General features: G+C 66.0%; 862 protein-coding genes, 11 tRNA genes, 2 other RNA genes, 4 pseudogenes and 1 other annotated feature (2 of these 880 cut by a window edge). Of the genes and pseudogenes, 442 read left to right on the forward strand and 437 right to left on the reverse strand.

What is annotated here, in order from left to right; translation table 11 throughout:
• Nucleotides 1–817 carry the 5' portion of a tRNA (adenosine(37)-N6)-threonylcarbamoyltransferase complex transferase subunit TsaD gene (tsaD, locus tag ETX26_RS02380; protein WP_129523091.1) on the reverse strand. Its footprint begins 212 nt before the window's first position, so the window shows 817 of its 1,029 coding nt (coding positions 1–817); the start codon lies at nt 815–817; the stop codon falls past the left edge of the window.
• Nucleotides 818–862: 45 nt separating this feature from the next.
• On the opposite strand from tsaD, the gene hemC reads away from it, so the two are divergent.
• The 3 genes from hemC to ETX26_RS02395 are packed head-to-tail and all read left to right on the forward strand — an operon-like array spanning nt 863 to nt 3,443.
• Nucleotides 863–1,798 (forward strand): hydroxymethylbilane synthase, encoded by a 936-nt coding sequence (hemC, locus tag ETX26_RS02385; protein WP_129523092.1) that lies wholly within the window; start codon nt 863–865, stop codon nt 1,796–1,798.
• Nucleotides 1,795–2,472, forward strand: a complete 678-nt coding sequence (locus tag ETX26_RS02390; protein ID WP_129523093.1) for a uroporphyrinogen-III synthase — start codon at nt 1,795–1,797, stop codon at nt 2,470–2,472. The genes hemC and ETX26_RS02390 overlap by 4 nt, the downstream gene beginning before the upstream one ends.
• A 53-nt stretch (nt 2,473–2,525) precedes the next feature.
• On the forward strand, nt 2,526–3,443 hold the full coding sequence (locus ETX26_RS02395) for an MICOS complex subunit MIC60 (protein WP_129523094.1): 918 nt from the start codon (nt 2,526–2,528) through the stop codon (nt 3,441–3,443).
• A gap of 9 nt (nt 3,444–3,452) precedes the next feature.
• On the opposite strand, the gene ETX26_RS02400 is transcribed toward ETX26_RS02395, so the two are convergent.
• Nucleotides 3,453–4,667, reverse strand: a complete 1,215-nt coding sequence (locus ETX26_RS02400; RefSeq protein ID WP_129523095.1) for an FAD-dependent monooxygenase — start codon at nt 4,665–4,667, stop codon at nt 3,453–3,455.
• Nucleotides 4,668–4,713: 46 nt separating this feature from the next.
• Between ETX26_RS02400 and ETX26_RS02405 the strand changes: the two genes are divergently transcribed.
• On the forward strand, nt 4,714–6,894 hold the full coding sequence (locus ETX26_RS02405; RefSeq protein ID WP_225425467.1) for a protein-disulfide reductase DsbD family protein: 2,181 nt from the start codon (nt 4,714–4,716) through the stop codon (nt 6,892–6,894).
• Here the strand turns inward: ETX26_RS02405 and ETX26_RS02410 are convergent.
• The 3 genes from ETX26_RS02410 to uvrB form a co-directional block, all read right to left on the reverse strand.
• Complete coding sequence (locus ETX26_RS02410; protein ID WP_129523096.1) at nt 6,806–7,363, reverse strand: hypothetical protein; 558 nt, start codon at nt 7,361–7,363, stop codon at nt 6,806–6,808. The genes ETX26_RS02405 and ETX26_RS02410 overlap by 89 nt on opposite strands.
• Nucleotides 7,364–7,367: 4 nt before the next feature.
• Nucleotides 7,368–8,864 (reverse strand): S10 family peptidase, encoded by a 1,497-nt coding sequence (locus ETX26_RS02415; RefSeq protein ID WP_129523097.1) that lies wholly within the window; start codon nt 8,862–8,864, stop codon nt 7,368–7,370.
• A gap of 112 nt (nt 8,865–8,976) precedes the next feature.
• Nucleotides 8,977–11,163, reverse strand: a complete 2,187-nt coding sequence (uvrB, locus tag ETX26_RS02420; RefSeq protein ID WP_129523098.1) for an excinuclease ABC subunit UvrB — start codon at nt 11,161–11,163, stop codon at nt 8,977–8,979.
• Nucleotides 11,164–11,263: 100 nt separating this feature from the next.
• Here uvrB and ETX26_RS02425 point away from each other — a divergent pair, with 100 nt between their 5' ends.
• From ETX26_RS02425 to ETX26_RS02455, 7 genes are all read left to right on the forward strand, one after another.
• Nucleotides 11,264–11,806: a DUF3617 domain-containing protein gene (locus tag ETX26_RS02425; protein WP_129523099.1), complete on the forward strand. Its 543-nt coding sequence runs from the start codon at nt 11,264–11,266 to the stop codon at nt 11,804–11,806.
• Between the two features lie 73 nt (nt 11,807–11,879).
• Nucleotides 11,880–12,653, forward strand: coding sequence for an esterase/lipase family protein (locus ETX26_RS02430; RefSeq protein ID WP_129523100.1), 774 nt, complete (start codon nt 11,880–11,882; stop codon nt 12,651–12,653).
• Nucleotides 12,654–12,723: 70 nt separating this feature from the next.
• Nucleotides 12,724–14,154 (forward strand): circularly permuted type 2 ATP-grasp protein, encoded by a 1,431-nt coding sequence (locus tag ETX26_RS02435; protein ID WP_129523101.1) that lies wholly within the window; start codon nt 12,724–12,726, stop codon nt 14,152–14,154.
• Nucleotides 14,155–14,170: 16 nt separating this feature from the next.
• The gene (locus ETX26_RS02440) at nt 14,171–15,115 is read left to right on the forward strand and encodes an alpha-E domain-containing protein (protein ID WP_129523102.1); all 945 of its coding nucleotides are present in this window, start codon (nt 14,171–14,173) and stop codon (nt 15,113–15,115) included.
• A gap of 3 nt (nt 15,116–15,118) precedes the next feature.
• Complete coding sequence (locus tag ETX26_RS02445) at nt 15,119–15,934, forward strand: transglutaminase family protein (protein ID WP_129523103.1); 816 nt, start codon at nt 15,119–15,121, stop codon at nt 15,932–15,934.
• Between the two features lie 2 nt (nt 15,935–15,936).
• The gene (locus ETX26_RS02450) at nt 15,937–16,686 is read left to right on the forward strand and encodes a proteasome-type protease (protein WP_129523104.1); all 750 of its coding nucleotides are present in this window, start codon (nt 15,937–15,939) and stop codon (nt 16,684–16,686) included.
• A gap of 177 nt (nt 16,687–16,863) precedes the next feature.
• Complete coding sequence (locus tag ETX26_RS02455) at nt 16,864–17,463, forward strand: response regulator transcription factor (protein ID WP_129523105.1); 600 nt, start codon at nt 16,864–16,866, stop codon at nt 17,461–17,463.
• Between the two features lie 10 nt (nt 17,464–17,473).
• Here the strand turns inward: ETX26_RS02455 and ETX26_RS02460 are convergent, their stop codons facing one another.
• Complete coding sequence (locus ETX26_RS02460) at nt 17,474–18,142, reverse strand: extensin family protein (protein WP_129523106.1); 669 nt, start codon at nt 18,140–18,142, stop codon at nt 17,474–17,476.
• Nucleotides 18,143–18,202: 60 nt separating this feature from the next.
• Entirely contained in the window at nt 18,203–19,681 is a 1,479-nt protein-coding gene (putP, locus tag ETX26_RS02465) for a sodium/proline symporter PutP (RefSeq protein ID WP_129523107.1), read from the reverse strand.
• Nucleotides 19,682–20,026: 345 nt separating this feature from the next.
• On the opposite strand from putP, the gene ETX26_RS02470 reads away from it, so the two are divergent.
• The gene (locus tag ETX26_RS02470; protein ID WP_129523108.1) at nt 20,027–20,782 is read left to right on the forward strand and encodes a hypothetical protein; all 756 of its coding nucleotides are present in this window, start codon (nt 20,027–20,029) and stop codon (nt 20,780–20,782) included.
• 19 nt (nt 20,783–20,801) lie between these two features.
• Here the strand turns inward: ETX26_RS02470 and typA are convergent, their stop codons facing one another.
• Nucleotides 20,802–22,622, reverse strand: a complete 1,821-nt coding sequence (gene typA / locus ETX26_RS02475; RefSeq protein WP_129523109.1) for a translational GTPase TypA — start codon at nt 22,620–22,622, stop codon at nt 20,802–20,804.
• Nucleotides 22,623–22,998: 376 nt separating this feature from the next.
• Between typA and ETX26_RS02480 the strand changes: the two genes are divergently transcribed.
• The gene (locus ETX26_RS02480; RefSeq protein ID WP_129523110.1) at nt 22,999–25,620 is read left to right on the forward strand and encodes a TonB-dependent receptor; all 2,622 of its coding nucleotides are present in this window, start codon (nt 22,999–23,001) and stop codon (nt 25,618–25,620) included.
• Between the two features lie 64 nt (nt 25,621–25,684).
• Here the strand turns inward: ETX26_RS02480 and ETX26_RS02485 are convergent, their stop codons facing one another.
• Both ETX26_RS02485 and ETX26_RS02490 read right to left on the reverse strand, forming a co-directional pair.
• On the reverse strand, nt 25,685–28,192 hold the full coding sequence (locus ETX26_RS02485; protein ID WP_129523111.1) for an ABC transporter permease: 2,508 nt from the start codon (nt 28,190–28,192) through the stop codon (nt 25,685–25,687).
• Nucleotides 28,193–28,216: 24 nt separating this feature from the next.
• Nucleotides 28,217–28,906, reverse strand: a complete 690-nt coding sequence (locus ETX26_RS02490; protein ID WP_129523112.1) for an ABC transporter ATP-binding protein — start codon at nt 28,904–28,906, stop codon at nt 28,217–28,219.
• Between the two features lie 47 nt (nt 28,907–28,953).
• Between ETX26_RS02490 and ETX26_RS02495 the strand changes: the two genes are divergently transcribed.
• On the forward strand, nt 28,954–29,667 hold the full coding sequence (locus tag ETX26_RS02495) for an arylesterase (protein ID WP_129523113.1): 714 nt from the start codon (nt 28,954–28,956) through the stop codon (nt 29,665–29,667).
• A 25-nt stretch (nt 29,668–29,692) separates the two neighbouring features.
• Here ETX26_RS02495 and recF read toward each other — a convergent pair whose 3' ends face one another.
• Entirely contained in the window at nt 29,693–30,775 is a 1,083-nt protein-coding gene (gene recF, locus ETX26_RS02500) for a DNA replication/repair protein RecF (protein ID WP_129523114.1), read from the reverse strand.
• A gap of 225 nt (nt 30,776–31,000) precedes the next feature.
• Between recF and ETX26_RS14390 the strand changes: the two genes are divergently transcribed.
• Nucleotides 31,001–31,120 carry a recombination protein F gene (locus tag ETX26_RS14390; RefSeq protein WP_191984679.1) on the forward strand — a complete coding sequence of 40 codons (120 nt, stop codon included), beginning with the start codon at nt 31,001–31,003 and terminating at the stop codon, nt 31,118–31,120.
• The gene (locus tag ETX26_RS02505; protein ID WP_129523115.1) at nt 31,117–31,332 is read left to right on the forward strand and encodes a PspC domain-containing protein; all 216 of its coding nucleotides are present in this window, start codon (nt 31,117–31,119) and stop codon (nt 31,330–31,332) included. Before ETX26_RS14390 ends, ETX26_RS02505 begins: the two co-directional genes overlap by 4 nt.
• 21 nt (nt 31,333–31,353) lie before the next feature.
• On the opposite strand, the gene ETX26_RS02510 is transcribed toward ETX26_RS02505, so the two are convergent.
• Genes ETX26_RS02510 through ETX26_RS02530 form a run of 5 tightly spaced genes read right to left on the reverse strand, consistent with a single transcriptional unit; the run spans nt 31,354 to nt 34,883 of the window.
• A complete protein-coding gene (locus ETX26_RS02510; RefSeq protein ID WP_129523116.1) occupies nt 31,354–32,136 on the reverse strand; it encodes an SDR family oxidoreductase in 783 nt (260 codons plus the stop codon).
• 1 nt (nt 32,137) lies between these two features.
• Nucleotides 32,138–32,677: an NUDIX hydrolase gene (locus ETX26_RS02515; protein WP_129523117.1), complete on the reverse strand. Its 540-nt coding sequence runs from the start codon at nt 32,675–32,677 to the stop codon at nt 32,138–32,140.
• Nucleotides 32,677–33,351: a TPM domain-containing protein gene (locus ETX26_RS02520; RefSeq protein ID WP_129523118.1), complete on the reverse strand. Its 675-nt coding sequence runs from the start codon at nt 33,349–33,351 to the stop codon at nt 32,677–32,679. The genes ETX26_RS02515 and ETX26_RS02520 overlap by 1 nt, the downstream gene beginning before the upstream one ends.
• 3 nt (nt 33,352–33,354) lie before the next feature.
• Nucleotides 33,355–34,179, reverse strand: a complete 825-nt coding sequence (locus tag ETX26_RS02525; RefSeq protein WP_129523119.1) for a TPM domain-containing protein — start codon at nt 34,177–34,179, stop codon at nt 33,355–33,357.
• Between the two features lie 20 nt (nt 34,180–34,199).
• Nucleotides 34,200–34,883, reverse strand: coding sequence for a LemA family protein (locus tag ETX26_RS02530; protein WP_129523120.1), 684 nt, complete (start codon nt 34,881–34,883; stop codon nt 34,200–34,202).
• A gap of 160 nt (nt 34,884–35,043) precedes the next feature.
• On the opposite strand from ETX26_RS02530, the gene mscL reads away from it, so the two are divergent.
• Both mscL and ssrA read left to right on the forward strand, forming a co-directional pair.
• Nucleotides 35,044–35,481 (forward strand): large conductance mechanosensitive channel protein MscL, encoded by a 438-nt coding sequence (gene mscL / locus ETX26_RS02535; protein ID WP_129524109.1) that lies wholly within the window; start codon nt 35,044–35,046, stop codon nt 35,479–35,481.
• 40 nt (nt 35,482–35,521) lie between these two features.
• Nucleotides 35,522–35,867: a transfer-messenger RNA gene (gene ssrA / locus ETX26_RS02540) on the forward strand.
• A gap of 66 nt (nt 35,868–35,933) precedes the next feature.
• Here the strand turns inward: ssrA and ETX26_RS02545 are convergent.
• The 4 genes from ETX26_RS02545 to ETX26_RS02560 form a co-directional block, all read right to left on the reverse strand.
• Nucleotides 35,934–36,188: a hypothetical protein gene (locus ETX26_RS02545; protein ID WP_129523121.1), complete on the reverse strand. Its 255-nt coding sequence runs from the start codon at nt 36,186–36,188 to the stop codon at nt 35,934–35,936.
• 118 nt (nt 36,189–36,306) lie between these two features.
• Nucleotides 36,307–37,557, reverse strand: coding sequence for an N-succinylarginine dihydrolase (locus ETX26_RS02550; protein ID WP_129523122.1), 1,251 nt, complete (start codon nt 37,555–37,557; stop codon nt 36,307–36,309).
• 101 nt (nt 37,558–37,658) lie between these two features.
• Entirely contained in the window at nt 37,659–38,675 is a 1,017-nt protein-coding gene (locus ETX26_RS02555; RefSeq protein WP_129523123.1) for an arginine N-succinyltransferase, read from the reverse strand.
• Nucleotides 38,672–39,880, reverse strand: coding sequence for a hydrolase (locus tag ETX26_RS02560; RefSeq protein WP_129523124.1), 1,209 nt, complete (start codon nt 39,878–39,880; stop codon nt 38,672–38,674). The genes ETX26_RS02555 and ETX26_RS02560 overlap by 4 nt, the downstream gene beginning before the upstream one ends.
• A 147-nt stretch (nt 39,881–40,027) precedes the next feature.
• On the opposite strand from ETX26_RS02560, the gene ETX26_RS02565 reads away from it, so the two are divergent.
• Nucleotides 40,028–42,127, forward strand: coding sequence for a malate synthase G (locus ETX26_RS02565; RefSeq protein WP_129523125.1), 2,100 nt, complete (start codon nt 40,028–40,030; stop codon nt 42,125–42,127).
• A gap of 113 nt (nt 42,128–42,240) precedes the next feature.
• Here ETX26_RS02565 and ETX26_RS02570 read toward each other — a convergent pair whose 3' ends face one another.
• From ETX26_RS02570 to ETX26_RS02590, 5 genes are all read right to left on the reverse strand, one after another.
• A complete protein-coding gene (locus ETX26_RS02570; RefSeq protein WP_191984680.1) occupies nt 42,241–43,278 on the reverse strand; it encodes an NAD(P)H-dependent flavin oxidoreductase in 1,038 nt (345 codons plus the stop codon).
• Between the two features lie 41 nt (nt 43,279–43,319).
• A complete protein-coding gene (gene rsmA, locus ETX26_RS02575; protein WP_129523126.1) occupies nt 43,320–44,138 on the reverse strand; it encodes a 16S rRNA (adenine(1518)-N(6)/adenine(1519)-N(6))-dimethyltransferase RsmA in 819 nt (272 codons plus the stop codon).
• Nucleotides 44,139–44,295: 157 nt separating this feature from the next.
• Complete coding sequence (gene pdxA / locus ETX26_RS02580; protein ID WP_129523127.1) at nt 44,296–45,309, reverse strand: 4-hydroxythreonine-4-phosphate dehydrogenase PdxA; 1,014 nt, start codon at nt 45,307–45,309, stop codon at nt 44,296–44,298.
• Nucleotides 45,306–46,634: a peptidylprolyl isomerase gene (locus ETX26_RS02585; protein ID WP_129523128.1), complete on the reverse strand. Its 1,329-nt coding sequence runs from the start codon at nt 46,632–46,634 to the stop codon at nt 45,306–45,308. Before ETX26_RS02585 ends, pdxA begins: the two co-directional genes overlap by 4 nt.
• 147 nt (nt 46,635–46,781) lie before the next feature.
• On the reverse strand, nt 46,782–49,133 hold the full coding sequence (locus tag ETX26_RS02590) for an LPS-assembly protein LptD (protein WP_129523129.1): 2,352 nt from the start codon (nt 49,131–49,133) through the stop codon (nt 46,782–46,784).
• A 104-nt stretch (nt 49,134–49,237) separates the two neighbouring features.
• Between ETX26_RS02590 and ETX26_RS02595 the strand changes: the two genes are divergently transcribed.
• From ETX26_RS02595 to ETX26_RS02615, 5 genes are all read left to right on the forward strand, one after another.
• Nucleotides 49,238–50,695, forward strand: a complete 1,458-nt coding sequence (locus ETX26_RS02595) for a leucyl aminopeptidase (protein ID WP_129523130.1) — start codon at nt 49,238–49,240, stop codon at nt 50,693–50,695.
• 13 nt (nt 50,696–50,708) lie between these two features.
• Nucleotides 50,709–51,146, forward strand: coding sequence for a DNA polymerase III subunit chi (locus ETX26_RS02600; RefSeq protein WP_129523131.1), 438 nt, complete (start codon nt 50,709–50,711; stop codon nt 51,144–51,146).
• 11 nt (nt 51,147–51,157) lie between these two features.
• Nucleotides 51,158–51,658: a hypothetical protein gene (locus ETX26_RS02605; RefSeq protein WP_129523132.1), complete on the forward strand. Its 501-nt coding sequence runs from the start codon at nt 51,158–51,160 to the stop codon at nt 51,656–51,658.
• 204 nt (nt 51,659–51,862) lie between these two features.
• Entirely contained in the window at nt 51,863–52,285 is a 423-nt protein-coding gene (ndk, locus tag ETX26_RS02610) for a nucleoside-diphosphate kinase (protein ID WP_129523133.1), read from the forward strand.
• 48 nt (nt 52,286–52,333) lie between these two features.
• Entirely contained in the window at nt 52,334–52,840 is a 507-nt protein-coding gene (locus ETX26_RS02615; protein WP_129523134.1) for a nuclear transport factor 2 family protein, read from the forward strand.
• 20 nt (nt 52,841–52,860) lie between these two features.
• On the opposite strand, the gene purN is transcribed toward ETX26_RS02615, so the two are convergent.
• Nucleotides 52,861–53,811, reverse strand: a complete 951-nt coding sequence (gene purN / locus ETX26_RS02620; RefSeq protein WP_129523135.1) for a phosphoribosylglycinamide formyltransferase — start codon at nt 53,809–53,811, stop codon at nt 52,861–52,863.
• Between the two features lie 126 nt (nt 53,812–53,937).
• Nucleotides 53,938–55,044 (reverse strand): phosphoribosylformylglycinamidine cyclo-ligase, encoded by a 1,107-nt coding sequence (gene purM, locus ETX26_RS02625; protein ID WP_129523136.1) that lies wholly within the window; start codon nt 55,042–55,044, stop codon nt 53,938–53,940.
• 70 nt (nt 55,045–55,114) lie between these two features.
• Between purM and ETX26_RS02630 the strand changes: the two genes are divergently transcribed.
• From ETX26_RS02630 to ETX26_RS02645, 4 genes are read left to right on the forward strand one after another with little or no spacing between them, the layout of a single operon-like run.
• Nucleotides 55,115–56,380 (forward strand): heavy-metal-associated domain-containing protein, encoded by a 1,266-nt coding sequence (locus tag ETX26_RS02630; protein ID WP_129523137.1) that lies wholly within the window; start codon nt 55,115–55,117, stop codon nt 56,378–56,380.
• Between the two features lie 2 nt (nt 56,381–56,382).
• Nucleotides 56,383–57,009, forward strand: coding sequence for a P-loop NTPase family protein (locus tag ETX26_RS02635; protein ID WP_129523138.1), 627 nt, complete (start codon nt 56,383–56,385; stop codon nt 57,007–57,009).
• Nucleotides 57,010–57,053: 44 nt separating this feature from the next.
• A complete protein-coding gene (gene epsC / locus ETX26_RS02640) occupies nt 57,054–57,758 on the forward strand; it encodes a serine O-acetyltransferase EpsC (RefSeq protein ID WP_129523139.1) in 705 nt (234 codons plus the stop codon).
• Nucleotides 57,758–58,123 carry a DUF2794 domain-containing protein gene (locus ETX26_RS02645; RefSeq protein WP_129523140.1) on the forward strand — a complete coding sequence of 122 codons (366 nt, stop codon included), beginning with the start codon at nt 57,758–57,760 and terminating at the stop codon, nt 58,121–58,123. The genes epsC and ETX26_RS02645 overlap by 1 nt, the downstream gene beginning before the upstream one ends.
• A 14-nt stretch (nt 58,124–58,137) precedes the next feature.
• On the opposite strand, the gene ETX26_RS02650 is transcribed toward ETX26_RS02645, so the two are convergent.
• The 3 genes from ETX26_RS02650 to ETX26_RS02660 form a co-directional block, all read right to left on the reverse strand.
• Complete coding sequence (locus tag ETX26_RS02650) at nt 58,138–59,211, reverse strand: hypothetical protein (protein WP_129523141.1); 1,074 nt, start codon at nt 59,209–59,211, stop codon at nt 58,138–58,140.
• Nucleotides 59,212–59,280: 69 nt separating this feature from the next.
• The gene (locus ETX26_RS02655) at nt 59,281–60,216 is read right to left on the reverse strand and encodes an SDR family NAD(P)-dependent oxidoreductase (protein WP_129523142.1); all 936 of its coding nucleotides are present in this window, start codon (nt 60,214–60,216) and stop codon (nt 59,281–59,283) included.
• Between the two features lie 211 nt (nt 60,217–60,427).
• Nucleotides 60,428–61,096 (reverse strand): HAD-IA family hydrolase, encoded by a 669-nt coding sequence (locus ETX26_RS02660; RefSeq protein WP_129523143.1) that lies wholly within the window; start codon nt 61,094–61,096, stop codon nt 60,428–60,430.
• Nucleotides 61,097–61,156: 60 nt separating this feature from the next.
• Here ETX26_RS02660 and glmU point away from each other — a divergent pair, with 60 nt between their 5' ends.
• The gene (glmU, locus tag ETX26_RS02665) at nt 61,157–62,515 is read left to right on the forward strand and encodes a bifunctional UDP-N-acetylglucosamine diphosphorylase/glucosamine-1-phosphate N-acetyltransferase GlmU (RefSeq protein WP_129523144.1); all 1,359 of its coding nucleotides are present in this window, start codon (nt 61,157–61,159) and stop codon (nt 62,513–62,515) included.
• A gap of 28 nt (nt 62,516–62,543) precedes the next feature.
• Entirely contained in the window at nt 62,544–62,822 is a 279-nt protein-coding gene (locus ETX26_RS02670; RefSeq protein WP_129523145.1) for an HNH endonuclease, read from the forward strand.
• Here ETX26_RS02670 and ETX26_RS02675 read toward each other — a convergent pair.
• From ETX26_RS02675 to ETX26_RS02710, 8 genes are all read right to left on the reverse strand, one after another.
• Nucleotides 62,819–63,376, reverse strand: coding sequence for an SAM-dependent methyltransferase (locus tag ETX26_RS02675; protein WP_225425468.1), 558 nt, complete (start codon nt 63,374–63,376; stop codon nt 62,819–62,821). The genes ETX26_RS02670 and ETX26_RS02675 overlap by 4 nt on opposite strands.
• 156 nt (nt 63,377–63,532) lie before the next feature.
• Nucleotides 63,533–63,790, reverse strand: coding sequence for an ATP synthase F1 subunit epsilon (locus ETX26_RS02680; RefSeq protein ID WP_129523147.1), 258 nt, complete (start codon nt 63,788–63,790; stop codon nt 63,533–63,535).
• Nucleotides 63,791–63,929: 139 nt separating this feature from the next.
• On the reverse strand, nt 63,930–65,387 hold the full coding sequence (gene atpD, locus ETX26_RS02685; RefSeq protein WP_129523148.1) for a F0F1 ATP synthase subunit beta: 1,458 nt from the start codon (nt 65,385–65,387) through the stop codon (nt 63,930–63,932).
• A gap of 22 nt (nt 65,388–65,409) precedes the next feature.
• Entirely contained in the window at nt 65,410–65,745 is a 336-nt protein-coding gene (locus ETX26_RS02690; RefSeq protein ID WP_225425469.1) for a hypothetical protein, read from the reverse strand.
• A 26-nt stretch (nt 65,746–65,771) separates the two neighbouring features.
• The gene (locus ETX26_RS02695; RefSeq protein ID WP_129523150.1) at nt 65,772–66,653 is read right to left on the reverse strand and encodes a F0F1 ATP synthase subunit gamma; all 882 of its coding nucleotides are present in this window, start codon (nt 66,651–66,653) and stop codon (nt 65,772–65,774) included.
• 121 nt (nt 66,654–66,774) lie between these two features.
• Complete coding sequence (gene atpA / locus ETX26_RS02700) at nt 66,775–68,304, reverse strand: F0F1 ATP synthase subunit alpha (protein ID WP_129523151.1); 1,530 nt, start codon at nt 68,302–68,304, stop codon at nt 66,775–66,777.
• A gap of 30 nt (nt 68,305–68,334) precedes the next feature.
• Nucleotides 68,335–68,889, reverse strand: a complete 555-nt coding sequence (locus ETX26_RS02705) for a F0F1 ATP synthase subunit delta (protein ID WP_129523152.1) — start codon at nt 68,887–68,889, stop codon at nt 68,335–68,337.
• 144 nt (nt 68,890–69,033) lie between these two features.
• The gene (locus tag ETX26_RS02710) at nt 69,034–70,575 is read right to left on the reverse strand and encodes a trypsin-like peptidase domain-containing protein (protein WP_129524111.1); all 1,542 of its coding nucleotides are present in this window, start codon (nt 70,573–70,575) and stop codon (nt 69,034–69,036) included.
• A 105-nt stretch (nt 70,576–70,680) separates the two neighbouring features.
• Between ETX26_RS02710 and ETX26_RS02715 the strand changes: the two genes are divergently transcribed.
• The 3 genes from ETX26_RS02715 to ETX26_RS02725 are packed head-to-tail and all read left to right on the forward strand — an operon-like array spanning nt 70,681 to nt 72,954.
• On the forward strand, nt 70,681–71,157 hold the full coding sequence (locus ETX26_RS02715; protein ID WP_129523153.1) for a DUF1203 domain-containing protein: 477 nt from the start codon (nt 70,681–70,683) through the stop codon (nt 71,155–71,157).
• Nucleotide 71,158: 1 nt separating this feature from the next.
• Nucleotides 71,159–72,193, forward strand: coding sequence for a bifunctional DNA-binding transcriptional regulator/O6-methylguanine-DNA methyltransferase Ada (ada, locus tag ETX26_RS02720; RefSeq protein WP_129523154.1), 1,035 nt, complete (start codon nt 71,159–71,161; stop codon nt 72,191–72,193).
• Nucleotides 72,190–72,954: an isocitrate lyase/PEP mutase family protein gene (locus ETX26_RS02725; RefSeq protein ID WP_129523155.1), complete on the forward strand. Its 765-nt coding sequence runs from the start codon at nt 72,190–72,192 to the stop codon at nt 72,952–72,954. Before ada ends, ETX26_RS02725 begins: the two co-directional genes overlap by 4 nt.
• A gap of 18 nt (nt 72,955–72,972) precedes the next feature.
• Here ETX26_RS02725 and ETX26_RS02730 read toward each other — a convergent pair whose 3' ends face one another.
• On the reverse strand, nt 72,973–75,138 hold the full coding sequence (locus ETX26_RS02730; protein WP_129523156.1) for a primosomal protein N': 2,166 nt from the start codon (nt 75,136–75,138) through the stop codon (nt 72,973–72,975).
• Between the two features lie 274 nt (nt 75,139–75,412).
• Here ETX26_RS02730 and fsa point away from each other — a divergent pair, with 274 nt between their 5' ends.
• The 7 genes from fsa (at nt 75,413) to ETX26_RS02765 (ending at nt 83,261) form a co-directional block, all read left to right on the forward strand.
• Complete coding sequence (gene fsa / locus ETX26_RS02735) at nt 75,413–76,066, forward strand: fructose-6-phosphate aldolase (RefSeq protein ID WP_129523157.1); 654 nt, start codon at nt 75,413–75,415, stop codon at nt 76,064–76,066.
• Between the two features lie 104 nt (nt 76,067–76,170).
• Complete coding sequence (gene cobT, locus ETX26_RS02740) at nt 76,171–77,991, forward strand: cobaltochelatase subunit CobT (RefSeq protein ID WP_129523158.1); 1,821 nt, start codon at nt 76,171–76,173, stop codon at nt 77,989–77,991.
• 7 nt (nt 77,992–77,998) lie between these two features.
• Nucleotides 77,999–78,676, forward strand: a complete 678-nt coding sequence (locus ETX26_RS02745; protein ID WP_129523159.1) for a nitroreductase — start codon at nt 77,999–78,001, stop codon at nt 78,674–78,676.
• 34 nt (nt 78,677–78,710) lie between these two features.
• The gene (gene cysS / locus ETX26_RS02750) at nt 78,711–80,159 is read left to right on the forward strand and encodes a cysteine--tRNA ligase (protein WP_129523160.1); all 1,449 of its coding nucleotides are present in this window, start codon (nt 78,711–78,713) and stop codon (nt 80,157–80,159) included.
• 172 nt (nt 80,160–80,331) lie between these two features.
• The gene (locus ETX26_RS02755; protein ID WP_225425471.1) at nt 80,332–80,832 is read left to right on the forward strand and encodes an endonuclease domain-containing protein; all 501 of its coding nucleotides are present in this window, start codon (nt 80,332–80,334) and stop codon (nt 80,830–80,832) included.
• A complete protein-coding gene (locus tag ETX26_RS02760; RefSeq protein ID WP_129523161.1) occupies nt 80,829–81,767 on the forward strand; it encodes a D-2-hydroxyacid dehydrogenase in 939 nt (312 codons plus the stop codon). The genes ETX26_RS02755 and ETX26_RS02760 overlap by 4 nt, the downstream gene beginning before the upstream one ends.
• 48 nt (nt 81,768–81,815) lie before the next feature.
• Complete coding sequence (locus ETX26_RS02765; protein ID WP_129523162.1) at nt 81,816–83,261, forward strand: aldehyde dehydrogenase family protein; 1,446 nt, start codon at nt 81,816–81,818, stop codon at nt 83,259–83,261.
• A gap of 116 nt (nt 83,262–83,377) precedes the next feature.
• Here ETX26_RS02765 and ETX26_RS02770 read toward each other — a convergent pair whose 3' ends face one another.
• The gene (locus tag ETX26_RS02770; protein WP_129523163.1) at nt 83,378–83,716 is read right to left on the reverse strand and encodes a hypothetical protein; all 339 of its coding nucleotides are present in this window, start codon (nt 83,714–83,716) and stop codon (nt 83,378–83,380) included.
• On the reverse strand, nt 83,706–83,963 hold the full coding sequence (locus tag ETX26_RS02775; protein WP_318531640.1) for a hypothetical protein: 258 nt from the start codon (nt 83,961–83,963) through the stop codon (nt 83,706–83,708). Before ETX26_RS02775 ends, ETX26_RS02770 begins: the two co-directional genes overlap by 11 nt.
• A gap of 70 nt (nt 83,964–84,033) precedes the next feature.
• Here ETX26_RS02775 and ETX26_RS02780 point away from each other — a divergent pair, with 70 nt between their 5' ends.
• Nucleotides 84,034–84,663, forward strand: coding sequence for a S24 family peptidase (locus tag ETX26_RS02780; protein ID WP_225425472.1), 630 nt, complete (start codon nt 84,034–84,036; stop codon nt 84,661–84,663).
• Between the two features lie 243 nt (nt 84,664–84,906).
• On the forward strand, nt 84,907–85,572 hold the full coding sequence (locus ETX26_RS02785; RefSeq protein ID WP_318531641.1) for an MBL fold metallo-hydrolase: 666 nt from the start codon (nt 84,907–84,909) through the stop codon (nt 85,570–85,572).
• 182 nt (nt 85,573–85,754) lie between these two features.
• Here ETX26_RS02785 and ETX26_RS02790 read toward each other — a convergent pair whose 3' ends face one another.
• Entirely contained in the window at nt 85,755–86,147 is a 393-nt protein-coding gene (locus ETX26_RS02790; RefSeq protein ID WP_129523166.1) for an MAPEG family protein, read from the reverse strand.
• A 191-nt stretch (nt 86,148–86,338) separates the two neighbouring features.
• Between ETX26_RS02790 and rpmF the strand changes: the two genes are divergently transcribed.
• From rpmF to ETX26_RS02815, 5 genes are all read left to right on the forward strand, one after another.
• Entirely contained in the window at nt 86,339–86,518 is a 180-nt protein-coding gene (gene rpmF / locus ETX26_RS02795) for a 50S ribosomal protein L32 (RefSeq protein WP_119513791.1), read from the forward strand.
• Nucleotides 86,519–86,540: 22 nt separating this feature from the next.
• Nucleotides 86,541–87,599, forward strand: coding sequence for a phosphate acyltransferase PlsX (plsX, locus tag ETX26_RS02800; RefSeq protein WP_129523167.1), 1,059 nt, complete (start codon nt 86,541–86,543; stop codon nt 87,597–87,599).
• Nucleotides 87,596–88,561, forward strand: coding sequence for a beta-ketoacyl-ACP synthase III (locus tag ETX26_RS02805; protein ID WP_129523168.1), 966 nt, complete (start codon nt 87,596–87,598; stop codon nt 88,559–88,561). Before plsX ends, ETX26_RS02805 begins: the two co-directional genes overlap by 4 nt.
• An 85-nt stretch (nt 88,562–88,646) precedes the next feature.
• Nucleotides 88,647–88,946, forward strand: coding sequence for an integration host factor subunit alpha (locus ETX26_RS02810; RefSeq protein ID WP_191984681.1), 300 nt, complete (start codon nt 88,647–88,649; stop codon nt 88,944–88,946).
• A gap of 8 nt (nt 88,947–88,954) precedes the next feature.
• A complete protein-coding gene (locus ETX26_RS02815; protein ID WP_404825257.1) occupies nt 88,955–89,326 on the forward strand; it encodes a MerR family transcriptional regulator in 372 nt (123 codons plus the stop codon).
• 504 nt (nt 89,327–89,830) lie between these two features.
• On the opposite strand, the gene ETX26_RS02820 is transcribed toward ETX26_RS02815, so the two are convergent.
• The 4 genes from ETX26_RS02820 to ETX26_RS02835 all read right to left on the reverse strand — a co-directional run bounded on the left by ETX26_RS02820 (nt 89,831) and on the right by ETX26_RS02835 (nt 95,579).
• Nucleotides 89,831–93,250, reverse strand: coding sequence for a chromosome segregation SMC family protein (locus ETX26_RS02820; RefSeq protein ID WP_129523170.1), 3,420 nt, complete (start codon nt 93,248–93,250; stop codon nt 89,831–89,833).
• Nucleotides 93,251–93,283: 33 nt separating this feature from the next.
• Complete coding sequence (locus ETX26_RS02825; RefSeq protein ID WP_225425473.1) at nt 93,284–94,036, reverse strand: thioredoxin domain-containing protein; 753 nt, start codon at nt 94,034–94,036, stop codon at nt 93,284–93,286.
• 320 nt (nt 94,037–94,356) lie between these two features.
• Nucleotides 94,357–95,034, reverse strand: a complete 678-nt coding sequence (locus tag ETX26_RS02830) for a thioredoxin domain-containing protein (protein ID WP_129523171.1) — start codon at nt 95,032–95,034, stop codon at nt 94,357–94,359.
• A complete protein-coding gene (locus ETX26_RS02835) occupies nt 95,031–95,579 on the reverse strand; it encodes a DUF721 domain-containing protein (RefSeq protein ID WP_129523172.1) in 549 nt (182 codons plus the stop codon). The genes ETX26_RS02830 and ETX26_RS02835 overlap by 4 nt, the downstream gene beginning before the upstream one ends.
• Nucleotides 95,580–95,608: 29 nt before the next feature.
• Here ETX26_RS02835 and ETX26_RS02840 point away from each other — a divergent pair, with 29 nt between their 5' ends.
• Nucleotides 95,609–96,640 carry an A/G-specific adenine glycosylase gene (locus ETX26_RS02840; RefSeq protein WP_129523173.1) on the forward strand — a complete coding sequence of 344 codons (1,032 nt, stop codon included), beginning with the start codon at nt 95,609–95,611 and terminating at the stop codon, nt 96,638–96,640.
• 160 nt (nt 96,641–96,800) lie between these two features.
• On the opposite strand, the gene ETX26_RS02845 is transcribed toward ETX26_RS02840, so the two are convergent.
• Nucleotides 96,801–97,022: a hypothetical protein gene (locus tag ETX26_RS02845; protein ID WP_119513783.1), complete on the reverse strand. Its 222-nt coding sequence runs from the start codon at nt 97,020–97,022 to the stop codon at nt 96,801–96,803.
• A gap of 100 nt (nt 97,023–97,122) precedes the next feature.
• Here ETX26_RS02845 and ETX26_RS02850 point away from each other — a divergent pair, with 100 nt between their 5' ends.
• From ETX26_RS02850 to ETX26_RS02860, 3 genes are read left to right on the forward strand one after another with little or no spacing between them, the layout of a single operon-like run.
• A complete protein-coding gene (locus ETX26_RS02850; RefSeq protein WP_225425474.1) occupies nt 97,123–98,439 on the forward strand; it encodes a serine hydrolase domain-containing protein in 1,317 nt (438 codons plus the stop codon).
• Nucleotides 98,436–99,311: an NAD(+) diphosphatase gene (nudC, locus tag ETX26_RS02855; protein WP_129523174.1), complete on the forward strand. Its 876-nt coding sequence runs from the start codon at nt 98,436–98,438 to the stop codon at nt 99,309–99,311. Before ETX26_RS02850 ends, nudC begins: the two co-directional genes overlap by 4 nt.
• Nucleotides 99,308–99,982, forward strand: coding sequence for a DsbA family oxidoreductase (locus tag ETX26_RS02860; protein WP_129523175.1), 675 nt, complete (start codon nt 99,308–99,310; stop codon nt 99,980–99,982). The genes nudC and ETX26_RS02860 overlap by 4 nt, the downstream gene beginning before the upstream one ends.
• A gap of 177 nt (nt 99,983–100,159) precedes the next feature.
• Here ETX26_RS02860 and ETX26_RS02865 read toward each other — a convergent pair whose 3' ends face one another.
• The 4 genes from ETX26_RS02865 to mgtE all read right to left on the reverse strand — a co-directional run bounded on the left by ETX26_RS02865 (nt 100,160) and on the right by mgtE (nt 104,235).
• Nucleotides 100,160–100,405 (reverse strand): hypothetical protein, encoded by a 246-nt coding sequence (locus ETX26_RS02865; RefSeq protein WP_129523176.1) that lies wholly within the window; start codon nt 100,403–100,405, stop codon nt 100,160–100,162.
• 57 nt (nt 100,406–100,462) lie between these two features.
• Nucleotides 100,463–102,229 carry a methyl-accepting chemotaxis protein gene (locus ETX26_RS02870; RefSeq protein WP_129523177.1) on the reverse strand — a complete coding sequence of 589 codons (1,767 nt, stop codon included), beginning with the start codon at nt 102,227–102,229 and terminating at the stop codon, nt 100,463–100,465.
• Nucleotides 102,230–102,354: 125 nt separating this feature from the next.
• Nucleotides 102,355–102,750 carry a DUF1489 family protein gene (locus ETX26_RS02875; protein ID WP_129523178.1) on the reverse strand — a complete coding sequence of 132 codons (396 nt, stop codon included), beginning with the start codon at nt 102,748–102,750 and terminating at the stop codon, nt 102,355–102,357.
• A gap of 36 nt (nt 102,751–102,786) precedes the next feature.
• Nucleotides 102,787–104,235 (reverse strand): magnesium transporter, encoded by a 1,449-nt coding sequence (gene mgtE / locus ETX26_RS02880; protein WP_129523179.1) that lies wholly within the window; start codon nt 104,233–104,235, stop codon nt 102,787–102,789.
• A gap of 105 nt (nt 104,236–104,340) precedes the next feature.
• Between mgtE and ETX26_RS02885 the strand changes: the two genes are divergently transcribed.
• On the forward strand, nt 104,341–104,805 hold the full coding sequence (locus ETX26_RS02885) for a peptidylprolyl isomerase (protein WP_129523180.1): 465 nt from the start codon (nt 104,341–104,343) through the stop codon (nt 104,803–104,805).
• A 5-nt stretch (nt 104,806–104,810) separates the two neighbouring features.
• Nucleotides 104,811–105,722 (forward strand): alpha/beta hydrolase family protein, encoded by a 912-nt coding sequence (locus ETX26_RS02890; protein ID WP_129523181.1) that lies wholly within the window; start codon nt 104,811–104,813, stop codon nt 105,720–105,722.
• 10 nt (nt 105,723–105,732) lie between these two features.
• On the opposite strand, the gene ETX26_RS02895 is transcribed toward ETX26_RS02890, so the two are convergent.
• The 4 genes from ETX26_RS02895 to ETX26_RS02910 all read right to left on the reverse strand — a co-directional run bounded on the left by ETX26_RS02895 (nt 105,733) and on the right by ETX26_RS02910 (nt 109,298).
• Nucleotides 105,733–106,617, reverse strand: coding sequence for a LysR substrate-binding domain-containing protein (locus ETX26_RS02895; protein WP_129523182.1), 885 nt, complete (start codon nt 106,615–106,617; stop codon nt 105,733–105,735).
• 77 nt (nt 106,618–106,694) lie between these two features.
• Nucleotides 106,695–107,606 carry a hemolysin family protein gene (locus ETX26_RS02900; RefSeq protein WP_129523183.1) on the reverse strand — a complete coding sequence of 304 codons (912 nt, stop codon included), beginning with the start codon at nt 107,604–107,606 and terminating at the stop codon, nt 106,695–106,697.
• Between the two features lie 11 nt (nt 107,607–107,617).
• The gene (gene ybeY, locus ETX26_RS02905; protein ID WP_129523184.1) at nt 107,618–108,115 is read right to left on the reverse strand and encodes an rRNA maturation RNase YbeY; all 498 of its coding nucleotides are present in this window, start codon (nt 108,113–108,115) and stop codon (nt 107,618–107,620) included.
• A 154-nt stretch (nt 108,116–108,269) separates the two neighbouring features.
• Complete coding sequence (locus ETX26_RS02910; RefSeq protein ID WP_129523185.1) at nt 108,270–109,298, reverse strand: PhoH family protein; 1,029 nt, start codon at nt 109,296–109,298, stop codon at nt 108,270–108,272.
• Nucleotides 109,299–109,478: 180 nt separating this feature from the next.
• Here ETX26_RS02910 and ETX26_RS02915 point away from each other — a divergent pair, with 180 nt between their 5' ends.
• Nucleotides 109,479–110,408, forward strand: a complete 930-nt coding sequence (locus ETX26_RS02915) for a hypothetical protein (RefSeq protein ID WP_225425580.1) — start codon at nt 109,479–109,481, stop codon at nt 110,406–110,408.
• On the opposite strand, the gene miaB is transcribed toward ETX26_RS02915, so the two are convergent.
• The 8 genes from miaB to ETX26_RS02955 all read right to left on the reverse strand — a co-directional run bounded on the left by miaB (nt 110,375) and on the right by ETX26_RS02955 (nt 116,210).
• A complete protein-coding gene (gene miaB / locus ETX26_RS02920; protein ID WP_129523186.1) occupies nt 110,375–111,733 on the reverse strand; it encodes a tRNA (N6-isopentenyl adenosine(37)-C2)-methylthiotransferase MiaB in 1,359 nt (452 codons plus the stop codon). The genes ETX26_RS02915 and miaB overlap by 34 nt on opposite strands.
• A gap of 138 nt (nt 111,734–111,871) precedes the next feature.
• Nucleotides 111,872–112,720, reverse strand: a complete 849-nt coding sequence (locus ETX26_RS02925) for a lysophospholipid acyltransferase family protein (protein ID WP_129523187.1) — start codon at nt 112,718–112,720, stop codon at nt 111,872–111,874.
• On the reverse strand, nt 112,720–113,151 hold the full coding sequence (locus ETX26_RS02930; protein ID WP_119513767.1) for a Fur family transcriptional regulator: 432 nt from the start codon (nt 113,149–113,151) through the stop codon (nt 112,720–112,722). The genes ETX26_RS02925 and ETX26_RS02930 overlap by 1 nt, the downstream gene beginning before the upstream one ends.
• A gap of 76 nt (nt 113,152–113,227) precedes the next feature.
• A complete protein-coding gene (locus tag ETX26_RS02935; RefSeq protein WP_129523188.1) occupies nt 113,228–113,668 on the reverse strand; it encodes a MucR family transcriptional regulator in 441 nt (146 codons plus the stop codon).
• A 149-nt stretch (nt 113,669–113,817) separates the two neighbouring features.
• Nucleotides 113,818–114,240 (reverse strand): GNAT family N-acetyltransferase, encoded by a 423-nt coding sequence (locus ETX26_RS02940; protein WP_318531642.1) that lies wholly within the window; start codon nt 114,238–114,240, stop codon nt 113,818–113,820.
• 29 nt (nt 114,241–114,269) lie between these two features.
• Nucleotides 114,270–114,881: a tRNA (adenosine(37)-N6)-threonylcarbamoyltransferase complex dimerization subunit type 1 TsaB gene (tsaB, locus tag ETX26_RS02945; RefSeq protein WP_129523190.1), complete on the reverse strand. Its 612-nt coding sequence runs from the start codon at nt 114,879–114,881 to the stop codon at nt 114,270–114,272.
• A 117-nt stretch (nt 114,882–114,998) separates the two neighbouring features.
• Nucleotides 114,999–115,607: a malonic semialdehyde reductase gene (locus tag ETX26_RS02950; protein ID WP_129523191.1), complete on the reverse strand. Its 609-nt coding sequence runs from the start codon at nt 115,605–115,607 to the stop codon at nt 114,999–115,001.
• A 24-nt stretch (nt 115,608–115,631) separates the two neighbouring features.
• Nucleotides 115,632–116,210, reverse strand: a complete 579-nt coding sequence (locus ETX26_RS02955; protein WP_129523192.1) for a NifU family protein — start codon at nt 116,208–116,210, stop codon at nt 115,632–115,634.
• Between the two features lie 88 nt (nt 116,211–116,298).
• On the opposite strand from ETX26_RS02955, the gene ETX26_RS02960 reads away from it, so the two are divergent.
• Both ETX26_RS02960 and ETX26_RS02965 read left to right on the forward strand, forming a co-directional pair.
• On the forward strand, nt 116,299–119,244 hold the full coding sequence (locus tag ETX26_RS02960) for a M16 family metallopeptidase (protein WP_129523193.1): 2,946 nt from the start codon (nt 116,299–116,301) through the stop codon (nt 119,242–119,244).
• Between the two features lie 104 nt (nt 119,245–119,348).
• On the forward strand, nt 119,349–120,722 hold the full coding sequence (locus tag ETX26_RS02965) for a class II 3-deoxy-7-phosphoheptulonate synthase (protein WP_129523194.1): 1,374 nt from the start codon (nt 119,349–119,351) through the stop codon (nt 120,720–120,722).
• A gap of 174 nt (nt 120,723–120,896) precedes the next feature.
• Here ETX26_RS02965 and ETX26_RS02970 read toward each other — a convergent pair whose 3' ends face one another.
• Nucleotides 120,897–122,465, reverse strand: a complete 1,569-nt coding sequence (locus ETX26_RS02970; RefSeq protein WP_129523195.1) for a DUF1570 domain-containing protein — start codon at nt 122,463–122,465, stop codon at nt 120,897–120,899.
• A 777-nt stretch (nt 122,466–123,242) separates the two neighbouring features.
• Here ETX26_RS02970 and egtB point away from each other — a divergent pair.
• The 4 genes from egtB (at nt 123,243) to ETX26_RS02990 (ending at nt 127,996) form a co-directional block, all read left to right on the forward strand.
• Entirely contained in the window at nt 123,243–124,568 is a 1,326-nt protein-coding gene (gene egtB / locus ETX26_RS02975; RefSeq protein ID WP_129523196.1) for an ergothioneine biosynthesis protein EgtB, read from the forward strand.
• Nucleotides 124,568–125,554 (forward strand): L-histidine N(alpha)-methyltransferase, encoded by a 987-nt coding sequence (gene egtD / locus ETX26_RS02980; RefSeq protein WP_129523197.1) that lies wholly within the window; start codon nt 124,568–124,570, stop codon nt 125,552–125,554. The genes egtB and egtD overlap by 1 nt, the downstream gene beginning before the upstream one ends.
• A 110-nt stretch (nt 125,555–125,664) precedes the next feature.
• Complete coding sequence (locus ETX26_RS02985) at nt 125,665–126,369, forward strand: retropepsin-like aspartic protease family protein (protein ID WP_225425475.1); 705 nt, start codon at nt 125,665–125,667, stop codon at nt 126,367–126,369.
• Between the two features lie 79 nt (nt 126,370–126,448).
• On the forward strand, nt 126,449–127,996 hold the full coding sequence (locus ETX26_RS02990; protein WP_225425476.1) for an MFS transporter: 1,548 nt from the start codon (nt 126,449–126,451) through the stop codon (nt 127,994–127,996).
• A 15-nt stretch (nt 127,997–128,011) separates the two neighbouring features.
• On the opposite strand, the gene ETX26_RS02995 is transcribed toward ETX26_RS02990, so the two are convergent.
• Nucleotides 128,012–129,256, reverse strand: a complete 1,245-nt coding sequence (locus ETX26_RS02995) for an MFS transporter (protein WP_129524119.1) — start codon at nt 129,254–129,256, stop codon at nt 128,012–128,014.
• A gap of 511 nt (nt 129,257–129,767) precedes the next feature.
• Here ETX26_RS02995 and ETX26_RS03000 point away from each other — a divergent pair.
• Complete coding sequence (locus tag ETX26_RS03000) at nt 129,768–133,064, forward strand: glycoside hydrolase family 3 N-terminal domain-containing protein (RefSeq protein WP_165271680.1); 3,297 nt, start codon at nt 129,768–129,770, stop codon at nt 133,062–133,064.
• Nucleotides 133,065–133,073: 9 nt separating this feature from the next.
• Here the strand turns inward: ETX26_RS03000 and ETX26_RS03005 are convergent, their stop codons facing one another.
• The 11 genes from ETX26_RS03005 to ETX26_RS03055 form a co-directional block, all read right to left on the reverse strand.
• Nucleotides 133,074–133,922, reverse strand: a complete 849-nt coding sequence (locus ETX26_RS03005; protein WP_129523198.1) for an arylamine N-acetyltransferase family protein — start codon at nt 133,920–133,922, stop codon at nt 133,074–133,076.
• Nucleotides 133,919–134,458 carry an NADPH-dependent FMN reductase gene (locus ETX26_RS03010; RefSeq protein WP_129523199.1) on the reverse strand — a complete coding sequence of 180 codons (540 nt, stop codon included), beginning with the start codon at nt 134,456–134,458 and terminating at the stop codon, nt 133,919–133,921. The genes ETX26_RS03005 and ETX26_RS03010 overlap by 4 nt, the downstream gene beginning before the upstream one ends.
• 102 nt (nt 134,459–134,560) lie before the next feature.
• The gene (locus ETX26_RS03015) at nt 134,561–135,451 is read right to left on the reverse strand and encodes a sigma-70 family RNA polymerase sigma factor (protein WP_404825258.1); all 891 of its coding nucleotides are present in this window, start codon (nt 135,449–135,451) and stop codon (nt 134,561–134,563) included.
• On the reverse strand, nt 135,418–135,873 hold the full coding sequence (locus ETX26_RS03020; RefSeq protein ID WP_129523201.1) for a carboxymuconolactone decarboxylase family protein: 456 nt from the start codon (nt 135,871–135,873) through the stop codon (nt 135,418–135,420). Before ETX26_RS03020 ends, ETX26_RS03015 begins: the two co-directional genes overlap by 34 nt.
• Nucleotides 135,874–136,120: 247 nt before the next feature.
• Nucleotides 136,121–137,530, reverse strand: coding sequence for an efflux transporter outer membrane subunit (locus ETX26_RS03025; RefSeq protein ID WP_129523202.1), 1,410 nt, complete (start codon nt 137,528–137,530; stop codon nt 136,121–136,123).
• 8 nt (nt 137,531–137,538) lie between these two features.
• On the reverse strand, nt 137,539–140,718 hold the full coding sequence (locus ETX26_RS03030) for an efflux RND transporter permease subunit (protein ID WP_129523203.1): 3,180 nt from the start codon (nt 140,716–140,718) through the stop codon (nt 137,539–137,541).
• A gap of 47 nt (nt 140,719–140,765) precedes the next feature.
• Nucleotides 140,766–142,031, reverse strand: a complete 1,266-nt coding sequence (locus ETX26_RS03035; protein ID WP_129523204.1) for an efflux RND transporter periplasmic adaptor subunit — start codon at nt 142,029–142,031, stop codon at nt 140,766–140,768.
• 293 nt (nt 142,032–142,324) lie between these two features.
• Nucleotides 142,325–142,921 (reverse strand): TetR/AcrR family transcriptional regulator, encoded by a 597-nt coding sequence (locus tag ETX26_RS03040; protein ID WP_129523205.1) that lies wholly within the window; start codon nt 142,919–142,921, stop codon nt 142,325–142,327.
• Between the two features lie 49 nt (nt 142,922–142,970).
• Nucleotides 142,971–143,648, reverse strand: a complete 678-nt coding sequence (locus tag ETX26_RS03045) for a class I SAM-dependent methyltransferase (protein WP_129523206.1) — start codon at nt 143,646–143,648, stop codon at nt 142,971–142,973.
• Nucleotides 143,649–143,651: 3 nt separating this feature from the next.
• Nucleotides 143,652–144,545, reverse strand: coding sequence for an NAD(P)/FAD-dependent oxidoreductase (locus ETX26_RS03050; RefSeq protein WP_129523207.1), 894 nt, complete (start codon nt 144,543–144,545; stop codon nt 143,652–143,654).
• The gene (locus ETX26_RS03055; protein ID WP_129523208.1) at nt 144,535–144,999 is read right to left on the reverse strand and encodes an Rrf2 family transcriptional regulator; all 465 of its coding nucleotides are present in this window, start codon (nt 144,997–144,999) and stop codon (nt 144,535–144,537) included. Before ETX26_RS03055 ends, ETX26_RS03050 begins: the two co-directional genes overlap by 11 nt.
• 101 nt (nt 145,000–145,100) lie before the next feature.
• Here ETX26_RS03055 and ETX26_RS03060 point away from each other — a divergent pair, with 101 nt between their 5' ends.
• Genes ETX26_RS03060 through ETX26_RS03070 form a run of 3 tightly spaced genes read left to right on the forward strand, consistent with a single transcriptional unit; the run spans nt 145,101 to nt 148,119 of the window.
• Nucleotides 145,101–146,240 (forward strand): 8-amino-7-oxononanoate synthase, encoded by a 1,140-nt coding sequence (locus ETX26_RS03060; RefSeq protein ID WP_129523209.1) that lies wholly within the window; start codon nt 145,101–145,103, stop codon nt 146,238–146,240.
• Entirely contained in the window at nt 146,237–146,863 is a 627-nt protein-coding gene (gene bioD / locus ETX26_RS03065; protein WP_129523210.1) for a dethiobiotin synthase, read from the forward strand. Before ETX26_RS03060 ends, bioD begins: the two co-directional genes overlap by 4 nt.
• On the forward strand, nt 146,860–148,119 hold the full coding sequence (locus ETX26_RS03070; RefSeq protein WP_129523211.1) for an adenosylmethionine--8-amino-7-oxononanoate transaminase: 1,260 nt from the start codon (nt 146,860–146,862) through the stop codon (nt 148,117–148,119). Before bioD ends, ETX26_RS03070 begins: the two co-directional genes overlap by 4 nt.
• 157 nt (nt 148,120–148,276) lie before the next feature.
• Here the strand turns inward: ETX26_RS03070 and ETX26_RS03075 are convergent, their stop codons facing one another.
• Nucleotides 148,277–150,136, reverse strand: coding sequence for an ABC-F family ATP-binding cassette domain-containing protein (locus ETX26_RS03075; RefSeq protein WP_129523212.1), 1,860 nt, complete (start codon nt 150,134–150,136; stop codon nt 148,277–148,279).
• Between the two features lie 49 nt (nt 150,137–150,185).
• Nucleotides 150,186–151,766, reverse strand: a complete 1,581-nt coding sequence (locus ETX26_RS03080; RefSeq protein ID WP_225425477.1) for an amidohydrolase family protein — start codon at nt 151,764–151,766, stop codon at nt 150,186–150,188.
• Between the two features lie 123 nt (nt 151,767–151,889).
• Between ETX26_RS03080 and ETX26_RS03085 the strand changes: the two genes are divergently transcribed.
• From ETX26_RS03085 to ETX26_RS14540, 5 genes are all read left to right on the forward strand, one after another.
• Nucleotides 151,890–152,609 carry an SIMPL domain-containing protein gene (locus tag ETX26_RS03085; RefSeq protein ID WP_129523214.1) on the forward strand — a complete coding sequence of 240 codons (720 nt, stop codon included), beginning with the start codon at nt 151,890–151,892 and terminating at the stop codon, nt 152,607–152,609.
• An 84-nt stretch (nt 152,610–152,693) separates the two neighbouring features.
• Nucleotides 152,694–152,999 carry a PepSY domain-containing protein gene (locus ETX26_RS03090; RefSeq protein ID WP_129523215.1) on the forward strand — a complete coding sequence of 102 codons (306 nt, stop codon included), beginning with the start codon at nt 152,694–152,696 and terminating at the stop codon, nt 152,997–152,999.
• A 101-nt stretch (nt 153,000–153,100) separates the two neighbouring features.
• Complete coding sequence (locus tag ETX26_RS03095) at nt 153,101–153,778, forward strand: response regulator transcription factor (RefSeq protein ID WP_129523216.1); 678 nt, start codon at nt 153,101–153,103, stop codon at nt 153,776–153,778.
• Entirely contained in the window at nt 153,729–155,225 is a 1,497-nt protein-coding gene (locus ETX26_RS03100; RefSeq protein WP_225425478.1) for a sensor histidine kinase, read from the forward strand. The genes ETX26_RS03095 and ETX26_RS03100 overlap by 50 nt, the downstream gene beginning before the upstream one ends.
• An 85-nt stretch (nt 155,226–155,310) precedes the next feature.
• Nucleotides 155,311–155,817, forward strand: coding sequence for a hypothetical protein (locus ETX26_RS14540; RefSeq protein WP_129523217.1), 507 nt, complete (start codon nt 155,311–155,313; stop codon nt 155,815–155,817).
• Between the two features lie 9 nt (nt 155,818–155,826).
• On the opposite strand, the gene ETX26_RS03110 is transcribed toward ETX26_RS14540, so the two are convergent.
• Nucleotides 155,827–156,126 carry a chorismate mutase gene (locus tag ETX26_RS03110; RefSeq protein ID WP_129523218.1) on the reverse strand — a complete coding sequence of 100 codons (300 nt, stop codon included), beginning with the start codon at nt 156,124–156,126 and terminating at the stop codon, nt 155,827–155,829.
• A 78-nt stretch (nt 156,127–156,204) separates the two neighbouring features.
• On the opposite strand from ETX26_RS03110, the gene ETX26_RS03115 reads away from it, so the two are divergent.
• The 7 genes from ETX26_RS03115 (at nt 156,205) to ETX26_RS03145 (ending at nt 163,988) form a co-directional block, all read left to right on the forward strand.
• The gene (locus tag ETX26_RS03115; protein WP_129523219.1) at nt 156,205–157,215 is read left to right on the forward strand and encodes a polyprenyl synthetase family protein; all 1,011 of its coding nucleotides are present in this window, start codon (nt 156,205–156,207) and stop codon (nt 157,213–157,215) included.
• Nucleotides 157,216–157,420: 205 nt separating this feature from the next.
• Nucleotides 157,421–160,021 carry an ATP-dependent helicase HrpB gene (gene hrpB, locus ETX26_RS03120; protein ID WP_129523220.1) on the forward strand — a complete coding sequence of 867 codons (2,601 nt, stop codon included), beginning with the start codon at nt 157,421–157,423 and terminating at the stop codon, nt 160,019–160,021.
• A 116-nt stretch (nt 160,022–160,137) separates the two neighbouring features.
• Complete coding sequence (locus ETX26_RS03125; RefSeq protein WP_129523221.1) at nt 160,138–160,416, forward strand: ETC complex I subunit; 279 nt, start codon at nt 160,138–160,140, stop codon at nt 160,414–160,416.
• Nucleotides 160,417–160,699: 283 nt separating this feature from the next.
• Nucleotides 160,700–160,794, forward strand: an RNA gene (ffs, locus tag ETX26_RS03130) — signal recognition particle sRNA small type.
• 71 nt (nt 160,795–160,865) lie between these two features.
• Complete coding sequence (locus ETX26_RS03135) at nt 160,866–162,644, forward strand: DNA polymerase III subunit gamma/tau (protein ID WP_129523222.1); 1,779 nt, start codon at nt 160,866–160,868, stop codon at nt 162,642–162,644.
• Between the two features lie 23 nt (nt 162,645–162,667).
• The gene (locus tag ETX26_RS03140) at nt 162,668–163,009 is read left to right on the forward strand and encodes a YbaB/EbfC family nucleoid-associated protein (protein WP_119512888.1); all 342 of its coding nucleotides are present in this window, start codon (nt 162,668–162,670) and stop codon (nt 163,007–163,009) included.
• A 37-nt stretch (nt 163,010–163,046) separates the two neighbouring features.
• Nucleotides 163,047–163,988: a gliding motility protein GldB-related protein gene (locus ETX26_RS03145; protein ID WP_129523223.1), complete on the forward strand. Its 942-nt coding sequence runs from the start codon at nt 163,047–163,049 to the stop codon at nt 163,986–163,988.
• A gap of 90 nt (nt 163,989–164,078) precedes the next feature.
• Here ETX26_RS03145 and ETX26_RS03150 read toward each other — a convergent pair whose 3' ends face one another.
• From ETX26_RS03150 to ETX26_RS03160, 3 genes are all read right to left on the reverse strand, one after another.
• A complete protein-coding gene (locus ETX26_RS03150; RefSeq protein ID WP_129523224.1) occupies nt 164,079–164,708 on the reverse strand; it encodes a hypothetical protein in 630 nt (209 codons plus the stop codon).
• Entirely contained in the window at nt 164,698–165,207 is a 510-nt protein-coding gene (locus tag ETX26_RS03155; protein ID WP_129523225.1) for an RNA polymerase sigma factor, read from the reverse strand. The genes ETX26_RS03150 and ETX26_RS03155 overlap by 11 nt, the downstream gene beginning before the upstream one ends.
• A gap of 78 nt (nt 165,208–165,285) precedes the next feature.
• Nucleotides 165,286–166,080, reverse strand: a complete 795-nt coding sequence (locus ETX26_RS03160; RefSeq protein ID WP_129523226.1) for a phytanoyl-CoA dioxygenase family protein — start codon at nt 166,078–166,080, stop codon at nt 165,286–165,288.
• A 449-nt stretch (nt 166,081–166,529) separates the two neighbouring features.
• Between ETX26_RS03160 and lon the strand changes: the two genes are divergently transcribed.
• The 4 genes from lon (at nt 166,530) to ETX26_RS03180 (ending at nt 170,981) form a co-directional block, all read left to right on the forward strand.
• Entirely contained in the window at nt 166,530–168,929 is a 2,400-nt protein-coding gene (gene lon / locus ETX26_RS03165; RefSeq protein ID WP_129523227.1) for an endopeptidase La, read from the forward strand.
• Nucleotides 168,930–169,118: 189 nt separating this feature from the next.
• On the forward strand, nt 169,119–169,391 hold the full coding sequence (locus ETX26_RS03170) for an HU family DNA-binding protein (protein WP_119512878.1): 273 nt from the start codon (nt 169,119–169,121) through the stop codon (nt 169,389–169,391).
• A gap of 164 nt (nt 169,392–169,555) precedes the next feature.
• Nucleotides 169,556–169,894 carry a YciI family protein gene (locus ETX26_RS03175; protein WP_129523228.1) on the forward strand — a complete coding sequence of 113 codons (339 nt, stop codon included), beginning with the start codon at nt 169,556–169,558 and terminating at the stop codon, nt 169,892–169,894.
• A gap of 208 nt (nt 169,895–170,102) precedes the next feature.
• Nucleotides 170,103–170,981 (forward strand): OmpA family protein, encoded by an 879-nt coding sequence (locus tag ETX26_RS03180; protein WP_129523229.1) that lies wholly within the window; start codon nt 170,103–170,105, stop codon nt 170,979–170,981.
• A 148-nt stretch (nt 170,982–171,129) separates the two neighbouring features.
• Here ETX26_RS03180 and ETX26_RS03185 read toward each other — a convergent pair whose 3' ends face one another.
• Nucleotides 171,130–172,986 (reverse strand): DUF885 domain-containing protein, encoded by a 1,857-nt coding sequence (locus tag ETX26_RS03185; RefSeq protein ID WP_129523230.1) that lies wholly within the window; start codon nt 172,984–172,986, stop codon nt 171,130–171,132.
• Nucleotides 172,987–173,086: 100 nt separating this feature from the next.
• On the opposite strand from ETX26_RS03185, the gene ETX26_RS03190 reads away from it, so the two are divergent.
• Nucleotides 173,087–173,299: a hypothetical protein gene (locus ETX26_RS03190; RefSeq protein WP_129523231.1), complete on the forward strand. Its 213-nt coding sequence runs from the start codon at nt 173,087–173,089 to the stop codon at nt 173,297–173,299.
• A 1-nt stretch (nt 173,300) separates the two neighbouring features.
• Here the strand turns inward: ETX26_RS03190 and ETX26_RS03195 are convergent, their stop codons facing one another.
• The 3 genes from ETX26_RS03195 to ETX26_RS03205 all read right to left on the reverse strand — a co-directional run bounded on the left by ETX26_RS03195 (nt 173,301) and on the right by ETX26_RS03205 (nt 175,267).
• Nucleotides 173,301–173,978, reverse strand: a complete 678-nt coding sequence (locus ETX26_RS03195; RefSeq protein ID WP_129523232.1) for an energy transducer TonB — start codon at nt 173,976–173,978, stop codon at nt 173,301–173,303.
• Nucleotides 173,979–174,134: 156 nt separating this feature from the next.
• Nucleotides 174,135–174,605, reverse strand: coding sequence for a GFA family protein (locus tag ETX26_RS03200; RefSeq protein ID WP_129523233.1), 471 nt, complete (start codon nt 174,603–174,605; stop codon nt 174,135–174,137).
• Between the two features lie 5 nt (nt 174,606–174,610).
• On the reverse strand, nt 174,611–175,267 hold the full coding sequence (locus ETX26_RS03205) for an alpha/beta hydrolase (protein WP_129523234.1): 657 nt from the start codon (nt 175,265–175,267) through the stop codon (nt 174,611–174,613).
• 177 nt (nt 175,268–175,444) lie between these two features.
• Here ETX26_RS03205 and ETX26_RS03210 point away from each other — a divergent pair, with 177 nt between their 5' ends.
• The 3 genes from ETX26_RS03210 to ETX26_RS03220 are packed head-to-tail and all read left to right on the forward strand — an operon-like array spanning nt 175,445 to nt 177,886.
• Complete coding sequence (locus ETX26_RS03210) at nt 175,445–176,431, forward strand: cysteine desulfurase family protein (RefSeq protein WP_404825279.1); 987 nt, start codon at nt 175,445–175,447, stop codon at nt 176,429–176,431.
• 43 nt (nt 176,432–176,474) lie between these two features.
• On the forward strand, nt 176,475–177,554 hold the full coding sequence (locus ETX26_RS03215; RefSeq protein WP_129523236.1) for a cysteine desulfurase family protein: 1,080 nt from the start codon (nt 176,475–176,477) through the stop codon (nt 177,552–177,554).
• Between the two features lie 2 nt (nt 177,555–177,556).
• On the forward strand, nt 177,557–177,886 hold the full coding sequence (locus ETX26_RS03220) for a 2Fe-2S iron-sulfur cluster-binding protein (RefSeq protein ID WP_129524121.1): 330 nt from the start codon (nt 177,557–177,559) through the stop codon (nt 177,884–177,886).
• Here ETX26_RS03220 and ETX26_RS03225 read toward each other — a convergent pair.
• From ETX26_RS03225 to ETX26_RS03240, 4 genes are all read right to left on the reverse strand, one after another.
• The gene (locus tag ETX26_RS03225; protein ID WP_129523237.1) at nt 177,883–178,659 is read right to left on the reverse strand and encodes a hydrolase 1, exosortase A system-associated; all 777 of its coding nucleotides are present in this window, start codon (nt 178,657–178,659) and stop codon (nt 177,883–177,885) included. The two genes, ETX26_RS03220 and ETX26_RS03225, sit on opposite strands and share 4 nt — an antisense overlap.
• Entirely contained in the window at nt 178,656–179,249 is a 594-nt protein-coding gene (locus tag ETX26_RS03230) for an alpha/beta hydrolase family protein (protein WP_225425479.1), read from the reverse strand. The genes ETX26_RS03225 and ETX26_RS03230 overlap by 4 nt, the downstream gene beginning before the upstream one ends.
• Before the next feature lie 95 nt (nt 179,250–179,344).
• Nucleotides 179,345–179,626, reverse strand: coding sequence for a phosphopantetheine-binding protein (locus tag ETX26_RS03235; protein WP_129523239.1), 282 nt, complete (start codon nt 179,624–179,626; stop codon nt 179,345–179,347).
• Nucleotides 179,627–179,687: 61 nt separating this feature from the next.
• Nucleotides 179,688–180,626: a GNAT family N-acetyltransferase gene (locus ETX26_RS03240; protein ID WP_129524122.1), complete on the reverse strand. Its 939-nt coding sequence runs from the start codon at nt 180,624–180,626 to the stop codon at nt 179,688–179,690.
• A gap of 74 nt (nt 180,627–180,700) precedes the next feature.
• Here ETX26_RS03240 and ETX26_RS03245 point away from each other — a divergent pair, with 74 nt between their 5' ends.
• From ETX26_RS03245 to ETX26_RS03305, 13 genes are all read left to right on the forward strand, one after another.
• Nucleotides 180,701–182,227: an acyl-CoA ligase (AMP-forming), exosortase A system-associated gene (locus tag ETX26_RS03245; protein WP_129523240.1), complete on the forward strand. Its 1,527-nt coding sequence runs from the start codon at nt 180,701–180,703 to the stop codon at nt 182,225–182,227.
• Complete coding sequence (locus tag ETX26_RS03250; protein WP_129523241.1) at nt 182,224–183,450, forward strand: pyridoxal-dependent decarboxylase, exosortase A system-associated; 1,227 nt, start codon at nt 182,224–182,226, stop codon at nt 183,448–183,450. The genes ETX26_RS03245 and ETX26_RS03250 overlap by 4 nt, the downstream gene beginning before the upstream one ends.
• A gap of 169 nt (nt 183,451–183,619) precedes the next feature.
• Complete coding sequence (locus tag ETX26_RS03255) at nt 183,620–184,264, forward strand: XrtA/PEP-CTERM system exopolysaccharide export protein (RefSeq protein ID WP_129523242.1); 645 nt, start codon at nt 183,620–183,622, stop codon at nt 184,262–184,264.
• Nucleotides 184,265–184,280: 16 nt separating this feature from the next.
• Nucleotides 184,281–185,798 (forward strand): XrtA system polysaccharide chain length determinant, encoded by a 1,518-nt coding sequence (locus tag ETX26_RS03260; protein WP_129523243.1) that lies wholly within the window; start codon nt 184,281–184,283, stop codon nt 185,796–185,798.
• 10 nt (nt 185,799–185,808) lie between these two features.
• The gene (locus ETX26_RS03265) at nt 185,809–186,837 is read left to right on the forward strand and encodes a P-loop NTPase family protein (protein ID WP_129523244.1); all 1,029 of its coding nucleotides are present in this window, start codon (nt 185,809–185,811) and stop codon (nt 186,835–186,837) included.
• Between the two features lie 4 nt (nt 186,838–186,841).
• Nucleotides 186,842–188,485 carry a preprotein translocase subunit YajC gene (locus tag ETX26_RS03270; RefSeq protein ID WP_129523245.1) on the forward strand — a complete coding sequence of 548 codons (1,644 nt, stop codon included), beginning with the start codon at nt 186,842–186,844 and terminating at the stop codon, nt 188,483–188,485.
• 13 nt (nt 188,486–188,498) lie between these two features.
• Nucleotides 188,499–189,665, forward strand: a complete 1,167-nt coding sequence (locus tag ETX26_RS03275; RefSeq protein ID WP_129523246.1) for an XrtA/PEP-CTERM system-associated ATPase — start codon at nt 188,499–188,501, stop codon at nt 189,663–189,665.
• 27 nt (nt 189,666–189,692) lie between these two features.
• Nucleotides 189,693–190,550 carry an XrtA system polysaccharide deacetylase gene (locus ETX26_RS03280; RefSeq protein ID WP_129524123.1) on the forward strand — a complete coding sequence of 286 codons (858 nt, stop codon included), beginning with the start codon at nt 189,693–189,695 and terminating at the stop codon, nt 190,548–190,550.
• Complete coding sequence (locus ETX26_RS03285; protein WP_129523247.1) at nt 190,547–191,605, forward strand: FemAB family XrtA/PEP-CTERM system-associated protein; 1,059 nt, start codon at nt 190,547–190,549, stop codon at nt 191,603–191,605. The genes ETX26_RS03280 and ETX26_RS03285 overlap by 4 nt, the downstream gene beginning before the upstream one ends.
• Nucleotides 191,605–192,837: a TIGR03087 family PEP-CTERM/XrtA system glycosyltransferase gene (locus ETX26_RS03290; protein WP_129523248.1), complete on the forward strand. Its 1,233-nt coding sequence runs from the start codon at nt 191,605–191,607 to the stop codon at nt 192,835–192,837. Before ETX26_RS03285 ends, ETX26_RS03290 begins: the two co-directional genes overlap by 1 nt.
• Entirely contained in the window at nt 192,827–194,386 is a 1,560-nt protein-coding gene (gene xrtA, locus ETX26_RS03295; protein ID WP_129523249.1) for an exosortase A, read from the forward strand. Before ETX26_RS03290 ends, xrtA begins: the two co-directional genes overlap by 11 nt.
• 9 nt (nt 194,387–194,395) lie before the next feature.
• A complete protein-coding gene (locus ETX26_RS03300) occupies nt 194,396–196,294 on the forward strand; it encodes an XrtA/PEP-CTERM system amidotransferase (RefSeq protein WP_129523250.1) in 1,899 nt (632 codons plus the stop codon).
• Nucleotides 196,295–196,451: 157 nt separating this feature from the next.
• A complete protein-coding gene (locus tag ETX26_RS03305) occupies nt 196,452–197,387 on the forward strand; it encodes a crotonase/enoyl-CoA hydratase family protein (RefSeq protein WP_129523251.1) in 936 nt (311 codons plus the stop codon).
• A gap of 115 nt (nt 197,388–197,502) precedes the next feature.
• Here ETX26_RS03305 and ETX26_RS03310 read toward each other — a convergent pair whose 3' ends face one another.
• The 4 genes from ETX26_RS03310 to ETX26_RS03325 form a co-directional block, all read right to left on the reverse strand.
• Nucleotides 197,503–198,201, reverse strand: coding sequence for a pirin family protein (locus ETX26_RS03310; RefSeq protein WP_129523252.1), 699 nt, complete (start codon nt 198,199–198,201; stop codon nt 197,503–197,505).
• 67 nt (nt 198,202–198,268) lie between these two features.
• Nucleotides 198,269–199,384 (reverse strand): cell division protein ZapE, encoded by a 1,116-nt coding sequence (zapE, locus tag ETX26_RS03315; protein WP_129523253.1) that lies wholly within the window; start codon nt 199,382–199,384, stop codon nt 198,269–198,271.
• Nucleotides 199,381–199,836, reverse strand: a complete 456-nt coding sequence (locus tag ETX26_RS03320; RefSeq protein ID WP_225425480.1) for a PaaI family thioesterase — start codon at nt 199,834–199,836, stop codon at nt 199,381–199,383. The genes zapE and ETX26_RS03320 overlap by 4 nt, the downstream gene beginning before the upstream one ends.
• Nucleotides 199,837–199,838: 2 nt before the next feature.
• The gene (locus ETX26_RS03325) at nt 199,839–200,621 is read right to left on the reverse strand and encodes a succinate dehydrogenase iron-sulfur subunit (RefSeq protein ID WP_129523254.1); all 783 of its coding nucleotides are present in this window, start codon (nt 200,619–200,621) and stop codon (nt 199,839–199,841) included.
• Between the two features lie 161 nt (nt 200,622–200,782).
• Here ETX26_RS03325 and ETX26_RS03330 point away from each other — a divergent pair, with 161 nt between their 5' ends.
• A complete protein-coding gene (locus ETX26_RS03330; RefSeq protein WP_129523255.1) occupies nt 200,783–201,421 on the forward strand; it encodes an HAD family hydrolase in 639 nt (212 codons plus the stop codon).
• Here the strand turns inward: ETX26_RS03330 and ETX26_RS03335 are convergent.
• A complete protein-coding gene (locus ETX26_RS03335; protein ID WP_129523256.1) occupies nt 201,320–202,507 on the reverse strand; it encodes a glycosyltransferase in 1,188 nt (395 codons plus the stop codon). The genes ETX26_RS03330 and ETX26_RS03335 overlap by 102 nt on opposite strands.
• Before the next feature lie 35 nt (nt 202,508–202,542).
• Nucleotides 202,543–203,724 carry a hypothetical protein gene (locus ETX26_RS03340; RefSeq protein ID WP_129523257.1) on the reverse strand — a complete coding sequence of 394 codons (1,182 nt, stop codon included), beginning with the start codon at nt 203,722–203,724 and terminating at the stop codon, nt 202,543–202,545.
• Nucleotides 203,725–203,766: 42 nt separating this feature from the next.
• Here ETX26_RS03340 and ETX26_RS03345 point away from each other — a divergent pair, with 42 nt between their 5' ends.
• The gene (locus tag ETX26_RS03345; protein WP_225425481.1) at nt 203,767–205,134 is read left to right on the forward strand and encodes a lipopolysaccharide biosynthesis protein; all 1,368 of its coding nucleotides are present in this window, start codon (nt 203,767–203,769) and stop codon (nt 205,132–205,134) included.
• Complete coding sequence (locus ETX26_RS03350) at nt 205,131–205,886, forward strand: nucleotidyltransferase family protein (RefSeq protein ID WP_225425482.1); 756 nt, start codon at nt 205,131–205,133, stop codon at nt 205,884–205,886. The genes ETX26_RS03345 and ETX26_RS03350 overlap by 4 nt, the downstream gene beginning before the upstream one ends.
• A gap of 68 nt (nt 205,887–205,954) precedes the next feature.
• On the opposite strand, the gene ETX26_RS03355 is transcribed toward ETX26_RS03350, so the two are convergent.
• A complete protein-coding gene (locus tag ETX26_RS03355; protein WP_129523259.1) occupies nt 205,955–208,693 on the reverse strand; it encodes an Rne/Rng family ribonuclease in 2,739 nt (912 codons plus the stop codon).
• Between the two features lie 439 nt (nt 208,694–209,132).
• Between ETX26_RS03355 and ETX26_RS03360 the strand changes: the two genes are divergently transcribed.
• Both ETX26_RS03360 and ubiA read left to right on the forward strand, forming a co-directional pair.
• Complete coding sequence (locus tag ETX26_RS03360) at nt 209,133–210,002, forward strand: N-acetylmuramoyl-L-alanine amidase family protein (RefSeq protein WP_129523260.1); 870 nt, start codon at nt 209,133–209,135, stop codon at nt 210,000–210,002.
• A 56-nt stretch (nt 210,003–210,058) separates the two neighbouring features.
• Nucleotides 210,059–210,961, forward strand: coding sequence for a 4-hydroxybenzoate octaprenyltransferase (gene ubiA / locus ETX26_RS03365; RefSeq protein WP_129523261.1), 903 nt, complete (start codon nt 210,059–210,061; stop codon nt 210,959–210,961).
• 44 nt (nt 210,962–211,005) lie between these two features.
• Here the strand turns inward: ubiA and ETX26_RS03370 are convergent, their stop codons facing one another.
• On the reverse strand, nt 211,006–211,377 hold the full coding sequence (locus tag ETX26_RS03370; RefSeq protein ID WP_129523262.1) for a VOC family protein: 372 nt from the start codon (nt 211,375–211,377) through the stop codon (nt 211,006–211,008).
• Between the two features lie 114 nt (nt 211,378–211,491).
• Between ETX26_RS03370 and soxR the strand changes: the two genes are divergently transcribed.
• Nucleotides 211,492–211,938, forward strand: a complete 447-nt coding sequence (soxR, locus tag ETX26_RS03375) for a redox-sensitive transcriptional activator SoxR (protein WP_129523263.1) — start codon at nt 211,492–211,494, stop codon at nt 211,936–211,938.
• A 3-nt stretch (nt 211,939–211,941) separates the two neighbouring features.
• On the opposite strand, the gene ETX26_RS03380 is transcribed toward soxR, so the two are convergent.
• Nucleotides 211,942–212,469 carry a SixA phosphatase family protein gene (locus ETX26_RS03380; RefSeq protein WP_129523264.1) on the reverse strand — a complete coding sequence of 176 codons (528 nt, stop codon included), beginning with the start codon at nt 212,467–212,469 and terminating at the stop codon, nt 211,942–211,944.
• On the reverse strand, nt 212,466–215,189 hold the full coding sequence (locus ETX26_RS03385; protein WP_129523265.1) for an ATP-dependent DNA helicase: 2,724 nt from the start codon (nt 215,187–215,189) through the stop codon (nt 212,466–212,468). Before ETX26_RS03385 ends, ETX26_RS03380 begins: the two co-directional genes overlap by 4 nt.
• A 199-nt stretch (nt 215,190–215,388) precedes the next feature.
• On the opposite strand from ETX26_RS03385, the gene ETX26_RS03390 reads away from it, so the two are divergent.
• Entirely contained in the window at nt 215,389–216,426 is a 1,038-nt protein-coding gene (locus ETX26_RS03390; protein ID WP_129523266.1) for a hypothetical protein, read from the forward strand.
• Nucleotides 216,427–216,529: 103 nt separating this feature from the next.
• Entirely contained in the window at nt 216,530–218,164 is a 1,635-nt protein-coding gene (locus ETX26_RS03395; protein ID WP_129523267.1) for a lysine--tRNA ligase, read from the forward strand.
• Nucleotides 218,165–218,306: 142 nt separating this feature from the next.
• Here ETX26_RS03395 and ETX26_RS03400 read toward each other — a convergent pair whose 3' ends face one another.
• A complete protein-coding gene (locus ETX26_RS03400) occupies nt 218,307–218,975 on the reverse strand; it encodes a prolyl hydroxylase family protein (protein ID WP_129524126.1) in 669 nt (222 codons plus the stop codon).
• Between the two features lie 86 nt (nt 218,976–219,061).
• Here ETX26_RS03400 and ETX26_RS03405 point away from each other — a divergent pair, with 86 nt between their 5' ends.
• On the forward strand, nt 219,062–219,619 hold the full coding sequence (locus tag ETX26_RS03405; RefSeq protein ID WP_129523268.1) for a cytochrome b: 558 nt from the start codon (nt 219,062–219,064) through the stop codon (nt 219,617–219,619).
• 91 nt (nt 219,620–219,710) lie between these two features.
• Here the strand turns inward: ETX26_RS03405 and ETX26_RS03410 are convergent, their stop codons facing one another.
• From ETX26_RS03410 to ETX26_RS03425, 4 genes are all read right to left on the reverse strand, one after another.
• On the reverse strand, nt 219,711–220,472 hold the full coding sequence (locus ETX26_RS03410; RefSeq protein ID WP_225425483.1) for an RcnB family protein: 762 nt from the start codon (nt 220,470–220,472) through the stop codon (nt 219,711–219,713).
• A 203-nt stretch (nt 220,473–220,675) separates the two neighbouring features.
• Nucleotides 220,676–221,407, reverse strand: a complete 732-nt coding sequence (locus tag ETX26_RS03415; RefSeq protein ID WP_225425484.1) for a DUF2459 domain-containing protein — start codon at nt 221,405–221,407, stop codon at nt 220,676–220,678.
• Nucleotides 221,404–222,315, reverse strand: a complete 912-nt coding sequence (locus ETX26_RS03420) for a 50S ribosomal protein L11 methyltransferase (RefSeq protein WP_129523270.1) — start codon at nt 222,313–222,315, stop codon at nt 221,404–221,406. The genes ETX26_RS03415 and ETX26_RS03420 overlap by 4 nt, the downstream gene beginning before the upstream one ends.
• A gap of 46 nt (nt 222,316–222,361) precedes the next feature.
• Nucleotides 222,362–223,084: an SDR family NAD(P)-dependent oxidoreductase gene (locus tag ETX26_RS03425; RefSeq protein WP_129523271.1), complete on the reverse strand. Its 723-nt coding sequence runs from the start codon at nt 223,082–223,084 to the stop codon at nt 222,362–222,364.
• Between the two features lie 212 nt (nt 223,085–223,296).
• On the opposite strand from ETX26_RS03425, the gene sdhC reads away from it, so the two are divergent.
• The 6 genes from sdhC (at nt 223,297) to ETX26_RS03455 (ending at nt 229,043) form a co-directional block, all read left to right on the forward strand.
• Nucleotides 223,297–223,677, forward strand: coding sequence for a succinate dehydrogenase, cytochrome b556 subunit (gene sdhC / locus ETX26_RS03430; protein WP_129523272.1), 381 nt, complete (start codon nt 223,297–223,299; stop codon nt 223,675–223,677).
• An 11-nt stretch (nt 223,678–223,688) separates the two neighbouring features.
• Entirely contained in the window at nt 223,689–224,075 is a 387-nt protein-coding gene (gene sdhD, locus ETX26_RS03435; RefSeq protein WP_129523273.1) for a succinate dehydrogenase, hydrophobic membrane anchor protein, read from the forward strand.
• A complete protein-coding gene (gene sdhA, locus ETX26_RS03440; RefSeq protein ID WP_165271681.1) occupies nt 224,075–225,937 on the forward strand; it encodes a succinate dehydrogenase flavoprotein subunit in 1,863 nt (620 codons plus the stop codon). The genes sdhD and sdhA overlap by 1 nt, the downstream gene beginning before the upstream one ends.
• A 29-nt stretch (nt 225,938–225,966) precedes the next feature.
• Nucleotides 225,967–226,809 carry an amidohydrolase family protein gene (locus tag ETX26_RS03445; protein ID WP_129523274.1) on the forward strand — a complete coding sequence of 281 codons (843 nt, stop codon included), beginning with the start codon at nt 225,967–225,969 and terminating at the stop codon, nt 226,807–226,809.
• 18 nt (nt 226,810–226,827) lie between these two features.
• On the forward strand, nt 226,828–227,712 hold the full coding sequence (locus ETX26_RS03450) for a glycoside hydrolase (RefSeq protein ID WP_225425485.1): 885 nt from the start codon (nt 226,828–226,830) through the stop codon (nt 227,710–227,712).
• 116 nt (nt 227,713–227,828) lie between these two features.
• Nucleotides 227,829–229,043 (forward strand): GGDEF domain-containing protein, encoded by a 1,215-nt coding sequence (locus ETX26_RS03455; protein WP_129523275.1) that lies wholly within the window; start codon nt 227,829–227,831, stop codon nt 229,041–229,043.
• 59 nt (nt 229,044–229,102) lie between these two features.
• Here the strand turns inward: ETX26_RS03455 and ETX26_RS03460 are convergent, their stop codons facing one another.
• Together ETX26_RS03460 and ETX26_RS03465 are read right to left on the reverse strand one after the other, a co-directional pair.
• Nucleotides 229,103–229,750, reverse strand: a complete 648-nt coding sequence (locus ETX26_RS03460) for a peptidylprolyl isomerase (RefSeq protein WP_129523276.1) — start codon at nt 229,748–229,750, stop codon at nt 229,103–229,105.
• Nucleotides 229,751–229,770: 20 nt separating this feature from the next.
• Nucleotides 229,771–230,919, reverse strand: a complete 1,149-nt coding sequence (locus ETX26_RS03465; RefSeq protein ID WP_129523277.1) for an alpha-hydroxy acid oxidase — start codon at nt 230,917–230,919, stop codon at nt 229,771–229,773.
• 172 nt (nt 230,920–231,091) lie between these two features.
• On the opposite strand from ETX26_RS03465, the gene ETX26_RS03470 reads away from it, so the two are divergent.
• Together ETX26_RS03470 and ETX26_RS03475 are read left to right on the forward strand one after the other, a co-directional pair.
• Complete coding sequence (locus ETX26_RS03470; RefSeq protein WP_450091342.1) at nt 231,092–231,424, forward strand: BlaI/MecI/CopY family transcriptional regulator; 333 nt, start codon at nt 231,092–231,094, stop codon at nt 231,422–231,424.
• The gene (locus tag ETX26_RS03475) at nt 231,421–232,980 is read left to right on the forward strand and encodes a M56 family metallopeptidase (RefSeq protein ID WP_129523279.1); all 1,560 of its coding nucleotides are present in this window, start codon (nt 231,421–231,423) and stop codon (nt 232,978–232,980) included. Before ETX26_RS03470 ends, ETX26_RS03475 begins: the two co-directional genes overlap by 4 nt.
• An 11-nt stretch (nt 232,981–232,991) precedes the next feature.
• Here the strand turns inward: ETX26_RS03475 and ETX26_RS03480 are convergent, their stop codons facing one another.
• Both ETX26_RS03480 and ypfJ read right to left on the reverse strand, forming a co-directional pair.
• Nucleotides 232,992–233,663: a hypothetical protein gene (locus tag ETX26_RS03480; protein WP_191984682.1), complete on the reverse strand. Its 672-nt coding sequence runs from the start codon at nt 233,661–233,663 to the stop codon at nt 232,992–232,994.
• Nucleotides 233,641–234,507 carry a KPN_02809 family neutral zinc metallopeptidase gene (gene ypfJ, locus ETX26_RS03485; protein WP_129523280.1) on the reverse strand — a complete coding sequence of 289 codons (867 nt, stop codon included), beginning with the start codon at nt 234,505–234,507 and terminating at the stop codon, nt 233,641–233,643. The genes ETX26_RS03480 and ypfJ overlap by 23 nt, the downstream gene beginning before the upstream one ends.
• Before the next feature lie 110 nt (nt 234,508–234,617).
• Here ypfJ and ETX26_RS03490 point away from each other — a divergent pair, with 110 nt between their 5' ends.
• The 5 genes from ETX26_RS03490 to ETX26_RS03510 all read left to right on the forward strand — a co-directional run bounded on the left by ETX26_RS03490 (nt 234,618) and on the right by ETX26_RS03510 (nt 240,261).
• The gene (locus tag ETX26_RS03490) at nt 234,618–235,373 is read left to right on the forward strand and encodes a 3-hydroxybutyrate dehydrogenase (RefSeq protein WP_129523281.1); all 756 of its coding nucleotides are present in this window, start codon (nt 234,618–234,620) and stop codon (nt 235,371–235,373) included.
• 85 nt (nt 235,374–235,458) lie between these two features.
• On the forward strand, nt 235,459–236,868 hold the full coding sequence (locus ETX26_RS03495; protein ID WP_165271682.1) for a M28 family peptidase: 1,410 nt from the start codon (nt 235,459–235,461) through the stop codon (nt 236,866–236,868).
• A gap of 87 nt (nt 236,869–236,955) precedes the next feature.
• Nucleotides 236,956–238,410 carry an IMP dehydrogenase gene (gene guaB, locus ETX26_RS03500; protein ID WP_129524130.1) on the forward strand — a complete coding sequence of 485 codons (1,455 nt, stop codon included), beginning with the start codon at nt 236,956–236,958 and terminating at the stop codon, nt 238,408–238,410.
• A gap of 103 nt (nt 238,411–238,513) precedes the next feature.
• A complete protein-coding gene (locus ETX26_RS03505; RefSeq protein WP_129523283.1) occupies nt 238,514–239,695 on the forward strand; it encodes an RsmB/NOP family class I SAM-dependent RNA methyltransferase in 1,182 nt (393 codons plus the stop codon).
• A 59-nt stretch (nt 239,696–239,754) separates the two neighbouring features.
• Nucleotides 239,755–240,261 (forward strand): tetratricopeptide repeat protein, encoded by a 507-nt coding sequence (locus ETX26_RS03510; RefSeq protein ID WP_225425487.1) that lies wholly within the window; start codon nt 239,755–239,757, stop codon nt 240,259–240,261.
• Between the two features lie 36 nt (nt 240,262–240,297).
• On the opposite strand, the gene ETX26_RS03515 is transcribed toward ETX26_RS03510, so the two are convergent.
• Entirely contained in the window at nt 240,298–240,771 is a 474-nt protein-coding gene (locus ETX26_RS03515; protein ID WP_129523285.1) for an RNA pyrophosphohydrolase, read from the reverse strand.
• Nucleotides 240,772–240,784: 13 nt separating this feature from the next.
• On the reverse strand, nt 240,785–241,738 hold the full coding sequence (locus tag ETX26_RS03520; RefSeq protein WP_129523286.1) for an alpha/beta hydrolase: 954 nt from the start codon (nt 241,736–241,738) through the stop codon (nt 240,785–240,787).
• A 174-nt stretch (nt 241,739–241,912) separates the two neighbouring features.
• On the opposite strand from ETX26_RS03520, the gene ETX26_RS03525 reads away from it, so the two are divergent.
• The 3 genes from ETX26_RS03525 (at nt 241,913) to ETX26_RS03535 (ending at nt 246,208) form a co-directional block, all read left to right on the forward strand.
• A complete protein-coding gene (locus ETX26_RS03525) occupies nt 241,913–243,931 on the forward strand; it encodes a 2-oxoacid:acceptor oxidoreductase subunit alpha (RefSeq protein ID WP_129523287.1) in 2,019 nt (672 codons plus the stop codon).
• A 127-nt stretch (nt 243,932–244,058) separates the two neighbouring features.
• On the forward strand, nt 244,059–245,144 hold the full coding sequence (locus ETX26_RS03530; protein ID WP_129523288.1) for a 2-oxoacid:ferredoxin oxidoreductase subunit beta: 1,086 nt from the start codon (nt 244,059–244,061) through the stop codon (nt 245,142–245,144).
• A gap of 134 nt (nt 245,145–245,278) precedes the next feature.
• Nucleotides 245,279–246,208, forward strand: coding sequence for a metal-dependent hydrolase (locus ETX26_RS03535; RefSeq protein ID WP_129523289.1), 930 nt, complete (start codon nt 245,279–245,281; stop codon nt 246,206–246,208).
• Here ETX26_RS03535 and ETX26_RS03540 read toward each other — a convergent pair.
• The gene (locus tag ETX26_RS03540; RefSeq protein WP_129523290.1) at nt 246,165–246,947 is read right to left on the reverse strand and encodes a phosphatase PAP2 family protein; all 783 of its coding nucleotides are present in this window, start codon (nt 246,945–246,947) and stop codon (nt 246,165–246,167) included. The genes ETX26_RS03535 and ETX26_RS03540 overlap by 44 nt on opposite strands.
• 42 nt (nt 246,948–246,989) lie before the next feature.
• Nucleotides 246,990–247,400, reverse strand: coding sequence for a hypothetical protein (locus ETX26_RS03545; protein ID WP_129523291.1), 411 nt, complete (start codon nt 247,398–247,400; stop codon nt 246,990–246,992).
• A 118-nt stretch (nt 247,401–247,518) separates the two neighbouring features.
• Between ETX26_RS03545 and ETX26_RS03550 the strand changes: the two genes are divergently transcribed.
• Together ETX26_RS03550 and ETX26_RS03555 are read left to right on the forward strand one after the other, a co-directional pair.
• Nucleotides 247,519–248,760, forward strand: a complete 1,242-nt coding sequence (locus ETX26_RS03550; protein ID WP_129523292.1) for an SAM-dependent methyltransferase — start codon at nt 247,519–247,521, stop codon at nt 248,758–248,760.
• A 4-nt stretch (nt 248,761–248,764) separates the two neighbouring features.
• Complete coding sequence (locus tag ETX26_RS03555; protein WP_129523293.1) at nt 248,765–249,940, forward strand: serine hydrolase domain-containing protein; 1,176 nt, start codon at nt 248,765–248,767, stop codon at nt 249,938–249,940.
• A 248-nt stretch (nt 249,941–250,188) separates the two neighbouring features.
• Here ETX26_RS03555 and ETX26_RS03560 read toward each other — a convergent pair whose 3' ends face one another.
• The 3 genes from ETX26_RS03560 to purF all read right to left on the reverse strand — a co-directional run bounded on the left by ETX26_RS03560 (nt 250,189) and on the right by purF (nt 252,826).
• A complete protein-coding gene (locus ETX26_RS03560; RefSeq protein ID WP_129523294.1) occupies nt 250,189–250,539 on the reverse strand; it encodes a PilZ domain-containing protein in 351 nt (116 codons plus the stop codon).
• Between the two features lie 98 nt (nt 250,540–250,637).
• Nucleotides 250,638–251,360: an SDR family NAD(P)-dependent oxidoreductase gene (locus ETX26_RS03565; protein ID WP_129523295.1), complete on the reverse strand. Its 723-nt coding sequence runs from the start codon at nt 251,358–251,360 to the stop codon at nt 250,638–250,640.
• Nucleotides 251,360–252,826, reverse strand: coding sequence for an amidophosphoribosyltransferase (gene purF / locus ETX26_RS03570; protein WP_129523296.1), 1,467 nt, complete (start codon nt 252,824–252,826; stop codon nt 251,360–251,362). Before purF ends, ETX26_RS03565 begins: the two co-directional genes overlap by 1 nt.
• A 171-nt stretch (nt 252,827–252,997) precedes the next feature.
• Here purF and ETX26_RS03575 point away from each other — a divergent pair, with 171 nt between their 5' ends.
• The 3 genes from ETX26_RS03575 to ETX26_RS03585 are packed head-to-tail and all read left to right on the forward strand — an operon-like array spanning nt 252,998 to nt 255,231.
• Complete coding sequence (locus tag ETX26_RS03575; RefSeq protein WP_129523297.1) at nt 252,998–254,239, forward strand: lipoprotein-releasing ABC transporter permease subunit; 1,242 nt, start codon at nt 252,998–253,000, stop codon at nt 254,237–254,239.
• Nucleotides 254,232–254,906, forward strand: coding sequence for an ABC transporter ATP-binding protein (locus ETX26_RS03580; protein WP_129523298.1), 675 nt, complete (start codon nt 254,232–254,234; stop codon nt 254,904–254,906). The genes ETX26_RS03575 and ETX26_RS03580 overlap by 8 nt, the downstream gene beginning before the upstream one ends.
• 49 nt (nt 254,907–254,955) lie before the next feature.
• Complete coding sequence (locus tag ETX26_RS03585; protein WP_129523299.1) at nt 254,956–255,231, forward strand: hypothetical protein; 276 nt, start codon at nt 254,956–254,958, stop codon at nt 255,229–255,231.
• 36 nt (nt 255,232–255,267) lie between these two features.
• Here ETX26_RS03585 and ETX26_RS03590 read toward each other — a convergent pair whose 3' ends face one another.
• Entirely contained in the window at nt 255,268–256,482 is a 1,215-nt protein-coding gene (locus ETX26_RS03590) for an argininosuccinate synthase (protein WP_129523300.1), read from the reverse strand.
• 173 nt (nt 256,483–256,655) lie between these two features.
• Here ETX26_RS03590 and ETX26_RS03595 point away from each other — a divergent pair, with 173 nt between their 5' ends.
• Complete coding sequence (locus ETX26_RS03595) at nt 256,656–257,576, forward strand: hypothetical protein (RefSeq protein ID WP_129523301.1); 921 nt, start codon at nt 256,656–256,658, stop codon at nt 257,574–257,576.
• Between the two features lie 40 nt (nt 257,577–257,616).
• Here the strand turns inward: ETX26_RS03595 and ETX26_RS03600 are convergent, their stop codons facing one another.
• From ETX26_RS03600 to ETX26_RS03620, 5 genes are all read right to left on the reverse strand, one after another.
• Nucleotides 257,617–258,882: an SAM-dependent methyltransferase gene (locus tag ETX26_RS03600; RefSeq protein WP_129523302.1), complete on the reverse strand. Its 1,266-nt coding sequence runs from the start codon at nt 258,880–258,882 to the stop codon at nt 257,617–257,619.
• Between the two features lie 141 nt (nt 258,883–259,023).
• The gene (locus ETX26_RS03605) at nt 259,024–259,803 is read right to left on the reverse strand and encodes an SDR family oxidoreductase (RefSeq protein WP_129523303.1); all 780 of its coding nucleotides are present in this window, start codon (nt 259,801–259,803) and stop codon (nt 259,024–259,026) included.
• Between the two features lie 111 nt (nt 259,804–259,914).
• Nucleotides 259,915–260,343 (reverse strand): glycine zipper 2TM domain-containing protein, encoded by a 429-nt coding sequence (locus ETX26_RS03610; protein ID WP_404825259.1) that lies wholly within the window; start codon nt 260,341–260,343, stop codon nt 259,915–259,917.
• A gap of 79 nt (nt 260,344–260,422) precedes the next feature.
• A complete protein-coding gene (locus ETX26_RS03615; protein ID WP_129523304.1) occupies nt 260,423–260,797 on the reverse strand; it encodes a glycine zipper 2TM domain-containing protein in 375 nt (124 codons plus the stop codon).
• 142 nt (nt 260,798–260,939) lie between these two features.
• Nucleotides 260,940–261,536: an FMN-dependent NADH-azoreductase gene (locus ETX26_RS03620; protein WP_129523305.1), complete on the reverse strand. Its 597-nt coding sequence runs from the start codon at nt 261,534–261,536 to the stop codon at nt 260,940–260,942.
• Nucleotides 261,537–261,677: 141 nt separating this feature from the next.
• Between ETX26_RS03620 and ETX26_RS03625 the strand changes: the two genes are divergently transcribed.
• On the forward strand, nt 261,678–262,004 hold the full coding sequence (locus tag ETX26_RS03625) for a winged helix-turn-helix transcriptional regulator (RefSeq protein ID WP_318531643.1): 327 nt from the start codon (nt 261,678–261,680) through the stop codon (nt 262,002–262,004).
• 7 nt (nt 262,005–262,011) lie between these two features.
• On the opposite strand, the gene ETX26_RS03630 is transcribed toward ETX26_RS03625, so the two are convergent.
• Nucleotides 262,012–262,602 (reverse strand): class I SAM-dependent methyltransferase, encoded by a 591-nt coding sequence (locus tag ETX26_RS03630; RefSeq protein ID WP_129523307.1) that lies wholly within the window; start codon nt 262,600–262,602, stop codon nt 262,012–262,014.
• The gene (gene rlmN, locus ETX26_RS03635) at nt 262,599–263,840 is read right to left on the reverse strand and encodes a 23S rRNA (adenine(2503)-C(2))-methyltransferase RlmN (protein ID WP_129523308.1); all 1,242 of its coding nucleotides are present in this window, start codon (nt 263,838–263,840) and stop codon (nt 262,599–262,601) included. Before rlmN ends, ETX26_RS03630 begins: the two co-directional genes overlap by 4 nt.
• 272 nt (nt 263,841–264,112) lie before the next feature.
• On the opposite strand from rlmN, the gene ETX26_RS03640 reads away from it, so the two are divergent.
• On the forward strand, nt 264,113–264,784 hold the full coding sequence (locus tag ETX26_RS03640) for an outer membrane protein (RefSeq protein WP_129523309.1): 672 nt from the start codon (nt 264,113–264,115) through the stop codon (nt 264,782–264,784).
• Between the two features lie 60 nt (nt 264,785–264,844).
• Here ETX26_RS03640 and ETX26_RS03645 read toward each other — a convergent pair whose 3' ends face one another.
• The 4 genes from ETX26_RS03645 to ETX26_RS03660 form a co-directional block, all read right to left on the reverse strand.
• Nucleotides 264,845–265,561 carry a 2OG-Fe(II) oxygenase gene (locus ETX26_RS03645; RefSeq protein ID WP_129523310.1) on the reverse strand — a complete coding sequence of 239 codons (717 nt, stop codon included), beginning with the start codon at nt 265,559–265,561 and terminating at the stop codon, nt 264,845–264,847.
• Nucleotides 265,558–266,064 carry an invasion associated locus B family protein gene (locus tag ETX26_RS03650; RefSeq protein WP_225425488.1) on the reverse strand — a complete coding sequence of 169 codons (507 nt, stop codon included), beginning with the start codon at nt 266,062–266,064 and terminating at the stop codon, nt 265,558–265,560. The genes ETX26_RS03645 and ETX26_RS03650 overlap by 4 nt, the downstream gene beginning before the upstream one ends.
• An 86-nt stretch (nt 266,065–266,150) precedes the next feature.
• Entirely contained in the window at nt 266,151–266,663 is a 513-nt protein-coding gene (locus ETX26_RS03655; protein ID WP_129523311.1) for a GreA/GreB family elongation factor, read from the reverse strand.
• Nucleotides 266,664–266,731: 68 nt separating this feature from the next.
• A complete protein-coding gene (locus ETX26_RS03660; RefSeq protein ID WP_129523312.1) occupies nt 266,732–268,705 on the reverse strand; it encodes a lytic transglycosylase domain-containing protein in 1,974 nt (657 codons plus the stop codon).
• Between the two features lie 92 nt (nt 268,706–268,797).
• Between ETX26_RS03660 and dapA the strand changes: the two genes are divergently transcribed.
• The gene (gene dapA / locus ETX26_RS03665) at nt 268,798–269,679 is read left to right on the forward strand and encodes a 4-hydroxy-tetrahydrodipicolinate synthase (RefSeq protein WP_129523313.1); all 882 of its coding nucleotides are present in this window, start codon (nt 268,798–268,800) and stop codon (nt 269,677–269,679) included.
• On the opposite strand, the gene ETX26_RS03670 is transcribed toward dapA, so the two are convergent.
• Complete coding sequence (locus ETX26_RS03670) at nt 269,676–270,077, reverse strand: hypothetical protein (RefSeq protein WP_129523314.1); 402 nt, start codon at nt 270,075–270,077, stop codon at nt 269,676–269,678. The genes dapA and ETX26_RS03670 overlap by 4 nt on opposite strands.
• Nucleotides 270,078–270,099: 22 nt before the next feature.
• Complete coding sequence (locus ETX26_RS03675) at nt 270,100–270,498, reverse strand: four-helix bundle copper-binding protein (RefSeq protein ID WP_129523315.1); 399 nt, start codon at nt 270,496–270,498, stop codon at nt 270,100–270,102.
• Nucleotides 270,499–270,589: 91 nt separating this feature from the next.
• Between ETX26_RS03675 and ETX26_RS03680 the strand changes: the two genes are divergently transcribed.
• Together ETX26_RS03680 and ETX26_RS03685 are read left to right on the forward strand one after the other, a co-directional pair.
• Complete coding sequence (locus tag ETX26_RS03680) at nt 270,590–271,996, forward strand: DNA recombination protein RmuC (protein ID WP_129523316.1); 1,407 nt, start codon at nt 270,590–270,592, stop codon at nt 271,994–271,996.
• An 18-nt stretch (nt 271,997–272,014) separates the two neighbouring features.
• Nucleotides 272,015–272,731 carry a hypothetical protein gene (locus ETX26_RS03685; RefSeq protein ID WP_129523317.1) on the forward strand — a complete coding sequence of 239 codons (717 nt, stop codon included), beginning with the start codon at nt 272,015–272,017 and terminating at the stop codon, nt 272,729–272,731.
• Here ETX26_RS03685 and ETX26_RS03690 read toward each other — a convergent pair.
• From ETX26_RS03690 to ETX26_RS03750, 13 genes are all read right to left on the reverse strand, one after another.
• On the reverse strand, nt 272,706–273,080 hold the full coding sequence (locus ETX26_RS03690; protein WP_165271683.1) for an META domain-containing protein: 375 nt from the start codon (nt 273,078–273,080) through the stop codon (nt 272,706–272,708). The two genes, ETX26_RS03685 and ETX26_RS03690, sit on opposite strands and share 26 nt — an antisense overlap.
• A gap of 98 nt (nt 273,081–273,178) precedes the next feature.
• The gene (locus ETX26_RS03695; RefSeq protein WP_129523319.1) at nt 273,179–273,988 is read right to left on the reverse strand and encodes a TrmH family RNA methyltransferase; all 810 of its coding nucleotides are present in this window, start codon (nt 273,986–273,988) and stop codon (nt 273,179–273,181) included.
• The gene (locus tag ETX26_RS03700) at nt 273,988–274,260 is read right to left on the reverse strand and encodes an HPr family phosphocarrier protein (RefSeq protein WP_129523320.1); all 273 of its coding nucleotides are present in this window, start codon (nt 274,258–274,260) and stop codon (nt 273,988–273,990) included. The genes ETX26_RS03695 and ETX26_RS03700 overlap by 1 nt, the downstream gene beginning before the upstream one ends.
• Nucleotides 274,260–274,673, reverse strand: a complete 414-nt coding sequence (locus ETX26_RS03705) for a PTS sugar transporter subunit IIA (RefSeq protein WP_129523321.1) — start codon at nt 274,671–274,673, stop codon at nt 274,260–274,262. Before ETX26_RS03705 ends, ETX26_RS03700 begins: the two co-directional genes overlap by 1 nt.
• 64 nt (nt 274,674–274,737) lie before the next feature.
• Nucleotides 274,738–275,661, reverse strand: a complete 924-nt coding sequence (gene rapZ / locus ETX26_RS03710; protein WP_129523322.1) for an RNase adapter RapZ — start codon at nt 275,659–275,661, stop codon at nt 274,738–274,740.
• Between the two features lie 102 nt (nt 275,662–275,763).
• Complete coding sequence (locus ETX26_RS03715) at nt 275,764–277,446, reverse strand: GMC family oxidoreductase (RefSeq protein ID WP_129523323.1); 1,683 nt, start codon at nt 277,444–277,446, stop codon at nt 275,764–275,766.
• Nucleotides 277,447–277,471: 25 nt separating this feature from the next.
• Nucleotides 277,472–278,314, reverse strand: a complete 843-nt coding sequence (locus ETX26_RS03720) for a sugar phosphate isomerase/epimerase family protein (protein ID WP_129523324.1) — start codon at nt 278,312–278,314, stop codon at nt 277,472–277,474.
• Complete coding sequence (locus ETX26_RS03725; protein ID WP_129523325.1) at nt 278,311–278,868, reverse strand: gluconate 2-dehydrogenase subunit 3 family protein; 558 nt, start codon at nt 278,866–278,868, stop codon at nt 278,311–278,313. Before ETX26_RS03725 ends, ETX26_RS03720 begins: the two co-directional genes overlap by 4 nt.
• Nucleotides 278,865–279,692, reverse strand: a complete 828-nt coding sequence (locus tag ETX26_RS03730; RefSeq protein WP_225425489.1) for a 3-keto-disaccharide hydrolase — start codon at nt 279,690–279,692, stop codon at nt 278,865–278,867. Before ETX26_RS03730 ends, ETX26_RS03725 begins: the two co-directional genes overlap by 4 nt.
• Nucleotides 279,693–279,703: 11 nt before the next feature.
• Nucleotides 279,704–280,615, reverse strand: coding sequence for a hydroxypyruvate isomerase family protein (locus tag ETX26_RS03735; protein ID WP_129523327.1), 912 nt, complete (start codon nt 280,613–280,615; stop codon nt 279,704–279,706).
• Entirely contained in the window at nt 280,612–281,901 is a 1,290-nt protein-coding gene (locus tag ETX26_RS03740) for an MFS transporter (RefSeq protein ID WP_225425490.1), read from the reverse strand. Before ETX26_RS03740 ends, ETX26_RS03735 begins: the two co-directional genes overlap by 4 nt.
• A gap of 60 nt (nt 281,902–281,961) precedes the next feature.
• Nucleotides 281,962–283,005 carry a sugar phosphate isomerase/epimerase family protein gene (locus ETX26_RS03745; RefSeq protein ID WP_129523329.1) on the reverse strand — a complete coding sequence of 348 codons (1,044 nt, stop codon included), beginning with the start codon at nt 283,003–283,005 and terminating at the stop codon, nt 281,962–281,964.
• Nucleotides 283,006–283,024: 19 nt separating this feature from the next.
• Nucleotides 283,025–283,417: a c-type cytochrome gene (locus ETX26_RS03750; RefSeq protein WP_129523330.1), complete on the reverse strand. Its 393-nt coding sequence runs from the start codon at nt 283,415–283,417 to the stop codon at nt 283,025–283,027.
• Nucleotides 283,418–283,516: 99 nt separating this feature from the next.
• Between ETX26_RS03750 and ETX26_RS03755 the strand changes: the two genes are divergently transcribed.
• Entirely contained in the window at nt 283,517–284,704 is a 1,188-nt protein-coding gene (locus tag ETX26_RS03755; RefSeq protein ID WP_129523331.1) for a Gfo/Idh/MocA family protein, read from the forward strand.
• A gap of 93 nt (nt 284,705–284,797) precedes the next feature.
• Here the strand turns inward: ETX26_RS03755 and ETX26_RS03760 are convergent, their stop codons facing one another.
• On the reverse strand, nt 284,798–285,688 hold the full coding sequence (locus ETX26_RS03760; RefSeq protein WP_129523332.1) for a LysR family transcriptional regulator: 891 nt from the start codon (nt 285,686–285,688) through the stop codon (nt 284,798–284,800).
• Between the two features lie 115 nt (nt 285,689–285,803).
• Here ETX26_RS03760 and bla point away from each other — a divergent pair, with 115 nt between their 5' ends.
• Nucleotides 285,804–286,709 (forward strand): subclass B3 metallo-beta-lactamase, encoded by a 906-nt coding sequence (gene bla / locus ETX26_RS03765; protein ID WP_129523333.1) that lies wholly within the window; start codon nt 285,804–285,806, stop codon nt 286,707–286,709.
• A 40-nt stretch (nt 286,710–286,749) separates the two neighbouring features.
• Here the strand turns inward: bla and ETX26_RS03770 are convergent, their stop codons facing one another.
• Both ETX26_RS03770 and purC read right to left on the reverse strand, forming a co-directional pair.
• Entirely contained in the window at nt 286,750–288,801 is a 2,052-nt protein-coding gene (locus ETX26_RS03770) for a DUF3857 domain-containing protein (protein ID WP_225425491.1), read from the reverse strand.
• A 75-nt stretch (nt 288,802–288,876) separates the two neighbouring features.
• Nucleotides 288,877–289,677: a phosphoribosylaminoimidazolesuccinocarboxamide synthase gene (gene purC, locus ETX26_RS03775; RefSeq protein ID WP_129523334.1), complete on the reverse strand. Its 801-nt coding sequence runs from the start codon at nt 289,675–289,677 to the stop codon at nt 288,877–288,879.
• A 253-nt stretch (nt 289,678–289,930) separates the two neighbouring features.
• On the opposite strand from purC, the gene ETX26_RS03780 reads away from it, so the two are divergent.
• Nucleotides 289,931–290,719, forward strand: coding sequence for a hypothetical protein (locus tag ETX26_RS03780; RefSeq protein ID WP_129523335.1), 789 nt, complete (start codon nt 289,931–289,933; stop codon nt 290,717–290,719).
• On the opposite strand, the gene ETX26_RS03785 is transcribed toward ETX26_RS03780, so the two are convergent.
• From ETX26_RS03785 to ETX26_RS03820, 8 genes are all read right to left on the reverse strand, one after another.
• Complete coding sequence (locus ETX26_RS03785) at nt 290,688–292,289, reverse strand: alpha-amylase family glycosyl hydrolase (RefSeq protein WP_129523336.1); 1,602 nt, start codon at nt 292,287–292,289, stop codon at nt 290,688–290,690. The two genes, ETX26_RS03780 and ETX26_RS03785, sit on opposite strands and share 32 nt — an antisense overlap.
• A 22-nt stretch (nt 292,290–292,311) precedes the next feature.
• The gene (locus ETX26_RS03790; RefSeq protein ID WP_225425492.1) at nt 292,312–293,019 is read right to left on the reverse strand and encodes a gluconokinase; all 708 of its coding nucleotides are present in this window, start codon (nt 293,017–293,019) and stop codon (nt 292,312–292,314) included.
• On the reverse strand, nt 293,012–294,001 hold the full coding sequence (locus ETX26_RS03795) for an SDR family oxidoreductase (protein ID WP_129523337.1): 990 nt from the start codon (nt 293,999–294,001) through the stop codon (nt 293,012–293,014). Before ETX26_RS03795 ends, ETX26_RS03790 begins: the two co-directional genes overlap by 8 nt.
• Before the next feature lie 135 nt (nt 294,002–294,136).
• Nucleotides 294,137–295,048 (reverse strand): acyl-CoA thioesterase, encoded by a 912-nt coding sequence (locus ETX26_RS03800; protein WP_129523338.1) that lies wholly within the window; start codon nt 295,046–295,048, stop codon nt 294,137–294,139.
• Nucleotides 295,049–295,080: 32 nt separating this feature from the next.
• Complete coding sequence (locus tag ETX26_RS03805) at nt 295,081–295,965, reverse strand: cupin domain-containing protein (RefSeq protein WP_129523339.1); 885 nt, start codon at nt 295,963–295,965, stop codon at nt 295,081–295,083.
• A gap of 2 nt (nt 295,966–295,967) precedes the next feature.
• The gene (locus ETX26_RS03810; protein ID WP_225425493.1) at nt 295,968–297,125 is read right to left on the reverse strand and encodes a GNAT family N-acetyltransferase; all 1,158 of its coding nucleotides are present in this window, start codon (nt 297,123–297,125) and stop codon (nt 295,968–295,970) included.
• A gap of 113 nt (nt 297,126–297,238) precedes the next feature.
• Complete coding sequence (locus tag ETX26_RS03815; protein WP_165271684.1) at nt 297,239–299,344, reverse strand: alpha/beta hydrolase family protein; 2,106 nt, start codon at nt 299,342–299,344, stop codon at nt 297,239–297,241.
• A gap of 205 nt (nt 299,345–299,549) precedes the next feature.
• Nucleotides 299,550–301,709, reverse strand: coding sequence for a sodium-translocating pyrophosphatase (locus ETX26_RS03820; protein ID WP_129524136.1), 2,160 nt, complete (start codon nt 301,707–301,709; stop codon nt 299,550–299,552).
• Nucleotides 301,710–301,919: 210 nt separating this feature from the next.
• Between ETX26_RS03820 and ETX26_RS03825 the strand changes: the two genes are divergently transcribed.
• Nucleotides 301,920–302,114: a hypothetical protein gene (locus tag ETX26_RS03825; RefSeq protein WP_129523341.1), complete on the forward strand. Its 195-nt coding sequence runs from the start codon at nt 301,920–301,922 to the stop codon at nt 302,112–302,114.
• Nucleotides 302,105–303,085 (forward strand): fatty acid desaturase, encoded by a 981-nt coding sequence (locus tag ETX26_RS03830; protein WP_129524137.1) that lies wholly within the window; start codon nt 302,105–302,107, stop codon nt 303,083–303,085. Before ETX26_RS03825 ends, ETX26_RS03830 begins: the two co-directional genes overlap by 10 nt.
• Here the strand turns inward: ETX26_RS03830 and thiL are convergent.
• From thiL to hisG, 4 genes are read right to left on the reverse strand one after another with little or no spacing between them, the layout of a single operon-like run.
• A complete protein-coding gene (thiL, locus tag ETX26_RS03835; protein ID WP_129523342.1) occupies nt 303,082–303,963 on the reverse strand; it encodes a thiamine-phosphate kinase in 882 nt (293 codons plus the stop codon). The genes ETX26_RS03830 and thiL overlap by 4 nt on opposite strands.
• On the reverse strand, nt 303,960–304,415 hold the full coding sequence (gene nusB / locus ETX26_RS03840) for a transcription antitermination factor NusB (protein WP_129523343.1): 456 nt from the start codon (nt 304,413–304,415) through the stop codon (nt 303,960–303,962). Before nusB ends, thiL begins: the two co-directional genes overlap by 4 nt.
• The gene (gene hisD / locus ETX26_RS03845; RefSeq protein WP_129523344.1) at nt 304,415–305,704 is read right to left on the reverse strand and encodes a histidinol dehydrogenase; all 1,290 of its coding nucleotides are present in this window, start codon (nt 305,702–305,704) and stop codon (nt 304,415–304,417) included. The genes nusB and hisD overlap by 1 nt, the downstream gene beginning before the upstream one ends.
• Nucleotides 305,704–306,360 (reverse strand): ATP phosphoribosyltransferase, encoded by a 657-nt coding sequence (hisG, locus tag ETX26_RS03850; protein WP_129523345.1) that lies wholly within the window; start codon nt 306,358–306,360, stop codon nt 305,704–305,706. Before hisG ends, hisD begins: the two co-directional genes overlap by 1 nt.
• A 44-nt stretch (nt 306,361–306,404) precedes the next feature.
• Between hisG and ETX26_RS03855 the strand changes: the two genes are divergently transcribed.
• Nucleotides 306,405–307,472, forward strand: a complete 1,068-nt coding sequence (locus ETX26_RS03855) for a DUF2332 domain-containing protein (RefSeq protein ID WP_225425494.1) — start codon at nt 306,405–306,407, stop codon at nt 307,470–307,472.
• Between the two features lie 3 nt (nt 307,473–307,475).
• On the opposite strand, the gene ETX26_RS03860 is transcribed toward ETX26_RS03855, so the two are convergent.
• From ETX26_RS03860 to ETX26_RS03880, 5 genes are read right to left on the reverse strand one after another with little or no spacing between them, the layout of a single operon-like run.
• Entirely contained in the window at nt 307,476–308,372 is an 897-nt protein-coding gene (locus ETX26_RS03860) for an alpha/beta fold hydrolase (protein WP_129523346.1), read from the reverse strand.
• Nucleotides 308,373–308,374: 2 nt separating this feature from the next.
• Entirely contained in the window at nt 308,375–309,190 is an 816-nt protein-coding gene (locus ETX26_RS03865; protein ID WP_129523347.1) for an SDR family NAD(P)-dependent oxidoreductase, read from the reverse strand.
• Complete coding sequence (locus tag ETX26_RS03870) at nt 309,187–310,068, reverse strand: pirin family protein (RefSeq protein ID WP_129523348.1); 882 nt, start codon at nt 310,066–310,068, stop codon at nt 309,187–309,189. Before ETX26_RS03870 ends, ETX26_RS03865 begins: the two co-directional genes overlap by 4 nt.
• Complete coding sequence (locus ETX26_RS03875; RefSeq protein ID WP_129523349.1) at nt 310,065–310,772, reverse strand: glutathione S-transferase; 708 nt, start codon at nt 310,770–310,772, stop codon at nt 310,065–310,067. The genes ETX26_RS03870 and ETX26_RS03875 overlap by 4 nt, the downstream gene beginning before the upstream one ends.
• Nucleotides 310,772–311,047: a BolA family protein gene (locus tag ETX26_RS03880; RefSeq protein ID WP_129523350.1), complete on the reverse strand. Its 276-nt coding sequence runs from the start codon at nt 311,045–311,047 to the stop codon at nt 310,772–310,774. The genes ETX26_RS03875 and ETX26_RS03880 overlap by 1 nt, the downstream gene beginning before the upstream one ends.
• A gap of 53 nt (nt 311,048–311,100) precedes the next feature.
• Here ETX26_RS03880 and ETX26_RS03885 point away from each other — a divergent pair, with 53 nt between their 5' ends.
• A complete protein-coding gene (locus ETX26_RS03885; RefSeq protein WP_129524139.1) occupies nt 311,101–311,694 on the forward strand; it encodes a DnaJ domain-containing protein in 594 nt (197 codons plus the stop codon).
• 124 nt (nt 311,695–311,818) lie between these two features.
• Here the strand turns inward: ETX26_RS03885 and ETX26_RS03890 are convergent, their stop codons facing one another.
• Genes ETX26_RS03890 through ETX26_RS03950 form a run of 13 tightly spaced genes read right to left on the reverse strand, consistent with a single transcriptional unit; the run spans nt 311,819 to nt 319,721 of the window.
• On the reverse strand, nt 311,819–312,169 hold the full coding sequence (locus ETX26_RS03890) for a GFA family protein (RefSeq protein ID WP_129523351.1): 351 nt from the start codon (nt 312,167–312,169) through the stop codon (nt 311,819–311,821).
• Nucleotides 312,166–312,804: a glutathione S-transferase family protein gene (locus ETX26_RS03895; protein WP_129523352.1), complete on the reverse strand. Its 639-nt coding sequence runs from the start codon at nt 312,802–312,804 to the stop codon at nt 312,166–312,168. Before ETX26_RS03895 ends, ETX26_RS03890 begins: the two co-directional genes overlap by 4 nt.
• A 53-nt stretch (nt 312,805–312,857) precedes the next feature.
• Nucleotides 312,858–313,307: an SRPBCC family protein gene (locus ETX26_RS03900; protein ID WP_129523353.1), complete on the reverse strand. Its 450-nt coding sequence runs from the start codon at nt 313,305–313,307 to the stop codon at nt 312,858–312,860.
• A 24-nt stretch (nt 313,308–313,331) separates the two neighbouring features.
• Complete coding sequence (locus ETX26_RS03905) at nt 313,332–314,078, reverse strand: DUF899 family protein (RefSeq protein ID WP_165271685.1); 747 nt, start codon at nt 314,076–314,078, stop codon at nt 313,332–313,334.
• 24 nt (nt 314,079–314,102) lie between these two features.
• Nucleotides 314,103–314,756, reverse strand: coding sequence for a glutathione S-transferase family protein (locus tag ETX26_RS03910; RefSeq protein ID WP_129523354.1), 654 nt, complete (start codon nt 314,754–314,756; stop codon nt 314,103–314,105).
• Nucleotides 314,753–315,400, reverse strand: a complete 648-nt coding sequence (locus ETX26_RS03915) for a glutathione S-transferase family protein (protein WP_129523355.1) — start codon at nt 315,398–315,400, stop codon at nt 314,753–314,755. Before ETX26_RS03915 ends, ETX26_RS03910 begins: the two co-directional genes overlap by 4 nt.
• A 28-nt stretch (nt 315,401–315,428) precedes the next feature.
• Nucleotides 315,429–315,905: a VOC family protein gene (locus ETX26_RS03920; RefSeq protein WP_129523356.1), complete on the reverse strand. Its 477-nt coding sequence runs from the start codon at nt 315,903–315,905 to the stop codon at nt 315,429–315,431.
• Nucleotides 315,906–315,916: 11 nt separating this feature from the next.
• Complete coding sequence (locus ETX26_RS03925) at nt 315,917–316,720, reverse strand: VOC family protein (RefSeq protein ID WP_129523357.1); 804 nt, start codon at nt 316,718–316,720, stop codon at nt 315,917–315,919.
• A gap of 3 nt (nt 316,721–316,723) precedes the next feature.
• Nucleotides 316,724–317,368 carry a glutathione S-transferase family protein gene (locus ETX26_RS03930; RefSeq protein ID WP_129523358.1) on the reverse strand — a complete coding sequence of 215 codons (645 nt, stop codon included), beginning with the start codon at nt 317,366–317,368 and terminating at the stop codon, nt 316,724–316,726.
• Between the two features lie 19 nt (nt 317,369–317,387).
• On the reverse strand, nt 317,388–318,104 hold the full coding sequence (locus ETX26_RS14575) for a DUF1428 domain-containing protein (protein ID WP_129523359.1): 717 nt from the start codon (nt 318,102–318,104) through the stop codon (nt 317,388–317,390).
• 16 nt (nt 318,105–318,120) lie between these two features.
• A complete protein-coding gene (locus tag ETX26_RS03940; RefSeq protein WP_129523360.1) occupies nt 318,121–318,810 on the reverse strand; it encodes a glutathione S-transferase family protein in 690 nt (229 codons plus the stop codon).
• A 2-nt stretch (nt 318,811–318,812) separates the two neighbouring features.
• Entirely contained in the window at nt 318,813–319,250 is a 438-nt protein-coding gene (locus tag ETX26_RS03945) for a DoxX family protein (RefSeq protein ID WP_129523361.1), read from the reverse strand.
• Nucleotides 319,251–319,283: 33 nt separating this feature from the next.
• Nucleotides 319,284–319,721 (reverse strand): VOC family protein, encoded by a 438-nt coding sequence (locus ETX26_RS03950; RefSeq protein WP_129523362.1) that lies wholly within the window; start codon nt 319,719–319,721, stop codon nt 319,284–319,286.
• A gap of 91 nt (nt 319,722–319,812) precedes the next feature.
• On the opposite strand from ETX26_RS03950, the gene ETX26_RS03955 reads away from it, so the two are divergent.
• Nucleotides 319,813–320,508, forward strand: coding sequence for a winged helix-turn-helix transcriptional regulator (locus ETX26_RS03955; protein ID WP_129523363.1), 696 nt, complete (start codon nt 319,813–319,815; stop codon nt 320,506–320,508).
• A 251-nt stretch (nt 320,509–320,759) separates the two neighbouring features.
• On the opposite strand, the gene ETX26_RS03960 is transcribed toward ETX26_RS03955, so the two are convergent.
• Nucleotides 320,760–321,599, reverse strand: coding sequence for an oxygenase MpaB family protein (locus ETX26_RS03960; protein WP_129523364.1), 840 nt, complete (start codon nt 321,597–321,599; stop codon nt 320,760–320,762).
• 92 nt (nt 321,600–321,691) lie between these two features.
• On the opposite strand from ETX26_RS03960, the gene cobS reads away from it, so the two are divergent.
• Nucleotides 321,692–322,684: a cobaltochelatase subunit CobS gene (gene cobS / locus ETX26_RS03965; protein WP_129523365.1), complete on the forward strand. Its 993-nt coding sequence runs from the start codon at nt 321,692–321,694 to the stop codon at nt 322,682–322,684.
• A 48-nt stretch (nt 322,685–322,732) separates the two neighbouring features.
• A complete protein-coding gene (locus tag ETX26_RS03970; protein WP_129523366.1) occupies nt 322,733–324,856 on the forward strand; it encodes a transglycosylase domain-containing protein in 2,124 nt (707 codons plus the stop codon).
• 36 nt (nt 324,857–324,892) lie between these two features.
• On the opposite strand, the gene ETX26_RS03975 is transcribed toward ETX26_RS03970, so the two are convergent.
• From ETX26_RS03975 to ETX26_RS03990, 4 genes are all read right to left on the reverse strand, one after another.
• Nucleotides 324,893–326,080, reverse strand: a complete 1,188-nt coding sequence (locus ETX26_RS03975) for a GNAT family N-acetyltransferase (protein ID WP_129523367.1) — start codon at nt 326,078–326,080, stop codon at nt 324,893–324,895.
• Nucleotides 326,077–326,913 (reverse strand): cupin-like domain-containing protein, encoded by an 837-nt coding sequence (locus ETX26_RS03980; RefSeq protein ID WP_129523368.1) that lies wholly within the window; start codon nt 326,911–326,913, stop codon nt 326,077–326,079. Before ETX26_RS03980 ends, ETX26_RS03975 begins: the two co-directional genes overlap by 4 nt.
• A gap of 100 nt (nt 326,914–327,013) precedes the next feature.
• Nucleotides 327,014–327,439, reverse strand: coding sequence for a PaaI family thioesterase (locus ETX26_RS03985; protein ID WP_129523369.1), 426 nt, complete (start codon nt 327,437–327,439; stop codon nt 327,014–327,016).
• Nucleotides 327,436–327,876 (reverse strand): PaaI family thioesterase, encoded by a 441-nt coding sequence (locus ETX26_RS03990; protein ID WP_129523370.1) that lies wholly within the window; start codon nt 327,874–327,876, stop codon nt 327,436–327,438. The genes ETX26_RS03985 and ETX26_RS03990 overlap by 4 nt, the downstream gene beginning before the upstream one ends.
• A 119-nt stretch (nt 327,877–327,995) precedes the next feature.
• Here ETX26_RS03990 and ETX26_RS14230 point away from each other — a divergent pair, with 119 nt between their 5' ends.
• The 8 genes from ETX26_RS14230 to trxB all read left to right on the forward strand — a co-directional run bounded on the left by ETX26_RS14230 (nt 327,996) and on the right by trxB (nt 336,688).
• Entirely contained in the window at nt 327,996–328,163 is a 168-nt protein-coding gene (locus tag ETX26_RS14230; RefSeq protein ID WP_165271686.1) for a hypothetical protein, read from the forward strand.
• Nucleotides 328,164–328,174: 11 nt separating this feature from the next.
• Entirely contained in the window at nt 328,175–329,152 is a 978-nt protein-coding gene (locus ETX26_RS03995; RefSeq protein WP_129523371.1) for a hypothetical protein, read from the forward strand.
• Nucleotides 329,140–330,048 (forward strand): transposase, encoded by a 909-nt coding sequence (locus tag ETX26_RS04000; protein ID WP_129523372.1) that lies wholly within the window; start codon nt 329,140–329,142, stop codon nt 330,046–330,048. Before ETX26_RS03995 ends, ETX26_RS04000 begins: the two co-directional genes overlap by 13 nt.
• Before the next feature lie 860 nt (nt 330,049–330,908).
• Nucleotides 330,909–331,652 carry a trehalose-phosphatase gene (gene otsB, locus ETX26_RS04005; RefSeq protein WP_129523373.1) on the forward strand — a complete coding sequence of 248 codons (744 nt, stop codon included), beginning with the start codon at nt 330,909–330,911 and terminating at the stop codon, nt 331,650–331,652.
• Entirely contained in the window at nt 331,637–333,451 is a 1,815-nt protein-coding gene (locus ETX26_RS04010; protein ID WP_129523374.1) for a glycoside hydrolase family 15 protein, read from the forward strand. Before otsB ends, ETX26_RS04010 begins: the two co-directional genes overlap by 16 nt.
• A complete protein-coding gene (locus ETX26_RS04015; RefSeq protein ID WP_129523375.1) occupies nt 333,448–334,839 on the forward strand; it encodes an alpha,alpha-trehalose-phosphate synthase (UDP-forming) in 1,392 nt (463 codons plus the stop codon). Before ETX26_RS04010 ends, ETX26_RS04015 begins: the two co-directional genes overlap by 4 nt.
• A gap of 48 nt (nt 334,840–334,887) precedes the next feature.
• Nucleotides 334,888–335,667 (forward strand): tyrosine-protein phosphatase, encoded by a 780-nt coding sequence (locus tag ETX26_RS04020; protein ID WP_129523376.1) that lies wholly within the window; start codon nt 334,888–334,890, stop codon nt 335,665–335,667.
• 46 nt (nt 335,668–335,713) lie between these two features.
• Nucleotides 335,714–336,688 (forward strand): thioredoxin-disulfide reductase, encoded by a 975-nt coding sequence (gene trxB, locus ETX26_RS04025; protein ID WP_129523377.1) that lies wholly within the window; start codon nt 335,714–335,716, stop codon nt 336,686–336,688.
• Nucleotides 336,689–336,774: 86 nt separating this feature from the next.
• Here the strand turns inward: trxB and ETX26_RS04030 are convergent, their stop codons facing one another.
• The 3 genes from ETX26_RS04030 to ETX26_RS04040 all read right to left on the reverse strand — a co-directional run bounded on the left by ETX26_RS04030 (nt 336,775) and on the right by ETX26_RS04040 (nt 338,681).
• Nucleotides 336,775–337,212 carry an MAPEG family protein gene (locus ETX26_RS04030; protein WP_129523378.1) on the reverse strand — a complete coding sequence of 146 codons (438 nt, stop codon included), beginning with the start codon at nt 337,210–337,212 and terminating at the stop codon, nt 336,775–336,777.
• A complete protein-coding gene (locus ETX26_RS04035) occupies nt 337,209–337,655 on the reverse strand; it encodes an MAPEG family protein (RefSeq protein WP_129523379.1) in 447 nt (148 codons plus the stop codon). The genes ETX26_RS04030 and ETX26_RS04035 overlap by 4 nt, the downstream gene beginning before the upstream one ends.
• Nucleotides 337,656–337,721: 66 nt before the next feature.
• On the reverse strand, nt 337,722–338,681 hold the full coding sequence (locus tag ETX26_RS04040; RefSeq protein WP_129523380.1) for a threonine ammonia-lyase: 960 nt from the start codon (nt 338,679–338,681) through the stop codon (nt 337,722–337,724).
• 147 nt (nt 338,682–338,828) lie between these two features.
• Between ETX26_RS04040 and ETX26_RS04045 the strand changes: the two genes are divergently transcribed.
• From ETX26_RS04045 to ETX26_RS04065, 5 genes are all read left to right on the forward strand, one after another.
• Nucleotides 338,829–340,040: a saccharopine dehydrogenase family protein gene (locus tag ETX26_RS04045; RefSeq protein ID WP_129523381.1), complete on the forward strand. Its 1,212-nt coding sequence runs from the start codon at nt 338,829–338,831 to the stop codon at nt 340,038–340,040.
• Between the two features lie 2 nt (nt 340,041–340,042).
• Nucleotides 340,043–341,182 carry an alpha/beta fold hydrolase gene (locus ETX26_RS04050; protein WP_225425495.1) on the forward strand — a complete coding sequence of 380 codons (1,140 nt, stop codon included), beginning with the start codon at nt 340,043–340,045 and terminating at the stop codon, nt 341,180–341,182.
• A gap of 4 nt (nt 341,183–341,186) precedes the next feature.
• Nucleotides 341,187–342,431, forward strand: a complete 1,245-nt coding sequence (locus ETX26_RS04055) for a carboxynorspermidine decarboxylase (RefSeq protein ID WP_129523382.1) — start codon at nt 341,187–341,189, stop codon at nt 342,429–342,431.
• A 61-nt stretch (nt 342,432–342,492) separates the two neighbouring features.
• Complete coding sequence (locus ETX26_RS04060) at nt 342,493–342,996, forward strand: type III secretion system chaperone family protein (RefSeq protein ID WP_129523383.1); 504 nt, start codon at nt 342,493–342,495, stop codon at nt 342,994–342,996.
• Between the two features lie 180 nt (nt 342,997–343,176).
• Nucleotides 343,177–344,379 (forward strand): type III PLP-dependent enzyme domain-containing protein, encoded by a 1,203-nt coding sequence (locus tag ETX26_RS04065; RefSeq protein WP_129523384.1) that lies wholly within the window; start codon nt 343,177–343,179, stop codon nt 344,377–344,379.
• A 26-nt stretch (nt 344,380–344,405) separates the two neighbouring features.
• On the opposite strand, the gene ETX26_RS04070 is transcribed toward ETX26_RS04065, so the two are convergent.
• From ETX26_RS04070 to murI, 3 genes are all read right to left on the reverse strand, one after another.
• The gene (locus tag ETX26_RS04070; RefSeq protein ID WP_129523385.1) at nt 344,406–345,617 is read right to left on the reverse strand and encodes a cell wall hydrolase; all 1,212 of its coding nucleotides are present in this window, start codon (nt 345,615–345,617) and stop codon (nt 344,406–344,408) included.
• Between the two features lie 44 nt (nt 345,618–345,661).
• On the reverse strand, nt 345,662–346,882 hold the full coding sequence (gene hemA / locus ETX26_RS04075; protein ID WP_129523386.1) for a 5-aminolevulinate synthase: 1,221 nt from the start codon (nt 346,880–346,882) through the stop codon (nt 345,662–345,664).
• Between the two features lie 100 nt (nt 346,883–346,982).
• Nucleotides 346,983–347,783, reverse strand: coding sequence for a glutamate racemase (gene murI / locus ETX26_RS04080; protein ID WP_129523387.1), 801 nt, complete (start codon nt 347,781–347,783; stop codon nt 346,983–346,985).
• A gap of 110 nt (nt 347,784–347,893) precedes the next feature.
• Here murI and plsY point away from each other — a divergent pair, with 110 nt between their 5' ends.
• The 5 genes from plsY (at nt 347,894) to ETX26_RS04105 (ending at nt 353,219) form a co-directional block, all read left to right on the forward strand.
• Nucleotides 347,894–348,523, forward strand: coding sequence for a glycerol-3-phosphate 1-O-acyltransferase PlsY (gene plsY / locus ETX26_RS04085; RefSeq protein WP_225425496.1), 630 nt, complete (start codon nt 347,894–347,896; stop codon nt 348,521–348,523).
• Nucleotides 348,520–349,614: a DNA-processing protein DprA gene (dprA, locus tag ETX26_RS04090; RefSeq protein ID WP_129523388.1), complete on the forward strand. Its 1,095-nt coding sequence runs from the start codon at nt 348,520–348,522 to the stop codon at nt 349,612–349,614. The genes plsY and dprA overlap by 4 nt, the downstream gene beginning before the upstream one ends.
• A 107-nt stretch (nt 349,615–349,721) precedes the next feature.
• Entirely contained in the window at nt 349,722–350,345 is a 624-nt protein-coding gene (locus ETX26_RS04095) for a hypothetical protein (RefSeq protein WP_129523389.1), read from the forward strand.
• 89 nt (nt 350,346–350,434) lie between these two features.
• Nucleotides 350,435–352,993: a type I DNA topoisomerase gene (topA, locus tag ETX26_RS04100; RefSeq protein WP_129523390.1), complete on the forward strand. Its 2,559-nt coding sequence runs from the start codon at nt 350,435–350,437 to the stop codon at nt 352,991–352,993.
• Between the two features lie 43 nt (nt 352,994–353,036).
• Nucleotides 353,037–353,219 carry a hypothetical protein gene (locus ETX26_RS04105; protein ID WP_129523391.1) on the forward strand — a complete coding sequence of 61 codons (183 nt, stop codon included), beginning with the start codon at nt 353,037–353,039 and terminating at the stop codon, nt 353,217–353,219.
• A 46-nt stretch (nt 353,220–353,265) separates the two neighbouring features.
• Here ETX26_RS04105 and era read toward each other — a convergent pair whose 3' ends face one another.
• From era to lepB (ETX26_RS04120), 3 genes are read right to left on the reverse strand one after another with little or no spacing between them, the layout of a single operon-like run.
• Nucleotides 353,266–354,171, reverse strand: a complete 906-nt coding sequence (era, locus tag ETX26_RS04110) for a GTPase Era (RefSeq protein WP_129523392.1) — start codon at nt 354,169–354,171, stop codon at nt 353,266–353,268.
• Complete coding sequence (rnc, locus tag ETX26_RS04115; RefSeq protein WP_225425497.1) at nt 354,168–354,839, reverse strand: ribonuclease III; 672 nt, start codon at nt 354,837–354,839, stop codon at nt 354,168–354,170. Before rnc ends, era begins: the two co-directional genes overlap by 4 nt.
• Nucleotides 354,836–355,687: a signal peptidase I gene (gene lepB, locus ETX26_RS04120; RefSeq protein ID WP_404825260.1), complete on the reverse strand. Its 852-nt coding sequence runs from the start codon at nt 355,685–355,687 to the stop codon at nt 354,836–354,838. The genes rnc and lepB (ETX26_RS04120) overlap by 4 nt, the downstream gene beginning before the upstream one ends.
• 150 nt (nt 355,688–355,837) lie before the next feature.
• Between lepB (ETX26_RS04120) and pgi the strand changes: the two genes are divergently transcribed.
• The 4 genes and pseudogenes from pgi to ETX26_RS04140 all read left to right on the forward strand — a co-directional run bounded on the left by pgi (nt 355,838) and on the right by ETX26_RS04140 (nt 360,221).
• Nucleotides 355,838–357,367 carry a glucose-6-phosphate isomerase gene (gene pgi, locus ETX26_RS04125; protein ID WP_129523394.1) on the forward strand — a complete coding sequence of 510 codons (1,530 nt, stop codon included), beginning with the start codon at nt 355,838–355,840 and terminating at the stop codon, nt 357,365–357,367.
• 102 nt (nt 357,368–357,469) lie between these two features.
• A pseudogene (locus ETX26_RS04130) lies at nt 357,470–357,809 on the forward strand (GIY-YIG nuclease family protein).
• A gap of 23 nt (nt 357,810–357,832) precedes the next feature.
• Nucleotides 357,833–358,738, forward strand: a complete 906-nt coding sequence (locus ETX26_RS04135) for an SGNH/GDSL hydrolase family protein (RefSeq protein ID WP_129523395.1) — start codon at nt 357,833–357,835, stop codon at nt 358,736–358,738.
• 100 nt (nt 358,739–358,838) lie between these two features.
• Nucleotides 358,839–360,221 carry a PAS domain S-box protein gene (locus ETX26_RS04140; RefSeq protein ID WP_165271687.1) on the forward strand — a complete coding sequence of 461 codons (1,383 nt, stop codon included), beginning with the start codon at nt 358,839–358,841 and terminating at the stop codon, nt 360,219–360,221.
• 15 nt (nt 360,222–360,236) lie between these two features.
• Here the strand turns inward: ETX26_RS04140 and ETX26_RS04145 are convergent, their stop codons facing one another.
• On the reverse strand, nt 360,237–361,337 hold the full coding sequence (locus ETX26_RS04145; RefSeq protein ID WP_129523397.1) for a mechanosensitive ion channel family protein: 1,101 nt from the start codon (nt 361,335–361,337) through the stop codon (nt 360,237–360,239).
• A 337-nt stretch (nt 361,338–361,674) separates the two neighbouring features.
• Here ETX26_RS04145 and ETX26_RS04150 point away from each other — a divergent pair, with 337 nt between their 5' ends.
• The 13 genes from ETX26_RS04150 to ETX26_RS04210 all read left to right on the forward strand — a co-directional run bounded on the left by ETX26_RS04150 (nt 361,675) and on the right by ETX26_RS04210 (nt 376,382).
• The gene (locus ETX26_RS04150; RefSeq protein WP_129523398.1) at nt 361,675–363,060 is read left to right on the forward strand and encodes a DEAD/DEAH box helicase; all 1,386 of its coding nucleotides are present in this window, start codon (nt 361,675–361,677) and stop codon (nt 363,058–363,060) included.
• Nucleotides 363,061–363,147: 87 nt separating this feature from the next.
• Nucleotides 363,148–363,846, forward strand: a complete 699-nt coding sequence (locus ETX26_RS04155) for a CDP-alcohol phosphatidyltransferase family protein (RefSeq protein WP_129523399.1) — start codon at nt 363,148–363,150, stop codon at nt 363,844–363,846.
• A 73-nt stretch (nt 363,847–363,919) separates the two neighbouring features.
• A complete protein-coding gene (gene gor / locus ETX26_RS04160; protein ID WP_129523400.1) occupies nt 363,920–365,269 on the forward strand; it encodes a glutathione-disulfide reductase in 1,350 nt (449 codons plus the stop codon).
• Between the two features lie 260 nt (nt 365,270–365,529).
• A complete protein-coding gene (locus ETX26_RS04165; RefSeq protein WP_129523401.1) occupies nt 365,530–367,062 on the forward strand; it encodes an acyl-CoA carboxylase subunit beta in 1,533 nt (510 codons plus the stop codon).
• A 9-nt stretch (nt 367,063–367,071) separates the two neighbouring features.
• Entirely contained in the window at nt 367,072–367,509 is a 438-nt protein-coding gene (gene mce, locus ETX26_RS04170) for a methylmalonyl-CoA epimerase (protein WP_129523402.1), read from the forward strand.
• A 77-nt stretch (nt 367,510–367,586) separates the two neighbouring features.
• Nucleotides 367,587–368,369, forward strand: coding sequence for an enoyl-CoA hydratase-related protein (locus ETX26_RS04175; protein WP_129523403.1), 783 nt, complete (start codon nt 367,587–367,589; stop codon nt 368,367–368,369).
• A 99-nt stretch (nt 368,370–368,468) separates the two neighbouring features.
• Nucleotides 368,469–370,652, forward strand: a complete 2,184-nt coding sequence (scpA, locus tag ETX26_RS04180) for a methylmalonyl-CoA mutase (RefSeq protein ID WP_129523404.1) — start codon at nt 368,469–368,471, stop codon at nt 370,650–370,652.
• Nucleotides 370,653–370,663: 11 nt separating this feature from the next.
• Nucleotides 370,664–371,470, forward strand: a complete 807-nt coding sequence (locus tag ETX26_RS04185) for a heme-dependent oxidative N-demethylase family protein (RefSeq protein ID WP_129523405.1) — start codon at nt 370,664–370,666, stop codon at nt 371,468–371,470.
• Complete coding sequence (locus ETX26_RS04190) at nt 371,467–372,741, forward strand: O-acetylhomoserine aminocarboxypropyltransferase (protein WP_129523406.1); 1,275 nt, start codon at nt 371,467–371,469, stop codon at nt 372,739–372,741. Before ETX26_RS04185 ends, ETX26_RS04190 begins: the two co-directional genes overlap by 4 nt.
• Nucleotides 372,741–373,757 carry a biotin synthase BioB gene (gene bioB, locus ETX26_RS04195; RefSeq protein WP_129523407.1) on the forward strand — a complete coding sequence of 339 codons (1,017 nt, stop codon included), beginning with the start codon at nt 372,741–372,743 and terminating at the stop codon, nt 373,755–373,757. The genes ETX26_RS04190 and bioB overlap by 1 nt, the downstream gene beginning before the upstream one ends.
• Complete coding sequence (locus ETX26_RS04200; protein WP_129523408.1) at nt 373,747–373,956, forward strand: hypothetical protein; 210 nt, start codon at nt 373,747–373,749, stop codon at nt 373,954–373,956. Before bioB ends, ETX26_RS04200 begins: the two co-directional genes overlap by 11 nt.
• 3 nt (nt 373,957–373,959) lie before the next feature.
• The gene (locus ETX26_RS04205) at nt 373,960–376,011 is read left to right on the forward strand and encodes an acetyl-CoA carboxylase biotin carboxylase subunit (protein WP_129523409.1); all 2,052 of its coding nucleotides are present in this window, start codon (nt 373,960–373,962) and stop codon (nt 376,009–376,011) included.
• Nucleotides 376,011–376,382, forward strand: coding sequence for a tRNA-binding protein (locus ETX26_RS04210; protein WP_129523410.1), 372 nt, complete (start codon nt 376,011–376,013; stop codon nt 376,380–376,382). The genes ETX26_RS04205 and ETX26_RS04210 overlap by 1 nt, the downstream gene beginning before the upstream one ends.
• On the opposite strand, the gene ETX26_RS04215 is transcribed toward ETX26_RS04210, so the two are convergent.
• From ETX26_RS04215 to ETX26_RS04225, 3 genes are all read right to left on the reverse strand, one after another.
• Entirely contained in the window at nt 376,379–377,149 is a 771-nt protein-coding gene (locus ETX26_RS04215) for a cyclase family protein (protein WP_129523411.1), read from the reverse strand. The two genes, ETX26_RS04210 and ETX26_RS04215, sit on opposite strands and share 4 nt — an antisense overlap.
• A 197-nt stretch (nt 377,150–377,346) precedes the next feature.
• Complete coding sequence (aroB, locus tag ETX26_RS04220) at nt 377,347–378,456, reverse strand: 3-dehydroquinate synthase (protein ID WP_129523412.1); 1,110 nt, start codon at nt 378,454–378,456, stop codon at nt 377,347–377,349.
• A complete protein-coding gene (locus tag ETX26_RS04225) occupies nt 378,447–379,016 on the reverse strand; it encodes a shikimate kinase (protein ID WP_129523413.1) in 570 nt (189 codons plus the stop codon). The genes aroB and ETX26_RS04225 overlap by 10 nt, the downstream gene beginning before the upstream one ends.
• A 78-nt stretch (nt 379,017–379,094) precedes the next feature.
• On the opposite strand from ETX26_RS04225, the gene ETX26_RS14510 reads away from it, so the two are divergent.
• From ETX26_RS14510 to ETX26_RS04245, 5 genes are all read left to right on the forward strand, one after another.
• Nucleotides 379,095–379,229: a hypothetical protein gene (locus ETX26_RS14510; protein ID WP_263853358.1), complete on the forward strand. Its 135-nt coding sequence runs from the start codon at nt 379,095–379,097 to the stop codon at nt 379,227–379,229.
• A complete protein-coding gene (locus ETX26_RS04230) occupies nt 379,226–381,055 on the forward strand; it encodes a hypothetical protein (RefSeq protein ID WP_129523414.1) in 1,830 nt (609 codons plus the stop codon). The genes ETX26_RS14510 and ETX26_RS04230 overlap by 4 nt, the downstream gene beginning before the upstream one ends.
• The gene (locus ETX26_RS04235; RefSeq protein ID WP_129523415.1) at nt 381,055–381,933 is read left to right on the forward strand and encodes a tyrosine recombinase; all 879 of its coding nucleotides are present in this window, start codon (nt 381,055–381,057) and stop codon (nt 381,931–381,933) included. Before ETX26_RS04230 ends, ETX26_RS04235 begins: the two co-directional genes overlap by 1 nt.
• 9 nt (nt 381,934–381,942) lie before the next feature.
• A complete protein-coding gene (locus ETX26_RS04240; protein ID WP_129523416.1) occupies nt 381,943–382,890 on the forward strand; it encodes an acetyl-CoA carboxylase carboxyltransferase subunit alpha in 948 nt (315 codons plus the stop codon).
• Between the two features lie 111 nt (nt 382,891–383,001).
• Nucleotides 383,002–384,474 (forward strand): M48 family metalloprotease, encoded by a 1,473-nt coding sequence (locus ETX26_RS04245; protein WP_129523417.1) that lies wholly within the window; start codon nt 383,002–383,004, stop codon nt 384,472–384,474.
• Between the two features lie 81 nt (nt 384,475–384,555).
• On the opposite strand, the gene ETX26_RS04250 is transcribed toward ETX26_RS04245, so the two are convergent.
• Entirely contained in the window at nt 384,556–384,732 is a 177-nt protein-coding gene (locus tag ETX26_RS04250) for a Flp family type IVb pilin (protein WP_129523418.1), read from the reverse strand.
• Between the two features lie 121 nt (nt 384,733–384,853).
• A complete protein-coding gene (locus ETX26_RS04255; RefSeq protein ID WP_129523419.1) occupies nt 384,854–385,036 on the reverse strand; it encodes a Flp family type IVb pilin in 183 nt (60 codons plus the stop codon).
• 101 nt (nt 385,037–385,137) lie between these two features.
• Between ETX26_RS04255 and ETX26_RS04260 the strand changes: the two genes are divergently transcribed.
• From ETX26_RS04260 to ETX26_RS04270, 3 genes are all read left to right on the forward strand, one after another.
• Nucleotides 385,138–385,548: a (deoxy)nucleoside triphosphate pyrophosphohydrolase gene (locus tag ETX26_RS04260; RefSeq protein ID WP_225425498.1), complete on the forward strand. Its 411-nt coding sequence runs from the start codon at nt 385,138–385,140 to the stop codon at nt 385,546–385,548.
• Nucleotides 385,549–385,595: 47 nt separating this feature from the next.
• Nucleotides 385,596–385,672, forward strand: a tRNA-Arg gene (locus ETX26_RS04265).
• Between the two features lie 129 nt (nt 385,673–385,801).
• The gene (locus ETX26_RS04270) at nt 385,802–386,119 is read left to right on the forward strand and encodes a PilZ domain-containing protein (protein WP_129523420.1); all 318 of its coding nucleotides are present in this window, start codon (nt 385,802–385,804) and stop codon (nt 386,117–386,119) included.
• On the opposite strand, the gene ETX26_RS04275 is transcribed toward ETX26_RS04270, so the two are convergent.
• On the reverse strand, nt 386,116–386,532 hold the full coding sequence (locus ETX26_RS04275) for a metallopeptidase family protein (RefSeq protein ID WP_129523421.1): 417 nt from the start codon (nt 386,530–386,532) through the stop codon (nt 386,116–386,118). The genes ETX26_RS04270 and ETX26_RS04275 overlap by 4 nt on opposite strands.
• Before the next feature lie 113 nt (nt 386,533–386,645).
• Between ETX26_RS04275 and ETX26_RS04280 the strand changes: the two genes are divergently transcribed.
• The 5 genes from ETX26_RS04280 to dnaE all read left to right on the forward strand — a co-directional run bounded on the left by ETX26_RS04280 (nt 386,646) and on the right by dnaE (nt 393,588).
• The gene (locus ETX26_RS04280) at nt 386,646–387,137 is read left to right on the forward strand and encodes a hemerythrin domain-containing protein (protein ID WP_129523422.1); all 492 of its coding nucleotides are present in this window, start codon (nt 386,646–386,648) and stop codon (nt 387,135–387,137) included.
• Nucleotides 387,138–387,154: 17 nt separating this feature from the next.
• Nucleotides 387,155–388,693: a phospholipase D-like domain-containing protein gene (locus tag ETX26_RS04285; RefSeq protein ID WP_225425499.1), complete on the forward strand. Its 1,539-nt coding sequence runs from the start codon at nt 387,155–387,157 to the stop codon at nt 388,691–388,693.
• Nucleotides 388,690–389,298 (forward strand): GTP cyclohydrolase I FolE, encoded by a 609-nt coding sequence (gene folE / locus ETX26_RS04290; protein WP_129523423.1) that lies wholly within the window; start codon nt 388,690–388,692, stop codon nt 389,296–389,298. The genes ETX26_RS04285 and folE overlap by 4 nt, the downstream gene beginning before the upstream one ends.
• An 82-nt stretch (nt 389,299–389,380) precedes the next feature.
• Nucleotides 389,381–389,860: a glutathione peroxidase gene (locus ETX26_RS04295; protein ID WP_129523424.1), complete on the forward strand. Its 480-nt coding sequence runs from the start codon at nt 389,381–389,383 to the stop codon at nt 389,858–389,860.
• 158 nt (nt 389,861–390,018) lie between these two features.
• On the forward strand, nt 390,019–393,588 hold the full coding sequence (gene dnaE, locus ETX26_RS04300; RefSeq protein ID WP_129523425.1) for a DNA polymerase III subunit alpha: 3,570 nt from the start codon (nt 390,019–390,021) through the stop codon (nt 393,586–393,588).
• On the opposite strand, the gene ETX26_RS04305 is transcribed toward dnaE, so the two are convergent.
• Nucleotides 393,529–393,930 carry a hypothetical protein gene (locus tag ETX26_RS04305; RefSeq protein ID WP_129523426.1) on the reverse strand — a complete coding sequence of 134 codons (402 nt, stop codon included), beginning with the start codon at nt 393,928–393,930 and terminating at the stop codon, nt 393,529–393,531. The genes dnaE and ETX26_RS04305 overlap by 60 nt on opposite strands.
• An 84-nt stretch (nt 393,931–394,014) precedes the next feature.
• Here ETX26_RS04305 and ETX26_RS04310 point away from each other — a divergent pair, with 84 nt between their 5' ends.
• The 4 genes from ETX26_RS04310 to ETX26_RS04325 are packed head-to-tail and all read left to right on the forward strand — an operon-like array spanning nt 394,015 to nt 396,990.
• Nucleotides 394,015–395,625 (forward strand): long-chain fatty acid--CoA ligase, encoded by a 1,611-nt coding sequence (locus tag ETX26_RS04310; protein WP_191984700.1) that lies wholly within the window; start codon nt 394,015–394,017, stop codon nt 395,623–395,625.
• Nucleotides 395,622–395,840, forward strand: coding sequence for a hypothetical protein (locus ETX26_RS04315; protein ID WP_129523428.1), 219 nt, complete (start codon nt 395,622–395,624; stop codon nt 395,838–395,840). The genes ETX26_RS04310 and ETX26_RS04315 overlap by 4 nt, the downstream gene beginning before the upstream one ends.
• Nucleotides 395,837–396,262, forward strand: coding sequence for a DUF1330 domain-containing protein (locus ETX26_RS04320; protein WP_129523429.1), 426 nt, complete (start codon nt 395,837–395,839; stop codon nt 396,260–396,262). The genes ETX26_RS04315 and ETX26_RS04320 overlap by 4 nt, the downstream gene beginning before the upstream one ends.
• Nucleotides 396,262–396,990, forward strand: coding sequence for a tetratricopeptide repeat protein (locus ETX26_RS04325; protein WP_129523430.1), 729 nt, complete (start codon nt 396,262–396,264; stop codon nt 396,988–396,990). Before ETX26_RS04320 ends, ETX26_RS04325 begins: the two co-directional genes overlap by 1 nt.
• Here ETX26_RS04325 and ETX26_RS04330 read toward each other — a convergent pair.
• The 3 genes from ETX26_RS04330 to ETX26_RS04340 all read right to left on the reverse strand — a co-directional run bounded on the left by ETX26_RS04330 (nt 396,985) and on the right by ETX26_RS04340 (nt 400,748).
• On the reverse strand, nt 396,985–398,070 hold the full coding sequence (locus ETX26_RS04330) for a PA0069 family radical SAM protein (protein WP_129523431.1): 1,086 nt from the start codon (nt 398,068–398,070) through the stop codon (nt 396,985–396,987). The genes ETX26_RS04325 and ETX26_RS04330 overlap by 6 nt on opposite strands.
• Nucleotides 398,071–398,218: 148 nt before the next feature.
• The gene (locus ETX26_RS04335) at nt 398,219–399,994 is read right to left on the reverse strand and encodes a lytic transglycosylase domain-containing protein (RefSeq protein WP_129523432.1); all 1,776 of its coding nucleotides are present in this window, start codon (nt 399,992–399,994) and stop codon (nt 398,219–398,221) included.
• A complete protein-coding gene (locus ETX26_RS04340; RefSeq protein WP_129523433.1) occupies nt 399,972–400,748 on the reverse strand; it encodes a hypothetical protein in 777 nt (258 codons plus the stop codon). The genes ETX26_RS04335 and ETX26_RS04340 overlap by 23 nt, the downstream gene beginning before the upstream one ends.
• Nucleotides 400,749–400,836: 88 nt before the next feature.
• On the opposite strand from ETX26_RS04340, the gene ETX26_RS04345 reads away from it, so the two are divergent.
• The 7 genes from ETX26_RS04345 to ETX26_RS04375 all read left to right on the forward strand — a co-directional run bounded on the left by ETX26_RS04345 (nt 400,837) and on the right by ETX26_RS04375 (nt 409,024).
• Nucleotides 400,837–402,483: an electron transfer flavoprotein-ubiquinone oxidoreductase gene (locus tag ETX26_RS04345; protein WP_129523434.1), complete on the forward strand. Its 1,647-nt coding sequence runs from the start codon at nt 400,837–400,839 to the stop codon at nt 402,481–402,483.
• A gap of 118 nt (nt 402,484–402,601) precedes the next feature.
• A complete protein-coding gene (locus tag ETX26_RS04350; protein ID WP_129523435.1) occupies nt 402,602–403,408 on the forward strand; it encodes a 4-(cytidine 5'-diphospho)-2-C-methyl-D-erythritol kinase in 807 nt (268 codons plus the stop codon).
• The gene (locus tag ETX26_RS04355; RefSeq protein WP_129523436.1) at nt 403,405–404,133 is read left to right on the forward strand and encodes an N-formylglutamate amidohydrolase; all 729 of its coding nucleotides are present in this window, start codon (nt 403,405–403,407) and stop codon (nt 404,131–404,133) included. Before ETX26_RS04350 ends, ETX26_RS04355 begins: the two co-directional genes overlap by 4 nt.
• A 95-nt stretch (nt 404,134–404,228) precedes the next feature.
• On the forward strand, nt 404,229–406,085 hold the full coding sequence (ilvD, locus tag ETX26_RS04360; protein ID WP_129524146.1) for a dihydroxy-acid dehydratase: 1,857 nt from the start codon (nt 404,229–404,231) through the stop codon (nt 406,083–406,085).
• The gene (locus ETX26_RS04365; RefSeq protein ID WP_129523437.1) at nt 406,082–406,456 is read left to right on the forward strand and encodes a hypothetical protein; all 375 of its coding nucleotides are present in this window, start codon (nt 406,082–406,084) and stop codon (nt 406,454–406,456) included. The genes ilvD and ETX26_RS04365 overlap by 4 nt, the downstream gene beginning before the upstream one ends.
• On the forward strand, nt 406,443–407,831 hold the full coding sequence (locus tag ETX26_RS04370) for an NAD(P)H-hydrate dehydratase (RefSeq protein WP_129523438.1): 1,389 nt from the start codon (nt 406,443–406,445) through the stop codon (nt 407,829–407,831). Before ETX26_RS04365 ends, ETX26_RS04370 begins: the two co-directional genes overlap by 14 nt.
• The gene (locus tag ETX26_RS04375) at nt 407,828–409,024 is read left to right on the forward strand and encodes a class I SAM-dependent RNA methyltransferase (RefSeq protein ID WP_129523439.1); all 1,197 of its coding nucleotides are present in this window, start codon (nt 407,828–407,830) and stop codon (nt 409,022–409,024) included. Before ETX26_RS04370 ends, ETX26_RS04375 begins: the two co-directional genes overlap by 4 nt.
• Here the strand turns inward: ETX26_RS04375 and ETX26_RS04380 are convergent.
• The gene (locus ETX26_RS04380; protein ID WP_129523440.1) at nt 409,021–409,560 is read right to left on the reverse strand and encodes a type 1 glutamine amidotransferase domain-containing protein; all 540 of its coding nucleotides are present in this window, start codon (nt 409,558–409,560) and stop codon (nt 409,021–409,023) included. The two genes, ETX26_RS04375 and ETX26_RS04380, sit on opposite strands and share 4 nt — an antisense overlap.
• Before the next feature lie 98 nt (nt 409,561–409,658).
• Here ETX26_RS04380 and parC point away from each other — a divergent pair, with 98 nt between their 5' ends.
• A complete protein-coding gene (parC, locus tag ETX26_RS04385; RefSeq protein ID WP_129523441.1) occupies nt 409,659–411,956 on the forward strand; it encodes a DNA topoisomerase IV subunit A in 2,298 nt (765 codons plus the stop codon).
• Between the two features lie 67 nt (nt 411,957–412,023).
• Here parC and ETX26_RS04390 read toward each other — a convergent pair whose 3' ends face one another.
• The 6 genes from ETX26_RS04390 to ETX26_RS04415 all read right to left on the reverse strand — a co-directional run bounded on the left by ETX26_RS04390 (nt 412,024) and on the right by ETX26_RS04415 (nt 416,970).
• Nucleotides 412,024–412,569, reverse strand: a complete 546-nt coding sequence (locus ETX26_RS04390) for a hypothetical protein (RefSeq protein ID WP_129523442.1) — start codon at nt 412,567–412,569, stop codon at nt 412,024–412,026.
• Nucleotides 412,570–412,834: 265 nt separating this feature from the next.
• Nucleotides 412,835–414,013 carry a CCA tRNA nucleotidyltransferase gene (locus ETX26_RS04395; RefSeq protein ID WP_129523443.1) on the reverse strand — a complete coding sequence of 393 codons (1,179 nt, stop codon included), beginning with the start codon at nt 414,011–414,013 and terminating at the stop codon, nt 412,835–412,837.
• Nucleotides 414,006–414,611: a CoA pyrophosphatase gene (locus ETX26_RS04400; protein ID WP_129523444.1), complete on the reverse strand. Its 606-nt coding sequence runs from the start codon at nt 414,609–414,611 to the stop codon at nt 414,006–414,008. The genes ETX26_RS04395 and ETX26_RS04400 overlap by 8 nt, the downstream gene beginning before the upstream one ends.
• Nucleotides 414,608–415,156, reverse strand: coding sequence for a DUF1285 domain-containing protein (locus ETX26_RS04405; RefSeq protein ID WP_129523445.1), 549 nt, complete (start codon nt 415,154–415,156; stop codon nt 414,608–414,610). Before ETX26_RS04405 ends, ETX26_RS04400 begins: the two co-directional genes overlap by 4 nt.
• 24 nt (nt 415,157–415,180) lie before the next feature.
• The gene (locus tag ETX26_RS04410) at nt 415,181–415,696 is read right to left on the reverse strand and encodes a GNAT family N-acetyltransferase (protein WP_129523446.1); all 516 of its coding nucleotides are present in this window, start codon (nt 415,694–415,696) and stop codon (nt 415,181–415,183) included.
• Nucleotides 415,697–415,773: 77 nt separating this feature from the next.
• Entirely contained in the window at nt 415,774–416,970 is a 1,197-nt protein-coding gene (locus tag ETX26_RS04415) for a PQQ-dependent sugar dehydrogenase (RefSeq protein ID WP_129523447.1), read from the reverse strand.
• Here ETX26_RS04415 and ETX26_RS04420 point away from each other — a divergent pair.
• The 3 genes from ETX26_RS04420 (at nt 416,969) to folP (ending at nt 420,152) form a co-directional block, all read left to right on the forward strand.
• Nucleotides 416,969–417,592 carry a ribonuclease HII gene (locus ETX26_RS04420; protein ID WP_129524147.1) on the forward strand — a complete coding sequence of 208 codons (624 nt, stop codon included), beginning with the start codon at nt 416,969–416,971 and terminating at the stop codon, nt 417,590–417,592. The two genes, ETX26_RS04415 and ETX26_RS04420, sit on opposite strands and share 2 nt — an antisense overlap.
• A gap of 203 nt (nt 417,593–417,795) precedes the next feature.
• On the forward strand, nt 417,796–418,923 hold the full coding sequence (locus ETX26_RS04425) for a site-specific DNA-methyltransferase (RefSeq protein WP_318531654.1): 1,128 nt from the start codon (nt 417,796–417,798) through the stop codon (nt 418,921–418,923).
• 116 nt (nt 418,924–419,039) lie between these two features.
• On the forward strand, nt 419,040–420,152 hold the full coding sequence (gene folP, locus ETX26_RS04430) for a dihydropteroate synthase (protein WP_129523448.1): 1,113 nt from the start codon (nt 419,040–419,042) through the stop codon (nt 420,150–420,152).
• Here folP and ETX26_RS04435 read toward each other — a convergent pair.
• Nucleotides 420,149–421,132 carry a sensor domain-containing diguanylate cyclase gene (locus tag ETX26_RS04435; RefSeq protein ID WP_129523449.1) on the reverse strand — a complete coding sequence of 328 codons (984 nt, stop codon included), beginning with the start codon at nt 421,130–421,132 and terminating at the stop codon, nt 420,149–420,151. The two genes, folP and ETX26_RS04435, sit on opposite strands and share 4 nt — an antisense overlap.
• 516 nt (nt 421,133–421,648) lie before the next feature.
• On the opposite strand from ETX26_RS04435, the gene ETX26_RS04440 reads away from it, so the two are divergent.
• Genes ETX26_RS04440 through ETX26_RS04450 form a run of 3 tightly spaced genes read left to right on the forward strand, consistent with a single transcriptional unit; the run spans nt 421,649 to nt 425,957 of the window.
• Nucleotides 421,649–422,335, forward strand: a complete 687-nt coding sequence (locus ETX26_RS04440) for a response regulator transcription factor (protein ID WP_129523450.1) — start codon at nt 421,649–421,651, stop codon at nt 422,333–422,335.
• Nucleotides 422,336–422,346: 11 nt separating this feature from the next.
• Entirely contained in the window at nt 422,347–423,669 is a 1,323-nt protein-coding gene (locus ETX26_RS04445) for a FecR domain-containing protein (RefSeq protein ID WP_129523451.1), read from the forward strand.
• A complete protein-coding gene (locus tag ETX26_RS04450; RefSeq protein WP_129523452.1) occupies nt 423,666–425,957 on the forward strand; it encodes a CHASE2 domain-containing protein in 2,292 nt (763 codons plus the stop codon). The genes ETX26_RS04445 and ETX26_RS04450 overlap by 4 nt, the downstream gene beginning before the upstream one ends.
• Here the strand turns inward: ETX26_RS04450 and ETX26_RS04455 are convergent.
• The 3 genes from ETX26_RS04455 to purS all read right to left on the reverse strand — a co-directional run bounded on the left by ETX26_RS04455 (nt 425,932) and on the right by purS (nt 427,534).
• On the reverse strand, nt 425,932–426,420 hold the full coding sequence (locus ETX26_RS04455; protein WP_129523453.1) for a hypothetical protein: 489 nt from the start codon (nt 426,418–426,420) through the stop codon (nt 425,932–425,934). The two genes, ETX26_RS04450 and ETX26_RS04455, sit on opposite strands and share 26 nt — an antisense overlap.
• 197 nt (nt 426,421–426,617) lie before the next feature.
• Complete coding sequence (purQ, locus tag ETX26_RS04460; protein WP_129523454.1) at nt 426,618–427,295, reverse strand: phosphoribosylformylglycinamidine synthase subunit PurQ; 678 nt, start codon at nt 427,293–427,295, stop codon at nt 426,618–426,620.
• Nucleotides 427,295–427,534 carry a phosphoribosylformylglycinamidine synthase subunit PurS gene (gene purS / locus ETX26_RS04465; protein WP_129523455.1) on the reverse strand — a complete coding sequence of 80 codons (240 nt, stop codon included), beginning with the start codon at nt 427,532–427,534 and terminating at the stop codon, nt 427,295–427,297. Before purS ends, purQ begins: the two co-directional genes overlap by 1 nt.
• A 148-nt stretch (nt 427,535–427,682) precedes the next feature.
• Here purS and ETX26_RS04470 point away from each other — a divergent pair, with 148 nt between their 5' ends.
• Nucleotides 427,683–428,561: a diacylglycerol/lipid kinase family protein gene (locus ETX26_RS04470; RefSeq protein WP_129523456.1), complete on the forward strand. Its 879-nt coding sequence runs from the start codon at nt 427,683–427,685 to the stop codon at nt 428,559–428,561.
• 22 nt (nt 428,562–428,583) lie between these two features.
• On the opposite strand, the gene ruvX is transcribed toward ETX26_RS04470, so the two are convergent.
• The 7 genes from ruvX to pyrE are packed head-to-tail and all read right to left on the reverse strand — an operon-like array spanning nt 428,584 to nt 433,874.
• Nucleotides 428,584–429,069: a Holliday junction resolvase RuvX gene (gene ruvX / locus ETX26_RS04475; RefSeq protein WP_129523457.1), complete on the reverse strand. Its 486-nt coding sequence runs from the start codon at nt 429,067–429,069 to the stop codon at nt 428,584–428,586.
• Nucleotides 429,051–430,187: a DUF3089 domain-containing protein gene (locus tag ETX26_RS04480; protein WP_129523458.1), complete on the reverse strand. Its 1,137-nt coding sequence runs from the start codon at nt 430,185–430,187 to the stop codon at nt 429,051–429,053. Before ETX26_RS04480 ends, ruvX begins: the two co-directional genes overlap by 19 nt.
• Nucleotides 430,187–431,305, reverse strand: coding sequence for an AI-2E family transporter (locus ETX26_RS04485; protein ID WP_129523459.1), 1,119 nt, complete (start codon nt 431,303–431,305; stop codon nt 430,187–430,189). Before ETX26_RS04485 ends, ETX26_RS04480 begins: the two co-directional genes overlap by 1 nt.
• Nucleotides 431,277–432,137: a signal peptidase I gene (gene lepB / locus ETX26_RS04490; protein ID WP_225425500.1), complete on the reverse strand. Its 861-nt coding sequence runs from the start codon at nt 432,135–432,137 to the stop codon at nt 431,277–431,279. Before lepB (ETX26_RS04490) ends, ETX26_RS04485 begins: the two co-directional genes overlap by 29 nt.
• Before the next feature lie 17 nt (nt 432,138–432,154).
• Nucleotides 432,155–432,556 (reverse strand): holo-ACP synthase, encoded by a 402-nt coding sequence (acpS, locus tag ETX26_RS04495; protein ID WP_129523460.1) that lies wholly within the window; start codon nt 432,554–432,556, stop codon nt 432,155–432,157.
• A 10-nt stretch (nt 432,557–432,566) separates the two neighbouring features.
• The gene (locus ETX26_RS04500; RefSeq protein ID WP_129523461.1) at nt 432,567–433,295 is read right to left on the reverse strand and encodes a pyridoxine 5'-phosphate synthase; all 729 of its coding nucleotides are present in this window, start codon (nt 433,293–433,295) and stop codon (nt 432,567–432,569) included.
• On the reverse strand, nt 433,296–433,874 hold the full coding sequence (pyrE, locus tag ETX26_RS04505) for an orotate phosphoribosyltransferase (protein ID WP_129523462.1): 579 nt from the start codon (nt 433,872–433,874) through the stop codon (nt 433,296–433,298).
• Nucleotides 433,875–434,099: 225 nt separating this feature from the next.
• Here pyrE and coxB point away from each other — a divergent pair, with 225 nt between their 5' ends.
• The 8 genes from coxB to ETX26_RS04540 all read left to right on the forward strand — a co-directional run bounded on the left by coxB (nt 434,100) and on the right by ETX26_RS04540 (nt 440,413).
• Nucleotides 434,100–435,098: a cytochrome c oxidase subunit II gene (coxB, locus tag ETX26_RS04510; RefSeq protein WP_225425501.1), complete on the forward strand. Its 999-nt coding sequence runs from the start codon at nt 434,100–434,102 to the stop codon at nt 435,096–435,098.
• A 24-nt stretch (nt 435,099–435,122) separates the two neighbouring features.
• Complete coding sequence (gene ctaD / locus ETX26_RS04515; RefSeq protein WP_129523464.1) at nt 435,123–436,847, forward strand: cytochrome c oxidase subunit I; 1,725 nt, start codon at nt 435,123–435,125, stop codon at nt 436,845–436,847.
• A 102-nt stretch (nt 436,848–436,949) separates the two neighbouring features.
• Nucleotides 436,950–437,873, forward strand: a complete 924-nt coding sequence (locus ETX26_RS04520) for a heme o synthase (protein ID WP_129523465.1) — start codon at nt 436,950–436,952, stop codon at nt 437,871–437,873.
• Nucleotides 437,870–437,995: a hypothetical protein gene (locus ETX26_RS14515; RefSeq protein WP_263853359.1), complete on the forward strand. Its 126-nt coding sequence runs from the start codon at nt 437,870–437,872 to the stop codon at nt 437,993–437,995. Before ETX26_RS04520 ends, ETX26_RS14515 begins: the two co-directional genes overlap by 4 nt.
• Before the next feature lie 2 nt (nt 437,996–437,997).
• Entirely contained in the window at nt 437,998–438,570 is a 573-nt protein-coding gene (locus ETX26_RS04525; RefSeq protein ID WP_129523466.1) for a cytochrome c oxidase assembly protein, read from the forward strand.
• Between the two features lie 63 nt (nt 438,571–438,633).
• The gene (locus ETX26_RS04530) at nt 438,634–439,455 is read left to right on the forward strand and encodes a cytochrome c oxidase subunit 3 (RefSeq protein ID WP_129523467.1); all 822 of its coding nucleotides are present in this window, start codon (nt 438,634–438,636) and stop codon (nt 439,453–439,455) included.
• Nucleotides 439,455–439,844, forward strand: coding sequence for a DUF983 domain-containing protein (locus tag ETX26_RS04535; RefSeq protein ID WP_404825280.1), 390 nt, complete (start codon nt 439,455–439,457; stop codon nt 439,842–439,844). The genes ETX26_RS04530 and ETX26_RS04535 overlap by 1 nt, the downstream gene beginning before the upstream one ends.
• Nucleotides 439,841–440,413, forward strand: a complete 573-nt coding sequence (locus ETX26_RS04540; protein WP_191984683.1) for an SURF1 family protein — start codon at nt 439,841–439,843, stop codon at nt 440,411–440,413. Before ETX26_RS04535 ends, ETX26_RS04540 begins: the two co-directional genes overlap by 4 nt.
• A gap of 9 nt (nt 440,414–440,422) precedes the next feature.
• Here the strand turns inward: ETX26_RS04540 and ETX26_RS04545 are convergent, their stop codons facing one another.
• Both ETX26_RS04545 and ETX26_RS04550 read right to left on the reverse strand, forming a co-directional pair.
• A complete protein-coding gene (locus ETX26_RS04545; RefSeq protein ID WP_129523468.1) occupies nt 440,423–440,782 on the reverse strand; it encodes a DUF1428 domain-containing protein in 360 nt (119 codons plus the stop codon).
• Nucleotides 440,783–440,820: 38 nt separating this feature from the next.
• Complete coding sequence (locus ETX26_RS04550) at nt 440,821–441,303, reverse strand: SRPBCC family protein (protein ID WP_129523469.1); 483 nt, start codon at nt 441,301–441,303, stop codon at nt 440,821–440,823.
• Nucleotides 441,304–441,364: 61 nt separating this feature from the next.
• Between ETX26_RS04550 and ETX26_RS04555 the strand changes: the two genes are divergently transcribed.
• The 5 genes from ETX26_RS04555 to ETX26_RS04575 all read left to right on the forward strand — a co-directional run bounded on the left by ETX26_RS04555 (nt 441,365) and on the right by ETX26_RS04575 (nt 445,267).
• Nucleotides 441,365–441,712 carry an ArsR/SmtB family transcription factor gene (locus ETX26_RS04555; protein ID WP_129523470.1) on the forward strand — a complete coding sequence of 116 codons (348 nt, stop codon included), beginning with the start codon at nt 441,365–441,367 and terminating at the stop codon, nt 441,710–441,712.
• A 507-nt stretch (nt 441,713–442,219) separates the two neighbouring features.
• The gene (thrC, locus tag ETX26_RS04560; protein WP_129523471.1) at nt 442,220–443,623 is read left to right on the forward strand and encodes a threonine synthase; all 1,404 of its coding nucleotides are present in this window, start codon (nt 442,220–442,222) and stop codon (nt 443,621–443,623) included.
• Between the two features lie 34 nt (nt 443,624–443,657).
• Nucleotides 443,658–444,548 (forward strand): class I SAM-dependent methyltransferase, encoded by an 891-nt coding sequence (locus ETX26_RS04565; protein ID WP_129523472.1) that lies wholly within the window; start codon nt 443,658–443,660, stop codon nt 444,546–444,548.
• A 9-nt stretch (nt 444,549–444,557) separates the two neighbouring features.
• Nucleotides 444,558–444,929, forward strand: a complete 372-nt coding sequence (locus tag ETX26_RS04570; protein WP_129523473.1) for a dihydroneopterin aldolase — start codon at nt 444,558–444,560, stop codon at nt 444,927–444,929.
• Entirely contained in the window at nt 444,929–445,267 is a 339-nt protein-coding gene (locus ETX26_RS04575; RefSeq protein WP_129523474.1) for a Rossmann fold domain-containing protein, read from the forward strand. The genes ETX26_RS04570 and ETX26_RS04575 overlap by 1 nt, the downstream gene beginning before the upstream one ends.
• On the opposite strand, the gene ETX26_RS04580 is transcribed toward ETX26_RS04575, so the two are convergent.
• Nucleotides 445,264–445,773 carry a hypothetical protein gene (locus ETX26_RS04580; protein ID WP_129523475.1) on the reverse strand — a complete coding sequence of 170 codons (510 nt, stop codon included), beginning with the start codon at nt 445,771–445,773 and terminating at the stop codon, nt 445,264–445,266. The genes ETX26_RS04575 and ETX26_RS04580 overlap by 4 nt on opposite strands.
• A gap of 187 nt (nt 445,774–445,960) precedes the next feature.
• On the opposite strand from ETX26_RS04580, the gene rplU reads away from it, so the two are divergent.
• The 3 genes from rplU (at nt 445,961) to ETX26_RS04595 (ending at nt 447,506) form a co-directional block, all read left to right on the forward strand.
• Nucleotides 445,961–446,488: a 50S ribosomal protein L21 gene (gene rplU / locus ETX26_RS04585; protein WP_129524152.1), complete on the forward strand. Its 528-nt coding sequence runs from the start codon at nt 445,961–445,963 to the stop codon at nt 446,486–446,488.
• Between the two features lie 12 nt (nt 446,489–446,500).
• Nucleotides 446,501–446,770, forward strand: coding sequence for a 50S ribosomal protein L27 (gene rpmA, locus ETX26_RS04590; RefSeq protein WP_119512486.1), 270 nt, complete (start codon nt 446,501–446,503; stop codon nt 446,768–446,770).
• Nucleotides 446,771–446,972: 202 nt separating this feature from the next.
• Nucleotides 446,973–447,506 (forward strand): GNAT family N-acetyltransferase, encoded by a 534-nt coding sequence (locus ETX26_RS04595; RefSeq protein WP_129523476.1) that lies wholly within the window; start codon nt 446,973–446,975, stop codon nt 447,504–447,506.
• Between the two features lie 86 nt (nt 447,507–447,592).
• Here the strand turns inward: ETX26_RS04595 and ETX26_RS04600 are convergent, their stop codons facing one another.
• Together ETX26_RS04600 and ETX26_RS04605 are read right to left on the reverse strand one after the other, a co-directional pair.
• Nucleotides 447,593–448,474, reverse strand: a complete 882-nt coding sequence (locus tag ETX26_RS04600; RefSeq protein ID WP_129523477.1) for a metal-dependent hydrolase — start codon at nt 448,472–448,474, stop codon at nt 447,593–447,595.
• A gap of 203 nt (nt 448,475–448,677) precedes the next feature.
• Nucleotides 448,678–449,586: a metal-dependent hydrolase gene (locus ETX26_RS04605; RefSeq protein ID WP_129523478.1), complete on the reverse strand. Its 909-nt coding sequence runs from the start codon at nt 449,584–449,586 to the stop codon at nt 448,678–448,680.
• Between the two features lie 29 nt (nt 449,587–449,615).
• On the opposite strand from ETX26_RS04605, the gene ETX26_RS04610 reads away from it, so the two are divergent.
• The gene (locus tag ETX26_RS04610) at nt 449,616–450,215 is read left to right on the forward strand and encodes a TetR/AcrR family transcriptional regulator (RefSeq protein WP_129523479.1); all 600 of its coding nucleotides are present in this window, start codon (nt 449,616–449,618) and stop codon (nt 450,213–450,215) included.
• Here the strand turns inward: ETX26_RS04610 and ygfZ are convergent.
• Nucleotides 450,199–450,939: a CAF17-like 4Fe-4S cluster assembly/insertion protein YgfZ gene (ygfZ, locus tag ETX26_RS04615; protein WP_129523480.1), complete on the reverse strand. Its 741-nt coding sequence runs from the start codon at nt 450,937–450,939 to the stop codon at nt 450,199–450,201. The genes ETX26_RS04610 and ygfZ overlap by 17 nt on opposite strands.
• Nucleotides 450,940–450,978: 39 nt before the next feature.
• Here ygfZ and pyrC point away from each other — a divergent pair, with 39 nt between their 5' ends.
• The gene (gene pyrC / locus ETX26_RS04620) at nt 450,979–452,025 is read left to right on the forward strand and encodes a dihydroorotase (protein ID WP_129523481.1); all 1,047 of its coding nucleotides are present in this window, start codon (nt 450,979–450,981) and stop codon (nt 452,023–452,025) included.
• Here pyrC and rarD read toward each other — a convergent pair.
• A complete protein-coding gene (gene rarD / locus ETX26_RS04625; protein WP_129523482.1) occupies nt 452,022–452,930 on the reverse strand; it encodes an EamA family transporter RarD in 909 nt (302 codons plus the stop codon). The two genes, pyrC and rarD, sit on opposite strands and share 4 nt — an antisense overlap.
• Before the next feature lie 192 nt (nt 452,931–453,122).
• On the opposite strand from rarD, the gene ETX26_RS04630 reads away from it, so the two are divergent.
• Together ETX26_RS04630 and ETX26_RS04635 are read left to right on the forward strand one after the other, a co-directional pair.
• Nucleotides 453,123–453,566, forward strand: coding sequence for a glycine zipper 2TM domain-containing protein (locus tag ETX26_RS04630; protein WP_225425502.1), 444 nt, complete (start codon nt 453,123–453,125; stop codon nt 453,564–453,566).
• 204 nt (nt 453,567–453,770) lie between these two features.
• Nucleotides 453,771–454,466 (forward strand): hypothetical protein, encoded by a 696-nt coding sequence (locus ETX26_RS04635; protein ID WP_129523484.1) that lies wholly within the window; start codon nt 453,771–453,773, stop codon nt 454,464–454,466.
• Nucleotides 454,467–454,472: 6 nt separating this feature from the next.
• Here the strand turns inward: ETX26_RS04635 and astD are convergent, their stop codons facing one another.
• Together astD and ETX26_RS04645 are read right to left on the reverse strand one after the other, a co-directional pair.
• Nucleotides 454,473–455,888 (reverse strand): succinylglutamate-semialdehyde dehydrogenase, encoded by a 1,416-nt coding sequence (gene astD / locus ETX26_RS04640; protein WP_129523485.1) that lies wholly within the window; start codon nt 455,886–455,888, stop codon nt 454,473–454,475.
• 88 nt (nt 455,889–455,976) lie between these two features.
• Nucleotides 455,977–457,371: a protein adenylyltransferase SelO family protein gene (locus ETX26_RS04645; protein WP_129523486.1), complete on the reverse strand. Its 1,395-nt coding sequence runs from the start codon at nt 457,369–457,371 to the stop codon at nt 455,977–455,979.
• Between the two features lie 87 nt (nt 457,372–457,458).
• On the opposite strand from ETX26_RS04645, the gene ETX26_RS04650 reads away from it, so the two are divergent.
• The 5 genes from ETX26_RS04650 (at nt 457,459) to ETX26_RS04670 (ending at nt 463,143) form a co-directional block, all read left to right on the forward strand.
• Nucleotides 457,459–458,319, forward strand: coding sequence for an alpha/beta fold hydrolase (locus ETX26_RS04650; protein WP_129523487.1), 861 nt, complete (start codon nt 457,459–457,461; stop codon nt 458,317–458,319).
• Nucleotides 458,316–459,467, forward strand: coding sequence for a glycosyltransferase family 4 protein (locus ETX26_RS04655; protein ID WP_129523488.1), 1,152 nt, complete (start codon nt 458,316–458,318; stop codon nt 459,465–459,467). Before ETX26_RS04650 ends, ETX26_RS04655 begins: the two co-directional genes overlap by 4 nt.
• Nucleotides 459,468–459,596: 129 nt before the next feature.
• On the forward strand, nt 459,597–460,364 hold the full coding sequence (locus ETX26_RS04660; protein WP_225425503.1) for a tetratricopeptide repeat protein: 768 nt from the start codon (nt 459,597–459,599) through the stop codon (nt 460,362–460,364).
• Nucleotides 460,365–460,381: 17 nt separating this feature from the next.
• Nucleotides 460,382–461,725: an outer membrane protein assembly factor BamB family protein gene (locus ETX26_RS04665; RefSeq protein ID WP_129523489.1), complete on the forward strand. Its 1,344-nt coding sequence runs from the start codon at nt 460,382–460,384 to the stop codon at nt 461,723–461,725.
• A gap of 59 nt (nt 461,726–461,784) precedes the next feature.
• Nucleotides 461,785–463,143: a methyltransferase family protein gene (locus ETX26_RS04670; protein ID WP_129523490.1), complete on the forward strand. Its 1,359-nt coding sequence runs from the start codon at nt 461,785–461,787 to the stop codon at nt 463,141–463,143.
• 6 nt (nt 463,144–463,149) lie between these two features.
• Here ETX26_RS04670 and ETX26_RS04675 read toward each other — a convergent pair whose 3' ends face one another.
• Nucleotides 463,150–464,520, reverse strand: coding sequence for a glutamate--cysteine ligase (locus ETX26_RS04675; RefSeq protein ID WP_129523491.1), 1,371 nt, complete (start codon nt 464,518–464,520; stop codon nt 463,150–463,152).
• Nucleotides 464,521–464,559: 39 nt separating this feature from the next.
• Entirely contained in the window at nt 464,560–465,309 is a 750-nt protein-coding gene (locus tag ETX26_RS04680) for a 16S rRNA (uracil(1498)-N(3))-methyltransferase (protein ID WP_129523492.1), read from the reverse strand.
• Between the two features lie 103 nt (nt 465,310–465,412).
• Between ETX26_RS04680 and ETX26_RS04685 the strand changes: the two genes are divergently transcribed.
• From ETX26_RS04685 to ETX26_RS04705, 5 genes are all read left to right on the forward strand, one after another.
• Nucleotides 465,413–467,929: a penicillin-binding protein 1A gene (locus ETX26_RS04685; RefSeq protein WP_129523493.1), complete on the forward strand. Its 2,517-nt coding sequence runs from the start codon at nt 465,413–465,415 to the stop codon at nt 467,927–467,929.
• Nucleotides 467,930–467,964: 35 nt separating this feature from the next.
• Entirely contained in the window at nt 467,965–468,489 is a 525-nt protein-coding gene (locus tag ETX26_RS04690) for a peroxiredoxin (RefSeq protein ID WP_225425504.1), read from the forward strand.
• Between the two features lie 76 nt (nt 468,490–468,565).
• On the forward strand, nt 468,566–469,693 hold the full coding sequence (gene prfB, locus ETX26_RS04695; protein WP_129524154.1) for a peptide chain release factor 2: 1,128 nt from the start codon (nt 468,566–468,568) through the stop codon (nt 469,691–469,693).
• A 57-nt stretch (nt 469,694–469,750) separates the two neighbouring features.
• Nucleotides 469,751–470,491: a class I SAM-dependent methyltransferase gene (locus ETX26_RS04700; protein ID WP_129523495.1), complete on the forward strand. Its 741-nt coding sequence runs from the start codon at nt 469,751–469,753 to the stop codon at nt 470,489–470,491.
• A gap of 24 nt (nt 470,492–470,515) precedes the next feature.
• On the forward strand, nt 470,516–471,922 hold the full coding sequence (locus tag ETX26_RS04705; protein WP_129523496.1) for an NAD(P)H-dependent flavin oxidoreductase: 1,407 nt from the start codon (nt 470,516–470,518) through the stop codon (nt 471,920–471,922).
• Nucleotides 471,923–472,028: 106 nt separating this feature from the next.
• Here the strand turns inward: ETX26_RS04705 and ETX26_RS04710 are convergent, their stop codons facing one another.
• Nucleotides 472,029–473,045 carry a 2-hydroxyacid dehydrogenase gene (locus ETX26_RS04710; protein WP_129523497.1) on the reverse strand — a complete coding sequence of 339 codons (1,017 nt, stop codon included), beginning with the start codon at nt 473,043–473,045 and terminating at the stop codon, nt 472,029–472,031.
• Nucleotides 473,046–473,136: 91 nt separating this feature from the next.
• On the opposite strand from ETX26_RS04710, the gene ETX26_RS04715 reads away from it, so the two are divergent.
• The gene (locus ETX26_RS04715; protein ID WP_129523498.1) at nt 473,137–473,616 is read left to right on the forward strand and encodes an SH3 domain-containing protein; all 480 of its coding nucleotides are present in this window, start codon (nt 473,137–473,139) and stop codon (nt 473,614–473,616) included.
• 42 nt (nt 473,617–473,658) lie between these two features.
• Here the strand turns inward: ETX26_RS04715 and ETX26_RS14235 are convergent, their stop codons facing one another.
• Both ETX26_RS14235 and ETX26_RS04725 read right to left on the reverse strand, forming a co-directional pair.
• Complete coding sequence (locus ETX26_RS14235; protein ID WP_165271688.1) at nt 473,659–474,087, reverse strand: hypothetical protein; 429 nt, start codon at nt 474,085–474,087, stop codon at nt 473,659–473,661.
• 95 nt (nt 474,088–474,182) lie between these two features.
• Complete coding sequence (locus ETX26_RS04725; protein ID WP_129523500.1) at nt 474,183–475,379, reverse strand: thiolase family protein; 1,197 nt, start codon at nt 475,377–475,379, stop codon at nt 474,183–474,185.
• Nucleotides 475,380–475,527: 148 nt separating this feature from the next.
• Here ETX26_RS04725 and ETX26_RS04730 point away from each other — a divergent pair, with 148 nt between their 5' ends.
• From ETX26_RS04730 to ETX26_RS04835, 23 genes are all read left to right on the forward strand, one after another.
• Nucleotides 475,528–476,958, forward strand: coding sequence for a coniferyl aldehyde dehydrogenase (locus ETX26_RS04730; RefSeq protein WP_129523501.1), 1,431 nt, complete (start codon nt 475,528–475,530; stop codon nt 476,956–476,958).
• A 139-nt stretch (nt 476,959–477,097) separates the two neighbouring features.
• The gene (gene ndhC / locus ETX26_RS04735; protein ID WP_129523502.1) at nt 477,098–477,472 is read left to right on the forward strand and encodes an NADH-quinone oxidoreductase subunit A; all 375 of its coding nucleotides are present in this window, start codon (nt 477,098–477,100) and stop codon (nt 477,470–477,472) included.
• Nucleotides 477,463–478,047, forward strand: coding sequence for a NuoB/complex I 20 kDa subunit family protein (locus ETX26_RS04740; protein WP_225425505.1), 585 nt, complete (start codon nt 477,463–477,465; stop codon nt 478,045–478,047). The genes ndhC and ETX26_RS04740 overlap by 10 nt, the downstream gene beginning before the upstream one ends.
• Before the next feature lie 10 nt (nt 478,048–478,057).
• Nucleotides 478,058–478,951 carry an NADH-quinone oxidoreductase subunit C gene (locus ETX26_RS04745; protein ID WP_129523503.1) on the forward strand — a complete coding sequence of 298 codons (894 nt, stop codon included), beginning with the start codon at nt 478,058–478,060 and terminating at the stop codon, nt 478,949–478,951.
• Nucleotides 478,951–480,165: an NADH-quinone oxidoreductase subunit D gene (locus ETX26_RS04750; RefSeq protein WP_129523504.1), complete on the forward strand. Its 1,215-nt coding sequence runs from the start codon at nt 478,951–478,953 to the stop codon at nt 480,163–480,165. The genes ETX26_RS04745 and ETX26_RS04750 overlap by 1 nt, the downstream gene beginning before the upstream one ends.
• Nucleotides 480,162–480,557, forward strand: a complete 396-nt coding sequence (locus ETX26_RS04755) for a hypothetical protein (RefSeq protein WP_129523505.1) — start codon at nt 480,162–480,164, stop codon at nt 480,555–480,557. The genes ETX26_RS04750 and ETX26_RS04755 overlap by 4 nt, the downstream gene beginning before the upstream one ends.
• Nucleotides 480,557–481,225, forward strand: coding sequence for an NADH-quinone oxidoreductase subunit NuoE (nuoE, locus tag ETX26_RS04760; protein ID WP_129523506.1), 669 nt, complete (start codon nt 480,557–480,559; stop codon nt 481,223–481,225). The genes ETX26_RS04755 and nuoE overlap by 1 nt, the downstream gene beginning before the upstream one ends.
• Entirely contained in the window at nt 481,225–481,413 is a 189-nt protein-coding gene (locus ETX26_RS04765) for a hypothetical protein (protein WP_129523507.1), read from the forward strand. Before nuoE ends, ETX26_RS04765 begins: the two co-directional genes overlap by 1 nt.
• Nucleotides 481,413–481,550, forward strand: a complete 138-nt coding sequence (locus ETX26_RS14240) for a hypothetical protein (protein WP_263853360.1) — start codon at nt 481,413–481,415, stop codon at nt 481,548–481,550. The genes ETX26_RS04765 and ETX26_RS14240 overlap by 1 nt, the downstream gene beginning before the upstream one ends.
• Nucleotides 481,550–482,842: an NADH-quinone oxidoreductase subunit NuoF gene (gene nuoF / locus ETX26_RS04770; protein WP_129523508.1), complete on the forward strand. Its 1,293-nt coding sequence runs from the start codon at nt 481,550–481,552 to the stop codon at nt 482,840–482,842. The genes ETX26_RS14240 and nuoF overlap by 1 nt, the downstream gene beginning before the upstream one ends.
• A complete protein-coding gene (locus tag ETX26_RS04775) occupies nt 482,839–483,390 on the forward strand; it encodes a hypothetical protein (RefSeq protein ID WP_129523509.1) in 552 nt (183 codons plus the stop codon). Before nuoF ends, ETX26_RS04775 begins: the two co-directional genes overlap by 4 nt.
• Nucleotides 483,383–485,380 carry an NADH-quinone oxidoreductase subunit NuoG gene (nuoG, locus tag ETX26_RS04780; RefSeq protein WP_129523510.1) on the forward strand — a complete coding sequence of 666 codons (1,998 nt, stop codon included), beginning with the start codon at nt 483,383–483,385 and terminating at the stop codon, nt 485,378–485,380. The genes ETX26_RS04775 and nuoG overlap by 8 nt, the downstream gene beginning before the upstream one ends.
• On the forward strand, nt 485,377–486,435 hold the full coding sequence (gene nuoH, locus ETX26_RS04785; protein WP_129523511.1) for an NADH-quinone oxidoreductase subunit NuoH: 1,059 nt from the start codon (nt 485,377–485,379) through the stop codon (nt 486,433–486,435). Before nuoG ends, nuoH begins: the two co-directional genes overlap by 4 nt.
• A complete protein-coding gene (nuoI, locus tag ETX26_RS04790; RefSeq protein WP_129523512.1) occupies nt 486,432–486,917 on the forward strand; it encodes an NADH-quinone oxidoreductase subunit NuoI in 486 nt (161 codons plus the stop codon). Before nuoH ends, nuoI begins: the two co-directional genes overlap by 4 nt.
• Nucleotides 486,918–486,944: 27 nt before the next feature.
• On the forward strand, nt 486,945–487,568 hold the full coding sequence (locus ETX26_RS04795) for an NADH-quinone oxidoreductase subunit J (RefSeq protein WP_129523513.1): 624 nt from the start codon (nt 486,945–486,947) through the stop codon (nt 487,566–487,568).
• Nucleotides 487,565–487,870 (forward strand): NADH-quinone oxidoreductase subunit NuoK, encoded by a 306-nt coding sequence (gene nuoK / locus ETX26_RS04800; protein WP_119512137.1) that lies wholly within the window; start codon nt 487,565–487,567, stop codon nt 487,868–487,870. The genes ETX26_RS04795 and nuoK overlap by 4 nt, the downstream gene beginning before the upstream one ends.
• A gap of 6 nt (nt 487,871–487,876) precedes the next feature.
• Complete coding sequence (gene nuoL / locus ETX26_RS04805; RefSeq protein WP_129523514.1) at nt 487,877–489,937, forward strand: NADH-quinone oxidoreductase subunit L; 2,061 nt, start codon at nt 487,877–487,879, stop codon at nt 489,935–489,937.
• Nucleotides 489,937–491,496, forward strand: coding sequence for an NADH-quinone oxidoreductase subunit M (locus ETX26_RS04810; protein ID WP_129523515.1), 1,560 nt, complete (start codon nt 489,937–489,939; stop codon nt 491,494–491,496). The genes nuoL and ETX26_RS04810 overlap by 1 nt, the downstream gene beginning before the upstream one ends.
• Nucleotides 491,496–492,956: an NADH-quinone oxidoreductase subunit NuoN gene (gene nuoN / locus ETX26_RS04815; RefSeq protein WP_129523516.1), complete on the forward strand. Its 1,461-nt coding sequence runs from the start codon at nt 491,496–491,498 to the stop codon at nt 492,954–492,956. Before ETX26_RS04810 ends, nuoN begins: the two co-directional genes overlap by 1 nt.
• Entirely contained in the window at nt 492,953–493,663 is a 711-nt protein-coding gene (locus ETX26_RS04820; RefSeq protein WP_129523517.1) for a biotin--[acetyl-CoA-carboxylase] ligase, read from the forward strand. Before nuoN ends, ETX26_RS04820 begins: the two co-directional genes overlap by 4 nt.
• A gap of 11 nt (nt 493,664–493,674) precedes the next feature.
• The gene (locus ETX26_RS04825) at nt 493,675–494,451 is read left to right on the forward strand and encodes a type III pantothenate kinase (protein ID WP_129523518.1); all 777 of its coding nucleotides are present in this window, start codon (nt 493,675–493,677) and stop codon (nt 494,449–494,451) included.
• Nucleotides 494,448–496,091, forward strand: a complete 1,644-nt coding sequence (locus ETX26_RS04830) for a ribonuclease J (RefSeq protein WP_225425506.1) — start codon at nt 494,448–494,450, stop codon at nt 496,089–496,091. The genes ETX26_RS04825 and ETX26_RS04830 overlap by 4 nt, the downstream gene beginning before the upstream one ends.
• Before the next feature lie 4 nt (nt 496,092–496,095).
• The gene (locus tag ETX26_RS04835) at nt 496,096–496,365 is read left to right on the forward strand and encodes a DUF1467 family protein (RefSeq protein ID WP_129523519.1); all 270 of its coding nucleotides are present in this window, start codon (nt 496,096–496,098) and stop codon (nt 496,363–496,365) included.
• Here the strand turns inward: ETX26_RS04835 and ETX26_RS04840 are convergent.
• Nucleotides 496,354–498,978, reverse strand: coding sequence for a coiled-coil domain-containing protein (locus ETX26_RS04840; protein ID WP_129523520.1), 2,625 nt, complete (start codon nt 498,976–498,978; stop codon nt 496,354–496,356). The genes ETX26_RS04835 and ETX26_RS04840 overlap by 12 nt on opposite strands.
• Before the next feature lie 71 nt (nt 498,979–499,049).
• On the opposite strand from ETX26_RS04840, the gene ETX26_RS04845 reads away from it, so the two are divergent.
• The 4 genes from ETX26_RS04845 to ETX26_RS04860 all read left to right on the forward strand — a co-directional run bounded on the left by ETX26_RS04845 (nt 499,050) and on the right by ETX26_RS04860 (nt 503,004).
• On the forward strand, nt 499,050–499,355 hold the full coding sequence (locus ETX26_RS04845) for an Hpt domain-containing protein (protein WP_129523521.1): 306 nt from the start codon (nt 499,050–499,052) through the stop codon (nt 499,353–499,355).
• Between the two features lie 79 nt (nt 499,356–499,434).
• Entirely contained in the window at nt 499,435–500,628 is a 1,194-nt protein-coding gene (locus tag ETX26_RS04850) for a hypothetical protein (protein WP_129523522.1), read from the forward strand.
• A gap of 23 nt (nt 500,629–500,651) precedes the next feature.
• Nucleotides 500,652–501,614 (forward strand): hypothetical protein, encoded by a 963-nt coding sequence (locus tag ETX26_RS04855; protein WP_129523523.1) that lies wholly within the window; start codon nt 500,652–500,654, stop codon nt 501,612–501,614.
• 61 nt (nt 501,615–501,675) lie between these two features.
• Nucleotides 501,676–503,004 carry a sensor histidine kinase gene (locus ETX26_RS04860; protein WP_318531645.1) on the forward strand — a complete coding sequence of 443 codons (1,329 nt, stop codon included), beginning with the start codon at nt 501,676–501,678 and terminating at the stop codon, nt 503,002–503,004.
• A 61-nt stretch (nt 503,005–503,065) separates the two neighbouring features.
• Here ETX26_RS04860 and ETX26_RS04865 read toward each other — a convergent pair whose 3' ends face one another.
• Nucleotides 503,066–504,352: a citrate synthase gene (locus ETX26_RS04865; RefSeq protein ID WP_129523524.1), complete on the reverse strand. Its 1,287-nt coding sequence runs from the start codon at nt 504,350–504,352 to the stop codon at nt 503,066–503,068.
• A gap of 21 nt (nt 504,353–504,373) precedes the next feature.
• Nucleotides 504,374–505,786: a glutamate--tRNA ligase gene (gene gltX / locus ETX26_RS04870; protein WP_129523525.1), complete on the reverse strand. Its 1,413-nt coding sequence runs from the start codon at nt 505,784–505,786 to the stop codon at nt 504,374–504,376.
• Nucleotides 505,787–505,815: 29 nt separating this feature from the next.
• Here gltX and ETX26_RS04875 point away from each other — a divergent pair, with 29 nt between their 5' ends.
• Complete coding sequence (locus ETX26_RS04875) at nt 505,816–507,993, forward strand: ComEC/Rec2 family competence protein (RefSeq protein ID WP_129523526.1); 2,178 nt, start codon at nt 505,816–505,818, stop codon at nt 507,991–507,993.
• 37 nt (nt 507,994–508,030) lie between these two features.
• Here the strand turns inward: ETX26_RS04875 and lexA are convergent, their stop codons facing one another.
• From lexA to ETX26_RS04915, 8 genes are all read right to left on the reverse strand, one after another.
• Nucleotides 508,031–508,714: a transcriptional repressor LexA gene (lexA, locus tag ETX26_RS04880; RefSeq protein ID WP_129523527.1), complete on the reverse strand. Its 684-nt coding sequence runs from the start codon at nt 508,712–508,714 to the stop codon at nt 508,031–508,033.
• A 155-nt stretch (nt 508,715–508,869) separates the two neighbouring features.
• A complete protein-coding gene (gene trpC, locus ETX26_RS04885) occupies nt 508,870–509,655 on the reverse strand; it encodes an indole-3-glycerol phosphate synthase TrpC (RefSeq protein WP_129523528.1) in 786 nt (261 codons plus the stop codon).
• A 36-nt stretch (nt 509,656–509,691) separates the two neighbouring features.
• Complete coding sequence (gene trpD / locus ETX26_RS04890; protein WP_129523529.1) at nt 509,692–510,684, reverse strand: anthranilate phosphoribosyltransferase; 993 nt, start codon at nt 510,682–510,684, stop codon at nt 509,692–509,694.
• Nucleotides 510,681–511,280 (reverse strand): anthranilate synthase component II, encoded by a 600-nt coding sequence (locus ETX26_RS04895; RefSeq protein WP_129523530.1) that lies wholly within the window; start codon nt 511,278–511,280, stop codon nt 510,681–510,683. Before ETX26_RS04895 ends, trpD begins: the two co-directional genes overlap by 4 nt.
• 118 nt (nt 511,281–511,398) lie before the next feature.
• The gene (gene pip, locus ETX26_RS04900; protein ID WP_129523531.1) at nt 511,399–512,367 is read right to left on the reverse strand and encodes a prolyl aminopeptidase; all 969 of its coding nucleotides are present in this window, start codon (nt 512,365–512,367) and stop codon (nt 511,399–511,401) included.
• Nucleotides 512,364–513,203 (reverse strand): phosphodiester glycosidase family protein, encoded by an 840-nt coding sequence (locus ETX26_RS04905; protein WP_129523532.1) that lies wholly within the window; start codon nt 513,201–513,203, stop codon nt 512,364–512,366. Before ETX26_RS04905 ends, pip begins: the two co-directional genes overlap by 4 nt.
• Nucleotides 513,200–514,729 carry an anthranilate synthase component I gene (trpE, locus tag ETX26_RS04910; protein WP_404825265.1) on the reverse strand — a complete coding sequence of 510 codons (1,530 nt, stop codon included), beginning with the start codon at nt 514,727–514,729 and terminating at the stop codon, nt 513,200–513,202. Before trpE ends, ETX26_RS04905 begins: the two co-directional genes overlap by 4 nt.
• Complete coding sequence (locus ETX26_RS04915; protein WP_129523533.1) at nt 514,726–516,660, reverse strand: peptidylprolyl isomerase; 1,935 nt, start codon at nt 516,658–516,660, stop codon at nt 514,726–514,728. Before ETX26_RS04915 ends, trpE begins: the two co-directional genes overlap by 4 nt.
• A gap of 198 nt (nt 516,661–516,858) precedes the next feature.
• Between ETX26_RS04915 and tpiA the strand changes: the two genes are divergently transcribed.
• From tpiA to ETX26_RS04930, 3 genes are all read left to right on the forward strand, one after another.
• Nucleotides 516,859–517,623 (forward strand): triose-phosphate isomerase, encoded by a 765-nt coding sequence (tpiA, locus tag ETX26_RS04920; protein WP_129523534.1) that lies wholly within the window; start codon nt 516,859–516,861, stop codon nt 517,621–517,623.
• A 78-nt stretch (nt 517,624–517,701) separates the two neighbouring features.
• Nucleotides 517,702–518,082: a preprotein translocase subunit SecG gene (secG, locus tag ETX26_RS04925; protein WP_129523535.1), complete on the forward strand. Its 381-nt coding sequence runs from the start codon at nt 517,702–517,704 to the stop codon at nt 518,080–518,082.
• An 88-nt stretch (nt 518,083–518,170) separates the two neighbouring features.
• Complete coding sequence (locus tag ETX26_RS04930; RefSeq protein ID WP_129523536.1) at nt 518,171–519,805, forward strand: CTP synthase; 1,635 nt, start codon at nt 518,171–518,173, stop codon at nt 519,803–519,805.
• 364 nt (nt 519,806–520,169) lie between these two features.
• On the opposite strand, the gene ETX26_RS04935 is transcribed toward ETX26_RS04930, so the two are convergent.
• Nucleotides 520,170–520,655 (reverse strand): Hsp20 family protein, encoded by a 486-nt coding sequence (locus ETX26_RS04935; RefSeq protein WP_129523537.1) that lies wholly within the window; start codon nt 520,653–520,655, stop codon nt 520,170–520,172.
• Nucleotides 520,656–520,827: 172 nt separating this feature from the next.
• On the opposite strand from ETX26_RS04935, the gene grxC reads away from it, so the two are divergent.
• The 4 genes from grxC (at nt 520,828) to ETX26_RS04955 (ending at nt 522,854) form a co-directional block, all read left to right on the forward strand.
• A complete protein-coding gene (gene grxC / locus ETX26_RS04940) occupies nt 520,828–521,091 on the forward strand; it encodes a glutaredoxin 3 (RefSeq protein WP_129523538.1) in 264 nt (87 codons plus the stop codon).
• Nucleotides 521,088–521,903, forward strand: a complete 816-nt coding sequence (locus tag ETX26_RS04945) for a carbon-nitrogen hydrolase family protein (RefSeq protein ID WP_129523539.1) — start codon at nt 521,088–521,090, stop codon at nt 521,901–521,903. Before grxC ends, ETX26_RS04945 begins: the two co-directional genes overlap by 4 nt.
• A gap of 10 nt (nt 521,904–521,913) precedes the next feature.
• On the forward strand, nt 521,914–522,375 hold the full coding sequence (locus ETX26_RS04950) for a DUF1178 family protein (RefSeq protein ID WP_129523540.1): 462 nt from the start codon (nt 521,914–521,916) through the stop codon (nt 522,373–522,375).
• Between the two features lie 221 nt (nt 522,376–522,596).
• The gene (locus tag ETX26_RS04955) at nt 522,597–522,854 is read left to right on the forward strand and encodes a hypothetical protein (RefSeq protein WP_165271689.1); all 258 of its coding nucleotides are present in this window, start codon (nt 522,597–522,599) and stop codon (nt 522,852–522,854) included.
• 190 nt (nt 522,855–523,044) lie between these two features.
• On the opposite strand, the gene ETX26_RS04960 is transcribed toward ETX26_RS04955, so the two are convergent.
• The gene (locus tag ETX26_RS04960; RefSeq protein ID WP_129523542.1) at nt 523,045–524,265 is read right to left on the reverse strand and encodes an MFS transporter; all 1,221 of its coding nucleotides are present in this window, start codon (nt 524,263–524,265) and stop codon (nt 523,045–523,047) included.
• A gap of 171 nt (nt 524,266–524,436) precedes the next feature.
• Nucleotides 524,437–524,491, forward strand: a sequence feature (sul1 is cis-regulatory element that is thought to sense ions involved in sulfur or methionine metabolism; They are found in Alphaproteobacteria).
• A 95-nt stretch (nt 524,492–524,586) separates the two neighbouring features.
• Here ETX26_RS04960 and ETX26_RS04965 point away from each other — a divergent pair.
• Together ETX26_RS04965 and ETX26_RS04970 are read left to right on the forward strand one after the other, a co-directional pair.
• Nucleotides 524,587–526,071, forward strand: a complete 1,485-nt coding sequence (locus tag ETX26_RS04965; protein ID WP_129523543.1) for a SulP family inorganic anion transporter — start codon at nt 524,587–524,589, stop codon at nt 526,069–526,071.
• Between the two features lie 14 nt (nt 526,072–526,085).
• Nucleotides 526,086–526,937, forward strand: coding sequence for a universal stress protein (locus tag ETX26_RS04970; protein ID WP_129523544.1), 852 nt, complete (start codon nt 526,086–526,088; stop codon nt 526,935–526,937).
• 123 nt (nt 526,938–527,060) lie between these two features.
• Here ETX26_RS04970 and ETX26_RS04975 read toward each other — a convergent pair.
• From ETX26_RS04975 to hppD, 3 genes are all read right to left on the reverse strand, one after another.
• Nucleotides 527,061–527,137: transfer RNA gene (locus ETX26_RS04975), tRNA-Arg, on the reverse strand.
• A gap of 88 nt (nt 527,138–527,225) precedes the next feature.
• On the reverse strand, nt 527,226–527,801 hold the full coding sequence (locus ETX26_RS04980) for a VOC family protein (protein WP_191984684.1): 576 nt from the start codon (nt 527,799–527,801) through the stop codon (nt 527,226–527,228).
• A 17-nt stretch (nt 527,802–527,818) separates the two neighbouring features.
• Nucleotides 527,819–528,940 (reverse strand): 4-hydroxyphenylpyruvate dioxygenase, encoded by a 1,122-nt coding sequence (gene hppD, locus ETX26_RS04985; protein ID WP_129523545.1) that lies wholly within the window; start codon nt 528,938–528,940, stop codon nt 527,819–527,821.
• Nucleotides 528,941–529,188: 248 nt separating this feature from the next.
• Here hppD and ETX26_RS04990 point away from each other — a divergent pair, with 248 nt between their 5' ends.
• The 4 genes from ETX26_RS04990 (at nt 529,189) to ETX26_RS05005 (ending at nt 532,456) form a co-directional block, all read left to right on the forward strand.
• Nucleotides 529,189–529,458, forward strand: coding sequence for an FtsB family cell division protein (locus tag ETX26_RS04990; RefSeq protein ID WP_318531647.1), 270 nt, complete (start codon nt 529,189–529,191; stop codon nt 529,456–529,458).
• Nucleotides 529,459–529,611: 153 nt separating this feature from the next.
• Nucleotides 529,612–530,700 carry a pyruvate dehydrogenase (acetyl-transferring) E1 component subunit alpha gene (gene pdhA, locus ETX26_RS04995; protein WP_129523547.1) on the forward strand — a complete coding sequence of 363 codons (1,089 nt, stop codon included), beginning with the start codon at nt 529,612–529,614 and terminating at the stop codon, nt 530,698–530,700.
• A gap of 2 nt (nt 530,701–530,702) precedes the next feature.
• Nucleotides 530,703–531,053 (forward strand): nuclear transport factor 2 family protein, encoded by a 351-nt coding sequence (locus ETX26_RS05000; RefSeq protein ID WP_129523548.1) that lies wholly within the window; start codon nt 530,703–530,705, stop codon nt 531,051–531,053.
• Entirely contained in the window at nt 531,053–532,456 is a 1,404-nt protein-coding gene (locus ETX26_RS05005; protein ID WP_129523549.1) for a pyruvate dehydrogenase complex E1 component subunit beta, read from the forward strand. Before ETX26_RS05000 ends, ETX26_RS05005 begins: the two co-directional genes overlap by 1 nt.
• A gap of 82 nt (nt 532,457–532,538) precedes the next feature.
• Here the strand turns inward: ETX26_RS05005 and ETX26_RS05010 are convergent, their stop codons facing one another.
• Genes ETX26_RS05010 through ETX26_RS05020 form a run of 3 tightly spaced genes read right to left on the reverse strand, consistent with a single transcriptional unit; the run spans nt 532,539 to nt 535,767 of the window.
• On the reverse strand, nt 532,539–533,195 hold the full coding sequence (locus ETX26_RS05010) for a TadE/TadG family type IV pilus assembly protein (RefSeq protein WP_129523550.1): 657 nt from the start codon (nt 533,193–533,195) through the stop codon (nt 532,539–532,541).
• Complete coding sequence (locus tag ETX26_RS05015) at nt 533,192–533,788, reverse strand: TadE/TadG family type IV pilus assembly protein (RefSeq protein ID WP_165271690.1); 597 nt, start codon at nt 533,786–533,788, stop codon at nt 533,192–533,194. Before ETX26_RS05015 ends, ETX26_RS05010 begins: the two co-directional genes overlap by 4 nt.
• Nucleotides 533,785–535,767, reverse strand: a complete 1,983-nt coding sequence (locus ETX26_RS05020) for a TadE/TadG family type IV pilus assembly protein (protein WP_129523552.1) — start codon at nt 535,765–535,767, stop codon at nt 533,785–533,787. The genes ETX26_RS05015 and ETX26_RS05020 overlap by 4 nt, the downstream gene beginning before the upstream one ends.
• On the opposite strand from ETX26_RS05020, the gene ETX26_RS05025 reads away from it, so the two are divergent.
• Nucleotides 535,760–536,410, forward strand: coding sequence for a hypothetical protein (locus ETX26_RS05025; RefSeq protein ID WP_129523553.1), 651 nt, complete (start codon nt 535,760–535,762; stop codon nt 536,408–536,410). The two genes, ETX26_RS05020 and ETX26_RS05025, sit on opposite strands and share 8 nt — an antisense overlap.
• A gap of 34 nt (nt 536,411–536,444) precedes the next feature.
• Nucleotides 536,445–536,903, forward strand: a complete 459-nt coding sequence (locus tag ETX26_RS05030; protein WP_129523554.1) for an EF-hand domain-containing protein — start codon at nt 536,445–536,447, stop codon at nt 536,901–536,903.
• Between the two features lie 112 nt (nt 536,904–537,015).
• On the opposite strand, the gene trmFO is transcribed toward ETX26_RS05030, so the two are convergent.
• Nucleotides 537,016–538,347: a methylenetetrahydrofolate--tRNA-(uracil(54)-C(5))-methyltransferase (FADH(2)-oxidizing) TrmFO gene (gene trmFO / locus ETX26_RS05035; RefSeq protein WP_129523555.1), complete on the reverse strand. Its 1,332-nt coding sequence runs from the start codon at nt 538,345–538,347 to the stop codon at nt 537,016–537,018.
• A gap of 65 nt (nt 538,348–538,412) precedes the next feature.
• Between trmFO and ETX26_RS05040 the strand changes: the two genes are divergently transcribed.
• On the forward strand, nt 538,413–539,057 hold the full coding sequence (locus tag ETX26_RS05040) for a lysoplasmalogenase (protein ID WP_318531649.1): 645 nt from the start codon (nt 538,413–538,415) through the stop codon (nt 539,055–539,057).
• A gap of 24 nt (nt 539,058–539,081) precedes the next feature.
• Here ETX26_RS05040 and gyrA read toward each other — a convergent pair whose 3' ends face one another.
• Complete coding sequence (gyrA, locus tag ETX26_RS05045) at nt 539,082–541,877, reverse strand: DNA gyrase subunit A (protein WP_129523556.1); 2,796 nt, start codon at nt 541,875–541,877, stop codon at nt 539,082–539,084.
• A gap of 285 nt (nt 541,878–542,162) precedes the next feature.
• On the opposite strand from gyrA, the gene ETX26_RS05050 reads away from it, so the two are divergent.
• Nucleotides 542,163–543,488, forward strand: coding sequence for a hypothetical protein (locus ETX26_RS05050; protein WP_129523557.1), 1,326 nt, complete (start codon nt 542,163–542,165; stop codon nt 543,486–543,488).
• A gap of 59 nt (nt 543,489–543,547) precedes the next feature.
• On the opposite strand, the gene ETX26_RS05055 is transcribed toward ETX26_RS05050, so the two are convergent.
• Together ETX26_RS05055 and ETX26_RS05060 are read right to left on the reverse strand one after the other, a co-directional pair.
• Nucleotides 543,548–544,255, reverse strand: coding sequence for an NYN domain-containing protein (locus tag ETX26_RS05055; RefSeq protein ID WP_129523558.1), 708 nt, complete (start codon nt 544,253–544,255; stop codon nt 543,548–543,550).
• Nucleotides 544,256–544,295: 40 nt separating this feature from the next.
• Entirely contained in the window at nt 544,296–544,934 is a 639-nt protein-coding gene (locus tag ETX26_RS05060) for a carbonic anhydrase (RefSeq protein WP_129523559.1), read from the reverse strand.
• 64 nt (nt 544,935–544,998) lie between these two features.
• Here ETX26_RS05060 and lipA point away from each other — a divergent pair, with 64 nt between their 5' ends.
• Nucleotides 544,999–545,940, forward strand: coding sequence for a lipoyl synthase (gene lipA, locus ETX26_RS05065; RefSeq protein ID WP_129523560.1), 942 nt, complete (start codon nt 544,999–545,001; stop codon nt 545,938–545,940).
• Nucleotides 545,941–546,067: 127 nt separating this feature from the next.
• A complete protein-coding gene (locus ETX26_RS05070; protein ID WP_129523561.1) occupies nt 546,068–546,529 on the forward strand; it encodes a type II toxin-antitoxin system RatA family toxin in 462 nt (153 codons plus the stop codon).
• Here the strand turns inward: ETX26_RS05070 and ETX26_RS05075 are convergent.
• From ETX26_RS05075 to ETX26_RS05085, 3 genes are read right to left on the reverse strand one after another with little or no spacing between them, the layout of a single operon-like run.
• On the reverse strand, nt 546,490–546,990 hold the full coding sequence (locus ETX26_RS05075; protein ID WP_129523562.1) for a CinA family protein: 501 nt from the start codon (nt 546,988–546,990) through the stop codon (nt 546,490–546,492). The genes ETX26_RS05070 and ETX26_RS05075 overlap by 40 nt on opposite strands.
• Nucleotides 546,987–547,508: a hypothetical protein gene (locus ETX26_RS05080; protein WP_129523563.1), complete on the reverse strand. Its 522-nt coding sequence runs from the start codon at nt 547,506–547,508 to the stop codon at nt 546,987–546,989. The genes ETX26_RS05075 and ETX26_RS05080 overlap by 4 nt, the downstream gene beginning before the upstream one ends.
• 8 nt (nt 547,509–547,516) lie before the next feature.
• Complete coding sequence (locus ETX26_RS05085; protein WP_129523564.1) at nt 547,517–548,668, reverse strand: bifunctional 2-C-methyl-D-erythritol 4-phosphate cytidylyltransferase/2-C-methyl-D-erythritol 2,4-cyclodiphosphate synthase; 1,152 nt, start codon at nt 548,666–548,668, stop codon at nt 547,517–547,519.
• 73 nt (nt 548,669–548,741) lie between these two features.
• Between ETX26_RS05085 and dusB the strand changes: the two genes are divergently transcribed.
• From dusB to hflX, 7 genes are all read left to right on the forward strand, one after another.
• The gene (gene dusB, locus ETX26_RS05090; protein WP_129523565.1) at nt 548,742–549,758 is read left to right on the forward strand and encodes a tRNA dihydrouridine synthase DusB; all 1,017 of its coding nucleotides are present in this window, start codon (nt 548,742–548,744) and stop codon (nt 549,756–549,758) included.
• 2 nt (nt 549,759–549,760) lie between these two features.
• The gene (locus ETX26_RS05095; RefSeq protein WP_129524161.1) at nt 549,761–550,831 is read left to right on the forward strand and encodes a two-component system sensor histidine kinase NtrB; all 1,071 of its coding nucleotides are present in this window, start codon (nt 549,761–549,763) and stop codon (nt 550,829–550,831) included.
• A complete protein-coding gene (locus ETX26_RS05100) occupies nt 550,828–552,240 on the forward strand; it encodes a sigma 54-interacting transcriptional regulator (protein WP_129523566.1) in 1,413 nt (470 codons plus the stop codon). Before ETX26_RS05095 ends, ETX26_RS05100 begins: the two co-directional genes overlap by 4 nt.
• A 78-nt stretch (nt 552,241–552,318) precedes the next feature.
• The gene (locus ETX26_RS05105; protein ID WP_404825268.1) at nt 552,319–554,532 is read left to right on the forward strand and encodes a sensor histidine kinase; all 2,214 of its coding nucleotides are present in this window, start codon (nt 552,319–552,321) and stop codon (nt 554,530–554,532) included.
• Nucleotides 554,533–554,554: 22 nt separating this feature from the next.
• Nucleotides 554,555–555,940, forward strand: coding sequence for a nitrogen assimilation response regulator NtrX (gene ntrX, locus ETX26_RS05110; RefSeq protein ID WP_129523567.1), 1,386 nt, complete (start codon nt 554,555–554,557; stop codon nt 555,938–555,940).
• Nucleotides 555,941–556,083: 143 nt separating this feature from the next.
• Complete coding sequence (hfq, locus tag ETX26_RS05115) at nt 556,084–556,632, forward strand: RNA chaperone Hfq (RefSeq protein WP_129523568.1); 549 nt, start codon at nt 556,084–556,086, stop codon at nt 556,630–556,632.
• Between the two features lie 26 nt (nt 556,633–556,658).
• Nucleotides 556,659–557,951 carry a GTPase HflX gene (gene hflX, locus ETX26_RS05120; protein ID WP_129523569.1) on the forward strand — a complete coding sequence of 431 codons (1,293 nt, stop codon included), beginning with the start codon at nt 556,659–556,661 and terminating at the stop codon, nt 557,949–557,951.
• Here hflX and mazG read toward each other — a convergent pair.
• The 10 genes from mazG to ETX26_RS05165 are packed head-to-tail and all read right to left on the reverse strand — an operon-like array spanning nt 557,948 to nt 566,802.
• Nucleotides 557,948–558,706 carry a nucleoside triphosphate pyrophosphohydrolase gene (mazG, locus tag ETX26_RS05125; protein ID WP_129523570.1) on the reverse strand — a complete coding sequence of 253 codons (759 nt, stop codon included), beginning with the start codon at nt 558,704–558,706 and terminating at the stop codon, nt 557,948–557,950. The two genes, hflX and mazG, sit on opposite strands and share 4 nt — an antisense overlap.
• A 52-nt stretch (nt 558,707–558,758) precedes the next feature.
• Nucleotides 558,759–558,929 (reverse strand): hypothetical protein, encoded by a 171-nt coding sequence (locus ETX26_RS14245; protein WP_165271691.1) that lies wholly within the window; start codon nt 558,927–558,929, stop codon nt 558,759–558,761.
• A complete protein-coding gene (locus ETX26_RS05130) occupies nt 558,926–559,693 on the reverse strand; it encodes an MBL fold metallo-hydrolase (protein WP_129523571.1) in 768 nt (255 codons plus the stop codon). Before ETX26_RS05130 ends, ETX26_RS14245 begins: the two co-directional genes overlap by 4 nt.
• The gene (locus ETX26_RS05135) at nt 559,690–560,466 is read right to left on the reverse strand and encodes a TatD family hydrolase (RefSeq protein ID WP_129523572.1); all 777 of its coding nucleotides are present in this window, start codon (nt 560,464–560,466) and stop codon (nt 559,690–559,692) included. Before ETX26_RS05135 ends, ETX26_RS05130 begins: the two co-directional genes overlap by 4 nt.
• Nucleotides 560,466–562,025 carry a methionine--tRNA ligase gene (metG, locus tag ETX26_RS05140; protein WP_129523573.1) on the reverse strand — a complete coding sequence of 520 codons (1,560 nt, stop codon included), beginning with the start codon at nt 562,023–562,025 and terminating at the stop codon, nt 560,466–560,468. Before metG ends, ETX26_RS05135 begins: the two co-directional genes overlap by 1 nt.
• Complete coding sequence (locus tag ETX26_RS05145) at nt 562,018–562,980, reverse strand: DNA polymerase III subunit delta' (RefSeq protein WP_129523574.1); 963 nt, start codon at nt 562,978–562,980, stop codon at nt 562,018–562,020. Before ETX26_RS05145 ends, metG begins: the two co-directional genes overlap by 8 nt.
• A complete protein-coding gene (gene tmk / locus ETX26_RS05150) occupies nt 562,977–563,618 on the reverse strand; it encodes a dTMP kinase (protein ID WP_129523575.1) in 642 nt (213 codons plus the stop codon). Before tmk ends, ETX26_RS05145 begins: the two co-directional genes overlap by 4 nt.
• On the reverse strand, nt 563,615–564,775 hold the full coding sequence (locus ETX26_RS05155) for a D-alanyl-D-alanine carboxypeptidase family protein (RefSeq protein WP_225425507.1): 1,161 nt from the start codon (nt 564,773–564,775) through the stop codon (nt 563,615–563,617). The genes tmk and ETX26_RS05155 overlap by 4 nt, the downstream gene beginning before the upstream one ends.
• A 31-nt stretch (nt 564,776–564,806) precedes the next feature.
• Nucleotides 564,807–565,793 (reverse strand): SPOR domain-containing protein, encoded by a 987-nt coding sequence (locus ETX26_RS05160; protein WP_129523576.1) that lies wholly within the window; start codon nt 565,791–565,793, stop codon nt 564,807–564,809.
• Complete coding sequence (locus tag ETX26_RS05165; protein ID WP_129523577.1) at nt 565,777–566,802, reverse strand: lytic murein transglycosylase; 1,026 nt, start codon at nt 566,800–566,802, stop codon at nt 565,777–565,779. The genes ETX26_RS05160 and ETX26_RS05165 overlap by 17 nt, the downstream gene beginning before the upstream one ends.
• A 123-nt stretch (nt 566,803–566,925) precedes the next feature.
• On the opposite strand from ETX26_RS05165, the gene ETX26_RS05170 reads away from it, so the two are divergent.
• Both ETX26_RS05170 and ETX26_RS05175 read left to right on the forward strand, forming a co-directional pair.
• Nucleotides 566,926–567,015, forward strand: a tRNA-Ser gene (locus ETX26_RS05170).
• Nucleotides 567,016–567,082: 67 nt separating this feature from the next.
• Entirely contained in the window at nt 567,083–567,286 is a 204-nt protein-coding gene (locus ETX26_RS05175; protein ID WP_129523578.1) for a hypothetical protein, read from the forward strand.
• Here ETX26_RS05175 and ETX26_RS05180 read toward each other — a convergent pair.
• From ETX26_RS05180 to ETX26_RS05210, 7 genes are all read right to left on the reverse strand, one after another.
• Nucleotides 567,268–567,996: a sulfotransferase-like domain-containing protein gene (locus tag ETX26_RS05180; protein WP_129523579.1), complete on the reverse strand. Its 729-nt coding sequence runs from the start codon at nt 567,994–567,996 to the stop codon at nt 567,268–567,270. The genes ETX26_RS05175 and ETX26_RS05180 overlap by 19 nt on opposite strands.
• Nucleotides 567,993–568,919 (reverse strand): aminotransferase class IV, encoded by a 927-nt coding sequence (locus tag ETX26_RS05185; protein ID WP_129523580.1) that lies wholly within the window; start codon nt 568,917–568,919, stop codon nt 567,993–567,995. Before ETX26_RS05185 ends, ETX26_RS05180 begins: the two co-directional genes overlap by 4 nt.
• Nucleotides 568,920–568,923: 4 nt before the next feature.
• The gene (locus ETX26_RS05190) at nt 568,924–570,786 is read right to left on the reverse strand and encodes a monovalent cation:proton antiporter-2 (CPA2) family protein (RefSeq protein ID WP_129523581.1); all 1,863 of its coding nucleotides are present in this window, start codon (nt 570,784–570,786) and stop codon (nt 568,924–568,926) included.
• 56 nt (nt 570,787–570,842) lie between these two features.
• Nucleotides 570,843–572,252: a dihydrolipoyl dehydrogenase gene (gene lpdA / locus ETX26_RS05195; RefSeq protein ID WP_129523582.1), complete on the reverse strand. Its 1,410-nt coding sequence runs from the start codon at nt 572,250–572,252 to the stop codon at nt 570,843–570,845.
• A 97-nt stretch (nt 572,253–572,349) separates the two neighbouring features.
• Complete coding sequence (locus ETX26_RS05200) at nt 572,350–572,739, reverse strand: acyl-CoA thioesterase (RefSeq protein ID WP_165271692.1); 390 nt, start codon at nt 572,737–572,739, stop codon at nt 572,350–572,352.
• Nucleotides 572,740–572,744: 5 nt separating this feature from the next.
• Nucleotides 572,745–573,146 (reverse strand): hypothetical protein, encoded by a 402-nt coding sequence (locus ETX26_RS05205; RefSeq protein WP_129523583.1) that lies wholly within the window; start codon nt 573,144–573,146, stop codon nt 572,745–572,747.
• 1 nt (nt 573,147) lies between these two features.
• Nucleotides 573,148–574,494, reverse strand: coding sequence for a pyruvate dehydrogenase complex dihydrolipoamide acetyltransferase (locus ETX26_RS05210; RefSeq protein WP_129523584.1), 1,347 nt, complete (start codon nt 574,492–574,494; stop codon nt 573,148–573,150).
• A gap of 116 nt (nt 574,495–574,610) precedes the next feature.
• On the opposite strand from ETX26_RS05210, the gene ETX26_RS05215 reads away from it, so the two are divergent.
• Entirely contained in the window at nt 574,611–575,063 is a 453-nt protein-coding gene (locus ETX26_RS05215) for a universal stress protein (RefSeq protein WP_129523585.1), read from the forward strand.
• Here the strand turns inward: ETX26_RS05215 and ETX26_RS05220 are convergent.
• Nucleotides 575,060–575,449, reverse strand: coding sequence for a hypothetical protein (locus ETX26_RS05220; RefSeq protein WP_129523586.1), 390 nt, complete (start codon nt 575,447–575,449; stop codon nt 575,060–575,062). The two genes, ETX26_RS05215 and ETX26_RS05220, sit on opposite strands and share 4 nt — an antisense overlap.
• 110 nt (nt 575,450–575,559) lie before the next feature.
• On the opposite strand from ETX26_RS05220, the gene ETX26_RS05225 reads away from it, so the two are divergent.
• Nucleotides 575,560–576,342, forward strand: coding sequence for a helix-turn-helix domain-containing protein (locus ETX26_RS05225; protein WP_129523587.1), 783 nt, complete (start codon nt 575,560–575,562; stop codon nt 576,340–576,342).
• Here the strand turns inward: ETX26_RS05225 and rnr are convergent.
• From rnr to radA, 9 genes are all read right to left on the reverse strand, one after another.
• Nucleotides 576,339–578,612: a ribonuclease R gene (rnr, locus tag ETX26_RS05230; RefSeq protein WP_129523588.1), complete on the reverse strand. Its 2,274-nt coding sequence runs from the start codon at nt 578,610–578,612 to the stop codon at nt 576,339–576,341. The two genes, ETX26_RS05225 and rnr, sit on opposite strands and share 4 nt — an antisense overlap.
• Nucleotides 578,613–578,725: 113 nt before the next feature.
• Nucleotides 578,726–580,063: a M28 family peptidase gene (locus tag ETX26_RS05235; protein ID WP_129523589.1), complete on the reverse strand. Its 1,338-nt coding sequence runs from the start codon at nt 580,061–580,063 to the stop codon at nt 578,726–578,728.
• 88 nt (nt 580,064–580,151) lie between these two features.
• Entirely contained in the window at nt 580,152–581,693 is a 1,542-nt protein-coding gene (locus ETX26_RS05240) for an aminoacyl--tRNA ligase-related protein (RefSeq protein WP_129523590.1), read from the reverse strand.
• Nucleotides 581,694–581,738: 45 nt separating this feature from the next.
• Nucleotides 581,739–582,293 carry a polyhydroxyalkanoate synthesis repressor PhaR gene (phaR, locus tag ETX26_RS05245; protein ID WP_129523591.1) on the reverse strand — a complete coding sequence of 185 codons (555 nt, stop codon included), beginning with the start codon at nt 582,291–582,293 and terminating at the stop codon, nt 581,739–581,741.
• A gap of 72 nt (nt 582,294–582,365) precedes the next feature.
• A complete protein-coding gene (gene alr / locus ETX26_RS05250) occupies nt 582,366–583,406 on the reverse strand; it encodes an alanine racemase (RefSeq protein WP_129523592.1) in 1,041 nt (346 codons plus the stop codon).
• Complete coding sequence (locus tag ETX26_RS05255; RefSeq protein ID WP_129523593.1) at nt 583,399–585,033, reverse strand: MFS transporter; 1,635 nt, start codon at nt 585,031–585,033, stop codon at nt 583,399–583,401. Before ETX26_RS05255 ends, alr begins: the two co-directional genes overlap by 8 nt.
• A gap of 30 nt (nt 585,034–585,063) precedes the next feature.
• Nucleotides 585,064–585,501 (reverse strand): iron-sulfur cluster assembly scaffold protein, encoded by a 438-nt coding sequence (locus ETX26_RS05260; protein ID WP_129523594.1) that lies wholly within the window; start codon nt 585,499–585,501, stop codon nt 585,064–585,066.
• Complete coding sequence (locus ETX26_RS05265) at nt 585,498–586,037, reverse strand: CvpA family protein (protein ID WP_129523595.1); 540 nt, start codon at nt 586,035–586,037, stop codon at nt 585,498–585,500. Before ETX26_RS05265 ends, ETX26_RS05260 begins: the two co-directional genes overlap by 4 nt.
• A gap of 13 nt (nt 586,038–586,050) precedes the next feature.
• Nucleotides 586,051–587,427: a DNA repair protein RadA gene (radA, locus tag ETX26_RS05270; RefSeq protein WP_129523596.1), complete on the reverse strand. Its 1,377-nt coding sequence runs from the start codon at nt 587,425–587,427 to the stop codon at nt 586,051–586,053.
• A gap of 71 nt (nt 587,428–587,498) precedes the next feature.
• Here radA and ETX26_RS05275 point away from each other — a divergent pair, with 71 nt between their 5' ends.
• A complete protein-coding gene (locus ETX26_RS05275) occupies nt 587,499–589,817 on the forward strand; it encodes a patatin-like protein (RefSeq protein WP_129523597.1) in 2,319 nt (772 codons plus the stop codon).
• 28 nt (nt 589,818–589,845) lie between these two features.
• Here the strand turns inward: ETX26_RS05275 and dnaJ are convergent, their stop codons facing one another.
• Together dnaJ and dnaK are read right to left on the reverse strand one after the other, a co-directional pair.
• Nucleotides 589,846–590,964, reverse strand: a complete 1,119-nt coding sequence (dnaJ, locus tag ETX26_RS05280) for a molecular chaperone DnaJ (protein ID WP_129523598.1) — start codon at nt 590,962–590,964, stop codon at nt 589,846–589,848.
• A 79-nt stretch (nt 590,965–591,043) separates the two neighbouring features.
• The gene (gene dnaK, locus ETX26_RS05285; RefSeq protein WP_129523599.1) at nt 591,044–592,981 is read right to left on the reverse strand and encodes a molecular chaperone DnaK; all 1,938 of its coding nucleotides are present in this window, start codon (nt 592,979–592,981) and stop codon (nt 591,044–591,046) included.
• Between the two features lie 164 nt (nt 592,982–593,145).
• Between dnaK and ETX26_RS05290 the strand changes: the two genes are divergently transcribed.
• The 3 genes from ETX26_RS05290 (at nt 593,146) to ETX26_RS05300 (ending at nt 595,375) form a co-directional block, all read left to right on the forward strand.
• Nucleotides 593,146–593,628 (forward strand): copper chaperone PCu(A)C, encoded by a 483-nt coding sequence (locus ETX26_RS05290; protein ID WP_129523600.1) that lies wholly within the window; start codon nt 593,146–593,148, stop codon nt 593,626–593,628.
• A gap of 5 nt (nt 593,629–593,633) precedes the next feature.
• Nucleotides 593,634–594,137: a vgr related protein gene (locus tag ETX26_RS05295; protein WP_129523601.1), complete on the forward strand. Its 504-nt coding sequence runs from the start codon at nt 593,634–593,636 to the stop codon at nt 594,135–594,137.
• 77 nt (nt 594,138–594,214) lie between these two features.
• A complete protein-coding gene (locus tag ETX26_RS05300) occupies nt 594,215–595,375 on the forward strand; it encodes a PrnB family protein (RefSeq protein ID WP_129523602.1) in 1,161 nt (386 codons plus the stop codon).
• Nucleotides 595,376–595,442: 67 nt separating this feature from the next.
• On the opposite strand, the gene ETX26_RS05305 is transcribed toward ETX26_RS05300, so the two are convergent.
• The 4 genes from ETX26_RS05305 to hrcA all read right to left on the reverse strand — a co-directional run bounded on the left by ETX26_RS05305 (nt 595,443) and on the right by hrcA (nt 599,258).
• Nucleotides 595,443–595,742, reverse strand: a complete 300-nt coding sequence (locus ETX26_RS05305; RefSeq protein WP_129523603.1) for a glycine zipper domain-containing protein — start codon at nt 595,740–595,742, stop codon at nt 595,443–595,445.
• Between the two features lie 95 nt (nt 595,743–595,837).
• Entirely contained in the window at nt 595,838–597,586 is a 1,749-nt protein-coding gene (locus tag ETX26_RS05310) for a DUF885 domain-containing protein (RefSeq protein WP_129523604.1), read from the reverse strand.
• A 24-nt stretch (nt 597,587–597,610) separates the two neighbouring features.
• Nucleotides 597,611–598,201, reverse strand: coding sequence for a nucleotide exchange factor GrpE (gene grpE, locus ETX26_RS05315; protein WP_129523605.1), 591 nt, complete (start codon nt 598,199–598,201; stop codon nt 597,611–597,613).
• 13 nt (nt 598,202–598,214) lie between these two features.
• Nucleotides 598,215–599,258, reverse strand: coding sequence for a heat-inducible transcriptional repressor HrcA (hrcA, locus tag ETX26_RS05320; RefSeq protein WP_129523606.1), 1,044 nt, complete (start codon nt 599,256–599,258; stop codon nt 598,215–598,217).
• A 175-nt stretch (nt 599,259–599,433) separates the two neighbouring features.
• Between hrcA and rph the strand changes: the two genes are divergently transcribed.
• The 4 genes from rph to ETX26_RS05340 all read left to right on the forward strand — a co-directional run bounded on the left by rph (nt 599,434) and on the right by ETX26_RS05340 (nt 602,926).
• The gene (gene rph, locus ETX26_RS05325) at nt 599,434–600,150 is read left to right on the forward strand and encodes a ribonuclease PH (RefSeq protein WP_129523607.1); all 717 of its coding nucleotides are present in this window, start codon (nt 599,434–599,436) and stop codon (nt 600,148–600,150) included.
• Nucleotides 600,147–600,773 (forward strand): RdgB/HAM1 family non-canonical purine NTP pyrophosphatase, encoded by a 627-nt coding sequence (rdgB, locus tag ETX26_RS05330; protein WP_129523608.1) that lies wholly within the window; start codon nt 600,147–600,149, stop codon nt 600,771–600,773. The genes rph and rdgB overlap by 4 nt, the downstream gene beginning before the upstream one ends.
• Nucleotides 600,774–600,881: 108 nt before the next feature.
• Nucleotides 600,882–602,033, forward strand: a complete 1,152-nt coding sequence (gene hemW, locus ETX26_RS05335; protein ID WP_129523609.1) for a radical SAM family heme chaperone HemW — start codon at nt 600,882–600,884, stop codon at nt 602,031–602,033.
• Nucleotides 602,030–602,926 carry a tyrosine recombinase XerC gene (locus tag ETX26_RS05340; protein ID WP_129523610.1) on the forward strand — a complete coding sequence of 299 codons (897 nt, stop codon included), beginning with the start codon at nt 602,030–602,032 and terminating at the stop codon, nt 602,924–602,926. Before hemW ends, ETX26_RS05340 begins: the two co-directional genes overlap by 4 nt.
• On the opposite strand, the gene ETX26_RS05345 is transcribed toward ETX26_RS05340, so the two are convergent.
• Genes ETX26_RS05345 through rsmI form a run of 4 tightly spaced genes read right to left on the reverse strand, consistent with a single transcriptional unit; the run spans nt 602,923 to nt 605,718 of the window.
• The gene (locus tag ETX26_RS05345) at nt 602,923–603,534 is read right to left on the reverse strand and encodes a DedA family protein (RefSeq protein WP_129523611.1); all 612 of its coding nucleotides are present in this window, start codon (nt 603,532–603,534) and stop codon (nt 602,923–602,925) included. The two genes, ETX26_RS05340 and ETX26_RS05345, sit on opposite strands and share 4 nt — an antisense overlap.
• A 22-nt stretch (nt 603,535–603,556) precedes the next feature.
• Nucleotides 603,557–604,513 carry a glutathione synthase gene (gshB, locus tag ETX26_RS05350; protein ID WP_129523612.1) on the reverse strand — a complete coding sequence of 319 codons (957 nt, stop codon included), beginning with the start codon at nt 604,511–604,513 and terminating at the stop codon, nt 603,557–603,559.
• A gap of 9 nt (nt 604,514–604,522) precedes the next feature.
• Nucleotides 604,523–604,873, reverse strand: a complete 351-nt coding sequence (locus ETX26_RS05355) for a YraN family protein (protein WP_129523613.1) — start codon at nt 604,871–604,873, stop codon at nt 604,523–604,525.
• Complete coding sequence (gene rsmI, locus ETX26_RS05360; protein ID WP_129523614.1) at nt 604,870–605,718, reverse strand: 16S rRNA (cytidine(1402)-2'-O)-methyltransferase; 849 nt, start codon at nt 605,716–605,718, stop codon at nt 604,870–604,872. Before rsmI ends, ETX26_RS05355 begins: the two co-directional genes overlap by 4 nt.
• Before the next feature lie 26 nt (nt 605,719–605,744).
• Between rsmI and ETX26_RS05365 the strand changes: the two genes are divergently transcribed.
• Both ETX26_RS05365 and parE read left to right on the forward strand, forming a co-directional pair.
• A complete protein-coding gene (locus tag ETX26_RS05365; protein WP_129523615.1) occupies nt 605,745–606,902 on the forward strand; it encodes a penicillin-binding protein activator in 1,158 nt (385 codons plus the stop codon).
• 64 nt (nt 606,903–606,966) lie between these two features.
• On the forward strand, nt 606,967–608,943 hold the full coding sequence (parE, locus tag ETX26_RS05370; protein ID WP_129523616.1) for a DNA topoisomerase IV subunit B: 1,977 nt from the start codon (nt 606,967–606,969) through the stop codon (nt 608,941–608,943).
• Here parE and ETX26_RS05375 read toward each other — a convergent pair.
• Nucleotides 608,940–610,154: a bifunctional alpha/beta hydrolase/OsmC family protein gene (locus tag ETX26_RS05375; RefSeq protein ID WP_129523617.1), complete on the reverse strand. Its 1,215-nt coding sequence runs from the start codon at nt 610,152–610,154 to the stop codon at nt 608,940–608,942. The genes parE and ETX26_RS05375 overlap by 4 nt on opposite strands.
• A 114-nt stretch (nt 610,155–610,268) precedes the next feature.
• On the opposite strand from ETX26_RS05375, the gene ETX26_RS05380 reads away from it, so the two are divergent.
• The 4 genes from ETX26_RS05380 (at nt 610,269) to ETX26_RS05395 (ending at nt 613,598) form a co-directional block, all read left to right on the forward strand.
• Nucleotides 610,269–610,793 carry an RNA polymerase sigma factor gene (locus ETX26_RS05380; RefSeq protein WP_129523618.1) on the forward strand — a complete coding sequence of 175 codons (525 nt, stop codon included), beginning with the start codon at nt 610,269–610,271 and terminating at the stop codon, nt 610,791–610,793.
• Nucleotides 610,790–611,365 (forward strand): hypothetical protein, encoded by a 576-nt coding sequence (locus tag ETX26_RS05385; RefSeq protein WP_129523619.1) that lies wholly within the window; start codon nt 610,790–610,792, stop codon nt 611,363–611,365. The genes ETX26_RS05380 and ETX26_RS05385 overlap by 4 nt, the downstream gene beginning before the upstream one ends.
• 37 nt (nt 611,366–611,402) lie before the next feature.
• Nucleotides 611,403–612,686, forward strand: coding sequence for a serine hydrolase (locus tag ETX26_RS05390; protein WP_129523620.1), 1,284 nt, complete (start codon nt 611,403–611,405; stop codon nt 612,684–612,686).
• Nucleotides 612,687–612,749: 63 nt separating this feature from the next.
• Nucleotides 612,750–613,598, forward strand: a complete 849-nt coding sequence (locus ETX26_RS05395; RefSeq protein WP_129523621.1) for an AAA family ATPase — start codon at nt 612,750–612,752, stop codon at nt 613,596–613,598.
• 20 nt (nt 613,599–613,618) lie between these two features.
• Here ETX26_RS05395 and ETX26_RS05400 read toward each other — a convergent pair whose 3' ends face one another.
• The 3 genes from ETX26_RS05400 to ETX26_RS05410 are packed head-to-tail and all read right to left on the reverse strand — an operon-like array spanning nt 613,619 to nt 615,615.
• Nucleotides 613,619–613,918 (reverse strand): CcdB family protein, encoded by a 300-nt coding sequence (locus ETX26_RS05400; protein WP_129523622.1) that lies wholly within the window; start codon nt 613,916–613,918, stop codon nt 613,619–613,621.
• Entirely contained in the window at nt 613,918–614,160 is a 243-nt protein-coding gene (locus ETX26_RS05405; protein WP_129523623.1) for a type II toxin-antitoxin system CcdA family antitoxin, read from the reverse strand. The genes ETX26_RS05400 and ETX26_RS05405 overlap by 1 nt, the downstream gene beginning before the upstream one ends.
• A gap of 54 nt (nt 614,161–614,214) precedes the next feature.
• The gene (locus ETX26_RS05410) at nt 614,215–615,615 is read right to left on the reverse strand and encodes a methyl-accepting chemotaxis protein (RefSeq protein WP_129523624.1); all 1,401 of its coding nucleotides are present in this window, start codon (nt 615,613–615,615) and stop codon (nt 614,215–614,217) included.
• 127 nt (nt 615,616–615,742) lie between these two features.
• Between ETX26_RS05410 and ETX26_RS05415 the strand changes: the two genes are divergently transcribed.
• The 4 genes from ETX26_RS05415 to ETX26_RS05430 are packed head-to-tail and all read left to right on the forward strand — an operon-like array spanning nt 615,743 to nt 618,674.
• A complete protein-coding gene (locus tag ETX26_RS05415) occupies nt 615,743–616,924 on the forward strand; it encodes a vWA domain-containing protein (protein WP_129523625.1) in 1,182 nt (393 codons plus the stop codon).
• On the forward strand, nt 616,921–617,355 hold the full coding sequence (locus ETX26_RS05420; protein ID WP_129523626.1) for a hypothetical protein: 435 nt from the start codon (nt 616,921–616,923) through the stop codon (nt 617,353–617,355). The genes ETX26_RS05415 and ETX26_RS05420 overlap by 4 nt, the downstream gene beginning before the upstream one ends.
• Before the next feature lie 3 nt (nt 617,356–617,358).
• Complete coding sequence (locus ETX26_RS05425; RefSeq protein WP_129523627.1) at nt 617,359–618,222, forward strand: DUF817 domain-containing protein; 864 nt, start codon at nt 617,359–617,361, stop codon at nt 618,220–618,222.
• A gap of 44 nt (nt 618,223–618,266) precedes the next feature.
• Nucleotides 618,267–618,674, forward strand: coding sequence for a hypothetical protein (locus ETX26_RS05430; protein ID WP_129523628.1), 408 nt, complete (start codon nt 618,267–618,269; stop codon nt 618,672–618,674).
• Here the strand turns inward: ETX26_RS05430 and ETX26_RS05435 are convergent.
• From ETX26_RS05435 to ETX26_RS05445, 3 genes are all read right to left on the reverse strand, one after another.
• Entirely contained in the window at nt 618,671–619,963 is a 1,293-nt protein-coding gene (locus ETX26_RS05435) for a spinster family MFS transporter (protein ID WP_129523629.1), read from the reverse strand. The two genes, ETX26_RS05430 and ETX26_RS05435, sit on opposite strands and share 4 nt — an antisense overlap.
• An 80-nt stretch (nt 619,964–620,043) precedes the next feature.
• The gene (locus ETX26_RS05440; protein WP_129523630.1) at nt 620,044–621,243 is read right to left on the reverse strand and encodes an exo-beta-N-acetylmuramidase NamZ family protein; all 1,200 of its coding nucleotides are present in this window, start codon (nt 621,241–621,243) and stop codon (nt 620,044–620,046) included.
• Complete coding sequence (locus ETX26_RS05445; protein ID WP_129523631.1) at nt 621,240–621,782, reverse strand: DOMON-like domain-containing protein; 543 nt, start codon at nt 621,780–621,782, stop codon at nt 621,240–621,242. Before ETX26_RS05445 ends, ETX26_RS05440 begins: the two co-directional genes overlap by 4 nt.
• Nucleotides 621,783–621,828: 46 nt before the next feature.
• Between ETX26_RS05445 and tyrS the strand changes: the two genes are divergently transcribed.
• The 7 genes from tyrS to aqpZ all read left to right on the forward strand — a co-directional run bounded on the left by tyrS (nt 621,829) and on the right by aqpZ (nt 628,632).
• The gene (gene tyrS / locus ETX26_RS05450) at nt 621,829–623,055 is read left to right on the forward strand and encodes a tyrosine--tRNA ligase (protein ID WP_129523632.1); all 1,227 of its coding nucleotides are present in this window, start codon (nt 621,829–621,831) and stop codon (nt 623,053–623,055) included.
• A gap of 114 nt (nt 623,056–623,169) precedes the next feature.
• The gene (locus ETX26_RS05455; RefSeq protein WP_191984702.1) at nt 623,170–623,508 is read left to right on the forward strand and encodes a PilZ domain-containing protein; all 339 of its coding nucleotides are present in this window, start codon (nt 623,170–623,172) and stop codon (nt 623,506–623,508) included.
• Nucleotides 623,509–623,587: 79 nt separating this feature from the next.
• On the forward strand, nt 623,588–624,880 hold the full coding sequence (locus tag ETX26_RS05460) for an MFS transporter (protein ID WP_129523633.1): 1,293 nt from the start codon (nt 623,588–623,590) through the stop codon (nt 624,878–624,880).
• The gene (gene cysK / locus ETX26_RS05465) at nt 624,877–625,797 is read left to right on the forward strand and encodes a cysteine synthase A (protein WP_129523634.1); all 921 of its coding nucleotides are present in this window, start codon (nt 624,877–624,879) and stop codon (nt 625,795–625,797) included. The genes ETX26_RS05460 and cysK overlap by 4 nt, the downstream gene beginning before the upstream one ends.
• Before the next feature lie 116 nt (nt 625,798–625,913).
• On the forward strand, nt 625,914–627,053 hold the full coding sequence (locus tag ETX26_RS05470; RefSeq protein ID WP_129523635.1) for an FAD-dependent oxidoreductase: 1,140 nt from the start codon (nt 625,914–625,916) through the stop codon (nt 627,051–627,053).
• A 42-nt stretch (nt 627,054–627,095) separates the two neighbouring features.
• Entirely contained in the window at nt 627,096–627,806 is a 711-nt protein-coding gene (locus ETX26_RS05475) for a dienelactone hydrolase family protein (RefSeq protein ID WP_129523636.1), read from the forward strand.
• A gap of 103 nt (nt 627,807–627,909) precedes the next feature.
• Nucleotides 627,910–628,632, forward strand: coding sequence for an aquaporin Z (gene aqpZ / locus ETX26_RS05480; protein ID WP_129523637.1), 723 nt, complete (start codon nt 627,910–627,912; stop codon nt 628,630–628,632).
• A gap of 1,223 nt (nt 628,633–629,855) precedes the next feature.
• On the opposite strand, the gene ETX26_RS05485 is transcribed toward aqpZ, so the two are convergent.
• The 4 genes from ETX26_RS05485 to ETX26_RS05500 form a co-directional block, all read right to left on the reverse strand.
• Nucleotides 629,856–631,673 (reverse strand): acyl-CoA dehydrogenase C-terminal domain-containing protein, encoded by a 1,818-nt coding sequence (locus tag ETX26_RS05485; RefSeq protein WP_129523638.1) that lies wholly within the window; start codon nt 631,671–631,673, stop codon nt 629,856–629,858.
• A gap of 29 nt (nt 631,674–631,702) precedes the next feature.
• On the reverse strand, nt 631,703–632,137 hold the full coding sequence (locus ETX26_RS05490; RefSeq protein WP_129523639.1) for a MerR family transcriptional regulator: 435 nt from the start codon (nt 632,135–632,137) through the stop codon (nt 631,703–631,705).
• Between the two features lie 30 nt (nt 632,138–632,167).
• Complete coding sequence (hisI, locus tag ETX26_RS05495; protein WP_129523640.1) at nt 632,168–632,512, reverse strand: phosphoribosyl-AMP cyclohydrolase; 345 nt, start codon at nt 632,510–632,512, stop codon at nt 632,168–632,170.
• Between the two features lie 314 nt (nt 632,513–632,826).
• Nucleotides 632,827–633,669, reverse strand: coding sequence for a ComF family protein (locus ETX26_RS05500; protein ID WP_129523641.1), 843 nt, complete (start codon nt 633,667–633,669; stop codon nt 632,827–632,829).
• 29 nt (nt 633,670–633,698) lie between these two features.
• On the opposite strand from ETX26_RS05500, the gene ETX26_RS05505 reads away from it, so the two are divergent.
• Nucleotides 633,699–634,454, forward strand: a complete 756-nt coding sequence (locus ETX26_RS05505) for a methyltransferase domain-containing protein (RefSeq protein WP_129523642.1) — start codon at nt 633,699–633,701, stop codon at nt 634,452–634,454.
• Here the strand turns inward: ETX26_RS05505 and ppdK are convergent.
• From ppdK to ETX26_RS05520, 3 genes are all read right to left on the reverse strand, one after another.
• Entirely contained in the window at nt 634,451–637,114 is a 2,664-nt protein-coding gene (gene ppdK / locus ETX26_RS05510) for a pyruvate, phosphate dikinase (RefSeq protein WP_129523643.1), read from the reverse strand. The genes ETX26_RS05505 and ppdK overlap by 4 nt on opposite strands.
• A 118-nt stretch (nt 637,115–637,232) precedes the next feature.
• Entirely contained in the window at nt 637,233–639,755 is a 2,523-nt protein-coding gene (gene glyS, locus ETX26_RS05515) for a glycine--tRNA ligase subunit beta (protein WP_129523644.1), read from the reverse strand.
• The gene (locus ETX26_RS05520; RefSeq protein ID WP_129523645.1) at nt 639,752–640,651 is read right to left on the reverse strand and encodes a glycine--tRNA ligase subunit alpha; all 900 of its coding nucleotides are present in this window, start codon (nt 640,649–640,651) and stop codon (nt 639,752–639,754) included. Before ETX26_RS05520 ends, glyS begins: the two co-directional genes overlap by 4 nt.
• Nucleotides 640,652–640,801: 150 nt before the next feature.
• Here ETX26_RS05520 and ETX26_RS05525 point away from each other — a divergent pair, with 150 nt between their 5' ends.
• The 11 genes from ETX26_RS05525 (at nt 640,802) to ETX26_RS05575 (ending at nt 651,505) form a co-directional block, all read left to right on the forward strand.
• On the forward strand, nt 640,802–640,999 hold the full coding sequence (locus tag ETX26_RS05525) for a helix-turn-helix transcriptional regulator (RefSeq protein ID WP_129524166.1): 198 nt from the start codon (nt 640,802–640,804) through the stop codon (nt 640,997–640,999).
• A 31-nt stretch (nt 641,000–641,030) separates the two neighbouring features.
• Nucleotides 641,031–641,639, forward strand: a complete 609-nt coding sequence (locus ETX26_RS05530; RefSeq protein ID WP_129523646.1) for a hypothetical protein — start codon at nt 641,031–641,033, stop codon at nt 641,637–641,639.
• A 37-nt stretch (nt 641,640–641,676) separates the two neighbouring features.
• Nucleotides 641,677–642,612, forward strand: coding sequence for a TraB/GumN family protein (locus ETX26_RS05535; protein WP_129523647.1), 936 nt, complete (start codon nt 641,677–641,679; stop codon nt 642,610–642,612).
• A complete protein-coding gene (locus ETX26_RS05540; protein ID WP_129523648.1) occupies nt 642,612–643,493 on the forward strand; it encodes a TraB/GumN family protein in 882 nt (293 codons plus the stop codon). Before ETX26_RS05535 ends, ETX26_RS05540 begins: the two co-directional genes overlap by 1 nt.
• A 110-nt stretch (nt 643,494–643,603) precedes the next feature.
• The gene (locus tag ETX26_RS05545) at nt 643,604–644,266 is read left to right on the forward strand and encodes a 50S ribosomal protein L25/general stress protein Ctc (protein ID WP_129523649.1); all 663 of its coding nucleotides are present in this window, start codon (nt 643,604–643,606) and stop codon (nt 644,264–644,266) included.
• Between the two features lie 143 nt (nt 644,267–644,409).
• Nucleotides 644,410–646,359 carry an acetate--CoA ligase gene (acs, locus tag ETX26_RS05550; RefSeq protein WP_129523650.1) on the forward strand — a complete coding sequence of 650 codons (1,950 nt, stop codon included), beginning with the start codon at nt 644,410–644,412 and terminating at the stop codon, nt 646,357–646,359.
• Between the two features lie 153 nt (nt 646,360–646,512).
• The gene (gene pth / locus ETX26_RS05555; protein ID WP_129523651.1) at nt 646,513–647,082 is read left to right on the forward strand and encodes an aminoacyl-tRNA hydrolase; all 570 of its coding nucleotides are present in this window, start codon (nt 646,513–646,515) and stop codon (nt 647,080–647,082) included.
• 96 nt (nt 647,083–647,178) lie between these two features.
• Nucleotides 647,179–648,174: an SDR family oxidoreductase gene (locus ETX26_RS05560; protein ID WP_129523652.1), complete on the forward strand. Its 996-nt coding sequence runs from the start codon at nt 647,179–647,181 to the stop codon at nt 648,172–648,174.
• A gap of 56 nt (nt 648,175–648,230) precedes the next feature.
• Nucleotides 648,231–649,331 carry a redox-regulated ATPase YchF gene (gene ychF, locus ETX26_RS05565; protein WP_129523653.1) on the forward strand — a complete coding sequence of 367 codons (1,101 nt, stop codon included), beginning with the start codon at nt 648,231–648,233 and terminating at the stop codon, nt 649,329–649,331.
• A gap of 17 nt (nt 649,332–649,348) precedes the next feature.
• Nucleotides 649,349–650,635 (forward strand): alkaline phosphatase family protein, encoded by a 1,287-nt coding sequence (locus ETX26_RS05570; protein WP_129523654.1) that lies wholly within the window; start codon nt 649,349–649,351, stop codon nt 650,633–650,635.
• Nucleotides 650,636–650,701: 66 nt separating this feature from the next.
• Nucleotides 650,702–651,505, forward strand: coding sequence for a DUF1206 domain-containing protein (locus ETX26_RS05575; protein ID WP_129523655.1), 804 nt, complete (start codon nt 650,702–650,704; stop codon nt 651,503–651,505).
• On the opposite strand, the gene ETX26_RS05580 is transcribed toward ETX26_RS05575, so the two are convergent.
• On the reverse strand, nt 651,502–651,888 hold the full coding sequence (locus ETX26_RS05580) for a MerR family transcriptional regulator (RefSeq protein WP_129523656.1): 387 nt from the start codon (nt 651,886–651,888) through the stop codon (nt 651,502–651,504). The two genes, ETX26_RS05575 and ETX26_RS05580, sit on opposite strands and share 4 nt — an antisense overlap.
• Before the next feature lie 41 nt (nt 651,889–651,929).
• Between ETX26_RS05580 and ETX26_RS05585 the strand changes: the two genes are divergently transcribed.
• From ETX26_RS05585 to ETX26_RS05595, 3 genes are read left to right on the forward strand one after another with little or no spacing between them, the layout of a single operon-like run.
• Nucleotides 651,930–652,670 (forward strand): MauE/DoxX family redox-associated membrane protein, encoded by a 741-nt coding sequence (locus ETX26_RS05585; RefSeq protein ID WP_129523657.1) that lies wholly within the window; start codon nt 651,930–651,932, stop codon nt 652,668–652,670.
• Nucleotides 652,671–652,683: 13 nt separating this feature from the next.
• The gene (locus tag ETX26_RS05590; protein WP_225425510.1) at nt 652,684–654,000 is read left to right on the forward strand and encodes a hypothetical protein; all 1,317 of its coding nucleotides are present in this window, start codon (nt 652,684–652,686) and stop codon (nt 653,998–654,000) included.
• Between the two features lies 1 nt (nt 654,001).
• Nucleotides 654,002–654,466, forward strand: coding sequence for a MaoC family dehydratase (locus tag ETX26_RS05595; protein WP_129523658.1), 465 nt, complete (start codon nt 654,002–654,004; stop codon nt 654,464–654,466).
• Between the two features lie 4 nt (nt 654,467–654,470).
• Here the strand turns inward: ETX26_RS05595 and ETX26_RS05600 are convergent, their stop codons facing one another.
• A complete protein-coding gene (locus ETX26_RS05600; RefSeq protein WP_129523659.1) occupies nt 654,471–654,989 on the reverse strand; it encodes a hypothetical protein in 519 nt (172 codons plus the stop codon).
• 1 nt (nt 654,990) lies between these two features.
• The gene (gene mutL, locus ETX26_RS05605; protein ID WP_129523660.1) at nt 654,991–656,799 is read right to left on the reverse strand and encodes a DNA mismatch repair endonuclease MutL; all 1,809 of its coding nucleotides are present in this window, start codon (nt 656,797–656,799) and stop codon (nt 654,991–654,993) included.
• A gap of 195 nt (nt 656,800–656,994) precedes the next feature.
• On the opposite strand from mutL, the gene ETX26_RS05610 reads away from it, so the two are divergent.
• The 7 genes from ETX26_RS05610 (at nt 656,995) to ETX26_RS05640 (ending at nt 663,904) form a co-directional block, all read left to right on the forward strand.
• Complete coding sequence (locus tag ETX26_RS05610) at nt 656,995–658,038, forward strand: rod shape-determining protein (RefSeq protein WP_129523661.1); 1,044 nt, start codon at nt 656,995–656,997, stop codon at nt 658,036–658,038.
• 10 nt (nt 658,039–658,048) lie between these two features.
• Nucleotides 658,049–658,954 carry a rod shape-determining protein MreC gene (mreC, locus tag ETX26_RS05615; RefSeq protein ID WP_129523662.1) on the forward strand — a complete coding sequence of 302 codons (906 nt, stop codon included), beginning with the start codon at nt 658,049–658,051 and terminating at the stop codon, nt 658,952–658,954.
• Nucleotides 658,954–659,508: a rod shape-determining protein MreD gene (locus ETX26_RS05620; RefSeq protein ID WP_129523663.1), complete on the forward strand. Its 555-nt coding sequence runs from the start codon at nt 658,954–658,956 to the stop codon at nt 659,506–659,508. Before mreC ends, ETX26_RS05620 begins: the two co-directional genes overlap by 1 nt.
• Nucleotides 659,508–661,550, forward strand: a complete 2,043-nt coding sequence (mrdA, locus tag ETX26_RS05625; RefSeq protein WP_129523664.1) for a penicillin-binding protein 2 — start codon at nt 659,508–659,510, stop codon at nt 661,548–661,550. Before ETX26_RS05620 ends, mrdA begins: the two co-directional genes overlap by 1 nt.
• The gene (rodA, locus tag ETX26_RS05630; RefSeq protein WP_129523665.1) at nt 661,547–662,662 is read left to right on the forward strand and encodes a rod shape-determining protein RodA; all 1,116 of its coding nucleotides are present in this window, start codon (nt 661,547–661,549) and stop codon (nt 662,660–662,662) included. Before mrdA ends, rodA begins: the two co-directional genes overlap by 4 nt.
• A 96-nt stretch (nt 662,663–662,758) precedes the next feature.
• Nucleotides 662,759–662,834, forward strand: a tRNA-Lys gene (locus ETX26_RS05635).
• Between the two features lie 452 nt (nt 662,835–663,286).
• Complete coding sequence (locus tag ETX26_RS05640) at nt 663,287–663,904, forward strand: DUF2254 domain-containing protein (RefSeq protein WP_263853362.1); 618 nt, start codon at nt 663,287–663,289, stop codon at nt 663,902–663,904.
• 92 nt (nt 663,905–663,996) lie between these two features.
• Here the strand turns inward: ETX26_RS05640 and ETX26_RS05645 are convergent, their stop codons facing one another.
• Nucleotides 663,997–664,206 (reverse strand): DUF378 domain-containing protein, encoded by a 210-nt coding sequence (locus tag ETX26_RS05645; protein WP_129523667.1) that lies wholly within the window; start codon nt 664,204–664,206, stop codon nt 663,997–663,999.
• Nucleotides 664,207–664,505: 299 nt separating this feature from the next.
• Between ETX26_RS05645 and ETX26_RS14250 the strand changes: the two genes are divergently transcribed.
• Nucleotides 664,506–664,670 carry a hypothetical protein gene (locus ETX26_RS14250; protein ID WP_165271693.1) on the forward strand — a complete coding sequence of 55 codons (165 nt, stop codon included), beginning with the start codon at nt 664,506–664,508 and terminating at the stop codon, nt 664,668–664,670.
• Between the two features lie 346 nt (nt 664,671–665,016).
• Nucleotides 665,017–665,331 carry a hypothetical protein gene (locus ETX26_RS05650; RefSeq protein ID WP_129523668.1) on the forward strand — a complete coding sequence of 105 codons (315 nt, stop codon included), beginning with the start codon at nt 665,017–665,019 and terminating at the stop codon, nt 665,329–665,331.
• Between the two features lie 233 nt (nt 665,332–665,564).
• Here the strand turns inward: ETX26_RS05650 and ETX26_RS14445 are convergent.
• Nucleotides 665,565–665,678: pseudogene (locus ETX26_RS14445) on the reverse strand (IS110 family transposase); the annotation flags it as partial.
• A 175-nt stretch (nt 665,679–665,853) separates the two neighbouring features.
• On the opposite strand from ETX26_RS14445, the gene ETX26_RS05660 reads away from it, so the two are divergent.
• Nucleotides 665,854–667,614 carry a putative bifunctional diguanylate cyclase/phosphodiesterase gene (locus ETX26_RS05660; protein ID WP_129523670.1) on the forward strand — a complete coding sequence of 587 codons (1,761 nt, stop codon included), beginning with the start codon at nt 665,854–665,856 and terminating at the stop codon, nt 667,612–667,614.
• A 22-nt stretch (nt 667,615–667,636) separates the two neighbouring features.
• Nucleotides 667,637–668,260, forward strand: coding sequence for a response regulator transcription factor (locus tag ETX26_RS05665; protein WP_129523671.1), 624 nt, complete (start codon nt 667,637–667,639; stop codon nt 668,258–668,260).
• Here ETX26_RS05665 and ETX26_RS05670 read toward each other — a convergent pair.
• From ETX26_RS05670 to ETX26_RS05680, 4 genes are all read right to left on the reverse strand, one after another.
• The gene (locus ETX26_RS05670; RefSeq protein WP_165271695.1) at nt 668,238–670,469 is read right to left on the reverse strand and encodes a PAS domain S-box protein; all 2,232 of its coding nucleotides are present in this window, start codon (nt 670,467–670,469) and stop codon (nt 668,238–668,240) included. The two genes, ETX26_RS05665 and ETX26_RS05670, sit on opposite strands and share 23 nt — an antisense overlap.
• Before the next feature lie 48 nt (nt 670,470–670,517).
• Nucleotides 670,518–671,081: a PilZ domain-containing protein gene (locus ETX26_RS05675; RefSeq protein WP_165271696.1), complete on the reverse strand. Its 564-nt coding sequence runs from the start codon at nt 671,079–671,081 to the stop codon at nt 670,518–670,520.
• A 13-nt stretch (nt 671,082–671,094) separates the two neighbouring features.
• Entirely contained in the window at nt 671,095–671,259 is a 165-nt protein-coding gene (locus ETX26_RS14255; protein ID WP_165271697.1) for a hypothetical protein, read from the reverse strand.
• Nucleotides 671,260–671,451: 192 nt separating this feature from the next.
• Nucleotides 671,452–672,069, reverse strand: coding sequence for an integrase arm-type DNA-binding domain-containing protein (locus ETX26_RS05680; RefSeq protein ID WP_129523674.1), 618 nt, complete (start codon nt 672,067–672,069; stop codon nt 671,452–671,454).
• 266 nt (nt 672,070–672,335) lie between these two features.
• Between ETX26_RS05680 and ETX26_RS05685 the strand changes: the two genes are divergently transcribed.
• From ETX26_RS05685 to ETX26_RS05700, 4 genes are all read left to right on the forward strand, one after another.
• A complete protein-coding gene (locus tag ETX26_RS05685) occupies nt 672,336–672,662 on the forward strand; it encodes a YnfA family protein (protein WP_129523675.1) in 327 nt (108 codons plus the stop codon).
• 216 nt (nt 672,663–672,878) lie between these two features.
• On the forward strand, nt 672,879–673,298 hold the full coding sequence (gene ribH / locus ETX26_RS05690) for a 6,7-dimethyl-8-ribityllumazine synthase (RefSeq protein WP_129523676.1): 420 nt from the start codon (nt 672,879–672,881) through the stop codon (nt 673,296–673,298).
• Nucleotides 673,295–674,224, forward strand: a complete 930-nt coding sequence (locus ETX26_RS05695; protein ID WP_129523677.1) for an aldo/keto reductase — start codon at nt 673,295–673,297, stop codon at nt 674,222–674,224. Before ribH ends, ETX26_RS05695 begins: the two co-directional genes overlap by 4 nt.
• A 39-nt stretch (nt 674,225–674,263) precedes the next feature.
• Nucleotides 674,264–674,572 (forward strand): hypothetical protein, encoded by a 309-nt coding sequence (locus tag ETX26_RS05700; protein WP_129523678.1) that lies wholly within the window; start codon nt 674,264–674,266, stop codon nt 674,570–674,572.
• A gap of 6 nt (nt 674,573–674,578) precedes the next feature.
• On the opposite strand, the gene eno is transcribed toward ETX26_RS05700, so the two are convergent.
• The gene (gene eno, locus ETX26_RS05705; protein WP_129523679.1) at nt 674,579–675,871 is read right to left on the reverse strand and encodes a phosphopyruvate hydratase; all 1,293 of its coding nucleotides are present in this window, start codon (nt 675,869–675,871) and stop codon (nt 674,579–674,581) included.
• Between the two features lie 174 nt (nt 675,872–676,045).
• Here eno and ETX26_RS05710 point away from each other — a divergent pair, with 174 nt between their 5' ends.
• From ETX26_RS05710 to ETX26_RS05730, 5 genes are all read left to right on the forward strand, one after another.
• Nucleotides 676,046–676,639: a hypothetical protein gene (locus tag ETX26_RS05710; RefSeq protein ID WP_129523680.1), complete on the forward strand. Its 594-nt coding sequence runs from the start codon at nt 676,046–676,048 to the stop codon at nt 676,637–676,639.
• 24 nt (nt 676,640–676,663) lie between these two features.
• Nucleotides 676,664–677,065 (forward strand): phage holin family protein, encoded by a 402-nt coding sequence (locus ETX26_RS05715; RefSeq protein ID WP_129523681.1) that lies wholly within the window; start codon nt 676,664–676,666, stop codon nt 677,063–677,065.
• On the forward strand, nt 677,062–677,376 hold the full coding sequence (locus ETX26_RS05720) for a hypothetical protein (RefSeq protein WP_129523682.1): 315 nt from the start codon (nt 677,062–677,064) through the stop codon (nt 677,374–677,376). The genes ETX26_RS05715 and ETX26_RS05720 overlap by 4 nt, the downstream gene beginning before the upstream one ends.
• A gap of 43 nt (nt 677,377–677,419) precedes the next feature.
• Nucleotides 677,420–677,914, forward strand: coding sequence for a hypothetical protein (locus ETX26_RS05725; protein ID WP_129523683.1), 495 nt, complete (start codon nt 677,420–677,422; stop codon nt 677,912–677,914).
• A 101-nt stretch (nt 677,915–678,015) separates the two neighbouring features.
• Nucleotides 678,016–678,246, forward strand: coding sequence for a DUF4170 domain-containing protein (locus ETX26_RS05730; RefSeq protein WP_129523684.1), 231 nt, complete (start codon nt 678,016–678,018; stop codon nt 678,244–678,246).
• A gap of 93 nt (nt 678,247–678,339) precedes the next feature.
• On the opposite strand, the gene greA is transcribed toward ETX26_RS05730, so the two are convergent.
• The 3 genes from greA to carA all read right to left on the reverse strand — a co-directional run bounded on the left by greA (nt 678,340) and on the right by carA (nt 683,412).
• Nucleotides 678,340–678,816 carry a transcription elongation factor GreA gene (gene greA, locus ETX26_RS05735; protein ID WP_129523685.1) on the reverse strand — a complete coding sequence of 159 codons (477 nt, stop codon included), beginning with the start codon at nt 678,814–678,816 and terminating at the stop codon, nt 678,340–678,342.
• A gap of 108 nt (nt 678,817–678,924) precedes the next feature.
• Complete coding sequence (carB, locus tag ETX26_RS05740; protein WP_129523686.1) at nt 678,925–682,248, reverse strand: carbamoyl-phosphate synthase large subunit; 3,324 nt, start codon at nt 682,246–682,248, stop codon at nt 678,925–678,927.
• The gene (carA, locus tag ETX26_RS05745) at nt 682,249–683,412 is read right to left on the reverse strand and encodes a glutamine-hydrolyzing carbamoyl-phosphate synthase small subunit (RefSeq protein ID WP_129523687.1); all 1,164 of its coding nucleotides are present in this window, start codon (nt 683,410–683,412) and stop codon (nt 682,249–682,251) included.
• Nucleotides 683,413–683,555: 143 nt separating this feature from the next.
• Here carA and ETX26_RS05750 point away from each other — a divergent pair, with 143 nt between their 5' ends.
• The 7 genes from ETX26_RS05750 (at nt 683,556) to ETX26_RS05780 (ending at nt 691,574) form a co-directional block, all read left to right on the forward strand.
• On the forward strand, nt 683,556–684,008 hold the full coding sequence (locus tag ETX26_RS05750; RefSeq protein ID WP_129523688.1) for a GatB/YqeY domain-containing protein: 453 nt from the start codon (nt 683,556–683,558) through the stop codon (nt 684,006–684,008).
• A gap of 58 nt (nt 684,009–684,066) precedes the next feature.
• Nucleotides 684,067–685,935: a DNA primase gene (gene dnaG / locus ETX26_RS05755; RefSeq protein WP_129523689.1), complete on the forward strand. Its 1,869-nt coding sequence runs from the start codon at nt 684,067–684,069 to the stop codon at nt 685,933–685,935.
• 10 nt (nt 685,936–685,945) lie between these two features.
• Complete coding sequence (rpoD, locus tag ETX26_RS05760; RefSeq protein WP_129523690.1) at nt 685,946–687,979, forward strand: RNA polymerase sigma factor RpoD; 2,034 nt, start codon at nt 685,946–685,948, stop codon at nt 687,977–687,979.
• A gap of 235 nt (nt 687,980–688,214) precedes the next feature.
• On the forward strand, nt 688,215–688,652 hold the full coding sequence (gene rpiB, locus ETX26_RS05765; RefSeq protein ID WP_129523691.1) for a ribose 5-phosphate isomerase B: 438 nt from the start codon (nt 688,215–688,217) through the stop codon (nt 688,650–688,652).
• 8 nt (nt 688,653–688,660) lie between these two features.
• Nucleotides 688,661–689,971, forward strand: a complete 1,311-nt coding sequence (gene glyA, locus ETX26_RS05770; RefSeq protein ID WP_129523692.1) for a serine hydroxymethyltransferase — start codon at nt 688,661–688,663, stop codon at nt 689,969–689,971.
• Nucleotides 689,972–689,977: 6 nt separating this feature from the next.
• On the forward strand, nt 689,978–690,442 hold the full coding sequence (nrdR, locus tag ETX26_RS05775; protein WP_129523693.1) for a transcriptional regulator NrdR: 465 nt from the start codon (nt 689,978–689,980) through the stop codon (nt 690,440–690,442).
• Complete coding sequence (locus ETX26_RS05780) at nt 690,435–691,574, forward strand: TrmH family RNA methyltransferase (protein ID WP_129523694.1); 1,140 nt, start codon at nt 690,435–690,437, stop codon at nt 691,572–691,574. The genes nrdR and ETX26_RS05780 overlap by 8 nt, the downstream gene beginning before the upstream one ends.
• On the opposite strand, the gene ETX26_RS05785 is transcribed toward ETX26_RS05780, so the two are convergent.
• Entirely contained in the window at nt 691,571–691,924 is a 354-nt protein-coding gene (locus tag ETX26_RS05785; RefSeq protein ID WP_404825270.1) for a chorismate mutase, read from the reverse strand. The two genes, ETX26_RS05780 and ETX26_RS05785, sit on opposite strands and share 4 nt — an antisense overlap.
• 163 nt (nt 691,925–692,087) lie before the next feature.
• On the opposite strand from ETX26_RS05785, the gene rpsD reads away from it, so the two are divergent.
• Nucleotides 692,088–692,702 (forward strand): 30S ribosomal protein S4, encoded by a 615-nt coding sequence (gene rpsD / locus ETX26_RS05790; RefSeq protein ID WP_129523695.1) that lies wholly within the window; start codon nt 692,088–692,090, stop codon nt 692,700–692,702.
• A 116-nt stretch (nt 692,703–692,818) separates the two neighbouring features.
• Nucleotides 692,819–693,001 (forward strand): hypothetical protein, encoded by a 183-nt coding sequence (locus tag ETX26_RS05795; RefSeq protein ID WP_129523696.1) that lies wholly within the window; start codon nt 692,819–692,821, stop codon nt 692,999–693,001.
• On the opposite strand, the gene tgt is transcribed toward ETX26_RS05795, so the two are convergent.
• From tgt to ETX26_RS05840, 9 genes are all read right to left on the reverse strand, one after another.
• Nucleotides 692,986–694,116 (reverse strand): tRNA guanosine(34) transglycosylase Tgt, encoded by a 1,131-nt coding sequence (gene tgt / locus ETX26_RS05800; RefSeq protein ID WP_129523697.1) that lies wholly within the window; start codon nt 694,114–694,116, stop codon nt 692,986–692,988. The two genes, ETX26_RS05795 and tgt, sit on opposite strands and share 16 nt — an antisense overlap.
• A complete protein-coding gene (locus ETX26_RS05805; RefSeq protein WP_225425511.1) occupies nt 694,116–695,054 on the reverse strand; it encodes a DUF481 domain-containing protein in 939 nt (312 codons plus the stop codon). Before ETX26_RS05805 ends, tgt begins: the two co-directional genes overlap by 1 nt.
• Before the next feature lie 158 nt (nt 695,055–695,212).
• Nucleotides 695,213–695,977 (reverse strand): ABC transporter permease, encoded by a 765-nt coding sequence (locus tag ETX26_RS05810; RefSeq protein WP_129523698.1) that lies wholly within the window; start codon nt 695,975–695,977, stop codon nt 695,213–695,215.
• Nucleotides 695,974–696,918 (reverse strand): ABC transporter ATP-binding protein, encoded by a 945-nt coding sequence (locus tag ETX26_RS05815; protein ID WP_129524170.1) that lies wholly within the window; start codon nt 696,916–696,918, stop codon nt 695,974–695,976. Before ETX26_RS05815 ends, ETX26_RS05810 begins: the two co-directional genes overlap by 4 nt.
• A 54-nt stretch (nt 696,919–696,972) precedes the next feature.
• Complete coding sequence (gene queA, locus ETX26_RS05820; protein ID WP_129523699.1) at nt 696,973–698,001, reverse strand: tRNA preQ1(34) S-adenosylmethionine ribosyltransferase-isomerase QueA; 1,029 nt, start codon at nt 697,999–698,001, stop codon at nt 696,973–696,975.
• Between the two features lie 77 nt (nt 698,002–698,078).
• Complete coding sequence (locus ETX26_RS05825) at nt 698,079–698,798, reverse strand: peptidylprolyl isomerase (RefSeq protein ID WP_129523700.1); 720 nt, start codon at nt 698,796–698,798, stop codon at nt 698,079–698,081.
• A gap of 98 nt (nt 698,799–698,896) precedes the next feature.
• Nucleotides 698,897–699,409, reverse strand: coding sequence for a pantetheine-phosphate adenylyltransferase (gene coaD / locus ETX26_RS05830; RefSeq protein ID WP_129523701.1), 513 nt, complete (start codon nt 699,407–699,409; stop codon nt 698,897–698,899).
• The gene (locus tag ETX26_RS05835) at nt 699,406–700,308 is read right to left on the reverse strand and encodes a polyprenyl synthetase family protein (protein WP_404825281.1); all 903 of its coding nucleotides are present in this window, start codon (nt 700,306–700,308) and stop codon (nt 699,406–699,408) included. Before ETX26_RS05835 ends, coaD begins: the two co-directional genes overlap by 4 nt.
• A gap of 7 nt (nt 700,309–700,315) precedes the next feature.
• Complete coding sequence (locus ETX26_RS05840; RefSeq protein WP_129523703.1) at nt 700,316–700,567, reverse strand: exodeoxyribonuclease VII small subunit; 252 nt, start codon at nt 700,565–700,567, stop codon at nt 700,316–700,318.
• A gap of 271 nt (nt 700,568–700,838) precedes the next feature.
• Here ETX26_RS05840 and purL point away from each other — a divergent pair, with 271 nt between their 5' ends.
• Together purL and ETX26_RS05850 are read left to right on the forward strand one after the other, a co-directional pair.
• Nucleotides 700,839–703,085: a phosphoribosylformylglycinamidine synthase subunit PurL gene (purL, locus tag ETX26_RS05845; RefSeq protein WP_129523704.1), complete on the forward strand. Its 2,247-nt coding sequence runs from the start codon at nt 700,839–700,841 to the stop codon at nt 703,083–703,085.
• A 174-nt stretch (nt 703,086–703,259) separates the two neighbouring features.
• Nucleotides 703,260–703,742 carry a hypothetical protein gene (locus ETX26_RS05850; RefSeq protein WP_129523705.1) on the forward strand — a complete coding sequence of 161 codons (483 nt, stop codon included), beginning with the start codon at nt 703,260–703,262 and terminating at the stop codon, nt 703,740–703,742.
• A 33-nt stretch (nt 703,743–703,775) separates the two neighbouring features.
• On the opposite strand, the gene ETX26_RS05855 is transcribed toward ETX26_RS05850, so the two are convergent.
• Both ETX26_RS05855 and serB read right to left on the reverse strand, forming a co-directional pair.
• Nucleotides 703,776–704,615 (reverse strand): Coq4 family protein, encoded by an 840-nt coding sequence (locus ETX26_RS05855; RefSeq protein ID WP_129523706.1) that lies wholly within the window; start codon nt 704,613–704,615, stop codon nt 703,776–703,778.
• 199 nt (nt 704,616–704,814) lie between these two features.
• Nucleotides 704,815–705,747 carry a phosphoserine phosphatase SerB gene (gene serB, locus ETX26_RS05860; protein ID WP_191984685.1) on the reverse strand — a complete coding sequence of 311 codons (933 nt, stop codon included), beginning with the start codon at nt 705,745–705,747 and terminating at the stop codon, nt 704,815–704,817.
• Here serB and miaA point away from each other — a divergent pair.
• The 8 genes from miaA to ETX26_RS05900 all read left to right on the forward strand — a co-directional run bounded on the left by miaA (nt 705,692) and on the right by ETX26_RS05900 (nt 714,913).
• A complete protein-coding gene (miaA, locus tag ETX26_RS05865; RefSeq protein ID WP_129523708.1) occupies nt 705,692–706,651 on the forward strand; it encodes a tRNA (adenosine(37)-N6)-dimethylallyltransferase MiaA in 960 nt (319 codons plus the stop codon). The two genes, serB and miaA, sit on opposite strands and share 56 nt — an antisense overlap.
• A 129-nt stretch (nt 706,652–706,780) precedes the next feature.
• Nucleotides 706,781–708,529, forward strand: coding sequence for a biosynthetic-type acetolactate synthase large subunit (gene ilvB / locus ETX26_RS05870; protein WP_129523709.1), 1,749 nt, complete (start codon nt 706,781–706,783; stop codon nt 708,527–708,529).
• On the forward strand, nt 708,529–709,044 hold the full coding sequence (ilvN, locus tag ETX26_RS05875) for an acetolactate synthase small subunit (RefSeq protein ID WP_129523710.1): 516 nt from the start codon (nt 708,529–708,531) through the stop codon (nt 709,042–709,044). The genes ilvB and ilvN overlap by 1 nt, the downstream gene beginning before the upstream one ends.
• A gap of 133 nt (nt 709,045–709,177) precedes the next feature.
• Nucleotides 709,178–710,197 (forward strand): ketol-acid reductoisomerase, encoded by a 1,020-nt coding sequence (gene ilvC, locus ETX26_RS05880; protein WP_129523711.1) that lies wholly within the window; start codon nt 709,178–709,180, stop codon nt 710,195–710,197.
• A gap of 37 nt (nt 710,198–710,234) precedes the next feature.
• Nucleotides 710,235–710,900, forward strand: coding sequence for a YceI family protein (locus ETX26_RS05885; RefSeq protein ID WP_129523712.1), 666 nt, complete (start codon nt 710,235–710,237; stop codon nt 710,898–710,900).
• Nucleotides 710,901–711,087: 187 nt separating this feature from the next.
• Entirely contained in the window at nt 711,088–712,767 is a 1,680-nt protein-coding gene (gene leuA / locus ETX26_RS05890; RefSeq protein ID WP_129523713.1) for a 2-isopropylmalate synthase, read from the forward strand.
• Nucleotides 712,768–712,817: 50 nt separating this feature from the next.
• Nucleotides 712,818–713,858, forward strand: a complete 1,041-nt coding sequence (locus tag ETX26_RS05895) for an amidohydrolase family protein (RefSeq protein ID WP_129523714.1) — start codon at nt 712,818–712,820, stop codon at nt 713,856–713,858.
• Nucleotides 713,859–713,941: 83 nt separating this feature from the next.
• Nucleotides 713,942–714,913 (forward strand): NAD(P)H-dependent flavin oxidoreductase, encoded by a 972-nt coding sequence (locus ETX26_RS05900; RefSeq protein WP_129523715.1) that lies wholly within the window; start codon nt 713,942–713,944, stop codon nt 714,911–714,913.
• Here the strand turns inward: ETX26_RS05900 and ETX26_RS05905 are convergent.
• The 3 genes from ETX26_RS05905 to ETX26_RS05915 all read right to left on the reverse strand — a co-directional run bounded on the left by ETX26_RS05905 (nt 714,871) and on the right by ETX26_RS05915 (nt 716,805).
• The gene (locus ETX26_RS05905; protein WP_129523716.1) at nt 714,871–715,461 is read right to left on the reverse strand and encodes an AHH domain-containing protein; all 591 of its coding nucleotides are present in this window, start codon (nt 715,459–715,461) and stop codon (nt 714,871–714,873) included. The genes ETX26_RS05900 and ETX26_RS05905 overlap by 43 nt on opposite strands.
• Nucleotides 715,430–716,152 (reverse strand): hypothetical protein, encoded by a 723-nt coding sequence (locus ETX26_RS05910; RefSeq protein ID WP_129523717.1) that lies wholly within the window; start codon nt 716,150–716,152, stop codon nt 715,430–715,432. Before ETX26_RS05910 ends, ETX26_RS05905 begins: the two co-directional genes overlap by 32 nt.
• A 161-nt stretch (nt 716,153–716,313) precedes the next feature.
• Nucleotides 716,314–716,805 carry a flavodoxin family protein gene (locus tag ETX26_RS05915; protein ID WP_129523718.1) on the reverse strand — a complete coding sequence of 164 codons (492 nt, stop codon included), beginning with the start codon at nt 716,803–716,805 and terminating at the stop codon, nt 716,314–716,316.
• Nucleotides 716,806–716,885: 80 nt separating this feature from the next.
• Between ETX26_RS05915 and recJ the strand changes: the two genes are divergently transcribed.
• The 10 genes from recJ (at nt 716,886) to phoB (ending at nt 725,778) form a co-directional block, all read left to right on the forward strand.
• The gene (gene recJ / locus ETX26_RS05920) at nt 716,886–718,673 is read left to right on the forward strand and encodes a single-stranded-DNA-specific exonuclease RecJ (protein WP_129523719.1); all 1,788 of its coding nucleotides are present in this window, start codon (nt 716,886–716,888) and stop codon (nt 718,671–718,673) included.
• Nucleotides 718,674–718,754: 81 nt separating this feature from the next.
• Nucleotides 718,755–718,829 (forward strand) — tRNA-Glu (locus ETX26_RS05925).
• A 40-nt stretch (nt 718,830–718,869) separates the two neighbouring features.
• Nucleotides 718,870–718,944 (forward strand) — tRNA-Glu (locus ETX26_RS05930).
• Between the two features lie 149 nt (nt 718,945–719,093).
• The gene (locus tag ETX26_RS05935) at nt 719,094–719,582 is read left to right on the forward strand and encodes an anthrone oxygenase family protein (protein WP_225425512.1); all 489 of its coding nucleotides are present in this window, start codon (nt 719,094–719,096) and stop codon (nt 719,580–719,582) included.
• Nucleotides 719,583–719,668: 86 nt separating this feature from the next.
• The gene (locus ETX26_RS05940) at nt 719,669–720,865 is read left to right on the forward strand and encodes an ATP-binding protein (protein WP_129523721.1); all 1,197 of its coding nucleotides are present in this window, start codon (nt 719,669–719,671) and stop codon (nt 720,863–720,865) included.
• A 95-nt stretch (nt 720,866–720,960) separates the two neighbouring features.
• Complete coding sequence (gene pstC / locus ETX26_RS05945) at nt 720,961–722,346, forward strand: phosphate ABC transporter permease subunit PstC (protein WP_129523722.1); 1,386 nt, start codon at nt 720,961–720,963, stop codon at nt 722,344–722,346.
• The gene (gene pstA / locus ETX26_RS05950; RefSeq protein WP_129523723.1) at nt 722,339–723,589 is read left to right on the forward strand and encodes a phosphate ABC transporter permease PstA; all 1,251 of its coding nucleotides are present in this window, start codon (nt 722,339–722,341) and stop codon (nt 723,587–723,589) included. The genes pstC and pstA overlap by 8 nt, the downstream gene beginning before the upstream one ends.
• Nucleotides 723,590–723,627: 38 nt before the next feature.
• The gene (gene pstB / locus ETX26_RS05955) at nt 723,628–724,374 is read left to right on the forward strand and encodes a phosphate ABC transporter ATP-binding protein PstB (protein ID WP_225425609.1); all 747 of its coding nucleotides are present in this window, start codon (nt 723,628–723,630) and stop codon (nt 724,372–724,374) included.
• Nucleotides 724,374–725,042, forward strand: a complete 669-nt coding sequence (gene phoU, locus ETX26_RS05960) for a phosphate signaling complex protein PhoU (protein WP_191984686.1) — start codon at nt 724,374–724,376, stop codon at nt 725,040–725,042. Before pstB ends, phoU begins: the two co-directional genes overlap by 1 nt.
• 46 nt (nt 725,043–725,088) lie before the next feature.
• Nucleotides 725,089–725,778 (forward strand): phosphate regulon transcriptional regulator PhoB, encoded by a 690-nt coding sequence (gene phoB / locus ETX26_RS05965; protein ID WP_129523726.1) that lies wholly within the window; start codon nt 725,089–725,091, stop codon nt 725,776–725,778.
• Nucleotides 725,779–725,790: 12 nt separating this feature from the next.
• Here phoB and ETX26_RS05970 read toward each other — a convergent pair whose 3' ends face one another.
• The 6 genes from ETX26_RS05970 to ETX26_RS05995 form a co-directional block, all read right to left on the reverse strand.
• Nucleotides 725,791–726,525, reverse strand: coding sequence for an extensin-like domain-containing protein (locus ETX26_RS05970; protein ID WP_225425513.1), 735 nt, complete (start codon nt 726,523–726,525; stop codon nt 725,791–725,793).
• Nucleotides 726,522–730,067: an error-prone DNA polymerase gene (locus ETX26_RS05975; protein ID WP_129523727.1), complete on the reverse strand. Its 3,546-nt coding sequence runs from the start codon at nt 730,065–730,067 to the stop codon at nt 726,522–726,524. The genes ETX26_RS05970 and ETX26_RS05975 overlap by 4 nt, the downstream gene beginning before the upstream one ends.
• A 111-nt stretch (nt 730,068–730,178) precedes the next feature.
• Nucleotides 730,179–731,609 (reverse strand): UdgX family uracil-DNA binding protein, encoded by a 1,431-nt coding sequence (locus ETX26_RS05980; RefSeq protein ID WP_129523728.1) that lies wholly within the window; start codon nt 731,607–731,609, stop codon nt 730,179–730,181.
• Nucleotides 731,606–732,850 carry a putative DNA modification/repair radical SAM protein gene (locus tag ETX26_RS05985; protein WP_129523729.1) on the reverse strand — a complete coding sequence of 415 codons (1,245 nt, stop codon included), beginning with the start codon at nt 732,848–732,850 and terminating at the stop codon, nt 731,606–731,608. Before ETX26_RS05985 ends, ETX26_RS05980 begins: the two co-directional genes overlap by 4 nt.
• Before the next feature lie 41 nt (nt 732,851–732,891).
• Complete coding sequence (locus ETX26_RS05990) at nt 732,892–734,463, reverse strand: DUF6504 family protein (protein ID WP_129523730.1); 1,572 nt, start codon at nt 734,461–734,463, stop codon at nt 732,892–732,894.
• On the reverse strand, nt 734,378–735,115 hold the full coding sequence (locus ETX26_RS05995; RefSeq protein WP_225425514.1) for a hypothetical protein: 738 nt from the start codon (nt 735,113–735,115) through the stop codon (nt 734,378–734,380). Before ETX26_RS05995 ends, ETX26_RS05990 begins: the two co-directional genes overlap by 86 nt.
• 103 nt (nt 735,116–735,218) lie before the next feature.
• Between ETX26_RS05995 and ETX26_RS06000 the strand changes: the two genes are divergently transcribed.
• Nucleotides 735,219–735,701 (forward strand): pyridoxamine 5'-phosphate oxidase family protein, encoded by a 483-nt coding sequence (locus tag ETX26_RS06000; RefSeq protein WP_129523731.1) that lies wholly within the window; start codon nt 735,219–735,221, stop codon nt 735,699–735,701.
• A gap of 74 nt (nt 735,702–735,775) precedes the next feature.
• Here ETX26_RS06000 and ETX26_RS06005 read toward each other — a convergent pair whose 3' ends face one another.
• Both ETX26_RS06005 and ETX26_RS06010 read right to left on the reverse strand, forming a co-directional pair.
• The gene (locus ETX26_RS06005) at nt 735,776–737,359 is read right to left on the reverse strand and encodes an amino acid permease (protein ID WP_129523732.1); all 1,584 of its coding nucleotides are present in this window, start codon (nt 737,357–737,359) and stop codon (nt 735,776–735,778) included.
• 95 nt (nt 737,360–737,454) lie between these two features.
• A complete protein-coding gene (locus ETX26_RS06010; protein WP_129523733.1) occupies nt 737,455–738,891 on the reverse strand; it encodes a sodium-dependent transporter in 1,437 nt (478 codons plus the stop codon).
• Between the two features lie 102 nt (nt 738,892–738,993).
• Between ETX26_RS06010 and panB the strand changes: the two genes are divergently transcribed.
• Complete coding sequence (panB, locus tag ETX26_RS06015) at nt 738,994–739,863, forward strand: 3-methyl-2-oxobutanoate hydroxymethyltransferase (protein ID WP_129523734.1); 870 nt, start codon at nt 738,994–738,996, stop codon at nt 739,861–739,863.
• Nucleotides 739,864–739,959: 96 nt separating this feature from the next.
• Nucleotides 739,960–741,033, forward strand: coding sequence for a DUF475 domain-containing protein (locus tag ETX26_RS06020; protein ID WP_191984687.1), 1,074 nt, complete (start codon nt 739,960–739,962; stop codon nt 741,031–741,033).
• On the opposite strand, the gene ETX26_RS06025 is transcribed toward ETX26_RS06020, so the two are convergent.
• Both ETX26_RS06025 and ETX26_RS06030 read right to left on the reverse strand, forming a co-directional pair.
• Entirely contained in the window at nt 740,930–741,970 is a 1,041-nt protein-coding gene (locus ETX26_RS06025) for a bile acid:sodium symporter family protein (RefSeq protein ID WP_225425515.1), read from the reverse strand. The two genes, ETX26_RS06020 and ETX26_RS06025, sit on opposite strands and share 104 nt — an antisense overlap.
• Nucleotides 741,971–742,011: 41 nt before the next feature.
• Nucleotides 742,012–743,463 (reverse strand): tetratricopeptide repeat protein, encoded by a 1,452-nt coding sequence (locus ETX26_RS06030; protein WP_165271698.1) that lies wholly within the window; start codon nt 743,461–743,463, stop codon nt 742,012–742,014.
• Here ETX26_RS06030 and ETX26_RS14260 point away from each other — a divergent pair, their 5' ends adjacent.
• The gene (locus ETX26_RS14260; RefSeq protein ID WP_165271699.1) at nt 743,464–743,778 is read left to right on the forward strand and encodes a hypothetical protein; all 315 of its coding nucleotides are present in this window, start codon (nt 743,464–743,466) and stop codon (nt 743,776–743,778) included.
• On the opposite strand, the gene prsR is transcribed toward ETX26_RS14260, so the two are convergent.
• From prsR to ETX26_RS06055, 5 genes are all read right to left on the reverse strand, one after another.
• The gene (gene prsR / locus ETX26_RS06035; RefSeq protein WP_129523736.1) at nt 743,753–745,114 is read right to left on the reverse strand and encodes a PEP-CTERM-box response regulator transcription factor; all 1,362 of its coding nucleotides are present in this window, start codon (nt 745,112–745,114) and stop codon (nt 743,753–743,755) included. The genes ETX26_RS14260 and prsR overlap by 26 nt on opposite strands.
• Nucleotides 745,114–746,334 (reverse strand): XrtA/PEP-CTERM system histidine kinase PrsK, encoded by a 1,221-nt coding sequence (prsK, locus tag ETX26_RS06040; protein ID WP_129523737.1) that lies wholly within the window; start codon nt 746,332–746,334, stop codon nt 745,114–745,116. Before prsK ends, prsR begins: the two co-directional genes overlap by 1 nt.
• On the reverse strand, nt 746,331–747,716 hold the full coding sequence (locus ETX26_RS06045; protein WP_129523738.1) for a TIGR03013 family XrtA/PEP-CTERM system glycosyltransferase: 1,386 nt from the start codon (nt 747,714–747,716) through the stop codon (nt 746,331–746,333). Before ETX26_RS06045 ends, prsK begins: the two co-directional genes overlap by 4 nt.
• A 124-nt stretch (nt 747,717–747,840) precedes the next feature.
• On the reverse strand, nt 747,841–748,128 hold the full coding sequence (locus ETX26_RS06050) for a hypothetical protein (RefSeq protein WP_129523739.1): 288 nt from the start codon (nt 748,126–748,128) through the stop codon (nt 747,841–747,843).
• A 56-nt stretch (nt 748,129–748,184) separates the two neighbouring features.
• Entirely contained in the window at nt 748,185–749,570 is a 1,386-nt protein-coding gene (locus ETX26_RS06055; RefSeq protein WP_129523740.1) for a helix-turn-helix domain-containing protein, read from the reverse strand.
• A gap of 149 nt (nt 749,571–749,719) precedes the next feature.
• Here ETX26_RS06055 and ETX26_RS06060 point away from each other — a divergent pair, with 149 nt between their 5' ends.
• Both ETX26_RS06060 and ETX26_RS14265 read left to right on the forward strand, forming a co-directional pair.
• On the forward strand, nt 749,720–751,318 hold the full coding sequence (locus ETX26_RS06060; protein ID WP_129523741.1) for an isocitrate lyase: 1,599 nt from the start codon (nt 749,720–749,722) through the stop codon (nt 751,316–751,318).
• Nucleotides 751,319–751,388: 70 nt separating this feature from the next.
• Nucleotides 751,389–751,559 carry a hypothetical protein gene (locus ETX26_RS14265; protein WP_165271700.1) on the forward strand — a complete coding sequence of 57 codons (171 nt, stop codon included), beginning with the start codon at nt 751,389–751,391 and terminating at the stop codon, nt 751,557–751,559.
• 76 nt (nt 751,560–751,635) lie between these two features.
• Here the strand turns inward: ETX26_RS14265 and ETX26_RS06065 are convergent, their stop codons facing one another.
• The 7 genes from ETX26_RS06065 to efp form a co-directional block, all read right to left on the reverse strand.
• The gene (locus ETX26_RS06065) at nt 751,636–752,994 is read right to left on the reverse strand and encodes an amidohydrolase (RefSeq protein WP_129523742.1); all 1,359 of its coding nucleotides are present in this window, start codon (nt 752,992–752,994) and stop codon (nt 751,636–751,638) included.
• A gap of 203 nt (nt 752,995–753,197) precedes the next feature.
• Nucleotides 753,198–755,000 carry an SLC13 family permease gene (locus ETX26_RS06070; RefSeq protein ID WP_225425516.1) on the reverse strand — a complete coding sequence of 601 codons (1,803 nt, stop codon included), beginning with the start codon at nt 754,998–755,000 and terminating at the stop codon, nt 753,198–753,200.
• Between the two features lie 317 nt (nt 755,001–755,317).
• Complete coding sequence (locus tag ETX26_RS06075; protein WP_129523743.1) at nt 755,318–755,452, reverse strand: entericidin A/B family lipoprotein; 135 nt, start codon at nt 755,450–755,452, stop codon at nt 755,318–755,320.
• Between the two features lie 139 nt (nt 755,453–755,591).
• Nucleotides 755,592–755,676, reverse strand: a tRNA-Leu gene (locus ETX26_RS06080).
• 214 nt (nt 755,677–755,890) lie between these two features.
• A complete protein-coding gene (locus tag ETX26_RS06085) occupies nt 755,891–756,709 on the reverse strand; it encodes an inositol monophosphatase family protein (RefSeq protein ID WP_129523744.1) in 819 nt (272 codons plus the stop codon).
• Nucleotides 756,710–756,725: 16 nt separating this feature from the next.
• Nucleotides 756,726–757,079: a hypothetical protein gene (locus tag ETX26_RS06090; protein ID WP_129523745.1), complete on the reverse strand. Its 354-nt coding sequence runs from the start codon at nt 757,077–757,079 to the stop codon at nt 756,726–756,728.
• Between the two features lies 1 nt (nt 757,080).
• Nucleotides 757,081–757,644 (reverse strand): elongation factor P, encoded by a 564-nt coding sequence (efp, locus tag ETX26_RS06095; protein ID WP_129523746.1) that lies wholly within the window; start codon nt 757,642–757,644, stop codon nt 757,081–757,083.
• Between the two features lie 132 nt (nt 757,645–757,776).
• Here efp and ETX26_RS06100 point away from each other — a divergent pair, with 132 nt between their 5' ends.
• Nucleotides 757,777–758,142 (forward strand): elongation factor P, encoded by a 366-nt coding sequence (locus tag ETX26_RS06100; RefSeq protein WP_129523747.1) that lies wholly within the window; start codon nt 757,777–757,779, stop codon nt 758,140–758,142.
• Here ETX26_RS06100 and ETX26_RS06105 read toward each other — a convergent pair.
• The 3 genes from ETX26_RS06105 to thiE form a co-directional block, all read right to left on the reverse strand.
• Nucleotides 758,139–758,822, reverse strand: a complete 684-nt coding sequence (locus tag ETX26_RS06105) for a M23 family metallopeptidase (protein ID WP_404825272.1) — start codon at nt 758,820–758,822, stop codon at nt 758,139–758,141. The two genes, ETX26_RS06100 and ETX26_RS06105, sit on opposite strands and share 4 nt — an antisense overlap.
• Nucleotides 758,822–760,006, reverse strand: coding sequence for a L,D-transpeptidase family protein (locus tag ETX26_RS06110; RefSeq protein WP_129523748.1), 1,185 nt, complete (start codon nt 760,004–760,006; stop codon nt 758,822–758,824). Before ETX26_RS06110 ends, ETX26_RS06105 begins: the two co-directional genes overlap by 1 nt.
• A 113-nt stretch (nt 760,007–760,119) precedes the next feature.
• Nucleotides 760,120–760,761, reverse strand: coding sequence for a thiamine phosphate synthase (gene thiE / locus ETX26_RS06115; RefSeq protein ID WP_129524177.1), 642 nt, complete (start codon nt 760,759–760,761; stop codon nt 760,120–760,122).
• A gap of 90 nt (nt 760,762–760,851) precedes the next feature.
• Here thiE and ETX26_RS06120 point away from each other — a divergent pair, with 90 nt between their 5' ends.
• A complete protein-coding gene (locus ETX26_RS06120; RefSeq protein ID WP_129523749.1) occupies nt 760,852–761,253 on the forward strand; it encodes a hypothetical protein in 402 nt (133 codons plus the stop codon).
• 161 nt (nt 761,254–761,414) lie between these two features.
• Here the strand turns inward: ETX26_RS06120 and ETX26_RS06125 are convergent, their stop codons facing one another.
• The 6 genes from ETX26_RS06125 to tkt form a co-directional block, all read right to left on the reverse strand.
• Nucleotides 761,415–762,302 carry a fructose bisphosphate aldolase gene (locus ETX26_RS06125; protein ID WP_129523750.1) on the reverse strand — a complete coding sequence of 296 codons (888 nt, stop codon included), beginning with the start codon at nt 762,300–762,302 and terminating at the stop codon, nt 761,415–761,417.
• A 73-nt stretch (nt 762,303–762,375) separates the two neighbouring features.
• Nucleotides 762,376–762,837, reverse strand: a complete 462-nt coding sequence (locus ETX26_RS06130) for a PaaI family thioesterase (RefSeq protein ID WP_129523751.1) — start codon at nt 762,835–762,837, stop codon at nt 762,376–762,378.
• A gap of 28 nt (nt 762,838–762,865) precedes the next feature.
• Nucleotides 762,866–763,933 (reverse strand): serine hydrolase domain-containing protein, encoded by a 1,068-nt coding sequence (locus ETX26_RS06135; RefSeq protein WP_165271701.1) that lies wholly within the window; start codon nt 763,931–763,933, stop codon nt 762,866–762,868.
• Nucleotides 763,930–765,129, reverse strand: coding sequence for a phosphoglycerate kinase (locus ETX26_RS06140; protein WP_129523753.1), 1,200 nt, complete (start codon nt 765,127–765,129; stop codon nt 763,930–763,932). Before ETX26_RS06140 ends, ETX26_RS06135 begins: the two co-directional genes overlap by 4 nt.
• A gap of 125 nt (nt 765,130–765,254) precedes the next feature.
• Nucleotides 765,255–766,262: a type I glyceraldehyde-3-phosphate dehydrogenase gene (gene gap / locus ETX26_RS06145; RefSeq protein ID WP_129523754.1), complete on the reverse strand. Its 1,008-nt coding sequence runs from the start codon at nt 766,260–766,262 to the stop codon at nt 765,255–765,257.
• A gap of 14 nt (nt 766,263–766,276) precedes the next feature.
• Nucleotides 766,277–768,250: a transketolase gene (gene tkt / locus ETX26_RS06150; RefSeq protein ID WP_129523755.1), complete on the reverse strand. Its 1,974-nt coding sequence runs from the start codon at nt 768,248–768,250 to the stop codon at nt 766,277–766,279.
• Nucleotides 768,251–768,468: 218 nt separating this feature from the next.
• On the opposite strand from tkt, the gene ETX26_RS14270 reads away from it, so the two are divergent.
• From ETX26_RS14270 to ETX26_RS06165, 4 genes are all read left to right on the forward strand, one after another.
• Nucleotides 768,469–768,636 carry a hypothetical protein gene (locus ETX26_RS14270; RefSeq protein WP_165271702.1) on the forward strand — a complete coding sequence of 56 codons (168 nt, stop codon included), beginning with the start codon at nt 768,469–768,471 and terminating at the stop codon, nt 768,634–768,636.
• Nucleotides 768,633–769,091 (forward strand): cell division protein ZapA, encoded by a 459-nt coding sequence (locus ETX26_RS06155; RefSeq protein WP_129523756.1) that lies wholly within the window; start codon nt 768,633–768,635, stop codon nt 769,089–769,091. Before ETX26_RS14270 ends, ETX26_RS06155 begins: the two co-directional genes overlap by 4 nt.
• Nucleotides 769,092–769,291: 200 nt before the next feature.
• Nucleotides 769,292–769,870: a 5-formyltetrahydrofolate cyclo-ligase gene (locus ETX26_RS06160; protein ID WP_129523757.1), complete on the forward strand. Its 579-nt coding sequence runs from the start codon at nt 769,292–769,294 to the stop codon at nt 769,868–769,870.
• Nucleotides 769,870–770,085, forward strand: coding sequence for a DUF2842 domain-containing protein (locus ETX26_RS06165; RefSeq protein WP_129523758.1), 216 nt, complete (start codon nt 769,870–769,872; stop codon nt 770,083–770,085). The genes ETX26_RS06160 and ETX26_RS06165 overlap by 1 nt, the downstream gene beginning before the upstream one ends.
• A 54-nt stretch (nt 770,086–770,139) precedes the next feature.
• Here the strand turns inward: ETX26_RS06165 and ETX26_RS06170 are convergent.
• A tRNA-Asp gene (locus tag ETX26_RS06170) sits at nt 770,140–770,216 on the reverse strand.
• 178 nt (nt 770,217–770,394) lie between these two features.
• On the opposite strand from ETX26_RS06170, the gene ETX26_RS06175 reads away from it, so the two are divergent.
• Complete coding sequence (locus ETX26_RS06175; protein ID WP_129523759.1) at nt 770,395–770,853, forward strand: hypothetical protein; 459 nt, start codon at nt 770,395–770,397, stop codon at nt 770,851–770,853.
• Nucleotides 770,854–770,862: 9 nt separating this feature from the next.
• Here the strand turns inward: ETX26_RS06175 and ETX26_RS06180 are convergent, their stop codons facing one another.
• From ETX26_RS06180 to ETX26_RS06200, 5 genes are all read right to left on the reverse strand, one after another.
• A complete protein-coding gene (locus ETX26_RS06180; RefSeq protein ID WP_129523760.1) occupies nt 770,863–771,438 on the reverse strand; it encodes a YdeI/OmpD-associated family protein in 576 nt (191 codons plus the stop codon).
• A 109-nt stretch (nt 771,439–771,547) separates the two neighbouring features.
• Nucleotides 771,548–772,906 (reverse strand): dihydrolipoamide acetyltransferase family protein, encoded by a 1,359-nt coding sequence (locus tag ETX26_RS06185; RefSeq protein ID WP_129523761.1) that lies wholly within the window; start codon nt 772,904–772,906, stop codon nt 771,548–771,550.
• Between the two features lie 5 nt (nt 772,907–772,911).
• Entirely contained in the window at nt 772,912–773,970 is a 1,059-nt protein-coding gene (locus ETX26_RS06190) for an alpha-ketoacid dehydrogenase subunit beta (RefSeq protein WP_129523762.1), read from the reverse strand.
• Complete coding sequence (locus ETX26_RS06195) at nt 773,967–775,268, reverse strand: 3-methyl-2-oxobutanoate dehydrogenase (2-methylpropanoyl-transferring) subunit alpha (protein WP_129523763.1); 1,302 nt, start codon at nt 775,266–775,268, stop codon at nt 773,967–773,969. The genes ETX26_RS06190 and ETX26_RS06195 overlap by 4 nt, the downstream gene beginning before the upstream one ends.
• A gap of 86 nt (nt 775,269–775,354) precedes the next feature.
• A complete protein-coding gene (locus ETX26_RS06200) occupies nt 775,355–776,311 on the reverse strand; it encodes a thymidylate synthase (protein ID WP_129523764.1) in 957 nt (318 codons plus the stop codon).
• A gap of 110 nt (nt 776,312–776,421) precedes the next feature.
• On the opposite strand from ETX26_RS06200, the gene ETX26_RS06205 reads away from it, so the two are divergent.
• Nucleotides 776,422–776,498, forward strand: a tRNA-Pro gene (locus ETX26_RS06205).
• A gap of 78 nt (nt 776,499–776,576) precedes the next feature.
• Complete coding sequence (locus tag ETX26_RS06210; RefSeq protein WP_191984705.1) at nt 776,577–777,038, forward strand: low molecular weight protein-tyrosine-phosphatase; 462 nt, start codon at nt 776,577–776,579, stop codon at nt 777,036–777,038.
• On the opposite strand, the gene recG is transcribed toward ETX26_RS06210, so the two are convergent.
• Nucleotides 777,035–779,095 carry an ATP-dependent DNA helicase RecG gene (gene recG / locus ETX26_RS06215; RefSeq protein WP_129523766.1) on the reverse strand — a complete coding sequence of 687 codons (2,061 nt, stop codon included), beginning with the start codon at nt 779,093–779,095 and terminating at the stop codon, nt 777,035–777,037. The genes ETX26_RS06210 and recG overlap by 4 nt on opposite strands.
• A 116-nt stretch (nt 779,096–779,211) precedes the next feature.
• Here recG and ETX26_RS06220 point away from each other — a divergent pair, with 116 nt between their 5' ends.
• Both ETX26_RS06220 and mfd read left to right on the forward strand, forming a co-directional pair.
• A complete protein-coding gene (locus ETX26_RS06220) occupies nt 779,212–779,475 on the forward strand; it encodes an FAD assembly factor SdhE (protein ID WP_129523767.1) in 264 nt (87 codons plus the stop codon).
• Between the two features lie 158 nt (nt 779,476–779,633).
• Nucleotides 779,634–783,128 (forward strand): transcription-repair coupling factor, encoded by a 3,495-nt coding sequence (mfd, locus tag ETX26_RS06225; RefSeq protein WP_129523768.1) that lies wholly within the window; start codon nt 779,634–779,636, stop codon nt 783,126–783,128.
• 155 nt (nt 783,129–783,283) lie between these two features.
• Here the strand turns inward: mfd and ETX26_RS06230 are convergent, their stop codons facing one another.
• The gene (locus ETX26_RS06230; RefSeq protein WP_225425517.1) at nt 783,284–784,084 is read right to left on the reverse strand and encodes an EAL domain-containing protein; all 801 of its coding nucleotides are present in this window, start codon (nt 784,082–784,084) and stop codon (nt 783,284–783,286) included.
• A 119-nt stretch (nt 784,085–784,203) separates the two neighbouring features.
• On the opposite strand from ETX26_RS06230, the gene ETX26_RS06235 reads away from it, so the two are divergent.
• Nucleotides 784,204–784,992, forward strand: coding sequence for an NAD kinase (locus tag ETX26_RS06235; RefSeq protein WP_263853364.1), 789 nt, complete (start codon nt 784,204–784,206; stop codon nt 784,990–784,992).
• A gap of 84 nt (nt 784,993–785,076) precedes the next feature.
• Here ETX26_RS06235 and ETX26_RS06240 read toward each other — a convergent pair.
• From ETX26_RS06240 to ETX26_RS06255, 4 genes are all read right to left on the reverse strand, one after another.
• Nucleotides 785,077–785,151, reverse strand: a tRNA-Asn gene (locus tag ETX26_RS06240).
• Between the two features lie 93 nt (nt 785,152–785,244).
• On the reverse strand, nt 785,245–787,992 hold the full coding sequence (secA, locus tag ETX26_RS06245; protein WP_129523770.1) for a preprotein translocase subunit SecA: 2,748 nt from the start codon (nt 787,990–787,992) through the stop codon (nt 785,245–785,247).
• 92 nt (nt 787,993–788,084) lie between these two features.
• Nucleotides 788,085–788,357: a hypothetical protein gene (locus tag ETX26_RS06250; RefSeq protein WP_129523771.1), complete on the reverse strand. Its 273-nt coding sequence runs from the start codon at nt 788,355–788,357 to the stop codon at nt 788,085–788,087.
• A 48-nt stretch (nt 788,358–788,405) separates the two neighbouring features.
• The gene (locus tag ETX26_RS06255) at nt 788,406–789,086 is read right to left on the reverse strand and encodes an energy transducer TonB (RefSeq protein ID WP_129523772.1); all 681 of its coding nucleotides are present in this window, start codon (nt 789,084–789,086) and stop codon (nt 788,406–788,408) included.
• 99 nt (nt 789,087–789,185) lie between these two features.
• Here ETX26_RS06255 and argJ point away from each other — a divergent pair, with 99 nt between their 5' ends.
• Complete coding sequence (gene argJ / locus ETX26_RS06260) at nt 789,186–790,412, forward strand: bifunctional glutamate N-acetyltransferase/amino-acid acetyltransferase ArgJ (RefSeq protein WP_129523773.1); 1,227 nt, start codon at nt 789,186–789,188, stop codon at nt 790,410–790,412.
• 29 nt (nt 790,413–790,441) lie between these two features.
• The gene (locus ETX26_RS06265) at nt 790,442–791,206 is read left to right on the forward strand and encodes an inositol monophosphatase family protein (RefSeq protein ID WP_129524179.1); all 765 of its coding nucleotides are present in this window, start codon (nt 790,442–790,444) and stop codon (nt 791,204–791,206) included.
• A 19-nt stretch (nt 791,207–791,225) separates the two neighbouring features.
• On the opposite strand, the gene trxA is transcribed toward ETX26_RS06265, so the two are convergent.
• From trxA to ahcY, 8 genes are all read right to left on the reverse strand, one after another.
• Nucleotides 791,226–791,546: a thioredoxin gene (gene trxA / locus ETX26_RS06270; RefSeq protein WP_129523774.1), complete on the reverse strand. Its 321-nt coding sequence runs from the start codon at nt 791,544–791,546 to the stop codon at nt 791,226–791,228.
• 25 nt (nt 791,547–791,571) lie between these two features.
• Nucleotides 791,572–795,060 (reverse strand): double-strand break repair helicase AddA, encoded by a 3,489-nt coding sequence (gene addA / locus ETX26_RS06275; protein ID WP_129523775.1) that lies wholly within the window; start codon nt 795,058–795,060, stop codon nt 791,572–791,574.
• Nucleotides 795,057–798,074: a double-strand break repair protein AddB gene (gene addB / locus ETX26_RS06280; protein ID WP_129523776.1), complete on the reverse strand. Its 3,018-nt coding sequence runs from the start codon at nt 798,072–798,074 to the stop codon at nt 795,057–795,059. The genes addA and addB overlap by 4 nt, the downstream gene beginning before the upstream one ends.
• Nucleotides 798,067–798,783, reverse strand: coding sequence for a nucleotidyltransferase family protein (locus ETX26_RS06285; RefSeq protein ID WP_225425518.1), 717 nt, complete (start codon nt 798,781–798,783; stop codon nt 798,067–798,069). Before ETX26_RS06285 ends, addB begins: the two co-directional genes overlap by 8 nt.
• On the reverse strand, nt 798,780–799,769 hold the full coding sequence (locus ETX26_RS06290) for an aminoglycoside phosphotransferase family protein (RefSeq protein WP_129523777.1): 990 nt from the start codon (nt 799,767–799,769) through the stop codon (nt 798,780–798,782). The genes ETX26_RS06285 and ETX26_RS06290 overlap by 4 nt, the downstream gene beginning before the upstream one ends.
• Nucleotides 799,766–800,206 carry a tRNA (adenosine(37)-N6)-threonylcarbamoyltransferase complex ATPase subunit type 1 TsaE gene (gene tsaE / locus ETX26_RS06295; RefSeq protein WP_129523778.1) on the reverse strand — a complete coding sequence of 147 codons (441 nt, stop codon included), beginning with the start codon at nt 800,204–800,206 and terminating at the stop codon, nt 799,766–799,768. Before tsaE ends, ETX26_RS06290 begins: the two co-directional genes overlap by 4 nt.
• Nucleotides 800,206–802,548: a PAS domain-containing sensor histidine kinase gene (locus ETX26_RS06300; RefSeq protein ID WP_129523779.1), complete on the reverse strand. Its 2,343-nt coding sequence runs from the start codon at nt 802,546–802,548 to the stop codon at nt 800,206–800,208. Before ETX26_RS06300 ends, tsaE begins: the two co-directional genes overlap by 1 nt.
• Nucleotides 802,549–802,654: 106 nt before the next feature.
• Nucleotides 802,655–804,067, reverse strand: coding sequence for an adenosylhomocysteinase (ahcY, locus tag ETX26_RS06305; RefSeq protein WP_129523780.1), 1,413 nt, complete (start codon nt 804,065–804,067; stop codon nt 802,655–802,657).
• 189 nt (nt 804,068–804,256) lie between these two features.
• On the opposite strand from ahcY, the gene ETX26_RS06310 reads away from it, so the two are divergent.
• The 4 genes from ETX26_RS06310 to ETX26_RS06325 all read left to right on the forward strand — a co-directional run bounded on the left by ETX26_RS06310 (nt 804,257) and on the right by ETX26_RS06325 (nt 807,633).
• Nucleotides 804,257–804,736, forward strand: a complete 480-nt coding sequence (locus ETX26_RS06310; protein WP_129523781.1) for a peroxiredoxin — start codon at nt 804,257–804,259, stop codon at nt 804,734–804,736.
• Between the two features lie 190 nt (nt 804,737–804,926).
• Nucleotides 804,927–806,198 (forward strand): hypothetical protein, encoded by a 1,272-nt coding sequence (locus ETX26_RS06315; protein ID WP_225425519.1) that lies wholly within the window; start codon nt 804,927–804,929, stop codon nt 806,196–806,198.
• On the forward strand, nt 806,198–806,746 hold the full coding sequence (locus ETX26_RS06320) for a DUF4142 domain-containing protein (protein WP_129523782.1): 549 nt from the start codon (nt 806,198–806,200) through the stop codon (nt 806,744–806,746). The genes ETX26_RS06315 and ETX26_RS06320 overlap by 1 nt, the downstream gene beginning before the upstream one ends.
• 128 nt (nt 806,747–806,874) lie before the next feature.
• Nucleotides 806,875–807,633, forward strand: coding sequence for a Crp/Fnr family transcriptional regulator (locus tag ETX26_RS06325; RefSeq protein WP_129524181.1), 759 nt, complete (start codon nt 806,875–806,877; stop codon nt 807,631–807,633).
• Between the two features lie 1,479 nt (nt 807,634–809,112).
• Here ETX26_RS06325 and ETX26_RS06330 read toward each other — a convergent pair.
• From ETX26_RS06330 to ETX26_RS06385, 12 genes are all read right to left on the reverse strand, one after another.
• Complete coding sequence (locus tag ETX26_RS06330) at nt 809,113–809,727, reverse strand: OmpH family outer membrane protein (RefSeq protein WP_129523783.1); 615 nt, start codon at nt 809,725–809,727, stop codon at nt 809,113–809,115.
• Complete coding sequence (locus ETX26_RS06335) at nt 809,724–810,533, reverse strand: SapC family protein (protein WP_129523784.1); 810 nt, start codon at nt 810,531–810,533, stop codon at nt 809,724–809,726. Before ETX26_RS06335 ends, ETX26_RS06330 begins: the two co-directional genes overlap by 4 nt.
• Nucleotides 810,534–810,600: 67 nt before the next feature.
• Nucleotides 810,601–823,662 (reverse strand): filamentous hemagglutinin N-terminal domain-containing protein, encoded by a 13,062-nt coding sequence (locus tag ETX26_RS06340; RefSeq protein ID WP_129523785.1) that lies wholly within the window; start codon nt 823,660–823,662, stop codon nt 810,601–810,603.
• 53 nt (nt 823,663–823,715) lie between these two features.
• Nucleotides 823,716–824,168, reverse strand: a complete 453-nt coding sequence (locus tag ETX26_RS06345) for a hypothetical protein (RefSeq protein WP_129523786.1) — start codon at nt 824,166–824,168, stop codon at nt 823,716–823,718.
• 10 nt (nt 824,169–824,178) lie between these two features.
• Nucleotides 824,179–825,816 (reverse strand): putative porin, encoded by a 1,638-nt coding sequence (locus ETX26_RS06350; protein ID WP_129523787.1) that lies wholly within the window; start codon nt 825,814–825,816, stop codon nt 824,179–824,181.
• A complete protein-coding gene (locus ETX26_RS06355) occupies nt 825,816–827,525 on the reverse strand; it encodes a ShlB/FhaC/HecB family hemolysin secretion/activation protein (RefSeq protein WP_129523788.1) in 1,710 nt (569 codons plus the stop codon). Before ETX26_RS06355 ends, ETX26_RS06350 begins: the two co-directional genes overlap by 1 nt.
• A complete protein-coding gene (locus ETX26_RS06360; RefSeq protein WP_129523789.1) occupies nt 827,522–828,226 on the reverse strand; it encodes an energy transducer TonB in 705 nt (234 codons plus the stop codon). Before ETX26_RS06360 ends, ETX26_RS06355 begins: the two co-directional genes overlap by 4 nt.
• Complete coding sequence (locus ETX26_RS06365) at nt 828,223–828,630, reverse strand: ExbD/TolR family protein (RefSeq protein WP_129523790.1); 408 nt, start codon at nt 828,628–828,630, stop codon at nt 828,223–828,225. Before ETX26_RS06365 ends, ETX26_RS06360 begins: the two co-directional genes overlap by 4 nt.
• Before the next feature lie 24 nt (nt 828,631–828,654).
• Nucleotides 828,655–830,424: a DUF2341 domain-containing protein gene (locus ETX26_RS06370; RefSeq protein WP_165271703.1), complete on the reverse strand. Its 1,770-nt coding sequence runs from the start codon at nt 830,422–830,424 to the stop codon at nt 828,655–828,657.
• Nucleotides 830,425–830,989: 565 nt separating this feature from the next.
• Nucleotides 830,990–831,976 (reverse strand): FecR family protein, encoded by a 987-nt coding sequence (locus ETX26_RS06375; RefSeq protein ID WP_165271704.1) that lies wholly within the window; start codon nt 831,974–831,976, stop codon nt 830,990–830,992.
• A gap of 16 nt (nt 831,977–831,992) precedes the next feature.
• On the reverse strand, nt 831,993–832,472 hold the full coding sequence (locus tag ETX26_RS06380; protein ID WP_225425610.1) for an RNA polymerase sigma factor: 480 nt from the start codon (nt 832,470–832,472) through the stop codon (nt 831,993–831,995).
• A gap of 235 nt (nt 832,473–832,707) precedes the next feature.
• Complete coding sequence (locus tag ETX26_RS06385) at nt 832,708–833,571, reverse strand: TnsA endonuclease N-terminal domain-containing protein (protein ID WP_129523794.1); 864 nt, start codon at nt 833,569–833,571, stop codon at nt 832,708–832,710.
• Nucleotides 833,572–834,234: 663 nt separating this feature from the next.
• Here ETX26_RS06385 and ETX26_RS06390 point away from each other — a divergent pair.
• The 4 genes from ETX26_RS06390 (at nt 834,235) to ETX26_RS06405 (ending at nt 841,127) form a co-directional block, all read left to right on the forward strand.
• A complete protein-coding gene (locus tag ETX26_RS06390; RefSeq protein WP_129523795.1) occupies nt 834,235–836,613 on the forward strand; it encodes a TonB-dependent receptor in 2,379 nt (792 codons plus the stop codon).
• 31 nt (nt 836,614–836,644) lie between these two features.
• Nucleotides 836,645–838,300, forward strand: a complete 1,656-nt coding sequence (locus ETX26_RS06395; protein ID WP_129523796.1) for an alkaline phosphatase D family protein — start codon at nt 836,645–836,647, stop codon at nt 838,298–838,300.
• A 933-nt stretch (nt 838,301–839,233) separates the two neighbouring features.
• Nucleotides 839,234–840,019, forward strand: coding sequence for an alpha/beta fold hydrolase (locus ETX26_RS06400; RefSeq protein WP_129523797.1), 786 nt, complete (start codon nt 839,234–839,236; stop codon nt 840,017–840,019).
• Between the two features lie 19 nt (nt 840,020–840,038).
• Entirely contained in the window at nt 840,039–841,127 is a 1,089-nt protein-coding gene (locus tag ETX26_RS06405; protein ID WP_263853369.1) for a PAS domain-containing sensor histidine kinase, read from the forward strand.
• 150 nt (nt 841,128–841,277) lie between these two features.
• On the opposite strand, the gene ETX26_RS06410 is transcribed toward ETX26_RS06405, so the two are convergent.
• Nucleotides 841,278–841,487, reverse strand: a complete 210-nt coding sequence (locus ETX26_RS06410) for a DUF378 domain-containing protein (protein ID WP_129523799.1) — start codon at nt 841,485–841,487, stop codon at nt 841,278–841,280.
• A gap of 162 nt (nt 841,488–841,649) precedes the next feature.
• Here ETX26_RS06410 and ETX26_RS06415 point away from each other — a divergent pair, with 162 nt between their 5' ends.
• Nucleotides 841,650–842,960: a cation:proton antiporter gene (locus ETX26_RS06415; protein WP_129523800.1), complete on the forward strand. Its 1,311-nt coding sequence runs from the start codon at nt 841,650–841,652 to the stop codon at nt 842,958–842,960.
• A gap of 100 nt (nt 842,961–843,060) precedes the next feature.
• Here ETX26_RS06415 and ETX26_RS06420 read toward each other — a convergent pair whose 3' ends face one another.
• From ETX26_RS06420 to ETX26_RS06445, 6 genes are all read right to left on the reverse strand, one after another.
• The gene (locus tag ETX26_RS06420; RefSeq protein WP_165271705.1) at nt 843,061–843,435 is read right to left on the reverse strand and encodes a DUF1772 domain-containing protein; all 375 of its coding nucleotides are present in this window, start codon (nt 843,433–843,435) and stop codon (nt 843,061–843,063) included.
• 100 nt (nt 843,436–843,535) lie between these two features.
• Nucleotides 843,536–843,895 carry a response regulator gene (locus ETX26_RS06425; protein ID WP_165271706.1) on the reverse strand — a complete coding sequence of 120 codons (360 nt, stop codon included), beginning with the start codon at nt 843,893–843,895 and terminating at the stop codon, nt 843,536–843,538.
• 1 nt (nt 843,896) lies between these two features.
• The gene (locus ETX26_RS06430; protein ID WP_165271707.1) at nt 843,897–846,296 is read right to left on the reverse strand and encodes a PAS domain S-box protein; all 2,400 of its coding nucleotides are present in this window, start codon (nt 846,294–846,296) and stop codon (nt 843,897–843,899) included.
• An 832-nt stretch (nt 846,297–847,128) separates the two neighbouring features.
• The gene (locus ETX26_RS06435; RefSeq protein ID WP_165271708.1) at nt 847,129–848,565 is read right to left on the reverse strand and encodes a DUF2254 domain-containing protein; all 1,437 of its coding nucleotides are present in this window, start codon (nt 848,563–848,565) and stop codon (nt 847,129–847,131) included.
• Between the two features lie 415 nt (nt 848,566–848,980).
• A complete protein-coding gene (locus ETX26_RS06440; protein ID WP_129523805.1) occupies nt 848,981–849,490 on the reverse strand; it encodes a hypothetical protein in 510 nt (169 codons plus the stop codon).
• Nucleotides 849,491–849,504: 14 nt separating this feature from the next.
• Complete coding sequence (locus tag ETX26_RS06445; protein ID WP_225425617.1) at nt 849,505–850,644, reverse strand: zinc-dependent alcohol dehydrogenase; 1,140 nt, start codon at nt 850,642–850,644, stop codon at nt 849,505–849,507.
• Nucleotides 850,645–851,129: 485 nt separating this feature from the next.
• Here ETX26_RS06445 and ETX26_RS06450 point away from each other — a divergent pair, with 485 nt between their 5' ends.
• The 3 genes from ETX26_RS06450 to ETX26_RS06460 all read left to right on the forward strand — a co-directional run bounded on the left by ETX26_RS06450 (nt 851,130) and on the right by ETX26_RS06460 (nt 853,307).
• Nucleotides 851,130–852,023, forward strand: coding sequence for a manganese catalase family protein (locus ETX26_RS06450; protein ID WP_129523807.1), 894 nt, complete (start codon nt 851,130–851,132; stop codon nt 852,021–852,023).
• Between the two features lie 2 nt (nt 852,024–852,025).
• Nucleotides 852,026–852,331, forward strand: a complete 306-nt coding sequence (locus tag ETX26_RS06455) for a DUF2061 domain-containing protein (protein ID WP_225425520.1) — start codon at nt 852,026–852,028, stop codon at nt 852,329–852,331.
• Nucleotides 852,332–852,812: 481 nt separating this feature from the next.
• A complete protein-coding gene (locus tag ETX26_RS06460; protein WP_129523808.1) occupies nt 852,813–853,307 on the forward strand; it encodes a ferritin-like domain-containing protein in 495 nt (164 codons plus the stop codon).
• A 229-nt stretch (nt 853,308–853,536) separates the two neighbouring features.
• On the opposite strand, the gene ETX26_RS06465 is transcribed toward ETX26_RS06460, so the two are convergent.
• Entirely contained in the window at nt 853,537–854,673 is a 1,137-nt protein-coding gene (locus tag ETX26_RS06465; protein ID WP_225425521.1) for a glycosyltransferase, read from the reverse strand.
• A gap of 124 nt (nt 854,674–854,797) precedes the next feature.
• Between ETX26_RS06465 and gntA the strand changes: the two genes are divergently transcribed.
• The 3 genes from gntA to ETX26_RS06480 all read left to right on the forward strand — a co-directional run bounded on the left by gntA (nt 854,798) and on the right by ETX26_RS06480 (nt 857,524).
• On the forward strand, nt 854,798–855,478 hold the full coding sequence (gntA, locus tag ETX26_RS06470) for a guanitoxin biosynthesis heme-dependent pre-guanitoxin N-hydroxylase GntA (protein WP_129523809.1): 681 nt from the start codon (nt 854,798–854,800) through the stop codon (nt 855,476–855,478).
• Nucleotides 855,475–856,074 (forward strand): DUF1989 domain-containing protein, encoded by a 600-nt coding sequence (locus ETX26_RS06475; RefSeq protein WP_129523810.1) that lies wholly within the window; start codon nt 855,475–855,477, stop codon nt 856,072–856,074. Before gntA ends, ETX26_RS06475 begins: the two co-directional genes overlap by 4 nt.
• Nucleotides 856,075–856,498: 424 nt before the next feature.
• Nucleotides 856,499–857,524, forward strand: coding sequence for a sensor histidine kinase (locus tag ETX26_RS06480; RefSeq protein ID WP_129523811.1), 1,026 nt, complete (start codon nt 856,499–856,501; stop codon nt 857,522–857,524).
• Between the two features lie 196 nt (nt 857,525–857,720).
• Here ETX26_RS06480 and ETX26_RS06485 read toward each other — a convergent pair whose 3' ends face one another.
• On the reverse strand, nt 857,721–858,080 hold the full coding sequence (locus tag ETX26_RS06485) for an SDR family NAD(P)-dependent oxidoreductase (protein ID WP_129523812.1): 360 nt from the start codon (nt 858,078–858,080) through the stop codon (nt 857,721–857,723).
• A gap of 332 nt (nt 858,081–858,412) precedes the next feature.
• Nucleotides 858,413–859,207, reverse strand: a complete 795-nt coding sequence (locus ETX26_RS06490) for an aminoglycoside adenylyltransferase domain-containing protein (RefSeq protein WP_165271709.1) — start codon at nt 859,205–859,207, stop codon at nt 858,413–858,415.
• Between the two features lie 313 nt (nt 859,208–859,520).
• Between ETX26_RS06490 and ETX26_RS06495 the strand changes: the two are divergent.
• Nucleotides 859,521–859,726, forward strand: a pseudogene (locus tag ETX26_RS06495) (RNA polymerase sigma factor SigJ); the annotation flags it as partial.
• A gap of 59 nt (nt 859,727–859,785) precedes the next feature.
• Here the strand turns inward: ETX26_RS06495 and ETX26_RS06500 are convergent.
• From ETX26_RS06500 to ETX26_RS06510, 3 genes are all read right to left on the reverse strand, one after another.
• Nucleotides 859,786–860,193: a lysozyme inhibitor LprI family protein gene (locus tag ETX26_RS06500; protein WP_165271710.1), complete on the reverse strand. Its 408-nt coding sequence runs from the start codon at nt 860,191–860,193 to the stop codon at nt 859,786–859,788.
• 393 nt (nt 860,194–860,586) lie between these two features.
• The gene (locus ETX26_RS06505; RefSeq protein ID WP_129523815.1) at nt 860,587–861,306 is read right to left on the reverse strand and encodes a hypothetical protein; all 720 of its coding nucleotides are present in this window, start codon (nt 861,304–861,306) and stop codon (nt 860,587–860,589) included.
• Between the two features lie 433 nt (nt 861,307–861,739).
• Nucleotides 861,740–863,269, reverse strand: a complete 1,530-nt coding sequence (locus ETX26_RS06510; RefSeq protein WP_129523816.1) for a flavin-containing monooxygenase — start codon at nt 863,267–863,269, stop codon at nt 861,740–861,742.
• A 143-nt stretch (nt 863,270–863,412) separates the two neighbouring features.
• On the opposite strand from ETX26_RS06510, the gene ETX26_RS06515 reads away from it, so the two are divergent.
• Complete coding sequence (locus ETX26_RS06515) at nt 863,413–863,880, forward strand: pyridoxamine 5'-phosphate oxidase family protein (RefSeq protein ID WP_129523817.1); 468 nt, start codon at nt 863,413–863,415, stop codon at nt 863,878–863,880.
• Nucleotides 863,880–865,196 carry a GAF domain-containing protein gene (locus tag ETX26_RS06520; protein ID WP_129523818.1) on the forward strand — a complete coding sequence of 439 codons (1,317 nt, stop codon included), beginning with the start codon at nt 863,880–863,882 and terminating at the stop codon, nt 865,194–865,196. Before ETX26_RS06515 ends, ETX26_RS06520 begins: the two co-directional genes overlap by 1 nt.
• Before the next feature lie 237 nt (nt 865,197–865,433).
• On the opposite strand, the pseudogene ETX26_RS06525 reads toward ETX26_RS06520, so the two are convergent.
• From ETX26_RS06525 to ETX26_RS06535, 3 genes and pseudogenes are all read right to left on the reverse strand, one after another.
• A pseudogene (locus tag ETX26_RS06525) lies at nt 865,434–866,002 on the reverse strand (tyrosine-type recombinase/integrase).
• Nucleotides 865,981–867,009 (reverse strand): sensor histidine kinase, encoded by a 1,029-nt coding sequence (locus ETX26_RS06530; protein WP_129523819.1) that lies wholly within the window; start codon nt 867,007–867,009, stop codon nt 865,981–865,983. The pseudogene ETX26_RS06525 and the gene ETX26_RS06530 overlap by 22 nt, the downstream one beginning before the upstream one ends.
• 315 nt (nt 867,010–867,324) lie before the next feature.
• Nucleotides 867,325–867,528: a hypothetical protein gene (locus tag ETX26_RS06535; RefSeq protein WP_129523820.1), complete on the reverse strand. Its 204-nt coding sequence runs from the start codon at nt 867,526–867,528 to the stop codon at nt 867,325–867,327.
• Between the two features lie 323 nt (nt 867,529–867,851).
• Between ETX26_RS06535 and ETX26_RS06540 the strand changes: the two genes are divergently transcribed.
• The 3 genes from ETX26_RS06540 to nhaA all read left to right on the forward strand — a co-directional run bounded on the left by ETX26_RS06540 (nt 867,852) and on the right by nhaA (nt 870,820).
• Nucleotides 867,852–868,277 (forward strand): hypothetical protein, encoded by a 426-nt coding sequence (locus tag ETX26_RS06540; RefSeq protein ID WP_129523821.1) that lies wholly within the window; start codon nt 867,852–867,854, stop codon nt 868,275–868,277.
• Nucleotides 868,278–868,320: 43 nt separating this feature from the next.
• The gene (locus ETX26_RS06545) at nt 868,321–869,223 is read left to right on the forward strand and encodes a transglutaminase family protein (protein WP_129523822.1); all 903 of its coding nucleotides are present in this window, start codon (nt 868,321–868,323) and stop codon (nt 869,221–869,223) included.
• 271 nt (nt 869,224–869,494) lie between these two features.
• Complete coding sequence (gene nhaA / locus ETX26_RS06550) at nt 869,495–870,820, forward strand: Na+/H+ antiporter NhaA (RefSeq protein WP_129523823.1); 1,326 nt, start codon at nt 869,495–869,497, stop codon at nt 870,818–870,820.
• 154 nt (nt 870,821–870,974) lie between these two features.
• On the opposite strand, the gene ETX26_RS06555 is transcribed toward nhaA, so the two are convergent.
• From ETX26_RS06555 to ETX26_RS06570, 4 genes are all read right to left on the reverse strand, one after another.
• Nucleotides 870,975–871,607 carry a tyrosine-type recombinase/integrase gene (locus ETX26_RS06555; protein WP_129523824.1) on the reverse strand — a complete coding sequence of 211 codons (633 nt, stop codon included), beginning with the start codon at nt 871,605–871,607 and terminating at the stop codon, nt 870,975–870,977.
• Nucleotides 871,608–872,484: 877 nt separating this feature from the next.
• Nucleotides 872,485–874,308: a glutamine--fructose-6-phosphate transaminase (isomerizing) gene (gene glmS, locus ETX26_RS06560; RefSeq protein ID WP_129523825.1), complete on the reverse strand. Its 1,824-nt coding sequence runs from the start codon at nt 874,306–874,308 to the stop codon at nt 872,485–872,487.
• A gap of 14 nt (nt 874,309–874,322) precedes the next feature.
• Nucleotides 874,323–874,703, reverse strand: coding sequence for a type II toxin-antitoxin system VapC family toxin (locus ETX26_RS06565; RefSeq protein ID WP_129523826.1), 381 nt, complete (start codon nt 874,701–874,703; stop codon nt 874,323–874,325).
• Nucleotides 874,700–875,071 (reverse strand): ribbon-helix-helix protein, CopG family, encoded by a 372-nt coding sequence (locus tag ETX26_RS06570; protein WP_129523827.1) that lies wholly within the window; start codon nt 875,069–875,071, stop codon nt 874,700–874,702. Before ETX26_RS06570 ends, ETX26_RS06565 begins: the two co-directional genes overlap by 4 nt.
• A 206-nt stretch (nt 875,072–875,277) precedes the next feature.
• Here ETX26_RS06570 and ETX26_RS06575 point away from each other — a divergent pair, with 206 nt between their 5' ends.
• Together ETX26_RS06575 and ETX26_RS06580 are read left to right on the forward strand one after the other, a co-directional pair.
• Nucleotides 875,278–876,639 carry an O-antigen ligase family protein gene (locus tag ETX26_RS06575; RefSeq protein WP_129523828.1) on the forward strand — a complete coding sequence of 454 codons (1,362 nt, stop codon included), beginning with the start codon at nt 875,278–875,280 and terminating at the stop codon, nt 876,637–876,639.
• Between the two features lie 85 nt (nt 876,640–876,724).
• The gene (locus ETX26_RS06580; protein ID WP_191984688.1) at nt 876,725–878,239 is read left to right on the forward strand and encodes a CpaF family protein; all 1,515 of its coding nucleotides are present in this window, start codon (nt 876,725–876,727) and stop codon (nt 878,237–878,239) included.
• Nucleotides 878,240–878,243: 4 nt separating this feature from the next.
• On the opposite strand, the gene ETX26_RS06585 is transcribed toward ETX26_RS06580, so the two are convergent.
• Nucleotides 878,244–878,477: a hypothetical protein gene (locus ETX26_RS06585; RefSeq protein ID WP_129523830.1), complete on the reverse strand. Its 234-nt coding sequence runs from the start codon at nt 878,475–878,477 to the stop codon at nt 878,244–878,246.
• A gap of 118 nt (nt 878,478–878,595) precedes the next feature.
• Between ETX26_RS06585 and ETX26_RS06590 the strand changes: the two genes are divergently transcribed.
• Nucleotides 878,596–878,724, forward strand: a complete 129-nt coding sequence (locus ETX26_RS06590; RefSeq protein ID WP_129524184.1) for an entericidin A/B family lipoprotein — start codon at nt 878,596–878,598, stop codon at nt 878,722–878,724.
• 67 nt (nt 878,725–878,791) lie between these two features.
• On the opposite strand, the gene ETX26_RS06595 is transcribed toward ETX26_RS06590, so the two are convergent.
• The 11 genes from ETX26_RS06595 to ETX26_RS06645 form a co-directional block, all read right to left on the reverse strand.
• On the reverse strand, nt 878,792–879,385 hold the full coding sequence (locus tag ETX26_RS06595; RefSeq protein WP_129524185.1) for a DUF938 domain-containing protein: 594 nt from the start codon (nt 879,383–879,385) through the stop codon (nt 878,792–878,794).
• On the reverse strand, nt 879,382–879,843 hold the full coding sequence (locus ETX26_RS06600) for an ABA4-like family protein (RefSeq protein ID WP_129523831.1): 462 nt from the start codon (nt 879,841–879,843) through the stop codon (nt 879,382–879,384). Before ETX26_RS06600 ends, ETX26_RS06595 begins: the two co-directional genes overlap by 4 nt.
• Nucleotides 879,844–879,860: 17 nt before the next feature.
• On the reverse strand, nt 879,861–880,556 hold the full coding sequence (locus tag ETX26_RS06605) for an NAD(P)H-binding protein (RefSeq protein ID WP_129523832.1): 696 nt from the start codon (nt 880,554–880,556) through the stop codon (nt 879,861–879,863).
• Complete coding sequence (locus ETX26_RS06610) at nt 880,549–881,709, reverse strand: deoxyguanosinetriphosphate triphosphohydrolase (RefSeq protein WP_129523833.1); 1,161 nt, start codon at nt 881,707–881,709, stop codon at nt 880,549–880,551. The genes ETX26_RS06605 and ETX26_RS06610 overlap by 8 nt, the downstream gene beginning before the upstream one ends.
• 69 nt (nt 881,710–881,778) lie before the next feature.
• Nucleotides 881,779–882,474 carry an aspartate/glutamate racemase family protein gene (locus tag ETX26_RS06615; RefSeq protein ID WP_129523834.1) on the reverse strand — a complete coding sequence of 232 codons (696 nt, stop codon included), beginning with the start codon at nt 882,472–882,474 and terminating at the stop codon, nt 881,779–881,781.
• Nucleotides 882,475–882,627: 153 nt separating this feature from the next.
• Entirely contained in the window at nt 882,628–883,656 is a 1,029-nt protein-coding gene (locus ETX26_RS06620; protein ID WP_225425522.1) for an SO2930 family diheme c-type cytochrome, read from the reverse strand.
• Entirely contained in the window at nt 883,653–884,861 is a 1,209-nt protein-coding gene (locus ETX26_RS06625) for a parallel beta-helix domain-containing protein (protein ID WP_129523835.1), read from the reverse strand. The genes ETX26_RS06620 and ETX26_RS06625 overlap by 4 nt, the downstream gene beginning before the upstream one ends.
• 70 nt (nt 884,862–884,931) lie before the next feature.
• Nucleotides 884,932–886,401, reverse strand: a complete 1,470-nt coding sequence (locus tag ETX26_RS06630; protein WP_129523836.1) for an NAD(P)(+) transhydrogenase (Re/Si-specific) subunit beta — start codon at nt 886,399–886,401, stop codon at nt 884,932–884,934.
• A gap of 1 nt (nt 886,402) precedes the next feature.
• On the reverse strand, nt 886,403–886,687 hold the full coding sequence (locus ETX26_RS06635; protein WP_119512690.1) for an NAD(P) transhydrogenase subunit alpha: 285 nt from the start codon (nt 886,685–886,687) through the stop codon (nt 886,403–886,405).
• Nucleotides 886,688–886,700: 13 nt separating this feature from the next.
• Nucleotides 886,701–887,822, reverse strand: coding sequence for an NAD(P) transhydrogenase subunit alpha (locus tag ETX26_RS06640; protein ID WP_129523837.1), 1,122 nt, complete (start codon nt 887,820–887,822; stop codon nt 886,701–886,703).
• Between the two features lie 8 nt (nt 887,823–887,830).
• Nucleotides 887,831–887,956: an aa3-type cytochrome c oxidase subunit IV gene (locus ETX26_RS06645; protein ID WP_129523838.1), complete on the reverse strand. Its 126-nt coding sequence runs from the start codon at nt 887,954–887,956 to the stop codon at nt 887,831–887,833.
• A 156-nt stretch (nt 887,957–888,112) separates the two neighbouring features.
• Between ETX26_RS06645 and ETX26_RS06650 the strand changes: the two genes are divergently transcribed.
• Complete coding sequence (locus ETX26_RS06650; protein WP_129523839.1) at nt 888,113–889,531, forward strand: sigma-54-dependent transcriptional regulator; 1,419 nt, start codon at nt 888,113–888,115, stop codon at nt 889,529–889,531.
• 408 nt (nt 889,532–889,939) lie between these two features.
• Here ETX26_RS06650 and ETX26_RS06655 read toward each other — a convergent pair whose 3' ends face one another.
• Complete coding sequence (locus tag ETX26_RS06655; RefSeq protein WP_129523840.1) at nt 889,940–892,231, reverse strand: EAL domain-containing protein; 2,292 nt, start codon at nt 892,229–892,231, stop codon at nt 889,940–889,942.
• Nucleotides 892,232–892,358: 127 nt separating this feature from the next.
• Nucleotides 892,359–894,323, reverse strand: coding sequence for an excinuclease ABC subunit UvrC (uvrC, locus tag ETX26_RS06660; RefSeq protein WP_129524187.1), 1,965 nt, complete (start codon nt 894,321–894,323; stop codon nt 892,359–892,361).
• 143 nt (nt 894,324–894,466) lie between these two features.
• Here uvrC and ETX26_RS06665 point away from each other — a divergent pair, with 143 nt between their 5' ends.
• On the forward strand, nt 894,467–894,595 hold the full coding sequence (locus tag ETX26_RS06665) for an entericidin A/B family lipoprotein (protein ID WP_129524188.1): 129 nt from the start codon (nt 894,467–894,469) through the stop codon (nt 894,593–894,595).
• Nucleotides 894,596–894,635: 40 nt separating this feature from the next.
• Nucleotides 894,636–895,832, forward strand: a complete 1,197-nt coding sequence (locus ETX26_RS06670; protein ID WP_129523841.1) for a BaiN/RdsA family NAD(P)/FAD-dependent oxidoreductase — start codon at nt 894,636–894,638, stop codon at nt 895,830–895,832.
• On the opposite strand, the gene ETX26_RS06675 is transcribed toward ETX26_RS06670, so the two are convergent.
• Nucleotides 895,829–898,531, reverse strand: coding sequence for a TonB-dependent receptor domain-containing protein (locus ETX26_RS06675; protein ID WP_129523842.1), 2,703 nt, complete (start codon nt 898,529–898,531; stop codon nt 895,829–895,831). The two genes, ETX26_RS06670 and ETX26_RS06675, sit on opposite strands and share 4 nt — an antisense overlap.
• A gap of 217 nt (nt 898,532–898,748) precedes the next feature.
• Between ETX26_RS06675 and infA the strand changes: the two genes are divergently transcribed.
• From infA to ETX26_RS06705, 6 genes are all read left to right on the forward strand, one after another.
• Nucleotides 898,749–898,994 (forward strand): translation initiation factor IF-1, encoded by a 246-nt coding sequence (gene infA, locus ETX26_RS06680; RefSeq protein ID WP_047806247.1) that lies wholly within the window; start codon nt 898,749–898,751, stop codon nt 898,992–898,994.
• A 10-nt stretch (nt 898,995–899,004) separates the two neighbouring features.
• Complete coding sequence (locus ETX26_RS06685; RefSeq protein WP_129523843.1) at nt 899,005–899,580, forward strand: Maf family protein; 576 nt, start codon at nt 899,005–899,007, stop codon at nt 899,578–899,580.
• Nucleotides 899,573–900,544, forward strand: a complete 972-nt coding sequence (locus ETX26_RS06690; RefSeq protein WP_129523844.1) for a ribonuclease E/G family protein — start codon at nt 899,573–899,575, stop codon at nt 900,542–900,544. Before ETX26_RS06685 ends, ETX26_RS06690 begins: the two co-directional genes overlap by 8 nt.
• Nucleotides 900,541–900,708 (forward strand): DNA gyrase inhibitor YacG, encoded by a 168-nt coding sequence (locus ETX26_RS06695; protein WP_129523845.1) that lies wholly within the window; start codon nt 900,541–900,543, stop codon nt 900,706–900,708. The genes ETX26_RS06690 and ETX26_RS06695 overlap by 4 nt, the downstream gene beginning before the upstream one ends.
• 86 nt (nt 900,709–900,794) lie before the next feature.
• A tRNA-Phe gene (locus ETX26_RS06700) sits at nt 900,795–900,870 on the forward strand.
• Nucleotides 900,871–901,081: 211 nt separating this feature from the next.
• Complete coding sequence (locus ETX26_RS06705) at nt 901,082–901,306, forward strand: hypothetical protein (RefSeq protein ID WP_129523846.1); 225 nt, start codon at nt 901,082–901,084, stop codon at nt 901,304–901,306.
• Nucleotides 901,307–901,548: 242 nt separating this feature from the next.
• On the opposite strand, the gene ETX26_RS06710 is transcribed toward ETX26_RS06705, so the two are convergent.
• Nucleotides 901,549–903,171 (reverse strand): amidohydrolase family protein, encoded by a 1,623-nt coding sequence (locus ETX26_RS06710; protein WP_225425523.1) that lies wholly within the window; start codon nt 903,169–903,171, stop codon nt 901,549–901,551.
• Nucleotides 903,172–903,315: 144 nt separating this feature from the next.
• Between ETX26_RS06710 and ETX26_RS06715 the strand changes: the two genes are divergently transcribed.
• Nucleotides 903,316–904,180: the 5' portion of a right-handed parallel beta-helix repeat-containing protein gene (locus ETX26_RS06715; RefSeq protein WP_165271711.1), read on the forward strand. It continues 122 nt past the right edge of the window; 865 of the gene's 987 nt are visible here — the first part of the coding sequence; the start codon lies at nt 903,316–903,318; the stop codon falls past the right edge of the window.

The raw sequence follows: 904,180 nt of genomic DNA on the forward strand, positions 1-904,180 counted from the left end.
CCTTGTTGGCGGCGACTCCGCCCGCGACGACGAGAGCGGGTACCGGCCCCATCGCGTCGAGCGCGACCCGCAGACGGTCGAGCACGCAATCGAGCGCAGCCTGCTGAAAGCTCGCGGCGAGATCGGCATCGCCATGCCGGCCGCTCTCCTTGGCGCGCAGGACGGCGCTCTTGAGCCCGGCGAAGCTGAAATGCGGTTCGGCGCTACCCGCGAGCGGTCGGGGCAGGGGAACGGCGTTCGGATTGCCTTCGAGCGCCAGGCGTTCGACGGCGGGGCCGCCCGGGAAGCCGAGACCGAGAATCTTCGCAGTCTTGTCGAACGCCTCGCCCAGCGCATCGTCGATCGTCGTGGCGAAGCGGCGGTAGCGGCCGACCCCCTCCACGCGCAGGATCTGGCAGTGCCCGCCCGAGACGAGCAACAGCGCATAAGGAAATTCGAGGTCGGGATCGGCGAGCCGCGGCGAAAGCGCGTGGCCTTCGAGGTGGTTGACCGCGATCAGCGGCACGTCGCCAGCCATGGCGAGCGCCTTCGCGCTCACCAGCCCGACCATGACGCCGCCGATCAGCCCCGGGCCTGCGGTCGCGGCGATCGCATCCAGTTCGGCCAGCGTTACGCCCGCGTCGTCCATCACCGCCTCGACCATGGGCGCCAGCCGCTCCGCATGCGCGCGCGCGGCGATCTCGGGCACCACACCGCCGTAGGGCGCGTGGCTCTCGTCCTGCGACGCAATGCGCTGCGCGACGATCCGCCTGTCGGTGGTGACGAGGGCCGCTGCTGTCTCGTCGCAGCTCGATTCGATGCCAAGCACGATCCCCATGATGCTTTCCCTGAACAAATTGCCTCGCTAGGGCAAGCGCCGCCCATGACCGAACAGCCAAAGCTTCGTCTCGGAACGCGTCAGTCTCCGCTCGCCATGGCGCAGGCGCGCGAGGCGCGCGAACGCCTGTGTACCGCCCACGGATGGCCGGAAACCGCGGTCGAACTGGTGCCGGTGCGCGCCAGCGGCGACAAAGTGCAGGACCGCCCTCTCGCCGAGATCGGGGGCAAGGCGCTGTGGACCAAGGAGCTTGACGAGTGGATCGTGGAGAGGCGGATCGACGCCGCGGTCCATTCGATGAAGGACGTAGAGACCGTCCGTCCCGCGAATCTCGTCATCGCCGCCGTGCTTCCGCGTGCGGATGTCCGCGACGTGTTGGTCGGCGCGGCGGGTGTTGCCCAGATTCCGCGCGCTGCGAGAGTCGGAACGAGCGCCCCGCGCCGCGCTGCGCAAGTGCTCCACCGCCGGCCGGATTGCGAAGTGGTGATGTTCCGCGGCAACGTTGCGACCCGCCTTGCGAAGCTCGCTGCGGGTGAGGCCGATGTGACGCTGCTTGCGGCGGCGGGGCTCGCACGGCTGGGCGAGCACGCAATCGGCACGCCGCTGGATACGGAGGAATGGCTGCCGGCCCCCGCACAGGGCGCGATCGGAATCGAGTGCCGCGCCGGTGACGAGACGACCCGGGCGCTGATGGCCGCTGTCGACGATGCTCCGTCGCGTGCGACCGTCACGGCAGAGCGCGCGCTCCTCGCGGCGCTGGGCGCAACATGCCATAGTCCGGTTGCCGCGCATTCGACGCTGCGCAGGGATCGCATCGTCCTGCGCGCCGCGCTATTCAGCCCGGATGGCGCCGAGCGGGTGGACGGCGAACGCAGCTTTCCCGTGGGCGACCTCCGAGGTCCCGCGGAACTGGCTGCGGATTTGCTCGCGCGGGCCTCTTCCGGCATCGCAGCGCACTTCGGAAAGGCGCCGGAAGGGTGAAGATCTTTGCGGTCCGGCCGGAGCCTGGGCTCTCTGCCACCATCGAGACGGCGCGTGCGGTCGGCATCGCCGTCGAAGGTTGTCCGCTCGCGGATGTCGCTCCGGTCGCCTGGCAACCGCCGCCGGATTCCGGTTTCGACGCGCTCCTGCTCGGCAGCGCAAATGCCGTGCGCCATGCCGGTCCAGCACTCGCGCGGTGGCGTGACCGTCCTGTACATGTCGTAGGCGACGCGACGGCGAAAGCTGCGCAGGCTGCGGGATTGAAGGTAGCCTCGGTGGGCGAGGGCCATCTGCAGCCGGTGCTGGATCGCCTGGCGTCGAAGAACCCGATGCGGCTGCTGCGCCTGACCGGTGAAGCACACGTGCCGCTCGTTCCGCCCGGAAACGTGTCGATCGAGACTCGGGTGGTTTACCGCGTCGTCCATCGCCCCATCCCGGAGGAGCTCGCCGTGGATCTTGCGCAAGGCGGCGTGGTGCTGCTTCATTCGGGTGAAGCGGCGCGGCATTTCGCGCGCGAATGCGACCGCCTCGGCCTTTCACGAGCGGGGATTTCCCTGGCGGTGCTGGCTCCCCGCATCGGAGAGGCCGCCGGCTCCGGATGGGGCCGAGTGGAAATCGCCGCTCGACCCGCGGACGGTGCCCTTCTGGCCTTGGTCCGGGACATATGCCATTGACGGGCGCGCGATAGCGCCCTTGAAAGCCTGTGCGGCTCGCAGAACGGAATTCGATGGATAGATACTCGCCTCCCAGTCGCTCAAGCGGCGGCTCTCTCAAACCGATCCTGGCAGTCGCCATAGCTGCGTTCCTGCTCGGTGCGCTGGTGGTCGGATATTTCGCGTGGAGTTCCGGCTTCCGGTTCGGATGGGCAGACGATGGCGAGGTTGTGGAGCAACCCGCCGAGATAGCGGTGGACCCTCAGCCAATCCTCTCGCCGACGCCGACGCCTTCCCCGACCTCGGCCGAGCCGGCCGCCAACGACAGGGTCGAGCGTGTGGCCGAACAGCAAGGCGGTATGGACCAGCGGCTGGCTGCTGCCGAACAGCGCCTTGCGCGCCTCGATCTTCAGGCGCAGGCCGCGGCGGGCAACGCGGCGCGCGCCGAAGGCCTGCTGATTGCTTTCGCCGCACGTCGGTCGCTCGATCGCGGAGCCGAGCTCGGTTATCTTGCCGATCAGCTTCGTCTGCGCTTCGGCGATGCCAAGCCCAATTCGGTGGAGACGGTCATCCGGTTTTCCCGCAATCCGGTGACGCTCGACGTTCTCGTCGCTCGTCTGGAAGGGCTCGCACCCGAGCTGACCGAGGCCTCCAACGATCCCTTGCTCGAGCGCCTCGGGCACGAACTGAGCCAGCTTTTCGTCATTCGCCGCGAAACGACCCCCTCACCGCGGCCCGAGCGGCGTGTGGAGCGCGCACGGTTCTTTCTCGAAAGCGGGCGCGTGAACAAGGCGATCGAGGAAGTGCGCAACCTGCCCGGCGCCGAACAGGCGCGGCGCTGGATCGCGGATGCGGAACGCTATGTGGCGGCGCAGCGCGCGCTGGATCTGATCGAGACGTCGGCGGTGCTCGAACCCCGACGCCTGCGAGACAGCGCGGGGAATCCGATCGAGCAGCCGAGCCCGGCAAGCCGCCCCGGCGAGGAGGAATAGCCAGCGCGATCAGGCGCGCATCAACTCCGGCACATCGCCCGAGACGCCGCGTGCCTCGTCCATGAACCAGTGCTTGAGCGCGGGCACGCGCTGGACCCCTGCCATGCCGAAGCGGCGGACGGCCGAGGCCGCGCGTCCCGGGATACCGAACAGGCGGGTGAGACCGTCGGTTGCAAGGGCGACCATGAACGAATCGAGTCCGCGCCAGCGTTCGTAGCGCGCCAGCAGTTGCGCATCGGCGGGATCGAGCCCGAGCCGCATTCCTTCGACCAGCACTTCGACGAGCGCCCCGACGTCGCGCAGGCCAAGGTTGAGACCTTGTCCGGCAATCGGATGGATTCCATGTGCCGCGTCCCCGACCAGGGCGAGCCGCCGATCAGTTATTCGGGCGGCGTGATGAAAGCCGAGCGGGAACGACGAACGCGGGCCGACGCTGCGGATTTCCCCGAACAGACCACCCATCCGCTTTTCCACTTCGGCGAGGAACGCGCGGTCGGAAAGCTTGAGCGTGCCCGCGGCGTCGTTTTCGTTCACCGTCCAGACCAGCGCGCTGCGATGCGCGCCATCCTTGTCGTCGCGCATCGGCAACAGCGCGAAGGGGCCTGCGGGATAGAAGATTTCCCACGCCACACCGTCGTGCGGCTTCTCGTGCTCCAGCCCGGCGATGATCGCGCGGTGGCCGTACTGCCATTTCGCAACCTTGAGGCCTGCCTCCTCGCGTGTGGGCGACATGCGGCCTTCGGCGCCGACCATCAGCGCGGCGTGCAAGAGGCGTCCGTCGGCCAGGGTTGCCGAGACGGCGTGCTCGCCGCGTTCGCGCACGATCACCTCGGCCTTCGCATGCCATGCGATCAGCGGCTCGGTTCTCGCTGCTTCGAAAAGAGCGAGCCGCAGCGTGCGGTTGGCGAACATGCGCCCGAGCGAACCTTCGTGGGGCTCGGGCTGAAAGTCGATCCGCCCGGGCCTGAGCTGGTCGGTTACCGCGATCGATTCGATCGGGCACCCGTGCGGTTCGAGCGCGGTCGCGAGCCCGATGTTGGTGAAAAGGTTCCAGCTCGCCGTGGAGATCGCGCTCGCTCGGCCGTCAAACCCCTCCGCCGTAAGGTCCGCCGGATCGGCCCGGTCGACGACGTGGCTCGACAGCCCCTTGCGCGCAGCGGCGAGCGCCAGCGTCATTCCCACCAGGCCACCGCCCAGGATCAGCAGATCGCGCTTGTCGTCCATCGCCTTCTCATTGCAGGAATCTCCGCGCCGTCCTAGGACGGCCGCCGTGACCGAGGCAAGGACAATGGGCGGAGCGCGAACCTGGCTCGCATCCATCGCGCTGGCGCTCGTTGCCGCCTTCGCGCTTCTCGCGTCCGGTCGGACGGAAGCTCAGCCGCGGATAACCGATGACAATATCGCGGCGCGGGTAACAGATGACAACATTGCCGCGGAGATCTTCGCCGACGGTCCGCCGAAGGCCGGTAGCGAATGGCTCGTCGCGCTGCGTTTCACGCCCCGGTCGGACGAATGGCACGGCTACTGGTCGAATCCCGGTGATGCCGGGCTGGGGATGGAACTTGCCTGGGAACTGCCGCGCGGATGGTCGCCGGGCGAGCCGCTCTATCCGGTGCCCCGCCGGCTCGTGGTCGGCGGGCTGATGAACCACGTCTACGAGGGGCAATATACCGTTCTCGTCCCGATCCGCATCCCGCGTGGAGCGAATCTCGAGGACCTCGAACCGATTTCGGTCACGGCCGACTACCTCGCATGCACCGACAAGATCTGCGTTCCGCAGCAGGCGATACTGGAACTTGACCCCGCCACTGCGGAGGGAGACCCCCGCTTCGTCCGCTGGCGTGCGCAAATCGCGCCGATGCTCGATAGCCGGGCGAACTTCGCGATCGAGGATGAACGCCTGCGTGTCGGAATTCCGCTGCCCGCCGACATGGAGCTTTCCGACCCGCACCTCTTCGTGGAGGAGCGGGAGCTGGGCAAGGGCAGGCGGCCGGCATACGCCGACGAGCAGACCTTCTTCCGCGAGGGCGATCTGCTCGTCGCCGAAATGCCGCTCGACCAGCTCAATCTGCCGTCGGAGATCGTCCGCGAACCCGCACCCCAGCGGATCGAAGGCATTCTTGCCTTCTCGCGCGATGTCGGGGTGCGCTTCGTCGCGGTGCCCGGCGCGGTGCCGAGCGCGGGCCAGCCCGTCGCGGTTCCGGAGATGCCGTCATTGTGGCTGCTCGTCCTGGGTGCCCTGGCAGGCGGGCTGCTCCTCAACGTGATGCCGTGCGTGTTTCCGATCCTCAGCCTCAAGGCGCTGAGCCTGGCCCGCGCCGGTGAAAGCCAGGCCGAGGCCCGGCGCGAAGGGTTCGCTTACACGGCCGGCGTTCTTATCGCCTGCGTCGGGCTTGGCGCGCTGCTCCTGACGCTTCGTTCGGCGGGCGAGGCGGTCGGCTGGGCCTTCCAGTTGCAGGAGCCGGCCGTGGTGATCGGCCTGCTCGTGCTCGCGACGGCAATCACCGCCAATCTCGCCGGATTGTTCGAACTTCCCTCAATCGCGCTGACGCGGGGCGGCGAGCCGGCGGGGGCATTCGCGACCGGTCTCCTAGCGGCTTTCGTCGCGACGCCGTGCACGGGCCCGTTCATGGCCGCGGCACTGGGCGCGGCGCTGATCCTGCCGCCGCTGGAGGCGTTACTGCTTTTTGCCGCGCTCGGCCTGGGCCTGGCGCTCCCGTTCCTGGCGATCGGCGTCATTCCCGCGCTGCGGCGGATGCTGCCCCAACCCGGCCCGTGGATGGCGACTTTCCGCAAAGTCATGGCCGTGCCGATGGGGCTGACCGCGCTCGCCTTGCTGTGGCTCTGCTTCCGTCTCGGCGGCACCGGGCTCGGCTGGGGTGCCGTTAGTCTGGTTGTTGTCATCCTCGGTGCCCTGCTGCTCGTCGGAGGACGCGCGGGTGCTAGACGCCAGGCGGGCTTCGTCGCCGTGCTGTTCGTCACCACGCTCGGCGTCGGATTTCTGCCGAATTTTGCCAGCGAGGATATCGAAGTTGCGGAGAGCCTTCTCGATCCGGTCGAGTTCAGCGAAAGCGCACTGGCCGACGCGCGCGCCAGCGGCAGACCGGTTTTCGTCTGGTTCACCGCCGACTGGTGTGTGAGCTGCAAGGTGAACGAGCGCGTGGCGATAGAGCGGGAAGCCACGCGCGACGCGTTTGCCGAAGCGGGGGTAGTGACGTTGCGTGGCGACTGGACGCGCCGCGATCCGGCGATCACCCAATTCCTCGCCGATCACGGTGCGGCGGGTGTTCCGCTCTATCTCTGGTATGCGCCGGGAGAGGACGGACGGCAGCTTCCGCAGGTCCTCGGACCTGATGCGCTCGTCACTCTGGCTCGGGCGGTACCGGCTCGTCCAGCGGGCGTTCTCCACGACACATCTCAATCAGGTGCCGCGGGCGCTCGCTCGGATTGAGCTCGACAGATCCCGCACCGGGAACGGTTGCCTCTATCCGGCGTGGGCCCGTCAGCACCTCAAGATTGGGGTCGTCCGCCGCAGCGTAGCCTTCCCACAACCACGCCCGCCCATTCCATGTCGCATCGACGTAAAGCCGCGCGACGTGTCCGTTGCCGATCAGCGCGAGGACCGCTTTGGCCTTCGGATCGGCCGCAGCGAAGCGCGTGATGTGGATGCGCTTGCCATTGTCCGCATCCTCGCAGGCGAGCGACATCAGCGGTGCCTCTCCGGGCTTGCCGTAGAGGATGCGGCCCGGACGATCGCTCTCCGCCCAAAGCGCTCCGCCGGTGTCCGGGGAGGGAAGGGGCTCGCTGGCATAAGTGCGCGCCTCATCGAGCGCCACGCGGGCCACATAGTCATCACTTGCCGGCGGCTTGCATCCCGCCAGCGCGACCAGCGCAACAGCGATGGTTAACCGTCCGCCCAACGGGTCAACGTGCGCGGATGAAGGCGCGTACGTCTTCCGACAGCTTGTGCCGGTCCTCGTCGCGCACGTACATCATGTGGCCGGCGTCGTAGTAGCGCCACTCGATCCGGTCCTGCGGGAAACCGGTACGGGTCAGTGCATATTCGGCGGCGAAGAAGGGCGTGGCGAAGTCGTACCATCCCTGGCCGACGAAGATGCGCATGCCGGAGTTCTCACGCAGCGCCTTCCCCAGGTAAGGGGCCACATTGAGATAGGCGTTGGTGTCCCGTCCCCCTTCCAGCCGCCAGTCCCAAGGCTGCACGGAACCGATCGTCACGTAGTTGCGCTCGGTCTCATAGCCGAGTGTGTCGCGCATGAAGTGATTGATTGCTGCGGTATAGCCGCCGTCGATGCCGTAGAAGCTCGGGTCGTTGTCCGGATATTCGCCGGCGCTGTCGTAGTCGGTACCGGTGTAGCGGCTGTCGAGCCGACCGACGGTCAGGCCGCGGTCGCGCAACAGCTCCTTGTAGAAGCGGCCCGAGGAAACCCGCAGGTCGGCGCGATCGAGGAACTCTTCGGACAGGCCGGTGAAGCGCGCAAGCTCGGCCCTGACTGCGGCGCGTTCCTGCGTGCTCGCATTCTGGCCTTTGAGCAGGAAGGCGGCGTAGGGGCCGATTGCAAACTGACGTGCTTCTTCGACGAACTGCTCGACCGATGGCGCAGTGGCCTTGCCGTGATAGAGCGCGGTCGCGGCCATTGACGGGAGCGTGGTGATGTAGCCGAGCTCTGCGCCTTCGGTTTCGGCTCCCGCCCCGAAGTCGAGTACGGTGGAAATCAGAATCACGCCGTTGAGCGAGACATCGTTGTAGCCGCCTTCGAGCTCGTGGACGACCGCGGCAGATCGCGTCGTGCCGTAGCTCTCGCCGCCGAGGAACTTGGGGCTGTTCCAGCGGCCGTTCTCGCTGAGCCAGATCCGGATAACCTCGGCGACCGACTTGGCGTCTTTCGTGACGCCCCAGTATTCCTCGCCCTTGGTGTCGCCGATCGTGTGGCTGAAGCCGGTGCCGACCGGATCGATGAAGACCAGATCGGTCACGTCGAGCAGCGAGTCCGGATTGTCGAGGATCGGGTAGGGCGGCGCACCGTCGTCGCGCGCGTCGGAAGGGATGGCGACCCGTTTGGGTCCGAATGCGCCCATCTGCAGCCAGACCGAGCCGGAGCCGGGCCCGCCGTTGAACAGGAACGTCACCGGCCGCGAAGGATCGCGTGGTTCGGCGACATAAGAAGTCGTGACGATCGCCGCCTTGGGCGTGCCGTCTTCCCCCTTGAGAACCTGCTCCTCGACCGTCGCGGTATAGCGGATCGAGCGCCCGCCGAAGGTGCCGCTGAGCGCCTTGGAAGCGGAATTCGCCTCATACGCCGTTTCTGCCTTGGCGGCCGGCTTGGCTTCGTCCGTCTGGGCGACGAGGGGAGAGGAAAGGGCGAGAACGGCAGTTGCCGCAAGCAAGGTCCGGAAAATCATGCGGGGCTACTAGGGCAGCAGGCCCGCAAGATGCAATAAATCGCGATCGATCATCGACAGGGTTCGACGAACAACCCGCTTGTTCTTGCGCAGCGGATCTCGGACGAGCCTGCTATCGTCCCCATTTCCGCTGGGTCTTGCCGTAGCGAAGCTTGCGGGTGCCCGGCTTGCCCTCGTTGCTGCGGCCGACGACGGGGGCCTTCTTTTCGCCGTCCGGAAGGCCGAGTTCGTCCTTTTCGAGACGCCGGATCTCGTCGCGAAGGCGACCGGCTTCTTCGAACTCGAGGTTGGCCGCGGCTTCGCGCATGCGCTTCTCGAGGTCCTCGATGTATGCGCGCAGGTTGTGACCCACCAGGTTGTTGCGCTCTGCATCGCCCGTGTCGACCGTGACCCCGTCCTGCGCCGCCGTATGGGCAACGATGTCGGCGATCTGGCGACGGATGGTTTGCGGAGTGATTCCGTGCGCCTCGTTATATGCCCGCTGCTTCTCCCGCCGGCGTTCGGTTTCCGCCATCGCGCGTTCCATGGACCCGGTAATCCGATCGGCGTAGAGGATGACCTTGCCATCAACGTTGCGCGCGGCGCGGCCGATCGTCTGGACCAGGCTGGTTTCCGAACGGAGGAAGCCCTCCTTGTCGGCGTCGAGGATGCAGACAAGACCGCATTCGGGAATGTCGAGTCCTTCGCGCAGAAGATTGATGCCGATCAACACGTCATAAACTCCGAGGCGGAGATCGCGGATCAGCTCGATACGTTCGAGCGTCTCGACGTCCGAGTGCATGTAGCGCACTTTGACGCCCTGTTCGTGCATGAACTCCGTCAAATCCTCCGCCATGCGCTTGGTAAGCGTGGTGACGAGCGTACGATACCCCTTGGCAGCCACCGCCTTGGCTTCGGCGATGCAGTCCTGCACCTGATCCTCCACCGGACGTACTTCGACCGGCGGGTCGATCAGACCGGTGGGGCGGATCACCTGCTCGGCGAAGACGCCGCCGGTCTGTTCCATTTCCCAGCTGCCCGGGGTGGCCGACACGGCGACCGTCTGTGGCCGCATCGCGTCCCACTCATTGAAGCGCAACGGGCGGTTGTCGATGCAGCTCGGCAGGCGGAATCCATACTCGGCCAGCGTCAGCTTGCGCCGGTGGTCGCCGCGCGCCATCGCGCCGATCTGCGGAATCGTCTGGTGGCTTTCGTCGACGAACAGCAATGCGTTGTCAGGCAGGTATTCGAACAGCGTGGGCGGCGGCTCTCCCGGCAGGCGACCGGTCAGGAATCGACTGTAGTTTTCGATTCCTGCGCAGCTTCCGGTGGCGGCGATCATTTCGAGATCGAAATTGGTCCGCTGCTCCAGCCGCTGGGCTTCCAGCAGCCGGCCTTCGGCGTGCAGTTCCTTGAGGCGCTCCTGAAGTTCGAACCGGATCGCCTCCATCGCCTGCTTCATCGTCGGACCCGGAGTCACGTAGTGCGAGTTGGCATAGACCCGCACCTTGTCGAGGCTCGCCCCCTTGCTGCCGGTCAGGGGATCGAACTCGCTGATCTCCTCGATCTCGTCGCCGAAAAAGCTCACCCGCCAGGCCATGTCCTCGTAGTGGCTGGGAAAGATCTCCAGATTGTCGCCGCGCACGCGGAAGTTGCCGCGCGCGAAAGCGGCGTCGTTGCGCTTGTACTGGAGGGCTACGAGCTTGCGGATGATCTCCCGCTGGTCCACCGTCTCGCCCTTCTTGAGATCGAAGATCATCGCCGAATAGGTCTCGACCGAGCCGATGCCGTAAAGGCAGGAAACCGAGGCGACGATGAGCACATCGTCACGTTCGAGCAGGGCCCGCGTGGCCGAGTGGCGCATGCGGTCGATCGCCTCGTTCACCGAGCTTTCCTTCTCGATGTAGGTATCGGACCGGGGCACGTAGGCCTCGGGCTGGTAGTAGTCGTAGTAGCTGACGAAATACTCGACCGCGTTGTCGGGAAAGAAGCTCTTGAACTCGCCATAGAGCTGGGCGGCGAGGATCTTGTTCGGGGCGAGAACGAGGGCGGGGCGCTGCAGCTCCTCCACGACCTTGGCCATGGTAAAGGTCTTGCCCGACCCGGTAACGCCGAGCAGGACCTGCGTCTGCTCCCCTTCCTTCGCCGCTTCGACCAGTTCGCGAATCGCTGCTGGCTGATCGCCGGAGGGCTGGTATTCCGAGACGAGCTCGAACCTCCGCCCGCCCATGCTTTTCTCAGGACGCTGCGGCTTGTGCGGCTTGAAACCTTCGGAAGTATCGGGTTCTTCCAGTCCTCTGCGAATGACGAGTTCGGCCATCGCCCGGATATGGGCGAGCGCGCGGCGCACGGCAAGCGCTTGGCAGGCATGACCCCGCTTGTTAGCTAGTGCATAGCGATTGGCAGGGAGGAACGGTCGAATGCGAGCGATGATCATGGTTGCCGGCGGTGCGCTGGCGCTTGCCGCATGCGGCAGTGAGCCCGATCAACCGAAGACTGCAGAGGAAGTCGTCGCGGCGGCCGACAAGCTGGTGAAGCCTCGTCCGGGGCTGTACCGAAACAGTGCGGAGATCGTCGAGTTCGAGATTCCCGGGATTCCGCCCGAACAGGCCGCGCGGATGCGCGACATGGCGGCCGGCCTGCAAGGGGAGCAAACGACCCAATGTCTGACGCAAGCCGAGGCGGACGAGGGCTTCAGGCGAGTTGTCAAGGAACTGGGAGAGGGGCAGAACGGCATAACCTGCAGTTTCTCCCGCTTCAACGCATCCGGGAACGATCTGGATGCGGCGCTCGCCTGCTCCGCCCCTGGAGGGGACGACGCGGAGATGACGATCGAGGGCACGGTGGAGGAAGAACGAAGCCGTATGCAAATGGAAATGAACCAGCAGTCCGATGCGATTCCCGGCGGCGAGATGCGTATGACGATGGAGGTCGTCTCGGAACGCATCGGCGACTGTCCCTGAGGAAAGGCATTGCCGGCTAGAGGAACGCAGCCGTTCAGCCAGCGTTAGCCAAATGAGCATAAGTTACATTTCGATGGCAACGCTACCCGCCCCTTCCTCGTTCGCACAGCTCCCCACCACACGGGAAGAGTTGGTCCTGCGCTGGGAACTCGCGCGCGAGCCGGATCCCGAGGCGAACGGTGGACCCAAGCTCCGTTATCTGGTGGGCGAGCTGTCGCACCTCGCCGAACCGGTCGTACGCCCGTTCCGGCGCATCGATATCGCCGCTGCATCCGCTTGCCGTACAGTGATGCTGCTGCCCGGCTTCGCCACGCATCCTGTCCGCATGCGCTATATGGCGCGGCTGCTCGAGCGGGCCGGCCACAAGGTCAAACGCTGGGGCCTGGGCTTCAACTTCGGGCCGACCGAGGAGAACGTGCAGTATCTCGAGCGGCGGCTGATCGAGGTGCACGAGCGCTATGGTCGCGAAGTCTATCTCGTCGGCTGGAGTCTGGGCGGGCTCTTCGCGCGCGAGATCGCCAAGCGCCATCCCCAGCGGGTGGCGAAAGTGATCACCATGGGTTCTCCCTTTTCGGGCAATCCGCGCGCCAACAATGCGTGGCGTGCGTACCAGTTCGTGACTGGTCACCGGGTCGACCAGCCGCCGATCGAGGCCAACCTGCGCGAGAAGCCGCCCGTGCCCACGATCGCGCTGTGGAGTCCCCGCGACGGCATCGTCAGTCCGCGCAGTGCGCGCGGGCGCGCAAGCGAGCGTGATCGGGCCGTCGCGCTGCGCTGTACGCATCTCGGCTTCACTTCCTCGGCCGAGGCGATCGGCGCCGTCCTGCGGGAACTCGAAGGCGATTGAACCTTTTCCTAGGCGACGGGCCGGCCTTCCTGGACGTGAACCGTGTCATCGGTAGCGGCCCTGGAGGTTCATGTACGAGGCGGACGGCAAATTCGATGAGATGCGGACCGTGGATGGATCGGTCCGCCCGGCTTACAGAGATTACCGACACTGGTACGATCAGCAGGAGTCCGCGTTTCTCTCGCGCAAGCACCGAGAGGCCGAGATCGCGTTCCGTCGCACGGGCATCACGTTCAATGTTTACGGCGAGCAGGAGGCGGAGGAGCGGCTGATCCCGTTCGACATGGTACCGCGCATCATCACGGCGGCAGAATGGCGCCGGCTGACTCGCGGGATCGAACAACGCGTACGCGCGACCAACGCATTCATCCACGATCTTTATCACCGCCAGGAGATCGTCCGCGCGGGACGCTTGCCCGCGAGACTGCTGCACGACAACGACGCGTGGTTGCAGCACATGGTCGGCTTCACACCTCCGGGCGAGATCTACACACACGTCGTGGGGATCGATCTCGTACGCACCGGCCCGGACGAGTTTCTCGTACTAGAGGACAATGCGCGCACCCCTTCGGGTGTCAGCTACATGCTGCAGAACCGCGAAACGATGATGGCGATGTTTCCGGAGCTCTTCACGCGCGTGCCCGTCGAGACCGTCTCGGACTACCCGCGACGGCTGGCGAAAAGCCTCGCGGCCTGTGCGCCGGTTGCGGCGGCAGGATGCAAGCCAACCGTTGCGGTCCTGACTCCAGGCATTCACAACAGTGCTTACTTCGAACACGCCTTTCTCGCCGATCAGATGGGCGCGGAGCTGGTCGAGGGAAGCGACCTTCGCGTGGTCAACGGCCGCGTGGCCATGCGCACCACCCGCGGATACGAGCCGATCGACGTGCTCTATCGCCGGGTGGATGACGAATTCCTCGATCCGCTGACTTTCAATCCCGACAGCGTGCTCGGGGTGCCAGGCATCATGGACGTCTATCGCGCGGGCGGGATCACTATCGCCAACGCCCCGGGCACCGGCGTGGCGGACGACAAGGCGATCTACAGCTTCATGCCCGAGATCGTAGAGTTCTACACCGGGGAGAAGCCGCTGCTGCCCAACGTCGAGACCTGGCGCTGTGCCGACCGCGACAGCCTCGCCTACGTGCTCGACCACCTCGAGGATCTCGTGATCAAGGAGGTCCATGGATCGGGCGGTTATGGCATGCTCGTCGGCCCGGCGGCCTCGAAGCGCGATCTGGCGGCGTTCCGGCGCAAGCTGAAGGCCAAACCGCAGAACTACATCGCGCAGCCGACGCTCTCGCTTTCGACCTGCCCGATTTTCACCCGGCGCGGGCTCGCCCCGCGGCACGTGGACCTGCGGCCCTTCGTGCTTGTCTCGCCGGAAGGGATCGACATCGTGCCCGGCGGGCTGAGCCGCGTGGCCATGCGCAAGGGCTCGCTGGTGGTCAACTCGAGCCAGGGCGGCGGTACCAAAGATACCTGGGTGCTGAAGGACTGATGCGCAGGAGCCTGCCTTGCTAGGGCGAACGGCACACGGCCTGTTCTGGATGTTCCGGTATCTGGAGCGGGCGGAGAACACCGCGCGCCTGCTCGAGGCGGGCTTTCACATGGCGCTGACCCGCGATGTAGCCACGGCGGAGGAGGAATGGCGGTCGGCGATCGAAGCCTTCGGGCTGCGCGCGGGCTACGAGGCGAAGCACGGGACGTATACCGGGCATCAGGCGTGGAATTATCTCCTGCGTGATCCGGAGAACCAGGCCAGCGTGCTCGCGATGATCGGTGCCGTACGAACGAATGCGCGAGCGGCGCGCAACGCGATCAGCGGCGAGTTGTGGGAGGCAATCAACGAAAGTTGGATGGAGATTTCCGGGCTTCTCGCGCGTCCGGTGGCGCAGGGCAGCGTAGGCGAGGCGGTGCAGATCATCCGCCGCGCCGGGACTGCGGTCCACGGCGCGATGAACGGATCCATGTTGCGCAACGAAGGCTTTCACTTTGCCCGTGCGGGCACGTTCGTCGAGCGCGCGGATTGCGTCGCGCGCATCCTGGACATGAAGTACTACCTGCTGCTGCCATCGCTGTCGTACGTCGGGTCGAGCCTCGACACCGGTCAGTGGGATCAGGTGCTTCGTTCGGTGTCCGGGGACCGCGCGTTCCGCTGGCTCAACGCCGGACAGATCGACGCCCGTGGGATCGTGGAATTCCTCGTGCTCGACGACCGTTTCCCGCGCAGCATCGCCTTCTGCCATTCGGCGCTGCGCGACGAACTGGCGGCGCTGGCGCGGATTCATGGCACCGAAGGGACGAGCAATGCGTTGATGCGCGAGAGCGCCACGCGCATTGCGGACCTCACGATCGACGGAATCTTCGAAATGGGCCTGCACAACTTCCTGCTCGAGTTCACAGCGGCCAACGGTGCGATCGCCGATGCAATTGCCGAAGACTATCGGTTCCAGAGCTGAGCCATGCGCCTCTCGGTCCGCCACAGAACACGTTACAGGTTCGCCGAGCCGGTGGTCCACGCGCTCCAGCGCCTGCGCCTGACGCCCAAGGCGACGCAGGAGCAGGAGGTCCTCTCATGGGACGTGGAGTACGAGAACGCCCGTCCGGAGCTCTCGTACGAGGATCAGCACTGCAACGCCGTGACTCTTGTTTCGGTCGAGCAGGACGCGCGGGAGGTGGTCGTCAGTTGCCGGGGGCTGGTCGACACGAGGGATAATGCAGGCGTCATGGGCCATCACTCGGGGCATCTGCCTCTGTGGAGCTTTCTCGCGCAGACCCGCCTCACGCGGCCGGGGCCGAAAGTGCGGGCCCTGCTCCGCGACCTCGATTGTCCGCCCGACGGAAAGCTCGAGTTCCTCCACGCGCTCTCGGACCGGATCCGCGAGGAGGTCGAGTATCGTGCCGGATCGACAGAGGTAACGACGGCCGCGGAAGAGGCGGCAGATGCCGGATGCGGGGTGTGCCAGGACCACGCGCACATCTTCATCGGTGCCGCACGCGCGCTCGATATACCGGCGCGCTACGTCAGCGGCTATCTCATGATGAACGATCGCGTGGAGCAGGATGCGACGCACGCGTGGGCGGAAGCACACGTCGACGGGCTCGGCTGGGTGGGGTTCGATATCTCCAATGGGATCAGCCCCGATGCGCGTTACGTTCGGGTCGCCACTGGTCGCGACTACCGCGACGCCGCACCCGTGACAGGGATCAGCTTCGGGGTTGCCAGCGAGGATCTCCACGTCGATGTGGCGGTCGAACAGCAGCAGATGGATCAGTAGTAATGACCTATTGCGTCGGAATGGTGCTCGACAAGGGGCTCGTCCTGATGAGCGACACGCGCACCAACTCCGGTGTCGACAACATTTCCGTGTTTCGAAAGATGTTTCAGTGGCAGACGCCGGGCGAGCGGATGCTCGCTGTCATGACCGCCGGCAACCTCGCCACCACGCAGGCGGTAGTCAGTTATCTCGAGGAACGCACGAACGTTCCGGGTGAGCGGCACAACTCACTTCTCGAGGCGCCCACGATGTTCCAGGTGGCGACCGAGATCGGTCGGCTGCTGCGTGCGACGATCGAGGAACGGCAGGAAGCGAACGGCGATCGCGGACGGGGCCGCTTTACCGCCTCGATCATTCTTGCGGGACAGATCAAGGGCATGGAACCGCGCCTGTTCCTGATCTACCCTGAGGGTAACTTCATCGAAGCGAGCTTCGACACGCCCTTCTTCCAGATCGGCGAAACGAAGTACGGCCGCCCGATCCTGATCCGCGGCTACGATCGGGGGATGAGCTTCGAGGACGCGGTCAAGCTGCTGATGGTTTCGTTCGATTCGACGCTCAAGGCCAATCTCTCGGTAGGCTTGCCGCTCGACCTGCTGGTGATCGCGCGCGACCAGTTCGAGCCGACGCACGCGCGCCGCATTACGCACGACGATCCTTATTTCGACGCAATCTCCTCGAGCTGGGGCGACGAACTGCGAAAGGCGTTCCACGCCCTGCCCGACTACAGCTTCCATCCCGGCGGCGAGTAGGCGCTCTTGCGGACGCGTGCCGGCACGAGAGCGATACATCCATTCCGGATGGAAGCACGCGGCACCGCATGGCGCGGGGCGGCGAAGCGGCATAGGTGATCGCACTTAGCCAAAACCTTGGAATCAGAGCGGCTGCAATGCCGTACAGGGTTGCGCTTCGTTGCATTGCTTCGCCGCATGGGCGGGCAGGTTATCCACATCGTCGAACCGCAGGGGGATCAGCGGGCGCATCTGGCACAGCTCGTTGTTGCGCTGGGCCATAGCGCGGAGGCCTACCCGACGGTCGACGAGGTGATCGATTCCCAGCCGCAGGACGGGATTCTGCTGCTCCGCGATTGCGAGCTGTGGGGCGGCATCCCGGAGGTCATTCGGCGACTCACCCGCCGGTCGGTCTGGCTTCCGGTCGTGGTGACGGCAGCCGAACCGAAAGCCCCACGGATCGTTGCCGCCGTTCGGGGCGGCGCATTCGATTATCTGGAGCTGCCTCTGACGGGGGAGGTGCTGGGGGCCGCGATCAACCGAGCGACGGCCGAGGCTGCCGGCTATGCGGCGAGGCAGCGGCGGCTCGCGGAAGCGCGCCGACATGTCGGCGCACTGACCCGGCGCGAGCGCCAGGTGCTCGACCTGCTGACCGAAGGGCTAAGCAACAAGGCTATCGCCCGCGCGCTTGCGATCAGTCCGCGCACGGTCGAGATCCATCGCGCGAACATGATGGCCAAACTTGGCGCGAAACATCCCGCTGATGCAGTGCGAATACGGCTGGACGCCGCGAAGTGATCGCGCGTGCTTATCGGCAGAAGCCGCCATCCCCGCCGCGCTCAAGATGAAAATGGTTGCGGTGCGCAGCGTTGTATTCGGGGCCGAGCACTGTTTCGAACCGCTTGCATGCGCTGCGCTGGACAATGCGCAGGAACTCCCGTTCGGCCGAGGTCCCGCCGTCCCAGTCGTCGAGCACGCTTACCCTGCGCCCGTCGGCAAGCACAAAGGCGGCGACGTCGATTGCCTGCGCTTGGGAATGTGCGGACCGGCGTGAGCTGCCCGCGACATTGCGGCAGGCGTAGCTCCCCATGGTTTCGACCTGCACGATCGGGCTGCCGAGATAGATACGCGCGGCGCGATCAACGCCGTAACGCACCCAGCCTGTGAAGGCGGTGGCGGTCGGACAGGCCACCGGGCCGAGATTGGTGACCGTGAAAGTGCCACGGTCGCCTGGAAGGCGGGAAAGTTTCACGGTGTTGAGCAGAGAGCATCCCTGCCCGGCGTAGCGGTCGGGCAATGGGCTGAAGCTCGCGCCGGTGGCGCCAAGATCGGCCAGGCATTGCCGCGCTGCGGGGCTGGTCGATATGGTCCCGCCGCTGGACGGTCCGCGCGGCCGCTCCGGGCTCTTGCTTTCCGGCAGGATCTGGCAAGCGCCGAGAGCCAGTAAAGTGAGGCAGGAAACGATCGCGCGCCGCATGCCGGGCTCTATGTCCCCGCGATAGTTAATCCAGCCTTGCCCGCACGATGCGCCGCCCCCTCAGTTCGCCGGGACTGCTCGGGGCGTGGGCGCCGCCGTGCCGAGGCTCACACCCCAGATCGCGAGCCAGGACGCAATGAAGCCCGGGATGATCTCGTAAACACCTTCACCGCCGAGGAAGCTGGCATTCCACCCGAGGGCGATCCAGGCGATCACCACCGCCGCACCGGTCACCAGCCCCGCGGCAGCCCCCGCGCCGGTCATGCGGTTCCAGGTCAGCGAAAGGATGATCAGCGGGCCGAAAGCGGCGCCGAATCCCGCCCAGGCATTGGCCACCAGCCCCAGCACCCTACTCTCCGGATCGGATGCGATCACGATGGCGGCCAGGGCGACCAACAGTACGGCGAGCCGGCCGACGTTCACGATTTCGCGCTCGCTCGCGTCCTTACGCAGGAACAGGCGGTAGAAGTCTTCGGTCAGTGAACTCGACGACACGAGCAGCTGCGAACTGATCGTACTCATGATCGCCGCCAGCAGCGCCGCCAACAGGAAGCCCGTGATCAGCGGGTGAAACAGCAGGTTGGCAAGAACGATGAAGATCGTTTCCGGATCGTCGATCGCGAGGCCGTTGCGCGCGATGTATGCCCGGCCGGCGAGACCCACGCCCAGCGCCCCGATCAGACAGACGAACATCCATGTCATACCGATATTGCGCGCGACGGAGACATCCTTCTCGTCGCGGATGGCCATAAAGCGGACGATGATGTGCGGCTGCCCGAAATAGCCGAGACCCCAGGTCACCGCGGACAGGAACCCGATGAAGGTAAGGCCGTATCCGATATCGAGAAAGCCCGGTTGCACCTGCGTCAGCGATTCGCCGGCACTCCCGCCAGGTCCGAACATCACCACGAGCGGCATGAGCACCAAGGCAACAACCATGATGCAGCCCTGCACGAAGTCGGTGAGGCTGACGGCCAGAAAGCCGCCGATCATGGTATAGGCGAGCACGACGCCCGCGGTCAGCCAGATGCCGAACATGTAATCGCTCATGCCGACGTCGCCGAACGCGCCGGCGAAGCTGGTCATGAACAGCTTGCCACCGCCCACCAGCCCGGCCGCTGTGTAGACGGTGAAGAACACGACGATGATGATCGCCGAGATGACCCGTAGCGTCGTCGCCTTGTCGGGAAAGCGATTGGCGAGGAATTCGGGGATCGTCAGTGCATTGCCATAAGCGATGGTCTGTTGCCTCAGCCGCGGGGCGACCACGATCCAGTTGATCAGCGCACCGACGAACAGGCCAATACCGATCCAGGCTTCGACGAGGCCTGTCACGTAAAGCGCACCGGGCAATCCGAGCAGCAGCCAGCCCGACATATCGGATGCGCCCGCGCTGAGCGCTGCAACCGCCGGATGAAGCTGCCGCCCTCCGAGAAGATAGCCTTCGGAAGTGTCGGTCGACTTCTTCCAGGCATAGAGCCCGATGGCGAGCATCAGAATGAAATAGAGTGCGAGTGAAATGAGTGTTCCCGTCTGCATGTGCAGCGACGTAACAACGTTGCAGGCGGATTGCTACCGGCGGGCGGAAATTTGCAAGGAAGCCGGTGCTTGGAGGGTGCGGAACGAGCATTGTTTTCGTTGCCGTGCGAGAGACTGAAAGAATGCTATGGGGGTGCTGGCGATTCACTGTGTCACGAAGATTTGGCGCGGCTTTAGTTTACCAGACACGTGCTGAGGAATGCGCACTAGGGGCAATTCATGGAACGCCTCCGGGGCAGGCCGACAGAGCGGGGAGTCTGCCGCTGAAATGCTGGAATGTGACGGTTGGACAGCGTGTCGGAAACCGGGGCACCCATGCGGTCGTATCCGGTGGGGAGGTGATCGATGACCGGCCCGGTTGCTGCGACCCTTGCAATGGCACTCGGCTTCGTGGCGGTGCATGTGTTCGTCGGTCGCCTGACCTTCCTCGACGTTGTGCCACGCAGTCGCTGGCTCAGCTTCGCAGGCGGCGTCGCGGTCGGATATGTATTCCTCCACATCATGCCCGAACTGGGCGCGCATGCCGCCGCCTTCAGCGCCGGGACCGGCTATGCAACACCGGTGGCCGAAGCGGCGGTCTACACGCTCGCGCTGGCCGGCCTCGTGCTGTTCTACGGGGCGGAACGCGCCATCATCGTCTCGCGCGGCATGCGGCGCGCGAAGGAGGGCCGCGATCGGCCGGAGCGCGGAATGTTTCGGCTCCACATTGGCGCCAGCGCCCTGTTGATCTTCGTCATCGCCTACCTGCTCAACCACCGCGAGGATGCGACCGTGCCGGGCCTCGCGCTCTATTTCGTGGCGATGGCGCTGCACTTCATAACCGCTGACTATGGTGTACGCTGCCACCATCCCGAGCTCTACGACCGACAGGGCCGCTGGATCCTCGCCGCGGCCACCCTTGCCGGCTGGGGCGCAGGCGTGGCGGTCGCCCTGCCGCAGGTCGCCATCGGGGGGCTGTTCGCCTTCATCGGCGGCGCGATCGTGCTCGTCGTGCTCAAGGAAGAGCTGCCAGAGGAGCGGAAAAGCTATTTCCTGCCCTTCGTCGGCGGCGCAGTGCTCTATGCCATCTTGGCCGCGGGCGAGCTATACCTCGTGGCCTGACGGAGGGAAGCAGGCTGCCTCAGCTCTCCGCTTTGCGCTTCGCCTTCTTGCGTTCGTGCGGGTCGAGGATGGCCTTGCGGAAGCGGATGCTCGTCGGCGTCACCTCGACCATTTCGTCGTCGTCGATATAGGCGATCGCCTGTTCCAGGCTCATCCGGCGCGGCGGGGTGAGGCGGATCGCGTCGTCCTTGCCGCTCGAGCGGAAGTTGGTGAGCTGCTTGGACTTGAGCGGATTGACCTCCAGATCGTCGGGCTTGGCGTTCTCACCGATGATCATGCCTTCGTAAACTTTGGCCTGGGGCGAGATGAACAGTTCGCCGCGCTCCTCCAGCGCATTGAGCGCATAGCCGACCGCCTCACCCGCGCAGTTGGAGATCAGCACACCGTTGATCCGGCCCTCGATCGGACCCTTGTAGGCGTCGTACTTCTCGAACAGGCGGTTCATGATGCCGGTGCCGCGCGTGTCGGAGAGGAATTCGCCGTGATAGCCGATCAGGCCGCGGCTCGGCGCGGAGAAAGTAATGCGCGTCTTGCCCGAGCCTGAGGGGCGCATCTCGGTGAGGTCGGCCTTGCGGCGCTGCATCTTCTCCACGACCGTGCCCGAGTGCTCGTCGTCGACGTCGATCACCACGGTCTCGTACGGCTCTTGCCGCTGCCCGTTCTCCTCGCGGAACAGCACGCGCGGGCGGCTGATGCCGAGCTCGAAACCTTCGCGCCGCATCGTCTCGATCAGCACACCGAGCTGCAACTCGCCGCGCCCGGCGACTTCGAAGCTGTCCTTGTCGGCGCTTTCGGTCACGCGGATCGCGACGTTGCTTTCCGCTTCGCGCAGCAGGCGGTCGCGGATCATGCGGCTGGTGACCTTGCTCCCCTCGCGCCCTGCCATGGGGCTGTCGTTGACCGAGAAGCGCATCGCCAGCGTCGGCGGGTCGATCGGCTGCGCGGCGATCGGCTCCTTCACCGCCGGGTCGGCGATAGTGTTGGCGACGGTCGCCTTCTCGAGTCCGGCGAGCGCGATGATGTCCCCGGCGCGCGCACTGTCGACCGGTACGCGTTCGAGTCCGCGGAAGGCGAGCAGCTTCGTCGCGCGGCCCGTCTCGATCACCGTGCCGTTCATGTCGAGCGCGTGGATCGGGTCGTTGACGTTGACCGTGCCCGACTGGACGCGGCCGGTGAGCACGCGGCCCATGAAGTTGTCGCGGTCGAGGAGAGTGGCGAGGAAGGTGAACGGGCCGTTCTCGTCCAGGCCGGGGGCTGGGACATGGTTGACGATCCGCTCGAACAGCGGATCGAGCGTGCCTTCGCGCGCTTCCTGGTCTCCGCTGGCATAACCGTCACGGCCGCTGGCGTAGAGCACGGGGAAATCGAGCTGCTCGTCGTTCGCGTCGAGGCTGACGAACAGGTCGAACACTTCGTCGAGCACTTCCTGCGGGCGCCCGTCCGGCCGGTCGATCTTGTTGACGACGACAATGGGACGCAGGCCGAGTGCGAGCGCCTTGCCGGTGACGAACTTGGTCTGCGGCATCGCCCCCTCGGCACTGTCGACCAGCAGGATCACCCCGTCGACCATGCTCAGGATGCGCTCAACCTCGGCGCCGAAGTCGGCGTGGCCCGGTGTGTCAACAATGTTGATGCGCGTGCCGTTCCATTCGACGCTGGTGCACTTGGCGAGAATGGTGATCCCGCGCTCCTTCTCCAGGTCGTTCGAATCCATGGCGCGTTCTTCCACGCGCTGGTTCTCGCGGAAGGTACCCGACTGGCGGAAGAGCTGATCGACCAGTGTGGTCTTGCCATGGTCGACGTGGGCGATGATCGCCACGTTGCGAAGGGCGTCTGACATGTCTCGGGGCTTTCGGTTTTCTGCATGGCGCCGCGATTGTGCAGCGCAATAATCGCGCGCGCCCTAGACGAGGTGCGCCGACGGGGCAAGCGCGGGCTGAACCACAATAGGGACTCGCCTGCCGATTTTTCCTGCCGCTCACAGGCCCCTGACACGGATTGCCTCGCCGAAAAATACCCCGATCAGCGTGTGGTTGCGCGGCTATGGCGGCCTTGCCGTTACGTCACCTGTGACTCGAAGGGCACAGCTCTCGCGTGTGAATGAATCCGAATTGTCACAAGAACTTGAGAGGTTTCTGATGGGGACCTATTCGCCTCGGGGAACCGATGGCCGAATCCAAAGCGGCTGCACGTTCGACACTAGGAGAGGAACTTCAATGCGATTCACTGCTTCCGTTCGCACCCTACTGCTCGCAGGCGTGGCCGGCGTTGCATTTCCGGCGTCTGCCTTCGCCCAGGATGCCGCCGATCCCGCGGATCCGGCAAGCGCACAGGCCGAAGCGGCGCGGCAGATCGAGACCGGCGGCGAGATCATCGTGACCGCGACCAAGCGTGAACAGACCTTGCAGGAAACGCCGGTGTCGGTGAGCGTGACCAGCGGCGAGACGCTCGAACGTGCCGAGATCCGCGACCTGATCGACCTGCAGACGGTCGCGCCTTCGTTGCGGGTCAGCCAGTTGCAGAGTTCGGCCAACACGACGTTCATCATCCGTGGTTTCGGCAACGGTGCGAACAATGCCGGCATCGAACCTTCGGTGGGCGTGTTCATCGACGGCGTGTTCCGCTCGCGCTCGGCCGGTCAGATCGCCGACATCGCCAACGTCTCACGCGTGGAAGTGCTGCGCGGCCCGCAATCGACGCTGTTCGGCAAGAACGCATCGGCCGGCGTCATCTCGGTCGTCACCCGCGAGCCGCAGTTCGACTTCGGTGGCTCCGTCAGCGCGACCTACGGCAATTTCGACCAGATGGTGCTGAAGGGCGATGTAACAGGTCCGCTCACCGACAGCCTCGCGTTCTCGCTCGACGGCAGCTACAACAAGCGCGACGGCTACGTCGAAGTGGTCAATCTCGACGAGCGGATCAACGAGCGCGATCGCTACTCCGTCCGGGGGCAGTTGCTGTTCGAGAACGGCGGCCCACTTCGCGTTCGTGCGATTGCCGACTATTCCAAGATCGACGAACTATGCTGTTTCGCCGGCAACGTCATGGCGGGGCCGACCGTGCCGCTGATCTTCGCCGTCGGCGGTGAAATCGTGCCGGAGGATCTCTTCTCCGACCGGACCTATCTCGATACGCTGCCGGTCAACGAGATCGAGAACTATGGCGGCTCGATTCAGGCCGACCTCGAACTGGGCGCCCTGACGCTGACCTCGATCACCGCCTATCGCGAGCTGCGGTCGCTCAGCCAGCAGGACGTCGACTTCTCGAGTGCCGACGTCGTCAGCGAGCTGCGCGACCAGGCCTACGACACTTTCACGCAGGAAGTGCGGATCGCGTCGGACTTCGACGGACCGTTCAACTTCCTGCTCGGTGGGTTCTATTTCAACGAGAAGGTCGACCAGACCAGCGGGCTCACGAATGGCGAGGATGCTCGCCTGTTCTTCGACCTGCTGGCAGGCGGCGGCGTGCCGGGCACGCTGAGCACGGTGGAGGCGGCGCTCGGGTTCGAGCCGAATTCCATCTTTGCCGAGGGGCCCACGACGAGCGAACATTTCACACTCGACAATGAAGCCTACTCGATCTTCGGGACGCTCGACTTCCAGCCGATCGACGGACTGACGCTGACTGCCGGCTTCAACTACACCAAGGACAAGAAGGATTTCACCCTCGAACAGACCTCGTTCGACCCGCTTGCCAACGTGAACCTGGTCGACGCGGTGATCGTGGGACAGATCGCCGGCGCGCTCGGCATTCCGCCCAGCAGTGTCGATGCGGCGACGATCGCGGCTTTCCAGCAGGCGAACCCGGCCGCGTTCCAGATGATCGCCGCCGCGGCGACCGATCCCGACACGAATCCGTTGCTCGCCCTGCAGCCGCTGCAGTTCCTGCCGCCGTTCCTCGGCGTTCCCAACGCGGTGGAGCCAGGCCGCACGCGCGACGACGACTTCAGCTATACGCTGCGTGCCGCCTTCGACGTGACCGATCGGTTGAACGCCTACGTGACCTATGCGACCGGCTTCAAGGCGTCGTCGGTCAACCTCTCGCGCGACAGCCGTCCGCTGCCAGAGGATTACACGCCGGGTCCATACGGCAGCACGATCCTCGCACCGTCCTCGCCGATCCGCGACGCTGGACTCGCCGTGCCGAACCTGACGACGGGCACGCGCTTCGCGGGGCCGGAGGAGGCCGAGGTCTATGAAGTGGGCCTCAAGGGCGATTTCCCGGGCGTGAGGTTCAATCTGGCGCTGTTCGATCAGACGCTCGAAGGCTTCCAGTCGAACGTCTTCACGGGCACCGGGTTTGCGCTTGCCAACGCGGGCGAACAGTCGACGCGCGGCTTCGAATTCGACACGGTAGTCCAGCCGGTCGATCCGCTCGTCCTGACATTCGCGCTGACCCACCTCGACCCGAAGTACGACAGCTTCCCGAACTCGACCCTGGGTGATTTGTCGGGGCGGCGCCCCGCCGGCATTCCCGCGTGGACGATCGCGACTTCGGCGACCTACACGCACGAGTTCGGGATGAGCGGCAACGCGTTGATCGGTCGTCTCGACTACTACCACGAGAGCAACACGCAAATCACCGATGGCCTGACCGGGTTCGACACGGATGCCGAAGGCATGGCGATCGCGCGCCTGTTCCGCCGCGAGGTGAACCAGGTCAACGCATCGCTGACTCTTGCGCTCGACATGGGGCTGGAACTCAGCGCGTTCGTTCGCAACCTGACCAACGATCGCTACATGACGCAGATCTTCGACGGTGTGGCGCAGGCAGGCACGGTCTCGGGCTATCCGAACCAGCCGCGCACCTATGGTGGCACGGTTCGCTTCAAGTTCTGAGCCTACGATCGCATTGCAACGGGAAGGGGCCGCCTTGCGCGGCCCCTTTTCTTTTGCGCAGTATTCAGAGCGTTCTGAGCGCCTGAGCCGGCTTGGCTCTCAGCAGCGGCAGCGAGCCCGCCAACGCGAAGATCAGTACGACGGCAAGCCCGGCGCCGAGCACCGCAAGCATCGCAGCCCAATCGGGTAGCCAGTCGAACTCGAAAAGCTGGGTGATCACCGCCCAGGCGAGCGCGCTGCCAAGCGCGAAGGCGACCACGGCGAGGGCCGAGGCGAGCAGGCCGTACTCGACCAGTTGCATCACCAGTATCTGCCGGCGGCTCGCGCCGAGCACGCGCAGGACCACGGTGTCGTAAGTCCGCGCCGCGCGCGCAGCGGCGATCGCACCGATCAGTACGGCGAGCCCCGCGAGCACCGCGACCGAGGCGGCGGCGAAAGTCGCCAGCCCCACCTGGCCGAGGATCGTGCGCGCTTCAGTCAGGATCTGCCCGACCTCGATCACCGAGCTCGAGGGAAACTCCCGCACCAGCTGGCGCAGCAGCGGCCCCGTGGGCGCGCCCGCGGGAAGGTCGATCGTCGCGGCGAGGTTGTGCGGCGCGTCGGCGAGCACGTTGGGGCTGAACACGAAGACGTAGTTGAAGCCCATGCTCTCCCAGTCGATCCGCCGCAGGTTGGCGACCCGCGCTGTGCGCTCGATGCCGAGCACACCGACGGTGACGTAGTCGCCCACCTCGATGCCGGCGGCCTTCGCGAGCTCCTCGTCGACCGAGACCAGCGGCTCCCCGGTCCACATCGGGCCCCACCACTCGCCCTCGACGATCGCGTTGCCCGGCGGCACGGTATCGGCATAAGTCAGCCCCCGCTCGCCGCGCAGGCCCCAGGCGCCGTCGGGAATCTCCTCCAGGTCAGCGACGCGCGTCATGGCGTCTCTCGGCCCATAGGCGAGGACGGCACCGCGGAGCGCGGGTACTGTGCGGATCTCCGCCTCCGGCTGATCGTCGCGGATCAGCGCCTCGAACGCCGCCACGCGATCGCGGGGAATGTCGAGCACGAAGTAGTCGGGTGCCTGCTGCGGCACGCGCCGCTCGATATTGCCGCCGATCGCGGTCTGGATACCGGCCAGGAGCACAAAGGCCGAGAGGCCGAAACCGAGTGCCGTCACCAAGGCGCCGGTAGAGGAACCGGGGCGGTGGAGATTGGCAATCGCATTGCGCAGCAGCGGGCTCGCCGGGCGGGGCAGCCGCGCCGCCACGTAGCGGATGCCGTACCCGAGCAGGGCCAGCAGCCCCAGTGTTGCCCCCGCGCCGAGCAGGAACAGTGCCGCCAGATCGGGCTGGCGCGAAGTCAGCAGAACGAGCGCGACGATCCCCGCCAGTCCGCCGAGCACCCAGCCGAGTGCGGTGCGGTCGCGCATCAGCGGCGCCACCCGGGCGCGCATCAGCGCCATGGCCGGAAAGCGGCGCGCGCGCAGCAGCGGCGTCGCGGCGAAGACCAGCGCCACCAGCAGGCCGTAACCGGCCGCGAGCAGCAGCGCGCCCGGCGCGAAGACGAACCCGCCTTCGACCGGCAGCAGGTCTTGCAATGCGGCGGAGAGCAGGGGCGTGACCAGCAGCCCTGCGGCAAGCCCGAGTACGCTGCCGACGACCGCCGCTGCCGCGATCTGCAGCGCGTAGATGCGCGCGATGTCGCCGCTCGTGGCGCCGAGCACCTTGAGCGTCGCGATGCTGGTCCGCCGCGCTTCCAGGTAGGACGTTACGCCGCCACCGATGCCGATTCCGGCGATGACCAGCGCGGCGAGGCCGACCAGCGTGAGGAACTCGCCCATGCGACCGACGAAGCGGTCCGCGCCCGGCGAGGCGCGGTCGCGCGTGCGGAAGTCGAAGCCCGCTTCGGGGAAGCGCTCCGCCAGTGCCTCTTCCACCACTTCGGGATCGCGGTCGGGTTCGAAAGCGACGCGGTACTTGCTCTGGTACATTGCACCCGGCGCGATCAGGCCCGCGCGGTGGGGTAGGGCGACGTCGACGATCACCGTCGGGCCGAGCTGGAAGCCTTCGGAGAGCCGATCGGGCTCGTCGGCGATCACGCCGGCGGCGGTCAGCTCCTGCGTGCCGATGCGGAAGCGCTCGCCGACTTCGATCCCGAGCCGGTCGATCGCACCCTGCGCCAGCCATGCCTCGCCGGGCGCGGGAGCACCTGCGGTGTGGCCGCCGGCCAGAGTCAGCGTGCCGTAGAGCGGCCAAGCGGCGTCGACCGCCTTGAGCTCGACCGGCGCGGCGTTGTCGCCCGTGGTCGCCATGGCCTGCAGCCGCGTGCCGCCCGATATGCGGCCGTACTCCGCGAGCGCCGCTTTTTCCTCCGGTCGCAGGTCACGCTGCCAGACCTCGATCTCGAGATCGCCGCCGAGCAGTACTTGCCCCCGGTCGGCCAACTCCCCCTCGATCGCCCCCGTCAGCGTTCCGATCGCGGCCAGCGCGCCGGTGCCGAGGAACAGGCATACGAGCAGCAACCGCAGCCCCTTGAACCGCGCATTGAGATCGCGCTGCGCGATCCGCCAGGCTGTGGACCAGGTCATACGGCGCCTTCGCGTGAACCAGGCTCACCCACGGCGGTCGCTCGCGATACGGCCGTCTTCGATCGTCACCACCCGGTCGCAGCGCTCCGCCAGCTCCGGATCATGCGTGATGACGAGCAGCGTCGCCCCGGTTTGGGCTCGACGGGCGAAGAGAAGGTCGATGATCCCGTGCCCGGTCGCGACGTCGAGATTGCCGGTCGGCTCGTCGGCGAAGATGAGGCTCGGGCGAGAGGCCGTCGCGCGGGCGATAGCGACGCGCTGCTGCTCGCCGCCCGAAAGCTGCTGCGGGTAATGGTCGAGCCGGTGGCCGAGACCGACCGCTTCGAGCTCGGCGCGCGCACGGGCCTGCACATCGCTGTCGCCGGCGAGCTCCATCGGCGTCGCCACGTTTTCGAGCGCGGTCATGGTGGGGAGAAGGTGAAAGGCCTGGAGCACGATCCCGATGTGCCCGCGCCGGGCAAGGGCCAGCGCGTCCTCGTCCATCGCTGCGAAATCCTGCCCGGCCACCATCAGGCTGCCGCCGCTCGCCCGCTCCAACCCCGAGAGGACCGCCATGAGGGAACTCTTGCCCGAGCCGGATGGGCCGAGGAGCGCGAGCACCTCTCCCTGCGCCACGTCGAGGTCGACGCCGCGCAGGATCTGGACCGGAGCGCCGGTCTGGCCGAGGGTGAGGGTGAGGTTGCGCGCGGAAATCGCGAGAGAGGGGTTTGTCACAGCGCGGCGATGGCATAGGCAGGCGCGACGAACAAGGAGCCTCGCCGATGCATCTCAGCCGTCTGTCGATCCTGGCCGCTCTGGCGCTGGCCGCCTGTGGGGGCGAAGCGCCGCAGCGCGAGCCCACGCCCGCAACGGAGCGGCCGGCCGATGCCGTGCCCGCGATGGGACCGGAGCGCCACATCCTGGCGTTCGGCGACAGTCTCTTCGCCGGGTATAACCTGGCGAAAGAGGAGAGCTACCCTGCGCGCCTGGAGGCGGCGCTGCGGGCGCAGGGGATTGACGCGCAGGTCGCCAATGCAGGCGTTTCGGGGGACACGACGGCAGCTGGACTTCAGCGGCTCGCCTTCACGCTCGACTCCCAGGAGGAAACGCCCGATCTCGTGATCCTCGAGCTTGGCGGGAACGACCTGCTGCGCGGCCTGTCGCCCGAGGAGACGAAGGCCAACCTCGCAAGCATGCTCGACATCCTGGAGCAGCGCGAGATCCCGGCCCTGCTGATGGGCATGCGCGCGCCGCCGAATTACGGACCGGAATTCCAGCAGGCGTTCGACGCGCTCTACCCCGCGCTGGCCGAGGAGTATGGGGTGGCGTTGGTGCCCTTCTTCCTGGAGGAGGTCTACGACCAGCCACGACTGATCCAGCCGGACCGGATTCATCCGACGGCCGAAGGCATCGAGACGCTCGTTGGTGCGACGGTGGACGTGGTCGCGGAGGCGCTGCCGGAAGAGGTTGGCAACGAAGATACTGCCGAAAACTAGCACGAGCTCCTGCCTGCGCGGGGGCTCACGCCCGAACCACCGCTCCCCCCGCAACCTCCCACATTGCCGCTTCCCCTTGGATATCCGCGAATGGCGCTCGCTCGGTGCCCGTGAGCCACACTTGTGCGCCCCCTGTGCGCAGCCGCGCGAACAGGGCTTCGCGTCGCAGAGGGTCGAGATGCGCGGCTACCTCATCGAGCAGCAGGAGGCCCGGCCGGCCCTTGGCGGCCAGTTCGGCATGCGCGAGCGTGATCGCGATCAGCATCGCCTTCTGCTCGCCGGTCGAGCAGATCGCGGCAGGAGCGCCTTTGCCGGCCATGGTGACTTCGAGATCGTCGCGATGGGGGCCGGTGAGCGTACGCGCGGCTTGGCGATCGCGGCGGCGGCTCTCGCGCAGGGCGGCGGCGAGGTCCGCCGGATCAGCCGGGCCGCCCGCGGCATAGGCGAGGGCGGGGCGGGCAAACGGCTCCTCCGGCAGCTCAGCCAGCGCCCCGGCGAGCGCGACAATCGTGCGCGCGCGCGCCTTGGCCAGTGCACTGCCGTGCTCGGCGAGGTGACGCTCGACCCCGTCCAGCCAGACCGGATCCGGCGGAGCGTCGTCGGACAACAGGCGGTTGCGCTCGCGCAAGGCGGCCTCGTAGCGCGTCGCGTGGCGGGCATGGGCCGGATCGAGGGCGAGCGTCATGCGGTCGACGAAGCGCCGCCGCCCGCCCGCGCTGTCGGTGAACAGGCGGTCCATAGCTGGGGTCAGCCAGCTTATCGCCAGCCATTCGCCGAGGCTGGCCGCGCTCGCTTCCGCGCCGTTGACCTGCACCAGGCGCCGGTTTGGGCGATCGGGCCGGGCAAAGGTGCCGAGCCGCACCGGCTCGCCGCCGCCGGCCGCAAGCGACGCGCCGATGGCGAAGCCGCCTGCGCCGCCGCCGCGTGCCATCTCCGCAAGCGGCGCACGGCGCAGGCCGCGGCCCGGAGCCAGGAGCGAAAGCGCCTCCAGCACGTTGGTCTTGCCGGCGCCGTTCTCCCCCGTGAGCAGATTGAACTGCGCGGTTCCCGACAGCTCGCTGCGCGCGTGATTGCGGAAGTCGGAGAGGGAGATCAGGTCGAGCGCCATCGAAGCGGGGGCGATAGCCGGGCGGTCTCGCCAAGACTATCGGTTTCTCCGATCCCGACATGTGGTGAAATTTCCCAACCCTCGGCGACTAACGACTGGTGAACTCTCCATGCGGGTTCCAAAAGTGGCAGAATTCCGCCGTTTTCATGAATTGGCACGCGCCGTGCAAAGCAGGGAGCGTTCGCGGGATCGGCCCTCGAACAGCACAAGGAAGGGAAAGTTTCGATGCAGTCGTTCAATCAGATGAGCAACCGGGTCCTCGCCGCGGTTTCCGCTTTCGCCGTGTCGGCCGTGTTCTTCGCCGCCGCGATCGTCCCCGCCAGCCCGGCCGGTATCCTGGTATGAACCGGCCCGAGCGTAACCGCCCCGCCGTGGCGCCGGAGCGTAGCTTTCATCTCGACAAGCGGAATGGCAAGCTCTTCGGCGTCTGCAGCGGGATCGCCGACTACTTCGGGGTCAACGCCACCTGGGTCCGCATCGGCTTCGTCGCCGGCACGCTGATCGGGTTCGGATCGCTGATCCTGGTCTACCTCGCGATCGCACTGATCGCCGATTGACTGGTCCCCGGCGGGGGCCCGTCACATCGCCGAGATACCGCCGTCGAGCTTGAGCTCCGCCCCGGTCATGAAGCGGCTTTCGTCGCTGGCCAGATAGACCACGGCGTTGGCGATATCGTCCGGCTCTCCCACGAATTTCAGCGGAATCTGCCGCGCCAGCTTCTCCAGCAACACGCCCTTGTCGAGATTGTGATGCCGCGCCGTCCCGTCGAGGATCGGCGTGTCGACGAATGTCGGGTGCACCGAGTTGCAGCGGATGCCCATGTTGTTTTTCGCGCAGTGCAACGCGATCGACTTGGTCAGCATCCATACCGCGGCCTTGCTCGCATTGTAGGCGGGCATCGTGTCGCTCGCGATAAGTCCGGCGATGCTCGAGATGTTGACGATCGATCCCGGCGCATGCTCGCGCATCAGCGGCAGAGCCTTCTGGCAGCCGTGGAAGATCGAATCGACATTCACCGCGAAGCAGCGCTTCCAGTCCTCGAAATCGCAAGCCTCGATATTGCCGCCGACGCCGATCCCGGCGTTGTTGACCAGCACGTTGAGGCCCCCGAGCTGTTCGCGCGCAGCTTCGACCGCGGCGCTCCAATGATCCGGATCGGTCACATCGTGCGCGACCGAGAAGGCCGAGCCGCTGCCGTAGCTTTCGTTGATCGCGACTGCGGTTTCCGCCGCGCCATCGCCGTTGATATCCGTGCACAGCACCCGGGCGCCTTCTTCCGCCAGCCGCCGCGCGTGCGCCGCGCCGAGGCCCTGTGCCGCGCCCGTCACCAGCGCCAGCTTGCCCGCGCACCTGCCCGCCATATCAATCCTCTCCGATGAAGCCGCCAGCCAGCAGCATGGCAATCCGTACGTCGACGCCGTGCCCCAGCGCGCGCCGCTGGGCAACGAATTGCGGCAGGTCGGCGAGGGGGACGCGATGAACGGTGATGTCCTCGCTGTCGGTGCCGCCGCCGTCGCCCACTTTGGTCAGCCCGCGGGCGCGCATCAGCGTGAAGCTCTCGCTGACCATGCCGGGGGAGGAGAAGAACTCGCCGCAGCTCTCCATCCGCGCGGCACGGTAGCCGGTTTCCTCCTCGAGCTCGCGCGTGGCGGCCGCTTCGGCTTCCTCGCCCTCGAGGCTCTCGTCGTCCCCGATCAGTCCGGCGGGCAGCTCGAGGCAGACCTTTCCCAGCGGCACCCTGTACTGCTCGACCAGCAGCACGTGCCCGTCTTCGACCGCGAGGATCGCCGCCGCGCGAATGCCGCGTGCACGGCCGACGTATTCCCAGCGGCCGCGCTTCTTGGTGGTGAGATACTTGCCCTGCCAGACGATCTGCTCGGGCGCGTCGTGATCGGCCGCCATCAGACTTCGATCAGCCGGTCGGGCAATTCGTTGGTGTCGTCGTCCGCGCGCGGAAAGTGGCCGGCGAGGACCTTGCCCACATCGCGCACGCCGGCGGCCATGCCTTCGGCCAGGCGGCTCTGTTTGATTTCCACCAGCATGTCGGCCATCGCCTCGCCCCAGACCTCGGCCGGGACTTTCTCGGCGATCGGCTGGTCGGCGACGATCTCCGCACGATGCTCGCGTATCGAGAGATAGATCAGCACGCCCGTGCGTCCATGCGTGCGCCGCTCGGCCCCGACCTTGAACAGCTTCACGGCCTTGGCATGCACGCGCGCGTCCTTCACCGGGCCGGGCACGAGCCAGAACTTGAGCGGCTGCCAGAGCTGGATCGCCCAGACGGCGGCGAACTTGATGAGGCCGAGCGCGGTGAGCATGCCGAACAGCTCGCCGGCGGTCCATTCGTGTGTCCAGCCGCCCATCAGCCAGTCGACCTTGTCGAGGAAGAAGTCCGGGAACAGCGCCACGACGCTCATGGCGGTAAACGCCGCGGCAATCGCCCAGAGAAGGGCCATGTCGTTGTACTCGTCGGACCGGTCGGCGAGCACGGTGACGATCTCGCCCGACGTTTCGAGCTCGGCTGCGGAGACCGCTTCGGTGACGATCCGGTGCTGGTCGGCTGTCAGATACTGCATCGCCTACCACCCCCCGGAGGCGCCGCCGCCCCCGAAACTGCCGCCGCCGCCGGAGAAGCCGCCGAAACCGCCGCCTCCGCTGCCGAACCCTCCAAAGCCGCCACCGCCGCCCCAGTCGTCGTCGGTGAGCCCACGGGCAACAGCCTTCCCGGCTTCCCAGAGGATGATGTCGCCGACGAGACCACCCATGCCGCTGCGATAACGTCGTTTGCGGCCACGCCCGAGCATCGGGAGGACGAAGAAGAAGAACAGGAAGGCGAGCCAGATCAACGCACCAAACGGAAAGCCGCCGTCGCTCTCACGCGCCTGCTCTGCCTGTGCGGCGACTTGCGCCGCTTCCTCGGGGGGCAGTTCGAGCTGGTTGATGATCCTGTCCGCGGCCATCGCAATGCCGCCCGAATAGTCGCCCTCGCGGAAATAGGGCTTCATCGCCTCGATATATTCGAACGCCAGCCCATCGGGGATCACCCCTTCGAGGCCGTATCCGACCTCGATCCGCATCCGCCGTTCGTTGGGCGCAACGATCAGGATGATGCCGTCGTTGTTCTCCGCATCCCCCAGCCCCCAGGCGCGGCCGAGACGGTAGCCGTAGTCGGCGATGTCGTAGCCCTGCAGATCGGGGATCGTCGCAATCACGAACTGCCGCTGGCTACGCTCTTCGAAAGCGTCGAGCTTCTGCGTCAGCGCCGCTTCGGTGGCCTCGTCGATGATGTTCGCGCCATCGACGACCGGCGCCGTCCCGCGTTCGGGGAACTCCTGCGCCGCGGCGGGCAAGGCGAGGCCCACCGCCGCAGCGAGGATCAGGAGCAGGCGAACCAGCTCGCGCATCGCGCCTGTCCGGCAGGCGATCAATTGTTCGCCGCGGCGGGCTGTTCGGCGGTATTGTCGTTGTCGTTGGCGCCGGCATCGGCCCCGGACGCGCTGCCGCCGACGCCCATGTCGAGCGTAGGGGCGACTTCGGCGCCGGGCGTCACCGACTCGTACGGCACCATCGGTTCGGCACCGTGGATGATGTTCGCGCCGATCGTGTCGGGGAATGTGCGGATCGTGGTGTTATACTGGCGCACCGCCTCGTTGTAGTCGCGGATGGCGACGCGGATGCGGTTCTCCTGCCCTTCGATCTGGGTCATGAAGCGGCCGAAGTTCTCCTGGCTGCGGAGTTCGGGGTAGCGCTCGACCGAGACGAGCAGGCGGCTCAGTGCGCTGCCGAGCGAGTTCTGCGCCTGCTGGTACTGCGCCATGGCGGCGGGATCGGAGAGGTCTTCCCCGTCCACCTGGATTTCTGGCCGGGTGGCCGAGGCGCGGGCCTCGATCACCTGGTTGAGCGTCTCACGCTCCTGCTCGGCGGACGAGAGAACGATCTGCTGCAGGTTCGGGATGAGATTCGCGCGCTCCTGGAACGCGGCCTGGACGTCGGCCCACTTGGCCTTGGCGTTCTCTTCCGCCGCGGGGACCGAGTTGATCCCGCATGCGGCCAGGCCCAGCGACGCGAGCGCAACGAGCGAAAAACGGCGGATGGACTTCCAGTTCATCGAAACAAGCTCCCGTTGTGCGAGCACGTCATGCCGCAACAATCTGTGTTGTGCAGATAGCACACCGCGCTTCCATTTCAAGGAAGTCGGTGGCTCTTGGCACCGCCGTATCATGCTGGCAGAAGATGGTGGCGGGACAACTTCGAAGGGGACCCACGCGATGCTTTCGGATTTCAAGGCCTTCATTGCCAAGGGAAACGTGATGGAGCTGGCGGTCGCGGTGATCATCGGCGCGGCCTTCGCCAAGATCGTCACTTCGCTGACGGAGGACGTGATCATGCCGGTGGTGGGCTGGATATTCGGAGGGGTCGACTTCTCCAACTATTTCATCCTGCTGAGCACGCCGGAGGGTTACCAGGGTGCGCCGGACGACTACCTTGCGCTGAAGGAAGCGGGCGCAGCGATGATCGGCTACGGGTCGTTCATCACCGCGGCGATCAATTTCCTGATCCTGGCCTTCATCATCTTCCTGCTCGTGCGATACGCGAAGAAGGTGATCGAGGAGTTCGAGAAGAAGCCGCCGGAGGAAAAGCCAGCGGGCCCGACCGAGCTCGATCTGCTCAAGGAAATACGCGACGAGTTGAGGAGGCGGGGTTGAGACTTCCGCCGCCGCCCCGGGGGCGGGAGGCGGCGCCTGGTCACTTCACATTAAGCTGCGGGTCCCTATATAGGTCTCGCCGGTTTCGGCCGGCTATGGCGATAAACTGCGGTGTGCAATAGGCACAACGGACCCGGGGGCAGTACCCGGCGGCTCCACCACCAGCGGCGCGTCACCGCCGTTGATGACGGGGCCGAACCAGGATCGACGTGTGTTGAAAAGCACTGTTTTCGCCCGGGCTGAGTAACCCGTTAAAGGCTCAAAACTCACAAGTGCCAACGACAACGAAGCACTTGCTCTCGCTGCGTAATGTGACGGCCTAACGGCCTGAATTTACAAAGCTAAGAGCACGGTTCGGACCGAACCGGGTAACAGAATCGGAAACCGGGGGCCCGGGGGAGCCTAGCAACAGAATCCCCCACTCATTCTTCCAGTTCAGCTTGCCGGATGGCTCAGCGCGTGGGGCCGTTGGAGGCGGACGCCGTTGCCGCCCGCTCCCGCTCGTAGCGCAAGGCATCCAGGATTTTCGCCCCGGCGAGGAACACTGCGCCAGTGCAGGCGAGGAACAGCAGCTTGCCGCCCCAGCCGGGGAACTGCTCGATATAGGCCGAGCCGCGCGCCGTCGCGCCCAAGGCGAGCGCGTAGATGATCAGATAGGCCTCGGCGCGCGTCTTGATGACGAACAGCCGGCCGATCTTCCTGAACATTCGCACCCCTTCGTTACCGTCGCAGCGCGCACGCGCCCCGCTGTGAGCGACGTTCCGCGCTCCATCGCGGTTAACAGGTCTGCGAGAGTAGGGGTTCCCTGCGCGCCGTCCAAGCGCCCTAGAGGTCCGATAATCCGAGTGTTTCAAGAAGGGACGCGCGTGCCGAACGCACGTCGCGGGCCAGTGCCACGTTGCCGAGATCGGCGGGGTCGATCTGTTCCGGCCAGGCGCCGGCGATCACGCGCTCGATCTGCTCTGCCTTCGCTTCGTCGAGCAGGAACCGCGGGTCGATGGTCGCGGGGTCGGCGACCACCCGCAACCGCAGGCAAGCCGGACCGCCTCCATTAGCCATCGACTGTCGCACATCGACCGGAATGACCTGCCGGATAGGGCCGTTGCTTGCGAGCATCGTCTCGCACCAGCCCCACACTGCTGCGCTTTCGCGGCATTCCTCCGGCACGATCAGCGCCATCTCGCCGGTGGGAAGCGTGAGGAGCTGTGCGTTGAACAAGTAGGTGCGAATGGCTTCCTCGAGGCTGACCGCGCTTGCCGGGACTTCGACCACCTCGAGCGCGGGGAATCTCGCCCGAATCGACTCGCAGGCGCGGGCCTGGTCGGCGAAGGCCTGTTCATGCGTGAACAGCACCCGCTCGTTCGCGACTGCGACCACGTCGTTATGAAACGCGCCCGCTTCTATCGCCGCCGGGTTCTGCTCGATGAACACGGTGCGCTCGGGATCGAGACCGTGAAGACGCGCCACCGCGCGGCTCGCCTGCTCGTGCTGGCGTGCGGGGAATTTGCCGCCCGGGCGGCCGTAGACGAACACTTCGACGCCGGACGCGCCGTGTCCCTCGCAGAACCGCATGTGATTGGCCGCGCCCTCGTCGCCGAGACTCGGCGGGATAGTGTCGTGAATCGCGAAATGCGCCGTATCGGCGAAGGCAACGTCCAATTGGCGCTTGGTGTCGGGCCATTCCTGCGCGCGGTGCAGCATGGCCGAAAGGTTGGCCGGCGTCAGATGGCAGCGCCCATCCGCCGTGTCGGGCGCGGGGCTGACGGTCGCCGCATTGGCGGTCCACATCGAGCTTGCCGACCACGCTGCGGCGAGCAGCGCACGGTCTGCCGTCTCGTCGACTGCCAGTCGCGCCAGCAGGGCATGGTTCGGGCGCGGCAGGGGGAGGAGGAAGCCCTGCGGCAGCCCGCGCGCCATGTTGCCGCGCATCTTCGCCAGTCCCTGCAGCGCCGCGGCACGCGGGTACGAGGGGCTACCCCTGTGACTTGCGCTGGCGATATTGCCGAGGCTGAGGCCCGCGTAGTTGTGGCTCGGGCCGACGATGCCGTCGAAGTTGATTTCCTGAAGCAAAGGCATTCTCCGTTCGCCCTGAGCCTGTCGAAGGGCCGCTCTTGCTTTGGTCCGTTGCACGCAGAAAGTGCGGGGCTTCGACAAGCTCAGCCCGAACGGGTTTGAGGTTACCGCGCCACGCTCCACACCTCGTCGCCGGGCCCGACGCGCAGCGCCCTGGCGGCCGTCTCGTCGACGGCGAGCGTGCCCTCGGGCGTGACTTCGCGCATGCCGTAGGCCGAGCGAAAACTGTCCAGCCTGCCAGCCGCGATGATCGCGCGCTCGCCGTACTCGAGATCGCACCGCTCGATTTGATGCGCGCGCGCCTCGGTAACACTCTTCACCTGATCGGTCCGGGCGGTCATCGTCGGTCCACCGTCGAAGATGTCGACGTAGCCTTCATAGGCGAAGCCCTCGTTCTCCAGCATCTTCATCGCCGCACGGCCCGAGGGGTGCGGCAAGCCGATCACGCTGCGCGCGTCGTCGTCGAGCATCGCGATATAGACCGGATGCTTCGGCATCAGGTCGGCGATGAACTGGTTGCCGTTGATCGCATTGAAATAGTCGGCTTCCTGGAAGCTCATTCCGAAGAAGCGTCCCGCGACCCCGTCCCAGAAGGGCGATCCGCCGCGCTCGTCGATGATCCCGCGCAGCTCTGCCAGCACGCGGTCGGCGAAGCGCAGGCGGTGCATTGCGATGAAGAGGTAGCGGCTGCGCGCCAGCAGCAGGCCCAGGCCGCCCGCGCGCTCCCCCGGATGGAGGAACAGTCCGCCGACCTCGCTGCATCCCTCCAGATCCGTCACGAGGCTGAGCAGTTCCGCGCGCACCGTGCGGTTCAGTTCCTGCGAGTGCTGCGTCAGGGTCGTCAGGCGGTAGGAGTAGAACGGCCATTGCTGACCGACCTGGGTGAAAAGCTGGCACGTGCCGCGCACCTCGCCGGTCGCGGTGTTTTCGAGCACGAGCACGAACTGATCGTCGCCGAGCGTGTCGTCGGTGCGCGCGAAGGCCTTGGCTGCGCGGTCCAGCTTGGCGGAGAGCGCATCGCGATCGGGCGGCAGGTTGGTGAACCCGCCGCCGGTGAGTTTCGCCATTTCGTAGATCGGTTCGAGGTCGTCGGTGCGCGCGGCGCGCAGGGCGAAGGTCAAATGGGGTCTCCGTTGGCGAGATGGCGCAGCACGAGCGCGCTTAGGGCGGCGCGTTCGGCGAGCGAGGATACGATTAGGAACTCGTCCGGCGAATGGATCGCGCCGCCGCGCACGCCCATGGTGTCGACCACGGGCACGCCGGTGGCGGCGATATTGTTGCCGTCGCACACCCCGCCGGTCGATTTCCAGCCGATCTCCTGGCCGAGCGAGGCGCCGCAGTCGCGCACGAGGTCGAACAGCTTCTGCGCTCGGCGGTCGACCGGCTTGGGCGGGCGGGTGATGCCGCCGTGGCGGTGGATCGCGACTTCGTGGGCTTGCTGCACATCGCCGATCAACGCGGCGAGACCGGCTTCGAAGCCTTGCGCCGCATCGGGGCTCTTGGGCCGGATGTTGAACCGCAGCACGGCGTGGTCAGGCACGACGTTGTTGGCCGATCCGCCTTCGATCTTCGCTGGATTGACCGGGCACTCAGAATTCTGGAGCCGCTTGAGGCCCAGCACCAGCGCCGCCGCGGCGACGATCGCGTTGCGCCCGTCCTCCGGATTGCGCCCGGCATGGGCCGAGCGGCCGGTAATGGTGAGCGAATAGTTGCCGCTACCGCCGCGGGCGTGCGCCAGCGTACCGTCGGGCAGGGCGGAGGGTTCGTAAGTCAGCGCCGCATACTTGCCGCGGGCGAGCTCCTCGATCAGCGGCGCTGAGGCGAGCGAACCGGTCTCCTCGTCCGAATTGATCATCACGTCGTAGCCGAGCTTGTGCGCATCGCCGCTCGCCTCGAACGCCGTGAGCGCGTGGAGGATCACCGCGATCCCACCCTTCATGTCGGCGAGGCCTGGGCCGTTGAGCGTGTCGTCGTCGATCCAGCGCTGTTCTTGGAACGGATGGTCGGCGGGGAAGACGGTGTCCATGTGGCCGGTCAGCAGCAACCGCCGCTCGGCCTCGGGCCGGACGCGGAGCACGAGGTGCTGCCCGAACCGCCGTTCGACCTCGCGCCCGTCGGCGGCGATCGCGGTGACGGGGGCGGGATCGACCAGCGCGATCTTGCCAGGCAACGCGGAGAACGCCTCCGCCAGCGCATCGGCCTGCCGCGCCAGCCCATCGAGATTGTCGGTGCCGGTGTTGATGGCGCTCCAGGCCTGCACCTGCTCCAGCATCGCCTGCCGGTCGATCGCCTCGAGAATGGCTGCGCTGTCGTTATCCGGTTTCATCCGCAACTGCCTCTAGCTTGGGCGCGCAGTCAGTCCAACCCCGTTGCAATCCGTGGCGCGCTTGGCCATAGCCCGTCTCGTCCTCCTCCCCGGGATGTTGTCAGGAATGCGCGGATTTGTCGCGCGCCACGCATTGTGTGAGGACGAATGACCGAGACGATCGAACGGGCCGGGTTGGAGGTTCATGCCGCGTTGGCGGACTTGCTGGAGCGCGAGGTTCTGCCCGTGCTCGGGCGCGATGTGGAGGCGTTCTGGCGCGGGTTCGCCGCGCTGCTGGCCGACCTCGCGCCGCGCAATCGCGCGCTGCTGGCCAAGCGCGAGGACCTGCAGGCGAAGATCGACGCCTGGCACCGCGAGCGGCGGGGGCAGCCGCACGACGCGGCCGCTTATCGCGCGTTCCTCGAGGAGATCGGCTATCTCGTTCCCGAGCCGGAACCGTTCACGATAGGCACCCGCGACGTGGATGCCGAGATCGCGACGATGGCCGGCCCGCAACTCGTGGTGCCGGTGCTCAACGCGCGCTTCCTGCTCAACGCCGCGAACGCGCGCTGGGGGAGCCTCTACGACGCGTTCTATGGCACCGACGCGCTCGATGCGCCACCGCCGAAGCCGGGCGGATACGATCCGGAGCGCGGCGCTGCGGTGGTCGCGCGGGTGCGGGCGTTTCTCGACGAGGCGGTGCCGCTGGCGGAGGGTAGCTGGGCGAACCTGACCGACCTGTCGGGCGAAATCCCGCTCGCTGATCAGTCGCAGCTCGCAGGCCGGACCGAGCGCGGGCCGCTGCTGGTCAACAACGGGCTGCATATCGAGATCGTCGTCGATCGCGAGCATCCGGTGGGCAAGGACGATCCGGTCGGGATCGCCGACGTCGTGCTCGAATCCGCGCTGACGACGATCTGCGACTGCGAGGATTCCGTCGCGGCGGTCGACGGCGAGGACAAGGCGCTGGCCTACCGTAACTGGCTCGGCGTGATCCGCGGCGATCTGGAGGAGAGCTTCGAGAAGGGCGGACGGCGCCTCACCCGCAAGCTGGCGCCCGACAAGCGCTACACCGCGCCCGACGGCAGCGACCGGAGTCTGCCGGGCCGCAGCCTGCTGTTCGTGCGCAACGTCGGCCATCTGATGACCACTCCGGCGGTCCGGCTCGCGAGCGGCGCGGAGGCGCCGGAGGGGGTGACCGACGCGGTGTTCACCTCGGCGATCGGCGCGCTCGACGTCGAAGGCCATGCGACCTGCCGCAACAGTCGCACGGGCAGCATCTACATCGTGAAGCCGAAGATGCACGGGCCAGAGGAGTGCGCCTTCACCAACGACTTGTTCGACCGGGTCGAGGACCTGCTCGCCCTTCCGCGCCACACGATCAAGGTCGGGGTGATGGACGAAGAGCGCCGCACCAGTGCCAATCTCGCCGCCTGCATCCGCGCGGTGAAAGACCGGATCGTGTTCATCAACACCGGCTTCCTCGACCGCACCGGGGACGAGATCCACACCTCGATGCAGGCCGGGCCGATGATCCGCAAAGGGGCGATGAAATCGAGTGCCTGGCTCGATGCCTACGAGAAGCGCAACGTCGCCATCGGGCTCGCCTGCGGCCTCTCGGGCAAGGCGCAGATCGGCAAGGGCATGTGGGCGGCGCCCGATATGATGCGCGATATGCTGGAGCAGAAGATCGGTCACCTGAAAGCCGGCGCGAACACCGCCTGGGTGCCGAGCCCGACCGCGGCAACGCTCCACGCCCTGCATTACCACCAATTCGATGTCTTCGCGGCGCAGCGGGAGCTGGGCGAAGCGTCGGGGCTGGACGCCCTGCTGACGATCCCGCTCGCGGACGGGACGAACTGGTCCGAAGGCGAGGTGCGCGAGGAGCTCGACAACAATGCGCAAGGGCTGCTCGGCTATGTCGTGCGCTGGATCGACCAGGGCGTCGGCTGCTCGAAGGTACCCGACATCCACGACGTCGGCCTGATGGAGGACCGCGCGACGCTGCGCATCTCCAGCCAGCACATGGCCAACTGGCTACTCCACGGCGTTTGCACGCGGGAGCAGGTCATGGACAGCCTGCGCCGGATGGCCGCCAAGGTCGACGCGCAGAACGCGGGCGATCCGGCCTACACACCGCTCGCCGGCAACGAGGACGGACCTGCCTTCCGCGCCGCCTGCGATCTCGTGTTCAAAGGCGTCGAGCAGCCGAGCGGCTATACCGAACCGCTGCTCCACGAATGGCGTGCCGTGGCCAAGCGCGGGTAGGCTTGTACGAAGCGGAGCCGGCTGAGGGGCGCTGTTCCAGGATTCGGATGTCGCCCCTGATCATGGTGACGCAGTTTCGCAGGCATCAGAGTGCATGTCCGCCGGCTACCTGATCATTTGATCTCTTCAGCCAGTGTCGCCACGAGTTCGGCAGCCGGCAGGGCGCGCGCGAGCGGTGCTCCCTGGCCGGCCCACTGCGCCCCGAATCCGTACTCGCCCGCGGATCTCGCAGCGGCGTTAAGCGCCTTTCCGGCATCGTATGCGACCGGATAATCCGGCGGCGCGAGCTCGGTGCGGCATTCCCAGTCCGTGAAGGCGTTTCGCAGGCAGCGTGCCGGGCGGCCCGAGATGGCGCTGGTCATGATCGTGTGCCGGGCGGCCGGGCTGAACAGGGCCCGCCGGTAAGCCGCATCTGCGCTGCTCTCCGGGCAGGCGAGGAAGGCGGTGCCGAGTTGAGCGGCAGCAGCGCCCAGGTCAAGAGCGGCCCTGATGCCCGATCCGTCCATAATACCGCCAGCGGCGATCACGGGCAGACCGGACTGTTGGACGAGGATCCGCGTGAGCGCGAAGGTGCCGAGGCAATCGTCGGTTGCGTCGGGATCGAACATGCCGCGATGACCGCCGGCCTCGAACCCTTGGGCGACGACCGCGTCCATGCCCGCCTCCCTTGCCGCCGTCGCCTCCCGCAGGTTCGTTGCGGTCCCGATGAGAAAGCAACCGGCGTCCCGCAAAGCCCTTACGCGGGCCTCGTCAGGCAGGCCAAAGTGGAAGCTGACCACCGCCGGGCGCAGTTCCACCAGCGTTCGCATCATCTCTTCGTCTTCGGCGAAGCTGCGATAGATTTCGCGCATCGCGGCGGGTGGCTCCGCACCGAACGCCTCGAACAAGGGGGCGAGTGCGGACAACCATGCAGCCTCCTTCTCAGCATCGCGTTGCGGCGGCGCGTGGACGAAGACGTTTACATTGAACGATCTTCCTGTTCGTGCACGGACCTCCCGGATCATGGCTCCGGCGCCCGCGGCATCGGTGGCACCCACGCCAATGGACCCCAGGGCGCCTGCCTCGGAAACCGCGGCGGCGAGGTCGGGTGTGGAGACCCCGGCCATGGGTGCCTGGACGATCGGAAAGCGCATGCGAAGGCGTTCGAGCATGGATATCTCGTGCGGCCCGGTGGAGGTGTTCACAACCGACGTCACGACAGTTCGCGCGCCACCGCCACGAACTCCGCGACGCTCAACGTCTCGGCCCGTCGCTGCGGGTCGATGGCAAGCGCTTCCAGCGTCCCCAGCGCACCGGGTATGCCCTTGAGGCTCTGGCGGAGCATCTTGCGGCGTTGGCCGAAGGCGGCTTCGGTCACGCGCTCCAGAACGCGTGGGGAGACACCGTCGGGCATAGCGGCGGGTTCGAGATGGACGATGGCGCTCATCACCTTGGGCGACGGGGTGAATGCGCTGCGGTGGACCTTCATCGCGAGGCGCGCAGTAGACCGCCACTGGGTGAGTACCGCCAGGCGGCCGTAAGCGTCGGTACCCGGCTGCGCGACGATCCGCTGTGCGACCTCCTGCTGGAACATCAGCGTCAGGCTGGTCCAGCGCGGTGGCCATTCCTCGGCCGAGAGCCACCCGGTGAACAGCGCGGTGCCGACGTTGTAGGGCAGGTTGGCGACGGCCGCATAGGGTTCGCCCATGATCGCATCATGGTCGAGCTTCATCGCATCGCCCTCGATCACTCGCAGCCGGCCCGGGAAGGCGATCTCGAGTTCGGCCAGGGCTGGGAGACAACGGCGGTCCATCTCGATCGCCGTGACCCGCGCGCCGGCCTTGAGCAGCGCGCGTGTGAGGCCGCCGGGGCCGGGTCCGATCTCGAGCACGGCTCTGTCGTGCAGATCGCCTGGAACGGCGGTGATCCGGTCGAGCAGTTGCGCGTCGAGCAGGAAATTCTGCCCCAGTGCCTTGGACGCGCTGAGGCCGTGCCTTGCGATCACTTCGCGTAAGGGGGGGAGGTCGGCCATCTTCCGCGTTCCCTAGCTCGTTCGGCCGGAGCTTGTCGAAGGGGTTTCGATGCGAATGTTCATGTCGCCATCCCGGCAAAGCCGGATCGCTGGCCGCCAGGTCGTACGTTGCTGCACCCGATCCCGGCGTTCACTGGGATGACCGAGATGTCAGCGCTTACAGGTTCCGACCGGCCGTCCGCCGCGCGGCGCATTCGCCGGCCATGCGGATTGCCGCGATCGTGGCGCCCGGATCGGCGAGGCCCTTGCCCGCGATGTCGAAAGCTGTGCCGTGGTCGGGGCTGGTGCGGACGATCGGCAGCCCGAGTGTGACGTTGACGCCTTCATCGAAATCGAGCGCCTTGAGCGGAATCAGCGCCTGATCGTGGTACATCGCCAGCGCCACGTCGAAGCGGGCCCGACCGCGTGGTGTGAACAGCGCGTCGGCCGGATGTGGACCCGTGGCTTCGATCCCTTCTGCCTGGAGCATCGCGACGGCAGGGGCGATCACCCGCGCTTCCTCGTCGCCGAACTTGCCATCCTCCCCGGCATGGGGATTGAGGCCGGCAACGGCCAGCCGCGGCCGCAGTAGCCCGAAATCGCGTTCAAGCGCGGCGGCGACAATGCGGGCGCGGCGGACGATCAGCTCGGGGGTGAGCAGGCGCGGCACCTCGGCCAGCGCGACGTGGACGGTCAGCGGAACGGCACGCAGTTGCGGCCCGGCGAGCATCATCACGGCGTCCTGCGCCTCCACGCCGCAGGCGGCCGCGACATATTCGGTTTGCCCCGGATGCGTGAAGCCCGTCTCTGCGAGCCGCCCTTTCGCAATCGGCCCGGTGACGACGGCAGCGGCGGAACCCGAAACCGCGAGCCGCGTCGCCGCCTCCAGCGAGGCGAGGGCGAGTCGTGCGCCATCTTTCCCCGGCGCACCGGGCGCCCATTCGCCGTCTTCGGTACCAAGCACCGGCAGAGCGCGGGCGAATACCGCGGCAGCCTCCTGCGGGTCGGCGATGGTCTCCACCGGCAGATCGATCCCGCGCGACGCAGCGGCGGTGCGCAGCAAGCTCGCGCCGCCGGTCACCAGGAATACCGGAAGCTGCTCCTCTTCGCGTCGCGCCCACGCCTCGGCGATCGTTTCGGGTCCGATGCCCGCGGGATCGCCGAGCGACAGCGCGAGAGGCGTACCGGTCAATTGTACTCGATGAAGGCGTCGTTGCGCAGGTCGCGCAGATAGCTCTGGGCCCGCTTGGCGATACGGTCGTCCTCGATCTGACTCATGATCCGGTCGAAGCTCGGGCTGCCTTCGGTCTGCGGATCGTCGCGTCCGCAGAGCAGGAGCACGCGTACACCATCATCGATGGACCCGAAGGGCGGTGTTGACTGACCGACCTGCAGGTTGAGGATCGTCTGCTGCAATTGCTGGGGCAGCTGTGCCACGCGCATGCCGTTGTTCGTTACCACCTCTGCGCCAATTTCGGAGGCGACGCGTTCGGCGTCGCCGCATCCGCGCATGCCGGCGATCGCGGTGTTGAACTGCTCGACCCGGGCGGCGGCTTGCGCTTCGGTCGTATCCGCCGGGAACGCGATCGAGATCTGCTTCAGGCTCAGGACGGCATTGCGCGGATCGGCCATGCCAACCTGGCGCCTGTCGATGAGGTAGAGAATCTCGAAGCCGCCCGGAATCTCGAACGGACCGACGAGCTGGCCGGGCTCCATCTCGCGCGCGACCGCAGCCATCTCGTCGGGCAGCGTCTCCAGTCGGACGAAACCGAGATCGCCGCCCGCCGCCGCCGTCGATGCGTCGGAAAACTGCCGCGCATAGACGGAGAAGTCCGCCCCGCGCTGGAGCTGCTCGACGATGCGGGTGGCGTTCTGGAGCACAGCTTCACGGTTTTCAGGCGTCGCCTCGAGATATATCTCGCCAATCCTGTATTCCATCGTTCCACGGTCGGCTTCCATGCGCGCGAGCACGTCGGTCACTTCTTCGTGCGATACGTTGATGAACGGGGCGACATTGCGGCTGAGGAGACGCTGCCAGGCGATCTCCGCCCGGAGCTGGCGCTTGAGCGAGGCAGGCGAGGAGCCCATCGCGACCAGCGCCTGGTTCATCCCCTCGACGCTCTGACCGTTGCGTTGGGCGATTTCGGCATACTGCGCCTCGACCTCCTGATCGGTGACCGGCATTTCCTGCGCGGTCGCGGCCTGAATCTGCAGCGTTTCGTCGATCAGGTTGCGCAGGATCTGCATGCGCGCAGCCTGGAGCTGCTCCGGCGAAAGCTCGTTCCCGCTGGCGCCGAGAAGCAGGGCTACCCGCTGTTCGATGTCGGTCCCGGTGATCACCGAGCCGTTCACCACTGCCGTCGCCGTGCGCACATTGGGATCGCCTTCGCCCAGGAAGGCGGCATCCTCAGGAATGTTGAGCGGGTTGGCAGCCTGCGCCTGGAGCGCGACCGGCCCCGCAGCGAGACCCAGTGCGGCAATGCCCGCGAGCAGCTTGGAAAACTTGTATTCGATCACCTGCAAATCCCATTTTCGGCGCCATCCACGGCACCCGCGGTCGCTTGCGGCACATGGCCGGCGACGGCTTAACCAAAGCTGAGTGATCGCGCGGATAGCGCACTTGCGTCGCGCTGCCAATCGCGATGGTTCTCTCGCGCGGTTGCCTCAGCGGAAACCGAGGTTGCGCAGCGCGAAGTAGAGCTGGAACGTGTCGCCGCGCTGCGCGTCGCCGGCATCGGTATAGTCGCGCCGCCAGGTGAGACCGAGCTCGAGACAATCGTCCTGGTAGGCCACGCCCAGGCGCGTGCGGACCGGGTCGAACCCGTCGGAGGTCAGCGTCGGATCCTCCTCCCGGTCGGTGAGGTTGAACACGCCGGAGCCGAAGACCGACCAGTAGCGGGCGAAAGCGACGCGGGTGGCGAGGCGCAGTTCCTCACGGTCCTGAAGGTCCTCGATCCCTTCGGCGATGTCGCGATCGAACCTGAGGTAGCCGATTTCGGCATAGGTCCGCCTGCTGCCGACCGTCGCATCGAGTTCGTTGCGGCGCATCGCGAAGCTGTCCTTGTCGAGCCGGAAGCGGTGCGTGAACTTGACGAAGTCGCGGTAACGCACCTCGGTGCGGCCGACGAAGTCCGATACTCGTTCGCTAAGGCCGGTGCCATCGATGAGCACGCCAGGATCCTTGTCGAAGCGGTAGCTCTGGCCCACCGTCGTCTTCACTCGCCAGTCGGGCACCTGCAGTTCCCAGTCGAAGCCGTAGGTCACGCGAGCGCCGTCTTCCACGCGGTCGTAGCCGGGGAAGCGGTTGAGTGCGAAAAGGTTGGAATCTTCCAGGTCGATGGCCCGCGCGTCCTCGTTGGGCACGGCGAGGTTGCGGATCGGCGGGCTGGCGGCGAACTGGACCCGCGGAGTGAAGACCTGCGTTCCGCCGAAGGCTTTGCCGACGAACGGCCATTCGACGTCGATCGCGGCCACCGCGATGCCGCGCGTCTCCCAGCCGGGATTGCCCCGATAGATGGCGGTTTCCGTAAGCCCGTTCTCGTCGCTGTGGTAGACGTCACCGCGCACGAGACCGGTCAGCGTCACGACCTGACCAAGTGCGGTGATACGCTTCAGGTCCCACCGCGCGCCGGCGAAGGCGCGTTGCGTGTCCTGCCCCTCGTCGCGGGCAATCGCGAGCGAATTGAGCTGCAGCTCGAGCTTGCCGCCTATGCCCAGGGGATCGGAAAAGCGCCGCCGGTAATCGATCACCGGCAGCGCCACCGGCACCTGGCCCTGCGGCTCGCCGAGGCGCAGCGTCTGCGTCGCCCAGCCGGCGATGGAGAGGTAGGAATCGTCGTCGATCCGCTCGAGATTGACGGTCGAGCGCAGCCGGTCGTCGCGGCTGATGTCGTAGCGGCGCAGGAATGTGCGGTCGCTCGCAAGCCGGATCGAGCCGGTCAGGCTCCAATGCGGGTCGAACTGGAACTTGCCGTTGGCGAACAGGTAGCCGCGCGGGTCCTTTTCCGTGATCGGGTCGCCGGTGATGTCCGAGATGCGGCTGCTGTGGGTGGCATAGCCGGTGATCTGGTAGGCGCCCTTGCCCGTCAGATGGCGCCATTGTGCGGAGACCATGGGAGGGGCCTCGGTGAAGACGTGGGCGCCGAGCGTCAGATCCTTGTTGTCGGCGATGCGCCAAAGGTAGCTGCCGCTGATCTCGACGCCGTTCGATTCCGAAAAGCGCAGGTCCGGCACGAGGAAGCCCGAAACCGCCTTGCCGTCGGTACGTACCGCGAGCCCCGGGAGAGGCAGCAGGCGAGCGCCGAAGATTTCGAGGAAAGCGCCGGAGAAGCGGACGCGATTCTCGTCCGGATCATAGACCACCCGGTCGGCGGTGATGCGCCAGCTCGGGTTCTTCGGGCAGCCCTCGGCATCGGTGATCGCGCAGGCGGTATAGGCTGCGCTGGAGAGGATGACGGTGCCGTCCTCGCCCCGCTGCCCTTCGCGCGCCGCGAGCCGGCCGCCCTCGCGCAGAGCGAGCAGCAGGTCCTCCATCGCGCCGGCCTCGAACTCGTCAGTCAGCTCGATCCGCTCCGTGTAGAGCTGGTTTCCTTCCTCGTCGACGAAGCGGACGTTGCCCGCGCCGACGATCTGCCCGGTGGCACTGTTCCAGGTGACCTGGTCTGCCCGCACGGACCTGTCGGCATTGCGCAACACCACATTGCCGGTGGCGGTGACCGTATCGCCGTTCGAATCGTAGGACAGCGTGTCCGCTTCGAACGCGATCTCGTCCTCACTTGCAGGCGCCTCGGGATCGCCGCTGGTGTCGAGCGGCGGCAGAGGCGTGGAAAGATCCGGCGGCTGACGCTCCTCGGGCTGTTCCAGATCCGCATCGATCACCGCGTCACCGTCCTGCGCCGCGGCGTAGGACGGCGCCAGCGCGATCAACCACGCAAGACCGGCAGCGCCGGCCCTCCAGGCCGCCCGGTCCAAACGGCGTTGATCGGCCTGCAGCGCGTTCGACGGGGCGGGGAGCATGGGTTGCCTATCGCATCGGTCGAGCCTAATCGCAATCGCCATCGAACGGCCCGGCGCAGCCACGCGCCCGAGCGCCCCGTCTGAGCAAATTCCGCGGAGTTTCCATGAAGATCGAATTTTCCCCCGCTCTCCCCGAAGGAACGCGGCTTGTCGCGTATGTCGCCGACCAGGATAAACTCCCCGGCGGGATCGAGCCCGCACTGGCCGAAGGCGCGAAGGCGGCGCGGTTCAAGGGACGCGCGGGAGAGCTGTTCGAAGGGTTCGTGGAACGCGGCGGCGCCGTGGTTCGCGTCGCGATCGTCGGTGCGGGGGAAAGCGGCGCCGAGGCGCGCCCGGGCAATCTCGAGAAAGCCGGCGCAGCGCTTGCAGCCAAGTACCTGACTTCGGGCGAGAAAAGTTTGGCGGTCGACTTCACCGACAGCGAGCTTTCGGCCGAACAGGCGGCGGCTGTGCTGCTCGGCCTGCGCCTGCGCGCGTGGCGTCACGACGCCTATCGCACGAAGCTGAAGGACGAGCAGAAGCGCTCGCTGGAGACCGTCGTCGCCGTTGGCGCGCCGGAGGGGACGGAGACGGCCTGGGGCGTCGAGGCGGCCCTGGCCGAGGGCGTCGAGTTCACTCGTCAGCTCGTGACCGAGCCGCCGAACAAGGTCTATCCGGTCAGCTTCGTCGAGAAGTGCAGAGAAGCCTTCAAGGGCACCGGCGCGGAGCTGACGGTGCTCGACGAGGACGAAATGGCCCGGCTCGGCATGGGCGCGCTGCTCGGCGTCGGGCAGGGCTCGGCCCAGCCTTCGCGCCTGCTCGCGATCAAGTGGAACGGGGGCGGCAGCGAGGCCCCGACCGTGTTCGTCGGCAAGGGCGTCACGTTCGACACCGGCGGCATCTCGCTCAAGCCCGGCGCGGGCATGGAAGACATGAAGTGGGACATGGGCGGCGCGGGTGCGGTCGCCGGGGCGATGCTCGCGGTCGTGAAGCGCAAGGCCAGGGCCAACGTGGTCGGCGTCGTCGGCCTGGTCGAGAACATGCCCGACGGCAACGCCATCCGCCCGAGCGACATTCTCACCTCGATGTCGGGCCAGACGATCGAAGTGCTCAATACCGACGCCGAAGGGCGGCTGGTGCTGTGCGATGCGCTCCACTGGGCGCAGAAGGAGTTCTCGCCCAAGCGGATCGTCGACTTCGCCACGCTGACCGGCGCAATGGTGATCACGCTCGGCAGCGAGTACGGAGGGGTCTTCGCCAACGACGATGCGCTCGCCGATGATCTGCTCACCGCGGGCAAGGCGAGCGGCGACCGCCTGTGGCGCCTGCCGCTCGATCCGGCGTACGACAAGCTGATCGACAGCCAGATCGCCGACATGAAGAACGTCGGCCCGCGGCCCGCGGGTTCGATCACCGCGGCGCAGTTCCTCCAGCGCTTCATCGAGAAGGGCACCGCCTGGGCCCACTGCGACATCGCGGGCATGGTCTGGGCCGACAAGCCCGGCGCGACCTGGGACAAGGGCGCAACCGGATATGGCGCGCGCCTGATCGACCGCTTCGTGCGCGACACGTTGGAAGGCTGAGGCGGGGCGGGCCGTGCGCGTCGGGTTCTACCTCGCGCCGGGCCAGCCCGTCGAACGCGTCCTGCCGCTGATCGCGCGAGCGGCGGCGAAAGCGGGACAGCGCATGCTGGTGGTCGCCAAGAGCGATGATCTCCTCGACCGGATCGGCAGCGCGCTGTGGGAATTTGCGCCGGCCGAGTTCCTGGCCCACGGCCGCGCGGGCGATCCGCACGCGGCGCATCAGCCGGTGCTCCTCTCCCGCACGTGCGCCGCGGAGAACGATGCGAAGCTGGTGGCGGTGGCCGATGGCGCTTGGCGCGACGAAGCCGAAGGCTTTGAGCGAGCGTTGCTGTTCTTCGACGAAAGCGGCCGCGAGGCGGCGCGCGATGTCTGGCGCAAGTTCGACGGCCGCAAGGACGTCGAGCGCGAGTTCTACGAGCTCGACGGCGGCAAATGGCAACGCAGGCGCTGAAGGAGAGGACGATGGCGGTTCGGCTGGCGATGGTAGGCATGGCGGCACTGCTGCTGGCCGGATGCGGTTCCGAAGGATCGGGCACGGTCGAGGGCGAGGACGGCACGGTCGCGCATTACAAGGTCGACGAGGCGAGCGGCGAGGTGAACGCGACGCTCGAAACGGCGGACGGCACGGCGACGATGCGCTCGGGCGCGGACGTGCCGGTCGAGCTGCCGCGCGGGTTCACGATCTATCCCGGCGCCAAGGTCACGACCAACACGGTGTTCGAGCAGGCGGACGCGAACGGCGCGCTTGTGACGATGGAGTCCGACGCCTCGCCCGAGGAGATGGTCGCCTTCTACCGCAAGCAGGCCGAGGCGGCGGGCGTCGAGATCGGCCTGAACATGAACACCGACACGATGCAGATGATCGGCGGCGATGCGCCCGACGGAGCGACCTTCAGCTTCACCGCGACCCGGAAGGATGGCGGAACGACGGCGCAACTCATGGTGGGTGAGGCTTTCCGGTAATCGCCATCCCAGCAAAAGCCGGGATCGCATGCAGCGCGCTCCGACCTCGCGGAGAGCGATCCAGCTTCCGCTGGGATGGTCGGTTGCGCCGGAAGGTCGGGACTGCACCAGACGAAAGAGAGCAGGGCTTGCGGCCCGCGCGGCGCGGCGCTAGTTGCGCGCCGCATTCTCCCACGCACTTTCACGACTTCGAAGGAACACCTGATGGCGGTCACCCGCACCTTTTCGATCATCAAGCCCGACGCCACCCGCCGCAACCTGACCGGCGCGGTCACCAAGATGCTCGAGGAAGCCGGCCTGCGCGTCGTCGCCTCCAGGCGCATCCGCATGACCCGCGAGCAGGCCGAGGGCTTCTACGCGGTTCACAAGGAACGCCCCTTCTTCGGTGAACTGGTCGAGTTCATGACCAGCGGCCCGGTGGTCGTGCAGGTGCTCGAGGGCGTCGACGCCGTAAAGCGCAATCGCGACGTGATGGGCGCGACCAACCCGGCCGACGCCGCCGAAGGCACCATCCGCAAGACCTTCGCGGAAAGCATCGAGGCCAACACGGTCCACGGTTCGGACAGCGAAGAGAACGCCAGGATCGAGATCGATTTCTTCTTCGACGAGGACGAGATCGTCGGCTGATTGCCGACGGCGCAGTTCACGAAAATTAACATTGTGCGCGAATCGGGGATGGGTGATATGCTCGCCTTCGTGCCGCCGCAGGACCGTGCGCAATTGTGCGCGTACGGGATCCGGTCCGAACCGGGCGGCGCAGAAAGCGTGACGATGTTCGACTGGCCTACGCCCGAACCGATCAAGATCGTGAGGCAGTACCTCGCGGCAATGAACGCGCGCGATGCGGAGCAAGTCGAGGCGCTGCTCGACGAGCGCATCCGCTTCGTCGACAGTCGGGGCGAATGGATCGAGGGGCGCGAGAACGTCGCCACCGCGACCCGCAGGTTCTTCGATCTGGAGCCCGACTACAAGCTGCACGATATGAAGATCGTCATGCACCAGGGCGACGTGCTGCTCAAAGGGCGTGCCTCCGCTCGCGAGGAGCGGCTGGCGCACGACACCCTCTGGCGTGCGCGGACACGGCGCGGGAAGCTCGTTCACTGGCAGAGCTATGGTGAGGATTCGCCGGCGCTTGCCCGGATTCTCATGCCCGAGGCGGTGCAAGGCATCGAGCCGAACTAACCGCGCTCCCCCGCAGGTGGTCAGAACTGATCCGCTGCGTCCATCAATGCAGTGAGCCGCTTCGGCGCGACCGCACGCCAGCTACGCGAGAGCCAGCTCTCTATCGCGTCCCAGTCGGTGTCGCCCAGATCGAGGCGGATGCCGATCCATCCATCGCCGAAATAGGGCGGGCGGTAATAGCGCGCGGGATCCGTCTCGATCAGGTGCGCCTGTTCGTCCGCACCGCTGATCTTGGCGAGCAGCGCGGTGACACCGTCGCCATGATGATCGACGCTGACCCAGGCGAATTTCTTGCCCTTGACGATGCCGAAGCAGGGCATGCCGTGGCTGAGCGTCTCCTCCGCCTCGGGCAGCGCCATCGCGCGTTCGCGCACGCGGGCGATGAGCCAGTCCGGGTCGAACGGGCGGGCGGCATACTCGGACAGGACACGCGGGTAGAGCTGATGTTCGGCGAGCTTCACCCGTTCGGCGAGCGTTTCCGGAGTGTCGCCCGGCAGGATAGCGACTTCCGCCCGGCCGAGCACTTCGCCCATGTCGAGGTCGTCGGTGACGAGATGGACCGAGGCGCCCGCGTGGGTGTCGCCCGCCTCGATCGCGCGCGCATGGGTATCCAGTCCCGGATATTTCGGCAGCAGCGAGGGATGGATGTTGAGCATCCGGCCCTCCCAGCGGGAGACGAAGTCCGTGCCGAGAATGCGCATGTAGCCGGCCAGCGCGATATACTCGGCGCCCGCTTCGCGCACCGCACGGTCCATAGCTGCGTCGTGATCGGCGCGCGCCATGCCGCGGTGGCTCAGCGCGAAGGTCGCCAGACCTTCCGCCTCGGCCAACCTCAGCCCCTCCGCTTCGGGATCGTTGCTGGCGACGAGGACGATCTCGTAGGCCGCGCCGGCCTGCCGGCTGGCGTAGAGCAGGGCGGCCATATTGGTGCCCTTGCCCGAGATGAGCACCGCGACCTTGGCGCGCTTCACGCAACCCCTCCCGCTTGCGGGAGGGGCGCGAGACTTGGCGGCGCGCAGCGACGCCTAGTCGCAGCGGGGTGGGAATGTCTCGCCGTGCCCACCCCCGGCCCCTCCCGCAAGCGGGAGGGGAGAGGGTCAGGAGACATGCCGTGCCTCCCAGTCCTCCTTCGCCGACCACACACCCGCCGAGCCGCGGACGGTGCAGCCGCGCGCGCCGGCTTCGATCCGGCCGACGCGCAGCACGGTCTCGCCGGCCGCCGTCAGGTCGTGGGCGAGCGAATCGGCTTCGCCTTCGTCGACCGCCAGGACCATGCCGACGCCGCAGTTGAAGGTGCGCGCCATCTCGCCCGGCTCGATATTGCCCTGCGCCTCAAGGAACGCCATGAGCCGCGGCTGCTCCCATGCATCGGCATCGACCACCGCGTGCGCATCCTCGGGTAGAACGCGGGGGATATTCTCGAGCAGGCCGCCCCCGGTGATATGCGCGAGGGCGGCGATGCGCCCTGCGCGAATCTCGGGCAGCAGGCTCTTCACGTAGATGCGGGTCGGCTCGATCAGCGCTTCGATCAGCAGCCGGTCCTGATCGAACAGGGCGGGGCGGTTCAGCCGCCAGCCCATATCCTCGGCCAGCCGGCGCACGAGCGAATAGCCGTTCGAGTGGACGCCCGAACTCGCGAGGCCGAGCAGGACCTGCCCGGGCCGGACGCGCTCGCCGGTGAGCTGCTCACCGCGCTCCACGGCGCCGACGCAGAAGCCCGCGAGGTCGTAGTCGCCCGCGGCATACATGCCCGGCATCTCGGCCGTCTCGCCGCCGATCAGCGCACAACCCGCCTGCTTGCAGCCCTCGGCAATGCCGGCGATCACGCGCTCGGCGACTCCTGTCTCGAGCTTGCCGGTGGCGAAATAGTCGAGGAAGAACAGCGGCTCGGCGCCCTGCACGATCAGGTCGTTGACACACATTGCGACGAGGTCGATACCGACGGTGTCGTGCCGGTCGTGATCGATCGCGAGCTTGAGCTTGGTCCCCACGCCGTCGTTCGCCGCAACCAGCAGCGGGTCCGCATAGCCGGCGGCCTTCGGATCGAAGAATCCGCCGAATCCGCCGATCTCCCCATCCGCGCCGGGGCGCGCGGTTGCCCTGACCAGCGGTCCGATGGCCCTGACCAGCGCGTTGCCGGCGTCGATCGAGACCCCGGCCTGTTCGTAGGTGTAGCGCCCTGAAGGCGGGTTGTTTCCGGACATGGGCACTCGCTTTAGTCATTCGCGCTTGGAATTCCACGCCCCTTTCGGCAAAAGGCCGCGAGTTTTCCCCATGCTCCAGACGCTTTCGCTCCCCCGCCTGTCCCGCAAGGCCGTCATCGCCGCCGCGACCATGCTCGCGCTGCTTGCAGCCGCGGCGGCGCTGTGGGCGCAGGTGGAGGGTGACCGCGGCATCGCGCCGGTTGCAAGCAGCGGCGACATAGAGGTCGGCGGGGTCGAGGTCGACGTGCGCGGGGAGAATGCCGAGGATGCGCGCGAGAAGGGCTGGCGCGAAGCGCAGCGCAAGGCGTGGGAAAAGCTCGGCGGGCCGGACATTCCCGACAGCCAGTTGCAAGGTCTCGTCGCGGCGGTCGTGATCGAGCAAGAGAACATCGGCCCCCGCCGCTACGTTGCGCGCCTGGGCGTCACCTTCGACCGCGGGCGGGCGGGCGCACTGCTGGGCGCGAGCGGGCGCGGGCCCGGCTCGGCGCCGATGCTGCTCGTGCCGGTGACCCGCTCCGCGGGTACATACATGGTCTACGAAGCGCGCAATCCCTGGCAACGCGCGTGGGCCGAGTACCAGGCGGGATCGAGCAGGATCAATTATGTCCGCCCCTCGGGCGCAGGCGGCGATTCGCTGCTCATCACCTACGGCCAGACGGACCGCCGGAGCCGCACCTGGTGGCGCAACGTGCTCGATCAGTTCAGCGCGGCGGATGTGCTCGTGCCGGTCGCCCATCTCGACTACAAATGGCCCGGCGGGCCGATCGAGGGGCGCTTCACTGCGCGCTACGGCCCGGACAACGCCTATCTCGACAGTTTCACGCTGACTGCCGAGAGCCCCGAGCAGTTGCAACCGATGCTCGACCAGGCGGTGCTGCGGTTCAATGCGATCTTCGAGCGCGCGCTGGCGGAGGGCAAGCTGCGGCCCGACCCGACGCTCGACCTGGGCACGGTGGAGGCCGACCGCGCGATTCAGCGGCTGATCGAGCTCGGCCGCGCAGCGCTCGCGCGCGACCGGTCGGACGCCGCAGCGCGCGAGGCGGAGCTGATCGGAGAGACCGCGCCCGGCGAAGCGGCCACACCGCCTGCCGCCGCGCAGGTCGCCACCTATCTCGTCCAGTTCGCTACACCCGACGCGGGCGCCTTCGACGCATCGATTGCCGCCGTTCGCGCTGCCCCCGGTGTTCGCAGCGCCGCCGTCACGAGCACCGCGATCGGCGGCCACTCGGTCATGTCGGTCGGTTACGCGGGGAGCATGGATCAACTGGCGGAAGCCTTGCGCGCGCGCGGGTTCACCGTGCGGCAATCGGGTAACGTCATTTCCATCAGCCGCTGACGATGTCCCAGATCGCTCTTCCGCTGACGCCGCGGAACAAGGACGATCCGGCGCGGATCGTCCTCGGCACCGCGAATTTGCACGTCGCCGAGGCACTGCGGGATCCTGAGCGATGGCCATTCCGCACCGCCGTCCTCGCCGGCCCGCCGCGCTCCGGCAAGTCGCTGCTCGCTCGCTGGTTCGAAGGCGCCGGGAAGGGCGAGGCGATCGACCCTGCCGACACGCTCGACGAAACCGAACTGTTCCACCGCTGGAACCGGGCGCAGGAGGACGGGCGCCCGCTCCTGCTCGTCAGCGGCGCGCAGGTGTGGGAGATCGCGCTGCCCGACTTGCGCAGCCGCATCGGGGCAGCGCTTCATCTCGAGATCGGTGCGCCCGACGATGAGATGATCGCGGCGCTGATCGAAAGCCATGCGGCCCGGCGCGGCCTTGCGCTGGGCGAAGGCGCGCTTACCTACCTCGTACCGCGTGCCGAGCGCAGCTTCGCGGGCGTCGAGCGGCTGGTCGCGGCGATCGACCGGCTGAGCCTCGAGCGCAAGGCGGCGGCGACGCTGTCGGTCTGGCGCGATGCGCTGGCGGCGGTGCAGGGGCCCGAGCAGGGAAAGCTCGGCTTGGACCCCGCGAAATAGCATCCGGCTTGCCTGGCCGGGCGACAAGTGGGACAAATGTACGGATGCTGGACAATCTCGTCGCCTATTTCGACTCGATCCGCGCCCGCGACCCCGCGCCGCGTTCGCGCTGGGAGATCCTGCTCTATCCCGGCGTCTGGGCGGTGGGCCTCCACCGCTTCGCGCACTGGCTGTTCCAGGCGCGGCTCTATTTCCTCGCCCGCTTCGTCAATCATCTGTCACGCTGGCTGACGGCGATCGACATTCACCCGGGCGCGAAGATCGGGCGCAACCTTTTCATCGACCATGGCTTCACGGTGATCGGCGAGACTGCCGAGATTGGCGACGACGTGACGATCTACCAATGCGTCACTCTCGGCGGCACGAACCCGACCAACGGGCAGGGCGGCAAGCGCCACCCGACCGTGCGCGACGGGGTCATCATCGGCTCGGGCGCGCAAGTCATCGGCCCGATCGTACTCGGCGAACGCGCGCGCATCGGTGCCAATGCGGTCGTCACCGACGACGTGCCCGACGGCGCGACGATGATCGGCCTCAAGGCGCGCTCCACGCTGGTTCCGGCGGAGGAATGGCTCAAGGAATTCATCCCCTACGGCACGCCTTGCGACGAGCCGTGCGAGGAAATCGCGAGCAACGGCGCGCGCCGGATCGAGGAGCTCGAGGCGCAGCTTGCCGCGATCCGCGCGGAACTGGCCGAACTCAAGGCCGCCTCGCCCGCACCCGTCAGGCGCAACGGGACCGATAGCTGATGGCGGCCGGCGCGGGGCTCGGCGACCTTCCGAACATCGTTCCCTTTCCTGGCCGCGTGCCGGGCCAGATCGGGTTCGCACGCGAGGAACTGCAACGGATCCTCGACCTCTATGGCCGCATGGTCGCGGCGGGCGAATGGCGCGACTACGCGATGGACTTTACCCGCGATGCCGCCACCTTCGCTGCCTTCCGACGTGCCTCGGAGCGCCCGCAGGCGCGGATCGAAAAACGTCCCGCACTTCGCAACCGCCAGGGCATGTGGACCCTGTTCGGCGAGCACGGCCAGGTCCTCAAACGCGGCCACGAACTCCCCGGCGTGCTCGCCCCGATGGAGCGCAAGCTGGTGAAGGCGGTGGAGGGCTAGGCCGCCGCCATTGGTCAGGCGTGCGCGATCGCCCCTGCTACCGGAAGACGCGCCTGCAATGTGCCCGGGAGTTGGTGGACCACTGCATTGCGGATCGGCGTCCAGAACGCCGAGAGGGTGAGCAGGGCGGAGCCGATTACGAGAGCGGTCAGCGCGACGTTGAGCTCCACCGCGCCGAAGCGGTCGAACAGCCAGGTCAGCGTCACCAGCACGTAGGCAAGAGCGGATACGAGCAGCGCGCGCCTGTCGACCGCGAGCGCCACCAGACCCATCGCGACGTAGACCACGAGCACTGCAATCGCTGCACCTGCGCCGATGTTCACTCCCTCGGTCACGCCGATCCAGTAGAACAGCGGATGCGCGATCATCGGTGCTGCGAGCAGGTGGAGCCAGAAGGCGACGTCGCTGCGGCGGGTCTGCCGCTCGCGGTCGCTGGCGTCCCAGCGCATCGCGAAGAGGAAGATGGCGAGGCCGGCGGCGAAGACCAGCGGCATGAGGGCGGTTTCGGGCTCGACATTGTCGGGGCCGATGACCGCGATGACGAGAGCGATCACGGTGCCGGCGATCGCGCCCGCACCCGCCGCGACCGTGATCGGGACCATGAACCGGCGCCAGTGCACCCAGGCCGCGCCCGCGGTAACCAGCGCGCAGCCGGCGATCAGGACCGCGATCAGCGATTCGTTCGCGTCGTTCGCCTGGAACGCCAGGACCACGAAGCCGACCAGCGCCTCGAACACCCCGCCAACGAAAGCGAGCAGCAGCACGATGCTCGGCAGCGCCATGCGCCGCTTGCGGGTGAAGAACTCGGCCATCATCCATGCCGCACCGGCGATCAGAACGCCGGAGAAGGGTGGTGGACCATCTAGCGCTGGAGTGATCGCCTGGCCGATCCCGGCCATCGCCACCAGCAGCAGAACCGCCGCTATAGTCACGAAGATGTCGTTGAAGCTGTTGAGCAGGCGGAAGTGCTCTTCGTCGCCCTGAGGCGCGCTGCGCATGCCGCGCACGTGATTGCGCAGGGCCTCGGCCGCGGCGGCGCTCAGCGCCCCGCTGGCAACCGCGCCCCGCAGGTCGTCTTCGGTATACATCGGCATACTCCTCCCCTGTGAAGGGGAGAAGCTATGCCTAGTGTATTACTGTGTCAATACAGCGTGGAATCAGTCGCGCGCGGACGAGGGAGCCGCGCCGCTGCCGAGGACACGCTGCATCGCCTTGAGGATCGCCGCGGACTGCTCCGCGCCGGACTGCGGGGCGTGAAGGTTGCTCATCGCGCCGATCTTGTCCCAGTTGGCGGCGAAGCCTTCGACCGTGCGGTCTTCTTCCTTCAGCCAGACGGCGTCGTTCATCATCACCCAGGCCGAGTGGAAGCCGCCTGCGCCCGCGCCGACGATGGCGTTCGTCGGGGCATCCTCGCTCACCAGGAAGAGCGCGGCGGGCACGACGTTGACCGGGTCGAACAGCTTGAACGCCTCTTCGGGGAAGAGGTCCTCGGTCATGCGCGTGCCGGCGACCGGGCTAAGCGTGTTGACCTTGATGTTGTACTTCGCGCCTTCGAGCTGGAGCGTCTTGGTCAGGCCCGCGAGCCCGAGCTTGGCCGCGCCGTAGTTCGCCTGGCCGAAGTTGCCGAACAGGCCGGTCGAACTCGCGGTCATCAACACACGGCCGTAAGCCTGCTCACGGAACGTTTCCCAGCAGGCCTTGGTGGCGAAGGCGGAACCGGTCAGGTGGACCTTGACCACGAATTCGAAGTCCGCCGGTTCCATCTTGGCGAAAGTCTTGTCGCGCAGCACGCCGGCGTTGTTGATCAAGATGTGCACGCCGCCCCACTTCTGCTTGGCGTCGGCGACCATCTTTTCCATCTGCTCGTATTCGGTGACCGAGGCGCCGTTGGCGATTGCCTCGCCGCCAGCCCTCTCGATCTCCTCGACCACCTGCGCCGCCGCATCGGACGAGCCGGTGCCGTCGCGCGAACCGCCGAGGTCGTTGACCACCACTTTCGCGCCGCGCCGGCCGAGCTCGAGCGCGTACTCGCGCCCCAGGCCGCCGCCGGCCCCGGTGACGATGGCAACCTTGTCCTTGAACGAAATGGTCATGGCATGTCCTCCTCGCGGCCTGCTGGGGCCTTACGTGTGCGTCAATCCGAGCGCGGGGTGACAGGTTCCGCGCGGCGATGCAACTGCGCGTGCGATCGGGCGCAATGCCGTAAGGTCAGACGCTCTATGCCCATCCCGAGCCCCAGCGCAGGCTGGGGCCTCAGGCCGCCGGCGATTCGGCCGATGGCACGAGGTCCCAGCCTTCTGGGACTCAGAGCTTCTCCAGCACCGGGATCAACTCGCCCAGCGAATCGATCATCGCATCCGCGCCCAGCTCCTCGCGCGGCTTGTCGCAGTAGCCGTAGCAGGCGGCGATCACCGGCACTTCTGCCGCGCGGGCGGCGCGCACGTCGTAGGAACTGTCGCCGACATAAACCATGCGTCCGCCGCCGCAGCATTCGCGGGCGTGCAGGATCGGGTCCGGCGCCGGCTTGGCGCGCCCTTTGCCCATGGTGTCGCCGCCGATGACGCAGTCGAACCGGTCGACCAGCTCCAGCGTGCCGAGGATGGCGCGGGCGAAATGTTCGAACTTGTTGGTCACCACGCCCACCCGCACGCCGCGTGCCGCCAGCTCGTCGAGCATTTCGACCGCGCCCGGATAGGGCTGCGTATGGACGGCATGGTTGTCGCCGTAGAACGCGAGCGTCTGCTTGTAGAGCTTGTGGAATTCGTCGTCGGGCAGGCCGCCCTGATCGTCGATCGCGCGCTTGAGCATGATCTTGGCGCCGCCGCCGATCAGGTCCTTGGCGCTGTCGGCCGGGACGCTGGCGAAGCCGCCGAGCGCGAGCGCATGATTGACCGCGGCGCCGAGATCGCGGTGCGTCTCCAGCAGTGTGCCGTCCAGATCGAAGCCGACCACGTCGAAGGGGAAATCCGCCATGCGGCACGACCTGACGGATGGTTCTTCAAACCGCAAGCGTTTGCTGGCATGGCCGCGCGCATGAGAGAGTTTGCCACGATCATCCTCGCCGCGGGCAAGGGCACCCGCATGAAGTCGGACCTGCACAAGGTCCTCCACCCGATTGCCGGTCGGCCGATGCTGGAGCACTTGTTGGCGAACCTTGCGGAACTCACACCGACGCACACGGTGGTGGTCGCGGGCGACCGGCACGAGCAACTCCGGCAGGCGCTTGCGGCGCATAGTATAACCGTCGCCTTGCAGGAGCCGCAGCTTGGCACCGCGCATGCGGCGTTACAGGCGAAGACGGCGTTGGCCGATTACAGCGGGCTGATCATGGTCTGCTTCGGTGACTGCCCGATGGTCAAAGCGGAGACCGTGCGACGGCTCGCCGCAGTGCTCGAAGGCGACGCGCGTGTCGCTGTGCTGGGCTTTCGCCCGGCCGATCCGCTTTCCTACGGGCGGATTATTGCCGACGAAGCCGGCACGGTGCGCAAAATGGTCGAGTTCAAGGATGCGACCGACGAAGAACGGGCGGTCGATCTGTGCAATTCGGGCGTCATCGTCGCCCATAGCGACGATTTGTGGCGTTTGCTCGAAAGCGTGGGCAACGACAACGCACAAGGCGAGTACTACCTGCCCGACGTCGCGACCAATGCAATCGCCGAAGGCCTGCAAGTATCGGTGGTCGAAACCGGCGAGGCGGAGGTACAGGGCATCAACAGCCGCGCCGAGCTCGCCCAGGCCGAGGCGCAGTGGCAGGAACTGAAGCGCGAGGAGGCGATGACGAACGGCGCTTCGCTCCGCGCGCCGGAGACGGTGTTCTTCAGTTGGGACACGGAGATCGGCCGGGACGTGACGATCGAGCCCAACGTCGTCTTCGGCCCCGGCGCCAAAGTCGCCGACGGCGCCACCATTCGGGCGTTCTCGCACATCGAGGGTGCCGAGATCGGGCCCGGCTGCGAGGTCGGCCCCTTCGCGCGCCTCCGCCCGGGCGCGGTGATGGAGAAGGGCAGCAAGGTCGGCAACTTCGTCGAGATGAAGAAGGCGGTGCTGGGCGAGGGGGCCAAGGCCAACCACCTGACCTACCTTGGGGATGCCGAAGTCGGGCCCGGCGCCAACATCGGCGCTGGCACGATCACCTGCAATTACGACGGGTACTTCAAGTACAAGACCGTGATCGGCCCGCGCGCCTTCATCGGCTCGAACAGCGCGCTGATCGCGCCGGTGAAGATCGGCGCGGATGCGATCGTGGCCGCCGGCAGCGCGGTCAGCCGCGACGTCGCCGACGGCGAGCTGCGCATGGTCCGCGGGGAGCAACTGGTGAAGCCCGGCTGGGCCGACCGGTTCCACGACGCGATGAAGAAGAAGAAAGCGGAGAAGGCCGAGAAGGGCAAGTAGCGCGCTGCTCTCGAGCCGGACGGACGAGGTGACGGAGGAGCCCCTCACCTGCTGGCTCTGCGGCCGCCCGATCGCCAGCCGGCTCCAGTGGCACCATCCGGTGCCCAAGGCCAAGAAGGGCCGCGCCACGGTCCCGGTTCACCCGATCTGCCACCGCGCGATCCACGCCAACTTCACCAACGCCGAGCTCGCACGGATCGGAGACGATCGCGAGCGCCTGCGCGCCGATGCGGCAATCGCGAAGTTTCTCGAATGGATCGCGGACAAGCCGCCGGACTTTCACGCGCCGACGCGCGGGAAGCGCTAGTCCACGCCGCCGAAGCCGGGAATGAAGGTCTGCGGCACCGTCCACTTGTAGACCGGGCGGTTCGCGACGACACGGCGTTCCTCGGGCGTCCAGTCGCCCATGTTGAAGTCGTGGCTCACCACGCGCGCGCCGGGCTCGAGTTGCTCGAGCAGCCGCGGGCGCAGGCGCAGGTTGAGCATGTCGCCGAGGTAGAGCGTCACCACATCGGCATCGGAGAAGTCGGTCTCGAACAGGTCGGATTCGCGGAATTCGACCAGGTGCGAGACGCCCGCCTCCTCGGCATTCCGGCGCGCGATCCTGATGAGTTGCGGGTCGATCTCGATCCCCACCGCGCGGACGCCGAACCGCTTCGCAGCCGTGATCGGAATGCGCCCGTCGCCGGAGCCGAGATCGTACAGAACGTCCCCCTCCTCGATCTCGGCCATCTCCAGCATGGCCTCGACCACCGGTTCGGGCGTCGGAATGTAGTGGATGTCCACCCGCGGCCCGCATCCGGCGAGCGCAAGGAGGATTGCGGAGAGCAGAGCCAGTCGGAAGGGCAAGGTGGAAATCACGTTAATCGCATGAGCGGGCGATTGTGACGCCGGCATTAACGATAGCGTGGAGCGTTTGCCGCGCGCGCCGAGAGGTATGCGCTATGGCGGCGATGCGAAGGACACAAAAAGGGCGGCCTCGCAGCCGCCCCTTCGATGCCGAGCCTACGAAGGCCGTCAGCCTTCGACGTGCTCCGCCAGCACGGTCAGGCCGTTCTCGCCCACTTCGGCGAACCCGCCGCGAACCTGGATCTCCTCCGGCGCGGCGCCTTCGGTCTTGTAGACCTGCACCGCGCCGTCGCGGATCGTCGACATGAACGGCGCGTGGCCTTCCAGCACGCCGAATTCGCCTTCCGCGCCGGGAACGACGACCATGTGGACGTCCTCGCTGCGGACGAGCTTTGCCGGGGTCACGAGTTCGAAATGCAGTGCCATCGTCTACCTCATACCTCTCTCCCCTTCAGGGGAGAGATACGCAGACTTGCCGCGGTAGCGGCCAGTCGGAGTTGAGAGGGGGTGTAGCGCGAATCCCCCTCTCCCAACCCTCTCCCCTCAAGGGGAGAGAGCCATTTCGTTACGCCTCGTCGGCCAGCTTCTTCGCCTTGGCAACCGCCTGGTCGATGCCGCCGACCATGTAGAAGGCGGCTTCGGGCAGGTGGTCGTACTCGCCCTCGACGACCGCCTTGAACGACTTGATCGTGTCTTCGAGCTGCACGAACTCGCCCGGGATGTTGGTGAACACCTCGGCGACGTGGAACGGCTGCGAGAGGAAGCGCTGGATCTTGCGCGCGCGGGCGACGGTCAGCTTGTCCTCTTCCGACAGCTCGTCCATGCCGAGGATCGCGATGATGTCCTGCAGCGACTTGTACTTCTGCAGCGTTTCCTGAACCTTACGGGCGGTCTCGTAGTGCTCCTGGCCGACGACGCGCGGCTCCAGCACGCGGCTGGTCGAGTCGAGCGGGTCCACGGCCGGGTAGATGCCCAGCTCGGAGATCGCGCGGCTCAGCGTGGTCGTGGCGTCCAAGTGGGCGAACGAGGTCGCCGGGGCAGGGTCGGTAAGGTCGTCCGCCGGCACGTAGATCGCCTGGACCGAGGTGATCGAGCCCTTGGTGGTCGAGGTGATGCGTTCCTGCAGGTTGCCCATGTCGGTCGACAGGGTCGGCTGGTAGCCCACCGCCGAAGGAATACGGCCGAGCAGCGCCGACACTTCCGAACCCGCCTGGGTGAAGCGGAAGATGTTGTCGACGAAGAACAGCACGTCCTGCCCTTCCTGGTCGCGGAAGTACTCGGCCATGGTCAGGCCCGACAGCGCGACGCGGGCGCGGGCGCCCGGAGGCTCATTCATCTGGCCGAACACGAGGGCCACCTTGGAACCTTCGCTGGTCGCGTTGCCTTCGGCGTCCTTGGCGATGACGCCCGCGTCGAGGAACTCGTGGTAGAGGTCGTTGCCCTCGCGGGTACGCTCACCCACGCCGGCGAAGACGGAGACGCCGCCGTGGCCCTTGGCGATGTTGTTGATGAGCTCCTGAATCAGCACGGTCTTGCCCACGCCGGCGCCGCCGAACAGGCCGATCTTGCCGCCCTTGGCGTAAGGCGCGAGCAGGTCGATGACCTTGATGCCGGTGACAAGGATCGCCGCTTCGGTCGACTGGTCGACGAACAGCGGAGCCTCGGCGTGGATCGGCGCGCGCTGTTCGGCACCGATCGGACCGCGCTCGTCGATCGGCTCGCCGACGACGTTCATGATGCGGCCGAGCGTCTTGGGGCCCACGGGGACCGAGATCTGCGCGCCGGTGCTGACCACTTCCTGGCCGCGGACGAGACCGTCGGTGCCGTCCATCGCGATCGTACGGACGGTGTTCTCGCCGAGATGCTGCGCAACCTCGAGCACCAGCGTGTTGTCGCCGTTCTTCGTCTCGAGCGCAGTGAGGATCGCCGGCAACTCGCCTTCGAAGGTCACGTCGACGACGGCGCCGATGACCTGGCTGATGGTGCCGGTCGTGGTCTGGTTGAGTACAGGTGCGGTGGCCATGATGTCTGTCCTGCCTAGCGGGTTATCGGGCGCAAACGTTTTCGGGATCGGCGAGCACCCACTCGCCTTCGCCCGGGGTAAGCTTCGCCTTGTTGCGGAGGTATTCGTCTTCGCCGAGACCGTATTCGCAGATCACGTCGCTCGAGCCGAAGCCGGCGCGCTTGCAGACGGCAGTGTTAACCGGGGCAAGCTCGGGGCACGCCTCGGCCAGCAGCTCGGTGAAGAGCTCCTGGTCAGGTGCGGGCAGCGACGGCGTAGCGGGCGCAGTCGGGGTCTGCGTCGGCGCCGGCTCGGGCGCCGGTTCCTGGCCGCAGGCGGCGAGAGCGAGGACGGGGAGAAGGAGAGCGATCTTTTTCACGATAGGGGTTCCGGTAGCTTGTAACCTCAGAGCGCTTCCGCGCCGGCGATGATTTCGATGAGTTCGGTGGTGATCGCTGCCTGACGGCTGCGGTTGTACTGGATGGTGAGCTTGTTGATCAGCTCGCCTGCGTTACGGGTCGCGTTGTCCATCGCGGTCATCGACGCGCCTTGCTCGGACGCCGCGATTTCCAGCAGCGCGCCGAACACCTGCGTCTTGACGTAACGCGGCAGCAGTTCCTCGAGGATCGCTTCCTCGTCGGGCTCGTATTCGACCACCGCCTCGGCAGCGGACGACTCTGCTTCCGCACGCGGGGCGGGGACGGGGATCAGCTGCTGCACGGTCGGGTCCTGCGCCAGCGCGGACTTGAACACCGGATAGACGAGGTGTGCGACGTCGAACTTGCCCGCCTCGTACATCGCGATCAGCTCGTCGGCGATCGCTTCGGCTTCCCCGAAGCCCGGATCGCGCACGGTGCTGGTGTCGAAGTTCTGCTCGATGCGGTCGGCATAGTCGCGCTTGATCGGCGCGCGGCCCTTTTTGCCCACGAGGTAGAACGTAACGTCCTTGCCCTCGGCGATCAGCGCGCGCGCCTTGACCTTCGCGGCCTTGACCACGTTGGCGTTGAGACCGCCGCACAGGCCCTTGTCGGTGTTGACCACGACCAGCAGGTGGCGCTCGTCGCTACCGGTGCCGGCCAGCAGACGAGGCGCGCTGTCGCTGCCGCCGACCTTGGCAGCGAGCGAGGCCATGACCGCGGACAGCCGCTCGGCATAAGGACGCGCAGCTTCCGCCGCGGCCTGCGCCTTGCGCAGCTTCGCCGCCGCGACCATCTGCTTGGCCTTGGTGATCTTCTGGGTCGACTTGACCGAGTTGATCCGGCCCTTGAGTTCCTTGAGTGAAGCCACTCTTCCGGTTCTCCGTTTCCCTGTCTGTCATTCCCGCGAAAGCGGGAATCCATGGTCGAAGTTTGGTCCCTGGATCCCCGCTTTCGCGGGGATGACAAGGTGGGGTTACTCGCCTCGGTCCTTAAGCGAACTGCTTGGCGAAGGTGTCGAGCGCCTTCACCGTGCGGTTCTTCACATCGTCCTCGAACTTGCCGCTTTCGCGGATGTCCTTGAGCACGTCGGCATGTTCGCTGCGCATGTAGCTCAGCATTGCCGCTTCGTACTCGGTCACCCGGTCGGTCGGGATTGCGTCGAGATAGCCGTTGGTGCCGGCGAAGATCGACACGGTCTGCTCCTCGAACGGCATCGGGCTGAACTGCGGCTGCTTGAGCAGCTCGGTCAGGCGCGCACCGCGGTTGAGTAGCTTCTGCGTCGCCGCGTCGAGGTCCGAGCCGAACTGCGCGAAGGCCGCCATCTCGCGGTACTGCGCGAGCTCCAGCTTGATCGAGCCGGAGACCTTCTTCATCGCCTTCGTCTGCGCGGCGCCGTCCACACGCGACACCGAGAGGCCGACGTTGATGGCGGGGCGGATGCCCTGGTAGAACAGGCCGGTCTCGAGGAAGATCTGCCCGTCGGTGATCGAAATCACGTTGGTCGGGATGTAGGCCGACACGTCGCCCGCCTGCGTCTCAATGATCGGCAGCGCGGTCAGCGAACCGCCGCCCTCGGCCTTGTTCATCTTCGCCGCGCGCTCGAGCAGGCGGCTGTGGAGGTAGAACACGTCGCCCGGATAGGCTTCGCGGCCCGGTGGGCGGCGCAGCAGGAGCGACATCTGGCGGTAGGCGACGGCCTGCTTGGAAAGGTCGTCGTATACGATCACGGCGTGCATGCCGTTGTCGCGGAAGAATTCGCCCATCGCGCAGCCGGTGTAGGGCGCGAGATACTGCAGCGGGGCCGGCTCCGAAGCGGTCGCCGCGACGACGATGGAGTATTCCATCGCGCCGTTCTCTTCGAGCTGGCGCACGATCTGCGCCACGGTCGAGCGCTTCTGGCCGACGGCGACGTAGATGCAGTAGAGCTTCTTGCCTTCGTCGTCGCCTTGGTTGATGTTCTTCTGGTTGATGAAGGTGTCGATCGCGACGGCCGACTTGCCCGTCTGGCGGTCGCCGATGATCAGCTCGCGCTGGCCGCGGCCGACGGGAACGAGGGCGTCGATCGCCTTGAGGCCGGTCTGGACCGGTTCGGAAACCGATTCGCGCGGAATGATGCCCGGCGCCTTCACTTCGACGCGGCGGCGTTCGGTGCTTTCGATCGGGCCCTTGCCGTCGATCGGATTGCCCAGCGCATCGACCACGCGGCCGAGCAGCCCCTTGCCGACCGGCACGTCCACGATCGTCTCGGTGCGCTTGACGGTGTCGCCTTCCTTGATCTCGGCGTCGGAGCCGAAGATCACGACGCCGACGTTGTCGGCCTCGAGGTTGAGCGCCATGCCCTGAACGCCGTTGGCGAATTCGACCATCTCGCCGGCCTGGACCTTGTCGAGGCCGTGGATGCGGGCGATGCCGTCACCGACCGAAAGGACGGAGCCGACTTCGCTGACTTCGGCTTCGGTGCCGAAGTTGGCGATCTGGTCCTTGATGACCTTGGAGATTTCTGCGGCGCGGATTTCCATGTTCGTGTCTTCCTTCGAAGCCTTGTGGCGTCAGCCCTTCATGGCATGGGCAAGAGAATTGAGGCGGGTGCGGATCGAGCCGTCGATCCGCTTGGAACCGATGGTGACGACGAGCCCACCGAGCAGATCGGAATCGACCTTCGTTTCGAGTTTGACCGTGCGCCCCTCGCGCGCGGTCAGCTTGTCCTTGAGCGTCGCGAGCTGCGCGTCGGTCAGCGCGTGGGCGCTGGTGACCTCGGCCGAAACCTCGCCGCGCTGCGCGGCGGCGATCGCGCGGAAGGCGCGGATGATCGCGGGCAGCTCCGCCAGGCGGCGGTTGGTGGCGAGCACGCCGAGGAAGTTGCCGGTCAGCTCGCTGAGGCCGAGCAGCTTCACGACGCCGGCCATGGCCGCGCCCTGCGCCTTGCGGCTGAGTTCGGGGTTGGTGGTCGCAGCGCGCATGTCGCTCGATTCGGCGAGCGCCTCGGACAGCTTGGCAAGGTCCGATTCGACGGCCGTGACCGTGCCTTGCTCAGCAGCAAGGTCGAACAATGCCGAGGCATAGCGCCCTGACAGGCTAGCCTGAATACCGGCGGAAATCTCCACGCGTCTCTCGTCCTTTGAAGGTCCGGAAAATAGCGGTGCTTCACCCATGCCGATGCGGGCGGAGCAAACCACCCCGGCCAGGCTGGCGCGCGCCTAGCACCCGGTTTCCTACTATGCAACCCGGGTCGGACCCGGGACGCGGCGCTAACGCTTCGCCTCGCACGAATAGACGAGCCGCTCGTTCGGCGCGTCGGGAAGGTGGCTGGTCACACTCGACTGAAGGTCGGCCAGCGCCGTCGCCGCGCCGTCCGCACCGCACTGGGGCGGCGTGTACCTGTCGCGCGCCTCCCGGGCGTCGTCCATTGCGCTGCGGCCGAGCAGGTAGCGATCCGCGCGGAACGTGCCGGTCGCCGGATCGAACTGGTTGATCGAGACGGTGTCCTCCTCGTCCGGCACCAGCACGCGCGACCAGGTGCCGCCGGAGAAGCCGTATTGCGTCCGGCCGTTGACGCAGCCGTCCTCGCGCCAGGAGAATTCGAGCTCGCGGTCGGGCGCGCCGACGATACGGCTACGCGAAAGGTCGAGGGTGCAAACCAGCATGCCGTCACCGGTTGCACTGGCACCCGGCGCGTCGGGCGTGTCGCCGCTCTCGTCCATCGCGGCGGCGACGCGCCGGCCGACTTCGTCGAGTCCGGGGCGCGTGAACCAGATCGCCAGTGCGGCAATCGCCGCGACCGCACAGATCGTGCCCGCGATCATCAGCTTGCGCTCTCCGCTCTCACCTTCCTGCCGCGCCTGCCATGCAACGAATGCGGCGCCGGCGGCGAGCAGGGCAAGCACGAATGCGAGTGCCATTGCGTTCTCACGGTCGGTCTGGACCGATTCGCGCGCTTCGGCTTCGATCCGGGCCCGCTCCTCGCGCACCTCCGCGGTTCGGGCGGCGAGCTGCTGGCGCGCTTCCGCCTGCTCGCGCTCGACCCGGGCCCGCTCGGCCTCGTTCAGGTCTTCCAGGCTGCGGCAGGGCAGTTCGGTCACCCGCGGCTCGACGTCGTTCGCCTGAAGGAAGGGCAGCAGCTCGCGGGTCGAGACGGCGAAGTAGAACTCCCCGTCGGAGCCGTCCGAATCGGTGCCGAAGCTGTTGACGCCGATCACCCGCCCGCACCCGTCGAGAAGAGGACCGCCCGAATTGCCGCGCGCGATCGGCGCGGTGTGGAGGATCGTGTCGAACAGCCGGCTCGGCCGCTGGCCCGAAATGAACCCGCGGCTCTTCACCGGCGGCTGCGAATGAAAGATGTCCTCCATCCCGAGGCCCTGCGCCCGGTCGACGTTCATCGGGTAACCTACGGCCGACACCTCGCCGTCGCGCACCGGCCCGGCGGCGACAGTCAGCGGCGGAAGGCGCAGCTCGCCGGTGATCTCCACCAGCGCGAGGTCGTTGCTGGGAGAGACGGCAACCGGCCGGGCATAGGCGGCCGCTTCGCCGCCTTCGCTCGGCACGATGCCGATGCGCAGCGTATCGTCCTGCAGCGCCTCGCGCACGACATGCGCATTGGTCACGATCTTCGCGGGGGAGACCGCAAAGCCGGTCCCGTGGCTTACCGGGAAGACCTCCTGCCCGTCGGTGCCGATGATCACCACCCGCACGACGCCCCGCGCGGCCGCGTCGATATCGGCTGGATCGGCCTGGGCCGCGGCGGGAAGGAACAGCGCAAGCAGCGCGGCGGCCAGGGTGAGCAAGCGCATCATCTGCACGGCTTCTAGGGGAGTCTCCGTTTTGACCGCAAGGTCCGGGATGCGGCCGTCCTCAAGTGTACGCATGTAGAGGGTGACAGCACGAAAGGATCGCTTGTCATGACGTATCGCATTCGCGGGCTCGACCCCGCGCAGTTCGCGGACCGCTTCGCCATGGAACCTGGCGCACTGGCTGCTTCGCTCTCGCAGCGCCTGACGGTGGGACCGGACGGATACTACCCCTGCCGCGTCAGCCTCCAGGATGCCGCGCCGGGGGAGGAGATCCTGCTCACGAACTTCACCAACCACGCGGTCGACACGCCTTACCGCAACACGTTCGCCATTTATGTCCGGCGGACGGCGGATCGTGCCGCCGAATTCGTCGACAGCCTGCCGCCGGTCCTGCGCGCGCGGCCGATCGCGCTGCGCGGCTACAGCGCCGGCGGCCTGCTGCACCGGGCGTCGCTGGCGCTGGAGGACGACGTCGACGCCGCCGTCCGCGATCTCCTGAACGACGAGAACATTGCCTATATCGATGCGCACAACGCGAAGCATGGCTGTTTCGCCGCGCGGATCGAACGGTATGAGGAGCGCTGACATGCTTAACGACGATCTTGCCTGGGCCGCCGTCCAGCGGCGCGACCGCAGCTTCGACGGCCGCTTCGTGACCGGGGTGCTCACCACCGGCATCTATTGCCGCCCCTCGTGCGCGGCGCGCCATCCGAGTCGGGAGAACGTGCGCTTCTTCGCCAGCGGTGCCGACGCCCGCGCCGCAGGGCTGCGACCGTGCAAGCGCTGTCTGCCCGATGACGTCGCGCGCGACGAGGCCGCGGTGCTCGCCGCGATCGACGAGATCAAGCAGGGCGCCGATGGAACGGAGGGCACGCCCTCGCTGGACGAGCTGGCGCAGCTCACGGGCTATTCTCCGAGCCATTTCCAGCGGGTGTTTAAGCGCGCGACGGGGCTCTCGCCCGCCGCCTACGCCCGCGCCCTGCGCGCCGAGCGTGCCCGCGATGCGCTGAGCGGCGGGACGAGCGTGACAGAGGCGATCTACGAAGCGGGCTATTCCGGCCCGTCGCGGTTCTACGACAATGCAAAAGGGAGGCTGGGCATGGCGCCGAGCGCATGGGCCGACGGGGGCAGGGGAGTCACGATTCATTGGGCAGTCGTCCCGACGACAATCGGACCGATGCTGGTCGCCGCCACGGATAAAGGTGTGTGCCGCCTCTCGTTCGACGAGGACGAGGCCGAACTGCGCCGCCGCTTCCCCAAGGCCGACCTGGTCCAGGGCGGTGCGGAGTTCGAGAAGCTGCTGGCCGAGGTCGTTGCCTCGGTCGAGGCACCGGGCGATTTCGCCCATATCCCGCTCGACGTGAAGGGCACGGCCTTTCAGGAAGCATGCTGGAAGGCGCTGCGGGAGATTCCGCCGGGCGAAACCCGCAGCTATGCCGACATCGCGGCCGCCGCCGGCAACCCCAGGGCGGTCCGCGCCGCGGGCAGCGCCAACGCGCGCAACAACGTCGCCGTCCTGATCCCCTGCCACCGCGTGATCCGCAGCGACGGCGACCTCGGCGGCTATGCCTACGGCCTCGACATCAAGCGTGAGCTGCTGAAACGTGAAGGAAAGCAATGATGGACAAGATCGAACAATTCCGGGCTCTCCACGTCCCGGGCGATCCGCTGGTGCTGTTCAACATCTGGGACGCTGGCTCCGCCCGCGTCGTCGCAAAAGCGGGAGCCAGGGCGATCGCCACTGGCAGTTACGGCGTGGCCGAGTCACTGGGGCTCAGCGACGGGGAGACCGTGCCGCTGGACGTCGTGCTGGCGAACCTGGAACGAATCGTATCGGTCACCGACTTGCCGGTCTCGATCGATATGGAGTCGGGCTATGGCGATACGCCCGAGGAAGTCGCGGCGTCCGTTGCCAAGGCGCGCGAGGCGGGCGCGGCGGGCATCAACATGGAAGACCGGATGCCGGACGAAGCTGCGCTGGTCCCTCTCGCCGAACAGGGCGAGCGCCTTGCCGCGGCCGCCTCGACGGGCCTGTTCGTCAACGCGCGGTGCGACGTATTCCGCGGCCGCGACGCCGCAGCGGAGGGCAAGGCGCTGGTCGCCGAAACGCTCGAACGCGCGCGCGCCTATGCCGACGCGGGGGCAGGCGGGCTGTTCGTCCCATTCCTCGGCGATGCAGAGTGCATTGCCGCGATCTGCGAGGGTTCGCCCCTTCCGGTCAACATCCTCTGGTCCCCCGCCTGCGGCGACCGCGCCGCCCTCGCCGAACTCGGCGTCGCCCGCATCAGCCATGGCCACCAGCCGTGGGCCGCCGCCATGGCCATGCTCGGCCGCGAAGCCGAAACCGTGCTCGGAGGCGGCATCCCAAGCTATGCTGGCTGACCGCTGAGGGCCCGACCGCTACACGAAACTGTAGGGATCGACGTCCACGCTCACCCGCACACCGCGGGGGAAGTCTAGGGCGCCGAGCCATTGGCGGATCACGTCCTGCACTTGCGCGCTGCGGCGGGCGTTGATGAGCAGGCGGTAGCGGTAGCGGCCTCGCAGCAGCGACAGCGGCGCGGGGGCCGGGCCGAGGATGGCGATGTCCGGGTGCTCGGGACGCGTGCCGCCGATCGCGCGGGCGGCTTCCTTGGCTTCGGCCTCGTCCTCGCTCGAGACGATGATCGCGGCCCAGCGGCCGAAGGGCGGGGCGCCTGCGTGGCGGCGCGCCTCGGTCTCGGCAGCGTAGAAGGCGTCGCGGTCGCCCGCGGCGAGCGCGGCGATCACCGCGGCTTCGGGATGGCGCGTCTGGATCAGGACCTGGCCGGGCTTGTCGCCGCGTCCCGCGCGGCCGGCGACCTGCGCGATCTGCTGATAGGTGCGCTCCGCTGCGCGCAAGTCGCCGCCCTCAAGGCCGAGATCGGCATCGACCACGCCCACCAGCGTCAGCTCGGGAAAGTGGAAGCCTTTTGTCACGAGCTGCGTGCCGACGATCACGTCGACGGCTCCAGCCTCGACCTGCGAAACGAATTCCGCAGCTTTCTCCGGCGAGTTGAGCGTGTCGCTGGTCGCGACCGCCACGCGTGCCTCGGGCAGAATCTCGGCGACTTCGTCCGCGATCCGCTCGACGCCGGGGCCGCAGGCGACCAGGCAGTCGGGCTCGCCGCATTCGGGGCAGGTGGCAGGCGGCGGCGTCTCGTGCCCGCAATGGTGGCAGGCGAGCCGGCGGCTGAAACGGTGCTCGACCAGCCAGGCGGTGCAGTTGGGGCACTGGAAGCGGAACCCGCAGTTGCGGCACAGCGTCAGCGGGGCATAGCCGCGGCGGTTGAGGAACAGCAGCGACTGTTCGCACCGCTCCAGCCGCGCCGCCAGCTCCTGCGCCAGCCGCGGCGCGAGCCAGCGACCGCGCTCGGGCGGTTCTTCGGTCAGGTCGAGGGTCTCGATCGCCGGCAGTTCGGCCGCGCCGAAGCGGCTCGGCAGCTCGAGCCGCTCGTAGACGCCGCTCTCGGCCATCTGCAGGCTCTCCAGCGCGGGGGTCGCGCTGGCGAGGATCACCGGAATGCGTTCGAAATGCCCGCGCATCACGGCCACGTCGCGCGCGTTGTAGCGCACCCCCTCGTCCTGCTTGAAGCTGACCTCGTGCGCCTCGTCGACCACGATCAGGCCCAGCCTCGCATAAGGAAGGAACAGCGCCGAGCGCGCGCCGACCACGACTTGCGCTTGCCCGCTCGCGATCGCCCGCCAGGCGCGGCGGCGCTCGGTGGACTTGAGCGATGAATGCCAGATCACCGGCGGCGCGCCGAACCGGTCCTCGAACCGGCGCAGGAAGGCTTCGGTCAGCGCGATCTCGGGCAGGAGGACGAGGACCTGGCGGCCCATGCGCAGCGCGGCGGCGACCGGCTCGAAGTAGGTCTCGGTCTTGCCCGATCCGGTCACCCCGTCGAGCAGGAAGGGCGCGAATGCGTCCGCCCCGACGGCCTCGACCAGCCGCTCGGCGACCGCGCGCTGGTCGGCGGTCAGTTCCGGCTGGGCGTGGTCGGGATCGCCGCGCGGGTAGGGGCGGTCGCAATCGACGACGACCGGCTCCAGCACCCCTTGGTTGACCAGGCCGCGCAGGACCGCGTCGGACACGCCGGCGAGCTCGGCCAGTTCGCGGATCGTCGCCTGCTCGCCTTCGAGCAGTTCCATCGCCCGCTCGCGCTGCGGCGTCATTCGCTCGGGCATCCCGCCGGTCAGGCGGTACTCGGTGACCGTTGCCGGCCCGCGCAGCGCGCCGCCGCTGGCGATCACCATGCGCGCGACGGAGGATAGGGGGGCGCAGTAGTAATCCGCCGTCCACTCGATCAACCGGCGCAGCTCGGGCTTGAGAGGCGGCACCGGCAGCACCTCGATCAGCGGCCGGAGCTTGGCGTCGGGAACGGGATTGGCGGGCAGGCGCTCTTCGTCCCATACCACTCCGACGATCTGGCGCGGGCCCAGCGGCGCGGCCACGACCGAGCCCGGCCCGACCGCCATCCCGGGCGGTACCGAGTAGTCGAGCGCGCCGAGCGCAGCGTTGAAGACGAGGAGACGGACGCGGTTCATTGGATCGCGCCCATATGAGAGCGGCGGGGCGCAGGCGGCAAGTCGGGGCGAACAAATATCCGGGCGGATAGTATCCCGATCCGTCGCCCCTGCGCAGGCAGGGGCCCATCCGACGTCGCGGGTTGTCGGGCCCTAGCCACTTCGCGCCGTGCTCGCGGCTGAGGTAGAGCGCGCCACCGAACTTATCTGGGCCCCTGCCTTCGCAGGGGCGACGGGGGTGGCCTGGCAGGGCCGAAAAGGTATAGCGATCGCGAATCGCCAATCGGAGCCGAACATGAAATTTTTCGTCGACACCGCCGACACCGCCGAGATCGAGGACCTGGCCGCGACCGGCCTGCTCGACGGCGTCACCACCAACCCTTCGCTGATCGCCAAGTCGGGTCGCGACTTCATGGAAGTGACCAGGGAGATCTGCGGTCTCGTGGACGGACCAGTGAGCGCCGAGGTCGTCGCGCTCGACCACGAGACGATGATGAAGGAGGCCGAAGTCCTCCGCAAGATCGCCGACAACGTGTGCATCAAGGTGCCGCTCACGATCGACGGCCTGAAGACCTGCAAGGCGCTGACCGGCGACGGCACGATGGTCAACGTCACGCTGTGCTTCTCGGCCAACCAGGCGCTCCTCGCGGCCAAGGCGGGCGCGACGTTCATCTCCCCGTTCGTCGGCCGTCATGACGACAACGGGTTCGATGGCATGGAGCTTATCCGCGATATCCGCCTGATCTACGACAATTACCTGTTCGACACCGAAATCCTCGTCGCCTCGGTGCGGCACGCGACGCACGTGCTCGAAAGCGCCAGGATCGGAGCCGACGTCGCGACGATGCCGCCGAGCGTGATCCGCGGGCTGTTCAAGCACGTGCTGACCGACAAGGGCATCGAAGGGTTCCTCGCCGACTGGGCGAAGACCGGGCAGAAGATCATATGATGATTTTCCGCCCGAGTCCCCGCGCAGGCGGGGACCTCGTACCACCAGTCGCGCGCCAGCGGCCTGAGGCCCCTGCCTACGCAGGGGCTCGTGCATAGGCGACAATGGCAGACCAGACGCCCCTCGACCGCTTCAAGCAGGCGCTGACCGGAACGGCGCGTGCCCTTGCGCGCGAGCCGGAGGTCGAAGTCGCCTGGAGCGCGGACGCGCCCGCGGCCAGCGGCAAGAACTTCCGCGTCCCGCTCCCCGGTCGCACCCTGCCGCCGGAGCAGGCCAGCGAGGCGCGCGGCTTCGCCGACAGCTTCGCGCTCAAGCTGCGCCATCACAATACCGCGCTGCACGCGCGCGGCGCGCCGTCGGAGCCGGTGGCGCGGGCGTGTTACGACATGGCCGAGCAAGTCCGCTACGAAGCGCTTGGTGCGAACAATTTCAGCGGCATACGCGAGAACCTTGACGCGGCGGTGGAGCTGCGGACTGCCAGCGATCCGATCGCGCGGGCGCAGAGCGAGAGCGACGTTCCGCTGCAGACCGCGCTCGGCCTGATCCTGCGCGAACGGCTGACCGGTGCGCCCATCCCCGAACGTGCGCGCGCCGGCGTTGAGATGGTCCGCGAATTCATCGAGGCGCGCGCCGAGCCCGACCTGGAGGCGCTCGCGCTCTCGCTCGACGACCAGAAGGCTTTCCAGTCGCTTGCGCTCGACATGTTGCGCCATCTCGAGCTCACTCGGCCCGAGGAGAACGAGAGCGGTGACAACGAGGAGGGGGACGAGGAAGACGGCCTCGACCAGGACGAGGATCAGGACGAAGGCGAGGACAGCGGCGAGGCCGAGCCGCAGACGACCGAGATCGCAGGCGAGCCGAGCGAGGGCGAAGGCGACGGCGAAACCGATGGCGACACCGAGTCGAGCGAGGAAATGGCCGACGGAGAGCCGTCGGAAGAAGGCGACGAGGGCATGCTCCCCGTCCGCCCGAACCGGCCGTGGACCGACATCCCGAACGACTTCGAATATACCTACTTCACCGACAAGTTTGACGAGATCGTGGAAGCCGGCGAGCTGTGCGACGCCGAGGAGCTCGACCGCCTCCGCGCCTATCTCGACAGCCAGCTCGCCGGGCTGCAGTCGGTCGTCACCAAGCTCGCCAATCGCCTCCAGCGGCGCCTGATGGCGCAGCAGAACCGGAGCTGGGATTTCGACCAGGAAGAAGGCCTGCTCGATGCCGCGCGCCTCGCACGCGTCGTCATCAGCCCGGGCCATTCGTTGAGCTACAAGGTCGAGCGCGACACCGAGTTCAAGGATACCGTCGTCACCCTTTTGATCGACAACTCCGGCTCGATGCGCGGGCGGCCGATCTCGATCGCGGCGATCAGTGCCGACATTCTCGCGCGCACGCTCGAGCGGTGCGGGGTCAAGACCGAGATACTCGGCTTCACCACCCGCGCATGGAAGGGCGGGCAGAGCCGCGAAGCCTGGCTAGCCGACGGCAAGCCGCCGCATCCGGGCCGCCTCAACGACCTGCGCCACATCGTCTACAAGCAGGCCGACGAGCCCTGGCGCCGCGCGCGCCGCAATCTGGGCCTGATGATGCGCGAGGGGCTGCTGAAGGAGAACATCGACGGCGAGGCCCTGCTCTGGGCGCACCAGCGCCTGCTCGGCCGCTCGGAGGATCGCCGCATCCTGATGGTGATCTCGGACGGCGCGCCGGTCGACGATTCGACCCTGAGCGTGAACAGCGCCGGCTATCTCGAGAGCCACCTCCGCCGCGTGATCGACTGGATCGAGAAGCAGTCCCCGGTCCAGCTCGTCGCCATCGGCATCGGCCATGACGTCACCCGCTACTACAAGCGCGCGGTGACGATCATGGACGTAGAGCAACTGGGCGGCACCATCATCGAGCAGCTCGCGGGCCTGTTCGAGGCGGAGTGATCGGGTAGTGAACGTCTCCGAAGCAGTCGCCACCCGCCGCTCGATCCGCGCCTTTCTCGACACGCCCGTGGATCGCGCCGTCCTCGAGCGCGTGCTGGAGAAGGCGCAGCGGGCACCCTCCGGGGGAAACACGCAGCCGTGGCACGGGCTCGTCCTCACCGGCGAGCCGCTGGAGCGCCTGTTCGCGCGGATCGCCGAGGAATTTCCCAAGGGCCGCGCGGCGCATGCACCCGAGTATCATATCTACCCGCCGGAGCTCGACGGCGCCTACGAACAGCGGCGCTTCGGTGTGGGCGAGGACATGTACGGCGCCCTCGGGGTCGCGCGGGAGGACAAGGCGCAGCGGCTCGCCTGGTTCGCCAACAACTTCCGCGCGTTCGGCGCGCCGGTGCTGATGCTGGTCCACACGCCGAAATACATGGGCCCGCCGCAGTGGTCGGACATCGGCATGTGGCTGCAGACGATCATGCTCCTCCTGCGCGAGGAAGGGCTCGATTCCTGCTCGCAGGAGGCCTGGGCGGTCTATTCGCCGCAGATCCGCCAGGTGGTCGATATACCGGAGGATCACACCTTCTTCTGCGGCCTCGCGATCGGCTGGCGCGACCCGGAGGCGCCGGTGAACGGCTTCCCCGTCGCCCGCGCCCCGCTCGACGAAGCGATCCGCTGGCAGGGTTTCGACGCTTGACCGCAAGCCCGCGCGCGGGCCAAGGCTTGCGGCGATGACCGGCGCGCCACTTCAGCTCTTCAACAGCCTCACCCGCCAGCTCGAGACTTTCGAGCCCGTCCATCCCGGCGAGGCGCGGGTCTATTCCTGCGGGCCGACCGTCTACAACTACCCGCACATCGGCAACATGCGCGCCTACGTCTTCGCCGACGTGCTCGGCCGGACGCTGAGCTGGAAGGGCTACGCGCTCACCCATGTCGTCAACATCACCGACGTCGGGCACTTGACCGACGACGCCGACGCGGGCGAGGACAAGCTGGAGAAGGCCGCGGCCGAAAAGGCGCAGTCGATCTGGGACATCGCGAAGCACTACACCGAGGCCTACTGGGCCGACGTCAAGGCGCTCAATATTCGCGAGCCGGCGCACTGGTCGATCGCCACGGACTATGTCCCGCAGATGATCGAATTCGCGAAGTCGATCGCGGACAAGCATTGCTACGAGCTCGACAGCGGCCTCTACTTCGACGTCTCGACGGTCGCCGACTACGGCCGGCTGGCCCGCGCAAAGACCGAGGAGGGGGAAAGCCGGATCGAGGCGGTCGAAGGCAAGCGCAACGCCGCCGACTTCGCCATCTGGCGCAAGACCCCGCCGGGCGAGACGCGCCAGATGGAATGGGACAGCCCCTGGGGTCGCGGCGCCCCCGGCTGGCATCTCGAATGCTCGGTCATGGGCGAGGCGCTGCTCGGCTTCCCGTTCGACATTCACACCGGCGGCATCGACCACCGCGAGATCCACCATCCGAACGAGATCGCCCAGAACCAGGCGCGCTGCTGCACCAACGGGCTCGACGATCCGCTCGCGAGCGGCGCGCGCATCTGGATGCACAACAACTTCCTGGTCGAACGCTCTGGAAAGATGAGCAAGAGTGCCGGCGAGTTCCTGCGCCTGCCGCTGCTGGTGGAGAAAGGATACCACCCGCTCGCCTACCGCCTGATGTGCCTCCAGGCGCACTACCGCAGCGAGCTGGAGTTCTCGTGGGACGGCCTCGGCGCCGCGCTGACACGCCTCAAGCGCATGGTGCTGGCCGCCGAACGCTTCGCCGACGCGGAGGAAGGCGGCGATCCGCGCCACCCGCGCCTTGCGCCGTTCCTCGACCGGTTCGACGCCGCCATGTCCGACGATCTCAACACGCCCCTCGCGCTGACCGCGTTCGAGGAGGCGCTGGCGGCGAAGAAGATCGATCCGGCCGCGCGGCGAGCGGCGATCGCGGAGATGGACTCGGTGCTCGGCCTCGGCCTGCTCGAGCTCACTCGGGCCGACCTGCGGCTGCGCCCGAAGAACGCCGAACTCGACGAAGACGATGTCGAAGACGCCCTCGAGCGCCGCCGCGACGCCCGCGAAGCGCGCGACTTCTCGCGCTCCGACGCGATCCGCGAGGAGCTGGCAGCAAAGGGCGTGGAGGTGATGGACGGCGACCCGCTGGGCTGGGAATGGAAGCTCTGAGGGAGGGCCCCTCCGAAGCTCTGAGGGAAGGCCCCTCCGTCAGCCGCTTGCGCGGCTGCCACCTCCCCAACGCAAGTCGTTGGGGAGGATCAATCCAGACCGCCGCCAATCCTCCCCATCGTCTTGCGATGGGGAGGGGGACCGCTCGCGCAGCGAGCGGTGGAGGGGCCTCTTGAGCCGCCCCGCCAAGCCCACGCGCACCGTAAAACATGCCAAGCGCCTGCGCCGCGAAATGTCGCCGCCGGAGATACTGCTGTGGCAACAGCTACGCGGCGGACCGCGCGGAATCCGCTTCCGCAAACAACACCCCGCCGGCCCCTATGTGCTCGATTTCTTCTGTGCGCGGGCCAATCTCGCGATCGAGATAGATGGTCTCGCGCATGACATGGGCGATCGGTCGGCTCGCGATGGAGAGCGCGATGCCTGGCTGCGCCAGCGCCGCGTCGAAACGCTTCGCATTCTGGCAAGCGACGTGCTTGCTGATGCGGTGGAGGTCGCCGAGGGGATCCTGGCATTGGCGAAGGAGCGATTGTTGACGATGGGGAAGAGGGCCCCTCCGTCATCGCTTCGCGATGCCACCTCCCCATCGACTTGCGATGGGGAGGGGGACCACGAGACGCGAAGCAGCTCGTGGTGGAGGGGCCGCAGAGGTGTGATAGGGAGAACCCAATGACCGTCGCCGTTCTTTCCGGCCTGATTCGGCCGCTGGTGGAGGCGCAGTTGCCCGCGGGCATCGAGCCGCGCTGGTACACGTCGATCGAGGAACTGCACGCGCTTGCGCCCGAGGCGGAGATCGGGTGGTTCGATCTCGATGCGAAGGACCCGATGGCCGAGGCGGTGCGGCGGGCGGAGAGGCTGCGCTGGCTCAATTCGATCTACGCCGGGCTCGATTTCCTGCCGCTCGATCTGCTGCAGCAGCGCGGGGTGACGATCACCAACGGCGCCGGGATCAACGCCATCACCATCGCCGAGTATGTCGTGATGGGCATGCTGACGATGGCCAAGGGCTATCGCGAAGTCGTCCGCGCGCAGGAGCGGCATGAGTGGCTGACCGACTCCCCGGGCAAGCGCGAGCTCGCCGGCAGCAAGGCGCTGCTGCTCGGCTATGGCGCCATCGGCAAGCTCATCAAGCCGCGGCTGGAGGCGTTCGAGGTCGAGGTCTCGGTCGTGCGCCGCTCGGGCGGAGAGGGCGTGCTCAGGCCGCACGAGTGGCGCGCGCGGCTCGGCGAGTTCGACTGGGTCATCCTCGCCGTTCCCGCCACGCCCGAGACCGACGCGATGATCGGCGCGGAGGAACTGGCGGCGATGAAAGAAGACGCGGTGCTGGTGAACATCGCCCGCGGCGCGGTGGTGGATCAGGACGCGCTCGTCGCCGCGCTGGAGGACAAGCGCATCGGCGGCGCCTTCCTCGACGTCACGACGCCCGAGCCGCTGCCGGCCGAGCACAAGCTGTGGTCGCTCGACAACGCGCATGTCACCATGCACCTCTCCGGCCGGGCGCAGAGCAAGATGTTCGTCCGCTCGGCCGAGCGTTTTGTGGCCAACTGCCGCCGCTACGTCGCCGGCGAACCGCTCGAACCAATCTTCGACCCCGCGCGCGGATACTGACCGCGGACCCATAGGCCGCGGCAGGGATTGATCGGGCAGGAGGATCCCATGCCCCAGCTCAAGGACACTTACCCGCTCTACCTCAACAACCGGCCGGCGCAGCCCAACACCGATCTCGAGGTGACGGACAAGTACACCGGCAAGATCGCCTTCCGCACCGCGCTCGCCACGCCCGACGTGATCGAGGAGGCGATTGCCGGGACCACGCGCGCCGCGGAGCCGATGGTGCGGCTCGCGAGCTACGAGAGACAGGCCGTGCTCCAGCATTGCGTCGAGCGGTTCCGCGAGCGGTTCGACGAGCTCGCCTATGCGCTGTGCGTCGAGGCGGGCAAGCCGATCAACGATGCCGAGGGCGAGGTCACCCGTCTGATCGACACTTTCCGCATCGCGGCGGAGGAGGCGGTCAGGAACTACGGCGAGATCCAGCCGCTCGACATCTCGGCGCGGGCGAAAGGCTACATCGGCATGTGGAAGCGCGTGCCGATCGGGCCGTGCAGCTTCATCTCGCCGTTCAACTTCCCGCTCAATCTCGCCGCGCACAAGATCGCCCCGGCGATCGCCATGGGCTGCCCGTTCGTGATGAAGCCCGCCAGCCTCACGCCGCTCGGGGCGCTGATCATCGGCGATGTGCTCGCCGAGTGTGACATCCTTCCCGAAGGCGCCTTCTCGATCCTGCCCGCGCGCCGCGACGGGGCCGACCTGTTCACCACCGACGAACGGCTCAAGCTGCTGAGCTTCACCGGTTCGGACGAGGTCGGCTGGGCGCTCAAGGCGAGGGCGGGCAAGAAGAAGGTCGTGCTCGAACTCGGCGGCAACGCGGCGGTGATCGTGGACCGCGATGCCGACCTCGCCCATGCGCTCGAGCGGATCGTGTTCGGCGCGTTCTACCAGTCCGGCCAGAGCTGCATCGGCGTGCAGCGGATCCTGATCCATGATGACATCTACGACCGGTTCAAGGCGATGCTGGTCGAGAAGACCAAGGGGCTCGTCGCCGGCGACCCGAAGGACCGCAAGACCTTCATCGGCCCGATGATCTCGGAGAAGGAGGCAAGCCGCCTCAAGCGCTGGATCGACGACGCGATCGACGCCGGCGCCACCGTGCTGTGCGGCGGCGGGTGCGAGGGCAACATGCTCGAGGCCACGCTGCTGGAGAACGTCCCCGAAGACTGCGACGCCAACCGGCAGGAGGCCTTCGGCCCGCTCGCCAATCTCTCCAGCTTCACCGACTTCGGCGAGGCGCTCGCCCGGGTCAACGACTCGCGCTTCGGCCTCCAGGCCGGGGTCTTCACCCGCGACATCCACAAGGTGCTCGACGCCTGGGACCGGCTCGAGGTCGGCGGAGTGATCGTCAACGACGTCCCCAGCTACCGGGTCGACAACATGCCCTACGGCGGGCTCAAGGACTCCGGCCTCGGGCGCGAGGGCATTCGCTTCTCGATGGAGGACATGAGCGAGATCCGGAACCTCGTCATCCGGCGGGAGAGCGCGGGTTAGAGCGCTTTTCGACCGCTCCGGACCACCATGCCTGGTCGAAAAGCGCTCCGACCCTCCGGCGCGTGCGACGCGGGCGGGAATCCAGCCCGGCCTGGGCGGCGGGGGATAGTGAATGATCATGCGTCCACCAGCAGCAGGAGCTCGCACGCGACCGTCATTTGCGGCTGCGGCAGCAGGATATGATCGACCCGGGTGACCGTCGCGTCGGCGACGAGCTGGCCGAGGATGGCGAACTCGTGCTCGGGCAGGGCGGCGATGAACTGCTCACCCGCCGCAACCGCCTCGTGCCCGTCGAAGCGCAGCGTCACCGTGTGGCGCGAGCCTTCGAAGGTCACGCTCGCCCAGGCCTTCTCGCGGTGCGTCAGCACGGCGGCCCTGTTCTCGGCCAGTTCGAGCAGCGCCTCGCGCAGCCGGTCGGCCGTGGTGCGGCGGGGAGGGAGGGGATCACGCGGCATGTGTGGTCTCCCGCCCGGCCTCGTAGCCGGCGATAAAGGCCTGAACGCGCGCCTCGGTGTCCGGGCGCGGCTCGCGGCCGTTTCTCAGGTCATACACGAAGCGTGGGTCCTTCACGGTCAGGCGGCCGAATGTGGTCGCGGAGACGTCGTAGGCGCGGAGGAATTTCTCGATGGATCGGATCAGCATGGCTCTCCCCGACAGGTGATGATGGGCGACTCGGAACTCGTTGTTCCCGATTCGTTCCACCTGAAATCCTACTTGTCTAGGAAAAATACATCGTCTATGCGGGAAAAATGTTGCGAGGATGGACATTCGCATGACCGATGCCCGGGAGCGCCTGATCGAACTTGCCCGCGAGCGGGGGGCGAGCCTTGCCGGGCTGTCGCAGCTCATCGGCCGTAACCCTACGTATCTTCAGCAATTCGTGCGCAAGGGCAGCCCGCGCAAGCTGGAGGAGGAGGATCGGCGCACGCTCGCCGAGTTCTTCGGCGTCGCCGAATCGGAGCTCGGCGCGCCAGCGGATAAATCCTACGCGAATCCGCACGCGGACTGGGTCGAGGTGCCGCGGCTCTCGCTCGACGCGTCCGCCGGACCGGGCGCGCTCGGTGCGCAGGAAATCTCCTTCGACGCCTTCCGCTTCTCGCCCCGCTGGCTGCGCGAAATGGGGCTCGAGGGCGCCGATCTCACTGCGATCCGGGTCGAGGGCGATTCGATGGAGCCGCTCCTGCGCAGCGGCGACGAGATCTTCGTCGACCGCAACAAGCGCGGGCACGAGGGCATCCACGTGGTCCGCATCGGCGACGCGCTCCACGTCAAGCAGCTCCAGGCGAGCGCCCCGGGCCGCATCGTGCTCATCAGCCTGAACAGGGCCTACGCCCCGATCGACCTAGCCCGCGACGAAATCGAGGTGATCGGCCGCGTGGTGTGGAAGGGCGGGCGGGTCTGAGCCCACAAACGGATCCTCCCCAACGACTTGCGTTGGGGAGGTGGGCGACGCCGCAGGCGTCGGTCGGAGGGGCCCTGTGCCGGGAATAGCCCCTCCACCACTCGCTGCGCGAGCGGTCCCCCTCCCCATCGCGAGACGATGGGGAGGATTGGCGGCACCATCATCCGATCCTCCCAGCGACTGGGGTTGGAGGGCCCTGACGGACCGCTTGCAACCTGCAGGTATCTTGGCCATCTCCCCGCCATGACCGATACCTCACAGCCCCCGATGCGCGCCGCGATCATGCCGGTGACCCCGCTGCAGCAGAACTGCTCGCTGATCTGGTGCACGAAGACGATGAAGGGTGCGCTGGTCGATCCCGGCGGCGATCTCGACAAGCTCAAGGCCGGCGTCGCCAAGTCCGGCGTGACGCTGGAGAAGCTGCTCGTCACCCACGGCCATCTCGACCACTGCGGGCAGGCGGGCGTGCTGGCCGAGGAACTCGGGCTACCGATCGAGGGCCCGCACGAGGAGGACCGGTTCTGGATTTCGCGCCTCGACGACGACGGCCGCCAGTGGGGCATGGCTGCGCGCAGCTTCGAGCCCGACCGCTGGCTGAACGACGGCGACACGGTGACCGTGGGCGAGCTCACGCTCGAGGTCATCCATTGCCCCGGCCATACCCCGGGCCACGTCGTGTTCTTTCACCGCCCGAGCAAGTTCGCGATCGTCGGCGACGTGCTGTTCCAGGGCTCGATCGGCCGCACCGATTTCCCGCGCGGCAACCATCAGGACCTGATCGACGCGATCACGCAAAAGCTCTGGCCGCTCGGCGAGGACGTGACTTTCATCCCCGGCCACGGCCCGACCAGCACCTTCGGCCACGAACGCAAGACCAACGTCTTCGTGAGCGACCACGCGCTGTCGTAGGCGCTGCTCCGAACCATCTGGAGCACCACCCCCACCCCAAACCCGTTCGCCCTGAGCTTGTCGAAGGGCCGCTCTTCCTTCGAGCGCAGCACCGGAAAAAAGCGGTGCTTCGACAAGCTCAGCACGAACGGGGGAGCAATCTACCGGCGACGGCGGCGGGTCAGCCTTCGCCGGAAATTCCCTCAGATCAGCCGCAGCACCGCGCCTACCGCCACGCCCGCGAGGAAGAGCTGCGTGGCGAGCGTGACCAGCACACCGATCACGCGCCCGATCTGCGCCTTGCCGCCGTCCATCCCGAAGCCATGCGCCACCCGGCCGAGGATGAAGGCGCCGGCGACGTAGGCGAGCCAGGTCTCGCCGATTCCGGCGATTTCCAGTGCCGCGATCAGCACCAGCACGATCGGCACGTTCTCCGCGAAGTTGAGCTGCGCGCGCATTCGGCGCTGCAGCGCCTCGTTTCCGCCGTCGCCCACGCTGATCCCGAGTCCGCGGCGCAGCGTGCCGACTCTCACGAACAGCCAGAGGTTGACGATCGCAGCAGCCGCGGCCGCAGTCAGTGTGACGGCAAGTATCATGCAGGTTTCCCTTTCCCCGAGTACGCCATGTGCTAGGGACAGGTCGCACGGCTTGCAACGGCGGAAATTTGCGCTATAGGGCGCGCCTTCCCGCCATGGTCGGGTCCACTGCCAGGCGCGCACTTGTGCGTTGCCGGACCTTGGCCTAGAGCGGCGCGCAACACTCGGATTTTACTGGAACAGGTGCCGCAATGGCTGTCCCCAAGAGAAAAGTATCGCCCCATCGCCGCGGCAACCGCCGTGCGCACGATTCGCTGAAGGTCGAGGCATTCCACGAATGCTCGAACTGCGGCGAGCTGAAGCGTCCGCACAACCTCTGCACGCAGTGCGGGCACTACAACGGCCGCGAAGTCATCGCCGTCGGCCTCTGACGGCCGAAGTTCGGAGAGCGCTATGAGTTTGCCGCGTATCGCCGTCGACGCGATGGGCGGCGATGAAGGCGTGCGCGTGATGGTCGAAGGTGCTGCGCTTGCGCGCCGGCGCCACGACCAGTTCAAGTTCCTGCTTGTCGGTGACGAGAAGCGGATCGCTGCCGCGCTCGATACCCATCCGGGCATGCGCGGCGCCTCCGAGATCCTCCATTGCGAGGATGTCGTCGGCGGCGACGAGAAGCCGACCCAGGCTCTCCGCCGCGCCAAGACCACGTCGATGGGTCTCACGGTCAACGCCGTGAAGCAAGGCGAAGCCGGGGCCGCGGTCAGCGCAGGCAACACCGGCGCGCTGATGGCGATGAGCAAGCTCGCGCTGCGCACGCTGCCCGGCATCGATCGCCCTGCGCTAGCCGCGCTCATGCCGACCCTCGGCGACAACGACGTCATCATGCTCGACCTCGGCGCCAATACCGAGGCGGACGCCCGCAACCTCGTCCAGTTCGCGATCATGGGCGCGGCCTATTCGCGCATCGTCACCGGCCTCGCCGAACCGCGCGTGCGGCTGCTCAACATCGGCACCGAGGAGACCAAGGGCACCGACGCCCTGCGCGTCGCGGCGGCCCAGCTCCAGGCCGCGACCGGCCTCGCGCTGTCGTTCGACGGCTTCGTCGAAAGCGACAAGATCAACCGCGGCGAAGTCGACGTGGTCGTCACGGACGGCTTTTCCGGCAACATCGCGCTGAAGGCGATCGAAGGCGCGGCGCGCTTCGTTACCGACCTTCTGCGCAGCGCCTTTACCAGCTCGCTGCGTTCGAAGATCGGGTTTCTCGTGTCGCGCCCGGCGACCGAGCTGCTGCGCCACCATCTCGACCCGAACAACCACAACGGCGCAGTCTTTCTCGGGCTCAACGGCGTCGTGGTGAAGAGCCACGGCAGCGCCAGCGCGGCGGGCGTGGCCAACGCGGTCACCGTCGCGGCCCGGCTGCTGGAGGAAGACCTGACGCACCGGATCAGCGCCGACCTTGCCGAGCTGGGCGAAGCACGGCTGCGCGCCAGCAACGGCAACGGAGGAGCGAAATGATCCGCTCGGTCATCCGCGGCAGCGGCTCCGCGCTCCCGCGCACCGCGGTGAGCAACGCCGAGCTGGCCGAACGTGTCGATACCAGCGACGAGTGGATCGTCGAGCGCACCGGCATCCGCCAGCGCTATATCGCCGAGGACGACGAGACGACCTCGTCGCTCGCCGTCGAGGCATCGCGCAAGGCGCTGGAGGCCGCGGGGCTCGAGGCGAAGGACATCGACCTGATCGTGCTGGCGACCGCCACGCCCGACCAGACGTTCCCCGCCACCGCCACTCTCGTCCAGCACGCGCTGGGCTGCAACGGCGGCATCGCGTTCGACGTGGGCGCGGTGTGCTCCGGCTTCCTCTACGCCATGGCAAGCGCCGATTCGATGCTGCGCACCGGCATGGCGAAGCGCGCGCTGGTGATCGGCTCCGAAACCTTCAGCCGGATTCTCGACTGGGAGGACCGCACCACCTGCGTCCTCTTCGGTGACGGCGCGGGCGCGCTCGTGCTGGAGGCGCAGGACGTCGCCGAAGGCGGGCCGGGCGTGCTCGCCAGCAAGCTCCATGCCGACGGCGCGCATAACGAACTGCTCTATGTCGACGGCGGTCCGTCGACCACGCAGACGGTGGGCAAGCTGCGCATGAAGGGCCGCGAGGTCTTCCGCCACGCGGTGGTCAATCTCGCCGCCGTGCTGGAGGAGACGCTGGCCGAAGTCGGCCTCGGGCCCGACGACATCGACTGGGTCGTGCCGCACCAGGCCAATGCGCGCATTCTCGACGCGACCGCACGCAAGCTCGGGCTGCCGGTGGAAAAGGTGATCGTCACGGTCGATCGGCACGCGAACACGTCTGCCGCCTCGGTGCCGCTGGCGTTCGACGCCGGCGTGCGCGACGGACGGATCAAGCCCGGCGACCTGGTGATGTTCGAGGCGATGGGCGGCGGTTTCACCTGGGGCGCAAGCCTCGTGCGGCTGTGACCGGGCAGACGTTGCGGAGGATGCGGATAATCGTTAAGGTGCGGGACCTTATCCTGGGTCGGGTCGCGATTGAGGAGGAAGGCGCATGATGCGTTCTGTGGGCACCCTGACTCGCGCGGATCTTGCGGAGACGATCAATCGCAAGATGGGGCTGTCGCGGGCGGAGTCGCTCGATATGGTCGAGGCGATCCTCGCGCACATGTGCGGGGCCATGGCCGACGGCCAGAATGTGAAGATTTCGGGGTTCGGCAGCTTCGTGCTGCGCGACAAGAAGGAGCGCGTCGGCCGCAATCCCAAGACCGGCGTCGAAGTGCCGATCACGCCGCGGCGCGTGATCACCTTCCGCGCCAGCCAGCTCCTCAAGGACCGGATCGCGAGAGGCTGAGCCCGATGGTGACCGAATTCGACGATGGCAAGGAGCGGGGCGCCCTGAGAACCATCGGCGAGGTCAGCCAGGCGCTGGGCATCAAGCCGCATGTGCTGCGATACTGGGAGCAGCAGTTCCCCATGCTCCAGCCGCTCAAGCGCAGCGGCGGCCGCCGTTATTACCGCGCGGGCGACATCGCGCTGGTCGAACGCATCGACCGCTTGGTCAACCGCGAGGGCTACACTTTGAAAGGCGCCCTGGCGGCCCTCAAAGGAACCGAGGCGTCACCGAAGCCCGAATCTCCGCCGCAGAACGCCCGTACGTCCGACCTCCCCGCCGACGTCCTTCCGCGCCTCAAGGCTATCCGCGAAAAACTGGCGAGCGCGCTCTCGGTCTGAGGGGCCGCGCCCAATCCCTCGTCATCCCAGCGAAAGCTGGGATCGCTCTCCACCAGGTCGGACGGTGCTGCACCCGATCCCAACTTTCACTGGGATGACGACGATGGGTGGGGGCGCAATTTCACCGGCGGCTTTCGTTAAGCCGGCACTGCCTGACCCTGACGATCGGGCGACCGGCTGCCCTCTCCCTCGTCATCCCCGCGCAGGCGGGGATCCAGCTAACCCGCCCCCTCCTGGCCTGCCCCGTCAGCTAGGCCCCTGCCTTCGCAGGGGCGACGGCAAGGAGAGCGGGCGCGGAGAGAGACCTACTCCGCAAATCGTCCGCGATGATCTCACGGATGGCGCTGGCCGCTTGAGGGGCACCTATCACGCCCTTTCGTCGTCCCAGCGAAAGCTGGGATCGCTCTCCACCGGGTCGGACGGTGCTGTACCCGATCCCAGCTTTCGCTGGGATGACGGGAAATTGTGAGGGCGCAGCGAAGATGAGCGACCGGCGGCTCGAACCTACTCCGCCGCCAGCAGTTCTTCCGCGCCGCCGAGGTCGACGCTGACCAGGCGGCTGATGCCTTTCTCGATCATGGTCACGCCGAACAGGCGGTGCATGCGGCTCATGGTCACGGCGTTGTGGGTGACGATGAGGTAGCGGGTGGCGGTTTCCTTCACCATCGCGTCGAGCAGGTCGCAGAAGCGGTCGATGTTGGCATCGTCGAGCGGCGCGTCGACTTCGTCGAGCACGCAGATCGGGGCGGGGTTGGTCAGGAACAGCGCGAAGATCAGCGCGATCGCAGTCAGCGCCTGCTCGCCGCCGGAAAGCAGGGTCAGCGACTGCAGGCGCTTGCCCGGCGGCTGGGCGTAGATCTCGAGGCCCGCCTCCAGAGGATCGTCGCTGTCGACCAGCGCGAGATGCGCCTGCCCGCCCTCGAACAGGCGGGTGAACAGCCGGCGGAAATGGGTATCGACCTGCTCGAATGCCGCGCGCAGCCGCTCGCGGCCCTCGCGATTGAGATTGCCGATCGAGCCGCGCAAGCGGTTGACGGCCTCGGCCAACTCGGCCTGCTCGGCGGCGCTGCTGCCGTGTTCCTCCTCGATCTTCGCGAGTTCGTCGGCAGCGACGAGGTTGACCGGCCCGATCCGCTCGCGGCTGGCGACGAGGCGGTCCATTTCCTCGGACTCGTCGGCGGAATCCCCGACTGCGTCCTCGTCGAACTCGAACCGGCCGGCGAGCAGCGGTGGCGGGCACTGGAAGCGTTCACCCGATATGCGGGCCATCTCGCCGCGCCGGGCTTCCTCGTTCTCCGCGCGTGCGGCAAGACCGGCACGGGTCTCGCGTGCGGTGGCAAGCGCCTCGTTGGTTTCGGCGAAGGCGCGGTCGGCGGCGTCGGAGGCGCTCTGCGCCCCGGCGACCGCCGCCTCCGCTTCGGCCAGAGCCTTGCCGAGCCGCTCGCGCACCGCATCGCCCTGCTCGATCTCGCGCATCAGCCCTTCGGGCTTGGCCGCGACGACCGCGCGTTCCTCCGCAATCTCCTCGAACCGCCGCTCCATGCCTGAGAGACGCTGCGCCGCCTCGCCCGAACGGGCCTGCCAGTTGGCGATGTCGCTGCGCTGCGCCGCTGCCCGCTCGCGCGCCACGGCGAGCCCCTGGTCGTGCGCGGCGAGCTCCGCAGCCGCGGCCTGCTGCGCGGATTTCGCCGCTTCGTTCTTCGCTCGCGCGGCTTCGAGCGTGGCGCGGCCGGTTGCCGGATCGGGGAGGCCGGCCTTACGCTCCCTGGCCGTGTCCAGCTCCGCTTCGGCCTGAGAGCGTTGCTCGGCGAGTTCGTGCGCTGTCCGGTCGAGCTCGGCGAGGCGCGCCGCAAGCCGCTCGCGCGCCGCTTCGGCCTGGTCGAGCGCGCGCAGCGCCTGCCGCTCGGTGTCGCTGGCCGCGGCGATCCCGCGTTCGGCGGCGACGAGCGCGCGCTGGAGCCCCACCAGTTCCTCCTGCGCCGCGGCGTGCGCGGCTTCCGCGCTTTCGGCCGCTGAGCGCAGCGCGGGCAGGTCATTCTCGAGATCGGCAAAGCGGTTCTCCGCCTCCAGCCGCGCCGCTTCCGCCGCGCCTTCGCCGCGCGCAACGAAGCCGTCCCACCGCCGCAAATGACCGCCGGTCGTCACCAGCCATTCGCCGGGGCCGAGCGCGCGCCCGTCGTCGGCTTCCGCGACGTGCACCAGCGCGAGCCGTGCGGTGAGTTCGGGCGGGCAATCGGGTACATGCTGGGCGAGACTGTCCGGCACGGACGCCGGCGCTGCGCCGCCGGTCCAGAACCGCCCGTCGCCGTCGGCAGCGCCAAGCGGGGCCTTGGCATCGCGCCCGAGAACCGCCGCCAGCGCGCGTTCGTAGCCTTTCGCCGCGCGCACCTTGTCGAGTGCCGCGGGCCGGCCCTTGCGCCCGGCCATTTGCCGCTCGCGCGCCTCGCGGTCGCGCTTGAGCGCGCTCCATTCGCGCTCGACCCCGGCAAGCTCGGCGCGGGCGGAGGCGAGGGCGCTCGCCGCCTCGTCGCGCGCGGTCTGGAGCGTGTCCTTGCGGGCGCGCTCGCTCTCCAGATCCTCGCGCAGCCGCGCCAGCTCGCGCGCCGCTTCCTCGGCGGCGGCCTTGGCCTCGGCGACAGCGAGACCGGGATCGCCGGCCTCCGATAGCGCACGGCGAGTCTCTTCCTGCCGGCGCACCTCGGCATCGAGCCGGGCAAGCCGCGCCTCGGCCTGCTCGATCGCGGCTTCGGCGACGCGCCATTCGGCTTCGACCCCGGCGTGATCGGCGGTCGCCTTGGCCAGCGCCAGCTCGGCCGCGCGGCCGGCTCGGTCGCTGTTCTCCAGCCGCGAGACGAGGGCGGGGCGGTGCGCCTCGTCATCGGCCAGCGCCTTCTCGTTGGCCTCCAGCTCCCTCTCGAGCCGTGCGAGCGCCTCGGCGGCATCGCGCGTCAGCCGGTCGGCCTCGCTGCGGTCCTCCTCCAGCCGGGCCTTCTGGCGGTCGAGATCGGCAAGCCGCTGCTCGGCCGCTTCGAGCTGGCTGGTCAGCGCCGCCATCCGGTGGCCGTGCGCGCTGGCGTCATCGCGCCGGTCGGCAAGTTCGTCGCGCGCTTCGGCAAGCGCCTTGGCGGCCGCGTGCTGCGCCTTCTGCGCCGCATCCGCCGCTTCCTTGCACGCGGCGACCCGCTCCTCGGCCGCCTTGGCCTCGCCGCGCGCCGCCTTGGCCGCCGCCGCCGCATCGCGCCAGCGCGCGAACAGCAGCCGCGCCTCTGCGACGCGGATCTCGTCGGAGAGCCTGGTATAGCGCTCGGCCTGCTTGGCCTGCCGGCGGAGCGAGGCGATCTGCGAGTCGAGACCCGCCATGAGGTCTTCCAGCCGCGCGAGATTGGCTTCGGTCTGCCGCAGCTTGCTCTCGGCATCGCGCCGGCGAACGTGGAGCCCGGCGATGCCCGCCGCTTCCTCCAGCATCTGGCGCCGTTCGGTCGGCTTGGCGGCGATCACTTGCGCGATCTTGCCCTGGCTGACCAGCGCCGGGCTGTGCGCGCCGGTCGCGGCATCGGCGAAAGTGAGGGAGACGTCCTTCGCCCGCACGTCGCGCCCGTTGACGCGGTAGGCGCTGCCTGCGCCGCGCTCGATCCGGCGCAGGACTTCGAGTTCGCTCCCGTCGTCGGCCTCGGCCTGAAGCACGACTTCGGCGAAGTCACGCGGCGGCCGGCTGGCGGTGCCGGCGAAGATCACGTCCTCCATCCCGCCCGAGCGCATGGACTTGGGCGAATTCTCGCCCATGACCCAGCGGATTGCTTCGAGCAGGTTGGACTTGCCGCAGCCGTTGGGGCCGACCACCCCTGTCAGCCCGGGCTCGATGCTCAGGGTCGCGGGCTCGACGAAGCTCTTGAAACCACTGAGCTTGAGCCGCCTGATCTGCATCGCCGCTCGCCGAGCCCCCTCCCGCTCGGCGCCCTATCTGGCGCCGGCTGCCTGGAGCATCGGCTCCAGCGTCGACCAGCTCTGCGTGCCGACGTTGCGGCCGTTGATGAAGAAGGTCGGCGTGCCGGTCACGTTCAGTTCCTGCGACTGCGTTTCCGAATTGGTGGCGATCGTCTCCATCGCCGCGGGATCGGACAGGCACTGACGCGCCTGATCGCGGCTGAGCCCGCGCGCGGCGAAGAAGTCGTAGAAGCCCGCCACGTCGGCGAAGGCGGCGAAGCGCTGCTCGGGCGGCAGCGACATGGCCTGCTGCACCGCCTCCTGGTTCTCGAACACCGGCTGGAGCACGCTCTGGAGGTTGGCCCAGACCTGCTCGGACAGCGGGTGGTAGGCTTCCTTGGCGCCGCAGCGCACGAGGCGCGCCAGGACGAGATCGTGCGGCCCGTGGATCTGGTTGCGCAGCTCGTAGCTGACCACGCCGGTGCTGATGTACTTCTCCTTCAGCGGCTCGATGCCCTGCTGCGCGAAGGCGGCGCAGGCGGGGCAGGTGAGCGAGGCATATTCCATCAGCTTGATCGGGGCGTCCGGATTGCCGAGCAGGTAGCCGTCCGCTTCCGTGACCTGCACCATGTCGAGCCACTCGGTGCCCGAGGGCGCTTCGACCGGATCGACGGGATCGCCGGTCGGCGCTTCACCTTCCGCGGCGGGTTCCGAACCGCATGCGGCAAGGCCGAGCGCGAGCGGCGCGGCGAGGGTGGCAAGGGCGATCTGGCGAAGCGACATCATGGCAGGTCCTGTCCTTTGCGGAATTGGTCGAGGCTAGTCGAAGCCAGCCGGGTGGTGAAGCGCGGGAGGGGGCTTTCCACAGCTTGTCGCCCGAGAAAACCCCTGAAGAGCGTTCATGACGTGAGATCCGTGTGGTGGAGACGAAGCTCGTAACCTTGAAGGTCGTCACCCTGAACTCGTTTGTGCTTTGCACAGCTTCGCTTCCAGGGCCCATTCGTCCTCTCGCACTGCCGGCTCTGGAGGCGGAATGGGTGCTGAAACAAGTTCAGCATGACGGAAATGGCGAGGGCGGTGGAGCGGGGACTCCCGGTGCAGGCGTTCTAGAAGCGCGCGGCAAGCTGCGGCGAAAGCATCGACCAGTCGTGCGTACCCGCCAGCGTCACCCCGTCGAGGACGAAGCTCGGCGTGCCGTGCACGTGGTGCTTCTCGCTGGCCGCCTGGCTGCTGGCGATCAGTGCGCGGGCCTCGGCATCGCTCGCGAGGCAACGGTCGATCTCGGCCCGGCCATATCCGCGGCTCTCCATCAGGCGGTAGAAGCCGAGGTCGGACGCGATCGCGCGGCGCCGCGCCGCCTGACTGCCGTTCTCCCACCGCGCGCGCTGTGCCTCGGTGGCCTTCGCATAGCGGTCGAGCCATTTGCTCTGCTCGTTCATGAACAGCGTGTGGTTGCGCAGGAATTTGGAGGGCGCGCCGCAGCTCGTCAGCATCGTCGCGACGAGATCGGCCGAATTGCGGATCATCGGCTGAATCTGCAGCTCGACCCGGCCCGGACCGACATAGGCGAGCTGCAGCGGCGCTTCGCCCTCGGTGGTGAAATGCGCGCAGTGCGGGCAAGTGTAGCTGACGAAAACGATCAGCTCGACTTTCGCGTCGGGATTGCCGATGCGGTGCGCGCCGTCGGCCTCGACCACGGTGGTGTTCCAGTTGCCCGAATTGCCGAGCGTGAAGGCCGCCGCGATGGCGAGTGCCCCGGCTTTCGCGAAACGCGCGAGTGTCATTGCCCCTGTCCCTCCTTCGTTCCCAGGCTGCGCGCGAGCGATTCGAGCACGGTGCGCAGTTCCGGATCGCCGATATCGCGCAAGCTGTCGCCCAATTCCATCGGGATCGGCTTGAGCGACGGCGGCGCCTTGGCCCGCGTTTCAGCAGCGGGCGGCTTAACCTCGCCTTGCCGCAGCTTCACGCGCGCGACCGCCTTGTAGCCGAAGAAGCGGTTCACCCGGTCCATGATCTCGGGGATCACGTGCTGGATGAGCGGCGCGTGCGCGGGCACGACCACGAGCTGCAGGATGCCCTCGCTCTTCTCGCCTGGGGGGAAGCGGATCGCTTCGGGCGCGCAGACCCGCGCGTGGTGGTCGCCGACGATCTCGGGCCAGCGCGTGACCACGCTCGATTGCACGAACCCGAAGCGGCGGAAGGCCGTGCGGCCGATCTGCGGCATCAGGTCGGCGATCTGGCGCGCGGGGCCGCCGCGCGGGCGCTCGTACTCGCGGCCGGCGGGGCGCTTGGCGCTGCGCTTCGGTTTCGGCGGTGTGTCCCGTTCCATTGCCCGAGAGGCCATGCCATAGGCCGCGCGTGACCGCCAGCGGGGAGAATGTCGCGAGCCTGCTGCTCGCCTGGTATGACGCTCATGCGCGCGACCTGCCGTGGCGCGCGCGGCCACGCGATCCGGCGCCCGATCCGTACCGCGTCTGGCTGTCGGAAGTCATGCTGCAGCAGACCACGGTCGCGGCGGTGAAGCCCTATTTCGCCGCGTTCACGAGCCGCTGGCCGACTGTCGAGGCGCTCGCCGTGGCGCCCGAGGAGGAGGTCATGGCCGCCTGGGCGGGCCTCGGATACTATTCGCGGGCGCGCAATCTGGTGAAGTGCGCGCGGGCCGTCGCGGAGCGGGGTGGGTTTCCCGAGACCGAGGCCGAACTGCGCAAGCTGCCCGGACTGGGCGACTACACCGCCGCCGCGATCGCCGCGATCGCCTTCGGACGGCGCGCCGTGGTGGTCGATGCCAATGTCGAGCGCGTGGTGGCGCGGCTGTTCGCAATCGCCGAGCCGCTGCCCGGCGGGCGCAGGGCGGTCCGCGCTGCGGCCGATGCGATTACGCCTGAGGAGAGCGCCGGCGATTTCGCGCAGGCCATGATGGACCTCGGCGCCACGATCTGCACCGCGCGCGATCCGCGCTGCCTGCTGTGCCCGCTCTCCGCCCGATGCGAGGCGCGCAGAAGCGGCGAACCCGCGCGCTTTCCCGTCAAGACGCCGAAGAAGGCCAAGCCGCAGCGTGCCGGCACCGTTTGGTGGATCGTCCGCGAGGGACGCGTGTGGCTCGTCCGCCGACCGGGCCGCGGAATGCTCGGCGGCATGCGCGCGCTGCCCGACGACGGCTGGTCCGCGGGGAGCGACGGGAGCGGCGAGCCGCCGCTTGCGGGGGAGTGGCGCGAAGTGGGTGCGGTCCGCCACGGCTTCACGCACTTCGACCTCGATCTGCGGGTGATGGCGCTTGGTGGCGCCGGGGAGCCGCCGGGCGAGGGGGAGTGGTGGCCGGTCGGGGAACTGGAAAGCGCCGGCCTGCCGACCTTGTTCGCGAAGGCCGCGCGCAGGGCCATGGCCGACTGATCCTCCCTGTTTTCGCCGCAGGCGCAAACGGGGGGGACCGCGAGACGCGAAGCGGCTCGTGGTGGAGGGGTTTTGCGTGACAATGCCCCTCCGTCAGCCGCTTGCAGCGTCTGCCACCTCCCCATTTGCGCTGCGCGAAAATGGGGAGGATCGGGAGCGCTCAGATAAAGCCGCCGCCGAGCATCAGCCGGATCACCGCGATCGCGAACACGATCAGGCAGAAGTTCCGCCCGCCGTTCGACGACGACAGCGCGCCGAGCCCGATGCCGATCACCACCACGGGCAAGGCAAACCAGTTGCCCCAGCCGAGAAATGGGATGGTGGAAGGGATCACGATCACCAGCGCGACGATCCCGGCGAGGATGGAAAGCAGGTTGAGCATGTGTTCTATATGGGCAACACAGCGCGGCCGTGCAAGGGCAATTGACCGTTCATCGCCGATGCCCCAAACCCGCGACGCATTGCAAAAGAGGACCGTTCGCATGGGATCGAGGACGATGGAGGGAGCGGCCATGTCGCGCCGGGCGCTGCTGCGGGGCGGGGCGCTGCTCGGGGCAGGCGCGGCGCTGGGAACCCTGCCGCTGGGCCGCGCGGCGCTGGCGCAGGCGGGGCGCTGGCCGTCGGTCGCCGCGCTCGCCGAGCGCTACGTGAGAGGGCGCAAGGTCGCCAACATGGTCGCGGCGCTCGGCTGGGGGCAACGCGCGCCGGACGTGATCGCCCACGGCACCCTCGCCATCGGACAGGCCGTGCCCGCGGGGATCGACAGCCTCTACCGCATCTATTCGATGACCAAGCCGATCACCGGCATGGCGACCATGCTGCTGATCGAGGACGACAAGCTCGAGCTCGACCAGCCGCTCGCCGAGATCCTGCCCGCCTTCGCGGATATGCAGGTACAGAAGACCTACGACGGGTCGATCACCGATCTCGAGCCGGCCGAGAGGCCGATCACGATCCGCCACCTGCTCACGCATACCGCGGGGCTTGGCTACTCGATCATCCAGAAGGGGCCGATCCGGACCGCCTATGAACGCGCCGGGGTCATACCGGGGCAGGTGACGCGGCTGCCGCTGGGCGAGATGTTCGGCCGCGGCACGCCCGCGCCCAGCCTGAAGGCCTTCGCCGACAACCTCGCGAAGCTGCCGCTCGTCGCGCAGCCGGGGACGCGCTGGAGCTATTCGGTGTCGCTCGACCTGCTCGGCCGCGTGATCGAGGTCGTCTCCGGCCAGCCGTTCGATGCCTTCCTGAAGGAGCGGCTGTTCGATCCGCTCGGCATGACGAGCACCTGGTTTCAGGTGCCGGCAAGCGAGGTCGGGCGTCTGACGACGAACTACGGCCTGATGAACGGGCGGCCGCTGCCGCTCGATCCGGCGCGCGCCTCGGTCTATCTCGGTCCTCCGGCGTTCCCGTTCGGCGGCGCCGGGCTCGTCAGTAGCCCGCGCGATTACGACCGGTTCCTGCGAATGCTGGTGGGTTATGGCGAATTCGAAGGAAAGCGCGTGATGAGCGAGGCCGCGGTGCGCCTCGGAACCTCGAACCTCCTACCCGAGGGTGTGAACACCGCCGGCACGCTGGCGGCCGGAGCCGGCTTCGGCGCTGGCGGCCGTGTCGGACTGGGCGAGCAGGCGGGCATTTACGGCTGGGGCGGCGCGGCGGGCACGATCGCCTTTGCCGACCTGAAGCGCGGCCTGCGCGCCGGGCTCTTCACGCAATACATGCCGGCCGACGCCCTGCCGATCCAGAGCGAGTTCCCGCTGGCCGTCGCCGCCGACCTCGAGGCCATGGCCACGGCCGGATGACCGCACGACCGCTGGCCTTTACCGGATGCCGCATCGAGCGGGCGGATCACGTCCGCGCCGACCCGGAGGCGCTTGCGGGACACATGACCTGGCGCGCGCGGCTGCTCGCGCTCGAGGGGATGATGCCCGCGGTCGACGAGGAAGGGCGGCTCGCATGGCGCACGCTCGCCGATGCCGCGGAGGATGCGGAGCTCGTGTTCCTCGGCCTGCACGAAGGGCGCGGCTGCTTCGCTGCAGTTCCCGCGGAAGGCGATGCCTCGCCGCGCATGGCGAACCCGCAGCTCTGGTCGCTGATGGCCACGCTCGCGCCGGAGGATCTGGCGCTCTACGGCGGCGCGCGCAGCCTTGTCGACTGGCATGCCCGGCACCGCTTCTGCGCCACCTGCGGCGGGCGGACGAAGCTCGCCAAGGGGGGCTGGCAGCGGAACTGCGAAAGCTGCGGCGCGCAGCACTTCCCGCGCACCGACCCGGTCACGATCATGCTGGTGGAGCACGAGGGGCGGCTGATGCTCGGCCGCGGCCTCGGCTGGCCGGAAGGGCGCTTTTCCGCCCTCGCGGGGTTCGTCGAGCCGGGCGAGAGCATCGAGGAGGCGGTGGCGCGCGAAGTGTTCGAGGAATCAGGCGTGCGTGTGCGCGACGTGACTTATGTCGCCAGCCAGCCGTGGCCCTTCCCGAGCCAGCTCATGATCGGCTGCCACTCCCACGCGGACGACGACGAGCTTGCGATCGACACGACCGAAATGGCCGAAGTCCGCTGGTTCACGCGCGAGGACGTGGCGGCTGCACTGGCTGGCTCCCACGAAGCCTCGTTCACGGCGCCTCCGCCGCATGCGATCGCGCATCACCTAGTCCAGCGGTGGCTCGAGCAATGACGCGCCTGTCGATCGATATCTGGTCCGACGTCATGTGCCCCTGGTGCCTGATCGGCTGGGGCCAGCTCTCGCATGCCCTGGCCGAGCTCGAGGGAGAGATCGAGGCCGAGGTGCGCTGGCGCCCGTTCGAACTCAATCCCGACATGCCGCCCGAAGGCGAGGACCAGCAGGCGCACCTCCGCCGAAAGTACGGGCGCAGCGAAGCCGAGATGCGCGACACGCGCGAGCGGATGCGCGCGATTGCGCGCGAGGCGGGCGTCTCGCTCGACTACGCGGGCGAGGGCGAAGCGCCGCCGGCGATGATGTGGAACACGTTCGAGGCGCACAAGCTGCTCGCCTGGGCGCTCGACAGCGAAGGACCGGCGAAGCAGGTTCAGCTCAAGCTCGCGCTGTTCCGCGCCCATTTCAACGAACGGCGGCGGATCGGCGAGCGGCCGGTGCTGCTCGATATCGCGGAGGAATGCGGCCTGGACCGCATCTCGGCCGCCGCCGCGCTCGACGACGAGGCACTCGCCGCGAGGGTTCGCGCCGAGGAGCGGCAGGCGCTGGACATGAACATCACCGGCGTGCCGGCGATGGTGGTTGAGGGACGTTTCCTGATCCCCGGAGCGCAGCAGCCGGAAACCTACGTGACGGCGCTCAGGCGGGTCGCGGAGAGGTCGCCGAGCTGACCGTGCCCTTGAGCACTCGGAAATAGCGGATTCCAGCGCTACCGGCCCAAAAAGAGGAAACACCATCTGTCATTCCCGCGAATGCGGGAATCCATTGACGTACGCCGCACCTGGATCCCCGCTTTCGCGGGGATGACAAAGCGGTTGGGTGATCATCGACAAGCAATGTCGACAGGCCTAGCCCTGCTGCCCTTTCTTGATCGCGTCCATCGTCTTGGCACCCTTGGCCTCGTCCTGCTCCGGATTGTCGGAGCCGACCGCGCGCTCCCGATCCTCGGGAGCGGTCGCGCGATCGAGTTCGGCGCGTTTGCCGACGTTACGGTTGACTTCGCCCCCCGATGAGCTCGACTGCGGCGGAGTCGGCTCCTCGGTCAGCTCGTCGATCAGGTCGTTGTCGGGGTGGCGCGATTGGCGTTCTGTCATCGAAGTTCTCCTCGCCCGACCAACGGAGGAGACCGCGACCGCGTTCCGCAAACCGTCCTACGTCTGCCGCACGTAGGCGAGGAAGTCCTCCACCTGCCCGCGCAGGCTTTCCGCCTGCCGGTGCAGTTCGTCCGCCGAGCTCAGGACCTGCTCGGCCGATTGGTCGGTGGTCCGGACCATGCCGCGCACCCGGTCGATGCTGACGCGCACGCGGTTCGTGCCGTTCGCCGCGAGATCGAGGCTTTGCGCCAGCTCGCGGCTGGCGACGCCCTGCTCGTCGACCGCTTCCGCGATCGTCCGTGCGTTGTTTTCGACGTTGCGCACGTGCTCGCCGATTCCGCGCAGGGCGAGGATGTTGGTGTGGCTGGCGCGCTGGACGGCCGCGATCTGACCCTCGATCTCCTCGGTCGATTCGCGCGTCCGTTTGGCGAGTTCCTTGATCTCGTTGGCGACGACCGCGAACCCGGCGCCAACCGGCCCCGCACGGCTCGCCTCGATCGTGGCGTTGAGCGCGAGGATGTTGGTCTGCTCGGCGATGGCGTCGATCAGGCTCACGATCTCGCCGATCTGCGTCGCTGCCCCGGCCAATTCGCCCGTGGTCGCGTCGATCGCCTCGACCGAGGCAAGCGAGTGGCGCGCGCGTTCGGCGGAGCTCGCGGCCTGATCGCCGATCTCGCGGACCGAGGATGCGAACTGGTCGCCGGTTGCCGCAGCCATGGCGACGCCGCGGTTGGTCTCGTCCATGGAGCCGGCGACCTGGTCCACGTGCGCCGCTGCCTGTTCGGCCGACTGCGCCATTTCGCCCGCGGTCGTCTGGAGCTGCTTGGACGCGGCGCCGATCCCGCCGACGACTTCACCGACGGTCTGTTCGAAGCGCGTCGCAAGGTCGCGCAGCAGGGCCGCCTGGCGGTCGCGGGCGGCGAGCTTCTCTTCCGAGCGCCGCGCCGCATCCTCCTGCAGCTTGGCCAGTTCGCGGGCGCTCTGCCGGAACACCGTGAGCGCGCGCGCCATCTCGCCGATCTCGTCGCTCCGCGCGGTGCCGGGGATGGTGACCGACTGGTCGCCGGCCGCAAGCGCGGTCATCGAAGCGGTGATCTCGCGGATCGCCGCCGCGACCTGCCGCACCATGAACCCCGCGCCGATCAGTGCGAGCACGACGCAGCCGGCGATCAGGCCCACGATCACGGCCGAGAGGGTGCGGTTGAGGTCGGCCAGCTCGGCGCGGGCATCCCGCGTGCGGGCGGCGAGCGTCGATTCGACTTCGCGCGCCTGCCCGGCCAGCAGTTCGCCGCTCACATCGATTGCATCGGCGAGCGCGACCGCGCTGGGCGACGGGCCGTAAGCGTCGATCGAGCCTTCGAGCGCGTCGAGCTCGGCCTCGAAGCCGTCGACCTGCACGTCGAGCCAGGCGATTGCCTCCATGCTTTCGGGATCGATATCGGCCGCCCCGTCGCGTGTTTCGCCGAGGCGGTGGCGCGCGCTGGCGAGCGTTTCGCGCGCACGGGCGATCTCGCTCGGATCGCCGGTCACGGCGTAGCGCGACGAGTAGTAGCGGCTTTCCGCGATCGCGGTGGTCAGCTCCGATGCCGCCAGCGATCCGCCGGCGAAGACGGAAGCCTCGTCGTTGCGGACCGTTAGCTGGTAGAAGGCAGCGCCGAGCACTACGCCGAGCGCCAGCAGCAGGGCGACGAAGAACAGAGCGAACAGGCGGATGCGCCCTGCGATCGTGCCGGTGGTGCGGGTCCACAATGCGCGCGGGCCGTCAAAGACGGGCAGGCGCCCGCGGCCTGCGTCCGCAGTCCAGCGACCGGTGGTTTCGAGCAAGCTGACGTTCCCCCTGTGCGACCAGCCGATGCGGCTGGAGCGGGGCGGATGGACGGCGATCTTTTCCGCAGTGTGACGCCGGCGTTAACTAATCGATCAGACCAGCTCGCCCCGGATCAGCTCGGTCAGACCAGCCCGAGCCGGATCAGCCGGTTCATCATCTTGCCTGGCAGCACGTCGCCCGCATCCTCGCCTTCGGGCAGGTCGCGCGGCGCGTCGGCATCCGCGAGATAGCGCCAGCCCTGATGTGCCCGCTTGGGGCGCGGCTCGACCCGGATCAGCTTCGGCGCGAGGCGGATCGTCCAGCGCCCGTCGTCGTCGCGTTTCTCGAAGCCGAGGATCTCGCAGCGCGCGACGAGCGCGTGGTCCATGATCCAGAAGAGCGAGCCGCCGACCATCTCCTCGTGCCGCTTGGGCAGATAGCGGGTGGTCATGTGCGCCTCGGGCCCGCGCTCGACCCATTCGCGCAAGCTGTCGAGGCTCTTCGAGCGATAGGCGATCTTGGTCATGTGGAGCGGCATGGCAATGGAGATAGGCGCGATCGCCGCTCGCGCAACTCAGCCGACCAGCCCGCTCGACACCGCAAGGCCGAGGAAGGCGAAGAAGCCCATCGAGTCGGTGATCATGGTGACGAAGACGGAGCTCGCCACCGCCGGGTCCTGCTTCAGCCGGTCGAAGATGACCGGCACGAGTACGCCGGCGAGCCCGGCGACGACGATATTGATCACCATCGCCGCTGCGATCACCGCGCCGAGCGTGGGCGTGAAGATGATCCCGGTCGCGATCCCGATCAGCACCGCGATCGTGACCCCGTTGAGCAGGGCGACGCGCATCTCGCGCCACAGGATGCGGCCCGTGTTGGCCTGGGTGAGCTGGTTCATCGCGATCGCGCGGACTGTCACCGCCATCGTCTGCGTGCCCGCATTGCCGCCGATGCTGGCGACGATCGGCATGAGCACGGCCAGCGCGACGAGCTGCTCGATCGCGGCGCCGAACATGGCGATGATCAGGCTCGCCACCAGCGCGGTGCCGAGATTGGCGATCAGCCAGCGCACGCGCGCGGTATAGGCGTCGCGGATCGGCTCGTTGATGTCGCCGTCGCCCGCGCCCGAGAGCAGCAGCACGTCCTCGCCTGCTTCTTCCGAGATGATGTGGACGATGTCGTCGACCGTCATCTGGCCCACCAGCCGCCCGTTCTCGTCGACCACCGCGGCCGAGATCAGGGCGTATTTCTGGAACATCAGCGCGACCTCTTCCTGGTCCATCGTGACCGGGATCAGCGTCTGGTCGCGCTTCATCACGTCGGTCAGCGCCACGCTGCGCGGGGTGCGCAGAATCCAGCTCAGCGCGCAGGTGCCGACCGGATGGTGCGCGTGGTCGACCACGTAGACTTCCCAGAAATCGTTCGTCAGGTCGCCTTCGTCGCGCAGGAAGTCGATCAGGTCGCCGACGGTCATGTGCTCGGGTACCGCCACGAAATCGCGGCTCATCAGGCGCCCGGCCGTTTCCTCGGGATAGGAAAGCGCGCTTTCGATCGCTGCGCGATCCTCCGCATCCATCGCGGCGAGGACGGCGCGCTGTTCCGCCGGCCCGAGATCTTCGATCAACTGGACCGCGTCGTCGGTCTCGAGCTGTTCGGCGATCGCGGCGACCGCGCCCGCGGGCAGCGCCTCCATCATGTCGTCGCGGACGTAATCGTTGAGCTCGGCGATGACTTCGGAGCTCATCAGGTCGGTGATCGCGGCGGCGAGCTCGCGCCGTTCATCCCGCTCGAGCAGCTCGAGGAGGTCGGCGATGTCGGCGGGGTGCAGCGGCTCGACGAGATCGTAGACGGCGCCCTTGTCGCCGTCCTCCAGCGCCTCGCGCACGGCGCGGACGTAATCGGGTTTCAGCCGGTTTTCCTCGTCGTGGCGCTCGTCGTCGACGCGGTCGTCGGGGCGCGCGCCGTCCTCCGCCAGCGGCGGATCGACCGGCCTGATCTCGTCCTCGCGCGTCTCGTCCGCCATGCGCTCGCTCTACGGCCCGAGCGCGCAAAAGCAAGCGCGCGCCGGGGTGACTTTGCGTCGCGAGTGCCTATACCGGCGCGAACACGAATTAGGAGACACGATTCCATGGCCGACCAGACGCTCACCCTCACACTCGATACCGGCAATGGAGAGGGTGGCGACGTCGTGATCAAGCTGCGGCCCGATCTCGCGCCCGGCCATGTCGAGCGGATCACCGAGCTTGCGCAGGAAGGATTCTACGACGGCGTCGTGTTCCACCGCGTGATCCCCGGCTTCATGGCGCAGGGCGGCGATCCGACGGGCACCGGCATGGGCGGCAGCGACAAGCCCGACCTGAAGGCGGAGTTCAATGCCGAGCCGCACGTGCGCGGCACCTGCTCGATGGCGCGCACCCAGGTGCCCGACAGCGCCAACAGCCAGTTCTTCATCTGCTTCGACGACGCGCGCTTCCTCGACAACCAGTACACCGTCTGGGGCCAGGTCGAGAGCGGCATGGAGCACATCGACGCGCTGCCCAAGGGCGAGCCGCCGCGCGAGCCGGGCAAGATCGTCAAGGCGACCGTCGCCTGACTGCCATGGCCCGTGCTTTGCGGGCCTGCGCCGGGGCGGGGGCAGCGCTGCTGTTCTCCGCCTGCGCCACCACCGACCTGAGCCAGGCACGCAGCCCCTGCGTTTACGAGCCGGGCGGTTGGTGCGGCTTCACGCGCGAGCTGGCAGCGGAAAGCTGGCAGTACGCGCAGCTCGCCAACAACAGCTACAAGGACGAGGAGGAACTCGCCCATCTGCCGGGCGACTTCGTGCAGGCGGGCGAGCCGCAGGAGCTCGAATCGGGCTACGCCTATGTCATCTACGACCGCCACGAGCCGGATGACGAAACCGGAGAGCCGAAGCTGGCCGAACGCGTGATCGCGTTCCGCGGCACCGAGATGGACAGCTTCGACGACTGGGTGCTCGGCAATATCGGCGAACTCCATAACGACCGCGGATGGGACACTTACGCCGAGCAGCGCAAGATGCTCGACGAGCAGGGCCTCGACGACGTGCCGATCCGCCTGACCGGCCATTCGCTCGGCGGAGCGATTGCCGCCTACGTGGCCCTGCGCGAGGCGCGCGCCACATCCTACGCCTTCAACCAGTCCCCGCGCTTTTCCGTACCCGAACAGCCTACCCGCACCCGGCGCCTTGCCGTTTCCGAACGCGGGGAGGCCCTGCGCAGCCTGCCTGCGGGCGGCGGCGTGTTCCTGCAGGATGCGCTGGTGGTCAACTGCCGCCCAAACGGCGCGCCGTGGAAAGATCACTCGATCCGCAAACTCGCCGAATGTCTCACCTGGATCGCCGCCTATGGCGATCCTCGGGCGCTCGAATCGGTTCGCAAGAACGCCATTCCCAAACCGCCGGTCGAATGCGGCCCTGTCGACAAAGAGCATCCCGGCGACGCGCCGCCCGAAGCGGTCTGCCGCCACCACACGCGGATCGGGAAGAACTGATCCGCGGCAGCTAGAGCTCCGCCTTTACCAACCAGTCGTGAAACAGCCGCACGGGTCGTTCCTCGAGCGCGGTAGGCTTGCAGACGAACCAGTAGCTGTAGGGGCTTTCGACCTCGACGCCGTAGAGGTTGGTCAGGCGGCGGTCGCCTGCACGGCGAAAATGGTCGTCGTGCATGATCGCGATGCCGAGCCCCTGGGCGGCGGCTTCGAGGATCAGCTGCCCCGAATCGTAATGGTCGATCGCGGCCGGCTCCAGGTCGTCGAAGCCGAGCGCACGCTTCCACGCCTCGAAGCTGGCGGGCAGTTCGGTATGAACCAGAAAGGTCTGCTTCGCCAGCAGCCCGGCATCGGGCGTTTCGCCGAGCGTCTCGGCAACGTCGGCCCGGCAGATCGCGTGGACCTTGTTGTAGTCGAGGCGCACCGCGTGGAGCGACCTGTCGGGTCCACGCGAAAGGATAATCGCGGCGTCCAGCGTGTCGCCGACGCGCGATTCGAGGTGCGGCCCGGTATCGATGTCGATGTGGAGGCGCGGGTGAAGTTCACGCAGTTCGGTCAGGCGCGGGAAAAGGCGCTGACTGCCGAACAGCGGCAGAACCCCGAGGTGAAGCCGCAGCAGCGAGAGGTTTTCCGATTGCCCCTCTACGGCGCGCGCCAGAGCCTCGAAGTGCGGGCTGACCGCCTCGTAGAAGTGGTGTCCTTCGTCAGTGAGCTGCATCGACTGGCGCGCGCGAGTGAACAGCTTTTTCCCGACGAATTCCTCCAGGTTGCCGATCCGGCGCGAAAGCGCGGAGGGGCTGAGGCCGATCTCCTCCGCAGCAGCGCGCGCGGAGCCGAGACGGACGGTGCGCATGAACGCTTCGAGCGCGCGCAATGGCGGAAGGCGGCGGGTCGGCATGGGCGGGAAAATGCTTGCTGGCTGGGTGAATGTCGAGCGCGATTTTGCAGTTGCGAAAAGTACCTTGGAAAGGCTTGCTACTCGGCGGTCGCCGGTTCTCCGGGCGGGTGCAGGCGCAGGCGCGTGACATGGGTCGCGTCGCCCGCGGTTACCTCGATCCGCCAGCCGCTCGGGTGCTTGACCACCGTGCCGACCGGCGGCACCTGCTCGGCCAGGACGAAGGTCAGGCCGCCCAGCGTGTCGACCGATTCCTCGACTTCCGCGAGGCGCGGGTCGACCTGTTCGGCCACGTCGTCGAGCTCGGCGCGCGCGTCGCAGTCCCACATGCCTTCGCCGATCGGGACGATCCACTGCTCGGGCATCTCGTCGTGCTCGTCCTCGATGTCGCCGACGATCTCTTCCACCAGATCCTCGATCGTGATGATTCCGTCGGTGCCCGAGAACTCGTCGAGCACGACCGCCAGATGCGTGCGCTGTGCGCGCATGTCGGCGAGGACGTCGAGCGCGCCGCGCGCCTGCGGCACGTAGAGCGGCTGGCGCATCAGCACTGTCCAGTCCTCGGGCGGCGGCTTGCCCTCCGCAAGATAGGGGAACACGTCCTTGATGTGGATCATGCCGATCACGTCGTCGAGCGTGTCGCGGTAGACCGGCATGCGCGAATGGCCGTTCTCCGAGAAGCTGGAGACGAGCTCGTCCCAGCTCCGCGAGGCGTCGATCGCGATGATCTCTCCGCGGGGGACCGCAATATCGTCCGCGTCGTGCTCGCGGAAATGGAGAATGTTGCGGAGCATCTGCCGTTCGACGGGCGAAAGATCGTCGTCGGGTCCGGAGTCCTCGCCGTTGACCGATTGCTCGTCCTCGTGCTCGTCGATGGCTTCTTCGAGCTGCGCGCGGAGCGAGCGATCACCTTCGCTGAAGAATCTGCGAATGGCGAGCCAAAGCCCGCGTCTACTGTCTGCGTCTCCGGCAGAGTTATCGGAATCGGGCATGGCCCTGGATGTCACTCCTGGTTGTCTCGATCGCCATATGGGTCCGGCAGGCCGAGAAGCGCAAGCGCCTTTATCTCCATGCCCTCCATTGCCTCGGCATCCTGCTCCGAAATCTCGTGATCGTATCCGGCGAGATGGAGCAGGCCGTGGACCAGCAGATGGAGCGCATGGCTTTCAAGCGGTATTCCCTTCTCCGCCGCTTCCCGCATGCATGTTTCCCACGCGAGTGCGAGATCGCCGAGCATCTCCGGCCCACCCTCCGGGGTGAGCCCGAGCAGTTCCTCGCGCGTCAGCATGGGGAACGAGAGCACGTTGGTCGGCTTGTCCTTCGTGCGCCACTCGCGGTTGAGCGTGCGGACATCCTCGTCGATGGTGAACAGCACGCTCGCCGTCAGCCGCCCGTTGGCAAGCTCGGGCGCGACTTTCTCGGCCGCTTCGGTCGCACGATAGGCGAGATCGGCCCAGTCGTAGGAGCTCGGCCAGCCGTCGATTTCGATATCCAGATCCATCACATCCCCTCCTCTTCGAAGGAGGGTGCTGGGGGATGGTGGCGCGGCGTGGAGCGTCGTGCAAGGGGCAGGCACCACCCCGCTACGGTCAGGCGCCGCCGCGCGCCGCCAGGTCTCGCTGCCCCTCCTCCGAAGAGGAAGGGGGCCTGCGCGTTCATGCGTCTTTCCCCTCGTAAGCCTCGACGATCCGTCCGACGATGGGGTGACGCACCACGTCGGCGGCAGTGAAGCGGCTGACGGCGATCCCCTCCAGTCCTTCGAGCCGCCCGATGGCATCGGCAAGACCGCTCATCGCGTCGCCGCCGGGAATGTCGACCTGCTTGGGATCCCCGCACACGACCATCCGGCTGTTCTGGCCGAAGCGGGTGAGGAACATCTTCATCTGCTCGCGCGTGGTGTTCTGCGCTTCGTCGAGGATGACGAAGGCGTCTGCCAGCGTCCGCCCGCGCATGAAGGCGATCGGCGCGACCTCGATCACGCCCGAGATCAGGTGTCGCTCCACCTGCTCCGGCGGCATGCAGTCGTAGAGCGCGTCGTAGAGCGGGCGCAGATAGGGATCGACCTTCTCCTTCATGTCGCCGGGCAGAAAGCCGATCTTCTCGCCCGCCTCGACCGCCGGGCGGCTGAGGATCAGGCGCTGGACGCTGCCGGTGATGAGCTGGCTCACCGCCTGCGCGACGGCGAGATAGGTCTTGCCCGTTCCCGCGGGGCCGAGCGCGAAGATGAGCTCGTCGCGGGCAAGCTGGCGCATGTAGGGGATCTGCCCGGCGCTGCGGGGTACGATCGTCTTGCGCCGCGTGCGGATCATGACCGGCGGACCGTCGCTCTCGCCCGAGATGATCCCTTCCAGCGTCGGCTCGTTCGACATCGCGATCAGCGATTCGATCGCGCCCGAGTCGAGCTCCTCCCCGCGCGCGAGTCGGCCGTACATTGCCTGGAGCACGTCGCGCGCACGGGCGACCGAATCTTCCGGCCCTTCGATCAGCACTTTGTCGCCGCGCGCCGAGATGAACACGCCGAGGCGGTTTTCCACCTGCACGAGGTTCGCGTCGAACTGGCCGAACAGCGGTACGAGCAGCGATTGGTCGTCGAAACTCAGCTCAGCCTTGGCGCGCCTGATCTCGCGCTGCGGGCTGGGCGGCGGCGAGATGGCCGGATCGGCGCTGTTCGGTCTGCGTCCCATGCAATCCTTTCGTGGTGCGGGGCCGAATCTAGAACGCAACGCGCGGGAGGCAAGCTTGGTGCCTCAACACGGCGGTGGATTGTTATCGAGTTGTATGAACGGGCGACGAAATCAGTAGGTTGTGGTTTGCCAACGCCATGTGGCCTATAGTCGAACAAGTGTGGGAAAGAAGGGATTGTGATGATCGCCTCGGCTTGGAAACAGATGGCGGCGCTTCCGATGCTGATCGCTTGCGGTTCTGCAATCGACGCCAGAGCTCAGAGCAGCCCGCCCTCCGGAGATGAGATCGTAGTCCAGGCAGAGCTGGAGAAAGCCGAACGGCAGGTCGAAGCCTTGACGCGCGAAATCACTCGCCGTCCTCGCACCGACAAGCCGATTTCCAAACGCTACTCCGCCGTCTGCGTGGGAGTCTATGGATTGTCGGCGGATTTCGCGCATGTCCTGATCTCGCGCATCGAGGAAAACGCGCGGACGCTGGGCATCCACGTCCTGGGAAAGGGATGTCAGGTGAACACGCTGGTCGCGTTCACGAACGACAGCCGTGCCGAAATCGAGCGCCTGCGCAAGGCAGAACCGTGGCTCTTCGAAACCCTGCTGGATTACGAATACGATCGCATTTTGCGCGGTAACGGCGCGGCACAGGCTTGGCATTCGACCCAAGTGAAGGGCGCCGACGGCAAACCCTTCCGCACCGAAATGCTGCCTTGTCCGCCCGCTTGCCCGCCGCGCGCAGCAGAGATTAACGACCAAGCGTTCGCGAGCAACATTTCTCAACAGCTCAGGGTTGATATTGAGGGCTCGATTGTGGTCTTCGATAACGCTCACGTACCGGGCAAGTCGATACAACAACTTGCCGACTACGCCTCGATGCGGCTCTTCGCACCCACCGATGATGTTTCGAACGGCGCTCCCGGTGAAATGTCGACCATCCTTTCGCTTTTCGCCGAGGACGGGGATGCTCCAGACGGCCTCACCGCGTTTGACCGAGCCTACCTTGGGGCGCTGTACAAGTTGCCTGCCACCGCGCGAGGCGCAGCGATCCACGATGCGACCTGGGCGGCGTATCGCCAGGGACGCTATGAAATCGCCGGCTCCAGCGACACCGACTGAACAAGGCGGCCCGCAAGCGAGTTGGGGCCTGCTTCGACGAGCTCGGCCTGGACCAGGTCGCCGATTGCCGCGTCGCCCTCGAACCAGACCGATTGCAGCCAAGGCGACTTGCCGAGCCACTGGCCAGAGTGCTTGCCCTTGCGTTCGACCAGGACTTCGCAGGTCTTGCCGACCGAAGCTTGGTTGAACGCGAGCTGGTGGCGGTTGAGTGCCGCCTGGAGGCGCTGGAGGCGTTCGTCCATGGCCTCGCGCGGAATCTGGCCGTCCATCGCCGCGGCCGGCGTGCCGGGGCGGGGGGAATACTTGAAGCTGAACGCCTGCGCGTAACCGACCGCTCCGACGAGGGCGAGGGTTTCCTCGAACTCCGCCTCGGTCTCGCCCGGGAAGCCGACGATGAAGTCGCCCGACAGTGCAATATCCGGCCGCGCCTGGCGGAAGCGCTCGAGCAGGCGGAGGTAGCTGTCCGCGGTGTGGCTGCGGTTCATCGCCTTGAGCACGCGGTCGCTGCCCGACTGCACCGGCAGGTGCAGGAATGGCATCAGCTTGTCGATCTCGCTGTGCGCCGCGATCAGCGCGTCGTCCATGTCGGCCGGGTGGCTGGTGGTATAGCGAATGCGGGCGAGCCCATCGATCTCGGCAAGGTCGCGGATCAGGCCTGCCAGTCCGATCGCGCGGCCGCGGCCGTCTTCGCCGCTCCAGGCCGAGACGTTCTGGCCCAGCAGGGTGATCTCGCGCGCGCCGGCCTCGACCAGACGCTGCGCTTCGGCAACCAGGTCGCTGAACGGGCGCGAGATTTCGGCGCCGCGGGTATAGGGAACGACGCAGTAGGTGCAGAACTTGTCGCACCCTTCCTGTACGGTGAGGAACGCGGCGGGCGGGCTCTTGCGGCGCTGGGGCAGGGCGTCGAACTTGGCGATCGGCGGCATGTCCGTATCGGTCGCGCGCTCGCCGTGCACCGCCTTGTCGAGCATTTCGGGCAGGCGGTGATAGGCCTGCGGGCCGACGACCATTGAGACCGCCGGCGCACGCGCCATGATCTCCTCGCCTTCCGCCTGCGCGACGCAGCCGGCGACCGCGATCAGCGGCTTCTTGCCCGCCTGTTCGCCCGACTTCACCAGACGGCCGATGTCCGAATAGACCTTCTCCGCCGCCTTCTCGCGAATGTGGCAGGTGTTGAGCACGACGAGGTCCGCGTCCTCGCCCTCCGGGGCGGGCGCGATGCCCTTGTCGGCCAGCAACTCGGCCATGCGCTCGCCATCGTAGACGTTCATCTGGCAGCCGAAGCTCTTGACCCGGTAGGTCTTCGGAGGGGCACTCTGTCGCATGGCGCGCGCCTATAGCGGAGGTAGGCGCGGTTTGGAACTGCTGGAGATACTCATGAGTCCCAGCGGAGGCTGGGACCTCCCTCAACAGCGGACGACCTGCCGGCACGAGGTCCCAGCCTTCGCTGGGACTCACAGCCGTTACTCGGTCGGCGCGTTGTAGCGCACCGGCACCACATCGTGCCGGAACTCGCGCAGCGGCTTGCCGAGCGTGGTCAACAGCGCCGCCTCGATCGCGGCGCGGGCCCGCGCGCCGATCGCCTTGCGGCCGCGGAACTCTTCGGGGCTGAACGGCTCGAGAAAGTGCAGACGCACGCGGAAGCTACCCTTGCGCGCAAGGATGCGGCGTGCGTTGTGCAGGCCGCTTTCCTCGCCGATCCAGCCGATCTCCTCCGCTACGGGGCCGTAGTCGACGAGGACCGGCTGGACGAGCACGCCGGGCGGCGGCGGTTCGAGCACGCTCAGCATGCTGGTCTTGAACGGGAGGAGCGACTGGCCGTCGGTCGTCGTCCCTTCGGGAAAGACGGTGACTGACCAGTTGTCCTGCAGCGCCTCGCGCAACGCGTTGATCTGCTCGGCCACGCCGAGGCGGTTTTCGCGCTTGACGAAGACCGTGCGGTTGAGCCGGCACAGCCAGCCGACCGCGGGCACTTCGCTGAGCTCGTGCTTGGCGACGAACGCCGTGCCGCTCGCGCCCGCGAGCGAGAGAATGTCGAGCCACGAGACGTGGTTGGCGATGAAGAACACGTCGCGCCGCAGCGGCACCCCGATCTTCTCCACCCGCGCGCCAGCGATGCGCGCGGTCAGCCCGAGGAACCACATCGGGAACGGTGAACCGTAAGCGAACAGGCGATAGAGGAAGTGCAGCGGCACGAAGACTGCCAGCAGCAGGACGATCGCCAGGGCGCGAAGGGCCAACCGAAGGTGACCTGCGAGGGACAGCGGCGCACTTTCCCCGTGCGCCACCGCCTCGCGCAGCGCCGGATCCATCAGTCGGGCTTGTCGCCGCGATCGAGCCTGACGCCGTAGAGTTCCATCCGGTGATCGACTAGGCGATAGCCCAGGCGCTCGGCGATCACCTTCTGCAGCGCCTCGAGCTCCGGATCGACGAACTCGACCACGTTGCCGCTCTCGACGTCGATCAGATGGTCGTGATGCGCCTCGGGCGCCGCTTCGTACCGGGCGCGGCCGTCACCGAAGTCGTGCCGGTCGAGAATGCCCGCTTCTTCGAACAGGCGCACGGTGCGGTAGACCGTGGCGATCGAGATCTTGGGATCGATTGCGGAGGCGCGATGATGGAGCTGCTCCACATCCGGATGATCCTCGCTCTCCGACAGGACGCGGGCGATCACCCGCCGCTGTTCCGTGATGCGCAGGCCGCGGTCGGCGCAGAGTTGCTCGAGATCGATCCGCTGGGACAAGTGGGCACCTTAATAGTAGAAACGCCCCGCACCCTTAACGGGGCAGGGCGTTCTGCTCAAGCGCGAGGTGCCGCGCTCAGTCGGCCTTCTTGCGGCGCCCGCGCTTCTGTCCGGGCTTGCGGCCGAGGCCGATCTTCTTGGCGAGATCGCGGCGGGTCTCCGCGTAATCGGGCGCGACCATCGGATAGTCGGCGCCGAGGTTCCAGCGCTGGCGATACTCGTCCACCGTCATGCCATGCTCGGTCATCAGGTGACGCTTGAGCATCTTCATCTTCTTGCCGCAATCGAGGCAGACGATGTGGTCTTTCTTGACCGAAGAGCGAAGCGAAACCGCGGGTTCCGGTGTCGGTTCTTCTTGCGCGATATCGGCACCGAGTCCTGAGAGCGCACCGTAAACGTTGCTGATCAGCGTCGGCACTTCGTCGACTGCCACGCTGTTGTTGCTCACGTGGGCCGCGACGATGTCCGACGTTAATGTGATCAACGTTTCGGTCATGTCGAATTCTTGCTGTTCCATATTACCTCGGTGGCGATGTTTTGTCATTGATGTAAATGTCTTGAATCGCGAGCCGCTGCTCACCCCTGTTTCATGGACGAGGAATATAAATATTTCAACACCGTTGAATTGCGAACGTATATCAAATGCGCGCGCTTCAGACCTAAATGTTATAAATCGCGAGCGAACGTAATCGCGTCGAGAAACTGTCCCGACGGCAACCGATAATATGCCTTGCGGCGGCCAATCGGCTCGAAGCCCATCAACCGGTAGAGCGAGGCGGCCGGGTTATTATCACGCATTTCCAGGAACATGCGCTCGGCTCCGCGACCGCGGGCTTCGGCGAAAGCGCGGGTGAGCAGCGCCCGGCCGATGCCCTTGCCGCGCAGATGGGGCCGCACGCCGATCAGGAGCAGTTCTTCTTCTCCGGGAGCGAAACGGGTCAGCGCGAAACCGGCTGCGTCGCTTTCCTCCGCGAGCGGCTCGCCGTCGGAGCCGGACAGGAGGTAATGCGTATGCGGCAGGGCCAGCGAATCCGACACCTGGCGGCGGTTCCATGCTTCGGCCCAGGCCGGATCGAACGCGGCGTCCATTACGTCCATGATCCGGTCGAGATCGTCCTTCATGCGGAAGGTCTCGCGTCGGGTGGCCGGCCGTAGATCGGCCGCGGATCGGCGGAGAGGAGGGCGGTGGGGACATGCAACGCTAAGCGCGCGTCGGGATGAAGCGGAAGGGCACGGCCTTCCCCGCGCCGCGCCACGAGCGCTTCGGCCTGGGTGCCGCCGACCAGCGACGCGCCGATCGCGCGCGCGGCTTCCTCGGGTGGGAGCGAGCGGACCTCGGCCTCCGGCAGCCCGTCGGGACCGAACGGCTGCACGAACCATTCGCCGTGCCCGCCCGTGGTGCAGACGCCGACCGGTTCCCCGGCATGCTCGGTTTGCATCATGGCCGCGATCAGCGCGAGCGTCGGATAGCCGGCGACCTGCGCGCCCCATGCGTAGCCGAGCGCGCGCGCGGTCGCTAGGCCGATGCGCACGCCGGTGAAGCTGCCGGGACCGAGCGAGACGAGGATGCGGCCGGCGCGCCCGCGATCAGGCAGCGCGGCGATCATCGGCACCAGCCGTTCGGCATGGCCGCGGCCGAGCACGCGATGATCGTGCGCCACCGGTGTGTCGTGCTCGAACAGCGCGACCGAGCAGGCCTCGGTCGCGCATTCGATCGCCAGCGTTCGCATGTTTCGCGCTCAATCCTTCCCGTCGCCGCGGGCGCGACTTGTCCGCGCGGCTTCAGCCTGCGGGTTTGCAACGACGGGAGGAGCCGTCAAGCGCGGAGGGCGCCTGACGGCCGGAAATCAGGCGATGGTGTTGAACCTGTCGAAGTCGGGCCGCGGGCTGCGGTCGAAGATCGTCGAGGCGTCGCCATAGCCGATGCCGCAGATGAAGTTGCTGCGAACGCGCGGCTGATCGGCGAAGAACGCCTTGTCGACCGCCGCGTTGTCGAACCCCGACATCGGGCCGCAGTCGAGCCCGAGGGCGCGCGCGGCGAACATCAGATAAGCCCCCTGCAGCGAGGAGTTGCGGAAGGCGCCTTGCTCGCGCCCGGCCTCGTCGCCTTCGAACCAGCTCTTCGCGTCGGTGTGGGGGAAGAGCCACGGAAGATGCTCGTGGAAATCGATATCGTAGCCGATGATCGCGACGACCGGCGCGGTCTCGATCTTTGTCTTGTTTCCTTCCGAAGCGAGATCGGAAAGCTTCTGCTTCGCTTCGGCGGACTTCGCCCAGACGATCCGCGCGGGCTGCATGTTGGCGGAGGTCGGCCCCATCTTCATGAGCTCGTAGATCGCGCGGATCTGTTCGTCCGACACCGGCTTGTCGAGCCAGCCGTTATAGCTGCGCGCCTCGTGGAAAAGCTGGTCGAGCGCGTCGTCGGACAGGACGTTGTCGTGAAACTGCTTGGTCATCGAAACTCCGCCAAAATGGAAAAATCAGGCCGCGCGGACTTCGACGACCTCGGGCACGTAGTGCTTCAGAAGGCCTTCGATCCCGTGCTTGAGCGTCGCGGTCGAGCTCGGGCAGCCGGAACAGGCGCCCTGGAGCTGGAGATAGACGACGCCGTCGCGGAAGCCGCGGTACTGGATATCGCCGCCGTCGCCGGCGACGGCAGGGCGCACCCGCGTTTCGAGCAGGTCGTTGATCTGGGCGACGATGTCCGCGTCTTCCGGATCGTCGTCCACCAGCATTTCGTTTTCGCCCGGCACTGCGATGCCGCTCGCGTTGCCGCCCGCGAACAGCGGCGCCTCGGAAACGAAATGGTCGAGCAGGATCGAGACGACCTGCGGCTTGAGCGAGGACCATTCCACGCCCGGCGCCGCGGTAACCGAAACGAAGTCGGCGCCGAAGAACACGTTGGTGACTTCGCCCGTGTCGAAGATCGCCTGCGCCAGCGGGCTCGCCTCGGCCGCTTCGGGGCTGGCGAACTCGCGCGTGCCGGAGGGCATGACCTGCCGCCCGGGCAGGAACTTCAGGCTCGCGGGGTTCGGCGTGGTTTCGGTCTCGATGAACATGCCCGCGATGTAGGGTCGAGGGACCCGCCGGGCAAGGGCCGCACGCATTCACTATCCCTTCATCGCCCGGCTCCCTATAACCGCGCGCATGACTCTTCTCCCGCGCGCCGTCCGGCGCCTCGCGCTCCTCCTCCCCCTCGCGCTCCTGACGCCTTCCGCAACGGCGCAGCAGGCTCTGCCCGCAGGTGCACCCGAGTCGCTCCAGACCGGTGACGAGGTGCCGTGGATCTATCGCGGGAGCGATGTTCCGCGCGACAAGGAATGGCTGTTCGGAGAGATGGACAATGGCCTGCGCTACGCCGTGCGCAAGAACGGCGTGCCGCCGCGGCAGGTCTCGATCCGTATCCGCATGGACGCGGGCTCGCTGCACGAGCGGGACGACGAGCGCGGCTTCGCGCACCTGATGGAGCACCTGAGCTTCCGCGAGAGCAAATACCTCGGCCCCGCCATGGCGATCCCGACCTGGCAGCGCCTCGGCGCAACGTTCGGCAGCGACACCAATGCCGAAACCACGCCGACCCAGACGGTCTACAAGCTCGACCTGCCCAACGCGACGCCGCAGGCGCTGGAGGAGAGCTTCAAGCTCCTCTCGGGCATGATCCGTGAACCGGTGCTCAACGAGAGGAACCTGGCTGCCGAAGTGCCGATCGTGCTGGCCGAAAAGCGCGAGCGCGGCGGTGCGGCGGAACGCGTGGTCGAGGGGACGCGCAAGACGCTGTTCGCCGGCCAGCCGCTTGCAGAGCGCATGCCGATCGGCACCGAGGAGACGTTGACGGGTGCGACAGCGCAAGCCGTGCAGGCATTCCACGACCGCTGGTACCGGCCCGAGAACACCGTGATCGTCGCCGCAGGCGATATCGATCCGGTGCGGCTAGCGCAGCTGGTCGAGCAGTGGTTCGGCGATTGGCAGGGCAAGGGCCCTCACGTCGAGGCGCCGAATTTCGGCGACCCGGTGCCGCCGCCCGGCGCGACCGGCGAGAACCCGGTCGGCGAGACGGCGGTGCTCGTCGAACCCGATCTGCCGCGTTCGCTGACCTACGCGATCATGCGCCCGTGGCGGAAGGTCGACGATACGATCGAATACAACGAGGGCCTGCTGCTCGACTCGCTTTCGCAGGCGCTGATCAACCGGCGGCTGGAAGCACGGGCGCGGGCGGGCGGCTCGTATCTCTACGCGCAGGTCCAGCAGGACGATGTCAGCCGTTCGACCGATGCGACCTTCGTTACGGTCGCCCCGCTGAGCGAGGATTGGGAAGCCGCGCTGACCGACGTGCGGGCCGTGATCGCCGACGCGCTCGCGACGCCGCCCTCGCAGGAGGAAATCGCGCGCGAAATGGCCGAGTTCGACGTCGTCTTCGCAAGCATGGTCGAGCAGCGCGCCGTGATGGCCGGATCCAAGCTGGCGGACGACATCGTCACTGCAGTCGATATCCGCGAGACGGTCGCCGCGCCCGAGACCGTGCTGTCGGTGTTTCGCGGCATGAAGGAGAAGTTCACGCCCGAAGCCGTGCTCGAGCATACCCGCGCGCTGTTCTCCGGCGATGTCATGCGCTCGGTTTATGTCACGCCCGCCACCGGAGAAGCCGACGCCGCGGCGCTCAAGACGGCGCTGGAAGCCGAGGTTGCTCCGGACCCGAGCGCCCGGCTCGACAGCTCCCCGATCTCGTTCGAGGACCTTCCCCCGATCGGGGAGCCGGGGCAGGTCGTAGACGAATCGTCGCTCGGCCTGCTCGGAATCGAGCGGATCGAGCTCGACAATGGCGTCACGGCGATCCTGTGGCCGAACGATGCAGAACCCGGCCGGGTGGCCGTGCGCGTGCGCTTCGGTGCGGGATTCCGCGGGTTCGACGAAGACGATGCGGTCTACCGCGCGCTGGGCGAGGCGGCGCTCGTCCAGTCCGGCGTGGGCGAACTCGGGCAGGAAGAACTCGACCGGATCTCGACCGGCCGCAAGATGGCCTTCAACTTCGAGGTCGAAGATGCCGCGTTCACCTTCTCCGCGCAGACGCGCAACGCCGATCTCGCGGACCAGCTCTACCTGTTCGCTGCCAAGCTTGCGATGCCGCGGTGGGACGGGAACCCGGTGCTGCGCGCCAAGGCGGCCGCACGTCTCGCCTACGAGAGCTACTCCACCAGCCCGAGCGCGGTGCTCAACCGCGACCTCGAATACTATCTGCGCGATCGCGATCCGCGTTATGCGACGCCCGACCTCGCCATGCTGGAAGGGACGACGCCGGAGAAGTTCCGCGAAGTCTGGGAGCCCCTGCTCGAGCAGGGGCCGATCGAGGTCGCGATCTTTGGCGAGTTCGACCGCGCCGCCGCGCTCGAGGCCCTGCGCAATACTTTCGGCGCTTTGCCCGAGCGCACGCCGATCCCGGCCGAAATCGCTGCGCGCACGCCCGATTTCCCTGCACCTTCGACTGACACGGTCGTGCTGCATCACCGCGGTGATGCCAATCAGGCGGCTGCGGTCATCGCATGGCCGACGGGCGGCGGGGTCGAGCGGCTGCCCGAATCCCGCCAACTCGAGATCCTCGCCAACCTGTTCAGCAACCGCCTGATCGACGCGATGCGCGAGCGGGCGGGAGCGAGCTACGCGCCGCAAGTCATGAACACCTGGCCGGTGGACTTGCAGGAGGGCGGACGGCTCACCGCGATTGCGCAGCTTCGACCGCAGGACGTGCCGGCCTTCTTCGCGGCGGCGGACGAGATCGCGGCCGACCTGGCGGCGAATCCTCCGACCGAGGACGAACTGGCTCGCGTGACCGAGCCGCTGCGCCAGCTGATCAACCGCGCCTCCACGGGCAACACCTTCTGGATGTACCAGCTCGAAGGGTCGACCCGCGATCCGCGCAGGGTGCAACTGGTGCGCTCGCTGCTCAACGACTATACGGTGACCACACCGCAGGCGATGCAGCAGCTTGCCCAGCGGCACCTTGCCGCCCGCCCGGGCTTCCGCCTCGCGGTCATTCCCCAGGGGCAGGAACTGGTCCGCGCGGCGCCTGGATCCGAAGCGGAGGTCGCCGGTCGCTGATCCGCGCATAGCGCAACCATCAGCGACCGAAAGTTAATTGCCCTTGCGGCTCGCCGCGCATTGGCTTTCAATGCGCGGCCCCGCAAACACGGAAAGATCGGCACGTGGCTCGCAATTGGACTCCCGATAGCTGGAAGGCGCAGGAAGCACGGCACCTTCCGCAGTACGACGACGCCCAGGCGCTCGCGGATGCGGAGGCTACGCTCGGCAGTTACCCGCCGCTGGTGTTCGCGGGCGAAGCGCGCGCACTCAAGGCCGAGCTTGCCGGGGTCGCTCAGGGCGAGGGCTTCCTGATCCAGGGCGGGGACTGCGCCGAGAGCTTTGCCGAGTTCCACCCGAACAACATCCGCGACACTTTCCGCGTGCTGCTGCAGATGGCGGTCGTGCTGACGTTTGCCGGCAAGCTGCCGGTGGTGAAGGTCGGCCGCATGGCAGGCCAGTTCGCCAAGCCGCGCAGCGCGCCGACAGAGACCAAGGACGGCGTGACTCTGCCGAGCTACCTCGGCGACAACGTCAACGGCATCGAGTTCACGCCCGAGAGCCGCCGCAACGATCCGCAGCGGATGGTGCGCGCCTATTCGCAGGCCGCGGCAACGCTGAACCTCCTGCGCGCCTTCGCCGGCGGCGGCTACGCCAACCTGCGCCAGGTCCACCAGTGGACGCTCGACTTCATGGGCCGCAGCCCGTGGGCGGAGAAGTTCGCCGAGACCGCCGACCGTATCGGAGAGGCGCTGGACTTCATGGAAGCCTGCGGAGTCGACCCGGCGACCGTGCCGCAGCTCCAGGGCACGAGCTTCTACACCAGCCACGAGGCGCTGCTGCTGCCCTACGAGCAAGCGATGACGCGGCAGGATTCGCTGACCGGCGACTGGTACGACACCAGCGCGCACATGGTCTGGATCGGCGATCGCACGCGCTTCCCGGGCAGCGCCCACATCGAATTCGCGCGCGGTATCGGCAATCCGCTCGGCCTCAAGTGCGGTCCGAGCCTGGAGCCGGACGACCTGCTGACGCTGCTCGATACGCTCAACCCCGCGCGCGAGCCGGGGCGGATCACCCTGATCAGCCGCTTCGGTCACGACAAGGTCGAAGTCGGCCTGCCGCGCCTCGTCCGTGCCGTCACGCGGGAAGGGCACCCGGTGGTGTGGAGCTGCGATCCGATGCACGGCAACGTCGTGAAGTCGGACAGCGGCTTCAAGACACGGCCCTTCGACCGCATCCTGACCGAAGTGAAGGGCTTCTTCGCGGTCCACCGTGCCGAAGGCAGTCACGCGGGCGGCATCCATATCGAGATGACCGGGCAGGACGTGACCGAATGCACGGGCGGCGCGATCGCGATCACCGATGAGGCGCTGGGCGACCGCTACCACACGCACTGCGACCCGCGTCTCAACGCCGCGCAGTCGCTCGAGCTCGCATTCCTGCTGGCGGACATGATCCGGCTGGAAGCCGTGGAACGCCGCGCCGACGCCGCCTGAGATCATCTGGCCGCAGCGCGGGCAAAGGGGCCTTTACGCCGCAAGGCTGCGCCTCATAGCGTAGAACCCTCGTCTGTGCCGCTCGAGCGACTGCGGCCGGCCCCCGCCCTTCGCGCCGTGCATCGCAGAGGGGGCCGGGTCACCATGCGCCGCGCCGCCGGCTTCGGTGGCGTGTTAGCTTTGCGGCACCTCTTCGGCGGGTTCCGCCGGCATATCGCTGGCGGCTGCCTCCGGCTCGCCCCACACCTCGGCGCCCAGCAGCGCTGTTCCCTCTTCAACCCCGTCGAGCTTCTCCAGGACGGCGCGTGCCTGGTCCGCCAGGCCGCCGCCGTGTGGATCTGCGGCGACCGGCTTGAGGTTGTAGCGGGCGAGTTCGATCTTGCCTTCGCCCATCTGCATGATCGCGGCATTCAGCGCCAGATCACGGTCGAACGGCGCCAGCTCCGCCGCCCGTTCGAGCGCGTGTCTCGCGGTTTCGGTCGGCGTCTCGCCGCGCTCGAGGAAGCTGCGATAGTAGTAGATCAACGGCAAAGGATGATCGTTCTCGAGCTTATTGAGCTCGCTGAACGGCACCATCGCGGCGGCATAGGCGGCATCGGGATCGTCCGCCTCACCTGCGATGCGGAATAGAGACAGCCCTTTCTGCACGTAGGCGTTCTTGACCGTCGGATCGATGGCGATCGCGCGGTCGGCGGCGGCGATCGCCTCTGCATCGTTGCCGGCGTCGTGCTCCGCCTCCGCCAGCACGGCGAGAACGTCCGCATCGTTCGGGTAGCGCGCGGCCACCTTGCGCGCGTCCGGCAGCAGTTCGAGCGCCTGTTCACGCGATACCCCGCGCTGCGAGCGGATGCGCAGCGGCATGGCTTCATCCATGCCCTCGCTCAGCTGGCGTACGGTGATGTTTCCGATGGGGACCTGCTCGGGTTTCAGATTGAAGAGGTTCAACCGCCGCTGCCGCAAGTAGGCGTCGAGTTCGCGCTCCAGCACGTCGAGATCTCCGAAGACCTGCTCGGCCGCCGCTCGCGCGGGGGTGCCCTCGGCGATCGTGAGCCAGTATTGCGCCAACTGACCGCCGCGTTCCTCCGAGAAGGTCAGGTAATGGTAGAGCGCCCAGGCGCGACCGTAGAACGCGTCGTGGCCCTTACCGCGGTTCTGTTCGTAAAGCTCGTAATCGAGAAGTTCCTCGACGCTCACGTCCGCAGAGTAATGCAGCTCCGCCGCGCGGTGATAGGCCGGGCGCCCGATCTGGATCGATCCATCCCGCGGGAATCGGCTCGACGCGAAGAATTCTGCCGCACCCTCGCTCAGCCAGTTCGGCATTGCGTAGCGCGAGCTGCCGATGAGAAAATGGTGCGCATACTCGTGGAGGAGCACGATGAACGAGAAATGCGGTTCGCCGTGCGAAACGCGCACGTCTGGTACGAAGGCGCGCGACGCGCCGGCGCGGGGGATATAGAACCCGGCCACGTTGCGCGCATCGTCTCCGACGAGCTTGCGGACGTCGCGCTCGTGGCCGACCGCAAAGATCGTTACCCGGTTCGACGGACTCGGCGAAGGAATATCGCGCTGGGTCAGGACACGCAGAGCCGAATGGTAGCGCTCGAGCATTTCGGCGAACTTCTTCACGTCCTTGGCGCTGTCGTCGGCATAGACGACGAAGTGTTCGGACTGCGCCTCGTGCCAATGGGCCCGAGCCGGCGAGCATGCGCTCAACGCAAGTAGGAAAGCGACCAGATATTTCATTGACCCCCCCCTCAAATTCCCCACCGCGACGATAACGGCAAAGGGACGGGGGGTGAATACCCTCTGATCCGTCTCGCAAGCGGGATGCCCTTGGTCAGGCAGACCGGCCAACTTTGCTCTTGACATTCATAACCAAATAGGTTAGCAATGTCGCCGCCCCTGAACCTCACAGGGGCACGAGGACCGGGAGCGGGCGAGACCGGCTTGCCTCCCTCCTTCGCCGTCCGGCTTGCCGGGCGGCGACGCGGCCGGCGCGGGTGCGCGTGGGCGGGCGGTCATGGTCAGACCGTCGAGCTCGACCCGAACCTACAGCCGGAAGCCGCGATTCGGATGCGCGCCCCAGCGCCTGCCGGGCATCCTGCCAAACGTGGCAGGCTCTCCCGCGGCAAGGCGGACGCGGGCGCCGGTGGCGCGGCGGATCAGCCGCGGGGCCGGGGGGACTGTGCGCGAGCTCTTGCCCTCCGCCTGCCGATCGCTGTGAAACAGAGCCGAGCCGGACGCGCCGCGGATGAGCGTACTCCGGCCGTTCGCAGACAGGACAAATCGCCGCCCGCCTGCCCCAAATCCAGCGCACGCCCTGGCGACGCGCCGGCCGCGCGGTTCCTTTGTTTCCCACGGCGTCATGTCCGGGTTCGCCGCCGGATGACTTCGCATGTCCGCCGCCGATACGGCTTCAGCTATCCCGACTATTCGCCGCAATCGCTATCGTCCCGGCCCTTTCCTTCGCCGACCATTTCCGCCATCATCGCTGCGGACTGGTAGCGACAGGAGAGTTCCGTGCCCCAGCCCGAAGCGGCCCCTCGATGGGAAGGCGCATCGAAACTGGCCGACGATTTCCGTCGCACGCGCGCGCTGAGCGAGGCGCTTGCCGCGCCGCTGTCGGATGCCGATGCGACGATCCAGTCGATGGAGGATGCGTCGCCGGCCAAATGGCACCTCGCGCATACGACCTGGTTCTGGGAGACGTTCCTCCTGCGCGACCACGCGCCCGGCTATCGGCTCTATCGCCGGGACTGGCCGTACCTGTTCAACTCCTACTACGAGGCAGAGGGCGAGCGGGTGGCGCGCGGCCGGCGCGGGATGCTTTCGCGTCCGACGGTCAGCGAGATTCTCCAATGGCGCGCGCATGTCGACGCCGCGATGGAGGGGCTGCTCGACAATCCCGAGTGCGCGCCGCTGGTCGCGCTCGGCATCGCACACGAACAGCAGCATCAGGAGCTGCTGTTGACCGATATCAAGCACGCGCTGTTCCAGAACCCGCTCGGCCCGGCGATGTGGGAGAGCAACAATAGCGCGAGTCCCCGCGAAGGCGGGGATCTCGGGCAGCTACCGGACGACCACGCGGCCCGAGGCCCCCGCCTTCGCGGGGGCTCGGGGCCGGACGACTGGCACGGCCACCCGGGCGGCGTCGCGCTGATCGGCCATGACGGCGATGGCTTCGCCTTCGACAACGAGGGGCCGCGCCACCGCGTCCTGCTGGAGCCGTTCGCGCTCTCGAAGCGCCTCGTCACCAACGCCGAGTGGGACGAGTTCGTTGCCGACGGCGGTTATCGCGACGCGCGCCTGTGGCTCTCCGATGGATGGGCCTGGGTCAGCGAGCACGAGGTGAAGGCACCGCTCTACTGGCGCGAGGGGGAGCAGTTCAGCCACGCCGGCTGGCGGCCGCGCGATCCGCGGGCGCCGGTCACGCACGTGTCCTATTACGAAGCCGATGCTTTCGCGACCTGGGCCGGCGCGCGCCTTCCGACCGAGTTCGAGTGGGAAGCGATCGCGCGCGGCCAGCACGCCGATGAAGCGCCGGCGCACGATCCGGCCGGCGGCAACCAGCTCGACGAGGCGGCGGCGCCATTGCCCCTCGGCACCGACACCCTGTTCGGCGACTGCTGGCAGTTCACCCGCTCGGCCTATCTGCCCTATCCGCGTTTCGCACCGGCACCGGGCGCGGTCGGCGAATACAACGGCAAGTTCATGTCCGGTCAGTTCGTCCTCAAAGGTGCGAGCTGCGCCACGGTGCGCGGCCATTCGCGCGCCAGCTACCGCAACTTCTTCTATCCGCACCAGCGCTGGCAGTTCACCGGCGTAAGGCTTGCAAGGGACGTCTGATGGCCGCGAACGAGGGGATGGCGCTCGTCGATCTCGACGGGGAGGGGGTCGACCGGGCGTTCCGCGCCGACGTTCTCGCAGGATTGCACCAGCCGCAGAAGGCGATACCGGCGCGGTGGCTGTACGACGACGCCGGTTCGCAGCTGTTCGAGGACATCACCCGCCTCGAAGAGTATTATCCGACCCGTGCGGAGACCGAGATCCTGACCGCGCGGGGCGCGGAGTTCGCGGGGGAGATCGGCCCGGGGCGGGCCGTCGTCGAATTCGGCAGCGGCAGTTCGGTCAAGACGCCGCTGCTCCTGCGCGCGATCGACCCCGCAGCCTATGTCCCGCTCGACATTGCCGGCGACTTCCTGCGGGCGGCGGCCGACGACCTGGCAACCAAGTTTCCCGGCCTGCCGGTCTACCCGGTCGAGGCCGACTTCATGCGCGAGGTCGCGCTGCCCGAGGCGGTCAAGGGGCTGCCCACGCTCGGCTTCTTCCCTGGATCGACGATCGGCAACATGGTTCCGCGAACCGCGGTCAACCTGCTGCGCACGATGCGTGCGACGCTGGGCGCGGATTCCAAGCTGCTGATCGGCATGGACCTGATCAAGGACCCCGCGGTGCTGGAGGCGGCCTACGACGATGCCGCCGGCGTGACGGCCGAATTCAACCTCAACCTCGCGCGGCGGATCAATCGCGAGCTCGACGGCACGATTCCGGTGGAGGACCTGCGCCACGTTGCGCGCTGGAACGACGATTTTGCGCGGATCGAAATGCATCTCGAGGCGCGGCGCGACATGACCTTCGAGGTCGCGGGCGAGAGTTTCTCGCTCGCAACGGGCGAGACGATCCACACCGAGAACAGCCACAAGTTCTCGCGCCGCAGCGCCAATGCTCTGCTCCTCGCCGGCGAATGGACTCCGGTGCGCCGGTGGACCGACAGCGGGGAGCGCTTTTCCCTGATCCTTGCCGAGGCGACCATTCCGCGCAGCGCGCCTTAAGCTCTCGCTCGATCCCCCCTCCACGAGCCCCTGCGAAGGCAGGGGTCTCCCTCCGCACCGGACGACCAGGCGGCTTGAGGTCCCAGCCTTCGCTGGGACACGGCAAGGCCATGGAACCCGACGCCGCGAACACCTATATCCGCAGCGTGGATCTCGATGCCCTCTTCAACGCCATCGCCGGAGTGATCGCGGAGATTCCGCGTTCCGGCCTCCTGCTGGCGACCGTGGCCGCGCTCGTTGCAGGCTGGGTCGGTTCGATCATGGCGCGGCGCGACGTGCCGTTCGGCCTGTCCATCCGCCGCCTCAGCACGCTCGCATTGGGCGGCATCCTCGTCGTGCTCGTGCTCCAGCTTTCGCGCTTCGATCCGCGGATCGAGCTCGCCGTTCCGCAGATCGGCCTGCCCGAGCAGGTGGTGGAGGGCGGCGAGACCCGCATTCCTCTGGCACCCGACGGCCATTTCTGGCTCCGCGCCGAAGTGAACGGAGAGCCGGTCGCCTTCATGGTGGATACCGGCGCGACGCTGACGGCGGTGTCCGCGCAGGTCGCCGATCGTGTCGATCTCGAGCCGCGCACCGGCGGCATTCCCGTACGGCTCAACACCGCGAACGGCACGATCTCGGCCGAGATCACCACGATCGACGACCTGCGCTTCGGCAACGTAGCCGCGCGTGGGCTCGACGCCGTGATCGCGCCGAACCTCGGCGAAACGAGCGTGATCGGCATGAATCTCCTCTCCCGCCTCCAGTCGTGGCGGGTGGAAGACAACACCCTGATTCTCGTTCCCCATCATCCGCAAGTGCCGGTGGACTGGTAGGACGCCGCCGATGCGGTCGAACCAGCGCGCCGCGCCTTGCACGATTGATACGCCGCCCAAAGCGGCCTAGCGCGCATTCATGAGCGGGGTGGGAAGACGGCCGGATTCGGTCATCGGCGAGCGGGCGGTCTGGTTCTGGGCCGGGAGCGCCGCGATCACCGCCGGGGTCCTGCTGCACCTGCCGATGCTGTCCCATGCGCATGCCATGGGCAACCATCTGGCCGGAATGGCAATGGACCCGTGGATGTACCTGGGCATGGCATTGATCGCGGCCGGCGCCCCGCTGGCGTGCTACGGCGCATTGCCTAAACGGAAGCCCCGGCATGCCGACGATGCCGGGACCAGCTACGAGGCGCGCAATTCCACGCCACTTAACCGCTGGCACGCCGGCGTGCTGGTCGTCCTCACGCTGGGGCTGGTGATCGATGTCATGAAGCCGGCGACGCTCGGGTTCGTGCTGCCGGGGATGATCGGCGAATACGGCATCACGCCTGCCACTGCGGCGCTGCTGCCGCTGGTCGCCTTGATCGGGACGACAGTGGGCTCCTTCATGTGGGGCTGGCTCGCCGACGTGTACGGCCGGCGGGTCTCCATCCTCCTTTCCACGATCCTGTTCGTTTCGACCGCGATCTGCGGCGCCATGCCGGCGTTCGAGTGGAACCTCGTCATGTGCTTCCTGATGGGCGCGTCGGCGGGCGGAATGCTGCCGGTGGTCTATGCGCTGCTGGCCGAAGTCATGCCGCCCCGACACAGGAGCTGGGTGCTGGTACTCGTGGGCGGCACCGGGCTCGTCGGCGGCTATCTCGCCGCGAGCGCCGCAGCCCATCTCTTCGAGCCGGTGTTCGGATGGCGGGCGCTGTGGCTCCAGGGATTTCCGACCGGGCTGCTCCTGCTGGCACTCGCGCGGCTCATACCCGAATCGCCACGGTTCCTTGCCGAACAGGGCCGCCACGCGGAGCTTGCCCGGATGAGGCAGAGATACGGAATCGTGCCGCGCGAGCGCGCCCCGCCGCCCGAAGACGCGCCAGTCGCGCACGAGAGGCACGGGCGCCTCACGCTCGCGCTGACCATCGCGGCCCTTTCGTGGAGCTTCGTGAACTTCGGCTTGCTGCTATGGCTGCCGAGCGATCTGCAGGCGCGCGGTTACTCGGCCGAGCTGGCGAGCGGCACGATCGCGAGCTCGGCGCTTGTGGCCCTGCCGACGGTGATGCTGGCCGCCTGGCTCTACAGCCGCTGGAGCAGCAAGTGGACGCTGGTAGGAATGATCGCGCTTACGCTCGCGGGGCTCGTCGGGGCGCTGCTCCCGCCCGAGCTGCTTGTGTGGGACCCGCTGCTGCTGGGCGTGATCGCCATGCTGATCATGGGCACGAACGGGATGATCGCGGTGCTCCTCCCCTATACCGCCGAGAACTACCCGCTCGGCACACGCGGTCGGGCGACGGGCCTCATCGCCGGAAGCAGCAAGTTCGGCGGCGTTGCCGTTCAGCTCTTCGCGCTGCTGGGCCTCATCCCCACTCTGGGCGGAACGGCGCTGGCGCTCTTGCTGCCGATGGCGGCCTCGGGCGGGCTCGTCGCCTGGGCCGGGCGCGAGACGCGCGGCCGCAGCTTGCGCGATCTGGAGGCCTGATCCCCGCGGCGTTCGCTAAGCTCGGCGCGATATGCTGAGCAGCAGGATACATGCGAGCGCGGCCAGTCCGGCGAGGAGCAGGAAGAGCGCGGCGAAGCCGAAGGTTGGTACCAGGGCCAGCGCGAACCATGGCATGATGAGCGAAGGGACGGTGTTGGTGAGGTTGAACAGCCCGAGATCCCGCCCCCGCGTTTGCGGCCTCGTCAGCACCCGCAGCGTCTGCCCCGAATGGAGCGCGAGGAACACGGTGCTGGCGAGCCCGAAGGCCACGTAGCCGGTGATCGCCAGGGTCAGCGACGGCGCCAGCGCCATGAGCAGGAGGCCGATTGCCGCAATACCTGCGCCCGCCGCAAGCGGCGCGATCGGGCGGTCGGCCCGGTCCGACCAGCGGCCGGTCAGAAGCGCGAGGGGGACGCCGAGACCCAGCACGACGAAGAACAGCGTGGCGGTGTCGTTGTCGCTGTAGCCGGGCTCGATGCTGCGGAACCAGAGCAGCAGGTATGCGAACAGCATTGCCTCGGCGATCTGGACCAGCAGGCGTGCGAGCCACATTCGCGCAACCGCCGTGCGGGCCGCACGGCCGCCCGTGTCTACCGCTTTCTCCGGCTTTCGGGGGATCATCAGCTGCGGCATGGGGCGGGGCGCGCCGAACACGAGGGCGGGGAGCACCATTGCGACAACCATCGCCGCGACGAGACCGAGCCTTGCATCCGCCGACGCAACCGCGGGCAGGGTGACGAGCGCGCCCGACAGAGCGCCCAGCGCCGGAGCAAAGGAGAGGAGTCCGCCCAGCAGCCCTTTCTGGCGGTCCGGCACGAGATCGCCGGCCCAAGCGGCCAACGGCGCGAGCATCATGTTGAGGCAGACCTGCCAGGCGACGATGAAGGCGATCAGCACCGGGACGCTGGCTGCCGTCCGGACCGAGACGAGCAGCAGGCAGGACAGCACGAGGCCGGCGACGATCCACGGCCGGCGATCGCCGGTCAGATCGCTGAGCCAACCAAAGGCGATGTTCGCGAGGCTGGCGGCGGTCGCCCCGGCAAAGGCGGTGTAGGCGAGAACCGAGACGGCCTCTTCGCCAGCCAGGGAAGAGACCCTGACCGGAAGCAGCATCGTGAGGAAAGGAACATAGGCGACCGCCCCGCCTGCAGCCGCGAGGGCGTAGAGATAGAGAAAGCGCGTCGACTGCAGCGCCGGCGGAGCAGCCTCCGGTCGGTCGCCCGCCGAAAGGGATGAAGCCGCCGGCGGCGCAGTGTCCATGCGTCCGGAAGTCATCGGAGAATGATCGGCGCGGCCCCTCAACCCCGTTTCGCGGCTACCGCGGAGCCGCCGATATTCGTGATTGTACCCATGCCAATGCCCTCTCCCCGCGAGATCGCGGACCCGCGATTCGGGTTCCACTGTCTATCTCGCCCCCCGTTCGAAACCCTTTTGCATCCGCGGTCAACGCCCCGTCCCAACAGATCATGCCCTGGCGCGACGGCAGTGCCTCTTCGCAATCGTCGCGCAGCGGCGTGACGTTGGCGTATGGCGGATCGATTTCCCGTCCGCCCCTCCTCCGATCTTTCATGGGCAGCTCTCTCGGGCCACCAATTGTGAACGTTCATTTTTTCTTGAGAACGATCACGACGGCGCGTAGCGATGATTCGGAAGAGAGAGGACGTGGTCGCAGTATCCGGCGCGCTGATCGAGCGCAGCTTGATGGCTCCGCCGCCGATCCGAGGTTCGGCCGCGCTCCGAATAATGCCATTCGCAGGGGAGAGGATCGATTATGAACTGGCGTATCGGGACAGCGGCGTTGGGGTTCCTGGCTATGGCCTGTGCGGGCGCGATGGCGCAGGATCCGGATCCGGCCGCAGCCGCATCGCGTGCCGAGGCAGATCCGAGCTCCTGGCCTGCCGCGTCCTCGCCCGATGCGCTGACCGATCCTGCTACCGAGGCGCGGATCGGCGATCTACTCGCACGGATGACTCTCGAGCAAAAGGTCGGTCAGCTCATCCAGGCGGACATCAGCGCGATCGAGCCGGCCGATCTTGCCGAGTACCCGCTCGGTTCGATCCTCGCGGGCGGCAACAGCGGACCCTACGGCAACGAACGCGCGAGCGCTGCGGACTGGAACCGGCTCGTACGCGAGTTCCGCGCCGCTTCGCTCGCCAATTCTGATAACGGTGTGGCGATCCCGATCATCTTCGGCGTGGATGCGGTTCACGGCCACAACAACGTTCCCGGCGCGACCGTCTTTCCGCACAATATCGGGCTCGGCGCGGCGCGCGATGTCGACCTGATCCGCCGCATCGGCGCAGCGACCGCGCGCGAGATCTCCGCGAGCGGAATCGAGTGGACCTTTGCGCCGACGCTCGCGGTTCCGCAGGACCCGCGCTGGGGCCGGACCTACGAGGGCTATTCCTCCGATCCAGCGCTGGTGGCAGCCTATGCCGGCGCGATGGTGGAAGGCCTGCAGGGTGATCTGACCGCCGGCCGCGCGCTGGCCGACCGAAAGGTCGCCGCGACCGCGAAGCACTACCTCGCCGATGGCGGCACCGGTAACGGGGTCGACCAGGGCGATGCCACGATTTCCGAAGAGGAACTCGTGCGGCTTCACGCCCCCGGCTACCCGGTCGCGATCGAAGCCGGCGCGCTGACGGTGATGGCCAGTTTCTCGAGCTGGAACGGCGTCAAGCACCACGGCAACCATAGCTTGCTGACCGACGTGCTGAAGGAGCGGATGGGCTTCGATGGCTTCGTGGTCGGCGACTGGAACGGTCACGGGCAGGTTGCCGACTGCACCGTCACCTCGTGTGCCGCAGCGATCAACGCCGGCCTGGACATGTTCATGGCGCCCGACAGCTGGAAGGCGCTCTACGCCAGTACGCTCGCACAGGCGCGCGACGGCACGATCCCGATGGCGCGGATCGACGATGCCGTGCGCCGCATCCTGCGGGTCAAGGCGAAGCTGGGTCTGCTCGACGATCCGCTGCGCGAGCGCGCAGACTATCCGGCGATCGGCTCGGCCGAACATTTGGCCCTGGCGCGGGAGGCGGTCGCCAAGTCCCTCGTTCTGCTGAAGAACAATGGCTCGGTCCTGCCGATCCGGCCCGGCGCGAAAGTGCTCGTCGCGGGCCCGGGTGCCGACGACATGGCGATGCAGAACGGCGGCTGGACCATCAGTTGGCAGGGCACGGACGTGACCAAGGCCGACTTCCCCAACGGCCAGACGATCTGGCAGGCGCTTTCGACTGCGATAGACGACGCCGGCGGAACGGCTACGCTGTCCGCAGACGGATCGTTCGAGAGCCGCCCCGACGTCGCCGTGGTCGTGTTCGGGGAGACTCCCTATGCCGAGATGCAGGGCGACGTTCCCACGCTCGATTACCAGCCGGTCGGGGCCGAAGACCTCGCGTTGCTCCGGCGCCTGAAGGGGCAGGGCATTCCCGTGGTCTCGGTATTCCTGTCGGGCCGCCCGATGTTCACCAGCCCGGAGATCAACGCTTCCGATGCCTTCGTTGCGGCCTGGCTGCCGGGCACGCAGGCGAACGGCATCGCCGACGTTCTCGTGGCGCGTCCCTCGGGCGAGCCGGTGCGGGACTTCAGCGGCACGCTGCCGTTCGCCTGGCCCGCCGACGCGCGTTCGCCGATCACCGAGCCGCTGTTCGAGCGCGGCTACGGGCTGACCTATGCCGCGCCACAAACTGTTCCGACGCTGTCGGAGGACCTGGGCATCGATCTGGCGGAGGCGCTCAATCTGGAGACCTTCTTTGCTGACGGGCGGGCGCAGGATCCCTGGGTGCTGGCCGTCGCCGATGATGGCGGCAAGCGTCCGGTCGGACCAGGCGCGGTAGCCAGCCCGGGCGGCGCCGTCGCGGTTCGCGCGATCGACGTGACCGCGCAGGAAGACGGCAAGGCCTTCACCTGGACCGGGGCGGGCCAGGTTCTGATCGAGGGCCCGCCGGCCAATCTCTCGGCGCAGCACGAAGCGGGCGACGTCCTGCGGATCGACATGCGCGTGGACGATCCGGGCAACGGCGATGCACGGCTGACGATGCATGGCCAGTCGGTTCCGCTGGCCTCCTGGCTCGAAACCGCACCGCGCGGTGAAGTTTCCACGCTGCGCGTGCCGCTGCGCTGCCTTTTCACCGAGGGCGAAGCACTGGAGGCAGTCGGCAACGTCGTCCGGATCGACGGCGACCGGGGGCTTGCGCTGACGCTGCTCGAAGCCGGACTGGAAGAGGGGCAGGGCGATGCCGACTGCACCCGCTGGTCAGGCGCGGAAGCGCAGGACCGGGGCGCGCTGATCTTCTCCGACGACTTCAATTCCGGCTCGCTCGACCGCAGCAAATGGAACGTCGTTGGCCCCGAGTTCTGGGTGAACAACGAGCAGCAGGCCTACGTCGACTCGGCGGAGACGATCCGCCTCCTCCCTGCAGGCGCGGTGCCCGGTGCGGAGGACGGCGTGCTGGTGCTCCAGCCCCGCTTCAGCGAGGGCTTCAAGACGCCGACCGGCCGCGTGGCCGACTTCGTCTCCGGTCGCATCAACACCCGCGGCAAGTTCGAGTTCACCCACGGCCGCGCCGCCGCCCGCATCCGCATGCCCGATGCGGAAGGGGTGTGGCCCGCCTTCTGGTTGCTCGGCAACGGCAACTGGCCCGAGACGGGCGAAATCGACATCCTCGAGTACGTCGGCGAGAAGGACTGGGTCGGCGTTGCCCTCCATGGTCCCGGCTACTCGGGCGAGACACCGCTGGTGAACAAGTACTTCTTCGAAGATGGCACGGACGTCACGCAGTGGCACGTTTACGCCGTCGAGTGGTCCGACAGCGAGATCGTGTTCACCGTCGACGACCGCACCATCTACCGCGCCACCCGGCCGATGGTGGAGCACTACGGCCAGTGGGTCTTCGACACCCCCAAGTTCGTGATCCTCAACTTTGCGCTCGGCGGCGCCTATCCGTTCAAGACCAACGGGATCGAGGAGCCGTACAACGGCCTGCCGGCCGAGACGGTCGAGCGGATCAAGGCGGGCGAGATCACGATGGAGGTCGACTGGGTCCGCGTCCACGCGGCCGAGTGACGAGCGCGGCTAGTCCTCCGTGGCCGCCGCACGCTCGATCACGGGCCTCCACTCCGGCGCCACCGGCAGGGTGAAGCGCTCCGCCAGTTCCCGCTCGATCTCGTCGGCGGTGAGCATGCGCCGTTCAGTCGTGCCGTCGGGCGCGCGCACCGTCAGGCGCCGTCCGGCGAGGACGTGGCGCGCCTCCGGAGTGGTGCGGGTGACGATCAGCCGGTGGCGGAAATGCGAGCTCGGATGGGTCGCGGTGTACCAGTTGGGAAGCTCGTAATCGATGTCCATTTGAGGCGCGCCGGTGATCCGGTAGCTCGAACGCCATTCATCATCGATCAGCGCCTCGAGCTGCAGTTCGCCCGCGACGGGCACGAAGCGAAAGGCCTCGTGCCCGGTCTGCCGCGGCTCGAAGCTGTCGAGGCGCAGAGGCGCTGTCGGCACGCAGCTTCCGAAGCCGACGTCCGCCATCCACGGCGCGCCGTCGAGCGTGACGCGGAGCGTCATGTGCGACGGCGGGCGCAGCGGCGCGTCGGGCGGCGCCATCCAGTTGACCCGCGCGATCAGCCCCTCGACCTCGAACCCGATCGCTTCCAGCACGCGCTTGAACAGGCTGTTGTGCTCGTAGCAGTACCCGCCACGCCGTGCGCCGAGCAGCTTGGCATCGACCGCGGCAGGCGCGAGATCGACGCCGCGGTCCAGCAGTACATCGATCGCTTCGAAGGGGATGGCCGCGGGATGGAGCTCCTGCAGGGCGGCGAGGGTTTCCAGCGTGGGGGTGAGCGGCCCCGCATAACCGATTCTCGCGCAGTAGGCGCCGAGGTCCACTTTCGGCGAGCCGGCCTGCTCGAGGAGCGCCGCGCCGCTCATGCCGCTTCCCCGTAAGGCCGTACCGCGCGCGCTTCGCTGAGGGCGAGACTCCACCAGACCAGCCGCCCGAGCATCAGCCGCATGGACCGTTCGGCCCGCTCCGGATTCCGCAGGCGGCCTTCGGCGTCGAACTGCTCCCACGCACTGGCAAAGCTGACGGTGTCCCTTATCCCCACGGCGTGCAGTTCCGCGAAGACGCCGCGCAGATGCTCGACCGCCCGCAGCCCGCCGGACACCCCGCCGTAGGAGACGAACGCCACCGGCTTTGCCTCCCATTCCGCTTTGGCCGCGTCGATCAGTTCTTTCAGCGGCGCTGGAAAGCTGTGGTTGTACTCGGGCGTGGCGACGATGAAGGCGTCGGCCTGTCCAATCTTCTCGATCAGAGCGGGAAGATCTGCAGCTTGAGGGTCGATCGGGTCGAGTTCGAAACCGCCGTCGATTTCGACACGCTCTCTGATCCAGGCAGCGATCGTGTCGCAGAATCTTCCGGTCCTCGTGCTGCCGTAGATCAGGCCGAGTCTCAGCGGATGATGCATCGTGTTCCTCCTTCGCGTTAGCAGAGGACGCTTTTATGAAACTTCAAGTAAGGTTTAGGTCAAGCGCAGTCGCAAACGGAAATTCCGCTCACAGTGATTGGCCTAGTGCAGGTGCTTCAGCTTGTCCGGGTTGCGCATCACGTAGATCGCCACGATCCGGTCGCTCTCGATCTCGAATGCGGTCGTCTGCAGCTCGCCGTCGGATTCGCGGGTGACGAAGCCGGGCAGGCCGCTGATGAAGCCGGTCCGCACCAGCGTGGACCGGCGCTTCACGAACAAGGCCGCCAGCGCCTTGTGCACCTTCATGACGTGATCGAACCCGATGATCGGTTGCGGGGCCGCCGAGCGCTTCCCGCCGCCGTCCGCATGCATGCTGACGTCAGCCGCCAGCAGCGCGCCGAGCGCGCTCATGTCGCCGCTCCGCGACGCGGCGTAGAACGCTTCGGCCAGTTCCAGCCCGCGCTTCTTCTCCAGCTTGTAGCGGGGCCGCGCATCGCGGATGTGGGCACGGGCTCGCGATGCAAGCTGCCGGCAGGCGGCGGTATCGCGCCCCACCGTCTCCGCCACCTCGTCGAAGGACAGGCCGAACACGTCGTGCAGCAGGAAGGCCGCGCGCTCCAGCGGCGAGAGCCGTTCGAGCGCCAGCATCAGCGGCAGGGTGACGTCGTCATCGGTCTCCTCCTCGACGATCGGCTCGGGCAGCCACGGGCCGACGTAAGTCTCGCGCCGGTGCCGGGCGGACTTGAGCTGGTCGAGACAGAGCCGGGTCACGGTCCTTCGGAGGAAAGCCTCGGGTTCGCGCACCTCGGAGCGGTCGGAGCGCATCCAGCGGATGAAAGCCTCCTGCACGACGTCCTCGGCATCGGCGACCGAGCCGAGCATGCGATAGCCGAGGCGGAGCAGCATCGGCCGCAGCGGGTCGAAACCCGCTGCGGCCTCGTCGGCTTGCGCCGTACCGGTCACGCCGCGGCTCGCACCGGGGATTCGTGCCACAGGCCGAAGCCGACCGCGAGCCGGTTCCAACCGTTGATCACGTTAATCATCAGCGTGAGCTTCACCTGCTCCTCCTCGGTGAACTGCGCCTGCAGGGCCTCGAGGGCCTCCTGATGCCTGTGCCCTTCGGACAGCCGCGTCAATGCGTCGGTCCAGGCGAGGGCGGCCCGCTCCCGGTCGGAATAGCACGGCGCTTCCTGCCAGGCCGAGAGCAGGTAGATCCGCTGCTCGGTCTCGCCCTGGGCCCGTGCTTCGGCGGTGTGCATGTTGATGCAGTTGGCGCAGCCGTTGATCTGGGAGGCGCGGATCTTCACCAACTCGATCAGCGAAGGCTCGAGACTGCCCGCGACGCGGGTCGAGGTATCGAGCCAATCCTTCATCAATGCGGGAGCGGCGGCGAAAGGGTCAAGCTTTGCAGTCATGGTCGGTTCTCCTTGTGGGTTCCGCAACCAAGACGAGATGGCACCTGCCAGATGTGACATCGGCGCGAAAAAAGCTTGGTGATTACGTCGTCGGCGGATGCTTGATGGAGAACGTTCGAGAGGCCGCCCACCCCGCTGCGACTAGCTTCGCCTGCGGCTCAGCAAGTCTCGCTCCCCTCCCGCTTGCGGGAGGGGTTGGGGGTGGGTGAGGCGCGGCAGAGTCCTCCGCCACGCGCCGGTCAGCCCCTCAACCGCCCGACCATCCGCCGCCGAGCGTGCGGAACACGTCGATCTGGGCGCGCGATACTTCGGCATCCTGCGCCGCGAGCTGGGCGCGCGTCTCAGCCAGGGTGCGTTCGGCATCGAGCCTGTCGAGGGAGTTGATCTGCCCCTCGCGCTGCTGCGCTCCGACGATGCGGAATGCCCTTTCCGCTTCCTCCCTGGCGGACTGGAGCGCCCGCCGCCGCTCGATCGCGCGGGCATAGTTGGACAGCGCCGTCTCGGTTTCCTCCAGCGCGACGAGGACGGCGCCGTCGAAGGCGGCCAGCGCGCCCTTGGTGTCAGCCTCGGCCGCGTCGATCCGCGCGCGCACCGGTTCCTGATTGGGGAACGTCCAACTCAGCAGCGGGCCGAGCAGCCAGCGCAGCGGCCCGCCCGTGAAGATGTCGCCGACGTCGGGCCCGGTCGAGCCGATCGAGCCACCGAAGGTGATCCGCGGATAGAGATCGGCGGTCGCGACCCCGATCCGGGCGGTCGATGCGGCCAAGCGCCGCTCGGCGGCGCGCACGTCGGGCCGCCGCGCGAGGAGCTGCGCCCCGTCGCCGACCGGCAGCGGCTGCTCGATCTCGAGCACGATGCTGCGCTCCCCCGCGATCGGCGGCAGCTCCGCCGGCGCGCGCCCGGTGAGGGTTGCGAGGCGGAACAGGGCGGCAGCACGCGCCGCTTCGAGCAAGGGGATCTCGGCCGCGCGCTGGTCGCGCAGCGTGGCGATGCGCGCGACCGCGAGGCCACTCTCGAGCCCGGCCTCATGGCGCTTGCGGGTGAGCGCAAGCGACTGGTTCATCAGCTCCACGATCTCGCGCGCGACGCGCAGCCTCTCGGCGCCGGAAGCCGCGTCCGCATAGGCGCGGGTGGTGTCGGCGACGACCATGACCCGCACTGCGTTCGCATCGGCCTCGCTCGCGGCGAGATCGGCCTGCGCGGCTTCGATCCCGCGGCTCACTCGTCCGAACAGATCGACTTCGTAGGAGACGTCGATCCCCGCATCGTAGGACCAGTCCTCCCGGTCCGCGCCGGGAGGTACCTGGCCCTCCGGCACCCGGCCGTAGGTCGCGCCGGCGCCGATCGCGCTTTGCGGCAAGCGGTCGCCCCGCGCACCGCGCAGGCCCGCTCGTGCCCGCTCGATGCGAGCGAGGGCCTGGCGCACATCGGTGTTCGCCCTCAGCGCATCCTGCACCAGCGAGTCGAGCACGGGATCCTCGTAGAGGCGCCACCAGTCGGCGGGGAGCGGCGCCGGCGTAAACGCCGGGTCGTCGGCCGAAAGGAAGGGGCCGGACGACGCTGGGCGGGGGGGAGTAGGGGCGTAGTCCGGCCCCACCGCGCACCCCGAAAGGACGAGCGCGGAAAGGGTCGAGAGAGCGAGGGAACGGAATTTCATCGGGGCACCTATTCTGCAGGCTGCAGGGCGTAGTCGCCGCTGCTGCGGCCGCCGCGCAGGCGGGCGATGCGATCGCCGAGGGCGCGGCAGACGACGTAGAAGGTCGGGGTGAAGATCAGGCCGAAGCCGGTCACGCCCAGCATGCCGAAGCACACGGCGGTTCCCAGCGCCTGCCGCAGCTCGGCGCCGGCCCCGGTCGCGATCACCAGCGGCACCGAGCCGAGGATGAACGCGAAGCTGGTCATCAGGATCGGGCGCAGGCGGGTCTTGGCCGCCTCGACCGCGGCCTGCGCCGGGGAGAGCCCGTGCTGCTCCTCGCCCTGGCGGGCGAATTCGACGATCAGGATCGCGTTCTTCGCCGCCAGCGCGATCAGCACGACCAGGCCGATCTGCGTCAGCACGTTGTTGTCCATTCCGCGCAGGTTCACCCCGATCATGGCGGCGAGCAGACACATCGGCACGATCAGGATGATCGAGAGCGGCATGACGAGGCTTTCATACTGCGCCGCGAGCACGAGGAAGACGAGCAGCACGGCCAACACGAAGACCAGCGCGGCGGTGTTGCCGGCGAACTTCTGCTGGTAGGCGATGCCCGTCCATTCGAAGTCGTACCCACGCGACAGCGCCTCGCCGGCGACCGCCTCCATCGTCTCGAGCGACTGGCCGGTGGAGAAGCCGGGCGCCGTATCGCCGTCGATGGCGACCGCCGGGGCGAGGTTGTAACGCGTCACCCGGTACGGTCCGGTCGTGTCGCTCAGCGTTGCGACCGATCCTATCGGCACCATCGACCCGTTGGCGGAGCGCATGTGCAGGTTGGCGATGTCCGCCGGGTTGTCCCGGAACTGGGCGTCGGCCTGCGCAGTCACGCGGTATGTGCGGCCGAGGAGGTTGAAGTCGTTGATGAAGGCCGAGCCGAGATAGACCTGCAGCGTGTTGAAGATGTCGGACGGGGAAACGCCCAGAATCTGCGCCTTGTCGCGGTCGATCTCGGCGCGCACGCGCGGCGTGCCGGTCTCGAAGAAGGTATAGACGCCGGCCAGCCCCTCCTGCTGGTTAGCCTGGGCGATCACTTCCTGGGCGATCCTCTCGAGTTCGCGGTAGCCCTGGCCGTTCTTGTCCTGCACCATCATGCGGAAGCCGCCGGCAGAGCCGATGCCGCGGATCACCGGCGGCTTGACGATCATCAGGCGCGCCTCGTTGATGTCGGCGGTCGCCTTCTGCGCCTCGGCAATCAATGCGTCGACGGTCTGCCCCTTGTCCGCGCGCTCGTCGAAGTCGTCGAGCACCCAGTAGGCGGCGGCGGAGCTGGCGGACTGCGTCTCGGAGGTGCCGTCGAAGCCCGAAAGCATGACCACCCCGTCGATCCCGTCGATCGGCAGCACCCGGTCGGCGACCTGCTTCATCACCGCCTCGGTGCGCGAAGTCGCCGAGCCTGCGGGCAACTGCACCACGGTCAGGAAATAGGCCTGGTCCTGCTGCGGAACGAAGCCGGTCGGCGTCATCCACAGCGCCGCTCCCGTCAGCGCGATCAGCCCCGCATAGGCGGCCATCATGCGCCGCGGCATGGCGACAAGTCGTGCGGTCCATCTGCCGTAGCTGTCGCTGAAGCGGTCGAAGGCGCGGTTGAAGGCGTCGCCGGCCCGCTCGACCATCCGGCGCCAGCGGGCGCCCTCGGGGGCGTGCTGGTGCGGGCGAAGCAGCAGGGCGGAGAGGGCGGGCGAGAGCGTCAGCGAGACGATCAGCGAGATCACCGTCGCCGCCGAGATCGTCACCGCGAACTGCTGGTAGAACGCGCCCGACAGGCCACCGATGAACAGCGTCGGCACGAACACGGCGCAAAGTACCAGCACGATCGCGACCAGCGCTGCCCCGACCTCGTCCATCGAGGTGCGCGCGGCCTGCAACGGGGACATCCCCGCCTCCAGATTGCGCTCGACGTTCTCGACCACCACGATCGCGTCGTCGACCACGATGCCGATCGCGAGAACCAGCCCGAAGAGCGATAGGTTGTTGAGCGAGTATCCGAGCGCCGCCAGCACCGCGAAGGTGCCGATCAGCGAGACCGGGATCGCCAGCACCGGGATTAGCGAGGCGCGCCACTTCTGCAGGAAGACGACGATCACCAGCACGACCAGCACGACCGCTTCGAGCAGCGTGGTCACCACCGCGTCCACCGACTGCTGGATGAACTCGGTAGGGTTGTAGACGATGCGGTATTCGAGACCGGCCGGGAAATCGGCGGCGAGCTCGTCCATCGTGGCCTTGACCACTTCGGCCGAGGCGAGGGCGTTGGAGCCGGGTTCCTGCAGGACCGGAATGATCACCGACTCGCTGTCGTTCAGGAATGCCGAAGTGCTGTAGTCCTGCGCTCCGATCTCTACCCGGGCGACGTCGTTTATGCGCACCTGGCGCCCGTCGGCATCGGTGCGGATCACGACGTTCCCGAACTGTGCGGGATCGGTGAAGCGTCCTTGCGTCTCGACGTTGAGCTGGAAGGCGCTGTCGGGGCTCGGCTGCTGGCCGAGGACGCCGGCGGCGACCTGCACGTTCTGCGCGCGCAGGGCGGAGACGATGTCGCCCGCCGTCAGGTTGAGCGCCGCCGCGCGGCCGGGATCGATCCAGATCCGCATGGCCAGCTCGCGGCTGCCGAAGAGCTGTACGTCGCCCACGCCCTCGATCCGCGCCAGCCGGTCCTTGATCCGGGTCTGCGCGTAGTTCGACATGTATTCGCGGCTGAGCGACCCGTCGGGCGAGATCAGGTTGACGATCAGCAGGAAGTCAGGGGTGGTCTTGCGGGTGACGATGCCGAGGCGCTGCACTTCCTCCGGCAGGCGCGGTTCCGCGATGGCGACGCGGTTCTGCACCAGCACCTGCGCCTCGTCGAGGTCGGTGCCCTGCTCGAAGGTGACGGTGATCGTCACCCGCCCGTCACCGGTCGACTGGCTCGAGAGATAGAGCATGCCGTCCACCCCGTTGATCTCCTGCTCGATCGGATTGGCGACGGTTTCCGCCACCGTTTCGGCCGAAGCGCCGGGGTAGGTTGCCGTCACCGTGACGGTGGGCGGCACGACCTCCGGATATTGGGAGACCGGCAGGAAGAAGTACGAGATCGCACCGATCAGCGTGATGATGACGGCGATCACCCCGGCGAAGATCGGCCGGTCGATGAAGAAACGGGACAGGCGCATTGCGGCCTCCTGGTGGAATCGGTCAGGTCAGGGAGAGGAGGGGGCCGTCAGCCGGCGATCGTCGCCTCGCCGGGAGGTGCCCCGGCAACGGCGGTTTCCGGCTTGTCGGAGGTGGGCGGGGCGATCTTGCCGGCCTTCGGGGTCACCTTTGCGCCCGGCATGGCCATCTGCGTGCCCTTGATGATGACGCGGTCGTTCGGCGAAAGGCCGCCGCGGATCACGCGCAGACCGCCGATCACCGGACCGAGCTCGACCTCCTTGGCCGCAACCGTGCCGTCCTTGGCGACGACCAGCACCAGCTTGCGCGTCTGGTCGGTCTGGATCGCGGTGTCGGGTACGAGCAGGGCCTTCTCGGTACCGCCGCTCGCCATGCGCATGTTGCCGAACATTCCGGGGGAGAGGAAATTGTCGGGATTGCGCACCACGGCGCGCGCGCGGATCGTGCCGGAGTTGGGATCGAGCCCATTGTCCGTGAAATCGAGCGTGCCGTGCCATGCATAGTCGGTTTCGTCCTGCAGCCGGATGTCGATCTGTGCCCCGCGCTCGCGTCCTTCGCGGCGCGCTTCGAGGAACAGGCCTTCGGATCCATTGAAGGTGAAGTAGAGCGGGTCGGTCGCGTTGATCGTGGTCAGCAGGGTGGCGGAGGGTCCATCACCCGCGGCAACGAGATTGCCGGGATCGACGCGGCGGTAGGAGATGCGCCCGGTGATCGGAGCGCGGACGGTGGTGAACTCGACATCGAGGCTGCGCGAACGCACCCGTGCCTGGGCCGCCGCGAGGGCAGCCTGCGAGGCGGTCACCCGCGCTTCCAGCGCATCGATCTCGCTCTGCGCCACGGCGTTGTCGTCGATCAGGCGGCGCGCCCGCTCCAGCTCGGTGCGGGCGAGCGCGAGGTCGCTGCGTGCGGTGGCAACGCCGGCCTGCGCTTCGGCCAGGGCGGCGCGGTAGGGGCGCGGGTCGATGGTGAACAGCGGCTGCCCCTTGCGCACGATCTCACCGTCGCGGAAATGCACGGCGGTGATCTCGCCGGACACGCGCGGGCGCAGCTCGACGCTGCGGCTCGCCTCGAAGCGGCCGATGTAGTCGTCCCACTCGGTCACTTCCTGTTGCAGCGGGGCGGCAACCGTCACCACTGGCGGCGGCGGAACTGCGGCGGGCGCGCTGTCGCCGCGCAGCAGGTACCATGCGAGCGCTACGGCGACGACGAGCGGCACGATCCACATCAGCCGCCGGCGCGACCGCGATTGTGAGCCGAGGTTCGCATCCTCGGCGTCCTCCAGTTGCGTCATCTCAATGGGCGTCAGGTCATTCATCTGGCGGTCCTCAATTCTGCACGCCTGCCGCCCCTCTTGGATGGGCGCACGCAGCCGTTCCGGGGAGCGAGGCACCCGGAGGAGTAAAACTGTTCGAGCAATCAGAGGCCCGGATGGCCGGGCGTGGATGTCGGGCAAAGATGCTGAGGAACAGCCGCGCGGAGACACGACAAGCCTCCCGCAGAACCGCTCCGCAACGTTCTATACTGATAAGTATGTAATCTGGCGTTCAGGTCAAGGGCTAGTTCTGTACCGCCCGATACTTTTTTCTGCAGCGCAGCATTTTCAGGCGCTTAGCGCCCGGGCCAGATGGCCAAAGCCGCCTCCGCAACCCGCTTGAGTTCGTCCCGACTCGCGCCTGAGCCCGCCTGAACGGAGATCCCCTGCAGAAGCGCGAGAAGGTAGCGCGTCATCGCTTCCGCCTCGACGGGAATGGCGAAGTCGCCCTCGTCGATCGCGCGTTGCATCCGCTCGATGACCGCGCAGCGAGCGGACTGAACGCGCGCGTGGACGTCATCGCGGATCGGCGAGTCCTGGTTGCTGCAGCTGACCGTCGCGATCACGCCCAGACAGCCAGGGCATTCGCTGGTGATGTTCTCGATCGTGCCGGCGAGCATGCGCTCTGCCACGCCTCGCGCCGTCGGCGCGGCCAGCGCGCTCTCGACGTAGGCGAGCTTCTCCTCCTGGTAGAGATCGAGCGCACGCTTGAAGAGCGCTTCCTTGTTGCCGAACGCGGCGTAGAGGCTGGGTCTGGTAATGCCCATCGCCTCGGTCAGGTCGGTAAGCGAGGCACCGTCGTACCCCTTGGTCCAGAACACGCGTAGCGCGCTGGCAAGTGCCTCGTCGGTATCGAATTCCCGCGGGCGCCCTCTCTGAGCAACCTGTTCCATATCGAACGGTATGTAATATCGCTGCAAACAAGAGTCCAGCGAAGGGCCGTCATGCCGCGGCGACCCAGCCGCGGAAGGAAAAGCCGGCATAAAACAGGACGATGTCCGAAAAGCCCGCTTCGGCCAGCAGCGCTTCGTCCTCTTCCGCCGGGAGGACGGGCAGGTGCTGCGCCATAGTGGTGGCGGTCGCGGAGGCTTGCGCAAAATCGACAGTCACGCGGTTCGCGAAGGCGATCGACCGAGCCAGCCAAGTCTGGACGTCACCCTCTTGCGGCGCGCTGTGGTGTGCGACGACGAGCGGCGCGCCCGGCGCCATGCGGCGCCGCAGTTCTTGCAGCGTGCGCAGCCGCTCAGCCTTGGGCAGGAAGTGGAGCGTCAGCAGGCAGGCCGCACCGTCGAACGGACCTGATGGAGCATCGTCGATCAGGCCCTGCACCAGCCGCACTTGCGCCATGTGCGCGCCGAGGTTGTCTCGGGCGAGGTCGAGCATGGCCGCCGCGGGATCGATGCCCACGAGCCGCCAGCGCGGCTGCGCCTCGGCGAAGGCCTTGAGCTCCAGCCCGCCGCCCGCGCCGAGCACGAGAATGTCCGCGGCCGCAGGCGCGCGCTCCGCGAGCAGTAGCATCGCCATGCGCTGAAGGTCCGCGAAGCCGGGCACTTTCTGCGGCGTGCTCGCCGCATAATGCGCGACCGTGGCAGGATCGGTGAAGGGGGACAGCAGATCCATCTATCAGCCGAACACGAGCGCCCGGTGGGCGGAGGTGCCCGCCGTCACGCCGTCCGCGACCGCCCAGCTCACGCTGTGCGGCGCGCGTGCGATATCGCCGGCGGCATAGACGCCGGGCACCGAGGTCATCTTGCTCTCGTCGGTCCCGATCAGCGGTCCGAACGGGCCATCCTCGATCGCTACTCCCAGTTGCTCCGCAAGTGGGCTGGAGAGGCAGGATTGCGGGGCGATGTAGAGCGCTTCGACTGGCCGGTGGTGATCGCCCTCCAGCGCGATCGACGAGAGGGCGGTGCCGTCGCCCTCGAGCCGCGTCACCGTGCCCGGTTCGACCGCGACACCGCGCGCGGCGAGCGTTTCCGCGTCCGCCGGATCGAGATCGGCGCCGTTGAGATACAGGGTGGTCGGCCCCCATTCGGCGATCAGAAGCGCCTGATGGACCGACATGGGCGTGCGGTAGAGAACCCCCAAGGCGCGATCGCTGAACTCGAACCCGTGGCAATAGGGGCAGTGCAGCACGGTCTTGCCCCAGCGTTCCCGAAGGCCGGGAATCTCGGGCAGGATGTCGCGCAGTCCGAAGGAGAGGATCAGCTTGCTCGCGGCCAGCTCGGTTCCGCCGGCGAGCAGGACACGGAAGGCGTCGCCCTCCGCATGGGCCTGAACCGCCTCACCGTCGAGGATCTCCACGCTCGGGTAAGCGGCAAGCTGCGCGCGCGCCGTGCCGAGGATATGGCGCGGGTCGCTGCCGTCCTGCCCCAGAAAGCCGTGCGACGCATCGGCGAAGCGGTTGCGCGGCTGGCCCGTGTCGATCACGCAGACGCTGCGCCGGGCGCGCGCCAGATACGTCGCCGCGGCGAGCCCGGCAAAGCCCCCACCGACGATGACGGCATCATGCTTCATGTGCGTTCTCCAGGGTCATGGCCTCCGTCGCATCCGGCATCATCGCGACCACGTCGGCACTCAACTGCGCCAGGGTGACTTCGCCGAAGCGGCGCAGCAGCAGCGCCTCCGCTTCGTCGAAAGCGCTGCCGAGCGCGGCATTGACCGCCTGCTCGACCAGGCATCCCGGCGCCTCGGTGCGATTGCCCAAGGCCAGGATCTCCGGCTGGCCCAGCGCCTCGTAGATGTCGCGCAACGTGATCCGCTCGAGATCGCGGGCGATGACCCAGCCGCCGCCGTGCCCTTTCTCGGAGCGGACGAGGCCTTGCTCGCGCAGCCCGGCCATCAGGCGCCGGACCACGACCGGGTTGGTCTCCATCGCACGGGCGAGGATCTCGGACGTCTGAGGCCCCGGCTGCCGCGCCATGTGCAGCAGGATGTGAAGGACCCCGGAGAGGCGGCTGTCGCGTTTCATGTAACTTCAAATGATACGTGACTCGCCTTTTGTCAATTCCTCTCCGCTCCCGAGAAAAGAAATTGGCTGGTCATCGAGGAGGGTGACGCTAGGGCGCTCGCATGATTTCGGAAGCAACGGACTTCGCGGCAGACCACCGGCGCATGCTCGCCGACCTTGGGGAGCGGCAGCGCCTGCGCCGGCTGATACCCCGGCGGGGCGTGGATTTCTCGTCGAACGACTATCTCGGGCTCGCCGGATCGCCGCGGATCGCTCGTGCCATCCGCGAGGCACTCGAGCGCGGGGTGCCGACGGGATCGGGCGGATCACGGCTCCTGCGGGGTAACCACCCGGAGCATGAGCTGCTGGAAGAGGAGGCGGCACGCTTCTTCGGGAGCGAGGCCGCGCTGTTTCTTGCGAGCGGCTTTGCGGCGAATGCTGCGCTGTTCGCGACGCTGCCGCAGCGCGGCGATCTCGTGGTCCACGACGCTCTCGTCCATGCCAGCGCGCACGAGGGCATGCGCCTCGGCCGCGCCGAGTGCGTCGCGGCCGCGCATAACGACCCTGAGGCCTTCCGAAACGCGATCCGCGCCTGGCGCAGCGGCGGCGGAAGGGGCCGCGTCTGGATCGCGGTCGAGAGCCTCTACAGCATGGACGGCGACAAGGCCCCGCTCGATGCCTTCCGCGCCCTCGCGGACGAGCACGAGGCTTTCCTGCTCGTCGACGAGGCGCATGCGACCGGCGTGTTCGGACCCGAGGGCCGGGGGCTCGCGGCGCATCTGGAAGGGCTGGAGAACGTCATCGTCCTGCGGACCTGCGGCAAGGCGCTCGGCTGCGAGGGCGCGCTGCTGACCGGCCCTGCCTTCATGCGCGATTTCCTCGTCAACCGCGGGCGCGGGTTCATCTTCTCGACCGCCCCGTCGCCGCTGATAGCGAGCGCCGTGCGCGAGGCGCTGCGGATTCTCGCCGGTGAGCCGGAACGCCGCCAGGCGCTCGTTGCACGGATCGACGAGGCGGAACGCCTTCTGGCGCCGCTCGGCGCCGTCTGCCGGGGTACCCAGATTCTGCCGCTCATCGTAGGTGACGACGCGCGGGCCATGTCCGCCGCCGCGGCGATACAGGCCGCCGGCTACGACGTGCGCGGCATCCGGCCGCCGACGGTGCCGGCGGGGACTGCGCGGCTGCGCATCTCGGTCACGCTCAACGCGAGCTTCGACGATATCGCCGGCCTTGCGGCCACCCTCGGGGAGGTGCTGGCATGAGCCGGACCTTCGTCGTGACCGGCACCGACACCGGCGTGGGCAAGACCGTGTTCTCCGCAGCGCTCGCAGGGAGCCTCGGTGCCTTCTACTGGAAGCCGGTCCAAGCAGGGCTGGACGAGGGCAGCGATACCGAAACGATAGCGCGCTTTTCAGGCTTGCCGGCAGACCGCATTCTGCCGGAGGCCTACCGGCTCACCACGCCGTGCTCGCCCCATCGCGCCGCCGAGATCGACGAGATCGAGATCGATCCCGCTCGTCTGCGGATGCCCGACGTCGCCGGGCCGCTTGTGGTAGAGGGCGCGGGCGGAGCAGCGGTCCCGCTCCGTGCCGATTACCTCTATCTCGACCTCTTCGCCGATTGGGGTGCCCCGGTCATCGTCGTCGCGCGCACGGCGCTCGGCACGATCAATCACAGCCTGCTGACGATAGAAGCGCTGCGGTCGCGCGGGATCGCCATTCACGGCATTGCGTTCGTTGGCGAGCTCCATCAGGACAGCGAGGCGATCATCTGCCGGATCGGTGGCGTGAAGCGCCTCGGCCGGCTGCCGCATCTGCCCACGCTCGACAGCGCCGCGCTGCGTGCCGCCTTCAGCGCCAATTTCGATCTCGAGGACTTCCGATGACGCGTAGCCCCGTCTGGCATCCGTTCACCCAGCACGGACTGGGCGAACCCGTCCCGCTCGTGGCGCGCGGCGAGGGCGCGATCCTCTGGACCGAAGACGGGCAGCGGATCATCGACGGCATTTCCTCGTGGTGGGTCACCACGCACGGCCATGGCCATCCGCTGATCGTGCAGGCGATTGCGGAGCAGGCGGGGAAGCTCGATCAGGTCATCTTCGCGGGGTGGACTCACGAGCCGGCCGAGACTCTGGCCCGCGGCCTCGTCGACCTCATGCCTGACCCGCTGGCGCACGTGTTCTTCTCGGACAGCGGCTCGACGAGCGTCGAAGTCGCGCTCAAGATGGCGCTCGGCTACTGGCTCCACCGGGGCGAGCCGCGCCACCGGATCGTGGTGATGGAGCACAGCTACCACGGCGACACGATCGGGGCGATGTCGATCGGCGCGCGCGGCGTGTTCAACCGCGCCTATGCCCCGCTGCTGTTCGATGTGACCGAGATCCCGTTCCCGCACGAGGGCGCCGAGCAGGCGACCCTCGACCGGCTCGAGGCGATCTGCCGCGAGGAAGCGCCCGCGGCGCTGATCGTGGAGCCGCTGATCCTGGGCGCCGGCGGCATGCTGATCTATTCCCCGCAGGTTCTGGCCGAAATGCGTGCGATCTGTGCCCGCCACGGCGTGCTCTTCATCGCGGACGAAGTCATGACCGGCTGGGGCCGGACCGGCACCCTGCTGGCGTGCGAGCAAGCCGATGTCGTGCCGGACATATTGTGCCTGTCGAAGGGCCTCACAGGAGGCACCATCCCGCTCGCGGTAACGATGGCGACTCCGGCGATCTTCGACGCGCATTACTCCACCGACCGGTCGCGCGCGCTCTATCACTCTTCGAGCTACACCGCGAACCCGATCGCCTGCGCGGCGGCCAACGCCAATCTCGCGATCTGGCGGGAGGAGCCGGTGCTCGACCGGATAGCCGATCTCGCGGCCCGGCAGGCTCACCACCTGGACGCGACGGCGTCGCTCCCTGGCGTTGCGCGGGCACGGCGGATCGGCACGATCACCGCCCTCGATGTCGAGGTGCGGGACACCGGCTATCTCTCGGCAGTCGGACCGCAGATGCTCGCCCACTTCAGGAAGGAAGGCCTCCTGCTGAGGCCGCTGGGCAATACCGTGTACGTCATGCCGCCGTACTGCATCGAGGAAGCGGATCTGGCCGCGCTCTACGCGGGAATTCGGAAGGCATTGCGGGATTTGGCAATCTAAACGGCACGGGCCGATGGCAGAGCCAGCAACAGGCGCCGTCATGCCGCCCGAGGCCGAGAAGGTGCTGGAACTTGCCATCCGGCGCCTCCGCGGTTCGCTCGTCGGTGTCTACCTGCACGGCTCCGCTGTTGTCGGGTGGGCGATCTGCTGGAGGGAATCAGCCCTCGACCATTTCCGCCAGTTCCAGCCAGCGTTCCTCGGCAGCGTCTTTCTCGGCGCGTGCGTTTTCGAGGCCCTTGCTGATGTTGGCGAACTTCTGCGGATCGCGCGTGTAGAGCTCCGGGTCGGCGAGGATTTCCTCGCCGCGGACGATGGCCGCTTCGAGTTCCTCGATCCGCGCCGGCAGAAGTTCGTAGTCGCGCTGGTCCTTGTAGGAGAGTTTAGGCTTGCCCACCCCGCTGCGACTAGCCGGCTGCGCCGCCAAGTCTCGCTCCCCTCCCGCAAGCGGTAGGGGGCTTTTCGCGCGACCCGCCGCCCTCCCGCTTGCGGGAGGGGTTGGGGGTGGGCCCTTGCGTTCCTTCCGCTTCGCCTCCCAGTCCTCGTAGCCGCCGGCAACGATGTCGACGAAGCCGCTTCCGTCGAGGCCCAGAGTCAGCGTCACCGTGCGGTCGAGGAAATCGCGGTCGTGGCTGACGATCAGCACGGTGCCGTCGTAGTCGGCGATCACTTCCTGCAGCAGGTCGAGCGTTTCGAGATCGAGGTCGTTGGTCGGCTCGTCGAGCACGAGCAGGTTCGACTTGCGGGCGAACTCGCGCGCCAGCAGCAGCCGGCTGCGCTCGCCGCCCGACATGATCCCGACCTTGGTGTCGACGACCTTGGGATCGAACAGGAACTCCTTGAGATAGCCTTGCACGTGCTTCCGCACGCCGCGCACCTCGATCCAGTCGCCGCCCTCGGCGAGCACCTGACGCACCGTCTTGTCGCCTTCCAGCAGGCTGCGCTGCTGGTCGATCATCACCCCGGTGAGCTTCTTGGATATCTCTACCGTGCCTTCGTCGGGCGCGATCTCGCCGGTCAGCAGCTTGAGCAGCGTGGTCTTGCCCGCGCCGTTGGCGCCGACCACGCCGATCCGGTCGCCGCGCTGGATGCGCAGGGTGAAGTCGCGGATGATCCTGCGATCGCCGTAGCTCTTCGAAACATGCTCGGCGACGATCACCGACTTGGACTTGAACTCCTCCTCGGTCGCGAGGCCGAGCTTCGCCGTGCCCTTGGGCGCGATCATCGCCGCGCGTTGGGCCCGCATCTGCCACAGTTTCTCGAGCCGCCCCTGATTGCGCTTGCGCCGCGCAGTGACGCCGCGTTCGAGCCAGTGCGCCTCGATCTTCAGCTTGGCATCGAGCTTCTCCGCCGCGCGCGCTTCCTCGGCATAGACCTGCTCTTCCCATGCCTCGTAGCCGCCGAAGCCGACTTCCTTGCGGCGCAGCGTCCCGCGGTCGAGCCAGATCGTCGCGCGAGTCAGGCGCTTGAGGAAAGTGCGGTCGTGACTGATGACCACGAACGCGCCCTTGTAACGGTCGAGCCAGCCTTCGAGCCAGTCGATCGCCGCGAGATCGAGGTGGTTGGTGGGCTCGTCCATCAGCAGCAGGTCGGGCTCCTGCGCCAGCGCCTTGGCGATCGCCGCGCGGCGCCGCTCCCCGCCGCTCGCGCCTTTCGCCCTGGTGCTCATGTCGATGCCGAGCTGGCCCGCGATCGCCTCCACCTCGTGTTCGGCAGGCGCGTGCTCGCCGCGCAGCGCGAAGTCCATCAGCGTGTCGCAGCCGGTGAAGTCGGGATCCTGTTCGAGCAGCACGACGCGCGTCCCGGGCTTGATCTTGCGGATGCCGCGATCGGCCTCGATCTGGTCGTCGATCAGGCGGAACAGCGTGGTCTTGCCCGCGCCGTTGCGGCCGATGAGCGCCAGCCGGTCGCGCGGGCCGATATGCAGGTCGATATCGGCCTGCTCGGGCCCGCCGAACAGCCAGCGGCCGCCCTGCTGCAGCCCGAGGCCTTCCCAGGAGAGGATCGGTGGTTGTGCCATGAGGCGCGCGAGGTAGGCGAGGGCGCGCCTTGCCGCAAGCGGCGAAGGGCTACTGTCCCTGCGCCGCCCGCTGCTCCTCCACCATCCGGGCCACGCTTTCGAGCAGGGCGGGCGCGTCGTAGACGATCCCGTCCTTGACGGTCCAACGTACGCCGCCGACGGTCTCGATCTGGTTCGTCTCGCGGTTCAGGCGCTTGTGGCCGGTGCCGTAGAGGACCTTGAGGTTGTCGAGCGGGTTTTCGGGCACGATCACCAGATCGGCGAGCTTGCCGGCGCGGATGCTGCCGATGGGCGGCTCGACGCCCTTCGGCTCGTAGATCTCGCGCGCGCCGTTGATCGTCGCGGCCTGGATTACCTCCAGCGGGCTGAGCCCGGCCTCCCGCAGCATTTCCAGCTCGGCGATATAGGCGAAGCCCCAGGTCTGGTAGATATAGCCGGGGTCCGAGCCTGCGCTGACGCGGCCCCCTTGGTTCTTGAACTCGTTGGTCAGCCGCATCCAGGGGCGGTAGAAATGGCGCCAGGCCACTTCGTCCTCGGTCGTCCAGTCGTGATAGTAGCTGCCGTGGTTGGTCAGGCTCGGCTCGTAGAAGTTCATCAGCGAGGGCAGGGTGTATTTGTCGTGCCACTCGAGCGTGCGGGCGCGCATCACGTCGCGGCTGGCGACGTAGATGTTGAAGGTCGGACTGAGAGTCACGCCGCTTTCGACCAGGAAGTCGACGTATTCGTCCCACTTCTCGCTGCCCGGCGCGACGATCTGGTCCGCGAGGCTGGCGACTTCGCCGAAGCGGTCCTGCTCGTCGAGATAGTTGTAGCCGGCCGGGTACTGCGGCACGGTGCCGTCCTTCAGCAGGCTTTCGAAATGGCCGTAGAAGTGCGTCACGCCGTCGAGCCCGAGCCCGACCGCCTTGCGCGCGTTGACCTGCGCCACGCCGACTTGCGCGAGGTGCGCGACGGTGCCGAGGCCCAGCCTGTCCGCCTCGTCCAGCGCAGCGCCCAGCACTTCGGGCGTTTCGGAATTGAAGAACTTCACCCCATGGAACCCCGCCTGCTTGATCCAGCGGACCCAGGCGCGCGCTTCCTCGGGCGTGTCGGGCGTGCCGCCGTCCCACTTGTCGCCGAACGCGGCGTAGGGGATCAGGCGCGGGGCGACGATCGTGTTCGCTTCGCTGCGCGCCGCGTCGCTGATGTCGGGCTGGTCCGGGCCGAAGTAGAACGAGACGCCGCGCACCGTCGTCACCCCGTGCGCCAGCCACAGCTTGTAGCCGTAGGACGGCTGCGGCGCCTTCGCCGGGTCGCCATTGTGGCCATGCACGTCGACGAAGCCGGGCAGGACGTACATGCCGCTGGCGTCGATCGTCCGGCTGGCGCCGTCGAGCACCTCCTGCGGCGCGCCGGTCAGGTGGACGCCGGCGATGCGGTCGCCTTCGACCACGATGTCCACCGGCCCCATCGGCGGGGCGCCTGTGCCGTCGATCATCGTCGCGCCGCGGACCACCAGCGTGGTGTAGGGACCTTCGCCTTCGCTCGCAGCGCGGTCGGGAACCGGCTCCATGCCGGGCTGGGCGGCGAGCGCGGTGCTGCAGGCGAGCGTGCAGGCGGCAAGTAGGGCGCGCAAATTCAAGGTAGGCAAGGGACCCCTCCGTCTGGTTTCTGCCGACCCTATCGCCGCGATCCGTCGCAGGAACAACCCGGTTCATCCGCGCGTAACCGATCAATCCCCATCACGTGCCGGATATAATACAGGAGTGCCGCCATGATCCGATATGCCATTCCCCTGCTCGCCACCGCCACGCTCGCGGCGCCTTCGCAGGCTGCCGAGATCCAGATCCAGGCCCAAGGCCCGGTGGTGGAGATCGACGCCAGCGAGACCGTCGATGCTGCGCCCGATATCGTCGACGTCAGCGCCGGGGTCACGACCGACGCGCCGACCGCGGTCGAGGCCATGCGTCTCAACGCGGAGCGGATGGACGCGGTGATCGAGCGGATCAAGGCGCTCGGAATCGATGCCGATGACATCCAGACGACGGGCATCAATCTCGGCGCGCAGTACGATTACGACCAGGCCACCCGCAGGCAGGTGTTCCGCGGCTATCAGGCGTCGAACCGCGTCGCGGTGACGCTGCGCGAGATACCGCGCGCGGGCGAAGTGCTCGATGCGCTGGTCAGGGCGGGCGCGACGGACATCGGCGGTCCGACGTTCTCGCTCGATGATGACAACGCCGCGCGTGCGCAGGCCCGCAGGGCGGCGTTCGACAAGGCACGCGAGCAGGCGCTCGAATACGCGCGCTGGTCGGGCTATTCGGATGTGCGCCTGCTCGAGGTGAACGAAACCGTCGTTCCGGGGCGGCCGATGGCCTATGCCGAATCCGGCGCCCGGCTGCAGGCGGCCGACGCCAAGGCCCCGACGCCGATCGAGCCGGGCCTGGTCGGGACGATGGTGACGCTGACCGTCAAGTTCGAGATGACCCGCTAGAACACACTGGTTTCCTTGCTGAACGCTACGCGCGGGTCGCATTCAGAACTTGTTCAATCCGCGCAGCCTAGGCAGGTAGGCACTATGCGAAAGCTTATTGCCTCCTGCCTCGCTGCCACGCTGACGGTTTCCGGCCTTGCGGCCGCGCCGGCGCTTGCCCAGTCGCGCGACGACCAGGGGGAGGCGCGCAAGGAAATGCGGGCCGGCAACGTCCTGCCGCTGCGCGAGATCGAACGGCGCGTGCTGCCGCAGATGAGGGGCTCGGAATATCTCGGGCCGGCCTACGATTCGACGGCCATGGTCTATCGTCTCAAGTTCATCCGCGACGGCCGCGTGACGTTTATCGACGTCGATGCGCGTACCGGGCGCGTCGTGCGTCGCAGCCGCTGATGCTGTTCGCGCGGTGGAGGAGGGAAACCCGCTCGCTTGTTGACGCGTTCACCCCGAAAGCCCACTTAGCGACAGCCTGATCCAGGGGGAACGAACCAGCAATGCGCATCCTGATCGTCGAGGACGAACCCACGCTCGGCCAGCAGCTCAAGTCCACGCTCGAACAGAACGGATATGCGGTCGATCTCTCGACCGACGGCGAGGACGGCCACTTTCTCGGCTCGACCGAGGATTATGACGCGGTCATCCTCGACCTCGGCCTGCCGGAAATCGACGGGCTTACGGTTCTGGGCATGTGGCGCAAGGAAGGGCGCGGCTTCCCTGTCCTGGTCCTGACTGCGCGCGACAGCTGGTCGGACAAGGTGGCGGGCCTCGATGCCGGTGCCGACGACTATCTCGCCAAGCCGTTCCAGACCGAGGAACTGATTGCCCGGCTGCGCGCATTGATCCGCCGCGCTTCGGGCAACACCTCGAGCGAGCTGACCGCCGGCGACGTGCGGCTCGACACCCGCTCGGGCCGGGTCACGCTCGGCGGGGAGCCGGTCAAGCTGACCGCGCAGGAATACAAGCTGTTGAGCTACCTCATGCACCACAAGGGCAAGGTGGTCAGCCGCACCGAACTGATCGAGCACATCTACGATCAGGATTTCGACCGCGATTCGAACACGATCGAGGTCTTCGTCACCCGCATCCGCAAGAAGCTGGGTGCGGAAGTCATCACGACGATCCGTGGCCTCGGATACAGCCTCGACGACCCCCAAGACGCCCCGCGCGCCTGATCCGGCGCAAGCTTCGGCGGCCGGCGCGCCCCATGCGGCGTCCGGCGGTGGTGGCGCGGCCGGGGAAAGCGAGGGGCAGACGCCCCATACCGGCAGCCTTGCCCGGCGCATGCTGCTCATTGCGGCAGGCTGGATCATCATACTTCTGGTCGGCGGCGGGATAGCGCTCGAACGGACGCTGACGGGGCAGGTCCAGCAGAGCTTCGACGAACAGCTCGGCTACCTGCTCAACACGATGATCGTGATCTCCGAAGTCGGTCCCGACGGGGAGGTCTATTTCATCCGCCCTATCGGCGAGCCGCGCTTCCTTGAGCCGAATAGCGGCATGTACTGGCAGATCGCGGCCGAGGGGCGCGAAGGGTTCGAATCGTTCTCGCTCGGCGCGCAGCCCTCGCAGTCGCTGTGGGACCGGACATTGCAGCCGCAGGGCGATCACGTCGATCACGAACCGCACTTCTACGACAACAACCAGTTCCCCGAGGAGCCGCTGCGCGTGGTCGAGCGCACCGTCATCCTGCCGGAGAGCGACACGCGCTGGACCTTCATGGTCGCCTCCGCCCGCGAAAATCTCGACGCGCAGATCACCCGCATCCGCTCGATCCTGGTGTGGAGCTTTGCCGCGCTCGGCCTGGGCCTGTTCGGCATGGCGGTGCTGCAGAGCTACTACGGGCTGCTGCCGCTGCGCCGCATCCGCGCGGCCATTCAGCGCATCCGCACGACCGGCAGCAACCGCGTGTCGGATCCGCTTCCGCTCGAGGTCCAGCCGCTGGTGGAGGAGATCAATATGCTCCTCGCCCACTCCGAGCGGCAGGCGGAGGAGGCGCGCACCCACGCGGGCAATCTCGCCCATGCCCTCAAGACGCCGCTGACGGTGGTCAACAACGCCGCCACCGCGCACGCGCCCGATCTCGCCGACACGGTGATCCGCGAGGCGCGCGCCATGCGCCGCCACGTCGATCATCACCTCGCCCGCGCGCGCGCCGTCGGCCGCCGCTCGGTCGGCCATGCCCGGACGACGGTGTGGGACAGCGCCGAAGCGGTGCGCCGCGCGGTCGAGCGGCTCTATCCGGACGTCCGTTTCGACATCGACGGCAACCGCGAGGTGCGCGTCGCGATCGAGCGGCAGGACCTCGACGAGATTCTCGGCAACCTGATCGAGAACGCCGCGAAGTACGGCGGCGGCAGCGTGTTCGTCACGATCGATGCCGAACGCGAGGCCGAACGCTGCGTGATCTGGGTCGAGGACGACGGCACCGGCATTCCCGAGGAAGAACGCATCCGCATCTTCGATCGCGGCGCGCGGCTCGACACCGACAAGCCGGGTACCGGCCTTGGCCTCGCCATTGTGCGCGACGTGGCCGAAATCTACGGTGGCAGCGTGGAGCTGGGCGAGAGCGAGGACCTCGGCGGGCTACTCGTCCGCCTGATCCTGCCGCGGGCGGCCTGAACGCAATCGCCCGGGTTCTTCGGAACCGCAGGCCGTCTCGCGCATAAATCGGTTAGCCGAACTTCGTTACCCGGGAGAGGCCGTCATGGCCCAGCGTATTCTTGCATCCGCCCTTCTTGCCGCCGCGACCATCGGGCTCGGCGCATGCAGCACCTACGACGACGGTTACGGATATTACGGCACCTCGGCCGGATATGGCAGCGGGTACTACGACGGCTACTACGACCGCAGCTCCTATCCGTATTACGGCTGGTACAACGACTACTACTACCCCGGCTCCGGCTATTACATCTACGATCGCCGCGGCCAGCGCCACCGCTGGGACGACGACACGCGCCGCTATTGGGAATCGCGCCGCGACCGCTACCGCGACCGGGGCGACCGGCGCGAGAACTGGTCGCGCTATCGTCGCCAGGACGACCGGCGCTGGCGCGATGACGACCGCCGCGGCTGGCGTGACCGGGACCGGCGCGGTGACCGTAACCGCGGGGACCGCGAGCGGCGCTGGCGCGACAGGGACCTGGACGATGACCGCCGCTGGCGCGGCCGTGACCGTGACGATCGCCGCTGGCGGCGCGGCCGCGACGACTGACGCGCTGTCTTAGCTGCCGCGCGCGCGTTCGTGGTGGCGGATCACTTCGTCGATGATGAAGCGCAGGAACTTTTCGGAGAATTCGGGGTCGAGGTGTGCTTCCTCGGCCAGCTTGCGCAGCCGGGCGATCTGCTTCTGCTCGCGCCCCGGATCGGCCGGGGGCAGGGCGTTGGCCGCCTTGTACTCGCCGACCGCCTGGGTGATGCGGAACCGCTCCGCCAGAATATGGATCAGGGCCGCGTCGATATTGTCGATGCTGCGGCGGAAGGCGGCGAGCTGCGCGTCGCCTGCGGAGTTGGAATCGGGCATCGCGGCAGGGCTTATCACGCGCCGCCGCGCAATTCCAAGCTTGCCAAGCCCGGTCCGCCGCAGCAATGCGTGCGCGCCATGACAGCCGACGTCGTTCCCCTGCCGCGCCGCCGCCCCACGCTCGACCCGATGCTCGCGCTGACGGCGCATGGGATGAACGCGGTCAATGCCGTGATTCTCGAGCGGATGCAGAGCGACATTCCGCTGATCCCGCGGCTTGCCGGGCACCTGATTTCGGGCGGGGGCAAGCGCCTGCGCCCGATGCTGACGCTCGCGGGGGCGGAACTGGTCGGCTACCAGGGCGCGCGCCATCACAAGCTCGCCGCGGCGGTCGAGTTCATCCACACCGCCACGCTGCTGCACGACGATGTCGTGGACGGCAGCGAGCTCAGGCGCGGCAAGGCCGCCGCGAACATCATTTTCGGAAATCCGGCGACCGTGCTGGTCGGCGACTTCCTGTTCAGCCGCGCGTTCGAGCTGATGACGGAGGACGGCAGTCTCAAGGTCCTGAAGATCCTCTCCGGCGCGAGCGCGATCATCGCCGAGGGCGAAGTCTCGCAGCTCACCGCGCAGCGCCAGATCGAGACGAGCGAGGAACGCTATCTCCAGATCATCGGCGCCAAGACGGCGGCGCTGTTCGCCGCCGCCAGCCGGATCGGCGCCGTGGTTGCCGAATGCGGCGAGCGCGAGGAGCAGGCGCTCGACGATTACGGCCGCAATCTCGGCGTCGCCTTCCAGCTCGTCGACGATGCGATCGACTACGATTCCGACGCCGCCGAAATGGGCAAGGACCGGGGCGACGACTTCCGCGAAGGCAAGATGACGCTGCCGGTGATCTTCGCCTATTCCCGCGGCACGCCGGAAGAACGCAAGTTCTGGCAGGCCGCCATCGCCGGGCACCGGACGTCCGACGACGATCTCGCCGAAGCCATCGCGCTGATCGGCAAGTACGATGCGGTCGAGGCGACCCGCGACCGCGCCCGCCACTTCGCCGCCCGCGCGGTCGACGCCATCTCGATCTTCCCCGACGGAAAGGCCCGCGCGGCCATGGCCGAAGCCGCGCACTTCGCGGTGGCGCGGGGGTATTGAGGATTCCTTCTCTCTCCCCCCGTCAGGGGAGAGATACGCAGGCTTACGAGCTTGCTCGCTAGTCGGAGTTGAGAGGGGCCGAAGCCGCAACGACGGTGGATGTTGCGCGAGTCCCCCTCTCCCAACCCTCTCCCCTGAAGGGGAGAGGGCTATGCTCGCCCGATCTAGCTTTCGCCATGGCGACAAGGTGGGTTAGGGCACCCGCGTGAACCCGACGCTCCCCATCCACGCCGTCCTGCCGGACCTCCTCGCCGCCCTGCGCACCTCCGGCGCGGCGGTGCTGGTCGCGCCGCCGGGGGCGGGCAAGACCACTGCCGTCGCTCCCGCGCTGCTGAACGAGGGCTGGTGCACCGGGCAGGTGATCCTCCTCAGCCCGCGTCGCGTGGCCGCGCGTGCGGCAGCCGAGCGGATGGCCGAGATGCTGGGCGAGAAAGCGGGCGAGACGGTCGGCTATCTGAGCCGACTCGACAGCCGAACCTCGGCCAGGACCCGCGTGCTCGTCATGACCGAGGCGATCTTCGTCAACCGCGTGGTCGAGGACCCCGAGCTCGCGGGCGTCTCCGCCGTGCTGTTCGACGAGGCGCACGAGCGGCATCTCGACAGCGACCTCGGCCTGGCGCTCGCGCTCGAGAGCCGCGCGGTGCTGCGCGAGGACCTGCGCATCTGCGTGATGTCCGCGACTATCGACGGCGCGCGCTTCGCTCGCCTGCTGGGTGACGAAGCGCCCGTGATCGAGAGCGAGGGGCGTGCCTTTCCGCTCGAAATCAGATGGTTGGGATCGTCACCCGACAAGCGGATCGAAGACGCCATGGCGCAGGCCGTGCTCACCGCCTGGCGCGAGACGGAGGGCGACGTGCTCGCGTTCCTCCCCGGCGTGCGCGAGATCGAGCGCACGGACGAGCGGCTGGCCGAGCGCCTGCGCGAGGTGCCGATCCTCCCGCTGCACGGTCAGGTCGAGCCAGCGGGTCAGCGCGCCGCGATCCGCCGCGATCCGCAAGGCCGCCGCCGCATCGTCCTCGCCACGGCCATCGCCGAGACCTCGCTGACGCTCGACGGCGTTTCGGTCGTGGTCGACAGCGGCCTCGCCCGCCATGCCGAGTTCGACCGCGCGGCCGGCACCACGCACCTCGTCACCCGCCGGGCAAGCCAGGCCTCGGCCGGTCAGCGCGCGGGCCGCGCGGCGCGGCAGGGGCCGGGCGTCGCCTATCGCCTGTGGGAACAGGCCGCGCATCTCGGTCGCCCCGAATTCGACCTGCCGGAGATCGCCGCCGCCGACCTCGCGCCGCTCGCGCTCAACCTCGCGCGCTGGGGCACGCACGACCCCGCTTCGCTCGCATGGCTCGATCCGCCGCCCGCGGCCTCGATCGCCTCCGCGCGCGAGCGGCTGATGCGGCTCGGCGCGCTCGACGGGGAGGGGCGGATCACCCTGCGCGGCGAGATGCTCGCGGCCCTGCCGCTCGACCCGGCGCACGCGGCGATGGTCCTCTTCGGCGCGGAGCAGGGCGCGGCGCGTGAGGCGGCAAAGATCGCGCTGCTGCTGCAGGAACGCGGCCTCGGAGGGCGCGGAGAGGACCTCGCGGCGCGCCTCCAGCGCTGGAACGCCGATCGCGCCCCCCGCGCCGAGGCGAGCCGCAAGCTCGCCGCGCGGTGGGCGGAGCGGGCGGAACATCAGCTCGCCGCTCCTTCTCGCCCTTACTTTCCATCCTCCGTTCGCCCTGAGCCTGTCGAAGGGCCGTCCCTTTCTTCGGGCGCCGCGCTGAAAAAGAAGAGCGGCCCTTCGACGAGCTCTGGGCGAACGGGTGGGAGATTGGGGCCCCGTGACAAGGCCCTGAGAGCGGAGGAAGGCAAGCAAGCGGACGTAGACGTTCCGCCGGCTATCCTCCTCGCCGCGGGCCTGCCCGACAACGTGGCCCGCCGGCGCGACCCCTCGGGCGAGCACTGGCTTTCGGCCGGCGGCCGCGGCTTCGTGCTCGACCCGGCGAGCCCGCTTGCGCGCACCGAGTGGCTCGCGATCGGCGACGCGCAGGGGCAGGCGAAAGGCGCGCGGATCACCGCCGCGCTCGCGCTGGAGGAGGCGGATCTCGAACGCTGGCTGCCCGAGCGGATCGAACGCCGCTCGGTCCTGCGGTGGAACGAGCGCGAGGGCAGGGTCGAGGCGCGGCTCGAGCGCCGCCTCGGCGCGATCGTCCTCGCCAGCGGCCCCGATCCCGCACCCGATCCAGCGGAGGTTGTGGATATCCTTGTGGAAAAGGCGGTGGAGAGGCTGGCGACGCTGCTCCCGCCCGAGCTCATCGCCCGACCGCGCTATGCCGGGATCGAGGCGCTTTTACCCGAAGCGCTCGCGGAAACGGCCGACCTCTGGCTGCGGCCGCTGCTCGAGGGGCGCCGCGATCTCGCGGTGCCGCGCGGCAAGTTGGTCGATGCGCTCCTCGGCCAGCTCGACTGGGACAGCCGCCAGCGCCTCGACCGCGCCGCTCCGCGCGAGTTCGTCTCGCCCGCCGGCACGCGTCACCCGATCGACTATACCGGCGACGACGCGCCGAGCGTCGAGGTGCGCGTGCAGGCGCTGTTCGGGCTCGAGCGGCACCCGATGGTCGGTGACACGCCGCTCCTCCTCAAGCTCACCAGCCCGGCCGGCCGCCCGATCCAGGCGACCCGCGACCTGCCCGGCTTCTGGCGCGGAAGCTGGGCCGACGTGCGCAAGGACATGAAGGGCCGCTACCCCAAGCACCGCTGGCCCGAGGAGCCCTGGACCGAAGCCCCGAGCCTCAAGACGAAGAACGCCTTCTCGAATGGAGGCGCTTGATTTTGACGGCCCCGGGCCGCAAAGACGGCCTGCAAGCGCGACTGCGCGCCGCGGCCTATACCGCGAAGCCAAGGCGGGCGAGCGCCCGCCGCCCGGCGTTTGAGGACGAAACAAAAATGGCAGCCCGTATCTATCAGCGACCCAAGAACGCGATGCAGTCCGGCAAGGCGCGCACGTCCGAATGGGTGCTCGAATTCGAACAGTCCGAAGCGCAGCGCCCGGACCCCCTGATGGGCTGGACCGGCAGCGCCGACACGCAGTCGCAGGTCGTGCTCACCTTCCCGAGCATGGAGGCGGCCCAGGCCTATGCCGCGAAGTACGGCATTCCGGCGCGCGTCCATGCGACGCCTCCGCGCCACCTCAAGATCCAGGCCTACGCGGATAATTTCCGGTAACCAGATCCTCCCCGTTTTCGCGTAGCGCAAATGGGGAGGGGGACCGCCAGCCGCAGGCTGGTGGTGGAGGGGCAGGGCGCGCCATGGCCCCTCCGTCACGCGCCTGACGGCGCGCGCCACCTCCCCATTTGTGCTTTCGCAAAAATGGGGAGGATCGGTGACTGTGCCCGTGCCCGACCCCTCCCGCGCGCGGGAGGGGAGCGAGACTTGCCAGTTTGCTGGCTAGTCGCAGCGGGGTGGGCCTGCGCGGTTGCAATTCGCTCGCTCTCCCGCCATATGCGCCGCGGGAGTCGGGTGGACGTTCGCGTCCGCCAACCTGGTCAGGTCCGGAAGGAAGCAGCCATAACGGATGGCAGCGGGTCGCTCGGCTCCTTTTTCACCCCGCTTTTTACCGCCGGTTTGGGCCGCCATGCATGACATTGGCGGCGGTTGGCCCTACCTAAACGCGCATGGGTGATTCACCGGACACTTCGGGCGATCTCCCCTGGGACACCGGGGAGGAGGACCAGACCGAGCCGAGCGCCGCCGAGCTCGAGGCGGCAGGCCAGTCGGCCATGTTCGGCGACGCACCGGCGTCTCCTCCGGAACCCGCGCCCGCGCCGGCCGCCAAGCCGGACACCTCCGCGCAGCCCTACCGCGTGCTGGCGCGCAAGTACCGGCCGCAGACCTTCTCGCAGCTCATCGGGCAGGAGCCGATGGTCCGCACGCTCGCCAATGCGATCGCGCGCGACCGGCTGGCCCATGCCTTCCTGATGACCGGCGTGCGCGGGGTCGGCAAGACCTCGACCGCGCGCCTGATCGCCAAGGCGCTCAACTGCGTCGGGCCGGACGGCGAGGGCGGCCCGACGATCGATCCCTGCGGCCAGTGCGAGCCCTGCAGGGCGATCGCCGAGGGACGGCACATCGACGTGATCGAGATGGACGCCGCCAGCCACACCGGCGTCGACGACGTGCGCGAGATCATCGAGGCGGTCCGCTACGCCGCCGTCAGCGCGCGCTACAAGATCTACATCATCGACGAAGTTCACATGCTGTCTCGCAATGCTTTCAATGCCTTGCTGAAGACACTTGAGGAACCTCCGGCCCATGTGAAGTTCCTCTTCGCGACCACCGAGGTCGACAAGCTGCCGGTCACGGTGCTCAGCCGCACCCAGCGCTTCGACTTGCGCCGCATCCCAACCGAGCTGCTCCAGGCGCACTTCGCCTGGGTCTGCGAGGAGGAAGGCGTCGCGGCCGAGCCCGAGGCGCTGCACATGATCGCCGCCGCCGCCGAAGGATCGGTGCGCGACGGGCTCTCGATCCTCGACCAGGCGATCGCCCATGCCGACATGGGCGAAGAGGGTAAGGTGACCGCCGCGCTCGTGCGCGACATGCTCGGCCTCGCCGACAAGAGCGCCCAGCGCCGCCTGCTCGGCACGATCCTGGAGGGCGACGCCAAGGGCCTCCTCGCCGGGGTCGCGGACCAATACGCGCTCGGGGTCGAGCCGCTGGCGCTGATGCGCGGGCTGATGGATCTGGTCCACCGCATCACGGTCGCACAGATCGGCGGCGGGGAGCCGGAAGCCCCGAGCGCCGAGGAGCGCGCCGCGCTGGCCGAATGGGCCGGCCGCCTGTCCGCGGGGCAGCTCCACCGCCTGTGGCAGCTCCTGCTCAAGGGGCACGAGGAAGTGCGTCAGGCGCCGGACCCGCTGGTCTCGGCGCAGATGGCGCTGCTGCGCGTGCTCCATGCCGCCGACCTGCCCGACCCGGGCAAGCTGGCGAAGAAGCTGGAGGAAATGGCCGCGAACGGCTTGGCCGCGCCTGCGGGCGGCGGGCAGGGCGCGGGCGGTTCGGCTCCGGCGGCGGCGTTGAGCTGGAGGGCCCTGGTCGATCAGGTGCGCGACAACGGCAATCACCTCGCCGCCAGCATCATGGAACTGCAGGTCCGCGTCGTCACGCTCGAGCCGGGCACGCTGCGCTATTCGCGCGCCGCCCATTTCCGCGACGACATCGCCCCGCAACTGCGCGACGCGCTGATGGGCGTGACAGGCCAGCGCTGGATCGTCGAACAATGCGAAGAACAAGGCGTCCCCTCGCTCGTTGAGGAGGACGAGGCCGCCAAGGCCGCCGAACAGGCGAAGGTGCGCGCGCACCCGCTGGTCGAGGCCGCCTATGCCGCGTTTCCGGAGGCCGAACTGGTCGAGGAAGCCGAAATCCACAGCTCCGGCCGTGCCGCCTGGGGCCGCTGACGAGACGAAAGAGGATCACCCCGATGCAATCGATGGAAGAGATGATTCAGGCCGCGCAGAAGGCCGCCGAGACGATCCAGAGCCAGATGGGCGAAATGCAGGCCAAGCTCGACGCGATCGAAGTCGAGGGCGCCGCCGGCGGCGGCCTGGTCAAGGTCCGCGCCAGCGCCAAGGGCCGCATCCTGCGGGTCGAGATCGACGAGAGCCTGATGAAGCCCGAAGAAAAGCAGATGGTCGAGGACCTCGTCACCGCGGCCTTCAACGACGCCCGCGACAAGGCCGACCGCGTCTCGGGCGAGGAAATGAAGAAGATGCAGGGCGGCCTCGGCCTGCCCCCCGGGTTCAACCTGCCGGGCATGGGATGATCGCGCGGCACGTGGCGCGGCCTCGCAGGCGGCGCGAGTGAGACCCGCCGCAAGCGCGAGCCTCGCGGGCGTCGCGGCCTGCCTGCTGACCGCTTGCGCTTCACCCGCTCCGCCATCCGGTACGCCTCCCGCGCCCGCCGCGATCCAGGTCCAGACCGAAGACGTCGCGCGCTTCTACGATCTCTACGAAGCCACCGGCGGGCGGCCGAGCGTCGAACAGATCCAGCGCGAGTATCTCGACCGCGGATCGGCCGGCCTGCGTCACCTGCTCGCGGTGCGCAACGTCGACGCCGAGAACATCGCCCGCGCACTCGCGGAAAGGCCCGAACTCTACACCGATGCGCGAACCTGCCTCGCCTCGCTCCCGCGCGTTGCCGATCGGCTGGAGCGGACGTTCCGCAATCTGCTCGAAATCTATCCCGAGGCCGACAAGCCGCCGGTGACGATCCTGGTGAGCCGCGGCAAGCCGATCGCCATCGCCGAGCGCGGACACGGCGTGCAGGTCGCACTCGAAGGGATGTGCTCCGACCTGGCGGCGAAAGTGCTCGGCGGCGATGCCGACGACCGCTTCGTCAACGTGATCGCGCACGAATACATCCACGTGCAGCAGCCGCCCGTGAACGACGAGCCGACCGTGCTTCAGCGTGCGATCGCGGAAGGCGTGGCCGAGTTCGTGGGAGAGCTGATCTCGGGCGGCATCGCCAATGTCGCCGTTCATGCCTCGGCCGAAGGGCGCGAACGCGAGATCGAAACCCGGTTCCTTGCCGATATCGGCAAGACCGACCTGTCCGCCTGGTTCGACAACACGACCGCGGAGGATCCCGGCCAGCTTGGTTACTGGGTCGGCTATCGCATCGCCAAGGCCTACTACCGCCGCGCGCCCGACAAGCGCGCCGCGATCCGCGAGCTGATCGAGGCCTCCGACGCGCGCGCCCTCCTGGCGCAAAGCGGATGGTATCCGGGGATCGTGCTGGATTGACCGGCCGAGGGCGGGGCGATCGGCGCGGCAGGTGCGCCCTCACCACCAACGGAGAGCGCCGGGATGCCGGAGAGGGGCGCGCCCCGCCCCTTACGGCGAGTTCAGCATCTCAAGCAGTTCGGTCAGGCGCTGCCGGCGCGGCAGGAGGTCCTGTCTGGTCCTGCGGCTGCTGTCGTAAGTGCTCCATGCGGTCGAGACCACCAGGAAAACGACGGTCCCCGCCGTGAGCCAGAGGTCGTCGATCCGGTTGATTTCCATGATCAGCCAGAAGATCAGCGATGCACTGGCCACGATCGGCGCCGACCAGAGCATGAGATTGCTCCAGCGCCCGACTTGCGACAGCTGGTAGTCGATCAACGAGAGATTGCGGCGAACCTCTTCCTGCAGTGTATTGCCGAAATCTCGCTCCCGCACGGCCTGGCGTCTGCGGCTCAGCCATAGCGCGCCCATCCATAACGCCACCCCTCCAAGAGCGGCTGACATCGCAATGACCGCCTGCGGCGAAAGGCCCCGAAGATAGAGAAATGCCCATAGCGAGATGCCGGCCACCGCCGCCATTGCGGTCCCGACCACGTATGTCGTCCACTGATCCCGGCGCAGCGAACGACGGATGTCGGCCTGTTCATGCCGGAGGACCAGCCGCAGCAGGTCGCCGTTGACGCCATAAAGCGGCTTGTCGTCCTGCGCCTTCCAGGCGTCCATCATCTGATCAAAGTCCATCGTTCTGCTCCTTCGCGAGCTGGGCGGCGAGCGCCTTCTTGATGCGGTTGATCCTCACGCCGACGTTGCTCTCGCCGAGGCCGAGGATCTCGGACATGTCGCGGTAGCTGAAGCCGTCGAGCATCAGCAGCGCGAGCGACCGGTTCACCTCGTCGAGCTCGGCGATCTGCCGGTAGATCCACTCGATCCGCGGGTCGCGGTCGGGCGGGGCAACCAGCAGTGCGGTCGCCGCATCGAAGTCCTGTCGTCCGCTACCGTGCTTGCGCTCCTTCCGGCTCCAGGCGAGCGCGGTGTTGAGCGCGACCCGGTAGATCCAGGTGGCGACCGCGGAGTCGCCGCGAAACGCCGCGACCGAGTGCCAGACCTGCAAGGCGATCTCCTGGAACAGATCCTCGCGGTCCGCATGCGTGGAGCCGTAGGCGCGCGCCACCTTGAACAGGATGGCCTTGTGCGCCTCGATCCAGCTCTCGAAAATCCGGTTGCGTTCGGCGTCGGTCATTTTCCCCACCTTCACGCCGTTAGTAGCAGGCGGGAGGGGATTTCTTACACGCGGCCGAAAGCGCCGGGGCGGCCGGTGCTAGGTTCCGATCGCCATTCTGATCGCCTGCTCGACCGGCGAGTAGGCACCGTCCTCCCGCTCGAGACGGATCGGCTCGCGCGGTAGGAGCGGGGGCTGGGCCATGAAGCGGGGCTCGATTCCGCGATGGCGCTGGGCTGCATGGATCAGGAACGGGTGGCACAGGTACACCGTGCCGGCCTCGCCGGTGGCGAGCACTTCGGGCCGGTCGGCCGATGCTGCGAAGCCGTCAGCGGCGAGCTCCCGCAGCGTCAGTCCGGCCTCACCCGCGGGGGCGAGCCGGCGGGCGATGTCGATATGCGACCCGGCGCGGATGCGGGTCGGGGCGTCCTCCGGCCCGACGTCGGAGAACAGGAACAGCATGAGCAGCGCGCGGCCCTTGCTGTGGACGTTGGCGCGCCATTCCATGAAGTCCGGATTGTCCTCGCCGAAGCTGACGTCGACGTGCCAGCCGTCGTCGCCAGGATCTTCGGGCGAGGGGAAGCGGAGGGGGAAAGTGCCGAGCGCCATCGGCGGCAGCCAGCGTCCGGGGCCGACCAGCGCGTCGAAGGCCGCGTGGAGCGCCGGACCGTTCGCCGCGGCGCGGAACGGAGGCTGCGCATAGTGGCCGAGCCGGACGACGGGCCGGGTCCAGGTCGCGCGGTCATGCGGATCGCAGCCGGTATCGCGCCAGAGGATCGTGCGCGCGTCCTCGGCCAACGCTTTGGGAAATGCGCGGTCGATGCGGATGAAGCCGTCGGAAAGGAACGAGGCGATTGCGCCGGCGTCGGGCGCAGCGGTGGTGTCAGAGGTCATGAGGTGCTTTCCATCGAATGTGCAGAAGTTCGCGGCGCCGCTCTCCACGGCGCCGGCAGGTTCGCTATCGCGATTCGCTCAAACGAGCGGAAATGCCGCTGCGCGATGGAAGATCATGAACGTCATGCGGCGATATTAGGCATCGCCGCGCCGGTTGCAAACCCGCGTCGCCCGAAACCATTTTCCTACATCGCCCCGATTTGCCATCGTCTCCCGATGCCGAGTCTCGTCGTCTCGTCCGGTCAAGCCAGCTCCCCCGCCGCGCCTCTGGTGTGCGTCACGCGAAGACGCTCTCCGAAAGCGACATCACAAGGTGACACTTTGCCCAGCCACCGCGTCACATGTGTCAACAGGTTCGGCGATCGCCGGCATTGCGGCCCGCGCGGCGGGTTCCCATATCCGGGGTCAAACGGAGCGCGCCTTCCGCGCTCCACGGACGGATTGACAGCATGAACCAGCAACACCCCCTTCTCCCCCTGCGCGACATCGTCGTCTTCCCCGGCATGGTCGTCCCGCTTTTCGTCGGCCGCGACATGTCGGTCGCGGCGCTGGAAGCGGCGATGGAGGGCAGCAAGGACATCTTCCTGCTCTCGCAGCTCGACCCCGGGTGCGACGATCCCGGCGCGGACGATCTCTACGACGTGGGCGTGGTCGCCCAGGTGCTCCAGCTCCTCAAGCTGCCCGACGGCACGGTTCGCGTGCTGGTCGAGGGCACGGCGCGGGCGCGGCTGGAAGAGATCAGGCCGAACGGTGATTTCATGGTCGCCGAAGTCTCGGTGCTGGAGCCGGAAACCGCTTCGGGCAGCGAAGTCGTCGCGATGATGCGCCAGGTGGTCGAGCAGTTCGGCGAGTACGCCAAGCTCAACAAGAAGCTGGGCGAGGGCGCGGGCGACGATCTGGAGGAGATCGACGACGCGGGCCAGCTCGCCGACACGATCGCCGCGGCGATCAGCGCGAAGGTCTCCGACAAGCAGGCCGTGCTGACCGAGCGCGATCCGCTCAAGCGGCTCGAGATGGTCATGTCCTTCATGGAGGGCGAGCTCTCGGTCCTGCAGGTCGAGCGCCGGATCCGCGGCCGCGTGAAGCGGCAGATGGAGAAGACCCAGCGCGAGTACTACCTCAACGAGCAGCTCAAGGCGATCCAGAGCGAACTCGGCGGCGGCGACGGCGAGGAAGGCGACGAGATCGCCGAGCTGCAGGAGAAGATCGACACGCTCGAACTCTCCGCGGAAGCCAAGGCCAAGGCGCAGAGTGAACTCAAGAAGCTCAAGTCGATGCAGCCGATGAGCGCCGAGGCGACCGTCATCCGCAACTACCTCGACGTGCTGCTCGGCCTTCCCTGGGGCAAGACGAGCGAGCTCAAGAAGGACATCGCCGAAGCGCAGGCGATCCTCGACGAGGACCACTATGCGCTGGAGAAGGTCAAGGACCGGATCGTCGAGTACCTCGCGGTGCAGGCGCGCACGCAGAAGCTCAAGGGCCCGATCCTGTGCCTCGTCGGCCCTCCGGGCGTCGGCAAGACCAGCCTCGGCAAGTCGATCGCCCGCGCGACGGGCCGCGAGTTCGTGCGCCAGAGCCTCGGCGGCGTGCGCGACGAGGCGGAGATCCGCGGTCATCGGCGCACCTACATCGGCTCGCTGCCGGGCAAGATCGTCACCAACCTGCGCAAGGCTGGGGCGAGCAATCCGCTGTTCCTGCTCGACGAGATCGACAAGCTCGGCCAGGATTTCCGCGGCGATCCCGCCTCGGCGCTGCTGGAAGTGCTCGATCCGGAGCAGAACTCGAAGTTCCAGGACCACTACCTGGAGCTCGACATCGACCTTTCCGACGTGATGTTCGTGACCACCGCGAACAGCCTCAATCTCCCGCAGCCGCTGCTCGACCGGATGGAGATCATCCGGCTCGAAGGCTACACGGAAGACGAGAAGGTCGAGATCGCCCAGCGCCACCTGATCGCCAAGCAGATCGAGGCGCACGGCCTGGCCGAAGGCGAGTTCGAGCTGACCGAGGACGGGCTGCGCGACCTGATCCGCTACTACACCCGCGAGGCGGGCGTGCGCACGCTGGAGCGTGAGATCGCGCGGCTGGCGCGCAAGTCGCTGCGCCGGATCCTTGAGGGGAAGGCGGAAAGCGTCACGATCACACCCGACAATCTCGGCGAGTTCGCCGGGGTGCGGAAGTTCAAGCACGGCGTGTCGGAGGAAGAGCCGCAGGTCGGCGCGGTCACCGGGCTTGCCTGGACCGAGGTCGGCGGCGAGCTGCTGACGATCGAAAGCGTTACCACGCCGGGCAAGGGCGAGATCAAGACCACCGGCAAGCTCGGCGAAGTGATGACCGAAAGCGTCGCGGCCGCCTTCAGCTTCGTGAAGGCGCGCGCGCCGGCCTACGGGATCAAGCCGTCGATCTTCCAGCGCAAGAACATCCACATCCACCTGCCCGAAGGCGCCGTGCCCAAGGACGGGCCCAGCGCAGGCGTCGGCATGGTCACCTCGATCGTCTCGATGCTGACCGGCATCGCGGTGCGGGCCGACGTCGCCATGACCGGCGAGGTCACGCTGCGCGGGCGGGTCCTGGCGATCGGCGGGCTGAAGGAGAAGCTGCTTGCGGCTCTTCGCGGCGGGATCAAGACCGTCCTCATTCCCGAAGAGAACGTGAAGGACCTCGCCGAAATTCCGGCCAATGTGAAGGACGGGCTCGAGATCGTGCCCGTCAGCCATGTCGATCAGGTGCTGGAGAAGGCGCTCGTCGCCGTGCCCGCGCCGATCGAATGGACCGAGGCCGACGATATCGCCAGCCAGCCGGCCCATCCAGGCCAGCCGCTCGGCGACCATTCCGCGACCGCGCACTGAGCGCGGAAGCCTCGTCGGCGCGCGACGATCCGGTGCGATTTGGGACGAATCGTGCCGGATCGCGGGCCCGTATCCGTATTCGGCGGGATTTGCCTTTGACAGCCCCGGCAAAAACGCGTTCAAATCGCTCCTTTCGGAGAGGCGATTCACCGAAACCGGCTTCAATCCAGAGTTTAGGGGGTTCCCAGAATGAACAAGAACGATCTGATCAGCGCCGTCGCGGATTCCAGCGGCCTTTCGAAGAGCGATGCCTCGAATGCGGTCGAAGGGGTGTTCGATTCGATTACGAAGGCCCTCTCGAAGGGAGACGAAGTGCGACTGGTCGGATTCGGAACGTTCTCCGTCGCGCGCCGCAAGGCGTCGACCGGCCGCAACCCGCGCACTGGCGAGCCGATGACGATCAAGGCCTCCAATCAGCCCAAGTTCAAGGCGGGCAAGGGCCTGAAGGACAGCGTGAACTGAGCCGTTCGCTCTGACGCCCGGGGCCGACCGCCTCGCGGCCAGCATCGAAACGCCGCGCCGTCCCCTGACGGCGCGGCGTTTTCCTTTTCATGAAGCGGCGCGGACGCGGATCTGCCTGGCACCTGTTGCTTGCGGACGCCATGTCTTCGATGCATCCTCTAGCGATGACCAAGTACCTCATCTCCTTCCCGAGCGAGGCGATGGTTCTCACCGACGAGGAGCTTCCGATCGTCGCTGCCGACGCGCGTGCAGTGATCGAAGACGCCAAGGCTGCCGGCGTTTACGTCTTCGGCGGCGGGATAGAAGAGCAGGTCGATCCCGTGCTGGTCTCCGCAGACGGCACAGTGTCGCCGGAGATCTATCCGGACAGCAGGCTCAAGGGCGGCTTCACGGTGCTGGAGCTGCCGACCCGCGCGGATGCCGTGCTCTGGGCGAAGAAGATGGCGGCGGCTTGCCGCTGTCCGCAGGAGCTCCGCGAGTTCATGTACGATAGCGCGAGCTAGGGCGAACGAGCGGCGCATCTGCGTCGAAAGCACGGGGAACGGTCGCGGCGTGGCAATCGGTTCGCCGCACGATGGGCCCGGATTACCCGCACAACCAGCCGTGAGGCGGAGCCCATTCATGTGCAGGAAAGGTGAACCTGAACAGCCGGGGCCGTGACGTTCGGGTCCGGCCTGTGGCCGGCTGCTGAGGTTGAAGGAGTAGCATATAATGAGTGTCATTTCGAAACGACCGGGGGCTCTTTTCCTGCTTGCCGCGCTTGCCGTGCCGGCATCGGGCAGTCTGTCCGCGCAGCAGAGCCCGCCAGAGGGCGAGTTCCTGACGACCGTGTACGGCTCGCCTCCGGCCGACCTGTCGGGTCTGCCCGAAGGGCCCGAGATCGAAGGCATCATCTCCGCCCGCAGCGGGAACCGGGTGCAGATCACCAGCGCCGACGGTACCAGCACGGCCGTTACCGTCGGCGATGTCACCGAGATCAAGGCCAGGGGCGGATTCCTCGGCCTCGCCCGCGACGAGCTCGCTGCGGATTCGCTGCTCAATGGTCTGCCGGTGTCCGTCGAGACGGTGCAATGGGGCGAAGGCCTGATCGCGAGCCGGATCGATCTCAAGAACAAGGATCTCAAAACCGCGGAAATGATCCGCAGCGGCACGGCCCAGGGCTTTGCCGAACAGACCGCGGCAACCGAGGCGCTGCGCGGCCGCATGGGCGACATCGACAAGTACAACCTCAAGGGCACGACGAACGTGCACTTCGATGTCGGCAAGGCATTGCTGTCCGAACAGGCCAAGGCCGATCTCTGCGCTGCCGCGACCCAGGCCGAGGCGATGGATAACGCCCTGCTCCTGGTCGTCGGCTACACCGATTCGACCGGTAGCCAGGAGTTCAACCAGGAACTGAGCGAAAAGCGCGCCGGCCGGGTGGTCAACTATCTTCAGCAGAACTGCGGTTGGGAGCCCTACCGCATGCTTACCCCCACCGGGATGGCCGAAGCGGATCCGCTGGCAGACAACAGCACTCCCCAAGGCAAGGCACAGAACCGCCGCGTCGCGGTCAACATCCTCGTCAGCAAGAGCGTCGACGGTATATGAATCGCCCGGGGGCGGGCTGGCCCGCCCCCGCAGGTTCTCAACGGACGGTCCGAACTGCAAGGCAACGATCGCGACGGGATCGGACGTCGTGCTTCAGGTGCCCCCGCCGCGCCCACCTTTCTGTCGTCCCGGGATGTCCCGGACTTGCTCAGCCTGTCCGTGCGCCGTCGATATATCGTCCGACGTTCTTCGCCATCACGTCGAGCGGCGCGTTGCCGCCCAGGACAACCGCGTCGTTGAACGCCTTGAACTCGTAGGCATCCCCCAGCGCTTCCTGCGCGCGGATGCGCTGACGGACGATCTCGCTGTGGCCGATCTTGTAGCCGCAGGCCTGGCCGGGCCATGAGCAGTAGCGGTCGACTTCGCTCGCGACCTCGTCCGGCTTGGAACCGTTGCGCTCGACGAAGAACTGGCGACCCTGTTCGCGCGTCCAGCGCTTGTGGTGCAGGCCAGTATCGACCACCAGCCGGCAGGCGCGGAAGGCGAGGCTCTGGAGATAGCCGAGCCGACCGACCTTGAAATCGTCGTAGGCTCCCAGCTCATCGGCAAGCTGCTCGGCGTAGAGTGCCCAGCCTTCGGAGAAGGCGCTGAACGAGAGGATCGAGCGGATCAGCGGCAAGCGGTTCGAATATTCCCCTTCCCAGACATGGCCGGGGATCGTCTCGTGATAGGTGAGGTCCGCCAGGTCGTACCTGCGGTGCAGATCGGTCGTGCGCAGGTTGATCCACATGCGGCCCGGGATCGTCCCGTCCTTGCTCCCCGCGCCGCCATAGGCGCCGGGCGCGCCGGGCTCTTCGGCCGGGGGCAGGCGGCGGACTTCGAGATTGGGATCGACCAGCGTGTTGAACGCGCGCGGCATCTGCGCGGTGATCCATTCGATCCGCTCGTGGATGAAGTCCATGATCTGCTGGCGGCCCGGATCGCCCTCGGCGAACTTGTAGCGCGGGTCTTCCGCCAGGGCCCGCATCCGCTCACCCACCGAGCCGGTGGTGTAGCCGATCTCCTTGAGGATCGGGTCCATCCGGCCATGCAGCTCGTCGAGCTCGTCGAGGCCGATCTGGTGGATCTCGTCGGGCGAGAGCGTGGTCGTGGTCGCCGCCCGCAGGCCCCAGGCATACCACTCGTCGCCGCGCGGCTGCGCCCACATGCCGGCGTCGGACTTCGCCACCGTGCGTTCGGTCTTGAGCTCCTCCAGCTGGCGCTGGAGCGCTTCGGTGATCGGCCCGGTGACGATCTGCCGCGCCCGATCGCCCCAGGCGCCGACTAGCCCGGCTTCCCTCGTCCGCGTGACGAGCGAGTCGACCAGCGCGCCGCCCTGCGCGGTTTCCGCAATCGTCCGCTCCATCTGCGCGATCGCTTTGTCGAGCAGGAAATCGGGCGGTACCAGCCCCATCCCGCGCGCGTCCCTGATCCGCGCCAGTTCGCCATCGAGCGCGGCGGGCAGCGCTTCGAGCCGCGCGACATAAGCCTCGGCGTCGGCCACCGTCTTCACCGGGTGGGTCGAGTCCATGAAGCGCGGCATGTCGAGGTAGGTGCCGACGTTCTGGATCACGACGTAGGGCGAATTGCGCCAGCTCCCCACCGCGACGTCGCCGTAGGGCAGGGCAAAGCCGTCGAGCGCGGTCGAGTAGGCGCTCTCCACCACCTCGAAGCTGGTTCGAGTGTCGGCATCGAGCGAGGCGGTGTCGAATGCCCGCACCCGCGCGAGGTCGGCGCGAAGGGTCTCGGCGTAGGCTTGTTGGCCCGCGGGTGACTGGTCCTCGAGCTGCGCGCGCAGCGCGGCGTGGGCCCCGGTGTCGACGCCGAGGCTGGTCGCGCGCTCCGGCTCGTGGCGCAGCAGGTTCCAGGCGATGTCCTCCAGCAGCGCGGCGCCGTTGCCGGCGAGCGGCATCGGTGCGGATCGGGTCACGGCGTGCTGGCATCCGCCGAGCGCGAGCAGGGAGGCGCCGGCGCCGAGGCTCGCAAGTGCCTGGCGACGGGTGATTTCGGTGGTGATCTGGGTCATGCCGCAATGTCTGACGCGCGCTCGCGCGGCTGTCAAACCGGCTGGCGGCCGGCGTGCGATGCGGTTAGGCGAGCGGCGTTAGCGGAGGAGTATCGAGCGAATGATGGGTACGGTGCTGTCGATCGTCATGCTGGCGGGCCTGCTGCTGCTTGCCGGCGCGTTCGCGCTCTGGCGCCGCGGCGGCTCGCGCAAGCAGGTGCTGCTGATGGTGCTGCTGGCGGTGATCTGCTTCGTCAACGTCGCGATCTGGACGGTGCCCGATGCGGGAGGCGAGGCCCCGCTCGACCGGGTCGAGCAGGGCCGGGCCGATTAGATCAGTCCGGCAGCTGCCAGGACACCGCGCTGGACCAGGTCGCCGAAGTCTTCGCCCCGGTGCCGTCGAGGCCGGCCTCGAACCGCGCACGGCGCGTGACGAGGTCGCAGGTGGCACCGTCGAGTTCGGAATGCCCGCTCGAGCCGGTGATCGTGCAGCTCTTCGCCCGCCCGTCCGTGCCGACCTCGACCCGGAAACGGGCGACGCCGGTGAACTCGCGGTTGATCCAGCTACTGCGGTAATCTGCCGTGGTCACCCACTGCCCCGGATCGTTGCGCGGACGGGGTGCGACCGGATCGAATGCCGGGGTCGCCTGGGCGGCGGGGGTGACCTCCGGTTTGGGGAACAGGTCCGTGGTCACGTCCGGAATTGGGGGTAGCGGAACGTCGCGCACTTCGATCGGCGGCATTTCGGTGGTCAGGTCCAGCGGCTTCGGCGGGACGTGGACGTAGGTTTGCGGGGTCGACGTGCTTTCCGGCGTGACCTCGGGTGTCGGTGGGGGCGGGGGTTCGACCGGCACTTTCACGATCGTCTCGCCGGTCAGCCTCGGCACATCCTCGATCATTCCGGTGACCTGCAGCCCCACCAGCAGGGCATAGGCGGCTGCGCCGTGAACCACGATAACGCCGGCGATGGACTTTGCCCGGTCCCGCGGCGTGCGCGTATCGATATAGGCCATGTCGTTCTCCTCTCCTCGATGCGCCTCCGAGGATCGGAGACACTCCCCTCCACCGAGAAGAATGATACAACGTAACTTTAGTTTCGACCAAGCGTTTTCACGTTGCTGAGCGCAACCGGATTCTGGATGAGACAGGGGAGAACGCCGCGAAGGCGGTCAGTCGTGGTCGGGGTGCTGCCGGCTGGTACGCCGTATTGCGGCGGCCCATTCAGCGTTGTCGCCCGCCTCGGTCTCGCCCTCGTCATGGAGCGAGGGGAGCTTGTCGAACCACGGCATGCGTGCCTCGGTGCCCATCTGCGATTGCGGGGCGAAGGCCGCGGGATCGTCGAGCGAGCCGATCGTCAGGTTCGTGCGCCCGTTTGCATGTGCATGGTAGAACAGCGGCGTGCCGCACTGTGCACAGAACCCGCGCTCGACCCCGGCGCTGCTCTCGAAGGTGGCAGGCGTGCTGCGCGTCCATTCGAGGGCGTCGTCCGGCGCGGCGACGAGCGCGGCGAACAGATTGCCGGTTGCCTTCTGGCACATGCGGCAGTGGCACAGGTGCGCGTTGTCGAGCATCGCCGAGGCGCGGTAGCGCACCGCGCCGCACTGGCAGCCGCCCGTCGCCGTGATCGGGAGCCGCCGCATGGGGTTCACTTGATCGGGCAGGCCGGATCCAGCCGGAAGTCGAGATAGTTGTCGACCGACCCCATCAGTTCCTCGATCTCGTTCTCGAAGAAGTGATTCGCGCGCGGGATTTCCTCGTGATGGATCGTGATGTGCTTCTGCGTGCGCAGCTTCTCGACCAGCTTGGTCACCGCGCCGGGCTGCACCACCGTGTCCGAGGCACCCTGGATGAAGATGCCGCTCGCCGGGCAGGGAGCGAGGAAGCTGAAATCGTACATGTTGGCCGGCGGCGCGATGGAGATGAAGCCGCGGATCTCCGGCCTGCGCATGAGAAGCTGCATGCCGATCAGCGCGCCGAAGCTGACCCCTGCGACCCAGGTGGTCTGCGCCTCCTGGTGGATCGACTGAACCCAGTCGAGCGCGGCAGCGGCGTCAGAGAGCTCGCCCACGCCGTTGTCGAAACTGCCCTGGCTCCGCCCGACCCCGCGGAAGTTGAAGCGCAGCACGGCGAAGCCGCGGTCCACGAAAGTCTTGTAAAGCCGCTGCGTGATGCGCTCGTTCATCGTGCCGCCGCCCTGGGGATGCGGGTGGAGGATCATCGCGACCGGCGCGCGCGGACGCGGCGGAGGGGAGAAACGGCCTTCGAGGCGGCCTTCGGGGCCGGGAAAGATCACTGAGGGCATTGGGGAATCCTGCCGGAGATGTGGGTTCCGCGGCGGACCGGGTGGCGCGCGCGAAGTCGCGGGGTATATAGTGCCGCGCCCCGGAATCGCAATTCTTTCGAGCACGTCGCCATTTCCAAGCGGATCTATCTCGACCACGCCGCCACGACGCCGCTGCGCCCCGAAGCGCAGGCGGCGATGGAGGAAGGCTTTGCCGTATGGGCCAACCCCTCCAGTCCGCACGCCGAAGGGCGCAAGGCCAAGGCCGCGCTGGAAGACGCCCGGGCGCGGGTCAAGGCGGCGCTTGGCTGGCAAGGGGAGGTCATCTTCACCTCGGGCGCGAGCGAGGCGCTGGCAATTGCGCTGAGCCGCGCCAAGGCGGATCGGCCGATCGTCTCGGCGGTCGAGCACGATGCCGTGTTCCGCGCGGCACGCCATGCGGAGGTTCTGCCCTTGGTCGAGGGCGAAGCGGATCGCGACGCCCTCGATGCCGCGCTGGCGCTGCCTGGCCGCCCGATCGTGGCTGTGCAGCAGGTCAATCCGGAAACGGGCACGCTGGTTCTGCCGGAGGACGGCGGTGCGCTGCGAAGCCGCGTGCACGAGGCCGGTGGACTGCTGCTTTCGGATTGTTCGCAGTCGGCGGGCAAGCTCGCGCTGCCGGATGCCGACATGGCCGTTGTTTCCGCTCACAAGCTGGGCGGGCCCATCGGCATCGGAGCGCTGCTGGTGCGCGATTTCGCCATGCTGGAACCGGTGGGGGGTCACGAACGCGGTTATCGCGCCGGGACCGAGAACCTGCCTGCCATCCTCGGATTTGCCGCCGCGCTGGAGACGGGTGGACTGGACGGCTGGACGACGACCGGGGCGCAGCGGCACTCGTTTGCTGCCACGCTGGCTGATCGGCGCGTCACGCCCGGCGCAGGGCAATGCGCGCACATCCTCGCTCTCACGCATCCCACCCTCAGTGCGCAGGCGCTGCTGATCCGGCTCGACGCGATGGGATTCGCGGTTTCCGCGGGGAGCGCCTGCTCGTCGGGCACCCTCAAGCGCAGCCGCGTGCTTGAGGCTTTCGGAGTGGACGAAGGCTCTGCCGCCCGCACGATCCGCATCAGCCTCGGCTGGAGCACCACTGCGGGGGAACTCGACCGGTTTGCCGACGCATGGGCGGGGTTGGCGAGCGCATGATGGCGGGATGACGGAAGGCGCGATTGATGCCAAAGGGCGCCGCATGATCTATCTCGATTACCAGGCTACCACCCCGCTCGCACCGGAAGCACGCGAGGCGATGCTGCGGTGGCTCGATGGCCCCGAGAGCACCGCATTCGGCAACCCACACAGTCCGCACCGCATGGGACGGCAAGCGGCGGCGGCGGTCGAGCTGGCGCGCGAGCGGGTCGCGGCGCTGCTCCCGCCGGGGGGGCGGGTGATCTTCACCGGCAATGCCTGCGAGGCCGCCAATCTCGCGATGCGCGGATCGGCGGGCGGCCGGAAGGCGGGCATCGCCTACTCCGCCATCGAGCATGCGGCGGTGCGCGACACCGCGATGGCGCTTGGCAACGCGGTCGAGATCCCGGTCGACGGCGAAGGACTGACTGATCCCGCGGCCGAGCTGCCCGGCGACACCGGCCTGGTCGCGGTCATGGCGGTCAACAACGAGATCGGGACCGTGCAGCCCGTCGCCGACTGGTACCGCCGTGCGCAGGAAAGCGGTGCGCTGTTCCTGTGCGACGCGGTCCAGGCCTGCGGAAAGCGTGCAATCGCCGGCGCCGACATGATCGCGATCAGCGCGCACAAGATGCACGGGCCCAAGGGCATCGGCGCGCTGTGGGTGCGCGACGGAGTGGAGCTCGATCCGCAGGTCACCGGTGGCCTCCAGGAGGGACTGCGATCAGGAACCCTGAGCCCCGCGCTCTGCGCCGGCTTCGGAGCGGCCGCGCAGCTCGCGACGGAGCGTATGGCCGAGGACGCCGCGCATATCGAGACGCTCTGGCACCGCGCGCGCGAACTGTTCGCTGACTGGATCCTCAACGGCAGCGCCGAGGCGCGCTGGCACGGCAATCTCAACATCCGTCGGGACGGGCTCGACGTCGCCCGGCTGATGAGCGAGTGCCGCGAGGTCATGTTCTCCGCCGGCTCGGCCTGCGCCAGCGGTTCGGGCAAGCCGAGCCACGTGCTGCGCGCGATCGGCCTCAGCGACGCGCAGGCGAAAAACTCGATCCGCCTCGGTTTCGGCCGCTACACCACGATCGCCGAGATCGAGGAGGCCGCCGGTCTCATCAACGCCGCGGCGGAGGCGCAGGGCGCGTGAGCGTGCGCGTCCGCTTCGTCACGCCGCGGGGCCGCGTGGTAGAGGCCGAGGGCGAGGCGGGCACCCCGCTGCTGGACGTGGCGCAGGCGGCGGGAATGCCGCTGGAGGGGACGTGCGAAGGGCAGATGGCCTGCTCGACCTGCCATGTCATCGTTGCCGCCGAGTGGTTCGCCCGCTTGCCCGACGCGAGTGAGGACGAAGAGGACATGCTCGATCTCGCGGCCGGAGTTCAGCGTACGAGCCGGCTCTCGTGCCAGATCGTGCTTTCCGATGAGCTTGACGGTCTGGAAGTGCGCGTTCCGGCGGAGAGCCGGGACATGAGCGTGATTTAGGCGCGCAACGCCGCGAGCAACTGCTGGTAAAGCCACTCGCGCGCGTGGGGCTCGGCATAGGCGTGCGTCGCGCCCTTGCAGTAGGTTACGCGCTCGTCGGCCGAGTCCCAGGTGGACGCGAAAGCCTGCGCGGTCCGGTCCGCGTCGGCCAGCAGGATTCGTACCAGCCCGTCGAACGTCTCTAGTCCGGCCTTCATCTCCTGCGCCAGAGAGCTGGGGCCGGACTTCGGCAGCGCTGCCTTTGCAATCCCGCGCGCGAGCTTGCCAAGATCGACCTTGCCTGTGACGAGTCGCGCCAGTTCTTTCGGGTTCTTCAGCTTCTCGGCATAGCGAGCGCGCACTGCCTCGGGCGGGGGTATGGCATCGTCGTCGCCCTCGATCGTCCACGGATTCGACAGCACCAGCGCATCGCATCCCGCACCCTTCGCGAGCATCAGCGCACTCGCGGCATCGCAATTGCCGAAGCCGACCACGCGGTTCATCTGCGGTGCCATCGCCCGGAAGGCGTCGAGCGCGGCGACGATGTCCTTGCGGCTCTTGCGAAAGCCGCGGTTCTCGCCCCCGCTATCACCGACGCCGCGGCGGTCGAAGCGGAACACGGGAAAACCGGCCTTCTGGATGCGCGTGGCAAGCTGCGCTTGGCCGGAGAACGCGCCTGCGCGGATCTCGTTGCCACCGCTGACGATCAGCAGGCCGACCGACGCGGGCGCTGTGTCGAGCGTGCCGGCGAGTGTCGAATCCTCGCACGCGAACGTGAGCGGCAGGCGCTTCATGCCGAGGTGAGTCCGGCCGTAATCGAGAGGGCCAACGCATCGGCCTGTTCGGGCGATTCGTCCGACTCGGCGCGCAGCCACAGACCACTTCCGCCGATCGCTCCCTGATCGATCTCGATCTGGGCGGAGTCCGGCTGCGGCGCCGTGTTCTCGAGCTGCGCGAACAGGTCGGGGCCGAGCGTCCAGCCGGCCAGCTCCACGCCTTCGCTGCGGCCGGTCTGCTGGAGGGCTTCGATGGTCTCCTCGCGGCCGGCCTCGCGCGCGGCGATCGTGCGGGCGCGCAGCATGGCGCGCAGCACCTGCCGGCCTGCGACCGGAGCGTAGTTCCAGCCGAGCATCTCCGGGGGCGCGGTCAGCACTCCGCCACGCAGGGTAAGGACATGGGTCGCGGCGAAGTGCTCGGCCGCGGCCTTCGCGCATTGGCGCCAGTGATCGAGCGACTGCGCCTGGAGCGGCTGGCGGCTCTCGTTGCAGCCGGGCAGGTCTGGGAGGACCGAGTCGATCCCGGCTCCATCGAGTCGCTGCATGACTTCGGCGGTCAGCCGCCGCAGCTTGTTTGCCTCGTCGAACAGCGCGGGCAGCACGAGCACGCGCGCGGAGCGCTTGCCGCCGAAGGTGAGCGCGATTTCCTCGTGCGTGCCGCCCCCGATGGTCGGGCACGGCCAGGTCCTGAAAGCCCGTTCCGTCAGTTTTCTACGACTTTCGCCTCGGCGAAGGCGAGCAGCCCGCCGTAGGTCTCCAGCATCTCGCCATCGACGTCGTCATCCTCGATGATGATGTCTAGACGGTCCTCCATCTCGGTCAGAAGGCCGGCGACGGCCATCGAGTCGAGCTCGGGCAGGTGGCCGAACAGGCCGGTGCTGTCATCGAAGCGCTCGACCCGTTCCGCATCGAGACCGAGCACGTCGCGCAGGATCGCGCGCAATTTCGTGTCGATATCGCTGCGGCTTGGCGCAAGTTCGGTCATGTTCGGGCTCGTCCCCTGAAATTTGGCCCTGCAGTTCGGCCCTGCAATTCGGCGCGCCGCCTTAGCCCCGCCCGGTAGCGGGTGCAAGGCGGCGAGCGAAGCGCTTGGCCAGCGCTGGCCAGGCACGCGGCTGCATCGGGTCGAGGCAGTCGAGCCGGAAGCGTGGGCGGACGATCTCCATCCAGTCTGCCTTGTAGCCGTCGTTGCCGGTCCCGAAATCGACCAGTGCGACGCCATCGCGGTCGATCACGTGTTCGAACAGGGCAGCGGTCAATGTGGTGCCGGCCGACAGTTCCCTGCGGCTTTCGAGATGGGCGAGCTTGTGGATGTAGGCGGTGCCGTTCTCGACCGTCCAGAACTGCGCGGCGACCGGCTCCCCTTCATGCCGCGCGACGGCGAGGCGGATGCGGCCCGCTTCTCCCTCTGCCTCGGCAAAACGGCGAAGCAGATCGGGCGTGCCCTCCTCGGGCTTCCAGCTTTCCGCGTAGATCGCCTCGTAGGCCTCCCAGTCGGCCGCGTCGAAACGCTCGCGTATCGTGACCTCGACCTTCTTTGCCTTGCGCTTGAGCGTCGTCCGCATCCGGCCCGGTCGCGATGCCCAATATTCGGCGAAGGTGCGTCCGTTCACCTCGAGCACGTGATTGTGGTCGCACTGCTCGCGCGTGACCAGCCAACCTGCTTCGCGGAACGCCCGTTCGAGCCGGGTGGCGGAGCCGTCCTCGTCCGGCACCGGCCATAGCGTGACGCGGTGCGCCTGCCGTCTGAGATCGCGCGCGAGGCCCGCAAGCAGTCGCTCCGCCCGCGACCCCTCCGGCGCGAGCTGGCGCCAGGTGAAGCTGTACCAGTTGCGCAGCGGTTCGAGCCGGCCGTTGGTGCGGGTGAGCGCCAGCGCGGCTTTCGCCTCGCTGTCTTCTGCCAGCGCGATGAAGGGGCGGATCCCGCTCTCGGCCAGCAAAGCGAACCACTCGGGCCGCTCGAAGGGCGAAGGCGCCCGTTCCATCGTCCCTTGCAAGACGTTAACCTCAGGGTGATAGCTGGCGGCGATCACTTCCTATGCGTTCCTCGAAAGCTCAGATGTCTCTCGCACCAGATCCAGTTCCCCGGCCGCTCGACCATCTCGCCGAACGTGGCGAGCCGGATGCACCCGCGCTGGTGCTGCGCGAGCGCACGCTTAGCCACAAGGACTTAAGAACCCGTGTCGCTCGCATGGCGGCCTGGTTGCGGGACCAGGTGCCCGGGCGCGGCGAACGCGTAGCGAGTTGGGCAGCCAAGGGCGAACTGACCTGCCTCCTGCCGCTGGCCTGCGCCCGCGCCGGATTGGTCCACGTGCCGGTCAACCCGCTGCTCAAGCGCGCACAAGTCGCGCATATTCTCGCCGACAGCGGCGCGCGCCTGCTGCTCGCGACCGAGGCACGGCTGAAAACGCTGGAGCAGGGCGACCTGCTCGAGCAATGCCGAGCCCTGGCGGAGGACGACGCCCTCGCGGCGATCGATGGGTTCGGCGGTTCGCTCGCACCCTCCGACGCCAATCCGGACGAGCTTGCCGCCATCCTCTACACCAGCGGTTCGACCGGCCGCCCCAAGGGCGTGATGCTGAGCCACGCGAACATGTGGCTCGGGGCGGTCAGCGTGTCGCATTACCTCGGGATCGAGAGCGACGACGTGACGCTCGCAGTCCTTCCCCTGTCGTTCGACTACGGGCAGAACCAGCTCCTCAACAGCTGGTACGCGGGGGCCTGCGTGGTTCCGCTCGACTATCTCTTCCCGCGCGACGTCGCTAAGGCGTGCGCCCGGCATGGCGTCACGACGCTCGCCGCGGTGCCCCCGCTGTGGGTGCAACTGACCGATCTCGACTGGCCCGAAGAAGCCGTGGCGCCTCTTCGCCGCCTGACCAACACCGGCGGTGCGCTGACCGTCGATCTCGTGCGAGATATGCGCCGTATCTTCCCGCAGGCCCGGCTTTTTCCCATGTACGGACTGACCGAGGCCTTCCGCTCGACTTACCTCGATCCGGCGCTGGTCGACACCCACCCGACCTCGATGGGCCGTGCGATTCCCTTCGCCGAAATCCTGGTGGTGGGCGACGACGGCAAAGTCACCCAGACCGGCGAGGAGGGCGAGCTGGTGCATTGCGGCCCCCTTGTCGCGCAAGGCTACTGGCAGGACGCCGAGCGGACCGCGGAGCGGTTCAAGCCCGCTCCGGCGGAGTCCGAGTATGGCGGTACGGCCGTGTGGTCGGGCGATCGTGTCCGGCGCGATGCGGAGGGGCTGCTCTATTTCGTCGGCCGGCGCGACGCGATGATCAAGAGCGCTGGCAACCGGATCAGCCCGCAGGAGATCGAGGACGCGGCGATCGCAACTGGATTGGTGGCCGAAGCGGTCGCGCTCGGCGTACCCGACGAACGGCTGGGGCAGGCGGTGCATCTCGTGGTTCGCGCGGCGGCCGGGGCCAAGGACGCCGAAGAACGTCTCCCCAAGGCGCTGGCGAAGGATCTGCCGAATTTCATGCACCCGAAGATCATCCACTGGCGTGAGACGTTGCCGATCAATCCGAACGGCAAACTGGATCGCACGGGCATTGCGCGGGGGATCGTCGGATGAAGCCGCTCGGCCCCATTCCCGCCGGTTTCACCGCACTCGACGGCGAACTCGCCATTGGCGGGCGCAAGGCGACCGACCTGGCCGTGGAGGCAGGGCCTACGCCGCTGTTCGTCTATTCGCGCGCCATGCTGCGCAGCCGGGTGGCAGCGCTGCGAGCGGCCATGCCCGCACGGCTGGGGATCAACTACGCGATCAAGGCCAACCCTTACGCGCCCGTGCTCGAATTCATGGCCGGACTGGTCGACGGTTTCGATGTCGCGTCCGCAGGGGAACTCGCGAAGTTAGGCGAGGTGGGAATCGATCCGGCGCGGGTGAGCTTCGCCGGCCCCGGAAAGCGGGATGAAGAGCTCGAATCCGCAATTTCAGCCGGTTGCACGATCAACCTCGAGTCGGAGGGAGAAGCGCGGCGTGCGCTTGCGATAGCTGAGAGGCTCGGAGTTCAGCCCCGTCTGGCGATCCGCGTGAACCCCTCGTTCGAACTGCGCGGCTCGGGCATGAAGATGGGGGGCGGCGCCAAGCAGTTCGGAATCGACGAGGAGCGCGTGCCCGCGCTTGCGCGTGAGATCATTGCCGCGGGCGCGGAATGGCGCGGGCTGCACATCTTCACCGGGAGCCAGGCGCTCGACGCGGAAGCGATCATCGAGACTCAGGCCAACGTGCTCGCGCTGGCGGACCGCCTGGCGGGCGAGATCGGCACGATCTTACCCAAGCTCAACATGGGCGGAGGCTTCGGCATTCCGTACTTCAACGGTGACACGCCACTCGACATCGGCGCGGTCGGCGCGGCGCTGGCGGAGCGTTTCGCGGGGCTGCCCGAGCGTCTTTCCGCGACCGAACTGTGCATCGAACTCGGCCGCTATCTCGTCGGCGAGGCGGGGGTCTATCTGACACGCGTGATCGATCGCAAGGTCAGCCACGGCCAGACGTTCCTCATCACCGACGGCGGGCTGCACCATCAGCTCGCGGCATCCGGCAATTTCGGTACCGTCGTCCGCCGCAACTATCCGCTGGCGATCGCCACCCGCTTCGATGCCGCGCCGGAGGAAGAGGTCAACGTCGTCGGATGCCTCTGCACGCCGCTAGACCGGCTCGCCGACCAGGCATATCTGCCCCATGCCGACGTTGGCGATCTCGTCGCGGTCTTCTGCGCCGGAGCCTACGGCGCGACCGCATCGCCGGCCGAATTCCTTGGCCACGGTCCCGCGCGCCAGATCCTCGCTTAACCTTTTCGCCCCGATTGTCCCGGATCGGGACCGCCCTCCAGAAGGCGGAGAGAGCTAACAGTATGTTCACCCTTTTTCGCGAGGAAGCACGCCTTGAACCGCGGGTGCGGAATGGGGGCGCCTCCCTTTTCGCATGCCGCGCCCGCAAGACAGGCAAGGACGTGCATCGATGCCCATCGCCCGACTTTCCAAAGCGCTCGCCGGCACCGCACTGGCGGCCCTCACGCTCGCAGGCTGCGCCGGCGGCGGCGGCGCCCGGTTGCCCCCAGCCTCTTTCGTTGCGATGCAGGAGGGACCGGGCGAGGAATATGTCATCGGGCCGCTCGACGAACTGACGATCCACGTCTGGCGCAATCCCGAGCTCGGCGCCGAGAAGATCCAGGTTCGCCCCGACGGGCGCATCACCACGCCATTGGTCACGGACATGCCGGCGGTCGGCAAGACGCCGGCGATGCTGGCCGAGGACATCCGCCTGCAGCTCTCGCAGTATATCGAGGAGCCGCTGGTCTCGGTGATCGTGACGCAGTTCGCGGGCACGTTCAGCCAGCAGATCCGGATCGTCGGCGCGACCGAGCAGCCGGCCTCCATCCCTTACCGCGCGAACATGACCGTGCTCGACGCGATGATCGCCGTGGGCGGTCTCAGCGAATTCGCTGCCGGCAATCGTGCCAAGCTGATCCGCTTCGACAAGCAGGCCGGGCACCAGCGTGAATATGCGCTGCGGCTCGGCGACCTGCTGAAGGATGGCGATAGCCGCGCCAACGTCATGCTCCATCCGGGCGACGTGATCATCATCCCCGAAAGCATGTTCTGAGAAAGGCGCCCGGCGCATGAACGAGGTCTTCGAGGAACTGCAGGCGGCGCTCTATTCGGCGTGGCACCGGCGCTGGCTGGTGCTCGCGGTCGCTTGGGGCGTGTGTATCCTTGGGTGGCTTGCGGTCGCGATGATCCCCAACACCTACGAATCGAAAGCGCGCGTGTTCGTCCAGCTCGACGACGTGCTCGCGCAGCAGATCGGCATAGCCGGCGCCGGCAAGGACGAGATCGAACGCGTACGCAAGACGCTCCTGAGTTCGGTCAACCTCGAAAAGGTCGTGCGCTCCACGAAGCTGGGCGACGGGGTCACGTCGCCGCAGCAGATGGAGGGTGCGATCGCCGGCCTCGCCGAGAAGATCAAGGTCGTCAGCACCGAGGACAACCTGTTCGAAATCACCGCGCAGATCGGCCAGTCCAGCCTCTCCGACGCGGAGAATGCGGCGCTGGCACAGGACGTGGTGCAGAAGATGATCGACATCTTCCGCGAGGAGAACATCGCCGGCAGCCGCGGCGAGGTGGCCGAAACGCTGATCTTCATCGAACAGCAACTCGAGGACCGCAAGCGCGAGCTCGAGGCGGCAGAACAGCGGCGGCTCGCCTTCGAGGCCGAGCATCCCGAGCTGATCGGCGGCACGACCTCGCTTTCCGCCAAGCTCCAGGCCTTGCGCGCCGAGATGCGCGGAGTCGACGCGGACCTTGCCGCGGCGCAGAGCGCCCTCGCAGCGATAGGGGGGCAGATCGCGGGCACGCCCCGGACACTGGTCACTGCCGGTGAGGGTGGCGCGCGCGGTGCGCTGATGCAGGCGCGCTCGCAGCTCGCAAGCCTCCAGGCGCGCGGCCTCACCGACAATCATCCCGACATCGCGGCGCTCAAGCGTCAGATCGAGCTGCTCGAACGGCAGGCGGCGAGAGAGGGACCGAACGCCTCGGGAACGGCCAATCCCGCCTACACCTCGTTGGTTGCGATCCGCGCCGAGCGCGAGGCCAACGTCCAGGCGCTGATGGCGCGCAAGGCTGCGCTACAGGCGGATCTCACCGGCATGATGGCAGTGCAAGCGGAGGAGCCTGCGGTGGCGGCCGAGGCCAACCGGATCAGCCGCGACTACGAGGTGCTCAAGCAGAAGTACGACGAACTGCTGCAGAACCGTGAGGAGATGCGGTTGCGCAGTCAGGTCGAGAGCGAGCGCAGCTCGTTCCGTTTCGAGGTGGTCGACCCTCCGTCGACGCCCCGCACACCGGCTGCGCCCAACCGCCCGATTCTGTTGATCGGGGTGCTGATCCTGGGGATCGGCGCAGGCGGCGGTGCGGCCTTCGCGCTCAGCCAGGTACGTTCGACTTTCGCCACCGATGCGAAGCTAGAGCGGTCGCTGGGCCTGCCGGTGATCGGCACGATCTCGCACACGCTCACCGATGCGACCCGCGCCGTGGCGCGCAGGCGGATGAAGCTGTTCGCGGCCGGTTGTGCTTCGCTCGGCGGCCTCTGCTTGCTGCTGCTCGCGGTCGAATTCGTCCAGGTAGGCATGGTCGGGTGAGGAGAGGGACATGACCGAACAGAAGAAGATACCCGTCCCGCCCGAAGGACCGAAGGAAAGTTCCCTCCTCGAGCGGGCGAGCGGAGCCTTCGGCTTCGATCCGTTCAAGGCTGCGCCCGTGCCGCACCGGCTGCCCGACGCGCCAATGAAACGCGCCAGAGTCCCCCGGCCGGAAGAGGCGAGTAGTGCGGTTGAAGCCGCCGCGGAAACAGCCGCCGAGCCGCCGGCGGAGCGGGCCGCGCCGGGGGACCTCCCGGCCCCGCTCGTTCCATCGCAGGCAGTGGTGGAGCGGCAGGTCGGCGCGGTCGCGCTCAGAGGCAAGCGTTTTCCGGTCGACCGCGAATTGCTGCGCGAACAGGGGCTGATCGTTCCGGACGGTGCAGTGAACGCGCTGATGGAAGAATTCCGCATCGTGAAGCGCCGGGTACTGGAAAGCGCGCAGGCGGCGGGCACCGCGCGCTCGCGCCGCGTTCTCATCTGCTCGCCGCATCCCGGCGAGGGCAAGACCTTCTGTGCCAGCAATCTCGCGATCGCGCTGGCTGCGGAACGCGACAGCGAAGTCCTGCTGATCGACGCGGATTTCGCCAAGCCCTCGATCTTGTCGACCTTCGGTCTGCCGAAGGGGCCGGGGTTCATGGACTGTCTGGCGAACGACAACGTTCCGCCCGAAGACCTCGTGATCGGCACCGATATTCCGGGGCTGTGGGTGCTTCCTGCGGGCAACCAGACAAACGCGGACAGCGAATATCTCGCCAGTCGCCGCACCGCCGAGGTGCTTGACCGGCTGAGCATAGGCGCGCCCAACCGCATCCTGATCTTCGATTCGCCGCCTGCGCTCGCGGCCTCGCCCGCGGCCGAGCTCGCCAGGCACGTCGGTCAGGCAATCCTCATCGCGCGTGCCGACTCGACCGCGCAGAGCGCACTCGAGGACGCCGCGGAGCTGCTTTCGGGGTGCCCGGACGTGAAGCTGGTGCTCAACGATGCGCACTTCAGCCCCAGCGGCCGCAAGTTCGGCACCTACTATGGCTACGGGGAGTAAGGCGATGACCCGCACTTTCCTCGCCCCGGCCTGCGCGATAGCCGCGCTTGCTCTGGCGACGCCGGTCTGCGCGCAGCAGACCGCGACCGAAGAAGCGAGCGAAGGGCGCGACCGCCGCGCCGTCGTCGAACCCTATATCGAAGCCTCGCAAGTGCTCGTCGCCGAGCTTTCGCCGGGCGACGATACGGTCACCTATACCCAGGTTGCTGCGGGCGTGGACGCCAGCGTGACGGGCCGCAACAACGGCGGCTCGGTCTCGCTGCGCTACGAACGCAATATCGGCTACGGCGACGAAGCGCTCGATTCCGATACGCTGAGCGGCGTCGCGCGCGGCTATGCCACGATCGTGCCGCGCGCGCTGACCGTCGAGGGCGGCGCGCTCGCCGCGCGCACGCGGGTCGACGGCAACGGCGGCGCGACGCTCAACCCGCTGGTCGGCGACGACAGCGAGAGCCGCATCTACTCCGCCTACGCCGGCCCGAACCTCCACACGAGCGCGGGCGACGTCGAGGTCAACGCCAACTACCGCATCGGCTACACCCGCGTGGAAGCGCCCGATGCGGTGGTCGTCACGCCGGGCGGCCCGCCGGTCGACTTATTCGACGAGAGCGTGGTCCATGCCGCGGGCTTCCACGTCGGAACGCGCCCTGGACAGCCACTTCCGGTGGGCCTGGGCGTCGGCGGCGGCTGGGTGCAGGAAGATGTCTCCAACCTCGACCAGCGCGTGCAGGACCGCTTCGTGCGCGCCGACGTGCAGGTGCCGGTGTCCCGCGATCTCGCCCTCGTCGGGGGCGTCGGGTACGAGGATGTCGAGGTGTCGAGCCGCGACGCGGTGCGCGATGCCGACGGCATTCCGGTGGTGGGCAGCGACGGCCGCTTCGTCACCGACGACAGCGCGCCGCGCCGCATCGCTTACGAGGCCAACGGTCTGATCTGGGATGTCGGCGTCATGTGGCGCCCGAGCACGCGCACCGCGCTCGAGGCGCATGTCGGCCGGCGCTACGATTCCACCACCTACTACGGCACGTTCGCCTGGGCGCCGAACTCGCGCAGCAGCGTCAACGTCGCCGTCTACGACACGATCTCCGGCTTCGGCGGGCTGCTCAACACCGCGCTCGCCAACCTTCCGACCCAGTTCACCGCGGCGCGCAATGCGCTCAGCGGCGACTTCACCGGCTGCGTCGGGGGCGAGGAGGGCGCGAGCTGCCTCGCAGGCGTGCTCGGCTCGGTGCGCTCGGCCGTGTTCCGCTCGCGCGGCGTCGCGGCGAGCTACGGCCTGCAGCTCGGCCGGATCGACACCGGTGTGGGTGCGGGCTACCAGCGGCGCAAGTTTATCGCCGCGCCGGGCACCGTGCTCGCTTCCGCCAATGGCGTGGTCGATGAGGCCTACTGGGTCAGCTACTACCTGTCCGCGCAGCTCGGCCGCGACGCGGGCTTCGACGCCAATGCCTATGCGAGCCGGATCGACAGCGGCTTCGTCGACAGCGGCGAGGTCCTCGCACTCGGTGCATCGGCCGCCTACCGCCGCTCCATCACCGACCGCCTGTCGGCCCGCGCCGCCGTGGCGATCGACCATCTCGATAGCGACGCCGCGATCGAGAACTACACCTCCGCCTCCGCACTGCTCGGCCTGCGATACGATTTCTGAGAGGTTTGAAGCGATGTTCGACGACTTTTACGGGCTAACGGGTCGCCCCTTCCAGCTGACCCCCGATCCCAATTTCTATTTCGAGAGCACGACGCACCGCAAGGCGCTGTCCTACCTCGGCTACGGCATGGCGCAGGGCGAGGGCTTCATCGTCATCACCGGCGAGGTCGGCGCGGGCAAGTCCACGCTCGTTGCGCACCTGATGCAGAAGATCGACCGCAGTCAGATGACGGTCGGTCAGGTCGTCACCAGCAATCTCGACGGTGAGGAACTGGTTCACGTCGTCGCGCAGAGCTTCGGCCTCGATGTCGAGGGGCATGACAAGGCCAGCGCGCTGGGCGCGATCGAGAGCTTCCTGCACGAGGAAGCGCGCGAGGGGCGCCGGTGCATGCTGGTGGTCGACGAATCGCAGAACCTCAGCGTCGAGGCGCTCGAGGAGCTGCGGATGCTGTCTAACTTCCAGCTCGGCGCGCATCCGCTCCTGCAGACCCTGCTGCTGGGGCAGCCCGAGTTTCGCCAGGTTCTGGCCGAGCATCAGGATCTCGAGCAGCTCCGCCAGCGCGTGATCGCCGCCCATCATCTCGGCCCGATGGAGCCGGGAGAGATCGAACCCTACATTCGCCACCGTCTCAAATGCGTCGGCTGGCAGGGCAATCCCGAGTTCGACCAGCAGATTTTTGCCGAACTGCACGAAGCGACCGGCGGCATCCCGCGCAAGGTGAACCAGGTGGCCACGCGCTTGCTGCTGCTTGGCGCCGTCGAGCAGAGGACGCGGATCGACAGCGTGATGCTGAGCACGGTTCTGAAGGAAATGCGGAGCGACCATGCTTTTCCCGAGACTGCATCGGGCTCGATGCCGAAGCTCGCTCCCGCGCCTGGCCCGGGGCCGGTGAAACATGCAGTCTATCCCGAGGCCGTGTCGGCCGGCCCGTCGCACGGTGCGGCGGTGGATTTCGAGGCCATGCTGGCCGAACGCGACGCGCAGATTGCGGAACTCCAGCAGGCCGTGATCGAACTGTCGCATGCTCTGGAGCGCAACGGAGCCGAGGACGACGAGCTCGTCGCCAGGGTCGACGCGTTCGGCCGTCGGCTCGACGAGCAGGAGCGGTCGGTGCGCGAAGTGCTGGCGATGCTGATAGAATGGGTCGAAACGGGGCAGCCCCCGCGCGTTGCGGCCTGAGGACGGCGCGTGTCGGAGGGGCAGCAGATCGTCAACGGCCTCTCGGTCGACGTCGAGGACTGGTTCCAGGTCGGTGCGTTCGAGAACGTAATCGCGCGCGATGACTGGGACGATCTCGCGCTGCGCGTCGAGGACAACGTGCTGCGCATCCTCGACCTGTTCGCCGAGGCCGGGGTCAAGGCGACCTTCTTCACGCTGGGCTGGGTGGCCGAGCGCAATGGCGCCCTGATGCGGCGGATCGTCGAGGCCGGCCACGAGCTCGCGAGCCACGGCTACGACCATGCGCGGGTGTTCACTTTCGACCGGACGCAGTTCGCCGCGGACATCCGGCGCGCCCGCGAGACGCTCGAGGATGCGGGCGGCGTCGCGGTGACCGGCTACCGCGCGCCGAGCTTCTCGATCGACCAGCGCACCCCCTGGGCCTATCTCGAGCTGGCCGAGCAGGGCTATGCCTACTCCTCCAGCGTCGCGCCGATCGCGCACGACCACTACGGCTGGCGAGAGGCGCCGCGCTTCGCGTTTCACCCGCTCCCCGGATCCGATCTCGTCGAGGTTCCGGTGACCACCGCCACGTTTGGCGGCAAGCGTCTGGCAGCGGGCGGCGGCGGGTTCTTCCGCGTGCTGCCGTACGGCTTCTCGCGCTGGGCGATCCGGCAGGTGAACCGCCGCGACGGGCGCCCGGCCGTGTTCTACTTCCACCCGTGGGAGATCGATCCCGATCAGCCGCGGGTGCCCGGCGCGCCGCTCAGGTCGCGCCTGCGCCACTACACCAACCTCGAGCGCATGGCGCCCAAGCTGCGGGACCTGGTGCGCGAGTTCGCCTGGGGGCGCATGGACGAGATCGCGCAGCGCGAAGCCGCGCGCGCGGTGCCGCTGGCGGCATGAACGCGCCCTTCGCTCCGGCTTCGACCTCGGTCTCGCTCGCGGACCTGCGCGATGCAGGCGAAGTCGCACGGATAGAGCGCTTCGTCGCGGAGCGGGGCGGAGCACTGTTCCATCGCCCCGCCTGGCTTCGCGCAGTGGAGCGCGGCACCGGGCAGCAGGCGCTCGGCCTCGTGGCGGAGCGGCATGGCAACCTCGTCGGCTGGCTGCCGCTGAGCGAGATTCACTCCCCGATCTTCGGCCGCGCGCTCGTCTCGAGCGGCTTTGCGGTCGGCGGCGGCATTCTGGCGGAGGATGACCGCGCCGCGGCGGCGCTTGCCCGCGCGGCCGAGGAGCTGGTGCAGCGGCGTAGCTGCGCGACGGTGGAGCTGCGGGGCGGGGCGCTCCCGGCCGACTGGGACTTGCGCGACGACACGCACCTCGGGTTCGTCGCCGATCTGGCGGCGGACGACGAGGCGCAGCTTCTCGCCGTTCCGCGCAAGCAGCGCGCGGAAGTGCGCAAGAGCCTGCAAGGCGATCTCGAGGTCCGTGTCGGACGCGGCGAGCCGGACCGGGCGGCGCACTACGCGGTCTATGCCGAAAGCGTCCGCAATCTCGGTACGCCGGTGTTCCCGCGGGCGCTGTTCGATGCGGCGCTGGACGAACTCGATGGCGACATCCTCACCGTCCTCCACGATGCGCGGCCGGTGGCAAGCGTGCTGTCTCTCTATCACGCCGGCACCGTGCTCCCCTACTGGGGCGGCGGCACCTTCGCGGCGCGCTCTCTGCGGGCGAACGAGCGGATGTACTTCGAGCTCATGCTGCATGCCCGCCGGCGCGGATGCCTGCGGTTCGACTTCGGCCGTTCAAAGACCGGCAGCGGGCCGGCTGCCTACAAGAAGAACTGGGGCTTCGAGCCGCGGCCGCTCGCCTATGCGAGCTGGACCGCGCCGGGCACCGCCAAGCGCGACATCGATCCGAACAGCGACGCCTACTCGGCCAAGATCGCGCTGTGGAAACGCCTGCCGCTCGCGCTCGCCAACCGCATCGGTCCGCTGATCGCGCGGGGGCTGGGCTGATGCCGGGAGAGATCCTCTTCCTCGCGCACCGCGTGCCTTTTCCGCCCGACCGCGGGGACAAGATCCGTTCGCACCATCTGCTGAAGCGGCTGGCCGAGATCGCGCCGGTCCACGTCGGCTGCCTGGCCGAGACTGACGGGGATATGGCGCAGGAGAGCGAGCTGGCGGAGATTGCCAGGAGCCACTTTCTCGCCCGCCGCGCGAAGCCGCTGCCGCTGGCCGGTATCGAGGCCCTGGCCAGGGGCCTGCCGGTCAGCCTCACGGCCTTCGACCATGCCGGGCTCCGCCGCTGGGTCGCGGCAACGCTGGCGGAGCGGCCTATCGGAACGGTCTTCGTGTTCTCCGGGCAGATGGGGCAGTATGTGCCAGCGGACTTCGGCGGCCGCGTGGTAGTCGACCTATGCGACGTCGATTCAGCCAAGTTCGAGGCCTACGGCAAGCAAGGCGGCCCCCGCGCATGGATCGACCGGCGGGAAGGGCGCCTGCTCGCTCGCGAGGAAGAGCGGCTGGCGCACCGCGCCCACTGCACGCTCTTCGTCAGCAAGGCCGAGGCGGCGCTGTTCCGCTCGCGCCTGCGCAGCCCGGCGGGCGTACGCATCGAAGCGCTGCGCAACGGGATCGACACCACCACCTTCGATCCAGTGGCGGTCGCACCGCACCCGGAACTTGCCGCGGAGCCGGGGCCGCACCTCGTGTTCACCGGACAGATGGACTATGCGCCCAACGTCACCGCGGCACTGCGCACGGCGGAGCGGCTGCTTCCGGCGATCCGGCGGGCTCACCCCGGTGCGACGTTCCATGTCGTCGGCCGCGCACCCGTGCCGCAACTGCGGCGGCTTGACGGACGGAACGGCATCCGTGTCTGGGGCGAGGTGCCCGACGTGCGCCCGTTTCTCGTTGCCGCAGACGCCGTGCTCGCTCCGCTGGAGATCGCCCGCGGCATCCAGAACAAAGTGCTGGAGGCGATGGCGATGGCGCGGCCCGTCGTGCTCTCACCGGAGGCCGCGACCGGGATCGACGCGCGCGACGGCGAGCACTTCGCCGTCGCAGCCCACGATCAGGCGCTGATCGACCGCGCCCTTGCGCTGCTGCAAGACGCGACCGCGGCCGCCACAATGGGCGTTGCCGCGCGGCGTTATGTGGTCGAGCATCAGGGCTGGGCCGCAATGCTCGTGCCGCTGAGCGAGATCGTCGGCGCGCGCGGGGCCGAGGCGCGCCGCGATGCCGCCTGAGGCCAGCCTTTCGTTTGCGGGCGAGGGCATGTTCGCCCGGGTTCCTGCGATGTGGCGCGGCCCGCTGGTGCGCCTTGCCGCCGCCTGGCTCGTGCTCGTGCTCCTCACTGGCCGCGATTGGCTGGCGATGGCGGACAAATGGTGGAACGTCTCGACTTACAACCACGTGCTGTTCGTGCCTCCGATCGTCGGATGGCTGGTGTGGCACCGCCGCCGCGAACTGGCCGAGCTGACGCCGCGTGCCTGGTGGCCGGGGCTGGTGCTGGTCGGAGGATCGCTGTTCGTTTGGCTCCTCGGCATGCTCGCGGGGCTCAACAGCGCGAGCCAGCTCGGCGCGGTCCTCGCGCTTCCTTCGGCGGTGATCGCGTTGCTCGGACCGCGCGTTGCGGCCGGGCTGCTCTTCCCGCTCGCCTACATGCTGTTCCTCGTGCCGTTCGGCGACGAGCTCGTGCCGACGCTGCAGATGGTGACCGCCGACATCGTCATCTGGCTCACGCACGCCAGCGGCATTCCCGCGGTGATCGAAGGCGTCTTCATCGACACGCCGGTCGGCCTGTTCGAAGTGGCCGAGGCATGTTCGGGCGTGCAGTTCCTCGTCGCCATGCTCGCGCTCGGTGTGCTGATCGCGCAGACCTGCTTCCGGAGCTGGCGGCGCCGCACGGCGTTCCTCGCCTTCGCGCTGGCGCTGCCGATCCTCGCCAACGGCGTGCGCGCCTGGGGGACGATCTACATTGCGCAGTGGCAAGGGATCGCGTTCGCCGAGGGGTTCGACCACATCGTCTACGGCTGGGTCTTCTTCGCTTTCGTCGTCGCCGTGCTGCTCGCGGTGTCGTGGCGCTGGTTCGACCGGGAGCCGGATGAGCCGGCGATCGATCCTGAAGCGCTCCGCCGCTCGCCGTTCCTCGGCATGCTGGAGCGCGCCTCGCTCGGCGCCAACACCGCGCTTGGGGCAATCATTGCGATGGCGCTCGGCTTCGCCCTCTGGGCCACGCTCGCCTCGCGAGTGGAGGCGCAGGTGCCGCCGGCGATTGCCTTGCCCGAGGTCGCGGGCTGGCAGCAGCTCGCCTATGCACCTGAGGTCCCCTGGCAGCCACGCGCAAGCGGCGCGGCGCATCGGCTGATCGGCCGCTACCGCAACGCCGCCGGGGACGAGATAGACGTGTTCTACGCGCTCTATCCGGCGCAGGACGACAGGCGCGACGCCTCGGCTTACGGGGAGGGCGCGCTCGTGCCCGATACGCCGTGGCGCTGGCTGGAGCCGGGGCGGACCTCACCCGAGGCGGCGGGCGACGTCCTTCTCGCCTACGGGCGGCTCGTCCGGGTTGCAGAGACGAGCTATCGCAAAGGCGATCTCACCACCGGCAGCGCGGCGCGGCTCAAGCTCGCGACAATGCGCGACCGCCTGCTGCTGCGCCGGCGCCCGACGGCGACGCTGATCCTCTCGGTCGAGGGCCGCCCGGCAGCCGAAGGCACGCAGGTCATCGACCGGTTCACGGCGGCCATCGGCGATCGCGGCGCGTGGATGGACCGCGTGGCCGACCTGCGATAGAGGCCGCGCATGTGCGGCATCGCCGGGATCTTTCATTGCGGCATCCCCAAGCCGGTCGATTCAGAACGGGTGCGCCGCATGTCCGACGCGCTCGCGCACCGCGGGCCTGACGGGTCGGGAGTCTGGACCGGGCCCGGCGTCGGCCTCGGCCACCGCCGCCTTTCGATCATCGACGTCGCGGGTTCGCCCCAGCCGATGCATTCGTCCGACGGGCGCGCAACGATCGTTTTCAACGGCGAAATCTATAACTACCGCGAATTGCGGCGCGAGCTCGCGAGCGAAGGCGCACAGTTCCGCACCGACGGCGATACCGAGGTGATCCTCGCCGCCTGGGCCCGCTGGGGCGTCGAGTGCCTGCCGCGCCTCCACGGCATGTTCGCCTTCGCGCTCTACGACGCACATCGCCGCGAACTGCTGCTCGCGCGCGACCGGCTCGGGGTGAAGCCGCTGTTCATGGCGCACCTGAGCGACGGAAGCCTCGCCTTCGCCTCGGAGCTCAAGGGCCTGCTCGCGCACCCGCTGCTGCGGCGGGAGGCCGATCCGCTGGCAGTCGAGGACTATCTCGCCTGGGGCTACGTTCCCGACCACCGCTCGATCCTGAAAGGCGTCGAGAAGCTGCCGGCCGGTCATTACCGAGTGCTCCGGCACGAGAGCTCGCCCCAGCCGCCGGTGCAATGGTGGGACGTCGATTTCACCCGCCGTCGGAGCGGTTCTAGCGCAGATCTTTCGGCCGAGCTCCTTCACCACATGCGCCAGGCGGTGGCGTCGCGCATGGTGGCCGATGTGCCGCTCGGTGCCTTTCTGTCCGGTGGCGTCGATTCCTCCTCGGTCGTCGCGCTGATGGCGGAATCGAGCCGCGATCCAGTGAAGACCTGCTCGATCGGGTTCGACGTCGCGGCGCTCGACGAGACGGCCTACGCCGAACAGGTCGCGCTGCGTTTCGGCACCGATCACCGCAGCCGCACGGTCGATCCCGACGACTTTTCCGCGGTCGACCGGCTTGCGACCATGTTCGACGAGCCCTTTGCCGACGCCTCCGCGCTGCCGACCTGGCGCGTGTGCCAGCTCGCCCGTGAGAACGTGACAGTTGCCCTTTCTGGCGACGGAGCGGACGAAGCTTTCGCCGGCTACCGCCGCCAGATCTTCCACGCCCGCGAGGAGCAGGCGCGCGCCGTGCTTCCCGCCGCACTGCGGCGCCCGGCATTCGGCGCCCTCGGCGCGATCTGGCCCAAGGCCGACTGGGCGCCGCGCCCCCTGCGCGCCAAGACGACCTTCCAGTCGCTCGCCGACGATGGGGCCGCAGGGTACGCGCGCGCGCTCGGCGTAGTTCCGCCAGAGCTCCGCGCGACACTCTATACGGACCGCTTCGCACGCGAGATCGGCGACTATCGCGCCGAAGATCCGCTGGTGGAGATGATGCGTTCGGCTCCGGCGCGCTCCGGCCTCGACCGCGCGCAGTATGCCGATCTCAAGTTCTGGCTGCCCGGCGGCATCCTCACCAAGGTCGACCGCACGAGCATGAACGTGAGCCTCGAGGCGCGCGAGCCGCTGCTCGATCACCGACTGATCGAGTTCGCCGCACAGTTGCCGCAGCGCGAGCGGATCAGGGGGCGGCAAGGCAAGTGGCTGCTCAAGCACACGATGCGCCGCTACCTGCCCGATGACGTGCTGTTCCGCCCCAAGCAGGGCTTCGTCACGCCAGTCGCCCAATGGCTGCGCGGCCCGCTGGCCGGCGAGGCCCGGGCGATCGCGAGCGGTGCGCGGCTGGCCCGTACCGGCTGGTTCGACGAGATCCGGCTGAGCACGATCGCCGAGGCGCACATCGCCGGACGGTCGGACCATTCGCGGCTGCTGTGGCAGCTCCTGATGCTCGACCGCTCGCTCGATCGCCTGGGTATATCGGGCTAGCGGACACTCGATTTTGGGGCATGCCCCGGATCGGGACCCACTGTCAGCAAAGTTAATTAATCGTTTGCCAATTGACTCGCGTGTCGATTACGCTTCGCGAAATCGGGGGATGCCGCAGAAAAGCGGGGGGATCCTTATGGATCATGTGAGTTCTGGAATGGAGAATACCGAACCCGAAACGGGTTTGGATCAGCCAGCTATTCCGCTTGGCGAAGGCGACGAGGCGCTGGTCGCGGAAAGCGCGCGGCACGCGGCGATCCCCGAAGGTCTCTTCCAGCTTCACGAGCTCGACGTCTTCTACGAGGACGAAACGCAGACCCTGTGGACCTACATGAACCCAGAGGGGCGGCCGAGCTTCACGCCGACCATGCTCGGCGATTTCGAGAACTGGCAGGTCTATATCGAGCAGGGTTTCGGCCCCGAGAAAGTGCCGCTGCGCTTCCTCGTGCTCGGCAGCCGTGCGCCAGGCGTATTCTGCTTCGGCGGCGATCTCGACCTTTTCCAGCGCCTGATCCGCGAGCGCAATCGCGACGGACTGGTGCGTTACGGCCATCGCTGCTGTAAGATACTTCACCGCAACGTCGCCTCGCTCGACCTGCCGATGCTGACCGTTGGGCTGGTCGAGGGCGCGGCGCTCGGCGGCGGGTTCGAAGCGCTGCTGTCGTTCGATTACATCGTGGCCGAACGCGGTGCGACGTTCGGGCTGCCGGAGATCATGTTTGGCCTGTTCCCGGGGATGGGCGCACACGCGCTGCTGAGCCGCAAGGTCGGCAGCGCGATGGCCGACCGGCTGATCGTCTCGAACGAGACCTATAGCGCGGAGCAGATGTACGAGATCGGCCTGGTGCATCACCTGGCGGAGAACGGACAAGGCCTCGCCGCCTGCCGCGAGTTCATCAAGAAGTCGGACCGTCGCCACGCCGGGCTGGTCAACTCACGGCGTGCGATGAAGGTTTCCTGGAACCTTGAGCTGGCCGAGCTGAACCGCATCACCGAGCTATGGGCCGATTCCGCGCTCCAGCTGCGCGAGCAGGACCTGAAGGTCATGGGCCGCCTCGTGGCCGCGCAAGCACGGCTCGCCAAGGCGGCGTGAGGGGGCGAACCTCCCGAGTCCCAGCGAAGGCTGGGACCTCAGGCCGTTGGCGCTTCGCCCGATAGCCTGAGACCCCAGCCTTCGCTGGGACCTGTCTCCTTTGTCGCAACTCTAGCTAGCGGGCGTCGACCAGCACGACCTGCGCATCGTCGATCGCTTCGACGACGATCTCCTCCTCGCCGGTCACGGCAATGCCGTCGCGCGGAGCGGCCTCGACACCGTTCACGCGAATGCGGCCGTCGGGGGCGACGAGGTACTGGTGCCGCGCGCCCGACGTGCGCCATGTCGCCGACTGGCCCGCCGCGAGCGTCGCCGCGGCCACTTTGGCGTCGGTGCGGATCGACAGGGCGTCATCCGCTTCGGGCGTGCCGCTGGCGACGATCTCGAACCCGCCCTCGCGCGCAGCCTTGGGGAACTCGCGCTGGCCCCATGACGGCTGCTCGCCGCGCCGGTCCGGGATGATCCAGATCTGAAACAGCGTGGTTTCCTCGTCCTCGAGATTGTATTCGGTGTGGGTGATGCCCGTGCCGGCGCTCATCACCTGAACGTCACCCGCGGCGGTGCGGCCTTGGTTGCCCAGGCTGTCCTTATGCGTGATCGCGCCGGTGCGCACGAAGGTGACGATCTCCATGTCGTTGTGCGGGTGGGGCGGGAAGCCGCTCTTCGCCGCTATGGTGTCGTCGTTCCACACGCGGATCGCGCCCCAGCCCATGCGCTGGGGATCGTGGTAGCTCGCAAAGCTGAAGTGATGTCGCGCATCGAGCCAGCCGTGGTCGGCCGCGCCCAGCGTGGCGAAAGGTCTCACGTCGATCATCGATATTCTCACCTCGGCGGGGTGTTGTCGCCGGAATAATCGATAAGTGGGGCTCGCCCGCAGCCTTTCAACCCTCGCTGCCGTGGCCCAGCGCCATGTAGTCGGCGCTCTGCATTTCCTCGAGCCGGCTGACCGTGCGAGCGAATTCGAAGCTGCCATCGCCCGCGAGGTAGAGGCCTTCGGGCTCCGCGTCCGCCGTAGCGAAGAGCTTGACGCGAAGTTCGTAGAGCGCGTCGACGAGCTTGGTGAAGCGGATCGCCTCGTTGCGGCGGTCGGGCCCCATGACCGGAATGCCGACCACGATCACCGTGTGATAGGCTCGGGCGATGGCGAGATAGTCGGCTGCGCCGCGGTTCTCCCCGCACAGGCGCTTGAAGCTGAACACGGCGACGCCCTTGAGGCTCTTGGGCACGTGCAGCGTCCGCCCGCCGCCGAGGTCAAGTTCGGCGCTCGGCACGTGCGCGGCATCTTCGGGCTTGTAGTCGGTCAGGCGAAAGAACGCCTCGCGCACCTGCGCGGTCGCCTCGGGTCCGAGCGGCGTGTGCCAGTTGTCGATCCCGCCGAGCCGGTCGAGCCGGTAGTCGACCGGGCCGTTGAGCGGAACCACGTCCAGCTCGGCCTCGACCAGGTCGATGAAGGGCAGGAACAGCGAGCGGTTGAGCCCGTCCTTGTAAAGGTCGCGCGGCGGCCGGTTGCTGGTGGTGACCACGGTGACGCCCTCGTCGCGGATCAGCGCGGTGAACAGGCGGCTCATGATCGCGGCGTCGGCGGTGTTGTTGACCACCATCTCATCGAACGCGAGGCAGCGGACCTCGCGCGCGATGCGGGCGGCCGCAGGGGCAACCGGGTCGCCGCTTTCCTTCGCCCGTTCCTCGCGCATCAGCTTGTCGACTTCGAGCATGAAGCCGTGGAAGTGGACCCGGCGCTTTTCCGCAATTCCCAGCGTCTCGACGAACAGGTCCATCAGCATCGACTTGCCGCGCCCGACGCCGCCCCACATGTAGATTCCGCGCGGAGGCGAGGGCTTGCGGCCGAGGAGGCGACCGAGGAAGCCCAGGTTCTGTTCTGTCTCGAGCGCGTCCTGCAGCCGGTCGAGCGCCACTGCGGCAGTGCGCTGCTCGGCATCGGGGCGGAGCTCGCCCGCGGCGATCAGCGCTTCGTAGCGCGCGAGCATCCCGCTCACTTGCGGCTGGCCTTGCGCACTAGCGCGGTGAAGCCCGCCACCAGATGATCGCCCTGCACGACCTCGCCGCGCAGGAACAGCAGACGCCCGGTCTCGCGCAGCACCTCGACCACCGCATCGAGCGGCTGGTCCGGCTTGCCGGCGCCGATGAACTGGGTCGAAAGTTCGAGCGTCACCGCCGGGCCGGCATCGCCGCCGGTCAGTGTCCGCATGGCGGCAAAAAGCGAGATGTCGATCAGCGACAGCGTGACGGCGCCGTGGATCATCTCCTGCAGGTTCGTGTGCTTGCGCTCGGGAAACATGCGCAGGCGGCACTTGCTGCACTCGGTGCGCACGAGCATCTCGCCCATGACCACGGGATTGAAGCGCGTCTGGTCGCGCAGGTTCCAGGTATGCCAGCCGGGATGATCGGGATGCTCCCGATAGTCGAAGACCGGCTCTTCCGCCTCCACGCTCAGATCTGGCGCTCGGCCAGCATCTTCTTGGTCTCGGCGATCGCCTTGGCCGGGTTCAGGCCCTTGGGACACACGTTCGCGCAGTTCATGATCGTGTGGCAGCGATAGAGCCGGAACGGATCCTCGAGCTGGTCGAGCCGTTCGCCGGTCATCTCGTCGCGGCTGTCGGCGAGCCAGCGATAGGCCTGGAGCAGGATCGCCGGGCCGAGGAACTTGTCGGAATTCCACCAGTAGCTCGGGCACGCGGTCGAGCAGCAGGCGCAGAGGATGCACTCGTACAGGCCGTCGAGCTTCTCGCGCTGCTCGGGGCTCTGCAGCCGCTCCTTGCCGCTCGGCGTGGTCGAGACGGTCTGCAGCCAGGGCCGGATCGAGGCGTACTGCGCGTAGAAGTGTGTGAAGTCGGGGACGAGGTCCTTGACCACGTCCATGTGCGGCAGCGGCGTGATGCGGATTTCGCCCTTCAGGTCCTCGATCGCGGTGGTGCAGGCGAGGCCGTTCTTGCCGTTGAGGTTCATGGAACACGAGCCGCAGATCCCCTCGCGGCACGAGCGGCGGAAGGTCAGCGTCGGATCGATCTCGTTCTTGATCTTGATCAGCGCGTCGAGAACCATCGGGCCGCAATCGTCGAGGTCGATCTCGAACGTGTCATAGCGCGGGTTCTCGCCGCTATCGGGATCGTAGCGATAGATCTTGAACTTCTGGATCCGGTTCGCGCCCTCGGCGCGGTGGGCGCGGCCCTTGCCGCTGATCTTCGAATTCTTCGGAAGGGTGAAGGTCGCCATTGCGTCCGGTGTCCTGCTGCGTTTCGGGGCCTATCTAGCCGGTTCGGCGGCAAGAGCAAGGTGAAGCGGGACACAACGAGAAAGTCGAAAGGGGCGCGATCTTCGCCGGGGATTGCGCTAGGGGGCCCGAACGCGACAAAGCAGGAGCGTTCAGCTTGCGCATGACGATCTACGACCTGGACGGCACGCTGCTGTCCGGTTCGACCTTCACGCCCTTCCTCATCTTCGGCGCGCGGCGACTAGCCCTGTGGCGGCTCCTGCTGCTGCCGGTCTGGATCGCGCTGATGATCGGGCACAAGCTCGGCCTGATCGACCGTACGACGCTCAAGCACCGCGGGATGCGGCTGATGCTGGGCCGTCCGCTGCCCGAGACGCTCGCGCGTGTGGCGCGGGCGTTCGCGGAGGTGCGGGTCGCGCGGCTGCACCCGGGGGCGCGGCGGGCCATGGAGGCGGACGCGCGCGAGGGGCGCCGCGTGGTGATCGCAACCGCCGCCTATCTGCTCTACGCCGAACATATTGCGCGCTTGCTCGACGTGGAGGAGATCATCGCCAGCCACTGGGCCATCGAGGGGGAGATGCAGCCTAACTGCTACGGCCCCGAGAAGCTGGCGCGCGTGCAGGTCTGGCTGGCGGAGCGCGGCATCGCGCGCGGCGAATTGCACCTGCGCTTCGTCAGCGACAGCTTCGCCGACGCACCGCTACTCGACTGGGCGGACGAGAGCTGGTTCGTAACCAGCCGCGCCGGCGTAGCCCGGCGTGCCCAGGCGCGCGGGTGGCAGCCAGTCAACTTCAGCCGCTGAGACATCGGCGTCGAGCCCGCGCAGGATCAGCGCGATGTGCCGATCCCAGCGGAACGTGCGCAGTGCGTGCGCGCGCGCCGCTTCGGCCATGGCGCGCCGCTCGGCGGGGTGGGCAAGCAAGTGGCGCAGGGCTTCGCGCAATTCCTCGTGATCGGTGCCGTCCACGGCAATGCCGTTGACGCCCGAGTCGACGAGTTCGATCGCGCCGCCCGCCTTGCCGAGGACGACCGCCGTTTCCGCAACCATGGCATCGGCGATCGCGATGCCGAACCCCTCGAAATCGCGCCCGTCGTCGATCTCGATCTGCGGATGGAGGAAGATGTCGGCTTGGGCGTAAAGCGCCGCCACCCGCTCCGCCGGCATGAAGCCCGCCACCTCCACCATGTCGCCGAGTGCGCAGTCCTCGACGAGCTGCTGCACTTCCGCCAGGGCCGGGCCGCGTCCGCCGATGATGTATCGGAACGGCAACCCCTGGTCGCGCAGTTCGGCAAGGGCCCGAACGCACGCGGAGATGTTCTTGCGCGGCTCCAAACGGCACAGCGAGAAGATGAGCGGCGGATCGTTCTCGGCAGACGATCCCTGTGCGGTACAATCGGCCGGGCTGTCGCCGAGCCCGTTCCAGGCCACGATCGGCTCGGGCAGATCATCGCCCAGCCGTGCGCGGAGCTTGGCCGCGCTGTAGCCGCTGACGGTCACGATCGCACGCGCGCGGCGCGCAACCATCCGCATGAGCTGCCTCGTGCGCGTGCCGCCGTACATGAACTCGCGGCCGTGAAAGGTGGTGACGTAGGGCAAGCCGGCCAGCATCGGCAGGATCGAAGTCCGCCAGGTGGTGCCGTGCACCAGGAAAGGCGTGCCGTTCCGTGCCCTCTCGCGCCGCATGGCCGCGCGCAGGCGAAGCGGCATCAGCGGAGACTTGGGCCGGCCCACGTCGACCAGCGCGACCGGCCCGACGCGCATATGCCGTGGGCCGAGCGCCGTCTGCGTGAACACAGTCACCTCCGCGCCGGCTTCGGCATAGGCTTCGGCCACGCCTTCGGCGTAGGTCTGCATGCCGCCTTCTTCGGCAGCATACCCTTTCGCCATGACCCAGATGCGCCGGCCGTTGAGCCGCGCAGGTTTCAGGCTTTCGTCGTGTGAGATGGCGAGCTCTCTTCCATGAAAGACGTTATGGCGGCCGCCGCTCTTATCGCGGCCGATTGCGGGCCTGTCGAGAACGTATCGGCGAAAAGTTCCTTCTGCCGCGCCTCGTACGTCGGGTGAGTGGCGATCGCGCGGTCGAGCGCTTCGAGGATGTTTGCCCGGGGGCCGACGACCGGGCCGGTCTGCCAGTGCGCGTAATCGGCGCTACCCTGCCAGTCCACGCCGTGCGCGTTGAGATGCAGGCAAGGGCGGGGGCGCAGGAGGAATTCGTAGATCTGGCTGCTCACGTCGCCGCAGTAGATGTCGGCGAGATTGGTGTAGCTCATATCCGTCGCCGCCGGGCTGCCGCGGTCGACCAGGATGTGCGGGCATGCCTCGACGGCGGGGTTGACGGGCGGCACGCGCTCGATCGCGGGCGGGGCGATGGTGAGCGTGTGCCGCCGCTGGAACAGCATGACATGCGGGGCGAAGATGACGTTGTAGCGGTCGCTCGCCGCCAGTTCCGCGAGCACGCGCGGCCCCATCCGGTAATAGCTCGACAGACGGGGCGAGGGGTGGGGCGTGTAGAGGACGATCGGCCGCGAGTTGTCAGGAAACGGGTTCGGGATGCGCCTGTCTGCGAACATATCGAACTTGGGGTAGCCGACGATCCGGATCCGCGCCGGATCGACGCCCGCCTCCGCCTCCAGCCGCCGCGCAATCTTGGGGCCGGACACCAGCACGAGATCGAACCGGGCGCTCTCCTTGCCGAACCCGATTGCGCGGTCTCCGGCGCCGTGGCGGGTATGGATGATCTTCAAGTGATCGAGGCCATAACGCGTCTTGAGCAGGAGCGAGGTCTTTTCCGACACGACCAGCGCGTCGAACCCGCGGAAGAGATCGAGGTTGTCGCGGTAGAGCAGGATCTTGCGCGCCGGCACGACCCGCTCCAGCAGACCCGCCGCGAGACGCGAGACGCTGTTGCGGAGATCCAGCCGGACAAGGCTCATCCGCTCGAGCGCGCTGCCCGCCAGTTCGCGGACGCGCTGCTCCAGCCGCTCGCTCCCGGTCGCCAGCACGACCTCGTGCCGCCCGCTCGCGGCCAGCTCCAGCGCGATCGGCAGGCTGTGCGCGAGCTGGTGGAGCTGGTCGTGGTTGAAGAGAAAGCAGATGCGCGCCATCGGGCGTGCCGCTAGCGTAAACGGCAGAGTCGCGCCATGCCGATGTCGCCCTCCCTGGGCATTGACCGTCCCAGCAAGCTCGTCCAGAGCGCGGCCATGCCGTCGCGCGCTTCTACCTCACGCACGGGCCTGTCGACCATCCTGGGCAACTTGGCGTGGCTCCTGGGGGGCAAGGGCTTCGGTGCGGTGTGCAGCATCGTCTATCTCGCGGTGCTGTCGCGCTCGCTCGGGATCAAGGATTTCGGCCACTTCTCGCTGATCTTCGGCACCGGCCAGGCGCTGGTGGCGATCGCCGGATTCCAGACCTGGCAGACCATGGTGCGCTTCGGCGCGCAGGCCGTGCACGAGCAGAACTGGCAGCGCTTCGGCCGCCTCGCGTGGTTCTGCGGGGCGATCGATGCCGGGGGGGCGTTGCTGGGCAGCCTCGTCGCATACATCATCTATTTCGGGTTCGCCGAGTTGCTTGAACTCAACGAACGCTACGTCGCGATGGCATTCGCCTTCAACTGCGCTCTGCTGTGGGCGCGGGTCACGACGCCGATCGGCATCGTACGCGTGCTCGGCCGTTTCGACATCGCCACTTACGTCGAGGCGATCGTTCCCACCGGTCGCCTCCTGGCAGCCTTCGGGATCATGTTTGCAGGCGCGAACGTCGGCCGCTTCCTGGCAGCCTGGGCGGCCATCGAGCTGATCTCCGCCGCAGCCTACTGGATTGCTGCCTGGCGGCTTGCGCCGCAAGCCATGCGCAAGGAGCATTTCGGCACGTTTGGTAAAGCAATGCGCGAGAATCCGGGCGTGGGCCGCTTCTTCGGAATCACCTATGCCAGTTCCACGCTTGACGCGCTGTACAAGCAGGGGCCGCTGCTTGCAGTCGGCTATTTCCTCGGCACCAGCGCGGCCGGCGTCTATCGCCTCGCGGACCAGCTCGCGCAGGGCTTCGGCAAGCTGTCCCAACTGCTCAGCCGCGCGATCTATCCGGAGTTTGCCCATGCGCGCGTAGCGGCCGACATCGGCGATTTCCGCAAGCTGGTCAGCCAGGTGACCGTGATAGCGGGGGTCGGCGGTGTAACTGTGACGCTTGCCGCGCTCGCATTCGGCGAGGACCTGTTGGGTCTGATCGGGGGCGAGGATTTCGCACGGGGCGGGGTGGTGCTGATACCGCTGGCGATAGGCGCGGCGTTCGATCTCGCCAGCGCATCGTATGAGCCCGTCCTCCATTCCACGGGCCGTCCGTCCTATCCGCTGATTGCGCGCAGCCTTGCCGCGGTGGTGCTGATTGCCAGCATCGTTGCTTTCGCGGGGTTTGGCCCGGTGGGCATTGGTTGGGCCGTCGCGCTGGGCATGGCGTGCAGCTACCTTGCGATGAGTTTCGCGGTATTCGTCGTTCTCCGGCGGGACCGGGCTGCGTGACGGTCGCGGTGAACGCGCTGGTGCTGGCCGGCTCTCGGCCCGGCGGCGACCCGCTCGCGCTTGAAGTCGGCGTGACGCACAAGGCTCTGATCGAGATAGGAGGCGTGTCGCTCCTCACCCGCGTGGTCGGAGCGCTGCGCGAAGCGGGATGCACGCGGATCCTCGTTTGCTGCGAGCCAGGACCGGTGGAGGATCTCGCGCAGGCCCTGGGTGCGGGTGTAATCCCGCCCGCAGCAGGGCCGAGCGGGAGCGTGCTGCGGGCGCTTGAGGCCTCCGGCACGCCGCTGCTTGTGACGACTGCTGACCACGCCCTGTTGCGCCCCGAATGGATCTCCGAACTGATCGGGGGTGCGCCTGCCGACTGCGATCTCGCGGTGATGATGGCCGAACGGGCGCGGATCGAGGCAGCGATGCCGGGGAGCCGGCGGACCTACCTGCGCTTCGCAGACGGGCACTGGTCGGGCTGCAATCTGTTCTACCTGCGCACTCCCGCGGCACGAGCTGCGGTGGAGGAATGGACGCGAGTCGAGGCCGATCGCAAGCGGCCGTGGAAGATCGTAGCACGGCTCGGGCCCGGCCTGCTGCTATCGTACGCGCTCGGCCGCCTCTCGCTGGCGGAGGGGCTGGCGCGGCTTGGCAAGAGCATCGGTGCACGAGCCGCGCTCGTGCGTGCCAGCGACGGCCGGGCTGCGGTGGACGTCGATACGCCGCGCGATCTCGAAGATGTGCGCGAACTGCTGGACAACAGCTAGGCGGAACTTCGGCAGCGGCGCGTCATGACGAGGGGCTACGGAGGCCTCCTCGCCATGACGTGCAGGGATCACTCGCCGAAGGTGCGCTGCCACCAGCCGCGCCGCTGAGGCGCTGCGGTTGCCGCTTCGCCGGCGTCGTTCGCCGGAGCCGGTTCGGCCGCCTCTGTTGGTGCAGGTTGCTCGGCCGAAACGGTGTCCTCGGCCGGGGCGGCATCCTGGGGCGCCGGTTCTTCCTTCTTCTTGCGCCGCGTGCGCTTGGGCTTTTCGACCGGAGCCACCGGTTCGGCGGCCGATTCGGTTGCGGTGGTCGCAGCGTCTTCAGCCGGAGCTTCGTCCGCCTTCTTGCGACGCGTGCGTCTCTTCGGCTTCGGCGCTTCCTCAGTTTCCGCTGCGGGTTCGGCCGCGGGCGCTTCGTCGGTTGCGGTGGCCTCGGCGACTTCGGCCTCGGCAGCAGGCTCCCCGGCCTTCTTTCGCCGCGAGCGCCTCTTCGGCTTGGGAGCCTCCTCGGCAACCGCTTCGGCCGTCTCCGGTGAATCTTCGGGGCCGGCAACGACCGCCATGTCATCGACGACCTGTTCCGACAGATCCTCGATCGGCTTCACCTCGCCGCCCGTTTCCTCACCCGCTTCGCCGCCCGCTTCGCCGCCCTTGCCGCGCCGGCGGCGCCCGCCGCGGCGACGGCGCTTCTTCGGCTTTCCTTCCTCGTCGTCGCCACCCTCGTGATCATCGCGGGCGGCTTCGTCGCGACGCTCGTCGTCTTTGGACGTTTCGCCGTCACCGTCACCGTCATCACCTCGGTTCTTGTTGCGGCCGCGACCGCCCCGGCGGCGGCGCTTGCGCTTCCGTGAGGAGTCGCCCTCGTCCTCGTCGCGGATGTCGTATTCATCGTCGTCGCTCTCGGCTTCGACCTCGACGTCATCCTCGTCGTCGACGACGATCGGTTCGAACTTCGGTGCCTGAGTCGGTCGCGGACCGGAACTGGAGACGCTCATCTTCGCGCCTTCTTCCTCGCCTTCCGGAACGACCTCGACGTTGACGCCGTAGCGTTGCTCGATCTCGACGAGATCGTCGCGCTTCGCGTTGAGCAGGTAGATCGCCGCCTCGGTGCTCGCCGCGAGGCGGATCACCGTGCCCTTGCCCTTGGCCGCCTCGTCCTCGATCAGACGCAGCGCCGACAGGCCCGCGCTCGATGCCGTGCGGACGAGACCGGTGCCGTCGCAGTGCGGGCATTCGCGGGTCGTCGCTTCGAGCACGCCGGTGCGCAGCCGCTGGCGGCTCATCTCCATCAGACCGAAGCCCGAGATGCGGCCGACCTGAATGCGCGCGCGGTCGTTCTTGAGCGCGTCCTTCATCGCGCGCTCGACCTTACGGATGTTGGAACTGTACTCCATGTCGATGAAGTCGATCACGACCAGGCCGGCCATGTCGCGCAGGCGGAGCTGGCGCGCGATTTCCTTCGCCGCCTCGAGATTGGTCGCGAGCGCGGTCTGCTCGATCCCGTGTTCCTTGGTCGAACGGCCCGAGTTGATGTCGATCGAAACGAGCGCCTCGGTCGGGTTGATGACCAGGTAGCCACCCGATTTGAGCTGCACCATCGGATCGTACATCGCGCGAAGCTGGTCTTCCGCGCCGTAGCGCTGGAACAGCGGAACGGGATCGGAATAGGCTTTAACCCGCCGGGCGTGGCTGGGCATCAGCAGCTTCATGAATTCCTTGGCGGAGCGGTAACCCGCTTCGCCCTCGACCACGACTTCTTCGATCTCGCGATTGTAGATGTCGCGGATCGCGCGCTTGATCAGGTCGCTGTCCGAATGGATCAGCGTCGGCGCGGCGGAGGCCAGGGTCTTTTCGCGGATCTCGTCCCACAGGCGGGCGAGATAATCGAAGTCGCGCTTGATCTCGGTCTTGGTGCGCTGGAGGCCCGCGGTGCGCACGATCAGGCCCATCGACTTCGGCAGGCTCAGGTCGCCGACGATCTGCTTCAGCCGCTTGCGGTCGCTCGCGCTCGAGATCTTGCGCGAGATGCCGCCGCCGTGGCTGCTGTTCGGCATCAGCACGGTGTAGCGACCGGCGAGGCTGAGATAGGTCGTCAGTGCCGCGCCCTTGTTGCCGCGCTCTTCCTTGACGACCTGGACCAGCAGCACCTGGCGGCGCTGGATGACGTCCTGGATCTTGTAACGGCGGCGCAGCGCCTGGCGGCGGGCGCGAACCTCGTCGACTTCCTTCGTGCGGGCGCGGCCCTTGCCCTGACGGCGTGCACGGCCACGGCGACCGCGGCGCGAATCTCCGGCGTCGTCAGCGTTCTCTTCGTCGCCGTCGTCGTCGTCGTCGCCGCTCTCGACCTGGCCTTCCTCGATCGTGGAGACCTTGGACTTCTCGGAGGTGTCGATTTCCTCGACCCCATCCTCGGCGAACTCCTCGACCAGCGATTCTCCGGTCTCGTCGTCGGCGTCGTACTCGTCGCCGGGAATTTCGCCGCGGTCTTCCTCTTCGGCGCGCAGGCGCGCCTCTTCCTCGGCTGCCTCGGCCTCTTCGGCGAGGAGCTGTTCGCGATCCTCCTTCGGGATCTGGTAGTAATCCGGATGGATTTCGCCGAACGCGAGGAAGCCGTGCCGGTTGCCGCCGAAGTCGACGAAAGCGGCTTGGAGGCTAGGTTCTACCCTGGTGACTTTGGCGAGGTAGATATTGCCTTTGATCTGCTTGTGTTCGGCAGATTCGAAATCAAACTCTTCAATCCGGTTGCCCTTGAGCACCGCCACCCGCGTTTCTTCCGGGTGGCGCGCATCGATAAGCATGCGCGTTGCCATTTAGAATTCTCCGTGCGCGTGCCCTTAGGCCGAGGCCCTTGGGGAGAACGCGCGCATATGTGTGGAATCCGCCGATCGGAGCGCGATGGGCGGCATTGTCGGACCGGTCGCTCTGGATCGTCCAGAGGCGCCGGAATGATGTGTCTGCAGACATGCGAATGCGCTTGTTCTGCGCCGCCCGGTCCGCCCGTGCCGCGACGCATGCCGGCGGCAGCGTCGTCAGGGGCGGGGATGGGCTTCTCATGTATTGCATCAACCTGTTGCAAAAAACCCGGGAACGGACTTCCGGACCTGCCGATCGTTCCCGGCCGGCCCAGCACAATTGTGTGAAAGGCAAGCTTTAACGGGCCGGATATCGGCCTGCCAGCGCTAGCACTGCCGGTGTAGTTCGGCAACCATGTTGCGCTCTGCGCCCGCAACGCCGTAACAACGCCGCGCAATGTCCATGCGGCTTCAGATCTGGCTGGTATTCCTCGCGCCGCTGGCTTTGCTGGCCGGGCTCTACGCGCTCGGTCTGACAGTCCCGGTGCCGCATCTCGGGCGGGACTACGTCGTGCGCCTGCAGCTTCCCGACGCCGGCGCGCCAGTCGACTTGCCGAAAATCCACGGCCCCTCGGACCGTTCACGCCCCTTGGTCGTGATCGATCCGGGCCACGGCGGCAAGGATCCGGGGGCGAGCGTCGAGGGATATCGCGAGAAGGACATTGCACTTGCCCTAGCGCTGGCGCTGCGCGACCGTCTCGTGCGGGACGGCGGGATCCGGGTGGCACTTACGCGGGAGGATGACAGCTTCCTGGTGCTCGAGGAACGGCCGGAGATCGCGCGCCGGATGGGCGCCGACCTGTTCCTGTCGATTCACGCCGATTCCGCAGGAGAGGCAAGCGACGCGAGCGGAGCAAGCATCTACACGCTTTCCGCGCAGGCTTCGAGCGAAGCGGCCGCGCGTTTCGCGGAGCGTGAGAACAATGCAGATCGCCTGAACGGAGTTCGGATCGAAGGGCAGAGCGAACAGGTCAGCACAATCCTGATTGAGCTGTCGCAACGCCGGGTGCAGGAAGAATCGGCCGAGTTCGTGAGTTTGGTCCTGCGCGAGGGGGAAGATGCGCTGACGTTCCACCCACGACCGCGCCGTTCGGCCGCGCTCGCAGTGCTGCGCGCTCCCGACGTGCCTGCCGTGCTCTACGAATCCGGCTTCATCACCAATCCCGAAGATGCGAAGCGCTTGGCCACGCAGGAGGGAAGGGAGCGGTTTGCCGAAGTAATGGCGCGCGCGATCCGCATCTACTTCGCGCGACAATCGGGGGCTTAGCTGCGTCAGTGCATCCATGGATGACGAGGAACGCTCGTGCAGGTAGGACCGGCGCGATGACCGAGCAGATCGTACCCGACAGCGAACATCGCGGAATCGTCGCGCGCCTGCCGCAGGTGCCGCGCGATCTTGCGCAGCTCGCCCGGTTCGACCGGCCGATCGGCTGGTGGTTGCTGTTCTGGCCTTGCGTCTATGGCCTTTGGCTGGCGGGCGCGGGATGGCAGCTGGAATTGCTGCTTTGGCTTCTCCTCGGCAGCGTCGCGATGCGCGGGGCGGGGTGCGTCTACAACGATATCGTCGATGCCGATCTCGACCGCCAAGTGGCGCGAACGGCGGTGCGGCCGATCGCGAGCGGGCGTGTTTCGAAGACACTTGCGTGGAGCTGGCTCCTCGCACTGTGCCTCGTCGGCCTCGCCGTGCTGCTGCAGCTGCGATGGCAGGCGCAGCTCGTCGCGCTGGCGAGCCTCGCGCTGGTGGCCGCGTATCCCTTCATGAAGCGGATCACCTGGTGGCCGCAGGCGTGGCTCGGGCTCGTGTTCAGTTGGGGCGCGCCGGTTGCCTGGATCGCGCTGCGCTCCGACAATTGGGAGGTCCTGGCGGCGCTCTATGCCGGGTGCGCCCTGTGGGTGATCGGCTACGACACGATCTACGCCTTGCAGGATCGCGAGGACGACGCGCTCGTCGGCATCCGCTCCTCTGCGCTGCGGCTGGGGCGGCGTGTGAAGCCGGGGGTGGCGCTGTTCTACGTCGGCGCGGTGGCGCTCTGGGCGCTCGCGTTCTGGCTGCTGCGCGAGGATTGGCTGGCGCTGCTGGCGCTGGCCCCGGCGGCGGTCCACCTCAGCTGGCAGGTGGCGACGCTCGACCCGGCCGATGCGGCCAATCCGCTCGAGCGGTTCCGGGCGAACCGGTGGACCGGCGCGCTGGTGGCGGCCGCCTGCTTCGTCGTCGGCAACGCCTGATTGCCCCTCTCGCTCTGCCTCGGCGAACGAGAGGGGCTCATGACTTAGAGGTAGCTGACCACTTCGAATTCGATTCCGTCCCAATCGAAGAAGTAGAACCGGCGGCCGGGATCGTAGTCGTCGTGCCCGAACGGCTCCAGGCCGGCTTCGACCACGATCTTCTCCGCCGTGTCGAGATCGTCGACCAGCAGGCCGACATGGTTGAGCGGCGCGCCCTTGCGATAGCCGCCGGTAGCGTCCGGGTTGGTGTAGAGCGCGAGGTAAGTCACCTCGTTGCCGACGTGGATCGTCTCGCCGCCGTTCATCGCCGGGCCGCGCCAGCGCTCGTGCCAGTCGCATAGCTTCTCGAACAGCTCGGCGCTGCGCTGGGGGTCGGTGACGGTGAGATTGGCGTGTTCGAGTTGGCCCTTGGGCATATTGGCACTCCTTGTTGCTACACCCGCGCGTCATGCGCCGGCGAATCGGGTGCTCGCATTCATGCAACTTCAAGCTCACTTGAGGTCAAGACATTTCTCGATTATCCGGTGCATATGAAAGCAAGCGACCTCCTGCCGATCGGCATTCTCGCCCGCCGTACGGGGCTCTCGACCTCGGCGATCCGCTTCTACGAGGACAAGGGGCTGCTCAAGTCGCATCGCACTGGCGGCAACCAGCGGCGGTTCCTTCGTTCGGACATTCGTCGCCTCAGTTTCATCCTGATCGCGCAGAAGCTCGGGCTGACGCTGGAGGAGATCGCCGAGCATCTGGCACGGCTGCCGGAAGGTCGAACGCCGACGAGTTTCGACTGGTGGAAGATCAGCGAGGCGATCCGCGATCGTCTCGACCGCCGGATCGCGCAGCTTCAGGCGATGCGCGACAACCTCGACGGTTGCATCGGCTGCGGATGCCTGAGCCTCAAGCATTGCAGGCTCTACAATCCGGACGACAAGGCGGGCGAGCAAGGACCAGGGCCGCGCGTTCTGCGCGAGATGGCCTAGCTTTTACTCTTCCGGCCCCAGCGCCGGGTCGAGGTCGCGAGGGCGCTTGAAGTGCACCAACTGTCCGCAGCCCGGCACCAAGTCGGTCCAATCGTCGATATCGAGTTCGAACACCGCGAACGTGGCGGTCGGATATTTGGTCGCCGCCTCGTCGAACATGCCGTTCTCCGCCGATGGCGGGACAAGCGCGAAGAGCACTTCCTGCAGGCCCGGATTGTGCCCGGCGACGAGCACGGCATCCGCACCACCGGCGTTCTCGCGAACCACGTCCAGGATCGTCTCGGCGCTGGCGAGATATAGGCGCTCGTCCCATCGCGGCTCCGTCTCGGGCAATGCGGCGGCGAGCGTCTGGCGTACGCGTTCGGCGGAGCTGGCGAGCAGCAGATCCCACTCCACGCCATGTTCGGTGATGTGCCGGCCGATCAGCCGGGCGCCCCTGCGCCCGCGGGCGTTGAGGCCGCGATCGAAGTCGCGTTTGCCCACGTCGTCCCAATCCGACTTCGCGTGGCGCAGCAATCCCAATCTCTTCACGACGGCTGGCGGTCCTTCGATTCCCGTACGGTTTCGGCCCCTGAAACACCTGCGGCCACCCGTTGTAAAGCTTCGGCCAGCGTCAACCTGATGACAGGCGTGCCGACAGGGAAGGCGCCGAGAAGCCTGCTGGGGAAAGCGGAGGAGAGCACGACGAAATGGCCTGCGTCATCCTTCGAGCGGATCAGCCGCCCGAACGCCTGTGCCAGCCGCGCCCGGATAATGCGGTCGTCGTAGACGCTGCCGCCGCCCGCCGCGCGGCGCGCACGGTGGAGAATGTCGGGGCGGGGCCATGGGACCTGCTCCATGACCACGCAACGCAGCGAACGCCCGGGCACGTCCACCCCGTCGCGCAAGGCATCGGTGCCAAGCAGGCTTGCCGCGGGATCGTCGCGGAAGATGTCGACCAGCGTGCCGGTGTCGATCGGATCGACGTGCTGCGCATAGAGCGGCAGGCCTGCGCGTGCGAGGCGGTCGGCGATCCGTCCGTGGACCGCGCGCAGGCGCCGCACTGCGGTAAACAGACCGAGCACGCCCCCGTTCGCAGCCTCGATCAGGCGCGCGTAAGCACCGGCGAGCGCCGGCAGGTCACCGCGCTTTATGTCGGTGACGATCAGCACCTCCGCGCGGGCGGCATAGTCGAACGGGCTCTCCGCGTGCGCGAGCATGGGCTCGATCTCGATGTGCGGCGCGCCCGAGCGTGCGATCGCGTTCTGCCAGTCGTCACCATCGCGCAGGGTGGCGCTGGTGAGCATGACCCCGTGCGCCGGTTCGAGCACGACGCGCGCGAAAGGCTTCATCGGGTCGAGCCAACGGCGGTGAATGCCCACGTCGAACTCGCGCGCTTCGCTGCGGTCGACCGCCAGCCAATCCACGAACTCCGGGTCCGCCGGGCCGCCAAGCCGGTCCAGCAGGGCCTCCCATGCCTGGAGCAGGTCGACCCGCCAGGCGAGCGAATGGCGCGCGCCCTCGATCCGCGCGCGGCCTTGGCCGTCCAGCCAGTCCGGCGCGTCCTCGACGACCGCTTCCAGCCGCACGCCCAGCTTGACCAGCGGACGGCGGATAGCGGCGAGCGCGTCGCGCGCCGCCTGCGCCTGCTCCACGAGGCTACCCGGCAGGCCTGCTGCTTCAGTCTCTATGCCGTAGCCGGCTTCCTGCCCGCCGCTTTCGTCGCGCGCGTAAGTGCACGCTCGCACCGCCGCGAGGAGGGATTCGAGCGGGCCGTAGGGCTCTCCGTCGTTCAGGCGCTGGAGCCAGCCGTCGGACGGTAGTGCCTGCGCTGCTTCCAGCGCCGCCTCGATCGCCTCGCCGCCCGCATCGTCGTAGCTGGCCACGTCGGCGAGGCGGGCTGCAAGGCCCCTGCGGCGGCCGCGGTTCTTGCGTTCGGGCCCGACGATCCAGCGTCGGAGTTCGATCGCCTCCTGCCCTGTCAGCGCCGCCGCGAACGTGCTGTCGGCGGCGTCGAAGACGTGGTGCCCCTCGTCGAACACGATCCGCGTCGGCCGCTGGGCGTGGTCGCGTCCGCGCGCGGCGTTGATCATCACCAGCGCGTGGTTGGCGATGACGAGGTCGGCCTGGGCGGAGGCGCGCGCGGCGCGTTCGATGAAGCATTTGCGATAGTGCGGGCAGCCGGCATAGACGCATTCGCCGCGCTGGTCGGTCAACGCCGCGATTCCGCGCTTGCGGAACAGCGTGCCGAGCCAGCCCGGCAGGTCGCCGCCGATCATGTCCCCGTCGCGGCTATAGGCGGCCCAGCGCGCGACCAGATGCGCGAGGATCGCCGCGCGCCCGCCGAAGCCGCCCTGCAACGCATCCTCCAGATTGAGCAGGCAGAGGTAGTTCTCGCGCCCCTTGCGCACCACGACCGGCTGAGTGCCGTCCGCGCGCCGTTCAGGCCACGCGCGGCGACTTTCCCCACGGAGCTGGCGCTGGAGGTTCTTGGTATAGGTTGAAACCCAGACCGTGCCCCGCGCCGCCGAGGCCCAGAGCGAGGCAGGAGCCAGGTATCCGAGGGTTTTGCCGATGCCGGTCCCGGCCTGCGCCAGCAACAGGTGCGGCGCGGCGCGCTTCGCCCGCGGTGCAAAGACCTTGCCGACCTCGCGCGCGTAGAGACGTTGCCCTTCGCGGCGCTCCGATCCGGCGCCGGTGAGGTGCGCGAGTTGCGCCTCGATCTCCGGCTCCTCGATCAGCACCTGCCCGGGAGGGGGGCGGTCGGGCGCTTCCTCCCACTCCGGTAGGCGCGAGAACAGCCACTTTTCCGCCCGCTCCGGCCGCCCGACATGCGGCGCCAGCACCTGCGCCCAAGGCCAGCGCAGCCGCACGAGCGACTGGAGCGCCGACCACGCGCCCTCACGTTCCGTCCAGTCGGGGCTGGCGCAGGTCTCGAGCAGCGCACCGGCCGCCTGTTGGAGCAGCGCGGGCACGGCGTCATCGCTCGCCGGCTCTTCCAGCCCAAGCGCGTGAGCGAGCCCCTTGGGCGTCGGAACGCAGAAGCGAGCAGGGTGGATGAAGGCGAACAGCTCCAGCAGGTCGAGCCCCGAAAGATCGGGATAGCCCAGCCGGGTCGCGACCAGTGGCGCGTTGAGCAGCAGCACCGGCGTATCCGCCGCGGCCATGATCGCTTCGCCTTTGGAGCAGCCGCGCGTCGCGCCGTTGGCATCACGCAGCCATGTTCCGGCATGGCTGGCATGGAGCGCGGGGAGAGGCACCGGTTCGGACATCGGCGGACGATGCGCGAGAGAGAACGGAAAGTAAACATGAGCGACGAATTCGCAAAACAACGGCAACGCCTGAACGCATGAAGGCCGCGTCCCGTCGCGAAATCAAGCCGGGGAATGCCACGAAATCAACAGCTCATGGCTTCCTGAACGGCAGATAAACAGGAACGTGGCAGAAATGTGCCGCGTTTTTCCGGTTACTATGCTCAAAACCAGACACCACCTCCGCAGCGCCCCCATCGCGATCGCCGCGATGCTCGCGCTAGGCAGCACTTCGGCTTCTGCCCAATCGACGCCGGCCACCCCGACGGCGAGTGCGCCGTCTGAGCCGATCGTCCTCCAGTTGCCGGTCGCGCCAACGACTACTGCGCCCGCCACCGCCAGTCCGAGCACCACCGTCGCCACGCCTCCCGCGACGCAACCGCTGGGCGTCGTACTCGATCTGCCGCCGGCGCCCGCTGCCGACGAGACCGAGCCCGAAGCCGCGGCAAGTGCGCCGCGGACGAGGGCGGCAGGATCGCTCGCCGAACCCGAACCCGCTTCGGAACGCCTGGCGCCCCCGGCGGCCGCACGCGATCCCGCACCGGCCGCAGCGCTAATCTCGGCTGAAGCCGACGCTCGTGCGACGGAGGTTTCACTCCCGGCCGAGGCGGCAGCTGCATCGGCGCCACCGGCGGCCGGTATCCCTGAACCTGCGGCGATCGAACCGGTGCCCGATGCAGAACCTGACTGGATCGCCCTGATCGCTCTGGCTCTCGTCGGGCTGATCCCGCTCACCCTGGCGTTCCTCGCCTTCGCCTGGTTCCGCCGCCGGTCGCGCCGGGCGGGCAAACTCGAAATGGCTGCGGCGGAACGCCAGGCCGAGCCGGGTGCAACGGCGCCGATCGAGAACGAACCGGTTCCGGTCGCCGCCGGCCGCGGGTCTGAGCCGGAGCGCGCTCGGGAAGCCCGCGGTCTGCTCGATTCCTATCGCAGCCACCCCGCGACCGGCGCGGCAGTGGTGCTGCCGCCGGAGCTTCCGGAAACCTTCGAGGAGCGCGATGCGCTGCTCAAACAGATGATCGCGGCCAAGCCTGATCGTGCCAACCCGTTCCGCTCGACGAGGGCGCGGGCCCGGCGTGCGCGACTGATCCTCCAGTCGCTCGGGCGCAAGTTCGAGAACGTCCGCCCGCGGATCGACCTGAGCGAGTACACCGCGAACTGGCCGGCTTTGGCGCGGCGCCCAGTGCGCCACGCCTGACCCGCGAGGGTCGCAGGGAAGGGGCGCTCCGCAAGGGGCGTCCCTTTTCGTGTGGCGTGCCTTCGCACTTGCAACATCGGCTGCCTTGCGCGAGAGGCGGGCCATGACCGAGCAGACCCTGATCGAAGCCGCCCGCGTGTCCAAGGCCTGGCCGTTCCAGGAGGCGCAGCGTCTGCTCAAGCGTTATCCCGACGGAAAGCCCGGCGGCGCTCCGGTGCTGTTCGAAACCGGCTACGGCCCTTCGGGTCTGCCGCATATCGGCACTTTTCAGGAAGTCCTGCGCACCACGCTCGTGCGCCGCGCCTATGAAGCGTTGATCGGGGCGAAGCCGGAGGACGGCAAGACGCGTCTCGTCGCGTTCTCGGACGACATGGATGGGCTGCGCAAGGTGCCCGACAACGTACCCAACCGCGACATGCTCGCCGGGCACCTCGGCAAGCCGCTGACGCGCATCCCCGATCCGTTCAACGCGGGCTTCGACAGCTTTGCCCACCACAACAACGCCAAGCTGCGCGAATTCCTCGACCGCTTTGGGTTCGAGTACGAATTCATGTCGTCGAGCGAGCACTACAATTCGGGCGAGTTCGACGATGCGCTGCGACAGGTGCTGCGCAGCAATCAGGCGATCCTGGAGATCATGCTGCCCACACTGCGCGAGGAGCGGCGCAAGACTTACTCACCGGTGCTGCCGATCAGCCCGACCACGGGCGTCGTGCTGCAGGTGCCGGTCGAGGTCGTCGATGCGGAAGAAGGCATCGTCCGCTTTACGGACGAGGACGGGACCGTGGTCGAGCAATCGGCGCTCGGCGGCATGGCCAAGCTGCAGTGGAAGGTCGACTGGGCGATGCGCTGGTACGCGCTCGGCGTCGATTACGAGATGTGCGGCAAGGACCTGACCGACAGCGTCACCCAGTCGGGCAAGATCGTCCAGGTGCTTGGCGGCCGCAAGCCGGAAGGGCTGATCTACGAGCTGTTCCTCGATGCCAACGGCGAGAAGATATCCAAGTCGAAGGGCAACGGGCTGACCATCGAGGAATGGCTCACCTACGGCAGCGAGGAGAGCTTGGGGTTCTATATCTTCCCCAATCCCAAGAGCGCCAAGCAGCTCCACGTCGGCGTGATCCCGCGCGCCGTGGACGATTACTGGCAGTTCCGCGCGCGCCTGCCGGAGCAGGAGCTCGACAAGCAGCTCGGCAACCCGGCGTGGCACCTGCTGCGCGCGAACGGCGGGTTCGAAGGTTCGGAGGCTCCCGGCGCCGGCGACACATTACCCGTGACCTATGGGTTGCTGCTCAACCTCGTCGGCGTGCTTGGCGCTGGTGCAACGCGCGAGCAGGTCTGGTCGTACCTCGGCAACTACATCGCCGATCCCGATCCTGCGAAGCACCCCGAGCTCGATGTGCTGGTCGGCACGGCGCTTGCCTACAACCGCGACTTCGTTGCCCCGACGCTGGAGCACCGCGCGCCGACCGCAAATGAGGCGGCGGCATTGCGCAAGCTCGACGACGCGCTGGCGGACGTCGCAGCGGAGAGCTCGGCGGAGGACCTGCAGACCATCGTCTACGAGATTGGCAAGGACGAGCAGTTCGGCTTCGAATCGCTGCGCGAATGGTTCCGGGCGCTTTATGAAACGCTGCTCGGTTCGAGCCAGGGCCCGCGCATGGGCAGCTTCATCGCGCTCTACGGGATCGAGAACACGCGCAAGCTCATCGCCGAGGCGCTGGAACGAGCGCAATAAGAGTACCGCAAGCGTGCTCCTGCGAAGGCAGGGGCCTCAGGCCGCTGGCGGAGCGCCGGTGGTACGAGGTCCCAGCCTTCGCTGGGACTCAAACCTAGAGATCCTCGCCTTGACGGGGCTCGTGCCGTATTTCGCGTTTGGCTCACCCCCACTTGCGGGTGCGGTACCACTTCGTGATGACGTACTTCACGCCGCTTTCAACCGGTGTACCCGCGTGCATGGTGCCCTCGTTCGGCGTGCCGTCGGGCAGGGCGTTGTTCCACGTCAGCAGCACGCCGGGCTTCGGCGGGATCTTGATCTCGACTTCGGTGAAGTGCGTCTCGCCGCCGGCTTCAACCTGGTTGAGGAAGATCATCGCCGTCCAGCTCCGCTGGCCGCCGCGCTTGCGCTCCATCTTCCAGTAGTCTTCGGTGGTGTAGAACCAGTCGTTGTGCGGCTTGAACTCCTGGCCGGGCATGTAGCGCTGGCCCTGGATCGCCTCGCCCGTCTCGGGCTTCATGCCGAGCAGGTCGTCGATCCTTCGCGAGACGCCCGCCACGAACGGGTCGCGCGGGTCGAGATTGCCGGAATAGGAGGTGCGGAACCCCGTCGAATAGTCGGCGTCGTAGAGGGTGCTCGGCTGCGCGACGGCGTCGATCATCAGGATGAGCCGCTGGCATTCGGCTGGGCTCAGGAACTCCCCGACGGCGAAAATCTCCGCCTTGTCGGTCGGGACCTTGTAGGCTTGAGGATCGTCCTCGAGCCGTTTGCGGACGGAGGCACCGACGCGCTTGAGCGCGTCCTTGTCGGGGATAGTCGCGGTCTTCGCCATATCGCGCTTCCCTACCAGCGCTTCGGTATGCTTCAAGAGGCCTGGAGGCCGATGGGCAGCTCCATCGGATCAAAGGGAGATGGATCATGAACGAAGCTTCGGGACATCGCTATCCGGGTGTGGCCATGTTGTTGCACTGGCTGCTGGCCATCGGCGTTTTCGCGCAATGGCGCATCGCGGTCGCGGCGGAGAACGCCCCCAACGATGAAGCGGGCAGCGAGATCATGGCCAACCACTTCTCGCTCGGCGCCACTCTGCTGGTACTCGTCCTGATACGTGTCGTATGGCGCTTCGTTCAGCCGAACCCGCCGCTCGCAGCGCATATTTCGACCTGGGAGCGGTGGCTGGCGAAGATCACCCACACGCTGTTCTACGTCCTCCTGATCGTCATGCCGCTGGCCGGCTGGCTCGCCATGTCGAAATACGGAAACGGGGTGGACGTGTTCGGCATCCTCACGCTGCCCGCCATGCCGGTCGAAGCCGATCCCGAAGGTGCGCGCGAGATATTCCACATTCACGCGGCCGCGGGGATCACGCTGCTGGTGATCACCGCGATCCACATCCTCGGCACGCTCAAGCACACGCTGATCGATCGCGACGGCAACCTGTTCCGTATGCTGCCGTTCGGAACGCCGAAGGCCTGATGGCACATGCGAGAACCCCCGCCGGTTCGCACCGGCGGGGGCTTGCAAAGGGCTGCCGGGCTGAGAGACCCCGGCAGCGGGGGAAAGCGGCTTACCAGAAGAAGTCGTAGATCACGTCGACCACTTCGCCGGAATAGGTGTTCACCAGCAGCACGTCGTCATAGTAACGGACCCAGCGGTAGGGGCCGTATGCCGGCGGCAGGCGGTACTGCCACGGATCGTTGATCCAGTAGCGGTTGCTGTAGAACAGATTGCCGAGCCGGAACCCGATATTCACCCGGTTGTAGCGGTAATTGCGATAGGGCGAGTAGTAGCGACCGATGCGGTAGACGTGCCGGTTCGACGCGCGATAGCGATGCCAATCGTAACGATTGTTATCGCGCCAGCGGCGGTTCCACTCTCTGTGATCCCGCCGGTCGTCCCATCGGTCGCGGCGGTTATCGCGGCGATCTTCCCATCGGTCGCGGCGATTGTCCCGGCGATCATCCCAGCGGTCGCGCCGGTTGTCGCGCCGGTCGTCCCACCGGTCGCGGCGATTCTGATTGCGCTCCCGCCAGTTGTCCCGGCGGTCGTCGCGCCGATCGCTCCTTACAGGCCGGGCGCCGCTCTGTTCTACCGCACGGCGCATCGCATCCCAGCGAATTCGCTCGTTCTGTTGCCTGGCGCGCGGGGCGTCGTTGCCTCGCCTCGCGCTACGACGCTGATCGTTGCCGCGCTGTCTTGCCTGACGTGCTTCTCGACGCTGGCCGCGATCGCTCCGTGCCTGCGGGCGATCGCCCCGATCGCGCTGAGCGCGCTGTTCCGTTTCGGCAGAGGCGGCGAAGGCTTCGGCGGGCAGGGCGGTCAGCGCCATCGCACCTGCCACGGCCGCCATTGCGCTTCCCTTCAGAAATTGTCCAAGTGTCATCGTGGGTCTCCGTTCGTCGAGAACACCGCGCCCACCGCATGCGGCTCCTCTGATAAGATGGGGCCCTTTTAGGGCGGATCGAATGACCCGAAACTGAACCGGTGTGCAGGGTCAGTGTTCATGTTTGGCGTGATTTAGCTTAACAAGGATCAGGGCGCGGGCGCTGGCACCCACTTCATCACACCGCCGGGAAACGGCGTCCACAACCCCGTCTCGATCCCTGCTGCTGCCAAGGCGTCGCTGGTCCACTGGTTGCAGGTGTTGCCGAGGTGATAAGTGCCCGGCGCGTCGTAGAACACGTCCCAGTCCTCATAGCCGGCATATACGCGGCGGCGGTCGGACGGAAGGATCTGCGCTTCGATCCGGCGGACGAGGCGCGCGTATTCTTCCGGGCGAATGCGCAGCACACGTGCGGTGTCGCTTGGCGCGGGGCGGACGTAGTGCGCAACGTGGAGCAGTCCGTCGCCGCCGACCGCCGCGTTGATGGCAGTCGGCAACGAGAGGTCGGCCCAGGTCGGAGTGTTGAGGAATACCTCGCGCTCGCCCCAGCTCACGGAAAGGTGCGTGTAGGGTCGGTCCGATGTGGGCAAATCTGAGGAGGGGAAGTCCGCGCGCCAGTCCTTCTGCGCGTTGACGAGCGGCATGACGATCGCGGTATGAATGCCATTGGTCTCGATCATGATTTCGACGCCGTGTGCGGGTTCGGTCCAGCCGCTGTTGCGCGGAATCGAGGATCCGAGCCAGGCGAATGCCATGAAGAGTCCCGCGACGAGCGCGAGCCAGGCAAGGACTTTGCCGGTGATCCGCCATACTTTCGCTGCCGCGAGCGCCCGCAGCGTGTCACGCGGCTCCGCCCACCCTCGCGGCCAGGGGGAGGTCACCGCCTTTTCCGGCGCCGCAGCCAAAGGATCGACCAGTCGCCGTTCACGAGCCGGGAGGCGAGGCGGAAGCCGGAACGGCTATATACACTGCGCACGCGGGGTTCCTGCCTTTCAAGCAGCCCAGCGAGGAGCAGGTGCCCGCCCGGTGCCACTGCGCGCGCGAAATCGGGCGCAAGCTCGACCAGCGGCCCCGCGAGGATGTTCGCGATCAGCAAGTCGTAGGGCGCGCGCGCCTGGAGCAGCGGGTGGTTCATTCCTCCAGCGACGACCATTGCCAGTTCGCCCGCCCGTCCGCCTAGGGCGAAGCCGTTCGCCGCCGCATTGCCCTCGACCACGCCAGCGCAGGCCGGATCGATGTCGCTCGCGGTCGCCAGTGCGCGCGGCCAGAGGGCGAGAGCGGCGAAGGCGAGCAGGCCCGTACCCGTGCCGACATCGGCAAGATTGCGTATGATGGCGCCACTGCGTTTCATGGCGTCGAGCATGGCGAGGCAGCCGGCCGTCGTCGCATGCTGCCCCGTGCCGAACGCTTGGCTGGCGGGGATCGCCAGGTTGATCAGGCCGGAAGCCGCGCTCGGCGGATGATCGGGAGTATGGACGTGGAAGCGGCCCGCGCGGATCGGCTCCAGGTCCTGCTGGCTTTCGGTCACCCAGTCGGTGTCCGGCAGCCTCTCTGCGTGCAGGTCCGGTGGGACACCGGCGAACAGCGCGGTCACCATCGCGCGGTCCGCGCTGTTCGGCTCGCGCGGAAAGTATGCGTCGAGCCGCCACTCGTCGGGGCGATCGTCGGCCAGCTCGAACCCGGTCAGCACGACCTCCGGATCCCAGTCTGCCGCATCCTCCTGCGCCACCAGCGCCGCCTGGATCGATGGTTTGTCGGCGAACGCCGTGAGTTTCCAGGTGCCGGACATGGGCACTCACTAGCCCGATCGCGGCCAACGCGAAAGCGGCGGCGAGCTACCGCACGTAGCTCGCCCCGTTGGCGTCCACCGTTGCGCCGGTCATGCTGCCGGGTGCGTCGAGCGCACAGAACACGGCGATGGCGGCGATCTCCTCCGGCTCCGCGACGCGGCCCAAGGGGATATCGGCCAGCAGGCCGGGGCCGCCGCGGCTCGCGAGATAATCCCCGGCCATCGCGGTATCGGTGAACCCCGGCGCGATCGCGAAGCTCAGAATGCCGTTCCCAGCATAGGCTCTGGCGATCGTCTTGTGGAGCGCTAGCATGCCGCCCTTGGCTGCCGCGTAGTGCCAGTGGGCCGGTGAATCCCCGCGGTGGCCCGCGCGGCTGGCGATGTGGACGATGCGGCCGGGCACGCCCCGCTCCAGCCAGTGCCGCACCGCAAACCGCGCAAGCTGCGCCGCCGAGGTGAGATTGATCCGCAGGGTATCCTCCCACGCGTCAAGCCATTCGATGTCGGAGCGATCGATGGGATTCGGCTCGAACAGACCTGCGTTGTTAATCAGCACGTCGATCTCACCGCCGGCGCGCGCCACTGCCTCTTCCCACAGCGTTTGCGGGGCCTGCGGTTCGGAGAGGTCCGCGCCGATGGTCTGCACGTCGTACGGTGCGCTGGCGTGGCGGATCACGCGGACGCCATCGGTCACCGGGCGTGCCTCGATCTGTTTGCGGATCGCTGCGCCGATGCCGCGACTGGAGCCGGTGATGAGAACATTTGGCATGTCTTGCGCCTAACGCAGCTTTTCTTCTCCGTCATCCCGCACATGTGGCGGGCTCAACTTCCCGTGCATGAAGCGCGCCGAGGCGTGGTTCTCGGCCCCAACCCGGGTGATATCCGCGGGGGGATCGTCGCACAGCGTCTGGACGCGCCTTGTCTCGCCAGTCGATTGCGCTAAGGGGAGGGCGCAATTTCAAGGGCAACCGGACGATCGCCATGGCCGAAAGACCACTCTCCCCGCACCTCAGTATCTGGAAATGGGGCCCGCACATGCTGGTCTCGATCCTGCACCGCGTCACCGGCGACGGAATGGCGATCGTGGGGCTGGGCGTGCTGCTGTGGTGGCTCGGCGCGCTGGCGAGCGGGCCCGAGGCTTATGCGACCTTCACGGAGATTGCGACCTCCTGGTACGGCTACGTCGTCCTGGTCGGCCTCTCCTGGGCGTTCTTCAATCACATGACGTCAGGCCTGCGCCATTTCGTGCTCGACATCGGCGCGGGATACGAGCTCGGCCTCAACAAGGCCTGGTCGGTCGCTTCCCCGATCATCGGCATTGCCCTGACGGCGGCGTTCTGGGCCGCATTGCTGCTTCTCTGAGGATTTGAACCATGGGTAACGGAACCTCGATCGGCCGCGTGCGCGGGCTTGGCTCGGCGCACGAGGGCGTGCATCACTGGCTGCTCCAGCGCTTCACTGCGATTGGCAACCTGATCCTCGTGCTGTGGCTGGTCGGCTCGATCCTGCTGCTGCCCGATCTCTCCTACGCCACCGTCACCGGCTATCTATCGCACCCGCTCGCGGCGACCGCCATGGCGCTGCTGACCGTCAACCCCTTCTGGCACGCGCGCCTGGGCCTGCAGGTGATGATCGAGGACTACGTCCACACCCCCGGCAACAAGTTCGCGGCGATCGCGCTGCTCAACGTCGCGACCATCGGCGGGGCGGCCTTCGGCCTGTTCTGCGTCGCCCGCATCGTATTCGGAGGAGCCGCCTGATGGGCAACCCGGCACCCAAGACCGCCACCAACAACCAGGCGAACCAGAAGGCCGGGCAGCAGCCCGCCTATCCGATCGTCGATCATACCTACGACGTGGTCGTGGTCGGCGCCGGCGGCTCCGGGCTGCGCGCGACGATGGGCGCGGCCGAGGCCGGTCTGAAGACGGCCTGCATCACCAAGGTCTTCCCGACCCGCTCGCACACCGTCGCGGCGCAGGGCGGCATCGCGGCGAGCCTCGGCAACAACACGCCCGATCACTGGTCGTGGCACATGTACGATACCGTCAAGGGCTCCGACTGGCTCGGCGACCAGGACGCGATCGAATACATGGTGCGCGAGGCGCCGCAGGCGGTTTACGAGCTGGAGCACGCAGGCGTGCCGTTCAGCCGCAACGAGAACGGCACGATCTACCAGCGCCCGTTCGGCGGCCACATGCAGAACATGGGCGAAGGTCCGCCGGTGCAGCGCACTTGCGCCGCGGCGGACCGGACGGGGCACGCGATGCTCCACGCGCTCTACCAGCAGAGCCTGAAGTACGACGCCGACTTCTTCATCGAGTATTTCGCGCTCGACCTGATCATGGAGAACGGCGCGTGCCGCGGCGTCATGGCCATGTGCCTCGACGACGGGACGATCCACCGCTTCCGCGCCAAGGCAGTGGTCCTCGCCACCGGCGGCTACGGCCGCTGTTACTACACCGCGACCAGCGCCCACACCTGTACCGGCGACGGCGGCGGCATGGTGCTGCGCGCGGGCCTGCCGCTGCAGGACATGGAGTTCGTGCAGTTCCACCCGACCGGCATCTACGGCGCCGGCGTGCTCATCACCGAGGGCGCGCGGGGCGAGGGCGGCTATCTCACCAACAGCGAAGGCGAGCGCTTCATGGAGCGCTATGCCCCGAGCGCGAAGGACCTCGCGAGCCGCGACGTCGTCAGCCGCTCGATGGCGCTGGAGATGCGCGAGGGCCGCGGCGTCGGGCCGGAGAAGGATCACATCTACCTCCACCTCGATCATATCGATCCCAAGGTGCTCGCCGAGCGCCTGCCGGGCATTACCGAGAGCGGCAAGATCTTCGCCGGCGTGGACCTGACGCGCCAGCCGCTCCCCGTCACGCCCACGGTCCACTACAACATGGGCGGCATTCCCTGTAACTATCACGGCGAGGTCGTGACGATCGGGCCTGACGGCGACCCCGAAACCGTCGTCCCCGGCCTGTTCGCGGTGGGCGAGGCAGCCTGCGTCTCGGTCCACGGCGCGAACCGCCTCGGCTCCAACTCGCTGATCGACCTCGTGGTGTTCGGCCGCGCGACTGGCCATCGCCTCAAGGAAATCATCAAGCCGGGCACGAGCCATGAGGAACTGCCGCAGGACAGCGCCGACCTCGCGCTGACCCGCCTCGACCATTTCCGTCACGCCAGCGGCGGTTCGCCGACGGCGGAAGTCCGTGCGGAGATGCAGAAGAACATGCAGAAGCACGCGGCGGTGTTCCGCGACAGCAAGCTGCTGTCCGAGGGCGTCGAGCTGCTTCGCAACGTCAACAAGCGGATGGAGGACATCCACGTCACCGACCGCTCGCTGATCTGGAACTCGGACCTGATCGAGACGCTCGAGCTCGACAACCTGATGGCGCAGGCGAACGTCACCATCGCCTCGGCAGAGAACCGCAAGGAAAGCCGCGGCGCCCATGCGCACGAGGACTTCCCCGAGCGCGACGATGCCAACTGGATGAAGCACACCGTCGCCTGGTTCGAAGGCTGGGGCGGAAACGGCGGCGCGGTGAAGATCGACTACCGCCCGGTGCACGAATACACGCTCACCGATGATGTGGAGTACATCAAGCCGAAGAAGCGGGTGTACTGAGCCGGCGGCGGGAACGGGAGAAGAACCCGATGAAGCCCTTTCTGCTTGCGGCCGGTTTGCTGCTTTCGACAGCGCCGGCCGCGGCGCAGGACAAGATCTTCGACATGCATGTTCACCTCCACGCGGGTGCCGATTCGCTACGCGCCTACGAAGCGCAGAACGACGCGGAAGATATCGAGGTGGATCGTCTGGGCGCGATGTGGTTCGGCGGACCGAACCAGGCGCTCGCGGGCGAGATCGAGGCGACTCGTACCGCCAATGACGCCTTGCTCGCGCTGGCTGCCGCCAATCCCGAGCTTCTGCCGATTGCGACCGTTCATCCGTACGATGGTGCGGCGGCGCTGGCTGAACTCGATCGCGTCGCCGAGCGCGGCGTCAGGATTCTCAAAATCCACCCGCATACCCAGCGCTTCGAGGTGACCGATCCCAGGGTTGCCACCCTCGTCACGCGGGCTGGTGATCTGGGCGTCACGGTGTTGATCGACAATGCCGGGATCGTGCCGAACGACGCCGTGAACCTGTTCAACCTCGCACTGGCATGCCCCGGAACGACATTCGTCTTCGCGCACATGGGCGGGCTGGATTTTCGCTTCTGGAACATTCTCGCGCTCGCCCGCACTGCGGACGGGCTGTTCGCCGACAATGTCTATTTCGACGTTTCGGCCACGCTTGTTCTTGCGTCTGGATCGCCGATCGAGGACGAATTCGTATGGACGATGCGGAACGTAGGGGTCGACCATCTGCTGCTGGGCTCGGACTTTCCACAGCTGTCGTTGTCACGAACGCTGGATGCGCTCGATCAGCTACCCTTGACGGAAGAGGAGAAGGCGAAGGTCCGATACGGCAACGCACAGCGTCTGTTCGGGCTCTGAGCCGCCTGCGGTGATAGGATGGGCCTGGGAAGAAGCCTTCCGGCGCTGACCGCGGCCTTGTTTGCAGTCGCCACGGCCGGCTCCTGTGCCGCCACCCTGCCGCCTCCACCGGACCCGCTTGGGATCGACCCCTTCTACACCAAGTATGCCAGCGCCCAGGGCATTCCGATAGTCGCATCCCCGCGGGTAGCGGACGGGGCCCTGCTCGGCGCTCGTGCGATGATCGAGGACATGCTGGCGTATCGTCCCGATCTTGCCGGGGTTCTCGCGCGCACGGGCTATCGCGTCGCGATCCTCGCTGAAGAGGAGGCGATAACCGACCTGCCGGAAAACGCGCACTGGACGAAGCCTGCGCCTGACGATCCGCGGCTGACCCGGTGCGAACGCAAGCACTACGAGGAGCGCATCGGAAGCCTGACCGACCGCGAGTATTGGAACGCCCGCGCCCGAGGCATCGGCGGCGTACACACCGTCGGAGCGGAGGAGGACGTCCTCGGCAAACGCTCGAGCCGCTACTATGGCGAAACGATCCTGGTCCACGAGTTTGCGCACAATGTGCTCGATGCGATCCGCATCGCTGATCCGCAGCTCTACGCCGAAGTCGAAACCGCCTATTCCGAAGCACTCGAGACGGGGCTTTGGCTGGACGAGTACGCAAGCACGACGGTGCAGGAATATTGGGCGGAAGGAACCCAATTCTGGTTCAATTCGAACCGGTTGGCGGTATTCGATGGCCGGCGCATCCTGAACCATGCGGATCTGGAGGCCTACGATCCACGCCTCGCCGCTGTGCTGCGCCAGGCTTACGGCGAACGGCATCGGCTGGCCGCCGATCCATTCCATCGCCATCCTGCCCGCGCGCCGCCAGGACCGATTCCGGAGAATACGGCCGAAGTGTGCTGAGCGGCCCCCGTCCGATACGCAAACGGCCCTTGCGAGCTTTCGACATTTCTTAAGGTTGTACCTGCAGGGCCCCCGCGACCGTAGCAAGGGGGCGCTCGCGAGCGACATCGATAGACTTGGACGTATTCACGCTCTTCGGCGCCAACGCGATCATCCTGCTGGTGATGGCACTCGGGTTTGCCGCTGCCTGGGCCAAGCGGCGCCGCGAGCGCTACTGGCCCGTGTGGATCGCGGCCAACCTCGTGCTGGCGACCGCGCTCGCGCTGTTCATGACATTACCCACAGCGGTGCCCACGCTCGCAGCGATTCCGAATGTGCTCCTGGTCGTCGGCTTTGCTCTGCGCTGGCGGGCCGCGCGTCTTTTTAGTGGCAGCCCAACGACGGCATGGGCCCTCTGGGTGCCGGCCTGCGCCGTCGGATGGCTGTTTGCCTTGCCTGCCGTGTTCCACGAAGGATTGGTCTTCGCTGCCGTCAACGTCGTCTTGGCGCTTCAGGCCGGTGCGGTTGCCTGGCATTTCTGGCAGGAGCGCAAACCCGCGTCGGTTTCAAGTCACGGTCTGGTAATCGCCTACGGGGTCATGGCTCTGTCCTTTGCCGCCCGCGTGGTCGAAGGACTTGCTTTTCTGGACGGGTTCACGAGTTATCTGCCTCTGGACGGAACGCTGCCGGTTCATCTGATAGTGGCAGTGGTCCACACATCCGCGAGTGGCGCTTTCGCGCTCTCGATCGCCTACGAACGATCTGCGGTGCGGCTACGCGACGAGCGCGACGACGCGCAGCAGAGGGCTCGGAGTCTTGGCTGGCTGGCGGAGCGTGACGCGCTGACCGGCCTGATGAACCGCCGCGCGATCGAGCCGCGCTTCGAGGAGTTGCACGCGGCAGGTTTCTGCGCGCTCGCCGTGCTCGATCTCGACCATTTCAAGCGGATCAACGATGTTTACGGTCATACGCGCGGTGACGAGGCGCTATGCGCCGCTGCCGCAGCGCTGAACCCGGACGAGGACTGCCTCGCGGTGCGAATGGGCGGCGAGGAGTTCGTGCTGCTGCTCCGCGGGGCAAAGTCCCGCGAACGGGCGGAAGCGCGCCGACAGGCGATCCCCCGCCGAATCGCGGAAGAGGTTCCCGATCTGCGTGGTTCCGTCACCGCGAGCATGGGCCTGCTGGAAATCCCGCAGCGGGGCATGGCCGGAGCCGGGTTCCGAGAACTCTATGCCGCCGCCGACAGGCTGCTCTACAAGGCCAAGAGTGGGGGCCGCGATCGGCTCGTCAGCGAAACGGTAAGCTTGTGTCGCTCCGCGCCGGCCGCGCCGGAGCAGCGTGAGGCAGCTTAGGGTCCGTACTCAATTGGAGCAAGGATCGTGATCGCCCATAGAGGTCCTAGAGCATCGCTCTATTGGGCCTCGGCCCGCCGCGCCTCGATGATTTTCACCGGCTCAGCCAGCATCTGGCCCTTCATCCAGCCTTCGCCCTTGTTCGGATCGGTCGGCGCGGCGTAGATCGCGCGGACGACGTCCATGCCTTCGACGACATGGCCGAAGGCGGCATAGCCGGCGCGCAGCTCGGGGTCCTCCGAGGTAGGATCGGCATCCATTCCCGGTTGTTCCTGCAGCATGATCGAGAAGTCGCCGGTGGCCGTGCCCGGCTCATTTCGAGCCATGGAGAGCGCGCCCGCGGTGTGGAGCACGCCCGTCTCGCTGGTCGGCTCGTGCGCGATCGGGGGCAGGATGCGCTCGGGATCGTGCTGCGTGCCGGCCTGGACAAGTCCGTTGGGTTGCTCGCCCCAGTCGAGCTGCATAGCGCGGTAGAAGACGATCCCGTCGAAACGGTCCTCGTCCACATAGCGCAGGAAGTTCGCAGCAGTGACCGGCGCACGCTCGGTCTCGATCGCAACGGTGATGTCCCCCATCGTCGTCTCGAGCACGACGAGCGTGGTGTCGGGCTCGTCCGCCGGAGAAGGTGGAGGCGCAGGTGTCTCCTGCGCGAAAGCGGCGGAGGCGAGTGCGAAGGGCAGGGCGAGCGCGGCGAATCGTCCGAACATGCCGCGACTATGCCTGACTTTCACCGCTGCCGCAGCATCTCGCGGTCAAGCTGCTCGATGGAGGTCACGCCCATCAGGCGCATGCCGCGCTCGATCTCGTCCTTGAGCAGCGTGAGCGCGCGCTCCACGCCCGCCTGACCGGCGGCGGCCAGCGCGTAGAGGTAGAGCCGTCCGCCCGAGGCTGCGGTGGCGCCCTGCGCCAGTGCCTTCAGCACGTGTGTCCCGCGCCGCACGCCGCCGTCGCAGATCACCTCGATCTCGCCGCCCACGGCATCGACGATCTCCGCGAGCTGGTCGAACGGCGCGCGGCTGCCATCGAGCTGGCGGCCCCCGTGGTTGGAGACCATGATCGCGTCCGCCCCGATCTCGACGGCGCGGCGCGCGTCGGCCACGCTCATTACACCCTTGAGGCAGAACGTGCCGCCCCAGTCCTGCCGGATGCGTGCGGCCGTATCCCAGTCCATCGCGGTGTCGAGCATCGTGTTGAAGTATTCGGCGATCGAAACTGCGCGGCCCGTGCCCTCGCTGACGTGAGTGTCGAGATTGGGCAGACGGAACTTCTCGCGGAAAACGTAATCCAGCGCCCAGCGCGGCCGCGTGGCGTAGGACCAGAGGGCGCTCGGCGTGAAGCGGGGCGGGGTGGTGAACCCGCTACGCGCGCACCGCTCCCGCTTACCGGCGACGATCGTGTCAACAGTCAGCGCCATGGCATCGAACCCGGCCGCCCTGCAGCGCGCGATCATCGAGGCGTTCAGTCCTGCGTCCTTGTGGACGTAGAGCTGGAACAGCTTGGGTGTTGACACGAGTGACGCGATCTCCTCGATGGTCACGGTCGCGAGGCTGGAGATGCCGAACCACAGGCCGAACCTCTCGGCCGCCCGTGCGACGGCGCGCTCTCCCTGCCAATGGAACACGCGCTGGAGCGCCGTAGGGCTGAGCATCAGCGGCAGCGCGCTGCGGCGGCCCATGATCGTGCAGCTCGTGTCGATCTCGGCCACGCCGGCGAGCACGTTCGGCACAAGGTCCACCTCGTCGAATGCGGCGGTGTTGCGTGCCCGGGTGATCTCGTCGTCGGCCGCACCGTCGATGTAGTCGAACACCGGCCATGGCAGACGGCGCTTGGCCAGCAGGCGCAGATCGCCGATATTGTGGCAGTCCGACAGACGCATGACCCGGCTCTATCAGCAGCATCGGCAGGCGCCAATCGGTTCATCTGCGCTTAATGTTTACAAGCGTAGTCGACAGGTCTACGAACGTAGACGCAAAGCCGGGGAGGTTTTCGTGGCGAAGTCGGAAGAAGACGAACGGCCCGAACGTATCAGCGATGCAGAACACGCCGTGATGGAAGCGCTCTGGGCGAGGAGCCCGCTGACCGCCGCCGAAGTGTGCGAGGCGGTCTGTGCCGAGCGCGACTGGAGCTTGCCGACGGTCAAGACGCTGCTTTCGCGGCTCGTAACGAAGCAGGCGGTCATGACCAGGCCGGACGGGCGGCGGTTCCTCTACAGCCCGCTCCTCGCGCGTGACGATTACGTGGGCGGGGAATCCCGCAGGCTCGTGGATAGGCTGTTCGGCGGCCGCGCGGCGCCGCTCTTCGCCCATCTAGCGCAGGAGGAGGCGTTGACCGACGCCGATATCGCCGAGATCGAGGCACTGCTAAGGGAGCTGAAGCAATGAGCTGGCTTCTCGATACGCTCGTCTGGACTGCGGCGCTGATTGCGCTGGTCCTCCTGCTGCGGCGCCCCGTCGCGCGCCATTTCGGGGCGAAAGCCGCTTACGGGCTATGGCTGCTGCCGTTCCTGCGCCTGCTGCTGCCGCCGATCACGTTGCCGGCTTGGCTGGCGCCCGAAGCGCCGGCGACACCCGCCGCGCTGCCTTCCGAGGCAACTTATCTCATCATCGATCGAGCTGCCGCCCTGGACGGGATGGGTGCAGCAGTGGAGGCAGCGTCGCCGACAATCCCCTGGGCGGCGGCGCTGCTTGCGCTGTGGCTCGCAGGCGCGGCGGTGTTCCTGTGGCTGCGCTTTTCCGGGTACCACCGGATGCGCCGCGTGCTGCTTGCCGATGCGGTCCCTGTGGGCGAGGCGGGCAAGATCCGCCTGGTGGAAACGCCGGAGACGAACGCTCCGATCGCGTTCGGCGTAATCGACAAGGTCGTGGCATTGCCGCCCGGTTTCATGGCTCAGCGAGACCGTGCCGCGCGCGATCTGGCCCTGGCCCATGAACTCGCCCATCACCGTGGAGGCGACCTGCTGGCGAACTTCGCCGCGCAGCCGCTGTTCGCGCTGCACTGGTTCAACCCGCTCGCCTACGCCGGCTGGCAGGCCATGCGCCGCGATCAGGAAGCGGCCTGCGACGCCCGTGTGGTCGAGACAAGCGACCGTGAGACGCGTGCGGCTTACGGCCAGGTCATCGCCAGCTTCGCTGCCGGACCGCGGGTCGCGCTCGCTGCACCGATGGCCTGCCCTGTCCTGGGCGATAAGTCGATTATTCACCGTTTGAGGAGCCTGACCATGTCCGAGATCACTCCGCGTCGGCGCATGGCCGGGCGCGCGCTGCTTGCGGCCGGGCTTCTCGCCCTGCCGCTGACCGCTTCGATCAGCTATGCGGAAACCATAACCCTACCGGAGCCGCCCGAGCCGCCCGCTGCGCCGTCCGCTCCTGCCGACGTGCCGCCGCCTCCGCCCGCTCCCCCGGCGCCTCCCGCTCCGCCGGCACCGCTTCCGCTCAAGGTCGTCGGCGATCACCCCGACGGCGAGCCACGCCACATCGTCGTCCATCGGCTCGATGGTGACCACAAGGGGAAGCCGATGGTCGTCAAGCTGCATGGTGATCGCGCGACCTGGGAAGGCAGTGTTCCGCGCCTCTCTCCCGAAGCGCGAGCAGCTCACCTCAAGGCACTTGAAGAATTCGAGAACGAGTTTGGCGAACTCAGCGAACTCGCCAGCCTGGGCGAGCGTATCGGACACGAAGTGCGCATCGCTCTGGCCGACATGCCGGAGGTCCCGCGGGTGATCGAGGGCTGCCGCGGCACCGAGGTGGTCCACGAGAGCTCCGAGGATGGACGGCAGGTGATCCGGGTCTGCACGGCTGCGATCAGCGCCGAAGCGATGCGCGGCTTGCGCGAAGCCCGAGCGGAGATCGCCCGCGATCGAGCGCTGTCCGAGGAGATGCGCGCACGCGTGCTGAGCTCTCTCGATGAATCGATCGCGCGGATGGCCGCGAAGAACTAGGTCGCGGCGGTTCAACCGCCCACTGGTTGCACGACTTCCTCGGAAACGAAGGTGATCCCCCGGGTCCCTTCGTTTGCGGCTTTCGCATTCTCGACATCGGCTGCCGCTGCCGAACTCCCGTTGTCGAATGTGAGCCCGATCTCGGGCCATTCGACCTGATTATCTTTCGTCACGTTGATCTTCGCGAATGCGGGCCGGGCCGGATAGGCGCAGCCCATCTGCTGGCCCAGTCCTTTCAGATAGCCGCGCCGGATCAGGCCGGCGACGATCGCCGCCTCGAACTCGCGCTGATGGTCGGCGGCGCCGGTGATCTCGCGCACGATGCTGCGGAAGGGGATGAACGACCCGACCGCGCTCTTGGCGATACGGCCGACGGAGATGTCGTCGCGGTCCTCGTCGGCAACGTCGAGGTCGGCGCCGAGCACAGCATCGAGTTGGGCGATCGCGCCTTCGACTTCGCCGCACTCGTCCAGCCCTTCGTTCGCGTAAGGCGACTGCGCCGCGGCCAGCAGGATCTCCGGAATCGGATCCTTTGCGAGGTTGAGATCGGTAAGCGGCGTGGTGGCGATGTCCGCCATGTCCGGATCGCGGTCGCGCACGTTCGCCTGGTCCCGCGCCGCGAGCGGCGCGCCGGCCAGGACCGAGGCCAGCGCGAGCGCCTTAGCGCATGTCGAAATAGGCATCGCACACACTGTCATCGGCCTGCTTCATTCCGCGCTGCAGCGCTTCGGTGCGCTGGGCGCTCGAGCCGTGGGTGAAGCTTTCGGGGCTCACCTGCTGTCCGGCTCGGCGCTGCAGCGTATCGTCCCCGATCGCGCTCGCAGCGCGCAGTCCTTCCTCCATGTCGCCCGGATCGATCAGGTTGCGGTTCTTGCCGGCCCAGACGCCGGCATAGCAGTCTGCCTGCAGCTCCATCCGCACCTGCAGCTCGTTGGCACGGCCCGGGTTTTGCGACTGCGCGCTGCGCACCTGGGCGGCGAGCCCCGTCAGGTTCTGGATGTGATGCCCGTACTCGTGCGCCATGACGTAATAACGCGCGAAATCTCCTCCGGCACCAAGCTCGCGCGCAAGGGTGTCATAAAAGCTCGTGTCGATGTAGATGCCGTGATCCGCCGGGCAGTAGAACGGGCCCATCGCGCTCGACGCACCGCCGCAGCCGGAGTTGGTGCCGCCGACATAAAAAGTGAGCAACGGATCCTCGAACGCGATCCCCGCGCGCTCGAACTCGGGTTGCCACGTGCGGTTCAGCGAATCGAGCGCGTTGCAGGCCTCGAGAGCGTATTCGTTCTGTTCGCAGATCTGGGTGTCCGACAGGTTCGACTGCGGTTGCTGTCTGGATGGCGCGCTCTGCTGGACGCTGTCGATCGTGCCGAGCATCTGGCCCGGGTCCACCCCGAACACGAGCGCGGCCACGATCACGATCACCAGCGTGCCGCACCCGACCTTGCCTCCACCGCCGCCGGGAAACCGGCCGCCGCCACCCTGGCGTACGCGAATATTGCGCGGATCGAACCGGTTGAGCCTCATGAATTCTTCTCCCCGAGGGCGTCCGACGATAGTATGTCTGGACAGGCGCAGACTTGCCGGCAAGAGCGGTTTGCGCAAGGCTTCGCGCATCAATCCGCAGGGGGTATCGAATGTTCCTTTCAGGCAAGCGTGCGCTCGTGACCGGGTCGACGTCAGGCATCGGCCTCGCAGTCGCGCGCGCGCTGGCGGCGGAAGGGGCGGATATGGTGCTCAACGGCTTCGGAGAGGAAGCCGACATCGCCCGGCTCTGCGACGAGCTCCGCGCGCAGCATGTGGCGGCGGACCTGACCACCCGCGAAGGGTGCGACGCGCTGATGGATGCGGCCGGGCCGATCGACATCCTCGTCAACAATGCCGGGATGCAGCACGTCGCACCCGTCGAATCCTTCCCGGTCGAGAAATGGGACGCGATCGTTGCGCTCAACCTGACCGCAGCATTCCACACGGTGCGCCGCTCGGTGCCGCACATGAACGCGCAGCGCTGGGGGCGGATCGTCAACGTGGCGAGCGCGCATTCGAAGACCGCATCGCCGTTCAAGAGCGCTTATGTCGCCGCCAAGCACGGGCTCGACGGCTTCACGAAGACCATCGCGCTGGAACTGGCGCGGAGCGGAGTGACGGCGAACTGCGTCAGCCCGGGTTACGCCTGGACGCCGCTGGTGGAGAACCAGATTCCCGACACGATGAAGGCGCGCGGTCTCTCCCGCGAAGACGTGATCAACGACGTGCTGCTAGCCAAGCAGCCGACCAAGAAGTTCGTCCAGCCTGTGGAAATCGGTGCGCTTGCCGTATTCCTGTGCCGCGAGGAAGCGGGCAACGTCACCGGTGCCAACTGGAGCATCGATGGCGGCTGGACGGCCGAGTAGCCGGCCGGTGCGGGCGGGGGCGCACATGCATCGTTGGGCGATGATTCTGGTGGCAGCCGCCCTCTGGAGCTGTGCCCCTGCGCGAATGGTTTCCGCGCCCGGCGACAGTCTGGATGCGATCGAAAGCGAACTTGCCGCCGATATTGCCGTTCTGGCGAGCGACGGGTTCGAAGGCCGCCGCCCGGGCACGGACGGGGAAGCGAAGACGCTGCGCTACCTGGCGCAGACATGGCAGGCGATCGGGCTCGAATCCGGTACGAACGATCCGGCGCACCCCTGGTTTGCGCCGGTCGCGCTGCAACTCATCACGCCGGAACGGTTCGAGGCGAGATTCTTCCGCGGCAAACGCAGGATCGCGTTGCCCGACGGGGCAATCCATCTCTACACGTCCGGCCGCCGCTCGCTGCTCGAACGCAGCCCGGCCGTGTTCGTGGGGCGTGAGGGGGAGAACCTCGACCGCTCCGAGCTTGCAGGCCGCATCGCGGTCATGCTGTGGGACCATCCGCGCCAGGCCGAGCAGCGCGAGGCGCTGCTGGAGAAAGGCTCGGCCGCCGTACTCGCGATCGTGCCCGACGCTGCCGAGCTCACCGAACTAGCCTTCTGGCGGAGCAAGGGCGCCTACCGTCTCGCGGAAACCGATGACGGTGCACAGCTCGACGGCCTCCTTTCGCAAGAGGGCGCGGAGATCCTGCTGGGGGCAGAGCGTTTCGCCGCGCTCGCGGCAGCCGCGAGAGGGGAGAGCTTCCGTCCGGTTCCGCTCGAGATCGAGGCGCGCTTCGAGGCGGTATCGCTGTCGCGCGAAGTGCGCACGCACAACCTCATCGCGCGCCTCCCCGGCAAGCAGCCCGACGCCGGCACGGTGCTCCTGCTCGCCCATTGGGATCACTTCGGGCGCTGTGCCGAAGGGCAGGGGACCGACCAAATCTGTAACGGCGCGGTCGACAATGCCAGTGGCCTGGCGGTGCTCAGTGCCATTGCCCGGCGGCTTGCGCAGGCGCCGCAGCTCGACCGCGACGTCTACTTTCTCGCGACCACCGCCGAGGAGTGGGGGCTGCTGGGGGTGCGGGCGTTCGCCCAGGACCCGCCCCTGCCGCTCGAGACCATCGTCGCTGCGTTGAACATCGACACGATCGCGGTCGCCCCGCGTGGAGGCCCGGTCGCCATTGTGGGCCACGGGATGACCGCCCTGGACCGGGATGTGGAACGGATCATTGCGAAGCTTGAGCGCAAGCCGGGCGATCACCAATATGCCAACCGCTACGTCCGCCGTCAGGATGGATGGGCGCTGCTCCAGCACGACGTGCCTGCGCTGATGGTCTCCAGCGCTTTCGCGGACCGCGAGGCGATGGAAGCCTACATGCGGGACCGCTATCACCGTGCAGCCGATGCTGATGATGCGATACAGTTGGGCGGCGCAGCGGAGGACGTGCTGCTGCACCTCGCGCTGGTGCGGCATTTTGCGAGCCTCGACGCTTATTCGGTCAGAGCTCCATAAATTGCCGCTCACCCCTAGCGGGGGCCGGTACATGCGGTTACATGGGCCGCCACGATTCTCCCGGCGAAAGAATTTTACGTGGCTTCGATCGACATCCCCCTCGGCCTTACCTTCGACGACGTGCTCCTGCGTCCGGCCGAAAGCGACATCCTCCCGTCTATGGCGGACACTAGCACGCGGCTGACGCGCGACATCGCGCTCAACATCCCCGTGCTGTCCGCCGCGATGGACACGGTGACCGAGGCCGACATGGCGATCGTCATGGCGCAGCTCGGCGGGATCGGCGTGCTCCACCGCAATCTCACCATCGAGCAGCAGTGCACCGCGGTACGAGCGGTCAAGCGGTTCGAGAGCGGCATGGTGGTCAATCCGATCACGATTTCGCCCGAAGCCACGCTGGGGGAGGCGCAGGCCCTGATGACGCAGCACCGGATCAGCGGCATTCCGGTGACCGACCGCGGCGGCAAGCTGGTCGGAATCCTGACCAATCGCGACGTGCGCTTCGCCGAAAACCCGCAGCAGCCGGTGCGCGAGCTGATGACGACCGACAATCTCGCCACTGTGCCGCTCGGCACCGGGCAGGACGAAGCGCGCCGCCTGCTCCACCAGCGGCGAATCGAGAAGCTGCTGGTGGTCGATCAGGATTATCGCTGCATCGGGCTGATCACGGTCAAGGACATCGAGAAAGCCGTGAACTATCCCAATGCGACCAAGGACGTCAGCGGACGCCTGCGCGTTGCCGCGGCGACGACCGTGGGGGACAAGGGTTTCGAGCGGACGCAGGCGCTGGTCGACGCCGAAGTCGACGTGGTCATTATCGACACCGCGCACGGTCACAACAAGGACGTCGCCCGCGCGGTGGAGAAGGCGAAGACGCTTTCGAATTCCGTGCAGATCGTCGCCGGCAACGTCGCGACGGCGGAAGCGACGCGTGCGCTGATCGACGCGGGGGCGGATGCGGTGAAGATTGGCATCGGCCCGGGCTCCATCTGCACCACGCGGATCGTTGCGGGCGTGGGCGTGCCGCAGCTCACCGCGATCATGGAATGCGCGGAAGAGGCGGCGAAGTCGGGCGTTCCGGTGATCGCCGACGGCGGCCTGCGGACCAGTGGCGACGCGGCCAAGGCGCTGGCGGCGGGTGCCTCGACCGTCATGGTCGGCTCGATGCTTGCGGGCACGGCCGAGAGCCCGGGCGAGACATTCCTCTACCAGGGGCGCAGCTACAAGGCCTATCGCGGCATGGGCTCCGTCGGCGCGATGGCGCGCGGCAGTGCCGACCGGTACTTCCAGCAGGACGTGTCGGCGATGAAGCTGGTGCCCGAGGGGATCGAGGGGCAGGTGCCGTTCAAAGGCCCCGCGGCCGACGTGATCCACCAGCTCGTCGGCGGCATCAAGGCGGCGATGGGCTATACCGGCAGCGCGACGATCGACGATCTGCGCACGCGCGCGAAGTTCGTCCGCATCACCAACGCAGGGCTGAGCGAAAGCCATGTGCACGACGTCGCCATCACCCGCGAGGCGCCGAATTATCCGACGCGATGAGGGTGGGGCGCTCCTCGTGTAAGCCTCAGCGAAGGTTGCAGCATCGGGCGGCCAAACCTTCGGCTTCCAAGGGAGGCTCCAGCCCGCGCCAGGGTTCACATACATGACACCCGCCGCACGGGTACAGGCCGCGATCGAGCTGCTCGATACCGTCATCATGGCAGCACAAGGCAAGGGTCCGCCTGCCGACCGGCTGATCGTCGATTACTTCCGCCAGCGCCGGTATGCCGGGAGCAAGGACCGGCGCGCGGTGCGCGAGCTTGTCTACCGGGCGATCCGCGTTTGCGGGCCGGTCCCGTCCAGCGGCCGTGCGGCGATGATCGCGCTCGGCGCGGAGGACGAAGCGATCCTGCAGCTTTTCGACGGTTCGCCCCACGGCCCGGCGCCGCTCGCCAGCGGCGAAGTCGGTGCGCCGCCCGGTCTCGCGCCGCAATGGCTGGTCGAGGCGCTCGCTGGTTCCGGGATCGCGGGAGAGGAAGCTGCTGCCCTGCTGGACCGCGCCCCGCTCGATCTGCGGATCAACACGCTCAAGGCGGGCCGCGAAAGCATCGACCTGCCCGAACATGGCGAACCGCTCGTCGCGCCTAACGCATTGCGCTTTCCCGCGGGCACTTCGGTCGATCAGTGGCCCGCGTACCGCGAGGGACTGGTCGAGATCCAGGACCACGGCAGCCAGCTCGCCTGCATGGCCGTGGAGGCTCGGCCGGGGGAGACTGTGATCGACCTCTGCGCAGGGGCGGGTGGAAAGACTCTGGCGATGGCGGCCGCAATGCAGAACCGCGGCACGCTGATCGCAAGCGACACCGACCGCGCGCGGCTTGCGAACCTTGCGCCGCGGGCGGAGCGGGCCGGCGCCGGAATGATCGAGACGCTGCTGCTGAACCCGGGCCGCGAGATGGAGTCGCTCGAGCGGTTCGCGGGTGCGGCCGATGCGGTGCTGGTCGATGCGCCATGCTCCGGCACCGGTACGTGGCGCCGCAATCCGGAGGCGCGCTGGCGCCTCGACCCGGCGCAACTCGCGCGGTTTTCAGACACGCAGGACCGGCTGCTCGGTCTCGCTGCCCGGCTCGTGCGGCCGGGCGGGCGGATCGTCTACGTCACCTGTTCGCTGCTCGATATCGAGGGCGCGGATCGCATCGCGCATTTCCTTGCCGGAAACCCGGAATGGCGGGCCGACCCGCCCGATCTTCCGCTCGGCCGAACGCGGGGGAGCGGCGTGCGCCTGACGCCGTTCCACGACCAAACGGACGGATTTTTCATCGCGCGTGCAGCCTTGCCGTGTTAACCGGCGGCACTATGGCAGAGGAACCATCTGCAAGTGCCCGGGCCTACCAGGAGTTGATCATGCGTTTTGCCCCCGCAGCCGTTGCCCTTTCGCTGGCCGTTGCGCTTACCGCAAGCGTGGGGGTGGGAGCGGAACGCGAAGCCGATCCACGCGCGGCGGCATTGATTGCGGAAGGCCGCGCGGCGCTCGCCGCCGACCAGCCGCAGCGCGCCATCGATGCGTTCGAGGCCGCCCTGGCAGTCGATCCGGGCTATACGTCGATCTTCCTCGAACTCGCCCGGGCATCGCGTTCGGAGGGTCTGCAGGGCAAGGCGATCCACTACTACCGCGAGGCGCTGGCGCGCGATCCGGGTAATCTCGCAGCGATCTCGGGCGAGGGCGAAGCCTTGCTGGAGAAGGGCGCGATCGAGAAGGCGAAGGCCAACCTGGCCAAGCTCAGGAGCATGTGCGGTGAAGGCTGCCCCGAAACACGCCAGCTCGCGGCGACGATCCAGCGTGGCCCCCGTACTCCGGTGCTCGCCGCCGAATCGGTTTTGCCCGAAACGCAGGTGAGCAAGGCGAACTGATCGGTTTGCGAGCCATGCCCGTGCGGGACGCGCGCGCTATACCAGCTCGCGGAAAGCCTCCACCACGGCGCGATAGACGCGCTTCTTGAACGGCACGATCAGCTCGGGAAGTTGCTCGGGTTCGACCCATTTCCAGTCGCAGAACTCGGGCGGATCGTGAGCCTCGAGGTCGATATCGGCATCGCTGCCGCCGAAGCGCGCAAGAAACCAGACTTGCTCCTGCCCGCGGTATTTTCCGCCCCAGAGCTTGCCCATCAGCTCCTCCGGCAGGTCGTAGCGGACAGGTTCCTCCATCCGCTTGAGGATCGTGACGTGTTCGGCCCCTGCGCCGGTCTCCTCGGCCAGTTCGCGCAGTGCGGCGGCGGCGAGGTCCTCGCCCTCGTCGACCCCGCCCTGGGGCATCTGCCACCAGTCGCCCTCCTTGTTGTCGATACGGCGACCGACGAAGACCTTGCCGTCGGCGTTGACCAGCATGACCCCGACGCAGGGGCGGTAGCCGAGTTCGTCCATGTGTTTTCGTGCCTTAGTTTGCGTGCCGCTCGAGCATCAGCCTGATCGCGGCGAGAAAGGAATCGAGGTCCTTCTGCCCGCTGGGGATCGCCTTGCGCAAGGTGGTAAAGCCATGAATGATGCCAGGAAATTCGAGGTAGCAGACTTCGGTTCCCTGCTGAATCAAATGCGCGGCGTAGCTCCGGCCGGAGTCGCGCAGCGGGTCGAGGCCGGCGGTACACAGCACCGTCGGCGGTGCTCCGGAGCAGTCTCCGGCCATCGGGGTATGGCGCGGATCGCTCGGATCGCCGCCGTAGTTGTCGGTGAACCAGGCCATCGCTGCCCCGGTCAGGAAAAAGCCTTCGAAGAAATCCTTGAGGCTCTGGTGCTCACGGATGTCGTCCGCGACCGGGTAGATCGGTGCCTGCACGATCACCGGCACCTTCGCCGGCCGGGCACAGAGTTGGTTGGTGGTGACGATCGTCAGGTTGCCGCCCGCGCTGTCGCCGGTGATGACGAGGCCAGTGAATTGCCGGCCGAGCTCCGCCGGGCTCGAAGCGATCCAGCGTGCCGCTGCCTCGCAGTCGTCGGGCGCGGCGGGGAAGGGGTGCTCAGGCGCGAGGCGGTAATCGATCGAGACCACCGGCAGGTCGAGCTGGTGGCAGATTTCGGTGCACAGCGAATGATAGACCTCCAGATCGCCGATCGTGAACCCGCCGCCATGGATGAACACCACGCACGGGCCGGGAGCGCGGGTTTCCTTGGTGTCGTAGAAGCGCAGCGGAATGTCGCCCGTCGGTCCCGGACATGTGACGTCGCGGATCACGGGCAGCTGGCGCGGCTCGGCTTCCGCGAGCGCGCCGAGCATGCGCATTCCCTCGCGGCCTTCCTCGACCGGCAATTCCTCTACCCCGGGACGGCCCATCTGCTCGAGCATATCGAGAAATCCGCGCACGTCCTGGCGCACGTAGTGTTGGGTATCGGCCATCGTTCCCTCCCCGCGATCGGTTGCTTTTCGCAATCCTAGCGCCCAGCCGGTGCTTTTCCACTCGACATTTTTGCCCCGGGGGAGAAAAACTTCATTGCGGGTGCGGGTTGCCGTGCATACGTGCCACCGCCTGAAACGAATGCGCCGACACGCGACGCGCAAGAAGGAATTCCGATGGCTACGCAGGCCGCCGATACGCCGCTGGACGCGGAAACCCCAGAAGCCGTCGTGGTGCGCTTCGCCGGAGATTCCGGCGACGGCATGCAGCTGACCGGCGGACAGTTCACGCTCTCGACTGCGCTGGCGGGCAACGATCTCGCGACGTTCCCCGACTTTCCGGCCGAAATACGCGCGCCGCAGGGGACGCTGTTCGGCGTTTCGGCGTTCCAGATCAACTTCGGCAGCCGCCAGATCAACACCGCGGGCGACGCGCCGGACGTGCTCGTCGCGATGAACCCAGCGGCACTCAAGGTGAACCTGGCGGCACTGAAGCCTGGCGGATTGATCATCGCCGACACCGGTGAGTTCACCAAGCGCAACCTCGACAAGGCGAAGTACGACAGCAATCCGCTCGAGGACGGCAGCCTGGCGAAGTACGACGTGCTCGCGTTCGACATCAGCGCGCTGACGATCGAGGCGGTCAAGCCGTTCGGCCTCGGCAACAAGGACGCGCTGCGCAGCAAGAACATGTGGACCCTCGGCCTCGCGCTGTGGATGTTCGACCGTCCGCGCGAGCCGCTGCACGAGTGGCTGCGCGCCAAGTTCAAGAGCAAGCCCGATATCGCCAACGCCAACATCGCCGCGCTCGATGCGGGTCATGCCTACGGCGAGACGGCGGAGCTTTCGGGGCCGCTCAAGCAGGTCCACGTAGCTCCCGTGCCGAGCGCGCCGGGGCTCTACCGCACGATCACGGGGGCCGAGGCGGTTTCGCTCGGTCTCGTCGCGGGCGCGCAGCTCGCCGAGCTGCCGATGTTCTTCGGCGGCTATCCGATCACGCCGGCGAGTGCGATCCTGCACCACCTCACACGCCTCAAGGAATTCGGCGTCACCACCTTCCAGGCGGAGGACGAGATCGCCGCCATCTGCGCCGCAATCGGCGCGAGCTACGCCGGGCAATTGGGAGTGACGTCGTCGTCCGGCCCGGGCATCGCGCTCAAAGGCGAGGCGATGGGCCTGGCGATCATGACCGAGCTGCCGCTGGTGATCGTCAACTCGCAGCGCGGCGGACCGTCCACCGGCCTTCCCACCAAGACCGAGCAGAGCGACCTGTACCAGGCGGTCTACGGCCGCAACGGCGACGCGCCGATGCCGGTGATCGCCGCCCGCAGCCCGTCCGACGCGTTCGAATGCGCGATCGAGGCATGCCGCATCGCGGTCCAGTACATGACCCCGGTTATGCTCCTGACCGATGGCTACATCGCCAATGCGGCCGAACCGTGGAAAGTGCCGGATCCGGCGAGCTATGAGAAGTTCCCGGTGCAGTTCCTCACCGAGAAGAACGACGGCGACCGGCTGCTGCCCTACAAACGCGACGCGAAAGGCGCGCGGCCGTGGATCAAGCCAGGCACGCCGGGCTTGCTGCACCGCATCGGCGGCATCGAGAAGCACGAGCTGACCGGCAACATCGATTACTCGCCCGACAATCACCAGCGGATGACCGACGCCCGCAAGGCGAAGGTCGATCGCATCGCGGTGCCCGACCAGGAGGTCGCGCTCGGCGAGCCGACCGGCACGCTCGCGGTGGTAGGCTGGGGCTCGACCTACGGCCCAATCCACCAGGCTGTGGGCCGCGCGCGGCGGAAGGGGCTGGACGTCAGCCATATCCATGTGCGCCACATCTGGCCGCTGCCGGCCAATCTAGGCGCGCTGCTCAAAGGGTTCGACAAGGTGCTCGTGCCCGAGATGAACACCGGCCAGTTCAAGACGGTCCTGCGCGACCAGTTCCTGGTCGACGCCGAGCCGCTGACGAAGACCAGCGGTCAGCCGTTTCAGATCGCTGAACTGGAAGAGGCGATCGGCAAGTACTTCGACGACGTCCCTGGCAACGAAGGCGGCGAGATTCCGGCGAACGAGCAGCAACTGCCGATATCCGAATCCGGCCATGATGACGGTAGCTATCCCGATGCCCCCTTCCACGGCGACGACGCCGCGCTCCCGGGCGAGGGATCGGACACCGGGGCGGTGAACCAGTGAGCCGCCCCCTCCGCCCGTTCGCCCTGAGCTTGCCGAGGGGCCGCTCTTCTTCTTCTTTCAGCGCCGCGTTCGAAAAAAGCGCGGGGCTTCGCCAGGCTCAGCCCGAACGGGCTGGGGAGGTTGCACGATGAACGACATGACCCCTATCCAGACCACGCTCAAGGACTGGGAGACCGACCAGGAAGTTCGCTGGTGCCCGGGCTGCGGCGACTATGCGATCCTCAAGGCCGTGCAGCGCACGCTGCCGCAGCTCGGCGCGGACCCGGCGAACACGGTGTTCATCTCCGGCATCGGCTGTTCGAGCCGCTTCCCGTACTACATGGAAAGCTACGGCTTCCACACGATCCACGGCCGCGCGCCGGCAGTGGCGACGGGCGTGAAGCTGGCCAACCCCGATCTCGACATCTGGCTCGTGACCGGGGACGGCGACGGGCTGTCGATCGGCGGCAACCACCTGATGCACGTGCTGCGGCGCAACGTGAACATGCAGATCATGCTGTTCAACAACGAGATCTACGGCCTGACCAAAGGCCAGTATTCTCCGACCAGCCGCGAGGGGACGAAGTCGCCCTCGACCCCGCTCGGCTCCTACGACCACCCGGCGCGGCCCGCCGCCTTCGCGCTCGGATCGGGCGCGCGCTTCGTCGGCCGCGGATTCGACGTATCGAAGAACCTGCCTGACGTGCTCAAGGCCGCCCACGCGCACCAGGGTGCCGCCTTCATCGAGATCTTCCAGAACTGCATCGTCTACAACAAGGACGTGTTCAACGACTTCGCCGCGCCCAAGGGTGCCGAGGACCGGCAGCTCTGGCTCGAGAACGGCGAACCGATGCTGTTCGCTGGCGGCACCAGGGGCATCGCGCTCGACCGCGACCGGCTGGAGCTCAAGGTGGTCGACGTGGTGGACGGCGACTGGCAGGCGGCCGAGGTGCTGGTGCACGACGCCACCAACCGTTCGATCGCGCACATGCTGGTCGAAATGCCGTTCGGTCCGTTCCCCATGGCTCTCGGCGTCCTCTACGACGACCCGCGCCCGACCTTCGAAACCGCCGTCATCGAAGAGCGGGCGAGGGCGAGCGAGGGCAAGACCGCGGACCTCGCCAAGCTCCTCGGCAAGGGCCAGACCTGGACCGTGCCTGGCACTGCGCAGGACCCGATCGGTACGCGCACGCCGGACCAGGGCGGCGACCCGCAGATGCGAGGTCGTCCCTGACTGCGCGGACTTCCTGCCCGATAGCGGGCCTGATCTGTCACGGATTGACAACACTGCGAGCCGAGTAGTGCAGTCTCGGCGGGGGTTCGCGGGCCGTGTCCCGGCCCCTGTGCTACGCTGGGGGATGAAGGCCGGTGGACAATCTAACGCATAGCTTGGTCGGGGCGCTGATCGGGCAGGCGGGGCTCAAGCGGAAGACGGGTCTGGCGATGCCGGCGCTGATTATCGGCGCGAACCTGCCGGACGTCGACGCGGCGTGCTTCTTCTGGCTCGACGGGGTGGAGCATCTCGGGTTTCGGCGCGGGATCACGCATGGGCCGATCGCCTGGGTGCTGCTGCCCTTGATCCTTGCAGGCGCGCTCTGGTGGTTCGACCGACGGCAGGCGAGCCGTGGGCGGCGGCCGGAGGGGCGACTGCCGGTGCATTTCGGCTGGCTCTACGCGCTCAGCTTCATCGCCTGCCTGTCGCACCCTGCGCTCGACTGGCTGAACAGCTATGGCATTCGCCTGCTCGAGCCGTTCTCGAGCCGCTGGTTCTACGGCGACGTACTGTTCATCATCGACGTGTGGCTGTGGGCGCTGATGGGCTTTGCCACCTGGCTCTCGCTGCGGCGGGAGAGGTGCGGCGGGGAGTGGCGCCGGCCGGCACGGATCGCGATTGCGGGAGCGCTTGCGTACGTTGGCCTGAACGGCGCGATTACATGGTTTGACGAGACGATCACCGGAACCAGTGGTGAGACGGTTATAGCAAGTCCGGTGCCTTTGGCCTTTTGGCAGCGCGATACAATCCTTGGCGAACCGAATGACTGGTCGGTGCGGGACCACGATAGCGAGTTTCCACCCTTCCGAGCGATCTCGGACCGGCGGTGCCGCTGGCCTGACGTGGAAGCGCTGCGGCTGACCAGTCCCGATCTCGACGCCTTTTTATTCTGGTCCCGAGCGCCGTTCGCCGAGCGTGCGCAGGACGGTTCCATGGTGATCCGCGACGCGCGCTTCTACGATCCGCGGGCGCGGAATCGCTTCAGTGTCGCGTTGCCCGATGTGACGTGCGAGCCGCTTTCCTGACGGGCAGGGCAAGCTGATCGCTCTCCGCCGCCGCCTTTGCCGGCCGGTACAGCAGCGCTGCGGCCATGAAGGCCCAGCCCGCGCCTCCGAGCCAGCCAGCGATCACGTCGCTCGGGAAATGGACGCCGAGCATCACGCGGCTCCATGCGACCATGGCCGAGATCAGCATGGCAGCGCCGATCACGGTGTAGCGCACGGATTGCCGGCGGCTCAGCGCGGCGAAGGCGAGGGCCATCGCGATGTAGACTAAGGCCGCGTTGAAGCTGTGGCCGGAAGGGAAGCTCTGGCCGCTCGCGTCCATCAGATGTGGGACGATCTGGGGTCGCTCACGCCCCACCGCGAACTTTAGCGCTGCGTTGACCAACCATCCCGTAATGACGGTCATTGCGAACAGCACGGCCTCGCGTTTCAGCCGGAGGAACAGCAGCGCGACGACCGCGCCGATCGCGAACAGATTGCGCAGGAACACGCCGCCAAGCGCGGTGATGTCGCGCACGATCTCGCGCACGAGCGCCGGCCCGCCAAGCGCCAGCTCGGTGCCGCTACGCCCGGAAAGGAGCCCGACGCGGTCAAAGGCTTCGGTGCCTCCGTTCGCGACGAGCCAGACGATGACCGCGAAGCCCGTCCAGCACAGGGCGCCGGCGATCAGCGCCTTGCGCCGGTCGATCGTGAACCCGCGCTCCGGCAGGCGGATCGTCTCTGCCGGAAGGTGAGGGGTTTCGCGGGAGAGCTCGTCCATTGCAGGGGCAACCCGTGGCCGGGTGGGCCGTTCCCTCGACCCCTAGAGCGCCTCGATCTGCCGGATCATCAGCCGTTTGGCGAAGAGAACGGCCACGAGCGGCAAGACCGCGCTGGCCGCAAGGAGCCAGTCGGGATGCGGAACCATCCGCGTGCTCCACACGCCCAGCAGCGCGATCAGGAGCCCGACGATCCAGGCGGGGAGCACGCGCCGCGATACCGCGATCGCGGCGCAGGCGCCCGCCAGCGCGCCGAGAAACCAGGCGAGCGCGACCGCGATCCGCGCCTCGATCGGAATCAGGTCCATCGCCTGCGCCGGATCGTCCACCCCCGCGAGGTCGGGCGGGGGAGGCAGCATGGCATCGCTGATCGCCTGGACGATCGCCATCGCGATCATGGCGGCGACCAGCCCGGCCACGACCGCCAGGATGTTGCGCATCAACGGACTGCTCATCGCGGTAACTCCCCTCGCATCGCCGCGGTATTCTAGCATGATCGCATCGGGTTGCGCACTGCCGTTCGCGCGGGATCTCATGCTTGAACCGCAGTTTGCCCGGGTCCATAGGAACGGCATGAAGGCAGAGGGGATAGGCAGGGGCGAAACCCTCCTCACCGGCGGCGCGCGGTTCGAGCGCAGCCCAGGCCTGCTTGCGCGCCTGTTCGCGCCGGGCTTCCACAAGATTCTCGATCGCGTCGATGCAGGGCTCGAAAGCGGATCGATCACCGGCCGCCTGCCCGACGGCACCACGCGGGTGGTCGGCGGAAGGGCGCCCGGATTCGATGCCGAGGTGACGATCCACGACTGGCGCGCGCTGATGCGGCTCGCCACCAACGGCTCGATCGGCTGGTATCAGGCCTGGGAAGCGGGCGAGTGGGACAGCCCCGATCCGGTGCCGATCTTCGCGCTGTTCATGGCCAATGGCGACGCCCTGGGCGACACCGGCCGCGCACGTGGGCCGTTCCGCTGGGCCGCGCGGCTCGCGCACTGGATGAACCGCAACACGCCCGAAGGCGCCGAGCGCAACATCCACGCGCACTACGACCTCGGCAACGACTTCTACGCAGCCTGGCTCGACCCGACGATGAGCTATTCCTCGGCGATCTGGGGCGAGGACGACGACCTAGAGGCGGCGCAGCGGCGCAAGTGGGCGCGACTGGCCGAACGGGTCGGCGCGCCGGAGACCTTGCTCGAGATCGGCTGCGGCTGGGGCGGTCTGTCGGATTTCTTCGCTCGGTCCGGCGTGCGGGTAACCGGCATCAGCTTGTCGGAGGAGCAGCTTGCCTGGGCGCGCGAGCGGCACGACCCGCGCATCGATTTCCGCAAGCAGGATTACCGCGACGTCGACGAGCGTTTCGACGCCATCGTCAGCGTCGAGATGGTCGAGGCGGTCGGGCGCGAGTACTGGCCCAGCTATTTCGACTGTATCGCGCGCTGCCTGAAGCCCGGCGGCCGCGCGGCGATCCAGTTCATCTCGATGAAGGACAGCCTGTTCGAAGCCTACGCCAAGAGCGCGGACTTCATCCAGGCCTACGTCTTCCCCGGCGGTCTGCTGATCCGCACCAGCGAGTTCGAACAGCTCGCGCGCGAACGCGGGCTTCGGTGGGAGCACTGCGAGAGCTTCGGGCTCGACTATGCGGCGACCTTGAAGGCCTGGCGCGAACGGTTCGACGCGGCGGCCGAGCAGGGGCGGCTGCCAGCCGAGTTCGACGAGCGCTTCCGCCGGCTCTGGCGGTTCTACCTGATGTACTGCGAAGGGGGATTCCGCGGCGGCGGGATCGAGGTTCAGCAGGTTACGCTGGTCAAGGAGGGGTAAGGGAATGCGGATATTCGGGATTGCGCTGGCGGCAGCGCTGCTGGCGGGCTGCGCGAGCGCGCCGGGTGAGTCGACGCGCGCCGAGAGGGTCGAGGTCTATCCGACCCAGCCTTCCGAAGCGATTGCGCTGGAGGACCAGCAGGTCCTCTTCTGGGACGACGCCACGCGCGCCGACCGCTTCCGGCGGATGGAAGACTTCTTCGCAGGCATCGAGGCAAGCCGCGCCGGCGACCCGCGCGAACTGCCCCCCGGTCCGCCGCTGCCTGCCGAAACCGCGGCGGCGGTCGATGCCTTCCTCGCCTCCAGCAATGCGGCGGGGATCATGGTGATCGACAACGGGAAGGTCCGCTACGAGAAGTACGGGCTCGGTTTCGGGCCGGAGCAGCGCTGGACCAGCTTCTCGGTCGCCAAGAGCTTCACCTCGACGCTGCTCGGCGCCGCGGTCGCGGACGGGCTGATCGCGAGCATGGACGACCCGGTGACACGCTACATCCCCGAGCTGGCCGGCACGGCCTACGAAGGCGTAAGCGTCGAGCAGCTCGCGACGATGACCTCGGGCGTGAAGTGGAACGAGGACTACACCGACCCGAACAGCGACGTGGCGAAGATGCTCAACGTCGCGGTGGTGCCAGGTGAATCGCAGGCCGTCACTTATGCGCGCACGCTGGAGCGCGAGGCGCCGGCGGGGGAGAAGTGGGTCTACAAGACGCTCGAGACCAACCTGCTCGGCGTGCTGGTCGAGGAAGCGACCGGCCGGAGCCTCGCGGACTACGCGAAGGAGAAGATCGTCGATCCGGCGGGCTTCGCAGGCAACCTGTTCTGGATGACTGACCTGACCGGCGGCAATATCGGCGGCTGCTGCCTGTCAATCAGGCTGTCCGACTACGCGCGCTTCGGTCAGTTCGTGCTCGAAGGCGGGGAGGGCGTCGTGCCGCAGGGCTGGTTCGCGGAGGCGGCCGGTGAGCGGGTCGCGTTGAACACGCCGGGCTTCGGCTACGGATACCAGTGGTGGACCTATCCCGGCGCCTACGGCGCGCAGGGAATATTCGGCCAGGCGATCACGGTCGTGCCGGAGGACCGGCTGGTGGTCGCCGTGGTCAGCAACTGGCCGGTGGCGTCGAGCCGCGATCTGAGGCTCCAGTGGGGTGGTCTCGTGCAGAAGATCGCAGCGGCCGACTAGGGCCGAACGACATCCATCCTGGCGCCCTGGAAATGGGCTGCTCGTCCGTCCGGCGATCAAAGAGGGGGCGCTTTTTCGCCACCTTTGTCATTCCCGCGCGCGCGGGGAATCCATGGAGGAACGTCGGCACCCTGGATCCCCGCGTTCGCTGGGATGACAAGCCTTGGATGATTGCGCGGCGTGCCTTCGCCAGCGCGGTCGATCAGGGCAATCACGTGCTCGCTTGGGCGGCGTAAGGCCCCAAGCACTCAGCAGGTGCTGCGGTAGACTCCGCCGCTGCGGTACTTGCTGACGATGTTGTCGTGGACGATCGGGCTCAGCAGTTCGGCGAAGGCGCAGCCGACCTGGCAGTTGTCCCACCAGATCACTTCGGCCTGCAATGCGCCGAGGCCGGGCAGGGTGATCCAGCACACCTGCCCCGGATGCATCCGGTTGATCGCCGCTGCGGAAAAGCCGGAGATCGAAAGATCGTGGACGACCGTCTGGAACGCCCGGCCGCCGGAGGCGCGGAGCTGCGCGGGGATCGTCAGCTTGGTTCGGGGCGCGCAGCGATCCTCCTGCGCGGCGATCGCATAGCGTCCGGAAGATTGGACCGTCATCGCCCGGTTTCCTTTCCCAAAGAACCTGAACCGCGCGTCGCGCGCGGGCGCTCGGGAAACCTGGGCGCTGCTGCTTTCCGCAGGCTTACGGAGAAAGGTTAAGCGGGATTAACCACGCGCTCGCGATGGCGCGTCTCGAAGTCCTCGGCGACGAGCGCGGCGATGCGTTCACCCACCACATGGGGATGCTTGACCGTTTCGGGATCCTCGCCCGGATAGGCCTTGGCGCGCATCGCGGTGCGGGTCGCGCCCGGGTCGACGATCGCGACGCGGATGTCGCCCAGTTTGCGCACTTCCTCGGCATAGCTGTCGAGCAGCGATTCGAACGCCGCCTTGGTGGAGCCGTAGGCCGACCAGAACGCCCGCGGCTGCGAACCGACGCTGCTCGTGAGCCCGACCACGCGCGCGCTGCCGCTGCGCTTCAGCAGTGGATCGAAAGCGGCGAGCAGGGCCTGCGTCGCGAGCAGGTTGGTGGTCACCGCCTGGGCGAACTGCTTGGGCTCGATCTGCGTCACCGGCGTCAGTGTCGGCAGGTATGCTGCCGCGATTACCAGGATGTCGAGCTTCTCCCACCGGCTTGCGACGGCCGAGGCGAGGCGCGCGATTCCGTCCTGCTCGGCCAGGTCGAGCGGTGCGATCGTCGCATGGCCTCCGACCTCGTGGATCGCGTCCTCGGCCTGCTCCAGTGCACGCACGTCGCGCCCGGTGAGGACGACATGCGCACCGTCCTTCGCCAACGCTACCGCCGTCGCCGCGCCAATCCCGCGGCTCGCGCCGGTGACGAGCGCAATGCGCCCTTCGAGAGGCTTGGAGGCGGGCATCAGGCGACCTTGTCGAACGGGAGCTGCGCCTCGCGATGCTCGCGCGTGGCGAGATCGGTCAGCGGTGTGGGGTAGTCACCGGTGAAGCAGGCATCGCAGAACTGGGGGCAGGCTGCGTTGCGCGGCTTGTGTCCGACTGCGCGGTAGAGACCGTCGATCGAGACGAACGCGAGGCTGTCGGCCTTGATGAATTCTCGCATCGGCTCAATTTCCATCCGTGCGGCCAGCAGCTTGGAACGCTCGGGCGTATCGACGCCGTAGAAACACGAATGGGCGGTCGGCGGGCTGGCGACACGGAAGTGGACTTCGGCCGCACCTGCCTCGCGCATCATCTCCACGATCTTGAGGCTGGTCGTGCCGCGCACGATCGAATCGTCGATCAGCACGATGCGCTTGCCCTCGACCAGCGCGCGGTTGGCATTGTGCTTGCGCTTCACGCTCGAATGGCGCGCGCCGTCGCTCGGCTGGATGAACGTGCGCCCCACGTAGTGGCTGCGGATGATGCCGAGCTCGAACGGCACGCCTGATTGGTGGGCGTAGCCGATCGCCGCCGGCACGCCGCTGTCGGGCACCGGCACGACGAGGTCCGCCTCGACCGGACTTTCGATCGCGAGTTGTTCGCCGATCGCCTTGCGTGCGGCGTAAACGCTGCGCCCGTCGAAGATCGAATCGGGGCGGCTGAAGTAAACGTGCTCGAAAATGCAGGGGCGCTGATTGCGTGCGCCGAAAGGATGAAGAGAGTCGATGTTGCCGTCGAAATCGACCTTCACCAACTCGCCCGGTTCGACCTGGCGCACGAATTCCGCGCCGACGACGTCGAAAGCCACCGTCTCGCTCGCGAATACGGTGGCGTCACCCATCTTGCCCATCACGAGAGGACGGATGCCGAGCGGATCGCGGCAGGCGATCATGCCTTCGGGAGTCATCACCACCAGCGCATAGGCACCCTCGATCAGGCGCAGGGCGTCGATCAGGCGGTCGATCATCGTGGGATAGCGGCTGGTGGCCACGAGGTGGATGATGACCTCGGTGTCGGAGGTCGACTGGAAGATCGCGCCCTTGCTCACGAGCTCCTGCCGCAGGGTGCCGGCATTCGAGATATTGCCGTTGTGCGCAACCGCGAAGCCGCCGGCGGCGAGATCGGCATAGAGCGGCTGTACGTTGCGCAGGCCCGATCCGCCGGTGGTCGAATAGCGCACGTGGCCGGCAGCCATGAAGCCGGGCAGCTCGGCAATCGCCTCACTGGACGAGAAGTTCTCCGCCACGTGGCCGAGGCCGCGACGCTGATAGAACTCCGCGCCGTCGAAGCTGATCATGCCGGCCGCTTCCTGCCCGCGATGCTGCAGTGCGTGAAGGCCGAGCGCCGTGGCGGCCGCAGCATCTGCAGCGTTGACGGCTCCGAAGACGCCGCACTCCTCGCGGAGCTTGTCGCCGTCCTCGTCGCGGAACGGGTGGGTGAGGTTCATGCCGATGCGGTCCGGGTTTGCGCGCGTCTCGGGGCGCTCAATGGCGATGTTGCAGCCCGATTACAAGGGGCGCACTGGCCCGACCCGGGCGCGCAGGGGGATTTCATTGCGCAGACAGGAAAGGCTGCCTAAGGCTACGCGGCACCTCAGAACAGACGAGATCGCTCGCCCTTGATCCTCTCTCTCTTCGAACGAACGATCGCCAAGCGATATCTGCTGCCGGGACGCGGCGAAGCGTTCATTGCGCTGGTCGCCGGGATCAGCGTGGGCGTCGTCATGCTCAGCGTGGCGATGCTGGTGATCGTGATGAGCGTGATGAACGGTTTTCGCGCCGAACTGCTCGACAAGATCGTGGGGCTCAACGGCCACGCCATCGTGCAGGCTTATGGGGGGCGGCTCGACAACTGGGAGGGCGTGCTGGAGGACATCCGTGAGGCGCCCGGTGTGGTGCGCGCTTCGCCGCTGATCGAACAGCCGTTGCTGATCAGCTTCAACGGCCGCGTCGAGGCAATCCTCGTGCGCGGCAATACGCAGCAGGATATCGATCGGCTCACACCCAATGTCCTGGCGGGCAATCTTGCCGAGCTTCGGTCGGGCGAACGCAACGTGGCGATCGGCGCCCGGCTGGCGGAGAATATCGGCGTGCGGCTCGGCGATACGATCACGATCATCAATCCCGAGGGGCGCGCGACGCCGTTCGGCACGATGCCGCGACAAATCGGCTACCGCGTTTCTGCGATCTTCGAGATCGGGATCTACGACTACGATCAGAAGTTCGTCATCATGCCGATGCAGGAAGCGCAGCGTTTGCTGCTCCTGGGCGATACGGTCGGCATGATCGAGGTCAAGACGACCGATGCGGACCGGGTCGAGGAGATACTTGCGCCGGTCGAGCGTCAGCTTGCGGGCCGCGCGGTCGTGAACGACTGGAAGACCATAAACTCTACTCTGTTCGAGGCCTTGCAGGTCGAACGTGTTGCGATGTTCTTCGCCTTGAGTTTCATGGTCCTGGTGGCAGCTTTCAACATTCTTTCGAGCCTTGTCATGCTCGTGCGGGCGAAAACCCGAGACATTGCGATCATGCGCACCATGGGGGCGACACGGCGAAGCCTGCTCAAGATCTTCGTGACGACGGGCTTCACGGTCGGGGCGATCGGCACGGCGGCCGGGCTCGTGCTCGGTTTCCTCGTGCTGGCCTTCCGGCAGCAGATCGTGCGGGTGATCGAGGTGGTGACGGGGCAGAACCTGTGGGACCCGTCGATCCGCTTCCTCAGCACCTTGCCGGCGCGGGTCGATCCGGTGGAAATCGCGGGTATCGTCGCACTGGCGCTGGTGCTGAGCTTCCTGGCGACGCTCTATCCCGCATTCAAGGCCTCGAGCACCGATCCGGTACAGGTCCTGCGCTATGAATGACCCGGTGGTCCGCCTCGGAAACCTGACGCGCAGCTTCGAACAGGGCGGCGTCCGCATCGATGTTCTGCGCGGTGTCGACCTAGAGGTCCAGCCTGGCGAGATCGTCGCGCTGCTCGGCCCCTCGGGTTCGGGCAAGTCTACCATGCTTCAAGCCGTCGGACTGCTCGAAGGCGGGTTCGGCGGTACCATCGAGATCGCCGGCATCCCCGCCAGCAAGCTGCCCTCCGACGGGCGCACGAGCGTTCGGCGGGAACATCTCGGCTTCGTCTACCAGTTCCACCATCTCCTGCCCGACTTCAACGCGGAGGAGAACGTGATCCTGCCGCAACTCGTGGCCGGCCGGGGGCGCGACGAAGCGCGCGAACGAGCGCGCGAGCTGCTCGGTGCGCTCGGCCTTTCGCAGCGGCTCGATCATCGTCCGAGCCAGCTGTCCGGCGGGGAGCAACAGCGCGTCGCCGTTGCTCGTGCGCTAGCCAACCGGCCGACGCTGGTGCTGGCAGACGAGCCGACCGGCAACCTCGACGAACATACCGCAGACCGGGTGCTCGCGCAGTTTCTCGAGCTCGTGCGCGGCGAGGGCAGCGCGGCGCTGGTGGCCACGCACAACGAGCGGCTGGCCGGCAAGATGGATCGCGTCGTTCGCCTGCACGAAGGCAAGCTCGAGTAGCGGACCCTGCGCGGGCCTTGGACGTTGATCATGCAAAAGGAGACACTGCATGACCGACCATCCCAGCACGTTCAAAGCCGTCGAAACCCGCCAGGAAGGCGTTCAGTGGGACGATCGCGCTTCGATCCACGCCGCCGGCGATGGGCGAGGCATATTCGACGGAGCCAAAGGGCTGCGCAGCGGCACGCTGGCCGAAATGGTCGCGCAGGTGATGGCCTATCCGCCCGAGCGGCGCGGCGACTTCGTGATCCAGAAGGCGGGCGATCACCGGCTCGCGCGCGCCGAAATCGAGGCGCTGGCAGCGCGGAGCGACTTTCCCGGCTGAGTCACCCGAACTGGCTGCTTTCTGGTACTCGTTGCGTTACCCACCACGCCTGGCAAGCAGTCGCAGGCGCAGCGCGTTGAGCTGGATGAAACCCTGCGCATCCTTTTGGTCGTAAGCCCCGGCATCGTCCTCGAACGTGACGTGTGCCTCGGAGTAGAGCGAGTTCGGCGACTTGCGCCCGACAACGCTCGCCAGCCCCTTGTAGAGCTTCAGCCGCACACTGCCGCTGACCTTCTCCTGGCTGAGGTCGATCGCCGCCTGCAGCATCTCGCGCTCGGGGCTGAACCAGAAGCCGTTGTAGATCAGCTCGGCATACTTCGGCATCAGCTCGTCCTTGAGGTGCGCCGCGCCGCGGTCGAGGGTGATCTGCTCAATCCCGCGGTGGGCCCGCGCGTAGATCTCGCCGCCCGGCGTTTCGTACATCCCGCGGCTCTTCATCCCGACGAAGCGGTTCTCGACCAGGTCGAGCCGGCCGATGCCGTGCCTGCGGCCGAGGTCGTTGAGCGCGGCGAGCAGCGTTGCCGGACTCATCGCCTCGCCGTTTAGCGCCACGCCGTCGCCCTTCTCGAAGTCGATCGTGATGTACTCCGGCGTGTCGGGCGCATCCTCGGGATGATCGGTGCGCGAGTAGACGTAGTCGGGCGTCTCCTCCCACGGATCTTCCAGCACTTTGCCTTCGGACGAGGTGTGGAGGAGGTTCGCGTCGGTCGAAAACGGGCTCTCGCCGCGCTTGTCCTTCGGAACTGCGATCTGGTGCGCTTCGGCCCAGGCGATCAGTGCGGTGCGCGAACCCAGATCCCACTCGCGCCACGGAGCGATAACCTTGATGTCCGGGTCGAGCGCGTAGGCGGAAAGTTCGAAGCGGACCTGATCGTTGCCCTTGCCGGTCGCGCCGTGAGCGATCGCGTCCGCGCCGGTCTCGCGTGCGATCTCGACCAGGCGTTTCGAGATCAGCGGGCGGGCGATCGAGGTGCCCAGAAGGTAATCCCCTTCGTAGCGGGCGTTGGCGCGCATCATCGGGAAGACGAAGTCGCGCACGAATTCCTCGCGCACGTCCTCTATGAAGATGTGCTTGTCGGGAATGCCCATCGCCCGGGCCTTCGCTCGCGCCGGTTCGATCTCCTCGCCCTGGCCGAGATCGGCGGTGAAGGTGACGACCTCCAGCCCGCGCTCGACCTCGAGCCACTTGGCGATGACGCTGGTATCGAGACCGCCCGAATAGGCAAGAACGACACGCTTGATATCCGACATCCACTGCACTCCGTGATTCCGGGGCGCCGCTATCAGGCGCTGTCGGGCGCGGCAATGAGGAAGCGATTGTGCGGCGACAATCCCGGTTTGTCTCTCGATGCCGTGAAACTTCCGCTTTTCTTGGGCGCCGAAGTGCGCTTCACTGACATAGGGGATACGAGGGGGGATATCGGATGCGGATTCATCTGCTGGCTATCGCCGCGCTTGCGTTTGCCGCGCCGGCCGGGGCCGAGGTACTCGAGATCAGTTGGGGCCGTGCGGCGCCGGCGGCCGAAGTGGCGTCGATGCATGGCCTGGCGGTCGCCGAGTTCGGCGGCACGGACGGGGCTCGACTGGCTGCAGAGATCGAGCGACGGCTGGCTGAGGCGCGCGACGCGAGGGGGCGACCATATTACGAGCTCTTCGCGCTCAATGCGTCGGGTGCTGTAGGCAATGTCGAGGCCGTGATCGAGGGCAACGCGAGCGTGAACGTCGAAGAGCGTCGCACGCAGCAGCGTCGCCGCTATTGCAAGGACTCGGACAAGCCGCGCACGGATTGTGACAACAAGGACAAGAATGAGCGGCAGGTCACTTGCCGAACACGTATCGTCTCGCTCGCCGGAGACATGCGCATCGCGCGCGAGAGCGACGGGCGGGTGATTTACCGCCGTTCCGTGCCCAAGCACGAGGAGGCTACCTGGTGTCCGGGTGACGCCGCGCCCGGCAGCAGCGAGGAGGCCGTGGATCGCCTGATCGCCGCTGCGGCGGGCGACTACGCGAGCGATCTCCGACCGCACTGGCAGCGCGGCCAGATCCGCGTGCTCGAGAGCCGCAAGGGATTGAGCGATGAGCAAGGCGAAGGCTTCAAGGCGGCCTTGCGCGCGACGAAGAGTAGCGGCGAGGCTGCCTGCCGCATTTTCGAGCAGCTGGTGCTGGAGGCGCCGGCACAACGCTCGCTCATGTTCAACACGGCGCTATGCGCCGAAATGCGCGGCGACTACGGTGCGGCGCTGGCGGGCTTCCGCGCAATGGGTGGCGACGCGCAAGCCGCCGCCGCGGCGGAACGCGTGCGCGCGACACTCGAGGCGATCGCGGCCGAGGAAGAGCGCGGCTAGGCTGCGGCCGCCGTGCCGGCCGTTCCACCGACTCTCCGGGCTATTCGGCCGGGGAGGGCGTGCTCCGCAGGGCGCTCTCGGCCTCGCCCATGTAGTCGCGCGTCAGCGGCAGTGCGTGGCGATTTCGGGTGTACTGGATCTGATAGTTGCACATCCCGCCGCTTTCGAAAGCGGCAGTCGCGCCGGCGAGATAGAAGGTCCACATGCGGTAGAAGGGCGCATCGAACATCGCTTCGATTTCATCGCGACGCGCTTCGCAGTTCGCGTACCATGCGCGCAGCGTTCTGGCGTAGTGCAGCCGTAGCGTTTCGATATCCGCGGCGATCAGCCGGACCTTCTCGCTTGCCGCTACCGTTTCGCTCAACGCGGGGATGTAGCCGCCCGGGAAGATGTACTTGCGCGTGAAAGCGTCCGTCGTGCCGGGGCCGCCCATCCGGCCGATGGTGTGGAGCAGCATGACCCCGTCACCGGCCAGCAATCCGGCGCAGGCGCGGAAGAAGGTTTCGAACTGCGGCCGTCCGACGTGCTCGAACATGCCCACCGAAACGATCCGGTCGAACCGTTCCCCACGTGCCGCCAGATCGCGATAGTCCACCAGTTCGAACTCGACCCGGTCGGCCACGCCTGCCCGCTCGGCACGCTCGCGGGCGAGGGCAATCTGCTCCACGCTCAGCGTGATCCCTTTCACCTGCACGTCGAACTTGCGCGCCAGGTAAATCGCCATGCCGCCCCAGCCGCAGCCGATGTCGAGCACGCGCTGTCCATCCTCCAGCGCGAGCTTGGCGGCGATGTGCGCGAGCTTTGCCGTCTGCGCCTCCGCCAGGGTCATGTCCTCACGCGGCCAGTAGGCGCAGCTGTATTGCATGTGCTCGTCGTCGAGCATCATTTCGTAGAGCTTGTTCCCGATATCGTAGTGGTGCGCCACGTTGCGCCTGGACGAGCGCGCCTGATTGATCGATTCGACCGTAAACCCGATCCTGTTTCTCAGGCGTCGTACCGCGCTGGGCGGATTGAGGCGATTCTCCGCTTCCCAGGGGGCGTTCATCCTGATCAGCTCGACCAGCTGCATCACGTCGCCGTGTTCTATCACCAGTCTGCCGTCCATGAAGGTCTCGGCAGCGCCCAGACTGGGATCGAGCAGGATGTCGCGAGCCACTCTGGTGTCCGCAAAACGCACGGTCACATCGGGATAGCCTGACGCAGGCGCGCCGAATTCGGCGCGCCGCCCGTCGGCATGGAGGACGATGAGGCGACCGGACTTGATCGTGCGCCCGATCGCTTTGTCGAAAAGGGAAGCTGCACTCATGATGAAAACCGATACCGCTCGTGTGATGGGAAGTGCGCGCTATCCAGGATGGCAACGCGCTTCCCTCCTTGTTCCGGGGTGTGCGTTGCCGGGGCGCTCGCTGTCAACCGACCCGCCTTCGTTCGCTGTGGCTCGCCAACACTACGGTCGCACCCCTTCGCGGGCGAGATAGATCACATCGCGAGGTTGCGCGAGCAGGTGCTGGCCGCTGTCGACATAGAGCGTCTCGCCGCTCGCGAGCCAGCCTTCGGCAAGCCACAAGCAAGCGTCGGCGATCTCGTTCGCGCCGGTCTTCCGCTTCAGAAGATTGAGCCGATGCGAAACCTCGGTCTCAGCCTCGTTCTGGTCGTGGCTCGCGAGGATTGCGCCGGGGGCGAGGGCATAGATGCGGTCCTGGCGCCGCGCCCCGCCCATTCTCAGCATCGGGACGCTCGCCGCGGCCGCATGCTTGCTCATCGTGTAGCTGAAGAAGTCGGGGTTGGGATTGGCGAGTTTCTGGTCGGTCATCTGGATCACGCGCCGCCCGCCAAGCGCCTTTGCATGAGCGAGAAAGGTCTGCGCCATCCGGGCAGGCGTCACCGCGTTGACCTGCATGGCCGTGGCGCAGATCGCAGGATCGAGCGCGCGTACGTCGTCGGGCCGGAAAGTCGAGGCGGAGTTTACCAGCACGCGCCAGTCGTGCAGGCGCGTGGCAAGGTGTTCGACCATCGCCACGGCGGCCCGACCATCGGCGAGATCGCATTGAATGATGTCGGCGGAGGGGAGCGAGGCGGCAAGTGTCCGGGCCTCGTCGGCGGAGCGGCCGTAGTGGATCACGACATGCCACCCCGCCTCGCCGAATCGGCGCGCGATCGCCGCGCCGATACGCCTGCCCCCCCCTGTGACGAGCATTGCAGGGCGATCTTGGGCTGCTTCGTTCATCGCGGCTACTCAAGCACAGCCGTGCCGCCGGGCGCAAAGGAAAAGGCGCGTCGTCCGCCTGGACGACGCGCCTTCCTGCCGGCCCTGCTCGCTGTCAGGCTCGGCTGGATTTCAGCGGCATTTGAGGCTGCCGCGGTCAATCTCACGCCCGACCATCGCGCCAAGTGCGCCACCGAGGATTGCGCCCAGCGTGCGGTCGCCGTTGCCGGCGATCTCGTGCCCCGCCAGAGCGCCAACTCCGGCGCCGATCACAAGACCGGTCGTGCCGTTGTCGCGCTTGCAGTAGTAGCGGCCGTCGCGCCCGCGCCACATGCTGGAATTGCGTGTGATGCGACGCGGTTCGCGATAGCGCCCGTCGCGGTCGTAACGGCCCCAGCGATCGCGGTCACGCCAGCGGCGATCGCGGTCATACGACGACGCAATGTCGGCGTGAGCGGCGGCAGTCGCTTGGGCGGGAGTGGGAAGCTCAACCGCCATGGCGGGAGCTGCGGTCGCCGAAAGGGCCACGGCGGCAGCGGCAAAAAGGGTCTTCTTCATCATAGTGCTATCTCCTTTCGGATGGGGATCCCACTCTCGGCTCGCCATTGTTCAGCGACCGACAGTCCAACTGAACGATCGCCTAGCGGCAGCGGAGGCTGCCGCGGTCGATCTCGCGGCCGATGATCGCGCCGACCGCACCGCCGAGGACTGCGCCCAGGGTCCTGTCGCCGCGGCCGGCGATCTCATGACCCGCCAGCGCTCCGACTCCCGCCCCGATGACGAGGCCAGTGGTTCCGTTGTCACGGCGGCAGTAGTACCGGCCATCGTCGCCGCGCCACATATGCGAGCTGCGCGTGATGCGGCGTGGTTCGTAATACCGGCCGTGCCGATCGTAGAGCTGCGCATCCTTGGCTCTCTTGCCGTGCGCCGGCGCCCACGGCGGCGGATCCGCCATCGCGGGGGCGGCGGTAACCGCCATCGAGGCGGCAGCGATAGCAAACAGCGTCTTCTTCATCTTTCGACTCCCTAGCTGGGCCTGCACAGCCTTTACGGCCCAACATGTTCATCGATCCCCAACCCCAGATGAACGAGACTCGGCCGGAGGGGCGCGTCCGACGGAGCGGTGCAAACGCACGGCCAGCCGTTTGGGGTTATGGTCAGAGCCCGGCGACCCGCGCCCTCGCGTCGGCAATGGCCTGGTCGCGCGCTTCGGGACCGAAACCGGTCTTCTCCGCACGGACGAACTCAACATCGGGAATGCCGATGAAGGCGAAGAAGTCGCGCAACAGTGTCTCCTGGTGTTCGGCGGTGCCGCCCATCTCATATGCGCCCCCGCGCGAAGAGGCGACAATGACGCGCCGTCCTCCGGCCAGACCCTGCGGCGCCCCGTCCTTGTAGGTGAAAGTGACCCCGGGGACGCCGAGCCTGTCGAGCCACGCCTTGAGCTGACTGGGAATGGTGAAGTTGTACATCGGCGCGCCGATGACCACGATATCGGAAGCGAGGAACTGATCGAGGACGGCTCGTTCGGCAGGGAACGCGGCTGCCATGGCTTCGTCGTGACTGTCCTGCGGCAGGCGAATCGCGCCGGTCGCAGCGGCATCGATATGCGGCAACGGGTCGGTGACGAGGTCGCGCTGGATCAGCGTGGCTTCCGGATGCTTTGCGGTCAGGTGATCGGTGATCGCCTGCGTCAGAATCCGGCTCACCGAGTTGACCCCGGTGGTTGCGCTGTCGATACGGAGAATCTGCATGTGCTTTGCTTTCCTTGGTTACGGATGATAACTAGGGGCCATATGGAAACTACCTCCGCACCAGCGCAAGAAGGCACATTGCTGTCCGATAGGCACACCGATGTGACTGCCGATGAGCATTCGCCAATCCGTTGCCAGGCGGTGAACGACATTCTCGCCCGCGTAGGCGACAAGTGGTCGATGCAGGTAGTGATGAGCCTCGCCGCCGGGCCCATGCGCTTCAATGAGCTGCGCCGCGCGGTCGATGGCATCTCGCAACGGATGCTGACCCGCACCCTCCGCGCGTTGGAGCGGGATGGCCTGGTAGACAGGGAGGTGACACCCAGCGTGCCCCCGCGGGTCGACTATTCGCTCACCGCGCTCGGACTTTCACTACGTGAGCCGGTCGCTGCGCTGGGCGTCTGGGCGATGGAAAACAGGCAGCATATCGATTCGGCGCGGGCCCTGTTCGACGCGATGGAAGAATAGGCGGCGTTCACGCGCGCATCGTCAAGGCGAGCCACTCCGCTGCCATGCCGTCGAAGCCGCTACCGGCGTAGCGCTCCGCGGCAATCTCCTTCCAGGAGCCGGCCTGGCTATAGACCGCGCGCAACTCGGCCTCGCGAGGGAAGCTGTAGTAGCGACCGAAGCGATCGCGTCCCTCACCGTCCCCGAGCTTGTAGTTGGCGAAATGCCACCCGCCGGGCCGTAGCGCACGCACGATGCGGCTAAGCGCGTTGCGCAGTTCATCGAGTGACAGGTGAAGCAATGAGGCGTGCGCCCACACTGCGTCGAATGCGTCCTCCGCCTCGAGTTCCGCGAACATCATGACGCGTACCGACCGGCCGATTCGTTCCTGCGCCTTCGCCGCCATTGCCGCGCTGCCGTCGGTCGGCGCCACGTCGAACCCGCGTTCGATCATTCGCGCGGCGTCTCGTCCAGCGCCGCAGCCGAGCTCAAGGATGCGCGCGCCCGGCGCCAGGCGATCGAGGAAAGGGTCGAGATGGCGGCTGTGTGCCTGTGTCGTGCTGGCCGTGTAGCGAGGCGCCTCGCGCTCGTAGAACGCGAGTGTCGCCGGATCGCTCATGCAGAGGCAACGGCCGCGGCAGCTTCGCGATCGCGTTCGGCCCGACTCTTCTTCTCAGCGGCTGTCTTGAGCTGTCCGCAGGCCGCGTCGATGTCGCGCCCGCGAGGGGTCCGCACGGGAGCGCTGATACCGTGCTCGAACACGATTTCCGAGAAGCGCCGCACCCGCTCAGGCGTGGAGCATTCGTACGGTGCACCAGGCCAGGGGTTGAACGGGATCAGGTTGACTTTGGCCGGCAGCTTGTACTGCTTGATCAGGCGGACGAGCTCGCGCGCATCCTCGTCGCTGTCGTTCTTGCCCCTGAGCATCACGTATTCGAAGGTGATGCGCCGCGCGTTCGAGGCTCCGGGGTAAGCCGCGCAGGCGGCAAGCAATTCCTCGATGCCGTACTTCTTGTTGAGCGGGACGATTTCGTCACGAACGTCCTTGGTGACCGCGTGAAGCGAAACCGCGAGGTTGACGCCGATCTCTTCCCCGCAGCGCTCCATCATCGGCACCACGCCGCTGGTCGAAAGCGTGATCCGCCGCTTGGACAATGCAAGGCCGTCCCCGTCCATCACCAGGCGGAGCGCGTCGCGCACGTTGTCGAAGTTGTAGAGCGGTTCGCCCATGCCCATCATCACGATGTTGGTGAGAAGGCGCCCGTCGGCGGTATACTCGGCCTCGTCCGCGTCTTCGCCGACATCCATCCGGCCGCGCGGCCATTCGCCCAGCGCATCGCGTGCGAGCATGACCTGGCCGACGATCTCGCCCGGCGTAAGATTGCGCACGAGCTTCATCGTGCCGGTGTGGCAGAAGCGGCAGTTGAGGGTGCAGCCGACCTGGCTCGAAACGCACAGCGTGCCGCGGTCCGCATCGGGGATGAAGACCATCTCGAACTCGTGTCCGTCGGCAGTCCGCAGCAGCCACTTGCGTGTGCCGTCGCTGGAGTGCTGTGCCTCGACCACGTCGGGCCGCCCGACGACGAAGCGCTCCGCGAGCCAAGGGCGCATGGTCTTCGCGATGTCGGTCATCGCTTCGAAATCCGTCGCGCCGCGGTGATAGATCCAGTGATACACCTGCTTCGCGCGCAGTTTGGCCTGCTTGGCATCGAGACCGGCGCCGGCGAACAGTTCCGCGATCTGCGTTCTGGGCAGGCCGATCAGATCGGCGCGGCCATCGGCGCGCGGCGTGATGTCGCGCGCGACGGGTACCGGATCGACGGGTCCGGGAATGGGCATGAGTACGGTATCGGCCATGGCGGGGGCGCATATAGGGAGGCGCGCGCCTCAAGGCAAAGGCTGTCACTGTTTCGGGCGCGGAGGCCTGCCGAAATTTGCAGCACTCCGAGGGTGGGGAGACCGTTTGGCGCTTTGTCGACGAAATTCCCCGGCTCGTCGCTGAATATGTGGCTGAGAAACCACACAAATGTTGTTGTGTCAGGTTCATGAAACCGGTTCGTGGTGGCCGCCGTTGGGGTGGTCCAGGCGGGCGGCTGAAGAGCCAAGCGCCGGACAACCACGGAGTAGTTATGAAAAAGACGATAGCACTCATCGCCACCGGGTCCTTGGTGGCCCTAGCCACACCCGCGATGGCGCAATCGACCGAGGATTCGCCGTTCCATGGCCCGCGTGCCGGCGTTCTGGTCGGATATGACCAGACCGGTGCCGGAAGCAGCGTGGACGACGACGCCAACGAGGACAACAACGACCAGTCGATCGAAGGCGTGGGCTATGGTGTGGAAGTCGGTTACGACCTCGACACCGGCGGCGCGGTGGTCGGCATCGAAGGCGAGTACATGGACTCGACCGCCGATACCGAATTCGAAGACGGCGATTTCGAAGGCTTCGGCCTCGGCAGCCTGGAGGCGAACCGCGACCTCTATGTCGGCCTGCGTGCCGGCGTGAAGGCCACGCCCAACACGCTGGTCTATGCCAAGGGCGGTTATACCAACGCGAAGTTCGACGTTCTTTCGAGCGACGGCACGACCGAGTTCAGCAACGACATCGACACCGACGGCTACCGCATCGGCGGCGGCGTGGAATACGCCATGGGCAACGGCGTGTACCTGAAGGGCGAGTATCGTTACTCGAACTATTCGGAAGCCGAGATCGACATGGAAGATTCGCTGCCCGACAGCGAACGTTTCGACGTTGACCTCGATCGTCACCAGGTCATGGCGTCGGTCGGCTACCGCTTCTGAGCCGCGGCACAGCGCCTATAGAAGAGGGAAGGGCGGGGCTTCGGCTCCGCCCTTTTCATATCAGCCGCGGCGGATCCATCCGGTGATCGAATAGCGGGGCGCCGGCGCGAACGGTGCGACGATGGACACGCTGTGTGACTGGGGAACGCGGAAGAGGTTGAGGACATTGAAACCCGGAACCATCGCCCCGGTCACCTCCCCCGTGGCATCATGGAACTGCAGCAGTCCGCCCCATTCTGGCCGCCATTCTGGACTCAGGTTGAGAACGTAGGCGGCGACCCTGTTCTTGCCTTCGACATCGTCGTCGTGACGTGTCAGGAAATGCCCCGGCAGATAACGCGTAGCCTGACCGTCGACCAACGCGACGTCGGGGTCGCCCGTCAGTTCCCGCCACACCGCCAGCACCGGCGCGCTGTTCATCGCCTCCAGCAGGCGATCGATGGGGAATCCGCGTTCCGAGCGTTCCGATGATTGCTCCGAGACTCGCACGGTCTCGTAGACGTACTGAAAGCCCTTCCGGGCCCCTTGATGGATCGCTTGTTCGAGCTTGCCCGCCTGTTCGAGGGTAAGCACCTCGATCGATTCCGGGCCGAGGTCCCAGGTTCGCTCGCCCTGGTTGAAGGTCCTCCACCAGGGGGCGTCCTGCAGGAAGGTGTGCAGCGCCTCCGCCGCCTCGCGCTGGAGGAAGCCCGGTATTCGGATGCGGCCGTCCCTGGCGAACGCCTGCGTCGCGTCAGCGATCTGATTGGGCGAGGAAGCGGGATGAAAATCGGTCATGAGGTCACTCGCGCGCAGCCGACGGTGGCCGCGTCGATCGCGGTGGCCGCGCCGGTGAGGTCGTATCGATCGGAGAAGCGCCGGCCGCGCGAATCGCGTGCGGTGACGGTCATCCGCCCGGCCGCGCGCATCGCGGCCACGATGGCCGCGTCCATCGCCCTGTCGCGGGCCCAGGCATCGCCGCCGCCGCCGGTCAGCTCGAAACGCCTTTCGCCGACCGTGAGGGTGATCGCCGCGTCCTCTGCAAGCTTGCGCGAGAGCCGCAAGTGGACCTGACCGCGCACGTTCCTGTGCGGCCAGGTGCCGACGCTGGCGAAGGCACGGTAATCGCCGTCCCGGTCGCTCTCGAAGGGCTGAGCTATCGCATAGCAGCGCGGCACGCCCGGATCGCGGAAGGCGCCCCAGTTCGAGAATACGCCAAGGCTGTCGCGTGCGGAAAGCGGTGTGGCGAGGGCAAGGGCCGCTATTGCCGCAAAACAGAGACGTCGTCCCTGTGCAGGCACGATTCCGGTGAACGGCCGAGGCCGGCGCTGCGCGATCATCAGCAGGAGCTCTGCCGACGAGGGGTGGTGCGCTCCACGCACACCATCTAGCCCCCCGCCGTCGCAGGGGCGGCGGGCGCGGGATAGGTGATCGCGACGATCTCCCACTCCTTCTCTCCGCCGGGCAGGGGCACGGTGCGCAGGTCGCCAACCGCTGCGCCCCGCAGGGCGCGTGCGAGCGGGCTCGACCAGCCGATACGACCGGTACCAGCGTCCTGCTCGTCGTCGCCGACGAGGGTGACGACTTTCCGCGCGTCGTCCTCGTCCGCGAGGGTCACCGTCGCACCGAAGAACGCGCGGCTCCGGTCGGGCTGATCCGCCGGATCGACGACCCGCGCGGCCTTCATCCGCCGGGCAAGGTGCGCCAGTTCACGGTCGATCTCGCGCATGCGCTTGCGCCCGTAGAGATAATCGCCGTTCTCGCTCCGGTCGCCGTTGCCGGCCGCCCAGCTCACGATCTCGACGATCTCCGGCCGTTCGGTGCCGAGCAGATGATCGTACCGCGCCTTGAGCGCGGCGAGGCCTGCCGGGGTGATCGGGTTGGTCGGGGCGTTGCTCACCGGACGCCCTTAACAAGATTCCCCGCCCCGGCAAAAGCCGGGATCACGGAAGTGAGGCTTGGCGCGTTTCAGCCGGGGGTGGACTTGCCGAGGAATTGACTGATCCCCTTGGGCTGCCCGTAGCGGACCCGGTCAGGGTACATCGTCTCGTAGACGACCGCATTCTCGAGCACGCGCTGAACGTAGTTCTTGGTCTCGAAGTACGGGATCTCCTCGATCCAGCGCAGCCAGTCGACCGCTCCGGTGCGCGGATCGCCGTTCTGGCGCAGCCATTTGTTCACGTTACCGGGACCCGCATTGTAAGCCGCGACGGCGAGCGGATAGCTGCCGCCGTAGTTGTCCATCATGCGTGCGAAGTAGGCGTTGCCGAGCCGCACATTGTAGTGCGGATCGCTGGTGAGATTGCCGTAGTTGTAGCTCATGCCGAGCTTGCCGGCCTGTTCGCGCGCGGTCCCCGGCATCAACTGCATCAGCCCGCGGGCGCCGGCGTGGCTGACGCGGTCCTGGTCGAATTCGCTTTCCTGCCGCGCAATGGCGTGGACGATCGTGAAGTCGGTCCCCGTCGGTTGGGAGACGGTGGGGAAGCCGATCCGCTCAAACCCGGCGATGTTCTTCTCCGGCGCAGTGCGCCCGATCACCACCGCGAGCTCGGGCAGGCGCAGCTCTTGCGCGAGTTCCGCTACGAGCTGCATCTCGGCGGCATCGTCCGCCGATTCGGCGAGAGCGGTGAAGAAATAGCGCTCGGTGCGCCAGTCGCCGCTTCCCCGCGCGAGTTCGCGCACGGCGAGCGCCAGGGGGTTCGAACGGAACGCAGCGCGCTGCTCGGCCGTCGGCTGCGGTGGTGTGGCTGCGCCGAACGTCGGCTTGGGGCGCCCGAGCCGCTCAAGAGCCAGCAGACCATAGTAATACTCGGGGTACTGCGCGGCCATTTCCCAATAACGCCGCGCTTCCCCGGCATTCCCCGCGCGATCCGACGCGAACCCCGCCCAGTAGAAGCCCTTGGAGCGCGTCTGCGGCGTCCGCGCGGCCGCGCCATAGCGGTAGAACAGCGGTGCGGCGGTGTTGCCCTCGCCGAGGCTCCACAGCGCCTTGGTGCCGCCGAGCCACATGAGCGAGGTGTAGTCATCGCGCAGGCGGTAGCTCATGCCGGAGATGTCGGCGCCCGGCGCGAAGAGATCGTCGACCTTGGATGCGATCTGCACCGCCGGCCGCGCGCCCGCTCCGCGCGCGATCCGCAGCGCTTCGGTCACGAAATCCTGTGCGTCGAACGGCAGCCCGGCGAAAGTCGGGCGGTTGGCGAGCAGGTCGATCGCCTGCGGAAGCTGCCCGCTGGAGCGGTAATAGCGCGCCAGCGTGTAGACGTAGCCGGGGTCCGTCCGGGCGTTCGCAGGGACCGGCAACCCCGCACTGGCCGGATTCTGGCCCTGGATCAGCGACAGGCGTGCCATTGCCGTGTCCCGGTATGCGGGGGAAACGTTTGCCATATGGCGCGCCGCGGCATCGGCCTTGCCCTGCCACAGCAGCGCAGCCATGCGCGCGTCGTGATCCTCCGGCGTGAAGCGCGAGCCGAACAGGCCGTGCATGTATGCTTCGGCGGGGGTGCTCATGTCGCCCCCGCGCCACGCTGCGCGTGCCGTCTCGAACGCCTCGGGCCGCTGCAGTCCGGCAAGCGCCAGTGCATAGCGCGCCCGCGCCGGATTGCTCAGCGGCGGGTTGCGGTCGAAGTAGGCGACGAGTTGCTCGGGCGTGGGTGCGCCGCTTTCCAGCGCCTTCTCCGCATTGGCGCGGATCAGGTCCATGCGCGGAAATTCGGGGTAGGCGAGGGCGAATCCCGCATAGGATGCGAATCCCATTCGGTCGTTCGAGGTGAGGAATTTCCACCGCTCGACGGCCTGCCCCATCTGTGATGGTACTGTCGCCACCAGTGAATGGCGCGCGCTTTCGATCGCGTCCTGCTGGGCAACCAGCGGGACGGAGGCGGTGAGGACGGTGGTTGCGAGAAAGGCGAGACCGTACAAGGGAATCCGTGTCATGCTGGACATCGTGGCCCCCGGCTCCTTATCAGGCGCTGAATGAAGATTTCCATCGCGCGGGATACTGCCTCGCGCCTTGGGCAGGCACAAGGATAGTGGCAATGTTCTCGGGCTCGATTCCGGCTCTGGTGACTCCTTTTCGCGACGGATCGTTCGACGAGCCGGCCTTTCGCCGGCTGGTCGACTGGCAAATCGAGAACGGCAGCAAGGCGCTGGTCCCCTGCGGTACAACGGGGGAAGCCTCGACGCTATCCAACGCCGAGCATCACCGGGTGATCGAGATCTGTATCGAACAAGCCGCCGGCCGTGTGCCGGTGATTGCCGGTTGCGGCAGCAACGACACGCGCAATGCGTTGCTGCACATGAACTTTTCCAAGAAGGCGGGCGCCTCCGCAGGTCTGTGCGTCGCGCCCTACTACAACCGGCCGGGCCAGGCCGGGATCATTGCGCACTTCAGCTATCTCGCCGAGCATTCGGACCTGCCGATCGTGCTTTACAACGTGCCGGGTCGCACCGTAACCGATATCGAGCCGGAGACGGTGTGCGAACTGGCCAAGCGCTATCCTGACCGGATTGTCGGCATCAAGGATGCGAGCGGCGATCTCAGCCGAGTGACCGACCATCGCATGGGGATCGGCAAGGATTTCTGCCAGCTATCGGGCGACGACGAGCTGGCGCTGCCTGCCAATGCGGCGGGTTCGGTCGGCTGCATTTCGGTGACCGCCAACGTGGCCCCGGCGCTTTGTGCCGAATTCCAGCAGGCTTGTGCCGACAACGATCTCGTCCGCGCGCGCGAGCTCAACGACCTGCTCTACCCGCTGCATTACGCGATGTTCGAGGACGCAAGCCCCGCTCCGGTGAAGTATGCGCTCAGCCGCGTGCACGACTGGATTCTCCCCGGCGTGCGTCTGCCCCTGGTCGAGTGCTCCGAGCAGGCGAAGCGGGCGGTCGACGAGGCCCTGGAGCACGCTCGGCTCGTCTAGGCAGCCTCGCCGCAATAGACGAGGCCTGTCTGGGGAAGGCTCGAAGCTCCCTCGACGAGCATCGCCTTGGCCGATTCGGCGAAGCGCAGGATCAGGTCGTCGTCCTCTTCCTCGCCGTCGACCCTGCACGTGGCGTCGATCGCGTAGCCGCCGGGCGATTTCGTGATGCTTCTGAAATCGCAGACGATGCCCTCGGGGGCGGCCAGCCGATCGCGCGTAAGCGTCCACGCCTCCTTCCGACATTGCTCCACGCTTTCGGCCCAGCGGCCGACGTAGCGGAATGTGTCTGTGGCAGGCGGGAGGACATGACCCGGCTCGTCCGCCGGCTCCGCAGGGGCCAATCCACCCGCTTGCTCCTCCTCCTGCGGAGGGGAGCAGGCGGCAAGCACTGCGGCCATACCCAATATGCCGTGCCGCCATTCAGGCATGGGCATTCATCGTGTCGAGGGCCTTGCGGCAGTCGCCGGCGCATTCCCGGCACATCGTCGCGCAGCGACGGCAATGGGGATTATCGTGCTTCTCGCACTCCGCGGCACAGGTTTCGCACACCTCGATGCATGTCTGCAGGATCGACTTGATCACCGTGACATTCCCCGACGTGCGGCGCGACGCCACCCGATAAGTCGCTTCGCAGATGTCCGAACAATCGCTGCAAAGGCGGATGCAGCGGTGCATGTCGGCTTCCTCTGCGCTGCAGGCATCGGCGCACGAATTGCAGATGGCTGCGCAGTACATCGCGTGCTTCACTGCCTCGGCGAGCGGCTCGTTGAAATCCGCACCCACCTGAGGGTGCTCCGAAATCATTTCCTTGATCGACATGACACATCTCCTTCCTGGCTCAGCGAGTGAAGGTCGGGGATAGTTCCGGACGGGGCTTTCGTGTCGCCGCCGTTCCGTCTATGTTCCCGTGATGGAAACGACTGCGATCTTCGTCGCCCTGCTGGCGCTCGTCCTCGGCGCCGGGCTGGGCTGGTTCTTCGGCTCGCGCCCTGCGGCGGACTGGAGGGCCCGGCACGGCGAGCGGGATGCGGAGGCGAAGGAGCTTGCCGGGAAGCTTGCACGCATGGCGCCCGAGCTTGCGACGATGAGCGAGCGCGCGGGGCGGGCGGACGACCTTGCCGCAAGGCTCGACGCCGCGCGTGAGGAACTGGCCGGCCTTAGGGCCGAGCGCGCCGCGTTCGAGGAGCAGAAGCGCTTGCTCGAGGAATCGCGTGCGAACTTGCTCAAGGAGTTCGAGAACACTGGCGCCCGGGTTCTCGGCGCTGCGCAGGAGCGTTTCCTCGAACGTGCGGCGGAGCGGCTTGGCCATTCGGAAAAGGCGTCTGAGGAGAAGATCAAGGCGCTGCTTCAGCCGGTCGGCGACCGGCTGAGGAAATACGAAGAGCAGGTCGCGGCGCTGGAGGAGAAGCGCACCGATGCCTTCGCGCGGCTTCACCAGCAGATCACCGAAATGCAGCGCGGGCAGGAGGAGGTGCGGCGCGAGGCGCAGCGGCTCGGCAATTCGCTGACCAATGCCCCCAAGGCCCGCGGGCGCTGGGGCGAGCGGGCGCTGCAGAACGTGCTCGAACAATGCGGCCTTTCGGAACACACCGATTTCATTCTCGAACATTCGATGGAGACCGATGAGGGTCGCTTGCGGCCGGACGCGATCGTTCGGGTGCCCGGGCAGAAGAAGCTGGTGATCGACGCGAAAGTCTCGCTCAACGCCTATCAGGCGGCGTTCGAGGCCGACGACGAGGACGAGCGCCGCCGACATCTCGATCTCCATGCGCGCTCGATGCGCGGGCACGTCCAGACGCTGGGCGCCAAAGGCTATCAGAGCCAGTTCGACGAGGCACCCGACTACGTGGTCATGTTCGTGCCAGGCGAGCATTTCGTCGCCGCCGCACTCGAACACGATCCCGAGCTGTGGGACTTTGCCTTCGAGAAGCGCGTGCTGCTGGCCACGCCGACCAATCTCGTGGCAATCGCGCGCACGGTGGCGCAGGTCTGGCGGCAGGACACCATTGCGCGTGAGGCGATCGAGATCGGGCGGGCGGGCGCGGAGCTGTACGACCGGCTGGCGGTCGCCGCCGAGCACATGAAGCGCGTCGGCGGGGGGCTCGAGTCCGCGGTCAACAATTACAACAAGTTCGTCGGTAGCTTCGAACGCAACGTGCTCTCCTCCGGCCGCCGTCTGCGGGACAAGGGGATCGAGATCGGCAAGCGGGAGATCGACGAAGTGCCGCTGGTCGAAAGCGCGCCGCGCTATACTGCGGAGGATTCGGACGCTACGGAAGAGCCGGCATTGCCGTCAGTAGGCGGCGATAACGACTAACCGAAAAGGACTCTGCCGATGCGCCCGACGATCTGCCTTGCCCTGACGCTTTCGCTCGCGCTCGCCGCGTGCGGGGAAGGCAAGGCGCCGTCGGAGAAGTTGAAGGATGCGGCCGAGGGCCTGGTGGAGGAAGCGGCGGGCGAAACCCCGCCCAAGCTGGGCGACGGGCCCTATGCCCCGCGCGACGAATGCGCCGCCCTGCCGGGCGCGGACGCCTTTCGCCAGCAACTGGCGCAGGCGGTCGCGGCGCGCGATGCGCAGGCGCTGACCGCGCTGGCGGCATCCGACGTGAAGCTCGATTTCGGCGGAGGTGCCGGATCGGCGCAGCTGCGCGCCAAGCTCGACGGGGAGGAGGCGAGTCTGTGGGACGAGCTCGATACCCTGCTGACGCTCGGTTGTGCAGCGGAGGGGCGGGCCGGCATCACGTTGCCCTGGTACTTTGCGCAGGAAATCGACGCGGTCGAGCCCGCGAAAGGCATGATCGTGATGGGCGAGAACGTGCCGCTGCGCCTGGCGCCCGACGCGAAGGCCGAAACGTTGAAGACCATTTCCTGGGACCTCGTCGAGCTAATCGACGGCCTCGAGCCCGAGGCGTCGTTCCAGCATGTAGAGACTACTGATGAGCAGCGCGGGTACATCGCCACCGACAAGCTGCGGAGTTTGCTCGACTATCGCCTTCTTGCGTCCAGCCGCGACGGCAAATGGAGCATCACGAGCCTGGTTGCGGGGGACTGACACTGATCCGCGTCAGCTCGGCGCTGTGACCACGAGAGCGCAGAGTCAGCCGGTCGGCATCCTGCCATTCGAGCGTGGGCGCCGCGACAAGCAGGGCCGCGACGGCTTGCTCCTGCTCCCACACGTCCCCCTGACAGAACATGCGGGTGCCAGCCAGCGGTCCGGCGATCAGGCGCCCTTGCTCGACCCGCCATTTGCCGACCATGGTGTTGCAGCCGACGCTGGCGGAGACATCTTCCTCGCCGAACGAGAGCCGGGCGCCGTCCGGCTCGGCCGGTTCATAGTCGTCGATCTGGACGAAGCGCCATTCGCTTTCGGAGAGCCGTTCGGGCGCCGCCGGCCGGGCCACGCAACCTGTACACAGGACGAGGAGGGGCAGGGCGAGGGCGATTCTCTTCATCGGCCGCCCGCATAGCGCCCTCTTGCTGAGTGGCCGGTGAATAAATGTCAGTCGAACGCCGCCAGCACCTCATAAGCGAGCACCGCACCTGCCACGGCGGCGTTCAGGCTGTCCGCGCGCCCCCGCATCGGCATCGTCACGCGCAGGTCACAAGCGGCTTCATACTCGACCGGCAGGCCGCGCGACTCGTTACCCACGAGGATGAAACACGGCCGTGCGTAGGGCGCACCGCGATAAGGCACCGCGTCGCGCAGGCTTGCGGCGACGAGTTGCCCTTCGCCTTGGCGGAGCCAGGGCAGGAACTCGTCCCACCGGGCCTGGGCGATGCGCTGGGTGAACACGGCGCCCATGCTTGCACGCACCGCCTCGACGCTGAACGGGTCGGCGCAGTCGTCGATCAGGATCAGTCCGCCCGCGCCGACCGCGTCGCCCGTGCGCAGCATCGTGCCGAGGTTGCCTGGATCGCGCAGCGCCTGCGCCACCAGCCAGATCGGCGCCGCGGCCCTGTCAAGCGCGGCCAGTGAAGTGTCGAACTCCACAAAGACGCCCGCGATCGCCTGGGGATTCGCCTTGCCGGTGATCTTCGCGAGAATGTCGGGAGAGGTTTCGACGATCGTACCGCCCGCATCGGCAACCGCACGCTCGAGTGCGTCGGCCAACGGATGCGGATCGCGCCGCTCCGCCATCACCAGCAGTTCGGGTAGAATCCCCGACTCGCGTGCATCCGTCAGTAACCGCAGTCCTTCGGCGAGGAACCGCCGTTCTCGCCGCCGATGCTTCTTCTCGCGAAGCGACCGCAGGAACTTGACCGTCGGATTGGAAAAGCCGGTGATCCGCTGCCGGGTGACGGTCGTCATCAATCCTCGCCGAAGCCGTCGCGCACGAGAACGTAGAGTTCGTCGAGCACCGTCTCCGCACCGGGGCCCTCGACGACGATCTCGACCGTATCGCCCTTGGCTGCGCCGAGCATCATCAGCCCCAGGATCGAGCCGCCCGCCGCTTCGTAGCCGTCCTTTGCGACGCGCACGTCGATCCCTGCAGGAAGCTCGCTGACGATGTTGACGAATTTGGCGCTAGCCCGGGCATGAAGCCCCCGGGAGTTGACGATATTGACCTCGCGTCGCGGCATCAGCACGCTTTCGCGTGCTGACCGAGCAGCTCGGAAGCGACGGTTATGTAGGTCCGCCCCGCATCGCGGGCGGCGCGCACCGCTTCGGACACGCCGTGCGACTTGCGCACGCCGGCAAGACGGATCAGCATCGGCAGGTTGATCCCGGCGACGACCTCGACCTTCCCCGCCTCTAGCAGCGAAATCGCGAGGTTGGACGGTGTGCCTCCGAACAGGTCCGTCAGTACGGCTACGCCGCTGCCGTCGTCGACCGTCTTGATGGCCTGTGCGATTTCCTTGCGCCGCTGCTCCATGTCGTCGTTGGGCCCGATGCAGATAGTGGCGATCGCCTCCTGCGGGCCGACGACGTGCTCCATTGCACGAACGAACTCTTCGGCCAGGCGGCCGTGGGTGACCAGGATGACGCCGATCATGCGAAGGAGCTTTGTCCGGAATGATGGAGGTAGGGCATGCGAACCGTAGCCAACGGGCCTTGTCTCATTGCGGGCCTTCGATCTCGTCGGCCGCGCGCGATCCCAGATTGCGATGAATGATCGTGGGCGAAAATCCCGCGTCGCGCAAGGCCTGTGCGAACCTCTCCGCGGTGTAGACCGAGCGATGCCGGCCACCCGTGCAGCCGAAAGCGACGTTGACGTAGCTCTTCCCCTGCGCTGCGTAGCGCGGGAGGAGCTTGAGCACGAGTTCGCTGATCTGCTCCAGAACCGGGCCGAAGCTTTCGTCGCGCTCGATATGCTCGCCCACGGCCGTGTCGAGCCCGGTTTGCTCGCGCAGGTCGGGCACCCAGTGCGGATTGTCGAGGAAGCGCATGTCAAACACGAGATCGGCCAGCGGAGGGGTGCCGCGCGCAAAGCCGAAGCTGGAAACGATCACTGACATCTCGCTCGGTGCACTGTCGGCGAACTGCGCGCGGATCGCCTGCTGCAGGTCATTGCTGGTGAAGTCCGAGGTGTCGATCACCACATCGGCCCAGCGGCGCAGCGGTTCGAGCAGTTCCCGCTCCGCCTGCACGCCGACGCGCACCGGACGCCCGGCAGCCATCGGATGGCGGCGGCGCGTCTCGTTGTAGCGGCGCTCGAGCTCGCCACTGTTGCAGTCGAGGAACAGCGTTGTGACCACCAGGTCGTGGCGGTTGGCGAGTTCCTTCACCTTGGCGATGATCTCGTGCGGGACGAAGCCCCGCGTCCGCGAATCGAACCCGATCGCGAGCGGCGGACGCGGCCCATCGTGCGCACTGCCGCCGATCAGGCGCCCGAGCAGACGGATCGGGAAGTTGTCGATCGCTTCCCAGCCCAGGTCCTCGAGCACACGCAGCGCCGTTGTCTTGCCCGCCCCGGAAAGACCGGTGACGAGCAGAATGTGTTGGCGGCTGTCGGGCGAATCGTCGGTCGAGCTTCCGGCCATGGGCACGATGTGCGCTCTCCCGCGCGCGAAAGAAAGGGGCAGATCAAACGCGGCCCCGGTGCGCGCGCCGTCCCACGCGGGCAGGCGCCGTCCGCGCCGCCTCTAGATGGCGCCGGCCTTCAGCTGCTTGACCGCATAATCCGCCGCGCGCGCCGTGAAAGCCATGAAAGTGAGGGACGGGTTCACGCACGAAATCGAGGGCATCTGTGCGCCGTCGGTCACGAAAAGATTGGCCGCGTCGTGCGCCTGGCTCCACTTGTTGAGGACCGACTGGCGGGGATCGGCGCCCATCCGCGCGCCGCCCATCTCGTGGATCGCGTCGCCCGGAACGTGCTCTCTCCGCTCGCTGCTCACGTTGGTCAGGCCTGCAGCGCGCAGCATCCTCTCGCCTTCCGCCTGCGCATCCCCCATCATCTTGAGCTCGTTGTCGCGGAAGGTGACGTCAAAGCGCATCAACGGAATTCCGAAGCGGTCGACCTTGTCGGGGTGCAGCGAGACGCGGTTGTCCTCATAGGGCAGGCACTCGCCGAACGCGCCCATCCCGAACCGCCAAGGCCCGTAGCCGCGCATGCCGTGCTTCATCGAAGCGCCGAAGCCTTCGGGCGGCAGCGGGCTGCGATAGGCGCTGCCCTGATAGCCGTAGCCGCGCAGGAAGCCGATTCCTTCCTCGCCGCCGACGTTGCGGAAGCGGGGAATGTAGACCCCGCCCGGGCGCCGGCCGTACTCGATGTATTCGGTCATGCCCGGGATATCGCCCCAGATGTTGACCCGGAAGATGTGGTCCATGACATAGCGGCCGAGCGTGCCGCTGTTATCGAAATGGCTGCGGCCGGTGCCCGGGATCCGCGAGTTCATCAGGATTTGTGTCGAGGCCATCGCCGAGGCGCAGAGGAAGACCAGCCGCGCGGGAATGATCTCCGCCTGCTTCGTGTTCGCATCGACTACGCGCACCCCGGTGACGCGCTTGGTCGCGGGATCGTATTCGAGGTTGCTGACCACAGCATCGGAACGCAGCGTCAGCAGGCCGGTGGCGCGCGCGGCGGGGAGCGTCACCGCTTGGGTCGAGAAATAGGCGCCGAACGAGCAGCCGCGGCCGCACTGGGCGCGGAACTGGCACTTGCTGCGGCCCTGTTCCGGCTTGTCCTCGGTCATGTTTGAGAGGCGCGTGTGGATCAGCTTGCGTCCCGGCGAGGTCGTCTCGAGCCGTTCCTTCACCCACTTTTCCGCGACGTTCATCGGGATCGGCGGCTGGAACTGGCTGTCGGGCAGTTGCGGCAGGTTCTCGCGCGAGCCCGAGACGCCGACATACTTCTCGACATAGTCGTACCAGGGCGCGAGGTCGTCGTAGCCGATCGGCCACTCGCCGCCGATGTTCTCGCGCTTGTTGGCCTCGAAATCCTCAGGCGCCCAGCGGAACGACCAACGACCCCAGATCAGCGACTTGCCGCCGACCGCGCCCGGGCGGATCCAGTAGAACTTCTCGCCCTCGTCGTAGGCGTAGGGATTGAGGCGATCGTTGTTGTAGAACTTCTGGTTGCTGGGCGAGACGTAGCCGTGGGTGGCGATGAAGTAGTCGCTTTTGACCAGCGGCCTGGGCATCATGTTGCGCGCGGGGATTTCGTAGGGCGGCGCGCCGTCGTAGGTGTAGTCCGCGCCGTGCTCGACCATTACACCGCGGTCGAGCATCAGCACGCGCAGCCCCTTCTCGGTGAGCTCCTTCGCCGCCCAGCCGCCGCTGACGCCCGAGCCGATGACGATCGCGTCGAATTGGTCCGTCGCTGCCATGAGAAATGTTCCTTGCGTAATCGGTTCAGGCGCTCAGGCGGCTGAGGGTGGTGAAGCTGGTGGTGATGTCGGGCAGGTAGGGCGCCGGCGACTGGTCGTTTTCGACGTAGAGATGCTTGACGCCCGCTATATCGTTCAGGGTGAAGATATCGGCGAAGTCGATCACGCCCTTGCCGACGCTGGTCATGGCGCCTTCGGCGGTCATGTCCTTCACGTGATAGGCGTAAATCCGGCCGGGCAGGCGGCGGATCAGCGCCTTGGCGTCCTGTCCGGCCTTGACTGCCCAGAACAGGTCGAGCTCGATGTTGACGAGTTCGGGATCGCCTTCTGCGATCAGGACATCGAACAGCGTCCGGTCGCCGTCCTTGTGCGTGAACTCGAAGTCGTGGTTGTGATAGGCGAAGCTCAGGCCCGCCGCCTTGAGCCGTTCGGCGAATCGGTTGAAGTCGGCCACCGCGCCGCGCCAGGCGGCGGCTTCGAGAAACTTCTCCTCCATCCACGGGACGATGATCGTGTCGGCGCCGAGCGTTCGGGCCATGGCCACGGATTCATCGAACTTGCTGGCGAGCGCATCATAGCCGACGTGGATTGACGGGGCGGTAAGGCCCAGCCGGTCCATCGCCTTGCGAAGCGCGGCGTGATCCATTGCCTCGTACCCGCCGCCGCCGTATTCGACTTCGCGGTAGCCGATCGCAGCTATCTTCTCGAGCGTGCCGATCGGATCGGGCGCGAACAGCTCGCGCACGGTGTAGAGCTGGAGACCGATCTTCCGCGCTGCAGGGGCGGCGCGGGCCGCGAACGGTCCGGCCGCGAAGGCCGCTGCCAGCGCCGCGCCGCCGGCGAGCATCTGCCGTCTGCTCGCCCTCATGACGAAAAGACCTTCGTGACCCTGGCGTAGGGGTATGCGCCGTCGTATTTGCCCGGTACGGGGAGGTACTCGCGTTCCTGCGTGATGCCGATTTCGGAGGTGTAGTAGCCGGTGATGACGAGCTGGCGGAACTTGTCGAAGAAGTCCGCCCCGCCGGGAAGCTGATCGTTCATCGCCAGCGTCAGCAGAGCGTCCTGCTGCTCGGGCGTCGCGTCGGCAGCGGCGACCTTGTAGTCGCGCCGGCTGCGCGTTTCGATCGCGCCGAGCCCGGCGAGGATCGGCTCCTTGTCCTCGGGCCGGGCCCAGTCGGCGAGCAGCTTCTCGATAAACTGCGGCACTTCCGCCGCGATCGCGCCCGGTGTGTCGGTGGTGGGGATCACCCGCTCACTCAGCGCACTTACCAGCGCGCGCTGGCCGGCGGTGAAGACCGCGCTGCTCGGCGGCCCGGTGTCGATCACCGCGACCTGGACCGAGGCCGCGCGCGCGATCGGCGCGAACAAGGTGGCCCCAAACATGGCGACGATGCCCGCGAGGGCGTCTCTGCGATCGATCACTGGTGGTCTCCCATGGCATCATGGCTCAGCGCCGCCTCGGGCAGCGGCCGGACCCAGATGTTGCGGAACGATACCGGCGAGTCGTGATCCTGAAGCTGGATCGGTGCGGCATCGGCATGCGCTTCGTATGTCCCGACGTCGCGCCATATGGTCGAGCCCAGGAACGGCTGGCGGTTCTGCACCAGCACGCCGTTCAGGAACACGGTGACGTAGGCGGGCCGCTCCACCGATCCGTCGGCGGCGAAGCGCGGCCGTTCGAAGACGATGTCGTAGCTCTGCCATTCGCCCGGCTTGCGCGAGGCGTTCACCAGCGGCGGCTTCCATCCGTAGATCGCGCCCACGGTGCCGTCGGCGTAGGTCGGGTTGTCGTAGCCGTCGAGGATCTGGACCTCGTAGCGCTCCATGAACCACACGCCGCTGTTGCCGCGGTCCTGCGAGCTCTTTTCCGGCGGGTTGGGGGAGCGGAACTCGAGGTGGAGCTGGACGTCGCCGAAGCTCTGCTTGCTGACCAGCGTGCTCGCTCCCTCGCCCTCTTCGCGGGTGGGCACGGTCAATACGCCGTTATCGAGCCGCCAGGGCTGGCCGGTGGGCTCCCACGCATCGAGCGAGGTGCCGTCGAACAGCACCACCGCGTCGGACGGCGGCGCGCCGGGGGTGGCACCGGGCGTCACGACCTCGGGATGGGGCCGGTCGGCGTCGTGGACCTTCCACTTGCCGTCGGGCAGCAGCGGTGTGTCCCGAAAGCCGGGTTTGTCCTGCGCCATGCCTGCGCTCCCCGCCAGTGCCGCGATGGCCATCGCGGCTGTGATGTTGATGCGCCTCACTCGTTTCCTCCTCATGCCGCGTCGATCGCGCGATAGGCGGCGACCAGCCGCTCCTCGCCCGCGCGGCCTTCGATCGAATTGCCGTGTTCCATGCCGATCACGCCCGCGAATTTCTTCGCGCGCAGCCAGCGGACGACGTTGCGGTAGTTGATCTCGCCTGTGCCGGGCTCGTCGCGCCCCGGATTGTCGCCGAATTGGATATAGCCGATCTCGTCCCAGCAGGCCGCCATCGTGTTGATCAGGTTCCCGGCCTGGATCTGCTCGTGGTAGAGATCGGCAAGGACCTTCACCGCCGGGCTGTCCGCACCCCGGGCGACGGCAAAGCCCTGGGGGATGGTCCGCAGGAACACACCCGGGTGGTTCACCAATGTGTTGAGCGGCTCCATCACCATGACCAGCCCGTGCGGCTCGATGATTTCCGCCGCGCGGCGCATCGTGTCCACGATCCGGCCGGTCTGGATCTCGGCCGGCAGCTTGCGGTCGAGGAAGCCGGGGACGACCGTCATCCACTTCGCGTTGAGCCGCTTGGCGACGTCGACCGAAGCGCGGATGTCGGTGAGGAAGGCCTGGCGGTCGGAATCGTCGTCGGCGCCGAGCACCGGGCGGAAATCGCTCCATCGCGGCATGCTCGCGACGAACACGCCCATGGTCATGCCGCGCTGCTGAAGCGCGTTCGCCATGGCGGTCTGCTCAGCGACCGAGCGGCCCGCGGCCTCGTTGTCCTCCCAGGCGGTGAAGCCCATGTCGGCGGCATAGGCGATCTGTTCGAGCCGGTTGCCGCGGCTCCTGAAGCTGCCTTCGTGCGGCGCGTAGCCGAGCGAGAAATGGGCGGCGTTCTGCGCGGAGGCGCCGCTGCTCATCGCCGCCGCCGCGGCAGTGGCGGCCGCACCGCCGACCAGCACCGTGCGGCGCGACAGGTTCACGCCGCTTCGCCTGCGAGCATGGCCCGCGACTTGCCGCGCTCGCGCAGCCAGATGACGCCGAACACCACCAGCAGGATCACCGGCAGGACCGCCAGCCGCTGGAACGAGACCGATGCCGCCGCGTCCTCCACGGCCAGCTTGGCCGCGCCGGTCAGCCGGGCGAACGCTTCGGGACCGCCGGCGAATTCGATCTTGGCTTCATCGAACATCGCGCCCAGCTGCGGCAGGACGAAGAAGCTGGCGAGGGCGCCGGCCGATCCGACCAGCCCCAGGGCCCACGAACCCCCGCGAGGATAACGCTCGGCGACGGACGCGAGCATCGTCGGCCACATTACGCACACGCCCAGTCCCCAGACGGTGGAGGCGAGGATCGCCGCGGCCGGCGACTGCGCCTGGCTCAGCATGAACAGCCCGATCGCGGCGAGCAGGCTGGAGACCCAGAGGAGCCCCGGATTGGAAATTTTGTTGGCCAGCCGGCCGGCGAAATGGCGGAACACGAACATCAGCGCGTTCACGTAGACCAGCAGCAGGATGCCGCGCATGCCGACGCGGTTCGACAGCGCAACGTCGATCCACTGGCCCGGCGCGAGCTCGGACGCGGCGGTCAGGAACATCGCGCCGAACCAGATGAAGAAGCTGGGACGGCGGAAAACCTCGCTCACCATCTCGCCGAACGTCACGCCGCTTTCGCTGCGCAGCGGCGGCGGGAAGGTCGTGGTTGCCGCGATCAGGACCGTTGCCAGCGCGGGGATCATCACCAGTGCCATGATGCCTTGCCACGGCAGGGTGGCGGACAGGAAGAACCCGGCAAGTCCGCCGACGATGATCCCGCCCGGAAACCAGGCATGCAGCACGTTGAGTCGGTGCGTCGTGTCTTCGGGATAAAGCTGCGCCGTCAGGGGATTGATCGCCGCTTCGGTCAGCCCCCAGCCTATGCCGCTGAGGAGCATGCCGAGCCAGACGAGGGTATAGACAGTCATCCCGGTGGCGACGTCACCCGCAGTGATGATCAGCAGCGGGCCGACGAGGAAGCACAGGCCCGCACCCAGCAGACACCCCTTCATGCCGATCTGGTCGAGGAAGGCGCTGGCGACGAACAGGGTGATCGCGAAGCTGAGGAACGCCGCTCCCAGCGCGGCGGCAAGCAGTTCGCCCGCCTGCAGCGGAGCGATCGGATCGATCCATTCGGCCTTGAGCCCGCTGGCGATCGCGCCGCGGATCGCGAGGCTCGATGCGGCCGTGAACAGGGCGAGGACGCCCAGCCAGAACAGCCTTCCCTTATTCAATGTCGCGACCATCCGGCGCTCCCTCCCAATCGTCTCGTTCTTGCCCGCTCTTGCGGGTCGTCAATCCAGTCCCAACAGCGCGCGATTGAGCGCGGGATCGCTGCCTGCGGCGAAATCGTCGAACGCGCGTTCGGGCTGGCGGATCATGTGCGCGGCGATGAACGGTGCGCCTTCGCGGGCGCCGTCCTCGGGGTGCTTCAGGCAGCACTCCCACTCCAGCACCGCCCAGCCGTCGTAGCCGTACTGCGTCAGCTTCGAGAAGATGCCCGAGAAATCCACCTGCCCGTCGCCCAGCGAGCGGAAGCGGCCCGGCCGGTTCACCCAGTCCTGGTAGCCGCCGTAAACGCCCGAGCGACCGTTCGGGTTGAGCTCGGCATCCTTGACGTGAAACATCCGGATGCGCTCGTGATAGATGTCGATGAACTCGAGGTAGTCGAGCGCCTGCAGCACGTAGTGGCTTGGATCGTAAAGGATGCTGGCGCGCGGGTGGTCGTCAACGGCGGCGAGGAAGCGCTCGAACGTGACGCCGTCGTGCAGATCCTCGCCGGGATGAATCTCGTAGGCGAGATCGACGCCCTGTTCCTCGAACGCATCCAGTATGGGTCGCCAGCGCTTGGCGAGCTCGGCAAATGCCTCCTCGACCAGCCCAGCCGGGCGCTGCGGCCACGGATAGAGGTACGGCCAGGCGAGCGCGCCCGAGAACGTCGCATGCGCCTTGAGGCCCAGCCGCCGGCTCGCCTTGGCGGCGAGATGGAGCTGCTCCACGGCCCATGCCTGTCGCTCGGCCGGCTTGCCCCGCACCGCCTCGGGCGCGAAGCCGTCGAATGCCACATCGTAGGCCGGGTGAACCGCGACCAGCTGGCCCTGCAAATGGGTCGACAGCTCTGTGATCTCGACTCCCGCCTCGCGGCAGGTACCGGCGAGTTCGTCGCAGTAGTCCTGGCTCTCAGCCGCGAGGCGCAGATCCATGCAGCGGCTGTCGGTGGTCGGAACCTGGATCCCGACATAGCCGGCCTCGGCCATCCATCGGGCGGCGGAGGGCAGCGTGTCGAACGGCGCGGAGTCGCTCATGAACTGCGCGAGAAAAACTGCCGGGCCCTTCATGCCGCCGCCCCTTTCCGAATCACTTGGCCGTTTCGGCCTTGAGATAGTCGATCAGTGCAGCACGGCGTGCCGGATCGGCAACCTTGGCGAACATCCGCGTGCCCGGAACCTTCTTGGTCGGCGCGGCCAGATATTCGTTGAGGGTCTTCTCGTCCCAGCGGATCTTCGACGCCTTGAGCGCCGGGCTATAGTTGAACCCGGGGACCGAGCCCGCCTGCCGGCCGAACAGGCCGTGGAGATTGGGACCCATGGTGCTCTTGCCGCCCGCGTTCAGCGTATGGCAGGCGCGGCAGGCGGCGAATGCCTGGGCTCCGGCACCGGGGGCAGGATCCGCCCGCACCTGAGTCGAGGGCGCCAGCGCCAGGACGATCAAGATCGCGGCCACCGGAGGGAGGCCCATAAGAAACTTCATTTATCCTCTCCCGTCTGGAAACAGCCGGTCGGGGCATGTAACCGTTCACAATCGAATTATGCAATCATTTTTCAGAATTCAGAAAGCCAGGGGAATACGATGAACGCACGCTCGAAAATTCGCTACGGCATGGTCGGCGGCGGCGAGGGTGCGTTCATCGGGGCGGTACACCGGATGGCGGCGGCGCTCGACGGCGAGTTCGCGCTGGTCTGCGGCGCATTCAGCAGCGACCCGGAACGTAGTCGGCGAAGCGCCGACGCGCTCGGCCTCGACCCCGCGCGGACGTACCCTACGCTCGATGCGCTGCTGGCGGCCGAGGCAGCGCTGCCGGAGAACCAGCGGATGGAAGCGCTGGCGATCGTGACACCGACTCACCTGCACGCCCCGATGGCGATCGCCGCGCTCGAGGCCGGTTTTCATGTCATGTCTGAAAAGCCGATGGCCCTGAACCTCGCCCAAGCGCAGGCGATCGCGAAAGCGGCCGAGCGCAGCGGCAAGCTCTACGGCCTCGCCTTCACCTACAGCGGCTACCCGCTGATCGAAGAGGCGCGCGTGCGCGTGGCGCGGGGCGATTTCGGCGCGATCAGGCTAGTGCAGGTCGAATACTCGCAGGGCTGGTTGAGCGAGCCGATCGACCGCGAGGGCAACAAACAGGCCGAGTGGCGCACCGATCCCGCGCGGGCGGGCTTGGGCGGCTGCCTCGGCGACATCGGCACGCATGCGTTTCAGCTTGCCGAGCACGTTTCCGGCCTGAGGGTCGAGCAACTGAGCGCGGAGCTAACCGCCCATGTGCCGGGCCGCCGTCTCGACGACGACGTCGCAGCGCTGTTGCGCTTCGAAGGCGGGGCGCGCGGCGTCCTTAAGGCGAGTCAGATCGCGGCGGGTGACGAGAACGGGCTGCGCCTGCGCATCCACGGCGAAAGGGGCGGTCTCGACTGGTCCCAGATGGAGCCGAATACGCTCACGCTGCGCTGGCTCGACCGGCCGGCCGAGCTCGTCCGCGCAGGCGGCCCGGGTCTCGATGCCTCGACAATGGCGCGGTTGCGCGTCCCGGCTGGCCACCCGGAGGGTTATATCGAGGCATTCGCCAATCTATACCGCAGCTTCGGGGGAGCCCTGCGTGCGGGTGCCACGAATCCGCCCCCGCCCGGCGCGGCCAACTGGTTTCCCGGCATCGAGGATGGCCTCCGGACGATGGCTTTCGTCGAGGCGATGGTCGAGAACAGTGCCGGCGATGCGAAGTGGGCCTCGCTCCCGGACGTCTTGCAGGGGCGCCATCAACGGTGACTGCCGTCCACAGATGCCTTCCGTGAAAAGTTGGCATCCGCGCACTTGCCTATAGCGCCGGGCGGGGTGCGAAGTGCGCCCCGCCGCTACCCATCACCTTATGGATCGAGGCGATCGCTCGCGCGCGGTATGCATCAGCCAATCGCGAAAGGTGCGCATCGCGGGAGTGTCGTCGCGCGACATCATCCGCGTGAGCCAGTATCCGCCGCAGTCGACCTCCGCGGAGAACGGGCTCACCAACCGCTCGGCCGCGAGGTCGTTCTCGAACATTTCCGCCGGGGCCAGTGCTACGCCGCGACCGGCGAGCGCCGATGCGATCATCAGAGCCGAACTGTCGAATACCGGACCGCGCAAGGCGGGGCACTCGAGACCGGCCGCCGCAAACCAGCGCGGCCATTCCTCGGCACGATAGGAGCGCAGCAGGTTCTCCCGCCCAAGCGCCTGCGGCCCGTTCAGGCGCGCTGCGATCGCAGGTGTGCAGAGCGGCGTCAGCGGGGCCGCCATGATCCGTTCCGCATGGGTTCCGTGCCATGCGCCGTCTCCGAAGCGGATCGCGAGATCGAGGCCCTCGCCCGCGAGGTCCACCCGATTGTTGTTGGTCATGAGGCGCAGGTCGATGTGCGGATGTGCACGGGTGAACTCGTCGACGCGCTCCAGCAGCCATCCCACCGCGAAGGTACCGACCACGCCGACCGTCAGCGCTTCCGCAATTCGGCCACCGGCGTAACGGTCCAGAGTGGCGCCAATGCGATCGAATGCCTCCCTGACCACCGGCACCAGAGCCAAGCCCTCATCGGTCAGCATGATGCCGCGGGGGAGACGGCGGAAGAGCGACGTTCCCAGCCGGCGTTCAAGAAGGGCGACCTGATGGCTGACCGCTCCTTGGCTGACGCACAGTTCGCTGGCGGCGCGGGTGAAATTCAGATGTCGGGCGGCCGCTTCGAAAGCGCGCAGGGCATTCAGGGGCAGTTGAGCACGATCCATTCGGAGATGCCATGAACTGTGTTCATGCCTGTGTCGAGAAATCATGCTTTGTCGGCGGGCGAGCCGCTGGGCACAGCCACGCGTGCGAACTCCAGATTGCCAAGGGAAACGAAAGATGAAGCGAGGCATGATTGTGATTGGGGCTTTGATTGCCGCATCGGCACCGGCCCACAGCGAGAGCGACCCTCTTCTTCAACCCATCGCTCCCGAGAAGGCGCGCGAATGGCTCACGCCGCAGGACCCTGTGCGCGTCTTTGGAAACACCTACCTCGTCGGCTTCGGTGGACTGAATATCGTATTGATTCGCACTGACGACGGCCTCGTCCTGCTGGACGGAGGGTTGCCGCAAGGCGTGCCCCAGGTCGAAGCCAACATTCGCAGGCTTGGCCTCGAGTTGAGCGACGTGAAGCTGATCCTCAGCACTGAGCCGCACTACGATCACTCCGGCGGGCTTGCCGCCCTTGCCCGCGACACGGGCGCACCGGTGCTGGCGGGCGAGCGCGCCGCCGCGACCCTGCGCCGCGGGCGAAGCGGGCCGGATGACCCCCAGGTGGCATGGCTCCCGCCTTTTCCGCCTGTAGAACAGGTACGGATCGTCGGCGATCGCGAGCAGATTCGCCTCGGGGATGTCACGATCACGGCTCTTGCCACGCCGGGCCACACGCCCGGTTCGATGAGCTGGACATGGCGCTCCTGTGAATCCGGGCGGTGCGCCGACGTGGTGTTCGCCGCGAGCCTGAACCCGCTGGCAGCCGAGGGCTATCGATTCTCCGCACCGGCGAACCGAGCCGAGACGGCGCGATTTCGGCAGACCTTCGACAAGCTGCGGTCGTTGTCCTGCGACATCCTCCTGACCACGCACCCCGCAGCCTCACAAGGAGACGTCAAGCTAGCCCGGCTCCAGCAGGAACGGGAACCGAATCCGTTCCTCGATCCGCAGGCATGCGCAGACTACGCCGATACATACGAGCGAGCCCTGGTGAAGCGCCTCGCGGAGGAAGCGGGAGCGGGCGGCCCGTAGCTCAGAGACGCTGGATGCCATTACGGCGGCGTACATCGCTTCACCGCAGGTAATTGGGCAGGCACGCCTTGGCCGACCCCGTCACGTCGAACTCGCTGACGGTCGGCACCTCCTCCGGCTGAAGCAGCTCGATAGAAGATTCTGTGCCAGGGCGGTAGCGCACCCAGGCCATCGAGTTGTCGAAATCGGCAAGTCGCGCGTTATCCCGCGCGGCAGTCGCCGCATCGACCTCTCGTTGCTCTACACGTGATCCCCTGATCATGCGGATCGAACCGTCGCGCCGTTCGAAAGCGCGATAGTACATCCGGCCGTACATCATGTCGTCGAACCGGGAGTTGTAGCTCCAGTCGGCCGGGTCGGTGTCTGACGGCAGGAGGACGGTTGTTACGTGACAATCGTAGCCGGGCTCGTTGTAGAAGGGCGCCTCCTGGTTCTGATCCTTGGCCCGCTGCCGCCGGGCCGGCGGGCTGAAGCCTCCACCCGGAAGAGCCAGCGAGCGCTTCCCGTCGCCGTCGTCGTCCCAATCCACAGGACCGGTTCCGGAGAGCGTAAGGATACTCGCCTGCGTAGCGGGATCGTATCGGTATGTGACGCTCTCGACGGCGTCCCATGTACTGCCGCCGGTCATCTGGCTCGTGAAGATGTTCTCGAGCTGGTCTTTGGTCAGCGCCGAAAACTGCACGTATTGGGCCAGGCCCTCGATACCACGCCGAACGGTCGTCTGCGCAATCCGCGCAGGCACGTCGAAGCCAGCGCGTGCATCGATTTCGTAGAGCGACATCTCAAGCGGCAAACTCGCCGGTCTCCAGGATAGGCGCTCCAGTTCGGCGCCGCGGGCATCGATCGGCAGAACCCACCGGTACGGCATGAGAGGCTCGATGCCGGCCCGCGCTACCTTGGGCAGCGTGCCATCCATCCAATACCGCTTGCCATCGATCCTCGCGCGGACGAGCACGTGATCGAACAGACCCGGGCTGGGTAGACGCTGATCGAAACCGTCGTCGATCCCCTGATTGCTGGCGAGCACCGGCTCGGCATCGATACCGAGTTCGGCGAGCAAGGCCAGCAGCAGTGCCGTCTTGCCCTTGCAGTCTCCGTAGCGGCGCTGCCACGTCTGATCGGCGGTTGCAGGCGTGAGGTTGCCACCGTTCAGGCCGACATAGACATAGCGGATCTGTTCCTGAACCAGCTCAAGCGCTGCCTGTGCCCTGCCGAGCTGGGTCTCGTGCGCGGCGGCAATGCGCGCCGCCTCCTCCTTGACAGCTGAATCGGCCTGCAGGCGAGAGGCCGTTACGAACAGCGTGGCCGTGCGCCGTGAGACGTCAGGCCAATCGGTGAAGTCGCTGTACTCGACGACCCGCTGCCAACCGTAGCGCGGCGGCGCGTCCTTGGGAGGGTTGAGAATTCCGGGATTGTCGGCGTGTATTTCGAGCGAGTTAGCGCCGTTTTTCGCTATCTCGGCGAAGTCGGGGGTAACACGGAAGTTGGGCTTCTGCCCCTCGTCCCAACTAACGCCGAGCCGGAAACGCCCCGGCGCGGGAGTATCTGCAAGTGCGAGGAAGCCGAAACTGTCGCTTCCGAAAGTCGGATCGTGCGACGGGACGGTGAATACGAGTTCCAGTTCGTCTCCTACCCTGAGATCCGGGACCCGCAGCGTTGCGGTCAGTAGTCCGTCGAGCATGGCCATCTCGAGTTGATCCTCACGCCGGAGGACCTCAAACTTCGAGCTTTCCAGCAGGTCGATCGCTGTTCCGTCGCGATAGATTCGAAGCGCGTGAACGGTCGGTGCCCCCGCCGCGGGGTTCCACGTCAACGCCAGATTCCCTGCCTGGAGCGCCTGCGGATGCAGTATCTTGATCCGCTGCCCCACGTAGGTCTGCTGGCCCTCGTCCTCCAGATGGACGAGCGTGTCCTGGACCCGCGTGAACAGCAGGCCGCTTGCATCGGCGGGAACCGGCAGTGGTTCCGATGGCTCGACCCACCTTGGCGCAGGCCCCGTCAGCACCTCGTCGTGTTCCGCGCTCTCGGTGCTGGCAGCGATGGGTGCCGCCAGGATCAACGCCGCAATGGCAACGCTCGATGATAGACGCATGAGATTTCCCCCTGCCGCATACATGCTGCAGCTAGGGGAGCGCGATCAAGACTCTTCTGCTGAGAATTGGCCCGGCTATTTCTTCGGTTTCGAGCTGCGTAGCTTGCCGCGATGTGCGCTGAGGTCGAACACTTCGCCGGGGCCGCCGTCATCGTTCTGGAGCAGGCCGAGGCGGCGGGCCACTTCCTGGTAAGCTTCCTCCTCGCCGCCAAGGTCGCGGCGGAAGCGGTCCTTGTCGAGCTTCTCGCCCGTCGCCATGTCCCATAAGCGGCAGCCGTCGGGGCTGATCTCGTCCGCAAGGATCAGGCGGCTGTAGTCACCGTCCCAGATGCGTCCGAATTCGAGCTTGAAGTCGACAAGACGGACGTTGATCGCGGCGAACATGCCGCACAGGAAATCGTTGATCCGGATCGCCATGCTGGAGATGTCCTGCATCTCTTCGTTGGACGCCCAGTTGAAGCAGGCGATATGCTCTTCCGCGATCAGCGGATCACCGAGGCCATCGTCCTTGTAGTAGTATTCGATGAGCGTGTGCGGCAGCGGCTCGCCTTCCTCCAGCCCGAGGCGCTTGGAGATGCTGCCGGCGGCGACGTTGCGCACGACCACCTCGATCGGCACGATCTCCACCTGGCGCACGAGCTGTTCGCGCATGTTCAGCCGGCGGATGAAGTGCGTCGGGATACCGATGTGGGCGAGGCGGGTGAAAACATACTCGCTGATGCGGTTGTTGATCACGCCCTTGCCGTTGATCGTGCCCTTCTTCTGCGCGTTGAAGGCAGTGGCGTCATCCTTGAAGTACTGGATCAGTGTGCCGGGCTCGGGGCCCTCGTAGAGGATCTTGGCCTTGCCTTCGTAGATCTGCCGGCGACGAGCCATGGGGGATTCCTTGCGCGCAAAAATGACGGCGCCCCGGCGCGCGAAGCAGGTCGGGCTTCGCATGAACCGGGGCAGGAAGCCGCCCATACTCCGATTGCCCCCTCAAGGCAATTGCAGCCCGGCAAACTCGACGCGGCGAGGACCGTCCTATCACCCGTGCCGGTTCCGGTGCTAGGGAGCGGTGAATCGCCTCGAGCGACATCGGTGCCGGTGTAGGCGACGTGCATTTCTGCAGGTTGGATGGTCCGTGGACATGAACGAGAAGGCGGCGCGGGGCCTCGGGTTGATTGATTTCGCACCCGAGGAGTATCGGCCGGACCCGAAGCGCAGGGCCCTGGCGATCGTCGCGGCCTTGGGGCTCGAGCTGCTGCTGATCGGCCTGCTGCTGTCGCTGGGCCTGCAAGACGCCGGCGAGGGCGAAGCCGAAACGACACTGGTCAGGTTCCAGGCCAGAACCACGCCGGAGCCCGCGGAAGATGGGCCCGAACCGGAGGGCGAAGATGTGGAGAGGTCGGCCGAGCGCCCGCGGGCGGAGCCGGAGGAGGAGGCGCCGCCGCAGCCGATCCGCCCGCCTCCCGCCGCGGCGTCCGAGCGACCCGCGCCGGCGGTGCGGGTGGCGCCGTCCTCGTTCGACCTGTCCAAAGTCGAAGCACCGTCGTCCCCGCCTCGTGCTGCCGCCGGGCCTGCGATCGGTCCGCCCGACAGCGGCTCGGGCGGCGACACCCCGCGGGTCGGCACGGCGCCCAACGGAGAGCCGCTCTACGCCGCTTCGTGGTATCGCGAGCCGCGCGAGGACGAACTGCGTGGATACCTCTCAACGGCGAGCGGCCCAGGGTGGGGATTGATCGCGTGCCGCACCGTGCCCGACTTCCGCGTCGAGGATTGCGTCGCGCTCGAGGAGTATCCCGGCGGCTCCAACATCAACCGCGCGGTGCTGGCCGCCGCCTGGCAGTTCAGGGTCCGCCCTCCGCGGCTCGGGGGCCAATATCAGGTGGGCGCCTGGGTACGGATCAGGATCGAGTACGACCTTCAGCGCCGCTAGGGGGCGCGAGAATGATGAGGCCTTCGTCGCCGCCGAGCCGGCTGGGTATCCCTCCGCCGCTTTCTCCTGAGGAGGCGCGCAAAAGCACTTCGCCCTGGCGGAACTCGTGTGGCAGGTCGAGCGACGCGCTCTCGGCGGACAGGTTGAGGGCCACTGCAATCCGTTCGCCGCGGCGATACGCGAGGACCGCCGGGCCGGCGTCGATCGAGCAGTAGTTCCCCTCCCGAAGATCGGGGAATCGCGTGCGAAGCGCCAGCAGGGCGCGGTGCAGGGCGAGCATGGAGCTGTCGTCGCCTCGCTGACGATCGACGTTGCGTGTCCTGTAATCGTCCGTCAGCGGCAGCCACGGCTCGATTTCGCTGAAACCGCCGAACGCTTCCGCTGACCACTGCATCGGTGTGCGCGCCCGGTCGCGATTGAAGCTCGCGTCCGGTTCGTTCTTCGCCCAGGGGTCTTTGATCCTGCCGTGCGGGACGTGGACGTCGGCGATGCCCAGCTCGTCGCCGTAGTAGAGGGTCGGGGTGCCGCGAAGGGTGAGAAGCAGCATCGCGGCGACCCGCGCCTGTGCCTCTCCCACCCGAGCAGCGATCCGCGGCTTGTCGTGATTGGAAAGTACCCAGTTGGGCCATCCGCCCTCGGGAAGCGCGGTTTCGTACTCTTCGATCAGCTCGCGGATGACTTCCGTCCTCCAGGGCGCTTGAATCAACTGGAAGTTGAACGGCAGGTGCAGGCCCTTGTTGCTTTCGCCGTAGTAGGTCACGAGGCGATCCAGCGGCAGGTAGATCTCGCCGATGAGAAGTCGGTCGACATAGCGGTCGACGACTTCGCGCAGCTCGGCGATGATCTCGTGCACATAGGGCTGGTCGGCGGAATACCGTTGCTGAAAGCGCTGAATTTCGGGTTGGTCGGGCTCCCACGCCGGATTGGGCGGATTGTCGCGAAACCGCGTGTCTTTGGCGAGATGCCAGATCACATCGATGCGGAACCCGTCGACGCCCTTGTCCAGCCAGAAGCGGAGCACATCGTACATTGCTTCGCGAACTTGCGGATTGCGCCAGTTGAGGTCCGGCTGCTTCTCCAGGAAGGCATGGTAGAAATACTGCCCGGTTGCCTCGTCCCATGTCCACGCCGAGCCGCCGAAGTTGCTCCTCCAATTGTTGGGCGGACCTCCGTCCGGTGCGGGATCGTGCCAGATGTACCAGTCGCGCTTCGGATTATCGCGTGAGGAGCGACTCTCCACGAACCACGGATGTTCGTCCGACGTGTGATTTGGCACGAAATCGAGGAGGAGTTTCAGGCCATGGCGATGCGTGTCGTCTAGGAGGCGCTGGAACTCGTCCATGTCGCCAAACAGCGGGTCGATCGCACGATAATCGGCTATATCGTAGCCGAAATCCGCCATCGGCGACTTGAAGATGGGGGAGAGCCAGATTGCCCCCACGCCGAGGTCCCGCAAGTAGCCGAGGCGATGGCGAACGCCCGCAAGATCGCCGATGCCGTCGCCCGACGTGTCCTGGAACGAACGGGGATAGATCTGATAGATTGCTGCGTCGCGCCACCAATGCGTCAAAGGCCGCTCCTTGCACCTGTCTCTACCTAATGACGGGTTGTTGGCGACAGTTCCATGAAACGCTCCGGCCTGCCGCTCGACCGCGCCGGCGAGGGCAGCTCTCGAGATGTGAAAGCACCACCCGCAACTGATCTGCCGTCGAGAGCCTGCCGTCTATCCGGACGAACCTTTCGGGCCGCGCCGGCGGTTCCAGCGTTTCAAGCTGATCGCCCAGAAGTGACGGGGGCATGAAATGATCGCTTCTGCGCCGTATGCGCCGATCCAGTTCGTCGGCAGGTACGTCGACCCAGGCGAACAGTATGTCGCGCGCGTAGCGCCGCAACTGCTCGCGATGGGCGCGACGCAGGGCCGAACAACTCACCACGACCGGCCGCGCCGACGCACGGATCGATCGACCGATGCTGTCGAGAAATGGAACACGATCCTGCTCTGTCAGCGGTACGCCTCGCGCCAGCTTGGCCTTGTTTCGGGGCGGGTGGTGATCGTCGCCTTCGAGCATTGGCCAGCCGCCATACGCCGCAAGCGCCCGGGCGAGGGTCGACTTTCCGCATCCGCTTGGCCCCATGACGACGACCGCCTCGGGGCAGTTCCTGCGAGCACGGTGGCGCCTGGTGCTTGTCAGGACCACCGCGACAACCGCTACCGCCGCGCCGGTGAGTGCGATCTTCAGGAGTCTCCTCTGGAACGATGCCCCACAAGTCCGGCGGTTTGCCTGTGGGCGATCAGCCATATTTGCGCGCGCGGGCGATCAGCAGCGCCGCCGCCGCGAGACCCACGCCGGCGAGAACGCCATTCCGCCTTCGATTGAGCGCCATCTGCCAGCTCTTCTCGACCGCCTCGCGGTCGAAGCGCCCGTGCGCACCCGGATCGCCTCGGGGCGGCTCAAAGAGATTGTCCTCCCGATCTCCTTCGAGAGGCTCGGGCGAGGACTGGCCCGAGATGCCGCTCCCCGCGAGCATGTGGTCGATGAGCGGCGATGCCACCCGGTCGCCTCCGATCGCCCGCACGGTCGTGCTGCCGACCCAGACTTCCTTGCGCCGTGCGTCCGCTGCAAACCGGATCGCGCGGGCGGCGGCTTCTGGCTGGTAGATCTTGCCGACCGGGCGAGGCTTCCTGTCGATGCGCGCTCGCGCCCAGTCGAACTGGGGCGTGTTGACGGCGGGCAGCTGCACCATGGTGACGTGGACCTTGCTTCCGCGGTGCTCGAGCTCGGGTCTGATGGAATCGAGAAAGCCCTGCAGCGCGTGCTTGGCGCCGCAATATGCCGACTGCAGCGGAATACCGCGATAGGCGAGGGCGGAGCCTACGAGAACGATCGTGCCCCGATCGCGGGGAAGCATGCGTTTCAATGCCGCGCGCGTGCCGTGAATCTGCCCGAAATAGGTGACCGCCGTGACACGCTCGTATTCCTCCCAGCTCATGTCCATGAAAGTCGAGAAGATGCCGGCAAAGGCATTGTTCACCCAGACGTCGGTCGATCCGAGTTCCCGCTCGACCCGCTCCGCCGCTGCCTCCACGGCGGGGCCATCTGCGACGTCGACCGCGATGCCAAGCGCCCGCGATCCAGCCGCTTCCACCTCGCGCACCGCCGCGTCCAGGCGCTCTTGGCCCCTCGCCAGAATCGCCACGTCCGCGCCGTTCCGTGCAAACTCGCGGACCGTTGCACGGCCTATGCCTGCGCTGCCGCCGGTGACGACGACGGTCCGTCTCACGATGAGAGCTCCCGGGAGGTACTTCTATCGATCATGTCCCAGCAACGGGAGCCGATCCGGCCTGTTCCGGCGGCGAGTTCGATCGAGCGATGCTCAGCGGGCAGTTCGCTGCGTGTCGGTAGAGGGGCCGAGAGGTCAGGTAGCTTTCGGTGTTCGCCGGCGGATCATTCCTTCCTGCGCGACGCTGGCGACCAGCCGCCCCTCGCGGTCGAAGATCCGGCCGCGGTTGAAGCCGCGTCCGCCGCCGCTCCACGGGCTGTCGGTGGCGTAGAGCAGCCATTCGTCCGCCCGCGCCTCGCGGTGGAACCATACCGCGTGGTCGAGGCTCGCGCCGATCATCTCGCCGCGTGCCCAGCTCAGCCCATGCGGCAGCGCGCTGGTGCCGAGCAGCGTGTAGTCGCTGGCGTAGGCGATCACCGCGCGGTGCAGGGCAGGATCGTGCTCGATCGGCGGCAGCGGCGCGGCCGTGCGGAACCAGCAGCGGGCGCGGGGCGGCCGGGGATCGCTGTTCATCCAGTGCAGGCTGTCGACCGTCCGCATCTCGATCGGGCGGGGGCGGAGCATCATCGCCCGCTGCGCCTCGCTCACTTCACCCATCTCGCCGAGGAACTTGCGCCGCTGTTCGAGGTCGGGCGCCAACTCCTCGGGTGGCACCGCCTCAGGCATTTCGTAGTCGTCGTGCGAAAGCCCGTCCTCGGGCCGCTGGAAGCTGGCCGTGAGGTTCAGGATCGGCGTGCCTTCCTGGCTCGCGACGACCCGGCGATTGGCGAAACTCCGCCCGTCGAAGTCGCGCGCGATGGCGTAGTCGATCGTCGGCCCTTCCTTCCCGCCGCGGAGGAAGTAGGCGTGCAGCGAGTGCGCCACCATTCCCTCCGGCGCGCTGGCCTGCGCGGCCTGCAGCCCCTGCGCGATCACCTGCCCGCCGAAGACGCGGCCGACGCCGTCCTTCTGCGGATGGCCGGTGAAGGCGTCCTCCCCCTGCCGCTCGACGGTGAGCAGGCGGACGAGATCGGCGACGAGCTGTTCGGGGCTGGGTTGATCGGTCATCCGCTGCGCTTTGCGGCGTGCGGGCGCCGCGGTCAACGGGCCAGGCCGAGCCGCCGCAGCGCGCGGAACGCCAGCGCCTTCGGCTTGTTCGTGGCCGGCCAGCGCCCCGGAGCTGCCGGCGAGAGCCCGGCGCGCCGCAGCAGGCGGTTGAACCCGCGCGCATCGGCCTCGGCGAAGCTCCAGTCGCTGCGCCAGGTGATCGACAGCGAGATCGAGCTCTCGGGGCCGTTGCGGACGAAGTGCGGCGCCATGACCGGCACGAACACCGCCTCGCCTGGGCCGAGCGCGAACGCGCGTCCGCCTTCGGCCAGCTCGTCGCGCCAGGTCAGCTCGCGCGCGCCGCCGGCGTGATACGATTCGTGGATCTCGTCGGGCGCGAACCGCGCGTCGCCGGCGGGGAACTGCGTCATCGTCTTGCGGCCGACAAGCTGGAGCAAGATGTTGTGCTCGGGGTCGAAATGGTAGGGCGTGACCGCATCGGGGCTGGAGATGAATACGAACGCCTGCGGACGCAGCATGGCGCCCGTCCGCGCCTCGATCTCGGACCTGATCTCGTCCAGCAGGCCGAGCAGCAAGGCCTCGTATTCCGGCACTTGCTCGACGTTCTTGAGCACGGCCCAGCTGTTGCTGCTGGCGATGTGGCGGATCGTGTCCTCGATCGACAGTCCCGTGCCGCTCGGCTTGCCGTCGACACCGATCGGAACGTCGCCGCGGTTGTATTCGATCGAGCGCTCGGGCAGCCGGCTCGCAAGCACCGCCAGCGCATCGAGAGTCAGCAGTTCGTGCGCGGCGAGCCCGTGGCGCAGCACGTGCGGCGTCTCGGGATATGCCGCGGCGAACGCGGCGCGGGCCTCGGGTCCGAACACCGGCGCGGGCGCGCCCTCGGCCGGAACTTCGATGGCGGAATGGGCACCCATTGTCAGGCTCCTCTGGCTTTGCCGCGGCTTTCGGCGCGGAGGATCGGTCGGAACAGCGCCCGGCGCAGCGGCCCGCCGATCGCGACGTTGACGCGCACCATCGCGCGCTTCTCGCGCCAGATGCGCTCGATCATCGGATGGTCCGCCGCCGCGCAACTGTCGCACCACGCCACGTCCTCGCGCTCCAGCAGATCGAGGTTCTCGAGCTGGAGCAACACACCGGGCGAGAAGCGCGCGAAGCGCTCGTCGAACGCGGTCTTGAAGCTGAACGCGCCGGGCGGGGTGATGAAGTTGGCGAGCATTGCGATCGGCTTGCCGTCGAGGGTGAGAGTGAGCCGCTCGAGCCGGCCATGCGCCGACGCGCCGTGCAGCGTCTGCGCAAACCAGTTGCAGGTGCGCGAATCGTCGGCGAGCGCGGTCCGGTTACGGCCCTTCCAGCCGGCCTGCTCAAGCGCGAGGAACTCTTCGATCCAGCGGTCGACGTCCGCTTGGTCGCCGCGCCTTTCGAAGCGCAGCTCTCCCTCTTCAGCGAGACGTTTATGCTGGCGGCGCAGTTCCTTGCGTTTCTTGCCGCTCATCGCTGCTTCGAGATATTCCTGCGGGCCGAGCCCGGAATGCAGCAGCGCGCGTTCCTCCCGCTGCACCACGCCCCACGCGCGGTTCTGCCGGTCCGCGACTTGAGACAGCGCCCGCAGCAGCGGGCCGTCTTCGGCGATCCAGCCCAAATGGAGAAACATTGCACCGCCCGCATGCGCATCGGCCCAGCTGAAAAGCTCGCGCCAGAACGCCTCCTCGTAGCCGCTGCGTACCAGCGGACTGCCAACGAACATGTTGTCGTGGCTCCAATTGCCCATGTTGGGCAGCGGGTAGCCGAAGTACCTTGCTGCCCGCGCCAGTGGCATGAGCCCGCAAAGCTCGCCTGACACCTGCAGAGAGACCAGGGCGACGTTCCGCTCCCGGGCGAACCGCTCGAGCGCCGGCGCCAGGTTCCAGCTTTCGCAGAACGGGTTGGGCTCGGCCGCCACCCGCGCAAGATCGTCCCACTCGGCGAGCGAGAAATGGTCCTGGAACGCGTTCCACGAAGATGCGGCGAAGACGCACAGGCGAGCGAGGCGGCACACCGCTGCCGCATCAGAGCGTTCGAGAGGGGCACTGGCCACGTGTTAACCTTGGCTGCCGCGGACGAACCTGCCGCAAGAGAGCTGGTATCACCGAGACGATTAAGAAAGCTTAGCCGTGACCTCGAGGATCGAAAGGTGTGCCGCCGCTGAGATCAAAGATCCTCAATTCCCAATCGTTCACCCATCTTCTTGGCAGCCGGATCCAGCGGCGGTCGATCCTCGTAGTCCGGATCGCTCGGAATGTAGGAAGGGTTGTGCTTTGCCAACCAGGCCGATGCGCCACCCAACCATTCCAGCCGCTCTTCCTTCGTGAAGAAGGCGCCGTAGTGACCATTCTTCGGCTGTTCCAGATAGGCGAAGTCGACGCCCTCCTGTTTGCCGGCACCTTGCAGCGCACCCCGGAGAATCCGAGCTTGCTCTATGGGAACGCGTGGATCCCGCACGCCATGAACGATCAGAATCGGCGACCACGTACCGCCCGCGTTTCGGGCGGGCGAGACATCCGCAAGTGCGGATGCGCCCTCCGCGAGATAGTTCGCGCCGAATTCTCCTAGGTAGGTTAGATCATATTGCTTCATGCGCGGCAGGTCATAGACGCCGGCTCCCGCGATCGTGCAGTCCCAGCGTTGCGGATCGCGCTGTGCTGCGCGCGCCGAAGCATAGCCGCCATAAGACCAACCCATCATGCAGGCGCGATCCTTGTCGACGAGACCTTGCGCGTCGAGGTAATCGACCACGTCGTTGAGATCATCCTGCATCCGCGTGCCGAAGCCGTCGCTGCGGCCGGCCTTGACGAACTCCGCACCATACCCGCCGGAGCCGCGATAGTTCGGCTGCACGACGACATAACCCTGTTCCGCGATGGCTTGCGCCCACTGATCGTAGCTGGCGTAGTCACGCACACCATAAGGCCCGCCATGGGTCAGCACGACCACCGGCAGATCCTTCTGTTGAGACCGCAGGCGCGGCTTCGTAACGACAGCCTCCATCTCAAGCCCATCGCTTGCAGTGTAGCGAACCATCTCGACCGGGTTCAAAACGCCGTCTTTGAGCTCGGAATGGGTGTAGGAGATCAGATTGAAGCTGCCCGACTCAACGTCGTAGAGGTAGTAAGACGGCAGTTGCGCAGGACGTGAGAGCGCCACGATCATTCTTGTTTCGGCGTCGTTCGTACTGACGATCTGCGCATTTCCCTTGCCGAACTCTTCGCGCAGGAATTCCTGGATCTGGGCGAACCGTGGATCGGTATATTCACGGTACTGGCGGTCGGTCGCGTAGGTGTACCCGAGAATGCCGTTGTCTTCGGCGTTCGGAATCACTCCACTGACGTCATAACCGTCGATCGAAAAGAGCTTCTCGACGATCTCCATGTTGGAGAGGTTTGCTTTGTATATGGCGTCATAGCCTTCGTGATTGCTTCGTACGATCGCCATGTCTGGTTCGTCGAGGAACACCAATGGCTGGATGCCGCTACCGGTAAAATGCTCATCAGTGACCCGCGCCACGGTACGAAAGTTCTCGTTCTCACGAGAGCGATAAAGATAACGCTGTTCGCCGCTGTTGCGGTCATAGGCGACACCCATACGCACCACCCCGTCGCTATCAGCCACCCAGCCGTTCACGATGGGGTTCTTGCGCTGCTCGGTCGATAGGACCTTGCCAGTCGCGACGTCCACCCAATCGACCTGATAGAGGAACATTCGCTCCGTATCGCCACGCCGGTTCGCTTGGCGCGCCAGGAGGATTCGTTTATTCTCCTTGTCTCGGTAGAGAACATTCGAGGCATCCGCCATGGCGTCGTCCCACCCGACGTCGTGAAGCTTGCCGCTCGTGGTATCGAACGCGACTAGCCGATAAATATCGGCGCGTGTTCCGTACACATTTTCACGTGAGGCAAGCGTCATGAGAAGATAGCGGTCATCAAACCATTCATAGCCGAAGACCGAGCGCTGGCCCGTTTCTTTGAAAGTCCCCGCAGATGCGATGGGCGTCGCCTTGCCGCCATCCTGGAGATCGATGATTGCGTAAACGAAGTCGTTGCCGCTGCCGAGTTGTGCTGCGATCTTGGTCCCATCGGGGGAGAGCCGCAGGTTGCTCATCGCTGGAAGCGCCGCGAGTTGCTCCAGTGGAACCTTTGTGGAGATGACTTCGCCGGGCGTTGTTTGCGCGACAGCAGGTGCCGGAAGACCAGCGGCAAGGGTGCACGAGACGAGTGCCGCTGCGCTCGCGCTCCGAATGGCGAGATGTTTGATTTTCATGGATTGCGTCCCCCAAAAGCCAGAAGATTCCCCAGTGGCGGCAACCGGCATCTTCGGCTGTTCCCCCGATGTGGAAGCGCCGAATGAATAGCGATCAGCTGCGTCAAAAGGGCAGTTTTCATCGAAAGCGCATGAAATCGCAAGCAAAAACCCCGCCCGAGGTTTCTTTCGGGCGAGGTTCTCAAACTTAGCGGCTTCTCGTCGTCTAGGCCGCCAGCGCCGCCAGCAGGAGCAGGGCGACGATGTTGGTGATCTTGATCATCGGGTTCACGGCCGGGCCGGCAGTGTCCTTGTAGGGATCGCCGACCGTGTCGCCGGTCACCGCGGCCTTGTGCGCCTCGGAGCCCTTCCCGCCGTGATTGCCGTCCTCGATGTACTTCTTCGCGTTGTCCCATGCGCCGCCTCCGGCGGTCATCGAGATCGCGACGAAAAGCCCGCCGACGATCACGCCCAGGAGCAGCGCGCCGAGCGCGGCAAAGGCATTCTCCTGCCCGGCGATCAGCATGATCACGAAGTACACCGCGATCGGTGCAAGCACCGGCAGCAGCGAGGGCACGATCATCTCCTTGATCGCCGCCTTGGTCACGAGGTCCACCGTACGGGCATAGTTGGGGCGGCTGGTGCCGGCCATGATGCCCTTGTCGGCGGCGAACTGCTCGCGCACGTCCTTGACCACGTCGCCCGCCGCGCGGCCGACCGCCGTCATGCCCATCGCTCCGAAAAGGTAGGGCAGGAGCGCGCCCAGCAGCAGGCCGACGATGACGTAGGGGTTCTCGAGGCTGAAATCGACGTCCGCGTCCGGGAAGAACTCGGTGAGGTCGGTGGTGTAGGCGGCGAACAGGACCAGCGCGGCGAGACCGGCCGATCCGATCGCGTAACCCTTGGTCACCGCCTTGGTCGTGTTGCCCACGGCGTCGAGCGCGTCGGTCTTCTCACGCACGCTGTCGTCGAGGCCCGCCATCTCGGCAATGCCCCCGGCGTTGTCGGTCACGGGACCGTAGGCGTCGAGCGCGACGACCATCCCGGCCAAGGCCAGCATCGCGGTGGCAGCATAGGCAATGCCCATCAGACCGGCGATCTGGTAGGTGACGATGATGCCGGCGACGATTACCACCGTGGGAAGCGCGGTGGCCTCCAGGCTGATGGCGAGACCCTGGATCACGTTCGTACCGTGACCGGTTTCCGACGATTTCGCGATCGAGCGTACCGGGCGATAGTTGGTCCCGGTGTAGTATTCGGTGATCCATATGATGAGGCCGGTGATGACGAGGCCTACCATCGAGCACCAGAACAGGTCCCACCCGGTGAAGCCGCCCACCTGGGTGGACATGCCTTCCTCTGCGAGGGTCCCGCCTTCGGCCACAGTGGTGATCTCGGTCAGGCTCTGCGCACCGATCGGGGCGTTCATGTCGCCGAGCGCATACTGCGTGACGAGCCAAATCGCCGGGATCGAAAGCAGCGCGGTGACGAGGAAGCCCTTGTACATCGCGCCCATGATGTTGGTCCCGCCGCCCAGACGGACGAAGTAGGTCCCGATGATCGAGGTGACGATGCAGGCGCCGCCAATCAGCAGCGGCAGAGCCATCAGCGGCAGCAGCAGATCGCCCACGCCGCTCAGCAACAGCGCGGTGAGCACCATGGTCGCACCCACGGTGACGACATAGGTCTCGAACAGGTCGGCGGCCATTCCGGCGCAGTCGCCCACGTTATCGCCCACGTTGTCGGCGATCACCGCGGGGTTGCGCGGGTCGTCTTCGGGAATCCCCGCTTCGACTTTGCCGACCAGGTCGGCGCCGACGTCGGCCGCCTTGGTGAAGATGCCGCCGCCGAGGCGCGCGAAGATAGAGATCAGCGAAGCGCCGAAGGCCAGCGCCACAAGCGCGTCGATAACCGTACGGTCGTTCGCCGCATGACCCATCCAGCCGACCAGCACATAGAAGAACACCGCGATGGCAAGCAGCGCGAGGCCCGCGACGAGCATGCCGGTGATCGCACCGGCACGGAAAGCGATGGTAAGGCCCTGCTGGAGCCCCGTCTGCGCGGCGGCCGCGGTACGCACGTTCGAGCGGACCGATATGTTCATGCCGATGAACCCGGCCACGCCGGAGAGGATCGCCCCGACGACGAAACCCGTGGCCGAGATCGGCCCGAGGAAGATGCCGACGACGATCGCCACGACTACCCCGACCATCGCGATCGTGGTGTACTGGCGGTTGAGATAGGCCTTGGCGCCTTCCTGGATCGCCCCGGCGATTTCCTGCATCTTCTCATTGCCGGCGGCAGCGCCGAGCACCTGGCGGCTGGTGATGAAGCCGTAAACGACGGCCAACAGCCCCAGAACGATTGCGATCGCGACTAGATTCACGCGCAAGTCCCCTCTTCCCTGGTTTCATTTGGCACGCGGCCCCGCTTTCGCAGGGCCGCAGGCCCGTCGAGGTATAGGGGGTGGCGCGCCGCGCGCAAGTGTCTGCTGCGAAGTTGTGCCCGAATGCCGATCCGCCCCGAAATGCGACATTCACAAGACGAATTTTGCCGCGTCTTGCGGCCAATCGTGCTTAAGATTAAGTAAACGGCCATGCAGAACGCGGTCCAGGCGCTTTTCAAGATCATGCCGTTTCTCTTCGGCATCGGGTTCATTGCGCCGCTGATTGCGCAAACGATGAGCTATTGGGAATGGGAGCCGCCACTGGGCCTCTCGCCGATCGGCTTCGGCCTCCTCATCGGCGGGCCATGGGGGCTCTACGCGACGTGGCGGGGGCGATGGCTGTGACAGAGGGGCAGGGGGCGACAGACGCGATATTCTTCCGCGAGGGGCTTGTCGAAACGCCCGCGCGCGGCGATGCGCCGGCCATTCCACTGACGGGCGACGCGTCGCTCGACAAGCACATCCGTGTCGCGCTGCTCAAGGAAGAGCGCGAGATCGCCCGGCGGTTCGAAGGCGGGAAGATGTGGATCTACCCGGCGTTCGCCTTCACCTGCTACGCCATCTGGCTCAGCTTCTTCCCTCTGGCGATCATGGGCTGGCTCAACCTGCCGCTCGCCTTCGTGCTGTCGACGGTGTTCGCGGTCGGCGGCTACGTCACCAGCCACGAGGCGATGCATTCGAACATCGGCCGCCCGGGCAGCAAGACGCGCTGGCTCAACGAATGGACTGGCAAGGTCTCGACGATCATCATCGTCTTCCCGTTCTCGATGGCGCGGCTGATGCACCTGGAGCATCACTACCACTGCAATCATCCGGAGAAGGACCCCGACTACCCCGACCGCGCGAACGGTCCATGGCACGCGATCTACAAGACCTGGCTCAACCGCCAGCCCGGGGTCGACGGATCGATCCACATCTACAAGCGCATTCTCGCGGAGATGGGGACCAAGGAAGCGGCGGACTCGCTCAAGGACACGATCCGGCTGCAACTGATCTTCATGGCGGTGCTGTTCGGCATGGCCTGGAGCGGTTACGCGATCGAGGCGGCGCTGATCTGGTGGCTGCCGCGGCATATCGGCCTCAGCTACATCCGCTTCTACCTGAGCTGGGCGCCGCATCACCCGCGCGAGGAGCGGGGCCGCTACACCAACACGCGGCTGTTCAAGAGCAGGCTCGGCCATATCGGCTCGATCGGGATGGAGACCCATTTCATCCATCACCTCTATCCCGGCATACCGAGCCATCGGACCAAGGAAGCCTACCACGCGCTGCGCCCGGTGCTGGAAAAGCGCGGGGTGCATTGTCCCGAGATTTAGCCTTCGTGGCTGTAGCCCAGACCTTCGGATGAACGGACCGGCTCGCCATCCAGTAGCAGCGGAGCGCCGTCCAATGGCGCCACGACACGGCCGATCGTTGTCGCGGGCACCGGCAAATCGGCCCTTTCGGACGCGGTAAACAGCAATTGGTAATCGTCTCCCCAGCGCAGGGCCTCGCAGCGCCGGGTTTCGGGCAGGGCGATCGGCGGTGCGGAGCGGTCGACGGCGAAGGTCGCGCCGCTCGCCTGCGCCATTCGCCAGACATCGAGCAGCAGACCGTCTGAAATGTCCATCATCGCGCCGACCATGGGCGCAAGCGCGCGGCCTTCGGCTAGCAGGGGGACGGGCCGGCGGTAGGGCAGGGCGGCGGCATCATCGCCGGCTTGCAACGCCTCGAACCCCGCGAGTGCCGCGCCCAGCGGACCGGTGACGTAGATCGCATCCCCCGGACGCGCTCCGCTGCGCGAGGGCACGGGAACGTGCGTCGCCCGGCCGATGGCGGTCAGTCCGAAGCTGCGCGGCGGGCCGCCCGACACCGTATCTCCGCCGAGCAGCGGCGTATCGTAGGTCGCGAGCACTTCGCGCAGACCCTCGAGAAAGCGCGCTTCGTCGGCGCCCAGCATATAGCCGACGAGCACGCCCGCCGGTTCGGCACCCTTGGCGGCGAGATCGGACAGGTTGGTCGCGACCAGCTTCCACGCCACGTCCGCCGGATCCTGATCCGAAAGGAAATGAACGCCCTCGACCAGCATGTCGTGCGTCAGGACGAGCGTTTCGCCGCCCAGTTCCAGCACCGCAGTGTCGTCGTCCAGGCCGCGGGCGCCGGGGTGCAGCGGCAGGCCGCGCAGGAGATCGATGAAGGCGCTCTCGCCGCTCACCGCACCTGCTTGGCCACGGCGTCGAGCACGCCGTTGACGAACTTGGCCTCGCGATCGTCGAAGAAGGCCTTGGCGACGTCGACATATTCGTTGATTACGGTCGCAACCGGCACGTCCTCGCGGGCGATCAGTTCGTAGGCGCCGGCGCGCAGGACCTGCAGCATGGTCTTGTCGAGGCGGGCGAGATTCCAGCCTTGCGCCAGTCGCTCGCTCAGCAGCAGGTCGATCTCGTCGCAGCGCGCATCGACGCCGGAGACGACGTCGTCGAAGAATGCCATCTCCGCTTCCGCATGATCCTCCTCGCCGATCACGGCGCCGAGGCGGTGCCGGTGAAACTCGTCGAGCAGGCGGGCAAGTGCGGTCCCCTCCATCTCGCGCTGGTAGAGCGCCTGCACGGCCGCGAGCCGCGCAGCGGAGCGGGCGAGCGTGCGTTTCGGCGGACGTGCGGACATTACTTGAGCCTCATGGCAACGGAGTGGGCGTGCGCCGGCAGCCCCTCGGCTTCGGCGAGCGCGACGGCGGCCGGGCCGATGGCGGCAAGCGCCGCAGGATCGAGCGAGATGAAGCTGGTGCGCTTCATGAAGTCGAGCACCGAGAGCCCGCTGGCGAAGCGGGCTCGGCGACCGGTTGGCAGGACGTGATTGGGGCCCGCGACATAGTCCCCGACCGCCTCGGGCGTGTGGCGGCCGAGGAACACGCTGCCCGCATGGCGCAGGCCGGCGAAGAGCGCCTCGGGATCCGCCACCGCAAGTTCGACGTGCTCGGCCGCGAGCCGGTTGGCCAGCGGCACCGCCTGATCGAGCGATTCGACCACGATCATCGCGCCGTTGTCGCGCCAGCTCGCCTGCGCCGTCGTGCGGGTCGCGAGCATGGCCGACTGGGTGTCGATCCGGTCCTCCACCTGATTGGCGAAGGCGGCATCGTCGGTGATCAGGATCGATTGCGAGGTGGGGTCATGCTCGGCCTGGCTCAGCAGGTCGACGGCGATCCAGTCCGGATCGTTGTCCGCGTCGGCGATCACGAGAATCTCGCTCGGCCCTGCGACCATGTCGATCCCGACCACGCCGTAGAGCTGGCGCTTGGCCTCCGCGACCCAGGCGTTGCCCGGGCCGGTGATCACATCGACCCGCGCGATCCGCTCGGTGCCGTAGGCGAGGGCGGCGATCGCCTGCGCGCCGCCGATGCGCCAGACTTCGTCGACGCCTGCGACGTGCGCGGCGGCGAGAACGAGCGAATTGGTCTCGCCCCCGCGGGTCGGCGTGACGACGACAAGGCGTTCCACCCCCGCGACCTTGGCCGGAATGGCGTTCATCAGCAGCGAGGAGGGATAGGCGGCGCGGCCGCCGGGCACGTAGAGCCCCGCCGCATCGACCGGCGACCACCGCGCGCCGAGGCGGACGCCCGCCTCGTCGGTGAAGTCGCGGTCGGCCGGAAGCTGCTCGCGGTGATAGACCTCGATCCGCTTGGCTGCGAGATCGAGCGCATCGCGCAGATCGGGCGCCAGCGCTTGGTAGGCGGCGCTGCAGTCCTCGGGCGTGATCCGCCAGTCGCTCTCGTCCACGAGCCGGTGCTTGTCGAAGCGGGCCGTGTACTCTTCGAGCGCCGCGTCGCCCTTCGCCCGCACGCGAGCGATGATATCGGCGACGTCCTGCCGCACTTCGATATCGCTCTCGCGCCGGCCGTCGACCAGGCGGTCGAACGCCCGTTCGAAACCGGACTCGGTGATGTTCAGACGCTGCATCAGGCCGGCTCCGCCTCGGCAGCGACGGCGCGGAAGCTCTCGACGATCTCGCCCACGCGCGGATCGGTCTTGAGCGCCGCGCGGTTGACGATCAGCCGCGCGGACACCTGCATGATCGTCTCGCGCTCCTCGAGGCCGTTCTCGATCAGTGTGCGGCCGGTGGAGACGAGGTCGACGATCTGCCGCGCCAGGCCCAGCGCCGGGGCGATCTCCATCGCGCCGTTGAGCTTGACGCACTCGGCCTGGACGCCCTTGCTCTCGAACCATCGGCGCGTGAGGTTCGGATACTTGGTGGCGACCCGCATGTGGCTCGCGCCGGCTTGCCGCTCGGTGACGTTTGCAGGTGCAGCAAGCGAGAGGCGGCAGTGCCCGATGTCGAGATCGACCGGGGCGTAGAGGTCCGAATAGTCGAACTCCTCGATCACGTCGGAGCCGACGATCCCCGCCTGCGCCGCGCCGTGCGCGACGAAGGTGGCGACGTCGAACGCGCGCACGCGGATGATGCGAAGATCATCGCGGGTCGTGCCGAAGGTCAGGCTTCGGTTGCCCTTGTCGTGGAAGGCCTCTTCCGGCACGAGGCCCGCGCGTGCCATCACGGGCAGCGCCTCGTCGAGGATGCGCCCCTTGGGGATGGCGAAGGTGAGCGGTGCGGCCATTGCGCCGCGGCACTTAGAGGTCGAGTTCGGAAAGGGCAATGGAGATGGCGGAGAGCCCCCATGCGATCATGCACACGCGGTCGGTCCCGGACGGGATCGAGTGGCAGGCGCAGCACGCGGAGAACAACGGAGCGCCGGGCACGGCGCGCGTGATCCGCGGCCTGCTGCCGGTGCTCAAGACCGAAGCGGCGGTCGGCCGGCGCATGGCCAACTGGCAGGGTCTGCTGCTGGAGGACGCCATGCCGCTGCGGATCGCGGGCGGGCTCCACTACCTGCTCCTCAGCGGAACCGACAAGCGGCTGGAGCCGGTCTACGCCGGGCTGACCACAGATCAGGGCGCGGTGGACGAACTGGTGGTCGGCCTGGTCGAGACGTTCGACCATCTCCTGCTGCCGTGGCTCGATCATCCGCCTCAGACGAACGAGGCGGGTCGTTCGGCGAGCATCATGGCAGGTCTGCTCTGGTTGTCGGAGCGGATCGGACCGCGCTTCGAGATGAACGAGATCGGCGCCAGCGCCGGGATCAACACGATGATGGAGCGGTTTCGCTTCGATCTCGGCGGCGTGGCCGTGGGACCGAGCGGCTCGCCGATGCACCTAGCGCCGGAGTGGCGCGGTTCTCCTCCGCCGGACAATCCGGTGAAGATCGAGGGCATCCGCGGCTGCGATGTGCGGCCGATGGACTTGCGCGATCCCGACACCGTGCTGCGGCTCAAGAGCTACATCTGGCCCGAAGCCCGCGAGCGCATGGGCCGGATCGACCGCGCCGCGCGGCTGGCCGCCGAACGCGCACCCGAACTCGACCGCATGGGCGCGGCGGAGTGGGTCGGGGAAGTGCTGTCCGAACCGCAGGTACAGGGCGTCGCTCGCACGGTGTTCCACTCGATCGTCTGGCAATACATTCCGGAACCCTCGCGGGAGAGGATTACGGCGGCGATGGAGCGCGTGGGCGAGACAGCTACGGCGGACGAGCCGCTCGCGTGGATCATGCTGGAGACCAACCGCGAGACCTTCGCCCACGAGTTGCGCGTGCGCTACTGGCCGGGGCCGCAGGACTGGACTTTGCTCGCCACCGCCCACCCGCACGGCGCGTGGGTCGAGTGGCAGGGGTGACGGCTAACCGGTCCGGTCCAGAAACGCGTCCATCGCAGCGTTGACCTCGCCCGGCGCTTCCCAAGGGACGAAGTGGCCGCAGTCCGGCACCTCCGCGATCGTCAGGTCCTCGATCAACTCGTCCATTCCCTCGAGGTTCTCGGGCGGAAGGGCGAGATCGTCCATCGCCCAGATCACCAGTGTCGGGATGGTGAGCTTGGGAAGGGGCGGGGGCGTCCAGCCTTCGGGCAGGGCATAAGGCGCGTCGAGCGGAGGTACGTCGATCGGGCTCGCGCGGTACCAGTTGAGCATGCCGAACGCCGCGTCCCGATCCTGCCAGTCCTTCAGCAGCGCCTCGCGCTCCTCGGCCTCCATCTCGCTCGGGCGATCCCACTTGATCTCCTGCATCAGGATCGCGGCGAGGCCATGCTCGCGCACCAGCGCGTCGTTCGCCGGATCGCGGAAGCCGCGCATGTACTGGCTCGACTTGCGCTGGTGCTCGTTGGTGTAAAGCAGCTTCTGGAAGATCGCCGGATGCGGCGCGTTGGCGACCACTGCGCGCGTCACGCGGCCGTTCGCCTGCCCGGCGAGCGCCGTGCCCCAGGCGATCGCGCCGCCCCAGTCGTGACCGACCACGGTGAAGGTCTCCACCCCCAGCGCCTCGGCCAGCAGGAACACGTCGCCGATCAGCTTGTCGGGCGTATAGGCCTCGACCTCCTGCGGCTTCGACGATCCGCGATAGCCGCGCTGATCGGGGGCGATGCAGCGATAGCGGTCGGCGAAATGCGCGATCTGGTGCCGCCAGGTGCGGTGGCTTTCGGGAAAGCCGTGGAGGAAGACCAGCGCCGGTGCGTCGCGCGGCCCGGCGTCGACCACGTCGAGCTCGATGCCATTGGCAAGCGTTACGCGCTTCTGTTCCATCCTCACCCCTCCGCTTCCATCTTCTCGATATATCCGGCGGCAACCATCGCCGCGACCTGATCGAACAACTGATCGGGCGTCTGGCGCGCCTTGCCCATCGCCTCTTCCATACCGCGCGCGACGATGATCTCGCGCTGATTGAGGGCGATGGCATCGACCATGGTCTTCGCCGCCTCGTCGGCGGGAATGCCTTCGTCGATGGCCTTGTCGCTCTTGCCCCGCTTCGATCCGTCCGCGGTAAGCGCGTTGCGGCTCACGTCGGTCGCGACCGAGCCGGGGCAGACGACGTGCACCTCCACGCCGTCCCGCGAGAGCTCCCCGCGCAGCGAATCCGCATAGCCGATGAGCCCGAACTTGGCCGCGCAATATGCGGTGCGCATCGGCACCCCGACTTTGCCTGCGATCGACGAAATGAACACGAGACGTCCGCTGCCACGGTCCGCCATGTGGCCGATCAGTCCCTGGGCGAACGCAATCTGCTGGGTGAGGTCGATTTCGATGATGTCGTGATAGACCTGCATATCGGTCTTGAGCGCGGTGCTGCGCTGCGAGACGCCGGCGTTGGCGACCGCGACGTCGACGCCGCCCCGCCAGGCGATCGCTTGCTGCGTCGCCTCGGCGAGTGCCGCATCATCACGAATGTCGAAAGGGAGGGTGAGCGTCTCCGTGCCGAGTTCGCCGGCAACCGCGGCCAGGCGCGCCTCGTCGCGGCCCGAGAGCACGACCTTGGCGCCGCGTCCCGCGAACTCGCGCGCCAGTGCCGCGCCGATGCCGGAGGATGCGCCGGTGATCCAGACGACTTTACTTTCGAAACTCATGGGTAGCTCACCGTCTTCGGCTGTTCGGGGATCGGGATGAATTCCTTGTCGTCGCCCGGCACCTTGGGAAACTCGCCGCGCGTCCATGCATCGCGCGCCGCGCGGATCCGCTCGCGGTCGGAGCTGACGAAGTTCCACCAGACGTGGCGCTTGGTCGCGAAAGCCTCCCCGCCAAGCAGCATGACCCGCCCGCCGTGCTCGCTCGAGAGCGTCAACTGCGCGCCGGGTGCGAGAACGGTCAGCTCGTAGAGCACCAGCGGCCGGCCATCGACGCTCGCTTCGCCGCCGACCAGCATGACCGCGCGCTCGTCCGCCTCCGCCTCGATCGGCAGCGCGCCCGAGGCGGCAAGCACGACGTCGGCGTAGATCGTGCCTGCATGGGTGGTCGTCTGCGCGCGCTTCCCCCACAGCTCGCCCATGATCACGATCGCCTTGGCGCACTGGTCCTCCACCACCGGCAGGTCGATCTGCGCTTCGAAGGCGGGAGCGATCTCCTCCTGTCCGTCGGGCAGCGCGAGCCAGGTCTGCATCCCGTAGAGCCGGGCGCCACGCTCGCGCTCTTCCTGCGGGCTGCGTTCCGAATGGACGATACCGCGGCCGGCGGTCATCAGGTTGACCTGCCCCGGGCGGATAGTCGCGAAGGTGCTGAGGCTGTCGCGGTGGTCGATCGCCCCCTCGAACAGCCAGGTCACGGTGGCGAGATTGATGTGCGGGTGCGGCCGCACGTCCATGCCGCCGCCGATGTCGAGCTGCGCCGGCCCGAACTGGTCGACGAAGATGAAGGGCCCGACCATCGTCCGCTCGCGCGAGGGGATCGCGCGGCGCACTTCGAACTGGCCAAGGTCGTGGGTGACCGGAGTGATTGTCTGTTCGATCATGATCCGTCGAGCTCCGGATAGCGGCGGAATATGCCGTCTTCGTTGAACGCAATGCAGCGGTCGGACGCACGGTAGGCGGCGACACCCTCCAGCGCGGCGACCGCTTCGTGGCACGCGAGCAGGCGAGGGTAGTCGTTCTCAATCGCCGCCATCCGCTGCGGGAACATGTAGCGCAGTCCCTCGACGAGCTGAAACAGCGAGGTATCGGCGTGGCTCCACTTGCGGCCGAGCACGAAGGGCCCGTCGTTGGCGCCGAGTGCGTCCTCGAAGTAGCCGAGGAACTTCGGCATGCGTTCGCTGCGGAAATGCGCCGCGGCCTGCCGCGCGGCGTCTCTCTGGTCCTCGTAGTAGAGCGCGGTCGCGATCGGATGGTGTACGGCGTGCACCTCCGCCACCATGTCGCTGACGGTGAGCTGGAGCGTGATCAGTTCGAGATCGCGTTCGAGCTCCCCGGCGCCGAAGCCGTGCCGGTCCGCCAGCCAGGCGAGAATGTGCGCGACTTGCGCGATGGCGAAGTCGCCGTCGACGAGATAGGGTGGGGCGAAGGGCCGGATGCCGCTGCGCGCCTCCAGGTCCCGCACCAGCGCCTCGGCGCCCTGTTCGCGGGCCATGTCGCGATAGGGGACGCCCGCCGCTTCCAGCGCCAGCCGCACGAATTCTCCACGCCCCGGTATGCTTGGCCAGTACCAGAGCGCGTAGGCCATCAGCTCTCTCCGGGGGCCGAGGCGCGGATCGCCAGGGCGTGAACGCGTTGCCCGGGAATGTCGCCCAACGCCGCATTGACCATGCGCTGGCGTTCCAACCGGTTCCTGTCCGCAAAGGCGGCGCTTTCGATCACGACGGTGAAGTGCGATTCGCCACTTCCGTCGTCGCCGGCGTGGCCGTGGTGCCTGGCGCTATCGTTGATCACTTCGAGCCGCGACGGCGCGAACGCGGAGGTCAGCAGCGATTCGATTTCGGATTGCAACGTTCCAGCCATGGCTCATGGTTTGGGGGTTCCCATCCGGCTTGTCCATGCCCATCCTAATGGGCGTGAAGCAGACGAAGTTCCATGGGCGGTACGAAGGCACGGGGCGCAGGTGCGAGACCCCGGGGTGCAACGAAGCCGGCGAGTTCCGCGCACCCGGCGCGCAAGGCAACTCGTTTGACGGGCCGGGCGCCTGGCGCTGGTTCTGCCTCGATCACGTGCGGGAATTCAATTCGGGTTACGACTGGTTCGAAGGCATGAGCGCGGAGGAGATCCTGGCCGCACAGGCCCCCGCCGCGGGGTGGCGGACCGAGAGCCATGCGTTCCGCCCGACCGCCGGGGTTGACGGAATGCCGCGCTGGTCCGACTTCGATGATCCGCTCGACGCCATCGCCGCGCGCGCGGGCGGGATCAGGAGCCGTGCGCAGCGCGAAGCGGAAATGGCGATGGACGGCCGCTTCAGCCGCGAGGAAGCGCAGGCGCTCGAGACGATGGGCCTCGGCCTCGACACCGACCTCCGCCGGCTGCGGCGGCGCTATTCCGAGCTGGTCCGCCGCTACCACCCCGACCGCAACGGCGGCGACCGACGCCACGAGGGGCGTCTGACCCGCGTGGTCGAGGCCTACCAGTTGCTCAGGAAGAGTGCGGCGATAGCGTAGTGTGCCGGCTTCGCGGAGGGCCTTGCTCGCCCGGCTTGTCATCTTCCACCCGCGCGAGGATGGATGCGGGGGCGTGAGCGGCCCGCTTGCCCGTTCGACCCGCGAAGCCGGGTCGCTTAATCCCTCAGAACGATGCCCCGTCCACCCGGTTGATCTCCAGCGCATCGATATCGCACTCCGGCACGCAGCGCAGGTTCACCGCGACCATCTCGCGCCCGTCCGGCCCGGTGCCGAGCGCAAAGGGTGTGCAGCCGCAGTCGGTGCAGAAGTGATGATGGATCGTCTGCCGATTGAAGGTGTAGTCGCCCAGCTTGTCTGCCGGTGCGTCGATCACCGCCTCGGAAGCGGGCACGAAGTGGAGGATGGTGCCCTTGCGCCTGCACATCGAGCAGTTGCAGGTCATGCCGCTGGCCGGGAGGTCGCCATCGACCGTCGCGCTGATCGTGCCGCAATGGCAACTGGTGGTGTAGCTCACGCCTGGTTCTCCCGAGCCTGGATCTCGGCGATCAGCTTGCCGTCGATCGCCTTTCCGGCCTGATAGGCTGCGCGAGCGCTGCAACGCCCGGCATAGGCCCTGAAAGCGTCGCGCTCGGAGATGGAGCCGAACTGAAGGCCCCAGTCGACCGCGCTGCCGACATAGACGTCCGCCATGGTGAACCGGTCGCCGCAGACGAAATGGCGCTCTGCGAACCAGGCATCCAGCGTATCGATCGTGCGCTCATAATTGCCGAAGCCCGCGGTGCTCTCGCGGTCCTGTGGTACGTTCCAGCCCATGACTTTCGTCAGCACCGCCTGCTCGAGCGGACCGGCCGCGAATATCAGCCAGCGGAAGTAGTCGGCCTTCTCGTGCTCGCGTGGGAGCAAGTCGGGCGCGTTCATCTCCGCGAGGTAATGGCAGATCGCCGCCGCCTCGGTCACGACGTGATCGTGCTCGCCGTGGTGGTGAACGATCGTCGGCACCTTGCCCATCGGATTGGCCTCGAGAAAACGCGCGGGCTTGTCCTCCCAGTCGACGAGGACCTGCTCGTACTGCGCGTTCGCCTCGTGCAAGGCCCATCGGACGATCTGTCCGCGGCTCATGGGATGGGTGTAGAACGTGTATTCGGCCACGGGATTCTCCTGCGATTCGATGGAGGAGAACATATCAAGAACATTGATCTTTGTCAACCTGCCTCGCAGAGCGCCTTCAACTGGTCGGCGCAGGCGCCCCAACCGGGTTCGAAGCCCATCTCCTCGTGCTGCTTGCGCGCTTCGTCGGTCCAGTGGCGTGCGCGGGCGGTGTAGCGGGTGCCGTCGCCCTCGAGTGCGATTTCCCAGATCCCGATCATGAAGGGCCCCTCGGGCTCGAAGTCGCCCACGACGGCATCGGTGGTGATGAAACGGCGCCCCTCGTCATAGGCGAGATAGATCCCATTCTGCGGCATCTTCTCGCCGTCCGGTCCGTGGAAGGTCATCTCGCAGCGGCCGCCGGGGCGGCGCTCGACGTAGTCGATCTCGGCGCGCCACGGGGTGGGGCACCACCACTCCTCCTGCCGGTTGACCATGACGTCCCACACCTTCTCGGGTGGGGCGTCGATATACCGGCTGATGGACAGTTCCCTGGTATCGCTCATCGGATCATCCTCTCTGATCGGAATTCAACTGGCAGCCTGGCCGTAGGTGACCTTCGGGAAGAACGTGTCGCCCCGGCCCTCGGGCGTGGTGTCGAGCAGGCCCCAGACCGCGTCGGCGAAGTCGAGCCCACGGTGATGCTGCCCGGCGTCCTCGGGCGCGAACACCAGCTCGCTGCCCCAGAAATGGCGGATCGTGTCACCATCCTTGTGGAAGACGTTGAGCATCGGCTCGTCCCAGTTCTCGTCTTCGCCGTAGCCGCGCTGCGCCCGCATTGCCGGGGTAAGTGCCGCGGTGTTGCCGTAGTAGTGAGCGCTGTAGTCGTTGCCGGCGGTGGAGAGCAGCTCGAGATGATTCCAGCCGCGCGCGTGCGCCCACGCGGCAAGTCGGGCGACCGGCGACCTCGCCACGACATAGAGCGGCGCGCGTTGCGGCACGTGCCGGGCGGCGCCCTCGATGCAGTCGAGCAGATGGGTACATCCCGGGCAGGGGACGTCGCGCTCCGGCCCGAACATGTAGCTGTAGATCAGGATGGTGGGAAAATCGCCGAACAGCTCGGACATGCGGACCTGCTCCGGCCGGAAATTCGCACCGATCCGCTCGAACACGAAATCCTCGGGCACCTCGCCGCCGGGCGGGAGCGCACGGCGCATCGCGGCCACCGCTTCGGTCTGACGGCGGAGCGCGATCTCGGCATCGAGCAGCGCGTTGCGCGCCGTGCGGTAGGCGGAGCTTTCGTTGGGAAAGCTCATCCGGGCAAAGTCATCGCTCATGGCCATCTCCTCTCGTGCGAACCCCTAGTCCCGATCGGGCGCGCCAGGCGGGAACAGTGGGCGGTAGGGCCGGGCGTCGTCGACGCAGCGCGCGACTGGCGGCAGGGCGAGCAGTTCGGCGCGCAGCGCGGCCAGGCGCGGGCAGTCTTCGGGAATGCGCTCGATCCAGTCAGCGTAGAACAGCGAGGGCGCGGCGGCGCAGGTCACCAGCGAAACGTGCGGCGGGAGCGTGTTCGCCTCCAGCCACCTCTCGATCCAGCGATAGGCGCGCAGCAAGCCTTCCTTGCCCGCCGTGACTTCCGCGGGATCGGGGCCGTTCTTGCCGACGATGTAAGCCATCACGACCCGCATGACGCCGCCCATCACGTAGTTGTCGAACACCCGGTCGAGCATACGCGTGACCGACGCTTGCGCGGGATCCTCGGGGATCAGCGGGGCCGGGCCGGGGTGACGGAGCGCGAGATGCTCGACGACCGAGGTCGCCTCGATCACCGTAATGTCGCCGTCGACCAGTACAGGGAACTTGCCCGCAGGATGCGCTGCCTGCACAAACTCGGCATTCTGCGGATGCTCTTCCCCGACCTCGCGGAATTCGAACGCCGTCCCGTTCGCATAGAGCGGGATCAGCGCCTTCCAGGTGTAGGATGAGAACGGATGGCCGTAGAGCGCGAGCGTCATGACGAAAGCTCCTCGAACACGGCCAGTTGCGCCTCGAACGCGCGCTGGTAGGCGGGCCGCGCCAGCCCGCGCGCCACGTAGTCGCTGAGCGTTGGGTAGTCTTCCAAGATGTTCGTTCCTTCCAGCCTGCGCAGCACCATGATCATCATCAGGTCGCCTGCGCTGAATCCTCCGTCGAGCCACTCGGCATCCGCGAGCCGGCCTGCGAGTTGGTTCAATCTGATGCGGACCCGGTCGTCCAGGAGCGGCAGGCGCGCCGCGTACCAGCTCCTGTCTGCTTCGGTGTACTTTACCTGTTCCCGCTCGACGACTGGCGGCTCCACCGTGTTCAGCGCGGCGAAGAGCCAGCCGATCGCGCGCGCGCGCGCGTCGGGATCGTCGGGCAGCAGGCCCGGGCGCCGCATCGCGATGTGGAGCACGATTGCGCCCGATTCGAACAGCACGAGGTTGCCTTCCTCGTACGTTGGGATCTGTCCGAAGGGATGAAGTGCCAGGTGCTCCGGGCGCTTCATCTCGTCGAACGAAACCAGCCCTACGTCGTAGGGCTGATCCGCTTCCTCGAGCGCCCAGCGCACGCGCATGTCGCGCGCGAGCCCCTGGCCCTTGTCGGGCGACTGGGCGAAGGCGGTAATGATAGGGCGCATCAGTCGCTCCAGTCCATCGGATGGCGGCTCAGCCGCCGCGCCGTGCGGCTTCGATCCTGGCGACGTCGATCTTCTGCATCGTCATCATAGCCTCGAAAGCGCGCTGCGCTTCGTCGCCGCCCGCAGCCATGGCCTCGGTCAGAACGCGCGGGGTGATCTGCCAGTTGAGGCCCCACTTGTCCTTGCACCAGCCGCAGGCCGATTCCGCTCCACCATTGCCGACGATCGCATCCCAGTAGCGGTCGGTCTCCTCCTGATCGTCGGTCGCGATCTGGAACGAGAACGCCTCGGTTTGCGGGAAGGTGGGACCACCGTTGATACCTATGCACGGAATGCCGCACACCGTGAACTCGACGGTGAGCACGTCCCCCTCTTTTCCGCCGGGGAAGTCCGACGGCGCCTTGCGCACCGCGGTCACCTCGCTGTCGGGGAAAGTCTCGGAATAAAACCTGGCGGCTTCTTCCGCATCGCGGTCGAACCACAGGCAGATCGTGTTCTTGTTCATTCTCGCTCTCCTCAAATTTTGCGTGGGCCGACGAAGCCGATCGCCGCGCCCTGCGGGTCCAGGCAATGGAACGCGAATTCGCCGCCGGGAATTTCCATGATCTCGTCGAGGAGCTTCCCCCCGCCGTCAGCGACAGCCTTGGCCGCGCGGTCAATGTCGTCGACCCCGACGTAGTACGTCCAGACCGACTGTGGCACGTCGGGCATCTTCGGCATCATTGCACCGATCATCCCGTCGCCCTGATGGATGAACAGGTAATCGCCCATTTCACCCATCGGCATCTTGTCCTTCTGCTCCCATCCGAACAATTCGGTGTAGAGCGCGACGGCGGCATCGGTGTCGGTCGTCTGCAGCTCGTTCCAGCGCACGTGCTGCGGTTTCTCGTAGTCGAACACGTCGCTTTGCGCGTCGGGCCGATCGGCAGGCGGGGTCGGCGTCATCACGTAGATCGGCGCGCCCTGCGGGTCGGCGACCATGGCCATGCGGCCCACGCCTTCGAGATCGTGCGGGCCGGTGAAGACCGTTCCGCCGGCCTCGACGATCCGCGCGACCGCGGCGTCGACATCGGGAACGTGAACATAGCCGAACCAGCCGGGGCGAGCCCCGCTTTCGCACATCGCGTCGGTCAGGGCGAGCACGCCGCCGGCGTCCCCGCCGTCGCTGCGCTTGATCATGCGATAGTCCGGTCCGCCCGCGGGCATCGAGCTTTCCGCTTCGATGTCCCAGCCGACCACCTCGCGGTAGAACGCCCGCGCGCCCGCGGGATCGGGGGTCATCAGTTCGTACCAGATGAAGCTGCCTTTATCCTCGGCCATTTGTCAGTCTCCCTTCCTTGTCTCGTCCGCCGCCGCGAAATGCGCGAGCTGGTCCGCGCGCGCCTTCGCGAAGGCAGGGCGGGCGGTGACGCGTGCGACATAGGCCTCGGTCGCCGGCCGCTCGCCGTGCGCGCGCACCTTGGCGACGCGCAGTACGTCCGCCATGATCAGGTCGGCGGCGGTGAAGCGGCCGGCGGCAAGCCACTCACGCTCCGCCAGAACGTTTTCGAGTTGGTTCAGGCGATTGTCGAGCCAGCCGGTCAGGCCATTGTCCGCGCCGCCCACTATGCTCAGGAACCACCACGGCACCGAGACCATCTCGATCGAGTTGAGCGCGCTCACCACCCACTGCAGCACTTGCGCTTCGCCGACCGCGTCGCGCGGCATCAAGGCCTCGCTCTTCCGCGCCAGATGGATCAGGCACGCCCCGCTTTCGAACAGCGCGATCTCGCCATCCTCAAGCATCGGCACCTGGCCGAACGGCTGGCGGTCGAGGTGATTGGTCTCGCGATCGTCGAAGGCGACCGTGCGGACGGCATAGGGCAGGCCCGCCTCCTCGCACGCCCAGCGGAGCCGGAGGTCGCGCACGAAACCGCGCGGACCCTCCGGCACCCAGTCGTAGGTCCAGATCGTGATGGTCTCGGGCATCGGTACCGTCGTCCTTCGATCAAACGTCGACGATCGGGCGGAAGCCGCCCCAGAACATGCGCTGGCCGTCGAACGGCATTTCGCCCTGGGGCTGCATGTCCGGATCGGACATGATCGCTTCCCATGCCTTGTCGCGCGTCGGCTTGTCGGGCCATTCGACGTAGGAGAAGATTACCCCTTCGCCGTCCTCGGCCTTCACAGCGCGGCGATAGTCGGTCACTTTGCCGTCGGGGATATCGTCGCCCCAGGCCTCGACCACACGGACCGCGCCGCGCTCGATGAACTTGCCGGCGACGCTCTGGGCCAGTTCGCGATAGGCGTCTTTCTTGTCCACGGGGACCGGCACCAGATAGCCGTCGGTATAGCCCGGCTTACCTTCGCCGCGCTCGTCGACGATCGCGTCGAACCCGCCGAAGATCATGCGCTTGCCGTCGAAGGGCATGGTCTCGCCCATCTTCTCCATCCGCTCGTCGCTCATGATCTTCTCGTTGGCGGCATCGCGGGTCGCCTTGTCGGGATATTCGAACCACGAGAACACGACCGTCTCGTCGTCCTTCGCCTGCACGGCGCCGTAGAAGTCGGTCACCTTGCCGTTGGGCACGTCGTCGCCCCAGGTTTCGACCATGCGGGCGGCGCCGAACTCGCGGAACAGCGGCGCCGCATCTTCGGCGTGCTTGCGATAGGCATCCTTGTTCGCGGTCGGAACCGCAGCGACAAATCCTTCCAGGTACGTCATCGTCTCTCTCCTTGGATTATGCGTCGCCCCATCCGGCGGGCGGCTTGCCGGTAAATCCCTGATGGTGCGCTTCCAGCGCGCGCTGAAAGGCGGGGCGAGCCTCGCCGCGCTCGCGGTAGGCGGCGAGGCTCGGATAGCGATCGAACATGTCGGCGAGTTCGCCGCCGACCATCTGCAGCACTGCGATCATCATCAGGTCGCCCGCGCTGAACGTGCCTTCGAGCCACTCGGTGTCCCCGAGCCGGCTGGAAAGCTCGCCCAGGCGCTCGTCGACCCGTTCGCGGATCGCGGGCTTGCGCGGCTCGGACCATGGCTGATCCGCTTCGAAGATCGTGGCAACGGCCCAATCGCTCAGGTGTGGCTCGATGGTGTTGAGCGCGGCGAAGACCCACTCGGCGGCGCGGGCCCGGGCATGCGGTCCTTCCGGCAGCAGGCCCGGTGCGCGGTCCGCGATATGGAGCACGATCGCGCCCGACTCGAACAGCGTCAGGTCGTCTTCTTCGAACGTCGGAACCTGGCCGAACGGCTGGCGGGCGCGATGCGCGGGCATCTTCTGCGTGCCTTGCGGGAGATATTCGACCCGGTAATTGAGCCCGGCTTCCTCCAGCGCCCAGCGCACCCGCAGGTCGCGGACGAGGCCGCGCGCGAAATCGGGCACCCAGTCGTAGGCCGTGATCGTGATTGGAGCATTGGGATCGACGGCCATGATCAGTTCTCCCCGCGGTTGAATGGGAAGACGGAGCGGAGCGCCGGATTCCTCAGCCACAGCCCGCCCCAGACCATTAGGCCGAGGTAGACTCCGAACAGCGTATGCGTCGGCAGGGGGCTGTCGATCCGCAGGTGGGTGGCGATCGCCCCGCCGAGATAGCCGGTGATCAGAACGGCACCGAGCACCGCGGTGCGCGGCCAGATGTAGAGCAGGGTCGGGATCAAAAGGAGGATCGCGAGCGTGTACATCGTGCCCACTTCCGGCGGCCAGCCGAGATCGGGCGGGCTGTACTTGATCGCGAACTCGGGGGCGGCCAATTTGAAACCGGCGTCGAACAGCAGGAAGGCGATCACCAGTCCGCTGAGAACCCGCCCGACCCAGACCCCGGCCGGGGTCGAGGATCCGGCGGGAAGGGCGTTGTCGGCAACAGTAGCCATCGGTTTGCTCCTCTCTTCAGAAGGACACGCGGATCAGCTCGCGGGCTGCTCGGCCGGATGGTCGCCTTCGGGCAGGGCGCTCATGTCCATGAACGCGTTCTCCCAGATGTGTCCGTCGGGATCCTCGAAACTGCGGCCGTACATGAAGCCGAGGTCCTGCTTGGGCGTCGGGTCCGCCTTGCCGCCGGCGGCGACAGCCTTGCGGACGATCTCCTCGACCGCGTCCTGGCTGTCCTGGCTCAGTGCGAGCATCACTTGCGCGCTTTCGTGCGCATCGGGAATCGTCTTGCTGGTGAAGGTCTTCCAGAAGTCGTGCTTCAGCAGCATGACATAGATCGCGTCCGACCAGACCATGCTGACGGCATTGTCGTCGCTGAACTGCGGATTGTTGGTGAAGCCCACGGCTTCGTAGAACGCCTTCGACCGGGCGAGGTCGGTGACGGGCAGGTTCACAAAGAGCATCTTGGTCATGGCGGTTTCCTCTCGATTTCTCGCGTCGCCTTTTCGCTCTGGGCGAATCGGAACTTGCTTTTTCTGATCGACTCGGTTACAAAAAGCAACCATGAAGTTACAAAAAGAAACTGATGCTGCGAAATCCCCCCATGGCAAATGGTATGGCGACGCCTGCGGCACCGCGTTCGCCATGGAGCTCGTCGGGGAGCGGTGGTCGCTGCTGATCGTCAGGGAACTGATGCTCGGCGCGCGCCGCTTCTCCGACATCAGGGCCGCTTTGCCGGGGATCAGCGCCAAGGTGCTGACCGAACGGTTGGCCTCGCTCGAGGAAGCGGGCGTGCTCGTCCGCCGCCAATTGCCGTCGCCGGTGAAAGCGCAGGTCTACGAACTCACCGAATGGGGCTACGCCGCCGAGCCGCTGATCCAGGAGGCCGGACGCTGGGCCGCGCAATCGAGTGCGCACGACCCGACGCTACCGCTCTCGAACGTCTCGCTGATGCTGTCGATGCGCACGATGGTCGACAAGGCGCGGATCGGCGAGATCGAGGGCACGATCGGCTTTGCCATCGGCGAAGACGGCTTCGTCGCCGAACCGGGCGAGGGCGTGCTGCCGATCCGGCGCGGCGATCCCGACGAAGCCGACGCGATCTTCCGTGCGCCGATTGCCGCGGTGATCGCAGGTGGGCTCTACGCCGGCGTGGCGTGGGAGGAACTGGAGCGCGGGGTCGGCCTCTCGATCGAGGGCGACCGCGATCTGGCCCTGCGTTACGCCAGCATGTTCAGCCTGCCGCCCAAGCTGGCCTAGGCGATCTGGTCCACGTAGGCCCTCCCGAGCCCCTGCGAAGGCAGGGGCCTCAGGCCAAGCAGACCTCCCACGATCCCCAGCGAAGGCTGGGGTCTCCGCCCGCTGGCGCTTCGCCCGATAGCCTGAGACCCCAGCCTTCGCTGGGGATCATGCTGTCCGAATTTCAAACGCTGTGAGAGGTCGCACTATCGCGATGTTCCGGCGGAATAACCGAATAGCGTTACAATGTCAAGTGCAAAACGCCAAATAGGCTAATTCTGCCGAAAGGCCCAGCGCAGCGTCTTGCCGACGGCCCAGGTTGCCGCGCGGGCGGGAATCGCCTCGAGGCCCGGCCGGTCCAGCCCCAGCATCGAGCGCGCGAAGGGCGGCAGCAGCGCGATGGCCTCGGCTCTCAGCATGGTTTGCAGGGCCGGCGGCGCGCCCTCTGGCCGCTGGGTTAGCACGAGCTGCGCCACTTCGCGGGCTTCCGGCGATCCGCGCAGATCGGCGCGCAGCTCGCGGAAGATCGCCTCTGCCTCGCGCTGGTTCTCGGGTACGGGGTCCGCCCCGAGCGCACGGGCGATGACCGCGAACTGGCGGTAATACTCGTCGCGCGCGCCGTTGGACGTCTCCGGGCGCACGAGCCGCAGATAGGCGGCAAGGAAACTCGTCGCTTCCGCCACATGCACCCAGGCCAGCGTGCGCGGATCGCGGGCGGAGTACGGCGTCCCGTCGGGCAAGGTGCCGCTTACCTGCCCATGGATCCGGTTGACCCGTTCGATTGCCGCGCGGGCGTCGTTGCGATGGCCGAAGGTCGTCACGGCGATGAAGCGTGCGGTGCGCCGCAGCCGGCCGTGCATGTCCGCGCGAAAGTCCGAATGATCCAGCACGCCCTGCAGCGCGTGCGGGTGGAGCATCTGCAGCAACAGGCCGCGGATGCCGCCGACCATCATCGCCACGACATCGGCATGGACGAGGCGAATCGGTGTGTCCTTCGCGAACAGCGCTTCGTCCGAAGGCGGAACGGGCTGCTGGCCTTCCTCGTTGAAAGTCGCGCGCACCCGGCGAACCAGTTCCTGGCGAAGACGGTCGGTCGGGCGGGGCGGCGGCATGCGGTTCAATATACCGTTGGCCGGCCGGAATGAAATCTCGCTGTAAGCGCGCTTGCAGCCGCTCCCGCGCGCGTATAGGCACCGCGCCCGAGATGAACGACATGACCGACAAGAGCTTCGAAGCCTCGAGCAAGACCGCGATGGCCGCACCCGACACCGAAGTCGACGTGCGTGAAACCTTCGGCATCGACATCGACTGGAAGGTGCCCGCCTTCTCCAAGGCGGACGAACGCGTGCCCGATCTCGATTCGGCCTACGTGTTCGATCCCGACACGACGATGGCGATCCTCGCCGGCTTCGCGCACAACCGGCGCGTGATGGTGCAGGGCTATCACGGCACCGGCAAGTCGACTCACATCGAGCAGGTCGCGGCGCGCCTCAACTGGCCGTGCATCCGCATCAACCTCGACGCGCATATCAGCCGTATCGACCTCGTCGGGCGCGACGCGATCGTGCTGCGCGACGGCTTGCAGGTGACCGAATTCCGCGAAGGTCTGCTCCCCTGGGCGTTGCAGCATCCGGTGGCGCTGGTGTTCGACGAATACGACGCCGGCCGCCCGGATGTGATGTTCGTGATCCAGCGCGTGCTGGAACAGGCGGGCAAGCTCACCCTGCTCGACCAGAACCGCGTCATCCGCCCCGATCCGCATTTCCGCCTGTTCGCGACGGCGAACACGGTGGGCCTTGGCGACACCAGCGGGCTCTATCACGGCACACAGGCGATCAACCAGGGGCAGATGGACCGCTGGAACATCGTTGTCGCGCTGAACTACCTGCCGGCCGAGACCGAGCAGCAGATCGTGGCCGCGAAGAACCCGAACACCGATACCAAGACCATCGCCGACATGATCAAGGTCGCCGACCTGACCCGGCAAGGCTTCATTAATGGCGATATCTCCACGGTGATGAGTCCGCGCACGGTCATCACCTGGGCGGAGAACGCGGCCATTTTCAAGGACATCGGCTTTGCCTTCCGCCTCAGCTTCCTCAACAAGTGCGACGAGGCCGAGCGGATGCTGGTGGCCGAATACTATCAGCGCGTCTTCGGAGAGGATCTGCCGGAGAGCGTGGTCTCCGGCGCCTGACGGCTTGCGATGCGGCGCTGCTGTGTTAAGGACTTAACACAGTAAGCCATGGATCGCATTCTTCCCTGGACTTCGCGCGAGCGGCGCGGTGGCGGCGAGCCGGCCGATCCCGGATTCTATTCGGTGCAGGACGCCTATGCCGATCCCTGGGCCGAGCGGCTCGACGAACTCGACCGCTATATCGACGAGGAACCGAAGCGCGAGAAGAAGCGCAAGCGTCGGCGCTGGGCGGTGCGCATCCTTGCCGGTGCGCTGCTGGTCTTCATCCTGCTGGTCGGGTGGCTGGCGGTTACCGCGCCGCTGTCGCGCTCGCTCGAGCCGATCGCGCCGCCGCAGCTCACCTTGCTCGCCGCCGACGGCACGCCGATCGCGCGCAATGGCGCGGTGGTGGGCGAGCCGGTCGACGTCGCCGAACTGCCGGCGCATGTGGTCGAGCCATTCCTCGCGATCGAGGACCGTCGCTTCTACAGCCACTGGGGTGTCGATCCGCGAGGCATCGCGCGCGCCGCATGGTCGAACCTGACCGGCGGGCCGACGCAGGGCGGCAGCACGATCACCCAGCAGCTCGCCAAGTTCACCTTCCTCTCGCCCGAACAGAGCCTGACCCGCAAGGCGCGCGAAGCGCTGATCGCGTTCTGGCTCGAGGCCTGGCTGACCAAGGACGAGATCCTCGAGCGCTATCTCTCCAACGCCTATTTCGGCGACAACACTTACGGCCTGCGCGCCGCCTCGCTGCACTACTTCTACCGGCAGCCGGAGAACCTGAAGCCGGAGCAGGCGGCGATGCTCGCCGGGCTGCTCAAGGCGCCTTCCCGCCTGGCACCGACACGCAATTTCGACCTCGCGGAGCAACGGATGCGGATCGTGGTAAGCGCGATGGTGGAGGCGGGCTATCTGACCGAGTCGGAGGCGCGCCGTCTGCCTACGCCGCGGCTCGACGTGCGTACCCGCAACGAATTGCCCACCGGCACCTATTTCGCCGACTGGGCGCTGCCCGCCGCGCGCAAACTGACCGAGGGCGGCTATGCCCAGCAGACGATCACCACCACGCTCGACTCGCGCCTCCAGGGCATCGCGCGCGATGTCGTCGCCCGCGCGCCGCTGGGGCAGGCGCAAGTCGCGCTTGTCGCCATGCGCACCAACGGAGAGGTCGTGGCGATGATCGGCGGGCGGGACTACGCGACGTCGCCCTTCAACCGCGCGACGCAGGCGCGTCGGCAGCCCGGTTCGACGTTCAAGCTGTTCGTCTACCTCGCCGCGCTGGAGGCGGGGATGAAGCCGGAGGACCGGATCGACAACACCGCGTTCGAAACCGGCAGCTATCGCCCGCAGAACGCCGGCGGGAAATACTCCGACGACCTGACGCTGGAGCAGGCCTTCGCCCGCTCGAGCAACGTGGCGGCGGTGCGCCTGTTCAATCTGGTGGGTGACGAGGCGGTGATCGACACGGCCCGTCGCCTGGGAATCTCTTCGCCGCTGGCGGCCGGCGACCCGAGCCTCGCGCTAGGCACTTCGACAACGACGCTGATGGAGCTGACCGCGGCCTACGCGGGCATCGCGGGGAATGCCTTCCCCGTCCGGCCCCATGCTTTCGTCGAGGAAGAGCCGGGCTGGTTCGCATGGTTGTGGGACGGACCCGAAAGCCTTTCGCGGCGCAAGCACGAGGAGATGGAACAGCTCCTGCGCAGCGCGATCAATCGCGGCACCGGGCGGGTCGCGATGCTGCGCGCGCCGAACTACGGCAAGACCGGCACGACGCAGGACAACCGCGACGCGCTGTTCGTCGGCTATGCCGGCGATCTGGTGGTCGGCGTGTGGATCGGCAACGACGACAATTCGCCGCTTGCCGGTGTTCACGGCGGCGGGCTTCCGGCCCGCATCTGGCGCGACTTCATGCGCCAGGCGCTGGGCGAGGCCCGCGCGCCCGTCCGCCCGCGGGCAACGCCGAGCCCGGACCCGAGCGGCCCGGTCCAGCCCCAGGACGTCCCCCAGATCGGCGACATACCGCTCGGCGAGGACGGCTCGCGCCTGCAGATCAGGGACAACGGTGTGGTCATCTCGACCGACGTGGGCGGGATTCCGGTGGACGTGCGGCTTGGCGAGGACGGCGTGGCACTCCAGCCGGGCACCGGCCCGCGTGATCCGCCGGCGCAGGACCCGCCCGCCCAGTGACCTGGCAGGCAGTCGGCCAGCCCGGCCCGACGGCTCTCAATCGGCAGCGCCGGTCTTCGTGATCCGCCGGATCGCCGGTATCGCTGTTGCCCAGGCGGTCCGCGCCCGCATCAGGCCGTCGAACAGGAGCCGGTAGCGGCGCGGGCCGATGGCGACTGCACAGTCGTAGATCGTCCGGTCATCGTTCCAGGGCGAATTGCGCTGTCCCCGCAATGCCGGCGTGCAGGTATCGAAATGCATCGCCGGGTTCCTGCCGACACAATCCGCGACGCTCCGCATCAGAAGCTGGCCCGGCGCATAGGACCGGAATGCCTCGTCGAACGCCATCTTGAACCCGAGGCCCCGGTCTCCCGCCTCGAACCAGCTCGACATCGCCAGCGGCCTGCCGTTGGCCGCCAGTTTTGCGAGCCGGATCACCCTGCGCTCCTGCCCCCCTCGGATGACCTCGCGGAACAGCGCTTCGGTGTCGGGGGAGCAGGCCAGCGCGCTGCCCGTCCTGCCCTTCCAGCCTTTCCTTTCCAGCGCGAGGAACGTGTCGATCCAGTGTTCGCAGCAGGCGTCCGGTTCCTCGATCGTCACCGTCACGGGACCATGGTCGCGCTCCAGCCGTCCCCGCAGGCTCCGCAGGCGCGCCAACGCCTTCTTCTCGGACTTGCCGGCCGGACGGATGGCGGAGCCCGGAAATCTCGCCGGCCGCTCGAAACGCTCGAGAACCCGAAAGGCCCGGCCCTCGGCGTCGCAGCAGTCGGCAAGAGCGGCGCACACGGGATCGTCCTGCGCGAAGCGGCGACAGTGGAGCAGCAAGCCCTGTTTCGTATGCGCATCGAGATAGCGGAGCAGCGAACGCCAGAAGCGGTGCGCGTCACGCGGGGAGACAAGCGGCGTGCCGAGAAACTGGTTGGTCGCCAGCCACGTCTGCCAGTTGCGCACCGGCCATCGCCCGAAGCTCGGCTCCGGCACCAGCGGCACGGCGCCCAGCCACGCGCCTTCATGATCGAGCACGACAGCCAGCACAGCGTCCCCCGCCGGCGCCGAATGGCGCAGGGCGGCGTCCATGAACCAGTGCTGCGCGAAGACGTTTGCGGCGCCCGCTCGATCGGACAGCTCCACCCAGCGCCTGTGGTCTCCCGCGCCCAGGCTGGCATATTTCCGCAACTGCACCGCGCAGTCATCCGCCGCACCGCGGGCGGAGACATCGTCGCTGGTGATGACGTAGTGCTTCATAGCAGGCCCACCCGGCGCGCTGCCCGGCCGCCGAGAGCGCGCCAGGTGGGCGTCTCCGGCCAGATCGGGGGGCTCGCGGAGGGGAGGCCCAGGCGGCGTAGCAGCGGGTTCAGAGCGATCGCGTCGGCGGTCTTCCGGCTCCATTCGTTCTGCCACGTTACCGACAGGGACACCGACGGTGTGGCGCCCGCCCGAACCCAATGGGGCGCGGCATAAGGGACGTACAGCGCATCGCCGGGCGTCAGGCGATGCACGGTGCCCCGCGTCTCGAACTCGTCTTCCCACGGCAGCATGTTGTCGCCTGTGCGATGATAGGATTCGTGCGCCCCGGGCGACAGGAACGGCGGCTGCGGCGGGTAGACGGCGAATGCCTTGTCGCCCGAAATCTGGAACAGGATGTTGTATTCCGCATCGAAGTGGAACGGCGTCAGCGTTCCCGGCGCGGAGACGAAGACGAATGCCTTCACCGTCTCGCATGGCCCCGTCAGCGGCACGAAGGCCGGGCCGAGTTCGTCCAGCAGCCCCAGCACGAGATCGCGGTACCGGGGCAACTGCTCGACGAAACGCAGCATGATCCAGTTGCGGCTGCTGCCGATCGCGGCGATCGTGTCGGCCACGTCGCCGCTGTCCGGCAGATCCATGGCGAAGTCGCCGCCGTTCGCCGCGTCGGATATGCGCCGCTCGACATGCTTCGAAGGGAGTTCGCGCGCCGCCTGCTCCAGCGCGGCTAGCGACAGCAGCGGATGATCGGCGAGCCCGTGCCGGAAAACTGCCGAAGCCCTGGGATATACGCTCTCCAGGGCCGCGACGCTTGCTGGCGGCAGAAAAGTCATGACTGCTTCTGAAACAACCCCCGTCCTTGCGCCCGGGGTTATCGCGCAGAACCAAAGAAGCGGTTAATCCTGATGGCGATCGCCTCTGCGACGGTGCCGGCTAGGCATCGGCCGGCGCCATCAGGACGTTCATGACCGCCGTGGCCACCGGGCGCGCGCGATCGTCCTGCCAGGCTTCGACCTCGATGTGGGCATTGCGCCGTCCCAACCGCAGCACGCGGCCGCGGGCGTAGGTCGCGCGGCTCTTGGCCGCGCTCAGGAACTGCACGGTGACGTTGATCGGCTTGAGCCGCTGCTGCCGCCCCTCGCGCGCGAGCGCGGCGCGCAGCGCGGCATAGCCCGCGTTCTCGAGCAGGCCGCTGGTCGCACCACCGTGGAAGACCGTGGGCCGCCCCTCGACGATCTCGCCGAAGGGGACGACCAGCACCGGTGAGCCGCCCTCGATCGAATCGATCGCGATCCCGAGAGAGCGCGCATAGGCGGGCAGGTCGCGTTCGAGCGCGGCAAGAAGGGCAGCGTCGCTCATCGCGCGCCTCCGATCGCCATGAAAACCCCGGCAACGTGTGCGACCGGATCCTCCGGATCGCCGTCGTGCGCCAGGCCACGCACAAAGGCGGCGGAACGCGTCAGGCGGTAGCACTCTGCACGTCCGTTGACCGCCGCGCCCTTTCGTGCGGGCCGCATGTAATCGACCCTGAGATCGAGAGTCGCGATTGCGCGGAACTCGCCCGTCGCGGTCCAGATCGCCATGCCCGAGGCCATGTCCATCAGGCTGACGATGGGACCGGTGGCGAGGATACCGCTGCCGGTCTCGCCCACCAGGTCTTCGCGCCAGGGGAGGGCGAGTTCGACCCAATCCGGGCCATGCGCGACGTAATGCATCCCGAGCCATCCGGGGTGCCCATGCCGCAGCATGAGCGCGGCCGCGGCGTCCGGGTCGAAGGGCGGCAGGTCGCTGGTCATGGCAGCGCTCTACGACAGCGGCCCGGCATTTCAATGTTCTAACACGTCCCATCCCCGCCGGCGTGTCATTCACCGTCGCTGCGGGGCGACGTGGCGCCCGCTCGAGGAGGATGCGCAAGATGAACTTTCCGAAGATCGACCCGTCGTCGCTACCGGCGCTGGACGAAGCCGCAGGCATGTTCGGCAGCCTGTCGGACGCGGCGAGGGCCACGACCGACGATCGCGTGGTGATCATCATGGTCTATCTCTACGAGACCGTCTCCGGATCCGCGCCCGGCCTGCTCTGAGCGGCGCGCCCGTGCGGATCGATCCCGCGATCGAAGCGCTGCGCGAGAACGCCGCCCTGCAGCACCGCGCGCAGGCAGAGCTGGAGCGGATCAAGGCCGACTGGCTGATCGAGCCGCGAACGGCTGCGATGCTGCGGGCGCTGGAACGCTACGATCGGGGCGCTCGGCTTGCCGACTGCCCCCCGCTGGCCGCGCTCGTGGCGGAGACAGATGTTGCACGCAGCCACATCGATGCGCTGACCGGGGCGATGATCGAGGGCTTGCGCGAAAACCCGCTCGGGCACGTTCCCTTCCGGCATCGGTATGGCGACGGCCTTGCCGTGCTCCAGCTAGCCCAGTCCGGCCGGGCCACGCTCTCGCTGATGCTGTACGCGCCGCCCGAAAGCGAGGCGCCGCCGGCTTCGGTCTGCTTCACCGACGGCGAGCGGCACGAAATATGCCTTGCCGGCGCGGCCGAAGCGCGGCGGGTGTCTGCGAAGGAAGGGCAGCGGAACAGGGCCGAACTGACCTGCAAGACCATTCGCATCGCCGCGGGCACCCGCCTCTCGTTCGCCGGTTTGCGCGAGACCAAGCTGGTCGACCGGGTTGAGGGACGGCTGGTACTGCTCCGGCTTGCGCGTCAGGCGGCTGCGCCGCGCCCCAGCGTGGAGTACCGGCTTTCCGATGGTGCGCTGCTGCATCGGGCGGCGGGCGCATGCGACGAGAGCCGACGAGAACTGATGCTCGCACTGCTCGGCGCAATGCAGCGGGAGGACGCGGTGCCGGCGATCGCCCGCTTGGTCCGGACGGGCAGCGACAGCCTGCGGTGGCAGGCCCTGCGCGAATGCCTGGCGCTCGACAGCGCGGCGGGCTTTCGCGAGCTGTCGCAGCTGGCTCGCGATGCGGCCGATCCCCTTCATGGGCCGGCGTGCGCCCTGCGCACCGAGCTGCTTGCGGGTTATCCGCAACTTGCCGCCGCGGAAGGGGAACACCGGCCATGCCGCGCGTGATGGCGGAGGTGAAGGAGGCCTGGTCGTGCTCGCTGGGCGAGGCGGTCGAGGCGCTGGACGCTCACGGCTTCGACCCGCGCGACGAGGACAGCCTGGCGCATGGCGCGCTGTGGCTCCGGCGCCTCGGCAACGATCCGCATTTCCTCGGCGATCTGATCGTCGAGACGCTCGCCGCTTGCGGCGCCCGGGAAACGGCCGAGAGCGCCTATGGTCCGCAGGCGATCGTGCTTTCGGGCATGCGCGAGGGCTTCTTCCTGCGTGCGAACGTCTGGCCGTCGGAGCGCGATCATGCCTTTCGTACCAGCGGCGCGCGCAGCTTCGTCTACGGGATTCCGCACGATCATAATTTCGACTTTCTGACAGTGGGTTACTTCGGACCGGGCTATAGCAGCGACTACTACGAGTACGACTACGAGGCGGTCGTGGGCAGGTGCGGCGAGACGGCGGAGCTGCGCTTCGTCGAACGAAGCACGCTGAGCCCCGGCAAGCTGATGCACTACCGCGCGCACCGCGATGTTCACCGGCAGCTGCCGCCCGAAAGCCTCTCGGTTTCGCTCAACATCGTCGCGGCCAATCCTGCTGCCGGATGGTTCGACCAGTATGGCTTCGATGTTGCGGCGGGCACGGTAACCGGCGTCCTGAACCCGACCGCAACCGAGGTCTTTCTGCGCCTCGCGGTCGGGTTGGGCGGGGCGGAGGCGCTCGACATGGCGCAACGATTCGGTCGGCTTCATCCCAGCGATCGCCTCCGGCTCGCCTGTTTCGAAGCGAGGGCGAACGCGGCGGGAAGCCCCGCAGCCGCCGATGCCGTTTGGCGAGAGGCCGAACGCTGCGGCAGCCGCCTCGTCGCCGAGGAAGCGCAAACCCGCCGCCGGGGGCTGTCGACGATGAGGTAGCGTGGAGGAGACGCGGCCGATCCGGCCCTGCCTCCGGCGGCCGCCGGATTGCTCGCCGCAAGACATTGCGCGCGAATGGGCTCACGTCGCGACTAGGGATGACAAGGCGGCGAAACGGGAGGAGACCGGCAAACCTTGCTCTTGACATTCGTAACCAAATAGGTTAGCAACGTCGCCGCCCCTGAACCTCACAGGGGCACGAGGACCGGGAGCGGGCGAGACCGGCTTGCCTCCCCTCCTTCGCCGTCCGGCTTGCCGGGCGGCGACGCGGCCGGCGCGGGTGCGCGTGGGCGGGCGGTCATGGTCAGACCGTCGAGCTCGACCCGAACCTACAGCCGGAAGCCGCGATTCGGATGTGCGCCCCAGCGCCTGCCGGGCATCCTGCCAAACGTGGCAGGCTCTCCCGCGGCAAGGCGGACGCGGGCGCCGGTGGCGCGGCGGATCAGCCGCGGGGCCGGGGGGACTGTGCGCGAGCTCTTGCCCTCCGCCTGCCGATCGCTGTGAAACAGAGCCGAGCCGGACGCGCCGCGGATGAGCGTACTCCGGCCGTTCGCAGACAGGACAAATCGCCGCCCGCCTGCCCCATATCCAGCGCACGCCCCTGGCGACGCGCCGGCCGCGCGGTTCCTTTGTTTCCCATGGCGTCATGTCCGGGTTCGCCGCCGGATGACTTCGCATGTCCGCCGCCGTCGCAGCCGTGCCCGCACCTTCGGCCGTGCAAACGGCACAGCGGGTGTCGCGCTCCTCCATGGTCGAACAGAAAGCTTCGCGCTTTCCCGTCACGGCCTGCGGACCGGGCAACCCAAGGAAATCGTATTCGCGTTTGACCTCGCGCGCCGCGCGGGTAAGAGGCAGCGCGGATGAGCGATGTGATCGACCTTCCTCCGCCGCCGCCCCTGGGCCGGTTGGCGGGCGCGCGCGAAATCGCGCTGTTTCTCGACTTCGACGGCACTCTGGTGAACCTGGCGCACGCGCCGGGCGCGATCGACGTGCCGCCCGATCTCGGCCCGCGGCTGCGGGCGCTGGGGGATCGTCTTGGCGGGCGGCTTGCGCTGGTCTCGGGCCGTTCGCTCGAGGATCTCGGCGGACATTGTCCGATCGACGGGATCGCCTGCGCCGGCTCCCACGGCGCCGCGCGCAGAGATGCCGCGGGCGTTGCGATTGGCGACCCGGCGCTCGCAATCGCGCCCGGTGCCCTCGAGGCTCTGCGCTCCGGCGCGCGCGAGCTCGGCCTGATGCTGGAGGCCAAGCCACACGGTGCGGCGCTGCATTATCGCGCCAACCCCGAACGCGCCGCGCTGGCGGAGGCGCTGGCGGACGAAGTCGCCGCCCGGTTCGAGCTCGCGATCAAGCCGGGCAAGGGCGTGGTCGAGCTCACCCAGACCGGCGCCGACAAGGGCGGTGCCGTGCGGGCTTTCCTCGCACTGCGGCCGTTCGCCGGCGCTCTGCCCGTGTTCGTCGGGGACGACGTGACCGACGAGGATGGCATGATCGCATGCGAGGAGGCAGGCGGCTTCGGCATCCTCGTCGGCGATCGCGCGCCCACTGCCGCGCGCTATCGCCTGCCCGACGTTCCCGCCGTCTACGAATGGTTGAGCCTGTGACCGATCCGCATCAAACCTCGCTCGAGCTCTGGCCCATCGGGAACTGCCAGGTCAGCGGCCTGATCGACCGCGAGGGCGCGCTCGTCTGGGGCTGCGTGCCGCGGGTGGACGGCGATCCGGTGTTCTGCTCGCTGCTGAACGGCGACGAGGAGGACCTCGGCGTCTGGCGCTTCGAGCTCGAGGGACAGGTCGCCGCCACCCAGTACTACGAGCGCAATACTCCGATCCTCGTCACCCGGCTCGAGGCGGAAGACGGCAGCGCGGTCGAGATCCGCGACTTCTGCCCGCGCTTCGAACGCTCGGGCCGCATGTACCGCCCGGTCGCCTATGTCCGCATCGTTCATCCGATCGCCGGCACCCCGCGGATGAAAGTGGTGCTGCGTCCGGCGCGGAACTACGGGGCGCAGCTCGCCGAGACGACCAACGGCACCAACCACATCCGCTATCTCGTCGGCGGGCAGGCCATGCGCATGAGCACCGACGCCCCGGTCGGCTATGTCCTTTCCGGCCGCACCTACCGCGTCGAGAGCGACCAGCACTTCTTCCTGGGCCCGGACGAGCCGTTCTCCGGCAACCTGCGCGCCGAGTTGCGCCAGATGGACGAGCTGACGCGCAAGTACTGGACGCTGTGGGTGCGCGGTCTGCACATTCCGCTGCAGTGGCAGGACGAAGTGATCCGCTGCGCCATCGCGCTCAAGCTGTGCCAGCACGAGGAGACCGGCGCGATCGTCGCGGCACTGACCACCTCGATCCCCGAGGCGCCGCACAGCGAGCGCAACTGGGACTACCGCTTCTGCTGGATTCGCGACTCCTACTTCACGGTTCAGGCGCTCAACCGGATCGGTGCGCTCGACGTGCTCGAGAAATACCTGTCCTACCTGCGCAACATCGTCGATTCGGCGCAGGGCGGGCAGATCCAGCCGCTCTATTCGGTGATGGGCGACACCGTGCTCGACGAAAGCACCGCCGCGCACCTAGCCGGCTATCGCGGCATGGGACCGGTGCGGATCGGTAACGCGGCCTATTTCCAGGTCCAGCACGACTGCTATGGCCAGATCGTCATGCCGACCGCGCAGGCGTTCTTCGACCGGCGGCTGCTGCGCATGGGCGACGACCACGACTTCGCCAGCCTGGAGAAGGTGGGCGAGATGGCGTGGAAGATGCACGATCAGCCCGACGCCGGCCTTTGGGAATTCCGTACCCGGCAGGAGGTGCACACCTATTCCGCGGTCATGTGCTGGGCGGCCTGCGATCGTCTTGCCAATGTCGCGGCCCATCTGGGCAAGGGCGATCGGCACCGCCTCTGGCGTGAGCGGGCAGACGCGATACGCGAGCGCATCGAGCAGGAGGCGTGGGTCGAGGGCGAGGCTGGCGGGCACTACGGTGCCAGCTTTCAGAGCGACTATCTCGACGCCAGCCTGCTGCAGATGGTCGAGCTGCGCTTCCTGCGGCCCGACGACCCACGCTTCCGCACGACCTTTGCCGCGATCGAGAAGGCGCTGCGCCGCGGGGAGCACATGCTGCGCTATGCCAGCGAGGACGACTTCGGCCTGCCCGAAACCGCGTTCAACGTCTGCACCTTCTGGCTGATCGAGGCGCTCCACATGGCCGGCCGCGACGAGGAGGCGCGCGGCCTGTTCGAGACCATGCTGTCGCACCGCACGGCTTCCGGAATGCTCTCCGAAGATCTCGATTTCGACACCGGCGAACTGTGGGGGAACTTCCCCCAGACCTACTCGCTTGTAGGGATAATCAACTGCGCCGGCCTGCTGTCCAAACCGTGGAGTGAAGTGCGATAAGTCGTCTCGTCGTCATATCGAATCGGGTCGCCGTCCCCAAGGCTCGCGGGGTCGCGGGGGCACAAGGCGGTCTGGCGGGGGCGCTCAACGCGGCTCTCAAGAAGCACGGCGGCATCTGGTTCGGATGGTCCGGGCAGGAGTGCGAGGAGTTCACCGGCGATATCAACATGCAGCGGCACCAGGGGGTGACCACCGCCACGGTCGACCTGCCGCACCAGGACGTCGAGGAATACTACAACGGCTACGCCAACGCGACGCTGTGGCCGCTGTTTCATTTCCGCCTCGACCTGACCGAATACGAACGCGAGACGGGCAGGGGCTACGAACGCGTCAACGAGCGGTTCGCCGACAGCGTCGGGCCGCTGATCGAGCCTGACGATCTCGTCTGGGTGCACGACTACCACCTGATCCCGCTCGGCGCGCGCCTGCGCTCGCGCGGGATCAGGAATCGCATTGGCTTCTTCCTCCACACGCCCTGGCCGCCGACGCGCCTGTTCGTCTCGCTGCCGTTCCACGAGCGGCTGGTTCAGACGATGCTCGAATACGACCTGATCGGCTTCCAGACCGAGGAATGGCTCGAGAGCTTCGTCCACTATTGCGAGAAGGAACTCGGCGCCGAGGTGGACGAGGCGACGGGGACGATCACCTACGAAGGCCGGGAAACGGTGGCGCGGGCCTATCCGATCGGCATCGATTACGAGCACCTTCGGGCGCAGGCCGACACGGGGGAGGCGCGGCAGGCGGCGCAACGGCTGCTGTCGAGCACGCGGCGGCGCACGGCGATGATCGGCGTCGACCGGCTCGACTATTCCAAGGGTCTGCCGGAACGGATCGACGGAATCGGGCGCTTCTTCGACAACTATCCGGAGCGGGTGCGCGACATCGTGTTCATCCAGATCGCTCCGCCGAGCCGCGAGAACGTCGAATCCTATCAGGTCATCCGCGCGACGCTCGAGCAGAAGATCGGCCAGATCAACGGCGCGCGCACCGAAGTCGATATCGTGCCGATCCGCTACGTCAACCGAGGCCACACCCTGGCCGAATTGTGCGGTTTCTACCGTGCGGCGAAGATCGGCCTGGTCACTCCGCTGCGCGACGGGATGAACCTCGTGGCCAAGGAATACGTCGCGGCGCAGGACCCGGAGGATCCCGGCGTCCTGATCCTGTCGCGTTTCGCTGGGGCCGCGCTGCAGTTGACGGACGCGGTGCTGGTGAACCCGCACAGCCCCGACGATCTCGCGCACGCGATCCACACTGCGCTCGACATGCCCCTCGAAGAGCGCCGGCAGCGGTGGGAAAACATGATGGAGACGGTGACCAGGGACAACGTTCAGCAGTGGACCGAAACCTTCACTTCCGACCTTGCGGGGCGCGGGGCCGCGCACTGACCCGCTGCGGCTTGTGCCGCGCCGGGCGAGATGGCAGGGGCCTCCTCCATGAACAACCAGCGTGTCGTCGCGCTCGAGGGCGTGCACAACTTCCGGGACTATGGCGGCTATCCGATCGCTGGCGGCGGGCGCATGCGGAGCGGACTGCTCTACCGATCCGGCCAGCACGTCGGCGCGAGCGATGCCGATCTCGCGGTGATCGCCACGCTCGACTTGCGCCACGTGATCGATTTTCGCGGGGAAAGCGAGCGGCAGAACTATCCCTGCCGCCGAGCGGACGGCTTCTGCGCCGAGATCATCGCCTACGAGGGGGAGACCGCCAATCTCGCCCCTCATATCGAAGCCGCAGGCGGCGTCCTCACGCGCGAGGGCGCGCACCGGGCGATGGAGCGCATCTACCGCAACCTTCCCAACCGCCAGCCGGTGCTGTGGGTCATGCGCCGGTACTTCGCGACGCTGGCGCGGGGAGAAGGGGCGAGCCTCGTCCACTGCCTCGCGGGCAAGGACCGCACCGGCATGGCGGTAGCGCTGCTTCATCATGCGCTCGGCGTGCACCCCGACGACGCGATGGAGGATTTCCTCCTCACCAATGTCGCCGGCAACATCGAGGCACGCATCGCTGCGGGCGGTGAAACGATACGGGCCAAGTACGGTGCAGTCGACGACGAGACGATCCGCATACTGATGGGCGTCGACGCGCGCTATCTCCATGCCATGCGCAAAGCTGTGGAGGAGGCGCACGGCTCGCTCGACGCCTTCCTCGCCGATGTGCTGGAGGTGGACGAGGCCCGGCGCGAGGCGCTGCGCTTGCATCTCGTCGAATCCTGACCCACCTGAGGGTCGGATCGTCATTCAATCGGAACGGAAATCTCGCATGGCTACCCACCGCACCAGGATGCTCATCATCGGCTCCGGTCCCGCCGGCCTCTCGGCCGCGATCTACGGCGCGCGCGCGATGATGGAGCCGATCGTGGTGCAGGGCCTTCAGCCCGGCGGGCAGCTCACGATCACCACCGACGTCGAAAACTATCCCGGCTTCAAGGACGTGATCCAGGGCCCGTGGCTGATGCAGGAGATGCAGGCCCAGGCCGAGCATGTCGGCACGCGCATGATGTGGGACACGATCGTCTCGGTCGAGGTCGACAAGGGCCCGCCGTTCCGCGCGATCGGCGACAGCGGCGACGAATATATTGGCGACACGCTGGTCATTGCGACCGGCGCGCAGGCCAAGTGGCTTGGCGCGCCGGGCGAGCAGGAACTGGGCGGCAAGGGCGTTTCCGCCTGCGCGACCTGCGACGGGTTCTTCTATCGCGGCAAGAAAGTCGCGGTGATCGGCGGCGGCAACACCGCGGTGGAGGAAGCGCTCTACCTCACCAACCATTCTGACGACGTGACCCTGATCCATCGCCGCGACGAACTGCGCGCGGAGAAGATCCTGCAGGAACGGCTGTTCAAGTCGGACAAGATCTCGACCCTGTGGAACAAGGCGGTCGAAAGCTTCGAGGGGGATCCGGCATCGGGCGGACTGACGCACCTCGTGCTCAAGGACACCGTGACCGGCGAAATCTCGAAGCTTGAGGTCGACGGCGCCTTCGTGGCGATCGGCCATGCCCCGGCGACCGAGCTGTTCAAGGGCAAGCTCGAGATGGACGAGAGCGGCTACCTGATCGTCGAGCCGGGCACGCCCAAGACCGCGATCCCGGGCGTTTTCGCCTGCGGCGACGTGATGGACCACACCTACCGCCAGGCCGTCACCGCCGCCGGCACCGGGTGCATGGCCGCGCTCGACGCCGAACGTTTCCTCGCGACGCTGGAGTTCGCGAAGCAGGAAGCCGAGGCGGCGGAGTAGCGAGCCCCAGCGCAGGCTGGGGCCTCCCTCCACCGGCGGAGCACCAGCGGCCTGAGGTCCCAGCCTTCGCTGGGACGCATCGCGCGTCAGATAAACTCGAACACCGCCATCGCCGCGTGCACGATTAGCGCGATCAGCACCAGGCTCGACAGCGCGAACAGGACAAAGCGCACCATCACCTTGTTCGCGGTGGCCTGCACCAGCGAATGGATCACGCGTAAGCCGACGTAGATCCACGCCAGCAGCGCGTTCGTACCGTCGCCCTGGCCGATGATCGCGAGAACCAGCCCGACCGCGTAGAACACGGTGGGCGCTTCGTGCAGGTGGTTGTAGTTGTGCGCTTTCCACTGGACCTCGGGCGGAAGCGACCGGTCGAGCGACGCGTCGGGATCGCGCGTCATCTGGTCGGGATCGATCTTCGCGCGGCTCATCGCCGGAATACGCGTCACGTACATCCACAGCCACATGACCATCGTCCAGGCCATGAGCGCGACGAGCGGTTGCAGGATGGCCATTCCGATCATGCGGCGACTCCCGGTTCTGCAGAAAGTGTGAGTATCAAGGCGCTGACCGTCAGCACGGCGAGGCACGCCGTCGAGAGCATGAACAGCAGGAAGCGCACGTTCACCTTGTTGACCGTCGCCTGCCAGACCGAGTGGATCACACGGATAGCAACGTAGGCCCAGGCGAACAGCACGTCGTGCGCCTGCGGTCCCATGATCGCGAGTATCGCGACCACCGCGTAGAACAGCGTCGGTTGCTCGAGCAGGTGAGCATAGTTGTGCGACTTCCAGTTGATCCGGTCGTCGATCACACCTTCGAGATCCTGCCCGCGGCCGCCCGGCTTCGCATTGGCCATTCCGCCGATCTTCGAGAGCGCCGGCAGCCGGGTAGCGGCCATCCAGACGAGCATGACGAGCGTCCAGCCCACGAGAACGGCGGCCGGTGCGAGTATCTGTGCCTGCATAGAGAAATCCCCCTCCTGCGAGCCGCGAAACTGCGTTGCCGAAAGGCAGAAGTCAAACTGTGAGAATCACTTCGCCCCTATCGTGACGGCGAAGCTTTCCGGATCGCAGTTGCCGCCAGTCAGCAGGATGACCGTATGCTCGTCGACCGGCACTTTCCCGGCGAGCACGGCCGCGAGCGCCGCCGCGCCGCCCGGTTCGACCACCAGCTTCAGCTGCGCGAAGGCGAAGCGCTGTGCGGCGCGCACTTCCTCGTCGGTCACCGAAACACCCGGCTCGCTACGACCGCGCAGTACATCGAGGTTGATCGGCTTCGTCGCGCTGGGCTGGAGCGCATCGCAGATGGTCTTCGGCGCATCGGGCGCGGCGTGGACGATCTCGCCCGCGGCAAGGCTCCGCCCGACCATGTCCCAGCCGACCGGCTCGACCGGAACGATGCGCGCCGAAGGGCAGGCGAGCGCGAGCCCGGCGCTGAGACCGCCGCCGCCGCAGGGCGCGACGAGGCGCGAGGGCTCGCGGCCGAGCTGCTGCGCGATCTCGATACCGGCGCTGCCCTGACCCTCGATCACCCACGGATCGGCGAAGGCGTGGACCAGCACCGCGCCCCGCCGCTCGACCTCGCGCGCGGCGACCTCGTCGCGGTCCTCGCCGGGCCGGTCGTAGAGCACGATCTCGGCCCCGAGCGCGCGGGTCGCCTCCAGCTTCACCTTCGGCGCGTCGCGCGGCATGACGATGGTTGCGGCAATGCCGAGCCGCCTGGCGGCCCAGGCAACGCCCTGGGCGTGATTGCCGCTCGAGACCGCGACCACGCCCCGTGTGCGCTCCTCCTCACCGAGATCGCTTAGCCGGTGCCAGGCGCCCCGGATCTTGAACGCGCCGATGGGCTGTAGCACCTCGGCTTTCGCCCACAGGCGCGTGCCGCCGATCTCCAGCGGCAGCAGCGGGGTGGGCGGAAGGATTTCGGCGATCTTCGTGGCGGCGCGCAGCACGCCTTCGCGGGTCGGCTTTCGAATCGTCTCGTGGATCATGTTGCCCTGCTAGCGCATTTCCCTATGTGAGCCGTCGTTATTCGCGAGTCCCCGCGCAGGCGGGGACCTCGGGCAGGCAGTGGACGACCAGGCGGCCCGAGGCCTCCGCCTTCGCGGAGGCTCATCAGCAGTAGGATTGGAGCAATTATGTCGAAAGTGCTGGTAATCGGTGCAGGCGGGGTCAGCTCGGTCTGCGTGCACAAGATGGCGATGAACCCCGACATCTTCAGCCAGATCCACCTTGCGAGCCGCACGAAAGCCAAGTGCGACGCGATCGCCGACTCGGTGAAGGAGCGTACCGGCCAGCAGGTCGCGACGTACGAGATCGACGCCGAGGAAGTCCCGGCAATGGTCAATCTGATCAGGAAGGTCGAGCCGAGCCTGGTGGTCAACCTCGCCCTGCCTTATCAGGATCTGCCGATCATGGACGCCTGCCTCGAAGCCGGCGTCGACTATCTCGACACCGCGAACTACGAGCCGAAGGACGAGGCGAAGTTCGAATACAAGTGGCAGTGGGCCTACCACGACCGCTTCAAGGAGGCCGGGATCATGGCGCTGCTCGGCAGCGGCTTCGACCCGGGCGTGACCAGCGTCTTCACCATGTGGCTCAAGAAGCACAAGCTGAAGACCATCCGCCAGCTCGACATCCTCGACTGCAATGGCGGCGATCACGGCCAGCATTTTGCGACCAACTTCAATCCCGAAATCAACATCCGCGAGATCACCGCGCCGGCGCGCCACTGGGAGAAAGGGAAGTTCGTCGAGACCCCTGCGCTGGCAGAAAGGGTCGAGTTCAACTTCGAGGCGGTCGGCCCGAAGAACATGTACATGATGTACCACGAGGAGCTGGAAAGCCTCGCGAAATTCGTCCCTGAGCTGGAACGCGCGCGCTTCTGGATGACCTTCGGCGATCAGTACATCACGCACCTGACCGTGCTGCAGAACGTCGGCATGACCTCGATCGAGCCGATCCGCTACCAGGGCAAGGACATCATCCCGCTGCAGTTTCTCGCCGCCGTGCTGCCGAAGCCCGAGACGCTGGGCGAGACGACCAAGGGCAAGACCAACATCGGCGTGATCGCGACCGGCGAGGCGCTCGATGGATCGGGGGAGAAGACGTTCTACATCAACAATATCTGCGACCACGAGGATGCCTACGAGGAAACCGGCAACCAGGCGGTCAGCTACACCACCGGCGTTCCGGCGATGATCGGCAGCGCGATGGTGCTTCAGGGCACGTGGAAGGGAGAGGGTGTGTTCAACATGGAGCAGTTCGATCCCGATCCGTTCATGGACATGCTGAACGACCACGGACTGCCGTGGAATGTGAAGGAGCTCGACGGGCCGGTGGACTTCTGACGGTGCTGAGGCCTGTCCTGACAGCTGCTGCGGCGCTGACGGCGACGCTTTGCCACCCCGCCTCGGCCGCCGAGCCGGCGAGCGATCCCTACGCGCCGGCGCGCGAGATCATCGCCGACATGAACCGGATCGTGACGCCGGACGGTGTCGAGGAAACCTTCGTCGCCACGCTCGGCGGCGCGAAGCAGGTCGTCAACGTTCGCGGGACCGACCGCGACAATCCGATCCTGGTCTTCGTCCACGGCGGGCCCGGCGCGGTGGAGATGCCTTTCGCCTGGACTTTCCAGCGTCCGTGGGAAGACTTCTTCACGGTCGTGCATTACGACCAGCGCGGCGCCGGGCGGTCCTATCCGCTGAACTCTCCCGAGGCGCTCGCCCCGACGATGACGCTGGAGCGGTACCGGGACGATGCGATCGAACTGATCGAGTTGCTGCAGGAGCGCTACGGCGAGCGCAAGGTCGTGCTGATGGGGCACAGCTGGGGCTCGTTCGTCGGACTGGCGGTCGCGCTGGAGCGGCCGGACCTGCTCCATGCTTATGTCGGCGTGGGGCAGGGCATCGACTTCCGCGAAAGCGAGAAGGCTGGCATGGCCTGGACGCGGGCCAAGGCGCTTGCTGCCGGGGACGAGGAAGCGGTCGCCGCGATCGATGCCCTCGCGCCCTATCCCGCGGCAGGCCCGTTCACGATCGAGCAGGCCGACGGCTGGCGCAAGTACGCGATGCCGTACGGCTCGCTGCTGTACAACCGTCCGCCCGTGGAGACGCTCTATTTCCATCAGCCGCGCCTGTCGCCGCTTTACAGCCCCGCTGATCGCAAGGCCTGGGGCGAGGGCAGCGCCTTTACGGTGACGACGCTCTGGCCTCGTCTCGCCGATGTCAGCTTCGCGGACGTCGAGCGGGTCGAGGTGCCGCTGGTGTTCCTTCTCGGGCGGCACGACTATACCGTGCCTTCGCCGATCGCGGCCGAGTGGCTTGAAGAAGTCGAGGCGCCTTCCAAGGAGCTGGTCTGGTTCGAGCATTCGGCGCACATGCCGATGTTCGAGGAACCGGGTCTGTTCCTCGCCGCGCTGTTGCGCGAGGTGGTACCGCTCGCCAGGGATGCGCAGCACGCGTCCGCGAATATCGATCCGGGAGGTTCCTGAGCCGATGGAAACCAGAGCCGGCGATCCGGGCGCATTCGCCCATTTCGACCTTCACCGCGTCGACAGCCCCGCCTTCGTCGTGGACGCGGCGAAGCTGCGTGCGAACCTGCAGGTGCTTGCCGAGATCCGCGATGCGGCGGACATCAAGGTGCTTGCCGCGCTCAAGGCCTTTTCGATGTGGAGCGTCGCGCCGATCGTCGGGGAGTATCTCGACGGCGTGTGCACCTCGGGCCTGTGGGAAGCGCGCTTGGCGAGCGAGTTCTACGACGGCGAGATCGCGACCTACTCGGCAGCCTACAAGCCGGATGAGCTGGAGGAGGTCTGCCGCCTGTCGGATCACGTGATCTTCAACTCGCCCGGCCAGCTCGAACGCGCGGCGCTGATCCTCGATCAGGCGCGCGCGAGCGGACAGGATTTCGACGTCGGCCTGCGGATCAATCCGCTGTGTCCCTGCGGCGAAGTGCCGCGCTACGATCCCTCGTCGCCCGGTTCGCGGCTCGGCTTTCCGATCGACCAACTCACGCCCGAGATCATGGAGCAGGTGGACGGCATCCACTTCCACAACTTGTGCGAGCAGGACTTCGAGCCGCTTCGGCGGACGTGGGACAAGGTGTTCGACGCGATCGAGCCGTGGTTCGGGCAGCTCAAGTGGATCAATATGGGCGGCGGGCACCACATCACCCGCGCCGACTATCAGCGCGAGGAACTCGTTGAATTCCTGCGCGATGCGAAGGAGGACACCGGCGCGGAGATCTACCTCGAGCCGGGCGAAGCCGTGGCGCTCGATGCCGGGATCCTCGTCGGAACGATCCTCGATTCGATGTGGAACGGAATGCCGCTCGCGGTGACCGACATCTCCGCCACCTGCCACATGCCCGATGTGATCGAGGCGCCTTACCGGCCGGCGATGCTGCACGAACCTGGTCCGGGTCCCCGCGAAGGCGGGGACCTCAGTCTATCCGGCACTCCGCAGCCCGAGATCCCCGCCTTCGCGGGGACTCGGGACCTGGTCCGTCTCGGCGGCCCGTCGTGCCTCGCGGGCGACGTGATCGGCGATTACCGCCTGCCGGTGCCGTGCGAGCCCGGCCAGCGAATCGCCTTTCTCGACCAGGCGCACTATTCGATGGTGAAGACCAACACCTTCAACGGCGTCCAGTTGCCGTCGATCTGGCTGTGGGACAGCGAAACCGACGCGCTCGAACAGGTGAAGAGCTTCGACTACGAAGATTTTCGCGACCGGTTGAGTTGACGGGGGTTGGCGGGGGGAACCGTCCGTGGAAGGATCGCCCGGAGACGTTTGGGGGAAATCGATGCGCAAAGTCCATTTTCTCGCTGCGATTGCACTTGCCAGCGCGATTGCTGCACCCGCGCCGGTGCAGGCCCAGGGCTATTCGGCGGAGCGCCTCGTGAGATCGGTCGATCTCGATGATCTGAGGGTCGTGGTGACCTCGCTGGGCCACACAGTCAGAGAAGAGCGGACGTTTGGCGACGTCAGCCTGTCTGCGACCGATGCCGAGGGGACCAACTACATCGTGATCGGTACGGCCTGCGGGGCCAACGGCAGTGCCCGATGCCAGGGCGTGATGATGCAGGTCCGGTTCGATCCCGACGAGACCGTGAACGCGGAGAGCCTTGCGCGGGCCAATCTGTCGCAGGCTGCCGTCAACACCTGGCGCGATCCGGCAAACGGCACGATCGGGGTCACGCGCTATGTCGTGCTCGACCATGGAATCACGATGGCGAACCTGCGCGAAAACGTGAACGTGCTCCTCTCGCTGACGCCGAGCGTGGTCGACGCGCTTCTGGGGGAATAGGGTCCGCACGGCCCGTCTCGCCGCACCCCCGCTTCGTCCCCTCTCCGGTTGCAGGGAAAAGCACGAGTTTTCACTTGCGGTTCACGCTGCGAAGCTTATAGGCGCACCCCGCTGCCCCAAGGGGACTTCCTAACCGCAAGGCAGCCTCGTTCGAACTTAACCGTTTGGGGGTCCCTTGAGTTGCACATCCATCCTGACGCCCGGTCTGTAGTTCGCGCTCTCGCGCCGGACGAGCCGGTCATCCTCAATCGCCCGCACGCTGCGGAGCGCGCAGCGCGTTTCTTCGTCGAGAAGTTTCCGGGCAAGTCGCTCTATGCGGTGAAGGCCAATCCTTCGCCCGACCTGCTGCAGGTTCTGTGGAAGGGCGGCGTGACGCATTTCGACGTCGCCTCGATCGCAGAGGTGCGCCTGGTGCGCGCCATGCTGCCGGAAGCGACGCTGTGCTTCATGCATCCGGTGAAGACGCCGCGCGCGATTCGCGAGGCCTACTTCGAACACGGCGTGAAGACGTTCAGCCTCGACACGATCGAGGAACTGGCCAAGATCGTCGAGGCGACCACCGCCGAGGACGGCACGCCGGCTGCCGACCTGCGCCTGCTGGTGCGCCTTCGCGTTTCGTCCGACTACTCCGAGCTCAGCCTTGCATCCAAGTTCGGCGCCGATCTGGTCGACGCTGCGCCGCTGCTGCAGGCGACCCGCCAGCACTGCGACTGGCTGGGCGTGTGCTTCCACGTCGGGAGCCAGGCAATGACGCCGTTCGCCTATGTTCAGGCGCTGGAGCGCGTGCGCGCCGCGGTGGCCGAGGCGAGCGTGGTGATCGACGTGGTCGACGTCGGCGGCGGATTCCCCTCGGTCTATCCGGACATGGAGCCTCCGCCGCTGGAGGACTACTTCGAGGTCATCCACCGCCACTTCGAGAACCTGCCGATCGCCTATAACGCCGAGCTGTGGTGCGAGCCCGGCCGCGCGCTCTGCGCCGAGTATTCCTCGGTCGTGGTGCGGGTCGAGAAGCGGCGGGGGGACGAGCTCTACATCAACGACGGCGCTTACGGCGCGCTGTTCGATGCGGCGCATGTCGACTGGCGCTTTCCGGTCTCGGCGCTGGAGGACGATCTGCGCGATCCGCCGCAGGAGTTCGCCTTCTACGGCCCCACCTGCGACGATGCCGATTACATGAAGGGGCCCTTCATGCTCCCCGGCGACATCCAGGCGGGCGACTACATCGAGATCGGCATGCTCGGCGCCTACGGCGCGGCGATGAAGACCGGCTTCAACGGCTTCGGCAACGCGCAGCAGATCGTGGTGGGCGACGAGCCGATGGCGAGCCTCTACCGCGGCGACCGCGAGCGGCCGGTGACCGACAACGTGGTGAGCCTGCGCTGAGCAGACCGCCATCCCCGCGCGACCGGCTACGGCCTCGCGCGGGGAAGGCAGGCACCCACCGGCGGCGAGGCGAAGATGCGGCAGTCGAAATAGATCGCCTCGGCATTGCCGTTTCGCGCCGGCAGGAAACTGAAGCGCAGTACGCGGCGGGCTTCGCCGGTCAGCGGCAGTTCGGCCGGAATCGCCGCCGCATCGTCCCAACCGTAGACCTGGCAATAGGCGTCGCCCGGGCACAGGGCGCGGGCGCGCTCGACCAGTGTCTGCGGCGCATCCCCGCGCGCGACGAGCACGAAATGGACGCCGGGCGCGGGAGAGGCCGGAGCCGCAGTCGATGCCTCCGCTGCTCCGACCGGAGTCGCCTCCGCCTCGCCTCCGCCCGATGCGGTGATCGTACGAACCGCCATTCCCTGTTCGGCAAGTCGAGGGAGGAGAAGCTCCACCGGTCGATCGACTTCCTGCGCAGTCCTGCGCAGCGCCAGCGGATCGGGCTCGCCGCCTGTGTAACGGGCAGACATCGCCGCGCCGCTTCCCCACCAGCCGCGCCAGCGGAAGAACAGGTGCGGGCCCACCGCCGCAATCTTGTCGAGTTCGCCGCTCCAGGCGGGGTAGACGTAGTCTGCGTGGTAGTGGGTCGCCGTGCCGACCGGCGCGTGGACGTAACCGCCCAATGCCTCCTCAGCCCGCTGGCGTGCCGCGCGCCACAGGGCTTCGGAATAGCTCCGCGCGAGCGAGCCGTCACAAGTGAAGGTGAACTGGCACCCGGTGGGCCGCTCGGACCCTTGGAAGATCACGCCGCAGACCGTGTTTGCGAAGGCCGGATGGCGCACCCGGTTGAGGATCACCTGCATCACCGCGCGCTGGTCAGGCTCTCCCGCGCCCGCCTCGGCCATCGCGGCAAGCGCGAGACAGTCGCGGGCCCGAGTGCGGTCTGCGGAGCTGCCGTGAAAGGCGAAAGGCCGGGCGGCGGCGAGATCGGTATCGGCAAAGGGAACGGCGGCGTTGCGCGCGCGCGCATCGTCAGCGGGAAGGGTGGAGAGGATCGTGCCCTCGTCCTCGGCACTGGCGGGCAGGGCATCGGGCGGCGCAGCGGCGGGAGCAGCGCGGTGTGCCGCTCCCGTCACGTGCGGATCGGACGCATCGCCGAACAGCGCCAGCATGAGGAAGACCAGCGCGAGGATTGCGGAGACCGCGTGGAGAGGCGCATTCTCCCGCAACTGCCGTGATCCCGTCTCGTCCATTGCCGCTATCTAGCGTCGCGAGCGGCCACGAACAGAGGCAGCGCTCAGGCTGCCTGTGCGAGCTCCAGTTGGAGACGGTCCCAGATCTCCACCAGCGCGGCGGTCAGTTCGTCCATCATCGCTTCGGTGTGCGACGGGCCCGGAGTGAAGCGCAGCCGCTCGGTGCCGCGCGGCACGGTCGGGAAGTTGATCGGCTGCACGTAGGCGCCATATTCGGCGAGCAGGATGTCGCTGATCTTCTTCGCGCGCACCGGATCGCCGACCATCAGCGGCACGATGTGCGTCTGGCTCGGCATGACCGGCAGGCCGGCAGCGGCGAACTTCGCCTTGAGCAGCGCGGCGTTGCGCTGCTGCGCCTCGCGCTCCTCGTTCGATTCCTTGAGGTGCCGCACCGCCGCGAGCACGCCGGCGACGAGAACCGGGCTGAGTGAGGTGGTGAAGATGAACCCGGGCGCATAGCTGCGGATGCAGTCGATCACGCGCGTGTCGGCCGCGATATAGCCGCCCATGACGCCGAACGCCTTGCCCAGCGTGCCTTCGATGATGTCGATCCGGTGTGCGGCCTCGTCCCGCTCCGAAATTCCGCCACCGCGCTTGCCGTACATGCCGACGGCGTGGACCTCGTCGATGTAGGTCAGCGCGTTGTACTTCTCGGCAAGGTCGCAGATCGCGTTGATCGGGGCGATGTCGGCGTCCATCGAGTAAACGCTCTCGAACGCGATCAGCTTGGGCGTTTCGGGCGCTTCGGCCGCGAGCAGCTCTTCCAGATGCTCGAGATCGTTGTGCCGGAACACGCGCTTCTCGCAGCCCGAGTTGCGGATGCCGGCGATCATGCTTGCATGGTTGAGTTCGTCGGAAAAGATCACGCAGCCCGGCAGCAACTTGGCCAGGGTGGAGAGCGTCGCGTCGTTGGAGACGTAGCCGCTGGTGAACAGCAGCGCGCCGTCCTTGCCGTGCAGGTCGGCGAGCTCGCGTTCGAGCTGGACGTGGAAGTGCGTGTTGCCGCCGATGTTGCGCGTGCCGCCGGATCCGGCGCCGACGTCGTGCAGCGCCTCTTCCATCGCCGCGATGACTTTCGGATGCTGGCCCATCGAAAGGTAGTCGTTCGAGCACCAGACGGTGATCGGCTTCGGGCCGTTGTGCCCGGCGAAGCAGCGCGCGTTGGGGAAGGTGCCCTTGTTGCGCATGATATCGATGAAGACGCGGTAACGGCCTTCCGAGTGCAGGCGGTCGATCGCCTGATCGAAGATCTGATTGTAATTCATCGCACGCTCGCGCCTCGCCGTTCGGTCACGGCCGTTTCGGGCCGGCATTTAAGCCGCTCGCGCCTGCATTTCCACCGCGATCTTTGCGAGCGATTCGCAGCTAGAATTTCTCGAGGCGCTCGATGCAACAGGCGCGGAACGCCTCGGCGAGCGGCTGGAACTCCTCGATCGGTCCGGTCGTGACCGCGCGGTCGGGTTCTCTTCGCTCCATTGGCTGCCCCGCGACGAGGTGTGCGATCCGGCGCGCGATGCCCTCGGCGCCGTCGATCAACGCGACTCCGGGTCCGAAGGCCGCCTCCAGTTCGCTGCGCAGCAACGGAAAGTGCGTGCACGCGAGCACGACGGTGTCGATCCGGTCACCGCCCGGTTGCTCTCTGAGCCCCGCCACGGCATCCCTGATCGCTGCGGGGTCAAGCGGGCGCCCGCGCAGCTTGGCCTCGGCCGCTTCGACCAGGCCGGGCGCGGCGTGGCGCAGCAGCCTGTGGCCATTGCCGAACTGCGATTGGAGGTTGTCGACATAGGCCTGGCGGATCGTCGCCGCAGTGCCGAGCAGCCCGATCGTACCGCTGCGTGTCTGAACGGCGGCCGGCTTGATCGCCGGCACGGTGCCGACGATCGGAATCTCCAGCACCTCGCGTACCATGCCGAGCGCGATGGTGCTTGCGGTGTTGCAGGCGATGCAGATCAGCCGGGGGTGCCAGCGCTCCGCCATGCGCCCGAGCAGCCCGCAGACGCGCGCCGCGACTTCGGCCTCGCTCTTGGTACCATAGGGCAGACCCGCGAGATCCGCGGCGTAGATCACCGGTGCGTGCGGCAGCGTTTTGCGGACTTCCGCGAGCACGCTGAGTCCGCCGACGCCGGAATCGAACAGCAGGATGGGGGAGTGCGAAGAAACGTCCAAAATAGTCCCGTTCGTCCTGAGCTTATCGAAGGACCGCTTTTTCTTTGGCCCAGCGCCTATTAGAAGTACGGCCCTTCGACAAGCTCAGGGCGAACGGGTAGGGGGCAGATGTGGGCGCTGAACTGACCATCGACGTGCTATGGGCCGCGCTGCTCGGCTACCTTTGCGGCTCGATCCCGTTCGGACTGATTCTCGCCCGGCTCGCCGGGCTCGGCGACGTGCGCAAGATCGGCAGCGGAAATATCGGCGCGACCAACGTGCTGCGCACCGGCAACAAGGCGGTCGCGGCCGCGACCCTGCTGCTCGATCTCGCCAAGGGATTCGTGGCGGTGCTGCTCGCCGCGCACCTGCTCACCGGGCCAAGCGAGATGCCGGGCGCAATCCTCGGCCCGGCCCCCGTGGCCGCGGTGTTCGCGGTGATCGGCCACTGCTTCCCGGTCTGGCTCGGGTTCAAGGGCGGCAAGGGCGTGGCGACCAATGCGGGAGTCAGCTTGGGGCTCGCCTGGCCGATCGGGCTGGCTTACGCGCTCGTCTGGCTCGGCGTGCTGGCGGCGAGCCGGATCAGCTCGCTTGCCGGGATGAGTGCGGTGGTGGCCGCCGCGATTGTTGCTGCGGTGCTCGGCTACGCGGCCTATGTCCCCGCGCTGGTGCTGATCGCGCTGATCGTGCTCTGGCTCCACCGCGAGAACCTCAAGCGTCTGGCGAACGGCACCGAGCCGAAGGTCGGCTCGAAGGAGTGAGCGCGCTCTCGCAGTCCGAGGCTTTCGCGCGCATACGGCTGCTGCGGTCGCCCAATGTCGGCCCGGTCTCCTATGCGCACCTGCTCCAGCGATACGGCGGTGCGGAAGCCGCGCTGGAGGCGCTGCCCGAACTGGGCCGGCGCGGCGGGCGCGACTACCGCGCGGCGCTGGTCGAACGGATCGAGCGCGAAGTGGAGGCCGTGCGCGCGGCAGGCGCGCGGTACCTGTTCCACGACCAGCCGGACTATCCGCCACTCCTCGCAGAGATCGAGAGCGCGCCCCCGATCCTGACTGTCCGGGGCGACCTCACGCTCGCCGCGAAGCCCTGCGTCGCCATGGTCGGCGCGCGCAACGCCTCTGCCGCCGCGGTCAAGCTGGCGCGCGATTTCGCAGCGGCGCTGAGCGAAGCCGGGTTCGTCGTCGTCTCCGGCCTGGCGCGCGGCATCGACGGCTCCGCGCACCGGGGCGCACTGCCTGCGACGATCGGCGTGATCGCCAGCGGTATCGACATCACCTATCCTCCCCAGCACGCCGAACTGCAGGAAGAGATTGCGAGCGCAGGCCTGCTCCTCGCCGAGCAGCCGCCCGGCACCGAGCCGCGCGGCAGCCATTTCCCGAGCCGCAACCGCATCATTGCCGGGCTCGCCGCGGGAACGCTGGTTGTCGAAGCTGCGCCGAAGTCGGGCTCGCTCATCACCGCGCGGCTTGCCGGCGAGGCGGGGCGCGAGGTCATGGCGATCCCCGGCAGCCCGCTCGACGCCCGCTCACAGGGGTGCAACCAACTGATCCGCGATGGCGCGGTCCTGGTCCAGGCGCCGGGGGATGTGATCGAGCTTCTCAGCGATTTCGACGGCACGCCGCGCTCGACTTTTCGTGAAGCCGCACCGTCCTATGATCCCGCTTCCGACGAACTGGAGGAGGCTGAACCGGCCGACATTCGCGGCCTCCTCACCATTGCGCCGGTCCCGGTGGACGAACTGATCCGCCAATCGGGCACCGGCGCCGCGGCCGTGCAGATGGCGCTGCTGGAACTTGAAATCGCCGGCCAGTTGCAGCGACATGCGGGCGGGCGGGTCTCGCTCGCGGGATAACCGAACAAGGGGGGGGGGGTGAAATGCATCGCAGGGCGGATTTCAGGGGAATTCTCGAGGAGACGGTCGCTCTCGCGCGCGAGGTCTTCGCCTACTTGCTCGTCTTTGTGATCGTGGTCGGTGGCTTGGGCGCGGTCAGTGAGATCGGCGGTGCGACCGACCCCGATCGCCTATGGGGTTTCGGTTTTACCTTTGACGCCGGCACCACAATCCTGGGCGGCATTGCCGGGGTGGCCGCTCTTATCGCCCATGTCGTCGGCAGCTATCTCATTCTTGAAAGAATGCTGGAGCTGCGCGGGCGAGTGGGTTCGGGCGGAACGCGTATCTGGGCCTATGTCGGCCTCGCGCTCCTCACCGGGTTTGGCATGATACTCGGGCTGCTATTTTTGATCGTGCCGGGCCTGATCCTTGCCGTGCGTTGGAGCGCGGCATCGGGCTTCCTCATCGCACGGCGAGCTGGCGTGATCGAGGCGATGGGCGCAAGCTGGAACGTGACCAGAGGGCACAGCTGGCCGATCTTTTTCGCAGGGCTGGTCTGCTTCCTCTTGGCTCTTGTTCCGATCGTCGCAGTGTCGAGCTTCATCGAGTTTGCGGGGGCGGGGCCTGTGGGCGCGGCCATCGGCACTGGGCTCACCGATGCGATAACGACCGCGGTCTTTCTCCCACTGGGAATCTCGGTTTTTACGCTGCTTGACGAGGGCACCCAGGAGATCGGGGAGGTCTTCGCCTGATCTCCTCGCAAAATCATGGATTGACGAACGCGCCGGAGCCTAGCCACCCTCGCGCACACGTACACACGTAAGGGACCGCCTCCACTTCCATGCAGCTTGTTATCGTCGAATCGCCGGCCAAGGCGAAGACCATCGAGAAATACTTGGGCAAGGACTTCAAGGTCCTCGCCTCCTACGGTCACGTCCGCGATCTGCCGCCGAAGGATGGCAGCGTGCGGCCGGACGAGGATTTCGCGATGGATTGGGAACTCTATCGCGACAAGCAGAGCCGCTTCAAGGAAATCGCCGACGCCGCGAAGAAGGCCGACCGGCTCGTGCTCGCGACCGACCCCGATCGTGAGGGGGAGGCGATCTCGTGGCACGTGCGCGAGCTGCTCGCGAAGCGCAAGTCGCTGCCCGCGAAAGTCGACCGCGTCACCTTCAACGCGATCACCAAGCCTGCCGTGACCGAAGCCATGGCTCGTCCGCGCGAGCTCGATCGCGACCTGATCGACGCGTACCTGGCGCGCCGCGCGCTCGACTATCTCTACGGCTTCACGCTTTCGCCGGTGCTCTGGCGCCGCTTGCCGGGAGCCAAGAGCGCGGGCCGGGTGCAATCGGTCGCGCTGCGGCTGATCGTCGACCGCGAGCGCGAGATCGAGGCTTTCCGTGCGCAGGAATACTGGTCGGTGGTGGCGAAGCTGGAGCAGGACGGCACCGAATTCGATGCGCGCCTGGTCAAGTACGACGGCAAGAAGCTCGACAAGCTGACGCTCGGCGATGAGGGTAGCGCGATGGCCGCCAGGGCCGCGGTCGAGCAGGGCCGCTTCACGATCGAAGAGATCGAGACCAAGCCGCTCACGCGCAATCCGGCGCCGCCGTTCACCACCTCGACGCTGCAGCAGGAAGCCGCGCGCAAGCTCGGCTTTTCCGCCAGCCATACCATGCGGCTTGCGCAGTCGCTCTACGAAGCCGGCGCGATTACCTACATGCGGACCGACGGCGTGCAGATGGACGGTAGCGCCATCAGCGCCGCGCGCAAGGCGATCGCGGATCGCTATGACGGGCACTACATCCCGGAAAAACCACGCCACTACAGCACCAAGGCAAAGAATGCTCAGGAAGCGCACGAGGCAATCCGTCCGACCGATTTCTCGCGCGACCGTGCGGCATCGGGGGACGAGGGCAAGCTCTACGATCTGATCTTCAAGCGCGCGATGGCCAGCCAGATGGCGGCCGCGCGGCTCGAGCGCACGACTGTTACCCTGCGAGACGGGACCGGCAAGAACGAACTGCGCGCGACCGGGCAGGTGGTGAAGTTCCCGGGTTTCTTCGCGGTCTACCAGGAAGGCTTCGACGACAAGGACGCAGAAGACGACGAGGGTCTGCTGCCTGTCATGCACAAGGGCGACAGCCCGGCGAAGAAGGGTGTCGAGGCCAACCAGCACTTCACGCAGCCTCCGCCGCGGTTCTCCGAAGCCTCGCTGGTCAAGCGGCTTGAGGAACTCGGCATCGGCCGACCGTCGACGTATGCATCGACGATCCAGACGCTACGCGATCGCGAATATGTGCGGATGGAGAAAAACCGTTTCTTTGCAGAGGAATCGGGCCGGCTCCTGACCGCATTTCTGGAGCGCTTCTTCGAACGCTACGTCGCCTACGATTTCACCGCCGGGATGGAGGACGAGCTCGACGAAGTCTCGGGTGGGCGTGAGGAGTGGAAGGCGCTGCTCACCCAGTTCTGGCGCGACTTCAAGCCGAAGACCGAAGAAGTGATGGAGCGCAAGCCTTCGGAAGTGACCGAAGCGCTCGATGATTTCCTGTCCGACTATCTCTTCCCGCCGCGCGCCGACGGCAAGGATCCGCGCACTTGCCCCCTGTGCGAGGCCGAGGGCCGCCCGGGCGGCCGGCTTGCGCTGCGCGGTGGGCGCTACGGCGCCTTCGTCGCCTGTGCGAATTACCCGGAGTGCAAGTTCACGCGCCGCTTCGCGCAGCCGGGCGCCGACGGCGAAGCCGCGGCCGATGATGGCGTGCTCGGCAAGCATCCCGAAACCGGTGAGGAGATCCACCGCAAGACCGGCCGCTTCGGTCCCTACATCCAGATGGGCGAGGGCAAGGACGCCAAGCGCGCGAGCATTCCCAAGGACCTGCCCGACTTCGATCTCGAGTGGGCGATCAAACTGCTCGAGCTGCCCCGGATTGTCGGTCAGCACCCGGAAACGGGGCAGGATATCGAGGCAAATATCGGGCGTTACGGTCCGTACCTGCGCCATGACGGCAAGTATGCCAAGCTGTCCTCCACCCGTGACATTTTCGAGACCGGGATGAATGCCGCCGTCGCCGCGCTCGCCGAGGCCGCCCAGCGCGGCGGCCGCGGCACACGTGCCAAGGCGGAGCCGATCAAGACGCTCGGAGCCCATCCGACCAGCGGCGGCGAGATCAAGGTCATGCCGGGCCGCTACGGCCCCTACGTCACCGACGGCACGACAAACGCGACCATCCCCAAGGACGTGAAGCCGGAGGATGTCACCGAAGCGCAGGCCATCGAACTCATCGATGCACGGGCAGCCAAGGGGCCGGCGAAGAAGAAGGGTGGGCGGAAGGCAGCGCCGAAGAAAAAGCCTGCCGCGAAGAAGAAGGCCGCGCCGAAGAAGGGGGCTGCGAAGTGAGCACCGCCGTCCCGCCATCGATCCAGGGCCGAGAGGCGTAGGCATGGCGAAGGAGCACTTCGAGCGCCACAAGCACCCGTGGAAAGCCGACGAGGCCGGTCAGCTGCGCACGCTTGCCGCCAAGGGCCACGGCCTCAAGGCGATCGCCAAGGCGCTCAACCGCAGCGAGGAATCGGTCAAGGACTTCGCCAAGAAGAACAAGATCGGGATCGCGAAGAAACGCTAGCGGCGCTCAGTCGCCGTTTCGGTGCTGGGAAAGGGTTGGGGGCGACTCACCGCCCCCAGTCCAGCCCGATCTCCTCGAAGATCTCGCGGTTCTCGGCCCAGTTCTCCTCCACCTTCACGTGAAGGAAGAGGTGGACCTTCACGTCGAGCATCTCGCTCAGTTCCTTGCGCGCCGCCTCGCCGATCGCCTTGATGCGGCTGCCGCCCTTGCCGAGGACGATCGGGCGCTGGCTTTCGCGGCCGACGACGATCTGCTGGTGGATCTCCAGGCTGCCGTCGGGGCGCTGCTGATAGCTCTCGGGCCGTACGGCGCTGTCGTAGGGCAGTTCCTCGTGGAGCTGGCGGTAGAGCTGCTCGCGAGTGACCTCGGCCGCCAGCAGGCGCTCGCTGGCGTCGCTGACCTGGTCCTCCGGATACATCCACGCGCCTTCGGGCATCGTCTCGGCGAGCGCCGCCTTCATCTCGGGGACGCCGTCGCCGGTGAGGGCGGAGACGAAGAACACCTCCGCGAACTCGACTTTGCCCGAAAGCTCCTGCGCCAGCGCGAGGAGCGGCTCCTTCTTCGCCACATCGACTTTGTTGAGTACCAGGATCTTGCGCTCGGGCCTGGTCGCGAGCGCTTCCAGCAGCGGCTCGAGCTCGTGCCGCCGCTGCTTGACCGGATCGACCAGCAGCAGCACCGCGTCGGCCGCCTCCGCGCCTTCCCACGCGGCGCTCACCATCGCACGGTCGAGCCGCCGGCGCGGTGTGAAGATGCCTGGGGTATCGACCAGGATCATCTGCGTTTCGCCGTGGAGCGCGATGCCGAGCATGCGCGCGCGGGTGGTCTGCGCCTTGGCGCTGGTGATCGCGACTTTCTGCCCGACAAGCTGGTTCACCAGCGTGGACTTGCCCGCGTTCGGCGCGCCGATCACGGCGACGAGGCCGCAGCGGGTATTGGTATCGTCGGTCACCCGAACATCTCCATGAACTTGCGTGCGGCCGCCGTCTCGGCCTCCTGCTTGCTGCTTGCCGTGGCTTCGGCCTCGCCGACCTTGTGGACCTTGACCCTCACCGTGAAGCTGGCGGCGTGGTCGGGGCCGGAGCGATCGATGAGCTCGTACTGCGGCGGGCGGCGCTGGTTGCCGGCCGCCCACTCCTGCAACGCGCTTTTCGGATGCTTGGAGCGGCCGGCGTGCCCCTCGACCAGGTCGTTCCACAGCTTGCGGACAAGGTCGCGGGTGACATCGAATCCGCTCTCGACGAAGCTCGCGCCGAGCAGCGCTTCCATCACGTCGCCGAGGACGTTGTCGCTCTCCGCCGCGCCGTCGTCGCGCGCCTGCTTGCCGAGGCGGACGTGGGCCGGGGCGCCGATCTCGCGGGCGATGCCGGCGCAGGCCTGGCGGCTGACGAGCGCGTTGAGCCGCTGCGCGAGCTCGCCCTCCGCCGCGCCATTGCGTCCGTAGAGCCACTCGGCGATCGAGAGGCCCAGCACCCGGTCGCCGAGGAACTCGAGCCGCTGGTAGTGCCGCGTGTCGCCGGTGCTGCCGTGGGTCAGCGCCTCGCGCCATAGCGCCTCGTCGCAGACGGCGAAGCCGACGCCGGTCAGCCACTCGCGCGTCTTGCCGTCGAGCGTGCTCACAGCCCGTCTCCGATGCGGCTCCAGCGCGCGGCGGTGAACCAAGTCCAGGGCAACAGCCATTCCGCGCTGCCGTCGGTCGACCACATGATGGCGCTTGCGCGGCCGACGAGGTTCTCCTGCGGCACGAGCCCGACGCCGCCGCCCGGCATGGCGGGGAAGCGGCTGTCCTGCGAATTGTCGCGGTTGTCGCCCATTACGAAGATCGTCCCCTGGGGTACGATCGTCGGGCCGTAGTCGTCCTGCGGGGTCGTCCCGAAGTCGAGCACCGTGTAGCTGCGGCCCGACGGCAGCGTTTCGCGGAAGCGGGCGTAGCGGCACTGCTCGCCGCCTTCGCCGTCCGCCTCGCGCACTCCGCCCCAGGCGCAGTCCGTATTGGGCGAGAGAGGGATCACGAAATCGTCGATCCGCTGCTTGGCCACCGCGTCGCCGTTCAGGAAGAGCTGGCCGTTACGCATGGTCACGGTATCGCCCGGGAGGCCGATCACCCGCTTGATGTAGTCCGTACGGTCGATCGGGTGCTTGAAGATCACCACATCCCCGCGCTCGGGCTGGCCGGCGAACACACGCCCCGGGATCAGCGGAGCGGAGAAGGGCAGGGAGTAGCTGGAATAGCCGTAGGGCCACTTGGCCGCGACCAGATAGTCGCCGTTCATCAGCCGGGGCAGCATCGATTCGCTGGGGATCGAGAAGGGCGAGAAGACGAAGCTGCGGAAGATGAGCACGACCAGCGCGAGCTTGACCAGGAACAGCAGGAAGCCGCCGAGCGTCTCGCTCTGCTCCTCGGGCCCGGGTGCTTCGGCTTCGGACACGGCAGTCATGCGGTGCCGGGGTGTTGACAGATGTGACATGCCGGCGCCTTTGAAAAACCGCGGTTTTCCCGTGAAAGGTCGCAGGGGGCCGTGACCTTGGATAAGGGCTCGCCCGGGTTCGGCTGAGTGCTTGCAAACATCGCCACAGTCCCTAGTCGGGAGCGCACGATGTAGGAAAGGGATTTTCGTATGACCGAGGCGGTTTCCGCAGCCTGGCAGCGGGTCGAGGCCGTGCCTCAGCGCACGCTGAAGGAACTGTTCGCCAGCGATCCGGGGCGGGTGACCCGGCTCTCGCAGCGGCTCGAATGGGGCGAGGGCGAGATCGCCGGCGGCATCCGCTTCGACTGGTCCAAGACCCATCTCGACGAGGATCTGCTCGCCGCGTTCGAGGCGCTCGCCGAGGCGCGGGGTTTCGCGGCACAGCGCGCGGCCCTGCTCGGCGGCGAGAAGATCAATGTTACCGAAGGGCGCGCGGCGGAGCACACCGCCCAGCGCGGCGTCGGCAGCGAGGCGGCGGTGGAAGAGGCCGCCGCGCTCCACGCACGAATGAAGCTCCTGGTCGAGGCGATCCACGAGGGCGCGCTGGGTCCGGTGAAGCACTTGATCCACATCGGCATCGGCGGAAGCGCGCTCGGCCCGGCGATGGCGGTCGACGCGCTGACCCGTGACCTCGCGCTGGTGGACGTGCATGTCGTGTCGAACATCGACGGGCTCGCGCTCGAGCAGGCCTTCGCCGCCTGCGATCCGGCGACCACGCTGATCGCGGTGGCGAGCAAGACTTTCACCACGATCGAGACGATGACCAACGCCGCCAGCGCGCTCAACTGGCTGCGCGACAACGGCGTGTCCGATCCCTCCGGCCGCGTCGTCGCGCTCACCGCGAGCCCGGAGAAGGCCGTCGAATGGGGCGTCGACGAAACCCGCGTCCTGCCGTTTCCGGAGAGCGTCGGCGGGCGCTATTCGTTGTGGTCCTCGATCGGTTTCCCGGTCGCGCTCGCCGTGGGGTGGGACGAGTTCGAGGCCATGCTCGCTGGCGCGCGGATGGTCGACGAGCATTTCCGCGATACCGACGGGCGCGACAACCTGTGCCTGCGGGCGGCCTTCGCCGACCAGTATTACACCAGCGTGCGCGGCTGCCAGACCCGCGCCGTCTTCGCCTACGACGAACGGCTCGCGCTGCTGCCCGACTACCTCCAGCAGCTCGAGATGGAATCGAACGGCAAGCGGGTGACGGCCGACCAGCGGCCGGTCTCCGGCCCGACCGCGCCGATTACCTGGGGCGGGGTGGGTACCGACGCGCAGCACGCGGTGTTTCAGCTTCTCCACCAGGGGACCAACCTGGTGCCGATCGACTTCATCGCCAGCGTGGCGCCCGGCGACGCGCTCGACCCCGCGCATCATCGTATCCTGCTGACCAACTGCTTCGCGCAAGGCGCTGCGCTGATGGCCGGCGACGCGGGCGAGGACCCCGCGCGCCACTTTCCCGGCGACCGCCCGAGCGCGACCATGCTGTGCGACGACCTCAATGCCGCCGCGCTGGGCGCGCTGGTCGCGTTCCACGAACACCGCACCTTCGCCAACGCGGTCTTGCTGGGCATCAACCCGTTCGACCAGTTCGGGGTCGAACTTGGCAAGCGCATGGCGAAGGACATGGAGGCCGGCGGAGGCGACTTCGACGCCAGCACCCGGGCGCTGCTCGAAGCCGCCGGGCTGGGGTGAGAGAGGACGCACGATCTCTGCTTTCGCCGGGATGACGTGGCAAAGGATATCCGTCATCCCAGCGAAAGCTGGGATCGCTGTCCTCCGGTCGGACGGTCGCACATGGCGCAACCCGATTTCGGCGTGTATGCGGACGCTGGAGGAGGGGGACGAGTGGAGAGGGGCGGTTATACCTACATTCTGACCAACAAGCCCCGTACTCTATATCGGCGTCACGAGCGATATCGCGGCGCGTCATGCGCAGCATCGGGAGGGGACAGGCTCGAAGTTCGCGCGCCGGTATGGGCTCGATCGGCTCGTCCTGATCGAACATCATGCGACGATCGAAGAGGCGATCACGCGCGAAAAGGCGCTGAACGCGTGGCAGCGGGCTTGGAAGATCGAACTGATTGAAAGGATCAACCCCAGCTGGGGCGACTTATGGGACACCGTACTGGATTGAGAGCGATCCCAGCTTTCGCTGGGATGACGAGCGAGGGTATTATCAAGTGCCGAAGGGGCTTTCGGCCGATAGCGGCGCTAGTCGCAGCGCTCGTCGCACTGCTGGCGTTGACGTCCCCCGCGTCTGCCGGGGAGCCGCGCACGATCCTCTTCATCGGCAACAGCTTCACGCAGGGCGCGAACTCGGCCGTCCTGCGCTACCGACCGGAGAGTGTGAACGACCTGAACGGAGAGGGGGTCGGCGGCATTCCCGCGCTCTTCGCCCGCTTTGCCGAGCAGGCGGGGCAGGCATGGGAGGTTTCGCACGAGACGCGCGGTGGTTCGACGCTGGGCTTCCACTTGAACGAGCGGCGCGAGAAGATCGATGCACCATGGGACGTGGTGGTCATGCAGCAATACTCGGTGCTCGATCCCGAACGCCCCGGCGATCCCGCGCAGACCGCGGCCGATGCACCGGCGCTCGCACAGATGTTCACCCGCGCCAATCCGGCGGTCGAGGTTTACCTGATGGCGGCGTGGACCCGCGCGGACCAGGTCTATCGCCCGGAAGGGCACTGGTACGGGCGCCCGGTCGCGGCGATGGCGCTCGATCTGCGTCGCGCGATGGACGCGATCGACGCGGCCTCGGCCGAGATCGATGGCGTGATCCCGGTCGGAGAGGCGTGGAACCGGGCCATGATGCGCGGCATTGCCGATCCCAACCCGTACGACGGGCGGACCTTCGGCGCGATCGACCTGTGGAGTTACGACCAGTACCACGCGAGCGCGGAAGGCTCGTACCTCGAGGCGCTGGTCGTGTTCGGCCACGTCACCGGGATCGATCCGCGCGTGCTCGGGGCGGAGGAGAAGGCCGCGCACGAACTCGGCATCGAGCCCCGCATCGCAGAGGCGCTGCAGCAAGTGGCGGCGGCGCAGCTGGGCATGATCTGATCCCTGCCGGACCAACGCCGAACCGAGGCGCACCATTTTTCGGGATTTACAAATGTGCCATTGTTTCCGGATGGTTATATGGTAGTACCTCCCGGTGAAAGTGGGGCTGCCCAAAAACTTCCGCGACGCGTATCTGGCCGCGATCGTCGAGCACTCCTCCGACGCGATCGTGTCGAAGGACCTCGACGGCATCGTCCAGAGCTGGAATGCGGCTGCCGAAAGGCTGTTCGGCATTCCGGCCACCGAAATGATCGGACAGTCCATCCGGCGCATCATTCCCGCCGACCGGCAGTACGAAGAGGATGCGATCCTCGCCCGTGTCCGCAGCGGCGAACTGGTTCCCAAGTTCGAGACCATGCGGAAGCGGGCCGACGGCACCGAAATTCCCGTCGCGATCACTGTCTCCCCGATCCGCGACGCCTCCGGAACGATTGTCGGCGCGTCGAAAATCGCCAACGACCTGCGCGAACAGGCGAATCTCCGGGCGGAGCTGCTTCACAGCCAACAGCAGTTCAAGGCGCTCGCCAACAACATCCCGCAACTCGCCTGGATGGCCGACGAGAAGGGGTGGGTGTTCTGGTACAATCAGCGCTGGTACGATTTCACCGGCACCACGCTGGAGGAGATGCAGGGATGGGGCTGGCGTGCGGTCCAGCACCCCGACCACGTCGACCGCGTGGTCGAGGGCATCCAGCATGCATGGGACACGGGGGAGGCGTGGGAAGACACCTTCCCCCTGCGCGGCAAGGACGGCGAATACCGCTGGTTCCTCACGCGGGCGCAACCGCTGCGCAACGAGGCGGGCGAGGTGATCCTGTGGTGCGGCACCAACACCGACATCACCGAGGAACGCGAGACCAACGAGCGCATCCGGCTGCTGATGAACGAGGTCAATCACCGTGCGCGAAACATCCTCGCGACGATCCAGGCGATCGTGCATCGCACCGTGGGGACCGCGGACGCGGAGCTCACCGAGGCGCTTATCCGGCGCATCACGGCGCTCGCCGCGAACCAGGACCTGCTGACCGGCGAACGGTGGAATGGCGCGGCGGTCGACGCGATCGTCCGGTCGCAGGTTCTCCACGTCATCGATCCCACCGACCATCGGGTCGCGTTCGAGGGTCCCGAGGGGATCGTGCTGAAGCCGACGGCGGCCGAGGCGCTGGGCCTGGCGATCCACGAACTGGCGACCAATGCCTTGAAGTACGGCGCGCTTTCCAACGGCGACGGCGAGGTGGCGGTGCGATGGCGCCTCGCCGACCGCGACGGCGAGCGCAGCTTCGAGATCGAATGGAGCGAGAGCGGGGGTCCGCCGGTGAAGCCTCCCGAGCGAAAAGGCTTCGGCACGACGATCATAACCCGGAATCCCGAGATGGCGTTCCATGGCAAGGTCAGGCTCGACTTCCGGCGCGACGGGGTGCTCTGGCGACTCGCCGCGGGGGACGACGCGCTGACCAATCAGAGCGCTTCGCGTAGTCAGTAGCGACCGCCGCCGTCCTCACGCGGCCTCGCGCGCCTCCATTTCCAGGCCGATCGGATCGGGCGCCGCCAGGCGCGTCTTGGCGAATGCGTTGGGGCAGTTGTCGGCGATCCATGCGAGCATGGCTTCGCGAATGTCGCACCGCAGGTCGAACAGAGTGCCTGAATCCGCCGCGCTCATCAGCAGCCGCAGTTCGATCGCGTCGCGATGGGTTTCGGTGACCTGCGCCACCTGGACGCGGCCGTCCCACCGCGAGTTCGACTTGACCTGCCGCTCGAACTCGGCGCGGATCGGCGCGATCTTCGCCGCGGGGTCGAGATAGAGGATCACGGTGCCGAGCAGTTGGGCGGTCTTCTTGGTCCAGTTCTGAAACGTGTCCTCGAGGAAGCGTGAGGTTGGCACGATCAGGCGCCGCTCGTCCCAGATCTTGACCACCACATAAGTCGTGCGGATGTCCTCGATCCGGCCCCATTCGCCGTCGATGATCACCACGTCGTCGATATTGATCGGCTCGGTCAGCGCCATCTGGACCCCTGCGATCAACGATCGGAGGGCGGGCTGCGCGGCGGCGCCGACCGCGAGGCCGGCGAGCCCGGCCGAGGCCACCAGCGTCACGCCGACGTCGCGCACGCCCGGGATCGACAGCAGCATCAGCCCTACCGTGACGAAGACGATCAGGAACGTCGCGATGCGGCTGAACATCGTCAGCTTGGTGCGCTGGCGGCGGGCGGCGAGGTTGTCGGCCACGGTGATGTCGGCGCGCAGCTTCATCGCCGTCACCAGCGCGTGAAGAATGGCGAGCGCGATCCAGCCGACCAGCGCGGGCATGACGAAGCTGGCGACTTTCTGCCAGATGGCATCCAGTGCGGGGATCTCGCGGGCGACGAGCACGAGGGCGAGCGCGATCAGCGCAACCCGTGTGGGCTGGGCGAGGCAGCGGATCAGGACGTTGTCGGAGTCGCTGTCGCTGCGCCGGGCAATGCGGCGCAGCACGCGGAATACGATCCAATGCGTCAGGAGTGCGGCCAGCGTTGCCGCTGCTCCCACCGCGATGATGCTCCAGGGACTGGACAGCGCCTGTGCCTGCGTGTCGATCGCTTCGACGATGGGGTCGAACATGGCGGGGGAGCTCCGTTTGCTTCTCATCGGACGAGAGCCGGCCGGTGCGCGGCGTCGCTGTACAGGAATCGGCGGCGCGGGCTGCCGGTTCCCTCCTTTGTCGCCGGTTCGGACCGCGGGTGCTCACCTGCGGCATTGACTTTGGGAGGTTTTGCCCCCATCTGCGCCCTCAGCGAAGCGCGCGTGCCAGCGTGAAGCGGCGGCCCGAGACAGGGACGCCCCGGCCGCACTTCGGTTTACCCAAGAGACTTCCCTTTTCACGCGGGCGGTTTTGACAACCACCGCGAGCGCGCGCCATTTCGGCTGCGCGCCGCATATTTTGCGAGTTCAATCCACAATGACATTCGAACAACTCGGGCTGTCGCAGCCCGTCCTCCAGGCGCTTGACCTGAAGGGATACAACACGCCCACGCCGATCCAGGAACAGGCCATTCCGCCCGTGCTCGAAGGGCGCGACCTGCTCGGCATCGCGCAGACCGGCACCGGCAAGACGGCGGCCTTCATGCTGCCTTCGATCGACCGGCTGCGCGATGCGGAGCGGCAGACGCCGTTCAAGTCGTGCCGCATGCTGGTGCTTGCCCCGACGCGGGAGCTGGCCGGGCAGATTGCCCAGTCGGCCAAGGATTACGGCGCGCTCGCCGGCCTCAAGGTCCAGTCGATCGTCGGCGGCACTTCGGTCAGCAAGGACCGCAACAAGCTCCACCGCGGGACCGACATCCTCGTCGCCACGCCGGGCCGCCTGCTCGATCTGATCGACCAGAAGGCCTTTGGGCTGGGAGGGGTCGAGATCCTCGTGCTCGACGAGGCCGACCAGATGCTCGACCTCGGCTTCATCCACGCGCTGCGCAAGATCAGCCAACTCGTCCCGAAGGAGCGCCAGACGCTGTTCTTCAGCGCGACGATGCCGAAGCAGATCAAGGACTTGGTCGGGCAGTATTGCCATAACCCGGTCCAGGTCTCGGTGACGCCGGAAAGCACGACGGCCGAGCGGATCGACCAGTACCTGTTCATGGTCCAGCAGGACGAGAAGCAGACGCTGCTCGAAATGATCCTCGCCGGCCGCCATCCGGTGCCGGGCAAGATCGAGCGCGTGCTCGTCTTCACCCGCACCAAGCACGGCGCGGACCGCGTGGTGAAGAAGCTGGCGCAAGTCGGCATCGCCGCCAACGCGATCCACGGCAACAAGAGCCAGCCGCAGCGCGAGCGGGCGCTGGCCGAGTTCCGCTCCGCCAAGACGCGGATTCTCGTCGCCACCGACGTCGCCGCGCGCGGGATCGACATTCCGGGCGTGAGCCACGTGATCAACTACGAGCTGCCCAACGTGCCCGAGCAGTACGTCCACCGCATCGGCCGCACCGCGCGCGCCGGAGCGGACGGGATCGCGATCGCCTTCTGCGCGGAGGACGAGCGCGCCTACCTGAAGGATATCCGCAAGGTTACCGACGCGGAATTCACCCGGCTCGACCTGCCGCCGAACTTCCGTGCGGTGGTCGAGGGCGTCGGGCCGACCAAGCCCGAACCGCGCCAGCCGCGCCAGCGTGTCGCGGTCAAGCCGCGGGGGGAGGCCCGCTCGGCCGGGGGCGAACAGCGTACGGCCAAGCCGAAGCACAAGCATCCGAATCGCGCGGGCAAGCCGCACGGCGCAGGCGAGCGGAGCGAAGGTGCCGGCCGTGGCCGCCCACCCCGGCGCCGCAGGCGCTCGGGTCGTGGCGGGCAGGGTTGACGCCTGCGTTAGTTTACTGGACTTCGCCGCCCGCGGGCCGGTAGTGTCCGCCTTTTGTGCGACCCAGCCAGTAACGGGCGATCTGTAATGGAACCACGTGCCAACGCCACCGCCGCGCCGATCGAGCGGATTCAGGAGAATCTGATCGCTCGCGTCGAGCGGCGGATCCTCAACCGCCTGTGTGCCGCCATGCCCCCGTGGGTGACGCCCGACATGCTGACGTTCACCGGCATGTTCGGCGCCCTGCTGGTCTTCGCCGGGTACATCGCGAGCAACTTCGACGCGGGCTGGCTGTGGTTGTCCATCGCCGGCTACGTCGTCCACTGGTTCGGCGATTCGCTCGATGGCAGCCTCGCCCGCTACCGGGCGATCGAGCGTCCGCGCTACGGCTATTTCCTGGACCACAGTTGTGACGGTTTCGCGACGATGCTGGTGGTCGTTGGCATCGGGCTGAGCGCCTATGTCGAGCTCGAGGTGGCGCTCGTGGCGCTAGCCGGATACCTGCTCATGTCGATCCACGCCTTCCTTTCGGTGCGGGTGCTAGGCGAGCTGCGGCTGTCCTATCTCAATGCCGGCCCGACCGAGCTGCGGCTTGTCCTGATCGGCCTGACGCTGGCCATGCTGATCGCAGGGCAGGAGAACCCGATCGTCTGGCAGCTCAACGGGTTCGATCTCTTCGTCGGCGGCGTTGGGCTGCTGCTGATCGTGCTCTTCGCCGCGCAAACAGCGACGACCGCACGCCGGCTGGCCAAGGAAGAACCCCCGGTCCGCCGCCGCGACGACTGATCGGCGCCCGCCGCGGCGGTTGGCAAGCGCTTCCATGCCCGCCATATCGCGCGTCCAAACAAGGAGCGCGCGCATGGCGGACCAGTACGACTACGACCTCTTCACCATCGGTGCCGGTTCGGGAGGGGTGCGTGCGAGCCGGGTGGCCGCCGCGCATGGTGCGAAAGTCGCCATTGCGGAAGAGCACCGGGTCGGCGGCACCTGCGTCATCCGGGGTTGCGTGCCCAAGAAGATGCTCGTCTACGGGGCCCACTTCGCGGAGGACCTGGAAGATGCCCGGGCCTTCGGATGGACGATCGACAATCCGAAGTTCGACTGGGCGACGCTGCGGGACAACGTCCTGCGCGACGTGGACCGGCTGAACGGCCTCTATACCGAGACGCTGGAGAATCACGGCGTCGAGATCGTCAACGAGCGTGCCGAGCTGACCGGGCCGCACGAGATTGCCCTTTCAGGCGGCAGGAAAGTCACCGCGAAGCATATCCTCATCGCGACCGGCGCGCGGCCGCATGTGCCCGAATGCCCGGGCAATGAACTGGGCATCACGAGCAACGAGGCTTTCCATCTCGACGCCCTGCCGCCGCGTATCCTGATCGCCGGCGGCGGCTATATCGCCAACGAGTTCGCGGGGATTTTCAACGAGTTCGGCAGCCAGGTCACGATCATCAATCGCTCCGACGTTCTGCTGCGCGGCTACGACGCGGCCCTGCGCGACCGGCTGCTGCAGATCAGCGTGATGAAAGGCATCGATTTCCGCTTCCACGCCGAGTTCCGGGGGATCGAGGAGAACGACGACGGGAGCCTGAAGGTCTCGATGACCAATCACGACGATCTCGTCGTCGATGCCGTCCTGTTCGCGACTGGCCGGGTGCCCAACACCGAAGGTCTGGGGCTCGACAAGGCCGGCGTGAAGCTGGGCGACAAGGGCGAAATCGTGGTCGACGAGTTTAGCAAGACCAGCGCCGATCACATCTATGCCGTCGGCGACGTCACGAACCGCGTGCAACTCACCCCGGTTGCGATCCGCGAGGGGCAGGCCTTCGCCGACACCGTGTTCGGCGGGAAGCGGACGAAAGTCGACCATAGCTGCATCCCCGCCGCCGTGTTCAGCCACCCTCCGCTCGCGGGCGTCGGGCTGACCGAGGGCGAGGCGCGCAACAAGTACGGTTCGATCCGCGTCTACCAGTCCGACTTTCGGCCGATGAAGAACGTGCTCGCCGGCCGCAGCGAGCGGGCGCTCTACAAGATGATCTGCGATGAGGACTCGGGCCGAATCCTCGGCATCCACATGATCGGGCCGGATGCGGCCGAGATCATGCAGGCCGCGGCCGTGGCGGTGAGGGCCGGTTTGACCAAGGCGGACTTCGACGCGACCGTGGCCATCCACCCGACCATGGCGGAAGAACTGGTGCTCATGCGGTAAATCCGCCCGAGCCCCTGCGAAGGCAGGGGCCTCAGGCCGCCGGCGCTTCGCTGGAAGGTCGTGAGCCGTGGGCGTGCATTGCCCATATCGAACGGAGCGCTAGCGGCACGAGGTCCCGGCCTTCGCCGGGACTCAGGCAAGGGACGCCGCCAGAGGCTCGAGGACTCTCCCTTCGGGGGGACTCGTGTAACGCGCATGAAAGATTGACGCTCGCTTGCGCCGCCCGCTAGGCCTCCGCCACCGCAAGATCAGGGGTCAGGATGTCCGCCAATATCGCCGAAATGGAACGCCGCCGGGAAGCCGCTCGTATGGGCGGCGGACAGAAGCGGATCGACGCGCAACATGCCAAGGGCAAGCTCACCGCGCGCGAACGGCTCGACGTGCTGCTCGACGAGGGCAGCTTCGAGGAGCTCGATACCTACGTCGAGCACGACTGCGTCGATTTCGGTATGCAGGACCAGAAGATCCCGGGCGACGGCGTCGTCACCGGGTCTGGCACGATCAACGGCCGCCTGGTCTATGTCTTCAGCCAGGATTTCACCGTGTTCGGCGGATCGCTGTCGAAGCGCCATGCGGAGAAGATCTGCAAGGTGATGGACATGGCGCTGAAGGTCGGCGCGCCGGTGATCGGCCTCAACGACTCCGGCGGCGCGCGCATCCAGGAGGGCGTCGCCTCGCTCGGCGGCTATGCCGAAGTGTTCCAGCGCAACGTGCTCGCCAGCGGCGTGGTGCCGCAAATCAGCCTGATCATGGGCCCATGCGCGGGCGGGGCGGTCTATTCGCCGGCGATGACCGACTTCATCTTCATGGTGAAGGACAGCTCCTACATGTTCGTGACCGGGCCCGACGTGGTGAAGACGGTCACCAACGAGGTCGTGACGCAGGAGGAACTGGGCGGCGCGGTGACGCACACGACCAAGACCAGCGTCGCCGACCTCGCGTTCGAGAACGACATCGAGACGCTGCTCGCGACGCGCGACTTCTTCGATTACCTGCCCCTCTCGAACCGCGAGGACGTGCCCGAACGGCCGACCGCCGACGCGTGGGACCGCGAGGAACCGTCGCTCGACACGCTGATCCCCGACAACGCGAACCAGCCTTACGACATGCACGAGGTCATCCGTAAGGTGCTCGACGAAGGCGACTTCTTCGAGATCCAGCCGGCGCATGCGGGCAATATCATCTGCGGTTTCGGCCGGGTCGAGGGTCGCACCGTGGGCGTGGTGGCGAACCAGCCGATGGTGCTGGCGGGCGTGCTCGACATCAACTCGAGCAAGAAGGCCGCGCGTTTCGTGCGCTTCTGCGACGCCTTCGACATACCGATCCTGACATTCGTCGACGTCCCCGGCTTCCTGCCCGGGACCAGCCAGGAACTCGGCGGGATCATCAAGCACGGCGCCAAGCTGCTGTTCGCCTATGCCGAGGCGACCGTGCCCAAGATCACCGTCATCACCCGCAAGGCCTACGGCGGCGCTTACGACGTGATGGCCTCCAAGCACCTGCGCGGCGACCTCAACTACGCCTGGCCGACCGCCGAAATCGCGGTGATGGGCGCCAAGGGCGCGGTCGAGATCATCTTCCGTCAGGATCGCGACGATCCCGAGAAGATCGCGGAGAAGACGAAGGAATACGAAGACCGCTTCGCCAACCCCTTCGTCGCCGCCAGCCGCGGCTATATCGACGAAGTGATCTATCCACACTCCACACGGCGCCGGATCGCGCTCGGTCTGCGCAAGCTGCGCGGCAAGCAGCTCGAGAACCCCTGGAAGAAGCACGACAATATTCCCTTGTGAGGTGATGCGATGAAACTCGGCCGTCTCAACCATATTGGCGTCGCGACGCCCTCGATCGCCGACAGCATCGCGCACTATCGCGAGACGATGGGGGCGACCGACATCGTCGAGCCGTTCGACCTGCCCGAACAGGGGGTGAAGGTCTGCTTCGTCAACACGCCCACCGATAGCGGCATGAACGGCACGCAGATCGAGCTGATCGAGCCGCTCGGCGAGGGCTCGGCGATCCGGGGGTTCCTCGAGAAGAACCCGCTCGGCGGGCAGCATCACGTCTGCTTCGAGGTCGAGGACATCGCGGCGGCGCGCGAGTGGTTCGAGGGGAAGGGCAAGCGCATCCTCGGCCCGACGCGGATCGGGGCGCACGGCACGCCGATCTTCTTCGTCCACCCGAAGGACATGATGGGCCAGCTTACCGAAATCATGGAAACGCCCAAGGGCGCGCACTAGCGTTTCGGTCCATCAGGGGTTGCAAAGGGCAACCGTTCGCGCTGATGCTCCTCCGCGAAACGGGAGAGAGACCGCGCATGGATTTCGAGACCATCAAGTTCGCCATCGAAGAGGGCGTCGCCACCATCACGTTGAATCGGCCGGAGCGGCTCAACGCCTGCTCGCTGGAGATGGCCGACGAGATGCTGAGAGCGCTCGATCATCTCGACGACGCGCGCGTGCTGGTGATCACCGGCGAGGGCCGGGCGTTTTGCTCCGGCGCGGACCTCGCTGCGCGCGGCGACCGCCCGGTGAACGGCGCCCAGGGCAGCTACATGGCGCTGACCGAGAAATACAACCCGCTGATGATGAAGCTCGCGCGGCTCGACCTGCCGGTCATCTGCGCGGTCAACGGCCCGGCGGCGGGAATCGGCTGCTCGATCGCGCTGGCGGGCGACTTCGTGATCGCGGGGGCGAGCGCCTATTTCTTCCAGGCCTTCGTTAACATCGGCCTCGTGCCCGATGGCGGCGCGAGCTGGATGCTGCCGCGCCTGGTGGGCAAGGCGCGCGCGACCGAGATGATGATGTTGGGCGAGAAGATCGGCGCGGACAAAGCCCTCGAGTGGGGCATGATCTACAAGGCCGTGGCCGACGAATCGCTCGCCGCGGAGACGGAGACGCTTGCCGCGCGGCTCGCCAACGGGCCGACCGTTTCCTACGCCACGATGCGCAAGAATATCCTCACCGCGCTCGAGAACAGCTACGCCCAGGCGCTCCAGGCCGAGGCCGAGGGCCAGCGGATCGCCGCCTCGACCGAGGACGCGCGCGAAGGCGGCATGGCTTTCCTCGGGAAACGCAAGCCGGCGTTCAAGGGGCGGTAAGGCCGCCGCCACATCTCTCCTTCCGGGGCGGTGGCGAGCAGATCTTGGCGGCGCACTGCGGCCCTTCCGCTTCCTTCTGGAATATGATTAGGAGCCGCCATGACCGACCACAAAGACACCCGGCCCACCCTCTCCGATTGGCAGGACCTCGCCGACAAGGAAGTGAAAGGCCGCGACCTTACCTGGCACACGCCCGAAGGGATCGCGGTCAAGCCGCTCTACACCGAAGCGGATCTCGAGGGATGGGACCCGGGCCTGCCCGGTTTCGCGCCGTACACGCGCGGCGTGAAGGCGAGCATGTATGCCGGGCGGCCGTGGACGATCCGGCAGTACGCGGGCTTCTCGACTGCCGAGGAATCGAACGCCTTCTACCGCCGCAATCTCGCGGCGGGGCAGAAGGGGCTGTCGGTCGCGTTCGACCTCGCCACCCACCGGGGCTACGATAGCGACCATCCGCGCGTCGTCGGCGACGTCGGCAAGGCCGGCGTGGCGATCGACACCGTGGAGGACATGAAGATACTCTTCGACGGTATTCCGCTCGATGAGATGAGCGTCTCGATGACGATGAACGGCGCGGTGATCCCGTGCCTCGCGTTCTACATCATCGCGGCGGAAGAGCAGGGGGTGAGCCCCGATCAGCTCACCGGGACCATCCAGAACGACATCCTCAAGGAGTTCATGGTCCGCAACACCTACATCTACCCGCCCGAGCCGAGCATGCGGATCATCTCCGACATCTTCGCCTACACGGCGGACCATATGCCCAAGTTCAACTCGATCTCGATCTCCGGCTATCACATGCAGGAAGCCGGCGCGACGCAGGTGCAGGAGCTCGCCTTCACCATCGCCGACGGCATGGAATACGTGAAGTACGGGGTCGCCAGCGGGCTCGACATCGACAAGTTTGCCGGGCGGCTGAGCTTCTTCTTCGCGATCGGGATGAACTTCTTCATGGAAGTCGCCAAGCTGCGCGCCGCGCGCACGCTGTGGCACCGTGCGATGACCGAGCTCGGCGCGAAGAGCGAACGCAGCAAGATGCTGCGCACGCACTGCCAGACGAGCGGCGTCTCTCTGACCGAGCAGGATCCGTACAACAACGTCATCCGCACGACGATCGAGGCGATGGCCGCGATGCTCGGCGGTACGCAGTCGCTGCATACGAATGCGCTCGACGAGGCGATCGCGCTGCCGACCGACTTTTCTGCCCGCATCGCGCGCAACACGCAGATCGTGCTGCAGGAAGAGACCGGGATGACCAACGTGGTCGATCCGCTCGGCGGCTCGTACTACGTCGAGGCGCTGACCAAGCAGCTCGTGGACGAAGCCTGGGCGATCATCGAGCGGGTCGAGAGCGAAGGCGGCATGGCCAAGGCGGTCGCCGCCGGCTGGCCTAAGGGCATGATCGAGGAAGCCGCCGCCGGGCGGCAGGCGCGGGTCGACCGGGGCGAGGACGTGATCGTCGGGGTCAACCGGTTCCGGCTCAAGGACGAGGACCCGATCGAGACGCTCGACATCGACAACACCAAGGTCCGCCAGAGCCAGATCGCCCGGATCGAGCGCGTGCGCGCGAGCCGCGACGAGGCGAAGTGCCAGGCGGCGCTCAAGGCGCTGGCCGAGGGCGCGAAGGGCGAGGGCAACCTGCTCGCCCTCGCGGTCGATGCCGCGCGCGAGCGGGCGACGCTGGGCGAGATCTCCGCCGCGATGGAGGAAGCCTTCGGCCGCTACGACACCATGCCGCGCCCGGTGAAGGGCATCTACGGCGCCGCCTACAAGGATGACGAACGCTACGCGCAGGTCGTGCGCGGGGTGGAGGCCGTCGCGCGGCGGCTCGGCCGCAAGCCCAAGGTCATGGTCGCCAAGATGGGCCAGGACGGCCACGACCGCGGCGCGAACGTGATCGCCAGCGCCTTCGCCGACATGGGCTTCGAGGTCTTGAGCGGCCCGCTGTTCCAGACCCCCCGCGAGACGATGGAGATGGCGCTTGAGGCCGACGTCGACGCGATCGGCGCCTCGAGCCTCGCCGCCGGGCACAAGACGCTGATCCCCGAGCTGATCCAACTCCTCAAGGACGCCGGGCGTGCGGACATCAAGGTCGTCGCGGGCGGCGTGATCCCGCAGAGCGACTACGAGTTCCTGCGCAAGGCAGGCGTGCAGGGCATCTACGGGCCGGGCTCCAACGTCGTCGAATGCGCCGCCGACATGCTGCGCCTGCTCGGCCACAACATGCCGCCTGCCGGCGAGGAAACGGAAGACGGAGAAGGTGGGGCAGAGGCGGCGGAGTAATTGAGCCTGTCATGACTCTCGGCTTCTCCGTCGACGCGCTTCTGCCTCGCGCTCGCGGCGGGGGCGTGCTCAAGATGGGGCTCGCAGCGCTGTCGGAGGACGAGTGGCTCGATCCCGCTCCTGATCTCGCCGCGCGCGAGGCGGGCTTTGCGGCTTATCCCGAAGGCATCCGGCTCACCGCCGGAAGCGAAGCGCCGGGACGCGAGCTCACCGGGATGCTCGGCGTCGAAGGAGGACTCGCCGAAGCCGCGAAGGCGCGCTGGGAGGACATGTGCCTGCTTACGCGCCGGGAGGGCGAGGACTTCTACCGCCTCGTCGGCGCGGCCGTGGCTTTCCCGAGCGACTGGCGCCCGGCGGAGAAGATGGGCCTGCCGCTGACGGCCATGCACGCGCCGATTCAGGGTTATGCGGAGCAGCTCGCGAGCGGCGTGGACCGTTTCATTGCCGGGCTCGCCCCCGGGCGGATATTCGGCCGCTGCAACTGGTTCATCGCCGCGACCCCCGCCCTGCGCTGGGTCGCCGAAGCGCCCGAGCAAGCGTTCGCCCATGTCACGCCCGAAAACGCGGGCGAGACGCTGTTCGTCCGCTCCGAACGCCAGACGCTGCGGCGCCTACCGGAAACCGGCGCGATCCTGTTCACCATCGGGGTCTATGTCGCGCCGCTCGGCTCCCTGTCGGATGCGAACGTGGCGCGGCTCGCCGGTGCGATGGAGAAGCTGCTGGCAGGCGAGGGCGACCGCCGCGGGGCGCCACACTACGTCGCCGCACTGCAAGGGTTTGCGCAAACGCGCGAGGCCGCTATCGGAAGCCCCATATGACACAAAAACCCGAAACGCTCACCGTCCACGCCGGGACCGAACCCGATCCGACCACCAAGGCGCGGATCACGCCGATCTACCAGACGTCGTCCTATGTCTTCGACAGCGTCGAACATGCTTCGCGCCTGTTCAACCTGCAGGAATTCGGGAACATCTACACCCGGATCATGAACCCGACGAACGGGGCGCTGGAGGGCAAGATCGCTGCGCTCGAAGGCGGCGCGGGGGCGCTGGCAGTGGCCTCGGGCCACGCTGCGCAGTTCCTCGCGTTCCACACGCTGATGGAGCCGGGGTGCGAGATCGTCGCCGCCCAGAAGCTCTATGGCGGTTCGCAGAACCAGCTCGGCCAGAGCTTCCGCAAAATGGCATGGACCACGCAGTTCGTTGACGCCGATGACGCCGGCAACGTCGCCGCCGCGATCACCGACAAGACGCGCGCGGTGTTCATCGAAAGCCTCGCCAACCCCGGCGGCGTGGTGCAGGACATCGAGGCGATCGCGAAGGTCGCGCACGACGCCGGCGTTCCGCTGATCGTCGACAACACGATGGCGACGCCGGTTCTCTGCCGCCCGATCGACTACGGCGCCGACATCGTCGTCCATTCGACCACCAAGTTCCTCAACGGACATGGCAACGCCATCGGCGGCGTGATCGTCGATGCGGGCAGCTTCGACTGGGCGAAGGGTGGCAAGTATCCGACCCTCAGCGAGCCGAACGATTCCTACCACGGGATCAGGTTCACCGAGGCCTTCGGCAATCTCGCCTTCATCCTCGCGACGCGGACCCTCGGCCTGCGCGACCTCGGGCCGGCACTGGCGCCGATGAACGCCTTCCTGGCGCTCACCGGAATGGAGACGCTGGCGCTTCGGATGGAGCGGCATTGCAGCAACGCGCTGGCGCTCGCCACGTGGCTGAAGGCGCATCCAAAGGTGGACGGGGTCTCCTACGCTGGGCTGGAGGACGACCGCTATCATGCGCTCGCCAAGCGCTATCTCGGCGGCAAGGGCGGGGCGGTGTTCACCTTCGGCCTGAAGGGCGGGTACGACGCGGGCGTGAAGCTGGTTTCCTCGGTGAAGATGTTCAGCCATCTTGCCAATCTCGGCGACACGCGGTCGCTGATCATTCATCCGGCCTCGACCACGCACAGCCAGCTCGAAGGCGAGGCGCTGGAGGCGACCGGCGCGGGGCCGGACGTCGTGCGGGTATCGGTCGGCATCGAACATATCGACGACATCATCGCCGACCTCTCGCAGGCACTGGACGCTATCTGATGACCCAAATCCGCACCGACTGGACGCGCGAGGAAATCGCCGAGCTGTTCGACCTGCCTTTCCCCGAGCTCGTGTTCCGCGCGGCCTCGGTGCACCGGGAGAACCATCCGCCGGCCGAAGTGCAGCTCTGCACGCTGCTCTCGATCAAGACCGGCGGGTGCCCGGAGGATTGCGGCTATTGCTCGCAGAGCGTCCATGCCGACAGCGGCGTCGAGGCGACCAAGCTGATGGACGTGCAGGCCGTGCTCCAGTCGGCGGCGCAGGCCAAGGATCACGGCAGTCAGCGGTTCTGCATGGGTGCCGCATGGCGCAATCCCAAAGACCGCGACATGCCGAAGATCGTCGAGATCGTGAAGGGCGTTCGCGCAATGGGGCTGGAGACCTGCATGACGCTCGGCATGCTGACGCCGACGCAGGCCGACATGCTCGCCGAGGCGGGGCTCGACTACTACAACCACAACATCGACAGTAGCCCCGAGTATTACGAGCGCGTCATCACCACGCGCACGATGGACGAGCGGCTGGAAACGCTCGACAACGTGCGCCAGGCGGGCATCAACGTGTGTTCGGGTGGGATCGTCGGCATGGGTGAGACGCGCGCGGACCGGGTGGGGTTCATCCACACGCTCGCAACGCTGGAGCAGCATCCGGAAAGCGTCCCGGTCAATGCGCTGGTCCCGGTCAAGGGCACGGTGCTGGGCGACATGCTGGCCGACACGCCGCTCGCCAAGATCGACGACATCGAATTCGTCCGCACCGTCGCCGTGGCGCGGATCACCATGCCGCTGAGCATGGTCCGCCTCTCCGCCGGCCGCGAGTCGATGAGCGAGGCGACGCAGGCCCTGTGCTTCCTGGCCGGCGCGAACTCGATCTTCACCGGCGACAAGCTCCTGACCGCGCCCAACGCCGGCGACGACAGCGACGGCGCGCTGTTCGCCAAGCTTGGCCTGACGGCGCTGCAGGGCGAGGAGCCGATGCAAAGCAGAAAAATTGAGGAGAGATGTTTTGGCGCATGAACAATCCATCGAAGACTATTTCGAACAGCATGCGAGATCGGGAAATCCTCAATTCGCGATTGCCTTCGCCCTCATGCGCCTTGCACAGGAACAGAAGAACGTGGCCGATGCCCTCACAAGCCTCGGTCAGCGCGAAAGCGGGAAATCCGTGACGAGCGCGATAGAAACAATCGCCCGTTCGATCGAAGGCACAAAATAGGTCATGTTCTCCAAAATCCTCATCGCCAACCGGGGCGAGATCGCGTGCCGGGTCATCAAGACCGCGCGGCGCATGGGCATTGCGACCGTCGCGGTCTATTCGGACGCCGATGCGCGCGCGCCGTTCGTGCGGATGGCGGACGAGGCGGTGCATATCGGGCCGGCGCCGGCCTCCGAGAGCTACCTGATCGCGGACAAGATCATCGCCGCGTGCAAGCAGACGGGCGCCGAGGCGGTGCATCCGGGCTACGGCTTCCTCTCGGAGCGGGCGAGCTTCGTCGAGGCGCTGGAGAAGGAAGGGATCGCGTTCGTCGGCCCGCCGCCCGGCGCGATCGCGGCGATGGGCGACAAGATCGAATCGAAGAAGCTGGCGAAGGAGGCGGGGGTCAACGTCGTCCCCGGGTTTGTCGGCGAGATCCGCGATACCGAACATGCGATCGAGATCAGCAACGGCATCGGCTACCCGGTCATGATGAAGGCCTCGGCCGGCGGCGGCGGCAAGGGGATGCGCCTTGCTTATAACGAAAAGGACGTCCGCGAAGGCTTCGAGAGCGTCAAGCGCGAAGGCCTCAACAGCTTCGGCGACGATCGGGTGTTCATCGAGAAGTTCATTCTGAACCCCCGCCACATCGAGATCCAGGTGCTCGGCGACAAGCACGGGAACATCGTCTATCTCAATGAACGCGAATGCTCGATCCAGCGCCGCCACCAGAAGGTGGTCGAGGAAGCGCCGAGCCCGTTCGTCACGCCGAAGATGCGCAAGGCGATGGGCGAGCAGTGCGTCGCATTGGCGAGGGCGGTCGGATACCACTCGGCAGGCACGGTCGAACTGATCGTCTCCGGCGCGGACGAGACGGGCGAAAGCTTCTACTTCCTCGAGATGAACACCCGCCTCCAGGTCGAGCATCCGGTGACCGAGGCGATCACCGGTGTCGATCTGGTCGAACAGATGATCCGTGTCGCTTACGGCGAGAAGCTCGGCTTCACGCAGGACGATGTGACAATCGACGGCTGGGCGATCGAGAACCGCGTCTATGCCGAGGACCCCTACCGCGGCTTCCTTCCCAGCACGGGCCGGCTCGTGCGCTACCAGCCCCCGGTCGAAGGCTGGACCGATGACGGCGAGGCGAACGGCCGCCGCGGGATCGATGGCGTGCGCATCGACGACGGCGTCTTCGAAGGCGGCGAGGTGTCGATGTTTTACGATCCGATGATAGCCAAGCTGATCACCTGGGCGCCGACGCGCGAGGAAGCGGCGGATCTGCAGATCGAGGCGCTCGATGCGTTCCGTATCGAGGGGCTGGGGCACAACATCGACTTCCTCTCGGCCATCATGCAGCACCCGCGCTTCCGCTCGGGCGAACTGACCACCGGCTTCATCGCCGAGGAGTATCCCGAAGGGTTCGCCGGCGCGGCGGCCTCCGAGGACCTGAAACGCGCGCTTGCCGCGGTCGGCGGCGCCATGGCAACGGCCGATGCGGATCGTGGGCGACGGATCGAAGGGCAGCTCGATCCCGCGCTCGCCGCTCCGGGCGACTGGTGCGTGACGATCGATGGCACCGATTATGCGGTGAGCCTGGAAGAGACGGCCATCACGGTCGACGGCGAGGCGGTCGAACTCGAGATGGAGTACGCGCCCGGCACACGCTTCCTCGAAGTCGCGCTCTACGAAATCGGATCGGACGAGGATGCCGAACCGGTCGAGAAATTCGGGCTCCAGCTCGAACCCACGCGCACTGGCTACGCGATCACCACGCGGGGCGCACGGCACGTGCTGCGTATCCTGCCGGCACACGTCGCGCATCTGTCGCAGCACATGATCGAAAAGGTGCCGCCGGATCTCTCGAAGCTGCTGATCTGCCCGATGCCCGGTCTGCTCGTCGCGCTCCACGTGGAGGAGGGCGAGGAGGTCCAGCCGGGTCAGCCGCTGGCGACGGTCGAGGCGATGAAGATGGAGAACATCCTGCGCGCCGAGAAGCAGGGCAAAGTCGCGAAGATCAACGCCGCGCAGGGCGACAGTCTGGCGGTCGACGCGGTGATCCTGGAGCTGGAGTAGTGCACCTCCGCCATTCGCCCGACGCGCCGGCTGCCGAGCGGATCGATTTCGAGACGTTCCTGAAGGCCGACATCCGCATCGGCACGATCGTCGCGGCCGAGGCGTTTCCCGAGGCGCGCAAGCCGAGTTGCCGGCTGCGCATCGATTTCGGCCCCGCGATCGGCGAGAAGAAGAGCTGCGCGCAGATCGCGGCGAACTACGCGCTGGAGGAGCTTCCCGGGCGGCAGGTTGCGGCGGTGGTCAACTTCCCGCCGCGGCAGATCGGCCCGGCGATGTCCGAAGTGCTGACGCTGGGCTTCGCCGACGAGGCGGGTGAGGTCGTGCTGTTCGCGCCCGACAAGCCGGTGCCGAACGGCTCGCGCCTGTTCTAATCGTCGATCAGCGCCACGGCCCTGATCCAGCCGGCGCTGGCGCGCTCGATCTTCACCGGGAAGCAGCTCACGGTGAAGCCGTGGCTCGGCAGGCGTTCGAGATTGGTGAGCTTCTCGATCTGGTAATAGGGCCGGATGCGGCCGGCCTTGTGGCCTTCCCAGATGATCGAGGCATCGCGATTTTCCGCCCAGCGTCGGGCGGTATGACTGAAGGGCGCGTCCCAGCTCCAGGCGTCGGTGCCGACCACTTCGACGCCGCGCTCGGTCAGCCATAGCGTCGCTTCCGCGCCAAGGCCGACACCCTGATCGGTGAAGTTCTCGGTTCCATAGACCGCGCCCGACTGCACGAGCACGATGTCGAGCGGCCTGAGCGCGTAGCCGATCCGGTCGAGCTCAGCCTCGACTTCGGCCGCGCTCACCACGTGTCCGTGCGGCAGATGGCTGAAATCGAGCTTCACGCCCGGGCGGAAAAACCGGTCGAGCGGCGCCTCGTCGATGCTTGGGGCGGCCCGGGCGCCTTCGCTGGTGGTCGAGTGGTAATGCCACGGCGCGTCCATGTGCGTGCCGTTATGCGTCGAGAGTTCGAGCATCTCGACCGCCCAGCCTTCACCGTCCGGCAGGTCGCTTTTCTCGAGCCCGGGGAAGAACATGGCGATCTGCTGCCAGGTATCCTCGTGCGTCATGTAGGTGATCTTCGGCCGCATGACCTCTGGGTCGGAGATGACCTCGTTGGTTATGGGGATCGAGAGGTCTATGAAGCGGGTCATGTGGCGAGAGTGCGTTGGGCGGGAGGCAGGGTCAATCCCCACATATCCTCCCCATTTTTGCGTCAGCACAAATGGGGAGGTGGCAGACGCCGCAGGCGGCTGACGGAGGGGTTTGGAGTGCAGAAACCCCTCCACCACGAGCCGCTTCGCGTCTCGCGGTCTCCCTCCCCATCGCAAGACGATGGGGAGGATCACGATCAACCCGCCCGCAGCTCTTCGTTCAGGAACTCGCTAACGTCCGCCAGTTCAACGTCGCGAGCCACATGGGCGTCGCCGATCGCGCGCAGGAGGACGAAGGGCAGAGTGCCGGCGTCCATCTTCTTGTCGTGGAGCATGTGGTCCGCAAGGCGGCGGCCATCGCAGCCGAGGCCAAGAGCGGCGATCTCGCTCGGCAGACCCGCCGCATCGACGGCGCGCGTTACCCGCTCCGCGTCGGCATCGCTGATCTGGCCACGCCGTGCCGAATAGCGCGCGGCGAGCACCATGCCGAGCGCAACGGCCTCTCCATGCAGCAGACGGTCGGAAAAGCCCGTTTCCGCTTCCAGCGCGTGGCCGAACGTATGGCCGAGGTTGAGCAGCGCGCGCCGGTCGGCGGTCTCGCGCTCGTCCTCCGCGACGATCCGCGCCTTGGCTGCGACGCTGGTGGCGACCGCGTACTCCAGCGGCGTGTCCTCGCGGGCGAGGACCGCTTTGCCGTTGGCTGCGAGCCAGTCGAAGAATTCGCGGTCGCCGAGCACGCCGTACTTAAGCACTTCGGCATAGCCGGCGCGCATCTCGCGGTCGGGCAGAGTATCGAGCGCGTCGAGGTCGGCCAGAACCAGCGAGGGCTGGTGAAACGCGCCGATCAGGTTCTTGCCCGCGCCGGTATTGATCGCGGTCTTGCCGCCTACCGAGCTGTCGACTTGCGCCAGCAGCGTTGTCGGCAACTGGATGAAGCCGCAGCCGCGCTTGAGGATTGCCGCAGCGAAGCCGACGAGATCGCCGATCACCCCGCCGCCCAGCGCCAGCACGTGATCGCCGCGCTCGACCTGTTCTGCCAGCAGCCAGTCGGTGACGCGCCGGAGATTCTCCCAGCTCTTTGCCGCTTCGCCTGGTTCGAGCACGAACCAGCGGGATTCGATGGCGGCATCGGCAAACGAGCTCTCGACGGCGTCACGCCAATGCTGCGCAACATTGCGGTCGGTGACGATCGGCACGCGGGGCTTGCGAAGCAGCGGCACACATTGCTGCGCGGCCCCATGCAGCAGGCCCTTGCCGATGCGCACCTCGTAGGATCGCCCACCCAACTCCACGGGCACTACAGCCATCGATCGATCGCCTCCACTATGGCCATCGCCGTCTCGACGTGGGGCCCGTCCTCTCCCGTGACCCGGATCGGTGCCTGTGCATAGAACGGCTTGCGCTCCTGCAGCAGACGGGTGAGGATCTCGCGCGGATCGCCGTTGCGCAGCAGCGGGCGAACGTCGCGCCGCGCGGTGCGTTCGACCAGCGTTTCCACGTCGCAATCGATCCATACCGCAATCGCTTCCTCGAGGATCATCTTGCGAGTGGTGTCGTTGACGAATGCGCCGCCGCCGGTGGCTATCACGCCGTGACCTTCTTCGATCAATCGGGCGATTACGCGCCGCTCTCCATCGCGGAAGTAGTCCTCACCGAAACGGTCGAAGATCTCCGCGACGCACATCTGAGCGGCATCCTCGATCGCCTCGTCCGCATCCACGAAGCTCTTGCCGAGCAAGGCCGCCAGCTTGCGTCCCACGGTGGACTTGCCCGCACCCATCAGTCCGACCAATACCACGGGCCGATCGATCCGCCGCGCAATGCGGGCGATCTCGGCGTCGGTTCGTATTTCGGCCTCCTGGGTCATTGCCGCTTCGCCTATAGATGGGCTAGGTGCGGCGCAACTGTGCAAACGGACGGGCAAGAAGGGTCTGCTGGCTTGGCGATGACAGGTAGGCGTATCGTATGGGCGGTGGCGGCGCTGGTCGCCGCGCTGCTGCTCTATGCCTGGATGGATGGCGGGGAAGAGCCGGTTCGGCCGATCGCCGAGTCAATCGACCTCCCGGAGACTGCGGAATGAAGGCAATCCTCCTCGCCGGAGGCGCTGCGCTGACGCTCAGCTCCACTTTTGTGCTTGCGCAGAGCGCACCAGAGTCGCTGCTGCCGCCCGGATTCGACGATCCGGCGCCGACGCCCAGCCCCAGCCCGACGCCTACTCCGCGCCCCACCGCCACCCGTACCGCGGCTCCGACACCAAGCGCGACCAGCACTCCCGTGATCCAGCCCCTGCCCGAGTTCGACGTAGCCGACATCGCATTGCCCGATGATCTGCCCTCGTTCGAAGAGCTCGAGGCGATGGACACCGACGAACTCGATGAATTGCTCGGGCTCAAGCCGCGCTACGACATTCCGCCAGCCGCACGCCGTTCCCTGGCCGAGGTGGGTGTGCTTGCGCCGGAGGAGGGTGGGTTCGCAACCGCCTCGCTGGCCGGGCAGCCTGCCTCCCTCGTGCGCGCCGCGCTTGCCGGAACGCGTGGTCCGCTCGTGTCACGCTGGGGACACATCCTGCTTCGCCGAGCGCTGGCGAGCAGGCTTGCCGCGCCGGAGGGGATGGATGCGGTCGACTTTGCCGCACTGCGGGTCGAGACTCTCAACTCGATGGGTGAATACACGGCGGCCCGGGCCATTGCGCAGGACATCGACACCGGCAACTGGAATGGCGCGCTGACCGGCGCCGCACTGGATGCTTATGTTGCGACTGGCGACATCGTCGGCGCCTGTCCGGCGATCCAGCTTCAGGCGAGCGACCGCGACGAGGCGCGGTGGCAGCTCTGGCGTTCGATCTGCGCGGCTTTTGCCGGACAGGGCGTGCGCGCTGGAACCGAGCTCACCCGCGCACTTTCACGCGGGACCGCTCCGGCGATCGACGTGCTGCTGGCGCAACGATACGCGGGTGCGGCGGGAGCAGGACGGCGCGCGGTGACTCTCGAATGGGACCAAGTGGACGAGATCACCCCATGGCGCTTTGCGCTCGCCGCAGCGGTCGGCGCGGAAATACCCGAGAATCTGCTGACGAACCCGGAGCCCTATTACCAGCGGGTTTCCGCGATTGCGTCGATGCTTGCGCCTGCGACGCGCGCGGCCGGTGCGGACCGGGCCGCGCGCGAAGGCATTCTCTCTGCCTCCGCCATGGTCGACCTCTACAGCCAGATCTACGCGGCGGAAGGGACCGAAGGCCCTGCCGTGGCGACGGCGGCAAGCCTGCGCGACGCTTATGTGGGCGAGCCCGCCGCGCGGCTCGCTGCCATGCAGGAAATCTGGGGTCCGTCGGATTCGCCCGCCTACGGGCGACTGGTGCTCACCGCCTACGCCGCGGCACGCATGCGACCGAGCGAGCAGTTCGCGGAGGCCGCGCCGCACCTGATTGCCTCCATGCTGGCCGCGGGGCTGGAGCGCGATGCCATGGAATGGGCGCCGGTCGTCGCGCAGGGAAGCCAGGGCTGGGCACTGCTGGCCCTGGCGCAGCCGGACCGGCAGGACTCCATTGGCGGCGGCCCGCTCGATACCTTCATCGACGCCGACGAGAGTGCCGGACAGCGCAAGTCGCGCTTCCTCATCGCCGCGCTCGCGGGGCTGGGGCGGCTCGAAAGTGGCACTGCGCGGTCTTATTCGGAGCGTGTGGGGATCGACCTCTCGCACGAAACCAGATGGACGCGCACGATCGAGCGCGCGGCGGACGTCGACAACGCGGCGCTCGTTGCGCTGCTCGCGGGACTCGGCATGCAGGGCGAGGGGTGGGACCGAATGACCGCGCGGCATCTGTTTCACATCGTATCGGCTCTCAACCGCGTCGGCCTCTCCGCCGAAGCGCGTATGATCGCTGCGGAGGCCGTGGCGCGGGCCTGATGTCCTCGATCGAGGATTTTCTGGTCATGCTTGCCGCGGAGCGCGGCGCGGCGGCGAACACGCTCGCAGCCTACCGCCGGGACCTGGAAGGCGCGGAAGAGGCGGTCGGGCCGCTCGAGCGTGCGGACCGCGGAGACTTGGCGCGCCTGGGCAGCGCGTGGTCCGCACTTGCGCCGTCCAGCGTAGCGCGAAAGTCCTCGGCGCTGCGGCAGTTCTACGGCTTCCTGGTCGATGAGGGCTTGCGCAGCGACGACCCGTCCGCAGCGCTACCCCGGCCTGCGGCGCGCCGTCCGTTGCCGAAAATCCTTTCGCATGGGGAGATCGAGGCGCTTTTCGCCCGGGCGGAGAACGAGGCGCAGGGGGACGAGCCGCGCGCGGTGCGTCTGCTGACGCTGCTTGAACTGCTTTACGGGTCGGGTCTGCGCGCGACCGAGCTCGTCTCGCTGCCCCTTTCGGCCGTGCCGCGCGATGCGCCGTTCCTGACTGTGACCGGCAAGGGCGGACAGGCGCGCATGGTCCCTGTCAGCGGCCGTGCGCGGCTGGCGATGTCGCGCTGGCTTCCGCTTCGGCCCGGGGGATCCAGACACCTCTTCCCGTCCCGCGCCGGCAAACATCTGACGCGCGTACGGCTGTTTCAGCTGCTCAAGGCGCTTGCGGCGCGTGCCGGGCTAGCGCCGGAAAAGATCAGCCCGCACGTGCTGCGCCACGCCTTTGCCACGCACCTGCTGGAAGGTGGGGCGGACCTACGCGTGCTGCAGACGCTGCTCGGCCACGCCGACATTGCAACCACGCAGATCTACACGCACGTGGACAGCGCACGGCTTGTAGCGCTGGTTAACGAGCGGCATCCCCTTGCCGTTCGCGGCCAGTCGGACTAGCGCGGCCCGATGATCTCCTATCTCGAATTCGAGAAACCGGTCGCGCAGCTCGATGCGCGTATCACTGAACTGCGCACTGCAGCCGAAGGCGACGATGTCGATATTTCGGGCGAGCTCCAACGGCTCGAGCAGAAGAGCGCCGATCTTCTCGCCAGCACTTATGCCGCGCTGACGCCGTGGCAGAAGACGCAGGTAGCCCGTCATCCGGCACGGCCTCACTTCCGCGATTTCGTGGAGCACGCGTTCGAGGAGTTTATCCCCCTCGGCGGTGATCGCTACTATGGCGAGGACGAGGCGATCCTGGGCGGCTTCGCAAAGCTCGACGGGCGACGCGTGATGCTGATCGGACACGAGAAGGGGCACGACACCGAGACCCGCCTTCGGCACAACTTTGGCATGGGCAAGCCCGAAGGATACCGCAAGGCGATCCGCCTGATGGAAATGGCCGGTCGCTTCGGTCTCCCGGTGGTGACGCTTGTCGATACGTCCGGTGCTTTCCCCGGGGTGGAAGCAGAGGAGCGGGGGCAGGCGGAAGCGATCGCGCGCTCGACCGAAGCATGTCTCGCGCTGCCCGTGCCGATGATCGCGACTATCGTGGGCGAGGGCGGATCGGGCGGCGCGGTCGCGCTGGCGAGCGCGGAGCGGGTGCTGATGCTCGAGCATGCCGTCTACTCGGTGATCTCGCCCGAAGGCTGCGCCTCGATCCTCTGGCGGACGGCGGAAAAGGCACCCGACGCGGCGGAAGCGATGAAAGTCACTGCGCAGCACCTTGAGCGGCTTGGGGTGATCGACCGCATCGTTCCGGAGCCCATCGGGGGCGCGCACCGCGACCCCGCGGCCACGGCGCAAGCCTTGGGCCGCGTGATCGGCGAGGAGCTTGACGGGCTGTCCGCTTCTTCTCCCGACGAGCTCCGGCGCATGCGCGAGGAGCGGTTTCTGCAGATCGGCGGGACCTGACGAGTTCACTGCGTGCCAGCGGGAACCGAGGTCGCGTCATTCGGGTTTATCGAAGCAGAATCAACCGCAGCGGCGGGTAGAGCGCCGCGCATGCCCGGAGGAGACATCGCAATGCGTCCCCTGAAACCTGCAGCGCTAACTTCCGTCGCGGCGCTTTCGCTGGCACTCGGCTCGTGCACCACGATGGGCAACATCCCCGGCCCGACGACACCGATCACCCAGTCCGAGGCGCAGATGGGCGCCGAGGCGCATCCCCAGCTGCTTGCGGAATTTGGCGGTGCGATGACCGGACCGCATGCGCAGTATGTCGAGCAGGTCGGGCGGAATATCGCCGTGCAATCGGGCCTCGGCAATGCGCAGTCGGATTTCACCGTGACCCTGCTCAACAGCTCGGTCAACAATGCCTTCGCGATCCCCGGCGGCTACGTCTACACGACGCGCCAGCTCGTCACGCTGATGAACAACGAGGCGGAACTGGCCGGCGTGCTGGGGCACGAGGTCGGTCATGTGGCAGCCCGCCATTCGCAGCGTCGCCAGGCAACTGCTCAGCAGAACACGCTGCTCGGTGCGGCGGGTGCGATCCTGTCGGGTATTCTGCTGGGCGACAGCAGCATCGGCCAGCAGCTCTCGCAAGGCTTCCTGCAAGGCTCCCAGCTGCTGACGCTGCGGTTTTCGCGCAGCCAGGAACTCCAGGCGGACGAACTCGGTATCCAGTATCTCAATCGTGCCGGATACGATCCCCACGCGATGGCCACCGTGCTCGCCAGCCTCGCGGCGCAGAATGCGCTCGATGCCTCGCTGCAGGGGCGCGACGATGCGACGGTGCCCGAATGGGCCTCCACCCACCCCGATCCGGCCAGCCGGGTTCAGACGGCGCGGCAAAGGGCGGCGGGCGGTACCGGCGTCACCAATCGCGACACGTTTCTCACGCGGATCGATGGGCTCGTCTACGGCGACGATCCGGAGCAGGGGATCATCGAGGGGCGGCAGTTCATCCATCCGGTGTTTCGCCTCTCGTTCACCGCCCCCCAGGGCTTCTACATGGTGAACGGGACGCGTGCGGTCTCCATCAACGGCCAGAGCGGTCAGGGGCAGCTCAGCACCGGGCCTTACGATGGCAATCTGGACAACTACGTCCGCAGCGTATTTCGGGCGCTCGGCGGTAACCAGCAGACGCTGGCGCCGGCGAGCCTGGAGCGGACGACGGTGAACGGGATTCCCGCAGCCTACGGCACAGCTCGCGTCAACAGCGGCAACGGGCAGGTGGATGTGGTGGTCTTCGCCTACGAATTCTCGAACAACCAGGCGTTCCACTTCGCCACGATCAGCCAGGCCGGCCGTTCGGGCACTTTCACGCCGATGTTCAACTCGATGCGGCGGATCAGCCAAGCCGAGGCGAACCGGGTGGTGCCGCGGCGGATCGATGTGGTGACGGTACGCAGCGGAGACACGATTTCATCGCTCGCCAGCCGCATGGCCTTCGATAACGCGAAGGAGCAGCGCTTCCGCGTGCTTAACGGCCTCGGCTCGGGCGATACGCTGCGTGCCGGGCAGAAGGTGAAGATCGTGGTGCGGGGGAGCTAGCTAGGAGCTAGCCGTCCGCCGCGCAAACAAAAGGGCGGCGGGATCGCTCCCGCCGCCCTTCCGATGACAAACGCAACAGTTTTACTGGGGCTCGCCGGTTTGCATGGTCGTCGAGACCTCGCTGAAGGTGGAACCCAGCTGATCGCCGAGAGCGCTCATGGCGCCGATCGCGGCAACGGCGATGAGTGCGGCGATCAGGCCGTATTCGATGGCAGTGGCGCCCTGCTCGTCGCGGAGCAGCTTGTTGATGAACTTCATGTCAGTCTCCTGGTTCAGTCTTCGATACCCGAACTCTTTCCTGCAACGCGGGAACGAGCAGTGAGCGGCAATAAGGGGAATGGCTTTATAAAGTGCTAAAGGTCGGGGCTCGCCGACCATCCTATCCCCTCTCCTTGGTGACCTCGCTCGAAACCCAGTCCCACATCTCGATGGTCTCCCCCGCGACGAGCTGGAGAGCGCCCATGCAGGCGATCACGATCAGGGCCACGATCAGGCCGTACTCGATGGCAGTAGCGCCGCGGGTGTCGCATCCGATGCGTGCCAGAAGATTCGTCTGCTGCATCGGACGCTTCCCCCCGGTACGGTCCTGAGCGGCGGTTATGGGCCGCTGGCGTTAAGAAAAGGTTTGGGCGAATCGGGATGGAACAGGGACCGACATGGATCGTGGTCGCGGCGCTGGCCCTGCGCCGGGCGGACGGATGCTGGCTGATGCATCGCCGTCCGCCGGAGAGACATCATGGCGGCTTGTGGGAGTTTCCCGGTGGTAAGGTGGAGTCGGGCGAGGCGCCTGATTGCGCGCTGGAACGGGAAATCCGGGAAGAACTCGGCATCGCAATCCATCGCGATCGGCTCGATCCCGCCAGCTTTGCCCAGTCCGCTCCCCAGGGGCCGATGCCCGGTATTGTCATTCTCCTTTACCGGACCGACCGTTGGATCGGCGAGCCGCACGCACTCGAGGGTGGAGAGGTGGCGTGGCTTACGCCGGAGGAAATCGCACCGCTGCCCAAACCTCCGCTCGATGTGGCACTCTGCCGCGCGCTGTTCCGCGCCTCTTTCGCGAATCCGGTCCAATAGGGGGATTGCCAAGGCCGAACGCCCCCCCTATGTGGCGCCCTCCAAGCGCGCCCGTAGCTCAGCTGGATAGAGCACCAGACTACGAATCTGGGGGTCAGAGGTTCGAATCCTTTCGGGCGCGCCAACAAACAAGGCCGTCCCCACCAGGGGGCGGCCTTGTTTGTTTGTGGGTCCTCAAGACCGCACCGGGGTTCTTTGTGCGCCTTTTCGAATCCCTATTGCTTCGCATGCACTCCGGCGTAATTTCCGGCGTATGGGGCAGGGGAACGAGGAGACCCGGCGCGAAGAGCGTCACCACATAGCGGTCGAAGGGCGCTACCGCACCGGCAGCGGGGTGCCCAAGGACGTCAGTGTGCTCGACATTTCGGAACGCGGCTGCCGCTTCTTCGACAAGTTCGGCAGCCTCATCCCCGGCGCACAGATCACGATCCGCATCGGGCCGATCGGCCCGATCGCTGCCACGGTGAAGTGGGCCGAGCGCCAGGTGGTCGGGGTCGAGTTCGAGAACCCGATCTATGGCCCGGTGCTCGACCACATCCGCAACCAGCTTGACGAGAGGCGCAAGGCCTAGGGCGCGAGTTCGTCGTCCACGCTTTCCTCGAGCCAGTGCATCTCCTCGTCGGAGAAGCCGAAGTGATGCCCGGCCTCGTGGATTACGACGTGGCGCACGAGATCCGCGAAATCCACCCCGGTCTCGCGCCACTCGCGCACCAGCGGCTGGCGGAACAGGCTGATGACCGGCGGCAGGTCTCCCGGGTCCCAGATCGACTGTTCGTCCAGCGGGCGCCCTTCGTAGAGGCCTGTGAGATTCCACTTGCTCCGTATATCGACCGAATCGAGCTGCTCGCGCGTGGCGAACTCCTCGATCCGCACCACGACCTGGCGTAATGGTTCGCGGAACTCCTCCGGCAGGGAGTCGATGACCGCCTGCGCCATGCGCTCCATGTCCTCGGCGGTCGGCGGGGCGTGGCGGAATGCTTCCATAAGGTGGCATATGGCGTCCCTCGACGCTCCCGTCACCCCGCGACTGCCGAGGAACAATGCTCCGCCTCGCCCATTTTCGACGAGAACATCATTCAAACAGGGGACTTCCCAGGATGGCAGCAGCCGAAGCAATTTTTGCGCGTCTCAAGCAGGACCACGACAAACATCGAGATCTGCTAGACCGCCTTCTCAGAACCGAAGGCGAGAGCGACGAACGCAAGATGCTGCTTGCCGAACTGACCAGGGAGTTGAAGAGCCACGCCGCGGCCGAGGAACAGGCGCTCTACTCGACCATGATGCGCAAGCCCGAGACCACCGACGAAACCCGTCATTCGGTCGCCGAGCACCACGAGATCGACGAAATGCTCAACGACCTGGCCGCGACCGAGATGTCGAGCGGCGACTGGCTCACGAAATTCAAGGCTCTCGACCACCGGTACCGCCATCACATCGACGAAGAGGAGCAAGAGCACTTTCCCGACTTCGAAAAGTACCTCTCAGAAGACGACGAGAAGCATATGGAACTGGTCTTCGAGCGCCGTAAGCGGGAGGAGAAGGCCGAGGCCGAGGTCACTCCCGAGAAGATGGAAGACGCCAAGGAATAGCAGAAAGCGAGGGAGGGGTGAGCGCTGCAGAGGAAGGCTCGCGCGAGCCGGAATTCGACGACCGGTCGGAAGAGCCCGGGGTCTGGCGTTTTGCCCGCGTCGAGCGCGCAAGCGTGATCATCGATGCAGCCGATTACTTCGCGTTGATGCAGCGTGCGATGCTCAACGCGCAGCATCGCATATTCCTTGTCGGGTGGGATTTCGACACGCGCATTCACCTGGCAATGGGACGCCGCTGGTTTCAGCGCTTGCTGCGTCGCGAGTACCCGCGCCGGTTGGGTAGCTTCCTGATCTGGCTCGCAAGGCACCGCAAGGGGCTGGAGATACGGGTCCTCAAGTGGAGCTTCGGCCTGCTGCAGTTCATGCTGCGGGGCTACATGCTGGTCGATCTGGCGCGCATGGTCGCCCGTCGGGACATCACGTTCAAGTTCGACACGCACCACCCCGTCGGCTGCTCGCATCACCAGAAGATCGCCGTTCTGGACGACAAGCTTGCCGTCTGCGGCGGGATCGACATGACTCAGGACCGGTGGGACACGCGCGAGCATCTCGAGCGTGATCGCCGCCGCCGCCGGCCGCACGGCAGGCGCTATGGCCCATGGCACGATGCGACCATGATGTTCGAAGGCGAGGCGGCGCGCGTGCTCGGTGTGCTCAGCCGCGAGCGGTGGGAGCGCGCGGGAGGGGAAGACCTCCACCAGGTGCCGATCCCCGAACAGAGCCTATGGCCCGAGGATCTGCCGGTCCAGTTCGAGAACGTCGAGATCGGCATTGCGCGCACCAGGGCCAAACACGACGGCTCGCCCCAGGTGAGCGAGATAGAGCAACTGCTGCTCGACCAGATCGCGCGTGCGAAGCACTTCATCTACAGCGAGAACCAGTATTTCACCTCGCGCAAGATCGCGGAGGCGATCCGGCAACGCCTGAAGGAAGACGATCCGCCCGAGATCGTCATGGTCCAGCCGCTCACTGCTGAGGGATGGCTCGAGCAGCAGGCGATGGACCATGCCCGGGCCTGCGTGATTCGCAGCCTGGCCGAGCTCGACCACAAGCGCCGGTTTCAGGTCTACGTTCCATATACCGGCAAGACGCCGATCTATGTGCACGCTAAGTTGATGATCGTGGACGATCGCATTCTGCGGATCGGTTCGGCCAACTTCAACAACCGATCGATGGGTCTCGATTCCGAGTGCGACGTGTTCATCGATTGCGATCGTCCGGACAACGATCACGCCTGTCACGGCATTGCGGCGCTGCGCCGCTCGCTGCTTGCCGAACACTGTGGAATCGAGGAGGAAACGGTTGCGAGGCTGCTTGATGCCGATCCATCGATGCACAAGCTGATCGCGGAGCATGGGAGGGGGGGCGACCGGTCGCTGCAGCCTTACGAAGTGCCCGATCTCAACGGCGTCGAGGAAACGCTGGCGGATTCGGGCCTGCTGGACCCGGAGCGGCCCGACGAGATGTTCGAGCCATTTGCCAAGGGTGGACTTTTCCGCAAGGGGAGCCTGCTTGGCCGCGCCTATCGCGGCGCGAGGAAGAGGATCGGAACATGAGCAGCCTTGTCGGACCCGACGAAGACGATCCACGCGGAAAGCCTCCGGTGCCCGAAGAGGTGCAGGACGCGATCCGCACGTTGATCCGCTGGGCGGGCGACGATCCGATGCGCGAGGGACTGCTCGACACGCCCCGGCGGGTGGCGCGCGCGTGGAAGGAGTACTGCCTCGGCTACGACGAGGATCCCTCGATCCATCTCAGCCGCGTGTTCGAGGAAGTCGGCGGCTACAACGAGATCGTTCTGCTCAAGGACATCCCGTTCCAGAGTCACTGCGAGCACCATATGGCGCCGATCATCGGCAAGGCGGCGATTGCCTACCTGCCGACCGACCGCGTCGTCGGCATCTCCAAGCTCGCGCGTGTGCTTCACGGCTTCGCGCGCCGCCTGCAGGTGCAGGAACGTCTGACCGCCGAAGTGGCGGACTGCATCTGGGAGCACCTCCAGCCGCAGGGGGTTGCCGTCGTGATCGAGGCTGCGCACAGCTGTATGACCGCCCGCGGGGTGCGGACCCCGGGCGTGTCGATGACGACCAGCCGCATGATGGGCACGTTCCTCGACGACCCGAGAAGCCGCGAGGAAGTGCTGAAGCTGATGGGTTATTGAGGGGCGGGCGAGGTTTCGCTCGCTCACATACCTTGGGGACGGCCTGCTGCCCACGTGGCGGCACGAAGGATGGAGACGCCGGATGACTACCATCGCCGATTTCACCGTCACCACCAATCGTGGTGAGACGCTCGACCTCAAGGACAAGCTTGGAAAGGTGCTGCTGGTGGTCAACACCGCCAGCAAGTGCGGCTTCACGCCGCAGTACGAAGGGCTGGAGAAGCTTTACGAGGGTTATGGCGATCGCGGCTTCGAGGTGCTTGGCTTCCCGTGCAATCAGTTCGGCGCGCAGGAACCAGGGAGTGCGGACGAGATCGCGGAATTCTGCAAGGTGAACTTCGGCGTCACTTTTCCGCTGATGGCGAAAGTGGATGTGAACGGCGACAACGCCTCACCCCTGTTCGACTGGTTGAAACGCGAAGCGCCCGGGCTGATGGGGTCGAAGGCGATCAAGTGGAACTTCACGAAGTTTCTGGTCGATCGCGAGGGAAAGGTCGTGCGCCGTTACGCGCCCACCGACAAGCCGGAGCGGATTGCGGAGGACATCGAGGCGCTCCTCTAGTCCACTCGGGCCATCCCACTAAAATTCGGATCGCCAACAGCTGACATTCGGCGGCGCGGCATGCGATCCGGAGGACGAATTGAAATGGCGCGTGACGAGTGGGGACAGCGGGCGGCGATGCCTTGGCGAATCCCGCCACCGCCCGCATATTGCCGGCCATGTCTTTCGCCCCGTTCGTTCCCCTGCGCGTGTTGTCGTCTTATTCGATGCTCGAAGGGGCGATCGATCCGAAGGCGATCGCCAAGCTGGCGAAGGAACGCGGCTTCCCCGCGATCGCGATCTGCGACCGCAATGGGCTCTACGGCGCGGTCATGTTCGCCAAAGCCTGCATGGACGAGGGCGTCCAGCCGATAATCGGCACTTTGCTGGGCGTGGCGCGTGACGCCGACGGCAAGCAGGTCGATTACCTGCCGCTCTACGCGCAGGACGAGGCGGGGTACGACAACCTCTGTCATCTCGTCAGCAAAGCGCATCTCGAACGTCCTCTCGAACTCGAGCCGCATGTTGCCACGGGTGATCTCGAAGGTCGCAGCGAGGGTCTGATCGCGCTTACCGGCGCCAGCGAAGGGGCGCTGACGCGGCTCCTCGCCGAAGGCCAGCGCGATCGTGCCGAGGCGACGCTCGACCGGCTGGAGGCGCTGTTTCCCGGCCGGCTCTACGTCGAGCTCGCACGGCGTGGCAATGCGGTCGAGGATGCGGCGGAGGGCGCGCTGATAGACCTCGCGTACCAGCGCGATCTGCCGCTCGTGGCGACGAACCCGGCGAACTTCGCCGAGTCGCATATGTACGCCGCGCATGACGCCATGCTGTGCATCGCCGGTTCGACGCATATCGAGGCGGAGGAGCGCGCTCGCTCCAACCGCGAAGCCTGGGTAAAGCCGGCGGACGCGATGGCCGAGACGTTCGAGGACTTGCCCGAAGCGACCGCGAACACGCTGGTGATCGCGCAGCGCTGCGCCTTCGCTCCGCCAAGCCGCGCCCCAATCTTGCCGAGTCTTGCCGGCGACCTTGAGGGCGAGGCGAAGATGCTCGCGGAAGACGCGCGCAAGGGGCTCGTCGCGCGGCTGGAGCCCTACTATCCTGAATCCGTCCATGCGGAGCTTGCGGAGGCGCTGTGTTCTCCGTCGGTGGAGGCGCTCGAAGCGAATGCGAAGGCGTTCGAGAAGCTCCGCGCAGGCGACATCTGGGACGAGGTTCTCGAATACAAGAAGCGCCTGGAATTCGAGGTCGAGATCATCGTCGGGATGGGCTTCCCGGGCTACTTCCTGATCGTTGCCGACTTCATCAAGTGGGCCAAGGACAACGGCATTCCCGTAGGGCCGGGGCGCGGCTCCGGCGCGGGCTCGCTCGTCGCCTGGGCGCTGACGATCACCGATCTCGACCCGATCCGTCTCGGCCTGCTGTTCGAACGCTTCCTCAACCCCGAGCGCGTTTCGATGCCCGACTTCGACATCGACTTCTGCGAAACCCGCCGCGGCGAGGTGATCCGCTACGTCCAGCGCAAGTACGGGCACGACCACGTCGCGCAGATCATCACCTTCGGTAAGCTCAAGGCCCGCGCGGTGCTGCGCGACTGCGGGCGCATCCTGCAGATGAGCTACGGGCACGTCGACCGGCTCTGCAAGATGGTCCCCAACCACCCGACCGATCCGTGGACCCTGCCGCGCGCGCTGAACGGGGCGGCCGACTTCAAGCGCGAGTACGACAACGACAACGAGGTCAAGCGCCTCGTCGATCTCGCGATGCAGCTTGAAGGCTTTCCGCGCAACAGTTCGACCCATGCGGCGGGCGTAGTGATCGGCGATCGGCCGCTGGCGCAGCTCGTGCCGCTCTACCGCGATCCGCGCTCGGACATGCCGGTGACGCAGTTCGACATGAAGCATGTCGAAAGCTCGGGGCTGGTCAAGTTCGACTTCCTTGGGCTCAAGACGCTGTCGGTGCTGCAGAAGGCCGTCGAACTGCTTGCGCAGCGCGGGATCGAAGTAGATCTTGGCGCGCTCGCGTGGGACGATCCGGCGGTCTACGAGTTGCTCAAGCGCGGCGACACGGTCGGCGTGTTCCAGCTCGAATCCGAAGGCATGCGGCGCACGCTGACGGCGGTGAAACCGACCAAGTTCGAGGACATCATCGCACTCGTGTCGCTCTATCGCCCGGGTCCGATGGATAACATCCCGCTGTTCGGCAAGCGCAAGAGCGGTGAGGTGCCGATCGAGTATCCGCACCCGAAGCTCGAAGGCATCCTGGCCGAGACCTACGGCATCTTCGTCTATCAGGAACAGGTCATGCAGGCCGCGCAAATCCTCGCCGGCTACTCGCTCGGCGACGCCGACCTGCTGCGCCGCGCGATGGGCAAGAAGGTCCAGGCCGAGATGGACGCCCAGCGCCAGCGCTTCGTCGACGGGTGCAGGGAAGTCTCCGGCATCGAGGCCAAGCGGGCGAACGAGCTGTTCGACTTGATCGACAAGTTCGCGGGCTACGGCTTCAACAAGTCGCACGCCGCGGCCTACGCGCTGCTCGCGTACCAGACGGCGTGGCTGAAGGCGCACTATCCGGAGGAATTCTACGCCGCTTCGATGTGCTTCGACATGCACCAGTCGGAAAAGCTGACGCTGTTCGTCGACGATGCGCGGCGGGGCGGGGTCGAAGTGCTGCCGCCCGACATCAACCGCTCGGAGGCGGAATTCACGGTGGAGCGGACCGACGACGGCTATGCCGTGCGCTACGCGCTCGCCGGCATTCGCAACGTGGGCGAGAAGGCGATGGAGGCGCTGGTCGCCGAGCGCGAGGCGCGCGGATGGTTCGAGAACCTGCAGGACCTGTTCGAGCGGCTTCCCAAGGGATCGATGAACAGTCGCCAGCTCGAAGGGCTCATCTGCGCCGGCGCTCTCGACGGTCTCGAGCCGCATCGAGCGAAACTGTTCGCCAACATCGACATGCTGCTTGCCGTCGCCGACGCTGCCAACCGCGAGCGCGAGAGTGGGCAGGTCGGCTTGTTCGGCGGTGAGGAGACGGCAGGCGATACGCTGCGTCTGAAAGATGCCGAGCCGTGGAGCCGTGCCGACCGCATGGCTAAGGAACGCGAGAACTTCGGCTTCTACTTCTCCGCCCATCCGGTCGAGCAGTATCGCGCCGTCGCCTCGGCCAATGGCGCACGCAGCTATCAGAGCCTGATGCAGGGCGGTGGCCCGGCCGGCGGCCGCCAGCCCGCGGTGATGGCGGCGATGGTCGAGAAAGTGAACAAGGGCCGCACCCGCCGCGGCGGCGAGTTCGTGCGCGCCGACTTCTCCGACAGCTCGGGCCAGTTCAGCGCGGCCTGCTTCGAGGAATCGCTGGTCGAAAGCTTCCAGAAGTGGGCGGCGGAGGGGACCTGCGTGCTGCTCAACGTCGAGCTCGACAGTCCCAGTCCGGACGAACCGCCCCGCGTGACAGTGCGCGGGGCGCGCCCGCTGGACGAGGTCAAGAGCGGCTCGCGCATGCTGCTGACGATGGACGTGACCAGCGCCGGGGCGATCGCCGAGCTCAAGCTGGCACTGGAGATCGGCACGCCGGGCCATGGCGAAGTGCAGGTGCGTCTGAAGATCGGCGGCGAGAGCGAGCCGCTCCTGCGGCTGGGCCGCGACTATCGGCTCGACGGCGAACTCGCGGAGCGCCTGGCCGAAATCGACGGACTAGAGAACGTCGCGCTCGCTACCCAGCGGGGCGGCGGGCACTTGCGCCTCGTCGCGTGAATCCTGCGCCGCTTCGGTGGTCGCTTGCGGCCGGGTGAAGAGGTTCGTGTAGCGCGCCGCGATCAGCAACATGGTCGGGACAGCCATGGTGTTGAGTATGTCCTTCACGTTCTCGCGCCCGATGGCGCTCTCGAACGGGCCAGGCATTCCCCGGATATCGAGCACCTCGCCCACAAGCGCAGCGAGCAGCACCAGCAGCCAGGGCTTCCACTGGTGCACCCTCCATCCGAACAGGATGCACGAGCCGAATAGGACGATCAGCGCGACATAGATGTGCAGCGCGTCCCTCGCGAGATGCAGGTGCTCGACCAGATAAAACTTCGATTGCTGGAATGGATTCATTCGTTCCGCCTGCCGCCGATTGCCAAGGCGTGCAAGCGGCGGCATGAAAGTGGCAAAGAGAAATTGAACGGGAGAGAAATGCCGATGCTCGGAGCCATGCAGGATTGGGACCTTGTGGTCACCCACCTGATCGACCACGCCGCACGCGAACACGGCGCGCGCGAACATGTGACCCACTGGGCCGATGGCACGGAGACGCGCGCCACCTGGGCCAGCGTGCGGCGCGATGCGCTGAAGATGGTGCAGGCCCTGCAGGCGCTTGGAATCCGGAAGGGTGATCGTGTTGCGACCTTGGCCATGAACCACTCGCGCCATCTGGTGAGCTGGTACGGCGCCGTCGGCGTGGGCGGAGTGCTCCACACGATCAACCCGCGCCTGTTCGACGATCAGCTCGAATATATCGCCAACCACGCCGAGGATCGGGTGCTGCTCTACGACGCGGCGTTCCAGCCGATCGTCGACAAGGTGCGTGAAAGGTGGACCACGATCGAGCACTACATCTGCTACGATCCGCCGGCGGGGTTCTCGGGGCTGGCCTTCGAAGACTGGATCGGCGCTTACGACGGTGACACGAGCTGGATCGCGGTCGACGAACGCGATCCCTGCATGCTCTGCTACACCAGCGGCACTACCGGGCATCCCAAGGGCGTTCTCTACGAGCACCGATCGACCATGCTGCACGCCATGGCCGGCATTCAGCCGAACAGCTTCGATTTCGATGCGCGCAGCGTGATGTTGCCGGTGGTTCCGATGTTTCATGCGGCAAGCTGGGGCCTGCCTTGGGCGGGTGCGGCGACAGGAGTGAAGTTCGTCTATTCGGCGGTCAATGATCCGGCCGTTTTGTGCGAATTGCTGGAGCGAGAGGGGGTGACTCACTCGGCGGGCGTTCCGACGGTCTGGCTGGCGATGTTCCAGCACTGCGACGCCACCGGCACCCCGCTGCCCAAGCTGCAGCAGGCGATCATCGGCGGTTCGGCCGCGCCGCGCTTCATGATCGAGCGGTTGATGAAGAACGGCAGCCGCGTCGCGCACGCCTGGGGGATGACCGAGACCAGCCCGATCGGCACCGTTGGCGCACCGACGCCCGACTGGGACAATCTCTCTTTCGAGGAGCAGGTCGAGATCGTCACGCGCCAGGGCCGCCCGATCTTCGGCGTCGAACTGCGCACCGTCGATCTCGACGACTGGACCAAGGAACTGCCGCGCGACGGCAAGACCGCCGGCGCACTGCAGATCCGCGGTCCGTGGATCATCAAGCGCTATTTCAAGGCCGAGGAAGACGCGGTGACGGCGGACGGCTGGTTCGACACCGGCGATGTCGGCATTCTTCATCCCGATGGCACGCTTCAGCTTACGGACCGCACCAAGGACGTGATCAAGTCGGGCGGCGAATGGATCAGTTCGGTCGAACTCGAGAACGCCGCCTGCGGCCATCCGCAGGTCGCGGAGGCGGCAGCGATCGGAATTCCGCACCCGAAGTGGGATGAGCGCCCGGTGCTGTTCGTGGTGAAGAAGGCGGGGCAGGATGTCACGGCCGACGAGATCATGGAACATCTCACGCCGCTGATCGCCAAGTGGTGGCTGCCCGACGCCGTCGAATTCGTGGACGAGATTCCGCACACTGCCACCGGCAAGATCAGCAAGAAGGATCTGCGCGCGCGGTTCAGCGACTACCGGCTGGAGGAGAGCCAATGAAGACCTGTGTTCGCCTCGGTGCATCCGCCACCGCCGGGATTCTCGGATTCGCGACTGGCGTTCTCGGCATCGAATATCTCGCTTGGTTCTATGCCGGTCCGACTGACATCCTCCTCGATCCGGCCATCAACGCGGGCCGCTTTGCGGTAGCGGCTGCGGTGGGAGTCGCGGCGGCGTTCCTGTCCTTTCCACGCGCCACAGGGGGACGGCAATGACCTACATCGATCCCAGTCGCGCCAATTTCGAAGCCTTCAAGGCGCTTCCGCGCGACGAGCCGATCCATATGCTCAACCTGCTGCTCTATCGCGATCTTGCGGAATACCCCGAGGGTCACGAGCATGTGGACAAGGGCTGGACGGGGCGCCGCGCCTATCAGGAGTACGGTGCCACCTCCGGCCCGATCTTTCGTCGCGTGGGCGGCACGATCATCTGGCGCGGTGCCTTCCAGGCCATGGTGACCGGCCCGGAGGATCGCCGCTGGCACGACGGCTTCGTCGCTCAGTATCCGAACAGCGCAGCCTTCTTCGAGATGATCAAGGACCCGGACTACCAGCGGGCCGTCGTCAATCGCACCGCTGCGCTCATCGATAGCCGTCTCGTGCGCTTCAAGCCGGGCGAGGGCGGGGAGGGGTTTTGATGGCGAAACAAGCAAGCAATCCCAGGGAAATTTCCTGGGCACTGGTCGCCGGCGCGATACTGGCGTGCACGCCTGCGTCGGCTGAAAGGAATCCGATTTCGGCGCTCGAGTCGTTAGCCGAGAAGGGAGACCCGAAAGCACAATATCATTTGGGCATGATGTATCTGACCGGGACATCGGTCGAGCAAGATCAGGAACGCGCGGTCGAGTATTTCAAAATGGCAGCCGAACTCGGCGATCCCCTCGCATCCTACAAACTGGGATGCTTCTATGACGGGCAGTATGATCTGTTCGACGCGAACCACGATCTGGCGCTGCAATACAAGTTGATCGCTGCCGAGGCAGGCTACGCTCTCGCGCAACAGGATGTTGCCGGCTTGTATTATCGGCGCGATGATTTCGAAAGCGCACTTGTATGGCTGGAGCGCGCGGTCGCCCAAGGAACGGCGGGTGCGCTGTCGACCTATGCATCAATCCACAATGGTGCTCCGGGAATAGCGAAGAACCCGGTCAAGACAGCTGCCTATTTTCGGCTCTTCCTGCAGCGCGCCGGCGGAAGCGACGTTCAACGAAAATGGCTGGCGGATTTCGAGAGGAAGATGACCGACGCCCAGCGAGAACAGGCCTTCGCGATCGTGAAAGGCTACCAACCCGAACCATCCTCACTGACGATCGAAGCACTTGCCGGAGCGCGCGCGGCAGAGACACTCATTGAGGACTCACTATAGCAATCGCATCTGCCCGCCGATCTCTGGCGGTCTGAACTGCGAGCAATCGAGTTCGAACCGTTCCTTCCCGATCCCGGCGCGCTTGCAGGCGATGCGGAAGCGGGCGCGGAAGAGGTCGGCCCACACGCCGCTCGGCTTCATGCGGGTGAAGAAGTCCGGGTCGTTGTCGCGCCCGCCGCGGATCGAGCGGACGATCGCCATGACCTTGTCGCCGCGCTCCGGGAAATGGACGGAAAGCCATTCGCGAAACAGCGGGGCCACCTCGTGCGGCAGGCGCAGCGGTATCCACCCTGCCGATCGCACTCCCAGCGCCGCCGCGCGCGCGACGATCTCTTCCATGAACTCGTCGGTGATCGCGGGGATGATCGGCGCGATTGAACAATGTGCCGGCACGCCTGACTCGACCAGTTTCCCTAGCGCAGCCAACCGCTTGGCTGGTGCCGCAGCACGCGGTTCGAGCTTGCCCGAGAGCTTCGGATCGAAGGTGGTCACCGAGATAGCCACCGCGACCAGCCGCCGCTCGGCCATCTCGGCCAGCAGGTCGAGATCGTCGAGCACGCGGTCCGACTTGGTGGTGATCGTCACCGGATGGCGCGCGTCCAGGCACACTTCCAGAATCTGGCGGGTGATGCGGTAACGCCGCTCGATCGGCTGGTAGGGATCGGTGTTGGTGCCCATCGCGATCGGACGAGGGCGGTATTTCGGCTTCGCCAGCGTCTCGCGCAACAGCCGTGCGGCGTCGGGCTTGGCGTAGAGCTTCGTTTCGAAGTCGAGACCCGGCGAAAGGTCGTGATAGGCATGCGTCGGCCGCGCGAAGCAATAGACGCAGCCGTGCTCGCACCCGCGATAGGCGTTCACCGAACGATCGAAAGCGATATCGGGCGAACGGTTGAAGGAAAGGATCGTCTTCGGCCGTTCCTCGGTCACCGTGGTGCGCAGCTTCACCGGAGGACCGTCGAGCGCCTCCATGTGGTCGCGCCAGTCGCCGTCCGCCTCCCGTGTCGCCAGCCCGAATCGCGTCGGCACCGCGCCCGACTGGGCGCCGCGACCGTGAACTTCGGGGTCGAGGCGGCGTTCCATTCCCTAGAACATACAGTGAACATTGTTGGGGTGCCAGTTTGTTTTTCACGCGAAGACGTAAAAGGCGCGAAGAGGTTCTGCCCCGGATGTAAGTGTCACGCCTGAGATGCGTGAAAGCACACGCCGTCCGCGGGACTTGAAGAGAGGGTCAATCCCTCGCCGTCACGCGTACTCCACCTCCGCCCGACAGCTCGGGAAAGGTCGGCCACAGGCCTTGGGCGAGCGCGGTCCGGCTCTCGGAGGCGCCGCCGGCCTGGCGCTCGTACATCCAGTAGTTGCGCATCACGATCGAGACGTAGCCGCGCGTCTCCCAGTACGGGATGCTCTCCATGTAGAGCAGCGGATCGCCGAGATCGCGCACTTCGGTATTCCAGCGGCCGATCGGCGTGAGGCCGGCGTTGTAGGCGGCCATGACCTTCGGCAGCAGCCCGCCCGTCGCGGGCGCGTCGCGAAGCATCCGGAGATGCGCCTGTCCGAACGCGAGGTTGATCTCCGGCCGCGCGAGATCGCTTGGCGAGCCGGCAACTCCGAGCCTGCCCGAATGGTCCATCGCCGCGGCGGGCATGATCTGCATCAGGCCGCGCGCACCCGCCGGGCTGACGGCATCGGCGCGAAACACCGATTCCTGCAGCGTATGCGCGTAGGCGAGCGCCGGATCGACCTGCCATCCGTTGACCGGCGCCCAGCGCGGCGCAGGATAGCGCAGCGCCGGCTCGGCTGCCGCACCACGCGGTGCGTTGTGTGCCATCCAGAGCTGGGTCGACGGCAGCCCCATGTCGCGTGCCAGCCGTGAAAGTTCGTCGTAGTGCTCGGGATCACCGATCCGTGCCTCGTGGCGCAGGACCTCGTCCGCGAGATCGTCACGCCCGATTTCGGCGAGCGAAACTGCGATGCGCACGTTCTCGATGCCGCGCAGCTTCTGCCAGTCCTCCATCGCGAAGTCGGCGCCGGCGTGTGTCTGCGGTAGCGTCTGGCCGAGCTGCTCACGCGCGAGCATACCGTAGAGGGTCTCGTCCAGCCGTGCGGCCCCGCGCAGCTGCTCGCCCGCCTTCTCGGGGTGGCGGCAACGGATCAGTGCGCGGCTCGCCCAATAGCGGGCGGCGGCGGTGAGTTCGTTATTGGTCGATCCACTCGCCGCGCGCTGAAAGGCGTCGCCTGCCGTGCCGCAGTCGCCCATGCGCCACGCCGCCAGGCCCGCTGCCCAGTCGCCCTCGGCCACCCACGCGCCCGATCCCTCGCGAACGGTCAGCGCCATCGCCAACGCGGTGGGGTCGTTGTTCTCGATGAAATAGCTCCACGCGACTCGCTGGCGCCACTCGGCGCGCGCGGGCGGACTGAGCAAGGCGTCGACGCCGTCGAGCAGCTGGCGGGCGCCGTCCGGATCGTCGTTGGTAATCCGCTCGAGGATGGCAGTGCGCACCTCGGTTGGCATCGTGCCGTCGTCGATCGTTGCCGGTCGCACGCGCTTGGACGCATAAGGCTGGCGCACGAAACTCTGTTCCGGCGGAACGTAGGGTGCGGATAGCAGGCCCCGTTTCAGCCCGAGGTTGCCGATCTGGGCGGCTTGCGGCAAGCGGTTGCCTTCCGCGAGCCAGGCCTGGATAGCCGGCAGCTCGACCCGCGGGCTGTTGGCCGCCAGATAGTACTCGGCGCGTGCCACCTGATGCAGCGGGCCGTCGCTGCGCTCGGCGAGCATTGCCTGAACCCGGGCCCAGTCCTCGCGGTCAATCGCGTGGAAGAGCTGCGCGTAGTATTCCCTGTCGGGGTTGCTCAGCAGTTGCGGAACGTTGCTGTTGAGCGCCCGAGAGCGGAAATACTCGGCGCTGTTCGCTGCGGCCGGCGCTGCCGTGACGACCGCTGTCAGGGCCGTGACAACTGTCGCCGCCAGTCTCCAACCCCGCTTAATCCGTCCGTCGTTTGCCATATGTCCAATCGAGCCAGCATCGCCAGAAGCGCTCGCGCCGCTTCGCTGAACGGAGCATGTCCGCGAGCCCTCCGGCACCCATGGCAGGAATGCTCCGCCCTTGTTGGTTAAACTCCGGTAAAATTGCAGGGCCTTGCGTCATGTCGTGCCCCAACAACGGCGGAATGTTGCGTCCGAGCAGAAGAATCCGTTGGGGTTCGGCAAGCCCGATATGATGGGCCAGCAAGTCACCGAACCCCGCGGAACGGATCGACGGCCAATCAGGGGCCGGATCGTGGCGGGGCAGAAGCGACGCGAGATAGACCGTCTCCGGCTCAACCCCGGCGGCGCGCAGGAATCCGTGCAGCAGTGCGCCCTCGGGTCCGGAAAGGAGCCGTTCGTGATCGCCTTCCTCGGGTTGGTTGACCACGACCATCAGGGCACGCCGCGCCTGACCCACCGGCGCCACACGCGGGAACACGCCGCCGTGGTCGAGCGTGTCGGAGGTGAGCCACCATTCGCGAAACGCGGCGAGGTCCGTCGGCCAGACGGCTCGGCTGGCGACAATCGCATGTGATGGCTTATCCGGCGGCGCGAGCGGGCTGGTGGCCGTGCGCGCCGGTGCCGCGGCAGGTTTTGCGGGCGGCTGATCGTCCGGCGGGGCCAGCCAATCCGTAGCGTCCTCGGCGAAATCGCAATCGACGCCGGCGTCGCGCCACCAGTCGAAGGCGGCGGCAAGCTCGTCGGGAAGGGGCGGGGGCGGGCGTTCGGCCATCACGGCTGCGGTCTTGACCTGCCCCGCCGCAGCAATCAAGGCATGAACCAAGTCTCGTCAACGCAATATTACGAAGGACCGAACCGGGATGAGCGAACGCGAATCGATGCCATGCGACGTCGTGATCGTCGGCGGAGGGCCCGCGGGCCTGGCCGCGGCGATCCGCCTCAAGCAGATCAACGATGCGCTCGAAGTCGTCGTTCTCGAGAAGGGATCGGAGATCGGCGCGCACATCCTCTCGGGCGCGGTGGTCGATCCGATCGCCCTTGACGAGCTGCTTCCCGAATGGCGGGAACAGGGCTGTCCGATGGCTGAGACGCCGGTGACCGACAACTGGCACTGGGTGCTGGGCAAGTCGGGCAAGTGGTCGATGCCGCACCTGCTGATGCCGCCGTTCCTGTCGAACGACGGCTGCTACACCGGCTCGCTCGGCAATCTGACCCGCTGGTTGGGCGAGCAGGCCGAGGCGCTGGGCGTGATGGTCTTTCCGGGCTTTCCCGCCGCCGACGTGCTGTTCGACGAGAGCGGCGCGGTTGCCGGTGTGGTGACGCAGGACATGGGCGTCGCGGCCGACGGCAGTCAGAAGCCCGACTACCAGCCGGGCATGGAGATCCATGCCAAGTACACGCTTTTCGCCGAGGGCGCGCGCGGCAATCTCACCAAGCGGATGAAGGCCAAGTACGACCTCGAGGCCGACTGCCAGCCGCAGGTCTACGGCCTCGGCGTCAAGGAGCTGTGGGACATCGATCCCGAGAAGCACGTCCCTGGCCGCGTGATCCACACGCAGGGGTGGCCGCTGTCGGAAAGCGACACCTGGGGCGGCGGCTTCCTCTACCACCAGGCGAACGGACAGGTTGCTATCGGCTTCGTCACCGCGCTCGACTACGAGAATCCCTACGTCTCGCCGTTCCATGAATTCCAGCGCTGGAAACATCACCCTGCGATCCGTGAGTATCTCGAAGGCGGCAAGCGCGTCGCCTATGGCGCGCGCGCCATCAACGAGGGTGGCTGGCAGTCCGTGCCGAAGCTGGCGTTTCCTGGTGGCGCGCTGATCGGCTGCGCCGCCGGCTTCGTCAACGTGCCGCGGATCAAGGGCAGCCACACGGCGATGAAGAGCGGCATGCTCGCTGCCGAGGCCGTCGCGGCTGCGATCGCCGGGGGCAGTGAAAAGACCGAGCTGGCGGACTATGATTCCGCCGTGCGTTCGAGCTGGATCGCCGACGAGCTCAAGAAAGTGAAGAACGCGCAGCCGGCGGTGTCGAAGTTCGGCGGCGACATCGGCACGGCGCTCGCCGGGATCGACATGTGGATGCGCACGCTCGGCATCGGTCTGCCGATCACAATGAAGCATACGCCCGACTACACCCACACGCATCGGGCCGACCTGCACAGGCCGATCGACTATCCCAAGCCCGATGGCGAGATCAGCTTCGACCGGCTGACGTCGGTGTCCTATTCGTATACCAACCATGCCGAGGACCAGCCTTGCCACCTGAAGGTGAAGGACATGGCCTTGCAGGAGGCGAGCGAACTGGGTGTCTATGGCGGCCCTTCGACGCGCTACTGTCCGGCCGGCGTCTACGAATGGGTGGACGTGGAGGAGGGCGATCCCAAGTTCGTCATCAACTCGCAGAACTGCGTCCACTGCAAGACCTGCGACATCAAGGACCCGAACCAGAACATCGAATGGGTCACGCCCGAAGGCGGCGGCGGTCCGAACTACCCGAACATGTGATGGGGGCGGTGGGATGGTCCTCTCTCCCCTTTAGGGGAGAGATACGATCGTGCCATGCGAGAGCCTTTGCGTGTCTCTCCCTCTCCCAATCCTCTCCCCTGAAAGGGAAAGGGCACTGATGCGGGAAACCGCCTACGCCAAGATCAACCTTGCGCTGCACGTCCGCAGACGGCGCGAGGACGGCTATCACGAACTCGAAACCGCTTTCGCTTTCGTCGACGTGGGCGACGAACTGACTGCGCGCACCGCCGCACAGGACAGACTGACGGTGACGGGCGAGTTCGCCGGCGCGCTCGACGATCCGTTCGGCAACATCGCCTCCAGAGCGCTCGGCAAGCTGCCGCGCGCGGAGGGACTGGCGGTGACACTGGACAAGCGCCTGCCGGTTGCCGCGGGGTTGGGCGGTGGCTCCGCCGATGCGGGTGCGGTGTTCCGGATGATCCGCGAACGCTACGGCTTGCCGGACGACTGGCGCGAACGTGCCGCCGCTCTCGGAGCGGACGTTCCCGCCTGCGTCGAGAGCGAGGCCTGTATCGGCCGGGGCACCGGGACCGATCTTGCCTCCCTCGCGAACGATCTCGCCGGCACGCCCGTGTTGCTGGTGAACCCGCGCGCGCCGCTCGCGACAGCTGCGGTCTTCGCGGCCTGGGACGGGCGGGACTGCGGCGCTCTGCCGGATGGCCCGGCATCGCAGATCGCGCGCGAGGGGCGCAACGGTCTCGAAGCGCCGGCTATCGGGCAATGCCCCGCGATCGCAGACATTCTCGCAGCGCTGCGAGGGACACGGGCCTTTCTCCACCGCATGTCCGGTTCCGGCGCCACCTGCTTCGCCTTGTTCGAGAACCTTGAAGAACGCGACGCGGCAGCCGTGGCAATCGCGAATAGCAATCCGAAGTGGTGGCAGATGCGGGGCAGACTCAGATGACAGAGGCCTCCCCCTACCGCCGCGTCGGCGAAGCCATTCGCGGCGGTATCGTCTGCGTCGCCGATCACTCCTCGAACCATGTCCCGCGCGACATCGAACTCGGCATAGATCCCGCGCTGCTCGAGAAGCACATTGCGCTCGATATCGGCGTCGAAGGGGTCGCCGAGCGAATGGCGCGGCGCCACGACATTCCCGCTCATATCGCGTGCATCAGCCGGCTGGTTTGCGATCTCCATCGCGAGGAGGACTCGCCCGGGGTCGTCCCGCAGAAGAGCGACGGGCACCTGATCCCCGGTAATATCGGAGCGAACATCGAGCGGCGGCTGGAACGCTTTCACCGTCCGTATCACGTCGCGCTTGGCGAATGGCTCGACGAGGCGCAGCCCGAACTGATCGTCGCGCTACACAGCTTCACGCCCCAGATGGAAAGTGGCGGTGAAGAGCGGCCCTGGGAGGTCGCTCTGCTCTACAACCACGATGATCGCGCCGCGCGGCACGCCATCCGGCTGTTTGCGGAGGAAGGGCTGATCGTCGGCGATAACCAGCCTTATTCGGGCAAGCAGCTCAATGCGACGATGGACCGCCATGCCGAGGCGCTCGGTCGACCTTATCTCACCATCGAGGTCCGACAGGACATGATCGAGCGCGAGGCCGACCAGGCGCGCTGGGCGGCGCTCGTGGCGGATGTCGCTCGCCGGACCGTGCTTGCCCTGAAGGGCACTTGAGAGCTGTTGCCGGCAAAAGAATTTCCCTTTCGACCGCTGCGCGCGATGCTTTAGGGGTGGCCGGAAGCCCAACCCCCCAACATCTGGAATTCGTCATGCCCGCCTACCGCTCCCGCACTTCGACCCACGGCCGCAACATGGCCGGCGCGCGCGGGCTGTGGCGCGCGACGGGAATGAAGGACGACGACTTCGGCAAGCCGATCGTCGCGGTGGTCAACTCGTTCACCCAGTTCGTGCCCGGCCACGTCCACCTCAAGGATCTCGGCCAGATGGTCGCGCGCGAGATCGAGGCCGCGGGCGGCGTGGCGAAGGAGTTCAACACGATCGCCGTCGACGACGGGATCGCGATGGGCCACGACGGCATGCTCTACTCGCTGCCGAGCCGCGACCTGATCGCCGACAGCGTCGAGTACATGGTCAACGCTCACTGCGCCGACGCGATGGTCTGCATCTCGAACTGCGACAAGATCACGCCCGGGATGCTGATGGCCGCGCTGCGGATCAATATCCCGGTCGTGTTCGTCTCGGGCGGCCCGATGGAGGCAGGCAAGGTCGTGGTGAAGGGCAAGGAAGTCGCGCTCGACCTGGTCGACGCGATGGTTGCCGCCGCCGACGAAAGCTACACGGACGAGGAAGTCGCCACGATCGAGCGTTCGGCATGCCCGACCTGCGGCTCGTGCTCGGGCATGTTCACCGCCAACTCGATGAACTGCCTGACCGAAGCGCTGGGCCTCTCGCTGCCGGGCAACGGATCGACGCTGGCGACCCATGCCGACCGCAAGGCGCTGTTCCTGCGCGCAGGGCGGCTGGTCGTCGAGCTCTGCCGCCGCTGGTACGAGGAGGACGACGCGAGCGTCCTGCCGCGCACGATCGCCGACAAGTCCGCGTTCCAGAATGCGATGAGCCTCGATATCGCGATGGGCGGGTCGACCAACACCGTGCTCCACCTGCTCGCCGCGGCGCACGAGGCGGGCGTCGACTTCACCATGGCCGATATCGACCGGCTCTCGCGCGGGGTGCCGTGCCTCAGCAAGGTCGCACCGGCCAAATCCGACGTCCACATGGAGGACGTTCACCGCGCCGGCGGCATCATGGCGATCCTCGGGGAGCTCGACCGCGCGGGGCTGCTCAACACCGCGGTTCCGACGGTCCATAGCCCCACGCTGGCCGATGCGCTGGATTCCTGGGACATTGCGCGCACCAACAGCCCGGCGGTGCAGGAATTCTTCCGCGCCGCGCCCGGCGGCGTGCCGACGCAGACCGCGTTCAGCCAGGATCGCCGGTGGAGCGAACTCGATCTCGACCGCCAGGGCGGCGTCATCCGTTCGGCCGAGCACGCCTTCAGCAAGGATGGCGGGCTTGCCGTGCTTTACGGCAACATCGCCGCTGACGGCTGCATCGTGAAAACCGCGGGGGTGGACGAGAGCATCCTGAGGTTCTCCGGTCCGGCCAAAGTCTACGAGAGTCAGGACGCGGCGGTAACGGGAATCCTGATGGACCAGGTCAAGGAAGGCGATGTAGTCGTGATCCGGTACGAAGGACCGCGCGGCGGGCCGGGCATGCAGGAAATGCTCTATCCGACGAGCTATCTCAAATCGAAAGGCCTAGGGAAGGCCTGTGCGCTGCTGACCGACGGGCGCTTCTCCGGCGGCACCTCGGGCCTCTCGATCGGCCATGTTTCGCCCGAGGCGGCCGAGGGCGGGGAGATCGGCCTGGTTCGGGACGACGACACGATCGTGATCGACATTCCCGGACGAACGATCCATCTCGACGTCACCGATGACGAACTCGCGCGGCGGCGCGCGGAGATGGACGCGAAGGGGGATGCGGCATGGCAACCGATGGAGAAGCGCAAGCGGCAGGTCTCGACCGCACTCAGGGCCTATGCCGCGATGACCACCAGCGCCGCGCGCGGCGCGGTGCGCGACGTCTCGCAGCTGGAGCGCAAGTGACGCGCGTCTCCACCGCCATCGCAGGGGCGCTGGCGCTCGCCGCCTGCTCCTCGGGCGATGCTGCGGTGCAGGCGCAGGCGGAGGAAGGTGCGCAGCGGATCGAATGCGCGATCGGGCCGGGCGCCGAATTCGGGGCCGACTGCCTGGTGGAACGCGGCGAAGCGGACGGCGTGGCCGTGCTCACCGTCCGCCACCCCGACGGCGGCTTTCGCCGCTTCGAGCAAATGCCAGATGGACGCGGGCTCGCAGCGTTCGACGGGGCGGATCCGGTGGAACAGGAACTGACGGGCGAACTGCTGGAAGTCAGCGTGGCGGGCGACCGCTACCGCTTCCCCGCACGCCCGCAGCAAGGCAGCGATGCGGGGGAGTGATTCGGTTCTCACGGTCGCCGAAATGCGGGCGGCCGAGCAGGCGCTGATCGACGGCGGAACCAGTGTCGATGAACTGATGCAGCGCGCCGGCCGCGGCGCCGCGGAATGGGTCTGGCGCATCGCGTCGGGACGGCCGGTGACGGTGCTCTGCGGGCCCGGCAACAACGGCGGCGACGGTTACGTGATCGCGCAGGTTTTGCACGAGCGCGGACTCGACGTGGTTGTCGTCGCGCCGATCGAACCGAGGACCGATGCGGCGAGGAACGCGCGCGGGCTTTATCGCGGCGGTATGGCGACATCGGGCGAGGGACGGCGCGGCGCCGTGCTGGTCGATTGCCTGTTCGGCAGCGGGCTGACGCGGCCGCTGTCGGACGATCTGCTTGCCTTGCTGGGCGGCCTCGCGGCGAGCCACGGCCAGGCGGTCGCGGTCGATCTGCCGAGCGGCGTCGAGAGCGACAGCGGGGCGCAGCTCAACGACGGACTGCCGCGCTACGACCTGACGCTCGCGCTCGGCGCATGGAAGTTCGCGCACTGGACGATGCCCTCTTCCGCCGCGATGGGCGCGCGGCGGCTGATCGACATCGGCATCGGCGATATCGGGGCCGCGGCATCGCTGTCCGCGCGCCCGCGCTTCGAACCGCCCGCGCCTGATGCGCACAAGTACCGCCGCGGGCTGCTCGCGGTGGTCGGCGGAGCGATGCCCGGCGCCGCGCTGCTCGCGGCACAGGCGGCGATGCGCGCAGGGGCGGGGAACGTCAGGCTGCTCGCCGACCATTCGCATCCGGCCACGCCCGCGGCGCTGGTGGTCAGCGACGCGCGCCTCGACGAGGCGCTCGGCGACGAGCGGATCGGCGCCGTGCTCGCAGGGCCAGGCCTGGGGCGCGACGACGCCGCGAAAGCCCGGCTCGCAGCCGCGCTGGCGCGTGGCGGGCCGCTGGTTCTCGATGCCGAAGCGCTGGGGCTGCTCGAGCGCCAGGTCTTTACCCGCGAGACACTGGCCACGCCGCACGAGGGCGAGCTTGCGAAGCTATGCGAGACCTACGGGATTTCCGCCCAGGGAAAGCGCGCGCAGGCCCGGGCGTTGGCCGAGGCGAGCGGACTGACGGTGCTCGCCAAAGGGCCCGACACCGTGCTCTGCGCTCCTGACGGACGAGTGCGTCTGTTCGCTCCGGGCCCGAGCTGGCTTTCGGCAGCGGGCACCGGCGACGTGCTCGCGGGAATCGCTGCGAGCCGCATGGCCACCGGGCTCCCGGCGTTCGAAGCCGCGGAGCAGGCCGTCTGGCTCCAGCACGAGGCCGCGCGGATCGCCGGTGCGGCGTTCATCGCGGACGAACTGGCGCACGCCGTCAAACCCGCCTACGCGCGCTTCCTGTGACCGAAGCATCCGAGATCGTCCGCATCGCCGCCAAGGGCGATGGCGTCACCGCCGATGGGCGGCACGCGCCCTATGCCGCGCCCGGCGACGTGCTCCTGCCCGACGGATCGCTAGCGCCTGGCCTGCACCATGCGGTTCCGCCCTGCCGCCATTTCGGCACTTGCGGCGGATGCCAGCTCCAGCATTGCGACGAGCCATCGATCGCACGCTATGTCGGCGAGCGGGTCGCCTTCGCCGCGCAGTCGCAGGGCGTGGCGATCGGCGAATTGCTCGCGCCCCATCTCTCGCCGCCGCGCAGCCGCCGCCGGTGCACGCTGCACGCGCTCTCCGCCGGGGGAAAGCCGGTGATCGGCTTCCGCGAGGCGGGCTCGCACCGCGTCGTCGACATGCGCGAGTGCCATATCCTGCGGCCGGAGCTGTTCGCGCTCGTGCCCGCGCTTCGCGCGCTGCTTGCGCGCCGCAAGGGGCGCTTCTCGGTCGATATCGAGCTGGCGCTGACGGACCAGGGCGTGGACTGTGCGATCGCGAACCTGCCTGTCGAGGGCCTCGAGGAAACCGAAGCGCTGCTCGCTTTCGCGCAGGAGAACCGGCTCGCGCGGCTCACGCTGGATCAGGGCTATGGCCCCGAGCCGGTGTGGGAGCCGGAGCCGGTGACGGTCTCGCTTTCGGGCATTCCGGTGGGCTTCCCCAGCGGCAGCTTCCTCCAGGCCACCGCTGATGGCGAAGCGGCGCTTGCCGGTGCCGTGCGCGAATGGCTCGTCGGTGCCGGCGTGGTCGCCGACCTGTTCGCGGGCCTCGGCACGTTCTCGTTCCCGCTGGCCGAAACCGCGAAAGTGCTGGCGGTCGAGGCCGCGCGCGACGCCCATCTCGCGTGCAAGTCGGCCGCGGGCAGATCGGGAAGGGCGGTCCACGCCATGCACCGCGACCTGTTCCGCAATCCCCTTCAGCCCGAAGAACTCGGCCGCTTCGACGCCGTCCTGCTCGACCCGCCCCGTGCCGGCGCGCGAGAGCAGGTCGCGCGCCTCGCCGAAAGCGCCGTGCCGCGGATCGCGTACGTAAGCTGCAACCCCTCGAGCTGGGCCCGCGATGCGGCGCGGCTCGTCGAAGCCGGCTACCGGCTGGAGCGTGTTCGCCCGGTGGGCCAGTTCGTCTGGTCGACCCACATCGAGCTGGCGAGCCTGTTTGTCCGCTAAGCGGCGTCCCGCCGATCGGACTGCAGACGCTCGATCAGAGCCTCGGAGAAGGCGGGAATGTCGTCGGGGCGGCGGCTCGTGATGAGATTGCCATCGGTCACCACCTCGCGATCGACGACCTCCGCGCCCGCGTTCTTGAGGTCGGTCCGGATCGACGGCCAGCTCGTCACGGTTTTACCCTCGACAATGCCGGCCTCGGCGAGCAGCCACGGCGCGTGGCAGATCGCGGCGATCGGCTTGCCGGCGGCGTCGAACTCGCGCACGATCGAGACCGCCTTCTCATTCATTCGCAGGATGTCGGGGTTGATCTGCCCGCCGGGGAGCAGCAGCGCGTCATAGTCGCCGACGCCGACTTCGCCGACGGTGAGGTCCACTTTGACGCTTTCGCCCCAGTCCTTCTCCTTCCAGCCGCGGATTTCACCGTCTTCGAGGCTTGCGACGACGGTTTCGATTCCGGCCTGCTGGAGGTTCTCGCGCGGGTCCATCAGCTCGGATTGTTCGAAGCCGTCCGTGGCGAGGATGAGAACGCGTTTCATGGTGATCTCCTTTCCGCTTGATGTGTCGCCGCAACGTGTGGGGAAACCGCACCGTTCCGCTCTGTTAGCCGGGGCGTGGCGCTGCTAGGGCGAGGAGCATGGCGACCCTGCAAGACGAAAAAGATCCCTTCGACGCGATCGTCGATGCGCCGTTCGATTCCGCGCTGGAAGAGCGTTATCTGGTCTATGCGCTCTCGACGATCACCGCACGCTCGCTGCCCGATCTGCGCGACGGGCTGAAGCCGGTCCACCGCCGGCTGCTGTGGGCGATGCGGCAGCTCAAGCTCGACCCGTCCTCCGCCTTCAAGAAGTCCGCCCGCGTGGTCGGCGACGTGATCGGCAAGTATCACCCGCATGGCGACGCGAGCGTCTACGACGCGATGGTGCGCCTCGCGCAGGACTTTGCGCTGCGCTATCCGCTGGTTGAGGGGCAGGGGAACTTCGGCAATATCGACGGCGATAATGCCGCGGCCTACCGCTACACCGAGGCGCGGCTGACCAAGACCGCCCTGCGCCTGATGGAAGGGCTCGACGAGGGCACGGTCGAGTTCATACCGACCTACAATGGCGAGGAGCAGGAGCCGGAGATCTTCCCGGGGCTGTTCCCCAACCTGCTCGCCAACGGCGCCAGCGGCATCGCCGTCGGCATGGCGACCAACATCCCGAGCCACAACGTCGCCGAGGTGATCGACGCGACGCTGGAGCTGATCGACAATCCACATGTCGAGCACGCGCGGCTGATGGAGCTGTTCCAGGGGCCGGACTTCGCCACCGGCGGGCTGATCGTCGACAGTCCGGAGATGATCTCCCAGGCCTACGAGACCGGGCGCGGCAGCTTTCGCGTCCGGGCGCGCTTCCACGCGGCGGAGGCGGAGAAGGCGGAGGATCGCGACGCGGGGATCGAGCGGCTGGGCGGCGGCCAGTGGCAGCTCGTCGTCAGCGAAATCCCTTACCAGGTGCAGAAGGGCAAGCTGATCGAGCAGATCGCGCAGCTCATCGCCGACAAGAAGCTGCCGATCCTCGAGGACATTCGCGACGAGAGCGACGAGAAGATCCGCCTCGTGCTGGTCCCGCGCAGCCGCAATGTCGATCCGGAGCTGCTCAAGGAATCGCTCTACAAGCTGAGCGATCTCGAGACCCGCTTCGGTCTCAACATGAACGTGCTCGACGCGCACCGCACGCCGATGGTCATGGGCTTGAAGGAGCTGCTGACGCACTGGACCGCGAGCCAGATCGACATCCTCCAGCGCCGCAGCCGCCACCGGCTCGAACAGATCGCCCGGCGATTGGAGCTGGTCGAGGGCTACATCATCGCCTTCCTCAACCTCGATCGGGTGATCGAGATCATCCGCACCGAGGACGAGCCCAAGCCGGTGATGATGGCGGAGTTCAATCTCACCGACCGCCAGGCCGAGGCGATCCTCAACATGCGGCTGCGCAGCTTGCGCAAGCTGGAGGAGATGCAGCTGCGGCAGGAGAAGGATGCGCTGCTGAAGGAGCAGGACGAGCTCACTAAGCTGCTCGACAGCCCCGCGCGGCAGCGAACGCGGCTCAAGCGGGACCTCAATGCCTTGCGCAAGGAATATGGCGAGGACACCGCGCTCGGCCGCCGCCGCACGACCGTGGCCGAGGCCGCGCCCGCGGTCGAATTCAGCATGGACGCGATGATCGAGAAGGAGCCGGTGACGGTGATCCTGTCGCAGAAGGGCTGGGTCCGCGGCGCCAAGGGACACGTCGATCTCGCGGGCGAGTTCAAGTTCAAGGAGGGCGACGGGCCCGCCTTCGCGGTCCACGCGCAGACGACCGACAAGCTCCTCGTCGTGGCGGACGACGGACGCATCTACACGCTCGGCGCCGACAAGCTCCCCGGCGCGCGCGGTTTCGGCGAACCGATCCGCAACATGCTCGACATCGATCCGGAGGCGCAGGTCGTCGGCCTGATCGTTCACAAGCCCAAGGGGCAACTCCTGCTCGCCGCGACGACGGGCAAGGGTTTCGCCGCGGCGACCGACGAGATTCTCGCCGAGACGCGCAAAGGGCGGCAGGTCGTCAATCTCAAGGCCGGGGCGAAGCTGCGCGTCGTGCGCGAGATCGCCGAAGCGCACGATCACGTCGCCGTCGTGGGCGACAATCGCAAGCTGGTGGTCTTCAACCTAGAGGAACTGCCGATGCTCGCGCGCGGTCAGGGTGTTACTCTGCAGCGTTATCGCGATGGTGGGCTTTCCGACGCGATAACCTTCACCCTTGCCGACGGTCTGAGCTGGACGATGGGCGGTGAGACCGGCCGCACCCGGACCGAAGGCGAGATCTGGCAGTGGAAGGTCGCGCGCGGCGCGGCAGGCCGCCTGCCGCCGCAGGGTTTCCCGAAGGACAATCGTTTCGAGAACGGGCGTTGAAACGGAAAGAGCCGGGCGTGGACATTCTCCACACCCGGCTCTTTCCGCGGTAACATCAGGTCGAGGCTTACTGGCTGGCCCCCGCCGAAGAATCCGATCCGCCCGCTGCAGCTGTCTGCGCCGCGACGGCCTCGTCGATCTGCGCGGCCGTGAACAGCGCCATGAGCTGCCCGTTCTGGTTGACGGCAAAGTGCTCACGCAGGAGATTCACATCTCCCTCGCTGCGCGCGACGATCACGTTGTCGCCCTCGATGCTCTCGACGATGCCGAGCGGCTGATTGTCCGCCGTGACGACGGTGGCCGTCTCGATCAGCGCCGCATCGCGCTTGGCATTGGCCGCGGCGACCTGCTCGTCGAGCATCGCGTTGAGCTGGGCCTTGGTGACGGTGATGGTCGGACCCTGTTCACCCTCGCCAAAGGCGTTGGCAGGCAGCGGCGCCTTGTGCTTGCCGGTATCGACGGTGACGACGCCATCGGCGACGCTTTCGATGGTCCCGACCGCGTTGCCTTCGGGGCCGTAGACGGTGGCGCCGGCGGTGACGCCCTGGGCGTAGGCCGCTGTCGCGATCCCGGCGGCAGCGATGGCTGTGATGGCCATTTTCGAGAACTTCATAATTCCACTCCGTTATAATTCGTATCAAACGCAAAGCTGTACGACGCGAGACCCGCACGAGTACCAGCCAGATTGGATCACGGGTGCACCCTTCAGAAGGTCTGAAAGCCCTTCGGCGCCTTGCGCCCCGCTACAAGAGCAGGAACCCGCATGCCCGATAAATCGGGCGGAAGGTCCACCGCGAGCGAGGCACGCGATGGCATGTCCTGCCTGACGGCTATGAACACGTGCTACCATTTCCACATTAAAGTGCGATGAAGCAACCTCAGAGCTCTCGAAGCACCTCATCCACGATACGGTTCACCCTGTCGCGCGTGGGAAACCCTTCGTCGATCCATTGAGATTCGACCTTCCGCAGCACGCGCGCCACCTCAGGCCCTGCGGCAACACCTCGGGCCACGATCTCGCCGCCCCTGAGCGGAAGTTGAGGAACATCCCAGTCGATCAGCGGTGCGACGTTGCCGCCGGTGAGCAGCAGCCTGTCGATCGCGCTGTCGATGCCTTCGCGATAAGCGAGCGCACGCGGCTGCAAGGCATCGTCTGCCCGGCGCGCCGCGGCTCGGGTGACCCGTTCTCGCTGGGCCTTGGAAAGCCGCAGCCGCGCGGCGACGGCTTCTGCGACCGGCGAAAGCGCGGGCAGGAGAGCGGCCAGGCGCCGGATCGGGTTTGGGGGGATGCCCGCCGCGTCTTCATTGGCGATCAGGCGGCGGAGTGCCTCGACACCGGTCGTGCCGACTTCGGGCAGCACGACGGGCAGCACACCCAGCGCCAGCATTCGTGCGACCGTGTCCGCTGGATCGGGGAGGCCGAGCAGGTTGAGCAGTTCGCCCGCGACCCGCTCCCGCGAAAGGCCCTTGAGCGTCGCGGCGAGCGCGGCGCAGGCTTCCTCCGCCTCGGCATCGAGCTCGGCGCCGAAGCGCGCCTGGAAGCGGAAATAGCGCAGGATGCGGAGGTGGTCCTCGTGAATGCGCTGGCGCGCCTCGCCGATGAACCGCACGCGCTGGGCGGCCAGATCGGCGAGCCCGCCGAACCAGTCGAAGATCTCGAGTGTGTCGGGTGCGGCGTAGAGCGCGTTGATCGTGAAATCGCGGCGGGCGGCGTCTTCGCGCCAATCCCGTGCGAAGGCGACTGTCGCGCGGCGCCCGTCGGTCGAGACGTCGCGGCGGAGCGTGGTGATTTCCACCGGCCCGCCGGGCAGGACCGCGGTGACGGTGCCGTGGTCGATCCCGGTCGGGACCGTCCTGATCCCGGCCGTTCGCAGCCGGTCGATCACGGTCGCCGGCTCGAGCGGGGTGGCAGCGTCGACATCGCGCACCTCGTGCCCGAGCAGCGCGTCGCGCACCGCGCCCCCGACCCAGCGAACGTTGTCCGCGCCCATGGCTGCGACTAGCGCGGCAAGATCCGGGCGTTGCGTCCATTCCGCGGGGGGCAGGCGCTCAGCCATCGAACAACGCCTTGTATTCGAGGCGGCGGGCGAGATTGGCGATGATCGCCGCGGTCACCCCCCAGATACGGAAGCCCTCGTAATGATACTCTAGGTAGCGCCGGGTCGCCCCGCGCCAGAAGACCTCGTGCTCGGTCCAGTTTTCTCGGTCGAGCAGCAGGTCGAGCGGCGCCTCGAACCATGCCTCGACCTCGCCCGGGTTGGCGACGAGCGGCAGATCGGGGGGAATGACGCCGAGCACCGGCGTCACGTCGAATCCGGTGCCCGTCTGGTAGCGGTCGGTCCTGCCGATCACGCGCACGTCGCCCGGGCGCATGGAGAGCTCCTCCTCCGCTTCGCGCAGGGCGGCCTCGACCGCCGTTTCGCCCGGGTCGATCTTGCCGCCGGGAAAGGCAACTTGCCCAGGATGATCGCGCATGCCGTGCGGGCGCTGCGTCAGGATCACGCCGGGTGAGGGGCGGTCGGTCACCGCGATCAGCACCGCCGCGTCCGCCGTACGGCTGGCGTCGGCAAAGCGCTCGTCGGTCAGCAGGTCGGGAATGTCCGCGCGGTGCCCCTGTTCGAACAGGGCTTCGAGGCGGTCGAAAAGCGAGCTCATTGCGGCAAGAGAGGGAAGGTCTCGCCCCGGCTCGTCACCGTCCGTCCGTCGCCTTCGGCCAGTGCGATCTCGGCGAGTTGCTGCCAGGTGCTGCGGTTCAGCCGCGCCTCGCACCCGCGCCGTACGCCGAGATAGATCGCGGGCGTTTCGATCTGGTCGCCGGCACGTAGCGGGTTGTCCCGCCCGGCGACGATCAGTTCGTCGGTGTTGAGGCGGAAGGCGAGATCGCCATCGCGCCGTACCACGTCGGTTGCGATGAAGGCCGCATCCTCGACCTCGATCGATAGCTTCTCGAACGGGGTGACGAGCCAGTGCCGTCCATTGTCGTCGCGCGTGAGCAGTCCGGAGAAGGCGCGCACCATTGCCTGGCGGGTTATGGGGCCGCCGTCGTGATACCAGGTGCCGTCTGCCGCGATCCGCATGCGGCTGTCGCCCGAGCTCTCCGGACGCCATTCCTCGACCGGTGGCAGTTTGCGCGCCGCGACCTGCTCGGCGATTTGGTCGAGCGTCAGTCCGGCAAGTTCGGGGGGCGGTTGGTATGGCATCGGCAGTGCGATGCCACGGCGCGATCAATTCGCCAAGGTCTCGGGCCAGGGGCCCAACATGCCTTCTGCCGGGAGTACCGCCGGATTGTCGCACCGGACCAGCAGGCGCGCGGGATCGTAGGGGCCGGGACAGTGCCAGCCGCCGGTCGGCGCAGCGGTGAAGCCGAAGAAGCGGCCATAGTATTCCGGATCGCCGATCATCACCTGCGGCAGGGCACCGGGTTCGAGGGCCCCCAGGACGGCAAGCATCAGCGCCTTGCCGAAACCTTCGTTCTGCCGTTCGGGCACGACCGCGACGGGGCCGACCATGATCATCGGATGCGCCCGGCCCTCCGGGTCGGTCAGTGCAACCGGCCAGAGCTGGATCGTTCCGACCAGATAGTCGTCATCCGCCAGGGCGAAACTGAGGGCGGGCAGCCAGTCGGTGCCCTCGCGGATGCGGTAGGCGGTGCGGGCATGGCGGTCCGGCCCGAACGCGCGGTCGAGCAGCGCCTCGATCAGCGTGGCCTCTACGTTGGCAAGGGGGACGATCGTCGCCATAGGCGCGCGCCGTTAGGGGCGGCGCGCGCCGCTGTCGATCAAATTCGCCTTCGCGGGCGTCGCGTGCAGCTTTGCGTCTAGCGAGGCGTCAACTTGATGAGACGCCCGCCTTCGCGATCCTCGAGTATCCAGAGGGCGCCGTCGGGCCCTTCGAGGATGTCGCGCACACGCTTTTCGAATGGGTACCGGCCAGCCTCCGTCGCCTTCTGGCCCTCGATCGAGACGCGCACGATCGCGGTCGGCTTCATTGCACCGATGATGGCTTGGCCCTTCCACTCGGGCCAGAGCTTGCCGGAGTAGAACACGAAGTCGCCCGGCGCGATGACCGGATCCCAACTGAGCGCCGGCGCGTGGAATTCGGGGCGGGTGCTGTGGTCGGGAATCGGGTCGCCGCCGTAGTGAACGCCGTCCGACACGACCGGCCAGCCGTAGTTCTCGCCGCGCACGACGAGGTTGAGCTCGTCGCCGCCGGCCGGTCCGTGCTCGAGGTCCCACAGCCGACCTTCCGCATCGAACTGCAGACCGAGAATGTTGCGGTGGCCGTACGACCAGATCTCGTCGGAGGGGCTGCCGCGTTCCGCGAAGGGATTGCCGGGCGCCGGCTCGCCGTCGAGCGTCAGCCGCAGAACGCTGCCGAGGTTGTTCGACAGATCCTGCGCCGGCTCCATCTTCTGCCGGTCGCCCGAGGCGAGGAAGAGGTATTGCCCGTCGGGCGAGAAGGCGATGCGGTGCGAATAGTGGCCGCGGCCGGTGACTTTCGGCTGCTGGCGCCAGATCACCGAAAGGCCCTCGACGGCGCAGGCATCGGCCTGCTCGCAGACGAGCGTGCCCCTGCCGAGCGCTGCCCCGCGCGTATCGCCTTCGCCCGCCTCGGCCCAGGTGAGATAGATCGTCCGGCGATCGAGCGTCTCCGAACTTTCGGAGGGAAGGAACGCCACGTCGCCGAGGCCGCCCTGGCCGCCATAGTCGACCTCCGGCATTCCGGTGACGGTGCCGGTTCGCCCGGTCCCGGTGTCGACGAACTTCATCGTCCCGGCCTTTTCGGTGATGAACAGAACGCTGGTGCCCGGCGCGAATGCGGCGGCCCAGGGTTCGTCGAAGGTGCCGAGGGACACCGCCCTGAATTCCTCCGCAGGGGTAACGGTCACGTCCTCGCCGACCGGTGTCGCGGCAGCATCGGGCGCAGGGCTATCCCCAGCGGGTTCCGCGCTGCAGCTTGCGGAGAAGAGCGCACACGGCGATATGACCGCGGCGAGAATCGCAGATTTCGTCATGTTCAGTGGAACTCCTCATCACGCGTTTGGGTCTGCCCCGCTCATCGTCGGCGTCGACGAGGCAGGGCGAGGACCTTTGGCCGGCCCGGTTGTGGCCGCTGCCGTGGCGCTGTGCAAGCCGCGACCGGCGGGGCTCGACGATTCCAAGAAGCTTTGCGCCAACTCGCGGGGCCGGCTCGATGTCACGATTCGTCGCCGCTGCGCGTGGGGCATCGGCGTTGTCGAAGTCGAAGATATCGACCGGCTCAACATCTTCGGGGCGACGATGCTCGCGATGACCCTGGCGGTGGCACGGCTGGCGGAGGTGCTTGCGTGCGATCCCGACGAGGTGCTGGTCGACGGTAACCTCACCCCCCACGGTCGCCGGCCGGAATGGCGCTGGGCGGCGCGGCCGATCGTGGGCGGCGATGCCAAGGAGCCGGCGATCTCCGCCGCGTCGATCGTCGCCAAGGAATGGCGCGACCGCATGATGATCGAGGCCGCCCGCAAACATCCCCATTACGGGTGGGAGCGCAACAAGGGCTACGGCACGCCCGACCATGTCGAGGCGCTGCGCAATCACGGCCCAACCCCGCTCCATCGCCGCAGCTTCGCGCCGGTCGCGCAGATGGAACTGTTCTGACGAGCGAGTCCTTCCGGCAACACCCGCAGCATGTCGAGTCCATCTGAATTGTACAGACTCAACATCTTGTGGCGGACTCTTTTCGTTCCTCCGCAGGTTACCGGGCGTTAATCATACCGGGCGCAAATTCCTCGCTTGACGCGGAGTCCGCTTGGACTCACCCTGTGGATAACTACGGAAACGGGGGATTTGCTTTGAGCGTTCTGGAGATCACGAAGACGCGCCCGCCGCGTCTGGCCGAAGCAGTCGCGCCGCCGCGCGCGCTTCCGCTGGGGCAGATTCTCGGCGGCGACTGCGTAGAGGCGATGCGCTCGCTGCCCGATGCCAGCGTGGATCTCGTCTTCGCCGATCCGCCCTATAATCTCCAGCTCGGCGGCGACCTCAACCGGCCCGACGGCAGCCATGTGGACGCGGTGACCGACGAGTGGGACCGGTTCGACAGCTTCAAGGCGTACGACGATTTCACCCGTGCCTGGTTGGCCGAGGCGAAGCGTATCCTCAAGCCCGACGGCGCGCTGTGGGTGATCGGCAGCTATCACAATATCTTCCGCGTCGGCGCGATCCTGCAGGATCTCGGCTTCTGGATCCTCAACGACGTGGTCTGGCGCAAGGCGAACCCGATGCCCAACTTCAAGGGCACGCGCTTCACCAACGCGCATGAGACGCTGATCTGGGCGAGCCAGGGCGAGAAGGCGAAGTACCACTTCAACTATCGCGCGATGAAGACGCTCAACGACGAGCTCCAGATGCGCAGCGACTGGGTCCTGCCGATCTGCGGCGGCCAGGAACGCCTCAAGGAAGACGGGCACAAGGTCCACCCGACGCAGAAGCCCGAAGCGCTGCTCTACCGCGTGCTGCTGGCCACGACGGAGCGCGGCGACGTCGTGCTCGACCCGTTCTTCGGCACCGGCACCACCGGCGCGGTCGCCAAGCGGCTGGGGCGCCAATGGATCGGCTGCGAGCGCGAGGGTCTCTATCGCGAAGCCGCGCTCAAGCGGATCGAAAAGGAGCTGCCGCTCGACGAAAGCGCCCTCGCCACCATGCAGAGCCGCAAGAGCGCGCCGAAGGTCGCCTTCGGGGCGCTGGTCGAGAATGGAATGATCCAGCCCGGCACGGAGATCTTCGACAAGAAGCGCCGCTGGGTCGCGACGGTGCGGGCCGACGGCTCGCTCGCCTATGGTAAGCAGACCGGCTCGATCCACGGGCTCGGCAAGGAACTGCAAGGCGCGCCGAGCTGCAACGGCTGGACCTTCTGGCACTACGAGAGCGGTGGCGAGGTGAAACCGATTGACGCGGCGCGGCAGCTCTATCTGCTGGCGACGGAGGACTGATCCTGCGGATCACGAATTGATTTTATCGTGAGTCCCCGCGAAGGCGGGGACCTCAGGCGGCGCGGTGCAACGTGGCCCGAGATCCCCGCCTTCGCAGGGATACGCAGGGGAGTCGAATGCCCGACCAGATCTACCTCCGCCCGATCGGCCTCGCCCCCAGTCCGCAGAGCGAGGAGGGCGATTGCATCCGGCTCGCCGGCGGGTTGACCCATGCGCACCGTTTCGCCGCGATCCTGCGGCGGGACGGCGAGGTGATCGAGCGCTGGCGCTTCACCCCGGCAACGGTGGACGAGATGCTTGGGCGGCTGCCCGACGGGTTCGGCGCCGACGCCGAGGCGCAATGGGCGAACCTGCGCATGGCGCATCCACCGATCGAAATGGGCGCGCGAACGGTGCGTCTGGACCAGCCGCAGATCATGGGTATCCTGAACGTCACGCCCGACAGCTTCTCCGACGGCGGCAAGTTCCTCGACGACCCGGAAGAGGGGCGTGCCCATGCAGCCGCGATGCTGGAGGCGGGTGCCGCGATCGTCGACGTGGGTGGCGAGAGCACGCGGCCCGGCGCGCCGGCGGTCTGGGAGGGAGACGAACTGGCGCGCGTGATCCCCGCCATCGAGTACTGCGCGGGAATGGGCGCGGCGATCAGCGTGGATACCCGCCGCCCCGCAGTGATGGACGCCGCGCTCCACGCCGGCGCACATATGGTCAATGATGTTTCGGCGCTGCGCCACGACCCGCGCAGTCTGGAACTTGTCGCAGCGCGGGCTTGCCCCGTCGTGCTCGTGCATGCGCCGGGAAAGGGCGACGACCTCCACGGCGGTGCGGACTACGAGAGTGTCGTGTTCGACGTGTTCGACTGGCTGCGAGAGAGGCGCGACGCGGCCGTCGAGGCGGGTGTGCCGCGGGGCCGGATCGTGCTCGATCCGGGCATCGGCTTCGGAAAGAGCCTGGGCGAAAACCTGGCGCTCCTCAACGCGCTGCCGCTGTTTCATGCGCTCGGGCAGCCCCTGCTGCTGGGTGCGAGCCGCAAGCGGATGATCGGCGCACTCAGCAATGAGGCGCCCGCTCACGAGCGCCGGGGCGGCAGTATCGCGCTGGCGATTGCGGGAATGAACGCCGGCGTCCAGCTTCTGCGCGTTCATGACGTCGCTGAAACCGTCCAGGCCCGCAACGTCTGGCGCGGCCTGCGCGACGCCGCGCTGACCGACTTTTCGGATCTTCCGGCCTAGAGGCGCCAGCCGAAGGAGCGCACGCGATTGCGTCCGTCCGCCTTCGCGCAATAGAGCGCATCGTCGGCCGCGCTCAGGATGCCCTCGCGATACCAGTCGGTCGGGAGATCGGTGATCGCCGGTCCGAGGGATGCCGCGCCCACGCTTACGGTAACGACTTCGTACAAGCTGAAACCGTGAGCGATCTCCAGGGCTTCGACCTCGGCTCGAAAGCGCTCGGCGATCGACGTGGCATCTGCGCGGCTGATACCGGGCAGCACCGCGACGAACTCCTCACCGCCGTAGCGCGCCGCTTCCCCTCCCGCCGATTCGATACAGGTCCGAAGACATTTCGCGATACGGCGGATGCAATGGTCACCGGCGAGATGGCCGTACTCGTCGTTGTAGCTCTTGAACCAGTCAATGTCGGCCATGAGCACCGAAAGCGGCTCCCGCATGCGCGAGGCGGACTTCGTCTTCTGCCGCAATGCGAGGTCCAGGCCGCGGCGATTCATCAGTTGCGTCAGGTGATCGCAGCGCGTTCGCGCGGCCAGCCGCCGTGCCGCCGCCCTCAGTTGCCGCGTCGCGCGATGCCGCCTCGTGATGTCGGTCGCAGCGACAATCATCCCTTCGACCTGACCGGCCGTGGTGAGAGGATTGACGGAGAGTTGATAGTGCCTGCCGGCGTGACCTATCTCGCATTCCAGGGTCGGACGGCCTCTGTCCAGCAATTCCATGGCGTGCCTTGCGAGGACGGCGGTGTGCGGCAGCAGTTCCGCCAGGCTGCCGCCAATAAGCGCTGGGCGCGACAGGCGCAGTGCACCGGCAGCCGCATCGTTCGCGAAGACGAGTCTCAGGTCGCGATCCAGGAGCAGGATCGGTACCGGACCGCGGGAAACCGCCCGCAGCAAATCACCCTCGTCAACTTCCCGCGATCGTGCCCGCAGGCACAACGGCGGACTGGCGCGCGGCACGCTAAGGAGATCAACTGCGAAGTTCATGCGGCGCCGATACTGGTTTCAACTGGTCGAGGAGCAGCCTGCCTTGATACCTCCGCGCGTCTGATGTCACGTCAAAAAGTGTAAAATTCGCGCGAAGATCATTAGGTTAATGCACTGATAACCATCATTTTATTCCGACTGATCTTGTGATCGATCGAGCATGGCTGGTTCGCGCTGGACCCGCGCCTTCGCGCGTTGTCGAGGCGCAATATGCGCGCTAGGTCACGAGGGATAGCCGGCCGGTTGCCAATAGGCCATGAGCGCAACGGAAGCGGGCGCGATCGGAAGTCGGGGACGAACGATGAATGGAGCGATAGCGCATATCCGCCAGGCAAGATGGACGCTCCGGCGGCTGTCTTGAAATTGTAAACGAGTGTGAAATCAGTGCCTCAACTCTTGGAAAACGCACGAACGCGATGTCCTGAAGGCGCAAATTCGGGCACGGAGGCGCACACCGCATTTCGTGCGAACCTGACGCTTGCTCCAAGCGTTCCACCGTGGGCAAACTGGAAAGCGATGCGCATAGCGATCCTTGAAGACGACCCCACCGTTGCGGTCCAGTTGAGCGAGACGCTCTCGACAGCTGGTCACCACTGCTTCGCGTTCGAGAGCGGCAGGCAGTTGATGAAGTTCCTTCGCAGCGAGACGGCCGACGTGGTCCTGCTGGACTGGAATATTCCGGACGCCTCGGGCCTCGAGGTCGCCCGATGGATGAACAAGACGCTCGAGCCACCGCCGCCGATTGTGATGATCACGGTGCGTTCGGTCGAAGAAGACATCCTCGCCGCGTTCCGGGTCGGCATCGATGACTACGTGACCAAACCCGTGCAGCCGGCTGTTCTGCTCGCCAGGATCGAGGCGGTCGCGCGGCGTGCCTATCCGGAGCCGCCGAAGAACAGGTCCGAGCAATTCGGTCGCTATCGCTTCGATACCCAGTTGAAGCAGATCCGCCTCGATGGCGAAGCGATACCGGTCACCCGAAAGGAGTTCGCGCTTGCGCTTCTCCTCTTCCACAACCTCAACCGCAGCCTCTCACGTTCGTATATCTTCGAAGCCGTCTGGGGAGGGAACCCCGACATCCAGACGCGAACCGTGGATACGCACATCTCCAAGGTGCGAGCCAAGCTAAAGCTTCGGGCTGAGCACGGTTTTCGGGTTGTTCCGCTATACGGCTACGGGTACCGGCTAGAACCGACCGGGTAGGTTGGGGGCACATGCGCTGGCGAATTCTTCTTTTGCTGCTGTTTGCATTCTCGCTGCAGCCCATCGCAGCGAGCGCCGAGCCGCCGAAGCAGGCGGATTTCGTCCACTACAGGATGCGCGCCGGCGACAACCTGTATGTTCTCGCCGAGCGCCATTTTCGTCGAGTCGGCGATTTCGCGGTCGTCCAGCGCCTGAACGGCATTCGCGACCCGCGGCGAATCCCTGTCGGACGTACCCTGCGCATTCCCAAGCGCCTGCTCAGGTACGAGCCTGTCGCCGCCCGGATCGTCTCGTTTCGGGGGGCCGTTAGCCTGCGGCGGAAAGGGCGCGATCTGCCGGTGTCTGCGGGGATGACGGTGCGCGAAGGGGATGAACTGACGACGGGCGCAAATTCGTTCGTATCCATGAGCCTTGCCGACCGCTCCACAGTCGCGTTGCCATCGCAAAGCGCAGTGCAGGTCAGCCGGATGCGCAAGGTGTCGCTCACCGGCGCAGTCGAACGGCTCTTCTCGGTTCGGCAGGGCCGGGCGAAGGCCGTGGTCACCCCGCTGGGCGAGGCCGACGACTTCCGTATCTCGACTCCAATCAGCGTCTCGGCGGTACGGGGCACCGAATTTCGGGTGCGCTATGACGCCGACCAGCAGCGGGCGATGACCGAGACGCTCGCGGGCGAAGTCCGAATGTCCGGAGCGGAGGAGACAAGCCGCGATCTCACGGCCGGCTTCGGCGCCGTCGCTTCGGAAACCGAGGTGAGCGTGCCGCTCTCGTTGCTCGGCGCGCCGCGTCTCGCAACGCCGGGAGAAGTCCAGGACGAGCGCGAGCTCGCGTTCGAACTGGTCCCGCTGTCCGGCGCCCGGGCCTATCACGTTCAGGTCGCGAGCGATGCCGGCTTCCTCGACGTGGTGGCCGAAGCCACATCACCGGATACCGAAGTGCGGCTCCCAGCCGTCGGCGACGGAACCTGGTTTGTACGGATCTCCGCCTTCGACCATCAGGGCCTGGAAGGCATGTACGAGACTTACGGCTTCCAACGGCGGCTGAACGATATCGCGGGCTCGGTCGAGGTGTCGCGTGGGGGCGATTATCGGCAGCACCTCTTCCGCTGGGAGACGATGGGCGAAGGGGAACGGCAATACCGGTTCCAGCTTTCGCGGCACGCGGACGGGCGCGATCCGATGGTGGACGAGCTCGGCCTTACCGAGCAGCATTTTGTCATCACCGACCTGCCCCCCGGCACGTACTACTGGCGCGTCCTGGCGCTCCAGTTCGTGGATGGCGAGGCGTATGAGAAGTGGTCCCGGGTCGAGCGACTGATCATCAGCGCCGATCGATGAACCAGCAGAACGGGAAGCGGCGACTGGCGACCGAGTGGTGGCTGGTTGCGCTCCTGTCCTCGGCGCTGGCGCTGTTCCTCGTCCACGATCGTGCGACACAGCGGCTCGACACGCTGCTGTACGACCTGCTTCTGCAATTCGACCGCAGCGATCCCGATCCGCGCATTCTGATCGTCGGAATCGATGATCACGGCATGCGCGAAGCGGGCGCCTGGCCGTGGCCGCGCGACCTGCAGGCGGCGCTGATCGACAGGCTTGCTGAAGCGGATCCTGCGGCGATTGCCTATGACGTACTGCTGCTCGATTCCAAGCCGGGCGACGCCGAACTGGGCCGGGCCATCGCCGGTCCCGCAAAGGTCTTCGTCCCGCTCCTGATGCGAGCCCCGGGTACGAACGGCGCGCCGTTCGACATCGTCCTACCGGTTCCTGAGGTAGGTCAGGCGGCGGATGGGATAGGCCACGTCAATCTCCTCGTCGATCCCGATGGGAAGGTGAGGAGAGTGCGTCTGCTCGCGGGGGACGAGCGCGGCCGCTGGCCGCACCTGATGGCGTTGATGCATGACGCGGCCGATCCCTCGGTCCCCCTCGAGGGACGGGCGGGAGAGCCTCTCCTGATCCCATTCGCCGGCTCCGCCGGTCACTTTCCCACGATCGGTGCATCGTCGGTCCTGCGCGGCGAAGTGCCGGCAGAGCTGCTACGCAATCGCCTGATCCTCGTCGGCGCCACTGCCGAAGGGCTCGGCGACCGCTATGCAACAGGCGGCGGAAACCCCGGCGGCGTTCTGCCCGGAATCGAAATCCAGGCACACCTGCTCAACGGTCTCCTGTCGGACAAGATGATAGAGGAGGCGGGGTTCTGGCCCCACGCCGCCCTGGCTCTCCTGCCTCTCTGGTTCCTCCTGTTCGCGCTGCGAGTGCTGCAGCCGTCGGCGATCTTCGTGCTGATCGCCGGGCTCGTCATCCTCCTGCTGGCTACGGCTGCGGTGGCTCTGCTGGCGCTGCGCTTCTGGGTGACGCCCGTGCCGGGGCTTGCCGCGCTCGCGATCGTCTACCCGTTGTGGGGCTGGCGGCGGTTGGCAGCCGCGAACAGCTACATGATCGGGGAACTCGAGCGCTTCCGGGCAGAACCGGATGTGCTTGCACCGGCATCGCCCCTGCCGTCGGCGCCGGATCCGGTCGCGCGGCAAATGGCGCTTCTGGCCGATGCCATTGGCCAGAGTCGCGACCTGCGTCACTTCGTGACCGAGAGCCTCCGCCAGTTGCCCGACGGCCTCTTCGTTGCGGATCGAAAGGGCAAGGTAATCCTCGCCAACACCGAGGCCGAGGCGCTGGTGGAGGAGTTGCAGCTTCCCTGCGCCGAGCAGACTCTTCCCGCGTTGTACGCCCGCTTGCAGCCGATCCCTGCGGCCGAGGGCCGGCCGGGCGGCGGAGAGAGTGAGCTGCCGCCATGGCCGCCATCGGAAGGAACGGGCCGCTATCGCGCCCGCCTGGCGAGCGGCCGCTGCTTCGAAATACGCGTGGGGCCGCGCCGATCGGCGCAAGGTGAGCTGCTCGGCTGGATCGTGCGAACGACCGACATAACGACCTTGTGGGAGACTCAGCGCCAGCGAGAAGACATGCTGCAGTTTCTTTCGCACGACATGCGCTCGCCCCAGGCGTCCATCCTCGCGCTTCTCGACAAGGCCGAGGGGCACGGGATCGATCCGGCCATCGCCGAACGAATCGAGGGCCATGCACGGCGAACTATCGCGCTGGCGGAAGGCTTCGTTCAGCTCGCACGCGCTGAATCGCTTCCTTACGAACCGGAGCCCGTCAACGCCGCCGACATGCTCGTCGACGCGCTCGACCAGTTGTGGCCGCGCATAGCAGCCAAGGATCTGAAAGTTGCGTTGACGGGGGAGGACGCCTGCCTCTTCGTCGCGGGCGAACGCTCGCTCCTGACACGGGCCGTGGTCAATCTGATCGACAACGCGGTGTATCACAGTTCGCCCGGTGGGCGCCTCGACTGCTCGATCGACCTGCGCGAGGAGCAGGGCGGCCGGACCGTGATCTGCCGGATTGCCGACGAAGGCCCCGGGATTCCGCCCGACCATCTCGCCGCTCTGTTCGAACGGTTCCGGCAAGCGCCGGGAAAGGGGCGAGGCGACGGCGTCGGCCTCGGCCTGGCGCAGGTCCATACCGTGGCGGGCCGCCATGGCGGGTGGGTTCGTTGCGAAAGTCAGCCGGGGCGGGGCGCGACTTTCCTGCTTGGACTCCCGCTGCTCAGCGAGTTGTCGAGCGATCCGTAGAGTCGCGAGGAATGAGCATCCCGGCCACGAGCCGCTCGAGGTCTTCCGACGCTTCCTTGTGCCGGCCAGCCCTGACTTCGACGACCGAGCGGTAAACCTCCCGGCCCGTCGTCCTCTCCGTGAGGCTTACGGTTACGCCGTGCACGGTCCGCCGGGTGCCGAGCGACGGGCTGCGGAGCCATTGCTGGCGCTCGGAGTGGGGCACCAGCGCTCCCACCGTTGCCGGGCGCTCCGACGCGCCGATCTGTACCAGATAATCGGGCGTGTTGGACTGCTCCAGCCCCAACTCGGCCAGCTGCTTGGCAATCGGGCTTCGCAGGTGCGGAAGGCCCTCTTCCCCGAGGAAGCGATAAGTGCCAGCCTGGGGCAGGACACCGTGCGACGTCACGACCGGCTCGTGCGTTGCGCAGCCCGCCGATCCGAAGATAGCGAGAACGGCGGCGAGCTTCAGGATGGTGTGCATGGCAAGACAATAGCCGCACGCGACGCCCGCGTCAGCCGGTAAGGTCGTTGACGACGCCGAATCCTCCTCGCCGGAGCAAGTTCCGGCTTTGCAGCAGGATTCGGGGCGGCAGACCGGGCCTCGCCGCTTTGACGGCCGCTTGCGGCTACTCGCAGGCGTCGGATGGGGCGACAAAGGCCCGCTCAGGGCGGGGCGCGCTAGGCGGCAATCAGGCTCTCCACGGCGTTTTGGAACAGTGCACGCCCGTCACTTCCGCCGTGGTCGGCTTCGATCGCGCGCTCGGGGTGCGGCATCATGCCGAGCACATTGCCCGCCGTGTTCAGAATGCCGGCAATGTCGCGCCGCGAACCGTTGCAGGCGTCGAGATAGCGGAACGCGACGCGGCCTTCGCCCTCCAGCCGGTCGAGTGTCTCTTCGTCGGCGAAGTAATTGCCGTCATGATGCGCGACGGGCAGCATGACCTGCTGTCCCTGCTCATAACCGCCGGTGAAAAGTGACTGGCTGTTTTCCACCCGCAGCGGAACGGTCCGGCAGGTGAAGGTGAGTTGCGCATTGCGCATCAGCGCGCCGGGAAGGAGCCCGCTTTCGGTCAGGACCTGAAAGCCATTGCAGACGCCGAGCACCGGTACGCCGCGCCCGGCAGCCTCGACCACCGCGCGCATGATCGGGCTACGGCTCGCGATCGCTCCACAGCGCAAGTAGTCGCCGTAAGAAAAGCCGCCGGGGACGCCGACGAAGTCGAGCCGCTCCGGCAGATCGGCATCGCCATGCCACACGCGCAAGGCAGGCGTGCCGGAAACCTTCTCGAGCGCGACGGCCATGTCCCGGTCGCAATTGGATCCGGGAAAGGTGATGACGGCGCCGCGGAAGGCCATCACGCGGCCTCCGCCGTTTCGACGCGGAAGTTCTCGATCACCGTGTTGGCGAGCAGCTTACGGCACATCTCCTCGAGCTGGGCCTCGCTCGTGCCATCGGCGACGTCGAGTTCGATCAGGCGACCCACACGCACATCCTCGACCCCGGTAAAGCCAAGGCCTTCGAGGGCGTGGTGGACCGCGCGGCCCTGCGGGTCGAGCACGCCGGGCTTGAGACTGACATGGATGCGGACTTTCATGGGGTGGCGCGCCTTTCGCTAGGAGTGCTCATCGACTCGCCCGCAGCCTATGGCTTGCTGCGCGCCCCAGGGCAAGCGGGCTACCGAACGTCCGGACCGTCGAAAAGCTTGGGCATTTGGCAATGTCGCAGTGCTAAAGGCGGGCGCGATGAAGATGGACCTTGTCTACAACCCGGCCGCGGGCAACTTCCGCCGGGCGCGGCTCGATGCATTGATCGCCGCCTTCTCCGCCCGAGGCGTTGCCGTGACGCCGGTGGCGAGTCGCGTCGACGGCGCCTGGCTCTCCGGCGAGGCGGACATCGTCTGCGTTCATGGAGGGGACGGGACTCTGCGCGATACGGTGCGGGCGCTGGGCGAGCTTGCAGCGCACGTGCCGCTAGCGATCGCCCCGGCCGGCACGATCAACCTGGTGGCGCGGGAGCTGGGCTATGCGCGGAACCCGGAACGCCTCGCTGCGCAGGTCGCTGCCGGCTGGGAGCGGGGCGCCGGAACATGGGTTCGCGCACCGCTCTACCGCCTGGGAGAGATGCCGATCGTCGCCTGCCTCAGCATCGGGCCGGACAGTCACGCGGTCGCGCAGGTCTCCGGCGGCCTCAAGAAGCGGCTCGGACGCTATGCCTATGTCGTCGCGATCATGCGTCAGCTCCGGCGCTGGCCGCGGGAGACGATGGCGATCAGCGGCGAACTCGCCGATGGAACGCCTTTCTCCTGCCAGGCCGAAGCCGCGATCGCCTCGCACGGCGCGCTCTACGCCGGTCCGTTCCGGCTCAGCCCGCGCGCAGCGCTGGTGGCGGATTCGGTGGAACTGATCACGCTGCGCCGCTCGACCCGGCTGGGCACGCTGGCGCTTTCCGGCGCGGCGATGCTGCGCCTCCCTCTCGACCGTCTTGGTCTCGCCGAAATTCGCACCGTGCGCCGTGTCGTGTTCGACCGCTGCGTCAGCCCGGTGCAGGTCGATGGCGACCACATTCCGGACTGCGCCTATGCGATCGGACCGAGCGGAACGACGCTGCAGTACGTGATCTGACCCTTTCTCGCGCGGCGGCGGGCTAGAACGCGCTGCCCGTCAGCGCGTCGATGGCGCCTTGCAGGATCACGGCCGCGGCGTGGCTGTCGATGCGCTCGGCCCGCTTCCTGCGGCTCATGTCCTGGCCGATCAGGTCGCGCTCGGCGCTGGTGGTGGACCAGCGTTCGTCCCACAGGAGGATCGGCAGCGTGAGGCGGTCGGACAGATTGCGCGCATAGGCGCGGCTCGCCTGCGCGCGGGGGCCCTCGCTCCCGTCCATGTTGCGCGGCAGACCGAGGACGAGACCTTTCACCCGGCGCTCGCGCACGATCGCGCTCAGCGCTTCCAGATCGCGGCCGAACTTGCCGCGGGGCAGGGTCTTGCCCGCGGTCGCGAACTGCCACCCCGCATCGCAGGTGGCGGTGCCGATCGTCTTGGTCCCGAGATCGAGCGCGAGCAGCGCGCCGCCACCGGGCAGGGCGGCACCGAACTCGGCGCTGCTGTCGGTGATCAGGGCCGCGCCGCCCATGCCTCGACCCGCTTCGCGACGTCCTGCTTCACGTTCTCCCAGAACAGCGGGATGTCGTAGACGTGATAGTTGTTGCCCGGCAGCACTGCGCTACCGACCTCAGGGGGATCGCCGATCAGCAGCAGGCCAAGCTCGTTGCAACGCGCAGGCACCGCGCCGGGGACCAGTTCACCGGTCGTGTAGTCGAGGTTGGGGATCAGCGTTCCCAGGTTGGCCTCGGCCGGCGCTTCGCCACCGATGCCGCCGGTGAGCGGATTGGTACAGAGGATCGGGCTTTCGCCGCGCATCTCGCCGTCGAAACCGGGCGAGTTGCGGTAGGCATCGATCACGCGGGCGGGATCGGCCGGTTCGGCGAACGTGGACCAGCTCATGATGCAGCCCGCCTGCGACGGCGTGGCGCACGCGGGAAAGCCGAGGGCAGGCAGGTCGTGCTCGGCCGAGATGGGCCAGCCCACCGCGTAGATCGCCGCGATCCGCCCTGCCAGCGGGCTGTTCGCCAGGTCCTCCCGCAGCAGGCGCAGCAGATGGAGGGTGCCCTGGCTGTGCCCCGCGAGCACGATCGGCACGTCCTCGTCGACGCTCGCGACGAAGAAGTCGAACGCCTGCTTCACGTCGTCATAGGCAGCATCAATGGCTCGCCGCGCTTCGGCTGAATCGGTCAGGAACGCGCCGAAGGTCGCCTGCCGGTAGCGCGGCGCCCAGATCTCGCTGGCCCGGTTGAACGGACTCGCCATGCCGCGCACGTAGATGCGTGCGATGCGCTGCGATTGCTCGTCGTCGAGCGGGGCATTCCAGTTTGCGCTGTCGAGATAGCTCGTCGGATGGATGAAGAAGACGGCGAAGTCCTGCTCCGGATCGTCGCTTCCCGGCAACCGTCGTCCCTCGCCCTGCATCGCAGGCTGCCAGCGCGCCGCATCGTCCAGCCCGATTCCCGGGCGGGAGAGCCACATCGCGGGATCCTGATAGGCGTTCGTCTCAAGCGGTTGCTGCTCGACGAACTCGGTGCGCGGGACATAGGCGATCTCGGCGAGATCGTCCCAATAGATCCGCAGCAGGAACATCGCCGCGAGCGCGACGATGATCAAAATGGCGATGAAATAGAGAAACTTGCGAGCCATCAGGCCTCGGCCCCCTTGAGCTTGTTACCGTCATCGAGCCGCTGTGCCCGGCGCTCAAGCGCCACCTTGATCATCGCCAGCATCGGATCGGCAAGAGCAAGCCCGAGGATGCCGAACATGACACCGAAGACAAGCTGCGCCCCGAGGACGAGCGCGGGCGCCAGGTCGACCGTCTTCTTGGCGATCATCGGGATCAGGATATAGCCGTCGAAGTTCTGCACCAGCAGGTAGACGAAGATCGTATAGAGCCCCATGTCGGTTCCGCCGGAGAAGCCGACCAGCACCATCAGGACGCCCGAGATCACCGCTCCGATATTGGGGATGAAGGCGAGCAGGCCTGTCAGGAGGCCCAGCAGCGCAGCCATCGGCACCGGACCGATTCCGATCAGTTGCCCGCCGTAGGCGAGCAGCGCCCAGGTGAAGAGACCTTCGGCAAACATGCCTGCCAGCCGGCCCGCAAGGAGGCGGCGCAGGGTGAAGGACATGTGCTCGATGGTGTCGTGGAACGTGGCGCGATGCCGCTCCGGCACCATCCATGCGACGCCGCGCTCGTAGAGATTGGGGTCGATCGCGATGTAGATGCCGATGATCAGGATCAGCAGTATCGTGGCCAGGCCGCCGACCAGTCCGCCGATTGCACGGGTGACGGTTCCCACCCCGCTGACCAGGCTTCCCACCACGCGCTGGACGTCGTCCTGACTGATGGCGAAACCTTGCTCGCGCAGAAAGGCGAGAAGCCGTCCGAGTTGCTCCCCCACGATCGCGGGGAACTGCGCCGCCTGCTGCGAGATCTGGGACCCGGCGAAATACCCCAGCCAGGCGAGGAATGCGACCATCGCCGCGATCACGATCGCGACACGCCAGCCGCGCCCGATCGCCAACCAGCGTCCCAATAGCCGTGCGCCGCCGTCGATCATCGTGGCGAAGACCATCGCTCCGAAGATCACCAGCAGCGACTGCGAGATGTAGACGGCGAGAACGACGAGTCCGACGACGGCGGCCCAGACGAGTGCGCGCGCTGCCTCGTAGCGCAGCTTGGGGCTTCCGATGTCGGTTGGGCTCGCGCCCATCGGCGCGTCCGGCTCGTCCTCAGTCCTGCTCACTCTCGGCGCCCCCATCGGCGATTGCGGGCCGCAATGTGGTCCAGGCGCGATCACCGCGCAAGGAGGTGAACCACGTGATCGGATTGAGGCTGGTCGTGCCGTCGAGCGAGAAGGTGATGAACTCCGCGCGGCCGCCGATATTCTCCAGCGGGACGGGGCCGCCGAGCCCCCGTGAGCCATACTCCCGGCTGTCGGCCGAATGGTCGCGGTTGTCGCCCATCACGAAGACATGACCGTCCGGCACGGCGATCTCGGGGAAATCGTCGAGATCCTGCCTTGTGTGGTCGACGACCAGATATGTCGCACCATTGGGCATCGTTTCGCGATAGGTCGGCATCTCGCACACGATCTCTCCGGAAGGTGTGGCGGTCCGCATGCCCGGATAGCTATAAGGATCGCAGGGCGAGTTGGCGTCGACCGGAATCTGCACCGGCGGTTCGACCGTGCGGGGTACGGGCGCGCCATTGAGCACGATCTGCCCGTTGACGACGGCGATCCTGTCGCCGGGAAGCGCGACGACGCGCTTGATGTAGTCCTCGTCGCGTTCGGGATGGACCGGAATCACGATGTCGCCGTACTCGGGCGTCGCCGGCCAGATACGCCAGTCGCCGCGTGGCATGAGGTGGAACGATATCGAGGCCCAGCTCCACCCATAGGGATACTTGCTCACCACCAGCCGATCGCCGACCAGCAAGGTGGGCATCATCGATTCGCTGGGGATATAGAAAGGCTTGGCTACGAAGCTGTGGAACCCGAGCACGGCCAGCAGCATCAACGCCAGCCCGCGCAATTCGGACACCCAGTTGACCTTTTCGCCGTCCTTCTGTTCGGTTTTGGTTTCGCTCACGGTCGGGGTTTCTGCGGTCAAAGGGGTCGAGCCTCAATCACGACGAAGGCCTGTGCCCATGGGTGGTCGTCGGTTAGGGTGAGATGAACGACCGCCTCATGGCCGGGCGGCGTCAACTCCGCAAGCCGCTTGGCAGCGCCGTTCGCCAAAGCCAGCGTTGGCGCACCCGACGGTGCGTTCACCACGCCGATATCCTTCATATAGACGCCGCGGAAGAACCCGGTGCCGACGGCCTTGGAATAGGCTTCCTTGGCGGCGAAGCGCTTGGCGTAAGTGCCTGCGCGCGTGAAGGGGCGCTTGGCCGCTTTGGCCCGCTCGATCTCGGTGAAGCAACGACGCTCGAAACGCTCGCCGTGCCGCTCGAGCGCAGCCTGGATGCGCTCGATATTGCAGAGGTCGGAGCCGAGGCCGATGATCACGGTGCCCACCTCATCGCGCGTCGTCCATCAGCTCGCGCATCGTGCGAACCGCCTGCTCCAGCCCGACGAACACCGCTTCTCCCACGAGATAGTGGCCAATGTTGAGCTCCGCGAGCTGGGGGATGGCGGCGATCGGCTGCACGTTCTCGTAAGTGAGGCCGTGGCCCGCGTGCGGTTCGATGCCGTTCTTCGCCGCCAGGGCGGCCATGTCGGCGATCCGCTTCAGTTCCCGCGCTCGATCCTCCCCTGTTGCGTGGGCATATTCTCCGGTGTGGAACTCCACCACCGGGGCGCGGAGCCGGATCGCCGCGTCGAGCTGTCGTTCGGTCGCCTCGATGAAGAGACTGACGCGGATGCCCGCATCCGTCAGCCGCGAGACGACCGGCGCGAGCTGGTTGTGCAGGCCGGCGGCGTCGAGCCCGCCCTCGGTCGTGCGCTCTTCCCGCTTCTCGGGCACGATGCAGGCGGCGTGCGGCCTGTGGCGCAGCGCGATCGCCAGCATTTCCTCGGTCGCAGCCATCTCGAGGTTGAGCGGCAGGTCGGTCGCCGACTGGATCCGCGCCAGATCCTCGTCGCGGATGTGGCGTCGATCCTCACGCAGGTGGGCGGTGATGCCGTCGCCGCCCACCCGGGCGACGATCTCCGCCGCACGCACCGGGTCCGGATGGTCGCCGCCCCGCGCATTGCGGATGGTCGCGACGTGATCGATGTTGACGCCGAGGCGGAGCCGCTGGACCACCTACTTGCGGCTCCCCGGCTTGGTGACCGGAATTGCCGCGAGCTCCGGCGGGAGTTCGTCCTCGGCATAAGTGGGGAAGGCGATCTCCAGCAGCGCGTAGTATGGAACGTGGAACGTGATCCCTTGCGCGCGACGGTCGACCAGCGAGGCGAGCCCGACGACGCTGCCGCCGGCGGCCCCTACCGCCTGCATGGCTTCTTTCGAGGAAAGGCCTGTCGTGACGACGTCTTCGACGACGAGCACCTTCTCCCCCTCCTTCAGGTCGAAGCCACGGCGAAATTCGAATGTGCCTTCCGGCCGTTCGAGGAAGATCGCCTCCTTGCCCAGCGCGCGGCCCATCTCATGGCCGATGATGATCCCGCCCATGGCGGGGGACACCACTTTCTCGACCGAACTGCGCAGTTCTCGTGGCAGCTTCGCAGCAAGCCCGGCCGCCAGCCGGCTGGCACGCATCGGCTCCATCAGCACGCGCGCGCATTGCAGATAGTATGCACTGTGGCGGCCGGAGGAGAGCTTGAAATGCCCCTCGAGCAAGGCTTCGCTCGTGCGGAACTCGTGGAGAACTTCGTCTTCTGTCATCGACGTTTGCGGTCCGTTTCTGCGGCAGCTTCCGGCGTTCTTCGCCGGTTTGGGATTTTTCTCCTAGAAGCGCTTGAGGCAGGGGGCAAGCGGGCGTATAGGGCCGCCCAGACCTGTCCCCCGACGGGGTTTTCGCGGCTGCGCATGCGGCCTCTCAACGACAAGAACGGAAGCGTCGGACAGATGAGATTCGGTGACTGGCCCCAGGGGGCTACGCGGTTTGTAATGATTTTGTGGGCGGCAATCGCGCTCCTCGTGGCGCCGCAGGCGGCGTTCGCGCAGGATCAGGCGGAAGCGCCTGCGGCGGAGGCTGCTGCTGCCGAACCCGCCACGGCCGCGAGCGATGCGACGCCGGCTGCTGCGGGCTACGAACCGCTGGGGCCCGAATGGATCAAAGGGCAGCCCACGCCGGGCGGATGGGACGTCCAGCCGCAGTTCTCGCCGATCGGCGACACGGCTTCCGGCCTGCATGTCGGCCTTATGTGGGTCATGGGGATCATCTGCCTCTTCGTGCTCGCGCTGCTGCTGTGGGTGATCGTGCGCTATCGCCGCGGTGCCAACCCGACACCGTCCAAGACGACGCACAATACCTTCATCGAAGTGGTGTGGACGCTCGTCCCGGTTCTGATCCTGGTCGGCATCGCCATTCCGTCGATCTCGCTGCTGACCGACCAATATCAGTCGCCGCCGAAGGACGCGGTGACGATCAAGGTCACCGGCTACCAGTGGTACTGGGGCTACGGCTACCCTGACAACGGCGGGTTCGAAGTCATCTCGAACATGATGCCGGAGGATGAGGCGAAGGCGAAGGGCTTGCCGGCGCTGCTCGAAGTCGACAACCGCATGGTTGTGCCGGTCGACACGCCGCTGCGCATTCAGACGACGGCTGCGGACGTCATTCACTCGTTCGCCGTGCCTTCGCTGTGGTTCAAGATCGACGCGGTGCCCGGTCGCCTCAACGAGCGTCTGCTTACCATCGACGAGCCGGGTATCTATTACGGCCAGTGCTCCGAGCTCTGCGGCGCACGTCATGGTTACATGCCGATCGCTGTGGAGGCGCTCCCTCGCGATCAGTGGGAGGCATGGGTCCGTTCGCAGCCGGGCGGCACCGTGGGCGATGAAGCCGAAGCCGAAGCGGCTGCACCCGCTCCGGTCGCCGACGAAGGCGGTGAGGCCACTGCCGAAGACGCCGACGGCACCGACGCCGCCGCCGAAACCAATTGATAGAAGTCGAAGAGAAACGCGACCATGGCTACCACCGCTGAAGGTTTTCAGGCCCACACCGAAGACGTGCATCACGATGCCGACCACAAGCCCGGCTTCTTTGCGCGTTGGTTCATGTCGACCAACCACAAGGATATCGGCACGCTTTACCTGATCTTCGCGATCTTCGCGGGCATCATCGGCGGGGCGATTTCCGGCATCATGCGCGCGGAGCTGGCGGAGCCCGGGATCCAGATCCTTACGCAGGTCTGGCCGCTGGGCGCGGGCGAGGCGGGCTTCGATGCCGCCCTGCATCACTGGAACGTGCTGATCACGGCGCACGGTCTGATCATGGTGTTCTTCATGGTCATGCCGGCGATGATCGGCGGCTTCGGCAACTGGTTCGTGCCGCTGATGATCGGCGCGCCGGACATGGCGTTCCCGCGGATGAACAACATCTCGTTCTGGCTCACCGCCGCCGGTTTCGTCTCGCTGATGATCTCCGCTTTCGTGCCCGGTACGGCGGCGGGTGCGGGCGCGGGCACGGGCTGGACGGTCTACGCGCCGCTGGCGACCTACGGACATGACGGGCCCGCGGTCGACTTCGCGATCTTCTCGCTCCATCTCGCAGGCGCGGGCTCGATCCTGGGTGCGACGAACTTCATCACCACCATCTTCAACATGCGCGCGCCGGGCATGACGCTCCACAAGATGCCGCTGTTCGTGTGGTCGGTGCTCGTCACCGCGTTCCTGCTGCTTCTTGCCTTGCCGGTGCTTGCCGCGGCGATCACCATGCTGCTGACCGATCGCAACTTCGGCACGACCTTCTTCGATCCGGCCGGCGGTGGCGACCCGATCCTCTACCAGCACCTGTTCTGGTTCTTCGGCCACCCCGAGGTCTACATCATGATCCTGCCGGGTTTCGGCATGATCAGCCAGATCGTCGCGACCTTCAGCCGCAAGCCGGTGTTCGGCTATCTCGGTATGGCCTACGCCATGGTCGCCATCGGCGTCGTCGGCTTCGTCGTGTGGGCACACCACATGTACACCGTCGGCCTCGACGTGAACACGAAGATGTATTTCACCGCGGCGACCATGGTGATCGCCGTTCCGACCGGTGTGAAGATCTTCAGCTGGATCGCGACGATGTGGGGCGGCAGCCTGGAGTTCAAGAGCCCGATGGTCTGGGCGCTGGGCTTCATCTTCCTCTTCACGATCGGCGGCGTGACCGGCGTGTATCTCGCCAACGGCGGCGTGGACGACGTCGTGCACGATACCTACTTCGTGGTCGCCCACTTCCACTACGTGCTGTCGATGGGCGCGGTATTCTCGCTTTTTGCCGGGTTCTACTACTGGTTCCCGAAGATGAGCGGCCGCATGCACAGCGAGCTGCTGGCGCACCTCCATTTCTGGGTGTTCTTCATCGGCGTGAACCTGATCTTCTTCCCCCAGCACTTCCTGGGTTGGCAGGGTATGCCGCGCCGGTATCCGGACTACGCGGAAGGGTACGCCTACTGGAACGAGATTTCCTCGGTCGGCTACACGATCATGGCGGTCTCGATGGTGGTGTTCTTCGTCAACGTCGCTTACGCCTTCATCGCGGGCAAGCGAGCACCGGCGAATTACTGGGGCGAGGGCGCCACGACGCTCGAGTGGACGCTGTCGAGCCCGCCGCCTTACCACCAGTTCGAGACGCTGCCGGTGATCGAGGACCGTCACGACTATCACGATCATCGCCCCGTCGCCGCGACCGGCGCGGCCGCGACCTGACGATGCAGCCCTCCCGTTCGCGGGAGGGCTGGGGCGGCCTCGCGCCGCCCTCCGAAACGCTTGCAAACCCCTCCCGTTCGCGGGAGGGGCATTCTTTATGACATGACCGCGACCACGCCCCACACCCGATCCATTCCGGCCGACTGGCGCGACTTCTTCGCGTTGACGAAGCCGAGAGTGATGAGCCTGGTGATCTTCACCGGCCTGTGCGGCCTGCTGGCTGCGCCCGGCGCGATTCACCCGGTGATCGGCTTTACGGCCGTGCTCTGCATCGCGCTCGGCGCGGGCGGCGCGGCGACCCTCAACCAGTGGTGGGAAGCGGATCTCGACGCCGGAATGAAGCGCACGGCGCGGCGGCCGTTGCCGTCCGGGCGCCTGAACCGGACCGACGCGCGCGACTTCGGGATTGCGCTGTCGGTCGGCTCGGTGCTGCTGATGGGGCTTGCCGTCAACTGGCTTGCGGCCGCGATCCTGTTCTTCTCGATCATCTACTACGCGGTGATCTACACCATCTGGCTGAAGCCCCGCACGCCGCAGAACATCGTGATCGGGGGCGGCGCCGGGGCGTTCCCGCCGATGATCGGATGGGTCGCGGTGACCGGCGACGTCACCCTCATGCCCGTGATCCTGTTCGCGATCATCTTCTTCTGGACGCCCCCGCACTTCTGGGCTCTCGCGCTGTTCGTCCAGTCGGACTACGCCAAGGTCGGCATTCCGATGATGCCCGTCGTCAAGGGCGAGCGCTCCACGCGGCGGCAGATCCTCGTTTACTCCCTGCTGCTGCTGCCGCTCGCGCTTGCGCCATGGTTGATCGGCGGCACCGGCCTGCTTTATGGCATCGCGGCTGCTGTGCTGACGGCCGTGTTCGTGGCGCTTTCGCTGCCGGTGGCCTTCCGCACTGCCGTGGCGGACGACCGGATGCTGCCCGAAAAGCGGCTGTTCGGTTACAGCGTGCTCTATCTCTTCGCGCTCTTTGCGGCCCTGGTTGCGGACCGTATGGCGCAAACGCAAGGATGGCTCGGATGACGCCCGAAGAACAGGAAGAATTCAAGCGGCGGCAGAAGGGGCGCAACATCGCGCTCGCGCTCGTGCTCGGCTTCTTCGTCGTGCTGTTCTACGTCCTCACGTTCGTGAAGATGGGAGACTAATCATGTCCACGGCCGCGCTCGACCGGAAGAACCTGCGCGTCGGCCTCTTCGGCTTTCTCGCTGCGGCGGCCATGCTGGGTCTCGGCTATGCCGCGGTGCCGCTCTACCAGCTGTTCTGTCAGGTGACGGGATTTGGCGGCACGACGCAGCGTGCGACGGCCGAGGATGCCGATCTCGCGGCCCGGATAGCGCAGAGCGCCGGCGCTCCCACGATCTCGATCCGCTTCGACGCAAGCACCTCCCACGGCATTCCGTGGGCCTTCCGGCCGGAGCAGGTGACGCAGACCGTCCAGATCGGCGAGCGCGACATGGCCTTCTTCGTCGCACGCAACGACAGCGCGGAGCCGATCACCGGGACCGCGACGTTCAACGTCGAGCCCGAGCAGACCGGCAAGTACTTCAACAAGATCCAGTGCTTCTGCTTCACCGAGCAGACGCTGCAGCCCGGACAGGAAGTGCGCATGCCGGTGCTGTTCTTTATCGACCCGGCGATCCTCGACGATCCCAATGCGAGGGATGTCGAACAGATCACCTTGAGCTACACTTTCCACCGCAAGCCGGAACCAGCTTCCTAGCACTGGACCAACGGCGCGCCGCCGATTAAGGGCCGCGCAACGCTTTGACAGGACGTTCGATCAATGGCCGGAACCAAGAACCACGACTATCACATTCTCCCGCCCGACATCTGGCCGCTGATCGGCTCGATCTCGGCTGTCACCTTCACCAGCGGCATGGTGCTCTACATGCACGAGCTGGCCAACTGGCAGATCGTGGTCGGTCTCGGCATCGCGGGGCTGATCGCGACGTTCTTCAGCTGGTTCAGCAACATCGTGAAAGAGGCGCAGGCCGGCTATCACACGCCGGTCGTGCAGCTTCACATGCGCTACGGCATGATCCTGTTCATCGCCTCCGAAGTCATGTTCTTCGCGGGCTGGTTCTGGGCCTGGTTCGACTTCTCGCTGTTCCCCAGCACGCTTTCCGAAGTGGTCGGCGGCCAGTTCCCGCCGGTGGCGATCGAAGCGGTGATGAACCCGTTCGACCTGCCGCTGCTCAACACCCTGATCCTGCTCTGCTCCGGCACCACGGTCACCTGGGCGCACCACTCGCTGATCCACGGTGACCGCGACGGGCTGAAGAAGGGCCTGTGGCTGACGATCCTGCTCGGCATTCTGTTCAGCTGCATTCAGGCGTACGAGTACTGGCACGCGCCGTTCGAGTTCGGCGGCAACACCTACAGCTCGGCGTTCTACATGGCGACCGGCTTCCACGGCTTCCACGTGCTGGTCGGCACGATCTTCCTGATCGTCTGCCTGCGCCGGGCTTACCTCGGTCACTTCACCCCGCGCCAGCACTTCGGCTTCGAAGCCGCCGCGTGGTACTGGCACTTCGTCGACGTGGTGTGGCTGTTCCTGTTCGTCGTGGTGTACGTTTGGGGCAGCTGGGGCGCGCCGGTCCATTGATCGACCCGCGCGAGCCGCGAATCGAGAAGGGGCAGCCCGGTATCGCCGAGGCTGCCCTTTTCGCGTTGTGCCCCCGCTGCGGCGGGAAGACGCTGTTCGCGAGCGGCATCCGCTTCGCCGGCCGGTGCCGGACGTGCGACCTCGACTACGACAGCTTCAACGTCGGCGACGGTCCGGCTGCGTTCCTGACCTTGCTGATCGGCGCCGCGGTCACGGCGCTTGCGATTTCGGTCGAGCTGGCGTTCCGGCCGCCGCTCTGGTTGCATGCCTTGCTCTGGGTGCCGGTCACCGCCCTTGCGGTGATCTTCGGTCTTCGGATCGCCAAGGGGGCGTTGCTTGCGTCCGAATTCCGTAACCGTGCGAAGGAAGCGGGAGGCCGCGAGCAATGATCCGGAAGGTCCCGATCGTACCGACAGCGATCGTCGCTATCGCCGTTGCGACGATGATCGCGCTCGGATTCTGGCAGCTCGGCCGCAAGGCGGAGAAAGAAGCGCTCCTCGCACGCTATGAACAGGCGCGCACGCTCTCCTCGGCGGTCGAATGGCCGCAGACCGAAGCAGACGTGGAAGTGGCGCTCTTTCGCCACGCCCAGCTCGATTGCGAGCGGGTCGTCGACCTGTCCGCCCGCGCGGGCACCAGCGTGGACGGCCGCAAGGGCTGGGCTCACATCGCTCGCTGCGCGATCGGCGACGGGCGGGAGGCCGACGTGGCCATTGGCTGGTCGGAGCGGCCTGTGGCCCCTGATTGGCAGGGCGGTGTGGTCGAAGGGATTGTCGCTCCCGGCCCGCGTCTTGTGGTCGCGCAGCCCACTGCGGGCCTCGTGCGGCTCGCGCCGCCCGATCCGGCGGACGTTCCCAACAATCACCTCGCCTACGCCGGGCAGTGGTTCTTCTTCGCGCTTACGGCGCTGGTGATCTACGTTCTGGCGCTGCGGCGAAAGTGGAACTCCGCCGCCTGAACTCGCGCCTCAGTCGCGCTTCTTGCGCACCAGGGACTCGAAATTGCCGTAGATCATCCGTTTCGGGTCCAGGAGCGGCTCGTCGCCCAGCTTCGCCATGCGGGGGTCCGCAGTCATCCGTTCATGGCTGGCATCGGCGGTTTCCTTGTCGGGCCAGATGACCCAGGAGAAGACGACCTTCTCACCCTCCTGCAAGTCCACCGCGCGGCGGAAGTCGGTTCTTTCGCCATCGGGTACGTCGCTTTCCCAGTTCTCTGCGTGTTCCAGCGCGCCGTAGTCCTTGGCAATCTCCCACCAGCCCTCCGACACCTTGCGAAAGGCTTCCTTGTTGCGCTCGGGGACGGCGAGCACGAATCCGCTGATATACATGAGGCACCCTCCTTGCTGGCCGGAGCGCCGGCCGCCGATTACTTGTACATTCCCTCCCGCAGGTTGATCCCATGTTCGAGCCAGGCCTTGAGCGCGCAGAGCATCTGGCTCCAGCCCTGGCAGTTGCCGTAGCTGGCCTTGAGCGCGCCCTGATTTTCGCGCCAGCCCTCTTCGGCGATTTCGACCAGCGTGCGGCCGTCCTCGAGCGGCTTGAAGGTCATCGTCACGGTCGTGCGGTAGTCCGCACCGACTGACTCGGCGCCCTCGACATTCGGCGCTTCGCCTTCGCTGGCATCCCATTCCAGCACGATCCGTTCGTTCGGCACGACCTCGATCACGTAGACGGGAAATGCGCCGGGGAAATCCAGGAAGTCCCAGGTCACCGTGGTTCCGGTCTCGATCCGTCCCTGCGCGCCGCCCGTGGTGAAATAGCGCGAGAGCTGACGGGGATCGGCAACCGCCTCGAACACTTCGTGCACGGGCCTGGCGATCCGCGCCGCCACTCTGAATTTCAGTTCCATCGCAACTGTTCCTTTCGAGTCGCCGCTTGATCGAGGAAGAAATATGTTATAAAAACATAACATGTCAATCGAAGACGATCTCGATGCCGTGTTCAAGGCGCTGGCCAATCCCGTGCGCCGGGCGATCTGCGACGCGCTGAAGCTGCGCCCGCTTACGACCAAGCAACTCTGCGCCTGCTTCGAAGAGCTCGATCGGACCACGGTGATGATGCATCTGCGCGTGCTGGAGGAGGCGGGGCTGGTGGTGCCGGTGCGCAAGGGGCGGGAGAGGTTCAACTATCTCGACGCCATGCCGATTCAGGCCATCCACGAGCGCTGGATCGGCCCGCATGCGGCGGCCGCCGCCACGGGCCTGCATCGTCTCAAACAGGGGCTGGAGCAGGATGCAACCGAAGCCCATTCGCGCTGAAACGTGCCGATCCCCCGCGCAGGCGGGGATGGTCGGCGGACGGAGCGCCAGTGGCCTGAGGCCCCCGCCTGCGCGGGGGATCGGCGCGATCTTTGAGGCCGGCGAAGCTTTGCCATACGCAGCCTCCACTTCGCTCGACTGGACCGCTCGATTGGTGACGGCGAGCTGCCTTGCCCGTTCCTGGCGGGAATGTTTCGGATCGCGGATGGAAACAGGGTCGATTCACGCGGAGACGCGGAGACGCGGAGAGAAGGTTCGGGCCGACAGGCCCCTTACCCGTCTCAACATCGCACCACGATCCGGCGTTGAGGCAGGAAAGGCCGCTTCGCGGCCAGCACGCCATCTCCGCGTCTCCGCGTGATTCCAAATCCCTGCGCCCTTCGCGGTCTCTGCGCGAATCCCCGAAAAGGCAGCCAATCGGCTTCGCTCACGACGAACGGGGATTTGGGGTGCCATAAGCGCCGCTTGCTTGCTCGCCGCCCTGCGCGCGGCTAACCGCTTGCGACGATGGAATACCTATCCACCCGCGGAAGCGCCCAAAACCCCGATGGCGGGCCGCTCGATTTCGAAGGCGTCACGCTCGCCGGTCTGGCGAACGACGGCGGGCTCTACCTGCCTCGCGAATGGCCGCAGTTCTCGCCTGGCGAGATCGCCGGGCTCGCCGGTCTTCCCTACGCGGAGCTTGCCGCGCGGGTGATGCAGCCGTTCGTCGGCGACAGCCTGACGCCCGAGCGCCTGCGCGAGCTGTGCGAGGAAGCCTACGCCCGCTTCGCGCACAAGGCGGTGACGCCACTGGTCCAGCTCGACCAGCGCAACTGGCTGCTCGAGCTGTTCCATGGGCCCACGCTGGCGTTCAAGGATGTCGCACTGCAACTGCTCGGCCTTCTGTTCGAGGAATTCCTCGGTCGCCGCGGAGAGAGGCTGACGATCGTGGGTGCGACCAGCGGCGATACCGGCTCGGCTGCAATCGATGCGGTTGCGGGCCGCGAGGGCGTCGAGATCTTCATGCTCCATCCCAAGGGCCGCGTCAGTGACGTGCAGCGCCGCCAGATGACCACCGTGCTCGCGCCTAACGTCCACAATATCGCGATCGAGGGCAGCTTCGACGACGCGCAAGCCATGGTAAAGCGGATGTTCGCCGATACCGCGCTCACCGGCCGCGTGCGGCTCGGCGCGGTGAACTCGATCAACTGGGCGCGGCTGATGGCGCAGGTCGTCTATTACTTTGCCGCCGCGCTGCAACTCGGCGCGCCGCAGCGCAAGGTCGCGTTCAGCGTTCCGACCGGCAACTTCGGCGACGTCTTCGCCGGCTATGTCGCCGCGAAGATGGGTCTGCCGGTAGAGCGGCTGATCGTGGCCACCAACGTCAACGACATCCTCCACCGCGCGCTGTCCGACGGCGACTATTCGACCGGCGAGGTGACGCCGACCGCCGCGCCTTCGATGGACATTCAGGTGAGCTCCAATTTCGAGCGCCTGCTGTTCGACTGCGGCGGACGCGACGGCGCGGCGTTGGCCGAACAGATGCGCGGTTTCGAGGCGACGAAGGCGATGCGCCTCACCAACGCGCAGCGCGAAGGTGCCGCGGCACTCTTCACCAGCGCGCGCGCCGATCAGGACGAGATGGCCCAGGCGATGCGCTGGGCGTGGGAGAATTGCGGCGAGACCGTCGACCCGCATACCGCGATCGGCCTCCACGCGGCGCGTCTGCAGGACCTCGACGCACCCGTCGTGACGCTCGCCACCGCGCATCCGGCCAAGTTCCGCGATACGGTGGAGCGCGCGACCGGGACCCGCCCGCCGCTGCCCCCGCGCGTCGGCGACCTGTTTGCGCGCGAGGAGCGCTTTACCGAACTGCCCGGCGACTATGATGCGGTTGTCACATACATCGCCGAGCATGCGGGCGTGTGATCGTGGCCTCTCCGCGTGAACGACAAGGTCCGGTATGGCTCGCCTGATCGAAACCCCGCAGGTCATGATCGGCGAACCCTGGGCCGACTACGGGCTCGTCGACAGCGGTAACGGCCGCAAGCTCGAGCGCTACGGCCGTTACCGCTTCATCCGGCCCGAGCCGCAGGCCCTGTGGACCCCGCGCGGTGCCGACTGGCGGGCGCATGGCGAGTTCGCGCCCGGCTCGGACGAGGATGGCGGCGGCCGCTGGCAGTTCGCGGAGCCGGTTCCGGCGGAGGGCTGGCCGCTTTCCTGGAACGAGGTGCGCTTCACCGCGCAATGCACGCCCTTCCGCCACCTCGGGTTCTTTCCCGACATGGCGCCGGTGTGGGAGTGGATGGGCGCGCAGCTCGGCGCGGCCGAGGATGCGCAGCTCCTCAACCTGTTCGGCTATACCGGCGTCGGGACCCTGGCGCTCAGCCGCTTCGGGCAGATCGCGCATGTCGACGCCTCGAAGAAGTCCGTCGCGCAGGCGCGCGAGAACGCGGCGCTTTCGGGCATGGAGGATCGCCCGGTCCGCTGGCTAGTCGACGACGCGGTCAAGTTCGCCGCGCGCGAGGTGCGGCGCGGGCGGCGCTATGACGGGATCATCCTCGATCCGCCCAAGTTCGGGCGCGGCCCGAACGGGGAAGTCTGGCGGATCGAAGAGGGGCTACCCGGCCTCGTCCACGATTGCCGCAAGCTGCTGGATGGCGAGAGCCGTTTCCTTTTCCTCACCGTCTACGCGGTGCGCATGAGCAGCCTCGCGCTCGCCGGACTGCTGGCTGAAGTTATGGAGGATTTGCCGGGGGAAATCCAACACGGCGACCTTTCTGTGCGCGAGGATAGTAAAGATCCCCGCCTCCTCCCCACCGCAATCTTCGCCCGCTGGTCCAATCCGGGCTAAGCGCAGCACATGGCCGATTCGCTGATCCTCGAAGTCGCCGATCTCGAGCACGATGTCCTCACCGGCATCTACTCGGAGGAGACCGGCAAGCCGCAGCCGCTGCGGATATCCATCAGCGCGCAACTCAAGTGCGCGGCCCGCTACGCGCCCGATACGCCGCTGGACGCGAGCAAGAACTACATGGACCTGAAGTTCGCCGCCACCGAAGCGCTTCCGCCCGGCGAGCACTTCAAGCTGATCGAGGCGGTCGCCGACCATATCTGCGAAACGCTGTTCCTGCAGGACGAACGGGTCGAGGCGGTGACGGTGAAGATCGTCAAGCTCGCTATCGCGGAAGGCAACGAGAAGATCGGCATCACGCTGACCCGCGAGCGCCGCTGATGAAGCGGATCGCGGTGGACGATCTGCCGGAAGATCCCCTCTCCGCCGCGGGCGTGTTCCACCAGCACTGGCTGCCTCGTGCCGAGGATGCACTCGCAGCGGGCGACGATCTGCTGCTCGTCTTCGCGCCGGCCGATCACACGCATCGCGCCTGGCGACTTGCCGCCGTCGCCGGTCTGGCGCGGAAGCACGCACCGCTGCGCGTCAACGCCGTCACGGGGGAAGGGGAGGCGATTGCCGGAGCCGAGCGATACCTGGCCGCTGCGCCCGGCGTGACGGGGCAATATCTGCCACTCGACGGGGACGGTGCCGGGGATCCGTTGGGCGCGGCGCGTTAGCGGATGCTGCGCAGTTCCGTGAGGATCGCGTCCTCTTGCGCAATCATATCGACGACCTCGCTGCGCGCAGCGGCGATCGGCTCTCGCAATTCGAAGGCGAGGGTCGCATCGGCGAATATCAGGTCGAGATCGCCCAGCGCGACCGCGGTCCTGCTGCGATGCGAATCGAGATCAGCCAGCGCGACCTGTGCGGCGGCCCAGCCATTCGTTTCAACGCCTGCTCCGCGAGCGGCCTCGATCGCGCGGCGCGCGCCCGGCACGGCTTGCGTAAATGCCTGATGGGCGCTCGCAGCCTCAGCCTCTAGCTGGGAGAGCCGCTGGAGCAGATCGGCGCTCGGCGCCGCTGGCGGGGCCGGGGCTTCGGTTGCCGGAGCAGGTTCGAACGTGCCCTCGACACGCTCCGCATCGCGGATCGCCAACGACGGGTAGTCGGCTTTGCCGCCAGCGCAGGCGGCCAGCGGGGCAGCGAGAACGAGGGGCGCGATGCGGGTGAGGGCTTGCTTCATTCTGCAAGGCTCATAGCATGCACCCCGCGCTGCGCCAGATGGCGTTCGCAGGCGGATTTCCGCCGTTGACTTGCGCGGGCGGTTCCCTTAACGGCACCCATCTTTCCGGACACCGCCATTGGCGGTATTTCGGTCGCGCCTCTTCCACCACGGTGGAGGCACAGCAAAGAGAATGGAAGTTACCACCATGTTCGCAGTAGTGCGCACGGGCGGCAAGCAATACCGGGTTGCCGCCGGAGACAAGATCGCGGTCGAAAAGCTCGCTGGCGAAGCCGGCGACACGGTGACGCTGGGCGACGTCCTGCTCGCCGGCGAAGGCGACAAGATCGCCGACGCCTCGAAGGTCGCCGTTTCGGCGGAGATCATCGCACAGGCGAAGAGCGAGAAGGTCGTCGTCTTCAAGAAGCGTCGCCGCCACAACTATCGCCGCAAGGCGGGTCACCGCCAGCAGTTGACCCTGCTGCGCATCACCGCGGTGGGCGATTCGAAGGCCGAGAAGAAGGCGGCTCCGAAGAAGGAAGAGGCCAAGGCCGCTCCTGCGAAGAAAGAAGCCGCGCCGAAGAAGGCGGCACCCGCGAAGACGGCTGCCCCGGCTGCGAAGGCCGACACTGCCGAGAAGAAGCCGGCCGCCAAGAAGGCTGCGCCGAAGAAGGAAGGCGCCACCCACAAGGCGCCGGCCAAGAAAGCCCCGGCCAAGAAGGCCGAGAAGAAGTAAGGACCACGAACGATGGCACATAAGAAAGCAGGCGGTTCATCCCGCAACGGTCGCGACTCGGCCGGCCGTCGCCTCGGCGTGAAGAAGTTCGGCAGCCAGGGCGTGATTCCGGGCAACATTATCGTGCGCCAGCGCGGCACCAAGTTCTATCCGGGCACCAATGTCGGGATGGGCAAGGACCACACGCTGTTCGCGCTCGCGCAAGGCGTCGTCCGATTCCACACCGGCAAACTTGGCCGCAAGTACGTGTCGGTCGACATGCTCGCGGAAGCTGCCGAATAACCGGACGATCCGATAACGGGATCGTCCTCACGGGACGGTCCCAGCCGGGCTGAACACCGGCAGACGAAGAGGGAGATGGGGCCGACCCGTCTCCCTCTTGTCGTTTCTCCCTCTCTCGTCGGCGAAATATTCTTTCGCCGCCATCGCACTGTCACGCATCGCCCGTAACGGGGCGCTGCGGGGCGAATGAGGAGAGATCGCCGTGTTCCATCGCAGCCAGAGACTGCTCCTGAGACCGCCATGGCCCGAGGATGCGGAGCAGGTCTTCAGCGCCATCGCCGATGAAGGGTTGGTGCGCAATCTCGCGCGCGCGCCGTGGCCCTACAGTCGCGAGGACGCGCGCGAGTTTGTTTCACGCCCGTTCGAATCGCGCTTTCCTCGCTTCCTGATCGCACGCGCCGACGATGCTGCGCTGATCGGCTGCGTCGGGATCGATCCGGAAGGCCGGGACATCGAACTGGGCTACTGGATCGCCCGCGACCGTTGGGGGCAGGGCTATGCGACCGAAGCGGGTAGCGCGATGATCGAGATCGCCCGCATGCTGGGACACCGGCGGATCATTGCGAGCCATTTCCTCGACAATCCCGCTTCCGGCGCCGTGCTGCGCAAGCTGGGCTTCGTGCCTGTCGGCCGCATTCGGCCGCGGTATAGCCGCGGGCGCGGCGAACAGGCGCTGGCGGCCGAGTATGCGCTCGAACTGGCGGGCGAGGTCGAGCCGGACATGCGTGCGGCATAGCGTGAGCCCTCGCGCAGGCAGGGCCTCAGGCCACCTGGTCGTCCGGTGCTGCCTGAGGTCCCCGCCTTCGCGGGGACTCCTGGCAATCACTCCGCTGGCAGCAGCGCGTCCTGGAACTCGCCTTCGTAGAGGCCGATCAGCTCGCGATCGTCGTGATCCCACGGGTGGAAGCCGGGCTTGAAGTAGGCGACCCAGGCCGGAAAGATCCGGCGCAGGACACCCGGGCTGACGACCAGATACTTGAGCAGGCCCCAGCGCGCCTTCCAGCCGGTGATCCCGTCCTGCGCGAGCAGACCCATCGAATCGATCCAGCGGTTCTTGAAGAACCGGCCCGTGACCGAGAGCATCACCAGGCTGCGGACTTTCCAGCGCTGCCACTTCGACCAGCCGCGCGTCGCGTGATTCCAGGTGTCGAATGCGACGCCCTTGTGCTCGATCTCCTCGACCGCATGCCAGCGCCACATTGCGCGCACCTCGGGGTCGGCGTCCTCGAAATGCTGTGGATTGGCGAGGAACTCGTGCGCCATCATCGCAGTGTAGTGCTCGAGCGCCATCGTCACGGCGAGATTGGCGATCGCGGGGCGATCCTTGGTCAGCGCGAGCAGTTCCTCGACCCGCTTGTCGATCGCCTTGATGTCGTAGCCGGCATTCTCCGCCAGCTTGTTGAAGGCGATGTGCTCGCGGGTGTGGTTGATTTCCTGCTTCACGAAAGCGCGGATCTCGGCGTCGAGCTTCGGATCGGCGCCTTCGCGGTGCGCCTTGACCGCCTCGATGAAGAAGGCCTCGCCGCGCGGGAAAGTGGCGGAGAGCGCATTGTGCCAGGCCGTGCCGAACGGTTCGCCGGCCCACCAGCGCCGCGGCGTGTCATCGCGATTGAAGCGCTCGTCGCGCACGGTGATCGCGAGGTCCGGCGGTGTAGGGCCGGTGGTGGAGGCTCGTTCAAAGGTGATCTTCTGGGGGGCGTTCATGTTTCGCTCGTTCGTTACTGACACTTCTGTCAGTAGGTAATACTTACATCTGTGTCAATAGTAGTGAGAGTCACGCGCCAGCCCCCTCCTGCTGGGATGACGAACGAGGAGTGTGAGGACTTCCCAGCGGCCAAGCGCCGGTGGCCCGAGGCTCCTGCCTTCGCAGGAGCTCGTCGAGATCATAAAGAGTCGAACGGCGCCCGCTACTCCGCCGGCATCACCGCATCGGCATAGGGGCTGTCGAACTTGCGGATCAGTGCCCGATCGTCCTGTTTCCAGGGATGGAAACCGGGGAGCAGGATCTTCGCCCAGTCGAGGAACATCCGCCGCATCATTCCGGGCGCGATCCACAAGTGCTTGAAAAGCAGCCACTTGGCTCGCGCACCTGCGATCCCGTCCTGCCGCAACAGGCCGAGCGCGTCGCGCACCCGGTTGTTGTAATAACGGCGCGTGATCAGCAGCGTCAGCAGCGCGCGCACGCGGTACCGCTTCCACGCGCTCCACTCGCGCGTGGCGTAGAGCCAGACGTCGTAGGTGATGCCCTTGTGCTCGATCTCCTCGATCGAGTGCCAGCGCCACATCTCGGCGATTTCCTCGTCCACGCCCGCGAGATAGCGCGGATCGGTCAGCAGGCAGTGGCTGATCGACGCGGCGAAATGCTCGAGCGCGATCGTGATGGCGAGATTGAACTCGACCGGTCGCCCCTGGGTCAGCGCGAGCATCTCCTCGATGCCCTTATCGATACTCTCGATGTCGTAACCATGGCTCTGCGCGAGATTGTTGAACGCCACATGCTCGCGCGCGTGGTTCGATTCCTGCCGCGTGAAGGCGCGTAGTTCCTTCGCCATGCGGGGCGGAACCTTGTCGTCGTAGTACTTCATCACCTGGATGAAGAACTTCTCCCCCCGGGGCAGGCTGGCGGACACCGAGTTGTACCACGCTGTCGCCACCGGATCGCCAGAATGCCACCAGCGTGCCGGCCGGTCGCCCCGGCAGAACTTCTGGTCGCGGATGGTAAGCGCATGATCGGCGGGGGTCGCACTGCCGCTGGAGCCTCGCGCCTTGCCGCCCGCGCTCTCGCGTTCTACTCCGATGAGACGATCCCCCTGCATCGTTAAGCTTTTATTGTTCAAGGAATCGCATGGCAAGTCGCAAGCGCCTCAGTCCCGAAGAAAGCCGCAAATCCGCGCTGGAAGCTGCGCGTGCGTTACTTATCGAGACCGGTCCGCAATCGGTTACGTTGAAAGCGGTCTCGGCACGGATTGGCCGCACCCATGCCAACCTGCTGCATCATTTCGGCTCCGCGGCCGGTTTGCAGAAGGAACTTGCGCGGCATCTGGCCGAAACCGTGTGCGAGAGCATCAAGGATGCCGTGCGCGCGAGTCGTGCGGGTCTCGGCTCTCCGCGAGAGGTCGTCGATCTGGCGTTCGATGCCTTCGACAAGGAAGGGGCGGGCGCACTCGCGAGCTGGATGATCCTGACCGGCAACGAGGACGCCCTCACGCCGATCGTGGAGACGATCCACCACCTCGTCGACGAGATCGCGCCGGAAGAGGCGGGGCCGCACGGCGACCTGACGCGCGTGCACGAGGATACCCTGGCGCTCGTTCTGCTCGCGATGGGCGACGCATTGATCGGATCGGCTCTCGCGCGCTCGCTCAAACTGCCGGATACTGCGGCGCGCGACCGCGCCGAACGGATGCTGCTGAACTCGATCGCGGCGGCTACTCAGCCGGGCTGAGCGCTTCCGCAAGCCAGCCCGGTACCGACGCCGGATCGATCGCGTCCACCTTCAGGTGATCGACCGCCAGGCCGAGGGCCGGATAGGCCGCCTTGCGACGCTTCTCCTCAGATCTGTCTAGCGGAACGACGACCAGGCGGCGGTTGATCTTCTGCCGCCAGTTCATCCGCGCCGTGTTCTCCTGTCCGACATAACAACCCTTCGCAAAGCTTACGCCGCCCAGCTCCGCAGCATTGGTTTCCAGCCACAGCACGTCGCCCAGCTCGTCCCGCCCCTCGGGCACGCCCAGTGTCAGTCGGTGAGCGCGCCATTCCGCGTCGGCTGCAGCATCATCGCCGGAGACGGGTGCGAGCCAGCGTTCCCCGAGGTCCGCCAGCCGCGGATCGGGCGCCGCGCCGTCCCCGAGATGCTTGCGCCAGTGAACGCCGACCGTCTCGTCCACGCGGATGTCGATTTTGCGCCGTAGGCGGTAGAGCGAAAGGCGCTTTGCCAGTTCCTCCGCGTGCGCGGCCTCGCAGTCGAGAATCATCTCCCTTTCGCCGCCCGGCCAGACAATCAGGTCGAACATTGTCTTGCCCTGAGCGGAGAGCAGGGCGGCGTAGGCCGGCAGCTGCCCTGTCACGTCGTTGGTCAGCAGTCCCTGAAGGAAAGCGGTGACATCTTCGCTGTCGTCGAGGGGGCTTACGCGCACCACGGCGCGTTCGAACAGGCGGGTCGCGGTCATGGATGACAGATAGGGTGGCACGCGCCTAAGGGAACCCCCATGACCGACACGCCCGAATCCCTCATCATTCGCCGCCCGGACGACTGGCATGTCCACTTGCGCGATGGCGAACTGCTACGCGGAGTAGCGGCATTCACCGCGCACCAGTTCGCCCGTGCGATCGTGATGCCGAATCTCTCGCCACCCGTCACCACGGTGGATGCGGCCAGCGGGTACCGCGATCGCATCCTCGCCGCCGTGCCGGAAGGCGTGAGCTTCACTCCGCTGATGACCTGCTATCTCACCGATCACACCAGCCCCGACGAGCTCGAGCGGGGCCATCGCGAAGGCGTGTTCACCGCGGCCAAGCTATATCCTGCCAACGCGACCACCAACTCGGCACAGGGCGTCACCGACGTCGCAAACATCGGCAAGGCGCTCGAACGCATGGCGGCTATCGGCATGCCGCTGTGTGTCCATGGCGAAGTCACCGACGCCGAGATCGACGTGTTCGACCGTGAGAAGGTCTTCATCGACCGGGTGCTTGCCCCCCTGGTGCGCGAGCTGCCGGAGCTCAAGGTGATCTTCGAACATATCACGACTCGGGACGCAGTGCAGTTCGTGGATGATGCGGGCGATGATGTCGGCGCGACGATCACGCCGCAGCACCTGCACATCAACCGCAATGCCATGCTGGTCGGCGGGATCCGACCGCACGCCTACTGCCTTCCGGTCGCCAAGCGCGAGGAGCATAGGCTGGCGTTGCGCAAGGCTGCGACTTCGGGCTCTGCGAAATACTTCCTCGGCACCGACAGCGCGCCGCACGCGCGCCACGCCAAGGAGAGCGGATGCGGCTGCGCAGGTATCTTCAACGCGCCGTTCGCGCTCGAGAGCTATCTGCAGGTCTTCGAGGAGGAGGGGGCGCTCGATCGCTTCGAGCGCTTCGCTTCGGAAAACGGCCCGCGGTTCTACGGGTTGCCGCTCAACGAGGAGCGGATCACGCTGGAACGGACGTCCGTCGATGTACCGGCGGAGATCGATGCGGGGGATACGACCGTCGTTCCGTTCCATGCGGGCGAAATGCTCCGCTGGCGACTGCGCCGCTAGGCTTGAAGGACCTTGTCGGCCTGGCGCCGTGCGAGAATGTCCCACACGAAAATCGCGATCGCAATCCAGATCAAGACGAAGCAGGCGAGTTGAATGGACCGAAGCGGCTGATCGAACACCGTGAGGCCCAGGATGAAGACGATCGTCGGCGCGAGGAACTGCAGGAACCCCAGCGTCGAATAATCCATCCGGCGCGCCGCGATCGCAAAGAGCAGCAGGGGGATTGCGGTCACGATTCCACCGAGCATGATCGCCAGGCTGAGCTCGACCGATTGCGCAAAAGCAGAACCGTCAGGCGAGGCGGCGTACCAGCCGGCGATGGCGGCAGCCGGAACGAGCAGGAGGGCCGATTCGATCGTCAGGCCGGGGAGCGCGCCGACGTCGACCTGCTTGCGGAGAAGACCATAGGCTCCAAAGCTGACCGCCAGCACGAGGCTGATCCATAGCGTCGTCAAGGCGCCACCGAGGAGAAGCGCTACGCCGCAAGCTGCGATCGCCACCGCTGCCCACTGGCGCCGGCTCAGCCGCTCGCCCAGGACGAACGTGCCCAGCAGCACGTTGATCAGCGGGTTGATGTAGTAGCCAAGGCTCGCGGCGTAGACCTGGTCGTGCTGGATTGCCCAGACGTAAACGAACCAGTTGGTGCCGATCAGCGCTGAGCTCGCTGCCAGCGTTGCAAGCACGCGGCGGTTCGCGAGGGCAGCGCGGACCTGCGGGCCCTGACTGCGGACCGCGACGATCAACAGGCAGATCGGCAAGGTCCAGATAATTCGCCAACCGACGAATTCGAACGCGGACACCTCGCGCACGAGAAGCAGGTAGAGCGGCAGGAAGCCCCAGATGAAGTAGGCCGCGAGCCCGGCGGCGAAGCCCGATTGCCGGGTCTGAGGCGGTGCATCGGTCACTCACCGGCCCTTAGGTCCGGCAATGAACGCCGGCAAGAGGGCATCTCGACCCCCGAAAAGACCGTCTCGTCGGGAATCTTCTATTCTGTATTCCGTGTTGCACTCCGTTCATAAAATGGGTCCTAAACATGAATGCATCGAGCGGATGACCCATCGAATCGGCGTCCGGCGAGACGAAGAAAGGACCGAGCGATGACGATGAAGACTTTGAAGATCGCAGCACTGGCAATTGCTGCCCCGGGCCTCGCGATGGCTATGCCTGCACAGGCAGCGGTGCCGGCCAGTGCCTATCAGACCACTCAGGCGACTCACGCAACGACTTACGAGATCGAGAGCAGCAACCAGTGGCGCGACCGTTACCGCGATCGCGACTATCGCCGCTACGACCGCGGCCGTTACGATCGCCATCGCGATCGCGACTATCGCGATCGGCGCACGTGGCGCGGCCGTGATGGGCGCTACTACTGCCGCAAGGACGACGGCACGACCGGTCTGCTGATTGGCGGTGCAGTCGGCGGTGTGATCGGCCACGAAGTTGCCGGCCGCGGCGACCGCACCCTCGGCGCCATTCTCGGCGCGGCGGGCGGTGCGCTCCTCGGTCGCGAGATCGACCGCAGCGGTTCGCGTTGCCGCTGATGCGATTGCACTAACAACCTTCGGCTGCACCCACCTGCAGCCGCAGCGCGGTCCCACCGAGCCGCGGAAGGCGCTCCGTTGCCGATGGCAACGGGCGCCTTCACTTTTTTGCGCATCGGTTAACCCTATTCTCGCGCCTGCGAAGTACATCCGCCCTCCAGTATCGGTTGAAGGAATCCTGACATGGCGAGGCGGGACTTAGCTTTGGGCGTGCTGTTCGCCTGCGCGTTCGTCGCGGCATGCAGCAACGAGCATGTCGTGCCTGTCGCGGACGAGATCGATCCCGCCGTCGCCGCTGCGCTCAATGACCAGATTCTCACGGACCCGGATCTCTCGCGCCAGAACGAGGGAAGCGCCGCCCTTACCGGAGGCGTCGACCATGCGCTTCCCCTGGTGAACGACAGTCCACGCGCTTCCGACGCAGCGCGTGAGGAGGCGCTCGCCCTCCTCGGCGGGCGCGACCGCCTGCTCCGCTTGCCTCCCGTCGCGAAGCGGGGCGAGGAAGTCCCACTGAAAGATCGCATCACCGTTACCGCTCGTGCGGCTTACGCCGGAGCCAGCGAACGCTGTGTCCGTTCGCTCCGGCGCGGTTTCATCTGGGCCGCGCGGATGCCGGCGCAATTCCCCGTGTATCCGCGCGGGGCGACGCAAGAGGCTGCCGGGAATGACGTGGAGGGCTGCACTTTGCGCGCCGTCAATTTTCGAACGCCGGTGCCCCCGAAAGAGGTGCTTGCCTTCTACCACACCCGTGCGCTGGGCGCGGGGTTTTCCTCCACTCTCACTGTCGCGGGCGAAGAAACGGTGCTGAGCGGCAGGCGCGGAGACGCGTCTTTCGCGGTCTATGCCAGGACGGGCCCATCGGGGCTGACGGATATCGACCTTGTCACCCGCGGTTTGTGAGACGGCTCAGGCATCCTTGAAGCCGACACCTACGCTGGCGCGCGGCTGGTCCATCTCGGTGCTCGCCACCGGATAGGCGCAATAGTCCGCGGCGTAATAGGCGGCGGGGCGGTGATTGCCCGAAAGACCGATGCCGCCGAACGGCGCGTTCGAAGACGCTCCGTTGGTCGGGCGGTTCCAATTGACGATCCCCGCGCGGATGTTGGCCCAGAAGCGATTGTAGTCTTGCGGTGTGCCGCCGATCAGCGAAGCGGAGAGGCCGAAGCGCGTGTTGTTCGCTTCCGCGATCCCCTCGTCGAGATCCTCCACCTTGATGACCTGCAGCAGCGGACCGAACAGCTCGACGTCGGGGCGATCGGCCATCGCGGTCGTATCGATGATGGCGGGCGAGAGGAACGGCAGGTCGTCATCCGGGCGCGTCATGTGCCGGATCGCCTTGCCACCGTTAGAGAGCAGGTAGAGAAAGCTCTCGACAAGCTGATCGGCGGCCTGGTTGTCGATCACGCACCCCATGAACGGCGGCGGATCGGCAAAGGGCTGATCGACTATGATGCGCCCTGCGAGCGCCTTCACCTCGCTGACGATCGCATCGTACATGCTCGTCTTGACGATCAGCCGACGCGCTGCGGTGCAGCGTTGTCCGGCGGAAGTGAACGCGGACTGGACGATCAGTGCTGCCGCATCGGAAATCTTCGGCGTATCAACCACTACGATGGGATTGTTACCGCCCATTTCAAGCGCGACGATCTTACCGGGGCTGGTCGCCAGCTTCCGGTTGATCGCGATTCCCGCCTGTGCCGAGCCGGTGAAGAGCACCCCGTCGACACCCCTGTGAGCGACGAGTTTCTTGCCTTCCTCCGGCCCCCCCACGAGCAGTTGCACGACTGCCTCCGATATACCGGCGCGGTGGAAGCACTCGACCAGGAACTCGCCCACCGCGGGCGTCTTTTCGCTCGGCTTGAAGATCACCGCGTTGCCCGCGATCAGGGCGGGGACGATATGGCCGTTGGGCAGGTGTGCAGGAAAGTTGTAGGGGCCGAGCACAGCCATGACCCCGTGCGGCTTGTGCCGCACCGCGGCCGTGCCCTGCAGTGCACTGTCGAGCTTCTTCTGTCCCGTTCGCTCCGCGTAGGCGGTAACCGAAATATCGACCTTCTTGACGACGCTATCGACTTCGGTGAGTGCCTCCCACAGGGGCTTCCCGGTCTCGCGCGCGATGAGTTCTGCGAAGCGGTCCGATTGCTTGCGCACCTCGTTCGCGAAGCGGCGGCAAAGTTCGATGCGGGTCGCCAGCGGTAGCGCGGCCCACTCAGGCCAGGCGCGACGTGCGCGATCGACCGTCTCATCGACATCGCCGGCCCGGCTGCGCCACAGTTCCTTGCCCGTTGCGGGCTCGAAAGACACGATATCGTTGCTGCTCACTGGAGCGGGTATCCCTGCGTTCCTGAATGACGGGGCCAATGCCACAGGCCCAAGGTAGTAACAAACCGATTGTCTGCCAGTCGGTGTCTCAGTGCCCCCGAGGCGGCGGGGGCGGTCCGTGCGCGTGGCCCATACGGCGGATCGCTCCGATCTTGTCGTGGAGCGGCGCCCAATCGTCGCGCTGATCGACCGCGGACCAGATTGCCTCGACCTCCTCGATCAACATCGTTTCCGGCGCCGGCAGGTCCCAGTACGGATCGTCCGAAGGAACGGCGCGATAACCCTCGAGTGCCCCGGTCAGTTCGCCCTCGGCGTTACGTCCGCCGCGGTGGCGATGGAAGAACGTATCCGGCTGAGTCCCATTTTCCCGCATCGCCTTCTCACTGGCGGCAACGAGCAGGCCGTCGCGCTCCGATCCGCGGGATTCCACCCCCAGCCGCCAACACCAGCGCCGCGCCACCGCGTCCATGTAGAGCGGTCCGAACCGCTCCAGCGCTGCGATCAGGGGCGGCGCATCGGCGAGCAGGCGCAGCGCGACCGCGAACTGGCCGAGGTTCCAGTGCAGCGCTTCCGGTTGGCGGCCGAACGCATAGAGTCCCGCATGATCAAAGTAGGCTGCGGTGAAGCTAGCATCCCACGCAGGCAGCCAACGCCATGGGCCGTAATCGAAGCTCTCTCCCGTCACGTTCATGTTGTCGGTGTTGAGCACCCCGTGGACGAAGCCCGCGACCATCCATGCTGCAGCGAGGTCGGCGAGCCGCTCGACCACCTGGTGCATCAGGATAGTCGCCGGCTCGTCCCGCCCCGGCGCATCCGCAGGTGGCCGGGGGCCTGGAAATTGCCTGAGGCAATAGTCGACCAGTTCCGCCATATGCTCGCGTTCCTCCAGCGCGAGGAGACGCTGGAATGTGCCGATACGGATATGGCCGTGGCTCAGCCGCACCATGACCGCCGAGCGCGTGGGGGAGGGCTCGTCGCCCCGCCACAGCTCTTCCCCGGTCTCGATCACCGAGAAGGTCTTGGAGGTATAGACGCCCAGCGCCTCGAGCATTTCGGTGGCAAGAATTTCGCGCACCGCGCCCTTCAGCGTCAGCCGCCCGTCGGCGGTGCGGCTATAGGGGGTGAGACCGGAACCTTTAGTGCCGAGGTCGAGCAGCCGCCCCTCCGCATCGCGCATCTGCGCGAACAAGAAGCCGCGCCCGTCGCCGATGTCCGGATTGTACACCCGGAACTGATGACCGTGGTACCGCAAGGCAAGCGGGCGCGGCAGGTTGTCCGCGAGGGGTTCGAACCGGGCGAAGTGCGCGGCCCATTGCTCGTCGTCGAGATCGCTCAGGCCGACCGCCCGATCCCACCTCCGGTTGCGGAAGCGCAGGGTGGCGCGAGGGAATTCTGCGGCAGCGACTTCGTCCGCAATCCAGCCAGCGAGCGGCAGGATCGCGGGGTCGGGCCGGTAGGGCGACGCTTGCGGATCTTCGCGCATCGGGCGATAGTGGGCCTCGCGGGCGACGCTGGCAATGCGGCCGTCCGGAGATGCAGCAACTTGGACACAGGAAACTCTCCGAAGCCGATGGACACAGAATTTAGCGACCGCTTCTGGGAAAGCCCGGACGGTCTGAAGCTGCATTTCCGCGACTATCCGGGGCGTGAGGACCATGTGCCGGTCGTCTGCATGCATGGCCTGACGCGCAACGCGCGCGACTTCGCGACGCTCGCGGAGCATCTGGCGGGGGAGCACCGCGTGCTCGTGCCCGAGATGCGCGGGCGGGGCGACAGCGAATATGCGCGCGACCCGGCGACTTACACGCCGATGACATATGTCGAGGATGTGTCTGCCTTGCTGGCGCAGGAGGGGATTTCCCGCTTCGTCGCCGTGGGGACCTCGCTCGGCGGGCTGATGACGATGATGCTGGCCGCGGCCGAGCCAGGCCGGATCGCTGGTGCGGTGCTCAACGACGTCGGTCCCGAGCTTCAGGCGGCGGGGCTGGCGCGCATCGCCGAGTATGTCGGTCAGGGCCGGAATTTCCCGACCTGGATGCATGCCGCCCGCGCGCTCGAGGAAGTGCATTCGGCGGCCCATCCGGGCTTCGACACCGAAGGATGGATCGCCATGGCCAAGCGCACGATGACGGTGCAGCAGAACGGCCGCATCGCGTTCGACTACGACATGAGCATTGCCGAGCCGTTCCAGGCCGGCGACGGCGCTGCGCCGCCCGACCTTTGGCCCGCATACGACGCGCTGCAGGGCGCACCGCTGCTGATCGTGCGCGGCGCACTCTCCGACCTGCTTTCCGAAGAGACCGCCCGGAACATGGTCACGCGGCATCCCGACGCGGAACTTGTCACGGTGGCGGACACGGGCCACGCGCCGCTACTCGACGAACCGGCTGTCCTGGCCGCGATCGACCGGCTGATGGCGAAGGCGGCATGAGTGTCGCAGGACGCGGCAAGGCGCGGATCCTGCACCTTCACTCGACCTTTGCCGCCGGCGGCAAGGAACTGCGCTCGGTTCGGCTGATCAACGCTTTTGGCCCGAAAGTGTCGCATACGATCGTCTCGGCGGAACCGGAACGAATGGAGGCGGCGCAGCACATCCTGCGGCAGATTCCCGTAACTTATCCCCGTGACTTCCCGGCGCTGAAGGGCAAGCCCACTCCCGGGCGCCTGCAGCGCCTCGCCCGCGCAATGCAGGAATACGACCTCGTGCTCACATACAACTGGGGGGCGATGAACGCGGTGATGGCGCACACCGTGTTCAAGGATGTCTTCCGCCTGCCGTCGCTGATCCATCACGAGGACGGCTTCAATGAAGACGAGCGCACCCGGCTCAAGCCGACGCGCAACTGGTTTCGCAAGATCGCGCTGGGACGCACCAACGGGCTGGTGGTGCCCTCGGAAACGCTCGAAGGCATAGCGCTCAAGGTTTGGGAGCAGCCGATCGGGCGGGTGAAACACATCCCCAACGGGATCGACACGAAGGCGTTCGCGAAGCGTCCGAAGCCGGACGCCTTGCGAGGCGTGGTAAAGCGGAAGGGTGAATTCTGGGTCGGCACGCTCGCCGGCCTGCGCCCGGTCAAGAACCTGCCGCTGCTGGTACGCGCCTTTCGCCACCTGCCCGAGGATTGGCACCTGGTGATAGTGGGCGACGGGCCCGAGCGGGATGCGATCCGGGCCGAGGCGGAAGAGTATAATGTCGGCCACCGGGTTCATCTGCCGGGCTTTGCATCCCATCCTGAGCGGTATGTCGGCCTGTTCGACGTATTCGCGCTTTCGTCCGACAGCGAGCAGTTTCCGATTTCGCTGGTGGAAGCAATGGCCGCTGGCCTGCCGGTAGCCGCACCGGCCGTGGGCGACATTGCTGATATGGTGTCCGAGGCCAATGCTCCGCTGATCGGTCCTGCCGGCGATGAAAGCGCGCTGGCCCGCGGCCTGGCGCAACTCGCCGGCGACCCCGATCTGCGCGAGCGGATCGGACAGGCAAACCGAGAGAAGGCGCGGACCAGCTACGACGAGAAACCCATGATCGCGGCCTATCGCCGTCTCTACTCCTCCGCGATGGACAACGATGCCCTGAACTGAACGTCCGTCCTGCCTGCTTCACCTCGGGTTCACGCGACGGGGGACAGGCCGGTTTCCAAGTTGAATTGGCGCGGTCATCCGCTAAACAGCCCGGCGAACCTTCACTCGAACGATCGAAAGAGCCACGTCTTGGCCCTGAATCCCACTTCCAAGCAAACTCCGGACCAACGCCGCGCAGCGCAGGAAGACGTGCTGATGCGCGAAGTCGACGAGGCTGTCAGGCAGGATCAAGTCGCCGAGTTCGGGCGCCGCTACGGCAAGCCGCTCATCGCAGTCGTCGCTCTCGGCATCCTCGCTTTCGGTGGATATCTGTTCTGGGATCACCGGCAGGAAGCCGCGATGGAGGCGGAATCGGAAACGCTCGTCGGCGCGCTCGATCAGCTCCAGGCCGGCAATCTCGGCAGCGCGACGGAACGTCTGGACCCGTTGCTCGCTGAAGAAGGCGGTGCGGCAACCCAGGCCGCCTTGCTCAAGGCGGGCATCGCGATGGAGCAGGGACGTAACGAGGACGCGGCGAAGATCTACGCTGAGGTTGCAGCGGATGACGATGTGCCGCAGCTGCTTCGTGATCTCGCCACAATTCGCGAGATTGCCGCAACCTTCGATGACCGTGAACCCGACGACGTCGTCGCGCGGCTCAAGCCGATGGCTGTGCCGGGCAACCCCTACTTCGGAAGCGCTGGCGAACTCGTCGCAATGGCCTATCTCGATCAAGGCAACAACGAGGAGGCGGGGACGCTCCTCGCCGCGATCGCCAAAGACGAGACGCAGCCCGAGAGCCTCCGATCACGCGCGCGCCAGATGGCAGGCGTGCTCGGGGTGGACGCCATCGAAGACGTCGATGCGGTGCTGGAGGGCATTCAGGAGCCCGCGGCCGCGGCGCAAGCACAGCAATAACTCAGGACGAGCTTCCGATGAAGGCGAATCGTATTTCCATTCTCGGCCGCGGCATCGCGGTGGCAGCGCTGGCTACCACGCTCGGTGCGTGCGGCATCTTCGGTGGCGGCGAGACGAAGACCACGCCGACGATCGGCGAACGCAAGCCGGTACTTTCGCGGATCGAGAGCGGAGCGAAAGTCGATCCGTCGCTCGCCGGCGTTGCGGTGGTTCTGCCTCCCGCCCGGACCAACAGTGATTGGGCGCAGGCGGGCGGCACGGCGGACAAATCCTACGGCCATCTCACGCTGGCTGAGAGTCCGTCTCCGGCCTGGACCGTGCAGATCGCCGGCGGCGGCGAGCGCCGCAAGCTTGCGTCGGCCCCGGTGATCGGCGGAGGGATGCTCTATGCCGTCGACACGGACGGCGTGGTCCATGCCTTCGACGCACAGACCGGTGGGCGGCGCTGGAGCCACCGAATGGAGCTGCCCGGCAATGCCCGCAATGCCGCGTTCGGCGGCGGCGCGAGCTACCACGGGGCACGCGTCTATGCGACCAACGGTGTAGGCGAGGTGATTGCACTGGACGCTGAGACAGGCAGCGAGATCTGGAAGGTCCGGCCGGCCGGGCCCCTGCGGGGCGCACCGACGATAGCGTTCAACTCGGTCTACGTGATGACGCAGGACAACCAGATTTACGCGCTCAGCGCGGCGACCGGTGAGACGCAGTGGAATGAATCCGGTTCGCAGGCGCAGGCTGGCGTGTTCGGCGTTGCGACGCCGGCGGCTGGTCAAGGTACTGTGATCGCGGGCTACAGTTCAGGCGAACTCGCAACCTATCGCTACGAGAACGGGCGGACCCTCTGGTCGGATGCGCTTGCGCGGACCTCGATATCGACCGAGGTGGGTTCGCTGACCGATATCGATGCCGACCCGATCATCGATTCCGGCAGCGTCTATGCGCTGGGGCAGGGCGGGCGCATGGCCGCCTACGAACTGGTGACCGGCCAGCGGCTATGGGAACTCAACGTCGCGGGCATCTCCACTCCGGCGGTCGCCGGCGAATGGATCTTCGCGCTGACCGACGATGCCCGCCTGCTCGCGATCGCGCGGGCGACCGGCAAGGTGCGTTGGCTCACGCAGTTGCAGCGCTACCGCGACGAAGAGGACAAGGAGGGCCCGATCTTCTGGACCGGTCCCGTCCTCGCGGGCAATAATCTCTGGGCGGCGAGCACGCGGGGGGAAATCTATAAGATCGGCGTAGGCGAAGGGTCGGCAAGCCTGTTCACCGATCTGGAAACGCCCGTGTCGCTTCCGCCGGTGGTGGCCAACAACACTCTCTACCTGCTCGACGACGGCGGCACGATCCACGCCTTCCGGTAATCGCGCCGCCGGGGCTCTTACCGCGCGCTTAACCCTTTGCCGCTATCGCGCGACTCGTCATGAGCGCGCATCCGATCTCCGCGGAGGGGCCCCCGGCCAGCGACGTCTCGGCGGGCGTGGGCTTTGCCGGACTGCTGGGTCTGCTCGTTTGGATCGTCTTGTGCCGCAACTGGCCGCATATCGCTGAGGCCTTCGCACTGCCGGGACCGCGCGAGCCGCTCTCCGGCCCCCATGCCGCGCTGACTGCGCTGCTCTTCTCGGCTGCACCGATGGTCCTGTGGTCGATCTTCGTCGACAAGGTCCACCGCAACCCCTCCACCGGGATCGACTGGCGCCGCAAGCGCGCCCTGTCCGAAGTGCTAGAAGTCTCGCTGGTAAAGATCGCCGGCCTCTGGGCGACCTGGGCGATTATCGGGTTCCTCTACTGCGCCGCACGTTGGTACTGGCGGGGGCAATATCTCTTCGCGATGGACGTGATCGCCGCCGCGGCGATTCCGCTCGTGGTGCTCTCGGTGCCCTATGTGCTCTGGCTCGACCGCTACATGGTGAACCCACGCGATCACGCCTGGCATTTCGGCGCCATGTTGCTGAGGCGCGAGGCTTTCGATCCGGAAGAGGTGAAGAGGCATTGGCGCGCCTGGATCATCAAGGCCTTCTTCGGCGCCTTCATGCTCTCGATCCTGCCCGGCGGCTTCGCTTCGGTGGTCGACGCCGACTTGTCGCAGGTTGCGGGCGATCCGGTCGCTCTCGGCATGCTGCTGATCGGGCTCCTGTTCGTGATCGATGTGCAGATCGGCACGGTCGGCTATCTCGTCACCTTCCGACCGCTCGACGCGCACATCCGCAGCGGCAATCCGTTCCTTGCCGGATGGCTGGCAGCGCTGATCTGCTATCCCCCCCTCGTCTTCGCCTTCATGGGTGCCGACGGGATGCTGGCGTACGAGATCAACACGCCCGGTTGGGGCTTCTGGTTCGGGGATCATCCCATTCTGGCCTGGGTCTGGGCGGCCTGGCTCGTGTTCCTGACAGCGATCTACGCTTGGGCGACCGTCGCGTTCGGTTTGCGGTTCTCCAATCTGACGTATCGCGGGGTGCTGACGAACGGACCCTATCGCTTCACGCGGCATCCGGCCTATCTGTCGAAGAACCTGTTCTGGTGGAGCGCGACGCTGCCGTTCCTCGTTTCGGGCGGTTCGCTGGTAGACGTGGTGCGCAACACCTTCTTTCTCGGCTGCGTCAGCGCGATCTATTACTGGCGTGCCAAGACCGAGGAGGCGCACCTGCTTGGCGAGGACGCCAAGTACCGAGAATACTACGCGTGGATGGAGCGTCACGGGCCGATCACCCGGCGGCTCGCCGCGCTCCGGCGCCGACTGCGACCCCGCCGGCCGACGATGCAGCGTCAACCCGCCGAGTAGGCAGGTCTAGAAGCTCTGCTCGTAGACCCGCGAGACGTCGCCCTTCCACTCGCCGTGATAAAGGTCGAGCAGGCGCTGCGCCGGGACTTTTCCGCTGGCGACGATCTCCTCGAGGGTCTCGAGAAACCCGGTCTCGTTGTCGCCCCCGGTGTTGAGCCGTCCGCGTGCCGCCAGCCCCGAGCGCGAGATTGCGAGCACCTCGCGAGCGATGTCGTGCAGCTTGCCGCCGCCGGGCAGCGGGGCATCGAGGGCCAGTTTCGGCACTGCGTTGCGAAGCGTCTCGCGTTCCTCCATCGTCCAGTCCTTCACGACCTCCCACGCCGCATCGAGCGCGCCTTCGTCGTAGAGGAGGCCGACCCAGAAGGCGGGTAGGGCGCAGATGCGGTTCCACGGCCCGCCGTCGGCGCCGCGCATCTCGAGGAAGCTCTTGAGCCGCACTTCGGGGAATGCAGTGGAAAGATGATCCCACCAATCGCTCTCGCGCGGCTTCTCACCGGGCAGGGCAGGCAGCTTGCCCTCGAGGAAGTCGCGGAAGCTCTGCCCCGCGGCGTCGATGTACTTCCCGTCGCGGAAGACGAAGTACATCGGCACGTCGAGCATGTAGTCGACCCACCGCTCGTAGCCGAAGCCGTCCTCGAACACGAAGGGCAGCATGCCGGTGCGGTGCGGATCGGTGTCCGACCAGATATGGCTGCGATAGGAGAGGTAACCGTTGGGCTTCCCCTCCGTGAATGGCGAGTTGGCGAAGAGCGCGGTTGCGAGCGGCTGGAGCGCCAGCCCGACGCGGAACTTCTTAACCATGTCCGCTTCGCTGCCGTAGTCGAGGTTCACCTGGATCGTGCAGGTGCGCAGCATCATGTCGAGGCCGAGGGTGCCCACGCGCGGCATGTGCCGCATCATGATCTCGTAGCGGCCCTTGGGCATGACGGGCAGCTCTTCGCGAGTCTTGTCCGGCCACATGCCGAGGCCGAGGAAGCCGACGCCGCAGCATTCGCCGATCGCCTTCACCTGTTCGAGGTGGCGCCCGGTCTCGTTGCACGTCTCGTGCAGATTCTCGAGCGGTGCGCCCGATAGTTCGAGCTGTCCCGCCGGCTCGAGGCTGACGGTGCCATCGGGGCCTCTCATCGCGATGACCTTGCCGCCTTCCTCGACCGGCTCCCATCCGAACTTGCGCAGATTCAGCAGGAGATCGCGAATGCCGCATGTTTCGTCGTAGGCGGGGGCGTGGAAATCCTCCCGCTTATAAACGAGCTTCTCGTGCTCGGTGCCGATGCGCCACGCGTGTCTCGGCTTTTCGCCCGCGGCAATCGGCGCGACCAGCTGATCGCGGCTTTCGATGGTCGGGTCGTCGGCGGCCGAGGCTTCGCGTGTGCTCATGCCGCTCGCGATAGGCAACCGGTGAATTCGAGGAAAGCGCTAATTGCGCCAGTCCCCGGCAAAGGCCATCCACAGCGCCGTGGCCGCGATCGCCGCGGTTTCGGCGCGCAGGATTCGTGGGCCGAGCGAGATCGGGCGCGCTTGCGGCAGCGCACGAATCGCGGCACGCTCGACATAGTCGAAGCCGCCCTCTGGCCCGATCAGCAGTGCCGCGGGGCCGGAATGGTTCACCAGGGATTCCGCCGGCGTTTCGCCGCCGAGTTCGTCGGCGAAGAACAGAGAGCGATCTACCGGCCAGTTCTGCACGAGCCGATCCAGCTTCGTCATTGTGGCGAGCTCGGGCAGCGCAGTACGCTCGCACTGTTCGGCAGCTTCGATGATCCGCTTCCGCAGGCGCGCTTCGTTGATCTTGCGCACTACCGAGCGGCGCATCTCGACCGGAACGAAGCGCCGCACGCCGAGCTCGCACGCTTTCTCGGCAACGAGCGCGAAATTGTCGCGCTGAAGGGGAGAAACGCACAGCCACAGATCCGGCACTTCCTCGCGGGGCGCCAGCTTCTCCTCGACCGTTGCGAGGCAGCGTCCGCCCCCGGCTGCGGCGATGCGTGCCACGTACTCGCCCGTCGTGTCGTCGAACAGGCGCACGACGTCGCCGTCGCTTCGCCGCATCACTCCGAGCAGATAGCGTGTCTGACCGTGGTCGAGCTCAATCGTGGCGCCGACGTCGAGACGCTGGTCGAGGTAGAGGCGTGGTGTGGACTTCGGCGGCCAGGCGGGGGTGGCGGGCATTGTATTCCTCACGGGTTGCCGGTGACGGCGCAGATTCTGAGCTGCCCGACCTAATCGATATGGCGCAAGACGAAAGCCGCGTGCTAGGGACCGCATCCAGATTATGGCCGAACAGTCCACCACCGAATACTTCCGCTATCGGATCCGCCGCGATGCGTCCGGAGCGATGAACTGGCTAAGGACCAGCTGGCGCGAGAAGCGCTGGTTCCGCTGGGGCGTCGTCCTTCTGGGCGCGCTTCTGGCGCTGTGGATCGTCGTGTGGGCACTGCTCGCGCGTGATCTTCCCGACGCGGAAATGCTGCTGGAGTACGAGCCACCGCTGCCGACGATGGTACGGGGGATCGACGGAGAGATCGTTTATTCCTACGCGCGCGAACGGCGCGTGCAATTGCAGTATGCCGATTTCCCGCAGCAGCTGATCGAGGCCTATCTCGCGGCCGAGGACAAGACGTTCTTCACCCATGGCGGGATTGACGCGGGGGGGCTTGCCGGTGCCGTCGTCGACTACGTCAGCAAGTTCGGTTCGGGTGAGCGCGCTGTGGGCGGATCGACGATCACGCAGCAGGTGGCGAAGAACATCCTTCTGTCGAACGAATACTCGATCACCCGCAAGCTCAAGGAAATGATGCTCGCGCGGCGCATAGAGGGGGTGCTCAGCAAGCAGCAGATCCTCGAGCTCTACCTCAATGAGATCCCTCTGGGCCGGCGCAGCTTCGGCGTGCAGGCCGCCGCACGCGCCTACTTCGACAAGGATGTCGGCGATCTGGAATTGCACGAGATGGCGTTCCTCGCCATCCTGCCCAAGGCGCCCGAGCGCTACGGGCGCAAGCAGCACGAGGACCTGGCACTTGCGCGGCGTAACTTCGTGCTCGACCAGATGGTGGCGAACGACTTCATCACAGAGGGCGAGGCAGCCGACGCCAAGGGCGAACCGCTCGGCCTGAAGCCGATGCGCGCCCAGCACGCGACGGTAGACGCGGGTTACTTCTTCGAGGAAGTTCGGCGCACGCTGATCGAGAAGTTCGGCGAAACGGCAGAGGATGGCCGCAACAGTGTTTACGCGGGCGGGCTATGGGTCCGCACGTCGCTCGACCCCGCGTTGCAGAGCGCCGCGCGCGATGCACTACGCAACGGCATGCTGCGCTATCACGGAAATCGCGGCTGGCCGGGGCCGGTGGCGACGATCGACCCCGACAACGGCGATCTCATAGCGCAGCTTCGTTCGTCGAATCTCGGGCTCAACTTTCGCAACTGGCGCGTCGGCGTGGTGACGGAACGCGCCGGATCGTCGGCAACCGTGGGGCTAACCGATGGGGAGACCTACCCACTCACTGGCTTTCCCGATGCGGTGAAGGTGGGCGATGTGGTTGCGGTCGAGCGTTCAGGGAACGGATATCGCCTACGCACCGTGCCGGAGGTGTCCGGGGGGTTTGTTGCTATGAATCCGGAATCGAGCCGGGTTCTGGCCATGCAGGGCGGTTTCGACAGTCGCCTGACCGATTTCAACCGCGCCACCCAGGCGGAGCGTCAACCCGGCTCCACGATCAAGCCGTTCGTATATGCAACAGGCCTCGACAACGGGATGACGCCTGCAACCCAGGTTCCGGACCAGGCCTTCTGCTTCTACCAGGGCGCCGCGCTGGGGGAGAAATGCTTCCGTAACTTCGGCGGCGGCGGCGGCGGGGTCCATACCATGCGATGGGGGCTCGAGCAGAGCCGCAACCTGATGACCGTCCACATTGCGATGGACGCGGGCATGCCGAAGGTCATCGATACCTTTGAGCGCGTGGGCATCGGTAGCTACGAGCCTTACCCGGCGTTCGCCCTGGGGGCGGGCGATACCACTGTACTCAAGATGGTCAACGCCTACGCGGCGCTGGTCAATCACGGGCGGCAGAATGACGCGACGCTGATCGACTATGTCCAGGATCGCCATGGCAAAGTCATCTGGCGTGCGGACGCCCGTAAATGCGAGCGGTGCAGCATGTCCGAATGGGACGGGAAACCCATGCCACGGCCGGGCCGCAGCGGAAAGCAGGTGCTTGATCCGCGTACCGCCTACCAAGTCGTGCATATGCTCGAAGGCGTGGTGACGCGGGGCACGGCGGTGCGCCTGCGCGATCTCGATCTGCCGCTGTTCGGCAAGACCGGCACGACGACCGGACCCACCAATGCCTGGTTCGTGGGCGGATCGCCCGAAATCATTGCGGGCATGTACCTCGGCTTCGACCAGCCGCGGAACATGGGCGGCTGGGTTCAGGGCGGGAACACTGCCGCGCCCATGTTCAAGGAGTTCGTGCAGGAAACGCGCGATCGCTGGTCGGACGAACCGTTCGTCGCACCGGCAGGAGTCCGAATGGTGCGGATCGATCGGCGCTCCGGCAAGCGTGTGCTTGATGGCTGGCCAACCGACGAACCCTTGAGTTCGATCATCTGGGAAGCGTTCAAACCCGACACCGAGCCGCCGCGGCGTACCCGCGCCGATGCGATCGAGGCCAAGCGCCGCGAGTTCCTCGAGCTGATCCGCCGGGGCGAGATGGCGCGTCGCAAAGCCCAGGACGGCGGGGCGGCCCATGGTCAACCATCCGATTTCGTCGAGGACCAGGGCGGAATATACTGAGGCCGTCGTAGGAGAGTGGGATGAGGAAACTTGCCATGGCTGCCGCGTTCGCTGCGGTCCTCGCTGCGCCGGCATCGGCCGAGCTGCCCGTCGGCGCGGAAGCGCCGCTGTTCGCCACGGAAGCCGCGCTGGGCGGCGAGGTATTCGCGTTCAACCTTCGAACGGCGTTGGCGAAGGGGCCGGTCGTGCTCTATTTCTATCCCAAGGCGTTCACCAAGGGATGTACGCTCGAAGCGCGTCAGTTTGCCGAAGCTGCCGACGAATTCGCATCGGCGGGAGCAACGGTGGTCGGCATGTCCGCCGACGATATCGACACGCTGAAGCGTTTCTCGACCGAGGAATGCCGCGACAAGTTCGCTGTCGGCACAGCGACGCCCCGGATCATCGAAGCCTACGATGCGGCGCTTGTCCGCAATGGCAGCGATACGGGAATGACCGAGCGCACGAGCTACGTCATCGATCAGGCGGGCAGGATCGCATTCGTCCATTCGGACCTCGACTACCGTGATCACGTTCGCCTCACGCTCACGGCGGTGAAGAAGCTCAAGCAAGGCCGCTGACGGCTCCGGAAGCTTCCCTTTCGCTGTTGCCGGAGCTCCGCTAAGCGGTCGGCCAATTCTGTTGGAGAATCAATTTATGCGTGCCGAAGGGCAGGCTCATATCGATCGTATCGATGCGGCGCTGGCGCTGGTGCGCCAGTCGCTCGACTGGGAGCGTGCGTTGCGACGGCTGGACGAGCTGAACGCGCGCGTCCAGGACCCCTCGCTGTGGGACGACCCCAAGGAAGCACAGGCAATCACGCGCGAGCAGAAGCGGCTTGAGAGCGCGATCAGAACCGTGCGCGAGATCGAAGACGAGAAGAACGACGCCATCGAGTTCGTCGAAATGGGCGAGGCCGAAGGCGACGAGGGCGTTGTCGGCGACGGGCTCGCGAGCCTCGAGAAACTCGCCGTCCGCGCCGATGCCGATAAAGTGCAGGCGCTGCTTGCGGGCGAGGCCGACGCCAATGACACCTACCTCGAAATCCACGCCGGTGCCGGTGGGACCGAGAGTCAGGACTGGGCCGAGATGCTGCTGCGCATGTACGCGCGCTGGGCCGAGCGGAGAGGTTTCAAGGTCGAGACGGTCGAGTACCAGGCGGGCGATCAGGCGGGGGTCAAGAGTGCGACGTTACTGATCAAGGGCGAGAACGCCTACGGCTATGCAAAGACCGAGAGCGGGGTGCATCGGCTGGTGCGGATCAGCCCCTACGACAGCGCGGCGCGGCGGCATACGAGCTTCAGCTCCGTATGGGTCTATCCGGTCATCGACGACCAGATCGACATCGACATCAACCCGGCCGACCTCAAGATCGATACCTACCGCGCAAGCGGGGCGGGCGGTCAACACGTCAACACGACCGACTCGGCTGTGCGCATCACCCACGTTCCGAGCGGAATCGTCGTTGCCAGCCAGAATGACCGGAGCCAGCATAAGAACCGCGAAACCGCGATGAACATGCTGCGTGCGCGGCTATACGAAGAGGAACTGCGCAAACGCGAGGAAGCAGCAAGCGCCGAACACGCGAGCAAGAGCGACATCGGCTGGGGTCACCAGATCCGGAGCTACGTCCTGCAGCCGTACCAGATGGTCAAGGACCTGCGCACCGGCGTGACCTCGACCTCGCCCGACGACGTGCTTGACGGCGCCCTCGATCCATTCATCTCCGCCGCGCTGGCACAACGGGTTACCGGTGAAAAAGTCGACGTCGAGGACGTCGAGTAGGGCGGGACGGCAGCTTTGCCACGCCGCTGCGTTCCCGCTAGGGGCGGTCGGAGACACATGAAGGCTTTGTTACCCCTCCTCGGTGCCGCCCTGGCCCTAGGTCTCGCCGCGTGCGAGCCGGTCGAGGGCGACCGCCCCGACACCGCGCGTGATTTCCCGCGTCCCGACCGGCCGGTATCCGATCTCGGCGCCAACCAGTTTTCGACCGAAGACGCGCGGGACAGCGTGGGCGAGGCGCGCAAAGTGATGGATTTTGCCGAGATCGAGCTCGGGATGAGCGTTGCCGATATCGGCGCAGGTGAGGGTTACTACACCGTTCGCCTTGCCGATCGCGTAGGCGAAGAGGGGCGCGTGCTTGCGCAGGATATCGACCGCGATGTGCTTGATCGACTCGCGCGTCGAGTGGAGCGCGAGCGGCTCGACAACGTTTCGATCAAGCTCGGTGAGACGGACGATCCCAAGCTGCCCGAGAGCAGCTTCGACCGCGTCTTTATGGTGCATATGTACCATGAAATAGGGGAGCCCTACGCGTTCCTGTGGCGCATGTGGCCGGCACTGCGTGAGGGTGGTCAAGTGATCGTGGTCGACGTCGACCGCCCTACCGATCAACACGGGATCGATCCTCTTCTGCTGGCGTGCGAGTTCACGCAGGTCGGTTTCGAGCTGGTGACTTTTCGTGACGCGCCGGAGCTGGCCGGGTACTATGCACAGTTCAAGCGGGCCGCTAAGAGGCCCCGACCGGAAGACATAAGACCGTGCCGGGGAACGCCGGGCGAGGCAGACAGTACGGCACAATAGCCGCGTACAAGGACTAGCAGTTCAATGGCATTCAAGGGTTTGAGCCCGATTGTTTACGGTGGCCGCGAGGTCTGGCCGCTCATCGAAGGTGGGAAGGGCGTTTCCGCGACCAACCACGCGAGCTCGGGTGCCTGGGCCGCTGCGGGCGGTATCGGCACCGTCAGCGCCGTCAACGCCGACAGCTACGACGCCGAAGGCAAGATCATCCCGCAGATCTACGACCAGCTCACGCGCAAGGAACGGCACGAGCAGCTCGTCCGGTATGCAATTGACGGCGCCACCGAACAGGTGAAGCGCGCCTATGAAATGGCAAGCGGAAAGGGCGCGATCAACATCAACGTGCTGTGGGAGATGGGGGGCGCGCAGCAAGTTCTCGAAGGCGTGCTCGAGCGGACGAGGGGGCTCGTGACCGGGGTCACATGCGGCGCGGGCATGCCTTACAAGCTGGCCGAGATCGCAGCCCGCTTCAACGTCAGCTATCTGCCGATCATCAGCTCCGCGCGCGCGTTCCGTGCCTTATGGAAGCGCAGCTATCACAAGGTGAGCGAGCTGATGGCCGCAGTCGTCTACGAAGACCCATGGCTCGCCGGCGGGCACAATGGCCTCTCGAACGCGGAGGACCCGGCGAAACCGGAGGATCCCTATCCTCGTGTGAAGGCTCTGCGCGAGACGATGCGTGCCGAAGGGGTGAGCGAGGATGTGCCGATCGTCATGGCCGGCGGCGTCTGGTTCCTGCGCGAGTGGGACGACTGGATCGACAATCCCGAACTCGGCAAGATCGCCTTCCAGTTCGGTACGCGCCCTCTGCTGACCGAGGAAAGCCCGATCCCGCAAGGCTGGAAGGATATGCTCCGGACGCTCGATCCCGGCGATGTGCTGCTGCACAAGTTCTCGCCCACCGGGTTCTACTCGTCCGCGGTCAAGAACCCGTTCCTGTGGGACCTCATCCACCGCAGCGAGCGGCAGATCCCTTATTCCAAGGTCGAGGCGGGGGAGCACACCGTTCAGCTCGACGTGGGCATCAAGGGCAAGAACTTCTGGGTCACGCCGAAAGACCGCGAACGCGCGCGGGGCTGGGTGGCCGAAGGCTTCACCGAAGCGCTCAAGACGCCCGACGATACGGTCGTCTTCGTCACCCCGGAAAGCCGCGCCGAGATCCGCAAGGACCAGGCGGATTGCATGGGCTGCCTTTCGCATTGCGGGTTCTCGTCGTGGAAGGATCATGACGACTACACCACCGGCCGCCTCGCCGACCCGCGCAGCTTCTGCATTCAGAAGACGCTGCAGGAAATCGCACATGGTGGCGACGTCCAGCATAACCTGGCCTTTGCCGGCCACGCGGCCTATCGCTTCAAACAGGACCCGTTCTATTCCAACAACTTCACCCCGACGGTGAAGCAATTGGTCGATCGCATTCTGACGGGCGACTGATGCCGGGCCGCCATCCCGGCCGAGCTGGAATCGCGCCGAGAGCTAACTCCTCACGCGAGCGCGTTCTGGCTTGCACCGGGAGAGGCGCTTTCGCGCGATTCAAAGCTTAAACCAGTGCTTCGAGCACCTGGTCGGGTGGACGGTGACCGTCTGCCCAGAAGCGGATGTTGGCGATCACCTTTTCGCCGGAAGCCTCGCGTCCTTCGACGGTGGCGCTGCCGATGTGCGGCTGTGCGATGACATTCGGCAAGGCGACCAGGCGCGCATCAACTTTGGGCTCCTCCGGGAACACGTCGAGCCCCGCGCCGCCCAGATGGCCGCTTTCGAGCGCGTCGATCATCGCCTCGTAGTCGATGAGATTTGCTCGCGCCGTGTTGATGAGCGCGGCTCCTTGTTTCATGAGGCCGATCCGGCGGGCGTTGATCATTCCCTCGGTCTGCGTCGTTGCCGGGCAGTGCAGCGTGACGATATCGGACCGCGTCAGGAGATCGTCGAGCTTCTCGACGTATTCGGCCCCGAACATCGATTCGACCGCCTGGGGCAGCCGGTGGCGGTTATGATACTGGATTTGCAGCCCGAAGGCGCGTGCGCGGAAGGCGACTGCCTGCCCGATCCGGCCCATACCTACGATCCCGAGGACTTTGCCGCCGAGCTTGTGCCCGAGCATTGCCGAGGGAGCCCAACCGGTCCAGCGTTCCCGCCGGATCAGTGTGGTGCCTTCGCGCAAGCGGCGGGGTACACCGATGATCAATGCCATCGTGAGATCGGCGGTATCGTCGGTGAAGACGCCGGGCGTGTTCGTCACCATGATCCTGCGCGCGGCCGCGGCGGCGAGATCGATGTGGTCGGTGCCTGCGCCGAAGCTCGCGATCAGCCCGAGGCTTTCGCCGGCCTGGGCGATCAGCTCTGCGTCGATCCGGTCGGTGACAGTGGGGACAAGCACGTCGCACTCGCGCATCGCCGCAGCGAGGTCTTCGCGGGTCATGGGCGTGTCGGCGCGGTTCAGGCGGGTTTCGAAGAGCTCTTCCATCCGCGCCTCGATCGAAGGGAGAAGGTGCCGCGTCACGATGACGCGAGGTTTGCCCGCAACCCGCCGATTCGAGGTGTCTCCCGCTTGGTCCATGTGTGCCGCGCTAGGATGGGCAACGCGCCGCGGTCAAGCCATGCGCATATCGCTTGAAGCGCTGCCGCCCCCCAATCTATGGATGAAGCCCATGTGCCGTTTCATTCTCGCTGCCGTTTTCACGCTCTTCGCCATTGGCGGTTCCGGCTATGGCCCGGCCTCGGCGCAGGAGCGCGAGGTGCCCTACTGGGCGACGATCGACACCAGCAAGCTCAACATGCGGGTGGGGCCGAGCGTCAACTACCGCATTGCATGGGTCTACAAGCGTCCGGGGCTGCCGGTGAAGGTGATCCGTGTCATCGATGGCTGGCGCCTCATACGCGACCCCGACGGAGATCAGGGCTGGGTAGTCGCTCGCCTGCTAAGTGCGGATCGTGGTGCAGTCGTCGTCGGGGAAGGGCTTGCAGCGATGCGTGAAGCGCCTTCGGACAACGCGAAGTTGCGATGGAATGTCGAGGCCGGAGTGGTCGGCAAGCTCGGCGAGTGCGAGAATGACTGGTGCACCTTCGATGTCGATGGGCGCATCGGCTGGGTGCGAGCGGAACGGCTGTGGGGCGCCGGCGATCCGTAGAGGCGGGGCGGCAATGAGCCGCCCCGAAACGTGGGCTCTAGATCATCCGGTAGCGTTCGAAGCCTTCGCGACGGTCACCGTGGTGCCGTCGTCCGCCGTTGCGGTCCAACTCCCGTCGGCTGCGGGCTCGCTGTCGGTCCAGCACAGTTCCGCCCCCCCTTCGGGTGTGAGGCAACTCTTGCCATCCTTCACCTCCCAGGTGCCGCGGGCCGTTTCGTCCTCCCCCATCATGTCGATGTAGGTGCCGTCCGCGTTGATGGTCGTGCTGGTGACGGTGCCGTCCGCCCAGGTCACGGTGTAGGTACCAGCGGCCTCGTCGCCGGCGAGGGCGGACCTGCCGGCCGCAGGTTCTGCCGTCTCGGCGGGAGCCGCCGCGGTATCGGTCGTCTCCGCTGGTGTCGGGGTCTGTGCGGCTTCCTGTGAGCAGGCGGACAGTGCGACCGCTGCAGCAATCAAAACAAGGCTTCTCATCTCCCAGATCTCCTTATTTCCCGGAGGTTAGGCGATGATACCCCTGTGCGACGCGTGCGGCAAACGGTCTCGGTCGAGTGTCACCGGCGGAGGTATCAGATCAGCTCGACCGCCACCGCAGTGGCCTCGCCGCCACCGATGCAGAGCGAGGCGATGCCGCGCTTCTTGCCCTGGCGCTTGAGCGCGTTGAGCAGGGTGACTATGATCCGCGTGCCGCTCGCCCCAATGGGGTGGCCGAGGGCGGTGCCGCCGCCGTTGATGTTGATCTTCTCGTGCGGGATACCGATGTCGCGCATCGCGAACATGGCGACGCAGGCGAACGCCTCGTTGACTTCCCACAGGTCGACGTCGTCGACCGACCAGCCGGCCTTGTCGAGCACCTTCTGGATCGCGCCGATCGGGGCGACCGTGAACTTCGCCGGTTCCTGCGCATGCGCGGCCATGGCGACGATCTTCGCGACCGGGGCGAGACCCTTGTCCTTCGCGACGCTTTCGCGGGTCAGGACGACGGCGGCCGCGCCGTCGGAGATCGAGCTGGAGGTGGCGGCGGTGATCGTGCCGTCCTTGGCGAAGGCGGGCTTGAGGGTCGGGATCTTGTCGGGCTTACCACGGCCCGGCTGCTCGTCGGTGTCCACCACGGTCTCGCCAGCGCGAGTGGTGACGGTGACGGGAACGACCTCGTCGGCAAAGGCGCCGCTCTCGATCGCGGCGTTCGCGCGCCGAAGTGACTCGATCGAGTAGTCGTCCATCTCCTCGCGGGTCATCTGGTATTCGTTCGCGGTCTCCTGCGCGAACGTGCCCATAGCGCGGCCTGCCTCGTAGGCATCCTCGAGCCCGTCGAGGAACATGTGATCGTAGGCCGTGTCGTGGCCGATGCGCGCGCCGGAGCGGTGCTTCTTGAGCAGGTAGGGCGCGTTGGTCATGCTCTCCATACCGCCAGCGACGACGAGATCGATCGTGCCCGAGGCGAGCGCCTCCGCGCCCATGATGACCGTCTGCATGCCGCTGCCGCAGACCTTGTTCACCGTCGTCGCCTGGACCGACTTGGGCAGGCCGGCCTTGATCGCCGCCTGACGGGCCGGCGCCTGACCAAGCCCTGCGGGGAGGACGCAGCCCATGTAGATGCGCTCGACGTCCTCGCCGGACACGCTGGCGCGCTCGACCGCGGCCTTGACTGCGGTGGCGCCGAGATCGGTCGCCGAAACGTCCGCCAGGGCGCCTTGCATGCCGCCCATCGGGGTGCGCGCATAGGAGAGGATCACGACGGGATCGGCGGCGGAAAACTGGGCCATCGGGAGAATGCCTTTCGGTTGGACTCGTGTCTTTGGCGGCCTAGGTAATGTTGCAGTGCGGCAAAGGCAAATCGCGCGATTGCGGCGCTTGTCAAAGGCGAGGGTCTGGTGAACACTCGGTAGCAAAGAGAAACCAGTGGAGAGAGCGATGGCCGAGTCCCCGAAGTCCGCAATGGCGACCTTGCTGCACAAGCAGCGCGATGCCTTCACCGCCGCGCGGCCCGAAGGGCTCGACGTGCGCCGCGACCGGGTGAAGCGGGCGATCGCCCTGCTCAAGGAAAACGCCGAGGCGCTGTGCAAGGCGATGAGCGCCGACTTCGGCAATCGCAGCCCCCATCAGTCGATGATCACCGACATTGCCGGCACGGCGAACTTCGGGAAGTACTGCCTCAAGCATCTCGACAAGTGGGCGAGGGCGGAGAAGCGGCACGTGCAGTTCCCGCTCGGTCTGCTCGGCGCGAAGGCGGAGGTGCGCTACGAACCGAAGGGCGTGATCGGGATACTCAGCCCGTGGAACTTCCCCGTGAACCTGAGCTTCGGGCCGCTGATGCAGGTGCTCGCGGCGGGCAACCGTGCGATGATCAAGCCGAGCGAATTCACCGAGCGGACTTCGGAGGTCTCGGCGGAGCTGTGCGCCAGGTATTTCGACGAGGTTGAAGTCGCCTTCGTCACGGGCGGTCCGGAGGTCGCCCACGAATTCTCCGCCCTGCCGTTCGATCATCTCGTCTTCACCGGCTCCACCGCGACCGGGCGCAAGGTGATGGAAGCGGCGGCAAAGAACCTGTGCCCGGTCACGCTCGAGCTCGGCGGCAAGTCGCCGGTGTTCCTCGGCCGCAGCGCCAATCTCGAACAGGCTGGGGAGCGGATCGCACTCGGGAAGATGCTCAACGCCGGCCAGATCTGCCTCGCGCCCGACTACATGTACGTGCCCGAGGAGAAGGAGGACGCGGCGGTCGCGGCGGTCGAGCTGGGCGTTCACAAGATGTATCCGACCCTGCTCGAGAACGAGGACTACGCCTCGGTCGTGACCGATCGCCACTTCGACCGCCTGCAGGGCGTGGTCGCCGACGCGCGCGACAAGGGCGCCGAGGTGATCGAGGTCAATCCGGCGGACGAGGACTTCGGCAACACCAACGCGCGCAAGATGCCGCTGACGATTCTGCGGGGGGTCACCGACGACATGCAGGCGATGCAGGAGGAGATCTTCGGCCCGGTGCTGCCGGTGAAGACCTACAAGGACGTCGACGAAGCGATCGATTACGTGAACCGGCGGGATCGGCCGCTGGGTCTCTACTACTTCGGGCAGGATTCGGGCGAGCGCGAGCAGGTGCTGAGGCGGACGATCTCCGGTGGGGTGACAGTCAACGATGTGCTGTTCCACGTGTCGATGGAGGATCTGCCGTTCGGAGGCGTCGGTCCGAGCGGAATCGGCTCCTATCACGGTGTCGAAGGGTTTCGCGAATTCAGCCACGCGCGCAGCGTCTACACCCAGCCGAAGATCGACATTGCGAAGCTCGCGGGGTTCAAACCGCCTTATGGCGCGGCGACCGAAAAGGCGGTCCGCACGATGATGAAATAACGGTTGGAGCGCAGCTCTTCGTCTTTCGACAACTGTTGCGAATCGTTCGCATTTCCATGCCCTTGCACCATGCGGGTGAGGGGCCTAGAGGCGGGCGCGAAACATCCTTCCCCATGGGAATCGCCCCAAGGAAAACCGTGTGGTCGACCTGAGCCAATACCTTCCGATACTGATCTTCCTGGTCATCGCCCTGGGCCTCTCGGCAGCGTTCGTTTTTCTGCCGATGGGCGTGGCGCGCCTGACCGGCGCGCATAACCCCGACGCCGAGAAGCTGAGCGAGTACGAATGCGGTTTCCCTGCATTCGAGGATCCGCGCAGCCAGTTCGACGTGCGCTTTTACCTTGTTGCGATCCTGTTCATCGTGTTCGATCTCGAAGCGGCATTTCTGTTTCCTTGGGCTGTCAGCCTCGATCTGACCGGATGGCCCGGCTGGATCACGATGATGATCTTCCTGTTCGAACTCGCCGTGGGCCTTGCCTACGCCTGGAAAGTGGGAGCCCTGGAATGGGAGTAGACCACAGCCCGACGCGCCCGAAGCTCAACCCCGCGCTGCACGATGCGCCGACCGCACGCGGCGGTGAGGTGCGCCAGCCAGACGGAGACTACTTCCGCGCGCTGCAGACCGAGGTGAACGACAAGGGTTTCCTCGTCACCAGCACCGAGGATTTGTTCCAGTGGGCTCGCACGGGTTCGCTGTGGTGGATGACCTTCGGTCTCGCTTGCTGCGCGGTCGAGATGATCCACGTGAACATGCCGCGCTACGACATGGAGCGCTTTGGTGTCGCCCCGCGCGCCAGCCCGCGTCAGTCGGACGTGATGATCGTCGCGGGCACGCTGTGCAACAAGATGGCCCCGGCACTGCGCAAGGTCTACGACCAGATGTCGGATCCGAAGTACGTCATCTCCATGGGCAGCTGCGCCAACGGCGGCGGCTACTACCACTACAGCTATTCGGTGGTGCGCGGGTGCGACCGCATCGTGCCCGTGGACATCTACGTGCCTGGCTGTCCGCCGACCGCTGAAGCGCTGCTCTACGGCGTGATGCAGCTTCAGCGGAAGATCCGCCGCGAAGGGACTATTGAGAGGTGATTGGCTCACGATGACCGTGGTTCATTCCGCCCCCAGGTTCGCCTCCAACGAAGGTGTGAAAGCCGCGCTTTCGACGGCGCTCGGCGACATGCTCGTCGAGGCGCACGAGGAGCATGGCGAGATCCTGCTGACCGTGAAGCGCGGGCGCATCGAGCATGCGCTGCGCCTGCTGCGCGACGAGCACGATTATCAGCAGCTTATGGAGATTGCCGGGGTCGACTACCCGCAGCGCGCCGAGCGCTTCGAAGTCGTCTACATGCTGCTCAGCTTGACGAAGAACCATCGCGTGATGGTCAAGGTCACCGCGTCGGAGAAGACTCCGGTACCGACCGTCACCACGCTATGGCCCAACGCGGGCTGGCTCGAGCGCGAGGTGTTCGATCTCTACGGCGTGCTGTTCGATGGCAATACGGACTTGCGTCGCATCCTCACCGACTATGGGTTCGAGGGGCATCCCTTCCGCAAGGACTTTCCGCTCACCGGCTATACCGAACTGCGCTATTCCGAGGAGGAGAAGCGCGTTGTGTACGAGCCGGTCGACCTGCCGCAGGATCTGCGCCGGTTCGACTTCATGAGCCCATGGGAAGGCGCGGATTATGTGCTCCCGGGTGATGAGAAGGCGGACATTCCGCCCGTCGAAGAGGTGAAGACCACCGAAAAGGAGAGCGAGACCGGCGCCGGCGAGGAAACGGACAGAAAAGCGGCCGAGAAGGTCGCGCCGGCGGAGCGGTCGAGCGGTTCGGTGGCCGGGCAGGGCGATGCTAATCCGGCGCCTGTGGACACGGGCGAAGATGAACCCGACGCACCCAAGCCGACGGAAGATCGCCCGGATCGGAAGCCGCGCAAGGAGACCGCTCGCGACACCTCAGGCGCGACCGAGCCCGAAGAGAACGGAGAAGACTGATGGCGGGCCTGATTCAGGAATCCTCGCCGACCACCGAAGGCGAGGCCGTCTCCAACTACACGATCAACTTCGGGCCCCAGCACCCGGCCGCGCACGGCGTGCTGCGGCTGGTGATGGAGCTCGACGGCGAGATCATCGAGCGGATCGACCCGCACGTTGGCCTGCTCCATCGTGGCACCGAGAAGCTGATCGAGCACAAGACTTATCTGCAGGCGCTGCCGTATTTCGACCGGCTCGATTACTGCAGCCCGATGTGCATGGAGCACTCGTGGGTGCTCGCGATCGAGAAGCTGCTCAATCTCGAAGTGCCGCTCCGAGCGCAGTATCTGCGGGTGCTGTTCGCCGAGCTGACGCGCATCAAGAATCACATGCTCAACATCGGCAGCCACGTCATGGACGTGGGAGCGATGACCCCGAACCTGTGGCTCTTCGAACTGCGCGAAGACTGCATGAATTTCTATGAGCGGGTTTCGGGTGCGCGGATGCACGCCGCCTGGTTCCGTCCGGGCGGTGTGCACGAAGACGCGCCGCTCAAGCTGCTCGCCGACATCGGCGACTGGGTGGACAAGCGCCTGCCGGAGCTGTTCGGGGACGCGATGAGCCTCGTTATGGACAACCGCATATTCAAGCAGCGCAATGTCGACATCGCGGTCGTCAGCAAGGAAGATGCGATCCGCTGGGGCTTTTCGGGCCCCATGATCCGCGCATCCGGCATTCCCTGGGACCTGCGCAAGAGCCAGCCTTACGATGTCTATGACCGGATGGACTTCGAAGTGCCGGTCGGGACGAACGGCGACTGCTACGACCGCTTCATGGTACGTGTGAAGGAAGTCTACGAGAGCGCGAAGATCATCAAGCAGTGCCTCGCCGAGATGCCCGAAGGGCCGGTGCAGAGCACCGATGGCAAGGTCTCTCCGCCCCGGCGCGGCGAGATGAAGCAGTCGATGGAAGCGCTGATCCACCATTTCAAGCTCTATACCGAGGGCTTCCACGTGCCCGCCGGCGAGGTCTACGTCGCGACCGAGAGCCCCAAGGGCGAGTTCGGCGTCTATCTCGTGGCGGACGGATCCAACAAGCCCTACCGCTGCAAGATCCGCCCGACCGCCTTCAGCCACCTTCAGGCGATCGATTTCATGGCGAAGGGTCACATGCTGCCGGATGCGACGGCCATTCTTGGCGCGATCGACGTGGTATTCGGGGAGTCCGATCGGTGAAGCGTGCAGCTTTTGCGATTAGTATTGCCGTCGGCCTGCATTCGTCGGTATTCGCCCAGGATTCTGAACAGGAAAAAGTGGTTGCAGCTGTCAAGGCTGTTAGTTCCGCAATCAGCGATGGCACAGATCTAGCCTCACTCGATCTGATGCCCGAGCTCGACGAGGCTACGATCACTGAGCTCAAGAGCCTCAAAGGCTGCGACGGTAGTGCGTTAAGGGAATCCACGCTTGAAGTGGTGAGGCTCTTTTATCGCTGCGGTAAAATCGCGAGACCTCGGAACGGGCCCATCAAATTGCCAAGGGCCGCGACGGTGGAGTTGCATTTCGAGGGCGGCAGCATGACCAAATTGACCGTCGATGAAGTTCAGGCCGTGCCAGTTGGAGGCTACTAGTGGCCGATAGGCAACCCGCACCCGATACTCCCGAGCTGCGCGAGCGCTGGGGCTCGTTCGAGTTCTCGCCCGCCTACAAGGCGAAGGCCGACAAGGCGATCGCGCGCTACCCGCAGGGGCGCCAGCGCTCCGCGGTCATGCCGCTGCTCGACCTTGCCCAGCGCCAGGTCGGCGAGGAGACGAACACCCAGGGCTGGCTGCCGCTGCCGGTGATCGAATACGTCGCGCGCTATCTCGACATGCCGGTGATCCGCGTGCTCGAGGTCGCCACCTTCTACTTCATGTACAACCTGCGGCCGGTGGGTAAGTACCACGTGCAGGTCTGCGGCACGACGCCGTGCATGCTGCGCGGTTCGGACGATCTCCTCGAGACGTGCAGGAAGCGCGGCATGGTCAAGGGCCATGTTTCCGAAGACGGGCTGTGGACGCTGACCGAAGTCGAGTGCATGGGCAATTGCGCAACCGCGCCGATGGTCCAGATCAACGACGACAACTACGAGGATCTGACGCCCGAGCGGCTCGAGCACATTCTCGACGAGCTTGCCGCCGGCCGCCAGCCGAAGACGGGCACGCAGGAGCCGGGGCGCCACACCAGCGAGCCGCTCGGCGGGCCGACCACGCTCAAGGAAATGGTCACCGAGAACCACGATTACCGGGGGGAATGGTGATGTCCCAGCCCCGAATGCTGCAACTGGCCGGGATCGTGTTTCTCGTTTGCGCGATGGCCTTTCTGCTGGGTGACAACACGGCTCTCGGCGCCAGCTTCGTGGCGATCGGCTCCGCTTTCCTCGCCATTTCCGCGAGCCAGCTGAAGAGCCGCGAGATCCGCGAACGGCAAGAGAAGGGGGGCAACTGATGGACGTCGTCGCCATTCTCGTCGCGCTCGTGCTGATCTTTATCGCCTGGAAGGTGCTCGCCGGTCTCGTGAAGTTCGGCGTCATCGTCCTCGTGGCGGCGGCCGCGATCTATTTCGTTTCGCAGGGGATCATGTGATGCTGGCCGACAAGGATCGCATCTTCACCAACCTCTACGGCTTCCAGGACTGGGGCCTGAAGGCGGCGCAGGCGCGCGGCGACTGGGACGACACCAAGGCGCTGATCGGACGCGGGCAGGACGCCATCATCGACGAGATGAAGGCCTCGGGCCTGCGCGGGCGCGGCGGTGCGGGCTTCCCGACCGGCCTCAAGTGGTCGTTCATGCCCAAGGAAAGCAAGGACGGCCGTCCGAGCTTCCTCGTCATCAATGCCGACGAGTCCGAGCCCGGTTCGTGCAAGGACCGCGAGATCATCCGCCACGATCCGCACAAGCTGATCGAAGGCGCGCTGGTGGCCGGCTTCGCGATGCGTGCGCGGGCGGCCTACATCTACATCCGCGGCGAATATATCCGCGAGGCCGAGACGCTGCAGGCGGCGATCGACGAGGCCTATGACGCCGGCCTCATCGGCAAGAACGCCAGCGGCTCGGGCTACGATTTCGACGTGTTCCTCCATCGCGGGGCGGGTGCCTACATCTGCGGCGAAGAGACCGCGATGATCGAGAGCCTCGAGGGCAAGAAGGGCCAGCCGCGCCTCAAGCCGCCGTTCCCGGCCGGCGCGGGCCTCTATGGCTGCCCGACCACGGTCAACAACGTCGAATCGATCGCGGTCGTCCCCACGATCCTGCGCCGCGGTGCCTCGTGGTTCGCCAGCTTTGGGCGTGAGAACAACGCTGGCACCAAGCTGTTCCAGATCAGCGGCCATGTCGAGAAGCCCTGCGTGGTCGAGGAAGCGATGAGCATCCCGTTCCGCGAGCTGATCGAAAAACACTGCGGCGGCATTCGCGGCGGGTGGGACAATCTGCTGGCGGTGATCCCGGGCGGTTCCTCCGTGCCGCTCGTCCCCGCCGAGCAGATCATGGACTGCCCGATGGACTTCGACGGGCTGAAGGAACTCGGCTCGGGCCTCGGCACCGCGGCGGTGATCGTGATGGACAAGTCGACCGACATCGTCCGCGCGATCAGCCGGATCAGCTATTTCTACAAGCACGAGTCCTGCGGCCAGTGCACCCCGTGCCGCGAAGGCACCGGGTGGATGTGGCGCGTGATGGAACGCCTGCGCACCGGCGATGCGGCGATCGAGGAGATCGACATGCTGCAGCAGGTGACCAAGCAGGTCGAAGGCCACACCATCTGCGCTCTGGGCGACGCCGCAGCGTGGCCCATCCAGGGCCTGATCCGCCACTTCCGTCCCGAGCTGGAACGGCGGATCGAGGAGCATAACGCAAGATATGCGGAGGCTGCGGAATGAGAGTCTCGTTATTGATACTGGGCGTTGGCATCGCGATGGTTGCCACTCCTTCTCTCGCAGGAAAGAAGGAAGACGCTTACGCTAAATGTGCATGGGACGAAGCACCGGTATCGGCCGCAAATTGGCTCACTCTGCCGGTGCCTGCAAAGTATCCGTTGCCGGGAAATATTACCCGCGAATACGCTCTCAAGCAAAGACTCGATGCGGCATGTTTGGACAGGCTCATCGCAGAGGGAATTAGCCGTCCGAGGGCGCTTTCTGCCAAGAAACTGCGCGCGGCGTTGGAGCAGACGCGACCTGCAGAGCTGGTCCTCGAAGAAGAGGATCCCAAAGCCTTCGTGTGTTTCCGCTACTTCGAAAACGATACTGCAATGAAGAACCCGGCCGCTGTCCGTTGGGGTTACGGCAGGGATATGTCCAAATCACAGTTTGGAACCACGACATCGATCTTCGCAGAAGAAAGTGGCGGGGGAGTTTCGCTCTCAGAGGACGGTGGATTGGAAAAATGTCAGTTTGTCCGATCGGACGGGAGCCTGGTCGATGCCTAAAGTCACCGTAGACGGTCAGGAAATCGAGGTCCCCGACGGCGCGACCGTGTTGCAGGCGTGCGAGCTGGCGGGGAAGGAGATTCCGCGCTTCTGCTATCACGAGCGGCTCTCGATCGCCGGCAACTGCCGCATGTGCCTGGTCGAAGTGAAGCCCGGACCCCCCAAGCCGCAGGCGAGCTGCGCGCTGCCCGCGACCGACGGACAGGAGATCCGCACCGACAGCCAGATGGTCAAGACCGCGCGCGAAGGGGTGATGGAGTTCCTGCTCATCAACCACCCTCTCGACTGCCCGATCTGCGACCAGGGCGGCGAGTGCGACCTGCAGGACCAGGCGGTCGCCTACGGCCGCGGCGGCTCGCGCTATCACGAGAACAAGCGCGCGGTGACCGAGAAGTACATGGGCCCGCTGATCAAGACGATCATGACCCGCTGCATCCACTGCACCCGCTGCGTGCGCTTCTCCGAGGAGATCGCCGGGGTGGACGAGATCGGCGCGCTCTATCGCGGCGAGGACATGCAGATCACGACCTACCTCGAGCACGCGGCCAAGCACGAGCTTTCGGCCAATGTGATCGATCTGTGCCCCGTCGGCGCGCTGACCAGCCGCCCCTACGCGTTCGAGGCGCGGCCGTGGGAGCTGAGGAAGACGCTCAGCATAGACGTTTCGGACGCGGTGGGCGCGAACATCCGCCTCGACAGCCGCGGGCGCGAGGTCATGCGGGCGCTGCCGCGCATCAACGACGACGTGAATGAGGAGTGGCTCAGCGACAAGGGCCGCTACATGGTGGACGGGCTCACGCGCCGCCGGCTCGACAGGGTGTGGATCCGCAAGGGCGGCAAGCTGCAGCCGGCGAGCTGGGAAGACGCGTTCAAGGCGATCGCGAGGGCCAAGCCAGGCAGCAGCATCGCCGCGATCGCCGGCGACCTGGTCGACTGCGAGACGATGTTCGCGGCCAAGAAGCTGCTCGGCGCGCTCGGCTCGAGCCTGATCGAAGGGCGGCAGACCGGGCTCAACTACCCGACGGACAATCTCGCCGCAGTGAACTTCAATTCGACCTTCGCGGGGATCGAGACGGCCGATGCGATCCTGATCGTGGGCAGCCACGTCCGCTGGGAAGCGGCGCTCGTGAACGTGCGCCTGCGCAAAGCGGTCAAGCGCGGGGCGAAGATCTTCGTGGTCGGCCCGCGCTGGGAGACGACCTATCCGGCCGAGTTCCTGGGCGACGACGTGAGCGTGCTCGGCGATCTTCCCTCTGAAGTCGCCGACCTGTTCGAGAAGGCCGAGCGCCCGGCGGTGATCGTCGGTGCCGGCGGCCTCGCGGCCGGTGCCTTCCCGTCCGCCCTTGCGCTCGCGCAGGGCTGGAGCAGGGAAGGGTGGAACGGCTTCAACGTCCTCCACACCTCCGCATCGCGCATGGGCGGGCTCATGCTCGGCTATGCGCAGAAGGGCGGCATTGCGGACGTGGTGAAGGCGGAGCCAAAGGTCGTGCTCGCGCTGGGCGCCGATGAAGTCGACTGGTCGGCGTTCGGCAAGAGCCTCAAGGTTTATATCGGCCATCACGGCGACAAGGGCGCGCACGCGGCGGACATCATCCTGCCCGCGGCGAGCTATGCCGAGAAGGACGGGACCTACGTCAACACCGAAGGCCGCGTGCAGTTCGCCGAGAAGGCGGTGTTCGCGCCGGGCGACGCACGCGAGGACTGGACGATCCTGCGCGCGCTCGCCGATGCGCTGGGCGTCGAAGTCGGCTTCGACAGCTTCGCCGAACTGCAGGCCGCGATGATCGCGGAAGTCCCCGCGCTGGGGGTCGAAGGTCTTGCCGACTACGGCAGGCTTCCCACGGTGAAGCCGGCCAAGGCGAAGGGCGCGATCTCCTATCCGATCAAGGACTTCTACCTGACCAACTCGATCGCCCGCGCCAGCGCCGTGATGCAGCGGTGCTCGGCCGAACTTCTCCACGGCGAGGAAATCCTGGAGGCGGCGGAATGACCGCGTTCTTCCAATCGCTCGGCATGAGCTACGAGTGGGCGTGGTTCGTCGCCACGGTCGCCGGCATCCTGTTGATTGCGCTGCCGCTGATGCTGGCGGTGGCGATGATCATCTACGTCGACCGCAAGGTATGGGCCGCGATGGCGCTGCGGCGCGGGCCCAACGTGGTCGGGCCTTTCGGGCTGATGCAGAGCTTCGCCGACGGCCTGAAGGTGTTTCTGCAGGAAACGATCATCCCTTCGGCGTCGAACAAGGGGCTGTTCCTGATCGGGCCGATCGTGACCTTCACGGTTGCTCTGCTCGCCTGGGCGGTCATCCCCTTCGGGCCGGAGGCCGTGCTTGCCGACATCAACATCGGCCTGCTTTACGTGCTCGCGATCAGCTCGCTCGGGGTATACGGCGTCGTCATCGCCGGCTGGGCCTCGAACTCGAAGTACCCCTTCTTCTCGGCGATGCGCGCCGCGGCGCAGATGATCAGCTACGAGGTGTCGATCGGTTTCATCCTCGTGTGCGTGATCCTCTACGCGGGCACGAGCAACTTGAACGATATCATCGAGGCGCAGCGCGGCCACGGCTTCGGCCTGGTCAACGGGTTCTTCTTCAACCTGCTGCTGTTCCCGATCTGGATCATGTTCCTGATATCGAGCCTCGCGGAAACCGCGCGCGCGCCGTTCGACCTGACGGAAGCGGAGAGCGAGCTCGTCGCCGGTTACCAGACCGAGTACAGCTCGATGAGCTTCGCCCTGTTCTGGCTTGGTGAATACGCCAACGTCCTGCTGATGTGCGCGCTCAACGCGATCCTGTTCTTCGGCGGCTGGCTGCCCCCGCTGAACGTGGACCTGATCCCGTGGTTCGACATCCCGGGCTGGATCTGGCTCTTCGCCAAGATCTTCCTGTTCTTCTTCATCTTCAGCTGGGTGAAGGCCACCGTCCCGCGCTTCCGCTACGACCAGCTGATGCGCTTGGGCTGGAAGGTCTTCCTGCCGCTGAGCCTGCTGTTCGTGGTGCTCGTGAGCGGCTGGCTGATGTTCACCCGTTATGGAGTCGCCGCATGAGCGTCGCGCAACTCGTCAAGTCTTTTACCCTTTGGGAGTTCGTGAAGGCACATGCCCTCACGCTGAAGTACTTCTTCAAGCCCAAGGTGACGATCAACTATCCGTTCGAGAAGAACCCGATCAGCCCGCGCTTCCGCGGCGAGCATGCGCTGCGCCGCTATCCCAACGGGGAAGAGCGCTGCATCGCGTGCAAGCTGTGCGAGGCGGTCTGCCCCGCGCAGGCGATCACGATCGAGAGCGAGCCGCGCGCAGACGGCAGCCGCCGGACGACTCGCTACGACATCGACATGACCAAGTGCATCTACTGCGGCTTCTGTCAGGAAGCCTGCCCGGTCGATGCGATCGTCGAGGGGCCGAACTTCGAATTCTCGACCGAAACGCGCGAGGAACTGCTCTACGACAAGGCGAAGCTGCTGGCCAACGGGGACAAGTGGGAGCGCGCGCTCGCTGCCAACCTTGAAGCCGATGCGCCCTACCGCTAGGCGCCGCCGCAACGAGATTCAGGGGCCATGATCCAGACCTTAGCCTTTTACCTATTCGCGTTCCTTGTGATCGCCAGTGGCGTGTTCACGATCATGGCGCGCAACCCGGTGCATTCGGTGCTGTGGCTGATCCTCGCGTTCTTCAACGCCGCGGGGCTGATGGTCATGGTGGGGGCGGAGTTCATCGCCGCGCTGCTGGTGATCGTCTACGTCGGCGCGGTCGCGGTACTGTTCCTGTTCGTCGTGATGATGCTCGACATCGATTTCGCCGAGCTGCGCGCGGGGTTCGTGAAGAACTTCCCTCTCGGCATCGCCATCGCGCTCGTGCTGCTCGCGGAGCTGGTGCTAGGCATCGGCGCCTACCGCGCAGGTGCGATCGAGCTCGGTGTGCCAAACGGCAGCGCAGCTCCCCTGATGGACCGCAGCAACATAGAGAGCCTCGGCGCTGTGCTCTACGGCGAATACCTGTTCCTGTTCGAAACGGCTGGCCTGATCCTGCTCGTGGCAATGGTGGGTGCGATCGTTCTCACCCATCGCGAACGGCCAGAGGGTGCGCGCGGCCATCAGAACATCGGCAAACAGATCGGCCGTCGCCCCGAAGACGCGACGGAGATGAAGCGGCCCGAAGTGGGCAAGGGGGTCGAGCTGTGATCGGCATCGAACACTACGTGGTCGTCAGCGCGATTCTGTTCGTGCTCGGCGTTCTCGGGATCTTCCTCAACCGCAAGAACGTGATCGTCATCTTGATGGCGATCGAGCTGATCCTGCTGGCGGTGAACATCAATCTCGTGGCCTTCAGCGCCTTTCTCGGCGACATGACGGGGCAGGTCTTCGCGATGTTCGTGCTGACCGTCGCCGCCGGCGAGGCCGCGATCGGGCTGGCCATCCTCGTCATCTACTTCCGCGGCCGCGGCACGATCGCGGTCGACGACGTCAACCGGATGAAGGGATAAGCACCGGTGCAATCGATCCTGCTTATCGTCTTCCTGCCGCTGCTCGCGGCGGTGGTCGCCGGGTTGGGCAACCGCGCCCTGGGCAACACGGTCGCCAAGTCGCTCACGACCGGCGCGCTCTTCATTTCGTGCGCCCTTTCCTGGCCGATCTTCCTCGGGTTTCTGAACGGAACGGCCGAGGCGCACGTGGTCCCGGTGCTGCTCTGGGTTCAGTCGGGAACGCTGAGCTTCGACTGGGCGCTGCGGGTCGACACGCTGACCGCTGTCATGCTGGTGGTGATCACCAGCGTCTCCGCGCTCGTTCACCTCTACAGCTGGGGCTACATGGACGAGGACCCGGATCAGCCGCGGTTCTTCGCCTATCTCTCGCTGTTCACCTTCGCCATGCTGATGCTGGTGACGGCGGATAACCTGGTGCAGATGTTCTTCGGTTGGGAAGGCGTCGGCCTCGCGAGCTACCTGCTGATCGGCTTCTGGTTCAAGAAGCCGAGCGCCAACAAGGCCGCGATCAAGGCGTTTGTGGTCAACCGGGTGGGCGACCTCGGCTTCATGCTCGGCATTTTCGGCACGTTCCTCGTCTTCCAGACGACCTCGATCCCCGAGATCCTCGCGGCCGCGCCGGGTATGAGCGGCAGCTCGGTCGGCTTCCTTGGCATGCGGCTGCAGACGATGGACGTGCTGTGCATCCTCCTGTTCATCGGCGCGATGGGCAAGTCGGCGCAGCTCGGCCTGCACACCTGGCTGCCCGACGCGATGGAAGGCCCGACACCAGTTTCCGCGCTGATCCACGCCGCGACGATGGTCACCGCGGGCGTGTTCATGGTCTGCCGCCTCTCGCCGATGTTCGAGACCGCACCGGTTGCGCTCGGCATGGTGACCTTCATCGGCGCCGCGACCTGCTTCTTCGCCGCGACGATCGGCACGACGCAGTGGGACATCAAGCGGGTCATCGCCTATTCGACCTGCTCGCAGCTCGGCTACATGTTCTTCGCCGCGGGCGTCGGCGCCTACGGCGCGGCGATGTTCCACCTGTTCACGCACGCCTTCTTCAAGGCGCTGCTGTTCCTCGGTGCGGGCTCGGTCATCCATGCGATGCACCACGAGCAGGACATGCGCTATTACGGCGCGCTGCGTAAGCACATCCCGTTCACCTTCTGGGCCATGATGGCGGGCACGCTCGCGATCACCGGTGTGGGCGTCTACTGGCTGCACGCGGGCTTTGCAGGCTTCCACTCGAAGGATGCGATCCTCGAGGTTGCCTTTGCCCGCGGGACGGAACTCGGTACGTTTGCCTTCTGGATGGGTGCGATCGCCGCGCTGCTGACGAGCTTCTACTCGTGGCGCCTGATGTTCCTGACCTTCTGGGGCAAGCCACGCTGGGCGGCCAGCGAGCATATCCAGCACGCGGTCCATCACGGGCACGACGAGCCGGAGGAGCACAATCCGCCGGCGCAGGAAGATGCCGGCGACGAGGCGGTGCATCACGTTCCCTCGCCCGAGCATGGCGACGGCACGGCGGGCTATCACCCGCACGAGAGCCCGCTGACCATGCTGGTCCCGCTCGGCCTGCTGACGCTCGGCGCGATCTTCGCGGGCTGGGTCTTCAGCCACGCCTTCCTCGACGACCCGGCGTTCTGGGGTGACTCGATCTTCTACAACGAGGCGCTGATCCACCAGATGCACGCCGTGCCGCTGTGGGTGAAGCTGACCGCGACGATCGTCATGCTGCTTGGCCTGTTCGGCGCCTGGCTCGCCTATATCCGCGACACCTCGATCCCGGGCAAGTTCGTCGAGCAGTTCAGCCTGCTGCACAATTTCGTCTACCGGAAGTGGTACTTCGACGAGCTCTACGACCTGATCTTCGTGAAACCCGCGTTCTGGTTCGGGCGCCAGTTCTGGAAGCGCGGCGACGTCGGCCTGATCGACCGCTTCGGCCCCGACGGGGCGGCCTGGGTGGTCGCCAAGGGCAGCGTCGCGGCGAAGAAGATGCAGTCCGGATATCTCTATAGCTATGCGCTGGTCATGCTGCTCGGGCTGGTGGCCGCGGTTACGTGGGTGCTGATGTAATGGGGGGCTTCCCGATCCTTTCCGTGATGCTGCTGGTGCCGCTGCTGGCGGGCGTGGCCTGCCTGTTCGTGGAGGCGAAGGCGGCGCGCACGATCGCGCTGGCGGCGACGCTGATCGACCTCGCGCTCGGCGTGGTGCTGTGGCTCAACTTCGACATCGGCGGTCCGCAGTGGCAGTTCACCGAACGCGCACCGCTCTTCGCGGGCTTCAGCTACGCGCTCGGGATCGACGGGATCGCGCTGCTGCTGATCGTGCTCAGCGTGTTCCTGATGCCGATCTGCATTCTCGCGAGCCACTCGATCGAGAAGCGCGTCGGCGAATACATGGCGGCCTTCCTGTTCATGGAAGTCCTGATGATCGGCGTCTTCGCCGCGCAGGATCTGCTGCTGTTCTACATCTTCTTCGAGGCCGGCCTGATCCCGATGTACCTGATCATCGGCATCTGGGGCGGCCAGAACCGCATCTACGCGGCGTACAAGTTCTTCCTCTACACGCTGCTCGGCTCGGTGCTGATGCTGATCGCCATGCTGTGGATGGTGAACGAGGCGGGGACGACTGACATCCCGACGCTGATGCAGTACGACTTCCCCGTCGGCGCCCAGACCTGGCTGTGGCTCGCGTTCTTCGCCAGCTTCGCGGTGAAGATGCCGATGTGGCCGGTGCACACCTGGCTGCCCGACGCGCACGTCCAGGCGCCGACCGCGGGCTCGGTGATCCTGGCGGGCGTGCTGCTGAAGATGGGCGGCTACGGCTTCATCCGCTTCAGCCTGCCGATGTTCCCCGAGGCGAGCGCGCAGTTCGTGTGGCTGATCTGGGGCCTGTCGATGGCCGCAGTGGTCATCACCAGCCTGATCGCGCTGGTGCAGCAGGACATGAAGAAGCTGATCGCCTATTCGTCGGTCGCGCACATGGCGATCGTCACCGTCGGTCTGTTCGCGTTCAACGTGCAGGGGCTCGAAGGCGCGATGATCGTCATGCTCAGCCACGGGCTCGTGTCGGGTGCGCTGTTCCTGTGCGTGGGCGTGATCTACGACCGGCTCCACACGCGCGAGATCGACCGCTACGGCGGCCTCGCGATCAACATGCCGAAATATGCGCTGTTCTTCCTGCTGTTCACCATGGCGAGCATCGGCCTGCCGGGGACCAGCGGCTTCGTCGGCGAGTTCCTCAGCCTCGCCGGCATCTATCAGGCGAACACCTGGGTCACCCTGGTGTGCGCCACGGGTATCATTCTGGGCGCGGGATACATGCTCTATCTCTACTGGCGCATTGCGTTCGGCGTGCAAAGGAATGCGGACGCCGCCGCCATGCCCGATCTCTCCTTGCGCGAATGGCTCATGCTGGGCCCGATCGCCGCGGCCGTCCTGTGGATGGGCGTCTATCCGGAAAGCTTCCTCGCCCCGATGCGTCAGGACATTGCTGCTCTCGATGCGCGCCTCTCGCGCGCTGCACCCGAAGGTGATGCGCACCTCGTCGCCGGCACGCCGCGTGCCGAGGCCGCCAACGCCGTGGAGGGCACGCACGATGCCGCCCACGGCGAAGCGGAGGGAGCGCACTGATGGACTTCAAGGCTTCCCTCGCGCTCATCGCGCCCGAGATCCTGCTCAGCCTCTCCGCGCTGGCGCTGCTGCTGGTCGCGGCCTGGAGCCGCAATTCCAGCCGCTTGGTGAGCATACTTGCCGCCGTCGCGCTCGGTGGGGCGGCGTTCCTTGCCGCGCCCGCGCTCTGCGCCGGTGCCATGGGGCCGGACACGGCGGCCTTCGGCGGGCAGTTCGCCGCCGATGCCTTCGCTTCGTTCTCGAAGATCCTGATCTACGTCGCGGCCATCGGCTGCCTGATGATCGCGCCTACGTTCTTCGACCGCAACGGCGCGATGAGGCCCGAGTATCCGGTGTTGGTGCTGCTCGCCACGCTCGGCATGGGGATCATGGTTTCGGCGACCGACTTCATCACCCTCTATGTCGGGCTCGAGCTCAACAGCTTGGCTGCCTACGTCCTCGCATCGTTCATGCGGACCGACGACCGTTCCGCCGAGGCAGGGCTCAAGTACTTCGTGCTGGGCGCACTGGCGAGCGGCATCCTCCTCTACGGCATCAGCTTGGTCTATGGCTTCACCGGCGCCACCTCGTTCGAAGGCGCGCGCGCCGCGCTCGCGGGCGAGCTTTCCATGGGCGCGTTGTTCGGGCTGATCTTCGTGCTCGCCGGCCTAGCATTCAAGATCTCGGCCGTGCCGTTCCATATGTGGACGCCGGACGTTTACGAGGGCGCTCCGACGCCTGTGACGACGTTTTTCTCGACCGCGCCGAAGGTGGCGGCGATCGCGCTTACCGCACGTGTCGCGCTCGACGCCTTCGGCATGCAGGCCGATGCCTGGCGGCAGATCGTGATCTTCGCGGCGCTGGCCTCGATCATCCTCGGCGCGCTTGGCGCGATCGGTCAGAGCAACCTCAAGCGGCTGCTCGCCTATTCGTCGATCAACAACGTCGGCTTCATCCTGATCGGCCTTGCCGCCGCGACGGTGGGCGGTGTTTCGGCGATGCTGGTCTATCTCGCGATCTACGTGGCGATGTCGCTGGGCAGTTTCGTTGCCGTGCTCATGCTGCGCGATGCGGAAGGGCGGCAGCTCGAAGGGATTGCCGACATTGCCGGATTGTCGCGCACGAAGCCCGTGCTCGCGCTGTGCGTCGCGGCCATGATGCTCAGTCTCGCGGGGATTCCGCCGCTGTTCGGCTTCTGGGGCAAGCTGGTCGTGTTTCAGGCCGCGGTGGAGGCCGATCTCGCGGTGTTGGCCGCGATTGGCATCGCGGCCAGCGTGATCGGCGCCTTCTATTACATCAAGATCGTCAAGGTGATGTACTTCGACGAGCCGGCCGACGTGGTGAAGGGCGGGAGCGACTGGGCGCACTGGTTGATCCTGGGCGTGACAACGCTGTTCGTCTCGCCGCTGGGATATTTGCTGACGGGCCCCTTGGGCGATCTGGCCGACAGGGCAGCGGCCGCGCTGTTCTTCGTCGCTTGATCCACACCGTCACAGAAACCGGATCGACCAGTGCCGACCTCGCCGCGCGGTTGCGCGCGGGGGAGCGCGTCGCGGAGGGTGACTGGCTGGTTGCGGACCGCCAGGTCGCGGGGCGGGGACGCCAAGGCCGCCCGTGGCAAGATGCGTCGGGCAATTTCATGGGGTCGACCGTGGTTCACCCAGGCCCCGGCGATCCACCCGCGCACACTCTGACGCTGGCTACGGCGCTGGCGGCCTACGAAGCCGTCGTGCCGCTGCTTTCCGACCCGCGTGCGCTCGCCATCAAGTGGCCGAACGACCTCCTGCTTGGCGGCGCCAAGCTCTCGGGCATATTGCTCGAGCGTGAAGGCGACGCGGTTGTGGTGGGCATCGGAATCAATCTTGCGCAGGCGCCCGACCTGCCGGACCGGCCGACGGTGGCCCTGTCGGATCTCGGACCGGCGCCCGATCGCGATGCATTCGCTATCACCCTGGCGGCCGCCTTCGATCGGGAGATCGAGCGCTGGCGGACTTTCGGCATCGAACCGCTGATCCGTCGCTGGCTGGCCGTGGCGCACCCGCTCGGCACCCCGCTCAAGGTGCATGATGCCGACGGCGTGCCGACCTACGGCACCTTTGCCGGCCTCGCGCCCGACGCATCGCTTCTCCTGCTCTTGGAAGACGGGACGACCCGTGTCATCCACGCAGGCGATGTGACGCTCGGCTGAAGGAACCCGCCATGCTGCTCGCTGCCGATGTCGGAAACACCAACGTGGTCTTCGCACTGTTCGAGGGCCTGGAGATCAAGGCCCGCTGGCGTATAGCCACCGATCCCCGCCGCACGGGTGATGAATACGCGGTCTGGTTGCTCCAACTACTCAAGATCGAGGGTTACGAGCGGACGGCGATTACACAGATCATCGTCGGATCGGTCGTGCCGCGCGCCATTCACAATCTTACCGTGCTGGCCGAGAAGTACTTCGGTCTGACGCCGCTGATCGCGGGCGAGGGCGAGGCTGCCTGGGGCTTCTCTGTCGATGTCGACGAGCCGCGCTCGCTCGGCGCGGACCGTGCGCTCAACACCATCGCCGCGCACGCGAAGTATCGGGGTGATCTGATCGTGGTCGACTTCGGCACCGCAACGACTTTCGACGCCGTCGATTTCAACGGCGCCTACAAGGGCGGGGTCATCGCGCCGGGGATCAACCTCTCACTCGATGCATTGGTGGGAAACACCGCGAAGCTGCCGAGGATCGCGATTGAGGCGCCGCGCACGAATAGCGTAATCGGCACGAACACCGAGGATCAGATGCTGATCGGCGTATTCTGGGGCTATGTCTCGATGATGGAAGGCCTGATTGCCCGCATGCGTGCCGAGATCGGACGTCCGGCGAAAGTGGTCGCGACCGGCGGCCTCGCGATCCTGTTCGACCAGCACACGCAGATCTTCGACGCGGTCGACGCCGATCTGACGCTTGAAGGCCTTGCCATTCTCGCGGAGCGCGCGTCACGGTGAAAAAGGACTTCACTCCGGAGAAGGAACTTCTGTTCATCGCGCTCGGCGGATCGGGCGAGATCGGCATGAACGTCAACCTCTACGGGTGCGACGGCAAGTGGCTGATGGTGGACCTCGGAATGACGTTCTCCGGAGGCGAATATCCGGGCGTGGACCTCGTGTTCGCGGACCTCGAGTTCATCGAGGAGCGCGCGAAGGACCTCGTCGGGATCGTCCTCACCCACGCGCACGAGGACCATATCGGCGCGGTGCCCTATTTCGCTGCCGACCTCGGCGTTCCGCTCTACGCCACGCCGTTCACCGCGGATCTGGTGATGCGCAAACTGGAGGAAGCCGGGCTCTCGCGGACGGTCGAACTTAACGTCGTCGCAAGCACCGATCAGTTCTTCTTAGGCCCCTTCGGTATCTCTTATGTGCCGCTCGCTCACTCGATCGCGGAGGGCAACGCGCTGTTGATCGAAACGCCGTATGGCCGCGTGTTCCACACCGGGGACTGGAAGCTCGACGAGGATCCCATCGTCGGCGAACCCACCACCGAGGAGGAACTGACCGAACTCGGCGATGAGGGCATCCTCGCGCTCGTGTGCGATTCGACCAACGTTTTCAATCCCGCACCGAGCGGGTCGGAAGGCGCGGTCTATCAGGGCCTGATGGAAGAGGTGAAGCGCCACACCGGTAAACGCGTGCTGGTGACCACGTTCGCCTCCAACGTTGCGCGCCTGCACACTTTGGGCGAGGTTGCCAAGGCGACCGGACGACGCCTGTGCGTCGCGGGACGGTCGCTCGACCGCATCATCGAAGTCGCGCAGGACAACGGCTATCTCGAAGACCTGCCGCCTTTGGTCGATTTCGACACCGCCATGGGCCTGCCCCGCGGCGAAGTCCTCATCCTCGCGACCGGCGGGCAGGGCGAACCGAGAGCAGCGCTCGCGCGGGTCGCCGACGGATCGCACCCGATCGAGCTCACCGCGGGCGACGTGGTGCTGTTCTCCAGTCGTCAGATTCCCGGCAACGAGATCGCCATCGGGCGGGTGCAAAACCAGCTCGCCGCGCGTGGAATCGTGATGGTCACAGACCGGCAGAGCGCGATCCACGTGTCCGGTCATCCCGGCCGGCCGGAGCTCGAGGCGCTTTACGGATGGCTGCGCCCCGACGTGCTTGTGCCGGTCCATGGTGAGGTGCGACACATGCAGGAACAGGCACGGCTCGGCCTTGCCAGCGGCATTCCCCACGCGGTGGCGCAGGTGAATGGCGACGTCGTGCGCCTCGCGCCGGGCGAACCCGGGAAAGTGGCGGAAGTGCGCGCGGGGCGCCTCGTGCTCGACGGCGACATTATTGCGCCGGCCGACGGGGAGGGGATCGTCATGCGCCGGCGCATTGCCGCGGAAGGCGCTCTCGTCGTCATTCTCGGCCCTCACGGGGGCGTGACCATCGAGACATTCGGACTGCCGCTGGAAGAGGACATGGGGGAGTTCATCGCGGAAGCCAAAGCCGATGTACTCGAGGCGATCCGCAAACTACGCGGAAAGGCGTCCGGCGCGGATGGCATCTCCGAGGCTGCCAGACTGGCCGCACGCCGGGCGGCGCGCCGTTGGTCGGGCAAGAACCCGCAGGTCAAGGTCATGACGATAGGGGACTGACGCAGTGCAGTGGACTTCGATCCTCGCGATCTACTTCATCGTCTGGGTGATGAGCGCGTTCTTCCTGTTGCCGTTCGGAGTGCGCACTCACGACGAGCTTGGACTCGATCGAGTGCCGGGCCAGGCCGACAGTGCGCCGGCCAATTTCCGCCCGGGGCGTGTGGCTCTGCGAGCGACCATTCTTGCGGCAGTGCTTACGGCCCTTTTCGTGCTCAATTACGAGTACCGCTGGGTGGACGCCGAAGATCTCGACGTTACCCGCCTATTCGCGTAGCCGCTTGATCGCCTGGGCGAGCGCCACGTAGAGCTTGCCCATGTCCGAGCTGAGCAAGGTGACGCCCAGCGCATTTCCGTCACGCGTCGAGAGCATCGTACGCAGCATGCCCTCAAAATCCGCGACATAGCGATTCACGTTCTCCTGGAAATCAGGCTCGCTTTCGTAAAGCGATGCAATCTCGCGGGCCTCGCTCCGGCTGAGCAAGCGCACCGCACGACGGGTGAAAATGCCACGATCGCCGCGGAGATAGGATGCCCATGCAGTGTCGGTCACATCGGTTGAGAGCGCCTTCGCGATATCTATGGCGTTCGAATTCAGGCTTTCGGTGATAAGCGCCATACGCCGCGCGAAATCGTTGTCGACCTGCTCTTCGGCGCGTTGACGGGCATGCGCAACACGCGTTTCCAGATTGCCGGCAAGCTCGTCAACCTTGGCGAGCTGGTCGCGGAGCTGAATCGCGGCCTGGCGGCTCGCATCCGACGCTTTCGCGGCCGCTTTCTCCAGTTGACCGATCGACTGCTCGGCCTTTTCCCGCATGACTTCATCGAGGGCCTGGGAGGTCTCGGTTCCGACCCGTTCGGCAAGTTCGCGGATGCTTTCGCTGGCGCTTTCCCCGATCGCGGCACGGGCCGAGCGAGCGGCGGTTTCAAGCGCCTCGATCGCATCACGCAGATCAACCCGCGCCTTTTCGGCGACCGCCGTGCTGTCCTCGTCGAGACTGGCAATCACGTTGCGAAGTTCCGCAATCTGCGCTGTATGGGCTTCGTTCGCCTGCGCGAAGCGCTCGTGCAAGGCGTCCACATCGGTGATCGTCTCGCGACCGGTATCGCGCGCACCGGCCACGTAATCGGACAGTTGCGCACTGGTGACATTCGCCTCGTCGAGCACGAGCTTGAGATTGCCCGCGCGTTCCTCGACCGAGGCCAGGCGGCTTTCGGCTTCGCCTATTGCGAGAGGCAGATCCTCCCGTGAATGCTGTGCGCTCGCCTGGAGCAGCTCGAGCAGGCGCACGCTCGCTTCGGTGAGCGAGGCCACGGCTTCGTCGGTTCCGTTCAATGTCGAACGACTTTCGGTAAGCTTCGCTTCGAGCCGTTCGAGGCTCTGCGCGAGGACCTTCTCGGTCTCTCCCCCGTGGGAAGCAATCGCTTCCACCTCGGCGCGCAGCTGCACCAGGCGCTCGGTTATGGTCTCGCCCTTGCGGGCGAGTTCGTCGGTTTGCGCGATGTGCGCCTCGCGCCGTTCGGCGATGGCCGCGTCGATCTCCGCAAGGCGCGACGCCAGCGCCTCCGTATACTCGCGCTCCGCCTCCGCGAGAACGGCTTGGCGCTCCGCGATGCGGTCCTGCAGGCGTTGGTCGCGCTCGGCAATGCCGCGGTCCACGTTCTCCGCTTCCGTCTTGAGTGCGGCGAGCTTCCGATTGGCGGAAGCAAGGGCGTTTTCGTCCACGCCCGTGATCACCTCGATCGCCTCGGTGAGGCGCTGCTTCATTGCCTCGACCTGTTCGCCCCAGGTGCCGAGTGCAGCCTCCTCACTCTCGCGCACCGCGTTGCCTATGGTCTTCGCCTCTTCTCTCAGACCTCCCAGACGCGCACGGAGAGAAACCAGCGCTTCCTCCTCTTCCGACGCCAACGACTCATGGGTCGCGCGAAGTTCCTCCGAAAGAGAGTCGGCACGCCGGCGCAAAGCGGCCAGCGTCTCCACCTCGCGCCCATCGAGTTCTGCGCGAAACGCCTCGCTCCTCGTGCGCAATACCTCGAAACGTTCTGAGGTCAGGCGGTCGAGCTGATCGAGCTGTTCTTCAAATCGGCCGAGTGCTTCTTCGATGCGGTTCTGCAGCGATCCGACTTGGCGCTCGCTGGCGAGGCCGAAATCGTTGAGCCGTTCGAAACCCTTCGTCAGCTCAGCCACGTGTTCGTTAGCGACACGGCCGGCGTTGCCGATCTGATTGGAAACGTCGCGAGCCGAATTGGCGATGACCGGCAAGTCATCGCGCAATTTGTTCATGTTGGTCAGTGCAGTCGAGCTTACAGTTGCCAGCGCCTCCACCTGTTGACCGTTGTCGTGGACAAGACTCTGAAGATGATCGGCATGGGTCGAAAGCCGTTCCGTCGCAACGCGCCCGAGCGCGTCGAGTTCGCGCGACTGTGATGCGAGGAATTCGCGCGCGAGGCTGAGTTCACGATTGATCGTTCCGAGCCGCGTTTCAAGCAGACGGGATTCGGCCGACAACAATTGCGCAACGTCGCCGAAGCGGCGCGCCTCATGCCTGCTGTTGCGCGTCGCAAGCAGCCACGACACGGCCACTAGAAGGACCGGCATGGTCCACAGGCTGATCCAGGCGATCCACTGCGCCAGGGGAGCGCCCGCAAGCATCGGTTCACGGAAAGTCCAGACGAACGTCGCGGTCCACGCCGCGATTGCCCCGAGGGCGAGCGAGAGTGCAAGCCATGGCGCCCGCAACTTCGGCTCGGGCTCTTCGGCCCAATCCTCCTCCGACAGCGCAAGATCGAGGGTATCTTCCTCGATCGTCACTGCTTCGGTTTCGTGCGCGATCATTTCGCCATCTGCGCGGTCCGGCCCGATGGCCCTGATGTTCGATCCCCCAGACATGCTCGCGAGGCTATCACGAAAAGGAGGTGCTGAAACCCTGCTTTAACCATTCTTGCGATAGAACGAGTGAGATGGTCCACGAAAACGGTGCTCTGGACGCTACTCTGGCAGCGGCTGCCGGCGAGGACGTTGTTCTGCTCGCCGAACTGCGTGGAGCTTTCCTCGAGAGCGTCGAACGACAGATCGACCTGCTGCGACGCGCGCGCTGCGACGGGAACTGGAAGGTTGCCGCCCTCCGCTTAAAAGGGTTGGGTGCGAGTTTTCACGTTACGCAACTCATTCAACTTGCCGACGAGGCCGCTGCGGCGGCGCCCGGGGAGCCGACGGTGCTACGCAAGCTCGAGGCGTTCCGGCGAGACTTGTCCGGCCGCACCTGAGCGCTCGATCGGCGCGCTTGGCACAGGCATGAGCTGGGCCTAAACCTCTTCGCTTTGATGCGGGAGAGAGCAATTGCGGGTGGCGATCCTGTCGGCAATCCGTCCGGGCGGCGAAGGGGCTGAAACGGTGCGTGGCTTGCTCACCGTTGCCGGCCGCAGTGTTGCCGCGCTCCAGCTGGACCTCGCGCTACGCCTCGGATGTGAGCGCATCGTGTGCCTGGCCGAGGACCTGAACGAAGGCATACTCCCGTTGCTACACCGCGCCGAGGAGGGCGGGGCAAGCTTCCACGCGCTGAGCAGCGCCAGATCGCTTTCCGGCCTGGTGCGGGCGCAGGACGAACTGTTCCTTTTCGCGGAAGGTGTTGTGCCCGATCCGCTGGTCGTGGGAGAACTGCTGGGCGAGCGTCAGGGCATCGTCGCTTTGCCGGCCGACCCCGGAATCGAGGCAGGTTTCGAGCGGATCGACCGCGACCATGCCTGGGCCGGTGTGGCCCGTCTGCCCGGGGCGACGGTCGAACGTCTGGTCGAAATGCCGTTCGAGGTCGATGCCGTGCCCGCCCTGCTTCGTGTGGGACTGCAAACCGGGACGCGGTTGATCCCCCTGCCTCCGTCTCTGTTGGCAGATCGCCGCTGGGCTCTGCTGTGCAATGATGAGCAGGCGCGGGCGTTCGAGTCCGGCTGGCTGAACCGGAGAGCCGCGCTCTCTTCGTTCGCAGCGCCCGCGTATGCGGTGGCCGATCGGCTCGCCAGGACCCTGGCACCAGACATTCTTGCGCGGCGAGGCAGAGCGGCGCTTCCAGTTGTAGGCGGCTTCGTTGGGCTGGGCGCAGCGCTGGCCGCCGGCTGGTGGGAGATTCCTGCGCTGGCCTTTGGTTCGGCTGCAATCGGGGCATTCCTATTGCGTGTGGGGGAGACCGTCGCCGCGTTCCTGAACGAAGGCGGGCAGAGCGGGGTGATCATGCGAGCCGCCCGCGCGGTGCCGCGACTGGCGATCGATGCCACGGTTCTCGCGCTGATCGGAATGCTCGCCCCGTCGGGAGAGATCACCGGCTGGCTCTTCGCAGGGATCGCACTGCTGCTGGCGCTGCGGGTCGCCGAACGGTCGCCGGTGGAGGCATTCTCACAAGCGTCATCGGACCGGACGATACTTGCCTTCGTCCTGGCGCTATGCGCCATCGTCGATCAGATACTCGTCGGAATTCAGATGCTCGTGCTTGCCCTGCTCGCTGTGCTCTACTTGATCGGGGCGCGATGGCGGATAACAGGCTCTTAACTATGCCGCGCTAAGGCGGATCGATGACCGACTCCGGCACGACCAGTACCTCGTATTCGCCGATCGAGGCGGTTCTCGCGAGCGAGCTCGCCCGCGGGGATCTCGTGCTGGGGACAGTCGGTCCCATGCTGGGCATGCTGCTGGCCAGCCACGACAGCGCGCTCTTCACCGACGAGGTCGTTGCCGGTGTGCGCGGTATGGGTCTTCATGTGGCACGACAGATGCTGACTGCGCAGGCGAAGGCCGCCGGTGTCGAGGAATCATGCGTCTTCGCCGTCGAGCATGCGGATGCCTTGGCGGAGGCGTTGACCGCAAATCTGCAGTTCCTCGGGCACTGCCACGTACTCGCGCTCGAACATAGATTGTCGACGCATCTGGAGCGGAGCAACGCGATCGATCCGGTGCTTTCGCCGCTGCTTCAATCGCTGACCGGCGCGCCAGACGCTGAGACGGCGCAATTGGCGAAGGCCGCGCTCGGCGCGCAGGCGCGCTTCACCGAACAGCAGCGACGGACGGAACTGCCACTCCGGGAACTGCCGCCGTCGCTATTCGAGCAGGCGCTGTCCCTGTGGCGTTCGCGCGCGACGGGTGCGGAGCGGAGCGTTGTCGAGGAAACCGTCGAGCATCTGCGCGAAGCTTATGATCCGCAGGCCAGGCGCGTCAGCTTGCTGGAGCGGGTCGCCGGTATGATCGGCGAGGGACCGAGATCCATGCTGTCGGTCGAACACGCCGGAGTGGCCCTCTTCCTGTCTGCGCTTGCCCTCGCAACCAACCAGGACCGCGATCTGATCGCCCTAGCTACCAACGAAAGCCAGGTCGGGCGCCTTGCGCTGGCCCTGCGCGGGGCCGGACTCTCGCCCGAACAGATCGCCAAGCAGTTCGTGCTGGTCCATCCGGGCGTCCTCGTACCTGAGGGGCTGGACTCGCTGCCGTCCGATCGTGCGGCGGCACTGCTCGCGGCGTCCGATAGGCAGGCCTTGGGCTAAGCCCATGAACGCGCATTCCCCCAGCTATCTTGCGCGCGGCCGGACTGACGCAGCCGACCGCTTGATCGAAGCCGACGAGTTGATCGCTGGCCTGCAACGGAGCTGCGGCGGTGAAATTCCCGGCGTCCTGGCAATCCCTGCGCTCCTCGAGCGGGTGCGCCAGGCGCGGATTGCCGGTACCCGTCTAGGCGGTTCGATCGAAGCGTTGGGCGGTGAAGGGATCGTGCGTGCGTGGGTCGAGGTGTTCCCGCACACGGCGGGCGATCCGGGGTGCTCTATCGGAATCGCCGATTGGCAGGTATCGGCCGCCACGCGCGATGATGACCGACAAGCCGGAGCAAGGCATCTCGAGATAGAGCGCGGCGTGGCCGAGCTATGGGCGCGTCTCGATTCCGAACAGCGCGTGCTCGCGGCCGAAGCGCGTGCGCCCGACCTGGCGGAGCTTGCGCGCAAAATGGAGCAAAACGCCGGGCGGCGCTGGAGCGATTCCGTCGAGTTGCCGGGCGTCGTACACGAGCAGCCGATACACTGGCGACTGCTCGATGGGGCGTCGGTGCGTGTCCCGGGGTCTTCGCGGGAATGGACGGCGACCCTGGTGCCGCTCGGCGCGCCCGAACCAGGTCAGTCGGGATTTGAACTCTACCTCTCGTCCGACGCGCCGCTTTCCGACGTGGCGAGGAGATCCGATGTCGAGACACCGAAAGCGCCTGCTAGGCACCTTATCGGGCAGAATCTGTCGCCCGTCCTGCGTCAGCCGATCGCGCGGATCATCGCCAATGCGGAGACGATCCGCACGCGGCTGGCCGGTCCTCTCGCCGAGGAGTACAGCAATTACGCCGCCGACATCGCTTCTGCGGGCCAGCACCTGCTCGCTTTGATCGAGGACCTGTCGGACCTGGAGGTGGTCGAGGCGGACGACTTCACCACCGCACCTGACGAAATCGATCTTGGCGATGTGGCACGTCGCGCCGCCGGAATTCTGGCGGTGCGCGCGAAGGAAAGGGACATCGAGCTGGTTGCGCCACCTGCCGGTAGCAAGGCACCGGCGGTCGCCGAATTCCGCCGCGTCCTGCAGATCCTGCTCAATCTGGTCGGCAATGCGATCCGGTATTCGCCCGAAGGTTCCGAGGTGCGGCTGGAGCTTTCAGGCGCCGAGGATCGCGCCCGCGTGAGCGTAATCGACCAAGGGGCGGGGCTTAGCGCGGAGGAACAGGCCCGGGTGTTCGAGAAGTTCGAGCGGCTCGGCCGCAGTGGCGACGGGGGGTCCGGGCTCGGCCTCTACATTTCGCGTCGCCTGGCGCGCGCCATGGGTGGCGACCTCACGGTCCGGAGCGAGCCGGGGAAAGGGGCCACGTTCAGGCTCGACCTTCCCCCGAATCCCAAGTCCTGAAGTGGGTTCCCGGGGAACCCCGCGCAGAGGCGCGGCCGGCAAACCGGGAGAATGATGGCGCTCAGCGTTCTCCGATCGGCACGTAGTCGCGCTCGGTCGGGCCGGTATAGAGCTGGCGCGGCCGGCCGATGACCTGGCCGGGATCGGAGATCATCTCGTTCCACTGCGCGACCCAGCCGACGGTGCGCGCGAGTGCAAACAGCGCGGTGAACATCGTGGTCGGGAAGCCGATCGCCGAAAGGATGATCCCTGAGTAGAAATCGACGTTGGGGAAGAGCTTCTTTTCCTTGAAGTAATCGTCGTTTAACGCGATTTCCTCGAGACGCAGCGCGGTTTCGAACACCGGATCGGTGACCTTGAGCGCGTCGAACACCTCGCGCACCGTCTTCTGCATAACCGTCGCGCGGGGGTCGTAGTTCTTGTACACTCGGTGCCCGAATCCCATCAGGCGGAACGGGTCATTCTTGTCCTTCGCACGCTCGATGTAGTGCGGGATGCGATCGGGGGTGCCGATTTCCTGCAGCATGTTGAGCGCCGCCTCGTTCGCGCCGCCGTGCGCCGGGCCCCAGAGGCAGGCAATGCCCGCCGCGATGCAGGCGAAGGGGTTCGCGCCCGAGGAACCGGCGAGGCGGACGGTCGAGGTCGAGGCGTTCTGCTCGTGATCGGCGTGAAGGATGAAAATTCGGTCCATCGCCTTTTCGACCGCAGGGTGCAGCTCGTAATCCTCGGCCGGCACACCGAAGGTCATACGCAGGAAATTGCCGGTATAGCTCAGCGAGTTATCGGGGTAGAGGAACGGCTGCCCGACCGAATACTTGTAGGCCATCGCCGCGATCGTCGGCATCTTGGCGATCAGGCGGTGGCTCGAGATCTTCCGATGCTCGGGATCGGAGATATCGGTGCTGTCATGGTAGAACGCCGAGAGCGCGCCGACCACGCCGCACATGATCGCCATCGGGTGCGCGTCGCGGCGGAACCCGCGATAGAAGGTCATGAGCTGCTCGTGCAGCATCGTGTGCCGAGTGATCGTGTAGTCGAAATCGTCGAGCTCGTCCTGCGACGGCAGCTCGCCGTTGAGAAGCAGGTAGGCGACTTCCATGAAGCTCGAATGCTCGGCCAGTTGCCCGATTGGATAACCGCGGTGGAGCAGCACGCCTTCTTCGCCGTCGATGTAGGTCAGCGCGCTTTCACAACTGGCGGTCGACTTGTAGCCGGGATCGAAGGTGAACGCCCCAGTGCTTCCGTAGAGCTTGCGGATGTCGACGACGTCCGGCCCCACGCTTCCCTCGAGCACCGGGAATTCGTGGGTCTGGCCACCCAGTTCGAGTTTCGCCTGCTTGTCCGCCAAATTCGTTCTCCTTCTTGATGCCTATCCCCGGCTTGCCGGAGTGGCCTGCGCGTCGATCCGCGCGAGCGCCTCTTCCCGTCCGAGCAGGACCAGCACATCGAAAATACCCGGGGACGTGGTTGTCCCGGTGAGCGCCGCGCGCATCGGTTGCGCGAGCTTGCCGAGGCCCAATCCGAGCTCGTCGGCGAGTGCCTTGGTAGTGGCTTCGAGAGGCTCGATTGTCCAGTTCTTTTCGGCACGAAGGTGGTCGGCAACCTGCGCTAAAATTGCGCGCGCATCGTCGTCGAGCAACGCTCGGGCCTTGTCCGTCAAGGTGAGCGGGCGTGACTTGAAGAGAAACGCCGCACCTTCGGCAAGTTCGTCGAGATCGCGCGCGCGGGTCTTGAGGACGGGCATGGCCCGGGCGAGCAGCGCCTCGTCGGCGTGCGTTCCGATCCGATGCGCGACCAGCTTCGCCAGCCGCGCGTCGTCGGCCTCGCGGATATAATGGCCGTTGAGGTTCTGCAGCTTCTTGAGGTCGAAGCGCGACGGGCTCTTGCCCACGCCCTCAAGGTCGAACAACGCGATCGCTTCCTCGCGCGTGATTTCCTCGCGGTCGCCATGGCCCCAGCCGAGGCGGAGGAGGTAGTTGAACAATGCTTCGGGCAGGATGCCGAACTCGTCGCGATAAGTTTCCGCGCCGAGCGCGCCGTGGCGTTTCGACAGCTTGGCCCCGTCGCTGCCATGGATCAGCGGGATGTGTGCGTAGACCGGCTCCGCCCAGCCCATCGCGCGATAGATCGGCAACTGGCGGAAGGCATTGTTGAGGTGGTCGTCGCCGCGGATCACGTGAGTCACGCCCATGTCGTGATCGTCGACCACCACTGCCAGCATATAGGTCGGGGTGCCATCTGCCCGCAGGAGGATATAGTCGTCCAGTTCCTCGTTGCGCACCGTCACCCGCCCCTGAACCCGGTCCTCGATCACTGTCTCGCCCTCGGCGGGAGTCCTCAGCCTCAGGACATAAGGCGCGCCTAGCGGTGCGTCGGCCGGATCGCGGTCGCGCCAGCGGCCGTCGTAACGCAGGGGCTGCTTGGCCGCACGCTGGGCGGCGCGCATTTCCTCGAGCTCCTCGGGCGTCGCATAGCACTTGTAAGCGTGCCCAGCGACGAGAAGTTGCTCGGCGACTTCCACATGGCGTGCCCCGCGTTCGGACTGGAACACGACGTCGCCGTCCCATTCGAGCCCGAGCCAGGCGAGCCCATCGAGAATCGCGTCGATCGCTTCGGGGGTGGAGCGCTTGCGGTCGGTATCCTCGATCCTCAGCAGCGCCCGGCCGCCATGGTGGCGTGCGTAGAGCCAGTTGAAAAGCGCCGTGCGGGCACCGCCGATGTGGAGAAATCCCGTCGGCGATGGAGCGAAGCGCGTCACAACCGGTCCGCTATCGCTTGCCATATCCGATGTGATCCTTTCCTATGTCTCGCATGGCGACGGGGGTGCCCGAGGTGCCGTTGGGGGGCGGGGCCGGAGAGGCCGATGCTGCAGCGCAGCGCAATTGGCGCAGCGCGGCGCGTTTGTCCAGTGGGGTGGAACGGGCGGAAGCATTTCTCGCTGCAGCGGGGTTCGATCGCGGGCCCTGGCTGGCGGTCGCGTTCGCCGGGGGAATCGGGGCGTGGTTCCTCCTCCACGAGCCGTGGCAATGGGTGTCCGTCATCGGCGCCGCGGTGCTCGGTGCGATAGCGGCACAGGCGATCTGGCGTGAACGGGGCGACCGAGCGAACTTGCGGCTGGCGGCGATCTCCCTGGCAATCATGGTGGCCGCCGGTGTGGCTGTGGTGTGGCTGCGCTCTGCTGCCGTAGGTGCGGAGCCCATCCCTTACCCACGTGTCGAGCGGATTGAGGCGCGCGTGCTCGAGCGGATCGACCAGCCGGCGGAAGACCGCGTGCGTCTGGTACTCGCGTACCGCGATGCGGAGGCAGGCCTCGCACGAAAGGTGCGGATCAATGTGCCGCTGGCGTCAGACCTGGCAGGGCTGACGGAGGGAGCGATCGTCCGTCTGCGGACTAGGCTGATGCCGCCATCGCCACCGATGTTGCCGGGCGGCTACGACTTTGCGCGCGCGGCCTGGTTTCAGGGACTGTCGGCGACCGGATCGCTGATTGGGGATATCGAACTCATACGGTCCGGCGACGAGGCACATGGCCTCGCAGGGATCCAACGAACTTTGGCGGCGCACGTCCGCGAACGGCTCTCGGGTTCGCCAGGTACGATTGCGGCCGCCTTCGCGAGCGGCGATCGCGGCGCAATCGCGCGTGCGGACGAAGAGGCCATGCGCGATGCCGGGCTTACACACCTTCTGTCGATAAGCGGCCTTCATGTGGGCGCCGTGATCGCAGCAGGCTATCTGCTGGCCATCAAGCTGCTGGCGCTTTGGCCGTGGCTCGCTTTGCGCGTCCGGTTGCCGGTGCTTGCTGCGGCGATCGCCGCAGGCGCCGGGGTTGGATACACACTGCTCACGGGGGCCGAGGTGCCGACGGTGCGAAGCTGTATCGGCGCCGTGCTCGTGCTGATCGCGCTGGCACTCGGGCGCGAACCGTTGTCGATGAGGATGGTGGCAGTGGCTGCGATTGCCGTCCTGCTCTTATGGCCGGAATCATTCGTCGGACCGAGTTTCCAGATGAGCTTCGCCGCGGTGCTCGCGATCGTCGCACTACACGGGAGTGCCCCAGCGCGCGCCTTTCTCGCTCCGCGCGAGGAAAGCTGGTTCGCCCGGCTCGGAAGGCGCACGGCAATGCTGCTTCTCATGGGCGTGGTGATCGAGATCGCACTGATGCCGATCGTGCTGTTCCATTTTCATCGCGCCGGCGTTTACGGCGCGCTGGCGAATGTGATTGCGATCCCGCTCGTGACTTTTGCATCGATGCCGCTGATCGCGCTCGCCCTAGCGCTCGATATTATCGGTATGGGGGCGCCCGCCTGGTGGTTGGCAGGCAAATCGCTCGAGCTACTGCTCGGCATCGCTCATTTCACGGCCGGTCAACCCGGGGCGGTAAAACTCGCGCCTCAGATGGATCTCGCGACCATGGCGCTGTTTGTCCTCGGCGGATTGTGGCTCGCGTTGTGGCGGGGGAATGCGCGATTGTTCGGTCTGGTGCCGGCGATCGCAGGAGCGGCCCTGCTCATCGCGACACCTGCGCCGGACGTTCTCGTTTCGAGCGATGGGCGGCATGTAGGCGTCGCGGGCGTGGGGACGCATCTGCTGATGCTGCGCGACACCCGCAGCGAATTCACGCGGGACAACCTCCTGGAACTCGCCGGATTGGAGGGCGAGCCCGTTCCGCTCGATCGCTGGGACGGCGCACGCTGCAGCCGCGACTTCTGTACGCTTGCGATCGACCGGGGTGGGCGGCGCTGGGTGCTCCTGATGGCCCGCAGCGGCGACATGGTGGAAGAACGCGCACTCGCGGCGGCTTGCGACCGGGCGGACATCGTCGTCGCCGACCGCTTCCTGCCACGCAGCTGCCGCCCACGTTGGCTGAAGGCGGATCGGCGCCTGCTTAGCCAGACGGGCGGTCTCGCGCTATACCTCGACGAACCCCGGATGAAGACCGTCGCGGAGGGGCAGGGTGAGCATGGCTGGTGGCGTGGGGCCAGCCGCTAGAGGCTCGCACTAGAACAGTTCCGCCTGCGCCCATCCCTCAGTGATAGCGGCGCAGCAGCCCCGAAAGCTTGCCCTGCACCTGAACTTCGTCGGGCCGGTAGATCTGCGGCTCGTACACGCCGTTGGCAGGATCCAGCCGGATCATTCCGTTCTCCCGGCGCATGTACTTGAGGGTCGCTTCCTCGTTGCGTACGAGCGCCACCACGATTTCCCCGTCCCGCGCCACATCGGTGCGACGCACGAGCGCGAAATCGCCGTCGAAAATGCCCGCTTCGATCATCGAATCTCCCGAAACCTCGAGCGCGTAGTGCTCGCCGGGTCCGAGCAGCGCGGCAGGAACGGGAAGGCTGTTCTGCCCTTCGAGCGCCTCGATAGGAGCGCCCGCGGCGATACGGCCGTGCAGCGGTATCTCGATTACGTCGTTCGCCGGTTCCGCGCGCACGGCAGCGACGCGGTGCAGGTCGATCACGTTGTCGTTTTTCACCTTTCGGGCCGCTGGCGTCGCGTCCTCCGGCTGTTTGAGCACTTCCAGCGCGCGGGCGCGGTTGGGGAGGCGGCGAATGAAACCGCGTTCCTCGAGCGCGGAGATCAGGCGGTGCACGCCCGACTTGCTCTTGAGATCGAGCGCTTCCTTCATCTCTTCGAACGAAGGGGAAATGCCGGTTTCCTCCAGACGCTGCTGGATGAAGCGGATCAACTCGTGCTGCTTTGCCGTCAGCATGGCGCAGTCTCCTCGGGTCGCCTGACACGCTCGTCCGGGTTGCGAACGAATGCGGAACAACTAGGCAACCAATTTGGTAAAGTCAAGCAATCCCGCCATTCTGGAGTCGATTGCGGAAGAACATCCGTTCCGGTTTCGTCTTCGGCGTCCCGCCCTTAGCCGAGGAGAAGCTGCCGGGTTGCGGCGGAAAGATCGGGCTGCCGCATCAGGCTTTCGCCCACGAGGAAGCAGCGGACGCCTGCCGCAGCCAGACGCTCGCAGTCGGCATGGCGTTCGATTCCACTTTCGCCGACGAGCAGCGCGTCCTCCGGCGCGAACGAAGCAAGACGTTCGGTGACGGTCAAATCGGTGCGGAAGGTCTTGAGATCGCGATTGTTGATCCCGATGAGCCTGGACCGCAGCGCGCGGGCGCGTTCCATCTCGGCCTCGTCATGGACCTCGATCAGCACGTCCATGCCGCGCTCGATCGCCGCGGCCTCGATCTCCGCCATCGCGCCGTCTGCCAGCGCGGCGACGATGATGAGGATCGCATCGGCACCGATCGCGCGCGCTTCGGCGACTTGCCAGGGATCGACCATGAAATCCTTGCGCAGCACCGGCAGGTCGCAGGCTGCACGCGCGTCCATCAGATAGTCCTCGTGACCCTGGAAGTAGGCCGCATCGGTGAGGACCGAAAGGCAGGCGGCACCTCCCGACTGATAGGCCGCGGCATGCTCTCCGGGGCGAAAATCCTCTCGGATCAACCCCTTCGATGGAGAAGCTTTCTTGATTTCCGCGATCAGGCCAAAACCGGTACGGGCCTTGGCCGCGAGCGCATCGCCGAAGCCCCGCGGCGGCGTCACGTCTCGAGCAGCGCGATCGAGGTCGTCCAGCGTAGCGTGCGCCCTGCGGTCGGCGACCTCTTGGCGCTTGGTGATGCAGATTTCGTCAAGTTTGTTCATCGTGCAGTCCGTGTGTCGTCGGCGTGCTCGTGTGGTCTACCGTGCCATTTCGATCCAGCGGTCGAGCAGAGCGCCCGCGCGCCCGCTATCGATCGACTCCGCAGCGGTCGCCGCCCCTTCCTCCCATCCTCGGGCAGCCCCTGCAACGATCAGTGTTGCTGCAGCGTTGAGCAGCACGGCATCGCGATAAGGGCCGGGCGCACCCATCAGCAGGGCCTTGAGCGATCGGGCATTGTGCAAGGCGTCGCCCCCGCGGATCGCCTCGACAGGAGCATGCGAGAGGCCCGCCATGGAAGCGTCGACCCGGCGCATCTCGAAATCGTTGCCGACGACGTCGGCGACCTCGTTGCCGCCGGCGAGGCTCAGCTCGTCGAGCCCCTCGTCGCCCGACGCGATGAAGGTGCGCTCCGTCCCGAGCCTGGCCTTGGCCGCTGCGTAGATAGGCACGTAGCCGGGGCGGGCGATGCCGATCAGCTGGCGTCGCACGCCGGCCGGGTTCGACAGGGGGCCCATGAGGTTGAAGATCGTGCGCCGGCCGAGCCGCTGGCGGAGCGGCTGAATGCGTCCCATGGCAGGGTGGTGGTTCTTGGCAAAGAGGAAGCAGATCCCGAGTTCTGCCAAGGTCTTCTCGGCGGTTCTTCCCGCCGCTTCCATGTCGAGCCCGAGCGCCTCGAGCGTGTCCGCCGCCCCGGACTTGCTGCTGGCCGCGCGGTTGCCGTGCTTGGCGACAGGCACGCCCGCGGCCGCAACGACGAGGCTGACGGCGGTCGAGACGTTGAGCGTGTGGTGGCCGTCACCCCCGGTGCCGCAGCAGTCGACGGCATCGTCCGGCGCCGCGACCGGGATCATCCGCGCACGGAGCGCGCGCGCCGCGCCGGCGATCTCGTCCGCCGTCTCGCTGCGTTCGGTGATCTCGATGAGAAACCGGGCGATCTCCTCCTCGCTCGTCTCGCCGTCGAGGATCCAGCCGAAGACTTCCTCGGCCTCGGCTTCGGAGAGATGCGGTTCCGCCTGCGGGAGCGTCTTCATGCCGGCACCTTCGCGTCGATCCCGCAGATCGCGAGGAAATTGGCGAGCGGCGCGTGACCGTGCTCGGTGGCAATGCTTTCGGGGTGGAACTGCACCCCGTGGATCGGCAGCTCGACGTGGCGGAAGCCCATGACGTTCGTGCCGTCGAGCCCGGGGGTCTCGCTGGTCGCGTTGACCGCCAGAACCGGGGGAACGTCCTCGACGATCAGCGAGTGATAGCGGGTGGCGGTGAACGGGGAGGGCAGGCCGGCGAAGACGCCGGTGCCGTCGTGCTCGACCGGCGAGGTCTTGCCGTGCATCAGCCCGCCGCGGACGACGCGCCCGCCGAAATGCTGCCCGATCGCCTGATGACCGAGGCACACGCCGAGCAGCGGCAGGCGGGCATCCGCGCAGGCGGCGACGAGATCGAGACTGATCCCGGCCTCGTTGGGCGTGCACGGCCCCGGGGAGATCAGAACGCCCGCAGGCCCGCTCGCAACCGCTTCCGCCGCGGTCAGCGCATCGTTGCGCTCGACGCGGACCTCGGCCCCGAGTTCCATCAGGTAATGGACCAGGTTGAAGGTGAAGCTGTCGTAATTGTCGATGACGAGGATCATGTCGAGGGTCTTCGTGGCTCGGTCGCGCGCGATCAAGCAAGGAAAGCTATTGGGGTGTCGATTGCTCTCTCCTCATGGGAGAGATACCGAGGCCCAGGTCAGCGGGAGAACTACCGGCTTAGGCTAGCTTCCCCGCAAACCGGTCGCTGGCACGTACGAGGCCGTCGGTGATGCCCGGCTCGGTGAACAGGTGGCCGCCGTCGGGCACGATCTGCAGGTCCACCTCCGGCCAGGCCTGCTTGAGTGCCCAGGCCGCGGCAGGCGGGGTGCAGCAGTCGTGCCGCCCCTGCACGATCACGCCGGGGATGCCCCTCAGCCGATGCGCGTTGGCGAGGAGTTGGCCTTCCTCGAGCCAGCACTTGTGGCGGAAATAGTGGTTCTCGATCCGCGCGATGGCGATCGCGTGATCGTCTTCGGTGAATTCCTCGAGCATCGCAGGATCGGGCAGAAGCGTTACCGTCATGCCTTCCCAGGTACTCCATGCCTTTGCGGCAGCGAGCTTTGTGGCGCGATCGTCGCTGGTGAGGCGGCGGTGATAGGCCTCGACCACGTCGTCCCTCTCGTCCTGCGGGATCAGGCCGATGAAGTCGGTCCAGGCTTCCGGATAGAGCTCGCTTGCGCCGTAAATGTAGAGCCAGTCGAGTTCCGCCTGTGTCGAGAGGAAGATGCCGCGCAGCACGAGTTCGCTGACCCGCTCCGGGTGCGTCTGCGCGTAGGAGAGCGCCAGGGTCGAGCCCCAGCTCCCGCCAAAGACCTGCCAGATCTCGTGCCCGCACATCTCGCGCAGCCGTTCCATGTCGGCGACGAGATCCCAGGTCGTGTTGTTCTCGAGGCTCGCGAACGGTGTCGAGCGACCGCAGCCCCGCTGGTCGAACAGCAGGACGTCGTAAAGTTCCGGATCCCACTGCCGGCGCTGCGTGTCGCTGCAGCCGGAGCCGGGGCCGCCGTGGAGGAACACGGCCGGCTTGGCGCCGCGCGTGCCGATGCGCTCCCAATAGATCGTGTGTCCATCGCCCACCTCGAGCATTCCGGTCTCGTAGGGCTCGATGGGCGGGTAGAGAGTGCGTTCGTATGCAATCCGGATCATGGCTCGTCCTTGTGCTCGACTACGATCATCGGCCCGATCGGTGCCCGGTTGTCGAGGCGGTCCGTTGCGGGGTCCCACAGCGCGCTGACGCTTCCGTCGAGAAACAACGCATCGGGCGTCTCGAGCACGTCGCGGAAGTAGCGCGCGATAATGCCGAAACTCACCGGGCCTTCCGAGATGACGAAGTGCGCGCGCCCTTTCGCGTCGATGCCGACGCCGTTGCGGATCGCCTTGCTCGGTCCGTTCTCCGAGATTTCCGGGTGCAGCTCGCCGTCGATCACCAGCATCGGCCCGCTCTGCGTGCCGAAGTCGGGACGTTCGCCGACGTTGGTGTAGAAGTCGTCCGCCGTGCGGATTTGCCACTTGCCGCCGGTGCCGAAGAACACTCCGTTGGGCTTCATGTGGAAATTGCCCGGTCCGTCCGCACGGTTGAGTTCCTTGAGACGGTCGCCGTTCTCGACGTAGTAGCCGATCGGCTTGCCTTCGCCGTCGTACATCCCACCGTTCATTGCGAAAGCGACTTTTGGCGCATCGTCACTCCGGTCGGCGGCAAGCTTAGTCAAGCTGCGGTAAGGTGCGCCGCCGGTGGGCCCGAGCTTGGTGGTGATGCGGTGCGTCGCGGGATCGGCGAGGCAATGGGTAAGCGCCGCCCCTTCGAATGTGACGCTCTCGCAGGCCGAGGCCACGCTGGAGGTCGGTGTCGGTGTGGGGGAGGGTGCGGCCGCCTTCTCAGCCACTCCACTCCCGATCTCGGTGCGGACGACGGGTTCGCCGGCGGGCTGCTCGCCACACGCCGAGAGAGGGAGAAAAGCAGCAAGGGCGATCAGGCGCTTCACTGGCCGAACCCGGGCTCCTGCGCGATCCGTGCAGCCTCGCGCGCGGCGGCAAGGAGGGCGCCGGCCTTGGCTTCGCACTCGCGCTGCTCGTAATCCGGATCGCTGTCGGCGACGATGCCGGCGCCTGCCTGGACGTGGAGCACACCGTCCTTCACCACGCCGGTGCGCAGGACGATGCAGCTATCGACCGACCCGTCGGGCGCGAAATAGCCGACGCCGCCGGCATAGGGCCCGCGCGTTTCCGGCTCGAGCTCGGCGATGATCTCGCACGCGCGGACCTTGGGCGCGCCGCTGACGGTGCCTGCGGGAAAGCCCGCGAAGAGCGCATCCAACGCGTCCTTGCCGGCACCGAGGCGGCCCACAACGTTACTCACGATGTGCATCACGTGGCTGTAACGCTCGATGGTGAAGCTGTCGGTGACCTCCACCGTGCCCTTCGCCGCGACCCGGCCGACATCGTTGCGACCAAGGTCAAGCAACATGAGATGTTCGGCGCGTTCCTTGGGATCGGCGAGAAGGCTCGCCTCGGCCGCGCGATCCGCCTCCGACGTCGCGCCGCGCGGGCGGGTGCCAGCGATCGGGCGGATGGTGACGTCTCCGTCGCGTACGCGCACGAGAATCTCGGGACTCGACCCGACGACGGCGAAGCCGGGCAGGTCGAGGAAGTAGAGGAACGGCGATGGATTCACCCGGCGAAGTGCGCGGTAGAGCGCGAACGGCGGCAGCGGGAACGGACAGGTGAAACGCTGCGCGAGCACGACCTGGAAAATGTCGCCTGCCTCGATGTACCCTTTAGCGCGGGCAACCATCGCGGCGTAGTCCTCACCGGTCATGGTAGCGGCGAGCGCCATCTCCGGCAGTTGCGGAGCGCGATCTGCAGGGGCGACCGGGCCGCCCAGCTTCCGCAGGATATCGTCGATCCGCTCGGCGGCAGCTTCGATCGCCTGGTCTGGTTCGCCGGCTTCTGCCCAGATCGGCGCGATGCAGAACAGTTCATCGCCCAGCCGGTCGAACACGAGCAGCACGGTGGGGCGGACGAACAGCATGTCGGGCAGCGCAAGCCTGCTCTGCGGAGCGCGCGGGAGCTTCTCGACCAGCCCGATGGTTTCGTACCCGAAATAGCCCACGAGGCAGGCGAGGGCGGGGGGCAGGGCGGCTGGCACGTCTATCCGGCAGCGGCCGACGAGGGCGCGCAGCTCGGTGAGCGCCCCGTCGCTGCATGGCTCGAACGCCTCTCGATCCCTTTGCCACCGCGAATTGATTTCGGCGCGGTCGCCTTCGGCACGGAACACGAGATCGGGATCTAGCCCGAGCAGGCTGTAGCGTCCGCGCACCTCGCCGCCCTCGACGGATTCGAGCAGGAAGTCGCCGCGGCCGGGCTCGACCAGCTTCAGCGCCGCGCCGACCGGCGTTTCCGTATCGGCAACGACCTTGCGCCAGACGAGCGCCGGCCGCCCCGCTGCGAGTGCTTCGTGTGCGGCGCCCGCGTTGGAGAGGCCGGTGGCGGCCAGGGCGGGGCCTGTCAATTTTGCCCGAGGAGCTGTTTGCGCACCGCCTCGATCGCCGTTTCGTTGCGTTCGATGCCGAGTTCCTTGCGCAGCGCAAGACGGAACTGGTCGATATACTCGCGACCCATGGTGCCACCAATATCAGTGCGTGCCTGCGCGAATACCGGATCGTCGGCGTTCACTTCGCCGGTCTCGATATCGTCGAGATCGACCACGAACCAGCCGTTGTCGTCGGGCGCCTCGAGCTTCTTTGTGGTGCCTTCGGCCATGCTGAACAGCAGCGCGATCGGGGCTGGGAATCGGCCCTGGAGCGCCGCGAGCTGTTCACGTGTGAGGTCGATCTGCTCGATACTCGGCAGATCCTGTTCTTCCTCGCCGATCGCCGAAGCCAGCGTTGCGCCGCCCCTGACCCGCTTCAGGACGCGATCCGCGGCGGCACGTGCGGCCTCAGCACCCTGCGCCTGCCGCCAGCCTGCGATCACGTCGTCCCGAATCTCCGCCAGAGGGGCAGCCGCGGAGGGGGTAATCTGGCTCGCCTCGAAGATCAGGAAAGTCCGACCCCGTTCGATCTCAGCGATCTGCGGCTGACCTTCCGACATCTGGAACGCGGTCTCGAGCGTCGGAGCGAGAACTTCCGGCGCCGTCTCGTTCGGCGTGTCGTAGACGCCCCCGGACGCCAGGAGCGGACGCGTGGTCCGCGTTTCGATTTCCAGATCGCGTGCGACATCGGCTAGCGAAATGCCGTCGGCCAGTTGATCTTCGACGTTTGCCGCGAGATCGGCGAGGGCGGTCTGGCGTTTCTCGGTCCGCAGGGCCTCGGCGATCTCGCCGCGAACCTGATCGAGGGGCCGCGCACCCGTAGCATCGATCTGATCCACCCTCACGACGTGCCAGCCGAGGCCGCTCCGCGCCGGCGTCGCGAGCTCGCCGCGGCCGGCGGCGAAGACGGCGCTCGCCACCTGGGGCGAGCTCTGCTCCGCAAGATCCTCCTGCGAGACGGGGCCCAATGCGGCCGTGCCGAAGCCCGCCTCACGCGCCGCGGCCTCCAGCGAACCGCCCGCCTCCACGCGGGCGCGGATCGCGTTTGCCGCTTCCTGCGTGGGGACGATCAACTGGGTAATGCGGCGGTCCTCACGCGCGGCGTACTGAGCGCTGTTCTCTTCGTAGCGAGCGCGAATCTCCGCCGCGGTCGGCTCGGCCTGGCCGCCCAGGGCATCCGCGTCGATCACCGCATAGCGGATCACCCGACGCTCCGGCCGGATGAAATCGCCGCGATTCTCCGTGTAGTAGGTCTCGAGAGCCGCCTGACTTGGATCGCCGGTCGGCGCGAAAGCCTGCGACGGGAGAACCGCAATCGCGCCGCGGCGCCGCTCCTTGAGCAATGCGGCGTAGCGCGCCACGACCTTGTCCGTTGCTTTCGCGCCGAACGCCATCGGCACGAGCAACTGCTGGGCAAGCAGCCCTTGAGTCAGATCGGCGCGGAAAGCCGCCTCCGAGATACCCTGGGCACCGATCAACTGGCGAAAGACGGCGGCGTCGAACTCGCCATCGGCGCCGCGGAACTGCGGAATGGCGAGAATCTCACTGTTGACGAGGTTCTCACCCGCTCGCAGCCCATGGCGACGCGCGTATTCCGCAATGGCGGCGCGATCGATCATCTGATCGAGGACGTCATCCAGCCCGCCCTGCTCGATGAACGCGTTCATCGACAGGTTGGGGTTGCTCTGACGTGCCTGCTCGAGCGCCGCCTGGGCGCTGCCGACAAGGTCGGCTGAATCGATCTTCCGGTCGCCGACGACTGCTACCCTGTCGCCTCCGGCGATCCCGCCGAACGTGCCCGTATTGGCGACGTCGCTGCTTGCGAAGGCAATCGCGATCAGCGCCAGAAAGGCGAGCGTGACCGGTACGCCAAGCTTCGATTGGAAGAAGTTGCGGAAGAACTGAAGCATGAGGCGGTGGTTCCGGAAGCTGCGATCGATTTTGGGGTTGCGCTATGCGGCGAGCGCTTTATCCGCCCTGCGGCCTCGCGGCAACAGGTCGGCAGAGCTTTTGACCCGGCAAGGCGAAGCATCTGGCGGGCCCGGCATCTCGCCCCATATAGGCGGCGATCGGAATCGTCTGAAATTGGGATTACAGGACGGATTGTCATGGCCGAACGGCCCTATATTGTTGGAAATTGGAAGATGAACGGCACGCGGGCGATGCTCGCCCAGGCGCGTGCCATCGACCGTGCGGCACAGAACCTGATGAAGGTGGAGGTGGCGCTTGCTCCGCCCTTCACTTTGATTCACGCAACCCACAGGGAGGTCGAGCAGATCGGCGTCGGCGCGCAGGACTGTCACTGTTCCAGCGACGGCGCGCATACCGGCGACATCTCGGCGACGATGGCAGCTGACGCGGGTGCGAAGTTCGTGATCCTCGGCCATAGCGAGCGCCGACAGAACCACGCCGAGGACGATGCCTTGGTCCGTGCCAAGGCGGAAGCTGCGCTGGCGGCGAGCCTGCGGGTAATCATGTGCTGCGGCGAGACCGAGGATGTCCGCGATGCAGGCGAGGCCGTTCGGTTCGTGACCGATCAGTTGCGTGCCTCCCTGCCGGAGAGCCTCGAGCGTGCCGGCGAGATGCTGACCGTCGCTTACGAGCCGGTGTGGGCCATCGGCAGCGGCCGCACCCCCACAGTCGAAGAGATCGGCGCGATGCATCGCGCGATTCGCGCGCTGCTGCTCGAGCTCTATGGCGAAGCCGACGGTGCGGCGGTACGCATCCTCTACGGCGGCTCGGTCAAGGCCGATAACGCACGCGAACTGCTGGCGGCCGACGAGGTTGGCGGTGCGCTGGTCGGCGGTGCCAGCCTGACCGCCGAAAGTTTCATGGGCATCGTCATCGCCGCGGCGGAAGTCCACGAACAATAGGCGCCATGCCCCGGGCGCGACTTGCCCCGGCGCCGCGCAGCCCCTAGATGCGCGGCCAAACGGATCGAGATAGAACGCATGTCCCTTTTCATTTTCCTTTTCGTGCTCCAGGCGATCGTTGCCGCGGCATTGGTCGGCGTGGTGCTGATGCAGCGTTCCGAAGGGGGCGGGCTCGGCATCGGCGGCAGCCCGACCGGGCTGATGAGCGCGCGCGGCGCGGCCGACTTCCTGACGCGCGCGACGAAGTGGCTGGCGATCATGTTCGTTCTCCTCTCGATCGCGCTGGCAGCGATCGCGGCGGAGACCAGCGGGCAGGACAGCATTACCTCGACCCTCGACCGGTCGGCTGCCGAAGATCCGCTCGGGCAGGCAGCGGGCAGCGCACAGCAGCCTGCCGCGCCGGCGACGCAGACGCCAGCGCCTGCGAGCGATGATCCGCTCGCCGACGTCACCGAGTAATCGCATCCCGACAATTGTGGATTGCGGGCGCACGCCCGCACCATTCCGCTTGCCCCGACTCATACCTCACGCTTAAGGCCCGACTCCCATGGCGCGGTACATCTTCATCACCGGCGGCGTGGTTTCTTCGCTCGGCAAAGGTCTCATGGCGGCGAGCCTCGGCGCGCTGCTGCAGGCGCGCGGGTACAAAGTCCGCATCCGCAAATTCGATCCCTACCTCAACGTCGACCCGGGGACGATGAGCCCCTATCAGCACGGCGAGGTCTACGTTACCGACGACGGGGCGGAAACCGACCTCGATCTCGGCCACTACGAGCGCTTCACCGGCGTTTCCGCGCGCCAGAGCGACAACGTCACTTCAGGCCGGATCTATCAGCAGATCATCGCCCGCGAGCGCCGCGGCGACTATCTGGGGGCCACCGTCCAGGTGATCCCGCACGTGACCGACGCGATCAAGGAATTCGCGCTCGCCGATCAGGACGACCACGACTTCATTCTGTGCGAGATCGGCGGCACCGTGGGCGACATCGAATCGCTGCCTTTCATGGAAGCGATCCGTCAGCTTAGGAACGAGCTCGAGCCCGACCGCACGCTGAGCGTCCACGTGACGCTGGTGCCCTACATCGCGGCGGCCGGCGAGCTGAAGACAAAGCCGACGCAGCACTCCGTGCGCGAACTCGCCAGCCTGGGCATCAAACCCGATCTGCTCCTGTGCCGCTGCGAGCATCCGCTGCCCGACAGCGATCGCCGCAAGATCGCGCAGTTCTGCAACGTGCGACCCGAAGCGGTCATTCCCGCGCTCGATGCATCGTCGATCTACGCTGTGCCGCTGCAGTATCATCGCGAAGGGCTCGACACCCAGGTGCTCCGCGGCTTCGGGATCGGCGATGCGCCGGAGCCGGATCTGTCGATCTGGCACGATATCCTCGACCGCTACGAGCATCCCGAAGGCGAAGTGACGATCGGCGTGGTCGGCAAGTACGTCGGCCTGCCCGATGCCTACAAGTCGCTCAATGAGGCGCTGATCCATGGGGGGATGGCCAACCGGGTGCGGGTCAATATCCGCTGGATCGACGCGGAGTTGTTCGAAGGTGAGGATTCGGAGCTTGCGGCCAAGCTCGAGCCGCTTCACGGCATTCTGGTGCCGGGCGGCTTCGGCGAGCGCGGATCCGAAGGGAAAATCGCCAGCGTCCGCTTCGCGCGGGAACGCGGCGTGCCGTTCTTCGGCATCTGCCTGGGCATGCAGATGGCGTGCATCGAGGGTGCGCGCAGTGCCGGCCATCCGCGCGCGTCGTCGACCGAGTTCGGTGAAACCGCCGAACCCGTGGTCGGGATCATTACCGAATGGATGAGCGAGGAGGGCCTGCAGAAGCGTGAGGCCGGAGGCGATCTCGGCGGAACGATGCGGCTCGGTGCCTACGATGCGAAGCTTGCAGGCAACAGCCACGTCTCACGAATTTACGGCGGGGCGAGGGATATTTCCGAGCGCCATCGCCATCGTTACGAGGTCAACGTGGCCTATCGCGATGCGCTCGAGAGCGGTGGGCTGATCTTCTCTGGCATGTCACCCGACGGGCTGCTGCCGGAAATCGTCGAGCGCCCCGAGCATCCATGGTTCGTCGGCGTGCAGTTTCACCCTGAGCTGAAATCGAAACCGTTCGACCCACACCCGTTGTTCGCCGGCTTTATCGCGGCCGCGCTGGATCAATCGCGTCTCGTCTAAGGGCGCGTTATTGCTAAGTAATCAGCGAAACTAAGCCACGTCGTTGGCCGCCAGCGCGTAACAAACTGCGCCAGATTGGGGCGGTGAAGCACGAAGTTTGCCCTCCGACTTTATCTTTTGATGAATTCGGCGCATGATGCCGTCCGGCGCACGCGATTTCGCGAGTGCGAGTCGCGTACGAGGGGCAAGTATCCGATTGGGCTTGGACCGGAGTTGATCGTCTTCTGCGACCCGGACGATCAGGCTTGGGGACAAGGCGGCGTCAACGTCGCGGGGGCGGGCTTTCGGGTCCGCCTCCATTCGTTGCGCCGGCGGTGGCAGAACGGCCCGCCCCGTTCAGGAGCGGACCGTCGCTGCCGACGCCTCAGGCGGCGTCGGCCTTGTCTTCGCCCGCGTCATCATCGTCGCGAACGACTTCGAGTGTCTTCTGGCCGTTCACGGCGATCTTCTTCGGCTTCATCGCTTCCGGCACTTCCCGGACCAGGTCGATCGCAAGCAGCCCGTCTTCGAGCCGGGCGTTCTCGACGCGAACATAGTCGGCGAGTTCGAAGCGGCGCTCGAAACCGCGATTGGCGATGCCCATGTGGAGCATCTCACCCTCTTCGTCGGTCTCTTCGCGCTTCTTGCCCTGAACGACGAGCAGGTTCTGCTGTGCCGTGATATCGATGTCCGCCGGGCGGAAGCCGGCCACCGCGAGCACGATGCGATAGCTGTCTTCGCCGCGGCGCTCGATGTTGAACGGCGGGTAGTTGTCGCCGGTGTTGCTACGTGCCTGCCGTTCCAGCAGGTCGAACAAGCGATCAAAACCGACCGTTGAGCGGCGATAGGGAGTGAAATCAAGACGGTTCATCGAAACAAATCCTCCTATGAGCAATTTGATCACGTGCCAGGCCCACGCGAGGCGGCACCCGGCGGTTTTCGGAAGGACGCATCCATTGCGGCATGCGCCTCCATTCGCCAGATAGGGAGCGGGTTTCACCGTTCAAGAGGGTTCCCTTGTGAGCGATAATCGAGGAATATCAATGAGTACGTCCAAGGTCGACATCTACACCAAGTTCGGATGCGGGTACTGTTTCCGTGCCAAGCGCCTGCTCGGCCAGAAGAATGTCGACTACACCGAACATGACATCACGCTGGGCGGTCCGGGGCGGGACGAGATGCTGAAGCGAGCGCCCGGCGCGCGCACGGTGCCGCAGATCTTCATCGGCGATACGCATGTCGGTGGATCGGACGAACTTCATGCGCTCGAGCGCGAGGGCAAGCTGGACGCGCTGCTCGGCGGATGACCCGTGTGGCGGTTCTCCAGATGCGGTCGGGGGTCGGCCCGGCGCAAAACGCCGCGACGATCGTAGAGGCGGTCGAACGCGCGGCCGGTGAGGGCGCGGCGATGCTGTTCACGCCCGAGATGTCGGGCCTGCTCGATCGCGACCGCACCCGTGCAGGACCGAAGATCATGCATGAGGCGAACGATCGCGTGCTGAGCGCCGTCCGCGATGCCGCGGCACGGGAAGGATTGTGGATCGCTCTCGGCTCGCTCGCGATCGATCTCGGTGACGGCAAGTGGGCGAATCGCAGCTACCTGATCGACTCCAGCGGGAATGTCGCCACACGCTACGACAAGATGCATATGTTCGATGTCGATCTCGCAAACGGCGAGAGCTGGCGCGAATCGAATGCCTACCGCGCTGGGGAGGAGATCGTGACGGCCCAGACCCCGCTCGGCCGTCTCGGTCTCACCATCTGCTACGATCTGCGCTTTCCCGCGCTGTTCGAGGCGCTCGGTAACCGCCAATGCGACGCCATCGCCATCCCCGCCGCCTTTACCGTTCCGACGGGCGAGGCGCACTGGCACGTTCTGCAGCGCGCGCGCGCGATCGAGGCGAGCGCTTACGTGATCGCCGCCGCCCAGGTCGGCACTCACGAGGATGGTCGGCGAACCTACGGGCACAGCCTCGTGGCCGATCCCTGGGGCGAGGTCCTGCTCGACATGGGCGGCGAAGCGCCGGGGCTTGGCTTCGCGGAGATCATCGCTGAACGCATCGCCGAAGTCCGCCGGCAGGTCCCGAGCCTTGCCAATCGTCGCAAGATGCCCGACTAGCGCGCCCGCAATGATCGTGTTCGACCTCTCCTGCGCCGAAGGGCACCGTTTCGAAGGCTGGTTCGGCTCATCCGACGACTTCGCCGGCCAGCAGGCGCGCGGGCTCGTCACCTGTCCGCAGTGCGGTTCGGCCGAGATCGTCAAGGCGCCGATGGCGCCGGCGGTCGGGGCCAAAGGCAATCAGCGGGCTGCGGTGAGCCAGTCGAGGAAGCCGATGAGCGGCGGCAAGATTCCGGCCGAAGTGCGCAAGGCGATGGAAGCGCTCGCCAAAGCCCAGGCCAAAGCGCTCGAGAACAGCCGCTGGGTGGGCGACGACTTCGCCGAAGAATCGCGCGCAATGCACTATGGCGAGAAGGATCTTGAAGCGATCCACGGAAAGGCGACGCTGAACGAGGCGAAGGAGTTGCTCGAGGAAGGTATCTCGCTCGCCCCGTTACCGTTTCCCGTCGCGGAGCCCGACGAGCTTAACTGAAATCGCTGCGGGGTGAGGCTGCGGCGCGACTTTTCGCCTGGCGCGGTATCAAACGCGTTCTTGAGGGCCCGAGGGATCCTGCCTGGACGAATTGTCGTCGTCAGGTAGTTGCGACCCTCCAAAATGGTTCGCGGGGACCATATTTGACCTCTGTCCATAACCTAGCCATGGCCTGGCCCCCGCGAATGTCGGGCAGAGAACAAGGGGATTTTCCTACGAAGTTGAGAACTGCAACCATGGTCGCATCCGCATTCGCCTTCTCGTTGCTCAGGGCTTGTGCCGAGAGCGAGGAAGAGGCTGCTGGAGACCTTGCCGAACAGCAAATGGAATCGCAGGAGGACGTTCTGGAAGAGGAGGCCGACCTCGCCGAGGCGCAGGGCGATGAGGCACAGGAAGAGGTTCTCGACGAGCAGGCCGACGCCATGGGCGACGCCGCTGACGAGGCCGAAGAGGCGACCGAGGATCAGGTTGCGCAGTAAGAGCGCATAGCGGCCAGCGCTGGTCTTTCCCGCTGGCCGAAAAGGAGGCGGCGTCCAGCGTTCAGCGGGCGCCGCCTCTTACTTCGGGATGCTCGCTAGATACGGGCCGCCCATGTCTGGGCGGGCTGCAGTGGCAGCGGCGAGTGCCGAGAGTGCAGGGCCGGACCATCAAGGCCACCCGCCAGTGCCGCTAAGTGGATTCTCGTCGGCGTACTAGCGATGCCGCGAATGCAAGGGCCGCGCAGCCCATCAGGCACCAGATCCCCATCCAGATCATTTGGCGTGGCAGATCGATGCCGGCGTCGATAAGTGCGCCGGTAATTCCTGGGCCAAGCGCCGTTGCCAGGACCATGGCCGAGACGGTGATCGCCCGTATCCCTCCCAGGTTGGCGGTGCCGTAGACTTCGGGCCAAAGAGCGCCGAGCAGCGTCTGGGTGAATCCGTTGCTTACCCCCAGCAACAGCATGAAGAGGTAAATGCCCCAGGCCGGCGTGACGAGCCCGCCGGTCACGGAGGCGAGCGCCAGTGGCAGGAGGAAGAAGGGCAGGATGCGAAGCGCGCCGAACCGATCGATCAGATAGCCGCAGAGGAAGCCAAAAAGCACAGTTGTCGCCGCCATCACGGGAAACGCCGAGGCAAACACGAGCGAGTCATATCCGCGAAGTTCGACGAGGTGGCCCTGGTGGAAGAAGATGGTCGTGCCGATGAACGGCGGGGCAAGCGTGCCGGCGAGCAGAATGTAGAGAACAGGATCCCCCATCACCTCGGCACGGGTCCAGGCTCTTGCCGTGCGGGCCTGTGGCTGAACCGTTCGTGTCGCGGCCGGCACCCGTTCGACTCGCAGGAGCGCAGTCAGAACCGGCCAGGCGACAAGCGCCAGCAGCAGCGCCGAAGCGAGCCACATCTGACGCCATCCGGCCATTTCTGCGATCCATACGGCGACCACAGGCAGGATCGCGTTCCCAACCTGGAAGCCCGGGGTTACGAGGGCCATCGCGCGGCCGCGGTTGGCCTCGAACCATCTGCCGACTTCCGTGAAAGCGATCTCGGTCATCATTCCCTGGCCGAACAGGCGCAGCAGGAAGATCGCGACGGTAAGGCCAACGAGCCCCTGGACCGTACCGATCAGTATGCAGGCAAACGCCAAAGCTGGGATCGTGAATCCAGCCACCTTCCGACCGGACATAATGTCGAGCGTTCTTCCGAGCCATGGCAGACTCGCTGCACTTAGCAACGTTGCGATCATGTAGATGCCGCCGAACCCACCCGCCGTCAGGTCAAAAGACCTGCGCAGGTCATTTCCGAACAGGCCGATGAAGAAAGTTTGGCCGAAGGAAGAGAACAGCGTCAGCAGGAAACCGGCGGTCAGCCAGCGGCCGTTCTCACGCACGAAGGCAAGCTCGGTTCGCATGGGCATCGCGGCGCTTTTGACCGATCGGGGCGGGAATTGAAACAAGGAGCTCGAACGGTGCCCTCGCGGAGACGATGAGCGGGAGAACGGAGCAGGGGGAACAAGGCCGGCGGACCGACGGGTGTTCGCAGTTGCAATATAGCCGCTGCTAGCTTAGGGCCCGCCGCATCCGCTGGACCCGGCTTGTTCCGGGTGGCTCGGCCCGGCGCCTATCCCCGGGACAACTTGAAGCATCTCGGCGTTCTGCCACTCGCAATGTGAGCCCGCCTCGTTTGCGAGCGTGTGTCGCGGTCGTGCTGCAGCATTTTCAGGTCCTTCCGAATGCCCACATTTGCCTCGCTTAAACGCGAATGGCTCAGCAACCCGCGTGGCGACATCCTCGCAGGGATCGTCGTCGCGCTGGCGCTGATTCCCGAAGCGATCGGCTTTTCGATCATCGCGGGCGTCGACCCGCGCGTGGGACTCTACGCCTCGTTTTCCATCGCGGTGATCATTTCGCTGGTCGGGGGCCGTCCCGGCATGATCTCGGCGGCGACCGCGGCAATCGCCGTGCTCGTCCTGCCTCTCGTGCGCGACCACGGCGTCGAGTACCTGTTCGCCGCCACGATCCTGATGGGCGTGCTTCAGGCGATCGCGGGATTTCTGCGCCTCAACCTGCTGATGCAGTATGTGTCACGCTCGGTGATCACCGGGTTCGTCAACGCGCTCGCTATCCTGATCTTCATGGCGCAGCTGCCCGAGCTCACCGGCGTTCCGATGCTGACTTATGTCCTTGTCGCTGCAGGACTGGCGGTCATTTATCTGTTCCCGCGGCTTACCAAGGCTGTTCCGTCGCCGCTGGTTGCCATCGTCGTCCTGACGATCATCGCCTACTATGCCGGTTTCGACGTTCGCACGGTCGGCGATATGGGCGAGTTGCCGGCGGCGCTGCCGAGCTTCCTCATCCCCGACGTACCGTTCACGCTTGAGACGCTGGAAATCATCTTCCCCTATTCGGCGACGATGGCCGCTGTCGGCCTGCTCGAATCGATGCTGACGGCGCAGATCGTCGACGATCTGACCGACACGCCTTCGGACAAGCAGCGCGAGATGAAGGGCCAGGGCGTCGCCAACTTCGTCACCGGGTTCTTCGGCGGCATGGGCGGCTGCGCCATGATCGGCCAATCGGTGATCAATGTGAAATCGGGTGGCTCGACGCGGTTGTCGACCCTCGTATCGGGCGTCTTCCTTCTGTTCCTGCTGCTGGTACTTGGTCCCGTCGTGGCAATCATCCCGATGGCCGCGCTGGTGGCGGTGATGATCATGGTTTCGATCGGCACATTCTCGTGGCGCTCGATCCGCGACATCCGTCACCATCCATGGCATTCCTCGGTGGTCATGGTCGCGACGGTGGCGATCACCGTGTGGACACACGATCTTGCCCAGGGCGTCCTGACCGGAGTGATCCTCTCGGGCCTGTTCTTCGCCAGCAAGGTCAAACGGCTGTTCACAGTCGAAAGCGAGCTCTCGACCGACGGCCGTAGCCGCACTTATCGCATCACCGGTCAGGTCTTCTTCGCCTCGTCCGAACGGTTCGTAGAAGCGTTCGATTTCAAGGAAGTGATCGATCATGTCGTGATTGACGTGTCACGAGCGCATTTCTGGGACATCTCTGCAGTCGGTACCCTCGACAAGGCGATTCTTAAGTTCCGCCGCGAAGGCACCGCCGTCGAAGTGATCGGCCTCAACGAGGCAAGCGCTTCGATGGTCGATCGCTTCGCCGTCCACGACAAGCCGGGCGCCGACACTGCGCTCGGCGGTCACTGAGAGGAGACTAGATCATGCAGCACATCCTCGCCTGCATCGATGCCTCGGCCTATGCCAACAGCGTCTGCGACCTCGCAGCTTGGGCCTCCAGGCGACTCCAGCTCCCGGTCGAGCTTCTCCATGTCGTCCAGCGGCGCGATGCAGTCGCCGCACGCCGCGATCTGTCGGGGGCGATCGGCCTGGGCGTGAAGACCAATCTGATGGAAGAGCTGGTCCAGTTGGAGGAGAGCGACGCCAAGCTTCAGGTCGAGCGAGGGCGCGTGCTGCTCGCGGCTGGCGAGCAGCGGCTGCAGGAAAGTGGTGCCGTCCAGGTACGCACGCTCCACCGGCACGGCGGCATCGTCGAGACAATCCTCGAACGCGAGGCGGACGCGCGCGTCGTGGTTATCGGAAAGCGCGGTGCCGGCCACGAGTTCGCCAGCGACCATATCGGCTCCAAGATCGAGCGCGTGGTGCGTGCCAGTGATCGCCCGATTCTGATCGCATCGCGAGCGGTGGAAGAGCCGCGCGAGATCGTCTTCGCCTACGACGCGAGCGAAGCGGCGAACCGCGCTCTCGAGCGCCTGCGCAATTCTCCCCTGTTCAACGGGTTGCCGGTCCACATCGTCATGGCCGATGCCGACAATGCGGCACATCGGCAAAGGCTCGACGAGGCCGCTGGACAGCTGGAGGGTAGCCGTGAAGTCCGCACCACGCTCCAGGGCGGGAAGCCCGAGGCGGTCATCGCCGACATCGTGGCGCGGACTCCTGGTGCGATGCTGATGATGGGCGCGTATGGTCATTCACCGCTGCGCACGCTGATCGTCGGCAGTACCACTACGACGATGATCCGGACGGTGCACGTGCCGGTGCTGCTGGTCCGGTAGGTACCCTTCGATCTCGCAATGTCGTTTCGACGCGTGGTTCGCCGCGCGAGGCGTTGGCCGAGCAGGATCGTTTAGCTGAAGCCGGTCGGGCGGAAAGCGCAAACTTCCGTGCTTTCAAGATCGTGGTGCGCCCGACAGGATTCGAACCTGTGGCCCCCAGATTAGGAATCTGGTGCTCTATCCGACTGAGCTACGGGCGCCCCGCAGCGCGCTTTAGGGTCGCGGGCGCGGTGCTGCAAGAACTACGCGGAAGCTGGCTCAGGCACGGGCGAGACCAACGCCGCGGTGTCAGCCCTTGGCGGCGTGTTCGGCGCGGGCGATCTCGTGGAGCCAGTCGGCGTGGCGAGGCGCCTTCTTGGTCTGCGACCATTCCTCCAGCATCGGCATCGCGACCCGCTTGAGCTCGGCATACTGTTCGTCGGTGCCTATATCGGCCGCGAGTTCGACGCGGTGGCCGTTGGGATCGAAGAAGTAGATCGATTTGAAGATGCCGTGATGCGTCGGGCCGAGCACGTCGATGTCGAGGCTTTCGATGTGCTTCTTCGCCGCCAGAAGCTCGTCCTCCGAACCGACCCGGAAGGCGAGGTGTTGGACCCAGGCTGGCGTGTTCTCGTCGCGTCCCATGTCCTTCTGCTGGGGCAGTTCGAAGAACGCGAGCACGTTGCCGTTACCCGCATCGAGGAACACGTGCATGTAGGGATCGTACTCGCCGGTCGACGGCACATGATCTTCGGAGAAGGCGCTGACATACTCCATGCCCAGCACCTTCTCGTACCACTCGACCGTCTCCTTGGCATCCTTGCAGCGGTAGGCGGCGTGGTGGACCCCGCCGAGCTTGATCGGGTGCATTGCCTGTTCGGTCATCGCCGCTTCCTTCGGTTTCACTCCGCCGGTTCCGTTTCGACGGTCTTGGCGTCCTCGACCTTGAGCGCGCCGCGCTTGATCTGATCACGCTCCATCGATTCGAACAGCGCCTTGAAGTTGCCCTCGCCGAAGCCTTCATCGCCCTTGCGCTGGATGAACTCGAAGAATACCGGGCCAACCTGTGCCTCCGCGAAAATCTGCAGCAGCAGGCGTGGACGACCGCCTTCGGTGGTGCCGTCGAGAAGGATGCCGCGCGCCTTCAGCGCCTCGACGTCTTCGCCATGCCCGGGCAGGCGTTCTTCGAGCATCTCGTAATAGGTTTCGGGCGGGGCGGTCATGAACGGCACGCCCAGCTTCTTGAGGTTGTCCCAGCACGCGACGAGGTCGTCGCAGATAAGCGCGATGTGCTGGATGCCTTCGCCGTTGAACTCGCGCAGGTATTCCTCGATCTGGCCCTTGCCGCCGTCGCCTTCCTCGTTGAGCGGGATGCGGATCTTGCCGTCCGGCGCGGTCAGTGCTTTCGAGGTGAGGCCGGTATATTCGCCCTTGATGTCGAAATAGCGGATTTCCTGGAAGTTGAAGAGCGTCTCGTAATAGTCCGCCCAGTACTTCATCCGCCCGCCATAGACGTTGTGCGTCAGGTGGTCGATCAGCTTGAAGCCGGCGCCTGCCGGATGCTTCTCCACGCCCGGCAGGTACTCGAAATCGATATCATAGATCGACAGGCCGTCGCCGGCCTCGTCTTCATAGCGGTCGACAAGATAGAGGATTGCGCCGCCGATGCCGCGGATCGCAGGCAGGCGCAGTTCCATAGGCCCGGTTTCGACGTGGACCGGCTCAGCGCCCTTGTCCATCAGGTGCTGCCAGGCCTTGGCTGCATCCTTCACGCGAAACGCCATGCCGCAGGCGGAGGGACCATGTTCACGCGCGAAGTACCAGGCGGCGCTCTTCGGCTCGTAGTTGGTGATCAGGTTAATCCCCCCCTGGCGCCACAGGTGGACGTCCTTGCTACGGTGCGTTGCGACATGGCTGAAGCCCATCGCCTCGAACACCGGCTCAAGAACTCCCTTCTCTGGCGCGCAGAACTCCACGAACTCGAAACCATCGAGGCCGGCGGGATTTTCGAACAGGTCGGGCATGATTGTGTTCTCCTCTGTTGGTTTCAAGTGTAACCAATTGGAGGCGGTCTCGCAAGAGCGGGCTGATGGTTTGAATGAGCGGAGACGCGCAGCGGCTCCCGCTGAGAGTTCGGATAGTCGCAAAACGGCGCCAGCCGCCGACAAACCGCTTGAATGGCGGGGTTAACTGTGATTCTGTCGCTGGTATGACGCGCACAGGGCACAGGATCGCGTTGCCGAGGGAGCAACTGACTCAGGGATTTGCCCTGGTGCTCCTGCTATTGTTGACCGGTCTGGCGATCGCGGGACCGAGCGGATTGCTCGCCTGGGGCGAAAACGAGCGCCTTCTCGATCAGCACCAGGCCCGTATCGCGCAACTGACCGACGAGCGGAATGCACTCAGGAACCGTGTGGACCTGGTTCATCCCAACCATGCCGATCCCGATCTGGTGGGCGAGGAGTTGCGGCGTAACTTCAACGTGGTGCACCCCGACGAGGTCGTGCTGATCCTCGAACCGCAGAACGAGCAGGGCGAATAGTCGGCTACGGGCACCACTTGGCTCGGCGGGAATTTCGTATTCATCGGCGGTCCGAGGCGTTGCACGCGCGCGCGGCTTGCGCCTATAGGCGCCCAATGCCGCGCGATGCGGCGCACCTCCCCAGGGTGATCGCCACAACCGAGGAAATGTGAATTGGCCAGAACCGCCAAGACCCGCAAGACGCCCGCAAAAAGCAAGCAGCAGGGCCCGGTCGACGATCCCGACTTCGCGCTGCACAGCCTGCAGGAAGCGTTCGAGAAGGCGAAGAGCTACGACGCTTCCGAAGACGAGATGATGGAATTCTATCGGCAGATGCTGCTCATCCGCCGGTTCGAGGAGAGGGCGGGGCAGCTCTACGGCCTGGGTCTGATTGGCGGCTTCTGTCATCTCTACATCGGCCAGGAAGCGGTCGCGATCGGGCTTCAGAGCGCGCTCGACAACGACAAGGACAGCGTGATCACCGGCTACCGCGATCACGGCCACATGCTCGCTTACGGAATCGATCCCAAGGTCATCATGGCCGAACTGACGGGGCGCCAGGCCGGCATTTCGAAGGGCAAGGGCGGCTCGATGCACATGTTCAGCACCGAGCATAAATTCTATGGCGGGCACGGCATCGTCGGCGCGCAGGTGGCGCTGGGCGGCGGGCTCGCCCTAGCGCACAAGTACAACGAGGATGGCGGCCTGTGCCTCGCATATTTCGGCGACGGCGCGGCGAACCAGGGGCAGGTCTACGAGACCTTCAACATGGCCTCGCTGTGGAAGCTGCCGATCGTCTTTGTGATCGAGAACAACCAGTACGCGATGGGCACCAGCACCGCGCGGTCGAGCGCGGAGACCGAGTTCTACCGCCGCGGCACCGCGTTCCGCATCCCCGGCATGGACGTCAACGGCATGGACGTTCTCGAAGTGCGTGCCGCAGCCGAAGTGGCGTTCAGGCATGTTCGCGAGGGTAAGGGGCCGGTGCTGATGGAGCTCAACACCTACCGCTATCGCGGTCACTCGATGTCCGATCCGGCCAAGTACCGCACGCGCGAGGAGGTGCAGGACGTGCGCGAGCACAAGGATCCCATCGAAGGTCTCAAGAAAGTGCTGGTCGAGAACGGCAAGAGCGAGGACGACCTGAAATCGATCGACAAGGAGATTCGCAGGATCGTGTCGGAAGCGGCTGACTTCGCAGAGAATTCGCCGGAGCCGGAGGCAGATGAACTCTACACCGACGTTCTGGTGGAGGAGTATTGAGCTTGGCCATAACCGACGACAACCTGTGGCAGGCGGAGCGCCGGCTGTGGATGGAGGGTGCCGCGGCTTACGACGAACTGGTCGCCCCCGACTGCGTGATGGTTTTTCCTGGTATCGGCACGATGGATCGCGCCGGTGCGATTGCGGGGATCGAGAACGCGCCGCGCTGGCAGGAACTCGACATCTCCGAGACGCGCCTGGTGCGGTTCGGGAAGGACGTTGCCGTGCTTGCCTATCGTGCGGAAGCCAGGCGCGGCGATGATCCAGCTTACACCTGCCACTGCTCGAGCACATATCGCGGTGCCGATGCCGGTTGGCATCTCATTCAACATCAGCAGACGGTAACCGACTGATGGCCATCGAACTTAAAATGCCTGCGCTTTCCCCGACGATGGAGGAAGGCACGATCGCCAAGTGGCTGGTCAAGGAGGGGGACGAGGTCTCCAGCGGCGACATCCTTGCCGAGATCGAGACCGACAAGGCGACGATGGAATTCGAGGCAATCGATGAAGGAACGGTGGGGAAGATCCTCGTTCCCGAAGGGGCCGAGAACGTCAAGGTCGGAACGGTGATCGCTGTGCTCGCCGGGGAGGGCGAGGACGTCTCCGAGGTAGAGGCGCCTGCCGAAACCGGCGACAGCAAGGACGAGGAGGCGGATTCAACGGCAAAGGCCGAGCCGAAGGCCGAGAAGTCGGACGACGAACAGGGCTCGATCACCCCGAGCAAGCCGAAATCCGAGCCCAAGTCCGATCCGGCGATTCCCGATGGCACGAACATGGCCACGGTGACCGTTCGCGAGGCGCTGCGCGATGCCATGGCGGAAGAGATGCGCCGCGACGAGCGCGTGTTCGTCATGGGCGAGGAAGTTGCCGAGTATCAGGGCGCCTACAAGGTCACGCAGGGGCTGCTCGATGAATTCGGACCCAGGAGGGTCATTGACACGCCCATTACCGAATACGGCTTTGCCGGCATCGGGACTGGCGCGGCGATGGGCGGACTGCGGCCGATCGTCGAATTCATGACGTTCAATTTCGCGATGCAGGCGATCGACCACATCGTGAACTCCGCGGCCAAGACGAACTACATGTCGGGCGGGCAAATGCGATGCCCGGTGGTCTTCCGCGGGCCGAACGGCGCGGCCAGCCGCGTCGGCGCTCAGCATAGCCAGAACTACGGCCCCTGGTATGCCAGTGTGCCGGGACTGATCGTGATCGCGCCCTACGACAGTTCCGACGCCAAGGGTCTGCTCAAGGCCGCGATCCGCAGCGAGGATCCGGTCGTGTTCCTCGAAAATGAACTGGTCTACGGTCGCAGCTTCGAACTGCCCGAACTCGACGATCACGTCCTGCCGATCGGCAAGGCACGGATCGTACGCGAGGGTTCGGACGTGACGATCGTCAGCTATTCGATCGGCGTCGGTTTCGCCCTGGAGGCGGCGGAGAAGCTGGCGGAGGAGGGCATCGATGCGGAAGTGATCGACTTGCGCACCCTGCGCCCTCTCGACAGGCAAACGATCCTCGAAAGCCTCGCGAAGACCAACCGCCTGGTGATCGCCGAGGAAGGATGGCCCACGTGCTCGATCGCGTCGGAAGTGATCGCGATCTGCATGGAGGAAGGCTTCGATCACCTCGACGCGCCAGTCCTGCGCGTGTGCAACGAGGATGTCCCACTGCCTTATGCGGCGAATCTCGAGAAGATGGCACTGATCGATGCGCCGCGGATCGTCGAGGCGGCGAAGAAGGTCTGTTACGTCTGACTAGCGCGACGTTCGCAGAGCGTCGCCGATTCGCTGTGGCAGAATGCGTTCGCCGCATGGATGAAACGGCCGCCGCGAGCGATCAGCAGGTGCTCTCCTCGGCCTTCGGGTCGGGGTTGAAGATGTCGCTCAGGTCGCGGTCGTCGCGGACGTACATCGCCGCGGTCTTGTAGATCGTCTGCTCCGGGATCAGACCGCGAAATATCACCGGCTCGTAGTCGTAGAAGACCTCCGCGTACATGATCGCGAACCTGGGTTCCGCCTCAACCAGGCGCGATCCGGTCCCCATTCCCGCGAACGAGGTTCCCGTTTCTCCCTCGCCCTCCTCGCCGTAGCGGGAGGGGTAGGACTTGTCTCCGCCGCAGCGCTGCCAATGGATCCATTGGCCGCCGTCCGAATTCACCTCCAGGCTGGAGAGGATCACGCGGCCGTTCCCTTCCAGGTCCAGATTGCCGCCCTGCAACTGCGCGGCGCGGATCGACTCGTTGGCGTCCAATTCGCGGAAGCGGGGATCGCTGCCGATGACCTCCTGCTTCGCGCGCGAGGCGTTGTCCGCCAACGAAATGGCGATCTGGTTCACCCGCAGATGGGCCATCGTGTAGTTGATCAGTTCCAGTCCGCCGAAACCAAGCGTGACCAGGATCGGCAGCGAATAGGCGAACTCGATCAGCGCCACACCGTCGCGGGCCTTTGCGAGCCCCCTGAAATGGCGCAGTGATCGCGATAGCGCCTTCATCATGGACACACCCGCACCGAGGTCCGGCCTTCCTGTACGCCGAACGGCTGGTTGCGCATCACGGTGGTCGCCTGCGCCGTGTCCTGCTGCGGGAGGCCGATCATCGACCAGAGTGGGAAGATCCGGTCATAGGTGACGGTCACCTGGTAGTGAACGATGTCGTCCGCCCCGCCGAGTCCGGCAGCGCCGACATCGGAATCCCATTGGGCGTTGCCATTTTGGTCGGTGAAGCATTCGCCGGCGTCGTAGGTATCGTTGCCATTCGTATCGTCGAAATCCTCGGGCGTGCCGACGTCGCTGAACGCCTGGTAGTTGGAACGCTCGATCGCGATGTCCTCGTCCGGGATGAACGGCATGACCGCCTGGACGCTGGCCTTCACGCTCGCGTCGATATCCGCTTGCGCCGCCTGGCCGCTTTCGAGGCCCGCGTCGCGTCCGGCATCCTGTACCGCGCCCTGAAGGACGGACCGCATGTAGAGCCCATGGCCGAGATCGAGAATGCCGAAGATCAATGCCAGCAGCACCGGTGCCACGATCGCGAACTCCACGATCGTGACGCCGGTCGTGTCGCGCCGGAGGGAGCGGCTGCGGATCATTCGCCGAGCCTCAAGTCCGCCACTTGCGAGGCGATGAAGCGGAACGTCGCGCGCAGTTCGTCGGAGTCGTTCGAGAAGTAGGCACGTTGTCCGGTCGCGCAGGCCCGCATCTCGTTCGTGAGCGCGGACCCGAAGCCGATCACCCAGATCGTGTAGCCCTCCGCCCTCGCCGCATCGCAGGCGACGAGGAAGCGCTGCGTGTGGCGGGCGGCTACCGCGCCTGTGCTGGCCCACGCCGGCGCGATGCGGTTGTCGGTCCATTCCACGCCGTAGGCGGTGAATGACTGGATATGGGGTTCCATCTGCCCGTCGGTCATGAAGATGAGATGACGGCTGATGTTGTCCAGATCACCGTCATTGACGTTGCCGGCGAGCACACCGCGCGTGCTGCCCAGCCGCGCCCCCCAGATCATCCCGATATCATGATAGGTGTTGCCCGTCGCATTCAGGTTTTCGAGATAGGTGTCGAGCCAGGCGGGAACCTCGGTACTCGTGCCCGACAAGTCGATGTTCTGGAAAGGCAGCATCGGCGCCGGGCAGGGGATCGAGGATGTCTTCGTACCCGTATTTGTCGAGGTGGAACCGGGGGTGCGGTAATACGACACTGCCGGCCAGATCGGGCTCCAGCGCGTAGCTTCGCTATCGGGGATCAGCGCGATATCCAGATCGAACGCATCATCGGGAACCGGATCGAAATCGTCGGTCTGGACCGTGTCTCGTTCCTGCAGACAGCCGTTCCAGGTCGAGCTGGAGGTGGTCATCCCGCGGATCGACAACCTCGCCAGTTCCACCACGTCGTACTTTCCTTCCGTCTCGACGAAGGAGAGCTCCGGATCGAAACCGGTCGCGATGGATACGCTGTCGAAGGCTTTGAAGTTCGACGTATTCAGATCCGCCTCTTCATAACTCCAGCCGCTGAAGTGGAAGGCCCGGCGGTTCTCGTATTCGTAGCGGTAACGGTTTCGCGTCACCTGGCAGCCGTTATAGGTATAGTTCTCCTGGAAGCGAGAAACCGTTACATTCGCCGGCTTCGTGCCGGACCTTTCAACCCAGGAATCGCTGCAGTTCCACCAACTATCCGAACTGGAATACGTCTGACTGTCCAGTGGCACTATGTTCCTGATGACATAATCGAAATTATCGAATTTGGCGACGCGCGTCTGGTACGGGGTGGTGTCGCGAAAGTCGGCGTCGGAAAGATCGCCCGCAGGCAGAAGATTGTCGGGGTCCTGGAGCAGCACGCGGGCATTCACGGTGGTCGAATAGGGCACGAAGCCGTAGCGCACGCGGACATTCTGGTCGGCGACGGACGAGGCGATGGTCTCGTGGAAGTCCCTTACCGCCTCTCGCAGGCCTTGAATGCGCGGGCCGTTCATCGAGCCGGTCGTGTCCAGCACGAACATGACGTCGGTGTTGGCGATTTGCAGTTCGGCCATGCAGCCGACGGAGAACGAAAGCTCCTGGGTCCCGAACAGTTGCATCAGGACCGTCGGTATGGTCGCCGTAGCGGTACCGAAGACCTCGCCTTCGTCGCCGGCACGTGTGTCGAAGGCGACGTCCTCTGCGTCGATGATGGCAGAATCGAAGTTCGCGTCGAACATGCGGGAGGCCTTCGCCTTCTCGTCGTCCGTGTACTCGCCGGTACCGGCCATGGCGCGCCGTCCCGCCAGCACGCCCGCGTCGCAGGCGTTCTGCAACTGCGTCTTGGTCAGGTAGCCGCGGCTGGTGTCCACGCCGCCGCCGACGATCGCGAGCAGTGGAATCAGCGAGGCGGCGAAAATCGGCAGGGTATTCCCCCCCCGATCGCGCCAGAGCGCTGCAAGCGATTTGGCGATGCCCATACCCGTCATGGAACTTCCGAAGTTGTTCACAATGCGCCCTAGGCGAGCTGCATTAAGAAACTCCAAATGACGGCTATCGCGGATCGGCATGGCGCGGCCGCCCCGAACGATGCTATCGGCCAGCGGCTCGATGGACATCGATCTCCTCCCTCTCCCGCAGCGGCTGGCGCTGAACTACGCCCCCGCGCGCATTCGCGCGCAGACCGCTGCGCTGTTCGCGCTCGATGCCCGGCTGGGTGAACTGGTCGCGAAGGCGAATGAGCCGCTGCTGGCGCAGCTCCGGCTTGCCTGGTGGCGTGACGAGCTGGGCAAGCCGCAACCTGGACGCGCCAGGGGGGATCCGGTGCTCGATTCGCTCGAACTCTGGGGGGGAGAGGAACATGCGCTCATCGGACTGGTCGATGGCTGGGAGCAGCTCGTTGGCGATGCACCGCTGCCTGGCGCCGCGCTGGAGGCATTCGCGGCGGCGCGCGCCGAGGCATTCGCCGCGCTCGCACGGCTGGCGGGCGAGGCGAGGGCGGAAGCGAACGCTCGCGATGCCGGACGAGACTGGGCGCTCGCCGACCTCGCCGCGCGGGTGAGCGACGAGCACGAACGCCGGACCGCGCTCCGGCTGGCGGGGGAGGGCGAACGCAGGGTTCCCCGGCTTCCGCGCGTCCTCCGCCCGCTCGCGGTCCTTCGGGGACTGGCGCATCGCGCCTCGGCACGCGGTGGAGCGCCGCTCGTCGCGCGGCGGCGCGATATCCTCGCCGCGCTGCGTCTTGGCATGATCGGCCGTTAGCCTATGATCGCCACGGGGAAGGGGAGAACCGAGAATGAACCGGCTCGTACTGGGAGCGGTCGCTGCCTTGATGATCGCGGGGTTGGGCATGTTCTGGTGGCAAGGGAGGGCCGAGGTTGAACGGGGCGCCCCGCCGCCGTTGGCGGAGGTCGAAGAGCTCGACGACGGCGTTCTGCCGCAGGTCGATCCCGCCGACATGACCGGCCCCGAGCCGCCCGAGGCGACCGAGCTGACGCGCGAGCAGCGTCGGTTCTTCCGCTATGACCGCAATCGCGATCTCAAGATCACACGCAACGAAATGCTCTCCACCCGCAGCGACGGATTCCGGAAGCTCGACACGGACGGCAACAATCTGCTGACTTTCGAGGAATGGGCGGTGACGACCGCGGAGCGCTTCGAAGGTGCCGACGCGGATGGCGATGGCGAACTGACCCCGGCGGAGTTTGCGACGACGGCGCCGAAGCGCAAGCCGAAGCCGGCGTGCGAGTGCTAGCGCCCGGTCCCGTCCGGCCGATGGCCAGGCTCCAGGCGGTCCGAGCGACCGCTCAGTGCTCTTCTGTGCCGTTCAGTGCCCTTCTGTGCAAGGAGCGAACGCGGCGTTTCGCTTACGCGGGGACGCACACCACGCTCTCCAGCCATGCACCGAAATCCGCCTTGGCCCGGTTCGTATAGGCTTCCTTGCGCGCCTTCTTCTTGACGTCGTGGAGGGGAGGGAAGAGGCCGAAATTGACATTCATCGGTTGAAACGTCTCTGCCTCGGCATCGCCGGTGATGTGCGCGAGCAGCGCACCCATTGCCGTGCTGCGGGGCGGCGGAGTCCACCCAGTGCCGGCAATCTCGGCTGCCGTCATGAGTCCGGCCATGATCCCGACCGCGGAACTCTCGACATATCCTTCGCATCCGGTGATCTGCCCCGCGAAGCGGACATGCTCGCCGCCCCTCAGGCGTAGCTGCCGATCGAGTACGAGCGGAGAGTTGAGGAAGGTGTTGCGGTGCAGGCCGCCGAGGCGCGCGAACTCCGCGTTCTCGAGACCGGGAATCGTGCGGAACAGTTCGACCTGCGCACCGTGCTTCAGCTTGGTCTGGAATCCGACCATGTTCCACAGCGTGCCGAGCTTGTTGTCCTGTCTGAGTTGAACGACGGCATAGGGCCAGCGCCCGGTCCTGGGATCGTCGAGCCCCACCGGCTTCATCGGCCCGTATCGCAGCGTGTCCACTCCGCGCGCGGCCATGACCTCGATCGGCATGCAACCTTCGAAATAGGGGGTGTCGGCCTCCCACTCCTTGAACGCGATCTTCTCGCCGTCGAGCAGCCCCTGATGGAAGGCAAGGTACTGGTCCTTGTCCATCGGGCAATTGATGTAGTCCTTGCCGTCGCCCTTGTTCCACCGGCTCTGGAACCAGCAGACGTCCATGTCGATGCTGTCGCGATGGATGATCGGAGCAATGGCATCGAAAAACGCCAGCCGGTCCTGCCCGGTCGCGCGGACGATGCTTTCGGCGAGCGCCTGCGCCGTCAGTGGCCCTGTCGCCACGATCGTGGAACCGCGCGCAGGCAACTCGTCGATCCGCTCGCGGACGATCGTGACGTTCGGATGCTCCGCCAGCGCGGTTTCGACCTCGGCCGAGAATACGTCGCGGTCCACTGCCATGGCGGATCCGGCGGGTACGCGTGCGACTTCGCCCGCGCGCATCACCAGCGAGTCCAGTCGCCGCATCTCATGGTGCAGCAATCCGACTGCATTGCGTTCGTCGTCATCCGAGCGAAAGCTGTTCGAGCAGACGAGTTCGGCCAGGCCATCGGTCTGATGTGCCGGCGTCGAATCCCCGCCACCGCGCATTTCGGACAGCCGCACACGATAGCCGCGCCGTGCGAGTTGCCAAGCCGCTTCGCTGCCCGCGAGGCCGCCGCCGATGATGTGGACGTGATGGGTCATGATGCGCACCTAGTGCTTGCCTGCCGCAGGGTTCAAGTCCAAGGACGCGCTCCGAGGGGGAAGGGATGATGCCGAAACGCGCGCTGCTCGAACACAGGCCCTGGCTGCTCGCTGCGATCACTGCGGCTACGATCTATTTCTTCGTTCGCGGATGGCCACTCGGAGAGCTGTGGCTGATCCTTCTCAAAGGCGCGGGCGTCGGCTTCCTCGCCATCTACGCCTGGCAACGCCACGCGAGCGCAGACGGCCGGCTTCTCGCGCTCGTCATGGGGCTCTCGGCGCTCGGTGACATGCTGCTTGAGCTTGACTTCATCTGGGGCGGCGGCGCCTTCTTCGCATCGCATCTTGCCGCAATGACCCTCTATCTGCGCAATGGGCGGGAGAAAGCCGCATCGAGCCAGAAGGCGCTCGCCGTGGCGCTGCTGCTGGGCACGCCGCTGATCTCCTGGCTGCTCGCGGGCGATGCGGGTGTCGCGCTCTATGCACTGGCGCTTGGAGGCATGGCGGCGTGCGCATGGATGAGCCGCTTTCCGCGCTATCGTGTGGGGCTCGGCGCGGTTCTGTTCGTCGTTTCGGATTTGCTGATCTTCGCGCGGATGGGTCCGCTCTCGTCGAGTGCGGTCCCGGGCCTGCTGGTTTGGCCGTGCTATTTCGCGGGTCAGCTCCTGATTGCGACGGGTGTGATCAAGACGCTGCGCCGCACGGTCTGATACAGGCCGTGCGGCGCGACGGCATCACTCGCCATCGGCCTCGCCGCCGGCCGCGTCGTCGCCCGATTGCGATGTCGTCGCTGGCGCCGTTTCCGTGCTGCCGCGGGCGGCCATTTCCTCCACGATAGCTTCTTCGGCCTCGTTTTCGGGATCGGGCTCTTCGTCGAGCCGCACGGCGCTGACGATGTGCTCGCCTTCCGCGACCTTGAACAGGCGCACGCCCGCCGACCCGCGCCCGATCACACGGAGGCTGTCCAGCCCGATCCGGATCAGCTTGGCCCGATCCGTCACCAGCATGAGCTGGTCCCGCTGCGTGGCGGTGAAACTTGCCACTACCCGTCCGTTGCGTTCCACATTGTCGATGTTGAGGATACCCTGTCCACCCCGACCGATGCGGCGATACTCGTAGGCCGACGAAAGCTTGCCATATCCATTGGCGCAGACGGTGAGGATGAACTGCTCCTTCTCCGCCAGTTCCTCGAACCGTTCGGGTGCGAGATCGGGCTCGCCATCTCTCTCGCCTTTCCACGGGGCGTAGCGGAGATACTGGTCGCGCTCTTCCCCTTCGGTCCCGATCCGGTGCAGGATCGAGAGCGACACGACCTCATCGTCCTTTTTGAGATTCATGCCGCGAACGCCGGTGGAGGTGCGGCTGGTAAATTCGCGCACGTCGTCGCCTGCAAAGCGGATCGCTTTGCCATTGCTGCTCGCGAGCAGGACGTCGTCGTTCGCGTCGAGCAAAGCCACGCCGATCAGGCGGTCGTCGCTGCCCTCGTCGAATTTCATTGCGTACTTGCCGTTCGACGGGACATTCGTGAACGCGTCCATCGAATTGCGTCGCACATTCCCTTTCGCGGTCGCGAAGACCACCGAGAGGGCGCCCCAACTTTCCTCATCTTCGGGCAACGGAAGTACGGTGCGGATCGTCTCGCCTTCGTCCAGGGCGGGGAGCAGGTTAACTATCGGTCGCCCGCGGGTTGCCGGGCCACCTTCCGGCAGCTTCCAGACCTTGAGCCGATAGACCTTTCCGGCCGAAGAGAAGAACAGCACCGGATTGTGAGTTGAGGTGACGAACATCTCCATCACCGCATCCTCATCCTTGGTCGCCATTCCGGCGCGGCCCTTGCCGCCGCGGTTCTGCGCGCGGAATGTCGAGAGCGGGGTGCGCTTGATGTAGCCGTCGAGTGTGACCGTTACGACCATCTCGTCGCGTTCGATCAGGTCCTCGTCATCGATGCCGTCCCAGGCAGGTGCGATCTCGGAGACCCTTGGGGTAGCGTAAAGTTCGCGGATCTCCTTCAACTCGTCGCGCATGACGCCGTAGAGCTTCACCCGATCGGCAAGGATCGAGAGATACTCCTCGATCGCGATCGACAGTTCCTTGAGCTCGTCGCCGATTTCGTCGCGGCCGAGCGCGGTGAGGCGGTGCAAGCGCAGATCGAGAATCGCCTTTACCTGGCGTTCCGACAAGCGATAGGTGCCACCCTGCTGTTCGGCGTCGGGCTCGATCGCCTCGACCAGGCGAATATATTGCGCGATGTCGCCGATCGGCCATTCCTTGCCGAGCAGCTTGGCGCGCGCATCGGCCGGGTTGGACGACCCGCGGATCATCGCGACGACCTCGTCGAGATTGGAGACCGCGACGACGAGACCAAGCAAGATGTGGGCCCGTTCGCGTGCCTTGTTCAGCTCGAACTTGGTGCGACGGGTGATGACCTGTTCGCGGAAGGCGATGAACGCCTGGATGAAGTCGCGCAGCGTCAGGACTTCGGGCCGGCCCCCGCGGATTGCGAGCATGTTGGCGGGGAAGCTGGCCTGCGCGGGCGTGTGGCGCCAGATCTGGTTGAGTACGACATCAGCCGTTGCGTCGCGCTTCAGATCGACGACGACACGCACGCCTTCACGGCTCGATTCATCGCGGATATCCGCGATCCCTTCGATCCGCTTCTCTTTCGCAGCATCGGCGATCTTTTCGACCAGGCCCGCCTTGCCCACCTGGTAGGGGATCGACGTCAGCACGATCGACTGGCGATCGCCGCGCGAAGTCTCGATCGTATGGCGGCAGCGCATGAGGATCGAGCCGCGTCCGGTGGTGTAGGCAGCCTTGGCGCCCGACTGGCCGAGGATCAGCGGCGCGGTCGGAAAGTCCGGCCCCGGGATAATCTCGAACAGCTCTTCGCTGCTGATGCCGGGATCATCCATATAGGCCAGACACCCGTCGATGACCTCGCCCAGGTTGTGCGGCGGGATGTTGGTCGCCATGCCGACCGCGATACCGCCCGCGCCGTTGACCAGCAGGTTGGGGAAGCGCGCGGGAAGGACGGTCGGCTCCTGCCGCGAACCGTCGTAGTTGTCTGAGAAATCGACGGTGTCCTTGTCGAGATCGTCGAGCAGACTGTTGGCCACTTTCGCAAGCCGCGCTTCGGTGTAACGCATCGAGGCCGGCGGATCGGGATCCATCGAGCCGAAGTTGCCCTGGCCGTCGACCAGCGGCACACGCATCGACCACGGCTGCGTCATGCGGGCGAGGGCGTCGTAGATCGCGGCGTCGCCATGCGGGTGATAATTACCCATCACGTCGCCCACGATCTTGGCGCTCTTGCGATAGGGACGTCCGGCGACGAAGCCGCCTTCCTGACTGGCGAAGAGAATTCGGCGGTGAACGGGCTTGAGCCCGTCGCGCACGTCGGGCAGCGCGCGGCTCACGATCACGCTCATCGCGTAATCGAGATAGCTCGTCTTCATTTCGTCGACGATGTCGACGCGATCGAAATCGCCCGCTGGTACGGGCGGAGAAAGAGTCTCGGTATCGTCGCTCAAGGGACTTCTTTTCTTTTCGTTCTGTTGCCTGGGAATCCGGGGGCGAGCCTAGGGGAGAAGCCAGGGAATCGCCACCTGAACAGCCCCGAGATGGGCACTCGGGCCAGCTTTTTCCACACTTCCGGCGACTCGTGCCTGATCTGGGCCCGAACGAGGCATTCAAAGCCCGTTCAGCACGATTCCCCTACAAGCGATTGCAATACCGGACATGAGGCGGCACTAGCGCCTGCCTCAGATGTTTTCTCAGCCTACATGGCCTTAGTTCTGTCAATGGGAGATACCCAGATGCTGTCATTCGTCCGCAATCCGAAGGCGCGAACCACGCGATTCGGCACTCACTTTGCTCTTGCCGTCGCGTTCTTCGCGGGCGGAGCGATCGGCACCGTTGCGCTTGAGGCCCCCGCTCAGGCGCAGAAAGAAGAGCGGGCGAAGCCGAATTATTCGAAGGGATTCGTGGAAGTCTATCAGCCGCTCGGCAAGCGCATCGAAGCGCAGGAAGATCCCGCGGCGCTCAAGGCTGAAATCCCTGCTCTTCTGGCTGCCGTAGAGACCGAGGACGATCGGCTCGTCGCCGGTCAGGCGGTATACACGATCGGTGTCCGCAACGAGGACATGGCGGTCCAGCGTCAGGGCGTCGAGATGATGCTGGAGAGTGGCAAGATTGCGGCCGAGGACCAGGGGCGCATGGCGTTCGCGGCCGGACAGCTCGCCTATCAGGTTGAAGACTGGGCCGCGGCGCGCCAACGCTTCGAACAGGCCGCGGCCGCGGGATACGAGACCGCCAACGCGCAGGGCCTGATCGCGGAAACCTACTTCTCCGAGAACAATCATGCGGCCGGTCTGGACTACCTCTTGCAGGCGATCCGGGCGCAGGAGCAGGCCGGACAGCCGGTCGACGAGAGCTGGATCCAGCGCGGCTTCGCGGTCGCCTACAATAACCAGCTGCCCGAGCAGGCAACGGCATTCAGCCGGTTGTACGTCACGCATTATCCTTCCAGCGATGTGTGGGGGGACGCGATTGCCGTGCAGCGCAGCTTCTACGACTATGACGATCAGTCGCTGCTCGACCTGATGCGCCTTGCCGAACGAACCGACAGTCTGCGTAGCGAGCGCGACTATGTCGATTACATCTCGGCAGCGGATGCACGCCGCCTGCCGGCCGAGGTCGGCCGTGTGGTCGATGCTGGGCTGGCGGCGAACATGCTGAACGAGAGCGATGTCCTGGTTGCCGAAGCGAAGTCGACAGCTCAGGCGCAGATGGAATCGGCTCGTGCCGATCTCCCCGAACTGGAAAGCGATGCACGCGCATCCGGTGCCAACGCGCTCCTCGCTGCCGCGGCGGGCGACATGTACCTGAACTTCGAGCAGCCCGCCGAAGCCGAAGAGATGTACCAGCTTGCTCTGACTCGGGCCGATGTCGACACCGGCCGCGTACTGACGCGTCTCGGGATTGCACAGCTCGATCAAGGCAAGTTTGCCGAAGCCAAGGCGACGTTCGACAAGGTGGACGGCGCCCGCGCACCGATCGCGGACCTGTGGGCGCTCTATGCCGAACGGCAGGCAGCGGGCAATGGCGCGACAGCGCCTGCTGCGTCGACGCCGGCCCAGTAATCAGCTGCGAAAGTTTGGGGAAGGCGCGGGTTGCGGCCCGCGCCTTTCCTTTTGCGCCGTCAGCGCAGCCGCTTTACCCAGATCTGCCCGCCTTCGCGCCGCTCGGTCGTGAAGTTGGGAATCGCTTCGATCAGGTCGATCAGTCGTGCGAAGCCATAATTGCGCGTGTCGAAGCTTGACCGGTTACCGGCCAGCTGACCGACTTCGGACAGCTTGGCAAACCCGTTCTCGTCGCGCTTGCTGGCGTTGTAGGCGTCGAACAGGAGCTGCAGGAGATCCTTATCGAGCTTGCCGTCCTTGCCATTGGCGCGCTCCTCCTTCTCCGCGCGGATCAGGGCTTCGACGTCGATGAAGCGCGTGCAAGCCTGGCGAAATGCCTCGGGTGTCTTCGGGCTGCCGAAGCCATACACGGGATAGCCGTCCTGACGGATGCGCATGGCAAGCGGCATGAAATCGCTGTCGGAGCTCATGATGCCGAAACCGTGTACGCGGCCGCGATACATCAGGTCCATCGCGTCGATCGTCATCTTCATGTCGGTGGCGTTCTTTCCGCGCGTGAGATCGAACTGCTGCTGCGGCTCGATGCCATAGCGATGGACGAGGTCGGCCCAGCTTTTCAGCGCAGGTTTGCGCCAGTTGCCATAGGCCCGACGAATATTGACCTGTCCCAGTTCGGCCAGGACGGTCAACACCGGGTCGATCCCCGCCGGGCTCGCATTGTCGGAGTCGATCAGGAGAGCGATGTTACGTTGCAGCTCTTCGGTCATGCGTGCCTCCATGCCGGCGCGCGCGCGATGCGGCAAGCGCCTAGTCCGTGGGCTTGAACTCGCCGGTTCGTTCATCGAGCAGGTGGAGCACGCCGTCGGAGATGGCGAAGAACGCCCCGTACAGCCGGAGCGAGCCGTCGCCCTCCTTCTCCTGCACGCAGGGGAACGTACGCAGATTGGCAAGGCTTACTTTGACCGCCGCGTGCTCCATCGCGCGTTCGGCTTCGCGGCCATCTGTGCCGAGTTTTGCCGCGATGGGTTCGCGAACCTCATCGAGCATGGCGATCCAGTTGGCGATGAAGCCGCCACTGCCGGGTTCGGTGCCATGCAGATCCTGTGTCAGGGCCGCCTTGCAGCCACCGCAGAAACCGTGGCCCATCACTACGACCTCGCGGACCTTGAGGAACTGAATTGCGAACTCCAATGCCGCCGAAACGCCATGGTGGCCCGGCGTTGTCTCGAACGGCGGCACCATCGCCGCCACGTTGCGCACGACGAAGATTTCGCCGGGAGCAGCATCGAAGATCTGCATCGGATCGGCGCGGCTGTCGGAGCAGGCGATAACCATGACTTGCGGCGATTGCCCCTCCGCGAGCTGGCTCCACCGCTCGCGCTGCGCGGACCAGGAGTTCTTGCGGAAGTTGCGATAACCGTCGATCAGGTCTGAGAAGCTCTTCATGCACGCTCCATGGCGTTCTGGGAAAGGACTGGCAAGACCGCAACGCGGCGCCTAGATGGGCGCAATGAACGATCTTTCCAGCGCACCCGTACCCGAAGGCGCACGACCCGAGCGGCAACGCAAGCCCGATTGGATTCGCGTGAAGGCCCCCGTCAGCAAGGGATATCACGAGACGCGCCAGTTGATGCGCGAGCTCAACCTCAACACCGTGTGCGAGGAAGCGGCCTGTCCTAATATTGGAGAGTGCTGGACCAAGAAACACGCCACAGTGATGATCCTGGGCGACGTCTGCACGCGTGCCTGTGCGTTCTGCAACGTCAAGACCGGCATGCCGCGCATGGTCGATCCGATGGAGCCCGAAAACGTTGCCATCGCGGCAGGCAAGATGGGTCTGCAGCACATCGTCATCACCAGCGTTGACCGCGATGACCTGCCGGACGGCGGGGCAGGGCAGTTCGTCAAGGTCATCAAGGCGCTCCGCCGCGAGACGCCGGATACGACGATCGAGATCCTCACACCCGATTTCCGCGGCAAGATGCGTCCCGCCATCGAGGCGATCTGCGAGGCCGGTCCAGACGTCTTCAATCACAATCTCGAGACGGTGCCGCGGCTTTATCCGACGATCCGCCCAGGTGCGCGCTACTATGCGTCGCTGCGGTTGCTGGAGGAGGTAAAGGCACACGATCCTTTGATCTTCACCAAGTCCGGCATCATGCTAGGTCTGGGCGAGCAGCGGCTAGAGGTGCATCAGGTCATGGACGACATGCGTAGCGCGGATGTCGATTTCATCACCATGGGCCAATATCTTCAGCCGACCCCACGGCACGCCAAAGTCGAGGACTTCGTCACGCCCAAGGCTTTCGCTGCCTACGGCTCGATCGCGCGTGCGAAGGGCTTCCTGCAGGTCGCCTCCAGCCCCCTGACCCGCTCGAGCTATCACGCGGGCGACGATTTCGCCGAGATGAAGGCGGCGCGAGAGGCGAAGCTGGCGAAAGCGCCAGCATAAACCGGTTGGCAAACAATATGCATTCGCGTTGCACGTGTTGTTGAAGCGCTGCTCGACCTCGGACAGGTGGGAGAGGACGCGCCCGCCGGGTTCGACGCGAATGAACTGGATAAGCTAGAAGACGAGTATGCCCGGAATCCGCGAAACTCGACATGTTCCCTATAGCGCCGAGCAGATGTTCGACCTTGTCGCCGACGTTGGGCATTACAAGGAATTCCTGCCCTGGGTGATCGCGACACGGGTCCGCTCGAACAGCGAGACCGAGATGATCGCCGACATGGTTGTCGGTTTCAAGAGTTTCCGGGAGAGTTTCAGCTCGAAGGTGACCAAGCGCCGCCCCGAGATGATCGACGTGGTCTACATGGACGGCCCGCTGCGCGATCTCGACAACGAGTGGCACTTCACCGATCTCCCCGAAGGGGGTTGCAGGATCGACTTTGCCGTAGAGTTCACCTTCAAGAACCGCGTATTCGAAGCGCTCGCCGGGCAATACTTCGACCGTGCCTTCCGCAAGATGGTCGCCGCGTTCGAGGCGCGCGCGGAGGAACTTTACGGCAATAACAGATCAAGTGCGCATAGCGTCGCCTGACGGCGGATGTCGGCGCGGCCCACGTCGCCGAAGTTCCGCAACTCGCCTTCCGGATCGCCGGCTTCCCCGCGGATAACACGCGCGAAGACGACCGTCCCCACCGGCTTGAGGTCGGAGCCACCCTCCGGCCCGGCTATACCGCTGATCGCGACGGCCACGTCGGCCTGGCTTCGCTCGAGCGCGCCCTGGGCCATCGCCCAGACACAGGCGATCGAGACCGCGCCGAACGTTTCGATGATCTCGCTCGAAACGCCGAGCATCTCCATCTTGGCTTCGTTCGAATAAGTGACGAAGCCGCGGTCCAGCACTTTCGATGAGCCGGGCACCTCGGTCAGCGCCGCGGTGACGAGGCCACCGGTGCAACTTTCGGCCAGCGCGACCCGTCGGTTGCAGGCAAGGTTCTCCTCGACCGCGCGCCGCGCAAGCTCTTCGATGTCGTCGGACAGGAGAGCCTCGGTCACGACTCGCCTGCCGCCTGGGCGCTGTCGGCGTCTTCATCGCGTTCCGCCATCTCCACCATGAAGCCGATCAGGCCCGCGATGTTGTCGGCCGGGAGCGGATCGATCAGTTCCAGCCCCCGCTCCACGTCGGCACATTGGCTTGGCTTGATCTCGGTCGAGACCATCTGCTGGAGCAGCGCGGTCACGAAAGGTTTGAGCGCCTCGTCGGGCATACCGGCCAGCATCTCCCGGTCCATCCCTTCGCCTTTGCCCAGCGTGAGCAGCGCATCCTTGGCCGCGGGCCAATGTATATCGGCGCCTTGCGTGAATTTGGCGGCGAGCCTGTCTCCATTACGCGCAACGTAGCCGTCGTTCGCGAGCTCGGTCGAACAGGTCGCCTGGAACCCGGCAAACAGCGCGGGGAGGCCAAAGCGAACCGCGCTCTCGATCGTCTCGCCGTCGGGCCGGGCGTGGACGGGCGGCGTTGAAATCGCGAGAGGCAGCGACGCTAGCGCGGCGGATGCGAGGAGGGCTTTCATGGCAGCGTTCAGTCCTTTCCGACCAGCGTTGCGATCGCCTGAGCCGCGATGCCTTCGCCGCGGCCCGTGAGCCCGAGTCCCTCGGTTGTGGTCGCCTTGACGCTAACCGCGCCGATCTCGATCGCCAAGAGTTCCGCGATCCGCGCTCGCATCGCGTCCCGATGCGGGCCGATCTTCGGCGCCTCGCAAATGAGCGTGAGGTCGACGTTGGCGACTGCGTAACCCGCGCTGTCCACGAGCGAGACCGCGTGTTCCACGAAGCGCGCGGAGGGCGCACCTTCCCACTGTGGATCGCTTGGCGGGAAGTGCACACCAATATCGCCTTCACCGATCGCACCGAGGAGCGCGTCCACCAGCGCATGGAGCGCAACGTCTGCATCGCTGTGGCCGGCAAGGCCCTTGTCGTGAGGGACGAGCACCCCGGCGAGCCACAATTGCTCGCCGTCCGCGAGGCGGTGCACATCGAAACCCATGCCGGTTCGAGGAGAGCGAAGATCGGACAGGAAATCCTCCGCGAATGTCAGCTTTCGCAGCGCTTCGTCACCGTCGACGAGAGCAACGGTTCCTCCAGCTGCGCGCAGAACCTGCGCATCGTCCCCCGCCGTCGCTTCGCCTCGCCAGGCGCGGTGAGCGGCGAGAATATCACGGTAATGAAAAGCCTGAGGAGTCTGAACCCGGCGCAGGTTCGCTCGCTCCGCTGCGCCGCCCATCCGACCGCGATCATCGATCGCAAGACTGTCGACGACGGGAAGAACCGGAATCGCCCCCCGATGTCTTTCCAGAGCGTCGAGCAGACGCGCGATCACCGGCCGGGCGAGGGCGGGGCGGGCGGCATCGTGGATCAGGACAATGTTGGGCGCGGCGGGCTCCAACGCCTCCAACGCGCGCCGGACCGATGCCTGCCGCGTCGCTCCACCGGTGACGAGTTCAACCGGCGAGAGGCCTGCGAGCGCATCACGGGCGTTGTCGTCCGCGCCTTCCGGAATGACGACGATGACCCGTGCGGCCCCGGCAGTGAGCAGCGCTTCGACCGAATGGCGCACGACCGGCTTGCCGCGCCATCGCACGAACTGCTTTGGGAGGGACTGCCCCGCGCGCAGACCCTTGCCTGCCGCGACGACGATCGCGACGAAAGAGGGCAGGGGCGAACTGTCCGACATCGGCCCGCGGCTAGCGCCTTGCGCGGAGACCGGCAATCCACTATGCGCTGCCCAAATTTTAGGCACATCTCGCATGACTTCGCTTCCCACTCCCCCGGCGCTGAAGCCGATCCACGTCGGTCCCGTGACGATCGACTGCCCGGTGATCCTGGCGCCGATGACCGGTGTCACCGACATGCCGTTCCGCACGCTCGTCCGGCGCTACGGTTCGGGTCTCAACGTCACCGAGATGATCGCGAGCCAGGCAGCGATTCGCGAGACGCGCCAGTCGATCCAGAAAGCGGCGTGGGATCCCGTTGAAGAGCCGGTCTCGATGCAACTCGTGGGCTGCGATCCGGATTCGATGGGCGAGGCGGCTAAACTCAACCAGGATCGCGGTGCCGAGATCATCGACATCAACTTCGGTTGTCCGGTACGAAAGGTCACCAACGGCATGGCTGGCTCGGCATTGATGCGCGAGGTGCCGCTGGCGACCAAGCTGATGGAGGCTACCGTCAAGGCCGTCTCGGTGCCGGTGACAGTCAAGATGCGCATGGGCTGGGATCATGACAGCCTCAACGCGCCGGACCTCGCGCGGATCGCCGAGGATCTGGGCGTGAAGATGATTACGGTCCACGGCCGTACGCGCAACCAGATGTACAAGGGCAGTGCCGACTGGAGCTTCATTCGCAAGGTGAAGGAGGCGGTCTCCATACCCGTGATCGTCAACGGCGACATCTGCGGTATCGAAGATGCGGCCAAGGCGCTCGAGCAGTCGGGTGCCGACGGCGTGATGATCGGTCGCGGCGCATACGGCAGGCCATGGCTACTCGGCCAAGTCATGCACTGGTGGCGCACCGGGCAGAGCCTCGCCAGCCCGAGCTTCGACGAGCAGTACGAGGTGCTCGTCGAGCACTATCGCGGCATGTTGGAGCACTATGGCCGCGACGTCGGCGCCAAGGTCGCGCGCAAGCATCTGGGTTGGTACACCAAGGGGATGCATGGCTCGGCCGAGTTCCGCAATCGCGTGAACTTCATCGACGATCCAGACCAGGTGCTTGGTGAGCTCGAAAGGTTCTACGCGCCGTTCATGCGACGCCGCGCTGCGTGACGATGGAGGCCGTGCCGCCCGGCCCGGGGGCGCAGATCGCCGGGCTGATCTTCGCCGTCCTCCTGCTCGATCCCGATCTCGTTGTGCGGGAAGCCAATCCTGCAGCGGAGGACCTGCTTCACCGCAGTGCCAGCCGGCTTGTCGGTGCCAGCCTGCTGGCTGCGGTCGAGCTAGACGATGCGCGCGTGGCCGAGCGCCTGACCGAAGTGGACGCGCGGCTGACCGTGCGAGGCATGATGCTGCGCTGCGGCGAACGTGCAATCCAGGTGAACATGACCCTGTCGCCTCTCTCTTCCCATCCGGGGTGGCGTGTGATGACGATCTCCGAGGTAGGGCAGGGCGAGATGGCCGACGATCCGCGCGAGGAGACCGCGCTTCGCGCCCCGGCGATCCTTGCGCACGAGATCAAGAACCCGCTCGCCGCCATCCGCGGAGCCGGGCAGCTCGTCGCGCGCAAGCTGCACGAGAAGGATCGGCCGCTCGCGACGATGATCTCCGACGAGGTCGATCGCATCGCACGTCTGGTCGACCGGATGCAGCGTCTCGGAAGGGAGGTTGCGGATCCGGTCGCCCCGGTAAACCTGCATGTCGCCGTACGCAGCGCCATCGCAACGGTGCGTGCCGCCGGCGATGGCGGCGTGGAACTCGTCGAGGAGTTCGATCCCTCGTTACCACCTGTGCTTGCCAGCCGTGACGCGCTGGAACAGGTGTTGATCAATCTCATATCGAACGGGCGCGATGCATGCGCCGGCGGCAAGTCGCCGCGCGTCGTGATTCGGACGCGCTTCGCCAGCGGCCTTGTCTCGAACCTGACGTTCGGACGGGCCGTGCGCCTGCCGATCGAAATCACAGTCAGCGACAATGGGCCGGGAATCGATCCCGCTCTGCGCGATCACGTCTTCGAGCCCTTCGTCACCTCCAAGGCGAGCGGACAGGGGCTGGGCCTGGCCCTGGTGCGCAAGCTGGTGCGCGACATGTCGGGCCGCATCGGGCACCAGCGCGACGAACATACAGGCCTGACGCATTTCCGCATTCATCTGCCACTGGCGAAGGACGAAAGGGAACGGACATGAACGGCAAGGTCCTGCTGGTGGAGGACGATGCTTCCATTGCGACGGTGATCCGATCGGCGCTGGAGGATGAGGGGTTCGTCGTCGATCGCTGCGACAGCATCGTGGCGCGCGACCGGCTGCTCGCATCGGGCAAGTACGACGTGATGTTGACGGACGTGATGCTCGCGGACGGTGACGGCCTTGCCACCATCGGTAGCGTCCGCGCCGCGTGCCCCGCCATGCCGCTGATCGTGCTGTCGGCCCAGAACACCTTCGATACCGCGGTGCGGGCGAGCGACACCGGCGCATTCGAATACTTCCCGAAGCCGTTCGATCTGGACGATCTCGTGCGGGCCGTCTCGCAGGCAGTGGGGGCGGGCAGTAGGCCGGGGGAGGAGGCGCAGTCAGGCGATGGGCTCCCGCTTGTCGGGCGCAGTCAGGCAATGCAGGCGGTCTATCGCATGATCACACGCGTGTTGCGCAATGATCTCACGGTACTGATCCTGGGGGAGTCGGGGACGGGCAAGGAGTTGGTCGCCGAAGCGATCCACGAGCTCGGGCATCGCAAATCCGGACCGTTTGTGGCCGTCAACGCGGCGGCCATTCCTCCGGATCTGATAGAGAGCGAGCTGTTCGGGCATGAGAAAGGGGCCTTCACTGGTGCCATCGCGCAGGCCATCGGCAAGTTCGAGCAGGCCAACGGCGGAACGCTGTTTCTCGATGAGATCGGCGACATGCCGATCGAAGCCCAGACGCGGCTGCTGCGAGCGCTGCAATCGGGCCGCATTCGACGTGTCGGTGGGCGGCAGGAGATCGGAGTGGATGTTCGCATCGTGGCCGCCACCAACCGTGACCTCAAGCCGATGATCTCGGCCGGCAAGTTCCGCGAGGACCTGTTCTACCGCCTCAATGTCGTTCCGATTCAGCTGCCGCCCCTGCGCGAACGAGCGGAAGATATCGAGGCCCTGGTGAAGCATTTCCTCGGGCATGCAGCGCGGGAGGGGCTGCCGGAACGTCGCATCGACCGTGCTGCCATCGCGCTGCTCGAGCAGCAACCGTGGCGCGGTAACGTGCGTGAGCTGCGCAACGCGGTCTACCGCCTGGCGTTGATGGCGCGCGATGACGTGATCGACGCCGAGACGATCGCTATGGTCCTGGGCCAGGATTCGGCTCTCGCGGAGCGGCACGATGATCTTGACGGTCTGCGTGGGGCGCTGGAAGGCTGGCTCGCGGGCGTCGCACCGGCGCCTGGCACTGTGTATCACCGGGCGCTCGCCGCGTTCGAGCGACCCTTGTTCGAACACGCACTGGCGCAAACTGGCGGCAACCAGTTGCGCGCCGCGAAGCTCCTGGGCATCAATCGAAATACGCTCCGAAAGAAGCTTTCGGATCTCGATATCCAGGCGGACAGTTTCCTGCGCCTCGGCTGACGTTTCGTCGGGGCGACCCTTCGCTTGGGCGAAATTGGGCTTGCAAAACTGCAACAGGGAAGTTGTAAGCCGGCAACTGTGGCCGGACCGACACTCCCATTGACCAGAAGAGCTCCACGCTTGTGGCGTCGGGTGGTGGTCGCCTCGCGTCGATCGAATTTCTTTCTCCTGCTCGAAATCGCCGCCGGGGTTGCCTTGGCCGTAATGGTCCTGACGACCTGGATCACCTTCGAAGGCGCTACGCCGGACGGGCAGCTTGTTCCGCCGGGGCAGGTTGCGAGCCTGTTGATTGGCACCCTGCTGCCGGCGATGACGCTGGTCGTGCTTTTTGGCCGACGGCTCGCACTTCGCCGTGCGGCGGGCAGTACCGCCCGGCTGCACGTGCGGCTGGTATTCTTCTTCTCTCTCGTGGCTGCGGTTCCGACACTGCTGGTCGCTGCGTTCGCTGCCGTGCTTTTCCAGTCCGGCGTGGACTTCTGGTTCTCCGACGATTCCCGTGGGTTGATGCGCAACGCCAATGAACTGGCGCAAGACTACTACGAGCAGAACCAGTTGGAAGTGGCCAGCGAGACGATAAGCATGGCGAGCGACATGCGCTTCTATCTGGAACGCGGATCGCTCACCGACGGCGCATTCGAGGACTACTATCGTTACCAGGCCGAGGGACGGGGTATCAACGAGTCGGCCATTCTCCAGCGAGTCGCGGATGGAAGCTTGCGCACTGCTGCGATGCTCGGGCTGCTAAGCGACAACGATCCGACCACGCTTGATCCCGTAATTTTCGACCGCGTCGCAGGCGACGAACAGGTCGTCGTGCAAGGCAGCACTGAACGCGTCGAGGCCGTTGCAGCAATTGACAAGGAAAGCGGGATCTTCCTCTACAACGCCCGCAACTCGGAAGCTTTCGCGTTCGGCCTTTGGGACCGGGCCAATGCCATCTCGGCGAACTATGACGTGCTCACCCAACGAGCTCGGGCTCTGCAACTACGCTTCAATCTCGCGCTGTTCTTCGTGTCGCTCGCGCTGCTCTCGCTCGCGGTGTGGTTCGCTTTGCGGTTCGCCGACCGCCAGGTCGAGCCGCTCACGGATCTCGTCGGCGCGGCGCGGCAGGTCGGTGCGGGCAACTTCGCACTTCGTGTCGAGGGTCGGACAGGCCCCGACGAGATCGGGCTGCTGAATCGTGCCTTCAACCGCATGACCGCACAGATCGAGAAGCAGACGGATGCCCTGGTCAGCGCCAACCGCCAGTTGGAGAATCGCCGTGCCTTCATGGAGACGGTGCTCGAATCGGTTACCGCAGGGGTGATTTCGGTCGATCAGGACGGGCAGGTGCTGCTGATGAATGGATCGGCGCAGGCACTGCTGATTGAAGAAGCGTCACCGCCGCCGCTCGGGCTTACTCTCGAACAACTCAGTCCGCAGATTTCCGCGCTCGTCCGCGGCGGAGTTGACCGTGGGATCGTGAGCCAGACCGTCGGCGGGGATTTGTTGACGCTCGCCGTCAAGGTCGCCGATTTCTCCGAAGGCAAGGTGATCACGTTCGAGGACATCACGCGCCAATTGCTCGACCAGCGCCAGGCGGCCTGGTCGGATGTCGCGCGGCGGATCGCACATGAGATCAAGAACCCGCTGACCCCGATCCAGCTTGCCACCGAGCGGCTCAAGCGCCGCTATCGCAAGCAGATCGGCAGCGACGGCGAGCTGTTCGACGAACTCACCAGCACGATCGTGCGTCAAGTGGGCGCCCTGCGGAAGATGGTCGACGAGTTCTCCTCGTTCGCACGCCTGCCCAAGCCCGTGTTCCGGCAGGAGGACGGGCTTGATCTGGTGCGGCAGGCACTGTTCCTTCAGGAAGTCGCCCATCCCGGAATCGACTTCCGCTTCAGTTACGATGGAGACGGCCCGATCCCGCTTGCCTGCGACCGTCATCAGGTCGGTCAGGCGCTTACAAATGTGCTCAAGAACGCCGTCGAGGCGGTCGAGGCACGTGAGCGTGACGCCGAACCGGACTATCGCGGGCGGATCGCGGTCGCCGTCGTCCCCTGCGAGCACGACGTGACGGTGACGGTCGAGGACAACGGCATCGGCTTGCCGCAGGATCGCGATCGTATTGTCGAGCCCTATGTGACCACGCGCGAGAAGGGCACCGGGCTTGGCTTGGCCATCGTCAACAAGATCGTCGAGGAACATGGGGGGGAGATGACCTTTGCGGCCGCCGAGAGTGGCGGCACGCGCGTTACACTTCGGTTCGCGCGCCAGCCCCTGCTGCAGGGAAACGAGGCCGCCGAATGATACATGACAAGGAGTTCGCCTGATGGCTCTAGATATCCTCGTCGTCGATGACGAACGCGACATTCGCGAGCTCGTCTCCGGCGTCCTGTGCGACGAGGGTTACGAGTGTCGCACCGCCGCCGACAGCAACGGGGCTTTGGCTGCGATCGATGAGCGCCGGCCGAGCTTGGTGCTGCTCGACGTATGGCTGCACGGCAGCCCAATGGATGGGCTGGAGGTGCTCGACGAAATCAAGAAGCGCGAGCCGGAGTTGCCAGTGATCATCTTCTCCGGACACGGCAATATCGACACTGCGGTGTCGGCTGTCGGCCGGGGGGCGATGGACTTCATCGAGAAGCCGTTCGAAGCCGAGCGCCTGCTCCATCTCGTCGGACGTGCAACTGAAACCGAGCGGCTGCGGCGGGAAAACACGCGCCTGCGGCAGGGCTTCTCGCAGGGCGAGGAGTTCACGGGCAATTCCCCGGCGATCAACCAGGTCCGGGCGACGCTGAAGCGGGTCGCCAACACCGGCAGCCGCGTGCTCATCAGCGGGCCGGCTGGCGCGGGCAAGGAGGTCGCCGCCCGGCTGCTGCATAGCTGGAGTGGACGCGCCGATTCCGCCTTTGTCATCGTCAATTCGGCGCGGATCACGCCCGAACGGTTCGAGCAGGAGCTGTTCGGCGAGGAGGCTGACGGCCAGCTCGTTCGCCCTGGTCTTCTCGAACTGGCGGACGGAGGGACGCTTTACCTCGACGAGGTGGCCGACATGCCGCTCTCGACCCAGGCCCGCATTCTGCGGGTCCTGACCGAGCAGAGTTTCGTCCGAGTTGGCGGCAACCGTCAAATTGGTGTGGATGTGCGCGTCGTCTCGTCGACCTCGCGGGATCTGACCGAGGAGATGGAGGCCAAGCGGTTTCGGGAGGATCTGTTTTACCGGCTCAACGTCGTGCCCGTGGCGATCCCGTCCCTGGCGGAACGGCGCGACGATATCCCGTCGCTCGCCCATCACTTCTTCGCGCGCTATGCTGCGGAGCAGGGCGTGCCGGCTCCGGACATCTCGGAGGAAGCCATGGCGGCACTGCAAGCCTATGACTGGCCGGGCAACGTGCGCCAGTTGAGGAATGTGGTCGAGCGCACGGTGATCCTCTCACCGCGCGAGAATCTGGAAGTCATCGAGGCCGAAATGCTGCCGAGCGAGGTCACGGGCGGCAAGCTGGGCGGAGCCAACGGGTTGTCCACCTTGATGGGTGTGCCGTTGCGCGAAGCGCGCGAGACATTCGAGCGCGAATATCTCAGCATCCAGATTCGGCGCTTCTCGGGCAATATCTCGAAGACGGCGAGCTTCATCGGGATGGAGCGTTCGGCACTGCACCGCAAGCTGAAGTTACTCGGGATGGGCGAACGAAGCGTGTCCGACCGGAAGGCGTGAGCTGCGTTCAGTCAGCGGGTATAATAACGGTTTGCTCGCGGGCACCAATCGGGGCATAATCGGTTACCTATCCGGCTGACGGCGTTACGCCGCAGCCAGAATGCGGACCGCAAGGGCGGCCGCCAAGAAGAAGGAAAGAAACCATGCCTACCGGACAGACGCTCTCGGCGCGTCCAAAGCCCAAGCCTGCCGAGGAACCGAAGCAGCAGACGCGTCAACCCAATCTGCAGGATGCGTTTCTCAACATCCTGCGCAAGAACAAGACTCCCGTGACCATGTTCCTGGTGAAGGGCGTCAAGCTTCAGGGCATCGTTACGTGGTTCGACAATTTCTCGATCCTGCTGCGCCGCGACGGCCAGTCGCAGCTCGTCTACAAGCACGCGATCTCCACCATCATGCCTGCGCAGCCGATGGATGCCTCCCAGTTTGCGAGCCAGGATTCGAGCAAGAAGCAGCGCCTCCTGCAGGACGTGTTTTTGTCGCGGGTGCGCGACGCCGAGGCACAAGTGACGATGTTCCTCGTCAACGGTGTCATGCTGCAAGGCGCGATTGCGGCCTACGACCTGTTCTGCATGTTGCTCGAGCGGGAAGGCTACGTACAACTCGCCTACAAGCATGCGATCTCGACGATCCAGCCGGCGACGCCTGTCGACCTGACCGACGACGACGACTTCGAAGGTGAGGACGACTGAGTTTCGACGACACTCTTTTAGGCGAGATGTCGCGTGGTGCGCGGGCCCTCGTCGTATGCCCCGATATCCGCGGTCAACACCATGATCTCGATGCCGAGGCGCGGCTTGCCGAGGCGAGCGGGCTTGCGCTTGCCATCGGGATTGTGGTCGCCGACGCCTTCGTTCTCCCCGTCCGTCAGGTGCGGCCGGGCACGCTGTTCGGCGCAGGTCAAGTCGAGAATATCGCCGTTGCCTGCGAACAGAACCAGGCTGAACTGGTCGTCGTCGATGGTGCCTTGTCGCCGATCCAGCAGCGCAACCTGGAAGAAGTGCTGAAGCGCAAGGTGATCGACCGTACAGGGCTGATTCTCGAGATATTCGGCGAACGTGCGGCGACCGCCGAAGGGCGCCTGCAGGTCGAACTCGCGCATCTCGACTATCAGCAGAGCCGCCTCGTTCGGTCGTGGACCCACCTAGAACGCCAGCGCGGCGGCTTCGGGTTCCTCGGGGGACCGGGTGAAACGCAGATCGAAGCCGACCGGCGGATGATCCGTCAGCGAATGGGGCGGCTACGCAAGGAGCTCGATCAGGTGCGCAAGACGCGCACGCTGCACCGCGAGAGACGGGGCAGGGCGCCGTGGCCGATGATCGCGCTGGTCGGTTACACCAACGCCGGTAAATCCACTCTTTTCAACCACCTAACAGGGGAATCTGTGATGGCGGAAGACCTTCTCTTCGCCACGCTCGATCCGACCATGCGTGCCATCCGTCTCCCCGGCGTGGAGAAGGCGATCCTGTCCGACACCGTCGGCTTCATCTCCGACTTGCCGACGCAGCTCGTCGCCGCGTTCCGTGCGACGCTGGAGGAAGTCACCGGCGCCGACGTGATCGTGCACGTGCGCGACATGGCGAACGCTTCCGCCGGTGCACAGAAGGCGCAGGTCCTCCAGGTGCTCGCGGATTTGGGCGTTGTCGAGGGGGAGGGGGGCGAAAGCGCCATCCCCATCGTTGAAGCCTGGAACAAGATCGACCTGCTGTCACCGGAGCCGCTCGAGGAACTGCGAAGTGTCGCGGAGGGCGCTGTCGACAGCGTGCCAATCTCCGCGGAGACGGGCGAGGGCGTGGAGGTCTTGCTTGCACGGCTCGGTGCCTTGCTCACCGCCGGCGCGAAAGTCCACGAGATCGTCCTTGCAGTGGGCGAGGGCCAGAAGATCGCATGGCTCCACGCGCACGGACAGGTTCTCGACGATCGGGCGGAAGAAGGCGAGCACGGCCCGGTGCACCGGCTCCAGGTACGCCTGACGCCGAAGGAATTCGGCCGCTTCGCGAGCCTGCACTAGCGTTCGGCCTGTTTGACCTGCTGCCAGAGTTCTTCCTGCTCGTCGAGCGGCAGTTCGGGAAAGGCACCATCCGCCAGAGCCTCCATGGCACGGAAGCGGCGTTCGAACTTATGGTTGGCGTTGCGCAGCGCTTCTTCTGCAGGGACGCCGTACGCGCGGACGAGATTGACCGCGGCAAACAGCAGGTCGCCCGCTTCGGCAGGTCGCTCTTCCGAAGTTGCGCTCGCGAGTTCGTCCATCTCCTCGATCAGCTTCGCTCGCGGGCCTTCGGGGTCGGGCCAGTCGAAGCCGGCGCGCGCGGCGCGCTTCTGAAGCTTTTCGGCACGCATGAGCGCAGGAAGCGCCGTCGCGACGCCGTCCAGCGCGCTTTCCGCGCCCTTGGCTTTGCGCTCCTGCGCCTTGAGCGCTTCCCACCTCTCTTCGCGCATCCCGCCGGGCATTTCAGCGCCGCCGAATATGTGCGGATGGCGCGCCTCGAGCTTATCGGCGATCGATCGCGCGACATCGTCGAAATCGAAATGGCCGCCTTCCTCGGCGATGCGCGCCTGGAACACGACCTGAAACAGGAGATCGCCAAGTTCGTCGCGGATATCGTCGATATCCTGACGCGCGACGGCGTCAGCGACCTCATATGCTTCCTCGATCGTGTGCGGAACGATCGTTTCGAACCGTTGCGCGCGATCCCATTCGCAACCCCGATCAGGGTCGCGAAGAGTAGTCATGATGCGGAGAAGGCGGGTCAATTGTTCTGTCATGTAGAAAACGATAATATATATTATGTAAAGAGAGATCGACTGAGAGGGCGCCCTACCGGCCGATCAGCGAGAACACGAATGCCACTCCGACGAAGATCGCGATCCACACGAGGGCCATGCGCAGACTCTTCTTCAAGTCGAGCCGGAACGACGCGTACGCGGCGGTGGCGACTGCGAGCCAGCCGATCAGCGAAACGATGCGAAGCGTATCGAAGTCGGTCACAACACGATCTCCATGCCGTCGTACCCGACCGCGACGCCGGTGGGCACTTCGCCGGATATCGTCGCGTAATCCATGCTTTTGTCCAGGTGAGTCAGCACGGTGCGTCGCGCCCGGCAGCGCTCCGCGAGTTCGAGAGCCATCCCGAGGTGCGCATGCGTCGGATGAGGATCACGGCGCAGGCAATCGGTAACGAGCAAGTCCACATCGGCGAAGACATCGACCATCTCCGCACGAATTTCACTGAAATCTGTGGCGTAAGCGACAGACTTCCCGCCGCTTTCGAATCGGAATCCGGTCGATACGGCCGGCCCGTGCGGCATCTGGCACCATTCCACCGCAAAGCCGGCGCAGAGCCTCAGGCGGTCGAGTGCTTCGAGCGACACGATCGTGGGATAGCCATGCTGACCGGCGAAGACGTAGTCGAACCGTCTCCGCAGCCGGTCGGCCGTTACCGCGGAAGCGTAGCCCGGGATAGGACCGCCACGGCCGTACCGCAGCACGCGCAAATCATCGATCCCGTGGCAATGATCAGCGTGATCGTGCGTCCAGAACACCGCGTCGATCGCGTCGATCCCGTTCGCCAGGAGCTGCTGGCGCAGGTCGGTCGAGGTGTCGACCAGTAATCGCCGCCCTTCGTCGCTCTCCAGCAGTATGGAGACGCGCGTACGCCTGTTCTTCGGCTCGTTCGGGTCGCATTCCCCCCAGTCCTCGCCGATCCGCGGAACCCCGGTCGAGGTTCCCGAGCCGAGGAGAATACACTTCATGCCGCAGCCTTGGTGAAGAGCCGCTGGAAGTTGCGCGTAGTTGTCTCGGTGAGGCGCTCGAACGGTTCGTTCCGCAAGTTCGCCACGAACTGTGCGGTGTCGCGCACGAATGCCGGCTCACACGGCTTGCCGCGATGCGGCACGGGCGCGAGGAACGGACTGTCGGTCTCGACGAGAAGTCGGCCTTCCGGCAATTTCTTGGCGATTTCTTGGAGTTCCGTGGCATTCTTGAAAGTCACGATACCCGACAGAGAGATGGTCAGCCCCAGATCGAGAACCCTGTGTGCGAAGGCGGCGGAAGCGGTGAAGCAATGGATCAGGGCCGGGAATGCCCCCTTCTCCATCTCGTCCGTCAGGATCGTGACCGTATCATCCTCCGCGTCGCGCGTGTGGATGATTACCGGCAGTCCGGTCTCCCGCGCAACGCCGATGTGCATGCGGAACAGCGCCTGCTGCACGCTGCGATCCGACCGGTCGTAATAGTAATCCAGCCCGGTCTCGCCGATGCCGATCACCCGTGGGTTCTCGGTCGCCGTGCGCAGCTCGGCAGCGCCGAGATCTTCATGGGCATCGGCCTCGTGCGGATGGATGCCAACGCTCGCCCAGACATCGCGCTCGCGCTCGGCGGTACCGACGACCCGCTCCCACTCTCCACGCCGTGTCGAGATGTTGAGGAAGCCCGCCACCCCGACCGCACGCGCGCGGGCAAGCACCTCGGGCTGGTTTTCCGCCAGTCCTTCGTATTCGAGGTGGCAATGGCTGTCGATCAGCATCAGACCGTCTCGGTCTCCGGTAACTCCAGACGCGGAAACACCCCGACCGGCTTGTCGAGAACGAACCCGCTCTCAACGAGCGCTTCGAACCAATCCGCGTTCCCGATTGCGGCAAAGCCGCGCCCTTCCCCGGCAATGCCCATCTGGTCGAGCAAGACGTCGGCTGCCGCGGGCACGACCGGTCGCACTGCAATCGTCAGATCGTGCACGCAGCGAAAGAGCGTCATCAGCACCGCCTCCATCCGCTGCGGATCGGTCTTCCGCAGCGTCCAGGGGGCCTGCTCGTCCACATATTGATTGCACGCGAAGACCGCACGAAGCCATGCCTCCAGCCCGACCGAGAAATTGAGCCGCTCGAATTCGCGTGGCAGCTCGTCGAGGCAAGCGACACGAACCGCTGCCATCAGCGCCTCGTCTACGGGATCATATTCACAGGTGGTAAGTTCCCCGCTCATATTCTTGTGAATCATGGATAAAGTGCGTTGCGCCAGATTGCCGAAGCTGTTCGCAAGCTCGGCATTCGCGCGGGTGACGATCGCTTCGGGCGAATAGCTGCCGTCCTGCCCGAACGCGATCTCCCGTAGAAAGAAATAACGCAGCGGATCGACACCGAAGCGTTCTGCGAGTTCTATCGGGTCGGTGACGTTGCCGAGCGACTTCGATTCTTTTTGCCCGCGATTGAGCAGAAAGCCGTGTCCGAAAACCTTCTTCGGCAGCGGCAGGCCCGCACTCATCAAGAACGCCGGCCAGTAAACCGTGTGGAAGCGGACGATGTCCTTGCCGATCAGGTGCAGATCGGCGGGCCAGAACTTGCGCCAGAGCTCGGTCTGGTCCGGATAACCGAGGCCCGTGACGTAGTTGGTCAGCGCGTCGACCCAGACGTACATCACATGTCCGTCGCTGCCCGGCACCGGCACGCCCCAATCGAAGCTGGTCCGACTGACCGAGAGATCCCTGAGGCCGCCGGAGACGAAGGCGATCATCTCGTTGCGGCGGCTCTCCGGTTCCACGAAGCCGGGCGTCCGCAGCAATTCGAGCAGGGGTTCCTGATACCTCGAAAGCCGGAAGAACCAGCTTTCCTCTACCGTCCACTCAACCGGGGTACCTTGAGGAGAGAGCTTCTCCCCGCCCTCGCCCTCGACCAGTTCCTTCTCGTCGTAATAGGCTTCGTCGCGAACCGAATACCAGCCTTCGTACCGGTCGAGATAAAGGTCGCCGTTCGCTTCCATTGCCCGCCAGATTGCCTGGCTGGCGCGGTGATGATCCTTTTCCACCGTGCGGATGAACCGATCATACGAAATAGCAAGCATGTCAGCCATGGCCTTGAAGTAACCCGACATCTCGTCGGCTAACTCGCGGGCCGTCTTGCCCTGCTCGGCCGCTTTGCGCGCCATCTTCAGACCATGCTCGTCGGTGCCGGTCTGAAAGCGCACTTCACGCCCCATCGCCCGCTGGAAGCGGGCGACGACGTCGGCGGCGACCGCTTCGTAGGCATGGCCGATATGCGGCCGGCCATTGGGGTAGTTGATCGCGGTGGTGATGTAGTAGGGATCAGGCATCGGCGCGCTCGCTAGCGGGCGCAGCCGAGGCGAGCAAGGTGCCGATTTCCATCACCAGCAATCCGGGATCGAAATTGTATGTCGGCGCCTCTCCTGCGAGACGGACTAGCGCGGCATGCGCGTCGATCAGCCCCGGCCAACCGTTGCGGCCTTTCCGGTCCAACTCGTTGGCCAGCACTGCACGGGCGAGGTCCAGGATCGCGGCTATACGCTCCCGATCGGGCCGTGTGCCGACCGCCTCCGCAAGCCGCCCGCGCAGATCGAGGGCTTCGTCCCCCTCGCGGACGATCCGCGCCATGAGCGTGTGGAGCGGACCGAGGTCGCGCTGCACGAAATCGAGCGCGACGCCGGGCGAGCCGCTGGCTGCTCGTGCAGCCGCTTCACGGGTCTCGGCGTCCGCTTCCGGCGCCCGGGTCCCTAACCAATCCGCCAGTTCCCTCTCGCCGAGTGCCGGGAATCGCAGCATGCGGCAGCGCGAGCGGATGGTCGGGAGGAGCCTCGCCGGCCGATGCGCAATGAGGAGGAAGAAGGTGCCTGTCGGCGGCTCCTCCAGGCTTTTCAGCAGCGCGTTGGACGCGCTCTTCTCCAGGTCGTCGGCCGGATCGATGATCACCGCGCGCCGCGCGCCCAGCGTGGGGCGCGTCGTCAGCTTCTGCTGCATCGCACGGATCTGTGCCACGGTGATGTTGCGCCTGACCTCGTAGGGCTTGCCCTCGTCGCGCTTTCTTTCTTCTTTCTCGTCCTTCGGCTGATGTGTGAGCACATGCACGTCGGGGTGCGGGCCTGTGGGCTGGGCAACCCCAGGCTCGGCGCACAGTTCGCGCGCGGCCGCCTCCGCAAAGCTCATCTTCCCCAGCCCGCGCTTGCCGGCGAGAAGCCACGCGTGGTGCATCCGCGCGCCGCTCAGCGCGTCACGCCATTGCCGCCAGGCCTCGTCGTGGCCAAGCAACGTCATCGCACAGCATCCCGTAAGAGTGGCTCGATCGCGGTCACCACGCGTTTGTGGACCTCCTCCGGTGTTCCTGCGCCGTCGACGACGACGAATGCGGCAGGATCGGCAGCCGCGAAACTGCGGAACGCATCCGCTACCTGCCCATGATATTCGGCATCGCGGCCACCGATCGCATCCGATAGCCCACCGTCCCGCGCGGCGAGGCGTTTGGCCGCGAGCTCGGGTGTGACGTCGATCAGGACCGTCAGGTCGGGCCGCAGCCCGCCGCTGCCGATCTCGTGCAACGCGCGCACTGCTGCATCGCCGAGGCCACCCGCGCGCCCCTGGTAAGCCCGGCTCGAGTCGACGAAGCGGTCGCACACGATCCAGCGGCCGCCTTCAATGGCAGGGCGGATGCGGCGTGCAACATGATCGGCGCGCGCAGCGGCGAAGAGCAGCGCCTCGGCGGGCGTTCCCCATCCCTCCCCCGGCGGAGCGAGCAGCAGCGCGCGAATGGCCTCCGCTCCCGGAGTGCCGCCCGGCTCTCGCGTCAGTTCGGCATCGATGCCGCGCGCTGCCAGCGCTTCGGCCAGCATCTTTGCCTGCGTGGATTTGCCCGTTCCTTCGCCACCTTCGAACGCAATGAACCGGCCGCGCGTCATCGAAACATACCCACCACGCCGTTCACCAGCCGCTGCCAGCCGTTCGCCTCTTCGACGGCCTGGCCGGCCAGCAACGGAACGCGCGAAGGCGGCGCGCCTTCGACCGCAATCTCGAGTTCGGCGACCCGCTCTCCTTCTCTCAGCGGCGCCTGGAGCGGGCCGTCGTAGCGAATAGTCAACCGAGGCGTGATCTCGGCACCGCGGGGATAGGTGGCATGGATCGGCCCGGCGGCCACCAGCGGCACGGTGCCCCGCGCGCCCTCCTGCACCAGCGCTTCGCCAACGTAGCCGCCGCGCGGGTAGAGCGCCCGTGTGTCGAATGCGTCGAACCCCCACTCCATCAAGGCGATCGAAGCGTCATTGCGATCGCGCGGTGTCGGTGCGGTCGCGGCGACCATGATCAATCGCCGACCGTCACGCTCGGCGCTGCCGAGAAAGCCGTAACCCGCCTGATTGGTGAAGCCGGTCTTGATCCCGTCGGCTCCTTCGACCCGGCCGGTGATCGGATCGTGGTTCGCCTGCGCGATCCCGCGGTAAGACATGCCCTCGCGTCCGAAGTAGAAGCGGTAGAGATCGGGATGACGTGCGATCATCTCGCGGGCGAGGATCGCCAGATCGTTTGCGGTGGTGAACGTCCGCCCTTCGTCCATCCAGCCGTTCGGCGTGCCGAAGTGGCTGTCGGTCATCCCGATCTCGCGCGCTTTCGCATTCATCATCGAGACCCAATTGTCGACCGATCCCGCCGCACCTTCGGCAAGCACGACCGACGCATCGTTCGCCGATACGCTCGCGATGCCGAGGAGGAGCGTTTCTACGGTCACCGGCTCCCCCCGGTCGAGGAACATGCGCGAGCCTTTCCCATGCCACTCGCGGTAGGCGTGCTCGCTCATCGCGTAAGACTGGCCGGGCGAAAGCTTGCCCTCCTCCATAAGTTCGAATGCGAGGAAGGCTGTCATTACCTTGGTGATGGAGGCGGGCATGAAACGCCGGTCGGCCTCGCGCGAGAAGAGCACCTGACCCGACGAGAGATCGACCAGCAGCGCGATCGGTGCGCCTGCGAAGGGCTGGATCCTCTCGGGCGCCGGGTCGGCGCCGCCCGCTGCACTGGCAAGTGCCAGCGCGGGAACCATCGCAAAATATCTGGGAATACCGGTCAATTGCGCTCCCGCCGCCGGCGGGACCGGCGGATCAACCTGCTGTGGACACTCTCGCGTCGCTATAACCGGCAGCGCGTACCTTGGCGAGCGCGGCTTCGGCCTGTCCCCGGGTTGTATAGGGGCCGGTGCGGACGCGGTAGAACCGTCCCGCTTTCGACACGAAGCCGCCCAGCGTCTCTGCCGCACGATCGGCGTTGGCCTTGCTCGAGAAGGCGGCCGCTTGGACCACGAAGGCTCCGGCGGGCGCAGCTACTGCCGCCGGCTGCACCGATGCGGTCCGTTCGAGCGGCACCAGCGGGTAAACCTCGGCCGCTTTCTCGACCGGCGCAGGAGCCGGCACACCCGCCCCTGATTCCACGCGCGCAAGCGACGGGGCGGCGGGCTGATCCGACGTCTGAACGCCCGGGCGAACCGGTGGCCGGCGCCCGTCGGCGAGGCTTGCCGAGCCTTCCCTCGGCAAGTTGCGCCGCAGCACCCCGAGCAGGGTTTCCGGCGTATCCATCCGCAGCGGCGCCGCGCGGCCCGCGCGGAGATCGGCGCGCTGCATCTCGGGCGGATTGACGCGGCGGACGCGCACCGGTGCGCCTTCGCCTGCTTCGAGCTGCGCAAGCGCATCGCTTGAGAGCGCCACCAGTCGCGTGTTCGACATCGGCCCTCGCCGTTCGACGCGCACGAGGACAGTTCGACCGGTTTCGAGCGCGGTCACTTCGACATAGCTCGGCAGCGGAAGCGTCTTGTGCGCTGCCGTCACGCCCGCACCCGCCTCGCCATCCGCAGCCAGATAGCCAACCTCGTCGTAGCTCATTGTGTCGGTCGGAACGTATTCGACGCCGTCGATGGTGAACGGATCGCCGAGCACCAGGGGAAAGTCGGCCGCCGGTCCGTTCGCCTGGGCGGCGAGCGGGGAGCCCGCTCCTGCGGCCGGATGTTCGCCTCCGCCTGCCGCACCGCAGCCCGCCAGGACCGCGCTCAGCGCAAGCGCAATGGCTCCACCAGACAGGTCATCGGGCAATCTCATCTGCAAGCAACCCCACACTCATCGCGTAGTAATTCGAGCAGTTGTATTCGAGGATAACCCTATAATTTGCGGTTAAGAGCCAAGCGGGCGTACCCGGCCCGTCGGGCTGGAACAGGGTCGCCATGACGGATTCGTCGAGCGGGCGCTGCGGTTGGACGCCGAGCGCCCGCCACTCGCCGACCGTGCGCCATTGGCTGTGCCGCTCGTGAACCCGCGGGCATACCGGGGAGGCGACCTTGCTGCGGACCGCGGACCAGTTGAACCCGCTCGGAACCGAGGCGCGCACGCCCCAGGGCTGGCCGCGCCGCCAGCCCGCATCGCGAAAGTAGTTCGCGATCGACGCCAGCGTGTCCGCATTGTTGCTGAAGATGTCTGCGCGTCCGTCGCCGTCGCCGTCGGTCGCCAGGCGCAGGTAAACGCTCGGCAGGAACTGGGGATTGCCGAATGCGCCGGCCCAACTGCCCTTGAGCTGCGAGCGCGGATAGCCTTTGTCGGCGACCTTCAGCAGGTCGACGAATTCGCCGGCGAAGAGCTCCCGCCGGCGTCCTTCCCAGGCAAGCGTTGCGAGCGCCTGGGCCAGGTCGAAACTTCCGGTCACCGCGCCGTAGGCGGTTTCGTGCCCCCAGATCGCGACCAGGATTTCGCCGGGCACGCCATATTCCCGCTCGATCGCACGGATGGTGCCGATCGAAGAGGCGTGGGCGCGCCTGCCGCCGTTGATACGGGCGGCGTCGACATGCCTGTCGATGTAGGAGGACAGCGGCGGATATCCGCTACCGCCCGACGAGGATGACCCCGGCTGCCCGCGGTCGAGTTCGATCACGCGTCGGTTTGGCTCGAGCCCCTGCGTCATGCGCACGATGGTCGCTTCGCTCACCCCCTCCGCCCTGGCTCTGGCCGTCAGCTGCTGAAGATAGGTGTCGAACGGCATGTCCTGCGCCGTCGCGGGAACGGCGGGCGTGAACACGGCGGCGGAGAGGGCGAGGGTCAGGAGAGCGCGCTTGATCATGCGGACGTTGTGGCAGAGCGCAGTTTAACCGCAAATGATTTTCGACGTTTAAGGCGTCCCCCGCAGCCGAACCGATGCGCCGGTGATGACAAGCCCCCACGTTCGCGCTAGCTGGCGCAACACGGACAGGTGGCCGAGTGGTTTAAGGCAGCGGTCTTGAAAACCGCCGTGGGTTAACGCCCACCGTGGGTTCGAATCCCACCCTGTCCGCCACCTTCAGCCTGAACTGCGATGGCGGGGTAGCCTCATTCGCCTTGCTCGGCCGACGCTCGCTGCGCGTATGCAGCAGATGATCTTCGCGCACGCCGCCCGTGCGGTTCGCCTCGCACCGGTCGCCATCATGATCCTGGGGGTCGTCGTCGATCTCGAATTCCATCGCGCCTCTCCTTCGATGAAGAAACGCGCATCGAGACAAGCGGAAACGTCCACGGCGACAGAGCGCCCCGTTTTTTCGCCGAACCGCTGTCAGGCGGTTATCGCGTGATGCCGGAGCGCTTCGTAATCGGCCCGGCACGCGTCCGCGACAGCGCGATAGCCACCTTCAAGAGTCGGCAAGGACCCCGGCGGATCGCCGAAACCGGTCGAGGCATTGACCCTGTCGTACCAATGCGGGGCCCAGGCCCCGTCTTTCGGGTGAGGCCCTGCGCGCCATGCCAGCATGGCGGGATCCCAATCGATCCCCAGCGCAAGGCACAGCTTCTCCAGAACACCCGCCGGATCGGCCAGGATGTCGTCGGAATCCACCACTGGAGGAACACTTCCGGTCCGTTCCACCTCATATTCGAAATAGCGGCGCAGCTGCGCAAAGCCGAGCATCTCCGGGCGACGCAACTCGTTCTTCGCACGATAGCTTGCGACCACGCGCTCCGGCGCGCGGATCAGGAAGGCATGCCGATGATCGGGCATATCGGCGATGCCGACCGGCCCGACCATGTGGTGCGGCATGTGCTTCTGGTACCAGACCGGCTCACCGCCTGGTGGATCGCCAGACTGCGTCGCCAGCACCGAGCGCCAGTCGCAGTCCATCGTTGCGACCGTTTCTGCCGCCATTGGATGCGGTTCACCCGTCGCTTCGAGAAATGCGCCGTAGAACGGCTCATCCGAGACCGCGCAGTCGGCGCGAGATGAGAAGCTGCGCATCATCGCCGTCGAGATGTTGCGCGGGCCCGACCACATGGCGATGCGGATGGTCATGGCCGCCCCCTCCCCGCGACATCCTGCGCGAGACGTTCGAGATAGCGTTGTTGAAGCCGCTCGACCATCGGGCCCCGCTTGGTGCCGAGTGCCCGCCCATCGACCGAGCCGACCGGCGCCACGCCTGCGAAAGTACCGGTGGTGAACGCCTCGTCGGCGCCATAGACGTGGGTCAGCGAGAAGTTGCGCTCGAACACCGGGATGCCTGCCTCGCGGGCCACTTCGATCACCACTCTGCGGGTGATGCCGTCGAGGCAGTAGTCGCCGCTCGAGGTCCAGATCTCGCCGTCGCGTACGATGAAGAAGTGCGTCGAGTTGCAGGTCGCGACGAAGCCGTGCGGATCGAGCATCAGGCCTTCGTCGGCCCCCGCCTGCGCCGCCTGGATGCAGGCCGTGATGCAGTTGAGCTTCGAATGCGAGTTGAGCATCGGATCCTGCACGTCGGGGTAGCCGCGGCGCACGTGAACCGTGAACAGCCGAAGCATCCGCGTCGCCGTTTCGGGCGCCGGCTCCTTCCATTCGGGAATGATGACGATGGTCGCCGGCGTCACCACCACGCGCGGGTCCTGATAGGGGGTGGAGCGCAGACCGCGCGTGACCATCAGGCGGATGTGCACCCCGTCGTCCGTCATGCCGTTGGCATCGAGCACCGCATAGAGCCGCCGCTCGAGCTCGTCGCGTGTGACGCCGATGTCCATGTGGATGGCCTTGGCACCTCGCCACAGGCGATCAAGGTGCCGGTCAAGGAAGGCCAGGCGGCCGTGGTGCAGCCTGATCCCCTCCCATACGCCGTCACCGAGCATGAAGCCGCTGTCGAACACGCTGACTTTCGCTTCGGCGCGCGGAAAATGCTCGCCGTTCACGTCGATCAGAATGGTCTCGTTCCGCGTATCCGGAACGTAGTGGTGCGTACCCTGCGTCATTCGCTCAATGTCCCCTCTGGACGATGTCGTCCATCATCTCGCGCAGCTTGGGATCCCACTCGGCGCGCAGCTCCCTGATCTTCGCGAGCAGCGGCTCGTTCTCGTAGGCCGGGATGTCGAGCCGGTAGAGGTCCGCGACCTCGCGCATCGAAGTGCGGTCCATTTCCTCAAACGCATCCGCCATCGCGCGGGCCGCCTGCCGGTCGGCACCGAGCGCCTCGTAGGCGGAGCGGCCCATGCGGATCGCCGCGTCATAAGTCTCGCGGATCACGTCGCGGCAGCCCATCGCCCACAGGTGGTAGACGTGGTCACGATCGATGGCACGCGCTATGACGTGGAGCTGCGGAAAGTTCTTGATCGCATACTGGACGAGCTTGTCGATCTGCTCCCGCTCGTCGAGTGCCACGATCAGCAGCCTTGCGCGGGCGATCCCGGCGGACGCCAGCAGGTCGGGCCGCGTCGCGTCGCCGAAATAGCTCTTCACGCCGAACTTCTTCAGATGCTCGAGATGCGTCGAATCGTAGTCGATCACCGTCGCCCGGCGCCCGGCGGCGTCGAGCATGCGGTCGACGATCCCGCCGACCCGCCCCCGCCCCGCAATGATGATCGGGTTCTCCTCCTCGATCGTGTCCGCCTCGCGCTCTTCCCCGCGGCAATAGGCCGCCTCGATCAGTCTGCTATAAGCGATGAACAGCAGTGGTGTTGCGAGCATCGTGAGCGCCACGATCAGCAGCAGCATGTCCGCGGTTTCGCCGTCGAGGACGAAATTGGCCACGGCAAAACCGATCAGCACGAACGCGAATTCCCCCGCCTGCGCCAGGCTGAGAGAGAAGAGCCAAGACGCCTGACGCCGGATCCCGGCCACGCGCGCGATGAGCGCGAGAACCGCAGCCTTCACCGCGATCACGACCGCTGCCCAGAACAGAACCGTGTTCCAGTTCTCCATTGCCAGCGTGAAGTCGATTCCCGCCCCGACGGTAATGAAGAACAGGCCCAGCAACAGGCCCTTGAACGGCTCGATGTCGCTTTCGAGCTCGTGCCGGTATTCGCTGTTCGCTAGGACCACCCCAGCCAGAAAAGTGCCGAGCGCGGGCGAGAGGCCGACGATGGTCATCAGCAGCGCGATGCCGATCACGAAGACGAGCGCCGTGGCGGTGAACAGCTCGCGCAAGTGCGCCGCAGCGATGAAGCGGAAGACCGGCCGGGTGAGATAGGTGCCGATGAGCACGACCGCTCCGACCGCGGCAAGCGTCGTCAGGCCGGAGAGCCAGACCGGCATGCCTTCGGTCAGGTTGAAGCCGCCGCCGTGGCCATGAGCTGCCTCCGCGCTTGCGGCCCCTGCCGTAGCGAGTTCGGGCAAGGCAAGAAACGGCAGAATGGCGAGCATTGGAATGACCGCCACATCCTGAAAGAGCAGGACTGAAAAGCTTGCTTCACCGCCCTCGCTCTTCAGCAGCCCCTTTTCGGTGAGCGTCTGCACGATGATTGCGGTGGACGAGAGGGCGAGTACCATCCCGATCGCGATCGCAGTGCGCCACTCCTGTCCCGCGGCCATCATCGCGCCGGCGAGCGCAAGCGTGGTCAGCAGGACCTGCCCGCCCCCAAGTCCGACAAGGCGCCGGCGCATTTCCCACAGCTTCTTCGGCTCGAGCTCCAGCCCGACGATGAACAGCATCATGACCACGCCGAACTCGGCGAAGGCCTGAAGAGCACTGACGTCGACCCGAAGGGCGCCGAGCAATGGCGAAATCGCCATCCCCGCGAGCAAGTAGCCAAGCACCGACCCAAGCCCGAAACGCGTGGCGAGCGGCACGGCCACCACGCCCGCCATCATGATGACGAAGGCGAGGATCAGGAACTCGGTCATCTCGCTCTCCCCCGTCCGGGTCCCCGTCGGGGACGCTTAGTGCCCGTAGGTGCCGATCAGATGTGCAGCGCGCGTCCGTAAGCGCCGAGCACGCTCTCGTGCATCATTTCCGAAAGAGTCGGATGCGGGAAGACCGTCTGCATCAGCTCTGCCTCGGTCGTCTCCAACGTCTTGCCGACGGTATAGCCCTGGATCAGCTCGGTGACTTCGGCGCCGATCATATGGGCGCCGAGCAGTTCGCCGGTCTTCGCGTCGAACACGGTCTTGATGAAGCCTTCCGCCTCGCCCAGCGCGATCGCCTTGCCGTTGCCGATGAAGGGGAAGTTGCCGACCTTCACTTCGTGACCGGCTTCCTTCGCCTTCGCCTCGGTCATGCCGACGCTGGCGATCTGCGGATGGCAGTAGGTGCAGCCGGGAATGTTGTTGCGGTCGAGCGGGTGCGGGTGGACGTCCTTGTTGCCCAGCTCCTGCGCGATCGCTTCGGCCGCGGTCACGCCTTCGTGGCTCGCCTTGTGCGCCAGCCACGGCCCCGGCGTGCAGTCGCCGATCGCCCACAGGCCCTTGGTCTTCGTGCGGCCGTAGGGATCGATCTGAATGAAACCGCGGTCCATCTCGGCGAGCTTCTCGAGCCCGACGTTCTCGGTGTTGGGCTGAATCCCGACGGCGACGATCACGTGACTGAACTCGGTGTCGGAGGTCTTGCCGTCCTTCGCCTTGATTTTCGCCTTCACGCCGCTCGCGCCGACCTTCAGGTCCTCGACGCCCGCCCCCGTCATAATCGTCATGCCCTGCTTGGTGAGCGACTTCTCGAGGAAGGTGGAGACGTCCTTGTCCTCCACGGGCACGATCCGGTCGAGCATTTCCACAACCGTAACTTCGGCACCCATATCGTTGTAGAAGCTCGCGAATTCGATCCCGATCGCACCGCTGCCGATGACCAGCAGCTTCTTCGGCATCTCCTGCGGAGTCATCGCATGGCGATAGGTCCAAACGCGCTTCCCGTCGGCCTTCGCGAACGGAAGGTCCCGGGCCCGCGCGCCGGTCGCGACGATCACGTGCTTCGCCTCCAGCTTCTCCTCGCCCTTGTCGCCTTTGACGGTCATCGAGGTCGGGCCGGTCATGGTCCCCTCGCCCATGTGAACGGCGATCTTGTTCTTCTTCATCAGGTGCGTGACGCCCTGGTTGAGCTGCTTGGCGACGCCGCGGCTGCGCTTCACCACCGCTTCAAGATCGGCCTCTATCTCCTTGGCTTTCAGCCCATAATCCTGCGCGTGCTGCATGTAGTGGAAGATCTCGGCCGAGCGCAGGAGCGCCTTGGTCGGAATGCAGCCCCAGTTGAGACAGATGCCCCCCAGGTTCTCGCGCTCGACGATTGCGGTTTTCAGCCCCAGTTGGGCGCAGCGGATCGCCGCGACATACCCGCCGGGACCCGAACCGAGCACGATAACGTCGTATTTGTCAGCCATTGGTCGAATTGCCTCGTGAAGTCTGATTGGCGCACCCGATCCCTTTCACAGTCGCTACCATGTAGGAAAGGGGAAAATCGGGCGTAATAGGATTACCTCAGGTGGAAACTTTTCCGGGCAGGACGGCGGTGCGCGGACGATCGTCTTCATCCAGCAGCACGAACTTGAACGTGCCGCCTGCGACCTTGACCGTCGCCTCGCCATTGCGTTCGCGGGCGACCGATTCGGCGGCGATGGTCAACGAGGTATTCCCCGTCGCCAGCACCTCGCAATAGACCGAGAGTTCGTCACCCACCGCCATCGCGCCGGGGAATGCGAAGTCGGTGGCGGAGACGACAACCGCCTTGCCCCGCCCCACACGGCTCGCAAGCGACCCGGCAGCGAGTGCCATCTGGCTCATCAGCCACCCCCCGAACACGCCCCCATAAGGGTTGGTGTCCGCCGGCATGGCGGTGACGCGGATCATGGGGGCGCCGGCGGTATTCATGCCGGTCACCCCACCACCAGTTCGAGGTTCTCGGCCAGGACCCAGCCATGGCGGCACGGCCCGTCATACAGGCGGCTCTCCGGCACCGGGCTGCTGACGCGGCAGTCGCCGAGGTCCTGGAACTCGCCTGAGGGATAGACGATGCCCTGCCACTCGCCATCCGCCTCGCACAGCCAGACGAGCGCCTTGTGCGGAAGCTTCTCGGCTTCGGGAGCCTCGGGATCGGGGCGCTCGCGCACCGGCTCCTCTTCGTCGTAGGTTGCGATGCGCGCGATCCCTCCGCAGGCATCCACCCCGGGTCCTTCGCGTCCGATCATCGGCACGCGCACTTCGCCGACCGGTTCGGTCGGGGGCGCGGGCGGACCTATGACCTGCGCGGTCAGCAGGATGGCGGGCAGCAGGCCCACGTCAGACGAGAAGCCCCATCGGATTCTCGACCAGGTTCCTGAAGGCATCCATCAGCTTCGCGCCGTCGACACCATCGATCGCGCGGTGATCGAAACTGCCGGTGGCGGTCATCATCGTGGCGACGCCAAGCGCGCCATCGATCACATGAGGCCGCTTCTCGCCCGCGCCGACCGCCAGGATCATCGCCTGCGGCGGATTGATCACGGCGTCGAACTGCTTGGTCCCGAACATGCCGAGGTTCGAGATCGAGGCCGTGCCGCCCTGATACTCGTGCGGCTGCAGCTTGCCGTCGCGCGCCTTGCCCGCGAGCTCCTTCATCTCGGTCGAGATCTGCGCCAGGCCCTTGCGTCCGGCATCGACCACGATTGGAGTGATCAGTCCGCTCGGCGCCGCAACCGCAACGGAAATATCCTGCCGCGTGTACTGGTGGAGCTCGTCGCCCTGGAAGCTGACGTTGCACTGCGGCACGCGCTGCAGTGCCCGCGCGAGAGCCTTGATCAGGAGATCGTTGACCGAGAGCTTGACGCCGTCTGCCTCGAGGCTGGCGTTGAGCTCCCCGCGCAGCTTCAGCAGCGCGTCGAGCCGCACGTCCACCGTGAGGTAGATGTGCGGGATCGTCTGCTTTGCTTCCGTCAGCCTGCGCGCGATGACCTTGCGCACGTTGTTGAGCTTCTGTGCCTCGTAAGGCGCGCCGAATTCGCTCTGCTGGGCGCCCGCAGGGGCAGCGGCCTTTGCCGGCTCCGCGGCCTTGGAAGGAGCTTGCGCCTGCGCGGTGGCCGCCGGCGCACTCTCGACATCCGTCTTCACGATTCGCCCGTTCGGCCCGCTTCCCTTGACCGAGGCGAGATCGATTCCCTTCTGCTCGGCGATGCGCTTCGCGAGCGGAGAAGCGATAATCCGGTCGCCCTCTACCTTGGGTGCGGCAGGAGCCTTTTTCGCCTGAGCCCCCGCGGAGGCGGGGGCCTCGGGCTGTGCGTCGGACGGTTTTTCTTCACCGCCCGAGGCCCCAGCCTTCGCTGTGGCTTCGTCCTTCTTTTCGCTCTCTTCGCTCTTGGCGGACTTCGATTCCGCCGACGTCGCCGCCTTCGCCTCTTCGGGGTCTTCGTCCTCGCCCGCAAGCGTGGCGATCACGGTCCCGACTTTCACACCCTCCGTGCCTTCGGGCACCTCGATCTTGACGATCGTTCCCTCGTCGACCGCTTCGAATTCCATTGTCGCCTTGTCGGTCTCGATCTCGGCCATCACGTCGCCGGCGCTGACCTGATCGCCCTCTTTCACGAGCCATCGGGCGAGCGTGCCCTCCTCCATGGTGGGCGAAAGGGCGGGCATCTTGATCGGCGTGGGCATGTTTACGTCGGGTCCTCGCGAATTTTTCGGCCCTGCTCTGGCCAATTTGGCGCGCACGGGCAAGGTCCTTGCGCGGAATACGATTTCATCGGATACCCGACGCCGGAGGGCAATGCATGCGGGTCTATCTCGTGATCATGGACGAGACCGAGGAAGCGCGCAAAGCGCTGCGGTTCGCCGCGCGCCGCGCGTCGGCGACCGGCGGCGCGGTGCATATCCTCGCGCTGGTCCAGCCGCAGAGCTTCAACGCCTTCGGCGGCGTCCAGGCGACGATCGAGCAGGAAGCCCGCGATCGTGCCGAAGTCATGGCCACGAGCGCCGCAGGCAATCTCTACTCCGAAAGCGGCAAGATGCCGACCATCGCGGTGCGGGTCGGCGAAGGACAGGCGGTGATCAAGGAATACCTTGCCGAGCATCCGGAGGTCGCCGCACTGGTGCTGGGCTCGGCAGCGGAGGGAGGGCCTGGGCCGCTCGTGACGCATTTTTCCGCGCACGCCGGCTCGCTGCCCTGCCCTCTCTTCGTGATCCCGGGCTCTCTGAGCTCGGAAGCAATCGACCAGTTGAGCTAGGCGGCGGAAGGCCGCGCGCCGAGCGCCTTCAGGCCCCGCCATTCGAGAATCACGAACAGCTCGACCACGATCGCCTGCGCAATGATGACGGCATGGCCGAGTCCGGTCAGCGCGTTGAGGTGGAGCAGCCAGACCGCCAGGCTGGCGAGCACCCATCCGGCGTTACCGATGACCACAACTGCCAGCAGCGGACGCGACGGCCTGTAAGCGAGGAACGCCAGTAGCGCCGCCACCGGCAGGCAGATCCACCCCGCTGTGGCAACAATCGTGGTGGGCAGGCCCAGCAGACTCGCCACGGTAGCAGTGGTACCCACGCAGAGCGCGAAGAAGAGCGTACAGCTCGCCGCGTCGAGGACCAGGGCTTGCGTAAGAGTGATATTGCGCATGTGCTTTACTCCGTTGGTTGGACAAGCGCATTGGTCGCAGGCGCAGTGAGGCAAGTCGATTACCTGGCGGGTAATGGTGCTCACACTGCTCACACGATAGGAAATATCCCATGGAACAGGCCCCTCTTGGTGAGATGCTGCGCGAATGGCGCGCGCGGCGGAAAGTCAGTCAGCTCGACCTCGCGCTCGCGAGCGAGATATCCGCCCGGCACCTCAGCTTCATCGAAACGGGCCGCAGCGCGCCGAGCACTTCGGTGATCGACCGTCTAGCGCGCGAGCTGGGTATGCCGATGCGCGCGCATAATGCGATGCGGATCGCCGCCGGATATGCCCCCGCGCATCGCGAGCGGCCGCTCGACGATCCGCAGCTCAGCGATGCACGGGCGATCGTCGAGCAGGTTCTCGCGGGCCATGAGCCCTACCCCGCCCTCGCTGTCGACCGGGCGTGGAATCTGGTCGCGGCCAACGCGGCCCTGCCGCTGCTGCTGGCCGGAGTTGCACCCGAACTGCTCGAGCCGCCGGTCAACGTGCTGCGTGTCGCTCTCGATCCGCGCGGCATCGCGCCGCAGATCGCGAACTTCGCCGAATGGCGCGCGCATCTGCTCGCGCGGCTTTCGGCACAGATCGAGGCGACCGGCGACCCGGTGCTCGAGCGACTCGAAGCCGAGCTGCGTGCAATCCCCTATCGCTCGCCCGGCCCGCCGCCGCAGGCGCATGGCGGTGCGATCGCAGTACCGTTGCAGCTCGACACCCCGCATGGGCGCCTGTCGTTCATCTCGACTACGACGGTGTTCGGATCACCTCTCGACATCACGCTGTCGGAAATCGCGATCGAAGCATTCTTCCCCGCGGATCGCGAAACCGGCGAGCGCCTTCGCGCCGCGCTCGGCTAGCGTTTCTTGCCGCGTCCCTGATGGCGGATATTGCCCGGACGCCCCCGCTTGCCCTGAACGAACTTGCCGGTCTTCCGCCCGCGCGGAGCAGAGCGATCGCCGCGCGGTTCGATCGCGCTGCCGTCGGCATTGAGCGGTTCGAACTTGAGGGCGCCGGTGAGTGGGTTCGCTTCGCCGAGCTTCAGTTTGAGCCGGTCCCCGCTCGCATAGCGCGTGCCGCTGTCCGCCCCAACCAGAGCCTGCGCCGCCTCGTCGTAGTAGAAATGCTCCGCACCAAGGGTCGAGACCGGCACGAGTCCGTCGCCGCCAAGCCCCATGATGGTGGCGAAGAAGCCGAATGGCTGCACGCCCGTGATGCGCGTCTCGAACGTTTCGCCCACCCGTCCCGCAAGCCAGGCTGCGACATATCGGTCGATCGTGTCGCGTTCGGCTTCCATCGCGCGGCGTTCGGCTGCGCTGATCGCGTCCGAGACCTTGGACAGATCGTCGCGATCGCGGTCAGACAGGCCCGTCGTAGGCGGTATGGCGCCGCCTTTGGGCGCCGGTTGCTCGAGCCCGAACGCATCCACCAGCGCGCGGTGCACGAGCAGGTCGGCGTAGCGTCGGATCGGTGACGTGAAGTGCGCGTAGGAGCCCAGCGCGAGGCCGAAGTGCCCGGCGTTCTGCGGGCCGTAATAGGCCTGCGTCTGCGTGCGCAGCACGGCTTCCATCACCTGCGCCTTCTCGCTCTCGTCGGTCACGTCCTTGAGCATGCGGTTGAACAGGCCGGGCGTGATGACCTGGCCCAGCGCCAGCGTTCGGCCGAAGGTGGCGAGATAGTCCTTTAGCGCGACCAGCTTCTCTCGGCTCGGCGGCTCGTGGACGCGGTAGACGACAGGCGCGGTCTTGCTCTCCAGCGCCTTGGCCGCAGCGACGTTCGCTGCGATCATGAAATCCTCGACCACGCGGTGCGCGTCGAGCCGTTCGCGGACGGCGATCTCGGCGATCTTGCCCTGCTCGTCGAGCACCACCCGCCGCTCCGGCAGTTCGAGCTCGAGCGGATCCCGTGCGTTGCGGGCAGCGAACAGCAGCTTCCATGCGCCCCACAGGTGCTGCAGGTGTTCTGGGGCCTCGCCCTCGTCGATCGCCTTCTGCGCATCCTCGTAGGCGACGTTGTGGGCAATCCGCACCAGCGCGCGGGTGAAGCGCCACTTGGTCACCTTGCCTTCCGGCGAGATACGCAAGTGGCAGGCCATCGCCGCGCGGTCCTGGTCCTGCTTGAGCGAGCAGACGTCGGCACTCAGCACTTCCGGCAGCATCGGCACGACGCGGTCGGGAAAATAGACTGAATTGCCGCGCTTGCGTGCCTCACGGTCGATCTGACCGCCGGGCCGGACGTAGAAACTCACATCGGCAATCGCGACGAGTGCGCGGTAACCGCCTTCGCCGTCAGGCTCGGCCCAGATCGCATCGTCGTGATCGCGCGCGTCGGCCGGGTCGATCGCGACGATCGGCAGGTGGCGCAGATCCTCGCGCTTGTCCTCGCTTAGCGGCAGCTCGGCCGCACGCTCGGCTTCTTCGATCGTGGCTTCGGGGAAAATGTGCGGGATACCGTGCTTGGCAATGGCGATGAGCGAGAAGCTGCGCGGTTCGAGCGGATCGCCGAGCACCTCGACCACGTTGACTCCCGAACGCGGCGACCGTCCGGCAGGTTCGGCGAGGACGAGTTGCCCTTCCTCCGCCCCGCCGAGATCGGCGATCGGCGATGAATTGCGCACCCGCTTGTCGACCGGCGCCAGCCAGCCTTTCCCACTCGCGTCGATCTCGACCACGCCCATCAGTCCCTCGGTGCGGGCCGGGAGCTTCTTCATGACGTGCGCTTTCCACCCGCGTCCCGTTTCTTCGGTACGCGCGAGCACGCGGTCGCCGGTCTTCAGTGCCGCCTGCCGAGTCTTGCCCTTCTTTCCCTCGATGACGCGCAGCCGCGGAGGCGGGCTTCCATCGTCGGGCTGCCAGGCATCGGGGATCGCGAAGGCTTCGCCGTCGTCGATCTCGACCACGCGCAGGACGGTGACCTTGGGCACTCCGCCCATCCGGTGATAGGCGGTTTTCTTGCCGTCGATCAGGCCTTCCTCGGCCATGTCCTTCAGGCGCTTCTTCAGCGCGATCTTCTCCTGCCCCTTGAGGCCGAAAGCCTTGGCGATCTCACGCTTGCCCGCAGGGGTGTCCGAGGTCTGGATGAATTCGAGGATCTGCTCGCGCGAGGGCAAGCCTTGGGTGTAGCGGGCCATGGCCGTGCCCTATGCCTCCGGTCCGTTCATGTCGAGCGAAGTCAGAACGCCGGAATGCGTGCCCGGCCCCGCCCCTTCCGCTGCGCAGGCAGCTTGGACTCAATACGATTGGATCAGGGTTGGGTTTCAGCGACCGGCGCGAACCCGCCGGCCGGGACCGCGCTCGCAATCGGGCTTTGCGTACCGTCCGCAGCGCGCGCGCTGACGCCGAATATCCAGTCGTCGCCCCGGACGCCTTCGAGCTTCGCACTTGTCGCGACCACATTCTCGATCACCGGCTTCTCGCGCCAGTAGGGCTCGTCGGTGCGGCGCTGCCAAATCGTGTAGCCTGCGGCGCCGGGGACCTCGTCCCAGGTGATCTCGGTGAAGGTCTGCACCGCCGCCTCCGCCGTCGGCGCGGGCGGCATCGGCGCCTGTGCCAACGCGTCGAGCGCGCGAACATTGAAGCGGGTGACTTTCGCCAGATAAGCGAAATCCATCTCGTCGATCGTATCGCCGTAGGTCACGCCATCCTCGACACGCAGGTCCTGGTGCTGGTGATCGTAATCCTCGACCGCGACGGAGATGCGGACGGCGGGGTAGCCCTTCTCCAAAAATGGAATCTGGTCGCCGCCCCGCCCCATGCGGTCGGTGCGCCAGATCTGCCGCACGTCGAGACCTGCGGGATCGGCCTCGGCAAGCTGGTCGAGCCAGCGGGAGATGTTCCGGCCGGGACTGTCGTTCTCGCCGCCATTGCGGCGCTGTGCCGCGCGAATCGCGTCGGTCAGGTCGGCGCGCGGGCCTTCGGAGAAGACGCGCACATGCGCATCGTCGCAATAGCCGTCAGACCCGCAGGAGCCGCCGACGATATCGTTGTTGAGGACCGCCTTGACCGTCCAGCCTTGCTCCTCCGCGTAGTCGGCCAGCAATTGCCCGCCGTAGAGTCCCTGCTCCTCGCCCGAGAGCAGCGCGTAGACGATCGTGGTGGGGTATTCGTTCTGCGAGAGCACGCGCGCCGCCTCCAGCACCAGCGCGGTACCCGAAGCGTTGTCGTTGGCGCCCGGCGCGTCGCTGGTGAAGTCCGCCACGTCGGAGACGCGGCTGTCGATATGCCCCTGGACGATCACGACCTCGTCAGGGCGTTCGCTCCCGCGCTGGATGGCCACGACGTTCACCAGGCGCGTCGGTTCGGGCACGCGGTTGCCCTGGATCACGCGCTCCGGCAGCGCGATCTCCAGGCAGCCGCCGCAGGCTTCGCTTGCGGCGCGAAACTGGGCTTCGCCCCAGCGCCGCGCTGCGCCGATGCCGCGCGCGTCACTATCCTGCTCGGAAAGCGTGTGACGCGTGCCGAAGCCCACCAGGCGTTCGACATCCGATCGCAGTCGCTCCTGCGAAACGTTGTCGGCGGGGTTGCCCTGCGCGGCGGCGGGGGCGGTGACGAGAAAGGCGGCGAGCGGCAGGATCTTGTGCATGGCGCGCACTCTTGCCGCCAAACCACTCGAATACAAGACCTCTACAATGCAGACGCGAGTCCCAGCGAACGCCGGGCTCGTGCACGCGTCAGTACGCCTTGCCGATCAGGATCCGCTCCATCGCGGGTTCCCCGGTAAAGAGGCACGTGCCGTCGGCCGGCACGGAACCGATCGGCACGTTTCGCACCGTCAGCTTGAGCGCCTTGAGGTCTTCGACGACCTTGTCCAGCGCGGCGCCCGTCGGCTTGGCCCACTGCACCTCGACCCAGCCCGGATAACGGCCGCCGGAGGCGAAGAACTCTTTCAGCGCGTCCATGCTCTCGATCCCGCGCGTGATGTTCGCCTCGCGCCGGTCGCGCGCTTCGGCGAACAGCGCCTCCTGGATCTTTCCGAGCAGTCCGGGGATGGCCCGACCTGCCTCGTCGCGTGCCGGCGTTTCGAAGGCCGGCTTAGCGTTTTCGCCCCACAGCCGGTCGCGGCGGAGCAGCGAGACGACGCCGTTCTCCATGTCGCGGCCCCCGACCTCGACGATTACCGGCGCTCCCTTGCGTACCCAATCCCAGCGCTTCGCCGCGGCCTTGCCCGGCTTGTCGTCGAGCAGGACGCGCACGGGTTCGCCGAAGACAGACGCCCCGGCAAGTGCCGCACGCAGGCCTTCGCAATACTCGAGCAATGCAGCATCGCGTTCATCGTCGCGCAGCATGGGCAGGATCACGACCTGCCACGGAGCAAGCTTGGGCGGCACGCGCAATCCGTCGTCGTCGCCATGGACCATGATCATGCCGCCCACCACTCGCGTCGAGAGACCGAAGCTGATGGTGTGGCAGAACTGCTGAGTGCCTTCGCGATCCTGATAGCGAATGCCCGCGGCTTCCGCGAAGTTGGTCCCGAGATAGTGCGATGTGCCGGCCTGGAGCGCCTTGCCGTCCTGCATCATCGCTTCGATCGACCAGGTCTCGACGGCCCCCGGGAAACGCTCATGCTCCGGCTTCTCGCCCGCAACGACGGGCATCGCGATGTCTTCCTCTGCACAGGCGCGGTAGACCTCGAGCATTCGCAGGGTGTGCTCCTTCGCTTCCTCGGCGCTCTCATGCGCCGTGTGCCCTTCCTGCCAGAGGAACTCGCTGGTGCGCAGGAACATGCGCGTGCGCATTTCCCAGCGCACCACGTTGGCCCACTGGTTGAGCTTCAGCGGCAGGTCGCGCCACGATTGCACCCAGCGCGCCATAGCATCGCCGATAATCGTTTCCGACGTGGGCCGGACGACCAGCGGCTCTTCTAGCTTCGCCTCGGGGTCGGGCACCAGCCCGCCCTCGCCGTCCGCGATGAGACGGTGATGTGTGACGACCGCCATCTCCTTGGCGAAACCTTCGACATGGCTCGCCTCGCGCTCGAAGTTCGAGAGCGGGATGAAGATCGGAAAATAGCAGTTGTCGTGCCCGGTGGCCTTGATCCGCGCGTCGAGCAGGCGCTGGACCCGTTCCCAGATGCCGTAGCCCCACGGCTTGATCACCATGCACCCGCGCACGCCCGACTCCTCGGCCATGTCGGCGGCCGAGATCACTTCCTGGTACCACTGGGCGAAATCGTCGGCGCGCCGGGTGTTCAGCGCATGGCGGATCTGGGACACGTGAATTCCTGCGGTTCGTCGTCGTTGGAGGTCGGCCCGTTCGCGCTAGTTGCCGAGTTCGTCCAGCTTTTTTTGCATCGCTGCCATCTGTTCCCGTAAGGCGGCGATCTCTGTGTCTTGCTTGCTCCCGCGGGGAGCCTCGTTCGTCCTCGACCCGGGAATGAAGGCTTCCGTTGCGGCACGCATCATCGCCATGTTCGTTTCGGCGATCCTGGCGAACGGGTTGTTGCCCATGCCTTCCTTGAAGGCCTCCTGCAGCTTGGCCTGATTCTCGCGGAAGTTGGCCATGCTCGCTTCGAGGTAGCTCGGCATCATCGCCTGCATCGAATTGCCGTACATCGAGATCAGGTCGCGCAGAAAGCTGACCGGCAGCATATGCTCACCGCTGGCCTCTTCCTCCATGATGATCTGGGTCAGTATCGAGTGGGTTATGTCGTCGCCGGTTTTCGCGTCCACTACCTGAAACTGCACGCCTTCGCGTGTCATCCTGGCGAGATCATCGAGCGTGATGTAGCTGGAGGTGCCGGTATTGTAGAGTCGCCGGTTGGCGTACTTCTTGATGATGATCGGATCGTCCGTTCCGCCCTGATTTCTGGCCATTACATATCCCGGGAATGCTGCGTTTATGCTGCATTAGCAGGTGCAGTATGTGCGGCGCAACATCGCCGTCGGCTATGGGCGGAAACGGCGCCCGAGCGTGGTCAGGAGTTCGTACTGCGAGAGCCCGCTGATCTCTGCCGTGGCGGCGAGGTCGAAGGGGATCTCGAGCCAGTCGCCTTCCTGCACTTCGGGAGCGTCGGCCAAGTCCACTACGATCATGTCCATCGATACTTTTCCGAGCAGCGGCAAGCGGGCCTCGCCGCAACGCAACACGCCGCCCGCGCCTCGGCAGCGCAAAAAGCCGTCCGCATAACCAAGCGAGACGATCCCGGCGCGCATGGCTTTGCGAGCAGTGAAGGTCGCGTTGTAGCCGACGGTGTCGCCGGCGGCGAGTTCTCGCACCTGGATCACTGCCGCTTGCGGAAAGGCGACCTGCCGTACCGAGCCTGCGAATTCATCGCGGGGAACGCCGCCGTAGAGCGCCAGGCCGGGCCGCGTGAGATCGAAGGCGAAATCCGGTCCCAGTGCGATACCCGCACTGTTGGCAAGGCTTCTGCGCCGTGCAGGCACGGCCGCACATGCCGAGCGGAAGCGTTCGAGCTGCCGGGCGTTAAGCGCGCTCTCCTCATCCGCCGAGGCGAGATGGGACATCAGCAGGTCGATCTGGAGCGCTGCTATGGCTGGGTCGTGGATCTCCGCCAACGGGACACCCAGGCGATTGATACCCGTGTCTACCATCAGGTGACAGCGGCCCCCGCCAGCATCGGCCCAGCGCTTCGCCTGGCCGAGGCTGTTGATCACCGGCGTGATCCCCGCCGCGTTTGCAAAGGCCGCGTCGTCGGGGCGTACCGGTCCGTGCAGGACAGCGACCTGCGCCGGGGGGACATGGCGCAACACGTCGGGTGCTTCGCTCCAATGCGCGACAAAGAAGTCTCTGACCCCGGCCTTGCGCAGCACAGGGACCACCTCGTTCGCCCCGAGTCCATACGCATCGGCCTTCACCGCCGCGCCTGCGCTTGCAGTGCCCGACATGCTATCAAGCGTGCGCCAATTGTTGGCGAGAGCGTCTTTGTCCAGTCGCAGCCGCAGACTCGGCGGCGGAAGGTCAGGCATCGGCTTCGAAGTCCCTCGGCGGCCCATCGGGGATGCCCCACCACGCGACCACCACGCCAAAAGCGACGACGGCCCACGTGTACCAGAGCCCTGCATAGACGTCGCCGGTGCGTGCAACGATGATGCCGGAAATCAGCGGCAGGAACCCGCCAAGATAGCCTGCTCCGATGTGATAGGGAATCGACATCGAAGAATAGCGTATCTGTGGTGGAAACATCTCCGCGAGCAGGGCCGCAACCGAGCCATAGGTCAAGGCCGACAGCACGCCGAGGCCGAGCAGCAACGCAACTATTCCCAGGACGTTGAGGAGCGGCGGCGACTGGCGGGAGAAGTCGAAGCCTCGGGTCTCCAGTGCCGCCAGCACCCCGGCGCGCCGGGCGGCCCCGTCCTCGAACCAGCTCGGATCCAGCGCGATGGGTTCTTCGGCGACCGTCAGCGCGAGGTGGTCGGATCGCTCGACGGAATACGCGACGCCATTGGCGGTCAATGTCTCGAGCAGCTTTCCGCAGTCGGTCTGTTCACGGTCGAATAGTTCGGCGAACGGATCGGTTGAGCACTGTGCGCCGGAAACGACTACCGGGTTCACCTCGGCCGCCTCCGCGAGCGCCGGATTGGCGAGCTTGCCCATTCCCCAGAACATCGGGAAGAGCAGCACCAGCGTCAGCATCGCACCGACGATGATCGGCTTCTTGCGCCCGATCCGATCGGACCAGCGACCCACGACGAGGTAGAACGACATCGCGATCAGACCCGCAACGAACAGCACGATCTCCACGAGCTGCTCGTCCATTCGCATTGGGCCGCGAAGAAACGAGAGGCTTGAGAAGAAGGCCGTGTACCAGATCGTCGTGAGTACCCCTGTGATGCCGAACAGTGCGACGAAGATCCGCTTCTTGTTGCCGGGATACCGAAAGCTTTCTGCGAACGGATTGGGGGCAGTTCGGCCTTCCGCCTTCATCGCCTGGAATACCGGGCTTTCATTGAGCTTCAGGCGCATCCACAGCGAGATAGCGAGCAGGACGATCGACAGGAGGAATGGCATGCGCCAGCCCCATGCAGTGAATTCGTCTTCCGGTATGAGCAGCCGGCATGTGAGCACGACTGCGATCGAGAGCACGAATCCGCCGACAACGCTTGCCTGGATAAAGCTTGTATAGAAGCCGCGCTTCTCCAGCGGAGCATGTTCGGCAACGTAGATCGCCGCTCCGCCGTACTCGCCGCCGAGGGCAAGGCCCTGAAGAATCCGGAAGCCTATCACGATGATCGGCGCCGCGATCCCGATGCTTGCCGCACTCGGGATCATGCCGACGCCGGCAGTCGCGACGCCCATCAGCGTTACGGTAATGAGAAAGGTGTATTTTCGCCCGAGTCGATCGCCCAGGAAGCCGAACAGGATTGCGCCCAGTGGCCTGAATCCGAACCCGACGGCAAACCCGGCCCAGACGAGCAGAAGTTGCAGCGTCTCATTGCCGCTGGGGAAAAAGGCCGCGCCGATCAGCCCCGCCAGCGTGCCGTAAATGAAGAAATCGTACCACTCGAAGACCGTGCCGGCCGATGAGGCCGCTATCACCAGTCGGATTTCCTCGTCGGTCGGCTCCCGCTGCGCCAACGCCGCGCTTTCACTCATCCAGCCATCCCCTCGCCCTGTGGAAGCGATCTAGCCGGCCAGCGCCGCCTTGGAAAGCGCGGCGCGCGCGGCTCTCCACGGGAGGAGGACGGCACCATGCCGCCCTGGATGCGCCTGGGCGGCGGCGATCTTCTCGATCCCAGGCCATGCGGGCGTGTCACCGCCCGCGAGCCAGGCGGCGATCGCCTCTTCCGCCGCCGCGAGATCGTCAGCAGTTCTGCCACGCGCACCGCCGGCGAAAATGGCGGCGGACGCCTGCCCGACGGCGCAAGCCGATACTTGCATGCCGACCCGCTCGATCCGCCCTGCATCGTCGCACTGCAGCCCGACGAGCAGCTTGCTGCCGCATGTTCGCGAAACCGCCTCACCGCGCAGATGCAGTTCGTCGCCAAGTGGGCTGTCTGCGAGCGAGACCGCGAGCGCTAGCAGTTCGGGTGTGTAGAGAGGCCTCGAAGCGGCGGCGGTCATGGTGTCGCTTCGGCTGCCGCTTCCGCCTCGGCTTCACGGCGCAGCTGTGCGCGGCGCTCTTGAACGATCTCGACCAGTTCGTTGGCGCTGGCATTGACGACCGGATACGTGCGTGCGGTGGTGATCCAGTCGGGTCGCCCGGCGAGGCCCCAGATCGTGTCGTAGCCCAGCACGAGCAGCGAGAACGCCAGCACGACGATCACCGCGCCCTTGATCATGCCGAAGCCAAAGCCGAGGACGCGGTCGATCGGGCCCAAAATCGAGTTGCGGGACGCATTGCCCGCTCGCCCGGCGATCAGCTTCATCGCAGCGTAAGGGATCAGCAGCAGCAGCGCGAAGGCCAGCACGGCAGCGCCCGTTTCGGTGCCGACGTAAGGTTCGAACCACGTGTAGAGCGGCGTATGAAGCGCGCGGATCGCGAACAGCGCGAGAATCCATGCGGCCAGCGAGAGCACCTCCTGGACGAAGCCGCGCATGAAGCCGCCGATCGCGGCCACGGCGACGATGATCAATACGATGATGTCGAAGATCGCCATAAGCACTGCTGAATTAGGTGGTGGCCATAACCTGGTCAACGAGATTGGCGAGCTGCCGAATGCCGCGATAGCGGAACTCGGAGGGGCTGGCCGGTCCGGCCTTGTCCTCCGCGGGCCCGAAACCACAGCCGAAGCCGAGCTTCGCCGATTCACGCAGACGCAGCGCCGAATGGGCGACGGGGCGCACTTCGCCGGCGAGCGAGACCTCCCCGAACCATACGCTCTTGGGTGGCAACGGCCGGTCGGTGAGCGCGGAAACCAGCGCTGCCCCCACGGCGAGGTCGGCCGCCGGGTCGGTCAGCCGATACCCGCCCGCGACGTTGAGATAGACCTCCGCCGAGCTGAAGTTGAGCCCGCAGCGCGCCTCCAGCACGGCGAGCAGCATCGCCAGGCGCCCGTTGTCCCAGCCCACGACAGCGCGGCGGGGAGTCGCTCCGCTCTGGAGACGCACAATCAGGGCCTGGACCTCGATCAGCACCGGCCGTGTGCCTTCCAGCGCCGGGAAGACGGCACTGCCCGCCATCGGCTCGTCCCGGCCCGAGAGGAACAGCATCGAGGGGTTGGCGACTTCGTCCAGCCCCTGCCCCGCCATGGCGAAGACGCCGATCTCGTCGACGGGTCCGAAGCGGTTCTTCAGGCTGCGCAGAATGCGGTACTGATGGCTGCGCTCGCCCTCGAAGCTCATCACCACGTCGACCATGTGCTCCAGCACGCGCGGCCCGGCGATGGTGCCATCCTTGGTCACGTGACCCACGAGCACCAGCGCGACGCTGTTCTCCTTGGCATAGCGGATCAGCTCGAACGCGCATCCGCGAACCTGACTGACCGTGCCGGGCGCACCCTCGATCGTGTCCGAATGCATCGTCTGGATCGAATCGATCACCAGCAGCGCAGGCGGCGGCATGGTGTTCAGGGTCGTGAGAATATCCCGCACCGAGGTTGCCGCCGCGAGGCGGATCGGGGCGTCGGCAAGCCCGAGGCGTGAGGCGCGGAGGCGCACCTGGCCCGCCGCTTCCTCCCCGCTGACATAGACCGTCTCGTTCCCCGCCTTGGCGATCTTCGCCGCTGCCTGAAGCAGCAGCGTCGACTTGCCGATGCCGGGGTCGCCGCCCATCAGGATCGCCGAACCTGGTACGAGGCCGCCGCCAAGTGCGCGGTCGAACTCCGCGAGCCCGGTCGTGCGCCGGGTCAGTGCCTCGCCGGGTGCGTCCAGGGGCTCGAACGCAATCGCCCTGCCCCCGCTCGACAGATCGTGCTTCTGCGAGAAAACGGTCGCCGGCGCGTCTTCGACCAGCGTGTTCCACTCCGCGCAATCGGGGCACTGCCCCTGCCAGCGCGGTGAGACCGAGCCACAGGCCTGGCAGATATAGCGCTTCTTCGACTTGGCCATGGCAGCGCGATAAACGGAACATTTATGGAACGCAATTGCCTTCGCCGCAATTGCCCGCCACAAGGCGCCCGATGCGGCAGAAGGAACTGAGGATCGCACTCGTCTGCTATGGCGGGGTCAGCCTGGCGGTCTACATGCACGGGGTCACGAAGGAGATCTGGAAGCTCGCCAGCGCGAGCCGCGCGTTCCATGCGTCCGATCCGCCCGCCGACGGTGTGCAAGGAGTTTATCGGGAGCTGCTGGAAGCGATCGAAGCGGAGCATGGGCTCAAGCTGCGCGTGCTGCCGGACATTCTCAGCGGTGCCAGCGCAGGGGGCATCAACGCGGTGTTCCTGGCCCAGGCCATCCATTCTGGGCGTTCGCTGGAACCTCTGACGGAGCTGTGGTTGTCGGCGGCGGATGTGGAGCGCCTGGTCGATCCCAAGGCGGAGCCGGTCTGGCGCTTCGCCAAGTATTGGGCGCAGCCAATCGCCTGGTGGCTGCTCCAGCGGCCCGGGAACGCCGTGTCCGAGAGCGTCGCGCCGGAAACGCAGGCGGAAGTGCGACGCAAGGTTTCTGGTTTCATACGCGGACGCTGGTTCGAGCCGCCGTTTTCCGGCATCGGTTTCTCGCACCTCCTGTTCGAAGCGCTGGATGCAATGGCGAACGCGCCCTGCGGCAAGCCGCTGCTGCCGCCCCGTCATCCGATCGATCTCATGGTGACGACCACCGACTTCCGCGGACACTTGGAACTGCTGCGGCTCAACAGTCCGCCGGTGGTGGAGGAGAGCGAGCACCGCCTTCCGATCGGGTTCACCGCCCGCACACCTGCGGAGGGCGGGCACGATCTCGCCGACCCGCTGGAGCTCACGTTCGCCGCCCGTGCCACCGCGAGCTTCCCCGGTGCATTTCCACCGCTGCAGCTCAAGGAGATCGATCGCCTCGCGCGCGAGCGGAAGCTCGAATGGAGCGAGCGACACAAGTTCCTGGAGCGCGCGATGCCGGTCAACTTGCGGCAGGGCTCGGCGGAAGGGATCTCGCTGATCGACGGGTCGGTGCTGGTCAACAAGCCCTTCGAAGGCGCAATGCACGCACTTCGTGGTCGCCCGGCCCAGCGGGAGGTCGACCGGCGCTTCGTCTATATCGACCCGCGCCCCGACCGCACACACTCGATCCGCGAGCGGAACGACGATCCGGTCGGTTTCTTCGGCGCGATCTTCGGATCGCTTTCGACGATCCCGCGCGAGCAGCCGATCCGCGACAATCTGGAAGTGCTCGAACGTCAGTCGCAAGAAGCGGAGCGACGCCAGCACATGATAGCGGCGCTGCGGCCAGACGTCGAAGCCGCAGTGGAGCGCCTGTTCGGGCTGACGCTGTTCCTCGACCGACCCACGCCGAGGCGGCTCAATGCATGGCGCGCGAAGGCACAGCAGGCCGCCGCCGAACAAGCCGGCTATGCCTTCCAGTCTTACGCACAGGCGAAGTTTACCGGGATCGTGGAGAGCCTCGCCGAACTGGTGTTCGAGGCCGCTCCTGAGCTCAAGCTACCCGACGCGCGCCCGATCATCGCCATGCTGCGCAATGCCCTATCGGAGCGGGGACTCGACCGGCTCTCCGCGCCTTCGGGCGGCGCGAGCGCGGGGGCGATCGCCTTCTTCCGTGCGCACGACGTTGGCTTTCGCGTGCGCCGTCTGCGCCTGCTCGCGCGCCGGCTGTCGCGCGAGTGGGATGCCGATCCGGAGATTCCGGATGCAGCGGTCGAGGAAGCACGCGACGCGATCTACAGGATCCTCGCGCTCTACTTCGCACGCGAAAGGGCGAACGATCTGGGCGAGGATTTCCCCTTGCTCGCAGCAAACATAGTCGACGATCCTTCCGCGGTAATCGATGCGCTCGCGGCGCGTCGCCTGCTCCCCGAGGTCGACGAAATGGCCGAGCAGATGCTGGCTGAGGCCCTCGAGAAGATGCCGAAGAATCTTCGGCGACTGATGCTGCTGACCTATCTCGGCTTCCCGTTCTACGACGTGGCAACCCTGCCGCTGGTGCGGGACGATGCGCTTACCGAGTTCGACCCGATCAAGGTCGACCGGATCAGCCCCGACGATGCGCGTTCGATCCGTGAAGGCGGCACGCGTGCGACGTTGCGGGGAATCGAGTTCTACAACTTCGGGGCGTTCTTCAGCCGCGCCTATCGCGAAAACGACTATCTTTGGGGTCGGCTCCACGGAGCGGAGCGGATGATAGACCTGGTCTGCTCGACCATTGAGAAGCGAGACGAGGCGATCGATCCCGCCACCTTCAAGCGCAAGGTCTTTCTCGCCATTCTCGAGGAGGAACGCGAGCGGCTGCGGGCCGATCCGGCGTTGCTGGAGCGGATCCGGAGCGAGGTGCTGGCGACCGAACGAGTTTGAAGGCCGATCCGTTGCCGGGCCTTTTGTACTAGGCCCCGAACGCATCCTTCAGGCGTTCGAAGAAGCCGCGGCATTCAGGGCATTCCTCGCCCGTCTCTGTCTCGCGGAACTGTTCGAGCAGCGCCTTTTGTTCCTTGCTGAGCTTCGTCGGCGTCTCGACCGCGATCTCGACCACCAGATCGCCGCGCCCCCGGCCCTGAAGCACGGGCATCCCCGCGCCGCGCACGCGCAGCTGTTTGCCCGACTGAATACCGGCCGGGATATCGACGGTGTTGGTCTCGCCGCCGAGATCGGGAATCTCGACCTTGCCGCCAAGTGCGGCGGTCGTGAAGCTGATCGGAACACGGGAGAGCAGCGTCGTCCCCTCGCGCTGGAACACCGGGTGCGGGCGGACATGCACGAAGATATACAGATCGCCCGGCGGTGCCCCGCGGGGGCCCGCCTCGCCTTTGCCGGTAAGGCGGATGCGCGTGCCGGTATCGACGCCGGGCGGGATCTCCACCTCGATTGTCTGGGGGCGGTCTACGCATCCTTCTCCACGGCAGTCGCGGCACGGGCTCACCAGGACCTCGCCGCGGCCGTGGCAGCTCGGGCATGGCCGCTCGACCACGAAGAAGCCCTGCTTGGCGCGGACCTTGCCGTAGCCGTTGCAGAGATTGCAGCCGCGGGTGCTCGTGCCCGGTGTGGCGCCTGAGCCATGGCAAGTTTCGCAAGCCTGCGAGACTTCGATCTCGATTTGGGTCTCTTTGCCGTGGAACGCCTCTTCGAGGCCGATCTCCATATCGTAGCGCAGATCGGCGCCCCGGCGCGGCTGCTGCCGGCCGCCGCCGCCGAAGGCGCTGCCGAAGATCGTCTCGAAAATATCGCCAAGATCGGCAAAGTCCGCGCCAGGGTGGCCGCCACCGCCCATGCCCTGCTGAAACGCGGCATGGCCGAAGCGGTCGTAGGCGGCGCGCTTCTGCGGGTCTTTGAGGCAGTCATAGGCGGCGCTGACCGCTTTGAACTTCGCCTCGTTCTCCTTGCACCCCTGGTTGCGGTCAGGGTGGTACTTCATTGCCAGCTTGCGGTAGGCCGATTTGATCGTCGCAGGATCCGCATCGCGGCTGACGCCGAGAAGCTCGTAGAAGTCGATTTCGGTTGCCGGCATAGTATCCCCGCCCCTTCAAAGACCTAGCCGCCGCCGGGGCGGGCTGCACCGGCGGCGAACTGGATCTTCATCGGGCGTCTCAGCCCTTGTTGTTGCCGTCTTCGTCGACTTCGGAGAACTCGGCGTCGACCACGTCCTCCTCCGAGCCGCCCTCGCTTCCGGCGGCGGCACCGTCGCTCGGCGCATCGGCCGCAGCGGCCTGCTCCTTGCTGTAGATTTCCTGACCCATCTTCATCGCAAGATCGGTCAGCGCCTGCGCCTTCGCGTTGATCGCATCGACGTCGTCCCCTTCGAGCGCGGTCTTGGCCTCGGCCAGCGCGGCCTCGACCTGACCCTTGAGGTCGGCGCTGATCTTGTCGCCGTGCTCGTCGAGCTGCTTCTGCGTCGCGTGGACCAAGCTATCCGCCTGGTTGCGAGCCTCCGCGCTCTCGCGGCGCTTCTTGTCCTCGTCGGCGAATTTCTCGGCGTCCTGGACCATCTGCTCGATATCGGCGTCCGACAGGCCGCCGCTCGCCTGGATGCGGATCTGCTGCTCCTTGCCGGTGCCCTTGTCCTTGGCCGATACGTTGACAATGCCATTCGCGTCGATGTCGAACGTGACTTCGATCTGCGGCACGCCGCGGGGGGCGGGCGGGATGCCGACCAGATCGAACTGGCCGAGCATCTTGTTGTCCGCAGCCATCTCGCGCTCGCCCTGGAAGACGCGGATGGTCACCGCGTTCTGGTTGTCCTCGGCGGTCGAATAGGTCTGCGTCTTCTTGGTCGGGATCGTCGTGTTGCGGTCGATCATTCGAGTGAACACGCCGCCGAGCGTCTCGATGCCGAGCGACAGCGGGGTAACGTCGAGCAGCAGCACGTCCTTGACGTCGCCCTGCAGCACGCCGGCCTGGATCGCCGCGCCCATGGCTACGACTTCGTCAGGGTTCACGCCGGTGTGCGGCTTCTTGCCGAAGAATTCTTCGACCACTTCGCGAACCTTGGGCATGCGGGTCATGCCGCCGACCAGGATCACCTCGTCGACGCCGCCCTTTTCGATGCCGGCATCGGCCAGCGCCTTCTTGCACGGGTCGAGCGTGCGCTTGATGAGGTCGCCGACCAGCTGCTCGAGCTTGCTGCGCGTGATCGTCTCGACCAGGTGCAACGGAGTGCTCGAGCCGCCTTCCATGCGCGCGGTGATGAACGGCAGGTTCACTTCGGTCTGCTGGCTCGACGAAAGCTCGATCTTTGCCTTCTCGGCCGCTTCCTTGAGGCGCTGGAGCGCGAGCTTGTCCGAACGGAGATCCATGTTCTCCTTCTTCTTGAACTCGTCTGCCAGATATTCGACGATCGCGCTGTCGAAGTCCTCACCGCCCAGGAAGGTATCGCCGTTGGTGCTCTTCACTTCGAACACGCCATCGCCGATCTCGAGGATGGAAATATCGAACGTGCCGCCGCCGAGATCGTAGACCGCAATGGTCTTGCCGTCCTGCTTCTCGAGGCCATAGGCGAGCGCGGCCGCAGTCGGCTCGTTGATGATGCGCAGCACTTCGAGGCCCGCGATCTGGCCGGCGTCCTTGGTCGCCTGGCGCTGCGCGTCGTTGAAGTATGCTGGAACGGTGATCACCGCCTGGGTGACCGTCTCGCCGAGATAGCTCTCGGCGGTTTCCTTCATCTTCTGCAGGATGAAGGCGGAAATCTGCGAAGGCGAATATTCGGTGCCGCCGGCCTCTACCCAGGCGTCACCGTTCTTGCCCTTGACGATATCGTACGGGACGAGCTGCTGATCTTTCTTGGTGGTCGGATCGTCGTAGCGGCGGCCGATCAGACGCTTGATCGCGAACAGCGTGTTGTCCGGATTGGTAACGGCCTGGCGCTTCGCCGGCTGACCGATCAGACGCTCGCCATCCTTGGTGAACGCCACGATCGAAGGCGTCGTGCGCGCGCCTTCGGAATTCTCGATAACCTTGGGTTTGCCCCCATCCATCACGGCAACGCAGCTGTTCGTGGTGCCGAGGTCGATACCGATTACTTTCGCCATGGTTTCCCTATTCCGCTTCAGATAGTTGGACGCCGCACATTATGTCCCCCGAAACAGGCAAGACCACTCGGCGGCTCGTAGCCCGGGATATAGGTTCGGTTTCTGTTGGCACAAGGGACCCTCAAGGCTAGCGTCGCGTAGCTATTCAGAGGGGAGAAACGACTATGAGATCGTCCATTCTTGCTGCCGCAGCGCTTTCGGTCGCCGCGCTCGGCGTGGCTTCCTGCGGCGATGGTGCGACCGAGCAGCCGGTGGAAGCGCCCGACGGCGTGCCGGGGCTGACCATCACCAACGCCCGGGTGGTCCTCGCTCCAGTGGAGGGTAACCCCGCTGCGGTCTATTTCGATCTCGCCTATGACGGCGACCGCAACGTCGCGCTTACCCGCGCCCATGTCGAAGGAGCGGAAAGCGCCTCGCTCCACGAATATGGCGAGTGGAACCGGCAGGTGCAGATGCAGGAGATGCTGCCACTCGTGCTCAGGAAAGGTGACGAGGTGACATTCGAGCCGGGCGGCAAGCACGTGATGGCGACAGGCGTTTCGCCCGAGCTTCAGCCGGGAGGGACCACGGAAGTGACCCTCACGGTCTCGGGCGGCGACAAGACCACCTTCGAGGCTGAGATCCGCGGCCCTGGGGAAGAGCGCTGAGCGAAGTGGCCGTTCCCGCCTCCGCGCCGGCATGTCCGGCCGGTGGGGAACGGCTCCTCACATCGGGCGAGGTCGCGCTCGCCCAGTCCATTTTCGGCAGCGCGATCGACTATTCGAAGGTCACCATTCGCCGCCGCAAGTTCTTTCCCCTTCAGCCGCGCAAGATCACCATGGCGCCGCGCGGGCATCTGCATTTCCACCCGCTGGGCGAAGCCTATTGCGATGATTTTGCGCAAGTTTCGGTGATCCGGCAGGGGCTCTTCATTCACGAGATGGTCCATGTGTGGCAGGCGCAGACAAAGGGAAGCTGGTGGCTCGTCTTCAATCGCATGCCATGGGCGCGCTACGACTACAGCCTCAAGCCGGGCTGGTCGCTTGAGCGTTACGGAATCGAGCAGCAGGCGGAGATAGTGAAGCATGCGTTCTGGCTGCGCAACGGCGTGAGCGTGGCCGGTGCTCCCGATGTGAGAGCCTACGATCTGCTGGTGAGGTTTCCCGGCGCCTCTTGAGCGTGGCGGTTTCACTTGATACCTCTTCCGGCAGTGTCCGGGCGGCCCAACCCGCGCCCGGCCAACAGGTTCAAGACATGGAGCTCAAGGATTATGGGATGTCGCGCGAGCGCGGCTTCCTTTCGCATTACGAAATCGATCAGATTGCCCTCCCTCGCCAGTTCGATCCGGCAGTGGAGGCTGCGGAGAACCTTTCAGGCCTGCTGACCACCGGCCGTGTCCGCCATTGGCTCGATCAGATCCCGGATCCCCGGATCGAAGACTGGGCGCGCGAAGCAGCGGAGGAAGAGGTCCGCACCGCCATGGTGCACTATTCCTTCCTTGTTCAGGCCTACGTCTGGGGCGAGCCGGACCCGCCCGCCTGTCTTCCCGCCAACCTCTCGCGGCCGATCGTCGCGATTGCGGACCGGCTCGGCCAGGCGCCGCTCCTGCCCTACTCCTCCTACGTGCTCGACAACTGGTACCGGCTCGAGAAGTCGGGGCCGATCGATCTCGACAACATAGCGATGTACCAGAACTTCCTCGGCGGCGCCGACGAGAACTGGTTCGTGCTCGTCCATGTCGCGATCGAGGCAGAAGCAGGCGTCCTGCTCGACAATGCGGTGAAGCTTGTCGCGGTGGCAAGGCAGCGTGACGAAGTCGAGGCCGAACGCCTGTTGAAGGAGATGCACGACGCGTGGGAGCGAATCTACGGCCACTTCGCACGGATGCCGGAGCGTTGCGATCCCTATGTCTATTTCCACCGGGTCCGTCCTTACATTCACGGCTGGGCCAACAACCCCGCGCTTGACGGCGGACTGGTGTACGAGGGAGTTGAAAAGTTCGGCTCCACCCCGCAGGCTTTCCGCGGCCAGACCGGTTCGCAGTCGAGCATCGTGCCCTCAATGGACGCGCTGTTTCAGGTCGGCCATTCGGACGATCCGCTCAAGACCTTCCTCGACGAGCTGCACCACTACCGTCCGGTGCCGCACCGCCGCTTCATCGAGGATCTGGCTGCGCAGTCTAGCTTGCGCGACTTCGTTTCGACCTCGGGCAATCAGGCGCTCAAGGACGCGTTCAACGCCTGCCTCGAGCAGTCGGCGCGATTCCGTACGAGGCATCTCGAATATGCGGCCAGCTATATCAACAAGCAGGCGGGCTCGATCGCGGGCAACGATCCCGACGTGGGCACGGGCGGCACGCCGTTCATGCGCTATCTGAAGAAGCACCGCGACGAAAACCGCGCGCAAACGGTCTAGTCAGGTAACATATACAAGGCGGCCGTCCCGCTCCCGGGACGGCCCCTGCCCTGCGGTCGCGCGCGGATCAGCGGAAGTAGTCGTCGTAACGGTCGTCATCGCGGCAGTCGTCGTCGAGATAGCGGCGCCCGTCGCGGTCGTACCACCCGTTGCAGCGATTGTTCTTGTCCTTGAAGTAACCTGCAAGTCCGCCGATCGCTGCACCGGCGATGGCATAGGTTTCGAGATCCTCGCCGGTAATCGCTGCGGCAGCGGCGCCTGCAGCCGCGCCAAGCCCTGCACCTTCGACCGCATAGTTTTCCGCACACGCCGAAAGCGTGAATGAGGAAGCGAGCAGCGCCGGCGCGAGCAGCATTCTGGATTTCATGGCTATTCTCCGTAGCATCCCTGTGCGGATTGCTACGGGTCGCGCGTACTTAGGTTCCGCAACGGACAGGCCGCTGCGGTGAACCGAGACCTCGATCAGTCGTACGTTACGCCGGGGAGTCCCTGGCCCCCGTCGGCGATGAAATCCTCGATCCGCGCCTCCAGCACCGGCAGCGGAACGGAGCCGAGCGACAGCACGACATCGTGGAACTTCCGGATGTCGAACCGTTCCCCCAGCGCCCCTTCCGCTTCTGCCCGCACGCGCCGGATGGTCATCTCGCCAAGCTTGTAGGCGAGCGCCTGGCCCGGCCAGCTGATATAGCGGTCGACCTCGGTCTCGACTTCACGTCGCGACAGCGCGGTACGGCTCGCCAGATAGTCGATCGCCTGCTCGCGGCTCCAGCCATAATGGTGAATGCCGGTGTCGATCACCAGCCGCGCCGCGCGCCACATTTCGTAGCTGAGTTGACCGAACCGCTCGTAGGGAGTGCGATAGATGCCCATCTCGTTACCGAGATACTCGACATAGAGTCCCCAGCCCTCGCCGAAGCCGGAGAAGTAGGTCTGGCGGCGGAAGCGCGGCGCTTCCTCCTGCTCGAGCGCCACGCCGGCCTGGAAGCTGTGCCCGGGAATGCACTCGTGCAGCGTCAGTGCCGGAATGTTGTACAGCGGCCGCGAGGGAAGATCGTAGGTGTTCATCATGCAGGCGTCGAGCCCGCCACGCCCCGCCGTGTAGAACGGTGCGATCGCATCGGGCACCGGGCGGATGGTGAAGCGATGGCGCGGAAGAAAGCCGAAATAGTCGGCGATCACCCCGTCGACCCGCTTGGCGGTGTAGGCCGAAACGCCCATCAGTTCTTCTGGAGTGTCGGCGACGAACCGGGCGTCGGTGCGCAGGAACTGCACGAATTCCGGCAAGGTACCTTCGAATCCCGCGTCAGCCTTGACCTTCTCCATTTCGGCGGTGATCCGCGCGACTTCGGCCAGGCCGATCTCGTGAATCTCCTCCGCCGTGAGATCGAGGGTCGTGTACTGTTCGATCTGCTGCTGGTAGTAGGCCGCGCCCTCAGGCATCTCCTCGGCGGCGAGCGTGGTGCGCGTCTGCGGCAGATACTCGTTGCGAAAGAATTCCAGCAGTCGGGCGAACGCGGGCGTGACGCTTTCCGCAATCGCGGCGCGCCCCTGGGTCTTGAGCCGTTCCGCCTCAACGGCGGGAATCCGCTGAGGCATCTCGGCGAAGGCGGTCCAGAAGGGGCTGTCCTCCACGTTTTCGACCACGTTCGACGCAATCGAGCTATCCCGCCCGTCCAGCGTCACGCGCGGCACGCTTAATCCGCGCTCCAGCCCGGCGCGCGAGTTGGCGATATGCTCCTCGAAATAGCGCGGAATCTCCTGCATGCGTGAAATGTAGCGCTCGTACTCCTCGACCGTGGTGAAGCCGGTACGCGGGGCGAGATAGCTCCAGAAGTTGCTGTCGCTGTCGAACGGCATTTCCCATTCGCGGAAACGCGCGTCACCGATTTCGCCTTCCAGCAGCGTACGGAATACGGCTGCGTCGATCCGGGAGGAGGGACTGAACGCGCCTTGGTCCAGTGCAGCCAGCCGCTGCAGAAACTCCCGGGCCTTGGCTGCGCGAGCCAAGTGCGCTTCGGGTGTGACCGATGGAAGCTCGCTGCCGGGGGCGGTGCTGCCGTTACCCTCCTCGACCAGCTTGTACTGCGCAAGTCGGTGGGCGTAGTACTCGTCGGTCAGCGAAGCGAGACGATCGTCCGCCGTTTCCTCCGCCTGCAGCGGCACGGCGGCGACGCAGGCGGCGGCGATTGCCACCGGAAACGCAAATCTCATCGATCCTCCCCTAGGAACTTGTCCTCACTTGGCCACGCTTACCATGGCGGGACGCAGCAGGCGGTCCTTGATCATATAGCCGGACTGGAGTTCCTGCACGACCGTGCCCGGCTCCTGCCCCTCGCCCGCCGGCACTTCCATCATCGCCTGGTGGACATTGGGATCGAGCGGCAGGCCGGTCGCGGCGATGCGCGTGATGCCATGCTGCGCGAAGACTTTCTCGATCTCGCGCTGGGTCGCCTCGATCCCGGCGATGAAGCGGCTCATCTTCTCGTCATCGCGGTATTCCGCCGGAACCGATTCGATCGCCCGGGCAAGATTATCCGCAACCGACAGAATATCGCGCGCGAAACCGGTGGCGGCATAGTTGCGCGCGTCTTGCACATCCTTCTCGAGCCGTCGCCGCACGTTCTGCGTCTCGGCGCGTGCGTAGAGCACGTCCTGCTTGGCTGCGTCGAGATCGGCACGCAGAGCGGCGATCGCATTCTCCGGGCTGTCTTCGCCATCCTCCGCACCGTCGGCCTCGTTCTCGCCGCCGTCGAGGAATTCTTCCGGAACACCTTCGAGTTCTTTTTCTACGGCCTCGTCGTGCGGCCGCTTGTCGTTATCGCTCATGGTCTTTTCGTATCTATCCGATGAGTTTGCCCAAGGATCGGGCGGTGAAGTCCACCATGGGGACGACTCTCGCGTAATTCAACCGAGTGGGGCCGATCACCCCCAGCACGCCTACTACCCTGCCCTCGCGATCACGATAGGGTGACGCGATGACCGACGAGCCGCTGAGCGCGAAGAGCCGGTTCTCGCTGCCGATGAATATCCGCGTCGCCTCTGCCTCGCGCGCGCTCTCGAGCAGTTCGGCCACTGATTGCTTGCTTTCCAGATCGTCGAGAAGGGAACGCACGCGCTCAAGGTCGGACAGCGCGGCGTCATCGAGCAGCTTCGCCTGCCCTCTCACGATCAGCACGGGGCGCTGCGCCGCGTCCTCGCTCCACACCGCAAGACCACGTTCGACCAGCCTCCGGCTCGCTTCGTCCAATTGCGAGCGGCCGGAGGCGATCTCGCGGCGCATGGCGGCGACCGCCTCGGGGAGAGTTCGCCCTGCAAGACGGGCCGTAATGTAGTTGCTCGCCTGCTCCAGCAATTGCGGCGACACCCCTTCGCCCAACTCGGCCACGCGATTCTCGATCGCCCCGTCCTCGCCGACGAGCACCGCCAGCACTCGCCCCTGACCCAGGTTCACGAGGCTGAGCTGCGCGAGACGCGGCTCGAGCCGTGGCACCATGACCATCCCCGCGGCTCCGGAGATATCCGAGAGGATGGCGCTGGTCTGCTCGAGCGCGTGCTCGATCGGGCCGGGTTCGGTGAGCCGCTGTTCGATCGCCTCACGCTCCTCGCGAGTCGGCTCGGCCACTTGCATCATCCCGTCGACGAACAGCCGCAATCCGCTTTCGGTGGGCATGCGCCCTGCGCTGGTATGCGGCGCGGCGAGCAGCCCCAACGCCTCTAAATCCGCCAGCACGGAGCGAATCGACGCCGGCGAGAGATTGAGCCCTCCTTCACCGGCAAGCGTTTTCGACCCGACCGGCTGTCCGCTGTCGAGGTAGCCCTCGACAACCAGCCGGAATATTGCCCTGGCGCGGTCTGTCAGTTCGGTGACGGGTGGTGTGGGCATCGGCTCGACTTAACCGCAATTGCCAGACATTCAATTTTTCCCATTCATGACGCGCGTGCCGTAATCGAAGATGGTGGTTGGCCAAGGGCCGCATTTTCTTCTAGCGCCGCGCGAGAAGCAAGGACGCGCCATCCATCGACCGATGTGAACGGCCGTTCGAATTTTGGAGACTTTCATGCGACCTTCCGGACGCGCGCCCGACGAGATGCGTGCCATCACTATCGAAACCGGCTTTACCCGGCATGCCGAAGGCTCCTGCTTGATCGGCTTCGGTGATACACGCGTGCTCTGCACCGCGAGCATCGAAGAACGCACGCCGCCATGGCTGCGCGGCAAGGGCGAAGGCTGGGTCACGGCCGAATACTCGATGCTACCCCGCGCGACGCACACACGTGGCCAGCGCGAGGCGGCAAAAGGCCGGCAGTCTGGTCGTACGCAAGAAATTCAGCGCCTTATTGGGCGCAGCTTGCGCGCTGTGGTCGATCTCAAGAAGCTTGGAGAGCGTCAGATCACGCTCGACTGCGACGTCATTCAGGCGGACGGCGGCACGCGCACTGCCGCCATCTCCGGCGCGTGGGTCGCGCTGCGCATCGCCGTCGACGGTCTGATCAAGAGCGGCGCGCTCACCGAAGATCCGATCGAAGCACAGGTCGCGGCGGTGAGCTGCGGCATTTATCAGGACACGCCCGTGCTCGACCTCGACTACGACGAGGACAGCACCGCCGATGCCGATGCGAACTTCGTCCTGATCTCGGGCGGCAAGATCGCCGAAGCCCAGGCGACCGCCGAAGGCGCCTGCTATGACGAAGAGGGCTTGCTGCGCCTCCTGCGCTTGGCGCGGATCGGCTGCGACCGGATCTTCGCAGCGCAGCTGGACGCGGTGAAGAAATGACTCGTCGTCTCGGTTCCGGCTGCCTCGTGATTGCCACGCACAACGCGGGCAAGCTCAAGGAAATCCAGGCGCTCCTCGATCCCTATGGGGTCAAGTGCCTCAGCGCGGGATCGCTCGGGCTGCCGGAGCCGGCCGAGACCGGCACGACTTTCGTCGAGAACGCGCTGATCAAGGCGCGCGCCGCGGCTGAGGCCTCCGGCATCGCCGCGCTCGCCGATGACAGCGGGCTCTCGGTCGCGGCGCTCGGCGGACGGCCCGGCGTCTACACCGCCGATTGGGCCGAGCGGCAGTGGTTCGAAGGCGAGCCGGGCCGGGACTGGCACATGGCTATGGGCAAAGTCGAAGGGATGCTCGCGCAGCGGGGACCGGACGTGCCCCGCGACGCCACATTCCATTGCGTGCTCGCAATTGCCTGGCCGGATGGAGAACACGCGGTGTACGAAGGAACGGCGCCCGGTACGCTCACCTGGCCGCCTCGCGGAACCCTGGGCTTCGGTTACGATCCCGTCTTCGTGCCGCAGGGCTACGAACAGACCTTCGCCGAGATCGCGCCCGAGGAAAAGCACCGCATCGGTCACCGCGCGGATGCCTTCGCGAAGCTCGTGGCAGAGCAGTTCGGATAATCAAAGCGTGAGTCACCGCGAAGGCGGGGACCTCAGGCCACCGGCACTATGCCAGCGGCACGAGGCCCCCGCCTTCGCGGGGGAACAGGTGTATGCTAAGGAATTCCTGTGGCGCGCGCACTCTACATCCATTGGCCCTTCTGTCTGAAGAAGTGCCCCTATTGCGACTTCAACAGCCATGTGCGCGACGGAGTCGATCACGCTGCATGGCAGCGAGCGCTCGTGGCGGACATGCGGCACGAGGCCGCGCTCGCAGGGGGCGAACCGCTCACCTCGATCTTCTTCGGCGGCGGCACGCCATCGCTGATGCCGCCCGCGCTGATCGCTCACCTGCTCGCGCAGGCGGAGCGGTTGTGGGGCTTTTCGGACGAGACCGAGATCACGCTCGAAGCGAACCCATCCACGGTGGAAGCGGCGGCGTTCGGCGACCTCGCCGCAGCGGGAATCAACCGCGTCTCGCTCGGCCTGCAGGCGCTCGATGACACGGCGTTGCGGTTCCTCGGGCGGCTGCACGGCGTTCGCGAAGGTCTGGCCGCGCTGGAGATCGCCCAACGGAACTTCGCGCGGGTAAGCTTCGACCTGATCTATGCCCGCCCCGGCCAGACCCCCGCCGCATGGCAGGCCGAGCTCAGTCGTGCGCTCGGCTTCGGGACTGATCACCTCTCGCTCTATCAGCTCACGATCGAACCCAACACGCGTTTCGCAACCGATGTCCGGCTCGGTCACTTCGCGCCGCTCGACGACGATCCGGCAGCGGAGCTCTTCGAGCTCAGCCGTGCGATCACGGCCGATGCCGGACTTCTCGCCTATGAGGTCAGCAATCACGCGCGACGCGGACAGGAGAGCCGGCATAACCTCACATACTGGCGCTACCGCGACTACTGCGGGATAGGCCCCGGCGCGCACGGACGGCGCGGCGGCATGGCCACATCGCGGCACAAGAAGCCGGAGAACTGGCTCGCCGCGGTATCCGAGCAGGGGCATGGCATCCGGGAAGAGGCCGCCCTGTCCCCTGCCACTCGCGCGTCGGAGGCCCTGCTGATGGGCCTGCGCCTGTCCGAAGGCGTGTCGCTGGCGGACATTGCCGCGCGTCTGGAACTCGATCCCGCTCGCCTGATCGATCGCACCGGCTGCGCAATGCTGGAGCGGCTCGGCTTCGTGCAGCAGGTGGACGGGCGTCTTGTGGTGACCGACAAGGGCGTGCCGGTGCTCGACGCGGTGCTCGGCGAACTCGTCCATCCGGAACTCGTTGCGGCATGAGCGCCGCCGACCTGCTTGAAGATTGGCGCGATCATCTCGCCACGAATCGTCGCCGATCGCCGCACACCGTGCGTGCCTATCTCGCGGCGGCGAAGAACCTGCTCCAGGCCGTCGGTGCCGAGGACTGGCCGGCGGTTGCCCGGATCGAAAGTGCGGGTCTCCGCGCACAACTCGCCCGCAGGCGGGCCGACGGTCTCGGCAATGCCTCCGCCGCGCGCGAGCTTTCCGCGCTCAAGGCATTCGTGAAACACGCCCGCGAGCGTGCCGGCCACGCCGATGCCGCCGCCCCGCGACTGCGCGGGCCGCGGATCAAGAAAGGCCTTCCGCGCCCCGTCACGCCCGACGACGCGAGCAATCTCGCCGATCTGGTCGCGGCCGATGCGACGGAGGCGTGGATCGGTGTCCGCGACCGCGCGGTGCTTCTGCTGCTCTACGGTGCCGGACTGCGGATCGCCGAAGCGCTTTCGCTGAAGGGAGGCGACCTGCCGTTGGGCGAGACGCTGTCGGTCACCGGCAAAGGCGGCAAGCAGCGCGTGGTCCCGATCCTGCCGATCGTGCGCGAGGGCGTGGCCGACTATGCGCGGCAGTGCCCCTGGCCGCTCGCGAAGGATGAACCGCTGTTCCGCGGCGCGAAAGGCGGTCCGCTCAATCAGGGCATGGTGCAGAAGGCTACGGCCCGCGCCCGCCTCGCGCTCGGCCTTCCCGCGACCGCGACCCCGCACGCGCTCCGCCACTCGTTCGCGACACACCTGCTCGGCGCAGGTGCGGATCTGCGCAGTCTGCAGGAACTGCTTGGCCATGCGAGCCTCGGATCGACGCAGATCTATACGAAGGTGGACGCGGCGACTCTGCTCGACGCTTATCGCACCGCGCATCCGCGTGAGCGGGGCTAGTCCTCGCGTTCGTCGCGCGGCGTCCATGTCACGACGCGCCACAGGTAGCCGGCCACCGTCAGCACGACGATGCCGATCACAACCCAGCCGAGGATGTGCTCGTATTCGTTAAGATAGCGCGCCAGAATGGTGCCGCCCAGAACCAGCAGGGCGTTCCAACCCGCCGTGCCGACGAAAGTAAAGGCGAGAAAGCGCCACGCGCTCATGTGCGCGAGCCCAGCCGGAAGCGAGATTATCGTGCGGAACATCGGCGTGCAACGGAGCACGAGCACCACCCACTGGCCGTGGCGGCGAAAGAATCGCGAGCCGCTTTCGATATGCTCCCAGTCGAGCGTGAGCCATCGTCCCCAGCGTTCGACGAACGGTCTGGTCCGCTCGTAACCCCACTTGTCGCCAAGCCAGAACCAGGCGTAGTTGCCTGCAGTGGAACCGACTGTGCCTGCGAGCATCAGCGGCCAGAACTCCATCTGTCCGCGCGCTACCAGCACGCCGCCGATGCTCATGATCACCTCGGACGGGATCGGCGGGAAGATGTTCTCGATCGCCATCAGCAACACGATGCCGAGATAGCCTCCGCGGGCGATCGCTTCGATGATGATGTGATCCATCGCCGGCGGACGCGCAGAGCCGCTACCGGCTCGCGAGCCGGGCTTCGATCGCGTCCCAGATCAGCGCACCCGTGTCGGTACCGTTGAACTTATCGATGGCGACGATCCCCGTGGGACTGGTGACGTTGATCTCGGTCAGCCACTTGCCGCCGATCACGTCGATGCCGACGAACACGAGCCCGCGGCGCTTGAGCTCCGCCCCCATGGCGGCGCAGATCTCTTCCTCGCGCGCGGTCAGCGTCGCCGCCTCGGCATGGCCGCCTTGCGCGAGGTTCGAACGAAACTCCCCCTCGCCGGGGAAGCGGTTGATCGCTCCTGCGAATTCGCCGTCGACGAGCACGATCCGCTTGTCCCCCTCTGCCACCTCCGGGAGGAACGGCTGAACCATGTGCGGCTCTGGCCAGGTCTGATTGAACACTTCGGACAGGGCAGAGAGGTTCGTCCCATCGGCATCAATACGGAAGATCGCCTTGCCGCCGTTGCCGTGCAGCGGCTTGACCACCACCGCGCCATGCTTCTTCTGGAAGGCGCGAATATCCTCGAGTTTGCGCGCGACAAGCGTCGGCGGCATGAATCGTGCGTAGTCTAGCACGAACATCTTCTCGGGCGCGTTCACCACCTCGCGCGGGTCGTTGACGACCAGCGTCTCGCCCTTCAATCGGTCGAGCAGGAAGGCCGCGCTGATATAGCCGAGGTGGAACGGAGGATCCTGTCGCATGAGCACGACGTCGATCTCGTTCCCGAGGTCGATCCGGCGCACCTCGCTCTCCCACCGGAAGTGATCGCCCTCGACGCGCTGGACCGAAACCTCGCGCGCCCAGGCGGTTACGCGTCCTTCCTCCCACGCCAGCGTGGAAACGTCGTAGTGCCACAGCCGATGCCCGCGCGCCTGGGCGGACAGCATCAGGGCGAATGAGGAATCGCCCGCGATCCTGACGCTCTCGATCGGGTCCATCTGGATGGCGACGCGTAAGCTCATTGGGGTTCCCTAAGGCTGCCAGGCGTTGACGATGTGGCGGGGGAAGCTGCCGGGCGCAAGGAGGATCACGTCCAGGCGTATGTCTTCTCCGCCGGACGCGTATTCGTGGGCGACTGCCTCCACCGCCGCGGCGACGCGGCTGAGGCGGAATTCGTCGATCGCGAAATCCAGCTCCGCCGCGGCCTTGCGCCACTTGACCTCCACGAACGCAACCACATTGCCGCGCTTGCAGACGAGATCGATCTCGCCCAGCGGCGTCCTTCGGCGGCGGTCGAGGACGCGCCAGCCCTTCATCTGAAGCCAGAGCGCCGCCCGCCCTTCTCCGGTGCGGCCGTCACGCTCCGCACGCTGGCGTTTCATGCGCTTCGCAGCTCGAGCGCGCGGGCGTAGAGGGCCTTGCGGTCCTGCCCCGTCGCCTTGGCGACCTGGGCCGCCGCTTGCGACGGCTTGGCCGATTGCAGGGCCTCGCTCAGCAGTCCGTCGATGTCGTGCTCGCCCGCGGGTTCGCTCGCGCCCGGCCCCACCAGCAGCACGATCTCGCCCTTGGCGGGATGGGCGGCGAAATGCGCGGCGAGCTCGGCGGCAGTGCCGGTCCGGCATTCCTCATGCAGCTTGGTCAGCTCGCGCGCGACGGCGATTTCGCGGTCGGGCATCAACCGGTCGATCGCCTCGAGCGATTTCACCAGTCTGGGTGCCGTTTCGTAGAAGATCGCGGTTGCATCCGCCTTCGCGGCCGAGTCCAGCGCCTCGCGCCGGGCCTTGTCCTTGTTCGGGAGGAAGCCCGCGAACAGGAAACGGTCGTTCGGAAGGCCCGACAGCGTCAGACCGGCGATCGCCGCGCAGGGCCCCGGCAGCGTCGTCACCGGCACCCCCGCCGCCCGCGCATCGCGCACGAGCCGGTAGCCCGGGTCGGAGACGAGCGGCGTTCCCGCGTCGCTCACCAGCGCGACCGCCTTCTCCTGCATTGCGGCGACGAGACGCGCCCGATCCTTCTCGCCGGCATGATCGTCGTACCGCCAGAGCGGCTTCGACAAGCCGAGATGTTTCATCAGCTTGCCGGTGACGCGCGTGTCCTCGCAGGCAACCCCGTCGCACCGCGCGAGCGTCTCGGCTGCCCGCATGGTGATGTCGCCGAGATTGCCAATCGGGGTCGCGACTATATAGAGACCGGGTTGGAGAGGTTGGTGGGCCACTCCCGCATCCATGGACACGACGACGGGGAGCCGCAAGCATGAAGCGTTGGAAACTGGATCGGCGAATGCTGGTCATTGCCGGGGCAAGCGCCGTTCTGGCGGGTTGCCAGGTGATACCGAAGGGGCCGACCACTTCTACCGCTCCGGAGCCGACTCCGACGCCTACACCGAGCGAATCCGGCCTGCCCGATGACGAGGAGCGGCACCGGGTCGCTCTGCTCGTGCCCATGTCGGGCACCAATGGCGCAGTCGGCCAGTCGATTGCCAATGCGACGACCATGGCGCTGCTCGACACCAATGCCGACAATCTGCGCATCACCACCTACGACACCTCGACCAATGCGCGCGAGGCGGCCCGGCGCGCCATCGCCGACGGCAACAAGCTGATCCTGGGCCCGCTGCTGGGCAGCAACGTCGGACAAGTGCTGGCCGAGGCACGCCCGGCCGACGTGCCGCTGATCTCCTTCTCCAACGACACCAGCGTCGCCGGTGTCGGCGTGTTCCTCATGGGCCATATCCCCGAACAGTCGATCGCGCGCAGCGTGGCCTATGCGCGTCAGCGCGGTTCGGCCAACTTCGCGGCGATCGTGCCGGACGGCGAGTACGGCCGGCGCGCCGAAGCGGCGCTTTCCGCCGCCGTTGTCGAATCGGGCGGCCGGGTGGTCGCGACCGAAACCTACACGCGCAGCAACACCTCGGTGGTCAGCGCCGCGCAGCGGATAGCGGGCGAAGGCGGTTTCGATACCGTTCTGCTGGCCGACGGTGCGCGGCTCGCCTCGCTGGCCGCGCGCGAGCTGCGCTCCGACGGTGGTGCGATGCAAATCCTCGGCACGGAATTGTGGAGCGGCGAAAGCGCCGTGACCAGCGCCGCAGCGCTGCGCGGCGCACTGTTCGCCGCGGTTTCGGACGCGCGGTTCAAGCGCTTTTCCGACAGCTACAACAGCCGCTTCGGATCGCAGCCTTATCGCATCTCGACGCTCGGCTATGACGGTGTCCTGCTGGCCCTGCGCGTCGCCGAGGACTGGCAGGTCGGGCGCGGCTTCCCGGTCGCACGCCTGCGCGAGGAAGGCGGTTTCCTGGGCCTCGATGGCCCGTTCCGCTTCCAGCGCAACGGCGTAATCGAACGGGCGATGGAAGTGCGCGAAGTTCGCGACGGGCAGGTCGTGATCGTCTCTCCCGCTCCGAGCGGCTTTTGAGGCTGACGATAACACACCGCCGCCCGCTTGAAGCTGCGCGAAATCGCGGCCTATAGGCCGAACCATGCCCGACGACCTGTTCGCGAACACGCCCGCATCGAGCGGCGACTATGACGCTTCCTCGATCGAGGTGCTCGAGGGGCTCGAGCCGGTACGCCGCCGGCCGGGCATGTACATCGGCGGGACCGACGATCGCGCCCTGCATCACCTCGCCGCCGAAGTGCTCGACAACGCGATGGACGAGGCCGTCGCGGGCCACGCTACGCGGATCGAGGTGAGCCTCGAAGACGGCAACCGCCTGACGATCACAGACAACGGCCGCGGAATGCCAGTCGCCGAACACCCCAAGTTCCCGGGCAAGTCGACGCTCGAAGTGATCCTTTCCATGCTGCACTCGGGCGGCAAGTTCTCCGGCAAGGCCTACGCGACCAGTGGCGGCCTGCACGGTGTCGGCGTTTCGGTGGTGAACGCGCTGTCCAGCCATACCCGGATCGAGGTGGCGCGCGACCGGCAGCTCTACGCGCAGGAGTTTGCGCGCGGAGAGACGCTGGGCCCGCTGCAGGAACTGGGCCCCACCCCCAACCGCCGCGGCACCACCGTCAGCTTCACGCCCGACACCGAGATTTTCGGCGACCGCAAGTTCGGTCCCAAGCGCCTGTTCAAGCTTGCCCGCTCCAAGGCCTATCTCTTCGCCGGCGTCGAGATCCGCTGGAAGTGCGCCGCCTCGCTCGCGAGCGACGACGTTCCGGCGGAGGCGGTGTTCAAGTTCCCTGGCGGGCTCGCCGATCACCTGGCCGAGCAGATCGGCGAGCGCGAGTGCGTGACCTCCCGCCCCTTTACCGGGACGCAGGAGTTTCCCGACGAGCAAGGCCGGGTCGAGTGGGCAATCGCCTGGCCCCTCTGGTCCGATGGCGCGGGAAGCTGGTACTGCAACACCGTGCCCACGCCGGACGGCGGCACGCACGAGCAGGGCCTGCGCGCTGCACTGACCAAGGGCCTGCGCGCCTTCGGCGAACTGACAGGGCAAAAGAAGGCCAAGGATCTCTCTGCCGACGACGTGATGACAGGCGCCGAGGTCATGCTCAGCGTCTTCATCCGCGACCCGCAGTTCCAGAGCCAGACCAAGGACCGCCTGACCAGCCCCGAAGCCACGCGCCTGGTCGAGAACGCGGTGCGCGACCACTTCGACCATTTCCTCGCCGACAACATGGAACGCGGCCGTGCGTTGCTCGGCGCGGTGATGGAGCGGATGGACGAGCGATTGCGCCGCAAGGCCGAGCGCGAGGTCAAGCGCAAGACTGCGACCAACGCCAAGAAGCTGCGCCTCCCCGGCAAGCTCACCGACTGCTCGGGCGAAGGCGATGGTGAGACAGAGCTGTTCATCGTCGAGGGCGACAGCGCCGGCGGCAGCGCAAAGCAGGCGCGCAACCGCAAGACCCAGGCGATCCTGCCGATCCGCGGCAAGATCCTCAACGTCGCCTCGGCCAGCGCCGACAAGATCCGCGCGAACAGCGAGATCGCCGACCTGATCCTCGCGCTCGGCTGCGGCACGCGCAAAGACTGCGACCCGGAGAACCTGCGTTACGACCGCATCGTCATCATGACCGACGCTGACGTCGACGGTGCGCATATCGCGACGCTGCTGATGACGTTCTTCTTCCAGGAAATGCCCGAGGTCGTGCGCCGCGGCCACCTGTTCCTCGCCCAGCCCCCGCTCTACCGCCTCACGGCAGGCAAGGAGAGCGTATACGCCCGCGACGACGCGCACCGGGCCGAGCTCGAGGCGACGGTGTTCAAGGGCAAGAAGGTCGAAGTCGGGCGCTTCAAGGGTCTCGGCGAGATGAACCCGCAGCAGCTCCGCGAAACGACGATGAACCCGGAAAGCCGCAGCCTGATCCGCATCACCCTGCCCGCCGAGCACGAGCAGCGGCACGCGGTGAAGGAACTTGTCGATCAGCTCATGGGGCGCAACCCGGAGCATCGCTTCAATTTCATCCAGAACCGGGCCGGCGAATTCGACCGCGAGATGATCGACGCCTAACCGGCGGTCGTCGTGTGAATGTGCAGATGCCCCTCCAGGGTCCTGTGAACCGGGCATTTCCCCGCGATCTCGACGATCCTGGCGCGCTGCTCGCCGGATAGATCGCCCTCCAGCTCGATCCGTCGGGTGAGCGCCTGGATCTGCCCCTCCTCGCCGTCGAGCACATGCTCGCAATCTTCCTCGTGATTGCGCTCGTGCGTCAGGTGGATCGTCGTGCCCTCGAGCGGCCATCCGCGCCGGTCGGCATAGATTCGCATGGTCATCGCCGTGCACGTGCCAAGGGCCGCGAGCAGCAGGTCGTACGGCGTTGGACCGGCGTCGTCGCCACCATAGCTCCTCGGCTCGTCGGCGACGAAGCGATGACTCGCAGTGTGAACTTCGGTGCCGAATCTGCCGTGCCCGGACTTCACCACCACGCCGTCCTCCGGCATGGGCCAGTCGTCGCGCATGGGGAGGTAGCGAGTGGCCCAGCCGGCAATCACGTTCGCCGCGAAATCCGCGTCGCGATCGTCGAGCAGCAGATGGTCGGCCCCTGCGAGACTTACGAAGCTCTTGGGATGGCGGGCGGCTTTGAACAGCAGCCCGGCGTTCTCGATTCCGACCAGTGCGTCGGTCGGCGAGTGGAGCAGCAGGAGCGGCACGCGCAGCCGCTCGACCTCGGCAAGCAGGTCGATCGTCTCGAGGCGTTCGAGGAACTCGCGGCTCAGTTCGAAGTCCCGCCCGCCGATCGAAACCGGGCCCGAGCCGCTTTCGCGGATCGCGGCAAGATCGCCATCGATCCGTTCGAGCACGTGCGGCACGTCCGACGGCGCGCCGATGGTGGCGATCGCCGCGATCCGGTCGAAACCGAGGTCGTCCGCGGCCGCGAGAACCGCGGCGCCGCCGAGACTGTGTCCGACCAGCAGGATCTTCTGTCCGAACCGATCGGCGAGATATTCCGCGGCGGCCACCAGATCGGCCACGTCGGTCGCAAAACCGGCGCGACCGAACTCGCCGCCGCTGCCGCCCAGACCGGTGAAGTCGAAGCGAAGACAGGCAATCCCTTCTCTCGCCAGCGCCCGGGTGATCGCGACCGCCGCCTTGCTCGCCTTGGTGCAGGTAAAGCAATGCGCGAACAGAGCCGCGCCCCGAACGAGCCCGGTCGGTAGCTCGAGCGAGCCGGCGAGGTCGTGGCCCGCGTCGGTCGCTATGGTGAGGTTCTCGGTGGGCATCGGTCCTCCGCGGCGTTTCGATTTAGCGTGGCCGGTCCCTATCATTTCGCACGCTGCGAGGAAAAGTTTCGCCGCCGGTGTAAGAAGTCGGGCAGCCCGACGACTAGGGGGAGTATGGGCACCGACCAGCAGTCACTCTATGCCGATGCGGGCAAGCGGTTCGCGCCCGCGATCGCACGCCTCGCCCGGACGATGGAGCGCGACGCGGAGAAGGCGCGGGATCTGGAGCAGGATATCCACGCCGAACTCTGGCGCAGCCTGGCTCGGTTCGACGGGCGTTGCTCGCTCAAAACCTGGATCTTCCGGGTAGCGCATAACGTCGCCGCCGATCACGTCGCCGCGGCGGTACGGCGCCCCAGCCACATCGCACTCGAGCAGATCGAGGTTTTGCCGGACCTGGCCGATGCGGAGCGACGGGCGGCAGAGCGCCATGCGATCTCCCGTGTGCAGGAACTGATCCGCCGCCTCGCACCGCTGGACGCGCAGGTGATCCTGCTGTGGCTCGAAGGACAGAGCGGCGGCGAGATCGCCGAAATCACCGGAATCAGCGCCAATGCCGCGCAAGTTCGCATCCACCGCATCAAGGCAGTGCTCGCCAATGCCTTCGCCGAGCCCGCGAAAGGAGGGCCGACATCATGACCGAACCGCTACTCGAACAATGGGCCGCCGACGCCGCTGACGCGCGCTTCACACGCAGCGAAGAGCTGATCCGGCAGCGCACGCGGTTCGAACGCACCGTGCGGCGGCGCAACCTGATCGAATATGCCGCCGGCGGCGTGACGATCCCCGTGTTCGCCTGGGCCGGCTGGCTCACGGCACGTGCCGGCGAAGCGGTTCTCACGCTCGGATGGGCGCTCGGGATCGTCGGCATGGTAGTCGTTCTGACCAGCCTCTATTACCGCGCAAGCAATCTGCCGCACCGTCCGGAGAGCGACTGCCGCAGCCACTTGCGCGCGCAGCTCGAGCATCAGCGGCAGGCGCTCGCCAGCGTGCCGCGCTGGTATCTCGGCCCGCTCGTGCCGGGGGCGGTGCTGGTGCTCATCGGTTCGATGTTGCCGATCGCTCGCGAGGCCGGCTGGGGCATCGCGCTTGCGGGGATGGCCGTGCCGGCAGCCGTGGTCGCGGCGATCTTCATCGGCATCGCCTGGCTCAACCGCCGCGCGGCGCGCATGCTCGAGTGCGAAATCGCCGCGCTGGACGCGCTCGCGTGAGGCGCGGCATACCGTTTCGACCCGAAAGGAACATACCATGCTCCGCATTCTCGCCCCCGCGCTTGTTCTTGCTATCGCTCCCGTCCAGCTTGCCGCGCAGACGCCCGAAGCGCACGAGGACACCGTGACCAGCCCGATCCAGGCCCGCGCCGAAGGCGTCGTCGCCGTGCTGCGGGGCGAAACCGCGGCCAGTGAGGTTTTCTCACCCCACTTCCTCGCGTCAGTTCCGGAAGAACGGCTCGAAGCCCTGGCCCGGCAACTCACGGCGCAGTTCGGCCCGCTGCAGGGACTGGAAGACGCGACACCCACCGGACCAGGCGCGGCGACAATCGCGATCCGGTACGAAAGGGCGCTCGCGCGCGGTCCGATGCAACTCGATGGCGAGGGAATGGTCGCCGGGCTGCTGCTAAACCAGTTCGACCCGATCGACGACAGCGCCGAGAAGATCGCCGCCGATCTGGCCGCGCTGCCGGGAACGGTCGGTGTCTACTACGCCCCGCTGGCCGAGGATGCCGAGCCGATCATCGCGACCAATGCCGACGCGCAGTTCGCGATCGGCTCGACCTTCAAGCTCTATGTCCTTTCCGCGCTGGCGCGCCAGGTGGCGGCGGGGGAACGCTCGTGGGACGAGGTGGTGCGCCTCGATACGCGTTCGCTGCCGAGCGGATTGTCGCAGGATTGGCCCAAGGGCGCGCCGGTGACGCTGCATACGCTGGCGACACTGATGATCTCCATCAGCGACAACACCGCGACCGATCAGCTCATCAAGATCGTCGGCCGGGACGCGGTGGCTGAAGAATTGCGGGCCAGCGGCCACTCCGCGCCGGCCAAGACGCTGCCCTTCCTCACCACGCTCGAACTCTTCGGCCTCAAGGGCGATCTCGCGCGCGGGCAGGCCTATGCCGCCACTGGCGAAGAGGAACAGGCGCGGCTGATCGAGGCGTTCGCGACGGAGATCGCGGGCGACCCGGACAAGATCGTCAAACCGACCTTCACGCAGCCCACTGCGATCGACAGCCTCGAATGGTTCGCCAGCGGCCGTGATCTCGCCGGGCTGCTGCGCCGGATCGCTGAGCTCGATGACGCGGCCGCGAGGGAGATCATGGCCGTCACCCCCGCCGTGCCGGAACCGAAGCGCGCCGACTGGTCCTACATCGGCTACAAAGGCGGCTCGGAGCCGGGCGTACTCAATCTCACCTGGCTGCTGCAGGACCGGGCGGGCGAGTGGCGCATCCTGACCATCAGCTGGAACAATCCCGCAGCGCCAGTCGATGTCGGCACGCTCGAGCTTCTTGCCCAACGCATCCTCTCGCTCGAGTAACCTGGCCCTTGCCCTCGGGCGCCGCACACCTTAACGCGCACGTAAAGTTGCAAGAGGAAACGGATGACCCAGCGCTTCGAAGGCACGAGCTCCTACATCGCGACCGAGGACCTGAAGGTGGCGGTCAACGCCGCGGTCACGCTGCGGCGGCCGCTGCTGGTGAAAGGTGAACCCGGCACGGGCAAGACGGTGCTGGCGCACGAGATTGCCAAGGCGATCGACGCGCCGCTGATCGAATGGAACGTGAAGTCCACCACAAAGGCACACCAGGGGCTCTACGAATACGACGCGGTCGCACGCCTGCGCGACGGCCAGCTCGGTGACGAGCGGGTCCACGACATCCGCAACTACATCAAGCGTGGCAAGCTATGGGAAGCGTTCACTGCGCCCGAGCTTCCCGTGCTGCTGATCGACGAGATCGACAAGGCCGACATCGAGTTCCCCAACGACCTGTTGCAGGAACTCGACCGGATGAGCTTCGACGTCTACGAAACGCAGGAGCGGATCGAGGCGAAGGAGCGTCCGATCGTCGTCATCACCTCGAACAACGAGAAGGAGCTGCCCGACGCCTTCCTGCGGCGCTGCTTCTTCCACTACATCAAGTTTCCCGACCGCGACACGATGCGCGAGATCATCGAGGTTCACTTCCCCGGCATTCAGAAAACCCTCGTCACCAAGGCGATGGAGGTCTTCTACGAAATACGCGACGTGCCGGGCCTGAAGAAGAAGCCCTCGACCAGCGAATTGCTCGACTGGCTCAAACTGCTGCTGAACGAGGACATGCCGCTGGAGGTCCTGCAGGACTCCAACCCCAACAGCGCGATCCCGCCCCTCCACGGCGCGCTGCTGAAGAACGAGCAGGACGTGATGCTGTTCGAAAGGCTGGCCTTCATGGCGCGGCGGCAGGGGTGATTTTCCGACCCGCTTGGTGATCAGAATCCCGAGATGAGCATGTCCAGGGCGTTGCCGATGGCGACGTCGTGCTCGGCCAGCGACCCGACGCGCGATTGCAACTCGGTGACCGGAATGCTGGCGGCGGCTTGCGGCACCACCAGGCGGGACAGGCCCTCGAACTCGATCACCGGATTGAGACGCCCCAGTCGCGGAGGCGCCTCTTCGGCGAGCATGAGCGGAACGACAAAGCGCGTCTTCAAATCACGGAGCAAGTCGGCCTGGCAGTCGACGACGAGCGTTGAGCCGTCGCGAAGACGGTAGACATCGAACTTCGCCATCAAAACTGACGGAATTTCGCCAGCGGAAGGCCGTTCTGTTCGAAATAGCAGTTCCAGGCCTCGATCGCTTCGGCATTCTCCGCGCGCCATCGCTCGGCCCGTGTCTCGACGATTTGCTCGGCGAGCCCTCGCTCACAGGCACGGGAGAGATTGATGTCGAGTTCGCGCGCTTCTGCGACCAGCGTCTCGTCGAGCGAAACGTTGGTTGCGCGGCGAGTGACGCGTTCGGCTACCCTTGGCATGAATCATCACCTTTCATGCGCAACATATATGCGCATAGCTCGAGGTGGCAATTCTCAATCGAAGCTATAGGCCAGCTCGAAATCGCCCCAGCGGCGGCCGGCGATGTAGATCGGGACATAGACGTTGCGCACCACGCGGTACGTCTTGCCGTCGCCTTCCTGGCGATAGACCGCCATCATGTACGGATCGCTGCTGCGCTTGGCCTTCTGGTCGATCGGGTCGAAGATGATGCGGCCATTGCGGCACGAATGCGTATCGTGCGCCAGGTCGCCCGTCGGGGCCTGCGAGTGCTTGGTCAGATGGGTCGGGAGATAGCCGTTCATGTCGGTGCAGGCCGCGCCCATGACCGAGGGATCGCCCTCCTCCGCGTTGTCGAGCAATTGCCGCCAGGTTTCATGCGCCCAGTCCATCAGCGAGGTGCGGAAGCGTTTGGGATTGCTGCCCTCGATCTCTTGGTAGTCCTGGTCGAACAATTGCGCCGGGCTCAGTTGGCCGGCCGCGATCGCCTCTTCCGCCAGGCGTTCCACCTCGCGCGCGCTTTCCTGCGCACGCTCGACCATGGCGCTATCTTGCGGCGATAGGCCGGCCTTGACGATCGAATCGAACATCTCGCTCGCGGTCATCTCGAGGTCGACCATGCGGCGGTGGGCGCTCTGGAGCTTGCTTTCGTTCTCGATCGCAGCGGCGTCGAAGTTCTCCAGCACGCGCTGGACGCGGCCCACGTGCCCGCTGATAGTGCCCGTTGCGCGCGCGATCTCGTCGTTCTGGCGGTCGACTTCCTCGACCAGTTCGGCGACCCCCTGGATCGTCTGCTCGATCTGGAACACGGAGGCCTTGGCTTCCTTGCTCGCTTCGGCGCCGCTTTCGATCTGCTGGATGACGGAGTTGGCCTCGCTGCCGAGGGCGTCGATCGTGCGCGCGATCTCCTCGGTGGCGCGGCGGGTGTCGCCGGCGAGGCTCTTCACTTCGTTCGCGACGACCGCGAAAGTGCGGCCCGCATCGCCGGCGCGCATGGCCTCGATGGTGGCGTTGAGTGCGAGGATGTTGGTGGTCTCGGCGATCTGCTCGATATCCTGCGAGCAGCGCCGTACCTGGTCCATTGCCGCGGCGAAGCCGGTGACATGCTGGGTCAGCGTGTCGACCAGTTCGAGGAGGCCGGTGATCTGGCCGAGCGACGACTGGATGAGTTCGGTGCCCTGCCCCAGGCGGTCGATCGCGCGCTCGGAGAGCATGCGCGCCTCGTCACTGGCTTGCGAGACCTTGCGCTGGTCCGCCTCGAGCTCTTCGACCGTGCCGCGCAGCGCGGTATGCTCGGCGCGCAGGATCTCCGATGATTTGATGACCGCCTCGACGATGCCCGCGACATCGGTACAGCCGACGGTAACCTCGCCGCAGCTTTCCGGAATGCGGTCGATCGGCTCATTTCCGCCGGTGCCGATCTTGAGCTCTTCCATGAAATCTGTTCTCCCCGCGTCTGGACGGCGAACGGCATATCGCCCCATGGTTAGCGAAGGTTTAAGCGCGTGGGCCTTACGCAACGTCACGCTGGCGGTCGCGAGGCTGAGCAGGTAGGACGCGGATATGTTCTTCAGTTTCGTCGACGAGCTGCGGGCCGCGGGAATCCCGGCGAGCTTCAAGGAGCACCTCACGCTGCTGGAGGCGCTCGACCGCGACGTGATCGAGCAGACGCCGGAGGCGTTCTACTACCTCTCGCGCGCCACGTTCGTGAAGGACGAGGGGCTGCTCGACCGGTTCGACCAGGTGTTCCAGAAGGTATTCAAGGGCATCCTGACCGACTACGACCAGAACCCGACGGACATTCCGGAGGACTGGCTCAAGGCCGTGGCCGAGAAGTTCCTCACCCCGGAGGAGATGGAGAAGATCAAGTCCCTGGGCGATTGGGACGAGATCATGGAAACGCTCAAGAAGCGGCTCGAGGAACAGGAAAAGCGCCACCAGGGTGGCAACAAGTGGATCGGCACCGGCGGCACCTCGCCGTTCGGCAATTCCGGCTACAATCCCGAAGGGGTGCGGATCGGCGGCGAGAGCAAGCACAAGCGCGCGATCAAGGTGTGGGACAAGCGCGAGTTCCGCAATCTCGACAACACGAAGGAACTCGGGACCCGCAATATCAAGATGGCGCTGCGCCGCCTGCGCCGGTTCGCGCGCGAAGGGGCGGCCGACGAGCTCGATCTGGACGCGACGATAGAAGGCACGGCCAAGCAGGGCTGGCTCGACATCCATATGCGGCCGGAGCGGCACAATGCGGTCAAGCTGCTGCTGTTCCTCGACGTCGGCGGGTCGATGGACCCGTTCATCAAGCTCTGCGAGGAGCTGTTCAGCGCGGCGACGAGCGAGTTCAAGAATCTCGAGTTCTTCTACTTCCACAACTGCCTCTACGAAGGCGTGTGGAAGGACAACCGCCGCCGCTGGCAGGAACGGACCAAGACCTGGGACGTGCTCCACAAGTACGGGCACGACTACAAGGTCATCTTCGTCGGCGACGCGGCGATGAGCCCCTACGAGATCACCCACCCGGGCGGCAGCGTCGAGCACATGAACGAGGAAGCCGGCGCGGTGTGGATGCAGCGGGTGACCAACACCTACCCCGCAACCGTCTGGCTCAATCCCGTGCCGGAAAAGCAGTGGGGCTATTCGCAGTCGACCAAGCTGATGAAGCAGCTCGTGAACGACCGCATGTATCCGCTCACGCTCGACGGGCTCGACGACGCCATGCGCGAGCTCAGCCGCAAGCAGGGATGAAGCGCGCGGCCCGCGCACTTCTGGCCATGGCGGCGTCGGGGCTTGTGGCGTGCGAGGTTCAAGACCCCAGTGGTCGCGACAGGTGCACACTGGAAGCTATCGGGGAGGAAACTGGCGCGCATTCATTCAACGCCGAGCTGCTGATACCTAAATCCTATCAAACGGGTGCGGAGACCACCAATGGCGGCATCGTCGTACTTCAACCAGGGTGCGACTTTCCACTGAATGCATTTTTCGCGGACGCAACGGCAAACGTTTTGATAGAGCAAGCGGCGAGCTTTCCCGAGGGCCGTGAGTACCAATCTCCTGCAAGGGCAGAACTGTTCATCTGGCGTTTTCGAGATGGATCGAGGGAGCCACGCTTCTTCGTGAGGTCATTCTCCGACCTCGAGCCAACTATCGACGCCGACGCCGCGCAAAGAACTGAGTAGGCTTTGACAACCCGCCTTAGGTCCAGCCACACCCGCTTCGAGGCGGTCCGCCGCCGTCTCGAGACGTTCGATCCGGGCGCGGGCTGGCGGCTCTGGCTCTACGAGTTCCTGCTGTTCGGCTTCAAGCAGGCCTGGGCCTGCCTGTTCGGCGCGCTCCTGCTCGCTCTCCTGCTGGGGACGCATCTCTTCTACCCCGATGATGCGCCGCTGCATCGCTACGACTTCCTCACGCTGGCGGCGATCGGCATCCAGCTCGCGCTGCTCGCCTTCCGTCTGGAAACGCCGCGCGAGGCCTCGGTGATCCTGATCTTCCATGTGGTCGGCACGGTGATGGAACTGTTCAAGACTGCGGCCGGATCGTGGGTCTATCCCGAGGCCAGCGCGCTGCACATCGGCGCGGTGCCGCTGTTCTCGGGCTTCATGTACGCGGCCGTCGGCAGCTACATCGCGCGCGTCTGGCGGATATTCGACTTCCGCTTCAGCCACTATCCGCCTCAATGGGCGACGTGGCTGTTGGCGGCGGCGATCTACGTCAACTTCTTCGCCCATCACTGGACCGTGGACATCCGCTATGTCCTGTTCGCAGCGACCGCGGTGCTCTTCTGGCGGACGCGGATCCACTTCCGCAACTGGCAGGTGCATCGCTGGATGCCGCTTCTGCTCGGCTTCGGCCTCGTAGCGTTGTTCATCTGGTTTGCCGAGAACATCGCGACGTTCGCCAACGCCTGGCACTATCCGGGACAGGAGGACGGGTGGGACATGGTTTCCCCGGCAAAGCTCGGGAGCTGGTACTTGCTGATGCTGATCAGCTTCGTGCTGGTGGCACTGGTTCAGCCGGTGCGGGAGCCCGATCCGCCTGTAGATTGAGCTGCGGGCGGAATTCGGGTATCGTTTCGGGCGAAGGAGCGCCCATGCACTGGATTTCGCTTCCACTCGCCGCGATCGCCTTTGCAGGTCCGATCCAATCGGACAGCGCCCGTACGCCCGAACAGGGGCGGCTGCCTGCGGATTATCGACCGTGCACCGGCACGGTGCCCGTCTTCAATCCGGAAGGATGCCCTCCCGCCCGGCTCACCGCCGAAGAGCCGGCCGCACCCGAGGAGCATGCATGCGAGGACCGGATTTCGCTCGTTCGTGAGGCGACCGGGCAGCCGAAGCTGGATCGGCAGCCTGCGACCCCCGAGCGGCCGCACATGATCGCCGCGGTCGACAAGCGGATCGACGGCTGCGCGGTCATGCAGATGCACCGCGATGTCGATGACATCCGGCCCCTTCCCGCCGCCCCAGATCAGCAAGCGAAGGTCTATCGCGGCGGTTAGCCCTGCCGGTCGAGTTCCGTGTCGAGCCTCAGGCTGCAACGCCAGAAGAAGAAGGCCGGCACCAGACCAAGGAACGCAGCGCCGTAGAGGACGTAACGCACGCTCTCCTCGCCATAGGCGGGTTGCAGCAGGTCGGACAGCATCCCGAAGAACAGCGGACCCAGGCCCAGGCCGATCAGGTTCTGGAAGAACAGCACCATCGCCGCGGCGATCGCCCGCGTCCGCAGCGGTACCAGCCCCTGCGCCGCCGAATAGGTCGGACCATAGTAAAGCGAGTTGCAGATGGTCGGAATGATGAGCAGCAGGAGCGCCACGAACCAGTTCGACGACTGGTAGGCGAGGAAGGCGAAGGGCACGGCGATCGCCATTCCGATCGCCGGCGCGCTGAGCACGTGCCGCCGGTTCTTCGAGCCGAACCTGTCCGCCAGGTAGCCGCCGAACCAGGTCCCGAAAATGCCCGCCGCGCCGTTCACTACGCCGAACCAGAACCCGACCTCGCCGGGCGACAGCTCATGCGTGCGCTGGAAGAAGATCGTCGTCCAGGTCACCTTGCCGTAGGCCAGGAACGCAGCGGTCGAGCCCGCCGCGAGCAGCAGGACGAAGGCTTTCGATCGCATGACCAGGCGCACCGCAGCCCAGGTCGACATGCCGGCCTCCTCCTGCGTCTGCGCCTTTGCGGCGGCGGCCATCTGCTGACGCGGCTCGCGAAGCGCAAAGTGGACCACGAAGGCGAGCGCGACGCCCGGAAGCCCGACGATCAGGAAAGCCATGCGCCAACCAACCCAGTCGGCGAGGAAGCCGCCGATCATCATGCCGAGCAGCGTGCCGATGGGAATGCCGAGGGCGTAGAAGGCCAACGCCGAACTGCGCCGCTCGGGCGGCACGATATCGCTGATCAGCGAATGCGCCGGGGGCGTGCAGCCGGCCTCGCCCACGCCCACGCCGATGCGGGCCAGCAAAAGCTGAACGAAGTTGTTGGCCAGACCGCACAGCGCGGTCATCGCCGACCAGATGGCGAGCGCGATTGCGATCAGCCGCGGGCGATTGGTCGTCGGCCGGTCGGCATAGCGAGCGATCGGCAGGCCGAGCGCGGTATAGAACAGCGCAAAGGCCAGCCCCGTCATCAGGCCGATCTGCGTGTCGCTGAGCCCCAGGTCGATCGCGATGGGCTCCGCCAGAATATTGACGATCTGCCGGTCGATGAAATTGAAGATGTAGACGATCAGCAGAATCCAGAGCGTCGCACGGACCGAGCGCGACGTGTTTTCGGCCTGTGCCGCTGATGCCATATTCGACCCTCTCCGAAGCGCGGGTATGCCCGTCGCGAGAGCTGAACCTTCTTTATGTAGGGCGCTTCGTCAAGGCTGAATCAGGGATATAGAAGAACGGGTGCGATTTCCTCCCGCCAGTGCCGCTCGTCCGTGCCGGCCATGTGATCGAGATCGCCCGGTTCGGCCGCGGGATCGTCGACCCACGCGCGAAGCGCCGGGCCGCCGTTGATCACGTCGATCGCCAGGCGCTCCAGTTCGTACTCGTAGGGAAAATCGCGCCAGAGATCGTAGTCGGGCTGAAGCCGCCGGATCGCCTTGAAGGCGAGCGCCTGCAAGCGCCAGGGGCGGAAGGCGTCGTGCGCGTAGAACGGGCCCTCCGCATGGATCATCAGCGCGTTGCAGAGCTTGCCGGCGTGCTTGTGGAAGGTCGGCTCGAACCAGCACTCGCGCAGAGCGCATCCGGCGAGCCATTGGGGCGCCAGTTCCTCCATCTCGGCAAGCACCGCGCCCGCGTCGATATCGGGCGCGCCGAACAGCACCTCGAGCGGGCGGGTCGTCCCCCTCCCCTCGCTCAGCGTCGTCCCCTCGAGCATGACCGTGCCCGCATAGGCACGGGCCATGTTGACGTTCGCCGCGTTGGGGCTCGGGTTGATCCAGACCCGCTCCGGCGGCCAGCCATGCCCGGGGCCATCGGGCTGCCAGCCCTCGACCCCGATCACGCGATAATCGACGTCGAGGCCGAAATGCCGCACGAACCAGTGCCCCATCTCGCCCAGCGTCAGCCCATGGCGCATCGGCATCGGCGCGGCGCCGACGAAGCTCTCTTGCCCCGGCACCAGTAGCGTGCCTTCCACCGGGCGCCCGGCGGGATTGGGCCGGTCGAGCACCCAAACGCTTTTGCCGTGGCGCGCCGCCTCTTCAAGCAGGTAGAGCAGCGTGGTGACGAACGTGTAGATGCGGCAGCCGAGGTCCTGCAGGTCGAACAGGAACACGTCGGCGTTTGCCATCATCGCGTCGGTCGGTCGGCGCACCTCGCCGTAGAGGCTGAAGACGGGAATGCCGTAGCGCGGATCGGTCTCGTCCGCCGTCTCGACCATGTTGTCCTGCTTGTCGCCCTTCAGCCCGTGCTGCGGCCCGAAGGCACTTGTCACGCCGAAGCCGGCGCGGATCAGCGCGTCGAGGCTGTGGGTCAGGTCCTCGGTTACGGACGCAGGGTGGGCGACGAGCGCCACTCGCCGCCCTTCGAGCGGCTTCCGGAGAACAGGGTCGGCAAGCAGCCGGTCGATGCCGAATTTCATGCCGTCGCGGGTGCCGCAAGCCTCGCCGCGAAGCAAGTGTCGTGATGGAAGTCGGGCCCGCGCTCCGGGTGGACGATCGCCCAGTAGCTCTTCACCCCGCCCTGCTCTTCGATCACGGCCGAGAGCCCGGCCGCACATTCCGCATGCGGGAGCCCCGCGCGCGGCACGGTTGCGTCGAAGATCGCCATGGCGCTCCCGATCCGCATCACGCAATCGGGCTCCCGCGGAAACGCCCGTTCGGTCATTCCATCACGATAGGCGGTAAAATCGTAGGCGGCCCACCGCTCCGACGGCGAGAGGTTGATCTCGCAATAGGCGGTGCCGCTCTCAGGCTTGAGGAACAGCTCGAAGCAGGTCGTCCGCCACAGCTCGTCCGCACGGCCGCGGCCGGCGAAGGGCGGGACGACCAGCTTGCCGATCCCCTCGATCCGCCAGCGCAGCCGCAGCCATTCGCTGTCCGAGTTGAGAATCCGCGCCTCGACCCGGGTTACTGCGAGCGGCGGATAGGCCGGATGGGCGATGAGTTCATGCGTTTGCAAGCCATACTCCTCGTGCTACGCGCGGCGCCCCGATCAGAGGAACCCGATGACGACCTACGAATCCGAACTGCTGCGCGTGCTCGACGAGCGCGGCTATGTCCATCAGGCGACCGACGCGAAGGGGCTGGACGCCCTCGCCGCGCGGCAGGTCGTGCCGGGCTATATCGGGTTCGACGCCACCGCGCCCTCGCTCCATGTCGGCAGCCTGGTGCAGATCATGATGCTGCGCCGCCTGCAGCAGACCGGCCACAAGCCGATCGTGCTGATGGGCGGCGGCACGACGCGGATCGGCGACCCGACCGGGCGCGACGAGAGCCGCAAGATGCTGACCGACGCGGCGATTGCCGAGAATATCGCCGGCATTCGCAAGGTGTTCGAGAAACTGCTCACGTTCGGCGACGGCCCGACCGACGCGGTCATGGTCGACAACCAGGACTGGCTGGGCCAGCTCGGCTATATCGAGATGCTGCAGAAGGTCGGCACGCACTTCACGGTCAACCGGATGCTGACATTCGATTCGGTGCGCCTGCGGCTCGAGCGCGAGCAGCCGATGACCTTTCTCGAATTCAACTACATGATCCTCCAGGGCTACGATTTCCGGCACCTGTCGCAGGAGATGGGCGCACGGCTGCAGATGGGCGGCAGCGACCAGTGGGGGAACATCGTCAACGGGGTCGAACTCGGCCGGCGGATGGACGGGACGGAGCTCTTCGGCCTCACCACCCCGCTGCTGACCACGGCCGACGGCGCCAAGATGGGCAAGACCGCGGGCGGCGCGGTGTGGCTCAACGAGGAGCAGCTCCCCGCCTACGATTTCTGGCAGTACTGGCGCAACGTGGACGACCGCGACGTCGGCCGCTTCCTTCGCCTGTTCACCGATTTGCCGCTCCACGAAATCGCTCGGCTCGAGGCGCTTGAGGGAAGCGAGATCAATGTTGCCAAGGTCGTGCTTGCAAACGAGGTGACCCGATTGGTGCGCGGTGCGGATGCCGCGCGCTCGGCGGAAGCGACGGCGGCGGAGACTTTCGCGGGGGGTTCGGGTGAGGATCTCCCGACTCTCGCCGTCGGGCCCGAAGGCATGCGGATCGGGTCGGTGCTGACGGAGATCGGCTTCACCGCCTCCAACGGGGAGGCCAAGCGCAAGATCGCCGAAGGCGCGGTGAAGCTCGACGGCGATGCAGTGACCGATCCGGCGTCGCTCGTGCTGCCGGCCGAGGGGCAGGAAATCCGCCTCAGCCTGGGCAAGAAGAAGCACGGCGTGCTGACTCGCTGATCGCGGCGCAGCGTTCCGGTTTCGGTATAGATCGAGCGACCGGCGGCTTTACCAATTGTAAGACTTTTGAGAACACTAGGGACAACCATATCAGGAGCAAGAGGGTTGTCGTTAGTGTCTGCCGGAGCCAATCTGAGCGTTACCGACATGCGCCGCGCGGCGCGCCATCCGGTAGATCACCCGGTGATCGCCGAACATCACGATCGCGGCGATCTGCCGCTCCACATCTGCAATATTTCCGCTCATGGCTTCATGGTCGACAACGCGAAGGATCTCGCGCGCGGCGATCGCGTGATGCTGCGCCTGCCGGTGATCGGCCTGATCGAGGCCTACGTGATCTGGACCCGCGACACGCGTGCCGGCTTCCAGTTCGAGCGAATCATCCGACTGGACGACTTCGTGAGCCTGATCGACACGCTCCAGCCCAATCCGCGCCTGCGCCGACGCCGCTGAACGGCGCGGCAAGCGCCGCTTTTCGTCCCGTTCGATCTGATTGCTTGGCTTGCGGCATGGGCAATGCCATGGCGCCTGCGTGACCGAACCGCGTTCTCCCTTCCGCATCGCCAACTTCCGTGCGTACTGGATTTCGCGTCTGTCGATGACGCTGGCGCAGTACGCGATGATGCTCATCATCGGGTGGCAGACCTACAATATCGCGCGCGACGGCGGAATGAGCGTGGCCGGCGCGTCGGGCCAGCTGGCGCTGATCGGGCTGTTCCAGTTCGTCCCGCTGTTCCTTCTGACGCCTTTCTCGGGCCTTGCGGCCGACCGCTTCGACCGGCGCAATCTCGCCCGGCTGACCGTTCTCCTGCAGCTCGCCTGCGCCGCCGCGCTGGCGCTGCTCACCTGGCGAGAGGCCATTGCGCTGCACTGGCTCTACACGATCGCCGTGGTGCTTGGCGTGGTGCGCGCGTTCAACGGCCCCGCGCTTTCCGCCCTCGCGCCCAACCTCGTGCCCAAGACGATCCTGCCCAACGCCATCGCGCTCAGTTCGATCGCATGGCAGGCAGGGATGATCGTCGGTCCGGCGATCGGCGGTTATCTCTACGCGATCGTGCCCGCTCTTCCCTACGCGGTCGCCGCGGGCCTGCTTGCCATCTCGATCGTGGCGCTGAGCACGATCGGCCGCGTCCCGCAGCCGCCGATCCCCGGTGCGGCCCGCCCGATCGGCCAGATGATCGACGGGCTGCACTACGTCGTGCGCAACAAGATGGTGCTGGGGGCGATCACGCTCGATCTCTTCGCGGTGTTTCTGGCCGGGGCGACGGCCTTGTTCCCGGTCTATGCACGCGACATTCTCCAGGTTGGTGAAACGGGTCTCGCCCAGCTCGCAATGGCGCCGGCGACCGGCGCGGCGCTCACCGCTTTGTGGTTCTCGTTCCGTCCGCTCAAGTCGAACGTCGGCCCCAAGATGCTCTGGGCGGTTGCCGCCTTCGGCACCGCGACGGTCATCTTCGGCATCTCCACCTGGATGCCGCTCAGCCTCGCGATGCTCTTTATCGTCGGCGCGGCGGACATGTTCTCGGTCTACATCCGCCAGTCGCTGATCCAGCTTCATACGCCCGACGACAAGCGCGGCCGGGTCTCCTCCGTGTCGCTGCTGACGATTTCCGCCTCGAACGAGTTCGGCGATTTCTTCTCGGGCACGCTGGCATGGCTGATCGGCCCGGTCCTGGCGGTCGTGAGCGGGGGCATCGGCGCAGTGATCACCGTCGCCCTCTGGGCGAAGATCTTCCCCGTCCTCCGCACCACCCGGACCTTTGACCCGCCGGAAGAATTGGACGATCATACACCGGAAGAAAAGCTGCAGGAGAACATCCCATGAAAGCCGCCAGCGTTCTAGAGACCATCGGCCGCACTCCGCACATCAGGCTCTCGCGAATGTTCCCCGACCACGAGGTATGGGTGAAGAGCGAGCGCGCCAACCCCGGCGGTTCGATCAAGGACCGCATCGCGCTCGCCATGGTCGAGGATGCGGAGAAGTCCGGCGCGCTCAAGCCCGGCGGCACGATCATCGAGCCGACCAGCGGCAACACCGGCATCGGCCTCGCCATGGTCGCGGCGGTCAAGGGGTACAAGCTCGTGCTCGTCATGCCCGAAAGCATGAGTATCGAGCGCCGCCGCCTGATGCTCGCTTACGGCGCCACCTTCGATCTCACGCCCAAGGAAAAGGGCATGAAGGGCGCGATCGAGCGCGCCAGCGAGCTGGCCGCGGAGACCGAAGGCGCGTGGATCCCCAGCCAGTTCGACAACGAGGCGAACTGGAAGGTCCATCTCGCAACGACCGCGAAGGAGATCCTCGAGGATTTCGGCGACAGCCCGATCGACGTGCTCGTCACGGGCGTCGGCACCGGCGGGCATCTCACGGGCTGCGCCGAAGAGCTGAAGCGGCACTGGAACGGAATGAGGGCCTACGCGGTCGAGCCGGAGCTCTCGCCCGTGATCTCGGGCGGCCAGCCCGGCCCGCACCCGATCCAGGGCATCGGGGCCGGCTTCATTCCGGGCAACCTGCATACCCAGGCGATCGACGGTGCGATCCAGGTGACGGCCGACGAAGCCAAGGACATGGCCCGCCGCTGCGCGCGCGAGGAAGGTCTGCTGGTCGGCATATCGAGCGGAGCGACGCTGGCGGCGATCGCCAGGAAGCTCGGCGACCTCGACAGCGGCGCCCGGGTGCTCGGCTTCAACTACGACACCGGCGAGCGCTATCTCTCGGTGCCCGACTTCCTGCCCGAGGAGTAGGAGCCACCCCGTTCCGTCGGCCCTGAGCTTGCCGAAGGGCGGTCTTTCCCTTTAGCGTGACGCTCGAACATCGTGCGGTGCTTCGAAGTCAGCATGAACGGACGTGGGAGGTCGGGTTGAAAGTCGAACGACGCACCGTGCTTGTCGGCAGCGCCGCCGCTCTCCTCGCGGGCTGCACCCGCACCGGCGGCGCGCTCACCTCCGCGCCGACGGCCCCGCGCCTCGCCCCGCTCCACTTCGATGCGGCGCACCTGATGAAGATAACCGTCTGCCTGCGCCCGTTCCGCCCGGCGGGCCCGCGGCTCGAGGCCGAGCGCTTCGGCGAGAAGACGGTGGTCCACAACTACGGCCACGGCGGTTCGGGCTGGTCGCTGAGCTGGGGCTGCGCCGCCGAAGCCACGACGCTGGCGCGCTCGGGCGGCGCCGGCGAGTTCGCGGTGATCGGCGCGGGGGTGATCGGTCTCACCACCGCGCTGCGCCTTGTCGAGACGGGTGCGAAGGTTACCATCTACGCCGAGGAATTCCCCGCCGAGACCCGCTCCGCCCGTGCCACCGGCGTGTGGTCGCCGAGCAGCCGGATCGCGCTCGCCGATGGCGCACCCGACGGCTTTGCCGAACGCTGGGAAAGCTGGGCCCGCATCGCCCATGCCGCACACCTGCGGATGGTCGGACTGCCCGGGGATCCGGTCGAGTTTCTGCCGGAGTACGAGGTAAGCGGCGGCGAAAGCGGCGCCTCGCCGCCGGCCGCGCACGACTTCCTCCATCTCAACCGCCGGGTCCGCGATCTGCGCCCGCCCTGGCGGCGGCTCGAGCCGGGCGAGAACCCGTTCGCCCCGCGCGATGCTGCGACCGGGCAGGGGATGGTGTTCAATGTCGCCAGCTACGCCGACCGGCTTGCGCAGCTCTTCATGCTCCGTGGCGGCCGGATGATCCGCCGCGCCTTTCCCGATCGGACGGCTGTCCTGGCCCTGCCCGAGACGGTGATCGTCAACTGCATGGGCTACGGCGCGAAGGACATCTGGGGCGATAGCGGGATGGTCCCGGTGCGCGGCCAGATCGGCTGGCTGATCCCGCAGCCCGAGGCGCGCTATGCGGTCTACTACGGGGGCGTCAACGCGATCTCGCGCCGTGATGGCGTCGTGATCCAGTACTACGGCCCGAACGAGGACTTCGGCTACGGCGATCCCGACGAGATCGTGGATCGGGTCGAAACCGAGCGCGCGCTGGAGATACTGCGCGGCGTGTACCTCTCGTAACCGCAGCGGGGACGGGACCGAAAGGAGCGAGTCGGAAAGGCGATGGAGCGACTTGAACCGATTTCCTACCGGGACGGGGAAACCGCCCTCACCGGTCATCTCGCCCGCCCGGCGGGAAAGCCGCGGGCGGCGATTGCAGTTTTCCCGACGATCATGAATTCCACGCCTGCGGTCGAGGCCAAGGCGTGCGTATTGGCCGAGGCCGGTTACCTGGCGATGATCTGCGACTTCTACGGCCGGCAGCCGGACGGCCCGGTGGCGTTCGAATGGGCCGACGCGCTGCGCGCCGACACCGGTGCCTGGCGCGCACGCCTTCGTGCCGGGCTCGCCGCGCTGCGCGAAATCGCGCCGGACCTGCGGCAGGCGGCGATCGGCTTCTGCATGGGAGGCCAGGCAGTGCTCGAACTGGCCCGCGACGGGGCCGAGCTCGCGCTGGTGACGAGCTTTCACGGCCTGCTGGAGACCAAGGCGCCTGCCGCGCCGGGCAGCGTGAAGGCGCGCATTCTCGTCTGCCACGGCGATGCCGATCCGCTGGTGCCGCGCGAACATGTCCTGCGCTTCTGGGAAGAGATGGACCGCGCGGGGGCCGACTGGCACTTCCATGGCTACAGCGGCGTGAAACACGGCTTCACCAACCCCGATCCTCCCTCGGGCAATCCGGTGGTCGACTACGACGCCAGCGCCGACCGCCAGAGCTGGGCGGCGATGGGGGAAATGCTCGCCGAAGTTCTCGACCAGGCCGCTCGCGCCTGAACGCCGGGCGGCGCGGGACACACTCATTAACTTTTCTCTTTCCTGCGATTGTGTCTTAACCTGTCCGGGGAGACGATAGACAACGGAGAGGGAGGAGAAAGATATGGTCCGCAAACTCGGGGCCGAGTTCTTCGGTACGTTCTGGCTCGTATTCGGCGGCTGCGGCGCGGCCGTTCTTGCGGCGGGATTTCCGGAACTCGGGATAGGCTTCGCCGGGGTCGCCCTGGCGTTCGGGCTGACGGTCCTGACCATGGCCTACGCGGTCGGCGGGATCTCCGGCGGCCATTTCAACCCGGCGGTGACGCTGGGGCTGGCGCTCGCCGGGCGGGTGCCCTGGAGCGACGTGGTTCCCTACTGGATCGCGCAAGTCGTGGCCGGGATCGTCGCCGGCGCCACGCTGCTGGCGATCGCGTCCGGCCAGGCCGGGTTCGAAGCCGGCGGATTCGCCACGAACGGCTTCGGCGATCTATCGCCCGGCGGCTACTCCATGCAGGCGGCGCTGCTGATCGAGATCATCCTGACCGCAGGTTTCCTGGTCGTGATTCTCGGGTCGACCTCGAAAGTGGCGCCCGCGGGCTTCGCCCCGCTGGCGATCGGCCTGGCGCTCACGCTGATCCATCTCATCTCGATTCCGGTGACGAACACGTCGGTCAATCCGGCGCGCTCGACCGGCGTCGCCCTGTTCGCGGATACCGCGGCGACCGGCCAGCTCTGGCTGTTCTGGCTCGCACCCCTGGCAGGCGCCGCGCTGGGCGCCCTGATCTGGCGCTTCCTGCTGATGCCGGGCGAGAGCCTCGGACATCTCGCGGGAAAACCGGAGGCCTGAATAGAAGGGGTTCTCGCGCGGAGACGCGGAGGAGGGCCGCGCGCCTTCCTTTATTATCCGCTCACTTCGTCATTCCCGCGAAAGCGGGGATCCAGGGACGAGCGCTGGACAATGGATCCCCGCCGTGCGCGGGGATGACGAAAGGGGGGAGGATTCGCCAGCCGGCACGCGGCGGGGCTTCTGCGCGTCTCGGCGTCTTCGCGGCGCGCGCTTTTCCTCCCCGTCATCCCAGCTTTCGCCGGGATGACGTGAGCGGGGTGCACCGACTGCACCCACACAACATCCTCCGGCGGCGAACCCGGATGCGTGACGCCTGGGAACTCGGATCGCGCGGCCGGTGCGGCACGCCAGGAGGCGTGCGCGGGGTCGGGCGGGTGGCGGTTTGGTTGCGAACGACCGACGGATGCGTTTGCGGCGTGAGGTTCGCCGCACCCGATCCGCTTGCCCGCCGCCGCCGCGGTGGGGCCCGGTTCGATCCCTCGGCTCCGGGACTGGCGGGCGCAGACGGCCGGGACTCGCCAAAAGTCCGCCCGTGCCCCGTGGCTGATCCGCCACGCCAGCGCGCGGTGGGCCGCTGCCGGGAGACCCGGGGCTGATCGCCGGGTTCGCAAGGGCAGCGCGCAGGCACCGCGAACATCCATGTCCCGGCTTCCGGCGGAAGGGAGCGAGCTTCCGGCTCCTTGGGAGTACACACCCGAGCCTTGCATCGCACGCCAGCCGCACCGGCCGCGCCGCTGGAGCGAGGAGCAGAGCCCATCGACCAGCGGAAGAGAGACAAGGCACCGTCGACACAAGCGCCTGCCCCGATCCTCGTTGCCTGGCGTTGAGGTCCACCAGGCCAGCACCCCATAACCTATATGGTTCGTTTTGTCAAGGTGGCTGGTAAACCGGATGAGGGGGCGCCGCTTTCCACCCCTCGTCATCCCAGCGAAAGCTGGGATCGCGTGCGGCACCGTACGACCTGGCGGAGAGCGATCCCAGCTTTCGCTGAGATGACGGGAAGCGCAGAAGCGTAAGGTAGAGGCCCGCTCTGCCGCCACCCTTTGTCTTCTGCCGCCTCCCCCCTTGTCATCCCCGCGGACGCGGGGATCCAGGGTCGCCGTCAACCCACAGATCCCCGCTTTCGAGGATGACAGAATCGTACGCGCGGGATGAGCTCTGCGCCCGCGCTTTCACCTCCGGGGCCTTCCTCCCGGAAGGGGCCGATCGACGCGATGCGGGCCCTACGCCGCCGTGGCGAAGGCCTCCTCCCCCAGGGCCATGACGCTTTCGCTGCCCGCCTCGAGCTTGCGCCGCAGCGCGCCCGCGTCGGGCAGGAAGCGTTCGGCGTAGTAGCGGGCGGTGACCAGCTTCGCCTCGTAGAACGCCCGGTCGCTTTCACCACCTTCGCCGCCTTCGGCCAGCCTCGCTTGCGCGACCTTGGCCATGCGCAGCCACATCAGGCCGAGCGTCACGATCCCCATGATATGCATGTAATGATGCGCGCCCGCGCCGAGGTTGTTGGGGTTCTGCATCGCGTTCTGCATGAACCACATGGTCGCGGCCTGCTGTTCGTTCAGCGCCTTCTCGAGCCGTTCGGCGAGCGGGCCGAGCGTCTCATCGTCCTTGGCCGCCGCGGCTTCCTCGCCCACCAGTTTGAAGAACGCCTGGATCGCCGCTCCGCCGTTCTGCGCCAGCTTGCGGCCGCACAGGTCCATCGCCTGGATGCCGTTGGTGCCTTCGTAGATCTGGGTGATGCGGGCATCGCGCACGAACTGCTCCATGCCCCATTCCTTGATGTAGCCGTGCCCGCCAAAGACCTGCTGCATGTTGACTGCGGTCTCGAACCCCTTGTCGGTACCGTAGCCCTTGATCACCGGGGTCATCAGCCCGAGCAGCATGTCGGCCTCGGCGCGTTCTTCCTCGCTCGCGGCCTTGTGCGTCAGGTCGACGAGCAGCGCGCCCCACAGCGCGAATGCGCGGAAGCCCTCGGTAAAGGCCTTGGCGTCCATCAGCATGCGTCGCACGTCGGGGTGGACGATGATCGGGTCGGCTTTCTCGTCCGGCTCGGCCGGCCCGGTCAGCGCGCGCCCCTGCCGCCGGTCGAGCGCGTAGGCGACCGCGTTCTGATAGGCGGCTTCGGCCTGGCTGAAGCCCTGAATGCCGACGCCCAGACGCGCCGCGTTCATCATGATGAACATCGCGGCGAGGCCCTTGTTCTCCTCGCCGACCATCCAGCCTTTGGCCTCGTCGTAGTTGAGGACGCAGGTGGAGTTGCCGTGGATGCCCATCTTGTGTTCGATCGAGCCGCAGCTGACGCCGTTGCGCTCACCGAGCGAGCCGTCGTCGTTCACCAGCACCTTGGGCACCACGAACAGCGAGATGCCCTTGGTCGAGTCGGGCGCGCCCGGGGTCTTGGCCAGCACGAGGTGAACGATCTGCTCGGTCAGGTCGTGCTCGCCGGCCGAGATGAAGATCTTGGTTCCCGTGATCGCGTAGCTGCCGTCGGCCTGCGGTTCCGCCCGGGTGCGGATCAGGCCAAGGTCGGTGCCGCACTGCGGCTCCGTCAGGTTCATCGTGCCGAGCCATTCGTTGGCGATCATCTTCGGCACGTATTTCGCCTGCTGCTCGGGAGAGCCTTTCGCAAGCAGGGCGGAGACGGCGCCATTGGTCAGGCCGGGATACATGCCGAACGCCTGGTTGGCGGAGGAAATGAACTCCTCGATCACGAAGCCGAGCACATGCGGCATGCCCTGCCCGCCGAACTCCTCCGGAGCGGAAATCGTGCCCCATCCCGCTTCGCGGAACTGCTGGAACGCCTCCTTGAAGCCAGGCGGCGTCGTGACCGAGCCGTCATCGTTCCGTGTGCAGCCGTGCTCGTCGCCCGCCCGGTTGAGCGGCGCGAGCACTTCGGAGCAGAACTTGCCCGCTTCGTTGATCACCGTGTCGATCATGTCGGGCGTGGCGCTCTCGAAGCCCGGCAGGTCGCCGTAGCTGGCGAGGTCGAGCACTTCGTTGACCACGAAGCGCGTGTCGCGGGTCGGGGCGGTATAAGTCGGCATTGGTCGGTCCTGCAAAAAAAGTGTGCTGGTCAGTCGATCGATTCGACGAGCTTGATGAAGGCGCTCAGTTCCTTGATCGAGGAATCGATGTCCGCCTTCTGACGCTTGAGCTTTGCGACGTGCGCGCGGCATTTCTCGACCGTCACGCGCCGCTGTTCGACTCGCCCGTCGCCGAGGTCGTAGAGGTCGATCATCTCGCGAATTTCGGAAAGCGAGAAGCCGACGTTCTTCGCCCGCATGATCCACGCGAGTCGGGCGCGGTCGCGCTTCGAGTAGACACGCGTCAGACCGAGGCGCTTGGGAGCGATCAGCCCTTCGTCTTCGTAAAAACGCAGAGCGCGTGCGGTGCAGCCGAATTCCGACGTCAGGTCGGAGATCGAGTATTGCTCGCGCGAATGCTTGTCGGGGCGCTCGAGATGAGCGCCGGAGTGCGGTTCGGGCAGCTTGCGGGCGGGATCGGACATGGCCGCAGAATAATACCCTTTACGTAAACGTCAATCGCCGGGAACCAGCCAGTCGTCTTCGAGGCGGCGGAAGAAGCAGCTCTCGGCGCCGGTGTGACAGGTGGGCCCTTGAGGGCGGCAGCGGAGCACAACCGCATCCTGATCGCAATCGACCAGAATCTCGTCGACCTGCAGGGTATTGCCCGACGTTTCCCCCTTCAGCCAGAGCGTTCCGCGCGAACGTGAGTAGAAGTGGGCAAGACCGGTCTCGCGTGTCTTCGCAAGTGCTTCGCGGTCCATGAAGGCGACCATGCGCACCGCCCCGTCCCCGCTATCGACGACCACTGCGGTGAGCAGTCCGTGGCCATCGAACTTCGGTGCGAATTGATCGGTCATTGGCTTTCCATCATGCGGAGCGGACACATGCCTCGCCGTTAGTCGATTTGTTGCACGATAACCACAGCGGCAGCCCAAAATCCGCACCTGGCGCACATGTCACTTTGATGAACGGCGCCGAGATGGGAAGAAGTGCAGGCAGCTCGCAAGGGCCGCCCACCGACCTTCCGGTGCCGCAAGAGCGCCAGGTTCAGGGGGAATGGGGACGCAGCCAGCCGCAAGGTGATGGCGCCCCCGCAACGTTGAGGGATCGGGCTTCGTGCCCGCAGTCGATGGGGGCGACTGCGAAGCTGAAGCGAGGCCGACGATTTTCGTCACGTGGCGCCCGGAGCTTCGGCTTCGGGCGTTTCGTTATGAGGGCCTTTCGTTTCCGGCCGCCCGATGCCTCCGCCGCCGTCCTCCAGAACTCGGGCAAAGCATGCGACGACAACGCGCGCGGCGCCCGCTCGCTTGAGAGCGGCGACGCAGGCATCGCTGGTAGCTCCGCTCGTCAGCACGTCGTCCACCAGCAGGACCTGCGCTCCGCGGATGCGCGCATGGCGGCGCGGGCCGACGGCGATCGCCCCCCGAAGCGTCCGCATACGGGCCTTGCGCCCCAACCCGCCGAGCGCCGGCGTGCGCTTGCGGCGCTCGAGACCATCGACGAGAAGCTCGGCATCCGTCGAACGCGCGATCTCGGCGGCGATAAGAGCGGCCTGATTGAAACCGCGATGCCAGAGGCGCCAGCGGTGGAGCGGAACCGGCATCACCAGCCACTCGCCCTCCATCGCCGGTAGCCGGGCGGCGATCAGGCGGGCCAGCATCGGCGCGAGGGCGATGCGCCGGCCATGCTTGAAGGCCAGCACGAGCTTGCGTGCGGTGTCGTTGTAGAGCGCTCCCGCAGCGATTCCGTCGTGGCGCGGAGGCTGGGCCTGGCACGGCGCGCAGATCGCTCCCCGGCCAGCCGCGTCGCTTGCAAGCGGCCTCTGGCACGTGGCGCACGCCGGTTCGCCGGGAATGACGAGGTCGCCCCAGCATGGCGCGCAGAGCCCATCCTGCTGCGCGATCGCCTCGCCGCAGACCGGGCAGCGCGGGGGGAAGACGAGATCGACCAGCGGAGCGACCGATTCGCGCAGGGTCCTGACGGCACTCACCCGGCGATGCTGTCGCGCTTGCATGGGCAAGGCAAGCCCGGCAGGGCGGGCGAATGATCGAAAGCCGCGTTCCCCAGATCTTCTCGGCCCGGCGGCGGCGCGTCCGCTGGCTGCGGGCCCTCGCCGAGCAGCGCCGCGGCGGCGCAGCCGACTTCGTGTTCCGCTCGATGGCCGAGGAGCTGGAGGAGCGACTCGACTTCATGCAGGTTCGCCCCAACTCCGTGCTGCTGTCCGGCGATCCGACCGGGCTGGCGCAAGCCGCGCTGGCAACTCGGGCGAACTCGGTCCTCGCCGTCGCACCGTCCGACCACGACGAGGAGGCTGCGTTCGACGGCTCGTTCGACCTGATCGCCAGCCTCGGCACGCTCGACACCGTCAACGACGTGCCTGGGGCGCTGATCCACCTGCGGGCCGCTCTTGCACCGGGCGGGATCGCCATGGTGAGCTTCGTCGGCGCGGGGAGCCTGGCCAACCTGCGGCGCGCCCTGCTTGCGGCGGAGCCTGACAGGCCGGCGGCGCGCATGCACCCGATGATCGACGTCCAGGCGGGCTCCGCCCTGATGCAGCGCGCCGGCTTTGCGCGGCAGGTGGCGGACGGCTACACGCTGCGCGTTCGCTATGGCGCGCTCGATCGCCTGGTGGAGGACTTGCGCGACCAGGCTCTGACCAATGTTCTGGCAGCTCCGCCGCCGCCCCTGTCGCGGACCGCCCTCCAGCGCGCCCGCGATGCGTTCGCCGACGCGGCCGACGAGGACGGACGCGTCACCGAACTTTTCGAGATTGTCACCCTTACGGGCTGGAAAGACTAGCGGAGTGTCGCCTGCGCCGCGGCCAGCCGCGCGATCGGGACCCGGTAGGGCGACGCGCTCACGTAATCGAGCCCGACCTTGTCGCAGAAGCCGATACTGGCCGGGTCGCCGCCGTGCTCGCCGCAGATGCCGAGCTTGAGGTCGGGCCGCTCCGCCCTGCCCCGCTCGGCTGCGAGTTCCACGAGCTGCCCGACGCCCTCGACGTCGAGACTCACGAACGGATCGCGGGCGAAGATGCCCTTCTCCACGTAAGGGGCGAGGAAGCGCGCCGAGTCGTCCCTCGAAACTCCGAGAGTAGTCTGGGTCAGATCATTGGTTCCGAAGGAGAAGAACGCCGCTTCTTCGGCAATATCGCCTGCCATCAGTGCGGCGCGTGGGAGCTCGATCATCGTGCCGACGAGATATTCGAGCGTGCGCCCCTTCTCCAGGAACACCTCGGCCGCAGTACGATCGACCAGCGCGCGCAGGAGTTCGAGCTCGCGCCGGGTGGCGATCAACGGGATCATGATCTCAGGCACGGGCGCCGCTCCGCTTGCCTCTGCAACCTCGCACGCCGCCTCGAAGATTGCGCGGGCCTGCATCTCGTAGATTTCCGGGTAGGTGATCCCGAGCCGGCAACCGCGGTGGCCGAGCATGGGATTGAACTCGTGCAGTTCGTCCGCCCGGCGCCGGAGGCGGCCGACGTCGACGCCGGTCGCTTCCGCCAGTTCGGCGAATTCGGCGTCGCCGTGCGGAAGGAATTCGTGCAGTGGCGGATCGAGCAGGCGGATCGTGCATGGCAGGCCGGCCATGACCTCGAAAATCTCGCGGAAGTCGGCGCGCTGTTCGGGCAGGAGCTTGGCAAGCGCCGCGCGGCGCCCCTGCTCGCTTTCGGCAAGGATCATCTCGCGCACGGCGCTGATCCGTCCGGCGTCGAAGAACATGTGCTCGGTGCGGCACAGGCCGATGCCTTCGGCGCCGAACTGGCGCGCCATCCGGCAGTCCGCCGGCGTCTCGGCATTGGCCCGCACCTTCATCCGCCGATGGCGGTCGGCCCATTCCATCAGCGTGCCGAAATCGCCCGCGAGCTCGGGTTCGACGGTTGCGACCTCACCGGCCATGACCTGGCCGTTGCCGCCGTCGAGCGTGAGCGTGTCGCCCTCCCCCAGCTCGCGCTCGCCGATGCGTAGCGTGCGCGTCTTGAGGTCGATCGAAACGCCGGGCGCGCCGGAGACGCAGGGCCGGCCCATGCCGCGCGCCACCACGGCCGCGTGTGACGTCATGCCACCGCGCGCCGTCAGGATACCCTGCGCAGCGTGCATGCCGTGGATATCCTCGGGGCTCGTTTCGACGCGGACGAGGATCACCTTCTCACCGCGCTGCGACCATTGCTCCGCAGTGTCCGCGTCGAGGACGATACGGCCCGACGCCGCGCCGGGAGAGGCCGGCAGGCCGGTGGTGAGCACGTCGCGCGGCGCATCGGGATCGAGCGTGGGGTGAAGGAGCTGATCGAGCGCCATCGGATCGACGCGCAGCACCGCCTCTTCCTCGCTGATCAGACCTTCCTCCACCATGTCGACGGCCATCTTGAGGGCCGCCTTCGCGGTGCGCTTGCCTGTGCGGGTCTGGAGCATCCATAGCTTGCCACGCTCGACGGTGAATTCGATGTCCTGCATGTCGCGATAGTGCCGCTCGAGCAGGTCGAACACGCGGGCGAGCTCGGCGTAAGCCTGGGGCATCGCCTCTTCCATCGAGAGCGGCTTTGCTCCTGCGGCCTCGCGCGCGGCTTTCGTCAGGTACTGCGGCGTACGGATGCCGGCGACCACGTCCTCGCCCTGCGCGTTGACGAGATATTCGCCGTAGTAAGCCCTCTCGCCCGTCGCCGGATCGCGCGTGAAGGCGACGCCGGTGGCGGAGGTCTCGCCCATGTTGCCGAATACCATCGCCTGGACGTTGACCGCGGTGCCCCAGTCTCCGGGAATATCGTTCAGGCGGCGATAGACCTTGGCCCGTTCGCTGTCCCAGCTATCGAAGACCGCACGAATCGCGCCCCAGAGCTGGCGGGAGACCTCCTGCGGAAACTGCTCGCCGAGTTGATCGGCGACGATCCGCTTGTATTCCTCGACCAGCGCCTGCCAGTCCTCACACTCCATCTCGGTATCGTTGTAGAAACCTTTGTCTTCCTTGGCGATCTCAAGCGCTTCTTCGAACAGGCCATGATCGAGGCCGAGCACGACGTCGGAATACATCTGGATGAAGCGGCGATAGGAGTCCCAGGCGAAGCGCGGATCGCCCGAGGTGGCGGCGAGACCTTCCACCGTCTCGTCGTTGAGGCCGAGGTTGAGCACGGTGTCCATCATGCCCGGCATCGAAACGCGCGCGCCCGAGCGGACCGAGACCAGCAGCGGGTCGGCCGCGTCGCCGAAGCGCTTGCCGACGGTTTTCTCGATATGCTCCAGGGCTTTGGCCACCTCGGCGCGCAGTTCCTGCGAGAAATCGCCGCCCTCCTTCAGGTAGCGGACGCATTCCTCGGTCGCGATGGTGAAGCCCGGCGGAACCGGCAGGCCGATCGCGGCCATCTCGGCGAGGTTCGCTCCCTTGCCGCCGGTAACGGTCTTGTCCTTCTGTCGTGCATTCGTATGCGGCGCATCGCCGCCGAAGGTGAAGACCGTCTGTTCCATTGCGCTCCCTGCCGGAAAAGTTACCGGGACGATGCCGTCCCCACCCCTAAGTGCGCGATCCAACCGGTTGTTCCCGGACGATATTTCGTCTCCAGGCCAACCCGTGCGGAGCGCGCCCTCACCCCTCGATGCGCGAGAAGTCGGCCACTTTGTGCACCGCAGCACGGAAGCGCGCAAGCAGATCGAGCCGCGCGGCGCGCTTCTTTTCTTCATCCGCGTTTACCGTCACTTCGTCGAAGAAGCGGTCGATCGGCGCGCGCAGCGAGGCGAGCGCGGCCATGGCGGCGGCGAAGTCTTCCTGTTCCACCGCCCGCGCGGCTTCGGGCTCCGCAGCGTGCAGCGCGTCTATCAGCGCCTTCTCGGCCGGCTCGGGCGTGTAGGACAGCCCGCTCGCGTGCCGCTCCGCCATCTTCGCCGCCACCACGGCCGCGAGATCGGGGTCGTCGACGATCGCCAGCGGATCTTCCTCGCCAGTCTGCGCGATCTCGCCCTCGATGCCGCGCCAGTCCTCCTTCTTGAGGATGTTGGACGCACGCTTGTAGGCGGCGAGCAGATTGGCGCCGTCCTCGGTCTCGATAAAGGCCTGCAGTGCGTTCACACGAGCAAGAAGCCGCACAAGGTCATCTTCGTTCCCGAGCGCGAACACGGCGTCGATCAGATCATGGCGAACGCCGGCCTCGCGTTGCTGGACTTTGAGGCGATCGGCGAAGAAGTCGAGAAACTCCCGTTCGGAACTCTCATACTCGGTCAATATCGCCTGAGCACGAGTTCGCCCAAACTGCTTCATTTTGGTCGGATCAGCAACTCGATGAGCGCGATCCTCCATGATCTCGAACACATTTTCAGCTTCCTGAGCCTGCCGCAGGGCAAAGAGGTCGAGCGACTTGAAGTAATCATCGTCAATAGCCCGTTGAGCCTTGGGAACCTCGGAGTTGTCCAATCGCAGGTTCAGACGCGCAGGCAAGAAGGTTGCGCGATACACAACACTCAGGGGAATCCGCAGATTGTTCTGAGCTACTACGGCAGCGAGGCTGATTGCAGCGCGCCGGAGAGCATATGGGTCTTTTGAGCCAGTCGGTTTATCGTCGTTTGCGAAAAACGCGGCAACTGTATCCAGCTTATCCGCCAAACTCACCGCAACCGTCACAGGCGCGGTTGGCACTTCATCGCCCTGCCCGACCGGCTTGTAATGGTCGCGAATGGCATCAGCGACTTCGTCGGGCAGGCCCTCGGCGCGGGCGTAGTAGCCGCCCATAAGGCCCTGGAGTTCGGGGAATTCCCCGACCATTTCGGTCACGAGGTCGGCCTTGGCGAGGCGTGCGGCCTGTTCGGCGAGGTTGGCCAAATCCCCCTCCCGCTTGCGGGAGGGGTTAGGGGAGGGAATGTCGGAGTCGGACGAAGCAGGCCCTCCCCCGGCCCCTCCCGCAAGCGGGAGGGGGGATTCGCGCACGATCCCCTCCTCCACCAGCCAGCGGGCCAGCTTCGCAACACGCTCGACCTTGTCGGCAACGGTGCCGAGCTTCTCGTGGAAGGTGATCCGCTCGAGCTTGCTCGCATGGTCCGCCAGCGAGGTCTTGCGGTCCTGCTCCCAGAAGAAGCGGGCGTCGGAGAGGCGCGCGGCGAGGACTTTGCGGTTGCCGTCGACGATCGCCGCGCCGCCGTCCTCAGCTTCGATGTTGGCGGTGCAGACGAAGGCGTTGGCGAGCTCCTGCGTCCCCGCGGAGGCGGGGGCCTCGTGCGGTTGCTCGCCTTCGCCTGAGGCCCCCGCCTGCGCGGGGGCTCTGGTACACACGAAATACTTCTGGTTGGTCCGCGCGGTGAGCTGGATCACTTCGGGCGGGACGTCGAGGAAAGCCTCGTCGAAGCGGCCGAGCAGTGGCACGGGCCATTCCGTGAGGCCGGCGTTCTCGATCACCAGACCCTCGTCCTCGACCAGCGCGAGCCCGGCGTCGGCGGCGGCCTTGCGCGCGCCCTCGCGGATCAGCGCCGCGCGTTCCTCATGATCGACGATCACGTGGCAGGCGCGCAGCTTCTCGGCGTAGTCGTGCGCGCCGCCGATGGTGATCTCACCCGGACAGTGGAAGCGATGGCCGAGCGTGGCATAGCCGGAGCGGACCCCGTCCACCGCGCATTCGACCAGATCCTCGCCCAGGATCGCCACGATCCCAGACAGCGGGCGCACCCAGCGCAGCGAGCCGGTCGAGACCGAGGCGGCGCCCCAGCGCATCGACTTGGGCCAGGCGAAATCGCGCGCGATGGCCGGGATCGCCTCTGCGAGGAGATCGCGGGTCGCACGGCCCGGCTTCTCGATCACCGCGAACCAGGTCGGCCGACCTTTGACCTCGCGAAGCTCGAGCTGATCCCGACCGACGCCGTTCTTGCGGCAGAAGCCGTCGATCGCCGCGTCGGGGGCGCCCTCCGGCGGCCCCTTGGCTTCCTCCCGCACGGCCTCGGTGCTTTCCGGCAGGCCCCGCGCGACCAGGGCGAGCCGGCGCGGGGTCGACCAGACGGTCACCTCGCCGATCCCGACCCCTGCGGCATCCATCTCGCGGCGGAAGAGCTTTTCCAGCTCTCCCCGCGCGCCGGCCTGCATCCGGGCGGGGATCTCTTCGGAGCGCAGTTCGAGGAGGAAGTCGCTCATTTCGACCACTCCGGGCACTTCTCGGCCCAGCGCGGGGCTTCCTTCGCCATGTAAGCCTCGCAGCTACCGCGGGCGAGGTCGCGCACCTGGGCCATGTAGCTGGCGCGTTCCTGCACGCTGATCACGCCGCGGGCCTGAAGCAGGTTGAATACGTGGCTCGCCTCGATCGCCTGCTCGTAGGCGGCGATCGGCACGTTGTTGTCGAGGCAGTTGCGGCACTCCGCCGCGGCCTTGCGGAAGAGGTCGAACAGCGCGTCGGTATCGGCGACCTCGAAGTTCCACTTCGACATCTGCTTCTCGTTCTCGAGGAACACGTCGCCGTAGCTCACGCCGCGGCCGTTGAAATCGAGATCGTAGACGTTGTCGACGCCCTGGATGTACATCGCCAGGCGTTCCAGCCCGTAGGTCAGCTCGCCCGCGACCGGCTTGCAGTCGAACCCGCCCATCTGCTGGAAGTAAGTGAACTGGGTCACCTCCATCCCGTCGCACCAGACCTCCCAGCCCAGCCCCCAGGCGCCGAGCGTGGGGCTTTCCCAGTCGTCCTCGACGAAGCGGATATCGTGCAGCAGCGGGTCGATACCGATGACCCGGAGGCTTTGAAGGTAGAGGTCCTGAATGTCGGCCGGGCTCGGCTTCAGGATCACCTGATACTGGTAGTAGTGCTGCAGCCGGTTGGGGTTCTCGCCGTAGCGGCCGTCGGTCGGGCGGCGGCAGGGCTGGACGAAGGCCGCGTTCCACGGCTCCGGCCCGAGCGCGCGCAGCGTCGTGGCGGTGTGGAACGTGCCCGCCCCCATCCGCATGTCGTAGGGCTGGAGAATGAGACAGCCCTGCGCGCTCCAGAAATCGTGGAGCGCGAGGATCATGTCCTGGAAACTTTCTGCGGGATTCCGGTCCATCGCGCCGCGCCATGACGGCTGAAGTGAAAAGCGTCAATGGCAGGCCACGCGGAGCAAGCAACGCTTGCTATTTGTCAGGTCTTCTTGACACAGTCGTGAACTCACGACATATAGTCAGGTATTCCTGACATAGTGGCAGGCAAGGGCGATATGGACAACCGGTTGAAAGTGCTGCGCGCGGAACGTGACTGGAGCCAGGCGGAGCTGGCTCTCCGGCTCGACGTCTCGCGCCAGGCGGTCAACGCTATCGAGACGGGCAAGCACGATCCGTCGTTGCCACTCGCCTTTCGCATCGCCCGTCTGTTCGGGATGCCGATCGAGGAGATTTTCGATGATGGTCACGCATGAGGATCGATCCCGAGGGCCGGAGGGCGGTGGGATGACTTTCGGCAAGGCCCTCGGCGGGCTGGCGCTGGTGCTCGGCGCGATCTTTGCCGCAGGCGTCGCCCTGGGCCTGGCAGTCGTTGCGGTGACCGATGGCCCGACCGGCCTCATGCTCGCAACGATCGTGGCGACGCTCGCCGCCTGCGGCGTTTGCCTGTGGGGCCTGTTCCTGCTGAAGCCCTGGCCCGCAGGTGACGAACCCGTTGCGCCGAGCCAGCGCCGTGCCCGTACGATGCTCGTACTCTCGGGAATCCTCGGCGGGGTCCTCGGCATCATCCTCTCGCTCGGAATGTTCGGTGACGGAGGGATAGATTTTGCTTTCAGCAACGCGCCGCTCGCACCGGCCGCGGCCGCAGGTATCCTCGCCGGATGGCTGCTGTTCGTCCCCGTGCTCTCATGGATATGGTGGCGCAATATCGACGAGCACGAGGCGCAGGCGTACACCTACGGCGCCGTCGTCGCGCTCCATCTCTACTACTTCGTCACGCCTGCCTGGTGGATCGGGTGGCGCGGCGGCTTCCTGCCGGAGCCGCAGCACATGCTGGTCTTCATTCTGGCGACGATCGCCTGGCTGGGCGGATGGGCGTGGCGCCGGTACCGCTGACACCATAGACTTTCCCTGCAACAAGGATCCAGAAACGATGAAACTGAACCGCATCTCCACGAACATCCGCACGCTGCTGCTCGGCGCATCGGCCTGCGCCTTCGCCTTGGTCGCCCCGGCCCAGGCGCAGGAGGGCGCGCCCGCAGCAGCGGAGGCGCAGGAGGCGGTGGCCGCTACGCCGGCGCTGTGGAAGGTCGCCGACGAGGATACCACGATCTACTTGTTTGGCACGGTGCATGCGCTGCCCGACGGCATCGAGTGGTATCACGGCCCCCTCGCCGAAGCGCTCGGTTCGTCCGAGATCCTTGTGACCGAGATCGAGATGACACCGGAGTCGATGGCCGCGACCCAGCAGCTCGTGTTGGCCAAGGGCGTACTGCCCGAGGGGCAGACGCTGCGCGACCTGCTGAACGACGAGCAGCGCGCCGTATACGAGGCAGCGCTGGCCAAGGTCGATCTGCCGGCCGGCGCCTTCGACCGGTTCGAACCGTGGTACGGCGCCATGATGATGACCATGCTGCCGCTGCTCAAGCAGGGCTATTCGCTCGACGCGGGGGTCGAGAAAGTGCTGGAAGCCAAAGCCGGTAACGGGATGGAGCGCGGCGCACTGGAGACCATCGAGGAACAGCTCTCGATCTTCGACGGTCTGCCGCAGGAAGCACAGATCGCATTCCTGATGGAGACGGTCGAGGGGGTCGACGAGATCAAGGCGATGCTCGACCAGATGGTTGCGGAATGGGCCGAAGGCGACGCGACCGAGCTCGCGCGACTGATGAACGAAGGTATGACCGATCCGGTGCTGGCCGAGCGCCTGCTCTATGCCCGCAACGCCAACTGGGCGGAATGGATCGACGAACGACTCGATGCGCCGGGTACGGTATTCGTCGCGGTCGGCGCGGGGCACCTTGCCGGCCAGCAAAGCGTGCAGGACAAGCTCGCCGAGCTCGGCATCGAGACCACCCGGGTCCAGTGATGCGGGGCGTTGCCCTCGCCCTTGCAGCGCCGCTCGCGCTCGCTGCTTGCGGGACGGCCGATCCGCCGCCTGGTTTCGACGGGCCGCCATCGCCCGCGCTGTTCGAGATTTCCTCTCCGGACGGCGCGGTAGAAGGGTGGATGTTCGGAACGATCCATTCATTGCCTGACGGCGTGGCGTGGCAGACCGAGGCGCTGGACGGCGCGCTTGCCCGGGCGGATCTGCTGGTGGTCGAGGTGCGCGATCTCGACGATCCGGCGGCCCTCTACGAGGTTTTTGCCGCCCGCGCCTATGCTGCCGGGGAGCCTCCTCTCCCGGCAAAGCTGCCCGCCGCGCTGCGCCGAGACCTCTTTGCGATCCTCGCCGAGCACGACGTCACCGCCGATGCCTTTGCCGGCATGGAAACATGGGCTGCCGCGCTGACGCTAGCGCAACATGCCGAGACGGGCGATGCCGCGAACGGCGTGGACCGGGCGCTGCTTGCCCGGGTCCCGCGCGAGAATGTCGTTGAGCTCGAAGGCGCTGCGCGGCAGCTTGACGTGTTCGACCGCTTGCCGGAGGCGGAGCAGCGCGATCTGCTCGCGGCAGTGGTTGCGGACATGGTCCGGCATGGCGACGACCCCGCGCGGCATGCCCGGGCCTGGTACGAAGGCCGGATAGATCACCTGGCCGATCCGGCGACGAGTGCGATCCTCGCCGATCCGGAGCTGCGGGAGGCGCTCTATGCCGGCCGCAACCGCGACTGGGCGGTGCGGCTCACGGAGCTGCTCGCAGACGATCCACGGCCGTTCGTCGCGGTGGGATCGGCGCATCTTGCGGGCGAGGACGGGCTGCCCGCGCTGCTTGCCGCCCGCGGCTACACAGTGCGGCGCATCCAGTAGCGTGCTTGCATTTCCGCCGCGGCCCGCTATAGGCGCGCGCTTCCGGCCATGGTCATCCCTGGAGGCGTGGCGGAAACCTGTACTCAGAAGCATTTCGAAAGGTAAGTGACATGAGCGACGCTCTGACCCTGCCGGCCGAGACGCGCGATCGGGCTGGCAAGGGAGCCTCCCGTGCACTGCGTCGCGAAGGCCGTGTTCCCGCCGTCATCTACGGCGGCAAGGAAGCCCCCACTCCGATCCACGTCGAGGAACGCCTGCTGGTAAAGCAGCTCGGCACCGGCCACTTCATGAACTCGATCGTCGAGATCGAATTCGGCGGCAAGACCTTGCGCACGCTGCCGAAGGACGTCGCTCTCCACCCGGTTACCGACCGCCCGATCCACGTCGACTTCCTGCGCCTGGCGAAGGGCGCCAAGGTCGATGTCGCCGTGCCGGTGCTGTTCGTGAACGAAGAAGCGAGCCCCGGCCTCAAGAAGGGCGGCGTGCTCAACGTCGTGCGTCACGAGCTCGAACTGGTCTGCGACGCGGACAAGATCCCGAGCGAGATCGAGATCGACGTCACCGGCCTTGAGGTCGGCGACTCGATTCACATCAGCCACGTCAACCTGCCCGCAGGTTCGGAAAGCGCGATCACCGACCGCGACTTCACCATCGCCACTGTCGTCGCTCCGTCCGCGCTCAAGCGCGCCGAGGCTGCCGAGGGCGAGGAAGCCGCGGCCGACGAGGTTCCCGCCACCGAGCAGACCGAAGAAGAGGAAGGCGGCGAGGAGTAATCCCGCCCGTTCCTTTACGGCATTTTTCGAAGCGCCGGTCCAGCGATGGGCCGGCGCTTTGTCTTTGCGCGCTCGCTTGTCTATCTACCCCGCCGCGATACCATGATGCCGACCAGCATTGCGGACCCCCGGGAGATACCGACTTGAGCGACACCGTTACCACCGCCGACACCGTACCCGTCCCAGCTTCCGCAAAGGAACGGACCGGTTGCACGCTCGAACAGTACGACGCGATGTACCGCCGCAGCATCGAGGCGTCCGACGCGTTCTGGACCGAGCAGGCACGGCGGCTCGACTGGTTCCGCGCGCCGACCACGATCGCCGAGTGGAGCTTCGATCCGGTTTCGATCAAATGGTTCGCGGACGGCACGCTCAACATCTGCCACAATGCGGTGGACCGCCATGTGAACGCGGGCCGCGGCGACACGGTTGCGCTGATCTTCGAACCCGATGATCCCGACGGCGCCGTGCGGCGTCTGACCTACGCCGACCTCCAGCGCGAGACGATCCGCATGGCGAACACGCTCCGAAAAATGGGCGTGGCGAAGGGCGACCGCGTGACGATCTACATGCCGATGATCCCCGAAGGCGCGATCGCCATGCTCGCCTGCGCGCGCATCGGAGCCGTGCATTCGGTGATCTTCGGCGGCTTCTCCCCCGACGCGATCGCCGGCCGGATCGAGGACTGCGCGAGCGACTGGGTCGTCACCGCCGACGAGGGCCTGCGCGGATCGAAGACGATCCCGCTCAAGGCCAACGTCGATGCGGCGCTCGAGAAAGCCCCGGCCAAGGCCGTGCTGGTGATCCGCCACACCGGCGCCGACGTGTCGATGAAGGACGGGCGCGACCACTGGTATCACGAGCTATCGGAGGGCGTTTCCGAGGAATGCCCATGTGAGGCAATGAGCGCGGAGGACCCGCTGTTCATCCTTTACACGTCCGGTTCGACCGGCAAGCCCAAGGGGCTGCTGCATACCACGGGCGGCTATGCGGTGTGGACCGAAACGACCTTCCGCTATGTCTTCGACTACCGTCCCGGCGAGATCTACTGGTGCACCGCGGACATCGGCTGGGTGACCGGCCACAGCTACATCGTCTACGGCCCGCTCCAGGCGGGTGCGACCGCGCTGATGTTCGAAGGCGTGCCCAACTGGCCCGATCACGACCGCTTCTGGGCCGTATGCGCAAAGCACAAGGTCAACATCTTCTACACCGCCCCCACCGCGATCCGCGCGCTGATGCGCGAGGGCGCCGGGCACGTGACCAAGCACGACCTGTCGAGCCTGCGGCTGCTCGGCACCGTGGGCGAGCCGATCAACCCCGAAGCCTGGCGCTGGTATCACGACACGGTCGGCAAGGGCGAGGTCCCGGTCGTCGACACATGGTGGCAGACCGAGACCGGCGGGATCATGATTACCACGCTTCCCGGCGCGCACCCGATGAAGCCGGGCAGCGCCGGCAGGCCGTTCTTCGGGGTCTGTCCCGAGATCGTCGACGCCGACGGCGAGCCGATCGAAGGCGCCGGTTCGGGCAACTTGTGCATCACGCGGAGCTGGCCCGGCCAGGCGCGCACCGTCTACGGCGATCACGAGCGCTTCGTGCAGACCTACTTCAGCACTTATGCCGGCAAGTACTTCACCGGCGACGGCTGCCGCCGCGACGAGGACGGGTACTACTGGATCACGGGCCGGGTGGACGACGTGATCAACGTCTCCGGCCACCGCATGGGCACGGCCGAAGTCGAAAGCGCGCTGGTGCTCCACCCAAAGGTGGCGGAGGCGGCCGTGGTCGGCTTCCCGCACGACATCAAGGGTCAGGGCATCTACTGCTATGTCACGCTCATTGCAGGCGAGGAGCCGTCCGACGATCTCGCCGAGGAGCTGCGCCAGCAGGTGCGCAAGGAGATCGGCCCGATCGCGACGCCCGACCACCTGCATTTCACGCCCGCCCTCCCCAAGACCCGTTCGGGCAAGATCATGCGCCGCATCCTGCGCAAGATCGCGGAGAACGACTACAGCTCGCTCGGCGACACCTCGACGCTGGCCGATCCCTCGCTGGTCGACGGGCTGATCGAGGGGCGGTTGAATAGGTAGCGGTTTGCGAACTCCGATTCGCCCGATCCCCGGCGAAGGCTGGGGTCTCGTGCCGCTGGTGCACCGCTGATGGCCTGAGGCCCCAGCCTTCGCTGGGATCGGGAGGGACTCTCAAGGGGTTGCCGTGCCTTTGAGGAACGCTAGGGAGCGCGGATGCAGATTTGGGCAGGCCTCGGTAACCCCGGACCGCAGTACGCGCTCCACCGCCACAACGTGGGCTTCATGGCCTGCGACGTGATCGCGGAGATGCACGACTTCGGCCCGGTGCAGAAGAAGTTCTCCGGCTGGGTGCAGGAAGGCCGCATCGGCGGCGACAAAGTCCTGCTCCTCAAACCCGCGACCTACATGAACGAAAGCGGCCGCAGCGTGGGAGAGGCGCTGCGCTTCTACAAGCTCGGCACCGAGGCGCTGACGGTATTTCACGACGAGCTCGACCTCGCGCCGTTCAAGGTCAAGGTCCGCACCGGCGGCGGCCTCGCCGGGCACAACGGCCTCAGGAGCATCGACAAGCATCTCGGCCCCGACTTCCGCCGCGTCCGCATCGGAATCGGCCATCCGGGGCACAAGGACCGCGTGACCGGCCACGTCCTCGGCAACTACGCCAAGGCGGAGCTGGAAGACCTGACCGACATGCTCGCTGCGATGGGCGCGGAAGCGGAGTGGCTCGCGAAGGGCGACGACGCCCGCTTCATGAGCGATGTCGCGCTGCGACTGCAGAAATAAGCGCGCGCTCTTCTCCTGCGATCGGAGCGGGTGCTCTGCCTTCGCAGAGCCCAAGGCTTCGGGTAATAGGGAGCAAAAGGAAGAGGAGAGCCCCGCATGCCTTCGATCGACCGCCGCACTCTGCTCGCAGGCGCAGCCGCCACCACCGCCCTTGCCGCCAGCGCATCGCGCGCGCAGCCGGATGCCGTCGCAGCCACGCCCGATCTTTCGGGCAAGGCGATCCTGATCACCGGCTGCTCCTCCGGCTTCGGCAGGCTCGGGGCGGAGCACTACGCCAGGCTCGGGGCGAAGGTGTTCGCAACCATGCGCAACATTCCGCGCCCAGAAGCCGAGGAACTGCGGCAGCTCGCCGCCGACGACAAGCTCGACCTGCACGTGATCGAGATCGACGTGCTTTCTGACGAGCAGGTCGCGCAGGGGGTGGCCGAGGCGGAGCGAATCAACGGCGGCCCTCTCGACGTGCTGGTCAACAATGCGGGCATCGGGATTTCCGGCCCGGTCGAGGTCCAGGACATGGAGGCGACTCGGCTGGCCTTCGACACCAACGTCTTCGGCTATCATCGTCTCGCCCGCGCGGTGCTTCCCGGCATGCGCGCGCAAAAAAGCGGCCAGATCTTCGCCGTCTCCTCCCAGCTCGGCCGGGTCATCGTGCCATACGGCGGGCACTATTCCGCCAACAAATTCGCCGTCGAGGCGATGTTCGAGCAGCTCGCCTACGAGCTCGTGCCGCACAACATCGACGTGACCATCATCGAGCCGGGCGGCTACCCGACCGAGGTGTGGGTCAACCGCAACATCTACACCGGCGCGCTGAAGGAACGGGCGGAGGAGATCCACAAGGCCGGCTATCCCGAGGTCGTCGCCCGCATGGGCACCGAGGACGGGTCGGGCCGCACGGCGGACGCCATGGACGTGCCGCGGGCGATCGCCGAGATCATCGCCCTCCCCGCCGGCACGCGCCCTCTGCGCCGCGCGGTGAGCGGGAGCGCAATCCCGCAGACGCAGATCAACGAGGTCGCGGCGCAAACCCAGGTCGCCTGGCTCGGCCGCTCGGAAGCGCTGGGCCCTCTGGTGCGGGCGGTGCACGACTAGCATTGTGCCCGGTCTGCCGCTAAGGGCCGCGGCCTGCTTTCTATCCGGAGTATTCGATGGGTTTCCGTTGCGGAATCGTCGGGCTGCCCAATGTCGGCAAGTCCACCCTGTTCAACGCGCTGACCGAGACGCAGGCCGCGCAGGCGGCGAACTACCCGTTCTGCACGATCGAGCCGAATGTCGGCCAGGTCGCCGTGCCCGACGACCGGCTCGAGAAGATCGCCGCAATCGCCGGTTCGGCCAAGATCGTTCCGACCCAGCTGGCCTTCGTCGACATCGCGGGTCTCGTGAAAGGCGCCAGCAAGGGCGAAGGCCTGGGGAACCAGTTCCTCGGCAATATCCGCGAGGTCGATGCGATCGTCCACGTCCTGCGCTGCTTCGAGGACGACGACATCCAGCACGTCGCCAACAAGGTCGATCCGATCGCCGATGCCGAAGTGGTCGAGACCGAACTGATGCTCGCCGATCTCGAAAGCCTGGAGAAGCGCGTACCTGCGGCGGCCAAGAAGGCGACCGGCGGCGACAAGGAAGCGAAGGCGATGGCGAGCGTGCTCGGCCAGGCACTCGAGCTGCTGCGCGACGGCAAGCCTGCCCGCCTCACCGAGCCCAAGGACGACGAGGAGGCGCGCCTCTTCGAACAGGCGCAGCTCCTCACCGCCAAGCCGGTGCTCTACGTCTGCAACGTGGCGGAAGAAGACGCGGCCGACGGCAATGCGCTGTCGGCGCAGGTGTTCGAGAAAGCCAAGGCCGAAGGCGCCGAAGCGGTCGTCGTTTCCGCGGCGATCGAAAGCGAGCTCGTGGCGATGCCGGCCGAGGAGCGCGCCGAGTACCTTGCCGAGCTGGGCCTGACCGAAAGCGGCCTCAGCCGGGTGATCCGCGCCGGTTACAAGTTGCTCGGCCTGCAGACCTTCTTCACGGCCGGCCCGAAGGAGGCGCGCGCCTGGACCTTCCCCGCCGGTGCCAAGGCGCCGCAGGCCGCCGGCGAGATCCACTCCGATTTCGAGCGCGGCTTTATTCGTGCTGAAACAATTGCCTTCGATGACTACGTCGCGCTCGGCGGCGAGACGGGCGCGCGCGAAGCCGGAAAGCTGCGGCAGGAAGGCAAGGAATACCTCGTCCAGGACGGCGACGTCGTGCTGTTCAAGTTCAACGTCTGAACACGCGGAGTGACGAGATGCGCAGGCTTGCGAGTGCCCTTACCCTGACGGCGGCGGCACTGCTCGCCGCTTGCGCGCCGGTTTCCCAAAGCACTGCTCCTGCGAACGCCAGCGCCGTACAGGCCGAGCAGCGCGCGCCTGTCACTATCCTGGTGTCGATAGACGGCTTTCGGCCCGACTATCTCGACCGCGGATTGACGCCGACACTCTCGGCGCTCGCTGCCGAAGGCGTGCGCGCGCCGATGCAGGCATCCTTTCCGACCAAGACCTTCCCCAACCACTGGACGCTGGTGACCGGTATGGTGCCCGACCATCACGGCATCGTCGCGAACCGGATCGAAGACCCCGCACGTCCGGGCGAAGTGTTCACCATGGCGACGCTCGACCCGTGGTGGTGGAATGAAGCGAAACCGGTGTGGGTAGCCGCGGAGGAAGCGGGCATTCGCAGCGCGGCAATGTTCTGGCCCGGTTCGTCGGTCGCCTGGGGCGGCACGATGCCAAAAGGGAGCTGGGGGCCAGTCACTGACGGAACACTGCCCCAGGACTGGCAGCAGTTTAGCATGCAGGTCACCAACGTGCAGCGCGTCAACACCGTTCTCGACTGGCTGCGCCGTCCCGCCGAAATCCGCCCCGAGTTCGTCACCCTCTACTTCGACACGGTGGACACCGCCGGTCACGGCGGCGGGCCCGACAGCGAGGAACTGAACGAGGCGCTGCGCGGCATCGACGGTGATATCGCGAGGCTGGTCGGCGGCCTGCGCGATCTCGGTCAACCGGCCAATCTCGTCATCGTCTCCGACCATGGTATGGCGGCGACGAGTTCGGAGCGCGTGATCGCGCTCGACGAACTGCTCGACGCCTCGCTCTACCGGTTGGTCGAGGGCGGCGCCTATGCCACGTTCGAGCCGACAGAAGGCAACACCGCCGCGCTCGAGAAAGCGCTCCTGCGCGAGCACGAGCATATGGAGTGTTGGCGCAAGGGTGATATCCCGGAACGCTTCGCTTACGGCACCCACGACCGCATTCCGCCCTACTTCTGTTTGCCGGAGGTCGGCTGGACGGTCGCTCCCACGCAGCCCGAACAGGCGTGGACCGGCGGCAGCCACGGCTACGACCCGGCCGCGCCCGAGATGGCCGCGCTGTTCGTCGCCCATGGCCCTTCCTTCCGCAACGGCGCGGTCCTGCCGTCCTTTCGCAACACAGCGATAACGCCGTTGATTCGCGAGTTGATCGGGCTGCCGCAGGTAACGGGCGCGGACGGCTCGCTTGAGCCGGTGCGCGGGGCGCTGTCGCCGGAGCGATAAAGGCTCCGACGCCGGGCACCAATTCTCTCCCCGTCCGTTTCGCCAGGAATTTCAAAGGGGAGAGCGATGGTAGACAAGTCCGAGAAGTTCCGCTGGCTCGTGCGCCTTGGCTTCGCGGCGCGAGGCGTGGTCTATCTTCTGCTCGGCTATATCGCGCTTGCCACCGCAGGTGAGGCCCAGAACGGCCAGTCGGCGGTGTTCGATTATATCCAGGAAGTTCCCTTCGGCACGCCGCTGCTGTGGATCATGGCCCTCGGCCTGCTCGGTTACGCAGCGTTCAAGTTCCTTTCCGCCTTCGCGGATATCCAGCATCGCGGCAACGACACGATGGGCGGCGTAAAGCGCATCGGCGACGCCGCCAGCGGCGTGGCGCACAGCTTTCTCGCTTATGCCTGTTATCAGTTCGCCAGCGGCGCTCAGCAGAGTTCGGGAGGCGGCTCGAGCGGCGAGGAGATGGCCGGCTCGGTACTATCGATGGAACTCGGTTCGGTCGTCATCGGCGCCGTCGGCCTGGGCTTTCTGGTGGCCGGCGTCATGCAGGGCAAGAAAGCCTGGACTTGCGAGTTCATGCACAGGATCAGCGGCCGCGCGCCTTCCGGAGTGCGGACCATCGGCCGCATCGGACACGCTGCGCGCGCGATCGTGTTCGCGATCATCGGGTGGTCGATGGTTCAGGGCGCGTGGTTCGCGCAGGAAAGCCAGATCAAGGGGCTCGGCGAAGCGATACTCTCGCTGCGGGACACGGGCGCGCTCTACACGCTGGTCGCCGTGGGTCTGATGCTGTTCGGGGCGTTCAGTCTCGTGCTAGCGCGATACCGGATCATCCCGGATCTCGGCCCGCGCGGACTGCGCCCAAGCTTTCGCACTTAGGCGAACGCCGCCAGAATCGGACAGGGCCCTTCCCCGCCTTTCGCGCAGTCCGCTGCAAGTTTCGAGAGCGAGGCGCGCGCGGCGGTGAGCTGCGCGATCTGTTCGTCGAGCGCCGCGATCCGCCTGCGCGCCATGTCGCGGGCCCGCGGACGGTCGTCGGTCCGGTCGAGATCGATCAGCTCGGCTATCTCCGCCAGCGTGAACCCCGCCGTCTGCGCCTGCTTGACGTAGCGCAGGCGGCGCAGGTCGTCGGGGCCGTAGTGCCGCCCGCCGGGCGCATCGCCCCGCGGAACCTGCAGCAGCCCCTTGCGCTGGTAGTAGCGCACGGTCTCGACGCCGACTCCGCCAGCCTTTGCGAGATCCGAGATGCGCATCGCTTTCATGCTTGACTCCGTACCGTAGTACGGAGGTTATGGGTGCTTTCATGACTGGAAACAAGACCGCCCGCCTCCATCGCATGGTGATGGACAAGCACATCTGCCCCTACGGCGTGAAAGCGAAGTGGCTGCTCGAACGCCACGGCTATACGGTGGAGGACAACTGGCTGACGACTCGCGAAGAGACCGACGCGTTCAAGCGCGAGCACGACGTTGCGACCACCCCGCAGACCTTCATCGACGGCCAGCGCATCGGCGGTTACACCGAGCTGCGCGCCTTCCTCGGCAAGCCGCTGCCGGAGAAGGGTGCAACCAGCTATACGCCGGTGATCGCCGTATTCGTCATCGCGGCCGCGCTGGGGATGGCCGTCAGCCATTTCATGTTCGGCTCGCCCTTCACCGTTCGCGCGGCCGAATGGTTCGTCGCTTTCACCATGGCGATCCTCGCAATGCTCAAGCTGCAGGACATCGAGCAGTTCTCGACCATGTTCCTCGGCTACGACCTGCTGGCCAAGCGCTTCGTGCCTTACGCCTATGCCTACCCCTTCCTGGAGGCCGGCGCCGGCGTGCTGATGGCGGCGCACGCGCTCAACTGGCTCTCCATTCCCGTTGCGCTGTTCATCGGCACGATCGGCGCGGCCAGCGTGTTCTACGCCGTCTACGTGCAGAAGCGCGAGATCAAGTGCGCCTGCGTCGGCGGATCGAGCAACGTGCCGCTCGGCTTCGTCTCGTTGACCGAGAACTTCTTCATGATCGGCATGGCGGTCTGGATGCTCTTTACCCTTTGAAGGATCTCATGAAATGCGTTTCCAACTGCTCGCCGGCGCTGCGGCGCTGTGCTTATTCGCCCCGGTTCCGGCCATCGCGCAGGATCACGGCCATCATTCGCCCTCCGAAGAGGAGACAGGCCCCGCGCAGGAGACCGATCACGCTGCGATGGGCCACGCGATGGCCGAGCCCGACGCCGATCATCCAGGCATGGACCATCATGGCGGCGAGGGCTCGGGCACCTCGCGCCTTCCGGCCAACGAGATCATGCGTCACGGCGCCATGGTCGATCTCGGAAGCGACGCGACGTTGATGCTCCATGGCTTCGTCTGGCCGGTTTACACCGATCAGACAGGCCCGCGCGGTGACGACAAGTTCTACGTTCAATCGATGGCCATGGCCACCGTCGAGAAGCCGTTCGAAGGCGGCAAGCTGACGCTGCGCACGATGATGAGCCTCGAGCCCGCGATGCGGCACGACGGGTATCCCAATCTCTTCGCGACGGGCGAAGTGGCCTATGGAGAACCGCTGGTCGACCGCCAGCATCCCCACGACCTGTTCATGGAACTCGCCGGCAAGGTCGATTTCGACATAGGCGAAGACACGACGGCATTCCTCTACGGCGGACCGGTGGGCGAACCGGCGCTCGGTCCGAGCGCCTTCATGCACCGCGCAAGCGCGCGCTATAACCCCGAAGCCCCGATCACCCACCACTGGTTCGATTCGACGCACATCACTTACGGCGTGATCACCGCCGGTCTGGGCGGACCGCAATGGCAGATCGAGGCGAGCGCCTTCCGCGGCCGCGAACCCGACGAATACCGCTGGAACATCGAGAGTCCGAAGCTCGATTCATGGAGCGTCCGCGCCAGCTTCGCGCCCTCCCCGACCTGGCTTCTCCAGGCGAGTTACGGACAGATCGACGAACCGGAAGAACTGCACGGGGGCGAGGACGAACATCGCACGACCGCCTCCGTCCACTACAATGACGGCCGCGGCTTGTCGGCCATGGCTGCCTTCTCCGCCAAGAACCGCCAGCCTGGCGACACGCTGACCGCCTGGCTCGGCGAAGTGAACTGGGACATCACCGGCCGCCATACGCTGTTCGGACGGGTCGAGAACGTGAAGAACGACGAGCTCTTTCCCGATCATTCGGATCCGTTGCATGGCACGCCGTTCCGCGTGACGAAGTTCCAGGCCGGCTATGCCTATCGCCTGCCTCTAGGACCGGTGAATGTCGCGCTCGGTGGCAGCATTTCGGCTTTCGCAAAGCCCGATGCGCTTGACCCCTATTACGGAAACAGTCCCATGGGCTACACGGTCTTCGCCCGATTCAGCCTGGGGGATTAGAATGCTGTACTACGAGGATATCGAAGTCGGCGCGAAGCAGAGCTTCGGACGCTATGAGGTGACGCGCGAGGAAGTGACCGACTTCGCCTCCAAGTACGATCCTCAACCCTTTCATCTCGACGACGAGGCTGCAGCGAAGACGCATTTCGGGCGTCTCTCCGCCAGCGGATGGCATACCTGCGCGATGACCATGGCGATGCTGGTCGAGAACATGAAATCGCAGACGCAGGCGGGGCTCGGCTCGCCCGGAGTCGATCAGCTCAAGTGGCTGCGCCCTGTCTATCCGGGCGACACACTGCGGTGCGAAACCGAAGTCATCGAAAAGCGTCGCAGCAAGTCGCGGCGCGACATGGGGTTGTTCAAGTCGCGCGTGCGCGTTTTCAATCAGGACGGCACGCCGGTACTGGAGATGACGTCGAACGGCCTTATCACCGTTCGCGAGCCGGAGGCGCCGATCGAGGACTAGCGGCTCACGCCCCGCATTCTGCGGTCCCCGTCTCTGCATAGACGGTCTGGTCGCGCGCGTTGCGCAACTCGATGCGGGCAGGGAAGTCGACAGTCTCCGTGCCGCTCTGCCTGCCCTCCTCGCTCGCGATATCGAGGACCATCACATATTCCTTGCCGTCGTACTTGCCGCGCGCGCCAAGCGGCAACGCAGGGCTGCCCGCATCGGGAGCAAGGCGGTGCAGATCGCCATCGATCTTGATGTAAGCGGCGCGTTCGCTGGCCAGCGCCAAGACGCCTTCACCGTCCGGCGCGCGTGCCGGTTCGCCGGCAGACATAAAGCTGCATCCTGCGCCCGACAGGTTATATCGCTCGATGTCTTCGAACAGGATGATCTCGGGCGTCACCGGCGCTGGCGGCACGATCTGTGCAGCCTCGACCGACGCGATGGCGTGCTCTTCGGCCGCCTCCCGTTGTGCCGGGGTAAGCTCGGGTTCGCCGCAGGCGGCGAGCAGGAGGGGGAAAAGCGCGGCGACCCGTTTCATCTCAGTGTCTCCCGAACAGTTTTTCGACGTCTTCCATCCTTAGCTTGACCCATGTCGGCCGCCCGTGATTGCACTGTCCCGAGCGGGGCGTGCGCTCCATCTCGCGCAGGAGCGCGTTCATCTCGGTGACCGAGAGCGTGCGTCCCGCGCGGACCGAGCCGTGGCAGGCCATAGTTGCGAGCACGAGATCGAGCTTTTCGCCGAGCAGCAGTGCCTCACCGTGGTTCGCGAGATCGTCGGCGATGTCCTGCAGCAGCCGGCGCGGGTCCGACTTGCCGAGCGCATGCGGAACGCTGCGCACGAGCATCGCGCCGGGGCCGAAGCGCTCGATCGCGAGGCCAAGCGTGGCGAGTTTCTCAACCGCGTCCTCAAGACGGTCGCAAGCCGGTTCGTCGAGTTCGACAACTTCGGGAATGAGCAGCGCCTGCGCCCGGGCTACCGAATCCCCCGCCCCGGCCGCACGCAGGCGCTCGAGCACGAGCCGCTCGTGAGCGGCATGCTGATCGACAATCACCAGCCCGTCGGCCGCTTCGGCAACGATATAGGTGTTCGCGACCTGCCCGCGCGCGATGCCGAGCGGGTACTCGGCAGCGTCCTCCGACAGCGGCGTTGCCTCTTCAGCGCGACCCTGCGGCGCGGCCACGACTTCGCGTTCGTAGCCGCGCCAGGTCTCCGAGGCCTCGCGCACGCTGCTCTGCGGGTCCGCCCAGTCACGGCCGGAGAAAATCGACTGGAGCGCCGCGGCCGGCGCCGGCGCCGCTCGTTCCGGTTCGGTCTGCCAGCGGGCCATCGCGCCCGCGTCGGGCGTCTGCGCGCTGCGCTTGTCGCCGGTGGCGAGCGCCTGGCGCAGACCCGAAACGATGAACCCGCGTACGAAGGCGGCATCGCGGAAACGAACCTCGGTCTTGGCCGGATGGACATTCACGTCGACCTCCTCGGGCGGAAGGTCCAGGAACAGTGCGAGGACCGCATGCCGGTCGCGCGCGAGCATATCAGCATAGGCACCGCGCACGGCGCCGGTCAGCAGCCGATCCTTCACGGGACGGCCGTTGACGAATAGATACTGGTGATCGGCGACACCGCGGTTGTAGGTCGGCAGGCCGGCGAGCCCGGTGAGCCGCATCGGTCCGCGGTCGAGATCGATCGCAACGCCGTTGTCCGCCAGCTCGCGCGCCACGATTTCCGCTACCCGCTGGTCGAGCGGCTGCCCGGCCTGGAGCGAGAGAATGCGCCGGTCGCCGTGCTCGAACGTGAAGGCGATGTCGGGCCGTGCCATCGCCAGGCGGCGGACGACTTCATGGCAGGCGCCATATTCGCTGCGCGCGGTGCGCAGGAACTTACGGCGTGCGGGCACCTTGCCGAACAGGTTCTCGACCCGCACCCGCGTGCCCGGCGGAAGCGCCGCAGGCCCATCCTCGCGCAGCTCGCCATGGTCGATCACACGCCGCCATCCGTTCTCCCCGCCGTGAGGCCGGCTTTCCAGCGTCAGCCGTGCGACGCTGGCGATCGAGGGCAGCGCCTCGCCCCTGAAGCCAAGCGTCGCGACCTGTTCGATCGCCTCGTCGGGAAGCTTGGAGGTGGCGTGGCGCTCGAGGGCCAGCGCCATCTCGTCCGGGGTCATACCGCAGCCGTCGTCGGATACCTCGATCCTTGCAAGCCCCCCCTCCGCGATCCTGATCGCGATCCGCGAGGCGCCGGAGTCGATCGCGTTCTCGATCAGCTCCTTAAGCGCCGCCGCCGGCCGCTCGACCACCTCGCCGGCAGCGATGCGATTGACCAGATTCTCGGGCAGGCGGCGTATCTGCGGCATCGATCCCCCAGTCTAGCGGCGAAGCGCCGTGAATTCGAGGCCGGCAGTGTTTTTTGCCCCCGAGTTTCGTCATATTTCTTTTGGCCTTTTTCCGCAGCTTTGGGTAAGGAGCCGCGATCCCTGGCAGATGCGGGTTACGGCAGTCGCAGGTCACTGCGGCAAGAGCCCGGATCATTTACGGAAATACGCAACCGCATGAGCTTCTTCTCCAACATGTTCAAATTCGGCTCACCCAACCTCGCGATCGACCTGGGGACGGCGAACACGCTGGTCTACGTCCAGGACCAGGGCATTGTCCTGAACGAACCTTCGGTCGTCGCGATCGAGACGATCAGCGGGATCAAGCGAGTCAAGGCGGTTGGCGACGATGCCAAGATGATGATGGGCAAGACGCCCGATAGCATCGAGGCTATCCGTCCCCTGCGCGACGGCGTGATCGCGGACATCGAGATTGCCGAGGAGATGATCAAGCACTTCATCCGCAAGGTGCACGGGAAACGGAGCCTGTTCCGCTACCCTGAAATCACGATCTGTGTCCCTTCCGGATCCACCTCGGTCGAGCGCCGCGCGATCCGCGACGCGGCCAGCAACGCCGGGGCGAGCGCGGTCTATCTGATCCTCGAACCAATGGCCGCCGCGATTGGCGCCGACATGCCGGTGACGGAACCGGTCGGCAGCATGGTGGTCGACATTGGCGGTGGTACGACCGAGGTGGCGGTGCTCAGCCTGCGCGGCCTCGCTTACACCACCTCGGTGCGCACCGGCGGCGACAAGATGGACGAAGCGATCGTCTCCTATGTCCGCCGCCACCATAACCTGCTGATCGGCGAATCGACCGCCGAACGGATCAAGAAGGACTACGGGATCGCGACCGTGCCGGACGACGGTGTTGGTGAGACGATCACGCTCAAGGGCCGCGACCTCGTCAATGGCGTTCCCAAGGAAATTACCATCAATCAGGCGCATGTCGCCGAGGCACTGGCCGAGCCGATCGGCGCCATCGTCGAAGGCGTGCGTATCGCACTCGAGAACACCGCGCCCGAACTGGCCGCCGACATCGTCGATCAGGGCATCGTCCTCACCGGCGGTGGTGCGCTGATTCAGGGGCTCGACGAGCACCTGCGGGAGGAAACCGGCTTGCCCGTCAGCATTGCGGAGGACCCGCTGTCCTGCGTCGCGGTCGGCACCGGCCGGGCCATGGAAGATCCGATCTATCGCGGCGTGCTGATGACCGCTTGAGGGGAGAGATATGGCGCCGCCTTCGTCACGGCGCTCGAGCTATTCGCGCAGGGCGCAATATGGGGTCTTTACCGGCTACGTGATTGCCGGGGTCGGTGCGCTGATCGGCGCGATCCTGCTCGCTCTCTCGCTCTGGCGGCCTGCAAGCTTCAACGGCCCGCGCACCGTTGCGCAGGACGCAGTCGCCCCCGCCGCCGAAGCAAGCGCGGAAGTCCGGGCCGAAAGCCTGAACCTGATCGAGGCTATCCGCGGCTACTTGCGCGCGGGAAGCCAGAACGCCGAACTGAAGGAAGAAGTCGAACTCGCCCGCATCCGCCTGGCGGAAGCAGAAGCGATCAGGCGTGAGAACGCGCGCCTCAAGGCTCTGTTGGGTTTGGAGGAGGACGAGGAGGCGCGGCCGGTAACGGTCGCGCGGCTGATCGGGTCGACATCGGCCAGCGCACGGCGCTTTGCCTATCTCGGTGCGGGCCGTATCCACGGAGTTCGTGTGGGAATGCCCGTACGCAGTCCGCGGGGCATCGTGGGGCGGGTACTCGAGGTCGGACGACGCAGTTCGCGCGTTCTACTCCTTACCGACAGCCAAAGCGTCCTGCCGGTCCGGCTCGCCGACGGCAACGTCGTCGCCTATGCTGAAGGCCGCGGCGATAGCATGCTGCGAATCCGCTTGATCAACCTCGGCATCAACCCGCTGAAAAAAGGCGACGTTTTCGTGACCAGCGGCGCCGGGGGCTATTATCGGCCGGGTATCGCAGTCGCCATCGTTGCCGAGAAGACCGAAGATGGCGCGCTCGCTCGCATCATCAGTGACCCTGCCGCGACGGATTACGTTGCGGTCGAGCAGGTCTGGCAGCCCGAGGCGGTTCGCGCGGCCGCCACTCCGGTCGAACAGTCGGTTTCGGAAGCGAACGAGAACTGATGGAGCGGGCCGATCCCAGATCGCGGCGGGATGCCTACGGCTCCCGCATCAACCGTGCGCACTCGCCGCTCCTCGCCTATGCAGTGCCATGGGCGACGATCCTTTTCGCCAGCGTCCTGCCGATGTTCCCGATCGCTTCGGCCGCGCCCATCGTGCCGCCGATCGGGCTGATGACCCTCGTGGCTTGGCGCCTTGTGCGACCGGGTTTGCTACCCGTCTGGGCGGGATTTCCGCTCGGCTTGTTCAGCGATCTCTTCAGCGGACAGCCGTTCGGCAGCGGCGTCCTGTTGTGGTCCCTGGCCCTGATCGCGATCGAGGCCATCGAAACGCGTTTCCCCTGGCGCAGCTTCGTTCAGGACTGGTTGATCGCAGTTGCGATAGTGGCCTGCGACGTGGTCGCCGCGGCGTGCCTGTCGGGCGCCCGGCTTGCCGCTCCCCTGTTCGCCGCGCTCGTGCCCCAGGTCTTGTTGTCGCTGATGCTCTATCCCATTATCGCCCGGATGATCTCCGCTCTCGACCGCTTCAGGCTGCTGCGCGTCCGGATTCTCGGCTGATGCTCGGCAGACGATCGCTGTTCCGGAAGGCTCCACCGGTGCAGGTCACTTCCGCCACGCTCGAAAACACATACGATCGGCGGAGCTTCGTGATCGCCGGCTTTGGCGCCGGGGTCGGTGTGCTGCTGGCAAGCCGGATGAGCTATATCGCGATCGCCGAGAACGAGAAGTATGCGACGGAAGCGGAAAGCAACCGCGTCAACCTGTCGCTCATTCCGCCTCGCCGTGGCTGGATCGTCGATCGCAATGGTGCGCCCCTGGCTTCCAATCGCGCCGACTTTCGTGTCGACGTGATCCCCGAGCGGATGACTCGCCCCGAGGAGGAACTGGGGGTCATCCGCGATGTGCTTGGCCTGGACAGCGCCGCAATGGCGGATCTCCGCGAACGCATCGACCGAACGCGCGGCTTTCGACCGGTGGAGATCGCAAACGGCCTCTCCTACGAACAATTCGCCGCCTTGAGCGTGCGGCTGCCCAATCTTCCGGGGGTCGTGCCGCAGCGCGGCTATTCGCGTTATTATCCGACCGGACCGGCGGTAGGCCACCTGCTCGGCTATGTCGGTGCAGCGTCTGCCGAAGAATATGAGGAAGAGCGCAACCCGCTGCTGATCACGCCTGGATACAAGATCGGCAAAGACGGGCTGGAGAAGCAGTTCGAACAGCGCCTGCGCGGCGTGCCGGGCGCCCGGCGAGTGGAGGTGACAGCCACTGGCCGGATCGTGCGCGACCTCGAGACGCGCGAGGATGTGCAAGGTAAGCCGGTCATGCTGACTATCGATGGCCCGCTCCAGGATTATGCAGCGCGCCGCATCGGACTCGAATCCGGGTCCGTCGTGGTCATGGATTGCCGCACCGGCGACGTGCTGTGCATGGCCTCCATGCCGAGCTTCGATCCCAACAGCTTCTCCGACGGCATCGGTCGAGTCGAATATGCCATGCTGCGCGACGACGAGCGGGTGCCGCTGCGCAACAAGGTGCTGAAGGGGCTCTATCCTCCGGGTTCGACAGTGAAACCGATGGTGTCGATGGCGCTCTTGCGTGAAGGCGTCGACCCCGAGGAGACCGTATACTGCGGCGGCGGCTTGCGGGTGGGCAACCGCGTTTTTCACTGCTGGCAGCGCCGGGGCCACGGTCAGGTAAACATGGCGAAGGGCATCTATCAAAGCTGCGACGTCTATTTCTACCACCTGGCGCAGCGCATCGGCATGGATCCGATCGCGGCAATGGCGCGCCGCTGCGGCATGGGGCAGGAATTCGACCTGCCGGTGCTGAGCCAGTTCTACGGCACGGTGCCCGATCCGGCATGGAAGCTCGAGAAGTACGGCACGAAGTGGCAGGCCTACGACACGGTCAACGCCACGATCGGCCAAGGCTACATGCTGGCAAACCCCCTCCAGCTCGCGGTGATGGCCGCGCGGCTGGCGAGCGGGCACCATGTCGAGCCGCATCTGTTGTTGGGCGAATCCGAAGGGGAGTTCCCCCCCGCCGACTTTGCCGACGAGCACGTCGCGCTGGTGCGCAAGGCCATGAGCGATGTGGTCAACGGACCCGGCACCGCCGGCCGGGCAAGGTTGCCGCTTGAAGACGTGCTGATGGCGGGCAAGACGGGAACCGCGCAGGTCGTGTCGCTCTCCCGCTCCGATGGCCGCTCGGGTCCATGGAAATATCGCGACCACGGCCTGTTCATCTTCTTCGCGCCCTACGACAACCCACGCTACGCCGGGGCGGTGGTAATTGAGCACGGGGGCGGGTCGGGCGCGGCCTATCCCATCGCGCGCGACGTGACGACCTTCCTGTTCGACCCTCAAAAAGGGATGGAAGCTCTCCACGCGCTGGAGGCGCAATGGGGTGGCACCGCGCAGGAGCGCCTTGCCGCACGGTACGCCGACTATGCCTCCCGCGCGGGCGAGGCGGCGCCGCCCGTGCCGCGGCGTGAGGAGGACATTTTCGCGCGCGTAGATGCGGAGGCGCGCGCCGCCGCCATGATTCCGGTGACCGCGGCAACCGACGCTGCCGTCAACCGCTCGGACGCACCCGAATGAACTCGGTGATCCCCGCCCCTATCGCACGGCAGCCGTGGTCGATGCTGCTTCCGCTCATCGTGCTCGTCTGCTTCGGCGCGATGGTTCTGTTCTCGGCGGCGGGCGGCCATTGGCAACCATTCGCAACATCGCACCTCATTCGTTTTGCGGTGTTTCTCCTGATGGCCTCGGTCATGACCCTCTTCCCGCGCGACTTGGTGCGTTTCGTATCCTATCCTGTATATGCTCTGCTCCTCGTGCTGCTGGTTGCGGTGGAAGCGATCGGCGCGGTTGGGGGAGGCAGCCAGCGCTGGCTCGATCTCGGCGTGATCCAGCTGCAGCCTTCGGAGCTCATGAAGCCCGCAATCGTCCTCGTCCTCGCCCGGTTCTACAGCGGGCTTCCGTCGGGGATGATCACGAGCTGGCGTGCGTTGGTGCCGGCGGCGGTCTTGATCGCCATGCCGGTCGGCTTGGTGCTACTACAGCCCGACCTCGGCACCGCTCTCTCCATCATGTTCGGCGGCGTGGTGGTGATGTTCCTGGCCGGATTACCGATGCGCTGGTTCATTTCCGGTGGTGTGGCTGCCTTGGTAATCGCCCCGATTGCCTACTTCTTCGGTCTGCACGACTATCAGCAGCGCCGGGTAACCACCTTCCTGAACCCCGAGAGCGACCCGCTCGGTGCCGGCTACCACATCACCCAGTCGAAGATTGCGATCGGCTCCGGCGGACTGTTTGGCAAGGGTTTCAACGAAGGCTCGCAAAGCCACCTCAACTATCTCCCGGAACCGCACACCGATTTTGTCTTCGCCACGATGGCGGAGGAATGGGGCCTCCTCGGCGGATTGATGGTGATCCTGATCTACGGGCTCATCATGCGCTGGGGCCTCAGCGTCGCGCGCAAGTCGCACGATCGCTTCGCCAAGCTGCTCGCCTCGGGCATGGTGGCGACGATGTTCTTCTACGTCGCAATCAACCTCATGATGGTCATGGGGCTCGCGCCGGTGGTTGGCATTCCCCTTCCCTTCATGAGCCATGGCGGATCGTCAATGATGACGAACATGATCTGCATCGGCACGCTGATGATGGTGAACCGCTGGAACAGTCGCGCCCCGCGCAGCCGGTTGAGCTAGAGCGAAAAAATCGCCCTTTTCATGTTCGAGGAGATCGCTATATGCAGCGCCTCCCGAGTCGGACGGTACCTTCGGTCCGGCAGTCTGACGGGATGTGGACGCATAGCTCAGTTGGTAGAGCAGCTGACTCTTAATCAGCGGGTCCTAGGTTCGAGCCCTAGTGCGTCCACCACCTTCTCAACGACCTAAGTCAGTCTCGGGTCTGACTTCACGCCTCAAGGTGCGATCTAGGTAGCGCTGATCTGGGACGAAGTGAGCCGTTATCGAGCTGACTCGAACAATCCGTGCTGCGATGCAGGACCACGCGCCAAACCAGATTCTAGGCTTCCGTGCGGAAAGCCTACCGGTACCTCCGGAAGCGAAGCTGACCGGTGATGTTCCTTCGGCCCTACCCTCGAACGCGCCCATCTCAGGCTTTTGTAGTATGAGCATGAGGTGCGCTCTTTCACGAAATGTCGGGACTCAAGTGACTATCATCAACCAGCGGCACTTCGAGTGAATATGCTGCAAAGCATGGCCTCTTCCTCGCTGGCCACGGCAAACTGAAAGCAACTCGCCTACCCCCGTAGGTCTAGGTGCTAGTGGCCTGGCATCACCTCGCTTGAGCGCAGGGGGCACCAATTCGTGTTCCAAGCGTCATTCGCCCGTGCACGCCCGGCTTCTCCAGTTCGTCGCTCAACTGCGCGCCAGCTACTGTTCGTGCCCAGCCTGATGGCGACCCCGGCCGTTGCGCTCGGAGCGTTGACCGTTTGGCTAGATGCCGCGCCCGCGGCCGGCTTGCTCGATGGCCTGAGCTGGTATCAGGCAGCAAAGCCGGATGGTGCCCGCGAGGTGCTGTCGACAATTGCCGGCTCGATGATCACAGTGGCGGGAGTGGTTTTCTCGATCACGATCGTCGCGATTTCCTACGCTGCCAGCCAATACGGCCCGCGGATTCGCACGAACTTCATGAGTGATCGGGGCAACCAGTTCACTTCGGGCACGTTCATTGCGACTTTCCTCTATTGCCTTGTGGTGCTGCGTACCGTGAAGAGCAGGGACGAAACCAGGACCAACGGCTATAACATGTTCAATGCGACGCGCTGCTATCGGCTCAATGTCGGCTTGCGCAAATCCGTGGAGCTCTACGCGCGTGGAACCGATCTCGCCAACGAGTTGGCCTTTTCACACACCTCGTTCGTGAAAGATCAATCGCCGCTTCGTGGGCGGAACATCGTTTTTGGAATGCGCCACCAGTTCTGAAGTAGGATGGAACTGATGGCCGTTGCGATTCACATACGATCTCGCGGGAACAGTCGTTATTCGAGCGTGCGCGCGTGCCCGCTAGCGGCCGCTCACGAACGAGCGCGAGCCTCGTCGCCGCGAAAGAGCGGAACGAGCTGCCACAGCGCCGACAGGCCCACCAGCACGTAGACAATTCGCGAGAGCATCGACATCTCTCCGAACAGTGCCGCAACGAGATTGAAGTCGAAGAGACCCACGAGCCCCCAGTTGAGCCCGCCTACGATTACCAGAATCAAGGTCACGATGTTTAGTATGCGCATGAGATACTCCCTTCCCGGCAGCAACGCACACTGGGCGGACGACGTTCCGCGATTAGCGAATTGAATGCAGCGCTTGAGTAGCTGAACAGATGCAGAGGTGGGCGTTCGGCTGTATCGAAGGAGGCACACAGGAACTCAAGCCGAGCTTTGCAAGCGAATGTCCGCTCTCGCTCCGTCGGAATACCACACCTATTTGTCGACCAAGGCGAGGATCCGGTCGAAGGGCGGCCTTCAGGGTAGGCGGCGGCTCTCGTCACCCCGCTCGCACCGACACGGGGGGCGTCGTCCTGCCAAATCGATTGGCTCCGAAAGAGTACGTCGAAGTCAGTTTGGACACAGCGACTCTCAAGGGCGCGCAGTTGCAGCCGGCGGTGGCCGGAACTCGGACTCTTCCGCGGCCTAGCGAGGTGGAGATGGCCGATTTCCCGCTCGTGCTGACCGGCGAGATTGACGGCACCGTCTAGCTGACCGAGAATGGCACGCGGCGCGCGATCGGCAATGCCGTGGTCGAGCTCGTCGACACAGCAGGCGAAGTTAGCAGTTCAGCGCGAAGCCCCAGCGACGGCTTCTAGGTGCTACTTGGAGGCAAGCCGGGGACGCACCACGTGCGCATCGCGCCAGCTCCGGTGCAGGAACTCCGAGTGTCCGCGGACAGGGGCGTCCTCGTGATGCCCTCCGACCCGGATTTCATCAGCGGAATTGATCTCCATCTGCGCAAGTAGCAGCTTGCCGCTTCGCCTGGCCTCAACGCCGAGCCGATACAGATGTCCCGTAGTACTACCACTCCGCGCTTCGGGATGTTGAAAGCGCATGCGCGTAGCGAAGGCCAAGGAAGGAGGCGAGGCGATGCCCCACATGCCTCTTGGTTGCTCCCCCTGGGCAACCCCTCCTTCCGAATCTCCTGAGGACGAGGGTGGATTGAGGTACAAGCTCATTTTCAAGCATCCAACGACATCCGAGAATCTCGTGTCATTGGACTTTGACGGTTCCGGCGAAGAAGCTGCCGTTGTCTTCCACAGGATTATTGCCGGGTACCTGTCAGGCGAGCTCTGGCATGGTGGGACACTTGTCAAGATCCTCAAGCCGGATACGGCCCTCTTCAGCGAAAAAGAGGGGCGGCTTTAGCTGGACTCGTTTGCCGACGTGCTGGCTCCCGCAAACAGCGATGTCGCTGGCTATGGCGATGCACGAGCTGTGCACGAACGTGGCGCCGCGCACAATGAGCATAAGGGGTCAACCCGCAGCTGATCATGAGCGCGTCCGCCAAGTCCCGCCGGCTGATCCAAAGCGATGAATTCCGCACCTTGAGTGTGCATTGGCGCCTGGTCGTGGCGAACCTGCATCTCCGCGATCTGCTTGAACGGAGGCAGCTGCGCACGACGTAAAGTTGTGCGGACAACGGCCTTGCTCTGCGCATCTACGCCGTGAACCTGGAAAACGTTCTTGGCCAAGTCGAAGTCGATCGCGCTAATCTCCGTCTGGGTCGCTCCCAATTTGCTCGTGAATACGGTCGTCACACTTCGACGCCTAGGTGCCCGAGCGGAAGCCATCCCACCCCATCTCCTTTGTCTGCGAGCTTTTCTCAAATGGTAGATGTACGATTGATGCCTTAATGGACCGCTGAGGTGGGAACCCTACCACAACGGGATGACCCAAGATCACTTGCGAGTTGGAAGGATCGAGGACCTTCAATCCTTGATCGACGTGATGCCTAACCCGGTGATCGTGAAAAGCCGCGACCACAGGATTGTGCTGATCAATCGTAGCGCGTGCGCTCTTTTTGGCTACTCCCGCGAAGTCGTCGTTGGTTTCAGCGACCATGATCTGTTTCCTGCCGAACAGGTCGCCGTATTCGAAGCAGCCGATAACCGCGTCTTCGACTCGGGACTGGTAGATGAGATCGAAGAGCAAATTACCGACGCAACGGGCAACACGCGCACGGTCATTACCCGCAAGCAACGAGTTCGCCTGAACGGCCAGGACCTGCTCGTTGCAGTCATCACCGACATCACGGCCTATCGGGAAGCGGAGGCGCACAACCGCTATCTCGCCTTTCACGACGTGCTCACCGGGCTTCCGAACCGGGCACTGCTCAACGAGCGTATCGACCAGATCTTGCTCAGGATGCCCCGTACGCGGGCAAAATGTGCTCTAATCTATGTCGACCTCGATCGGTTCAAAGAAGTCAACGACACGTTCGGGCATCAAGCAGGCGACGAGCTCATCCGCCAGTTCGCGAGCCGGCTCGGCACAATCGTGCGCGCATCAGATACGGCTGCGCGCCTCGGTGGGGACGAGTTCGCAATCCTGCTTCAGGATACCGCCGAGGGCCTATGTCCGGCGGAAGTATGCCAGCGTATCCTCGACGCCGCGGCGCGGCCTTTCACTTTGAGCGAGGGACAAGCTCACGTCAGCGCGTCGATTGGCCTTATCGAATGTGAGAGCGGCGGGGCCACCCGTGTCGAACTTCATCAGCGGGCAGACATGGCCCTTTACCAGGCGAAGCGCGATGGTCGGGCCTGCTTTCGAATTTTCACCGCGGCCCTTGACCGAAGAATTCGTGATCGCCGACTTCTGGAATCCGAACTGCGCCACGCGCTGGTCACCGGCGACGGCCTGAAGATCGATTATCAGCCGTTGTTCGAAACCCGCGGAGAGCGCCTAGTGGCCTTTGAAGCACTGGTGCGCTGGGAGCATCCTCGCCTGGGCCTTCTCCAGCCCGCAGACTTTCTGGACATCGCCGAAGAGTCAGGCCTTATCATACCGCTTGGCGACTGGGTGCTTGAGCGCGGCTGTCGGACACTCTCAGGCTGGCCCGAGGTCTCCCTAGCCGTCAATGTCTCCCCAGGGCAGCTTTCCAAGGACGGCTGGGTCGAACACGTCCTTGAGATTCTCCAGAATACCGGATTCGACCTTTCCAGGCTGCAGCTCGAGGTAACCGAGCATACCATTCTCGATCTGCCGGTCGCTGTCGAGAAGCTCAGGCAATTCCGTTCGGCCGGTATCAAAATCGTTCTGGACGATTTCGGCACGGGGTATTCGAGCCTGTCCCACCTTCAGAAGCTTGCGATCGACAAGGTGAAGATCGACCGATCGTTCGTGCAGGATCTCGTGAACGAGCGCGAGTCGAAGGCCATCATCCGGGCGGTCACCAGACTGGGTCGATCGCTCGGCGTTTCGGTAACTGCTGAGGGCGTTGAGACTGAACAGCAGCGGAGCTTTGTGCGCGCGCTCGGGTGCGAGGAAATGCAGGGCTTCCTCCTCTCCAAGCCGCTCAGTGAGGCGGACACCATTGATCTATTGGAGCACCTTGCTCGTCAGGTCGTGCGAACCGGGACGCCTGAGCCAGGTGATAAGTCCTTCGAGCAAGGAACTTCACAACCAAGTCTACGTTGGCTTGGACAGTGATAGAACTTGACGGCGTATGGAGATGGCCAGCGCGATGCGGCGCGCTTACATAATCGACGACGACTCGGGCATCCGGCGCTCGATGCAGTTTGCACTTTCCGCTGCTGGCTATCAGTCCCGGCCCTTCCTCTCGGGACAGGATTTTCTCGAAGAATTACCTCATCTCGACCCCGGGTGCATCTTCCTGGATGTCCGTATGCCGGACATGAATGGGCTTCAGGTGCTCACGGCTCTTCGAAAGATAAACAGTCGCTTTCCGGTGGTCATGATGACCGGGCATGGCGATGTGCCCACAGCCGTCGAGGCCATGAAGCTTGGCGCGGCCGACTTTCTGGAGAAGCCTTTCGAAGAGAACGAGGTTCTCAAATTGCTCGAGGCCTTGTGCACGCGTCTGGAAGCTCGCTTGGAGGACGATCGTGTTCTCGAAGAAGGCAGGCAGAAAATCGCCCTGCTGAACGAGCGCGAGCTAAGCGTGCTGCGCGGTCTCATCGCTGGATATTCGAACCGTCAGGTGGCGGAAAGGCTCGACCTCAGTGTGCGGACCGTCGAAGCTTACCGCGCCAACCTGATGGCAAAGCTTGGCATTTCGTCGCTGGCAGATCTCGTTCGTTTGGGTCTTGTGGTCAACCTGTCACCTCTGGACTGACGGGCCGGCCTTCACCGCCTGCGGGCAATGTGAAGGCAAAGGTTGCGCCTTCATCACCGGTGTCTTCCGCCCAGATCGAGCCTCCGTGCGCTTCGATTATCGTCCGGCAAATGCTCAGGCCGACGCCTAGGCCGCCCGGTTTTGTAGATGCGAAGGCGGAGAACAGGCGCTCCTTGACCTCGGGCTGGAGACCTTCCCCGGTATCCGAAACACGCACTACGACCTGATTCTCACGATCGCGAGCTTGGATCTCGATCCGCCCAATTTCCGTCTGCGCAATCGCTTCGACACTGTTGCGGATCAGGTTGTACAGGACCTGCTGCAACTGGATGGCATCGGCCATGACGGTCATGTCGGACGGAACGTCGACGTTTATGCCAATTTTTCGTACCTGAGTATCGGGAAGCGCTAGCATCAAGGCCTCATCGACACAGATCCTGAGCTTAATCGGATGAAGCTCGGCCTGTCCCTGCTCGACCAGACGGCGCAACTTGCGAATGATCTCGCCGGCTCGCGATATCTCGGCCTGGGCCTGCTCAAGGCCCCGTCGGACCGAGGCTGGATCGGGGGCGTTCCCATCGACGATCCGACGCAAGCCGGTAAGGTAGTTGCCCGCCGAAGCCAAGGGCTGGTTGATCTCGTGTGCCAAAGTGGACCCCATTGTTCCCATCGCATTGATCCGAGAAATGTGCCCCAATTCTGCTTGCAGCCTGTTGATCCTGGCCTGGGCCTCGACCGATTCCGTGATGTCGCTCATCGAGCCGATCATGCGCACGACTTTGCCCGAGCCGTCCCTGATCAAATACGCGCAATCCGCTACGACGCCGTACGAATTATCCGGCCTGAGGAAGCGATATTCGGCCTCCCACCTCTGACCTTCGCTTTGGACAAATGCATTAAGACTGCTCATCGTGGCCTCGCGATCATCTGGATGAACGCGCTCGTTCCACCACTCGATCGCCCCACCCGGAACCTCGCCCGTGAGGCCGGGCGCGGTACTGCTCCAATGAATCGCGCCACTTTCCAGATCCCATTCCCAGATCGCGTCGCCGGTAGCCGCCGCGGCGAGGCGAAAGCGCTCCTCGCTCTCCCGCAAGGCCTGCTCGTTCCGGACGCGCTCGGAAATGTCTCGCGAAATGCCGATCACGCCTTTGGTGGCACCGTTCTGCTGCCAGGGAACCTTGACGGTCAGGAACGTTGCCGCCCCGCTCTTCGTCGGGATCTGCTCTTCGATGACGAGCCGCTCATCAGTCGTCATGACTTGTTCGTCTTCGGCGGTGAATCGGGGCGCAAGGTCCGGAAAGCGGTCTCCGCCAGCTTGCCCAATGGCAATGCCGAATTCTCGGGCCATTTTCTTGTTAACGAGGACGAACCTGCCCTCCGCGTCCTTCACATAAATGAGATCATCCGCACCGTCGACGACCGCGCGCAGGAGCGCTCGTGTCTCTTCCGCCTTTCGCTGAGCTTCGACTTCCTCGTCGATATTCCGCGCCACTACGATGGTGGTCGGCTCCTTGGTTTCGCGGTGGCGGACAAAGGAAATTGCGACCGAACACCAGACGATCTCGCCGTCGGGCCGCACGTAGCGCTTCTTGATATGGAACGGCGTCTCAGCTTGGCGGTGCTTCCTCAGTAGTTCCGCGTTCCGGGGTATATCGTCAGGGTGGGTGAAGGTCTCCATTGGAAGCCCATTGAGCTCTTCCTTTGTCCGACCCAATATCTCGCAAAACAGCTTGTTGATAACCATCAGACGATGATTCTCGGCATACTGCATAATGCCCACGCCAGCCCAGCCGAGCACGGTGTCCAGTTCGTTGTGCCGTCGCAGCAACGCGCGTACGGCTAGGCGGCGTTTGGTTATGTTGCGGAAGAAAGCGACGATCGTGTCCTGGTAAGGCACGGCATGAACTTCGTACCAGCGGTTCAGCGGATCGGGATAATAGGCCTCGAAGGTCTCGCTCTCGCGGCGTTCGGCGACGCGCCGATAAACATCCTCGAACTTCGAGCCGACGGCTGCTGGAAACGACCGCCAGATCACCGTTCCCAAAAGATCACCGGCATGAAGTTCCGCAATCGCCTTGGCGTTCAGGTATGAGAACCGCCAGTCGGCATCGAGGACAAACACGCAATCGGAAGTCGCCTCAAACAGCTCGAATGGAAACGCCAGTCCCCCTTCCACTCCGAACTTGTCTTGATCCCTGCGTGACATCGTGGTGGTCCATCTGACGGCCGAACATCGATCTGGGCCCATTTTTCGTTACTCTGCCTCGCGCACTGGCGACAGAGAAGAGGCGATCGTCTGCATGGGGCTCGCAAGAGCCTCGTGAAGCACCCACGCGATAGTCGCAGTCACCGATAGCGCAATCCCGATGCTTGCAGCGAATTGTATTGTTCGCGCGACGAGGTGGTAATCTCTCGATCCGCCCGTTCCGCAAATTCCAAGTGCAACTTGAGCGGTGCGGCGTCTGTTGCGATGCAAAAGGTAAGCAACGTCGATACGGTGCGGAAAATGGACGCCAAATCGGTCGACCTTCCTCCACACGACTCTCCCCAGAAGTATGGTCCGTCCGACGCGTACCTCGATGCGCTGCCCGACAAGGGGGATCGACCCTGCCTCGATCATCATGCCACGCGGTGACAGGTTCCTGATGCAAGCCGCGCGTTCGCGGCCATGCACGCGGAGCGTCGCATACAGGGTCGCAGACGTTCGCGGCTCACGCAGCTTGGCTTTGCGGCCGAACGGCGTTGAATAGTCGTCCAGCAGCGCGACGTAATCCACCTGGCCGGTCCCCGCGGAATCCACCTTGTCAGTTCCCAGCACCACACCCCGCACTCTAATGGACTACCGCCACCAGTTCCGGCGCGAACACCCTCAAACGAACCTTGCCGCGCCAAAGCTCCCCCGGCATGAACGCAGCAATGGCTTTGAAGCGCTGAATGGCCGCCTCCTCGTCTGGACAGTCGAGGCTTATGCTCGCCACGGCTTCGCCGGTCTCCATCTTCTTGAATAGTATATGATATCTCATCATCGCGTCTTGTCCAAGGGATGGAAGGGGCCGCCGGAGTGAAGTGGGTCGGATCTTCTTTCGGTTGCCACCTTCCTTAGATGCCTTGACTGGAGCGGCCTTTCATTCCGCCGAACCTGGAAGTCGTAATAATACGGTCGATCAACGCCAAAGCCGCGGTCCCGGTCATTCACCTCGTTTCTGGCTGTTCGCGCGGCAGGGGTTGCCGGGAAGATCGTCGAGCCGGGGCAAGGCCCAGCTGTGGAAGGCGGAGAGGTACCCGTGCACGTTGCGCGCCACGACCGGCGTGGTGCGCGCGATCTCATCGAGGAAACGGGTAATCTCACCGCGGGTGATCTTGTGGGCCGCCCGGTCGCCGAACGAAGGCAGGATATGGCGCTCGAACACGCGCTCGACCTCGCGGATCGTGCGAAGGTGGGATCTCGCGGCCCGATAGCTGGGCCACAACGACCGAACTGTAGGCACGACCCGGCGCCGGACCGGTGAAGGCAGAGTGGCCGCAGGATCGGCGCTGAACTCGATGTCGGATATGAGTTGGCGCGCCTTCTTGCGCGCTTCGGCAAGACCGAAGCGCTCGCAGTAGCGACGGAGCGTGATGTTGCGATAGCGCCCGGCGACGGTTTTGCGCAGCACGAATGCGCGCGCGCTCGAACTTCCGACTCTGATGCGCAGCCCGGGCACGGACTTGTCGCGGACCTGGACCTGGCCTTTTTCCGACTTCGTGATCGCACGGATCTTGGCGTCGGTGAGAATGGTGATCGTGCCGGGTTCTACCTTTTGCATGAGCGCTTTCGTTTCCAATCAACGGGTCCCGGACACAAACTGCTACCTGAGGTAGAAAGTGGCCGGGACGTCCTGAACACTTGTTGGAAACAGTATGCCGCAAACAATTGAAATCATAACATCCTGGGATGTCCTGAAGTTTGGTCCGGAGCGTTTCTTAATCAGCGGGTCCTGGGTTCGAGCCCTGGTGCGTCCACCACCTCCCTCCGTCATCGGCTTCCTGTCGCACCCCGGAGCTTGTACGGCCTGACCCGAAGGGGACTGCCGTGAGAACTTTCCTGCTTTATGCCGCAACGGCGCTGGCCGAGATCGCCGGCTGCTACCTGGCCTATCTCTGGCTACGTGAGGACAAATCCGTCTGGTTGCTCGTGCCGGCGGCGATCGCGCTTGCGTTGTTCGCCTGGTTGCTTGCGATGCACGATACCGCGGCGGGGCGCGTCTATGCGGCCTATGGCGGAGTCTACATCGGCGCTGCGATTATGTGGCTCTGGATGGTCGACGGAGTTCGCCCGACCATGTGGGATGTAGCGGGAGTGCTGGTCGCGCTCGCGGGCATGGCGATCATCATGTTCCAGCCTTCAGTCGCCAGGTAAGGCGCGTCGCGACCACGCATCAACGGACCCCAACATTTTTTGGGATAGGTTCGCGACCCGAGAACCGGCAAGGTCTCCGAGCGACCCGACGGGCCCCTGTTCGCATGGGCTCTCTCCTTTCAGCCCCGCCTTCGTGCGGGGCTTTCTTTTGCGTCCCTCTTCCCCTGCGACGATCGGATGGCTACCTCGCTGCCTTGACTGCCTGCGGAGAAAGACATGGCGCGCTTCCTGATCGTAGAAGCCCGGTTCTACGACCATCTCAACGACATGCTGATCGACGGTGCGCGAAGCGCAATCGAGGCGGCAGGCCACGAAGCCGAAGTGTTGACCGTCCCGGGCGCGCTCGAAATCCCGGGTGCGATCGCCCTCGCCGCAGAGAGCGGGCGCTATGACGGCTTCGTGGGGATCGGCGTGGTCATTCGCGGCGAGACCTACCATTTCGAGATCGTCGCCGGCGAAAGCGCACGCGGGATCATGGCGCTGACGATGGACGGCATCGCCATCGGCAATGGCATCCTGACAGTCGAGAACGAGCAGCAAGCCCTCGTTCGGGCAGACAAAACGCAGAAGGACAAAGGCGGCGAAGCGGCCAGGGCCGCATTGGCGTTGCTGGCGCTGCAGGAGAAGTTTGCGTGAACGCGCATCCGGCCATCGGCGGCATTCCGCTCGTGCTGGGCGGCAATGTCTTCGGCTGGACTGCGAGGGGCGACGACGCTTTTGCGGTGCTTGACGTATTCTACGAGGCCGGCGGGCGGATGATCGACACGGCTGACGTCTATTCGGTCTGGGTCGACGGGCACCAGGGCGGCGAATCCGAACGGGTGATTGGCGAATGGCTCGAATCGCGCGACGTCCGCGGCGACATGCTGATCCACACGAAGACCGGGATGTTGGGCGGCAAGGAGCTCTACGAGCCTGTTCGCGTACTGCGCTCGCTCGACGCATCGCTGGAAAGGCTCCGGACCGACTATCTCGATCTTTATTACGCGCACAAGGACTATCCCGAGTTGCCGGTGGAGCAGATCGTCGAAGCGTTCGACGGCACAGTCGCGAGCGGGAAAGTGCGCGAGATCGGTGCCTCCAATTTCGATGCGGCGCGCCTCTCCGCCGCGATCGAGACTGCGGAGGCCTCGGGCCGCGCGGCGTTCACCGTGCTGCAGAACGAATACAACCTCGTCTCGCGCCACAGGTACGGTGAGGACCTGCAGGCGTTATGCACCGCACGCGGTATCGCCATGCTGCCGTTCTACGGCCTCGCTGCCGGCTATCTGACGGGCAAGTATCGAACCGCTGATGACTTTGCGGACGGTGCCCGTGCATCCACCGTGAAGCACTATGACGCAGCCGGCCGTCCCGTCCTCCGCGTCATGGACGAGATCGCACGGGAAACCGGCGCCTCGCTTCCTGCCATTGCCCTTGCCTGGTTGATCCACCAGCCCGGCATTCCCGCACCGATAGCGAGCGCGCGCACGGTTGAGCAGATGCGCGACCTGCTCGAGTTCACGCGCATCGAGCTAAGCGACGACCAGATCGCACGGCTGACCGCGTCGTTCCCGGGTTAGGCGCAGGAACTTTCTTGCTCGCCGAGCGCTCGGGCTGGGATGAACGGTTCGCTCGAATGGCTCGCTGCCGTAGGCACAATGATCGCCGCGGGCCTGATCGCCGCCGACCTCGGACGCCGCGCCACTGGCTGGGGTTTCGTCCTGTTCTGCGCGGTTGCGGTCACTTGGATCATCTCTGGCGTCACCAGCGACGCACTGCCGATCGCGGCGATGAACGCGATCCTCCTGCTGATCAACGCATGGGGCGTGTGGCAGTATCTCCTCAGTCCGAAGAACCGGAAGAAGATCGAGAAGCTGGAGGAACTGGAACAGGCGGCCGAGCGCGAGACGGAAGCCGAGAGCGGCTAGACCGTATCAGCTCGCCGCAGCGAGCTTTCCGAAGCACCCCTCGCCCGCATAGAGCGCGCTGTCGCCCAGTTCTTCCTCGATACGGATGAGCTGGTTGTACTTCGCAAGCCGATCGGAGCGGGCGAGCGAGCCCGTCTTGATCTGCCCGCAGTTCGTGGCGACGGCGAGATCCGCAATGGTCGCATCTTCCGTCTCGCCGGAACGGTGGCTCATCACCGCGGTGTAACCGGCGCGGTTGGCGATATCGACCGCTTCCAGCGTCTCGGTCAGCGTGCCGATCTGGTTGACCTTGACCAGCAGCGAGTTGGCGAGGCCCTTCCCGATTCCCATACGCAGCCGCTCTGAATTGGTTACGAACAGGTCGTCGCCGACGAGCTGGACTTTGTTGCCGATCAGCTCGGTCAGCGCCTTCCAGCCTTCGAAGTCGTCCTCGCTCATGCCGTCCTCGATCGAGCGGATCGGATAATCGGCGCAGAGCTTGCCCAGGTATTCGGCCATTTCGTCGGGCGTAAGAGAAAGCTCCTCACCCGCCAGGTCGTAGCGGCCGCTGGCGAAGAACTCCGTCGAGGCACAATCGAGGGCGAGCGCGATGTCGGCGCCGGGCTTGAAACCGGCTCGCTCGATCGATTGCATGATGAAATCGAGCGCGGCGCGGGTGCTCGCAAGATCGGGCGCGAAGCCGCCCTCGTCGCCGACTGCGGTCGAAAGCCCCTTTTCTGCCAACCCCTTCTTGAGCGTGTGGAACACCTCCGCACCCCAGCGCACACCGTCGGCCAGCGTCTCCGCCCCGACCGGCATAATCATGAACTCCTGGATGTCGATCGGGTTGTCGGCGTGCTCGCCGCCGTTGATGATGTTCATCATCGGCACCGGGAGGACATGCGCGGAGACGCCGCCGATGTAGCTGTAGAGCGGCAGCCCGCGCGCGTTCGCCGCGGCCTTCGCGACAGCGAGGCTGACGCCGAGGATCGCGTTGGCGCCAAGCCGTCCCTTGTTCGCGTTGCCATCGAGCGCAATCATCGCGAGGTCGATGTCGCGCTGGTCCTCTGCGTCGAGTCCCAGCAGAGCGTCGGAGATGTCGCCGTTGACGGCATCCACCGCCTTGGTCACACCCTTGCCGAGATATCGCGTCTTGTCGCCATCGCGCAGTTCGACCGCCTCGTGCGCGCCGGTCGAGGCGCCTGACGGAACCGCCGCGCGGCCGAAGCTGCCGTCTTCGAGCAGCACGTCGACTTCGACCGTCGGATTGCCGCGGCTGTCGAGGATTTCGCGGCCGTGAAGATCGATGATTGCGGTCATGCTGCGCTCCGAAGTCGAGAGGTGTTGTAAAGGACTAGGACACTCCCATATCGGGAGGTAGGCGCCCTCTATGCGCCGGAACAATGCCACGCAAGTTACGTTGCGACACAGAACCGTGAAACCGCCGATCGGCGGTGGTGGATAACGAACCAATTGAGGGCTAAGGAACGAGACATGGCTGACGCGACGACCCCCAGCACGAGCAAGAAGAAGACGACGAGGAAGACGGCCGGCAAGTCGTCCGCCGCTCCCCAGACGGCGCCCGCGGCAAACGCGACGACGAACTCCGATCATCGGGCGGAGGCGAAGTCGCGCTTCAACTCCGCGCTCGAGGAAGCCAAAGCTGGCGCGGCGGCGCTCAAGGCCGAAGCTGCGGATCGCGCAGTCGCTTACCGCGATCAGGCGAAAGGCCGTTCGGAGGATTGGGTCGAGGAAGCCAAGACCTATGGGCGGCAGGCCAAGGGCAAGAGCAAGGAACTCGCGACCGAAGGCAAGACGAAGGCAAGCGAGGCGCTCTCCTCGCTCAGCAGAATGGTTTCCGAGAACGCAACCGCGATCGATGAAAAGTTCGGCGCGCAGTACGGCGAATATGCGCGCAAGGCCTCGCGCAGCTTGCAGGACGCCTCGATCAGGCTGGACCAGAAGAGCGTGGACGACCTGAGTGAGGACGCGCGCGAGATGGTCCGCAAGAGCCCCGGTCTCGCCGTCGGCCTCGCCGCGGTAGCTGGGTTCATGCTGGCGCGGATGTTCCGCGGCAGCCGCGACTGATCTCCCGCACCCGCGGTGGCATCCATGCATGACGAGCCCCTGCCGCACGCGCAGGACGGCGGCAACGAGCCGGATGAGGAGCTGCCCCGCTCCGGCTCGTCGCTAACCGATGACCTCGTTGCGCTACTGGAAGACGGGAAGACCTATCTCGAAGCCGAGAAAGCGTATCAGAAGAGCCGCGCGATCTACGTCGCGGATCGGGGCAAGCGCGGAACCATCCATGCCCTTGTCGCCTTCGCGTTGATCCACACCGCGCTGATCGGGCTCGTGGTTGGCGCTGTGATTGCGCTTTCGCCGATCCTGACAATCTGGGGCGCCACGGCGGTAGTCGCGGGCGTTCTGCTCCTTGCAGGCGTCGTGCTCGCGCGCAGGGCCCTGGCGCACTTCCGCGACGCCGGCAGTACCTTTACGGACGACGAGCGATGAGTGATCTCGAGCGCAAGATGATCGAGGGCCGGGCGTTGCGTGATGCAGCGTTGGCGCTGGTCAAGGCCGATCTCGCTCACCTCCGCGTCGACCTCACCGCCAAGGGTATCGGTGCCCGGGTGATGGATCGGGTGACGGAGGGCGCGAACGACGTGCTCGACGAGGCGACCGAAGTCGCCGAGAACAACCGCGGGGTGTTGCTGACCCTCCTGGCGGCGGTCGTTCTTTGGCTCGCCCGCAATCCGCTTCTCTCGCTGTTCGACGAGGACGACGAGCAGGACGAAGAATCCGAGGAACCCGAGCGCGATTGAGGCCGTTCGGTCCACGAGAACCCCTTCAAGCAGAGGCAAACCAATGGCCGACAAACAGAAACGCGAAGAACTGAAGAATCGTATCGAGGCAGGCCAGCAGCGTCACGCGAACCGTACGGTGAGCGACTACGCTCGCGAGGCGCGCGACAATGCGACGGCTTTCGTCAAGGAACACCCTGTGGCGACGGTAGTCGGCGGCGTTGCAATCGGTGTGATCGTCGCCAGCCTGGTGCCGGGACCGGGCCGGCGGATGCGCAAGAAGGCGACCAGGCGCGGATCGGCGCTTGCAGCCATGGCGACGGAGATCGGCCTCGCATACGGCGCCAGTCTGATCGACAGCCTTGGCAATGCCGCGCGTGCGAGCGGCGACAGGCTGGAGGATCTGGGCGATGCGATCGGCGACGGCGCTCGCGACCTGCGCCGGCAGGCGGGGTTCCAAGGGAGCGCGGCCGGCGAAGGCGCCCGACGCCTCACGCGCGAGGCTGGGAAGAAGACAAGCCGCAAGGTGCGCGATCTGCGCGCCCGCATGGCACACTGAGCGACCGGCAAAGCGCCAAGCACGCGGCGCGGCGGGGTTGCCTGCCGCGCCGTTTGCTTTATGGGCCGCGCCGTCCTCCCCACGACCTCAGAGACGGAAAAATGGAAGAAACCGAAGCCAAGCAGCGGCTGCACCTCGTGATGGGCGGTCGCGTCAGCGATCCGCGGACCCTCGAGTTCCAGGACCCGGAGAGCATCCACGTCGTCGGCGTATTCAGCGACTACGACGCCGCAGTCGAGGCCTGGCGCGCGAACGCCCAGCGTACAGTCGACGATGCGGAGATGAAATATGTCGTCGTTCACCTGCACCGCCTGCTGACGCCGGAGGTGTGACGAACAGCGATCGCCCCCCGACAAAAGCCGAAGGCTCTAGCAGACAAGCCGCCAGCGCGCTGCAGCCTCAGCCTGGGCTGAGGCTCGCAGAATTCAAATGAACTCGATCTTGTCGACGAGGTAGAACTTGTCGCCCGAGGGAACGGTGACTTCGATCTCGTCGCCCACGCTCTTGCCGATCAGCGCGCGGCCGAGCGGCGAGTTGTAGGAAATCCGCCCCTTGTTCGCGTCGGCTTCCGTCTGGCCGACGATCTGGTATTTCACAGGCTTGTCATCATCGTCTAGCAGGGTGACGGTGGCGCCGAATACGATCTTGTCACCCGACAGCGTCGAAGGATCGATGATCTGCGCGCGGCTTACCCTGTCCTCGATTTCTGCGATCTGCGCCTCGACCTGCCCCTGACGTTCCTTCGCGGCGTGATATTCGGCGTTCTCCGAGAGGTCGCCGTGCGCGCGTGCTTCCTCGATCGCGTCGACGATCTTCGGACGTTCCGCGCGCAGCGTCTTGAGGTCGGCCGTCAGCCGCTCGTAACCCTCCGCCAGCATCGGAACCTTTTCCATCGTAGCCATCGCGTCTTTCCTCCAGGCGGCCCCTGCAACCGCAATCCGCCCTTCTGCCCCTCCCTCGGGAGCGGCGATTGAACGGTGAATTGTCCGGAAGAGGGAACCGCGGTTGTTTCAGCTATAATAAGCTTGCAACGGCCGTACTTCAAGCTGGCTCGCCTTGACCGCGCGGATCGCCTTGGCCGCAGCAACCGAAGCCGCCGCGGTCGTGTAATAGGGGATCTTCATTTCCAGCGCGGTGGCACGGATCGATTTGGAATCGATCAGGCTCTGCCAACCCTCGGTCGTGTTGAAGACCAGCGCGACCTCCCCGTCGATCATCCGGTCGACGATATGGGGCTGTCCCTGTGCGACTTTGTTGACGCGTTCCACCGGCAAGCCGTGCTCGGCCAGATAGGTCTGCGTGCCGGCCGTCGCGATCACCTTGAAGCCCTGTTCGATCAGCGTCTGGACCGCCGGCAGGATCATCGCCTTGTCGCTGTCCTTAACCGAGACGAACAGGACGCCGCCATTCGGCAGCGCCGCTCCTGCACCGAGCTGCGACTTGAAGAAGGCGGCCGGGAAATCGCGATCGATCCCCATGACCTCGCCCGTCGACCGCATCTCCGGCGTCAGCACCGGATCCGAACCGGGGAAGCGGGTGAACGGGAACACCGCTTCCTTGACGGCCATGTAGTCAAGCTCGCGCCGGAACGGGGGGAAGGCCGAAAGCGGTTCGCCCGCCATGACGCGCGCGGCGATCTTGGCGACCGGCTGCCCGATCGCTTTGGCGACGAAGGGCACCGTACGGCTCGCGCGCGGGTTGACCTCGATCAGATAGATCTCGCCATCCTTCACGGCGAACTGCACGTTCATCAGCCCCCGCACGCCGAGAGCCTTGGCCAGCGCCTCGGTCTGGCGCTCCATCTCTTCGACGATCTCCGGAGGCAGCGAATAGGGCGGTAACGTGCTGGCGCTGTCGCCCGAGTGTACGCCAGCTTCCTCGATATGCTGCATCACGCCCGCGACGCGCACTTCCTCGCCATCGCAGAGCGCGTCGACGTCGCACTCGATGGCATCGCGCAGATATTGATCGACGAGCACCGGGCTGTCGCCAGAGACATGTACGGCGGTGGCGATATAATTGTCGAGCTGCGCTTCGGAATCGACGATCTCCATCGCCCGACCGCCAAGCACGTAACTCGGGCGCAGGAGCACCGGATAGCCGATCCGCGCGGCGACCGCCGCAGCCTCGTCGCGGCTCTTGGCGATACCGTTCATCGGCTGCTTGAGCTTGAGCTTGTTGACCAACTTGGCAAAGCGCTCGCGATCCTCGGCAAGATCGATTGCATCGGGGCTGGTGCCGAGGATCGGAATGCCCTCGTCCTCCAGCGCCTGGGCAAGCTTGAGAGGGGTCTGGCCGCCGAACTGGACGATCACGCCGACCAGTTCTCCCGCCTGCTGTTCGACGCGCAGGATTTCCAGCACGTCCTCCGCCGTCAGCGGCTCGAAATAGAGCCGGTCGGACGTGTCGTAGTCGGTGCTCACGGTCTCCGGGTTGCAGTTGACCATGATCGTTTCGAACCCGGCCTCCCCCAGCGCGAAGCAGGCGTGGACACAACAGTAATCGAACTCGATCCCCTGCCCGATCCGGTTCGGTCCGCCGCCGAGGATCACGATCTTGCGCCGGTCGCTCGGCATGGCCTCGTCTTCGGGCTCGCCGAAGCTGGGCGCCTCGTAAGTCGAGTACATATACGGTGTGACCGCTTCGAACTCGGCGGCGCAGGAGTCGATGCGCTTGAACACGGGCTGCACGCCGAGCTTGCGGCGCAGCTTGCGCACCTCTTCCTCGCTCGTCGCGCCGGCCATGGCGCGCAGGGTATCGTGCAGCAGGCCCGAATGGCGCGCCTGCGTTTCCGCGAGTCCGCCGGCGACGCCCACCGAACGCACCGCGAGCGTAGCGAGGCGGCGGTCGGAAAAGCCCATCGCCTTGAGCCGCCGCAGGCCCGCCGCGTCGTTCGGCAAGCCATTCTCGCTCACCTCCTTCTCGGCCGCGACGATGTCGGCGATCTGGCGCAGGAACCATGGATCGTAGCCGGTGATCGCGTGGATATCCGCGACCGTGAAGCCCTCGCGCATGGCCTGCGCGGTCTTGAGCAGCCGATCGTCGGTGCGGCGGCTGAGCGCGGTGGTGATCGCCTCGCGGTCCGCACCTTCGAGATCGAGCACGCGGTTGAACCCGTCGAGTCCGGTTTCCAGCCCGCGGAGCGCCTTCTGGACCGATTCCTGGAAGTTGCGGCCGATCGCCATGACCTCGCCAACCGACTTCATCGCGGTCGACAGTTCGGTCTTGGCACCCTTGAACTTCTCGAACGCGAAGCGCGGGATCTTGGTGACGACGTAGTCGATCGTAGGCTCGAAGCTCGCCGGGGTGGCGCCGGTGATCTCGTTGGTGATCTCGTCGAGCGTGTAGCCGACCGCCAGCTTGGCGGCGACGCGGGCGATGGGGAAACCGGTTGCCTTCGAGGCAAGCGCAGACGAACGCGACACGCGCGGGTTCATCTCGATCACGATCAGGCGCCCGTCCTTCGGATTGACCGCGAACTGGACGTTCGACCCGCCGGTCTCGACGCCGATCTCGCGCAGCACCGCGATGCTGGCGCTGCGCATGATCTGGTATTCCTTGTCGGTCAGCGTAAGCGCCGGGGCGACGGTGATCGAATCGCCCGTGTGGACGCCCATCGGATCAACGTTCTCGATCGAGCAGATGATGATGGCGTTGTCGGCGCGGTCGCGCACGACTTCCATCTCGTATTCCTTCCACCCGAGCAGCGATTCCTCGATCAGCACTTCGGTGGTCGGCGAGGCGTCGAGCCCCTCGCGCACGATCCGTTCGAACTCCGCCTTGTTGTAGGCGATGCCGCCGCCCGTACCGCCGAGTGTGAAGCTCGGGCGGATGATCGCCGGCAGGCCCGTGGTCTCGAGCACCGCGAATGCCTCGTCGAGAGTGTTGGCAACACCGCTACGCGCGCTTTCGAGCCCGATCTTGTCCATCGCCTCGCGGAAGCGCTGGCGATTCTCCGCCTTGTCGATCGCGTCGGCGTCGGCGCCGATCATCTGGACGCCGTACTTCTCCAGCGTGCCGTCGTTGAACAGCGCCAGCGCGCAGTTGAGCGCGGTCTGCCCGCCCATCGTGGGGAGCAGTGCATCGGGCCGCTCCTTGGCGATGATCTTCTCGACTATCTCCGGCGTGATCGGCTCGACATAAGTCGCGTCGGCGAACTCGGGATCGGTCATGATCGTCGCGGGGTTGGAGTTGACGAGGACCACCCGGTAGCCCTCCTCCTTCAACGCCTTGATCGCCTGCGTGCCCGAATAGTCGAACTCGCAAGCCTGACCGATAACGATCGGCCCGGCGCCGATTACGAGGATCGAGGAGATGTCAGTGCGTTTGGGCATTTATCCGAGCGATCCCACAAATTTCTCAAAAAGGTAGAAGCTGTCCTGCGGCCCTGGGCTGGCTTCCGGGTGATACTGCACACCGAACGCCTTCTTCCCGCGGATCGCAATGCCGCAGTTGGAGCCGTCGAATAGAGAGACGTGGGTTTCCTCCACTCCCTCCGGCAGCGTCGCGTTGTCGATCGCGAAGCCGTGGTTCATGCTGGTGATCTCGACCACGCCGTCCTCCAGGCGCTTGACCGGGTGGTTCGCGCCGCGGTGACCCTGGTGCATCTTGGCGGTCTTTGCGCCGGCGGCGAGACCGAGCATCTGGTGGCCCAGGCAGATGCCGAAGACCGGCATGTCGCGCTCCAGCAGCGCCTTGATCGTCGGCACCGCGTATTCGCCGGTCGCCGCCGGGTCGCCGGGGCCGTTAGAGAGGAACACACCGTCGGGTTCGAGCGCCATGATCTCGTCGAGCGTGGTTTTCGCGGGAACCACCGTCACCCGCGCGCCGGCCTTCACCAGGTTGCGGAAGATGTTGTCCTTGCTGCCGTAGTCGATGGCGACCACGTGCGGCTTCGCATCGCGCGGCGCGCGGCCGTAGCCGGTGCCGAGGCGCCAGTAGCCCCCTTCCCAGCTCTCCTGCTTCTCGCGGCTGACGCGCTGGGCGAGGTCCATGCCCTCCAGCCCCGGCCATTCCTGCGCGCGCTTGAGCAATGCGGGAATGTCAAACTTCCCCTCTGGGTCGTGCGCGATCACCGCATTGGGCGCGCCGTTCAGGCGGATGCGGCGCGTGAGCGCACGGGTATCGACGCCCGAGAGGCCGACCTTGCCCATCGCGGCGAGCCACTCGCCGAACTGATCGCGCGCGCGGAAGTTCGAATGCGGAGTGATCTCTTCCCGCACCACGCAGCCGACCGCGCCTTCCACCTTCGACTCGATGTCCTCCGGATTCGCCCCGACGTTGCCGATATGGGGGAACGTGAAGGTGACGATCTGCCCCGCGTAAGAGGGGTCGGTCATCACTTCCTGATAGCCGGTCATCGCGGTATTGAAACATACCTCGCCCACGGCGCTGCCGACGGCACCGAAGCCTTTGCCCCAGATGACGGTTCCGTCGGCCAGCACGAGGACTCCCGTCGCGCCGCTGGGTTGCGCGCGAGAGTTTGCGGGGTCTGCCATGTGGCGCTCCGAGTCAGGTGTTTCCGGCGATGTCGCTAAGTCGTTGCCGCTAGGCTCCGGGCGAGCACCCGTCAACCTGTCCATTCGCGAATTATCGGGTTAAGTGCGCTGTTCCGCAAGACACCGACAGAAAGACACACGCCATGATCCGCGACGACATCAAGCAGGCCACCGTCCAGGCGATGAAGGCGGGCGACAAGCCGCGCACCGCCGCGCTGCGCCTGATCTCCGCCCGGATCAAGGACCGCGATATCGAGATGCGCACCTCCGCCAAGGCAGTGGACGACGACGATCTCGTGACCGAAGTGCTGCAGAAGATGGCCAAGCAACGCCGCGAATCGATCCAGATGTATGAGGAAGGCGGCCGCGAGGAGCTTGCACAGCAGGAGCGCGAGGAGCTTGCCGTGATCGAGGAATTCCTGCCGCAGATGATGGACGAGACGGCTACCCGCGCGGCCATCGAGGCGGTGAAGAGCGACCTCGGCGCCTCCTCCGTCAAGGACATGGGCCGCGTCATGGCCGAACTCAAAGCCCGCCACGGCGCCGTGCTCGACATGAGCAAGGCCAGCGGCTGGGTGAAAGAAGCGCTCGGCTGAGGCGCTCCTTCGCCGATCACAACTTGAATCCGCCGCCGCACCCGCGCAATGATCGGGCATGGCGCTTTCCCCCCAATGGCTGGATGAACTGCGGTCGCGCGTGACGCTTTCGGGCGTCATCATGCGTACGACCAAGCTCCAGCGCGCAGGGCGCGAGTGGAAGGCGTGCTGCCCTTTCCACAACGAGAAGACGCCAAGCTTCACCGTCAGCGACGAGAAGGGATTCTATCACTGCTTCGGCTGCGGCGCGCATGGCGACGTGATCCGCTGGATGACCGACCAGCGTGGGCTTTCTTTCATGGACGCGGTGAAGGAACTCGCGGCCGAGGCGGGACTGGAAGTCCCCGCGCCCGATCCGCGTGCGGCGCAGCGGGCGGAGGAACGCGCGGGCCTGCACGATGTCACGCAGGCGGCGCAGGACTGGTTCTCCGCCAATCTCGTGGGACCGGGCGGTGCGAAGGCGCGCGAGTACCTGCAGTCGCGCGGGTTCAACGCACGGACGGTCGAGCGCTTCGGTTTCGGCTTTGCGCCGAACGAACGGCAGGCGCTCAAGGCGGCGCTGTCGCGCTTCGAAGAGAAGTTGCTGATCGAAGCCGGTCTGAGGATTTCGGTGGAGGAACGCGATCCATACGACCGATTTCGGGGGCGCCTTATGCTGCCGATCCACGATGCGCGCGGGCGAGTGATCGCGTTCGGCGGGCGCATCCTCGAGGCCGACATCAACGCGCCCAAGTACCTGAACTCGCCCGACACGCCTTTGTTCGACAAGGGGCGCACGCTCTACAACCTGCATCGCGCCGGCCCCGCTTCGCGGCAGACGGGGCGGATGATCGTCGTCGAAGGCTACATGGACGTGATCGCGCTCGCGGCGCACGGGTTCGAGGATGCGGTGGCACCGCTCGGTACCGCTCTGACCGAGCGGCAGATCGAACTGCTCTGGCGCATGGTCGAGACGCCGATCCTGTGCTTCGACGGCGATGCGGCGGGGCAGCGCGCCGCCATGCGCGCGATCGAGCGGGCCCTGCCACTGCTCCGCCCGGCCCATTCGCTGGCTATCGTGCGTCTGCCGACCGGGCTCGACCCCGACGACCTGCTGCGGGCCAAAGGCAAAGGTGCGATCGAGAAACTGCTCGCCGAACCCGCAAGCCTGCTCGACACGCTGTGGGAATTCGAGCGCGCCGCGCAGCCGTTGAACACGCCCGAGGACAAGGCTGGCCTCAAGCAGCGCCTAGTTGATCACGTCGAGAAGATCGAGCATCCCGACATCCGCGCGCTTTACAAGCGAGAACTGCTGGAGCGCTTCTCCGCCTTCGCCTTCCCGCGCCGGGAGCGCACGCGCGGCGACTGGCGCAAACCGGTCGTGCCGCGACTTTCGCCCGAGGCGGCCCGGCGGCTGCGCGGCGCGCGAGACGGATCGCGTGACCAACTCGTCTCCGCGGTGATTGCCGGATTGGTGCGCTTTCCGGAGGAAGCGCTGCGCCATGCGGAGCAGCTCGGACGCTTCGCGCAGATGGATGCGAAATCCGGGCCACTGGTCGACGCGATACTCGAAGCGGTGGAAATGCTTGAACCGGGAGAGATTTTCCCCATATCCTCGTTCGACGGTCCCGTCGCGCCGCCGGATAACACCCGTTTCGCCTTCCTCAGTGAAGGCATCGATCCGCAAGACGCGCGCGAACAGTTGGCCGAAGCCGTGGCGCTGCTGGTCGAAAGGCCCGCGCTGGAAGCTGCGCTTTCCGCAGCGACCGCGCGGTTCGAAGTTGACCCTGAAGGAGCCTTCGCCGAGCAGCAGAGGCTGCTCAAACGAAAGCTGGAATTCGAGCGGCGACTCGGGCAAATGGCAAGCCGACGGGCTGCTTCGGCGGCCCAAACTGATTCAACGCGTCGGCGGGAGACAGGGCCCGCCAACGGCGCAGAAACGGACTGAACGCACCTCCATGGCAACCACGTCGAAGAATTCCGAGAAGGACGACGCACCGCTGATCGACCTTAACGAAGCATCGATCAAGAAGCTCATCGCCCGGGCGAAGAAGCGCGGCTACGTCACCGTGGATGAGCTCAACGAGGCGCTGCCCGAAGATCAGATGAGCACGGACCAGATCGAGGACGTGATGTCCGCGATCTCCGAAATGGGCGTCAATATCGTCGAGAACGACGAAGAAGCCGACGCCGAAGCGGACGCGGAGGGGGACGAAGTCGAGGAAATCGGCGGCGACGACGAAGACGGCGACGAGCCCAAGGCGGCGAAGAAGGCCGCCCCGACAGCCGCGAAGAAGGCCACCACCTCCGACCGTACCGACGACCCAGTGCGCATGTACCTGCGCGAGATGGGCGCGGTCGAGCTGCTCAGCCGCGAGGGCGAGATCGCCATCGCCAAGCGGATCGAGGCTGGTCGCGATACGATGATCATCGGGCTGTGCGAGAGCCCGATCACCTTCCACGCCATCATCCAGTGGTCGGAAGCGCTCAACAACGAGGAAATGCAGCTGCGCGAGATCCTCGATCTCGATGCCATGCTTTCGAAGGAACCGCCCGCGGACAAGATGGAGGAAGGCGCCGAGGACGACGACGGTGAGATCTCCGAGGAGACCGCCGGCCCGTCGATCCGCGACGACGACGATGTCGAGGACGAGGAAGACGGCGACGAGGATGACGAGGAAGGCGGCAGCTCGCGCCGGCGCGAGGAGGACGACGAGGAAGACAACACCATGTCCCTCGCGCAGATGGAAGCGGCCCTCAAGCCCGACGCGCTGGAGCGCTTCGCCCGCATCACCGATCTGTTCAAGAAGTTCGAGAAGCTCCAGAACGAGCGCGTCGACGTGCTCGGCCGCGGCGAGGAGTTCCCGGCGGCCAAGGAAAAGAAGTACGAGGATCTGCGCGAACAGCTCACGGCCGAAGTCGAGAGCGTGCAGTTTCATGCGACCAAGATCGAGTTCCTGGTCGACAATCTCTATGCCTTCAACCGCCGCCTGACCGCGCTCGGCGGGCAGATGCTGCGTCTGGCCGAACGGCACAAGATCAAGCGCGCCGACTTCCTCCAGGCCTACATCGGCAACGAACTCGACGACAGCTGGCTGGCCGCGCGTGCCAAGAAGGACAAGAAGTGGGCAGCCTTCGCCGAGAAGGAGGCCGACGCGGTCGAGCGCATCCGCGCTGAGATCTCGGACATCGCCAGTCAGACCGGCATGAGCCTGGAAGAGTTCCGCCGCATCGTAAACATGGTCCAGAAGGGCGAACGCGAGGCGCGCATCGCCAAGAAGGAAATGGTCGAGGCCAACCTCCGGCTCGTGATCTCGATCGCGAAGAAGTACACTAACCGCGGTCTGCAGTTCCTGGACCTGATCCAGGAAGGCAACATCGGCCTGATGAAGGCGGTCGACAAGTTCGAGTACCGCCGCGGCTACAAGTTCTCGACTTATGCGACGTGGTGGATCCGTCAGGCGATCACCCGCTCGATCGCCGACCAGGCGCGCACGATCCGCATTCCCGTCCACATGATCGAGACGATCAACAAGCTGGTCCGCACGAGCCGCCAGTTCCTCCACGAGCAGGGCCGCGAGCCCACGCCGGAGGAAATGGCCGAGCGCCTCTCCATGCCGCTGGAGAAGGTGCGCAAGGTGATGAAGATCGCCAAGGAGCCGATCTCCCTCGAAACGCCGATCGGCGACGAGGAGGATTCGCATCTCGGCGATTTCATCGAGGACAAGAACGCGATCATCCCCGTGGACGCCGCGATCCAGGCGAACCTCAAGGAAACGGTGACCCGCGTGCTGGCGTCGCTGACCCCGCGCGAGGAGCGCGTGCTGCGCATGCGTTTCGGGATCGGCATGAACACCGATCATACGCTCGAGGAAGTCGGTCAGCAGTTCTCGGTCACCCGCGAACGCATCCGGCAGATCGAAGCCAAGGCGCTGCGCAAGCTCAAGCACCCGAGCCGCAGCCGCAAGATGCGCAGCTTCCTGGATCAGTGATTTCGACCTGGGAACCGGCCGCGCAGTCAGCCGTTATTCGAGTCCAGACGATGTAAAAATCGACTGGATATGAAGTTTCTCCCAGGAGAAGCTATCAGGAGCCCCGGTGCCTTACGGCGCCGGGGCTTTTGCTTTGCGCCTCCCGCGGCGCCTCAAGCAGGCCGCCTTTCCAGCCCGTCGGGGACAAGGCCGGTTTGCGGTGGCGACATGGCGCGGGAATCACTATGGGGACGCCATGCGTATCGCCATTGCCTCTGACCATGCTGCCATCGAGATGAAAGCCGCCCTGCGCGAGTGGCTGATCGAAGAGGGCCATGAAGTCGCCGATCTCGGCCCCGATAGCCACGACAGCGTCGACTATCCCGACTTCGGCTACAAGCTTGCTGCCGTCGTCGCGGAAGGTACCGCCGAGCGTGGAATCGCGCTGTGCGGTTCGGGGATCGGCATCTCGATCGCCGTGAACCGTAACCCCGCCGTGCGCTGCGCGCTCGTGTCGGAACCGCTTTCCGCCAGCCTCGCACGCGAGCACAACGATGCCAACGTGCTCGCCCTCGGCGCGCGGCTGATCGGGATCGAGCTGGCCAAGGCCTGCGTCTCGGCTTTCGTCGGAACCGAATTCGGCGGCGACCGCCATCAGCGCCGCGTCGACAAGTTATCGAACCCAAGCTGCTGAGGAATTTCATGAGCACCGCGGAAGCCGCCAACGCCGACATCATGCACAGTTTCTGGCAGGACACCCTCGCCGAAGCCGATCCCGAGATCGCGGAAGCCGTCCAGAACGAGCTCCAGCGCCAGCGCAACAAGATCGAACTGATCGCGAGCGAGAACATCGCGAGCCGCGCCGTGCTGGAGGCGACCGGCAGTGTCTTCACCAACAAGTATGCCGAGGGCTACCCGGGTAAGCGCTACTACGGCGGGTGCGATTACGCCGACGTGGTCGAAACGTTGGCGATCGAGCGCGCGAAGCAGCTCTTCGGGTGCGACTTCGCAAACGTCCAGCCCAACAGCGGTAGCCAGATGAACCAGGCCGTGTTCCTCGCGCTGCTCCAGCCCGGCGACACCTTCATGGGGCTCGATCTCAACTCGGGCGGGCACCTGACGCACGGCTCCCCGGTGAACATGAGCGGCAAGTGGTTCAACGTCGTGCCTTACGGCGTGCGCAAGGACGACGAACTGCTCGACATGGAGCAGGTCGAGCGGCTCGCGCACGAGCACAAGCCGAAACTCATCATCGCCGGCGGCACCGCCTATTCGCGGCAGTGGGATTTCGCGAAGTTCCGCGAGATCGCCGATGCCGTGGGCGCATACTTGCTGGTCGATATGTCGCACTTCTCCGGCCTCGTGGCCGGCGGTGCACACCCTTCCCCCTTCCCACACGCGCACGTGGTGACGACCACCACGCACAAGAGCCTGCGCGGCCCCCGTTCGGGCGTGATCCTCACGAACGACGAAGGTATCGCGAAGAAGGTCAACAGCGCGGTCTTCCCCGGTATGCAGGGCGGCCCGCTCATGCACGTGGTGGCCGCCAAGGCGGTCGCGTTCCGCGAGGCGCTGCGGCCCGAGTTCAAGAGCTATGCCGCACGCGTGGTGGAGAACGCGAAGGCGCTCGCCGCGAGCCTGGAGGAGAACGGCCTGCGCATCGTCTCGGGCGGCACCGACAACCACCTGATGCTGGTCGATCTCACCGCCAAGGACGTGACCGGCAAGGCGGCCGAGAAGGGCCTCGATCGGGCCTGGCTCACCTGCAACAAGAACGGCATTCCGTTCGACACGCGCAGCCCCTTCGTTACCAGCGGCGTCCGCCTCGGCACCCCGGCGGGTACGACGCGCGGCTTCGGCCCGGCCGAGTTCCGCAAGGTCGGCGCCCTGATCGCCGAGGTGGTCGACGGCCTCGCTAAGAACGGGCCCGACGGCGATGCGCAGATCGAGGAGCGGGTGCGCAGCAAGGTGGGTGAACTGTGCGACGCCTTCCCCGTCTATCCGGGAATGTGATGCGCCATGCGATGCCCCTTCTGCGCGCATGACGACAGCCAGGTAAAAGACAGCCGCCCGACCGAAGACGGCACCGCCATCCGCCGTCGCCGCCAGTGCACGAGCTGCGGCGCGCGGTTCACCACGTTCGAACGCGTGCAGCTGCGCGAAGTGACCATCATCAAGAGCGGAGACCGGCGCGAGGCTTTCGACCGTTCGAAGCTCGAACAGTCGGTCGCCCTCGCCTGCCGCAAGCGCGGGATCGAGCAGGAGCGGATCGACCAGCTCATCTCCGGCATCCAACGCCAGGTGGAAACCGCAGGCGACAGCGAAGTGCCCTCCGCCCGGATCGGCGAGCTGGTGATGGACGGGCTGCGCCAGATCGACAGCGTCGCCTATATCCGCTTCGCCAGCGTCTATCGCGATTTCAGCGAGGCACGGGATTTCGAGGAATTCGCCAGCACCGTGCGCGACGCGGGTAGCGATGGCTGAGCCGTTCCGGACCTACATTCTGCGCTGCGCGGATGGCAGCTACCACGTCGGGCATACCGACGATCTTGATGCGCGCCTTGGGCAGCATCGTGATGGAACGCTGGGCGGTTATAGGGCCAGGCGGCGGCCGGTCGAGCTGGTGTGGTCGGCGGACTTTCCGACGCGGGATGAGGCCTTCGATGCAGAGCGACGGCTCAAGGGTTGGTCGAGGGCAAAGAAGGAAGCCTTGATCGCGGGCGACTGGAATCTCGTAAGCCAGCTCGCACGCCGCCGCAGGGTCCTTCGAGACGAGGCTTCGACAAGCTCAGCCTCTCCTCAGGATGAGCGGGACAACAAGAAATCCGCTCATCCTGAGGAGCGACTGAGTAAGCCCGCGCCAGCGGGCGCATCGAAGGCGCGTCTCGAAGGACCCGTCATCGTCCTCGTCCGCCCCCAGCTCGGGGAGAACATCGGCAAGGCCGCGCGGGCGATGCTGAACTTCGGGCTGACCGAGTTGCGCCTCGTGGCCCCGCGCGACGGGTGGCCAAACCCCAGCGCCGGCCCGGCGGCCGCAGGCGCGGACGTCGTGCTGGAGAATGCCACAGTTCACAATACTCTGGCCGAAGCCGTCGCCGATTGCGCGCACGTCTACGCCACGACGGTCCGCAAGCGGGGTGTGACCAAGCCGGTCGTGACGCCGGAAGAAGCCGCGTTGCAGATCGCGGCCGCGCAGGGTCGCTCGGCGATCGTATTCGGGCCCGAGCGCTCAGGCCTCGAAACCGACGACGTGGCGCTCGCCCGCGCGATCCTGACGGTGCCGATCAACCCCGAGTTCGGCTCGTTGAACCTCGCCCAGGCGGTGATCCTGTGCGCCTACGAATGGTCGAAGACCCAGTGGGGCGGCGGCATGCTCGCGCAGCCGACCGGGGAAGATCTGCTTCCGCCCGCGCCGCAGGAGGAGCTCGAAGGATTGATAGGGCAGCTCGAAGCCATGCTCGAGCCGCGCGGCTATTTCCTCCCGGAAAGCCGCGCTGCGGCGACCCGCCGCACGCTGCGCACGATGCTGACCAAGCCCGGCTGGAATCACCTCGAGGTGCGCACGATGCGGGGCGTACTCTCGAGCCTTGCCAAACCGCCGCGCGATCCGGCCTAGCTCCGCAGGCGATCCCACTCCTCGAGCTCGTAGGCGATCGAGGTTTCCACCAGAAGGTCCCAGATCTCGGCGATTTTCTCGGCGGGGAGGCTTCGCGCGCGGGCGTCGCCGGCAGCGGCGGCGATCACCGCGGCCTTGCGGCCTTCATCGCGCACGGTGTCGCGCGACTGCTTGATCCGGGCGGCGGCACGCATATAGCCAAAGCGCCGGTCAAGCAGAGCCATGAGCTCGCGATCGGTCGCGTCGACCCCCGTCCGCACATCGCGCATGTCGGTGCAATCGTCGGGCAGTTTGAAGTCGTCGGTCATGCCCGCGCCCTGCCCCGCGCGGCCCGTTTTGTCGAGCGCCATCGCGCGCTTGACGCACGGCGCGATCCTGCTAAACGCGCGCCTTCGCGAATTGGCCCCGCACCCCGGTGAAGCGGTGGCCGCGCTGGAGAGGATCTCCGGCGGTGCGATGCCGGGTTGAAGCGCTACCAATGGGGTAGCGACAGCAAATCGAAGGACACGACTTATGTCGAAGCGCAAGAGCGCCAAGCACAAACTCGACCGCCGGATGGGGGAGAACATCTGGGGTCGCCCGAGTTCTCCGGTCAACAAGCGCTCCTACGGCCCCGGCCAGCACGGTCAGCGCCGCAAGGGCAAGATGAGCGACTTCGGTCTGCAGCTCCGCGCCAAGCAGAAGCTCAAGGGCTACTACGGCGACGTGACCGAGAAGCAGTTCAAGCGCACCTACCAGGAAGCGTCGAGCATGAAGGGCGATACGAGCCAGAACCTGATCGGCCTGCTCGAGCGCCGTCTGGACATGGTCGTATACCGCGCCAAGTTCGCGCCGACGATCTTCGCCGCGCGCCAGATCGTCAGCCACGGGCACATCCGTGTGAACGGGGTCAAGTGCAACATCGCGAGCCGCCGCGTCAACGTCGGCGACGTCATCAGTCTGGGCGACAAGGCCAAGGAGATGGCGCTGGTGATCGAGGCGCAGAGCCTGGCCGAGCGCGACATCCCCGACTACGTCGCCCCCGATGGCACCGACAAGGTCACCTACACCCGCGTGCCCACGCTGGACGAGGTCCCTTATCCGGTGACCATGGAACCGAACCTAGTCGTCGAGTTCTACTCGCGCTGATCCGACTTCCGGTTATGGAACAGAAAGGCGGTCCTGCGGGGCCGCCTTTTTTCTATTCATCGCAAGATTACAGAAGCTTAGGAACCCGGCGTCAGTTTGCGAATTTCTCTGGAGCTATGACCAAGTACCGTTTCATAACTCCTCACCGCAAGGGCAAGTGGTACCCCGATCTCAAGCAGGCTCAGTTCTTTGCGAACTCCATCGGCGCGGGTTTCCTGGAGCGGATGACCGGCCGCTTCGTCGCCTATCCCGGCACCAGCCTTGAAGCGCTCGAGTCTCCGGATCAGTCGGCGAAATAGTCCCTCCGGAATTCGGCGGCGAAGGCCGCAAAGCGACCCTCGGCGATTGCGCCGTGCATGGCCTGCATCAACTGCTGGTAGAACGCGAGGTTATGCTCGGTGACGAGCATCGCGCCGAGGATCTCGCCGGCTTTCTGCAGGTGATGGAGATAGGCGCGCGAGTAGGTTCCGCAGACCGAGCAGGTGCAGCGCGGATCTAGCGGATCCATGTCTTCCGCGTGGCGCGCGTTCCGGAGGTTCAGGGGCCCCGTCCAGGTAAAGGCTTGGCCGTTCCGGCCCGATCGGGTCGGCAGAACGCAGTCGAACATGTCGATCCCGCGCTCTACGGCACCGACCAGATCGTCGGGCTTTCCAACGCCCATCAGATAGCGCGGCTTGTCCTCGGGCAGCATCCCGGGTGCGAAGTCGAGCGTGGCGAACATCGCTTCCTGCCCCTCGCCCACGGCCAGGCCGCCGACGGCATAACCGTCGAAGCCGATCTCGGTCAGCGCCTCGGCCGACTGGCGGCGCAGTTCCTCGTCCAGCGCTCCCTGCTGGATGCCGAAGAGAGCCGCCCCTTCCGCGTGCGCCCCTCCGGCATCGAAGGCCTCGCGGCTCCGCCTCGCCCAGCGCATGGACAATTCCATGGAGGCCGCGATCTCGTCGCGCGGGCGATCGGCGCGCGGACACTCGTCGAATGCCATGACGATGTCGGAGCCGAGCAGGCGCTGGATCTCCATCGACCGTTCGGGCGTGAGCATGTGCTTCGAACCGTCGATATGGCTGCGGAACTCCACCCCCTGCTCGGTCAGCTTGCGCAGATCCGAAAGGCTCATGACCTGATATCCGCCGCTGTCGGTCAGGATCGGCCGCGGCCAGTTCATGAAGGCGTGCAGGCCGCCGAGCCGCGCGACGCGCTCAGCGCCCGGGCGGAGCATCAGGTGGTAGGTGTTGCCGAGGATGATGTCGGCACCCGTTGCTTGCACGGTTTCCGGCTTCATCGCTTTGACCGTCGCCGCTGTGCCCACCGGCATGAACGCGGGCGTGCGAATTTCGCCGCGCCGCATCGCAATACGGCCGGTACGCGCTTTGCCGTCGACGGCGTCGACGCGAAAATCGAACCGGGAGCTGGTCATCAGAAGTCGTAGACGAGCGTCAGGCGCGTGACCGTGTCGGTCGAGACTTTACCTTCCGGCGGTTTGCTGTCGTAGTCCACGGCATAAGTGATGCGTGAGCGCAGACGGTCGCTGACCTTCGCATCGAGCCCGCTGACCAGATTGAGTGTCGTGCGCGACGAATCGACGATGACCGTCGCCTGGCCACCGGTTTCGGTCACCATGTTCGCGTCCTGCGTGAATGAGAGCCGTTCGGCGATCTTCCAGTCGAAATCGACGCCGAACAGGGCGGCAAGGCGGGTCTCGTCCTCTTCTACCGTGAAATTCGTCACCCGCAGCGCCGGGCCTGCCTTGACGGACAGCTTCAGGTCACCGCTGTTCGCGACCTGATAGCCGACCCCACCGGAGATCGCGTAGCGGCCGGTAAAGCCCTGCAGCTTGTTACGCTCGTACTGGGCGAGACCATAGACGAACAACTCGTCCTTGACCTGGTAGCGGGGTTCGTAGGCAAACAGGAACTGTTCGCGGCTCGTCACGCCGTTGGAGCGCTGGTAGTCGGCCGTTGCGCGCAGCGAGTGGCTCCAGTCCAGGCCCTGGCGCTTGAGTTTGAGACCCGCGGAGAGCCCGATATTGTTGCTGTTGCCGCTCGCCTGGAACCCGCCGAGCTGCCCTTCGCCGCTCCACAGCTCGAACAGACCAGCTTTGCGGATCTTGTTCGTCTCCGCCTCTCGCGCGAGCCTCGCCTTCTCGGCAACGTCCGCTCGCCAAGCGGTCTCGATCGCCTTGACTTCCTCCTCTCCGTGAGGAGCGGCCTGGCGCGCGAGAGCGAGCACCGTTTCGATCTTGCCCTTGTCGTTCGTCGCCATCGCGGCGTTGATCATCGCGCGCACGCCGCCGGGGATGTTGGAAACCTCCTCGGCAGTGGGCGCAGATTCGACGACGGGCTGGATTTCGCCCACCGGCAAGGGAGCGGACTCAACAGGCGGGAGCATCATCCCGTCGTTCTGCGCCGCTGCGGTTTGGGCCGCAGCCGGCGAGGACGCGAGAACAACAGCGGCGACGCCCGCCGCGACACAAGAGGGGGATCGTTGGAACATCGCCAGATCGGGTTAGCGTGTCATGACCGGAGGCGCCAGCCCGTGCGGAAGATCACTGCGATGACTGCCACGCAGATTGCGAGGAACGCCAGTGTCAGGCCGAGCGAGACGCCAATCGACACGTCGGAGTGACCGTAGAACGTCCAGCGCAGCCCGTTGACCAGGTAGACGATCGGGTTCGCCAGCGCGATCTTGTCCCACGGGCTCGGCAGCATATCGATCGAGTAGAACGTGCCGCCGAGGAAGGTCAGCGGGGTCAGGATCAGCAGCGGGACCATCTGGAGTTTCTCGAACCCTTCCGCCCAGACTCCGAGGATGAAGCCGAGCAGTGAGAAGCTCGCCGCCACGAGCATGATGTAGACCAGCGCGAACAGGGGATGCGCAATCGAATAGTCGACGAAGATCAGTGCGGTCGTGAGAATGATCGCCGCGAGGATCAGGCTCTTGGTCGCCGCAGCGCCGACGAAGCCGAGCAATGTCTCCGCCACGCCCACCGGCGCGGAGAGCAACTCGTAGATCGCGCCGGTGAAGCGCGGCATGTAGATGCCGAAGCTCGCATTGCTGGTGCTTTCGGACAGCAGCGTCAGCATCAGCAGGCCCGGTACGATGAACGCGCCGTACTCGACCCCGCCGACTTCGTTGATACGCCCACCGATCGCCGCGCCGAAAACTATGAAGTAGAGGCTGGTCGTAAGGACCGGGGAAACGATTGAACCGAACACCGTGCGGCGAAAGCGCGACAGCTCGTTCCGGTAGATCGCGAAAGTGGAACGCCAGTTGATCATGCCGCCAACCCCTGCTGCTCCACGAGGCCGACGAAGATGTCCTCCAGGCTGGATTCCCTCTGATCCAGCGCGGTAAAAACGATCCCGCTCTGAACCAGCGCTGTTGCCACTGCCGCCACTTCCGCCTTGCCCTTCCCGGTCCCGTCGCCGCCACGGTAGCATACGGTGCGACCGTCCTCGGCGAGCGTGACTGGATAGTCGCGCAGTGCAGGCGGAAGCTCGGAGAGCTGCGCGGCCAGCGTGAAATGCGCCTCGGTCCGGCCGAGGCGCTTCATCATCTCGTCCTTCTCGTCCACCAGCAGCAGGCGGCCCTTGTCGATCACGCCGACACGGTCGGCCATTTCCTCAGCCTCCTCGATATAGTGGGTGGTGAGAATAACCGTGACGCCCTGCTCGCGGAGGGCGCCGATCTGGCGCCACATGTCGCGCCGCAGCTCGACGTCCACGCCGGCGGTGGGCTCGTCGAGGAACAGCAGTTCGGGATCGTGCGCGAGCGCCTTGGCGATCAGCACGCGGCGCTTCATTCCGCCCGACAGTTTGCGGATTTCCTCGCCGCGCTTCTCCCACAAGCTCAGCGAGCGCAGCACTTCCTCGACCCGGCTTGCATCGGGCGCGCGACCGAACAGTCCGCGCGAATAACCAACCTGACGCTCGACGGTATCGAACATATCGAACCCCAGCTCCTGCGGGACGAGACCAATGCGCTGTCGCGCACTGCGCCAGTGGCGCGCCAGGTCTTCGCCGAATGCGTTGATCGTCCCGGAACTGATGCGGACCATGCCGCAGACTGCGCCGATCAACGTCGTCTTGCCCGCTCCGTTGGGGCCAAGCAGCGCGAAGATCTCGCCCTTGCGGATCTCCAGATCGACACTGTCGAGTGCTTTGAGGCCGCCGGGATAAACCTTGGTCAGCCCGCGGATGTCGAGGATGGGTTGGGGAATCGGTTTCATGGGCTGCGGAACATTGCCGCAGCGGCCGCACTTGCCAAGTGTTAATCAGGGCAGCAGCAGCGAGGAATCCCCATAGCTGTAGAAGCGATACTTCTCCGCGACCGCATGCGCATAAGCGGCCTGCATCCGCTCGCGCCCCATCAGCGCGCTGACCAGCATGAACAGGGTCGACTTCGGCAGATGGAAGTTGGTCATCAGCCCGTCGATCGCGCGGAAGGTGTAGCCCGGGGTGATGAAGATCGCCGTGTCGCCTTCGAAGGCACGGATCGTGCCGTCGTCCCCCGCTGCGCTCTCCAGCAGCCGCAAACTGGTCGTGCCGACAGCGATCACACGCCGGCCACTTTGCCGTGCGGCATTGAGCCTATCTGCAGTCGCCGCGTCGATCCTCCCCCATTCGGCGTGCATCCGGTGCTCGTCGGTGTCCTCGGCCTTGACCGGCAGGAACGTGCCAGCGCCGACGTGCAGGGTCAGCGTCTCGGTGGCGATGCCGCGCTGTTCGAGACGCGCAAGCAGGTCGGGCGTGAAATGGAGCGCCGCGGTCGGTGCCGCCACAGCGCCGTCACGCGCGGCGAACATTGTCTGGTAGTCGGTTCGGTCGCGCTCGTCGGTTTCGCGGCGTTGGGCGATATAGGGCGGGAGCGGCATGCGGCCGGCGCGCTCGAGCAATACCTCGACGGGCTCCTCGCCCTCGAAGGCGAGTGTGAAGCTGCCGTCGTCGTGACGTGTCTCGGCGATGGCCGTCACGCCCGCGCCGAATTCGACGCGGTCTCCTTCGCGCAGCCGCTTGGCATTCCGCACGAAGGCCTGCCAGCGCCTGAGATCCATCCGCTTGTGCAGCGTCGCGCCGATCCGCGCCTTGCCCCGGCGCCCTTCGAGCTGTGCTGGAATGACGCGGGTGTCGTTGAACACGAGCACGTCGCCCGGTTCGAGAAAGTCGGGCAAATCGCGTACCACCCGATCCGCAAAGGCGCCCTCGCCCGGCACGACCAGCATGCGCGCGGAATCCCGCGGCACCGCCGGGCGCAGCGCAATCAGGTCCTGAGGAAGATCGAAATCGAAGAGCTCGACACGCATCGCGCGCGCTTAGACGGCCGCTCCCGCTTCGTCATCCCCGCACTGGACGGCGATGACGTCAAAATACACCGGAGCCGTTATTCCTCGACGGGCGCGCTCAGCATATCGGCAGTGATTTCCTGCGTCTGTGGCACCTGCGGTTGCGGCATGCGCTGCGGTTTGTTGTCGGCGGCGATCGAGGCCTGGAGAATCCTGGTCGGATTGGCCGGCGGCTCGCCCCGCTCGATCGCATCCACCGCATCCATCCCCGCAATCACGCGCCCGAAGTTGGTATACCGCTTGTCGAGGCTGAAGCGTGGATAGAAGACGATGAAGAACTGGCTGTTGGCGCTGTCCTCGGACTGGGCGCGGGCCATCGCGACGGTGCCGCGCAAGTGCGGCATCGGATTGAATTCTTCCTCCAGATCGGGGAGCTGGGAACCGCCCTGCCCCGTTCCCGTCGGGTCGCCGGTCTGCGCCATGAAGCCGTCGATCACGCGGTGAAAGATCACGCCATCATAGAAGCCTTGCCGGGTCAACGTCTTGATCCGCTCGACATGATTGGGGGCCCAGCTCGGCATCAGACGGATAGCGACCCGCTGCCCGGTCGAGAGGTCGAGCAGGAGGATATTCTCCCGGTCCTCCTCGACATTGTAGTTGATCGGCGCATAGACCGGCGTGGCCACTGCTTGCGCAGTGGCATCTTCCTCCATCGCGGCCGCGGAGTCCTCCAGCACGTCGTCGTCCTGTGCGGCGGCGATGGTGGGGGCGGCAAGCAGCGACAGCAGGGCGCCGGCGGCAATCAGGCGTCTGATCATGAGTATTCCGTCTTTCAGGCAACTTCGGCGGCAGCGTCTAGCGCCGGGGGACTGTCGGTTCAATGAATGATGCGCGGCGGGACATTTTGGAGGACCGATCAGTAATCCCCCCGCCGGCCAATTTTCTCGACCCGCGCGATTACCTCGTCGCATACCGCGGGGCTGACGAACGGGGAGATGTCGCCCCCGAACAACGCGATCTCCTTAACCAGCTTCGACGCGATCGGCTGAAGCGAGACGTCGGCCATTAGGAACACCGTCTCTATCTCGTCGTCGAGCTGCTGGTTCATGCCCGCCATCTGATATTCGTATTCGAAGTCGGCCACGGCGCGCAGGCCGCGCACGATCATGCTCGCGCCCTGCGCCCGCGCAAACTTCATCAACAACGCATTGAACCCGACCACGTCCACGTTGCCGAGCCCGAGCGAGGCGACCTCGCGCCGCACCATCCCCATCCGCTCCTCGGGCGAAAACATCGGGTTCTTCGAGGGATTGGTCGTCACTCCGATAATCAGCCGGTCGACCAGCTTCGCCCCGCGCCGGATGATATCGGCATGCCCGAGCGTGATCGGGTCGAACGTGCCCGGATAGACGCCAATGCGTTCAGTCACCTGTCTCTCTCCACGATAAAGCGGGCCAGCGCGCGCAGCAGATCGGCCTCAGGGCCATGGGGCGCGAGGTGGCCGATCGCCTGTTCGACCAGCGCATGCGCCTGGTCGCGCGCCTTTTCGGCGCCCATCAGCGTCACGAAGGTCTGCTTGCCCTTCTCGTCATCCTTGCGTAGCGCCTTGCCCGCCTTGGCTTCGTCCCCCTCGTGGTCGAGCAAGTCGTCCGCGATCTGGAAGGCGAGCCCGACGTCCCGGGCGTAGTTGCGCAGATGACCCCGCGCATCGGCCGGCACACGGCCCAGGATTGCACCCATTTCCACGGCGGCCGTAAGCAGCGCACCGGTCTTGAGCTGCTGCAGCCGCGTGATGGCGCGCAGATCATAATCCTGCTGCGCGGCGACCATGTCCATCATCTGCCCGCCGGCCATGCCGCCCATGCCGCTTGCGCCGGCCAGCGTTGCGATGAGTTCGGCGCGGACGAAGGGATCGCTGACCGTTTCCGGCATCGAAAGAATTTCGAACGCGAGCGCGTGAAGCGCGTCGCCGGCGAGCACGGCGGTCGCCTCGTCGAAAGCCTTGTGCAGCGTCGGCTTACCGTGGCGCAGATCGTCGTCGTCCATGCAAGGCAAGTCGTCGTGGATCAGCGAATAGACGTGGATCGCCTCGACCGCGCATCCGGCTTTCACCGCCGTCTCGCGCGCGACGCCGTACATGCCGGCCGTCGCCATCACCAGCAGCGGGCGAACCCGCTTGCCGCCGCCGATCGCGGCATAGCGCATCGCCTCGACCAGGCGGGCGCGGGTGTCGTCGGGGAGCGGCAGGAACTCTTCGAACGCGGCGTCCACCTCGCGCTGAATCCGGGCGAGGCTTGCGGAAAGTACGTCCCCCCGATCGCCGACCAGTTGCACGTCAGCCGTCCCCGCCGAACGGTGCGGTGCCGCGCGGCTGGCCGTCCGGGCCGGTCACGATCTTCTCGATCCGCGCCTGCGCCGCGTCGAGCCGCGCCTGGCAATGCCGGCGCAACTGCTCGCCGTGTTCGTAGAGCGTGATCGAATCGTCGAGCGGCACTTCGCCGCCCTCCAGCTTCCTCACGATCTCCTCCAGCGCGCGCAGCGCGTCTTCGAAGGACATTTCGGCGATTTCGGGCGCAGCCTCGGTCATGCGCGAGAGCATTGGCGGGCGCCTCCGGCTTGGTCAAGGCAGCAGGCGGGGGAGAAGGCGCATGATGTGGATTGTCCGCCGCAGCGCCGATGTGGACGCCCGGCTCCTCGCTCTCCTCCCCGTTCGTGCTGAGCCTGTCGAAGCACCGCCCTTTCTTTGAGCGCAGCGCCTGAAGAAAAGGGCGGCCCTTCGACAAGCTCAGGGCGAACGGATGTAGGGCGGATGCGCGTAGGACTGGCGGCGCGGGCATACCAAGGCTAAGGGCGCGCGCATGGCTACTTCCGAGTCCGCGATCACCCCCGAAGTCGTCGAGCAGCACGGCCTCAGCCCCGAGGAATACGAGCGCGTCCTGCACGCGCTGGGCCGCGAGCCGAACCTTGTCGAGCTCGGCATATTCTCCGTCATGTGGTCCGAGCACTGCAGCTACAAGAGCTCACGCATCCATCTGAAGAAACTGCCGACCGAAGCGCCGTGGGTTATCTGCGGCCCGGGCGAGAACGCGGGCGTGATCGACATCGGCGACGGTCAGGCCGCGATCTTCAAGATGGAGAGCCACAACCACCCCAGTTATATCGAGCCCTATCAGGGCGCGGCGACCGGCGTCGGCGGCATCCTGCGCGACGTGTTCACGATGGGCGCGCGCCCCGTCGCGAACATGAACGCGCTGCGCTTCGGCCGCCCCGATCACCCGAAGATGAAGCACCTCGTGCAGGGCGTCGTCGCGGGCATCGGGGGCTACGGCAACTGCGTGGGCGTGCCGACGGTCGGCGGAGAAACGAATTTCCACCCGGCCTACGACGGCAACATCCTCGTCAATGCGATGACGGTGGGCGTCGCAGACAGCGACAAGATCTTCTATTCGGCCGCGACCGGCGTCGGCAATCCGATCGTCTACGTCGGCTCCAAGACCGGACGTGACGGCATCCACGGCGCGACCATGGCGAGCGCAGACTTCGGCGAGGATGCCGAGGAGAAGCGCCCCACGGTGCAGGTCGGCGATCCGTTCACGGAGAAGCTGCTGATCGAAGCCTGCCTCGAGCTCATGGCGACCGACGCGATCGTCGCGATCCAGGACATGGGCGCCGCCGGCCTCACATCCTCCAGCGTCGAAATGGCGACCAACGGCAAGGCCGGCATTCGGCTCGACATGAACAAGGTGCCCTGCCGCGAAGAGGGCATGACGCCCTACGAGATGATGCTGAGCGAGAGCCAGGAGCGGATGCTCATGGTCCTCAAGCCCGGCAAGGAGGCCATGGCCGAGGAGATCTTCCGCAAGTGGGAGCTCGACTTTGCGGTCATCGGCGAAGTCACCGACACCCAGCACATGGTGCTCGAATTCGACGGCGAGATCGTGTGCGACATCCCGCTCGGCCCGCTCGCGGCTGACGCGCCGCTTTACGACCGCCCGGCGATGAGCCGTGAGGACTACAAGGCCTGGGCCCAGATCAAGCCGCTCGCCGACGTGCCCGAGAGCGCCGACGTCGGCGCGCACCTGCTCAAGCTGATGGCCTGCCCCGACCTCGCCTCGCGCCGCTGGATCGCCGAGCAGTACGACAGCCAGGTCGGCGCCGACACGCTCCAGACCGGCGGCGATGCCGGCGTGGTCCGCGTCCACGGCACGCGCAAGGCGCTGGCGATGACCACCGACTGCACGCCCCGCTACTGCTACGCCGACCCTTATGAAGGCGGCAAGCAGGCGATCGCCGAGGCCTACCGCAACCTCTGCGCGGTCGGCGCACGACCGCTGGCGGTGACCAACTGCCTCAATTTCGCGAACCCCCAGCGGCCCGAGATCATGGCCCAGTTCACCGGCTGCCTGGAAGGCATGGGCGACGCCTGCCGCGTGCTCGACTTCCCGATCGTGAGCGGCAACGTCAGCCTCTACAACGAGAGCAAGGCGACCGGCGGCGGCAGCGCGATCCTGCCGACCCCCGCGATCGGCGGCGTCGGCGTGATCGAGGACTACGGCCGCATGATGACGATGCCGTTCAAGAACGAGGGCGACGTCATCTACCTCGTCGCGGCGGAATACTGGGCCAAACCCGACCCGACTCGCTCGCATCTCGGCAAGTCGCTGTGGCTGCGCGAGATTCACGGTCGCGACGAAGGCCGCGCGCCGCCCACCGATCTGACCATCGAGCGCAACGCGGGCGAGATCGTGCGCCAGCTCATTGCCGACGGGCTGGTGAACGCGGTGCACGATATTTCCGACGGCGGCCTTGCGGTTGCGCTGGCAGAGATGGCGCTGGCGGGCGGGATCGGCGCCGAGGTCGGCGGCAACGACGCCTACACCGCGGCGCAGTGGTGGTTCGGTGAGGATCAGGGCCGTTATGTCGTGACCGTGCCCGATACCGACGCACTCAATAAAGCGCTCGCCAAGGGCACCGAGAACGCCGAGACCGCGATGATCGGTTTCCGCCGCCTCGGCACCGTCGGCGGCGACACGCTGCTGGGCGTTTCGCTGACCGACCTGCGCGAAGCGCACCAGAGCTTCTTCCGCGATTGGATGGAGGGTTAGGCCCGCTCCGGCCTCGCTCGCTTCATATTCTCCTCCGTTCGCCCCGAGCTTGTCGAACGGCTGTCCCTTTTTCTGGCGCCCGCCCGAAGAAAGAGCGGTGCTTCGACAAGCTCAGCGCGAACGGTTAAGAGGTGCGGCGCGCATGGTCAGGTCGCGTGGGAAGGGGTGCCCTGGATGACCCGTACGGTAATCATCGCATGGCTGATCGCCGGGACACTCGACATCCTCTCGGCCTTCGTTTTCGCCGGCATGGCAGGCGTCACGCCAACGCAGGTCCTCCAGTTCGTCGCCAGCGGGCCGTTCGGCGACGAAATGTACGAGAGCGCAGCCGGTGCCGGTGCGCCGCTCGGGCTGCTGACGCACTTTGTCATCATGCTGGCGATGGTCGCCGTGTACGTGTGGATAGCGCCGAACTTTTCCGTGACGCTGCGTCATCCGATCGTGGCCGGACTGCTCTACGGCCTGCTGCTGTGGGTCGTCATGTACTGGATCGTCCGTCCGCTGCGCTGGCCCGAACAATGGCCGCCTGCGGCTTACGCAGGCGACAGCGCGGGCGAGATCGCATGGAACGTAGGCAACGCGCTGTTCTCGCACTGCATCCTGGTCGGCATTCCGATCGCGTGGATCACGGCGCGCTGGAGACGCAAAACGAGCTAGTCGGTCGAAGGCCAACTGCGGACCATTGGAGGGCTAGGTCGCCATCTTCTTCGTCAGCTCCTTGTCGAGTAGATCGTAGGGATCGACGCCCTCGCTGCGCCATACTTCATGGCAGCGACGATACCATTTCGGCACGGTAATATGCAGCTTCTGCCGCGCGTCTTGCAGGTCCATGGCAAGCAGTTCGCGCACCGACATCTCGACGATCGACGGGCAGGCCTTGCCGATCCGATGTGCTTCGCGCACAGCCCGGTAGACCGGTGCCCTGCTCTTGACCTGCTTCTTGATGTTGAACGCGCCGGCGTAGCCTAGCAACAGGTGCCCGTGGCTCGGGCTCTGCCCGTGAGTGAACAGCAGCACGCACTGCTCTCCCAACGCATCGCGGCCATAGCCGGTGAGGACGTGCATCAGGTCGTGCGTGTCGCGCTGGCGGAAGCCGTACCATTCGATGAGATCGCCGTACTTCGGCCGGCCCATCTTGTCCGATTCCGCGACGAGGCCCGCCGCGGTCAGCCCCTCGCGCTCCATGAAATCGACGTATGCATGGGCGACGCTACCCGCGGGCAGCTGCCGCAGCGCGTCGTGGTCGTCGAGGATCGGCGGGAGGAACGGCTCGCTCGCGCGCAATTCCTCTCCTTTCGGACTCAGCGTAAGCGCACGGGCGCGCGGCAGGAAAGTCTTTGACGGCAACGCATCGTAGATGTGGAAGACTTGCTCGGTATCTTCCTTGTCCTTCAGCAGCTCGCGAAAGTGATGAAGCGCCTTGCCGACATCGCGCTTCGCCTCCGGCCGCGCAGGATTGCGGAACAGCGTGCCGTCGCTCGCACAGGCGGCGTTCGGATCGGCATGCGGCAGGGTCTGCACTTCGGTCATCGCGTCGCCCCTTACTGACACACTTGTTAGTGTAGCATTTCAGTTGCAAATTGAAAGGGAGTTCCGGTGGCAGCCTTTCGCGAGCCCCTGCGAAGGCAGGGGCCTCAGGCCGCTGGCGCTTCGCCCGATAGCACGAGGTCCCAGCCTCCGCTGGGACTCGGGAAGGGCTTCGTGCGACGGGAGGCGGCTCGCGCGCGCCCTATCCGCTCACCCATTCCTCATGCAGGACGCCGAGCAGTTCCAGCACCGCTGTCAGATCCCCTCGATCGATCCACCCGTCCGCCGCCTCCCGCGCTTTCGGCTTGGCGCGGTAGGCCAGACCCCAGGTCGCCGCGCGCAGCATCGGGATGTCGTTCGCTCCGTCCCCGGCGGCGAGGCTGGTGGCGTCGGGGCCGATCGTCGCCGCTTCCTCGCGCAGCACGCGCTCCTTCACCGAACTGTCGGTGATCGCGCCCGCGAGCGTGCCGGTCAGCTTGCCGTCGGCGACGGCGAGGCGGTTGCCGACGACGTGCTCGAAGCCGATCTCCTCCGCCACAGGATCGGCGAAGTGATGGAAGCCGCCGGTCACCAACACGGTGCGGCAGCCTTTGGCCTTCAGGGTCGAAACCAGGGTTCGCGCGCCCTCCATCGGCCGAATGCGCTCGGTAAGACAGGTGGCGATCGTTTCTTCCGAAAGACCCGCGAGCAGCCCGACGCGTTCGGCGAGCGCGCTGGCGAAGTCGAGCTCTCCCTGCATCGCCCGCTCGGTGATCGCCGCGACGCGCTCCTTGAACCCGGCGAAGTCGGCGAGTTCGTCGATGCACTCCTGCCCGATCATCGTCGAATCCATGTCCGAGACGAACAGGTCGGGCACCGCCATCTCGCGTTCGGAAACGAGCAGATCGGCGGGCGCGAAATGCTCGTCGAGGATCGCACGAAGCGCCGCTGCGTCGCCTTCGGGCAATCCGATTTCCAACACGTCGCCGCAGAAGTCGAGCATCTGCGCCACGGCCACGCGCATCCCCTCGCGCTCGAGCGCGGCGGTCGCGCGGTCGAGGCGTGTTTCAAGGTTTACCGGGTCTGCTATCAGCCGGGCGATGAGCACCGCAAATTCTCCGAAATCCCGCCGCGAACGGCCGCCGGTGGCGCTCATCGCAGGGCCGACCGCGAGCGGCAAGAGCGATCTCGCCGTGCGCCTGGGGTGCGCACTGATGGAGCACGGCCGGCCGGCCGCAGTGATCAATGCTGACAGCGCGCAAGTCTATCGCGACCTGCGCGTGCTCAGCGCGCGGCCTTCCGAAGAGGAGATGGCGGGCGTGCCGCACCGCCTGTTCGGCGCGTGGGATGGGGCCGAGGCCTGCTCGGCCGCGGACTGGGCCGCGCGCGCGAAGGCCGAAATCGCGGAGCTGCACGCGTGCGGCGGCGTGCCGATCCTGGTCGGTGGGACCGGGCTCTATCTTCGTACCCTGATCGACGGAATCGCGCCCGTGCCGCCGATCGCTCCGGAAATCCGGGAAAAGATTCGTGCCATGCCGGTGAACGATGCGCATGCCGAGCTTGCGGCGCTCGACCCCGAGCGCGCCGCGCAGCTCGCTCCTGCCGATGCGACGCGCATCGCCCGCGCGCTCGAAGTCGTCCGCTCCACCGGGCGCACGCTCGCGCACTGGCAGACGCTGCGCGAAGGCGGAATCGGCGGTGCGGTCGCGCTCCATCCGCTGGTGCTGCTGCCCGATCGTGTGTGGCTCTACGAACGCTGCGACCGGCGCTTCGAGACGATGATCGAATCGGGTGCGATCGAGGAGGTCCAGGCGCTGCTGGCGCGCGGGCTCGATCCCATGCTGCCGGTCATGCGGGCAATCGGCGTGCGCGAAATCGCGTCTTGGCTACGGGGCGAGCGTTCGCGCGCGGACATGATCGCCGCTGGGCAGCAGGCGACGCGCAACTACGCCAAGCGCCAGTACACCTGGTTCCGCCGCCAGCCTCCGCAAGAATGGATGCGGATCGAGTCACTTCGGAATGATCTTGAGGCTCAATTCGCATCATTATTTCGCCCATAGCTCTTGACATATCATATTCTGTCGCATAGGCGGACGGAAGTGAACAGTTTGACCCGGCGCGAACACCCCCTCCGCGCCGGGTCGATCTTTTTCGGCGTATGACGAAGTTGAGAAGGAAAGGGTCGGACAATGGCGGAGGAGCGCAGCGGCGCATCCATCCTGATCGAATGCCTGGTGCGGGAGGGTGTCGAATTCGTCTTCGGCTATCCCGGCGGCGCGGTGCTACCGATCTATGATGAGCTCTTCGCCGATACGCGCGTCCGCCATATCCTCGTCCGCCACGAGGCCGGCGCAGCACACGCGGCCGAAGGCTATGCGCGCTCGACCGGCAAGCCGGGCGTGGTGCTCGTCACCTCCGGCCCCGGTGCGACCAATGCGGTGACCGGCATTGCCGACGCGTTCATGGATTCGATTCCCATGGTCGTCATTACCGGTCAGGTACCGACGGCGCTGATCGGGACGGACGCGTTCCAGGAAGCCGATACGGTCGGCATCACGCGCCACTGCACCAAGCACAACTATCTGGTGAAGGACCCGACGCAGCTCCGTGCGACGATCGAGGAAGCCTTCCGCATCGCCACGACGGGGCGGCCCGGTCCGGTGGTGATCGACATTCCGAAGGACGTCCAGATCGCGCTCGCAAGCTGGGACGACCAGGACACCGCCCCCCTTCCCTCCTCGCGCTATGCACCGCCGGTGGAAGGCGAAGCGGACGAGATCTCGCAGGCGGTCGAGATGCTGGCCGCGGCCGAGCGCCCGATCTTCTACACCGGGGGCGGCGTCATCAACTCGGGTCCCGAGGCGAGCGCGCTGCTGCGCCGCCTGCAGGACCTGACCGGCGCGCCCGTCACGAGCACGCTGATGGGCCTCGGCGCCTTTCCGTCGGATCATCCCGACTGGCTCGGCATGCTCGGCATGCACGGGACCTACGAAGCCAACATGGCGATGAACCGCTGCGACCTGATGGTCTGCATCGGCGCCCGCTTCGACGACCGCGTGACCGGACGCCTCGACGCGTTCTCTCCGGATTCCAAGAAGATACACATCGATATTGACAGAAGTTCGATCAACAAGACGGTGCCGGTCGACCTCGCCATACTCGGTGACTGCACGCATGTGTTACGTCAACTAACTGCCGCCTGGGGCGTTCGCCGCCCGCGCGATCTCGGCGAATGGAAGGCCCGCATCGCCGGCTGGCGCGCCTGCGAGTGCCTCGCCTATCCGCCGAGCAGCACCGAGATCATGCCTCAGAAGGCGATCGAGCGGCTCTTCGCCCTCACCCGCGACCGCCGCCCGATCATCTCGACCGAGGTTGGTCAGCACCAGATGTGGGCCGCGCAGTACTTCGGCTTCTCCGATCCCAACCGCTGGCTCACCAGCGGCGGCCTCGGCACAATGGGCTACGGCCTGCCCGCCGCGATTGGCGCGCAGCTCGGTAACCCGCAAGCGCTGGTGATCGACATCGCGGGCGAGGCCTCGATCCAGATGAACATCCAGGAACTCGGCACCGCGAGCCAGTATCGCCTGCCGGTCAAGATCTTCATCCTCAACAACGAGTACATGGGCATGGTCCGCCAGTGGCAGGAACTGACCTACGAGAGCCGCTATTCGAACTCGTACTCCGACAGCCTGCCCGATTTCGTGAAGCTCGCCGAAGCCTACGGCTGGAAGGGTATCCGCATCGAGAACGAAGCCGATCTCGACGCCGGCATCCTTGCGATGATCGAGCATGACGGTCCGGTCGTGGTCGACTGTCTCGTATCGAAGGAGGCGAACTGCTTCCCGATGATCCCCAGCGGCGCGGCGCACACCGACATGCTGCTCTACGGCGATCTCGTCAGCGGCACGATGGACGACGAAGCGAAGGCGCTGGTGTGATGCTGATCAAGGAAGCCGAATCGCAGCGCCATGTACTGGCGATCACCGTTGACAACGAGGCCGGGATTCTCGCGAAGATCGCGGGGCTGTTCACCGCGCGTGGATACAACATCGACAGCCTGACCGTGGCCGACATTACCGAGAACCACGCCGTCAGCCGGATCACCATCGTCACCAACGGTCCGCCCGAGGTGATCGACCAGATCCACGCGCAGCTCGACCGACTGGTGCCGGTGCACAAGGTCGTCGACCTGACCGAGGAAGGCCCGCACGTCGAGCGCGAGCTGGCGCTGGTCAAGGTCGCGGGCACGGGAGAGAAGCGGGTCGAGGCGCTGCGCCTCGCCGACATCTTCCGCGCCCGCCCCGTCGACACGACGACCGAGAGCTTCATCTTCGAGATCACCGGCACGCCGGAGAAGGTCGACAGCTTCGTCGGGCTGATGCGCGAGCTCGGGCTGGTCGAAGTCGGCCGCACCGGCATCGTGGGCATGATGCGCGGGGCGCAGGGGGCCTAAAGCGACGCCAAGTTTTTCTCGTCACCCTGAACTTGTTTCAGGGTCCATCCGTCCTCTAGCGCGACGCACGCGGCGGAATGGATGCTGAAGCAAGTTCAGCATGACGGTTTCTGTGAGTGAGGAATTGAAGATCATGAAAGTCTACTACGACGCCGATGCCGACCTGAACCTGATCGCCAACAAGAAGATCGCCGTGCTCGGCTACGGCAGTCAGGGCCACGCACACGCGCAGAACCTGCGCGATTCGGGCGTGAAAGAGGTCGCGATCGCGCTGCGCGAGGGCTCGTCCACCGCCAAGAAGGCGGAAGGCGCCGGCTTCACCGTCATGTCGAACAGCGAAGCGGCGAAGTGGGCCGACGTGCTCATGATCCTCGCTCCCGACGAGCATCAGGCCGCGATCTGGGAGAACGATCTCGCGGGCAACATGAAGCCGGGCAGCGCCCTCGCCTTCGCCCACGGGCTCAACATCCACTTCGGCCTGATCGAGGCGCCGAAGGACATAGACGTAATCATGATCGCGCCGAAGGGCCCGGGCCACACCGTGCGCAGCGAGTACCAGCGCGGCGGCGGCGTGCCGTGCCTGATCGCGGTCCACCAGGATGCGACCGGCAACGCGCACGACATCGCCCTCGCCTATGCCAGCGGCGTCGGCGGCGGCCGCAGCGGGATCATCGAGACGAACTTCAAGGAAGAGTGCGAGACCGACCTCTTCGGCGAGCAGGCCGTGCTCTGCGGCGGCATCACGCACCTGATCCAGGCGGGGTTCGAGACGCTGGTCGAGGCGGGCTACGCACCCGAGATGGCCTACTTCGAGTGCCTCCACGAAACCAAGCTGATCGTGGACCTGCTCTATGAAGGCGGGATCGCCAACATGCGGTACTCGATCAGCAACACCGCCGAGTACGGCGACATCAGCACCGGCCCGCGGATCATCACCGAGGAGACCAAGGCGGAAATGAAGCGCGTGCTCGCCGACATCCAGTCGGGCCGCTTCGTCAAGAACTTCGTCCTCGACAACCGCGCCGGCCAACCCGAGCTCAAGGCCGCACGCAAGGCGGCCGAGGCGCACCCCATAGAACAGACCGGCGCGCGCCTGCGGGCGATGATGCCCTGGATCGGCAAGAACAAGCTGGTCGACAAGGAGAAGAACTGACGGCATTCTCCGTGCCGCCAGCATTCGGAGACGCGAGATGACGAAGACGACCTGGATCGCCGCGATCGGCGCGGCAACGCTCGGCCTCTCGGCCCTGACCACGCTCGGCGCGCAGGATGCGCCGCCCGAGGTGCCGGGCGTCGTCGATCCAAGCAAGATCACCCGCGGCGCCTATGTCGCCGATCCGGCGCACAGCATGGTCCAGTGGCGGGTCAACCATTTCGGCTTCAACGACTACTTCGGCATCTTCGGCGACGTCGAAGGGACGCTGCAGCTCGATCCCGCCAATCCGGCCCAATCGTCGGTCGATGTCACCATCCCGGTCGCCAGCGTCACCGTCGCAAGCGAGGATCTGCGCGAGCACCTGCTGCGCCCCGCCAAGGACGGCGGCACACCCGACTTCTTCGGCCCCGAGCCGACCCCGGCGCGATTCGTCTCGAAGTCGGTCCAAGTCAGCCCCGGCGGAATGACGGCGGACATCGTCGGCGATCTGACGCTGAACGGGGTGACCAGGGAAGTGGCGCTCTACGCCCGCTTCACGGGCACCGGCCCCAATCCGATGACCAAAGCCGAAACCGTCGGGTTCGAAGGACGCGGTGTGATCAAACGGTCGGACTTCGGCATCGCCTTCGGCATCCCGGTGATATCGGACGATGTGGAGCTGGAATTTTCCGCCGCGTTCGAGAAGCCGGCAGCGGAATAATTCGGCTCGATCACTTGCCACCGCGGAAACTTTGGGTCATTGGGATCGCCATGACGCGTAACGGACTTATTCTGCTTCGACTTACCCGCCCTTGGGCGTGACCTGACGCGTGTCCCTCGGGCGCGCAATGCGCCCAAGGGGTCAAGGCCACCAGACAGCAGAACCTTCCGTTGCGAGATTCCCCAAGATGACCATGCTCCGCGAACCTTCGCGCAAGTACCGCCCCTTCCCCCAAGTGCCGCTGGCGGACCGCCAGTGGCCGACGCGCACGATCGAGGCCGCCCCGCGCTGGCTCTCGACCGACCTGCGCGACGGCAACCAGGCCATCGTCGACCCGATGGATTCGGCGAAGAAAAACAGGTTCTTCGACCTGCTTGTCGAGATCGGAGTGAAGGAGATCGAGGTCGGCTTTCCCAGCGCAGGCGCGACCGAATTCGACTTCATCCAGAGTCTGGTTCGTTCCGGGCGCATTCCCGACGACGTGGTGGTGCAGGTTCTTACGCAGAGCCGCGAGGATCTGATCCGCACCAGCTTCGCCAGCCTGGAGGGCGCGCGCGCGGCCATCGTGCACCTCTACAACGCGGTCAGCCCCACCTGGCGCGACATCGTGTTCCGCATGAGCCGCGAGGAGGTGAAGGCGATCGCCGTTGCCGGCGCCAAGGTCATGCGCGACGAGGCCGGCAGCCGGCCCGGCACCGACTGGCATTTCGAGTACAGCCCCGAGACGTTCTCGACCGCCGAGCTCGATTTCTCGATCGAGGTTTGCGAGGCGGTGATGGAGGTGCTCGCTCCCACTCCCGAGCGGCCGATCATCCTCAACCTGCCGGCGACGGTCGAGGCGGCGACGCCCAACATCTACGCTGACCAGATCGAATACTTCTGCCGCAATCTGCCGAACCGCGAGAGCGCGGTGGTCAGTCTCCACACGCACAACGACCGCGGCACCGGCGTCGCGGCGGCCGAGCTCGGCCTGATGGCCGGCGCGGACCGGGTCGAGGGCTGCCTGTTCGGCAATGGCGAGCGCACCGGCAACTGCTGCCTCGTAACCGTGGCGCTCAACATGTACACGCAGGGGATCGACCCCGGGCTCGACTTCTCGGACATCGACCGGATCATCGAGACGGTCGAGTACTGCAACGAGATCCCGGTCCACCAGCGACATCCGTATGGCGGCGAACTGGTGTTCACCGCCTTCTCCGGCAGCCATCAGGACGCGATCAAGAAGGGGTTCGAAGCGCACGGCAAGCAGAACGACGAGTTCTGGCGCGTGCCTTACCTGCCGATCGACCCGGCCGATCTTGGCCGCGACTACGAGGCGGTGATCCGCGTCAACTCACAGTCCGGCAAGGGCGGCTTCGCCTGGGTGCTCGAGCAGGATCAGGGCCTCAAGCTGCCCAAGAAGATGCAGGCCGACTTCTCCAAGCACGTTCAGCGCATGGCCGACGAGCTCGGGCGTGAGCTCAACGCGGCCGACATCTGGGATGTCTTCAAACGCACCTACCACGTGCAGGTTCGACCGAAGCGGTTCCAGCTCGTGGACTACGAGGAAAGCCGTGCGGCGGACGGCACGCGCGTGTTCGCCGGGACCGTTGAAGTCGATGGCAAGGCACAGAGCGTCTCCGGGCGCGGCAACGGCCTGATCTCCTCGGTCGTGGCAACGTTGCGGGACTCCTTCGGGGTTGAGCTGGAAGTGTGCGACTATACCGAGCACGCGCTTTCGACCGGCTCCGACGCGCGTGCGGCGGCTTACCTCGAATGCGCGCTCCCTACCGGCGAGCGGGTCTGGGGCTGCGGCATCGACGAGGACGTGGCCACGGCCAGCGTCCGGGCGGTTCTGAGCGCGGCGAACTCGGCGGCCGCGATCTAGCTTGCCACGACCGGTGCTGCGGTTAGCGTAGCGGCCCGGGAGGAGCTGCCATGACCGAAGAGATCATCGAACCCGATCTGCCGATAGTCGATCCGCATCACCACTTGTGGGACCTGCGCCCGCTCCTGCCGGCGTTTCCCGAGCCGCGGCACGCTTTCCTGGAGGCAATTGCGGGCGCGGCTCACTACACCTTCGACCAGCTCCAGGCAGATACCCAAAGCGGTCATAACGTTATCGCCACCGTGTTCATGGAATGCGGCGCATTCTACGATGCGAGCCGCGGGGACGCGTTGAAGCCTGTCGGCGAAGTCGAGTTCGTCAATGGCGTCGCCGCGCAGGGGGCAAGCGGCCTCTACGGCGCCTATCGCCCCTGTGCGGCGATCGTCGGCCACGCCGACCTGAGGCTGGGCGCGGCGGCCGGAGAAGTACTCGACGCGCTGCAGGCCGCGTCGCATCGCTTCGTGGGCATTCGTCATCAGGGCGCGTGGGATGCCGACCCCGAAGTGCTCGGCCCGCCGTTTCACGCGCCCGAAGGCCTCTACCGCGACGCCGCCTTTCGCGAAGGATTCGCAGAGCTCGGCAAGCGCGGGCTGACATTCGACGCCTGGGTGCTCGAGCCGCAGCTTGGCGACGTGCTCGATCTTGCCCGCGCCTTTCCCGATCAGCCGATCGTGCTCGACCACTGCGGGACCCCGCTCAACATCGCCTGCTATCGCGGTACGCTCGGCGAGCATTTCGATCGCTGGCGCGCCAGCGTGCGGGCGATCGCGGAATGCCCCAACGTCACGGTCAAGCTCGGCGGCCTCGCGATGGCCTTCTGCGGCATGCCGGAGGAAGGCCCCGACAAAGGCTGTGGCTCGGAGGAACTCGCCGGGCTGTGGAAGCCGTACATCGATACCTGCATCGAGGCATTCGGCGCGGACCGGGCGATGTTCGAAAGCAATTATCCGGTGGACCGCTGGGGCGCCAGCTACCCGGTGCTATGGAACGCCTTCAAGCGACTCGCCGCCGGAGCAAGCGACGACGAGAAGCGCAGCCTCTTCGCCGGCACCGCGGCGCGCATCTACGGAATCGAGCACGTCCTCGCTTGACCCTTACGTAACGGCAATCTCGACAAGGCCGCGGCGCGCGGATAGCCCGGCGCAATAAGTTGCAATCGACAACGGAGAACCGGATGCCCCTCCCCGCCCCTTTCGACCGCCTGCGCCTGCCCGTGATCGGATCGCCGCTGTTCATCGTATCGGGCCCCGAACTGGTGATCGCGCAGTGCAAGGCAGGGATCGTCGGCTCCTTCCCCGCACTCAACGCCCGGCCAACGGGCGTGCTCGACGAATGGCTGCACCGGATCACCGAGGAACTGGCGGCGCACAACCGCGACAACCCCGATCGGCCTGCGGCACCCTTCGCCGTGAACCAGATCGTCCACAAGTCGAACGACCGGCTCGAGGAAGACATGCAGGTCTGCGCCAAGTGGCAGGTACCGCTGGTCATCACCTCCCTCGGCGCGCGTGAGGATATCTTCTCTGCCGTCCGAAGCTGGGGCGGCATTACGATGCACGACGTGATCAACGACCGCTTCGCCCGCAAGGCGATCGAAAAAGGCGCGGACGGACTGATCCCGGTCGCCGCCGGCGCCGGCGGGCACGCGGGCGTGCAGTCGCCCTTCGCACTGATGCAGGAAATCCGCCAGTGGTTCGACGGGCTGGTCGCTCTCTCCGGCTCGATAGCACACGGCCGCTCGGTACTCGCGGCGCAGGCGATGGGCGCCGACTTCGCCTACATCGGCTCGCCCTGGATCGCGACGAAGGAAGCGAACGCCGACGAGCGCTACAAGCAGGGCATCGTCGAGAGCCGCGCGGCAGACATCGTCTACACCAACCTCTTCACCGGAGTGCACGGCAACTACCTGCGCGGCTCGATCGTCGCCGCGGGGCTCGATCCGGAGAACCTGCCGGTGAGCGACCCGAGCAAGATGAACTTCGGTTCCGGCGGCAACACCAAGGCCAAGGCTTGGAAGGATATCTGGGGTTCGGGCCAGGGCGTCGGAATGGTGGACGCGGTCGACAGCGTGGCGGGGCGCGTCGAACGGCTCGAGCGCGAGTATCAGGCGGCGCGGGAGGAACTGGCGATCAAAGTCGTCGGCTGAGTGACCGACCAGAGCGCTTCGGCGATCGCATCCATCTCGGCAAAGTCGAGCCCGTGTCCGATCGGATCGCGGCGATTGAGGAGGAGCCTGCGGCGCGTGTCGAGCAGCCGCCGCCGCAATCCGCGCTGGAGGAGGGCGAGCCGCATCAGCGCTTCGCCCACGGCACCTTCGGGATCGCGCGATCGCGCAGCGGCCCACCCGCGTTCGATCTGCCCAACCCGCTGAGCGACAAGTTCGCTGTAGGTCCGGTGCGGTCCCCTGTGCAGCGGCAGGCCCGTGCGCAGCGCCGCGCGCTCGCGGGCTGGAAGCAGCATGCCATTGCGCCGGAAATCCTCGAGCCCCATCCGTGCGATCCCGAGTTCCCCGAACATCCGCTCGAAGCACCGCATTGTGCGTAACTGGCGCGGCAGCAAGTGGTGACGCTGGAGGCTCGGATCGTGTCCGGGACGATCCCGACGGTTGACCGCTGCGAACGGGATACTGCGGCGGATAGCGCCAAAGCTGGCCAGCCCACGATCAGCCACGCTCGACCCTGAGGAACCGCCCATTCCCCGAAGGCCGGAGCGTCACGCGCGCACCGTCCGGCCCGGCGAGCGACACGGCTTGGGCGATCCTTCCACCCCCGACCAATTCGTTCACCAGCCTCAAGCCGAGCTGCACCGCCGCCGCGGGGTCGGGAAACTGTGCATTGTCGAAATGCAGTTCCTGCCCGGTGAAGAACGCCAGCCCCTCGGACTGGATCGCACCCCCGAGCATCTGCCGGAACGCACACAGTCCGAGTGCCGGGAACGGGCCGCCCGCCAGCCAGGCGTCCACCATCGACAGATAGAACTCGCGCCCGACCAGGGTTCGAGCCGGGGTCCAGGAAACGGCCAGGGCACCCGGCAACCGGCGTACGAGTTCCGCCCCGAGCGCAGCCTGCGCGCGCACCACGGGAACCGTTGCGCGCCCTCCTGCGAGGTGTGGCCCCGGAAGGAGGCAGACGCCCTCGCCCGGCGCTTCGCCGAAGTCGGGCGAAACCTCGTAGCGGTTGCGCAGGTCCGCCGCCGCGTAACCGGCACCGGGCGCCATCCCGCTCAGATCGAAGGTCATCCCATCGATCAGCAGCTCGAGCCAAAGCGCCTGCCCGCCTGCCGCTCCTCCCGGCCCCTCGCCGCCGTGACTGATCGCCACCCTTTCGGCGGTCTCGACGGCCTGCCGGACCGCGGCCGCGTCGGGGCGTGCCCCTGGCCGGAACATGAGTAACAGCCCCGGCGGCGCTTCGCGCGCGGCAATGTCGGACCTGATTGCGATCGGTGCGCCCCTCAGTAGTGTGCCGAAATCCTGACGCGAAAGGCCTGGCACGTCGAGTCGCTCGGCGCGAGAGATGCGTCCGGTTTCGAGGGATTTGCGGTGACTCGCTAGAATACGCCCAGAGCCAGACCTTCTGCCAAGGCCGCGCCGAGTTCGCGGCACTGGGCCAGGCGGTCTTCCGAAACGGTCTTTTCCGCCATGATCGCCTCCGGCGTCTGGGCGTCGAAGCAGAGGATCACCGGATCGGCCACCCGGCGCAGGCGCCATCCGGTAGCAATGCGGTCGATCTGGCGCTGGGCGCCTTCGCCGTCGGAGCCCGCCGCGATCAACGTTGCATACGCCCGCCCCTCGATCCGGCCGAGCACGGGATAGTAGCAGCGATCGAACATCTCCTTCATCTCGCCGCTCATGCTCGCGAGGTTCTCGGGACACACGAAGAGGTAGGCCGAGGCCGCGAGGATGTCCTCGGGCGAGACCTCGCCTGCGCGCAAGAGCCAGGCCGCATCCCCCGCCCCCTCGGCGGCGGCAGAAGCCATGGCCCGGCTCGCACCGGTGCGGCTGTGCCAAGCGATCAGCAGGCGCTTTCCGTCATCGCTCATGCCCGCGACCATCGCGGATAGCTGTCGATTGTCAAACCGCGTGCTTTGCGCAAGCAGCGCGGCTGCGGTAGACGCGGCCCATGGGGTCGCAATCGCTTTCCTGCGTGTTTGGCATCGAACGGTCGCTCTCCGGCAAGGCCTGGCGCTGGCGCGGCGGGAACATGGCGCTGGCAGACGGCGCCACCTCGCTCGAGGACGATATCGTCGCGCAGCTTCTCCTGTCGCGCGGCGTCGCCCGCGAGGAGCTGGATCGGCACCGCACCCCCACTTTACGCGAGTTTCTCCCCGACCCGTCCGCCTTCCGGGACATGGACGCGGCCGCCGAACGCATAGCCCAGGCCGTGCTCGGCGGCGAGACGATCACGATCTACGGCGATTACGACGTGGACGGCGCGACCAGCTCGGCGCTGCTGATCCGGCTGCTGCGCATGCTCGGGCATGACGCCGGGCAGTATATCCCCGACCGTCTGCTCGAAGGCTACGGCCCCAGCGGCGAGGCGCTTGTCAGGTTGGCGGAGGAAGGGTCGAGCCTGATCGTGACCGTCGATTGCGGGGCGATGGCACACGAGGCGCTGAGCATGGCGCACGAGGCCGGCGTGGACGTGATCGTGGTCGATCACCACAAGTGCGCCGCCGAGCTTCCCAGGGCCGCGGCGCTGGTCAATCCGAACCGACTGGATGAAAGCGACCTTGGGGCGCGGCACGGTCATCTGGCCGCCGTGGGCGTCGCGTTCCTGCTGGCAATTGCCGTGGTGCGCACCTTGCGCGAGCGCGGGCATTTCGCTGCGCGGCCGGAGCCCGACCTGCGCGGTCTGCTCGATCTGGTCGCGCTCGGCACCGTGGCGGACGTCGCGGCCCTGCACGGGCTCAACCGCGCCTTCGTGGCGCAAGGCCTGAAGGTCATGGCGAAGCGCCAGAACGTCGGAATGTCGGCCCTGATCGACGCGAGCCGGCTGTCGCGTGCGCCGGTATGCAGCGACTTGGGCTTTGCGCTCGGCCCGCGGATCAATGCGGGCGGCCGGGTCGGCGAATCGACACTCGGCGTTCGCCTGCTGACCACCGAAGATCCCGACGAAGCGCGCGAAATCGCCGCGCAGCTTTCCACGCTCAACGAGGAACGGCGCGCGATCGAGATGGCGGTGCAGGAGGCGGCAGAGGCGCAGCTTGCGCGGCAGCACAACCGCGCGGTGCTCGTGCTCGCCGGCGCCGGCTGGCATCCCGGCGTGATTGGAATCGTCGCAGGGCGAATCAAGGAAAAGGCAGGCCGGCCCGCGATCGTGATCGCGCTCGATGGGGAGACCGGCCAAGGCAAAGGCTCCGGGCGGTCCATCTCGGGCGTGGACCTCGGCGCGGCAATCATCGCGGCGCGCGAATCCGGGCTCCTCGTCGCGGGCGGCGGCCACGCGATGGCGGCGGGGCTCACGCTCGATGCGACCAAACTCGATTCGCTCGCCGACTGGCTCGACGAGCGCCTCGCTGGCGCGGTGCAGCGCGCCTGTGCCGAGCAGGTCCTGTCGCTCGATCTCTCCCTCGCGCCCGGCGGGCTGACGCCGGAGCTGGTGGAAACGCTCGACCGGGCGGGACCGTTCGGCGTTGGGTGGCCGGGGCCGAAGCTCGCGGTCGGGCCGGTCCGACTAGCCAAGGCGGATGTCGTCGGCACCGATCATATCCGCGTGATCGCCAGCGGCGACGACGGGCGCTCGTTCAAGGCGATCGGCTTTCGCATGGCGGAAAGCGATCTCGGCCAATCGCTGCTTCACGGCGCGAAGGGGCGGCGCCTGTGGCTGGCGGGCCGTGCGAAGATCGACGATTGGGGCGCTCGCCCGCAGGCGGAGCTTCATCTGGAGGACGCCGCCTGGGCCGACTGACATTCCCGCGTAACGCACAGGGTTGACCGCGCCGCGCCGCACCCCTAAGTGCGCCGCCACGCCACCGGCACCTGACGGTTCGGCCCCTTCGTCTAGCGGTTAGGACGCGGCCCTTTCACGGCTGAAACACGGGTTCGATTCCCGTAGGGGTCACCACCGAGGAAATGTCGGCGTGGCGCGCCATCCTTCATGGTATGGCCCCTTCGTCTAGCGGTCAGGACGCGGCCCTCTCACGGCTGAAACACGGGTTCGATTCCCGTAGGGGTCACCAACCTCAGCATCGGGACGCTATTCATCCGTACGCGAGCTGCGTCGCGGCAGCGCCGTGCCCGGATCGACGGATGACAGCTGCGATTGCGACCTCTATCCTCGCTGCCCGGGGCCGATCGGGCTGGCGAGGAGGTTGTTGCTATGAGTTGGGTGTATCCGACCATGCTTCTGGTGGGTGCGATGGCTTCGGCGCTCGTTGCAGGTATCTTCTACGCCTTCTCGTCGTTCATCATGCCCGCGTTCGGCCGTCTTCCCGAAGATGATGGCAAGTCCGCGATGAACGCGATCAACGTTGCGGTCTACACTCCGAGCTTCATGATCCTGTTCATGGGGACGGCGCTGCTTTGCGCGATTCTGGGTATCTCGTCGCTGTTCTCGTTCGGAGATCCGGCCGGCAAGTCCGTTTTTGCAGCCTCGCTCCTCTATCTCGTCGGCTGCTTCGGCGTGACCGTTCTCTTCAACGTGCCGCTTAACCGGCGACTCGCGGCCGCGAACGAGGGGCGCGATGTCTCGTGGCCGAAGTATCTACGGGAGTGGACACGATGGAACACGGTCCGGACTATCGGTGCGGGACTCGCAGCGATGCTGCTCATTCTCGCGCTGGTGCTTGGCTATGGCATGGAACAGCCGATTGCATAGCGGGGGGATCGACCCGCACCTTGCGCCGGTACATCTGCGCAATTCCCTAGCCGGCACGGTTTCCCCCGGCTAAGGCCGCGCTCGCTATGCAGCAGGATCGCACCTACCCAATCGCTGCGTTCGTGCTGGCCGTGATTACCGCGGTCGCCATGGTAATTGCGGGGGCGCCCCTGTGGCTCGCATTTGCGGTGTTGCTCGTCTGGGCGGGATCGCTCTGGCTTGCCGTCGCATCCCCTCCCCCGCCCGTCGAATCGGCAACCAACGGTTCCTTCAACCGGGACGACATGGGCCTGTTCATCGAGCACGCCGGAACACCGCTGCTGGTTACGGAGAATGGCCGCATCTCGATTGCCAATCGTGCCGCACGCAACCTCCTGGGCGCCCATATCCTGGGGCAGGACATTCGAGTCGCGTTCCGCCATCCGGAGGCCGTCGCACTGCTGGAACGGGACACGAGCGGGCAAGCTACCGTGCAGGGTCTCGTCCGCCGCCGCGACATCTGGGTTCTCAACTACCAACGCCTGGCAGACGAACTCGGTGTGATAGAGTTGCTCAACCAGACCGCCGAAGCCGACATCAGCCGCGCGCACACCGATTTCGTCGCCAACGCCAGCCACGAGCTGCGGACGCCGCTTTCGTCGATCATCGGTTACGTCGAAACGCTGCGCGAGGACGCCGGCAAGGCCCCGCTCGAGACGCGCGCCAAGTTTCTCGACACGGTGCTCGGCGAAGCGCGGCGCCTGAAGAACCTAGTCGACGATCTCATGTCGCTTTCGCGCGTGGAGGCTGAAAAGCACGACCTGCCACAGGAACACCTTCCCCTGCGCGAACTGGTCGAGAGTGCCGCGCGCGACGCCGCGGGACCGGAGCGGCAGGAACGCCTAGACCTCGATTGCGAAGGGGGTATCGAGATCAGAGGCGATGCACGACAGATCGAACAGCTCATCCGCAATCTCGTCGACAACGCTCTGAAGTACGGCGCGCCGGAGGAAAAAGTCGCGGTGACCCTGCACCGTTTGCCGGAAGGCGATGCCGAACTCACCGTCAGGGACCGCGGGGAAGGCATCGCACCCGAGCACCTTCCCCACCTGACCCGCAGGTTCTACCGCACCGATCCGGGCCGCAGTCGAGCTTCGGGGGGAACCGGTCTGGGACTCGCCATCGTCAAACACATTGTGGAGCGACACCGCGGGCGCCTCGACATCACCAGCAAGCTTGGCCAAGGCACCACCATTACCGTGCGCATTCCGACCGTCGACGAGGCCGCCGAGGAAATGTCATGAAATTGTCACGAAAGTTCAACAGAGCCCGCAGGGCAAGCTCGTCGCCCGCGCGCTTGCGTCCGTTCGAAGCCTTCCCGAGCTAGGTCGCAATCGGCGTGTCGCTTACCATTCTTCTCCTTCTAGCGCTCGGGCTGGGGCTCGCCGGATGGCTCGCCGCCCGCGCGCGAGCGTGGACTCTCCGCCGTGCCAGCGGCGCGAGCGCGATGGCATCGCTTCCCAGCTACCACGGATGGTATGTGGCGTTGTGGATCGTGGTGCCGATGGTGTTCTTCATCGCCCTGTGGAGCGTCCTCGGGCCACACCTCGTGAGCCAGCATGTGCTCGCATCCCCCGCCGCGGCTGACCTGCCGGCTTTCGGGTTCAAACGCGAATCGATAATGGCCGAGGCGCGCGCGGCCGCGATCGGGGCCGCACCAGGCGTGTTCAACGAGGAAGCCCGCGCGCTGATCGAACCTTATCGGGAGGCGATCGGCCGTTACCAGTTCATCGGCATCGCCGTAACGCTCGTTCTCGGTTTTCTGGGGGGCGTGTGGGCATTCCTGCGCATCAAGCCGGACTTCACCGCACGCACTCGGGTGGAACGGACGATCATGGTCATCCTTCTGCTTGCTTCGCTCGTCGCGATCCTCACCACACTGGGGATCTTCGCCAGCCTGGTGTTCGAGACGATCCGGTTTTTCGGGATGGTTAACCCGATCGATTTCCTGTTCGGAACACACTGGGGTCCCGATCCCATGTCGAGCCCCGACAACCCGGACTCGAGCCGCTATGGCGCCATTCCGTTGTTCTGGGGCACCATATATATCGGCGCGATCATCGCCATGGTCGTGGCCATACCGCTTGGCTTGATGAGCGCGATCTATCTGACGCAATATGCCGATCCCCGGGTACGGGCATGGGTCAAGCCGGCACTGGAAATACTCGCCGGCGTCCCGACGGTGGTCTACGGATACTTCGCGGCGCTCACCGTTGCGCCGGCCATCCGTGACGTCGCCCTCGCAGCCGGTATGTCCAATCCCTCGAGCGAGAGCGCTCTTGCCGCAGGTCTCGTCATGGGCGTCATGATCATACCCTTTGTTTCCTCGATGGCCGACGATTCTATCGCCGCCGTTCCGCAAGCGATGCGGGACGGGAGCCTCGCGATGGGCGCCACGACTTCGGAAACCATCCGCCGCGTGCTCGTGCCGGCAGCACTCCCGGGCATCGTTGCCGGAGTCATGCTCGCGATCAGCCGGGCGATCGGCGAAACCATGATCGTCGTCATGGCCGCCTCTACCGCAGCCAATCTCAGCGGCAATCCGCTGGAGGCGATGACCACCGTCACCGTGCAGATCGTCGCCATGCTGACCGGCGAAGGCAGCTTCGACCATCCGGCCACGTTGAGCGCCTTCGCACTTGGCTTCGTGCTGTTCCTGGTCACGCTTGGCCTCAACTTCATCGCCCTGCGCGTCGTGAAGAGGTTCCGTGAAGCCTATGAGTGAGCGCATCCCCCCGACGCGCACCCCCGCCTTCGAGGCGCGGCTGAAGAAGCGCTATACATCCGAACGCCGCTTCAAGCTGGCGGGCATCGCCGCGATCGTGTTCTCGATCGTCGTGCTCGCCTTCCTGCTGGTGACGATGACGCTCAACGGCATCGGCGGCTTCCAGCGCGCCGAGCTGACGGTCCCGATCGACTTCACACAGGCGGGCATAACCGGCGATCCGGCCGTGCTGTCGCAGCCCCGGGGCATGCAGAGCCTCGAGGCGCAGGATCTGCCTTCGGTGGTGGAGTTCTTTGCCGAGCAGGAGCTCGGTCCGCAAGGCGCGGCGCAACTCGGCAGCGGCGCATGGCGCGAGGTCGGCCAGGCCATCATCGACGATCCTTCGTTGCTGAACACCACGGCGACCTTCGATCTCCCGGCAAGCCCCAATCTGGCCGCCGCGCTCAACGGCGAAGGTTCCGTCGAAACCCAGGCTCTCGCCGCCCAGCTCGTGGAGCAAGGCGCCCTGGGAACGGCTTTCGATGTCGGCTTTCTGACCCGCGCCGATGCCACCGATCCGCAACAGGTCGGTATCTGGGGCGCGCTCAAGGGCTCGATCCTGACGATGATCGTCACGCTCGCGCTGGCTTTCCCGATCGGCGTTCTCGCCGCGCTCTACCTCGAGGAATACGCCCCCAAGAACCGGTGGACAGACCTGATCGAGGTGTCGATCAACAACCTCGCCGCCGTACCCTCGATCATCTTCGGTCTGCTCGGTCTCGCGGTGTTTCTGTGGATTTTCCCCAGCATGCGGTCGGCACCGCTGATCGGGGGCATGACGCTGGCGCTGATGACGATGCCGGTGATCGTGATTTCCGGGCGCAACGCGATCAAGGCCGTGCCACCATCGATCCGCGATGGCGCGCTCGCGATCGGCGCGTCGCCGGTGCAGGTGGTGTTCCACCACGTGCTCCCCCTCGCCCTTCCGGGCATTCTCACCGGCACGATCATCGGCATGGCCCGCGCGCTGGGCGAGACGGCGCCGCTGCTGATGATCGGCATGCGCGCCTTCGTCGCGTCGCCGCCCGACGGATTCACTTCGCCCGCGACTGTCCTGCCGGTTCAGATCTTCCTATGGTCGGACGAGATCGACCGCGGATTCGTCGAGCGGACCTCGGCCGCGATCATCGTGCTCCTGCTGTTCCTCCTCGTGATGAACGGCCTCGCCATCTACCTGCGCAACAAGTTCGAGAAAAAGTGGTGACCGTAATCCATCCCAATCTGGACGACACCGAAGCGAAGATGAGCGCGCGGGACGTCTCCGTGTACTACGGCGACAAGATGGCGATCGATCACGTGTCGATCGACATCCCCACGAAGTATGTCACCGCCTTCATCGGTCCCTCGGGCTGCGGGAAGTCGACCTTCCTGCGCACGCTCAACCGTATGAACGACACGATTCCTTCGGCCCGCGTCGAAGGGGAGATCGTGCTCGACGGCGAGGACATCTACCGCTCGAGAATGGACGTCGTGCAGCTCCGTGCGCGCGTAGGCATGGTGTTTCAGAAGCCCAACCCCTTTCCGAAGTCGATCTACGAGAACATCGCTTACGGTCCGCGCATCCACGGCCTGGCCGAGGGCAAGCAGGAGCTCGACGGGATTGTCGAGACCTCGCTCCAGCGTGCCGGCCTGTGGAACGAGGTGAAGGACCGCCTCGACGACAGCGGCACGGCGCTCTCGGGCGGCCAGCAGCAGCGCCTGTGCATCGCGCGGGCGATCGCCGTCGATCCCGAGGTGATCCTGATGGACGAGCCATGCTCCGCACTGGATCCGATCGCGACCGCCAAGATCGAGGAGCTGATCGACGAGCTCAACGGGCGCTACGCCATCGTCATCGTCACTCACTCGATGCAGCAGGCCGCCCGCGTCAGCCAGCGCACGGCGTTCTTCCACCTCGGAAAGATGGTGGAATACGGCCGGACTTCTGACATATTCACCAATCCGCTCGAGGAGCGGACGAAGGATTACATTACGGGCAGGTACGGCTGATGACCGAGCATACAGTCAAGGCGTTCGACGAGGACATCACCCGGCTCCGCGGCCTGATCGCGGAGATGGGCGGCCTGGCCGAAGTGGCCGTGCAGAACGCCATGGACGCTCTGGTCAAAGGCGACGATACGCTGGCCCAGCAGATCATCAAGGGCGACAAGAAGATCGACGCCCTCGAATCCGAAGTCGACAAGCTCGCGGTGCGCGTGATCGCGCTCCGTGCGCCGATGGCGGACGACCTGCGCGAAGTGATCGCGGCGCTGAAGATCGCCGGCGTGGTCGAGCGGATCGGCGACTACTCGAAGGCCATCGCCAAGGCGAGCCGTGAGATCGCCGACCGGAGGCGCTTCGAGCCCCTGACCCTTTTGCCGGCGATGGGAGAACTCGCCGCCGAAATGGTTCACGACGTGCTCACCGCCTATGGCGCCCGCGACCCCGTACTGGCACGGGAGGTGATCGCGGCCGACCGGAAAGTCGACAACTTCTACAACTCGATCTTCCGCAATCTCGTCAGTCATATGGTCGAGAATCCTTCGACCATCTCGACCGCGGCGCAGCTTCTCTTTGTAGCCCGCAACATCGAACGGATCGGCGACCATGCGACGAACGTCGCGGAGATGGTCCACTTTGCGGCTACCGGGACTTATCCGGCCGATGACGATTCATGACATCCTTGTCGTCAAAGTGAAATAATCGCGGTGTCTTGAATTCGTCATGACCACCGCAACCCTTCTTCTCGTCGAAGACGATCCCGCCCTGTCGGAGCTTCTCGAGTACCGATTCGCCAACGAGGGCTATCGCGTCCGGGCGACTGCCGATGGCGACGAGGCTTTGGTGCTCGCCGCTGAAGAAGTGCCGGACCTGGTCATTCTCGACTGGATGGTCGAGGGAACCAGCGGCATCGAGGTCTGCCGCCGCCTTCGCCGCGACAAGGCGACAGCGCATGTCCCCATCATCATGCTCACCGCACGCGAGGCGGAGGACGATCGCATTCGCGGTCTCGAGACCGGCGCCGACGACTACGTGACCAAGCCCTTCTCGCCGCGCGAACTGCTCGCGCGTGTAGCTGCCGTGTTGCGCCGGATCCGGCCCGCCCTGGCCGGCGAGACGATCGAGGTGGGCGACATCAAGCTCGATCCCGTCGCGCACAAGGTCGCTCGCCGCGGACAGACCCTACAGATGGGTCCGACCGAATACCGCCTGCTCAAGTTCTTCATGGAAAGTCCCGGTCGTGTCTTCAGCCGCAACCAGCTCCTCGACGGCGTGTGGGGCACCGGCAGCGATATCGAGCTGCGCACGGTCGACGTGCATATTCGCCGGCTGCGCAAGGCGATCGAGGTAAGCGGTGCGCCGGACCCGATCCGCACGGTGCGCTCGGCCGGGTACGCCTTCGAAGCCGTCTGAGCGAGGCTTCAACTAGCGGCAAACGCCCATGTATCGGCCGGACTGGTCGAAATGGAAATGGTCCGCATGCGCCGCGTTGTAGTCGGGCGAAAGCACGGTGGCGAACAACGGACAGGCGCCGTCGCGCACCTCACGCAGGAATGCCGCTTCCTCGTCCTCACCGGTCCAGTCGCCGAGCACCGCAATCCGCTGCCCGTCGGCGAGCACGAAGGCGGCGATATCGATCGCATTGCCCGTCGCATGCTCGCTCCAGCGCCCCTCCGCCCGGCCATAGAGGCGCCGGCAACTGAAGGCGCCGAAGTGCTCGATCCGCGCCACTTCGACGCCGAAGCGCTCGACCGCCGCAGGTTGCACGACGTCACGCAGCCATAGTTCGAGCCCGATGCCCACCGGGCAGGTCGTCGGCGGCACGTTGGGCGAGAGCGGCAGCGCGGCGAGCACGGTGCGGTCCTCGCGCCGGCATGCCCCCTCCCCCTGCGGTTCGAGCGCGCGGAATTCGACGCCGCTGCGCTCGAGCACCGCGCGGCACTCGACCGGATCATCCTTGAGCGCGAGCAGCTTGCTCTGCGTCGCCCAGCCCGGCGGATCGTTGAGGTCGAGCGGCGCCCAGGGGTTGTGCTGCGGATGATCGGCCAGCCACCCACGCGCGGCGAGCAGCAGGCCGGCGACGATCAGCAGCCAGACCACGCGCCTGTCGCCGCGAAAGTGCCCGATGCGGCGGGAGATGTGGCAGCGATCGCGGTTCAATGGAAATCTCGCGACTTGGGTATGATTCGCACGTTACGAGGGTGTCCCTGGTGGAAGCCACACTCGCGGTCATCTGGTGATGGTGGCTCCCAAGGCTGAACGGGAAGATGGGGATCGTCGCGAAATTCGCGCTTGGGAGGCGGCGCGTTCTTGCAGTGATCGCCGTAGGCGACCGGCGTATTCAGGATGTCATCGGACAATCTGCGAAGCTGGCCGGTCGCGTCGACCAGGTCGCTGGCGATGACATGAATCACCTCGTCGTCATATTCCACTCGTCCGCGCACTTCCATCAAACGCGCGCCCATCACGACGGTTCTCTGCCTTTCCATCAGATCGGGCCAGACGACGAGATTCACCACTCCGGTCTCGTCCTCCAGCGTGATGAAGCACACGCCCTTGGCCGAGCCCGGCCGCTGGCGGATCAGCACGACCCCCGCGACATTGACGATCGAGCGATACTTGCGCGTGCGCAAATCGCACGCCCGCACGAAGCCGCGCGCGCTGAGCTCGGCGCGCAGGAAGGACATGGGATGCGCCTTCAGGCTGAGCCGCGTCGTCTGGTAATCCGTGACAACTTCCTCGCCCAGCGGCATCCGCGGCAGGCGGGTGATGCCCTTCTCCGCCCCCTCGTCGCGCTCCTCGGCATAACGGAACAGCGGCAGGTCGGGCGCCGCCACCAGACTGCGCGCATCCCACAGCGCCTGCCGCCGCGACAGCTCGAGCGAGCCGAAGCAATCCGCACTCGCGAGCCGCTCGATATGGCTCACGGGCACTTTCGCCCGATCACGCAGATCGGCGACATCGCGATAGGGGCCGTTCCTGACCCGCTCGTCGACGAGCGCGGCGGCAACATGCTCGGGCAGACCATCGACCTGCCGCAGCCCCAGGCGGAGCGCGATGTGCCCGTCCAGGCGATCCTTGTGGAAGGGCTGATCGGCGCAGCTCTCCAGCGTGCAATCCCAGCCCGACGCATTGACGTCTATCGGCAATACGGTGACGCCGTGCGCCTGCGCATCGCGCACGATCTGCGCAGGGGCATAAAACCCCATCGGCTGAGAGTTGAGCAGTCCGCAAGCGAAGGCTGCGGGATAGTGGCACTTGAGCCAGCTCGAGACGTAGACCAGATGCGCGAAGCTCGCGGCATGGCTTTCGGGGAAGCCGTATTCGCCGAAGCCCTTGATCTGATTGAAGCAGCGTTCGGCGAACTCGGGATCGTAGCCGCGCTCGATCATCTTGCTGACCATCCGTTCTTCCAGCTCGTCGACTTTCCCGCGGCTGCGGAACGTCGCCATGGCCTTGCGCAGCCGGTTCGCTTCGATGGGGGTGAACTCGGCCGCGTCGATCGCGATCTTCATCGCCTGTTCCTGGAAGATCGGCACACCGAGTGTCCGCCCGAGAATGGATGAGAGTTCGTCCTGTGGACCATGCTCTGGTGCCGGCGCGGGTAGCGCGAAGGCCGTCTTGCCTTCGCGCTGTTCCTTTCGCCGCTTCAGATAGGGGTGGACCATGTCGCCTTGGATCGGCCCCGGCCGCACGATCGCGACTTCCACGACGAGATCGTAGAACTTACGTGGGCGCAGGCGGGGCAGCATGTTCATCTGCGCGCGGCTTTCCACCTGGAAAACGCCAATGGAATCGCCGTTGCACAGCATGTCGTACACGGCAGGATCCTCGCGCGGGACCGTGGCCAGCTCCAATGATCGTTCGCAATGCTTTTCAAGGAGATCGAAGCATTTCCTGATGCAGGTCAGCATCCCCAGCGCGAGCACGTCGACCTTGAGGATGCCGAGATCGTCGATGTCGTCCTTGTCCCATTCGATGAAAGTGCGGTCGGGCATGGCCCCGTTGCCGATCGGCACCGTCTCGATCAGCGGGCCCTGGGTCAGAATGAAACCGCCCACATGCTGGCTGAGATGCCGCGGCATGCCGATCATCTGCTCGGTCAACTTCAGAACCCGTCTCAAATGCGGATCGGAAAGATCCAGCCCGGTTTCCCGCATAACGTGGTTCTCGTCGATCTTGCGTCCATGTCCGCCCCAGACGGTGCGGGCCAGAGCCGAGGTCACGTCTTCGGAAAGCCCCATCGCCTTGCCGACTTCCCGGATCGCCATGCGCGGGCGATAATGGATCACCGTGGCACACAGACCCGCGCGGTCGCGACCGTACTTCTCGTAGATGTGCTGAATGACCTCCTCGCGTCGCTCGTGCTCGAAATCGACATCGATGTCGGGCGGCTCGTTGCGCTCGGCGGAAATGAAGCGCTCGAACAGCAGCTGGTGCTCGGCAGGGTCCACCGCAGTGATCCCGAGGCAGAAGCAGACCGCCGAGTTGGCCGCCGACCCCCGCCCCTGGCACAGGATCGGCTTCTCGCGCGTTCGCGCGAATTCGACGATGTCCCTGATGGTCAGGAAATAGCGGGCGAGCTTGAGCTCTTCGATCAGCGCCAGTTCGCGCTCGAGCGTTTGCCGCACGCTATCGGGCACGCCGTTCAAATAATGCCTCCGCGCCCCCTCCCACGTCGATTTCTCAAGGTATTGCTGCGGCGTCATGCCGTCGGGATAGATTTCCTCCGGATACTCGTATTGCAGTTCTTCCAGGTTGAAGGTGCAGGCATCCGCTACCTCGCGCGCCGCCGCGATGGCGTGAGGCCAGCGCGCGAACAGCTTGAGCATCTCGTCAGGCGACTTGAGATGCCGCTCGGCATTGCCGAACAGCAGGTGCCCGGCCTCGGCCACCGTCGTCTTGTGACGGATTGCCGTCATGACATCCTGCAGAGGCCGCCGGTCGGGCGCATGATAATGGACGTCGTTGGTCGCGAGCAGTGCAAGCCCGTTCGCCTTTGCCAGTGCATCGAGCCGGTCGATCCGCGCGATGTCGTCGCCGCTGTAGAGATAGGATGCGGCCAGATGGCGCAGCGTGGGGAACTGGCTCACAAGATGCGGCAGAAGATCGGTGAAACCCTCTGTTATTTCGCGTAGAGATGCGGAGATATCTTCGGCCGCGCGTGAATCCGGAGCGGGAAACGGGATAACGTTGTTCGGCACGGGGATCGTGAACGGCTTTGCCAAGTCATCCGGCGGCAGCAGGATCAACTGCACCCCTTCCGCGTGGTCGGCCAACATGGCGAGCGAGATGTCGCACACGCCCTTGTCCTGCCACTTGCCGTCGAGCGTGTTCATCCGTCCGGCCGAGATCAGCCGGCATAGCCGGCCGTAGGCCGCGCGGTCCGTGGGATAGGCGAGGAAGGAAAGACCTTCTACCGTTTCTATCCTGCAGCCGATAACCGGCCGCAGTTTAAGAACTTTTGCTGCCGTGTGGATGCGTACGACGCCCGCCATCGAGTTTGCGTCCGCAATCCCGATCGCGTCGTAGCCCAGCTCGCGCGCGGTGCTCACGAGATCGACGGCATCCGAAGCGCCGCGCAGGAAGCTGAAACAGGAGACCAGCCCCAGTTCGACGAATGGCGCGCGCTGGGGCGGATCGATCAGATCGGGATCGATCTCGATCCGGCGCTTGCCGGGTGTGATCGGGGTATCGGGCATGTTTGCACCACTTCCGTCACCCCTGCGAAGGCAGGGGCCCATCCGCACTCACCGCAAGGAAGGGCCGAATGGCGGCCCCCTTTCGCAGGAGTGGCGGAGCAAATTTCACGCTCACGCCAGTTCCGCCAACCGCTCCTTCACCGCGGCAAGATCGGCTTCGAACAGGCGGCTCTGCTTCTCCTTCGCCTCGTCATCGAGGCGCAGGAGGTAGGAAGGATGCGCGGTGACCCACAATTCGCTGTCGTCCTCGAGCGGGATGGGTTCGCCGCGCGTTTTCGAAATGCTTACCGTCTTGCCGAGTATGCCGCGCGCGGCGCTGGCGCCTGTGGCAAGGATCAGCTTGGGCTGGACGATCGCGCGCTCGCTCTCCAGCCACCAGCGGCAGATGTCGATTTCCTTCGCGGTCGGCGACTGGTGCAGCCGCCGCTTGCCGCGCTGGACGAACTTGAAATGCTTGACCGCGTTGGTGAGGTAAGCCTCCTTGCGCTCAACTCCCGCCTTCTCGAGATACCGATCGAGCAACTGCCCCGCGGGCCCGACGAAGGGCCGGCCGGCCAAGTCCTCCTGATCGCCCGGCTGTTCGCCGACGATCATCAGCGCCGCGTCCTTCGGCCCTTCCCCCATCACCGCCTGGTTGTCGAGGCAGCCGATCGGACATCTGCGACACCGGTGGATTGCCTCGTCGACTGCCTTGAGCGTCTCGGGCCGGTCTTCGGTCTCCAGCGCGCCTTCCGCGACCATCTGCAATTCCCGCTTCTGCGCCCCGGCGATCAACTCGGGAATGAGCGCCGCCTCGGGCATGTTCTTCCAGTACTTGCGGGGCATCTCTTTGAGCATCGCCCCGACCTTCAAACGCGCGGGATTGAAAATCGATGCGTAATAGGTGCGCCAGAGATCCTCCATCGGATCGCCGGTGGGTGCGTCGGCGCGCTGCGCGGGCGGCCCTTCCTCCAGCGTCTCGCCGTCCCAGTGCAGGCTGCCACGCGGCGTGAGGATCGACCATTTCATGTTGGCGAAGCGGCGCACGAAGAACCCTGCGTTCGCGCGCAGGATGTGATGCTCGGGCTCGAACCAGGCGACGTAGTGCTCGCCGCTCTCCTCGGATTCGACGCGGCGGAAGCGGACGAAAGCATGCATCTTGTGGCTGTCGCGGCGCACGGTCTTGTCCAGTTCCTCGATGCGCCGGACGTCGAGGTCGGTCTTGTCCTCCATGATCCGCGGATCGGCCTGAAGCCGCCAGAGCACGCGGTAGAGCAGCGCGAAACGCTCCGGATCGGTGTGGAGCACGGCCTGTCGCGCGAGTTCCACGAAGCGGCGGCTCGCACGCACGGGTGGCGCATCCGGCTCCGGCACGGGCAGGCGCGGATCTCCCTGCGCGAAGAGGTCCCCTGCTCCGCCCGGCGCGGTCCAGACGATCCGGTCGGGCGGCACATCGCACTGGATCAACGCCCGCGCCCGCTCGCGCCAGGCGTCGAAATCGTCCGGCTCGGGCAGATGCACGAGGTAGCAGGTGTCGAATTCGAGGTTCCGGAGCGTGCTCATGCCGCGAACAGCTCCAGTTGCTCCTGTTTCGGCGCCAGTAGCGCGCGCAAGTCGGCGCGGTCGGTGAGCGTGGTCGGGCGCCAGTCGACCGTGCACAGGAACGGACGGACCTTGGCGATCGATTGGGTCAGGCGCGCAACGTCGTCGAGACGCAGCGTGCGGTGGCGGCGCGCGGCGAGAATGCGGTCGACCGCGCCGACGCCGAGCCCGGGCACGCGCAGCAGGTCCTCGCGCGCTGCGCGATTGACGTCGAGCGGAAAGCGGTCGCGGAACTTGAGCGCCCAAGCGAGCTTCGGATCGATGTCGAGCGGTAGCATCCCGTCCGCCCCGGCCGCCTCCATAACCTCGGCGGGCTTGTAGCCGTAGAAGCGCATCAGCCAGTCGGACTGATAGAGCCGATGCTCGCGGATCAGCGGCGGGCGTTTCAGCGGCAGCACCGCCGAAGCGTCGGGGATCGGACTGAAGGCCGAGTAGTAAACGCGACGCAACCCGAAACTACCGTAAAGCCGGCTCGCCTTGCCCACGATATCCGCATCGGTCGCCGCGTCCGCGCCAACGATCATCTGGGTCGACTGGCCGGCGGGCGCGAAACGCGGCGCGTGGCGGAATTTTCTCTTCGCGTCGCTCGCCTCGGCGATGTCGTCTTTCGTCCTCCCCATCGCGTCTTCGATCTGGCGCGCATTCTTGTCGGGCGCGAGGCGGGTGAGGCCGCTGTCGGTCGGCAGTTCGACGTTGATCGAGACGCGATCGGCATAGAGCCCCGCCTGATGAACCAGCTCCGGATCAGCCTCGGGGATCGTCTTGAGGTGAATGTAGCCGCGAAAGTCGTGCTCCTCGCGCAGGATGCGCGCGGCTTCGATCAGCTGCTCCATCGTGCGGTTGGAGCTCTTCACGATGCCGGAGGAGAGGAACAGTCCCTCAATGTAGTTGCGGCGGTAGAAGCTGAGCGTGAGATCCGCGACTTCCTGCGGCGTGAAGCGGGCGCGGCGGACGTTCGAGCTCTTGCGGTTGATGCAGTAGTGGCAGTCGAACACGCAGTGGTTGGTCAGCAGGATCTTCAGCAGCGAGATGCAGCGGCCGTCGGGAGCATAGGCGTGGCAGATGCCCATGCCTTCGGTCGAGCCGATGCCCTTGCTGCCGAGGCTGTTCCTGCTGGACGTGCCCGAAGAGGCGCACGAAGCGTCGTACTTTGCGGCATCGGCGAGAATCCCGAGCCTTTCGAGAATGGACTGCGACTCCATTCGTTCACTATATGTTCTAACACCGGATTTGCCTAGCGCTTTCATGCGCATAGGCCCTGCAGAAACCAGTCCGGCAGGCCGCCCCGCCCATCGTCGGGCAGTCCGTGGCGGTAGATCCAGTAGCGGCACCCCGCGGTGTCTTCGATCCGATAGTAATCCCGCAGGCGGGCCGTCGACTTCGAGCGCCACCATTCGGGCGCGATCCGTTCGGGGCCTTCGACGCGCGCAATCTCGCGCACTTGTCCGCGCCAGCGGAAGGCTTTCGGATACCCGTCCGGCGTGGCGTAGAGAACGGCGATCTTCTCCGCCCGGTCGAGCAGCTTCAGCGGACGGGCGTGGAAGCGCAGTTCCTCCTGCGCGGGAGGCTCATGCTCAAGCGGCGGGCGCCAGCGCTGCGCGCGCTCGGGCATATGGCTGGCGTGCACGACCGGGCGGCGCACCGCCTTCTCGCCGAGCCGCACCGTCAGCCGGTCGATGCATGCGGCGAGCGAGGTACCCTGCGTCTCGGCGGCCGCCTCGATATCGCCCTGCCCCAGCGCCAGCGGTTCGGTCCAGCTCGCGCGCATGCGCACCATCTCGATACCGAACCCGGCGTCGACGTCATCGAGCTTGGTCGAGAACAGCCGGCACATGTGCGCCGGATCCCGCGTGGCGGCGGAGAGTTCGAGGTGCCGCGCCGCAACTTCGCCATCCACCCGCCACAGGCCGATTTCGAGCCGTCGGGCGCCCTGCCCCTTGCCTTCGAGTTCGCGCGCCATGTCGCCGGCCAGATCGGCCACTACCTGGTCCAGCAGCTCGCGATGGCGGATCGGCTCGAGCAGCCGGCGCTGGACGAGCGGCGCTTGCCGCCGCACCACGGGCAGCAGCGGCTCCGACACGCGGCCGAGAAGCTGGTCCATCCGGATCAGCGGATTGGCCGCGGGCGATTTGCGGTTGCGGAAGCGCCGGTGGAGCGCGCTGCGGCCGATCCCGTGCAGGTCGCCCAGGCGCTTGAGGCCGAGACGGCGGAGCACGACGAGCACTTCGTCGTCGAGCCGCAGCGCGGCGACCGGCAGCTCCTCAAGGCATGCCGCTGCATCGTCGCCCGGCTGCAGGATCGCGCGCTCCGGCCCGAAGTGCGACAGCGCCCAGGCCGCGCCTGCGGTCGGCGCGATCGCGAGGCGCGCGGTCAGGCGGCGGCGGGCGAAAGCGGCCTGCGCATCGGCAAGCAGCCGCGCCTCGCCATCGAACAGATGCGCCACGGCGGTGACGTCGATCACCAGTCCGTCGGGCGCATCGAGCGCGCTCCACGGCCCCCACCGTCGCGCCCAGACGGCCAGCTTCCCGAGAAATGCGAGATCGCCCTCCGGGTCGGACGGGGCGACCTTCAGCCGCGGGCAGAGCGTACGCGCGTCGGCCAGCATCATGCCGCGCCGCGCACCCGCAGCGCGGCCGGCATCGTTGACCGCATCGATGCGCGGCCCGTGCGCGGTTTCGGCGATCAGCGCGAGCGGGTCGGCGTCCGGCCCTTCCCCGCGCGCGCACCTCTCACCCACTCGCCAGCGGTCGATCGCCAGCCGCGGCAGCCACACCGACAGAATGCGGCGGGGCGGCGACGAGACTTCGTCCGTCATCACGCAATATCCATTCTCCAAGGGCATGAGCCCGCGCGCGGAACAGTTCGGCGCGCCAGCTCGGGTTGCCGGGCGCGGCCGCATTCCAGCGCGGCGGCGGCGAGGCGGCCGCGCGCACGTCCCACCGCATCCGGGCGGAGGAAAGATCGCGCTCCGCATCGAGCCGCACCAACCACAGCGGCACGCCATGCTTCTCCGCCGCGAGGCTCAGCCGGCGCGAGGCGGTGAAATCGAGCGCTTTCGGGTTGCCCGTCAGTTCGCCGATCACGAAGGCGAGGTCGCGGCAGCGCAGCCCTTCCTCCAGGGCGAACAGCGCATCCTCCGCCTTCTCCGCCACGACATGGATCAGCCGGCGGCGCAGCTCCGCCGGAAGCCCGGGGCGGTAAGGCCGCCCGGTGAGCCGCACCGCCGCACGATCCTGCACCCACAGGACGGCACGGCGGTCCTCGTCTTCGGCAAGCGACGAACGCAACGCATCGCAGGCAAGTGCCAGCGCCAAGCCTGCCCCGCCGCCCTCGCATCCGCTGGCAAAGATCTCGCTATGCGCAGGCGCGGCAAGCCCCGGCCGCCAGCGCATGCTGCGCGCGGCGGCGAGCGCATCGACATCGCACAGGTCGGAAAGCATCGTGGCAGGCATATGGGAACGACTCATTTGTTCCTCTTATGTTCCTGCTGACAGGGGTTGGCAACCCTCCACCCAGGCAAGGAACGAAAGCTCCCGCCGCCCCGTTGCCATCACGAAAGGAGCCATTCTCATGAAATACCGCCAAGGCGATCCCGACAAGCTGAAGACCAAATTCTGGACGGCGCTCGCGGATTCGCCGTTCCTCTTCCTCCAGCTCGACAGCGACACCACCAGCGCGGTGCCGATGAGCGCGCAGCTCGACAAGGACGCGAACAGCGCGATCTGGTTCTTCACCCACAAGCAGGGCAAGTTCGCCGAGCTCGGCCCGGCCACCGCGACCTTCGAGAGCAAGGGCCACGACATCTATGCCCGCTTCCACGGCATGCTGACGGTCGAGACCAGCCAGGAACGCTTCGATCAGTTCTGGAGCAACTTCGCCGAAGCCTGGTTCGATGGCGGCAAGGACGATCCCGACATCCTGTTCCTGCGCATGGACCTGGGCGAGGCAGAAATCTGGGACGGCGACATGGGCCTGCTCGACACTGCCAAGATGGCGCTCGGCATGGACGTGCGCGAGGACGCGAGCGAGCACCACGCCGACACCCGGCTCTAGAGAAAAATCCGGCGATAAAGAAAAAGGGCTGCCTCGCGAGGCAGCCCTTTCCCGTTTTCCCAGAAAGGGAGAGCTCAGCCGGTCCGTCCCTCCGGATGGATCGGGATCATAGTCTCCTCCCCGCCGATGTCGTCCACCACTTCCACGATCCCGCGGCCCAGATGGCTGCGCCTGCGGCTGTAGAGGAAGTAGATCGCGATCCCGATCGCGCCCCAGGCCGGCAGCACAAGGATCGCCTCGATCGGCAGGTTGACGTAAAGAAACACGCACCCTGCAAGCGCCAGCGGCGCGACAATCCATACGCCTGCCATGCGGAACGGCCGCTTGCGATGCGGATCCTTCACACGCAGGACCATCACCGTCACCGCCACCATGAAGAAGGCGTAGAGCGTACCCGCGTTGGCATAGTCCGCAAGCAGACCGACCGGGAAGAACGCGGCGCCCACCGCCACTACCAACCCGGTGAGGAACGTCACGATGTGCGGCGTCTTCCACTTCGGATGCACCGTGCTGAGCCGTTCGGGCAGCAGGCCGTCGCGGCTCATGACGAAGAAGATGCGCGTCTGCGCGAAGATCAGCACGAGAATGACCGAGGGCAGCGCCAGGAACGCCGCGACGCCCAGCATGTTGCCGACCCCCGACCAGCCGATCTGGCGCAGCACGTGCGCCAGCGCCTCATCGGAGCAGACGAGCGACGCGGCATATTGCGGCAGCGCACACTGGCGCGCGAGCTCTTCGGATCCGGCGGGGAACGGGATGCCGTTCGGCCCCATGATGGGCTGCCCGCCGATAGTGCCGATCGCGCCGGCCGCGACGAGAATGTAGAATACCGTACAGAACAGCAGCGACCCGATCAGGCCGAAAGGCACGTTGCGCTGCGGATTCTTGGTTTCCTCGGCGGCGGTGGAAACCGCGTCGAAGCCGACGTAGGCGAAGAAGATCGTCGCCGCCGCGCCGACTGCGCCGAGCCCGGTGCCGATACCTCCGAATACGCCGGCGGGCAGGAACGGATTGAACTTGTCCACGTCGAATTCCGCACTCGTGAACGTCAGCGCGACGAACGCCGTGAGCGCAGTGACCTTGATTGCCACGAGAACGGCGTTGACCTTCGCGCTCTCGCTCGTGCCGATCATCAGCAGACCGGTAATCAGCATCGCGATGAGTAGCGCAGGCAGGTTGATGAGCCCGCCCGGCGCACCACCCAGGGCCAGCGGCCCCGCACTAAGCCACGCCGGCAATTGTATGCCGAGAAATTCGTTCAGTATCGTACCGGTGAAATAGCCCGACCAGCCGACCGAAACCGCACTGGCGGCCACCGCATATTCGAGGATCAGTGCCCAGCCTACTGTCCATGCGAGAAACTCGCCGACCGAGGCATAACTATAGGTGTAGGCGGAACCGGCCACCGGGATCATCGCGGCGACTTCGGCATAGCACAGCGCGGCGACGATGCAGACCGCGCCGGCAATGGCGAAGGCGAGCATCAGGCCCGGTCCGGCCTTTTGAGCGCCGGCGGCGGTCAGCACGAAAATGCCTGTACCGATGATGCAGCCGATGCCGAACAGCATCAGTTGCAAGCCGCTCAACGAGCGGTGCAGCGATTTGCGCTCCGCCGTTGCAAGGATTGCATCCAGCGGTTTGACACGATCGAATAGCATTCGGGGGCTCTCCGCGGCCCGCAGCAGGACTTCCCCGCCCCTCCCAGCCGGCGCGCCGTTTTATGCAATCGCGCTGCGCTGACAAGCGGGATTCATCAACCTGTCAACAAACCCGGGAAGAGGCCGAACAGCAGGATGAGGCTCACCGCCGCCGGGCACAGCCACGCGACGACAAAGCGCCATAGGGCGAATGCCCCACCGGAAAGTCCGCTCTCCGCCTCGATCAGGCGCCGGTCGGCCTTCCATCCGACGAAGATCGCCAGCAGGAGCCCCGCAAGCGGCAGCATGATCTTGCCGGTAAAGCCGTCGAGCGTGTCGAGGATATCGGTCTCCGCGAAGATGCCCCAGAAACCCAGGGGGCGAACGTCGGCCCAGACGTTGTAACCGAGAGCACAGGCAACCCCGATCAGGAAGGCGAGCAGGCCGAGCAACATCGCAGCCACCGGTCTGCGCAGGCCGAAACGATCGATCGCCCACGCGGTCGGGCCTTCGAGCAGCGAGATGGAGCTGGTCAGCGCGGCAAAGAAGATCAGGATGAAAAACAGCAGGCCGATCAGCGATCCCGCAGGCATGGTCTGGAATGCGACCGGCAGCGACTGGAAGATCAGCGCCGGTCCGGCCGAGGGATCGAGGCCCACGCCGAGGACGATGGGAAAGATCATCAGGCCTGCGACCAGCGCCACGGCGGTATCGGTAAGGCTGATCGTTGCCGCCGTCGGTGCGAGATTCACGTCTTTTGCGACATATGCGCCGTAGGTGATCAGTCCTCCCGCTCCCAGGCTGAGCGAAAAGAACGCCTGGCCGAGCGCCTCGTTCATCACCGGTGGGGTGAGCTTGGAAAAGTCCGGCGTGAACAGGAAAGCGAGAGCGCGGCCGAAATCCCCCGTGAACGCTCCGTAGATCGTGATGCAGACGAGAAGCGCGAAGAACGCCGGCATCAACCAGGTTGCCGCCTTCTCGATTCCGTCATGCACCCCGCTGGCAACGATCCACACCGTCACCGCCATGAACGCCGCATGGACTAGGATGAGGCGGACGGGACTCTCGAACAGCGCCCCCATCATCCCGCTCACGGCATCCTGCCCTATGTCGGGGAAGGCGCCGCGGAAGGGCTCGCCGGCCAACGCATTGGAAAGGAAGTCACCGCCGGAAAGCCAGACGTAATAGATCACCCAGCCGGCGACGACCGAGTAGAACGAGAGAATCAGAAAGCCGGCCAGGATCTCGATCCCGCCAAAAACCCGCCATCGACGGGAAACACCGGAACGCTCCGCCACCCGGGAGGCGGACTGAACCGCGTCCGACTTGCCCGCTCGGCCGACGACGAATTCGGACAGCATCAGCGGCATCCCGATGAGCAGAACGCAGCCGAGATAGAACAGCACGAAAGCGCCCCCGCCGTTCTCGCCGACGAGCGTGGGGAAACGCCAGATATTGCCGAGGCCGACCGCCGCCCCGACCGCCGCTAGAATGAAGGCCATGCGGGAGGACCAGCCCTGCTCCCCTCCCTGTGCGCCCGGCGTTGCGACCATCGGTGACTCCCTTCCCGTTCGTTTGAGCCCCTGTTGCAAGTTTTACGCGCGAGGCCAAGGGCATGGTTGGCGACTGCCCACCGGCGGGCTAGAAGGCGCGCCATGTCCACGACCTTCCAGCTCGACACCGCGACCAGTCGCGCGACGCCCACCCCTCAGCCGATGCGGCGCCTGACGGTCCCCAAGATTCGCCAGCGCAAGAAGGACGGCGTGACCGAAGAACCGCTGGTCATGCTGACGGCTTATACTGCGCGGCAGGCACAGTTGCTCGACACCCATTGCGACTTGCTGCTGGTCGGGGATTCGCTCGGCCAGGTGATTTACGGCCTCCCATCCACGATCCCGGTCACCCTCGACATGATGGCCAATCACGCCGCCGCGGTAGTGCGCGGCAGCTATCATGCGGTGGTGATCGTGGACATGCCGTTCGGCAGTTACGAAGCTTCGCCGGAGCAGGCGTTCGAGAGTGCCTCGCGGTTGCTCAAGGAAAGCGGTGCTGCCGGAGTGAAGCTCGAAGGCGGCGCTGCGATGGCGGAGACGGTCGCCTTCCTCACCCAGCGCGGCATTCCGGTGATGGGTCATGTCGGGCTAACTCCGCAGGCGGTGAACGTCCTGGGCGGTTATGCGGCACGCGGGCGCAGCGATGCGGAGGCCGGAAAGATCGTCGGTGATGCCAAGGCGCTCGACGAGGCAGGTGCGTTCGCAGTCGTGGTCGAGGGTGTGGTCGAGCCGATCGCAATCGAGGTAACCGAGAGCATCTCGTGCCCCACGATCGGCATCGGAGCCTCGGCCCGGTGCGACGGGCAAGTCCTCGTGTCGGAGGATATGCTCGGCATGTTCGAACGCGTCCCACGCTTCGTGAAGCGGTACGAGGAAATCGCCGAGGTGATCGCCAAGGCGGCGGAAACTTACGCCGCCGAAGTGCGCAGCCGCGCCTTTCCCGGCGAGGAGCAGACCTACCAGCCCAAATAGGCCGGCGAACGGCGGCGCGGGGAACTTGCGATTCCGCGACGGATTTTCTAGCGCGCGCTCGCTTCCCAAGCGCAGATATTTCGACGGGACCGCTGCATGGCCACGCTGCTTCGCTTCTACACGTTCTCCTTCATCTTCACACTGATCTGCCTCGGGCTTGGCGCGTGGTACGGTTGGACGAGTTCGGGAGGCAACCTAGGTGCCACTGCATCGCTGCTGTGGATCATCGTCGTGCTCTCTGTGCTCGAAGTGTCGCTCAGCTTCGACAACGCCGTGGTCAACGCCTCGGTGCTCAAGGAGATGGACGAGGTCTGGCAGCGACGCTTCCTCACCTGGGGCATCGCCTTTGCCGTATTCGGTATGCGCGTCGTGTTTCCCCTGGCAATCGTCGCCATCGCAGCAGGGCTAGGACCGATCGAGACGCTCAATCTCTCGCTCAACGATCCCCAGCGTTACGAGGAAATCGTCAGCTCCGCGCACGTCGGTATTGCAGGCTTCGGCGGTGCGTTCCTCACTATGGTAGGACTCAAGTTCTTCTTCAATCTCGACAAGGACGTCCACTGGATCCGTATCGTCGAGGTCCAGCTCGCCCGTTTCGCGGCGCTGCCCGCCGCGGAAATCGCGCTGCTGCTGCTAACGCTGTGGGGCATCTCGACCATGCTCGATCCCGCCGACGCGCTGACGTTTCTTGTCGCCGGTATTCTCGGTCTGGTCACCTTCATCGCGGTCGAGGGCGTCAACACGATCCTCGAGATGCGGGCCGAGGCGGCGCGGCTGCAGGGCGCCGTGGTGCGCAGCGGACTCGGTGGCTTCCTCTACCTCAACGTGCTCGACGCTTCGTTCAGCTTCGACGGCGTGATCGGCGCGTTCGCGCTTTCGAACAACATGATCGTGATCGCGCTCGGCCTCTCGATCGGTGCGATGTTCGTCCGTTCGATGACCATCCACCTGGTCAAGCAGGGCACGCTGGCACAGTACCGTTTCCTTGAGAACGGCGCGTTCTGGGCGATCATCGTGCTCGGGATGATCATGTTGTTTTCGTCCGTCGCCCATATACCGGAGACGATCACCGGCCTGATCGGCGCTGTCCTGATCGGTCTGTCGCTATGGTGGTCGATCCGTCACAATCGCCGGGAGAGCCTCGGCGAGGCGAGCGGGACAGCCGGCTAGCGAGCGGTGCCGACACGACCAGCTGCAGCAGGTGATAGACGAGCAGCGGCGCCATCACGAGTCCGGCGCTCGCCGGCGGAAAGAGGATCAGCGCGATGGGTGCGCCGCTCACGACGCTCTTGTGTGCGCCTGCGAACATGAACGAGATGCGTGTTGGCCTGTCGAGGCGGAAAAGGCCGGCAAAAAGCCAGCTGCCGCCGAAGCCGACCGTCAGAAATGCCACCAGCAACCCGAGCAGCAGCGACCATTGCGCCATTCCGAGGGTGCTCCAGATCCCGCGCTCGACTGCACCTGAAAACGCCACGTAGACCGCAATCGCGATTGCCAGCCGGTCCATGGTCGAAACGAGCGCCGGGTGGCTGCGCACCCAGGGGCCGCCGACACCTTGCAGTGCCTGCCCCAGCACGAATGGCAGGACGAGGAGAGCGAATATCTTGGCCAATCCTCCGAAGCCGAGGTCCGCGGTCGCGAATCCTCCCATGACTGCGAAAAGCGGCGCGGTGAGAAACACGCCGACGATGTTGAGCATCGCCGCCGCAACGACCGAACCGGCGACATCTCCGCCCGCTATCGAACTGTAAGCGGTGGCCGACTGTACCGTCGAAGCGAGTGTTCCGAGAAAGAGCAGACCGATCGCAAGCTCCTGCGGCAAATGGCCGAAAGCAAGGCGAGACAATCCCAGCCCGGTCAGCGCCATGGCCCCGAAGCACCAGACGAGGAGCGGCAGGAGAAATCTGGCGTCGCGCAATCCGCGTAGCACCTCGTCTCGCGGCAGTCGCAATCCGTTGAGCATAAACAGCGCGAATATGGCTACGTTCGAGATCGCCTGTGCAACCGTGCGTCCCGCGCCGATAGCAGGGAAAATCGTCGCAAGAGCGATGGTCAGGACAAGCAGGCGGACCATCGGATCGATGCGCAAGATGGTGGAAACGATCACAGGCGCGGCAATGCCTAACGGCCGTCCGCCTGTCGAGAGGACTACGGAGAGGTCAGCGCCCGGGCGGCCGCGACCTCACCCGACGCGGTCAACGCTCCGGCGAGCGCGTGCCTTGCCTGCCGATTGCTGCGGCTGAGGCGATACGCATGCTCTGCGGCATCCCGCGCACCGGCGATGTCGTCCTGCAGCAGTGCCACCTCCGCCTTTAACGCCCACAGCCGTGGATCACGCTCGCCGCCGGACGCAAGCGCGCGATCGAGCATCGCGGCCCCCTCCTCCTGCCGCCCGAACTCGAGAGCAAGCAACGCGAGCATCGTTGCCGCCTCCCGGTTGCGAGGCTCACCGCGCAGATGGCCTGCGAGCAGCGCGTAGGCTGCGCGCGTGTCTTCGCGAGCCGCGTGCGCCGCGAACATCCGCCGCGTCAGTGGCCATGGCCTGCGGATGCCGGCTGCGGCACGATAGCGTCGGAGCGCCTCACCGGGCCGGCCCGCCGCGAGGAAGGCGTCACCTGCGAGTCCGAGCGCATCGGACGAACCGGGAAAGCGTGTGCGAAACGCCTCGCCCGCCACAATCGCTTCCTGCAGCCGCTGCGATGCGATCAATCCCCGGACGAGCGCGACAGCATCGACGCCGCTGGCCGCATCCCGCGCCCCCGCGATCTCCACGGGAACCGAGGTTGCCATCGGGGCCGTATGCGGGTCGCGAAAGCGCGCCGCTTTTTCCAGGAGCGGCGCGGCCTCGTCCCGCTGCCCCAGCGATTCGTAGGCGCGGCCCACGATCTCGACAAAGTATGGATCGGCGTCCGGAAGCATCGCCGCTTTGCCGAAACGGTAGACCAGTTCGCGATCGTTCCCCGAAAGATGCAGCGCATGGACGAGCAGCTGGCGCACGCGGCGATTGTCGGGCTGACTCGCAAGGAGACGATCGAACCGCTGCGCCGCACTGGCGGGATTGCCGCGTTGAAGGTCGATCACGCCCGACAGCAGGGCTGCTGCCGGACTTGTCCGGTCGAGATCGCTTCGGCGCGACAGCAGGCTTTGGGCGAGTTCGAAATCGCCCGCCCTGGCGGCGATGGCCGCCTGGAGGAAATAAGGGCGCGGATCATCGGGAGCGACTTCGGCCATGCGCCGCGCGGCCGCCAGCATATCCCCCGCCCTTCCGCTTTCTCCCAGGCTTGCAGCATAGTCAGCCAGCACCTCTGGATTGTCCGGAGCAACCTCCAGCGCGGACTCGAACCACGGCAATGCCGCAGGCATGCCGTACGCATCGCGGACCAACTGGCCCCGGAACTGCAATGCCTCGGGGTTGCGGGGACCCAGTGCAATGGCGCGATCGGCGGCTTCGATGGCCATGGTATGTTCGCCGCCGAGGTAGCGCAGCCGGCCAATATCCACCCACAATTCCGGGTCGTCCTGATCGGCACGCAGTGCACGATCGAGCGCCGCTCCGGCAGCGGCGAGGTTTCCCGCACGCATCTCCAGCACGCCGAGCATATGAAAGCCGCGCGCTTCCGTGGCCGGCGAGAATTCGCCCGATGCGAGCCAGTCGCGCGCCTGCAGAACCTCGCCCTGCACAAGTTCCGCCTGACCGAGATAGGCCGCCACATCCTCCCGAGGAGTTCCCTCCTCCATCATCCGGCGCAGCACGATCTCGGCGGTCAGCCCGTCGCCACGTTCCAGCGCGGCACGTGCGGCATCGAGGGGCGCAAGCTCGGCGTCCCCCCGCCCGCACGCGCCGAGTGCCAGCGCCGCGAGGCCAGCCATCGCCATGCGAAGAAAGGCGTCAGGTCTGGAGGTCATACTGCTTGAGAAGGTCGTACAGGGTGGGGCGACTGATCCCGAGCAGCTTGGCGGTGTGGGAGATATTGCCGTCGCTGCGCGCCAGCGCATGGCGGATCACCTTGCGATCCGATCGTTCGCGTGCACTCTTCAGGTTGAGCGGCAGATCGTCACGCTCCTCTTTTGCAAGGTCGAGGTCCTCCGCCGTCACCAGCTTCTCGTCGGCCATGATCACCGCGCGCTTCACGCGGTTTTCCAGCTCGCGCACGTTGCCGGGCCACCCCCAGCTGTCGATGGCAGCAAGAGCATCGGGCGTGAAGCCTGTCGCGCCCGAATTCATCTCGGCACCGAAGCGCTTGAGGAATGCCCGGGCGAGCAGGACCGCATCGCCAGACCGTTCGGCCAGTGGCGGGATCTTCACCACGATCTCGGCGAGGCGGTAGAACAGGTCTTCGCGAAAGCGGCCCTCCGCGATCATCGCTTCGAGGTCCTGATGTGTCGCGCACACGATCCGCGTGTCGACGTCGATCGCCTCGCGTCCGCCGATCCGTTCGATCTGCCGTTCCTGAAGGAAGCGCAGCAACTTCACCTGCAGGGGCAGAGGGATATCGCCCACTTCGTCGAGGAACAGGGTCCCGCCCTGCGCCTGCTCGATCTTGCCTTCCGTGGTCTTCACCGCGCCGGTGAAAGCCCCCTTCTCATGGCCGAAGAGTTCCGCTTCGAGCAGCGTTTCCGGGATCGCCGCGCAGTTGATCGCGACGAACCGGCCGCCGGCGCGATCACTCGCCTCGTGCAGGCGCTTGGCGAGCAATTCCTTGCCCGTACCGCTTGCACCGAGCAGCATGACCGAGACGCCCGTGTTCGCCACGCGATCGATCGTGCGCGTGACCTTTGCCATCTCGGGCGCCGCGGTAACGAGACCGCCGAGTGCTGCCTCGCTCTCCGCCGCGCGCAAGGCGAGCCGACGGTTCTCCTGCTCGATCTGCTGCAGATTGTGGGCCCGGCGCACGATCAGACCGAGCGAATCGATGTCGACCGGCTTCTGGTAGAAGTCGTAGGCGCCGCGCGCGATCGCCTGGAGAGCGCTTTCGCGGGCGCCGTGGCCGGATGCGACGATGATCTTCGTGTCCGGCTTCAACGCCAGGATCGCGTCGAGCACGGCAAAGCCCTCGCTCACTCCGTCCGGGGCGGGCGGAAGTCCGAGGTCAAGCGTCACCACTGCCGGCTCCGCGGCACGCAACGCCGCGAGCGCCGTCTCCCGGTCGGTCGCGCAGACGACCTCGAAATCCTCGTAGGCCCACCTGAGCTGCGCCTGGAGACCCTCGTCATCCTCGACGACCAGCAGTCGGGGCTTTGCCTCGGCCATCAGGCCACCTCCGCGTTGCGGATGAGCTCCGCCGCGGCGAACAGCGGCAGGCTGATCGAGAAACGGGTGCCGATCCCCTCCCGCGAATCGACATCCAGCCGCCCATCCATTGCCCGTACGAGTTCGCGCGCTTCGAACGCTCCGATCCCGAACCCGGAGGGCTTCGACGAAACGAACGGCCGGAACAGCGCGTCGCGGACGAATTCGGCCGACATTCCGCCTCCGGAATCGATCACGTCGATTCGTCCGCGGACGCCGTCACTCGCAATGTCGAGATAGACCGGCCCGTGCCCCTCGCCCGCCTCGATCGCGTTCTGGACAAGATGCACCAGCGCCTGTTCGAGAGCCTCGGCATCTCCGAGCACGGCGACTTCACCCGAGTCGATGATCACCAGTGAGCTGTCATCAGCCAGCTGAGACTTCACCCGTCCGGCCAGGTCCCGCAGCGCGATCCGTTCACGCTTGGCTCCCCCGTTCGCTCCATAGCGGCCCAGCCGTGCGAGCAGCACGTTGAGCTTGTCCGCGCTGTTGCGCAGGGTCACGAGCATGTCGGCGCGGAAGGCGGGATTGTCCGCATGGCGTTCCGCATTGCGCGCGAGGAGCGACAGCTGGCTGGCGAGGTTCTTCACATCGTGCATCACGAAAGCGATCCGGCGGCTGAACTCGTCGAACTGGCGCGCTTCCATCAGCGCTTCCTGCCCCGCCCGTTCGGCGAGATAGCTGGCAAGCTGTCTACCGACGATGCCGAGCAAGCCGACGTCCTCCTGATCGAGTCGCCGGGGCTGGACCGGATGCGCGAGGACGATGACCCCGTGCAGGCGATCGAGGTGGAGCAAGGGCACGAGTGCCCAGGCATCGTCGGCGGCAGTAAGCCATTCGGGGAGGATGCCCGCCCGATCCGGCCCGGCGTCGCCACGCACCTGTCGGACGTCGACGATCTCACCGGTTCTCTCGACACTCATGGCGAATTCGGCGGTGAAGGCTTGGTTCGGCACGTCGATGGCCGGCCAGCGCCAGCGCGCGGCAAGGGTGAGCGTGCCGTCCTGTTCAGGCATGAACAGCAACCCTCCGGAGCTCGCCGTCATCTCCGCGGTGGCCCGGATTGCCCGTTCGGGCAGCGTTTCGCCCGCTGAACTACCCTGGCCCATCGTCCACGTGAAACGCAGCCACTCGGCGCGATAGTCATAGCGGTGGTTGAAAAGGTGTCCGAGCCTGATCATCGTGCGCCCTCCGGCCAGAGCACCACGCGCAACGTCTGGAGCAGGATCAGAAGATCGAGAAAGGGCGTGTAGTTCTTCGCGTAGTAGAGGTCGTATTCGAGTTTGTGCCGCGCATCCTCTGTCGAGGCGCCGTAGGGATAGTTGATCTGCGCCCAGCCGGTGATCCCCGGTTTCACCATGTGGCGCTCGGCATAATATGGCAGTTCCTGCTCGAGATCGGCGACGAAGCGGGGCACCTCGGGCCGCGGGCCGACGAAGCTCATTTCTCCCTTCAGCACCGTCCAGACCTGCGGCAGCTCGTCGATCCGCACCTTGCGGATGAACTTGCCGATCCGGGTGACCCGCGGATCGTTACGCTCCGCCCACTTCGCGCCGTCCTTCTCGGCGTCGGCCGTCATCGAGCGCAGCTTGATGAGATCGAACGTCTGTCCGTAGAGGCCGACCCGCGTCTGGCGGAAGAACGCCGGCCCCTTGCTGTCGAGCTTCACCAGCAGGGCGAACAGCACGATCACCGGCAGCGTGAGCAGCAGCAGGAGGCCGCTCGCGGCAATGTCGAACAGGCGCTTCGCCGCGCTCGACACCATCCGGCCGGACGAGAAGCCGTCGGAGAAGATCAGCCAGCTCGGGTTGAGCGAATCCAGATCGACCCGGCCGGTCTCGCGTTCGATGAAGCTGCTGAAGTCGTTGACGTGGACGCCCATCGTCTTGACCCGCAGCAGGTCCTTGAGCGGCAGCGCGTTGCGTCGCTCCTCCAGCGCAAGCACGACTTCGCTCACGCCGAGGTTCTCGACGAAGCGGCCGAGGTCATGGATTGCCGAGCGGGCGATGGCCTCCTCCACCATCCGCTCGCCATCGGTCATGGCGATGTAGGATACGATCGCGAAGCCGCTTTCGGGCCGCTCCGCCAGCTTGCGCAGGCGCTGTGCGCGCCGGCCTGCGCCGAGCACCATCACCCGCCGGCGAAAAGTGGACGTGCCGAGAAACGAGCCGACCAGCAGGCGCCCCAACACCAGCAGCACGGCCGAGATGATCATCGCGAACAGGAGCGTGGAGCGCCAGAACGTCAGCCCCGGCAGCAGGAAATCGATCAGCGACAGCGCAATGATCGCAAGACTGATCGCAACAAGTAGGCGCGCGCAAGCATAGCGCATCGAACGCAGCGCCTCGCTACCGTAGACGCCTACTGAGATCATCGCGATCCACACCGTCAGGGCAAAACCGCCCAGCGGCACGATGCGGTCCGACACGGCTCCCGCATCGATCCCGGCCTGCGCTGCGCGCGCAAGCCACGCCAGTTCGCCTGCCGCAACGAGCAGCAGTAGATCAGCCAACCCCAGCAGCAGCACCGCATGGGGGATGTAGTGCTTGAACAGGCGGATCATCTCTGTCCCGGTCCGGCAATCCTCGCGAAGACGCCGGACTACGGAACAGAGATGAAATGTCGGTAAACTTTACACCCCCTCATGCGTCCGCTGATGAGCTGGGGCCAGGCGGCGCCGGGAGCGATCAGTTCCCGTCGGTGACCTCGTCAGCGGCGCGGTCGACGGCGTCGCCGGCCTGCTGGGCCGCGTCGCCCACTTCGCCAGCCGCATCGGCGATCGCGTTGTCCTTCGCGACTTCGGAGCCGCTCGTCTGTGTGAAAAGATAGATTCCAACGATCAGCGCGACGACCAGCACGAGTGCGATGATCCAGCCGCTGGAGCCACGGCGACGCGGCTCGTCGGTGACGACGGTGGTGTGAGTGTGGGTATCGCCTCGCGGTGTTTCGACCTCGGTGGTGCGTTCTTCTGCCATGTCTCTACTCCCTTTACCGGGCTAGAAACTCCCGGTCCGGGAGTGCGGTTCCCCCGTCAGCCGCCGGTGCCGAAGCGAAAGGGCGTCAGACCGCGCTGATGGTTCTCGAACGCGAGCCGCGCGTTACGCGGAGGCAAGGAGCGCTGTCGGCAACCGGCGATGTGGCATGAGCTGCAACCCGGACCGATCGGTTGCGCCTGCTCGCGCCGTAGCGGCAATCCCCGTGCGAGCGCCAGGTCGGTGGCGAAACGCGCTTCCACCCCAACGACGACGGCAAACTGTGCCTCGCCTTCGGCCGCAACCCCCTCGGTCAGGCGCGATACCGTCAGCCAGTGATCGGGCGCCGCTTCCGCGACCTCGGGCGCAATCTCCTGCACGCACCATTCGCCCGCGCGTTCGAAGGTCCGGTGAACATGCCAGAGCGGGCAGCTTGTTTCGGATTCGAGGAAGGTCGCCCCGCTCGCCCCGGCGAACCGCTTGGAGAACTGCCCCGCCCGGTCGAGCCGCGCCATGAAGAAGGGCAAGCCGCGTTGCCCAACCCGCTGCAGCGTGGTCAGTCGATGCGCTAGCTGCTCGAAGCTAACGCCGAAGCGTCGCATCAGGACCGGAAAGTCGTACCCGGTCGCATCGCACGCGCGCAGGAACCGGTCATAGGGCATGATCAACGCTGCGGCGAAGTAGCCTTGCAGGTGCCGCTCGAACAGCTTGCGCGCATCCTCGCTCTGGAACTGGCCGCCCGCAGCAAGCATCCGGATCGCCTCGCGCTGTTCGAGTTGTGCGAGTTGCACCGCGATCTGGAAATTGCGCGAGGCGGGTGAGAGCATTTCGGAGAGCTGCAACTGGCGCGCATGCAGATCGAGCCGCCGGATGGTCTCCGGCATGACTTCGCGCGGCAGGATACGCAGCGCGATCTGGTGCCGCTCTCGCAGGCGCTCCACCAGTGCCGTACCGATGTCCGCACGGGACAGCCGTAGTTCGTCCGCCAGTTCCTCCGCAGCGGCATCGAGGTCGGCGAAGTGATTGCGCCAGCGCTCGATTTCGCGCCGCGAGGCGGCAAGCGGATCTTCCCCTGCCGTCCTTCCTTCGCCCGCGGTGTCGTAAAGCTGTGCGAAAGCGGCAGCGAAGTGCGGTGCCATGGCCAGCACTTCCCCGATCTCGTCTCGGTCGATGGCGAGCCCGGTGAAACGCTGGTCGGCAAGCCGGCGGGCGAGCCCGTCGACTCCGCCGACGCTTTCGGACTCCCGCAAACGGCGGGGGTCGAAATCGAACCGCTCCACGACCTGCATCATGACACGCGCCGTCAGTGGGCGCTGGTTGCGCTCTATGAGATTGAGATAGCTGGGTGAAATCGAGAGCTGCGCGGCCATGGCGGCCTGGGTCAGCCCCTCGCGCTTGCGCAGGCGGCGCAAGGCGGGTCCGGCGAAGACAGCTTCCTCGGCCATGTAAATTCCTTTACATATTTACAGCACATCATGATCTCCTTCGTGCAATTAGACAAGAAACTTTGTAAGTTTCGCTGTCCCGAAGCCTGCGTTCGAGCGATGGATGTACCGAAGCCGGTACCCGGCCGAACGATCAGGAGACGAGCGACGTGACCTACCAGGGCAAGATCGACGAATTCAGGACCACCATCGCCGCGCAGGGCGCACCGTGGAATGCGATCGACGCCGAGGCGGCCGCGCGCATGCGGATCCAGAACCGCTTCCCGACCGGGCTCGAGATCGCACACCACACCGCGAAGATCATGCGCGAGGACATGGCCGCCTACGACGCCGACCCGGCAGCCTACACCCAGTCGCTCGGATGCTGGCACGGGTTCATCGGGCAGCAGAAGCTGATCAGCATCAAGAAGCATTTCGGCACAACGAAGGGCAAGTACCTCTACCTGTCCGGGTGGATGATCGCCGCGCTGCGCAGCGAGTTCGGCCCCCTGCCCGATCAGTCGATGCACGAAAAGACCTCCGTGCCTGCGCTGATCGAGGAGCTCTATACCTTCCTGCGCCAGGCCGATGCGCGCGAGCTCGGCATGCTGTTTCGCGATCTCGATGCGGCGCGCGAGCGCGGCGACGAGGTCGAAGCCAAGCGTCTCGAGCACGCGATCGAGAACCACGAGACACACGTCGTGCCGATCATCGCGGATATCGACGCCGGCTTCGGCAATGCCGAGGCGACGTACCTGCTCGCGAAGAAGATGATCGAAGCCGGCGCCTGCGCGCTGCAGATCGAGAACCAGGTCAGCGACGAGAAGCAGTGCGGCCACCAGGACGGCAAGGTCACCGTGCCGCACGAGGACTTCCTGCAGAAGATCCGCGCGATCCGCTACGCCTTCCTCGAACTCGGCGTGGAGGACGGGATCATCGTCGCCCGCACCGACAGCCTCGGCGCGGGGCTGACCAAGCAGATCGCCTACAGCACCGAGCCGGGCGACCTCGGCGACCAGTACAACAGCTTTCTCGACTGCGAGGAGGTCGACCCCGCGCAGATCGGCAACGGTGACGTGCTGATCACGCGGAACGGAAAGCTGCTGCGCCCCAAGCGCCTGCCGAGCAACCTCTATCAGTTCCGCCCCGGCACGGGCGAGGACCGCTGCGTGCTCGACTGCGTGACCGCGCTCCAGAACGGCGCAGACCTGCTGTGGATCGAGACCGAGAAGCCGCACATCGGCCAGATCGGCGGAATGGTCAGCCGCATCCGCGAGGTCATTCCGGACGCGAAGCTGGTCTACAACAACTCGCCGAGCTTCAACTGGACGCTCAACTTCCGCCAGCAGGTCTACGACGCCTGGGAAGCGGAGGGCCGCGATCTCTCGGCCTACGATCGGGCGAAGCTGATGAGCGTGGACTACGACGGCACCGAACTCGCCGCCGAGGCCGACGCGCGCATCCGCACCTTCCAGGCCGACGCGGCGCGCGAGGCGGGGATCTTCCACCACCTCATCACGCTGCCGACCTACCACACCGCGGCGCTCAGCACCGACAACCTGGCCAAGCGCTACTTCGGCGAGGAAGGAATGCTCGGCTACGTCAAGCAGGTGCAGCGTGAAGAGATCCGCCAGGGCATCGCCTGCGTGAAGCACCAGAACATGGCCGGCTCCGACATCGGCGACGATCACAAGGAGTACTTCGCCGGCGAAGCCGCGCTCAAGGCCGGGGGCGCGCACAACACGATGAACCAGTTCGCGGCCGCCTGAGCAGGCCGCAGCCACTTCGCGGCGGCCCCGTCCCCCTTAGCCGCCGCGGAACCGCCGAAGGAGAGGCATCATGAGCACCGAAACGCTGCCCCGAGAACCGTCCCGCGCCCGCGCGCTATTCTCGACCGCGGACTTCAAGCTGCTGCGCGCCGCGCTGGCCAGCCATGCCCGCACAACCGAAGATCGCGACGAGCTCGCCCGTATCAACGCCCTGCATCACCGGCTGGGCACCTACAGCTAACGATCTCCTGGGGAGGAGAGTACGGCCGTCGGGGTTCCTCGGACCTCGGCGGCCGTCATACTTTTCCCCTGCCGGATTACCCGCCGCTCGCCGGCAGCAGGTCGAGCGTGGCCGCGGTCAGCGCCTCGGCTGCAGTCGCGATCACCTTCTCCGCATCGGGCGCCCAGAATGGGCTGTGCAGCGACGGCAGCGTTCCCTCGCCCCGCTGCGCAGCGTCGAACTGCTCCTGCGGCACGCCACCGACCCAGAAGATCAGCGACTGCGTGTCGTCGGGCGAGGCGCGCAGGAACTGGCCGAAGTCCTCCCCACCCATGACCGAGGGGACCTGCATCACGCGATCCTCGCCGAAGCGAGTCTTGAACCGCGCCATCACCTCCTCGGTGAACTCGGGCGTGTTGAAGGTCGCCGGCGTGTAGGGATCTGCGACCGTCACCGTCGGCATCTTGTCCTCCGGCATACCGGACGCGATCGCCTCGCCGCGCGCGATGCGGGCGATGCCGTCGAGCAGCAGCTTACGCGATTCGTCGCTGTAGGAGCGGACTGTGAGTTGCAGCTTTGCCTCGTCGGAAATGATATTGTGCTTGGCGCCCGCGCGGAAGCTACCCACGGTGACCACGGCCGGATCGAGCGGACTGCTCTCGCGGCTGACCAGCGTCTGCAGCTTCATCACGATCGCACTCGCCAGCACGACTGGATCCTTCGTCGTGTGCGGATAGGCGCCGTGCCCGCCGATGCCCGGGATCACAATGTCGACGCTGTCGACGTTGGCCAGCGCGTATCCGGGCGAATAACCGATCATTCCCGCGGGAAACTGGGCCGCGTCATGAAACGCGATGACGTAGTCCGGCTTGGGAAAGCGCGTGTAGAGCCCGTCCTCGATCATCGCCAGGGCGCCCTCGCCGATCTCCTCCGCCGGCTGGAGGATCATCACCAGCGTGCCCGACCATTCGTCCTTGCGCTCGGCGAGCTGCTGCGCTGCGCCGATCCACGCGGTCATGTGCGTGTCGTGTCCGCAGGCATGCATCACGCCGGTCTCCACGCCGGAGGCAGGAACGGCCACTTCCTTCGAGGCGAAGGGAAGTCCGGTCTGTTCGACCACCGGCAGCCCGTCCATGTCGGCGCGCAGCATGACCGTTGGCCCCTCGCCGTTCTCCATCACCGCGACCACGCCGGTCTTGCCGACGTTCTCGGTCACCGCGAAGCCGAGATCGCGCATGCGGGCAGCGAGCTTCCTGGCCGTGTCGAATTCCTCGAAGCTCAGTTCCGGATGGGCATGGAGATCGCGATAGAGTTCCATCAGGGCGGGCATGTCGGCCGCCACCGCATCGCGCAACTCGTCGGCATGGGCCGGAGCAGCGAGCGTCAGAGCCAGGGCCGAAGCTGCCAAGGCTGACACTCGACGGGCAAATGCGTTCGGCGATCCTGCTGCAATCATTGAATAATCCCCTGGTTGTCGTGACCTTCCGTGCCGACGGTCACACGAGTGTGACTTTCGACTGTCACCTTGGGGTTTGGCCGTCAGCTCCAGGCCCACGACCGCCCCTCTCGCCCTCGCACGTGTCATCGGAAGGGATCATTGCAGATCAAGGACGTGTAGGAAAGACCGTGCCGTGCGCCTCGGCGGAGGCGTGGCGGCCCCTACATCCCGTAGGTCGTGACCAGCAGAATCGAGAGCGTCGTCACCATCAGGAGCACGAGCGGCACGCCGGTGCGGATATAGTCTTTGAACTCGTATCCGCCTTCCGACATGATCAGCATGTTCGTCTGGTACGCGATCGGCGTCGCGTAGCAGAGATTGCAACCGAACAGCACCGCAAGGATCAGCGGCTCGGGCGGCAGGCCGAGCTGATGCGCGATGTTGAAGGCGATCGGCGTGCCCACGGTGGCCGCGGTCGCGTTCGAGGCGAAGTTGGTCAGCAAGGTGACGAACAGCATTATCGCGGCGAGCACGACCGCGGGCGGAAGGAACTGCAGGCCCGACGCCATCAGTTCGCCGAGCCACGCCGCCGCCCCGCTTTCGAGGATGATCCGGCCGATCGCGATGCTCGCGGCCACCAGCACGATCACCTGCGCCGAAAGCGCGCGGCCGACACGATCGAACTTCACGCACCCGGTGACGAACATCAGGATCGCGCCCGCGAGCGCCGAGATGGCGATCGGCAAGAGTCCGATCGACGCGAGCCCGACCGAGCCCAGCATGATGCCGCCCGCGAGCACCGCCTTTGATCGGCGGGGAAGCTCGCGCATGCCCTCCAGCGTCAGGAGGCTGTCGGCGCGCGCGAAGTTGGTGAGATCCTGGGGAATACCCATCACCAGCAGCACATCGCCTTCCTCGATGCGCAAGTCGCCGCCTTCGTTGTAGCGGTCCCGCTCCCCCACCAGCCGCTGCGGCCGGTGAATGCCCAGCACCGCCACGCCGTAAAGGTCGGCGATGCCCGAGGTCGGCAGGGTGCGGTTGATCAGGCGCGAGTCCGCGGTCACCGTCATCTCGACGACCGCGATGTCTTCGCCGCTGGCCGACGAACTGCGGCGGATGCGGTCGAGGACCCAGTCCGGCGCCACCTCGCCCTTGAGCGTGCGCATGGCTTCTTCCAGCGCCTCGTGGGTGCCGGATACGCTGAGCCGCTGCTGCGGCTGGATCGGACCCTGCGGCGCGTCGTGGAATTCGAGATCCGCGGGCAGTTTCGGCATGATCGACGCGAGAACCTGGCCGTTCAGCGCGCTGTCGTCGCCCACGCGCAGCCGGGTCTGGAATCGGCGTGCCGCGTGGTTGTCCTCCGTCCGATTATCGCCGAGGAGGCGCGGCATGACGAGCCACAGGTAGGGCAAGGCCACCAGCGCCGCGACGAGCACGATCGGCGTGTAGTGGAACACCCCCATCGGGGGCATGCCGAGGTCGCGCGCGATCGAGACGACGAGGATATTGGTCGAAGTGCCAATGGTGGTCGCCATTCCGCCGATCAGCACCGCCGCATTGAGCGGAATCAGGGTCTTCGAAGCGGGCATGGCGCCGCGCGCCGCGAGGCTGACGAAGATCGGCAGCAGCAGGACCAGCACCGGCGTGTCGTTCACGGCCATCGAAAGCCCGAAGGCGATCAGCAGCGAGATCAGCAAGCCGAGCTGGAGATTGATCTTGAACACCCGCTCGAGGAACCGCGCGGCAGGCTCGAGCGCGCCCGTCGTCACCAGGCCGCGGCCCATGACCATCAGTGCGCAGATGGTGATCAGCGCGTAGTGCCCGAAACCGGAAAAGGCGAGCTGAAGCCCATCGGTGGGCCCGTTGCCTTCGAGCGGGAAGAAGTAGAGCCCGACCGCGATCACCGCGATGGTCAGCAGCGAGATGATCTCGGTCGACATCCGCCCGCGCGCGAAGGCCACGAACATCGCGACCGTGACCAGCATGGCAGCGATCGCGTGGAAAGATGGAACCCCGGGAAACATCCACCGGGCAATTCCCAGAGCCGCCAGCCAAGATCAAGCCAATTCCGCCGGACGGAAAGGGAACCCTTCAAATAGGCCCTTGCAGTTGCGGGAAATTCTGACGTTCAGGAGGCGGACGCAGGTACCGTGCTGGACAATCAGCGGACTCGCGCCAAAGTGTGTCGGAGCCGTGCACAGCGGCCCGAACGCGCGTGGTGTCAAAACTACATTCGCGAGTATGTCTCGAAGCAACGCACTGCAGACGTTGGACTGCGGAGACGCTAAAGGATCAAGATGAAGGCGGCGCCCGCCTCAGCAGAACTCCTCTGGACGTCCTGCTAGCAGTTCCCTTCCACTCCATCGACGCAATCCCCGACGGATTCTACGTCTTCACCAGCCCCTTCGACGGTGTTGCAGGCCGGCAGGAACATAACTGTGCCGCCCAAAGCCAGCATTGTCAGAAGCTTCTTCATTCTTCTCACTCCCGATGCACGGATCAAATCCGTTTCGTGTCGTCACAACGAAAGCGCGCAGCGGTAGTTCCGTTGCGGCTGCGTCCTTCATTATCCGGAGTGTGCGGGAGGCCGGAGATCGACCGTCCTTCAGGCTGTGTGGTGCCCCTGGCCGGACTCGAACCGGCACTTCCGTGGAAATTCGATTTTGAGTCGAACGCGTCTACCAATTCCGCCACAGGGGCACTGGTGCGGGAGGGCGCGGATAGCGGAGCCGCATCCCCCCGGCAAGAACGCACTTGATCTCGGTCCTCCCCATTTTGCGAAGCCAAATGGGGAGGTGGGCGACGCCGCAGGCGTCGGTCGGAGGGGTACTGGCACGCAAAGCCCCTCCACCACGAGCCGCTTCGCGTCCCGCGGTTCCCCTCCCCGTTTGACCCTCGGCAAAACGGGGAGGATTTAGGCCTTCAGTGCACCCGCCAGGAGCTTGTGCAGCCTGGAATGCAGGCTGTCGTTGGCGGCGAGGACCTGCTTCGCGTGGATCGGCTGGGAGCGGCCGCGGTAGTCACTGACGAAGCCGCCGGCCTCGCGAACGAGCAGGCAGCCGGCGGCCGTGTCCCAGTCCGCGAGATCGCTTTCCCAGAACCCGTCGAAACGGCCCGCGGCGAGCCAGGCAAGGTCGAGCGAGGCGGCGCCGTAGCGGCGGATGCCGGCGACCTGCGGGCCGATCGCGGCGAAGATCCGGCCCCATTCACCGAAATCGCCGTGGCCGCCGTAGGGAATGCCGGTGCCGATCAGCGCCTCGGACAGGCGCGAGCGCGAGGAGACGCGCAGCCGCCCGTCGTGCAGCCATGCGCCGCGCGATTTCTCCGCCCAGAACGTCTCGTCGGTGATCGGCTGGTAGACGACGCCCGCGGTGACTTCGCCCCAGCCCGACCCATCGAGCTTCGGCTCCTGCGCCGCGATCGAAATCGCGAAATGCGGGATGCCGTGGAGGAAGTTGCTGGTGCCGTCGAGCGGATCGACGACCCAGCGCGGCTTGGTCGGGTCGCCCTCGATCGTGCCGGCTTCCTCCATCACGAAGCCCCAGTCGGGGCGCGCGTGGAGCAGTTCGTCGTAGATCGTGCGTTCGGCGATCCGGTCGGCCTTGGACACGAAATCCGAAGGCCCCTTGCGGCTCACCTGCAGGTGTTCGATCTCGCCGAAATCGCGCCGCAGGCGGCCGCCCGCCTTGCGCGCGGCGCGTTCCATCACGCGGATCAGTCCTGGAAGAGCCATTCTATGTCCGTACTCGTCAGTCGAGCGCGACGCGGATCGATCGCGCGGTCAGTTCGATTTCACCCCAGCCGCTCGAGATATTGGCATAGTCGCCCTCGATCGTGGCCGAGTAGATGTCGCTGTAGTTCACTTCGCCCCCTTCGTCGGGACTGGCCTTGCGCAGGCGCAGGTCCTCGAGATCGGCGAAGCGGATGAAGCCCTTGCAGTAGCAGCCGTCGGCCCCGGCCTCCGGCGGCTGGAACCGCGGGTGCGATTCGAAGAGGCGGAAATCCATCTCGAGCGTGAGCGACTCGTCGTCGTAGATCACGCCCAGGACATAGCTGCCGGGAAGATCGATCCCGGCCAGCTTCGGATCGCCGCCTTCGCTCATCTCATCCGGCCTTGCCCACGTAAGTCCGCTCGTAGACGTCGACCACGATGCGGGTGCCGCTTTCGATGTGCGGCGGCACCATCACGCGCACGCCGTTGTCGAGCACGGCCGGCTTGTAGCTGGAGGAGGCGGTCTGCCCCTTCACGACCGCGTCGGCCTCGACGATCGTCGCCTCGACCTGTTCGGGCAGCGCGACCGAGATCGGCTTTTCGTCCCACAGTTCGAGCGTGACCTGCATCCCGTCCTGCAGGAAGGCCTTGGCATCGCCGAGCAGGTCGGCGGACAGGTTGATCTGCTCGTAAGTGTCCTGGTCCATGAACACCAGCATCTCGCCGTCCTCGTAGAGGTACTGGAAATCCTTGGTGTCGAGCCGCACGCGCTCGACCGTGTCGGCGCTGCGGAAGCGGACGTTGGTCTTGCGGCCGTCCTGCAGGTTCTTCATCTCGACCTGCATATAGGCCCCGCCCTTGCCCGGCTGGGTGTGCTGGATCTTGGCGACCTTCCAGATGCCGCCTTCGTATTCGAGGATGTTGCCGGGACGGATGTCCACGCCGCTGATTTTCATGGTTCAAGGAGCCTTCGTTGGAAGAGCGGGACAAATCCCGCCCGCAATCGCGCGCCGCGCCTTAGCGGAGCCATGAAGCGCGGGCAAGGTCGCTGGCGCATACGGGGCGGCGCTGTTAGGAGCGCATGCGACATGCGCCGCACCATCCGACCTCTCGCCGCACTTGCCGTTCTGTCCCTCGCTCTGCCCGCGCAATCCGCACCGGGCGGCAAGCTCGGGACGCTCCCGCACGGCACCTACGTCTGCTCGACGCCCGGCGATGCGATGGGCGCGCCGTGGAACGTGATTCCGGACGGCGAGTTCACCATCGACACCGCTTCAACCTACCGGACCGCGACCGGATCGGGCACGTACCTGCTGACCGACGACCGGCTCGTCTTCACTCGCGGCCCGCTCAGGGGCGAGCGCTTCGTCCGCACGGGAACCACGACGCTGCAGCGGACCGATCGCGAAGGTGTCCCGCGCCGGGTGCGCTGCGTCCGCGGACCGTCGCGCTAGGGCGCCTTGGCCGTCAGCAGCGGATAGGGGTTCACCGCGTTTGCCGGCTCCCACCAGTCGGCGTCGGCGGTGGTGCGCAGGATCGCGAAATGGAGATGCGGCGCGTCCTCCGAGGCGTTGCCGGTGCTGCCGACCGAACCGAGCCGCTGCCCGCGGCGGATGCGCTGCCCTTCCCGCAGCCCTTCGGCGTACTTGTCGAGATGGGCGTAGTAATAGATCGTCTGCCCGTCGTTCGAGCGGATGTAGATCGTATTGCCGCCGGCTTTCGAACGGAACAGCTTCTCGATCCGCCCCGGCGTCGCCGCGATCACCGTGGTGCCGCGGGGGGCCATGATGTCGATCGCCTCGTGCAGACGCTGCGTGTCGGCGCGTTCGTCGGTGAAGGTATCGGTGAGGTCCTGAGCACGCACGTTGAGGACCGGGATGACCAGCTCGTGCAGCTCGATGGCACCGGGTGAGCCGGCGGCCGCGGCGTCGAGGGCGTCCGCCCGCCGCGCGGCGCCGTCCTCGTCCGGTGGCGGAGTCGGGCTGGGCGCCGCTTCGGCCGGGCGCGTCGCGTCGCGCTGGTTTTCGCCATCGGCCAGCTCGATCAGGCTGCCGCCCGCGATGATCCACACGGCCGAAGTGAGCGTGGCCGTGACCACCACCGTGAGCATCCTGTCGACGAAGTTCAGCGCCATCAGGCCTCGAATAGCACTTTTGTGCTCCCCGTCACCATTTCCGCGAGCCGGGCCGCATCCCAGTTGGTCAGCCGCACGCAGCCATGGCTCTGGGTGCGGCCGATCGTCTGCGGCTCGGGCGTTCCGTGGATGCCATAGTGTTCCTTGGTGAGATCGATCCAGACCACCCCGACAGGGTTGTTGGGCCCCGGCGGGATCTGCTGCTCCTCCTCGTGGTCGGGCACGTCCCAGAACAGCGAAGGATCGTAGGCGAAGGGCGGGTTGAAGGCGACGCCGTTCACGCCCCACTCGCCAAGCGGCAACGGGTCGTGCTCCGAGCCCGAGGTGACGGTGAACAGCGCCACGAGGTTGTCCTCGCCATCATAGGCGCGCAGCGTGCCCTTGGACTTGCTGACGACGATCCGCGAGACCTCGGGCTGCTCACTGCCGACGCCGAGCATCTGCAGCGTGCGCTGCCAGTCCGGATTCTCGATCGCCCCCGGCGCGATCCGGTCCGCGCCGATGTTGGGAACGCGCACGAGCTGCCCCGCCGTGAACTTCGCCTGCCGTTCGCCCTCGCCGCCGCGGCCCGCTGCGCCCGTGGTCGCAGATTTTTCGGCGGCCCCGGTCATGCCCGCTGGCTTGCCGCCGGGATTGAGCGTTTCGAGCACCTCGACGGTCGTGTGAAACCGCTCGGCCAGCTTCTCGGCCAGCGTTTCGTAGCCAAGCCGCTCCATCTCCGCCTGCTCGGCCGGATCGTCGGGAACCGGCGCGAAGGTGAGCTTCCCCCACGCCTCGGGGATGCGGACCACGCGCGTCGCGGCGATGTTGTCCCATTGCGCGAGAGCCTGGCGCGTCGATTCGTCCAGCTCGCCGGTCGCCTCCAGCTCGTTCGCTTCCTGAAAGCCGCGCAGCGCGTTCTCCGTGCTCATACCCATGGCGCCGTCGATCACCCCGGGCCCGAAGCCCTGCCGGTCGAGCACCACCTGCACCTGCATCAGAGGGCGCTCCTCGACGTCGGGAATCTCGGGCACCACGCGCTCTCCCGGCGCGGGATCGCGCGAGGCCATCGAATCGGCGAGGTTGTCGTCCGCCGGCGCGGTGGGAGCCGCGGTCGCTTCGCTGTCGGCCCCGTCGCCGTCGGTGCCGTTCAACCCGCAGGCGGACAGGACGATCAAGGAAGCGGCGGCAAGTGCAAGGCGCATGGAGTTCTCCCGGTTGCCGGGACGCGACCCGCCCCTCGCCCCGAAGAACGCGCGATGCCGGGGATATTTCCGCGTCTGCCGCGCAAATATCCGGAAAGCGGGGAAAAAGGCGCCTAGTCCTTCGGCGCCGCAGCGGCGATCGCGCGGTGGAATGCACGCACGGCCTCGGCCTCGTCCCCGCCCCACACGGCATGGCTCACCGCGAGGAAGTCGGCGCCGGCCGCCACCAGCGGACCGCAGTTCTCCGGCGTAATGCCGCCGATCGCGACGCAGGGAATCTCGACTACCGCCTGCCACCAGGCGAGCAGATCGAGATCGGGCCGATGCTCGCTCGCCTTGGTCTCGCTCGGGAAGAAGCTGCCGAAGGCGACGTAGTCCGCCCCGGCCTCACCCGCTTCGAGTGCCAGGTGCCTGGAGGCGTGGCAGGTGACGCCGATCTGCGCCTCCCGCCCGAGGGCTTCGCGCGCATCCTTCGGCGAACCGTCGGACTGCCCGAGATGCACGCCGTCCGCTCCGAGCCGCTTCGCAAGCGCGACCGAATCGTTGACGATGAAGGCGCAGTCGTGCGCGGCGCAGATCTCCTGCAGCGGCGCGGCGAGCCGGGCTTCGTCGTGCTGATCGAGGCCCTTCACGCGAAACTGGAACGCAGCGACCTCCCCCGCATCGAGCGCGCGCGCCAGACGGTCCGGGAAGCTGCCGCCGACGTCCTGGGGCGAGATGAGGTAGAGGTGTGTGGTGTGGGGCGTGTCGGTCATCGCGCGGTAGGTAGTGCGGCCGAGGGGATTCGTCACGCGCTCGTCACACGTTCAGGGCCCGGAAAGCGGCCTTGCGCGTTTACTGTGCTCATGAACCGCCCACGCACCCTCGCCTTCGCCGGCCTCGCCTCGCTCTCGCTCGCCGCCTGTGTGGTGGTCCCCGACGCGCCGAACGTGGAGAGGACGCCGATGCCCGCGGGTTACGCGGTGCCGATCGGGCAACCGGTTCAGGTCGGCGATCTCGTAGTCACGCCCAAGGGCGTGGTGGAGGACAGCCGCTGCCCAGAGAACGCGCGCTGCGTCTGGGCCGGACGGCTGATCGTGAAGACGCAGGTCGACGGCGCGGGCTGGCGCGACACGACCGACATCACGCTCGGCGAGACCTACGGCACCCACGGCCGCGTGATCGCGCTGGTCTCGGGCATTCCCGAGAAGAAGGCCGATCGGGAAACCCGGCAGGAGGAGTACCGGTTCGTATACGAGGCGCGGTAATCAGGTCCTCCCCAATTTTTGCGCAGCACAAATGGGGAGGTGGCGCGCGCCGTAGGCGCGTGACGGAGGGGCGAAGTCACGCAAGACCCCTCCACCCCGAGCCGCTTCGCGTCTCGCGGTCCCCCTCCCCATTTGCGCCTTCGGCGAAAACGGGGAGGATGTCAGGCCACGCTGGCCGCGTGGATGCGGTCGATCGCCGCCCCTAGCGTGGCGTCGAATTCCTCGTCGCTCTGGGTCGCGCGCAAGTCCTGGAGCAGGCCGCGGCTGAAGCTGGCGATCATGCCGGGGTTCTTCGCCAGCTCGGCGCAGGCTTCCTCGGTGCTGTAGCCGCCCGAGAGCGCGACCACGCGCAGCACGGCAGGGTGTTCGATCGCGGGGCGATAGAGGCCCGCCTCGGCCGGGATCGACAGCTTGAGCATGACCTGCTGCCCTTCCGGAAGCGCGTCGAGCCCTTCCATGATCGCTTCGAGCAGGACCTTCTCGCCCTCGGCGCGGTCCGGCGACTTGATACCGTATTCCGGCTCGAGAATCGGCATCAGGCCCATCGCCAGGATGCGTGCGCCCTCGGCGAACTGCTGGCGGACGACCGCCTTGATCCCCGCCGTGTCGTTCGCCTTGATGACCGAGCGCATCTTGGTGCCGAACACGCCCTTGTCCCGCGCACGGGCAAGCAGGCTTTCGAGGTCCGGCATCGGCTTCATGAGCTGGACGCCGTTCGCCTCGTCCTCCAGCCCCTTGTCGACCTTGAGGAAGGGAACGATGCCGCGCTCCTTCAGGCGGTCGGGCACCGGCTTGCCGCCGCTCGTGCCGTCCATGGTCTTCTCGAACAGGATGGCGCCCAGGACCTTGCCGTTGCCGAAGCAGGGGCTCTCGATGATGCGGCTACGCATCTCGTGGATCAGCGCGAACATCTCGTCGTCGCCGTTCCAGGCGCCGTCCTCGATGCCGTAACCGCGCAGCGCCTTCGGGGTGGACCCTCCCGATTGGTCGAGCGCGGCGATGAAGCCCTGGCCCGTTGCGATGCGATCGGTCATTTCCTGCTGATTCATCGTCTACCCCTTGGCTTATGCATTCGTATGCGCGCGAGCCCTTAGCCAGCGTCTGCCGTCCGGGCAACCGGGTTCAGGCGCGCGTGCCGGAAACCTTGCGAATGATCCCGTCGAAGCGCAGCACGGGCTGGCCGTCGGCCGTGACGATACCCTGCACGAACACCGTCTTGCCGCCCGCGCGCACGACCTCTCCGCGTGCCTCGATCAACTGGCCCACGCGGGCAGGATCGAGGAAATCGCCCGTCAGGTGGAGCGTGACGCCGCGGCTGTCCCCCATCGCCTTGCGGGCAATCGTGAAGATCGCCGAATCGGCAAAAGTCATCAGGCATCCGCCGTGCATGAAGCCGGCGCCGTTCATGTGCCGCTCTTCAGCGCGAAAGGCGGAGATGAACGAGCCATCCTCCAGTTCCTTGTCGTAGAACGGGCCTGCGCGCTCCTCGAACGGGTCGCCGATCCATCTGGACCAGCCGGCCCACTCACCTTCGGTGATCAGGGTGAGCCCGCTTCCCTCGCTCACCGCCGATGCCTCGCTCATGCCATTCTTCTCCAGACGGTCGTCCAGTCTACTCCGCGTAGCGTTCGAGGAATTGCCGGGCGACAGGGCTTTCGGAAACCTCGGCCTTGACCAGCGAATTGCCCCACCACAGCGCCTCGGTATTGGCGAGAACGATCAATGTCAGGCGCTTGCCCGGGACTTTGAGATAGAGCGCCGAATATCGCTTCTCGTCCCAACCCGAGTGCCACATCAGGCGCTCGCCGTTCCAGTCCTCGAGCCACCAGCCCTGCCGGTAGTCGCCGAGTGGACCGATCTCCACGTCTTCCAGCAGACGCTTCCGCAAAGCCGGCGGGATCAGCACCCCGGCATCGTAAGCGATATCGAACGCGGCGAGCGCCCGCGGGGAGGCTTTGATCCCGGCCGCGGCCCGGAAATCGTCGTCGGATATCGCCTGCTTGACCGGGCGTCCGTCGATCACGTGGAACGGGGGTGCGAGGAACCGCAGCGCATCCCCGCCTTCGGGATCGTGCCATCCCAGCGCAACGTTGCGCATACCTGACGGCTCAGCCACGCGGTCGCGCACGATCGCCCTCAGGGTCCGGCCGCCCGCGCCCGAAATCGCACGGTCGATCCGGGCGAAGGCGATCGGGTTGTAGACGAACGAGTCACCGTTGGCGCGCATGTCGAGCATCTCGGCGAGCGTCGTCGGCCGGGCGCAATCTATCGGCGCTATGGGATTTCCGAGACGGTCAACGCCCCCGCCGCCGAACGGGATCGGTGATCCCGACAGCCATTCGCAGGTGTCGGCCCAACCCGGGTCCGCGCTCATGGGAGTGTCCAGGGCGAGAGCGCCGGCAAGACCTTCGGCCAGAATCGCGGTGGCTGCGATGGGCTTCGTTACCGAGGCGATCGAATAGGTCGTGTCGGCCGTCGTCGGAAGATCCCCCTCGTCGTCGTATGTCCCGAAGTAGCCTTCCCAGGCGATCCGGCCATCCTTGACGATAACCGCGCTGAGTGACGGTGTTGCGCTATCCTTGCGGAACTGTTCGAGGAACGCTCCGAACTCCGCGTAGTCGTCCTGAGCGGAGGCCGGCAGGGATATCACTGCCAGCACGAGCGCGACCAGCCATCTCAACACGTCAAAGCCGCCACGCCGGGAAGCTCCTTACCCTCCATCCATTCGAGGAAGGCGCCGCCGGCGGTTGAAACGTAAGTAAAATCCTTCGCCACGCCTGCATGGTTGAGCGCCGCAACGGTATCGCCGCCCCCGGCCACGGAAATGAGCGAGCCGTCCTGCGTCAGCGCCGCGGCAGTGCGGGCGAGCGCGACGGTGGCGGTGTCGAACGGCTCGGTCTCGAACGCGCCGAGCGGGCCGTTCCACACCAGCGTGCGGCAGGTCTTGAGCACGTCGGCCAGCGCCTCGGTCGCCTGCGGGCCGATATCGAGGATCATCTCGTCGACGGCGACCTCATGCACGTTGCAGGTGCGCAGGCTCGGCGGGTTGGCGGCGAATTCCTTCGCCACCACGACGTCGTAGGGCAGATGCACGGTGCAGCCGGCGTGATCGGCCTTGTCCATGATGGCGTTGGCCGTCGCGGTGAGCTCGTGCTCGCACAGCGACTTGCCGACATCGACCCCGCGCGCGGCGAGGAAGGTGTTGGCCATGCCGCCGCCGATGATCAGGTGCTGCACGCGCCCGACCAGGTTTTCGAGCACGGCGAGCTTGGTCGAGACCTTCGCCCCGCCGACCACGGCGGCGACCGGCTGCTCGGGATTGCCGAGCGCCTTGTCCAGCGCGGTCAGTTCCTTCTCCATCGCCCTGCCGGCATAGGCGGGCAGCAGGTGTGCCAGCCCCTCGGTGCTGGCATGCGCGCGGTGCGCGGCGGAGAAGGCGTCGTTGACGTAGAAGTCGGCGTTCGCCGCGATGCCCTTCGCGAACTCGGGGTCGTTCGCTTCCTCGCCCGGCCAGAAGCGGACGTTGTCGAGCAGGCCGATGTCGCCGTTGCGCAGGATCGAGATCGACTGTTCGACCACCGGGCCCGCCACCTCCGAGATGAACATGATCTCGCGTCCGAGCACGCGCGACACGTCGCCCTGGACGTAGCTCGTGCTCATCGTCGAATGACGCTGGCCCTTGGGCCGGCCGAAGTGCGCGAGTAGCAGCACCTTGGCGCCCGCGTCCGCCAGCTCGAGGATCGTCGGCATGCTCGCCTCGACGCGGGTGACGTCGGTTGCGGAACCGTCCTTCATCGGCAGATTGAGATCGACGCGCACGAGCGCGACCTTGCCGGTCACGTCGCCGAGATCGTCGAGAGTCTTGAACTTCGCCAAACCAAACCTCCGTTCGCCCTGAGCCTGTCGAAGGGCCGCTTTTCTTTCGGGCGTTGCGCTAGAAGAAAGTGCGGTGCTTCGATCCTTCGGCAGGCTCAGGACTCAGCACGAACGGCTTCTCCAGCTCAGATCAGCCCCGCCATCACGCCGGCGGTGTCGATCATGCGGTTGGAGAAGCCCCACTCGTTGTCGTACCAGCTCACCACGCGGGCGAGCTTGCCTTCGAGCACGGCGGTCTCGAGGCTGTCGACGGTCGAACTCGCCGGATAGTGGTTGAAGTCGCTCGAGACGAGCGGCTGGTCGGTGTAGTCGAGCACGCCCTTCATCGCGCCTTCCGAAGCGGCCTTGAGCGCGGCGTTGAGCTCCTCCGCGCTGGTATCGCGGCCGGGGGTGAAGACGAGGTCGATCAGGCTGACGTTCGGCGTCGGCACGCGGACCGAGGAGCCGTCGAGCTTGCCCTTGAGCTCCGGCAGGACGAGCCCGACCGCGCGCGCGGCGCCGGTGGTGGTAGGGATCATGTTCTGCGCGCCGGCGCGGGCGCGGCGCAGATCCTTGTGGATCTGGTCGAGCATGCGCTGGTCGTTGGTGTAGCTGTGGATCGTGGTCATGAAGCCGCGCTCGATGCCCACGGCCTCGTGCAGCACCTTGGCGACCGGCGCGAGGCAGTTGGTGGTGCAGCTCGCGTTGGAGACGATCACGTCGTCCGCGGTCAGCGTGTCCTGATTGACGCCGAACACGATGGTCTTCGACACGCCCGTCGCGGGGGCGGAGATCAGGACGCGCTTGGCGCCCGCGTCGAGGTGCGGACGGCTCGCCTCGTCGGACTGGAAGAAGCCGGTGCACTCGAGCACGATGTCGATACCGTTCGCCTTGTGCGGCAGCTTGCCCGGCTCGCGCTCGGCGGTGACGTGGATGCGCTTGCCGTTGACGACCAGGTCGTTGCCATCGGTCTCGACCTTGCCGGGAAAGCGGCCGTGCGTGCTGTCGAAGCCGAACAGCAGCGCGTTGGACTCGGTGTCGGCGAGATCGTTGATCGAGACGAGTTCGAGATCATGGTCGTCGCGCTCCAGGATGGCCCGCGCCACGAGCCGCCCGATACGTCCGAAACCGTTGATCGCAACCTTGGTCGCCATATGAAGAGCTCCTGCTAAAGGCCGAGTTTGGCCCGGATTTTGGGAACGATGGCTTCAGCGGTGAAGCCGAATTTCGCGAACAATTCCTCCGCCGGTGCGGAGGCGCCGAAGCGGTCGAGGCCGATCTGCAGCCCGTCCGTGCCGGTGTACCGCTCCCACCCGAGGGTCGAGCCGGCCTCGATCGAGACCTTAAGCGTGCCCGCCGGCAGCAGATCGCGCCGGTAGGCTTCGTCCTGGTCCTCGAACAGTTCCATGCACGGCATGGAGACCACATCGGCGCCGATGCCCTGGCTTTCAAGCGCATCCGCCACATCGCAGGCGACCTGCACTTCGGAGCCGGTCGCGATCAGCACGACCTTGCGCTCCGCCTCGGCCGCGCGCAGGCGATAGGCGCCCTTGGCGCTGAGCATCTCGCCCTCATGGCGGAGTTGCGGCAGGTTCTGCCGGCTCAGCGCCAGGACCGAGGGCGTGCCCTTGGTCTGGAGCGCGAGGTTCCAGCACTCGGCGGTCTCGATGACATCCGCCGGGCGGTACACGTTGAGGTTCGGGATCAGCCGCAGGCTCATCACCTGCTCGATCGGCTGGTGAGTCGGCCCGTCCTCGCCCAGCCCGATCGAATCGTGCGTGAAGACGTAGATCACCCGCGCCTGCTGCAGGGCGGAGAGGCGGACCGCGTTGCGGCAATAGTCGCTGAAGATCAGGAACGTGCCGCCGTACGGGATCACGCCGCCGTGCAGCGCCATGCCGTTCATCGCCGCGGCCATGCCGAATTCGCGGATGCCGTAATAGACGTAGCGCCCGCCGTAATTGTCGGCCGTGAGCGGCTCCATCGCCTTGGTCTTGGTGTTGTTCGATCCGGTGAGGTCGGCCGAGCCGCCGACCATCTCGGGCAGACGCGGCGTGAGGACCTCGAGCGCCAGCTCCGAGGCCTTGCGGGTGGCGACCTTCTGGTCCTTCCCGAGCCACTCGGCGAAGGCCCTAGCGGCGTCCTCGCCCGCGGGGAGGTCGCCGGCCATGCGCCGTTCGAACTCGGCCTTGCGATCCGAAGCCGCGAGCCGGGCATGCCAGTCGCCACGAGCCTTCGCACCGCGCTCGCCGGTCGCGTGCCAGTCGGCGAGAATCGCTTCGGGAATCTCGAATGGTTCCGCGGTCCAGCCCAGTTCCTCGCGCGCCGCGGCGATCTCCTCAGCGCCGAGCGGCGCGCCGTGGGTCGCGGACGTGCCCTGCTTGTTGGGCGCGCCCTTGCCGATCACGGTGCGGCAGGCCACCAGCGACGGACGCTCGTCCGCAAGCGCCTCGTCCAGCGCGCGCTGGATATCGGCCGGGTCGTGCCCGTCGCAGGCGACCGTGTGCCAGCCCGTCGCGTCATAGCGCGCGCGGATGTCCTCGCTCGTCGAGAGATCGGTCGAGCCGTCGATGGTGATGCGGTTGTCGTCCCACAGCACGATCATGCGGCGGAGCTTGAGGTGCCCGGCGATCCCGATCGCTTCGTGGTTGATGCCTTCCATGAGGCAGCCGTCGCCCGCGACGACCCAGGTGCGGTGATCGACCAGATCGTCGCCGAACTCGGCGTTGAGGTGCCGCTCGGCGACCGCCATGCCGACCGCCATCGCCAGACCCTGGCCGAGCGGACCGGTCGTGCATTCCACGCCGTCCAGCAGGAAATTCTCCGGATGGCCCGCGCAGGGGCTGCCGAGCTGGCGGAAATTCCTGATCTCCTCCATCGTCGGATGCGCGTAGCCCGACAGGTGGAGCAGCGAGTAGATCAGCATCGAACCGTGCCCGGCGCTGAGCACGAAGCGGTCGCGGTCCGCCCAGTCGGGCGTGGACGGGTCGAATTTCAGATACTTCGACCACAGGACCGCGGCGACGTCGGCCATGCCCATCGGCATGCCGGGATGCCCCGAATTCGCCGCCTGCACCGCATCCATCGACAGCGCCCGGATGGCATTGGCCATCGGCGCCAGGCGGGTCGGATCGAGGCTCATGCGGGGTATGCTCCTGGAGGACGTGAGATAATGCGCATGCCCGGTCGATTCGGGCGCGCGAAGCCTTTGCGGACGCACAGGCGCAGGTCAACAGCGCGCCGCGACACGTCCCCTGCCTCCAAACCAGTCCAACTTATCAACAGGCGACGACAAGGCTTTGCTCCGTCACATATTTGCGATAGTTTGGCCTTATGAATGGCGAGCGTATCGAACGCGCCGTGCAGCGCATCGAAACCGCGCTCGGCCGGATCGCCAAGGCGGCGGACGACTACCGCCCCGCTCCGCCCTCGGTCTCCGGCCTCGTGGTCGAGCACGGACGGCTGCGCGAAGCGGCCACCGGCGCGCTCAAGGAGCTGGACGAACTGATCGAGAGGCTGGAACGATGAGCGAGGTCAAGCTCCTGATCGGCGGTCGCGAATATATGGTCGCCTGCGCCGAGGGCGAGGAAGCACACGTTGCCCGCCTGGGGGAGACTGTCGACGCCAAGCTGCAGCAGCTCGGAAGCAATCTCACGGCCCGGGACGCTCAGAACCTGCTCTTTGCCGCGCTCCTGCTGGCGGACGAGCTGCACGAGCAGCGGGGCGGCGCATCGGTGGACCGTGAGGAGGAGGTCAAGCGGCTTCGCGCCGCGCTGCAGGACGCCGAAGTGGACGCTGCGGCGGCGCGGGCCGAGATCGAGACAGCGCGCCGGGAACTCGATGAACTGAGAGCGAAGCCTGGAGCGGGTTCCCCCGCTCCCGATCTGTTTCGCGATCCGGGACTCGCCCCCGCTCTCGAGCGTTTCGCCGACCTGCTCGAGAATTGCGCCGAGAAGCTTGAGAGCAAGGCGGCGGCGCACTAGATAGAGGCTGGCGGGACTGCCCGGCACGAGCCGCTAGAATATCCCTGAGGCTATAAGCAATCCAACGGGAGCTGTCCCTGCCTTGGTCCACTGGTTCGTCCGGGGGGCCCGGGCATACGGCGCCCACCTGACGTTTAGGCGTCAGAGGATTTCGCCGGCAAACGACCCATGGTGGTTCCGCCACTCGATTTCCCCGATATATGCAGGACATGACCAAGGCCGAACTGAGGAAGGCGCTGCGCGCCGCGCGCCGCGAGCATGTCGCCGCCTTGCCCGAGCAGATTCGCGCGCTCGTGTTCCACCGCCCGCCCGCGCCGCTGCTCGAACGCATTCCGGACGGCGCCGCGATCGGCCTCTACCTCGCGCATCCGCACGAGGCGCCGGCCGCGTCCTATGCCCGGTTCTTCGCCGAGCGCGGGCACCCGGTCGCCCTTCCCCGTTTCGCCACGCGCGAGGCACCGATGGAATTCGCCCGGCATACCGATCCGTTTGGGGAGAGCGATCTCGTCGACGGCCCGTTCGCGATTCGCCAGCCCGCAGCCGATGCCGAAGCGATCGAGCCGCAGGTGCTGTTAATGCCGCTGCTCGGCTTCACCGATCGCGGCGACCGCCTGGGACAAGGCGGGGGACACTACGACCGCTGGCTGGCCGCGCACCCGGACACGCTGCGGATCGGCCTCGCGTGGGATAGCCAGCTCGTCGACGAACTGCCGGTCGAACCGCACGACATGCCGCTCGATCTGGTCGTCACGCCCACCCGGCTCTACGGACCGTTCTGATGCGCGAAGAACCGAGCTGGCGCCTCCCGGTGGGGATCCTGGGGCTGCTTGCCGGCCTGACGGTCTACGGCCTGCTGATCGCGCGCTACGTGCCCGATCTCATCGACGGCTGGCCGGCCTGGGCACAGACTCCGATCTACCTCGCGCTGGGCCTCGTCTGGCTGCTGCCGCTCAGGCGCTTCCTGATCTGGATGGAAACCGGCCGCTGGGGGTGACCCGTTGCGCGGTGTTGCCATCACTCACGATCAAATCTGGAAGAAAATCCCAAGTGGCGCGAGTGACGGGACTCGAACCCGCGACCTCCGGCGTGACAGGCCGGCGCTCTAACCAACTGAGCTACACCCGCGCATTCTCGGGCGGTGCACCGCTTGGGAGCCGCGCCACTAGGGCAGCCGGAAAGGGCTGTCAATGGCCTCGCGCGCGGCTTTTTCACGTGTTGAAAAGCACCCGTGCGGACGCGTTCGTTAACCATATTTTCGTCTGTTCGCGTCATCTCGGAGCCCGAGGAGACGAAGGGGGAAACCATGCGTATCGGCCTCGTGATCGGCAGCCTCGCCTGCTTCGCCGCGAGCGGCGTGGCGGCACAATCCGCGAGCGGCATCTCGCGCGCTGTCTACGTGGAGCGCGTCGCGACCACACCCGGCGGAGAGCGGGTTCGCACGATCGAGCCGGCCGAGAACCTGCGGCCCGGCGACAAGGTCGTGCTGATGGTCGAATGGCACGGTTGGCGGAGCGGCGATCCGGTCACGGTCTCCAGCGCAATACCGCGTGCGCTCGCCTTCCAGCGGAGCAGTTCGGACGTGCTCGAGGTCTCGATTGATGGCGGGCGAACCTGGGGCCGGCTGGGCAGGATGCGGATCACCGACCGCGACGGCAGCCGCCTCGCCTCGCCCGAGGACGTGACGCACTTGCGCTGGCGCTTCAACGACGGCAGCGCCGCCTCGAGCGCCGCCCGCGTGACCTACAGCGCCATCGTGCGCTGAGCGGGCCGACTAGCAGCCTGCGTACTTCCAGTTGCGCTTCTTGCCCTCGCCGAGCCACTCAACGGCAGTGGCGATGCGCTTCGCGCGCGTTTCCGGGCGCTTCGCCTCGAGGATCCATTCCAGGTACTCGCGGCGGTAGGACGGCGCGAGCGTGCCGAAGAACGCGCGCGCCTGCGGCGCAGCCTCGAGCGCGCTGCCGAAGTCGTCCGGCATCGCGATCTCCGGCTTGGGTTTCGCCGCGCGCGTCGATGCTTTTCCTGAAGCGAACGCATCGGCAGCCGCCCGGAAGCGTGCCGCGAGGTTCTCGTCCGGCGGCAAATCTCCGAGCGCGCCGATCTTGCCGAGAGTGCCCATGCCTTCCGCCGAGTCATCCTCGCCGTGAATCATCACTGCCGCATGCGCCCTGAACGCCGCCATCCCGACCACGTTCTTACCGCCCACCGTGAAGTGCGGCATGCCCCATTTGATCGCCTCCTCCGCCTCCGGGAGCGCGGAATGCACGAGAGCGCGGACATGCCGAAGGATCGGCTGCGCGAAGGGCTCGGCCTTGTCGATATAGGCGTCTACGCGGGGGTCGGTGGCCATGAAAACGAGCCTACCCGATCCTCCCCATTTTCGCGAAGCGCAAATGGAGAAGTGGCAAACGCCGCAGGCGGCTGACGGAGGGGCATTGGTGCGAAGGCCCCTCCACCGGTCAGTCCGCCAGCAGGAGCACCGGCGTCTCGAGCAGCTTCTTCAGCGCCTGGACGAAGCTGGCCGCGTCGTAGCCGTCGACCACCCGGTGATCGCAGCTGATCGAGACGTTCATCAGCTTGCGCTTCTCGATCCGCTCACCGCCCACGCCATCCGGCACGAACATCGGCCGCTCGATGATCCGGTTGGGTCCGATGATCGCGACTTCGGGGCGGTTGATGACCGGCGTCGTCGCCACGCCGCCCAGCGGACCGAGCGAAGTGAGCGTGAGCGTCGAGCCGGAGAGCTCCTCCGACTTCGCGGACCCGTCGCGCGCGGCGTCCGCCAGGCGGCCGATCTCGCGCGCGAGCTGCCACAGGTTCTTCGCCTGTGCGTCGCGGATCACCGGGACCATCAGGCCCTTGTCGGTCTGCGTCGCCATGCCGAGGTGGACGGCGCCGTGGCGCGTGACCACGCCCGCCTCGTCGTCGTAGCGCGCGTTAATCATCGGGAAGTCCGGCAGCGTCCGGCAGATTGCGGAGATCAGCAGCGGCAGCATGGTGAGCTTCGGCTTGTTCCCACGGTTCGCGTTGAGATCGGCGCGCAGCCGCTCAAGCTCGGTCACATCGCATTCCTCGACGTAGGAGAAATGCGGGATGTTGCGCTTTGATTCAGCCATGTTCTGCGCGATGCGCTTGCGCAGGCCGATGACCTTGATCTCCTCGTCAGCCCGTGCGCGGCCCGCGGACGAGAACCCGCTGCCGGCGTTGTAGGCTAGGAAGCTGTCGAGATCGGCGTGACGCACGCGCCCGTCCTCGGCCGGCTTTACTTCGGCGAGGTCGATGCCGAGGTCCTTCGCGCGGGCACGCACGGCAGGAGAGGCAAGAACCTTCTTCCCCCCCGTTCGTGCTGAGCTTGTCGAAGCACCGCTTTTTTCTTCCGGCGCCGCGCCAGAAGTGGAGGACGGCCCTTCGACAAGCTCAGGGCGAACGGGTTTGGCGTCTTGAGGCTGTTCCGCCGCAATCGCATCGTCGGCGTCGCTCGCATCCGAGGTCTCCACCTCGATCCGTTCCTCGACCTCATCGGCTTTCGGCGCGGGCGCGGCGTCTTCTGCCCCCTGCACGTCCTCGGGCACCTCGCCCTCGGTCTCGATCACCACCAGCATCGAGCCGATCGCGATCGTGTCGCCGATCTCGCCGGCAACCTCGACGACCTTGCCCGCGACCGGGCTTTCCATTTCGACGGTCGCCTTGTCGGTCATCATGTCGGCGAGGCGGTCGTCTTCCTCTACGCTATCGCCGACCTTGACGTGCCAGTCGACGATCTCGGCCTCGGCAATGCCTTCGCCGATGTCGGGAAGATTGAAGGTGAATCTGGCCATCTGCGTCAGTCCTTCAGAAGCTTGTCGATCGCTTCGCCGATGCGAACCGGGCCGGGGAAATAGGCCCATTCGAGGCTGTGCGGATAGGGGGTGTCGAAGCCGGTCACGCGCTCGACCGGGGCTTCGAGGTGATAGAAGCAGCGCTCGGTGACGAGCGCGGAGAGTTCCGCGCCGAAGCCGGAGGTGCGGGTCGCCTCGTGCACGATCAGGCACTTGCCGGTCCGTTCGACCGAGGCTTCGATCGCCTCGATGTCGATCGGCACCAGCGTGCGGAGGTCGAGGATCTCCGCTTCGACGCCCTTCTCGCGGCAGACCGATTCGACTACGTGGACCATCGTGCCGTAAGTCAGCACGGTCATCGCGTCGCCCTCGGTCACCGTGCGCGCCTTGCCGAGCGGGATCTTGTAGTATCCCTCGGGCACCACGCTCTGCGGATGGCGCTTCCACGGTTCGGCCGGCTTGTCGTAGTAGCCGCTGAACGGCCCGTTGTAGATCCGCTTCGGCTCGAAGAAAATCACCGGGTCGTTGTCCTCGATGCACGAGATCAGCAGCCCCTTGGCGTCATAGGGCGTCGAAGGGATCACGGTCTTGAGACCCGAGACGTGGGTGAAGATCGCCTCCGGGCTCTGGCTGTGGGTCTGCCCTCCGAAAATGCCGCCGCCGAACGGCGAGCGCACCGTCATCGGCGCAATGTACTCGGTCGCGGAGCGATAGCGCAGACGGGCCGCTTCGGAGATGAGCTGGTCGAGCCCCGGGTAGATGTAGTCGGCGAACTGGATCTCGGGCACGGGCCTGAGGCCATAGGCGCCCATCCCGACCGCGACGCCGATGATCCCGCATTCGGAAATCGGCGTGTCGAACACCCGCGTCTTGCCATGCTTCTTCTGCAGGCCGGCGGTGCAACGGAAGACGCCGCCGAAGTAGCCGACATCCTCCCCCATCACGATCACGTCGGGGTCCCGCTCCAGCATGATGTCGAGCGCGTCGTTGATCGCCTCGATCATGTTGAGGCGGCGCTCGGTGCCGCTCTGCGCCGCCTGGTTTTCCTTCACTTCGGCGCTCATTGCGGGCGCCCTCCGTGGAACTTGATGAGCCGCTCGCGCGTCGCCTGCTCCGCCTGTTCCTTGAGGTGCCAGGGCAGTTCCTCGAACACGTCTTCGAACATGGTGCGGAAGGGCTGGTGCATGCCGTGGCCGAGAACGCCGTTCTTCTCGGCCTCCTTGGTCGCGGCCTTGACCCGCTCGGCCGCCTCGCGGTCCATCGCCTCCTGCCGCTCCTCGTCCCATTCGCCGAGCGCAATCAGGTGGTTCTTGAGCCGCATGACCGGATCACCCAGCGGCCACTCCTCGCGCTCCTGCGCGCTGCGGTAGCCGGTCGGATCGTCGGAGGTCGAGTGCCCCTCGGCGCGATAGGTGAAGTATTCGATCAGCGTCGGCCCGGCATTGGCCCGCGCACGGTTGGCTGCCCAGCGCTGCGAGGCGTAGACAGCGAGCGCATCATTGCCGTCGACCCGCAGCCCCGCGAGTCCATAGCCCAGCGCCCGCGCGGCAAAGGTCGTCCGCTCCGCGCCGGCGAAACCGGAGAAGCTGGAGATCGCCCACTGGTTGTTGATAACGTTGAGGATAACCGGTGCATTGTAGACGGTTGCGAAGGTGCAGGCCGAATGGAAGTCGCCTTCCGCCGTGCTGCCCTCGCCCACCCAGGTGGCGGCGATGCGGCTGTCGCCCTTCATCGCGCTCGCCATCGCCCAGCCGACCGCCTGCGGAGTCTGGGTCGCGAGATTGCCGCTGATCGAGAAGAAGCTGTGCTCGCGGCTCGAGTACATGATTGGGAGCTGCCGGCCCTTCAGCTTGTCGCCCTTGTTCGAGTAGATCTGGTTGATCATCTCGACCAGGTCGTAGCCGCGCACGATCAGTACGCCCTGCTGGCGATAGCTGGGGAACACCATGTCGTCGCTCGCCAGCGCCATCGCAGCGGCGACCGAGGTCGCCTCCTCCCCGGTGCACTTCATATAGAAGCTGGTCTTGCCCTGCCGCTGCCCGCGGAACATGCGCTCATCGAAAGCGCGTACGAGCGCGAAATGGCCGAGCATGGTGCGCAGGGTGTCCGGGTCGAGCTTCGGGTCCCAGGGGCCATGCGCGTGATTGTCATCGCCCAGAACCCGGATCAGATCATGGCAGAGCGGCGCGGTTTCCCTGGCGTCGCACGCCTCGTCAGGGCGCGGCTGCGCGCCGGGCTCGCTGACCTGGATATGACTGAAGTCCACCGTGTCGCCGGGGCGGAACTTGGGTTCGGGAACGTGAAGCCGGAGCGTGGGCTTGTTGGCCCCTGCTTCCCGGTCCGCGTCGGGCCTGTCGGCCATAGGGTGATCTCCCAAAGCGTGAGACGCATTCTTATACGTGTGAGTTATTTTATTTCACAGCTCGGGAGGGGTCAAGCTCTCCCGTCTCAGACCGCCACGGGGGCCTTGATCGCCCCCAGCGGCGTATAATTGCGGACCTCGAAGTCCTCGAGGCGGTAGTCGAAAATCGTCTCGGGCCGCCACACTATTTCAAGCCGCGGCCGCCCCTGCGGTTCCCTCGAAAGCTGTTCGGTAATCAGGTGTTCGTGGTTGAGATAGAGGTGCACGTCGCCCCCCATCCACACGAACTCGCCGGGCTCGAGATCGACCTGCTGCGCGATCATCCGCTGCAGCAGCGCGCCGGACCACAAGTTGAACGGCAGGCCCAGCGCCACGTCGCAACTCCGCTGATAGAGCGCGCAGTTGAGCCGCCCGTCGGCAACGTGGAACTGGTAGGTCTTGTGGCATGGCGGCAGCGCCATGCGGTCAAGCTCGGCGACGTTCCATCCCTCGACGATATGGCGCCGGCTACCCGGGTCGGTCCGCAGCGATTCGATCACCTGCGCGACCTGGTTAATGCCCGGCCCCTTCTCGTACGTGCCGTCGGGGCGATAGCGGTAGGTTGGCCAATCGACCCATTGCTTGCCATAGACCGGGCCGAGATCGCCCCAGCGTTCGGCGAAGACCTCGTCCTCGGCGATCCGCTGCACGAAATCGTCGAGCGCAATCACATCACCCGTCTCGCGCACATAGCGGGCATGCGGCCACTCGTTCCAGATCTTCACGCCCTGGAGCACCAGCGGGCGAATGTTCGTCTCGCCGGTGAGAAACCACAGCATCTCGCGCGTTGCGGTCTTCCAGTAGACCCGCTTGGTGGTGAGGAGCGGCATCGCGCCGTCCGTGAGATCGAAGCGCAGCATCGCACCGAACACCGACCGCGTGCCGATACCGGTGCGGTCCACCCGCTCGCTCCCCTCGTTCCAGATGCGCCGCATCAGGTCGAGATACTGCTGTTCGGGATGGTCGCGATTCGAAGAATCGGCAGGAAGTGCGGCGCTGGCCATGCCAACTTCCTAGACTTGCAATTGCCGGCTTGCCACCCCGGCGCGCGCTGCCTATAGGGCCCGCCTTGCCTCGACCCGCACGGCACTTCGCCGGACGGGACCGACACGGTCGGGGAGTAGCTCAGCCTGGTAGAGCACTGTCTTCGGGAGGCAGGGGCCGGAGGTTCGAATCCTCTCTCCCCGACCAGTTTTCCGTGACTCGTGAATGTCCGGCGGACATTCACGGCCGGAAAACTCCCAAGCGCAAGTGCGGGAGGAGATCATGATGACCACCCCCGCCGTCCTGTTCGTCTGCCTTGGCAACATCTGCCGCTCTCCGCTCGCGGAGGCGGCGTTTCGCGATGCCGCGGCGCGCGCGGGAGTTGATGTCACAGCCGACAGTGCCGGGACCGCGGACTACCACATCGGCGAGCAGCCCGACCCGCGCAGCATCGCCACGGCGAAACGGTACGGGATCGACATCTCGCATTATCGCGGGCGCCAACTCGCGATGGATGATTTCGACCGGTTCGATTGGATCGTCGGCATGGACCGCTCGAACATGCGCGATATCGAACGCCTCCGGCCGGCGAACAGCAGGGCGAAGGTCGCCATGCTCATGGATCTCGTGCCTGGCCGCGAAGGGGCGGAAGTCGCCGATCCCTGGTACGGCGGCGAGGACAATTTCATCTACACCTGGGAAGACGTGAGCCGCGGCGCCGAAGCGCTCGTGGCCATGCTGCGCTAACCCCCGCGCAGCAGTTGCACACCCCAGTCGCGCTCGAACAGATAGAGCAGCACGCGGGCCGCCGTGCCGCGTTCGCCCTCAAGCCCGCCGTCGCGTTCCATCAGCAGGCGCGCGTCGTCATGCGCGAGGGGGAGCAGGCGCTGGATCTGGTCGAGGGTGGCGACGCGGAACGGCGTGTCGCCCGACTGGCGCGTGCCGAGCAGTTCACCGCCGCCGCGCAGGCGCAGGTCTTCCTCGGCGAGGCGAAAGCCGTCCTGCGTCTCGCGCATGAGGGCGAGGCGTTCGCGGCCGGTTTCGGATAGCGCGTCGGCGCGCAGCAGCAGGCAAGTCGATTTTTCGCTTCCCCGCCCCACCCGGCCGCGCAACTGGTGGAGTTGTGCGAGGCCGAAGCGTTCCGCCTGCTCGATCACCATCAGGGTCGCCGCTGGCACATCGACGCCGACTTCGATCACCGTGGTCGCAACCAGCAGCTTCGCCTCGCCACGCGCGAATCGCTCCATCGCGGCATCCTTCAGCTCCGGCTTGAGCTGCCCGTGGACCAGCACGACCGTATCGCCGAAACGTTCGCGCAGGGTAGCGTAGCGCGCCTCGGCCGCGGCAATGTCCTCGCTCTCGTGCTCGCGCACCATGGGACAAACCCAGTAGGCCTGCTGCCCACCCGCGATGTGCCGGCCGACGGCCTCGGCGACGTCCTGCAGCCGTTCCTGCGCCACCACGCGGGTGTCGATCGCCTGACGTCCGGGCGGCATCTCGTCGAGGCGGCTGACATCCATCTCGCCGTACTGCGCGAGGGTGAGCGTGCGCGGGATCGGCGTTGCGGTCATCGCCAGGATGTGCGGCGTGCGGCGCCCCTTGCCCGCAAGCTGCAACCGCTGCGCGACGCCGAAGCGATGCTGCTCGTCGATCACGACCAGCGCGAGGTCCCGGTAGGCGACGCTCTCCTGAAAGATCGCGTGGGTGCCGACGACGATGTCGATGCTGCCGTCCATCAGCCCCATCAGGATCGACTCGCGCGCCCTGCCCTTGTCGCGGCCGGTCAGCAGGGCGATCTCGACCCCGGTCGGCCGCGCCATGGCGCGCAGCGTTTCGAAGTGCTGGCGCGCGAGGATCTCAGTGGGGGCGAGTAGCGCCGCCTGTCTGCCAGCCTCGACCGCGATCAGCATGGCTTCCAGAGCCACCACCGTCTTGCCCGCACCGACGTCACCCTGGAGCAGGCGCAGCATGGGCGCTTCCTGTGCCAGATCGCCCTCGATCTCGGCGGTCGAGCGCTTCTGTGCGCCGGTGAGCGGGAATGGCAGTTGCAGCTTCGCACGCAGAGCGCCGTCGCCCTGCAGTGGCTGACCGCGCCGGCGGCGATTGTCCGCCCGTACGAGCATCAGAGCGAGGCTGTTGGCGAGGAGCTCGTCGTAGGCGAGCCTCTCGCGCGCGGCCGCATGCTCATCCTTGTGCGCCAGTTTGAGCGCGTCGGCCCAGGCCGGCCATTTCTGTCGCGCGAACTGCCCCGGTTCGATCCATTCGGGGAGTTCGGGCAGCCGCGCGAGCGCTTGCTCGACGAGGCTGGCAACCTTCGGCTGCGTCAGCCCCTCCGACAGCGCGTATACCGGTTCGCAGAGCTGACCGAGCGCGTTGTCGCCCTCTTCCGAGACGTGGTCCGGATGGACGATCTGGAGCATGTCGCCGTAACGATCCAGGCGGCCCGCCACCCAGCGCTTCTCGCCCACCGGGAGCTGCTTCTTCGCCGTATAGGATGCGCGGCCGAAGTAGGTCAGCGCGCAGACGTTGCCGACCGCATCCTGCGCGAGGACCCGGTAGGGGCCGCGGCCGCTGCGCGGGGCGCGATGCTCCGTCGGGGTAAGTGCGATCACGATCTGCTCGCCCTCGCTCGCGGCGTCGAGGTTCTCGACCGGGCGGCGGGTAACGAAGCGTTCGGGCAGGTGATAGGCGACGTCCTTCACCCGCGTTAGGCCGAGCTTGTCGAGCGGCTTTTGCAGCTTGGGCCCGACGCCGTCGAGCGTCGCGGTCTCGGCGAACAGCGGGTTGAGGATGTCGGGGCGCATGTGGTGCTCTTAACCGCTATCGTCGTCCCAGCGAAAGCCGGATCGCATGTCCGGCGCTGCTCAATGGAGAGCGATGTCAGCTTGCGCTGGCATGACGTGGAAGATAGGCGCCCCACATGGCCAACCCCACCCGCCTCTCCCGCGCCCGCTTCCGCGCCTGGCACCGCGGCACGCGCGAGGCCGACTACATGATCGGCGGCTTCTTCGACCGCTATCACGCCGATTGGGGCGACGCTGAGCTGGCCTGGTTCGAGGCGCTGTTGGAAGAGGACGACGTCGACGTGATGGCATGGGCGCTCGGCACCCGGGCAGTGCCGGATCGGTTTGCCGGCGCACAGATGGCGGCGATGCAGAAGCTCGACTACGTCGAGATTTCGTAGCTCACCAAACGTCGTCATCCCGGATTTCGCTGGGATGACGGGTGGGCAAATCGCCCCGAATGTCTATGTGAGGCGCTGGGACCCACCCGCTCGAATCCCTCGGGCGGGTTTTCGCTCGTGCGCGGAACGCGGGCGCGGCAACACGATTTGGACAGGACATGCCCGACCTCCACCGTATCCTGAAGGCCGAGAGGCCGCTCACGCTCGCCTCGGTCGCGCGGGGTGCGCAGCCTCTCGTGATGGCCGATCTCGCGCGCGCGGCGAAGGGCCGCGCGGTGTTCATCGCGGCGGACGAAGCGGCAATGCACGCGGTGACGGAGGCGGCGCAGTACTTCGCGCCCGAGCTGGAAGTCATCGAGTTCCCGGCCTGGGATTGCCTGCCCTACGACCGCGCGAGCCCGGCTCTTACCGTCAGCGCCCGCAGGCTTTCGGCGCTGCATCGCCTCCAGGCAGGCAAGGCCGGATCGCAACTGCTCGTGACCACCGTCAACGCCGTGCTCCAGCGCGTGCTGACACCGTTCCGGATTCGCGAAAGTGTGCGCGAGTTCAAGCCGGGGATCGAGATCGGCCGCGAAAGCCTTGCCGCGCTGCTTCAGCGGCAGGGCTACAGCCGAACCGACACCGTGATCGACAAGGGTGAGTACGCGGTACGTGGCTCGATAGTCGACATCTTCCCCTCGGGGCTCGACGAGGGACTGCGGCTCGACTTCTTCGGCGACGAGCTCGAAAGCCTCCGCAGTTTCGATCCCTCGACCCAGATGAGCACCGGCGTGCTCAAGTCGCACCTGCTGCTGCCGGCGAGCGAGGCGCTGCTCGACGAGGACAGCATCAAGCGCTTCCGCACCCGCTACCGCGAGATGTTCGGCGCCAACGCGACGCAGGACCCGCTCTACGAGGCGGTCAGCGAAGGCCGCCGTCTCGCGGGCATGGAGCATTGGCTGCCGCTGTTCGAAGAGCGGATGGCGACGCTGTTCGATCACCTCGGCGATGGCGACAGGGTGGCGATCGATTCCGCGGCGCTCCAGGCCGCCGAGGAGCGGCTGTCGGACATCTCCGACTATCACGAGCAGCGCAAGACCACCGGAGGGCAGGCCAAGGGAAGCTACCGCCCGCTGCCCGCCGACGCGCTTTATCTGACGGAAGATGAGTTCGGCGCCGCGCTGGAGGAGAAGCCCGTCCACCGCGCGACCATCTTCGCCGAGCCCGAAAGCGATCGCGTGATCGACTTCGGCTTCTCCTCCGCAAGAGATTTCGCACCCGAGCGCGCGCGAGGCGACAACGTCTACGAGGCCGCGGCCAAGCACCTCGGCGCGATCGGCAGGAGCGGGAAGAAGGCGCTGTTCGCCGCCTATTCCACCGGCAGCCGCGCCCGCATCGCGTCCATTCTCTCGGAGGCCGGGGCGAAGACGCAGCTTGCCGATAGCTGGCAGGAAGCGCTCGGCATGGCCGCCAAGGGCCAGGCGGTGGCGTTGGTCCTGCCGCTCGAAACCGGCTTTGCGAACGACGAGCTGGAGCTGCTTACCGAGCAGGACGTGCTCGGCGACCGCCTCGTCCGGCGCCGCAAGAAGCGCAAGGACTCCGACGCCTTCCTGGCCGAGCTGTCCGCGCTCAACCGGGGCGATCTGGTCGTCCATGTCGAGCACGGGATCGGCAAGTATCTCGGGCTCGAGCCGATCGCGGTCGGCAAGAGCCAGCACGACTGCGTGATGCTGGAGTACAAGGGCGGCGACAAGCTCTACATCCCGGTCGAGAACATCGACGTCCTCAGCCGCTACGGCAGCAGCGAGGAAGCGGTCATGCTCGACCGCCTCGGCGGCGAGGCGTGGCAGAAACGACGTGCGCGTCTGAAGGAACGCATCCGCGAAATAGCGGGCGAGCTGATGCAGGTCGCAGCGCAGCGCGCGCTCAAGAAGGCTCCGGTGCTGGCGGCGGAGGAGGCGAGCTTCAATCAGTTCGTCGATCGTTTCCCATGGCAGGAAACCGACGATCAGGACCGCGCGATCGAGGACGTTCTGGGCGATCTCGAAGCCGGCCGGCCGATGGACCGTCTGGTCTGCGGCGATGTGGGCTTCGGCAAGACCGAGGTCGCGCTACGCGCCGCCTTCGTCGCGGCGATGGCCGGGCAGCAGGTGGCGGTGGTCGCGCCGACCACACTGCTCGCGCGGCAGCACTACGCGAACTTCATGGAGCGTTTCGCGGGCTTCCCGCTGCGGATCGGGCGCCTCTCACGCCTCGTGCCGGCCAAGGAGATGGAGGAGACCCGCGAGGGTCTCGCGGACGGCAAAGTCGATATCGTGATCGGCACCCACGCGATCCTCTCGAAATCCACGAAGTTCCGCAATCTCGGCCTCGTGATTGTGGATGAGGAGCAGCGCTTCGGCGTCACGCACAAGGAGAAGCTCAAGCAGCTCCGCGCCGATGTCCACGTCCTCACCCTCACCGCCACGCCCATTCCGCGCACCTTGCAGATGGCGATGTCCGGCCTTCGTGAGCTTTCGACCATCCAGACCCCGCCGGTCGACCGGCTCGCGGTCCGCACTTACGTGATGGAATGGGACGACATGGTCATGCGCGAAGCACTGCTGCGCGAGCATCATCGCGGCGGACAGAGCTTTATCGTCGTGCCGCGCATCTCCGACATGGAATCGCTGTCGGACTGGCTGCACGAGCATGTGCCCGAAGTGAAGTTCGTCGCCGCGCACGGCCAGATGGCCGCCGGCGAGATCGAGGAGCGGATGAGCGCGTTCTACGAGGGCAAGTACGATGTGCTGCTATCGACTACGATCGTCGAGAGCGGGCTCGATCTGCCGAGCGCCAACACGATCATCATCCACCGGGCCGACATCTTCGGCTTGGCGCAGCTCTACCAGCTCCGCGGGCGCGTGGGCCGGTCGAAGCTGCGCGCCTATGCTTATCTGACTTACGAGAAGGACGTCGCGCTGTCCGAGGTCGCGGAGAAGCGGCTGAAAGTACTCGGCGACCTCGACAGCCTCGGCGCCGGCTTCCAGCTCGCCAGCCATGACCTCGACATCCGCGGCGCGGGCAATCTGCTGGGCGACGAGCAGTCGGGCCATATCCGCGAGGTCGGATTCGAACTCTACCAGTCGATGCTGGAGGACGCGATCCTCGCGGCCAAGGCCGGCGATGCCGGGCTGGAGCGCGGCGGCGATCCGCTGAGCCCGCAGATCACCGTCGATGCGCCGATCATGATCCCGGAGGACTACGTGCCCGATCTCGCCGTTCGGATGGCGCTCTATCGCCGCCTCAACGACGCCAACGACAGCGCCGAGATCGAAGCGATGGCCGCCGAGATGATCGACCGCTTCGGCCCCCTGCCCGACGCCACCGCGAATCTCATCCGCCTGATCGAGATCAAGCATCAGGCGATCGTCGCCAACATCGCGAAGGTCGATGTCGGCGCGCGCGGAACGTTGGTGACGTTCCACAACGACGACTTCCCCGATCCCGCGGGCCTGCTCGCCTATGTCGAGCGGCTGAAGGACACCGCCAAGCTGCGGCCCGACATGAAGCTTGTGATCAACCGCGCCTGGAGCGATCCCAAGTCACGGCTGAACGGACTGTTCCAGTTGACGAAGGGCCTGAGCGGTATCGTCCGCAAGACGAAGAAGCGCGAGAAGGAACTGGCTGCCTAGCACACGTCCCCGCGAAAGCGGGGGGCCTCAGGCAACCCGACGTCACCCGAGCCCCAGCGCAGGCCGGGCCTCCCTCCATCAGCGGAGCGCCAGTGGCCTGAGATCCCGGCCTTCGCTGGGATTCGGCAGGGCGCGGGCGAACGCTGCTTCCCCCGTTATCCGGACTGCGCGAATTCCTCGAACGCCTGCGCAGTCATCGGCCGCGCGCGCAGGAAACCCTGGAACGCCGCGCAGCCTTCATTGCGCACCTTCTCCAGTTGCGCTTCGTCCTCGATCCCCTCGGCGATCACGGCGATGTCGAGCGCCCCGGCCATGGCGACGATCGCGCGCAGCACGGCCAGATCGCGCTCATCCGTGACTATCCCCTCCACCATGGATCGGTCGAGCTTGAGATAATGGAGCGGCAGGACCTTGAGATAGCGGAAGTTGCAGAAGCCCGCGCCGAAGTCGTCGAGCGCGATGCGCATACCCTGGCCGGCGAGCCGCGCGAGTTGGGCCGCGCTGCCGTCGATGTCGCGCACCAGCGCCTGTTCGGTAAGTTCGAGCGTCAGTCGTTCCGCCGGAAAACCTGATTCCCGCGCCAGTGCGCCAAAGGCGTCGGCGAAATTCTCCGCGGCGATATCGGCGGCGGTGACGTTGAGCGAGAGGCGCAGCGGATCGGGCCAGCGTGCCGCGGCCGCCAGCGCCCGACCGGCGATGTGGTGCGTGAGCGCTGCAGCGTCGGCTGCGTCCCCGGCGAGCGCGAACAGGGCATCGATCCCGCCCGTCCCCCGGCGCTGGTGGTTCCAGCGCGCCAACGCCTCCGCGCCGATCAGCCTCTCGTCGCCGCATGAGAACTGCGGTTGAAAGACAATTTCCACCTGCCCTCCGTCGATCGCGGAGAACAGCTCCTGCGAACGCCCGGCGCCGCTTCGCCGGCGGTCGGTGGGGGAGCGGCGATCGAGATTCGAAGCCATGAAATCCATTTCCCGCCGTTGACCCAATCTGTCCCCTGCGTCTGCCCGCGTGCGGCGCGCGTTGCAAATCGAGACGGTGCCCCATAGGGTGCGCCGGGCACGACGGAGTTCCAAGCACCTTGGGCGTTTCCAATGGATACACGCGGCTGGCGATGATCGCCTCGGACACCGAGCGCGCGCAGGAAGCGGCGCACGAGCTGCGCCAGTCGCAGGCGTTCTGTCCGATCGACGAGGCGGAGGCGGTGGCCGTGATCGGCGGCGACGGCTTCATGCTCCACACGCTGCACCAGATGCTCGACAGCGGCGATGTGAAGCCGGTCTACGGCGTCAACCTGGGCACCGTCGGTTTCCTGATGAACAAGTATCGCAAAGGCGGCAAACTGCTCGACCGGGTAAACCGCGCGCGTTCGATCGCCATCGCTCCATTGCGCATGGAAGCCGTGACGCAGGACGGTGCAAAGACGACGTTCTGCGCGATCAACGAGGTCTCGCTGCTGCGCGAAACGCGCCAGACCGCCAAGATCGAGGTTTCGGTCGACGACCGGGTGCGGATCGACGAGTTGGTGTGCGACGGCGTGCTGGTGGCGACCCCCGCCGGATCGACCGCCTACAACCTGTCCGCGCATGGGCCGATCCTGCCGCTCGATTCGAACCTGCTGGCGCTGACTCCGATCAGCCCGTTCCGCCCGCGGCGCTGGAACGGCGCGCTGCTGCCCGATCGCAGCCGCATTCTGCTCCGCGTGCGCGAGCCGTCGAAGCGGCCGGTCTCCGCCGTCGCGGATCAGAAGGAAGTGCGCGACATTGCCGAGGTGACACTCGAGGTGGCTCATGAATCCGAGCTGGCGCTGCTGTTCGATCCCGGCCACGCGCTGGACGAGCGGATCGTCGCCGAACAGTTCATCGCCTGAACCCTGCCCAGGCAGATCCCGACATGAGAAAAGGGCGCGGCGAGAAAATTCGCCGCGCCCTTTTTCATTGCCGTTTCAGGATGATGGCTCCCCGAGTTGGATTCGAACCAACGACCAAGTGATTAACAGTCACCTACTCTACCGCTGAGCTATCGGGGAGCAGCCCGTGCAGGCAGAGCGCGCGTATATGGTCGAGCTTCGGAGTTTGCAACCCCATCGTTGCGATAGCCGAAGGATTGCCGACGACGCTCCTCAGGAGGCGGCGCCGTGGCAATGCTTGTACTTATTGCCCGAGCCGCAGGGGCACGGTGCGTTGCGGCTGATGTCCATCCCGGCGTAGGGGTTCTCACCCGCTGCGCCCCCCGGTCCCGCCGCCGCGCGCGGGCTGCCGGCCAGCGCCCCGAACAGAGCGGCACGCGCCGCCGAGCCATCGCGGTCATCCGAATTCTCGAGGCCGGTCAGCGGGTCGACGTGCCCCGTGAGGAAATCGGGCAAGTCGGGCAGCGTTTCCTGAGGCGGCTGGGTGAGACGCAGCTCGCTCTTGAGCAGGATTGAGGTGATGTCCTCGCGCAGCTTGTGGAGCATCGTCTCGAACAGGCCAAAGGCTTCCTGCTTGTATTCGTTGATCGGCTGCTTCTGCGCGTAAGCACGAAGGAACACCACCTGGCGCAAGGCGTCTAGCGTCGCCAGGTGTTCCTTCCAGTGAAAGTCGAGCCGCTCGAGGAGGATCGATTTCTCGACCTGGCGCCAGATCGATGGATCGTTCTGCGCCATCTTGCGCTCCATGATCTCGTCGACTTCGGTGCGAATCCGCTCCTCGATGATCTCGGGTTCGAGCGTGTCCTCCTGCATCCAGTCGTCGATCGAAGGTGCAATGCCGAGAACCTCGGTCACGCGCTCCTTCAGGCCTTCTACGTTCCATTGTTCGGGATAGGAGCCGGCCGGGCAGGCCTCCGCCACCAGCGTGTTGACCGTGTCGTGGCGCATGTCGACCACCACGTCATCGACCCGCTCGCTGTCCATGATCTCGGCACGCTGCTCGTAGATTACCTTGCGCTGGTCGTTCATCACGTCGTCGTACTCGACCACCTGCTTGCGGACGTCGTAGTTGCGCGCCTCGACCTTCTTCTGCGCGGTCTCGATCGCCTTCGACAGCCAACGCGAACCGATCGCTTCGCCATCCTCCAGGTTCGAGTTCATCATCCGCGCGAACAGCGTGTCCGGCCCGAAGATGCGAAGCAGATCATCCTCGAGGCAGAGATAGAAGCGCGACAGGCCGGGGTCGCCCTGGCGACCCGACCGGCCCCGCAGCTGGTTGTCGATGCGGCGCGATTCGTGCCGCTCGGTGCCGAGCACGAAGAGGCCGCCGGCCTCGAGCACCCTGGCCTTCTCGGCGGCGACTTCTTCCCTGATCTTCTCGATCGCTGCGTCCTTCTCCGGCCCATCCTCCATCTCGCCGAGCTCGTCCTCGATCCGGAACTCGACGTTGCCGCCGAGCTGAATGTCGGTGCCGCGGCCGGCCATGTTGGTCGCGATCGTTACTGCGCCGAGGCGGCCGGCCTGCGCCACGATGCGGGCCTCCATTTCGTGGAAGCGCGCGTTGAGCACGCTGTGCTCGACGCCTTCGGCTTCCAGGAACTGCGCAAGAAGCTCGCTCTTCTCGATCGAGACCGTGCCGACGAGCACCGGCTGACCGATCTCGTTCTTCTCCTTGATCGCCTTTGCGATGGCTTTGAACTTGTCCTGCGTGTTCTTGTAGAACTCGTCTTCCTCGTCGATCCGCTGGACCGGAACGTTGGTGGGGATCTCGACCACGTTCATCTTGTAGATGTCCCAGAACTCGGCCGCCTCGGTAGCGGCTGTGCCGGTCATGCCGGAAAGCTTGGGATACATGCGGAAGTAGTTCTGGAAGGTGATCGAGGCCATCGTCTGGTTCTCGGGCTCGATCTTCACGCCTTCCTTGGCCTCGACTGCCTGGTGCAGGCCGTTCGACCAGCGGCGCCCATCCATCATGCGGCCGGTGAACTCGTCGATGATAACGACCTTTCCGTCCTTCACGATGTAGTCGATGTCGCGCTTGAACATGATATTGGCCTTGAGGGCCTGGTCCAGGTGGTGGACGACCTGGGTGTTCTCGACATCGTAGAGATTGTCGGTCTCGAGCAGGCCGGCCTCGGCCAGCAGTTGCTCGACCTTCTCGATACCGTCCTCGGTCCAGGTGATGTTCTTGGTCTTCTCGTCGGCGTCGTAATAGCTCTCGTCGATCGACTTCACGATCTCGTCGATCGAGACGTAGAGATCGGTCTTGTCTTCGGTGGGGCCTGAGATGATGAGCGGCGTGCGCGCCTCGTCGATCAGAATCGAGTCGACCTCGTCGACGATCGCGTAGTTGAACGGGCGATGCACCATCTGACGCCGCTCGTGTTTCATGTTGTCGCGCAGGTAATCGAAGCCGAACTCGTTGTTGGTCCCGTAGGTGATGTCGGCCGCGTAGGCTTCGCGCCGCTGGTGTTCGCTGAGGTTGGGCACGATCACGCCCACGGTCAGCCCCAGCCAGCGATAGAGTTGGCCCATCCACTCCGCATCGCGGCGGGCGAGATAGTCGTTGACGGTGACGACGTGGACGCCCTTGCCTTCGATCGCGTTGAGATAAGTCGCAAGCGTGGCGACCAGGGTCTTTCCCTCACCAGTCTTCATCTCGGCGATCTCGCCCCGATGGAGAACGATGCCGCCGATCATCTGCACATCGAAATGACGCATGCCGAGCACGCGTTTCGAAGCCTCGCGCACGGTGGCGAATGCCTCGGGCAGGATGGCGTCCAGCGTCCTGCCTTCCTGGAGCTGCGTGCGGAACTTATCGGTCTGCGCCTGGAGCTCCTCATCGGAGAACGCCGCGATCTGATCTTCTAGGGCGTTGATCTGGTTGACGATCTTACCGAGCGACCTGACGTAGCGGTCGTTGGACGAGCCGAAAATGGATTTGGCGATGGCTTGGAACATGAAGTGGTCCTGTCCGGACTGAGAATGGATGGAAGCCGCCCGCGCACGCTCGGCGCCGGCAGCGGATCACGTCGAAAGGTGCGGAAACGCGCCTATTCGAAGGCGCGGTCGGGGCCGAACTGAACGGTCGGAATATAGATCGTGACGGGCTTGCGTACCTTGCAGCTTGGCGCGGGATCGGCCTTCGCGGGCAACTTGCTCTTGCGCGAGGCGGCATCGCACCGCTGCGCCTTGCCGGGCTGCGCCTCGGTCGCCCGGTCGCTCACCTCGGCGCTCAGCGCCTGGGCAAACGCCGCATTCGCCGGCGTGCCGGCAGCGGCAAGTCCAGTAATGAGCGCAAGGCAGGCGAGAAGGCGGGTCAGCATTTCGCCGCAAGATAGGTGCTTGTCACCGCGATGTCCATGCGCGGAACGTCACTCGGGCAAGGGTTCGTGGACGACCTGCTGCATTATACGAACCTTTACCCGCATGGGTTGTCCTTCATCATTCAACACAGGCTCGAACTCGGGCAGATCGCAGAATTGGTATTCAGCGGCCCACCCTTCGGCCGCCGAGACCTCGCACTCGGACCCGGTACCGTCCTTCTCGATGATGTAGGTGCCGATCAAACGGCCAGCGGGGGCGACATCGGCCAACCGCTTCTTGGGAATTTCCCATCGGATCGCGCTCGACCATTCGGCCTCGACCGGCTTCCCTGCCTCGGAGAACGCCGGCACAAATTTCGCGCGGCGCATCACCAGCGGACAGACCCGCGCGTCGAGCCGCGATGATCCGCTGCTGCTGTTGATCCTGCAGTTCGTCGGGTGACCCTCAGCATCAATCGAGAGGGTAAAGCTGGTCACTCCTTCTTCGCCGGCATTGATGGCGGCCTCCGGATAGTCGTCGGTCGTGACCCATCTTCCGGGATTGCATCTAGGCGTGGGGTTGGAAGGATACTCGTCAGGTGCGTCATAACCGCTCGGACAGGTAGGATCAGCGTCACCCGTGCCTACGACCCGAACCTCGCCCTCCGCCGGCTCCGCCAGACGCACCGATGTCGGCGCGATCGCTGGGTGCAACGACCCGACCATGAGCGAAATCCCGGCGATAATCATGCTGTCGTTCCCCCCTTTGCGCAATCGCACACAGCTTGCCGCGCTCCGCCCCGAATGGCAACGCTTGCCACGACTCCGCACGTTGCATAGGCGGCAGCGATGGACCTCGAACGCTCTCCCCTCGCGCAGCCCTTTCCCGAGATGCCCTCGATCGCGGGTGTCGTACCGCGCGTGGCCCGTGCCGGGTACAAGGATTGGGGACGCTGCGATCTCACCTACGTCGAACTCGCCGAAGGCACCGCGGTCGCGGGCGTGTTCACGCGGAACGTGTGTTGCTCGAGCGAGGTCGAGCTGGGGCGGCGGCAGGTCGAGCGCGGCCATGCGCGGGCGCTGGTGGTCAACGCAGGCAACTCCAACGCATTCACCGGCTATCGCGGGCGTGAGGCCGTCGAGGCGATCATGGTGCAGGTTGCCGAGCACCTCGGCTGTCCGACGGAAGAGGTGTTCGTCTCTTCCACCGGCGTGATCGGGGTGCCGCTCCCGAAGGACAAGGCGCGCACCGGTATCGCCGCGGCGCTCGAAGCTGAGGAGTGCTCCTGGGAGGAAGCGGCCGCAACTATCGGAACCACCGACACTTTCCCCAAGGGTGCCACCGCACAGGCGGTGATCGGCGATACCACCGTGACCCTCTCTGCCATCATCAAGGGCAGCGGCATGATCGCGCCGGACATGGCGACGATGCTCGGTTATATTTTCACCGACGCGGCCGTCGAGCCCGCATTCCTGCAGCGCCTGCTGTCGGAAGCGAACGAACGGACGTTTTCCTGCATCACTGTCGACAGCGATACCTCGACCAGTGACACCGTGCTCGCCTTCGCGACGGGCAAAGCCGGCAACGCCCCTCTCACCTCGTTCGATGATCCGGGCGCCGACGCCTTCGCCGCCGCGCTGCACGACGTTTGCCACCAGCTTGCGCATCTCGTGGTTCGCGACGGCGAAGGGGCGCGCAAGTTCATCGAAATCGCGGTGACGGGCGCGGTGTCCGACGAGAGCGCCCGCAAGGTCGGCCTCGCCATCGCCAATTCGCCGCTGGTCAAGACCGCCATCGCGGGCGAGGACGCGAACTGGGGTCGTGTGGTCATGGCGGTGGGGAAGGCCGGTGAGCCGGCCGACCGCGACAAGCTTTCGATCGGATTCGGCGGCCACTGGACGGCGCGCGAGGGCCTTCCCCTCGCCGACTATGACGAGGCACCGGTTGCCGAGCATCTCAAAGGATCCGAGATCCGGATCGACGTCGATCTGGGTCTTGGCGACGGCCGAGCCACCGTGTGGACCTGCGATCTCACGCACGGCTACATCGCGATCAACGCGGACTACCGGTCGTGAGCCTGCTCGACCGCGAAATTCTCGCCTTGATGCGGCGGGTGAGCGAGGAAGCGATCGTACCGCTCTACCGCGCGCTTGCGGACGACCAGATCGTTGCGAAGGCGCCGGGCGACGTGGTGACGGTGGCGGATCACGCGGCCGAAGCTATGCTGGCTGAGGCGCTGGCCGCGTTCGAGCCCGCCCTGCCCGTCGTCGGCGAAGAGGCCTCGCATGCCGACGCGTCGGTACAGGATGCGCTCTCCGGCGAATGCTGGATCGTCGACCCGCTCGACGGCACCCGCAATTTCGCGCGCGGAGAACCGCCGTTTGGGATCATCATCGCGCGCGCCGAAGGCGGCGTGGCGCGCTCTGGCTGGATCTACGACTGTTTGAGCGGACGCTTCTGCGCCGCGCACGAGGGTGGCGGCGCGTTCGTCGATGGAGAGCGGATCGCAGCGAAACCCACCGGAGAGACACCGCCGGTCGCAGCGATCTCGCTGATCTTCATGGACGAAACGCGGCGCGAGGCGGTCAAGCGGCAGATCGCGCCGCACTACCGCCTGACCGACATCCCCTACTGCGCAGCGGAGCAGTATCCGCGCCTCGCGCTGGGCGTGAACGACGTCTCGATCTTCGAACGCACGCTCGCCTGGGACCATGCCGCCGGGGTGCTGTGGCTCAACGAGGCGGGCGGGAAGGCGGCGCGGCCAGACGGTTCGGTCTATCGGGTCGACGAATGGCAAAAGCCGGGCCTGCTGGGTGCTGCGAGCCCGGCGCTGTGGGACAAACTGGCGGAGCGGATGACCGGGATCTGAGAAGGAACCCGGATGGCTCTCAAAGCTCGCCTTCGAGCCACCCCTTGAGCTGGCTTTTGGGCGCAGCGCCCAGCTTCTGGGCAACCGGCTTGCCATCCTTGAACAGCACCATCAGCGGGATCGACTGGACGCCGATCTGACCGGGAACGCCGGTGTTCTCCATGATGTCCATCTTGGCGATCGTCACCTTGTCGGCCAGTTCCTCGCTGATTTCCTCGAGCGCGGGCGCGATCATCTTGCAGGGGCCGCACCAGTCGGCCCAGAAATCGACCAGCACGGGCTTGTCGCTGTCGAGCACATCGGCCTGGAAGCTGGCATCGGTGACGTTGACGGTCGCCATGGGGAATCTCCTGTTCTGTTGCCCTCTATTTAGGGCCGCGATCTGCCGGCTCAACGGGCGCGCGGCCAAAGCTTTCCTGCGCTATGGACAAGGCGGTTTTCTGCGCGGCCAGAACCTCCGCCGGGATCGCGATCAGCCGCGGCGCCTGCGTGTAGAGCACGGCCGCGGCGATCTCCCTGCCCGGATAGATCTGCGCAAGGGCGGCGGCGTACGCGGCCATCTGACGAAGGGTGGATGACGGCACCTGCTCGAGGTTTTGGGGCGGACGCCGCGCGGTCTTGAAATCGACCACGGTTACGCGGTGGGGCTCGACCAGCAGGCGGTCCGCCGTGCCGGCGACGACCTGACCCTCGACGATCGCCGCGAGTGGAACCTCGGCCAGCGCCCCTGGAGCGAAGACATGCGCGAAAGCGGCATCGGCCATCACCGCGAGCGCGGAGGCGAGCACCTCGTCGCGCATATCGGCGGAAAGGCCCTGCCCCTGCCGCTCCAACCATTCGCGCCCGACCCGCTCGCGCTCGCCGACCGGCACCTCGGGCAGGCGCTCGAGCAGCTTGTGCGTCAGCGTGCCGCGCAGCGCCGCCTCGCGCAGCATGTCCGAGGGCAAGGGCGGGTCGGCGCCGGTGTCCTCGCCTGCGGCTGACGGCGCGAGAGGACGCGGCGGGCGCGGCTCGGGACCGACCGGCGTCACGGCCCAGGCGGGCAGCGCAGGCTCCGCCTTCCGCTCGGCCGGGTCCTCGACCGGCAGCGGCGGCGCCGGCGCGCCGATCTCCCACCGCGCACCCCACAGGTCGTCCGCGAGACCGTCGCCCTCGAACAATGGGCGAAGGCGCGCGTACCAGCTATCCGCGTGCGGCTCCCCCTTTTCGCGCGGGCCGAGCGATCCGCCGATGAACAAGGCCTCCTCCGCCCGGGTCATGGCGACGTAGAGCAGGCGCCAGTGCTCGCACATCTCCTCGGTCCTCGCCGTTTCGTGCGCGGCGGCGATGGGGCCGAGGCGCTGGTTCTTCGGCAAGCCGGGGATCGGCACGCCGCGGCCCTTGCCGCCGCCCGGAACCGGCTCCACGAGCGTCAGCGGGCCGCCCGAAGGAGGCGTTCCGGTCGCGTCTGCCAGGATCACGATCGGCGCCTGCAGCCCCTTGGAACCATGCGCAGTCATGACCCGGACGAGATCGCCCCCCTCGCCCGCCTCGCGCTTGAGTTCGCCCTCGCCCGCATCGAACCAGCGGATGAAGCCCTGCAGGCTTGCCGGATGCGCGGCGGCATAGGCGTGCGCGGCATTGAGCAGCTCGTCGATCGGATCGTTGACCTCGCTCCCGAGCCGCGCGACCAGCCTGCGCCGTCCCTGCCATGGCCCCACGAGAATCCAGTGGAGGAGCGCTTGCGGCAGCTCGAAATCGGCCCGCGCGAGCAGTGCGCCGATCCGTTCGAGCGTCTCCACCACGAGCGGTTCGCGCGAGGCGCGCAAGTGCGTCCACAAGCGGACGCCCTTCGGCCGATATCCGTGCTCGAGCAGGTCGTCCTGGCTCCACCCGCCGAGCGGCGAGACGAGCAGATTGGCGAGATTGAGATCGTCCAGCGGCTGCGCGGCGAATCGGAGCGCCGCCATCAGGTCCTTGACCCCGAGCGGCGCGCCGAGGCGCAGGCGGTCCACGCCCGCGACGGGCACGCCCGCCGCATGAAGCCGCGCGACGATCAGACCGGCAAGCTCCTTGCGCTTGCGCACCAGCACCATGATGTCGCCCGGGCTGGCGTTCCGGGGCGCTCCCTTCGCCAGTGGGAAGCCATCATCGAGCCAGCGCCTGACCTGCCGTGCGATCCGGTCGGCCATCTGCCGGTCGTGGCGCGAAAGCCAGCCCTCCTCGCCCTCGTCGTCCCCACTCTCTAGGGTCTCGCCGGTGACCGGCTGCCAGAGCGTGACGAGCCCGGGCCGCGCCTCGCCGACATGCGGCTCGGACGGCGTGCCGAGCCCCAGCTCCGCGAATCCGATCGCTTCGATCGCGCGGTCGACGAAATCGAGCACCGGTTGTCCGGTGCGGAAGGAATGGCCGAGGCCGTACTCCTGCAGGCGGCGGACCGGCACGCCCGCGCGCGACCGTTCAGCCGCGTCGGCCGCCGCTTCCATCTCGCGCTTCACGCGGTTGCGCGCGGCTTCGAAGTTCTCCGGGCTGGTGCCTTGGAAGCGGAAGATCGCCTGCTTGTAATCGCCGACGGTGAAGATCGTGCGCAGCTTGCCGTCGTGCGCACCCTCGCCGCTGAAGAAGTCGTCGATCAGCGCGAAGACGATCGCCCACTGCTCGGCATTGGTGTCCTGCGCCTCGTCGATCAGGATGTGGTCGAAGCGGCGGTCGAGCTTGTAGCGGATCCACGCCGCCATGTCAGAGCGGCCGAGCAGGTCCGCGGCGCGGCGGATCTGGTCGTCGAAATCGACCAGTCCCTCGCGCGCCTTGGCCTCTTCCCACAGCAGGGCGAACTTGCGGCCGAGCTCAAGCAGCGGTGCGATGCTTTCCGCCAGCGCCAGAAGGCCGAGGAACTCGCGCACTTTGCCGATGCATTCGCTCGCCCGCGCGCTCGCGCCGGAGAATGCGGGATCGGCGGACTTGGGCAGCTTGGGGTTGCCGTTCTTGTAGAACAGCGCGTCGGCCAGCGCCTCGATCCCTGCGGCGCGCATCGAGACATCGCCTTCGAGCCAGGCGCCGATCGCCTCGACCGCCGCCGCGCCGGTCTTGCCCTTCCACTCGCGATACCGCGCAAGGCAATCGCGCAAGGCCGCGACATCGAAGCTCTCGTCCGCGCAAAGCGTCGCCGCATCCTCAGGCCGGGCATCGGCTTCCAGCCCGAGGAGCCGGTTGACGCGCGGACGCATCGGCGGCTGCCAGGCGCCGGGGCCGAACCAGAGCTCGCTCGCACCGGCGCAGCGCATGAGCCAGGCCCGCACTCCATCAGGCCCCTTCTCACGGCTGAGGCGGGCGATCGCGTCGAGCGTCGCCGTGTCGCCCTCGCGCTCGGCTGCGAGCAGCATCTCGGCCAGCACGTCATGCGAGAGCAGCTCGCGCTCTCGGTCCTCCATCGGGCGCGAGCCGGGGACGATCCGCGCTTCCTCCGGGAACGTGGCGAGCAGCCATTGCGCAAAGGCGTGGATCGTGTCGATCCTGAGCCCCCCGCCCGGCGTATCGAGCACGCTGGCGAAGAGCGTACGGGCGCGGGCTCTGATCTCCGGCGTTGCCTCTGCGCCAATGTTGCGGAGTTCGTTGAACAGGTCCCCGTCCGGCATCCGCACCCAGCGCGCGAGCACGTCGTTGACCCGCACCGCCATCTCCGCCGCGCCCGCCTTGGTGAAGGTGAGGCACAGGATCTGCGACGGGTCGGTGTCCGGTTGAAGCAGCAGGCGCAGCACGCGGGCCGAAAGAACCTGCGTCTTGCCCGTTCCCGCCGAGGCGGAAAGCCAGACGCACTCGCGCGGATCGACCGCCGCGCGCTGGTTGCCGTGGAGCGGATAGACCTTGCCGCTCATGCGCCGTCTCCGTCGTCGAGACGCGCCTGCCACTCGTCGAGGCGCATGAGCTGGTCGTAGTCGGCATAGCCCGGATAGTCGGGGTTCTTGCGCGCGGTAAACGGTTCGGTGCCCTTGATGTAGTCGCCGATCGCCTCGTGCAGCTTCTTTTCGGTCAACGGGAGGAAACTCTCGGGCGCGATGCCGACGCGCTTGGTGCCGATCCTCAGCGGGGTTTCGACATAGCCGAAATCGCCTTCGCGATTCTTTGCGAGCGACCAGTATTCGAACGCGGTTGGTTCGCCGGAGACGCCCTCTATCCCTCTAGCTCGCGCCATCATACCGATCAGACCGAGCTGGAGTGCGAATCCTTCCTGCACCATCGCCCAGCTCGGAGGCTTTCCGGTCTTGTAATCCACGATCGCGAGCTCGCTGCCCGGCAGGCGGTCGATCCGGTCCGCGCGCCCGTGAATGCGGACACCGTCAACGATCATCTCGCCCTTGCGCTCGACCGCGACCACCGTCCGCTCGGGCTGCGCATCGATCTGCGCCTCGACCCATTCGAGCGCCGCCATCAGCCGGGGGCGCCACAAACCGCGCATCAGCGGATGGGCGTTCATCTCCTCCAGCACATCTTCGGCGATCGGCTTGAGCGGAACCCGGGGATCGCTCTCGCGGGCCAGGTGCCAGCGTTCGAGGATCTCGTGCGCCGCCGTCCCCTGCCATGCAGCGGAGGGCTCGGCATCGAGCGCGTCGAGGCGGCGCAGGCCGAGGATCGCGCTGGCGTAGAACTGATAGGGGTCGCCGAGCAGCCGGTCGAGTGCGGTGACGGCGATCGGCACGTCGCGCTGCTCGGCGCTCGGGCGCGGCGCGGGGCGCGGATAGGGCGGCGGCTCGCCCGATGCGGCGTCGAGCGCCCGCGCCAGCTCCACCGCGGCCTTCTCCCGGTGCGATTCGAGCAGCGTCTCGCCCAGAAGCGCCTTGACCCGCAGAAGGAAGCGCGATGGGATCGCCGGACCGCTCTCGTCCCGCGCGGCCCGGCTCAGCACGACTTCAGGCGCGCCGAGAGCGCCGGCGAGATCGTGCGCCGACAGCCCGATGCGGAAGTCCGCGCCGGGCACCCCGAGCGCCCGCATCACCGGCGGCGCGAGCAGCGGATCGGGTGCGGGGCGCGGCGGCCAGCTCCCTTCGTTGAGGCCGCCGCAGATGACGAGGTCCGCCCGGCTCATGCGCGATTCAAGCAGGCCGTAGATCGCGACGCGGGGATGCCCGCCATAGGGTGGCCGCACGGCCACGCGCTCCATGGCCTCGCGCAGGACGGTGGGCAGATCCGAGGGGCCCAGCTCGAGGCCCGCCTCCCGCGCATGCAGGCGCAGGTCGTCCACGAAGGCCGAGAGGGCGCGCCCATCCTCGCGCGCCCAGAGCTGCTCGCCGCACAGCGCCTCGCCCGCTGCGGCGAGCGCGTCGAGCTGGTCGGCGAGCGACGGTTCGCCGTCCCCGCGGGAGAACAGCGGCGCGAGGATCGCTTCCGCCTCGCGCCACCATTCCTCGATGCCCCGCGCCTTCGCAGCCCTGCCCTGAACCAGGCCGCGCAGGGGAGCGAGACCCGGCGCCGGGCGGGGGCCGCGCAGCGCCAGCTCCAGCGCGCGCGCATTGTCGAGCCAGTCGGCACGCCCGAAGGGGAGCCCGGCCAGCGGATGCTCCAGCAGCGACATCAGCGGGACCGGTGCCGCCTCCTCGGCCGCCACTTCGGCGAGCAGGAGCAGAAGCCGCCCGGCCGGCGTCTTGGAAAGGGGCCGACCGGCCGAATCGTCCGCCTCGATATTCCAGCGCCGCAGGTGCGCCGCGACGCGGGCCGCCAGCCCGCGGTCGGGCGTGACCACCGCCACGCGCTTGCCGGGCACCTCCAGCGCCTCGCGCACGAGCAAGGCGATAGCCTGCGCCTCCTCCTCGGGGTTCGCGCTTTCCATGATCCGCACGCCTGCGAGACGGCGCTTCTCTGGCGGAAGGTCGACCCAGCCCGTGCTTGCCTGCGGCGGCAGGAAAAGGCTGGAGATCGCGTGGCTGCGCTCGGGCTCCGCCGCGCCGAGCCCCCGGCGGTGCCAGGGTCGGACCTCGCCGCGCGCCACGCCCATGCGGTTGAGCAGCAGCTTCAGGTGGTACTGCGGGTGGGTCACCGCATCGCCGGGCGCAAAGGCCGTGTCGTCGGCACTGTCGCCGCGGCCCGCACGGCCAAGCTCGTCCCACACGGAATCGTCCAGCGCGAGATCGAAATCGGGCAGCACGACGGCGCCATTGGGCAGGTCTGCGACCACTCTCAGAAGCTTCGCGAGTTCGGGCGCGGTGCTGGTCACACCTGCCGCGACGATGGGGCTCCCAGGCGGCCGCTCGCGCCAGCGCTTCGCGGCGCGCGCGAACAGCATGTTCCGGCGCGTGGCGGCGTCCACCATGCCGAGCTGGCGGAGCTCGGCCAGCCACATCGTCTGCACGGTGTAGAAAAGCTTGGTGTTCTCGGTCCAGTGGGCGGCGACTTCGGCGAGCGCCTGCATCACCGGCTCCTTCCACAGGTCGTCCGGCGCGATGCCTTCGACCAGCAGCCGGTCCATCGTCTGCCCGATCTCATGCGCGATCCGCAGCCGGCCGGCCGGCGTCGGCCGCGGATCGCGCCCCAGCGCCGCCATCGCCTGATCGACGAGCTGCGCCAGCGTCAGCCAGCGCCGCGTCGGCTCCACAGCCGGAGGAATGTCGCTCGCGCCCAGCGGGTCGAGCAGCGTACCGAGCATCTCGTCGAGATCGAGGTCGCCGACCACCGCCATGCGCGGCATCAGCATTCCAGGCTGACTTTCGGCCCCGAAGTGGCGAATGAACGCTCCGGTGACGGTGCGGACCGCCCGGGTGCTTGGCAGCAACAGCATCAGACGCGCAAGGCCGAGATCGGGTTCGGCGTAGCGGGGGACGAGGCCGGCTACCAGCGCATCGGCGAAACCGCGGTGCGCGGCGATCGAATAGACGCTCGGCCCGCTCCGTTCAGCCACGCCTGAGCGCTTCTTCGGTCGGCTTGATGGCCTCCGGCGTCCCCACCTCGAACCACAGGCCGGTGAAGACGGCGCCGTAGAGCCGTCCCTCGGCGATCGCGCGCTCCCACAGCAGCATCGTGCCGAACGGGCCGTTCGGCGGGTCGCGCAGCAGGCGGTGCGAGACGAGCTGGATGCCAGTGTAGATGAACGGCGCAACACGGCCCGGCAGGCGCCGCTTCAACCGCCCCACCGGGTCCATATGGAAGTCCCCCAGGCCGCGGAAATTGCTCGCCCGCGCATGGGGAACCACAAGCAGCAGCGCGTCCATCTCGTCCGGGTTCCAGAGCTCCGACAGATCGGCGAAGGCATTGCGTGGCCCGTCGAGCCAGATGTTGTCGGCGTTGAGGCAGAAGAAGGGGTCCGGCAGGTGCGGCAGCGCCTTCACCATACCGCCACCCGTCTCGAGCAGCAGGTCGCGCTCGTCCGAGATCGTGACTTTCGGCTTGGCGCGCTCTTTCAGATGCGCCTCGAGTGAATCGGCGAGGTAATGGACGTTGACCGCCGCTTTCGCCACGCCGGCGTCGGCGAGGCGATCGAGCGTGTGGTCGATCAGCGGCTTGCCGGCGACCCGCACCATCGGTTTGGGCTGACTCGCCGTCAGCGGCCGCATGCGCTTGCCAAGGCCCGCGGCCATGACCATCGCGGTGTCGGAGGCGAGCGTAGTCACTGAATCTCCCCGCCGAACGTATCGCGGATATTGCGCGGGATGTTGAGATCGAACCAGCTTGCGACGGGCGCGAGCGCGGGATGCGCGAGATCGCGCTCCATCGCTTCCCACACGCGCGGAATCATTGCGAGGTAGCGCGCCTTGCCGTCGCGCTTCCACAGGCGGGTGAAGATGCCGACGATCTTCGCATTCCGCTGCGCGCCGAGCCGGGCGTAGTCTGCCTCGAACTCTTCACCGGGCGCGCCGCGTGCGATGTAGCGGTCGAGCATGGCCCGTTCGAGCTCGGCCGAAACATCGCGGCGCGCATCCTGCAGCAGCGAAACGAGGTCGTAGGCGCGATGGCCGACGAGCGCGTCCTGAAAATCGATCAGCCCCTGCGCACCGATCCCGTCCGGCGCGGGCCCGAGCAGCATGATATTTTCCGCATGATAGTCGCGCAGCACCGTGACCCCGGGCCGCTGACGATCGAGCAGCGGGCGGAGCGTCTCCGTCCACGCGGCGGCGTAGCCCCCGGTGTCGACGGTCAGGCTCATCGCCGGGCAATACCACTCGGTCAGCAGCGCGGCTTCGCGTTGATAGACCGTCATATCATAGGGATCGAACGGCCCTGGGGGCGCGCGGTGCAGCTCGACCAAAGCGTCGATCGCAGCCATGTAGGCATTCGTCTCGCCTTCAGGGTTCTCGTCCAACCAGTCGCGCATCCGGTCGACCCCGAAATCTTCGAGCAGGATCCAACCCGCTTCGGCATCCTCGGCGATGATCTCTGGGGCCCGCTGCCCGTGTGCGGCGAGCCAGCGCGCCACGTCAAGGAAGGGACGCGGGTCCTCCTCAGGTGGGGGCGCATGCATCAGCATCGCCCTGCGGTCGTCGCCGCGAACGCGAAAATAGCGGCGGAAGGACGCGTCGCCGGGGATCGGATCGATCGTCGTCCCTCCCCATCCTGCGCTTTCGAGAAATTGAATCAAGCCATCGGGCAGTTCGCTCATGGTAGGCGCCCTAGCCAATCCGCGCCGGGTTCGACAATCGCCTTGCGCGCGCCGCCGGCAATTACCAGTGCCACCGAGAGGCAGCCCCGCTCGTGTGCGAAACCGCCGGCGTTCTCGGGCCACTCCGCGATTAGCGCCGCGCCCTCGCGATAGTCGTCGAGGCCGATCTCCACCGCTTCGTCCGTGCGTTCGAGCCGATAGAAGTCGGCGTGGACGAGCGGCGGGTCGAGCGCGTCGTAAGTCTCAACAATCGTAAAGGTTGGCGACGGCACCTCCCCCTCGTGGCCAAGGGCCAAGACGATCGCGCGCGCCAGCGTCGTCTTGCCCGCACCGAGGTCCCCCGAGAGGGCGATCACATCACCCGCTCGCAACCGGGCGGCGATGCGTTTGCCGAACGTTTCCACCGCGGCGAGGTCATGAAGGCCCACTTCGTACATCACGGCAGCTCGATAGTCACCGTCGTGCCCACGCCCTCGCGCGAGACGATCTCAAGCGTGCCGCCGTGCGCCTCGATGAGTTGGCGGGCAAGCGGGATACCCAGTCCCTGGCGGCGCACCAACCCATTGCCGTCGGACGTCGTGCGAAGCCCGTCGAGCGCATGGGCGAGTTCCTTAGCCGTCATCCCCTTCCCGTTGTCCGAGATCACGATGCGGGCGCCCTCCGCCTTGCGCGTAAGGTCGACCACGATCTTGCCGCCCTTGCCGGTCGCCGCGATTGCATTGTCGAGCAGATGTCCTATCGCGCGGCCGAGCTGGCGGGGGTCCGCATCGACTTTGCCCGCCGCACTGCCGCGCAAGTCGAGGCTCAGCCCATCGCTCAGGATCGCCTGTTCTCGCTCGCGCACGACCTTCGTCACGAGCGGCATCAACGCAATTCGCTCCTTCGCAATCGGTAACAGCCCGGCCTCGCTCTGCGAGAGATCGAGCACGTTCTCGACCTGGTCGGCCAGCCTTGCGACCGACTCCAGAATGGCGCGGACATAGTCCTTGCCCTGGTCAGAAAGTTCGCCTGCCGCACCGCTCTCCAGCAGTTCGGCGAATCCGCCGATCGAGGTCAGCGGCGTGCGGAACTCGTAAGACATGTTCGCGAGGAAGCGGGTCTTGACCTGATCGGCCTCCTCCAGCGCCATGTTCCGTTCGCGCAGCGCTTCTTCCGCCTTCTGCGAGTCGGTGATGTCGAGCACGGTTAGCAGGCCGTTGCCGTCGGGCAGCGGCACACCCGCGAATTCAAGCGTGCGCCCATCGGCGAGCTGAATTCGACCGCCCTGCTCCTTGCGGTCAAGCGTTGCGGCACGGATCACCTCACCAATCGCCGCGGCTTGGTTTGGCTTCGAAAGATTGGACGCGATCGCTTCGAGCAGGCGATCCGCGGAAGGATGCGTATCCATCAGATCCGAATCGAGCCCCCAGGTACCTGCAAAGCCGCGGTTCCAGAGTTGCAGGTTTCCGTCCGGTGCGAACACCGCAAGCGCTTCGAACAGGCTGTCGAAGGTCGCGGTGCGTGTCCGCAGCAGGGTATCGCGCGTGGCGGAGAGCGCCAGTTGCTCAGTCCGGTCTTCGGCAATCAGAACCAGCCCGCCGTCCGGCATCGGATTGGCAACGACGCGCAGATGGGTCTTGTCGGCCAGCGGCCACGCCTCTTCGTGCGGGGCGCCGGCGCTGAACCACTCAGCATGCTCGCGGCGCCAAGCCGGGAAATCGCGCACCTCGGGGGTCTTCCCTGCGTCCCGCGCATCGCTGAGAAAGCGCTCGAAATCCAGCCCGGCCGCAATCGATCCGGGGGCTACGCCGAATATGCGACGGAACGGCTGATTGGCAAAAGTCAGGCGACGGCGCGGGTCGAACTGGGCCACACCGACCGACAGCTGGTCGAGGATCGAACGCTGCGCCTCGCGGAAGGCGCGAAACTCGCGGGCGAGTTCCTCCTGATCCTCGATATCGATCGCGTAGCCGGCGATCCCGTCCCGCCCGAGAGGTAGGTCGCTGACTCGAAGCGAGCGCCGTTCGCCAGCCACCGTCGTCGCGACGATCCGCTCGATCGGCGTGTTCTGCTCGGCCGACTGGCGGGCGACTTGCGCCGCCGTCAATCCGTCGGTCACCTCTATCAACTCGAGCTGGCGCTCGACGACATCGGCCGCGCTGGCTGCGCCGACTGCTTCGACGTAAGCCGTATTGACGAGCTGCAGCCGCGCGTCCGGCCCACGGAACCACATTGGCATGGGCGCCCCTTCGATCAGGCCGACCAATGCCGCGAAATCACCACGGGCACGCGCCGCCTCCTCGCGCAGGAGGGCGAGTTCGCTCTCGCTTTCGCTGAAATCGAACACCCAGACGAGCGCCGCGCCGCCGGGCGAGACCTGCGGATCGGCCAGAGCACCGCGCAAGGCCAGGCTGCGCTTCGACCCCGGCGGCGTAATCGCCATTCGAAACGGTGCCGCCGTCTTCTGCGCGCGGCGCACGTTCTCGGTCAGCTCCGCGAGTTGCCCTTCGGATAGGCCCTCGCCGTTCCGACCAGCCAGTTCACTCAAGTATGCGGGCAGCTTGGGGAACCCGAGCCACGCGGCGAGCCGCTCCGATGCCTCGATCCGCATGTCGGCACGCACCAGCAACGGAATGGCCGGTGCCTCGTCGATCATGCGGGCCATGCGGCGCGCGGCGCGGCGGCTGGTTTCCGCCCCTTTGGCCTTCCCTGCGGCCGCGATCATCAGCCAAGCTGCGCCGGCCGTCCAGGCTGCGAGCAGCAGCCCGATCAGAGCCAGCGCGGTAGGGGAGAGATCCATGCCGATCAGCTATGCGGCATGTGGAAAGGATGCAACGGCTATCCCGATGCAGGTATTCGCTGCCGAACACCCGTCTTGGTGTCCGGCAGCGGAGGCTGCGCTTTGCTCAATAGCGGTAATGATCGGGCTTGAACGGCCCGTTCTGCGGCACGCCGATGTAGTCGGCCTGCTTCTTGCTGAGCTGCGTCAGCGCCACGCCCAGCTTCTCGAGGTGCAGCGCCGCGACCTTCTCGTCTAGGTGCTTGGGCAGGACGTAGACGTCGTTCTGGTACTCGTGGGACTTCGTGAACAGCTCGATCTGCGCCAGCGTCTGGTTGGTGAAGCTGCTGCTCATCACGAAGCTCGGATGGCCGGTCGCGCATCCAAGGTTTACGAGACGGCCCTTGGCGAGCACGAGGATCGACTTGCCGTCGGGGAAGGTGACCAGATCGGTGCCCGGCTTGATTTCCTTCCAAGTGTAGTTGTCGAGCGCGGAGATCTGGATCTCGCTGTCGAAGTGGCCGATGTTGCACACGATCGCCATGTTCTTCATCGCCTTCATGTGCTCGGCGGTGATCACGTCCTCGTTGCCGGTCGCGGTGACGAAGATGTCGCAGCGCGTGACCGCCTCTTCCATCGTCACGACCTCGAACCCGTCCATCGCCGCCTGGAGCGCGCAGATCGGGTCGATCTCGGTCACCATCACGCGCGCGCCGCCGTTGCGCAGCGATGCAGCCGAGCCCTTGCCGACATCGCCGTAGCCCGCAACGCAGGCGACTTTGCCGGCCAGCATTACGTCGGTGGCGCGGCGGATCGCGTCGACCAGCGATTCCTTGCACCCGTAGAGGTTGTCGAACTTGGACTTGGTGACCGAGTCATTGACGTTGATCGCGGGGAACGGGAGCTTGCCCTTCTTGGCGATCTGGTAGAGCCGCATGACGCCGGTAGTCGTTTCTTCGGAAACGCCCTTGATGTTCTGCACCGCCTTCGTGAGATAGCCCGGCTTCGCCTTCACGAAGGCCTTGAGCGCGCGCTGCATCTCGATCTCTTCGGCGTTCTGCGGCTCCGGCATTTCCTCACCCGCCTCGATCCGCGCGCCCCACAGCGCGAACATCGTTGCGTCGCCGCCGTCGTCGAGGATCATATTGGCAGTGCAGTCCGCGTCGTCGGCAGTCGACCAGTCGAAGATCTTGCCCACATAGTCCCAATAGTCTGCAAGGCTCTCGCCTTTGACTGCGAAGACCGGGATGCCCTGCGCCGCGATCGCCGCCGCGGCATGATCCTGCGTCGAGAAGATGTTGCAGGTCGCCCATCGGACTTCGGCTCCGAGTGCGACCAGCGTTTCGATCAGCACCGCGGTCTGGATCGTCATATGCAAGCTGCCGGTGATCCGGGCGCCCTTGAGCGGCTGAGCCGCACCGTACTCCTCGCGCAGCGCCATCAGGCCCGGCATCTCGGTTTCGGCGATCCCAATTTCGTCGCGCCCGTATTCGGCGAGGGTGATGTCCTTGATGATATAGTCGTGCTTGGCGTCGGCCACGAATGATCTCCTGCAATTCTGCTACGTCCGGCCCCGCGCGAAGGGGCCGCCTCATGATCGGTCGCGATGTAGCGATCGGTCCGTTTCGAGGCAAATATAAAGCGATCTTTATATGATGCCATATTGCCGTGCAGAACGCAGGCTCTATATCGAGCGCGAGCGGATGGGACGACGAAAGGAAATTTCCCGATGACGATTTCGGTAGGCGACAGAATTCCCGATGTGACGCTGGTCAAGGCGACCGAGAACGGGCCCGAGAAGGTCCAGTCAGGCGACTACTTCAAGGGCAAGAAGGTGGCGCTGTTCTCCGTCCCCGGCGCGTTCACCCCGACCTGCTCCGCTCGGCATCTTCCCGGCTATGTCGAGAAGGCGCAGGACCTGAAATCGAAAGGCGTCGACGAGATCGCCTGCACCGCCGTAAACGACGCCTTCGTGATGGGCGCCTGGAACCAGAACGCCGGCTCGAGCGACATCACCATGCTCGCGGACGGGAACGGCGAATTCGCCGAAGCGGTGGGACTGACGATGGATGGCAGCGGCTTCGGCCTCGGCAAGCGCGGCCAGCGCTACTCGATGATCGTCGAGGATGGCGTGGTCAAGGAACTCAATGTCGAGCAGCCGGGCGACTTCTCGGTCTCGAGCGCGGAGCATATGCTCGGCCAGCTCTGATCCGATCATCAGCGGTGTTTTCATGAGCCGGGGCGCCCAAGCGCTCCGGCTTTTTTGCGCTCACGTACTAAGCCTCTTAACCTAGGATAAAATAACTTTTTCTTTTCAGCTATTTAGGAACGAACACCGGTTGCCCTGATTTCACTGGATGAGCCCCGAGGACACTCATCTGCAGGACAGGACATTCCGCATGGCTTTCAATCCGTTGGCTGAAAAAGGCATCCCGATAGAACGGCAGTTCCGCAACTGGTCGGAGCTGACCGGGCACACCTACAACACGAACGACGTTCACCCCTACACCCGCTGCCGCGTCATTCTGATGAACGGCATCGAGGTGGAAGCGATCGTCAATTCGCACAATGCCGCACGCCGGATCGCCGACACGGGGATCAAGCAGATGCTCGCTCTGGTGCGCAAGGCGGAACAGCAGCAACAGAAGGCGGTGAACTGGTTGATCCCCGGCAGCGAGAGCACGATCGCCAACACCATCGGCTATGAACAAGTGGCGGTAGATCTCACCAGTTGGATCGCACGGCACGAGCCCGACCCCTACCTGAACCAAGTCTACGAGTTCGGGGTGCTGGAGGATTACGATCACCTCTACCGCTACGCCAATCTGATGGACCTCATGGGCGAGCGGCGGAAGGCGGAAGAGATCACCGGCGACCTGACCGAGATCCTGCCCGGCCGGCCGACAATCTTCCACCATCGCCATCCGCACGACGAATTGCGCCGGCCGATGACGGTGGAAGCTTCGAACTTCCAGTCGATCCTCAATGCGCTGACGGTCGTCTCCGCCGAGCAGCAGACGATGAATTACTACATGAATGTCGGCAATCGACCCGAGGACCCGATGGCACGCGCGCTCTATTGCGAGATCGCGATGGTCGAGGAGCAGCACGTCTCCCATTACGAGTCCATACTCGACCCGACCACGCCGGAACTCCTCAACCTGGCGCTGCACGAGTACAACGAGTGCTGGCTATACTGGTCGTGCATGCAGACCGAACCCGACCCGCGCATCCGCCAGGTCTGGGAACTGCATCTGGCAATGGAGATCGAGCATCTCCGCCTCGCCTGCGAGATGATGAAGGAAGTCGACCGCATCGACCCGGAGGAGATCTTCCCCCGCGACGGTGTGAGCGAACCCATGACCTTCGAGCCCAACAAGCGCTACGTCCGCGACGTCCTTGCCAGGACGCTCGACCTTACCGCCTACGATTCCGAGTTCGTCCCCGTCGGCGATCTGCCCGATGATCATCGATTCTTCGGATACCAGAACACCGTCAATGCCGGCGGTGTTCCGAGCGAGGAAGTGATCCGCAGACACCGCGAGGAAACAGGCGGCGAGTACCGCGTTGCGACGGAAGGCGAGCATCCCAATGCTTCGCTGCGTGAGAGCGGCACCTGCGAAGAAACGCCGTACGCCAAAGTCGAACAAGAGCACCTGGAGAACGCGTGATGACCGGCAACGACGAGAAGCACGAGGGAGTGCGGCGCACGATGGACAAGGCCGGCGATGTGGTCGGCGGGATGGTTGGACGGATGACAGCCAGCACCGCCGGCTCCACCAGAGCAGACGAGTTCGTGAAGAGCGCGGCGATCGGCGACTTGTACGAGATCGCCGCGGCCAGGCTCGCGCTGCGGCGCTCCCGCACCGATGAAGTCAGGGCAGCGGCGACCAAGATGATAGCCGACCACACCACGAGCACGCACCACCTTCGCTCAGCGCTGCGGATGAATTCGACTCGCGGACTTCCAGCGCCGCCGCTCGAAATGGACGAAAGACGCAAGACGATGATCGACCACCTCAAGGCGGCGCCGGACGACAAGTTCGACAAGACCTACGTCGACCAGCAGGTTCTCGCGCATAAGGAAACCGTCGATCTGATGACCGGCTTTCGCGAACACGGCGACAGCCCCCAGCTTCGCTCGCTCGCCGCGGGAACCGCGCCCGTTGTTCAGCGACACCTTGCGCATATGGAACGGCTGAGAGCACGGCTGGCGTAAGGTACCCCGCGAGAAGCGGAACAAAACCTTATCTGTGTCATTGCGGTCTTATCCTCGATCGATCGCTCGCAAGCATCGATGGCAGAGAGACCGTACGTGCTCCCGCTTGCAAGACTGGGGTGCACGACATGCCGCCGCACGGTTCTACCAATCTCCTCCCATTTCTGAATCGTCTGTTGAAACGATCTCTCCTTTCGGATCGTGAGCAGGGGGAGATCCTCGATCTTCCGGTTCGCGTGAAGCAGGCTCAACCAAACGAAGATTTCGTAGGACTTGGAGAGAAGGTCGATCACGCGTGCTTCGTCCTGGAGGGGCTGGTGGGCCGCTTCGATCAGAACTCGCGCGGCGATCGTCAGATTACCGCATTGTATATTCCAGGTGACATGCCGGACCTTCATTCGGTGGTGCAGCCGACCGCGACCTCAGCGTTGCAGGCACTGTCGACCAGCATCGTCCTGGCAATTCCTCATGCCGCGCTGCGGGAGGCATCGCGCCAGCATCCCGCGATAGCCGAAGCATTCTGGCGCGATTGCATGGTCGACTCGATGGTTCTCGCGCAATGGGTCGTGAACGTGGGGCGCAGGGATGCGAAATCGCGCGTGGCGCACCTGCTTTGCGAGATGGCCCGGCGTTACGGGGTTGCGCCCACGGCCGGAAGGCTGGTGTTCCATCTGCCGATGACGCAGTGGCAATTGGCAGACGCGGCCGGGCTGACCCCTGTTCACGTCAACAGAACGCTCAAGGCACTGGCAAACATAGGGACTTCCTTCCGCATGAAGATGGTGCAGATCGACGACTGGGCTGCACTCGTCGAGCTCGGCGATTTCGACCCGACGTATCTGCAGGATGAAATGGAGCCCGAAGAGCGGATCAGGATCGTGCAATAGCGAGGGTGGGGCGGCGTTCGCGCAGACGTCCGGCTCGGATCAATCCCACGCAGCCGCAAGCGCGATGACAATGGCCACTTCGGTAAAGTTTCCGCGATAGAAGAAAGTTCGGCCCTGCAGATAGACAGTCACGCAATGGCCGGCGAGACACTTCCCGACCGCCTCGCGAACGCTGTTGTGAGACAAAAAAGTCGTTCCATTTCGCCACGCATCTCTGCGCAGTTCAGCCACACCCTAGACAATAGAGTTTTTCCGAAATTGCGATCCTCTTTGGAACAGATCATGACCATAGAGTAGACAGCAGGAGGATTGGGACAATAAAGTTCTTCCATTTCTGAGCTGCCAAATCGGGAGATTTCCGCCGTTCCGTTCTCCGAATCGGCCCGATTTCGCATCAAAGATTCTGCTCCCCGCGGGCTACCTCGCAGGTAAGGGCTTTCGTCCGCTCCGGCCCTTTATCCGCCAACTACGCTCTAGCGACCTATGGCCGGCCCTCACCACAAACGCTGTCTCGTGAGTTCGAAATTGGAAGGTAACCTTCTGAGGCGCATGGACGGCAGAGGCGTACCTCACCACCTGTCCGCCGGCTCCGTAATCTTACGCGATCTTCAGCGCCTCCACCTTCTCGACTTCGTCCTTCCTCTGCACTGCCACGATCGCCAGGTCATAGGCCTGCTGCAAGTTCAGTCACATCTTCGGCGACGTGCCGAGCAGGCGTGCGAGCATGAGCGCCATCACGGAGGTAATCGCCGACTTGCCGGCCAGAATGTCGTGCAGCGCCTCACGGGAGATGCCCAGCTTCCCTGGCGATCCGAGGCGTTAGGCACCGTAGCGGATACCGTTCGAGATTAAGGCACAGCAGTATCCCTTTTTTCCTATATTGTTGTCGAAAGGCGCAGCGTTCTATATTATATCAAATAGCGTGATTCTTACGATTCTTGTCTTAATACTGCAATACTATTATCCTAGAGGTCTCTGTGGACGCGCCAAGCCCTTCCAAACTTCACTCGGCGCGTCCACTTCTCCCTTAAGTCTCTCTTGACGTTCCGCCGTTACCCCACAAGTTGCCAACCCGAGCTGATGAGCCAGCGCATAGTCGCAGCCCCAAGGTCACGGTCCAGTTGGGCGGTCGCCAAGACGAAAGTGCCTGCATCCGATGAACAGCACTCGATTGACTTTCGTTCACCACATGCCTTGCTGCTCGCTTTCCCGGTTGGCCTTAAGCTTCTCAACTACGACTTTCCAAACCCATCTTCGGCGGATCGGCTACCGCCGACGACGTGCCTTCCTGCACGCTACTTTCAGGGGGCCGCTGCCGTAGTATTGCAGGACTTCATGCAAGCCGAAGTCAACCACCTTTTGAAAGCCTTCGATCGACGGCACCGCCAGCGCTGTAGCAAACGGTTCAACACGGGACTGCGGCCAGGATGAGATCGGCCAGAGGCATGGTCGCTCAGCTCCTTCTCCGTGCGGCCTGTTCTACGAGGCCGGAGTATTCGCCGGCGAGGCTTGCTGCTGAGGCAGCCGCTCTCGTTCGAAGGTGATCGTCTGGATACGGGCATCCAGCCGCCGAACGACATCTGGGGTGAGGTCGTTGGCGAAGTTCCCTCCAAGCGCTGAGTTCCGATCGAGGATGAGACCGCATCCCTTCTCACCATAGACTTCCGCAATCACGGGCTGGGCCTCGCTCGCAATGCGCTCCAGCGCCTTGGCGCGGGTCGCCGCGATCTCGCGACTGCTGTGCGCGGCACGTTCCTGAAGTGCCTGCCAGCGCCTGGCGAGTTCCTCGCGGCGCTGGCGCGTCTCGGCATTGTCTGGTTGTCCTTCCAGTGCGCGTGCCTCGGTCTCGACCTGCGTGCGCTCGGCGTCAATCTCCGCCTGTGCGGTCTGGGCCAGCTCCTGCAGCCGCGCGGTGGCGGCCTTTCCGACCGCGGCGTTGGCGAACATCGCCTCCCGTGAGAGGAGACATACGCCCGGCACGACCGGGCCGCCAAGCGGCTGCACCGCCGGCGTGGGTTCATTGACAGTCTGCGCCGGAGCCGCCGTGGCGGCGCCGATCAGGAGAACGAAAGAAGCAACGGAACGGCGGATCATGCGGGCACCTTCTTCGGCTTGGGTTCGTGCACGGGCTCCGGCGCGGCTTCGGATGCGTCTGCGCGCGCCTGGCGATCGAGGAGGCTGGAGAAGCGGTCGAGCGAGGCGAGGTGGAAGTGAACCCAAGCCAGATAGCCGTTCCCGTGCCACTCCTTGACTGCCTCGTCCGGCAGCCTGGCGAACCTCTCGCGGTCGACGATCTGGAAGCCTTCGAGCCCGAGCTTGCGCCCATCCGGCAGGGTCGCGTCGACACGGCGATCGATGAGCAGGTCCTCGGCCTTCAACGCTTCGGCGAAGGCGCGCGTCGCCCTGGCGTCGGACTGGAAGGCATCGCAAAAGGCGAGAGCCTGCCGGGTCAGCTCGGCGGGCTTGCCGTCCTCGAACAGCGGCGTGCCTTCACCGCCCGAACGCTCGATCCGCTCCGACGCGGCATCGACCGCCAGCACGAACTCGTCGGGTTTGCCGGTGGCGATGAAGCCGAAAGGATAGCGGCGCACATAAGCCGGAACGTAGCAGTCCAGGCTCCATTGACCGTCCTTTACGAACAGGTTCCGGCGCTGCAGTCCGAGCACCGCGACCAGCTGCGCGTCACCGGCGGCGAACACGACCGGGTAGCAGCGTGCGGCGGCGGTCAGTTCCGCAGCCACAATGGGGACATAGGCCGCCTCTGCGGCGAAGGAGGCATCACCGCTCTTGAGCCGCCAATCGGCGTGGGCCGACGACGAAAGCGGCTGCGGATCGCGGTAGAACAGCGGAAGGCCGGCCTTGCCGGTGCCGCCCGCTTCGGGTGCAGGTTGAGTTGCCATGAACGTGCTCCTGGATGGGATAACCGAAGCCGCACTGACGGCTGCGGGGTGGATGCTCGCCTACGCCTCAGTTGTGAGCGTAGCGGCTGGGTTCGATCATGATCGTGCGGTCGTCGATCAGCACCGCCCGCAAGCGATTGCGAAGAAGCCGTGAGATCGCCTGCTTGAGGGTCATCGACCCACGAAGGGGAGCGGTCCTGAAGTTGGCTGCGACATCGGTGCTGTAGAGGATGTTGTATCCAGACAGCCCGCCTATCTGCTGCATCGCCTCGTCAAGGTTCGTCGCCGCAATCTCGACGTGCATTTTGCGTTCGGGCCAGGTCGGCTGCTGCCGGTCCGCTTCGGCCCGCTCTGCCCGCGAAGGCGTCGCATTCGAGGATTGTGAGGCACCCGGCGCGCACGCCTCGCGTCGGTCCCCCTCGCCGCAATCGCCATATCCGGTGACGCGAACCTCGATGATCGAGGGCGTGGTCGCGGCCGCGTTCTGGCGAACGGTTTCGGTGAGGCTTTCGAGAAGGTTGCTGCCAAGCAGCGACTTGCTGCCGAGGTCGCCCACGTCCAGCGACGTGGGCGGTGCGGCCGGCGCCTCGGGCAGACCGGTCGTGCGGCCGGCCACGTCGATGTTGTCCGCCCCGAGGATTTCGATGGCGAAGACGTTGAGGTTGCCCGAGACGCGGATGCCCGCATCCCCCGCATCGACGACGCCATAGTTCGCGACCAGATCGACGTCGGCGGGCGGCACGCCCGGGGTGGACGCCAGCGTGCCGATGCCGGCACCGGTCGGCAGACCGGCGGGCGAGCGGGTGAAGTTGGCGAGTTCGTCGATATGCCGTTCGAAGTAGGGCGGCGTCATCGAGGTTTTGGCGCCGTTGCCCGCGGCAATGCTGCCGAACGACGACCACATCATGATATTGCCGCCCTGGGTGGTGAGCACGCGGGACTGGTTCACATCCTGGTCCCCATGGGTGAGGACGTTCACCTCGCCGCCGCCCTGCGTGACGATACCGGCGCGCAAGGCATCGCCCTGTGGGTTGGTCTCCGACGGCTGGCCGGTCTGATCGGCATTGGCCGCCGCGCTGGCGAGGCGGAAGAAGCCCCCCGGCGCAACCACCGAGACATCGCCGCCGGCGTTGGAGAGGATCCGGCTGGCGAAGGTCTCGAAGTTGCCCGCCCAGCGGGATTCGCCGTCCGCCAGCTGCTCGTCGGCGGCCTTCTGCGCGCCCGGGTAAAGCGTACCGATGGCCGTGTAGCCCCGGTTCACCGAACCCTGGCGTTCGTTGTCGGGATCGTTTGCCTCCCGGCTGGCGGTGCGCAGTTCAAGGAACAGCGCCGAGCGATAGAAGGGCGCCTTGTAGGCATTGTCCAGACCCTCCCAGTACGCCAGCGCCTCATCCATGTAGGCGCGCTGCTCCTGCGCGGTCTCCAGCGGCTCCAGCCCCTGCATCTCACGCACGTAGTTGACGAGGCCCTGGCGCCGCTCCGGCAGGAAGAATTCGCCCCGCAGCCGCTCGGCCTGTGCCTGCTGGGCCGTGTAGCGCGGCACCAGAGTGTCGTAGGGCGTTTCCTGCGAGGCCGGAAGGGCGAGCCAGTACTCCCAGGCCTGTTCCAGGTAACCGCGCTGGGCCTCCTCCCCGGCCAGCGGCTCGAGCCCCTGAAGCGAGCGGATGTAGTTTACGAAGCCACCGGCCATGTCCTCGCTCACCAGTTCCACGGTCGCGCCGTTGCCGCGGGCGTAGAAGCGGTCGAACAGGTACATGGGCATTTTCTCGCCGTCGCCCAGTTCACCGAGCAGGTAATCGGCCATCGCCCCGGCATTCGCCGGATCGAAATAGGCGGCGTCGAACTCCTCGTAGGATGGCTGCTGATTGTAGCCGACGCTGATGGCGACCGTCGCCCCCTTCATGTCCGGATCGAATGGGACGTTCACAACCGCGTTGCTGCTGTTGCGCCCGAGGTCCAAAAGCGTGTCAGCGGTAATGCCTTCGGAATTGTTGGGGATCCAGAGATCGGTTCCGGCCTCGATCTCAAGCCTGCCTTGCCCGCGAATGTGCACTTGGCTGCCGGTCCTCAAGTTGCTTGAGCCGGCGGCCGACGAGATAGTGCCGAAATAGATGCCCGCGCCCGCGGTGATCAGGCTGACGTCCTTCGGGTTGTTATGCTGGATGATAACGTTGGGGAAATAGACGTCGCTGCCGGCCTTCATCCAGAGCTGCTCGGCCGAAGCGATGCCGCTGATTCCGATGATGTCCCCGGCACCGGCATAGATCCGGCTGGGTTCGAAATCGCCCTCATGCAACAGGAGATGGCGTTCGTTCCAACTCTGAGTCCCCTCGCCGTATACGCTGGGGGTCATCATATAGATGCCGTCCAAATGGTTGCGGTAATTGTTCTGGTGTTTGCGCAAGTTCCACGCAGAGTCACCAACATTTCGCGGCGCCGCGTCCTCGAGACGCGTGTAGTGGCCGATGCGGACATTGTTCTGCGCCAGAATGTCGAGATTCCCGTCTGGCGCCGGAGCAATTCGGAAACCGCCTTCCACATTCACATCGCCGCCCGCAGCGACCATCTCCACCGTACCGGGCCAGATCTGACCCTCCATAGAGTTGTAGCTGCCGCGGCCGACGGCGTTGATCCCATTGGGGCTGTGGGTCGTGACGTAGTAGGGAAAGTAGGGGCCGAAAGTGTCGTCTTCGAAACCGGTCATCATGCGGGCGGAGCCAATGTTGGCATCATTGTTCCAGGCAATGATGTCGCCGCCGGCCGAATAGAGCGAGACGCTGGCTTCCGCGCCGCCCGTGGCCGTTTCCACATTCAGGTCGCCCGCGGCTTCCACCCGAAGGCTGCCGGCTTCCCCGATGTCGAACATCGTGTAGAGCGGATAGGCGCGCAGAACAGGGGTAGGATCGATGCTAGGGTCGCACCCGCGATAGACGTCGGTGATGTCGCAATCGGCATATGGTGGCTGCGGATCGCTCGTGCGGTCGTAAACCCGCACCACGCTTCCCGACAGGATCGACCCGCCGGCGACCACGGTGCCGTTGCCGGTGATGCGGTAGATGCCGCCCAATATGTCGCCGCCGGCCCGCACCTCCAGGTCCCGGGCCGAGACCGTGAGGTTGCGAATGGCACCGCCGGCGGTGATAACTGCCTGACCATCGGTGATGATGTCGGTCACGATGGTCTTGGCCATCGCATCATGCGCCACCACGTCGCCGCCGACCGCAACGGAAATCCGTGATCCCAATCCGGTCGCCTGAATGGACGAGGGGCGCTGCTCCAGCACCAGATCCCGGCCCGCCGCAACCTGCACTGAGCCGGAGCCGGTGCTGACCCGATACCCGACCGGATCATAGGTCTGGGCCATGTATGGCTGGCGGAAACCCAGCGACGTCCTACCGATCCAGGGCAGAAGTTTGCGCGCATAGATGTCCGTGTCGGCGTATTCGCTCGCGCCCTCGGCATATTTGACGAGTTGCTTCTCGCCGCTCTCGTCCAGATAATAATAGAAGCCAGTCACAATGTCGCGGTCCAGCTCCGCGCCCAGTGAGCCGTCCTCGTTCACGTAGAATAGGGCACTCTCTTGGCCATTGACCCGCAAGTAATAGGGGGCGGCTGGCACGGCCATTGTCGGAATTGGCACGACGGCGTCGTAGAACACTTCCGGATACTCACCAATCAGCCGGACCAGCCGCACATAAGCATCTTTTCCGGTGGCATTACCGTCGTAGAAGCCACTGCTGCCGTGGCCGATTGCCTGATACTCTGCCAGATCTGCGCCGCTGAGACTGCCCGCGTATTCGGCCCCTATCAGGTTATCGAGATCTTGATATGCACCGTCGTAGTCCATGCTTGGGGCAAAAAGGTAAGGATATTCATCAAGTAGGAGCTCAACCAAGTTGTATAGCGTCTCTTCCGGCGTATCCCCCCGGGATGCACGATCGATGGCCCTGTATTCGTCGTTTGTAATTTCTCCCGGATTGCGATGCCCTAGGACGATATTCATGAATACAGAGCTTACTGCGCCTCCATAGCTTGGAACATCCAATTCTCCCACAATCACCGACATGTCGTAATCGAATGGGCTGAGCCCGGCATAGTCGAGCTGATCGGCCTCGCCGCCGATGATGACGGAGCCCTTGCCGTCGGCGAGCTGACCGGCGGAGAGCACCGCCAGGGAGGAGGGGCTCTCCAGATTGGCGCCGCCCACCAGATTGACGTTCCAGCTCCACGGCGCGTCCGTGGCGCTGTCGGTCAAGTTGGCGTTGATCAGCATATCGCCCGCGGCCCGCAGCGAGAGGACACCGGCGACCTGGTCCGCGCCGTAGCGCATGGCGGCCAGGTCCCAATCGTCGGTCAGCTCGACATCGCCGTCGTTGCGGATGTCGATGCCCGGCACCAGGGTGACCGAGCCCAGACGCGCCTGCACGTTGTTCGCCGCCGCGGCCTCCATGAACGCCGTCGCATCCGCCGCGACTGCGGCCGCCACGTCTCTGTCGATCACTTCGACGCCGTCGTAGACGCGGTAGGCTTCGGCAATGGCCCTGTCGGCTCCGGTCACGGTTCCTGCCAGGGAGTCGATGGCGACATCGCCATCGCCGATCTGCGGGGCGCGGAAGTGAACGGTGCCGCCGCGATCCTCGGCCCCACTCACGTCGATGCGCGCGCCACTGGCCATGGCGATCCGCCCGCCGTTGGCACCGGCGGTTTCGATCTTCACAAGGCCGCCCGCGCCCTCTTCCGCCTCGGCGGCGGCGATCAGGGCGGACGACCCGCCCAGGGTGACATCGTTTGAGGCCGCAAGCCTGATGTCGCCGCCATTGGCGCCGACCGTGCGCACCGTGCCGGTCACATCGATCGTGCCGTTGTGGGCGATCACCGAGAGGCTTTCCACCTCGGTGACACCATCCAGCGTGACGCTGCCGGACAGGATCTCGAAGCTGCGGTCGCCGTTGAGGCCGCCCGCCGCCAGGGTGGAACTGAGGGCCGCGAAATCGGCCAGGGTGCCGATCCGCAAGGCGAAATCACCGGCCGACTTGCCCTCGCTCGCACCGCCCTTGAGCGCGCCGTTCAGCACCGCCTGGCCCTGCGGCACCACGATGGCCAGCGAACCGGCGTTCCCCGCCGCGCCGCCGGAGATGTCGAGCACCGCGTCCGCGTTCTGCACCACATTGCCCCGGTCGGCCGTCAGGTTGATCGCCCCGGCGTTCAGGCCGATGGTCCGGTCGAACAGCTCGAAGGCCGTGCCGGAGACATCGATACCGCTGCCTTGCGCCAGGGTGACGTCCCCTGCGGTTGCCCGCAGGTTCACGGTGCCGGCATGCAGGCTGATCTGCCCGTTGTGCGTGATGCTGGTGCCGGTGAACGACAGGGTCGCGCCGAGCGAGTTCCGGCTCGCCTGCTCCGCCCCCGCGATGCTGTCGATGGTGATCGCGCCGCCGGCGTTGACCGCCAGCACATCGCCGTTGTCCACACTGATCTGACCGGCCTCGATCGCGAGCGCGCCGGGAACATTCAGCCCGCCCGCATCCTGGCCGACCAGCGTCCGCGTCGCCCGCAGCGTGACGCTGTTCGCGCCCGAGATCGCCTTGACGCCGCCCGTCAGCAGGAGGTCGCGCGCGGAAAGCAGCAGCGACGCCGAGCCGCCGGTCGCCTCCACCGAGCCGCCGTTGCTGTTGGCGAAGGTGAGGGTGCGCGCCGTGATGCTGGCCGCGCCGCCATCGTTGTCGATCAGCTGGATCTGGCGGGCGTCGAGCGTCAGGTCGCCTTCGGCGGTGAACTCGACCGCACCGTAGAAGTCGATGCTGGAGTAGCTCTTCAGAGCCAAATCCTGCGCATTGGCCAGCATGCTGGCGCTGTCGCCCGCGAAGACCAGCCCGCCCGTGCCGGCCGGGGCCGCGCCGATGCTCACCTGCGAGGCGGCAGCGGTGATCTGGTCTGCCGCCAGGTCGGTACCGGCGGACAGAGTGGTTTCGCGCGTGCCATCGAGCACCACCGAGCGGCCGGCCAGGCGCACGCCTTCTTCGATCGCAAGAACGCCTCCGGCCGGGTCGATCTCCTGCATGCCCCGATCACGCCGCTGAGCGTTGATCGCCGCGAGACGGGCCGGGTCGGCGCGCAGGGCGGCCATCGCATCGATCGCCACCTCGTCGCGCAGGAAGTCGGCACGGTCGCCCGCTGAGACATGCAGGACCGCGCCCTGATCCAGCTCTCCGTGGAGGAAATTCTCCGACGACCCGGATCCCACGATGAACTCGCCGAGAACCGGTACCAGCGCATAGCTGTCCGTCGCAGAGGCAAGCTCGCCGGTTGCTTCGACGATCGAGCCCGACTTGACCGTGACACCGTTCTGAGCGGTGAAGATCAGGTCTGCGCCCGACAGCACGTCGCCCGCGGTATCGATGACCAGATCGGCCGCCGTGACCTGAATGGCGGTGCCGGTGTCCGTCGCACCGCGCACACCGCCCAGAAGCAGGCTTTCCACGCCGAAGCTCACCAGCCGGTCCGCGTCAAGCTGAAGATAGCCGTCGTAGCCCGAGCGGTCGGTGCCGGCGCCCGCCACCAGGATGCGCGCGGCGCTGACATCGACGTAACCGCCCTTGCCACCGTCCATGGCGGCGGCGTTGATCGTGCCGTCCAGCGTCAGGGACGACCCGGCGATCAGGGTCAGACCACCAGCATCCTTCGGCGTGCGCGGCAGGGAGTCCACCTGCAGGTTGCGCCGCTGGGCGGCCCGCAGGAAGGCATCGGAGTCGAAGTAGGTTGTTGCGCTGGCGAAGTTGTATTGCGAGCGCAGGGACAGCACCTCCCGGTCCATGACCAGGAAGCCGTTGGTGAAGGGATCGCGATAGGCCAGGGACCCGTCGGGCCGGGTGGTGAAGCGGTAACCCGCCTGGATGATGGACCCATCAGGCTTGGCGGCGGATTCACCCAGCGCGATGTTGCTGTAGTCGCCATACTGGTGGTTGGCCGTGACGCGATAGGCGCCCGGCAGCGCCGCATATTCGGCCGGCAACAGGGTATATTCACCGGCCGGCAGCCCGCCTTCGGCGCCGGACAGATAGATCTTGCCCAGATCGGGCGCATCATAGAGGTCGCCGGTGCCGAGCGGGGTCACGCCCGCGTCGTAGCCGGGGATGATCGCATACACCTGCGAGGCGTCGTCCACCCAGCGGTAGTCGTCGTCGCGATAGCCGGTCAGCCAGTTGTTCGAGCCGCCCACACCGGGCACGAATTCGCTGGCGACCAAGTCACCACCGGCCGAGACATCGACAGTGGCGTTCGCCGCAATGTCGATGACATCGGCCTTCAGGCTGACTTCGCGGTCCGGCAGATAGGCCATTTCCCGCTGCGTGAACGGATCGACCCAAGTGTCGCCGTTCTGGAGGGAACCGTAGGGGATGACGTTGCCGTCCGCCGAAACCGAGGTGATGCTGCCGGGCAGCAGCCTGATCGTGCCCGCCCCTTCGCTACCGTCGTCCACGGCCTCCAGCGTGATCGACCCGAGCGGGGCGCGGACAATGCCGCCCTGCTCGATGCGCGGCGCGCGCAGCGTCAGGTTGGAGCCGCCTTCCAGGGGCGTCGCATTGACCTTGGTGCCGGCGTCCGGCCCTTTGATGGTCAGGGTCTTGGCCGCCTCGATGGCGACGTTGCGCCCGGATGCGGCATAGATCTGGTCGGCCTTCAGCGTGAGATTGCCGTTGGAGCGCAGCAGGCCTTCCGGTGCCGTGTTGTTGGAGGGGTTATAGTTGATCGGGGCAAGACGCAGGTCTCCCCCGCTGATCAGGGTGACGTCTTCGTAACCGATGAAATCGGCCGAAGTCAGCTCCAGCAGCCGGCCTGCCTCGAGCGTGATCACACCAGTATTCTCCGGGGTGATGCCGATATCGGCCAGCGCGGCCTCGAACCGCTCCTGATCCACGGTCCCGGAACCGGGCGCGGCGCGGCTGAGCAGGCGGACATGTTCCGCCAGCACCGTGAAGTCTCCGTCATCCCGGGCGTAGATCCTGGGCGTTCGCAGAGTGACTTCGTCGAGCAGATAGCCGCCGTCCGGCGACCGCGCGCCGAGCGTGGAGGTGCCCGCGATCACCATCGCGCCGGCCGAGATATCCACCCTGGAGAAACCCCCGGTCACGGGCGACAGGGTCATTGTCGCCTCCCGCTCGGGCAAGGTCGGCAAGATGAAATTCAGCTCCCTGTAAAGCGGCAGGAAAGTGTGATCGTATTCCGGCAGCTCCCCGTAATCGATCTTGCCGCCAATTTCGCCTTCGCCGATGTAAAGAACCGGCGGCGGCACCTTGGTTTCCGCCTCGTAGTACGCCTCGAACAGGGCAACGATGGAGTCCACGTCGGGAAGATAGGTCCCTTCCGGAAAATCCAGCCCCTCCATGCCAGATCGATCGAAATCGACCGTCGAAAGGTCGACGCCGACCAGACCCTGATGCCCGGTGCCATCCTTCAGCGTGTACCACGTCGAGGTCAGCGAATTGCGCAGCCACAGGGGATTGCGATGGTTCAGCTTCTCATAGCGGCCGCTGTGCCACTGCAGGCGGAAGGTGCCGCCCCGCGCGCCTTCTCCGCCAGCGAAGGCACGGAACGTGGCATTGTTCACATCGATATTGCCGCCGAACAGGTTGATCAGGCCGCCATCGGACGCGATCGTCTTGGGCCGGAGCGATACCGCGCCGTTTTCCCGGACCGGCACATGGACCTGTGCGCTGGTGCCGGAGACATCGAGAATGGCGCCTTTCTCGATCACGAGCGGCTCAGCGCCGCGGGAGCTGGCAATCTCGCCGCCGCTGAGCACGTCACCGAGGATCACTTCGTTGCCGCCGCCGTCGATCCGGCGATCCGTGATCCGCAACGCGCCCTGCGCCAGCACGCGCGCGGTCGAGGCAAGATGCCCGCTCAGCTCGATCGTGCCTGCGGGGGCAATCAGGGTGCCCGCAAGATCGCCGTGGAAAATGATGCGCCCACCCGGGTTCACCTCCAGCGAGGCATCCTTGCCAAGCGTCGTGCGTGCGCCGTCCGAGCCGCTATAGGTCCCGAGATCGTGGATGGAGACCTCAGCGTATTCGGTGGACCAGGGGAAATTGGTGAAACCCACGAGGGCGCCGTCGCGCAGCTCTTTGGCGCGCCAGCCCGGCTCGACATAGCCGGTGGTGGTCACGTCGAGGATGTTGCTGCCGGTCTCCGCCCGCCATGCCTTCAGGATGCCGTCGCCGAGCGTGGCCGGCGCCAGCTGCATGGTGGCCTTGGTGGCCTTGATGGCCGTCCCCGGTGCCACGCTGATCCTGGGCGCATTCAGGTATATGCCAGAGAAGGGCATCTCCTCGAACAGGGCCGGATCGATCCGCGCGATGATGTTCCGTTCCGCGGCATCGGCGGGGAGCGCCTCGCCCACGTACAGCTCACCGCTGCTTTCCAGCGCAAACACGCCGTTGCCGCCCAGGCCGAGCGCCTGGGAATTGAAGGCGCCGGCAAGCTCGACGGGGTTGTCGAGCTGCATGTAGTTGCGGATGTTGATGTCGCCGCCCTTGCCGGCGGTGAGGTTGCCGTCCCGGTCGAGGTAACCGCCTCCGTTGGCGTTGAAGTAAACCGTTTCCGGCAGGCGGAACTCGTAAGTGCCATCGTCGCGCGTATTGACTTCGTCGTGGCTGAACGCCGTGATCAGGATGTTGCCGGCATCGACGATCGGCCGCTCGGCGAGCGGCAGGTACTCGGTCGTTTCGAACTCGGTGTGCCACTTCGCACTCGTGTCGATGAAGCTGTTCTCGCCGAAGATGATGCCCTGGCCGCGCAGCGCCACGTCACCGCCGTTGGTTGTGAGCGAGCCACCGAAATACATCGAGCTGGTGCCGATGAGTCTGAAGTCGGCGCCATTGGCGAAGTTGAGGTCGACGCCGTCCTCAATGACGATATACAGCCTGTCGTAACCGTCGTCGGCCGTTTCGGAGAAGCTTCTGCCCGGCCCGTAGTGCCACTGGTTTATCTCGTAGTCGCCCATGGTCGAGCGCTCGAACATCTCTTCAGAGAAAAGGGCGAGGTTGCCGTTCCTGTCGAAATTGCCCCTGCGCTCCTCTTCCAGGCCGAAGATATCGCCATACACGCTGGTGAGGCTGTCGGTGAGCCCGAAGCCCGCGTCGAGCTTGGGCAAGGTCTTTGTAATCAGGATCCGGTCGCTGACATACTCGGCGTCATGCTCGCCTTCGCGGTTGATGATCAGCGAGCCGGCATCCGGCATGTTGGTCCGCTGATATTTGCCGACCGTCACCTCACCGCGGAACGTGCCCTGATAGACTCCGTCCGGCGCCCACAAGCCAATCTTGCCCGCATTGCCCCCTTCGACATAGCTGTCTTCATACCGGCCGCGGGCGGAGGAGACGAGCGGGACATAGTAGGTCTTCTGCTTGCCCCACTTGGTGTCGTAATCGACCCACTGGTCTGCCAGGCCCATGAAAACTTCGTCGGGATCCGCCTCGCGAATATCGACGATGGTGCCGTCGAGACGCCGCAGCATTGTCGTATAGACATAGCCCGCGTCATAGGTGATCGAGCCGCCCGACACATCGATCACCGATCCATCCTTCATGATGAAATCGTCGCCGCTGGCGATCGTCAGGGTGCCGCCATCGACGATCATCTGATCGAGCGTCAGCTGGTTGAGATTGTCGAAACTCTGCCAGTCGGCGACATTGGTGCCGTAGCGGCGATCGACCTTGATTTCCTTGCGGTAGAGCGGACCGCCCCGCTGCACCGGGGTGTCTCTGAGCTGGGCGACGAACACCCGGCCCGCGACCTGGTGATATCCCATGGCGCGGCTGACGTCCCAGCCTGACAAGTCAATAGTCGCGCCGGCTTCCAGCACCAGGCGAGAGCCATCCTGACCGTTCGGGTTACCGCCGCTGCCCAGCGGGCGGCGCACCGCCCCGTCGGCGTCGGCGTAGAGTTCCACCGTGCCCGAGGGCAAATAGACAAGGGAGTCCTTGAGGAAGTGAATTTTCCCGCCGGCCACATGCAAGCTGCCGACCGACTGGTTGCCTTCGGTGAGCGGCAACATGTCATTCGAGTTCAGATCGGGCGTAATCTGCGTGATGCTGCCTTCCCCGAACACGATCGTGCCGTTGCCGGCCAGCTCGGCATCGCCGTTCTGTTTGGCATGGTCCTGCATCAGGGCGTGGATGGAAATGTCGGCCCGGAAGTTGGCCGTCGAGGTCAGTGTGATCCCGCCGTTCTGCTCGATGGTCCAACCGCGCAGATCCACATCGCTGCCGGCCGTGCCGTTGATCACGCCATCGTTCCGCACGGTAAACCCGTACTTGTTGGCGCGCTCAAGACGGCGTTGATCGAGATAGCGCAGGATCAGATTACCCTCGCCGCCGCCGGACGGCGTGTCGATCAAGGCCTGGGCAACCGCCTTGGGCAGGATGTCGCCCGCCTGATACAAGCCCTCCCCGTTCGGCTTGCCCCCGGTGACCGCGTTGACGAAATCCACCCACTCGGCGGGAATGGGGCTGTCCGTCGGCTTCATCTGATTACTGGCGCTGGAATCACGCGCCCAAAGCAGAAACTGGGGTGCAAAGCTCTGGGTGCGAACATTTGACCGCCGCATGTCGAGCGGATTGTGGACGCTGGTGTAGATTTCAAACTCGGCGCTGTTGTTCTGGGCGCGCTCGATGAAGATGTTGTCACCGGCGCCCAGAACCACCTGGCCTTCGTCCTGCACGTTCAAGGTGCCGCTATTGGTCACATTGGGGCCGAAGAGCATGATCTTGCCCTTGTCGCCCGTGCTGATTGTGCCCGTGCGGCCAACCGTCACGGCAAAGCGCAGCGGGTTATCAGCGTCGGCGACGACCGGCATGTCCTCAAGCAGATTCAGATAGCGGTCGGTCTTCCCCTGGGGGGTCTGATCGGGATAGGTCGTGTCCGCATAGATCCAGCTGTTGCTGAAGGTGGGATCGATCCGGCGGTAATTTTTCCTGAACTCGTAGGACAGCAGTCCGCCCTCGCCCTGAAAGCCGTTGAACGCGAAATCGCGGATCTCCAGCGCGGAGGCGACGACCTGCCCGGCTTCGATCGAACCGTTAATGGCCAGGCCGTCGCGCGAGACCAGCAGCAGACCGGCATCGGCCGTGATGTTGCCGTCCAGGTGCGCCACGCCACCGCCCAGATGGCGGTTGAGCGCCATCCAGCCTTCGCCTTCCTGATGGAACCGGATGCTCTGGCCGCTTGCCAGGTTCATGTCGCTCCAGCTGATGACGGCGCGTTCGCGTTCCTGCGTGATGCTGACACGGGTGTCCGTGACGTCGATGTCGCTGACGCCCTGGGTCAGGAAATAGCGGTTTGCCTCGATCTCGGCGTCCTCGCCGATGTTGAAGCCCGTATCGTCATTGACGACGAGAATGCCGTCCGCCTCGATCCGGCCATCGATGGTGGTGTTGGCGGCCAGCCGCAGCGATTCAGTCCCTGGCCTGTCCGTGTCGTTCAGATCGCGGTTGAAAACGATCCAGTCGGACGACTGCTGCGCAAACTTCAGAACCTCATCCGTCTGAACTTCGAATTTTTTCCAGTCGAGCACTGCCTTCTTCGCGCTCTGCACGAAGGTCGTGGTGCCGTCTGCCACATCGACGTCGCTGATCCCCGATCCGACGACCAGCTGCCGGGTGTTGATCTGCGCGTCCTCACCGATCAGCACGCCATTGTCATTGAAGATGTAGACCGAGCCGATGGCGCGGATCTCGCCGTCGATCTGCGCGGCGTGCTCGCCATGCACCCGGTTGATAACGAACCAGTCCGACGACTGCTGCTGAAATTCCAGAATCTCCTGAGTTTTCAGGCGGAAATCCTCCCAGTCTAGGATAGCCTTCCGCTCGGTCTGCTTGATGGTCATCAGCGCACGGTCGCCCTCCGTGCCGATCACCGGACGGTTGGCACCCTGCCACACGGAAACCTGCCCGTTCGGGCCGATCGTCCGCCCTGCCTGCATCCCCACCATGCTGCCGAGCGGAGAGTCGGCCTGGGCCGATGCCGGGAAGACGGCAGTCATGGTCGCCAATGCGACCAGGCTCGCCCCGAGTTCGAGGCGCTTCTTGGAGAAGGGGCGCTTGCGAGAACCGGTGGTGTTTCCGAACATGGGTGAATTCCTGTGAGAGTGCGCTGCCGTTAGTGTTGAGATCGCAGTTGACGTCAGTTGTTCTGGGCAGACTGCTCGTTCTGCTTCTGCAAACTGGGCGGCGGTGTTCCGGGATAGATTCGCACCGCGTGCGCGCGATCGACGTAGTCCTGCTGAAGGTTCTCCATCTTAACCCTGGCGGTCTGCAGGAACGGCTCGACCGAACGCTTGCTCAGCCCTTTCTCGATCACCTCCACGGCGAGTTCGTAGAGCTGGGCGTTCCGCTCGATCCCGAGGGCGATCAGTTCGTCCTTGAGCGCCAGTTCGGCTCGCAGTCGGGCCACTTGCTGCCGCGCGTTCTCGGCCACTCGCTTCGCGCGTGCGAGCTCCCCCTCGAGGCGCGCAATTCGCGCTTCGACGGGCGGCGTTTCGGCCGTTCCCCCAGCTTGGGGCTCGGCGCCCGCGCCCTGCGCGGCGACCGGCGCGGCGAGTAGGGCGAGCGGCATCATCAATACGATGTGTTTCATGGATCCCCCCTCAGAACCGCGAGTTCAACTCGACTTGGAGTATGTCGACGGAGAACGGCGCTCGGTTGATGGAGTCGGACGACATCCAGCGCAGGCCCAAGGTCGTATTTTTGTGGATCCCTACCGATCCCTCGAGCTCATATCCCTCAACATCGGTACCTCCGAGGCCGAAGTCGGAATCTGTAAAGATATCCATGACAGCGTCGGTCTCCACGCGCCGATAGGCGGCAGCGACGCGCCACTCGCCAAGGTTCGAGATCACCGGATGACCGGCCTCGAACCGAGCGTGCCAGCCCAGATCGCCAGGCGTGACGCCGTCACCGGCCTCCTCTCCGCGCAGGGAAACGATCTCGGCACGGTCGAGCGCCAGATTTCTCACCACCTCGCCGGTGAGCTTGAACGTGAGCGGCCCCGCCCGATAGCCAAGCTCTGCGGTACCGGCGAGCAGCTCGAATTCCGAAGCCAGGCCGGCAAGCGTGGTGAGCCCGTCCGTGCGCATGTTGAACAGGGAGTTGCCCTGCCGCAGATAAGCTGGCGCGCTCCAGTCGTTAACCCGCGAGCCGTCCGCCGGATTCTTCAAGCTCTGAACATTGTCGAACAGATAGTAGGCGATGCCCGTGCTGGCGAACATGGCCGCACCCGTGTCGTATGACGCGCCAAGCTGGCCGGCATAGAGATAGGCGTCCGGGTAGATCTCCCGCTCACTCAGCGGGAAAAGCCCCCCCGTCGCGAACAGCCCGAGGCCCATTTCGAGCTTTCGATCGACGGCGAGCGCCACGCCTTCGGGATTGATATCGGCGTCCCACACCAAGCTGGTCGAATAGAATGGGTTGGACATGCGCCCCGCGACCAGGTGAGCGCCCTGAAGAGGCTCTATGTCGATGAAGGCGCGATCGACCCACAAAGTGTTGCGATCGAAGTAGTTGCCGAAGGTGGAATTGGTCGAAACCGCGCCGGGTTCATCGCCCGAAGCCAAGCGCAATCCGACCTGAATACCGTCCGCGACCCGCGCCTCGAAGTTCAGCCGCGCCCGATAGCTCACCCGCTCCCGGTCCACCGTCGAGTTGAGAAGCGGAAATCCCTGGGCGTCCGTCACCCCGCCAAGCTGGTTGATGGCATTGGCGTCGGGGAAGCTCGGGAAGTTGCCGTCAGCAAAGTTGTCATACTGACCGCGCACCCGCAGGTCGCCCGAAATGCGGACGGCATTCACCCAATCGGGCAGGGTGTTGGGGGAAACCCACCCTTCTTCCTTGGCCGTCTGGACGACTTCGTTCCGCACCTCGTTCTTGATCTCGTCCCGAACGGTCTCGGGCACATAGGGCACATTGACGACGTCTTCTGCCTTCGCCGCAGCCTCTGTTTCCGCGCGAAGAGCAGCGTTCTCGCGGGCCCTGTCGAGAATGGACTGCGCCTTCTCGAACGGGATCACCCCTTCATCGACCAGAAGCTGGAGTATCTCGACCCCGACGTCGTCGGTCGATTGCGCCATCGCTGGCGTCGGACCAAGCATGGCAAGCGCAATTGCCGAACTTCCCAGGAGAACCTTTGTCTTGAGCATTTCAATCCTCGCTAGATTGGTGTCGGCGCCGTTCACGCGCGCCGCCGGAATGGTGGTTGTCTGATCTTTGGTGAGGCGGATCCTGGCCATCAGAACTGCTCCCAGACCCTGAACTGGATGCGGAACCCGTCACCGAAGTCCGAAAGGGTGGCCTCTTCATCGACCAGCGGCCGCGAGACGCTCACCACGCCGTTGAGTCCGTAATCGAGTTGGAGCCTGAGGCCGCCGCCAACGCTTAGAAGGCGCATGTGCTCGTCCTGGACGCTCAGCGGATCGTGGATTCTGGCGTATCCACCGTCGACAAAGGTGAAGAAGCGCAGTTGCTTGACGAGGTCGGAATTGTGCAGAGACGGCGTATCGATCTGGAACTGGCCTGAAATGCCGTCATCGCCCAGGTTGAAGCTTTCGTAATATCCGCGAACGCTGTCGTAGCCGCCGAGCGCGAACTGCTCATTGGAGATCAGCGGTTCTCCGGCATATTGCCACTGGATCGAACCACCGACCCGCCAGTCGTTCAACTTGCGGGTGTAAGAAGCGTCACCGCGCAAGACGGACCAGTTCGCATTCGCGTTGAAGCGCTTGAGTCCGAACTCGATATCGTCGGCGGCAAGCCCCCGAAGGCCAAACGCCGCGCCGATGCCGAGATCGAAGTCGAATGTCTCTGTTCGCTTCGACAAGGCGTAGCGAAGCATCAGGGGGATGTAATCGATCGGTGTGTATGAGGCGCTGTCCTCATTTTCCGCGAGGAGGTTCTCCTTAAAGTTCTTGTAATCGACCCCGGCCGTGAACTGATGGACGGTCGGTGAAGCAGGATCGCCGGAAATACTGGAGTAGATCGCCCGCAGGCCGAGGATATCGCCTTTACCGAGGACGTTGATGCCGCCCAGTGCGGCAACGTCGCTGTCGGTATGAACCCCGTAAGCAACAAGCGTGATCGGCGTGTTGGGAATCGGCGCGGCATAAGAGGCCGAGACCGCCCAGGATTCGCTCGGGTCCTCAGGGCTCATCTGCCCCTGCAGGCTCAGGCTGTGGTCGAGCTGGAAGAGATTGGCATATGTAAGCGAGCCCGAGAGCTTGAGACGCTCGGTATTGGAACTCGCTCGGTCGTTTAGCTCGAGGGTGCCGTGCAGCGGCAACTTGTCTTCCACGAGCAGATCGATGTCGACCGTTCCAGGTTCGAGGCCCGCTCTCAGGGTCGGGGCGACAACCCTGTCTTGGGACCTGTTGATCCTGGCGAGATCGTCTGAAAGCTCGTTATAGTTGGGAACCTCGCCTTCTTCGAGCGAAGGGACACGTTCGCCGATGTCCTCGGGCGAATAGTAGGTTGCGCCGTCCACCCGCAGGCGGCCGACCCGCATCTCCACCACTTTGAGGCGAATGTTCCCGCCTTGGACTTCCTGGGCAGGAATAACGACGTTGACGGTTTCGAACCCTTTCGCGTGATACGCTTCCATCAAGGCGGTACGCGCCGCATCGACGTCGGAGAGCGGCCTCTGTGAGCCCAGAAAGGGCATCACCGCCTGCTCGATCTCCTTGCGGGAAAGGACGCTGTTGCCCTCGACCTGATAGTTCAGGATGTCGACCCGGCGATCGGCAGCTGGCGCAGCAGCGCCCTCGGTCGGAGGCGTCTCTGCGTCCTGCGCATGGAGCGCCGGGGCAAAGACAATGCTCAGGGCCAGTGCACTGACGCAGTGAGCCGTGCGAAAAATCATCGAATGCTCCAAATCATGTTCGTGCGTGCGTCGGCCGAGACGCCTCCCGCCCAATTGGCGCGCGCCGCGGATCGGCAGGCCGCTCAACTTCGCCTCATGTCGATTGTCGCGTAGGTCGTGGCCGCCTGCTCCGCCGGACGGCGGACGTTGAGCGGCGGCAGGTTGCTCAGCACATCCCGGATGGCCGCATCGAGTTCTTGATCGCCGGTGGTGGTGCGCAAGGCTGCGCGAGTGAACCGCCCAGCATCAGAAATAACGACCGTGACGTCCACCGATCCCTTTGCCGCCCGCGTTCGAGGGTCGCGCATCAGTGCGCGGCGGATATGGCCTTCGACATAGGCGCCCCATTCGCCGCCCCCGCGCCCGCCGCCGGTTCCGCGGCCGAACAGCCCCCCGCCGCCGCCTGCCGCGAGGCGGAAATTATCGGAGCCCGCGTCGGCAGGACGGTCGAGGCCCGCCAGCTGGTTCGATGCAGTGCTGGGTTCGGGCGCATCCTGCGGCTGGTCGACTGGTTCTTCGCTCGGCGTCTCGCTGGGCGGCTCCTCGCTCGGCTCGACGATCTCCTCTTCCTCTTCCATGATCGGTTCTTCCGGCTCCGGTTCGGGAGGCGGCGGAGGCTGGAGCATCTCGATCTCGGTGACGAAGCGTTCGGTGCTCGGCGCCCCCTCGCCGTCCGGCCAGATCAGCCAAGCCAGCAGGCCGAGCAAGACGATCGGGGCGAGGATTGCTCCCGCCTGGCGGGCGCGCCCCTTCCCCTCGGACCGGGAGGTGGGGACTTGCTCGCTCATGACGGGCGCACTCGTTCGCTGACGAGGCCGAGCTGGCTGATGCCGACGCGGTTGCACACGTCGAGCACTTCCATGATCCGGCCGTACTGGGTGACCCGGTCGCCCTTCACCACCACCGGGAACTCCTCGGTCGTCGCCTTGAAGGTGCGCAGCTGCGATTCCAGCTCGTCGAGCGTCACCGCGAAGGTATCGAGATAGATCTGCCCCTGCTCGTCGATGGTGATTGCCTTGGTCGTCGGCTTGGCCAGGCTCACCGACGAGCTCGCCTTGGGTACGTTGACCTTGATCCCCTGCACCGCCGCCGTGGTCAGCAGGATGAAGATGATCAGCAGCACCAGGGTGAGATCGACCATCGGCGTGACGTTGATCTCGTCATAGGGCTTGCGCTTCTTCTGGACGTGCATCGCTCGTCTCCCCTCTCTCGTGCGTCAGGCTGCGGCGGCGGCGAGGGACGGTCGGTAGGTTTCGGCGATGCGCTTCTCGAGCTCGTCGACGAAGACCTGGTTATCGATCTCGATCTTCTCGACCCGGGAGAGCAGCCAGTTGTATCCGAATAGCGCAGGGATCGCGACCGCAAGGCCCGCCACGGTCGCCAGCAAGGCGGCGGCGATGCCTGGCGCGATCGCGTTGATGTTGACGTCACCCGCGGCCGCAACGCCGGCAAAGGTGATCATCACCCCGATCACCGTGCCGAGCAGGCCCAGGAACGGTCCGCCGGAGATGGCGATCGTCAGCAGCACCATGCGCGCGTTCAGCCGCTGGCCCTCGCGGGCCATCTCCGCGTCCATCGCCGCGCGGATCGCTGCCACCGACTGCGGCGCGAGGGCGAACTGGTCGCGCGCCGAACGGCGCCCTTCGGCCAGGCGCTGGCGCGTCTCCTCGCGTCCGACGGCAAACAAGCGGCCCAGCGTCGAGACTTCCGGCCAGCTCAGCTTGTCCGAGTTGACCAGCCCGTCATGCAGCCCCGCTTCACCCGAGTTGCGGCGGAACTCCCGGCGGAATGTTTCGTTCGCGCGCTCCACCCGCGACAACAGTCCCGCTTTCAGCACCATCACCGCAATGGCGATGGCCAGCATTACCGCTAGAATTGCTATCACGATCCAGGCGTCGAGCGTCAGCGCGCCGAACAGAATGCCGAGATAGTTGTGCTCGCCGCTTTCGCCGGCTTCCTGTGCCTCTCCACTGACCTGAACCACGGTGGCATCCCGCCCCTGCGAGTTGGCAGCGAAGGCGATGAAGTCCGCAGAACGCGCGGTGTTGGCGCGCCACACTTCGTCCACATCGCCCATGAAGCCGGGAAGCTCGCCATTGGCGCCGATGATCTCGCCGCCGCCCAAGGCTGGGAGGTCCGCCGCCAGCTGCGCCACCTCGTTGCCATCGACATAGAGCCGCACGGCGCCTTCTCCGGCGGTCACCGCCAGGTGCGCCCAGCTGCCGGAAGGAAGCGGCGCCTGCGCCGCCGCCTCTGCACCGTTGACGCTGACGTAAGGCGTCGCTCCGCGCAGGCCGATCACCAGGCGCGAACCCGCCTCACCGAGCTTGGTGTAAATAGCCGCCTCGGCTGGCAGTTGGTTATCCGGCTTGATCCAGGCCGACACGGTCATGCCGCCGCCGGCGGGCACAGTGAGCGACTGGCTCCCCGCCACCTGCATCTGGTTTTCGGCACCGAAGCGCGCACCGCCGGCGACCAGTCCTTCGGGAATCAGCTGCCCCGAGAAGCTGCCGATCGCGTTGGCATTGGCCGTCTCGTCGCGCGGACTCGCGCCATCGGCGAAGTGGACGACCAGCGACTGCTCGCCGTCATATGTATCCGCCGGCGACAGGGCCGCAGAAGCTTCGCCGTTGCCGTAATAGGCATAGATCGTCTGGCTCCCGGAAGAGACCTCCGGCAGCTTCACCCAGGCAAGGGCGATCTCCGCCTGCCGGTTGAAGCTCTCCAGGTGGAAATCCAGCGGCGTGCCGTCCGCCGTGACGAAGCGCAGATCGCTGCCGTCGTCCTGCAGGCGGGTGAAATCGACGTTTCCGGCATGAAGGCGAACGAGAACCGGGGCATTGTCGATCTCGTCGCCGACGACCCCCTCGGCATTGACGGAGATCGCCTGGCGATACCCCCAGTCGTCGCTCCACCACTCCTGCGCCGATGCCGCACTCGGCACAGCCATCAACATCGCGCACAAGGCGACAAATACTCGCTTCATTTCCCCCACTCCAGGTTTGAGGATTAGATTGGAAACCGGCCACGCCGCCGGTCGGCACGATGCCTCCCGAGCCACCGAATTACGCAGGACACCAAGCGTACTTGCCCACCGATCCGCGGTCGGCATCGCCGTTGCGCATGCGAATTCAAGGGATTCAAAAGGCCCCCTAAGTCAATACAAATAACCAGACCCTTTCTTGCGAGGTCTGATAGATTCGCTGTATTTCAAGTTTAAGACTCAGTCAGCCTTTTTTGGGTGTATATTATCAGAATATCTTGGAAATACTTAAATATTTTATGCGCGCCAAACCTCTCCAGCCCACTTGAACTAGAGATGCCTCTTCTTTCGAGTAACTCTTATTTTAAAACGCCCGGCCTACTGGCCGCCGCCCCTACACCCCCAAGGACGTCGGACTCGCGAGAACCCGCACCACCTTTTTCAGGGCTTGAATGCTGGCCGAAACGCTGAAGCGGCCGTGCCGCACTATCACTGGCCACGCCGACTCCAGGCTCCAGACGGCGCGCCGCAAGTCCACATCATCGAAGCGGTATCGAAACGCTGCCGATCAAGGCTCGATCAGATATCGATCGTCCAATCGGACGAGACGGAGTCCGCATATCCTCGCCAGGCTATTGGCAAAGCGCTCCGTATCGGCGACGCGAAACACGCCGCTTACTTGACACTGCTCAGTGCTGACGGAGGGATCGAGCGTTATCGGTTTTCGCCCGTAGCGGTTCATTTCGCGCACCGCAGCGACCGCGGACATATCCTGCAGAATCAATCTCCCGTCGCGCCAAGCCGTCACAGCTGGAAGCGAGGGCTTATCGACCGTGGCGGAGCCGGTCACACCAAGCCGCACTCTTTGACCGGGCGCCATGATGAAGCTCGCCTGACCCGATTTCTGGGGATCCACGAGGACGCTGCCGGAGAGGAGCGTGACCTCCATTACATCCTGCCAGTCACGAACGACAAATTTCGTCCCCAGCGCTGTCACCCTGCCCAGACGGGTCTGCACGACAAACGGACGATCTGGATCTTTGCTTACTTCGAATAGCGCCTCGCCGCGATCGAGCATGATCAACCGCTCGCTCCCCGTAAACCGCGCGGACAGTCGCGAATTCGTGTTCAGCGTCACACGCGAGGCATCCGGGAGGGAAGCAACTTGCCGGCCCCCGACCGGTGTCTCGAAAATCGTCGGACTGGTGATCCGGAGATGCCAGGCAAACACGAGCATCAATGTAGCGACCGCAGCCGCGATGCCAGCAGCAACCGGCCAGGTGCGCGCTCTCGTCAATCCCGATCCGGCGCGGCCGCCCTCACCACCCCTCTGAGGATCCGCAGCTCGAGCAGCTGCAACGCCCGAACTGTAGAAGGATAGCGCGGCAACGTGCTCGAGGTCGGACCACAGCGCCTCCATCTCGGCCAACGCTGCGGCGTTGGCCGGCCGCTCGCCACGCCAGCTGGCCAGCCCGCAATGTCCTTCTGGACTGCGCGCGTCATCGCCCAGGCGCGCAAACCAGACGGCCGCTTCGGCTTCAGCTCTTCCGGTCAAGGGAGGCCAACATTCATCAGAAGTTCCGCATCCAGGACGAGAGTGACACCATAGCTTTGGCAAACCGCTTCTCGACCGCACTCACACTGAGGCCTTCTCGCAGCGCAATCTCCCGCATCGACAGCCCCTCGATGCGCCGCGCCTTGACGATCGAGCGGGTTATGGGGTCGAGCCGCTCAAACCCCATGGCGAGATACTCGAGCCGACTTCGTCCGATCGCGACCCGCTCCGGGTCGGGCAAATCATCGACGAGGGGCAGGTCCTCCACCGGCTCCGAAACAAGATCCAAACGCTCCGCGCGCCGGCCGGCGTCGATCGACAGATTGACTGCCGTTCGCACCAAAAACCCTTCCTCTCTCGCGACATCGTTTTCTTTACTGTACTGCAAAAGGCGAAGAAACGCCTCCTGAACGAGCTCCTCAGCCTCGGAATCGGATAGACCCCTCTTCTTCAAAATCGTACCAAGACGCGGCGCGAATCTCTTGAAGAGGGACATCTGAGTCACTGGCCCGACTCATTAGACATGGCTCGTGCCCTGCCAGCCGGGCATGACAAAGCGATTTCATTCACCCCTCGCAGACTTTCACAGAACGCACGGAACCCCGGGTACTCACTTCCAAGGACGTTCCCTCACGCCAAAACCACACATGAAAATTCAACTTCGAGGTCGCAGTTCGGAGCCGCTCCGCCAGGAAAACGACGAATACGCGCACCCGCGCCGGCAGGTGCTGTCAGACTCGTGACAACTTTCTCCGAAAGACGTCACACGCGGCGCGCTGACCGCGGTCGGCAACCACCGCCCACACTTGGCGGCCTTCGCCCACAGGACGCTTTTCCTCGTTACCGCGATAATTCTTGCGCTGACCGCGGCCGCCGACCTCCTCGTAATCAGGTATCCGCGCCTTCGGCTTGGCCTGCATCTCGAGATAGGTCTGGATCAATCGGTCGGTCCAGAGGTCTCCTTCGCCGGCTTCAGGATGCTCGGTGCCGAGCAATAATTCGATATTGACCTTGCGAACCTTGCATGCGTCCTCATCGGTCACGAGATACCAGCCGCAGTTCTTCTCCGCCCAGTACCGCCTCTCGACCTCCAATCTGTCGATTGTATTGGTCACTTGGGTATTCGTCTTACCTGGCCTCTCCTTCACGGAGCGGCGAAGGGCGGAGACCGGCTTCGCGGCGACCGCACGGCGCACAAGCGGTTCGTCTGGCCCGAAACGGAAGTCGACGACGAAATCGCTGGTCATGGGCAGGAGACCGCCATCACCGCTCAATTTGGGATGGTTGATGCCCATCTCGTCGGCAATCCGCTTGGTAACATCGCGTTCGAGAGGAAATTGCTCGCGGATCTCAACCACGTTGGGATGCCACATCAAATCCTGGAAGACTGCAGTTTCCAGATCCGACATCATATGCGCTTCGCGGTCCCTGTATTTCACCCGAGAGACGCGACCGATCGAAGTGAAGTCGTGGATCAGGAGGAAGGGTTTGTATTCACCCTCGAGCGAGCCGCGCTTCTCGGCTTTCAGCTTTCGTGTGACTTGCTTTTCAGTCGTGATCCGCGCCCGCTTCGGATTTGGCACCTGCATCTCCATTCGTGTCGCAGCACTGAGCCTGGAGCTCACGCGCGCAATCGAGCGGCAGGACTAAGAGCCGATTCCTTACAGAACGTTGATGTTGGTGCTTTGATCGAGTGCGGAAGTGTAAGCTTTAAGTCGGACCATTCCCAAGGCGAATGACTTTGTAGGCAAGCTGCCTCTGGGCTGATTGGAACCACCATAGCGCCCCTCACCCGACCTCGTCTGATGATCGAACCGCCAACGATATACATTGGAGATGAGCCGCTTCGCGCCGCCGTACTCGATCGTCGGAGACTGGGCTTCAATTGCCCCGAGAGCGGACATCAGTTGCTGAAGCTGGAACGGCCGCAAAGTTCGACAAAGCCGACGTTCGCGGCGCTTCGCCTGAGCGTCGAAACCGGCCGCTCATTCACGCGGCTAGGTATGGCACCTTCTGGGCCGTGAGCTGACGGCAGCTTTCAGCAGCGAAAAGCGGGATTGCTGCCCTTCGTGGCGTGCGGGTAGCTGTGTCAGCTCACGACTCCAAGTGCGTAGAAAATTGCTGCGCGGACAGGTTTCCTCACCGTGTCGTCCCGCCCGATGCTGACCGGCGGTTTCATCGTGCCGCAATCGAACAGCCTCTTGAGCGTCACATATCGCGCATAGCTGCGCCCCCGAGCCTCAGGATCGGGAGCCACTATGAACGTTCGTTACGCAAGTGCACGCCTTCTTCTCGCCTCTACGGCGCTGGTCGCCTGCCCTGCCTTGGCGCAGGACGCGACCGACACGATGGACCTCGAAGGCACCGGACAGTCGGGCAACGAGATCGTCGTCACCGCGCAGAAATTCGAACAGCGTGCGCAGGATGTGCCGATCACCATTTCCGCGCTGAGCGGCGAGCGGATCGAGGAGCTGGGGGTCTCCGATCTCGACGAACTTTCGAACTACGTCCCCGGTCTGAACGTCCAGGAGCAGAGTGCGAACAACCCGGGCATCGTGATCCGCGGCGTGACGTCGGACTCCGGTTCGGCGCAGCAGGGGCCGCGCGTCACACTCTACTACAACGGCGTCGACATCTCGCGCTCGCGTGGGAGCTATCAGTCGATCTACGATCTTGACCGTATCGAGGTCATCAAGGGGCCGCAGGCCACCCTGTTCGGCACAGCTTCCGCCGTGGGCGCGATCAGCATCGTGCCTGCAAGGCCCGAGCCGGGCGTTTCGGCCGAACTGAGCGGTGCGTACGGCAATTTCGACTACACCAAGCTGTCGGGCTTCGTGAACGCGGGCAACGACAAGGTGGCTGGCCGCATCGCTTTCGAATGGAAGAAGCGCGATGGCTATGTCGAAAACCTCAACCCTTCGCAGGAAGAGGCGCTGTATGCGCTCGACAACCTGGGGCTGCGCGCTTCGCTGCGCCTGACCCCGAACGACGATCTGACGATCGACCTGGTCGGCACCTTCGATCGCCAGCGCAATGGCGGAACGCCGTTCATTTCCGGTACCTTGCCGACGGAAGCGGGGCCGGCCGATCCTTTTGACCCGGCCAACCTGGGCGGATCGCCCCTGTCCGCCGAAGTGCTGGGCAAGGACCAGCTCGGGCTCGACCGCGAAATCTATGACCTGAACCTTACTGCCGAATACGCGATCGCCGACGATTGGACCTTCACCACGGTCAACGGCTACCGGGAGTTCGACAGCCTCGAGACCTTCGATGCCGACGGGTCGGCCGCCTGGTTCCTGGAATTCGCCGAGATCGCCAAGGGCTGGCAGTTCAGCCACGAGGGTCGCTTCGCCTACTCGGGCACGAATCTGCGTGGCTCCTTCGGCTGGAACTACTTCACCGAGGACGGCCGGCAGACCGTGCCTTTCTCCGGCGAGGAAGGGACGTTCCTGCAGTGCCTGACCCGCGCGGTGCCGAATGTGCCCTGCGTGGCGGCGGACGGCAGCGTGCCCGCATCGCAGGTCCTGGCGGCCCTGACCGGAGGCGCGTTGACGCAGCTTCCCTATCGGTCGGTTTACGAAAACCAGGGGCAGAACGATAGCTATTCGGTGTTCGCAGATGGAACCTGGCTGGCGACCGACAGACTGGAACTTACCGCCGGCGTCCGCCTGCTGTGGGAAGACCGCCAGTCGGGCTATTCCGCCACTGCGCCGGCCCCGGTGCTGATCGGCCTGCTCCCGGCAGAGATGCGCCAGGCACTGCTGGCGGCGCTGCCGAGCCTCGCTTACTCGCTGATCCCCGGCCAGACCGATACGGGCGGGCAGCCCTATACCGCGCAGGACGACTTCTTCGACGTGCTGCCGCGCTTCAACGTGCTTTATCGCGCCACCGACGATGTGAACCTCTACGCGACCGTGTCGAAGGGCCGCCGCTCGGCCGTCGTGCAGCTGGGCGCTACGCGGGATAGCCAAGGAAACGCGGTACCTGACTACCAGCTCGTGCCGGAAGAGGTGGTGTGGAACTACGAAGCCGGCGTGAAGGTCAGCAGCGGGCCGGTCTCCGCTTCACTCGGCGCCTATTACCTCGACTATTCGGGCTTCCAGGTCAGCGTGCTGCAGGACGATGGCTCGAGCCGCACCGAAAGCGCCGGCTCGGCCGCCAATCTCGGCCTGGAGGCGGAGCTGGCGGTGCAGGCCACGCCGTGGCTGAGCCTGTTCGCCAATGGCGCCTACATCGACGCCAAGGTGGACGAAGATAGCGCCCTGACGCCGGCCTATTCCGGCGCGCGCTTCCGTCTGCAGCCGAAATGGCAGGGGGCGGCCGGCTTCACCGTGGATGCGCCGGTCGGCAACGGGATGCGCTTCTTCGCGACGCCCAGCATCACCCACCGAAGCCGCATCTATTTCGAGATGCCCAACAGCGAGCTGCTCTCGCAGGATGCGGTCACTCTGCTCAATGCGCGCGCGGGGCTCAGCTTCGCCGAGGACCGGTTCGAGATCGCCGGCTTCATCCGCAACGCGACTGACGAGGACTACTTGCTCGATGCGGGCAACACCGGCGGCGCTTTCGGCATTCCGACCTTCATCCCAGCAGAGCCGCGCTTCTACGGCGTGGAACTGACCGGTCGGTTCTTCTGAGGTGGAACGGACGAGCAGAAGGAGAACCGAAATGCCGATGAATCGCCGCGGCGCGCTTGCGCTGCTGGGCTCCGGGGGCGCGTTGGGCCTCCCCGGGATCGCCATCGCGCAACAGCCGCCCCGGGAGGTCCGCTTCGCCCACGGTGTCGCCAGCGGCGACCCGGCGGCGGACGGCGCGGTGATCTGGACGCGGGCTACGGCCGAGGAGGGCTATGGCGGCGACATTCCCCTCGCCTGGCGCGTCTCTACTTCCCCCCACGGCGCTCCGATCGCCTCGGGTGAGGTCGCTGCACGCGCTTCCGCCGATCACACCGCCAAGGTGGAAGTGACCGGCCTTGAGCCGGGGCGCGACTACTTTTACCGTTTCGAAGGCCCTGGCGGCGCGCGCTCTCAGCCAGGCCGCTTCCGCACCCTGCCCACGGGCGTGGTGGACGAACTGGTGCTCGCGGTCGCCTCTTGCCAGCTCTATCCCGGCGGCCTGTTCAACGCCTATGCCGACATGGCCGCCCTGCCGCGCCTGGACGCCGTGGTGCACCTGGGCGATTACATCTACGAATATGGCCAGACGGGCTATGGCGCGGAGATCGGCCGCCGGCTCGGCCGGCTGCCCGATCCGCCGCACGAGATCGTCACGCTCGCCGATTACCGCCGCCGCCACGCGCAGATGAAGTCCGACCCGGACCTGCAGGCCGCCCATGCCCGCGCAGCCTTCATTTGCGTGTGGGACGATCACGAAGTCACCAACGACGGATGGATCGGCGGGGCGGAGAACCACCAGCCGGAAAGCGAGGGCGACTGGGCCGGGCGCAAGGCGGTGGCGATGCAGGCCTACTTCGAATGGATGCCGATCCGCGATCCCGATCCGCTGCGCGCGCGTGAGGCGATCTTCCGCAACTTCGAATTCGGCGACCTCGCCACTCTGGCGATGGTCGAGACCCGGCTGCTGGCGCGCGACCGGCAGGCGGCCCCCAAGGGCGAACTGCCGGCGGCGAAACGCGTCGCGGCGCTGCTGGCCGAGCGCGAGCGGCCCGAACGCGAATTGCTCGGGCGCGGGCAGAGCGAATGGCTGGAAGGGGTGCTGGGCGCCTCCGTGTGGGCCGGCAAGCCGTGGCAGCTGCTCGGCAACCAGGTGGTGATGGCGCGGGTTGCCGGGCCGGATCTTGAAGCGAGCCTCGGCGCCGAGGCATATGCCGAGATGCGCGCGCAGATGCCCGAGCAATATCGCGCACAGATCGACACCGCGCTGGCTGGATACCGCGCGGGCGTTCCGTTCAATCTCGATAGCTGGGACGGCTATCCGCACGCGCGCGAGCGGCTTTACGAACTGTTCGCCCGGGCCGGATCACGGCCGCTGGTGCTGTCCGGCGACAGCCATGCCGCCTGGAGCAACAATCTGCACGATCGCTCGGGCCGGCTGGCGGGCGTCGAGGTCGGCTGCACGGCAATCTCGAGCCCGTCCTACGGCTCGATCCTGCCGGGCCTGGGCCGCTTCCTCGCCGCGGCCAACGACGAAGTCATCTACTGCGACCAGGACAACAAGGGTTATGCGCTGGTCACGCTGACGCCTGAGCAGGCGCGGGTGGAGCATGTCGCCGTTTCGACGATTTTCGCCAAACCGTTCGAGCGGCGCGTAACCGCCACATTCCGCACCCGTCCCGATGGCCCGCTGCAAGCGCTAGAGAGCTGAGTTCGGGGCACGTCGGCGCTCTGACCAGCGCTCGATCTAGGAACCTGCGCAGCGGCCTCGGCAACTCAAACGGATCAAGGCTTGAGCCAGACTATTGGAAGCAAGAAGCATTTCGGCTTCAGCTGGCTGGCCAAGTTGCACGGAACTCCAAGTGCACTCTAACCGGTATGATGCGACCGAACGAAGTGAAGAGCATGATGCCGACAAAACCGCCGTTCCGCAGCTCACTCTAAATTCCCGATAGCGGCCGTTTGTTCATGCACCGACACCCCATCCGCTTCTCGTTGTGCCCGCATACCCACACGCCTGGGTCAGAGGCAGAGTTGGCATGAAACGCCTCTGCTCCTCGAGATGATCGAAGCGCGATCGTCAGCCTCAAGCGACCTCTTCCGCGGCGACTGATGGAGGCACGCCCCGGCTGCCGTCGTTCCCTGCAACGATTCCCATCCTTCATTCAGTAATGCGCGCCATGGTCAGTCTCGTCGCGCTCAGTGTTCGCGCGGCTTGCTGGCGTCGAGGCGCTGGATTTCGAAGAGATTGGCGTATTCACCGGCCGTGGTGAGCCTGAAGCCTCGCAACCGAGTGAAGCAGCGCGTTGATCTCGGTGACAGTCGGCAGGGCACTGATGCTGCCCCGCTCCGGTTCGCGTAACTTCCGCTCGGCCTCGTCGTGCTGTGGCCTGAGTTGGGCGATCTGATTGTTGAGCCCCGTCCATGGCCGCCGAGCCGTTCGTCTGCTCGTGGCAGAGGCAGCTCGGAGCACCCGTTTTGGTTCCATCGCGCGGACGACGCACTCGAGCTGACTTCGTTGGAAGCAAGGGGCGCTTTGATGGACGCCAAGCGCGCAACCGAACATTGCTGGCGGTGTCTGGCTGGATGCTCCCCGGGGGCAACGCGGCTAGGACGAAGTGGCCCTCTGTGCTAGCGACCGGGCATGGTCTTGCAGCGCAACAATGTGAATGTCTTTGGGAACGGCGTGCGCACGATGATGTTCGCGCATGGTTTCGGCTGCGATCAGCACATGTGGGATCCAGTTGCACGGAACTTCGCGGACGATTTCCGCGTCGTCCTATTCGATCAGGTGGGCTCCGGGCGCTCCGACCTGACGTCCTATGACTCTGCCAAGTATTCTACTCTGGACGGATACGCCGACGACATTGTGGAGATCGGAGAGGCGCTCGGACTGACCGACGCGGTCTTTGTTGGTCACTCCGTAAGTGCCATGATCGGCGCGCTGGCGACACGGAAGGCGCCTGGCCTGTTTTCCGACCTTGTTATGGTCGGCCCATCGCCGCGCTACATTGACGACGAAGGCTATGTCGGCGGTTTTTCCAGGGCGCAGATCGATGAGCTTCTCGACTTTCTTGCCGACAATCACCTCGGCTGGTCCGCAGCCATGGCGCCCGCGATCATGGGCAATGCCGATCGACCAGAACTTGGCGAGGCACTAACCAACAGCTTCTGCAACACGGACCCGGACATTGCGCGGGAATTCGCCCGAGTTACGTTCCTTTCCGACAATCGCGCCGACCTGCCTGGGATCACGGCGCGAACGCTAATCCTCCAATGCCGCGAGGACATCATCGCTCCGCCGTGCGTGGGCGAATATGTTCACGCTCAAGTTCCAAACAGTCGTTTTGTTCTGCTCGACGCCACCGGCCACTGCCCGAACCTGAGCGCCCCCGATGAAGTCACCGCAGCAATCCGCGCCTTTGTCTGAGTCAGTGCCAACAGAGGATTTGGCAGATCTCTACGAGAACGCGCCGTGCGGGTACCTGTCGCTTTCGCCCCATGGCAGGATCGTCAAGGTAAATACAACGCTGGCGAACTGGCTCGATACACCCGCCGAGCGGCTTCTGAATCGTACGATACACGAGTTGCTTAGCGTCGGAGGCCGGATAGCGTACGAGACGCATCTCGCACCCTTGCTGCGGATGCAGGGCTTCGTGTTCGAGATCGCGCTCGACCTCGTGCAGCGCGACGGAAGAAAGGTGCCGGTTCTGGCGAACGCCACAGAACGTCGGGACGATAGCGGTCATCACATCTTTACGCGCTTGACTCTTTTCAAGGCCGTCGACCGGCGCACTTACGAGCGCAGCTTGCTCGAAGCGCGGATCAGGGCCGAAACAGTCGCGAAGGCGGAGCAGGAGACGGCCGCGCTGCGCGAGCAATTCATAGCGGTGCTCGGGCATGACCTTCGCAACCCTCTGGCGGCGCTGGCCGCGGGCGTTCGCATGCTCACCGAACGCGAAGCATTAAGCGAGCGCGGGATCAGAGTGGCGAAGGAGATGGGATCGACTGTCGCGCGTGCCTCAGCGCTGGTCGACAATCTGCTCGATTTCGCTCGTGGGAGGCTTGGCGAGGGGCTTACGCTGTCCCGCGAAAGCGAAGTGCCTATCGAACCCATCCTGGAGCAGGTCGTAGCAGAAATCCAGGCCGTCCACCCCGAACGCGCGATTATCACGGAGTTTGCAATCGAGGGCCCGATCGCTTGCGACCCGGCGAGGATCGGCCAACTGGCCGCGAATCTCCTGTCCAATGCCGTCACCCACGGCGCCGCCGACGCTCCGATCAGGGTCCAGGCCTTCACCAAGGACGCTCACTTCGTGTTCTCTGTCGCCAACGGGGGCGACCCGATACCGCTCGCGGCGCGCGAACGACTTTTTCAGCCGTTCGCAAGGGGCGATGTGCGCAAAAGCCAGAACGGCCTTGGACTCGGCCTCTTCATCGTAAGCGAAATTGCAAGGGCGCACGGCGGGACGGTGGGCGTAAAGTCCTCGGATGAAGAGACGCGCTTCACCTTCACCATGCCCCTGGAACACGAGTAATCCGTGTTGAGAAGCTACCATCCAGCGGGAAACGGCTGGGCTACCGCGCCCAAGCGGCAACGAACGTAAGAACCGCGCGTGAGTGCACCCTAGTAGACCGCGTCCGGGCCGTTCACCAGCCGCCGGTATGACCAGCTCTCGCCAAGGCCCTTACGCGTGAGCGCGAGCTTCATCGCCGCGAAAGAGCGGAACAAGCTGCCACAACGCTGAGAGGCCTACCAGCACGTACACAATTCGAGAGAGCATCGACATCTCTCCGAACAGCGCCGCCACGAGATTGAATTCGAAGAGGCCCACAAGCCCCCAGTTAAGTCCGCCTACGATGACCAGGATCAAAGTAACGATATTCAGAACGCGCATGAGATATTCCCTTCTCTACGGCAACGCATCCGAAGCCCACGATGTTCCCCTCCGGCGGTATTTCATCGTGATACCCCCATCCGCTGGTAACGCCGGGAAGGAAAGACTGTATCGGCCGAGGGCCGGACAGGAACTCCGGGCGAGCTTTGCTGTTGCAAATGGATGCCCACTCTCCCGCCGCCGGAATCCTATATATTGTGGCTCACGGGAGCAGGCGTACTGATAGCACTGGTCGCGTGGCTGCCGCTTGCGTTGCGGCGCTTACCGCTTTCGTTGCCCATCATCTGCATAGCGATCGGTGGGGTGATCTTCTCCATTCCGGCGATCTCACTGCAGCCACTTCCGATGGCCTATCCTACGATTAGCGAACGGTTCACTGAATTCGTCGTCATCATCGCGTTGATGGGCGCGGGTCTGAAGCTCGACAGGACGTTCGAATGGCGACGCTGGAGTGTCACCTGGCGGCTGCTTGCCATCACGATGCCGCTTAGCATCGCGGCAATCACCTTGATCGGCGGCTGGGGACTTGGCCTCACGTGGGTGGCGGCGCTGCTCCTCGGGGCGAGCCTGGCACCGACCGATCCGGTGCTCGCGGCGGATGTGCAGGTCGGACCACCAAGATCGGGCGAGGAAGACGAGGTGCGCTTCGGCCTGACATCGGAAGCTGGCCTGAACGACGGCCTCGCATTCCCGTTCGTCAATCTGGCCATCGTGCTGGGCTTGGCTGCCACCATGGGTGAACCCTGGGCCCGGGAGTGGGTGCTACACAGCGTCCTATGGGAAGTCGGCGTCGGTGTCGCGGGCGGCTGGTTGATCGGCAAACTGTTCGGCTGGCTTACCTTCCGCGTACCGGCAGAGACCAAGCTCGCGAGAACGGGCGATGGTCTGATCGCGATCGCTGCAACTTTCGTATCATATGGCGTAACGGAAATTCTGAACTGCTATGGCTTTCTCGCTGTATTCGTGACGGCGTTAACGTTGCGGCGATCCCATCGAGACCACGAGTTCAATTACCAGATGCACGCGATCACCGAGCAGCTGGAGCGCATAGCCATGATGGTGCTGCTGGTCCTGTTCGGCGGAGCCCTGATCGACGGACTGCTGCAACCGCTCCGCTGGCAGGATTGGCTTGCCGCCGTTGCAGTCATCCTCTTGGTGCGCCCCGCCGCCGGAATGATCGCAATGACCGGCTTTAGGGCCGACCTGTCGGAGAAATTGACCCTTTCTTTCTTTGGCATCCGCGGCGTTGGATCATTCTACTACGTCGCTTACGCGCTCAATCATGGCGACTTTGCGGACGGGGAGCGACTCTGGGCGATCGTGGGACTGGTCGCGCTGCTCTCCATCCTGCTTCACGGCTTGACGGTTACGCCTATGATGCGGGCGCTTGATCGCCAGCATGCCCGCGACCCGGATGCGCCGGAGAGGCCCCCGCCTGGTCTGCAAGGGCCCGCCGCAGGGGCTCCGGATTAGAACGCGGAAGTACGTTCACGCAGAAACATTGGTGGCAAAGTGGCGGGTATCGATGGTGTCAGGACAAGCTTGATGACGGAAGAAGGGTGGGACACGGACGTTAGCTGGTCGCCGCGAAGCCCCACAGAAAAAGCACCGTCGACGCCGCGCGCAGCGCGCTCCTCACGTTGTGTAGTCTTCCCCACTGGATGAGCATCACACGGCTCTCCGCACCAGCTTCACATTCCTGCATTGCCATCAAGTACTTGTTGACCAGCGCGATGGCTAACAGGGTGAGCGGCCAGTTCGCCAACATCACGACGCCCCCAGCAAGCCACCGCCAATCCCAAGAGACATAGCAAGCCACGAGGCCTGCCAGCCCAGGGACGATCCCGATGCCAGACTGCAGAGGAAGTGCCCGTTTGTAGCTTGGCTGCCACTGAGCGTGGAAGGCCGGTTTGCTACGTGAGCGATTGTGCTCGGCGGCTGAGCGCAAGCGCAGCGCATCAGCACTGCCGTATGTTGAAGATGTTCAGCGGCCGTCCCGCGGAACGTTTCCTATCACCTCGTCCGCTTGCCACCGGCGAAGCTGCAGATCACACGCGGCTACTGGCAACGGTTAATGCAGATGCCAGGTCTTCAGGACTGTAGGGTTTCGTTAGCGTCGGCACTAACTTCAGCCCCTCCGGATGCTCAGCGTTCCCATTGCCGGTCGCAAAGATGAACGGCACGCCCAAGCTGCTCAGTTTATCGGCCACACCATAGCTTCGTTCGCCCCGGATATTAACGTCCAGGACCGCGACATCCGGGCTATCGATTTCGAGTGAGCGGAACGCATCCTCGATGGAAGTCGTAAGCCGTACGTCTTCAAAGCCAAGATCGAGGAGCATGTCCTCCAGCGTGAACGCGACAATGGGCTCATCTTCAAGTATCAGAACCGAGGTTAGCTCCCTCACCTCATGCCTCCGGCAATGGAGCATCGATCACGCAGCGAACACCGCTTGATGCAAATTCGAGTACAACTTCGCCGCGAAGCTCGGCCGCCAACCCACGTTCGATCATGCGCGTGCCGAATCCCTTCTTCGTCGGTACGGCAACCGGCGGTCCTCCGAGCTCGATCCACTCGAGATGAAGGCGCGGCCCGTCCTCGCCCCGGGTTACACGCCACACGACTGAAACGGTTCCAGCATCATGGGAGAGCGCGCCGTATTTGATAGCATTGGTGCTGAGTTCGTGGATTGCCATAGCGAGGGAAACCGCTGTTTGAGGAGAAAGGACCATCTGAGGCCCTCCGCACGTGACTTGCGATGAAGCTGCTCCAGCGGTTGCACGCACTGAGCTTGAGATGATGTCCAACAGCGATGCTCTTTCCCAACCCGCGCTTGTTAGAAGATTATGGGCTGCGGCGAGTGCACTCAACCGAGCATTGAACGCCGCCCGCGCAACATCGGCCGAGACGTCCCCCTTGAAGGACTGTTGCGCCAGTCCCTGCACAATCGCGAGAGTGTTCTTCACCCGGTGATTGAGCTCGTTGATCAATAGTTGCTGCTGCTTTTCCGCCTTGCGCCGCTGCTCGATCTCAAGCTGGGCGTCACGATAGAGACGCGCATTATCGATGGCGATTGCCGCTTGGGCCGCGACGCCCAGCATCAAAGTCTCATGGCGTTCGTTGAATCGGCCAGGCTCGGGATGACCGAAGAACAGCCCGCCGATGATCTCACCCGAGCGTGAGGCCACTGGGACGGCGAGGTAGCTGCGGACCGGCAGGTGCCCCTCGGGCATTCCCCAGTGCGGCGCACTCTTGCCGTAGCGCGGGTCAGCAAGGATATCGTCGGACCGAATGATACCCTCGCCGTCGAAGGTCGGTTTGAACACGGCCGTCGCACGCGGCGTTCCGAAGCGCTCGAACTGAGAACGGTTAGCGCCGGACAACGTGTAGAGCATGAAGGCCTCTCCGGCTTCATTGAGCACGTTGTAGAAAAAGGCGCCGAACTGTGCGCCGGTCAGCTCGACGCCTGCATCTGTGACCGTCTGCACCACACGCTCCAAGTCAAGTTCAGCCGCGACCGTCGCTCCCGTGCGGTTCAGGGTCTCCAGGATGCGCTTCTGTTCGTGCAGCGCCTCGTCACGGGCTTTCTCCTCGGCGATGTTGCGAGCTTCGATCACCGTGCCGACCGGGCTTCCTTCTTCATCGAGAAGCGGACTCGCGGTGAACCCGACCGGATAGAAGGAGCCGTCCGGCGCGACGAATAACTCCTCACCGCTCATCTGCGCGCGAGCCGGGAAGGCCCGGTCGATAGGACACTCCTCGATCGGGTAGGGGGAGCCGTCCGGCTTCTTGTGGTGAATCAGCTCGTGCAGCGGCCGCCCATGCAGGTCCTCGGCGCGGTAGCCGGTCAGCGCTTCTGCTGCGGCATTTGCATAGACGCAATGCTGTTGATGATCCATCAGGAACACAGCTTCGCGTGTGTTGTTCAGGATCGCATCCAGCTTCCGGGATGTTTCCTGAAGCGCGGTTTCAGTCCGGCGGCGTTCCTCGATATCGAGCAACACACCAGGGAAGCTCAGTGGCGTACCGTCGCTCGCCTTGTCGACACGCCCGTTCGCCTCGATCCAGTAATATCTCCCATCCATCCGACGCACCCGGTACTGGTGAGCATAAGGCCCACCTTTTGCGATCGCCTCCTCGACTGCGGCGACCAGGGCGGGCTTATCGTCGGGGTGAACGGTGGCGATCATCTCCTCCAAACCGAGACCGCTGCGGCCACGCTCCGGATCGATGCCAAAGGCGTTTGCGAACTGCTCGTCCACGGCGAAACGATCGGCAGGAATGTCATAGAACCACGTCCCGATGATCGCGCCAGCGTCCAACGCTAGCCTCACTCGTTCGGCATCGGCCTGAGCACGAGCTTCGCTTTCCCTGAGGCTCCGTTCCGCAACGATCTGAGCTGTAATCTCTTGGCACACGCAGAAGAATCCATCGACATCGCCGGAGTCGCCGCGCACGGGGGTGTAGGAGAAGGTGAAGTGGGCCTCCTCGCGAAAGCCCTTGCGGTCTACCCAGAGCTCGATGTCATCCATCTGCACGGGATCACCCCGGTAAGCCTTATCGACGATCGGGACGAGATCGCCGCGTATCTCCTGCCATACCTTCAGAAAATCCTGCCCCAGCGCCGCCGGGTGCTTGGATGCGAGAATCTCGGCGTAAGCGTCGTTGTATAGAAGGCATCGATCCCCTCCCCAAGCCAGGAACATGGCTTGGCTTGATCCTAGCATCACCGCGACCAGCGTCTTGAGTGCCTCCGGCCAGGTCTCCGGCGACCCAAGCGGCGTCGACGTCCAGTCGCGCGCACGCATGAGGGCACCGGCTTGTCCGCCGCCTGTCAGGACGGATGATGTAAGGCCTCTGCCCCTTCTGGCAGACGTATTTCCGCGATCAATCATCGTAGGACTACCGGGCACCGGCTGCTCCCGCAGCAGGCGAACGCCAGAGGCGCCGAGCCGGCGCTCGCCGGCCTCTCCAAAGGCTCCCATGAACTGGGAACGGATATGCCCCGGGAACCATCCTCATCTAGAGCGCAGCTGAACCAGGATCGGATACTTCGTTCGACCGGTCACAGTCGCATTCGTGCCTGTAGTGACTTGCACAGGCGCGCATTTGGTCGGGTGCTCGGTCGACTGCATAGTCATTCTTCTCCAGCTGTTAATCCCGACGGAGCGTAACGGTTAGCCGACTGCCGCGTTCCATTCCGTCGACAGCATTCGGCCCGCGTGATCTATGAAAGGGCTAGCGGTCTACAACAACCGCATCAACCGGCCGAGCAGACGGCTGCACCCATTCAATGCCAAGACCTCACAAACCCGTGCAACGCGGGAGCCATCCACAGAAGACACTCGACGTTGCTCGCAGCTTGTTGCGAGAGACGGGCAGTCGTACCCGTTCAAACGGGGGGTATAATTCTCATTTTGAATACGGCATTCGCTCCGGTTCGACAGCCAGAGCTCGGATTGCAAAAAGCACGGGGAGGGCCTCTCTTTTCGAGCGGACGGCCATACAGTTCGCGCTATAGGCACTGTTGGGCCGAACTGCTCAGCTAAATTCTCTATCGACCGAGCCGCTCCTTGCTTCTGTTCTTCGTTCTCATGCCCAAGCGGTGCTCAAGCGGATCGGAAATGCGAGTTTTCCGTTCTACATAGGGGCATCTTGCCGGGGGCTGCCGCTTCGAGCCAGAGGGGCCTCGGATAAAGCCTGCGCTGCCTTCCTGAAACGCCGCTCGATGTCGTGAATATCCGCGCGTTGGCAGGTCTCCCTGCGCCCGGTTTCCAAGATCAGTCTGGCGTGACGAACAAGGGCGTCACGCTGCTCCTGAGTTCGAATGTGTTCCGCGATCTCTCCGATCGCCTCGAGCATATGAGTGAGCACGGCCGGCTTCTGGCACCCCGCTTGGCGAATCTGGTTGAACGCCATGTCAGCCGCTCCGGCGTAGGTGGGGACTCGCCGTACCACGCGCGGCTCCCCGCCCGCATCGCACACGATGGGCGTCGGCATACTGCGGTTTGCCAGACGAGAAAGGCCGCCCCGGAGCCGATCAATAACAGCGAGGGCCGTAAAGGGGTCGTTGATCCCCGGCGATAAAGCGCGAACTGCAACTTCCACGAGAAGGCGAATTGCATATTCCAGGTCCTGCGTGGGCGTTCGTTCCTGTCCGCTGACGATGAACCGCTCAATCTCCCTGCGGGCCCAATCCGGCTCGATGCTAGCGGGATAAACAAGCACCTTGCGATCTCCCTCCACCACGAAATCCCCAGGGCGAAAGTTCAACTTTACTGTAAGATCGTGCTCTGCGGCCCATCTCGCGAGATCTTCGAACTCCACTGCCTGAACATAGCCCTCTCTGGGCAGCTGAACACGCACGGCATCTGTCTCGAAGTCGCGCTCGACTCCGGGAGGAATCGGAGCGTGCTCGGACTGATTGAGTGGTGTGAGACTTTCAACTGCATCGTCGAGCTCCTTCCTCACCCGCCGCACGACCTCGTCCGCAACCATCAGGCGAGACAGTCCCTGGATGAAGGCAAGCAGTCCAAGAACGGCTCCCAGGGAAAACAAGCTGCCAACCGCCACCGAGATGTGTGGGACCGTCTGCGATTCCATCCGGTGGCTGACTGAGCTCAGCACAATTAGCAGATAGACGATCGTCATGACAAAGATGCCCAGCGTGACTTGCGTGCTCGTGGCGCTCCGGAATGTGCGGATCAGCCTGGGGCCATACGAGTTCGCCGCCAGCGACAGCGCCACGACCGTCACGGAAAAGACAATGCTGGCCATAGCGATGACGGAGGTGAGCAGAGTCGAAAGGAGATTGCTTACATCCTGGCCATCGCCCCCGCTTAGCCACCAGCTCGGCGGGCCGTCCTGCGGGCCTGCAACTTTGTCGACGTTGAGCATTGCAATGGCGAGAAGCACGCCCAGTGCGAACATGCCGCTGGGAAGCAGCCACAGACCTGTGCGTACCGCGTCCCACTTGGCCCTCAGATGGTTCTGTGTCCCACTCATCTCAAGGTCCAATTGTGCCCGTGATCGTGCCACCGTCTGGGACGAGCTATGGCAGAGCACCACGGCCAGCATCCGCCGACGAGCGCAGAATACCCCACGTTCAAGCATTCCTCCATGGATTCACGAAACATCTCCAGGGTCGTCGCGGCGCGTCCCACATGATCTATGCCCGTAGCCTTTGAGCCAGTGGAGCATCGCCGCCGGAATGGCTGCGAACGCCCGCTTGGCTTGGACGGGCCAGCAGAGCCGGCCCTGCCTGCACAGGGGATGACACGGCAGGGAGCATCGGCGTGCCCGGGCCATTGCTCGCGCTTCCAATCCCATGCATTAGCAGGAGCTCCTTGCCGGTACCTTCAGCGACGGATTGCAATCTTCTACTCCAAAGCCGGACCGCACCTGCACTTGGCGATCGTCCGCAACTTGCGCGATTGTCGATGCTCCGCTGCCCGAGGCTCGGCGTTCAGGTTCAACCAACGCGCACCGGATCTTACCGCGCGCGCCGCCATCTCAGCAGCGTGACCACGCCCGCGCCGAGGGCCGCGACCACGACTGCCTTGGTCGCGAAGCCCTTCTTGTTGTGCTGCCATTCCGATCGGGCGCCCATCTCGGCCGGAATGTTCAGCAACCTGCCGCGGGCGAGATCCTGCGCAATCCCTTCAACCACGTTCACTCGGTCCGCGCCCATCAGCAGCAGCCAGTGCAGCCAGTTGGACTCGCTCCAGCGAAATGCAGCGCGGCGGATCATCCCGCTTACGCCGCTCGGGGGTACGCTGGTGCCATAGACTGCCGGGGTGTGCGCGAACTCTATGGACTGAAGTATCTCCATGCCGGAATCCTGTTGTTGCGGCCGCTTCCAATCGACCGACAGACCGTCCTCCTTGCTGCGGTCGCGTAAAGGATAGGTCGGGTCGTTCTGTGGATCGGCGTCGACGCCCCAGCCGAGGATCTTGCTGGCGTCGGCGGGAGTCCTCGTGTTTGTCCTCTGCAACTTGTTCATGGCGCGATCCTTCATCAGGCGTTCGATGGGACCAGCACGGGCTTGATGCACCCGTCGAGCTTGGCCGCGAAGATGTGGTAAGCGTCCGCGATATGCTCGAGCGGCACCCTGTGCGTGATCAGGGCTTTGGGATTGATACGCCCTTCCTTCACGTGCTCGATCATCTTGGGAAGCAAACGGGGAACCGCGGCTTGGTTTGCGCGGATCGTGATTCCCTTGTTCACGACATTGCCGATCGGCACCACGTTACCAGTGGGGCCGTAGACCCCCACAATGGAGACGATCCCGCCTTTCTTGACCGAGTTGATCGCCCAGTGAAGCGCGATGGCGTTGCCGGCTTGCAGCTTTAGCTTGTTGCCCAGCAGGGTTTGAAGGAAGTTGCCCTTGGCGTCCCCGCCCACCGCATCGATCGCAACGTCGACACCGAGTCCGTCCGTGGCGTGCTTGATGAAGGTGACCACGTCGTCGAGCGCTTCGTAGTTGTAGACTTCGGCAGGTCCGTAGTCCCTCACGAACTCAAGCCGGTATTCGAACCGGTCGATCACGATCACGCGGCCCGCGCCAAATAGCCAGGCACACCGCGCGGCCATTATGCCCACGGGCCCGGCGCCGAACACGACGACGGTATCTCCCTTTTGTATCCCGCCCATCTCGGCCGCCTGGTAGCCTGTCGGGACCACGTCGGTCAGAAGGACGGCATCGTCTACGTCCATCCAATCCGGAATAAGAGTCGGCCCCACGTCGGCATAGGGCACGCGAACATACTCGGCCTGCCCGCCGTTGTAGCCGCCTGCCGTGTGAGAATAGCCGTAGATGCCGCCTACGGCCGTCGCGTGGGGATTGGCCTCGTGACAGTTGCCGAAGAGGCCCTGCTTGCAGAAATGACATTGGCCGCAGGCAATATTGAACGGCACGATCACGTGGTCGCCCACGTTCAGGTTCTCTACGCCGGAACCAACCTCCTCCACAATCCCCGTGAACTCGTGACCAAAGGTCGAGCCCACGCGAGTGTCAGGTACCATGCCGTGGTAGAGATGAAGGTCGGATCCGCAGATGCACGAGCGGGTGACTCGAACGATGGCATCGCGGGGATGCTCGATCCGCGGCATGGGCTTCTCATCGACACGGATCCGGTATGGTCCCCGGTAGTCCATCGCTAGCACTGAGCTTCTCCTATCGGACGACACTGTGCTGAGCATACGTCAGCCACTGCTGTCCGTTCCGGCGGACGAGCACACGAATGCACTCACACTGGTTAGGTTTCCTCAACGAACAAGCATCCTTCGCCGGGCATGCTGGCTCACGGACCCGTAGCTACCGACCCTCACCCTTGCGTGACCACAATCTAGCGAAAGAGTATTTTACGCCTTCCGCGTCGTCGATGGAACCTGTTGGCCAGGCGACCGCGGACGGACTCCGAGGCCGATGCCGATGAAAAACGTACGGCAGTTCGCAACTCCCGTAGCCCAGTTCGGGAGCAGGAATTTTTTCGAGAGCGGGGAACTGACGCTTGCCGTTGCCGTTTCATAAGCTTCTCAAAGTTCAGCAAGTTAACGAATGCGATCCACCACCGAAAGCGATTGGCTTTCGGGCGCGGACTCATCTGTTCGCTTGAAGACTGGCGAGCGGAGAACCCCCTATGTTCATGCACAACAAACGCCTGCAGTACACGGTTCGCGTCGAAGGCCCGGATCCCGTCCTGGCTTCGTTCCTGCTGGAGCAGTTTGGCGGGCCCGATGGTGAGCTTGCCGCTGCCATGCGGTACTTCACCCAAGGCTTGGGTGAAGTGGATCCGGGCCGCAAGGACATGCTGCTCGATATTGCCACGGAGGAGCTCAGCCACCTTGAAGTGATCGGGTCGATTGTCGCTATGCTCAACAAGGGCGTCAAGGCTCGGCTGAGTGAGGGCGCGATGGAAGAAGCGGAGATGTATCTCGCCCTGAATCAGGGCGGCAACAGTCACACGCAATCGATTCTCTACGGCGGCGGACCCTCGCTCACCAATTCAAGCGGCGTGCCGTGGACTGCAGCCTATATCGACTCACGAGGTGATCCGACATGCGATCTGCGGTCGAACATCGCAGCGGAAAGCCGCGCCAAGATTATCTACGAAAGGCTGATCAACGCCACCGACGACCCGGGCATCAAGGACGCGCTGGGCTTCTTGATGACCCGCGAAATCGCGCATCAGAAGTCCTTCGAGAAGGCGCTGTACGCGATCGACGACAATTTCCCTCCCGGCAAGCTCCCCGGGCAAGACGAATTCACGAACCTCTATGTGAACGGCTCGCAAGGTGACGGAGACATGGACGGCCCTTGGAACTCGGGCGAGATGTGGGACCGCGATGACGGTCCTACCCCCGCCCTAGACGGTGGAGATGGAACGGCCAGCGTCAAGCTAGCGAGCGACGACAGCAAGATTGTCAAGGCTCTGGCGGAGCGCACCCTGTCCGATCCAGGCGTCGATGCGGTCACTGGCGCAGACTTGGGTGCGGGACCAGGCGCGGGCCGCACTACGCCGGTCGAGGACTGACCGTGCGCGGCTGCCACGGGTTCAGCGCCGATCTACTGAACCTCAAGACTGCGAGCTATGCCCTTATGCATCTCATAGTGGCAGTCATGGTTGCCTATGCGCTCACTTGGGACTGGCGAAAGGCTCTGGCGATCGGACTCATCGAACCCTTCGTACAGACGTTCGCGTTCGCGGTTCACGATCGCTACTGGCGCCGCCGGGAACACGGTAGTCCGATATCGATCAACGCCGTCGCTGTGTATCCGCGCGCGCCTGTAAACTTCCCGGTGCGCAACAATGATAAGGAGGAACTGCTGTGTTCAAACTAGCCGCTCTCGGAGCACTCGGCTATGCCGGATACCGCTACTACCAGAGGAAGAGGCGCGCCGTGGAAGACCGTGCCAGTCGAGAGGCGGCTGTCGCTGGCGGACCACTCAGCGAGAATGCCGCATTCCGGCACTCTGCTGACGGGCTTCCCGCCTGACAAGACCCGAACCGATCTGGTCGGTCGAGGATTGTTGAGCTCAATTGGATTGTCGCAAACCCGACGGATCGTAGCCGAACGCAGGTGCAGGAAGTGCGCAGCCAAGTCCGTAGCGCTGTGGCTGCCAACCCGGCGCCCTCCACAAGAAAAGCGAAATCTGCTCCCGTTGCACTTCTTTGAAGAGGCGGGGCCCGGGTTGCCCGCATCAGTCGTTTCCTTTCGCGCCCGGCGCGGCTCTCATGTGCGACAGCGGCGTCTAGGTGAGAAAGTGCCGCTACTATTCCGGCGGTCGAGCGTTGTTGGCTCATCTGCAAGGAGATTTTCCAATGAATGAATTCCGCGATACATCCGCTAGCCCCGCCAACGGGGCTGAAAACCGCACAGCGAGCGACGTCACCGTGCTGAATACGTTGATCGCAACTCTGCTGGACAGCATCGAGGGTTATCAGAAATCCGCCGAGAACGTCGAGAACCCCCGCTTTGCCGAGCTGTTCAACGAACGCGCGCAGGAACGCCAGCAAGTCGTCACCAGTCTGCAAGCCGCCGTAGCGGAAGCGGGCGGCACTCCCGAGGACGATGCCTCAACCCTCGGCTCTATGCACCGCGTGTTTGTCGACCTGAAGTCGGCGGTCACTGGAACTGACGACAAAGCTATCGTCAACGAGGTCGAGCGGGGCGAAGACTACCTCAAGGAAAAGTTCGAAACAGCCATGCGCAACACCGACCTTTCAGCGCGAGCTCAAGCGGCGGTGAACGAAGCCTGGACCTCCGTCAAAGCCGGCCACGATCAAATGAGCCAGCTGAAGCACGGTATTGCATAAGAGTGCATGAGCCGGCGGGCCTTCACTGCGGGCCGGCTCAGCATTTTGGCACGACAGAGTCTTCTGGCTGGTATTAGCCGAACTGCGCGCGACAAGGGCGAGGTTGACACCTCGGCTTCTTGAGCCTGCATCGGGGCGCGAATGACCCCGGGTTGACGCCCACAGCGCAAACAGCGTCCATACCCGCGGCGCCCGCGAGATAGCGCCGGGATCGCAATCTCCAGGTCCGTTAGCCGTTCGACTGCTCCTGGGTGTTGCTTTCGGCAGCCAATTCAGCGCGCGTGTGGAACGGGCGTTCGCCCACATTTTCTTCAAGGATGTGTCGCGGAGTGGCTGCATTCCTCATACGCGTGTTACGATAGCGCACCCCTCCGAAGATGAGCCGCGTCCCGAGCGCCATCCAGGAAGTCACCGCTCGCTCCGCAAGCCAGGCCGGCGCCCACAGCGCGCTGCTGGCTGGGAAAACGCTTCGGCCGTTTCCTCGCCGCCGTCCTGCCTCCGCGGCGGCCATAGTGCAGACCGCTGCCGCCAACAGCCAGCCCGGCCCGCGGCGGCTCACCAGTATCGCAGCAGGCAGAAGGGCCAATTCTGCGGCAAAACGCCGAGGCCGTGCCCATTCGTCGTAGGCCTGGCGCACCCGCTGGGACAGGAAGTGAGCTGTGTCCGGCGGGCGACGAACGACGAATAGATCGAACGGAACCGCCTCGCGCCCTCCAGCTGCATGGATCGTACGAACCAGTTCGAGGTTCTCGAACAGGACCTCTCCTGAGTAACCGCCTGCATTCAACAGGAATGACCGGCGCACGCCCAGCGTGCCGGGCCAGTCGCCATCACCGAGCCGGTTCAGCAAACTGCGTGCAGCATCCCACCGCGCGTGCCACGGCAGAGGGTGGAAATAATTTTGCGGTCGCACCACCTCGTGTTCTTGCAGCAAGGCCCGCATCCGGACGAGTTCCGCGTGCCGATAGCGAACATCGTCGTCTGCGACGATCAGGCATTCGTGACGCGCGGCCTGTACGCCTGTCATCACTCCTGCGACCTTGCCATTCGTGGTCTGCATTCCCGGGCGCAGATGGCGAACATGCGAGGACCAGGAGCGGGCATGCGCATCGAAGATCTCTTCCGGAGAGCCATCCACCACAATCACGTCGTCCACCGTTCGGCTGAGTCTCCGAAGATAGCCGGATAACGCGCGTGTTTGGGGCACATGTGCTGCAATCGGCAGGACATAGCTGAGGGCCAGATGGTCCCCCTTAGCCGGAACTGCGCGGGCGGCGACATCTTCCATGAAGAATAAAGCTCCCATTGGGCCCAATGTTTCCTGAACCGCAAAAAGTGGGGTGAACGGGAGGAGCACCTGCTCCATCTTTCATCCCCGCAGTTACTTCTGCTGCTCTCCTCTGGCGAACCACCCCTCGCCGCGCGCGCCACCCTGCACGGAACATTGCTCCGGCTCTCTCGTTTCCGTGACAGACCGGAATTGCCATCTCATGCTTGTCGACGAAGATACCGTTCTCAGAGGGCGAGAAGAGCTGCTCGCGGCGATTGCCGACGAGAGGTTTCCGTGCGTGGGAGCGAAATCGGCGATGGCGTGCGGTACGCTGCGGACGCTTGTATGCCACTCGCTCGAAAGCGCGTGGGACGACGTGCGAATACATTCCGAGCTGCTCGACTGGGCTGAGGCCTATCGCACGAATCCGGTCGGGCTACGCAGCTTGGCGGCTATCTTCGAAGGGCCTGCCGATCTTGATGAAGAACGGTTCGAAGCCACCATGTGGGCGCGGCTGCAATCGCTGGCCGACAAAGATGACTGGCGCGGTCAGCCGTACGATGGCAGCGTGAGCTCCGATCCTGACGACCCGCATTTCTCGCTCAGTTTCGGCGGGGCAGCGTTCTTCGTGATCGGGCTGCATCCCAACGCCTCGCGTCCGGCGCGACGCGTTCCGCGCCCGACGCTGGTGTTCAACCTGCATGACCAGTTCGAGCGTCTGCGCAGCGAAGGGCGCTACGAGCGCATGCGGGAGGCAATCGTCGCGCGCGACGTGGCGCTCTCCGGTAACGTCAATCCGATGCTCGCTCGTTTCGGCGAAGCGAGCGAAGCGCGGCAGTACAGCGGGCGCGTGGTTGGAGAAGACTGGCGGTGCCCCTTTCAGGATCCGCGAACCAGATGACGGTTGCCGAGATCCTTCCGCGCAGCGGGGTAGGCTTTCAAATCCAGCAAGGCCAGGTGCTGCGCGTGATTGATCCGGAGGGGGCGCAGGTGTCCGACCTCCTTGCCTACAACGCCGCGGACGTGCGCGAAGTCATTTCTAACGGGCGGACCTTCGATTACGAGGAGACAATCGCCCTGACGACCGGCAATCGCATATGGTCCAACCGATCGAATCCGATGCTGACCATTGTCGAGGACACCGTGGGCCGGCACGATTTCTTGTTGACGCCGTGCAGCGAGGCGACGTTTCGCCACTTCTATCCCGAGCAGCCGGTGCATCGCGGTTGCTTCGGGAATCTGGCCGTGGCGCTAGCGCCGTACGGAGTGGAGCCGGACATGATTCCGTGTGCGTTCAACCTGTTCATGAACGTGCCGATCGCCAGCAACGGAAGGCTTCGGGTCGATTCTCCGGTGAGTGGGCCTGGAGATTATATCTGTTTACGCGCCGAGATGGACCTGATCATCGGGCTGACGGCCTGTTCGGCTTATGCCTCGAACGGGGGGAGCTTCAAACCGATCCACTACGACGTAGCCGAGGCTCCGATGCCCGCCTGAACTCAGGTGTTGTAATCGTGAAGTGCCCGTCGAGCACTCCGGCCCTGTCGATGGCAGAGCTTTTCCTGCCGTTGGGAATAAAATCCGCTCCCTCAAAGAGACCGTCCGTTCACGTCGCGCCGATGGCTGGCATGGGCGGATAGCTGATCGCCCGCAGATAGGCGGAGCGGCGAAAAGCTGACCGCCGCTCTCAGCAGCCAGCTCTATGGATAACAGCTGGGACGTGGAAAGCAGACGCAGAGAGCCTTTCCACACGTGCCGCCCGGAGTTCCGGAGCTTACTTAAAGTTGCGCGCTCTTGCTCCATCTGTGGTAGGCGTGTCTTTCTTCCGTGTTCTTCCAGAACTTGGAAGCGGCGAGCGCTGGGCAAGATTTCGTGCCGCGGACTCCAGCATCACAAGTTCGGCTATGGACCATTCAATCCTATGAAACATCAATCGGCGAGCAGCCTTGGATTGGCCTTAGTCGTTTCATCGAGCACCCCGCTTATCCTGCTGAACGAGCAACTCGTCGTGAAAGCTGCCAGCGGCTCATTCTGCCGCAGCTTTTCGGTCGATTGTAACAGCGTTGTCGGCAAGCAGCTGTTCGAGCTTGGTGACGGTGAGTGGGATATCCCGCAGTTGAGATCGTTATTGACGGCAACGGCCGCAGGGAATGCTGCTATCGACGCTTACGAGATGGATCTGGAGCGCCCCGGTGGTCCAACGCGCAATCTCATTATCCATGCCCATGTGCTCGATCACGAGGAAGACGAGGCCCCGCGCCTCGCGGTGGCCGTGACCGACGTCACCGAAGCTCTTCAGGCGCGCCGCGCTCACGACGCACTGGTGCAAGAGAAGCAGGTGCTACTCCAGGAACTGAATCACCGGGTCGCGAACAGCCTGCAGATCATCGCCAGCGTCCTGATGCAGCGCGTGCGCATTGCTCAATCCGAAGAAACCCGAACTCACCTGCGCGAGGCCCATCACCGGGTCATGTCGGTCGCCACCCTGCAACGGCAACTCGCCTCCAGCGCCACTGGCGAAGTGGCGCTCCGCCCCTATTTCACCGATTTATGTGCGAGCATCGGGGCTTCCATGATCCTCGATGCCGAATTGCTGTCCCTGACTGTCGAGGCCGATGGCAGTGTCGCCACCGCTGACAAGTCGGTCAGCATGGGACTGATCGTAACCGAGCTGGTGATCAACTCCCTCAAGCACGCTTATCCTTCCCAAGCCAAGGGCAGGATCAGGATCGGATTTCACTCGACTGGCGATGCCTGGACCCTGACCGTTGCCGACGACGGCGTAGGTATCGAGGGTGGTCACGCGAGTGCGAAATCCGGCCTTGGCACCGGCATCGTCAATGCGCTTGCAGCTCAGCTCGATGCTACGGTCGAGGTGACCAATGCGGATCCGGGCTGCCTGGTTTCAATCACTCACCCCGGCACCGCCAAAGCAACTGCGCCCTAGCCTTTGAGCCTCACTTAAAGTCTGCCTGATCGCTGCTGCCGACGGGGCTGGTTGCTCCGCCTCCTGTACAGGTGCCGTAGCCCCTATATCGATCACCGCAGAACTTCTCCTGCTGCGCCGGGTGCTTTTTGACCGCTCTCGCCGACTTAGCCGTCATTCCCCGCTTCGGATTAGCTTGTCGAAAGCTGTCCTATGTTCAGGCGCTCAAGCTATCGGGTAACTCGCACGCGGCAGCATTGTTCACCAACCCGTCGAGCGGTTCGACTGCCTGTTCAGCTTCGGACACGGGCGCGGCTACGTCGCTCTCGGAGGAAAGGTCTGCCGCAAGAGTCGCGGCGTTTGCTCCGAAGCGCCGGACCGTCTCGACGACCTCAAGCGCTGCATCCACACCGAGAATGGGATGGGCTGCGCTGGGCGCTCCAGCCGTCGCCGGAAGATAATGGACGGCAACGTTCGCACCTTGCACGCCGAGCGCGATTGCGATCGCACGACCGATGCCGGAGTTTGCGCCGGTGATGAGGTAGTTTCTGCCTGTAAGGCCAAAGTGAAGCTGCATGTGAGGACTTCCAGATGAGTATCCGCAACAGAAGGTGTCGCAGGCACTAGGCGCCTGCGGCTCCTTCTGTTGACGTCATTGACGTCGAATCAGATGCGGGTCGGTCAGCCATGGTGCCTCTCGCTTGGTTCCGACAGCTAACTCGCAGTCTTACGCTATCCAACCCGGTTAATATTTCGATATATTGCGAACGCAGCTTGGACGCTGTTGGGCTGTCTAGGCCCTATCCAGTCCGACCCAGTGTCGCGCTAGCTGCGCAATAATCAGCGACCGAACCTTGGTGGAAAATCGACAGATACCTTTGGTGCAGGTCAGGAGAAAGGCCGACGCCATTAGACATGTCGCAAGCTTGCGAGAATGCGCTCGCTAATCTCCTCGGTGGTCTTCCAGACTTCTGTCCTCCGAAGATGCAGATCATCATCCCCCCCACCAAGATAGGCGTCGCGCGCAAGCGCGAGGATTGCCGCTGCTTGCTCGGACAACTGCGGCCCTGCCCAATCAGCAGCGGAATCCTTGGAAACGAACTGACCTGTTGCGAGAGTTCTCCACATACGCGCCAGCGTCAGAAGGACATTGCGTTCGTCCCCTTCTACAGACCGGAGAAGCTCCGGCAGGAGATCACCAATCGCTCGGCGAATTACCTCTGAAGGTATGTCCGGATAGAGGTCGGCAATGTTCGGGCCGACCAAGGACACCGCTTCTCGCCTCGCTTGAGCGAGAAGCAGAGTGAATTCGGGGTTCGCCTCGACTTGCGAAACTGCGCCGCCTTCGACAGCGGCGCGCAACCATTCACCGTAGACGAACTCGAAGCGCGCCGGATACGGCATTCGTTCGAGATCAGCCAAACGCACGATTACGACCTCCAACGGTCGTCGCCCCATCGGGTCGGACGGATAGAGTCCCGAGACGGCCATGAGATCGGCCCAAAGGGCCATGCGCACCGAAGCGGGCAGAGAGTCCCCGACAACAGCGAGAAGGTCAACGTCGCTCCGCTTGCGCAAACCTTCCCCTACGGCGGAGCCATGAAGATACACCGCCCTAAGAGATGATCCCAACCGATGCATCAGGATTGGCAGCGCATTCATCGCCTCGGGCGGAATGTTCAGTTTTTCGATACGGGCGTCCATGCGGAGCGGATCATCGTTGAACGTTAGACCTCTGCGATTTTGCGTAAGTGGAACGGCCGCTTTCGGCAACCGGGCCATCGTGGACCAACGTCGCTCTTTGGGCCGTGTCCGGACAGGCAAATTTCGGTCCCAGTCTTCGGAATGCTGCCATTCCGGTAGGATGAGGGCTGATAGACCGATGCCGCCGACAAAGCCGTCATTCCACTGCCCAGATCGCCCTGTCGAAACCGGCCGTACGTTCACGCAGAAACATCGGCAAACAGATGACGGGTATCAGGTGGAGCCTGGGGGCACGCTCAGCGGCGGCCGTCTGGTACTGCAGCTTCACAAGGCTCTGGCAGTGCTGTTCCGCAAACAGGGCTCGCAGCTGGTCGGCACGCGCTCATCAACGCGTTGCCTGGGTTCGCTACACGGGAAGCCGACGGCGATTTGCAGACTACCGCGCTGAAGATCGAGGGCGACCAGATCGTGGCGATCTATGTCATGCGCAATTTAGACAAGCTGAAGCATCTGCACTGAAGATGAAGAAGCTGCAGCGCAAGATCCGCTCGCTTCTCCCGTGTCATATATTCGCCAGTTCAACCTTCGGCGGAACAGCGAGGGGTTCCGTATTCCCCAGTGTACTTCAGGCTGACAAGACGCTGCCGGCCCAGTTCCAGACGACAAGCAGCCGAATTGACCCAGGAGGGGGTGTTTCCAGGAGAGCGTTCAACAAGATCGCACATCCGTTTCCGGTAAGCCAACCAATCGGAATGGCTTTGCCGATAGTCCTCACGATCCTTAGCAGCGCAATACCGTCTTTCGCCGTCCGCGATCGCGACATCAATCTCGCGATCCACCGCGCGGCTGTGTTCCGTGAGGCAATCGCCAATCATCGCTCCGCCAACGCGGAACCTCGGGTTCTCCCGACATTCTTCGATAGTCTGATCAATAGATTGAACAGATTGATCCGCCGGAAGTGCAGGCATCTGAGCCGTCAGTAACATGGCCGCGCCTGCAACAGTCCAAGGATGCCAATTCATGTACCTCTCCCGCATCGTGTGGTTGCTCTGTGAGTGATGAACTGAACGATTCCCGTGATACTCCGGTACCCAGACCGTCTACCGGAGCGCAATGGCCGTCGCCAAGTTTGGCCGTGCCGACGGAGGACGCGCTGGAGGCTATGCCTCCGAACCAGCAAAGAGATCTCGCCCGGCAAATCATTAAACCATCTTACGCGAGAATCCCGCTTTGCCGTATGACAACGAATACAGCCGAAAGTCAGATGTGGGCGAGGAAAGAGGCATGCGTCTTGGTCGGCGAGTGCAAGGCCATACCAGCTCCGTCCCAGATGTTCTGAAAAGCAAGCCCGCATTCACCGGCGACCGCCGACGACCGCACTACCTCAGATACTGCAGAAACGCTGCCGGCACGCGATCGGCAGGAATGGAAACGGGGCTGAACTCCAGATTGTTCGCAGTCGCCGTTCCGATATTGGTGACGTAGAAAAAGCCCCTCAAGCGTAGAGCAATCCGGCCATTCGCATATTCGCAGCGCACACGGGCAAAGGGTGCGCCGCGGGCAAGGTCCAATGCCATTTTGAACAGAAGGTGATTGTTTTCGGGGTCGGGTCTGCCGGAGATCACAACACCGTCCGGCCCAGAGGCCCTGCGCTCGATGTGTCCGCAGGTCGTGTCGTCGGTCGCAGTCTCCTCGCCATCGCTGCCGACAGTCTGACCCCATCTCGTTTGCGCTGCGTTCAACAACGTCCAATCGAGATAGAGGATCGTCTTCTCGTGCGCGTCCTGCAGCAGAGCGCCAAACTGCCGCTTGCCGTCCGGCGTAGCGAAATCGATTGTCGCCTTCTGCGCACTCCAGACAAATCCATTCGCAGCCGTTACGGATTCCGATTGCGCCATGACGGGGGAAGGCGGGTGCGCGACAGCGAACAAGCCGACGAGGCAGGCGGCCCATCCCTTAGCAGATGGCAGCTTGGTCATGCGCGTCTTTGCGTGTTTTGTCGTCTTTCGCATGATAGAAGAAAACAGGCTAAGTGAAAATCTAATCATACCACGTGTATCGTGGTTTAAGCGACCAGAGAAGTCGCTGTTTTCAGCCATCGCTCGCCTGCCTGGCGCCGCTCCTCGACAATTCGTGTATAGGCTCCCAAGTGCACCGAGCCTAGAAACTCGCGATTGAAGCGTTTGAAGGCCGAAAAATGAACGGATGGCTGCTTGCAGGTTGCGCGACTTTGTTGCCCAACTATCGAAATTGGGGGCGCGTTGCTGACCAACGGCTTACGCCAAGGCCGGTCCAGCCGCTTCTGGCCCGTGTCTTGCCTGTCCAGTTTCGAGCGTAGGAATAGCCGACATTCGCGAGGCTAGTCGGCGAAGTCCGTAAGCGCCGACAAAAGCTGCCGTTCAGCATCTCAAGTTTGCTCGCCGAAAGCTGCCAGTGGTTCAGGTGCAGGCTCGACGCGGAAATACGCCGGGACCAGAATGTGAACTTGCAGGCGCTAGAGGCCCGAAGCCGACATTGTGCATCCACCGCCGCTCATGCCGCCCGGACCATAGCACCTCTCATGATCAGCTCTCTAAGACTACGCTCCTCCCCACTCATCTCAGGCGAGCAGATCGCTCCGAAGGCGGCGGCGGCAGCTGCCGTCTGCGCCGGTGCATCGGCGAGACCATCCGGCCCCTGGAGGCGGAAGGAGACGGCCGAGAGGGGACCGAAGAGCAGTGCACGCTCCAGCTCCGGCCAGCGGTCGAGATCGGGCTCGACCTGGGCATTGCGCGCAAAGAGCAGCGCCAGCTCCTGCATCGGAATGCCCGGCACGGAGCGGCTGCGCGCGAGGCCTGCGGCGAGTTCCTTCCGGCTTGGTGCCGGGATGACTCCGGCCCAGCAGTAGGCGATCCACCGCGCCTGCAGCTCCAGGACCGGAAAGAGCGGGCCAACCTGGTCGAAGAGGCCGAGGAAGGCTGCGCCGTCGAGCATGGGATGGAATGTATGGTCGCAAAGGTCGATGCGGCCGCGATTCAGCCCGAGCACTTCGGCGAGATCTGGTGCGACGAAGGGCAGTGACAGGCGGTAGCCGGTGCCGAACAGAAGCGCATCGAAGGTACCACGGCTTCCATCGGCGAATCGCACGTCTTGTCCTTCGACGGCCTCGATCCAGGGACGGACCGTGATCCGCCCTTCAGCAACCAGCGGCAGGAAATCCTGCGACTGCGAGATACCGGCGGCAAAGATGTCCGGGTCGGGCACCATCGCGCCGAACTGGTCGGGCGAGCCAGCAAGGCGCAGCACCGTCGCCTTGAGTCCGGCTGCGAGTTCGTCCGGCGGAAGGACCTCGCCTGCAAGCGCTGCCACCCGCGTGAACATCACATGGTCGGTGGGCACGCCGGCCAGCAGCTTGGGCAGGACATAGCGCTGCCGACGGTAACAGACCGTCACGCTGCGGCCGCCGGAAAGGGCGATGTCCGAGGCGATCTCGAGCGCGCTGATCGAGCATCCGGCGACCAGCACATCCCGGTCGCGATAGGCACGTCCCCCAGCATACTGGCTGCTGTGGGAGGCGCCGAGCACACCAGTGAAGCCGGCAAGGCCCGGCACCGGCGGCAGCGCGGGCGCCACATAGCGGCCGGAGGCGACCACCACGCGGGCGAAGCGCTCTGTTCGGGCCCCTCCATCGCAGCGCGAGCGGACAAGCCAGCCGCCGCCTAGGCGCTGGAGATGCTCGACCCAGGTGCGGGTGCGGATCCGCGCCGTCAGGTCAAAGCGCGCCGCATAGTCCTCCAGGTAAGAACGCACCTCTTCTCGGCTCGGGTAGAGCGGCGTTCCGTCAGGATAGTCGAGATCCGAGAAGCGCGTCATGACGCGGCTCGTGTTGGTGCGCATGCCGCTCCAGGTGCCGCTCAGCCGCGAGCCGGCGTTCCACTGGCCGCCCGGGCGGTCTGTACCCTCGAACAGCACCGGCTCGAAGCCATGATGCGAAAGCCAGCGGGCCATTACCAGTCCCGCCGGCCCCGCACCGATGATCGCCACGGCGTTCGCAGGCAGGTCGTCGCATTCGGTATCGGTCATCTCTGGCTCCTCGATCATCAGGGGGAGCTCACGTATCTAGGCCGGTCAGCGGCGCCCGTTTGCTAAATGCTTCCTAAATGACCGCGCCCCGTTATTAAAATGATCCTAAAGCGCTAGGCTGAGCCAAAAGGAGACTCACGCGCTTGTCGATCGACGAAGAGCTCGCAGCTTTCATGGCAAGCCCGGTAATGATCATCCTGGGCAGCTGTGACGGGCAGTCGAAACCCGAGATCGGGCGGGCCATGGGCGCCCTCGCGCACGCAGCGGACAACCGCATCGATCTGATGGTGTCCGCCTGGCAGTGGCCGAGAATGGTGGCGAACGTTCGTGCCGGCGCCCGGCTCGCCGCCACCTTTGCGCGACCCTCTGACTACGTTTCCTATCAAGTGAAGGGGCATGCCACGGTCGCCACCGCGACCGACGACCATGCCGCCGCTGCCGCGCACTACATCGAGCGCATCACGGCAACGCTTGGCGGGCTCGGCCTCGACCGGCACCTTGTGGCGCCCTGGCTCGTGAGCCGGGATCTGGTGGTCCTGTGCCTATCGGTCGAGGAAATCTTCATTCAGACGCCGGGCACCAAGGCCGGTCAACGCATCGAGCGGCGGTAATGGCGATCGCTCTGCGGGACCTCGCCGCCTGCTTCGAGGGGGTCATTCCTTCGATCGTTGCGACCGCAGCACCGGATGGCACGCCGAACATTTCCTATCTCTCGCATGTCGTGCTGGTCGACGACGTCCACATCGCGCTGTCCAACCAGTTCTTCTCGAAGACGGCTGCCAACGTGCGGGTGAACCCCAATGCCGCCGTGCTGATCGTCGACCCGCGTGACGGGACGCAGTACCAGCTCGATACAAGCTACGAGCGCTCGCTCGATGCTGGCGAGCTGTTCGAGGAAATGGCAGGCCAGCTTCGGGCGAGCAGCGCACAGATCGGGATGGCTCAGGTCATGCGGCTGCGTAGCGCCGACATCTACCGGGTGAACGGCGTGCACGCCATCGCCTCGCCGTCACCCGCGGTCATGGCCGCACCCGCGAAAGCCGTGCCGCTCACCACCATTGCCGGGATCGCGCAACGGGTGTCGGAGGCAGCGGACCTCGGCGCCGTCGTCGATGCCATCTTGTCCGGGTTCGATCATGCGATGCTGCTGCTCAAGGAAGGTGAACGGCTCGTCACCATCGGCACCCGCGGCTATGAGCGGAGCGGCATTGGTTCCGAGGTCGCGATCGGCGAGGGCGTGATCGGCACGGCGGCTGCGGAACAACGCCCAGTCAGGGTCAGCGACCTGAGCCGAATCCGCCGGTTCGGTTCCGCCGTCGAGGCCTCGTCGAACGAGGAGAACCGCACCCGCACGATCCCTCTGCCGGGAATGGCCGAGGCGATGAGCCAGATTGCGCTCCCGATGGTCGCCCAGGGCAAGCTGAAGGGGGTGCTGTTTCTCGAAAGTCGGGATCGGCTCGCCTTCAGCAAGGACGATGAGACAGCGTTTGCATTGCTCGCAGCCCAGGCCGCCGCCATCCTAACCCTGTCGGAAGGGGAGGCCGCGGAAGCGCAAACACCCTCCCCGTCTGCCGCGGCCCTGCCAAGCGCGGGTGGGCGGCCTTTCCGCGTCGTCCACTACAGCTATGACGACAGCGTCTTCATCGACAACGAATATGTGATCAAGGGCGTCGCCGGGCGGCTGTTGATGTACCTTCTGCGCACGCACCTGCGCGAGGGCCGCACGGATTTCACCAACCGTGAGATTCGGCTCGCGAATGAATTGCGCCTGCCGGAGATCAAGGACAATCTCGAGACGCGCCTGCTCCTGCTCCGGCGCCGACTGGAGGAGAAGGTCGCCCCCATCCGGCTTGTGCGGACCGGTCGTGGCCGCATCCGACTGGACCTCGCCAGGCCTCCCTCTTTGGAGGAGGCTACCGCCGACTAGATCAAAGAGCAGGACGGGCTGGGACGGGAGCTGCACGGCTTACAAGGCGATCGAACGTATGCCGTCTCTACGGCAGGCCACCGTACAGCAATACATCAACATCAACGCATGTGCAGTTGTATCCAAAGGACCGGCGAACGCCCGGTTTCAAAGAATCGGAGCGCACCGGAAACGACTGCGATGAGGGCCGAAGCCCGGCGTGGCCGGCCTTTGACGGCGCCAAAGACCGGCAAGGGGTCAGATCTCAGTTCGCTCTGACAAAGTCAGAGCGTCATCGACATCGACTCCCAAATATCTGACGGTGTTTTCGACGTTGGTATGTCCGAGGAGGATCTGGACAGCTCGCAGGTTCCCGGTGGCCTTGTAGATCAGCGAGGCCTTGGTCCGTCGCATGGAGTGCGTGCCGTACTCCCGCTTATCAAGGCCAACGGTCGACACCCATTCATCGACGAGGCGGGCATATTGCCGGGTACTCAAGTGACCGAGATAATCGATCCTGCTTGGAAATACGAAGTCGCGGATGGTTCCGCCGCGCCGGTCAAGCCATGCCGTCAGGCTCTTGCGCGCTTCGGGCATGATCTCGAATTGCACAGGCCGGCCGGTCTTCTGCTGGATGATCGTCGCGCGTCACGAAATGAACCTGCGCTCATCAGATCGCCTATCCTGATCTTGACCAGATCGCAGCCGCGCAACTTGCTGTCGATCGCCAGGTCGAATAGCGCTCGGTCGCGCAGACGCTTGTGTTCGTCGAGATAGAAGTGGATCGCCCAGATATCGCGCAGCTTCAATGGGCGCTTCTGCCCCACATTCTGTCCGGTATACCAAGGGCGACGCTCGTGGACGTGACGGTGGCCGAAAGCTGAGTGGCGAGCGCGTTGACAATGCCGGTTCCAAGACCGGCTTTCCCGCTCGCGTGCTCGCCTTGTATCCCTACCCCGTCGTCGGCAACCGTCAGAACCCAGCCACTGGCAGTCGCGCTGAACCCGATCTTGATCGTGCCTTTAGCTTCGGCCGGATAGGCATGCTTGAGCGAGTTGATCACCAATTCGGTGACGATCAGCCCCATGCTGACGGACTTGTCGGCGGTGGTGACGCTGTCATCCGCCTCGACAGTCAGAGACAGCAGCTCGGGATCGGGGATCATCGAAGCCCCGATGCTCGCACATAGATCGGTGAAGTAAGGGCGCAGCGCGACCTCGCCCGTGGCACTCGATGCGAGCTGCCGCTGCAATGTGGCGACTGACATGACACGGTGATGGGCATCGCGCAGATGAGTCCGCGTCTCTTCGGATTGAGCGATGCGCACGCGCTGCATGAGCACGCTGGCGATGATCTGTAGACTGTTCGCGACCCTGTGGTTCAATTCCTGGAGCAGCACCTGCTTTTCGTGCACCAGTGCATCGTTGGCCCGCCGCGCCTGCAGGGCATCTGTAACGTCGGTAACAGCAACCGCAAGGCGCAGGGCTTCGTCCTCACGGTGATCGAGCACATGGGCGTGGATGACGAGGTGACGCGTTGGACTACCAGCGCGCGTCAGATCCACTTCATAAGCGTCGATGGCAGCGTTTCCCGCAGCCGTCGCCACCAGCAGTGATCTCAGCTGCGGGATGTCCCACTCGCCGTCGCCCAGTTCGAACAGCTCCTTGCCGACCACAGTCTCGCAGTTCACTGAAAAGCTGCGGCAGAAGGAGCCGCTGGCGGCCTTAACCACGAGCTGTTCGTTCAGCAGGATGAGCGGCGGGCTGGACGACACAACGAGGGCTAATCCCAGGCTGCTCGCCGATTGTGGTTTCACAAGTTTGGAAGGTTCCATGTCCGGAGCTTCTGAAAACCGGAGACTCGCGGTGCGAAAGCCATTCCCGGCGCTTGCTCGCTCGTCGATCTTCCAGCGAGCATGGAAGAATCATGACGATACCACGTCGCCGCGTCCACTTTCCACCCCTCTCGGCCGTTCCGTTACCAGCGCGGCCCTTCAAAGTGGTCTGTCTGCACACCCTTGTCTGGAGGGTGCTCCGTTAGCAAGTTCATTTGCACGCGCTTGGCTAGATCATCAGCCAAGCCAACAAGGCAAGCGCTGCAAGGGGCATCAACACCCCAAAGTACGCGGGCTGCTGCGTGTCACGGACGCTCACAGACCTGCGTCCTGCTTTTGCATCCGGCGCCCCTGAGCAATGGCATCCCGCGGATTCGCATAAGAGTATCCGCCGACAACTAACGTTTCGCTCAGGAAACGAGTTACACCGAGGACTTCGGCCTCGGTCTGCGGACGAAGGCTGCCGCCCTCGCTCTCCCAGTTTTCGGTCGTAGGCTTGGAAACTGGCTGATTAAGCATGGCTAAACTCCCTTTTACAAGCGGGAGCGCGAGGTCTCTCAGCCAAGGGCGCTTATATGCGTTTGCCCGTGATAACCTCTAAGTGGGAAAGAACGCAGCAGAAACAAGGAAAAAAGATCAAGTGAGAAGTCCTTGACTTATGTTGTTATAATACTGAAGAAACTTGAAATATTGTCTTGATTGGTGGCACGAAGAACGGTCAGGACAGTGAGGCGACGACTTGTATCGCGCGCAATGGTCCCTAAATTGGAGCCATCGCACTCCCCATTTTGAGCAGGGTGCGACTGAGAGTTTGGCAGCTCCCGCTCCTGCGGAGATACGCCGTGACCAGCCAGTCCCCCCCAAACCCCGCCAACTTCAGCGCCTTTTCCTCGGCTGCGACTGAAGCGAGGCGAGCCGACCAGAACGATGCCCGCAGAGCCAGAACCTCCGAAGAGCGGAAGGTTCTTGCTCTGGAGATGATTGCCGATCAACTTGCCCTGATCCACGCCGACCTCTGCTCAATCGACGATTTCGCACGCGCCGGTACCGCCAGCAGCGGACCCGCTCCCGGCGGCGGGGAGGTCGATGAGCAGGATCGCTGGGACAACGAGGGTGGCGGCTTCACGGAAGAAACGCTTATGGACCCCGACGTCACCCGCTCCGCGGAGCAGCAGTACGCGGTCGGCGAGTATCGCTACACCAACCTGCAGCATGCGATAGCGGAAGCCAAGCGAGCAAGACAGGCCGCGGAGGCAGCAGGCGAATAGGTTCGCCGGAACAAGTGGCCTTGCTGCTGCTTGAAGCTCTGATATGCTGCTCTGCGTCAAGCACACGACGATCTATCGGTATAACAAGCCTGTCGCTCTGCTGCCGCATCGCCTGATGCTGACCCCCCGAAGCAGTCACCACCTCAATCTGCGGAGGACGCGGGTCAGCACATCGCCGCCGGCAGACATCGAGTGGTCGCAAGACGTCTTCGGAAACTTGATTGCGACGGCCGTTTTCTCTGAGGCTTCGGACCAACTGACCGTCTCCGGAGATATGGTTGTAGACCAGGGAGCGCCCGCATGGCCGATTTTCAAAGTGGCCCCGCATGCACACAGCTATCCATTCGGATATTCCGAGGCCGATCGATCCTCCTTGGGTGAGCTTCTGGTCCCGGAGTACGAGGACCTGGCCGGGCAGATCGAGAGTTGGGCCAGAAGCATCGTGGCAAGCGCGCAAACCGACACACTCTCCCTATTGCAGGACCTCAACAGCGCGGTCCGCACCTCGGCCATATACATGCAACGAGACGATGAAGGCACGCAGGCGCCATCGGAGACACTCAACACCGCCAGCGGTTCTTGCCGAGACTTGGCAACGCTGTTCATCGAGGCAGCCCGCCACCTCGGCTTCGGTGCTCGTGCCGTGTCAGGTTACCTGTACGATCAGGTCCCAGCAGACACCGCCGACAGCCGGCAACATGGTTCGACGCACGCGTGGGCAGAAGTCTATTTACCCTGCGCTGGATGGATCGCTTTCGATCCGACGAATGGTCGGATGGGGGAAGCACACCTCGTGCCGGTGGCAACCGCCCGTAGCATAGTTCAGATCAAGCCAGTGGAAGGGAGCTTCATTGGCGCACTCGAAGACTTCCTCGGCCTGGAAGTCGATGTCATCGTCTCTCAAGGCGCTGCCGATGACGGCTTAAGTGACAAGTTGAAGGTCTAACCTCGCGATGTTGCGCCACACGCATGTGAATTGCCGCCGCTTTCGCAAGCGCCTTTGGCCGATCACAATAGGTCAGGACATTCGGCTTGAGCTCGTCTGCTCCAACGGTCAGACGAGAGGCACGGCGCACGTGGGTCTCACGCTGCGGTTTGGGGAAGTGGTCATCCACTCAGTTCCATCACGGCTGGGGCTCGAGCGAACTAAGTGGCACTGCAGCGCCGACCGTGCTCCCGTTCGCTGCCGCTCCTCGGAACATAGAAGTGGGTAACGCATGACCGATCAGGACCAGGCGGCCTTCCCCATCGAGACTGCCGATCGGATTTCCGGCACCCTGGCACGGTTTCTCAAGATCGAGGCTGCGGCCGGTGGTCTGCTGCTTCTTTCCACGATCCTTGCGCTGATCCTGGCAAACACCGCCTTCTCCACACCTTTCCTGGCGTTCTGGCAGATGCCGATAGGCCTGAAATTCGGCCCCCTCGATTTTACTCGTTCTATCCAGCACTGGATCAACGACGGGTTGATGACCCTCTTCTTCTTCGTGGTTTCTCTCGAATTGAAGCGGGAGTTCGTGCTGGGGGAGTTGAAAGACTTGCGAACGGCGGCGCTTCCGTTGGCCGCGGCTTTGGGCGGCATGATAGTGCCCGCATCCTTCTATCTTGGCGCGATGGCGGGCCAGCCTGGAATGCACGGGTGGGGAACGGTGATGGCCACCGATACTGCATTCGTCATCGGAGCACTCGCACTCTTCGGTCGCCGCATCCCGCAAAGCCTGCGCGTTTTCCTGATATCGCTGGCGATCTTCGACGATGTCGGCGCCATCCTGGTCGTCGCGATTGGCTATGGAGATTCGCTGAACTTGGGCGCCCTCGCCCTTGCAGTGCTGGCGCTCTGCACAGTTGCGGTTTCGGCGCGGATCGGGATCAGAAGCATTCCGATCTATGTCCTCTTCGGTGTCCTGGTCTGGCTGAGCTTTGATGCCTCAGGCCTTCACGCTACGATCGCGGGGGTCATCCTGGGGTTGATGACCCCGACGCGCGTGTGGGTGGTCGACGAGCGGATGCGTGCTTTTCTCGGACGCGTCCTCGCCCGACCGCTCGGTGAGCATTGGAGTGGGAACACGTCCGAGCGCCACGATCTCAGGGATGCAGGCAGGGCGATCAAGGAGTCCCTGTCACCCTTGGAGCGGCTGGAAATCATGCTACATCCGTGGGTGGGATTTCTGGTCATCCCCCTGTTTGCCCTGGCCAACGCGGGCGTTGCGATGACAGCGGGGGATTTCGGCCAGCGACTGTCCTTCGCGATCTTTGCCGGACTGGTATTCGGAAAGCCGATAGGGGTGCTGGTGTTCAGTTGGGTTGCCAGCCGCCTTGGACTGGCCAGGCTGGGAGACGAACTGAGCTGGCCCCTGCTCACGGCCGGCGCCTTCTTGACCGGGATCGGTTTCACGATGTCCTTGTTCATCGCCAACCTGGCATACGATCCGGCCCTCCTCGCTGAAGCCAAGCTGGGGATCCTAGTCGCTTCGGCGACATCTGCTGTCATCGGCATTCTGCTCTTGGCTTGGCTGAGCTTGCGGAAGCACGCGGCTCAGCCGTAACCTTCCGGGCGTCCGCCAGGCTTCCAATGGCTCCGGCAGGGCCGGATGTTGTAGCTGGGGACGCGTTTAGGCCCAAGCTCCCGCCATGACCGCGTTATCGGTTCAGGGCGGAAGTGAGAGCAGTCCTTCAGCTGTACCGAAGGACCGCCCATTCTCAAATCTCGGTGCGTTCGGAGAGCAGCAGCGCGTCTTCGATATCCACGCCCAGATATCTCACCGTGTTCTCGATCTTGGTATGACCGAGCAGGATCTGAACGGCTCGAAGATTACCAGTCGCCTTATAGATCATCGAGGCCTTCGTGCGTCGCAGTGAATGCGTCCCGTATTCTTCGCGCCGTAGCCCCACGGCTGTGACCCACTCATCGACGAGGCGGGCATATTGCCTCGTGCTCATGTGGTGGGTGTGATCGACGCGGCTTGGGAAGGCATGATCGTCGAGCGTTCCACCGCGGCGTTCCAGCCAAGCCAGCAGACTGGCTCGCACATCGCCTGTCAACTCGAACTGAACGGGTCGGCCCGTCTTCTGTTGTGTGACGATGGCGCGGGTTCGGATGTCCGGCCCGGCAACCAGGTCGCCGATCTTGATCTTCACCAAGTCGCATCCTCGCAGCTTGCTGTCGATTGCCAGATCGAAGAGTGCTCGGTCTCGCATGCGTTGCTCACGGTCGAGAAAGAAGCGGATTGCCCATATCTGTTTCTGCGTGAGCGGCCGCTTGGTGCCTACCGTCTTCCCGGCGTTCCACGCTGCTCGACCTTGCATGGCAGGGTCATATTGAGAGTAAGTCATAGCATTTCTCCTCGGCCTCGCTGGCCTATCGAGAAACGATTGAGTTCGGATGCTGTTGATTGGGCGGGGTTGGCGGACATCGCGACAGTGCCGCGAGCTAAGGAAGCTCGCGAGCGCGGGGTCCTCCGCTCGATCGCCATTCGTCCGCATGAGGAAGGATGGGGTCGTGTAGAAGGACGGCCGCGAGACCAGAAGTCGGCGCGATAATCTGGTGCACTGGCTTCCGCCCTGCATGGACCATCTCCGGCCGCTTAATGTGGTCGGAGATGGCGATCGTGTTGAAGTAAGTGAGCAGCCGCCGCGCAGAGGGCCATGCCTCTGGCTCGCTCGCTATGGCGACTGGTGTGGACCCGGCTCCTCGACGATCATGGGAGCGGCCGAACGCACGAGGCCTGGCAGGGGAACTCATTTCAGCGCTCTGGCGGCGAGAATGTGGAACGTCCGCTGTGCAGAGCGCGGAGAATACTCCCAAACGACCGGAATTGGGGCGCAAAGCTGCCGTGCGACGGCTCGGCCGAATGTCCGCAATTAGGCCGGTTTCGGAATGACCCGCTTTCGTCAGAGCACCTGGGCATTAGCTGACATTCGCTACACCCTCGGGTGGTCCACGGAGCACCTTAGCGCCCCGAGGCAAAACCGCTGGTGCGGTAGCCAGTGTCGTCCGGGTACACCCGCAAATACCACCAATTTACGTTCCGCTAACCACGCTTCGCCAGCCGCATTTCCGCAAGTCGAGGATTTATCTTGCTGATTCCACATGAAATTATCGAATTTCAAACGGAAGAACTTTTTTGTCTCAAACCCCAAAAATGGAAAAACTTTATTGGAAACGGAAAGACTTTTTTGTCTTCCTACAACGCTTATGCCTACCCTTTCGTCATTCGACCGTGACGGACTTGGCGAGGTTGCGCGGCTGATCCACGTCCGTGCCTTTCACACAGGCGGTGTGATAGGCGAGCAGTTGCACCGGCACCGCGTAGACCAGCGGCGCAATCAGCGGATGGACCTTGGGCATCTGGATCGTGGCCATGCATCCCTCGCCGGCTTCCAGCAGTCCCTCGGCGTCGGAGATCAGCACGATCTTGCCGCCCCGGGCACGCACTTCCTGCATGTTCGAGACCGTTTTCTCGAACAGTGGCCCTGACGGTGCAAGCACGATCACCGGTACGGCCTCGTCGATCAGCGCGATCGGTCCATGCTTCATCTCGCCCGAAGCGTAACCTTCGGCGTGGATATAGCTGACTTCCTTTAGCTTCAGCGCTCCCTCCAGCGCGAGCGGATAGTCAGGTCCACGCCCGAGGTAGAGCACGTCGCGCGCTGGGGCAATCAAGTGCGCCATGCCGGCAATGTCCTCGTCATGATCGAGAGCGGCGTTGAGCGCTGCGGGTGCTTCCAGCAAGTGCTTTACAACCTCCTGTTCCTCAGTTCGCTTCATGCGCCCTTTCTTTACCGCGAGGTGCGCGGCGAGCGCGGCGAGAACCGCGAGTTGGCAAGTGAAGGCCTTGGTGCTCGCAACGCCGATCTCAGGTCCAGCGTGGGTCGGAAGCAGCAGGTCCGCTTCACGCGCCATCGAACTGGTCGGCACGTTGACGACGACTCCGATTGTCTGACCAGCGGCCTTGCAGTGGCGCAGAGCCGCAAGCGTGTCCGCCGTCTCGCCGCTCTGTGAGATGAACAACGCGAGGCCGCCCTCCTCCAGTACCGGATCGCGATAGCGAAACTCGCTCGCGACATCGATGTCGACCGGGACGCGCGCAAAATGCTCAAACCAGTATTTGGCAACCATGCCCGCGTAGTACGAGGTACCGCAGGCCACAATCGTCACGCGCTTGATGGCCGAAAGATCGAAATCGATCTGCGGCAGGGCGACTGTGTTGTTCGCCTGGTGCACATAGCTGCGAAGCGTCTGCGCGACCACGGTAGGCTGCTCGAAAATCTCCTTCTGCATGAAATGGCGATAATTGCCTTTCTCCACCGCTGCGGCGGAGGCACCTGAGGTTGTGATCTCGCGCTCGGCCGGATTGTCGTCCGAATCGAAGACTTGAGCGCCATCTCGCCGCACGACGACCCAGTCACCCTCATCAAGGTAGGCGATATTCTGCGTCAGCGGGGCGAGCGCCAGAGCGTCGGATCCCAGATAGGTTTCTCCCTCACCGTAGCCGACGACCAGCGGCGAGCCGAGGCGGGCGCCAATCAGCATGTCCGGATGATCGCGGAAGGCGATGGCGAGCGCGAAGGCACCACGAAGCCGGGGCAGCACGGCCTTGACCGCCTCTTCGGGCGAGGCGCCGTTCTCAATCTCCTCGGAGATGAGGTGCGCGACGACCTCGCTGTCGGTCTCGCTTTCGAGCAGACGCCCCCTTGTAACAAGCTCGTCGCGCAGTGATTTGAAGTTCTCGATGATGCCGTTGTGGACCAGCGCGACATGCTCGGTCGCATGCGGATGCGCGTTGTTGGCGGTCGGTGCGCCATGCGTCGCCCAGCGAGTGTGCGCTATGCCGATCGTCCCACGAGCGGGAACCCGCTCAAGCTCCTTCACGAGGTTCGCAAGCTTACCCTCCGCGCGACGGCGGACAAGGCGACCGTCTGCGACGGTGCAGACGCCGGCGCTGTCGTAGCCGCGGTATTCCATCCGCCTCAAGCCCTCGACCAGCCGGTCCGCCACCTCATCCTTGCCGACGATGCCGATGATTCCGCACATAGCGCTTTTGTCCTTCAGAGTGTGTAAGGTATGCGGATGCCCGGCATCTCGGCCGGGAAATCCCTGACGTTTCGGGTGACGAGGACGCGGCCGCGAATGAGCGCGGTCGCGAGAACGATCGCATCGGGAGCCTTGAGCCCAGGTCGTTCGCGACGCAGCGAGGCGGCACGTTCGCCGATCTCCTCGTCGATCTCGTCAATGGCGAAGCCGCTCAAGAAATCACTGGTGCGCCGCAGTGTCTCGCCTGCGCCCTTCGACATGACTTCCATCCACACGACCCTGCTGATCCAGATGCGCCCTCCGCGCGCCAGCGCCCGCTCGAACTCGCCACGCGCAGGTGCTACGCCGCAAAGCGCATCGATCACAATGTTGCTGTCGAAGGTAAAGCCGCTCACTTCTTGCGTCGCCCGATCGTAGTCGTTTGATCGCGCTGGCTGGCAAGTCCAGCCCTGTGCCGCTGATTCTCACGGTCGTCCTCCCTGTCGAACAGGTCGGAGAATTCGGCGCGAACGTTCTCGTAGTCCGGGTCCCAAGCCCGTGTCCACGAGGCGCGCTCCTCACGCTGGCATTCCACCGCGTCGCCGATATCCCTGCGATTCTTCCAGGCACCGAAACCACGCTCTAGCCAGTGAGCGGAGTTTTCCCCGCGATAGGCGCTGACGGCTTCACGCAGCACGGCAGCACGCGACTTGCCCTGCTCTTCAGCAAGACGGTCGAGCCATCGGATATCGTCTTCGGGAAGATCGGCAAGGATACGCGGCATGATGATATCTCGATATCATATCATGATATCGTGTCAATCCGCCTTGGGGGTTCCAACAGCCGCGAGGAGTCGAAGGCCCGCTCCGGAGTGTCGCGGTTAGAACGCAGGAGTGTGAGCCGCAAGCGCAAGTCAGTAGTGATGGTTTACTGCAAGTTAAGCGTTGCACTCTAGCTGCAAGCCAACCGCGAAGGTGCCGGAGAGATCGGATGAGTTTCACTCGGGAAGCGAATGGCATTGCATTGGCCACTCGCCTCTTCGGCGGCCCCAATTCCGATTGGAGGGGCACCGCGCACTGGCATGTCTTCACGGCAATGAGCGCGCTTTTGCTTGCCGCTCCGGCATTTGCCGTGGCGGGTTGGGTGTTCACACCGACAAGCCCCGCCGTCCTCTTCTATGCTCTCCCGATAGTAGTGGCCGAGTTGTTGGTGATCACACTTGCCATTATCGCAGGGTTCGACTTGCGCGCGACGATCTTGCGGCTCCATCCGATTACGCGCGTGGGCGCAGGCGTCTGGCTGGCGGTCGTCCTGTTTGCCAATCTGGTGGCGGCGCCAGTGCCGGCAGCCGCCCTGCCACTGCTTTTCACCACGCTCGTCCATGCGACCTTCGCCATCGCGCTGTGGAGCCTCGTCACGACCAGATGGGCTCCGCGCCAGAAGGATTTCCTGTGCTGCGCCGCAGCCGGCGCTGGCCTGTTCGGCGTGGTGTTCACAGCGATCGTTCTGGCCGAGCTCGACAACCCCGCGTTCGACTGGGTGGGCGTGGGCATCGGGATCACCAACATCAGGCAACTGGGCTTTTACGGAGTTACGCTGTCCGGCATTGCGCTCGGCTTCGGCGGTTCGGCGCGCGGATGGCACCGGGTGCTGGCCGCCATCGGCGCGACGCTAGGCTTCTGGCTGACCATCCTGAGCGGCAGCAGAATCGCCCTCGCGGCGGCGATTCTGGCCGCGATCATCATTGGGGTCTTGAGCAAGAGCGAGTGGCGCAGATCTCTGGCTGCGCAGGTTACACTCGCCCTCGCCGTGGCCATTCCGGCGTCCTACCTGCTGGTTCCCCATGAAGCTTGGGGCTTCGACCGGATCATCGACCGAAGCTTCGCAAGCGACGACCCTGACGAATACACATCGGGCCGCCTGACGATATGGATGGAGACATCCTCGGCGATCCTACAGAATCCGTTGCTAGGTCACGGCGAAGGCCAGTTCCGCTCGCAGATTGAAGCGGCGGGCAACGGCCTGAACCACCCCCACAACGCACTTCTCCAGTTTCTCTACCAATGGGGCTTGGCCGGCACGCTCGCCCTTGCGGCCATGTTGAGTGCGACAGCGCGACGGCTGCGGAGTGCTCTCACCGAAAGCCGCAGCGATACCGAACTGGCTGCTGTTGGAGCGTTGGTTGGACTGTTGTCAACGGCGATGCTCGAAGGTGCACTTTATCATGTTTATCCCGTGATGATCGTCTTGCTGTGCATGGCAATACTGAATGCAGCCGTAAGCACGAAGCCCTCTGCACCAGCTCCGGCCAGGATGGCTACGCAGAGCGCTCGCGTAGCCTTAGGAAAATAATAAACTTTCCGAATTATTCACCAAGTTCCGGCAGGCCTTCCGCCAAGCAGCATCACGGCCGATCGGTGAATCAAGGGGTCTTGGAATGACGGCTTTCGGCAGGAAGAACGGACCGGGTGGCATGCCTGGTGCACGTCCCTCCTTCGGTGTGGCGCGGCCCATGAAGGGCGGCGAAGCACACCGCGCACCGGAGCCGGGCGGTGGTGAGCAGTTTCCGCCCTTGCCCGGCGAGAGCGACGCCTCTCCGTCCGAGGCCGCAACCCCGAATAAGGACGATGCACTGACTCGCCTCGCAGATCGGGCGAACGCGGTTCACCAAAACGTTGAGATCGGCGGCTTCGAAGCGAGCATTCACAAGATCAAGGAGCAAGTGCTCCCGCGCCTTCTCGAGCGCGTCGATCCGGAGGCGGCGGCAACGCTGACCAAGGACGAGCTCAGCGAAGAGTTCCGCCCGATCATCATGGAAGTGCTGGCGGAGCTCAAGGTCACGCTCAACCGGCGCGAGCAGTTCGCGCTGGAGAAGGTACTGATCGATGAGCTGCTCGGCTTCGGACCGCTGGAAGAGCTGCTCAACGACCCCGACGTGTCCGACATCATGGTCAATGGTCCGGAGCAGACCTATGTCGAGCGCAAGGGCAAGCTGCAGGTTGCGCCGATCAAGTTTCGCGACGAGCAGCACCTGTTCCAGATTGCCCAGCGAATTGTGAACCAGGTCGGCCGCCGCGTCGATCAGACGACGCCGCTCGCCGATGCTCGTCTGAAAGACGGCAGCCGCGTCAACGTGATCGTGCCGCCCCTTTCGCTGCGCGGCACTGCGATCTCGATCCGCAAGTTCTCCGAAAAGCCGATCACCATCGACATGCTGCGCGACTTCGGATCGATGAGCGACAAGATGGCGACTGCGCTGAAGATAGCGGGCGCGTGCCGGATGAACATCGTCATCTCCGGCGGCACCGGCTCCGGCAAGACAACGATGCTCAACGCCCTCTCCAAGATGATCGACCCGGGCGAGCGCGTGCTGACGATCGAGGACGCGGCCGAACTTCGCCTGCAGCAACCGCACTGGCTTCCGCTCGAAACAAGGCCGCCGAACCTGGAGGGCCAAGGTGCCATCACCATCGGCGACCTGGTGAAGAACGCCCTGCGTATGCGCCCGGACAGGATCATCCTGGGCGAAATTCGCGGCGCCGAGTGCTTCGATCTACTCGCGGCGATGAACACCGGTCACGATGGATCGATGTGTACGCTGCACGCCAACAGCCCGCGCGAATGCCTGGGCCGTATGGAAAACATGATTCTGATGGGCGATATCAAGATTCCGAAGGAAGCGATCAGCCGCCAGATCGCGGAATCGGTCGATCTCATCGTTCAGGTCAAGCGCCTGCGCGACGGCTCTCGCCGCACGACCAATGTCACCGAGGTGATCGGAATGGAAGGCGACGTGATCGTAACCCAGGAGCTGTTCAAGTTCGAATATCTCGACGAGAGCGAAGACGGCAAAATCCTCGGCGAGTTCCGCAGTTCGGGTCTGCGCCCCTATACGCTGGAAAAGGCGCGCCAGTTCGGGTTTGATCAAGCCTACCTGGAAGCTTGCCTCTAAGATCCTAGGCGGCGAGCAACCCCTTCACCGCGAGCAGGATCAATCCGCCCCCGGCGATCGCAGCGAGCAGGAATATCGCCCGCCAGGGCATCCAACCAACAATGCCGTCGATTCGCGCACGCCGGTTGCGGCGGACTTCCGCCAGTGTGGCGAGAAGCGCAACAATGATGCAGCCCAGCCCCCAAAGGCCGGCGATCTCCGCGTCGCTGGCGAACGTCAGAAAGTGCCCCATGTCCATCGCGGCGCGATATGGGCGCGGCGTCGAAGCGCGGCAAGCGCTCCTCGGCCGGAACTCCTGCAAAGACATGGCGTTTCCCACCCATCTGCTCGCAGTGAGCACTGAAGGAGGTGCCAACATGGTCCGTAAGATCTTTCTTGCAGCGGGGATCGCCGCATTTTCGCTCACCGCCGCGGCATGCAACACCGTGAAGGGCGTAGGCCAAGACATCGAATCGGTCGGCGAAGCAGGCGACGAAGCGATCTGACACTACGAACGAAGCCGATCCCGGTCGCATGCGCCCGTCGGAGCGATCCGGCGGGCGCATTTGCATGTCAGCTGCGCCGGTAAACGAGCGTGACGTTGTTGGCTGGCATGGGGTACCGCGCCGATCGAACAAAGCCAGTGCTGTACGCGAGCGCGTCGAGCTCTGTGCGGTTGCGCAGACCCCAAGCGGGATCGCGGGCACGCAAGCTAGCGCCGAATGCCAGATTCGATTCCGCTGTTTCAACCTCGGGCTCGATGAACGGGCCATAAGCGATTAGCGGCGCACCTTTGGGCAGGATCACAGCGGCGCCCGCGAACAGCCCCTCCGTCGCTGCCCAGGGGCTGATATGGACCATATTGATGCACACGAGCGCGTCGGCGTGCTCGATCGGCCATGCCGCCGCGGACGCATCGAGCGGAATGGGCGCCAGCAGGTTCTCGACATTCTCCTCCGCTCGCCAGGCGGCGATCGAGGCAAGCGCATCGGATTGCAGATCGCTCGGCTGCCAGGAGAGGTTCGGAAATCGGCGGGCGAAGAACACCGCATGCTCACCGGAGCCGCTGGCGATCTCGAGCACGGTTCCGCACGCCGGCAGTTCCGCTTCGAACACGGCCGCGATCGGGCCGCTATTGCGTGTGGTCGCGGGCGCGTGACGCTTCATCGCCACCGCCCCGAAACGCGGGCGCGGCGCTCTCGAACCGCGAGCCAGACCAGAAGACCGAACGGCCCGGCAAGGAAAGTCGCGATGAGCACCGGCGCCTGGGCCAGACGGGGGAAACCTTTCGCGTCCGCATCCCGCGCGATCCACAAGCCGACGAACAGGTCAAACGCCAGATAGTGCGTCCAACCGAGCACCACGACGCCATCGGAATGGAACGACGACCTGATCGCGGAAAGCGAGAAGTTGGCAAGGTCAAAGGGCGCCGCGCCGGCATCGTGCAAACCATCGACCGAACCCGTGGCCAGCAGCACAAGCAGAACGGCGTAGATCAGGCTCAGCAAGCCGATTCCGAGGTAGAGCACGCCGGCCAGCGCGAAGGGACGGCGCGGCAGAGCCAACAGGATGATCCACCCGGCAAGCGCCACAACGTTGGTCGCGCCAAAGATCGCCGGCCACATCGTCCGCCTCTCCCGCGTCAGACCCCGACGGGCTGCGGAAACTCGCGCGCTGCCCGACGGATGCCATCGTTATCGTGAATGAAGCGTCCGGCGGCCTTGCGCATGGTCAACCCCAACGCCGCCTCCGCGACAGTCCGTGCGGGAATCGAACGGAACCGCCGCATTCCGCCGCGGAGAAAGAGATCGGTCAGCGGACTCACCGCAATTCCGATCCGTTCGCCTGGGCGGCGGTCGTTCGAACGTGGGCCGCGCAGGAGACCGGGACGCAGGATGTCGAGGCGCTTGAAACCGACCTTGGCGAGATCGCGCTCCATCTCGGCCTTCACTCGCAGATAGAATGTCCTGGATGCAAGCGATGCTCCCGCCGAACTGATCGCGACCATTCGCTCGATTCCGTTGTCCCGCGCCGCGCGCGCGGTCTCGAGGACGAGCTCATGATCGACAGCCCGGAAAGCGGCTTCGTCCTCACCTGACTTGCGCCAGGTTGTGCCGAGGGCACAGATCAACGCTTGCGGCCGTACCGCTTCGAACACTTCGTTCCAGCGTGCGGGATCGGCAACGAACATCTCCATCCGCACGCCGCGCGGCAGCGATACCTCGCGTCTCGCGAGACCCACCAGGCGGAAGTCGTCGCGGCCGATCGAGAGATCGATGATGGTCTTCCCGATCAGCCCTGTGGCACCGGCCAATGCGATGCGCAGGAACTCAGACATTGCTAAGCCCCTCGGGCCTCCTGCCGAAAATCCGGGCGTACTGATCGATGGCGAACCGGTCTGTCATGCCAGCGATGAAATCGCTGATATGCCGCGCGCGCGCGGGTTCCTCTGCCGGGAGAGCGGCGCGCCATGCGGCCGGAAGAGCTGCAGGATCGCCAGCGTAGGCTCCGTAGAGGCGTGCGACGACATCCCGCGCCCGTTCGGCAGTCGCGACTTGCTCCGGATGAAAGTAGAGGCGATCATACATGAAGCGCTTGAGCCGCCGCTCCTGAGCCTCCATCGCGGGTGAGAACGTGGCGAGCGCACTCTGGGCGGCACGCACCTCCTCGATCGTCGTCATGCCGCTTGTGGCGCGCCGTGTCTGCGCGATTACGTCGTTCACCATCAAGCCGATCTGCACCCTCACCAGTTCGCGCAACTGGCGCTCACGCGGAGCATCGGGAAAGCGCTTTTCGACCTCGCGCCACTGATCTGCGACGAAATCAAGCGAAAGCAGGTCGTCGAGGGCGAGAAAACCCGCTCGAAGGCCGTCGTCGATGTCATGATTGTCGTAGGCGATGTCGTCCGCCACCGCCGCCACTTGCGCTTCGAGCGAGGGATGACGGCCGAGATCGAGCGGGAAGGCGGCATTCAGTTCCGCAAGCGCCCAGCTTGGCTCCGCAACCGGACCGTTGTGCTTCGCAAGGCCTTCGAGCAGCTCCCAGGTGAGGTTCAGTCCGTCGTGTTCGCAGTAGGGGCTTTCGAGCCGCATCAGGACACGCAAAGCCTGCGCGTTGTGATCGAACCCGCCCTGCTCCGCGGTCGCGTTCCAGAGAGCTTCCTCCCCCGCATGTCCGAACGGTGGATGGCCTATGTCGTGCGCCAAACACAGCGCCTCGGTCAAATCTTCGTCAAGACCAAGAGCGCGTGCGATCACCCGACCGATCTGCGCGACCTCGAGGCTATGCGTCAGTCGCGTTCGATAATGGTCGCCGTCGGGTGCGATGAAGACCTGCGTCTTCGAACGCAGACGGCGGAAGGCGATCGAATGGATGATCCGGTCGCGATCCCGCTGGAACTCGCTGCGCGGCCCGCGCGCACCCGCGCGATCTTCGGGAAACTCGCGGCCGCGCGAAGCGGCGGGATCGGCGGCGAACAGCGCACGGGTCATGCCGCGCCGCCTAGGCCGGCCCGCCACGGGCGGCAATGGGAACAATCGAGCATCTGGATGCGCGTCCGATCAGCTTTCCCCCATGATCCAATCGACTGCAGCTTCGCAGTGAATACGCGCGGAATCGAATATCGGCAGCACGTTGGCATCCACATCGACGATCATCTCGAGCTCCGTACAGGCAAGCACGATCGCCTCCGCCCCGTCCTGCTCCTTGCGGGTGATCATGGTCTTGAGCGCGCGCTGCGCATTGCGGGTCGCCTTGCCCAGCATCAACTCCTCGTAGATGATCCGATTGAGCTGCTCGACGTTGTCCATATCGGGCGGTAGCAGATCGATGCCATGAGCGACGAGGCGCTGGCGATAGAAGTTCTCGGTCATCACATTGCGCGTGCCGATCAGCGCGGCATTGGTGACACCGTCCTCCTTCATCCGCTTGCCCACGCATTCGGCGATGTGGATGATCGGAATTGCGACCTGCGCTGCCACTTCGTCATAGACCTTGTGCATCGAATTGGCCGCGATCACGATGGCTGTCGCCCCGGCCCCTTCTAGCTGGCGTGCCGAATCTCCAAGAACCTGCGCGGCTCGCTGCCAGTCCTCCTGCTCGTGCAGGCCGTAGAGCCGCCTGAAATCGAGGCTGTCGATTAGCACCGGTGCGCTTGCCATCGGCTCTGCGCGGCGCTGCACCAGGCGGTTGATCCAGTCGTAGTAGGTGCGGGTCGACACCCAGCTCATGCCGCCGATCAGCCCCAATTTTCGCAAACGTCGATCCTTCCTGAAACGCAATTCGGTCGCGGGGCCTTAGCGAAGTCCGGTGTCAGCCGTCCACAGGCCGTGTGTGCGATTGGGCGCTTGTTTCAGTCACCTCAAGGAGGTTCGTCGGGCGGCAGATGTGCGGATGATGACGCCCGCCCGCTACGGCTCCAGGCTGGCGATCCAGCGTTCGACCGCTTCGACGCCTTCGGGATCGACGGTCGCCTTGCCAAGTTCGGGCATCGCGACGCCTGGCTCGGAACTCGCCATGCGGTGAGCGAGGATCGATTCCTCCGGCTTGCCGGGGACGATGTCGAACAGCAGCCCTCCCGAGCCGCGCCCCGCGGCGACCGGCCGCTTCATGATGCCGATCGCCGCCGGATCGCTCTGCTCCCACCGCAGATCCAGACCGGAGTTGGAGGCGGTGGCGGACGGCCGGTGGCAGTGCGCGCAGTTGACATCCAGGTACGCGCGCGCCGCGTCGGCCGCGCTCGCCTCGCTCCGCGTTTCCCAGACCGGCAGCACGTCGGCGCCGCCGGGGACGCGGTCGAGCATGCCGCGCGCGACCATGTCGCGCAGCCATTCGTGCGACAGGTTGCGCGCCTTGGGGCCGATCGGGATCACGTCGCCGGCCAGCCCGTGGCATTCCTTGCACTGGTTCTTATTCGGCACGCGGTAGCTGATCGCTTCCCCACGCGGCGTGGTCACGTCGAGCCGCGCACCGGCAACCGCCAGCCGCGCCTCGGTCTGTTCCGCGTTCCAGAGATAGGGCAAGGCCACCCACCCGTCCGCACGATGCAGCAGCACGCGCGTTTCGATCAGGCGGCGCGCCTCGCCCTCGCCGAAAGCGAAGGTCTTGATCAACGCCGCCCCGACCGGAATCTCGAGCAGGTCTTCGCCCGCCGCCGTGGCGCTGGCGCCTTCGGGCAGATAGATGAAGCGAAGTTTGTCCGCCCCGTCCGAATAGAGCGGCGTGTTGAGGCGATAGGGGATCACGCGCGCGGCAGGCGCCTGGGCGGCCGCATCGGCGAAGAACCCGAACTCGGCCAGCGTCCGCGGCATGCCCTCCATCACCGCTGCGTCGTTCACGGCGCCCGGCCCTGCCGCCGCCGCACGCTGCCCCGGATGGGCGGCGATGCTGCCGGTCAGGGCCAGAACCCCCGCGCCAAGCAGGATCGCCGCGCGCTTCACCTGAGCCGCGCCTCGAGCTCGGCGCTGGCCCCCCAGCCTTCGGTCGAGATCGGCTGACCCGGCGCGGCGGCCTCGAGCGGGCCAGGCTGCGCGCCCGCCATGCCCTTGCCCTGCTCGGTCAGGTTGAGCGACCAGCCGCGAAGGTCCGCATCGACCCTGAGCGGCGTGTACTCTGCATCACCGTCGATCAATCCGTCCCACATGACCGGCGGCAGCGCGCCGCCGAACGCGGCGGTCAGCTGCTCGGCGCCCTCGAGCTGCGGCTCGGTACCGCCCGCATCGACAGCGTTCCAGGCTATCGTGACCTCGCGCGGATAGGGATTGTAATTCGGGTCCTCGAACGGGAGCGGATAGGCAATGACCATGACCGGCGCCGTGGGATTGTCGTACAGCAGGTTCTGACCGACCCACACGTTCTCGTTCGCCATGACCATCACGCCCGTGCCGCGCGGCACGGTGGCGACGATATTGCCCTCGGGCGCGAAGTTGGGCGTTGTGTTCGCGGCGACGAGGTTGTCGCGCACGATCACGTTACCCCCGCCCATCACCGGCAGGTTCGGCAGGTCGAAGACCAGGATGCCGCCGGTGTTGCGGCTGACGAAGTTGCGCTCCACGATGGCGTCGCGGCTGTTCTCGATCTCGATCCCGGCGACGTTGTCGGTCGCGACCGAATTGCGCACGGTGATCTTGCTCGACTGGCCGACGTAGATTCCCGCGTCGGAAGCGCCCGATACCTCGGTTCCGTCGATCAGGATGTTCGTGCTCTCGACCGGGTAGATGCCGTAGGCGCCGTTGGTCGGCTTCGGTCCGCCGGTCCAGGTGACGCGGATCGCGTGATAGACGATGTTGTCGGCGCCCTTGGACTTGATCCCGTCGCCCTTGGGATTCTCGACTGCGAAATCACGCAGCGTCACGCCATCCGAGGTGACGAGCAGCCCCTCTCCCGACCCCTGCTGATCCGTGAAGTCGAGCACGGTCGCCTCCATCCCCGCGCCGCGCACGGTCACGTTGTCGGCGTCGAGCGATAGCCCGTCGGTCAGCTGGAAGCGGCCGGCGCCGAGGACGATTTCATCGCCCGGCTGGGCGAGAATCAGCGCTTCCTGCAAGCGCTCCTGCGCGCCCTCCCCCGGGTCAACCGCGATGGTTTCGGCAAGAACGGGCGCGGCCGTGGCGAGCGCCAGCGCGGCAATCGACAGTCTGATCATGTGAGTCTCTCCCCTGCAACCTATTCTGCCGCGCAGCGGGAGGATTGCAAGCAGTCCGTGGAGGAGAGGGTCAGTCGAGCGCCTTGACGATCTCTTCGACCATCTTCTTCGCGTCGGCGAGCAGCATCATGGTCTGGTCCATGTAGAACACGTCGTTGTCGACGCCGGCATAGCCCACGCCGCCCATAGAGCGCTTGATGAAGAAGACCTGCTTGGCCTTGTCCACGTCGAACACCGGCATGCCGTAGATCGGGCTCGACTTGTCGGTCTTGGCCGCGGGATTGACCACGTCGTTCGCGCCGATGACGAAGGCGACGTCGGCGGTCGCGAACTCCGAGTTGATGTCCTCCAGCTCGAACACCTCGTCGTAAGGCACGTTGGCTTCCGCCAGCAGCACGTTCATGTGGCCGGGCATGCGGCCGGCGACGGGGTGAATGGCGTACTTCACCTCTACGCCCTTCTCCTTGAGCATGTCGGCCATCTCGCGCAGCGCGTGCTGCGCCTGGGCCACGGCCATGCCGTAGCCGGGGATGATGATGACCTTCTCCGCCTGCTCCAGCATGAAGGCGGCATCGGCGGCGCTGCCTTGCTTGTAGGGGCGCTGTTCCTTCGGCTCGCCGCCCGCCGCTGCCGCATCCGCGCCGAAGCCGCCCGCGATCACCGAGATGAAGCTGCGGTTCATCGCGCGGCACATGATGTAGCTGAGGATCGCGCCCGAGCTGCCGACTAGCGCGCCGGTGACGATCATCGCCGTGTTGTGCAGCGTGAAGCCCATCGCCGCCGCCGCCCAGCCCGAGTAGGAATTGAGCATCGAAACGACCACCGGCATGTCCGCCCCGCCGATCGGGATGATGAGCAGGAAGCCGATGACGAATGCCGCGGCGACGATGGCCCAGAACAACCAGCCCTCGCCCGGCCCGGCATTCGGCGCGAGCGCGTAAGCCGCCGTCATGCCAAGAATGGCGACGAGCGTGCCAAGGTTGATCGCATGCCGCGCGGGTAGCAGGATCGGAGCGCCGCTCATGTTGCCGTTGAGCTTGGCGAAGGCGATCACCGAGCCGGAGAACGTGATCGCGCCAATCGCGGCGCCGAGCGCCATCTCCACCCGGCTCACTACGAGGATATTTCCGTCGAGCCCGAGAATCCCGAACGCACCCGGATTGAGCAACGCAGCCGCCGCAACGAGCACGGCTGCGAGCCCCACCAACGAGTGAAACGCCGCGACGAGTTGCGGCATCGCGGTCATCGCGATGCGGCGGGCTATGACGAAGCCAATCGCGCCACCGATAGCGATGGCAGCGAGGATCTCCGGCAGCCCGGCGATGTCGTGCGTGATCAGGGTCGTCACGACCGCGATCAGCATGCCCGCCATGCCGAAGCGGTTACCCCGGCGGCTGGTCGCCGGGTTCGAAAGTCCGCGAAGCGCGAGAATGAACAGCACGCCGCTGGCCAGATAGGCGAGCGCAACCCACGGGTTCACCGCCTGCGCCGCGTCCGCAGCGATCGACAGGTCGGAAACCGCGTCCGGCGGGAGCGTCATGTCAGTTGCGCTCCTTCTTCTTGTACATCGCGAGCATGCGCTCGGTCACCGCGAAGCCGCCGAAGATGTTGACGCTGGCAAGCACGACCCCGGCGAGGCCGAGCCACTTCGCCCCGGGCACTTCGGCCGCCGCCGCCGCGATCAGGGCGCCGACAATAATCACGCTGGAAATCGCATTGGTCACCGCCATCAGCGGCGTGTGCAGCGCGGGGGTGACGGACCAGACGACGTAATACCCGACGAAGCAGGCGAGAACGAAGATCGACAAAATCGATATGAAGTCCATCAGATTGCCGCCCTCACCCCTTCAGTCTCTCGTTCACCACTTCGCCGCCACGCGTCAACCGCACCGCATCGCCGATTTCCTCGTCGAGCACGGGCCGTCCCGCCGCCTTGTCCCAGAAGGCGGAGAGGAAGTTGTAATGGTTGCGGGCGAAGAGCGCGCTGGCGTCGGCCGCCAGGTGCGCGGCGGTGTTCGAATAGCCGACGATCTTCACGCCGTGCTTCTCGATCACCTGATCGGCCGCCGAGCCCTCGACGTTGCCGCCCTGTGCCACGGCGAGGTCGAAGATCACGCTGCCCGGCTTCATCGTCGCGATCTGCGCGTCTGAGATCAGGCGCGGTGCAGCGCGGCCGGGGATCAGCGCGGTGGTAATGACGATGTCCTGCCTGGCGATGTGTCCGGAAACCAGCTCGGCCTGCGCCTTCTGGTATTCCTCCGACATCTCGGTAGCATACCCGCCGCTGCCCTCGCCCTCGATCCCGGCGACGCTTTCGACGAACACCGGCTTGGCGCCGAGCGACTGGATCTGCTCCTTCGTGGCAGAGCGCACGTCGGTTGCGGAAACCTGCGCGCCGAGGCGCCGGGCAGTCGCAATCGCCTGCAGACCAGCGACGCCGACGCCCATGACGAAAACCTTGGCCGCCTGGATCGTACCGGCGGCGGTCATCATCATGGGGAACGCGCGGCCATAGCCATCCGCCGCCGCGATCACCGCCTTGTAGCCGGCGAGATTGGACTGGCTGGAGAGCACGTCCATCGATTGCGCGCGCGTGATGCGCGGCATGAACTCCATCGCCAGGGCTTCGAACCCGGCGGCGGCATAGACGTCGACGCGCTCCCGATAGCCGAACGGGTCAAACAGCGCTGCGACCCACGCCCCCGGTTTCGCGCCTTGGAGCAGTGCTGCGTCCGGCGCCTGGATACCGAGGACGATATCCGCGCCCTTCACCACACCGGCAGCCGATCCGAGTTCGGCACCCGCCTCGCGATAGGCGGCGTCCGACACCGATGCAGCTTCGCCGGCGCCTTCCTCGACCGCCACCGCCGCGCCAAGCGCGACGAATTTCTTCACCGTCTCGGGCGTGGCTGCAACCCGGGTCTCGCCCGGCGCGCGTTCCTTGAGGACAGCGATCCGCAAGATAGCGGTCAGCTTGAGATCAGTACGACGATGATCAGCGTCGCAATCGCGATCGTCGGGACGGACCACTTCAAGAGGCCAATGAAGCCTGCGTAAGTCGCGTTCGCCGCCTTCATGTCGTTACCCGAAGCCATCTGTACTCATTTCCTCATGAACATATGTCTGCACGAGGCTCTATCGCGCGCGGTTCCCCGCATCAAGCCTCCGGCAAGTGCCAACAGCCTTAATCGGACTTTTACCCCCGCTCCCTAAATCGAACGCCTGTACCGCAGCGGGACGGTTTGGGGACAATGGCCGAAAACGAATCACGTCTTCTGATGCTGATCGACGACGAGCCGGCGCAGAGCCGGCTGATCGCCGCGCTCGCCGCACGAGAGGGCTGGCGGACGCTCGTGGTCCGGGATTCGGAAACGGCCATCGCGACACTCGGCACGCGGGAGGGTATGCAGCTCTCCGCCATCATCCTCGACCAGTGGGTGCCGGGCGACGACGCTTGCAGCCTGATCGAGGAACTGAAAAGCCGCCGACCAGCCCTGCCGATCCTCATGCTCACCGCCAGCGCCTCACCATTGCTCGCCGTCGAAGCGATGCGCGCGGGAGCCACCGATTACCTGATCAAACCCGTCGCACCCGACCGGCTGATGCAGGCCCTGCGCAGCGCGACCAAGCGCGAGGCGGCAAAGGACGAGTTGCAGCCATTGACCGAGAAGATGCCGGCGGCGCTCGACTTCGACGCGATGATCGGCACAGCCCCCTCGTTCCGCACCGCCCTCGCCCGTGCGGCCAAGGCGGCGCGCGGACATGGTTCGGTCCTTATCGAAGGCGAAACGGGAACCGGCAAGGAAATGCTGGTGCGGGCGATGCACGCCGCATCGCCACGGGCCAAAGCGCCATTCCGTATCATAAATGTCGGCGGCGTGCCCTCCAGCTCGATCGAATCGATGCTGTTCGGGCACGAACAAGGTGCGTTCCCCGGCGCGTTCGATCGGCAGATCGGCGCACTGCAGCAGTGCGACGGAGGCACGCTGTTCCTCGATGAGATCGACCGGCTCGACCGCCCAGTACAGGCACGGCTTGCCGACTGCGTCGAAGAAGGAATCGTCCGCCCCACCGGGGCCCGGCACGGCTTTCGCGTCGACGTGCGCCTGTTGACCGCGAGCAACCTTCCGCTTGCGGAATTTGCCGAAGCGGGACACTTCGACGAGCGACTGCTGGCTGCCATAGCCCCAACAACCATCGTGCTGCCGCCTCTGCGCGAGCGTCAGAGCGACATCCCCGCGCTCACGCGCCATTTCCTGGCCCGCATCGGGGAGCAACCGGGTCTGAAGCACCATTCCATCACCGACAGCGCGCTGCACCTGCTTGCGGCGTTCGATTGGCCGGGCAACGTGCGCCAGCTCCAGTCGGTGCTGTTTCGCGCCGCAGTCTATTGCGACGGGGAGACGCTCACTATCGAGAGCTTTCCGCAGCTGCTGGAGCTGGTCGGCGATTTCGGCCACGTCGCAAGCGCCCAGCAGGACGGCGCGGGTGTGCAGCTCTACACGGCAGACGGCAATCTGCGGCCGCTGGAAGAGATCGAGGCGGACGTGATTCGCCTCGCCATCGGCCACTATCGCGGCCGGATGACGGAAGTGGCACGTCGCCTGGGGATCGGCCGCTCGACCCTCTACCGCAAGCTCGGGGAACTGGGGATCGATAACGCCGCGTAGGCGCCCAATTGGCGCGTCAACCGCCGACTGGTACGCTTCCCGGCGCTTGCCGCGAACGCGTGGCACGCGTGCCAGGGGGCCCGTCCTGTCGGCCCTCAGGGGCGACCAACCCAATAGCTCACGCCATGCGCTGATCTAGGGTCATCTGATCTCGCCGCGCTCCGTACGATGGGCGCTCGGAAACGAGACGCCGCTGAAGAACCGCTAGATATCGGCAACCTCGCTTCAGAGGGCCGGAAACCTCCATGGAGGCACAAAAAAGGCCCCAAAAAGGGGCCTTTTCGTAATCCTTGATCAAACGGGTCTCAGCTGAAAACCCATTCCCAAAACCATGAGCGCGTCATCGGTGTTCCCCTTCTGCTTAGGTTGCAGAGGGAGACTACGTTAACCATCAATATTTGTAAACTGTTAACCATACTTGTCGCGCAGAAGTGGGGTATCCTTTTGTAATGTCATCATTTCCTGAAGGTTGCTCAGCGTCATAGGACGGGAAATGTAGTAACCCTGCCCCAGGTCGCAGCCTGTCTCGCGCAAGAAATCGTACGTCTCCCGATCTTCGATTCCCTCGGCGACCGACGTTAACCCGGCGTCACGTGCGAGACGGACGACGTTTGCGACGATGGCACGCGCGGTTTCCGAATGATGTACACCGCGGACGAAAATCTGGTCGATCTTGATCTCGTCAAACGGAAGCTCGAACATGGCTTCGAGATTGGCGCTCGCCACCCCGAAATCATCCATCGAGAAGTTCACTCCGAGTTGCTTGATTTGCTCGAATACGCCGCGCGCTACCGAGAAGTTCTCGATACGCGCCGTTTCGGTCACCTCGATCGTCAGCTTTGCGGGATCGGCGGAATGTATCGCCAGGTTCTTCTCGACCAGTTCGGCGATCCTGCTGTCGACGAATTGGATAGCTGACACGTTAACCGATATTCGAGGATGATGGTCGCACGTCTGTAGCGCTGCTGCCGCGTCGAGGCTCTTGGACAGGATGCGCTTGGTCAGCTCATCCAACCGTCCAACCCGCTCGCACTGAAGAATGAAACGCGAGGGCGGTACGTCGCCCCGCTCTTCATCGACCCAGCGCGCGAGTGCCTCAGCCCCCACGATGCGCCCGTCGCGCAGGTCGGCCTGGGGTTGGAGTTTGATCGAGATCCGGTCCTCGGACAAGGCACTCTCAAGGCGCGCCTGAAGCGAATAGTCCCACTCCTCGCTGTCGGCAGCGAAATCGGAAATGATGAACACCGGCCGGTAGGCCTCGCGCGCTTGATCCGCGGCCGCAATCGCCGCGCTTAACCGGCTAGAAATGGACTTCTCCGACGATTCATCGACCCCGATGGTCATCGATACGTCGAGCACGCGTTGCGACACCGTGATGGACTGCGATGCCACGGCCCGCAGGCCTTCCAGATGCTCCTGAATATCCTGAAACTCGCCGCTGTTAACGAAGAATGCGAAATACTTGCCGCCATCGTAATAGATCGTCGAGCGAGTGTCGCCCAAGGCCAGGCGCGACGCCAGTTGGCGAAGATAGCGCGCTTGATCAGATGGATTCAGCGTGGCGAAAACGGCATCGAGGCGCGCGATCTTGGCGACCACGATCGAGGTTTGCTCCCTCGGATACTCTCCGAAGTCGCGTTGCAGGGCGACGAAGTTCGGCAGCTTGCTGCGGGACTCGACGAATAAGTGGCGCCGCTTGAAGTTCACAGTCGATCGCAGCAGTGCGTAGACCAGCGCCAGTACCAGCGTTTCGCCGAAAAGCCCGCGAACCCCAAAGTGAGCCGTCGCCACGGCGACCGCCGGAAGCAGCGCGAGCCAGAGAAGGTAAAAAATCCGCCGGGGCGTCGATCGCCTGAACACCATCAGCCCGGCCACCAGGCTCAGCCCGAAAGCACCGACCATCCAAAACCAGCTCAGCTTCTGGCCGGTACCACGCAATGCGGTCTCGGCAGCGAGGATGTGAACCAGGCTAGACGGGCCGAAGGCGTAGCCCGGGAACTTCACGATCCTTGCGTCAGTTCCGGCGGGCCCCACGACTGCGGTTTTGCCGGCGAGCACGCCGTCACCCCCGGGTGCGGCTTCCAACCGGTCAAGCTCGTAACGTGGGACCAAGCCCAGGTCGATCGAATAGTCGAGGGCCAAAGCTCCACGGGGACCCGAGGTTGCCCCCAGGACGGTCCACATGGCGGGCAGTTCGACCGTACCTTCCGAGTAGGAAGGCTCGATCTCCCAAACGAAGCCCAGGAAATCGGTTGGATAGTCGTTGCTGACGATGCTTGTACCCTGTTCGAAGAACGGATCGTTCCCGCGCGGCGGCCCGCTTGCCACCAGGTCCTCTCCAGCGGCCCGCGTAAGCACGATCTCGCCAGCCGAGCGCACCAGTTCCTCGCGCAACTCGCGATCGAGGGCAGGAGAATTGCTGCGCCGGACCGGCAGGTCGAGGAAAATCCGTTCGACCCCGGCATCGCGGAGGTGTCGGATTGATCGCAGAAGCTCTCGGTTTTCCGCAGATCGGCCACTTGAGCCCGGCACAGCGCCGAACTCGACGAACACGATATCGAGACTAGGCGGGCGATCGAACAGCTTCGCCTGCAGCGACCAGACGGTGATGTCGACCGGACGCAGAAGTGTTAGCACGCCGACCATCGCCGCTAGGCCAATGGCGATGGCCGCATGACGCAACCTCTCGGAAGCAAACAATTTTCGTCCTAACACGAGCAATGGTGCGCACCTCACTGGGAACTGCACTACGCCAACAAGGTAAAGATGGTATTTCCGGTATGGACGGAACTGGCGTGGAAAAGCTTTCGCGGTGCGAACGCCCGCGTCACCCGCCGGGGTGATAGAAGTCGTAGATTTTCTGCGCGACGCCGGCGCTGATGCCGGGGGTGCGCTTCAGGTCGTCGAGCGCGGCGGCGCGCACTTTCCCCGCGGTGCCGAAATGGAGCAGCAGCGCACGCTTGCGCGAGGGGCCGATGCCGGGGATCTCGTCGAGCGGCGAGGCCGAGATCGCGCGGCTGCGCTTGGCGCGGTGGGCGCCGATGGCGAAGCGGTGGACCTCGTCGCGCAAGGTCTGGAGGTAGAACAGCAGCGGCGAATTGGTCGGCAGGGTCTTCTCGCGCCCGTCGGGGAAATGGAACACCTCGCGCCCCTCGCGCCCGTGATGCGGGCCCTTGGCAATCGCGATCAGGGCCACATCCTCGATCCCGAGTTCCTCCAGCGCGTCGCGTGCGGCCGACATCTGGCCCTTGCCGCCGTCGAGCAGGACGAGATCCGGCCAGATCCCGCTCCCCCGCTCCTGAGTGCGATCGGGGTCCTCGCGCAGGGCGCGAGCGAAGCGGCGGGTCATCACCTCGCGCATCATTGCGAAGTCGTCGTCGGTCTGCGCGGTCTTGATGTTGAACTTGCGGTACTGGTTCTTGAGGAAGCCTTCGGGGCCGGCGACGACCATCGCGCCGACCGCCTTGGTGCCCTGGATATGACTGTTGTCGTAGATCTCGATCCGCTGCGGCGGTTCGGATAGTTCAAGGAATTCCGCAAGTTCCCGGTTGATCTTCGCCTTGGTTCCGCTTTCGGCCAGGCGCCGGTCGAGCGCTTCCATGGCGTTGCGGCTCGCCTGCGCCATCAGCCGCCGGCGATCTCCACGCTGGGGGACGGAGATATCGACTCGATGCCCGGCCACTTCGCACAGCGCCTCGGCGAGCAGCGCCTGCTCGGGCAGCGCGCGGTCGACCAGCACAGTGCGCGGGGGCGGCACTTCCTCGTAGAACTGGGCAAGCACATCGGCGAGCACGTCCGCATCGTCGACGCCCTGCGTATGCGTGGGGAAGAAGGCGCGGTGGCCCCAGTTCTGCCCGCCGCGGACGAAGAAGGCCTGGATGCCGACCTGCCCGCCCTTGCTGGCGAGCGCGAAGACGTCGGCATCGCCGACACCCGCGGCGTTCACCGCCTGGCTGCTCTGGATCGCAGTCGCGGCGCGCAGGCGGTCGCGCAGCATGGCCGCGCGCTCGAAGTCGAGCGCCTCGGCCGCCTGTTCCATCTGCCGCTCGATTTCGCGCTGCACGCCGGACGACTTGCCGCCGAGGAAGTCCTTCGCCTGGCGCACGAGCTCGCCGTAGTCCTCGGGGCTGATGCGCCCGACGCATGGGGCGGAACAGCGCTTGATCTGGTAGAGCAGGCAAGGCCGGTCGCGTCGCTCCAGAAAGCTGTCGGTACAGGACCTTAGGAGGAACAGCTTCTGGAGCGCGTTAATCGTGGTGTTGACCGATCCGGCGCTCGCGAAGGGGCCATAGTAGTCGCCCTTGGCCCGCCGCGCGCCGCGGTGCTTCATGATGCGCGGGTATTCATGTTCGGCGCGTAAGAGGATGAAAGGAAACGATTTATCGTCGCGCAGCAGGACGTTGTAGGGCGGCCGGAAGCGCTTGATGAGCTGCGCCTCGAGCAGCAGCGCCTCCGCCTCGCTATTGGTGGTGACGATCTCCATCCGCCGGGTCTGGCTGACCATGCGCTGGAGGCGGCTCGAGAGATTGCCGATCTGGGTGTAGTTCGCGACCCGGTTCTTCAGCGCGCGCGCCTTGCCGACGTAGAGCACGTCGCCGCGGGCATCGAGCATGCGGTAGACGCCGGGCTTGGGCTTTAGCGTCTTCACCGTATCGCGGATCGCCTGCACACCCGCCTCGATATCCGGCTGCGCGTCGCCCTTGACCGTATAGGTCGCGCGCTCCTCGTGGAAGCGCTCGGCGCCGCGCGGGTCGTAGGGGGAGCCGGCGGAAGAGGGAACGCGCGGGGGCATGGCGTTCACATAAGCGTTGCGCCGAAAATGGAAACCGGGGGCGAGCCGCTCGGCCAAGCCCGGTTAATGTTCCAGGGGGCATTTTCATGGTCCGTCCGGTCGCGTAAGGCGCGCGCGGGTCGGGATACCGGAGTTTGAACGAGATGTTGAAGAAGATGATCGCCGTTGCCGTGCTCGGCGCATCGGTCGTGGTGCTCACCGGCTGCAACACGGTGAAGGGCCTCGGCCGCGATATCGAATCAGTCGGGGAAGCGGGCGACCGCGCGATCTGACGCGCTTGCCATTCCGCGCAGCGGCTCTACCGCGGCCGGAATGCAGACCTATGACGCTATCGTTCTCGGCGGAGGCGCCGCCGGGCTGATGTGCGCGGCCGTCGCCGGCCAGCGCGGCCGCCGCGTGATCGTGCTCGAACGCGCGGCGGAGGTGGGGAAGAAGATCCTCATTTCCGGCGGCGGGCGGTGCAACTTCACCAACCTGAACACCGCGCCCGACCGTTATCTCTCGGCCAATCCGCATTTCGCCAAGTCGGCGCTGAGCCGCTACACCGCACGCGATTTCCTCGCGCTGGTGGAGGCGCACGGGATCGCCTGGCACGAGAAGACGCTTGGCCAGCTCTTCTGCGACGGATCGGCGCGGCAGATCGTCGCCATGCTGCTAGCCGAATGCGCGAAGGCCGCCGCGGCGGGCGGCACGGTCGAGGTACGCTCCGGCGAGGAGATCGGAAAGGTCTCGCACGATGGCAGCGAATATCGCGTCATGACGTCATCCGGGGCCTTCGCCGCACCCGCGCTGGTGATTGCGACCGGCGGCCCCTCGATCCCCAAGATGGGCGCGAGCGACTTCGCCTATCGCCTCGCGCGGCACTTCGGCCTCAAGGTCGTCGAGCCGCGCCCTGCCCTCGTGCCGCTGACGCTGGGCGGCGAGGACGTGCTGTTCCGCGACCTCTCGGGCGTCTCCGCCGAAGTCGTCGCGCGCTGCGGCAAGGCGGCGTTCCGCGAGGCGGCGCTGTTCACCCACCGCGGCCTGTCGGGCCCGGCAATCCTGCAAGTCTCCTCCTACTGGCATCCGGGCGAGGCGATCGGGATCGACTTCCTGCCGAATGCCGCCGGAGGCTGGCTGCTGGAAGCGAAGCGCGCCAATTCGCGCGGCACCGTCCGCAGCGTCCTCGCCGATGCCCTGCCCGACCGCCTCGCCGCGACCCTGGCCGAGCGGATCGCGCTGGCCGGCGACCTCGGCAACATGCCCGACAAGGCGCTCCACTCAGCCGAGGCGCGGCTCGCCGACTGGCGCTTCCATCCCAACGGCAGCGAGGGCTTCGCCAAGGCGGAAGTGACCGTGGGTGGAATTGTGACCGCCGAGCTGTCCTCCAAGACCATGGAAGCGCGCCGGGTGCCGGGCCTCTACGCGATCGGCGAAGCGGTCGACGTGACCGGCTGGCTGGGCGGCTACAACTTCCAGTGGGCCTGGGCGAGCGCGGTCGCGGCCGGGACCGCGCTCGCGGAAACCTAGAACAGCTTGCGGAACTCGATCTCGAACGTGCGGCCGAGCGGGTCGACCAGATCCGGCTGGTAGCTGAGCGGCACCGCCCCCGTGCCGTCGGTCACGCGCTGGTGAGCGTTGAACAGATTGTCGACACCGAACGAGAAGCGCGCGCCCTTCCAGAAGCTCGGCGTGCCGCCGGTCAGCCAGTCCTGCTGCTCGAGATTGACGAAGGCACGCAAGTTGAACTTGGCGATATCGTCGAAGAACAGGTCCTGCGAACCCGCCAAACCGCTGCCGTCGATGCGCGTGGCCGACTGGTAATCGCCGGAGAGGCGCAGGCCGAGGCCCTTGTAGAACAGCCCGCCCTGGAGCTCGATCTTGTGGCGCGGAACCCCGTTGCCAAAAGCCTGGCCGCTGAGCTGGTCGAGCACCGGCCCGCCTGGCGCGACGAGCACCTCGTTCTCGAACTCGATCGAGTGATAGAGTGCCATGTGCCAGCGGCCCTGCCCGTCTCCTCCGCCGCCGCGGCCGAAGCGCATCCCGCCCCCGCCGCCGCCGCCCTCGCGGCGTTCGGCACGCGCGGCACCGTCGGCGCTGCACATCCGCTCGCGCAAAGCGGCGACCTTGGCCGGGTCGATCTGCCCGTCCTCCCCCTTAAGCCGTGCCAACATCCGCTCGGGCAGACCGGAGAGATCGGGGGTCTCGCCTTCGGGCGTGGCGCAGAATTTCTGCCGCAACTCGGCCATCTGCGCGGGGTCGAGCCCGCCCGGGCCGCGCGCGCCTTGTCCCTGGCCCTGCGCAGCCGGCGCGGTGGAGGTCATCCGCTCGCGCCGCTCGCCGCCACCGCCTTCGGGCTCTTCCTTGCCGACGCGGCCGAACAGATTGATGCCGTAGCGCAGCCGCGAGCCTTTGGTGCCTTCGAAGGTGATCGGCCGCCGGTCGATCGAGACCAGGTTGCCTGCCTGATCGCGCACCACGCGGTCGGGGAAAGCCGCCTCGATCGCGGGCGTGAGCAGCGGGAAGTTCTGCGTCACGTCGTCCGAACGGTTGCGGAAATATTCGACGACGATGTTCGCGCGGTCGAACAGGTCGAGCTCGTAGTTCGCTGAGACCTTGATGTCGCGCTGCGTCTCCGCGCTGAGCTCCGGATTGCCGCCGCTGACGATCGTCGCCAGCACGCTCTCCCCGGCGGCGAAGTCGTAGACCGGCACGTTGTACTCGGTGACGATCGGATCGCCGAGCTGCGACAGGCTGGGCGCCGCCTCGCGCCAGATGTAGCTGGCCTGGAGCGAGAGCCGCTCGGTCGGCTTCCACGAAAGCCCGGTGGTGTAGTCGGCCAGAGTACCGAAGTCCGACAGGTGATCGACCCCCGCGGCAAGGTTGAGGCTGAGCTCGCCCAGCGCACCGAGAAAGCCCTCGCGCGCGCTGGCGATGGGCAGGCCGAGATTGACGCCGGCCGAGAGATTGCCGCGCGTCTGCGCCAGATCGTCGGCGTTCGTGCGCGTGTCGGTGCTTTCGATGCGGTTCCACGAATAGCCGGCGTCGAACGTGAGGTTCGCCTCGCCTGCCGGGAGCATGAAGGGCGTGCCGCGCAGAGTGGACTTCACGTCGGCGGCGTAGGACGTACTCTCGGCGCGGTCGACGCCCGCACGGGGGATAGCGGGAAGCACGCCGTCAATCTCCAGCTCGCCCGCGTCGACCAAATCCTGCAAGAGCCCGGTGTCGCGCCGCTGGTCGATCAGCGTGGTTCGCTCGGTGCGGCTGGCATCGAGCGTCGTGTCGAGCATCCAGCCGCCGAGCGGCTTGATGATCGATCCGCCGAGCGAGAAGGCGGTCGAGCTGTTGCGGCGAGTGAGCGGATCGTCGTCGATCGTACGAACCGCGCTCTCGCCGTTCGCCGTCAGTGTCGCCACGTCGAGCCCGGAGAGCGAGCGGCCGGTCGTATGCTCGACGCCGCCGTTCACAGAGAACGTGCCCGAGCCCGGCGCCTCGCCGAGGCTGGAATTGAGCGTCGCGTCCAGCTCCCAGGTGTCCGACGATCCGCGCAGGCTTCGGGACGCGGCCGGGTCGGGATCGCCCGTCACCGTCGGCGTGCTGCCCGGCGTCTGCACGATGTCTCGCTCGTCTTCGGTCAGGAGGCTGGTGGTGTTGTACTCCATGCCGATGTTGAGACGCCGATTGCCGTTGATCGTGAGCTGCGACGCTTCGATCTCGCCGCTCCCGGTGCCGCCGCGGCCGGGCATCCCGTATTCGACCTCGACTTCGCGGGAGGCGAAGTTCTCCTGCAGAATGATATTGATCACCCGCTGGTTCGCCGGATAGCCGAACTGAAGCGCGACTTCCTCCGGCAGAACCTCGATCTTGCGGATCGCCTCGGGCGGATAGCGGCGGAATTCGCGGAATCCGCCGGAGCGCTGGCCATTGATGAGAAACACCGGGCGCCCTTCCCCGCGTCCGCGGCCCGATCCGGTTTGCGGTGCGAGCTGCTCGATCAGTTCCTCGATCGAACCGGCACCGTACGCGCCGATCTCCTCCGCGTCGAGTTGGAACACCGGCGGTACGTCGGTATCGACCTGGCCGCGAATACGCTCGGCGGTGACGACGATTTCCTCTTCGCCTTCGGCGCCAGTGCCGCCCGCGCCCGGGTCTTGCGCCGAGGCGAGCGTGGGAGCGATAGCGAAAGCGGCGATGGCGAGCAGCGATGCGGTGGCGGAAAGTTTCGGCAAGGGTGTCTGCTTCCTCTGTTGCTACTATTGTCGCACCTCACCCCGCCGGCCGAACTGCCAAGCGCGGGCCGGCCAGGCAATCCCCGGCCGCGTAACGAATTGTCGCGCGAAGCTTTCCCCAGGATTGACGAAAGGGCGCAGGAGGCTTCCCTTTTCCACCTTCCGCCGCTACAGCGCGCGCCCTGATCGACTCGCAATCCACGGAACGAACAACTGCATGGCCAAAGAAGAACTCCTCGAAATGCGCGGCAAGGTAGTGGAACTGCTGCCCAACGCGATGTTCCGGGTTGAGCTCGAAAACGGTCATGAAGTCCTCGGCCACACCGCAGGCAAGATGCGCAAGAACCGCATCCGCGTGCTGGTGGGGGACGAGGTCCTGTGCGAGCTGACGCCTTACGACCTCACCAAGGCGCGCATCACCTACCGCTTCATGCCGGGACGCGGCGGGCCCGGTCCGCAGTAAGCGCGCGGGGGTGACTCCGCCCTCCCTCATCCTTGCCTCCGCCAGCCCGAGGCGCCGCGAGTTGCTGGCGCGGCTCGGCGTCGAACCTGCGCGCGTGGCGCCTGCCGACATCGACGAGACACCGCTGAAGGGCGAACTGCCGCGCGACTACGCCGTGCGCATGGCCCGCGAGAAAGCGGAGGCCGCTGCGAGCGACGACGGATACGTGCTCGCGGGCGACACCGTGGTGGCTGCCGGCCGCCGCATCCTGCCCAAGGCCGAAGACGAGGCGACCGCGCGCGCGTGCCTCGATCTGCTCTCCGGGCGGCGCCATTGCGTCCTCTCGGCCCTCGCAGTGCGGGCGCCAGACGGCACGCTGCGCGAGAAGCTGAGCGAGACGATCGTGCGCTTCAAGCGCCTGAGCCGCGAGGAGATCGACGCCTACATCGCCAGCGGCGAGTGGCACGGCAAGGCAGGCGGCTACGCCATCCAGGGCGGGGCCGAAGGGCTGATCGCCTGGATTCAGGGCAGCCATTCGGGCGTCGTCGGCCTGCCGCTGTTCGAGACCCGCGCGCTGCTCAAGGCGGCGGGCTTCCGCATTGGCTGACTGGCTGGTCGAGGAAGGCATCGGCGAGCACCGCGCGGTGCGCCTCTCCGGCGACCGCATCATCCATGCACGGGTCGAATGGCCGGGGCGGCTCGCGGCGGGACACGTTGCCGACGCGGTGCTGGTCTCGCGCGCCGCGGGCGCACCCCGCGGCACGGTGCGGTTCGCGAGCGGCGAGGAGGCGCTGGTCGACCGCCTGCCCCGCGACGCGAGCGAAGGCGCGGCGATCCGCGTAGAGATCGTCCGCGCGGCGATCGGCGAGCGCGGGCGGACCAAGCTCGCGCAGGCGCGGCCGAGCGACAAAGAGCTTGCAAGCCCTACTCTCGCCGAACTGCTGCAAGCGGAAGGCCACGCCGTTCGGGTCGTGCACCGCTTTCCCGAATGCGGCTGGGACGAGCTGGTGGATGAGGCGCTGGACGGAACCGTCACCTTCGCGGGCGGATCGTTGCTCTTCGCGCCGACCCCGGCGATGACCGTGGTTGATATCGACGGCGCTCTGCGACCTCGTGAGCTTGCCCTCGCCGCCGTGGTGCCGCTGGCCGACGCGATCCGCCGCTTCGACCTCGGCGGGTCTATCGGGATCGATTTCCCAACACTGCAGGCCAAGGCGGACCGGCGCCAGGTGGACGACGCGCTCGGCGCGTTGCTTGCCGGATGGCCACACGAGCGCACGGCGATGAACGGCTTCGGCTTCGTCCAGCTCGTTGCCCGGCTGGAGCGCCCTTCCCTGCTCCACCTCGCGCGTCTCTCGCGCACCGGCTTCGCTGCGCGCCGCCTGCTGCGCCAGGCAGAGCGGGTGGCGGAGCCGGGTGCGTTGCTGCTCACCTGCCATCCGGCGGTCCAGGCGGCGCTGCGGCGCGAATGGCGCGAGAAGCTCGCCCGCCGGGCGGGGCGCGAAGTGCGGATCGCGGCGGACTCTGCCCTTGCGCTCGAAGCCGGCTTCGCGCAGGCGGTGACCTCATGAGTAAGCCGAAACCCTGCCCGATCTGCAAGAAGCCGCGGAGCGAGGAGTTCGCGCCGTTCTGCTCGGCCCGCTGCCGCGACCGCGATCTCGCCCAATGGTTCAACGACGGCTATGCCGTGCCTGGCCGCCCGGCGGCACCGGAGGAGATCGCAAAGGAGGACTGATTCCCCCCTTGCCAAGCTCCGCGGCCTTCGCCATAGGGCCGCTTCCAACCGCTCGCCGGCTCTTTGCGGGGCCGTTCGCAGAGTGCGCCCAGGTAGCTCAGTTGGTAGAGCATGCGACTGAAAATCGCAGTGTCGGTGGTTCGATTCCGCCCCTGGGCACCATGCTTTTCGGAGCGACGTGACCCGAAGAAGCACTTTGAAAGAGCACGACCTCAGCCCGAGCCGTTTACGGCAAGACTGTGCGGGGGATCGGGTGGCGATGGCACATCGCCGGTTGAACATTTCTGTAAGTCTGGCTAGCCGTTGACGAAGTTCTTGCTTGAACATGGTGTTGATGCTTGAACTTCAGCCGAGAACAAAAGGGTAATTGTCGATGAAATTACGTAATCTCCTGCCTGCCGTCGCAGCTGTTTCGCTCGCTGCGGCGCCGGTTGCGGCGCAGGCGCAGGTCGCCGAGCGTGCATCTGCCCCTGTCAGCAACGAATCCGAACTCGCCGGCGGCTTCGGCCCCGGACTGATCATCGCCGCAATTGCAGCGGTCGGCATCCTCGTGCTGATCGTGAGCGATGATGACGATGAAGACCCTGTAAGCGTCTGATTTGAGTCTTCAGACAGCCGCGCACGCGGTGTTGTGATGGGTTTCCCATTTCCCGTCGTATCAGGCGCCCGCCTCTCTGTCGGAGGCGGGCGCCTTCTCGAATGCGCTCCCCGTCTCAGTCGAAGACATCCGAGCGGACCCATGTCGAGCGTCATGACGACGGATCAAAGAGCGACCGACGGAGCGGGCCGGGAGCAGTTGCTCCTTCCCGAATCTACGGGCAGGGATAGGTGCAGTTCGAATTATCCGCTCCGAACATACCCGTAACGGCGGTTCGTCGGCCGCGCGCCAGCGGCCAGGTACTCCCGCTTGGCGGCTGCGAACCGATCGGTATTCAGTTCGCCGAGGCCGGCTTGATCCACGCCGTAGAGGCGGGCGTTGTTGCCGCCGAAGATGGCGCTCTTCACAGGGCCATCCGCCGGCCCAAGCGGTGCAAAGCCGTGCGCCCTCCGCATGTCGTCGGGTATCTCCAGGCGCCGTAACCCCTCGATCTGCCACTGCGGGGAACCGGTCCACACGGCGTCTGTCCCCCAACAGACGTGATCGACGCCCAACCCCCTGATGAGCTGGCCCATGATGGCAGCGCAGATGCGCGGCTGTGCGATCAGAGTCTGTGCGAAGATCTGGCCGAGATCGGCATAGACGTTCGTGACGCCGTGCTTCTCCGGAATTTCGGCGAGGTCCGTGACCCAGTCGATGCGGCCGGTCCGCTCGAACTCGGCCAGCGCCCACTCCGGATCGTCGAGCCGATAACCTGCATGATAGATGATGAAGTTGAGCTGAGGCCAATCCTTCGCCGCCTGAGCGACATCGTCGACTCTCGCATAAGGTGCCAGGATCGGGAAGCGCTCGTCCATCGCCCGCCCCCACAGGCCTTTGTGCACGCAAATATTGCGAATGCCGGCAGCCTGCGCTTTCTCGTAACCGCGATAAGTCTCCCGGCTGTCCATTCGCCAGGGATGGCGGGAAAGGCCCTTGTGAGTGTTGTCTCCCACCGTGTAGCCTTTCAGGGAGTCCGGCTTCAGCTCCAGCGCGGCATCCAGATCGTCGAGCCAGCCGGGCTTTTCGGGCGTCATGATCGCATGCGTCATCATCCGGCTGGAGCCGGCACTTTCATTCACTCGCTCGCGCGCCTGCGCCATCTGTCGATTGGTCAGGAACCAGTCCTCGGGAATTTCCGACGGAGCGGAGGAGATGAGCGCGATCTTCGTGTCGCTATCGAGGAAAACTTCCTTGAAGTAATTCTGGAACTTCAGGTCCTCGATCGTCTGCTCACCCTCCTTGAGCTGCGGATTCCAGCCCTGCGCCGCCACCGACTCGCGCATGCTGACGAAGTGCGTCAGCTGTGTGTCGTCACGCAGGAAATGCGTGTGCATGTCCATGATGAACTGGTTGGCGAGCGTCTCGGCGCGCTCGCTCGCGGCCTCGGGTGTCGCCGCCTCGGCGGGAGTGACCGCAAACAGTGGTCCGAAAGTCTGGTTCAGCGCGACAAATCCGGCAGCCATGCCGGCGGAGGTTTGGAAAAATCTGCGCCGGGTCATCCCGAGCTTGGGTGCGATGCTATCGGCGAGCGCGTAAAGGCGCTGCTCTGCAGCGCGTTGTTTCACAGTCTGTGCGATGGGGAGGTATTCCTCGCTTGCGACCATCCGCAAGGGGAGCGGCGTACGTGGCTCGCACTCTTCGGAAGCCTTCAGCCCCTCGCGGTCTTGTTCAGAGAAGAATTTCATCGCGTACTCTCCGCCTTCGTCCCGTCGCCCATGATGCGGAGAATGCCACGCCGGGCAAGACGGGCCAATAGCCGCGGAACCGACCCCCACGACCGACGCGGACGGCGGGAAGCAGGTGCATCGCATCCGCTTTGCCATGCGCGCCGCGCTTCATGGAGGTGCGGCAGAAGCACCACTTGCAGCGTATTTGTCCTCTCGCGCGGCGCGTATTCACCTGTTCGATTGGCGGCGCTTGGTTCGGACGGAGAGAAAACAAGAATGAGCAGAGCTCGGTGCCAAACGATGCACACCCTCCCCTTTCTCCTCGCCGGCGGCCTGATCGTCGGCACGCCCGCTTCCGCCGAGACGATCCGGGTCTGTCCCGAGGGATCGCAAATGCAGAGTTGCGATTTCACGGGGAACGACGCCGTCCAGGAAGCGGTCGATCGCGCCGTGGATGGCGACGTGATCCGGCTTGCTGCGGGCCGTTACATCCCCTCCTCGTATCGCGATGTGCCGTTCGAGGACATTGTGGCGCGCGGCTACGTCGTGATACGCGGCAAACGTCTGGCGATCGAAGGGAGCGACGGTACGGTTCTCGACGGGAGGGAGGGCACTCCGACGATCGCCTTCGTTCTCGAGGACGCCGACGTCAGCTTCCGCAACCTCGAGATCAGCGACTTCCGCTGGGGCGAAGAGGAAGACGACATCTACGACGGGCACGGCATCTTCGCGATCGACAGCCGCGTGCGGGCCTCGGACATCGTCATGCGGGGGATCGTCAAGATGGCGCTCACCGGGCGCGGGCGGACGCTCATTGACGGATCCGCGCTCCGGCTCGTCGACGGCCATCTGGGGATCTGGCTCGAGGAAGCGGCGCACGCCCATGTGCGCGACAGCGTCATCACCGGCGGGGATTCGGCGGGTATCGCGACTTACGACGACAGCACGCTCCATCTGTTCAATTCCGTCGTGGCGAACAACACCGACGACGGCGTGTACGCTGCGGACCACTCTACGATCCTGGTCACTCATTCGGTCATCGCCGGCAACGCGCCCTACGGGATCAACGCGGAGGCGAAGGGCCGCGTGACGGTGCGAGAGAGCGCGATGCATGCCAACGCCGCGCCTGCGAACTCCGCGCTTGCGCCAGGTCAGCTCGTGATCG

This window comes from Pelagerythrobacter rhizovicinus (assembly GCF_004135625.1).
Classification (GTDB): Bacteria; Pseudomonadota; Alphaproteobacteria; order Sphingomonadales; family Sphingomonadaceae; genus Pelagerythrobacter; species Pelagerythrobacter rhizovicinus.

Bases quoted from the DNA above. Each gene is read 5' to 3' on its own strand.
- ETX26_RS04600 (WP_129523477.1), bottom strand. From the start codon at position 448,474: ATGAACGCCCCCCAGAAGATCACCTTTGAACGAGCCTCCACCACCGGC.
- topA (WP_129523390.1), top strand. From the start codon at position 350,435: ATGCAGCTTGTTATCGTCGAATCGCCGGCCAAGGCGAAGACCATCGAG.
- ETX26_RS04400 (WP_129523444.1), bottom strand. From the start codon at position 414,611: ATGAGCTCGCTTTTCGACCGCCTCGAAGCCCTGTTCGAACAGGGGCAC.
- ETX26_RS03720 (WP_129523324.1), bottom strand. From the start codon at position 278,314: ATGAGGGCGAGCAGACGGCAGATGCTCGCCGGCGGCGCGGCGCTGGCA.
- ETX26_RS04340 (WP_129523433.1), bottom strand. From the start codon at position 400,748: ATGGCCGAACGCCCGCCCCCGCCCCTTCCCGACGAGCTTGCCGCCGCC.
- ETX26_RS05420 (WP_129523626.1), top strand. From the start codon at position 616,921: ATGAAGCGCGCGGCCCGCGCACTTCTGGCCATGGCGGCGTCGGGGCTT.
- ETX26_RS05855 (WP_129523706.1), bottom strand. From the start codon at position 704,615: ATGACCGAAGTGCAGACCCTGCCGCATGCCGATCCGAACGCCGCCTGT.
- ETX26_RS03210 (WP_404825279.1), top strand. From the start codon at position 175,445: ATGGAGGAAGGCTTTGCCGTATGGGCCAACCCCTCCAGTCCGCACGCC.
- ETX26_RS03470 (WP_450091342.1), top strand. From the start codon at position 231,092: ATGGAAGCGCTCTGGGCGAGGAGCCCGCTGACCGCCGCCGAAGTGTGC.
- ETX26_RS03135 (WP_129523222.1), top strand. From the start codon at position 160,866: ATGGGTGATTCACCGGACACTTCGGGCGATCTCCCCTGGGACACCGGG.
- carB (WP_129523686.1), bottom strand. From the start codon at position 682,248: ATGCCCAAACGCACTGACATCTCCTCGATCCTCGTAATCGGCGCCGGG.
- ETX26_RS02925 (WP_129523187.1), bottom strand. From the start codon at position 112,720: ATGGATCCGGCGCTGCGCGAGGCGGTGGCGCACGGGGAAAGTGCGCCG.
- ETX26_RS04520 (WP_129523465.1), top strand. From the start codon at position 436,950: ATGACCGCGACCACGCCCCACACCCGATCCATTCCGGCCGACTGGCGC.
- ETX26_RS06360 (WP_129523789.1), bottom strand. From the start codon at position 828,226: ATGAGCGAGCAAGTCCCCACCTCCCGGTCCGAGGGGAAGGGGCGCGCC.
- ETX26_RS02480 (WP_129523110.1), top strand. From the start codon at position 22,999: ATGCGATTCACTGCTTCCGTTCGCACCCTACTGCTCGCAGGCGTGGCC.
- ETX26_RS03800 (WP_129523338.1), bottom strand. From the start codon at position 295,048: ATGACCGATCAACCCAGCCCCGAACAGCTCGTCGCCGATCTCGTCCGC.
- rpmA (WP_119512486.1), top strand. From the start codon at position 446,501: ATGGCACATAAGAAAGCAGGCGGTTCATCCCGCAACGGTCGCGACTCG.
- hfq (WP_129523568.1), top strand. From the start codon at position 556,084: ATGCCTACCGGACAGACGCTCTCGGCGCGTCCAAAGCCCAAGCCTGCC.
- ETX26_RS02915 (WP_225425580.1), top strand. From the start codon at position 109,479: ATGATCGCCTCGGCTTGGAAACAGATGGCGGCGCTTCCGATGCTGATC.
- ETX26_RS03620 (WP_129523305.1), bottom strand. From the start codon at position 261,536: ATGCAGATTCTCCGTATCGACAGCGCAACCACCGGGGTCAACTCGGTG.
- folP (WP_129523448.1), top strand. From the start codon at position 419,040: ATGCCCGACCAGATCTACCTCCGCCCGATCGGCCTCGCCCCCAGTCCG.
- ETX26_RS03050 (WP_129523207.1), bottom strand. From the start codon at position 144,545: ATGAAGCATGATGCCGTCATCGTCGGTGGGGGCTTTGCCGGGCTCGCC.
- ETX26_RS02485 (WP_129523111.1), bottom strand. From the start codon at position 28,192: ATGACCTGGTCCACAGCCTGGCGGATCGCGCAGCGCGATCTCAATGCG.
- miaA (WP_129523708.1), top strand. From the start codon at position 705,692: ATGAGCACCGCAAATTCTCCGAAATCCCGCCGCGAACGGCCGCCGGTG.
- ETX26_RS04440 (WP_129523450.1), top strand. From the start codon at position 421,649: ATGCGCATAGCGATCCTTGAAGACGACCCCACCGTTGCGGTCCAGTTG.
- ETX26_RS04765 (WP_129523507.1), top strand. From the start codon at position 481,225: ATGTCCCAGCCCCGAATGCTGCAACTGGCCGGGATCGTGTTTCTCGTT.
- lexA (WP_129523527.1), bottom strand. From the start codon at position 508,714: ATGCTGACGGCAAAGCAGCACGAGTTGATCCGCTTCATCCAGCAGCGT.
- alr (WP_129523592.1), bottom strand. From the start codon at position 583,406: ATGCCTGACCTTCCGCCGCCGAGTCTGCGGCTGCGACTGGACAAAGAC.
- ETX26_RS03095 (WP_129523216.1), top strand. From the start codon at position 153,101: ATGCGCATCCTGATCGTCGAGGACGAACCCACGCTCGGCCAGCAGCTC.
- ETX26_RS06085 (WP_129523744.1), bottom strand. From the start codon at position 756,709: ATGGCTCTTCCAGGACTGATCCGCGTGATGGAACGCGCCGCGCGCAAG.
- ETX26_RS06335 (WP_129523784.1), bottom strand. From the start codon at position 810,533: ATGGCAACTCAACCTGCACCCGAAGCGGGCGGCACCGGCAAGGCCGGC.
- ETX26_RS04530 (WP_129523467.1), top strand. From the start codon at position 438,634: ATGGCCGGAACCAAGAACCACGACTATCACATTCTCCCGCCCGACATC.
- ETX26_RS05050 (WP_129523557.1), top strand. From the start codon at position 542,163: ATGCTGTCATTCGTCCGCAATCCGAAGGCGCGAACCACGCGATTCGGC.
- ETX26_RS02470 (WP_129523108.1), top strand. From the start codon at position 20,027: ATGACCGGCCCGGTTGCTGCGACCCTTGCAATGGCACTCGGCTTCGTG.
- ETX26_RS04185 (WP_129523405.1), top strand. From the start codon at position 370,664: ATGACTCTCGGCTTCTCCGTCGACGCGCTTCTGCCTCGCGCTCGCGGC.
- ETX26_RS03715 (WP_129523323.1), bottom strand. From the start codon at position 277,446: ATGGCAGCGACGGACCAATTCGACGCGATCGTCATCGGCTCGGGCGTC.
- ruvX (WP_129523457.1), bottom strand. From the start codon at position 429,069: ATGGGCGGCGCGGCCCTGATCACCGACAGCAGCGCCGAGTTCGGTGCC.
- ETX26_RS05915 (WP_129523718.1), bottom strand. From the start codon at position 716,805: ATGAGCGATGACGGAAAGCGCCTGCTGATCGCTTGGCACAGCCGCACC.
- argJ (WP_129523773.1), top strand. From the start codon at position 789,186: ATGGACCTCGAACGCTCTCCCCTCGCGCAGCCCTTTCCCGAGATGCCC.
- ETX26_RS03975 (WP_129523367.1), bottom strand. From the start codon at position 326,080: ATGAAGCACTACGTCATCACCAGCGACGATGTCTCCGCCCGCGGTGCG.
- ETX26_RS03970 (WP_129523366.1), top strand. From the start codon at position 322,733: ATGGATCGCATTCTTCCCTGGACTTCGCGCGAGCGGCGCGGTGGCGGC.
- glmU (WP_129523144.1), top strand. From the start codon at position 61,157: ATGAGAGAGTTTGCCACGATCATCCTCGCCGCGGGCAAGGGCACCCGC.
- ETX26_RS04965 (WP_129523543.1), top strand. From the start codon at position 524,587: ATGCCCACATTTGCCTCGCTTAAACGCGAATGGCTCAGCAACCCGCGT.
- recJ (WP_129523719.1), top strand. From the start codon at position 716,886: ATGGGGTCGCAATCGCTTTCCTGCGTGTTTGGCATCGAACGGTCGCTC.
- bla (WP_129523333.1), top strand. From the start codon at position 285,804: ATGAAGCGAGGCATGATTGTGATTGGGGCTTTGATTGCCGCATCGGCA.
- ETX26_RS04840 (WP_129523520.1), bottom strand. From the start codon at position 498,978: ATGTCTGGGGGATCGAACATCAGGGCCATCGGGCCGGACCGCGCAGAT.
- thrC (WP_129523471.1), top strand. From the start codon at position 442,220: ATGGAATACCTATCCACCCGCGGAAGCGCCCAAAACCCCGATGGCGGG.
- ETX26_RS03790 (WP_225425492.1), bottom strand. From the start codon at position 293,019: ATGGCTGATCGCCCACAGGCAAACCGCCGGACTTGTGGGGCATCGTTC.
- ETX26_RS03340 (WP_129523257.1), bottom strand. From the start codon at position 203,724: ATGGCGCGCATCTGCTTTCTCTTCAACCACGACCAGCTCCACCAGCTC.
- ETX26_RS04525 (WP_129523466.1), top strand. From the start codon at position 437,998: ATGTCCACGGCCGCGCTCGACCGGAAGAACCTGCGCGTCGGCCTCTTC.
- ETX26_RS04795 (WP_129523513.1), top strand. From the start codon at position 486,945: ATGATCCAGACCTTAGCCTTTTACCTATTCGCGTTCCTTGTGATCGCC.
- rodA (WP_129523665.1), top strand. From the start codon at position 661,547: ATGAACTCGGTGATCCCCGCCCCTATCGCACGGCAGCCGTGGTCGATG.
- ETX26_RS06450 (WP_129523807.1), top strand. From the start codon at position 851,130: ATGTTCATGCACAACAAACGCCTGCAGTACACGGTTCGCGTCGAAGGC.
- ETX26_RS06490 (WP_165271709.1), bottom strand. From the start codon at position 859,207: ATGGACGCCCGTATCGAAAAACTGAACATTCCGCCCGAGGCGATGAAT.
- ETX26_RS03110 (WP_129523218.1), bottom strand. From the start codon at position 156,126: ATGCCCGATTCCAACTCCGCAGGCGACGCGCAGCTCGCCGCCTTCCGC.
- ETX26_RS06220 (WP_129523767.1), top strand. From the start codon at position 779,212: ATGGCCAACCCCACCCGCCTCTCCCGCGCCCGCTTCCGCGCCTGGCAC.
- ETX26_RS04950 (WP_129523540.1), top strand. From the start codon at position 521,914: ATGATCGTGTTCGACCTCTCCTGCGCCGAAGGGCACCGTTTCGAAGGC.
- ETX26_RS04030 (WP_129523378.1), bottom strand. From the start codon at position 337,212: ATGATCGGAATGGCCATCCTGCAACCGCTCGTCGCGCTCATGGCCTGG.
- ETX26_RS02635 (WP_129523138.1), top strand. From the start codon at position 56,383: ATGTCCCAGATCGCTCTTCCGCTGACGCCGCGGAACAAGGACGATCCG.
- ETX26_RS04970 (WP_129523544.1), top strand. From the start codon at position 526,086: ATGCAGCACATCCTCGCCTGCATCGATGCCTCGGCCTATGCCAACAGC.
- uvrB (WP_129523098.1), bottom strand. From the start codon at position 11,163: ATGGCCGAACTCGTCATTCGCAGAGGACTGGAAGAACCCGATACTTCC.
- ETX26_RS05085 (WP_129523564.1), bottom strand. From the start codon at position 548,668: ATGTCGGACAGTTCGCCCCTGCCCTCTTTCGTCGCGATCGTCGTCGCG.
- mscL (WP_129524109.1), top strand. From the start codon at position 35,044: ATGCTTTCGGATTTCAAGGCCTTCATTGCCAAGGGAAACGTGATGGAG.
- ETX26_RS03505 (WP_129523283.1), top strand. From the start codon at position 238,514: ATGACACCCGCCGCACGGGTACAGGCCGCGATCGAGCTGCTCGATACC.
- lepB (WP_404825260.1), bottom strand. From the start codon at position 355,687: ATGTCACATCTGTCAACACCCCGGCACCGCATGACTGCCGTGTCCGAA.
- ETX26_RS04610 (WP_129523479.1), top strand. From the start codon at position 449,616: ATGGCAAGTCGCAAGCGCCTCAGTCCCGAAGAAAGCCGCAAATCCGCG.
- ETX26_RS06485 (WP_129523812.1), bottom strand. From the start codon at position 858,080: ATGCAGCTTCACTTTGGCCTTACAGGCAGAAACTACCTCATCACCGGC.
- ETX26_RS03255 (WP_129523242.1), top strand. From the start codon at position 183,620: ATGCCCATCGCCCGACTTTCCAAAGCGCTCGCCGGCACCGCACTGGCG.
- ETX26_RS04370 (WP_129523438.1), top strand. From the start codon at position 406,443: ATGCGGGGGAGTGATTCGGTTCTCACGGTCGCCGAAATGCGGGCGGCC.
- ETX26_RS03960 (WP_129523364.1), bottom strand. From the start codon at position 321,599: ATGCCGCCGCCCCGCCCGACCGACCGTCTTCGCCAGGAACTGGTTCGC.
- ETX26_RS06160 (WP_129523757.1), top strand. From the start codon at position 769,292: ATGCAGGACATGACCAAGGCCGAACTGAGGAAGGCGCTGCGCGCCGCG.
- ETX26_RS04275 (WP_129523421.1), bottom strand. From the start codon at position 386,532: ATGGAAGCATTCCGCCACGCCCCGCCGACCGCCGAGGACATGGAGCGC.
- ETX26_RS02455 (WP_129523105.1), top strand. From the start codon at position 16,864: ATGGGCGGGCAGGTTATCCACATCGTCGAACCGCAGGGGGATCAGCGG.
- ETX26_RS02395 (WP_129523094.1), top strand. From the start codon at position 2,526: ATGGATAGATACTCGCCTCCCAGTCGCTCAAGCGGCGGCTCTCTCAAA.
- ETX26_RS05700 (WP_129523678.1), top strand. From the start codon at position 674,264: ATGAACGGTTCGCTCGAATGGCTCGCTGCCGTAGGCACAATGATCGCC.
- ETX26_RS04845 (WP_129523521.1), top strand. From the start codon at position 499,050: ATGGTCCACGAAAACGGTGCTCTGGACGCTACTCTGGCAGCGGCTGCC.
- ETX26_RS03525 (WP_129523287.1), top strand. From the start codon at position 241,913: ATGGCTACGCAGGCCGCCGATACGCCGCTGGACGCGGAAACCCCAGAA.
- ETX26_RS02660 (WP_129523143.1), bottom strand. From the start codon at position 61,096: ATGGCGGATTTCCCCTTCGACGTGGTCGGCTTCGATCTGGACGGCACA.
- ETX26_RS04700 (WP_129523495.1), top strand. From the start codon at position 469,751: ATGAAGGCTTTGTTACCCCTCCTCGGTGCCGCCCTGGCCCTAGGTCTC.
- nuoH (WP_129523511.1), top strand. From the start codon at position 485,377: ATGACCGCGTTCTTCCAATCGCTCGGCATGAGCTACGAGTGGGCGTGG.
- ETX26_RS02725 (WP_129523155.1), top strand. From the start codon at position 72,190: ATGATGGACAAGATCGAACAATTCCGGGCTCTCCACGTCCCGGGCGAT.
- ETX26_RS06325 (WP_129524181.1), top strand. From the start codon at position 806,875: ATGCCGCCGCACGGTTCTACCAATCTCCTCCCATTTCTGAATCGTCTG.
- hisD (WP_129523344.1), bottom strand. From the start codon at position 305,704: ATGCAGCGTCTGAACATCACCGAGTCCGGTTTCGAACGGGCGTTCGAC.
- ETX26_RS03240 (WP_129524122.1), bottom strand. From the start codon at position 180,626: ATGGAACGGGCGCCTTCGCCCTTCGAGCGGCCCGAGTGGTTCGCTTTG.
- ETX26_RS03235 (WP_129523239.1), bottom strand. From the start codon at position 179,626: ATGACCGAACTTGCGCCAAGCCGCAGCGATATCGACACGAAATTGCGC.
- ETX26_RS03825 (WP_129523341.1), top strand. From the start codon at position 301,920: ATGCAGAACGCGGTCCAGGCGCTTTTCAAGATCATGCCGTTTCTCTTC.
- ETX26_RS14240 (WP_263853360.1), top strand. From the start codon at position 481,413: ATGGACGTCGTCGCCATTCTCGTCGCGCTCGTGCTGATCTTTATCGCC.
- cobS (WP_129523365.1), top strand. From the start codon at position 321,692: ATGAACGACATGACCGACAAGAGCTTCGAAGCCTCGAGCAAGACCGCG.
- ETX26_RS03405 (WP_129523268.1), top strand. From the start codon at position 219,062: ATGAACGAAGCTTCGGGACATCGCTATCCGGGTGTGGCCATGTTGTTG.
- ETX26_RS03590 (WP_129523300.1), bottom strand. From the start codon at position 256,482: ATGTCGGATATCAAGCGTGTCGTTCTTGCCTATTCGGGCGGTCTCGAT.
- tpiA (WP_129523534.1), top strand. From the start codon at position 516,859: ATGGCCGAACGGCCCTATATTGTTGGAAATTGGAAGATGAACGGCACG.
- ETX26_RS04105 (WP_129523391.1), top strand. From the start codon at position 353,037: ATGGCGAAGGAGCACTTCGAGCGCCACAAGCACCCGTGGAAAGCCGAC.
- mgtE (WP_129523179.1), bottom strand. From the start codon at position 104,235: ATGGCGGACGAGACGCGCGAGGACGAGATCAGGCCGGTCGATCCGCCG.
- ETX26_RS06075 (WP_129523743.1), bottom strand. From the start codon at position 755,452: ATGAAGAAGCTTCTGACAATGCTGGCTTTGGGCGGCACAGTTATGTTC.
- ETX26_RS02995 (WP_129524119.1), bottom strand. From the start codon at position 129,256: ATGGACACTGCGCCGCCGGCGGCTTCATCCCTTTCGGCGGGCGACCGA.
- nuoG (WP_129523510.1), top strand. From the start codon at position 483,383: ATGCCTAAAGTCACCGTAGACGGTCAGGAAATCGAGGTCCCCGACGGC.
- ETX26_RS06530 (WP_129523819.1), bottom strand. From the start codon at position 867,009: ATGGAACCTTCCAAACTTGTGAAACCACAATCGGCGAGCAGCCTGGGA.
- ETX26_RS04190 (WP_129523406.1), top strand. From the start codon at position 371,467: ATGACACAAAAACCCGAAACGCTCACCGTCCACGCCGGGACCGAACCC.
- ETX26_RS02450 (WP_129523104.1), top strand. From the start codon at position 15,937: ATGACCTATTGCGTCGGAATGGTGCTCGACAAGGGGCTCGTCCTGATG.
- ETX26_RS05660 (WP_129523670.1), top strand. From the start codon at position 665,854: ATGACCCAAGATCACTTGCGAGTTGGAAGGATCGAGGACCTTCAATCC.
- ETX26_RS02400 (WP_129523095.1), bottom strand. From the start codon at position 4,667: ATGGACGACAAGCGCGATCTGCTGATCCTGGGCGGTGGCCTGGTGGGA.
- ETX26_RS06100 (WP_129523747.1), top strand. From the start codon at position 757,777: ATGCGCCGCACCATCCGACCTCTCGCCGCACTTGCCGTTCTGTCCCTC.
- ETX26_RS03585 (WP_129523299.1), top strand. From the start codon at position 254,956: ATGACCGACCATCCCAGCACGTTCAAAGCCGTCGAAACCCGCCAGGAA.
- ETX26_RS14260 (WP_165271699.1), top strand. From the start codon at position 743,464: ATGAAAGCCGCGCGCTTCCGTGGCCGGCGAGAATTCGCCCGATGCGAG.
- ETX26_RS03985 (WP_129523369.1), bottom strand. From the start codon at position 327,439: ATGAGCGACGCTGCCCTTCTTGCCGCGCTCGAACGCGACCTGCCCGCC.
- ETX26_RS03250 (WP_129523241.1), top strand. From the start codon at position 182,224: ATGAAGCCGCTCGGCCCCATTCCCGCCGGTTTCACCGCACTCGACGGC.
- leuA (WP_129523713.1), top strand. From the start codon at position 711,088: ATGACCATGCTCCGCGAACCTTCGCGCAAGTACCGCCCCTTCCCCCAA.
- ETX26_RS06520 (WP_129523818.1), top strand. From the start codon at position 863,880: ATGGCGATCGCTCTGCGGGACCTCGCCGCCTGCTTCGAGGGGGTCATT.
- ETX26_RS03565 (WP_129523295.1), bottom strand. From the start codon at position 251,360: ATGCCCGCCTCCAAGCCTCTCGAAGGGCGCATTGCGCTCGTCACCGGC.
- ETX26_RS05715 (WP_129523681.1), top strand. From the start codon at position 676,664: ATGCATGACGAGCCCCTGCCGCACGCGCAGGACGGCGGCAACGAGCCG.
- ETX26_RS06350 (WP_129523787.1), bottom strand. From the start codon at position 825,816: ATGGCCAGGATCCGCCTCACCAAAGATCAGACAACCACCATTCCGGCG.
- ETX26_RS03000 (WP_165271680.1), top strand. From the start codon at position 129,768: ATGAACTGGCGTATCGGGACAGCGGCGTTGGGGTTCCTGGCTATGGCC.
- ETX26_RS03085 (WP_129523214.1), top strand. From the start codon at position 151,890: ATGATCCGATATGCCATTCCCCTGCTCGCCACCGCCACGCTCGCGGCG.
- ETX26_RS04895 (WP_129523530.1), bottom strand. From the start codon at position 511,280: ATGATCCTCGTCATCGACAATTACGACAGCTTCACCTTCAACCTGGTC.
- ETX26_RS04715 (WP_129523498.1), top strand. From the start codon at position 473,137: ATGTGCCGTTTCATTCTCGCTGCCGTTTTCACGCTCTTCGCCATTGGC.
- dapA (WP_129523313.1), top strand. From the start codon at position 268,798: ATGTTCTCGGGCTCGATTCCGGCTCTGGTGACTCCTTTTCGCGACGGA.
- greA (WP_129523685.1), bottom strand. From the start codon at position 678,816: ATGGCTACGATGGAAAAGGTTCCGATGCTGGCGGAGGGTTACGAGCGG.
- ETX26_RS03860 (WP_129523346.1), bottom strand. From the start codon at position 308,372: ATGGAACAGAAGCGCGTAACGCTTGCCAATGGCATCGAGCTCGACGTG.
- metG (WP_129523573.1), bottom strand. From the start codon at position 562,025: ATGCCTGATCCCTACTACATCACCACCGCGATCAACTACCCCAATGGC.
- dnaJ (WP_129523598.1), bottom strand. From the start codon at position 590,964: ATGCCGGCAACCGAAATCGACTTCTACGAGCTTCTCGGCGTCAGCCGC.
- ETX26_RS05030 (WP_129523554.1), top strand. From the start codon at position 536,445: ATGAACCGGCTCGTACTGGGAGCGGTCGCTGCCTTGATGATCGCGGGG.
- coxB (WP_225425501.1), top strand. From the start codon at position 434,100: ATGATTTTGTGGGCGGCAATCGCGCTCCTCGTGGCGCCGCAGGCGGCG.
- ETX26_RS02565 (WP_129523125.1), top strand. From the start codon at position 40,028: ATGACCGAGACGATCGAACGGGCCGGGTTGGAGGTTCATGCCGCGTTG.
- ETX26_RS02960 (WP_129523193.1), top strand. From the start codon at position 116,299: ATGACTCTTCTCCCGCGCGCCGTCCGGCGCCTCGCGCTCCTCCTCCCC.
- ETX26_RS03195 (WP_129523232.1), bottom strand. From the start codon at position 173,978: ATGGCCTATATCGATACGCGCACGCCGCGGGACCGGGCAAAGTCCATC.
- ETX26_RS05540 (WP_129523648.1), top strand. From the start codon at position 642,612: ATGCGGGGCGTTGCCCTCGCCCTTGCAGCGCCGCTCGCGCTCGCTGCT.
- uvrC (WP_129524187.1), bottom strand. From the start codon at position 894,323: ATGCCCCCGCGCGTTCCCTCTTCCGCCGGCTCCCCCTACGACCCGCGC.
- ETX26_RS05025 (WP_129523553.1), top strand. From the start codon at position 535,760: ATGGACATCGATCTCCTCCCTCTCCCGCAGCGGCTGGCGCTGAACTAC.
- putP (WP_129523107.1), bottom strand. From the start codon at position 19,681: ATGCAGACGGGAACACTCATTTCACTCGCACTCTATTTCATTCTGATG.
- ETX26_RS04775 (WP_129523509.1), top strand. From the start codon at position 482,839: ATGAGAGTCTCGTTATTGATACTGGGCGTTGGCATCGCGATGGTTGCC.
- ETX26_RS05220 (WP_129523586.1), bottom strand. From the start codon at position 575,449: ATGCGCAATATCACTCTTACGCAAGCCCTGGTCCTCGACGCGGCGAGC.
- rlmN (WP_129523308.1), bottom strand. From the start codon at position 263,840: ATGGCCGATACCGTACTCATGCCCATTCCCGGACCCGTCGATCCGGTA.
- ETX26_RS06510 (WP_129523816.1), bottom strand. From the start codon at position 863,269: ATGACCGATACCGAATGCGACGACCTGCCTGCGAACGCCGTGGCGATC.
- ETX26_RS04745 (WP_129523503.1), top strand. From the start codon at position 478,058: ATGACCGTGGTTCATTCCGCCCCCAGGTTCGCCTCCAACGAAGGTGTG.
- ETX26_RS03475 (WP_129523279.1), top strand. From the start codon at position 231,421: ATGAGCTGGCTTCTCGATACGCTCGTCTGGACTGCGGCGCTGATTGCG.
- ppdK (WP_129523643.1), bottom strand. From the start codon at position 637,114: ATGGAACAGACGGTCTTCACCTTCGGCGGCGATGCGCCGCATACGAAT.
- ETX26_RS04330 (WP_129523431.1), bottom strand. From the start codon at position 398,070: ATGGAACGCCGCCTCGACCCCGAAGTTCACGGTCGCGGCGCCCAGTCG.
- ETX26_RS05100 (WP_129523566.1), top strand. From the start codon at position 550,828: ATGAACGGCAAGGTCCTGCTGGTGGAGGACGATGCTTCCATTGCGACG.
- ETX26_RS03185 (WP_129523230.1), bottom strand. From the start codon at position 172,986: ATGACCCAGATCACCACCGAAATCACCCGTCGCCAGGCACTTGCGAGC.
- rpsD (WP_129523695.1), top strand. From the start codon at position 692,088: ATGTCGAAGCGCAAGAGCGCCAAGCACAAACTCGACCGCCGGATGGGG.
- ETX26_RS02730 (WP_129523156.1), bottom strand. From the start codon at position 75,138: ATGAACCGCGTCCGTCTCCTCGTCTTCAACGCTGCGCTCGGCGCGCTC.
- ETX26_RS06185 (WP_129523761.1), bottom strand. From the start codon at position 772,906: ATGGCCAGATTCACCTTCAATCTTCCCGACATCGGCGAAGGCATTGCC.
- ribH (WP_129523676.1), top strand. From the start codon at position 672,879: ATGGCGCGCTTCCTGATCGTAGAAGCCCGGTTCTACGACCATCTCAAC.
- ETX26_RS04250 (WP_129523418.1), bottom strand. From the start codon at position 384,732: ATGAAGTTCATCAACAAGCTGCTCCGCGACGAGCAGGGCGCCACTGCC.
- pyrE (WP_129523462.1), bottom strand. From the start codon at position 433,874: ATGACAGAAGACGAAGTTCTCCACGAGTTCCGCACGAGCGAAGCCTTG.
- ETX26_RS02525 (WP_129523119.1), bottom strand. From the start codon at position 34,179: ATGCGCGAGCTGGTTCGCCTGCTCCTGATCCTCGCTGCGGCGGTGGGC.
- ETX26_RS05435 (WP_129523629.1), bottom strand. From the start codon at position 619,963: ATGGCATCAGCGGCACAGGCCGAAAACACGTCGCGCTCGGTCCGTGCG.
- ETX26_RS02495 (WP_129523113.1), top strand. From the start codon at position 28,954: ATGCATCTCAGCCGTCTGTCGATCCTGGCCGCTCTGGCGCTGGCCGCC.
- ETX26_RS02940 (WP_318531642.1), bottom strand. From the start codon at position 114,240: ATGGACGCCGCGTTCGATCCGGCCTGGGCCGAAGCATGGAACCGCCGC.
- ETX26_RS06630 (WP_129523836.1), bottom strand. From the start codon at position 886,401: ATGACGCTCCCGCCGGACGCGGTTTCCGACCTGTCGATCGCTGCGGAC.
- ETX26_RS02990 (WP_225425476.1), top strand. From the start codon at position 126,449: ATGAGCGGGGTGGGAAGACGGCCGGATTCGGTCATCGGCGAGCGGGCG.
- ETX26_RS03335 (WP_129523256.1), bottom strand. From the start codon at position 202,507: ATGGCGAAAGGGTATGCTGCCGAAGAAGGCGGCATGCAGACCTACGCC.
- ypfJ (WP_129523280.1), bottom strand. From the start codon at position 234,507: ATGAGGCTCAACCGGTTCGATCCGCGCAATATTCGCGTACGCCAGGGT.
- ETX26_RS06110 (WP_129523748.1), bottom strand. From the start codon at position 760,006: ATGCGCCTTGCACTTGCCGCCGCTTCCTTGATCGTCCTGTCCGCCTGC.
- ETX26_RS05055 (WP_129523558.1), bottom strand. From the start codon at position 544,255: ATGACCGAAGAGCTGCAACGTAACATCGCTCTCCTGATCGACTCCGAC.
- ETX26_RS05505 (WP_129523642.1), top strand. From the start codon at position 633,699: ATGATCGAAAGCCGCGTTCCCCAGATCTTCTCGGCCCGGCGGCGGCGC.
- ETX26_RS05730 (WP_129523684.1), top strand. From the start codon at position 678,016: ATGGAAGAAACCGAAGCCAAGCAGCGGCTGCACCTCGTGATGGGCGGT.
- ychF (WP_129523653.1), top strand. From the start codon at position 648,231: ATGGGTTTCCGTTGCGGAATCGTCGGGCTGCCCAATGTCGGCAAGTCC.
- pyrC (WP_129523481.1), top strand. From the start codon at position 450,979: ATGACCGACACGCCCGAATCCCTCATCATTCGCCGCCCGGACGACTGG.
- ETX26_RS06120 (WP_129523749.1), top strand. From the start codon at position 760,852: ATGAACCGCCCACGCACCCTCGCCTTCGCCGGCCTCGCCTCGCTCTCG.
- ETX26_RS06505 (WP_129523815.1), bottom strand. From the start codon at position 861,306: ATGGCTGAAAACAGCGACTTCTCTGGTCGCTTAAACCACGATACACGT.
- purM (WP_129523136.1), bottom strand. From the start codon at position 55,044: ATGTCCGGAAACAACCCGCCTTCAGGGCGCTACACCTACGAACAGGCC.
- dnaG (WP_129523689.1), top strand. From the start codon at position 684,067: ATGGCGCTTTCCCCCCAATGGCTGGATGAACTGCGGTCGCGCGTGACG.
- ETX26_RS05255 (WP_129523593.1), bottom strand. From the start codon at position 585,033: ATGAGTGAAAGCGCGGCGTTGGCGCAGCGGGAGCCGACCGACGAGGAA.
- ETX26_RS04875 (WP_129523526.1), top strand. From the start codon at position 505,816: ATGGCGACGGGGGTGCCCGAGGTGCCGTTGGGGGGCGGGGCCGGAGAG.
- ETX26_RS03865 (WP_129523347.1), bottom strand. From the start codon at position 309,190: ATGAGTTTCGAAAGTAAAGTCGTCTGGATCACCGGCGCATCCTCCGGC.
- ETX26_RS04230 (WP_129523414.1), top strand. From the start codon at position 379,226: ATGAAGGCAATCCTCCTCGCCGGAGGCGCTGCGCTGACGCTCAGCTCC.
- ETX26_RS06475 (WP_129523810.1), top strand. From the start codon at position 855,475: ATGACGGTTGCCGAGATCCTTCCGCGCAGCGGGGTAGGCTTTCAAATC.
- eno (WP_129523679.1), bottom strand. From the start codon at position 675,871: ATGACCGCAATCATCGATCTTCACGGCCGCGAAATCCTCGACAGCCGC.
- ETX26_RS04040 (WP_129523380.1), bottom strand. From the start codon at position 338,681: ATGATCCACGAGACGATTCGAAAGCCGACCCGCGAAGGCGTGCTGCGC.
- ETX26_RS02510 (WP_129523116.1), bottom strand. From the start codon at position 32,136: ATGGCGGGCAGGTGCGCGGGCAAGCTGGCGCTGGTGACGGGCGCGGCA.
- ETX26_RS05340 (WP_129523610.1), top strand. From the start codon at position 602,030: ATGAGCGCCGCCGACCTGCTTGAAGATTGGCGCGATCATCTCGCCACG.
- ETX26_RS03880 (WP_129523350.1), bottom strand. From the start codon at position 311,047: ATGGCTGGAACGTTGCAATCCGAAATCGAATCGCTGCTGACCTCCGCG.
- secG (WP_129523535.1), top strand. From the start codon at position 517,702: ATGTCCCTTTTCATTTTCCTTTTCGTGCTCCAGGCGATCGTTGCCGCG.
- ETX26_RS03905 (WP_165271685.1), bottom strand. From the start codon at position 314,078: ATGAGCGATGACTTTGCCCGGATGAGCTTTCCCAACGAAAGCTCCGCC.
- recG (WP_129523766.1), bottom strand. From the start codon at position 779,095: ATGCGCCCCGACATCCTCAACCCGCTGTTCGCCGAGACCGCGACGCTC.
- ETX26_RS06310 (WP_129523781.1), top strand. From the start codon at position 804,257: ATGACGATTTCGGTAGGCGACAGAATTCCCGATGTGACGCTGGTCAAG.
- ETX26_RS04410 (WP_129523446.1), bottom strand. From the start codon at position 415,696: ATGGCGACGATCGTCCCCCTTGCCAACGTAGAGGCCACGCTGATCGAG.
- ETX26_RS05610 (WP_129523661.1), top strand. From the start codon at position 656,995: ATGAGCTTCTTCTCCAACATGTTCAAATTCGGCTCACCCAACCTCGCG.
- ETX26_RS04255 (WP_129523419.1), bottom strand. From the start codon at position 385,036: ATGCAGCAGACGAATCTTCTGGCACGCATCGGATGCGACACCCGCGGC.
- ETX26_RS03035 (WP_129523204.1), bottom strand. From the start codon at position 142,031: ATGAATGACCTGACGCCCATTGAGATGACGCAACTGGAGGACGCCGAG.
- ETX26_RS05385 (WP_129523619.1), top strand. From the start codon at position 610,790: ATGACCGAACCGCTACTCGAACAATGGGCCGCCGACGCCGCTGACGCG.
- ETX26_RS03595 (WP_129523301.1), top strand. From the start codon at position 256,656: ATGCGGATTCATCTGCTGGCTATCGCCGCGCTTGCGTTTGCCGCGCCG.
- ETX26_RS04045 (WP_129523381.1), top strand. From the start codon at position 338,829: ATGTCGAAAGTGCTGGTAATCGGTGCAGGCGGGGTCAGCTCGGTCTGC.
- ETX26_RS02545 (WP_129523121.1), bottom strand. From the start codon at position 36,188: ATGTTCAGGAAGATCGGCCGGCTGTTCGTCATCAAGACGCGCGCCGAG.
- ubiA (WP_129523261.1), top strand. From the start codon at position 210,059: ATGACCGAGCAGATCGTACCCGACAGCGAACATCGCGGAATCGTCGCG.
- ETX26_RS05160 (WP_129523576.1), bottom strand. From the start codon at position 565,793: ATGAGATTGCCCGATGACCTGTCTGGTGGAGCCATTGCGCTTGCGCTG.
- ETX26_RS03070 (WP_129523211.1), top strand. From the start codon at position 146,860: ATGACGCGTAGCCCCGTCTGGCATCCGTTCACCCAGCACGGACTGGGC.
- ETX26_RS02615 (WP_129523134.1), top strand. From the start codon at position 52,334: ATGGGTGATATGCTCGCCTTCGTGCCGCCGCAGGACCGTGCGCAATTG.
- bioD (WP_129523210.1), top strand. From the start codon at position 146,237: ATGAGCCGGACCTTCGTCGTGACCGGCACCGACACCGGCGTGGGCAAG.
- ETX26_RS05020 (WP_129523552.1), bottom strand. From the start codon at position 535,767: ATGTCCATCGAGCCGCTGGCCGATAGCATCGTTCGGGGCGGCCGCGCC.
- ETX26_RS02955 (WP_129523192.1), bottom strand. From the start codon at position 116,210: ATGTTCATCGAGACCGAAACCACGCCGAACCCCGCGAGCCTGAAGTTC.
- aroB (WP_129523412.1), bottom strand. From the start codon at position 378,456: ATGGCTGTAGTGCCCGTGGAGTTGGGTGGGCGATCCTACGAGGTGCGC.
- ETX26_RS03815 (WP_165271684.1), bottom strand. From the start codon at position 299,344: ATGAAAATCAAACATCTCGCCATTCGGAGCGCGAGCGCAGCGGCACTC.
- ETX26_RS02430 (WP_129523100.1), top strand. From the start codon at position 11,880: ATGGCAACGCTACCCGCCCCTTCCTCGTTCGCACAGCTCCCCACCACA.
- ETX26_RS06645 (WP_129523838.1), bottom strand. From the start codon at position 887,956: ATGGCTTCGGGTAACGACATGAAGGCGGCGAACGCGACTTACGCAGGC.
- ETX26_RS05645 (WP_129523667.1), bottom strand. From the start codon at position 664,206: ATGCGCATACTAAACATCGTGACCTTGATTCTGGTAATCGTAGGCGGG.
- ETX26_RS02445 (WP_129523103.1), top strand. From the start codon at position 15,119: ATGCGCCTCTCGGTCCGCCACAGAACACGTTACAGGTTCGCCGAGCCG.
- ETX26_RS05810 (WP_129523698.1), bottom strand. From the start codon at position 695,977: ATGATCAACTGGCGTTCCACTTTCGCGATCTACCGGAACGAGCTGTCG.
- ETX26_RS05210 (WP_129523584.1), bottom strand. From the start codon at position 574,494: ATGCCCACGCCGATCAAGATGCCCGCCCTTTCGCCCACCATGGAGGAG.
- ETX26_RS03610 (WP_404825259.1), bottom strand. From the start codon at position 260,343: ATGATGAAGAAGACCCTTTTTGCCGCTGCCGCCGTGGCCCTTTCGGCG.
- ETX26_RS05590 (WP_225425510.1), top strand. From the start codon at position 652,684: ATGCGTTTCCAACTGCTCGCCGGCGCTGCGGCGCTGTGCTTATTCGCC.
- ETX26_RS14575 (WP_129523359.1), bottom strand. From the start codon at position 318,104: ATGACGTACCTGGAAGGATTTGTCGCTGCGGTTCCGACCGCGAACAAG.
- cysK (WP_129523634.1), top strand. From the start codon at position 624,877: ATGAAAGCCGCCAGCGTTCTAGAGACCATCGGCCGCACTCCGCACATC.
- gltX (WP_129523525.1), bottom strand. From the start codon at position 505,786: ATGGCAAGCGATAGCGGACCGGTTGTGACGCGCTTCGCTCCATCGCCG.
- ETX26_RS06090 (WP_129523745.1), bottom strand. From the start codon at position 757,079: ATGAGCGAAGGCGGCGATCCGAAGCTGGCCGGGATCGATCTTCCCGGC.
- ETX26_RS06480 (WP_129523811.1), top strand. From the start codon at position 856,499: ATGAAACATCAATCGGCGAGCAGCCTTGGATTGGCCTTAGTCGTTTCA.
- ETX26_RS06320 (WP_129523782.1), top strand. From the start codon at position 806,198: ATGACCGGCAACGACGAGAAGCACGAGGGAGTGCGGCGCACGATGGAC.
- ETX26_RS04415 (WP_129523447.1), bottom strand. From the start codon at position 416,970: ATGACGAAATCTGCGATTCTCGCCGCGGTCATATCGCCGTGTGCGCTC.
- ETX26_RS02570 (WP_191984680.1), bottom strand. From the start codon at position 43,278: ATGCTCGAACGCCTTCGCATGCGCTTTCCGATCGTCCAGGCACCCATG.
- ETX26_RS05490 (WP_129523639.1), bottom strand. From the start codon at position 632,137: ATGTCCGATCCCGCCCGCAAGCTGCCCGAACCGCACTCCGGCGCTCAT.
- ETX26_RS03450 (WP_225425485.1), top strand. From the start codon at position 226,828: ATGGGCCTGGGAAGAAGCCTTCCGGCGCTGACCGCGGCCTTGTTTGCA.
- ctaD (WP_129523464.1), top strand. From the start codon at position 435,123: ATGGCTACCACCGCTGAAGGTTTTCAGGCCCACACCGAAGACGTGCAT.
- ETX26_RS02790 (WP_129523166.1), bottom strand. From the start codon at position 86,147: ATGATACTTGCCGTCACACTGACTGCGGCCGCGGCTGCTGCGATCGTC.
- ETX26_RS06670 (WP_129523841.1), top strand. From the start codon at position 894,636: ATGCAGACCTATGACGCTATCGTTCTCGGCGGAGGCGCCGCCGGGCTG.
- ETX26_RS03150 (WP_129523224.1), bottom strand. From the start codon at position 164,708: ATGGACTTTGATCAGATGATGGACGCCTGGAAGGCGCAGGACGACAAG.
- ETX26_RS02415 (WP_129523097.1), bottom strand. From the start codon at position 8,864: ATGATTTTCCGGACCTTGCTTGCGGCAACTGCCGTTCTCGCCCTTTCC.
- ETX26_RS14510 (WP_263853358.1), top strand. From the start codon at position 379,095: ATGACAGGTAGGCGTATCGTATGGGCGGTGGCGGCGCTGGTCGCCGCG.
- ETX26_RS06070 (WP_225425516.1), bottom strand. From the start codon at position 755,000: ATGTTTCCCGGGGTTCCATCTTTCCACGCGATCGCTGCCATGCTGGTC.
- ETX26_RS05585 (WP_129523657.1), top strand. From the start codon at position 651,930: ATGACTGGAAACAAGACCGCCCGCCTCCATCGCATGGTGATGGACAAG.
- ETX26_RS04575 (WP_129523474.1), top strand. From the start codon at position 444,929: ATGAAGCGGATCGCGGTGGACGATCTGCCGGAAGATCCCCTCTCCGCC.
- ETX26_RS03990 (WP_129523370.1), bottom strand. From the start codon at position 327,876: ATGACCAGCGACCTGCCGCCCTTCGACCCGGACGCCGCGGCCGCGCTC.
- ETX26_RS06625 (WP_129523835.1), bottom strand. From the start codon at position 884,861: ATGATCAGACTGTCGATTGCCGCGCTGGCGCTCGCCACGGCCGCGCCC.
- ETX26_RS03750 (WP_129523330.1), bottom strand. From the start codon at position 283,417: ATGAAGTTTCTTATGGGCCTCCCTCCGGTGGCCGCGATCTTGATCGTC.
- ETX26_RS04215 (WP_129523411.1), bottom strand. From the start codon at position 377,149: ATGACCCGCTTCATAGACCTCTCGATCCCCATAACCAACGAGGTCATC.
- ETX26_RS04310 (WP_191984700.1), top strand. From the start codon at position 394,015: ATGCTCGGAGCCATGCAGGATTGGGACCTTGTGGTCACCCACCTGATC.
- ETX26_RS04320 (WP_129523429.1), top strand. From the start codon at position 395,837: ATGACCTACATCGATCCCAGTCGCGCCAATTTCGAAGCCTTCAAGGCG.
- atpD (WP_129523148.1), bottom strand. From the start codon at position 65,387: ATGGCCACCGCACCTGTACTCAACCAGACCACGACCGGCACCATCAGC.
- ETX26_RS05795 (WP_129523696.1), top strand. From the start codon at position 692,819: ATGACCAAGTACCGTTTCATAACTCCTCACCGCAAGGGCAAGTGGTAC.
- ETX26_RS03515 (WP_129523285.1), bottom strand. From the start codon at position 240,771: ATGGACGAACTCGGCTACCGCCCCTGCGTCGGGGTCATGCTGGTCAAC.
- ETX26_RS03640 (WP_129523309.1), top strand. From the start codon at position 264,113: ATGAAAAAGACGATAGCACTCATCGCCACCGGGTCCTTGGTGGCCCTA.
- ETX26_RS02765 (WP_129523162.1), top strand. From the start codon at position 81,816: ATGCCCCAGCTCAAGGACACTTACCCGCTCTACCTCAACAACCGGCCG.
- ETX26_RS02680 (WP_129523147.1), bottom strand. From the start codon at position 63,790: ATGGCACTGCATTTCGAACTCGTGACCCCGGCAAAGCTCGTCCGCAGC.
- ETX26_RS04855 (WP_129523523.1), top strand. From the start codon at position 500,652: ATGACCGACTCCGGCACGACCAGTACCTCGTATTCGCCGATCGAGGCG.
- mazG (WP_129523570.1), bottom strand. From the start codon at position 558,706: ATGACAGAACAATTGACCCGCCTTCTCCGCATCATGACTACTCTTCGC.
- ETX26_RS03140 (WP_119512888.1), top strand. From the start codon at position 162,668: ATGCAATCGATGGAAGAGATGATTCAGGCCGCGCAGAAGGCCGCCGAG.
- phoB (WP_129523726.1), top strand. From the start codon at position 725,089: ATGACCACCGCAACCCTTCTTCTCGTCGAAGACGATCCCGCCCTGTCG.
- ilvD (WP_129524146.1), top strand. From the start codon at position 404,229: ATGCCCGCCTACCGCTCCCGCACTTCGACCCACGGCCGCAACATGGCC.
- ETX26_RS04485 (WP_129523459.1), bottom strand. From the start codon at position 431,305: ATGGGGGCGCCGAGAGTGAGCAGGACTGAGGACGAGCCGGACGCGCCG.
- ETX26_RS03060 (WP_129523209.1), top strand. From the start codon at position 145,101: ATGATTTCGGAAGCAACGGACTTCGCGGCAGACCACCGGCGCATGCTC.
- ETX26_RS03495 (WP_165271682.1), top strand. From the start codon at position 235,459: ATGGTTTCCGCGCCCGGCGACAGTCTGGATGCGATCGAAAGCGAACTT.
- ETX26_RS04960 (WP_129523542.1), bottom strand. From the start codon at position 524,265: ATGCGAACCGAGCTTGCCTTCGTGCGTGAGAACGGCCGCTGGCTGACC.
- ETX26_RS06635 (WP_119512690.1), bottom strand. From the start codon at position 886,687: ATGGACTTCATATCGATTTTGTCGATCTTCGTTCTCGCCTGCTTCGTC.
- ETX26_RS06195 (WP_129523763.1), bottom strand. From the start codon at position 775,268: ATGGCCGACAGGCCCGACGCGGACCGGGAAGCAGGGGCCAACAAGCCC.
- dusB (WP_129523565.1), top strand. From the start codon at position 548,742: ATGACTTCGCTTCCCACTCCCCCGGCGCTGAAGCCGATCCACGTCGGT.
- ETX26_RS14540 (WP_129523217.1), top strand. From the start codon at position 155,311: ATGGCCCAGCGTATTCTTGCATCCGCCCTTCTTGCCGCCGCGACCATC.
- ETX26_RS05440 (WP_129523630.1), bottom strand. From the start codon at position 621,243: ATGAAATTCGGCATCGACCGGCTGCTTGCCGACCCTGTTCTCCGGAAG.
- gntA (WP_129523809.1), top strand. From the start codon at position 854,798: ATGCTTGTCGACGAAGATACCGTTCTCAGAGGGCGAGAAGAGCTGCTC.
- ETX26_RS05380 (WP_129523618.1), top strand. From the start codon at position 610,269: ATGGGCACCGACCAGCAGTCACTCTATGCCGATGCGGGCAAGCGGTTC.
- ilvB (WP_129523709.1), top strand. From the start codon at position 706,781: ATGGCGGAGGAGCGCAGCGGCGCATCCATCCTGATCGAATGCCTGGTG.
- ETX26_RS06365 (WP_129523790.1), bottom strand. From the start codon at position 828,630: ATGCACGTCCAGAAGAAGCGCAAGCCCTATGACGAGATCAACGTCACG.
- pstB (WP_225425609.1), top strand. From the start codon at position 723,628: ATGAGCGCGCGGGACGTCTCCGTGTACTACGGCGACAAGATGGCGATC.
- grxC (WP_129523538.1), top strand. From the start codon at position 520,828: ATGAGTACGTCCAAGGTCGACATCTACACCAAGTTCGGATGCGGGTAC.
- ETX26_RS04740 (WP_225425505.1), top strand. From the start codon at position 477,463: ATGGGAGTAGACCACAGCCCGACGCGCCCGAAGCTCAACCCCGCGCTG.
- ETX26_RS02935 (WP_129523188.1), bottom strand. From the start codon at position 113,668: ATGGAACAGCAAGAATTCGACATGACCGAAACGTTGATCACATTAACG.
- rsmI (WP_129523614.1), bottom strand. From the start codon at position 605,718: ATGGATGCGGGAGTGGCCCACCAACCTCTCCAACCCGGTCTCTATATA.
- ETX26_RS05750 (WP_129523688.1), top strand. From the start codon at position 683,556: ATGATCCGCGACGACATCAAGCAGGCCACCGTCCAGGCGATGAAGGCG.
- ETX26_RS05985 (WP_129523729.1), bottom strand. From the start codon at position 732,850: ATGGAGTCGCAGTCCATTCTCGAAAGGCTCGGGATTCTCGCCGATGCC.
- pstA (WP_129523723.1), top strand. From the start codon at position 722,339: ATGAGTGAGCGCATCCCCCCGACGCGCACCCCCGCCTTCGAGGCGCGG.
- tmk (WP_129523575.1), bottom strand. From the start codon at position 563,618: ATGACGCGCGGCCGGTTCATTGCGTTCGAAGGTGGCGAAGGAACGGGC.
- lipA (WP_129523560.1), top strand. From the start codon at position 544,999: ATGAACGATCTTTCCAGCGCACCCGTACCCGAAGGCGCACGACCCGAG.
- secA (WP_129523770.1), bottom strand. From the start codon at position 787,992: ATGTTCCAAGCCATCGCCAAATCCATTTTCGGCTCGTCCAACGACCGC.
- ETX26_RS04010 (WP_129523374.1), top strand. From the start codon at position 331,637: ATGGTTGAGCCTGTGACCGATCCGCATCAAACCTCGCTCGAGCTCTGG.
- ETX26_RS03010 (WP_129523199.1), bottom strand. From the start codon at position 134,458: ATGCATCATCCGCTGAGACTCGGCCTGATCTACGGCAGCACGAGGACC.
- ETX26_RS06000 (WP_129523731.1), top strand. From the start codon at position 735,219: ATGAAATACCGCCAAGGCGATCCCGACAAGCTGAAGACCAAATTCTGG.
- ETX26_RS03025 (WP_129523202.1), bottom strand. From the start codon at position 137,530: ATGAAATTCCGTTCCCTCGCTCTCTCGACCCTTTCCGCGCTCGTCCTT.
- ETX26_RS04225 (WP_129523413.1), bottom strand. From the start codon at position 379,016: ATGACCCAGGAGGCCGAAATACGAACCGACGCCGAGATCGCCCGCATT.
- ETX26_RS02425 (WP_129523099.1), top strand. From the start codon at position 11,264: ATGCGAGCGATGATCATGGTTGCCGGCGGTGCGCTGGCGCTTGCCGCA.
- ETX26_RS03945 (WP_129523361.1), bottom strand. From the start codon at position 319,250: ATGGCTACTGTTGCCGACAACGCCCTTCCCGCCGGATCCTCGACCCCG.
- ETX26_RS04345 (WP_129523434.1), top strand. From the start codon at position 400,837: ATGAGCGAACGCGAATCGATGCCATGCGACGTCGTGATCGTCGGCGGA.
- ETX26_RS02890 (WP_129523181.1), top strand. From the start codon at position 104,811: ATGGCCCGTGCTTTGCGGGCCTGCGCCGGGGCGGGGGCAGCGCTGCTG.
- ETX26_RS05430 (WP_129523628.1), top strand. From the start codon at position 618,267: ATGCACTGGATTTCGCTTCCACTCGCCGCGATCGCCTTTGCAGGTCCG.
- ETX26_RS03345 (WP_225425481.1), top strand. From the start codon at position 203,767: ATGTCGCCCTCCCTGGGCATTGACCGTCCCAGCAAGCTCGTCCAGAGC.
- ETX26_RS06605 (WP_129523832.1), bottom strand. From the start codon at position 880,556: ATGTCTGAGTTCCTGCGCATCGCATTGGCCGGTGCCACAGGGCTGATC.
- bioB (WP_129523407.1), top strand. From the start codon at position 372,741: ATGACCCAAATCCGCACCGACTGGACGCGCGAGGAAATCGCCGAGCTG.
- ETX26_RS02900 (WP_129523183.1), bottom strand. From the start codon at position 107,606: ATGCCCGATTCCGATAACTCTGCCGGAGACGCAGACAGTAGACGCGGG.
- ETX26_RS05415 (WP_129523625.1), top strand. From the start codon at position 615,743: ATGTTCTTCAGTTTCGTCGACGAGCTGCGGGCCGCGGGAATCCCGGCG.
- ETX26_RS04670 (WP_129523490.1), top strand. From the start codon at position 461,785: ATGAGCGCGCATCCGATCTCCGCGGAGGGGCCCCCGGCCAGCGACGTC.
- ETX26_RS03160 (WP_129523226.1), bottom strand. From the start codon at position 166,080: ATGACCTCTGACACCACCGCTGCGCCCGACGCCGGCGCAATCGCCTCG.
- ETX26_RS05175 (WP_129523578.1), top strand. From the start codon at position 567,083: ATGCAGCAGATGATCTTCGCGCACGCCGCCCGTGCGGTTCGCCTCGCA.
- prfB (WP_129524154.1), top strand. From the start codon at position 468,566: ATGCGTGCCGAAGGGCAGGCTCATATCGATCGTATCGATGCGGCGCTG.
- dnaE (WP_129523425.1), top strand. From the start codon at position 390,019: ATGTCTTTCGCCCCGTTCGTTCCCCTGCGCGTGTTGTCGTCTTATTCG.
- ETX26_RS06250 (WP_129523771.1), bottom strand. From the start codon at position 788,357: ATGCTGACCCGCCTTCTCGCCTGCCTTGCGCTCATTACTGGACTTGCC.
- ETX26_RS04315 (WP_129523428.1), top strand. From the start codon at position 395,622: ATGAAGACCTGTGTTCGCCTCGGTGCATCCGCCACCGCCGGGATTCTC.
- ETX26_RS03760 (WP_129523332.1), bottom strand. From the start codon at position 285,688: ATGGATCGTGCTCAACTGCCCCTGAATGCCCTGCGCGCTTTCGAAGCG.
- ETX26_RS03260 (WP_129523243.1), top strand. From the start codon at position 184,281: ATGAACGAGGTCTTCGAGGAACTGCAGGCGGCGCTCTATTCGGCGTGG.
- ETX26_RS05130 (WP_129523571.1), bottom strand. From the start codon at position 559,693: ATGAAGTGTATTCTCCTCGGCTCGGGAACCTCGACCGGGGTTCCGCGG.
- ETX26_RS06650 (WP_129523839.1), top strand. From the start codon at position 888,113: ATGGCCGAAAACGAATCACGTCTTCTGATGCTGATCGACGACGAGCCG.
- ETX26_RS03270 (WP_129523245.1), top strand. From the start codon at position 186,842: ATGACCCGCACTTTCCTCGCCCCGGCCTGCGCGATAGCCGCGCTTGCT.
- ETX26_RS03005 (WP_129523198.1), bottom strand. From the start codon at position 133,922: ATGAGCGGCGCGGCGCTCCTCGAGCAGGCCGGCTCGCCGAAAGTGGAC.
- ETX26_RS03420 (WP_129523270.1), bottom strand. From the start codon at position 222,315: ATGTCCGGCACCTGGAAACTCACGGCGTTCGCCGACAAACCATCGATC.
- ETX26_RS06300 (WP_129523779.1), bottom strand. From the start codon at position 802,548: ATGGATCTCTCCCCTACCGCGCTGGCTCTGATCGGGCTGCTGCTCGCA.
- ETX26_RS06545 (WP_129523822.1), top strand. From the start codon at position 868,321: ATGCTGCTCTGCGTCAAGCACACGACGATCTATCGGTATAACAAGCCT.
- ETX26_RS04470 (WP_129523456.1), top strand. From the start codon at position 427,683: ATGAAGATGGACCTTGTCTACAACCCGGCCGCGGGCAACTTCCGCCGG.
- ETX26_RS02770 (WP_129523163.1), bottom strand. From the start codon at position 83,716: ATGCCGCGTGATCCCCTCCCTCCCCGCCGCACCACGGCCGACCGGCTG.
- ETX26_RS03385 (WP_129523265.1), bottom strand. From the start codon at position 215,189: ATGTCCGAACCGGTGCCTCTCCCCGCGCTCCATGCCAGCCATGCCGGA.
- ETX26_RS03395 (WP_129523267.1), top strand. From the start codon at position 216,530: ATGACCGAGCAGACCCTGATCGAAGCCGCCCGCGTGTCCAAGGCCTGG.
- ETX26_RS04810 (WP_129523515.1), top strand. From the start codon at position 489,937: ATGGGGGGCTTCCCGATCCTTTCCGTGATGCTGCTGGTGCCGCTGCTG.
- mce (WP_129523402.1), top strand. From the start codon at position 367,072: ATGAAACTCGGCCGTCTCAACCATATTGGCGTCGCGACGCCCTCGATC.
- ETX26_RS04455 (WP_129523453.1), bottom strand. From the start codon at position 426,420: ATGCACACCATCCTGAAGCTCGCCGCCGTTCTCGCTATCTTCGGATCG.
- ETX26_RS04685 (WP_129523493.1), top strand. From the start codon at position 465,413: ATGGCCGAACAGTCCACCACCGAATACTTCCGCTATCGGATCCGCCGC.
- ETX26_RS03020 (WP_129523201.1), bottom strand. From the start codon at position 135,873: ATGACTGCAAAGCTTGACCCTTTCGCCGCCGCTCCCGCATTGATGAAG.
- ETX26_RS04395 (WP_129523443.1), bottom strand. From the start codon at position 414,013: ATGGCTGAGCGCCTGCCCCCCGCGGAATGGACGCAACGCCCGGATCTT.
- ETX26_RS05780 (WP_129523694.1), top strand. From the start codon at position 690,435: ATGGCTGAGCCGTTCCGGACCTACATTCTGCGCTGCGCGGATGGCAGC.
- ETX26_RS03925 (WP_129523357.1), bottom strand. From the start codon at position 316,720: ATGGCCGAGGATAAAGGCAGCTTCATCTGGTACGAACTGATGACCCCC.
- ETX26_RS06190 (WP_129523762.1), bottom strand. From the start codon at position 773,970: ATGAGCGCCGAAGTGAAGGAAAACCAGGCGGCGCAGAGCGGCACCGAG.
- gap (WP_129523754.1), bottom strand. From the start codon at position 766,262: ATGGCGACCAAGGTTGCGATCAACGGTTTCGGACGTATCGGGCGGCTC.
- ETX26_RS03830 (WP_129524137.1), top strand. From the start codon at position 302,105: ATGGCTGTGACAGAGGGGCAGGGGGCGACAGACGCGATATTCTTCCGC.
- ETX26_RS03370 (WP_129523262.1), bottom strand. From the start codon at position 211,377: ATGCCCAAGGGCCAACTCGAACACGCCAATCTCACCGTCACCGACCCC.
- hppD (WP_129523545.1), bottom strand. From the start codon at position 528,940: ATGCCCGACCTGTTCGAAAATCCCGCCGGCCTCGATGGTTTCGAGTTC.
- purQ (WP_129523454.1), bottom strand. From the start codon at position 427,295: ATGGCCTTCCGCGGCGCCGTCATCACCTTTCCCGGATCCAATTGCGAC.
- ETX26_RS05525 (WP_129524166.1), top strand. From the start codon at position 640,802: ATGGACAACCGGTTGAAAGTGCTGCGCGCGGAACGTGACTGGAGCCAG.
- ETX26_RS03190 (WP_129523231.1), top strand. From the start codon at position 173,087: ATGATGGGTACGGTGCTGTCGATCGTCATGCTGGCGGGCCTGCTGCTG.
- ETX26_RS02505 (WP_129523115.1), top strand. From the start codon at position 31,117: ATGAACCGGCCCGAGCGTAACCGCCCCGCCGTGGCGCCGGAGCGTAGC.
- ETX26_RS05560 (WP_129523652.1), top strand. From the start codon at position 647,179: ATGCCTTCGATCGACCGCCGCACTCTGCTCGCAGGCGCAGCCGCCACC.
- ETX26_RS06415 (WP_129523800.1), top strand. From the start codon at position 841,650: ATGCCCACTCTCCCGCCGCCGGAATCCTATATATTGTGGCTCACGGGA.
- ETX26_RS03520 (WP_129523286.1), bottom strand. From the start codon at position 241,738: ATGGCCGATACCCAACACTACGTGCGCCAGGACGTGCGCGGATTTCTC.
- aqpZ (WP_129523637.1), top strand. From the start codon at position 627,910: ATGGTCCGCAAACTCGGGGCCGAGTTCTTCGGTACGTTCTGGCTCGTA.
- rsmA (WP_129523126.1), bottom strand. From the start codon at position 44,138: ATGGCCGACCTCCCCCCCTTACGCGAAGTGATCGCAAGGCACGGCCTC.
- ETX26_RS03875 (WP_129523349.1), bottom strand. From the start codon at position 310,772: ATGGCCTACGCGCTCTGGTACTGGCCAAGCATACCGGGGCGTGGAGAA.
- ETX26_RS05620 (WP_129523663.1), top strand. From the start codon at position 658,954: ATGGAGCGGGCCGATCCCAGATCGCGGCGGGATGCCTACGGCTCCCGC.
- ETX26_RS02860 (WP_129523175.1), top strand. From the start codon at position 99,308: ATGACGCGCCTGTCGATCGATATCTGGTCCGACGTCATGTGCCCCTGG.
- mfd (WP_129523768.1), top strand. From the start codon at position 779,634: ATGCCCGACCTCCACCGTATCCTGAAGGCCGAGAGGCCGCTCACGCTC.
- ETX26_RS05990 (WP_129523730.1), bottom strand. From the start codon at position 734,463: ATGACGGACGAAGTCTCGTCGCCGCCCCGCCGCATTCTGTCGGTGTGG.
- ETX26_RS06290 (WP_129523777.1), bottom strand. From the start codon at position 799,769: ATGAGCGAACTGCCCGATGGCTTGATTCAATTTCTCGAAAGCGCAGGA.
- ETX26_RS03425 (WP_129523271.1), bottom strand. From the start codon at position 223,084: ATGCCAAATGTTCTCATCACCGGCTCCAGTCGCGGCATCGGCGCAGCG.
- ETX26_RS03545 (WP_129523291.1), bottom strand. From the start codon at position 247,400: ATGAGCAGTCCGTTGATGCGCAACATCCTGGCGGTCGTGGCCGGGCTG.
- ETX26_RS06585 (WP_129523830.1), bottom strand. From the start codon at position 878,477: ATGGACATGGGGCACTTTCTGACGTTCGCCAGCGACGCGGAGATCGCC.
- ETX26_RS06555 (WP_129523824.1), bottom strand. From the start codon at position 871,607: ATGACTTACTCTCAATATGACCCTGCCATGCAAGGTCGAGCAGCGTGG.
- sdhA (WP_165271681.1), top strand. From the start codon at position 224,075: ATGGGCAACCCGGCACCCAAGACCGCCACCAACAACCAGGCGAACCAG.
- ETX26_RS05180 (WP_129523579.1), bottom strand. From the start codon at position 567,996: ATGACCATCCGCATCGCCATGTGGTCGGGCCCGCGCAACATCTCGACG.
- ntrX (WP_129523567.1), top strand. From the start codon at position 554,555: ATGGCTCTAGATATCCTCGTCGTCGATGACGAACGCGACATTCGCGAG.
- ETX26_RS03075 (WP_129523212.1), bottom strand. From the start codon at position 150,136: ATGGCACAACCACCGATCCTCTCCTGGGAAGGCCTCGGGCTGCAGCAG.
- ETX26_RS04350 (WP_129523435.1), top strand. From the start codon at position 402,602: ATGCGGGAAACCGCCTACGCCAAGATCAACCTTGCGCTGCACGTCCGC.
- ETX26_RS04690 (WP_225425504.1), top strand. From the start codon at position 467,965: ATGGCTGCCGCGTTCGCTGCGGTCCTCGCTGCGCCGGCATCGGCCGAG.
- lpdA (WP_129523582.1), bottom strand. From the start codon at position 572,252: ATGGCTGACAAATACGACGTTATCGTGCTCGGTTCGGGTCCCGGCGGG.
- ETX26_RS05390 (WP_129523620.1), top strand. From the start codon at position 611,403: ATGCTCCGCATTCTCGCCCCCGCGCTTGTTCTTGCTATCGCTCCCGTC.
- ETX26_RS03940 (WP_129523360.1), bottom strand. From the start codon at position 318,810: ATGGCCGTCGATCCCAATGCTCCAATCACGATCACGGCCTACGACTGG.
- hrcA (WP_129523606.1), bottom strand. From the start codon at position 599,258: ATGCCCACACCACCCGTCACCGAACTGACAGACCGCGCCAGGGCAATA.
- ETX26_RS06440 (WP_129523805.1), bottom strand. From the start codon at position 849,490: ATGAACAAGTTGCAGAGGACAAACACGAGGACTCCCGCCGACGCCAGC.
- ETX26_RS06345 (WP_129523786.1), bottom strand. From the start codon at position 824,168: ATGAAACACATCGTATTGATGATGCCGCTCGCCCTACTCGCCGCGCCG.
- ETX26_RS04540 (WP_191984683.1), top strand. From the start codon at position 439,841: ATGATCCGGAAGGTCCCGATCGTACCGACAGCGATCGTCGCTATCGCC.
- ETX26_RS03695 (WP_129523319.1), bottom strand. From the start codon at position 273,988: ATGACGACCGTCACCCGGCAGCGGATCACCGGCTTTTCCAATCCGACG.
- ETX26_RS03870 (WP_129523348.1), bottom strand. From the start codon at position 310,068: ATGATCGAACAGACAATCACTCCGGTCACCCACGACCTTGGCCAGTTC.
- ETX26_RS05265 (WP_129523595.1), bottom strand. From the start codon at position 586,037: ATGGCGATCTTCGACATCATCGTATTGATCATCGTCGCCGTGGCCGCG.
- purL (WP_129523704.1), top strand. From the start codon at position 700,839: ATGGCTACTTCCGAGTCCGCGATCACCCCCGAAGTCGTCGAGCAGCAC.
- nuoF (WP_129523508.1), top strand. From the start codon at position 481,550: ATGCTGGCCGACAAGGATCGCATCTTCACCAACCTCTACGGCTTCCAG.
- ETX26_RS04730 (WP_129523501.1), top strand. From the start codon at position 475,528: ATGGCCGAGTCCCCGAAGTCCGCAATGGCGACCTTGCTGCACAAGCAG.
- hisG (WP_129523345.1), bottom strand. From the start codon at position 306,360: ATGGCCGCACCGCTCACCTTCGCCATCCCCAAGGGGCGCATCCTCGAC.
- ETX26_RS04420 (WP_129524147.1), top strand. From the start codon at position 416,969: ATGTTCAGTGGAACTCCTCATCACGCGTTTGGGTCTGCCCCGCTCATC.
- ETX26_RS05910 (WP_129523717.1), bottom strand. From the start codon at position 716,152: ATGTTCCGGCCAGGGGCACGCCCCGACGCGGCCGCGGTCCGGCAGGCC.
- ETX26_RS04555 (WP_129523470.1), top strand. From the start codon at position 441,365: ATGTCAATCGAAGACGATCTCGATGCCGTGTTCAAGGCGCTGGCCAAT.
- ETX26_RS03265 (WP_129523244.1), top strand. From the start codon at position 185,809: ATGACCGAACAGAAGAAGATACCCGTCCCGCCCGAAGGACCGAAGGAA.
- ETX26_RS05575 (WP_129523655.1), top strand. From the start codon at position 650,702: ATGGTAGACAAGTCCGAGAAGTTCCGCTGGCTCGTGCGCCTTGGCTTC.
- ETX26_RS05070 (WP_129523561.1), top strand. From the start codon at position 546,068: ATGCCCGGAATCCGCGAAACTCGACATGTTCCCTATAGCGCCGAGCAG.
- ETX26_RS06380 (WP_225425610.1), bottom strand. From the start codon at position 832,472: ATGTCCCTCTTCAAGAGATTCGCGCCGCGTCTTGGTACGATTTTGAAG.
- tkt (WP_129523755.1), bottom strand. From the start codon at position 768,250: ATGAGCCTCGATCCGACCCGCCTGGCGCCGATGGCCAATGCCATCCGG.
- recF (WP_129523114.1), bottom strand. From the start codon at position 30,775: ATGGCGCTCGACCTGATCTCCCTCTCCGACTTCCGCAATCACGCGCGC.
- ETX26_RS05900 (WP_129523715.1), top strand. From the start codon at position 713,942: ATGCCCCTCCCCGCCCCTTTCGACCGCCTGCGCCTGCCCGTGATCGGA.
- trxB (WP_129523377.1), top strand. From the start codon at position 335,714: ATGGCTACCCACCGCACCAGGATGCTCATCATCGGCTCCGGTCCCGCC.
- ETX26_RS02865 (WP_129523176.1), bottom strand. From the start codon at position 100,405: ATGACAGAACGCCAATCGCGCCACCCCGACAACGACCTGATCGACGAG.
- ETX26_RS05310 (WP_129523604.1), bottom strand. From the start codon at position 597,586: ATGAGATTTGCGTTTCCGGTGGCAATCGCCGCCGCCTGCGTCGCCGCC.
- hemA (WP_129523386.1), bottom strand. From the start codon at position 346,882: ATGAATTACAATCAGATCTTCGATCAGGCGATCGACCGCCTGCACTCG.
- ETX26_RS05080 (WP_129523563.1), bottom strand. From the start codon at position 547,508: ATGAAAGCCCTCCTCGCATCCGCCGCGCTAGCGTCGCTGCCTCTCGCG.
- ETX26_RS05475 (WP_129523636.1), top strand. From the start codon at position 627,096: ATGGAGCGACTTGAACCGATTTCCTACCGGGACGGGGAAACCGCCCTC.
- ETX26_RS06340 (WP_129523785.1), bottom strand. From the start codon at position 823,662: ATGTTCGGAAACACCACCGGTTCTCGCAAGCGCCCCTTCTCCAAGAAG.
- ETX26_RS04655 (WP_129523488.1), top strand. From the start codon at position 458,316: ATGAGTGTCGCAGGACGCGGCAAGGCGCGGATCCTGCACCTTCACTCG.
- ETX26_RS05005 (WP_129523549.1), top strand. From the start codon at position 531,053: ATGGCCATCGAACTTAAAATGCCTGCGCTTTCCCCGACGATGGAGGAA.
- ETX26_RS03855 (WP_225425494.1), top strand. From the start codon at position 306,405: ATGGCGGAGAGCCCCCATGCGATCATGCACACGCGGTCGGTCCCGGAC.
- ETX26_RS03400 (WP_129524126.1), bottom strand. From the start codon at position 218,975: ATGGCGAAGACCGCGACTATCCCCGACAAGGACGCGCTCAAGCGCGTC.
- panB (WP_129523734.1), top strand. From the start codon at position 738,994: ATGTCCACGACCTTCCAGCTCGACACCGCGACCAGTCGCGCGACGCCC.
- ETX26_RS06500 (WP_165271710.1), bottom strand. From the start codon at position 860,193: ATGTTACTGACGGCTCAGATGCCTGCACTTCCGGCGGATCAATCTGTT.
- carA (WP_129523687.1), bottom strand. From the start codon at position 683,412: ATGGCAGACCCCGCAAACTCTCGCGCGCAACCCAGCGGCGCGACGGGA.
- ETX26_RS02435 (WP_129523101.1), top strand. From the start codon at position 12,724: ATGTACGAGGCGGACGGCAAATTCGATGAGATGCGGACCGTGGATGGA.
- ETX26_RS05850 (WP_129523705.1), top strand. From the start codon at position 703,260: ATGACCCGTACGGTAATCATCGCATGGCTGATCGCCGGGACACTCGAC.
- ETX26_RS05395 (WP_129523621.1), top strand. From the start codon at position 612,750: ATGACCCAGCGCTTCGAAGGCACGAGCTCCTACATCGCGACCGAGGAC.
- ETX26_RS05580 (WP_129523656.1), bottom strand. From the start codon at position 651,888: ATGAAAGCGATGCGCATCTCGGATCTCGCAAAGGCTGGCGGAGTCGGC.
- radA (WP_129523596.1), bottom strand. From the start codon at position 587,427: ATGGCCAAGTCGAAGAAGCGCTATATCTGCCAGGCCTGTGGCTCGGTC.
- ETX26_RS04380 (WP_129523440.1), bottom strand. From the start codon at position 409,560: ATGAAACGCGTTCTCATCCTCGCCACGGACGGCTTCGAACAATCCGAG.
- ETX26_RS04450 (WP_129523452.1), top strand. From the start codon at position 423,666: ATGAACCAGCAGAACGGGAAGCGGCGACTGGCGACCGAGTGGTGGCTG.
- ETX26_RS03915 (WP_129523355.1), bottom strand. From the start codon at position 315,400: ATGCGCCCTATCATTACCGCCTTCGCCCAGTCGCCCGACAAGGGCCAG.
- ETX26_RS06330 (WP_129523783.1), bottom strand. From the start codon at position 809,727: ATGATCCGCCGTTCCGTTGCTTCTTTCGTTCTCCTGATCGGCGCCGCC.
- ETX26_RS05535 (WP_129523647.1), top strand. From the start codon at position 641,677: ATGAAACTGAACCGCATCTCCACGAACATCCGCACGCTGCTGCTCGGC.
- ETX26_RS04650 (WP_129523487.1), top strand. From the start codon at position 457,459: ATGGACACAGAATTTAGCGACCGCTTCTGGGAAAGCCCGGACGGTCTG.
- ETX26_RS03480 (WP_191984682.1), bottom strand. From the start codon at position 233,663: ATGCCTATTTCGACATGCGCTAAGGCGCTCGCGCTGGCCTCGGTCCTG.
- ETX26_RS04930 (WP_129523536.1), top strand. From the start codon at position 518,171: ATGGCGCGGTACATCTTCATCACCGGCGGCGTGGTTTCTTCGCTCGGC.
- ETX26_RS14255 (WP_165271697.1), bottom strand. From the start codon at position 671,259: ATGGAGACCGGCGAAGCCGTGGCGAGCATAAGCCTCGACTGTCCAGAC.
- pip (WP_129523531.1), bottom strand. From the start codon at position 512,367: ATGATCCGGATTGCATACGAACGCACTCTCTACCCGCCCATCGAGCCC.
- scpA (WP_129523404.1), top strand. From the start codon at position 368,469: ATGACCGACCACAAAGACACCCGGCCCACCCTCTCCGATTGGCAGGAC.
- ETX26_RS02825 (WP_225425473.1), bottom strand. From the start codon at position 94,036: ATGATGTCGCTTCGCCAGATCGCCCTTGCCACCCTCGCCGCGCCGCTC.
- ETX26_RS06705 (WP_129523846.1), top strand. From the start codon at position 901,082: ATGAAATTACGTAATCTCCTGCCTGCCGTCGCAGCTGTTTCGCTCGCT.
- ETX26_RS06050 (WP_129523739.1), bottom strand. From the start codon at position 748,128: ATGGCAGAAGAACGCACCACCGAGGTCGAAACACCGCGAGGCGATACC.
- nuoN (WP_129523516.1), top strand. From the start codon at position 491,496: ATGGACTTCAAGGCTTCCCTCGCGCTCATCGCGCCCGAGATCCTGCTC.
- ETX26_RS05980 (WP_129523728.1), bottom strand. From the start codon at position 731,609: ATGAGCACGCTCCGGAACCTCGAATTCGACACCTGCTACCTCGTGCAT.
- ETX26_RS03580 (WP_129523298.1), top strand. From the start codon at position 254,232: ATGAATGACCCGGTGGTCCGCCTCGGAAACCTGACGCGCAGCTTCGAA.
- ETX26_RS03605 (WP_129523303.1), bottom strand. From the start codon at position 259,803: ATGAACGAAGCAGCCCAAGATCGCCCTGCAATGCTCGTCACAGGGGGG.
- ETX26_RS06610 (WP_129523833.1), bottom strand. From the start codon at position 881,709: ATGACCCGTGCGCTGTTCGCCGCCGATCCCGCCGCTTCGCGCGGCCGC.
- ETX26_RS04570 (WP_129523473.1), top strand. From the start codon at position 444,558: ATGGCCGATTCGCTGATCCTCGAAGTCGCCGATCTCGAGCACGATGTC.
- ETX26_RS03040 (WP_129523205.1), bottom strand. From the start codon at position 142,921: ATGGAACAGGTTGCTCAGAGAGGGCGCCCGCGGGAATTCGATACCGAC.
- nhaA (WP_129523823.1), top strand. From the start codon at position 869,495: ATGACCGATCAGGACCAGGCGGCCTTCCCCATCGAGACTGCCGATCGG.
- ETX26_RS05710 (WP_129523680.1), top strand. From the start codon at position 676,046: ATGGCTGACGCGACGACCCCCAGCACGAGCAAGAAGAAGACGACGAGG.
- egtD (WP_129523197.1), top strand. From the start codon at position 124,568: ATGGCCGCGAACGAGGGGATGGCGCTCGTCGATCTCGACGGGGAGGGG.
- ETX26_RS02460 (WP_129523106.1), bottom strand. From the start codon at position 18,142: ATGCGGCGCGCGATCGTTTCCTGCCTCACTTTACTGGCTCTCGGCGCT.
- glyA (WP_129523692.1), top strand. From the start codon at position 688,661: ATGAGCACCGCGGAAGCCGCCAACGCCGACATCATGCACAGTTTCTGG.
- ETX26_RS05600 (WP_129523659.1), bottom strand. From the start codon at position 654,989: ATGAAACGGGTCGCCGCGCTTTTCCCCCTCCTGCTCGCCGCCTGCGGC.
- atpA (WP_129523151.1), bottom strand. From the start codon at position 68,304: ATGGAAATCCGCGCCGCAGAAATCTCCAAGGTCATCAAGGACCAGATC.
- ETX26_RS04305 (WP_129523426.1), bottom strand. From the start codon at position 393,930: ATGAATCCATTCCAGCAATCGAAGTTTTATCTGGTCGAGCACCTGCAT.
- miaB (WP_129523186.1), bottom strand. From the start codon at position 111,733: ATGCGACAGAGTGCCCCTCCGAAGACCTACCGGGTCAAGAGCTTCGGC.
- ETX26_RS04390 (WP_129523442.1), bottom strand. From the start codon at position 412,569: ATGAAGTTCTCGAAAATGGCCATCACAGCCATCGCTGCCGCCGGGATC.
- ETX26_RS03030 (WP_129523203.1), bottom strand. From the start codon at position 140,718: ATGCGCCTGTCCCGTTTCTTCATCGACCGGCCGATCTTCGCCGGGGTG.
- ETX26_RS04270 (WP_129523420.1), top strand. From the start codon at position 385,802: ATGGGGCAGGGGAACGAGGAGACCCGGCGCGAAGAGCGTCACCACATA.
- ETX26_RS03930 (WP_129523358.1), bottom strand. From the start codon at position 317,368: ATGCCCGAGACCATCACGATCTGGACCTACGACTGGGTGCCGGAGGGT.
- ETX26_RS03560 (WP_129523294.1), bottom strand. From the start codon at position 250,539: ATGACGGTCCAATCTTCCGGACGCTATGCGATCGCCGCGCAGGAGGAT.
- ETX26_RS06410 (WP_129523799.1), bottom strand. From the start codon at position 841,487: ATGCGCGTTCTGAATATCGTTACTTTGATCCTGGTCATCGTAGGCGGA.
- ETX26_RS03215 (WP_129523236.1), top strand. From the start codon at position 176,475: ATGATCTATCTCGATTACCAGGCTACCACCCCGCTCGCACCGGAAGCA.
- ETX26_RS03045 (WP_129523206.1), bottom strand. From the start codon at position 143,648: ATGGATCTGCTGTCCCCCTTCACCGATCCTGCCACGGTCGCGCATTAT.
- rph (WP_129523607.1), top strand. From the start codon at position 599,434: ATGCGACCTTCCGGACGCGCGCCCGACGAGATGCGTGCCATCACTATC.
- ETX26_RS05940 (WP_129523721.1), top strand. From the start codon at position 719,669: ATGCAGCAGGATCGCACCTACCCAATCGCTGCGTTCGTGCTGGCCGTG.
- gor (WP_129523400.1), top strand. From the start codon at position 363,920: ATGGCGGACCAGTACGACTACGACCTCTTCACCATCGGTGCCGGTTCG.
- ETX26_RS04435 (WP_129523449.1), bottom strand. From the start codon at position 421,132: ATGAACTTCGCAGTTGATCTCCTTAGCGTGCCGCGCGCCAGTCCGCCG.
- ETX26_RS02515 (WP_129523117.1), bottom strand. From the start codon at position 32,677: ATGGCGGCCGATCACGACGCGCCCGAGCAGATCGTCTGGCAGGGCAAG.
- prsR (WP_129523736.1), bottom strand. From the start codon at position 745,114: ATGGCCGAGGCAAAGCCCCGACTGCTGGTCGTCGAGGATGACGAGGGT.
- ETX26_RS04355 (WP_129523436.1), top strand. From the start codon at position 403,405: ATGACAGAGGCCTCCCCCTACCGCCGCGTCGGCGAAGCCATTCGCGGC.
- trmFO (WP_129523555.1), bottom strand. From the start codon at position 538,347: ATGACCCATCACGTCCACATCATCGGCGGCGGCCTCGCGGGCAGCGAA.
- rpiB (WP_129523691.1), top strand. From the start codon at position 688,215: ATGCGTATCGCCATTGCCTCTGACCATGCTGCCATCGAGATGAAAGCC.
- phaR (WP_129523591.1), bottom strand. From the start codon at position 582,293: ATGGCCAGAAATCAGGGCGGAACGGACGATCCGATCATCATCAAGAAG.
- cysS (WP_129523160.1), top strand. From the start codon at position 78,711: ATGACCGGCGCGCCACTTCAGCTCTTCAACAGCCTCACCCGCCAGCTC.
- ETX26_RS04935 (WP_129523537.1), bottom strand. From the start codon at position 520,655: ATGAACCGTCTTGATTTCACTCCCTATCGCCGCTCAACGGTCGGTTTT.
- ETX26_RS03360 (WP_129523260.1), top strand. From the start codon at position 209,133: ATGTCCATGCGGCTTCAGATCTGGCTGGTATTCCTCGCGCCGCTGGCT.
- ETX26_RS02715 (WP_129523153.1), top strand. From the start codon at position 70,681: ATGACGTATCGCATTCGCGGGCTCGACCCCGCGCAGTTCGCGGACCGC.
- ETX26_RS05260 (WP_129523594.1), bottom strand. From the start codon at position 585,501: ATGACCGCCGCCGCTTCGAGGCCTCTCTACACACCCGAACTGCTAGCG.
- ETX26_RS04645 (WP_129523486.1), bottom strand. From the start codon at position 457,371: ATGCGCGAAGATCCGCAAGCGTCGCCCTACCGGCCCGACCCCGCGATC.
- hemC (WP_129523092.1), top strand. From the start codon at position 863: ATGACCGAACAGCCAAAGCTTCGTCTCGGAACGCGTCAGTCTCCGCTC.
- ETX26_RS03920 (WP_129523356.1), bottom strand. From the start codon at position 315,905: ATGAACAAGAACACGATCTGCCTGTGGTTCGACCGCGATGCGGAAGAA.
- ETX26_RS02630 (WP_129523137.1), top strand. From the start codon at position 55,115: ATGCTCCAGACGCTTTCGCTCCCCCGCCTGTCCCGCAAGGCCGTCATC.
- ETX26_RS05165 (WP_129523577.1), bottom strand. From the start codon at position 566,802: ATGATCAAGCGCGCTCTCCTGACCCTCGCCCTCTCCGCCGCCGTGTTC.
- ilvN (WP_129523710.1), top strand. From the start codon at position 708,529: ATGCTGATCAAGGAAGCCGAATCGCAGCGCCATGTACTGGCGATCACC.
- ETX26_RS05355 (WP_129523613.1), bottom strand. From the start codon at position 604,873: ATGAAACGCCAGCGTGCGGAGCGTGACGGCCGCACCGGAGAAGGGCGG.
- ETX26_RS05200 (WP_165271692.1), bottom strand. From the start codon at position 572,739: ATGAATACCGCCGGCGCCCCCATGATCCGCGTCACCGCCATGCCGGCG.
- ETX26_RS03155 (WP_129523225.1), bottom strand. From the start codon at position 165,207: ATGACCGACGCCGAACGCAACCGGATTTTCGAGAGCTGGATCGAGGCG.
- ETX26_RS03115 (WP_129523219.1), top strand. From the start codon at position 156,205: ATGACAGCCGACGTCGTTCCCCTGCCGCGCCGCCGCCCCACGCTCGAC.
- ETX26_RS06400 (WP_129523797.1), top strand. From the start codon at position 839,234: ATGGTCTTGCAGCGCAACAATGTGAATGTCTTTGGGAACGGCGTGCGC.
- nrdR (WP_129523693.1), top strand. From the start codon at position 689,978: ATGCGATGCCCCTTCTGCGCGCATGACGACAGCCAGGTAAAAGACAGC.
- ETX26_RS03685 (WP_129523317.1), top strand. From the start codon at position 272,015: ATGCGCCCGACGATCTGCCTTGCCCTGACGCTTTCGCTCGCGCTCGCC.
- ETX26_RS03660 (WP_129523312.1), bottom strand. From the start codon at position 268,705: ATGTCCAGCATGACACGGATTCCCTTGTACGGTCTCGCCTTTCTCGCA.
- ETX26_RS03705 (WP_129523321.1), bottom strand. From the start codon at position 274,673: ATGATCGGCGTCATCCTGGTCACCCACGGCCGCCTGGCCGAAGAGTTC.
- ETX26_RS03410 (WP_225425483.1), bottom strand. From the start codon at position 220,472: ATGGCGCTGACCGCCCTGCCCGCCGAAGCCTTCGCCGCCTCTGCCGAA.
- ETX26_RS04565 (WP_129523472.1), top strand. From the start codon at position 443,658: ATGGCTCGCCTGATCGAAACCCCGCAGGTCATGATCGGCGAACCCTGG.
- ETX26_RS06570 (WP_129523827.1), bottom strand. From the start codon at position 875,071: ATGCCGCGTATCCTTGCCGATCTTCCCGAAGACGATATCCGATGGCTC.
- ETX26_RS04325 (WP_129523430.1), top strand. From the start codon at position 396,262: ATGGCGAAACAAGCAAGCAATCCCAGGGAAATTTCCTGGGCACTGGTC.
- parC (WP_129523441.1), top strand. From the start codon at position 409,659: ATGGCGACCCTGCAAGACGAAAAAGATCCCTTCGACGCGATCGTCGAT.
- ETX26_RS02820 (WP_129523170.1), bottom strand. From the start codon at position 93,250: ATGCAGATCAGGCGGCTCAAGCTCAGTGGTTTCAAGAGCTTCGTCGAG.
- ETX26_RS06575 (WP_129523828.1), top strand. From the start codon at position 875,278: ATGAGTTTCACTCGGGAAGCGAATGGCATTGCATTGGCCACTCGCCTC.
- mreC (WP_129523662.1), top strand. From the start codon at position 658,049: ATGGCGCCGCCTTCGTCACGGCGCTCGAGCTATTCGCGCAGGGCGCAA.
- pgi (WP_129523394.1), top strand. From the start codon at position 355,838: ATGACCGAGGCGGTTTCCGCAGCCTGGCAGCGGGTCGAGGCCGTGCCT.
- ETX26_RS06010 (WP_129523733.1), bottom strand. From the start codon at position 738,891: ATGGTCGCAACGCCGGGCGCACAGGGAGGGGAGCAGGGCTGGTCCTCC.
- ETX26_RS03285 (WP_129523247.1), top strand. From the start codon at position 190,547: ATGAACGCGCCCTTCGCTCCGGCTTCGACCTCGGTCTCGCTCGCGGAC.
- ETX26_RS04240 (WP_129523416.1), top strand. From the start codon at position 381,943: ATGATCTCCTATCTCGAATTCGAGAAACCGGTCGCGCAGCTCGATGCG.
- ETX26_RS06315 (WP_225425519.1), top strand. From the start codon at position 804,927: ATGGCTTTCAATCCGTTGGCTGAAAAAGGCATCCCGATAGAACGGCAG.
- ETX26_RS03390 (WP_129523266.1), top strand. From the start codon at position 215,389: ATGCTCAAAACCAGACACCACCTCCGCAGCGCCCCCATCGCGATCGCC.
- ETX26_RS05720 (WP_129523682.1), top strand. From the start codon at position 677,062: ATGAGTGATCTCGAGCGCAAGATGATCGAGGGCCGGGCGTTGCGTGAT.
- ygfZ (WP_129523480.1), bottom strand. From the start codon at position 450,939: ATGACCGCGACCCGCCTGTTCGAACGCGCCGTGGTGCGCGTAAGCCCC.
- ETX26_RS05840 (WP_129523703.1), bottom strand. From the start codon at position 700,567: ATGACCGAGGCTGCGCCCGAAATCGCCGAAATGTCCTTCGAAGACGCG.
- ETX26_RS04060 (WP_129523383.1), top strand. From the start codon at position 342,493: ATGCGCAAAGTCCATTTTCTCGCTGCGATTGCACTTGCCAGCGCGATT.
- ETX26_RS05410 (WP_129523624.1), bottom strand. From the start codon at position 615,615: ATGGAAGAGCTCAAGATCGGCACCGGCGGAAATGAGCCGATCGACCGC.
- ETX26_RS04135 (WP_129523395.1), top strand. From the start codon at position 357,833: ATGACGAGCGAGGGTATTATCAAGTGCCGAAGGGGCTTTCGGCCGATA.
- ETX26_RS05010 (WP_129523550.1), bottom strand. From the start codon at position 533,195: ATGATGAAGGCGCTATCGCGATCACTGCGCCATTTCAGGGGGCTCGCA.
- ETX26_RS04630 (WP_225425502.1), top strand. From the start codon at position 453,123: ATGACGATGAAGACTTTGAAGATCGCAGCACTGGCAATTGCTGCCCCG.
- ETX26_RS03600 (WP_129523302.1), bottom strand. From the start codon at position 258,882: ATGAGTGCAGCTTCCCTTTTCGACAAAGCGATCGGGCGCACGATCAAG.
- cobT (WP_129523158.1), top strand. From the start codon at position 76,171: ATGGCAGACCAGACGCCCCTCGACCGCTTCAAGCAGGCGCTGACCGGA.
- ETX26_RS03700 (WP_129523320.1), bottom strand. From the start codon at position 274,260: ATGCCGCGACGCGAGGTCAATATCGTCAACTCCCGGGGGCTTCATGCC.
- ETX26_RS03980 (WP_129523368.1), bottom strand. From the start codon at position 326,913: ATGACTTTTCTGCCGCCAGCAAGCGTCGCGGCCCTGGAGAGCGTATAT.
- ETX26_RS06580 (WP_191984688.1), top strand. From the start codon at position 876,725: ATGACGGCTTTCGGCAGGAAGAACGGACCGGGTGGCATGCCTGGTGCA.
- ETX26_RS05650 (WP_129523668.1), top strand. From the start codon at position 665,017: ATGCGCGTAGCGAAGGCCAAGGAAGGAGGCGAGGCGATGCCCCACATG.
- ETX26_RS06030 (WP_165271698.1), bottom strand. From the start codon at position 743,463: ATGCTCGGCGTGCTGGAGATGCGTGCGGGAAACCTCGCCGCTGCCGGA.
- sdhD (WP_129523273.1), top strand. From the start codon at position 223,689: ATGGGTAACGGAACCTCGATCGGCCGCGTGCGCGGGCTTGGCTCGGCG.
- ETX26_RS02595 (WP_129523130.1), top strand. From the start codon at position 49,238: ATGAAGATCGAATTTTCCCCCGCTCTCCCCGAAGGAACGCGGCTTGTC.
- rplU (WP_129524152.1), top strand. From the start codon at position 445,961: ATGTTCGCAGTAGTGCGCACGGGCGGCAAGCAATACCGGGTTGCCGCC.
- nuoI (WP_129523512.1), top strand. From the start codon at position 486,432: ATGAGCGTCGCGCAACTCGTCAAGTCTTTTACCCTTTGGGAGTTCGTG.
- ETX26_RS14235 (WP_165271688.1), bottom strand. From the start codon at position 474,087: ATGAGAAGCCTTGTTTTGATTGCTGCAGCGGTCGCACTGTCCGCCTGC.
- ETX26_RS05185 (WP_129523580.1), bottom strand. From the start codon at position 568,919: ATGACGCAGGGTACGCACCACTACGTTCCGGATACGCGGAACGAGACC.
- ETX26_RS03530 (WP_129523288.1), top strand. From the start codon at position 244,059: ATGAACGACATGACCCCTATCCAGACCACGCTCAAGGACTGGGAGACC.
- ETX26_RS04035 (WP_129523379.1), bottom strand. From the start codon at position 337,655: ATGCAGGCACAGATACTCGCACCGGCCGCCGTTCTCGTGGGCTGGACG.
- ETX26_RS05670 (WP_165271695.1), bottom strand. From the start codon at position 670,469: ATGTCACGCAGGGATCAAGACAAGTTCGGAGTGGAAGGGGGACTGGCG.
- ETX26_RS05190 (WP_129523581.1), bottom strand. From the start codon at position 570,786: ATGACCGAGTTCCTGATCCTCGCCTTCGTCATCATGATGGCGGGCGTG.
- grpE (WP_129523605.1), bottom strand. From the start codon at position 598,201: ATGAGCGATAACGACAAGCGGCCGCACGACGAGGCCGTAGAAAAAGAA.
- ETX26_RS03300 (WP_129523250.1), top strand. From the start codon at position 194,396: ATGTGCGGCATCGCCGGGATCTTTCATTGCGGCATCCCCAAGCCGGTC.
- nusB (WP_129523343.1), bottom strand. From the start codon at position 304,415: ATGTCCGCACGTCCGCCGAAACGCACGCTCGCCCGCTCCGCTGCGCGG.
- ETX26_RS02550 (WP_129523122.1), bottom strand. From the start codon at position 37,557: ATGCCTTTGCTTCAGGAAATCAACTTCGACGGCATCGTCGGCCCGAGC.
- ETX26_RS02710 (WP_129524111.1), bottom strand. From the start codon at position 70,575: ATGATGCGCTTGCTCACCCTGGCCGCCGCGCTGCTTGCGCTGTTCCTT.
- ETX26_RS14265 (WP_165271700.1), top strand. From the start codon at position 751,389: ATGAGCACCGAAACGCTGCCCCGAGAACCGTCCCGCGCCCGCGCGCTA.
- ETX26_RS05135 (WP_129523572.1), bottom strand. From the start codon at position 560,466: ATGCTGATCGACAGCCATTGCCACCTCGAATACGAAGGACTGGCGGAA.
- ETX26_RS03290 (WP_129523248.1), top strand. From the start codon at position 191,605: ATGCCGGGAGAGATCCTCTTCCTCGCGCACCGCGTGCCTTTTCCGCCC.
- ilvC (WP_129523711.1), top strand. From the start codon at position 709,178: ATGAAAGTCTACTACGACGCCGATGCCGACCTGAACCTGATCGCCAAC.
- ndk (WP_129523133.1), top strand. From the start codon at position 51,863: ATGGCGGTCACCCGCACCTTTTCGATCATCAAGCCCGACGCCACCCGC.
- ETX26_RS02520 (WP_129523118.1), bottom strand. From the start codon at position 33,351: ATGCAGTATCTGACAGCCGACCAGCACCGGATCGTCACCGAAGCGGTC.
- ETX26_RS03170 (WP_119512878.1), top strand. From the start codon at position 169,119: ATGAACAAGAACGATCTGATCAGCGCCGTCGCGGATTCCAGCGGCCTT.
- ETX26_RS02605 (WP_129523132.1), top strand. From the start codon at position 51,158: ATGGCGGTTCGGCTGGCGATGGTAGGCATGGCGGCACTGCTGCTGGCC.
- ETX26_RS02645 (WP_129523140.1), top strand. From the start codon at position 57,758: ATGGCGGCCGGCGCGGGGCTCGGCGACCTTCCGAACATCGTTCCCTTT.
- ETX26_RS02885 (WP_129523180.1), top strand. From the start codon at position 104,341: ATGGCCGACCAGACGCTCACCCTCACACTCGATACCGGCAATGGAGAG.
- ETX26_RS14230 (WP_165271686.1), top strand. From the start codon at position 327,996: ATGAACTTTCCGAAGATCGACCCGTCGTCGCTACCGGCGCTGGACGAA.
- ETX26_RS05015 (WP_165271690.1), bottom strand. From the start codon at position 533,788: ATGATCCGCAGCCGCTCCCTCCGGCGCGACACGACCGGCGTCACGATC.
- ETX26_RS03900 (WP_129523353.1), bottom strand. From the start codon at position 313,307: ATGAGCGATACCAGGGAACTGTCCATCAGCCGGTATATCGACGCCCCA.
- ETX26_RS06175 (WP_129523759.1), top strand. From the start codon at position 770,395: ATGCGTATCGGCCTCGTGATCGGCAGCCTCGCCTGCTTCGCCGCGAGC.
- ETX26_RS04605 (WP_129523478.1), bottom strand. From the start codon at position 449,586: ATGCAGGGGGATCGTCTCATCGGAGTAGAACGCGAGAGCGCGGGCGGC.
- ETX26_RS06430 (WP_165271707.1), bottom strand. From the start codon at position 846,296: ATGCGTGCGCGCGACTGGACGTCGACGCCGCTTGGGTCGCCGGAGACC.
- pth (WP_129523651.1), top strand. From the start codon at position 646,513: ATGCAGATTTGGGCAGGCCTCGGTAACCCCGGACCGCAGTACGCGCTC.
- rpoD (WP_129523690.1), top strand. From the start codon at position 685,946: ATGGCAACCACGTCGAAGAATTCCGAGAAGGACGACGCACCGCTGATC.
- ETX26_RS04295 (WP_129523424.1), top strand. From the start codon at position 389,381: ATGACTACCATCGCCGATTTCACCGTCACCACCAATCGTGGTGAGACG.
- fsa (WP_129523157.1), top strand. From the start codon at position 75,413: ATGAAATTTTTCGTCGACACCGCCGACACCGCCGAGATCGAGGACCTG.
- ETX26_RS04710 (WP_129523497.1), bottom strand. From the start codon at position 473,045: ATGGACCAAGCGGGAGACACCTCGAATCGGCGGGTTGCGGGCAAACCT.
- ETX26_RS05275 (WP_129523597.1), top strand. From the start codon at position 587,499: ATGCGGCAGAAGGAACTGAGGATCGCACTCGTCTGCTATGGCGGGGTC.
- ETX26_RS03175 (WP_129523228.1), top strand. From the start codon at position 169,556: ATGACCAAGTACCTCATCTCCTTCCCGAGCGAGGCGATGGTTCTCACC.
- ETX26_RS06445 (WP_225425617.1), bottom strand. From the start codon at position 850,644: ATGGACTACCGGGGACCATACCGGATCCGTGTCGATGAGAAGCCCATG.
- ETX26_RS05725 (WP_129523683.1), top strand. From the start codon at position 677,420: ATGGCCGACAAACAGAAACGCGAAGAACTGAAGAATCGTATCGAGGCA.
- ETX26_RS03510 (WP_225425487.1), top strand. From the start codon at position 239,755: ATGCGTTTTGCCCCCGCAGCCGTTGCCCTTTCGCTGGCCGTTGCGCTT.
- ETX26_RS05400 (WP_129523622.1), bottom strand. From the start codon at position 613,918: ATGGCGAAGTTCGATGTCTACCGTCTTCGCGACGGCTCAACGCTCGTC.
- ETX26_RS05825 (WP_129523700.1), bottom strand. From the start codon at position 698,798: ATGATCAGACGCCTGATTGCCGCCGGCGCCCTGCTGTCGCTGCTTGCC.
- ETX26_RS06465 (WP_225425521.1), bottom strand. From the start codon at position 854,673: ATGGAGCAGGTGCTCCTCCCGTTCACCCCACTTTTTGCGGTTCAGGAA.
- ETX26_RS05235 (WP_129523589.1), bottom strand. From the start codon at position 580,063: ATGCACAAGATCCTGCCGCTCGCCGCCTTTCTCGTCACCGCCCCCGCC.
- rdgB (WP_129523608.1), top strand. From the start codon at position 600,147: ATGACTCGTCGTCTCGGTTCCGGCTGCCTCGTGATTGCCACGCACAAC.
- ETX26_RS03950 (WP_129523362.1), bottom strand. From the start codon at position 319,721: ATGACCAAGATGCTCTTTGTGAACCTGCCCGTCACCGACCTCGCCCGG.
- ETX26_RS03225 (WP_129523237.1), bottom strand. From the start codon at position 178,659: ATGAAGCGCCTGCCGCTCACGTTCGCGTGCGAGGATTCGACACTCGCC.
- ETX26_RS03245 (WP_129523240.1), top strand. From the start codon at position 180,701: ATGTCTCTCGCACCAGATCCAGTTCCCCGGCCGCTCGACCATCTCGCC.
- sdhC (WP_129523272.1), top strand. From the start codon at position 223,297: ATGGCCGAAAGACCACTCTCCCCGCACCTCAGTATCTGGAAATGGGGC.
- efp (WP_129523746.1), bottom strand. From the start codon at position 757,644: ATGAAAATCAGCGGCGTGGACATCCGTCCCGGCAACATCCTCGAATAC.
- ETX26_RS04580 (WP_129523475.1), bottom strand. From the start codon at position 445,773: ATGAAGCAAGCCCTCACCCGCATCGCGCCCCTCGTTCTCGCTGCCCCG.
- ETX26_RS05975 (WP_129523727.1), bottom strand. From the start codon at position 730,067: ATGCCCGATACCCCGATCACACCCGGCAAGCGCCGGATCGAGATCGAT.
- ETX26_RS03550 (WP_129523292.1), top strand. From the start codon at position 247,519: ATGAAGGCAGAGGGGATAGGCAGGGGCGAAACCCTCCTCACCGGCGGC.
- mutL (WP_129523660.1), bottom strand. From the start codon at position 656,799: ATGCCGCAGATACGCCGCCTGCCCGAGAATCTGGTCAATCGCATCGCT.
- ETX26_RS02530 (WP_129523120.1), bottom strand. From the start codon at position 34,883: ATGAACTGGAAGTCCATCCGCCGTTTTTCGCTCGTTGCGCTCGCGTCG.
- ETX26_RS02895 (WP_129523182.1), bottom strand. From the start codon at position 106,617: ATGCCGACCCGCCGCCTTCCGCCATTGCGCGCGCTCGAAGCGTTCATG.
- infA (WP_047806247.1), top strand. From the start codon at position 898,749: ATGGCCAAAGAAGAACTCCTCGAAATGCGCGGCAAGGTAGTGGAACTG.
- ETX26_RS02875 (WP_129523178.1), bottom strand. From the start codon at position 102,750: ATGCCGCTCCACATGACCAAGATCGCCTATCGCTCGAAGAGCCTCGAC.
- ETX26_RS04680 (WP_129523492.1), bottom strand. From the start codon at position 465,309: ATGCCCGCCACCCCCGCCTGGCCGCCGAAGTCCACACCACGCCTCTAC.
- lon (WP_129523227.1), top strand. From the start codon at position 166,530: ATGAACCAGCAACACCCCCTTCTCCCCCTGCGCGACATCGTCGTCTTC.
- ETX26_RS02970 (WP_129523195.1), bottom strand. From the start codon at position 122,465: ATGAAATATCTGGTCGCTTTCCTACTTGCGTTGAGCGCATGCTCGCCG.
- ETX26_RS05530 (WP_129523646.1), top strand. From the start codon at position 641,031: ATGACTTTCGGCAAGGCCCTCGGCGGGCTGGCGCTGGTGCTCGGCGCG.
- glmS (WP_129523825.1), bottom strand. From the start codon at position 874,308: ATGTGCGGAATCATCGGCATCGTCGGCAAGGATGAGGTGGCGGACCGG.
- ETX26_RS06005 (WP_129523732.1), bottom strand. From the start codon at position 737,359: ATGCTATTCGATCGTGTCAAACCGCTGGATGCAATCCTTGCAACGGCG.
- purS (WP_129523455.1), bottom strand. From the start codon at position 427,534: ATGAAAGTCCGCATCCATGTCAGTCTCAAGCCCGGCGTGCTCGACCCG.
- ETX26_RS06255 (WP_129523772.1), bottom strand. From the start codon at position 789,086: ATGATTATCGCCGGGATTTCGCTCATGGTCGGGTCGTTGCACCCAGCG.
- ETX26_RS03445 (WP_129523274.1), top strand. From the start codon at position 225,967: ATGAAGCCCTTTCTGCTTGCGGCCGGTTTGCTGCTTTCGACAGCGCCG.
- tyrS (WP_129523632.1), top strand. From the start codon at position 621,829: ATGACGACCTACGAATCCGAACTGCTGCGCGTGCTCGACGAGCGCGGC.
- ETX26_RS03955 (WP_129523363.1), top strand. From the start codon at position 319,813: ATGAAGTTACAAAAAGAAACTGATGCTGCGAAATCCCCCCATGGCAAA.
- ETX26_RS06535 (WP_129523820.1), bottom strand. From the start codon at position 867,528: ATGCTTAATCAGCCAGTTTCCAAGCCTACGACCGAAAACTGGGAGAGC.
- tgt (WP_129523697.1), bottom strand. From the start codon at position 694,116: ATGACCAGCTCCCGGTTCGATTTTCGCGTCGACGCCGTCGACGGCAAA.
- ETX26_RS06155 (WP_129523756.1), top strand. From the start codon at position 768,633: ATGAGCGAGGTCAAGCTCCTGATCGGCGGTCGCGAATATATGGTCGCC.
- ETX26_RS04055 (WP_129523382.1), top strand. From the start codon at position 341,187: ATGGAAACCAGAGCCGGCGATCCGGGCGCATTCGCCCATTTCGACCTT.
- ETX26_RS04235 (WP_129523415.1), top strand. From the start codon at position 381,055: ATGTCCTCGATCGAGGATTTTCTGGTCATGCTTGCCGCGGAGCGCGGC.
- serB (WP_191984685.1), bottom strand. From the start codon at position 705,747: ATGAGCGCCACCGGCGGCCGTTCGCGGCGGGATTTCGGAGAATTTGCG.
- ETX26_RS03555 (WP_129523293.1), top strand. From the start codon at position 248,765: ATGCGGATATTCGGGATTGCGCTGGCGGCAGCGCTGCTGGCGGGCTGC.
- ETX26_RS06710 (WP_225425523.1), bottom strand. From the start codon at position 903,171: ATGGCAAAGCGGATGCGATGCACCTGCTTCCCGCCGTCCGCGTCGGTC.
- ETX26_RS05405 (WP_129523623.1), bottom strand. From the start codon at position 614,160: ATGCCAAGGGTAGCCGAACGCGTCACTCGCCGCGCAACCAACGTTTCG.
- ETX26_RS05060 (WP_129523559.1), bottom strand. From the start codon at position 544,934: ATGAAGAGCTTCTCAGACCTGATCGACGGTTATCGCAACTTCCGCAAG.
- ETX26_RS06435 (WP_165271708.1), bottom strand. From the start codon at position 848,565: ATGCTGGCCGTGGTGCTCTGCCATAGCTCGTCCCAGACGGTGGCACGA.
- ETX26_RS06180 (WP_129523760.1), bottom strand. From the start codon at position 771,438: ATGGCCACCGACCCCCGCGTAGACGCCTATATCGACAAGGCCGAGCCC.
- ETX26_RS05225 (WP_129523587.1), top strand. From the start codon at position 575,560: ATGGAACAGGCCCCTCTTGGTGAGATGCTGCGCGAATGGCGCGCGCGG.
- ETX26_RS05570 (WP_129523654.1), top strand. From the start codon at position 649,349: ATGCGCAGGCTTGCGAGTGCCCTTACCCTGACGGCGGCGGCACTGCTC.
- ETX26_RS03275 (WP_129523246.1), top strand. From the start codon at position 188,499: ATGTTCGACGACTTTTACGGGCTAACGGGTCGCCCCTTCCAGCTGACC.
- tsaB (WP_129523190.1), bottom strand. From the start codon at position 114,881: ATGCGAACGCTGGCGATCGAATGCGCGACCGAGGCCTGCTCGGTCGCG.
- ETX26_RS03805 (WP_129523339.1), bottom strand. From the start codon at position 295,965: ATGGGTGCCCATTCCGCCATCGAAGTTCCGGCCGAGGGCGCGCCCGCG.
- ETX26_RS03755 (WP_129523331.1), top strand. From the start codon at position 283,517: ATGAACGCACGCTCGAAAATTCGCTACGGCATGGTCGGCGGCGGCGAG.
- ETX26_RS02805 (WP_129523168.1), top strand. From the start codon at position 87,596: ATGATCCGCTCGGTCATCCGCGGCAGCGGCTCCGCGCTCCCGCGCACC.
- trpD (WP_129523529.1), bottom strand. From the start codon at position 510,684: ATGAAGACGCTCCCGCAGGCGGAACCGCATCTCTCCGAAGCCGAGGCC.
- ETX26_RS02655 (WP_129523142.1), bottom strand. From the start codon at position 60,216: ATGACCATTTCGTTCAAGGACAAGGTTGCCATCGTCACCGGGGCCGGC.
- ETX26_RS05500 (WP_129523641.1), bottom strand. From the start codon at position 633,669: ATGCAAGCGCGACAGCATCGCCGGGTGAGTGCCGTCAGGACCCTGCGC.
- ETX26_RS14515 (WP_263853359.1), top strand. From the start codon at position 437,870: ATGACGCCCGAAGAACAGGAAGAATTCAAGCGGCGGCAGAAGGGGCGC.
- folE (WP_129523423.1), top strand. From the start codon at position 388,690: ATGAGCAGCCTTGTCGGACCCGACGAAGACGATCCACGCGGAAAGCCT.
- prsK (WP_129523737.1), bottom strand. From the start codon at position 746,334: ATGATCAGGCTCGGACACCTTTTCAACCACCGCTATGACTATCGCGCC.
- ETX26_RS06395 (WP_129523796.1), top strand. From the start codon at position 836,645: ATGCCGATGAATCGCCGCGGCGCGCTTGCGCTGCTGGGCTCCGGGGGC.
- ETX26_RS02985 (WP_225425475.1), top strand. From the start codon at position 125,665: ATGGAACCCGACGCCGCGAACACCTATATCCGCAGCGTGGATCTCGAT.
- ETX26_RS06590 (WP_129524184.1), top strand. From the start codon at position 878,596: ATGGTCCGTAAGATCTTTCTTGCAGCGGGGATCGCCGCATTTTCGCTC.
- ETX26_RS04750 (WP_129523504.1), top strand. From the start codon at position 478,951: ATGGCGGGCCTGATTCAGGAATCCTCGCCGACCACCGAAGGCGAGGCC.
- ETX26_RS03090 (WP_129523215.1), top strand. From the start codon at position 152,694: ATGCGAAAGCTTATTGCCTCCTGCCTCGCTGCCACGCTGACGGTTTCC.
- ETX26_RS03200 (WP_129523233.1), bottom strand. From the start codon at position 174,605: ATGCGGCGGCTCCCGATCACGGCGACGGGCGGCTGCCAGTGCGGCGCG.
- ETX26_RS02830 (WP_129523171.1), bottom strand. From the start codon at position 95,034: ATGACACTCGCGCGTTTCGCGAAAGCCGGGGCACTCGCCATCGCGGCG.
- thiE (WP_129524177.1), bottom strand. From the start codon at position 760,761: ATGACCGACACGCCCCACACCACACACCTCTACCTCATCTCGCCCCAG.
- ETX26_RS05995 (WP_225425514.1), bottom strand. From the start codon at position 735,115: ATGAGTCGTTCCCATATGCCTGCCACGATGCTTTCCGACCTGTGCGAT.
- ETX26_RS02650 (WP_129523141.1), bottom strand. From the start codon at position 59,211: ATGTATACCGAAGACGACCTGCGGGGCGCGGTTGCCAGCGGGGCGCTG.
- soxR (WP_129523263.1), top strand. From the start codon at position 211,492: ATGAAAGCAAGCGACCTCCTGCCGATCGGCATTCTCGCCCGCCGTACG.
- ETX26_RS04155 (WP_129523399.1), top strand. From the start codon at position 363,148: ATGGAACCACGTGCCAACGCCACCGCCGCGCCGATCGAGCGGATTCAG.
- ETX26_RS04980 (WP_191984684.1), bottom strand. From the start codon at position 527,801: ATGACCGAACAGGCAATGCACCCGATCAAGCTCGGCGGGGTCCACCAC.
- dnaK (WP_129523599.1), bottom strand. From the start codon at position 592,981: ATGGCGAAAGTAATCGGTATCGACCTCGGCACCACGAACAGCTGCGTT.
- ETX26_RS04145 (WP_129523397.1), bottom strand. From the start codon at position 361,337: ATGTTCGACCCCATCGTCGAAGCGATCGACACGCAGGCACAGGCGCTG.
- ETX26_RS03670 (WP_129523314.1), bottom strand. From the start codon at position 270,077: ATGGCCGCAGTGCTTGCCGCCTGCTCCCCTCCGCAGGAGGAGGAGCAA.
- ada (WP_129523154.1), top strand. From the start codon at position 71,159: ATGCTTAACGACGATCTTGCCTGGGCCGCCGTCCAGCGGCGCGACCGC.
- ETX26_RS03180 (WP_129523229.1), top strand. From the start codon at position 170,103: ATGAGTGTCATTTCGAAACGACCGGGGGCTCTTTTCCTGCTTGCCGCG.
- ETX26_RS05595 (WP_129523658.1), top strand. From the start codon at position 654,002: ATGCTGTACTACGAGGATATCGAAGTCGGCGCGAAGCAGAGCTTCGGA.
- ETX26_RS06230 (WP_225425517.1), bottom strand. From the start codon at position 784,084: ATGGCTTCGAATCTCGATCGCCGCTCCCCCACCGACCGCCGGCGAAGC.
- ETX26_RS06130 (WP_129523751.1), bottom strand. From the start codon at position 762,837: ATGAGCGAGGCATCGGCGGTGAGCGAGGGAAGCGGGCTCACCCTGATC.
- ETX26_RS04245 (WP_129523417.1), top strand. From the start codon at position 383,002: ATGCGTCCCCTGAAACCTGCAGCGCTAACTTCCGTCGCGGCGCTTTCG.
- ETX26_RS14390 (WP_191984679.1), top strand. From the start codon at position 31,001: ATGCAGTCGTTCAATCAGATGAGCAACCGGGTCCTCGCCGCGGTTTCC.
- ETX26_RS05305 (WP_129523603.1), bottom strand. From the start codon at position 595,742: ATGAAATCCAGAATGCTGCTCGCGCCGGCGCTGCTCGCTTCCTCATTC.
- hflX (WP_129523569.1), top strand. From the start codon at position 556,659: ATGTCGCGTGGTGCGCGGGCCCTCGTCGTATGCCCCGATATCCGCGGT.
- ETX26_RS03745 (WP_129523329.1), bottom strand. From the start codon at position 283,005: ATGAAGGGCCCGGCAGTTTTTCTCGCGCAGTTCATGAGCGACTCCGCG.
- ETX26_RS03355 (WP_129523259.1), bottom strand. From the start codon at position 208,693: ATGGCAACGCGCATGCTTATCGATGCGCGCCACCCGGAAGAAACGCGG.
- ETX26_RS04915 (WP_129523533.1), bottom strand. From the start codon at position 516,660: ATGCTTCAGTTCTTCCGCAACTTCTTCCAATCGAAGCTTGGCGTACCG.
- parE (WP_129523616.1), top strand. From the start codon at position 606,967: ATGCCCGACGACCTGTTCGCGAACACGCCCGCATCGAGCGGCGACTAT.
- ETX26_RS06055 (WP_129523740.1), bottom strand. From the start codon at position 749,570: ATGGCCGAGGAAGCTGTCTTCGCCGGACCCGCCTTGCGCCGCCTGCGC.
- ETX26_RS02850 (WP_225425474.1), top strand. From the start codon at position 97,123: ATGGGATCGAGGACGATGGAGGGAGCGGCCATGTCGCGCCGGGCGCTG.
- phoU (WP_191984686.1), top strand. From the start codon at position 724,374: ATGACCGAGCATACAGTCAAGGCGTTCGACGAGGACATCACCCGGCTC.
- addA (WP_129523775.1), bottom strand. From the start codon at position 795,060: ATGAGCGGCAAGGTCTATCCGCTCCACGGCAACCAGCGCGCGGCGGTC.
- ETX26_RS05895 (WP_129523714.1), top strand. From the start codon at position 712,818: ATGACCGAAGAGATCATCGAACCCGATCTGCCGATAGTCGATCCGCAT.
- rapZ (WP_129523322.1), bottom strand. From the start codon at position 275,661: ATGGCCGGAAGCTCGACCGACGATTCGCCCGACAGCCGCCAACACATT.
- ETX26_RS06695 (WP_129523845.1), top strand. From the start codon at position 900,541: ATGAGTAAGCCGAAACCCTGCCCGATCTGCAAGAAGCCGCGGAGCGAG.
- rnr (WP_129523588.1), bottom strand. From the start codon at position 578,612: ATGGCCCGCTACACCCAAGGCTTGCCCTCGCGCGAGCAGATCCTCGAA.
- ETX26_RS04665 (WP_129523489.1), top strand. From the start codon at position 460,382: ATGAAGGCGAATCGTATTTCCATTCTCGGCCGCGGCATCGCGGTGGCA.
- ETX26_RS06600 (WP_129523831.1), bottom strand. From the start codon at position 879,843: ATGTGGCCGGCGATCTTTGGCGCGACCAACGTTGTGGCGCTTGCCGGG.
- ETX26_RS03325 (WP_129523254.1), bottom strand. From the start codon at position 200,621: ATGGCGACCTTCACCCTTCCGAAGAATTCGAAGATCAGCGGCAAGGGC.
- ETX26_RS02560 (WP_129523124.1), bottom strand. From the start codon at position 39,880: ATGAAACCGGATAACGACAGCGCAGCCATTCTCGAGGCGATCGACCGG.
- mrdA (WP_129523664.1), top strand. From the start codon at position 659,508: ATGCTCGGCAGACGATCGCTGTTCCGGAAGGCTCCACCGGTGCAGGTC.
- ETX26_RS04675 (WP_129523491.1), bottom strand. From the start codon at position 464,520: ATGAGCACACGCGAAGCCTCGGCCGCCGACGACCCGACCATCGAAAGC.
- ETX26_RS04725 (WP_129523500.1), bottom strand. From the start codon at position 475,379: ATGGCCCAGTTTTCCGCCGCCGATCCCGTCGTGATCCTCTCCTATGCG.
- ETX26_RS06065 (WP_129523742.1), bottom strand. From the start codon at position 752,994: ATGATTGCAGCAGGATCGCCGAACGCATTTGCCCGTCGAGTGTCAGCC.
- ETX26_RS04545 (WP_129523468.1), bottom strand. From the start codon at position 440,782: ATGTATATCAGCGGATTCGTGCTCGCCGTCCCCGAGCGCAACAAGGAA.
- epsC (WP_129523139.1), top strand. From the start codon at position 57,054: ATGCTGGACAATCTCGTCGCCTATTTCGACTCGATCCGCGCCCGCGAC.
- trxA (WP_129523774.1), bottom strand. From the start codon at position 791,546: ATGGCGACCGTCAACGTCACCGATGCCAGCTTCCAGGCCGATGTGCTC.
- ETX26_RS05290 (WP_129523600.1), top strand. From the start codon at position 593,146: ATGAGATCGTCCATTCTTGCTGCCGCAGCGCTTTCGGTCGCCGCGCTC.
- glyS (WP_129523644.1), bottom strand. From the start codon at position 639,755: ATGAGCGACTTCCTCCTCGAACTGCGCTCCGAAGAGATCCCCGCCCGG.
- trpC (WP_129523528.1), bottom strand. From the start codon at position 509,655: ATGAACAAACTTGACGAAATCTGCATCACCAAGCGCCAAGAGGTCGCC.
- ETX26_RS04070 (WP_129523385.1), bottom strand. From the start codon at position 345,617: ATGGACGAGACGGGATCACGGCAGTTGCGGGAGAATGCGCCTCTCCAC.
- ETX26_RS03770 (WP_225425491.1), bottom strand. From the start codon at position 288,801: ATGCGTCTATCATCGAGCGTTGCCATTGCGGCGTTGATCCTGGCGGCA.
- tsaE (WP_129523778.1), bottom strand. From the start codon at position 800,206: ATGTACGAAGTGGGCCTTCATGACCTCGCCGCGGTGGAAACGTTCGGC.
- gshB (WP_129523612.1), bottom strand. From the start codon at position 604,513: ATGAGCTTACGCGTCGCCATCCAGATGGACCCGATCGAGAGCGTCAGG.
- otsB (WP_129523373.1), top strand. From the start codon at position 330,909: ATGAGCGATGTGATCGACCTTCCTCCGCCGCCGCCCCTGGGCCGGTTG.
- ETX26_RS03780 (WP_129523335.1), top strand. From the start codon at position 289,931: ATGAACGAGAAGGCGGCGCGGGGCCTCGGGTTGATTGATTTCGCACCC.
- ETX26_RS03615 (WP_129523304.1), bottom strand. From the start codon at position 260,797: ATGAAGAAGACGCTGTTTGCTATCGCTGCCGCCTCGATGGCGGTTACC.
- ETX26_RS04175 (WP_129523403.1), top strand. From the start codon at position 367,587: ATGGATTTCGAGACCATCAAGTTCGCCATCGAAGAGGGCGTCGCCACC.
- ETX26_RS06385 (WP_129523794.1), bottom strand. From the start codon at position 833,571: ATGGAGATGCAGGTGCCAAATCCGAAGCGGGCGCGGATCACGACTGAA.
- ETX26_RS05885 (WP_129523712.1), top strand. From the start codon at position 710,235: ATGACGAAGACGACCTGGATCGCCGCGATCGGCGCGGCAACGCTCGGC.
- ETX26_RS05365 (WP_129523615.1), top strand. From the start codon at position 605,745: ATGAAGCGTTGGAAACTGGATCGGCGAATGCTGGTCATTGCCGGGGCA.
- ETX26_RS06125 (WP_129523750.1), bottom strand. From the start codon at position 762,302: ATGAATCAGCAGGAAATGACCGATCGCATCGCAACGGGCCAGGGCTTC.
- ETX26_RS02835 (WP_129523172.1), bottom strand. From the start codon at position 95,579: ATGGAACGGGACACACCGCCGAAACCGAAGCGCAGCGCCAAGCGCCCC.
- queA (WP_129523699.1), bottom strand. From the start codon at position 698,001: ATGCGTGTCGAGCTCTTCGATTTCGATCTTCCTCAGGACCTGATTGCG.
- hisI (WP_129523640.1), bottom strand. From the start codon at position 632,512: ATGACCGATCAATTCGCACCGAAGTTCGATGGCCACGGACTGCTCACC.
- ETX26_RS04480 (WP_129523458.1), bottom strand. From the start codon at position 430,187: ATGGCTCGCAAGTTTCTCTATTTCATCGCCATTTTGATCATCGTCGCG.
- ETX26_RS05485 (WP_129523638.1), bottom strand. From the start codon at position 631,673: ATGCCGACTTATACCGCCCCGACCCGCGACACGCGCTTCGTGGTCAAC.
- ETX26_RS05040 (WP_318531649.1), top strand. From the start codon at position 538,413: ATGATGCCGAAACGCGCGCTGCTCGAACACAGGCCCTGGCTGCTCGCT.
- ETX26_RS03055 (WP_129523208.1), bottom strand. From the start codon at position 144,999: ATGAAACGCGACAGCCGCCTCTCCGGGGTCCTTCACATCCTGCTGCAC.
- ETX26_RS03540 (WP_129523290.1), bottom strand. From the start codon at position 246,947: ATGGACGAGCTCTCCCGCGAAACCCCTCACCTTCCGGCAGAGACGATC.
- ETX26_RS03910 (WP_129523354.1), bottom strand. From the start codon at position 314,756: ATGACGCTCGCGCTCTACGGCCATCCGTTCTCATCCTACACCTGGAAG.
- rpmF (WP_119513791.1), top strand. From the start codon at position 86,339: ATGGCTGTCCCCAAGAGAAAAGTATCGCCCCATCGCCGCGGCAACCGC.
- ETX26_RS02910 (WP_129523185.1), bottom strand. From the start codon at position 109,298: ATGGGACGCAGACCGAACAGCGCCGATCCGGCCATCTCGCCGCCGCCC.
- ETX26_RS06020 (WP_191984687.1), top strand. From the start codon at position 739,960: ATGGCCACGCTGCTTCGCTTCTACACGTTCTCCTTCATCTTCACACTG.
- typA (WP_129523109.1), bottom strand. From the start codon at position 22,622: ATGTCAGACGCCCTTCGCAACGTGGCGATCATCGCCCACGTCGACCAT.
- ETX26_RS03330 (WP_129523255.1), top strand. From the start codon at position 200,783: ATGACGATCTACGACCTGGACGGCACGCTGCTGTCCGGTTCGACCTTC.
- purF (WP_129523296.1), bottom strand. From the start codon at position 252,826: ATGAACCTCACCCACCCGTTCCGCGACGAGGACGGCGACAAGCTCCGC.
- ETX26_RS05905 (WP_129523716.1), bottom strand. From the start codon at position 715,461: ATGGGCGGTTCCTCAGGGTCGAGCGTGGCTGATCGTGGGCTGGCCAGC.
- ETX26_RS04020 (WP_129523376.1), top strand. From the start codon at position 334,888: ATGAACAACCAGCGTGTCGTCGCGCTCGAGGGCGTGCACAACTTCCGG.
- ETX26_RS04280 (WP_129523422.1), top strand. From the start codon at position 386,646: ATGGCAGCAGCCGAAGCAATTTTTGCGCGTCTCAAGCAGGACCACGAC.
- ETX26_RS04335 (WP_129523432.1), bottom strand. From the start codon at position 399,994: ATGGCAAACGACGGACGGATTAAGCGGGGTTGGAGACTGGCGGCGACA.
- ETX26_RS06460 (WP_129523808.1), top strand. From the start codon at position 852,813: ATGAATGAATTCCGCGATACATCCGCTAGCCCCGCCAACGGGGCTGAA.
- ETX26_RS03680 (WP_129523316.1), top strand. From the start codon at position 270,590: ATGGAAACGACTGCGATCTTCGTCGCCCTGCTGGCGCTCGTCCTCGGC.
- ETX26_RS05215 (WP_129523585.1), top strand. From the start codon at position 574,611: ATGCGGGTCTATCTCGTGATCATGGACGAGACCGAGGAAGCGCGCAAA.
- ETX26_RS04445 (WP_129523451.1), top strand. From the start codon at position 422,347: ATGCGCTGGCGAATTCTTCTTTTGCTGCTGTTTGCATTCTCGCTGCAG.
- ETX26_RS05095 (WP_129524161.1), top strand. From the start codon at position 549,761: ATGGAGGCCGTGCCGCCCGGCCCGGGGGCGCAGATCGCCGGGCTGATC.
- ETX26_RS02760 (WP_129523161.1), top strand. From the start codon at position 80,829: ATGACCGTCGCCGTTCTTTCCGGCCTGATTCGGCCGCTGGTGGAGGCG.
- ETX26_RS03125 (WP_129523221.1), top strand. From the start codon at position 160,138: ATGGCAGCCCGTATCTATCAGCGACCCAAGAACGCGATGCAGTCCGGC.
- ETX26_RS05345 (WP_129523611.1), bottom strand. From the start codon at position 603,534: ATGGATCACATCATCATCGAAGCGATCGCCCGCGGAGGCTATCTCGGC.
- ETX26_RS05145 (WP_129523574.1), bottom strand. From the start codon at position 562,980: ATGACGTTGCTTGGCCACGACGAGGCCTGGCGGCAATGGCGTGACGCG.
- ETX26_RS02950 (WP_129523191.1), bottom strand. From the start codon at position 115,607: ATGACCAAGCAGTTTCACGACAACGTCCTGTCCGACGACGCGCTCGAC.
- ETX26_RS02785 (WP_318531641.1), top strand. From the start codon at position 84,907: ATGACCGATACCTCACAGCCCCCGATGCGCGCCGCGATCATGCCGGTG.
- ETX26_RS04825 (WP_129523518.1), top strand. From the start codon at position 493,675: ATGCTGCTCGCTGCCGATGTCGGAAACACCAACGTGGTCTTCGCACTG.
- ETX26_RS04945 (WP_129523539.1), top strand. From the start codon at position 521,088: ATGACCCGTGTGGCGGTTCTCCAGATGCGGTCGGGGGTCGGCCCGGCG.
- ETX26_RS04550 (WP_129523469.1), bottom strand. From the start codon at position 441,303: ATGGAACTGAAATTCAGAGTGGCGGCGCGGATCGCCAGGCCCGTGCAC.
- ETX26_RS04165 (WP_129523401.1), top strand. From the start codon at position 365,530: ATGTCCGCCAATATCGCCGAAATGGAACGCCGCCGGGAAGCCGCTCGT.
- ETX26_RS06210 (WP_191984705.1), top strand. From the start codon at position 776,577: ATGACCACCCCCGCCGTCCTGTTCGTCTGCCTTGGCAACATCTGCCGC.
- xrtA (WP_129523249.1), top strand. From the start codon at position 192,827: ATGCCGCCTGAGGCCAGCCTTTCGTTTGCGGGCGAGGGCATGTTCGCC.
- ETX26_RS05520 (WP_129523645.1), bottom strand. From the start codon at position 640,651: ATGGACCGGAATCCCGCAGAAAGTTTCCAGGACATGATCCTCGCGCTC.
- ETX26_RS02590 (WP_129523129.1), bottom strand. From the start codon at position 49,133: ATGCTCCCCGCCCCGTCGAACGCGCTGCAGGCCGATCAACGCCGTTTG.
- ETX26_RS04000 (WP_129523372.1), top strand. From the start codon at position 329,140: ATGCCGCGCGTGATGGCGGAGGTGAAGGAGGCCTGGTCGTGCTCGCTG.
- ETX26_RS04150 (WP_129523398.1), top strand. From the start codon at position 361,675: ATGACATTCGAACAACTCGGGCTGTCGCAGCCCGTCCTCCAGGCGCTT.
- ETX26_RS05545 (WP_129523649.1), top strand. From the start codon at position 643,604: ATGAGCGACGCTCTGACCCTGCCGGCCGAGACGCGCGATCGGGCTGGC.
- ETX26_RS05785 (WP_404825270.1), bottom strand. From the start codon at position 691,924: ATGGCGCTCGACAAAACGGGCCGCGCGGGGCAGGGCGCGGGCATGACC.
- ETX26_RS06390 (WP_129523795.1), top strand. From the start codon at position 834,235: ATGAACGTTCGTTACGCAAGTGCACGCCTTCTTCTCGCCTCTACGGCG.
- ETX26_RS06200 (WP_129523764.1), bottom strand. From the start codon at position 776,311: ATGGCCAGCGCCGCACTTCCTGCCGATTCTTCGAATCGCGACCATCCC.
- ETX26_RS06595 (WP_129524185.1), bottom strand. From the start codon at position 879,385: ATGAAGCGTCACGCGCCCGCGACCACACGCAATAGCGGCCCGATCGCG.
- ETX26_RS05375 (WP_129523617.1), bottom strand. From the start codon at position 610,154: ATGCCCACCGAGAACCTCACCATAGCGACCGACGCGGGCCACGACCTC.
- ETX26_RS06045 (WP_129523738.1), bottom strand. From the start codon at position 747,716: ATGATCCGCCTGTTCAAGCACTACATCCCCCATGCGGTGCTGCTGCTG.
- plsX (WP_129523167.1), top strand. From the start codon at position 86,541: ATGAGTTTGCCGCGTATCGCCGTCGACGCGATGGGCGGCGATGAAGGC.
- ETX26_RS06105 (WP_404825272.1), bottom strand. From the start codon at position 758,822: ATGGCGCTGAACTTCGTCGACAGGATGCTCACGGTGGTGGTCACGGCC.
- ETX26_RS06665 (WP_129524188.1), top strand. From the start codon at position 894,467: ATGTTGAAGAAGATGATCGCCGTTGCCGTGCTCGGCGCATCGGTCGTG.
- ybeY (WP_129523184.1), bottom strand. From the start codon at position 108,115: ATGGATCTGGATATCGAAATCGACGGCTGGCCGAGCTCCTACGACTGG.
- ETX26_RS03310 (WP_129523252.1), bottom strand. From the start codon at position 198,201: ATGATCGACGTGAGACCTTTCGCCACGCTGGGCGCGGCCGACCACGGC.
- ETX26_RS06370 (WP_165271703.1), bottom strand. From the start codon at position 830,424: ATGAAGCGAGTATTTGTCGCCTTGTGCGCGATGTTGATGGCTGTGCCG.
- ETX26_RS04205 (WP_129523409.1), top strand. From the start codon at position 373,960: ATGTTCTCCAAAATCCTCATCGCCAACCGGGGCGAGATCGCGTGCCGG.
- ETX26_RS03465 (WP_129523277.1), bottom strand. From the start codon at position 230,919: ATGCGTCTGTCGGACTGCCACAATATCGGCGATCTGCGCCTGCTGGCC.
- ETX26_RS06165 (WP_129523758.1), top strand. From the start codon at position 769,870: ATGCGCGAAGAACCGAGCTGGCGCCTCCCGGTGGGGATCCTGGGGCTG.
- ETX26_RS02810 (WP_191984681.1), top strand. From the start codon at position 88,647: ATGATGCGTTCTGTGGGCACCCTGACTCGCGCGGATCTTGCGGAGACG.
- ETX26_RS05665 (WP_129523671.1), top strand. From the start codon at position 667,637: ATGGCCAGCGCGATGCGGCGCGCTTACATAATCGACGACGACTCGGGC.
- ETX26_RS03305 (WP_129523251.1), top strand. From the start codon at position 196,452: ATGGAGAATACCGAACCCGAAACGGGTTTGGATCAGCCAGCTATTCCG.
- ETX26_RS02780 (WP_225425472.1), top strand. From the start codon at position 84,034: ATGACCGATGCCCGGGAGCGCCTGATCGAACTTGCCCGCGAGCGGGGG.
- nudC (WP_129523174.1), top strand. From the start codon at position 98,436: ATGACCGCACGACCGCTGGCCTTTACCGGATGCCGCATCGAGCGGGCG.
- ETX26_RS06265 (WP_129524179.1), top strand. From the start codon at position 790,442: ATGCGGCGGGTGAGCGAGGAAGCGATCGTACCGCTCTACCGCGCGCTT.
- ETX26_RS04705 (WP_129523496.1), top strand. From the start codon at position 470,516: ATGGCATTCAAGGGTTTGAGCCCGATTGTTTACGGTGGCCGCGAGGTC.
- ETX26_RS03630 (WP_129523307.1), bottom strand. From the start codon at position 262,602: ATGAGCGATCCGGCGACACTCGCGTTCTACGAGCGCGAGGCGCCTCGC.
- ETX26_RS03645 (WP_129523310.1), bottom strand. From the start codon at position 265,561: ATGACCGATTTTCATCCCGCTTCCTCGCCCAATCAGATCGCTGACGCG.
- ETX26_RS04405 (WP_129523445.1), bottom strand. From the start codon at position 415,156: ATGCCATACCAACCGCCCCCCGAACTTGCCGGACTGACGCTCGACCAA.
- ETX26_RS05300 (WP_129523602.1), top strand. From the start codon at position 594,215: ATGGAGCTCAAGGATTATGGGATGTCGCGCGAGCGCGGCTTCCTTTCG.
- ETX26_RS03205 (WP_129523234.1), bottom strand. From the start codon at position 175,267: ATGCCCTCAGTGATCTTTCCCGGCCCCGAAGGCCGCCTCGAAGGCCGT.
- ETX26_RS05680 (WP_129523674.1), bottom strand. From the start codon at position 672,069: ATGCAAAAGGTAGAACCCGGCACGATCACCATTCTCACCGACGCCAAG.
- purC (WP_129523334.1), bottom strand. From the start codon at position 289,677: ATGGCTCGTCGCCGGCAGATCTACGAAGGCAAGGCCAAGATCCTCTAC.
- ETX26_RS03460 (WP_129523276.1), bottom strand. From the start codon at position 229,750: ATGTTCGGACGATTCGCCGCGCTCGCCCTGCCCTTCGCACTCGCCTCC.
- ETX26_RS03675 (WP_129523315.1), bottom strand. From the start codon at position 270,498: ATGTCGATCAAGGAAATGATTTCGGAGCACCCTCAGGTGGGTGCGGAT.
- ETX26_RS02845 (WP_119513783.1), bottom strand. From the start codon at position 97,022: ATGCTCAACCTGCTTTCCATCCTCGCCGGGATCGTCGCGCTGGTGATC.
- ETX26_RS03490 (WP_129523281.1), top strand. From the start codon at position 234,618: ATGTTCCTTTCAGGCAAGCGTGCGCTCGTGACCGGGTCGACGTCAGGC.